Origin of the sequence: Nocardia sp. NBC_01009 (genome assembly GCF_045208035.1) — a bacterium.
Taxonomy (GTDB): domain Bacteria; phylum Actinomycetota; class Actinomycetes; order Mycobacteriales; family Mycobacteriaceae; genus Nocardia.
Genome location: NZ_CP108695.1, coordinates 3,673,364 through 4,596,109, shown reverse-complemented (window position 1 = coordinate 4,596,109; position 922,746 = coordinate 3,673,364). Strand labels below are relative to the sequence as shown.

804 protein-coding genes, 1 tRNA gene, 3 rRNA genes and 15 pseudogenes (2 of these 823 only partly in view) are annotated in these 922,746 nt (G+C 65.2%); 372 read left to right on the top strand and 451 right to left on the bottom strand.

Going from position 1 to position 922,746, the window contains the following annotated elements:
- A protein-coding gene (locus tag OHA42_RS20540; RefSeq protein WP_406229509.1) for an alkene reductase crosses the window boundary here: on the top strand, positions 1 to 24 show its 3' portion. 1,050 nt of this gene lie to the left of the window's left edge; the window shows 24 of its 1,074 coding nt (coding positions 1,051–1,074); the start codon falls outside the window, past its left edge; its stop codon occupies positions 22 to 24.
- A gap of 64 nt (positions 25 to 88) precedes the next feature.
- The gene (locus tag OHA42_RS20535) at positions 89 to 1,012 is read left to right on the top strand and encodes a zinc-binding dehydrogenase (protein ID WP_406229508.1); all 924 of its coding nucleotides are present in this window, start codon (positions 89 to 91) and stop codon (positions 1,010 to 1,012) included.
- A gap of 272 nt (positions 1,013 to 1,284) precedes the next feature.
- Here OHA42_RS20535 and OHA42_RS20530 read toward each other — a convergent pair whose 3' ends face one another.
- A complete protein-coding gene (locus OHA42_RS20530) occupies positions 1,285 to 1,926 on the bottom strand; it encodes a TetR/AcrR family transcriptional regulator (protein ID WP_406229507.1) in 642 nt (213 codons plus the stop codon).
- A gap of 92 nt (positions 1,927 to 2,018) precedes the next feature.
- Here OHA42_RS20530 and OHA42_RS20525 point away from each other — a divergent pair, with 92 nt between their 5' ends.
- Positions 2,019 to 3,374 carry a cytochrome P450 gene (locus OHA42_RS20525; protein WP_406229506.1) on the top strand — a complete coding sequence of 452 codons (1,356 nt, stop codon included), beginning with the start codon at positions 2,019 to 2,021 and terminating at the stop codon, positions 3,372 to 3,374.
- A gap of 6 nt (positions 3,375 to 3,380) precedes the next feature.
- Here the strand turns inward: OHA42_RS20525 and OHA42_RS20520 are convergent, their stop codons facing one another.
- Positions 3,381 to 3,752: a hypothetical protein gene (locus tag OHA42_RS20520; RefSeq protein WP_406229505.1), complete on the bottom strand. Its 372-nt coding sequence runs from the start codon at positions 3,750 to 3,752 to the stop codon at positions 3,381 to 3,383.
- Positions 3,753 to 3,986: 234 nt separating this feature from the next.
- Here OHA42_RS20520 and OHA42_RS20515 point away from each other — a divergent pair, with 234 nt between their 5' ends.
- A complete protein-coding gene (locus tag OHA42_RS20515; protein WP_406229504.1) occupies positions 3,987 to 4,793 on the top strand; it encodes an LLM class flavin-dependent oxidoreductase in 807 nt (268 codons plus the stop codon).
- A gap of 11 nt (positions 4,794 to 4,804) precedes the next feature.
- Here OHA42_RS20515 and OHA42_RS20510 read toward each other — a convergent pair whose 3' ends face one another.
- Positions 4,805 to 5,383 carry an NAD-dependent epimerase/dehydratase family protein gene (locus tag OHA42_RS20510; RefSeq protein WP_406229503.1) on the bottom strand — a complete coding sequence of 193 codons (579 nt, stop codon included), beginning with the start codon at positions 5,381 to 5,383 and terminating at the stop codon, positions 4,805 to 4,807.
- A gap of 122 nt (positions 5,384 to 5,505) precedes the next feature.
- On the opposite strand from OHA42_RS20510, the gene OHA42_RS20505 reads away from it, so the two are divergent.
- Complete coding sequence (locus OHA42_RS20505) at positions 5,506 to 6,000, top strand: phosphoribosyltransferase (protein ID WP_406229502.1); 495 nt, start codon at positions 5,506 to 5,508, stop codon at positions 5,998 to 6,000.
- 16 nt (positions 6,001 to 6,016) lie between these two features.
- Here OHA42_RS20505 and OHA42_RS20500 read toward each other — a convergent pair whose 3' ends face one another.
- Positions 6,017 to 6,520 carry a MarR family winged helix-turn-helix transcriptional regulator gene (locus tag OHA42_RS20500; protein WP_406229501.1) on the bottom strand — a complete coding sequence of 168 codons (504 nt, stop codon included), beginning with the start codon at positions 6,518 to 6,520 and terminating at the stop codon, positions 6,017 to 6,019.
- Positions 6,521 to 6,935: 415 nt separating this feature from the next.
- Positions 6,936 to 7,433, bottom strand: coding sequence for an SET domain-containing protein-lysine N-methyltransferase (locus tag OHA42_RS20495; protein ID WP_406229500.1), 498 nt, complete (start codon positions 7,431 to 7,433; stop codon positions 6,936 to 6,938).
- 160 nt (positions 7,434 to 7,593) lie between these two features.
- Here OHA42_RS20495 and OHA42_RS20490 point away from each other — a divergent pair, with 160 nt between their 5' ends.
- From OHA42_RS20490 to OHA42_RS20470, 5 genes are all read left to right on the top strand, one after another.
- Positions 7,594 to 8,943, top strand: a complete 1,350-nt coding sequence (locus OHA42_RS20490; RefSeq protein WP_406229499.1) for a peptide ligase PGM1-related protein — start codon at positions 7,594 to 7,596, stop codon at positions 8,941 to 8,943.
- A 424-nt stretch (positions 8,944 to 9,367) separates the two neighbouring features.
- Entirely contained in the window at positions 9,368 to 9,580 is a 213-nt protein-coding gene (locus OHA42_RS20485; protein WP_406229498.1) for a hypothetical protein, read from the top strand.
- Between the two features lie 232 nt (positions 9,581 to 9,812).
- Positions 9,813 to 10,445 carry a hypothetical protein gene (locus tag OHA42_RS20480; RefSeq protein WP_406229497.1) on the top strand — a complete coding sequence of 211 codons (633 nt, stop codon included), beginning with the start codon at positions 9,813 to 9,815 and terminating at the stop codon, positions 10,443 to 10,445.
- A gap of 111 nt (positions 10,446 to 10,556) precedes the next feature.
- Positions 10,557 to 11,186: a hypothetical protein gene (locus tag OHA42_RS20475; RefSeq protein ID WP_406229496.1), complete on the top strand. Its 630-nt coding sequence runs from the start codon at positions 10,557 to 10,559 to the stop codon at positions 11,184 to 11,186.
- Between the two features lie 290 nt (positions 11,187 to 11,476).
- Entirely contained in the window at positions 11,477 to 12,640 is a 1,164-nt protein-coding gene (locus OHA42_RS20470) for an IS110 family transposase (protein ID WP_406229495.1), read from the top strand.
- 93 nt (positions 12,641 to 12,733) lie between these two features.
- On the opposite strand, the gene OHA42_RS20465 is transcribed toward OHA42_RS20470, so the two are convergent.
- From OHA42_RS20465 to OHA42_RS20455, 3 genes are all read right to left on the bottom strand, one after another.
- Positions 12,734 to 13,864: a hypothetical protein gene (locus OHA42_RS20465; protein WP_406229494.1), complete on the bottom strand. Its 1,131-nt coding sequence runs from the start codon at positions 13,862 to 13,864 to the stop codon at positions 12,734 to 12,736.
- An 87-nt stretch (positions 13,865 to 13,951) separates the two neighbouring features.
- Positions 13,952 to 14,416, bottom strand: a complete 465-nt coding sequence (locus OHA42_RS20460) for a GNAT family N-acetyltransferase (RefSeq protein WP_406229493.1) — start codon at positions 14,414 to 14,416, stop codon at positions 13,952 to 13,954.
- 444 nt (positions 14,417 to 14,860) lie between these two features.
- On the bottom strand, positions 14,861 to 15,382 hold the full coding sequence (locus tag OHA42_RS20455) for an alpha/beta fold hydrolase (RefSeq protein ID WP_406229492.1): 522 nt from the start codon (positions 15,380 to 15,382) through the stop codon (positions 14,861 to 14,863).
- 326 nt (positions 15,383 to 15,708) lie between these two features.
- Here OHA42_RS20455 and OHA42_RS20450 point away from each other — a divergent pair, with 326 nt between their 5' ends.
- Positions 15,709 to 16,092 (top strand): DoxX family protein, encoded by a 384-nt coding sequence (locus OHA42_RS20450; RefSeq protein ID WP_406229491.1) that lies wholly within the window; start codon positions 15,709 to 15,711, stop codon positions 16,090 to 16,092.
- A 45-nt stretch (positions 16,093 to 16,137) separates the two neighbouring features.
- Positions 16,138 to 16,957, top strand: a pseudogene (locus OHA42_RS20445) (sigma-70 family RNA polymerase sigma factor).
- 134 nt (positions 16,958 to 17,091) lie between these two features.
- Here OHA42_RS20445 and OHA42_RS20440 read toward each other — a convergent pair.
- Positions 17,092 to 18,093 carry a zinc-dependent alcohol dehydrogenase family protein gene (locus OHA42_RS20440; RefSeq protein WP_406229490.1) on the bottom strand — a complete coding sequence of 334 codons (1,002 nt, stop codon included), beginning with the start codon at positions 18,091 to 18,093 and terminating at the stop codon, positions 17,092 to 17,094.
- Positions 18,094 to 18,142: 49 nt separating this feature from the next.
- Here OHA42_RS20440 and OHA42_RS20435 point away from each other — a divergent pair, with 49 nt between their 5' ends.
- Positions 18,143 to 18,802, top strand: coding sequence for a TetR/AcrR family transcriptional regulator (locus OHA42_RS20435; RefSeq protein WP_406229489.1), 660 nt, complete (start codon positions 18,143 to 18,145; stop codon positions 18,800 to 18,802).
- A 260-nt stretch (positions 18,803 to 19,062) separates the two neighbouring features.
- On the opposite strand, the gene OHA42_RS20430 is transcribed toward OHA42_RS20435, so the two are convergent.
- Positions 19,063 to 19,494 carry an IPT/TIG domain-containing protein gene (locus tag OHA42_RS20430; protein WP_406229488.1) on the bottom strand — a complete coding sequence of 144 codons (432 nt, stop codon included), beginning with the start codon at positions 19,492 to 19,494 and terminating at the stop codon, positions 19,063 to 19,065.
- Positions 19,495 to 19,963: 469 nt separating this feature from the next.
- On the opposite strand from OHA42_RS20430, the gene OHA42_RS20425 reads away from it, so the two are divergent.
- The 6 genes from OHA42_RS20425 (at position 19,964) to OHA42_RS20400 (ending at position 25,057) form a co-directional block, all read left to right on the top strand.
- Positions 19,964 to 21,099, top strand: a protein-coding gene (locus OHA42_RS20425) for an IS3 family transposase (protein WP_406229487.1) whose coding sequence is annotated in 2 segments (ribosomal slippage) — positions 19,964 to 20,228 and positions 20,228 to 21,099 — 1,137 coding nt in all. Because the reading frame shifts where the segments join, the coding sequence is not laid out codon by codon here.
- Positions 21,100 to 21,142: 43 nt separating this feature from the next.
- Positions 21,143 to 21,415, top strand: coding sequence for a hypothetical protein (locus tag OHA42_RS20420; RefSeq protein ID WP_406229486.1), 273 nt, complete (start codon positions 21,143 to 21,145; stop codon positions 21,413 to 21,415).
- A gap of 295 nt (positions 21,416 to 21,710) precedes the next feature.
- The gene (locus OHA42_RS20415; protein WP_406229485.1) at positions 21,711 to 22,664 is read left to right on the top strand and encodes an NAD(P)-dependent alcohol dehydrogenase; all 954 of its coding nucleotides are present in this window, start codon (positions 21,711 to 21,713) and stop codon (positions 22,662 to 22,664) included.
- 110 nt (positions 22,665 to 22,774) lie between these two features.
- The gene (locus OHA42_RS20410) at positions 22,775 to 22,921 is read left to right on the top strand and encodes a hypothetical protein (RefSeq protein WP_406229484.1); all 147 of its coding nucleotides are present in this window, start codon (positions 22,775 to 22,777) and stop codon (positions 22,919 to 22,921) included.
- A 555-nt stretch (positions 22,922 to 23,476) separates the two neighbouring features.
- Positions 23,477 to 24,385, top strand: a complete 909-nt coding sequence (locus OHA42_RS20405; protein ID WP_406229483.1) for a hypothetical protein — start codon at positions 23,477 to 23,479, stop codon at positions 24,383 to 24,385.
- Between the two features lie 288 nt (positions 24,386 to 24,673).
- Positions 24,674 to 25,057, top strand: coding sequence for a limonene-1,2-epoxide hydrolase family protein (locus tag OHA42_RS20400; protein WP_406229482.1), 384 nt, complete (start codon positions 24,674 to 24,676; stop codon positions 25,055 to 25,057).
- Between the two features lie 255 nt (positions 25,058 to 25,312).
- On the opposite strand, the gene OHA42_RS20395 is transcribed toward OHA42_RS20400, so the two are convergent.
- The 3 genes from OHA42_RS20395 to OHA42_RS20385 all read right to left on the bottom strand — a co-directional run bounded on the left by OHA42_RS20395 (position 25,313) and on the right by OHA42_RS20385 (position 29,131).
- Positions 25,313 to 25,846, bottom strand: a complete 534-nt coding sequence (locus OHA42_RS20395; protein ID WP_406229481.1) for a hypothetical protein — start codon at positions 25,844 to 25,846, stop codon at positions 25,313 to 25,315.
- 655 nt (positions 25,847 to 26,501) lie between these two features.
- Complete coding sequence (locus OHA42_RS20390; protein WP_406229480.1) at positions 26,502 to 27,665, bottom strand: alanine racemase; 1,164 nt, start codon at positions 27,663 to 27,665, stop codon at positions 26,502 to 26,504.
- Positions 27,662 to 29,131, bottom strand: coding sequence for an IucA/IucC family protein (locus tag OHA42_RS20385; RefSeq protein ID WP_406239486.1), 1,470 nt, complete (start codon positions 29,129 to 29,131; stop codon positions 27,662 to 27,664). Before OHA42_RS20385 ends, OHA42_RS20390 begins: the two co-directional genes overlap by 4 nt.
- Positions 29,132 to 29,611: 480 nt before the next feature.
- Between OHA42_RS20385 and OHA42_RS20380 the strand changes: the two genes are divergently transcribed.
- Positions 29,612 to 29,767 carry a hypothetical protein gene (locus OHA42_RS20380; RefSeq protein ID WP_406229479.1) on the top strand — a complete coding sequence of 52 codons (156 nt, stop codon included), beginning with the start codon at positions 29,612 to 29,614 and terminating at the stop codon, positions 29,765 to 29,767.
- A complete protein-coding gene (locus OHA42_RS20375; RefSeq protein WP_406229478.1) occupies positions 29,767 to 29,928 on the top strand; it encodes a hypothetical protein in 162 nt (53 codons plus the stop codon). The genes OHA42_RS20380 and OHA42_RS20375 overlap by 1 nt, the downstream gene beginning before the upstream one ends.
- A gap of 110 nt (positions 29,929 to 30,038) precedes the next feature.
- On the opposite strand, the gene OHA42_RS20370 is transcribed toward OHA42_RS20375, so the two are convergent.
- The 12 genes from OHA42_RS20370 to OHA42_RS20315 form a co-directional block, all read right to left on the bottom strand.
- Positions 30,039 to 30,215 carry a hypothetical protein gene (locus OHA42_RS20370; protein ID WP_406229477.1) on the bottom strand — a complete coding sequence of 59 codons (177 nt, stop codon included), beginning with the start codon at positions 30,213 to 30,215 and terminating at the stop codon, positions 30,039 to 30,041.
- A 399-nt stretch (positions 30,216 to 30,614) separates the two neighbouring features.
- A complete protein-coding gene (locus OHA42_RS20365) occupies positions 30,615 to 30,713 on the bottom strand; it encodes a hypothetical protein (RefSeq protein WP_406229476.1) in 99 nt (32 codons plus the stop codon).
- A gap of 93 nt (positions 30,714 to 30,806) precedes the next feature.
- Entirely contained in the window at positions 30,807 to 31,019 is a 213-nt protein-coding gene (locus OHA42_RS20360) for a LysR family transcriptional regulator (protein WP_406229475.1), read from the bottom strand.
- A gap of 58 nt (positions 31,020 to 31,077) precedes the next feature.
- Positions 31,078 to 31,281 (bottom strand): transposase, encoded by a 204-nt coding sequence (locus OHA42_RS20355; protein ID WP_406229474.1) that lies wholly within the window; start codon positions 31,279 to 31,281, stop codon positions 31,078 to 31,080.
- Positions 31,282 to 31,340: 59 nt separating this feature from the next.
- Positions 31,341 to 32,018 (bottom strand): GntR family transcriptional regulator, encoded by a 678-nt coding sequence (locus tag OHA42_RS20350; protein ID WP_406229473.1) that lies wholly within the window; start codon positions 32,016 to 32,018, stop codon positions 31,341 to 31,343.
- 181 nt (positions 32,019 to 32,199) lie between these two features.
- A complete protein-coding gene (locus OHA42_RS20345; RefSeq protein ID WP_406229472.1) occupies positions 32,200 to 32,289 on the bottom strand; it encodes a hypothetical protein in 90 nt (29 codons plus the stop codon).
- A 98-nt stretch (positions 32,290 to 32,387) separates the two neighbouring features.
- Positions 32,388 to 33,440, bottom strand: coding sequence for a proline racemase family protein (locus tag OHA42_RS20340; RefSeq protein ID WP_406229471.1), 1,053 nt, complete (start codon positions 33,438 to 33,440; stop codon positions 32,388 to 32,390).
- Position 33,441: 1 nt separating this feature from the next.
- Positions 33,442 to 34,164, bottom strand: a complete 723-nt coding sequence (locus OHA42_RS20335) for an ABC transporter ATP-binding protein (protein WP_406229470.1) — start codon at positions 34,162 to 34,164, stop codon at positions 33,442 to 33,444.
- The gene (locus OHA42_RS20330) at positions 34,161 to 34,982 is read right to left on the bottom strand and encodes an ABC transporter ATP-binding protein (protein ID WP_406239485.1); all 822 of its coding nucleotides are present in this window, start codon (positions 34,980 to 34,982) and stop codon (positions 34,161 to 34,163) included. The genes OHA42_RS20335 and OHA42_RS20330 overlap by 4 nt, the downstream gene beginning before the upstream one ends.
- A gap of 65 nt (positions 34,983 to 35,047) precedes the next feature.
- On the bottom strand, positions 35,048 to 36,172 hold the full coding sequence (locus OHA42_RS20325) for a branched-chain amino acid ABC transporter permease (protein WP_406229469.1): 1,125 nt from the start codon (positions 36,170 to 36,172) through the stop codon (positions 35,048 to 35,050).
- Positions 36,172 to 37,083 (bottom strand): branched-chain amino acid ABC transporter permease, encoded by a 912-nt coding sequence (locus OHA42_RS20320; protein WP_406229468.1) that lies wholly within the window; start codon positions 37,081 to 37,083, stop codon positions 36,172 to 36,174. The genes OHA42_RS20325 and OHA42_RS20320 overlap by 1 nt, the downstream gene beginning before the upstream one ends.
- A gap of 54 nt (positions 37,084 to 37,137) precedes the next feature.
- The gene (locus OHA42_RS20315; RefSeq protein WP_406229467.1) at positions 37,138 to 38,289 is read right to left on the bottom strand and encodes a branched-chain amino acid ABC transporter substrate-binding protein; all 1,152 of its coding nucleotides are present in this window, start codon (positions 38,287 to 38,289) and stop codon (positions 37,138 to 37,140) included.
- Between the two features lie 250 nt (positions 38,290 to 38,539).
- On the opposite strand from OHA42_RS20315, the gene OHA42_RS20310 reads away from it, so the two are divergent.
- From OHA42_RS20310 to OHA42_RS20275, 8 genes are all read left to right on the top strand, one after another.
- Positions 38,540 to 39,448, top strand: coding sequence for a dihydrodipicolinate synthase family protein (locus OHA42_RS20310; protein WP_406229466.1), 909 nt, complete (start codon positions 38,540 to 38,542; stop codon positions 39,446 to 39,448).
- A gap of 144 nt (positions 39,449 to 39,592) precedes the next feature.
- Positions 39,593 to 40,621 (top strand): ornithine cyclodeaminase family protein, encoded by a 1,029-nt coding sequence (locus OHA42_RS20305; protein WP_406229465.1) that lies wholly within the window; start codon positions 39,593 to 39,595, stop codon positions 40,619 to 40,621.
- Positions 40,622 to 40,651: 30 nt separating this feature from the next.
- On the top strand, positions 40,652 to 42,106 hold the full coding sequence (locus OHA42_RS20300) for an aldehyde dehydrogenase (NADP(+)) (RefSeq protein WP_406229464.1): 1,455 nt from the start codon (positions 40,652 to 40,654) through the stop codon (positions 42,104 to 42,106).
- A 33-nt stretch (positions 42,107 to 42,139) separates the two neighbouring features.
- Positions 42,140 to 43,159, top strand: coding sequence for a proline racemase family protein (locus OHA42_RS20295; protein WP_406229463.1), 1,020 nt, complete (start codon positions 42,140 to 42,142; stop codon positions 43,157 to 43,159).
- A gap of 31 nt (positions 43,160 to 43,190) precedes the next feature.
- On the top strand, positions 43,191 to 44,369 hold the full coding sequence (locus tag OHA42_RS20290) for an NAD(P)/FAD-dependent oxidoreductase (protein ID WP_406229462.1): 1,179 nt from the start codon (positions 43,191 to 43,193) through the stop codon (positions 44,367 to 44,369).
- Positions 44,366 to 44,719, top strand: a complete 354-nt coding sequence (locus OHA42_RS20285) for a (2Fe-2S)-binding protein (RefSeq protein ID WP_406229461.1) — start codon at positions 44,366 to 44,368, stop codon at positions 44,717 to 44,719. Before OHA42_RS20290 ends, OHA42_RS20285 begins: the two co-directional genes overlap by 4 nt.
- A complete protein-coding gene (locus OHA42_RS20280) occupies positions 44,716 to 46,224 on the top strand; it encodes an FAD-dependent oxidoreductase (protein WP_406229460.1) in 1,509 nt (502 codons plus the stop codon). Before OHA42_RS20285 ends, OHA42_RS20280 begins: the two co-directional genes overlap by 4 nt.
- Before the next feature lie 137 nt (positions 46,225 to 46,361).
- Positions 46,362 to 47,024, top strand: coding sequence for a GntR family transcriptional regulator (locus OHA42_RS20275; RefSeq protein ID WP_406229459.1), 663 nt, complete (start codon positions 46,362 to 46,364; stop codon positions 47,022 to 47,024).
- 356 nt (positions 47,025 to 47,380) lie between these two features.
- Here the strand turns inward: OHA42_RS20275 and OHA42_RS20270 are convergent.
- Positions 47,381 to 48,181 (bottom strand): annotated as a pseudogene (locus tag OHA42_RS20270) (IS5 family transposase).
- A gap of 132 nt (positions 48,182 to 48,313) precedes the next feature.
- Between OHA42_RS20270 and OHA42_RS20265 the strand changes: the two are divergent.
- Entirely contained in the window at positions 48,314 to 48,709 is a 396-nt protein-coding gene (locus tag OHA42_RS20265) for a hypothetical protein (protein ID WP_406229458.1), read from the top strand.
- Here OHA42_RS20265 and OHA42_RS20260 read toward each other — a convergent pair whose 3' ends face one another.
- Positions 48,710 to 49,057 (bottom strand): DUF3024 domain-containing protein, encoded by a 348-nt coding sequence (locus OHA42_RS20260; RefSeq protein ID WP_406229457.1) that lies wholly within the window; start codon positions 49,055 to 49,057, stop codon positions 48,710 to 48,712.
- Between the two features lie 39 nt (positions 49,058 to 49,096).
- A complete protein-coding gene (locus OHA42_RS20255) occupies positions 49,097 to 50,260 on the bottom strand; it encodes an IS30 family transposase (protein ID WP_406229456.1) in 1,164 nt (387 codons plus the stop codon).
- Positions 50,261 to 50,379: 119 nt separating this feature from the next.
- Between OHA42_RS20255 and OHA42_RS20250 the strand changes: the two genes are divergently transcribed.
- A complete protein-coding gene (locus tag OHA42_RS20250) occupies positions 50,380 to 50,595 on the top strand; it encodes a hypothetical protein (RefSeq protein ID WP_406229455.1) in 216 nt (71 codons plus the stop codon).
- 494 nt (positions 50,596 to 51,089) lie between these two features.
- Here OHA42_RS20250 and OHA42_RS20245 read toward each other — a convergent pair whose 3' ends face one another.
- Positions 51,090 to 64,334: an amino acid adenylation domain-containing protein gene (locus OHA42_RS20245; protein ID WP_406229454.1), complete on the bottom strand. Its 13,245-nt coding sequence runs from the start codon at positions 64,332 to 64,334 to the stop codon at positions 51,090 to 51,092.
- Between the two features lie 327 nt (positions 64,335 to 64,661).
- Entirely contained in the window at positions 64,662 to 65,567 is a 906-nt protein-coding gene (locus OHA42_RS20240; protein ID WP_406229453.1) for a LysR family transcriptional regulator, read from the bottom strand.
- Positions 65,568 to 65,707: 140 nt separating this feature from the next.
- On the opposite strand from OHA42_RS20240, the gene OHA42_RS20235 reads away from it, so the two are divergent.
- The 3 genes from OHA42_RS20235 to OHA42_RS20225 all read left to right on the top strand — a co-directional run bounded on the left by OHA42_RS20235 (position 65,708) and on the right by OHA42_RS20225 (position 69,113).
- On the top strand, positions 65,708 to 66,466 hold the full coding sequence (locus OHA42_RS20235; RefSeq protein ID WP_406229452.1) for an SDR family oxidoreductase: 759 nt from the start codon (positions 65,708 to 65,710) through the stop codon (positions 66,464 to 66,466).
- Positions 66,467 to 66,516: 50 nt separating this feature from the next.
- Positions 66,517 to 67,713 (top strand): MFS transporter, encoded by a 1,197-nt coding sequence (locus OHA42_RS20230; protein WP_406229451.1) that lies wholly within the window; start codon positions 66,517 to 66,519, stop codon positions 67,711 to 67,713.
- Between the two features lie 287 nt (positions 67,714 to 68,000).
- On the top strand, positions 68,001 to 69,113 hold the full coding sequence (locus OHA42_RS20225; protein WP_406229450.1) for a serine hydrolase domain-containing protein: 1,113 nt from the start codon (positions 68,001 to 68,003) through the stop codon (positions 69,111 to 69,113).
- Between the two features lie 134 nt (positions 69,114 to 69,247).
- Here OHA42_RS20225 and OHA42_RS20220 read toward each other — a convergent pair whose 3' ends face one another.
- Together OHA42_RS20220 and OHA42_RS20215 are read right to left on the bottom strand one after the other, a co-directional pair.
- Complete coding sequence (locus tag OHA42_RS20220) at positions 69,248 to 69,460, bottom strand: hypothetical protein (protein ID WP_406229449.1); 213 nt, start codon at positions 69,458 to 69,460, stop codon at positions 69,248 to 69,250.
- Positions 69,461 to 69,596: 136 nt separating this feature from the next.
- On the bottom strand, positions 69,597 to 69,875 hold the full coding sequence (locus OHA42_RS20215) for a hypothetical protein (protein WP_406239483.1): 279 nt from the start codon (positions 69,873 to 69,875) through the stop codon (positions 69,597 to 69,599).
- Between the two features lie 423 nt (positions 69,876 to 70,298).
- Here OHA42_RS20215 and OHA42_RS20210 point away from each other — a divergent pair, with 423 nt between their 5' ends.
- Positions 70,299 to 71,150, top strand: coding sequence for an SAM-dependent methyltransferase (locus OHA42_RS20210; protein ID WP_406229448.1), 852 nt, complete (start codon positions 70,299 to 70,301; stop codon positions 71,148 to 71,150).
- A gap of 2 nt (positions 71,151 to 71,152) precedes the next feature.
- Here OHA42_RS20210 and OHA42_RS20205 read toward each other — a convergent pair whose 3' ends face one another.
- Positions 71,153 to 71,581 carry a helix-turn-helix domain-containing protein gene (locus tag OHA42_RS20205; protein ID WP_406229447.1) on the bottom strand — a complete coding sequence of 143 codons (429 nt, stop codon included), beginning with the start codon at positions 71,579 to 71,581 and terminating at the stop codon, positions 71,153 to 71,155.
- On the opposite strand from OHA42_RS20205, the gene OHA42_RS20200 reads away from it, so the two are divergent.
- From OHA42_RS20200 to OHA42_RS20185, 4 genes are all read left to right on the top strand, one after another.
- Complete coding sequence (locus tag OHA42_RS20200; protein ID WP_406229446.1) at positions 71,582 to 72,430, top strand: alpha/beta fold hydrolase; 849 nt, start codon at positions 71,582 to 71,584, stop codon at positions 72,428 to 72,430. It begins immediately after the preceding gene.
- A gap of 153 nt (positions 72,431 to 72,583) precedes the next feature.
- Positions 72,584 to 73,018: a MarR family winged helix-turn-helix transcriptional regulator gene (locus tag OHA42_RS20195; RefSeq protein ID WP_406229445.1), complete on the top strand. Its 435-nt coding sequence runs from the start codon at positions 72,584 to 72,586 to the stop codon at positions 73,016 to 73,018.
- Positions 73,019 to 73,049: 31 nt separating this feature from the next.
- Positions 73,050 to 73,472 (top strand): organic hydroperoxide resistance protein, encoded by a 423-nt coding sequence (locus OHA42_RS20190; protein ID WP_328399753.1) that lies wholly within the window; start codon positions 73,050 to 73,052, stop codon positions 73,470 to 73,472.
- A gap of 2 nt (positions 73,473 to 73,474) precedes the next feature.
- On the top strand, positions 73,475 to 74,461 hold the full coding sequence (locus tag OHA42_RS20185; protein ID WP_406229444.1) for a zinc-binding dehydrogenase: 987 nt from the start codon (positions 73,475 to 73,477) through the stop codon (positions 74,459 to 74,461).
- A 3-nt stretch (positions 74,462 to 74,464) separates the two neighbouring features.
- On the opposite strand, the gene OHA42_RS20180 is transcribed toward OHA42_RS20185, so the two are convergent.
- On the bottom strand, positions 74,465 to 75,481 hold the full coding sequence (locus OHA42_RS20180) for an NADP-dependent oxidoreductase (RefSeq protein ID WP_406229443.1): 1,017 nt from the start codon (positions 75,479 to 75,481) through the stop codon (positions 74,465 to 74,467).
- Positions 75,482 to 75,733: 252 nt separating this feature from the next.
- Entirely contained in the window at positions 75,734 to 76,117 is a 384-nt protein-coding gene (locus OHA42_RS20175) for a hypothetical protein (RefSeq protein WP_406229442.1), read from the bottom strand.
- 11 nt (positions 76,118 to 76,128) lie between these two features.
- Here OHA42_RS20175 and OHA42_RS20170 point away from each other — a divergent pair, with 11 nt between their 5' ends.
- Complete coding sequence (locus OHA42_RS20170) at positions 76,129 to 76,671, top strand: hypothetical protein (RefSeq protein WP_406229441.1); 543 nt, start codon at positions 76,129 to 76,131, stop codon at positions 76,669 to 76,671.
- Here the strand turns inward: OHA42_RS20170 and OHA42_RS20165 are convergent.
- Positions 76,632 to 77,687, bottom strand: a complete 1,056-nt coding sequence (locus OHA42_RS20165; RefSeq protein ID WP_406229440.1) for a phosphotransferase family protein — start codon at positions 77,685 to 77,687, stop codon at positions 76,632 to 76,634. The two genes, OHA42_RS20170 and OHA42_RS20165, sit on opposite strands and share 40 nt — an antisense overlap.
- On the bottom strand, positions 77,684 to 78,916 hold the full coding sequence (locus tag OHA42_RS20160) for an acyl-CoA dehydrogenase family protein (RefSeq protein WP_406229439.1): 1,233 nt from the start codon (positions 78,914 to 78,916) through the stop codon (positions 77,684 to 77,686). Before OHA42_RS20160 ends, OHA42_RS20165 begins: the two co-directional genes overlap by 4 nt.
- Positions 78,917 to 79,039: 123 nt before the next feature.
- Between OHA42_RS20160 and OHA42_RS20155 the strand changes: the two genes are divergently transcribed.
- On the top strand, positions 79,040 to 81,085 hold the full coding sequence (locus OHA42_RS20155) for a M3 family metallopeptidase (RefSeq protein ID WP_406229438.1): 2,046 nt from the start codon (positions 79,040 to 79,042) through the stop codon (positions 81,083 to 81,085).
- A 397-nt stretch (positions 81,086 to 81,482) separates the two neighbouring features.
- On the top strand, positions 81,483 to 82,292 hold the full coding sequence (locus OHA42_RS20150) for a hypothetical protein (protein WP_406229437.1): 810 nt from the start codon (positions 81,483 to 81,485) through the stop codon (positions 82,290 to 82,292).
- 350 nt (positions 82,293 to 82,642) lie between these two features.
- On the opposite strand, the gene OHA42_RS20145 is transcribed toward OHA42_RS20150, so the two are convergent.
- Positions 82,643 to 83,200 (bottom strand): TetR/AcrR family transcriptional regulator, encoded by a 558-nt coding sequence (locus OHA42_RS20145; RefSeq protein ID WP_406229436.1) that lies wholly within the window; start codon positions 83,198 to 83,200, stop codon positions 82,643 to 82,645.
- Positions 83,201 to 83,325: 125 nt separating this feature from the next.
- Here OHA42_RS20145 and OHA42_RS20140 point away from each other — a divergent pair, with 125 nt between their 5' ends.
- The 6 genes from OHA42_RS20140 (at position 83,326) to OHA42_RS20115 (ending at position 88,681) form a co-directional block, all read left to right on the top strand.
- A complete protein-coding gene (locus tag OHA42_RS20140) occupies positions 83,326 to 84,681 on the top strand; it encodes a carotenoid oxygenase family protein (RefSeq protein WP_406229435.1) in 1,356 nt (451 codons plus the stop codon).
- A 137-nt stretch (positions 84,682 to 84,818) separates the two neighbouring features.
- Entirely contained in the window at positions 84,819 to 85,418 is a 600-nt protein-coding gene (locus OHA42_RS20135; protein WP_406229434.1) for a hypothetical protein, read from the top strand.
- Positions 85,419 to 85,774: 356 nt separating this feature from the next.
- The gene (locus tag OHA42_RS20130; protein ID WP_406229433.1) at positions 85,775 to 86,431 is read left to right on the top strand and encodes a sigma-70 family RNA polymerase sigma factor; all 657 of its coding nucleotides are present in this window, start codon (positions 85,775 to 85,777) and stop codon (positions 86,429 to 86,431) included.
- Positions 86,431 to 87,066 carry an ATP-binding cassette domain-containing protein gene (locus OHA42_RS20125; protein WP_406229432.1) on the top strand — a complete coding sequence of 212 codons (636 nt, stop codon included), beginning with the start codon at positions 86,431 to 86,433 and terminating at the stop codon, positions 87,064 to 87,066. Before OHA42_RS20130 ends, OHA42_RS20125 begins: the two co-directional genes overlap by 1 nt.
- Complete coding sequence (locus OHA42_RS20120) at positions 87,063 to 87,905, top strand: metal ABC transporter permease (RefSeq protein WP_406229431.1); 843 nt, start codon at positions 87,063 to 87,065, stop codon at positions 87,903 to 87,905. The genes OHA42_RS20125 and OHA42_RS20120 overlap by 4 nt, the downstream gene beginning before the upstream one ends.
- A complete protein-coding gene (locus OHA42_RS20115) occupies positions 87,884 to 88,681 on the top strand; it encodes an ABC transporter substrate-binding protein (protein ID WP_406229430.1) in 798 nt (265 codons plus the stop codon). Before OHA42_RS20120 ends, OHA42_RS20115 begins: the two co-directional genes overlap by 22 nt.
- 74 nt (positions 88,682 to 88,755) lie before the next feature.
- On the opposite strand, the gene OHA42_RS20110 is transcribed toward OHA42_RS20115, so the two are convergent.
- Both OHA42_RS20110 and OHA42_RS20105 read right to left on the bottom strand, forming a co-directional pair.
- Positions 88,756 to 90,393 (bottom strand): class I adenylate-forming enzyme family protein, encoded by a 1,638-nt coding sequence (locus OHA42_RS20110; RefSeq protein WP_406229429.1) that lies wholly within the window; start codon positions 90,391 to 90,393, stop codon positions 88,756 to 88,758.
- Positions 90,390 to 92,192, bottom strand: coding sequence for a CoA transferase (locus tag OHA42_RS20105; RefSeq protein WP_406229428.1), 1,803 nt, complete (start codon positions 92,190 to 92,192; stop codon positions 90,390 to 90,392). Before OHA42_RS20105 ends, OHA42_RS20110 begins: the two co-directional genes overlap by 4 nt.
- Positions 92,193 to 92,316: 124 nt before the next feature.
- Between OHA42_RS20105 and OHA42_RS20100 the strand changes: the two genes are divergently transcribed.
- A complete protein-coding gene (locus OHA42_RS20100; protein ID WP_406229427.1) occupies positions 92,317 to 93,519 on the top strand; it encodes an acyl-CoA dehydrogenase family protein in 1,203 nt (400 codons plus the stop codon).
- 9 nt (positions 93,520 to 93,528) lie between these two features.
- Here OHA42_RS20100 and OHA42_RS20095 read toward each other — a convergent pair whose 3' ends face one another.
- From OHA42_RS20095 to OHA42_RS20075, 5 genes are all read right to left on the bottom strand, one after another.
- Positions 93,529 to 94,620 (bottom strand): hypothetical protein, encoded by a 1,092-nt coding sequence (locus tag OHA42_RS20095; RefSeq protein WP_406229426.1) that lies wholly within the window; start codon positions 94,618 to 94,620, stop codon positions 93,529 to 93,531.
- Positions 94,617 to 95,894, bottom strand: coding sequence for an MFS transporter (locus tag OHA42_RS20090; protein WP_406229425.1), 1,278 nt, complete (start codon positions 95,892 to 95,894; stop codon positions 94,617 to 94,619). The genes OHA42_RS20095 and OHA42_RS20090 overlap by 4 nt, the downstream gene beginning before the upstream one ends.
- Positions 95,895 to 96,005: 111 nt before the next feature.
- The gene (locus OHA42_RS20085; RefSeq protein WP_406229424.1) at positions 96,006 to 96,995 is read right to left on the bottom strand and encodes a TauD/TfdA family dioxygenase; all 990 of its coding nucleotides are present in this window, start codon (positions 96,993 to 96,995) and stop codon (positions 96,006 to 96,008) included.
- A 78-nt stretch (positions 96,996 to 97,073) separates the two neighbouring features.
- The gene (locus OHA42_RS20080; protein WP_406229423.1) at positions 97,074 to 98,189 is read right to left on the bottom strand and encodes a hypothetical protein; all 1,116 of its coding nucleotides are present in this window, start codon (positions 98,187 to 98,189) and stop codon (positions 97,074 to 97,076) included.
- A gap of 225 nt (positions 98,190 to 98,414) precedes the next feature.
- Entirely contained in the window at positions 98,415 to 99,227 is an 813-nt protein-coding gene (locus tag OHA42_RS20075; RefSeq protein ID WP_406229422.1) for an alpha/beta fold hydrolase, read from the bottom strand.
- Between the two features lie 57 nt (positions 99,228 to 99,284).
- Between OHA42_RS20075 and OHA42_RS20070 the strand changes: the two genes are divergently transcribed.
- Complete coding sequence (locus OHA42_RS20070) at positions 99,285 to 99,755, top strand: MarR family winged helix-turn-helix transcriptional regulator (protein WP_406229421.1); 471 nt, start codon at positions 99,285 to 99,287, stop codon at positions 99,753 to 99,755.
- A 3-nt stretch (positions 99,756 to 99,758) separates the two neighbouring features.
- On the opposite strand, the gene OHA42_RS20065 is transcribed toward OHA42_RS20070, so the two are convergent.
- The 4 genes from OHA42_RS20065 to OHA42_RS20050 all read right to left on the bottom strand — a co-directional run bounded on the left by OHA42_RS20065 (position 99,759) and on the right by OHA42_RS20050 (position 103,639).
- Positions 99,759 to 100,685 carry an NADP-dependent oxidoreductase gene (locus tag OHA42_RS20065; RefSeq protein ID WP_406229420.1) on the bottom strand — a complete coding sequence of 309 codons (927 nt, stop codon included), beginning with the start codon at positions 100,683 to 100,685 and terminating at the stop codon, positions 99,759 to 99,761.
- Positions 100,686 to 100,911: 226 nt separating this feature from the next.
- Complete coding sequence (locus OHA42_RS20060; protein ID WP_406229419.1) at positions 100,912 to 101,409, bottom strand: SDR family NAD(P)-dependent oxidoreductase; 498 nt, start codon at positions 101,407 to 101,409, stop codon at positions 100,912 to 100,914.
- 231 nt (positions 101,410 to 101,640) lie between these two features.
- Positions 101,641 to 102,339, bottom strand: coding sequence for a class I SAM-dependent methyltransferase (locus tag OHA42_RS20055; RefSeq protein ID WP_406229418.1), 699 nt, complete (start codon positions 102,337 to 102,339; stop codon positions 101,641 to 101,643).
- Positions 102,340 to 102,457: 118 nt separating this feature from the next.
- Positions 102,458 to 103,639, bottom strand: coding sequence for an NmrA family NAD(P)-binding protein (locus OHA42_RS20050; RefSeq protein ID WP_406229417.1), 1,182 nt, complete (start codon positions 103,637 to 103,639; stop codon positions 102,458 to 102,460).
- A gap of 166 nt (positions 103,640 to 103,805) precedes the next feature.
- Here OHA42_RS20050 and OHA42_RS20045 point away from each other — a divergent pair, with 166 nt between their 5' ends.
- Positions 103,806 to 104,486: a TetR/AcrR family transcriptional regulator gene (locus OHA42_RS20045; RefSeq protein WP_406229416.1), complete on the top strand. Its 681-nt coding sequence runs from the start codon at positions 103,806 to 103,808 to the stop codon at positions 104,484 to 104,486.
- A gap of 38 nt (positions 104,487 to 104,524) precedes the next feature.
- On the opposite strand, the gene OHA42_RS20040 is transcribed toward OHA42_RS20045, so the two are convergent.
- From OHA42_RS20040 to OHA42_RS19980, 13 genes are all read right to left on the bottom strand, one after another.
- Positions 104,525 to 104,692, bottom strand: a complete 168-nt coding sequence (locus OHA42_RS20040; protein ID WP_406229415.1) for an ElyC/SanA/YdcF family protein — start codon at positions 104,690 to 104,692, stop codon at positions 104,525 to 104,527.
- Between the two features lie 72 nt (positions 104,693 to 104,764).
- A complete protein-coding gene (locus OHA42_RS20035; RefSeq protein ID WP_406229414.1) occupies positions 104,765 to 106,390 on the bottom strand; it encodes a hypothetical protein in 1,626 nt (541 codons plus the stop codon).
- A gap of 3 nt (positions 106,391 to 106,393) precedes the next feature.
- Positions 106,394 to 111,502: a LysM peptidoglycan-binding domain-containing protein gene (locus OHA42_RS20030; RefSeq protein ID WP_406229413.1), complete on the bottom strand. Its 5,109-nt coding sequence runs from the start codon at positions 111,500 to 111,502 to the stop codon at positions 106,394 to 106,396.
- Positions 111,503 to 111,518: 16 nt separating this feature from the next.
- Positions 111,519 to 114,335 (bottom strand): hypothetical protein, encoded by a 2,817-nt coding sequence (locus OHA42_RS20025; protein ID WP_406229412.1) that lies wholly within the window; start codon positions 114,333 to 114,335, stop codon positions 111,519 to 111,521.
- Positions 114,332 to 117,070, bottom strand: coding sequence for a DUF6603 domain-containing protein (locus tag OHA42_RS20020; protein WP_406229411.1), 2,739 nt, complete (start codon positions 117,068 to 117,070; stop codon positions 114,332 to 114,334). Before OHA42_RS20020 ends, OHA42_RS20025 begins: the two co-directional genes overlap by 4 nt.
- 363 nt (positions 117,071 to 117,433) lie before the next feature.
- Positions 117,434 to 118,381, bottom strand: coding sequence for an ABC transporter substrate-binding protein (locus tag OHA42_RS20015; protein ID WP_406229410.1), 948 nt, complete (start codon positions 118,379 to 118,381; stop codon positions 117,434 to 117,436).
- Between the two features lie 29 nt (positions 118,382 to 118,410).
- Positions 118,411 to 119,118 carry a class II aldolase/adducin family protein gene (locus tag OHA42_RS20010; RefSeq protein ID WP_406229409.1) on the bottom strand — a complete coding sequence of 236 codons (708 nt, stop codon included), beginning with the start codon at positions 119,116 to 119,118 and terminating at the stop codon, positions 118,411 to 118,413.
- A gap of 13 nt (positions 119,119 to 119,131) precedes the next feature.
- Positions 119,132 to 120,301: an LLM class flavin-dependent oxidoreductase gene (locus tag OHA42_RS20005; protein WP_406229408.1), complete on the bottom strand. Its 1,170-nt coding sequence runs from the start codon at positions 120,299 to 120,301 to the stop codon at positions 119,132 to 119,134.
- Positions 120,298 to 121,395, bottom strand: a complete 1,098-nt coding sequence (locus OHA42_RS20000) for an LLM class flavin-dependent oxidoreductase (RefSeq protein WP_406229407.1) — start codon at positions 121,393 to 121,395, stop codon at positions 120,298 to 120,300. Before OHA42_RS20000 ends, OHA42_RS20005 begins: the two co-directional genes overlap by 4 nt.
- Complete coding sequence (locus OHA42_RS19995) at positions 121,392 to 122,417, bottom strand: ABC transporter substrate-binding protein (RefSeq protein ID WP_406229406.1); 1,026 nt, start codon at positions 122,415 to 122,417, stop codon at positions 121,392 to 121,394. Before OHA42_RS19995 ends, OHA42_RS20000 begins: the two co-directional genes overlap by 4 nt.
- Before the next feature lie 118 nt (positions 122,418 to 122,535).
- Complete coding sequence (locus tag OHA42_RS19990; RefSeq protein WP_406229405.1) at positions 122,536 to 123,318, bottom strand: ABC transporter ATP-binding protein; 783 nt, start codon at positions 123,316 to 123,318, stop codon at positions 122,536 to 122,538.
- A complete protein-coding gene (locus tag OHA42_RS19985; RefSeq protein ID WP_406229404.1) occupies positions 123,315 to 124,145 on the bottom strand; it encodes an ABC transporter permease in 831 nt (276 codons plus the stop codon). The genes OHA42_RS19990 and OHA42_RS19985 overlap by 4 nt, the downstream gene beginning before the upstream one ends.
- A 1-nt stretch (position 124,146) precedes the next feature.
- A complete protein-coding gene (locus OHA42_RS19980) occupies positions 124,147 to 125,190 on the bottom strand; it encodes an NrtA/SsuA/CpmA family ABC transporter substrate-binding protein (RefSeq protein WP_406229403.1) in 1,044 nt (347 codons plus the stop codon).
- A 280-nt stretch (positions 125,191 to 125,470) separates the two neighbouring features.
- On the opposite strand from OHA42_RS19980, the gene OHA42_RS19975 reads away from it, so the two are divergent.
- Complete coding sequence (locus OHA42_RS19975) at positions 125,471 to 126,238, top strand: IclR family transcriptional regulator (RefSeq protein ID WP_406229402.1); 768 nt, start codon at positions 125,471 to 125,473, stop codon at positions 126,236 to 126,238.
- Positions 126,239 to 126,297: 59 nt separating this feature from the next.
- Positions 126,298 to 127,710 carry an MDR family MFS transporter gene (locus OHA42_RS19970; protein WP_406229401.1) on the top strand — a complete coding sequence of 471 codons (1,413 nt, stop codon included), beginning with the start codon at positions 126,298 to 126,300 and terminating at the stop codon, positions 127,708 to 127,710.
- Between the two features lie 206 nt (positions 127,711 to 127,916).
- Here OHA42_RS19970 and OHA42_RS19965 read toward each other — a convergent pair whose 3' ends face one another.
- The 5 genes from OHA42_RS19965 to OHA42_RS19945 all read right to left on the bottom strand — a co-directional run bounded on the left by OHA42_RS19965 (position 127,917) and on the right by OHA42_RS19945 (position 131,803).
- Positions 127,917 to 128,681 (bottom strand): hypothetical protein, encoded by a 765-nt coding sequence (locus tag OHA42_RS19965; RefSeq protein ID WP_406229400.1) that lies wholly within the window; start codon positions 128,679 to 128,681, stop codon positions 127,917 to 127,919.
- Positions 128,678 to 128,887: a hypothetical protein gene (locus tag OHA42_RS19960; protein WP_406229399.1), complete on the bottom strand. Its 210-nt coding sequence runs from the start codon at positions 128,885 to 128,887 to the stop codon at positions 128,678 to 128,680. Before OHA42_RS19960 ends, OHA42_RS19965 begins: the two co-directional genes overlap by 4 nt.
- Before the next feature lie 222 nt (positions 128,888 to 129,109).
- Positions 129,110 to 129,823, bottom strand: a complete 714-nt coding sequence (locus OHA42_RS19955) for an endonuclease/exonuclease/phosphatase family protein (protein ID WP_406229398.1) — start codon at positions 129,821 to 129,823, stop codon at positions 129,110 to 129,112.
- 168 nt (positions 129,824 to 129,991) lie between these two features.
- Positions 129,992 to 130,318 (bottom strand): FAD-dependent oxidoreductase, encoded by a 327-nt coding sequence (locus OHA42_RS19950; RefSeq protein ID WP_406229397.1) that lies wholly within the window; start codon positions 130,316 to 130,318, stop codon positions 129,992 to 129,994.
- Positions 130,319 to 130,363: 45 nt separating this feature from the next.
- The gene (locus OHA42_RS19945) at positions 130,364 to 131,803 is read right to left on the bottom strand and encodes an amino acid permease (RefSeq protein ID WP_406229396.1); all 1,440 of its coding nucleotides are present in this window, start codon (positions 131,801 to 131,803) and stop codon (positions 130,364 to 130,366) included.
- Positions 131,804 to 131,970: 167 nt separating this feature from the next.
- On the opposite strand from OHA42_RS19945, the gene OHA42_RS19940 reads away from it, so the two are divergent.
- Positions 131,971 to 132,741: a siderophore-interacting protein gene (locus OHA42_RS19940; protein WP_406229395.1), complete on the top strand. Its 771-nt coding sequence runs from the start codon at positions 131,971 to 131,973 to the stop codon at positions 132,739 to 132,741.
- A 167-nt stretch (positions 132,742 to 132,908) separates the two neighbouring features.
- Here the strand turns inward: OHA42_RS19940 and OHA42_RS19935 are convergent, their stop codons facing one another.
- From OHA42_RS19935 to OHA42_RS19925, 3 genes are read right to left on the bottom strand one after another with little or no spacing between them, the layout of a single operon-like run.
- Positions 132,909 to 133,961 carry an ABC transporter substrate-binding protein gene (locus OHA42_RS19935; protein ID WP_406229394.1) on the bottom strand — a complete coding sequence of 351 codons (1,053 nt, stop codon included), beginning with the start codon at positions 133,959 to 133,961 and terminating at the stop codon, positions 132,909 to 132,911.
- A gap of 2 nt (positions 133,962 to 133,963) precedes the next feature.
- Positions 133,964 to 134,851, bottom strand: a complete 888-nt coding sequence (locus OHA42_RS19930; RefSeq protein ID WP_406229393.1) for an ABC transporter permease — start codon at positions 134,849 to 134,851, stop codon at positions 133,964 to 133,966.
- The gene (locus OHA42_RS19925; RefSeq protein ID WP_406229392.1) at positions 134,841 to 135,647 is read right to left on the bottom strand and encodes an ABC transporter ATP-binding protein; all 807 of its coding nucleotides are present in this window, start codon (positions 135,645 to 135,647) and stop codon (positions 134,841 to 134,843) included. The genes OHA42_RS19930 and OHA42_RS19925 overlap by 11 nt, the downstream gene beginning before the upstream one ends.
- 148 nt (positions 135,648 to 135,795) lie before the next feature.
- Here OHA42_RS19925 and OHA42_RS19920 point away from each other — a divergent pair, with 148 nt between their 5' ends.
- The 5 genes from OHA42_RS19920 to OHA42_RS19900 all read left to right on the top strand — a co-directional run bounded on the left by OHA42_RS19920 (position 135,796) and on the right by OHA42_RS19900 (position 141,586).
- Complete coding sequence (locus tag OHA42_RS19920) at positions 135,796 to 137,484, top strand: ATP-binding protein (RefSeq protein WP_406229391.1); 1,689 nt, start codon at positions 135,796 to 135,798, stop codon at positions 137,482 to 137,484.
- Positions 137,466 to 138,137 carry a response regulator gene (locus OHA42_RS19915; RefSeq protein ID WP_406229390.1) on the top strand — a complete coding sequence of 224 codons (672 nt, stop codon included), beginning with the start codon at positions 137,466 to 137,468 and terminating at the stop codon, positions 138,135 to 138,137. Before OHA42_RS19920 ends, OHA42_RS19915 begins: the two co-directional genes overlap by 19 nt.
- A gap of 435 nt (positions 138,138 to 138,572) precedes the next feature.
- Positions 138,573 to 139,514, top strand: coding sequence for a tellurite resistance/C4-dicarboxylate transporter family protein (locus OHA42_RS19910; RefSeq protein ID WP_406229389.1), 942 nt, complete (start codon positions 138,573 to 138,575; stop codon positions 139,512 to 139,514).
- Positions 139,515 to 139,685: 171 nt separating this feature from the next.
- Positions 139,686 to 140,747, top strand: coding sequence for a Gfo/Idh/MocA family oxidoreductase (locus OHA42_RS19905; protein WP_406229388.1), 1,062 nt, complete (start codon positions 139,686 to 139,688; stop codon positions 140,745 to 140,747).
- 44 nt (positions 140,748 to 140,791) lie between these two features.
- On the top strand, positions 140,792 to 141,586 hold the full coding sequence (locus OHA42_RS19900) for a M50 family metallopeptidase (protein ID WP_406229387.1): 795 nt from the start codon (positions 140,792 to 140,794) through the stop codon (positions 141,584 to 141,586).
- Here OHA42_RS19900 and OHA42_RS19895 read toward each other — a convergent pair.
- Both OHA42_RS19895 and OHA42_RS19890 read right to left on the bottom strand, forming a co-directional pair.
- Positions 141,583 to 142,104 (bottom strand): gluconokinase, encoded by a 522-nt coding sequence (locus OHA42_RS19895; RefSeq protein WP_406229386.1) that lies wholly within the window; start codon positions 142,102 to 142,104, stop codon positions 141,583 to 141,585. The two genes, OHA42_RS19900 and OHA42_RS19895, sit on opposite strands and share 4 nt — an antisense overlap.
- A 507-nt stretch (positions 142,105 to 142,611) precedes the next feature.
- A complete protein-coding gene (locus tag OHA42_RS19890) occupies positions 142,612 to 144,666 on the bottom strand; it encodes a CocE/NonD family hydrolase (protein ID WP_406229385.1) in 2,055 nt (684 codons plus the stop codon).
- Positions 144,667 to 144,884: 218 nt separating this feature from the next.
- Between OHA42_RS19890 and OHA42_RS19885 the strand changes: the two genes are divergently transcribed.
- From OHA42_RS19885 to OHA42_RS19875, 3 genes are all read left to right on the top strand, one after another.
- Complete coding sequence (locus tag OHA42_RS19885; RefSeq protein WP_406229384.1) at positions 144,885 to 145,769, top strand: bile acid:sodium symporter family protein; 885 nt, start codon at positions 144,885 to 144,887, stop codon at positions 145,767 to 145,769.
- A gap of 73 nt (positions 145,770 to 145,842) precedes the next feature.
- Entirely contained in the window at positions 145,843 to 147,708 is a 1,866-nt protein-coding gene (locus tag OHA42_RS19880; protein WP_406229383.1) for a protein kinase domain-containing protein, read from the top strand.
- Between the two features lie 108 nt (positions 147,709 to 147,816).
- Entirely contained in the window at positions 147,817 to 148,956 is a 1,140-nt protein-coding gene (locus tag OHA42_RS19875; protein ID WP_406239481.1) for a PQQ-dependent sugar dehydrogenase, read from the top strand.
- Positions 148,957 to 149,073: 117 nt separating this feature from the next.
- On the opposite strand, the gene OHA42_RS19870 is transcribed toward OHA42_RS19875, so the two are convergent.
- Positions 149,074 to 150,891, bottom strand: a complete 1,818-nt coding sequence (locus OHA42_RS19870) for an ABC transporter ATP-binding protein (protein WP_406229382.1) — start codon at positions 150,889 to 150,891, stop codon at positions 149,074 to 149,076.
- Between the two features lie 84 nt (positions 150,892 to 150,975).
- On the opposite strand from OHA42_RS19870, the gene OHA42_RS19865 reads away from it, so the two are divergent.
- Positions 150,976 to 151,434 (top strand): MarR family winged helix-turn-helix transcriptional regulator, encoded by a 459-nt coding sequence (locus tag OHA42_RS19865; RefSeq protein ID WP_406229381.1) that lies wholly within the window; start codon positions 150,976 to 150,978, stop codon positions 151,432 to 151,434.
- Positions 151,435 to 151,475: 41 nt separating this feature from the next.
- Positions 151,476 to 152,378 (top strand): dienelactone hydrolase family protein, encoded by a 903-nt coding sequence (locus OHA42_RS19860; RefSeq protein ID WP_406229380.1) that lies wholly within the window; start codon positions 151,476 to 151,478, stop codon positions 152,376 to 152,378.
- A gap of 763 nt (positions 152,379 to 153,141) precedes the next feature.
- Here the strand turns inward: OHA42_RS19860 and OHA42_RS19855 are convergent.
- From OHA42_RS19855 to hutH, 4 genes are all read right to left on the bottom strand, one after another.
- Entirely contained in the window at positions 153,142 to 154,446 is a 1,305-nt protein-coding gene (locus OHA42_RS19855) for a formimidoylglutamate deiminase (protein ID WP_406229379.1), read from the bottom strand.
- An 88-nt stretch (positions 154,447 to 154,534) separates the two neighbouring features.
- On the bottom strand, positions 154,535 to 155,734 hold the full coding sequence (locus OHA42_RS19850) for an allantoate amidohydrolase (RefSeq protein WP_406229378.1): 1,200 nt from the start codon (positions 155,732 to 155,734) through the stop codon (positions 154,535 to 154,537).
- A gap of 67 nt (positions 155,735 to 155,801) precedes the next feature.
- Entirely contained in the window at positions 155,802 to 157,454 is a 1,653-nt protein-coding gene (gene hutU / locus OHA42_RS19845) for a urocanate hydratase (RefSeq protein WP_406239479.1), read from the bottom strand.
- Between the two features lie 192 nt (positions 157,455 to 157,646).
- Positions 157,647 to 159,194 carry a histidine ammonia-lyase gene (hutH, locus tag OHA42_RS19840; protein WP_406229377.1) on the bottom strand — a complete coding sequence of 516 codons (1,548 nt, stop codon included), beginning with the start codon at positions 159,192 to 159,194 and terminating at the stop codon, positions 157,647 to 157,649.
- An 87-nt stretch (positions 159,195 to 159,281) separates the two neighbouring features.
- Between hutH and OHA42_RS19835 the strand changes: the two genes are divergently transcribed.
- Positions 159,282 to 160,064: an IclR family transcriptional regulator gene (locus OHA42_RS19835; protein ID WP_406229376.1), complete on the top strand. Its 783-nt coding sequence runs from the start codon at positions 159,282 to 159,284 to the stop codon at positions 160,062 to 160,064.
- An 88-nt stretch (positions 160,065 to 160,152) separates the two neighbouring features.
- On the opposite strand, the gene OHA42_RS19830 is transcribed toward OHA42_RS19835, so the two are convergent.
- The 3 genes from OHA42_RS19830 to OHA42_RS19820 are packed head-to-tail and all read right to left on the bottom strand — an operon-like array spanning position 160,153 to position 162,073.
- The gene (locus tag OHA42_RS19830; RefSeq protein WP_406229375.1) at positions 160,153 to 160,413 is read right to left on the bottom strand and encodes a glutaredoxin family protein; all 261 of its coding nucleotides are present in this window, start codon (positions 160,411 to 160,413) and stop codon (positions 160,153 to 160,155) included.
- A 47-nt stretch (positions 160,414 to 160,460) separates the two neighbouring features.
- Complete coding sequence (locus tag OHA42_RS19825) at positions 160,461 to 160,871, bottom strand: hypothetical protein (RefSeq protein ID WP_406229374.1); 411 nt, start codon at positions 160,869 to 160,871, stop codon at positions 160,461 to 160,463.
- 59 nt (positions 160,872 to 160,930) lie between these two features.
- Positions 160,931 to 162,073 (bottom strand): FAD-dependent monooxygenase, encoded by a 1,143-nt coding sequence (locus tag OHA42_RS19820; protein ID WP_406229373.1) that lies wholly within the window; start codon positions 162,071 to 162,073, stop codon positions 160,931 to 160,933.
- A 116-nt stretch (positions 162,074 to 162,189) separates the two neighbouring features.
- Here OHA42_RS19820 and OHA42_RS19815 point away from each other — a divergent pair, with 116 nt between their 5' ends.
- Positions 162,190 to 163,119: a TetR/AcrR family transcriptional regulator C-terminal domain-containing protein gene (locus OHA42_RS19815; protein ID WP_406229372.1), complete on the top strand. Its 930-nt coding sequence runs from the start codon at positions 162,190 to 162,192 to the stop codon at positions 163,117 to 163,119.
- A gap of 607 nt (positions 163,120 to 163,726) precedes the next feature.
- A complete protein-coding gene (locus tag OHA42_RS19810) occupies positions 163,727 to 164,827 on the top strand; it encodes a glutamate--cysteine ligase (RefSeq protein WP_406229371.1) in 1,101 nt (366 codons plus the stop codon).
- An 18-nt stretch (positions 164,828 to 164,845) separates the two neighbouring features.
- Here the strand turns inward: OHA42_RS19810 and OHA42_RS19805 are convergent, their stop codons facing one another.
- The 3 genes from OHA42_RS19805 to OHA42_RS19795 form a co-directional block, all read right to left on the bottom strand.
- Positions 164,846 to 165,517 (bottom strand): S1 family peptidase, encoded by a 672-nt coding sequence (locus tag OHA42_RS19805; protein WP_406229370.1) that lies wholly within the window; start codon positions 165,515 to 165,517, stop codon positions 164,846 to 164,848.
- Positions 165,518 to 165,546: 29 nt separating this feature from the next.
- Positions 165,547 to 166,383, bottom strand: a complete 837-nt coding sequence (locus OHA42_RS19800; RefSeq protein WP_406229369.1) for an RNA polymerase sigma factor SigF — start codon at positions 166,381 to 166,383, stop codon at positions 165,547 to 165,549.
- Positions 166,384 to 166,612: 229 nt separating this feature from the next.
- Positions 166,613 to 168,280 carry a PucR family transcriptional regulator gene (locus OHA42_RS19795; RefSeq protein ID WP_406229368.1) on the bottom strand — a complete coding sequence of 556 codons (1,668 nt, stop codon included), beginning with the start codon at positions 168,278 to 168,280 and terminating at the stop codon, positions 166,613 to 166,615.
- 161 nt (positions 168,281 to 168,441) lie between these two features.
- On the opposite strand from OHA42_RS19795, the gene pruA reads away from it, so the two are divergent.
- From pruA to OHA42_RS19780, 3 genes are all read left to right on the top strand, one after another.
- Positions 168,442 to 170,094, top strand: coding sequence for an L-glutamate gamma-semialdehyde dehydrogenase (gene pruA / locus OHA42_RS19790; RefSeq protein WP_406229367.1), 1,653 nt, complete (start codon positions 168,442 to 168,444; stop codon positions 170,092 to 170,094).
- On the top strand, positions 170,094 to 171,068 hold the full coding sequence (locus tag OHA42_RS19785; protein ID WP_406229366.1) for a proline dehydrogenase family protein: 975 nt from the start codon (positions 170,094 to 170,096) through the stop codon (positions 171,066 to 171,068). The genes pruA and OHA42_RS19785 overlap by 1 nt, the downstream gene beginning before the upstream one ends.
- Before the next feature lie 168 nt (positions 171,069 to 171,236).
- Positions 171,237 to 172,670, top strand: coding sequence for an amino acid permease (locus OHA42_RS19780; protein ID WP_406239478.1), 1,434 nt, complete (start codon positions 171,237 to 171,239; stop codon positions 172,668 to 172,670).
- Between the two features lie 96 nt (positions 172,671 to 172,766).
- Here the strand turns inward: OHA42_RS19780 and OHA42_RS19775 are convergent, their stop codons facing one another.
- Positions 172,767 to 173,666 (bottom strand): DMT family transporter, encoded by a 900-nt coding sequence (locus tag OHA42_RS19775; RefSeq protein ID WP_406229365.1) that lies wholly within the window; start codon positions 173,664 to 173,666, stop codon positions 172,767 to 172,769.
- A gap of 338 nt (positions 173,667 to 174,004) precedes the next feature.
- Between OHA42_RS19775 and OHA42_RS19770 the strand changes: the two genes are divergently transcribed.
- On the top strand, positions 174,005 to 174,520 hold the full coding sequence (locus OHA42_RS19770) for an Lrp/AsnC family transcriptional regulator (protein ID WP_406229364.1): 516 nt from the start codon (positions 174,005 to 174,007) through the stop codon (positions 174,518 to 174,520).
- Here the strand turns inward: OHA42_RS19770 and ald are convergent.
- Entirely contained in the window at positions 174,517 to 175,623 is a 1,107-nt protein-coding gene (ald, locus tag OHA42_RS19765) for an alanine dehydrogenase (protein ID WP_406229363.1), read from the bottom strand. The two genes, OHA42_RS19770 and ald, sit on opposite strands and share 4 nt — an antisense overlap.
- Before the next feature lie 173 nt (positions 175,624 to 175,796).
- Positions 175,797 to 176,339, bottom strand: a complete 543-nt coding sequence (locus OHA42_RS19760; protein WP_406229362.1) for a PadR family transcriptional regulator — start codon at positions 176,337 to 176,339, stop codon at positions 175,797 to 175,799.
- Positions 176,340 to 176,437: 98 nt separating this feature from the next.
- On the opposite strand from OHA42_RS19760, the gene OHA42_RS19755 reads away from it, so the two are divergent.
- Both OHA42_RS19755 and OHA42_RS19750 read left to right on the top strand, forming a co-directional pair.
- The gene (locus OHA42_RS19755; protein WP_406229361.1) at positions 176,438 to 177,010 is read left to right on the top strand and encodes a hypothetical protein; all 573 of its coding nucleotides are present in this window, start codon (positions 176,438 to 176,440) and stop codon (positions 177,008 to 177,010) included.
- Between the two features lie 13 nt (positions 177,011 to 177,023).
- Positions 177,024 to 178,334 carry a carotenoid oxygenase family protein gene (locus tag OHA42_RS19750; protein WP_406229360.1) on the top strand — a complete coding sequence of 437 codons (1,311 nt, stop codon included), beginning with the start codon at positions 177,024 to 177,026 and terminating at the stop codon, positions 178,332 to 178,334.
- Between the two features lie 131 nt (positions 178,335 to 178,465).
- On the opposite strand, the gene OHA42_RS19745 is transcribed toward OHA42_RS19750, so the two are convergent.
- Positions 178,466 to 179,971: a bifunctional phosphatase PAP2/diacylglycerol kinase family protein gene (locus OHA42_RS19745; RefSeq protein ID WP_406229359.1), complete on the bottom strand. Its 1,506-nt coding sequence runs from the start codon at positions 179,969 to 179,971 to the stop codon at positions 178,466 to 178,468.
- A 503-nt stretch (positions 179,972 to 180,474) separates the two neighbouring features.
- On the opposite strand from OHA42_RS19745, the gene ctaD reads away from it, so the two are divergent.
- On the top strand, positions 180,475 to 182,217 hold the full coding sequence (gene ctaD / locus OHA42_RS19740) for a cytochrome c oxidase subunit I (protein WP_406229358.1): 1,743 nt from the start codon (positions 180,475 to 180,477) through the stop codon (positions 182,215 to 182,217).
- A gap of 24 nt (positions 182,218 to 182,241) precedes the next feature.
- On the opposite strand, the gene OHA42_RS19735 is transcribed toward ctaD, so the two are convergent.
- The 4 genes from OHA42_RS19735 to OHA42_RS19720 all read right to left on the bottom strand — a co-directional run bounded on the left by OHA42_RS19735 (position 182,242) and on the right by OHA42_RS19720 (position 186,782).
- Positions 182,242 to 182,688 (bottom strand): hypothetical protein, encoded by a 447-nt coding sequence (locus tag OHA42_RS19735; RefSeq protein ID WP_406229357.1) that lies wholly within the window; start codon positions 182,686 to 182,688, stop codon positions 182,242 to 182,244.
- Positions 182,689 to 183,006: 318 nt separating this feature from the next.
- Entirely contained in the window at positions 183,007 to 183,981 is a 975-nt protein-coding gene (locus OHA42_RS19730; RefSeq protein WP_406229356.1) for an NAD(P)H-dependent flavin oxidoreductase, read from the bottom strand.
- 175 nt (positions 183,982 to 184,156) lie between these two features.
- Positions 184,157 to 185,710, bottom strand: coding sequence for a phytoene desaturase family protein (locus OHA42_RS19725; RefSeq protein ID WP_406229355.1), 1,554 nt, complete (start codon positions 185,708 to 185,710; stop codon positions 184,157 to 184,159).
- A gap of 322 nt (positions 185,711 to 186,032) precedes the next feature.
- The gene (locus OHA42_RS19720) at positions 186,033 to 186,782 is read right to left on the bottom strand and encodes a ferritin-like domain-containing protein (RefSeq protein ID WP_406229354.1); all 750 of its coding nucleotides are present in this window, start codon (positions 186,780 to 186,782) and stop codon (positions 186,033 to 186,035) included.
- Positions 186,783 to 187,133: 351 nt separating this feature from the next.
- On the opposite strand from OHA42_RS19720, the gene OHA42_RS19715 reads away from it, so the two are divergent.
- The 3 genes from OHA42_RS19715 (at position 187,134) to OHA42_RS19705 (ending at position 192,329) form a co-directional block, all read left to right on the top strand.
- Positions 187,134 to 188,717 (top strand): amino acid permease, encoded by a 1,584-nt coding sequence (locus OHA42_RS19715; protein WP_406229353.1) that lies wholly within the window; start codon positions 187,134 to 187,136, stop codon positions 188,715 to 188,717.
- Positions 188,718 to 189,156: 439 nt separating this feature from the next.
- A complete protein-coding gene (locus tag OHA42_RS19710; RefSeq protein WP_406239477.1) occupies positions 189,157 to 190,998 on the top strand; it encodes an alkyl/aryl-sulfatase in 1,842 nt (613 codons plus the stop codon).
- Positions 190,999 to 191,201: 203 nt separating this feature from the next.
- Positions 191,202 to 192,329 (top strand): BTAD domain-containing putative transcriptional regulator, encoded by a 1,128-nt coding sequence (locus OHA42_RS19705; protein ID WP_406239475.1) that lies wholly within the window; start codon positions 191,202 to 191,204, stop codon positions 192,327 to 192,329.
- 60 nt (positions 192,330 to 192,389) lie between these two features.
- Here OHA42_RS19705 and OHA42_RS19700 read toward each other — a convergent pair whose 3' ends face one another.
- On the bottom strand, positions 192,390 to 193,085 hold the full coding sequence (locus OHA42_RS19700; RefSeq protein WP_406229352.1) for a TetR/AcrR family transcriptional regulator: 696 nt from the start codon (positions 193,083 to 193,085) through the stop codon (positions 192,390 to 192,392).
- On the opposite strand from OHA42_RS19700, the pseudogene OHA42_RS19695 reads away from it, so the two are divergent.
- The 4 genes and pseudogenes from OHA42_RS19695 to OHA42_RS19680 all read left to right on the top strand — a co-directional run.
- A pseudogene (locus tag OHA42_RS19695) lies at positions 193,052 to 193,357 on the top strand (hypothetical protein); the annotation flags it as partial. The gene OHA42_RS19700 and the pseudogene OHA42_RS19695 sit on opposite strands and share 34 nt — an antisense overlap.
- A gap of 61 nt (positions 193,358 to 193,418) precedes the next feature.
- Positions 193,419 to 193,898: a DUF4386 domain-containing protein gene (locus tag OHA42_RS19690; protein ID WP_406239473.1), complete on the top strand. Its 480-nt coding sequence runs from the start codon at positions 193,419 to 193,421 to the stop codon at positions 193,896 to 193,898.
- 66 nt (positions 193,899 to 193,964) lie between these two features.
- Positions 193,965 to 194,183 carry a hypothetical protein gene (locus OHA42_RS19685; RefSeq protein WP_406229351.1) on the top strand — a complete coding sequence of 73 codons (219 nt, stop codon included), beginning with the start codon at positions 193,965 to 193,967 and terminating at the stop codon, positions 194,181 to 194,183.
- A 160-nt stretch (positions 194,184 to 194,343) separates the two neighbouring features.
- Entirely contained in the window at positions 194,344 to 195,774 is a 1,431-nt protein-coding gene (locus OHA42_RS19680) for an amidase (protein WP_406229350.1), read from the top strand.
- Positions 195,775 to 195,825: 51 nt separating this feature from the next.
- Here OHA42_RS19680 and OHA42_RS19675 read toward each other — a convergent pair whose 3' ends face one another.
- The 5 genes from OHA42_RS19675 to OHA42_RS19655 form a co-directional block, all read right to left on the bottom strand.
- The gene (locus tag OHA42_RS19675; protein ID WP_406229349.1) at positions 195,826 to 196,689 is read right to left on the bottom strand and encodes an LLM class F420-dependent oxidoreductase; all 864 of its coding nucleotides are present in this window, start codon (positions 196,687 to 196,689) and stop codon (positions 195,826 to 195,828) included.
- Positions 196,690 to 196,848: 159 nt separating this feature from the next.
- Positions 196,849 to 197,454: a GTP-binding protein gene (locus tag OHA42_RS19670; RefSeq protein ID WP_406229348.1), complete on the bottom strand. Its 606-nt coding sequence runs from the start codon at positions 197,452 to 197,454 to the stop codon at positions 196,849 to 196,851.
- Positions 197,429 to 197,779 carry a DUF742 domain-containing protein gene (locus OHA42_RS19665; protein WP_328399557.1) on the bottom strand — a complete coding sequence of 117 codons (351 nt, stop codon included), beginning with the start codon at positions 197,777 to 197,779 and terminating at the stop codon, positions 197,429 to 197,431. Before OHA42_RS19665 ends, OHA42_RS19670 begins: the two co-directional genes overlap by 26 nt.
- 34 nt (positions 197,780 to 197,813) lie before the next feature.
- Positions 197,814 to 198,248 (bottom strand): roadblock/LC7 domain-containing protein, encoded by a 435-nt coding sequence (locus OHA42_RS19660; RefSeq protein ID WP_406229347.1) that lies wholly within the window; start codon positions 198,246 to 198,248, stop codon positions 197,814 to 197,816.
- On the bottom strand, positions 198,248 to 199,705 hold the full coding sequence (locus OHA42_RS19655) for an ATP-binding protein (RefSeq protein ID WP_406229346.1): 1,458 nt from the start codon (positions 199,703 to 199,705) through the stop codon (positions 198,248 to 198,250). The genes OHA42_RS19660 and OHA42_RS19655 overlap by 1 nt, the downstream gene beginning before the upstream one ends.
- Before the next feature lie 447 nt (positions 199,706 to 200,152).
- On the opposite strand from OHA42_RS19655, the gene OHA42_RS19650 reads away from it, so the two are divergent.
- Positions 200,153 to 200,584 (top strand): SRPBCC family protein, encoded by a 432-nt coding sequence (locus tag OHA42_RS19650; RefSeq protein WP_328399550.1) that lies wholly within the window; start codon positions 200,153 to 200,155, stop codon positions 200,582 to 200,584.
- An 81-nt stretch (positions 200,585 to 200,665) separates the two neighbouring features.
- On the opposite strand, the gene OHA42_RS19645 is transcribed toward OHA42_RS19650, so the two are convergent.
- Positions 200,666 to 202,201 (bottom strand): DHA2 family efflux MFS transporter permease subunit, encoded by a 1,536-nt coding sequence (locus OHA42_RS19645; RefSeq protein WP_406229345.1) that lies wholly within the window; start codon positions 202,199 to 202,201, stop codon positions 200,666 to 200,668.
- A gap of 103 nt (positions 202,202 to 202,304) precedes the next feature.
- Here OHA42_RS19645 and OHA42_RS19640 point away from each other — a divergent pair, with 103 nt between their 5' ends.
- Together OHA42_RS19640 and OHA42_RS19635 are read left to right on the top strand one after the other, a co-directional pair.
- A complete protein-coding gene (locus tag OHA42_RS19640; protein WP_406229344.1) occupies positions 202,305 to 202,787 on the top strand; it encodes a MarR family winged helix-turn-helix transcriptional regulator in 483 nt (160 codons plus the stop codon).
- Between the two features lie 37 nt (positions 202,788 to 202,824).
- The gene (locus OHA42_RS19635) at positions 202,825 to 204,147 is read left to right on the top strand and encodes an FAD-dependent oxidoreductase (protein ID WP_406229343.1); all 1,323 of its coding nucleotides are present in this window, start codon (positions 202,825 to 202,827) and stop codon (positions 204,145 to 204,147) included.
- 17 nt (positions 204,148 to 204,164) lie between these two features.
- On the opposite strand, the gene OHA42_RS19630 is transcribed toward OHA42_RS19635, so the two are convergent.
- Positions 204,165 to 205,517 carry an alpha/beta fold hydrolase gene (locus tag OHA42_RS19630; RefSeq protein ID WP_406229342.1) on the bottom strand — a complete coding sequence of 451 codons (1,353 nt, stop codon included), beginning with the start codon at positions 205,515 to 205,517 and terminating at the stop codon, positions 204,165 to 204,167.
- Between the two features lie 16 nt (positions 205,518 to 205,533).
- Positions 205,534 to 207,357, bottom strand: coding sequence for a S8 family serine peptidase (locus tag OHA42_RS19625; RefSeq protein ID WP_406229341.1), 1,824 nt, complete (start codon positions 207,355 to 207,357; stop codon positions 205,534 to 205,536).
- A 460-nt stretch (positions 207,358 to 207,817) separates the two neighbouring features.
- Between OHA42_RS19625 and OHA42_RS19620 the strand changes: the two genes are divergently transcribed.
- From OHA42_RS19620 to OHA42_RS19610, 3 genes are all read left to right on the top strand, one after another.
- Positions 207,818 to 208,255 (top strand): hypothetical protein, encoded by a 438-nt coding sequence (locus OHA42_RS19620; protein ID WP_406229340.1) that lies wholly within the window; start codon positions 207,818 to 207,820, stop codon positions 208,253 to 208,255.
- A 122-nt stretch (positions 208,256 to 208,377) separates the two neighbouring features.
- Positions 208,378 to 209,172: a DsbA family protein gene (locus tag OHA42_RS19615; protein WP_406229339.1), complete on the top strand. Its 795-nt coding sequence runs from the start codon at positions 208,378 to 208,380 to the stop codon at positions 209,170 to 209,172.
- The gene (locus tag OHA42_RS19610; protein ID WP_406229338.1) at positions 209,169 to 210,002 is read left to right on the top strand and encodes a cytochrome c biogenesis CcdA family protein; all 834 of its coding nucleotides are present in this window, start codon (positions 209,169 to 209,171) and stop codon (positions 210,000 to 210,002) included. The genes OHA42_RS19615 and OHA42_RS19610 overlap by 4 nt, the downstream gene beginning before the upstream one ends.
- A gap of 28 nt (positions 210,003 to 210,030) precedes the next feature.
- Here the strand turns inward: OHA42_RS19610 and OHA42_RS19605 are convergent, their stop codons facing one another.
- On the bottom strand, positions 210,031 to 210,705 hold the full coding sequence (locus OHA42_RS19605) for a phosphodiesterase (protein ID WP_406229337.1): 675 nt from the start codon (positions 210,703 to 210,705) through the stop codon (positions 210,031 to 210,033).
- A 143-nt stretch (positions 210,706 to 210,848) separates the two neighbouring features.
- A complete protein-coding gene (locus tag OHA42_RS19600) occupies positions 210,849 to 211,028 on the bottom strand; it encodes a hypothetical protein (RefSeq protein ID WP_406229336.1) in 180 nt (59 codons plus the stop codon).
- A gap of 209 nt (positions 211,029 to 211,237) precedes the next feature.
- Here OHA42_RS19600 and OHA42_RS19595 point away from each other — a divergent pair, with 209 nt between their 5' ends.
- Positions 211,238 to 212,464 carry a cytochrome P450 gene (locus OHA42_RS19595; RefSeq protein ID WP_406229335.1) on the top strand — a complete coding sequence of 409 codons (1,227 nt, stop codon included), beginning with the start codon at positions 211,238 to 211,240 and terminating at the stop codon, positions 212,462 to 212,464.
- A gap of 105 nt (positions 212,465 to 212,569) precedes the next feature.
- On the opposite strand, the gene OHA42_RS19590 is transcribed toward OHA42_RS19595, so the two are convergent.
- The 3 genes from OHA42_RS19590 to OHA42_RS19580 all read right to left on the bottom strand — a co-directional run bounded on the left by OHA42_RS19590 (position 212,570) and on the right by OHA42_RS19580 (position 213,796).
- The gene (locus tag OHA42_RS19590; protein ID WP_406229334.1) at positions 212,570 to 212,776 is read right to left on the bottom strand and encodes a DUF397 domain-containing protein; all 207 of its coding nucleotides are present in this window, start codon (positions 212,774 to 212,776) and stop codon (positions 212,570 to 212,572) included.
- Between the two features lie 37 nt (positions 212,777 to 212,813).
- On the bottom strand, positions 212,814 to 212,948 hold the full coding sequence (locus OHA42_RS19585) for a DUF397 domain-containing protein (RefSeq protein ID WP_406239471.1): 135 nt from the start codon (positions 212,946 to 212,948) through the stop codon (positions 212,814 to 212,816).
- 68 nt (positions 212,949 to 213,016) lie between these two features.
- The gene (locus OHA42_RS19580; RefSeq protein WP_406239470.1) at positions 213,017 to 213,796 is read right to left on the bottom strand and encodes a DUF5753 domain-containing protein; all 780 of its coding nucleotides are present in this window, start codon (positions 213,794 to 213,796) and stop codon (positions 213,017 to 213,019) included.
- Positions 213,797 to 214,120: 324 nt separating this feature from the next.
- Here OHA42_RS19580 and OHA42_RS19575 point away from each other — a divergent pair, with 324 nt between their 5' ends.
- The 4 genes from OHA42_RS19575 (at position 214,121) to OHA42_RS19560 (ending at position 216,168) form a co-directional block, all read left to right on the top strand.
- A complete protein-coding gene (locus OHA42_RS19575; RefSeq protein WP_406229333.1) occupies positions 214,121 to 214,570 on the top strand; it encodes a hypothetical protein in 450 nt (149 codons plus the stop codon).
- The gene (locus OHA42_RS19570; protein ID WP_406229332.1) at positions 214,567 to 214,821 is read left to right on the top strand and encodes a hypothetical protein; all 255 of its coding nucleotides are present in this window, start codon (positions 214,567 to 214,569) and stop codon (positions 214,819 to 214,821) included. Before OHA42_RS19575 ends, OHA42_RS19570 begins: the two co-directional genes overlap by 4 nt.
- Positions 214,818 to 215,027 (top strand): hypothetical protein, encoded by a 210-nt coding sequence (locus OHA42_RS19565; protein WP_406229331.1) that lies wholly within the window; start codon positions 214,818 to 214,820, stop codon positions 215,025 to 215,027. Before OHA42_RS19570 ends, OHA42_RS19565 begins: the two co-directional genes overlap by 4 nt.
- A gap of 520 nt (positions 215,028 to 215,547) precedes the next feature.
- Positions 215,548 to 216,168, top strand: coding sequence for a hypothetical protein (locus tag OHA42_RS19560; RefSeq protein WP_406229330.1), 621 nt, complete (start codon positions 215,548 to 215,550; stop codon positions 216,166 to 216,168).
- 65 nt (positions 216,169 to 216,233) lie between these two features.
- Here OHA42_RS19560 and OHA42_RS19555 read toward each other — a convergent pair whose 3' ends face one another.
- Positions 216,234 to 217,040, bottom strand: coding sequence for an SAM-dependent methyltransferase (locus tag OHA42_RS19555; RefSeq protein WP_406229329.1), 807 nt, complete (start codon positions 217,038 to 217,040; stop codon positions 216,234 to 216,236).
- A 139-nt stretch (positions 217,041 to 217,179) separates the two neighbouring features.
- Between OHA42_RS19555 and OHA42_RS19550 the strand changes: the two genes are divergently transcribed.
- The gene (locus tag OHA42_RS19550; RefSeq protein ID WP_406229328.1) at positions 217,180 to 219,339 is read left to right on the top strand and encodes a putative bifunctional diguanylate cyclase/phosphodiesterase; all 2,160 of its coding nucleotides are present in this window, start codon (positions 217,180 to 217,182) and stop codon (positions 219,337 to 219,339) included.
- Between the two features lie 12 nt (positions 219,340 to 219,351).
- On the opposite strand, the gene OHA42_RS19545 is transcribed toward OHA42_RS19550, so the two are convergent.
- Complete coding sequence (locus tag OHA42_RS19545) at positions 219,352 to 219,600, bottom strand: hypothetical protein (RefSeq protein ID WP_406229327.1); 249 nt, start codon at positions 219,598 to 219,600, stop codon at positions 219,352 to 219,354.
- A gap of 344 nt (positions 219,601 to 219,944) precedes the next feature.
- On the opposite strand from OHA42_RS19545, the gene OHA42_RS19540 reads away from it, so the two are divergent.
- The 3 genes from OHA42_RS19540 (at position 219,945) to OHA42_RS19530 (ending at position 222,980) form a co-directional block, all read left to right on the top strand.
- The gene (locus tag OHA42_RS19540) at positions 219,945 to 220,166 is read left to right on the top strand and encodes a hypothetical protein (RefSeq protein ID WP_328399501.1); all 222 of its coding nucleotides are present in this window, start codon (positions 219,945 to 219,947) and stop codon (positions 220,164 to 220,166) included.
- Positions 220,166 to 221,461, top strand: coding sequence for a hypothetical protein (locus OHA42_RS19535; RefSeq protein WP_406229326.1), 1,296 nt, complete (start codon positions 220,166 to 220,168; stop codon positions 221,459 to 221,461). Before OHA42_RS19540 ends, OHA42_RS19535 begins: the two co-directional genes overlap by 1 nt.
- Positions 221,462 to 221,864: 403 nt before the next feature.
- The gene (locus OHA42_RS19530) at positions 221,865 to 222,980 is read left to right on the top strand and encodes a class I SAM-dependent methyltransferase (RefSeq protein ID WP_406229325.1); all 1,116 of its coding nucleotides are present in this window, start codon (positions 221,865 to 221,867) and stop codon (positions 222,978 to 222,980) included.
- A gap of 52 nt (positions 222,981 to 223,032) precedes the next feature.
- Here the strand turns inward: OHA42_RS19530 and OHA42_RS19525 are convergent, their stop codons facing one another.
- Positions 223,033 to 226,509 (bottom strand): protein kinase domain-containing protein, encoded by a 3,477-nt coding sequence (locus OHA42_RS19525; RefSeq protein WP_406229324.1) that lies wholly within the window; start codon positions 226,507 to 226,509, stop codon positions 223,033 to 223,035.
- Between the two features lie 274 nt (positions 226,510 to 226,783).
- Here OHA42_RS19525 and OHA42_RS19520 point away from each other — a divergent pair, with 274 nt between their 5' ends.
- From OHA42_RS19520 to OHA42_RS19510, 3 genes are all read left to right on the top strand, one after another.
- A complete protein-coding gene (locus OHA42_RS19520) occupies positions 226,784 to 226,918 on the top strand; it encodes a hypothetical protein (RefSeq protein WP_406229323.1) in 135 nt (44 codons plus the stop codon).
- A 301-nt stretch (positions 226,919 to 227,219) separates the two neighbouring features.
- Entirely contained in the window at positions 227,220 to 227,507 is a 288-nt protein-coding gene (locus OHA42_RS19515) for a hypothetical protein (protein ID WP_406229322.1), read from the top strand.
- Positions 227,508 to 227,523: 16 nt separating this feature from the next.
- Positions 227,524 to 227,793 carry a DUF2277 domain-containing protein gene (locus OHA42_RS19510; protein WP_328399491.1) on the top strand — a complete coding sequence of 90 codons (270 nt, stop codon included), beginning with the start codon at positions 227,524 to 227,526 and terminating at the stop codon, positions 227,791 to 227,793.
- A 26-nt stretch (positions 227,794 to 227,819) separates the two neighbouring features.
- Here the strand turns inward: OHA42_RS19510 and OHA42_RS19505 are convergent, their stop codons facing one another.
- Positions 227,820 to 228,212: an RskA family anti-sigma factor gene (locus OHA42_RS19505; protein ID WP_406229321.1), complete on the bottom strand. Its 393-nt coding sequence runs from the start codon at positions 228,210 to 228,212 to the stop codon at positions 227,820 to 227,822.
- 770 nt (positions 228,213 to 228,982) lie between these two features.
- On the opposite strand from OHA42_RS19505, the gene OHA42_RS19500 reads away from it, so the two are divergent.
- From OHA42_RS19500 to OHA42_RS19485, 4 genes are all read left to right on the top strand, one after another.
- Positions 228,983 to 229,804, top strand: a complete 822-nt coding sequence (locus OHA42_RS19500; RefSeq protein ID WP_406229320.1) for an alpha/beta fold hydrolase — start codon at positions 228,983 to 228,985, stop codon at positions 229,802 to 229,804.
- Positions 229,805 to 229,884: 80 nt separating this feature from the next.
- On the top strand, positions 229,885 to 231,657 hold the full coding sequence (locus OHA42_RS19495) for a non-ribosomal peptide synthetase (protein ID WP_406229319.1): 1,773 nt from the start codon (positions 229,885 to 229,887) through the stop codon (positions 231,655 to 231,657).
- Complete coding sequence (locus OHA42_RS19490) at positions 231,654 to 232,874, top strand: cytochrome P450 (RefSeq protein ID WP_406229318.1); 1,221 nt, start codon at positions 231,654 to 231,656, stop codon at positions 232,872 to 232,874. Before OHA42_RS19495 ends, OHA42_RS19490 begins: the two co-directional genes overlap by 4 nt.
- 23 nt (positions 232,875 to 232,897) lie before the next feature.
- Positions 232,898 to 234,049, top strand: a complete 1,152-nt coding sequence (locus OHA42_RS19485; RefSeq protein WP_406229317.1) for an aminotransferase class I/II-fold pyridoxal phosphate-dependent enzyme — start codon at positions 232,898 to 232,900, stop codon at positions 234,047 to 234,049.
- A gap of 16 nt (positions 234,050 to 234,065) precedes the next feature.
- Here OHA42_RS19485 and OHA42_RS19480 read toward each other — a convergent pair whose 3' ends face one another.
- The gene (locus OHA42_RS19480) at positions 234,066 to 235,604 is read right to left on the bottom strand and encodes a flavin-containing monooxygenase (protein WP_406229316.1); all 1,539 of its coding nucleotides are present in this window, start codon (positions 235,602 to 235,604) and stop codon (positions 234,066 to 234,068) included.
- Between the two features lie 416 nt (positions 235,605 to 236,020).
- On the opposite strand from OHA42_RS19480, the gene gndA reads away from it, so the two are divergent.
- The 3 genes from gndA (at position 236,021) to OHA42_RS19465 (ending at position 239,607) form a co-directional block, all read left to right on the top strand.
- Positions 236,021 to 237,466, top strand: a complete 1,446-nt coding sequence (gndA, locus tag OHA42_RS19475; RefSeq protein WP_328399477.1) for an NADP-dependent phosphogluconate dehydrogenase — start codon at positions 236,021 to 236,023, stop codon at positions 237,464 to 237,466.
- Between the two features lie 224 nt (positions 237,467 to 237,690).
- Positions 237,691 to 239,004 carry a hypothetical protein gene (locus OHA42_RS19470; RefSeq protein WP_406229315.1) on the top strand — a complete coding sequence of 438 codons (1,314 nt, stop codon included), beginning with the start codon at positions 237,691 to 237,693 and terminating at the stop codon, positions 239,002 to 239,004.
- Positions 239,005 to 239,220: 216 nt separating this feature from the next.
- A complete protein-coding gene (locus OHA42_RS19465) occupies positions 239,221 to 239,607 on the top strand; it encodes a helix-turn-helix domain-containing protein (RefSeq protein WP_406229314.1) in 387 nt (128 codons plus the stop codon).
- Between the two features lie 45 nt (positions 239,608 to 239,652).
- On the opposite strand, the gene OHA42_RS19460 is transcribed toward OHA42_RS19465, so the two are convergent.
- Together OHA42_RS19460 and OHA42_RS19455 are read right to left on the bottom strand one after the other, a co-directional pair.
- Entirely contained in the window at positions 239,653 to 240,246 is a 594-nt protein-coding gene (locus OHA42_RS19460; RefSeq protein ID WP_328399471.1) for an ATP-dependent Clp protease proteolytic subunit, read from the bottom strand.
- Complete coding sequence (locus OHA42_RS19455) at positions 240,243 to 240,848, bottom strand: ClpP family protease (RefSeq protein WP_406229313.1); 606 nt, start codon at positions 240,846 to 240,848, stop codon at positions 240,243 to 240,245. Before OHA42_RS19455 ends, OHA42_RS19460 begins: the two co-directional genes overlap by 4 nt.
- A gap of 351 nt (positions 240,849 to 241,199) precedes the next feature.
- Here OHA42_RS19455 and OHA42_RS19450 point away from each other — a divergent pair, with 351 nt between their 5' ends.
- The 4 genes from OHA42_RS19450 (at position 241,200) to OHA42_RS19435 (ending at position 246,286) form a co-directional block, all read left to right on the top strand.
- Complete coding sequence (locus OHA42_RS19450; protein ID WP_406229312.1) at positions 241,200 to 242,195, top strand: NAD(P)/FAD-dependent oxidoreductase; 996 nt, start codon at positions 241,200 to 241,202, stop codon at positions 242,193 to 242,195.
- The gene (locus tag OHA42_RS19445; RefSeq protein WP_406229311.1) at positions 242,195 to 243,412 is read left to right on the top strand and encodes an MFS transporter; all 1,218 of its coding nucleotides are present in this window, start codon (positions 242,195 to 242,197) and stop codon (positions 243,410 to 243,412) included. Before OHA42_RS19450 ends, OHA42_RS19445 begins: the two co-directional genes overlap by 1 nt.
- 439 nt (positions 243,413 to 243,851) lie before the next feature.
- Entirely contained in the window at positions 243,852 to 245,225 is a 1,374-nt protein-coding gene (locus OHA42_RS19440) for an FAD-binding oxidoreductase (protein ID WP_406229310.1), read from the top strand.
- Positions 245,222 to 246,286: a sulfite oxidase gene (locus tag OHA42_RS19435; RefSeq protein WP_406229309.1), complete on the top strand. Its 1,065-nt coding sequence runs from the start codon at positions 245,222 to 245,224 to the stop codon at positions 246,284 to 246,286. Before OHA42_RS19440 ends, OHA42_RS19435 begins: the two co-directional genes overlap by 4 nt.
- A gap of 445 nt (positions 246,287 to 246,731) precedes the next feature.
- On the opposite strand, the gene OHA42_RS19430 is transcribed toward OHA42_RS19435, so the two are convergent.
- Positions 246,732 to 247,376 (bottom strand): class I SAM-dependent methyltransferase, encoded by a 645-nt coding sequence (locus OHA42_RS19430; protein ID WP_406229308.1) that lies wholly within the window; start codon positions 247,374 to 247,376, stop codon positions 246,732 to 246,734.
- 274 nt (positions 247,377 to 247,650) lie between these two features.
- Here OHA42_RS19430 and OHA42_RS19425 point away from each other — a divergent pair, with 274 nt between their 5' ends.
- On the top strand, positions 247,651 to 248,961 hold the full coding sequence (locus OHA42_RS19425; protein ID WP_406229307.1) for a class I SAM-dependent methyltransferase: 1,311 nt from the start codon (positions 247,651 to 247,653) through the stop codon (positions 248,959 to 248,961).
- A gap of 372 nt (positions 248,962 to 249,333) precedes the next feature.
- On the opposite strand, the gene OHA42_RS19420 is transcribed toward OHA42_RS19425, so the two are convergent.
- From OHA42_RS19420 to OHA42_RS19380, 9 genes are all read right to left on the bottom strand, one after another.
- Entirely contained in the window at positions 249,334 to 250,590 is a 1,257-nt protein-coding gene (locus tag OHA42_RS19420; protein WP_406229306.1) for a cytochrome P450, read from the bottom strand.
- A gap of 84 nt (positions 250,591 to 250,674) precedes the next feature.
- Positions 250,675 to 251,961, bottom strand: a complete 1,287-nt coding sequence (locus OHA42_RS19415; protein WP_406229305.1) for a dihydrolipoamide acetyltransferase family protein — start codon at positions 251,959 to 251,961, stop codon at positions 250,675 to 250,677.
- A gap of 18 nt (positions 251,962 to 251,979) precedes the next feature.
- A complete protein-coding gene (locus OHA42_RS19410; RefSeq protein ID WP_328412947.1) occupies positions 251,980 to 252,963 on the bottom strand; it encodes an alpha-ketoacid dehydrogenase subunit beta in 984 nt (327 codons plus the stop codon).
- 41 nt (positions 252,964 to 253,004) lie between these two features.
- The gene (pdhA, locus tag OHA42_RS19405; RefSeq protein WP_406229304.1) at positions 253,005 to 254,051 is read right to left on the bottom strand and encodes a pyruvate dehydrogenase (acetyl-transferring) E1 component subunit alpha; all 1,047 of its coding nucleotides are present in this window, start codon (positions 254,049 to 254,051) and stop codon (positions 253,005 to 253,007) included.
- 11 nt (positions 254,052 to 254,062) lie between these two features.
- On the bottom strand, positions 254,063 to 255,511 hold the full coding sequence (lpdA, locus tag OHA42_RS19400; RefSeq protein WP_406229303.1) for a dihydrolipoyl dehydrogenase: 1,449 nt from the start codon (positions 255,509 to 255,511) through the stop codon (positions 254,063 to 254,065).
- 177 nt (positions 255,512 to 255,688) lie between these two features.
- Positions 255,689 to 256,864, bottom strand: a complete 1,176-nt coding sequence (locus tag OHA42_RS19395) for a PucR family transcriptional regulator (RefSeq protein ID WP_406229302.1) — start codon at positions 256,862 to 256,864, stop codon at positions 255,689 to 255,691.
- 41 nt (positions 256,865 to 256,905) lie between these two features.
- On the bottom strand, positions 256,906 to 257,532 hold the full coding sequence (locus OHA42_RS19390) for a biliverdin-producing heme oxygenase (RefSeq protein ID WP_406239468.1): 627 nt from the start codon (positions 257,530 to 257,532) through the stop codon (positions 256,906 to 256,908).
- A gap of 15 nt (positions 257,533 to 257,547) precedes the next feature.
- Entirely contained in the window at positions 257,548 to 258,690 is a 1,143-nt protein-coding gene (locus OHA42_RS19385) for a polyprenyl synthetase family protein (protein WP_406229301.1), read from the bottom strand.
- A 174-nt stretch (positions 258,691 to 258,864) separates the two neighbouring features.
- A complete protein-coding gene (locus OHA42_RS19380) occupies positions 258,865 to 260,172 on the bottom strand; it encodes a cytochrome P450 (protein ID WP_406229300.1) in 1,308 nt (435 codons plus the stop codon).
- A gap of 216 nt (positions 260,173 to 260,388) precedes the next feature.
- On the opposite strand from OHA42_RS19380, the gene OHA42_RS19375 reads away from it, so the two are divergent.
- Complete coding sequence (locus OHA42_RS19375) at positions 260,389 to 260,610, top strand: hypothetical protein (protein WP_328399440.1); 222 nt, start codon at positions 260,389 to 260,391, stop codon at positions 260,608 to 260,610.
- 410 nt (positions 260,611 to 261,020) lie between these two features.
- Here the strand turns inward: OHA42_RS19375 and OHA42_RS19370 are convergent, their stop codons facing one another.
- The 5 genes from OHA42_RS19370 to OHA42_RS19350 all read right to left on the bottom strand — a co-directional run bounded on the left by OHA42_RS19370 (position 261,021) and on the right by OHA42_RS19350 (position 269,614).
- A complete protein-coding gene (locus tag OHA42_RS19370) occupies positions 261,021 to 265,415 on the bottom strand; it encodes a type I polyketide synthase (RefSeq protein ID WP_406229299.1) in 4,395 nt (1,464 codons plus the stop codon).
- The gene (locus tag OHA42_RS19365) at positions 265,412 to 265,678 is read right to left on the bottom strand and encodes an acyl carrier protein (protein WP_406229298.1); all 267 of its coding nucleotides are present in this window, start codon (positions 265,676 to 265,678) and stop codon (positions 265,412 to 265,414) included. The genes OHA42_RS19370 and OHA42_RS19365 overlap by 4 nt, the downstream gene beginning before the upstream one ends.
- Positions 265,679 to 265,706: 28 nt before the next feature.
- Positions 265,707 to 267,332 carry a fatty acyl-AMP ligase gene (locus OHA42_RS19360; RefSeq protein ID WP_406229297.1) on the bottom strand — a complete coding sequence of 542 codons (1,626 nt, stop codon included), beginning with the start codon at positions 267,330 to 267,332 and terminating at the stop codon, positions 265,707 to 265,709.
- A 416-nt stretch (positions 267,333 to 267,748) separates the two neighbouring features.
- Positions 267,749 to 268,450: a hypothetical protein gene (locus OHA42_RS19355; RefSeq protein ID WP_406229296.1), complete on the bottom strand. Its 702-nt coding sequence runs from the start codon at positions 268,448 to 268,450 to the stop codon at positions 267,749 to 267,751.
- 240 nt (positions 268,451 to 268,690) lie between these two features.
- The gene (locus OHA42_RS19350) at positions 268,691 to 269,614 is read right to left on the bottom strand and encodes a DMT family transporter (protein WP_406229295.1); all 924 of its coding nucleotides are present in this window, start codon (positions 269,612 to 269,614) and stop codon (positions 268,691 to 268,693) included.
- A 286-nt stretch (positions 269,615 to 269,900) separates the two neighbouring features.
- Between OHA42_RS19350 and OHA42_RS19345 the strand changes: the two genes are divergently transcribed.
- Positions 269,901 to 270,056 carry a hypothetical protein gene (locus OHA42_RS19345; RefSeq protein ID WP_406229294.1) on the top strand — a complete coding sequence of 52 codons (156 nt, stop codon included), beginning with the start codon at positions 269,901 to 269,903 and terminating at the stop codon, positions 270,054 to 270,056.
- Between the two features lie 43 nt (positions 270,057 to 270,099).
- On the opposite strand, the gene OHA42_RS19340 is transcribed toward OHA42_RS19345, so the two are convergent.
- Positions 270,100 to 270,741, bottom strand: a complete 642-nt coding sequence (locus OHA42_RS19340) for a DedA family protein (RefSeq protein WP_406229292.1) — start codon at positions 270,739 to 270,741, stop codon at positions 270,100 to 270,102.
- An 88-nt stretch (positions 270,742 to 270,829) separates the two neighbouring features.
- Here OHA42_RS19340 and OHA42_RS19335 point away from each other — a divergent pair, with 88 nt between their 5' ends.
- Both OHA42_RS19335 and OHA42_RS19330 read left to right on the top strand, forming a co-directional pair.
- Positions 270,830 to 271,678 (top strand): enoyl-CoA hydratase/isomerase family protein, encoded by an 849-nt coding sequence (locus OHA42_RS19335; RefSeq protein WP_406229291.1) that lies wholly within the window; start codon positions 270,830 to 270,832, stop codon positions 271,676 to 271,678.
- Positions 271,675 to 272,301, top strand: coding sequence for a TetR family transcriptional regulator (locus OHA42_RS19330; RefSeq protein WP_406229290.1), 627 nt, complete (start codon positions 271,675 to 271,677; stop codon positions 272,299 to 272,301). Before OHA42_RS19335 ends, OHA42_RS19330 begins: the two co-directional genes overlap by 4 nt.
- Here OHA42_RS19330 and OHA42_RS19325 read toward each other — a convergent pair.
- On the bottom strand, positions 272,298 to 273,632 hold the full coding sequence (locus OHA42_RS19325; RefSeq protein ID WP_406229289.1) for a lipase family protein: 1,335 nt from the start codon (positions 273,630 to 273,632) through the stop codon (positions 272,298 to 272,300). The two genes, OHA42_RS19330 and OHA42_RS19325, sit on opposite strands and share 4 nt — an antisense overlap.
- Positions 273,633 to 274,426: 794 nt before the next feature.
- On the opposite strand from OHA42_RS19325, the gene OHA42_RS19320 reads away from it, so the two are divergent.
- Positions 274,427 to 275,050, top strand: coding sequence for a sigma-70 family RNA polymerase sigma factor (locus tag OHA42_RS19320; RefSeq protein WP_406229288.1), 624 nt, complete (start codon positions 274,427 to 274,429; stop codon positions 275,048 to 275,050).
- A gap of 1,239 nt (positions 275,051 to 276,289) precedes the next feature.
- Here the strand turns inward: OHA42_RS19320 and OHA42_RS19315 are convergent.
- The 3 genes from OHA42_RS19315 to OHA42_RS19305 all read right to left on the bottom strand — a co-directional run bounded on the left by OHA42_RS19315 (position 276,290) and on the right by OHA42_RS19305 (position 279,489).
- Positions 276,290 to 276,943, bottom strand: a complete 654-nt coding sequence (locus OHA42_RS19315) for a vancomycin high temperature exclusion protein (protein WP_406229287.1) — start codon at positions 276,941 to 276,943, stop codon at positions 276,290 to 276,292.
- 120 nt (positions 276,944 to 277,063) lie between these two features.
- Positions 277,064 to 278,017, bottom strand: coding sequence for a C-terminal binding protein (locus OHA42_RS19310; RefSeq protein WP_406229286.1), 954 nt, complete (start codon positions 278,015 to 278,017; stop codon positions 277,064 to 277,066).
- A complete protein-coding gene (locus tag OHA42_RS19305; RefSeq protein WP_406229285.1) occupies positions 278,014 to 279,489 on the bottom strand; it encodes a sodium:solute symporter in 1,476 nt (491 codons plus the stop codon). The genes OHA42_RS19310 and OHA42_RS19305 overlap by 4 nt, the downstream gene beginning before the upstream one ends.
- A gap of 643 nt (positions 279,490 to 280,132) precedes the next feature.
- On the opposite strand from OHA42_RS19305, the gene OHA42_RS19300 reads away from it, so the two are divergent.
- Both OHA42_RS19300 and OHA42_RS19295 read left to right on the top strand, forming a co-directional pair.
- Positions 280,133 to 281,977 (top strand): hypothetical protein, encoded by a 1,845-nt coding sequence (locus tag OHA42_RS19300; protein ID WP_406229284.1) that lies wholly within the window; start codon positions 280,133 to 280,135, stop codon positions 281,975 to 281,977.
- A 14-nt stretch (positions 281,978 to 281,991) separates the two neighbouring features.
- The gene (locus OHA42_RS19295; RefSeq protein ID WP_406229283.1) at positions 281,992 to 282,162 is read left to right on the top strand and encodes a hypothetical protein; all 171 of its coding nucleotides are present in this window, start codon (positions 281,992 to 281,994) and stop codon (positions 282,160 to 282,162) included.
- A gap of 5 nt (positions 282,163 to 282,167) precedes the next feature.
- Here OHA42_RS19295 and OHA42_RS19290 read toward each other — a convergent pair.
- Positions 282,168 to 283,102: pseudogene (locus tag OHA42_RS19290) on the bottom strand (transposase).
- A gap of 227 nt (positions 283,103 to 283,329) precedes the next feature.
- On the opposite strand from OHA42_RS19290, the gene OHA42_RS19285 reads away from it, so the two are divergent.
- The gene (locus OHA42_RS19285; protein ID WP_406229282.1) at positions 283,330 to 283,710 is read left to right on the top strand and encodes a hypothetical protein; all 381 of its coding nucleotides are present in this window, start codon (positions 283,330 to 283,332) and stop codon (positions 283,708 to 283,710) included.
- Positions 283,707 to 285,044, top strand: a complete 1,338-nt coding sequence (locus tag OHA42_RS19280) for a hypothetical protein (protein ID WP_406229281.1) — start codon at positions 283,707 to 283,709, stop codon at positions 285,042 to 285,044. The genes OHA42_RS19285 and OHA42_RS19280 overlap by 4 nt, the downstream gene beginning before the upstream one ends.
- A 44-nt stretch (positions 285,045 to 285,088) precedes the next feature.
- Here OHA42_RS19280 and OHA42_RS19275 read toward each other — a convergent pair whose 3' ends face one another.
- The gene (locus OHA42_RS19275) at positions 285,089 to 285,394 is read right to left on the bottom strand and encodes a hypothetical protein (RefSeq protein WP_328399402.1); all 306 of its coding nucleotides are present in this window, start codon (positions 285,392 to 285,394) and stop codon (positions 285,089 to 285,091) included.
- Between the two features lie 323 nt (positions 285,395 to 285,717).
- On the opposite strand from OHA42_RS19275, the gene OHA42_RS19270 reads away from it, so the two are divergent.
- Positions 285,718 to 286,014, top strand: coding sequence for a hypothetical protein (locus tag OHA42_RS19270; RefSeq protein ID WP_406229280.1), 297 nt, complete (start codon positions 285,718 to 285,720; stop codon positions 286,012 to 286,014).
- 92 nt (positions 286,015 to 286,106) lie between these two features.
- Here OHA42_RS19270 and OHA42_RS19265 read toward each other — a convergent pair whose 3' ends face one another.
- Positions 286,107 to 286,625 carry a GNAT family N-acetyltransferase gene (locus tag OHA42_RS19265; RefSeq protein ID WP_406229279.1) on the bottom strand — a complete coding sequence of 173 codons (519 nt, stop codon included), beginning with the start codon at positions 286,623 to 286,625 and terminating at the stop codon, positions 286,107 to 286,109.
- 188 nt (positions 286,626 to 286,813) lie between these two features.
- Here OHA42_RS19265 and OHA42_RS19260 point away from each other — a divergent pair, with 188 nt between their 5' ends.
- From OHA42_RS19260 to OHA42_RS19230, 7 genes are all read left to right on the top strand, one after another.
- Positions 286,814 to 288,121 (top strand): transcriptional regulator, encoded by a 1,308-nt coding sequence (locus OHA42_RS19260; protein ID WP_406229278.1) that lies wholly within the window; start codon positions 286,814 to 286,816, stop codon positions 288,119 to 288,121.
- A 92-nt stretch (positions 288,122 to 288,213) separates the two neighbouring features.
- The gene (gene adh / locus OHA42_RS19255) at positions 288,214 to 289,737 is read left to right on the top strand and encodes an aldehyde dehydrogenase (RefSeq protein ID WP_406238950.1); all 1,524 of its coding nucleotides are present in this window, start codon (positions 288,214 to 288,216) and stop codon (positions 289,735 to 289,737) included.
- Positions 289,737 to 290,294 carry a DUF779 domain-containing protein gene (locus OHA42_RS19250; RefSeq protein WP_406238948.1) on the top strand — a complete coding sequence of 186 codons (558 nt, stop codon included), beginning with the start codon at positions 289,737 to 289,739 and terminating at the stop codon, positions 290,292 to 290,294. The genes adh and OHA42_RS19250 overlap by 1 nt, the downstream gene beginning before the upstream one ends.
- A gap of 25 nt (positions 290,295 to 290,319) precedes the next feature.
- Positions 290,320 to 291,753 carry an ethanolamine permease gene (eat, locus tag OHA42_RS19245; protein WP_406238946.1) on the top strand — a complete coding sequence of 478 codons (1,434 nt, stop codon included), beginning with the start codon at positions 290,320 to 290,322 and terminating at the stop codon, positions 291,751 to 291,753.
- Complete coding sequence (locus OHA42_RS19240; protein ID WP_406238945.1) at positions 291,750 to 293,162, top strand: ethanolamine ammonia-lyase subunit EutB; 1,413 nt, start codon at positions 291,750 to 291,752, stop codon at positions 293,160 to 293,162. Before eat ends, OHA42_RS19240 begins: the two co-directional genes overlap by 4 nt.
- The gene (eutC, locus tag OHA42_RS19235; protein ID WP_406238943.1) at positions 293,159 to 293,950 is read left to right on the top strand and encodes an ethanolamine ammonia-lyase subunit EutC; all 792 of its coding nucleotides are present in this window, start codon (positions 293,159 to 293,161) and stop codon (positions 293,948 to 293,950) included. The genes OHA42_RS19240 and eutC overlap by 4 nt, the downstream gene beginning before the upstream one ends.
- Before the next feature lie 330 nt (positions 293,951 to 294,280).
- The gene (locus tag OHA42_RS19230) at positions 294,281 to 294,649 is read left to right on the top strand and encodes a hypothetical protein (protein WP_406238941.1); all 369 of its coding nucleotides are present in this window, start codon (positions 294,281 to 294,283) and stop codon (positions 294,647 to 294,649) included.
- 74 nt (positions 294,650 to 294,723) lie between these two features.
- On the opposite strand, the gene OHA42_RS19225 is transcribed toward OHA42_RS19230, so the two are convergent.
- The 3 genes from OHA42_RS19225 to OHA42_RS19215 form a co-directional block, all read right to left on the bottom strand.
- Positions 294,724 to 294,918: a hypothetical protein gene (locus tag OHA42_RS19225; protein ID WP_328412425.1), complete on the bottom strand. Its 195-nt coding sequence runs from the start codon at positions 294,916 to 294,918 to the stop codon at positions 294,724 to 294,726.
- 579 nt (positions 294,919 to 295,497) lie between these two features.
- A complete protein-coding gene (locus OHA42_RS19220; RefSeq protein ID WP_406238940.1) occupies positions 295,498 to 296,223 on the bottom strand; it encodes a hypothetical protein in 726 nt (241 codons plus the stop codon).
- An 84-nt stretch (positions 296,224 to 296,307) separates the two neighbouring features.
- Positions 296,308 to 296,685: a PepSY domain-containing protein gene (locus tag OHA42_RS19215; RefSeq protein WP_406238938.1), complete on the bottom strand. Its 378-nt coding sequence runs from the start codon at positions 296,683 to 296,685 to the stop codon at positions 296,308 to 296,310.
- 120 nt (positions 296,686 to 296,805) lie between these two features.
- On the opposite strand from OHA42_RS19215, the gene OHA42_RS19210 reads away from it, so the two are divergent.
- Together OHA42_RS19210 and OHA42_RS19205 are read left to right on the top strand one after the other, a co-directional pair.
- Positions 296,806 to 297,483 carry a response regulator gene (locus OHA42_RS19210; RefSeq protein WP_406238936.1) on the top strand — a complete coding sequence of 226 codons (678 nt, stop codon included), beginning with the start codon at positions 296,806 to 296,808 and terminating at the stop codon, positions 297,481 to 297,483.
- Positions 297,476 to 298,906, top strand: coding sequence for a sensor histidine kinase (locus OHA42_RS19205; protein ID WP_406238934.1), 1,431 nt, complete (start codon positions 297,476 to 297,478; stop codon positions 298,904 to 298,906). The genes OHA42_RS19210 and OHA42_RS19205 overlap by 8 nt, the downstream gene beginning before the upstream one ends.
- An 83-nt stretch (positions 298,907 to 298,989) precedes the next feature.
- On the opposite strand, the gene OHA42_RS19200 is transcribed toward OHA42_RS19205, so the two are convergent.
- The 6 genes from OHA42_RS19200 to OHA42_RS19175 all read right to left on the bottom strand — a co-directional run bounded on the left by OHA42_RS19200 (position 298,990) and on the right by OHA42_RS19175 (position 303,818).
- Complete coding sequence (locus OHA42_RS19200; RefSeq protein ID WP_406238932.1) at positions 298,990 to 299,382, bottom strand: rhodanese-like domain-containing protein; 393 nt, start codon at positions 299,380 to 299,382, stop codon at positions 298,990 to 298,992.
- On the bottom strand, positions 299,379 to 299,903 hold the full coding sequence (locus tag OHA42_RS19195) for a cysteine dioxygenase family protein (protein WP_328412413.1): 525 nt from the start codon (positions 299,901 to 299,903) through the stop codon (positions 299,379 to 299,381). The genes OHA42_RS19200 and OHA42_RS19195 overlap by 4 nt, the downstream gene beginning before the upstream one ends.
- 276 nt (positions 299,904 to 300,179) lie before the next feature.
- Positions 300,180 to 300,911 carry an alpha/beta fold hydrolase gene (locus tag OHA42_RS19190; RefSeq protein WP_406238930.1) on the bottom strand — a complete coding sequence of 244 codons (732 nt, stop codon included), beginning with the start codon at positions 300,909 to 300,911 and terminating at the stop codon, positions 300,180 to 300,182.
- A 43-nt stretch (positions 300,912 to 300,954) separates the two neighbouring features.
- A complete protein-coding gene (locus OHA42_RS19185) occupies positions 300,955 to 301,920 on the bottom strand; it encodes an alpha/beta hydrolase (protein ID WP_406238928.1) in 966 nt (321 codons plus the stop codon).
- A gap of 55 nt (positions 301,921 to 301,975) precedes the next feature.
- Positions 301,976 to 302,692, bottom strand: coding sequence for an alpha/beta fold hydrolase (locus OHA42_RS19180; RefSeq protein WP_406238926.1), 717 nt, complete (start codon positions 302,690 to 302,692; stop codon positions 301,976 to 301,978).
- 109 nt (positions 302,693 to 302,801) lie between these two features.
- The gene (locus tag OHA42_RS19175) at positions 302,802 to 303,818 is read right to left on the bottom strand and encodes a GlxA family transcriptional regulator (protein WP_406239466.1); all 1,017 of its coding nucleotides are present in this window, start codon (positions 303,816 to 303,818) and stop codon (positions 302,802 to 302,804) included.
- Between the two features lie 78 nt (positions 303,819 to 303,896).
- Here OHA42_RS19175 and OHA42_RS19170 point away from each other — a divergent pair, with 78 nt between their 5' ends.
- The gene (locus OHA42_RS19170) at positions 303,897 to 304,511 is read left to right on the top strand and encodes a TetR/AcrR family transcriptional regulator (protein ID WP_406238924.1); all 615 of its coding nucleotides are present in this window, start codon (positions 303,897 to 303,899) and stop codon (positions 304,509 to 304,511) included.
- A 4-nt stretch (positions 304,512 to 304,515) separates the two neighbouring features.
- On the opposite strand, the gene OHA42_RS19165 is transcribed toward OHA42_RS19170, so the two are convergent.
- Positions 304,516 to 305,412, bottom strand: coding sequence for a LysR family transcriptional regulator (locus tag OHA42_RS19165; protein WP_406238922.1), 897 nt, complete (start codon positions 305,410 to 305,412; stop codon positions 304,516 to 304,518).
- A 244-nt stretch (positions 305,413 to 305,656) separates the two neighbouring features.
- Between OHA42_RS19165 and OHA42_RS19160 the strand changes: the two genes are divergently transcribed.
- Together OHA42_RS19160 and katG are read left to right on the top strand one after the other, a co-directional pair.
- Positions 305,657 to 306,073, top strand: a complete 417-nt coding sequence (locus OHA42_RS19160; RefSeq protein WP_406239464.1) for a Fur family transcriptional regulator — start codon at positions 305,657 to 305,659, stop codon at positions 306,071 to 306,073.
- A gap of 37 nt (positions 306,074 to 306,110) precedes the next feature.
- Positions 306,111 to 308,342, top strand: coding sequence for a catalase/peroxidase HPI (gene katG, locus OHA42_RS19155; protein WP_406238920.1), 2,232 nt, complete (start codon positions 306,111 to 306,113; stop codon positions 308,340 to 308,342).
- A 220-nt stretch (positions 308,343 to 308,562) separates the two neighbouring features.
- On the opposite strand, the gene OHA42_RS19150 is transcribed toward katG, so the two are convergent.
- From OHA42_RS19150 to OHA42_RS19140, 3 genes are read right to left on the bottom strand one after another with little or no spacing between them, the layout of a single operon-like run.
- On the bottom strand, positions 308,563 to 309,312 hold the full coding sequence (locus tag OHA42_RS19150; protein ID WP_406238918.1) for a helix-turn-helix domain-containing protein: 750 nt from the start codon (positions 309,310 to 309,312) through the stop codon (positions 308,563 to 308,565).
- 20 nt (positions 309,313 to 309,332) lie between these two features.
- Positions 309,333 to 309,698: a DUF4345 domain-containing protein gene (locus OHA42_RS19145; RefSeq protein WP_406238916.1), complete on the bottom strand. Its 366-nt coding sequence runs from the start codon at positions 309,696 to 309,698 to the stop codon at positions 309,333 to 309,335.
- The gene (locus tag OHA42_RS19140) at positions 309,698 to 310,108 is read right to left on the bottom strand and encodes a hypothetical protein (RefSeq protein ID WP_406238914.1); all 411 of its coding nucleotides are present in this window, start codon (positions 310,106 to 310,108) and stop codon (positions 309,698 to 309,700) included. The genes OHA42_RS19145 and OHA42_RS19140 overlap by 1 nt, the downstream gene beginning before the upstream one ends.
- A 167-nt stretch (positions 310,109 to 310,275) precedes the next feature.
- Here OHA42_RS19140 and OHA42_RS19135 point away from each other — a divergent pair, with 167 nt between their 5' ends.
- Complete coding sequence (locus OHA42_RS19135) at positions 310,276 to 311,241, top strand: CPBP family intramembrane glutamic endopeptidase (RefSeq protein WP_406238912.1); 966 nt, start codon at positions 310,276 to 310,278, stop codon at positions 311,239 to 311,241.
- A 24-nt stretch (positions 311,242 to 311,265) separates the two neighbouring features.
- Here the strand turns inward: OHA42_RS19135 and OHA42_RS19130 are convergent, their stop codons facing one another.
- Complete coding sequence (locus tag OHA42_RS19130; protein ID WP_406238910.1) at positions 311,266 to 311,865, bottom strand: TetR/AcrR family transcriptional regulator; 600 nt, start codon at positions 311,863 to 311,865, stop codon at positions 311,266 to 311,268.
- A gap of 216 nt (positions 311,866 to 312,081) precedes the next feature.
- On the opposite strand from OHA42_RS19130, the gene OHA42_RS19125 reads away from it, so the two are divergent.
- The 3 genes from OHA42_RS19125 (at position 312,082) to msrA (ending at position 314,301) form a co-directional block, all read left to right on the top strand.
- Entirely contained in the window at positions 312,082 to 313,101 is a 1,020-nt protein-coding gene (locus tag OHA42_RS19125; RefSeq protein ID WP_406238908.1) for a crotonase/enoyl-CoA hydratase family protein, read from the top strand.
- A 232-nt stretch (positions 313,102 to 313,333) separates the two neighbouring features.
- On the top strand, positions 313,334 to 313,789 hold the full coding sequence (gene msrB / locus OHA42_RS19120) for a peptide-methionine (R)-S-oxide reductase MsrB (RefSeq protein ID WP_406238906.1): 456 nt from the start codon (positions 313,334 to 313,336) through the stop codon (positions 313,787 to 313,789).
- Between the two features lie 44 nt (positions 313,790 to 313,833).
- Complete coding sequence (gene msrA / locus OHA42_RS19115) at positions 313,834 to 314,301, top strand: peptide-methionine (S)-S-oxide reductase MsrA (protein ID WP_406239463.1); 468 nt, start codon at positions 313,834 to 313,836, stop codon at positions 314,299 to 314,301.
- A 105-nt stretch (positions 314,302 to 314,406) separates the two neighbouring features.
- Here msrA and OHA42_RS19110 read toward each other — a convergent pair whose 3' ends face one another.
- Both OHA42_RS19110 and arsM read right to left on the bottom strand, forming a co-directional pair.
- Positions 314,407 to 315,363 carry a hypothetical protein gene (locus tag OHA42_RS19110; RefSeq protein WP_406238905.1) on the bottom strand — a complete coding sequence of 319 codons (957 nt, stop codon included), beginning with the start codon at positions 315,361 to 315,363 and terminating at the stop codon, positions 314,407 to 314,409.
- A 316-nt stretch (positions 315,364 to 315,679) separates the two neighbouring features.
- Entirely contained in the window at positions 315,680 to 316,546 is an 867-nt protein-coding gene (arsM, locus tag OHA42_RS19105; protein ID WP_406238903.1) for an arsenite methyltransferase, read from the bottom strand.
- Between the two features lie 115 nt (positions 316,547 to 316,661).
- On the opposite strand from arsM, the gene OHA42_RS19100 reads away from it, so the two are divergent.
- The 4 genes from OHA42_RS19100 to OHA42_RS19085 all read left to right on the top strand — a co-directional run bounded on the left by OHA42_RS19100 (position 316,662) and on the right by OHA42_RS19085 (position 319,658).
- Positions 316,662 to 317,036 carry a metalloregulator ArsR/SmtB family transcription factor gene (locus tag OHA42_RS19100; RefSeq protein ID WP_406238901.1) on the top strand — a complete coding sequence of 125 codons (375 nt, stop codon included), beginning with the start codon at positions 316,662 to 316,664 and terminating at the stop codon, positions 317,034 to 317,036.
- Positions 317,033 to 317,776, top strand: a complete 744-nt coding sequence (locus tag OHA42_RS19095) for an aquaporin (RefSeq protein WP_406238899.1) — start codon at positions 317,033 to 317,035, stop codon at positions 317,774 to 317,776. The genes OHA42_RS19100 and OHA42_RS19095 overlap by 4 nt, the downstream gene beginning before the upstream one ends.
- Positions 317,777 to 317,792: 16 nt before the next feature.
- Complete coding sequence (locus OHA42_RS19090) at positions 317,793 to 318,197, top strand: arsenate reductase ArsC (protein ID WP_406238897.1); 405 nt, start codon at positions 317,793 to 317,795, stop codon at positions 318,195 to 318,197.
- A 264-nt stretch (positions 318,198 to 318,461) separates the two neighbouring features.
- A complete protein-coding gene (locus tag OHA42_RS19085) occupies positions 318,462 to 319,658 on the top strand; it encodes a glycosyltransferase (RefSeq protein WP_406238896.1) in 1,197 nt (398 codons plus the stop codon).
- Between the two features lie 147 nt (positions 319,659 to 319,805).
- Here the strand turns inward: OHA42_RS19085 and OHA42_RS19080 are convergent.
- The 5 genes and pseudogenes from OHA42_RS19080 to OHA42_RS19060 all read right to left on the bottom strand — a co-directional run.
- Positions 319,806 to 319,907, bottom strand: a pseudogene (locus tag OHA42_RS19080) (hypothetical protein); the annotation flags it as partial.
- A 125-nt stretch (positions 319,908 to 320,032) separates the two neighbouring features.
- Positions 320,033 to 321,598 (bottom strand): APC family permease, encoded by a 1,566-nt coding sequence (locus OHA42_RS19075; protein WP_406238894.1) that lies wholly within the window; start codon positions 321,596 to 321,598, stop codon positions 320,033 to 320,035.
- Between the two features lie 280 nt (positions 321,599 to 321,878).
- Complete coding sequence (locus tag OHA42_RS19070; RefSeq protein ID WP_406238892.1) at positions 321,879 to 322,454, bottom strand: TetR/AcrR family transcriptional regulator; 576 nt, start codon at positions 322,452 to 322,454, stop codon at positions 321,879 to 321,881.
- Positions 322,455 to 322,553: 99 nt separating this feature from the next.
- Entirely contained in the window at positions 322,554 to 323,570 is a 1,017-nt protein-coding gene (locus OHA42_RS19065) for an agmatine/peptidylarginine deiminase (protein ID WP_406238890.1), read from the bottom strand.
- On the bottom strand, positions 323,567 to 324,547 hold the full coding sequence (locus OHA42_RS19060; protein ID WP_406238889.1) for a nitrilase-related carbon-nitrogen hydrolase: 981 nt from the start codon (positions 324,545 to 324,547) through the stop codon (positions 323,567 to 323,569). Before OHA42_RS19060 ends, OHA42_RS19065 begins: the two co-directional genes overlap by 4 nt.
- A gap of 759 nt (positions 324,548 to 325,306) precedes the next feature.
- Between OHA42_RS19060 and OHA42_RS19055 the strand changes: the two genes are divergently transcribed.
- On the top strand, positions 325,307 to 325,930 hold the full coding sequence (locus OHA42_RS19055; RefSeq protein WP_406238887.1) for a hypothetical protein: 624 nt from the start codon (positions 325,307 to 325,309) through the stop codon (positions 325,928 to 325,930).
- Positions 325,931 to 326,083: 153 nt separating this feature from the next.
- Here OHA42_RS19055 and OHA42_RS19050 read toward each other — a convergent pair whose 3' ends face one another.
- From OHA42_RS19050 to OHA42_RS19040, 3 genes are all read right to left on the bottom strand, one after another.
- Positions 326,084 to 327,322 (bottom strand): alkane 1-monooxygenase, encoded by a 1,239-nt coding sequence (locus OHA42_RS19050; protein WP_406238885.1) that lies wholly within the window; start codon positions 327,320 to 327,322, stop codon positions 326,084 to 326,086.
- A gap of 592 nt (positions 327,323 to 327,914) precedes the next feature.
- The gene (locus tag OHA42_RS19045) at positions 327,915 to 329,204 is read right to left on the bottom strand and encodes an alpha/beta fold hydrolase (RefSeq protein ID WP_406238883.1); all 1,290 of its coding nucleotides are present in this window, start codon (positions 329,202 to 329,204) and stop codon (positions 327,915 to 327,917) included.
- A gap of 248 nt (positions 329,205 to 329,452) precedes the next feature.
- Complete coding sequence (locus OHA42_RS19040; RefSeq protein WP_406238882.1) at positions 329,453 to 330,916, bottom strand: MDR family MFS transporter; 1,464 nt, start codon at positions 330,914 to 330,916, stop codon at positions 329,453 to 329,455.
- 790 nt (positions 330,917 to 331,706) lie between these two features.
- Here OHA42_RS19040 and OHA42_RS19035 point away from each other — a divergent pair.
- The gene (locus OHA42_RS19035; RefSeq protein ID WP_406238881.1) at positions 331,707 to 333,125 is read left to right on the top strand and encodes an MFS transporter; all 1,419 of its coding nucleotides are present in this window, start codon (positions 331,707 to 331,709) and stop codon (positions 333,123 to 333,125) included.
- Positions 333,126 to 333,505: 380 nt separating this feature from the next.
- On the opposite strand, the gene OHA42_RS19030 is transcribed toward OHA42_RS19035, so the two are convergent.
- On the bottom strand, positions 333,506 to 334,024 hold the full coding sequence (locus tag OHA42_RS19030; RefSeq protein ID WP_406238879.1) for a hypothetical protein: 519 nt from the start codon (positions 334,022 to 334,024) through the stop codon (positions 333,506 to 333,508).
- A 256-nt stretch (positions 334,025 to 334,280) separates the two neighbouring features.
- Between OHA42_RS19030 and OHA42_RS19025 the strand changes: the two genes are divergently transcribed.
- From OHA42_RS19025 to OHA42_RS18990, 8 genes are all read left to right on the top strand, one after another.
- Entirely contained in the window at positions 334,281 to 334,709 is a 429-nt protein-coding gene (locus OHA42_RS19025; RefSeq protein ID WP_406238877.1) for a YidH family protein, read from the top strand.
- Positions 334,706 to 335,017, top strand: coding sequence for a DUF202 domain-containing protein (locus OHA42_RS19020; protein WP_406238875.1), 312 nt, complete (start codon positions 334,706 to 334,708; stop codon positions 335,015 to 335,017). The genes OHA42_RS19025 and OHA42_RS19020 overlap by 4 nt, the downstream gene beginning before the upstream one ends.
- Positions 335,018 to 335,196: 179 nt before the next feature.
- Entirely contained in the window at positions 335,197 to 336,030 is an 834-nt protein-coding gene (locus OHA42_RS19015; protein ID WP_406238873.1) for a formylglycine-generating enzyme family protein, read from the top strand.
- 41 nt (positions 336,031 to 336,071) lie between these two features.
- Positions 336,072 to 337,511, top strand: coding sequence for a sulfatase-like hydrolase/transferase (locus tag OHA42_RS19010; protein WP_406238871.1), 1,440 nt, complete (start codon positions 336,072 to 336,074; stop codon positions 337,509 to 337,511).
- Between the two features lie 229 nt (positions 337,512 to 337,740).
- Positions 337,741 to 338,457 (top strand): DUF3159 domain-containing protein, encoded by a 717-nt coding sequence (locus OHA42_RS19005; protein ID WP_406238869.1) that lies wholly within the window; start codon positions 337,741 to 337,743, stop codon positions 338,455 to 338,457.
- Between the two features lie 56 nt (positions 338,458 to 338,513).
- On the top strand, positions 338,514 to 338,837 hold the full coding sequence (locus tag OHA42_RS19000; protein WP_406238867.1) for a hypothetical protein: 324 nt from the start codon (positions 338,514 to 338,516) through the stop codon (positions 338,835 to 338,837).
- A gap of 189 nt (positions 338,838 to 339,026) precedes the next feature.
- Positions 339,027 to 339,632 (top strand): TetR/AcrR family transcriptional regulator, encoded by a 606-nt coding sequence (locus tag OHA42_RS18995; RefSeq protein WP_406238865.1) that lies wholly within the window; start codon positions 339,027 to 339,029, stop codon positions 339,630 to 339,632.
- 508 nt (positions 339,633 to 340,140) lie between these two features.
- Positions 340,141 to 340,839, top strand: coding sequence for a hypothetical protein (locus OHA42_RS18990; protein ID WP_406238863.1), 699 nt, complete (start codon positions 340,141 to 340,143; stop codon positions 340,837 to 340,839).
- 399 nt (positions 340,840 to 341,238) lie between these two features.
- Here the strand turns inward: OHA42_RS18990 and OHA42_RS18985 are convergent, their stop codons facing one another.
- Together OHA42_RS18985 and OHA42_RS18980 are read right to left on the bottom strand one after the other, a co-directional pair.
- Complete coding sequence (locus tag OHA42_RS18985) at positions 341,239 to 342,144, bottom strand: alpha/beta hydrolase (protein WP_406238861.1); 906 nt, start codon at positions 342,142 to 342,144, stop codon at positions 341,239 to 341,241.
- A gap of 110 nt (positions 342,145 to 342,254) precedes the next feature.
- Complete coding sequence (locus OHA42_RS18980; RefSeq protein WP_406238860.1) at positions 342,255 to 343,787, bottom strand: amino acid permease; 1,533 nt, start codon at positions 343,785 to 343,787, stop codon at positions 342,255 to 342,257.
- 308 nt (positions 343,788 to 344,095) lie between these two features.
- On the opposite strand from OHA42_RS18980, the pseudogene OHA42_RS18975 reads away from it, so the two are divergent.
- Positions 344,096 to 344,295, top strand: a pseudogene (locus OHA42_RS18975) (IS110 family transposase); the annotation flags it as partial.
- An 897-nt stretch (positions 344,296 to 345,192) separates the two neighbouring features.
- On the opposite strand, the gene OHA42_RS18970 reads toward OHA42_RS18975, so the two are convergent.
- The 5 genes from OHA42_RS18970 to OHA42_RS18950 form a co-directional block, all read right to left on the bottom strand.
- Positions 345,193 to 346,110: a hypothetical protein gene (locus OHA42_RS18970; RefSeq protein ID WP_406238858.1), complete on the bottom strand. Its 918-nt coding sequence runs from the start codon at positions 346,108 to 346,110 to the stop codon at positions 345,193 to 345,195.
- Positions 346,111 to 346,724: 614 nt separating this feature from the next.
- Complete coding sequence (locus OHA42_RS18965; protein ID WP_406238856.1) at positions 346,725 to 347,951, bottom strand: diguanylate cyclase domain-containing protein; 1,227 nt, start codon at positions 347,949 to 347,951, stop codon at positions 346,725 to 346,727.
- A gap of 184 nt (positions 347,952 to 348,135) precedes the next feature.
- Positions 348,136 to 349,236 (bottom strand): terpene synthase family protein, encoded by a 1,101-nt coding sequence (locus OHA42_RS18960; RefSeq protein ID WP_406238854.1) that lies wholly within the window; start codon positions 349,234 to 349,236, stop codon positions 348,136 to 348,138.
- A gap of 369 nt (positions 349,237 to 349,605) precedes the next feature.
- The gene (locus OHA42_RS18955; RefSeq protein ID WP_406238853.1) at positions 349,606 to 350,643 is read right to left on the bottom strand and encodes an acyl-CoA thioesterase; all 1,038 of its coding nucleotides are present in this window, start codon (positions 350,641 to 350,643) and stop codon (positions 349,606 to 349,608) included.
- Between the two features lie 134 nt (positions 350,644 to 350,777).
- A complete protein-coding gene (locus tag OHA42_RS18950) occupies positions 350,778 to 351,014 on the bottom strand; it encodes a hypothetical protein (RefSeq protein WP_406238851.1) in 237 nt (78 codons plus the stop codon).
- An 18-nt stretch (positions 351,015 to 351,032) separates the two neighbouring features.
- Between OHA42_RS18950 and OHA42_RS18945 the strand changes: the two genes are divergently transcribed.
- A complete protein-coding gene (locus tag OHA42_RS18945; RefSeq protein ID WP_406238849.1) occupies positions 351,033 to 351,689 on the top strand; it encodes a hypothetical protein in 657 nt (218 codons plus the stop codon).
- Between the two features lie 127 nt (positions 351,690 to 351,816).
- Here OHA42_RS18945 and OHA42_RS18940 read toward each other — a convergent pair whose 3' ends face one another.
- The 6 genes from OHA42_RS18940 to OHA42_RS18915 form a co-directional block, all read right to left on the bottom strand.
- On the bottom strand, positions 351,817 to 352,830 hold the full coding sequence (locus tag OHA42_RS18940) for a TIGR03617 family F420-dependent LLM class oxidoreductase (RefSeq protein ID WP_406238847.1): 1,014 nt from the start codon (positions 352,828 to 352,830) through the stop codon (positions 351,817 to 351,819).
- Between the two features lie 237 nt (positions 352,831 to 353,067).
- Positions 353,068 to 354,237, bottom strand: coding sequence for a cytochrome P450 (locus OHA42_RS18935; RefSeq protein WP_406238845.1), 1,170 nt, complete (start codon positions 354,235 to 354,237; stop codon positions 353,068 to 353,070).
- 63 nt (positions 354,238 to 354,300) lie between these two features.
- Positions 354,301 to 354,717 (bottom strand): hypothetical protein, encoded by a 417-nt coding sequence (locus tag OHA42_RS18930; RefSeq protein WP_406239461.1) that lies wholly within the window; start codon positions 354,715 to 354,717, stop codon positions 354,301 to 354,303.
- Between the two features lie 188 nt (positions 354,718 to 354,905).
- Complete coding sequence (locus OHA42_RS18925; RefSeq protein ID WP_406238844.1) at positions 354,906 to 357,938, bottom strand: alpha-mannosidase; 3,033 nt, start codon at positions 357,936 to 357,938, stop codon at positions 354,906 to 354,908.
- A gap of 98 nt (positions 357,939 to 358,036) precedes the next feature.
- Complete coding sequence (locus tag OHA42_RS18920; RefSeq protein WP_406238842.1) at positions 358,037 to 360,097, bottom strand: serine/threonine-protein kinase; 2,061 nt, start codon at positions 360,095 to 360,097, stop codon at positions 358,037 to 358,039.
- Positions 360,098 to 360,457: 360 nt separating this feature from the next.
- Positions 360,458 to 361,096, bottom strand: coding sequence for a TetR/AcrR family transcriptional regulator (locus tag OHA42_RS18915; RefSeq protein WP_406238840.1), 639 nt, complete (start codon positions 361,094 to 361,096; stop codon positions 360,458 to 360,460).
- Between the two features lie 137 nt (positions 361,097 to 361,233).
- Here OHA42_RS18915 and OHA42_RS18910 point away from each other — a divergent pair, with 137 nt between their 5' ends.
- The 5 genes from OHA42_RS18910 (at position 361,234) to OHA42_RS18890 (ending at position 366,943) form a co-directional block, all read left to right on the top strand.
- A complete protein-coding gene (locus OHA42_RS18910) occupies positions 361,234 to 362,346 on the top strand; it encodes an amidohydrolase family protein (protein ID WP_406238838.1) in 1,113 nt (370 codons plus the stop codon).
- Positions 362,343 to 362,840 (top strand): nuclear transport factor 2 family protein, encoded by a 498-nt coding sequence (locus OHA42_RS18905; RefSeq protein ID WP_406238837.1) that lies wholly within the window; start codon positions 362,343 to 362,345, stop codon positions 362,838 to 362,840. The genes OHA42_RS18910 and OHA42_RS18905 overlap by 4 nt, the downstream gene beginning before the upstream one ends.
- Entirely contained in the window at positions 362,837 to 364,318 is a 1,482-nt protein-coding gene (locus tag OHA42_RS18900) for an amidase (RefSeq protein WP_406238835.1), read from the top strand. The genes OHA42_RS18905 and OHA42_RS18900 overlap by 4 nt, the downstream gene beginning before the upstream one ends.
- Positions 364,319 to 364,500: 182 nt before the next feature.
- Positions 364,501 to 365,838 carry a cytochrome P450 gene (locus tag OHA42_RS18895; protein ID WP_406238833.1) on the top strand — a complete coding sequence of 446 codons (1,338 nt, stop codon included), beginning with the start codon at positions 364,501 to 364,503 and terminating at the stop codon, positions 365,836 to 365,838.
- Between the two features lie 127 nt (positions 365,839 to 365,965).
- Entirely contained in the window at positions 365,966 to 366,943 is a 978-nt protein-coding gene (locus OHA42_RS18890) for an AraC family transcriptional regulator ligand-binding domain-containing protein (RefSeq protein ID WP_406238831.1), read from the top strand.
- A 10-nt stretch (positions 366,944 to 366,953) separates the two neighbouring features.
- Here the strand turns inward: OHA42_RS18890 and OHA42_RS18885 are convergent, their stop codons facing one another.
- Positions 366,954 to 367,640: a response regulator transcription factor gene (locus OHA42_RS18885; protein WP_406239460.1), complete on the bottom strand. Its 687-nt coding sequence runs from the start codon at positions 367,638 to 367,640 to the stop codon at positions 366,954 to 366,956.
- Positions 367,641 to 367,843: 203 nt separating this feature from the next.
- Here OHA42_RS18885 and OHA42_RS18880 point away from each other — a divergent pair, with 203 nt between their 5' ends.
- Positions 367,844 to 369,079, top strand: coding sequence for an IS256 family transposase (locus tag OHA42_RS18880; RefSeq protein WP_406230349.1), 1,236 nt, complete (start codon positions 367,844 to 367,846; stop codon positions 369,077 to 369,079).
- A gap of 479 nt (positions 369,080 to 369,558) precedes the next feature.
- Here OHA42_RS18880 and OHA42_RS18875 read toward each other — a convergent pair whose 3' ends face one another.
- The gene (locus OHA42_RS18875) at positions 369,559 to 370,794 is read right to left on the bottom strand and encodes an IS256 family transposase (protein ID WP_406230349.1); all 1,236 of its coding nucleotides are present in this window, start codon (positions 370,792 to 370,794) and stop codon (positions 369,559 to 369,561) included.
- 320 nt (positions 370,795 to 371,114) lie between these two features.
- Here OHA42_RS18875 and OHA42_RS18870 point away from each other — a divergent pair, with 320 nt between their 5' ends.
- Complete coding sequence (locus tag OHA42_RS18870) at positions 371,115 to 371,534, top strand: VOC family protein (RefSeq protein WP_406238829.1); 420 nt, start codon at positions 371,115 to 371,117, stop codon at positions 371,532 to 371,534.
- Positions 371,535 to 372,328: 794 nt separating this feature from the next.
- On the opposite strand, the pseudogene OHA42_RS18865 reads toward OHA42_RS18870, so the two are convergent.
- A pseudogene (locus OHA42_RS18865) lies at positions 372,329 to 372,999 on the bottom strand (MBL fold metallo-hydrolase); the annotation flags it as partial.
- Between the two features lie 223 nt (positions 373,000 to 373,222).
- Here OHA42_RS18865 and OHA42_RS18860 point away from each other — a divergent pair.
- A complete protein-coding gene (locus OHA42_RS18860; protein WP_406238827.1) occupies positions 373,223 to 374,746 on the top strand; it encodes a flavin-containing monooxygenase in 1,524 nt (507 codons plus the stop codon).
- Positions 374,747 to 374,826: 80 nt separating this feature from the next.
- Here OHA42_RS18860 and OHA42_RS18855 read toward each other — a convergent pair whose 3' ends face one another.
- The 3 genes from OHA42_RS18855 to OHA42_RS18845 are packed head-to-tail and all read right to left on the bottom strand — an operon-like array spanning position 374,827 to position 377,267.
- Positions 374,827 to 375,606: a glycosyltransferase family 2 protein gene (locus tag OHA42_RS18855; RefSeq protein WP_406238825.1), complete on the bottom strand. Its 780-nt coding sequence runs from the start codon at positions 375,604 to 375,606 to the stop codon at positions 374,827 to 374,829.
- The gene (locus OHA42_RS18850; protein WP_406238823.1) at positions 375,603 to 376,397 is read right to left on the bottom strand and encodes a GntR family transcriptional regulator; all 795 of its coding nucleotides are present in this window, start codon (positions 376,395 to 376,397) and stop codon (positions 375,603 to 375,605) included. The genes OHA42_RS18855 and OHA42_RS18850 overlap by 4 nt, the downstream gene beginning before the upstream one ends.
- 9 nt (positions 376,398 to 376,406) lie before the next feature.
- Positions 376,407 to 377,267: a DUF5984 family protein gene (locus OHA42_RS18845; RefSeq protein ID WP_406238821.1), complete on the bottom strand. Its 861-nt coding sequence runs from the start codon at positions 377,265 to 377,267 to the stop codon at positions 376,407 to 376,409.
- A gap of 399 nt (positions 377,268 to 377,666) precedes the next feature.
- Here OHA42_RS18845 and OHA42_RS18840 point away from each other — a divergent pair, with 399 nt between their 5' ends.
- Positions 377,667 to 378,791, top strand: coding sequence for an alpha/beta hydrolase (locus OHA42_RS18840; protein WP_406238819.1), 1,125 nt, complete (start codon positions 377,667 to 377,669; stop codon positions 378,789 to 378,791).
- A gap of 298 nt (positions 378,792 to 379,089) precedes the next feature.
- Here the strand turns inward: OHA42_RS18840 and OHA42_RS18835 are convergent, their stop codons facing one another.
- Positions 379,090 to 379,914 (bottom strand): class I SAM-dependent methyltransferase, encoded by an 825-nt coding sequence (locus tag OHA42_RS18835; protein WP_406238817.1) that lies wholly within the window; start codon positions 379,912 to 379,914, stop codon positions 379,090 to 379,092.
- 360 nt (positions 379,915 to 380,274) lie between these two features.
- Positions 380,275 to 382,023, bottom strand: coding sequence for a glycoside hydrolase domain-containing protein (locus OHA42_RS18830; RefSeq protein WP_406238815.1), 1,749 nt, complete (start codon positions 382,021 to 382,023; stop codon positions 380,275 to 380,277).
- A 443-nt stretch (positions 382,024 to 382,466) separates the two neighbouring features.
- Here OHA42_RS18830 and OHA42_RS18825 point away from each other — a divergent pair, with 443 nt between their 5' ends.
- Positions 382,467 to 383,711: a helix-turn-helix transcriptional regulator gene (locus OHA42_RS18825; protein WP_406238813.1), complete on the top strand. Its 1,245-nt coding sequence runs from the start codon at positions 382,467 to 382,469 to the stop codon at positions 383,709 to 383,711.
- Between the two features lie 248 nt (positions 383,712 to 383,959).
- On the opposite strand, the gene OHA42_RS18820 is transcribed toward OHA42_RS18825, so the two are convergent.
- Positions 383,960 to 384,595: a TetR family transcriptional regulator gene (locus OHA42_RS18820; protein WP_406238812.1), complete on the bottom strand. Its 636-nt coding sequence runs from the start codon at positions 384,593 to 384,595 to the stop codon at positions 383,960 to 383,962.
- A 96-nt stretch (positions 384,596 to 384,691) separates the two neighbouring features.
- Here OHA42_RS18820 and OHA42_RS18815 point away from each other — a divergent pair, with 96 nt between their 5' ends.
- Entirely contained in the window at positions 384,692 to 385,474 is a 783-nt protein-coding gene (locus tag OHA42_RS18815) for an SDR family NAD(P)-dependent oxidoreductase (protein WP_406238810.1), read from the top strand.
- A gap of 137 nt (positions 385,475 to 385,611) precedes the next feature.
- Here OHA42_RS18815 and OHA42_RS18810 read toward each other — a convergent pair whose 3' ends face one another.
- From OHA42_RS18810 to OHA42_RS18785, 6 genes are all read right to left on the bottom strand, one after another.
- Positions 385,612 to 387,483, bottom strand: coding sequence for an ABC transporter ATP-binding protein/permease (locus tag OHA42_RS18810; RefSeq protein ID WP_406238809.1), 1,872 nt, complete (start codon positions 387,481 to 387,483; stop codon positions 385,612 to 385,614).
- 307 nt (positions 387,484 to 387,790) lie between these two features.
- Positions 387,791 to 388,453: a DUF305 domain-containing protein gene (locus OHA42_RS18805; protein ID WP_406238808.1), complete on the bottom strand. Its 663-nt coding sequence runs from the start codon at positions 388,451 to 388,453 to the stop codon at positions 387,791 to 387,793.
- Entirely contained in the window at positions 388,450 to 390,018 is a 1,569-nt protein-coding gene (locus tag OHA42_RS18800) for an LVIVD repeat-containing protein (RefSeq protein ID WP_406238806.1), read from the bottom strand. The genes OHA42_RS18805 and OHA42_RS18800 overlap by 4 nt, the downstream gene beginning before the upstream one ends.
- 448 nt (positions 390,019 to 390,466) lie before the next feature.
- A complete protein-coding gene (locus tag OHA42_RS18795; protein ID WP_406238804.1) occupies positions 390,467 to 391,672 on the bottom strand; it encodes a helix-turn-helix domain-containing protein in 1,206 nt (401 codons plus the stop codon).
- Between the two features lie 230 nt (positions 391,673 to 391,902).
- On the bottom strand, positions 391,903 to 392,928 hold the full coding sequence (locus OHA42_RS18790; RefSeq protein ID WP_406238802.1) for a phosphotransferase family protein: 1,026 nt from the start codon (positions 392,926 to 392,928) through the stop codon (positions 391,903 to 391,905).
- A gap of 2 nt (positions 392,929 to 392,930) precedes the next feature.
- Complete coding sequence (locus OHA42_RS18785; RefSeq protein WP_406238801.1) at positions 392,931 to 394,046, bottom strand: hypothetical protein; 1,116 nt, start codon at positions 394,044 to 394,046, stop codon at positions 392,931 to 392,933.
- Positions 394,047 to 394,173: 127 nt separating this feature from the next.
- Between OHA42_RS18785 and OHA42_RS18780 the strand changes: the two genes are divergently transcribed.
- The gene (locus OHA42_RS18780) at positions 394,174 to 394,782 is read left to right on the top strand and encodes a TetR/AcrR family transcriptional regulator (RefSeq protein ID WP_406238799.1); all 609 of its coding nucleotides are present in this window, start codon (positions 394,174 to 394,176) and stop codon (positions 394,780 to 394,782) included.
- Positions 394,783 to 394,893: 111 nt separating this feature from the next.
- Here the strand turns inward: OHA42_RS18780 and OHA42_RS18775 are convergent, their stop codons facing one another.
- The 4 genes from OHA42_RS18775 to OHA42_RS18760 are packed head-to-tail and all read right to left on the bottom strand — an operon-like array spanning position 394,894 to position 399,942.
- The gene (locus tag OHA42_RS18775; RefSeq protein ID WP_406238797.1) at positions 394,894 to 397,128 is read right to left on the bottom strand and encodes an acyl-CoA dehydrogenase; all 2,235 of its coding nucleotides are present in this window, start codon (positions 397,126 to 397,128) and stop codon (positions 394,894 to 394,896) included.
- A 50-nt stretch (positions 397,129 to 397,178) separates the two neighbouring features.
- The gene (locus OHA42_RS18770) at positions 397,179 to 398,144 is read right to left on the bottom strand and encodes an SDR family NAD(P)-dependent oxidoreductase (protein ID WP_406238795.1); all 966 of its coding nucleotides are present in this window, start codon (positions 398,142 to 398,144) and stop codon (positions 397,179 to 397,181) included.
- Positions 398,120 to 398,932: an enoyl-CoA hydratase/isomerase family protein gene (locus OHA42_RS18765; protein ID WP_406238793.1), complete on the bottom strand. Its 813-nt coding sequence runs from the start codon at positions 398,930 to 398,932 to the stop codon at positions 398,120 to 398,122. The genes OHA42_RS18770 and OHA42_RS18765 overlap by 25 nt, the downstream gene beginning before the upstream one ends.
- Positions 398,929 to 399,942, bottom strand: a complete 1,014-nt coding sequence (locus OHA42_RS18760; RefSeq protein ID WP_406238791.1) for a TIGR03617 family F420-dependent LLM class oxidoreductase — start codon at positions 399,940 to 399,942, stop codon at positions 398,929 to 398,931. The genes OHA42_RS18765 and OHA42_RS18760 overlap by 4 nt, the downstream gene beginning before the upstream one ends.
- Before the next feature lie 245 nt (positions 399,943 to 400,187).
- Here OHA42_RS18760 and OHA42_RS18755 point away from each other — a divergent pair, with 245 nt between their 5' ends.
- The gene (locus OHA42_RS18755; protein ID WP_406238790.1) at positions 400,188 to 400,508 is read left to right on the top strand and encodes a hypothetical protein; all 321 of its coding nucleotides are present in this window, start codon (positions 400,188 to 400,190) and stop codon (positions 400,506 to 400,508) included.
- 3 nt (positions 400,509 to 400,511) lie between these two features.
- Here the strand turns inward: OHA42_RS18755 and OHA42_RS18750 are convergent, their stop codons facing one another.
- Entirely contained in the window at positions 400,512 to 401,114 is a 603-nt protein-coding gene (locus OHA42_RS18750) for a TetR/AcrR family transcriptional regulator (RefSeq protein WP_406238788.1), read from the bottom strand.
- 256 nt (positions 401,115 to 401,370) lie between these two features.
- Between OHA42_RS18750 and OHA42_RS18745 the strand changes: the two genes are divergently transcribed.
- The 3 genes from OHA42_RS18745 (at position 401,371) to OHA42_RS18735 (ending at position 405,278) form a co-directional block, all read left to right on the top strand.
- Positions 401,371 to 402,372, top strand: coding sequence for a chlorophyllase/cutinase-like alpha/beta fold protein (locus OHA42_RS18745; RefSeq protein ID WP_406238785.1), 1,002 nt, complete (start codon positions 401,371 to 401,373; stop codon positions 402,370 to 402,372).
- Positions 402,373 to 402,392: 20 nt separating this feature from the next.
- Positions 402,393 to 404,777, top strand: a complete 2,385-nt coding sequence (locus OHA42_RS18740; protein WP_406238783.1) for a glycoside hydrolase family 3 C-terminal domain-containing protein — start codon at positions 402,393 to 402,395, stop codon at positions 404,775 to 404,777.
- A gap of 273 nt (positions 404,778 to 405,050) precedes the next feature.
- Positions 405,051 to 405,278 (top strand): hypothetical protein, encoded by a 228-nt coding sequence (locus tag OHA42_RS18735; RefSeq protein WP_406238781.1) that lies wholly within the window; start codon positions 405,051 to 405,053, stop codon positions 405,276 to 405,278.
- Positions 405,279 to 405,707: 429 nt separating this feature from the next.
- Here the strand turns inward: OHA42_RS18735 and OHA42_RS18730 are convergent, their stop codons facing one another.
- The gene (locus OHA42_RS18730) at positions 405,708 to 411,230 is read right to left on the bottom strand and encodes a carboxyl transferase domain-containing protein (protein WP_406238780.1); all 5,523 of its coding nucleotides are present in this window, start codon (positions 411,228 to 411,230) and stop codon (positions 405,708 to 405,710) included.
- Positions 411,231 to 411,613: 383 nt separating this feature from the next.
- Between OHA42_RS18730 and OHA42_RS18725 the strand changes: the two genes are divergently transcribed.
- Positions 411,614 to 411,982, top strand: a complete 369-nt coding sequence (locus tag OHA42_RS18725; protein WP_406238779.1) for a hypothetical protein — start codon at positions 411,614 to 411,616, stop codon at positions 411,980 to 411,982.
- Positions 411,983 to 412,090: 108 nt separating this feature from the next.
- Here the strand turns inward: OHA42_RS18725 and OHA42_RS18720 are convergent, their stop codons facing one another.
- On the bottom strand, positions 412,091 to 413,110 hold the full coding sequence (locus OHA42_RS18720; RefSeq protein WP_406238777.1) for an aldo/keto reductase: 1,020 nt from the start codon (positions 413,108 to 413,110) through the stop codon (positions 412,091 to 412,093).
- A gap of 144 nt (positions 413,111 to 413,254) precedes the next feature.
- Here OHA42_RS18720 and OHA42_RS18715 point away from each other — a divergent pair, with 144 nt between their 5' ends.
- Positions 413,255 to 414,814, top strand: a complete 1,560-nt coding sequence (locus OHA42_RS18715) for a DUF4132 domain-containing protein (RefSeq protein WP_406238776.1) — start codon at positions 413,255 to 413,257, stop codon at positions 414,812 to 414,814.
- A gap of 282 nt (positions 414,815 to 415,096) precedes the next feature.
- Here the strand turns inward: OHA42_RS18715 and OHA42_RS18710 are convergent, their stop codons facing one another.
- The 5 genes from OHA42_RS18710 to OHA42_RS18690 all read right to left on the bottom strand — a co-directional run bounded on the left by OHA42_RS18710 (position 415,097) and on the right by OHA42_RS18690 (position 418,607).
- A complete protein-coding gene (locus tag OHA42_RS18710) occupies positions 415,097 to 416,470 on the bottom strand; it encodes a DoxX family protein (RefSeq protein ID WP_406238774.1) in 1,374 nt (457 codons plus the stop codon).
- A 100-nt stretch (positions 416,471 to 416,570) separates the two neighbouring features.
- Entirely contained in the window at positions 416,571 to 416,921 is a 351-nt protein-coding gene (locus OHA42_RS18705) for a hypothetical protein (protein ID WP_406238773.1), read from the bottom strand.
- Positions 416,918 to 417,634 carry an aquaporin gene (locus tag OHA42_RS18700; protein WP_406238771.1) on the bottom strand — a complete coding sequence of 239 codons (717 nt, stop codon included), beginning with the start codon at positions 417,632 to 417,634 and terminating at the stop codon, positions 416,918 to 416,920. The genes OHA42_RS18705 and OHA42_RS18700 overlap by 4 nt, the downstream gene beginning before the upstream one ends.
- Positions 417,634 to 418,131 (bottom strand): DUF3237 domain-containing protein, encoded by a 498-nt coding sequence (locus OHA42_RS18695; protein WP_406238769.1) that lies wholly within the window; start codon positions 418,129 to 418,131, stop codon positions 417,634 to 417,636. The genes OHA42_RS18700 and OHA42_RS18695 overlap by 1 nt, the downstream gene beginning before the upstream one ends.
- Positions 418,128 to 418,607 carry an ester cyclase gene (locus OHA42_RS18690; protein WP_406238767.1) on the bottom strand — a complete coding sequence of 160 codons (480 nt, stop codon included), beginning with the start codon at positions 418,605 to 418,607 and terminating at the stop codon, positions 418,128 to 418,130. Before OHA42_RS18690 ends, OHA42_RS18695 begins: the two co-directional genes overlap by 4 nt.
- A gap of 1,316 nt (positions 418,608 to 419,923) precedes the next feature.
- Here OHA42_RS18690 and OHA42_RS18685 point away from each other — a divergent pair.
- From OHA42_RS18685 to OHA42_RS18670, 4 genes are all read left to right on the top strand, one after another.
- Entirely contained in the window at positions 419,924 to 421,357 is a 1,434-nt protein-coding gene (locus OHA42_RS18685) for an aminobutyraldehyde dehydrogenase (RefSeq protein ID WP_406238765.1), read from the top strand.
- Positions 421,358 to 421,386: 29 nt separating this feature from the next.
- The gene (locus OHA42_RS18680) at positions 421,387 to 422,166 is read left to right on the top strand and encodes an enoyl-CoA hydratase-related protein (protein WP_406238764.1); all 780 of its coding nucleotides are present in this window, start codon (positions 421,387 to 421,389) and stop codon (positions 422,164 to 422,166) included.
- A gap of 423 nt (positions 422,167 to 422,589) precedes the next feature.
- Positions 422,590 to 422,760: a hypothetical protein gene (locus tag OHA42_RS18675; protein ID WP_406238762.1), complete on the top strand. Its 171-nt coding sequence runs from the start codon at positions 422,590 to 422,592 to the stop codon at positions 422,758 to 422,760.
- Positions 422,761 to 423,020: 260 nt separating this feature from the next.
- Positions 423,021 to 423,350, top strand: a complete 330-nt coding sequence (locus OHA42_RS18670) for a hypothetical protein (RefSeq protein ID WP_406238760.1) — start codon at positions 423,021 to 423,023, stop codon at positions 423,348 to 423,350.
- A 395-nt stretch (positions 423,351 to 423,745) separates the two neighbouring features.
- Here the strand turns inward: OHA42_RS18670 and OHA42_RS18665 are convergent, their stop codons facing one another.
- A complete protein-coding gene (locus tag OHA42_RS18665; protein ID WP_406238759.1) occupies positions 423,746 to 424,765 on the bottom strand; it encodes an AraC family transcriptional regulator in 1,020 nt (339 codons plus the stop codon).
- Positions 424,766 to 424,893: 128 nt separating this feature from the next.
- Here OHA42_RS18665 and OHA42_RS18660 point away from each other — a divergent pair, with 128 nt between their 5' ends.
- Together OHA42_RS18660 and OHA42_RS18655 are read left to right on the top strand one after the other, a co-directional pair.
- Positions 424,894 to 426,372: a flavin-containing monooxygenase gene (locus OHA42_RS18660; protein WP_406238757.1), complete on the top strand. Its 1,479-nt coding sequence runs from the start codon at positions 424,894 to 424,896 to the stop codon at positions 426,370 to 426,372.
- Positions 426,369 to 427,253 carry an alpha/beta fold hydrolase gene (locus OHA42_RS18655; RefSeq protein ID WP_406238755.1) on the top strand — a complete coding sequence of 295 codons (885 nt, stop codon included), beginning with the start codon at positions 426,369 to 426,371 and terminating at the stop codon, positions 427,251 to 427,253. The genes OHA42_RS18660 and OHA42_RS18655 overlap by 4 nt, the downstream gene beginning before the upstream one ends.
- A gap of 172 nt (positions 427,254 to 427,425) precedes the next feature.
- Here the strand turns inward: OHA42_RS18655 and OHA42_RS18650 are convergent.
- A pseudogene (locus tag OHA42_RS18650) lies at positions 427,426 to 427,943 on the bottom strand (IS701 family transposase); the annotation flags it as partial.
- 540 nt (positions 427,944 to 428,483) lie between these two features.
- Between OHA42_RS18650 and OHA42_RS18645 the strand changes: the two are divergent.
- From OHA42_RS18645 to OHA42_RS18635, 3 genes are all read left to right on the top strand, one after another.
- Positions 428,484 to 428,606 (top strand): hypothetical protein, encoded by a 123-nt coding sequence (locus OHA42_RS18645; protein ID WP_406238753.1) that lies wholly within the window; start codon positions 428,484 to 428,486, stop codon positions 428,604 to 428,606.
- A 714-nt stretch (positions 428,607 to 429,320) separates the two neighbouring features.
- Positions 429,321 to 429,896, top strand: a complete 576-nt coding sequence (locus OHA42_RS18640; protein ID WP_406238751.1) for a discoidin domain-containing protein — start codon at positions 429,321 to 429,323, stop codon at positions 429,894 to 429,896.
- A gap of 347 nt (positions 429,897 to 430,243) precedes the next feature.
- Positions 430,244 to 430,684: a hypothetical protein gene (locus OHA42_RS18635; protein ID WP_406238749.1), complete on the top strand. Its 441-nt coding sequence runs from the start codon at positions 430,244 to 430,246 to the stop codon at positions 430,682 to 430,684.
- Positions 430,685 to 431,093: 409 nt separating this feature from the next.
- Here the strand turns inward: OHA42_RS18635 and OHA42_RS18630 are convergent, their stop codons facing one another.
- From OHA42_RS18630 to OHA42_RS18615, 4 genes are all read right to left on the bottom strand, one after another.
- Positions 431,094 to 431,219 (bottom strand): transposase, encoded by a 126-nt coding sequence (locus OHA42_RS18630; RefSeq protein WP_406239458.1) that lies wholly within the window; start codon positions 431,217 to 431,219, stop codon positions 431,094 to 431,096.
- A gap of 69 nt (positions 431,220 to 431,288) precedes the next feature.
- Positions 431,289 to 432,101, bottom strand: a complete 813-nt coding sequence (locus OHA42_RS18625) for a DUF899 domain-containing protein (protein WP_406238747.1) — start codon at positions 432,099 to 432,101, stop codon at positions 431,289 to 431,291.
- 338 nt (positions 432,102 to 432,439) lie between these two features.
- A complete protein-coding gene (locus tag OHA42_RS18620; RefSeq protein ID WP_406238745.1) occupies positions 432,440 to 432,937 on the bottom strand; it encodes a hypothetical protein in 498 nt (165 codons plus the stop codon).
- A gap of 223 nt (positions 432,938 to 433,160) precedes the next feature.
- Entirely contained in the window at positions 433,161 to 433,505 is a 345-nt protein-coding gene (locus tag OHA42_RS18615; protein ID WP_406238743.1) for a hypothetical protein, read from the bottom strand.
- Positions 433,506 to 434,363: 858 nt separating this feature from the next.
- Between OHA42_RS18615 and OHA42_RS18610 the strand changes: the two genes are divergently transcribed.
- Positions 434,364 to 435,008, top strand: a complete 645-nt coding sequence (locus OHA42_RS18610; RefSeq protein ID WP_406236504.1) for a DUF4097 family beta strand repeat-containing protein — start codon at positions 434,364 to 434,366, stop codon at positions 435,006 to 435,008.
- 56 nt (positions 435,009 to 435,064) lie between these two features.
- On the opposite strand, the gene OHA42_RS18605 is transcribed toward OHA42_RS18610, so the two are convergent.
- From OHA42_RS18605 to OHA42_RS18595, 3 genes are all read right to left on the bottom strand, one after another.
- A complete protein-coding gene (locus tag OHA42_RS18605) occupies positions 435,065 to 435,520 on the bottom strand; it encodes a GNAT family N-acetyltransferase (protein ID WP_406238741.1) in 456 nt (151 codons plus the stop codon).
- 107 nt (positions 435,521 to 435,627) lie between these two features.
- On the bottom strand, positions 435,628 to 436,347 hold the full coding sequence (locus OHA42_RS18600; RefSeq protein ID WP_406238739.1) for a cation transporter: 720 nt from the start codon (positions 436,345 to 436,347) through the stop codon (positions 435,628 to 435,630).
- Complete coding sequence (locus OHA42_RS18595; RefSeq protein ID WP_406238737.1) at positions 436,347 to 436,676, bottom strand: ArsR/SmtB family transcription factor; 330 nt, start codon at positions 436,674 to 436,676, stop codon at positions 436,347 to 436,349. The genes OHA42_RS18600 and OHA42_RS18595 overlap by 1 nt, the downstream gene beginning before the upstream one ends.
- A gap of 131 nt (positions 436,677 to 436,807) precedes the next feature.
- Here OHA42_RS18595 and OHA42_RS18590 point away from each other — a divergent pair, with 131 nt between their 5' ends.
- The 5 genes from OHA42_RS18590 to OHA42_RS18570 all read left to right on the top strand — a co-directional run bounded on the left by OHA42_RS18590 (position 436,808) and on the right by OHA42_RS18570 (position 441,316).
- Positions 436,808 to 437,422 carry a hypothetical protein gene (locus tag OHA42_RS18590; protein WP_406238735.1) on the top strand — a complete coding sequence of 205 codons (615 nt, stop codon included), beginning with the start codon at positions 436,808 to 436,810 and terminating at the stop codon, positions 437,420 to 437,422.
- Positions 437,423 to 437,503: 81 nt separating this feature from the next.
- A complete protein-coding gene (locus tag OHA42_RS18585; RefSeq protein WP_406238733.1) occupies positions 437,504 to 437,887 on the top strand; it encodes a hypothetical protein in 384 nt (127 codons plus the stop codon).
- A gap of 221 nt (positions 437,888 to 438,108) precedes the next feature.
- The gene (locus OHA42_RS18580) at positions 438,109 to 439,011 is read left to right on the top strand and encodes an SAM-dependent methyltransferase (RefSeq protein WP_406238732.1); all 903 of its coding nucleotides are present in this window, start codon (positions 438,109 to 438,111) and stop codon (positions 439,009 to 439,011) included.
- Positions 439,012 to 439,235: 224 nt separating this feature from the next.
- Positions 439,236 to 440,423: an Ig-like domain-containing protein gene (locus OHA42_RS18575; protein WP_406238731.1), complete on the top strand. Its 1,188-nt coding sequence runs from the start codon at positions 439,236 to 439,238 to the stop codon at positions 440,421 to 440,423.
- Positions 440,424 to 440,623: 200 nt separating this feature from the next.
- Complete coding sequence (locus OHA42_RS18570; protein ID WP_406238729.1) at positions 440,624 to 441,316, top strand: class I SAM-dependent methyltransferase; 693 nt, start codon at positions 440,624 to 440,626, stop codon at positions 441,314 to 441,316.
- Between the two features lie 147 nt (positions 441,317 to 441,463).
- On the opposite strand, the gene OHA42_RS18565 is transcribed toward OHA42_RS18570, so the two are convergent.
- Positions 441,464 to 441,769: a hypothetical protein gene (locus OHA42_RS18565; RefSeq protein WP_406238727.1), complete on the bottom strand. Its 306-nt coding sequence runs from the start codon at positions 441,767 to 441,769 to the stop codon at positions 441,464 to 441,466.
- Between the two features lie 206 nt (positions 441,770 to 441,975).
- Between OHA42_RS18565 and OHA42_RS18560 the strand changes: the two genes are divergently transcribed.
- From OHA42_RS18560 to OHA42_RS18530, 7 genes are all read left to right on the top strand, one after another.
- Positions 441,976 to 442,347 carry a hypothetical protein gene (locus OHA42_RS18560; RefSeq protein WP_406238725.1) on the top strand — a complete coding sequence of 124 codons (372 nt, stop codon included), beginning with the start codon at positions 441,976 to 441,978 and terminating at the stop codon, positions 442,345 to 442,347.
- A gap of 19 nt (positions 442,348 to 442,366) precedes the next feature.
- Entirely contained in the window at positions 442,367 to 444,751 is a 2,385-nt protein-coding gene (locus tag OHA42_RS18555) for a beta-glucosidase (RefSeq protein WP_406238723.1), read from the top strand.
- Between the two features lie 34 nt (positions 444,752 to 444,785).
- Positions 444,786 to 446,384, top strand: a complete 1,599-nt coding sequence (locus OHA42_RS18550; protein ID WP_406238721.1) for an MFS transporter — start codon at positions 444,786 to 444,788, stop codon at positions 446,382 to 446,384.
- A gap of 527 nt (positions 446,385 to 446,911) precedes the next feature.
- Positions 446,912 to 447,310 carry a molybdopterin-binding protein gene (locus tag OHA42_RS18545; RefSeq protein ID WP_406238719.1) on the top strand — a complete coding sequence of 133 codons (399 nt, stop codon included), beginning with the start codon at positions 446,912 to 446,914 and terminating at the stop codon, positions 447,308 to 447,310.
- Positions 447,311 to 447,321: 11 nt separating this feature from the next.
- Positions 447,322 to 448,101, top strand: a complete 780-nt coding sequence (gene modA / locus OHA42_RS18540) for a molybdate ABC transporter substrate-binding protein (protein ID WP_406238717.1) — start codon at positions 447,322 to 447,324, stop codon at positions 448,099 to 448,101.
- On the top strand, positions 448,098 to 448,913 hold the full coding sequence (modB, locus tag OHA42_RS18535; RefSeq protein WP_406238715.1) for a molybdate ABC transporter permease subunit: 816 nt from the start codon (positions 448,098 to 448,100) through the stop codon (positions 448,911 to 448,913). Before modA ends, modB begins: the two co-directional genes overlap by 4 nt.
- Entirely contained in the window at positions 448,910 to 449,959 is a 1,050-nt protein-coding gene (locus tag OHA42_RS18530; protein ID WP_406238713.1) for an ABC transporter ATP-binding protein, read from the top strand. Before modB ends, OHA42_RS18530 begins: the two co-directional genes overlap by 4 nt.
- 183 nt (positions 449,960 to 450,142) lie before the next feature.
- Here the strand turns inward: OHA42_RS18530 and OHA42_RS18525 are convergent, their stop codons facing one another.
- Positions 450,143 to 450,610, bottom strand: coding sequence for a hypothetical protein (locus OHA42_RS18525; protein ID WP_406238711.1), 468 nt, complete (start codon positions 450,608 to 450,610; stop codon positions 450,143 to 450,145).
- Between the two features lie 508 nt (positions 450,611 to 451,118).
- Here OHA42_RS18525 and OHA42_RS18520 point away from each other — a divergent pair.
- Positions 451,119 to 451,478, top strand: a complete 360-nt coding sequence (locus OHA42_RS18520) for a hypothetical protein (RefSeq protein ID WP_406238709.1) — start codon at positions 451,119 to 451,121, stop codon at positions 451,476 to 451,478.
- A gap of 439 nt (positions 451,479 to 451,917) precedes the next feature.
- On the opposite strand, the gene OHA42_RS18515 is transcribed toward OHA42_RS18520, so the two are convergent.
- The gene (locus tag OHA42_RS18515) at positions 451,918 to 452,823 is read right to left on the bottom strand and encodes an MBL fold metallo-hydrolase (RefSeq protein WP_406238707.1); all 906 of its coding nucleotides are present in this window, start codon (positions 452,821 to 452,823) and stop codon (positions 451,918 to 451,920) included.
- Positions 452,824 to 453,008: 185 nt separating this feature from the next.
- Between OHA42_RS18515 and OHA42_RS18510 the strand changes: the two genes are divergently transcribed.
- Positions 453,009 to 453,929, top strand: coding sequence for a LysR family transcriptional regulator (locus OHA42_RS18510; protein ID WP_406238705.1), 921 nt, complete (start codon positions 453,009 to 453,011; stop codon positions 453,927 to 453,929).
- Here the strand turns inward: OHA42_RS18510 and OHA42_RS18505 are convergent.
- Positions 453,882 to 454,289 (bottom strand): RidA family protein, encoded by a 408-nt coding sequence (locus tag OHA42_RS18505; RefSeq protein ID WP_406238703.1) that lies wholly within the window; start codon positions 454,287 to 454,289, stop codon positions 453,882 to 453,884. The genes OHA42_RS18510 and OHA42_RS18505 overlap by 48 nt on opposite strands.
- 97 nt (positions 454,290 to 454,386) lie before the next feature.
- On the opposite strand from OHA42_RS18505, the gene OHA42_RS18500 reads away from it, so the two are divergent.
- Positions 454,387 to 454,782 carry a winged helix-turn-helix transcriptional regulator gene (locus OHA42_RS18500; RefSeq protein WP_406238701.1) on the top strand — a complete coding sequence of 132 codons (396 nt, stop codon included), beginning with the start codon at positions 454,387 to 454,389 and terminating at the stop codon, positions 454,780 to 454,782.
- A gap of 406 nt (positions 454,783 to 455,188) precedes the next feature.
- Here OHA42_RS18500 and OHA42_RS18495 read toward each other — a convergent pair whose 3' ends face one another.
- Positions 455,189 to 456,331, bottom strand: coding sequence for a prolyl oligopeptidase family serine peptidase (locus OHA42_RS18495; RefSeq protein ID WP_406238699.1), 1,143 nt, complete (start codon positions 456,329 to 456,331; stop codon positions 455,189 to 455,191).
- A gap of 802 nt (positions 456,332 to 457,133) precedes the next feature.
- Here OHA42_RS18495 and OHA42_RS18490 point away from each other — a divergent pair.
- Entirely contained in the window at positions 457,134 to 457,661 is a 528-nt protein-coding gene (locus tag OHA42_RS18490) for a helix-turn-helix transcriptional regulator (RefSeq protein WP_406238697.1), read from the top strand.
- Between the two features lie 142 nt (positions 457,662 to 457,803).
- Here OHA42_RS18490 and OHA42_RS18485 read toward each other — a convergent pair whose 3' ends face one another.
- Positions 457,804 to 458,532, bottom strand: a complete 729-nt coding sequence (locus OHA42_RS18485; RefSeq protein ID WP_406238695.1) for a cupin domain-containing protein — start codon at positions 458,530 to 458,532, stop codon at positions 457,804 to 457,806.
- A 572-nt stretch (positions 458,533 to 459,104) separates the two neighbouring features.
- Between OHA42_RS18485 and OHA42_RS18480 the strand changes: the two genes are divergently transcribed.
- The gene (locus OHA42_RS18480) at positions 459,105 to 459,728 is read left to right on the top strand and encodes a TetR/AcrR family transcriptional regulator (protein ID WP_406238693.1); all 624 of its coding nucleotides are present in this window, start codon (positions 459,105 to 459,107) and stop codon (positions 459,726 to 459,728) included.
- A 126-nt stretch (positions 459,729 to 459,854) separates the two neighbouring features.
- Here OHA42_RS18480 and OHA42_RS18475 read toward each other — a convergent pair whose 3' ends face one another.
- The 5 genes from OHA42_RS18475 to OHA42_RS18455 are packed head-to-tail and all read right to left on the bottom strand — an operon-like array spanning position 459,855 to position 463,459.
- Positions 459,855 to 460,271, bottom strand: a complete 417-nt coding sequence (locus OHA42_RS18475; protein WP_406238691.1) for a hypothetical protein — start codon at positions 460,269 to 460,271, stop codon at positions 459,855 to 459,857.
- The gene (locus tag OHA42_RS18470) at positions 460,268 to 461,425 is read right to left on the bottom strand and encodes a molybdopterin-dependent oxidoreductase (RefSeq protein ID WP_406238689.1); all 1,158 of its coding nucleotides are present in this window, start codon (positions 461,423 to 461,425) and stop codon (positions 460,268 to 460,270) included. Before OHA42_RS18470 ends, OHA42_RS18475 begins: the two co-directional genes overlap by 4 nt.
- Positions 461,422 to 462,099, bottom strand: a complete 678-nt coding sequence (locus OHA42_RS18465; RefSeq protein ID WP_406238687.1) for a methyltransferase domain-containing protein — start codon at positions 462,097 to 462,099, stop codon at positions 461,422 to 461,424. Before OHA42_RS18465 ends, OHA42_RS18470 begins: the two co-directional genes overlap by 4 nt.
- Positions 462,096 to 462,791 (bottom strand): DUF2064 domain-containing protein, encoded by a 696-nt coding sequence (locus OHA42_RS18460; protein WP_406238685.1) that lies wholly within the window; start codon positions 462,789 to 462,791, stop codon positions 462,096 to 462,098. The genes OHA42_RS18465 and OHA42_RS18460 overlap by 4 nt, the downstream gene beginning before the upstream one ends.
- Positions 462,788 to 463,459: a glycosyltransferase family 2 protein gene (locus tag OHA42_RS18455; RefSeq protein WP_406238683.1), complete on the bottom strand. Its 672-nt coding sequence runs from the start codon at positions 463,457 to 463,459 to the stop codon at positions 462,788 to 462,790. Before OHA42_RS18455 ends, OHA42_RS18460 begins: the two co-directional genes overlap by 4 nt.
- Before the next feature lie 101 nt (positions 463,460 to 463,560).
- Between OHA42_RS18455 and OHA42_RS18450 the strand changes: the two genes are divergently transcribed.
- From OHA42_RS18450 to OHA42_RS18440, 3 genes are read left to right on the top strand one after another with little or no spacing between them, the layout of a single operon-like run.
- A complete protein-coding gene (locus OHA42_RS18450; RefSeq protein ID WP_406238682.1) occupies positions 463,561 to 464,916 on the top strand; it encodes a hypothetical protein in 1,356 nt (451 codons plus the stop codon).
- Positions 464,917 to 464,920: 4 nt separating this feature from the next.
- The gene (locus OHA42_RS18445; protein WP_406238680.1) at positions 464,921 to 465,622 is read left to right on the top strand and encodes a response regulator transcription factor; all 702 of its coding nucleotides are present in this window, start codon (positions 464,921 to 464,923) and stop codon (positions 465,620 to 465,622) included.
- The gene (locus OHA42_RS18440; protein WP_406238678.1) at positions 465,622 to 466,647 is read left to right on the top strand and encodes a sensor histidine kinase; all 1,026 of its coding nucleotides are present in this window, start codon (positions 465,622 to 465,624) and stop codon (positions 466,645 to 466,647) included. The genes OHA42_RS18445 and OHA42_RS18440 overlap by 1 nt, the downstream gene beginning before the upstream one ends.
- A gap of 3 nt (positions 466,648 to 466,650) precedes the next feature.
- Here OHA42_RS18440 and OHA42_RS18435 read toward each other — a convergent pair whose 3' ends face one another.
- Entirely contained in the window at positions 466,651 to 467,709 is a 1,059-nt protein-coding gene (locus OHA42_RS18435) for an NAD-dependent epimerase/dehydratase family protein (protein ID WP_406238677.1), read from the bottom strand.
- Positions 467,710 to 468,111: 402 nt separating this feature from the next.
- A complete protein-coding gene (locus OHA42_RS18430; RefSeq protein WP_406238675.1) occupies positions 468,112 to 468,714 on the bottom strand; it encodes a hypothetical protein in 603 nt (200 codons plus the stop codon).
- A gap of 464 nt (positions 468,715 to 469,178) precedes the next feature.
- Here OHA42_RS18430 and OHA42_RS18425 point away from each other — a divergent pair, with 464 nt between their 5' ends.
- Complete coding sequence (locus OHA42_RS18425; RefSeq protein ID WP_406238673.1) at positions 469,179 to 470,549, top strand: ice-binding family protein; 1,371 nt, start codon at positions 469,179 to 469,181, stop codon at positions 470,547 to 470,549.
- Positions 470,550 to 470,635: 86 nt separating this feature from the next.
- Here the strand turns inward: OHA42_RS18425 and istB (OHA42_RS18420) are convergent, their stop codons facing one another.
- The 3 genes from istB (OHA42_RS18420) to OHA42_RS18410 form a co-directional block, all read right to left on the bottom strand.
- Positions 470,636 to 471,607: an IS21-like element helper ATPase IstB gene (gene istB, locus OHA42_RS18420; protein ID WP_406238671.1), complete on the bottom strand. Its 972-nt coding sequence runs from the start codon at positions 471,605 to 471,607 to the stop codon at positions 470,636 to 470,638.
- Between the two features lie 246 nt (positions 471,608 to 471,853).
- Positions 471,854 to 472,033 (bottom strand): hypothetical protein, encoded by a 180-nt coding sequence (locus OHA42_RS18415; RefSeq protein ID WP_406238669.1) that lies wholly within the window; start codon positions 472,031 to 472,033, stop codon positions 471,854 to 471,856.
- A 103-nt stretch (positions 472,034 to 472,136) separates the two neighbouring features.
- A complete protein-coding gene (locus OHA42_RS18410; protein ID WP_406238668.1) occupies positions 472,137 to 477,869 on the bottom strand; it encodes an IPT/TIG domain-containing protein in 5,733 nt (1,910 codons plus the stop codon).
- A 700-nt stretch (positions 477,870 to 478,569) separates the two neighbouring features.
- Between OHA42_RS18410 and OHA42_RS18405 the strand changes: the two genes are divergently transcribed.
- From OHA42_RS18405 to OHA42_RS18395, 3 genes are all read left to right on the top strand, one after another.
- Positions 478,570 to 478,854, top strand: coding sequence for an IPT/TIG domain-containing protein (locus OHA42_RS18405; protein ID WP_406238666.1), 285 nt, complete (start codon positions 478,570 to 478,572; stop codon positions 478,852 to 478,854).
- 123 nt (positions 478,855 to 478,977) lie between these two features.
- Positions 478,978 to 479,979 carry a hypothetical protein gene (locus OHA42_RS18400; protein WP_406238664.1) on the top strand — a complete coding sequence of 334 codons (1,002 nt, stop codon included), beginning with the start codon at positions 478,978 to 478,980 and terminating at the stop codon, positions 479,977 to 479,979.
- A 709-nt stretch (positions 479,980 to 480,688) separates the two neighbouring features.
- Positions 480,689 to 482,125: an MFS transporter gene (locus OHA42_RS18395; RefSeq protein WP_406238662.1), complete on the top strand. Its 1,437-nt coding sequence runs from the start codon at positions 480,689 to 480,691 to the stop codon at positions 482,123 to 482,125.
- A 362-nt stretch (positions 482,126 to 482,487) separates the two neighbouring features.
- On the opposite strand, the gene OHA42_RS18390 is transcribed toward OHA42_RS18395, so the two are convergent.
- Entirely contained in the window at positions 482,488 to 482,922 is a 435-nt protein-coding gene (locus tag OHA42_RS18390) for a hypothetical protein (protein WP_406238660.1), read from the bottom strand.
- 709 nt (positions 482,923 to 483,631) lie between these two features.
- Here OHA42_RS18390 and OHA42_RS18385 point away from each other — a divergent pair.
- Positions 483,632 to 484,078: a hypothetical protein gene (locus OHA42_RS18385; RefSeq protein ID WP_406238658.1), complete on the top strand. Its 447-nt coding sequence runs from the start codon at positions 483,632 to 483,634 to the stop codon at positions 484,076 to 484,078.
- 10 nt (positions 484,079 to 484,088) lie between these two features.
- Here OHA42_RS18385 and OHA42_RS18380 read toward each other — a convergent pair whose 3' ends face one another.
- The 4 genes from OHA42_RS18380 to OHA42_RS18365 form a co-directional block, all read right to left on the bottom strand.
- Positions 484,089 to 484,412, bottom strand: coding sequence for a hypothetical protein (locus OHA42_RS18380; protein ID WP_406238656.1), 324 nt, complete (start codon positions 484,410 to 484,412; stop codon positions 484,089 to 484,091).
- Between the two features lie 261 nt (positions 484,413 to 484,673).
- Positions 484,674 to 485,240: a hemerythrin domain-containing protein gene (locus OHA42_RS18375; RefSeq protein WP_406238655.1), complete on the bottom strand. Its 567-nt coding sequence runs from the start codon at positions 485,238 to 485,240 to the stop codon at positions 484,674 to 484,676.
- Positions 485,237 to 487,045 carry a thiamine pyrophosphate-requiring protein gene (locus tag OHA42_RS18370; protein WP_406238653.1) on the bottom strand — a complete coding sequence of 603 codons (1,809 nt, stop codon included), beginning with the start codon at positions 487,043 to 487,045 and terminating at the stop codon, positions 485,237 to 485,239. The genes OHA42_RS18375 and OHA42_RS18370 overlap by 4 nt, the downstream gene beginning before the upstream one ends.
- A gap of 432 nt (positions 487,046 to 487,477) precedes the next feature.
- Positions 487,478 to 487,867 (bottom strand): hypothetical protein, encoded by a 390-nt coding sequence (locus OHA42_RS18365; RefSeq protein WP_406238651.1) that lies wholly within the window; start codon positions 487,865 to 487,867, stop codon positions 487,478 to 487,480.
- A gap of 233 nt (positions 487,868 to 488,100) precedes the next feature.
- Here OHA42_RS18365 and OHA42_RS18360 point away from each other — a divergent pair, with 233 nt between their 5' ends.
- Both OHA42_RS18360 and OHA42_RS18355 read left to right on the top strand, forming a co-directional pair.
- Positions 488,101 to 488,937 carry a DUF1206 domain-containing protein gene (locus OHA42_RS18360; RefSeq protein ID WP_406239457.1) on the top strand — a complete coding sequence of 279 codons (837 nt, stop codon included), beginning with the start codon at positions 488,101 to 488,103 and terminating at the stop codon, positions 488,935 to 488,937.
- A 161-nt stretch (positions 488,938 to 489,098) separates the two neighbouring features.
- Positions 489,099 to 489,272 (top strand): CsbD family protein, encoded by a 174-nt coding sequence (locus OHA42_RS18355; RefSeq protein WP_406238650.1) that lies wholly within the window; start codon positions 489,099 to 489,101, stop codon positions 489,270 to 489,272.
- 178 nt (positions 489,273 to 489,450) lie between these two features.
- On the opposite strand, the gene OHA42_RS18350 is transcribed toward OHA42_RS18355, so the two are convergent.
- A complete protein-coding gene (locus OHA42_RS18350) occupies positions 489,451 to 490,659 on the bottom strand; it encodes an AI-2E family transporter (RefSeq protein ID WP_406238648.1) in 1,209 nt (402 codons plus the stop codon).
- 42 nt (positions 490,660 to 490,701) lie between these two features.
- Here OHA42_RS18350 and OHA42_RS18345 point away from each other — a divergent pair, with 42 nt between their 5' ends.
- From OHA42_RS18345 to OHA42_RS18335, 3 genes are all read left to right on the top strand, one after another.
- Positions 490,702 to 490,827, top strand: coding sequence for a hypothetical protein (locus tag OHA42_RS18345; protein WP_406238646.1), 126 nt, complete (start codon positions 490,702 to 490,704; stop codon positions 490,825 to 490,827).
- Positions 490,828 to 491,122: 295 nt separating this feature from the next.
- The gene (locus tag OHA42_RS18340; RefSeq protein ID WP_406238645.1) at positions 491,123 to 491,278 is read left to right on the top strand and encodes a DUF6131 family protein; all 156 of its coding nucleotides are present in this window, start codon (positions 491,123 to 491,125) and stop codon (positions 491,276 to 491,278) included.
- A gap of 345 nt (positions 491,279 to 491,623) precedes the next feature.
- Positions 491,624 to 491,830 (top strand): hypothetical protein, encoded by a 207-nt coding sequence (locus OHA42_RS18335; RefSeq protein ID WP_406239455.1) that lies wholly within the window; start codon positions 491,624 to 491,626, stop codon positions 491,828 to 491,830.
- 280 nt (positions 491,831 to 492,110) lie between these two features.
- On the opposite strand, the gene OHA42_RS18330 is transcribed toward OHA42_RS18335, so the two are convergent.
- The 11 genes from OHA42_RS18330 to OHA42_RS18280 all read right to left on the bottom strand — a co-directional run bounded on the left by OHA42_RS18330 (position 492,111) and on the right by OHA42_RS18280 (position 499,206).
- The gene (locus tag OHA42_RS18330; RefSeq protein ID WP_379080300.1) at positions 492,111 to 492,416 is read right to left on the bottom strand and encodes a gas vesicle protein K; all 306 of its coding nucleotides are present in this window, start codon (positions 492,414 to 492,416) and stop codon (positions 492,111 to 492,113) included.
- Positions 492,409 to 492,636: a gas vesicle protein gene (locus OHA42_RS18325; protein ID WP_406238643.1), complete on the bottom strand. Its 228-nt coding sequence runs from the start codon at positions 492,634 to 492,636 to the stop codon at positions 492,409 to 492,411. Before OHA42_RS18325 ends, OHA42_RS18330 begins: the two co-directional genes overlap by 8 nt.
- Positions 492,633 to 493,421 (bottom strand): GvpL/GvpF family gas vesicle protein, encoded by a 789-nt coding sequence (locus tag OHA42_RS18320; RefSeq protein ID WP_406238641.1) that lies wholly within the window; start codon positions 493,419 to 493,421, stop codon positions 492,633 to 492,635. The genes OHA42_RS18325 and OHA42_RS18320 overlap by 4 nt, the downstream gene beginning before the upstream one ends.
- Positions 493,418 to 493,804, bottom strand: a complete 387-nt coding sequence (locus OHA42_RS18315; RefSeq protein WP_406238639.1) for a gas vesicle protein — start codon at positions 493,802 to 493,804, stop codon at positions 493,418 to 493,420. The genes OHA42_RS18320 and OHA42_RS18315 overlap by 4 nt, the downstream gene beginning before the upstream one ends.
- A complete protein-coding gene (gvpO, locus tag OHA42_RS18310) occupies positions 493,801 to 494,136 on the bottom strand; it encodes a gas vesicle protein GvpO (protein WP_406238637.1) in 336 nt (111 codons plus the stop codon). Before gvpO ends, OHA42_RS18315 begins: the two co-directional genes overlap by 4 nt.
- A 5-nt stretch (positions 494,137 to 494,141) precedes the next feature.
- Positions 494,142 to 494,399: a gas vesicle protein GvpG gene (locus OHA42_RS18305; RefSeq protein WP_406238635.1), complete on the bottom strand. Its 258-nt coding sequence runs from the start codon at positions 494,397 to 494,399 to the stop codon at positions 494,142 to 494,144.
- A gap of 3 nt (positions 494,400 to 494,402) precedes the next feature.
- On the bottom strand, positions 494,403 to 495,164 hold the full coding sequence (locus OHA42_RS18300) for a GvpL/GvpF family gas vesicle protein (protein ID WP_406238633.1): 762 nt from the start codon (positions 495,162 to 495,164) through the stop codon (positions 494,403 to 494,405).
- A complete protein-coding gene (gvpJ, locus tag OHA42_RS18295) occupies positions 495,164 to 495,571 on the bottom strand; it encodes a gas vesicle protein GvpJ (RefSeq protein WP_406238631.1) in 408 nt (135 codons plus the stop codon). The genes OHA42_RS18300 and gvpJ overlap by 1 nt, the downstream gene beginning before the upstream one ends.
- Complete coding sequence (locus tag OHA42_RS18290) at positions 495,568 to 496,443, bottom strand: SRPBCC family protein (protein WP_406238629.1); 876 nt, start codon at positions 496,441 to 496,443, stop codon at positions 495,568 to 495,570. Before OHA42_RS18290 ends, gvpJ begins: the two co-directional genes overlap by 4 nt.
- 287 nt (positions 496,444 to 496,730) lie before the next feature.
- Positions 496,731 to 497,384, bottom strand: coding sequence for a hypothetical protein (locus tag OHA42_RS18285; RefSeq protein WP_406238627.1), 654 nt, complete (start codon positions 497,382 to 497,384; stop codon positions 496,731 to 496,733).
- Between the two features lie 385 nt (positions 497,385 to 497,769).
- The gene (locus OHA42_RS18280) at positions 497,770 to 499,206 is read right to left on the bottom strand and encodes a CHAD domain-containing protein (RefSeq protein ID WP_406238625.1); all 1,437 of its coding nucleotides are present in this window, start codon (positions 499,204 to 499,206) and stop codon (positions 497,770 to 497,772) included.
- 494 nt (positions 499,207 to 499,700) lie between these two features.
- On the opposite strand from OHA42_RS18280, the gene OHA42_RS18275 reads away from it, so the two are divergent.
- The 9 genes from OHA42_RS18275 to OHA42_RS18235 all read left to right on the top strand — a co-directional run bounded on the left by OHA42_RS18275 (position 499,701) and on the right by OHA42_RS18235 (position 506,485).
- A complete protein-coding gene (locus OHA42_RS18275; protein ID WP_406238623.1) occupies positions 499,701 to 500,462 on the top strand; it encodes a glycosyltransferase in 762 nt (253 codons plus the stop codon).
- Positions 500,463 to 500,499: 37 nt separating this feature from the next.
- Positions 500,500 to 501,456 (top strand): acyl-CoA dehydrogenase family protein, encoded by a 957-nt coding sequence (locus tag OHA42_RS18270; RefSeq protein WP_406238621.1) that lies wholly within the window; start codon positions 500,500 to 500,502, stop codon positions 501,454 to 501,456.
- Entirely contained in the window at positions 501,438 to 502,190 is a 753-nt protein-coding gene (locus tag OHA42_RS18265) for a PIG-L deacetylase family protein (RefSeq protein ID WP_406238620.1), read from the top strand. The genes OHA42_RS18270 and OHA42_RS18265 overlap by 19 nt, the downstream gene beginning before the upstream one ends.
- On the top strand, positions 502,187 to 502,819 hold the full coding sequence (locus tag OHA42_RS18260) for a class I SAM-dependent DNA methyltransferase (RefSeq protein WP_406238619.1): 633 nt from the start codon (positions 502,187 to 502,189) through the stop codon (positions 502,817 to 502,819). The genes OHA42_RS18265 and OHA42_RS18260 overlap by 4 nt, the downstream gene beginning before the upstream one ends.
- A gap of 294 nt (positions 502,820 to 503,113) precedes the next feature.
- Positions 503,114 to 503,614 carry a hypothetical protein gene (locus tag OHA42_RS18255; protein ID WP_406238618.1) on the top strand — a complete coding sequence of 167 codons (501 nt, stop codon included), beginning with the start codon at positions 503,114 to 503,116 and terminating at the stop codon, positions 503,612 to 503,614.
- 215 nt (positions 503,615 to 503,829) lie between these two features.
- Positions 503,830 to 504,204, top strand: coding sequence for an STAS domain-containing protein (locus tag OHA42_RS18250; protein WP_406238617.1), 375 nt, complete (start codon positions 503,830 to 503,832; stop codon positions 504,202 to 504,204).
- Positions 504,205 to 504,483: 279 nt separating this feature from the next.
- Positions 504,484 to 504,729 (top strand): hypothetical protein, encoded by a 246-nt coding sequence (locus OHA42_RS18245; protein ID WP_406238616.1) that lies wholly within the window; start codon positions 504,484 to 504,486, stop codon positions 504,727 to 504,729.
- Between the two features lie 824 nt (positions 504,730 to 505,553).
- Positions 505,554 to 506,372: an SDR family NAD(P)-dependent oxidoreductase gene (locus OHA42_RS18240; RefSeq protein ID WP_406238615.1), complete on the top strand. Its 819-nt coding sequence runs from the start codon at positions 505,554 to 505,556 to the stop codon at positions 506,370 to 506,372.
- 35 nt (positions 506,373 to 506,407) lie between these two features.
- Positions 506,408 to 506,485 carry a 50S ribosomal protein bL37 gene (locus OHA42_RS18235; RefSeq protein ID WP_406239453.1) on the top strand — a complete coding sequence of 26 codons (78 nt, stop codon included), beginning with the start codon at positions 506,408 to 506,410 and terminating at the stop codon, positions 506,483 to 506,485.
- Positions 506,486 to 507,093: 608 nt separating this feature from the next.
- Here OHA42_RS18235 and OHA42_RS18230 read toward each other — a convergent pair.
- Positions 507,094 to 507,558: a GbsR/MarR family transcriptional regulator gene (locus tag OHA42_RS18230; protein ID WP_406238614.1), complete on the bottom strand. Its 465-nt coding sequence runs from the start codon at positions 507,556 to 507,558 to the stop codon at positions 507,094 to 507,096.
- Positions 507,559 to 507,634: 76 nt separating this feature from the next.
- Between OHA42_RS18230 and OHA42_RS18225 the strand changes: the two genes are divergently transcribed.
- Complete coding sequence (locus OHA42_RS18225) at positions 507,635 to 508,543, top strand: ABC transporter ATP-binding protein (protein WP_406238613.1); 909 nt, start codon at positions 507,635 to 507,637, stop codon at positions 508,541 to 508,543.
- Positions 508,544 to 508,577: 34 nt separating this feature from the next.
- Positions 508,578 to 509,363 carry an ABC transporter permease subunit gene (locus tag OHA42_RS18220; protein ID WP_406239451.1) on the top strand — a complete coding sequence of 262 codons (786 nt, stop codon included), beginning with the start codon at positions 508,578 to 508,580 and terminating at the stop codon, positions 509,361 to 509,363.
- Between the two features lie 400 nt (positions 509,364 to 509,763).
- On the opposite strand, the gene OHA42_RS18215 is transcribed toward OHA42_RS18220, so the two are convergent.
- Complete coding sequence (locus OHA42_RS18215) at positions 509,764 to 510,237, bottom strand: nitroreductase/quinone reductase family protein (RefSeq protein WP_406238612.1); 474 nt, start codon at positions 510,235 to 510,237, stop codon at positions 509,764 to 509,766.
- 558 nt (positions 510,238 to 510,795) lie between these two features.
- Between OHA42_RS18215 and OHA42_RS18210 the strand changes: the two genes are divergently transcribed.
- Positions 510,796 to 512,289 (top strand): cation:proton antiporter, encoded by a 1,494-nt coding sequence (locus OHA42_RS18210; protein ID WP_406238611.1) that lies wholly within the window; start codon positions 510,796 to 510,798, stop codon positions 512,287 to 512,289.
- 390 nt (positions 512,290 to 512,679) lie between these two features.
- On the opposite strand, the gene OHA42_RS18205 is transcribed toward OHA42_RS18210, so the two are convergent.
- Positions 512,680 to 514,617, bottom strand: a complete 1,938-nt coding sequence (locus OHA42_RS18205) for a potassium transporter Kup (protein WP_406238610.1) — start codon at positions 514,615 to 514,617, stop codon at positions 512,680 to 512,682.
- 147 nt (positions 514,618 to 514,764) lie between these two features.
- Here OHA42_RS18205 and OHA42_RS18200 point away from each other — a divergent pair, with 147 nt between their 5' ends.
- The gene (locus tag OHA42_RS18200) at positions 514,765 to 515,304 is read left to right on the top strand and encodes a DUF3558 family protein (RefSeq protein WP_406238609.1); all 540 of its coding nucleotides are present in this window, start codon (positions 514,765 to 514,767) and stop codon (positions 515,302 to 515,304) included.
- A 117-nt stretch (positions 515,305 to 515,421) separates the two neighbouring features.
- On the opposite strand, the gene OHA42_RS18195 is transcribed toward OHA42_RS18200, so the two are convergent.
- Positions 515,422 to 516,393 carry a magnesium transporter CorA family protein gene (locus tag OHA42_RS18195; RefSeq protein ID WP_406238608.1) on the bottom strand — a complete coding sequence of 324 codons (972 nt, stop codon included), beginning with the start codon at positions 516,391 to 516,393 and terminating at the stop codon, positions 515,422 to 515,424.
- 377 nt (positions 516,394 to 516,770) lie between these two features.
- On the opposite strand from OHA42_RS18195, the gene OHA42_RS18190 reads away from it, so the two are divergent.
- The gene (locus OHA42_RS18190; RefSeq protein ID WP_406238607.1) at positions 516,771 to 517,928 is read left to right on the top strand and encodes an FIST N-terminal domain-containing protein; all 1,158 of its coding nucleotides are present in this window, start codon (positions 516,771 to 516,773) and stop codon (positions 517,926 to 517,928) included.
- 196 nt (positions 517,929 to 518,124) lie between these two features.
- A complete protein-coding gene (locus tag OHA42_RS18185; protein ID WP_406238606.1) occupies positions 518,125 to 518,334 on the top strand; it encodes a hypothetical protein in 210 nt (69 codons plus the stop codon).
- Positions 518,335 to 518,714: 380 nt separating this feature from the next.
- Here the strand turns inward: OHA42_RS18185 and OHA42_RS18180 are convergent, their stop codons facing one another.
- Positions 518,715 to 520,724 (bottom strand): APC family permease, encoded by a 2,010-nt coding sequence (locus OHA42_RS18180; RefSeq protein ID WP_406238605.1) that lies wholly within the window; start codon positions 520,722 to 520,724, stop codon positions 518,715 to 518,717.
- A gap of 171 nt (positions 520,725 to 520,895) precedes the next feature.
- Here OHA42_RS18180 and OHA42_RS18175 point away from each other — a divergent pair, with 171 nt between their 5' ends.
- Positions 520,896 to 521,231 carry a hypothetical protein gene (locus tag OHA42_RS18175; protein ID WP_406238604.1) on the top strand — a complete coding sequence of 112 codons (336 nt, stop codon included), beginning with the start codon at positions 520,896 to 520,898 and terminating at the stop codon, positions 521,229 to 521,231.
- 131 nt (positions 521,232 to 521,362) lie between these two features.
- Here OHA42_RS18175 and OHA42_RS18170 read toward each other — a convergent pair whose 3' ends face one another.
- Positions 521,363 to 522,061, bottom strand: a complete 699-nt coding sequence (locus OHA42_RS18170) for a response regulator (RefSeq protein ID WP_406238602.1) — start codon at positions 522,059 to 522,061, stop codon at positions 521,363 to 521,365.
- 82 nt (positions 522,062 to 522,143) lie between these two features.
- The gene (locus OHA42_RS18165; protein WP_406238600.1) at positions 522,144 to 524,648 is read right to left on the bottom strand and encodes an ATP-binding protein; all 2,505 of its coding nucleotides are present in this window, start codon (positions 524,646 to 524,648) and stop codon (positions 522,144 to 522,146) included.
- A gap of 445 nt (positions 524,649 to 525,093) precedes the next feature.
- Here OHA42_RS18165 and OHA42_RS18160 point away from each other — a divergent pair, with 445 nt between their 5' ends.
- The 6 genes from OHA42_RS18160 to OHA42_RS18135 all read left to right on the top strand — a co-directional run bounded on the left by OHA42_RS18160 (position 525,094) and on the right by OHA42_RS18135 (position 530,712).
- The gene (locus tag OHA42_RS18160; RefSeq protein WP_379067582.1) at positions 525,094 to 525,192 is read left to right on the top strand and encodes a potassium-transporting ATPase; all 99 of its coding nucleotides are present in this window, start codon (positions 525,094 to 525,096) and stop codon (positions 525,190 to 525,192) included.
- Positions 525,189 to 525,275 (top strand): potassium-transporting ATPase subunit F, encoded by an 87-nt coding sequence (locus tag OHA42_RS18155; RefSeq protein ID WP_406239449.1) that lies wholly within the window; start codon positions 525,189 to 525,191, stop codon positions 525,273 to 525,275. The genes OHA42_RS18160 and OHA42_RS18155 overlap by 4 nt, the downstream gene beginning before the upstream one ends.
- The gene (kdpA, locus tag OHA42_RS18150; protein ID WP_406238598.1) at positions 525,276 to 526,946 is read left to right on the top strand and encodes a potassium-transporting ATPase subunit KdpA; all 1,671 of its coding nucleotides are present in this window, start codon (positions 525,276 to 525,278) and stop codon (positions 526,944 to 526,946) included.
- A gap of 1 nt (position 526,947) precedes the next feature.
- The gene (gene kdpB, locus OHA42_RS18145; RefSeq protein ID WP_406238596.1) at positions 526,948 to 529,119 is read left to right on the top strand and encodes a potassium-transporting ATPase subunit KdpB; all 2,172 of its coding nucleotides are present in this window, start codon (positions 526,948 to 526,950) and stop codon (positions 529,117 to 529,119) included.
- A 1-nt stretch (position 529,120) separates the two neighbouring features.
- On the top strand, positions 529,121 to 530,008 hold the full coding sequence (locus OHA42_RS18140; RefSeq protein WP_406238594.1) for a potassium-transporting ATPase subunit C: 888 nt from the start codon (positions 529,121 to 529,123) through the stop codon (positions 530,006 to 530,008).
- Positions 530,009 to 530,097: 89 nt separating this feature from the next.
- Positions 530,098 to 530,712, top strand: a complete 615-nt coding sequence (locus tag OHA42_RS18135; RefSeq protein ID WP_406238592.1) for a DUF2254 family protein — start codon at positions 530,098 to 530,100, stop codon at positions 530,710 to 530,712.
- A 257-nt stretch (positions 530,713 to 530,969) separates the two neighbouring features.
- Here OHA42_RS18135 and OHA42_RS18130 read toward each other — a convergent pair whose 3' ends face one another.
- From OHA42_RS18130 to OHA42_RS18090, 9 genes are all read right to left on the bottom strand, one after another.
- A complete protein-coding gene (locus tag OHA42_RS18130; protein ID WP_406238591.1) occupies positions 530,970 to 531,488 on the bottom strand; it encodes an MMPL family transporter in 519 nt (172 codons plus the stop codon).
- 431 nt (positions 531,489 to 531,919) lie between these two features.
- Entirely contained in the window at positions 531,920 to 532,555 is a 636-nt protein-coding gene (locus OHA42_RS18125) for an MspA family porin (protein ID WP_406238589.1), read from the bottom strand.
- Positions 532,556 to 532,751: 196 nt separating this feature from the next.
- A complete protein-coding gene (locus OHA42_RS18120) occupies positions 532,752 to 532,937 on the bottom strand; it encodes a hypothetical protein (protein WP_406238588.1) in 186 nt (61 codons plus the stop codon).
- A 211-nt stretch (positions 532,938 to 533,148) separates the two neighbouring features.
- Positions 533,149 to 533,937 carry a CPBP family intramembrane glutamic endopeptidase gene (locus OHA42_RS18115; RefSeq protein ID WP_406238586.1) on the bottom strand — a complete coding sequence of 263 codons (789 nt, stop codon included), beginning with the start codon at positions 533,935 to 533,937 and terminating at the stop codon, positions 533,149 to 533,151.
- 121 nt (positions 533,938 to 534,058) lie between these two features.
- Entirely contained in the window at positions 534,059 to 535,426 is a 1,368-nt protein-coding gene (locus OHA42_RS18110; protein ID WP_406238584.1) for a serine hydrolase domain-containing protein, read from the bottom strand.
- Positions 535,427 to 535,737: 311 nt separating this feature from the next.
- On the bottom strand, positions 535,738 to 536,499 hold the full coding sequence (locus tag OHA42_RS18105; protein ID WP_406230304.1) for an ABC transporter permease: 762 nt from the start codon (positions 536,497 to 536,499) through the stop codon (positions 535,738 to 535,740).
- On the bottom strand, positions 536,496 to 537,317 hold the full coding sequence (locus OHA42_RS18100) for an ABC transporter ATP-binding protein (RefSeq protein WP_406230305.1): 822 nt from the start codon (positions 537,315 to 537,317) through the stop codon (positions 536,496 to 536,498). The genes OHA42_RS18105 and OHA42_RS18100 overlap by 4 nt, the downstream gene beginning before the upstream one ends.
- A 9-nt stretch (positions 537,318 to 537,326) precedes the next feature.
- The gene (locus OHA42_RS18095) at positions 537,327 to 537,671 is read right to left on the bottom strand and encodes a DUF1048 domain-containing protein (RefSeq protein ID WP_406230306.1); all 345 of its coding nucleotides are present in this window, start codon (positions 537,669 to 537,671) and stop codon (positions 537,327 to 537,329) included.
- Positions 537,672 to 537,673: 2 nt separating this feature from the next.
- The gene (locus tag OHA42_RS18090; RefSeq protein WP_406230307.1) at positions 537,674 to 538,003 is read right to left on the bottom strand and encodes a PadR family transcriptional regulator; all 330 of its coding nucleotides are present in this window, start codon (positions 538,001 to 538,003) and stop codon (positions 537,674 to 537,676) included.
- Between the two features lie 730 nt (positions 538,004 to 538,733).
- Between OHA42_RS18090 and OHA42_RS18085 the strand changes: the two genes are divergently transcribed.
- Entirely contained in the window at positions 538,734 to 539,924 is a 1,191-nt protein-coding gene (locus tag OHA42_RS18085) for an IS701 family transposase (protein WP_406239447.1), read from the top strand.
- Positions 539,925 to 540,182: 258 nt separating this feature from the next.
- Here the strand turns inward: OHA42_RS18085 and OHA42_RS18080 are convergent, their stop codons facing one another.
- A complete protein-coding gene (locus tag OHA42_RS18080) occupies positions 540,183 to 540,455 on the bottom strand; it encodes a hypothetical protein (RefSeq protein ID WP_406238582.1) in 273 nt (90 codons plus the stop codon).
- A 536-nt stretch (positions 540,456 to 540,991) separates the two neighbouring features.
- On the opposite strand from OHA42_RS18080, the gene OHA42_RS18075 reads away from it, so the two are divergent.
- Entirely contained in the window at positions 540,992 to 542,320 is a 1,329-nt protein-coding gene (locus tag OHA42_RS18075; protein ID WP_406238580.1) for an MFS transporter, read from the top strand.
- A gap of 31 nt (positions 542,321 to 542,351) precedes the next feature.
- On the opposite strand, the gene OHA42_RS18070 is transcribed toward OHA42_RS18075, so the two are convergent.
- The 5 genes from OHA42_RS18070 to OHA42_RS18050 all read right to left on the bottom strand — a co-directional run bounded on the left by OHA42_RS18070 (position 542,352) and on the right by OHA42_RS18050 (position 546,934).
- Positions 542,352 to 543,581, bottom strand: coding sequence for a serine hydrolase domain-containing protein (locus OHA42_RS18070; RefSeq protein ID WP_406238578.1), 1,230 nt, complete (start codon positions 543,579 to 543,581; stop codon positions 542,352 to 542,354).
- 85 nt (positions 543,582 to 543,666) lie between these two features.
- Entirely contained in the window at positions 543,667 to 544,077 is a 411-nt protein-coding gene (locus tag OHA42_RS18065; protein WP_406238576.1) for a hypothetical protein, read from the bottom strand.
- Between the two features lie 59 nt (positions 544,078 to 544,136).
- Complete coding sequence (locus tag OHA42_RS18060; protein WP_406238575.1) at positions 544,137 to 544,958, bottom strand: alpha/beta fold hydrolase; 822 nt, start codon at positions 544,956 to 544,958, stop codon at positions 544,137 to 544,139.
- Positions 544,959 to 545,015: 57 nt separating this feature from the next.
- Positions 545,016 to 546,641, bottom strand: a complete 1,626-nt coding sequence (locus tag OHA42_RS18055; RefSeq protein ID WP_406238573.1) for an MFS transporter — start codon at positions 546,639 to 546,641, stop codon at positions 545,016 to 545,018.
- A 152-nt stretch (positions 546,642 to 546,793) separates the two neighbouring features.
- Positions 546,794 to 546,934 carry a hypothetical protein gene (locus tag OHA42_RS18050; protein ID WP_406238572.1) on the bottom strand — a complete coding sequence of 47 codons (141 nt, stop codon included), beginning with the start codon at positions 546,932 to 546,934 and terminating at the stop codon, positions 546,794 to 546,796.
- Between the two features lie 192 nt (positions 546,935 to 547,126).
- Between OHA42_RS18050 and OHA42_RS18045 the strand changes: the two genes are divergently transcribed.
- Positions 547,127 to 547,735 carry a helix-turn-helix domain-containing protein gene (locus OHA42_RS18045; RefSeq protein ID WP_406238569.1) on the top strand — a complete coding sequence of 203 codons (609 nt, stop codon included), beginning with the start codon at positions 547,127 to 547,129 and terminating at the stop codon, positions 547,733 to 547,735.
- Positions 547,736 to 548,408: 673 nt separating this feature from the next.
- Here OHA42_RS18045 and OHA42_RS18040 read toward each other — a convergent pair.
- From OHA42_RS18040 to OHA42_RS18025, 4 genes and pseudogenes are all read right to left on the bottom strand, one after another.
- Positions 548,409 to 548,599: pseudogene (locus OHA42_RS18040) on the bottom strand (IS256 family transposase); the annotation flags it as partial.
- 432 nt (positions 548,600 to 549,031) lie between these two features.
- Positions 549,032 to 550,708 carry a hypothetical protein gene (locus OHA42_RS18035; RefSeq protein ID WP_406238567.1) on the bottom strand — a complete coding sequence of 559 codons (1,677 nt, stop codon included), beginning with the start codon at positions 550,706 to 550,708 and terminating at the stop codon, positions 549,032 to 549,034.
- A 615-nt stretch (positions 550,709 to 551,323) separates the two neighbouring features.
- On the bottom strand, positions 551,324 to 551,551 hold the full coding sequence (locus tag OHA42_RS18030) for a helicase associated domain-containing protein (RefSeq protein ID WP_406238565.1): 228 nt from the start codon (positions 551,549 to 551,551) through the stop codon (positions 551,324 to 551,326).
- A gap of 430 nt (positions 551,552 to 551,981) precedes the next feature.
- Positions 551,982 to 552,635 carry a TetR/AcrR family transcriptional regulator gene (locus OHA42_RS18025; protein WP_406238563.1) on the bottom strand — a complete coding sequence of 218 codons (654 nt, stop codon included), beginning with the start codon at positions 552,633 to 552,635 and terminating at the stop codon, positions 551,982 to 551,984.
- An 86-nt stretch (positions 552,636 to 552,721) separates the two neighbouring features.
- On the opposite strand from OHA42_RS18025, the gene OHA42_RS18020 reads away from it, so the two are divergent.
- The 4 genes from OHA42_RS18020 (at position 552,722) to OHA42_RS18005 (ending at position 555,830) form a co-directional block, all read left to right on the top strand.
- On the top strand, positions 552,722 to 553,381 hold the full coding sequence (locus OHA42_RS18020; RefSeq protein ID WP_406238561.1) for a class I SAM-dependent methyltransferase: 660 nt from the start codon (positions 552,722 to 552,724) through the stop codon (positions 553,379 to 553,381).
- Positions 553,378 to 553,572: a hypothetical protein gene (locus OHA42_RS18015; protein ID WP_406238559.1), complete on the top strand. Its 195-nt coding sequence runs from the start codon at positions 553,378 to 553,380 to the stop codon at positions 553,570 to 553,572. Before OHA42_RS18020 ends, OHA42_RS18015 begins: the two co-directional genes overlap by 4 nt.
- Before the next feature lie 375 nt (positions 553,573 to 553,947).
- Complete coding sequence (locus OHA42_RS18010; protein ID WP_406238557.1) at positions 553,948 to 554,373, top strand: hypothetical protein; 426 nt, start codon at positions 553,948 to 553,950, stop codon at positions 554,371 to 554,373.
- Positions 554,374 to 555,413: 1,040 nt separating this feature from the next.
- A complete protein-coding gene (locus OHA42_RS18005; protein WP_406238555.1) occupies positions 555,414 to 555,830 on the top strand; it encodes a hypothetical protein in 417 nt (138 codons plus the stop codon).
- A 302-nt stretch (positions 555,831 to 556,132) separates the two neighbouring features.
- On the opposite strand, the gene OHA42_RS18000 is transcribed toward OHA42_RS18005, so the two are convergent.
- Together OHA42_RS18000 and OHA42_RS17995 are read right to left on the bottom strand one after the other, a co-directional pair.
- Positions 556,133 to 556,648: a TetR/AcrR family transcriptional regulator gene (locus OHA42_RS18000; RefSeq protein WP_406238553.1), complete on the bottom strand. Its 516-nt coding sequence runs from the start codon at positions 556,646 to 556,648 to the stop codon at positions 556,133 to 556,135.
- 175 nt (positions 556,649 to 556,823) lie between these two features.
- Positions 556,824 to 558,401: a 5-guanidino-2-oxopentanoate decarboxylase gene (locus tag OHA42_RS17995; RefSeq protein WP_406238551.1), complete on the bottom strand. Its 1,578-nt coding sequence runs from the start codon at positions 558,399 to 558,401 to the stop codon at positions 556,824 to 556,826.
- A gap of 140 nt (positions 558,402 to 558,541) precedes the next feature.
- On the opposite strand from OHA42_RS17995, the gene OHA42_RS17990 reads away from it, so the two are divergent.
- From OHA42_RS17990 to OHA42_RS17975, 4 genes are read left to right on the top strand one after another with little or no spacing between them, the layout of a single operon-like run.
- On the top strand, positions 558,542 to 560,593 hold the full coding sequence (locus OHA42_RS17990; protein WP_406238549.1) for an acetate--CoA ligase family protein: 2,052 nt from the start codon (positions 558,542 to 558,544) through the stop codon (positions 560,591 to 560,593).
- The gene (locus OHA42_RS17985; protein WP_406238547.1) at positions 560,586 to 561,368 is read left to right on the top strand and encodes an SDR family oxidoreductase; all 783 of its coding nucleotides are present in this window, start codon (positions 560,586 to 560,588) and stop codon (positions 561,366 to 561,368) included. The genes OHA42_RS17990 and OHA42_RS17985 overlap by 8 nt, the downstream gene beginning before the upstream one ends.
- Entirely contained in the window at positions 561,365 to 562,786 is a 1,422-nt protein-coding gene (locus OHA42_RS17980; protein ID WP_406238545.1) for an aldehyde dehydrogenase family protein, read from the top strand. Before OHA42_RS17985 ends, OHA42_RS17980 begins: the two co-directional genes overlap by 4 nt.
- A 23-nt stretch (positions 562,787 to 562,809) precedes the next feature.
- Complete coding sequence (locus tag OHA42_RS17975) at positions 562,810 to 563,967, top strand: acyl-CoA dehydrogenase family protein (RefSeq protein ID WP_406238543.1); 1,158 nt, start codon at positions 562,810 to 562,812, stop codon at positions 563,965 to 563,967.
- Positions 563,968 to 564,139: 172 nt separating this feature from the next.
- Here OHA42_RS17975 and OHA42_RS17970 read toward each other — a convergent pair whose 3' ends face one another.
- Entirely contained in the window at positions 564,140 to 565,711 is a 1,572-nt protein-coding gene (locus OHA42_RS17970) for an APC family permease (RefSeq protein WP_406238541.1), read from the bottom strand.
- A gap of 148 nt (positions 565,712 to 565,859) precedes the next feature.
- Here OHA42_RS17970 and OHA42_RS17965 point away from each other — a divergent pair, with 148 nt between their 5' ends.
- Complete coding sequence (locus OHA42_RS17965; protein WP_406238539.1) at positions 565,860 to 566,459, top strand: TetR/AcrR family transcriptional regulator; 600 nt, start codon at positions 565,860 to 565,862, stop codon at positions 566,457 to 566,459.
- A gap of 59 nt (positions 566,460 to 566,518) precedes the next feature.
- Positions 566,519 to 567,751, top strand: a complete 1,233-nt coding sequence (locus OHA42_RS17960) for a Glu/Leu/Phe/Val dehydrogenase dimerization domain-containing protein (protein WP_406238538.1) — start codon at positions 566,519 to 566,521, stop codon at positions 567,749 to 567,751.
- A 1,032-nt stretch (positions 567,752 to 568,783) separates the two neighbouring features.
- On the opposite strand, the gene OHA42_RS17955 is transcribed toward OHA42_RS17960, so the two are convergent.
- The 3 genes from OHA42_RS17955 to OHA42_RS17945 all read right to left on the bottom strand — a co-directional run bounded on the left by OHA42_RS17955 (position 568,784) and on the right by OHA42_RS17945 (position 572,620).
- Positions 568,784 to 569,122: a hypothetical protein gene (locus OHA42_RS17955; RefSeq protein WP_406238536.1), complete on the bottom strand. Its 339-nt coding sequence runs from the start codon at positions 569,120 to 569,122 to the stop codon at positions 568,784 to 568,786.
- 1,833 nt (positions 569,123 to 570,955) lie between these two features.
- Positions 570,956 to 571,156 (bottom strand): hypothetical protein, encoded by a 201-nt coding sequence (locus tag OHA42_RS17950; RefSeq protein WP_406238534.1) that lies wholly within the window; start codon positions 571,154 to 571,156, stop codon positions 570,956 to 570,958.
- Between the two features lie 1,152 nt (positions 571,157 to 572,308).
- Entirely contained in the window at positions 572,309 to 572,620 is a 312-nt protein-coding gene (locus OHA42_RS17945; RefSeq protein WP_406238533.1) for a hypothetical protein, read from the bottom strand.
- An 11-nt stretch (positions 572,621 to 572,631) separates the two neighbouring features.
- Here OHA42_RS17945 and OHA42_RS17940 point away from each other — a divergent pair, with 11 nt between their 5' ends.
- Complete coding sequence (locus tag OHA42_RS17940; RefSeq protein ID WP_406238532.1) at positions 572,632 to 573,030, top strand: DUF4870 domain-containing protein; 399 nt, start codon at positions 572,632 to 572,634, stop codon at positions 573,028 to 573,030.
- Between the two features lie 199 nt (positions 573,031 to 573,229).
- Here OHA42_RS17940 and OHA42_RS17935 read toward each other — a convergent pair whose 3' ends face one another.
- From OHA42_RS17935 to OHA42_RS17925, 3 genes are all read right to left on the bottom strand, one after another.
- Positions 573,230 to 574,066, bottom strand: coding sequence for a CHAT domain-containing protein (locus OHA42_RS17935; protein ID WP_406238531.1), 837 nt, complete (start codon positions 574,064 to 574,066; stop codon positions 573,230 to 573,232).
- Positions 574,067 to 574,138: 72 nt separating this feature from the next.
- A protein-coding gene (locus OHA42_RS17930) for an IS3 family transposase (protein WP_406239445.1) occupies positions 574,139 to 575,544 on the bottom strand; the annotation gives its coding sequence in 2 pieces (ribosomal slippage) (positions 574,139 to 575,215 and positions 575,218 to 575,544; 1,404 coding nt in all).
- 343 nt (positions 575,545 to 575,887) lie between these two features.
- Complete coding sequence (locus OHA42_RS17925) at positions 575,888 to 576,292, bottom strand: hypothetical protein (protein WP_406238529.1); 405 nt, start codon at positions 576,290 to 576,292, stop codon at positions 575,888 to 575,890.
- Between the two features lie 369 nt (positions 576,293 to 576,661).
- Here OHA42_RS17925 and OHA42_RS17920 point away from each other — a divergent pair, with 369 nt between their 5' ends.
- Positions 576,662 to 577,021: a hypothetical protein gene (locus OHA42_RS17920; RefSeq protein WP_406238527.1), complete on the top strand. Its 360-nt coding sequence runs from the start codon at positions 576,662 to 576,664 to the stop codon at positions 577,019 to 577,021.
- A gap of 70 nt (positions 577,022 to 577,091) precedes the next feature.
- On the opposite strand, the gene OHA42_RS17915 is transcribed toward OHA42_RS17920, so the two are convergent.
- Positions 577,092 to 577,889: a hypothetical protein gene (locus tag OHA42_RS17915; RefSeq protein WP_406238525.1), complete on the bottom strand. Its 798-nt coding sequence runs from the start codon at positions 577,887 to 577,889 to the stop codon at positions 577,092 to 577,094.
- Between the two features lie 344 nt (positions 577,890 to 578,233).
- Between OHA42_RS17915 and OHA42_RS17910 the strand changes: the two genes are divergently transcribed.
- On the top strand, positions 578,234 to 578,518 hold the full coding sequence (locus OHA42_RS17910; protein ID WP_406238523.1) for a helix-turn-helix domain-containing protein: 285 nt from the start codon (positions 578,234 to 578,236) through the stop codon (positions 578,516 to 578,518).
- A gap of 417 nt (positions 578,519 to 578,935) precedes the next feature.
- Entirely contained in the window at positions 578,936 to 580,321 is a 1,386-nt protein-coding gene (locus OHA42_RS17905) for a tyrosine-type recombinase/integrase (protein ID WP_406238521.1), read from the top strand.
- 565 nt (positions 580,322 to 580,886) lie between these two features.
- Here the strand turns inward: OHA42_RS17905 and OHA42_RS17900 are convergent.
- Positions 580,887 to 581,216 carry a hypothetical protein gene (locus OHA42_RS17900; RefSeq protein ID WP_406238519.1) on the bottom strand — a complete coding sequence of 110 codons (330 nt, stop codon included), beginning with the start codon at positions 581,214 to 581,216 and terminating at the stop codon, positions 580,887 to 580,889.
- Between the two features lie 446 nt (positions 581,217 to 581,662).
- Here OHA42_RS17900 and OHA42_RS17895 point away from each other — a divergent pair, with 446 nt between their 5' ends.
- From OHA42_RS17895 to OHA42_RS17885, 3 genes are all read left to right on the top strand, one after another.
- Positions 581,663 to 584,674 (top strand): hypothetical protein, encoded by a 3,012-nt coding sequence (locus tag OHA42_RS17895; protein WP_406238517.1) that lies wholly within the window; start codon positions 581,663 to 581,665, stop codon positions 584,672 to 584,674.
- A gap of 647 nt (positions 584,675 to 585,321) precedes the next feature.
- The gene (locus OHA42_RS17890) at positions 585,322 to 585,609 is read left to right on the top strand and encodes a hypothetical protein (protein ID WP_406238515.1); all 288 of its coding nucleotides are present in this window, start codon (positions 585,322 to 585,324) and stop codon (positions 585,607 to 585,609) included.
- A 1,720-nt stretch (positions 585,610 to 587,329) separates the two neighbouring features.
- On the top strand, positions 587,330 to 587,938 hold the full coding sequence (locus OHA42_RS17885; protein WP_406238513.1) for a hypothetical protein: 609 nt from the start codon (positions 587,330 to 587,332) through the stop codon (positions 587,936 to 587,938).
- Between the two features lie 164 nt (positions 587,939 to 588,102).
- On the opposite strand, the gene OHA42_RS17880 is transcribed toward OHA42_RS17885, so the two are convergent.
- The 3 genes from OHA42_RS17880 to OHA42_RS17870 form a co-directional block, all read right to left on the bottom strand.
- A complete protein-coding gene (locus tag OHA42_RS17880; protein WP_406238512.1) occupies positions 588,103 to 590,046 on the bottom strand; it encodes a tetratricopeptide repeat protein in 1,944 nt (647 codons plus the stop codon).
- A 149-nt stretch (positions 590,047 to 590,195) separates the two neighbouring features.
- Positions 590,196 to 590,654, bottom strand: a complete 459-nt coding sequence (locus OHA42_RS17875) for a hypothetical protein (RefSeq protein WP_406238510.1) — start codon at positions 590,652 to 590,654, stop codon at positions 590,196 to 590,198.
- A 1,673-nt stretch (positions 590,655 to 592,327) separates the two neighbouring features.
- Positions 592,328 to 592,552, bottom strand: coding sequence for a hypothetical protein (locus tag OHA42_RS17870; protein ID WP_406238508.1), 225 nt, complete (start codon positions 592,550 to 592,552; stop codon positions 592,328 to 592,330).
- 169 nt (positions 592,553 to 592,721) lie between these two features.
- Between OHA42_RS17870 and OHA42_RS17865 the strand changes: the two genes are divergently transcribed.
- The 11 genes from OHA42_RS17865 (at position 592,722) to OHA42_RS17815 (ending at position 599,939) form a co-directional block, all read left to right on the top strand.
- A complete protein-coding gene (locus OHA42_RS17865; RefSeq protein WP_406238506.1) occupies positions 592,722 to 593,351 on the top strand; it encodes a hypothetical protein in 630 nt (209 codons plus the stop codon).
- Positions 593,339 to 594,112: a class II glutamine amidotransferase gene (locus OHA42_RS17860; protein WP_406238504.1), complete on the top strand. Its 774-nt coding sequence runs from the start codon at positions 593,339 to 593,341 to the stop codon at positions 594,110 to 594,112. Before OHA42_RS17865 ends, OHA42_RS17860 begins: the two co-directional genes overlap by 13 nt.
- A gap of 185 nt (positions 594,113 to 594,297) precedes the next feature.
- Positions 594,298 to 595,440, top strand: coding sequence for a hypothetical protein (locus OHA42_RS17855; RefSeq protein WP_406238502.1), 1,143 nt, complete (start codon positions 594,298 to 594,300; stop codon positions 595,438 to 595,440).
- Positions 595,428 to 596,180, top strand: coding sequence for a hypothetical protein (locus OHA42_RS17850; protein WP_406238501.1), 753 nt, complete (start codon positions 595,428 to 595,430; stop codon positions 596,178 to 596,180). The genes OHA42_RS17855 and OHA42_RS17850 overlap by 13 nt, the downstream gene beginning before the upstream one ends.
- An 80-nt stretch (positions 596,181 to 596,260) precedes the next feature.
- A complete protein-coding gene (locus OHA42_RS17845) occupies positions 596,261 to 596,383 on the top strand; it encodes a hypothetical protein (RefSeq protein ID WP_406238500.1) in 123 nt (40 codons plus the stop codon).
- Positions 596,380 to 596,883, top strand: coding sequence for a hypothetical protein (locus tag OHA42_RS17840; protein WP_406238498.1), 504 nt, complete (start codon positions 596,380 to 596,382; stop codon positions 596,881 to 596,883). Before OHA42_RS17845 ends, OHA42_RS17840 begins: the two co-directional genes overlap by 4 nt.
- The gene (locus OHA42_RS17835) at positions 596,880 to 597,137 is read left to right on the top strand and encodes a hypothetical protein (protein WP_406238497.1); all 258 of its coding nucleotides are present in this window, start codon (positions 596,880 to 596,882) and stop codon (positions 597,135 to 597,137) included. The genes OHA42_RS17840 and OHA42_RS17835 overlap by 4 nt, the downstream gene beginning before the upstream one ends.
- Positions 597,138 to 597,139: 2 nt before the next feature.
- Entirely contained in the window at positions 597,140 to 597,829 is a 690-nt protein-coding gene (locus OHA42_RS17830) for a hypothetical protein (RefSeq protein ID WP_406238495.1), read from the top strand.
- Between the two features lie 136 nt (positions 597,830 to 597,965).
- The gene (locus OHA42_RS17825; protein WP_406238493.1) at positions 597,966 to 598,553 is read left to right on the top strand and encodes a hypothetical protein; all 588 of its coding nucleotides are present in this window, start codon (positions 597,966 to 597,968) and stop codon (positions 598,551 to 598,553) included.
- Positions 598,550 to 599,077 (top strand): bifunctional DNA primase/polymerase, encoded by a 528-nt coding sequence (locus OHA42_RS17820; RefSeq protein WP_406238491.1) that lies wholly within the window; start codon positions 598,550 to 598,552, stop codon positions 599,075 to 599,077. The genes OHA42_RS17825 and OHA42_RS17820 overlap by 4 nt, the downstream gene beginning before the upstream one ends.
- 199 nt (positions 599,078 to 599,276) lie before the next feature.
- The gene (locus OHA42_RS17815; RefSeq protein ID WP_406238489.1) at positions 599,277 to 599,939 is read left to right on the top strand and encodes a bifunctional DNA primase/polymerase; all 663 of its coding nucleotides are present in this window, start codon (positions 599,277 to 599,279) and stop codon (positions 599,937 to 599,939) included.
- A 559-nt stretch (positions 599,940 to 600,498) separates the two neighbouring features.
- Here the strand turns inward: OHA42_RS17815 and OHA42_RS17810 are convergent.
- The 3 genes from OHA42_RS17810 to OHA42_RS17800 all read right to left on the bottom strand — a co-directional run bounded on the left by OHA42_RS17810 (position 600,499) and on the right by OHA42_RS17800 (position 604,353).
- Positions 600,499 to 602,253: a leucine-rich repeat domain-containing protein gene (locus tag OHA42_RS17810; RefSeq protein WP_406238488.1), complete on the bottom strand. Its 1,755-nt coding sequence runs from the start codon at positions 602,251 to 602,253 to the stop codon at positions 600,499 to 600,501.
- A 297-nt stretch (positions 602,254 to 602,550) separates the two neighbouring features.
- On the bottom strand, positions 602,551 to 603,036 hold the full coding sequence (locus OHA42_RS17805) for a hypothetical protein (RefSeq protein ID WP_406238486.1): 486 nt from the start codon (positions 603,034 to 603,036) through the stop codon (positions 602,551 to 602,553).
- Positions 603,037 to 603,399: 363 nt separating this feature from the next.
- A complete protein-coding gene (locus tag OHA42_RS17800; protein WP_406238484.1) occupies positions 603,400 to 604,353 on the bottom strand; it encodes a hypothetical protein in 954 nt (317 codons plus the stop codon).
- Between the two features lie 591 nt (positions 604,354 to 604,944).
- On the opposite strand from OHA42_RS17800, the gene OHA42_RS17795 reads away from it, so the two are divergent.
- Positions 604,945 to 605,190: a hypothetical protein gene (locus OHA42_RS17795; protein WP_406238483.1), complete on the top strand. Its 246-nt coding sequence runs from the start codon at positions 604,945 to 604,947 to the stop codon at positions 605,188 to 605,190.
- A gap of 176 nt (positions 605,191 to 605,366) precedes the next feature.
- Here the strand turns inward: OHA42_RS17795 and OHA42_RS17790 are convergent, their stop codons facing one another.
- From OHA42_RS17790 to OHA42_RS17780, 3 genes are all read right to left on the bottom strand, one after another.
- The gene (locus OHA42_RS17790; protein ID WP_406238481.1) at positions 605,367 to 606,524 is read right to left on the bottom strand and encodes a hypothetical protein; all 1,158 of its coding nucleotides are present in this window, start codon (positions 606,522 to 606,524) and stop codon (positions 605,367 to 605,369) included.
- Between the two features lie 1,118 nt (positions 606,525 to 607,642).
- On the bottom strand, positions 607,643 to 607,969 hold the full coding sequence (locus OHA42_RS17785) for a helix-turn-helix domain-containing protein (protein ID WP_406238479.1): 327 nt from the start codon (positions 607,967 to 607,969) through the stop codon (positions 607,643 to 607,645).
- Complete coding sequence (locus tag OHA42_RS17780; protein ID WP_406238477.1) at positions 607,966 to 609,081, bottom strand: tyrosine-type recombinase/integrase; 1,116 nt, start codon at positions 609,079 to 609,081, stop codon at positions 607,966 to 607,968. Before OHA42_RS17780 ends, OHA42_RS17785 begins: the two co-directional genes overlap by 4 nt.
- A 717-nt stretch (positions 609,082 to 609,798) precedes the next feature.
- Between OHA42_RS17780 and OHA42_RS17775 the strand changes: the two genes are divergently transcribed.
- The 3 genes from OHA42_RS17775 to OHA42_RS17765 all read left to right on the top strand — a co-directional run bounded on the left by OHA42_RS17775 (position 609,799) and on the right by OHA42_RS17765 (position 612,524).
- Entirely contained in the window at positions 609,799 to 610,947 is a 1,149-nt protein-coding gene (locus OHA42_RS17775) for a tyrosine-type recombinase/integrase (protein WP_406239444.1), read from the top strand.
- Between the two features lie 201 nt (positions 610,948 to 611,148).
- The gene (locus tag OHA42_RS17770; RefSeq protein ID WP_406239442.1) at positions 611,149 to 612,189 is read left to right on the top strand and encodes a tyrosine-type recombinase/integrase; all 1,041 of its coding nucleotides are present in this window, start codon (positions 611,149 to 611,151) and stop codon (positions 612,187 to 612,189) included.
- The gene (locus OHA42_RS17765) at positions 612,189 to 612,524 is read left to right on the top strand and encodes a helix-turn-helix domain-containing protein (protein WP_406239440.1); all 336 of its coding nucleotides are present in this window, start codon (positions 612,189 to 612,191) and stop codon (positions 612,522 to 612,524) included. The genes OHA42_RS17770 and OHA42_RS17765 overlap by 1 nt, the downstream gene beginning before the upstream one ends.
- A 542-nt stretch (positions 612,525 to 613,066) precedes the next feature.
- Here the strand turns inward: OHA42_RS17765 and OHA42_RS17760 are convergent.
- On the bottom strand, positions 613,067 to 613,288 hold the full coding sequence (locus OHA42_RS17760; protein ID WP_406238476.1) for a hypothetical protein: 222 nt from the start codon (positions 613,286 to 613,288) through the stop codon (positions 613,067 to 613,069).
- A gap of 555 nt (positions 613,289 to 613,843) precedes the next feature.
- On the opposite strand from OHA42_RS17760, the gene OHA42_RS17755 reads away from it, so the two are divergent.
- The 4 genes from OHA42_RS17755 to OHA42_RS17740 all read left to right on the top strand — a co-directional run bounded on the left by OHA42_RS17755 (position 613,844) and on the right by OHA42_RS17740 (position 618,642).
- Positions 613,844 to 614,938: a hypothetical protein gene (locus OHA42_RS17755; protein WP_406238474.1), complete on the top strand. Its 1,095-nt coding sequence runs from the start codon at positions 613,844 to 613,846 to the stop codon at positions 614,936 to 614,938.
- Between the two features lie 16 nt (positions 614,939 to 614,954).
- Positions 614,955 to 615,875: an LD-carboxypeptidase gene (locus tag OHA42_RS17750; protein WP_406238472.1), complete on the top strand. Its 921-nt coding sequence runs from the start codon at positions 614,955 to 614,957 to the stop codon at positions 615,873 to 615,875.
- Positions 615,876 to 616,042: 167 nt separating this feature from the next.
- Positions 616,043 to 618,193 (top strand): tyrosine-type recombinase/integrase, encoded by a 2,151-nt coding sequence (locus tag OHA42_RS17745; protein ID WP_406238470.1) that lies wholly within the window; start codon positions 616,043 to 616,045, stop codon positions 618,191 to 618,193.
- A complete protein-coding gene (locus OHA42_RS17740; RefSeq protein ID WP_406238468.1) occupies positions 618,190 to 618,642 on the top strand; it encodes a DUF6262 family protein in 453 nt (150 codons plus the stop codon). Before OHA42_RS17745 ends, OHA42_RS17740 begins: the two co-directional genes overlap by 4 nt.
- Positions 618,643 to 618,732: 90 nt before the next feature.
- On the opposite strand, the gene OHA42_RS17735 is transcribed toward OHA42_RS17740, so the two are convergent.
- The 3 genes from OHA42_RS17735 to OHA42_RS17725 form a co-directional block, all read right to left on the bottom strand.
- On the bottom strand, positions 618,733 to 621,471 hold the full coding sequence (locus OHA42_RS17735) for a DUF6493 family protein (protein ID WP_406238466.1): 2,739 nt from the start codon (positions 621,469 to 621,471) through the stop codon (positions 618,733 to 618,735).
- A 32-nt stretch (positions 621,472 to 621,503) separates the two neighbouring features.
- A complete protein-coding gene (locus OHA42_RS17730; RefSeq protein ID WP_406238465.1) occupies positions 621,504 to 622,862 on the bottom strand; it encodes an SWIM zinc finger family protein in 1,359 nt (452 codons plus the stop codon).
- Between the two features lie 108 nt (positions 622,863 to 622,970).
- Positions 622,971 to 623,435, bottom strand: a complete 465-nt coding sequence (locus tag OHA42_RS17725; protein ID WP_406238463.1) for a DUF6283 family protein — start codon at positions 623,433 to 623,435, stop codon at positions 622,971 to 622,973.
- 263 nt (positions 623,436 to 623,698) lie between these two features.
- On the opposite strand from OHA42_RS17725, the gene OHA42_RS17720 reads away from it, so the two are divergent.
- A complete protein-coding gene (locus OHA42_RS17720) occupies positions 623,699 to 624,226 on the top strand; it encodes a bifunctional DNA primase/polymerase (protein ID WP_406238462.1) in 528 nt (175 codons plus the stop codon).
- A 45-nt stretch (positions 624,227 to 624,271) separates the two neighbouring features.
- On the opposite strand, the gene OHA42_RS17715 is transcribed toward OHA42_RS17720, so the two are convergent.
- Complete coding sequence (locus OHA42_RS17715) at positions 624,272 to 624,445, bottom strand: DUF6374 family protein (protein ID WP_406238460.1); 174 nt, start codon at positions 624,443 to 624,445, stop codon at positions 624,272 to 624,274.
- 164 nt (positions 624,446 to 624,609) lie between these two features.
- Here OHA42_RS17715 and OHA42_RS17710 point away from each other — a divergent pair, with 164 nt between their 5' ends.
- Both OHA42_RS17710 and OHA42_RS17705 read left to right on the top strand, forming a co-directional pair.
- A complete protein-coding gene (locus OHA42_RS17710; protein WP_406238458.1) occupies positions 624,610 to 625,314 on the top strand; it encodes a hypothetical protein in 705 nt (234 codons plus the stop codon).
- A 255-nt stretch (positions 625,315 to 625,569) separates the two neighbouring features.
- Entirely contained in the window at positions 625,570 to 626,031 is a 462-nt protein-coding gene (locus OHA42_RS17705) for an SLATT domain-containing protein (protein WP_379071594.1), read from the top strand.
- On the opposite strand, the gene OHA42_RS17700 is transcribed toward OHA42_RS17705, so the two are convergent.
- A complete protein-coding gene (locus OHA42_RS17700) occupies positions 626,003 to 626,704 on the bottom strand; it encodes a hypothetical protein (RefSeq protein ID WP_406238456.1) in 702 nt (233 codons plus the stop codon). The two genes, OHA42_RS17705 and OHA42_RS17700, sit on opposite strands and share 29 nt — an antisense overlap.
- 331 nt (positions 626,705 to 627,035) lie before the next feature.
- Here OHA42_RS17700 and OHA42_RS17695 point away from each other — a divergent pair, with 331 nt between their 5' ends.
- Positions 627,036 to 627,701 carry a recombinase family protein gene (locus OHA42_RS17695; protein ID WP_406238454.1) on the top strand — a complete coding sequence of 222 codons (666 nt, stop codon included), beginning with the start codon at positions 627,036 to 627,038 and terminating at the stop codon, positions 627,699 to 627,701.
- 53 nt (positions 627,702 to 627,754) lie between these two features.
- Here OHA42_RS17695 and OHA42_RS17690 read toward each other — a convergent pair whose 3' ends face one another.
- The gene (locus tag OHA42_RS17690; RefSeq protein WP_406238452.1) at positions 627,755 to 628,048 is read right to left on the bottom strand and encodes a hypothetical protein; all 294 of its coding nucleotides are present in this window, start codon (positions 628,046 to 628,048) and stop codon (positions 627,755 to 627,757) included.
- A 361-nt stretch (positions 628,049 to 628,409) separates the two neighbouring features.
- On the opposite strand from OHA42_RS17690, the gene OHA42_RS17685 reads away from it, so the two are divergent.
- A complete protein-coding gene (locus OHA42_RS17685; protein ID WP_406238450.1) occupies positions 628,410 to 629,051 on the top strand; it encodes a hypothetical protein in 642 nt (213 codons plus the stop codon).
- Between the two features lie 140 nt (positions 629,052 to 629,191).
- Here the strand turns inward: OHA42_RS17685 and OHA42_RS17680 are convergent, their stop codons facing one another.
- Positions 629,192 to 630,001 (bottom strand): AbiJ-NTD4 domain-containing protein, encoded by an 810-nt coding sequence (locus OHA42_RS17680; RefSeq protein ID WP_406238448.1) that lies wholly within the window; start codon positions 629,999 to 630,001, stop codon positions 629,192 to 629,194.
- A 658-nt stretch (positions 630,002 to 630,659) separates the two neighbouring features.
- Between OHA42_RS17680 and OHA42_RS17675 the strand changes: the two genes are divergently transcribed.
- Positions 630,660 to 631,136: a hypothetical protein gene (locus tag OHA42_RS17675; RefSeq protein WP_406238447.1), complete on the top strand. Its 477-nt coding sequence runs from the start codon at positions 630,660 to 630,662 to the stop codon at positions 631,134 to 631,136.
- 199 nt (positions 631,137 to 631,335) lie between these two features.
- The gene (locus OHA42_RS17670; RefSeq protein ID WP_406238445.1) at positions 631,336 to 631,515 is read left to right on the top strand and encodes a hypothetical protein; all 180 of its coding nucleotides are present in this window, start codon (positions 631,336 to 631,338) and stop codon (positions 631,513 to 631,515) included.
- Between the two features lie 480 nt (positions 631,516 to 631,995).
- On the opposite strand, the gene OHA42_RS17665 is transcribed toward OHA42_RS17670, so the two are convergent.
- From OHA42_RS17665 to OHA42_RS17645, 5 genes are all read right to left on the bottom strand, one after another.
- Entirely contained in the window at positions 631,996 to 632,205 is a 210-nt protein-coding gene (locus OHA42_RS17665; RefSeq protein WP_406238443.1) for a hypothetical protein, read from the bottom strand.
- Positions 632,206 to 632,304: 99 nt separating this feature from the next.
- Positions 632,305 to 633,441, bottom strand: coding sequence for an IS30 family transposase (locus OHA42_RS17660; protein ID WP_406239224.1), 1,137 nt, complete (start codon positions 633,439 to 633,441; stop codon positions 632,305 to 632,307).
- Positions 633,442 to 634,116: 675 nt separating this feature from the next.
- Positions 634,117 to 635,091, bottom strand: a complete 975-nt coding sequence (gene ligD / locus OHA42_RS17655) for a non-homologous end-joining DNA ligase (protein WP_406239438.1) — start codon at positions 635,089 to 635,091, stop codon at positions 634,117 to 634,119.
- A 52-nt stretch (positions 635,092 to 635,143) separates the two neighbouring features.
- Positions 635,144 to 635,476, bottom strand: coding sequence for a hypothetical protein (locus tag OHA42_RS17650; protein WP_406238441.1), 333 nt, complete (start codon positions 635,474 to 635,476; stop codon positions 635,144 to 635,146).
- The gene (locus OHA42_RS17645) at positions 635,476 to 635,658 is read right to left on the bottom strand and encodes a hypothetical protein (protein ID WP_406238439.1); all 183 of its coding nucleotides are present in this window, start codon (positions 635,656 to 635,658) and stop codon (positions 635,476 to 635,478) included. The genes OHA42_RS17650 and OHA42_RS17645 overlap by 1 nt, the downstream gene beginning before the upstream one ends.
- 48 nt (positions 635,659 to 635,706) lie before the next feature.
- Here OHA42_RS17645 and OHA42_RS17640 point away from each other — a divergent pair, with 48 nt between their 5' ends.
- Positions 635,707 to 636,045: a hypothetical protein gene (locus tag OHA42_RS17640; protein WP_406238438.1), complete on the top strand. Its 339-nt coding sequence runs from the start codon at positions 635,707 to 635,709 to the stop codon at positions 636,043 to 636,045.
- 90 nt (positions 636,046 to 636,135) lie between these two features.
- Here the strand turns inward: OHA42_RS17640 and OHA42_RS17635 are convergent, their stop codons facing one another.
- The gene (locus OHA42_RS17635) at positions 636,136 to 636,660 is read right to left on the bottom strand and encodes a CAP family protein (RefSeq protein ID WP_406238436.1); all 525 of its coding nucleotides are present in this window, start codon (positions 636,658 to 636,660) and stop codon (positions 636,136 to 636,138) included.
- A 133-nt stretch (positions 636,661 to 636,793) separates the two neighbouring features.
- Positions 636,794 to 637,024: a hypothetical protein gene (locus OHA42_RS17630; RefSeq protein WP_406238434.1), complete on the bottom strand. Its 231-nt coding sequence runs from the start codon at positions 637,022 to 637,024 to the stop codon at positions 636,794 to 636,796.
- Between the two features lie 421 nt (positions 637,025 to 637,445).
- Here OHA42_RS17630 and OHA42_RS17625 point away from each other — a divergent pair, with 421 nt between their 5' ends.
- Complete coding sequence (locus OHA42_RS17625) at positions 637,446 to 638,213, top strand: hypothetical protein (protein ID WP_406238433.1); 768 nt, start codon at positions 637,446 to 637,448, stop codon at positions 638,211 to 638,213.
- 108 nt (positions 638,214 to 638,321) lie between these two features.
- On the opposite strand, the gene OHA42_RS17620 is transcribed toward OHA42_RS17625, so the two are convergent.
- From OHA42_RS17620 to OHA42_RS17600, 5 genes are read right to left on the bottom strand one after another with little or no spacing between them, the layout of a single operon-like run.
- On the bottom strand, positions 638,322 to 638,669 hold the full coding sequence (locus OHA42_RS17620; protein WP_406238430.1) for a DUF3024 domain-containing protein: 348 nt from the start codon (positions 638,667 to 638,669) through the stop codon (positions 638,322 to 638,324).
- 8 nt (positions 638,670 to 638,677) lie between these two features.
- Complete coding sequence (locus OHA42_RS17615; RefSeq protein WP_406238428.1) at positions 638,678 to 639,001, bottom strand: hypothetical protein; 324 nt, start codon at positions 638,999 to 639,001, stop codon at positions 638,678 to 638,680.
- On the bottom strand, positions 638,998 to 640,872 hold the full coding sequence (locus OHA42_RS17610) for a hypothetical protein (RefSeq protein ID WP_406238426.1): 1,875 nt from the start codon (positions 640,870 to 640,872) through the stop codon (positions 638,998 to 639,000). Before OHA42_RS17610 ends, OHA42_RS17615 begins: the two co-directional genes overlap by 4 nt.
- Positions 640,869 to 642,320, bottom strand: coding sequence for a site-specific integrase (locus OHA42_RS17605; protein ID WP_406238424.1), 1,452 nt, complete (start codon positions 642,318 to 642,320; stop codon positions 640,869 to 640,871). Before OHA42_RS17605 ends, OHA42_RS17610 begins: the two co-directional genes overlap by 4 nt.
- 51 nt (positions 642,321 to 642,371) lie before the next feature.
- Positions 642,372 to 642,935: a hypothetical protein gene (locus OHA42_RS17600; RefSeq protein WP_406238422.1), complete on the bottom strand. Its 564-nt coding sequence runs from the start codon at positions 642,933 to 642,935 to the stop codon at positions 642,372 to 642,374.
- Between the two features lie 815 nt (positions 642,936 to 643,750).
- On the opposite strand from OHA42_RS17600, the gene OHA42_RS17595 reads away from it, so the two are divergent.
- The 7 genes from OHA42_RS17595 (at position 643,751) to mobF (ending at position 656,112) form a co-directional block, all read left to right on the top strand.
- On the top strand, positions 643,751 to 643,975 hold the full coding sequence (locus OHA42_RS17595) for a hypothetical protein (protein ID WP_406238420.1): 225 nt from the start codon (positions 643,751 to 643,753) through the stop codon (positions 643,973 to 643,975).
- A gap of 111 nt (positions 643,976 to 644,086) precedes the next feature.
- The gene (locus OHA42_RS17590; protein ID WP_406238418.1) at positions 644,087 to 645,736 is read left to right on the top strand and encodes a hypothetical protein; all 1,650 of its coding nucleotides are present in this window, start codon (positions 644,087 to 644,089) and stop codon (positions 645,734 to 645,736) included.
- Positions 645,737 to 645,847: 111 nt separating this feature from the next.
- Positions 645,848 to 646,339, top strand: a complete 492-nt coding sequence (locus OHA42_RS17585) for a single-stranded DNA-binding protein (protein WP_406238416.1) — start codon at positions 645,848 to 645,850, stop codon at positions 646,337 to 646,339.
- Positions 646,340 to 646,677: 338 nt separating this feature from the next.
- A complete protein-coding gene (locus OHA42_RS17580; RefSeq protein ID WP_406238414.1) occupies positions 646,678 to 646,902 on the top strand; it encodes a hypothetical protein in 225 nt (74 codons plus the stop codon).
- 411 nt (positions 646,903 to 647,313) lie between these two features.
- On the top strand, positions 647,314 to 648,450 hold the full coding sequence (locus OHA42_RS17575; protein WP_406239224.1) for an IS30 family transposase: 1,137 nt from the start codon (positions 647,314 to 647,316) through the stop codon (positions 648,448 to 648,450).
- A gap of 104 nt (positions 648,451 to 648,554) precedes the next feature.
- Positions 648,555 to 649,511, top strand: coding sequence for a hypothetical protein (locus OHA42_RS17570; protein WP_406238413.1), 957 nt, complete (start codon positions 648,555 to 648,557; stop codon positions 649,509 to 649,511).
- A gap of 610 nt (positions 649,512 to 650,121) precedes the next feature.
- On the top strand, positions 650,122 to 656,112 hold the full coding sequence (mobF, locus tag OHA42_RS17565) for a MobF family relaxase (protein ID WP_406238410.1): 5,991 nt from the start codon (positions 650,122 to 650,124) through the stop codon (positions 656,110 to 656,112).
- Positions 656,113 to 656,149: 37 nt separating this feature from the next.
- Here mobF and OHA42_RS17560 read toward each other — a convergent pair whose 3' ends face one another.
- The 3 genes from OHA42_RS17560 to OHA42_RS17550 form a co-directional block, all read right to left on the bottom strand.
- Positions 656,150 to 656,701 (bottom strand): hypothetical protein, encoded by a 552-nt coding sequence (locus OHA42_RS17560; RefSeq protein ID WP_406238408.1) that lies wholly within the window; start codon positions 656,699 to 656,701, stop codon positions 656,150 to 656,152.
- A 203-nt stretch (positions 656,702 to 656,904) separates the two neighbouring features.
- On the bottom strand, positions 656,905 to 657,525 hold the full coding sequence (locus OHA42_RS17555) for a hypothetical protein (RefSeq protein ID WP_406238406.1): 621 nt from the start codon (positions 657,523 to 657,525) through the stop codon (positions 656,905 to 656,907).
- A 273-nt stretch (positions 657,526 to 657,798) separates the two neighbouring features.
- Positions 657,799 to 658,263, bottom strand: coding sequence for a hypothetical protein (locus OHA42_RS17550; protein WP_406238404.1), 465 nt, complete (start codon positions 658,261 to 658,263; stop codon positions 657,799 to 657,801).
- Positions 658,264 to 658,594: 331 nt separating this feature from the next.
- Here OHA42_RS17550 and OHA42_RS17545 point away from each other — a divergent pair, with 331 nt between their 5' ends.
- Positions 658,595 to 660,370, top strand: a complete 1,776-nt coding sequence (locus tag OHA42_RS17545; RefSeq protein WP_406238402.1) for a phospholipase D-like domain-containing protein — start codon at positions 658,595 to 658,597, stop codon at positions 660,368 to 660,370.
- A gap of 264 nt (positions 660,371 to 660,634) precedes the next feature.
- Here OHA42_RS17545 and OHA42_RS17540 read toward each other — a convergent pair whose 3' ends face one another.
- Together OHA42_RS17540 and OHA42_RS17535 are read right to left on the bottom strand one after the other, a co-directional pair.
- Positions 660,635 to 661,042, bottom strand: a complete 408-nt coding sequence (locus OHA42_RS17540) for a phosphotransferase family protein (protein ID WP_406238400.1) — start codon at positions 661,040 to 661,042, stop codon at positions 660,635 to 660,637.
- Between the two features lie 12 nt (positions 661,043 to 661,054).
- Positions 661,055 to 661,450 carry a YbaB/EbfC family nucleoid-associated protein gene (locus OHA42_RS17535; protein ID WP_406238398.1) on the bottom strand — a complete coding sequence of 132 codons (396 nt, stop codon included), beginning with the start codon at positions 661,448 to 661,450 and terminating at the stop codon, positions 661,055 to 661,057.
- 239 nt (positions 661,451 to 661,689) lie between these two features.
- Here OHA42_RS17535 and OHA42_RS17530 point away from each other — a divergent pair, with 239 nt between their 5' ends.
- On the top strand, positions 661,690 to 662,025 hold the full coding sequence (locus OHA42_RS17530) for an SAM-dependent methyltransferase (RefSeq protein WP_406238396.1): 336 nt from the start codon (positions 661,690 to 661,692) through the stop codon (positions 662,023 to 662,025).
- Between the two features lie 195 nt (positions 662,026 to 662,220).
- On the opposite strand, the gene OHA42_RS17525 is transcribed toward OHA42_RS17530, so the two are convergent.
- The 8 genes and pseudogenes from OHA42_RS17525 to OHA42_RS17490 form a co-directional block, all read right to left on the bottom strand.
- Entirely contained in the window at positions 662,221 to 663,609 is a 1,389-nt protein-coding gene (locus OHA42_RS17525; RefSeq protein ID WP_406238394.1) for a hypothetical protein, read from the bottom strand.
- A 43-nt stretch (positions 663,610 to 663,652) separates the two neighbouring features.
- Complete coding sequence (locus OHA42_RS17520) at positions 663,653 to 664,825, bottom strand: FAD-dependent monooxygenase (protein WP_406238392.1); 1,173 nt, start codon at positions 664,823 to 664,825, stop codon at positions 663,653 to 663,655.
- A 9-nt stretch (positions 664,826 to 664,834) separates the two neighbouring features.
- The gene (locus OHA42_RS17515) at positions 664,835 to 676,855 is read right to left on the bottom strand and encodes a type I polyketide synthase (RefSeq protein ID WP_406238390.1); all 12,021 of its coding nucleotides are present in this window, start codon (positions 676,853 to 676,855) and stop codon (positions 664,835 to 664,837) included.
- Between the two features lie 133 nt (positions 676,856 to 676,988).
- Positions 676,989 to 685,445: pseudogene (locus tag OHA42_RS17510) on the bottom strand (SDR family NAD(P)-dependent oxidoreductase); the annotation flags it as partial.
- A gap of 57 nt (positions 685,446 to 685,502) precedes the next feature.
- Entirely contained in the window at positions 685,503 to 691,067 is a 5,565-nt protein-coding gene (locus OHA42_RS17505; RefSeq protein ID WP_406239436.1) for a type I polyketide synthase, read from the bottom strand.
- A gap of 55 nt (positions 691,068 to 691,122) precedes the next feature.
- Positions 691,123 to 696,552 carry an SDR family NAD(P)-dependent oxidoreductase gene (locus OHA42_RS17500; protein ID WP_406239434.1) on the bottom strand — a complete coding sequence of 1,810 codons (5,430 nt, stop codon included), beginning with the start codon at positions 696,550 to 696,552 and terminating at the stop codon, positions 691,123 to 691,125.
- A gap of 75 nt (positions 696,553 to 696,627) precedes the next feature.
- Positions 696,628 to 703,500 (bottom strand): SDR family NAD(P)-dependent oxidoreductase, encoded by a 6,873-nt coding sequence (locus OHA42_RS17495; RefSeq protein ID WP_406238389.1) that lies wholly within the window; start codon positions 703,498 to 703,500, stop codon positions 696,628 to 696,630.
- A 19-nt stretch (positions 703,501 to 703,519) separates the two neighbouring features.
- Positions 703,520 to 705,496, bottom strand: a complete 1,977-nt coding sequence (locus OHA42_RS17490) for a thiamine pyrophosphate-dependent enzyme (protein ID WP_406238387.1) — start codon at positions 705,494 to 705,496, stop codon at positions 703,520 to 703,522.
- 1,113 nt (positions 705,497 to 706,609) lie between these two features.
- Here OHA42_RS17490 and OHA42_RS17485 point away from each other — a divergent pair.
- Positions 706,610 to 707,710 (top strand): TIGR03617 family F420-dependent LLM class oxidoreductase, encoded by a 1,101-nt coding sequence (locus OHA42_RS17485; RefSeq protein WP_406238385.1) that lies wholly within the window; start codon positions 706,610 to 706,612, stop codon positions 707,708 to 707,710.
- 146 nt (positions 707,711 to 707,856) lie between these two features.
- On the top strand, positions 707,857 to 708,633 hold the full coding sequence (locus tag OHA42_RS17480) for a thioesterase II family protein (RefSeq protein WP_406238383.1): 777 nt from the start codon (positions 707,857 to 707,859) through the stop codon (positions 708,631 to 708,633).
- A 431-nt stretch (positions 708,634 to 709,064) separates the two neighbouring features.
- On the opposite strand, the gene OHA42_RS17475 is transcribed toward OHA42_RS17480, so the two are convergent.
- The 3 genes and pseudogenes from OHA42_RS17475 to istA form a co-directional block, all read right to left on the bottom strand.
- Positions 709,065 to 709,634 carry a hypothetical protein gene (locus OHA42_RS17475; protein WP_406238381.1) on the bottom strand — a complete coding sequence of 190 codons (570 nt, stop codon included), beginning with the start codon at positions 709,632 to 709,634 and terminating at the stop codon, positions 709,065 to 709,067.
- A gap of 1,561 nt (positions 709,635 to 711,195) precedes the next feature.
- A pseudogene (istB, locus tag OHA42_RS17470) lies at positions 711,196 to 712,015 on the bottom strand (IS21-like element helper ATPase IstB).
- Positions 712,015 to 713,256 carry an IS21 family transposase gene (gene istA / locus OHA42_RS17465; RefSeq protein WP_406238379.1) on the bottom strand — a complete coding sequence of 414 codons (1,242 nt, stop codon included), beginning with the start codon at positions 713,254 to 713,256 and terminating at the stop codon, positions 712,015 to 712,017. The pseudogene istB (OHA42_RS17470) and the gene istA overlap by 1 nt, the downstream one beginning before the upstream one ends.
- A gap of 898 nt (positions 713,257 to 714,154) precedes the next feature.
- Here istA and OHA42_RS17460 point away from each other — a divergent pair.
- The 5 genes from OHA42_RS17460 to OHA42_RS17440 all read left to right on the top strand — a co-directional run bounded on the left by OHA42_RS17460 (position 714,155) and on the right by OHA42_RS17440 (position 717,940).
- Positions 714,155 to 715,588, top strand: a complete 1,434-nt coding sequence (locus OHA42_RS17460; RefSeq protein ID WP_406238378.1) for an FAD-binding protein — start codon at positions 714,155 to 714,157, stop codon at positions 715,586 to 715,588.
- Between the two features lie 275 nt (positions 715,589 to 715,863).
- Positions 715,864 to 716,235 carry a hypothetical protein gene (locus OHA42_RS17455; protein ID WP_406238376.1) on the top strand — a complete coding sequence of 124 codons (372 nt, stop codon included), beginning with the start codon at positions 715,864 to 715,866 and terminating at the stop codon, positions 716,233 to 716,235.
- Positions 716,236 to 716,424: 189 nt separating this feature from the next.
- On the top strand, positions 716,425 to 716,685 hold the full coding sequence (locus OHA42_RS17450; protein ID WP_406238374.1) for a hypothetical protein: 261 nt from the start codon (positions 716,425 to 716,427) through the stop codon (positions 716,683 to 716,685).
- Between the two features lie 463 nt (positions 716,686 to 717,148).
- Entirely contained in the window at positions 717,149 to 717,670 is a 522-nt protein-coding gene (locus tag OHA42_RS17445) for a hypothetical protein (protein ID WP_406238372.1), read from the top strand.
- 6 nt (positions 717,671 to 717,676) lie between these two features.
- A complete protein-coding gene (locus OHA42_RS17440; protein WP_406238370.1) occupies positions 717,677 to 717,940 on the top strand; it encodes a hypothetical protein in 264 nt (87 codons plus the stop codon).
- Positions 717,941 to 718,418: 478 nt separating this feature from the next.
- Here the strand turns inward: OHA42_RS17440 and OHA42_RS17435 are convergent, their stop codons facing one another.
- From OHA42_RS17435 to OHA42_RS17420, 4 genes and pseudogenes are all read right to left on the bottom strand, one after another.
- Positions 718,419 to 718,994, bottom strand: a complete 576-nt coding sequence (locus OHA42_RS17435; protein ID WP_406238368.1) for a hypothetical protein — start codon at positions 718,992 to 718,994, stop codon at positions 718,419 to 718,421.
- A 362-nt stretch (positions 718,995 to 719,356) separates the two neighbouring features.
- Positions 719,357 to 720,181, bottom strand: a complete 825-nt coding sequence (locus OHA42_RS17430; RefSeq protein ID WP_406238366.1) for an aminoglycoside phosphotransferase family protein — start codon at positions 720,179 to 720,181, stop codon at positions 719,357 to 719,359.
- Positions 720,182 to 720,243: 62 nt separating this feature from the next.
- Entirely contained in the window at positions 720,244 to 721,092 is an 849-nt protein-coding gene (locus OHA42_RS17425; RefSeq protein ID WP_406239945.1) for a hypothetical protein, read from the bottom strand.
- 267 nt (positions 721,093 to 721,359) lie between these two features.
- Positions 721,360 to 721,413: pseudogene (locus OHA42_RS17420) on the bottom strand (hypothetical protein); the annotation flags it as partial.
- A 336-nt stretch (positions 721,414 to 721,749) separates the two neighbouring features.
- On the opposite strand from OHA42_RS17420, the gene OHA42_RS17415 reads away from it, so the two are divergent.
- The 9 genes from OHA42_RS17415 (at position 721,750) to OHA42_RS17375 (ending at position 726,754) form a co-directional block, all read left to right on the top strand.
- Entirely contained in the window at positions 721,750 to 721,938 is a 189-nt protein-coding gene (locus OHA42_RS17415) for a hypothetical protein (RefSeq protein WP_406238364.1), read from the top strand.
- A 6-nt stretch (positions 721,939 to 721,944) separates the two neighbouring features.
- On the top strand, positions 721,945 to 722,847 hold the full coding sequence (locus tag OHA42_RS17410) for a hypothetical protein (RefSeq protein WP_406238362.1): 903 nt from the start codon (positions 721,945 to 721,947) through the stop codon (positions 722,845 to 722,847).
- Positions 722,844 to 723,425 (top strand): hypothetical protein, encoded by a 582-nt coding sequence (locus tag OHA42_RS17405; protein WP_406238360.1) that lies wholly within the window; start codon positions 722,844 to 722,846, stop codon positions 723,423 to 723,425. The genes OHA42_RS17410 and OHA42_RS17405 overlap by 4 nt, the downstream gene beginning before the upstream one ends.
- 236 nt (positions 723,426 to 723,661) lie before the next feature.
- On the top strand, positions 723,662 to 723,952 hold the full coding sequence (locus OHA42_RS17400; protein WP_406238358.1) for a hypothetical protein: 291 nt from the start codon (positions 723,662 to 723,664) through the stop codon (positions 723,950 to 723,952).
- Positions 723,953 to 724,080: 128 nt separating this feature from the next.
- Positions 724,081 to 724,251 (top strand): hypothetical protein, encoded by a 171-nt coding sequence (locus tag OHA42_RS17395; RefSeq protein ID WP_406238356.1) that lies wholly within the window; start codon positions 724,081 to 724,083, stop codon positions 724,249 to 724,251.
- A gap of 27 nt (positions 724,252 to 724,278) precedes the next feature.
- The gene (locus OHA42_RS17390) at positions 724,279 to 724,479 is read left to right on the top strand and encodes a cold-shock protein (protein WP_406238355.1); all 201 of its coding nucleotides are present in this window, start codon (positions 724,279 to 724,281) and stop codon (positions 724,477 to 724,479) included.
- A complete protein-coding gene (locus OHA42_RS17385; protein WP_406238353.1) occupies positions 724,476 to 725,087 on the top strand; it encodes a TetR/AcrR family transcriptional regulator in 612 nt (203 codons plus the stop codon). Before OHA42_RS17390 ends, OHA42_RS17385 begins: the two co-directional genes overlap by 4 nt.
- Positions 725,084 to 725,305 (top strand): hypothetical protein, encoded by a 222-nt coding sequence (locus OHA42_RS17380; protein WP_406238351.1) that lies wholly within the window; start codon positions 725,084 to 725,086, stop codon positions 725,303 to 725,305. Before OHA42_RS17385 ends, OHA42_RS17380 begins: the two co-directional genes overlap by 4 nt.
- 1,035 nt (positions 725,306 to 726,340) lie before the next feature.
- Positions 726,341 to 726,754, top strand: a complete 414-nt coding sequence (locus tag OHA42_RS17375) for a hypothetical protein (RefSeq protein ID WP_406238349.1) — start codon at positions 726,341 to 726,343, stop codon at positions 726,752 to 726,754.
- 117 nt (positions 726,755 to 726,871) lie between these two features.
- Here the strand turns inward: OHA42_RS17375 and OHA42_RS17370 are convergent, their stop codons facing one another.
- Both OHA42_RS17370 and OHA42_RS17365 read right to left on the bottom strand, forming a co-directional pair.
- A complete protein-coding gene (locus OHA42_RS17370; protein ID WP_406239432.1) occupies positions 726,872 to 727,072 on the bottom strand; it encodes an IS3 family transposase in 201 nt (66 codons plus the stop codon).
- A gap of 25 nt (positions 727,073 to 727,097) precedes the next feature.
- A complete protein-coding gene (locus tag OHA42_RS17365) occupies positions 727,098 to 728,168 on the bottom strand; it encodes an IS110 family transposase (RefSeq protein ID WP_406230385.1) in 1,071 nt (356 codons plus the stop codon).
- A gap of 376 nt (positions 728,169 to 728,544) precedes the next feature.
- Here OHA42_RS17365 and OHA42_RS17360 point away from each other — a divergent pair, with 376 nt between their 5' ends.
- Entirely contained in the window at positions 728,545 to 729,921 is a 1,377-nt protein-coding gene (locus OHA42_RS17360) for an IS30 family transposase (RefSeq protein WP_406239431.1), read from the top strand.
- Here OHA42_RS17360 and OHA42_RS17355 read toward each other — a convergent pair.
- From OHA42_RS17355 to OHA42_RS17345, 3 genes are read right to left on the bottom strand one after another with little or no spacing between them, the layout of a single operon-like run.
- Positions 729,818 to 730,525, bottom strand: a complete 708-nt coding sequence (locus tag OHA42_RS17355; protein WP_406238347.1) for an IS3 family transposase — start codon at positions 730,523 to 730,525, stop codon at positions 729,818 to 729,820. The two genes, OHA42_RS17360 and OHA42_RS17355, sit on opposite strands and share 104 nt — an antisense overlap.
- Before the next feature lie 2 nt (positions 730,526 to 730,527).
- On the bottom strand, positions 730,528 to 730,833 hold the full coding sequence (locus OHA42_RS17350) for a transposase (RefSeq protein WP_406238345.1): 306 nt from the start codon (positions 730,831 to 730,833) through the stop codon (positions 730,528 to 730,530).
- A 19-nt stretch (positions 730,834 to 730,852) separates the two neighbouring features.
- Positions 730,853 to 731,626 (bottom strand): site-specific integrase, encoded by a 774-nt coding sequence (locus OHA42_RS17345; RefSeq protein ID WP_406239429.1) that lies wholly within the window; start codon positions 731,624 to 731,626, stop codon positions 730,853 to 730,855.
- Between the two features lie 42 nt (positions 731,627 to 731,668).
- Between OHA42_RS17345 and OHA42_RS17340 the strand changes: the two genes are divergently transcribed.
- The 10 genes from OHA42_RS17340 to OHA42_RS17295 all read left to right on the top strand — a co-directional run bounded on the left by OHA42_RS17340 (position 731,669) and on the right by OHA42_RS17295 (position 739,067).
- On the top strand, positions 731,669 to 732,268 hold the full coding sequence (locus tag OHA42_RS17340) for an SAM-dependent methyltransferase (protein ID WP_406238342.1): 600 nt from the start codon (positions 731,669 to 731,671) through the stop codon (positions 732,266 to 732,268).
- 62 nt (positions 732,269 to 732,330) lie between these two features.
- Positions 732,331 to 732,495, top strand: a complete 165-nt coding sequence (locus tag OHA42_RS17335; protein WP_406238341.1) for a hypothetical protein — start codon at positions 732,331 to 732,333, stop codon at positions 732,493 to 732,495.
- Positions 732,488 to 732,814 carry an NAD(P)-binding domain-containing protein gene (locus OHA42_RS17330; RefSeq protein ID WP_406238339.1) on the top strand — a complete coding sequence of 109 codons (327 nt, stop codon included), beginning with the start codon at positions 732,488 to 732,490 and terminating at the stop codon, positions 732,812 to 732,814. Before OHA42_RS17335 ends, OHA42_RS17330 begins: the two co-directional genes overlap by 8 nt.
- A 73-nt stretch (positions 732,815 to 732,887) precedes the next feature.
- Positions 732,888 to 733,214 (top strand): hypothetical protein, encoded by a 327-nt coding sequence (locus OHA42_RS17325; protein ID WP_406238338.1) that lies wholly within the window; start codon positions 732,888 to 732,890, stop codon positions 733,212 to 733,214.
- Positions 733,207 to 733,554, top strand: coding sequence for a cupin domain-containing protein (locus OHA42_RS17320; RefSeq protein WP_406238336.1), 348 nt, complete (start codon positions 733,207 to 733,209; stop codon positions 733,552 to 733,554). Before OHA42_RS17325 ends, OHA42_RS17320 begins: the two co-directional genes overlap by 8 nt.
- Positions 733,551 to 734,756 (top strand): amidohydrolase family protein, encoded by a 1,206-nt coding sequence (locus OHA42_RS17315; RefSeq protein ID WP_406238334.1) that lies wholly within the window; start codon positions 733,551 to 733,553, stop codon positions 734,754 to 734,756. Before OHA42_RS17320 ends, OHA42_RS17315 begins: the two co-directional genes overlap by 4 nt.
- Positions 734,753 to 735,559 (top strand): class I SAM-dependent methyltransferase, encoded by an 807-nt coding sequence (locus OHA42_RS17310; protein WP_406238332.1) that lies wholly within the window; start codon positions 734,753 to 734,755, stop codon positions 735,557 to 735,559. Before OHA42_RS17315 ends, OHA42_RS17310 begins: the two co-directional genes overlap by 4 nt.
- Positions 735,560 to 735,587: 28 nt before the next feature.
- Positions 735,588 to 736,574 carry a UDP-glucose 4-epimerase GalE gene (gene galE, locus OHA42_RS17305; protein ID WP_406238330.1) on the top strand — a complete coding sequence of 329 codons (987 nt, stop codon included), beginning with the start codon at positions 735,588 to 735,590 and terminating at the stop codon, positions 736,572 to 736,574.
- A gap of 1,172 nt (positions 736,575 to 737,746) precedes the next feature.
- On the top strand, positions 737,747 to 737,869 hold the full coding sequence (locus OHA42_RS17300) for a hypothetical protein (protein ID WP_406238328.1): 123 nt from the start codon (positions 737,747 to 737,749) through the stop codon (positions 737,867 to 737,869).
- Between the two features lie 604 nt (positions 737,870 to 738,473).
- A complete protein-coding gene (locus OHA42_RS17295) occupies positions 738,474 to 739,067 on the top strand; it encodes an RDD family protein (protein ID WP_406238326.1) in 594 nt (197 codons plus the stop codon).
- A gap of 202 nt (positions 739,068 to 739,269) precedes the next feature.
- Here OHA42_RS17295 and OHA42_RS17290 read toward each other — a convergent pair whose 3' ends face one another.
- On the bottom strand, positions 739,270 to 739,761 hold the full coding sequence (locus OHA42_RS17290) for a hypothetical protein (RefSeq protein WP_406238324.1): 492 nt from the start codon (positions 739,759 to 739,761) through the stop codon (positions 739,270 to 739,272).
- Positions 739,762 to 739,916: 155 nt separating this feature from the next.
- Between OHA42_RS17290 and OHA42_RS17285 the strand changes: the two are divergent.
- Positions 739,917 to 740,075: pseudogene (locus OHA42_RS17285) on the top strand (IS481 family transposase); the annotation flags it as partial.
- A gap of 38 nt (positions 740,076 to 740,113) precedes the next feature.
- Here OHA42_RS17285 and OHA42_RS17280 read toward each other — a convergent pair.
- Together OHA42_RS17280 and OHA42_RS17275 are read right to left on the bottom strand one after the other, a co-directional pair.
- Positions 740,114 to 740,461: a DUF3024 domain-containing protein gene (locus OHA42_RS17280; RefSeq protein ID WP_406229457.1), complete on the bottom strand. Its 348-nt coding sequence runs from the start codon at positions 740,459 to 740,461 to the stop codon at positions 740,114 to 740,116.
- A 39-nt stretch (positions 740,462 to 740,500) separates the two neighbouring features.
- Positions 740,501 to 741,664, bottom strand: a complete 1,164-nt coding sequence (locus tag OHA42_RS17275; RefSeq protein WP_406238322.1) for an IS30 family transposase — start codon at positions 741,662 to 741,664, stop codon at positions 740,501 to 740,503.
- Between the two features lie 445 nt (positions 741,665 to 742,109).
- Between OHA42_RS17275 and OHA42_RS17270 the strand changes: the two genes are divergently transcribed.
- From OHA42_RS17270 to OHA42_RS17260, 3 genes are all read left to right on the top strand, one after another.
- On the top strand, positions 742,110 to 742,283 hold the full coding sequence (locus OHA42_RS17270) for a hypothetical protein (RefSeq protein ID WP_406238320.1): 174 nt from the start codon (positions 742,110 to 742,112) through the stop codon (positions 742,281 to 742,283).
- A gap of 289 nt (positions 742,284 to 742,572) precedes the next feature.
- Complete coding sequence (locus OHA42_RS17265; RefSeq protein ID WP_406238319.1) at positions 742,573 to 742,758, top strand: helix-turn-helix domain-containing protein; 186 nt, start codon at positions 742,573 to 742,575, stop codon at positions 742,756 to 742,758.
- Positions 742,759 to 743,051: 293 nt separating this feature from the next.
- Positions 743,052 to 744,260 (top strand): hypothetical protein, encoded by a 1,209-nt coding sequence (locus OHA42_RS17260; RefSeq protein WP_406238317.1) that lies wholly within the window; start codon positions 743,052 to 743,054, stop codon positions 744,258 to 744,260.
- Positions 744,261 to 744,358: 98 nt separating this feature from the next.
- On the opposite strand, the gene OHA42_RS17255 is transcribed toward OHA42_RS17260, so the two are convergent.
- The 5 genes from OHA42_RS17255 to OHA42_RS17235 all read right to left on the bottom strand — a co-directional run bounded on the left by OHA42_RS17255 (position 744,359) and on the right by OHA42_RS17235 (position 747,451).
- A tRNA-Pro gene (locus OHA42_RS17255) sits at positions 744,359 to 744,432 on the bottom strand.
- Positions 744,433 to 744,527: 95 nt separating this feature from the next.
- Positions 744,528 to 745,286 carry an acyl-[acyl-carrier-protein] thioesterase gene (locus OHA42_RS17250; protein ID WP_406238316.1) on the bottom strand — a complete coding sequence of 253 codons (759 nt, stop codon included), beginning with the start codon at positions 745,284 to 745,286 and terminating at the stop codon, positions 744,528 to 744,530.
- A 366-nt stretch (positions 745,287 to 745,652) separates the two neighbouring features.
- A complete protein-coding gene (locus OHA42_RS17245) occupies positions 745,653 to 746,018 on the bottom strand; it encodes a DUF3703 domain-containing protein (protein WP_406238314.1) in 366 nt (121 codons plus the stop codon).
- A gap of 21 nt (positions 746,019 to 746,039) precedes the next feature.
- Entirely contained in the window at positions 746,040 to 746,630 is a 591-nt protein-coding gene (locus tag OHA42_RS17240; protein WP_406238312.1) for an NAD(P)H-binding protein, read from the bottom strand.
- 179 nt (positions 746,631 to 746,809) lie between these two features.
- Entirely contained in the window at positions 746,810 to 747,451 is a 642-nt protein-coding gene (locus OHA42_RS17235; protein WP_406238310.1) for a L,D-transpeptidase, read from the bottom strand.
- A 580-nt stretch (positions 747,452 to 748,031) separates the two neighbouring features.
- Here OHA42_RS17235 and OHA42_RS17230 point away from each other — a divergent pair.
- Positions 748,032 to 748,739, top strand: a complete 708-nt coding sequence (locus tag OHA42_RS17230; RefSeq protein ID WP_406238308.1) for a hypothetical protein — start codon at positions 748,032 to 748,034, stop codon at positions 748,737 to 748,739.
- Between the two features lie 620 nt (positions 748,740 to 749,359).
- Here the strand turns inward: OHA42_RS17230 and der are convergent.
- The 13 genes from der to OHA42_RS17165 all read right to left on the bottom strand — a co-directional run bounded on the left by der (position 749,360) and on the right by OHA42_RS17165 (position 762,863).
- Positions 749,360 to 750,718 carry a ribosome biogenesis GTPase Der gene (gene der, locus OHA42_RS17225; RefSeq protein WP_406239427.1) on the bottom strand — a complete coding sequence of 453 codons (1,359 nt, stop codon included), beginning with the start codon at positions 750,716 to 750,718 and terminating at the stop codon, positions 749,360 to 749,362.
- Positions 750,719 to 750,771: 53 nt separating this feature from the next.
- Complete coding sequence (gene cmk / locus OHA42_RS17220) at positions 750,772 to 751,449, bottom strand: (d)CMP kinase (RefSeq protein WP_328412932.1); 678 nt, start codon at positions 751,447 to 751,449, stop codon at positions 750,772 to 750,774.
- A gap of 65 nt (positions 751,450 to 751,514) precedes the next feature.
- Positions 751,515 to 753,176 (bottom strand): pseudouridine synthase, encoded by a 1,662-nt coding sequence (locus OHA42_RS17215; RefSeq protein WP_406238306.1) that lies wholly within the window; start codon positions 753,174 to 753,176, stop codon positions 751,515 to 751,517.
- A gap of 9 nt (positions 753,177 to 753,185) precedes the next feature.
- Positions 753,186 to 753,830, bottom strand: a complete 645-nt coding sequence (locus OHA42_RS17210) for an SMC-Scp complex subunit ScpB (RefSeq protein ID WP_406239424.1) — start codon at positions 753,828 to 753,830, stop codon at positions 753,186 to 753,188.
- Between the two features lie 182 nt (positions 753,831 to 754,012).
- Entirely contained in the window at positions 754,013 to 754,948 is a 936-nt protein-coding gene (locus OHA42_RS17205) for a segregation and condensation protein A (RefSeq protein WP_406238304.1), read from the bottom strand.
- Positions 754,945 to 755,820 carry a ParA family protein gene (locus tag OHA42_RS17200; RefSeq protein WP_406239422.1) on the bottom strand — a complete coding sequence of 292 codons (876 nt, stop codon included), beginning with the start codon at positions 755,818 to 755,820 and terminating at the stop codon, positions 754,945 to 754,947. The genes OHA42_RS17205 and OHA42_RS17200 overlap by 4 nt, the downstream gene beginning before the upstream one ends.
- Positions 755,821 to 756,094: 274 nt before the next feature.
- Complete coding sequence (locus OHA42_RS17195; RefSeq protein ID WP_328411906.1) at positions 756,095 to 756,559, bottom strand: cupin domain-containing protein; 465 nt, start codon at positions 756,557 to 756,559, stop codon at positions 756,095 to 756,097.
- A 184-nt stretch (positions 756,560 to 756,743) separates the two neighbouring features.
- Positions 756,744 to 757,703, bottom strand: a complete 960-nt coding sequence (gene xerD, locus OHA42_RS17190; RefSeq protein WP_406238302.1) for a site-specific tyrosine recombinase XerD — start codon at positions 757,701 to 757,703, stop codon at positions 756,744 to 756,746.
- A gap of 14 nt (positions 757,704 to 757,717) precedes the next feature.
- Positions 757,718 to 758,377 (bottom strand): NUDIX domain-containing protein, encoded by a 660-nt coding sequence (locus OHA42_RS17185; protein WP_406238300.1) that lies wholly within the window; start codon positions 758,375 to 758,377, stop codon positions 757,718 to 757,720.
- Complete coding sequence (locus OHA42_RS17180) at positions 758,377 to 760,098, bottom strand: CTP synthase (protein ID WP_328411901.1); 1,722 nt, start codon at positions 760,096 to 760,098, stop codon at positions 758,377 to 758,379. The genes OHA42_RS17185 and OHA42_RS17180 overlap by 1 nt, the downstream gene beginning before the upstream one ends.
- Positions 760,099 to 760,333: 235 nt before the next feature.
- On the bottom strand, positions 760,334 to 761,278 hold the full coding sequence (locus OHA42_RS17175) for a copper transporter (RefSeq protein ID WP_406238298.1): 945 nt from the start codon (positions 761,276 to 761,278) through the stop codon (positions 760,334 to 760,336).
- A 100-nt stretch (positions 761,279 to 761,378) separates the two neighbouring features.
- Positions 761,379 to 762,584: a putative cytokinetic ring protein SteA gene (gene steA, locus OHA42_RS17170; RefSeq protein WP_406238296.1), complete on the bottom strand. Its 1,206-nt coding sequence runs from the start codon at positions 762,582 to 762,584 to the stop codon at positions 761,379 to 761,381.
- Positions 762,585 to 762,716: 132 nt separating this feature from the next.
- Positions 762,717 to 762,863, bottom strand: coding sequence for a hypothetical protein (locus OHA42_RS17165; RefSeq protein WP_406238295.1), 147 nt, complete (start codon positions 762,861 to 762,863; stop codon positions 762,717 to 762,719).
- Positions 762,864 to 762,887: 24 nt separating this feature from the next.
- On the opposite strand from OHA42_RS17165, the gene OHA42_RS17160 reads away from it, so the two are divergent.
- Positions 762,888 to 763,307, top strand: coding sequence for an SRPBCC family protein (locus OHA42_RS17160; RefSeq protein ID WP_406238293.1), 420 nt, complete (start codon positions 762,888 to 762,890; stop codon positions 763,305 to 763,307).
- A gap of 78 nt (positions 763,308 to 763,385) precedes the next feature.
- Here the strand turns inward: OHA42_RS17160 and recN are convergent, their stop codons facing one another.
- The 17 genes from recN to OHA42_RS17075 form a co-directional block, all read right to left on the bottom strand.
- On the bottom strand, positions 763,386 to 765,155 hold the full coding sequence (gene recN, locus OHA42_RS17155) for a DNA repair protein RecN (protein WP_406238291.1): 1,770 nt from the start codon (positions 765,153 to 765,155) through the stop codon (positions 763,386 to 763,388).
- On the bottom strand, positions 765,133 to 766,143 hold the full coding sequence (locus tag OHA42_RS17150) for an NAD kinase (protein WP_406238289.1): 1,011 nt from the start codon (positions 766,141 to 766,143) through the stop codon (positions 765,133 to 765,135). Before OHA42_RS17150 ends, recN begins: the two co-directional genes overlap by 23 nt.
- Positions 766,140 to 766,961: a TlyA family RNA methyltransferase gene (locus tag OHA42_RS17145; RefSeq protein WP_406238287.1), complete on the bottom strand. Its 822-nt coding sequence runs from the start codon at positions 766,959 to 766,961 to the stop codon at positions 766,140 to 766,142. The genes OHA42_RS17150 and OHA42_RS17145 overlap by 4 nt, the downstream gene beginning before the upstream one ends.
- A gap of 1 nt (position 766,962) precedes the next feature.
- Entirely contained in the window at positions 766,963 to 767,247 is a 285-nt protein-coding gene (locus OHA42_RS17140) for a hypothetical protein (RefSeq protein WP_406238286.1), read from the bottom strand.
- Positions 767,248 to 767,272: 25 nt separating this feature from the next.
- Positions 767,273 to 768,181 carry an HAD-IIA family hydrolase gene (locus tag OHA42_RS17135; protein WP_406238284.1) on the bottom strand — a complete coding sequence of 303 codons (909 nt, stop codon included), beginning with the start codon at positions 768,179 to 768,181 and terminating at the stop codon, positions 767,273 to 767,275.
- 164 nt (positions 768,182 to 768,345) lie between these two features.
- A complete protein-coding gene (locus tag OHA42_RS17130; protein ID WP_406238282.1) occupies positions 768,346 to 768,867 on the bottom strand; it encodes a MepB family protein in 522 nt (173 codons plus the stop codon).
- Between the two features lie 615 nt (positions 768,868 to 769,482).
- Positions 769,483 to 770,739, bottom strand: coding sequence for a hypothetical protein (locus tag OHA42_RS17125; protein ID WP_406239420.1), 1,257 nt, complete (start codon positions 770,737 to 770,739; stop codon positions 769,483 to 769,485).
- 514 nt (positions 770,740 to 771,253) lie between these two features.
- Positions 771,254 to 771,370: ribosomal RNA gene (gene rrf / locus OHA42_RS17120) — 5S ribosomal RNA — on the bottom strand.
- Positions 771,371 to 771,492: 122 nt separating this feature from the next.
- Positions 771,493 to 774,624, bottom strand: a 23S ribosomal RNA gene (locus tag OHA42_RS17115).
- Positions 774,625 to 774,966: 342 nt separating this feature from the next.
- Positions 774,967 to 776,483 (bottom strand): 16S ribosomal RNA (locus OHA42_RS17110).
- The 16S, 23S and 5S rRNA genes sit together here, the layout of an rRNA operon.
- 538 nt (positions 776,484 to 777,021) lie before the next feature.
- Positions 777,022 to 778,311: a tyrosine--tRNA ligase gene (tyrS, locus tag OHA42_RS17105; protein ID WP_406238280.1), complete on the bottom strand. Its 1,290-nt coding sequence runs from the start codon at positions 778,309 to 778,311 to the stop codon at positions 777,022 to 777,024.
- 176 nt (positions 778,312 to 778,487) lie between these two features.
- Positions 778,488 to 778,919 carry a DoxX family protein gene (locus OHA42_RS17100; protein ID WP_406238279.1) on the bottom strand — a complete coding sequence of 144 codons (432 nt, stop codon included), beginning with the start codon at positions 778,917 to 778,919 and terminating at the stop codon, positions 778,488 to 778,490.
- A gap of 167 nt (positions 778,920 to 779,086) precedes the next feature.
- Positions 779,087 to 779,734: a DNA-3-methyladenine glycosylase gene (locus OHA42_RS17095; protein WP_406238277.1), complete on the bottom strand. Its 648-nt coding sequence runs from the start codon at positions 779,732 to 779,734 to the stop codon at positions 779,087 to 779,089.
- 98 nt (positions 779,735 to 779,832) lie between these two features.
- Positions 779,833 to 780,981 carry a low temperature requirement protein A gene (locus tag OHA42_RS17090; RefSeq protein ID WP_406238275.1) on the bottom strand — a complete coding sequence of 383 codons (1,149 nt, stop codon included), beginning with the start codon at positions 780,979 to 780,981 and terminating at the stop codon, positions 779,833 to 779,835.
- A 43-nt stretch (positions 780,982 to 781,024) separates the two neighbouring features.
- On the bottom strand, positions 781,025 to 781,915 hold the full coding sequence (locus tag OHA42_RS17085) for an RNA polymerase sigma-70 factor (RefSeq protein WP_406238274.1): 891 nt from the start codon (positions 781,913 to 781,915) through the stop codon (positions 781,025 to 781,027).
- A gap of 91 nt (positions 781,916 to 782,006) precedes the next feature.
- Positions 782,007 to 783,179: an NAD(P)/FAD-dependent oxidoreductase gene (locus tag OHA42_RS17080; RefSeq protein WP_406238272.1), complete on the bottom strand. Its 1,173-nt coding sequence runs from the start codon at positions 783,177 to 783,179 to the stop codon at positions 782,007 to 782,009.
- A 205-nt stretch (positions 783,180 to 783,384) separates the two neighbouring features.
- Complete coding sequence (locus OHA42_RS17075) at positions 783,385 to 784,080, bottom strand: NAD(P)-dependent oxidoreductase (protein WP_406238270.1); 696 nt, start codon at positions 784,078 to 784,080, stop codon at positions 783,385 to 783,387.
- Positions 784,081 to 784,182: 102 nt separating this feature from the next.
- On the opposite strand from OHA42_RS17075, the gene OHA42_RS17070 reads away from it, so the two are divergent.
- The 5 genes from OHA42_RS17070 to OHA42_RS17050 all read left to right on the top strand — a co-directional run bounded on the left by OHA42_RS17070 (position 784,183) and on the right by OHA42_RS17050 (position 788,929).
- Complete coding sequence (locus tag OHA42_RS17070; RefSeq protein WP_406238268.1) at positions 784,183 to 784,671, top strand: MarR family winged helix-turn-helix transcriptional regulator; 489 nt, start codon at positions 784,183 to 784,185, stop codon at positions 784,669 to 784,671.
- Positions 784,672 to 785,028: 357 nt separating this feature from the next.
- Positions 785,029 to 786,552, top strand: a complete 1,524-nt coding sequence (locus tag OHA42_RS17065) for a multicopper oxidase family protein (protein WP_406238266.1) — start codon at positions 785,029 to 785,031, stop codon at positions 786,550 to 786,552.
- Between the two features lie 162 nt (positions 786,553 to 786,714).
- Complete coding sequence (locus OHA42_RS17060; protein WP_406238264.1) at positions 786,715 to 787,446, top strand: ABC transporter ATP-binding protein; 732 nt, start codon at positions 786,715 to 786,717, stop codon at positions 787,444 to 787,446.
- Positions 787,443 to 788,237: an ABC transporter permease gene (locus OHA42_RS17055; RefSeq protein ID WP_406238262.1), complete on the top strand. Its 795-nt coding sequence runs from the start codon at positions 787,443 to 787,445 to the stop codon at positions 788,235 to 788,237. The genes OHA42_RS17060 and OHA42_RS17055 overlap by 4 nt, the downstream gene beginning before the upstream one ends.
- A 50-nt stretch (positions 788,238 to 788,287) precedes the next feature.
- Positions 788,288 to 788,929: a TetR family transcriptional regulator gene (locus OHA42_RS17050; protein WP_406238261.1), complete on the top strand. Its 642-nt coding sequence runs from the start codon at positions 788,288 to 788,290 to the stop codon at positions 788,927 to 788,929.
- Positions 788,930 to 789,042: 113 nt separating this feature from the next.
- On the opposite strand, the gene OHA42_RS17045 is transcribed toward OHA42_RS17050, so the two are convergent.
- From OHA42_RS17045 to OHA42_RS17030, 4 genes are all read right to left on the bottom strand, one after another.
- Complete coding sequence (locus OHA42_RS17045) at positions 789,043 to 789,276, bottom strand: Trm112 family protein (RefSeq protein WP_406238259.1); 234 nt, start codon at positions 789,274 to 789,276, stop codon at positions 789,043 to 789,045.
- Between the two features lie 21 nt (positions 789,277 to 789,297).
- Positions 789,298 to 789,795 carry a GtrA family protein gene (locus OHA42_RS17040; protein ID WP_406238257.1) on the bottom strand — a complete coding sequence of 166 codons (498 nt, stop codon included), beginning with the start codon at positions 789,793 to 789,795 and terminating at the stop codon, positions 789,298 to 789,300.
- A complete protein-coding gene (locus OHA42_RS17035; protein ID WP_406238255.1) occupies positions 789,792 to 792,044 on the bottom strand; it encodes a hypothetical protein in 2,253 nt (750 codons plus the stop codon). The genes OHA42_RS17040 and OHA42_RS17035 overlap by 4 nt, the downstream gene beginning before the upstream one ends.
- A gap of 120 nt (positions 792,045 to 792,164) precedes the next feature.
- Positions 792,165 to 794,405: a hypothetical protein gene (locus tag OHA42_RS17030; RefSeq protein ID WP_406238253.1), complete on the bottom strand. Its 2,241-nt coding sequence runs from the start codon at positions 794,403 to 794,405 to the stop codon at positions 792,165 to 792,167.
- 146 nt (positions 794,406 to 794,551) lie between these two features.
- Here OHA42_RS17030 and OHA42_RS17025 point away from each other — a divergent pair, with 146 nt between their 5' ends.
- Positions 794,552 to 795,649 (top strand): glycosyltransferase, encoded by a 1,098-nt coding sequence (locus OHA42_RS17025; protein ID WP_406238251.1) that lies wholly within the window; start codon positions 794,552 to 794,554, stop codon positions 795,647 to 795,649.
- Positions 795,639 to 796,778, top strand: a complete 1,140-nt coding sequence (rffA, locus tag OHA42_RS17020; RefSeq protein ID WP_406238249.1) for a dTDP-4-amino-4,6-dideoxygalactose transaminase — start codon at positions 795,639 to 795,641, stop codon at positions 796,776 to 796,778. The genes OHA42_RS17025 and rffA overlap by 11 nt, the downstream gene beginning before the upstream one ends.
- Before the next feature lie 2 nt (positions 796,779 to 796,780).
- On the opposite strand, the gene OHA42_RS17015 is transcribed toward rffA, so the two are convergent.
- The 3 genes from OHA42_RS17015 to OHA42_RS17005 form a co-directional block, all read right to left on the bottom strand.
- Complete coding sequence (locus OHA42_RS17015; protein WP_406238247.1) at positions 796,781 to 797,380, bottom strand: class I SAM-dependent methyltransferase; 600 nt, start codon at positions 797,378 to 797,380, stop codon at positions 796,781 to 796,783.
- Positions 797,381 to 797,541: 161 nt separating this feature from the next.
- Positions 797,542 to 800,469, bottom strand: coding sequence for an acyl-CoA synthetase (locus OHA42_RS17010; RefSeq protein ID WP_406239418.1), 2,928 nt, complete (start codon positions 800,467 to 800,469; stop codon positions 797,542 to 797,544).
- A gap of 196 nt (positions 800,470 to 800,665) precedes the next feature.
- Entirely contained in the window at positions 800,666 to 801,451 is a 786-nt protein-coding gene (locus tag OHA42_RS17005; RefSeq protein WP_328411849.1) for a hypothetical protein, read from the bottom strand.
- Positions 801,452 to 801,755: 304 nt separating this feature from the next.
- Here OHA42_RS17005 and OHA42_RS17000 point away from each other — a divergent pair, with 304 nt between their 5' ends.
- From OHA42_RS17000 to OHA42_RS16975, 6 genes are all read left to right on the top strand, one after another.
- Entirely contained in the window at positions 801,756 to 802,247 is a 492-nt protein-coding gene (locus OHA42_RS17000) for a hypothetical protein (RefSeq protein ID WP_406238245.1), read from the top strand.
- On the top strand, positions 802,135 to 803,160 hold the full coding sequence (locus OHA42_RS16995) for a family 2B encapsulin nanocompartment shell protein (protein WP_406238243.1): 1,026 nt from the start codon (positions 802,135 to 802,137) through the stop codon (positions 803,158 to 803,160). The genes OHA42_RS17000 and OHA42_RS16995 overlap by 113 nt, the downstream gene beginning before the upstream one ends.
- Positions 803,161 to 803,175: 15 nt before the next feature.
- The gene (locus OHA42_RS16990) at positions 803,176 to 804,696 is read left to right on the top strand and encodes a family 2 encapsulin nanocompartment cargo protein terpene cyclase (protein WP_406238241.1); all 1,521 of its coding nucleotides are present in this window, start codon (positions 803,176 to 803,178) and stop codon (positions 804,694 to 804,696) included.
- 41 nt (positions 804,697 to 804,737) lie between these two features.
- Positions 804,738 to 805,610, top strand: a complete 873-nt coding sequence (locus OHA42_RS16985) for a geranyl diphosphate 2-C-methyltransferase (protein WP_406238239.1) — start codon at positions 804,738 to 804,740, stop codon at positions 805,608 to 805,610.
- A complete protein-coding gene (idi, locus tag OHA42_RS16980) occupies positions 805,607 to 806,176 on the top strand; it encodes an isopentenyl-diphosphate Delta-isomerase (RefSeq protein WP_406238237.1) in 570 nt (189 codons plus the stop codon). The genes OHA42_RS16985 and idi overlap by 4 nt, the downstream gene beginning before the upstream one ends.
- Positions 806,177 to 806,670: 494 nt before the next feature.
- Entirely contained in the window at positions 806,671 to 807,021 is a 351-nt protein-coding gene (locus OHA42_RS16975; RefSeq protein WP_406238235.1) for a hypothetical protein, read from the top strand.
- Here OHA42_RS16975 and OHA42_RS16970 read toward each other — a convergent pair whose 3' ends face one another.
- The 3 genes from OHA42_RS16970 to OHA42_RS16960 all read right to left on the bottom strand — a co-directional run bounded on the left by OHA42_RS16970 (position 807,022) and on the right by OHA42_RS16960 (position 810,058).
- A complete protein-coding gene (locus tag OHA42_RS16970) occupies positions 807,022 to 807,750 on the bottom strand; it encodes an aspartate/glutamate racemase family protein (RefSeq protein ID WP_406238234.1) in 729 nt (242 codons plus the stop codon).
- Entirely contained in the window at positions 807,750 to 809,249 is a 1,500-nt protein-coding gene (locus OHA42_RS16965; protein WP_406238232.1) for an NCS1 family nucleobase:cation symporter-1, read from the bottom strand. The genes OHA42_RS16970 and OHA42_RS16965 overlap by 1 nt, the downstream gene beginning before the upstream one ends.
- A gap of 86 nt (positions 809,250 to 809,335) precedes the next feature.
- Positions 809,336 to 810,058, bottom strand: a complete 723-nt coding sequence (locus tag OHA42_RS16960) for a GntR family transcriptional regulator (protein WP_406238230.1) — start codon at positions 810,056 to 810,058, stop codon at positions 809,336 to 809,338.
- Positions 810,059 to 810,197: 139 nt separating this feature from the next.
- Here OHA42_RS16960 and OHA42_RS16955 point away from each other — a divergent pair, with 139 nt between their 5' ends.
- Both OHA42_RS16955 and ilvA read left to right on the top strand, forming a co-directional pair.
- Complete coding sequence (locus OHA42_RS16955) at positions 810,198 to 811,370, top strand: serine hydrolase domain-containing protein (protein WP_406238228.1); 1,173 nt, start codon at positions 810,198 to 810,200, stop codon at positions 811,368 to 811,370.
- A gap of 102 nt (positions 811,371 to 811,472) precedes the next feature.
- Positions 811,473 to 812,693: a threonine ammonia-lyase gene (ilvA, locus tag OHA42_RS16950; RefSeq protein ID WP_406238226.1), complete on the top strand. Its 1,221-nt coding sequence runs from the start codon at positions 811,473 to 811,475 to the stop codon at positions 812,691 to 812,693.
- A gap of 51 nt (positions 812,694 to 812,744) precedes the next feature.
- Here ilvA and OHA42_RS16945 read toward each other — a convergent pair whose 3' ends face one another.
- The 13 genes from OHA42_RS16945 to OHA42_RS16885 all read right to left on the bottom strand — a co-directional run bounded on the left by OHA42_RS16945 (position 812,745) and on the right by OHA42_RS16885 (position 826,597).
- A complete protein-coding gene (locus tag OHA42_RS16945; RefSeq protein ID WP_406238224.1) occupies positions 812,745 to 813,719 on the bottom strand; it encodes an ABC transporter substrate-binding protein in 975 nt (324 codons plus the stop codon).
- Positions 813,720 to 813,773: 54 nt separating this feature from the next.
- On the bottom strand, positions 813,774 to 814,817 hold the full coding sequence (locus OHA42_RS16940; protein WP_406238222.1) for an ABC transporter permease: 1,044 nt from the start codon (positions 814,815 to 814,817) through the stop codon (positions 813,774 to 813,776).
- Positions 814,818 to 814,851: 34 nt separating this feature from the next.
- Positions 814,852 to 815,631: an ATP-binding cassette domain-containing protein gene (locus OHA42_RS16935; protein ID WP_406239416.1), complete on the bottom strand. Its 780-nt coding sequence runs from the start codon at positions 815,629 to 815,631 to the stop codon at positions 814,852 to 814,854.
- Positions 815,632 to 815,861: 230 nt separating this feature from the next.
- Positions 815,862 to 816,185 carry a DMT family transporter gene (locus OHA42_RS16930; protein ID WP_406238220.1) on the bottom strand — a complete coding sequence of 108 codons (324 nt, stop codon included), beginning with the start codon at positions 816,183 to 816,185 and terminating at the stop codon, positions 815,862 to 815,864.
- A 109-nt stretch (positions 816,186 to 816,294) separates the two neighbouring features.
- Positions 816,295 to 817,716: an argininosuccinate lyase gene (argH, locus tag OHA42_RS16925; RefSeq protein WP_406238218.1), complete on the bottom strand. Its 1,422-nt coding sequence runs from the start codon at positions 817,714 to 817,716 to the stop codon at positions 816,295 to 816,297.
- A 97-nt stretch (positions 817,717 to 817,813) separates the two neighbouring features.
- Positions 817,814 to 819,016, bottom strand: coding sequence for an argininosuccinate synthase (locus OHA42_RS16920; RefSeq protein ID WP_366529987.1), 1,203 nt, complete (start codon positions 819,014 to 819,016; stop codon positions 817,814 to 817,816).
- Positions 819,017 to 819,530: 514 nt separating this feature from the next.
- Complete coding sequence (locus OHA42_RS16915) at positions 819,531 to 820,046, bottom strand: arginine repressor (RefSeq protein WP_328411815.1); 516 nt, start codon at positions 820,044 to 820,046, stop codon at positions 819,531 to 819,533.
- An 87-nt stretch (positions 820,047 to 820,133) separates the two neighbouring features.
- The gene (argF, locus tag OHA42_RS16910; RefSeq protein WP_406238215.1) at positions 820,134 to 821,075 is read right to left on the bottom strand and encodes an ornithine carbamoyltransferase; all 942 of its coding nucleotides are present in this window, start codon (positions 821,073 to 821,075) and stop codon (positions 820,134 to 820,136) included.
- Entirely contained in the window at positions 821,072 to 822,310 is a 1,239-nt protein-coding gene (locus tag OHA42_RS16905; protein WP_406238213.1) for an acetylornithine transaminase, read from the bottom strand. Before OHA42_RS16905 ends, argF begins: the two co-directional genes overlap by 4 nt.
- Positions 822,307 to 823,242: an acetylglutamate kinase gene (gene argB, locus OHA42_RS16900; RefSeq protein ID WP_406238211.1), complete on the bottom strand. Its 936-nt coding sequence runs from the start codon at positions 823,240 to 823,242 to the stop codon at positions 822,307 to 822,309. Before argB ends, OHA42_RS16905 begins: the two co-directional genes overlap by 4 nt.
- Entirely contained in the window at positions 823,239 to 824,471 is a 1,233-nt protein-coding gene (gene argJ / locus OHA42_RS16895; RefSeq protein ID WP_406238209.1) for a bifunctional glutamate N-acetyltransferase/amino-acid acetyltransferase ArgJ, read from the bottom strand. The genes argB and argJ overlap by 4 nt, the downstream gene beginning before the upstream one ends.
- The gene (argC, locus tag OHA42_RS16890; protein ID WP_406238207.1) at positions 824,468 to 825,526 is read right to left on the bottom strand and encodes an N-acetyl-gamma-glutamyl-phosphate reductase; all 1,059 of its coding nucleotides are present in this window, start codon (positions 825,524 to 825,526) and stop codon (positions 824,468 to 824,470) included. Before argC ends, argJ begins: the two co-directional genes overlap by 4 nt.
- A gap of 363 nt (positions 825,527 to 825,889) precedes the next feature.
- Entirely contained in the window at positions 825,890 to 826,597 is a 708-nt protein-coding gene (locus OHA42_RS16885) for an ArsR/SmtB family transcription factor (RefSeq protein ID WP_406238205.1), read from the bottom strand.
- Between the two features lie 64 nt (positions 826,598 to 826,661).
- Here OHA42_RS16885 and OHA42_RS16880 point away from each other — a divergent pair, with 64 nt between their 5' ends.
- From OHA42_RS16880 to OHA42_RS16865, 4 genes are all read left to right on the top strand, one after another.
- Positions 826,662 to 827,465 carry an isocitrate lyase/phosphoenolpyruvate mutase family protein gene (locus tag OHA42_RS16880; RefSeq protein ID WP_406238203.1) on the top strand — a complete coding sequence of 268 codons (804 nt, stop codon included), beginning with the start codon at positions 826,662 to 826,664 and terminating at the stop codon, positions 827,463 to 827,465.
- A gap of 109 nt (positions 827,466 to 827,574) precedes the next feature.
- Positions 827,575 to 828,159 carry a dihydrofolate reductase family protein gene (locus tag OHA42_RS16875; RefSeq protein WP_406238201.1) on the top strand — a complete coding sequence of 195 codons (585 nt, stop codon included), beginning with the start codon at positions 827,575 to 827,577 and terminating at the stop codon, positions 828,157 to 828,159.
- An 11-nt stretch (positions 828,160 to 828,170) separates the two neighbouring features.
- Positions 828,171 to 828,512: a YciI family protein gene (locus OHA42_RS16870; protein WP_406238199.1), complete on the top strand. Its 342-nt coding sequence runs from the start codon at positions 828,171 to 828,173 to the stop codon at positions 828,510 to 828,512.
- Positions 828,505 to 829,749 (top strand): RNA polymerase sigma factor, encoded by a 1,245-nt coding sequence (locus OHA42_RS16865; protein ID WP_406238197.1) that lies wholly within the window; start codon positions 828,505 to 828,507, stop codon positions 829,747 to 829,749. Before OHA42_RS16870 ends, OHA42_RS16865 begins: the two co-directional genes overlap by 8 nt.
- A 208-nt stretch (positions 829,750 to 829,957) precedes the next feature.
- Here OHA42_RS16865 and OHA42_RS16860 read toward each other — a convergent pair whose 3' ends face one another.
- On the bottom strand, positions 829,958 to 830,674 hold the full coding sequence (locus tag OHA42_RS16860) for an SDR family oxidoreductase (protein ID WP_406238195.1): 717 nt from the start codon (positions 830,672 to 830,674) through the stop codon (positions 829,958 to 829,960).
- Between the two features lie 108 nt (positions 830,675 to 830,782).
- Here OHA42_RS16860 and OHA42_RS16855 point away from each other — a divergent pair, with 108 nt between their 5' ends.
- A complete protein-coding gene (locus OHA42_RS16855; RefSeq protein ID WP_406238193.1) occupies positions 830,783 to 831,688 on the top strand; it encodes a LysR substrate-binding domain-containing protein in 906 nt (301 codons plus the stop codon).
- Positions 831,689 to 831,852: 164 nt separating this feature from the next.
- On the opposite strand, the gene OHA42_RS16850 is transcribed toward OHA42_RS16855, so the two are convergent.
- Positions 831,853 to 832,344, bottom strand: a complete 492-nt coding sequence (locus tag OHA42_RS16850) for a pyridoxamine 5'-phosphate oxidase family protein (protein ID WP_406238191.1) — start codon at positions 832,342 to 832,344, stop codon at positions 831,853 to 831,855.
- Positions 832,345 to 832,408: 64 nt separating this feature from the next.
- Here OHA42_RS16850 and OHA42_RS16845 point away from each other — a divergent pair, with 64 nt between their 5' ends.
- The gene (locus tag OHA42_RS16845; RefSeq protein ID WP_406238189.1) at positions 832,409 to 833,437 is read left to right on the top strand and encodes a helix-turn-helix transcriptional regulator; all 1,029 of its coding nucleotides are present in this window, start codon (positions 832,409 to 832,411) and stop codon (positions 833,435 to 833,437) included.
- Here OHA42_RS16845 and OHA42_RS16840 read toward each other — a convergent pair.
- The 6 genes from OHA42_RS16840 to OHA42_RS16815 form a co-directional block, all read right to left on the bottom strand.
- Positions 833,426 to 833,611, bottom strand: a complete 186-nt coding sequence (locus OHA42_RS16840) for a hypothetical protein (RefSeq protein WP_406238187.1) — start codon at positions 833,609 to 833,611, stop codon at positions 833,426 to 833,428. The two genes, OHA42_RS16845 and OHA42_RS16840, sit on opposite strands and share 12 nt — an antisense overlap.
- Positions 833,608 to 833,847, bottom strand: coding sequence for a hypothetical protein (locus tag OHA42_RS16835; protein WP_406238185.1), 240 nt, complete (start codon positions 833,845 to 833,847; stop codon positions 833,608 to 833,610). The genes OHA42_RS16840 and OHA42_RS16835 overlap by 4 nt, the downstream gene beginning before the upstream one ends.
- Positions 833,848 to 833,881: 34 nt before the next feature.
- The gene (locus OHA42_RS16830; protein WP_406238183.1) at positions 833,882 to 835,333 is read right to left on the bottom strand and encodes a GntP family permease; all 1,452 of its coding nucleotides are present in this window, start codon (positions 835,331 to 835,333) and stop codon (positions 833,882 to 833,884) included.
- Between the two features lie 91 nt (positions 835,334 to 835,424).
- A complete protein-coding gene (locus OHA42_RS16825) occupies positions 835,425 to 836,048 on the bottom strand; it encodes a bifunctional 4-hydroxy-2-oxoglutarate aldolase/2-dehydro-3-deoxy-phosphogluconate aldolase (RefSeq protein WP_406238181.1) in 624 nt (207 codons plus the stop codon).
- The gene (locus OHA42_RS16820; RefSeq protein WP_406238179.1) at positions 836,045 to 837,655 is read right to left on the bottom strand and encodes an amidohydrolase family protein; all 1,611 of its coding nucleotides are present in this window, start codon (positions 837,653 to 837,655) and stop codon (positions 836,045 to 836,047) included. Before OHA42_RS16820 ends, OHA42_RS16825 begins: the two co-directional genes overlap by 4 nt.
- A 5-nt stretch (positions 837,656 to 837,660) precedes the next feature.
- Positions 837,661 to 838,998, bottom strand: a complete 1,338-nt coding sequence (locus OHA42_RS16815; protein WP_406238177.1) for an amino acid deaminase — start codon at positions 838,996 to 838,998, stop codon at positions 837,661 to 837,663.
- A 75-nt stretch (positions 838,999 to 839,073) separates the two neighbouring features.
- Here OHA42_RS16815 and OHA42_RS16810 point away from each other — a divergent pair, with 75 nt between their 5' ends.
- From OHA42_RS16810 to OHA42_RS16800, 3 genes are read left to right on the top strand one after another with little or no spacing between them, the layout of a single operon-like run.
- Entirely contained in the window at positions 839,074 to 840,174 is a 1,101-nt protein-coding gene (locus OHA42_RS16810; protein ID WP_406238175.1) for a sugar kinase, read from the top strand.
- A gap of 16 nt (positions 840,175 to 840,190) precedes the next feature.
- Complete coding sequence (locus OHA42_RS16805; RefSeq protein ID WP_406238173.1) at positions 840,191 to 840,955, top strand: IclR family transcriptional regulator; 765 nt, start codon at positions 840,191 to 840,193, stop codon at positions 840,953 to 840,955.
- A gap of 23 nt (positions 840,956 to 840,978) precedes the next feature.
- Positions 840,979 to 841,386, top strand: coding sequence for a RidA family protein (locus OHA42_RS16800; RefSeq protein WP_406238171.1), 408 nt, complete (start codon positions 840,979 to 840,981; stop codon positions 841,384 to 841,386).
- A gap of 142 nt (positions 841,387 to 841,528) precedes the next feature.
- On the opposite strand, the gene ppc is transcribed toward OHA42_RS16800, so the two are convergent.
- The 13 genes and pseudogenes from ppc to OHA42_RS16735 form a co-directional block, all read right to left on the bottom strand.
- Positions 841,529 to 844,399 carry a phosphoenolpyruvate carboxylase gene (ppc, locus tag OHA42_RS16795; RefSeq protein ID WP_406238169.1) on the bottom strand — a complete coding sequence of 957 codons (2,871 nt, stop codon included), beginning with the start codon at positions 844,397 to 844,399 and terminating at the stop codon, positions 841,529 to 841,531.
- A 346-nt stretch (positions 844,400 to 844,745) separates the two neighbouring features.
- Positions 844,746 to 845,165 (bottom strand): VOC family protein, encoded by a 420-nt coding sequence (locus OHA42_RS16790; protein ID WP_328411762.1) that lies wholly within the window; start codon positions 845,163 to 845,165, stop codon positions 844,746 to 844,748.
- Between the two features lie 234 nt (positions 845,166 to 845,399).
- Complete coding sequence (locus OHA42_RS16785) at positions 845,400 to 845,954, bottom strand: GTP-binding protein (protein WP_406239414.1); 555 nt, start codon at positions 845,952 to 845,954, stop codon at positions 845,400 to 845,402.
- Positions 845,955 to 846,096: 142 nt separating this feature from the next.
- Positions 846,097 to 846,411, bottom strand: a pseudogene (locus OHA42_RS16780) (DUF742 domain-containing protein); the annotation flags it as partial.
- 35 nt (positions 846,412 to 846,446) lie between these two features.
- Positions 846,447 to 846,863: a roadblock/LC7 domain-containing protein gene (locus tag OHA42_RS16775; protein WP_406239413.1), complete on the bottom strand. Its 417-nt coding sequence runs from the start codon at positions 846,861 to 846,863 to the stop codon at positions 846,447 to 846,449.
- 8 nt (positions 846,864 to 846,871) lie between these two features.
- Positions 846,872 to 849,619 carry a nitrate- and nitrite sensing domain-containing protein gene (locus tag OHA42_RS16770; protein WP_406238167.1) on the bottom strand — a complete coding sequence of 916 codons (2,748 nt, stop codon included), beginning with the start codon at positions 849,617 to 849,619 and terminating at the stop codon, positions 846,872 to 846,874.
- Positions 849,620 to 849,930: 311 nt separating this feature from the next.
- On the bottom strand, positions 849,931 to 850,959 hold the full coding sequence (locus tag OHA42_RS16765; RefSeq protein ID WP_328411756.1) for a hypothetical protein: 1,029 nt from the start codon (positions 850,957 to 850,959) through the stop codon (positions 849,931 to 849,933).
- 44 nt (positions 850,960 to 851,003) lie between these two features.
- On the bottom strand, positions 851,004 to 851,522 hold the full coding sequence (locus OHA42_RS16760; protein WP_406238164.1) for a hypothetical protein: 519 nt from the start codon (positions 851,520 to 851,522) through the stop codon (positions 851,004 to 851,006).
- Between the two features lie 28 nt (positions 851,523 to 851,550).
- A complete protein-coding gene (locus tag OHA42_RS16755; RefSeq protein WP_406238162.1) occupies positions 851,551 to 852,522 on the bottom strand; it encodes a DUF4436 family protein in 972 nt (323 codons plus the stop codon).
- Between the two features lie 61 nt (positions 852,523 to 852,583).
- A complete protein-coding gene (locus tag OHA42_RS16750) occupies positions 852,584 to 853,357 on the bottom strand; it encodes an alpha/beta hydrolase (protein ID WP_406238160.1) in 774 nt (257 codons plus the stop codon).
- Positions 853,358 to 853,624: 267 nt separating this feature from the next.
- Positions 853,625 to 856,126 carry a phenylalanine--tRNA ligase subunit beta gene (pheT, locus tag OHA42_RS16745; RefSeq protein WP_406238158.1) on the bottom strand — a complete coding sequence of 834 codons (2,502 nt, stop codon included), beginning with the start codon at positions 856,124 to 856,126 and terminating at the stop codon, positions 853,625 to 853,627.
- Between the two features lie 47 nt (positions 856,127 to 856,173).
- Positions 856,174 to 857,238, bottom strand: coding sequence for a phenylalanine--tRNA ligase subunit alpha (gene pheS, locus OHA42_RS16740; RefSeq protein ID WP_406238156.1), 1,065 nt, complete (start codon positions 857,236 to 857,238; stop codon positions 856,174 to 856,176).
- A gap of 332 nt (positions 857,239 to 857,570) precedes the next feature.
- On the bottom strand, positions 857,571 to 859,004 hold the full coding sequence (locus tag OHA42_RS16735; RefSeq protein ID WP_406238154.1) for an MFS transporter: 1,434 nt from the start codon (positions 859,002 to 859,004) through the stop codon (positions 857,571 to 857,573).
- Between the two features lie 124 nt (positions 859,005 to 859,128).
- On the opposite strand from OHA42_RS16735, the gene OHA42_RS16730 reads away from it, so the two are divergent.
- Entirely contained in the window at positions 859,129 to 859,704 is a 576-nt protein-coding gene (locus OHA42_RS16730; RefSeq protein ID WP_406238152.1) for a TetR/AcrR family transcriptional regulator, read from the top strand.
- 44 nt (positions 859,705 to 859,748) lie between these two features.
- Here the strand turns inward: OHA42_RS16730 and OHA42_RS16725 are convergent, their stop codons facing one another.
- From OHA42_RS16725 to infC, 4 genes are all read right to left on the bottom strand, one after another.
- Positions 859,749 to 860,570: a TrmH family RNA methyltransferase gene (locus tag OHA42_RS16725; RefSeq protein ID WP_406238150.1), complete on the bottom strand. Its 822-nt coding sequence runs from the start codon at positions 860,568 to 860,570 to the stop codon at positions 859,749 to 859,751.
- A gap of 11 nt (positions 860,571 to 860,581) precedes the next feature.
- Positions 860,582 to 860,962: a 50S ribosomal protein L20 gene (gene rplT, locus OHA42_RS16720; RefSeq protein ID WP_014983432.1), complete on the bottom strand. Its 381-nt coding sequence runs from the start codon at positions 860,960 to 860,962 to the stop codon at positions 860,582 to 860,584.
- 96 nt (positions 860,963 to 861,058) lie between these two features.
- Complete coding sequence (gene rpmI, locus OHA42_RS16715; protein WP_328411703.1) at positions 861,059 to 861,253, bottom strand: 50S ribosomal protein L35; 195 nt, start codon at positions 861,251 to 861,253, stop codon at positions 861,059 to 861,061.
- Between the two features lie 59 nt (positions 861,254 to 861,312).
- Positions 861,313 to 862,053, bottom strand: coding sequence for a translation initiation factor IF-3 (infC, locus tag OHA42_RS16710; RefSeq protein WP_406239412.1), 741 nt, complete (start codon positions 862,051 to 862,053; stop codon positions 861,313 to 861,315).
- 344 nt (positions 862,054 to 862,397) lie between these two features.
- On the opposite strand from infC, the gene OHA42_RS16705 reads away from it, so the two are divergent.
- The 6 genes from OHA42_RS16705 (at position 862,398) to OHA42_RS16680 (ending at position 866,365) form a co-directional block, all read left to right on the top strand.
- On the top strand, positions 862,398 to 862,619 hold the full coding sequence (locus OHA42_RS16705; protein ID WP_406238147.1) for a hypothetical protein: 222 nt from the start codon (positions 862,398 to 862,400) through the stop codon (positions 862,617 to 862,619).
- 4 nt (positions 862,620 to 862,623) lie between these two features.
- A complete protein-coding gene (locus OHA42_RS16700) occupies positions 862,624 to 862,965 on the top strand; it encodes a recombinase RecA (protein WP_328411700.1) in 342 nt (113 codons plus the stop codon).
- Between the two features lie 69 nt (positions 862,966 to 863,034).
- A complete protein-coding gene (locus OHA42_RS16695; RefSeq protein ID WP_406238145.1) occupies positions 863,035 to 863,655 on the top strand; it encodes a TetR/AcrR family transcriptional regulator in 621 nt (206 codons plus the stop codon).
- 60 nt (positions 863,656 to 863,715) lie between these two features.
- Positions 863,716 to 865,260, top strand: a complete 1,545-nt coding sequence (locus OHA42_RS16690; RefSeq protein ID WP_406238143.1) for an FAD-dependent monooxygenase — start codon at positions 863,716 to 863,718, stop codon at positions 865,258 to 865,260.
- 153 nt (positions 865,261 to 865,413) lie between these two features.
- A complete protein-coding gene (locus OHA42_RS16685; protein ID WP_406238141.1) occupies positions 865,414 to 865,551 on the top strand; it encodes a hypothetical protein in 138 nt (45 codons plus the stop codon).
- A gap of 106 nt (positions 865,552 to 865,657) precedes the next feature.
- Positions 865,658 to 866,365, top strand: coding sequence for an alpha/beta fold hydrolase (locus tag OHA42_RS16680; protein ID WP_406238139.1), 708 nt, complete (start codon positions 865,658 to 865,660; stop codon positions 866,363 to 866,365).
- Between the two features lie 100 nt (positions 866,366 to 866,465).
- Here OHA42_RS16680 and uvrA read toward each other — a convergent pair whose 3' ends face one another.
- Both uvrA and OHA42_RS16670 read right to left on the bottom strand, forming a co-directional pair.
- On the bottom strand, positions 866,466 to 869,492 hold the full coding sequence (gene uvrA, locus OHA42_RS16675) for an excinuclease ABC subunit UvrA (protein WP_406238137.1): 3,027 nt from the start codon (positions 869,490 to 869,492) through the stop codon (positions 866,466 to 866,468).
- 113 nt (positions 869,493 to 869,605) lie between these two features.
- Positions 869,606 to 871,723: a glycogen debranching N-terminal domain-containing protein gene (locus OHA42_RS16670; protein WP_406238135.1), complete on the bottom strand. Its 2,118-nt coding sequence runs from the start codon at positions 871,721 to 871,723 to the stop codon at positions 869,606 to 869,608.
- 237 nt (positions 871,724 to 871,960) lie between these two features.
- On the opposite strand from OHA42_RS16670, the gene OHA42_RS16665 reads away from it, so the two are divergent.
- Entirely contained in the window at positions 871,961 to 872,593 is a 633-nt protein-coding gene (locus tag OHA42_RS16665) for a response regulator (RefSeq protein WP_406239411.1), read from the top strand.
- A gap of 16 nt (positions 872,594 to 872,609) precedes the next feature.
- On the opposite strand, the gene OHA42_RS16660 is transcribed toward OHA42_RS16665, so the two are convergent.
- Entirely contained in the window at positions 872,610 to 873,512 is a 903-nt protein-coding gene (locus tag OHA42_RS16660) for a sigma 54 modulation/S30EA ribosomal C-terminal domain-containing protein (RefSeq protein WP_406238133.1), read from the bottom strand.
- Between the two features lie 136 nt (positions 873,513 to 873,648).
- Between OHA42_RS16660 and OHA42_RS16655 the strand changes: the two genes are divergently transcribed.
- Positions 873,649 to 875,388, top strand: a complete 1,740-nt coding sequence (locus OHA42_RS16655) for a GAF domain-containing protein (RefSeq protein WP_406238131.1) — start codon at positions 873,649 to 873,651, stop codon at positions 875,386 to 875,388.
- A 7-nt stretch (positions 875,389 to 875,395) separates the two neighbouring features.
- Here OHA42_RS16655 and OHA42_RS16650 read toward each other — a convergent pair whose 3' ends face one another.
- Positions 875,396 to 876,583, bottom strand: a complete 1,188-nt coding sequence (locus OHA42_RS16650; protein WP_406238129.1) for a beta-ketoacyl synthase N-terminal-like domain-containing protein — start codon at positions 876,581 to 876,583, stop codon at positions 875,396 to 875,398.
- Positions 876,584 to 876,797: 214 nt separating this feature from the next.
- On the opposite strand from OHA42_RS16650, the gene OHA42_RS16645 reads away from it, so the two are divergent.
- The 3 genes from OHA42_RS16645 (at position 876,798) to OHA42_RS16635 (ending at position 880,888) form a co-directional block, all read left to right on the top strand.
- Positions 876,798 to 878,141 (top strand): diguanylate cyclase domain-containing protein, encoded by a 1,344-nt coding sequence (locus tag OHA42_RS16645; RefSeq protein WP_406238127.1) that lies wholly within the window; start codon positions 876,798 to 876,800, stop codon positions 878,139 to 878,141.
- 9 nt (positions 878,142 to 878,150) lie between these two features.
- Positions 878,151 to 878,498: an antibiotic biosynthesis monooxygenase family protein gene (locus OHA42_RS16640; protein WP_406238125.1), complete on the top strand. Its 348-nt coding sequence runs from the start codon at positions 878,151 to 878,153 to the stop codon at positions 878,496 to 878,498.
- An 86-nt stretch (positions 878,499 to 878,584) separates the two neighbouring features.
- Positions 878,585 to 880,888, top strand: coding sequence for a HelD family protein (locus OHA42_RS16635; protein ID WP_406239409.1), 2,304 nt, complete (start codon positions 878,585 to 878,587; stop codon positions 880,886 to 880,888).
- Positions 880,889 to 880,997: 109 nt separating this feature from the next.
- Here the strand turns inward: OHA42_RS16635 and OHA42_RS16630 are convergent, their stop codons facing one another.
- The 3 genes from OHA42_RS16630 to OHA42_RS16620 form a co-directional block, all read right to left on the bottom strand.
- Positions 880,998 to 881,450 (bottom strand): universal stress protein, encoded by a 453-nt coding sequence (locus tag OHA42_RS16630; RefSeq protein WP_406238123.1) that lies wholly within the window; start codon positions 881,448 to 881,450, stop codon positions 880,998 to 881,000.
- Between the two features lie 280 nt (positions 881,451 to 881,730).
- Positions 881,731 to 882,147 carry a DoxX family protein gene (locus tag OHA42_RS16625; protein ID WP_406238121.1) on the bottom strand — a complete coding sequence of 139 codons (417 nt, stop codon included), beginning with the start codon at positions 882,145 to 882,147 and terminating at the stop codon, positions 881,731 to 881,733.
- A 59-nt stretch (positions 882,148 to 882,206) separates the two neighbouring features.
- A complete protein-coding gene (locus tag OHA42_RS16620; RefSeq protein ID WP_406238119.1) occupies positions 882,207 to 883,106 on the bottom strand; it encodes a DUF6597 domain-containing transcriptional factor in 900 nt (299 codons plus the stop codon).
- A gap of 52 nt (positions 883,107 to 883,158) precedes the next feature.
- On the opposite strand from OHA42_RS16620, the gene OHA42_RS16615 reads away from it, so the two are divergent.
- Positions 883,159 to 883,629: a VOC family protein gene (locus tag OHA42_RS16615; RefSeq protein ID WP_406238117.1), complete on the top strand. Its 471-nt coding sequence runs from the start codon at positions 883,159 to 883,161 to the stop codon at positions 883,627 to 883,629.
- A gap of 41 nt (positions 883,630 to 883,670) precedes the next feature.
- On the opposite strand, the gene uvrB is transcribed toward OHA42_RS16615, so the two are convergent.
- A complete protein-coding gene (uvrB, locus tag OHA42_RS16610; protein WP_406238115.1) occupies positions 883,671 to 885,860 on the bottom strand; it encodes an excinuclease ABC subunit UvrB in 2,190 nt (729 codons plus the stop codon).
- Positions 885,861 to 885,908: 48 nt separating this feature from the next.
- On the bottom strand, positions 885,909 to 886,499 hold the full coding sequence (locus OHA42_RS16605; RefSeq protein ID WP_406238113.1) for a TetR/AcrR family transcriptional regulator: 591 nt from the start codon (positions 886,497 to 886,499) through the stop codon (positions 885,909 to 885,911).
- A gap of 69 nt (positions 886,500 to 886,568) precedes the next feature.
- Between OHA42_RS16605 and OHA42_RS16600 the strand changes: the two genes are divergently transcribed.
- From OHA42_RS16600 to OHA42_RS16590, 3 genes are all read left to right on the top strand, one after another.
- The gene (locus OHA42_RS16600; RefSeq protein ID WP_406238111.1) at positions 886,569 to 887,420 is read left to right on the top strand and encodes a class I SAM-dependent methyltransferase; all 852 of its coding nucleotides are present in this window, start codon (positions 886,569 to 886,571) and stop codon (positions 887,418 to 887,420) included.
- A gap of 246 nt (positions 887,421 to 887,666) precedes the next feature.
- The gene (locus OHA42_RS16595; RefSeq protein ID WP_406238109.1) at positions 887,667 to 888,314 is read left to right on the top strand and encodes a DUF402 domain-containing protein; all 648 of its coding nucleotides are present in this window, start codon (positions 887,667 to 887,669) and stop codon (positions 888,312 to 888,314) included.
- A gap of 56 nt (positions 888,315 to 888,370) precedes the next feature.
- Complete coding sequence (locus OHA42_RS16590) at positions 888,371 to 888,895, top strand: DUF402 domain-containing protein (protein ID WP_406238107.1); 525 nt, start codon at positions 888,371 to 888,373, stop codon at positions 888,893 to 888,895.
- Between the two features lie 185 nt (positions 888,896 to 889,080).
- Here the strand turns inward: OHA42_RS16590 and coaE are convergent, their stop codons facing one another.
- Together coaE and OHA42_RS16580 are read right to left on the bottom strand one after the other, a co-directional pair.
- Entirely contained in the window at positions 889,081 to 890,289 is a 1,209-nt protein-coding gene (gene coaE / locus OHA42_RS16585; RefSeq protein ID WP_406238106.1) for a dephospho-CoA kinase, read from the bottom strand.
- A gap of 574 nt (positions 890,290 to 890,863) precedes the next feature.
- A pseudogene (locus tag OHA42_RS16580) lies at positions 890,864 to 891,267 on the bottom strand (alkaline phosphatase family protein); the annotation flags it as partial.
- A gap of 264 nt (positions 891,268 to 891,531) precedes the next feature.
- Between OHA42_RS16580 and OHA42_RS16575 the strand changes: the two are divergent.
- Positions 891,532 to 893,766, top strand: a complete 2,235-nt coding sequence (locus tag OHA42_RS16575; protein ID WP_406238104.1) for an MMPL family transporter — start codon at positions 891,532 to 891,534, stop codon at positions 893,764 to 893,766.
- Here OHA42_RS16575 and OHA42_RS16570 read toward each other — a convergent pair.
- The 4 genes from OHA42_RS16570 to OHA42_RS16555 all read right to left on the bottom strand — a co-directional run bounded on the left by OHA42_RS16570 (position 893,753) and on the right by OHA42_RS16555 (position 898,478).
- Positions 893,753 to 894,385: a TetR/AcrR family transcriptional regulator gene (locus OHA42_RS16570; RefSeq protein ID WP_406238102.1), complete on the bottom strand. Its 633-nt coding sequence runs from the start codon at positions 894,383 to 894,385 to the stop codon at positions 893,753 to 893,755. The two genes, OHA42_RS16575 and OHA42_RS16570, sit on opposite strands and share 14 nt — an antisense overlap.
- 31 nt (positions 894,386 to 894,416) lie before the next feature.
- Positions 894,417 to 895,820: an SPFH domain-containing protein gene (locus OHA42_RS16565; protein ID WP_406238100.1), complete on the bottom strand. Its 1,404-nt coding sequence runs from the start codon at positions 895,818 to 895,820 to the stop codon at positions 894,417 to 894,419.
- Positions 895,821 to 896,072: 252 nt separating this feature from the next.
- On the bottom strand, positions 896,073 to 897,530 hold the full coding sequence (locus OHA42_RS16560) for an MDR family MFS transporter (protein ID WP_406238098.1): 1,458 nt from the start codon (positions 897,528 to 897,530) through the stop codon (positions 896,073 to 896,075).
- Positions 897,531 to 897,533: 3 nt separating this feature from the next.
- Positions 897,534 to 898,478, bottom strand: coding sequence for an FAD-dependent oxidoreductase (locus OHA42_RS16555; protein WP_406238096.1), 945 nt, complete (start codon positions 898,476 to 898,478; stop codon positions 897,534 to 897,536).
- Between the two features lie 62 nt (positions 898,479 to 898,540).
- On the opposite strand from OHA42_RS16555, the gene OHA42_RS16550 reads away from it, so the two are divergent.
- Positions 898,541 to 898,990, top strand: a complete 450-nt coding sequence (locus tag OHA42_RS16550) for a MerR family transcriptional regulator (protein ID WP_406238094.1) — start codon at positions 898,541 to 898,543, stop codon at positions 898,988 to 898,990.
- Positions 898,991 to 899,056: 66 nt separating this feature from the next.
- Here OHA42_RS16550 and OHA42_RS16545 read toward each other — a convergent pair whose 3' ends face one another.
- Positions 899,057 to 899,260, bottom strand: a complete 204-nt coding sequence (locus OHA42_RS16545; RefSeq protein WP_327114982.1) for a cold-shock protein — start codon at positions 899,258 to 899,260, stop codon at positions 899,057 to 899,059.
- A 292-nt stretch (positions 899,261 to 899,552) separates the two neighbouring features.
- Between OHA42_RS16545 and OHA42_RS16540 the strand changes: the two genes are divergently transcribed.
- The gene (locus OHA42_RS16540) at positions 899,553 to 899,960 is read left to right on the top strand and encodes a hypothetical protein (RefSeq protein WP_406238092.1); all 408 of its coding nucleotides are present in this window, start codon (positions 899,553 to 899,555) and stop codon (positions 899,958 to 899,960) included.
- Here the strand turns inward: OHA42_RS16540 and OHA42_RS16535 are convergent.
- Positions 899,947 to 900,912 (bottom strand): AEC family transporter, encoded by a 966-nt coding sequence (locus tag OHA42_RS16535; protein WP_406238090.1) that lies wholly within the window; start codon positions 900,910 to 900,912, stop codon positions 899,947 to 899,949. The genes OHA42_RS16540 and OHA42_RS16535 overlap by 14 nt on opposite strands.
- A gap of 247 nt (positions 900,913 to 901,159) precedes the next feature.
- Positions 901,160 to 902,629: a 30S ribosomal protein S1 gene (gene rpsA / locus OHA42_RS16530; RefSeq protein WP_328411654.1), complete on the bottom strand. Its 1,470-nt coding sequence runs from the start codon at positions 902,627 to 902,629 to the stop codon at positions 901,160 to 901,162.
- A gap of 269 nt (positions 902,630 to 902,898) precedes the next feature.
- On the opposite strand from rpsA, the gene OHA42_RS16525 reads away from it, so the two are divergent.
- Positions 902,899 to 903,753 (top strand): methyltransferase domain-containing protein, encoded by an 855-nt coding sequence (locus tag OHA42_RS16525; RefSeq protein WP_406238087.1) that lies wholly within the window; start codon positions 902,899 to 902,901, stop codon positions 903,751 to 903,753.
- 99 nt (positions 903,754 to 903,852) lie between these two features.
- Here OHA42_RS16525 and OHA42_RS16520 read toward each other — a convergent pair whose 3' ends face one another.
- Positions 903,853 to 904,056, bottom strand: coding sequence for a cold-shock protein (locus OHA42_RS16520; RefSeq protein WP_406239407.1), 204 nt, complete (start codon positions 904,054 to 904,056; stop codon positions 903,853 to 903,855).
- Between the two features lie 226 nt (positions 904,057 to 904,282).
- On the opposite strand from OHA42_RS16520, the gene OHA42_RS16515 reads away from it, so the two are divergent.
- Positions 904,283 to 904,492, top strand: coding sequence for a hypothetical protein (locus OHA42_RS16515; protein WP_406238086.1), 210 nt, complete (start codon positions 904,283 to 904,285; stop codon positions 904,490 to 904,492).
- A gap of 204 nt (positions 904,493 to 904,696) precedes the next feature.
- Here OHA42_RS16515 and OHA42_RS16510 read toward each other — a convergent pair whose 3' ends face one another.
- From OHA42_RS16510 to OHA42_RS16500, 3 genes are all read right to left on the bottom strand, one after another.
- Positions 904,697 to 904,849 carry a toxin-antitoxin system HicB family antitoxin gene (locus tag OHA42_RS16510; protein ID WP_378678767.1) on the bottom strand — a complete coding sequence of 51 codons (153 nt, stop codon included), beginning with the start codon at positions 904,847 to 904,849 and terminating at the stop codon, positions 904,697 to 904,699.
- Between the two features lie 9 nt (positions 904,850 to 904,858).
- Positions 904,859 to 905,743 carry an SPFH domain-containing protein gene (locus OHA42_RS16505; protein ID WP_406238084.1) on the bottom strand — a complete coding sequence of 295 codons (885 nt, stop codon included), beginning with the start codon at positions 905,741 to 905,743 and terminating at the stop codon, positions 904,859 to 904,861.
- A 63-nt stretch (positions 905,744 to 905,806) separates the two neighbouring features.
- Positions 905,807 to 907,180, bottom strand: coding sequence for an FAD-binding oxidoreductase (locus OHA42_RS16500; protein ID WP_406238082.1), 1,374 nt, complete (start codon positions 907,178 to 907,180; stop codon positions 905,807 to 905,809).
- 71 nt (positions 907,181 to 907,251) lie between these two features.
- Here OHA42_RS16500 and OHA42_RS16495 point away from each other — a divergent pair, with 71 nt between their 5' ends.
- The gene (locus OHA42_RS16495; RefSeq protein WP_406238080.1) at positions 907,252 to 908,154 is read left to right on the top strand and encodes a LysR family transcriptional regulator; all 903 of its coding nucleotides are present in this window, start codon (positions 907,252 to 907,254) and stop codon (positions 908,152 to 908,154) included.
- 17 nt (positions 908,155 to 908,171) lie between these two features.
- Here the strand turns inward: OHA42_RS16495 and OHA42_RS16490 are convergent, their stop codons facing one another.
- The 5 genes from OHA42_RS16490 to OHA42_RS16470 all read right to left on the bottom strand — a co-directional run bounded on the left by OHA42_RS16490 (position 908,172) and on the right by OHA42_RS16470 (position 914,760).
- A complete protein-coding gene (locus OHA42_RS16490; RefSeq protein WP_328411640.1) occupies positions 908,172 to 908,978 on the bottom strand; it encodes an amino acid ABC transporter ATP-binding protein in 807 nt (268 codons plus the stop codon).
- The gene (locus tag OHA42_RS16485) at positions 908,975 to 909,937 is read right to left on the bottom strand and encodes an amino acid ABC transporter permease (RefSeq protein ID WP_406238077.1); all 963 of its coding nucleotides are present in this window, start codon (positions 909,935 to 909,937) and stop codon (positions 908,975 to 908,977) included. The genes OHA42_RS16490 and OHA42_RS16485 overlap by 4 nt, the downstream gene beginning before the upstream one ends.
- Positions 909,938 to 909,940: 3 nt before the next feature.
- A complete protein-coding gene (locus OHA42_RS16480; protein WP_406238075.1) occupies positions 909,941 to 910,804 on the bottom strand; it encodes an ABC transporter substrate-binding protein in 864 nt (287 codons plus the stop codon).
- A gap of 626 nt (positions 910,805 to 911,430) precedes the next feature.
- Entirely contained in the window at positions 911,431 to 913,035 is a 1,605-nt protein-coding gene (locus OHA42_RS16475) for a carboxylesterase/lipase family protein (RefSeq protein WP_406238073.1), read from the bottom strand.
- 627 nt (positions 913,036 to 913,662) lie between these two features.
- Complete coding sequence (locus OHA42_RS16470) at positions 913,663 to 914,760, bottom strand: isocitrate/isopropylmalate dehydrogenase family protein (protein ID WP_406238071.1); 1,098 nt, start codon at positions 914,758 to 914,760, stop codon at positions 913,663 to 913,665.
- Between the two features lie 28 nt (positions 914,761 to 914,788).
- On the opposite strand from OHA42_RS16470, the gene OHA42_RS16465 reads away from it, so the two are divergent.
- Entirely contained in the window at positions 914,789 to 915,361 is a 573-nt protein-coding gene (locus OHA42_RS16465; RefSeq protein ID WP_406238069.1) for a 2'-5' RNA ligase family protein, read from the top strand.
- A 50-nt stretch (positions 915,362 to 915,411) separates the two neighbouring features.
- Positions 915,412 to 915,795, top strand: a complete 384-nt coding sequence (trxA, locus tag OHA42_RS16460) for a thioredoxin (RefSeq protein ID WP_406238067.1) — start codon at positions 915,412 to 915,414, stop codon at positions 915,793 to 915,795.
- A gap of 90 nt (positions 915,796 to 915,885) precedes the next feature.
- On the opposite strand, the gene OHA42_RS16455 is transcribed toward trxA, so the two are convergent.
- The gene (locus OHA42_RS16455; RefSeq protein WP_406238065.1) at positions 915,886 to 916,320 is read right to left on the bottom strand and encodes an alpha-isopropylmalate synthase regulatory domain-containing protein; all 435 of its coding nucleotides are present in this window, start codon (positions 916,318 to 916,320) and stop codon (positions 915,886 to 915,888) included.
- Between the two features lie 408 nt (positions 916,321 to 916,728).
- Between OHA42_RS16455 and OHA42_RS16450 the strand changes: the two genes are divergently transcribed.
- Positions 916,729 to 917,040: a DUF6191 domain-containing protein gene (locus OHA42_RS16450; RefSeq protein WP_406238063.1), complete on the top strand. Its 312-nt coding sequence runs from the start codon at positions 916,729 to 916,731 to the stop codon at positions 917,038 to 917,040.
- Positions 917,041 to 917,378: 338 nt separating this feature from the next.
- Here the strand turns inward: OHA42_RS16450 and polA are convergent, their stop codons facing one another.
- The 4 genes from polA to OHA42_RS16430 form a co-directional block, all read right to left on the bottom strand.
- The gene (gene polA, locus OHA42_RS16445; RefSeq protein ID WP_406239405.1) at positions 917,379 to 920,123 is read right to left on the bottom strand and encodes a DNA polymerase I; all 2,745 of its coding nucleotides are present in this window, start codon (positions 920,121 to 920,123) and stop codon (positions 917,379 to 917,381) included.
- A gap of 187 nt (positions 920,124 to 920,310) precedes the next feature.
- Positions 920,311 to 921,072, bottom strand: coding sequence for an ABC transporter ATP-binding protein (locus OHA42_RS16440; RefSeq protein WP_379070915.1), 762 nt, complete (start codon positions 921,070 to 921,072; stop codon positions 920,311 to 920,313).
- Positions 921,073 to 921,080: 8 nt separating this feature from the next.
- A complete protein-coding gene (locus OHA42_RS16435) occupies positions 921,081 to 922,100 on the bottom strand; it encodes an ABC transporter ATP-binding protein (protein WP_406238061.1) in 1,020 nt (339 codons plus the stop codon).
- Positions 922,097 to 922,746, bottom strand: the final stretch of a protein-coding gene (locus OHA42_RS16430) for a branched-chain amino acid ABC transporter permease (protein ID WP_406239403.1). 751 nt of this gene lie beyond the right edge of the window; the window shows 650 of its 1,401 coding nt (coding positions 752–1,401); its start codon lies beyond the right edge, outside the window; it ends in the stop codon at positions 922,097 to 922,099. The genes OHA42_RS16435 and OHA42_RS16430 overlap by 4 nt, the downstream gene beginning before the upstream one ends.

The following is a 922,746-nucleotide window of genomic DNA, read 5'->3' as shown; positions in this document are numbered from 1 at the left end:
GACTATCCGACGCTGAACGCCTGACCCTCTCCACTCCGGCCCCGGACCGCATTCGGCGGTCCGGGTCCCTGCCGCGCGAAAGCATGTGATGCAAGCCCTCGTTCACGACCCCGATGCCCCACACCAGTTGAGCCTCGGTACCGCACCCGACCCGAAACCACGTGACACGCAAGCGCTGATCCAGGTCGCCGCGATCTCCTTCAACTTCGGCGAGATCGTCTACCGATCACCGCAGACGCTGCCGGGCTATGTTTCCGGATGGGACGCGGCGGGTGTCGTCATCCAGGCCGCCGCCGACGGTTCGGGACCGGCCGTCGGTAGCCGCGTGGTGTCCTTCGGCTGGGGCGGTGCCTGGGCGGAATTGCGCGCCGTCGACACCACCGAGCTCGCCGTCGTGCCCGACGGCGTCGATCTCTTTGCGGCCAGCGCACTTCCGGTCGCCGGCGTCACCGCGCTGCAGGCCTGCCGCAGGCTCGGCGCAGTACTCGGCCGCCGAGTGCTGATCACCGGAGCCTCGGGCGGTGTCGGCCGATTCGCGGTCCAGCTCGCGGCACTGGCGGGCGCACATGTCATCGCCTCCGTCGGCAGCCCGGCCCGCGGCGAAGGACTGCGCGAGCTCGGCGCGGACGAGATCGTACTCGGACCCACCGCGCTGACCGAACCGGTCTACGGCGTCATCGACAATGTGGGCGGCGGTCAGCTGGCCGAGGCGTTCGACCGTCTCGAAGACGACGGCGTCGTCCAGGCCATCGGCAAAGCCTCCGGTGAACCGACCGTCATCGATTTCGAGCAGGCCCGCGTCAACAGCGCGCGTGGCAGGCTGGAGAACTTCAATGTGAGCACCCCGTTCGGCAAGGATCTGGTCTACCTACTGCGACTTCTGGAGACCGGAAAGCTCGACCCGCAGGTCGGCTGGCGCGGCCCGTGGACCCGCGCATCCGAAGCGGCCGACGAACTCGTGGCCCGCCGGATCCTTGGCAAAGCGGTGCTCGACCTCACGTCGACCCGATAGCGCATGACGCGCGCCCATATGGTGGTCGCAGACATCCATCACCGACTCCACCCTCGTGTCAGAACTCCGCCACGTCGTGTAGACGCCCTTCATCGATGCGGGCCTGTCGAGTGAGGCTTCCGCTGGCGTGCCTCGCACGAAACGGCCCGTATCCGCGCATTGACGACATCGGCATGCGCTCGGCCGCGTATCTCTGCGCCTGATCGGCGCGTACGCACCGTACTCGCGCAATGTCGAGCGGCGACTGGCGTCGGCGCGATAGCGCGGCAGTTCTAGCCCCGGCCGGCGGCGTTGCGTGCGGCGTCGACCGCGGCCACGAACAGGTGCGCCAATTCCTCGATGTACTCCGCACGCGGCAGATCTATTGTGCCGCTGAGCCATTGCGCCGCCGCGTCCGCCTGCCCGCCGACGATGATGTGGGCGGCAAGCAGCAACCGCGTGCGCCTACGGCCGATGAAGGGGCCGTGCACGAGCTCCGCCTGTTCGGCGGTGTACTCGGCGAACCGGCGGACCGAGTCCGCCTTGCGCGGCGCGGCGACCTCGTTGCCGATCGCTTCGGTGAACAATCGCGCCCTGCGCGGGTCACCGGTGAAGTAGTCGACGAAAACCTCCATCGCGGCACGAGCGCGCAGGAACAGGTCCTCCGGTTGCGCCTCGACCGCCGTGCGCGCCAGGGCGAAGAACTCCTCGAACATGGTGTCGAACAACGCGACGAGCAGATCTTCCCTACTGCTGAACTGCTCGTAGAAATAGCGCTGGGTCAGCCCGGCCCGCTCACATACCGATGTCATCGTCAGCTTCACGACACCGTTCGTGCCCACCTCATCGAAGCCGGCCTCGATCAGGTCGGCACGACGCTGCGCGAGCCGATCCTCAGCACTGACCCCACGGAAGGGACGGACTACCGAAGACATGACGCAATCTTGACACACGGCCGTGTCAAGTTCAGACTTTATACAAAGTTGACATAGATCACAGTCAGCTTCCCCCTCGCAGTGGAGGAACGATGTCGACCTTCCTGATCAGCCCGCCGACCGCGCCACCGAAGAGCAGCGGCCTGAAATCCATCGCCGGATCGCGCGGCATGCCGATCATCGGGGAAAGCTACGCGATGCTGCATCACCCGGAAGCGTGGGCACGCGAACGCTACACCCGTTACGGGCCGGTGTCCTGGACGACGGGCTTCGGCCGACAGGTCGTGGTCCTGCTCGGCCCCGACGCCTGGGATATTCCGATGGCCAACCGGGACAAGGCATTCGGCAGCGGTCCGGCCTGGGACTACCTGATCGGGCCATTCTTCCGGCGTGGCATCATGCTGCTCGATTTCGAAGAGCATCTGTATCACAAACGGATCATGATGCAGGCCTTCACCCGTTCCCGCTTGACAGGCTATCTCGACGCCATGAACCCGATCATCGAGCGTGGCTTGGCGGACTGGACGGCGGCGGACTCCTTCCGTGGCTACCCGGCGATCAAGCAGGTCACCCTCGACATCGCGACAAGAACCTTCATGGGCGCCCCCCTCGGCGACGAATCCGACAGGGTGAACCAGGCTTTCATCGACTGTGTACGCGGCGGCACCGCCTATCTGCGCTTCCCGATACCCGGGCTGCGTTGGTCACGCGGCCTGCACGGCCGCAAGGTGCTCGAGCAGATGTTGCGAAAGCAGTTGCCCGCCAAGCGCACCAGCAGCGGCGACGATCTGTTCAGCGCACTGTGTCACGCGCGGTCCGACGATGGGCAGAGCTTCACCGACGACGATGTGGTCAACCACATGATCTTCCTGCTGATGGCCGCGCACGACACGACGACCATCACCATGTCCACGATGATGTATTACCTGGCCAAACATCCGGAGTGGCAGCAACGTTGCCGCGCCGAAAGTGCGGCGCTCGGCACCGATGTGCTCGACTACAACAGCCAGGAACAGCTGACCTCACTCGACCTCGTCATGAAGGAATCGCTACGCCTGCTCGCTCCCCTGCCGAGCATCCCACGCGCCGCAGTGGCCGACACCGAGGTGCTCGGCCATTTCATTCCGGCGGGCACCTTTGTCACGGTGATGCCTCAGTTCACCCATCACATGGACGAATACTGGCCCGAACCGGAACGTTTCGACCCCGGCAGATTCTCCGAGGGACGCCGCGAAGACAAGATCCACAAGCACGCCTGGGTACCCTTCGGGGCGGGCGCGCACAAATGCATCGGCCAATATTTCGGTGGCATGCAGGTCAAGGCGTTCATGCATCAACTGCTGCGGAAGTTCGAGTGGTCGGTCGAGCCCGACTACGAATTACATTGGGACAGAACATCTCTCCCGCGCCCGAAGGACGGCCTGCGGGTCCGGCTGCAGCGACGTTGACCTCGGTCACGCACAGCGGAAACGGAATTCGGCGACCGGTGTGACACCGGGAACGACGGCCACCTGAACGTGAGTGGGGTCGGCCAGCTGGCAGCCGGAGGGCACCGCCGTGACCTCTGCTCGGTAGCACCCTTCGGGAAGGTTCCGTGTCACAGTCCCGTCACCGCCGGTCGTCACTGTCGCCGACAGCGCACCCGTGCCGCACGGCGTGAGCCCGACCTCCACTCCGGTCACCGGTAGCCGGTCCAATCCGGTGACCGCCTGCACTTTCACGGCACCTTCCGCGGGCACCCGCGCGCCCGCCACCGCGCCACCCGCCATCGCTGCCAGTACCGCAACCCCGACTACAGACCCGACGAACACTGTCCTGCGCACCATGGACTCCTACCCTCGATGAGGGCGCCTGTCGCCCCTGCGCCAATATAGGCGCTGGTCAACGCAATCCGGGGCAGCCGCGCCCTCGAATATGTCCCGATGTTCGGCCCGCCCGACTCGCACGAACAGGCGCCCCATGAGCGTCCCGGGCATAACGCTGAGCATTCCAGCCATTGGAACACTCACCCACAGTCCCTAGCGTTGGCAACAGGCGAACGACAACGGACGGGACGAGTAATGACCATGCAGATCGGCGTAATCCTGCCTACATCCACACCGGATCCGCAGCAACCGATTCTGGGCGATGTCCGGGCGAGTGCGCGGTTCGCCGAAGAGCTCGGAATCGAGTCGGTGTGGTCCACAGACCATCTCATCGCGAGCGCGCCGATGTTGGACAGCACTGTGACCCTGGCGACCGCGGCGGCAGTGACCGATCGTATCCGGATCGGCTACAACGTCTTGCTACTGGCGTTGCGGCCGACCGCCTGGGCCGCCAAGCAGATCAGCTCATTGCAGTATGTGTCTGGCAATCGGCTCCTGCTCGGCGTCGGCACCGGCAATCCTGCACACGGCGATGTCGGGTGGCGGGCCGCCGGTCTGTCGTTCGAGGATCGCGGGCGTCGGACCGATGCAGCATTGCAGGCGCTGCCCGGACTCGTCACCGGACAGCCGACGATATTGCCCGACGGGCTGGAGGTGACGCTGTCGCCCGGTTCAGCGATGCCGCCGGTACTGGTGGCGGGCAATGGGAATCGGGCACGACGCCGCGCCGCCGCCTACGGCGACGGGTGGATCACGCTTCAGACCGAACCTGATAGGATCGGCGCGGAAATCGCCGAGCTACAGGAACTCGCCGCACAGCATGGGCGACCGACCCCGGCGGTAACCGTTGTCGCACCAGCGTTGTCGGCCGATCCAGGGCACGCCGCCGAGCAGGTGGCCGCCTATGTCGAGGCGGGAGTGCGACGACTGACCCTCGCCCCGACCGGCCCGGACTGGCGACGCGACTACGAGTTCGCCGCAAAATTGGCTACCACGCAATAGATCTGTGCTAGTCAGTCGGTGACGATCACCACTCCGCTGTCCGCTTCGAGCAGTTCCACCGTGCGCGCGGCCGCGGTATCGATGTGCACCCGAGGTTCGGCAGGCGGTTCGGTCTCGTAATACGTTCCGGGTCCATAGAATTGGCCGTATTCGACCACCACACCGTGCGCAGCGAGCACGGCCGCCTCGTGATCGCGGATCTCCTCACCGCGCCCGGCGGGCGGCTCCCACGCAATGCTCTGCGCAAGAAACCGCTCAGCGCCGGCGGCGCGCGCCGCAGCGAGCAGGTTCCGCGTCCCCTCGGTCCGGATCCGCGCATTCGCGCCGGCCAGCTCCGGCAGCAGCGCGGCGTCGTCGGGCAGGTCGGTGAGCTGATGCATGACGAGGTCGGGCCGGAATTCGACAACCGCGGCGGTCAGCGCGGCCAGATCGTAGACATCGCAGACCACCGGCCGCGCACCCGCGGCGCGCACCTGTTCGGCCTTGGACGGCGAACGGGTCATGCCCGCCACCTCGTGACCTGCCGCGATCAGCAAGGGCAGCAGCCGTACTCCGATGACACCGGTCGCGCCGGCCAGAAAAATCCGCACATGGTCACCCTATCCATCTCGGTCGAGACTTCGACGACCTGCGCCCCGGGCGTGGTGGCGCAGGCTCGATTAGCCGCTCGTATGCTCGTTGGACAGCGGAGTCGATCGAGATGGAGGATCCAATGGCGGATCGGGAAGTCCTGACCTGGGAATCATTCGGGTCTGCGAGTCGGGAACTGGCGACCGAGATCGCCGAGGACGGATTCGAGCCCGACCTGATCCTCTCCATCGCCCGTGGCGGCCTGTTCGTCGCAGGCGCACTGGGCTACGCACTCGACGTGAAGAACCTGCACGTAATGAACGTCGAGTTCTATACCGGCATCGACCAACGCCTGGACCTGCCGGTCATGCTGCCACCGGTCCCACAGGCCGTCGACCTCGCGGGTGCGACGGTCCTGGTCGCCGACGATGTCGCCGACACCGGCGCCACCCTGAAGCTGGTGCGCGACTTCTGCGTCGACCATGTGGCCGAGGTCCGCTGCGCGGTGATCTACCAGAAGCCGCACTCGGAGGTCGACTGCGAGTATGTCTGGCGGCGCACCGACCGCTGGATCAATTTCCCGTGGTCCACCGAACCTCCCGTGGTCCACCGTCGGGCACAGGTCCTCGACGCCTGAGGCGGACAGCGTTCGACTACCGCGCCGAACGCGCGGCCACGATGGAGTCGAGTCGCTCGCCGAGGGCGTTGACCTGGTCGCGCAATGCAATGACGGTGTCCAGCGGATAGTCGACGGCGGCCAGCACCGACTCGATCATCTCGGTGGCCTGATGCTGTAGGGCCTGCCCCGCGTCGGTGGCGCGCAGTTCCACCGCTCGGCGATCGTGCGCGCTGCGGATGCTCTCGACCAGGCCGTGCGCCTGTAGCCGCTGGATGAGCGGCGAGACGGTGCCGTAGTCCAGGCGTAGTTGCTCGCCCAATTCCTTCATCGTGATTGCAGGTCGCTCCCACAGCGCGAGCAGCGCGAGGTACTGCGGGTAGGTCACCCCCATCGCGTCGAGGAAAGGCCGATAGGCCGCCGTCATCGATCGGGACGTGGAGTACAGGGCAAAGCACAGCTGTGCAGCGAGCGAGAGCAGGTCGTGGTCTTCGGCCGCTTCGACACGCACCACGGGCGTGGGATGCGCTTCATCGGGCATTAGAGCACTCTATAGCAGCGAATTCGCCCCTGTAGACGTGCTGTTACGGCGTGACGGCACGGGAAGTGGACGGATGCGATGACACCTGTTTTTCCGACACCTGTTCTACCGGTCGCGGTCCCGACTCCGGGCCGTCCGTTGTCTGGTCTCGAAGACGAGCGTCCGATCACCGAACTGTTCCGGGCGGCCCCGCCGGGAGCCGAAGTGGCTGTGCGGCATCCGGCGCATGGATGTAAACGGCCGGGTGATCGTCACGGACCTGTTGTCGCGTTTAGGGTGGTCTAAGTAGCCGAGAAGTGAACGTCTGCTGCGAAGGCAGGGTTGGAGGCGGCTAGCGGCGGCGTGCTGACCGTCCGGCGCAGTGGTGTCGTTCAGAAGCTCGTCGGGCCCGTGCGTCGAGTGCTGGGATCGTGAGTTAGGGCGGGGGTATCGGTCGGGTGAGGTAGCTCGCGATGTGGGTGAGGTTGCTGCGCTGGGTGTGGGTCAGCCCCGCGTAGCCGGTGACTGTGCCGCGGCAGGTCGGGGCACCGCAGTGACAGGCAGGGACGGCGATGGAGTGGTATTCCGAACTCGCGTAGTCCCAGGTGAGTTCGTCACCGACGTTGATCGGGAGCAGTGCGAGGAAGTCGAAGGCGCCGACGGTGTTATCGCGAATTCCAAGGTTGGGCGAACACGAGTGGTTGATCAAACGCGCAGGTTCGTCGAAGTCGCAGTGGATATCGATGCCGGTCTGGAACGAGTAGACAGTCCGCTGCGGGCTCACCGCGGTGATTCGAGCGCTGATCACCAGTTCGGATGGACGCCAGGAACTGGTGGCGAACACGCCACGACCCTTGCCGCGGACACTACGCACAACAAATGAGTCCGTTGCGGTCACGGCGCGATCGACTCGCCCGGTGATGGGTTCGAACATGCCCGTCCTGCCCTGCCGTTGTTGACGCTGCACGGCAATCCTGTTGTGATCCAGCGTGTTCCGGTACTTCGGTAAGGTTAGCCAGCTCTGTGGTTGCTGCTGCGGGCACACTCGAAGCCGGCGGCCATGGCGCCGTCCGGGGCAGGAAGGTACGAGACCGATGCCGAAGCTGGTACTTGCCAATCCGCACAGTCGCGCGATGGTCGCTCGACCCCGCGACCTGCCCCCGGAGTCCTGGCGCGGGTGCGATGTCGAGGCGGCACGCATGTTGTGGAGCCTGGACGCCGAGGACATCGCGATCATTCCCGGCCCCCTCGACAAGGACTTCCTGGCCTATCTCACCGGGTTGCTCGGCATGACCGGCGCGGTCCCCATGGTGCTGTCCATGCAGGACTACAACGGAATTCACTGGTACCCCGGAGACAATCCCGAACTGTTTGCCGCAGTGCAGGATCGGATCTCGGGCAGCGGTATCGATCTCGCCGCATGGTCGGTGTCGTACTACGTCCATGATCGCGATGTGGCGCACTGGGAACACCGGCTCGGGCTCTCGACCGGCGCCGCGGCCTACGCGCAGGATCTGGCGACCATGGTCAACAGTAAGGCGGTCTTCCGCGCCTTGGCCGTGGCTACCGGCACCTCGATTCCCGAAGGCTGCGTCGTCGATGCCGGCCCCGAACTCCTCGACGCCACAGTCGAACTGCTCGACCGGACCGGTTCGGTCATCGTCAAGCAGGACCAGAACTCCGGTGGTCTCGGCAACACCCTGATCACCACCGACCCTGCTATCACCGGATTCGGGGCCTTCCACGTCATCACCGTCGACAGCGACGATGATCTGACCACCCAACTTCCCCGCGCCCTGCGCGCACACGACCTCATGCTCGGTGACCGGGTAGAGCTGCCGCGCGGCGCCACACAGGCCCGGTTCATCGTCGAGGTCTACCAGCCCGGGACCCGCAGCCTTTCCAGCGAGCTCTACATCCCGCCTTCTGGTGCACCGATCCTGCGGAACTACGGCGAGATGCGAATGGAACCGATGTGGAAAGGCTTCGCCATTCCGCCGCAACACCTTCCAACCACCGTGCACGCCGAGTTCGGCGCAGGCAGCCACGAGATCGCGCTCACCGCACAACGCCTCGGATACCACGGCCTGATCAACATCGACGCCATCGTCGGCAACGACAACCAACTCACCTACACCGAATTCAACGGCCGCGCAGGCGGAGCCACCAACCTCGACACCATCGCCCGCCGACTCCTCGGCCAGGACTACCTACACCACCACGTACTACTGACCCGCATCGGCGTACCCGCACCCCGAACCTGCGAACTCGTCAACCAGCTGACCCGAACGGGCTTGCATTTCGACAGCCGACGACGCTCGGGCGTGGTCATCGCCGCCGACGACCCTATCACCGGCACCATCGAATACCTGGTCATCGCAGACGATCACACGCAAGCCGAAGACATCGAACTACAACTCGAAGCCCTGCTGGCCGACCGATAGCGGCTGAGGCGCCGATGAACCGACGCGGGCGAAATATCGGCACCGGCGCCGAATCGAAGCTCGTGCGTACCCTCACGAATCGAATCTGGCGGCACGGAGATGTACACCGGCTGTGCGCAGTGCTGCCCACAGGGAAGTCGCCGCGCCAAACGCACTATTTCTGCCGCTGGGCGCGCGTTCGATCAGGCAGGCGTTGGCCTGGCAGTTGGGGTCTCGGGAACGCCCGCCTTCTGCCGCGACCCGCCATCGCTGAGCGTCGACGCACCGTTGCACCCACCCAAAGTGGTGACAGGAATGGTGATCAGGTGACAGATATGTTGGTCAGCCACAATGCTTCCGGGCTCCGATTCTGTCACCAACACCCTGGCACGATTCGAAAATGCGTTCTATCATCGGTTTCGTCGACGGCTGATGAGCGAAAGAAGTGGCCGAATTGGCTGATGAACAGGTAGACCCGACGGCGGACGAAGACGACTACGACGTCAACTTGGAGGAACCCGTCATCGACTCCGCTGTGCCGACCACTTGGCAGGAATTCGCCGAGGATGCCCGGACAGGACAGTCCGGCAACGTCGCGCACGTGGCCATAGAGGGGTTCAGCGTCACTCTTCCAGGGGCGGCCCGCCTCATCGAGTAGACAATTGTCACCCGTGTCGGATCGCCATACCGGCCACATCGGGCGGGATTTCGACCTGCCGCACTTCTCCTGGGTAACGCACTATTCGGCAGAAGCGGACATTCGCGGACCGCGCGATAGGCGGCATGAGCGTGCACTCGTCCGTGGTGGTTCGCATAAGCAGTGTTCCTGTCGTCTGGGCGTGCAACTATGTGCTTCGATCGACGACCTTGGAAACGGTAGGAAGAACCTAATGACACTGACACGAGATGAGGCATTGGGGCTACTGACAGACTCGCTGTCGGCGCGGCGACGACGAGGCGCCAAACGGCTGCGCGCGCTCGCCGACCCGACTACAGCAGTCGAGGTCCGGACGGCCCTTGAACGTGAGGTGCTCGACAAGCGTACCTGGGAAACCCAGTACCAATTGGTCATGGCACTGGGGATGACAGGCAGCCGAGCCGACGTCGAACAATTGAAAAGGCTTGCGCTGCAACCTCGCTCCGCGACAGCAGTCAACTGCGCACTTGGAGACGCTATTGTCCGCCTTGGTCGTGAGGACGACACTGACCCGGAGCCTCTCCTATGGTGTCTTCAACAGGACGTCGAACTTCTTGCTGACGGCGCAGTGCGCGCGGTAGCGACGCTGCGCCTGCACCTCCCCGATACTGCGGTGAACGGCGTCCTCGACTACGCCGAAGCCCATTTCCACGATCTCAACCACAAGGCCCTGCCGTACTGGCCAGCGGTCGCAGCGGCCGGTTGGTCCGGGTCTCGCGTGCAGGCTTTTCTGAGCCGCTGCGCACAAGACAACCGCCAGATCGTCGCGGCCGCAGCAAAAGATGCTCTTGAGGGTCGTTACGGAAACTACATGAGCCACCTGTAGCGAAGCCAGACCTGAAAACCCGCAGGCAGATGCGGACGTTCACGACCACGCGCCCAGCGGCAGGAGCGGACGGAATTGGCGTGCGCTGGCCGGGTCGTAGCTGTCAAACTCATGACCGTGCCGAACCGTTGGAACGAGATCGACTGGGACGATCCGCGCCCCGAGCTGCTCGAAGTCATTGCGTCGTGGGAGAGCATCGCTTGGGAACCCGTGCCCGTGAATGCCCCGGCACTGGAGCGGTACCTCGTTCAGGTGGCGGCGACCCACCTGAACGGTGGATACCTATTCGGGCGATGGTGTGCGGTCGACTATTCGGACACGACGGCCTGGTTCCTCGCTCGGAACCGGTTGGAGGAGTATCAACTCCTTCGTGTCTTCTTCGACAGTAAGGCGGTCCGAGCGGGGCTCAGCGAACTTCAGATCCCCAAGCCGCTCGGTCGGGACGTTGGCGGCTTTCAAGAGCATTGGGCTGGATCGCTGTGCCTGGACGGCTTGCTGGCTGGCGCGATCGTGAATGGCGGCGCACATGAGCGATACCGCGGGCCAGCGCGCGATGCGAAGGCGCTCGCTAGTGCTGCCGTTGAAGCGTTGACCCAGAACCGTTTTGAGGACTTTCGCATGGATGTAAGCCACGAGGCATGGGCTCCATGGTTCGAGGGCGTGATATTTGATCAAACGTACGTCCTGACTGACACCGCCAATGCAGAGATCACTGTTCTCTGCATCACCGACACAAGCTGACAAACAGACTGACAACGCCCGCTCCTCGGCAGAAGCGGACGTTCGCCAACCGCACGCCCAGCGGCTACTTAAGACTGGCGATAGGACCGGTGCTCGGCCAAGCTCTGGTCCAGGTGCCCGGTGAGACGCTCCCCCAATGCGGCTGCCCACCATCGTGATCGGTGTGGCTCTCTCATGGCTTGCGTCTCACCGGGCGCCGTGCGGGGAGTGGCTCGAAAGGGGTTTGCCCGGGCTCGAAGTAGCGGTGCCCTCCCTAGCCTGAAAACACACGCTAGCCAGGGAGAACACCAGTGGCGGTCATCATCGGAATGGATCCACACAAACGCTCGGCCACCATCGAAATCATCGATGACATCGGGAAGGTTCTGGCCCTCGGCCGGTACGGCACCGACAAGACCGGCTATGCCGACATGCTGCGCGCCGGGCGTCGATTCACCGATCGAGTGTGGGCGATCGAAGGCTGCAACGGCATCGGCCGCCATATCGCACACCGGTTGGTCCACGACGGCGAAACGGTGCTGGATGTGCCGGCAAAACTGTCAGCGCAAGTACGCGTGTTCGCCACCGGCAACGGCCGCAAAACCGACCCAGTGGATGCGCACTCGGTAGCACTGGCAGCACTGCATTCACCGAATCTGCATCGTGTCGAGGCGGATTCGGAGCTGATCGTGCTGGGCATGCTCGCTGATCGCCGCGATGGTCTCGGCACGGCCCGCACCGAGACCGTCAACCGTCTGCACCGGATATTGCTGGACCTGTTCCCCGGCGGCGCCAAGAAATTCCTCTCCGCCATGCAGGCACGCAAGCTGATCGCGACGATCAAACCGCGCGATCCGGTCGGCAAGACCCGGCGTCGCCTCGCCGTCGAGCTGATCGGTGAGCTCGAAAGTATCGACCGCAAGATCAAAGCCGCCGACAAAGAACTCCAGCAGTTGGTCACCGACCGCGGCTCGACCCTCACCGACCTGCACGGCATCGGACCCTCCAGCGCCGCACGACTTCTCGCAGACACCGGTGACGTCCACCGTTTCCGCAACCGGGACCGATTCGCCTCCTGGAACGGCACCGCACCCTTGGACGCATCCTCAGGCGAGCAGCAACGACACCGCCTCTCCCGAGCCGGGAACCGACGAATCAACCGAGTCCTGCACATCATGGCCGTGGTTCAACTACGCAACCCCACCCCAGGACGCACCTATTTCGACACCAGGAAAGCAGCCGGGAAGACCTCGATGGAAGCCATGCGATCGCTCAAACGACAACTATCCAACGTCGTCTACACGCGCATACTCGCCGACCAGAAACGAAGCGAAACGGCAAGCCCGGGAGGGCAATCGGGAACGGCTCTGCAATCCAGCGCGACCGGCCTGACCCCGCACACCGGCCCTTCGAACAAGCCACATCCCGGACCTACCACCACCCAGCCTAACCACCGTCTCCCAGCCATGTCTTGACATAAAGGGGAGCCATGAGCGGATGTTCGCGTTGATGCACAAGTCGAGCCCGGTCCGCAGGGCAACAGGATAACCGTCGTGATCGCTCGGCGATCACCGGCATTTCGTCAAGCCGGTCACCAGTCGCCTCCACCCGGATACCACCGGGACCAAGAACCGACAACCGTGCCAGGTGGGTGTGAGGGTCGTGTACGCATCGGGTTCACGGCGAGGGCTGCCGAGTTCGGGTAGCTCCACTGTCAGCTGCCGATCGCGGCCGTCGATCAATCCGTGATAGGCCAGATCGGCCAGTTCCACCTGCTGTGCACGCAGAGCGTCCACCAGTCGGTCCGCAGCTATCTCGGCGCGTTGAGGGGTGAATCTGGTGTTGTCGACCCACTGCCGCCACACCTCGTGCTGGCGCATCCAGCCAAGGCCGGTGAAATGGTCCGGCCCGGGACCGTCGGTGTCGTTCGCGGGGCCTTCGATGCCCAGCGTGTGGTGTGTGTTCCAGGTGATGACGTACCGCTTGGGATCCGTCATCGAGCGCAGATGCAGCCTGAATGTGGCTGGGAACAAGGGTGAATCGCTACACAGCGCGCGTAGCGCCGCACCGAGGCGCTCGCGCAGGTCATCCCAGCTGGTGACCTCGACGCGGACAGGGGCACCAGTGGGCACGGCGGCTGATTCGGTGGCGCGCCACAGCGGGCGGGGCTCCTGTCGTGCGTCGCTGTCGAAGGCAGTGCACATCATCTCCAGGACCACTTGGTCGCGATCCAGCCGCAAGGCCAGGTTGGTGTCGGGCCGTTCCCACAACATGCGCGGGCCGAGTCCACTCCACGAGGTGGCTGGCGAGCCGAGCGTGTGCTCGAGCATCGACCACGCGGATCGGGCGAACTCCACCTCCGAATACTGTGGACCGTCGTCGTAGTCCTTGAAGTTGATCCCCTGTGACAGATTCACTGTCAGCAGCACAGCTTGTTGCGGATCGGTGTTCGCGGTCATGACGGTGGCCAAACCGGCCCGTGGCCCCGGACTGAGTTCCCAATCGACTATCTGCTGGGTCCACAGCGCGAGGTCCACAGCGCGGGCTGGGACCACTGGCCGCAACTGCCAGCCCAGAGTCGAGACCGCCGCCTCGAGTTCCGCCATTGTCCAGCTCCGGAGTTGAAGGGAGGTGAGTTGCGCGACCAGATCGTGAAAACGTTTGTCCGAGGACCAGTATCGGTATTCGTCTCGTTGCACACCGCGAAGCGTAGAGACGATGTCCGACATCGGAACCGACACCGAGCCTGGGTACGGATTCGGGACTACGCCATCAGGAGGAGTTCGTCAGGGAATGGGTCGGCGATAGACCTGGCGAGGTCCGCCCTCCAGGCCTGGAGCCGCTGCCTCGGCGGCGGTGAAACCGAGGCCCTCGTAGAAGGCTCGCGCGCCGCTGACGATCGCGCCCGGATGATCGGCTCCGAAAGTGATCGCCTCGATGCTCCCCGGAGTCTGCGTGAATCGGCGCGTCACATCCGCCATCAGCGCTTTGCCAATGCCCGCTCCGCGTTGCTGTTGCGACACGACGAGCCAATGAATTTGGTAGACAGGCGCTTTCGTGCCGAACATCAGGCCGCCGAGGACCTCCAGCTCCGCAGAGACGGCGACGAGCGCGGCCGATCGATGGATGTGGTTTTCCACCGCCTGATGGAAGCCGGGATCGTTGACCATGGGACCGAACCAGTGTTCGACCTGGGCTGCCAGGCCGAGGAAAGACGCGAAGTCCTGTTGTTGGGCGAGCCTGACGATCATTGGTTCAGTCTGGCAGCGGAGCGGCAAGGGCGCGAAGCCTAGGGCGACCGGCGTGGACCGCTGACTACGGCGGCATCGAACTCGAATAGCGCGCACCAACCGTCTCGAACGCTGATCGCTTGCCTCTCGCGCATAATTCATCCGATATTCGACATTGCCAGATGTTGTCCTGTGCAATACCAGATCTCACTGCGGTACTGCGCACGCCCCAGCACTAACCGATGTCGCCGAAAACGTTGACGATCTACGGCCTTGGTGGTGCCGCAGCCGTTGAGTTCGATGCCGCGCATGCCCTGGTGACAACGTCGACCCACACCTGCGGGTCGGTCGACCACACGTTATGCCCGACTCCGGGCACTTCCTCGAACCTGCCATGCGAGACCAAGCTCGCAAGTTGCCGTAGCGGCCACGCGGGCCGAATGTCGTGTTGCACAGCGATGAACGTCATGGAGCGGTGGTGTCGGCCAGTCGGCGGAGTAGGTCGGGTTGGTGAATCCACTGCACAAACGACTCGTTCAGTGCTGCGTGAACGTCTGGCTCCCAATCGATTTCGAGGTCCGCTTCCAGGTGCCGTGCGGATTCGTATGCCTGGGACCAGGTGCGGTCCTTATGTAGTCCGTGCCCGGCGACCCCGACCGCGGACCGCACGCGATCTGGGTGATCCAACGCGTAGCGCACGGCCAGATCAGATCCCCAGGAGTGGCCCAACGCCGTCCAACGGTCGATGCCGGCACTTCGGCGTACCGCCTCGAGGTCGGCGACGGCCTGGCCGAGGTCGTGCGGTCCGCCCTCCGATCGTCCGACACCCCGAGGTTCGGGATACCAGGCCCGCATTCCCCGAGGCGCCAACCGGTCGTGCTCGAGATAGTGGACGCAGCCCGGTCCGCCGGACAAGACGACAACATCTGGACCGTGTCCCGTGACGCCGACGTGCAGCAAGATCCCATCATCGGCGGTCACCATCATCGATCGCATTTCACCCCGCAGTCCGCGAAACCAATAACCGTAGCTGAGGACAGATTTACTCGGTCGACACTCGCACATCGGCAGATACGGTGTTCATGATCGCGCGATATGCGGCATTAGCGTGCCTCGCGGTTGATCACCATCCGCCAGCGACATGTCGTTCCGTTTGGGCTCTGCGGGTGAGACCTGGACTGCCCGGACGTTCTGCCTTTCGACGACACCTCGATCCGGCCGATTTGCGAGATTGCAGTGACCTGCATCACGCAACGTCACAAGGATCGGTCCAGGGGTGTCTTCAGGCCTGAACCTCAAACAAGGAGAACCTCATGAACATCGCGCTGTGGATCGTCACCGGACTGCTGGCCGCCGTCGCGCTCGTCAGCGGCAACATCAAAGCGTTTACACCGAAGGCCAAACTGGCTCAGGCGCCGGGCGGGCAGTGGACTGCCACAGCCAGTTCCGGGGTCATCAAAACCCTTGGAGCCCTGGAGGTTCTGGCCGCGATCGGATTGATCCTGCCTGCCGTGCTCGACATCGCGCCCACGATGGTCCCTGTCACCGCCGTGTGCTGGTCATTGCTGATGGTCGGCGCGATGATCGCCCACATCCGCGACGGGGAATACAAGGTGATCACGGCGAATGTGGTCTATCTGGCGATGGCGGCCTTCGTGGTGTGGGGCCGGTTCGTGCTCGAACCGTTCGCTGGCTGACCCTGTAGCCTTGCCGAGCATTTGTGGCCAGGCATGAGGAGCCGGATGAGCAGCGCAACGACCAACTCGGCGACCGACACGTTCGTCGTCTACCGCAATCTGCTGTTCACCGTCGCCTACGAGATGCTCGGCTCAGCTGCCGACGCCGAAGACGTGCTGCAGGAGACCTGGGTGCGGTGGGCGCAGGTCGATGTGGAGCAGGTGCACGATCATCGCGCCTACCTGGTCCGGATCACCACTCGGCAGGCACTCAACCGGCTCCGAACTATGAAGCGCCGCAAGGAGTCCTATGTCGGCCCCTGGCTGCCGGAACCGCTGCTCACGGCACCGGATGTGGCCGACGACATCGAGCTTGCCGAAAGCATGTCGATGGCGCTGATGCTCGTGCTGGAGACACTGTCGCCGACCGAGCGTGCGGTATTCGTGCTCCGCGAGGTCTTCGATGTCAGTTACGAAGAGATCGCCGCCGCGGTCGACAAAACGCCGGTGACGGTTCGCCAGATCGCCCGTCGCGCGCGGCAGCATGTCGAGGCCCGCCGCCCGCGCTCGGTGGTTTCCCCCGACCAGGCGCGGGCGGCGCTGGAGTCGTTTCAGAGGGCGCTGGAAAACCGCGGCACGGGTGCCGATCATCGGCATCGAGCAGGTGCTCCGGAACCTGCTGGTCGGCTTCGGCAAGATCAGTGCCACGCTCAGCACCGAACCTACTGTTGTCAACGGCCACCCAGCCCTCATCGTCCGCTGGGACAACGAAATCGGCATCATGACCTTCCGGATGGAGAACACCCGCATCACCGGGCTCTACTTCGTCCGCAACCCAGAGAAGCTGACCCACATCGACTCGCAGACAGCACTCAGCTTGCGATGAGTATCGACACGACGCACGAAGCTCGGCATTTGCGCGCGTTGGGAAGCCATGTCGACCAACAGATCTGGACGATCGACCAACGCGCGCCCAGCGGCATGTGCGTGCGTTGTTTGTCAGGTGAGAAGCGATGTCGTCTAGCTCCGCGACGGTGTGAGCGCGATCCTGCCGAACACCTCGCCTGCTTCCATTTTCTGGTGGGCCAAAACCGCCTGTTCCAAGGGAAGTGCTTCGTGCACAACGGCTTTTAGCTCGCCACGACTGGCGGCAGTGAACAGTTCGGCGGTCGCGGCGCGTCGCTCGAGTGCGGGCACGGTGTCGGCGCTGAAGGTGGCGAACGACATCGACTTCCGGAACGCCGCGACCATCTCCATGCCGAAGTCCGCCGGTGGCGTGCCTGCCATCGCGCCGACGGCCACCATGCGACCGTTCGGCTCGAGTCTGGCGAAGAAGGAAGGCAGATCCGCACCGGCGACGATGTCGAGGATGACGTCGTAGCCCGCGGGAGCATCCGGTGCACCCCGGCCGAGCCGGTCCAGCACATGCGTAGCGCCCAGCTCGCGAAGGCGATCGCCACGCTCGGCCGACGAGGTCGTGACCGCCACCGTACCGGCACCGCCACGGGCTGCGATCTGGACCGCCATGACGCCGATGCCGCCGGCCGCGCCGCGCACCAGCACCGACTCACCGCGAGTGAAGTGGGCGTGACGCAGCGCGAAGTGGGCCACCATTGCCGAGCTGCCGAGCGTCACCGCGGCGACGGCCGACAGGTCGGTCGGGAGGAGGACGAGCGTCTCGGCCGGTGCGAGGGCCTGTTCGGCATAGCCGCCGCTCTCACCGGTGAGCGCCCACACGCGCCGGCCGACCCAGGTGGTGTCGCCCTCGCCGACCTCGGTCACGGTGCCCGCGACCTCGCTGCCGAGGATGCGACCGGGTGTGGCGCCGTACTCGGCCAGCGCGCCGCTTCGGATCAGGGCGTCGATACCGCCGACGCCGCTCGCCTCAGTTGTGATCAACACCTGCCCGGCGGCCGGATGCGGGTCGGGGAGGTCGGCGACCGCGAGCACCTCGGGACCTCCGAATGCCTGGACCATCACTGCTTTCACCGGTTTCTCCATGTTCTTCTCGATCGGAACCAACCAGCGGACCGTAACGGACGCCCCCGTCCGGTTAGCTAAAGTGAGAGCGGTGACTGCTCATTTGCCTCACGCACTGCGTTCGGACGCGCGTGACAATCGCGACCGCATCCTCGAGGCGGCTCGCACGGTATTTGTCAGCGCCGGCCTGGACGTGCCGATGCGGGAGATCGCCCGGCGTGCCGAGGTCGGGCCCGCGACCCTCTACCGCCATTTCCCGACCAAGGAGATGCTGGTCGCGGAGGCGTTCACCGATCAGATGCTGGCCTGCCGGTCCCTCGTGGACGAGGGGCTCGCCGACCCCGATCCCTGGCACGGCTTCTGCCTCACGATCGAGAAGCTCTGCGAGCTGCAAGCACGCGACCATGGCTTCACCGCGGCCTTCATGTCCACCTACCCCCACGCGCTGGATTTCGCCGCGATCCGCACATCCTCGCTGACCGCCGCCGCCGAACTGATCCGCCGCGCCAAGGACACCGGGCACCTGCGCCCCGACGTAATGCTCGACGACCTCATCCTCATGATCATGGCCAACAACGGCATCCACGCGAGCACGCCGGCAGCACGCCTCGCGGCCTCCCGACGCTTCGCCGCACTCATGATCCAAGCGTTCCAGGCCTCCCCCGGGTCCGCGCCGCTGCCGCCGCTACCACGATTGATGCCCGCAGTGTCGGTACACCGACACAAATCCAACCGGCCAAACACTCGGTGACCAGGGGATAACCACCCTGTCATCGGCATTATGGGACGTCTCGAGCCGCATTGCGTCTCATTCACCAGTCGCCCGCCCTTCGGCATAGACCGGACGTCCGACTGACCACCGGTAAGCAGGCCGAATCGGTGGTGCGACAACGGTTTCGGCCGCCGGTAAGTGTTGACTACCGGCGGCCCGCTCGATGGTTCCGCGATGTCGTCAGCAGGGCCGTCCAGCCGCGTAGCGCTCAGTGCGCGGACAGCACCGCCTTCCGTTGGTTACCAGTCCGGCATCTGCTGCGGCATGCTCGACTCCATCATCTGATTGAGGTACGCCTCGTCCTCCTCTCGAGTGCGCCACGTGAAGTGGAACTCGTTGTCGCGGCTGGGACCCGTCGACCAATTGACTCCTTGCGTTCCCGTGCTGCTCAAGCCGTCGCCGTCCGGCTGCAGGGAGGGCACCTGGCGGATTGTGGACTCCTTGCCTCCAACGATGACGAAGAGGTGCGTTTTGCGGGCGCGCTCCATCGCAGGGCAGGTCACGGTGATCTGGGCATCGCTGTTCACCGTGAACTGCGCGGGATGCTTGCGGTAGTTCGCGTCCTCGAAGTAGACCTCGGTGGCCCCGGTGAAACCCGACCCGGACACGACTACCTGTTCGCCGCCGGTGTATTTGGCACTGCTGGGGCTGATGCTGGTGACTTTTGCCATCGACCTGTACCTCCCTCGTATCGGACCGCTCCGGTGGGGTAACAAGCCAAGCGTGACAGCCCTGCGCAGACCAAAGCATGCGAACGGCTTAAAACCCGAAGTGACCTTGGCTGGTGGGCCCCGCGGCGGGGGTGCCGGGCCGCCGGTGAGAGTCGTTCACAGGCCGGTCCAGAGTCGGAGAAACATACTGAAATCGGCAGTTGCGGACGTTCGCGAACGCGCGCTCCGCGGCAGTTGCGGATGTTTACCGGACACAGAACCTCCACACGACAACCGCAGGGCCGCCATAGCGGATGGTTATTGTCTGACACCATGACCAAGAACCGGCCATTGTTGTTTGCAGTGATCTACATCGCCGGCTCGATCTTCATTGGACCGGCGATCGCCGTTGACTGGAGCCCTTGAGCAGGTCCAGCGGTTGTGAGAGTTCTGATGCACCAGAATGGGTGCAGGAGGACGAGATCACGACATGGCACGACGACGACACACCCCCGAGCAGATCATCCGCAAGCTCCGTGAGGGCGAGAAGCTGATCGGTGAGAAGTTCTCGATCGAGGAGGTGTGCAAGCACCTCGAGATTTCCGAGGCCTCCTGGCATCGCTGGCAACCCCAATACGGCGGCATGAAATCCGACGATGCCAAACGGTTGAAAGAGCTGGAGAAGGAGAATGCGCGGCTGAAGAAGATGGTCGCCGAGCAGGCCCTCGATATCGATATGCTCAAGGAACTGAACCGGGGAAACTACTGAGCCCGGAGCGGCGCCGCCGAGCCGTAGTGGTTCTGCAGCAACGATTCCGGGTGTCCCAACGCCGGGCATGCCGGGTGGCCGGGCAGTCCCGCTCGGTGCAACGCCGACCGCCGGCGATCGGCGAGATCGAACGAACACTGCGGGCCCGATTGCGTGAGATCTCGCGTAAGCATCCGCGGTGGGGTTGGCGTAAAGCCCACGCGTTGTGCCGCAGCGAAGGCTTGGTCGCCAACCATAAACGCACGCAACGACTCTGGCGCGAGGAGGGATTGAAACGACCGAGCCGGGTGCGCAAGAAACGTCGCATCGGGACCGGCCGCAACCAGCGGATGCGGGCGTCGTTCCCGGATCAGATGTGGGCGTTGGACTTCCAGGTCGATGTGACTGTCGACGGCCGCCAGGTCCGGTTTCTCAACATTGTCGACGAGTTCACGCGGGAAGCCTTGGCCACCAGGGCATTCCGATCGTGCACGTCCGATCAGCTGGTCGGTGTGCTCGACGAGATCGTTGCGGTCACCGGGCGAAGACCGGCTCATATCCGTATGGACAACGGCACCGAGATGACCGCTCACGCGATGCGGGACTGGTGCCGGTTCACCGGTGTCGACGCGTCGTTCATCGATCCTGGATCGCCGTGGCAGAACGGGGTCTGCGAGTCGTTCAACGGCCGTTTCCGCGACGAATTCCTGTCCTGCGAGGTGTTTCATTCGTTGACCGAGGTGCGGGTCCTTGCCGAGGACTGGCGCGTCGAGTACAACAGTTACCGGCCACACGAATCATTGGGCTTCCTCAGCCCTGAAGCGTTCCGTCAGCAATGGTCACCGACCGAGTTCCGGCAACAGCTACAACTCGCATAGCCGTTGGACCTGCCATCGGGGCCCAGTCACCGTGGCCGGATACGTGATCACCCCGGCCAACGGCGACTACTGCGATGTGAGCCCGCACGGCAGCTCCGGGCAGCGAGACCGGGATTACGCGCTACTCGAGGGCATTCAGACCACGGGCTCGATAATCATGCTCGCGGTCGGATTGTTTCTGCTGATCTATCTGTGGACGAATCACCTCCGCATCAACTCGTTATCACTCGTGCTGACCAACACCGGGATCCTCGTCATGGTGGCCGGGTATCTCCTCGTTCTCATCGCAGGCACGGCCGCAAACACAAGCTGCTGACGACCAGCACGAGGGCCCCAGCCCATGCCCTGACGTCGGATCAGCCCGTATCCGCTCATCGGCATTTCAGTGTTGGTGGATGTCGAGATAGTCTCGGCCCGTTAATCTTTGGGGTATTTCGCGTGGCCTGTCGGACCCGCGCGTCACGCGGTAATACAGGACGTTGCTGGTTCGCGGGCGAGGGTTCGGCGAGTCGCGCCGAATGCCGACGCACAGTTCGCCGGTCGCGGGGCGGCCCGCCGACTAGAGTTTGTCATGTGTCAGGCTGTCGCTCGATCCTCGGTGCTGGAATCGCATGAGGGCCGTCGTGTACGACCGCTACGGCGGCCCCGAGGTGCTGTCGATCGCGGAGGTCCCAACGCCTTCCCCAGGGCCGAAACAGGTGCTCATCCAGGTGCACGCGACGTCGATCAACCTCTCCGACTGGGAGACACTGCGGGGGACGCCGCTGTATTCACGCATCGGCGCGCTCCGGGCACCTAGGCGCCCGGTTCTCGGATCCGATATCGCCGGACGGGTCGAAGTCGTCGGCTCCGAAGTCACACTGTTCGCACCGGGTGACGAGGTCTACGGCGACAATCTCATGCTCAAGGGCGGGTTCGCGGAATATGCCGTGGTTCCTGAATCGGCGCTGGCTCACAAACCGGCGTCGCTGAGCTTCGCCGAGGCGTCGACGCTGCCACAGGCGGGGGCGATAGCACTGCAGGGCACGGCCGGCATCGCAGCCGGTATGTCGGTGTTGATCAACGGAGCGGGCGGCGGGTCCGGAGCGTTTGCGATCCAGTTGGCCAAGAGTGCCGGGGCTCATGTGACCGGGGTGGACAACGCCGCCAAACTGGCGTTCATGCGCACGCTCGGCGCTGACGAGGTCATCGACTATCGCGCTGAGGACTTCACCCGAACCGGACCGTACGACCGGGTGCTCGACCTCGTCGCCCACCGGTCGGTCTTCGCCTATCGCAGGTCGGTCGCGCGTGGCGGCTGGTACCGCTGCGTCGGCGGCACCACGCGCGCGTTGCTGCGGTTGACGACGGTCGGCGTGGTCGCCGGAATGGTGACCGGCCGCGGGCTCGGGGTCCTCGCGGTGAAGGAAGGGCCCGCGCACTTCACACCCCTCGCGGAGTCGTGTGTCGCGGGACGGATCGGTATCCACATCGACCGCAGTTTCCCCCTCGACGAGACCGCGAGCGCGCTGGCCTACGTCGGTGCGGGACGCGCCCTGGGCAAAGTGGTGGTCGAGATCCGCTGATCGGCACCACCGGATGTTGTGAGCCGCAACCGGTCTGGCCCGCCGGCTACCACGACGTGGCCGCTTCGCTCAGCGCGGTAGGCGGCATGTGCGGACGTTGGTTGGGCAGGATGCCCGTCGCAACGCTCTTGCAGGACTGGTCGGGATTCCGGCCGCCTGGGGAGATGTTCAAGGTCGTTTTCCGAACAGGTCAGATCATGCCGCCCATGCCACTGCTGCCCGTGCTGCTGCCGCTGCTGCCGGGTGTTCGAATGTAGTTGGAGTATGAGGGGCCCCGACGAGCCGGACCGCGGGGCTTCCTGCACGGTCTGTGCCGGAGGTTCCTGCACGGTCGACTGTTGCTGCACAGGTGGGAGCGGTTTGCGCACCTGCCGATTCGCCCACATCATCAGCGCGGTGAGCGCGCCGACGAACAGTACGACGAGGACCAAAACGACACCGATCACCCACTCCATCTACCCAGAGTAGGTTCGATTCCCTATCAGTGACAGCGACTTTCGACGCAGTGTGGCCTGCTGGACTATTGAACACGATTGAGGATGCCTCCGAGATTCGGCCTCCCCACTCGGCGCGATCCAGTTCCTCGACTCTCGGCCAGGATCGTGTTGTAGCGCTTCACTTTCCAGGTGTGGCGTGGGCCCGCCTCTTCGAGGATTCAACCTGCTGGTGTGAGTCGAGTCGCGGCCGCGAATGCAGCTGGGACGACCGGAAGCTGGGCGCGCCCGCCATGCCAATGGCAGTTCCACTGCGAAGCCCGACCCGTCCTGACCACACCGGCGCTATCGTAGAGGTACCCGTGGGGGAGGAACACGATGGTATCGGTGACGCTGTACCGCTATTCGTTCAATTTCAGCTATGCCCTGAACGACCGGCAGATGGCGGGTTTCGACCCCGGCCGGGCATTCGTCGAGATCTATGCCGTCGACACGCCCGAAGGCCGGGACGAGCGCGGGTGGACCTGTCTCGACCGGAGGACAGCGACGCGGAGTATCCGGGTCGAGGCCACCAACGGGGAATCCGCCGCGTGGGCCCGGGCCCGGACCGCCGCGCTGGATGCACTGTGGACCGCTGAACAGCAGCTCGTCCACGATCTCGGCATGCGGATCGAGGGCGGTTTCTCACCCGGACTGCGGCGTGGTTCCGGCTGGTCGGCGGCCCGCCGCCGCAGCCGGACCGCGTCACGGCAGGCATTCGACAGACTCGAACAGCGGCTGAACGACATCGCCGAGCGCTATCGCCCCGTCCGCGAGCAGATCGAGCCCCGCGTGGACGAGGCCGACGCACGCGCACAGGAAGAACAGGCACGACTCTGGAAAGCCCAGCGCGAGCGGGAAAAACGCGATGACCGCTTCACCGAGCTGGCGGCCCAGACCCGATGGAGCTACCGCGTCACCGAATCCGACCGAACCGTCCACATCTTCCGCGCCGACGACTCGACCCTGACCACCGGCGAACTGATCGACGAGCTCCAGCGCCCCACGCACCACCTCACCGGCTACACCGTGCACTGGGCCGCCGCCGATCGCGCCGAGATCGAGCACGTCAGCGGCGCGGATTTCACAACCTGGTGGGCCGTAGTAGCGCCCGGCCACTGGAACGATTCCCGGCGCATCCCGTCCCGCCCGCCGACCCGTTCCGGCCCATACATCGGCGGCCACTCCAGCTACGGCGGCGGAACTTCCTGCGGTGGCGGCTTCTCCTCCTGCGGTGGCGGCTTCTGACGCGACGGCGTGCAGCCGGCGCACACGACGATCCACCTCATTCGGTCAATGACCGTCTGTGCACAAGGTTTGGTCTGCAAACGCGGTGACTCGGTCTACGAACCTGGTCGCCGCTCGTCGGCGTGGACGAAGGTGGTGTCGAGAAACGCGTGGGAAGCCGCGTGTGTCCGACAACTTGCATTGACCGATTTCCGGACGCGGTAGTCGGCATAGTGCGTTCGGCAGTTGGGGCCATGGAGGCGGGGAGGGCGCGAGATATGATCTGATCATTGCGCAGGAGGGAGCCCGATGGAGAGCCCGATCGAGGTGGTGCGCAGGTTCTGCGCGGCGTGGTCCGACGACGCCGGAGTCAGCGAGCTCGCCGCATTCCTCACAAACGACGCCGTCTACCACAACATCCCGATGGCACCGGTCACCGGCAGGGAAGCGATCGCCGACAACATCGCCTCGTTCATTCGCCCTGGCCCGCCAGGCATCATGGGCATCGACTTCCGCATCATCAACATCGCAGCCAATGGTCCGGTCGTGATGACCGAGCGGGTGGACGTCTTCACGATCCCCGACAGGTCCTTCGAGCTCCAGGTCATGGGAACCTTCGAGGTCAGGGACGGCAGGATCAGCGCCTGGCGGGACTATTTCGACCTGAACCAGTTCACCAGCCGGATGGGATGACTCCGGTTGGCTGCCCGAACTTCGTTGGATTTTCGGCGATTACTACCAAGACCCCGAAATACCACGTGTAGCAAAGGATTGCTACGGATAAGCGTCCCGTATTCGGCAGTTGCGGACGTTCGAGAGCGCGCGCCCCGGGGCATTATCGCGCGTTGCCGTTAGGACCACCCGCCCCCGTGTATTCGAAGGCGATCAGTGGCTCTCCGAATACAACGTGTCGCCCGGCGGCTGCCGCGCGAGAGGTGAGCAACGTCGCTATCCGCTCGACGGCGGCAGCGCCGTGGGTGATCGGATCAGATAGATCGCCCCATAATAGACATCGTCGTGCGCGATCTCGTTGTCACTTCGGTAGTACCGGACGAATGCCGAATCGACTGGAATGTCGACGACGCTTCGGGGGTCGAATGGATACCGGTGGTCCTCGTCGCGGTCCGACCATTGGCTAAAACTCCCGGCAGGGAGAAGGTAGAGGCCGGGAGGTTCGTTCCGATCGAGATACGTTCGCAGGAAGTCGATTCCGGCGAGCACAGACCTCGGCGAAGGCAACGTCTGTGTCACTTCCAGCGGGAGAACCAGGCAAGCGGCGATACCGGCCCGATTCGGCCAGTCGACCCCGTTGCAGAGTGCGTCAAAGGCGCTCGCGCTGCTCGCGAGTAACCGGGATGGGTCCAGCATGATCTCCGCGCTGAGCCCGAAGTCATCGATATGGCGGGAAAACAGGCGCTGATCTGCTGCGGCGGAAACCTCTGTGGCCCACTGCCCGATCGCGTCCAGATCAAGATCTACCAACAACCCACCGTCCGTTCTGCTCCAGCACCGCGCTGGATCATGCCATCGACCACAGTGGCGGGCTACCCGGTTTCTTTCCGCCCGAGCACAACGAGCTGGAGCCAGGGGCCTGGCGGGGCTGACCGATCGCCCGCCACGAGACGTTCGGTGCGATCGAATTCACGAGATGTACTAGTCCGGCATGAACTCTCTGACCGCCGAGTCACTGTGAGCGCCTTCGGCTTGACGAGCTCAGCATCAGACGGCGATCGTGGGCGCTCTCATCGGCTACTTAACACTGGTGCCAGGGCCTGATCCCGGCCAGGATCGGGTCCAGGTACCCGGTGAGAAGCTCCCAAATCGGCTGCCCACCTGCCTCATTGGTGTGACTCTCACATGGCTTGCCTCTCACCGAGGTAACCGTTGCCGGCTAAGTAGGGGTTTGCCCAAAGCTCGAAGTAGCGGTGCCTTCCCGCACGGACCTCAGACGCCGATTCGGGAAGGACACCACTGGTGACGGGAATGGACCCGCATAAACGCTCGGCCACACTCGAGATCATCGACCCCACCGGAAAGGTGTTGACCACTGGTCGATACGGCACATGTGTGGATGGTCGAGATGGCGAGCCCGTCCTGCAGACTGCGGGCTGGCCTGCCGTCTGGTGCGGACGTGATCCTAGAACACGATCATGTCCGGTCGATCATGGCTGAGGAAGTCGTGGTGCGAGATCTCCCAGGCGTACGCGCCTGCGCGCGAGAAGACAAGAATGTCACCCACTCGCAGTCGGCGAACGTAGGCGTCGCGAGCCAGAATGTCTCTGGGCGTGCACAATTCGCCCGCGACGGTGATGATGTCGTCGATGACACCCGGCCTGGCGAATGGGTAGGACCACTCCTGGACCGGAAGCACAGTGAACGGATGGCTGTATCCCCAGGCTGCGGGGAGCCGGAAATGGTGTGTTCCGCCGCGCAGTATCGCGTACCAGTGACCGTGGGTGCGTTTGAGGTCGAGTACCTCGGCGGCATACCAGCCCGCATCGGCGGCGATCATGCGTCCGAGCTCGAACAGCACACGGATACCGGGTGGCAACGGTGGCACCTGGGCGGCGAACTCGGACAGGTCCAGGTCGGCGCCGCCGGGATAGTCGATACCCATGCCGCCGCCGACGTTCACCACCCCCAGATCGATCCCGAGGCGGGCGGCAGTGGCGTTCGACCAATCCAGCGCCGCGGCGACGAATTCCGCGTGCGCTGCGGCGTCGAGGTTGTTGCTGACCGCATGCAGATGGAATCCGATGAGTCGGATGCCGGGCAGTTGCCGCACGGTGGCAACCACCTGCGGCAGCAACTCCTCATCGATCCCGAAAGCCGTAGGGGCGCCGGTCATGTGATGAGTACCGGATGGTGGCGCGCCGGCGCGATTGACGCGCAGCGTGATCGGTACCGGGTCCCCGGTGTTCGGGTTCGTTCGTTCGGCGAGGCGCAGCAGTTCGAGTCGGCTCTCGACGTTTATCGTCGCCCCGGCCGCGACCGCGGCGGCGAGTTCGGCATCGGTCTTTCCGGGACCGGAGAACACCAGCCGATGGGCCCCAGCTGCAGCGGCCTTGCGAATTTCACCCCCGGAAGCGATGTCCATGCCGTCGGTCACCGACGCCAGCGTCTCGAGCACGGCCGGGTGACTGTTGGCCTTGACGGCGTAGTACAGCTCTGCACCGGCAGGCAGGGCGGCACGGATCTCGGCGACCCGGTGCCGCAGCCGTGCGGTGTCATAGACATACGCACACACCGGGTGGTCAAGTGAGCGCAGTGCCCGCACGACGCGGGATGGAAGAGTGCTCATATATCCGCGAGCGGGTTTCGTACGCTGCACCACAGGAATTCGTCCGGGTCCGCTGCCAGTCGCATGGCTGTGGTCGCCTTCGTCGGGAGCATGTCGGCGAAAAGCGCCTGGTGTTCTTGGCCTGCGGGCCAGCTGTTGCGCAGAACCTCTGCTGCTGCGGCCCACAACCGATCCGATGCGAACCCGCAGTCCTCGCAGGCTGTGATGAGTGTGGCCAGGGTGCCGCTGACAAACGCTGACAGCAACGTCGCACGCGTTTCGTCCGGATCGGAAGATCGCACGGACCCCTGCGTCCGGGGTACGCCGCTGCGGGCGGCCACTGCCGTATCGACCCGGATGCCGCCGAGATCGCGGTAGATAAGGCGCACAGGCCGTCCGCCCCGAAGTACGACCAGCAGGTTCTGGCCGTGTGCTTCCAGCGCGATGCCGTAGCGGGCGAGCACCGCCCCGAGGCAACGAGCGGCCAGGGCTGCCACCGTAGTGACAAATTGTGCTGCCGCGGTGGGGTTGTCGGCGTATCCGAGGGTGAGCGCTTCGGCCAGCACGGGCATACCGGTGCGTGGATCGACCGCCGCGAGCGCGCCAACCGGGATAGCCAGCTCGCCCGGCCCGGTGCGCGGCGGCCGTCGCAACAGCACAGCGATATCCGCACTGAGTCCGGCATCCGATCGCAATGCGCCCGCGGCGGGCTCGGCGAGCACTGTCATCCCGGGCAGATCCAGGCATGACAACCACCGGCTCACAGTCGGCCCGTTGTGGACGTTCTCGGCGGTGATATTCCTTATGGCACTGGTCAATTGGGCGGTGAGCGCCGTCTTGACGTGGAGCTCGCCGCCAATTGGCGCGAGCGTGCGCACCGACATCAGCGGCCGTGCGGGCATGCCGACGGCACGGGCACGCAGCCCGTGACCGGTGAGATCGAGCCGGGCGACCTGCCACGGGTGCATGGGCACCAGAATCCGATCGCCTGCACGGAGGTGGCGGGGCCACTCACCCACCGTATGCCAACGCGACGCGGGGACTTCGACCACGACCAGATCGACGATCGGGCGGTGCTCCGGGGCGTACGCACGTACCTCCGAGGCAGAGAATCCGCTTCGGCTACGACAACACGGGTGAGTCGGATGGCCCTCTACCACAGTCTGTTCCAGATACGCGGAACCGTCGAACCCGGGATCGGCAGCACGCTGTGCAGACACCCACGACAGCGCGCCCCCGCAATGCGGTGACGCCCTCGACACGGCCCGCGCGGACGCCAGGTTGGCTGCACTGTTCTCCAATTCGGATGCCAACCGCGCGATTCGATCCAATGGAACTGGTAGTCGCAACCGTCGCAGAAGGTCAGAGGCGCGGACGATACGTTCTCCCCCCACGAACACCGCGAGACCTGCGACCCCCTTCGCGTGCGGTGCAGCCGCCCCCGCCGGCCCGCGAAGCCACCGTCCGTCGTCGAGTCGCACCCGCATCATCCCACCAACCTGATGACGGCGACCGATCCCCGGAATGGGCTCACGGGTCAAAGCGCCCCACAAACGCGCCAAAATGGCGGCCTCAGCGCCTCGAACCTCTGATTCACTCACCTGGATATCCACCGGTGCAACGGAATTCGATGCCGCGAATCGTTGGGACGCCTCCGTCGGCAGGTTCATCAGGCTAGGTTCCCACAACCCGTGCACGGTCACCCGAAATTGACGAACCTCGAAGTGCCGTGACGCGGAGGGTGCACGAACCCATGTCCTCGGCCCTGCCGTCGTGACCGCAAGTGACCTGCTCCGCTCGGCCGCTTCGACCACGTGGTATGCGGCAATTTCGGGTGTTTGGGGTGGGTCAGGCGTGGTGCACCCAGGAGTGGAGGATGAACGGGCGGGGTTAGTCCGGCACTGAGATCGATGGATCGTTGGTGCGTCGATAGCCCAGGGCTCGGGCGATTCCAATGCGTCGCGCTGGTGAGTAGCGAGCTCCTGCTGGCCTTGCTGCTTGGCGAGATGGCACGCCGCACCCGACGCCATCCCGGGCATGGGTTACGGCCCGGGGTGTTCGTGCAGAACACCCCGAACGGCGCTCTCATCACCCACAACGGCGGCGCGGTCACGCGGCGCTGATGTACACGACGCCCTACGGCAGCAAGACCCTCACTGCCGCGCTGAATTATGCCGACGACGCCGCCTTGTCTCCGGCCGCGGTGTATCAGCAGGCGACGCAGCGGCTCGTCGACAAGGTGTTCGGTGGCAGGCAGGCCGATTCGTCGCAGCCGACGGACTGAGCACCCACGACCGGACGCCTCGAGGCGGACACCTACCGGTCGTGCATCAGATGAAAACCGAAGCGGGCCACATCGATTCGGCGTGGCCCGCTCGCATGCTCGTGTGCGCCCTACGATCCACCGCCACCGTTCGGCGACTCGGCCGCGGTGAGACGCAGGATCGGATCGAGCAGTCCCGGGAACCGGTCGCGCAGATCGCCTGTGCGAAGCCGGATCCGGCGGTGCCGGCCGTCGACGGTCATGCTGATCAGCCCGGCCTTTTTCGAGGCGACCGTCGCCGCACTCACAGGAGTGAGTGTGGCAGCAGAGACGGCCGCTATTGGCGTTGCCACCGAACTGCAACCAGAGGGGACTCGAGCCCAAATGACGAGATTCGAACCTGCGGCCACTTGACACAGGTTCCAATCTCGGCGACATGCCTCAGCGGACCTCATCACGCCTGGTCACAGCCCATGTGTGCAGACTGACATCGGCTCATCATTTCCCATCAGATCTGGGCAAATCCCATCAAAAGTGTGAGATTTTGGTGGGACGGATCGAATGACAGATCCGCACCCTACGCCTGGCCTCGCTCGTCGAGCGAGACATTCCGATCCTCCGCAGTACCCGCAGCGGAGGTCCGCGTTTCCCGAGCACCCGAGATAGCAAGCCTGACGGCTGCTACGTCGACGGCGTGAATCGCTTGGCTAGGTGGCAATCTGGGCGATGACCGACCGTGTCGGCTGGATCTCGGTGACCGTGTAGTCGGCCAGGCCCTCACGCAGGAAAGGGTCCTCGGCTATCACGGCGTCCAGATCGGCGCGATCAGGAGCCTGGGCGAGGATTACACCGCCGGTGCGGGGGCACCTTGCGTCCGGACATCAGGAACGTTCCGGCAGCTAGTTGGCGGTCGATGTAAGCAACGCCCGACCCGCCGCCGTCAGCGTCATCCCTTCCGCCGACCGCTCGAACAACTCCGCCCCCAGCTCCTGCTCCAACCCCCGGATCTGCTGACTCAACGACGGAGAACGCAATCCCAGCCCCTCCGCGGCACGGGTCAGATTGCCTGTCTCGGCCACCGCACAGAAATACCGAAGCTGTCGCAATTCCACCCCACCATCGCAACTGAGTGCGGGTGTGAATGGTCGTGGATACCTGATGACGGCGTCATCATGTAGGGCACTCCGCAGGCGCCTCATCGGCCGAAAGCTGCTGGGCACCACGGTAATCCGGGCTCCGCGCAACGCTCTGGCCGGCCGCAGCCATCCGGCGGCGTACTTCGCGCACCCACTTGTGCAGTAGGTTCTCATGCGCATCCAGCTCGCGGGCAACCTCGCGCACCGGGCGGCCGGAGTCGATCACCCGATGTGCCACCTCCACTCGATATTCGGGCGAATACGATCGACGCGGGCACGCCGTCCGTCGAGTCCGATCTATTCAGCCCAGATGCCTCGGACGTGGCCGATGTGACGGCGGATCAGCTGTTCGGCCGATTCCGCGGCTCCCTGTTCGATGAGATTCAGGATTTCAACGTGCTCGTGGGCGGAATGAATGAGCTCACCGCGTTCGGCGAGTGGGCGGACGCCATAGAGGCGGGAGCGGGAGCGCAGCGACCGCACCGTTTCGACCAACTCGTTGTTGCCCGCGAGGCTGAGGAGGCGGCAGTGGAATTCGGTGTCGATGGAGATGTAGGTGATGAAATCGTGTTCGGTCGCGGCCTTTTCGATGCCGAGGGCCAGGGTGCGCAGTTCGGCGAGCTGCTGGGGGTCGATGCCGGCGTCGGCGACCTTGCGCACGGTCGGGACCTCGATGAGCAGGCGGACCTCGACGAGGTTGTCCAGCTCCTGTTCGGATGGCTCGCGAATGCGAAAGCCCTTGTTGCGCACGGTTTCGACCAAGCCCTCCTTGGCCAGGTCGATCATTGCTTCGCGGACCGGAGTCGCGGACACGCCGAACTGTTCGGCCAGTCCGGGGGCCGAGTACACGACGTCGGGGCGCAACTCGCCGGTGATGATCGCCCCGCGCAACTTCTCGATGATCTCGTCGCGCATGCTCTTTCGGGGAAGGAACGACGTCAGTGTCGAGACCGGCGTATCGGTGGCGGACATCATTGCCTTCTTGTTGCGGGTGGGCGGAAGCGGCGACCACGGGATCGGCCCGTGTGATCTGGGTCAGTTGCTATCGTACAAGCGAGACGGTCGGTGACATATCACATGTTACGTGCGCCGTCGGGGACGGACCAAATCGCCGGGTGGGCGGCGTAGCGATCTGGTCCGCCGCAGGTCACGGATGTCAGGATTCCAGGTCGTTCAGTTCCGAATGCCGGTAGCTGAAGCCCACATACACCACGAGGCCCAGCCACAGCCATAGCAGGAACCGCACCCAGGTGCCCCAGGAGAGAGGTGGCTGATCAACCAGACGGAACGCAGTCTCTGCAACATTCCCACCTGAAACCTCTCATCGGTCCGGTCCGTGGATCCTCATCTGAGGATGAAGCCGGGAACCAGCGAGTCGCGCGGGTCCACGACAAAGCGGCTGTCTCCCAACTTGTGCGCCGTGCCGACGACCTCAGGCACGACCGCGTCGTGACCGTCGGCCTGGACCCGCGCCACGGCCCGAGCACGGAACCTGCTGCCGACGATAGAGTCGTGCACCAGGACCTCGCCATCGGCGAGACGTCCCTGGCTGGTCAGATGCGCGACCCTGGCCGCGGTGCCGGACCCGCACGGGGACCGATCGACCTCGCCGTCGGAGAACACCACGACGTTGCGCTGGTGCAGCGCACCCTCGGCACTGAGTCCCTCGAACGCCTGGGAGGCGGTCGCGTCGTCGGGGTCGACGTCCTCGGTGAACATCGTTGCGTAGACGCCGGACAGGCGCGAGTCGCTCGGGTGCTCCGCCGCGCGGGTGGCGTTGAGGCCATCCCGGATCTGGCGACCGGTCCGAATCAGGTCGGGCAGGTCTGCGGGGCGAACAGCCAGGCCGAGGTCCGCGGCGGACACCACGGCGTACATCGCACCGCCGAAGACGATGTCGCACGTGACGCGGCCACGGTCGGTCTCGACATCGACACCGGTGGAGTGCACCCAGCTCGGGACGTTGACGAACGAGACGTGGGTGATCTCGCCCGCCTCGAAGGCAACGCGGGCGGTGACCCGCCCGGAGGGTACGTCGATCCGTACGTCGCGAGTGCCCTGCTCGAGTCGCGGCACGAGGCCGGACTCGACGGCCCACACACCCAGCGCGATGGTGCCGTGGCCGCACGCGGTGGAGAAGCCGTCCTTGTGCCAGAAGAGCACCCCGAGATCGGCGCCGTCGTCGTCGGGCTCGGTGACGAAGCCGCCATACATGTCTGCGTGGCCGCGTGGCTCGCTGCACAGGAGCGCGCGGGCATACTGCACCTCTGGGCTCGCGATCCCACGGATCCGCTTGTCCGCCACGGTGGCGCCCTCGAGCCGGACCGCTCCGTGGGCGACGATCCGGAACGGCTCACCGCCGGTGTGGTAGTCCACCGTCTCGAAGCGCAACGACATCTCAGGCGCCAAGGTAGGCCTCCACTACTCGGGGATTGGTCCGCAACTCCTCCGAGGACCCCTCGAGGCTGGTCACGCCCGCCTCGAGTACATAGCCGCGGGTGGCCACGGTGAGCGCGGACCGGGCGTTCTGCTCGATGAGGAGTACCGCGGTGCCGCGCTCGTTGATGGTTCGCACGACCTGCATGATCTGGGCGACCATGAGGGGGGCCAGGCCCATGGACGGCTCGTCGAGCATGAGTAGGCGCGGCGCAGCGATCATTGCGCGCCCCATCGCCAGCATCTGCTGCTCGCCCCCGGACAGGGTGCCGCCGTGCTGGTTGCGGCGGTCGCGCAGTCGCGGTAGAAGCTCGTACACCTCCTGGATCCGCTCCTCGATCGCCTTGCTGTCACGGACGGTGTATCCACCGATGAGCAGGTTCTCGTGGACGCTGAGCCGAGGGAAGATCCGTCGGCCTTCGGGCACGTGGACGATGCCCATCTCGACGAGCTCCCAGGGCTTGGCTGCTGTGATCTCCTTGCCGAACGCCCTGATCCGTCCCGACGTCGCGCGCACCAGACCGGAGATCGTGGAGACCGTGGTCGACTTGCCGGCGCCGTTATTGCCGAGCAGCGAAACCGTCTCGCCTGCACCAACGGTCAGTGACAGACCGCGCAGCGCCTCGACCCGTCCATAGTTGACCACGAGGTCCTCGACCTCGAGGACAGGGGTAACTGTGCTCACGACTCGCCCTTCTCGCTCCGTGCCGCGGTGTGATCGCTGAAAATCTCCTCGTCGGTGGCGGCGGCCACCGCTTCGGCCTCGGCGTCGTCGGTGCCCAAATAGGCCTCGATGACCCTGGGGTCGGTGCGGATCTGGTGGGGTGTGCCGTCCGCGATCTCCTTGCCGTAGTTGAGGACGACGATGCGTTCGGAGACCTCCATGACCAGGCCCATGTCGTGCTCGATGAGCACGACCGCGGTCCCGAGGTCGCTGATGCGGCGCAGTAGGGCGAGAAGCTCCTCCTTCTCGTTGTGGTTCAGGCCGGCCGCGGGCTCGTCGAGCAGGAGCATCTTCGGTTCACGGGCCAGGGCCCGGGCGATCTCGACGCGGCGCTGCTCGCCGTACGGCAGGTTGCGCACTTCGTGGACCCGGCTGCCGCGCGCTCCGACGAAGTCGAGCCAGCGGTGTGCCTCGTCGGTCGCGGTTTGCTCGCTGCGGTGGTACCGGGGGGTGTGCAGGACGGCGTCGAAGGCGTTTTGCCGGATCCGCACATGCATCCCCGCGCGCACGTTGTCCAGGACGCTGAGGTCGCCGAACAGGCGCAGGTTCTGGAACGTGCGGGCGACCCCGCGCGCGGCGATGACCGCGGGACGTTTGCCGGTGATGTCGCTGCCGTCGAAGGTGACGTGCCCTGCTGACGGCTTGTAGAAGCCGGTAATGCAGTTGAAGGCGCTGGTCTTGCCGGCACCGTTCGGGCCGATTACAGAGAGGACCTCCCCTTCGTGCACGTCGAAGGTCAGGCCGTTGACGGCAGTGACTCCGCCGAAGGCCACTGTCATGTCACGGACTTGGAGCAGCCCCGTGGCCGATGAGCCGTTTCTTGCCACCTTGCCGTGTGTCACGGTCACGGTGCGACCTCCTTTGCCGCCGTGCGGGCTCGTCGCTTCTCGATCCGCGACGGCTTCTCGTCGCCCCGGTGCGGCCAGATGCCCTGGGGGCGGAACAGCATCACGATGATGAGGAGGACGCCGAAGACGAGATAGCGCCAGTTCTCCGCTCCACGTAGCAGCTCGGGGAGCAGGGAGATGACCAGCGCGCCGACGACGACGCCGGGTGTTGAACCCATCCCGCCGAGGACCACCGCCATGAGAATGAGCGCCGACCAGAGGAAGTTGAAGCTAGTTGGCGAGATCGCCGTCTGGTGCACCGCGAAGAGCACACCAGCGATCCCGCCGAAGATCGCTCCGGTGATGTACGCCGCGAACTTCACCCGGTAGGTGTGGATGCCCATCGCCTCCGCGGCGTCCTCGTCCTCGCGCACGAACCGCCAGGCCCGGCCCAGCCGCCCCTTGCCGAGCCGCGCGGAAGCCAACACCGCTGCTGCAACGACAGCGACGATGATCCAGTACGTCGTGATGTCAGAACGCAGGCCGAAGTCGCCGAAGTCCGGGATACCGAAGATCCCGTTCGGGCCACCTGTGACATCGAGGTTGTTCGCGGTGATCCGGATGATCTCGCCGAATCCGAGGGTGACGATGGCGAGGTAGTCACTGCGCAGTCGCAAGGTCGGGCCGCCGATCACCACCCCGCCGATGACGGCTGCGATCACGACGACTGGGATCGTGAGCAGAATGGGCCACCCCAGCGACGTGGTGAGGATGCCGGAGGTGTAGGCGCCGATCGCGAAGAAGGCGGCGAAGCCCAGGTCGAGCAGACCGCAGTAGCCCACGACGATATTCAGGCCGACCGCGAGCATCACGAAGATGAGCGCGTCCGTTGCGATCCGGATGCTGTAGGACGAGGAGTTGACGAACGGCAGCGCAACGGCAAGGGCCATCACGACCCAGCCGAACAGCGGGTGGCTGATCGCGCGGCTTACCGGCGTAGCACGGCCAGCTGCCTCTGCGGGCGCGAGGCCGGAGCCGATGTGACCGATCGTGGAGTTGCCAGCCCCGTCGACGGCTTGCACGAAGCCGGAGGGGGCATCGAAGGTCCCGTCTCGGGCCGGGATCGAGTTATCGTTGCTCATCAGACCCGCTCCGTCACTCTCTCGCCGAGTAGACCGGTGGGTCGGACGGTCAGGAACAGGATCAGGAAGCCGAAGGCGAAGACGTCTCGCCACTCACTGCCGAGCGCGGCGGTTCCGAAGGACTCGAGCAGCCCGAGAACGACAGCGCCGAGAACGGCGCCCCGCAGGTTCCCGATGCCGCCGATCACAGCCGCGGTGAACGCCTTGAGGCCGATGGTGAAGCCCATGAGGAAGTCCACCTTTCCGTAATACGCGCCGGCCATGACTCCGGCCGCACCGGCCAGCGCCGAGCCGATGAAAAAGGTGCGCGAGATGACGCGGTCGACGTTGATGCCCATCAGCAGGCAGGCTTTCGGATCCTGCGAGATCGCGCGCATCGCGCGACCCGCCCGGGTCCTGTTGACGAGCTGGTCGAGGGCGATCATGAGGCCGACGGCGATCACCATCATGGCGAGCTGGGCGTAGGTGACCCGGGCGCCCAGCACGGAGATGGCACCGTTGCCGAAGCCGACTGGATAAACACGCGGGTTCGGGCCGAACCCGACGGCGATGCCGTACTCCAGCGCGAAGCTGGCGCCGACCGCAGTGATCAGCACCGACAATCGTGGTGCTCCGCGCAGCGGCCGGTAGGCGACCCGCTCGAGGACGAGTCCCACGGTGCCGGTGACCAACATTGCCACCACCATGATCAGGACGAGTACGACGATCGAGCCGCCCCCGCCCAGCGCGCCGGCTGCCGCGGTCAGCAGCGCATAGCCTGCGAAGGCACCGAGCATGTAGATGTCACCGTGGGCGAAGTTCAGCAGTTTGATGATGCCGTAGACCATCGAGTAGCCGAGGGCGACGAGAGCGTAGAACGAGCCGATGAACAGGCCGTTCAGGATCAGTTGAATAAGGTATTGCAGGTCCATGGCACTCCTAAATGCCGGGAGCCGGCGGGGCCATTGGCGCCCGCGAGCCGAGGGTCACTTGTTGAGCGCGAAGGTGTTGCCCTGGACCACGAGGATGCCGAAGCCGCCCTCGCTGAGGGTGTGCTCCGGGGTGAACTTGAGCTTGCCGCTGAAGATCGGGAACCCGTCGATCTTCTCCAGCGCGGCGACGACGTCGGTGCCCTTGGTCGAGTTGGCGTTCTTGATCGCCTCGGCTGCCACGCGCACGGCGTCGTAGGACTGCGTCGAGTAGGGCCCGGGGTCGGCCTTGAAGGCGGTCTTGTAGTCGGCGATCCACTTCTCGCCACCAGCAATCGTTTGCGGCGTCTGCGTCATGGTCGCCAACACGCCCTGGGCGTTGGCGGCACCGGCGATGGAGATCATCTGCTCGTCGACCGATCCGTCCGCGACCATGATCTTGCCGGTGTAACCCGCCGCGCGAAGCTGCTTGATGAGCAGCCCGCCCTCTTGGTAGTAGCCGGTCCAGTACACGAAGTCCGGCTTCGCGTTGAGGATCGAGGTCACCGCAGCGGAGTAGTCCGACTCGCCAGCAGTCACCGACTCGTGGTCCACGACCTTGACCGATCCCACTGCGCTGAGTTTCTCTCCAGTGCGGGTGCTGATGTCCTTGGAGTACGACGTGTTGTCGTCTGCCAGCGCGACGGCCTTGGAGCCGGAGGACTTGATGAAATCGACCGCCGCTTGGGCCTGCTGGGCACCGGTGCCGTTGAGCAGGAACACATTCGGCAGCTTGCCCTTGACCAGGTCGTTGGAGTTCGCGGCCGGGATGATCATCGGGACGTCGGCCTTGTTGAAGATCGAAAGCGTCGGCAGGGTCGCCGACGAGCAGTAGCCGCCGACTGACACGGTCACGCCCTCCGTGACGAGCTTGGCGGCCGCCGACGCTGCTGTCCTCGGGTCGCACGCATCGTCCTCGGCAACGAGCTCGAGCTTGCGGCCGAGCACACCGCCGGAGGCGTTGATCTCGTCGATCGCGAGCTGCGCGCCGTTCTTCATGTACGGTCCGATCGCGGCGCTGCTGCCGCTCATCGGCGCTGCCATGCCCAGCCGGATGTTGCCCTTTCCGCCGTCTCCGCCGCCCGCCGCCAGGCCGCCCCCGCCACAGGCGGACAGGGTCAAGGTCAGAGCGACTGCCGCCGTGGCGCCGATCAACGTCTTACGAATCATGTGTATCTCCACTCCTGGTCAACGCCTCAGGCGTCAGGTCCGCGCTAAGCCACTGCGGTGTGGCTCTGCTGGAACCGAGGCTTAGCGTAGAGACCGAATTCAGCTAGTGCAATAGCACATTGCATAAAGTTCTCGGGGGAGGCAGACTGAGGCCGGCGAACCGGAGGCTAACCGAACAAAGCCTCTTGCGAATCGCAGTGCAATATCACATTCTATTCGTGCGCAACCTTGATCCAGGAGACTTCACAACATGACCATCTCGAAAGAGAACCCCTGGCGCGGCCTCTATACCGCGACCGCACTGCCGTTCAACGACGACCTCAGCGTCGACTACGACGGCTACGCCAACCACGTCGCATGGCTGGCAGCCAACAGCACCGACGGCGTATGCCCGTCCGGCTCGCTGGGCGAGTACCAGACGCTGACCCCCGAAGAGCGCGCCCGCGTGGTCGAGGTGGCGGTGCAGGCCTCGCCCGAAGGGTTCGGCGTGATGCCCGGCGTGGCGGCGTACGGCTCGAGGGAGACCGTCCGCTGGATCGAGCAGGCGGCCGAGGTCGGCGCCCAGTCGGTGCTGATGCTTCCGCCGAACATCTACCGTGCGGACCGTCCGTCGGTGCTCAACCACTATCGTGAGGCCGCCAAGGTCGGGCTTCCGATCGTGGCGTACAACAACCCTTACGACACCAAGGTCGACCTGACCCCGGACCTGCTGGCCGAACTCCACTCGGAGGGTCTGATCAAGGCGGTCAAGGAGTTCTCCGGCGACGTTCGCCGCGTCTACGAGATCCAGGAGCTGGCGCCGGATCTGGACATCCTCATCGGCTCCGACGACGTCGTGGTCGAGTTCGGCCTGGCCGGCGCGGTCGGCTGGATCGCGGGCTACCCCAACGCGATTCCCGAGGCCACCGCCAAGCTGTACCAGCTGGCGACCTCCGGCAACGTCGAGGACCTGGCGGAGGCCCTGCCGCTCTATCGCGACCTGCACTCGCTGCTGCGGTGGGACTCGAAGACCGAGTTCGTCCAGGCGATCAAGCTGTCGATGGACATCGCCGGCCGCAAGGGCGGTCAGTGCCGTCCGCCGCGCAGCCCCTTGACCGCCGAGCAGGCCGAGGCGATACGCCGCGACACCGAGGCCGCCCTGGCCAAGGGCTACCGCTGATCGCAGCGGGGCGTGTCTGCCGATCCCATGCCATGGGGTAGCCAACCGGCATTGAGAGACATGCTCTGGGCGAGCAGCCCGGGATCACAGTCGAACGATCCCGTGTTGCTGATGAGGGGCGAGAGCCTCGGAGAGGAAGAGATCATGATGGCACCGAGTGGGCAGGCCACCGACGCAGGTGGTCGTGGGACTGGTCTGACCCACCTCAGCGCAGTCGCCATCGCGGACCTTGTCGACGGACCCAGTGCGGTCCGCGTCCTCACCGAGGCTCTCGTGTCAGGGCGCGTCGATCCCGAACAGGACAGCCCGAGGCTCTTCGCTCCCGCCGCGCCGGGCGCCGAGTTCCTGATGATGCCCAGCGCTACGGGTGGCGCGTCGGGGGTCAAGGTTCTCACCCTCGCACCAGGTAACCCCAAGGACGGATACCCGAACGTCCAAGGCGTCTACGTCTTGTTCGAAACCGAGCACCACGCGCCACTGGCGGTTCTCGACGCTGCGGAGCTGACACTGGTCCGCACCCCGGCCACTACGATGATGGCCGCGCGACACCTCATCGCCGCCCACCGCGGCATAGACCCCGCGTCCGCGGTTCGCGCACAGCGGGTGGTGGTCTTCGGCACCGGCCCACAGGCCGAGCGCCACATCGCGTACCTCAACGCCGTACTGCACCCCGACGACATCGCCGTGGTGGGACGCCGCCCTGAGGGGGTGGACCTGCTCGTCGCACGGTCGGCCGCTCTCGGCGCTCCGGTCCGACCCGCCGACGCCGCGCGGGACCTGTCGCGGGCGGACCTCATCGTCTGTGCCACGTCCTCCCGTAGTCCCCTCTTCGACGCCGGCGACGTATCCGCCGATGCCGTGGTCTGCGCGATCGGCGTACACGGCCCCGACAAGCGCGAACTCCCCGCGGAGCTGGTGCTCGAAGCCGACGTGGTGGTGGAGAGCCGTGCCGCGGCGATGCGTGAGTCGGGCAACCTGCTCCTTGCCCGGCCGGCGACCGAGTGGGTCGCGGACGCCGAGCGAGGACGCCGGCTGGCCAACCTGGCCGAACTGGTGACCGGCCGCTTCACACCGTCGCCCGGTCGCCCCGCGGTCTTCTCCGGAGTGGGCATGGCCTGGGAGGACCTGGTCGTGGCACAGCACGCCTACGACCGCTACCGGCAACGCGCGTGACGCACCAAAATCTCTGTCCACGTTGGAGGAATGATGTACGACACCAGCACTGACCACATCGACCACATCGACCACATCGTCCTCGGTGCGCAACGGGCCGCGACGCAGTGGTCCAGCCGAACCCGCACCGAGCGCGCCGCAGTGCTGCGGGCCGTTGCGGACCGGCTCGATGGTGCCGCCGACATCCTGGTCCCGTTCGCCATCCGGGAGACGCGCCTCACCGAGCAACGGCTCCGCGGCGAGCTGGCGCGTACGACGTTCCAGCTGAGGCTGTTCGCCGAGACTGTGAACGAAGGCGGCTACCTGGACGCGCGCGTGGACCACGCGGATCCGGACTGGTCGATGGGGCCGCGTCCGGACCTGCGGCGTACCCGCGTCCCCTACGGCCCGGTGGTGGTATTCGCCGCGTCCAACTTCCCCTTCGCATTCTCCGTGGCCGGCGGCGACACCTCCTCTGCCCTCGCTGCCGGATGCTCCGTGATCGTGAAGGCACATCCGGGCCATGTCGAGCTCTCCGCCGCGACGGCGCAGGTGGTAAACGAGGCGTTCAACGAACTCGGCGCACCGAGCGGGCTCCTGCAGATCGTCTACGGCCAAGAGGCCGGGGTGGTCGTGCTGACGCACCCGCAGGTGAAGGCTGCGGCGTTCACCGGCTCCATCCCCGGCGGGCGAGCGCTGTTCGACCTGGCGTCGTCGCGCCCCGAGCCGATCCCGTTCTACGGCGAGCTCGGGTCGGTGAACCCGGTGTTCGTCACTGCCTCCGCGGACGCCGATCGCGGCGCGGACATCGCCGCCGGGCTGGTCGGGTCCTTCACGCTCGGCGCGGGCCAGTTCTGCACCAAGCCGGGCGTGGTCCTCGTACCCGGCGACTCCCACTTGTTGGCGTCGTTGCGCGCCGACGCGCTGCCGTCGGCCGCGCCGCTGCTCAACGACAAGATCACGGCCGGCTACCTGAGTGGCCAGCAGCAGCTGCGCCGGCATCCCGCTGTGACCGTGCTCGCCGAGGGGGAGGATCCGCTCAATGACCCACCCGCTCCGACCGTCCTGTCCACCTCGGTGCAGGAGCTGTTAGCCGATCCGGAAGCGCTGCTGGCCGAGTGTTTCGGCCCGACCGTCCTGATCGTCGAGTACATCGACGAGCATCAGCTGGTCGAGGTCGCGGAGCAGCTGGAGGGACAGCTCACCGCGACCCTGGTGGCGAACGAGGACGACCGGATCGTCGGGCAGTTGACGACCATCCTGGCCTCGAAGGCCGGCCGACTGCTGTGGAACCAGTGGCCCACGGGTGTTGCGGTGACCTACGCCCAGCAGCACGGAGGCCCTTACCCGGCAACCACCGCCGCCGGGACCACATCGGTCGGCACCGCCGCCATCGATCGGTTCACCAGGCCGGTGGCGTATCAAGGATTCCCCGACTTCCTGCTTCCGAGCGAGCTGCGCGACGACGCCGACGTACCGCGCAGGGTTGACGGAAAGCTGACCTGATCCGCACCGCTGGAGCATCCGAGAAAGGGCAACATGAGGACAACACGCATCATCCACGCTGTCGACTCACACACCGAGGGCATGCCCACGCGCGTCATCACCGGCGGCGTCGGAGTCTTTCCCGGTGCCACGATGGCGCAGCGCCGCCAATGGTTCATCGACAACAACGACGAGCTACGCACGCTGTTGATGTTCGAGCCGCGCGGCCACGCCTCCATGTCCGGATCGATCCTCCAGCCCCCCACCCGACCTGATGCCGACTACGGCGTGCTCTTCATCGAGGTCTCGGGGCTCCTTCCGATGTGTGGCCACGGCACCATCGGTACGGCGACTGTGCTGGTCGAGACCGGGATGGTCCCGGTCGTCGAGCCGGTGACCACGATCCGCCTCGATACCCCCGCCGGTCTCGTCGTCGCCGAGGTCGCCGTACGAGACGGGCACGCGGAATCGGTCACCATCACGAACGTGCCGTCGTTCAGTCTCGCTCTGGACCAGGTCGTCAAGGTAGCGGGGTACGGCGACGTCCGCTACGACATCGCGTTCGGGGGCAACTTCTACGCGATCGTCGACCTCGACGACCTCGAGCTGCCGTTCGACAGGGCGGCGAAGCAGCAGCTGATCGACGCAGGGCTGGCCATCATGGACGCGATCAACGAGCAGGCCAGGCCGGTCCACCCTGAGCGCTCGGACATCAACGGGTGCCACCACGTGTACCTGAAGGCGCCGGGTGCCACCGCCCAGCATTCCCGGCATGCCATGGCGATCTACCCCGGTTGGTTCGACCGGTCGCCCTGTGGCACCGGCACCAGTGCCCGGATGGCACAGCTACACGCGCGAGGCGAGCTCGACCTCCACACCGACTTCGTCAACGAGTCGTTCATCGGGTCCACCTTCGTCGGCCGACTCATCGAGGAGGTCGAGCTTCCGGGCACCGAGGACGGCGAGACGATCCGTGCCGTCGTACCCACCATCACCGGACGGGCATGGGTCACCGGCACCGCGCAGTACATGCTCGATCCCACCGACCCATTCCCTGCGGGATTCCTACTGTGACCGCGTTTCCGAATCCTCCCAGGAGGGTGGCATGAGCGATCACTTGCCCAAGGGCGCAGAAGTCGTGGTGATCGGCGCGGGAGCGGTCGGCGCGGCCTGCGCGTACTTCCTGGCGCGGGAAGGCTTCCGCGTGCAGGTGCTCGAGCAGGGCCGGGTTGCGTCGGGGACCAGTAGCGCGTGTGAGGGCAACCTGCTGGTGTCGGACAAGGAGGCGGGCCACGAGCTGGACCTGGCTTTGTACTCGAACTCGGTGTGGCACAACGACCTGGCCGAGTTCGGTCAGCTGTGGGAGTTCGAGTCCAAGGGCGGCTTCGTCGTCGCGTCGAGCCCCGAGGGCGCTGACGCGCTACGGGAACTCGGCGCCCGTCAGCGCCTTGCAGGCATCGAAACCGTGGATGTCGACGCAGCCGACATCCACCAGTACGAGCCGAACATCCGCACCGGCCTGGCGGCTGCCGCGTACTACCCGCAAGACGCCCAAGTGCAGCCCATGCTTCTGACCGCCCATCTGCTGCGGCTGGCACGAGGCATGGGGGCTGTCATCTCCACAGGTATCGAAGTAACCGGGATCGAGCACCGTGACCTGGGTGGCGAACGACGGGTCAAAGCCGTCCGCACCAGTCGAGGAACGATCGCGTGCGACCACGTGGTCAACGCCGCCGGCACCTGGGCGAGCGAGATCGCGGCGATGGCTGGGGTCGAGGTACCTGTCCTTCCCCGGCGTGGCTTCGTGCTCGTGACCGAGCCGCTGCCGCCCACGATCAACCGCAAGGTGTACGCCGGCGAGTACGTCGCCTCGACGCAGTCCTCCGACGAAGGCCTGCAGACCTCGACCGTGATCGAGGGAACTCAGGCCGGGACCATCCTGATCGGGTCCTCGCGGGAGCGGGTCGGGTTCGACCGCACCGTGTCGTTGCCCGCTCTGCGCGAGATCGCGGCCAAGGCACTGGCGTTGTTCCCCTCGCTGGCCCGGGTCCGCATCATGCGCACCTACATGGGGTTCCGGCCGTACTGCCCCGACCATCTGCCCGTGATCGGCCACGACTCCCGCCTCACCGGGATGTGGCACGCGACCGGGCACGAGGGCGCCGGCATAGGGCTGTCGGTCGGCACCGCGAAGCTGTTGACTCAGGCGATGGCAGGCAAGTCGCCCGACCTGGACCTTTCCCCCTTCGCCCCCGCTCGCTTCTCGGTTGGTGACCACGCATGACAAGACATCCGAAAATCCAGGCCGGTCCGAGGACAGTCGAGGACGGCGGCACGTCCGTCGTACACCTCACCCTCGACGGCCAGGAGCTCCTTGCCCACCCCGGCCAGACCGTGGGCGCGGCACTCATCGACGCCGGGATCCAGTCCTGGCGCGCCACCCGGAAGAACGGCCGCCCCCGAGGCCTCTTCTGTGGCATCGGGATCTGCTACGACTGCCTGATCACCGTCGACGGCGCACCCAACCAGCGCGCTTGCCTCGTCCCCGTCTGCGAAGGCATGCAGCTGAGCACGACCGCCGCGCCGGTCGATGCGGCAACTGACGCTCCCAACGACGGAGGGACCGAGCGATGAGCACCAACCCGACTTCCGGGCACACGGTCGGAGCGTTCGACGTGGCTGTCGTCGGTGCCGGCCCAGCCGGCCTGGCGGCCGCCGCAGCTGCGGCCGACCGAGGCATGACCGTCGTGCTGGTGGACGCTGGTGCCCAGATCGGCGGCCAGTACTGGCGTCATCCGGACGAGCGCGCCCCACGTGGGCCGGAGGCGGAAGGCCATCACGACTGGAAGCTGTTCACCGAGCTTCGCGAGAAGCTGCGCCGGCACCGGCAGATGGGCGCGGTGGTTCACCTTCCCAATGCCCAGGTGTGGTTCGTGGAGCCCACAGCGCCTGCCGACGCCGATGACCGGGAAGGGGGCTGGACCCTCCACCTGACTCCGACGATCGTGGGCGTCGACACCGCTGAGGCGACGCCCGGGCTCGTCGTCGCCGGCAGGCTGATTCTGTGTCCAGGTGGGTACGACCGCCAGCTGCCCGTCCCCGGTTGGGATCTCCCCGGTGTCATGGCTGCCGGCGGCGTACAAGCCCTGCTGAAGGGACACCGCACACTCGCAGGCAAGCGCGCTGTCGTCGCGGGAACGGGCCCCTTCCTCCTTCCGGTCGCCAAGCAGCTCGCCGATGCCGGAGCGACGGTCGTGGCCGTGTGCGAGGCCAATGCTCTGACCGGATGGGCGCGCCACGCCCGCGCCGTGGCAGCCGTTCCTGCCAAGGTCGTCGAGGGTGCGGAGTACGCCCTGGCGCTGGCCCGCCACCGGATCCCGTACCGGACTCGCACCGCGGTGACTCGCATCGACGCCGATCCCACCGGCACCAAGGCGGTCCAACTGGCCCAGCTCGATGCCGCGGGGCGGGTTGTCGGCCCCACGACGACCGTTGAGGTAGACCTGGTCGCCCTGGGCTGGGGCTTCACCCCTTCGATGGAGCTCATCACCGCGGTGGGCGCCCAAACCAGGATCGACGTCGACCAGTCTCTCGTCGCCGTCGTCGACAACTCGCAGCGCAGCACCACGCCAGGGGTGTACGTCGCCGGTGAGGCAACCGGAGTCGGCGGGGCGCTGCTCGCGGTAGCCGAGGGTGAACTGGCCGGGATCGCCGCGGCCGACGCACTCGAGGTCCACGCTGTGCGTATTCGTCGACTGCGTGCGCGTATCCAGCGCCTCCGTGTCTTCGCCGCCGCCATGCACCAGGCGCACCCGGTCCCGGCACGCTGGCACGAGTGGCTCACCCCGGACACTACGATCTGCCGGTGCGAGGAGGTCAGCTTCGACAGCGTCTGTCGGGCCCGCGACGAGCTCGGCGCCACCGACGTACGGACTGTCAAACTGATGGCGCGGCCAGGAATGGGCTGGTGCCAGGGGCACGTGTGCGGGTTCGCCACAGCCAAGCTGGCCGCTGCCGCCGAGGACCGACCCCTCACCGTGGAGGATCTGCGACCGCTGGCCAAGCAGACCCTCTGCGCCCCCATAGCCTTGGAACTTCTGGCCCAGGTCACCTCGAAATCCACCGACGAGGCCCTCTGATGAAGCGAGGAAGGGCTGTCGTTGGTTGCTCTCGGCGTAGCCGGACATTGCCCGGCCGCGCCGTTCGGGGGGCCAGAACTTGGTGCCACGTGACGACATACCTCGAGGAACCAGCATCCCGCAGAGAGGCAGGGCACATGGCACTGAACGGCATTGGGCTCGTGGAGAAGGTCAGCATTCGTGAAAGGATCGGCCGTGCGCTGCGCGCAGCCATCGTCTCCGGCGAGATGGAGCCCGGGGTCGTCTACTCCGCGCCGGCTCTGGGGGCTCGATTCGGTGTGTCGGCAACTCCCGTGCGCGAAGCCATGCTCGACCTCGTCAAGGAGGGCCTCGTCGACGTCGTACCCAACAAGGGCTTCCGGGTCACCGAGATCGGGGAGTCGGACCTCGACGAGATCACCGAGCTGCGACTGCTGATCGAGCCGCCTGTGGTGCGACAGGTCACGCGCCATATCCCAGCCGAGGATCTGCCCGTGCTCCACGAGCTCGCGCAGGTCATCGTGGACTGCGCGAACGAGGGCAACCTCGTCGAATACACCGAAGCCGACCGCGTCTTCCACCTGCGCCTCCTCTCGTACGCGGACAACACGCGGATGACCAACCTGGTGTCTGATCTGCGCGCCCACACCCGGCTGTTCGGGCTCTCGAGCTTGCTCGAACGAGGCGAGCTCGTGGATTCCGCACGCGAACACCTGGACATCGTCGACACCATCGAGCGACGCGACTCGCGTGCTGTCGAGCGGTTGATGCGCAACCACATCCGCCAGACTCGCGGGCGATGGGCCAAGCCCCGGACCTGAGCGGCAAGCCGTAACCATGAGTTCCATCCAAATCCATTCCGCCCCGCTGGGAATGGAATGGATTTCGCTCGGTTCGGATGTCGGGGAAGCGAGCTGGGACAGGCGGCGTTAGCGAGCATGCGGTACGCACGCGCGGCAGGCGGTCCGGCGATGACCTGCGCCGCCGAGGCGCTGGCGGCACGGTCGTTGTGGCCGTAGCGGCGGGTCGGTGGTGGTGGTGGTGGTGGGGCCCGGCGTCGCGGGAGACGACGAACAGCGGCACGCCGTCCTGCAGCTTCCAGGAGATGCCGGTGTGGCGCAGGGTGCAGGGAGTCAGCCGCTTGCCACACGGTGTTGACTGCACTGCCTTAGAGCTCCTATCGGGTTCGGTTGCTGAGTCGTCGCCAGCAGATCAGTGCTGCGGCAAGGTCGAGGAATCCGTGGTGGATGTCGGTGCGACGTTCCCACCGGATGGCGCGGCCGCTGGTACTGGTGCAGCAGGGCAAAGGATTGCTCGACGATCCAGCGGCCGGCGGTGACCTTGTCACGGGTGCCGCGCCGCGCGATGTAGCCGGTGATACGTCGTTGCCGCAGTTCGGAATACACGCTGGGGTAGTCGTATCCCTTGTCCGCGATCAGGTTGGTGATCCGATGCCTGGGTCGCCCCGCACGCCCGCGTAGAGGTTGGACCCGGTCGAGCAGCATGGGCAACGGCAGATGGTCGTTGACATTGGCCGCCGACAGCGCCACCGCGAGCGGGAATCCGTTCCCGCAGGTCAGGATGTGGTGCTTGGAACTGGTCTCGGCGCGGTCGACCGGGCTCGGACCTGTTGCGGCGCCCCTTTTTTCGCCCGCACATGCGAGCCGTCGACCATGACCCGGTCGAAGTCGATCATCCTGGCGGCGTGGCAGCGGGCGAGCACGGCCTGGTGGATCCGTTCGAACACCCCGGCGGCCTGCCAGTCCCGCAACCTGCGCCAACATGTCATCCCGGACCCGAACCCCAGTTCCTGGGGTAGGTCTTCCCATCCGATCCCGGTGATCAGCACGAACAAGATCCCCTGCAGCACCCGTCGACTGTCCATCTGCGGCGGTCCCGGTGCCCCCGCGGGTTTCACCGGCAGTAGCGGTTCGACTACCGCCCACAACTCGTCATCCACGATCCAGGGTGCTGCCACATCGAAACATCCTGCACTGCAACAGAACCCGACGCCAACTGACCGAACCCGTCAGGAGCTCTTAGGTCCCCGACTCGATAAAGCGCAACACGCAGCAATCCGCACACCGAGTACCGAACGGAGAAAGCGCAATTGGGCGGCAGACTCCCCAAACCCGTAGGAACCTTCGGCACACCGACGAAGCCGAAGAAGCAGAAGAACGGACGCTGGCGCGCCACCGTTCGCTTCTATGGGGCCGCAGGAAGTACCCAGCTCGAGCGGATCGGTGTGACCGCCGACGACGCACGCAACAGGCTCGCCGAAGCCATGCGCGACCACCGGGAACAACTGGGATCTCGGCGTATCACTCGCACCACCAAGCTGATCGATCTGGCCGCCGAACTACTCGCCGAACTGGAGGGCGATGACGCCTACACCGAGGGAAATATCGAGGACTACCGTCGCGAGATCTACGTATCGAAAGATAAGCGTGCCGACCCGAAAACGTTCTTGGTCTCAACAGGTCAACGCGTCACCGACGATAACTGATCAACCCCAGAAGATCGGGTCGCCACTGTTGTCGATGTGATCGAGCAGGTCCTGAACGTGAGGGCTCGGCTCCAAGAGCCGGTAGCGGTGAAATTTGAGGTGTCGGTCCCGCCAATACAGCGTCCACAACCCGGTTTTCTTGGTGTAGTGCAGGCGGGCGATCGGGAATCGTGTCCATTCCGGGCCGAAGTCCTCGCGCCATGGTGGTCGGCATTCGCAGATCGTGACATGGCGCGGCGAGACGTCGCATTCGACCCGAATCTCGTGGCGATATTGTTCGGGAACTCTGCTGGCGCAGTACTTCACGATTCGGGCGACATCGAGTTCGGGAAGTCCTGTGGCAGCCATGCCGGCCATCATGCCAACCACCCCTGATGGCCGGCTTCGCTATCCGGCTGCGTAGGTGCCGAGCACCTGTTCTTCTCGCTGGCGTGGGCTGTCCCAGTCGAGCACTCGACGAGGCCGATCGTTGAGTCTGGCGGCGATCATGTTCAGGTCGTCCTGGGTGAAACTGCGCAGGTCAGCATTCTTACGAAGGTACTGCCGAAGCAACCCATTCGTGTTCTCGTTCGTCCCGCGTTGCCACGGATGATGCGGGGCGCAAAAGTAGACGGGCATGTCGAGAGCTGTGGTGATGTGCTCGTGCTTGGCCATTTCCCGTCCGCGATCCCAGGTCAGCGACCGACGCAGATGCGCCGGCAACCTGCTCAGATAGGTGACCAGCGCATCCGCTACCGTCTCGGCCCGGTACCCGTCCGGCAACGCCACCACATGCGTGAAACGGGATTGCCGATCCACCAAAGTCGCGACCGCCGACGGCCTGGTTCCGAATACCAGGTCGCCTTCCAGATGCCCGGGCTCGCTACGATCGTCCGCCGCAGGAGGTCGGCGATCGATGGAGACCATGTTCCGTATCCTGCCGCACCCGTGGGAGCGCTTCTTCCCGCGTGGCCGGCGAATCGGCCGATCGGTACGCAACTCGTGAAATGTAGTGCTGTCGAACACTTTTCGGGACGGAATGTAGAGGCAACGATAGATCGTCTCGTGCGAGACCCACCTCGAGGGATCGGACGGGTTCTCACGTCGGAGCCAGACCGAGATCTGTTGCGGGGACCACTGCTCATGGAGCTTGGTCGTGATGATCTCCTGCAGAATCGGCCGAGCGCACAGGATCGATGCTTTGGGACGGCGGGCACGGACATACGCCGCGGCATCGGCGTCGAGCGCCCGGTACTCCGCACGTCCGCCGTTGCGGGCGATCTCGCGTGAGATCGTGGATGGGGATCTTCCGAGTTTCTCGGCGATCGTGCGAGCGCTGTCGTCGGCGGCTATTCCCCGGGAAATCTCTTCACGCTCACCTGCGGTGATGTGGCCGATTCTCCGTGTTCGTGGGACCGGTCGGATACCGCCGGACTCGCGCAGGAAGCGACGAATTCGGGGCATCGTTTCTCCAAGGACCCGCTCGATTTCTCGTATCGATTCACCACGGCGATGAAGATCCCAGATCAGGTTCTGCTGGTCCACACTGAACCCGAGCGCTCTGCTACCCATCCAAGCCTCCACGATCACGCATCTTCTCACCAGCAGTGATGCGTTGACCTGTTGAGACCAAGATCAAGATCGAGAACTCTCTGGGCAACCTCCAGGTCTGGCAAGCGACCGCCGGAGAATTGGACCGGCACCTCAAACGGCTGGTGAGCCTGGGGCTGCGCCGCAAAGCCAAGCAGCACAAGATCGTCCTGCGCGCCATGATGCAGATCGCCGTCCGCCACGGTGCCGTCGAGACGAACCCGATCGACGGCGTCGGCGTCGTCATTTTGATCACGGTCCCGGTGGAACGCCATGACGAGTTCCTCGCCGCCTACGACCACCGTCACTGGCGATGACGTACTCGTTCTCCAGGGTGATGGTCGCTCCGACCGCCGAGCCCAGCGACACCCCGAACACGTCACGCGCGGCGTCGGACAACTCCAGACCGCTGTCCTGCATCGGTTCGTCCGCCAAGCCGACGAGAGGGTCACCCTACGGCGCAACGACACCGCCAACCTGTACCTCGACCACGCCGAACCCGAGCGCGCCGATCGAGGCCGATGCCGACGCCGTCTGGTGGGCGCGCCGGTGCGGGCACCGCGGTCGGCGTCCTCGGTGTTGAGCCGGACACCCGCGAAGCCGCCGCGACGAGCTGAACGCCGCCCGGCACACCACGGACACCAGCGCTCTCGCCGAGGCTCGCAAGGCGGGCGATCTGCCGTCGGGGTACTACTACGCGCGGACTTGGCTGGACAGCCTTCAGCGTATTGCGTCGTCCGCAGGGTGGTGATGCCGGCCTTCTTGAAGTTCTCCATCCGGTGCTGCCACGAATCGAGGCCGCGCAAGGCCTTTACGGCGCCGAACGACTTCTCGATTCCTTCGACGAGGACTCCTTCTTCGGAACCCGTCGTTTTCCTCCCAGATATTCCGCGTCGAGCACGCGCGCGATGATGGGCAGCGCATGTGGTCCGGTCAGCTCGAGGTGCGTGACCTCGATGTCGTGGTTGGTGATATCGCCGGTCACATAGGGCCGCCAGCCGCCGGGGCCGAAGACGTCGGAGGCGTCGACGGTTGCGCTGAAATACACGATGTCGCCGTCGAATACCGGGCGCTGGTAGCCGGTTCTGGTCTGCGCCGATGCGTTGAACGATCCGGCCATCCGCTCGATGGTGTCTGCGTCGATGAGCGAAACACCGCCCAGCCGTTCGCGAATCAGCTCGGCGGCGGCTTCAGCGGTGGCGTCTGCGGGCACGTCGTCGATACCGAAGACCGAGCCGAAGGCGTTGACGAAGCCGCCCGCGGTGAGCCGCTCGATGCTGTCGCCATCGATATCGGTGGTATCGGCGTCGAGTAGTGCGACGACACCGACGGTGTCGCCGGCCTGCTGTAGTTTGGTCGCGATCGCGTGTGCGATGAGCCCACCGAAGGACCAACCGAGCAGGTGGTACGGCCCGGTCGGCTGTACCGCGCGCATCTCGCGGATGTACCGGTCGGCGAACTCCTCGATCGAACGGACCGGGGGTTCGTGGCCACCGAGATCCGGTGCTTGTAGTCCGTAGATCGGTCGTCCCGGCTGCAGCGCGTCCGCGAATCCCAGGTAGGTCCAGGAGATTCCGGACGACGGGTGGATACAGAACAACGCGGGTTCGGTGCCGCCGAGCCGGATCGGCAACAGCACGTCCAGTCCGAGTCCTGTTGGAGCGGTGGCGATCTCGGCCGCGGTTGCTTGCGCGGCGATCGTCGCGGCCTCTTCGTCGGCGGCGGCCTGTGCGGCCGGAGTGCGGGCGAATTCCGCGGCCGCACCGAGCGCCTCGCCCCAGAGGTCGGCCAGCTCGGTCACATCGTCGTGGTGCAGCAGTGTTTCGGGGAAGCCGAAACTTGCTTCCAGCCGGTCACCGACGACCACCGCGTTCACATCGATCGCGGACTGCAGTGGCACGTCCGGGCTTTCGGCCGCGTTGAGTTCGCCGAACTCGTCGGTCGGCAGCCAGCCGAGGCCCTCCAGCCCAGCCGGGCCGGCGCCGGCCGAGTACCGGCCGAGGTAATTGAAGCTGATTCGACCGGGCAGCCGCCGCGGAAGTTGCGCTGCCGTATCGGGATTGAGATAGCGCAGCAGACCGAACCCGATGCCCTTGTCCGGCACCGCGAGCAGTTGATGTTTCACCGCGCGGATCGCCGTGCCCATGGCCGGGCCTGCGGCGAGCGCATTGTCGACATCGATTCCATCGAGATTCAATCGCACCGGATAGATGCTGGTGAACCAGCCCAGCGTCCTGGAAAGGTCGGCGCCGGGAACCACTTCCTCTTGTCTGCCATGGCCTTCCAGCCGCACCAGCGCAGTCGACTCGGCGATACTCCGGCGGGCCCGCCAGCGCACCAGCGCGAGCGCCAGCGTGGTGAGCAAGGCGTCGTTGACGCCGCCCTGGAAAAGGCCCGGGAGCGTGGTGAGCAGTGCGTTGGTGACTTCCGCGGATACCTGGCGGTCGATCATGCGCAACATGTGTGCCTGATCGATCGCCGGGTCGAGCTCACGGGCACCGATCAGCGGATCCGGGCCCTCGAGCACGCCCTGCCAGTATCCGAGTTCGGAAACCCGTCGATCCGTGCGGGATTCCTCGGCGAGCGCGTACGCCCACCGTCGCATAGAGGTGCCCGTCTCGGCGAGCACCGGGCTGTTGCCGACGGACACCTGCGCCCAGGCGGCGACCAGATCCGGTACCAGCACGCGCCACGAGACGCCGTCGATCACCAGGTGGTGCGCGAGTACGATCAGCCGCCCCGGCCGCGCTCTGGTTCCGGCATCGCCGATCGGGTCGAGCCAGATGAACTGCAGCACAATACCGTTCGCCGGGTCCAGCCGGTTCGCCGCGGAATCCAAGACGGTCACCGCGAACTCACGCAGGTCGACGGAGTCGGCGCCCGCGTCGAATTCGATACGATGCAGCAGCGTGTCTACCTCGACCGAGCCCGGTTCGCTTACCAGCAGCCGCCATTCGCCGTCCTCGGCCTGCGTCAGCCGGGCACGCAGGATGTCGTGTCGGTCGAGGACGGCCGCCAGGGTCGCCACGATTCGGCCCCGGTCGATGCCCACCGGAAGTTCCAACACTGCGGTCTGCGCGAAGCGGTTGTAGTTGCCGCCGCGCTCGAGCATGTAGTGCACGATCGGCGGTAACGGCATATCGCCGGTGCCACCGCCGGGCAGTTCGTCGAGCGTCACCACGGTGCCCGCGGCATCGGTCGCCGCGGCCAACGCGGCAACGGTGCGATGTTCGAAAACCTGCAGCGGCGTGCAATTGAGGCCCTGCTGTTTCGCCCGCGACACCAGCTGGATCGCCAGGATGCTGTCACCACCGAGGGCGAAGAACGAATCATCGGCGCCGACCTTGTCGATACCGAGCAACTCGGCGAAGATCTGCGCGAATGCCTCCTCGGTCGGGGTCGACGGCGCCCGGTACTCGGTGCGGTCGGTGGTGAATTCCGGCGCGGGCAGGGCCTTGCGGTCGAGTTTGCCGACGGCGTTGAGCGGGATCGAGTCCAGGACGACGAAGGCGGCCGGAACCATATACGCGGGCAAGGTGTCTGCCGCGACGGCACGCACTTGCGCGAGGTCGAGTTCGACGCCGGAAGCGCGCACCAGATATGCCGCCAGCGCGGTCGATCCGGTGGGGCCCGGTACGCCCAGCGTCACCGCGAAATCGACGCCCTCGGCGCGACCGAGCACAGCGTCGATCTCGCCGAGCTCGATGCGCTGTCCGCGCACCTTGACCTGAAAATCGGTGCGGCCGAGGTACTCCAGCTCCAACCCCGACGCCATGCGCGTCCAGCGGACCAGATCGCCGGTGCGGTACATGGATTCGCCCGGTCCGCCGAAGGGATTCGCAATGAAGCGGGCGGCGGTCAAGCTCGGCCGGGCGTGGTAACCGCGGGCCAGGGCGGGCCCGGCGAGGTAGAGTTCGCCCGCGACGCCGACGGGCACCGGACGCAACCGATCGTCGAGCACCAGGGCGGATGCGCCGCGGACGGGCTTGCCGATAGCGACCGGCTCGCCGACGACTAGTGGCGTGGAAGTCGTTGCCCAGATGGTGAATTCGGTCGGACCGTACAGGTTGATCATCGTCCGATCCGCGGCCCACCGGTCGACGAGTTCGGCGCCGACGGCCTCGCCCGCCACCGCCAGCACCCGCACGCTCGACACCTCGGCGGGATCGATGGTGGCCAGCGCCGACGGGGTGATCACCATGTGGGTGACTTGTTCGGCGTCGATCAACTCGGCCAGCGCGCTGCCGCCGAACACCTCGGGCGGTGCGACCACCGAGGCGCCGCCGGACCCGAACGCCATCAGCGCCTCGAACACCGACGCGTCGAAACTCGGCGAGGCCACCTGCAATACCCGCGACGTCGCATCCATCCCGAGCGACTCGCGTTGTGCCGCCACGAGATCGGCGATGCCCCGGTGGGAAACGGTGACGCCCTTGGGCGTTCCGGTCGACCCGGAGGTGTAGATCATCCATGCCGGACTGTCCGGCCGGATCGGGCTCGGCAGTTCCTGGTCGCGCAGTCCTCGACCGCCCGCGTGACACCAGCGTTCGACGAAGGTGAGGTCGTCGAGGACCAGCCAGTGGGTGCTGTCCGGCAATGTCGGGCGATAAGCGCCGATGGTGAGGCCAACGCGGGCACCGGAATCGGTGAGCATGTGATCGATGCGGTCCACCGGATGCTTCGGGTCGACGGGCAGGAAGGCCGCCCCGATCTTCGCGGCAGCCCACATCCCGGTGAGCAGTTCGGCGGACCGGGGCAGGCCGAGCGCAACCACCGTTTCCGCGCCGGCGCCCGCCTCGAGCAGCAGCCGTGCCAGTCGGTTGGCGTGCATATCGAGTTCTCGGTAGGTCGTGGTCTTTCCATCGACGACCAGCGCGGGATGCTCCGGATACCGCGTGACAGAGTCGGCGAGAAGTTGCGGAAGCGTTGTCGTGCCGCTGGTTTCGGGACCGCGCACCGGAACCAGCGCCGAGCGCTCGGCATCGTCGAGGATGTCGATATCGGCCAGGCACACATCGGACTGCGCCAGGACCGTCGTGAGCACCCGCCGCCACCGGGTCGCGAACGATGCGACCGTCGCCACGTCGAAGAGGTCCGTCGCGTAGGTCAGCACACCGTCCAGCCCGGCCGGTCCGGTGTCGGTGAAACGTTCGCGCAGGTCCAGCATCAGATCGAATTGCGATGCGTCACGGTCGAAGTCCTCTACTTCGAAGCGCAATCCGGGCAGCTCCAGCACCGGCTCGGCGAAGTTCTGCAGCGACAGCGACACCTGGAACAGCGGATGATGCGCGGTGGACCGGCTCGGGTTCAGCACCTGGACCAGCCGCTCGAAGGGGACATCGGAGTTGGCGAACGCGTCCAGATCCGCCGACCGCACCGTGGTGAGAAACTCGGCGAATGCAGCGCCCGGGTCGACCGGAGTGCGCAGCGCGAGCGTATTGACGAACATGCCGACGAGTTCGTCGAGCGCCTCCTCGCCGCGGCCCGCGATCGGGGTGCCGATGACGACGTCGTCGGTGCCTGCGAGCCGGGCCAGCAGCACCGCGAGCGCGGCGTGCACCACCATGAACAGGCTGACATTGTGTGCGGCAGCGAATTCGAGCAGGGCCCGGTGCATTTCGGCTTCGATATGGAATTCGAATTCGGTGCTGCGCATTGTCTGCACGGCCGGGCGTGGCCGGTCGGCCGGCAATTCCAGCACGTCCGGCGCACCGGTGAGTGAGTCGGTCCAGAAGCGAATCTGCTGTGCAGCAGTCGATTCCGGATCGGATTCACTGCCGAGCAGTTCCCGGTGCCAGAGCGCGAAATCGGCGTACTGGACGGCGAGCGGGACACGGGTGGTGTCGGCGCCGGTGGCGCGCTCGGAGTACGCGGCAACCAGATCGGCAGCGAGCGGCGCCATCGACGCGCCGTCGGCGCTGATGTGATGCACCACCAGAACCACGATATGAACCGGAGCGGTACCGTCGAGCCGCAACAGCCCGACACGCAGCGGCAGTTCCGTCGCGAGGTCGAATCCCGTGCCGGCCAGATCGTTGATCCGATCCCGCAGCGGCGCACCGTCTTCGGTGCCGATCAGCGGCATCGGCGGCGCGGCCGTCGCGGTGCCGATCACCACCTGGCGTGGACCCTCCGCATCCACCGGATAGAGGGTGCGCAGACTTTCGTGTCGATCCACGACATCGGCCAACGCCAGCCGCATGGCGTCGACATCGAGGTCGCCGGTGAGCCGTAGCGCGACGGCGATGTTGTACGCCGGCGAGGTCGGATCCATCCGGTTGAGCACCCACATCCGTTGTTGCGCGGGAGACAACGGAACTCGGTCCGGCCGGATCCGCCGGGCGAGCGCGAAGCGTCCCGGCTTGTCGTCGGTGGCCGGGACGACGCGCGCGGACAGCTGTGCGACGGTAGGCGCGTCGAACAGGTCGCGCAGCGCGATGGTCGACCGCAGGGCCGAATTGACCCGGGCGACAACCTTGGTGGCGCTGAGCGAATTGCCCCCGAGTTCGAAGAACGATTGATCGACACTCACCCGCGCAGTGCCGAGCACCTCGGCGAATACCTCGGCGACGGCTTGCTCTACGGCCGTGCGCGGGGCGAGATACGGCCGGCCGGTATCCGAGAAGTCCGGGATCGGAAGGGCTTTGCGGTCCAACTTGCCGACCGGGGTGAGCGGGATGGAGTCCAACACGATGAGGTAGCCGGGCACCATGTACCCGGGCAGCTCCGCGGCCACCTGCGCACGCAGCCGTTCGGTATCGAGCCGCACGCCCTCGGGGGGCAGGACATAGGACACCAGCACCGTCGCGCCCGCCGGTCCGGCGCGGCCGATCGTGACCGCGTATTCGACCTCCACGTCCCGGGACAACACCGCGTCGATCTCGCCGAGTTCGATCCGCAGTCCGCGAATCTTGACCTGGAAGTCGCTGCGGCCCAGGTACTCCAGCTCATATCCGGAGTCGTGCCCGAGGACCCAGCGCACCATGTCCCCGGTCCGGTACATCCGCTCACCGGGTTCGCCGTGCGGGTTGGCGACGAAACGCCCCGCGGTCATCTCGAACCGGTTGAAGTAGCCACGTGCGAGCGCGGGACCCGCCAGGTACAGCTCACCCGGCACGCCCACCGGTACCGCGCGCAGCCAGCTGTCGAGCACCATATTCACGGCGCCGCGAATCGGCCCGCCCATCGTGATCGGTTCGCCCGCGACGAGTTCGCCGGGCCCGCTCGCCCAGATGCTGAATTCCGTCGGACCGTAGAGATTCACCATCCGGCGCCCCGCCGACCAACGCTCGATCAACTCCGGTGTCGCGGCCTCACCCGCGACCGCGAGCACGCGCAGGTGCTCGAGGTCCGTCGAATCCATGGTGGCCAGCGCGGACGGTGTGATCACGGCGTGCGTGACCCGTTCCGTGCGCAGCAGCCGCTCCAATTCGGTGCCGCCGTAGACGTCGGGCGGTGAGACGATAAGCCTGCCGCCCATCCCATGCGCCGTCAGTAGTTCGAACACCGAGGCGTCGAAGCTCGGCGAGGCCACCTGCAAGGTCCGTGCGGTGTGGTCGAGCGCGAGGGTCTCCTGCTGGGCGGTGACCAGATTCGCCACACCACGATGACTGAGCAGTACGGCCTTCGGCTTGCCGGTGGAGCCCGAGGTGTAGATCAAATAGGCGGTCTGGTCGATATCGATCGGTCCGCCGCGCTCCTCATCGGTGATGGGGGCATCGGAGACCATCATGACCCGGCGAATGGTGTTGAGGTCGTCGAGCAGCAGCCAGTCGATACTGCCGGGCAGCGTCTCGCCGATCGCGGTGACCGTCACCCCGATCGGCGCCTTCGAATCGCTGAGCATGTGCTCGATCCGTTCCACCGGATAGTTGGGATCCAGCGGCGCGAAGGCCGCACCCGTCTTGGCCAGCGCCCACAGCGCCACCACGGACTCGAGCGACCGGGTGAGGGCCAGGATGACGAAGATCTCACGGCCGACGCCGCGCCCGAGCAGTATCCGGGCGAAGCGGTTGGACCAGGCGTCGAGTTCGCCGTAGGGCATCGTGAGTTCGCCCGCGCTGACCGCGATGGCGTCCCTGTCGATAGCCGCACCGGCGGCGAGGATTTCGGGCAGGGTGCGCAGGGGCACCGACTCCGGTCCGCGGACCGGAAGTAGCGCGGCGCGTTCGGTGTCGTCGCAGTACTGCAGCTGCGAAACCAGGGCGTTCGGGTTCTCGGCGAGCTGCGTGAGCAGTCTGACGAAGCGATTCAGGAAGAGTTGTGCCGCAAAAGTTTCCAGCTGGTCTGCCATGAACTTCAGGGTGATTCGCAGCGTGTCCTGTCCGTCACTGCCGCGCAGCGGAATGACGATGAGGCTCAACGGATATGGCGTGGTGTCGGTGGTGTCGACGTCGAGTACCCGCATGCCCGCGATGTCGAGTGCTTGCGACAACGCTTCGCGGTCGATCGGGAACGACTCGAATACGGTGAGCGTGTCGAACAATTCGGCCAGGCCGATGGCCTGATGGATGGCGGCCAGCCCGACATGCTGATGGTCCATCAGCCGTGCCTGCTCGGACTGCAGGCGGGCGAGCAGGTCGGTCACCTTCTCGGTGGGATCGAGGTGTACACGCACCGGCAGCGTATTGATGAACAGTCCGATCATTTCTTCGACACCGGCCAGCTCCGGCGGCCGGCCCGAGACCGTGCCGCCGAAGACCACATCGGTGCGGCCGGTGAGCATGGCCAGCAGCATCGCCCAGCCCGCCTGCACCATGGTGTTGACCGTCGCGCCGGATTCGCGTGCGGCCGTCTCCAATCGGGCGACCGTATCGCGGGACAGGTCGACGGAGATCGTGCCGGTCTCGGTCGATTCGATATCGGCCAGGGTCGGAATCGCCCGGGTCGCGGTATCGATGCCGGCCAGGGATTGCCGCCACGCCGCTATCGACGCGGCGTCGTCCTGTTCACCCAGCCAGCCCAGGAATCGGCGATAGGAGTGCACCGGCGGGAGCGCGCTGTCGTCGCCCGAAGTGACATACAGGGCCAGCAATTCGCGCACCAGCAGCGGCCCGGACCAGCCGTCCAGCACGATGTGGTGGTTGGTGAGCACGAAACGGTATTCGTCGGGCGTGATCCGGATGAGCGTGCAGCGCAGCAGCGGGGGGCGGGCGAGCTCGAAGCGGGTACGCGCGTCGAGCGCGAGCATGCGGTCGAGTTCGCGCACGCGTGCCTCCGCGTCGGCGATGCCGGTCAGATCGACTTCCTGCCAAGCGATTTCGATGTCGCCGAGAACGAGCTGGCGGGGACCGTCGTCGGTCTCCACGAACGCGACCCGCAGGTTCTCCTGCCGTGCCACCAATGTCTTTGCCGCGGTGCGCAATCGGGCGGCATCGACGGTACCTGCCAGCGTGAGCAGGGACTGCACCGTGTAACCGTCCGCGGTGTCGGAGTCGTACAGCGCGTGGAAGAACATGCCGTATTGCAGCGGCGAGAGCGGCCAGACGTCGGTGAGGTTCGGGTAGGTTCGCTCCCAGTTGTCGATCTGGGGCTGGGTCACCGGGACGAGGTCGAAGTCGGACGGCGTGTGGCCGCCCGCCTCCGCCGACCGGATATGGTCGGCGATTGCGCCCAATGCGTCCGCCCAGAGTGCGGCGAGCTCGCCGATGTCGGCGGCGCCGAGCAGCCGGGAAGCATAGCCCCAGCTCACCTCCAGGCCGGTGTCGGTCAGGGTGGCGTCGATGTCGAGGACAGTGGCCAGCGGCGCGAGATCATCGATGAGTGCCGAGAAGCTCTGCGTCGGAAAGGTTTCGCCGTGCACCGACGCCGTCCGGTCGTGATAGGTGAAGGTGATCTGCGGGGTGGGCGCATCGGCGAGCGCGACGATGCCGTCGGCGTTCAGATAACGCAGGATGCCGAAGCCGACTCCCTGGTCCGGCAACGCCCGCAACTGCTCTTTCGTGGTCTTGATCGCGGTGCCTGCCGCGGTGCCGCCGGCGAACGCGTCGTCGAGGTCGATGCCGTCGAGGTCGAGGGCCGCCGGATACGTGCTCGCGAACCGGCCTACGGTGCGTGCGATATCAGCGCCGGGCAGGGTCGCGGCCGCGCGGCCGTTGCCGGTCAATGTCAGCACAGTGGATTTCCGGTCGCGCCAACGGCTTACCGCCATGGCGAGCCCAGCGATCAGCACATCGTCGCCGCTGCAATGGAATCGATCCGGTGTCGTGGTGAGTACGGCTGCCACCACGTCCGGTGGGATGACGGTCCGCAAGCTCGCCGCGGTCGACACGATGTCCTCGGCTGGATCGAGCGTGCCGGACCCGATCGGCGCATCCGGTGTGGACAGGATCTGTTGCCAGACCGGCAGTTCAGTACCGCGTTCGGCCGCGCGTTCGAGCTGGCCGTGCGCCCAGCGCCGGAACGAGGTTCCGACCGGTTCGAGCGGATCGCCCGCGGCCGAGGTGGCCAGATCCGTGAGCAGGATGTGGTAGGAGGCGTCATCGATCACCGACTGGTGCAGCACAAGCCAGCACAGTGGATCGGCGTCCTCCCGTTCGATCAGTACGAAGCGCGCGACGACACCGTTCTCCGGGTCGAGCAGGTCGCGGGCGCGCCGCAGTTCCCGTGCACAGATCGCGTCCACGTCTTCGGAACCTACCGACACCGCGTGCATCAGGGTATCGGCCTTGACCGAACCATGTTCGGCGACAACCCATTCCCAGCCAAGCTCCGCGCGACGCAGCGAGGAGCGCAGCAGATCGTGGTGATCGATCAATGCCTGCACGGCAGCGCCGAGCCGAGCCCGCTCGAAGCCCGTGGGCAGCGCGATCAACGCCGCACGGCCGAGCCGACGCCAGGTATCGCCCTGGTCCAATATCGCGTGCGCCGCGGGCGTCAACTCTACGGAACCGATACCGCCACCGGGCAGTTCGTGCACCACGTGGGTCTTCACCTCGGTGGCGACCGCCGCCAGTGCGGCAACGGTCTTGCGCTCGAACACATCCCGCGCGCTGATGCGAATCCCGGCGGCCTTCGCCCTGGCCACCAACTGGATGGAGACAATGCTGTCGCCGCCGAGCGCAAAGAAGCTCTCGTCGACGCCGACCGCATCCAGTCCGAGCACCTCGGCGAACAATGCGGCAAGCGCCGCTTCGCGCGGCGTAGACGGCGGCCTGCTCAGAATGGTTCTGACGCTGAAATCCGGTGCGGGCAATGCCTTTCGATCCACCTTGCCGAGGGGCGTCAACGGGATGCTGTCCAGCATCATGACGACGGCGGGCACCATATAGGCCGGAAGTGTTTCCCCGGCAGCCGCCTTGAGTGCCTCCGGGTGCACCTCGGCCCCGGGCTTGGGCAGTACGTACGACACCAGCGCAGTGACACCGGTACCGGTTTCGGCGCCGATGGTGAGTGCGAAGTCGACGTCCGGGTGTCGTTGCAGGGCGGCGTCGATTTCGCCGAGCTCGATGCGGAAGCCGCGCACCTTCACCTGGAAGTCGCTGCGGCCCTGGTACTCCAGCTCATTGCTCGCGGTCCAGCGCACGAGATCGCCGGTGCGGTACATCCGCGCACCAGGCGCATACGGGTTCGCGACGAATCGACTTGCGGTCAGCCCGTTGCGCTGGTGATACCCGCGCGCTACCCCGGTGCCCGCGAGGTACAGCTCACCGACGGCACCCGTGGCGACCGGGCGCAGCCAGGGGTCGAGCACGACGGCGCTGACGCCGCGGACGAGGCTGCCGATCGTGACCGGACCACCAGGGGTCATGGGACCGCTCAAGGTCACGGTGACGGTGGTTTCGGTGGGCCCGTAGCCGTTCAGCAGGGTGCGCTCGGACCATTTCGCCACCAGCTCGGGCGGGCACGCGTCACCGCCGACGACGATCGTGCGCAGGTCCGGCAGTGTTGCCGGGTCGAGCGAGCCGACGACTGTCGGCGTCACATTGAGATGGGTGACCTGCTGTGCGCGCAGGACCGCTGCCAGCTCCTCGCCTGCATACGCCGCCGGTGGCACCACAGCGAGCGTCGCACCCGCCGCGAGCGTGACGAGAATTTCCTCGACGGAGATGTCGAAGCTCGGCGAGACAGCATGTGCCACAACGGAATCGGCATCGACACCGAACCCGCTGCCGGAACTCGCGACCAGGTTCGCCAGTCCTCGATGCGACACCAGCACACCCTTGGGCAGGCCCGTCGACCCAGAGGTGTAGATGATGTACGCGATTTGGTCCAGGTATATGGGTGAGCGCCGGTCGGCATCGGTGACCGGCGCCGACTCCTGCGCGGCTATCGTCCCGCCGATCGTCTCGTCGTCGATGAGCAGCCAGTTCACCCACTCCGGCAAAGACTTTCGCGCCTCTGACACGGTCACGCCGATGACGACACCGCTGTCGCCCACCATGTACTCGATCCGGTCGGCGGGATAGGTCGGGTCGATCGGCACGAATGCCGCACCTGTTTTCGCCACCGCGAGCATTGCCAGCACGGACTCGGCCGAGCGCGGGATCGAAATCGCCACGGTCCGTTCCGGTCCGGCGCCCGCGGCGATCAGTACCCTGGCGAGCCGATTCGAATATTCGTCGAGCTCGCGATATGTGCGGCTGGTATCGCCCCACTGCAGTGCCATGGCGCCCGGGTTGATTGCCGCACCGGCGCTGAGGATTTCGGGAAGTGTGCGTGGGATTACCCCCGCCGGTCCCTGCGCCGGTACCAGCTGGATGCGTTCGTCCTCGGATACAACCTGCACGGTGGAGAGCGGCGCATCCGGTCCGGCGGCGAGGAAACGGTGCAGGAACAAGAGGAATCGGGTGTGGTGCGCTGCCAATTCGGCGTTGCTGTAGAGGTTTCCGTTGCCCTGCAGATCGATATGGGTGCTCTCACCGCCCACCCCGGGATACAGGTTGACGAACAGATCATCGATCAGCCCGGAGGTCAGCACGTGCAGTCGGCCGGTGACCGAGCCGAGCTGAATCCTGGTGTCCACCATCATCAAGTTCACGGCCGGACCGAACGATGCGGCCTCATCCATCGCCCAGCCGAGATCGCGGACGATATCCTCCTGCCGGTAGCGCTGCCGCCGCAGCGCACCGGTCAGTTCACTCTGTGCGGCCCGGATCACGTCACCGACCGTGGTGGTCGGATCCAGGGTAAGGCGGAGCGGGACGACATTGGCGACCATGCCGCCGGAGCGGCGCAGCGACGCCGTCGTGCGCGCCGAGACAGGCAGGCTCAGGATCACCTCGGGGGCACCGGTCATCGCGGCGAGATAGGCGCCGAACGCGGCGACGACCGTCGGTGCGGCGCCCGAGGAGGCCGCCTTCGCGACGGTGTCGAGCAACTCTGCCGTGGTCGCGGGCAGCGCGCCCGAAACACGGTTCGGATGCGCGTCGACCTCGGCATCGCGGCCCGCGAGATTCACCGGGTCGGCCATCCCAGCAAGATGGTCGCGCCAATATTCGCGGTCGGCTTCGAAGCGGTCCGAGCTGCGGTAGGCCAGATCGGCGTCGACAATCTTCTGCAATGGTTCGGCCTTGCCGGCGGTCGCCTCCCGACCCTCGACGGCCGCGTTGTAGAGCTCGCCGGTGCGTTGCACCAGGGCTAGCGCGCCCATGCCGTCCAGCACGATGTGGTGCATGCGCGAGTACCAGTACCAGCGATCATCGGCGAGTTGCAGCATGGTCACCGCGACCAGCCGGTCTCGCAACAGATCCAGCGGCGCCGAATACTCCGCGCGCATCCAGGCATGCGCGGCGGCCTCTGGGTCGGATTTGCCGCGGAAATCGATGGTGACCAGGTCATCATCGAGCGTCGTGTCGACGAACTGGAACGGCTGACCGTCGACGTCGAGCAGCCGGAGGTAGCCGGTGCCGAATTCGCGCCCGGTCCGGCGGGCGGCGTCGGCCAATGTATCGAGATCGAGCGGGCCGATCAGTTCGACGTATTGCGCGATCGAGATGGGAGTGTCGCCCGCGATGTGCTGGGCGAACCAGATACCGCGCTGGGCGGCCGACAGCGGGAACGCGCCATCGGGCGCGGTACTGCCGGTGACAGCGTATGGCGCGGATGGCTCATGCATAAGCAGACCTGTGTTCTGACGAATCGGCGCTGGTTTCGGCGTGCATCCGACCGTCGGTGTAGCTACCGGTGGGGTAGTACTCGCCGCTGCACACACGCGACGGCAACTTCAGTCTGAACCGTTGCCGAGCGCGCCGAAAGGGTATTGACAAACACTGGCGATGGCGACTGCTTGCCGTCGCTCGAAATGCGGCGCTGGCGGGCGCTTGCAGGTCGCTCGAAATGCGGCGTAGCGACTGCTGAGCGGTTGCGGCAGCTCGGCCACCAGCCGATAGACCTGTTCTCGCGACGCCGACCGGGTGCTAGTCAGCTCGGCCGCCGTGCTCGATTATCCCTCAGGCCACCCGGTGACCTTGCGGACTTCGGCAATCATTCTGGCGACCAAAGAATGCGGCGCGTCAGCGTTCCAGACCAGCGCCAGCTCCGAGTTCGGGGCATCGACAACAGGCAGCCACCGGATGGAGGACACGGGGATCCAGCGACTCAGGGGCTCCGGCGCCAGCCAGACTCCTTTACCGCGGGCGACCAGCATCAGACAGTCCTCGACCTTCGGCACGACCGGGCCGAGCAACGCTGCGGAGCCGTCCGGGCGAGGATCGGCGATCCAATGACAGAGGTTCTCCTCGGACAGGAAGATGTCCGGGCGGATGATCGGCTCACCTGCCAGCTCCGCAAGCGTCACCGAGCCGCGGTCGGCCAGCCGATGCCCAGGTGGCAGGGCGACGACCCGTGGATCGCTACGCACCGGTGCGTGGTTGAACCGTGCATCGCCGAGCGGTAGCCACATGAATGCGGCGTCGACGTCTCCGGAGATCAACAACTCCCGCTCTTCGGGCGGGGTGCGCACGGTCGTCAACTCGACTTCGAGCCCAGGAACCGCCGCTTCCATCACGTCGGCGACCTCGGTCGCGAACAGCGCGGTCGCGTAAGGGCAGCAGGCCAACCGGAGGCGGCCGAGCCTGCCCCGATCCGTGGCTCGCACCCGCTCGATGAGCTCGCCGAGTTCGGCTGTCACCACGTTGCCGCCGCGCTCGAGTTCGACACCCGCGGGTGTGAGCAGCACTCCCCGTGAGGTGCGGACCAGGAGCGTCACGCCAATCGCTCGTTCGAACTGCTGGATTTGCGTGGACAGCGTCTGCTGACTGATGTGCAGCCGAGCTGACGCGCGGGTGATGTTCAGCTCGCGGGCAACCACCAAAAACGATTGCAGCTGGCGGATATCCAGGTCGATCACGCGATTACCGTAGCCGACCGATGGGTCTGGACGGCAACAGAGAATATCGGTGATAGATACCGGGATCTTCTGTTTCCGCTCATCGGGGTGAGCACAGCAAGCTGGAGGCACTTCACCGACTCCAGAAAGCGACGTTCCCGATGACTCCCGCACCCTCGCCGCATGACCTCGAAGGCAAGGTCGCTTTGGTTGTCGGTGGCAGCCGGAATCAGGGAGCGGCGTGTGCCGAACTTCTGGCGATGCGCGGTGCGGCCACCGTGATCAGCTACGCCCACGGCGAGCATGCCGCGGCCAGGACGCTGGCGGCCCTCGACCGTTACCGGGTAAACGCCGAGGCCATTCGTTCTGATGCGACTCGGTCTGCCGACGTGGACACCCTGTTCGAGGGTGTGGTTTCCCGTCATGGCCGACTGGACATCGTGGTCCACGCGGTCGGGGCGGCGGCGGGAGGCTTGCTGAGCAGCCGCACCGACGACGATTTCGACCGATTGATCGACATCAACGTCCGCAGCGCGTTCAATACCTTGCGCGCCGCCGCCCATCATCTCGCCGACCACGGCCGGTACGTGGCCCTGACCAGCGCGCTGAACCTCAGCGCGCCTGCGGGGTTCGGATTGTTCTCCGCATCGAAGGCGGCGGTCGAACGACTGGTGCAAGCGGGCGCCAACGAGCTGGCGGCACGGGACATCACAGTGAACGCAGTCGCGCCCGGCCCCGTCACCGACTCGTTCGTGCTCGGCACAGACTCGGCGGGGCTCTGGCCGCCACCGGCACGCGGTCGTCTCGGTCAGCCGGAGGACATCGCCTCGGTGGTCGGGTGGCTGGCCAGCGCGGCCGCCGACTGGGTTTCCGGACAGACCATCCGTGTCGACGGTGGCGCGTTCCGCATTGCGGAATAACCCTTAGCGCTCAGTTACTTAACGTTCATGTTCTTGGTTAGGAGATTGACATGATGACCGTTGCCGACTCCACGGCGGTCGCTTCCGCATCCGACCGGGTGCCACTGCGACGATGGTTCGGTGTCGTCGCGGTAGCGCTGGGGACGTTCTCGGTGGTGACCTCGGAGCAGTTGCCGGTAGGCCTACTGACCTCGGTCGGCGGTTCGCTCGACGTCTCCGAGGGAACCGCGGGCTTGATGGTGACTGTGCCCGGTCTGGTCGCTTCGGCGACCGCGCCGATGCTGCCGGTGGCGATCGGGCGATTGGACCGCCGCATTGTCCTGCTCGGCCTCATCACCCTGATGGTCGCGGCCAACGCGCTGTCCGCCGTGGCGCCGAACTTCGGGGTACTGCTGGCCTCACGGTTCCTGGTCGGGATCGCGATCGGTGGCTTCTGGGCGCTGGCCGCCGGGATCGCGGTCCGGATGGTGCCGGAAAGGTTTGTCCCGCAAGCCACCGCGATCGCCTTCGGTGGGGCCACCGCCGCCAACGTGCTCGGCATTCCGGCCGGGACACTGATCGGTGAACTCACCGACTGGCGGATAGCGTTCGGGGTCCTGGGCGGACTCGGTCTCGTGGTGATCGTCGCCTTGCTGTTGTTGCTACCGCAGATGCCTGCCACGGAGCCGGTGCAGCTACGGACCCTCGGTGAACAGTTCCGCAACCCCGTCGTCCGAGCCGGCGTCCTCGTCACCTTCCTGCTGGTGAGCGGACACTACGCCGCCTTCACCTTCGTGAGTCCGATCTTGCAGTCTGTGGTCGGGATCGACAAGACGATGATCGGTCTGGTGTTGCTCGCCTTCGGCGTCGCGGGCATTGCAGGCAACTTCATCACCGGCGCGGCAGCTGGACGCAACATCCGCACCGCCCTCATCACGATCAGCGCCGCGCTTGCTGTTGTCCTGGTGCTCGTCGCCCTGGTCGGCGGCACGCCGATCACGGGTCTGACCCTGTTGATCCTGTGGGGCCTAGCCTTCGGCGGCATCCCGGTGGGTGTGCAGACCTGGATTCTGCGGGCCGCGCCCGGCTCGACCGAGGCCGCGACCGCACTGAACACCGCCATGTTCAATCTGGCCATCGCGTTGGGCGCGTTGTTCGGCGGGATCATCGCCGACAGCGTGGCGCTCACGGCGGTGCTCTGGTTCGGCGCCGGGCTCAGTGCGCTTGCCTCCCTTGCGGTTTGGCGTACGCCGAGCACCCGCCCCTGAAGCGAAGCCTGCCCGAATTTCCGCGGAAACGTGTGGTCCGTCGCGAAAGCCATTGCCGGCGTGGGCCGACTCGCGGGCACGACCGAACTCGGCCAGTGCGACCTGGAGATAGCCGACGGCAACATCAGTGGCGAGCCCCATGCTGCGGGTGGATGCACGGAACTCTTTCGGCAACATCATCATCCGGCACGCCACCGCCGCCTAACGCACCCAGCTTCCATCGACCCCGAGGTGCTCGGCGAGCTGTTCGCCCGAGCGTGACACCAGAGAGAAACGGAACCATGAAAATGCAATCCCCAACCGCCGCACAGGATCGCCCGGAGCTGCAGAAGGCCATCCAGGAGATCGTCGATTCCGGTTTCGCCGGGGTGTCGCTGCGCGTGCACGATGAGCAGGGCGAGTGGGTCGGCAGCGCCGGGGTGCGCGAGCTGGGCGAGACCGAGAAGCCGCCGACCAACGGGCACATCCGGATCGGCAGCAACACCAAGACCTTCACCGCGACCCTGGTCCTGCAACTGGTGGCCGAGGGCAAGATCGCACTGGACACACCAGCGGCCGACTACCTGCCCGAGTTCGGGCTGGACCAGCGGATCACGGTGCGGATGCTGCTACAGCACACCAGCGGGGTGTTCAACTTCACCGGCGAGTATTACCCCGACGGGACGGTCGCGGCGGGGATCGTCTGGTCGGGCAAGGAGTGGGTGGACAACCGGTTCAAGACCTACCGGCCCGAGGAGTTGGTGCGGCTGGCGTTGTCCAAGCCGGCACGGTTCGAGCCGGGGACGGACTGGAGCTATTCCAACACCAACTACGTGCTGGCCAGGCTGCTGATCGAGAAGGTCACCGGCCGCTCGTTGGCCGAGGAGATGCAGCGGCTGATTCTGGGGCCGCTCGGACTGTCGGACACCGTGGCACCGACCACCCAGCCGGAGCTCCCCGAGCCGCACGCCCACGCCTACTACCGGTACGAGGACGCCGGTGAGCAGCAGACGGTCGACGTCACCCGCCAGAACCCTTCCTGGATCTCCAGCGGCGGTGACATGATCTCGACTACCCGCGATCTCCACACGTTCATCTCCGCGCTGATGGGCGGCGAGCTGCTGCCGGCCCCGCTGCTGGCCGAGATGTGCACGCCGGAATCCAAGGTCGGTTACGGCCTGGGGGTGTTCGTGCAGGACGCGGGCCCGAACGGCGGCACCGTCATCTCCCACAACGGCGGCATCGCGGGCCACGCGGCGCTGATGTACAGCACGCCCGACGGCGCCAAGACCCTGACCGCGTCGCTGAACTATGTGGACGACGCCGCAATGTCGCTGGCAGCGGCGTTCCAGAAGGCGACGCAGCGACTCGTCGAGGAGGTGTTCGGCGGCGGGCAGGCCGGGTCGGCCGACGCGGCCTAGCCGGCACAGCCGACGGACTGAACACCACGCCCACTCATGCAACGACGGCAATCCCATGAGAACCGAATCAGCCGCGAAATCGATTGCGCTACAGCCAGGATCACACCAGAACACTCGCCGAACAGGCGTACTGATCACGGCCGGAAACCGTAGCCATCACCACCGGCCAGCAGCAGCTGAGGTTCCAGTTCGCAGCGGTTGGCGTCGATGGCGACCCGAAGCGGGTGCTCATCGAGCCGGTGAGTGGGCAAGGCTATGGCCTTCCCGGTTCGGGCCTCCGAGTTGGTGGCTGTCGAGGATTCCCGCGACGCCTGAGCAACGCCGGTATCGAGATTCGCGAAATTCACCGACTAGGAAAATGCTTGTGTCGCAAGTAATTTGAACAAGCGTCCGCTCTTGCCGTTGCCGGCCTGTCGCACCGCGAAAAGGTTTCGACCACGCGCCGGCAATGCCGCGGCGCGTGGTCGACAGCGTCTCGCTCGGCTAGCCGATCACCGAATTCATGATCGTGCCCGCACTCGTCGCGACGGCACCGCCCGCCATGGCGCTGGCGATCATCTTCGGCGACTGCAGGTTGCCGCCGTTCCACTTCTCCCAGGCGAAGCGGCCGCCGCCGTAGGTGATCGCGGTGATGCCGGACAGTTGGATCATCCAGGTGAAGTAGCGACCCATTTGCAAAAGCTTCTCCGCCATCGGTGGCGCCTCCGGTGTCGGATTGCTGACCTCTGCGAGAACGGTGTCGTGCAGCGCAGCGAGAATCATGCTCACTTTTCAGGCTCCTATCGCATGCCGGGGTGATGCTGCAGAAGGAAGAGTCGGAGGTACTCCGAAACGAGATGCGCCGCCGAGAAATGCCTCGGATCACCGGCGCGGCGGCACTATCTGTGGCCGTCGACGCGGCAGTCGGATGCCATGTCGTGTCCCACTTTCCGCTCGTTTGCTGAAAGAAAACTCCGTGACCTGATCAATTCAACCTCATCAAGATCACCTAGCTGGGGCGACACACCGATTGTACTGTGACTCGCCGCGCAGCGTGCCCCTTTACCGCCCTTGCGGCGACACCCAGGATCCGGAGGCCGTCCAGCGCAATTGCCCCTGCCGGGCGTTCGCCAGGCATATCCTGAGCGGGAAAATTTCGTGGTAGGGAGTCGCTGCACGATGGCGGCTCCGTGGAGGGAGATCGTTATGCCGGACAGCCAGGATCAGACCATTGCCGGATTGCCGACCAAGATCGACACGAGCGTCGCACACGAGGCGCGCGTCTACGATTACTGGCTCGGCGGCAAGGACAATTATCCGGCCGACCGAGCCCTCGGGGACGCGATCGCCTCCCATATCCCCGCCATCTGCAGCATGGCCCGTGCCAATCGGGCTTTTCTCGGCCGAGCAGTGCGCTATCTCGTCGGCGAGGCGGGCATCAACCAGTTCCTCGATATCGGCACCGGCATCCCGACCGCGGGCAATACGCACGAAGTCGCGCAGCGACTCGATCCCGCGGCACGCGTGGTCTATGTCGACAACGACCCCATCGTCCTCGCACACGCCAGAGCACTGATGTCGAGCACACAGGAGGGTAAGACCGCGTTCATCCATGCGGACCTGCACGACCCGACATCCATCCTCGCCGATCCCGCCCGCACCGAGACCCTCGACTTCGACCGCCCGGTCGCGATCATGCTGGTCGCGATCATGATGTATTTCCGCGACACCGACGACCCGCACGAAGTGATCAGCGCCCTGCTCGACGCCGCCCCCTCCGGCAGCTACCTCGTCATCACCCACCCCACCGCCGATTTCGATGCCCGCGCCATGGCCCGTGTGGTGCACTCCGCGCAACAAGCGGGCATCACCTTCCACCCGCGCAGCGGCGCGGAAACCGAGGGACTGTTCGCCGGAACAGAGCTCATCGAACCCGGCGTGGTTCCCGTCGTCACCTGGCGACCGGAACTGACCGGCCACCTACCCACAGGGCTGGCGCAGACACCTGTCGACCCCGAATCCGCCTGGTACTGGGCCGGTATCGGCCGCAAGCCCTGACGTCACGTGCCGTACGCACCTGCGGAACCGACCGGCGGCGGCGCGGCGGAACCGCTGAGCACGGGGAGCGCCTGTACAGCGGCCCCAAGATCGAGCACGGCCTGCGGGTCGCCGAGCGACCGCCCGGTCAGCTCCTCGACACGGCGGATCCGATATCGAACGGTATTGGCGTGCACATACAGGCGGCGGCCGGCTTCGGCGGCCGAACCGCCTGCGGCATACCAGTGTTCGAGTGTTTCGAGCAGCCTGGTCCGCTCCTCACGTGGCAGCGCGAGCAGCGGGCCGAGCCGCAGCGTACAACCGGTGCGTTTGTCCCGACGAACAATCCGGCAACGGTGGCCTTGTCCCCGCACCCATGGGGTCACCGGCCCCGCCGATGCGACGATTTCGGCGTGATCGAGCGTCCGACCACAGCACGACAGGAGCGACACATGTTCACCTACACCAGCGCGGACGGTCTGACCATCCATGTACACAGCTGGACGCCCGACCGGCCGCAGGTACGCGGGATCGTCCAGATCGCGCACGGCATGGGCGAACACGCAGCCCGCTATGCCCACCTCGCCGAAAGGCTGACCGGACACGGCTATGCGGTCTACGCCGCCGACCAACGCGGCCACGGCCTCTCCATCTCCGGCACGCCGGGCGAGCTCGGGCCGGACGGCTGGAATATGTTCGTCGCCGACATGGCGCAACTGACGAAGATTTTGCGCGCGCGGCATCCCGCGGCGCCACTGGTGCTCGTCGCCCACAGCCTCGGCGCCATGGCCGCTCAGCAGTACCTGCTCGACGACGCCGAATTGCTCGACGGCGTAGCCCTTTCCGGAGCCACCGCGGTGGACGGCTTGTTTGCCCGTATCGCGGCCGCGGGCGGCGATCTGCTCGGCCTGTTCAACGCCGAGTTCCAGCCGATCCGCACCGACGCCGACTGGATCAGCCGTGACGAGGCCCGGGTCGACGCGTATGTCGCCGATCCGTGGTGCGGTTTCGCCATCGACGACACCAATATGGCGAGCCTGGCCGCCAACGCGGTGCAACGCCTGGCCCATCCCACAAACATTCCCACGGACCTGCCGGTCTACATCATGGTCGGTGATCGCGATGCACTCAATGCCGGCTTGAAGCTGAGCGACCTTGCGGTGCAACGCTATCGGGACGCAGGGCTGACCGACCTCACCTACCGCATTTATCCCGACGCCCGGCACGAGATCCTCAACGAGCTCAACCGCGACGAGGTCGAAGCAGATCTCGTCGAATGGATCGCACGCGTCACCGGCTGACACCCTCGATTCGGGTCGAGGGCCGACGAGTTCGGCAGGGGAAGCGGGGCGATGACCGCCTCCCTGGCAGTTGCCGACCACGAGTAGTGGCTGTGACACGAAGCACCACCTAATAGGTTGTGCACAACCTAATTGCCCACTATCGTTATGGACATGACCGAGCACCTCACCCTCGACGAGCAGATCTGCTTTCCGCTGTACGCGGCGTCACGGGCGATGACCGCGGTCTACCGCCCACGGCTCGAACGCCTGGGCCTGACCTACCCGCAGTACCTGGTGATGCTGGCACTGTGGGAGCGCGACGACCGCAGCGTCGGCGATCTCTGCGATGCACTCGCCCTCGACTCCGGAACTCTGTCACCGCTGCTCAAGCGGCTGGAGGCGGCAGGGTTGGTGGCACGGCGGCGGTCTGCCGTCGACGAACGTCGCGTCGATGTCCAGCTGACCACGCGTGGCCGCGCGTTGCGGGCCGAGGCCGTCGCGATCCCGGCCGGCATGGCCGAGGCCGCGGGCCTGTCCATGGACGAACTCGCGACACTGCGCGAAATCCTGCGGCGCATGACCGATTCGCTGCTTTCGCATCTCTGAGCTGTCCCATTCCGATCGAAGGAGAACAGGCATGAAGACCCTCTACACCGCTGAGGCACTCGCTACCGGCGACGGGCGCGACGGGCACGCCCGCAGCACCGACGGCAAGATCGATGTGAACCTGTCGATCCCCAAGGAAATGGGCGGCAACGGCGAGGGCACCAATCCCGAACAGCTGTTCGCTGCGGGCTATGCGGCCTGCTTCCACTCGGCACTGCGCCTTGTCGCCAAGCAGACCAACGCGAATGTCGACGACTCCGCGGTCGGCGCGAAGGTGAGCATCGGCCCGAACGAGGCGGGCGGCTTCGAGCTCGCGGTCACCCTCGAGATCTCGCTGCCACACCTGACCACCGACGCGGCGCAGGCGCTGGCCGACAAGGCCCACCAGGTGTGCCCGTACTCCAACGCGACCCGGGGCAATATCGCCGTTGCCGTCGTCGTCGCGGAGGACTGATCATGCGCGCCGTAGTCATCGAGCAGTTCGGCGAACCGAAAGATGTGCTGACCGCCGCACAACGGCCGACACCGGAACCCGGCGCGGGTGAAGTGCGGCTCGAGCTGATCCTCGCACCGATTCATAATCACGATCTGGCTATCGTGCGCGGGGTGTACGGCTACAAGCCGACGCTGCCCGCGATACCGGGCACCGAAGCCGTTGGCCGGATCAACGCGCTCGGACCAGGCGTGACCGGTCTCGAAATCGGTCAGCGTGTCAGCGTTTCCGGCATTCACGCGGCATGGGCCGAGTTCTTCGTCGCCAGGGCCACACAGGTGGTCCCGCTGCCCGATACCGTCTCCGACGAAACCGCCGCACAGCTGCTGGCGATGCCGCTCAGCGCGTTGATGCTGCTGGAAGATCTGCAGGTATCGCCCGGCGATTGGATTGCTGTCAATGCCGCCAACGGCGCGGTCGGCCGTCTGGTGAATGTGCTTGCGCGACAACGGGGCATCCACGTGCTGAATCTGGTGCGGGGGCCCGCGTCGGTGCAGGCGTTGCAGGAGTTGGGTTTCGATCCGATAGTCGACACCGAGACCGATGATTGGGCCGAGCGTGCCGCCGAATCCACGTCGGGCGCACCGATTGTCCGCGCGGTGGACCAGGTCGGCGGACGCGCGGCCGACGCACTGTTGTCGCTGCTCGCGCCGAACGGTGAGCTGATCTCCTTCGGTGCGCTGTCCGGACAGCCGCTGATCATCAATCCGGGCGCGATGATCTTCAAACAGGCTGTGGTCAAGGGCTTTTGGGGTTCCAAGCGGGCCGAGAACACCAGCGCGGACGATATGCGCCGACTGATCGGCGAATTGGTCGGGATGGCGGCAGGCGGCGCTTTGCGCCTGGACGTCGAGGCCGTGTATCCGTTGGAAGCCGCGGCCGATGCGGCGGCGGCCAGCGAAACCCCTGGACGGAGCGCGAAGATCGCACTGTCGCCCGCGCCGGTGTAGCCGCTACCCGACTCGCACCACGACCTTGCCGAAGTTGCGGCCCTCGAGCATGCCGATGAACGCTTCAGGAGCATGCTCGAGGCCGTCGACCAAGTCCTCGCGATAGCGGACCCGACCCTCGGCGATCCAGCCGGACATGTCGCGAAGAAAATCTTTGAACATCTCCTTCACGAACTCGCTCTGGATGAATCCGCGAACGGTGAGGCTCTTGGTCAGAATTCGGCCGTAGAAGCCGGGCAGTCGATCCGGCCCTTCCGGCACACCGGACGCGTTGTAGTTGGCGATGAGACCGCAGACCGGCACGCGCGCATAGGTATTCAGCAGGGGAAAGACCGCATCGGCGACTGCACCCCCGACATTTTCGAAGTAGACATCGATGCCGTCCGGCACGGCTGCCTGTAGTTGCTCCACGAAGTCCGGCGCTCGGTGGTCGATGGCGGCATCGAAGCCGAGCTCGTCGCGCACATACGCACACTTCTGCGGCCCACCGGCTATCCCCACCACCCGCGCGCCCTTGATCCGGGCGATCTGACCGACCGCCGACCCGACCGGCCCGCTCGCGGCGGCGACCACCACCGTCTCCCCCGGCCTCGGCTGACCGATCTTCAACAACCCCGAATACGCCGTGAATCCCGGCATCCCCAGCACGCCGAGCGCCGTCGAGACCGGCACTGCGTCCGGATCCAGCCTGCGTACGCTGCCCGCCAGCGCGACATCATGGGACTGCCAGCCCGAATAGGCCAGCACCACATCACCTTTCGCGAGCGCGGGATCGCACGACTCGATGACCTCGGCGACCGTGCCGCCAACCATCACCCCGCCCACCTCGACCGGCGGCGCATAGGACTTCGCCGCACTCATCCGCCCACGCATGTACGGATCAAGCGACAAGTACAGCGTCCGCAACAGGACCTCGCCCTCGCGCGGGGCCGGCAGTTCCACCGTCTCGGTACGAAAGTTCGCCGGGGTCGGTGCACCCACCGGACGGGACGCAAGCACGATTCTCGTCGATTCGACCATGCCGTTCACCCTAGTGGGACGCAGCCTCGACAGGATCTGTTCAACGCCCACATCAGACCGTCCACATCAGACCGCATGGAGGCGAGACAGCCGCCTGATCGGTACCACCGCGCAGGCCCCCACCCGCGGCTCGGACAGGCCGAGCGAAGGCCGACACAACACCATGCCGGGAGTCGCTCCGTCCAGGCACACGCGGTTTCAGGCCGGGCGGGTGGACAAGCAGCGAGTAATACCGCATGCACGGTGCGACCCTCACACCTTTCGGACAATGACGCCCGCGTCGGTCAGCGCTGCGGTCTCGGCGGCGTCTGCCGACTCATCGGTGACCACCGCGTGCAGGGCGGAGGCCGGGGCGACGAAAGCGAGGGCGGTTCGGGAGAGTTTGGTGGATTCGGCAACGGCAATAACGCGACGCGACGAAGCGATGGCGGCGCGCTTGACGGCCGCATCGTCGAGGTCGTAGGCGGTCAGGCCGTCGGCGGCGGTCAGGCCGCAGCAGCCGAGAACGGCGGTGTCGAAACGCAACGCCGCCAACGACGCGAGAGCCAGCGGGCCGGTCATCGCCAGTTCTCCCGGCCGTGGCTTGCCTCCGGGCACCAACAGGGTCAACATCGGTGCCGCAGTCAGTGCATTCACCGCATGCAGGCGTGGCCAACGACTGGAGCGCGCTGCATCTCCGAGATGCCCTGGCGGCACCCGCCGCCACCGCCGCCCTTGCCTACGGCGCGTTCGCGACCGCGATGACCGTCGGCAGGATGCTCGCCGACCGAGTCGCCGCGCGCTTCGGACCGACGGCCGTCTTGCGGGCCGGCGCATCCGTGGCCGCGCTCGGCCTCGCCGCGGTGGCACTGTCGCCGTGGATTGCGCTGACCCTGGCCGGATGGACGGTGTTCAGCGCCGGACTGTCCGGCTGCATTCCCCAACTCTTCAGCGCGGCAGGCCATGCCGACCGAAATGCTGCCGGCGCCAATGTCGCCCGGGTAGCCGGCCTCGGCTACCTCGGCGTGCTGGCAGGGCCCGCCGTCATCGGTCCTCTGACGCACTTCGTGCCGCTCGGACTTGCTTTCTTCCTACCGGTGGCGTTCTGCCTGATTGCCGCCGCCTCGGCCGGAATCCTGCGGGCCGAGCCCACGGTGGGTGCGCCTCGAACTCATGCACCCATGGCCTCTTTGCAGCGCCACTCCAAGTAACCGACGAACATCCAGTAGTCCTTGAACACCGGGTTGTGGGTGCCGCCGTCGTGGAAGCGCCGGTATAGCTGTTGGATGATGCCCGCAAGCCGGAAGATGCCGTACACCTCGTAGAAGGTCCAATTGTCCACCGGCAGACCGGTTGCGCGCGAGTAGTAGTCGATGATCTCGGCTCGGGTCAGCATGCCGGGCACATGGGTCGGCTGGCGTCGGAGTTGCTGGATGAAGTCGTCGTCATCGGCTTGCACCCAGTAGGTCAGCGTGGCGCCCAGCTCCATCAGCGGGTCGCCGAGGGTGGCCATCTCCCAATCCAGGATGCCGAGCACATCCAGATCGTCATCGAAGACGATGTTGTCGAACCGATAGTCGTTGTGGATCAGGCAGATTCCTACATCGTCGGGCTGATTGGCGGACAACCAAGCCATGACCTCTTCGAAGTCGGGCACGTTCTCGGTGCGCGCCTTGCGGTAGCGATCCGACCAGCCCTCGATCTGCCTGCGCACATACCCGGAGCCCTTGCCGAGGTCGGTCAGCCCGACGGCCTCGACGTCCACCTGGTGCAGCTCGATCAGTTTGTCGATCATGTCGATACACAAGCCGCGCAACGCAGCAGGCCCGAGTTCGAGTTCGGCGGGGATGTCGCGGCGCAGGATGAAGCCCTCGAGCTTTTCCATCACATAGAAGTCCGAGCCGATCACCGACTCGTCGGCACAGAACGCCACCATCGTCGGTACATACGGGAACACCGGCTTCAGACCACTCTGCACGCGGAACTCGCGGTGCATATCGTGCGCCGATGCCGCGCGATGCCCACCCGGCGGCCTGCGCAGGATCAGCTCCCGGTGCGGGTAGGACAGTTGGTAGGTCAAATTCGATGCGCCACCGGGGAATTGGCGCACGATCGGAGTTCCGACCAACCCAGTCACTTGCTTCGAGAGCCAGTCGTGCACGGCCGCGACATCGAAGGCGTCCTCGTCGCGGACCGCGCCCGCGGTGTCGATGAGCTCCTCTTTCATCGGTCGAGCGTCTTGTACTTCGCGAGCTCGATCCGCGAGACGACGCCGAGGTGCACCTCGTCCGGCCCATCTGCCAGCCGCAGCGACCGTGCGCCCGCGAGTGCTCCGGCCAGTGGGAAGTCGTTGGTCAGGCCGCCGGCACCGTGCAATTGGATCGCCATGTCGATCACCTCGTAGGCCATGCTCGGCACCGACGCCTTGATCTGCGAAAGCTCCGAAAGCGCACCGAAAGCGCCCTCGGTGTCCAGCAGCCAGGCGGTGTGCAGGACCTGCAGTCGCGCCTGATTGATCGCGATCCGCGCGCGGGCGATCCGTTCCCGATTTCCGCCGAGGTTGACCAGGGGCTTGCCGAACGCAGTGCGCTCCATAGCGCGCCGGATGCCGATCTCCAGTGCACGTTCGGCGAGCCCGATGGTACGCATGCAGTGGTGGATACGCCCGGGGCCGAGGCGGCCCTGCGCGATCTCGAAACCCTTTCCGAGACCGGCGATCACGTTCTCACGCGGCACGCGCACATTATCGAAACCGACCTCGCCGTGTCCGTAGGGCTCGTCGTGGTAGCCGAACACCTCGAGCATCCGCTCGATTTTCATGCCCGGTGTGCCGACCGGCACGATCACCATGGAGTGCCTGGCATGCCGGTGCGCCTCGGGGTCGGTCAGGCCCATGAAGATCACGAACTTGCAGTTCGGATGGCCGATGCCGGTGGAGAACCATTTATGGCCGTTGATGATGATGTCGCCGCCGTCCGGGACCGCGGTGGCAGCCATGTTGGTGGCGTCGGAGGAGGCTACCTCCGGCTCGGTCATACAGAACGCGGACCGGATCTCCCCCGCCAGCAGCGGATCCAGCCACTCACGCTGCTGGGCCTCGCTACCATAGTGCACCAGCACCTCGGCGTTGCCGGTGTCGGGCGCATTGCAGTTGAAGACTTCCGGGGCGATGAGATGGCGTCCCATCAACTCGGCCAGCGGCGCGTACTCCACATTGCTGAGCCCCGCGCCCTGTCCGGTCGCCTCGGAGTACGTCTTGGGCAGGAAAAAGTTCCAGAGACCCTGTTCGCGCGCCTTGGTCTTCAGCTCCTCGATAACAGGAAGGACCACCCACGGGTTGTCCAACTCCCGCAACGTCCGCAGATACTGCTCCTCGACCGGCTCGATCTCCTTGGCGATGAAGTCGGCCACCTTGCCGTGATACTCGGCCGCGCGCGGCGATGCTGCGAAGTCCATGATCCGACACTATGCACTTACTGACCGCTGTTCAATAGCCCGTACGAGGCCCGGTCAGCCACGGGCGGTGTGGGGAGGTGAACCCCTGACGAGCCCACGCTGTCCCGGCATAAGGTTTCCACTATGATGAGCAATCCGTTCTTCGAGCGCAGCACGCTTCCCTACCAGTTGCCTCCGTTCGCCGAGATCGGCGAGGAGCACTACCTGCCTGCGTTCGAGTGCGGCATGGTGGAGCAACTGGCCGAGATCGCCGCCATCACGTCCCTCGATGCGGAGCCCACGTTCGTCGATACCGTGGTTGCGCTGGAGCGTTCGGGGGAATTGCTCACCAGGGTGGCCAACGTCTTCTTCAATATCGCAAGCTCGGACTCCAGCGCGGGCACCGACACGATCGAGGCCGAGATGTCTCCGAAGCTGGCCGCGCACCGCGACGCCATCTATCTCGACCCCGCGCTCTTCGCCCGGATCGAATCGCTGTATCGACGGCGCGACGAACTCGGCCTTGACGCCGAGGAACTGCGGCTGCTCGAGCAGTACCACATCCGGTTCGTCCGGGCGGGCGCCCGACTGGATGCCGCGGGACAGGTCCGTTTGCGTGAGCTCAACGCCGAACTTGCTGCGGCGGCAACCGAATTCGGGCAGAACAACTTGGCCGCCACCAATGCAGCGGCGCTGGTCGTCGAGACCGCGGAAGAATTGGCCGGGCTCGGGCCTGTGGCGGTGGCCGCCGCGGCCGAGAACGCCCGTTCACTCGGACGCGAGGGGGCGTGGGCGTTGAGCCTGCAGAACTTCTCCAACCAATCGGTGCTCGCCGAACTGGCCGACCGGGACGTGCGGCAGCGGGTGATGACGGCCTCGCTGGGTCGCGGTGTCGGCGAGGACGGCAGCAACGGCCGCGTCGCCGTCCGGATCGCCGCCCTGCGGGCCGAGCGCGCGGCACTGCTCGGCTACTCCGACCACGCGGCGTATGCGGTCGAGGACCAGACCGCGAAGACCCCCGAGGCGGTCGAGGAGATGCTGGGCCGGTTGGTTCCGCCCGCGGTGGTCAACGCGGAGCGGGAGGCGGGCGAGTTGGTGACCGCGATGCTGGCCCGGGGTGCCGAACCCGAACTGCGCTCATGGGACTGGCAGTTCTGGTCGGAAAAGGTTCGGGCCGAACGGTTCTCGGTGGACGCCGAGGCGCTGCGCCCCTACTTCGAGCTCGATCGGGTGTTGCGCGACGGTGTGTTCTTCGCCGCCGAGCAGGTCTACGGGATCACCCTGCGCGAACGCACGGATTTGATCGGCTACCGCCCGGAGGTCCGAGTCTTCGAGGTATTCGACGCGGACGGCACCGCACTCGGCCTGTTCCTCGGCGACTTCTTCGCCCGGCCGTCCAAGCGCGGCGGAGCCTGGATGAACGAACTCGTCAGCCAATCTCGGCTCCTGGGAACACAGCCGGTGGTGGTCAACAACCTCAACATCGTGAAACCACCCGCGGGCGAGCCCGCGCTGCTCACCTGGGACAACGTCAGGACCCTCTTCCACGAGTTCGGCCACGCACTGCACGGACTGTTCTCCGACGTGCACTACCCGTTCTTCTCCGGCACCGAAGTACCGCGCGACTTCGTGGAGTTCCCGTCACAAGTGAACGAAATGTGGATGGCTCGCCCGGAAATACTGGCCAACTATGCCAAGCACATCGACACCGGCGAACCGATGCCCACCGAACTCGTCGAACGCATGGCGGCGGCAGAACGATTCGGCGAAGGCTTCCGCACCGTCGAGTATCTCGGCGCGGCACTGCTGGACTGGACATGGCACCGCGCGCCCGGACCCGATGCGCTGGCGGGCGTGGACGCCGAAACCTTCGAGGAGGAAGCGCTCCGCAAAGCGGGCCTCGCAATGGAGACGATCCCACCGCGATACCGGACAGGCTACTTCGCACACATCTTCTCGGGCGGTTACGCGGCAGGCTACTACTCCTACATCTGGAGCGAAGTGCTCGACGCGGACACCGTCGAGTGGTTCAACGACGGTGCCGCCTCGACCCGAGACAAAGGCGAGGCGTTCCGTCGCGAACTGCTCTCCCGCGGCGGGTCGGTCGACCCGCTCGAGGCATTCGTGTCCTTCCGGGGCCGCGCACCGGAGATCGAGCCACTCCTGGTTCGACGGGGACTGGTCGATTGAGAGGGCCTCGTGCCGCAGCACCCGCTAGGCGCTCGACATAGCAAAGCAATTGGACGTCACTACCCGTGGGTGCGGGACCGATTCGGGCTTCTGGCAAGCGGATTCGCCGAGATGGTTTCCGCCACCGAGCCCGCGACGCCGGCGAACCAACTCATGCTCGTGATGGAGGGCGTTCAAGCCGCCGTGCAGCCTTCGGTGCGACCGGACCGAACACCCGCGCCCGCGGACTGGTCGAGGCCATGCTCCCCCGCTGAGGCACGGGTGGATCGGCGGCCTCGGTCGCCGATCGGGGCAGGTCGACCGGCCGCAAATATCTTCCGGTCCTTCGATACAGATCCGGACGACCCCTGGCTACGAATGCGATAGAAACCAATCGCTAGCCAGAATGAGGAGATTCATGGGCTTACATCATCACCGGACTCCGCTCCGTCCGTTCGCTGCCCGCGCGGCTTCGTTCTTCGTCGTCGGCGCACTTCCCCTGTCCCTCGCCGTGATCGGCGCGGCTCCCGCCAGCGCCGATCGGCAATCGCCCGCCGGTGCGGCGATCGTGCAGACGCCGTACGGACAGGCGACCATCGGTGATCCCCTCGCGTTCGCCACAGGGTCGTTCGCTGCCCCCGGCACGAGCGCACTCGTCGCGACACCCGTTGCCGATACCGTCGATCCGGCGGCGCCACCTGCGCCGGATGGCACCGCTCCCGCTCAGCCGGTGGCACCGGCCGAGGCATTGAACAACCGCATCCGTATCGGCGACGTCGAGATCGACCGACCCGAGTGGCTGAATTCCGAGCAAGGTCAGCAGATCAACGATGCGGCCGCGGGCACGCAAGCCGCCTTGGCGCAGGGCCTCACTTCGTCGGGAATCGAGCCTGCGCATTCTGATCGAATCGCTGGGCACGTTATCGGGAGTACCGCGGTCGGCACTGCGGTCGGAGCCAGCGCCGGCTCCATGATCGCCAGTCCGATCGCCTTCAGCGGTGCGATCATCGGTGCACTCGCGGGCGCCGTCGCCGGGCTGCCGTTCGCGCCGGCAGGCCTCTTCGTCGTACCAGTAATAGGTGCTGCGATAGGCTACGCAATGGTAGCGGCGCCCTTCATTGCAATCGGCGCGGCCGTCGGAGCGGTGGCCGGCGCGGGCGTCGGCGCAGTCATCGGCGCCGTAGACCCGCAACCGGCCCCCGGCTCAGAGCCGGCAGCCCTGGCCTGATGCATTGCCGCCACCCGACTCGACGAGTGGCGGACCAGATCGTGACCGGCACGAACACCGCAGTCCTGCAATGGTGTTCGTGCCGGTTGCGGTTAGATCAGATTCCCTTCGTCGCACAGGCTCGCCGAGCGCCACGACGGCACGGGACGGTCCGAACCCGGGTTGAAAGCCCAATCGCGTTCATCGACTTCTCTTTTCGGGCGTCCGTTCCCATCGACCGATCTGGCACGAGCCGACGAAGCACCGGCGGCTAATACTCACGTAGTCAGATAGTAGATTCACTGCCGTCGAGCAGACCGAACGAGAGCTTGCATCCATTCGTTTCCGAACTCGGGCGCTACTCCCGGCGTTCACGCTTTCTCGTCACCGGCGGCCACGATGGCGCGTAGTCCGCGTAGCACTTGTTCCGCGTCGGGCGCACGCGACGGATCGACGAGATGCTGGACCATCACCCCGGTGATCAAGGCGAGTTCCACCGAACCCGCTTCGCGAGTGTCAGCACCGGCACGTGACACAAAGCCGCCGAGCGTCTCGCGGGCAGACTCCTGGCCATCGGACAACTGAGCACGCAGGTCGTCGGAACGGATGGCCTGCACAGCCAACTCCAGGTTCGCGGTCCACATTGCGCGATTGTCGGCGAAGGATTCGATCAGCGCGTCCCAGATGAGACGAATCCGTTGGGCGGGTGCGGCATCGGCCGGTACGAGCTGCCGAATCTCCTCCATCGCATCGCCGGACATCGCCAGCATCGCAATGTTGAGCAGGGCTTCCTTCGAACCGAAGTGGTAGCCGATCGAGGCAAGGTTGGCACCGGAGGCCGCCACGATATCGCGGGCCGTTGTGCGAGCGTAGCCACGCTCGATGAGGCAGCGCTTGGCGCCCTCCAGCAGATCCTCGCGGTGTCCCATCCCGCAATCCTAGCCGCCCCTATGACGAGCGTTTCACACAAACGTCACAAACATATGTTCTATACAAATGTATAGAACATATGTACTGTCGAGGCCGTACCGATCCGACCGACCGAAGGGGTCCCATGACCGACAACCGTTATGTCCGAGGCAATTTCGCGCCCGTGACCGAAGAGGTCACGGTCCACGACCTGCCGGTGACCGGTCGAATACCACCGGAACTGAACGGCCGGTACCTCCGCATCGGCCCGAATCCGCTCGGCCTCGAAGACGCTTCGGCCCACATTTGGACGCTGGGCGAAGGCATGGTCCACGGGGTGCGGCTGCGTGATGGCCGCGCCGAGTGGTATCGAAACCGTTGGGTGCGTTCGACTTCGGTAGCCGACCGGCTCGGCGAGCCGCGCCGCGGCATACCCGTGGACGATCAGCTGGATTTCGCACCCAACGTCCAGGTCGCCGGCCACGGCGCTCGCACCTATGCCCTCCTCGAGGGCGGCATCCGCCCGTATGAACTCACCTACGAGCTCGACACCGTCGGCCCCTCCCACCTGGGCGCCACTCCGGAAGGCTTCGCCGCCAACGCCCACAGCAAATACGAGCCGAGCACCGGACTACTGCACGCACTGACGTTCCGTTACGGCGCGGACTTCGTGCAGCACATCGAGATCGGCCGCACCGGCGAGGTCCAGCAGGTGACCAACATTTCGACCCCGTCCATGCCGTATATGCACGACTTCGCGCTCACCGAAAACTATGTGCTCATCTACGAATCACCCTTGGTCTTCACGATGGACAGAATCGGAACCGGCGTGCCCTTCGCCTGGAACCCGGCACTCGGGTCCCGGATCGGCGTGCTGCGCCGTTCCGGTGGTGCTGTTCGCTGGCTCGAGCTGGCACCTGGCAGTGTCGGTCACACCCTCAACGCCTTCGAGGACGACGGGTCGATCGTCGTCGACGTGATCGTGCATCCGAACGAGTACGAGCTGACCAATATCGGCGGTAGCCGTCCAGTGCTGGAACGCTGGACCGTCGACCTGGCGATCGGGAAAGTGCGCCAGGACCTTCTGCACGACCGCCCACAAGATTTCCCGCGCATGAACGGCCGCTTCGCCGGACACCCGTATCGGTACGGGTATTCCGCGGTGACCGAGCTCTACGCCACTCCGAGCACGATCGATGCCGACCGTCCGGACGAGGGATTCAGCAACGCACTGCTCAAACATGATCTACGCGACGGCACCACCGAAGCACACGAATTCGGTCGCGACGGTGCCGTCGGCGAGACCGTCTTCGTTCCCGCCGCCGACTCGAGTGCAGAAGACGACGGCTACACCATGGCCTACGTCCACGACCCCGATCGCGCTGCTTCCGACCTCGTCATCCTTGCCGCGCAAGACTTCACCGGTGATCCGGTCGCCCGCATCCACCTGCCCACCCGCGTGCCGCTGGGACTCCACGGCAACTGGATTCCCGACTTGTGACAGACCACCCGACTACGCCGAACGCACCGCCGATCAACCGTTCATCCGGGTGATGGCCTCGGGCCCACCACCGTCACACGCCATCTGGTGAGCCGATCGCGGCCCTCCCGACGCTGAACCGCCGGGAGGATGGGAATATGGGCGGTGCTATGAATCATTCGCCCGCATCCCCGATTACGCGGGCGACGCGTGCCGCGATGTTCGCGGCGATCGGCGTGCTGCTGTCGGCGGTCGGGCACGCCGAGGTGTCGGGGCATGGTGTGTCGGCTTCCGCGCTGATTCTCGCGTTCGCTGCTACCGGCTCGGTGGCGTGGGCGGCGGCCGATCGGCAGCGCGGGATTGTCGCCATCGGCGGTGGGCTACTGGTGATGCAGGTGGCACTACATCTGTGGTTCGGGGTTCCCGCGGTATCGGGGGGTCACGGCGCATCGCACGCCGTCACATCCGAACTTGCCGGTGCACAGACTGATTCGCTGATCATGATGGCCGCGCACGGCGTCGCCGCGCTCGTCTGCGCGGTGTGGTTGTGGTTGGGCGAGAGAGCATTGTTCGCGCTGTTGGCCGCGCTGTACGCGCGGATGCTCGCGCCGCTGCTGCTGATGCTCGTACATACGGCCGTGGCAGACGCGGGGTCCGGCGTTCCGATCGCCGTCGACCGGGGTGCGCCGCCGCGCAGTGTCTTATTGCGTTATGAGATGGCCCGGCGCGGGCCGCCCGTCGGGATGGTCTTGGTCTGAGAGTTCGTCGCGAGCAGCCGGAATGGTTCCGGCGCAGTGACGTGGGGTCCAGCGGCCGACAATCCGGTCGGCGCACTATCGGTCCCGCGGACACGAGTGGCGGACGCAGCCGCCGTATCCTCCTCGCCCGACCCGGGCGGTGGCTATGGCGCGCCTTCCCGGTCAGCGGCCGTCCTTCGCCCGTGCACCCGTTGGTGCGCCGAGGCATAGTGTGCGGCCGGTCTTTTCGACGCCGCATCGTGTGGCGTCGCCGAACCGAGATTCTGTGAAATGCATTCGATGCCCTCACCGCTGCGACATAGCGGTAGTTCCTTGTTCCTCGTCGCCGGTCGGAGATACCGAAATGGGAGCCGGTCATGTCCGACGAACAGCTGACGGCGCTGGCGCTGGCGGCCGGCAACGGTGATCGTCGCGCCTTGGAGGAATTCATCCGCTCGACCCAACGTGACGTGTGGCGATTCGTCGCGCACCTCACCGATATCCAGTCCGCAGACGACCTCACCCAGGAAACCTTCCTGCGCGCCATCGGCAGTCTGCCCAGGTTCGCGGGCCGATCCACCGCGAGAACCTGGCTGTTGTCCATCGCAAGGCGGGTGGTCGTCGACCGATTCCGCAGCGCGGCGGCCCGGCCGAAGACCGCGCAACTCGACGACTGGCAATTGGCCCTCGATCAGCGCCGCGATCACGAAATACCCGATTTCCCGGAGGAAATGGTGATCGCCGATCTGCTGCGCGGCCTGCCCGAGCAGCGGCGCGAGGCTTTCGTCCTCACCCAGGTGCTCGGCCTGTCCTACGCAGAGGCGGCACAGACGGTGGGGTGCCCGGTGGGCACGATCCGCTCCAGAGTCGCGCGGGCTCGGGAAACCCTGATCACCCTGTGGCTGGCGGTGGACGAGCCCGCTGTATGCCCTGAAGGCGCTGTCGTGGAACCGATCGGCGCGCAGGTCCGACTACTGCCGCGGGCGCAATCGCGGCACGCGCCGGGCGCGGAGATCTTGACGGAGGTGGTGTGATGGGCGGGTTGGACCTGCGATTGAAGGGCGTGTCCTGCCGCCACGGCCGTGTCGAAGTCGTCAGCGATATCGATCTCGATGTCCCTGCCGGGCAGCGGGTTGCCTTGACGGGCACCAACGGTTCGGGCAAAACGACATTGTTGCGCGCGGTGCTCGGACTGCACGCGGTGGTTCGGGGCGAGGTCATGGTCGGCGGGCGCGGCGGGCACAGCGCCGCCGAGCAGACGTGGCGGCGGCGGGCCTGCGCGTGGATCCCACAACGGCCTGCCGCGGGCCGTTTCCCTTTGCTGGCAGGTGAATTGCTGGCCAGCTCGGGCAGCTGCGGTGCGGCCGAAGCCATGGCCGACCGCCTCGGGGTCGGTGCCCTCATAGGCCGTCCCCTCGACACGCTCTCGGGCGGACAATTGCAACGCATGCACCTGTCTCGCGCGGTCGGTTGTGTGGCGACGGGCGCAGGTGTCGTGCTCGCCGACGAACCAACGGCCGCACTGGATTTCGCCGGACAAGAGGAAGCCGCGGACGTTCTTGCCGAACTTCCGGTGACGCTCGTGGTCGTCACGCACGACAGGGCATTGGCGCGGCGCTGCGACCGGGTGCTCGAAATGGCCGCGGGCCGGTTGCGGGAGGTGTCGTGAACGGACCCGCTCAACTGGCCGACCTCCTCGGGATGGCGTCGGTGCAGCGCGCTGGTGTTGCGTTGCTGGTCGGGTCGGTCGGACTACCGGTGATCGGGGTGGTGATCGTCGGGCTCGACATCATTCCGGTGCGGTTCGCGATGATGCATGTCGCGCTGCTCGGCGCCGCGATCGGCATGCTGACCGGCCTGGATCCGGCGCTGTGCGGGCTTGTCGCGTGTGCGGTGGCAGGGGCGGGGATCAGCCCGTTGGCCCGCACGCCGGAAAGCCTGTCCGGGGCAATGGGTTTGCTGATGAGTCTGGCAATCGCGGCGGCGCTGCTGGTGCTCTCCATTGCCGGGGTGAATGCGTCGGCGGCGTTCTCGCTGCTGTGGGGTTCCATTCTCGCAGTGCGGGTGCAGGACGTGCTGGTGCTCGCGGCGCTGGCCGTGGTTGTGCCAGCACTGTTCTGGTGGCGGCGTCGCGATTTGGCACTGCTGCTGCACGATCGGGAGCTCGCGCTGGTCTCTGGTGTGCCGGTGCGGGGGCTCACCCTCGTGTTGCTGGTGCTGGTTGCGGTCGCGGTGGCCGGCGGAATTCGGCTCACCGGAGCGCTGCTGGTCGATGCGCTCACCCTGCTCCCGGCACTGGCCGCGCGCCGACTGGGACATTCGCTCACCGCGATCATCTGCTGGGCCATCGGCATCGGCATCACTGTCAACCTGATCGGTTTCCTGGTGGCGCTGGCTCTCGACCTGCCACCCGGACCGGTTCTGGTCCTCGCCGCGGGGGCAGCCGCTCTTGCGGCTCATCTCATTCCCGAACGGAGAAACACCTCATGGCACGCTTCCGTGCACTGACCAATGGCCGCGTATCGGCCGCCGCTCTCGCGCTCAGCGTAGGTGTGCTGTTGAGCGGCTGTTCCGGCACCGACGACAAACACGACGCCGAACACCATCCGACCGTGGTGGCGACCACCGCGTGGGAGGCCGGATTCGCCAAGGCCGCAGGTATCGACGACGTGCAGGTCATCGTGCCCGCCTCCGTGCACCACGCACCCGACTACGACCCCAAGCCGTCCGACCTGACCGCCGTGGCCGAGGCCGACTTCGTGCTGTACGCGCCGTTCGAGCCGTTCGCGGCGAAGATCAAGGAGGCGGCGGGCTCGCGTGCGAAGCTGATCGAGGTGAATCTCGACAACTCCGCGGACAAGGTAACCGCTCAGGTGCAGGCGCTCGGCAAGGAGTTCGGCACCGCATCGGCGGCCGAATCCTGGTCCTCGACCTTCATCGCCGAATACGACAGGCTCGGCAAGGAGGTTCGGGCGACGTGGCCGGGCGGCAAGCAGCCGACCGTTGTCGCGCAGGTCTTTTCGACCTGGGCGGCTCAGTTGGCCGGGGCGCAGGTGGTGGGCACCTACGGGCCGGAGGCAGTGACTCCCGGTCAACTCGCCGAGCTCGCCGCGAAGAAGCCAGACTTCGTGCTCGACAACGCGCACATGTCCAGCGGGACCGCGCTGCCGGATTCCGGAGCAAAGCAGGTCTCGATCGTCAACTTCCCCGGCCAGGACTACGACCTGCTGGGCGTGTACCGCAATGCGGAAGTCGCGCTGAAGAAGGCGATGTCCGGCTCCTGAACTACCGTTGACAGGACCGAATGCGGGGCAGGCACCGAAGTGCCTGCCCCGCTCCAGGTTTCGAATACTGCGCGTCAGCCCATCGGTGCGGCGACTCGTGAACGCAGTGCGGTCCGGTCCGGTTTTCCCGCCGGAGTCAGCGGCAGGGTGTCGAGCAACAGCAGCGCTTCCGGATGTTTCCCGCGCTCCATACCCTGCGCACGCAGGTGGGCGCAGAGGGCGTCGAGGTCGGGCGCGCACCCCGGCCGTGGCACCACACAGGCGGCCAATCGCTCCCCCAATACCTGGTGCGGCACCCCGACACACACCACATCGCGCACGTCAGGGTGGGTGGCGAGCAGCTGTTCCACTTCGGCGGGACTGATGTTGGCGCCGCCTCGGATGACGACCTCCTTGAGTCGGCCGACAACATGCAGCCGGCCTTCGGGGTCGAGGACGCCGAGATCGCCGGTGCGGACCCAGCCGTCGGCAGTGCGGTAGCGCGCGTCCAGTTCGGGGCTGCCGACGTAGCACAGCGGCGTCATCGGGCCGCGAGCCACGATCTCGCCGGTCTCGCCGAGTGGAGCGATCTCGCCGGTGTCGACGCGCGCGATCCGAATCTCGGCGACGCGGGGGTCGGGCCGACCGACCAGAACACCGGGACCCGTAGTAGCCGTGTCGGTTTCGACGAGGTCGGTGTGGCAGTTCACGCCGTCGGCCGAACCGTAGAGGTTGACCACCGAGCATCCGAAGCCGCGCTTGGCTTCCTCGGCGGTGGCCCTGTCCAGCTGTGCACCGCCGAGCACCAACGCCGTCATCGAGGACGTGTCCGCCGTGGCCGCGCCCTGGTCGAGCATCATGCGGACCATCGTCGGGACACCGAGGACATGGGTCGGATGGTGTCGAGCGATCGCGTCGAGTGCACCTTGCGGTGTGAAATGGTCCAGCAGAATCAGTGTGCCGCCGTGCCGTGCCAGCGTAACCGCGGTGCCGTTGCTGCCGAACGCCGTTGCCAACGGGACGAGAAACATGCTGCGGGGCGGCTCGCCGTCGGCCAGCAGCGAACTCATGAAGTTCCCGCGCCCGCCGGCTAGCGCGTTGTGTGAGTAGGCAACCATTTTCGGTTCGGCTTCCGAGCCGGAGGAGACCAGGATGCGCGCGGCGGTGTCGGGATCCGGGCGCGCAGGGACGAACGTCTCACCGTCTGCTTTCATCAGTTCGGCGAAGGACAGACATCGGTCCGGGATCTCCGTTTTTCCTACCGCGGCGACGAACCGCAGCATGGGCAGCCGATCGAGCAGTTCGGACAGCTCGGCGGCGTGGGTGTGATCGCGGAATTCCGTCGCCGCGATGACCGCGACGGCGTCGGCGCGGCGCAGCAGCGATTCGGCCTCGCGGAGCCCACGGCCGGCGGGGAAAGGCAGCGCAACCGCACCGAGCGCGGCGAGGGCCAGGTCGGCGATGACGGCTTCGCGGCAGTTCGGGAGTTGGACTCCGACAACGTCTCCGGGTTGGACACCTTCGGCGGCGAGCCCGGCCGCGAGCCGTCGGACCAGTGTGTCGAGCCGGGTATAGCAGACCTTGCCTGCGGCGTCGAGGAGCGCGGTGCGGTGCGGGTCCAGGCAGCGGTGCGCCCGAAATAGTGAGTACAGGTCGAGGTCGGGGCACGCGCCGTCGGCGGCCCAGGAACGGCGTAGCCGGGTCGGGACCAGATCGTGTAGTAGCACAGTCATCGGAAACTCCAGGGAGACGAAACAGCCACGGCCCCATGCATGTCCGTGGTGAGGGCGGCAGCAAATCGAGGATCACCCGGCAGCGCGGCGAGATCGGTGGTGACGGCGGTGGCGTGGATGTTGTTGTCGCACAACCAGGCAACGGCCTCACCGGTGCGCAACCCGGACAGGCGGTCGGCGTGGGCAGCGGCCGCGACGGCATGCTCGTCGGACGGTGCGAGCCAGCCGTCCGCGGTCGCCAGTGGGCGACGGAACCCGGCTGGGCGGCGCGGCGGCAGCCCGGCCTCGGCGCGGGCCACCGCGGGCGCTGTGAGCAAGTCGGCGGCGGCCAGCAGCGACGATTCGACGCGGACACCGCGACCGGTCCGTTCCCTGGTCAGTAGGCCCGCGAGAATCGCTTCGGTGCCCAGCATGCCGCCGAGCACGTCCAGCAGCGTCATCAGCGACGGCATCGGCGGCTCATCGGCCGGTCGTGCCGCTGCACCGACTCCGGTACGGGCCTGAACCATGAAATCGGTGCCCATCGGCGCGTGCTCCAGTCGCCCGGCCCAACCGCTGGTGTAGGCGTAGACCAAGCCGGGGTTGGCCGCCGACAAGTCGTCGGCGCCGAGCTCGAGTTGTTCGGCCTTGCCCGGCGCCCAGTTGTGCAGGAACACGTCGGCCCCGGTGGCCAACTCGCGCAGGCGCTTTCGATCGGCGGGCGATTTGATGTCGATCTCGACGGCATCCTTGCCACGGTTCAACGCCAGCCACCGGGCCGAGACATCCGAGCATGTAGGCGGCATTCCGCGCAGTGGATCGCCGCCCGGCGGCTCGATCCGCACCACATCGGCGCCCAGCAGTCCGAGCAGATGCGCTGCCAGCGGCGCCTGCACGCGCCGCCCCGCTTCGAGCACGGTGAAGCCGGCGAGCGGGCGGGCGACGGTGGCGGCAGAATCGCGCACTGCCCTGCGACTTTCAGCAGACTCCGCCAGCGCGAACTGCCAGGGAAGAGCATTCCCGCCGTCGGCTCGCATCTCTTCGCCGCGCTCGGTCAGCGTGTGCAGACGGCATACGTCGGCACCCGATTCGTCGGCCGCCGCGCGCACCTGCGCCCAGGTCCGTGTCGAGGTGGTGCGATGGAGTTCCTCGGGAATCGGGGCGCAGGCGGTCGCATAGCGAAATTGAAAGGGCCGCCAACCTTTTCGCAAAGCATCCGGCGGCGCGTCCATCTCGCGCCAGAAATCGGCCCACACTGCGACATCCAGTGCCTCGACCTCGAAGTACACGCCGTCGGCGGTGGTGAACGGTGGGCCGCCCGGCGCGAGCGGAGTTGCCTCGTCGTCGTCGGCGCACGCGGCCGCCAAGTATTGCGAGATGGTCAGCAGAGCTGTTCGGTCGGCGGCGACGCCCACCGTAGTCGCCGCGGTGCCTCGGGACTGGCCGACCAGTGCGGCGAGCAGCCCCTGAACAGTGAGGATTCCGGTGGCGGTGGTGGCATAGTCGACAGCGAGGCCGCGCGGTGACCCGTCCCGGCGGCCGTGCACGTGCATCAACCCGGCGGCGGCCTGCGCGGTCGCCTCGTCACACACCTGACTGTGCGAGCCACCCCAGCTCACCTCGGCCGCAGCCGTGGCACCGTCGGGGCCGGTGAGAGTCAGTGCGGCACTCTCCCCCACCACCGGTTCGGCGCCGAGCAACCGCAGATGTTCGGAGGCCGTCGCGACCGAATCGGACAGACTCCCGGCCGATAATCGCATACCCCGCAACGGAAGTGGGGCCCGGCGGGTACTGGCTGTCCGCATGGTGCCTGCTGTCATGGCTCTCCTTTTGAACGGTGACGCTGTCGCGGGAACTCGGCGGCGGTCGCCACCGACCAATCCCACGGACAACAGCAGTCGGACCGCCGAGCCCTCGGGTTCCGGCCAGCGCGGAGGAGAAACCATGAAGCCGTTCACATCCCAGGGCGCGGCGCCGACCGTCGAGGGAACCGCCGCTGCCACCCGCACCGAGCTCGATCCTGCGGAATTGCGCGAACACGTCACGACCTTCGTCACCGAACAGGTGATGCCTCAGGAAGGCAGGCTCGACGCGGGCGGCGCGACAGCGGACGCGGCGCTGACGGAACTGAGGGCAGCGGCCAAAACGGCGGGACTGTGGGCGTTGCCGTTGCCGATCGAATTGGGCGGGCAGGGCCTGCCTTTCGCCGACTATGTGCAACTGGCGGAAGCCGAAGGCGCGAGTGATCACGGGCCGACGGCCCTCGGGTCGGCGTCGCTGCTGGATGTGCGGATGCTGCAACAACATGCCCGCGACCGAGTCCGCGACAGCTATCTGAAGCGATTGATCTCCGGTGAGCTGCGCGCCGCCTATGCGATGACCGAGCCGGAAACCCCCGGCACCGATCCGGCGCTGACGGCCACCCGCGCGATCGCCCAACCGGATGGCTCGTGGACATTGACCGGGCGCAAGTGGTTCGTCAGCGGCGCGGCCGACGCCGACCTGATCGCGGTGCTCGCCCGCACCGACGGCGCCGCGCCGAGCCGTGACGGGTTGTCGCTGCTGCTGGTCCCCACCGACAGCCCCGGGTTCCGAATCGTGCGTGAAGTCCCGGTTTTCGGTATCGGCGGCCAGTGGGAGATCACCTTCGACGATGTTCGGGTGCCGGGCGACCACCTGATCGGCGAACCCGGTGCGGCATTGCGTATCGCAGGGCAGCGCCTGCAGCTCGGGCGCACGCTGCGCTGTCTGCGCTGGCTGGGGCAGGCAGAGCGCGCATTCGGGTTGATGTGCGATCGGGCGCGCAGCCGCACCCAGTCGCGCGGGCCGCTGGCCGACCGACAACTGGTGCAGCAGCATGTTTTCGAGTCATTGCTTGCCATTCGCAGTACCCGTCCGCTGGTGCACAAGGCGGCTGCACTCATCGAAGCCGGTCACGACGCCCGCACGGAAGCCGCATTGGCCAAGGTCGCTGCGGCACGGACGCTGCAGCAGGTCGCCGACGCGGCAATCCAGGTCTACGGCGCGGCCGGGCTCGGTCCCGACACCGCACTCCCGTCGCTGCTGCGCATGGGGCGGATGGCGCGCCTGCTCGACGGTCCCGACGAATTGCACATCGAGGCTGTGGCGAGAAGAGTGCTGCGCTGAGACACATACTCAGGTATCGAAGGGTGCCACCATTCCGGTGCAGATAGCCAGGGCGAGCGCCAGAAAGTAGTCGCCCCAGATGAGTTCGTGCGCGGTGGCAAGTCCGCGCTCGAGGTCATAGCAGCCATCGAGCAGCATTCCGGACGGGCGCGGACCATCCGGGCCGCTCACATGCGCCGTCACGAGATGTCGAACGATCTGCACCGCCCTGGCGCGTAGGCGCTCCCGGTGCCGACTCTCCGCCGCGGCAGCGAGTTTGAGCAAGGCCACCGCCTCGATGGCAGCTGCCGAGGTGTCGGGCGGGGCGTCCTCGATCGATTCGGCTGACGGCACCGGGGCTGCCCCGTAGTCCACCAGCCGCTCGGCGACTGCCCCATAGTCGGGATCGATGGACCACGCCGCATCAGCGAGTGCCAGCAGCAGCCAGGCCCGGCCCCGGCTCCAGCCGGCCCGTGGCTGCGCGCAGGCGGTCCATTCGCCTGCGGCCCATGCCCACGCCGGTGTACCGACCGGCTCGGCTCGCCATCGAGCCACGTGCGTGTCCAGATGCGTGCGGGCCGCTGCCCTACCCGCTCCCACATTGGCCGTGGCGAGCAATGGGACGGTGCCCGCAACGCCGTCGATCCGTGCCAGCCACCTCGAACCGCCGAATGCCGAACCCCACGGCAGTATGCCGACAGACTGATCGAAAGCGGTCAGGCAGGACCGCGCGGCCTCGTCGCGCAGGCTCGCCGCGGCACTGTCACGACCGGGCCCTGCGGCCAATGCCGTTCCGTACCACAGGATCAATCCACGCGTAGCGGTGTCTGCGGTGACCCAATGCTCCAGCTGCGCGGTGACAGTCCTCGCCGCCGACCGGTCCGTGTGAGAGCCCGTGCGCAGTGCCCGCAACCACAGCAGCCCTGCCCAGAAACCACCGGTCCAGGAACCCCGGGTTGTAGTGACCCATGCGCCGGAGCCACCATCGGCATACAGCGGGAAACGTTGATCGGTAACGGAATACGTCGACGCGACACGATCCAGCAGTGCGTCGAGGGCTGCCTCGGCGGTGCTCGGCTGGGTGTGCCATACGCCTTCGCGTCCCACTTCACACTCGCTCATGCCTGTGCCCGTTCTTGCCGCGCTGGATCCTGCGTCGTCCGATCCTGCAGTGCTCGATCCTGCAACGCCCGACTCCGCTGCCCTCTATCACGCAGCGCCCACGCCGCCGCGACGCCGGCCGCCGTCGCGAATTCCGCAGCAACCGTCAGCCATCCGTCGCGGTATCCGATCACCGGCAGCAGTAGCCCGAAAAGCGGTGGCCCCACGGCGAATCCGGCAAAGAAGCCCGCCGACACCAACGCCGAATCCCGTCCGGCGCGACCGGGTGCGGCGCGTTGGATGACGAGCACCATCGACACCGCATTGCCCGCCATCCCGAACACGCCGACCCCTATCACTGCGACCCACACCAGGCCGTTCACCTGCGGTGCGGCCGCCAGCAGCACGGCGGCGACCGCCGATCCGGCTGCCAACCCCGCAGGCAGCACCACCGCTACGCCCGGCTTGGCCGCCAGCCGCGCCCATCCGATGCGGCCTGCGATACCGGCCACGCCGAGCACCGCTACCAGCATTCCGGCGGCGGCGGCACCGAGTCCGAGCCGTCTCTCCCCGAACAGGGCGAGATAGGTGTTGATCGAGGCCATGCCCGCGCCGAGGAACACCGAGAACACGACCAGCCACCGCACCACACCTGCCGCACCGTGACCCGAGTCGGCACCGAAGGCATTGGCGCCCTGTTGATTCCGTGGCGCATCGGCCGGCAAGATCCGCCATACCCACACAGCGGTCAGCACAGCGATACCAGCGGCCACCCACACAGCGGGTCGCCAACCCGCAACGGCGGCAAGCGCGGTCAGCGGCAGCCCCGCCGCGATCGCGCCGAGCTGGACACCCGATTGCTTGGTACCCGTCACCCCCGCGCGCCGCGGTGCCGGTATCGCCGCCAATATCGCCTTGTTCGTCGCAGGGTTCGCCAATGCCTGTGGTGCACCACCGAGACCAACCGCCAGCAACAGCACCACGTATCCCGGTGCGGACGCGATCAACGCGAGCGCGCACGCGACGATGCCGAGCAGGGCACCGAGGCACCGTCGTGGGCCGAGTAGATCCACCGCCCGACCGGCGATCGGCGAGAGCAGTGCAGCGGTGCCGAACCCGACCGTTGTGGTGAATCCCAGCATCGCCGAGGACATCCCGAGGTCCGGCACGATCCGCGGACCGAGCGCACCCAGCACGAACAACTGCAACATCGAGAAACCCATAGCCGCGGTCAGCACCCCCGTCACCGATGCCACCGCCACCCGGTCCGTACGGACGTGCGGGTGTGTCTGCACTACCGCTCTCCTCCCAGCCGCGCCGCCCCATCGACGGCCCCGAACTCGAGTAGTCGGCTGGGAGAGCGTCTCGGTTCCGGATCGAGCCGATCCGTTGCGCGGTGGGACCGACTATCGTGCGATGACGTAGCCGTCGTCCGGACGGTGGTCGCGCGAGCGGCGGAGGTCGGCGATGGCGAAGGTTCGCTGCACCCACCGGTCTGCTCCGTCGTAGTGGGGTCGAAAGGCGGTGCGGCCGTGGACGGTCACCCGGTTGTCGACAATGACCAGGTCGCCGGGTATGAGCTTGGTGGTACGCGCGACGTTGTCGCAGGCTCGGCCGAATTCGGCCAGCGCCGTTTCCGCCCGCGGCGTCAGCGCCGTGGTCGCGATGGTGGCCATCCGGATGTCCGGGTCGTCAGCGGCGCCGAACAGCAACGGCTGTGGCGGACGCGCGCGGTTGTCCGAACCGAAGGAAGGCGGTGGTGCGGTGACGAATTCGGGTGCGAACAAGGTTTCTCGACTCGCTGCCGTCAGCAGCGGCAGCACTTCGCGCAGGCAGGCGGTGCGCAGACCGGCGACCCGGTCATGGTCGGCACGCAGGCACAGCAGTAGCACATAGTCGGGTTCGTGCTGGTGAAAGGCGTTCTCGTTGTGGAAGGTCAGCAACACCGAACCGGCATTGCCCGAGAAGGTTTCCCGCCCGGGCACGGGCACGACATCCTGCACAAGGGCTCCGGACTTCTCGGCCAGGTATGCGACGGGGTCGCCGAGCCCGCACGCAACCACGGTGAGTACCGCGGCCGCGACGGTGGCCGCACGCTGCACCGAATCCGCCGCAGAGGGCGTGGCGGGCAGCATCGCCTCGTCGACCGGCAGACCGTGGATCACCAGCGCCCCGGATGATCCGGAGTACCGCCGGAACCGGCGCACGCTACGGCGCAGCGATACCGGCAGCTCATCCGAGGCGTGCCGGGCACGCGCCACCCATTCCGGGTCGTCCACCAAGTTGCGAGGATCACCGCACAGCGTTCGAGCCAGCCGGTCGACCTCGCCCGAGTCGGCGGGACCCAATGCCACGTCCGTGCCGTCGACGACTGCGGTATCGGCGATTTCGTGCATCAATGTCTCCTGATCGAACACACAGGCGTTCTCGGCACCTGTTCGGAAATATCGAGGCGGCGAATCGAACTCGACTGCTCAGCCGTGCCGCAGAGCCGACACCGTGTCGGCAATGTAGTGGTCGCCGAACCGGAGCAGCGGAGCATAGTGGGCGGCCCGCCGGTGCCGCATCAGCCGGAGCTCACCGACGGCGTTGTCCGGGCCGGTCGGCAATTGCGCGATGGACCTGCGCAGCCGCACCATCGAATAGGCCAGCGTGACATGGCGTTCGCTGTCCACGAGGTCGGCCTCCAGCAGTGCGTCCCTGGCGGCGGCGAGTTCGGGATCGCGGGCCACCAGCTGCTCGTAGGAGTCGGGTACTACCTTCAGCAGGTCTTTCATCGCGCTACGGAACGTCTTGTAGCCGCGGTGCTGCCGTCCGCTCAACGGCGTCGCCACCTCTGGAGGCTGCATGGTGGGGCGCACCGTCGCCAGGTAATAGTCCACCGGGATGGTGCTGGCATGGATCATCGTCGCGGGAAAGCCGCGCACGTAGGTGGTGGCATGGTCGAGTCGTTCCAGCGCGGCGGCGGTCGCGCCGTGGCGCAGGTGGTGCACGGCATCGGTCACGGCGACCGCCGCGCAGATGTTGAACAGGACATGGACCTGATGCCCGACGAGCCATCGCGCCGTCCACTCGCTCTCCAACGAGACGCCGTCGGACACCTCCGGAATGGAGAGCGGGCCAAGCGGCGCCCCGTCGGACGCTGCGGCACCGGTGAGGTCGAGCACGGCCTGCCCCATACCGGCGACCTCCACCGCCAAGTCCGCACCCGAAAGCGGCGCACTGCACAGATCCCGCAGGCCCCGGTGGATGACCAGCACACCATGTAGGGCCGCCTGCTGATCGGACAGATCCACCTCACGGACCCGAAAGAACGACTGGCTCACCGACTCGGCGGGCAAGTCCCCACCGACAACGGGCCCCGCCTCCTCCGACAGCGCACCGACGAGCTCCCCAGCGGCGACCACGGCGCGCCGGATAGCTGCGGTGCGCTCGACCGGACCCGCATGAGTCGGCACTTCGGCCAAGGTCATCGCGGTCCGTTGCGCCTCGCCCCGAACGCGAGCGTTCAGGTTCGGGGCGGCTGCCCCGTCCTTCGCTCCCCGGAACACAGCCACTGGCGGATGCGGGTCTGTCTCCGACGTACCCATGTCGTCCACAGTATCCCGCGACAAGCCCGTTTCGCAGGCGCTTGCCCCGGAGCGCAAGGATGAATTCCCTTGCCTCGTTGTATATCTCATCGTGGGGAAACGATGCCTGCGAACCGGAGACGTTGCCGATTTCCCCACCGCGCACCGTATGTCCGACTTCCCGCAACCCGGACATAGGCAGTCGGCCGACCTCCGTCGAACAGAGTGGACTCGCAACCACCGGAACTACCGCAGACCACCGACAAAATCCTCGATGATCCGGTTGTAGGCAGCAGGTTGCTCCATGTTGGGGAAATGACCTGCGCCGGCGATGATTTCCCGTCGGCTGCCGGGGACGGCGGCGAGAAGGCGGTCCACTGTCGCAGTCAGGTCGGGGGAATCGAACGCGCCGTCGGCGGCGAGGACGGGTACCGCGATCGTCGACGCGCGAGCCGCGACAGCGGCGACCGGGATGTCGTGATCCGTTTCGGACGCAGTGTGTTTGGCGAGCATCCGAGCGGCCATCTGCCGAATCCGCGACACCATCATGGCGTCGACCTCGTCGAGCGAACGATGCGGGCCCGCCGCCCACTGCACAAACGCCGCCAGCCACGTGTCGATGTCGCCGTGCGCGATAGCACGGGCCTGGGTGGCGTCGAGTTCTTTCGACCACGGGTCGCGATACTCCGGTTCACCGATGGCACGACCGCTCACGACCAGGGCGCGCACCAGATCGGGGTGTTCCAGTGCGGTGTCGACCGCGATCATGGCACCCATTGATACGCCGATCAGGACCGCGGGCCCGAGATCGAGATGCCGCAGCAACGCGGCCAGATCGTCGGTCTGCCGGAAAGGTCTTGTCGCGTTGGCAGATTCACCGTGCCCACGAGCGTCCGGAGCGATCACGCGGTAGCGCCGAGCGAGGACGGGCAGTTGAGCGTCGAACATCGTGGAGTCGACAAAACCCGCGTGCAACAACACCAGCGGTCGGCCCGCACCGGCGTCACGATAGGCAAGGAGTCCGTCGCCGCTGTCGAATGTCCGTGAGAATTCATCCATGACAACCAAGGTGTCATATTGATCGCACTTTGACAACTGAGGTGTCATAATGACCGGGTGACCGAACCGCCGTTGCCACCCGACGAACGAGCCTCCCGACTGATGGAGGTCTTCACCCGCGTCGGCATGTTGCACCGCAGGGTCTACCGGAAGATCGAGCAAGACGCTGCGCCCCAGGGACTTTCGGTCGGCATCCGCGCCATCCTCGACCTGCTGCGCGAGCGCGGCCCGATGACCGTCCCGGATATGGGCCGCGCCCAGTCCCTGAGCCGCCAGTTCGTCCAGCGCATGGTCAACGACGCGGCGGCCGCCGACCTGGTCGAGTTCCAGCCGAACCCCCTGCATCAGCGCTCCTCATTGATAGCGCTGACCCCAGCGGGCACCGCGGCCATCACTGCCGCAACCATGCGCGAACACGCCCTCCTACGCCGGACCGGCGGCGGCCTCACCGACGCCGAAATCTCCTCCTGCCTCGAGGTTCTCGACCACATGCTCAACCTCTTCGACGACGTCGACATGAACGGCTGACCCTCACGGGATGAGAACGGTTTTACCCTTCGCACTTCCGGTCGACGCGTGCGCCTCGGCGGCGTCTATCAGGTCGAACTCCCGCTCGACGTGGACGCGAAGCGCACCGGCTTCGGCAAGACCGGCGAGGTCGGTCAGATCCGCTGCCGACGGATGGACGAACACGGTCTCGAAACGGACACCGTGGCGCTCGGCGTCGGCCGAAGTCAGCCCAGGATTGTGACCGACCGTGGTGACCAACACACCTCCCGGCTTCAATGCACCGAGGGAACGCGGTGCATACTCGCCGCCGACCAGGTCGAACACCACATCCACCGGATCGATCGCCACGGTGAAATCGGTTGCGGTGTAATCGATCAGCTCGTCGGCACCCAACTCGGTCAGGAAGGCGTGATTCTCGGCCCGCGCGGTGCCGACAACGTGCGCGCCGCGAGCCTTGGCAACCTGCACCGCCAGATGCCCGACCCCACCGGCCGCGGCATGGATCAACACGCGCTGCCCGGCCTCGATCCGGGCAAGCCCGACCAAGCCCTGCCACGCAGTCAGCCCGGACAGCGGCAACGCGCCCGCCTCCGACATCGACAGGGCCGCAGGCTTGGCCGCCAGCTCAGCAGCGGGCGCCACCAGGTACTCCGCGTAGGCACCTGCCGCCTTCGGGAACAGCGGCATCCCGAAAACCTCCGCACCAACCTCGAACCGCGTCACCCCCGGACCCACCGCCTCCACAACACCCGCAACATCCCAGCCCAGCGCGAACGGCGGTGTGGGAAACAGCGGGAAATGCCCGGCCCGAACCGCCGAGTCCACCGGGTTCACCCCCGCCGCCCGCACCCGAACCAGCACCTCGCCGGAACCGGGCTGCGGCCGCTCAGCCTCGGTCCGATACAGCACCTCGGGCCCACCGAACCGGTCTTGAGTGATCGCGTACATCTGATCTCCATTTAGTTGACGTGAGGACTATTGCTGACACAAATATTTACCCCATATTGTTCCTCGCGTCAACTATCCGCACATCAAGCATGCACGCGTGGACCGCCTCCTACGCCGAAGACTTCTCCCCGCAGCCTGTTGAGCGCCGGTTGGCGACGGAATCCAACTCCACCCGATCGACCCCGGCACCGTTCACACCACGAGGCGATCGAGCAGGTTCATGGGCTCACGGCCGCCCTTCACCTTCCCTTCGACGCGCCTCGGCGACCAGATTCCGCAGCGTCGGCCACTTGACCAAGGCGGTGTCACCGAGCGGCCCGGACATTCCGCGCAACCAATCGAGCGGCAACCATGGCGCGGGGGCAACAATCCACGCCATACGACGTTCAGCACCGCGCAACAGCTCCGTCGCGGCCCGATCGGCGGTGATCCGCTTGGTCAGAGCACCGGGCAACAGCGCCCCCAGCCACTCGGTCAGCGGGTCGCCGTCCAGGCTGCCGTGTGTCAGATCGGTGTCGACGAACCCGAAATGTGCTGCGGTAACCGCGATTCCGTCACCGGCGAGTTCGACATGCAAGGTCCGGCCGAGCGCCTCCACGCCCGCCTTGCTCACCGCGTACGGTGCGCAGAACATCCCGTTCAGGAATGAAAACACCGACGCGATGACCACGATCTGCCCCCGCTCGTCCGCCGGTGCGGCAGCCCTGCCTGCACGGTGTTCCACGCACTACGCAGGTTGATATCGATGACTCGGTCGAATTCCGCTGTGCTGGTGCCGGATACAGTGACCATCTTCGGTGGCGCCAGGTACTCACCGGGGGGTGAAGCCAGTGCACCAGACGATGACATCGGCACGACACGTCGAGCGACCCGGATGGGTCGATCTGGCGGCAGGACGCCAACTCCGCAGGCTTATTACGCGCGGCGAGAAGCATTCGATGTGCCACCTGCAGTACTAACGGCCGGTCGCCCGCGCGACGGCCTGGATGGCTCGGATCCGTCCGTCGGCCAGAGCCTCGGTGAGATGCTCGACCTTCTCGGCAAAGCCGTCCACGAAGGTGTGTAGCCCGAGCGGGTTGGGAGGCAACGTCAGTATCGATTGCATCGTTGCCGCCGCCGTCTCGGTGAGATCATTCCAGGCTTCGATGGTGAAACCGCAGGACTCGATCACCGCGCGCAGCCGGTCGGAGGTGGCCAAGTGGCTTTGTGCTGGATCGACTGCCCAGGGCAGCGGGTAGGTGGGGTGGCCGGACGCGCCGGCGGCGATATCCCAAATGGCTAGCCGGCCATCATTCGCCAGCACCCGGCGGGCTTCGTGGTAAAGCCGCACTTTGTCAGCGACGTTCATCTGGACGTGTTGACTGAACACAACCTGGAATGCATTGTCAGCGAAGGGAAGGGCCGTAGCATCGGCCCGCTGGACGGTAATCAAGCCATCCAGCCCGACAAGTCGATTCAGCCATTCGGCCGTCGAGCAGTATTCCTCGGCCAGATCGACCGCAGTGACCTTGCACCGCAGGCGGTCGGCGAGATACCGCGCGGTGCCTCCTATACCGGTGCCGGCGTCGAGCACCTCGGTGTCGGCAGCAATATCGAGCAGGTCGACCAGTTGGCTGGTGGCTATCCGACCAATGGTGTGGAAATCCTCCAGCATCCCGAGATCTGCCGGTACGAGGTGCTCGAGATCCTTTCCTGCGGCGATGAGCGCCCGTTCAATGGAGGCACGGGCGACACCGGTCTCGTACGGAGACGCCGTCATGAAAGAACCACCGCTACACCCGCGCTGAATCTGTATCGGTCGCCGCGAGCGGTTCGTCGAGTCGGTCTTCGGCGGCGGGGTGTTCGTGCTGCCAGAAGGCGGACTCGCCGGAGAACCGCGGATGGGCGGGCTGCGGGTGCTGCTGCATATGGTCGAACTTGTCGAGGCGATGCATCGGCACCATGGCGATCCGGATGGCACCCGCTAGTGAGCGGACGAAATTGCCGGCGGTACGGCGACATTCGGGCGCGGCGGCATAGCGGCGGGCGATCGTGAGGAAGTCTTCGGGTTCCACTCCGGCCACATCGCGAACGTGCGTGGTAGGACCGCCGACCTCCCATGTTCCCAGGGGTGTTTCGGGAAGATAGTTGCGTAGGCAGGACTCGAAGAACATGTCTGTTCGAAGCCGCCTCGCGTTTGCGCGGACAGCTTTCATGAACACCTTCGGAGGAACATCGACATGACGTACGGGGCGGCCCAGCGCCTCTCCCATCGCATCGGCGATATCTGCCCCGGACAGCAGCCTCGGCCCCGTCGGACGATAAGCCTTGCCCTCGTGACGATGCGGGTCGAGCAGGGCGCCCACCACCACTCGAGCGATGTCCTCGTTGGACGGAGGCGCATTACGCCCCGCGCCGGTCGGCATTGGCAGGATTCCGAACTGAGCCGCGACCGGCATCATCCCAATGAGATAGTTGTCGGCGAAAAAACCGGGATCAATGGCAATGTGGGCGGTATCCGGCAACAGCTCGAACAGTTTGTCGTTGAACCACATCTGCCGGGTCATCAGGGACGGATGCTCAGGGCTTGCCAGCCACTGCCCCATCGCCACGATCGCTTGCACCCCCGCCCGACGTGCCGCCACCGCGAACGCAACGGCGCTGTCGAGCACATGGGGGTGGTACGGGGCGTTGAAATACAACCGGTCGACACCATCCATCGCGGCCCGGATCTGCATGAAGTCAAACATGTCGGCAATGACAATCTCCGCGCCCATGGCCGCGAGACGCGCACTGCGTGCGTCGCTGCGGTGCACCATCACCCTGGTCGCGACACCCCGTTCCAATAGCTGGGTGGCCACCACACTGCCAACCCTGCCTGTGGCCCCAGTGACAAGCACACGTTGGTTAGTCATTGAAAGTCCTTTCAGTTCCCAGTCGCTGCAACGAATGGACGGAATGTTTCCGTCGGTCACATTTGCAGTATGCGACTCCATGTGACCGCTGTCAACATGGATGTTGTCGCCTCGCCTGGCCTGATCGCTACACCGCGACCAGCCTTGTAGCCACTGGTCACGCTTCGCCGAGCCCATGGATGTGACCGTCGTCAACACTGGGGGTGGATATGCGATCCTTGACGTTATGACCTCAGCCGCCGCGTCTGCGGATCGCCACCGGCCCTATCACCATGGCTCGTTGCGGGCCGCGCTGGTCGACGCCGGAATCGTGCTGGCGCGGGAGGGGGGACCCGATCGAGTAATTCTCCGGGAGGCAGCCCGCGCGGCCGGGGTCTCACATTCGGCCGCCTATCGCCACTTCGCCGACCGCGAAGCACTGCTCGCAGAAGTGTCCCGCCAAGCCCGAAGCGAACTGGCCTCACGAATGCGCCACCACATAGACGACGCCGCCGACCCTGTCAGCCGACTTGGAGCGGTCGGCACCGCGTACGTCGACTTCGCGCTGACCGAGCCCGGGTTGTTTCGCACCGCCTTCGATTCGCACCCCACTCCCGGCGGCGACTACCAGCACGACCCGTCGACCACCGGTGAGGTGGAACCGCAGACCCGCGGCGCCGAACCATTCGACGTCCTCAATCAGGTTCTCGATGAGGTGCAGTCAGCCGGTCTGCTGGACCCGCGCCGCAGGCCGGGGGCCGCCATCGCCGCCTGGTCGGCCATCCACGGCCTCGCCAGTCTGCTGATTGACGGCCCTCTGCCCACCACGAAGGCAGACATCGACTTCGCGCTCGGGCAAGTGCTCGAACTCGTGGCACGCGGCCTGCTTGAGCTGCCCCGGGTATCGGACGGAGCCCCCTCCGGCTAGTGTTCCGCGGGTGGTCCCGGCCGGCTAGGCCCGAGTTATCAGATGCCGAGCACATGCACACCCGCCTCGGCAAAATCGCGGACCGCGCGGGCAACATGGTTGGCCGAGGTCACCACTACCGCGTCGACAGCGCCGATGTCGCGAATGATCCTCGCCGAGTTGTCGGCGTTGTCGATGGCCGATTCCGCGTCGTGGTCCGTATACACACGGGAGGCGGGGGCGCCGTCGCCGATCTGGATATCGGCAGCGGCTCGGCAACTGTGACACCCGCCGCCGGCTCACGGCCACGGCTCCGATGGCCGGACGATATCGAAGTGCAGCCCGCTGGAGCCTTCACCGCTACCGGGGTTCTTCTGTCTGCGGACCCAGGAGTGCCAGGAACCGTCGAACCAGCGAGCCAGTACCGGGCGGCGAGTCACCAGTGCGCCGTCGCGCGGGACCTCCTCTTCGTGCACCCAGTCATCGGTGTGCAGCAGCCTGCCGTGCGGCTCGGAAGTGAACCCCGGCTGCTGTAGTGGCACCAGCGCGAAACGGATCTGGTCGAGGGTCACGGCATGCGGGACCAGCGGCAGCCAATAGTCCGGGACGATGGTTTGCACCGCGTAAGAACCGATGTCACGCGGCGGCGGGCTCTCCGGCGCGATCCGCAGCCACCGTTCACGGCGGTCGACACGGTCGCCCTGCAGGTCGGTGAAGGACTTCTCGACCGCCCACGCGAGGTTGGCGAGTTCGTCGCGCAACAGCGCGACGGTCTCCAATGGCTCGCCGACCGCGCCGCGTTCTGATGGCATGACAAGCAAACCGTCGTCGGTGCCGGTGACCGTGAACAGATTCCAGCCCTCGTTTTCGGTTCCGGCACGGGTGATTTCGTGTTTGCCGCCGAACGAATCCGAAACGACGAGTTTGTCCAGCACGGTGAGCGAGCCTGCGGGCACCTCCAGCGGAAGCAGGAACCGGTCGTTGCCGTACACCTCCGCGAACGCGATCAACAGCAGCCTGCCGGTGTCGAGCTTCTCGACGTCGGTCGAGCCGAGATCGATCTGCGCGTCTTCCATCTCCCAGAACCGGTCCGCGGGAATGCCGCCGTATCGGACGGTCGAGGGGATCGCCTCCCTGGTGAACATGTGCACCGCGGCCGGTGTCGTCGGCGCGGGTGTCGCGGTCGGATCGAGGTCGACGGTGAACCAGTCCAGACCGTCGCCGAGGTACTCCTCGGAGTGGAAGACCTTGTCGCCGAAGGACATATCGACGCGATGTTCGAAGCGGTGCGGGTCGAAGGTGTCCGGCGCTTCGGCGGGGAACAGGCCGCGCCACCAGGTCAGCCAGTCGGCGGGGACGGAACCGAGCCCCGCGACGCCGGGCGCGCCGTCGGTGAAATCGGCCACCAGCCGTTCGGCGTCGGGCACTTTCGGCGCGAGTATTGTCACCAAGTTCGACGGGCCGGTCGGGGGATGTTCGAAACCGTAGGCGGCGAGCACATCCGGCGTGCGTGCCCGTAGCCCCTTCTCGTCGAGCATCCGCAGGAAATGCGCGCCGCCTTCGATTCTGGTCAGCTCGTCGGGGGCCGCGATGTCCTCGGATTCGACCATCCCGTCCAGGGGACCCGATTTCGGGTCATAGGGCACCCAGGAGCGGTCGACCGCCAGCTCCCCCGTACGGCCCGCTGGCCGCCACGCGGAGATGGCAGTGCTGTGCCCGGACAGTTCCACCAGCACCGGGGATCCGGCGTCCTGTCCGGCGAATTCGCCGAACTGCCATTGCCTCGTCAACGCCCAGGCGGGGTCGTGCACGCGGGCGGTGAGGCCGGAAGCGACCTCATTGCTGCGCGGCAACGGCTCGAGCCGGTAGCGATCGTCGAGACGGAACTTCGGGTTCCCGAGGATATCGACCATTTTTCGCGGCATCGTTCACTCCTCCGCCAGGGTGCGCCAGAATTCGCTGATCATCGATCCGTGCAGCTGCCCGAGTCCGTCGACGCGCACGGCGGGCAGAATGTCGTCGAGCAACGGCAGATCGCCGATGTCGACGGCGCGCAGCTTGGCCAGCTCGAGCGTGTCACGAACGACGAGGGCCAGACCGTCGGCGGTCCAGCCGCGTTTCGGGTCGGGTGGTACCGCGAGCAGGATCGCCTGTGGTGCTTTGGCATCCGGTCGGTCGAAGTGGAACGACACTCCGGTCAACTCCGATTCCACCGGCACCGCGTCGGGGCCGACCTTGGTGGCCGCCAGTGCATCCGAGCCGGGTAGCACCTCCACCCATTCGTCGAACACCATGCCGGTCAGCGGCTGCCCGGCCGGCAGGTCGAAGGGGGTGTGCCGAACCAGGTGCTGCCGGGCGGGCGGGCGCTGCAACGGGTCGAACCTGCCGCCGATCCAGGCGCCGTCGCCGGGCAGCTGAGACGCGGCAAGCGGGCATGGTCGCCCGGCCCGCACACCGGCCAGCAGCAGGGTCTCGTGCCAGGTGCGGGTGGTCGGGCGAATCGCGGCGAAGCGCAGAACCCAGTCCGCCACAGTGGATCCCGTTGCCGCAGGCTGCGGCAGTGCCAGCCCGGAAAGCTCGGCGGTGAGCGGAATGTTGGTGCCAAGGAAGTCGGCCAGCGCGAGCGTCACCGCAGTGAGCCAGCCGGGAGTGGTTGCGTCCCTGGACAATGCGACGAGTCGTTGCGGCAGTTGCGCCTCGATGCCGAGTGCACTGCGCTGCTCGACGGTGTCGACGGCGGTGAGGAAGCGGGCGACCCGATCGCGCACCTCGGCCAGATCCGGTTCCCGGACCTTTGCCTGCTCACCGACGATATGCCTCGGCAGCAGGGCGGACGCACCGCCGAGCAATCGGTTGATCCGATCGGTGACGGCACGCAACTCGACGAAAGCGTCGTCGAATTCGGCTGCCGCGCCGGGGATTCCGTGCTGCTGCGCAAGCCCTGCGGTGATCCGGCGCTGCCCGCTGACAGCGACATCGAGCACGAATCCGAGTGCGCTGAGCCCGAGTGCGTCGGCGGTGGTCGTGAACGGCTGCGACTGCTCTCCCAGGGTCAGCTTTCCGGACAGCTTCCACCGTGCGGCCGGCCCGAGCAGGCCCGACACCCAACCCTCGACCCGTGGCTCCAGCTCGGCGAAAGCGTCTGTGCCCCAGCCGGGCTCGCGCGGCGGATCAGGCGGCAGCACCGTTACGAGCCGATGGGTCACCGCGCGTCCACGATGTGGGGTGCGCAGCACGTCGAACCGGTCGGGCACGTCCTCGCCGCGCCCGAGGGTGTCGGCGGCAAGCCCGGCGCGCATGGGGTTGCCGCCGACGAGCTGATGCACGCTCTCGGCGAGCAGCAGGTCACCGACAGCGTCGAGGGCGTCGACCAGATCGTCGAGGATGGGCTTGACCTTCTCGCCGTGCTCGAACAGAAATCCGTGCTCGGTCAGTAGGGCGGGCACCGCCCCTTGGGCGTGCGCACGGGCCAACTGCATACCGTCGACGACATTCGCCGCGGCGATGGCTTCGGAACTGCGCTTCCAGAGATCGGGCGGCGGGTTGCCATCCGCGGGTTCCGGCACCACCGGTGTCGGAAACACCGTGCGATAGCGCGGTTTCTGGGTATCGAGGTTCGCATCGTGCAGCGCCCGCTCGAATCGGTGCCCGAGCAGGGCGCCGAGGGTCTGGCCGCGCCGCACTCCGCCGAGCAGCCAACGGGCAACGCGCGCCCGTCGTGACGTCAGGTCGACGGCGAGCGTGGAATCGCCCTTGTGAGAAGTGAATCCCGAGCGCAGGACCGCAGCCGTCGCCGCGTGATGCAGCGACGGCGCATGGATATAGCCGTCGGACTCCTGTACCGTGCCCGGACGTAGATTCTCCACCCAGCCGTATCCACCGAGACGTATCCCGGACCCACCCTCGGCACGTGTTCGGCTGAGCCGCTGCGTAGCCAACGAGGTAACCCAGGCGTCGAGGCGGTGTGCGGTGACGTCGAACAATTCGAACAACAGCGGCAGAAAGTCCTGCGGCGCGACCCGGGACAGCGCCTCCAAACCCGCGAGCAGTTTGCCTGCGGCGGGCAGGCCCTGGCGGCCGAACTCGCGGATCGCGTCGAGTTCAGCCTTCGGCGTAAGGGGGGCCATGATCAGCTGCGACAACAGCCGGTCCACAGTCGCGGGTATCAACAGTGCCGACTTCGCGAGATCGGGTCCTTCCTGACCGAAGGGTGCGTCGCTGCCGCTGCTGACCAGCCAAGGGAGGAAGTCGGTCGGCGATCCGGAATCATCGGCGAAACCGACCGTGCCGAAGATCGTCGCCCGCCGATCGGGTGCGACGCCGTCGATGGTTATCGGCCACCGCTCGAGGTACTGCTCGTGGGTGATTCGGTCGGTCAGCACGTCGATGGCGTCGTGCAACTGTTCGCGGCTGTTCGCGAACAGCTCGGGGTATTTCGCCGCGTTGGGCGCGAGGCGCTCGGCGACCTTGGCGTAATCCGGCGGCTTGGAATCGGACACCCATGCGAGATTGCTGACATCCTCGGTGGGCTGTGCCCAGCGCAGTCCGGAAAGAATGCCGCCGACAGCCACGGCGGGCCCGGGGGAACGCAGACTCAGCTTGTCGAACTTCTCCCGACCACCGTTCGGGGACAGTACGCGGCGGATCACCAGATCGTTCGCCACCGGGAGACGGCACAGGATGTCGGCCGCGACCTGGTCGGCAGGCAGGCCGTCGGTCACTCGCGGAATCCAGCCGGAGACCAGCGCGGCACGCCAGTGATGCCGTAGCCGCAACAGCCAGGGCAGCATCAGCGAGGCCGCGTCGCCGGGCCGGTCGCTCGTCCACTCGTCGACCGTCGACACCGGAAGCACACCGTAGGGTTGCCGTCCGACCCGGATGGTCGGCAAAGGTCCGCGACTGCGGACGAATTCGGCCATGTGATCTCTGATGGTCAGCCAGAGTCCGAGTCGCGACACCTCTTCCGGCGTGCCGAACAGCCCTTGGTCTTCGACCATCTTGAACGCGAGACCCCACCAGGCCAGGATCGCCAAAGTCTCTGCCGCGGCGTCACCGGTGTGCTCGGCGCCTTGGCATTCGGTGAGGAATCCCGCGTCGGTGAGTCCGAGCGCACGGGCCATCCGGTCGGCATCGGTCGGGTTCGGTTCGGGTTCACCGGGTTTGGCGGGAATCACCAGCAGCTGGCCGTCGTCGATGACATCGGGATCGGGGATCTTGTTGGCAGCGGCGATGATCGGGAACAATTCGCCGTCGCCGTAGAAGCGTTTCGCCAGCTTGAACAACGTGTCGTTCGCCACCACCCGGTGCGTGCGCGCAGCGATGTCTGGCTCGCGTGGGGGCGTCGGGCCCGGCGGCGTCCCATCGGGACGTGACGACCACGAGGTTCGGCTCTGCGGCGTGTTGTTGGTCGGTGTACCCGGTGCGAGGAAGGCGAGGCCGTCGGTGTACGCGTGACCGTGCAGCGTCGTGCGCAACCGGTCGGCAGCCTCGGCAGGCGCGCGTTGGCTCACGCCGATGACGAAGAGTTCGTCGAGATGGTCCACCTCGGCGGGCAACCTCAGCACGGTGGCCATGCCCTCGTGCACTGCGTCTTCGAAATCGATGGCCCAGCTGGCATGCCGACGATCGGGTGCGGCTTCGTCGGCGGAGAGGAAGCCCAGTGGCAAGGGGTCGGGGATGTCGGCGCCGACTTCGTCGACCACCACCAGGCCGCCGACCAAGCCCAGGAAGCGCCAATGCGCGGGCATGGTGGTCACCTCGGGGGCGCGTCGCTTCCGTGGATCACGCAGTGCAGGGTCGGGCACACCGGGACGCGACACCCTGGTCGCCCAGGCGGCGCGATTCGGGCTGAGGGTCTCGAGCAGGGTATGCCAGGCTTCGTCCCCCGGGTTCTGCCAGTACTTGCGCGCCGCGGCGAATTCGGCGGGGGTGAGTGCGGGGTCGAAGCCATCGATGTGGATATCGTCGGGGTAGACGCGCACCTTGATGCTGCGTTTGTCGGCGGTCCATTTCGTCTCGATACGCACGGGCAGCAACGCGATCGGCTCTGCGCTGTGCGCACCGAACAGCGGTGCACCCGAATCAAGCGCTGCGGCAAGGTTTTCGGTGGTCTCGTCGAGCCTGGCGCGCAACTGGTCCAGTTCCGCGCGCCGTGCCGCCTGCGCCTGCTCCACCGGCTTCAGTACCGTCTGTGGCGTATTGCCGTGCGGTACCTCGGTGGGGGGTGGATTGCTGGCCACCCAGGCCCGTACCCGGCCGAGCTCGAATTCCTTGTCGTCGGCCAGCGCCAACTTGTTGTCGTGCTCGAGCCGGACCATATCCAGGGTGCGGCGCAGCATGAACGGGCTGACGTCGGGAGTGACCGGACCGGTGCCGATGTCGGGAATGATCAGCAGTTGGCCGGGGAAGATCAGATTGGGATTCGGGATGGCGTTGGCGACCGCGATGATCGGAAACAGCTCACCCTTGCCGTAGAAGCGCTGCGCCAGCCCGAACAGCGTGTCGTCCTTGACGACACGGTAGGTCTTGGTGACGGGTGGAATGATCAGCCGTCGCCCGATGGCGAGTTTCTTGGGGTCGGCGATTGCGTTGGCGGCGGCGATGACCGGGAACAGCTCACCGTTGCCGTAGAGGCGTTGCGCCAGCCCGAACAACGTGTCGCCGGCAACGACAATGTGGGTCCTCGCAGTCCCGGGGATCACCGGTGAGTGGCGCTGTCCGGTGAGTTCGGGGATGACCAGCACCTGACCGACCGCAATGTGGTCGGGGTCCTGGACCCGGTTGGCCGCGGCGATGATCGGGAAGAGCTCACCGTTGCCGTAGAACCGTTGCGCCAGCCCGAACAACGTGTCACCCGCCACGGTGGTGTGCGTCTTGATGATGTCGGGAATGATCAGCGTCCGGCCGACGGCGATGTGGTTCGGGTTGATGATTTCGTTCGCTGCCGCGATGACCGGGAACAGCTCCCCGTTGCCGTAGAACTGCTGGGCCAACCGGAACAGTGTGTCGCCTGCGACCACCGTGTGAGTCCTGGCCATGGCTACTCCTGTCGTGTCACACCGGGCCGAGCATCTTGTTCGGCGAGAAGGCCGTCTGGAACGGCCGTTGGAAGATGATTCGAGCGAAGTCGGCGGGGTCCGCGCTCTGCCAGGTCGCGGGATCCGGGCTCAGCGGGGTGGGTGGCACCCCGCCGCCGAGCCGCTTCACAAAGCCGTTGGTGAGCGGCACCTCCGGCCAGCCGAGGTCGTACCAGTGCTCATACGGGTTGGTCGAGGACTGATCGAATCCGAACTGCGCGCCGCGCATCGGTTCGCGCACCACGAACATCCAGTTCTGGGCGCGGACGGTCGGCTCGTCGAGGTCGAAGCAGTACAGGTTCGTCCGCTCGTCCACCGGCAGCACGAACTTCGGCTCCTGCCATTGCACCTGGTCGCTTTCGACCTTCTTGTCCACCGACTTCGCGGCAAGCACCAGTGCGCCGGGGTAGCGCCGCAGCACTTCGCCGCGCACCAGCAGCACCAGCAGATCCTTCGCACCTTCGGCACTGTGTTCACCGAGCGGGACGTCGGGGTCCCACAGCGCGATTTCGCCGTACTGGGGTTGCACACCGCCGGGGGGCCAGAAGCGGGAAAACGGTGTTCCCGCTTCGTCGGTCGGGAATTCGCGCCAGCGCAGCTCCCGGTTGAACTCCTGGTTCAGGCCGACGAGCAGTGCTTCGACGAACCCCGAGTTGATTTCCAGCAGGGTCGCGCTGTTGTCGGGGAAGGTAGTGATACCTGGGACCGCCCACTCGGGCCAGCGAGCGAGAATCTCTGCGGCAATGGGGAATCCGAATTCGGGGTGCGTCATGATCTGGCGCAGCGGTCTCCGATCGGTGTCCGTGCGGCCCGCGACCGACGCCGTCGGGATGATCTCTTTGATCCGCGCGAGCTGTAGCGGCAGCGGCCGGATGACCGTCCGCACACTGCTCGCGATCGCCTCGATACCCATGCTCACCCGGAATTCGGTGGGCGTCTGCGTCGCCAGACTCTCGGCGAGCACCGATCGTCGCAGCCCGCGCAACTGCATCGGACGCGGCACCGGGAGTGCGCCGCCCGCCATCGTCTCCGACATCGACGTGCCGACCTCGGCGAGTTGCCGCGCGGCGTCCGCACCGCCGAATGCCGCACGCGCGGTGAACGATTCCTGTTGAGCGCCGACCAGGCCGACCAAGGTCTGTGCGGCGAACAACGAGGACGGGTCGCGTGCGACGCTCGTCGCCGCCATCGGCCCGACCGCATCGGAGATGGCGGCGAACCACAGCGCCGGTTTGGCGGGAACCACCTCGGTGCCGCCTGCGGCAGTGGTGAGGACCGAGCCCGTCGGCATTTCCCCTGCGGAGGACCCCGCGGCACGTGCGCATCGCCGTGCCAACGCACCGTGTGGGCGGGTGAGCCGGACGAACGCGGTCGATCCGGAGCCGTCGGGAACCGCCGAATCGGCGAGCACCTGCTCGAGCGAACCCTGATCGGCCACTTGGACTTTTGTGCGCAGCAGGTCGGCAAGTCCGGTCATCGGCGCGGGCGCCATCGTCGCGAGGTGTTTGCCTTGCGCGTCCGTGGCGGTCTGCTCGGCCAATTCGGTGGCCGCGAGCAGCCGATTCGCCTCGTTGATGGCGCCGACCTGCTCCCAGGCCCGTGCCATCAGGAATTCCTGTTCCAACTGGACGTAGCGCGTACCGAGCGCAGCCGCGACACGGAACTGCACCTGCGTGTTCAGCGTGCGCACCCAACCGGTGGGCGGCAACGTCTGATCCCCGGTGTGGTGGCTGCCGTACAGCGGTGGCGCGACGGCCTTTTCGTCACGGTCGGGGGGCACTCCGACCCGTCCTTTGCGGCCTGCGGGCGCGTCGACCCGCTCCTTGATGAGCTCTCGGTAGCGCTGCATGCTCGCGGGATCGGACCACTGTTCGTCGTGTGTCTCCGATCCCGGAAGACGCAGCGCGCCTTGCACCTTCACGGTGACCTCGGCGGGTGCGCCCGCCGGTGGCTGCTCGTGCGGCCACGGCTGGTGCACGTCGATCGGGCGGGACCCGAAGCCGGGCAATGTCGCCGCCGCGACCGGCTCGATCCTTCTGGCCAGGTCCTCGAAGGTGCCTTCCTCCCCCGTGCTGAATTCCCACCAGTCATAGACCGGTAGCAAGACCCCGCCCTGCTGCCCCGGCGACCAAGCCTGTGCCGCGCCGTCGGCGGGGATCTGCTTGTTCAACCCCGCCTCACGACCGGCTTTCGTGGTCGGCACCACGCACGCGATCCAATTCTTGCCTGCCTCGAGCCGCCGCGGGCAGATCAGCCGGGAGATGACGGTGTCGAGCCCGGTTCGATAGTCCCGATCGACGGCGTCGTTGGGCAGTCCGTCGCCTTCGACGCGCGCCTCGACATGCACCCAGGAAGCGGCATCGGCGAGGTCGGGCAGTGCGGCCGCGGGCGCGTTGACGAACCATAGCGGACGTCCCGGCTGCGGCCGTCCTTCCTCGGCGGCCAGCACGAGCAGCGCCAGCCAGGGCCTTTTGACCGGTTCCGGAATGCTGAACAGCCATGGCAGCGTCGCGTCGGCGAATTCGATCAGCGCGAGATAGTCGGCGGCGCCGTCGGGCGTGCCGGGCGGCGGCTCGCGCCGGACCACCATTGACGGCTCGAAACCCACAGTGTCACCGGGGCCGAGCAATTGCAGGTCGGGGCCCGGCAGCGTCCGTGGCTGCTCGGCCGGCTGATCCTTGATCGACCGGCGGACGTCGACGGTCGGAGTGAAGCTGGGCCGCGCATTCTTCGTCGACCGTGCTACAGCGGCCGCGCCGATCTCGACCGACGATACGAACCAACGACGACTCATCGGTTGATCACCACCTTGGGAACAAGTTTCTCGAACGGGCGCTGCGCAAGCCGCCACCGATCCACCCGCTCGGCGGCGGTGATCGTGCGCGCGAAGGTCTCCGCGAGGAAGTTGCCGCGCAGGCGCAGGATGATTCGCGGGTTGGGTGGAGCGGGGAACCAACCTTGTTCCACCTTGTAGCCGGTCTCGTACCTGTCGTCCATCACATGCGCCGGTCCCGGCTCGACAGCGGTGTTCGACAGCGCGTATCCGCCGGTCCGCTGCTCGAACGCGCCACGGCCGAGTTGTTCGTCTTTGGTCATCGCGAAGTACTCGCCGGGCACGAATTGCTCGGGAACAGGAATGGTCCGTGGCAGCTCCAGCCCGGCATCGAGGTGGCCCGAGGTGATCTGCCAGGTCTGCTCGGGCACACCGAGTCGGTGGAACCTATTGATCGCGATATCGAGTGGCACGACCGACTGACTGACCCGCAACGACGCATCGGGCTGCGCGACGATACCTTGCGCGAGTTCCTTCTTCGCCGTCTCGGTGAACTTGATACCCGCGCGTTGCGCGGCCGGGCGCTCCACCGCCCACGCGTCCCGTTGGCGGACCGCTTTGGCGACATGGTCGAAGATGTCGTCAGTCGATTGCGTGAGCGGCGCCGGGTCGCCCCACCGGACATCGAAATCCAGGGAGACCTCCCAGAACAACACCTCGATGCTGCCCTTGCCGTAGGCATGCCATGGCGAAGGGCCCTCCAGCGTGAAATCCAATCCGATGCCTGCCAGCCGCTCGCCGAAGGCAAGGACCGCGACGCTCGCGTGAACAGACGCTTGGAAAGCCAGGGTCGGCTCCCAGACGAACAGCGCGTCGAGTCCGAGCCCACCCTCGAGCCCACACTCGGCGACCGTCGCGTCGAGGTGGAGTTGCGCGCCGAATTGCAGTGAGTTCGACGTCAGGGCCAGGTAGGACTCCGCGCGCAGCCCGATGACGCCGCCGCCGAGGTCCATCGTGAGCCGAGTCAACTGCGGTACGCCGGGCGGGCGGGTGTACTTGGGGTGAAAACCGCCCGCGGACACCACGAATACCGCGTCGCCGCCGCCGCGGAAGAGCAGGTAGATTTCGCCGGTCACCGGAATCCCGACGATCCACGACCCAGCGAGGGAGACCAGAGAATCGACCAACGGCACCGCGGGGACGATCTGGCCGGACACGCTGGCCTGCAGCCGGATCAGCGGCACCGCAGGATCTGGCAGCGCGATCAGCAGCCGCCCGAGCATCAGCATCCGACCTGGGTCCGGCAGTTCGAGAATCACCGCGACGGCGAGACTGACCATGCGGCCGCCCCAGGTGATCCGGACCATCGGACCGACGACGAATCGCCCAGGAGCCACCGGGAAGCAGGATTCCAACGCACCGACGATCTCATCGGCTCGGGCAATCGCATTGCCGGGAAACAGGATTCGATCGGCATTGCCCTCGCTGACCAGTCTGTGCAGATGATCGGTGTCGGCGCGCCGGTTGATGCCGACCAGTCCGCCGACTGCATCGATCGCGAAACCGAAGCCCAACTGGATACCGGGATAAGGGAATTCGGCGCCCAGTAGAACGAGTAGCGACAGCGGCGCATTGTTGTTGTTGCCCGGCAGTTGCAGCAGTCCGAACGCGGTCACATGCAGTACGCCGAGGTTGATGTCGAGTCCGCCCGCGTAGGCGTCCGCGCCGCGCCTCTTGAAGAAGCCGCCGCCGGATACCGGTCCGAGCAGCAGGTCGATGCCCATGCCGGACGGGAGGTCTGCCACGAGGTCGGTGCCGATGCCGATCCGGTCGGGCAGGAGGATCGGAATGTCGATACCCACCTCGTCGAGGCTCGCGCTCATCGGCAGCGCGGGCGGTTTCGCCAACACCGACACACTCGGCTGGAGCACGAACTTCCCGTCCACCATGGCGAGTGCGACCGCGAAAGTGCGCACCGAGATGCCGGGCAGCTGAAGGTTGATCCTGCGCTCGACGCGCACGCGGCCTTCCGTGAAGCGCAGACCTTCGGTCCGGCTCATCGCCAGGGTGAGATCGGTCGGTGAGGTCTCCGCACCGCTGCCGCCCAGCAACCCGGCCAGGCTGGCGGGCAGCAGTCTGGCCGTGAACTTTTCGACACTGATGTCGACGTGCGCCGGGGTGGCCGGGGATGCGGCCAGGGTTGCCGCGACGCGCTGCGTCGAGATCCCGAGTCCACCCGCTCCCACAGCGAGTGCTTTCTTGCCGACGGTGACGGCGACGGTGCCCGCGGGCGCCGCCGCGGCGCCGCCGGGGGTGAACGTCGCGGTCCACGCGTTGTCGGTCCGGACCGACACGGTCAGATCCCACTCCGCACCGACCACCGAATGGTCGAGTACCGCGTTCGGGGTGACGACCAGATCGATGACTGGGCCCGGGGACACCGCGAGCACCCCACGAGAGCCGTTCTTGGTGAGCACGAAGGCGAGCCCGCGAGTCCCGTCGGACCGCTTCCAGCCATGCGCACGCAGCGGTGATGCGGCGTCGCTGAGGTTGCCGACCAGGTCGTGCACCAACTTCAACAGACTGTGCTGATCGGGCAGGTTCGCCAGCGCCTCGAGTAACTTGCCACTCAGCGCGGGGTCGGTCTCCCCGGCGAGCACCGGCAAGTCGAGAGCATTGGCGAGCGAGGCCACCGCCCCGTCCGCCAGCCCCCACAGCAGAGTCGCGACTTTCGCCAACAGTTCCTCGGGGTCCATGGCAGCCTCCTCGCCTACCGATCGGAGCTACCGATCAGCCATCCCCAAGCTATGGCGAGTGCGCGGACCGAACACGAGTACCGACTACTCGAATCCCACCGACCCGGGAGTCGGTACGCGCACCCGCCGCCGGGACCGCTGTGCGCCGGCCCAGGTGGTCCACTGCGGGACGGGTAACCACACACCCGGCGGGAACCGCTCCGACCACCGCTGTACTGCCTCTACCCCTCAATTCCCGTTGCCGGTGGCCGAGCGCAGGCACCCGCGGGCATGATGGCGCCCCCGAGACCGAGGCCCCACCGGAGCGCGGACCGCGCTGTGGCGTTTACTCTGCGCCACAGCGCGGTTCGACAGTTCAGCGAGTCAGGCGGCCGCGCCGGTCTTCGTCGCCTCCACGGCCTCGCCGATCCACGGCAGCACCGCAGCCCGCACCTGCACGGTGCGCGGCAGCAACCCGTTGGCTGCCAAGAGGTCGGCCGCGTGTTGCTGTTCGTCGAGGAATTCCTCGGTGACGGCGTTGACACCGAACGGCCTGCCCCGCAGGGCGGCCTCCCAGGCGTCGAGGTCCGCGGTGTCGCCGCGTGTGACGATGTCGTCGACGAAGTACGCGGCGGCTTCGCGCGGGTTCGCCACGATCCAGGCGTCGGACTCCTGCAGGGCCGCGATGATCGCTTCGAGCGCGGCGCGGTTGTCCACGGCGAAATCGCGTCGGGTGAACCACAGTGACGGATGGCTGAACACTGACTCGGTGTCGATCAGGGTGCGCAGTTCGGTGGCGGCCTCCACGGCGGTCAACCCCGGGTAGGCGCCGACCCACGCGTCGAGATCGCCGTTGAGCAGCGCCGCACCGCCGTCGCGTACGTCGGTCTCGATCGGCTCGATGTCCGACCAGCCCAGCCCCGCCCTGTCCAGCGCGAACAGCAGCAAGGTGGTCTGCCAGGAGCCGTGCGCGATACCGACGCGTTTGCCCTTCAAGTCGGCCACGGTCCGGATGCCGCTGTTCGCCTCGGTCACCAGCCTGCCGTTCTCCACCCGAGGGCCGGAGATGCCGACATAGACGAGATCGCGGCCGTTGGCCAGGCCGGTGACCGGCGGGGTGAAGCCGGTGCCGATGAAGTCGTAGCCGCCCTCGGTGAACAGCCAATCCGAATGCAGCGACGGCAGACCGGTCTTCGGGTCGATGCGCTGCGATGGCGGCAAGGTGCGCAGATCGACCCATTCCACGTCGGGCAGCCGACGTTCCAGGATGCCGCGATGACGCAGCACGAACAGCGAATTGTTGTGCGGGAAATAGCCGACACGGACGGACATGGATGCTCCTGAAATCGGTACGGGGATGGTCAGATCAGTCCGCGGCGACGGGCCTCGTCGGCCAGGCCGCTGCGGCTCCACTGCACTGCAAGGTTGGACGGATCGAATTCGGCAGAGCCGCCCAGGGTTTCGGCAATCGCCTGATACTGAGCGCCCTCCTCCAGCAGAACGACGAATTTCGCCAGCTCCAGCAGACCCGCCCGGCCGATCACGTTGGCGCCGCCGTTGGCCTCGAAGATGGCGACGAGATCCGGGTCCTCGACGAGGCGCTGCAGAATGAAATCGCCCGCGCCGACGCTGCGATCGATGTGCGGCGGAATCTCCCGTGACAGCGTCAGCCGCTGCGAGGCCGCGTAGCGGATCGGCAGGGTGCGATGGGTCTGGGCCCAGCCGCCGAGCCACGGGGTGTGGATGTGCACAACGGAGGTGATCTCCGGGTGCGTGCGGAAGACCTTCGCGTAGCCGGTCACGAACCCCGCGGATCCGGCGCCCGACAGCACATCGCCGTCGAAGGTCGTGACGACCGGCGCGATGGTGCGGTCCTCGGCCCACGGACCCGGTTCGTTGAGCGCGACGGCGATCTCCTCGCCGGGCACGCGTTCGACGAAGTTGACGGTGCCGTTGCCGGTCACGGTGCCGGATTCGCGGAAGACGCGGAAGGCCTTCTCGGCGTCCCTGGTCGCGGCTTCGACAAAGGACGTGACGGCCCCGGAAAGGCGGGACTCGGTGGTGGTCATGGATTCTCCTGAACTATCGGGCGCGGGAAAGCGACGGTGCGGGATCGGGTGCGGTGAGCCGGGACCGACCGAGCAGCGGCAGCACTTCCTCGCCGACTCGGTAAGCCTCCTCGAGATGCGGGTTGCCGGCGAGGATGAAGGCGTCGACACCGAGGTCGACAAGTTCGTCGAGGCGCTGCGCGACCTGTTCGTAGCTACCGACCAGGCCGAAGGCAGGGCCGCCGCGGATGAGGCTGAAGCCGCACCACACGTTCGGCTGCACCTCGAGATCGCGGAAGCCGGTGATGGTTTCGGGCACCCAACCGGTGATGCGGGCGGCGCCGACGGAATCACCCTGCGCGGCACGGTTGGCAGCATCGCGGTCGACGAAGGCCCAGCCCTTCTCGATCTCCGCCCATGCCGCTTCCTCGGTGTGCCGCGCGACGATGTCGATACGGACCGCGAACTTCGGTGTGCGGCCGATGGTTTCGGCGTGCGCGCGCACTCCGTCGAACTTCGCGCGCAGGTCGGCGTACGGCTCGAGCCAGGACAGGTAGTAGTCGGCGTGGCGGCCCGCGGCCTGCACGGCGGCACCGGACGAGCCGGAGAAATACACCTCGGGGAACGGTTGACCGGCCAACCCCGGTGGCAACGCGGCGCCCTCGGTGGTGAAGAACCGGCCTTGGTGGTCGTAGGGGTTTCCGTCCCATACGCCGCGCAACACATCGAGGAACTCGCTGGTCCGGGCGTATCTGTCGTCGTGGGAAACCTTGTCGCCCCACCACAATTGGGCAGGACCACCGCCACCGCTGATGATGTTGTAGACCAGCCTGCCGCCGGTGGCGCGCTGCAGACTCGCCGACATCCGCGCCGCCTGCACCGGGTGCAGGAAACCCGGCTGGAAGGCGACCATGAACCGGTAGGTGGTGGTCTCTCGTGCCAGCGCCGCGGACACTGCCCACGGGTCGTCGGTGACCGGGAACGACGGCAGTAGCCCGCCGAGGAAGCCTGCCGACTCGGAGGCCTTGGCGACGGCGGCCATATGGTCGATGTAGCCGTAGCCGTCGAGCTCGCCGTCGCGGATCGCGGGCGCGATATTGCCTGGGCCGTAGCCGTTGGCGTGGCCGCGGTTGTAGCGGCGAGGAGTCCGAAGCGACGCGTGGTCGCCCTCCATGCCGATGCGCCAATAGACGTCGATGGTCATGCCGTTGCCTCCTGGGCGGCCAGGGTCCGTCCGGCCGGGTCTACGAGATACAGCAGGTGCTCGCCAGTGCGGTGCAGTTCCTCGATGTGCGGATGGCCCGACAGCACGAAGGTCTCGATTCCGGCGCCGATGTAGTCCGAGAGGTGTTGCGCCACTTGCTCATAACTGCCGACGAGGCCGATCGGGTATGGGTAGCCGAGTTCGGCGAAGCCCGCCCAGCGCCCGTCGCCGAGGTCGAGGGCGGCTGCGGGGGCCGCATCGTGCACCTCGGCCCACTGCCGGTGCGCCCGCGCCCACGCCTCCTGTTCGGATTCCCTGGCGATGATCGGCAATTCGAGGCCGGCGCGGACCGTCCGGCCCGCGGCGGCCGCGCGTTCCTGTAACCGGGCCACCGTCGCGGAAACGCCGTCGGGCGTCTCGGTGAACACGTGCACATCGCCGTGCCGGGCCGAGAGTTCGACGGCCTGCGCCGAGGTGCCGGACAGGTACACGGTGGGGAACGCGAGCCCGGACAGGACGCCGCGGAAACCGCCATCGATCACGTCGTAGTGATTGCCCGCGAAGTCGATCCCGGTGCCTGCGAATCCCGCTCCCGGAACGGGGGTTTCGTTCCAGACGCCGCGCGCGACCGTCAGGAATTCCGCAGCCCGTGCGTAGCGGTCCTCGCCGGCGACCCGGTCGCCACGGGCCCGCGCATCGGCCTCGTCGGTCTCCACTGCGATGCGCCACGCCAGCCTGCCCTGCGAAAGGCGTTGCAAGGTGGTCGACACCTTCGCCGCGTACACCGGAGTGCCGAAGGCAGGGTGGAATTCGACGACGACTCGCGCATGCCTGGTTGCGCGCAGCGCACCGCCTGCCACGATCCATGATTCCTCGCCGAGCGGATCATAGGGCGCGAGCACCCCGTCGAGTCCGGACAGTTCGGCGGCGTGCACGACCTGGTGCAGGTCGTCGAAGGGACCGAACTGGCCCGGCCGCACATCGGTGGCCGCGGTGGCCGCCGACGGGCCGCCGAAGCCACCCCGATTGCGCAGTCCCGGTTCGGCACGTCGGCCGTCACCACGGGAGGGCAACCGCCACAAGAACTCCGTCATGCGGGAACCTTCCCGGACGCGACCAGCTCACGTGCGCGCTCCAATGGCTCACGGGCTACCCAGGATTCGAGATCGAAGTCGGCGGCCAGGAAGCCGTGGGTGTACAAGAACTGCTTCTGGACGCCGATCAGCTCCACCCGCTCGTCGGACAGCGACGGGTGCAAATCCTTGTGGAAGTCCGCGCCGTATGCGGCAACGACACCTTCGGGGCCGGACAGGGTCTCGCGCTGCAGCACCTCGCGGACACTGTCGAGATTTCCCGCCGCCCAGTCCGCCGCGCGCAGGCTCTGCGCGAGAAAGCCGATGACCACCTCGGGGTGCGACTCCAGCAGCTCGGCGTGCACGGTGATCGGGCGTGGGGTGCCGTTGTTCACGCGCAGCCGCTTGCTCTCGGTGGCGTCCAGGTCGACCGCGATCCGCAGACCGTTCTCCTCGGCCACCTCCTGCGCCCGAGCGCCCTTGACGTAGATCGCGTCCACCTCGCCGCGCAGCAGCTCCTCGACGCCCCAGGTCGTGGTGCGACTCCCGGACCGGGCTGCGGCGCGTACCTGCGGATTCCGTTCGACGCCCACCTCGACGGCGGTCACGTCGGAGAGGGTGAGGCCGCCGAGGCGCAGGGCGTTCGCGAAGCCGTGCAGAGCCATTGCGCGGGGAAAGCTGCGCGCCTGATCCTGCGCCCACGCCGGAATGCCTACACGCAGCCCCGCCAGCTCGGCGGGCGCCGAAACCAGCGAGTCCGGTCCGACCAGGATTGCCTGCGCCTCGTCGATCCACGTCAAGCCGATCAGCCGGGTCGGCGAGCCCTGCGCGCGGGCCGCGATGGCGGGCACGTTGCCGCCCTCCCGGACCAGGCTCGACAGGTCGTGCAGGAAGTGATGCGCGGCCAGTTCCGGGCCCGCGTCCTGCAGCACGCCGAATTCCAGCCCGGCCTCGGCGGCGGTGTCGCCGAGCCAGCCGAGGCTGTGCGCGAGTCCGCTGGCGGTCGGTACGGGGCAGCGGGTGTACCAAAGGGTTTCGGTCATCGAGCACTCCTGAAGGTGCGAAGGTGTCTTCGGTCGAGGGTGTGGTTCTGGCGCTCGGACATCACCGTTCCAGGGCGGGTACCCGGGCATTCGATTCGGGATGTCGAGCGTGCGCAGGTCACGGGGTGTCACGGATAACGTGCGGACCGGGCAACGCCGCGCCCGGACCGACGCCCAGCTGAGCGAGGAATTCGGTGTGGTAGCACAGGGTTTCGGGGTCGGCACGATTCCGCGGGCGTGCGAGGTCGAGGTGCACGTCGGTCGCAAAGCGGCCGCGGTCGAGGATGAGGACGCGATCGGCCAGTCGAACAGCTTCATCGACGTCGTGGGTCACCATCAGGACCGCCGGGCGGTGCCTGGCGACCAGATCGCCGACGAGATCCTGCATCTGGAGGCGGGTCAGTGCATCCAAAGCCGCGAACGGCTCGTCCAGCAGCAGCAATTCTGGTTCACGAACGAGTGCACGGGCCAATGCCGCCCGCTGCGCCTCACCGCCGGAAAGGGTTGCGGGCCACTGGCGCGCCTTGTCCTCGAGGTTGACCTCGGCAAGAGCCCGCACACCGGCTTCCCGATTCCGGCTCGAACGCCGCTGGCCGACAATCACATTGGCCAGCACCCGCTTCGACGGAATCAGCCGTGGCTCCTGATAGACGGTGGTGCGCCTGCCCGGGACGAGCACCTCCCCCGCATCCGGCGTCTCCAGTCCGGTCAGCAGCCGAAGCAGGGTGGTCTTTCCGGTACCGCTCGGGCCGAGCAGCACCACGAACTCGCCGCGGCGAATGGTTAGGTCGACACCGTCGAGAACGGTCTTGTCGCCGAACGACTTCCGTAGGCCCTTGATCGACACCGCGATCGGCTCCGCCGTGTCCTGGACTGCCGTGGTCAGTGTTGCCGTGGTCATCGGATCGCCACCTGCTTGCGCCATGGCATCGCGAATTTCTCGATCGTCCGGACCAATCCGTCGAACACCAGGCCGAGCAGCGCGTATAGCACGACGCACAGCACCATGTAGTCGGTGCGGTTGTATTCCTGAGCGAGGGTCACGAGGTACCCGACGCCCTCTCTGGTACCGACCTGCTCGGCCGCGATGAGGCCGGTGATGCTGATGGACAGGCACACGCGCAGCGCCATCAGAATCCCGGGCAGGGCCGACGGCAGGATCACCTCGAGCACCAGCCGCGGACCGCCCAACCCGAAACCGCGTGCCGCCTCGACCATTTTGCGATCGACATTGCGAACCCCGAGGTAGGTGTAGGCGTACATGGGCGCGACGGTGGCGACGGCGATGAGCAGTACCTTGTACAACTCGTCGATGCCGAACCAGGCGATGAACAGCGGCACCAGCGCCAGGAACGGCACCGCACGCACGATCTGCATCGTCGAATCGACCAGTTCCTCACCGAGACCGGACAACCCGGCCAGCAGGCCGAGCACCAGCCCGACCGTCACGCCGATTGCGACACCGAGCGCGGCACGGACGAACGAGGCAAGCGCGAAATCCACCAGCTGACCGCTGTCGAGCAGTTCGCTGAACGCCGTCCACACCCTGGGCGGTCCGGCGAGCACCTGCTCGGAGACCGCGCCGGTGGCCGCGCCGATCCACCACACCGCGAAGATCAGTGCGGGCAGCAAAAAGCGCAACGGGATGGAAAACCATGCCGGCCTGCGCCGTTCGACCCGGCTGCGCGGTGCGGCGAGGACCGGGTCGGCCACGGTGATCACTGTCATATCAGCTGCCCGCCTTGACAGCCGCCAGTTGCTCCTGGGTGAGCTTCGAGCGCAGATCGTAGAAGATGTCGGCGGCGGTGATCTTGCGGGTGATCACCCCGTGGCCGAAGAAGAGGTCGACCACGTCGGACAGATCCGTCGCATCCGAGGGCGACGGCAGCCGTGGCACCGTGGCCTCGCCGCCGACGCGCACGGCGTCCGCAAGCCGCTGACCCGACAGCGCCCGCGGGCCGGACTTCTCGAAGACGTTCTCGAACTCGGTGGGATTCGCCCGCTGCTGTGCCGTGAGCCCTTGCAGCACTTCGAGGTACTTAGCGGCGACGTCGGGATGCTTGTCGAGCACCTCGGTGCGGAACACCACCACCGAGTTGTCCTTGGAACCGATGCTCTGCTCGGTCGCGATCTCGATGCCGCCGTTGGCCTTGCCCTCCTGATAGGGCACCAGGAACGACGCCCAGGCATCGACCTTTCCGGTGGCGAACGCCGATGCGGCGTCCTTCTGCTGCAATGGGACCCTGGTCACCTTGTCCGCCGGGATACCCGCCTGAGCCAGCGCTTTGAGCAGGATGTATTCGCCCTTCGCAGCCGGATTCACCGCGACGCGCTTGCCGACCAGGTCGGTGACCGAGCGCACCCCGGAGTCCGGCGCAGCGATGATGCCGCTCTGGTCCTTGCCCGCTGGGTCCTGCACCGCGACGATCCGCACGCCGACGTCCTTGGACAGCGCACCGACCACCGGGCTGAAGGCCGCGCCGGACACGTCGAGTTCCTTGGTGTTGAACAGCTTCAGCATGGAGCTGAAGCCCGGCGTCGTGTTGACCCACTCGATCTTCGCACCCAACGGCGCGAGGGCCGCGTCGAAGGTGCCGTCTCGCTTACCGACCGCGATCGGCCCGGAATTACCGGGGTCGACGATCTTGAGCACGAGGGACTGCGCAGAGCCGCCACCGTCGCCACCGGAGCTGGAACCACACGCGGCGACGAGTGCGACGACGGGGACGATCGCGAACGCGATGCGCATGAGAGCTTGCCGCCTGCGGGACATCGTGGAGACTCCTGTTCCGGATTGTCGATCAATGTCCTCGCAGAGTAGGGACGCCGGACGGCACCCACGAGGTAATGCATTCCAAAGATTGGAAAGCTTGACAGATCGCTTTCGATGTACTGCCACGTCATCACAGCTCCCGAATGCCTCTGCGCTGACCCGTTATATGCCGTTATCCACGGATCCGATGGATGCCGAGCTCGATCGACCGACAGAGGGCTTTCCAAATAACGGAACGACGAGTAGATGCCCACTCTCTCCGCTGTGTTACCGTCGCATCGTGGAAGCCTCCGGAGTGCAGACCGTTGCCCGCGCCCTGTCGGTACTGGACTGTTTCCGCAGCGGTGAAGAGCGCGGCGTCTCGGAGGTCGCACGCCAGCAGGGACTTGCCGTGAGCACTACCCACCGCTTGCTCGCCGCCCTGGTGCAGGCGGGTTTCCTGGAGAAGGACAGCGAATCGAGCCGATACCGGATGGGCGGCGCGCTCGCCGAATACGGCCAGATCGCCTACCGGCAGCACCGGATCTACCTGGCCGAGCCATTCCTGGAGCAGCTGGCAAGTACGACAGGAGCCAGCGCGTCGGTGGCGACCCGGCACGGCATCCACGCCGTGCTACTCGGTACCAGCCGATGGCGCGAAACCGACGGGCACAAGCTGCAAGGCGTGCGACTACCCCTGCATGCGAGCGCACTCGGGAAGACGCTGCTCGCGTGGTCGGCGACCACCGATGACGAATTGCGCACTCTCCCTTACGAAGAGGGCACCGAGCGCTCGGTCTCCGGCCCCGCCGAACTACGCAGGGAATTGACCGCGACCCGCGAGCGCGGCCACGCCTACAACGACGAGGAACTCGATCCCGGCTTCCGCACCATCGGACTGCCGATCCTCGATCCGGAGGGCCGCTGCCGCTTCGCGCTCGGCCTGCGCGGCCCGACCACCCTGATGATTCCCGAGCGGGTGCCGTTCTTCGTCGAACTGGCAAAGGTGACCGCACAGGAGATCGCTGCCAAGTTCGCCACAGCAGGAAATATTTCCGTGCGGGAATAGCTGAGGCCGCGATACGTTCGACCGAGATGGTTAGTCGAACGAACGAGAGGGGCCGCCCGGTGGCGACCGAGACAGTGGAGTCATCTGTCGGCTTCCGATCCGAGCGTGGCCCGATTCTCGGTGCGCTGATGCTGGCGACGGCGCTGGTCGCGCTGGATTCGACGATCATCGCCACCGCGGTGCTCACCATCACCAGCAATCTCGGCGACTTCAACCAGTTCCCCTGGCTGTTCTCGATTTATCTACTCGCGCAAGCGGTTACGGTTCCCGTATACGGAAAACTAGCTGACACGGTCGGGCGGAAACCGGTGATCCTGTTCGGGATCGCGGTGTTCGCACTCGGTTCGCTGCTGTGCGGACTCGCGACGAGCATGCTCGGTCTGATCGTCTTCCGTGCCGTGCAAGGCATTGGTGCCGGCGCTATCCAGCCCATGACCATGACAATCGCCGGCGACCTGTACACGCTCTCCGAGCGGGCCAGGGTGCAGGGCTATCTGGCCAGCGTGTGGGCGATGTCGTCGGTCCTGGGCCCACTGCTGGGCGGGGTGTTCGCCGAGTACGTCAACTGGCGCTGGATCTTCCTGGTCAACCTGCCGCTGTCGGCACTGGCCGCGTGGATGCTGCTGCGCAGCTTCGCCGAGAGCACGCCACGCCGCAAACAGCGCGTCGACTATCTCGGAGCCGCTCTGCTCACCCTCGGCGCGGGGGCACTCATCCTCGGACTTCTCGAGGGCGGTCAGGCCTGGGCATGGTCCGCACCGACCAGCATCGCCATCTTCGCAGGCGGCGCGTTGGTGCTGGCGCTGTTCGCCCTTGTCGAGCGGCGTGCCGAGAACCCGATCCTGCCGCTGTGGATATTCACCCGACGGGTGATCGTTGCGAGCAGCCTGGTGTCCGTGCTGGTCGGCGCCATCCTGCTCGGAATGACCTCCTACGTGCCGACTTTCACCCAGGGCGTGCTCGGCACCGGCGCCCTCGTCGCCGGTCTGACGGTCGGCGCGCTGACCCTCGGCTGGCCGCTGGCAGCATCGCAGGCCGGAAAGGTGTACCTGCGCATCGGCTTCCGCTTCACCGCATTGATCGGCAGCACCCTGGCCACTCTCGGCGCCGCGTCGACGCTGCTGATCGACGAGAACTCCACACTGATTCAGGTCGCGGCGTCGTGTTTCGTCATCGGCATCGGAATGGGCCTGGTCGCCACCCCAACCCTGATCGCGGCGCAGACCAGCGCAGAGTGGACCGAACGCGGTGTTGTCACCTCGACGAATATGTTCGCACGGTCCATCGGCAGCGCGGTGGGCGTCGCGGTGTTCGGCGCGATCGTGAACGCTCGCATCGGCGACACCGACCACCCCGCCCCCGGGACGCTGTCCTCCGCGGTGCACCTGGTGTTCGTGACGGTCGCGGTGATGGCTCTGGTCATGGTGGTCGCGTCCGCGATGATGCCGAGCCGGAGCACGAACCTCGCGTAACCCCGGTCTCGATCAGGGTCGGAGTCGATGGGCGCCATCGGACTCACCTTGATCTACAGCGTCACGAAGGTTCGCCAGGTGCAGGAAGTACGGCTCGACGCGCTCGCGGCGGCCACCGAAAAGCCTTGACGCTCGGGCCGGTCCTCATCGACTGGCTTCACCGAGCCGAAAACGATCGGCGCCAATTGACACAGGATGACACCCGGCTACGACATGGCGCGCCGATCAGCGATCTCGGCCAGCGCCCGGTCACGCAGATCCGACGGCAACTGCTCCGCTGCAGTGCGTACCGCCTCGACGGCGGACTCCGACAATGCGTCGAGGGTCGGGCGGTACTCCGACCACAGGTCGTGTTCGGCGGCGGCACGAAGCATTTCGGTGAGCTTCGCGGCGGAGGCCAGGTTGACGAAGCGTTCCAGGTGCCGAGCGTCGTCGGCCCAGTAAGCCGCACGGACCAGTGCGACACCGTCGAGTGCCGCTTCGGTTGCCCGCGCGGCGTCGTCGGAGATGGTGGCAACCAGATCGCCGAGAGTGATCCAATCCTGCCGGGCGGCAAGCACTTCGGCCACGGCGACCACGGTCGCCGCAGGCAACCCGGCAATCATGGGTGCTGATCGGCGTGCATCGAGGTGCGCTGCGACGTCGGCCAGGAAGTCGGCGGGCAGGCGTTTGGCGACGTCCACGGCGTTCGACACCTCGAGCACTTCCGATGTCTTCGCGGCGAACAGCGCGTTGTGGTTGCGGGTCACCAATTTTGCAATGATCGGGTTGGGGATCACCTTGCTCGCGGCGACGACCCGACGCAGGCCTTCGGATTGGCCCTCGAAGAACAGGTCGGCGATCTGGAATCGGAAATCACGCAGATCCGAAACGGACACGTCGGCGAGGGAGGTGAGCTGATCGACGGGGATACCGAATGTCCGGGCGAGTTTGATCAGCTGGACGTTCACCGTCGTATCGGTGCCGCTCACAGTCCGGCCGCCTTCTTGACCGCCGCGCGCACCAAACGCGGCATGAAGTCCAGTAGTGACATCGCCGCGGCGCCGAGATCCGCGCCCTGTCTGCGCCGAGCCTGGTCCACCACGGCCACGAGTTCGGTCTGCACGTCCTGCGGCAGCGCGGCGATACCGGCGGGCAGGTCGCCGGGCACCAACTCGGCCAGCGTCTTCGTAGTCATCCCTACCTCCATACGACAGTGGAGTTGTGGCGGAACACGATCGCAGGCCGCGCGTCCCGATGATTACCGACGCCGCCGCGACTGCAGCTCACCATGCTTCCCTCCATGATCATCAGCGATCAGCTCCGACGCAATGCGGGCGCGCCGTTGCGGGAACTCGGGTCGAGCGAGCACCTGGTTGACGGTGCTGCCTGCATGGCCATAGCCGCCGAAAAGCAGCCTTCAGACAGTGACTGCGGCGTACACGAGGTTGTGGTCCGACAGACCGTCGACGTCGTCGACCGCCGCGTCGCCTACGACGGCGTCGTGCACCACGATGTGGTCGATGAACTGCGATTTCGGGCCCGAGGTTCGCGGACGGGTCGGTAGGGAGTCCGGCGGGAGGTCCGCGATGACGAAGCCGGGGCCGAGCCCCGACTGCACAGCGGCTCGGTCGATATTGAAATCTCCGAGCAGTACGACTGCCGACCCCGGTGCGGCGGCGGCCAATTCGGCCAAGCGCGCCAGTTGCCAGGTGCTGCGCCGATCCCCACTGACGTGGGTGGCGATGACCAGCAATCCGGCTGTGCGGACTGCCAGCGTGCCATTGCCGGGATCGTTCTCGAACGGCTCTGCGGTGACCTCCTGGCCTGCACCGTCGACCAGCAGCACCAGATACTCGCCACGGTCGTGCAATGAACTCGCGCCGTGCCGCGGCACCGGAACCCGCGGATACCTCAAGGCATGAATTGCCCTGTCCGGCAACACATCCCGCAAGCTCGCCAGTTGATCCCCACTGACCTCTTGTAACGCGATGACGTGCTCGTCCCGTGCCGCCACCAGCGCCGTGACCGCGGCGATCCTTGCGGTCTCATCCGGCCAGCGGTCGATGACCTCCGCTCCCCAGTTCTCCGCATGCACGCGATGCAGAACATTCCAGGTGGCCACGGTGATCATAAGTCGCGATGGTAATGACTCGGCCGCCCCCACATGACGCAACACCTCGGTGTCGCCGAAGGTCGTCGGACTATCCGCCGCTTCGACACCCAGGCTCCGCTGCGTCGAGTGACACGGGAGCGAGCGGCGCTCTCGCGCTGTGCCGCGGCCATGTGCCACTCGAGGCGGTCACCGTGTACTCGGCGGGCTGGGTCGGAATTGGGCGGCGTTGGCACGCTCGGTGGCGATGTGGTTGCGGCGGGCGGTCATGGCTGGTCCGGTCCCGGCCGCCGCCTCGTGCACCGCGAGTCCATCCACCGCGTGCGACACGGCATGCAGGTTCGCGACCGATACCCCGAGCTCGCCTAGCGTGTCGTGCGCGCGGCCGTCGAGGACGAGGAACGCACCCTCCTCGACGGCCGCCCGCCGCTCGTACACCGTCACCGAAACCCCGTCCCGCGCAAGGGCTCCGGCAAGCACTGTCCCGGCGATGCCGCCGCCGATGATCGTGACCATGAGCGCTCCTCGATCGTTGTCTACCGGTCTGCCGGGGCGCGCGAGTTACTCGACGGGTTCGGGTACGACGGTGCGCTTTCCGAGCCTGTCCAGCACCACGTATCCCGCGCACACCAGCACCGCCCAGACTGCACCTACGACGACCGCGGTGCGACCGCTTTCGGTGCAGAACAGCAGCACGACCACCAGTCCGAGGAACGCGAGCGCGAGCACCGTCGTGTAGGGCGCGGCGGGTAGCCGGTAGTCACTGGCAGGCAACTCGCCGCGCGCCACCTTTGCGCGGTAGATCAGGTGGCAGACCAGGATCATGCTCCAGACGAAGATGATGCCGATGGTGCTGACCGAGGTGATATAGGCGAAGGCTTTGTCCGGCGAGACGACGTTGACGATCACGCCGATGACCATCGCCGCGGCCGAGGCGGCGATGCCCGCGAACGGGACCGAGCGCGAACTGAGCTTGCCGAGCGCGGCCGGTGCTTCTCCGTGCAGCGACAGGGTGCGCAGCATGCGGCCGGTCGAATAGATGCCCGAGTTACACGAGGACAGTGCCGCGGTCAGCAGCACGAAGTTGATGATGCCCGCCGCGCCGGGGATGCCGATCTGCTCGAACACCTCGACGAACGGGCTGCGCCCCGCGTGGAAGTTGCGCCAGCTCGACACCGACATGATCACCAGCAGCGCGCCGATGTAGAACAGGCCGATACGGAACGGCAGCGTGTTGATCGCCTTGCGCAGGGTCTTGCGCGGCTCGCGCGCCTCACCGGCGGTGACGCCGACCAATTCCACACCCACATACGCGAACAGCACGATCTGCAGGACCAGCAGCGATTGCCCCAGACCGTTCGGGAACACCCCGCCGTCGGCCCACAGGTTGGTGACCGTCGGGTTAGCCGCGTGCCCGAAGCTGAAAATCAGCACTCCGATGCCGATCAAGATCATGCCGATGATCGCGGTGACCTTGATGGTGGAGAACCAGAACTCGCCCTCACCGAACAGCCGCACCGAGATGAGGTTCGCGGCGAACATCACCGCGAGCACCACCAGTGCGGTGATCCACGGTTCGATATCGAACCAGTACTGGACGTATTTGCCTGCGACGGTGATCTCGGCCATGCAGGTCGCGACCCACACCGCCCAGTAGGTCCAACCGGTGACGAACCCGGCGAAGCGTCCGAGGAATTCGTGCGCGTACTCCGCGAAGCTGCCCGAGACGGGCCGATAGGTGAGCAGCTCACCGAGCGCCCGCATGATGACGAAGATGGCGACGCCGGCGGCGAGATAGGCCAGGATCAGGGCGGGACCGGCTTGTTCGATCGCGCCCCCGGCGCCGTAGAACAGGCCGGTGCCGATCGCACCGCCGATGGCGATCATCTGAATCGTGCGTGGATTCAGGCCCCGCGAGTAGCCTTCCTCGCTCGATGCTGTCGATCCGGCCGGATCGATGGGCGCCGTGTCCGCTTGGAGCTGACGGTCAGAGGCTGTCATGAGGGGTCACGCTACCGTCAGTGGATCACCTGCGCGCCACCACCGGCACCGGCCGCCGCTCGCCTCGACCGAGCACCTCTCGGGGATGCCTCGCGCGGCACGCCGGTTCGATGATCTACCAGGTACCGTAGTAAGGCAACCCTAATTGTTAATTATCGGAGGTTACCTTGGCCCGACCCCGCACCACACTGACCGTACAACGCACCGAACAGCTGACGCCCCACCTCATCCGAGTTCATTTCGGCGGACCGGGCTTCGCCGCGTTCCGGCCGAGCGAATTCAGCGACTCCTACGTGAAGTTCATTTTCCCGCGCGACGGCATCGATGTACTACGGACCTACACCGTCCGATCCGTCGATGCCGCCGCCGGCGAGCTCGCGGTGGACTTCGTCTATCACGGTGACGAGGGCATCGCAGGCCCGTGGGCGGCGACGGTCCAGCCCGGCGAGACCATCGACGCCTTCGGCCCTGGCGGCGCGTATTCGCCGCGAGCAGATGCCGACTGGCATCTGCTCGCGGGCGATGAGGCGGCACTGCCCGCCATCGCCACCGCACTGGAAGCCATGGACCGCGCAGCGCGCGGCCGCGCGTTCCTCGAGGTGTCCGGACCAGCAGACGAGCTGCCGCTCACCGCGCCCGACGGCATCGAGGTCACCTGGCTGTATCGCGGCGAAAGGGCGACGGGCGAACTGCTCGCCGAGTCGGTCCGCAACGCGCCGTGGGACGACGGACAGGTCCAGGTCTTCATCCACGGCGAGGCCCAATCCGTCATGCACGATCTGCGCCGCTACATCCGTCGCGAACGCCATGTGTCCGCCGAATGGGCGGCCTCGATCTCGGGCTACTGGCGGCGCGGCCGCACCGAGGAAGGCTTCCGCGCGTGGAAGGCCGACCTCGCCGCGCAGGAGCAGGCCGAACCGGCGCGCGCGATCAGCTGACACAGCTGCGCCCCGTCACCTGATCGGCCTCGGTGCCGGGGCCACCGCGCGATCGGCCAAGGTCACGAGCTTGCCGGACCGCCGACCACAGCATCGGAGGACCTGTGCCCGAGACACCGGCGGCCGGGTCCACTGGATCGCAGTAGGCCCGGCCACCGGCTCGCCCGCTATTGCTGTGGTGTTCGCAGCGCTTCCTCCACGAACCGTGTCGTGTAGGTGGCCGACAGCTTGATCCGGTCGCGCATCGGTCGCACGTTCGTCGAGTACTTGCCGAGGATGTTCAGGACGTTCTGGGCACCTTCGGGTTTCATCAACCCGTTGCCGTTGAACATGCCGATCGAGTCAGCGATCGACTGGACGTAGAGATCCTTGCCCGCCGACGCGTATTGCGGCGGCATCTTGTCGGCGATCTCCAGCGGAGTGTGCGTCTCGATCCACTGCAGCGTCTGCACGAACGCCGCCGCGAGCTTGCGCACGATGTCCGGGTGCGCGTCGACGGTGTCGCACCGCATGTACAGCGACGACGCCGGGTACAGGCCGCCGAGCGCGGCACGGGTGCCCGCCTCGGTCCGCATGTCCACCAGAATCTTCGCCTCACCCGAATTCACCATCTGCGCGACGGTCGGATCGGTGGTCATGCCCGCGTCGATGCCGTTATGGTTCATGCCCGCGATGAACGTCTGCCCCGCACCGGCTCGCACCCGGGTGTAATCGGCGGTGGTCATGCCCTCCTTCCCGGTGAGCGCCTGGGTCAGGAAGTCCGTCGACGAGCCGAGCGAGGTCACGCCCAGGTTCTTGCCGCGCAGATCGGCCGCGGAGGTGATAGTCGCGGCATCCTGCGCGGACACCAGCTCTACTTCACCCGGCACGTCGGCGAACTGCACCACCGAGGTAAGGCACTGTTCCTTGGCCTGCAGGTCGATGGTGTGGTCGTAGAACCCGACAACGGCCTGCACATCGCCGGTGAGCAGCGCGGTTTCCGCGGACGCACCGGACTGTTCGCCGAGCAGCTTCACGTCGATGTCGTTCTTCTCGAAGAAGCCGAGGCGCTGGGTCAGCATGGCGGGCAGATAGATCACCTTCTCCAGCCCGCCGACCATGATGGTGATCTGCGGGCGGCCGTCGACCATCGGAATGGTGCGGGAGTCCCGACAGCCGGTCGCCAGCAGCAGCGCCGCGATCACCCCGACGACGACCGTCAGATGCTTGTAATACCTCATCGTCAGATCCCGTGGTTCGAGGTCGCCTGCGAGGGACGCCATTTCAGCAATCGGTTCTCCGCGAGACCGATCCCCCATTCCGCGATCAGCGCGATCACGGTGATGATGATCATGCCCGCATAGATGCCCGCGGAATCGAAGGTGCCCTGCGCATTGCTGATCAGCAGACCCAAACCCTTACTGGATCCGGCATATTCACCGACCACCGCACCGATCAGCGCAAAGCCGAAGGCCGTGTGCAGGCTCGACAGGATCCACGTCGTCGCACTGGGCAGCACGATCGAGCTCAGCACCTGACGACGGCTCGCGCCCAGAATGCGGGCATTGTTGATGACATTGCCGTCGACTTCCCGCGCGCCGGTGAAGGCGTTGAAGAAGACCGCGAAGAACACCAGCACCACCACGGTCGCAACCTTCGAGCTGAGCCCGAGACCGAACCAGATGATGAACAACGACGCCAGCACGATACGCGGAACGGCGTTGAGCGCCTTGATGAACGGGGCGAGCACCTCCGCCCAGTACTTGCTGCGGCCGAGCAGCACGCCGAGCACGACGCCCGCGACGGTGCCGATCACGAAGCCGAGCACCGCCTCCTGCACGGTGGTGTAGATCTGCAGCCAGATTGATCCGAATTGCGTTCCCTCGGTGAACCATTCGACAAGCCGATCCCAGATCGCCGAGGGCTTCGAATAGAAGAACGGGTCGATCCACAACGTGGCGGTGAGCTCCCACGCGCCGAGCCAGATCACGACGAGCGCGGCGCGCAGGCCCCAGGTGCGCAGCCGCGCGCGACGGGCGTTGCCGCGCACCCGGTCGAGAATCTGCTGCTCGGTTTCGATTTCGACCTCGGGCCCCGATGCGGCCACCTCGGTCAGGACGTTATGCGACACGGGAGGCTCCCTTACCTCGGGCTGCCTCGACCTGATCGCGCAGCGTTTCCCAGATTTCCTTGTAGATGTCGCGGAACTCGGTGGTAAGCCGCACCTCCTCGACGCTGCGCGGGCGCTCCAGGCCCACGGTGAAGTCGCCGCAGACCGTCGCCGGGCTCGCGGTCATCACGACCACCCGGTCGGCAAGCACGATCGCTTCCTCCAGGTCGTGGGTGACGAAGATGACCGCAGCGCCGGTGCCCGCCCAGACCCGCAGCAGTTCGTCCTGCATCAGCTGCCGCGTCTGCACGTCCAACGCGCTGAACGGCTCGTCCATCAGCAGGATCTCGGGATCGGTGACCAGCGTCTGCGCCAACGCGACACGCTTGCGCATGCCACCGGAAAGCTGATGGGGGTAGTAGCCCTCGAAGCCGGCCAGGCCGACCGTGCGCACCCAGGTCGCGGCCTTCTCGCGGGCCTCGGACTTCGAGGCACCGCGCAGCCGCGGGCCGAACGCGACGTTGTCCAGGACGCTCTTCCACGGCAGCACCGCGTCCTGCTGGAACATGTAGCCGACGCCGCTGGGGATGCCACCCACATCCTTGCCGCGCACCAGGGTCCGCCCCGCCGAGGCGGGTTCCAACCCCGACACCAGCGACAGCGTGGTGGATTTTCCGCACCCCGTCGGCCCGACGACAGCGACGAATTCGCCGGGTCGCACCGTGAGATTCAGATTCCGGACGGCGGTGTGGATGCCGCCGCCGGTGCCGGGGAAACGCTTCGTCGCGCTCCGCAGCTCGATCAGTGGTTCGGTCATTCTCTTTGCTCCTACTGAATCAGGTAGAGCGAAAGCTACGTGGTCCGGGTCACACATCGGAGCTTGTGCGCACAACCGGTGCAAACTCCCCGATTCGCAGGTTGTGCGCATTCTGCTCACGCGCATCGAGGTGCATTATGCTGCGGAAATGGCCAATGAAGGGACACCGGCCGTCCGGTTGCGCACCCAGGTTCTGCTGCTGCAGATCGTGGTCGTCACCCTGACCCTCGGTGTCGCCTTCGCGGTGTTCGGCTACGTCAGCGATCAACGACTGCGCGATGCGTACGGCCAGCGCGCGCTCGCCATCGCACGCACCGTGGCCGCCGACCCCGCGGTGCGCGGCGAGGTCGCGCGGTACACGGCAGGCACCGTCGCCCCCGACCTCGAGCAGCGGCAGCAACTCGCCGCGGGACCGTTGGAGCGGATCGCGGTCGACACGACCCAGCGCACCGGCGCACTGTTCGTGGTGATCACCGACGAGGCGGGCATCCGACTGGCACACCCGGACGAAGCACGGCTGGCCGAACATGTCAGCACCGACCCGTCGGAAGCCTTATCCGGCCGCGAAATCATCGTCGAGGAGCGCGGCACGCTCGGCGACTCGATGCGCGCGAAAGTGCCTGTGGTAGCGCCGGATTCCGATCGGGTGGTCGGCCAGGTCAGTGTCGGTATCTCGACCGCGGCGATCCGTGGGCAGCTACTCGACGATCTGCGCACCGCCGCGCTGCTCATCGGCGCGGCGCTGATAGTCGGCATCCTCGGCTCGGCCATGCTGGCCCGCAGGTGGCGCGGGCTCACGCTCGGACTCGAACCGGCCGAACTCGCCGAACTGGTGCGCAGCCAGGCGGCGGTGTTGCACGGCATCGGCGCGGGCGTGCTCGCGGTGGACTCGTCGTGGCGTACGACGTTCGTCAACGACGAGGCGCGCAGGCTGCTCGACATCGATACCGGCATCGGTCGGCCGGTCGACGAGATCGGTTTGACCCCAAGGGTTCTCGAAGTGTTTCGGTCGCTCGACGAGCAGCCGACCCCGGCCACCGTCGGCTCGCACATCGTGGTCGTCTCGGCACGGCCGGTCAGCCGCGACGGCCGCGATCTCGGTGCGGTGCTCACCGTGCGCGACCGCACCGATGTGGAATCGCTGACCCGCCAACTCGATGCGGTGCAGTCGATGAGCACCGTGCTGCGCGCCCAGCGCCACGAGTTCTCCAACAAGATGCACCTGCTCAGCGGCCTTCTGCACGGCGGGCGCACCGAGGAGGCCTCGCATGTCATCGACGAGCTGATCGGCGCGGGCCCGCTCGGTGCGGCCACGCCGGGTATCGACGCTATTCACGATGCGTACCTGCAGGCGTTCCTGGCAGCGAAGGCCGCACACTCGCGCGAAAGCGGCGTCGAACTGGTCCTCGGCCCGAACACCTGGGTGGCGGGCAATCTCGCCGATCCCGTCGACGTAACAACCGTGCTCGGCAACCTGCTCGACAATGCGATCGAGGCGGCTCGCACGTCGGACAACTCGATGAAACAGGTGGAAGTCGAACTGGTGCAGGAAGATTCGACGCTGCACATCGTCGTCGCCGACAGCGGAGACGGCATCGCCACCGGCGTGATCGACAGCCTGTTCACCGAGGGCGCCTCCACCCGCGACGATCGCGGCGTACCCGGCGGGCGCGGCGTCGGCCTCGCCTTGATCCGCCAGATCGCACGCGCCCACGGCGGCGACGTTCGTCTGGCCAGCGCGCACGGCGACCACGCGCCCCTGCTCGGCGCCGAGTTCATCGCCCGAATTCCCGGAGTACTCGTAGACAGCGAGATGCCATGGCCGCAACAAATCTGACCGTCCTGGTGGTCGACGACGATTTCCGCGTGGCGAACCTGCACGCCGGAATCGTCGAATCCATTGCGGGTTTCACCGTCTCGGGCACCGCCAACACGCTGGCGACCGCGCGGGAACTGCTCGCCGCACACACTGTCGACCTCGCGTTGGTCGATGTGTACCTGCCCGACGGTTCCGGCATCGACCTGGTCCGTGAACTGCACTGCGACAGTATGGTGCTGACAGCGGCCACCGAAAGCGTCAGCGTCCGAGCCGCATTGGCCGCAGGCGCACTCGCCTATCTCATCAAACCTTTCCCGCACACCGTTCTCGCGGCCCGGCTGGCAGGCTACGCCCGCTACCGCCGCACCCTGGCCACACCCCAGGTCGACAACGCGAGTATCGAGGAAGCTGTCCAGGCACTGCGCCCTGCCCCGGCCCCCGCCTTGCAGACCACCGTCTCCTCCCCCACCAAAGACCTTGTCCTGCACACGATCCTCGAAGCGACGGCCCCGTTGTCCGCAGGTGAGGTCGCCACCGCCATCGGCATCTCCCGCGCCACCGCGCAGCGCTATCTCGCCAACCTGGTCGGCACCGGCACGGTGCAGATGCGTCTGCGGTATGGCACCACCGGCCGCCCTGAGCAGGAGTATTCGGCCACGCCTCGTGGGTGATCGCGAGCTGGCGAGTCGGTTGATCTACGCGGCATGGGGCACATCACCGTCCACCCCACCACTCCCACCGACCTCGCCACCCGCTTCGCCGCCTGGATCGACGACGCCCTCCAACGCCTCAACGACGAAGCAAACGCCACCTGGTGACCACCGGACCGTAAACCTGCCGATTGCTCCTCATGAACCGGATAATTCCTAGCCGCACCCTGTCGTGATATCGAGGGATTGCCCTGCGCTGGTTTACCGCGCATACCGGGCGCTATGGGAGCCGCACCGGGCTTTCCCTTTCCTGAGCTCGGGCGCGAGGTGTTGGCTTTCAGCGTGCCGACTCCGCTATCGAAAACCCACCGGCACGGCATTTCGCAGCCGCCACGCCGAAAGTCGATTGCTGGCGGGTTGCTTGACCGAGGTGCCGTCTCGAGCTGTGATAGCCGGGTGGCGCAACGATGGTGGCAGGACCTACCGCCTGCGGCGGGCTCGTTTGTCATGGCCACCGGAATCGTGTCGGTCGGGCTGTCTCTTACCGGTTTCGAAGTCGCCTCCTGGATCGTGCTCGCCCTCGCGGCAGCGGTCTGGGTCCCGCTCGCGATCGACTTCGCGACCCGACTGCTATGGCACCGAGCCAGTTGGGAAGCCGAGGCCGATACCCCGCTCGCGTTGACCGCCGTCGCAGCCACCACCGTGCTCGGCGCCCGTATTTCAATGCTCGGCTGGCACGCCACTGCGGCGGTCATGCTTGTGCTTGCGGCGGCGGTCTGGCCGGTGCTGATGGTGGTGGTGCTGCGGCATTGGAAGCGGCGGATGCCGGGTGCTGCGTTCCTGGTCTCCGTGGCAACCCAGGGATTGGCGGTCCTGACGAGCACGCTGGCACTGGTGGGCGAGGTCGATCGGCTGGCGATGGTGGCGCTCGCACTGTTCTGTCTCGGTCTTGTGCTCTACATCGCAGCGTTCCTCCGGTTCGATCTACAGCAGGTCTCGACCGGCCCCGGCGATCAGTGGGTGGCCACCGGAGCATTGGCGATCTCGGCGCTGGCCGCATCGAAACTCGTTGCCTCCCACCACTGGACCGGCACCGCACATAGTGCACTGCGGGTGACCGCACTGATTGTGCTCGGCCTCAACCTGCTCTTCTACACAGTTCTCATGGTCGCCGAGGTCATCCGTCCACGCCCCGGATACGACATCCGTCGCTGGGCGACGGTATTCCCACTCGGAATGACGGCGGTCGCCGGCTATTCCACCGGCACCGCCATCGATATGTCCGGCCTGCAGACCCTCGGCAAGTTGCTGCTGGTGGTAGCTGTCGGCGCGTGGCTGTTCACCTTCGCCGTGTTGCTCACGGACCGAACAACATTCGATGTCGACCCCGTCCGCTGACCCTCGACCGTGGCAACCAACGGGATGGACGGGCACTTGCCGGTGTCGTCATCCTCGCGATCGGCGACGTGTCGTATTGCGGAACGACGGGGCTGCTGCCTTGCGCTGCCCGGGTGGCCGGGCGCGTGCTGTTGCACGGCCGCGACCTGGCCGGGCGGTAGCGTCTGAGGGGTGAGCAGTCTCGAGGTCGCGATCATCGGGTACGGGCTGGCGGGATCGGTGTTCCACGCACCACTGATCGCCGCCGAGCCGCGCATGCGGGTAGCGGTGGTGGTCACCGGATCCGCCGAACGCGCAGCGCAGGCGCGGCGGGAGCATCCCGGTGTGCGGGTCGTCGCCGACGCCGACGAACTGTTCGGCGACACCACCGGACTCGACCTTGTCGTCGTCGCGACGCCCAATCGGACCCATGCGCCGTTGGCACGACGCGCACTGGACGCGGGCCTGCCGGTGGTCGTCGACAAGCCTTTCGCGGTGACCGTTGCCGAGGCCGAGGGCCTGGTGGCGGCCGCGGACCGAGCCGGCCTGGCATTGTCGGTGTTCCAGAACCGTCGCTGGGACGGCGACTTCCTGACCGTCCGCGAACTCGTCACCAACGGCCAGCTCGGCGACGTACGGCGTTTCGAGTCCCGGTTCGAGCGATGGCGGCCGGTGCCCAAGGGCGGCTGGCGTGAGGTCGGCGGCGCCGACGAGGGCGCGGGGCTGCTGTTCGATCTCGGCAGCCACCTCGTCGACCAGGCATTGACGCTGTTCGGACCGGTGCGCACGGTGTACTGCGAGCTGGATCGCCGGCGGGCCGGGATCAAGACCGACGACGATGCATTCCTCGCCCTCACCCACGAGTCGGGTGTTCGGTCCCAGCTGTGGATGAGCGCGGTGGCGCCGCAGCTCGGTCCGCGGTTCCGGGTGCTCGGTTCGGCGGCGGGTTACGTCACCTACGGCTTGGATCCGCAGGAGGAAGCGCTGCGCGCGGGCCGTCGCCCCGATGCCAGCGACCGACGGTGGGGCGCAGTCGAACCCGAGCGATACGGACAGCTCGGCGCGGACCCCGACACCGTGCCCTACCCGACCGTCGCGGGCGACTACCCCGCCTTCTACTCCGCGATGGCCGCCGCACTGCTCGATGGAGCGCCTGTCCCGGTCGACCCACGTGACGCGGTCGCCACGCTGCGCATCCTGGAAGCGGCGCGGCGATCGGCCGAGCACGACGAGACGGTGACCGCGTTCGACTGAAACTGCGACAGGCGCGACCAGGTTTCGACGGATACAGTGCGGCGGTGAGCAGAGCGGAATTCGTCGAACGCGGCACATCGATCGTGGATCGGCTGACCACGACGCAGGTGGCGCCGCCATGGTGGCTGGTTGTCGGGACCGGGGTAGCAGCACTTTTTCTGGTCGGATACGGACCGGTCTGGCGGCTGACCCGCAACGTCGTCACCATCGCGCACGAGGGCGGCCACGCGTTGTTCGCACTATTGACCGGCCGCAGGCTCAACAGCATCACACTGCATTCGGACACTTCGGGTTTGACGGTGTCGAGTGGAAAGCCCTACGGCCTCGGCATGATTCTCACCGCCATGGCGGGATATCCGGCGCCGCCGCTGCTCGGCCTCGGTTTCGCGGCGCTACTGGGGGCCGAGCGGATCACGCTGATGCTGTGGACCGCCATCGCCCTGCTCGTCGCGGTGCTGATCAAGGTCCGCAATATCTATGGCCTGCTGACGGTGTTCGGCTTGGGCGCCATCGTTTTTGCCGTGTCCTGGTTCGGAACCGACACACTCCAAGCGGGTTTCGCGTATCTCGGCGCGTGGTTCCTGCTGCTTGCGGGGACCAGACCGGTGATCGAGTTGCAGCGCGGCCGACGGCGGCGCTGGAACAATCCGGGCGGCACCGACTCCGACGCCGATCAACTGGCCCGGCTCACCCACCTGCCCGGCCTGCTGTGGGTGCTGGTGTTCGGTGCGATCGCGGTCGCGGCGCTGGTCGTCGGCGGCGGACTGTTGCTCGCCGATGCGACCGGGATCTGCATTCCCAACCTGTCCGTCGGCACCTGCCCCGCGCCGACCGGCTAGGTGTTCGGCCGGGTTTCCCACGCCGCCATGGCCTCCCGCACCAACTCCGCCGGTGCGCGGGTCGCATCCACTGTGATGCCCCGCTCGTCGGCGGATAACTGTTCCAATGCCGCCAACTGTGAATCGAGCAGACTCGACGGCATGAAATGACCACGCCGCGCCGCCATCCGCTGCGCGAGTTCGTCGCGCGACGCGGCGAGATGCACGAAGAACGTCTCGGGTGCGGCCACCCGCAACCGATCCCGATAACTGTGCTGGAGCGCCGAACAGCTGACCACCCCGCCGTGTCCCTGCCGCTGCCCCAACCACCCGGCGACGATATCGAGCCACGGCGCCCGATCCGCGTCCGTCAGCGGCACCCCCGCCGCCATCTTCGCGATGTTCTCGACCGGATGAAAGTCGTCCCCTTCGGCGTATTCGACATGCAACGCCTCGGCGAGCAACCTGCCGACCGTCGACTTTCCGCACCCCGAAACACCCATCACCACAACGACCGGCACCGTGACCTCCTCGGTCATACCGCCTCCTCAGCTGCCATCGGCCAGGTCCGTTCTCGGTCTCGGCTGTCGGAGTCACACACTAACCGGGTATGCAGGCCGAATTGGGCCTCCATCGGCTCGGGCCGACCCAGTCCGGTGGGATCAGCGCCCGATCGGTCGGTGCCCAGTAGGAGTCATCGGTGACGCGACGATCGGACGCGGTCGGCATGGCGGCTGGTCGCGCCGCGGCTCACCGATCAATTCCCAGCGGCCTGCCCGGACTTCCCGTGGATGGCGACAGTGACCGCCTCGGTGCAGCACAAGACCCGGATCGCCGGGCATCCACCGGAGGGTGCGCGAGTCGCGGATTCGACGACCATGATCTGGTGCGATCATCAGTGCCGGGGTCACGAGCGGACAGCGGCCCGGCCCAGGCCACGGCGACACCGAATCCTGATTGCGGCAGCCGGCTCCAGATCTTCGATCCGGACGGTCTCGGCTACCTCGAACTGATTGCTGCGCAGTGATATCGCGGCAGTAGAGGATTCAGCCGACGGGCCGGCTGGACGGCAGGTTCACAAAGCTCGGCGCGGCCGGGTCGAGTCGCAGGTGCTGTGGCTTGAGTTCGGTGTTGTTGAGCAGGGGCCGGAAAGCCAGTGCCTTGGGCGAGTTTCCGGCGAAGATGTCGACGCGCAGGCGGTGACCGGGCTGCAGTACAGCCTGCGTAGGGATGACGGCGATATCCAGTGGCGTCACCTTGCCTGCCACCACCGGGTGCAAACTGTCGAGGGTGATCAGGTTGTACGGAGCGGTGTAGTCACCGTTGGCCGAGCGTGCGCTCTTCGCCTCGTCGACGGTGCGCATCGAGGCGGTGAGCTGGCCGGTGCTCAGGACGATGGAGGCGCCCTCGGGTGTGACGTCGTTGATGGTGACGTTCCAATAGCCGTCGGTCGCGTCGTGAATCGTGTTGAGGTGCACATTGATCGGGCCGGAGATCACCGTCGGCTCGGCGACCGGAGCGCTGGTGAAGGTGAGGCCGTTTGTTTCGGCGATGCGGGAGTCCTTGGCGCAGACGTCGAGTATCGCACTCATGCCTGCCGAGCCCTGGGCGGTGTCGCGCGAACAGGCCGTGGTCAGTCCCGGCGCCACCGTCAGCGTGGCCTGGTCTTTCGGCTTCACGCTCGTCAGCGATCCGTCGTGCAGGCTGTCGTCGGTGCTGCCGCTCGCTGCGGCGGAGAGGTAGATGCGGCGGTGATTGACGTCGTGCTGCGGGAACTGCGCCATGGTGATCCACCCGCCGCCCTGCTGCCAGATGTTGATCGGGCCGAAATCGTTGATCCCGTGGTCGATTCCCTTCAGCCACTTGTCGAACCACACCCGCTGCATCACATCCAGTCGCGGCGGGGCGACACCGTAGCCGGTGCCCGCCCCCGGATTCGCGTGATAGGTGTCGCCGACCACGAGCTGCTTCTTGCCCGCGGGCAACGGGATGGCGTTGTAGAGCTTGGTCGCGCTGTTGGCGAAGATGTCGTGCCAGCCGCCGTATACGAAGGTGGGCACCGTGATGCGCTCCGGATGCCCCAGGATGCCTTGGCGGAAGGGACTGTCGGCGTCCAGCGCGGCTCCCAGAGCGGGTGGTACGTCGTCGAGTGATGGCGTGAGCAGCGCCTGGAGCAGCAGATCCACGTTCGTGTTCGGATCGGCCATGCGTTCGTGGAACCACTCCCAGTCGAAGGTGCCGTTGAACATCGACTGGATGTCGGGCAGCAGCTTCATCTGGTTCACATTGCTGAGCCACAGCGGCAGGAACGTGGTGCCGACACCGCCGCCCGGCGCGACGACATCGCGCATGAGGTCGCTGCCCGGCTCGACCGGGAAAATGGCTTTCAGCTCGGGAGGGGCGTTTTCGGCCGCTCGTAGCTGGTTGATGCCCGCATAGGAACCACCGCTCATCGCGATGTCACCGCTCGACCACGGCTGGGTGGACGCCCAGTGGATCACCTCGCGGGTGTCGAGTTGCTCACGTTCGCCGAGCGTTTCCCAGCTGCCCTGCGAGAGGCCGGTGCCGCGCACATCGGCGACCACGAGGGTGTATCCGCTGCGGATCAGGTGGTGGTCGACGCCGAGGACGGTCCTGACCGTGCCGCCGTCGAGTGCGTGCAGCAGGTCGCCGAATCCGCTGATCGGGGTGCCGGACAGATTGATGCGCCTGGCGAGCTCCATGGTCAGCGGCTGCAAGCCGGGGATGGCCAGCGCGGAATCGACCAGGGTGGTCAGGAGCTTGCTATACGGGGTGAGGTTCACGATCGTCGGCAACGGCTGCTCGACGATCGAGCCGGAGGAGTCCACCGGCCGGTACACGTTGGCTTTGAGTACGGCTCCGTCGCTCATCTGGATCGGGACATCCCAGTCGATGTGGATCTCCGGATATTGCTGCGGACCGTCGTGCAGTGCGGTCCACTCCTCGGTATGGGTGCTGCCGGTCGCTTCCTCCGCCGCCGCGGTCCCGGCGACACCGACGACCATCGTCGCGCCAGCGGCGACCGCGATCGCTATTCGAAACGTGTGGACGAACCGTGTCACTGCACGCCCCGACAACATGACCCTCCTCGAGCGATACGCGGTACGCCGACAAAATCAACCCAGAGTGCCAGTCGACCCTAGCAACCGGACGGCGAATAACCGGGCAGGCGCGGTCTGGTCGATTCGTCGCATTTCGCACGATTCGTCCCTATTGCCGCGTCCGCTGCCAACTCGCTTCCCGCTGCCCGAGTCGATAACGTCGACATCCGATCTAGTCCGGCAACGAGGAGATCCGAATGGGTTCAACGATTTTCGCGGTGTTCTTGCCACTTGCCCTGGCGCTGGTGATGTTCGGCCTCGGGCTGACCCTGACCGTCGACGACTTCGCCCGCGTCCTGCGCTATCCCAAGGCCGCCGTCGTCGCGCTGGTGTGTCAGATGGTGCTGCTTCCCGCAATCTGTCTGGGCCTGATCTACCTGTTCCGGCTCGAAGGCGCGCTGGCCGCCGGCATGATGCTGCTCGTTGCCGCGCCCGGCGGCCCGTCGGCCAATCTGTTCAGTCATATCGCGGGCGGCAATGTGGCGTTGAACATCACGCTCACGGCGATCAACTCGGTCCTCGCGGTGTTCACCCTGCCGCTGGTAGTCACGCTGGCGTTCACACTGTTCATGGCCGAAGACGCGTCCATCGGGCTGCGGCCGGACAAGTTCCTCCAGGTATTCGCGATCGTGCTGGTCCCGGCTGCGATCGGCATGTGGGTGCATCGCCGCTTCACCGCATGGGCCGACCGGATGCGCAAGAACGTCAAGATCGTGTCGGCCGTGGTGTTGCTGCTGGTCGTCGTCGCGGCGGTAGGCCGCGAATTCGACACGCTGACCGAGAACATCGGCAAGCTCGCCGCCATCAGCCTCGTGCTGTCGACGCTGAGCTTTGTCATCGGCTACACGGTGCCTCGGTTCTTCGCGATCGACGCCGACCAGGCGATCGCCTCGGCCATGGAAATCGGCATCCACAACGGTGCGCTCGCGATCGCCGTCGCGTCGACGGTCCTGCACAACAGCGCGATGGCGGTACCGCCCGCCGTCTACGGAGTGCTGATGAACATCCCCGCCGTGATTGCGGCGTATCTGCTGGCCCGACGTGTTCGCAACACCCGTCCGGCAGAGCTCGCCTCCATGTGAGCGGACACCCCGGCCGGCAGGTGGGTAGCCTTTCGGGAGTTCGAATTCGATCCGAAGGGAAACCGACGTCGCGATGCGACCGCTTGACATGGACGATCCGACGCGGATCGGCGACTACCGGCTGCTCGGCCTGCTCGGCTCGGGCGGGATGGGCCGGGTGTACCTCGGGCGCAGTTCGGGTGGCCGCACCGTCGCGGTGAAGGTCATCCGGCCGGATCTCATCGGCGATACGCAGTTCCGTGAGCGCTTCCGCCGCGAGGTCACCGCGGCACGGCGCGTCGGCGGGCAATTCACCGCCGCGGTGCTCGACGCCGATGTCGACGCCGATCCGCCGTGGCTGGCAACGGGCTACGTGGCCGGATTCTCGCTGACCGAGGCGGTCGAGCAATTCGGCACGTTCACCGAGAACCCGCTGCTGGTGCTCGCCCACGGCTTGACCGAGGCGTTGATCGCGGTGCACGAGGCCGGGGTGGTGCACCGCGATCTCAAGCCGTCCAATGTGCTGCTCGCCATCGACGGCCCCAAGGTGATCGACTTCGGCATCGCCCGTGCGGTCGAGGACAGTGCGCTCACCACCACCGGAAGCGTCATCGGCTCACCGAGCTTCATGTGCCCGGAACAGGTGCTCGGCAAGCCGGTCGGTCCCGCGGGCGATGTCTTCGCACTCGGCGGTGTGCTGGTGTTCGCGGCGACCGGGCACGGGCCGTTCGGTGTCGGCGAGACGGTCCAGATGCTGTTTCGCGTGGTGTACGAGGAGCCACAGCTCGACGGCGTGCCACCGCGGCTACACCCGCTGGTCGCGGCCTGCCTGGCCAAGGACGAGGCCGCACGCCCGACGCCACAGCAGCTGCATGCCGCGCTGCTCGACCTCGGCGTGCCCCAACGCGCGGGCTGGCTGCCCGCACCGGTGCTCGAGGAAGTCAGCAGGCGCGCGGTGCAGCTGCTCGACCTGGATTCCGGCCCGGTTCGGGTACCGGAGGAGCTGCGCGGACAGGTCCCCGATCCGTCACGCTCCGCTCCGACGATCTCCCGGCAGGCGCTGAACTACTCGTCTCCGGCACAGTCCGATCCGCACGCGGCACCGCCCTACGGAGCCGGTCAGCGCGGCACACCCCCATACGGTCAGCAAGGCACTCCGCCCTACGGGAGCTGGCCGCAGCCGACGGATCAGATACGGCAGCAGGGCGCCCCGTCCTACGGGGCGCAATCGCCGGATCAGAACTGGCAGGGCACCCGGTCCTACACAGCCGGGACGGACCGGCCCGTGGCATCCGGGCAGTGGAACGAGCCGCCCGCGGACCGAGCCGACCCACAGCCCATGCCGGTCCACGGCGGGCAGCGACCGACGCGTTCCGACAGTGCACAGCCGCCCCGCAAGTCCACCGGCCGCCGCGTCGGGCTGATCGCCGGTGTTCTGGTGGCCGCCGTGGCCATTGCCGTCGGCGCGTTCGTCATCGGCGGCCAGCTGAAGGACGAATCACCCGGCACGTCCGCCGCTACCGGCACCTCGGTCGCGGTCAGCACCTCCGCGCCCTCGTCCGCGCCGGAAACCACGACCTCTGCAACGTCCAGCACCACTGCCGCCGATACCCCAGGCAGCGTGCCCGAAGCGTTCGTCGGCCATTGGACCGGGTCCGCCAGGGACGTCCTCGCTTCCTTCAATATCGACCTGACCATCCAGGAAGGAAAGATCGGCGACGAAGTAGCCAAGTCGTCGAACACCGGGTCGCTGGCCGGCCAGAAGTGCTCGCGCGCAGAACGGTTGAAAACGGCGACAGCCACCGAAATCACCTTGGTGGCGAGGCTGGTCGACAGCCCGGCGGGATGTTTGGACAACGGCTCGATCTCGACAGTGACACTCCAACCGGACGGATCGCTGTCCTACAGCATGCCCGGAGTACTCGGCCCGATCACCGGGGTGCTGCGCAAGAACGGCTGACGGTGCGTCGGCCGTTGTCTGCACGGAGTCGGGCCGAACCACAGATTTCGCAAGATCTGTCCACATAATGTTCGTGCAGGCCGGAACGTAGCCATGCAACCCTGGTTCATGGCCATCCGTAGAACTCACATCTCGGCCCGAGCATCCGGCCACGGAGCGCGCGGGCGGCGCGGCGGCGCGGCCATCACGGTTCTGGTTGTGAGTGCGATATCGGCCTGCGGTAACGGTTCCGAGCCGAATGTGTCTCCCGGCACCGCCACCGCGGTGACCGCCAGCAACCCGGCCGGAGTCCCCGACCTGACCGCGGGGGAAGAAGTCGCTCGCGACATCGAAGTCCCCTGGGGACTGGCCTTTCTGCCCGGCGGTGACGCACTGGTCGCGGAGCGCGACAGCGGACAGATCCTGCGAGTGTCCCCGGGCCGGGCACTCCAGCAGGTGTACGAGGTCCCCGGTGTCGCCGCGCATGGCGAAGGCGGCCTGCTCGGCTTGGCCGTCTCGCCGCAGTATGCCGAAAACGGTTACGTGTACGCGTATTTCACCGCCGATGCCGACAACCGGATCGTCCGGTTCCGGCTCGACGCGCCGCCCGAGGTGATCTTCGACGGGATCGCGAAGGCCGCTAACCACGACGGCGGCCGGATCGCGTTCGGCCCGGACGGCATGTTGTACGTCGGCACCGGTGACGCGGGACAGGGCGCGCGGTCGCAGGATCCCGCGAGCCCCAATGGCAAGATCCTACGGCTCACACCCGAGGGCGACCCCGCGCCGGGGAATCCGACCCCCGGCTCGCCGGTGTACAGCCTCGGCCATCGCAATGTGCAGGGCCTGGCCTGGGATCGCGCGGGCAGACTTTTCGCCGCCGAGTTCGGGCAGTACGCCTTCGACGAGATCAATCGGATCGAGCCGGGCCGCAATTACGGCTGGCCGCTGGTCGAGGGCATGGGCGGCGCCGACCGCGGATTCACCGACCCGCAGCTCGTCTGGGCCCCGTCGATCGCGTCGCCGTCGGGCATCGCCATCGCCGCCGACACCCTCTATGTCGCGGCGCTGCGCGGTGAAAGACTGTGGACCGCAATGCTGCACGACGGCGTGGCGAGCGAGCCCGCCGCGCAGCTCGAAGACTACGGCCGCTTGCGCACGGTGGCGATCGCATCGGACGGCGCGCTGTGGCTCACCACGTCCAATACCGACGGACGGGGTGATATTCGTGCCGGCGACGACCGGATCATCCGCTTCCCCGCACGCTGAGCGAGGCCGCCCGCGCTGCGGAACTCGCCGAGTCCGGGACGGTCACGGGAAGGTCGTCATCGTCACCGATCCCGATCTCGACTCGACAGCATTGCGGGGGAATCCTTTCTCCGTTTCTCACGCCTTGTCGAAAACTACTGGTGTACCGAGCAATTCGAGTTCCGCCTCGGACAGCTCCCGTTCGGCGTCGAACGTCGTGTCGCGGGCGAGGAGTTCGGCGTAGCGGCCGTTCGATTCCACCAGCTGCCGATGTGTTCCGCGTTCGGCGATCCGGCCGCGGTCGAGGACCACGATCTGGTCCGCGTCTCGAATGGTGGACAAGCGGTGGGCGATGGTAATGGTGGTGCGGCCTTCCGACAGGGCATCGATCGCGGTCTGGACTTCGCGTTCGGTTCGCGTGTCCAGTGCGCTGGTCGCCTCGTCCAGCACCAGGATCGGCGGATTGCGCAGGATGACCCTGGCGACCGCGAGACGCTGCTTCTCACCGCCGGAGAACCGGTAGCCGCGCTCGCCGACCATCGTGTCGTATCCGTCGGGCAGGCTCGCGATGTGATCGTGGATCTGCGCGGCCCGTGCGGCGGCGTGCAATTCCTCGTCCGTCGCATCGGGTTTGGCGAAGCGCAGGTTGTCGGCGACCGAGGCGTGGAACAAGTAGGTCTCCTGGGACACCACGCCGACGGCGCCGGCTAGATCGGCGAAAGACAGGTCGCGCACATCTGTTCCGTCGATCATGACCCGGCCCGCGGTGGCATCGTACAACCGTGCGACGAGATATCCGAGGGTCGTCTTGCCGGAACCCGTCTCGCCGACCACGGCCAGGCTGGTGCCGGCAGGCACCGTGATGTCGATGTCGCTCAACACATCCCGGGTGCCGGACCCGTAAGAGAAGCCGATGTCCTCGAATCGAACCTCACCCTCGGCCTCGGGTAGCGGCAGCGGCCGTTGCGGCTCCTCGATGTCGGGCTTCAGATCCAGATACTCGAAGATACGACCGAACAATGCCAGCGAGCTCTGCACCTCGACACCGGTGTACAGCAGCTGCACCATCGGCCGCAGCAAACTGCTCTGCAGGGTGGTGAAGGCGACCAGCGTGCCGATCGACACCAGCGGATGCCCGGTCGCGACGGTCAGTCCGGCAGCCCAGTACACGACGGCGGGCATCGCCGACATGACGATCTGAATCGTCGACTGCCGCCAGCGACCGGCCATACCCGAGCGGATCTCCAGGTCGACGAGTCCGCGTGACTCCTTCGCGAAGTTGTCGATCAGCGCGGGCGAACGTCCCATGGTGCGTCCGAGCAGAATGCCGCTCACCGAGAGCGATTCCTCCACGATCGCCGACATACCCGCGAGCTTCTGCTGCCGCTGCGCGGTGATCTTCCTTCGCTCGTTGCCGACACGGCGACTCACCCAGACGAAGAACGGCAGCATGATCAGCGACACCGCGGTCAGCCGCCAGTCGAGCGCGATCATGGCGATGATCGAGGCGACGACAGTGGTGAAGTTGGAGACCAGCGAGGTTGCGGTCGAGGTGACCGTCGACTGCATGCCGCCGATGTCGTTGGCGATCCTCGATTGCACCTCGCCAGTACGGGTCGCGGTGAAGAAGGACAGCGGCATGCGCTGCAGCCGGGCATACACCGCGGACCGCAGGTCGTGCATGACGTGCTGTCCGACGGCGGTGGAGATATAGGTCTGGAGCACGCCGAAAACGCTGGTCGTCGCCGCCACCGCGACCATGCCTGCGGCCAGCAGGGTCAGCAGGCCGGTGCGGCCGTTGGGCAGCGCCTCATCGAGAACTCCACGCAGCATGAACGGCGAGGCGAGCGAGACGATGGACGACAGGCCGACCAACGCGGCGACCAACGCTAAACGGGCCCGATAGGGCCGGAACAGTCGGACGATCCGACCGAGTTGAGAGGGTGGGGGCTGCATACGCGCCTCCTTTCACGGAAACTACCCATAGAACTGAGCATGGCTCACAATTATTCCATTGAACAATGAGCTATGCTCAGCTTTGTGGATACCGCTCCCGAGAGTGACCTGCCCGAGCTCTTCCTGCGTGCCGCCAAGCGGATCCGCCGCAACCAGTCGGCCCGCCTCGCACCGCTCGGTCTGACCCCAGCCCAAGCCCGGGCGCTGCGCATCATCGCCCGCCACAGCGAGCCGCTACGGATGGCCGGGCTCGCCGAACGGCTCGATATCGTCCCTCGCTCGGCCACCACGGTCGTCGACGCCCTCGAGTCCGCCGGCCTTGTCGCCCGCGCTCCCGACCCGTCCAACCGACGGTCCACCCTGGTCACCCTCACCGACGCCGGCCGCGCCGCCCTGTCCCGGATGTCCGCGGCCCGCCGCGCGGCCGCCGAAGAACTGTTCTCCGCGCTCTCCCCCGACGAACGCGAAACCCTCCGCCACCTGCTGGCCACCCTCGACATGGGCGATCACTGCCAGCCGGCCGGTGCTACCGAACGATCGTAGAAAGACCCCGGGCATGCGGACTTCGGTCCTAGGCTTTGTCCATGACGCCGCTGCAGCGCTATATCGTCGAAGAAATCGCTGCCGACCATGCCGACGGGTTGCTGACCCGCCGCGAGGCGCTGCGCAGGCTAGGACTACTCGGGGTGGGCACGACCACCGCGGCCACGTTGCTTGCCGGGTGTTCGAACGATGGCCGGCCTGCCGATCGGGTGCCACCGACGAGCGGTTCGGCCGCACCGACGCCGCCGGGGATGAGCACCGCGGTACCCACCACAACTGTGACATTTTCCGGCCCCGACGGTCGCGAGTTACAGGGCGCCTGGGCGGCGGCGGCACGGCCACGCGGCACGGTACTCGTCATCCATGAGAACAAGGGCCTCACCGACCACATACGTTCGGTGGCAGGACGATTCGCAGGCGTCGGATATTCCGCGCTCGCCGTCGACCTGCTCTCCGAGGCGGGCGGCACCGCCACCTTCACCGACCCGGCCGCCGCCACCGCCGCACTCAGCAAGATCCCGCAGGACCAGTTGGTCGCCGACCTGCGTGCCGGTATCGACGAACTCGAACGGCGAGCGCCGGGTAAGAAAATCGGCGCCACCGGCTTCTGTTTCGGCGGCGGCCTGGTGTGGTTGCTACTGACGTCCGGCACCCCGAAGCTGGCCGCGGCCACCCCGTTCTACGGGCCCTTCCCGGACGACGGGGACCTCTCCGGGTCGAAGGCTGCGGTGCTGGCCGTCTACGCCGCGCTCGACGCCCGCATCGACGCGTCACGGCCCGGCGCAGAAGCGGCGCTTCACCGCGCTGACCTGCCTTTCGAGGTGTTCGTGGCACCGGATGCCGATCACGCGTTCTTCAACGACACCGGCCCGAGGTACAACCCGACTGCGGCGAACGAGGCGTGGCGGCGGGTGGTGGATTGGTACGCAGCGTGGCTCGGATGAGACGGCTAAGTGGTCGGCGCCTGGGTGGTAGACGTCTGCGGAGCAGGTGACTCCGTCGTCGTCTGCGGAGCCGGCGACTCTGTCGACGTCGTCTGCGGAGCCGGCGACTCTGTCGACGTCGTTTGCGGAGCCGGCGACTCTGTCGACGTCGTCTGCGGAGCCGGCGACTCCGTGGTCAGCACCTGCGGCGCAGGGCACTGCCCCGTCTGCTCACCGAGCACATTGATCTCGGCGTTCGAACGCGGATCACCCGCGTAATTGATCTGATCGGTGCACTTCACATACGTGTCCGCAGGCGGCGGTCCCTCGCCGGTGTTCGGTTGTTGCGCAGGGGCGGGATGCACCTCCGGTCCGGCAGAACCCGGGTTTTCCCGACTCGTTGTCACCGTCGCCGACGCGGACGAACTGGTCGTCGGCGCCACCGTGCTGGTGGATGTCGGCACGGTGGCTACTTCACCGTCCGAATCACCCGAACACCCGGTAGCCGCCCCGAGAATCGGCGCCATTACCACCATGATTGCCGCTGCGCTGGTACGCAGCCGTGACCCGCTGAGATATCGCATCGTTCGGTTCATTCCCCTCTGGGCTCCCGCCCCTGTGGACATCGTGACCATCGAGAACGCCGGTGCCATTACAGTTACGGGTACAGACACCGCCACCGGGATACATAGAGCCGCAGCTCGATTCGTATCCTAGACCGACACCTCCGGCCGGCGCGTTCACCCCTCGGCATGTCGAAGACCAGCAGTGACACCACCGCTGATCACGCCCGCAACAAGGCCGCTATCTCGTCTCGCAGTACCGTTTCCGGAGACTCCAACCGCATATGCCGATACTCGGAGACAACGGCCTTGCCCGCCACCAGAACCTCGCGCACATCGCTGGCGGTGGCTGCGTACAGCGCGGCCGCAGGGTCGGCGCCCGCGGTGCGGACCGAGTCGAGGTCGACGGTCACCAGGTCTGCTGCCGCGCCCGCTTCGATCCGCCCGACCTCCGGCCAGCCGATCGAGCCGTGATCTGTTGCCGCGCTGTACAACTGCGCCGGTTCGAAACGCCCGCGCGATCCGCTGGCCAAGCGTTCGTTCAGCTCGAGCGCCCGCCATTCCTCGAAGGCGTCCACCACTGCGTGACTGTCGCTGCCGAGGCACAGCCGCACTCCGGCATCGGCAAGCGCCCGCCCAGGACCGATACCGTCGCCGAGATCGCGTTCGGTGGTCGGGCAGAAGCACACGCCCGCACGCATTCCGGCGAGCAGCCGGATATCCGCGTCCGTCACATGTGTCGCGTGCACGGCGGTCGTCCGAGGTCCGAGCATCCCGGTCTCCGCGAGCAGCGCGCTCGGGGTGCGGCCGTGTGCGGCAAGGCAATCGCGATTCTCCGCGGGCTGTTCGGAGAGGTGGACGTGCACCGGCCGGCCCGCTGCCTGTTGCGCAACCACCCGCAGCGCCGCCGGCGGCACCGCCCGCACCGAGTGCGCGGCCACCCCGGTGCGCACGAGATCCGCCTTCGGGGCGAAGGCGGCGGCGCGTTCGGCCCACGTGCCGACATCGCCGTCGCTGAACCGCCGCTGATGTTCGTCGAGCTTCCAGCCGAATCCGCCGGACAGATAACAGGTGTCGAGCAGGGTGAGTCGGATACCGGCGTCCGCGGCGGCAGCGGCCAAAGCCGCGCTCATCGCGTTCGGATCGTCGTAGCGCGCGCCGTTCGGCCCGTGATGCAGGTAGTGGAACTCACCGACACTGGTGTACCCCGCGAGCACCATCTCGGCGTACACCCCGCGCGCCAGCCGGTAATACGAATCGGGATCCAGCCGCGCGGCAACGGCATACATCCGTTCCCGCCACGTCCAGAAGGTGCCGCGATCATGGTGGGTGCGTCCGCGCAACACTCGGTGGAAGGCGTGCGAATGCGCGTTGGCGAATCCGGGAATTGTCAACCCCGCCAGTATTTTCCCTGACCGCTCCGTGCCGACTGCCACCGAGCGGATCAGCGCACCGTCGACCTCGATGGACACCGACTCCGCAAGACCGGGCGGCAACCACGCGTACTCGGCCCAATACACGCTCATCCGATCGGCTCCTGTCGCGACTCGGGCACCGGGGACTCCATTGCGACGAAATTGCCTGCCCAATAGCAATATTCGGCACCGCACCTGCTCATCCGGTCAATTCCTCCAGCACGTGCGCGAGGCTCACCGCACCGAAATCCACGTCGATCGGTTCCGCGTATTCTTCTGGGGCATGGCTGATGCCGGTCGGGTTGCGCACATAGAGCATTCCGGCGGGGACGTGCGCCGCGAGGATCCCCGCATCATGCCCCGCTCCGGTGGGCAACGCGGGGACGCCGCCGAGGACCTCGTCCATCCTGCGGCGCAGCGGTTCGTCGAAAACCACATCGTCCGAATAGGACTCCTCGGTGACGTTGACCGTACAACCCTCCTCGGCGGCCGCGATGCGCGCGACTTCGGCGATATCGTCGACGAGGGCGGCGGTGCGGCCTGCACCCGGCACTCGGGCGTCGAGCCAGAGATCGACGGTGGAGGCGATCACATTGGTGCCGCCGGGAACCGGGACAAGTCGTCCCACGGTCGCTCTCGCGTCGCGGACTGCGGCGGCGGCACGGCGGGCGGCGCCGATCGCCGCGGCGGCGGGCAGCATAGGGTCGTGGCGGTCCGCGATCAGGGTCGCTCCCGCGTGATTGCCCTGTCCGGCGAAGGAGAATCGGTAGCGGCCGTGCGCGATGATGGAGCTGCCGGTGGCGACCGGGCTGTCCATATCGATGAGGCCGCGGCCCTGCTCCACGTGTAGCTCGATGAAACAGCCGATCATGGCGAGTGATTCGGGATCGGCACCGAAACGCTCCGGGTCGTGCCCGGCCTTGGCGGCGGCTTCGGCGAGGGTGATTCCCTCGTTGTCACGCAACCCTCTGGCACGGTCGGCGTCGAGCGCTCCGGTCAGCAGCCGGGATCCGAGGCACGGCACGCCGAACCGGCCGCCCTCCTCCTCCGCGAACACCAGCAACGCGAAGGGCTTGGTCGGCGTGAACCCCTTGGCGCGCAGAATATCTACCGCGGCGATGGCACTCGCGACGCCGAGCGGACCGTCGAACCCACCACCTCCCGGAACCGAATCGAGATGGCTGCCCGTGACAACAGCACCCCGCTGCGGCCGTCCCCACCACGCCCAGATATTGCCGTTGCGATCGGTGCGCACCGCGAGCCCGCGCATACCTGCCTGCTCGATGAACCACTGACGCAGTGTCAATTCCGCATCGTCGAACACATGCCGCGAATAGCCGCCGCGGCCGGCATCACGGCCGACATCGGCGATCTCGCGCAACAGTCGATCGGCGCTCATACCCGTGCCCCTACCCGCCGACGCGGCACATCGCTGCTTCGGGCACACGAGATCACCTGTTCTGCAATCACTTACCCTCCTGCATCGGAATCCGGACCCCGCGTTCGGCGGCGACCGCACCGGCACGCTCGTATCCGGCGTCCACATGCCGGATGACGCCCATGCCCGGGTCGTTGGTCAATACGCGCTCGATCTTCTGCGCGGCCAGCGGGGTCCCGTCGGCCACGCAGACCTGTCCGGCGTGAATGGAACGGCCCATCCCGACGCCGCCGCCGTGGTGGATGGATACCCAGCTCGCACCGGAGGCGGTGTTGACAAGGGCGTTGAGCAGTGGCCAGTCGGCGATGGCGTCGGATCCGTCGGCCATCGACTCGGTCTCGCGGTAGGGGGATGCGACGCTGCCGGAGTCCAAGTGGTCACGCCCGATCACGACGGGCGCGCGCAATTCGCCGCTGGCCACCATCTCGTTGAAGCGCAGCCCGGCCAGGTGTCGCTCGCCGTAGCCGAGCCAGCAGATACGTGCCGGAAGTCCTTGGAAGGCAACGCGTTCCCCGGCCAGCGTGATCCACCGGCGCAGTGATTCGTTGTCGGGGAACAGATCCAGGATCGCGCGGTCGGTCGCGGCGATGTCCTCCGGGTCCCCCGACAGCGCGGCCCACCGGAACGGCCCCTTGCCCTCGCAGAACAGGGGACGGATGTAGGCGGGCACGAACCCGGGAAAGTCGAAGGCCCGATCGCACCCGCCGAGCTTCGCCTCGCCGCGCAGCGAGTTGCCGTAGTCGAAGACTTCCGCGCCACGATCGAGGAACCCGAGCATGGCGTCGACGTGATCGGCCATGGATTCCCGAGCCCGATCGGTGAATTCGTCCGGCTTCTTCGCTGCGTAGTCCGACCAGTCGTCGAGGTCGACGCCGCGTGGCAGATAGGCAAGCGGGTCGTGAGCGGAGGTCTGGTCGGTGACGATGTCGACCTCGAGACCGGCCTCCAGCAGCTTCGGCAACACCTCGGCGGCATTGCCGATCAGTCCGACCGACAATGCCTTTCGCTGTTTACGCGCCGCCGAGACCCTGGCCACAGCATCGTCGAAATCGTCGGCGATCTCGTCGAGGTAGCGGTCGTGCACCCGCCGCTGCGCGCGGGCCGGATCACAGTCGACCACCAGTGCCACACCACCGTTCATGGTGATCGCCAGCGGCTGCGCGCCGCCCATACCGCCGAGCCCGGCCGTCACGGTGAGGGTGCCCGCGAGGCTGCCGTCGAATCGCTTGTCCGCCACCGCGGCGAAGGTCTCGTAGGTGCCCTGCAGAATGCCCTGCGTGCCGATGTAGATCCACGAACCTGCGGTCATCTGCCCGTACATGGTCAGACCCAGCGCCTCCAGCCTGCGGAACTCCGGCCAATTCGCCCAGTCGCCCACCAGATTCGAGTTGGCGATCAGCACCCGCGGCGCCCACTCGTTGGTCCGGAACACCCCCACCGGCTTCCCCGACTGCACCAGCAGCGTCTCGTCGGCGTCCAGCGTCGTCAGGCATCGGCTGATCGCATCGAAACTGGCCCAGTCCCGAGCCGCCTTTCCGGTTCCGCCGTACACAACCAGATCCTGCGGCCGCTCGGCCACCTCGGGATCCAAGTTGTTGTGCAGCATCCGCAACGCTGCCTCGGCCTGCCAATTCCGCGCGCTCAACCCTGTCCCCCGAGCCGCCCGCACTACCCGTCCCATCACAACCCGTTCCTTCCATAGTCGAGTGGCACATTGCTGCGGCAAACGTCGAGAAGGCCCTTCGCAGGTGTGCCGCTCGCCTCGCGAAAACCGATCCAGCACGGCGAGCGGGTGGACGGGTGGCGCGGGCTGGTCGGGCTCTTGGTGTGGAGGGGTTGTGCCATCAGATATCTCCCTTGGCGAGGGAATCGGTTATGGACCCAGGTGGGGGGCTATTTCACGCAGTAGTTCGCCGGAGGTGATGAGGTCTGTTGCTGCGGCGATCTCGGGGGCCAGGTGGCGGTCGGGACCAGGGCCGCCGACCTTGGTGCGCAGCAAGGCGAGGGCCGCGGCGGTAGCCGGGGCGGGACGCAAAGGGGCGCGGAGGTCGAGTGCGCGTGCCGCGGTCAGGTATTCCACTGCGAGGACCGAGGTCAGTCCCGCCACCGCCCTGCGCAGCTTGCGTGCCGCCGACCAGCCCATCGAGACATGGTCCTCCTGCATGGCGCTGCTGGGGATCGAGTCGACCGATGCGGGTGCGGCGAGCCGCTTGAGTTCGCTGACGATGCCCGCCTGGGTGTACTGGGCGATCATGTGACCGGAGTCGACGCCGGGGTCCGCGGCCAGGAAGGCCGGAAGGCCGTGGGAGCGGGCGACATCCAGCATCCGATCGGTGCGGCGCTCGGACATGCTCGCCACGTCGGCGACCGGGATGGCGAGGAAGTCGAGGACGTAGGCGATCGGGGCGCCGTGGAAATTCCCGTTGGATTCCAGCCGACCGTCGGCGAGCACGACCGGATTGTCGATGGCAGCGGCCAACTCTCGCTCGGCGACCGCCGCCGCGTGGCTGACGGTGTCGCGTGCGGCGCCGTGCACTTGCGGCGCGCAGCGCAGCGAATAGGCGTCTTGCACGCGGTTGCAGTCGGGGCCGCGATGGCTGGCGACGATCTCGGAACCGGCAAGAGCGGCCAGGATGCGTCGCGCCGAGCACGCCTGACCAGGGTGCGGGCGCAGTGCCTGCAGATCGTCGGCGAACACTCGGTCGGTGCCGAGCAATGCCTCCACGCTCATCGCGGCCGTCAGGTCGGCGATGTCGAGCAGGCAGTGCAGGTCGGCGAGTGCGAGGACCAGCATGCCGAGCATGCCGTCGGTGCCGTTGGTGAGCGCGAGGCCCTCTTTCTCGGCGAGGATGACCGGCTCGATACCGTTGGCGCGCAAGGCCGTTGCCGCCGGGACCACGACGCCGGCGGAATCGATGACTTCGCCCTCCCCCATCAAGGCCAGTGCCACCGCGGCCAGCGGCGCGAGGTCGCCGGAGCAGCCGAGCGAGCCGAATTCGTGCACGATCGGGGTGATGCCCGCGTTGATCATCGCGGCCAGGGTGACCGCGGTTTCCGGCCGCACACCGGTATGCCCGGTGGCCAGGGTGCGCAGTCGCAGCAGCATCATGGCGCGCACCACCTCCGGCTCGACCGCGGGGCCTGCGCCCGCCGCATGCGAGCGGATCAGCGATCGCTGCAGTGCGGCACGGCTCTCCGGCGGAATGTGGCGGGTCGCGAGCGCGCCGAAACCGGTGGACACGCCGTAGGTCGGGACGCTCCCCGCGGCCAGCGCATCGACGTGCTGGCGCGCCGAGGTCAGGCGCTTCTCGGCCGCCTCGCTGAATCGGACCTTCGCACCGAGGCGCGCGACCGCGACGACCCGCTCCATGGTCAATGGCCCGTCCAACTCGACCGTCGGTAACTGCGTGGTATCCGGCATATGCCCATTCCACAGGGCGCGGCACCGGTGGAGAATGAGGCGCGGCCAGGTTTTGTCTGAAATCCGAGACAATCCGAGGAAGTGGGCATGGGTCCGAGTAGTGACATCCCGGCATTGCGGCGCGGACTGGCGATCTTGCAGCTGATGGCCGGTCGGGCGGGGCCGGTGTCCGCCTCGACCATCGCCCGCGAGCTCGACCTGCCCCGCTCCACCACCTACCACCTGCTCGCGGAACTCGAGCAGACGCGATTCGTCACCCGTCTGCCCGCCGAACAACGCTACGGCCTCGGCATCGCAGCATTCGAGCTCGGGTCGGCGTATCTACGCCACGACCCCCTCGAACGACTGGCGCGGCCGTTGCTACGCGAACTGGTCGAACGCGTCGGGCACAACGCGCACCTCGGCGTGCTGCACGGCAACGAACTGCTGTATCTGATCAAGGAGCGACCCGCCCGCCCGGAAACTTTGGTGACCGACGTCGGTGTCCGGCTGCCCGCGCACCTGACCGCCTCCGGGCGAGCAATCCTGGTGCACCTGCCTGCCACACACGTCCGAGCGCTGTTCCCCAACGCCGCGGCATTCGTGCGTCGCACCGACCGCGGACCGGCCTCCCTCGCGCAGCTGCGCACCACCCTCGCCGCGGAACGTCGCCGCGGCTGGGCCAGTGAGGACGGGCACGTGACTGCCGGTTTCGCCTCCGTCGCCTACGCCGTCTTCGACCACGACCACCGCCCGATCGCCGCGATCAGCGTGACCCTTCGTCACCACTGCACGCAGTGGCCTTGCGACGCCGACTGGTCCCAGCTCGCCACCCAAGTCCGCCACACCGCAGACGATCTCACCCGCCGCATCGGCGGGCGCGTCGAATAGGCGGCGGCCTCGCCTACGCTCGGGCCGAGCGCGGATCATCGACGGACTACGTCCGAACCCACCCACCAGGCGGCGGCCTCGCCTACGCTCAGTCCTGCGCCAATGCTGCGCGAATCGCGGCGACATCGGGGTTGATCAGAACATTGCCGTTGATGACCGTCGTCGGAGTGATTTCGTCGTCACCGGTGAGGGTGCGCAGGTGGGGGGCGGCTTCCGAGTCGTGGTTGACGTCGATCTTGCGGAACGGTATGCCTGCCAGCCGCAGGCCGACACCGAGGCGCTGGCAGTAAGGGCACCACCGTCGCCAATAGATGTCGATGGGGTGACCCGGAGCGGGGTATGAGGACATAGCACCATCCCTTTCGGATTCGGAAGTCCTATTACGCAACCACGCCGCTACTCTCGTCGCCGTAGGTCACGCAACGCGCCCCGCGACAGGTCCGGCCACGGTGGACGGCGGAGCACTGCGAGAGTGGCGATCACCGCCGACAGCAGGCCGATCAACTCGCCGAGCATGGCTATCCGGGTGCCGTCGACGGCCGGCGTCCATGAGGTCTTTCCGTCGTGAATGGCGAACACTCCCACCGGTCTTGCGGTCGGCCGCAGAACGCCGCCGATGCGGGTGACGGTGATGACCGTCGCTCCTTCCGCTGTCTCGTAGGGCGCGCCGTACACGAGCGAACCCGCGATTTCCGCTGGAAGTTGCTTGCCGCGTACCCAAGGCTTCATTCCGCCCCCGCCCTCGTAAAGCTGCACGTCACCCAACTGTCCCCACAAAGAGACGGCGACCCGAAAAGCGTAGTACACGAAGAGCACCAACGGCCGCGTCTCGCCCGACCTGCAAGGCGGGCGGGTTGGCGCCGTCGTCACCGATACGTCTTCAGGGTGAGGGCATCCGGTTCGTCCTCTGGCGGGTTTGCCGCCATGGCGTCGAACACCTCCTGCGGCGGCGGCTCGGCAAAGAGCATGCCGACCACCTCGTGCGCACCGTCCTGATTGATCTTCACGTAATCGCGCAGCTCCCGCTCGTATGCCGCAAAAGCAAGGGTGTAATCGCCTGCGGCCGAGGCGAGTTCGCCTGCGAGCACATACGCCCCGATCAAGGCCTGCGAGGTGCCGCGACCCGACATCGGCGAGGCGCACGCGCAGGCGTCGCCGAGCAGCACCACCCGGCCGGTCGACCAGCTGTCCATCTGGACCTGACTGATGGGGGTGAAATAGAGGTCGGTGGCTGCGGCCAGATCCCCGAGCAGCCGGGGCACCTCCCAACCATCACCCGCGAACCGCTCGGCAATGATCCGCTTCTGTTCGTCGAGGTCCTGCCGGTTGTAGTCCAAAGGCTCCGAACCGAAGTAGAACGAGGCCCGCGCCTCGGCATTGTTCCTGACGCTGAAGACATTCACCGACTTTCCATTGCCGAGTTGGCAAGCCCGGCCCTCGTGGTCGAGGCCGAGGAAGTTCTCGGTAGAGATGATGGCGTTGTAGACCCCGAGGTGGCGGATGAACTGCGAATGTTCGCCGAACACGAGGGCCCTGACCTTGGAGTACAGCCCGTCCGCACCGACAACCAGGTCGAACCGTCGCGCCGGGCCGCTTTCGAAGCTCACCAGCACCCCACTCTCGTCCTCGGTAAGTGCGGTGATCGAGTTGTCGAAGATGTATTCGGTTTCATGCTTGGTGAGCTCGTAGAGGATGTCGGTCAGATCGCTCTTGAGCACTTCGAGATCGCCCGCGAAAATTGCCGACGGCATGGTCACCAGATGTTTGCCCGCACCGTCGACCACTTCGCTGTCGCGAATGTCGGTGCTGTACTTGCGTACCTCGTCGAGGATGCCCATGCGCTCCAGGACGGTCATGGCCTCGCCGCGGAAGTCCACGGCGTACCCACCGGCGCGTGGTTCCGGCGCCCGCTCGACCACGGTCGGCGCAAAACCGTAGCGGCGCAACCAGTATGCCAGCGCCGGACCGGCTACTCCCGCTCCGGAGATGAGGATGTTCGGGTTCGTCATGACCTTCTCGTTTCTCTGAGTTTCCGTGTTGTTGAATACAACGTACATGACACCTCGTACGTTGTACATGCAGTACTACCCATAAAATTCCAGGAAGATTCGCTACTATGACAATCATGCGTACTAGTACACCAGGTGGCACCGACGCCACCCCGCCCTACCTGCGCATCGCCGCAGAGATCCAGGACCGGATCGCCTCGGGCGAGCTGCGGACGGGCGACCGGGTGCCCTCGGCTCGGCAGATCACCAAGGAGTGGGGCGTCGCCATCGCCACCGCCACCAAGGTTCTCGCCACGCTGCGCCAGGAGGGCACGGTGCGAGTGGTGCCCGGCGTCGGCACCGTGGTGGACGCACCGCACGCCGCACCGCAGCGGGAGAAAACACCGGACACCGAACTCACCGAGCAACTCGTGGTGCGGGCCGGAATGGCTATTGCCGACACCGAAGGGCTTGCCGGACTGTCGATGCGCCGCATCGCGACCGATCTCGGCGTGCCGACCATGTCGCTGTACCGCTATGTGGGCAGCAAGGATCGCTTGGTGCTGTTGATGGCCGACGAGGCATTCGGCGAAGCCGAGTTCCCCGACCCACCGCCCACAGGTTGGCGCGCGCGACTCGAAGTGCTGGCCCATCTGCAATGGGCGATGTACCACCGCCATCCTTGGGTCGTCACCGCATCGTGGGTGAGCAACCCGGTGCCGACCCGAAAGCTCTTGCGGCACACCGAGTGGGCTGTCCGGTCATTGGACGACCTCGGTCTCGATCCGGACGCGGTGCTCTACGCTCACGTTTCGCTGTACAGCTATGTGCGCGGCATTGCGGTCAATCTCGAGGTGGAGTCGGCCGCACGACGGGAAGGTGCGCCCATCGAGCCATGGGACGCCAAAGAATCGGAATTCGAACACCTACTGCAGAGCGGGCAATTCCCCACCCTGGCAAGTCTCAACGAGCGCAACGATTTCCAATTCGACATCGACATGCTCTTCGAGTTCGGCCTGCAGCGCCTGCTGGACGGGTTCGCTGCATTCGTGGAGCCACACCACTGACGCCAGAAGGGTGGAAGAGCCGAAATCTATTGGGCGGACGCCCAGCCGAGGCACGGCTGTGGCGTCCACCCGATCGGCTTACTGCCGCACAGACAACATCCGACGCAAGCCGTGCACCGCAAGCGCCACATCACGCAGGCCGGACGCGCTACCAGTGCGGAGAACCCTCCGTATGGCCGCCGCCTCCGCTCGGGACGCCACCGCAAATAGTCGCTGCGGCGCGCCTCCGGGGCCGGCCGTCCAAACCCAACGGCCCCGGAGACGACCAAGACCCCGAGGGCAAACCATGCTCGCCGCACACCACCGAACATCCGACGGCCGCGCCGCGAGACCGCCGACCAGGGCGCCGATGGTCGCGCCCACACCGATGGTGCCGGCACTGCGGCTCCAGGCAGCCTGCTCGAGGTCGTAGTCGGTCTTCCACGGGCCTTGTCCTCGAAGGCAGCGCGACCGGCTTGTAGGTCACCTACGCCATATCGAGCTGGGCGCGGGCAACCAACCCACGATGAACCCCGGCCGCCTCGGACCACCCGCTCGATGGCGGCTGAATGAATTCGCTACCCGGCAACGCCGACGTTTGCCCTGTTGGCAGGGGTAACCTGCGGTTATGGACGCAGACTCGGCAACCTTCGGTGTCGAGGAGGAGTTTCTCCTTGCGGATCCGCGCACCGGTGCGCCCGTTCCGAAGAACGTGGAGGTAGCGCAGACGGCGGCAGAGCTCGGTTTCGGCCTGCAGCTCGAACTCACCCGCTGTCAGGTGGAGACGAGCACCGCTGTGCACACCAGTGCGACCGAGCTGCGCGATGAGCTGCGTGACCTGCGCAGAGGCACTGCGTCGTGCGCCGAGAAGAACGATGCCCGACTGCTCGCGGTGGCGATTCCGCCAACCGTGCCACAGCAGTTTCCGATCACCGACACGCCGCGCTATCGGCGCATGTCGGCGGACTTCGGCATGCTCGCCCATGAGCAGGGGTTGTGCGGGTGTCATGTGCACGTCGGCGTTCCGGACCGCGAGGTCGCCCTGCAGGTCAGCAATTTCCTGCGGCCGTGGTTGCCGCTGTTCCTCGCACTCACCGCGAACTCCGCGATTTACCGCGGGACCGAGACCGGTTATGCCAGCTGGCGCAGCATCCTGTGGCGACGCTGGCCGAGCGCGGGGCCACCGCCCTATTTCGGATCGGTGCGCGACTACGACGCCATGGTGGCGATGATGCTCTCCAGCGGCAGTATCTTCGACGAGAAGATGGTCTATTGGGATGTCCGCCCGTCGATGTCGTTTCCCACTGTCGAGATCCGCGTCAGCGACGTGCCCGCCACGGTCGAGGAGACCGCCCTGCTCGCGACCTTGGTCCGAGCCACCGTGCTCATGGCGCGAAAGTCCTTGGCGCAGGGGCGGAATGCACCCCCGGTGACAGCCGAAGTGCTGCGCGCGGCGTACTGGAAGGCCGCGCGCAGCGGCATCGACGGCGACAGCGTCGACCCGGTGGACGGTCGCGTCCGGCCGGCGGTCGAGCAGCTCGCCAAGCTCGTCGAGCACGTCGAACCCGCGCTGGAGGAGCTGGGTGAACGCGAGCTCGTCGCCGACTCGATCACCGCCGTTCTCGCCCGCGGCAACGGTGCGATGCGCCAGCTCAACGCTTTTCGCGAACGTGACGACGTCGACGATGTCGTCGCCGAGTTGACCGAGGCGACCCTGGAGGGCTGTTAGGAGCGCAAGCCGCGCGGATCAGATGGGCAGGAACCCGGCGCCGACGTCCCCGCGCCGATTGATGTCGTTCATGATCACGCTCATGGTGGTGCCGACCTCCGGACCGAAGCAGCCGACGGCCAGGTAGGCGTTGACCATGCCGACCAGTGTCGAGCCGACGACGACCGGTGCGCCGGAGTCACCCTCCAGCACACACATCTGGGTCCAGGTCTCGCTGTTGGTCCCGAAGACATCGCCCCAGGCGACGCCGCAGGTGTTGCCGGTGGTGCGGCCCTTTTTGCACACCACCATCGGGAACTGGGCCGGAGCGCCGATATCGGTGATGGTGACGGACCCGACCCGATCGACAGGGGTGATCCGGCCCGGGTCGAACTGGATGATGCCGTAGTCCAGGTCATGATCGGAATGAACGAACCGGCCGACCACGCCGTAGTTGGGGTTCGCCTCGGCGATCACCTGGGAACCGGGTTCTCCGCAATGCCCGGCCGTGAGCCCGACCAGCCTGCCCGCGTCGTCGTAACCGACGGTGGTCACGGTGCATTGAAACCGACTATCGATGATGATGCCGGAACCACCGCCGACAGTGGGCGCGACGGGTGCGGCGATCGCCGCCCCACTACCGGTCCCGACCAGGGCCGCGACCGAAACGAAGGCGAAGCCCGCGTTGGCTGCCTTGATCAATGTGAACATGTCCCTCCAGGGTGGGAAGTTCGTTCGCCTCACGCTGCACATGAAAAGTGTTCATCATACGAGGCCTGCTCACGAAGCTTGGTCAATGTCCTGGCCAGGATGCGCGACACCTGCATCTGCGAGACTCCGAGGGAATCGGCGATCTGTTGCTGAGTCTTCGACTCGAAGTACCGCATGATCAGTATCAACCGTTCCTGCTCCGGAAGCGCGGCTATCAGCGGACGCACGGCCATCGCGTCCTCCATCAGGCCGTAACAGGGCTCTTCGGCGCCCAGGGTGTCCGCAAGGGGCAACGGAGAGCTCTCGCCGTCGGCGACGGTCGTCGCATCGAGCGAGTTCGCCCGGTAGCCGTTGCGCGCGACCAGTGCCTGGGTGACCTCCACCAGCTCGAGGTCGAGTTCCCGGGCGATCTCGCGGGCGCTCGGCATCCGGCCGAGGCGGTGCGACAGCGTCTCGGTCACCGGACCGATCTTCAGCTGGATCTCCTTCAGCCGGCGCGGCACCCGCACCGACCAGGTGCGGTCCCGGAAGTGCCGGCGGATCTCGCCCATGATGGTCGGCACCGCAAACCCGAGAAACGAGCTGCCGCGAGACACATCGAAACGGTCCACCGATTGCACCAACCCGAGTCGTGCGATCTGCCGCAGGTCGTCGAAGGATTCGCCGCGGCCGGAGAATTTGCGGGCGATGTGCTCGGCCAGCGGCAGAGCAAGGTCGATGATGTGGTTACGCAGCGCAGTGTGGTGCGGATCGGTTGCGTCGAGCCCCGCCAACTTCTCGAACCAGGGCTCGATATCGTCGTAACTGTCGCCGCGGCGGGTGCCTCGCGGCGATTCGGTCCGTTCGGTGGTCGACTCGTCCATCATCGGTCTACCTCGTTCCCATCGGAATTCGATTCTTGTCGGGTACCCGATCACCCTCGGATCAAAAGAGGCGAGCACCACCTCCGATCGCCGAACGGTCCGGAATCGGCGCTGGACCTGCGCCGATACCGAAGCAAATCGGACCGAATCCGGCCGGAAATCACCGGCGGTCACTCGGAGATAGCTGATGGCTATCGAATCCCGGACGGACCGAGCGAGCTGATGTCTGCGCTCAGGCGCCGGTGCGGCGCGGTAGCGCAAGCTGCAGTTCGAGCAGCAGGCGATCGGCCGGGTCGGAGAGGTCGACGCCGACGATGTCTTCGACTCGGCGGATGCGATAGCGCAGCGTATTCGGGTGCACTTGGAGCGCCGTTGCCGCGTTGCGGACGTCCCCGTGCTCGCGTAGATAGGTTTCGACGCTTTCCTGCAGGTTCGCGGTGTGCTTGCGGTCGTAGTCGAACAGCGCTTGCAGGCGGGGGTCGTGCAGGTCGGGTCGCGCGCCGACCAGGTCGAGGATCTCGGCGAGCAGGACCGCGGTGCGGGACTCGGCCAATGTCGTCACCCGACCCTTGGGGAAGGTGGTTGCCGTGCTGTCGAGGACCCGATCGACCTCGGTTCGTGCGCTCGCCACGTGGGTGAGATCGGCAACGGGGATGGCGATGGCCGCACGCAGCACCAGCGACCGCTTCGTTTCGAACTGCGCGACCAGTTGGCGCGTCCAGGCGTTCACCGCACGCACCGACTGATAGTGCGGCAGCAGAACATAGACCCGTTCGCCGAGTACCGCGGTGAGCGAGTCGCGGCGAAATGAGCTGGCGTGCAAGCGCAGTGCGTTGGCTACGGATGCGGATTCGGTCGATGCCTGCGCGGTGTCGTTGAGCGCGAAACCGACCACCGCGGCGGGACCGGTCACCGGGATGTTCAGCGCGCTCGCCACCGAGGGGACATCGACTCCGCTGCCGCGGGCACCGAAAAGCCTTTGTATCAGCAATGTTTCGGTGGAAGGTGCGTCGAGACTGCGGGAGATGATGCGCGCCGCGATCGCCGATGCGCCGCGCAGCACCTCCGCAGCGTCCGGCTTGAACGGCTTATCACCCTGTTGGAGCCAGATCGTGCCGAGAACCCTTGGTGTACCGACGGTTCCGTCCGAGGGACGCCGAATGCTGACCACCAGTCGGTGTTTGATGTCCAGTTCGTCGTGCGCGGGCAGATCGATGACCTCGTCGGTCTGACGCAACTGGTCGAACACCCCCCACTTCTGCAGAATGCGCAGATAGTCGCGCGGTCCTTCGCGGCCGAGAATGGACAGGATTCGCAACTGGTCGGCGGCCTCGTTGGAGGCGGAATAGGCGAGCACATGCGAGTGCGGGTCCTCGATGGACACCATGCCGCCCGCGTTCTGTGCGACGATCTGGGCAAGGCCGAACAGATCGGTGTCGGTGGCGAGGCGATCGTGCGCCTCGGTGGTAGAGCGCTGCCCACGCGCGCGTTCGAGCATCCGGCGAACCAGCGGAAAGACCTGATCCCAGCGCGCCTGCTGGTGCACGGCCACCAGCGCCACACCGGCGCGGTGTGCCGCCGCGCGGACGGCGTCGGACTCCTGCGCGATCTTCGACAGCACCGCTCGCGGCCGATGCACGACAGGGCGTTTGCCCACGGCGCGCAACCACTGCAGGGCCTCGGCTTCGACGATGCCGACATGCAGGTACATATCTTGCATAGGTGAGCCCGAGTCGGTCTCCACTGTCAGGTCGGAACTGTCGACCAGCGCCACCGACCGAATCGCGACCGTGTCGCCCGCGGGCGCGTCCAAGAGCTCGACCACCGCGGTGTCCAGGGCGTCGAGCAGCTCACGCAGCGTGCTTCCCTCGGTCTGCGTATTCGTTGCCACTGCCGCCACCTCACTTCCCCAAACCAGTACATCACTTTAGCCAGCCGGACAAGGCTGCACCTCTATCTTTGTTCGACTGGCTCATCCTTCCTGCCGTTTTCCGGTGTTGACTACCGCTCAATCGTCGTCGTCCACGACTTTTCGAAACTCCATACACCCCAGGAGGATTCATGGACACCATTGCGACCACCCCGCAGCCGGTCAACGAACCGGTGGGGACCTTCGCCCCCGGCAGCGCGGAACGTGCGCGGTTGCAGGCGAAACTGGCCGACCTGCAGGCAACGCCGACCGAGATCCACCATGTCATCGGCGGGGTGCACCGGCGCACGCCCGGTCCGACCATCGACGTGGTGCAGCCACATCGGCACACCGCCGTACTCGGCACGCTCACCGCGGCGCGACCGGAGGACGCCAGAGACGCGGTCGAAGCGGCCACCGCCGCAGCGCCGGGCTGGCGTGCGTTGTCGTTCGAGGACCGCGCCTCGGTCTTCCTGCGCGCGGCGGACCTGTTGTCGGGCCCGTGGCGCGAAACAATCGCCGCCGCGACAATGCTCGGGCAGTCGAAAACCGCCTATCAGGCCGAGATCGACGCGCCCTGCGAGCTGGTCGACTTCTGGCGCTTCAATGTGCACTTCGCGCGACAGATCCTGGCCGAGCAGCCGATATCGACCGCCGGAGTGTGGAATCGGCTCGAATATCGTTCACTGGAGGGGTTCGTCTACGCGATCACCCCGTTCAACTTCACCGCGATCGCCGCAAACCTGCCGACCGCGCCCGCACTGATGGGCAACACCGTGGTGTGGAAGCCCGCGCCGACGCAGGCGGTCGCCGCCTACTGGACGATGAAGCTGCTGGAGGCCGCGGGCCTGCCGCCAGGAGTGATCAACCTGGTGCACGGTGCCGGCCCCGAGGTGTCGGACGTGGTGCTGCCCGACCGCAGACTCGCAGGCATCCATTTCACCGGCTCCACCAAGACCTTCCAGCACCTGTGGCGTGCGGTTGCGAACAACATCGCCGACTACCGCACCTACCCGCGCCTCGTCGGGGAAACCGGCGGCAAGGATTTCGTGCTCGCGCACAGCTCCGCCGACCCCGCGGTGCTGACCACGGCGCTGATCCGCGGCGCCTTCGACTACCAGGGTCAGAAGTGCTCGGCCGCCTCGCGTGCGTTCGTCCCGAAATCGGTGTGGACGAAGATGGCGGGCGATCTCATCGACAAAGTCTCGACACTGACCTACGGCGACGTCACCGACTTCGGCAATTTCGGTGGCGCGGTGATCGATAAGCGCGCCTTCGACCGCAATGCCGACGCGATCGCCCGTGCCAAGGCCACGCCGAGCCTGACGATCGCCGCGGGCGGCCACACCGACGACAGCGTCGGCTACTTCGTCGACCCCACCGTATTGCTCGGCGACGACCCCACCGACGAGGCATTCAGCACCGAATACTTCGGTCCGATCCTCGCCGTCCACGTCTACGACGATGCCGTCGCCGGATCCTTCGACGCCGCCCTCGATCTGGTCGATCAAGGCTCGGCCTACGGTCTGACCGGCTCGATCATCGCCGAGGACCGCAATGCCGTCGCGAAGGCGACCGGCAGCCTGCGTTTCGCGGCGGGCAACTTCTACATCAACGACAAGCCCACTGGCGCTGTCGTCGGTCAGCAGCCCTTCGGCGGTGGTCGCGCGTCCGGAACCAACGACAAGGCGGGCTCGCCTCAGAACCTGCTGCGCTGGACCTCCGCACGCACCCTCAAGGAAACCTTCGTCCCGCCGACCGACCACCGTTACCCGCACCAGGCAACCGAATCGGGGACCATGTGATGGCAAAGTCCGGACTGCTGCGGCCCGCCATGCTGGCCGCCTCGCGCTCACCACGCATCGAGCGCACCGTCTCGCGGATGTCCGCGACCAGGAAACTCGTCGACCGGTTCGTCGCCGGCCGATCCGAGGACGAGGCGATCGCCAGCGCCGCCGCCCTGCTCAGCTCCGGCCGGTACATCACCATCGACTACCTCGGCGAAGACACCACCGAGCTCGACCAGGCAATCGACACGGTGTCGCACTACTTGGAGCTGTTGTTGCAGCTGGCCCGGTTGCGCGAGCTGATCGACAACACCGGATCCATCGTCGGGCCGCTGGAAGTGTCACTCAAGCTCTCGGCACTCGGGCAGTCCCTGCCCGGTGACGGGCACACGATTGCGCGGGATCATGCCTACCAGATCTGCGCTGCCGCAGCCGCAGCCGGTGTGTGGGTCACCATCGACGCGGAGGATCACACCACCACCGATTCCACGTTGTCCATCGTGCGGGAGCTGCGCGCGGACTTCCCCACACTCGGCACGGTGCTGCAGGCTTACCTGCACCGTACCGAATCCGACTGCCAGGACCTGGCGGGTCACGGTTCGCGTATTCGCCTGTGCAAGGGCGCCTATCGGGAGCCCGCCTCGGTCGCCTACCAGCGCAAGACCGACGTCGACGAGTCCTACCTGCGCTGCCTGCGCGTCCTCATGAACGGCGACGGCTACCCGATGGTCGCCACCCACGACCCGGCGATCATCGACGCCGCGCAGCGCTTCGCCACGGAAGTGGATCGCAAGGCCGACGAGTTCGAGTTCCAGATGCTCTACGGCATCCGGGACGCCGAGCAACGACGGTTGGTCGAGGAGAAGCATCACCTGCGGGTCTACCTGCCCTATGGCGACCAGTGGTACGGCTATTTCATGCGCCGGTTGGCCGAACGTCCGGCCAACCTGGCGTTCTTCCTGCGCTCGCTCGTTCCGGGGAGTCAGCGCTGAGCGCCGCACCGGGGCACGGGCTGTAGTCCGATCGGACAAACGCACGTGAACGTTATTTATCCAACTCGCCGATCACACCGCAGCTGTGGTCGTATTAGCTAGCTCCAGCTGAATGTGTGATCTGGGTTACTGCATGGTGGCAGTGACGCAGAGGACGAAAGGATGTCTATGTCCATCGCGGAGTTGCGCAGCCAGATGTTGCGCCGCAAACCCCTACGGGAACTCGACGACGATGTGCCCGCCGATGAGCAGCTCTCGCGATCGCTCGGCCTGTGGCAGCTCACGGCAATCGGCGTCGGCGGCATCATCGGCGCAGGCATTTTCACTCTCGCCGGCGCGGTCGCGCACTCCGTCACCGGTCCCTCGGTGCTCATCTCCTTCCTGATCGCCGGCGTCGCCAGTGCCGCCGCCGCACTCTGCTACGCCGAGTTCGCGGGCATGGTGCCCAAGGCCGGATCCGCGTACACCTACGGCTATGTCTCTCTCGGTGAGATCGCGGGCTGGTTCATCGGCTGGGACCTGCTGCTCGAATACATCGCGGTGGCCGCGGTCGTCGCCATCGGTGTCTCCGGCTACTTCCGATTCCTGCTCGAACAGGTCGACGTCTCGCTGCCCGACTGGATGATGGGCGCACACGGCACCGGCGAAGGCCATGTGATCGACGTTTTCGCGATGCTGTTCTGTCTGGGCACCGCATGGCTGCTTTCGCGCGGCATCAAGAGTGTCGGCCGGTTCGAGACCGTCGCGGTCGGCATCAAGGTCGCCCTCGTGGTGCTCATCGTCGTGCTCGGTGTCTTCCATATCGACAGCTCCAATTACACCCCGTACTTCCCGTTCGGCACCGGCGCGGTGTGGACCGGCGCGGCCACGGTGTTCTTCGCGGTCTTCGGCTACGACGCGATGAGCACCGCGGCGGAGGAATCCACCGACGGCAAGAAGCACCTTCCGAAGGCCATCATCTACTCGCTTGCCATCGCGATGGTGCTCTACGTCCTCGCCACCCTGGTGCTGACCGGTATGCAGAAATACTCCGAGATCAGCCCGACAAGTGGCTTCTCCACCGCCTTCGAATCGGTCGGCATGCCGGGCATCGCGAACATCATCGCGATCGGCGCCATCGTCGGCATCGTCACCGTGGTGCTCACCTTCATGCTCGGCGTCACCCGCGTGTGGTTCGCGATGAGCCGCGACGGGCTGCTGCCCGAGTGGTTCGCCAAGACCCATCCCGTGCGCAAGGTGCCGACCAGGGTGACCTGGATCGTCGGTATCGGCGCCGCGGTAATGGCGGGTCTGCTCGACATCACCGTGGTCGCGGAACTCACCAATATCGGCATTCTGATGGCCTTCATCGTCGTGTCGGTGGCCGTGATCGTGCTGCGCCGCACCCGGCCCGACGAGCCGCGCGAGTTCAAGCTGCCGTTCATGCCGGTGATCCCGCTGATCGGCATCGGCTTCTCGATCTATCTGATCTGGTCGCTGCCGTATCAGACCTGGGTGCGCTTCGCGGTCTGGCTGGTTGTCGGGCTCGTCGTCTACTTCACCTACTCCCGCACCCACTCCAAACTCAACGCGGACGCCGCAAAACCGGCTACCGCAGGCTGATGAGGGGCGATAGGGGTGGCGCGTACTCGCGCCACCCCTATCGTGTTTTCGGGCCCATGACGTGAACCCTTACGGCATGGCCGGCACCGAACCGGCTCAGCTCACCGGGCTGCCCGATTCGGCACCCGTGCGCAGCCGATCTCGGCGTGAGCGCGTGGGCACAGCGAGCATCACGAGTGCGAGAGCCAGCACCGCCAACCCACCCCAGGACACCATCGGCAGGCGTTCACCGAGGACGACGACCCCGAGTATTGCCGCGACGGCAGGCTCGGCGAAGGTCAATGTGACGACCACCTGCGCCGTGGTGTGCCGCAGGGCGTAGCCGAACAGGCGGTAGGCGACGAACGTCGGGAACACCGCAAGATGCAGCGCCACCGCCGCCCCGCGCAGGGTCAACAGCCAGGACATGTCGGTGCCGAGCACGACCGGCAGCACCAGCAGGCCACCGATGCCGAACATCGTCCCCATCACCGAGTTGGACGCGTGGCCTCGAGCGATGAGTCGCGCGCTGATCAGCGAGTAGACGGCATAGCAGAACCCACCGACAGCGGCGAGCACGACGCCCGCGAGATCCACCGGGGCACTCCCACCGCTGAGTTCGGGGCCGAGCACCAGAACTGCGCAGCCGAGCACCGCCGCGGCCGTGGCGCAGAGCCACCGCCTGCTCGGGCGGGCTCGCCCGATGATCCAGGCGAGCAGACCGGCAAAGACCGGGGCGCTGCCGAGAGTGATCACGGTGGCGACGGCAACGCCCGTGCGCGCGACGGCCGGATAGAAGGTGATCGGATAGCCCGCGATCGCCACCGCTCCGAGCAGCAGCAATCCCCGCTCGGCGCGGGTACATCGCAGGCGGGCGCCGCGGTGGGAAAGAAATAGCAGCAGACCACCGAGGGCGAGGCCCGCCGAGCCGATGGCAGCGGCCGGTGCGCCCGCCGGAGCCAAGGAGCCCGCGGTTCCCGTCGTACCCCAGAACACCGAGGCGGCGAGGATAGGCATCGGCCCACTGAAGAAGCTGGACTGCGGGCGGTGAACGGACTGGGAAACAGGCAGAGACGTGGTGCGATTCGGCACAGTCGTGAACTTCCGTCGTCGAATTCCGGTGGGATGTGGATTCGAAACGGGCGCACGACACAGCCCGGACTACCCTCGCGGGTCAGCCGGGAATGCTTGTCGAGAAGTCAGCAGGTGCGCCCGGTCAGGCGCGCGGCGGCGGAGTGACGACATGCCAGTACGTGTTCACCGGTCGATCGTATACCGAGGCCGCCGGAAATAGCCTTCGAATATTGTTTGTCGAGAGGCAGATCCGGCGAACGATGTTCTGTACCGTCGAGGTTGTGCGGAAGAACGAGACGCCTGCGGTACCGGCCGTCACCAGCAAGCCGAGTCAGGCCGTCCCGATCGATGACATCGACCGGGTCCTGCTCGATCAGCTCGCGCGCGATGGACGCATCACCAACAATGCCCTCGCCGCGATCGCGGGGATCGCGCCATCGACCTGTCTCGGTCGAGTCAGATCGCTGGTCGAACGCGGCGTGATCCGGGGGTTCCACGCCGATATCGATCCGGCCGCGCTCGGCCGGAACCTACAGGCCATGATCGCGGTTCGCGTGCACGGCAACGCGCGCCAGCACCTCGCCCAGTTCGGAGAGCAATTGTCCGAACTCGACGAGGTGCTGAATGTGTACTTCATCGCGGGCGCCGATGACTACCTGATCCATGTCGCCACGGCGAATACCGACGGGCTGCGGGTTTTCGTGCTCAACCATCTGAGCGCGCATCCCGCGGTCGCCTCGACCGAGACGATCCTCATTTTCGAGCACGTACGGCCGCGAAACCGCATATTCCCCTAGGCGGCCAGCTGCTGTGCCACGTAACCGTGTGCGGCAGCGACCGATTCGGACAGCAGCACACCCTTGTGGGTGCTGAGCCCGTTCGCCAGGCCGGCATCCGCGGCCGTCGCGTCGCGCCATCCGCGATCGGCGATCGAAATCGCGTACGGCAGTGTGGCATTGGTGAGCGCGACGGTCGAGGTGTAGGGCACCGCGCCGGGCATATTGGCCACGCAATAGAAGACCGACTCGTGCACCCGGTAGGTCGGGTCCGCATGGGTGGTCGGCCGGGAATCCGCGAAGCAGCCACCCTGATCGATCGCGATGTCGACCAGCACCGAGCCCGGCTTCATCTGCGCGACAAGCTCATTGGACACCAGCGTGGGCGCCTTCGCACCCGGCACCAGCACCGCACCGATCACCAGATCAGCTTCCCGGACCAGGTTCTCCACCTCGAAGCTGTTGGAGATGATGGTGCGCACCTGCCCGCGGTACTGGGCGTCGACCTCACGCAGCCTGGCGATATTCAGGTCGAGGACCGTCACATCCGCGTGCATGCCCACGGCGACGGCGATCGCGTGGCTACCGGAGACACCCGCGCCGAGCACGACCACCTTGGCGGGTCGCGTGCCCGGCACGCCACCCATCAGCACGCCGCGTCCGCCGCCGCTGCGCATCAGGTGGTAGGCGCCCGCTTGCGGAGCAAGCCGGCCCGCTACCTCGCTCATCGGAGCCAGCAGTGGCAGCGACCCGTCCCGGCCGGTGACCGTCTCGTAGGCGATCGAGGTGATGCCGGACTTCAGCAGTGCGTCGGTGCAGTCCTTGGACGCCGCCAGGTGCAGATAGGTGAACAGCACCTGATCCTCGCGCATCCGCGAATATTCTTCGGCCACCGGCTCTTTCACCTTGAGCACCAGGTCGGCGACACCCCAGACCTCGTCGGCGGATTCCAGCACGCGCGCGCCGACGACCCCGTATGCCTCGTCCTCGAATGCCGAGCCGCGACCGGCCCCTGCCTCGATGTATACCTCGTGTCCACGGGAAACCAACTCGTGCACCCCGGCGGGTGTGCACGCGACCCGGTACTCGTGATTCTTGACCTCGCGAGGAATTCCGATCTTCACCAAGACTCCTGAACGTCGATTCGTCGGATTGCGATCGGTGCCCCCGATGAGGCGGGGATCACCACACGAGTGAGTATGAAGATTATGCAAGGTCAGGTCTAGATAGTTGAATATAGTTCTCAGATTGAGTTAGATCGACATTATTGATTCAGAATTCAGAGCTTTCCGGGGCCTCAGCTCGAAACATCTTCGGACTTGTCACCCGGCGGCAGCTGATCGAGCGCCCACTGCGCCCACTGCTGATTCATCGCATAGAACCGCTGACCCCACACCATCGCCATCCGGCCATAGTTGGACAGGTCGTTGTCATCCCAGTCGGTGGTCGCCTCCAGCTCCGCAAGAGCCGCGACCCCCTTGGCGGATCCGGCCTCGATATCGGACAGGTATTCGCGCGCCTGCTCCGGCGGAATGACACCGAGGAAGAACACGCGCAGCAGCATCTCGTTGCGTACCACACGTTTCGGCTTGGTGTCGGTCAGCCAATCCCGGAGATCGGCCCGACCCGCATCGGTGAGCGTGTACTCCTTGCGGCCGCGGGGCCCCTCGTCCGACACGGCAATGAAATCCGCGTCGGCCAGCTTGGCGAGCTCGGTATAGATCTGACTCTGCGTTGCAGGCCAGACGTTGGCCAGTGAACCCTTGAATCGCTGCAGCAGGTCATAGCCACTGGCCGGGCGGTCGGCCAGCAGACCGAGCAGGGCGTATCGAAGGCTCATGCCCTCACCCTACATTCCACTATTGACATGTGGAGAGCTCACTCTCTAACTTTGACATGTCAGAACTGGAATATCACGGCACGAGGAGCTCCACGAACATGTCGTACCTTCGCACCTTCGCACCTTGGATCGCCTACGCCGTGATCCCGTCCGCGCACTGGCAGTGGGCGGCACTGATCGCCTTCGGCATCTCCGCCGTCACCATCGCTCAGCAGACCAGGGCGGGCCTGCGCGCGGAGGCCATGATCATCGACATCGGTTCGGCCCTGTTCTTCGCCGCACTGACGGTGCTCGCCTTTGCCGACCCGAACACCGCCCTGCACCCCTATACCCCAGCGATCTCCTCCGGTGTGCTCGCGATCATCGCGAGTGTTTCCTTGGCCGTGCGGATGCCGTTCACGCTGGGTATCGCCAAACAGACCACGCCGCGCGACCTCTGGGAACACCCGGTCTTCATCCGCACCGGCTACATCATCACCGCCGTGTGGACTGCGAGCTTCGCCGTCGGCGGCATCGCCCTGGCCGTTCTGGCCCACTCCTCCTCGACGCTGCGCACCGGCGCCCAGGTGGCCACCTTCGTGATCCCGGTGGTGTTCACCATCCGCTATGTCGCCTATATCCAGGGCCGGGCGCAAGCGCTCGGCCAGCCCTTTCCTGACTCCCCGCGATAGATCGGTGTCGCCCATGACTACTCCGCTCCCCCACCTGATCGGCAACTACGCGCCCGTCACCGAGGAACTCACCGCCTACGAGCTATCGGTCACCGGCCGGATTCCGGCCGAGCTGAGCGGCTGGTACCTGCGCAACGGCCCGAATCCGCACGCCGCCGCCTCGTCACACTGGTTCCTCGGGAACGGGATGGTGCACGGTGTCCGGTTACACAACGGGCGCGCGATCTCCTATCGCAACCGGTGGGTCCGCACCTCCACCTTCACCGACGGAGCCCGTAGCTACGACAGCGAAGGCAACAGGGATCTCGCGGCCGGCGTCGCCAACACCCACATCATCCGACATGCGGGACACGCGCTGGCACTGGTCGAATCGTCCTACCCGTACGAATTGACCTGTGAGCTGGACACCGTGGGCCCCTACGACTTTCAGGGCAAGCTGCGCACCGCGATGACCGCGCACCCGAAGACCTGCCCGGCCACCGGTGAACTGCATTTCTTCGGCTACGACGTCACCGGACCGACCTACCTGACCTATCACCGCGCCGACGCCGCGGGCAATCTGCTACTCAGCCGCCCCGTCGACGTACCCGCCGCCACCATGCACCACGACTTCAACCTCACCGCGGAGCACGTCGTATTCATGGATTTGCCGGTGGTTTTCGACATTGAGACCGCGAAAGCCGGGGCGGGAATGCCATTCCGGTGGCGCGACGACTACCAGGCCCGCCTCGGTGTGCTGCGTCGGGACGATCCGCACGGCGAGATCCGCTGGTTCCCCATCGATCCCTGCTACGTCTTCCACTCGCTCAACGCCCACGACGAACCGGGGCGCATCGTGCTGCACGTGATGCGCTACCCGCAGCTGTGGCGCACCGAATCGCACACCTACGACGAGGCCAGCCTCTGGCGCTGGACCATCGACCTGACCACTGGCACTGTCACCGAAGAGCAACTCGACGACCGCGCCGCAGAGTTCCCACGAATCGACGACCGACTGGCCGGACTGGACGCCCGCTTCGGACACGTCGCGGTGTCCGGCGAATCCGGGACCGGCGCATTGATCCGCTATGACCTGCATACCGGCAGCCGGACCGCGCACGAGTTCCGCGCGGGACAGCTCCCCGGCGAAGCCGCCTTCGCCCCTGCCGACGAGCGACCCGGCGGCGGCGGCTATCTGATGACCTACGTGTACAACGCCGATACCGATCGCAGCGACCTGACTGTGCTCGATGCGACAGACCTGGCCGCGCCACCGGTGGCCACCATCCACCTGCCCGCCCGCGTCCCCCACGGGTTCCACGGCAACTGGCTGCCCGATCTCTGACCGGCGTCATGCCGCGACGGGTCGGCCACCTGCGAACAGGTGCCGATGGTCCACGCTTCGATGGCCGGGTCGGGTCGGCGCCCACCGTCAGCGGGCCACCATCGAGCTCCTCGATCGGAACAACCAGCGGGTCAGGAGTTCTCGTCCGGTGGCCGGAACAGAGTGAGCGCGGCAGGTTGACTGGTGAAGGTGAAGTCCTTGCCGCGATGGTCGACCTCGCCGTCGGTGGCCAACGAGACGGGAGCATAGGCGACGCCGACATCGAGCCGATCGGCCTGGCGGTGGACGTAGGTCGCCGAGCGTTCCAACGTTCCGGTGAGGGTCGCCCAGATCAGGCGGGTACGCGAGAAAGCGAGGTCAGCGCGCAGATAGCGGATGTCGAGGGTGCCTCGGTGGATTTCGGGGCGCGACATCGGGATCTGGTGCGACGGGTGGTAACGGCCGTTGCCGACGAACAGCATCCAGATGGTCGTGCGCGCGCCATCGATAGTGGTGCGCAATGGCTGCGCGCGAAAAAGTAGTCGTACCATGGCAATTCCCGCGGCGGGCCATTTGCCGATGCGTGTCTCCCACCGCTCACGCAGTCGGACGAAGTCCGGGTAGCCGCCGAGGCTGGCTGTGTTGATGAAGGTTTGGGGTTCGGATCGGTCGAATTGCACGCGGGCGATGTCGATCCGGACCACCTCCCCCGCGTCGAGAGCCTGGAGCGTCCGTGCCATGTCCTCCACGCCCGCGTCGCGCGCGAAATGGTTGAGTGTGCCGCCCGCGAACACCGCGAGGGGCAGTCGGTGGTGCACGGCTGCGGCCGCCACGCTCGACACGGTCCCGTCGCCGCCGAGGACGCCGAGCGCGACGATGTGCTCGCGGCCGAGCAGATCGTCGAGTTGCGCGTCGAGGTCGGCCTCGGGGTCGAGCTCGAGGACCTGCGCCGCTGGCAGGCGCGTCCGCAGCTGCTGCAGGGCGTCGTCGGCGGCACCACTGCCGGAGGACGGGTTGCCGACCAGGAGCAGCCCGTTCCCGGCCCGCACCGGCTCGATCCGTGCGGTCGGCCCGAGCGTCGCCGGATCGTCGGGACGCGCCGCCCACCAGCGGCGAGTTGCCAGGGCAATCGCACCCCCGAGCGCCGCACCTGCCACGACGTCCGATGGCCAGTGCACCCCTATGTGCACCCGCGAATATCCGACCGCCAGCGCAATCGGCGCGACCAGAACCCCCGCCGTCGGCGATTCGAGCGCGACACCCGTCGCGAAAGCCGCGGCCGAGGCGGCGTGTCCCGAAGGAAACGACGACGACACCGGCGGTGAAACCAGTCTGCGCACGAACGGCACCGACTCGTCCGGCGGTCGCCGCCGCGGAAGCAATGGTTTGGCAATGCCATTGGCCACCGCACTCGCGACACTCACCGCGAGCAGCCCACGTACCGCACCGCGCCGCGGGGCACGACCACCGACCACGACGAGGGCGGCGGCCACTCCCATCCACAATCGGCTGTAGTTGGCGCTCATGCTGAGGCTCCGCAGTAACCGGTCGGCTGCGGTGGGTGGCACCCGCGCGCTGCGGTCTACGAGCAGCCGATCCAGGCCGTTCGTCCGCCCGTGCAGCTGCGCGCTCGAAGTTTTGCGCTTTCGGCGTCGCATTGCCGAAGCCTATCGACTGTCACCGAGCCGCGTCGTCGCCATCGGCTCGCCGACTGTCTTCGGCGGTGTGCCGATCATCAAGACTTCGGTTCCACCACAAGAGAATTGGACATGGGTGCCGTCCTGGTAGGCGTTGCAGTTGCCGGGTCTTGTAGGTCAGGCCGCCGGCGGGATCCAGTGCAGTGCAGCCGTGACCTTCCGGAGTAGCGGTGCCGACGTGGCGGCACACGTGACAGCTGGCGCCGTGCGCTCGCCGGAGAGCGCCGGCCGTTCGGCGACGACGCACGATCCGCTCCATCAATCGACGTATTCGGCCATAGTCGTGGCGCTGTGGGACCGAGCGGGTGTTCGGCCGCGTCGAGCCATGGCCATGAGGGGTAACTCCTCGCTAGAATTTGTCTGCGAGTAGGGCGTGTCCGCAGGTTGTTCGCCCGAATGCGGGTTTGCCGCGCATACGCTATCGCTGGTTTGTTGTCAGGTTCGTCCCGCAGCCAGGAGGATCAGTGACCGCCGTTGAGCCACAGCCAGTGCCGCAGTTGGTAGCGACGCGGCCGTTTCCTGCGCGGTTCGGGCCGAAGGGCTCGGCCATCTACCGGCTGGTCACCACGACCGACCCGAAGGTGCTCGGCCAGATGTACCTGTTCACGTCGATGTCGTTCTTCATGGTCGGTGGTCTGCTTGCCCTGCTGATGCGCGGTGAGCTGGCCAGGCCGGGTCTGCAATTTCTTTCGCCGGAACAGTTCAATCAGCTGTTCACCATGCACGGCACGATCATGTTGCTGTTCTACGCGACAGCCGTGGTGTTCGCGTTCGCGAATATCGTGCTTCCCCTGCAAATCGGCTCGCCCGATGTCGCGTTCCCCCGTCTGAACGCCATCAGCTACTGGCTGTACCTGTTCGGTGCGACCATGGCTACCGCGGGCTTCGTCACCCCGGGTGGCGCCGCCGACTTCGGCTGGACCGCCTACAACCCACTCGCCGACATCGTGCACTCGCCGGGCGTCGGTGCCGATCTGTGGATCTTCGGCCTTGCGGTATCAGGCCTCGGCACCATCCTCGGCGCAGTCAACATGATCACGACGGTGGTGTGCCTGCGCTGCCCCGGCATGACACTGTTCCGGTTGCCCGTGTTCGTCTGGACGATTCTGGTGACCAGCATCTTGATCCTGCTCGCGTTCCCGATTCTGACCGCGGCGCTGCTCGCGCTGTACTTCGACCGGCACCTCGGTGGTCACATCTATGATCCGGCCACCGGCGGCACACTTCTCTACCAGCACCTGTTCTGGTATTTCGGTCATCCCGAGGTGTACATCATCGCGCTGCCGTTCTTCGGCATCGTGTCGGAGATCTTCCCGGTGTTCAGTCGCAAGCCGATCTTCGGTTACACCGCGCTGGTTTATGCGACGTTCGCCATCGGAGCCCTGTCGATCGCGGTGTGGGCGCACCACATGTACGCCACCGGAGCCGTCCTACTGCCGTACTTCTCGTTCATGACGTTCCTCATCGCGGTTCCGACCGGGGTGAAGTTCTTCAACTGGATCGGCACCATGTGGCGCGGTCAGCTGACCTTCGAGACGCCGATGCTGTTCTCGGTCGGGTTCATCGTCACCTTCTTGTTCGGTGGTCTGTCCGGTGTCCTACTGGCCAGCCCGCCCATGGACTTCCACGTGTCGGACACGTATTTCGTTGTCGCCCACTTCCATTACGTGCTCTTCGGCACCATCGCGTTCGCCACCTACGCCGGAATCTACTTCTGGTTCCCCAAGATGACCGGTCGCATGATGGACGAGCGGCTCGGCAAGTGGCACTTCTGGACCACCTTCCTCGGCTTCCACGTCACCTTCCTCGTCCAACACTGGCTCGGCGCCACCGGCATGCCACGCCGCTACGCCGACTACCTGCCCGGTGACGGCTTCACCACGCTGAACACCATCTCCACCATCGGCTCGTTCATCCTGGGCGCCTCCGTGCTGCCGTTCGTCTGGAACGTCTTCAAGACCTACCGCTATGGCGAGGTCGTCACGGTAGACGATCCATGGGGCTACGGCAACTCCCTGGAATGGGCCACCAGTTGTCCGCCGCCGCGGCACAACTTCTACGAGCTCCCCAGGATCCGTTCGGAGCGACCGGCTTTCGAGTTGCACTACCCGCACATGGTCGACCGGATGCGCACCGAAGCACACGTCGGGTGGGGCGCGCCCCAGCACACCACCCACGAGGTGCACGAGGCGCACGCGCCGAAGTAGCCGGGCCGAGCGGCGGCGCTACGTTCAGCCGCCGAAGACGACGCAGGCCCAGCCGACATGGGTGCCGGTGCCGACGCGGATGTCCACGGTCGCGACGATATTGTTGTCCGGCAGTTGGAGGGCGGCGAGTGTGTGCCTGCCCACGGTGGTCGGGACCCAGGTGAAGAGGGCGACGCCTCCCGTCGGGGCGATGCCGCCGAGCGGGACGCCGTTGTCGTAGAAGAACACCGAGTCGACGGCCTCGGTGAGGATGGCCTCCAGCGTGTACGCGCAGCCGGTGCCGTAGTTCGTGGCGAGCCCGTAAGCGTTGTCGGGAAAGACCCCGAGCTGTCGTACCGCTGCGCCCGCGGTCGGGGTGGCGAAGGTGATGGCGGCCATCGCCGCCACGAGCGTCGCCGCACCGGCCACCACGCGCAGACGACGGCGTGCTGTGGTGGCGGTCCTGGTTCCGATGGTCCGGTAGGTCGTCATTCAAATCCTCGCCGCTCGACGCTGGAGCCCGAGCGTCGGCGCGATACCTCGAATCGTCGATCTACCAGGGCATATAGTGTGCGCAAATCACCAAGTAGAACCTGTCTGGGCAGTTGCGCCGTGCGAACGATGATATCGGCTCGACCGCGGCCCAGCCGCCCGATCGCCCAGGCGATTCGTCGAGATTGCCGCAGGTCAGCCGCGCGGACTCGGACCGACACGGCGAGCGGGACCGCGCAGCGCCCGGCTCGTCAGCCGACGGTTCTGCGGTCGAAGAGGCGGTCGCGGGCCACGTCGAGGGCGCGGGAGTTCTACTGGTCATTCCGAAGTGGCAATGCACCGCTGCGCGGCGTGCAGAATCGCCTGCTCGGCATCCCGGCTGATGCGCCCGACCAGGTCGGCGGCGGACTCGAGCTCGGTGATGAGATCGACGGCTTCGCCTGCCCACACCGGTACGTAGTCCGGGTCCTCTCGTTCGGCCGCATCTCGATATTCCTGTAGCGCAACGGAATCACCAGCCAGTTCCGCCTCGCGGCCGTGCCAGCGGTCCAGGAATGCGTTGCGTAGGGTGCGGGCCGGATACTCGGCGGGCCACGGAGACCCCCGCGCGATATCGAGGGCCCGGTTGCGCTCGGTGTCGCTCGCCCGTGCGGCGACAATCGCTTTGGCTTCCGCCGCCGAGATCAGTGCCTCATGGGTCGCCTCGAAACGGGTTCCGATGAGCACACCCGCGGCGCCCAGGGTGAGCGCGGCGGCGAGACCGCGGCCGTCGGCTATGCCGCCTGCGGCGAGCACCGGCGTGCCCGCGGCCAGGTCGACAACGCTCGGCACGAACGGCAGCGTCGCCCGAGCACCGCAGTGCCCGCCCGCCTCGCCGCCCTGTGCGATGACCACGTCAGCTCCCGCATCGAGCGCGTGGGTGGCCTCGTCCATGGTGGTCACCTGCACCAGCAGACGGATTCCGGCGTCGCGGATCATCGCGGCGTACGGGGCCGGGTCACCGAACGACAGCATGATCGCGTGCGGGCGGCGCTCGACTACCGACAACACGATGTCCCTGTCGACCGCCCAGATCAACAGGCCGATGCCCCACGGCTTGTCGGTGCGGACGGCAGCAAGCCCGCATTCGCGATCGAGCCACTCCCGATCACCCCCACCGGAGCCGATCAACCCGAGCCCACCCGCCTCGGACACCGCCGCCGCCAACACCCCGCCGGCCACACCACCCATCGGCGCGAGCACGATCGGATGCTCGATCCCGAACATCTCGGTCAGATCCGTCCGCAACCCCATCACCACCCCTTTCCGTCGCCATCCCAACCTACTATCCCCGGCGAACGGGACACGGTTGCGGCGAACGTCGAGAAGGCCCCGCCACCATGTCCCATTCGTCCGGTCCGGTCAGTGGATCTGGGGTGCGCTAGCCGATCATCACTGGTGCACGAATCGCTCGGGCTGGACTCGTCGTTCAGTTGTCTCCCGGCGACTCGAGTACGGCCATGGCCGCGTTGTGGCCGGGGATGCCACTGACACCGCCGCCGCGCACTGCGCCTGCGCCGCACAGGAATACGGTCCGGTGTCCGGTCGACACGCCCCAGCGGGTAGCGGGATCGTCGTCCGCGTCGTCGGCTCGGTACGGGAAGGTCAGATCTCGGTGGAAAATGTGGCCGCCGGGTAGGCCGATCTCGTGTTCCAGGTCGAGTGGGGATTTCGCCTCGATGCACGGGGAACCGTGCTCGTCGAGGGCGAGACAATCGGAGATCGGCTCGGCGAGTACCGCATCCAGTTGTGCGAGAGTGGCCTGCACCGCTGCGGCCTTCGCCGCCTCGGGGTCGGTGTCGAAAAGCCTGGCAGGCGTGTGCAACCCGAACAGGGTCAGCGTGTGCAGACCGGCGGCATCCGGCGCGAGGATCGAGGGGTCGGTCAAGGTGTGGCAATAGATCTCCGACGGTGGCGCGGAGGGGATGTGCCCACGGGCCGCTTCCCGATAGGCGTGGTCCAGTTGGGTATACGATTCGGCGATATGGAAGGTCCCGGCGAATGCCTCGCCCGGGTCGGTGTCCGCATCACGCAACCGCGGTAGCCGGCGTAGGACCATGTTCACTTTGAGTTGGGAGCCTTCGGGTTTCGGCTGATCGGGCTCGCCGAGCAGGCGTCGCAGCTCGTGCGGCGCCGCGTTCACCAGCACATGGCCCGCTGCTACTGCACCGTCGCGGAAGCGCACTTCGGTCGTGACGTCATCGGTTTCGACGGCCGTCACTTCGCAGTCGGTGACCAGTTCGGCGCCTGCGGCACGAGCGGCGACGGCGAGTGCGTCGGTGAGCGCGCCCATACCGCCGATCGGCACATCCCAGTCGCCGGTGCCGCCACCGATCACGTGATAGAGGAAGCAGCGGTTCTGGCGCAGCTCCGGATCGTGTGCGTGCGTGAAGGTTCCGATGAGCCCATCGGTGAGCACGACACCCCGCACCGTGTCGTCGGCGAACTCCGCCTCGATCGTCTCCCCCAGCGGACGCTCGAACAACGCCGACCAGGTGGCGGAGTCGCCGACGATGTCTTGCAGTTGCGCACGGGTGGGCAACGGCTCGGTCATCGTCGGGAACATGCGTTGTGCGAGCGCACCCGTCCGTCCGTAGAACCGCTGCCATGCCTCGAAATCGTGATCGGACCCGGTGAGCCGCTGGAAGCTCTCCCGTGTCCGAGCCGCCGACCCGGTGTCGATCAACAACCCGCCTGCACCCACCGGCGTGAACGAAGAGATCCGCCTGCGCCGCGTCGCAAACCGCAATCCCAACTCCCGCACAATCTGCTGCGGCAACAAACTCACCAGATACGAATACCGCGACACCCGCGCATCGACACCCGCGAACACCCGCGCCGATACCGCTGCGCCACCGGTATAGGCCTGCCGCTCGAGCACGAGCACCGACCGCCCCGCCCGCGCCAGGTAGGCAGCGGCCACCAACCCGTTGTGACCACCACCGACGACAACCACGTCGTAAAAGGAACCGGTCGGCTTCATCCGTCCTCGATACCACGAATCGCGGACCACGGTCCCGGTATGCACGAGTACGGCGGTGAGTCGCACCGGACAAGAACCCTGACGTCAGGGAGCCGCAGCCACAGCCAGCTGCCGTCGCCGTCCAGTAGCGGTCGCCGTCGGGGTCCCGGTCGCAGCAGCAGTCGCAGTCGCGATCCCGGTCGCACACGCGGTCCCGGTCACGGTCGCACACGCAGTCCCGGTCGCCGTCGCGGTCGCTATCGCACGCGGCCGCTGCACGCCGACACGCCGGGTGGGCTCTCCAGCGCATACCACTCGGAGCGCCACATGACTCCCGCGTCCGCTAGGAGGGGCTGGGCTGGAGAGTTTTCGTGGCGCGTCGGGGCCGAGGTGGAATGGCGGTTGGTGCGATGGTTTTGAACAGAGTCAGTACGTCGAGGACGAAACCGGTTCTGGTGACTCCTAATCGACGTAGGGCCGGGCCGTGGTCGTAGGCGACGACGATTGTCGAGCCGGTGAGCATCACCCACCACATCAGGAGCAGGACCTGGCGGGTCGGGCGGGAGAGAGTGGCGAACGCAGTGCGTAGGCGCTGGCAGTGGAAGGGGACGTGGCGCTGCTCGTCGGCCAGGATCAAGCCACCGACCTGGGTGGTCAGCGGATCCTCTGTGCCGTCGCGAAGGGCACGGTAGAAACGCAGCGCGACGACCTCGGCGACCATGAGCACCAGCAGTTCCAGCCGCAGGCCGAGGGCGCGGCGCAGACGCACGAACACCGCGTCGCTCCAATGGCCGGAAATCGTCGGCTCACCGGCAGCGCTCAGCAGCAGTTGCAGCATGCGGGCATGATTCGATTCCTCGGCGATGAACAGCCGCACCGCAGCCGCATACTCCGGATCGCCCGCCTGTTCTGCTTTGCCGATGAGGTTCGCACCGTCCCCGCTCTCACCGACCTGGAACCGCTGAACACTGCCAACCACCTCCCGGTCCAGCCACGCTCCCCGCCCCCACTCCGGATCGCCGGCGGCCGCCCGCGCAGCCGCCTTCGCCTCGAATTCCCTTGTCCACCCGAAGAACTCATTCGAATTATCCATCAGATCTCCTGCACCCGTCCGGATCCCCCGCCGCGCAAGATGCTCGGCCGGCTCCGACTCCTCCTGCCCACAAACCCTAGAAACCGGTTGTGCAGATCACCGGCCCGAAGTGTGGAGATCCTGTGGAGACCCGACCACCGGCCCGTCGCCCGCAGGCAAGCGCGACACGCACAACCGCCGACGCTGTGAAGGCGGTCCGCGCTCCTGGGTAGACAAGGCGAGAGGTAACAGGCGCGGGTCGATCGCGAATCCGCCGGGTTTCGATGTTTTCCTGCGATTGACCCGCGTTCGCTTCACACTTATCTTCTGGCAAACGCCGTATGAGGGCAGCGTTTTCACCCGGGAGCAAAAATGACCGAAGCCCAATCATCGCAATCCCCAACACCGTCGGACGACGAACGCAGGCTCGCCGAACTCGGTTACAAACAAGAACTATCCCGATCCTGGTCCGGATTCTCGAACTTCGCCATCAGCTTCACCATTGTCTCGATCTTGACGGGCGGATTGGCCAGTTACGGAATCGGTCTGGCCAACGGTGGACCGATCACCATGGCCTGGGGTTGGCCGCTGGTCTCGGTGATGGTGTTGTTCGTCGGACTTGCCATGGCCGAGTTGGCCTCCGCCTATCCGACTTCCGGCGGCCTGTACTGGTGGGCTTCGGAGCTCGGCGGTCCGGTGTGGGGATGGTTCACCGGCTGGTTCAACCTGATCGGCCAGATCGCGGTGACCGCGGCCATCGACTACGGCGCAGCCATTTTCACCACCGCGGTGCTGAATGTCATCGGCATCGACATCGGAACCGATCGCACCGCGATTTTCCTCGTCTACATCGCCATTCTGGTGCTGCACGCGGTGCTGAACGCGATCGGGCCGCATCTGTCAGCGGTGATCAACAACATCTCGGCGTGGTGGCATGTCGGCGGGGTGGCGATCTTCGTCATCGTGCTCGGGTTCGGCGCGAGCCACCACCAGAGCGTCGGGTTCGTGTTCACCGAAACCGTCGACAACAGTGCGGTCGGCTTCGGCGGGGTGGCGTTCAGCTTCCTGCTCGGTTTGCTGCACGCCCAATACACGTTCACCGGTTACGACGCCTCGGCGCACATGTCGGAGGAAACGCACGACGCGGCGCGCACGGCAGCGAAGGGCATCATCAACACGATCCTCGTCTCGGCCGTCGCCGGTTACCTGCTGATCATGGCGGTAACCTTCGCGATACCGAATCTCGACGACGCGCTGAATCCGGAAAAGAACAGCGGCTACCCGGTGATCTACATCCTGGAGAATTCGCTGAATCCATTCTGGTCGGGTCTACTGCTGATCATCGCGGCAATCGCCCAATTGTTCTGCGGATACGCCTCGGTGACCTCCGCGTCGCGCATGCTTTTCGCGTTCTCACGCGACGGCGCGGTGCCGGGATCGGTGCTCTGGAGCAAACTTTCGGCCCGGAAGGTGCCGGTGAACGCGGTGCTGTTCATCTCCTTCTTCGCGTTCGTGCTGCTGATTCCCTCGATGCTGGTGCCTGCGGCGAATGCGCCGACCGCGTACGCCGCCGCCACCTCCGTCGCGACCATCGGCCTCTATATCGCCTATGGCATCCCGATCCTGTTGCGACAGTTGCACGGCAGCAGATTCCGCACCGGTCCTTGGCAACTCGGCCCCTGGTATCGGCCGGTCGGCGTCGTCGCACTGGTATGGATCGTGTTCATCAGCCTGCTCTTCATCCTGCCGACCGATGACCGTGGCTACCCGTGGAACAGCGAATTCACCTGGAACACCGTGAATTACGCACCGATTACGCTCGTCGGCGTAGTCGGCGCGATCGGGATCTGGTGGTTTGTATCGGCCAGGCGTTGGTTCACCGGGCCGAAGCGGACAGTGGAAGACACACCGCCGCATGCCGGAGTCTCCGAAGACGAAGCACCTGCCACCGCCTGACCCAACTCGGCCCGCCGACCCGGGCAGACACTGCGGTGCAGTGGACACACCGGGGCGGCGGGCCTTGTGCACAACCCCTACCGCGGCACCGGTGCGCCGACTACTCCGCGCTCGACACCTCCCACTATATTGCAGTTCAAGTGCAATAGCGTCTAGGGTGGGCTACTAGGCAGCAATCTCGCATGCGGTTGCTCGCAGCCAATCGGATCGAGACAGGAGATCGGCAATGGTCGACGGTGATCGCGGGAACGCGGGCGGCAAGCCAGGAGCGCGCGTATCCCGACGTGGAGTGTTCGGCGTCGGCGCGGCGGCACTCGCGGCGGCGGGAGTCGGCGCCGGGCTGACCGCGTGCGGCGACTCGGACGAGGTGCACCCCTCCTCGTCGCCCACCGACCCGTCCGGACACATCGCCGACGCGAACCGGCAGGTCTCGGCCACCATGCCGTTCTCCGACACCGCCGACTTCGCCGATGCCGATCGCGGCTTCGTCGCCGCGCTCGAGCCCGGTGTCGTCAAGGACGCCGCCGGAAAGGTGGTGTGGGACAACGATTCCTACAGCTTCCTGCGTGATCCGTGTCCCCTGTCGGTGAATCCGAGCCTGTGGCGACAGTCCCAACTGACCGTCAAGCAAGGGCTCTACGAGATCGCACCCGGGTTCTATCAGGTCCGCGGCCTCGATCTGTCCAATATGACGCTGATCGAAGGCGACACCGGCGTGGTCGTCATCGACCCGCTGATCTCCACCGAGACTGCGGCGGCCGGTCTCGCCCTTTATCGCGCCCATCGCGGAAATCGCCCCGTCACCGGCCTGATCTATTCGCACGCACACGTCGACCACTTCGGCGGCGCGATGGGCGTCACCACCAAGGAAGACGTCGCCGGGGGACGCTGCCCGGTGCTCGCGCCGTCGGGCTTTCTCGAACACGCGGTGGCGGAGAACATCTACGCAGGCACCGCGATGGCGCGGCGGGCCGCCTACATGTACGGCGCCGCCCTGCCGCGCGGACCCAAGGGGCAGGTCGGAACGGGTCTCGGCCAGACAACCTCGATCGGAACCACCACCCTCATCGACCCGACCGTCGACGTCACCCACACCGGTCAGGAAGAGACCATCGACGGGGTGCGCATGGTGTTTCAGATGACGCCGGGCACCGAGGCGCCGTCGGAGATGAACTTCTACTTCCCCGACCGCCGCATCCTCTGCATGGCCGAAAACGCCACGCACACCATGCACAACATCCTGACACTGCGCGGCGCGCTGGTTCGTGACCCGCACGTCTGGTCGCGGTACCTGACCGAGTCGATCAACCTGTACGCGCGCAACTCGGATGTGGTGTTCTCCTCGCATCACTGGCCGATGTGGGGCACCGACAAGATCGTGGAATTCCTATCGCTGCAACGGGATCTCTACGGCTATCTCAACGATCAGACGCTGCGACTGCTGAATCAGGGTTACGTCGGCAGTGAGATCGCGGAGATGATCCAGCTGCCGCCCGCGATTGCCGGGAACTGGTCGACCCATGGCTATTACGGCTCGGTGAGTCACAACGTCAAGGCGATCTATCAGCGGTACATGGGCTGGTTCGACGGCAATCCCGCACACTTGTGGGAACATCCGCCGGTCGAATCGGCCAAACGGCATGTCGAGGCCATGGGCGGCGCGAACGCAGTGTTGAAGAAGGCGCAAAAGGCTTACGACGCAGGTGATTACCGCTGGGTCACCCAGATGGTGAACTACGTGATCTTTGCCGAGCCCGACAACACCAAGGCAAAGCACCTGCAGGCCAGCGCCTTCGAGCAACTCGCGTACGGCGCCGAGAACGGCACCTGGCGCAACTTCTACCTCAGCGGCGCCTACGAGCTACGCAACGGCCCCTTCGGCACCCCGACCAAGGCCAATGCGCAAGGGATGCTGTCGGCACTCACCGTGGACCAGGCCTTCGACGCCATCTCCCTGTTCCTCGACGGGCCGAAGGCCTGGGATATCGCCCTCGTCGCCGACTGGCGCTTCCGCGACGCCGACAACCGCGTGCAACGCACCGAATTGCGCAACGGTGTCCTCATCCACTACCCACGCACCGCCGGGGACAATCTGCCCGCACCGGACACGACCGTCACCCTGACCAGGGGCGCGTTCGCCAAGACCATGCTCGCGGGCGCGAGCATGCAAGAGGCAGTGATGAAGGGCGACATCACCATCGAGGGCAATATCGCCGCGCTGAAGCAGTTGTCCGGATTGTTCGACAAGCCCAACCCGAACTTCGCGATCGTCACCCCGTAGATCCGTGCGGCCGCCCGAGCCGTTGCGGTCCAGACGACGGCGCGCCTACCGATGCGCGAACGCTCCATTTTGATCGACAACATGCGAAATACCTTCGGATCAAGGAAGACTGAGGGCGTCGGCGACAGCGCCGCGCCGGGTCGCCATGAGTCGGCCGCCGCCTGCGTCGGCGACAGGTCAGGAGGTATTCGGCGGTGGACGAAATGCGGGCGCAATTCGGCGTGCTCGGTCCGGTGGAGCTGCGGATCGATGGCGTGGCCCAGAATTTGGGCGGGCCGAAGCAGCGGGCGGTATTGGCGTATCTGGTGCTCAACGCCAACCGGCAGGTGTCGGTGGAGGCGCTGACCGAGGCGGTGTGGGAGGGCAATCCGCCGCCGGATGTGCGGGTGAGCCTGCATGCCATCGTGTCGAATCTGCGGAAGCCGATACAAGATGCCGGCCTCGATGCACGGCCGTTGCTCGCGCAGGTCGGGGCGGGCTATCGGGTCACGGTGAGCGAGGATGCCGTTGACGTGTACCGATTTCATGCGCTGCGCGAGTCGGGGCGACGGGCGCTGGCCGCCGGGAGTTTCGCTGCGGCAAGCGAATTCATGACCGACGCACTCGGGCAATGGCGTGGGCCCGTCCTTGCGGACCTGCGTGGGCTCGGATTCGCCGACACCTATGCCGCCGCCCTCGACGACGAGCGGATCGGCGTCATCGAGGCGCGCGCCGAGGCCGATATCGCACAGGGCCATGCGGACACGGTCGTCTCCGGGCTGACGCTACTCGTAGACTCCTACCCGTTGCGAGAACCGTTGTGGGAGAAGCTGATTACGGCGCTATATCTGAGCGGCAAGCAGTCGGACGCCCTCGAGGCGGTGCGGCGGCTACGGGCGCGACTCGCCGAGGAACTCGGCATCGATCCCGGCCTGACCCTCCGTGAGCTGGAGGCGCGCATAGTGCGGCAGGAGCCGCTCGACGCCCGCCCAGTCGCGGCCGCCGCCGTCTTCCGTGCGACCACGATCATCGACCGGGACTCGCACGAACACCAGGCGTTTCTGCGCGATCCGAGCGGGCGTCGATACCAGGTCAACGGCCCGTTCACCCGGATCGGACGGTTGCGGCACAACGACATCGTGCTCGAGAGCGCGAAGGTCAGTCGCCACCATGCGGTGATCGTCAGCAACGGCCCGGCGCACGTCATCAGGGACCAGATGTCCTCCAACGGTGTCTATGTCGACGGAGTCCAAGTGATGGACAGCGTCCCGCTCGCCGACGGCTCCATCGTCCGTATCGGCGACACCGACCTGCTCTTCATGCTGGTCCCCCTCGACCCGCCACCGCCGTGAGTGCAGCCGAGCCATCGGTGTTTCTTTAGAACCTGATCGGCTGCGTCCATCCGGGATTCGTCAAAGGTGATCCGCTCGATGGCCGGTGGAGCTCCAGTCCTGCCGCCACAGTCGTTCGAATCCGTCCAGCAGCAGATCGAGTGCGAATTCGAACTCGAACTGGTCGTCGCAACCGGTGCCTACGACGGAGTGCCGGTCGTGATTCGCGCTCGCGATCTGCATGATGTGGGGGTAGCGGGTCGTCATTTCACCGAGCGCGGGCCGCTGCGGATCGAGGTCCTGGGGAGCGTCGAACAGTTCCTGGCTGAAACCGAATATGCGGCTTCCCAGCGCGTGCATCACGTGGTGGGTGAGGTCGACCGAAAGCCCGCCCGCCAGGAACATCCCGATCATCGAATCCAGGTACGCCATCACCGTCGGCGTCGGCGTCGCGCGCGACTCGATCACGCGCGACGCCCACGAGTGCCGCAGGAGCGCGCGCCGCGCCGCGAGAATTCGCTGCCGGACCGCGGACTTCCAATCGACGGCCGGTTCCGGCGAACCGATCTCCCCGACGATGACGTCGACCATGCCGCCGAGCAGTTCCTCTTTGTTGCTGACGTGCTTGTACAGCGCCATCGGCACCACGCCGAGTTCTTGCGCGAGCGTGCGCATGCTGAGGGAGTCGATGCCGGCGTCGTCGGCGAGCGCGACCGCGGCGCGCAGCACCCGGTCTCTGCTCAATGGGGTGCGGCGCGCTTGCGTCTTGTCGGCCAACCGATCCTCCTCTTGACGAGGTGTACATCGTACACCTAGCATTTCCGAACATCCGGGTGTACGTCGTACACCTCGGTCGCGATGGAGGAGTGCAGATGAGCTCGACAAGGACGGCGGCAGTGACCGCAGGCGTGTTATTCCTGATCACAGAGGTCACCGCCATGGCAGGACTTGCGCTGTACCAACCGGTCCTGCACGATACGAACTACATCGTCGGCGCGGGCGCCGACGGTCGCGTGCTGATGGGCGGGCTCGCCGAGCTCATCCTTGTTGTCGCCGTCATCGGAACCGCGGTCACGCTGTATCCCGTCCTGGCACGGCACAACCCACAGCGTGGCCCTCGGCTACGTGTGCGGCCGTCTGCTGGAAGCCGCTGTCATCACCGTCGGCATCATCAGTGTGCTGTCTGTGGTGACCTTGCGACAGGACCTCACGGGAACCGGCCGCCCCGACGACACCGCACTGGCGACCGTCGGCAAAACCCTTGTCGCCATCCATGATTGGACTTTCCTGCTCGGCCCCAACGTCATCCTGGGAGTCAACAGTCTGCTGCTCGCCACTCTCGTGTACCGATCCCGGCTCGTGCCGCGCTTGCTCGCCATGCTCGGTCTCGCTGGCGGCGCGCTCATCTGCGCATCGGCGACGGCCGTCATGTTCGGCCGCTACGAGCAGATCTCCGCTTGGGGCACGGCCGCGGCGCTCCCGGTCTTCGCATGGGAGGTCGGTCTCGCCGGGTATCTGATCGTCAAGGGATTCGAGCCGTCGCACGATTCCTCGTCAGCGCAACCGCAGACCGCACCATCGGCCGACTGAGCCGTACCAGCCGACAGGGTGCGCCGTAGCCTGATGCCGAGAGAGGTCTCCGAAGGAACAGCGCCCATGCCCGACCGAACAAGTGACAGCACACCGCCGGATCTGGTGGCGATCCTGCGCCACTGGCAGGAGTCCGGCGCGGTGTGGCGGGTGATCGGCCGACGATCCGGCAGGGTGACGGTCGGCCTTTACGATTGCACCGGCGGCACGGAGGTCGATCGCCTCACCACCGCCGACGCGGCCGTGCTTCGTTTCATCGGCGATCGCGACAGCAGCGAGGGTTGAGCTGCTCAACAACCGGACCGGGGACATAACGCCGCCGTACTGCCGCCCTGGTTGACACCTTCGGCGAGTCGGCGTGTACTCAGGCACCTGAACATTCGTCCAGCCAGTCGCGCCGGTGCGACCTCTGTCGCGCTCGGTGTGCGGGACCGAGAGGAACGTGATGAGCGAGGATACGAGCGCCCGCACCGAAGGACTCGCCTTCACCGGGGTCGCCGCGCAGGCCGAGGCGATCCGCTCGGGTCGAGTGTCGGCGGTCGAGCTGACGCGACAGACCCTCGCCAGGATCGAGCGGCTCGAGCCGCGGCTCAATGCGTTCATCAGGGTTCTCGGCGATCAGTCGCTGGCACAGGCCGAAGCCCTCGACGCACAGCAGGCGCGTGGTGATCAGCTCGGGCCGCTGCACGGCGTGCCGATGGCGATCAAGGACGAAGTCGATGTCGCAGGCGTCCCAACGACTTTCGGCGGCGCATCCATGACGACACCCGCCGCGGCCGACTCCGAGATCGTGCGCCGGCTGCGGGCCGCCGGTGCAATCATCGTCGGCAAGACCGCGTTGACGGAGTTCGGCACCTGGCCGTTCACCGAGTCGGCGGCGCACGGCTACACCCGCAACCCGTGGGATCCGACGCGCACGACCGGTGGCTCCAGCGGCGGCTCCGCGGCCGCCGTCGCCGCGGGCATTGTCGCGGCCGCCACCGGCGGTGACGGCGGCGGCTCGATCCGGATACCCGCGGCGTATTGCGGCCTGTTCGGGCTGAAACCGCAGCGGGGACGGGTCAGTACGGCGCCGCACCGCGACCTGTGGCGGGCACTGGGCACCCTGGGGGTGCTCACCAGAACGGTCGCCGACAGCGCACTGCTCTACGACATCATCAGCGGCAGCGGCGCGGGCGACCGCTGGCAGGCTCCCGACCTCAGCTTCGCCGCGATCGGTCCGGCGACCCCGCTGCGAATCGCGGTGTCGCTGCGCTCCGCCGTGCCGGGTATCCGGCCTGACCCGGAATGCGTTGCGGCAGTGCGCTCGACCGCGGAGGCGCTGGCCGAGCTCGGCCATCACGTCGAGGATTTCGACCCGCATTACCCCGATGTGACATCAGCATTCTTCCCCCAGTTCCTCGGTGGAGTCCGTGAGGAGGCCGTCCGGGTCGATCGCCCGGACCTGCTCGAACGACGCACCCGCACGGTCTCGGCCATCGCCCGCGTCCTCGCACCGCAACCGGTCCTGCGCTGGGCCGAACACCGCGGTGAACAGCTCGCCGCGACCATCAATCAGATCTTCGACACCTACGACCTGTTGCTGACCCTGACCATGCCGCACCTGCCCGCGCCCATCGGCAGGCTCGACGGCGCCGGAGTCCTGCGCGCGCTACAACGCAGCGTCCCGATGACCAGCTACACCGCCATCTGGAATGTCTGCGGCAACCCGGCCGCCTCCATCCCCGCAGGCTGGTCGAGCACCGGACTACCTCTCAGCGCCCAAATCATTGCCCGCCCCTACGACGAACGCGGCATCCTGCGCGTAGCCACCCAACTCGAACAAGCCCGCCCGTGGGCCGACCGACGACCCGACATCGAACCGATTGTGCCGTGACGCCGGGCGCCGGGCGGTCGAACACGACCTTCGTTCCACGGGAGGACTAGATCAGATCGAATCGACCCGTGGCACCAGTCCGGCAACCTGCTCGGTGAATTCGATCGGGTTCCGATCGGGCATGATGTCGAGTTGCTCGATGCCCAACGCCGCGAGCTGCTCGGCCGCTTCCAGGAAGGCGTCGGGGCTGTCGAGAACCGGCTCGATGTACACCGCGGTCTTGCGAATACTCTCGTAGTCGCGCCCCTCCGCCTCGCAATGCGCCCGCAGGATATCGAGCTTGCGTGTCACCTCCTCGAGGTCGGAGGCGAAAAGGTTGCAGGCATCCGCGTAGCGCGCCACCAGCAGGAGGGTTTTCCGCTCGCCGCCGCCGCCGATGAGGATCGGCGGCCTCGGGCTCCTCAACGGCGCAGGGACACAGAGGGTTTCGGCGAGTTGATAGTGCTCGCCGTCGAACGGCCCGTTGTTGTCGCTCCACATCTGCAGACAGATCTGCAGCGTCTCCTCGAGCCGTTCGAACCGCTCCGCCATCGGGACCACCGGCACTCCGAGCGCGAGCTGTTCGCGCTCGTACCAGGACGCACCGATTCCCAGCTGTGCGCGACCACCCGACAATACGTCCAGCGTGGTCACGATCTTTGCCAGCAATCCGGGGTAGCGGTACATCACGCCGGTCACCAAGAGCCCCAACCGCATGCGCTCGGTGACCGCTGCGACATACCCCAGGGTCGTGTACCCCTCGAGCATCGGCTCGTCCGCGGTCGCCCGGTGCTCCATCTGAAGGTAGTGGTCCATCACCGTGAATTGCGCGAAGCCGCCCTGCTCGGCAATCCGCGCGGTCTCGGCGAGCGTGTTGGCGATCAGCCTCGGCTCCGCCGGATGCGAATAGTTCCAGTAATGCAGTCCGAGTTCCATTCGTCTCCTCTGTGTGCAGACGCGTCAACAGTTCGGTCCTTGAAGACCTTGTCACATGACGAAGCCCCTCTGACCAAGAAGTCAGAGGGGCCGCAATTCAGGCGTGCGCGAACTCTGGCGAACCGTGCGGTACCGGACAGGATCCGAACACGGGCGTGTTTACCTACGTGACTCCTGACGGTGGAACAGGAATTCGACGAGCGTGATCATGGACCGCAGACACGTGCTCCGGTTACGCGCGTCGAGTGACGTCAGGGGGGTGCCTGTCGCGAGATCGAGCGCGTCCCGGATCTCCTCGAGGGGGTAGCGTTTAGCGCCCTCGAACTGGTTGACCGCTACCGAATACGGCACACCGCGTTCCTCGAGCACCGAAAGCACCTCGTCGGCCTTCTCGATGCGCCGGGTGTCGACCAGCACCAGCGCACCGAGCGCACCGCGCGCCAGCTCTTCCCACAGTGGGACGAAGCGTTTCTGGCCCGGTGTCCCGAAAAGGTACAGCGCGAGTTCGGGATTCAGCGTGATGCGGCCGAAGTCCATGGCGACGGTGGTCTGCGTTTTTCCCGGCAGCCCCGCCATATCGTCGACGCCGACACTTGCCTCGGTGATCGTCTCTTCGGTGCGCAGCGGCTTGATCTCGGAGAGGCTGTTCACGAAGGTGGTTTTGCCGACACCGAAATTCCCTGCGACCAGTAGCTTTACCGACCTGGTTACCGTGTCGGGAACATAGTCGACATCGCCCTCAGGCCGGGAGAGCACGGAGTCCATTGAGTACCTCCTCGAGCAAAGAGATTTCCGGCACGACAGCGGCCGGTCGGGGCATGACGAGGTATTCGCTGTCGAGCAGATCGGCCACGACGATCTTCACTACAGACGGCGGCAGATCGAGATAGGCCGCGATCTCGGCCACCGAAAGCGCACTGCGACGGCTACACAGGTTCAGCACTTGCCGGGCGTCAGGACTGACGCCCGGTGTCGGGTCCTTGGCAACCAACACCAAAGTCACCAAGTCCAATTCACGACTCGGCCGCGTTCGTCCCCCGGTCCGCACATACGCACGGACCAGATCGGGATCCCGCCGCGACCCACTCATGACTGCGCCATTTCAGCGCTCGACTGCGTGACACTCACGGCAATCCGCCGCTATCAGCCCTCCCACGTGGCTGGCTGCCGAGCTCGCGCCCGACCCGCCCGGCAAGCTCGTTCATGCGGTGCACGACTAAGCCGACATCGGCGTCGGTGTTGGTGGCAACGCCGAGTAGCGCGCCCTCACCGGCCGCGGTGATGAGGATCATCCCCTGGTCGTACTCGGTCATGTTCTGCCGCACGCCGTTGTCCATGCCGCCGCAGAACTCGCCCAGCGCCTTGCCGAGCGATCGCAGACCCGACGCCGCGGCCGCGAAACGTTCCGCATCGTCTTTGGACACTCCACCGGAGTGTGCGATCCGCAGGCCGTCATCGGACAGCAGTACGGCGAATCGGACACCCGGGGCATTCAGATCCTCGAGTAGCCAGCCCAGTTTGTTCGCGCTGTCGGCCCCCGCTGTAATCGGTGTGCCCATCAGGATGTCATCCCTTCGGTGTGGTCGGATGGGGTGTTGTTGGCGATCGGCAGGCTGTCGGTTGCGGCAGCGCGGCCAGTCTTGGAACCGCTTTGCCAGGCTGCCGCGACATCGGGTCGAGCAAGTCCGGGTTCGGTGTCGGAGCGCGCCGCGCCTACGGGAGCCGCAGCCGGTGCCGTGGTTCGGCGACGCCGCTTGGGTAGGCCGCCACTGGTGATGTCATGCACAGAAAACGCCTGCTCCTCGTCCGACCGTTCGTGCGCGCCGACCGCAACCGGTACCGGTAATGGCTCCGCTGGAGCAGCAGCAGGAGCGACGGCGGCAACACCGCCTTTGCCGGGTTGTGGTGCGACCAGCAGCGCTTCGGGGATGTACACCATCGCGCGCATACCGCCGTACACGTTGGGGCCATCGATGTAGACGGTGAATCCGTAACGGCGGGCCAACGCCGCGATGCCGGGGAAACCGACCTTCGGCGACGGGCCGAGCTGGTGGATGTCGACCGGGCGCTCATGGGCGAGCACCTGCCGCGCTTCTTCCATTTGCTCGGGGTTCATCCGCACGCCCGCATCATCGACGATGACGGTGACGCCGTGATGACCTTCCTGGAAGCTGACGTCGACGTACGACGTCGGCGGCGAATAACGCAGCGCATTGTCCAGCAACGTGGCAAGCGTGTGCACGAGCGGTTCCACCGCGCGGCTGATGACGATGCGATCGAGCTGGGTGGGTCGCACACGCAGGTAGTCGCGCACACGACCGGTCGCGCCGCCGACGACGTCGGTGAGCGACTGCGCAGGCCAGCGACGGCCCGGCAGGCCACCACACACGATCACATACGACTGCGCCTGGCGCAGCATCTGCTGAACGGTGTGGTCGATGCGGGTGAGGGTCGCGTAGACCTCGTCGTCACGGTGTTCGCGCAGCGCGGCGCTGACCACCTGGCTGACGTCCGCACCGAGGCTGACCACCGAGGTGCCGAAGGACCGCACCGCTGCGCTGGTCGCCGCCCGCGAGGACGACTCGACTTCGGCTCGCGCCGACTCCTGCGCGGTCTTGACCGCCGTCTTCGCCTGCTCCTCGGCCTCGCGGTTGACGGACTCCCTTGTCTCGATCTGCAGGAGTCTCAGCTCGTCGGCGTAGCGCTCGGCAATCCACCGCAGCAGCTGCGCGAACCGCGAATTCTCCATGCCCGCAGGCACTTCGATCGAGGGCGTGGCGACCTCACCGCGGCGGACCGCGTCGGACACCGAAGGCATTGTGGTGACGGCAAGGTGCTCGACTGCTTCTTCGAGCACTCGGTTCTGCTGTGTCAGTGCCTCATGTTCCCGGGCCAGCGCGGCGGCGCGAGCCCGCTGCTGCCTGGCGGATTGCGCCAAGTACAACGCCGCCGCCACGGCAAGCACCAGCGCGGGGGCGAGGATCCATGAAAGCACCACGGCGATATCTTGATTCATCAGTTCTCTCGTCGTTTTCGGGCTCTAGGCTCACCGGACAAGCCGGGCCACGTCACGGTCTGTGTCGAGACTTCTGTGCGGTTCCATTGGGTGCCACAGGCTTCTGCCACAGCGCTTCGTCTCGCCTTCCTCGCGACGCCGACCATGAGCAACCCTGGTCGGATCAGGTCCGCGTCGGAGGCCAGCGCCTGGAATGGCAAGCGGAGGCGCACAAGCATTTACCCCGACGACTCGGTCACATTAGCAGCATTGCCAGGAAGTCTCTCCTGATACGAGTTCATGCGTGGGAACGAGCTTCGGTGCAGCGGAGTGCATCTCACACGATGCAGTGTCGGATCGGGCTGTCGCCAGGCCCTTTCTCCCTTCGCCACACGGTCGCGGCACGCCCTCGACGACCCCGGTCGAGCAGGTTGCTACAGAACCGCGGGTACCGGATACCATGCCCGAATGGCAAAGCTGAAGGTCTCCGTCGACGTGCCGATCTCCCCGGAACAGGCGTGGTCGCACACCTCCAACCTCACCGAGCTGGACAAGTGGCTCACCATGCACGAAGCGTGGCGCAGCGAGGTTCCCAGCGAGCTCACGGTGGGCACGAAGCTCGTCGGTGTCGCCTCGGCGAAAGGGTTGCGCAACCGGGTGACCTGGACAGTGCAGGCCGCCGAGCCACCGCGCCGGCTGGCGCTGACCGGAGCCGGCAAGGGTGGCACCAAGTTCGGCCTCGAAATGCTCGTGGCCGCTAAGGGCGCGGGTTCCGCGGTCACCGTCTCCATCGATCTCGGCGGGCCGCCCCTGTTCGGCCCCATCGGCTCCGGCGTCGCCCGCGCGCTCAAGGGTGACATCGAACGCTCCCTCGAACGCTTCGTCGCGCTGTACGCGTAGGCGACTGCCGAACAGTCGAACGGCCGGGCATCGGTGTGGGAACACCGATGCCCGGCCGCATCGCAGTCAGGTGGCGCGTGGTCAGTGCACCAGGGCCGCCGGTGCGTCGGCGACCTCCGGATTCTTCGGCTTCGTGCGCGGCAGGAAGAATGCCGGGACCAGAGTCAGCACGATGAGCACCAGCGCAACGATGTAGGTGTGGCTGAATGCCTCGGCAGCCTGCTTCAGCCCCGCTTCGATCGCACCCGGCGGAAGCTGACCTGCGATAGCGGGATTGGAGTTGGAAGCGATCGCGGGCCCGGCGAACTGCTGGTCCTTCAACAGGTTCGTCAGCACCACCGACATGGTCGCGGTACCGATCGAGCCCGCGGTCTGGTTGATGATATTCATCAGGGTCGAGCCGCGGGCGACCTGCTGGTGGGTCAGCGTCTGGATCGCCGCGGTCATGATCGGCATCATCGTGCAGCCCATGCCGAGGCCCATCACGAACAGCGCGCCGCACATCGCGATGTAGGAGGTGTCCGCCTGCAGCTGGGTGAAGAACGAGGTGCCGATCGTGATCAACGTGATACCGACGAGCACGATCTTGCCCGGACCGATCTTGTCGACGAAGCGGCCCGCGATCGGCATCGTCAGCATGGCGCCGAGGCCTTGTGGCGCAATCAGCAATCCGGCGGCCAGCGCGGATTCACCGCGGACCTGCTGCAGGTAACTCGGCAGCAGCAGTCCGGCACCGAAGAAGGCGATCGCGAACAGCACCATCGTGAGGACCGCGAAGGTCAGCGACCGGTTGCGGAACAGGTGCAGATCGATCAATGGGTGCTCGGTGCGCAGAGCGTGGAAGACGAACGCGACCATGAGGACCAGACCGACGGCCGCGGGCGCGAGCACCCTCGCCGAGGCGATCGTGCCCTGTTCTGGAATCGATGACACACCGAACAGGAACAGCGCAAGACCAGGCGAGGCCAGCAGCATGCCGAGGAAGTCGAACGATTCCGAGGGTTCCGGCTTGTCCGACGGGAACACGATGAATGCCAGGGCGAGCGCAATGATGCCGATCGGCAGGTTGATCAAGAAGATCCAGTGCCAGCTGAATGCGTCGATCAGCCAGCCGCCGAGAATCGGGCCGCCGATCGGGCCGAGCAGCATCGGCACGCCGAGCACGGCCATCACGCGACCAACCCGCTGTGGGCCCGCGGCGTGGGTCATGATCGTCATGCCCAGCGGCATCAGCATGCCGCCGCCGATGCCCTGGATCACACGGAAGGCGATGAGCGACTCGATGTTCCAGGCGAAGCTGCACAGCACCGATCCGAGCACGAAGAACGTCAGCGCCATCATGTACAGACGTTTGGTGCCGAACCGGTCCGCGGCCCACCCGGTGAGCGGAATGACGGTCGCCAGCGCGAGGGTGTAGCCCGTCATCGTCCACGCCGCGATCGCGTAGCTCGTCTCGAACTCGAGCTGGAACGTGGGGATCGCGACGGTCACGACGGTGATGTCGAGGATCGACATGATCGCGCCGAGCACGACCACGCCCGCCACCTTGAACACCGCTGCGTCCAGCTTGTCGGTCGACGGGTCCGACCCCGCCTGAGTATCCGGAGGATGGTTCACCGGTTAAGCCTGTCATCTCTCCGCCAGAAGAACCAGCACATTCTGCTTATTCTGTTGGCTAACGATAGTTGCTTCACGCAATCAAACAATTTACTATTGTTTCATGCAAGCAAATAAAGACCAGGTCGCCGAACTGGCCAGAACGACCGCGCGCTTCTCCGACGCGATGCGCACCGGCATGGCAAAGGCATTCGATCCGGTCCGAGTCGGCGTGCTGCAGCTGGCCGTCGAGCACGGTCCGCTGCGGGCAGGCGAGGTAGCCGAACGGCTCAGCGCCCTGCCCTCGTCCATCACCCGACACGTCAAAGCGTTGACCGATGCGGGCCTGATACAGACACGCGTGGACGCGGAGGACCGACGCGCGGTACTGCTCGAGGCGACCGACGCGGGCCGCGCGCAGCTGCGGCAGTTTCTCGACGTCGGCACGCAGGTCTTCGGCGCGGTTGTCGCCGACTGGCCGGCCGGCGATGTGGTTGCCCTGACCGCATTGCTCGACCGGTTGATCGAGTCCTGGGCGGCGCACGGCGCGCAGCAGCAGCAACGCGCCGGGCGGCGCACCAGGGCCTTCGGCTGGAGCCAGGAATAACAGTGATCGTGCATTGCACAGATTGGAAGGAAAAATCATGTCTGCCAACAAGTCCCTGCGGATAATCGTCGCCGGTGGCGGCATCGGTGGTCTCGCGCTGGCCAATGGCCTGCGCAAGGCGGGAATCGACGTCGCGGTGTACGAACGCGACCGCCACCGCACCGACCGGGTGCAAGGGTTCCGCATCCACATCAACCCGAGCGGCAGCCGGGCGCTGCACGACCTGCTGCCCGAGACCGCCTACCGAGCGTTCATCGCCAGCTCCGGCAAGGGGGCCACCCGCTTCGGCTTCGTCACCGAGCAGATGAAGGACCTGCTGGATCTCGATTCCGAGGTGACCGGGGGTGAGCGCGACGAGGTCGATCGCAACTACGGCATCAGCCGGATCACGCTGCGCCAGATCCTGCTTGCCGATCTCGGCGCGGTGGTGCACTACGACAAGGCCGTCACCGGCTACACCGAATTGCCCGACGGCCGGATCGAGGCCCACTTCGCCGACGGCGGTTCGACCGTCGGCGATGTCCTGGTCGGCGCGGACGGCGGGACATCGCGCGTTCGCGCGCAACGCCTTCCGCAGGCGCAGCGCGTGGAAACCGGCATCGTCACCGTCGCAGGCAAATTCACGCTGACCGACGACAGCAGGCGACGGCTCACACCCAAGTTCCTGGCCTCTCCCCTTGCGGTCATGCCGCCCAAGGGATGTGGGATGTTCATCGCGCCGCACGAGTTCGATCGGCCGGACCCGCAGTACTCCGGTATCGGCGGCAACGACGGCGCGGCCGCGCTCGTCCCCGGCGCGCTGTTCGACAACACCCAGCCGTACGTCTTCTGGGCCTACGCCGCCAAACGCGGCGACTATCCCGGCGACGGCGAGCTGGAATCGCTGGACGCCGCGCAATTGCACGACATGGTCAACCGGCTCACCGCCGGGTGGGCGCCCGAATTGCGCGAACTCATCGGTGGATCCGATACCGACACGGTCACTCTCATCCCGATCCGCACGTCGGTTCCGGTGCCGCCGTGGGAGACAACGCATGTCACCCTGCTCGGCGACGCGATCCACAGCATGACGCCCTTCCGCGGCATCGGCGCCAATGTCGCGCTGCGCGACGCCCAACTGCTGTGCGCCGAGTTGGCCGCCGTGGCCGGTGGCGAGCAACCGCTGCGCGCCGCCATCCACGACTACGAGGCGCAGATGATCGAGTACGGTTTCGCCGCCGTGCGCGACTCGCTGACCGCCGCCGAGCAGACGGTGTCCGACAACTCCGTCGGGCGGGCCATCGGCAGGACGGTGTTTCGGGTGGCACAGGCCGTGCCACCGCTCAAGCGAAAGATGTTCGCGGGCTTCGGCTCCGAGTGACCCGGTCGGCGGCCGGTTCAGCCGACGAGGCCCCCTGCGGACGCTACGACCCAGGCGAGCTCGGGATGGATGATGTCGGAATGGGCTCCCGATGGTGGCGAGCCCTTCTTCACAACGCGGGCGGCGTCGATATTCACCAGCCTGGCACCGTCGAAGTCGTACCGGGTTCCCACGTCGAGCAACGCGGTGACCGCGACGTCGGGCTGATGCCCGTCGTGACCGATGCCGCCCCAGCGGTAGGTCGCATCGTCGAAGCCTGCGGCATCCTCCCGGCCGAGCAGCGACGCCAGCGGATACAGCGTGCCGACGGCGGAGTCGTGCTCGGAGTAGCAGGCGGTGACCGGGCCCTCGACCCGCGCGTCCTTCCCGTTCAACGCCCCGCTGCGCCGCGCGTCGAACGGCAACGACGCGGCAAAGGCGAAGTGGGAGAACGCACCTTGCAGCAGCGTGACCGAGCGGACTGCGCTGTTCGTGGGCAGCCCGGCGAGCGCGTAAGACACTACGCGGGCGCCGAAGCTGTGGCCGATCAGATCGATACGCAGCGCGGGCCGTCGCGCGAGCAGCCGTCCGAGCAGCGGTCCGAGGCCGCGTTCGCCGATGGTGCCCGCTCGATGCTTCATCTGGAAGTAGGTGAGTTGGCGGGCGGCCTCCTGCGCACCGTGCCAGAGTCGGCCGAACGTATCACCGAATCCCGCCGCCCCACCGGCGCCACCGGTGACGATGCCGAGGTCTTCGAGTTGGGTCGCGAAGCGGGAGAACAGCTCTGCGCCCGGATCGGGCTGCGCGATGAAGGGCGGTTCGTCGGCCTGTTCGCCGTCACCGTCACCAGTGGTCGCCGCGGCGATCGTCTGGATGAGGTCGCGCGCGCGCTGTAGCGCCGCACCGTCGTCGGGACGCTCGACGAGCAGTCCGAGCAGTTCATCGACGGCGGCGCGCTGCTGATCGGGAAACGCCGCACGGATCATCGCCTGCATGTCCGCGTTCGGTGGTGCGGGCGGCGGGAATTCGAGTCCGCCGCCGAGGCCCGCGGCGCCTCCGCCGCCCCCGAGATCGACGGTCGCGGCCGGTTCGAAGTCGGGAATCGGTTCGTCGGACCAGCGGCTGGACGGCCAGAAAACACCGAGCAGCAAGATCTTCCGATTTGGTAACCCGTGTGCGGCCAGCAGTGGCGGCAGCTGTGCATAGAAGGCTTCGTACAAGCGGCTCGCCACGCTCGGCGTGTTGTTCCAGCCGTGGGTGAAGACAAGCAGATCCGTTGGTTCGATCGTGTCGAGTTCAGCGGCCAGCGCGCGCTCGCCATCGGGGTCGACATCACCGTTCTCGTCGATCCTGAGCTCGAGCAGCGGCAGCCCACCGATGTTCTTGGTCATTGTGTTCTCCGATGTTCTAGACGGATTGCAGTGCGCGCATCAGGTCGACGAGACCCGCGCCCTCGAAATAGCGCTCCCTGCCGAGCGGGACCGCCGATTTCACGAAGATCTCCTTGATCTCCTCGGCCTGGGTGATGAACTCAGGTCGCACCGAGAGGAATGCGGCGATCGCTCCGGAGACATGCGGCGCGGCGAAGCTGGTGCCGGTGTCCGCGCCGTAGCAGGCAACGCCGGGCGGGATGTCGGTGATGCCCCATTTGGCCGCCGCTTTCCCGGTGGCGCAGGAGGTGATCCGCTCGCCGGGCGCGACCAGGTCCGGTTTGAGTCTGCCGTCGCCGGTCGGACCCTTGGACGAGAAGTACGAAACACCATAGGTGTGCGGCGATTCGCGGTGCGTCGACCCGACGGTAATGGCGCGCTTGGCATTGCCGGGATCGTTGATGGTCATGGTGAGACCGACGTTGGTCTGCCGCTCCCGCGCACTGAACCGGCCGTATCCGGTGTTGCCCGCCGCGACCACGACGACCACCCCCGACCGCACCAGGCGGTCGACCTCTTTGCACAGCGGGCTCTGCCCGCAGGCGAACCATTCGGCATCGAACTCGTAGCCCAAGCTGATGTTGACGCCGTGGATCTTCGTTATCCTGTCGTTGTCGCCGTTGACTTCCCGGACATACCGCAGCGCGGCCATCACCGAGATCATGTCGGAGGTGCCCTCCGAGCCCAGCACCTTCAGGCTGACCAGGTGCGCCTGCGGCGCCATACCGGAAACCGCCGCGGGTTCGACCTGTCGGACACCGCGCAGCGGCCGCGCATTGAGTTCGGTGTACTGCTCGGTGACCACCCGCAGGTTCTCGCCGGGGAAGGAATTCGAGAGGTAGCCCGCGATTATGCCTGCGACGTGAGTACCGTGGCCCAAACCGTCCTGCAGTGCCGCGTCGGCGGTCTCCGGGCCCGGATTCACCGACTGGGTGAAGTCACGATGCAACGGGAAGACATCGTCGGCGAGTACGGTTTTCCCGGCATCGAAATGCGGATGCGTCCGATCGATCCCGGAATCCACTACCGCCCAGCGAATTCCGCGCCCACATGCGTCGAACGAGCGCCGCGCCGCGTCGGCCTTGACCGTGCGTCCCGACACATCGATCAGCGGTTTGACCGGGAAGTTGGGCCAGATGCGATGAATCACGTTCTGCCCGTGGTTATTCTGTCGCTGCTCATGATCGATCTCGACCAGCCGCTTGACCTGCTCCATCGTCATCTTGGCACGCACATACTCGTCGAACAGCTCGACCGCCGCAGGCCTGCGTTCCCCATGGTTGAGCTGGTCGAGCAGCCGCGTCAACGCGGCGGTCGCCGCCTTCACGCCACCCAGGTAGCCGACATTCAATTCGATGACGACCGACAGCGGTTCGCTGTCGTCGCTCGGCTGATCGAGCACGCGCGCTCGCACATCCGGATCGAGCAGTGGCCTGGTGATCACACTGGGCTGGATGGGGTTGCGCTGGTCCGGACTCTGCGTCACAGAGGGCAGGTCGGGGTTCGTCAAGCGGCGCCGCGCTTCTTGGGCGGCACCCTTCCCGGATTCGGTGATACGCCATTGATGGCGGTTCGACAGCACGAAGCCCTCGTCACCGAGATACCGCCGGGCCGAGTAGACGCGCGACTGCCACCGCAGGAGATTCGCCCGCGCCGGGTCCGGTTGAAGGTCTTCCGCGCTGGGATGGAACTCGGGCATCGCCTCGATGAGGTCGATCGCGTGTTCCGGGGTTGCTTGTTGCGCATCCTGCAGCGCAACGAGAAGCAGGTCTCCGAGGTCGGGGATCGGAGTGAGTGCCATGCGCGTCTCCTTATCTCAGCGCGCGCCGGCTACAGCGTGTAGGTATGGGTAGATCAGGCGATCAAGTCCTTGATCGCCTTCTCCTGCAATGGAACGAGCGTGCGTCCCTGCGACGATCGCGCTGCCCATCGCGCACCGCCTCCGGGATGTCACCCGCTACCCCACCGACGGTAGGACCGCGCACCCGCAATAACACGGGTAGTGCCCTACCTGTCCTCACCTGCGCAGACACGACCTCATTGGAGTACTGGAAAGCGCCCTTGACGTCCCGGGGATCCAGTGCCCGGAAAACCACGGCGACTCGGTGACCGGAGTCGCGTTCGACTCCCCTGACGCCGGGTCGTCGACAATCCGATGCTGGGCAGCGGGGTGGCCCGCCTCGTGACCACGATTCGCGTAGGCGCCTGCTGGGCAATGCGGTCGTAACCGTGCAAGACCCCGATCCGGTATGGTGCGGCCCGTGACCGCCCTCCCCGACGCGCCGCACCAACGACACCGTCAGCAGCGCTGCGGTGCGCTGCACGTCGGTGTGCTCGCGGTGCTCGGTCTCATCGTCGGTTTGATCACCGGAAGCACGCTGACGCAAGGCGTGTCGACTGCGGAAACGGCGCAGCTTTCGAACACCACCGAGGCCTCCCCGTTGCCAAGCCCCGCCGAGTCCGTGCGGTTCGATTCGATCCACGGGTCACCGAGCTGCCGCGGAAACGGACACATCGGAGCCGCCGCGGCAGTGCCGGTCATCGTGCCGCACCGCGATGGCGGTCAGCTGCCCCTCGCGCTGCGCACCGCACGCCTCACAGCAGGTCCCGTGTGCTGGTATCCCTCAGCCGATGAGCGGCAAGCAGCCGCCGACCGGCCGCTTCCTGCGCCACACCTGACGACGGTGTTGCGGATTTAGAAGGCAATCCGCCGGCCTTTCCCGGTCTCGCTCCGGATTCTTCGGCCCGGCCCCTCCATGCCTTCATCCGCCGTCCATGCCTGCTCCGCACTCGGGAGCGGGTCGTCAGGAGCACCCGAAAAATGTCGCGTCGAAACAATTCCGCACGTCCGCGTAGATCTCCAGCCCAGCCGCCTGTCCGGGAAACCCGGTCACGCATTCGCACGATCGCCGCCGCACTCGCACTCGTGGTGGCGGGCGGGCTGGTGATCGCCGCCGTTGTGCTGACCGGGGGCAAGGATTCCGATGCCGGTCGTGCCGGCACCGCCGCGCCGGTAGCCGCCGAGGACAACGCACAATTCCGCGCATTGGCGAAGCTGGCCCGCCGCGATCAGCAGGACCCGATGGCGCTGGGATCGGCGAACGCACCCGTGGTGATGATCGAATACTCCGATTTCCAGTGCTCGTTCTGCCGCCAGTTCACCCAGAACACCGAACCGACGCTGATCGAGAAGTATGTCGGCACCGGCACACTGCGCATCGAATGGCGCAATTTCCCGATCTTCGGCACCGAGTCCGAGGATGCCGCGCGGGCGGCATGGGCGGCCGGACAGCAGGGCAAGTTCTGGGAGTTCCGCAAGGCCGTCTACGACAGCGCGCCGAAGAAGAACAGCGGGGCGTTGACGCCCGAAAGGCTGACCGAGTTCGCTGAGCTGGCCGGTGTGCCCGACCTCGCAAGGTTCCGCGCCGACCAAGACTCGGAATCCGCGCGGGCGGCGCTGCGTACCGATGCCACCGAAGGTATCGACCTCGGCATCACCTCCACGCCCGCGTTCCTGATCAATGGCAGGCCGGTTCTGGGCGCTCAGCAGGTCGAACAGTTCATCGCCATCATCGAGGCCGCCCGGCACAGCGGCGGCGAGGGCCTCGGAAAATGACCGGCGGTATCGGCTACTTCGCGGCGTTCCTCGGCGGTTTGCTCGCCCTGCTCAGTCCGTGCAGCGCACTGCTACTACCGAGCTTCTTCGCGTACTCCTTCGGCACACCGGGAAAGCTGTTCGCGCGCACCGGGTTGTTCTACCTCGGCCTCGCGACCACCCTCGTTCCGCTGGGCGCCGCGGGGTCGTTCGCGGGGCGGCTGTTCATCGGCCACCGTGACCTGCTGATCGCCATCGGAGGTTGGACGATCATCGCAATGGGCGTGCTGCAAATCGCCGGGCGCGGGTTCGCGGTGGGTTTCGCACAGCGCGCCGCCGCCCGCCACGGACGCCCGGAGCAGGCGGGGGCGGTCTACCTGCTCGGGATGGTCTACGGCCTGGCCGGATTCTGCGCGGGACCGATCCTCGGGTCGATTCTCACGGTGGCGGCGGTCGGCGGTTCGCCGATCAGCGGCGGGCTGTTGCTCGCCGTTTACGCGTTGGGGATGTCGGTCCCGCTGTTCGCGCTTGCCCTGCTGTGGGACCGTTTCGGTCTCGGCGGCAGGCCCTGGCTGCGTGGCCGCGCATTCACCGTCGGGCCGCTGCACCTGCACACCACCGCCACCGTCTCCGGGCTCTTCTTCATCCTGCTGGGCGCCCTCTTCCTGCTGTTCGACGGCGCCTCGGCGCTGCCCGCATTGCTGAGCGCCGACACCGAATTCACCCTCGAGCAGCAGGTGCGGCAGTTGGGCGACGCCGTCGACGACACCACGGTGCTGCTCATGCTCGCCGCCGCGCTACTGGTCGGCCTGGCCTGGTGGCTGCTGCGCACCAGCAAAGTGGTGCGCTGACTGCCGCCGAGTCTCGGCCTGCTGCGCGTCACGGCGTCTCGCCACGCCCCTGTCGGCTACCCGCGTACGCGAACTCACGCAGTTGCTGGATGACTTTCGGGACTATCTCGACCTCAGCAGGATGATTGAGCATCGGGTCGAAGTAGTCGGTCCGGTGCTCGCCGTGGGCCAAGCGCAGGTTGATCTCGGCGAGCTTGCGAGTCGGGCCGAAGATAGGGCTGCCGATCAGATCGAAATGTAAATCGTGCTCGTGCAGGTATTCCGCGAGGGCTTCAATGGAGGCGGATTTCGGTTGCGCCGCATCAGGTTCGGCGAATACCCAGGTAGGCATCGAATCGCCGAAACGGTACGGCATCAGGCTGCCGTACTTGGCGCGGGCCCAGCCGGTCGCGACGGTGAACACGAACCGTCCGACCGTGCTGCGGCCCGTGGTGGCGAGGGCGAAGTCCCATGGCTGGTCGTCGCGAGCCAGGGCGCGAAAGGCGAACCCGAGCACATCCGGTACGCCCCCCGGCAACCCGGCACCCTTCGACAGGCGGGCGATGACGGCCCTTTCACCGCTGCCGAACAGGTTCTCGAACTCGTATTCGGCGTGCAGCCTGCCCGACAGGGCCAGTCCGTCAGGATGGAAGACCCGCGCATGCCGGAGCCTGGCCCCGGCCGCGAACGCGCTTCGCACGACTGTGGCAGATACATCGACCATGACGACTCCTCGGGGGTAGACGACGTGTCGTTTCCCGGTTGCCCCGCGCGTCGCCGGATAAACGGCCGGCGAGCTCGAGGCGTCGATGGCCCGATCCGGGTATGGGGCCATCGACGCCCGAGGCCGGTACATTCGTACTGATCTCATGAATTGGCGGACAGAGCGCGGACAACCACTCCGCCGGTAGGAACCACCTTCGATGTCGCGCCGTCGAACGACAGGGCGCCAGCCTGCGAAATACCCAGGTCAGTCGCGACACGGCGATCGATCACAGCAGGCATCATCGGCGAATCACCGGCTTGACCCGCGGTCAGCAGCACCACCGGACCGCGACCGTTGCCGTCGGTGGCCAGATGCGCTTTCGGTGGTCAACCCGCACCGAGATCGGCCGACCGCGTGATCGGGCGGCTCATAGTTAACCGTCCGGACCGAGGGACGCGTCGCCCGACCGAGCCATCCCGAACGGCCCCGCCGAGGCACCCTCCCGTGCTTGAATTGACGTCTAGAACGTGTTCCAGTGTGGGAGGTGGCCATGGCCACACCGTCGATACCCGCGGGCTTCGATTTCACCGACCCCGACCTGTGGGCGAGGGGCCGACCAGTCGAGGAGTTCGCCGAACTCCGGCGCACCGCGCCCGTCTGGTGGAACGCGCAACCCCATGGTGTGAGCGGGTTCGATGACGGCGGCTACTGGGTGGTCACCCAACTCGAAGACATCAAAGAAATTTCGCGACACCCAGAAATCTTCTCCTCCACCGAGAACACCGCGATCATCCGATATCAGCCGCAGATCACCCGCGAACAGATCGAGGTGCAGCGGGTGATCATGCTCAATATGGACCCGCCCGCGCACACCAAGAGCCGCCGCATCGTCTCGAAGGGATTCACGCCGCGTGCGGTGGAAAGCCTGCGGCGCGCACTCACCGAGCGGGCGGCGGCCATCGTCGCCGATGCCAAACGCGTCGGAAGCGGAGATTTCGTCGAGCTGGTCGCCTCCGAGTTGCCACTGCAGGCCATCGCCGAACTACTCGGAGTCCCGCAGCAGGACCGCAAGAAACTGTTCCACTGGTCGAATCAGATGATCGGAGCCGATGATCCGGAATTCGCGGGCGACGCGGCCACCGCCCAACTCGAATTGACCGGCTACGCCTGGAATTTGGCCGAGGAGCGGCGCAAATGCCCGGCCGAGGACATCGTCACCACACTGGTGCACGCCGACATCGACGGCGAGCATCTCAACTCGGAAGAATTCGCCTTCTTCGTCATCCTGCTCTCGGTGGCAGGCAACGAAACCACCCGCAATTCCATCACCCACGGCATGAAAGCCTTCGTCGACCACCCCGACCAATGGCAGCTCTACCGCGAACGCCGCCCGCGCACCGCACCCGACGAGATCGTGCGCTGGGCCACCCCCGTCGCCGCCTTCCAGCGCACCGCGACCCGCGACGTCGAACTCGGCGGTCAGGTGATCAAAAAGGGCCAGCGAGTCGGAATGTTCTACAGCTCAGCCAATTTCGACGAAACAGCCTTTGACGACCCCTTCACCTTCGACATACTGCGCGACCCCAACCCACACGTCGGTTTCGGCGGCGCGGGAACCCACTACTGCCTCGGCGCGAACCTGGCGCGCCTCGAGATCGACCTGATGTTCAACGCCATCGCCGACGCCATGCCCGATATCACCCAGGTCTCCGAGCCCGAACTTCTGCGCTCGGGTTGGCTCAATGGGATCAAACGCTGGGAAGTCAGATTCGAGTAACCCCCGATCTCAGCGCCTCAGCCATCCCATATGCCACCACTCGCCGTGAAGAGCGGAAAGCCCGTATCTCGTTCGAATGTCGAAGATACGGGGCTTCCGATGTGACTACGGGCGATAGAACTCGCCGTCCTGCATGCAAGTCATGAAAGCGTCCCACTCGCCAGAAGCGAACACCAACGCCGGACCGGTCGGATTCTTCGAGTCGCGGACGCCAACCAAGCCGCCGTCAAGGTGCGCCACCTCCACACAATCGTTCCCAGCCGAGCTGCGGCTGCTCTTGAACCACTTCGCTCCGGACAGCTCAACGTTCATGACCCAAAATCCTTCGCTCCCAGTGGATATCGTCTGGCTACGAGCGGTCGAACTCGCGGTCCTGCACGCCAGCTATGAAAGCGTCCCACTCCCCGGGCGTGAATACCAGCGCCGGACCGGTCCGATTCTTCGAGTCACGGACACCGACCAGACCCCCGTCAAGGTGCGCCACCTCCACACAGTCTTTCGTGCCACTGCTTCGTGCACTCTTGAACCAACGGGCCTTGGACAGATCAGCCTTCACGCTGCGTACTCCTCTGCTATCTCGAGAATGAGAGCACGGCTCTCGGCCTCATCCAACGACAGACGCCGAAGGTCTGTGCAAACCTCACGATACGTCTCGATCTCCTCCGGGCGCTCCAGATATAAGTCACCAGTGAAGCCCTGCACATACACGACGGGTGGTTCCGTCAGGTACGCGGTCGGATGGGGCGGGAACTCCAGCAGCACAAACGCACCGACTACGACGGCCCGATACGTTCCCGTGAGCGCAGGGATCACCCGAACCGAGACATTCGGTAGTTGACCCACATCCGCGAGGTGCCTCATCTGGTCGGCCATCAGCTCAGCGCTCCCCGTGAGACGCCGCAGGGCAGACTCATCCACATACACATCCAACGTAAGCAGATTGGAACCAGAGTTCAGTCTGGCTTGCCGACGCATCCCGATCTCCACAGCGATCTCAACATCATTCGTCGGCATGTTCGGATATTCGGTCCAGATCAACGCCCGTCGGTATGCCCTGGTGTGGAGCAAGCCAGGCAACAGCGTGGTCTGAAAACTCACGATTCTGTGCGCGGCGTCCTCCAGACCAACAAACAGCCCAAAGGTTTTCGGGATCGCATCGTCGAACGTGTGCCACCATCCCCGCTTCCTCGACTCCTCAGCCAAGGTGAGGACAACCGCACGCTGCTCATCCCCCACCTCGTACAGCTCGCATAGCCGCTTTAGAAAGAGGGGATTCAGTTTGGTTGGCATTGCGTTCTCCATGCGCCAGAAGGTCTGCTTGGAAACGCCGATGTCGTTTCGCGCGGTCTCCGCACTGACACCAGCCCTCGCGCGGAGATCTCAAAGCTGACGAGCGAGCAGCCGCAGGGGCAAGGTAGAGCCAGTGGTCATGGGAGTGTCTCCGAAGGTTCGCTAACGATCGGCACCTGCTTTGGAACCTCAGCCTCCCAGTCGTTTTGGAACCTTGCAGGGTTTCCCGCATTTCCTAGTTCGGAACGTTCCAAAGGCTCCCGCAGTGGTGCTGGACTGGAGGAGCGCCCGGAACTTCTCTCATCGTCGATCAAGAGTGTCGGGGCCGAGCGCACCTAGCCGCCACCAATCCGACCAGGAGTCAGGATGCCCGCGCCCACGATTGCCGAGGAAGTCCTCGGCCGATGCCACTACTACCGCACTGCGTGCGCACTGCCCTGCCACGTCGACGAACGCGGCAGACTCGCCGTCACCATCGGCGGCACACTTCGCGCGCTCATGCTCGCTGAATATTGGGGTTACCGAGTCCAAGAAGAGCTGGCCGCGTGGCGGATGAGTGGGCCGACGATCTGGCATCCGGTGCAGCGGCTGACGATTTTGACGGGCGCGTATCCCATCGATGAACACGACCCTGCAATGCGGGATCTCTTGCGGCGCACCGATTCGGTGCTGGTCGAACCGGGCAGGCCGATCATCCTGCCGTCGCCTGGGGACGGTGTCCGTGGTTGGGCAACGCCGATCAGGGATCTGTTCCGGCCGACCATGGCAACCGTTCTCACCATGCTGGCCGAATGCGCGGCACGGGAGATGCGATGAGTGCAACCCTGTTCCTTGTTCTCCCCCACGACAGCGGGGACCATCCCGAGTTCGACAGCAGAGCCCGGCCGTCTGCGCTGAAAGACAAACTGCGCCACGACAACCCCCACTGGCCGGTGTCGAGCCGTGCCGATGCCGAGAAGGCGCTGAGCGTCCACCGGTACTGCGATCCACTGGAGTGTTCCACCAGGGTGGCGGCAATCATCGTGACGCGCAACAACTTCGAGTACTTCCGGAACCGGATGCGATGACCGTGTCGCGGTCTGCTGAACCGGATGTGCATCTGCGGATAGACCTACAAGGAGTGATCCTGCACTACGCCGCACACCCCGAGGCTGCGTATCGACTGATCGAAGACCAGCGGATCCACCACTACATAGACAGCGTTTCCGTTGTCCCCGGTGACGGCAGCGGCCTACCCCGCCTCCCCTGCGAACAGCTCTACCTAGCGCCATGAGCAGGCGAACCCGAGGCTCGAGAGAGTTCCTATCCGTATCACTGGATCCTGCGACATGTGCATGATGATGTCGGCAGCTTTGTCTACGCGCTCGGTCGGTTGTTGTGTGCCATGATCGGGCAATGGACTGGCACGATCCGCATCACCGAGATACGGCGGCGCCCACTGATGTTCGAGGAGCTCACAGCCATTCCAGTCTGCATCGCGTCGAGCTCGACGAGAGCACCATCTGCGGTTGTTTCCACTGTTGCGCGACCTTCCCGCCCGCAGATATTCGGGAATGGACCGACGAGGATGCAGGGCAAGGGCAGACTGCGCTGTGCCCCCGGTGCGGCATCGACAGCGTCATCGGTGATCGCTCGAGGTACCCGATCACGACCGAATTCCTGGAGACGATGAGGGCGTACTGGTTCTGAGTCGTTTGGCGGAGACATGACGCTCCGTCGCTGGACGACGTCAGGCTGCCCGGTTCACCGATGATTCGTCGGCCGTTCGTCCGATGTGAAGGAGGCCACCTGAGATGGCCGGACGCCCGCTGTCCGTCGAGGAATGCGACCAGCTCTGGCAAGCATGGACTCCCGCCGAAGCCGCCGAACGGCTGTCGAGCACCCCGCCATGCTGGTATGTCGCAGCCGGGTGGGCGCTGGATCTGTTTGTCGGCGGCCTCGGACGTGAGCACTCCGATCTCGAAATCGGAGTGCCACGTGCACGATTCGCCGAGATCGTGGACGCGTTCCCCGGCTACCAATGGGACGTCGTCGGCGACGGGCACGCCTGGCCGTTTCCCGAAGAAGCGGACAACCAGCATCAGACATGGCTGCGCGAACCGGCGACCGGGCTATATCGCCTCGACGTGTTCCGCGAGCCACACCGCGGAGATCGATGGGTGTGCCGCCGCGACGCCTCGATCACCCTGCCCTACGACGAGCTGATTCTCCGCACCGCCGACGGCATCCCCTACGTGATCCCCGAGGTCGTACTCCTGTTCAAGGCGAAAGCCCGGCGAGCCAAAGACGAGACAGACTTCCTACACGCGCTCCCCGCGATGGACCGACCACGGCGATCCCGACTGTCCGGGTGGCTATCGCGAGTGCACCCCGGCCATCCCTGGCTGGAAACACTCTCGAACCACAGGTATTGACAATTACTCCTCGCCCGGCGGCCACTGTAGCCTGCAACGGAAATATCATCACAGCAGGCCGGAGTTCAGTGCTTACGTGCCACGCCCCCGTAGGCACCGGACTGTTCGGGATGCGCACCGATATCGTCGAGGTTGTCGGGCCGCCACAGCGGCAGGTGGACGAGTCCGGGTTCGACCAGCGACCAGCCGTCGAAGTACTCGGTGATCTCGGCCTTCGAGCGGAGCACGATTTCGGTCGAGGTGCGGCCGGAGAGTTTCTGCGCCTCGAGGACCTCGGTGGGTTGGCCATCGGAGGTGGCGTGGGTGATGGCGAGGAAGCTGCCGGGGGCGACCGCGTCGCGCAGACCGGCCACGCAGCCGAGCGGGTTGGCCTCGTCGGAGACGAAATGCAGTACGCCGAGCAGCAGGACCGCCACTGGCTGATCGAAGTCGATCAGCTTGGCTACCTGGGGGTCTGACAGGATGGCGTCGGGGTCGCTGATGTCGGCCTGGATGATTGCGGTGTTCGGGTCATCGCCGAGGATCGCGCGGCTGTGCGCGACCGCGACGGGATCGATATCGACGTAGACCACGCGGGCCGACGGGTCACGCCCCTGGGCGACTTCGTGCACATTGCCGACCGTGGGAATTCCGGACCCGATGTCGAGGAACTGGCTGATCCCGGCATCGATGAGGAAGCGCACGCAGCGGCGCAACAGGTCTCGGTTCGCGCGCATGGTCTCGGCGACGTCGGGCGTGAACGCCTCGATCTGCTGTGCGAGCTGCCGGTCGATCTCGAAGTTGTGCATGCCGCCGACGAAATAGTCGTACACCCGCGACGCGCTCGGGCGATCCAGATCAATGTCATCGGGAGCCCAACTCGGTCTGGTCATGGATTATGAAATCCTTTCGTGCCGCGCATATTTCGGCCACGCCCGCCCCCAGAGGGCGGAGACGCCGCCATAGTATCCCAGCAGCGCTCAGCCTGCTGTAGTTCACGCGCGGCGGGCAACGCGGTTAGGATCATGACCCATGGGTTGGGATGCCGGGCCCGGGCCATATTCGGACAGTCCGCACGCCTTGGCCGGCCGCTGGACGGCTGCACTCACGGGTGGGGTCCGTGACCATGTGGTGCCGATGAGTGCCGAGGAAACGCGTACGCTGCTGGCCAGGCTGGCAGGTGAATTCGAGGCGGTCGCCGCGGTGCCGGAACCGGCCGCGCGGGTCGGAGAGCTCGGGGCCGAGCTCGCCCGATCGCATTTCGTCGGAGACGAGGTGCTGGGTCGCAGTATTGGCGTGCTCGGCGCGCATTTCGGCGCGGCGGGTGTCATACCGTCCGATCGTCTCGCCGACATGCTCGGGGCTTTCGCCAACGGCTACGTCAGGGCCTTCCGCGCCTGGTTGCTCGCCGAGCAGGAAAGCGTCAGAGCCGCCGAGATCGTCGCGAGACGCAGCGTCGAGCAACAACTGCGAGCCAGCGAAGCCCGGTTTCGCGCGGTGTTCACCCAGGCCGGGATCGGCACCGGGCTTTCGGATCTGAGCGGCCGAATCATCGAGGTCAACACCGCGTTCGCCACCATGCTCGGCTATCTGCCCGAGGAAATGTGCGAGCTCTCGGGCACTGATCTGGTGCACCCCAGCGACGATCACGGCATGTGGGACCTCTACGTGGCGCTGCTGCGGGGCGACCACGACAACGTGCAATTGGAGAAGGCGTACCTCCATCGCGACGGCCACACGGTGTGGACCAACCTCAACGTCTCACTCATCCGTGACGAGCACGGGGACCCGCAGTACACGCTGGTGCTGGTGGAGGACATCTCCGAATGGCGTGCGCTGCGGGAACATCTGAACTATCGGGCCCACCACGATCAACTGACCGGCCTGCCGAACCGGTCTCGTTTCATCGACGCCCTCACCGCCGCGTTCGCCGACCCCGCCCGCAGCTTCGGTCTCTGCTACATCGACCTCGACCATTTCAAGATCGTCAACGACACCTTCGGACACGCGATCGGCGACGCGCTGCTCGTGCAGGCCGCCGCCCGCCTGAGCGCCTGCGCCACCCGGCCGGGCCAGCTCGTCGCTCGCATGGGCGGCGACGAATTCGTCATCCTGGTCCCAGAATCCGCGGGTGCGAGCGAGGTCGCCGAGACCGTGCTCGACGCCTTCACCCAACCGTTCGACATCCACGGCCACCACCTCACCGTCACCACGAGCATCGGCGTGATGGCAGCCCGCACCGAGCACACCAGCGCCGACGAACTCCTGCAGGCCGCCGACACGACGATGTACTGGGCCAAGGCCGCGGGCCGCGGCCGCTACGTGGTCTTCGACGCCGACCGGGGCAGGCGCGAACACACCCGCACCGAACTCTCGGCTGCCATGCCCGCGGCGCTGACCCGCGACGAACTCTTCCTCGACTACCAGCCGATCGTCGACCTAGCCGACGCGCAGATGGTGGCGGTGGAAGCCCTGGTGCGCTGGCGACATCCCGTGCTAGGGGTGCTCACCCCGGCTCAGTTCGTCGACCTCGCCGAAGACAACGGCCATATCGGCGCGCTGGGCGCGCTGGTCCTCGAACGGGCCTGCCGCGACAGCCGCGACTGGCACGACCGCTACCCCGGCAGCACGCCGACCGTCAGCGTCAATGTCTCGGCCGCCGAGGTCTCCGACCCCACGTGGCTGGACCGCGTGCAACATGTCTTGTCCGACACCGGTATCCCACCCGACAGCCTGCAACTCGAGCTGACCGAACGGGCCTTCATGCAGACCAGCGGACGCCCACTGCAAGCCCTACGGACGCTGGCCGCGCTGGGTGTCCACATCGCGATCGATGATTTCGGCACCGGCTACTCCAATTTGGCCTACCTCAGCCAACTTCCGCTCGATGTGGTCAAACTGGCGGGCCCCTTCGTCCACCGCATCCGAACCCCCGACGCGGCCAGCCCCTCCGACGTGCTGGTGCTGGAATCGATCATCGAACTCAGTCACGCCCTCGGATTCACCGTCACCGCCGAATGTGTCGAGACCAGCTATCAAGCCAGCCGACTTCACGACCTGGGCTGCGACACCGCCCAAGGCTGGCTGTTCCATCGACCCATGCCTGTCGACGAGGTGACCGATCTGCTCGCAGACCGGTCACTCGCGCCGCACCGCGCGGCCCGCTCCGCAGCCGCACCACCTGGCAGGTAGCGCACCAGCCGGTCAGTAGTTCAGGACGATGTCCCCGGCAGGCGAGCCAACACCCGGCGTGGTGTTGGCCACCGTGACGGCCGAACCGTTGACCGCGATCGTCACGCCGCCTGTGACACCGGGCGCGTGCGCGACCGGAGCCGCACCCCCCAGCGTGACGGCAGAGGTCCCCGCTGTCGGCGTGGTGACCACTAAGTTTCCTGCGAGCACGCCCGCTCCGAAATTCGCGTTCTGACCTGGTACAAGAACTGTTCTGGGCATTACCGGACTCCAAAGTCTTTTACTCTAAAATAGAGACTATTCGCCAAACCTATTGGGGCAGCGATGATTTGATTGCTACTGCATGAAAGCAACCTGGTCACGCACACAGAGTCGTACGCCCAATAATGTTCCGCCACACCTACTTTCGGCTGCATAAACGCCAAGGCGATCGGTCGGTTCGCCACCCTGAAGGGCAGGCAACGATCGAGAGCTCGTCCCGCGGAAACCATTCCGGTGCCTCGATGTGAAAACCTCGCGAAGGACTCCGCGGCCACGCCTATGATTCAACGACGGTCTCCGCGGGTAATCCGGGCTGCCGGAGGCTATGCACAACGAGGAGCAGCATGAACGTCAGAACCGACCTCGAACACGAACTACGCGGGCCGTTGGCGACGCTCGACCTACTCTCCGATCAGGAGGCCGCCGACCTGCTCATGTTGTTCCGCGCGGCCAGGCAACACGAGGCAGACGCACTGTCGCAGTCCATCGATAAAGTCGTGGGCTCGCTGCCCCGGCCACTGCGCGGACCAGCGCGCCGGATCATGTTCGGGGACCGCCGCCACTGATGAGCGACCTGGTAATTCGCGCCCAGATCATGCTGCTGGCGCGCACACTGCACGTCCCAGCGGAGCGACTGGCGCACTTGGAACGCCTCGGCGCCGAGCATCTGCACGAATTGCAGCAACGCATGGCAGGCATCGTCTTCGATCAGCACGCCGAGACATTTCACCGAATCAGCAAGTTGGTACCGATCATTCCGCTCGGCATCTCGATGCCGCTGGTGCAGCGGATCGTGCCGCCGATGATGACGGGCAGGGCCGCGGGCGCTATCGGCGTCGTGTACCCGAAGAAAGCCGCCGAAACGGTCTCCTTGCTCGGCACGTCCTACGCGGCGGACTGCGCACCGTACATGGATCCGCGTACCGTCGGCCAGATCGCCGATGTCGCACCGCCCGAACCGATCGTGAATGTACTCAACGAGGTACTGCGGCGCAGGGATTACATCACGGCCGGACCCTTTCTTGCCTATGCGACACCAGCATTGATCGATGCCATCGAACAGGGCGCGCACGACGACGAGGGCCTGATCTTCTCCGCCGCGTACGCGTTCTCGGCGCAGAGCATCAGCGCCATTCTGCGCAGGCTGCTCATTGGTCAGTGGCAGCGGATTCCGCGGATCGTGCACACCGTCCTCGTCGGGTCGTCGAATCTCCAACTCGCGGCGCTTTCGGCCTTCGCGCGCTGCGACGACGACGTGATCACCGCGATCGGCGACATCATGGTCACCATCGGATCCACCGAATCGATCAGCAACCTCATCGTCACCGCCATCCACGTGGGTGCGATACCGGAGCTGCTCACGTTCATCAGCCACTCGAGCGCGACCGCGCTGGATCGGATTGCCGCGAATCCTGTCGTCGGCAACGAGGCGGCGCTCGCCGCGATCATCAAAGAGCTCGACGGCCGCAACGAACCCGCGATCTGGGGTGGGCTGTTCCAACTGGTCGGGCGCGTCGACGCCGACGCCCAGCGACGGACCGCGCGAATGCTCGCGGACATGTCCGACCAGGCCGTGGCAGCGCTGCCCTCCATCGCCACCGAAGCCAATCTGTGGCCGATGCTGCTGCCGGTACTCGCGGCCGCCGATGCCGAGGTGCACGCCAAGATCGGCGCGGTCTGGGCGACGTTGCCACCGGAACGTCGCGCAGGCCTGGAATTGCGCATCCACGAACTACACCTCGACACCCGACTGGCCGCAATGACGAACGAGATTCCCTCGGTATCGGTGGAAGAGGTGTTCTTCAGACGGCGCCAGATGGGGCGGCGACGCGGTCCTGCCGACAGTTGGGAACTGCACTGATCCGGTTCGCGTGCAGGCATCTGCCACGACCCGCCGCCCTCGGCCGACCTCAGCTATCTTGCAGCTGATACACGCCACAGGTAGTGTGTGATGCGTGTCACATTCGACTACGTCGAGTGTGACCAGCCGTTTCCGACAGCACCTCGGGTGGGGTGGGTGTCGCATCGAGAGCCGCCGCCGCGGACGGCGTCCGAATTTCTGTGCCGAGTCGACTTCGTAGAGCGATGACATGCGATAGCAGAAACAGTGGGGCACACCAAATTCGGTGCCGACTGTGCGGGCTGCGGTGTACGAGGTCCACAACTACCTCACCACAGGCAACTAGATCCTCAGGAGAACAGCCATGTCCCGTCTGGTGCGCAAGAATTTCGATTCGCCCGAATACGCCAAGCGGTGATTAGCCATGTCGGACAGCACGCATATCCTCACCCCGGCGAGTCCCGCGCCGGATGCCGATCCGGAATTCGCCGCGCGCGCAGAGGCGTTCGGTGGGCGAATGCTGGAGATCCTCAATGACGGCTTTCTGACCCTCTTGATCAGCATCGGCCACCAGACCGGGCTCTTCGACACGATGAGCGGATTACCGCCCGCGACGAGTGCCGACATTGCCCGAGCCGCGAATTTGAACGAGCGATATGTGCGCGAATGGTTGGCCGGTCTCACCGTCGGCAAGATCGTCGACTACCGCCCTGGCGATCGCACGTTCGCACTACCACCCGCACACGCCGCCACACTGACCAGAGCGGCGGGTCCGGACAATATCGCGGCCTTCACGCAGTACATTCCGCTGGCCGCGAGCGTCGAGCCCGAAATCGTCGACTGTTTCCGGCACGGCGGCGGCGTCCCCTATTCGAAGTACGGCCGATTTCAGCAGGTCATGGCGGAGGAAAGCGCGGCGATTCACGACGTCGCGCTGATCGACGTCACCATAGCGCTGGTCCCCGGACTTCCCGAGCGGCTACGCGAGGGCATCGATGTGGCCGACGTGGGCTGCGGCAGCGGACACGCCGTCAACCTGCTCGCCCGGCACTTTCCCGCCAGCCGGTTCGTCGGCTACGACTTTTCCGAGGAGGGTGTTTCGGCCGGCCGCACGGAGGCTCAGGCCATGGGGCTCACCAACGCGAGTTTCGAGGTTCGCGACGTCACAAATCTAGCCGCCTCCAACAGATTCGACCTGATCACCGCGTTCGACACGATCCATGATCAGGCCCACCCCACCGAGGTGCTGCGCGGCATCGCTACCGCGCTGAAAGACGACGGCACCTTCCTGATGGTGGACATTCAAGCCTCCAGCAACCTCGAGGAGAATATGGAGCACCCGCTCGGACCGAGTATGTACGCCATCTCGACAATGCACTGCATGACCGTGTCGCTGGCGCTCGACGGAGAAGGACTCGGGACGATGTGGGGTGAGCAAATCGCCACCCGGATGCTGCGGGAAGCGGGGTTCGGTTCGGTGGACATCGAACACATCGACGCCGATATCTTCAACAGCTATTACATCGCGAGAAAGAGTTGACGGCACAGCGCACAGCGCGACCCGACCCGCAATAATCTCGGAAATCGCGGCATCAGATCGTTTGTGCCGCATCGGCATTGACCAACCTGAGCAAGAACGGCTCGGGCACGTCCGGCCAGCCGGGCTGCCAGCGGCCCGCGGTCTGGTCCTCGCGTAGCGCCGCGAGCGTCGACAGCACGTAGGGTCCCCCGTCGAGCAGGTAGCGGACCGAGCCGAGCTCGGCGCATTGGGCGGTGACGGTGGCCAGCAACGCCTTCGCCGCATCGGTCCGGCCGACGGCGGCCAGGCAGGCGACAAGTAATCGGCGTGCCTTCAACAGTTCTCGGGGACGATCGACCGCTTCGAGCCGGTCCACCCATTCCTGCGCCCACGAGCAGGCGAGCTCGGTCCGCTCCGGCGAATCTTCGGTCAGCAGTAGCCGGATCGCGGTGAATTCCTCGTACAGCACGGTGAATTCGTCGATCGGGTCGGTGGGGGTACGACGGTCGGCGTAGTCGACCACCGGCAGCGGACCGGTGTCGGGGTTCGGTGGCAACCCGAGCCGCAACCGTTCGTTCTCGACCTCGGCGCGCAACCGCGGCAACGACATCGACCGTGCGACACGGGCGCCCTCGTTCAACCTGCGGATCGCGGCAGCCCGGTCGCCGAGCAGTGCCTTGATCCGGGCGCCGACCACGTAGCGGGCCAGCTTGAAATCGACGACACCCGCCTCCGGCCCCAACTTGTAGCCTTCATCGAGCAGCCGTTCCGCCTCCACGATCTCGCCGCGCTCGTAGAGCAGCTCGCCCAGCAGCGATCCGGCCAGTCGCGCGCCGTAGGAGTGGTTGCCGCCGGACTGTTTGGCCACCTTCATCGCCCGCCGGAAATACTGTTCCGCATGGGCGATGTCGAGCCGCAGGCTGGCGGCGAGTCCGAGAAAACACAACCCGTTCACAGTGTTGTAGTAGCCCTTGTTCTGCCGCATGTACGGCGCGGACCACTCCTGAATACGCACCGCCTCATCGAAGTCGAAGCGATAGCCTGCCGCGAAGGACGCGACGTTCGCGGCGATGGCCACGACGTACGGTGACATCTCGTCCGCACGGGCCAGGCACGGCCGCAGCATGTCGTCGACTCCGGCCAGCATATCCGCGCGCACCGTCACCACCGCGTGCACAACACCCGCTTCGGCGCGCAGATTCGCGGTCACGGTTTCGTCGAGGCCCGCGCTGTCCAACCTCGACTCCGCAAGCCGCAGTGCCCGTTCCGCGGCTGCGGCGCGGTGCAACAGGATGTTCGCCCATGCCAGATCCAGCTGCAGTCGAGGATGAGTCTCGATGGTTGTCGCGGGTAGTTTGCCGACCAGCCCGATGAGACTGGCGAACTGCCCGTACTCGAGCAGTGACATCCCGTCCGTTTCGACGATCTCCACAGCGCGTAGCTCATCACCGGCCAGCAGCGCGTGGTCGACCGCTTCGCTCACCTGCCGATGCTCGGCGAACCATTGCGACGCCGCGCGGTGCAGCTGCGTGATCCGTTCCGGCCGATCGCGTTCCAGCCGCTGCCTCAGAAAATCCTGGAACAGGTGGTGGTATCGGAACCACTGCCCGCCGTCGAGCCTGCGCAGGAACAGGTCCTGCTGCTCGATCCGCTCGAGCAACGCCTGTCCGTCGGCGACGCCGGTGAGCGCCGCGGCCAGCTCGCCACAGATACGTTCGGTGACCGAGGTCGCCACCATGAAATCGAGCGTCCCCGGTTCGAGGGTGTCCAGGACGTTCTCGGCAAGGAATTCGCTGATGGCATGGTGTCGTCCGGTCAGGTGACCGATCAGTGCGCCGGGATCGTCACTGCCGCGCAATGACAGCGCGGCGAGCTGCAGCGCTGCGACCCAGCCCTCGGTCGATTCGGTGAGGTCCTCGACATCGCCGCGGTCCAACTCGAGCCCACCGAGGTCGACCAGGAAGGCATAAGCCTCCTCGACATCGAAACGCAGGGCCGCGGTGCCTATCTCGACCAGCTCGTCGCGCGCCCGCATCGAGCTCATGGGCAGCCGGGTCTGATTGCGGCTGGTCACCACAGTGCGCAAGGTCGGACTGCAGCTTTCGATCAGAAAGCGCAACGCCCCCGTGGTGGCCGGATCGAGTACCCGGTGCCAGTCATCGATCACGACGGTCAACTGCTCACCGCGCCGGTCGATATCGTTGATCAGCGAGGTCAGCACGTAACGCTCGGCCTCGTCGCCGTGTTCCTCCAGCAGTTCGCCGAGCTCCTGTGCGAGTGCGGGACGCACGGCGCGAATGGCATCGATGATGTGCGACAGGAACCAGACGACATTGTTGTCGTCGTCATCGACAGTCAGCCACGCCACCGCGACCCCATCGGCGGTCAGGTCCTCGCACCATTGCGCCGCGAGTGTGGTCTTGCCGAAACCGGTCGGGCCGTGGATGACCGCCAGCCGACGGCCATGCCCGGCCCGCAGCAGCTCGATCAGTCGCGCCCGCTCGACCAGCGGGCGCGTCGGCACCGGCGGCCGCAATCGCGTCGCGGGGACCGGCGGGGTCTTCCGCGCGGAAGACCTCCCCGAAGTGCGACGCCGACCCGTTCCGGTCGGCGTGGCGGCCTGGCGATGTCCGACCGGTTCGGCGGCGGCCAACGGAATCGGCATCTCGTCGGGTGCAAGCCCGTACCTGGCTTGGATCTCGCGCAGCGTGTCACCGAATTCCGCTGCGGTAGAGGGCCGTTCGCCGATGTCACGGGACATGGCACGTTCGATCGCCCCCGTCACGTCGGCGGGCAGACCCGCATCGCTCAGATCCGGTATCGGCTGCTTGGTGATGCGAAGGAACTGGGCGACCAGCTGTTCGCCGCTGCGCCGCTCGAACACGGCATGACCAGTGCCCGCGCAGAACAGCGTCGAGGCGAGGCTGTAGATATCGGCCGTTGCATCCGGGGTGCGGCCCTGTAGCACCTCCGGTGCGGTGAAGGCGGGCGAACCGGTGACTGTCCCCGCAGTCGTCTCGAAACCGCCGACCAAGCGGGCAATTCCGAAATCGGCGAGCTGCGGCTCGCCGTACTCGTTCAACAGAATGTTCCCGGGTTTGACATCGCGATGCAGCATTCCGCGCCGGTGCGCGGTCTCCAGCGCCCCCGCGATCTTCACCCCGACGTGCAGCACGTCCTGCCAGCCGAGCGGCCCGTGGTCCTGGATTCGGGCATCCAACGAACCGTGCGGGTGATACGGCATCACGATGTAGGGCCGCCCGGCCGCCGTCGACCCCACCTCGAACACGCTCACAATGTTCGGATGGCCCGAAAGTTTGCCCATGGCCAGCTGTTCACGGACAAACCGTTCGAGATTCTCCGAATCCAGCTCGGCGGTGAGCACCTTGATCGCCACCTCCCGATCCAGCCCCGCCTGAAAACAGCGATACACCACGCCGAACCCACCGCGACCGATCTCGACAGCCTCGGTGAACCCGGCGGCATCGAGCTCCGCCGCGAACCCTGAGGTCAGGCCGCGTTGCGTGGAAAGCGGATCGATATGCGCCACGACGACCTCGATACAACTGTCGGTTAGTTACTTCGAGGATATTCCCGCCGCCGCAATTGCGTGACTCGACCGGCCTTCCGACAGCAGCGAACTCGACGTTTGCTGCCGATTTCCAGAACGAGCTCGGCTGATCCGACCAGCAATCTCCGCGCCGACCACTTCGATTACCTCTCACCCGGCCACGTGCTCGAGGTCGTGCCGTGCACGTCAGTCCTTCGAAATGGCCCAGATGAACGCTCGATCCCGACTGGCACCCTTGCCTTGCCTTGCCTCGATGCACTATGCCGGGCGCATCGTCGCGGGCGCGGCCATCGGTTGCGTGATCGGCATCTTCATCGGAATCCGGTTCTTCTCGGTCCGCGCGATCATCGGCCGCACCATCGGCACTGCCCTACGAAATAGCCACTGAGCGAACAGAATTGATGCACGAACCCGACTGGGCGGTCCACGCGGCCGCTCAGCTCGAGTGTGCGATGGCCCCAGTCCTGTCGTCTGGGCACCCCGGCACGATTTTGCTACGGTCACTTCCGTGGATGTCGAACATACGTTCGCCGGGGAATTCGAGTCCCATCTGACTGTCCTGCTCGCCGCAGTGGAGGAATCCCGGCTGATCGACTGGGCCGCGGCCAACGGGATGCGCTACACGCGCATCGAGCCCACCTACACCGGTCGTCACGGCAAGCCGGGAACTGTCACTGGCATGGAAGCTGTTGTGGCTGCACCTCGACGCGACCGATACCGGGCAGGCCGCAGGCAAAGATCTCTACGACGCCGTGCTCCTCGCCGAATCCCCACAGACTGACCTGAAACCCCGACTTCTGCGCAAAGTGCTGGGTACCCACCGCCACGGATTCGGCCCCGATGCGATCCGCCACTGGCAGGTGGACTGGACGGAATTCCGGCGCGGGCACCCGCAAGTCCACGGCGAGATGGACCACTGGCTGGACCGACTGGCCCGCGCCCTGCCGATCCCGCCGACGGGAACCCCTGGGAAGTGAGGGCTAACCTCGAAGCATGTGCCGAAACATCACCGGTCTTCGTGGGCTGGAGCCCGCGGCGACGCCCGAGGAAATACATGCGGCGGCCCTGCAGTACGTCCGCAAGGTCGGCGGCTTGTCCAGCATCTCCGCATCGACCCGCCCTGCGGTCGATGCCGCCGTCGCCGATATAGCAGCGGCCACCACTCGACTGCTCGACCAGCTACCGGACCGCAAGGTTCCGCCTAAAAGCCTGCCGCCATTGCGACGCCCGGAAGTACAGGCCCGGCTGCACGCACACGACTGAACCGCTCTCATTGCGACGGGCTCCCGCTACGCTGCGCGCCGCCAGCGCCGCCCGATGATCACCGCGACACCCACGCCGACGATCAAGCCGCCCACCGCGGCCGACCGCCGCAGTCGCTGCGACCGCCGCCTGCCGAACAACTCGGCCCGGCGCCTCGCGATCTCCGCGGTCTGCTTCGCGACCGCGCGCAATACGCGCACCGCCAGCTCGGGCGGCGGTGTCGACTCGTCCAGAATTGTGATGACGGCAAGCGTCTCGTGGATAGCGCGTACCGAGGTTGCGAACGCCGCTGCCGTCGCCGCGTCGGCGTTCGCAACACGTTGTTCGATATACCGTCGCCCAGGCTCGTCGACCGCATCCAACGCATAGGGATAGGCAAGATCGAGCAGGTCTTCGACAGGCTGCTCGGTATCGGTCATCGGAGCTCACGTCCGGTCAGACAAGTCTGGCCCCGGTTCGGTCCATTGCGAATACGCCACCCGTCATGCTGCGTCGCTGCCTGCATATAAGGGCTTCGGCGCGTCGGCAACGTCGGATGGGTCTACGAACAGCACCGACCAGTCCATGACCGATCAGCCGAGGTCGATGCGCACCATCGGACTGCCGGTGGCCGCGCCGATCCACCTGCCAGGTCCACCGTAAGTGCAGGGTCGACGAGTTCTTGGAGTCACGAACCCGACCTTGTCCCGGCAACCCTGACAGGTGGAGCGTAGATGTTCGAAATCTGCACTAATTGGTGACCTGTCCTACGCACTACGTACGGCAAATATTCAGACCGAACGGTCTCATCCGAGCCCGACGGAAGGTAGCGTCTGCTCCGGATCACAGATTGTGATCTGGAGAGAAGACTGTCATGTTGGAAACCACTGCCCGACCGACACTGCCTTCTTTCCGAGGATTTCGCGGATGCGGCCAAGGCGCGGGAACAGCGGCTGCTGACGATCGAGGAAACCGACCCCATCCTCTTCCGCAAACAGAACGGCGACTACGAGTGCCGTCACTTCGGCTGTGGGAAGGGCTCGAAGCCCCAGGTGGCAAGGGTTTCGGCCTGCATGTCCATAGCTCATCACCCCTCCCATCATTGGGAAGCAACGGCCGCAGAAGCACGGCCACGCTTGCTACTTTCGGCCCGGAAGTCGGGCTCGACGCGGCTCGCCGAGCCCGCGGACCAGGTGGTATTCACAAGCTCATGTCGATAGCAATCGTCAATGGAATCCGATTGAGCCACCACGTGGTCGGCGAGGGGCCATTGGTCCTGCTGATCATGGGAAGCGGCAGTCCCGGTCGAGTGTGGCGGACCTACCAGGTGCCCGCCCTGGTAGCGGCCGGATTCCGGGTGGCGACGGTGGACAATCGAGGGATCGCTCCGTCCGAGGAGGGCGCAGACGGCATCACCCTCGACGATCTGGTGGCCGATTCGGCCGCGTTGATCGAATACTTGGGTGCGCCTGCGCATGTCGTGGGCACCTCACTCGGGGCACTCGTAGCGCAGGACCTGGCGCTCGAACACCCCGAGCTGGTCGATCACGCGGTCATGATGGCGACCGCGGGTCGCCCGCATCCGATGCTGCTCGCACTCAATGCCGGCGAGGCGGCGCTCCACGATCAGGACATTCGATTGCCACCTCAGTACGCTGCGGCGATCAAGGCGACCCTCAATCTGTCACCCCGCACGCTCGAAGATCCCGAGGCAGCCGAGCACTGGCTCGACATGTTCGAATTCTCGGCCTCGGCGACGGCAGCACCCGGGGTGCGTGCGCAACTCGACATCGACTACTCGCGCAATCGACTCCCCGACTACACCCGAATCACCACGCCCAGCTTGATCATCGGCTTCACCGACGATCAACTTGCGCCACCGATGTACTGCCGGGAAGTTGCCGCCGCGATACCCGGCGCCCGTTATGTCGAAATCGATCGATGCGGCCACCTCGGATATCTCGAGCGGCCCGAGGAAGTCAATCGCGTGGTGATCGACTTCCTGTCCAGTCGGGGTAACCAAGATCACTGAGTGTTTGTAAACTCAAAGCTATTCCCATTGTTGGTGGTGCCGTAACGCGTCGGACCGATCGGTCGCTTACAGTCACGACCGTGCAAACACCTGATGAGGTGCCGCTCCAACCACCGAATCGGTCCTGGTTGCAACGGTTAGACGAACAAAATTTCGGTGTCGCGCACGAGGTTGCGCTGATTGGTAGCCAGTTAACGCTGACCTACCAGGATCTGGACCATTGGGTCGGTCGAATCTGCCGGGAATTGACCGAAGCCGGTGTTGCCGAGTCGGATTCGGTCGCCGTGGTGGTGCCACAGCGACGCAATCCCTACACGACCGCGGCAATGTTGGCGATCTGGCGTCTCGGCGCGGTGTATGTACCACTCGCCGCGGATCAACCCCAAGAACGAACGCGATCCATGCTCGCGGTGTGCGCGATTCGATTCGCCCTGCTGGAGCCGGGAAATCCACCGCCGACGCTACCCGAAGAGATTGTCACAGTGACGATCCCGTCGCCCGACACCGTGGATGCCGCCAGGCAGGATCCACCGACCTACCCGGCCATCGACCCCGACGACCTCGCGTACGTCATCTTCACCTCCGGCTCCTCGGGCGCACCGAAGGGCGTAGCAGTGCCGCATCGAGGCATCGCGGCCATGGCGGACGCTACCGCGGCAGCACTCGAACTCCGGCCCGGCGCCCGCATGCTGCAATTCGCCCCGGCTTCCTTCGATGCCTCGATCGCGGAAATCACCTCGACACTGGGCGCGGGAGCGACGGCGGTGTTCGCCGCGCACGATGCGCTGACAGACGGTGTCGGCATCGCCGAAGTCATTGTCGCGCAACGCATCAGCCACGCGATCATGGTGCCTTCCGTGCTCGCGGCGATACCGGAGCACAAGATGCCGCCCGGCTTGCGACTCATCATCGCGGGCGAGGCGGCGAACTCGGCCGTGGTCGAGGAGTGGACCGTCCGGCACCATCTCATCAATTCCTACGGACCCACCGAAACCACCGTGTGTGCCACCATCAGCGATCCGCTGGTCGGTGCGGCACTACCCATCCCGATCGGCCGCGCCATCGAGGGCACCACCTTGCGGATCGTCGGTGACGACGGCACGGACACAGAGCCGGGCGCCGCGGGCGAGCTCTGGATCGGCGGACTCGGAGTCGCACACGGATATCTGGGATTGCCACAGGAGACCGCGGCGGCGTTCATCGACGACCTGGTGACCGGCCGAAGGTTCTATCGGTCGGGCGATCTCGTCCGGCAGCTCCCCGATGGCCAGCTCGAATTCCTCGGGCGCATGGACCGACGCATCAAGTTGCGCGGTCGGCGCATCGAGCCCGGTGAAATCGAAACCATCGCACTGCGGTGCCCCGGTGTTCGCCAAGCGGCCGTGGTGTCGACCGACACGCAGCTGGTCTGCTGCATCGTGGTCGACGATGCGATCGGTGCGAGCGAGGTCAAGGGTTTCCTCACCGAACACCTCCCCGGCTATCTGCTGCCCGATCGCGTCGAGATCCGCACCGAATTGCCGCGCACACCGCACGGAAAGACCGACTACGCCGCTGTGACGGAATCGGTCCGACAGACCGGCTCCCACCGCACCGCGCCGGAGACGATGACACCGGCGGAACGGGTGCTGTGCGAACTGTTCGCGGAAACGTTGAGCCTGCCCGAGTTCCATCCCGCGGACAGCTTCTTCGATCTCGGCGGTGAATCAATGGAAGCCGCCAAACTCACCCGCCGGATCCGGACGGCCCTCGGCGTGCACATGACGATGCGGATGCTGCTCGATGCCCCGTCGCCCGCGCAACTGGCTGCGCTGCTGTCGATTTCGGAATCGGAGTTGGTGATCGGGAGATGACCGGAGCAGTCCGGTCGACGAGCCTGGATGACACGCACGTCTGGGATCTCACCGAACCGACAACACACTTGCACGCCGACATGTCGGAATTCTGGCGCGACCGACGTCGCCGGCAACCGATCTTCTGGCACGAGGGTGCATCCGGCCACCCCGGATTCTGGGTGGTCTGCGGCTACGACCCGGCGGTGACCGTATACCGCGACAGCAAGCGATTCACCTCGCAACGGGGCAACGTCCTGCTCACCCTGCTGGCGGGTCGGGACAACGCGGCGGGCGCCATGCTGGCAGTGACCGACCCACCCCGGCACACCCGCCTGCGTCGGCTGATGACAGCGGCACTGACACGAGATGCGGTGCGCGCGTTGGCACCCCGCATTCAGGTACGCACCAGGCGATTGCTGACCGAATGGTCGGGTTCGGGCGCTTTCGATTTCGCGGAGGAGATCGCCTCTCGGATCCCGATCTGGACCATCTGCGACCTACTCGGCATTCCGGACAGTGATCACGACCTGCTGGTGTCGTTGACCAAGCAGGCCCTGAGCTCCGAAAACGCCGCGCAGTCGGATGTCTCGGCCTTGGCCGCGCGCCAGGAGATACTGCTGTGCCTGCTCGACCATGTGGAGGACCAGCGCCGACACCCGGCCGAAGGCCTGATCACCGCGCTGATCGGCGAGGAATTCGAGGACGCGCCACTGTCGGACGACCAGATCGTCACCAATTGCTACAGCATCATCCTGGGCGGCGACGAGACGAGCCGGTTGACCATGATCAACGCGGTACACGCCTTCGCCGAGGATGCGCGCCTATGGGACCGCTTCCAGGCAGCGAGCGATCTCGGCACGGCGGTCGAAGAGATCATCCGATGCTTCGCTCCCACCATGCATTTCGGACGTGTCGCGAACACCGACGTAGAAATACACGGCACGCACATCACGGCGGGAGAAATCGTCACGATGTGGAATGTCTCCGCGAACCGGGACGAGACCCGATTCTCCGACCCTGATGCGGTGCAGTTCGATCGAAAGCCCAATCCCCATCTGGCATTCGGGTACGGTCCGCACTTCTGCGTCGGTGCGCATCTGGCCCGCTTGGAGCTTGCGATCGTGCTGGACGAGATGCGGCGCACGGCCCGAACCATCATCCCCACCGGCAGACCACGACCGCTGTATTCGAACTTCCTGCACGGGTATGCCACCTTGCCGATCGAGCTCGTATAGCTCTCCCCCATCAGGCGGTACACATGAATCTCTCGAACTCCGACCGGTACCGGATCGGCCACTCCCCTCGACCGGCGCAAGAATCGTGCGCGCCGCTGGACGCCTTCATTGCCGACATGCGGGCCGAAGCGCCTTACATCGTGGGGTTCCCCGCCAATCTCGACTTCGGCTTCAGCAGGTTCGCCGGACTGCTCGACATCTTCGCCACCAATGTCGGCGACCCGGACAGCGAGGACAAAGCACGCGTCGGCGTCAAGGACATGGAGCTGGCCGTCGTCGACTTCGTCGCCCGGCTCGCCAATGGAGATCCGAGCCGGACTTACGGATACGTAACCGGCGGCGGCACCGAGGCCAATCAGTTCGGCCTCGACCGCGGGTGTGATCTGCTACCGCAAGCCAGAATCTATTGCAGTCGGGCAACCCACTATTCGGTCCGCAAGAGCGCCAAACTGATGCGCAAGGAATTGGTCGTCGTCGACTGTGACGAGCAGGGCCGGATCGACATCGACGCGCTGGCCCGCGCGTGCGACGCAGACACCGGCCGTGGCGCCGTCGTCGTCGCGAACATCGGCACCACCATGACGGGCGCGATCGACGACGTGGACGCCATCATCACGGCGGCATCGGCGGCGGGCCGGGTGTATGTGCACCTGGATGCGGCACTGAGCGGACTCATCCTGCCGTTCACCCCGGAGCGGGCGGCGTGGGGTTTCGTGCGCAAGGAAGTCGGCAGCGTCACGGTGTGCATGCACAAGGCGCTCGGCATGCCGATGCCGAGCGCACTCGCGCTGTGCCGGTCCGAACTGGTCAGCTCGGAAGTGGCAGGCGAGTACATCGGCGCGACCGATGCCACCCTTGCCGGATGTCGCAGCGGGCTGGCTGTCGCACTGATCTGGCAGTCATTGGCCGCACAGGGGATGGCGGGGCTGGAGCTGACCGCACAGACCTCCCTCGAGATGGCCGAGCGGGCTGTCGAGAAGCTCGCCGACGCCGGGCTGCGTCCTTCCCGAAATCCCCTGTCGATCATGGTCACTTTCGACCGGCCCGCCGAATGGATCTGTCGGAAATACCATTTGGCCACCGTCGGCGACCGAGCTCGCATCGTCACCGTGTCCCATGTGCGCAAGCAGGTGATCGACGAGCTGTGCCATGACGTCGCGACCGATGGTCGATAGCCACCGACCGTCGTGGTCACGATGCCGTCGGTGTGGCCTCATCGTGGGTCGGGGGGTGCTGGCGGATCGGTAGCGGCGTCACCGTCGCATCGACGTTCGTTGCGACAGCTTCGAATGCCTCCGCGGGGTGGTGGTGCAGCATGCGTGCGAAGGTTCGTGCCGAGGCCGGCCATGGGTTGGTGACGCGCCCGTTCACGTGCTTGTACCAACTCCTGCCGGTCGCGGGCCACACGGTTTTGGCGATGGCCTGTGCCAGCCATTGCCGGTACTGCTGCATCGCGTCACCGCTCACCTCGATCGCCGGGGCGCCGATTGCGTCGCGCCACCGCAGACACGCCATGATGTAGGCGATCTGGTGTTCCTTCATGCTGGGGTTGCTGCCCGCCGGATTGAACGAGTTCGGTCCGGCGATGAGGAATGCGTTGGGGTATCCGGGCACGGCCAACCCCAGAAACGCCTCCGCCCCATCCGACCATTGCTCATGCAGGAGTCGACCGCCCCGTCCGCGGACCGTCATCGGCGTCAGGAACTCCGGCGCCCGAAACCCGGTGGCCCACACGATGACATCCGCGCGCCGATGCGTGCCGTCGCCGGTTTCGATTCCGTTCCGGGTGACGCGCGCGATGGGATCGGTGACCAGCTCGACATTCTCCCGGCCCAGGGTGGAGTAGAACCGACTGTCGAAAACGATGCGCTTGCTGCCGATCGGATAGTCGGGAGTGAGGGCCGCGCGTAGTGCCGGATCACTGACGTGTCGTCGCAGGTGGGTGCGTGCCACCCATTGGGCCGGCCGGGCCGGCCAGCCGCGGTGCATGATCGGGGCCAACGCGATGTCGGCGCCGTAGTACAGGGCCCGCCGGTAGAGCCGGTGAGCGCCCGGCGTCCGCAACACCCAGCGGCTGATCGAGCCGAACTCGGCCGACGGTTTCGGCAACACCCAGTGTGGAGTGCGCTGATACACGGTCACCGTGCGGGCATCGGCTGCGATCTTCGGCAATAGTTGCCCGGCGCTGGATCCGGTGCCGACCACCGCCACATCCTGGCCGTGCAGGTCCTGGCGATGATCCCAGTGCGCCGAGTGGAATGCCGCGCCGGTGAAGTCCGCGCGGCCCGGGATATCGGGGGTATAGCGGCGATGCAACTGGCCTACGGCGAAGACGAGGAGGTCGGCCACGATGCGCTGTCCGGTCCCGGTGGTCAATTCCCACCGAGCAATGTCCTCGTGATAGGACGCTTCGGCGACGGTGGTGTGCAGGCGCAGGTGCGGCAGCAGGTCGTAGTTGTCGGCCACTCCGCGGAGATAAGCCAGGATCTCTTCTTGGCCCGGGTACCGCGTCCTCGCGCTGCGGTACGGCGCGAACGAGAACGAGTACAGGTGCGACGGAATGTCGCACGAGCAGCCGGGGTAGGTGTTCTCCCGCCACACCCCGCCGACATCGCCGCCCTTCTCCAGTATCGCGAAGCTGTCGATTCCCGCCTGCTTCAGCGCGACCCCCATGCCGAGTCCGCCGAACCCACCGCCGACGATGACCACCTTCAGATCCAGATGCTCCATGACGTTCCTCGATTCTACGGCCGCACCGGTGGACATCACTTGCATCAGCAAACTATCCGCTGCAGCGTTGACAATAGGTTACTGGTTATGAAATCGAAAACCAGTAACAGTTCGGCAGTGTGTTGTTTCATAGACGTGAGCGGGCAGTGACCGTGCTGGTACATTGCACGAACTAAGCCTGACAAAAGGTAGCTACAGATCTACTACTCCATCTACGAACGTAGATAATTAGGTACAGCACACATACAGCTACCAGTCAGGAGAATCAGCTCCGGCGCGACCACCTGGAATAAGCCCGACCCATCGACCCGGCGGGTGTGTTCGTCATCGTGGCGACCGAAGGGGTAGAAAGGTCGAGGCCGAACAGCTTCGCCCGGTCACGCACATTGCACCTGTCGAACGAAGAGAGCGGATTCATGGCGACCTCTACAGCGCGCGCACAGATCGGGGTTACCGGCCTGGCAGTCATGGGCAGCAACATCGCCCGAAACTTCGCCAAGCACGGCTATACAGTGGCGCTGCACAACCGCAGCGTGGCCAAGACCGACGCCCTGCTCGAGGCGCACGGCGACGACGGCGACTTCGTGCGCACCGAGACCATCGAGGAATTCGTCGCGGCACTGGAGAAGCCGCGCCGGGTGCTGATCATGGTCAAGGCGGGCGATCCGACGGACGCCGTCATCGAGGAGCTCGCGGCGGCCATGGAGCCGGGCGACATCATCATCGACGGCGGCAATGCGCTCTACACCGACACCATTCGTCGTGAAGCGGCCATGAAGGAACGTGGACTGAACTTCGTCGGCGCGGGCATCTCCGGCGGCGAAGAGGGCGCGCTCAACGGTCCCTCGATCATGCCCGGCGGCCCGAAGGAGTCCTACGACTCGCTCGGCCCGCTGCTGGAATCGATTGCGGCGCAGGTCGACGGCACGCCCTGCTGCACCCACATCGGGCCCGACGGCTCGGGGCACTTCGTCAAGATGGTCCACAACGGCATCGAGTACGCCGACATGCAGCTGATCGGCGAGGCCTACCACCTGTTCCGCGATGCGCTCGGCTTCGGCGCCAAGCAGATCGCCGAGGTGTTCACCCAATGGAACTCCGGCGATCTGGAGAGCTATCTCGTCGAGATCACCGCCGAGGTGCTCGAACAGGTCGACGCGAAGACGGGCAAGCCGCTGGTCGATGTCATCGTCGACGCCGCCGAGCAGAAGGGCACCGGCCGCTGGACGGTGAAGGCTGCGCTCGATCTCGGGATTCCGGTGACCGGTATCGCTGAAGCGGTGTTCGCACGGGCGCTGTCCGGGTCCAGGGCCCAGCGCAAAGCCGCGGTCGGCCTCGCCTCCGGCAAGCTGGCCGATAAGCCGACCGACGTAGCGCAATTCACCGAAGACATCCGGCAGGCGCTCTATGCGTCGAAGGTCGTCGCCTATGCGCAGGGCTTCGATCAGATCGCCGCAGGCAGTGTGGAATACAACTGGGACCTGCACCCCGGCGACCTGGCCACGATCTGGCGTGGCGGATGCATCATCCGGGCCCGCTTCCTGAACCGGATCAAGGAGGCCTACGACGAGAACCCCGCCCTGCCGAGCCTGATCCTCGCTCCGTACTTCCGCGAAGCGATCGAAACGGCCATCGACAGCTGGCGGCGCGTGGTCTCCACCGCAACCCTGCTCGGCATTCCGGTGCCTGCATTCGCCTCGTCGCTGTCGTACTACGACGCCCTGCGGGCCGAGCGTCTCCCGGCCGCACTCACCCAGGGCCAGCGCGACTTCTTCGGTGCACACACCTACGAGCGCATCGACGCCGAAGGCAAGTTCCACACCCTCTGGAGCGGTGACCGCAGCGAAGTCTCGGCCGACTGACACCAAAACCGACAGCCACGACCGGCGTGCAGTAGCCGCCCACGCCGGTCGTGCTGCGGCGCAAGACTTCAGCCGAGAGCGTCGGCGGCTGCCTCGCGTCGAACCACCCGGCTGCTGCGGATCCCAGCCTTGGCAAGCCCGACGGTTGCTCACCTCGCGCCGAGGCTGTAGAAAACGGTGCGGCGCGCGGGATCTCGTGTTGCCTTGCCTAGCGGAGTGGTGATGTGAGCTTCTGGATCGACGTACCTGCCGAGACCGATGAAGAGCGAGTGGCGGCCTGGCAGAGGCAGCTCGCGCCGTTGGTGGCGGATGTGTTCGCCACCTATTCGGCTGGGTTCTTCGCCGACTACTCGCCGGAGTCGTTGGCCGAATTGGAACAGTTCGTCGTTGCGGCACTGCCGGATCCGGCCGTCATGAAGGAACCCCCTGCCCTACCCGTCGTCAAGGCCGCCGTCGGGTACCTCGGCGAGACGCTGTTGCGAGCAGGTGGCGGCGAGTGGCTCTGGGGGCAGGGGAAATACGCGGGCATGCCGTGTGTCGCACTCGAAGCGGACAGTGCGCAACTGGCTCCCATGGAATACATCACCGAAGCCGTCCGCGTCCGCGACGGCAACCAGTTCACCCGGCTGTGGTCGCGAATCGAGGCCGGGCATGGCGCCGACTCCGCAGATCTGCTGCTCACGTTGGTCGAGACGATCGTGGAGAACCACGGCTATTCCTGCACAATCGAATCCGACGAAGTGCTGTTGTCCGGAAACGGGGCGTCCGACTGGGTGCTGCCCCTGGACAATCTGCGCCGCAGAGTTGCCGCACAGCCGCAGGACCAGTGGCCCGCCTTGGTGGCGGATCATCTGAGCACGATGTTCGCCGAGCTGGACGTCTCGGCGACGGACCCGCTCGACCTGGACAACTTCGAACGGATACGGCCACTACTGCGGGCACGGATGTACCCGGAGGATATGGCGGACGTCGGTATCCCGGTCGTGGCACGAACCCTTGCTCCCGGACTCGCGCAGCGGGTGGTGATCGATCAGGTCAATACGATCGTCGCGGTCACCTATGACCGCCTGTCCCACTGGCAGATTCAGGAACAGGACCTGTTCGAGCTCGCGGAGGACAATACCCACGACGACGGACTTCTCACAGTCGAAGATCTCGAAGACGAAGACGGCGAGCGGATCTTCGGCCTCTATGGCTCTGCCGACTATGCCAGCGCACATGTGCGCTGGCTCGGCGCGTATCCAGTGGTCGGACACTGGGGTGCGGCATTCGTGGTCCCGTGCGAGGGCACGGTCTTTATTCACCCGCTCAATGGCACGGACGCCTATGTCACCGTGGGCACGCTGGCGAAAATGGCGATGGTGACGCACGCCGAGCGGCCTTCCCCCGTGAGCCCGTCGGTCTATTGGTGGCACGACGGCATCATCGAACTCGCTGCCGAGGTTCGCGAGTCCGGTGACGAGCTCGAACTGCACGTCTCGGCGGAATTTCAGGAAGTGATGGAGCAGATCGCCGAATATGCCGACGGCCCGGGCTGATACGTAGCCGAACGATGTCATCGCCCCAGCCTGCTCATTCCCGGCCGAGGTGGATCAGCCGAGCTGGATGGATCGGCGGGGCCTCGGCACCATTGCCGACCGATTGACCTGACCCGACAGCGGTCGTGGCAGTGGGCCGAACATCGTCGACAGAGTTCGTACGCCCAGAGCGTAATGACTAGGCACACTGCGCCGAGGTGGCCTTACGCTCTGACTATGACCGAGCATCCGAGACTGCACTCGATCCCCGGTGGACGCGACGAGCAGCGTCGACAACCGGAGCAGCAGTCCGAACGGGAGCCGCTGTGGCGTGAAGTGCTCGGACAACAGTTACGGACGCTTCGACAGGACCAGCGCGACACCATCGCCGAAACGGCAGGACGTGCCGGCGTCTCACCGCAATACCTGTCGGAGGTGGAGCGTGGTCGCAAGGAACCCTCGAGCGAGATGATCGCCGCGCTGGCCGGGGCTCTCGGCACCACTCTCGGGGGACTGACCGAGCAGGTGGCCGACGAACTGCGCGCTCATCGCCGGCTCACCCTTCTCCCCCGGTCTACACCGCGGTCGGGCACCGCGCCGACAATGCTGGCGCTCGCGGCCTAGTCACTCCTGACATCTGGTGTCGCAGGGCAATTCAGCGCCGCCGAGTCAGGAGCGCGCCTCCAGCAGGCGGTCGACGAGACCGTAGTCGACGGCGGCCTGCGCGGTGAAGACTCGATCGCGGTCGGTGTCGTGCCGCAGCCGTTCCGGCGGCTGCCCGGTGTGCTTGGACAGGATGGACTCGATCTCCGCGCGCATCCGGACGAGCTCATCGGCCTGCAGGATCAGGTCGGGAATCGCGCCCTGGCCGCGCGAGGCGGGCTGGTGCAACACCACTCGGGCATGCGGCAGCATGGCGCGGCGGCCGGGCGCCCCGCCCGCCAGCAACACCGCACCGACGGCGATGGCCTGACCGACGCAGGTGGTCTGCACCGGTGCGCCGATGTGCTGCATGGTGTCGTACACCGCGAGCATCGCAGACAGGTCGCCGCCCTCGCAGTTGATGTACAGGTTGATCTCCTGCTCGGGTGCCTCCGAATCCAGATGCAGCAGCTGTGCGATCAGCGCATTCGCGACACCCGAGTCGATCGGCGTGCCGAGGTAGACGATCCGCTCGGCGAGCAGGTGCGAGTAGATGTCGGTGATCCGCTCACCGCCGCGCGGATGCTGCGCGATGACATTGGGAATCGTGTAGCTGGTCATGCCGAAATTCCGATCCGCTGACGTTGGGGCACGATCTGCCCGAACGAGTCGACAATGTGGTCGATGAAGCCGTACTCCTTGGCCTGTGTCGCGGTGAACCAGCGGTCGTGCAGCGAATCCTCGTAGATCCGATCGAAAGGCTGCCCGGTGTCCTCGGCGATGATGCCGAGCACGGTGTCCACCGTGTACCGCAGGTCTTCGGCCTGGACCTCGACGTCGACCGTGCTGCCACCGATGCCGGCCGAGCCCTGATGCATGAGCACCCTGGCGCGCGGCAAGGCGAAACGACGCCCTCTACTGCCGGAGGACAACAGGAATTGCCCTGCACTGCATGCCAATCCGAGTGCGAGCGTGGACACCTCGCACGGCACGAGCCGCATGACGTCACGGATCGCGAGCATCGCGGGCACCGAGCCGCCGGGAGAATGAATCCACAGCGAAATGCCTGCCTCCGGGTCCTCCGCGGCGAGCGTGAGCAGCTGTGTCATCAGCAACGTCCCGTTGTCGTCGTCGAGCGGACCGTCGAGCACGAGTATGCGGCGGCTGAGCAGTTGCTCGCGAGCTCGCCAGCTGAACATTCGAGTGTTGTCGTCGTGAGCCATACGTCCACCGTGCCGCACCGACAGCCCCAAAAGCGGCCCCCGCTGCTGTGAGCAGATCTGCCCACAGCAGCGACGACGAGCTCGCCCCGCGACGCAGCCATGGCATCCGGCTGGAAGGCATGACATCTCAGCGTTTTGGGCGCGGGTGCGGACGTGGATACGTTCGCCGTGCTTTCCGAAGACGCTGAGGACTTCGACGCTGCTCGATCACGGCATCGACACTCGGTTGCTCTTCCATGAGATCCAGTCACTCAATGTGTCCCGGATTTCAATCAATGTGTCCCGGATTCAGCAACAGTGTTTGTTGGTTTCGGGTGGCATCCCTGATGCTCCTGCTCGGAGGTGATCCGAATGGACGCAACAACGGATACAACGAACAGCTCAGTGTCAGAGGTGTTTTGGGACACCATCATTATCGGTGGTGGGGCTGCTGGGCTATCAGCCGGCGTCGTACTCGCGAGAGCACAGTTCGCGACCTTGGTCGTTGATGGTGGTCCGCCCCGGAACGCGTCTGCCGACCACATGCACGGGTACCTGACACGCGATGGCATGTCGCCGAGCGAGTTCATCACGGCGGGAAAAGCCGAGTTCACGGCGCACGGTGGGTCGCTCGTGCAGGCTTCGGTGGTCGACGCGCAGCGCAAGCCGGACGGCACGCTCGAGATGCGGCTGGCCGACGGGGACGTATTGCGGGCTCGGTCGGTGCTGGTCGCAACCGGGATGACCGACGATCTCCCTGACGTCCCAGGGCTATCCGAGCGATGGGCATCCGAGGTGCACCACTGCCCTCACTGCCACGGCTACGAAGTGCGGGGCAAGACGATCGTCGTGATCGGCAGCACTATGGCGGCGGTATCGACACATCTGGCAGCACTGATGCGCCGCTACAGCTCATCGGTGACATTCTGCCTCAACGGCATAGAACTCAGCGCCGCGGAGCGGCAACGCCTCACGGCATACGGCGTGCGGTTGATCGACGGATGCGTAACCCAGGTCGTGACAGGTACCGGCACCGCGACCCGAAACCTCGTCGGGATCGAACTCGACAACGGCGAAATCGTCCCGTGCGAAGCCATCTTCGTCGCTCCTCGCCCAAAACCGCATGACGCGATCTTGACCGCACTAGGTGTGGCCTCGGTCAGTGGACTTCTTGTCGTCGACGCCCGGGGTGCCACCGACATCCCCGGGGTCTGGGCAGCCGGGAACGTGGTCAACCCCCGAGCGCAGGTCATCGCCGCCGCTGGCGCGGGCTCGACTGCCGCGATCAGCATGACCGGTTGGCTGCTGGAACAAGACCTGTCCGCTGCGGTCGCTCGAGACGGGCTCGATGTTGGGGGTGTCCGCTGATGGCCACCACCGTAGAGTCGTCCCGGACCAGTCGCTCCGACAGGCTGCCCGCCGGGGTGTACCTGCTGGGTTTCAGCCTGTTCGCGATGGGCAGTGCTGAATTCCTGATGGCTGGAGTCCTGCCCGCGGTCGCCACCGATCTCGACGTCGCGCTCTCCTCAGCCGGAATGCTCATCACCGCGTTCGCGTTAGGCGTTGTCTTCGGCGGGCCGCTTTTCGCCGTGTTCAGCCTCCGCTGGCCACGTCGCACCGCCCTGGTGGCCACCCAGGTGGTCTTTGCTGTCAGCATCATCGTCGGCCTGCTGGGCAACTACCAAGTCATGCTGCTCTCCAGGGTCGTTTCCGGACTCGCCTACGCCGGCTTCTTCGCTGTGGCGTCGGTGACCGCGATCAGCTTGGTAGCCCCGGACCGAAACGCTCGCGCGTCCGGCGTCGTGGTCAGCGGCCTCAGCGTAGCCATGGTTGCCGGTGGTCCCGCCGGGACGCTGCTCAGCCACTTCACCGAATGGCGCGGAGGATTCTGGGCCGTCGTGGTCCTGACGCTCGCCGGAGCCATTGCCTGCGTAGTCGGACTCCCCGCCGGCACATCGGCCGCCGACCCGGCCACCGGGTCGAGCCTGTCGCGGGAACTCGCCACGATGCGGAAACCATCGCTGTGGGGCGTATACGGGATCACCATCCTGACGACCGCGGCGTACATGATCTCGTTCAACTATCTCGCGGCCATGCTCGCCGACATCACCGGTATCCCTGAGGTCTGGATTCCAGCCATCCTCGCGCTCTTCGGGGTGGGCGCCTTCATCGGACTTTCCATCGGTGGCAGGATCTCCGATCAGCGCCCTCACTTCGCACTGATCACCGGCGCGGTCGGCGTTGTGATTCTGTCGGTCGTCATGGTTGTCGTGATCGAGCAAATCTGGGCAGTGGCGCCCGCGGTGTTCCTGACAGGTATCGCCGCGTTCGTGCTCAACCCCGCCCTCTACGGGCGCGTATTCGCCATCGCTGCCGATGCCCCCACCATCGCGGGCGCCACAACCGTGTCGGCTTTCCAGCTGGGCATCAGCATCACACCCGTTCTAGCCGCCGCGACACTCACACACGGTGCCGCTCTCACCTCGGTGTACTTGATCGGAACCGCTCTCGCCGCAGCCGCTGTCCCGCTCATCCTCCTTGACCGAGCACGACAGGCACGATCAACGGCAACGGGCAACAGCTGACATCACCCACCACCCAAATCGCCAACCGTCCGGCGCGTGACAAGGTCGCCACAGCTTGCGTAGGCGAATTGCCCGAACGAGCTGCATGAAATACAACTAGGCCCCAGCTGGACACAGATGAGCTGGGGCCTAGCCTTGTCGCGGTCATCTGCCCACAGCAGCGCGTCGGCACATCGAACGCAAGAGGAAGCGGGCTTTCAACTCTTCGCGCCGCTCGAGTCCTATACTTAGCTACCTCCGTCACTATCGATGGACGCAAACGCGGGTCGGGAGATCGGCGAGATTCTTATTCGAAAAAGGCAACCAGCGGCGAGACCCCGGAACGCAGATAAGCGCTTCGGCCTTTCACCGAATTCCGAATCGCGACAAGCGATCTCGGCCGAATTTTCGAGCAGTGCCGAAGCTTACGCGCCATTCGCCGCACGATAGGGGAATATCGATGGGCACGACATTGCAAGAATTGCGTGAACAGGTGCGCGCACCTGTCATTACCGCCGACGATCCGGGTTACCACGAGGTACGCACGGTCCACAATGGAATGTTTGATCGCCGTCCGCTGGTCATCGTTCGACCGGAGCAGGTCGCCGACGTCATCGCGGCAGTGAACTTCGCGCGCGACGCAGGACTTGATCTCTCGATCAAGGGCGGCGGGCACAGCGCGCCCGGATTCGGTACCAACGACGGCGGCGTCGTCATCGACTTGTCACTGATGCGCTGGGTGCACGTCGACCCGAGGTTTCGCACCGCACGAGCCGGGGCCGGGGCAACCTGGGCCGACTTCAATTACGCGACACACGCCTATGGGCTTGCGACGACCGGCGGGATCGTGTCGACCACCGGCATTGCCGGGCTCACTCTCGGTGGTGGTATCGGATATCTTTCCCGCGCATATGGATTGACGATCGACAACTTGCTGTCGGCCGATGTGGTCACCGCCGACGGGCAGGCACTGACCGCGAGCCCGACCGAGAACGAAGACCTCTTCTGGGCGCTGCGCGGCGGCGGTGGCAACTTCGGCGTTGTCACGTCGTTCGAGTACCGGCTGCACCCCGTCGACGAGGTCTACGTCGGCCTGTTCTTCTACGAGCTCGAGCACGCAGGCGCGCTGCTGCGCTTTTTCCGCGACTTCATCCCCGTCGCGTCCGAAGCCTACGGCGCATTTCCCGCCTTCCAGATCGCTCCGCCGTTGGAGTTCATCCCCGCCGACCGGCACGGCGACACGCTCTGCGCCGCGATCGCGCATTGGGCCGGACCACTCGACAAGGGCGAAGAAGCGATGCAGCCGTTCCGAGACCTGGCGCCCAGAGTCGGCGAAATGGTCGGGCCGATGCCCTATCCAGCCCTGAACACCGCGTTCGACGCGATCTTCCCCAAGGGCATCCGCAGCTACTGGAAAGGCAGCTTCGTCACCGAATTGACCGACGCCGCCATCGAACAACACCTGATCTACGGCCCGAAAGTGCCCGAGGTGAGCGCGACGATGCATATGTATCCGATCAACGGCGCCTGCCACCGAGTCGCGGCAGCGGATACCGCATTCCCCTATCGCAACGCGACATTCGCGACCGTGATTCTGGCCTCCTGGCAGGATCCCGCCGACGACACGGAGCGGATTCAATGGGTTCGCGATTACTACGACGCGACCGCACCACACTCCGAGCCCGGCGGCTACATCAATTTCATGGACGACGACGACCGGTCCCGCGTACCCGAGAATTACGGCGGGAATTACCGACGGCTTGCCGAGGTCAAACGAACCTATGACCCGGACAACCTGTTCCACCTCAATCAGAACATCAGCCCGGGCACATGACCGAGCTCATCTCGCGTGCAGCGGGCGTGCGGTTCGATGAGCTCGCCCTTGCCACGCGCAACCATGGCATGCCGCTGGAAGGCATGCGCTACGACATCACGCCGATCGGCATGCACTACTTGCTGATTCATTTCGATATCCCCGAGGTCGACGCATCGACTTGGCGGTTGCGCGTCACCGGAAGCGTCGAGCGAGAACTCGAGCTGTCTGTCGAAGACATCAGATCCCGGCCCGCGACGACGACGCCGGTCACCCTGGAATGCGCCGGCAATGGACGCACCGCGATGGACCCGCGCAACGTCAGCCAGCCCTGGGGACTGGAGGCGATCGGCACCGCATTGTGGACGGGCACACCGCTGCGCGGCATCCTCGACGAGTGTGGTGTGCGCGACGGGGCGGTCGAGGTGGTCTTCACCGGCGCCGATCGCGGTTTCCAGGACAACGTCGAGCACAACTACCAGCGCTCGCTCGGCATCGGCGAATGCGGTCGACCCGAAACGCTGCTCGCGTACGAGATGAACGGCGCGGACTTACCGCCGCAGCACGGCTTTCCGCTGCGGCTGCTCGTGCCCGGGTGGTACGGCATGACGAGCGTCAAATGGCTGCGAGAGATCGAGGTCGTCGACCAGCCGTTCACCGGGTTCCAGCAAACGTCGGCCTACCGCTACCAACAGCACAATCACGATCCCGGGGAGCCCGTATCACGAATTAGAGTGCGTGCGTTGATGATTCCACCAGGAATTCCGGACTTCCAGACCAGGCGGCGCACGGTCGAAGCGAGCGCCGTCACGATTCGCGGCCGTGCGTGGTGCGGCACGGCCCCCGTGGCAGGTGTCGAGGTCGGCATCGATGGCGTGTGGCAGGAAGCTCTATTGGGTCCCGCGCCCGCCGAATTCGCCTGGCGCGGGTGGAGTTACGTGTGGGACGCCCGCCCTGGTGAGTATCTGCTGAGCTGCCGCGCCACCGATGCCGATGGCGGTATCCAGCCGACCGCATCGGTGTGGAACCTCCAGGGCATGGGAAACAATCTGATTCAGAGCGTCGCCGTCACCGTCCGCTGATCAGCGGCAAGAAAGCAGCAGCTTCTTCCGCGCCTTGCCCACCGCGTTGCGCGCGATCCCTCGACGACGTGCATCCGGCGCGGGCGTTCGCGGAATGCCAGGGGGTTTTCCACGAAGGCGGTGATCGACTCGGTGTCGGCGATGTCGCCGACAACGTAGACGACCACCCGCGGTGCACGGATCACGGCCGCGTCACGGATGGCGGGAACAGATGCGGTCGCCGAGAAGTTGCCAGTTGATGGCCGGGGGCGACGACGAGAGAGGATGACCGTGCAGGTCGAGGGGCCCGGTCGGAGCGGGCGAGGTCCACCGAGAACGACAACGAACCACCGTCCCCGGGAAAACGTGACAGTCGCCGACCGGATCCGGGCACTGCGCGACAGCCGAATCCGGATCGCGACACAACGGCGCACCTGGGCGGCTTCCACCGCGGAAGAGTTCGCCGCTAGCCGGCCGGGGGCTTGCGCCAGACCAAAAGATAGCGCCAGAAGAGCAAGCGGCGGACGTCTGCGCCGGGCAGGACCGCGGTCGCCTCGTCGCGGACTTCGCGCGTCGTCAGGGATGGGTCGAGCACGACGGGCATCTCGCCATGCGTGGGTTCTCGTGCGTACCAATCGCCTCCGCTCGTGGCCCTGGCCGTAGCAAATACCGCGGCGCATACTCGCTGCGCGGCGAATGCGGCGAGCTCGATGGGGAGTTCGCGGGCCAGGTCGGTCCTGGGCAGTGCGATCGCGGCGAGCACCCCGCCGGGGCGTAGTGCTGCCGCCATGCGGGGCAACGCTTCCGCAAGCGGCATGTGGTGCAGCGCGGCCACCGAGAAGACCGCGTCGTAACGCCCCTCGGGGACGATGTCATCGCGCAGGAAGTCGGCGCGCACGCATGTGACATTGTCGGGCACCGTGCGTTCGGCCGCCGCGATCATCTCCGGCGAGCGGTCGAGCGCATCGACGTGGTGCACCCGGGCAGCGAGCGCAGTGGCGAAAGCGCCTGCGCCGCAACCCACATCCAGCACATCCGCACACGGTGTCGGGAGGTGACGAAGCAAGGTCCGATGGTAATAGGCGTTGTGGTCCCAGGCGAATCGGCTCACCCCGGCAAGCCTAGTGTGCGTGCGAGCCGGCCCCCAGGCCGATCAGGACAGCGCCGCGCGGCGGAAACACGTTCTCGGCGACGAATGGCGATGCGCCCTACGCTGCTGCGTGCCGTTCCGGTCGTCGACATTCCGCTGAGCGGGGCGGCGGTCGCCGCTGCTCGACACCACCTGTGTAGTACTGCTCTTCGCGTCCATGAATTGACATATCTGTACGGCTCTTCTGCCGAGTCGGTGTTCACCTGAGCCCACTGCGCGGGCCATAGTGGTTCATATGGGCCACCGGGCAACAGTCGCCGACGTGTTTCGACCTTTGCTGCGCGCCGCACTCGGGCCCCGACCGGCGATCGGGTTCGAGTTCTGGGACGGAAGCGCAATCCATCCCGAGGGCGAGTATCCGGGCACGATGCGCGTGCGATCCAAGGACGCGCTCAGCCACCTGGTGTGGGCGCCGGGCGAACTCGGCCTCGGCCGCGCTTTCGTCTCCGGCACCGTCGATCTCGACGGCGACCTTTTCAAGATCCTTCGATCACTGCAATCGACGGCGCCCCGCGACGCCCGCCTCGGTCTCGACGCCGCGTGGAAAGCCATCAGCGCGGCGCGGCAACTCGGCGCGCTCGGTCGACCACCGCAACCGCCCCCCGAGGAGGCGCGGCCTCGGCGCGGGAAACTGCACACCACACGGCGCGATGCGGCGGCGATCAGCCATCACTACGACGTCGGCAACGACTTCTACCGGTTGGTGCTCGGGCCGAGCATGACCTACTCCTGCGCGCGGTTCGCCGCAGCAGGCGACGACGGTCGCTGCGGCGCGGATGCCGCGCTGTCGCTCGAAGACGCCCAGCGCGCCAAGCACGACCTGATCTGCCGCAAACTCGGTCTGGCCGAGCGGCGGGGGATGCGGCTGCTCGATGTCGGCTGCGGCTGGGGCTCCATGGCGATGCACGCGGCCTCGACGTACGGCGCGCAGGTGGTCGGTGTCACGATCAGCAAGGCGCAGGCCGATCTCGCGCGCGAGCGTGTCGCCGAGGCGGGAATGTCCGCGAGCGTCGAGATCAGACTCGCGGACTATCGCGAACTCCGTGGCGAGACATTCGATGCCATCTCCTCTATCGGCATGTTCGAGCACGTCGGAACCGAGCGCGCCGCGGAGTACTTCGACACCCTGCGCACCTTGCTTCGTCCTGAAGGACGGCTGCTCAACCACGCGATCTCCTCAGCCGGCGGGTCCACCATGCGTAGCCGCTCCTTCATCGGACGCTACGTCTTCCCGGACGGCGAACTCCTCGATGTCGGCGAGGTCGTGCTGGCCATGGAGCGCGCGGGCTTCGAAGTGCGCGATGTGGAGTCGCTGCGCGAGCACTATGCGCTGACCCTGCGCACCTGGGTGGCCAATCTGGAAGAGGCTTGGGATCAGGCGGTTTCACTGGTCGGTGCGGGACGCGCACGGGTGTGGCGGCTCTACATGGCGGCCTCGGCCCTCGGCTTCGAGGACGGCGGTCTCGGCATCCATCAGGTGCTCGCCGTAGTGCCCGATGCACAAGGACATGCCGGCATGCCGGCGACCCGACGCGCCTGGGGCTGACCCACTGCGCGAGGCGATCGTCCGACCGGTCGGTGATTCGCGTCGCCACCGCAGACCGATCGGGGTGGCTGCCGCAGACGGCAACCCGAACGAATGCCTTTGCCTTGGTGCGAGCTTCGTGCTTGCAGTACCAGACCCGACATCGAATGGTTGCCTGTGCTCCCGCGCCGGACATCGCGGCCCAGCGCAGGGTGGCCGGTGGCGCATCCTTCCTCCGGTAGGCCCAACTCCGGATGGGCGCGGTCGCGGTATCGACCAACCGTGCCACTTCGGCACCCCACGCGCTCATCCCCTCCACCAGTACGGCCGCTCCCGCCGCTTCGGGAGATTCGAAGCTCGGCCGACCGAACCACCACCGGTCGCGGTTGCGCGCTACACCTCCGGTAGCGGCGGTGCCGGCGGGAAGACGACCGGTAGCGCGGTCAATGCGCGGTGGAACGGGCCAGGGCGCCAGGTCAAGTCGGACAGCGATCCGGCTAGTCGGATCTCGGGTAGCGCGTCGAGGAGTTGGTCGATGGCGTCCTGGGCGATCATGTAGGCCATCGAGCTGGCGGGACACACGTGCGGGCCTGCGCCCCACGATAGGTGAGACCGGTTGCCGGAGTGCTGATCGACGCTGATCTCGGGATCGTTGTTGCACGCGGCCATGCTGATGACGACCGGTTGATGGGCGGGCAGCCAGATGCCGTCGATCAGGATCGGCTGTCGCGGAAAGCTGATGCAGAAGTTCGCCATCGGCGGATCGGTGAACAGCACTTCATCGAGGGCGTCCCTGGTCGAGAGGCTACCGCCGAGCACCTCGCTGCCGAATCGCTCGTCGGCGAGGATCAGCAGCAGGGTGTTGACGATCAGATTCTGCTGCGGTTCGATGCCCGCGCCGTAGAGCGTGGCCAACTGGTGCACCATCTCCGTATCGCTCAGACCGGAAGGGTGCTGCACCATCCGCGTGGTGACATCGTCGCCGGGTTCGATGCGTTTGAGCTGCGTCAGCTCCAGCAGCGCACCGACGAGCATCTTGTTGCCGCGGTCCGCGTCGACACCTTCGAAGATTGCCGCCATACCGGTCGCGGCCTGCTGTGCGATCTCGGCCGGACAGCCGAGCATGGCGTTGAGGACCGCGAAGGCGAGTGGAAACGCATACCCGCGAACCAGATCCGCGGACCCCGCCGTACAGAACGAATTGATCAGCGGGGTCGCGATCTGGGCCACGGTGTCGTGCAGCCAGTAGGGATCGACCTTGTCCAGACCCGCGGTGTTGGTTTGCCGATAGCGGATGTGCTCGTTGCCGGCATTACGCAAGGCGTTCGGCCGCCACTGCATCATCGGCAACACCGGGCAGCCGGTGGGAATGTCCTGCTGCCAGATGCGCGGGTCGGCCGGGAAATGGTCCTCGTCGTTTAAGATCCGAAGCGCCGTGTAGTACCCGACCACCAAGGTGGCGGGCACACCCGGCGCCAAATCCACCGGCACCAAAGACCCGTATCTCTTCCGCATCTCGCGATAAGCGCCATGCGGGTCTGCTGCGAACTCCGGCGAATACAGCGACGCCCGTGGGCCATCGGTATCGATCGGCGAACCGAGCTGCGCGCGACCGGAGAGGCCGGGCGTTGAGGACGGGGGCATTGTCATCGGAGGAACTCCAGGCGGTTGAACAACAAAGCTCAGTGAGCCTAGGCAGCTACCGACGGGTATGCACCGGGAATCATTCCCCGATCAGGTAACAATGCGGAGCGGATGTTCGAGTACACCTTTCAGTTGCTGGAGGAAGGTGGCGGCCGTGGCGCCGTCGACGGCACGATGGTCGGCCGACAGTGTTACTCGCAGAATCTTGCGACCGACGACCTGACCGTCGATCAGTTGCACCTCGTCCGCGGCGGCGCCGACGGCGAGAATGGCCGCCTGGGGTGGGTTGATCACGGCGGTGAATTGTTCGATGCCGAACATGCCGAGGTTGGAGATGGTGAAAGTGCCGCCGCTCATTTCGTCCGCGCGCAGCTTGCGGGCGCGGGCCCGTTCGGCCTTGTCCCGGCTCTCGGCGGCGATCTCGGAGACGCTCTTGCGGTCGGCATCCCGGATGACCGGCACGACGAGCCCGGCCGGGATCGCGACGGCCACCCCGATATGAACGCCGTTGTGCCGCAGCAGCTTGTCCCCCGCGTAGGAGACGTTCACCGACGAGTCGGCACGCAGTGTCGCGGCCACTGCCTTGACGATCAGGTCGTTGACACTGACCTTTCCGGCGCCGGCGATCCGCAGTGTCTCGTTGATGTCGGCGCGGAAGGCCAGCAGGTCGGTGACGTCGATGGCGCTGGTCAGGTAGATGTGCGGCGCCTGTTGCATGCTCTCGGTGAGGCGTTTGGCCGACACCTGCTGGACGGTAGTGAGCGGCACTTCCTCGAAATCGTCGTATCCGGCCGGAATCCCTTGTACGGGAGCCGATTCGCTCGCAGCGCCCGTGGCTGCAACAGCTGTCGCTTCGGTGCCTACGGACTCAGCGACACGCTGCGCGGCGGATTCCACATCCTGTCGAGTGATCCGACCGGCGGGGCCCGTCCCTGTCACAGCGGCCAGGTCGACGCCCAATTCGCGTGCGATCTTGCGAGCGAGTGGCGAGGACTTCGGGCGGCCACCCTGAACAGCGGTCGCCGAAGTCTCCTGTGTACGAACGACTTCGGCCGTCGTTGCTGCCGCAGCGCCGTCGGTTGCCGATTCGGTCGGCACGGGCGGAGCAGACACCGGCGGAACGGATTTCGCGACCGACCCGGTACCGTCCCCGATCAGCGCGATCGGGTTCCCGATGGAGACACGGGTTCCCGGCTCGGCCAGGATCTGTTCGAGCACCCCGTCGTCGTAGGCCTCCAACTCCATGAGGGCCTTGTCGGTCTCGATCTCGGCGAGGACGTCACCGCGGGTGACCTTGTCGCCGACCTGTTTGAGCCAGGCGACGACGACGCCCTCCTCCATCGTGTCGGAGAGCCGCGGCATGGTGATTTCTGGCATGTTGTCGTCCTCGGGTTCTCAGCGGCGGCGGCCGACGGCGGCGAGCGTTTCCAGCGCCGCCGTGTGCAGGGATTCGGCCGACGGCAGCGCCGCCTGCTCGAGCGATTTGGCATACGGCAGTGGCACTTCCGCCGCGGCAACCCGCCGGACCGGTGCGTCGAGGTAATCGAAGGCGCCGTCGGAGATGGTCGCCGCGACCTCGGCGCCGATCCCGTAGGTCAGCCAGTCGTCTTCCGCCACCACGGCACAGCCGGTCTTGCGCACCGAGGCCACGATGGTCTCGCGATCGAGCGGACGCAGACTGCGCAGATCGACAACCTCTGCGGAGATGCCGGACTCGGCCAGCCGCTCGGCGACCTGGGTGGCGATCGTCGCCATCCGCGAGTAGCCGATGAGCGTGATGTCGGCGCCCTCGCGGGTGACCGCCGCCTTGCCGATTTCGGCAGGCGGAAGATCATCCGGTACTTCACCTTTGGTGTTGTAGAGCGCAAGGTTTTCCAGAAAGAGCACCGGGTCGTCGTCCTCGATCGCGGCCCGCAGCAGAGCGCGGGCGTCGGCCGGGGTGCTCGGGGCGACCACTTTGAGACCGGGCACGAAGGCGTAGTAGAGCTCGATGTTCTGCGAATGTGTCGCGCCCAGTTGCTGACCGCCGCCGCCAGGGGTGCGGATGACCATCGGCACGCTGGTCTGCCCGCCGAACATGCCGTAGATCTTGGCGGCATGATTGACGATCTGGTCCAGCGCCAGCAGCGAGAAGTTGATCGTCATGATCTCCACGACCGGGCGCAGCCCCAGCATCGCGGCGCCGACCGCGGCGCCGACGAAACCCTCCTCGGCGATCGGAGTGTCGCGCACGCGCTTCTCGCCGAATTCGGCGAGCAGGCCCGCGGTGATCTTGTAGGAGCCTTCGAAGACGCCGATCTCCTCCCCGATCAGGAAGACGTCCTCGTCGCGTTGCATTTCCTGGCGCAGGGTTTCGCGCAGCGCTTCGCGATAGGTAATGACAGGCACGGTTGTCCTTTGCGTTTCAGAAGAGCGTGCGGTCAGAAGAGCGGATCGGCGGGCAGCCTGCGCGACTCTCCCCCCGCCACCGGCGTGGCGTAGGTGTAGTCGAACAGGGTCGACGGGTCCGGGTGCGGGCTCGCGTCAGCGAAAGCCACCGCCGCGTCGACCTCGGCCTCGACGGCCGACTCGATAGCCGCAACATCGGATTCGTCCAGAACGCCTGCGTCGATCAGTTCCCTGCGCAACCGCACCACCGGGTCGGATTCGCGGGCGGCCGCAGTGTCCTCGCCGCTGCGGTACTTCGCCGGATCGACCACCGAGTGCCCCTTGAGCCGGTAGCTCACCGTCTCCAGCAACGCCGGTTTACCCTCGCGCCGAGCAGTTTCCAGCAGGTCCCTGGCGATATCACGGACGGCGAGCACATCGGTGCCGTCGACCTGTTCCCCGCGCATCCGGTAGGCGGCGGCACGCTTGTACAGGTCGGGTTCGGCGGAGGATTTCTCGACCGTGGTGCCCATCCCCAACTGGTTGTTGATCACCACGAACACGACCGGCAGATTCCACAGCGCCGCGATATTGAGGGATTCGTGGAATGCCCCGATATTCGTTGTGCCCTCACCCATTTGGCACACCACCACGTCGTCCTCACCGCGGTAGTCGATGGCGAGTGCGGCGCCGACGGCGAGCGGAAGCTGACCACCGACGATGCCGTAGCCACCGAGCAGGCGGGTAGCGGTGTCGAACATGTGCATCGAACCGCCCCAGCCTTTGGACGTGCCAGTAGTGCGACCGTACAGTTCGGCCATCACCCGGCCGGGCTCGATGCCTTTCGCGAGGGCGTAGCCGTGTTCGCGATAGTTGGTAAACAGGTAGTCGGTGGGCCGCATTGCCGCGCCGAGACCGACGACGGTGGCTTCCTCACCGAGATTGAGATGGCAGTAGCCGCCGATCTTGGCCTGGGAGTAGCCCTGGGCGGCGCGTTCTTCGAAGCGCCGGATGAACATCATGTCGCGCAGGTAACCGCGCAGGGTGTCGGGCTCCTCGACGGCGAAGGCGTTGGGAGCGCGGTCGATTGTTTCGGTCACGGTGATCCTCCTCAGCGCTGCCGCGGCGCGATGTGCACGGGCAGGCCCAGCGCGGTCAGCGCGGCCTCCATCCCGATCTCGCCGAGGGTGGGGTGGGCATGGATGGTGTCGGCAAGTTCGTCGAGCGTCGCCTCGAGACTGATCGCGAGAGCACCCTCGGTGATCAGATCGCTGGCCGACGGTCCGATGATGTGGACGCCGAGCACTTCCTGATACTGCTTTCCGGCAATGATTTTGACGAAGCCTTCGGTGTCGCCGAAGGTCTTGGCGCGACCCAGCGCCGCGAAGGGGAACCGCGCGGTGACGATCTCGTGTCCGGCCGCGCGCGCCGCGGCCTCCGTCAGGCCGACACTGGCGATCTCGGGGTGGGTGAACGTCGCGGCGGGGATGGCGGTGTAGTCGATGTGGCTGTCGTGTCCGGCAATGACATCGGCCGCGGTGAGGCCCTGGTGCGAGGCGACGTGCGCGAGCAACGCCCGGCCGGTGACGTCGCCGATCGCGTAGACGTGCTCGACGCCGGTGCGCAACCGATCGTCCACCGGAATGAATCCTCTTTCGTCGGTGGCAATTCCGGCGCGGTCGAGTCCGAGGTCGGCAGTGTTGGGGCGACGGCCGACACCGACGAGCACGACATCGGCGTCGAGTTCACGCGCGTGCTTGCCTGTCACCGTGACCCGCAGCGCCTCGCCCTGCGCGATCGAGGCGACCGTTGTTCCGGTCAGCACCGAGATGCCGTGCTTCGTGAAGGACCGGCCCAGGGCAGCGCCGATGTCGCTGTCTTCGGCGGGAACCAGGCGGTCCTGCATCTCCACGATGGTGACGTCGCTGCCGAAAGTGGCGAACAGGCTTGCCCATTCGGCGCCGACGGCGCTGCCGCCGACGATCACCAGCCGGTCCGGAACGGTCGTCAGACCGAACGCGCCGTCGGAGGTGATCACCCCGGGCAGGTCGGCTCCTGGCACGGGCAGGCGCGCGGGCACCGATCCGGTGGCGACGATGATGTCGCGTGCGGTGAGCTGCCGGATCGCCGCGGTGGGCGCGGCCGCGTAGCGCGGGCCGTCGGGACCGATCGGGGACGGACCGACCTCGTGCACGTCGACGGTGGTCGGTCCGGTGAAACGAGCGTGTCCCTCGATGACGGTGACACCGTTGGCCGCGAGCAGACCGGCGACCCCGTCGGTGAGCTCCTTGACGATGCCGTCCTTGCGCTGGCGCACGGCAGGGAAGTCGAACCGCACGTTGTCGGCGTACACGCCGTAATCTGCTGCGTCCTTGACTGTTTGGAACACCTCGGCCGATCGCAGCATTGCCTTCGTCGGAATGCAGCCCCAGTTCAGGCACACTCCCCCTGGTCGCTCCTTCTCCACCAGGCCCACCGACAGGCCACGCTGGGCCGCACGGATGGCGGCGACATAGCCGCCGGGCCCGCCTCCGATCACCAGCAGGTCGAACTCCGGCACTCGTGGTGCTCCTCAATCTCGAATGATTCGACTACACCGAGGTTGTGGCATAGGTCGTTTCGATCGAGTCTTGCCGGACCGGAATGCACATACAATGCCTTCGAAGCCCAGCAATCGGGCCGCGAAAATGGGCGCTGCGCCCAATCCGCCTGCTCTCGGATCGGTGTGTAGGCGGGGTCAGTCGGTGCGGCCTGTCAGCTCGAGCGCCGACAATGCGAGCGAAAGCTCGAGATAGGCGCGCTGTCCGTCGACCGGGCGACCGATCAGGCCGGAGATGCGCTGCAGGCGGTTGAGCACGGTGTTGCGGTGGCAGTGCAGGCGGATCGATGCATTGGCCGCCGAACAGTTTTCGGCCAGCCAGGCCGCGAGGGTCTGCAGCAGCACGTCGCGTTCTCGCGGCGGCAACTCCAGCACCGGGCCGAGCGTGCGAGCGACCAGCAGTCCGGTCAGATCCGGGGAGTTCACCAGCAGGGCCTCGGGATAGCGCTCCTCGAGCGATACCAACTCGACCGCACCCTTGGGCAGCGTGTCCATGGCGATTCGAGCCAGCGCGTGGCCGCTGTCCACCTGGGCAAGCCCGGGCACCGCAGGCGACGACGCGGCCCGACCGCGGACGAGGGGACGCAACGGGTCGAGCACGGCGGCGATGTCCCGCTGTTCCAGCGACACCAGCCCGATCATGCTGTCGACACGGGTGTGCCACACCGAGCGGATGCCCAGTGCCGCCAGGACGGCCTCGGGCCCGAGCAGCGCGGGCCGGCCGTCTGCCCTTACATCCGCTGCCAGCACCAGATAAGCGCCGTGCACGGGCAGCTCGAGCTCACGGGCGGCCCGCGCGGCGAACGTGGCATCCTGGGCGCGCCCGGCCAGCAGATCCTCGATCAGCGCGTGCCTGCGTCGCTCGTCCCTGCGCACCTGCTCGAGCTCGGTGTTCCGATACGACGTGGACAACGCCGAGGACAACCCGTCGATCACCGTCCACATGGCGGTGCCGGCTTCGCGGATCTCGTGCGGCTGCGAGCCGGCGCTTTCGGCGTTGTCCAGCAACGCTTCCCACACGATCCGTCCGCCGAGCCGGAAGGTTCGCAGCATCGCTTCCAGCGGCACACCCTGTTCGGCGCGATGCCTGCCGATCGAGGCGGCGACGTCGTCGCGTTCGGGATCGGTCGCGGCACCGCTGAGCAGTTCCAGGATGCGCGTCAAGTAGCGGCGGCAACCGTCACGCAGGTCCGCGCGCGGCACCGAGGTGTAGTCGGTCCATTCCGGGTTGTCGGTGAAGATCGCCGCCAGCAGGCGACGGGTGAGCACCGGAATGTCGGCGATGCATTCCGCGGCGAGCTTCCGTGTGCCCACCGTGGATAAAGCGGATCGAGGCGCTCCCATATCGATCGACGCTACTCACCGGGCATCGATTCTTCGCGATCCGCCCGCGACAGCGCGGCCAGCGTGTCAGCTATCGCCCGGTAGCCCTTGTCCGCTGCACCCAGCACCGCCTGCTGCACAGGTGCATCGATGACGGCGTCGTTCATCCGTGCGGCGAAAGCGGCCCAGCGTTGCCGGTCGCCGCTGTTGTAGTAGGCGAGGCCGCGACCGTCCGCCAATCCGAACGTCGCCCGGACATGTGCGGTCAGCTCCAATCCGCCCATCGTGGACCCTTCCATCACATACAGGAACCCGAGCGCCGCGGCGGGAGCCGCGGTGATCCGGTCGGAGATCAGCGCCGCGAACTGTGCTGCCACGGTGACGGCCGTGACGTCGTCGGACACGGCATCGAAGAACTTCAAATCCTGTTCCAGCAGCGGCACTTTGGCAAGATCGGAGCGCCACACCGCGGTCACTGTCGGGTCATCGCAGCCGGCCAGCCCGGTCTCCAGGGCGCCGAGGATGATTCGGTAAGCCCGCAACTGGCCGACATAGCGGCCCAGCGGCAATGTTCTGCTCAGGAGTTCGAGGTTGAAGGGTGTCGCCTCCAGCGCGTTGTGCCAGGCCCGGGTTTCGGCACGTAGCCGTTGCATGATCATGGTTGCCACGTCGCGCTACTCGTTCGAGTACTGGGCACGAACGGCGTCGTGCAACCGCTCCATGACATGGCCCTTGCGATCGATCGTCATGTCGAAATACGTTGCGCTGTCGGTCGATCGGCACAGTTGATGAATGCGGCTCTTGGCCTTTTCCTTGAGGTCGACCGCCTGCGCTGCGAGCTCGACCAGCGTCGCACCGAACCCGGGGTGGCCGAGGGTGAAGGTCTTCAACCGCTCGCCGACCATGTCGGCGCCGCGCTCGGAGAGCGCGGGTTCGGCGCCGAGCAGTTCTAGGCACACCCGGTTGGTCAGCCCGTCGAAGTCCTCGTGGGTGTTGGCACCGCCGAACTCGGGCACGAAATCGGTGAGGTCGTTGAAGATCTGGCTTGCCAAGCCCAACTGCCGCATGGCGTCGTCGAGCACGGTCTGTTCCTCCTCCGGCACCCGCAGCGCGGTCGCGGCCGCGTTGAGCGGCATCCGGAACAGGGTCGAGGTCTTCAACGTCGCGACCGACTCCCAGAACTTCACCCGATCGCTCACCTGCGCCGCGACGATCTCGCGCCGGACCTCGGCCAGCCGGGTGGACATGTCTATCGACTGACCGATGAAGCCGTTCTCGACGGCCTGCACGAGGTAGCCGACGACGGCAGGGGTTTGCGTGTGACGCAGCGCCGCGAGCACCATCCAGGCTCCGGTGTTGAGGGCGAGCGGCACTCCGTGGGTGGCATGCAACGCGGGCTCACCGTAGCGCACCGCACTGCCGTCCTCGATATCGTCCAGGACGACCGCGGCCTTCAAAAGAATTCGAACCGCCACCGCTACCCGGCGGATGACCGCCAGATCGGCGGCCGCCTCGCCGGTACTCGCGAAACCCCGGTAGTTGCGGAAGACCCAGTACACGATCGACGGCCGAAAGCCCGGACCGCCTGCCGGGCGCAGGGCCTCCTGCCCCACCTTCGACCCCAGTGCGTCGGTGATCGGGTCGTGGAATGCCTGCCGCAGCGCGGTGTCCAGTTCCCGTGGCCCGTAGGCAGCGCCTGCCACCTTCGATGCCGAGACCGTCAGTTCGGCCAGAAACACCCGGAGATCGGTCTCCAGCAGTTCCGAGTCGCCGCGCACGAAGGCGCCCACCTGCGTGTCATTGTCGACGGCTGTCATCTCTGGCCTCCTATCGTCCGGACCGGCCCGGAGCCCCGGGGCGGTCCGACTCCGGCCCCAGTCCATCTGTGGAGGCCGTGCACCATGGAGGAGTTTATGGACGATGCAAACTGGACGGTTTCCCAATTGCGGGGAGAGTTTTGTCCGCTTCGCCCGATCAGCAATACCGCTCGGTCAGCGCGCCACGGTGCGCAATCGCAGCGTTCGCGGCGCGAGCACAAACCTGGGTGCGGCCACGGTTCGCCTGTCGGAGACCGCTTCGAAGCGCCAGCGCGCGGCGAGAGTGGCCAGGGCAAGAGTTGTTTCGGCCATGGCGAAGCTCTCGCCGATGCACTTGCGGGCACCGACGCCGAACGGGACGAGCGCGCCGCGGGCCAGCCGCTCGTCGTGCCGGTCGGGGTCGAAACGCCCCGGCTCGGAGTGCAGGTCGCCGCGGTGATGGATGAGGTAGGGGCTGCAGACAACCGTGGCGCCCGCCGGAATCCGGTGTCCGCCCAGCTCGGTGGCCGCCGTGGTGACACGGGTGAGAAACCACAAGGGCGGGTACAGCCGCAGGGTCTCCATGACGACCCGGCCGGTGAGCTCGAGTGCGGGCAGATCGGCCAGGGTGGCGGTGTGACCCGACAGCACCGCATCGGCCTCCTGATGCACGCGGTCCGCGACGTCCGGATGATCCGTCAACAGGTGCAATGCCCAGGCCAACGCGACCGCGGTGGTGTCGACCGAGGCTGCGAAGAACGTCACCACCTGGTCGGCCAGCTCCGCCTCCGACAGCCCGGCACCGTGCTCGTCGCGCGCTGCCATGAGGACCGAGAGGATGGCGCCGCGGTCGGCGACCCGATCATCGGCGACGATTTCCTCGCCGAGGCCGCGCAGGCGCGTCACGGCCTGGTCGTAGCGGCGTTTGCCCGGTGTGGGAATCCGGTCCAGCAGTGGCGGGAGCAGAACACGCCGATACACCCCCGACATAAAGGTGTCGAGATCGCTGGTCACCTGGGCGAGGCGGTCCGCCGGTATTTCGGTGGCGAACATTGTCGCGCAGCTGATCCGCGTGGTGATCGCATACATGGCCGCGAGCGCATCGACGATCCCGCCGTCTTGCCAGGTCTCGGTCACCGCCGTGACCTGTTCGGCCATCACCGCCGCGTAGCCGGGCAGCAGGTCTCGCCCGAAGGTGGGCTGCACCAGCCGCCGCTGGCGGCGATGGTCGGCATGACTGCACGTGACCAAGCCATTGCCGGCGATCTCCCTGGCACGCTCGGCGAGCACGCCGCCTTTGTCATAGATCCGGTCGTCGACAAGGACCTGCTTGGTCAACTCGGGGTCGCAGACCACGAACGCCTGCCACCGCCCCATCCCGATCGGGACGATATCGCCGTATGCGGGCAGTTCGGACAGCGCTCGCAGTGGATCGGTCACCAGGCGGATGGTGCTGCCGAACAGCCGAAATCGCCCCGGCGCGGACGTGGTCGTGGTGGTCACCGGACCGACAGTAGACGGGCGCTGGCAACTACGCAGCGTCGAGAACTCGGTTCGGACAGCGGCGTGGACTACCCCTTCGACGAGCACGGGCATCGCACGGGGTGCCATTGACTACGGGCGGGCCCGAGGCAATCATGAACCATGGGAAACGACCGGGTGTACAGCAGTAGAACTACCGAACACCTTGCGGCGCAGGCTGATTGATACGGATAGCAGATGCTCGACGAGTCCGACATAGAACAGGCCCGCGTGTTCTATGACCTGCTCACCCATGAGGCCGCAACCCTGACCAGCACGATCGAAACATTGACGACCCGTCGCGGAGTTCTCCGATCGACCGCCGAGGCGCAGCTGTTCGGTAGAGAGTTGGACGAGGTTCGCAGGTGCTTGGACCAACTCCGAGCCAGATTCCCGGAGGTCGGCGACCGGACCGACTAACCGCAGGGGCACCGAGCCGGGCTACCCGACCGGTTCGGTGTTACCACTGCACCACGTGATCAGTATCGATCGTCCCGCTGCGGCCAATGGCCGCCCTGACGCTGCGCAACTCGCCCACGCGGACGGCGGCGTTCATCGGGCTCCTCGTCCCAATTATCTTGTTCGCGACGACTTTTCGGATCCCAGTTCATTGCCGTAGCCACCACGACCAGCAGCACAGCGACCAGCAACACAACGAGAACGACTACGAAGAGTCCCCCGTCCAACACAGATTCCCGCTTCCCTCGATTCGACAATGCCCACCCGGCATCGTTGCGCGGATGGCTTACTCGCACAGATCTTTTCACGACCGTCGGCATGGTCCTCACCTGCGCTGAGAAAAGTGCTCGGTACGCGGCAGCGGGCGTCGTCTATTGCTGCGCGAGCAAGCCGAGTTCCTCGGTGAGGATCTTGACGGTGTCGCGAATCTGGTCCTCGGTATGGCAGGCCGTGACGAAGAACCGAAGGCGCGCGAGGTCTTCCGGAACAGCTGGATAGATGATCGGGTTGACGTTGATGCCGCGGATCAGCAAAGCATTGGACAGTTTCAGCGTCTTCAGCGAGTCACCGACGATGCACGGGATGACCGGGGTGTCGTTGCTGTCACCGGTGTTGATGCCGGCGTCACGGGCCAGGCGCAGGAAAAGTCGCGAGTTGTGCCGCAGGCGTTCGAGCGGCTCGCGGTCGGCCCGCAGTTGTCGCATCGCCGCCAGCGAGGCGGCCGCGTTCATCGGTGTCATGCCGACGCTGTAGACGAATCCGGGCGTCGTGTATTTCAGGTAGCGGATCAGCTCCGCGCTGCCCGCCACGTAGCCACCACATCCGGCGAGCGCCTTCGACATGGTGCCGGACCACAATTCGACGTCGCGCCGATCGACATCGAAGTATTCGCCGATCCCGCCGCCGTGCGCGCCGAGCACGCCGATGCTGTGCGCCTCGTCGATCATCAACAGCGCCTTGTGCTTTTTCTTGAGATCGATGATCGCGGGCAGATCGGGGATGTCGCCGTCCTGGCTGTAGACGCCCTCGATGAGGATGAGGACGCGACGGTACTGGTGGCGAATGTCGTTCAGTAGCGCATCGAGTGCGGCGTGGTCGTTGTGCGGGAACGGCCGCCGGGTCGCGCCCGAGAGTTTGCAGCCCTGCAGGATGCTGTCGTGCGCGAGGCTGTCGTGGATCACGAGGTCTTCCGGCCCGACGATATGGCCGATGATCGTGACGTTCGTGGAGTGGCCGCCGACGAGTGCGATCGCATCCTCGGTACCGAGCAGCGCGGCGAGTTCGGCCTCCAGCTCGCGGTGCACCGGCTTCTCACCGGAGAGCACGCGGCTGGCCGAGACCGAGCTGCCGTAGCGGGCGACCGCGTCCTGAACGGCCTCGACGACCGCCGGATGGCCGGACATACCCAGATAGTTGTAGCTGGAGAAGTTGACCACCTGCGCGCCGCCGATGATCGAGGTGTCCCTGGTGACTCCATCGTTGATCAGGAAGTACGGGTTGGACAGGCCGAGCGCCTCGGCGCCGGAAAGCCGATCGGCGATGGCCTTCACCTCGGCGAACTCGCAGATCAGGTACTCCGGAGCAACGGCGGTGGGCCGGGATTCGGGTGCGACACCGGGACCGTCTGCGGCGGCGATAGTCGACGCCGGTACTGCGGCATGGACAGCAACCGATGCGACATCAGGGGAAGACGGACCGGCGAACTGACCGGTGGCGTAGGTAATGACGTCACCCATGGTCGTCGCCGCCGTGAACCAGGTCGGGTCGATGGTGAGTCCAGGAAGTTTGCGGATGAGTCCGGCGAACAGGTCGGTCAGCATGAGGGAGTCGAATCCGAGTCCGTCACTGAGGGTTTGGGCTTCACGGAGCCGGTCGGCAGGGAATCCGCTGACCCTGGCCAGTTCTGCACGCACGATAGCGGCGACGGCGTCCGGGACGTGGGCGGTGGGCGCGGTGTTGGACCGTTCGGCAACAGCCTGCGGCGCGCGCGCTTCGGTTGGTGCCGCAACCATGCTTGCCAATACGGCGTTCTGCTCACGGAAGAGTGCGATCAGTTGGTCCATCGTATTGTCCTCACGATGTGCGAAAGCTATTGGGAGAGTGTTTATTTCGGCATGCTGCGCGGTCGATGATCCGAGCGGGTCCGCGGCCGCCGGGCTGAAGGCGGGCGGCTCGACCCAGAACCGATGCTCGGTTGCGAATTCGTACACCGGCAGGCGATGGCGGACACGCTGCGCCGGTTCGTAGAGTTCGTCCCAGGCGGGGTCCACACCATCGCGATACAGCGCGGCGACGACCTCGGCGAGTTCGCTGCCGGTCGCGCCGGGACCCGGACTCGGTGCCAGGCAGCGCGCAATCAGGTCGGGCCGGATTCGGCCGACGAGCGGAACCAGGACTCGACGCGGACCGATCTCGACGACATGCGTGGGCTCGGTGCCAAGTGCGGCTTCGATTGCGGCGCCGAAAAGCACAGTGGCACGGACGTGTTCGGTCCAGTACGCGGCGTCCATCGCCTCGTCCGCAGCGAGTAGGCGGCCGCGCACGGTCGAGTAGACCGGGACCCCAGGTGCACGGAAAGTGCAGGCGCGCGCGATGGCTTCGAATTCGGCCAGCATCGGATCCATCAGCGGGCTGTGGAACGCGTGGGACACCGTGAGCGTCTTCGTGGTCACCGCCCGCGCGTCCAGCGCTGCCCCGATGCGCGTGATCGCCTCCGCGGCACCGGAAATCACTACGTCCTCTCCTCCGTTGACAGCGGCGAGCGTGACCATCTGTTCGTCGGCGAGCACATCCGCAATCTGCGCCGCGGCAGTTCGCGCGGCGAGCATCATGCCGCCCGGCGGCAACTGTTGCATCAGTCGGCCACGCGCGACGACAAGACGGCACGCGTCCTCGAGGTCGAACACCCCAGCCACCGCCGCGGCCGCGAATTCACCGATGCTGTGACCGATCACCCACGCGGGCCGAATGCCTGCATCGGCGAGCGACTTGGCCAGTGCGTATTCCATCGCAAAGATCGCTGGCTGCGCGAGTTCGGTGCGGTCGATGTCGGCGCTCGCGTCGAGCAGCAGATCCCGCACCGAGCGGCCGAGCCGAGCGGTCATGGCGTCATCGACCAGTGCCAGGGCACGCCGGAACGAGGGGCTCGCCGCGTGCAGCGCCCCCGCCATTCCGGCGAATTGCGATCCTTGTCCGGTGAACATCCAGCCGGCCGCGATCGGTTGCGCAACACCGGATTCCGCACCTGACCGCAGGCGGGCAATCGCCTCGTCGCGGTCGTTCGCGACGATCGCGAGCCGGCTGCGACCCGACGACTTGACCTGATTGCTCGTCCAGCACAGCTGCGCGAACCGATCCTCCGGCACCGACCCCAACGTTTCGGCCAGCCGAAGTGCGTTGCGCCGCAGCCCCTCCTCGTTGTCCGACGACAGCGTCAGCACCGCGCGCCCCGAAGCCGCTGCTGTCCGGCCGGGCACGCCGTCCCCTGACCGCGCCTCGGACGTGGGCGCACTCGCCAGCACCATGTGCGCGTTCGTGCCGCCGATGCCGAAACTACTGACGCCGCCGTGCGCAGACCCGTCCAGCGACATCGGTTCGGCGAGCAGGCGCAGACCGTGCTCCGCCATCCGCAGCCGCGGGTTCTCCTGGTCGGCGAACCGCGACGGCGGAACGACACCATGGTGCAGGCTGAGCGCGACCTTGATGATGCCCGCGACCCCAGCAGCACCCTCGGTGTGGCCGAGATTGCCTTTGATGGAACCGATTCCGCAGGGTCGCGGGCGGCCGTTCGCATGCAGCTTGCCGAGCGCCTTGACCTCGATCATGTCGCCGAGCACCGTTCCGGTGCCGTGCGCCTCGATGAAGTCCACGTCCTCGGGCCGGACTCCAGCCCGCTGATACGCCTCACCGATCACCTGCTGCTGCGCCCACCGGTTCGGGGCGGTGATGCCGTTGCTTCGCCCGTCGGAGTTGACCGCGCTGCCTTTGATCACAGCATAGATCGGCAGGCCCGCGGCCTGCGCGTCGGAGAGGCGACGCAGCACCAGCACCGCGACCCCCTCGCCGCGCACGATCCCGTCGGCGTTGCCGCTGAACGGTTTACACCGGGCATCCGGAGCGGAGAGACCGGCTTGGGTGTAGAACACTCCGACGGCCGGGGTCAACACGAGGTTCACCCCACCCGCGATCGCCTGGTCGCATTCACCGGAAGCCAGGGCGGCACAGGCGAGATGGACCGCGACCAGGGAGGACGAGCAGGCCGTGTCGACCGCGATGCTCGGACCCTTCAGATCGAACTGGTAGGACAGCCGGTTGGCGGTCATGAAGTATCCGTTGCCCGATCCGTGCTGCGGCGTGATCGCGCGGTAGTCGCTCATCTGCAGGTTGGCCCATTCATTGGCCATGACGCCCACGAAAACCCCTGTCCGAGAACCGGACTGGGTGCGCGGATCGAGTGTGGCATCCTCGAATGCGCGCCAGGTGGCCTGCAGCAGCAATCGCTGCTGCGGATCCATCGCCTCGGCCTCACGCGGCGTGATGCCGAAGAAGTCGTGGTCGAACGCGTCCGCGTCGTCGATGAATCCGCCGCTACGGGTGTTGATCGTGCCCGGCGCTCCGGCCGGGTCGTGGAAGTCCTCGGCGTTCCAGCGACTTGCCGGAACCTCCGAAATCACCTCACGCCCTTCGATCAGCAACTGCCACAATGCCGCTGGATCGGCTGCTTGCGGGAACCGGCAGTCGAGACCGACGATGGCGATATCGTTCATGCGGCGACGCTGAACTCGGCGGCGATATACCCGGCGATATCGGCGATGGTGGGGTAATCGAATACCAGGGTCGGGTCGACGTCCAATGACCACCGGTCCTCGATCTCGCCGCACAGGGTCACGGCCGATACGGAGTCCATGCCGAGCTCAGCGAGCGGAACCTTCGGATCCACCTGGTGCGGTGCGCGTTCGGTGTAGTCGGCAATGCGCTCCACGAGCCAACCCTGGATCGTCGACGGGTGGGTGACGGTTGTGCTGAACATATTTCGGCTCCTCGGCGCGACAAGTCGATCAGACGGTCAGTGCTCGGCTCAGTGCCGGTTCGAGATCTTCGTGCAGGACGCCTCCGATGCGGTCCTCCAGAAACGCGGCGCGCATCGAGCTGCGCTGGACCTTGCCGCTGGTGGTGTGGTGCACCGAGCGGGTTTCTACGAGAACGACATTCGGTGCAGGGATGTCGAATCCGCGAGCGACCGCGATTTTGATCGCCGCGGTCAACTCGGCGAGCGTGGTGTCGCCCAGCAGTCCCTTCTTGACGCCCTGCATCACCACCAGTCGTTCCCGCCCACCCGCATCGACGGAAACGGCGACACCTGCGGTGAGGGCCGGGTGTAGCTCGCTGACCAGTTCCTCGATGTCCTGGGGATACAGGTTGCGGCCGTTGACGATCAGCAGATCCTTGAGGCGGCCCGCGACGAACAACTCGTCGTCACGCAGCAGACCGAGATCACCGGTGCGCAGGAACGGCCCCTCGCTGCCGATGTGGGCATCGAAGGTCTCGCGGGTCTCCTCCGGACGGTTCCAGTACCCGGCGGCGACGCTCTCACCGCGAATCCAGATCTCGCCGACGTGGCCGCCCGGCACCTGCTGATGCGTATTCGGGTCGACGATGCGGATGTCGAGACCGCGAGCCGCGCTCCCGCAGCCGACGAGCCTGCCGTCATTTCCGTGGTCGATGACGACGGGTGCCGCGTTGATCGCTCCGGCGCTGGCGAGCAGCGTCACCTCGGCCAGGCCGTAGGCAGGCAGGAATGCCGTCGGCCGCCAGCCGACGGGCCCGAACCGCTCGAGCACCGCCGCCATGGTTCGTTCGCGGACTGGCTCGGCGCCGCACAGGGCGACCTCGAGCGTGGACAGATCGAGATCGGCCAACTGCTCGTCGGTAACTCTTCTGGTGATGAGTTCGTAGGCAAAGTTCGGCGCGGCGATAAAGGTTGCGCGGTACTTGTCGATGGCCTGCAGCCAGCGCGCCGGGCGCTTGAGGAAGGTCGTCGGCGACATGAACACCAGGTTCGCTCCGGCATACATCGTGCCGAGCAGCATGCCGATCAGTCCCATGTCATGGAACTGCGGGATCCAGCTGACGCCGGTCGCGGCATCATTGAGCCCCCCGTTCTCGGTGATCGCGGCCTCGTTGTGCATGAGGTTGCCGTGGGTGACGACGACGCCCTTCGGGGTGCCCGTCGACCCCGATGTGTACTGCAGGAACGCGATGGTTCCCGAGTCGATATCGGGCATCCGCCACGCGTCGGGATCGCCGAGCGGTTCGTTGGTTGCCACGACGATCGCGGTCGTTTCCGCTGCGACCATCGACTGGAAGTTGGTGGTCGTCAGGACCAAGCGCGCACCGGAATCCGCGATCACACTCGCCACTCGCTGGGTACTGCGCTCGTCGTGCGGCACGGGCGCGGGCACCGCAACCACGCCGGCGTACAAGCAGCCGAGGAAGGCTCGCAGGAACTCCATTCCGTCGAGATAGAGCAGCACGACGGGCTCCGCCGATTCCGGACGGTCGGCCAGCCAGGCGGCCACAGCCCTGGCGTCGCGATCGAGTTCGCGATAGGTGACGATCTCCTCGGTGAGTTCGCGTCCGGCCTCACGAAGATAGGTGTACGACCGGGTCTCCCCGTATTTCACAACTTGCTGCCTGACGTGGTGAACGTAACTTGGCTGCATTCCGTAGTTCCTTCGTAGTGGAGATCGTCATAGGGGATGACTATTACTATCCGCTCTCCACGCCCCCGGAGATAGGGACCACAGGTATCGCCCAGCTAACCCCGGGGGTGAGCATCAAACCCACCCTGGGTTGGGAGACCGACACAAGATTCCGTGCACCGATACGACGTCCGCGATCGGCAGAGCGCGCTTCGAGCACACCTCCGGTAAATCAGAGATTCCGATCGACGGATGTCGACCCCTCGCTGTCATGCCTTGGGATAATCGGCTGATGAGCCGAGGTCGACGACCTCGAGCGCGGCTGCGCTTCGTATGAGGCGGGGGGCCTGGCTCGACGTCTTGACCAGCCGCGTGCAGCGGCCCTGCGGCTCGTCGACTCAGAGAATGCGGTAGCGGCTCGTCGGCACTACGTCGATGTTCTTGTCCGCGCCGAACTTGGCGACGCTCGTCATCAATCGATCGAATCGGCGGGCCAGCTCCGCGTTGTCACCACCGCTGCCGTAGAACGCGTGTGGGTCGGTGAGGGCCTCGATCGGGAACAGCTCCTCGATCACCGCGGCGACCTCGGGTGCTCCGTCCGTCGCAGCGCCGATCACCCGGTTCTGTACGTAGCCGAATGTCGCTTGGGTCGCGATAGCGATCTCGGTGTGCTGGTTGCGCCAGTAGTCCAGCCACTCGTCGTAGGGCTGATCGGCGGGACGCCGCAGGAAGGCGATGTTCGATAGACCCGCCGCGCGCTCCCCGATCGCAACGGCAGGCAGCTCGATCGGCGACACCGCCTCGACGCGCCACCCGACGACCCGATCGGCGACCGCTGCGAGCACTTCGGCCACGGCCTCGACGCCCTGCTCGTCACGCAACCAGACGCTGACCACCGCCTGCACCGGCGCATCGAACGCCGTGAGTCGCACCATGGCCTGCGCGACCGCGCTGTCGGAAATGTTCACCTGAGCCGTCTCGACTCCCGCGGCCCCGAGACGCTCGGCCAGTTCGGCAGCCAGCAGATCCCCGGCACCCCACAGCGCGAAAACGAGCTTCACCTGCGTCACGCCGTCACCGCTTTCTGGAACACGTTCCATTTGCTCTGCGCAGCGTAGCAGGAGACCCCCGGACGCAGTCCGCGAATAGCCAGCGCTCGAACGAGTGGTTCCGCTCCCGAACCTGGACCTCGAGTGGGAGATACCTGCACTGCTGTGATCCAACTCCGCGCATTCCGCAGGCGTGTTACGACGCCGCCCGCCGAAGCGCTCTTCAACTGCTGGGACTAGATGGACCCGTGCACAGCGGCCGGTGGCCGAGCTCGGCATGCCACGGCGCGACTACGCCGGAGTCGATACCTGTTCCGGCGCGGCATCTTTCGGGCGTCGAGGGCGGGCACGAGTGATCGCCACACCCGACAGGCACAACAGACCGCCGACGACGGCAAGCGGGGCCGGGACTTCGTCGAGCGCGATCCACGCCATCAGCACGACGAGCGCCGGGACCGCGTAGGTCGTCACGCCCATCTTGCCAGCTGTCGTGCGGGCGAGGGCGTAGGCCCACGTCGTGAACGCCAAAGCCGTTGGGAACACACCCAGATACACCAGGCTCAATGTCGAGGACACCGGAGCATCCGCGGCCTCGCGGACCAGCTGACCGGTGAACGGTAGACAGGCGATGGCGCCGATCACGCATCCGCCGGTGGTCACCTGCAGCGCCGACGCATGGGCGAGCGCGGGTTTCTGCGCGACCACCGATATCGCCCAGGTCGCCGCCGCCGTCAGGCACAGGATCACCCCGAGCACCGCGCTGCGGCCGCCACCAGAGTTCGACAGCCCGACCACGATCGCGCCGGCGAACGCGACCGCAATCCCCACCATCAGCCGCGCGGGAAACCCCTCGCCCAGCACCAATCCGCTCAGCACGGCAATCAGCACAGGCCCGATGTTGATCACCATCGCCGCGGTGCCCGCATCGACATACTGCTCACCCCAGTTCAGGGCGACCATATACACCCCGAACCAGAGCACACCGGAGATCAGAATGCCCCGCCACGCAGCTCGGGCAGGCAACCCCTCCCCCGTGACGATCAGGATCGCCACCAAGGCGATGGCTCCGGTCAACAGTCGACCCAGCGCCAGCGCGCCCGGTGAGAAGTCTTCTCCCGCAGCACGAATGAACACGAATGCCGAAGCCCACAACACCACTGTGACGGCGGCCGCGACGACCGCCTTCCGATCGTCGGACCGAACGCCTTGCTCCATTCTCCGAACGTAGAGCACCCCGACAGGAAATCACACCGTTTTCCGATACCGCCCCCGCCGCAGCCTTCAGCCGCTCGACAGCCCCGCGCCAGGCCGTTCGCGTCGAATCGGCAGGTAGCTGCGGCAGTGTACCGTTGAGGGAGCCGGAGGCACTTCGTTCACGGACACAGAAACCGCGACGTCTCCGCGCAGCAGTCGGCCCGCCCACGGCCGAGGCAGGAGCGTCTGGACATGACGCTGCACCGCTTTCGGCTGGCGTGCGACGCAGGCCACATCCGGGTGTGTGATGCGCCGAACGAGTGAAAAGGACTACCTGGAGCTCATGCGCGACCTCGCGGCGCTGCGCAGATCACGCGCCGACGGCATCCTTCACCAGGAACTCGAGCGCAACATCAGCGAACACGAAGAGGAAGTCCACAGGCGCGACCACCACGGCAGGTAGCCGCCCGAAGGCATCGGCGCGGGCGCCTCGCCCACGGGCTCCGTCAACGCCTCTGGCCCTGAGTGCATTTCGCGCTGCGGGCGGTCCGGGTGCCCGACGCTTGCAGTCTGCGTCCCACTTCGCCGAGCACGACGATGATCGTCACGAGGACCAGGGCGAAGGAGAAACCGGCGAGCGGTGAATCCTGGAAGGTGTTGCCGCCGAAGTAGCCGAGCAACGCACCCGATATACCCCAGAGCACAGCTCCGATAATGTCGAATGCGGTGAAGGTTCGTGGTGGGACGCCGACCGCGCCCGCGGTGAGCGTCATGATCGACCGCATGCCGGGCAGGAACCGGCCGATCACGATGAAGACCGGTCCGCGCCGCTCCAGCACGCTCATGATCCAGCCAACCGCCCGGTGCCGCTTGGTTCCCACCGGAATCTTGCGCAGCAGCGGCCGTCCCGCGTGCCTGCCGATCCGATAGCTCACGTGGTCGCCGACCGCCGCGCCTGCCGACGCGGCGAGGATGAGTAACCCGATGTTCGGACGACCGGTCGCCGCGAAACCGCCCGAGACGAGCAGCACGACTTCGCTGGGGAATATCGGGAGGACTCCGTCCAGCCCGGCGACGGCGAAAACAACGAGATAGACCAAGGGCGAGCCCATTACGTCGCGCGCCAGATCCAGCAGCTGATCGTTCATGCCAAAATGATACTCGTATCATTTGTTACTAGTATCATTTTGGCAATGGGCGGAGAACGCTCACCCACGGGCACCGAGAGGATCCACCATGACCGAGAACCTGTCGCCGTTCGACGGCCGCGCGGCATACACGCCCTTCGAGGAGTACGCCGAGCGGTACCGCGAGTTCTTCGTGATGACCCGCCGCAACGGCATCATCGAGCTGAGGATGCACACCGACGGCGGACCGTTCCGGCACAGCTGGCGCGGTCACAACGCCTGGCATCGGGTGTGGACCGAGGTTGGCAACGACCCGGAGAACGAGGTCGTCATCATCACCGGAACCGGCGATTGGTGGCATACCGGCGACCCGTCGCAGCTGTGGCACACGCCCTTCCCCGACTGGACCATCGACAGTCAGCTGAAGATGTACGACGACATGGTGCTGCTGTTACAGAACCTCTTGTTCGCCATCGACATACCGACGATCGCCGCCGTCAACGGGCCGGGGACCCATTGCGAATTCGCGACCGCCTGCGATATCACCCTCTGCGTCGAGGACGCCGATTTCTTCGACCCCCACTTCCTCGCCGGTGGCGTCCCCGGCGACGGCATGGCACTGACCTTGCAGCGCACCATCGGGGTCAAACGCGCGTCCTACTACATGTACACAGGTGAGCCGATAAGTGGCCGCACCGCAATGGAATTAGGCTTGGTCAACGAAATCCTCCCCCGGGATCGACTACTGCCGAGGGCGTGGCAGATCGCCGAAATGATCATGGCGCGACCGCGCGGCTCACGCCGGCTGACGCACGCGATCGCCACCCGTCCATGGAAGCGCGCCCTCGTCGAAGACCTGGGGTTCCACGCCGCACACCAACTCTGGGGTATGACAATGGGCGAAGCAGGCGACCTCGATAAACTGCGCACAATGAACAGCCGGTTCGGTACCTCGTGACGTCACCAGATCGCTCGACCTCGGCAACGGGGTCGCACCGCGAACGAAAGAAGGCGCTGGCACAGGCCACGCTGCAACGCGAAGCACTACGGCTGTTCCGCGAACAGGGCTACACCGTAACCACCGTCGACCAGATCGCCGCCGCCGCGGGCGTGTCACGCGTGACCTTCTTCCGCTACTTCCCGACCAAGGCCGACGTGGTGCTGCACGACGTCGCCGACCTCGCGGTGATCGCCGCACTCCCGGACAACCTCGAAGGCATCAATCCCGTTCGGGCACTTCGCGACACAGTGCGCGCACTGACCGACTCGGCAACACCCGCCGACAGGGCCATCAGCGCGGAACGCGAACATCTCCTGCGCACCGTCCCCGAACTCCGCGCCAGGGTGCCCGCACAGATGGCCGCCACGATCCCGCTGCTCGCGGGTGAGCTGGCCGAACGCCTCGGCCGGCCCGCTCCCGACCTACCGACCACCACCCTCGCCGGCGCTATCATCGGCGTCGCAATCGCAGCATGGACTGCAGCGGCCGACGACCTGTCGGAAGGATTCATGCAGCGCCACCGACAATTGCTCGACGACTGCCTCGCGCTGCTGGAGAACGGGATGACGAGCCCGAACTAGCTACCCGGGAGGCCAGGGCTGCCCGGGATCCGGAAGTCCGCCTTGAACCGCGGACCCGGCGGAAGACCACGCAGGACCGCGCTGGTCCACGCCACCGCGGGCGGCCATCCCGCGGCCGCGTTGATGATGTGCTCCGGCAGCGGCATCGTGTAGAACCGCAGATCGGCGCCACGATTCCAGTACTCGTCGACCACCGGCAGCACCACCGACGGCGGTATCAACTCATCCCACATCCCGTGCCACCAGAAGAGGGGACTGTCCGGAATCTGCTGACCGAGACTTTGCTCCGTCAGCACCTGCATGACCTCGGGAATGGATTCCAACGTCTTGCCCGGCTGGTAGTAGTCGCTGATCGGCCGATACATTCCGGTCAGCGCAATGGTGTAGACGCAGCGGCTCTGTACATCCTGCAGAATGCGTTGGCCCTCCTCGGTCAGCAGCTTCTTCGCGTCGAATACCTCAGGGAATTCACGTGATAGGCCCGCGAAACCGAGCCACATGGTGAAGTTGCTGATTCCGGTGAGTCCGGGTTGCTGCATGGTCGCGTAGCGTGCCTGTAACCGCAGATCACCCGGTGTGCCGCCGATAGCGGTACCCAGCAGTCGCACATCGGGAGCGTAGGTTTTGCGCAGCTCGGCCGCCCGGATCGAACCGGAACCGCCGCCGGAGTAGCCGTACAGCGCGATCCCCGAATCGGTAAGCCCCAGCGCCGCATCGTTTTTCATGGCACGAAGACTGTCGAGCACCATCTTGCCTTCGTCGAAGGTATTGAAGGTGTTGAACTTGCCATCGAAATCCGGGACGTTCAGCGCGAAGCCCTGCATCAGCCAATGTTGCGCAAGCAGGCTTTCTTTCATGGTGCCCGTTTGCAGCGTGTACGACGGATTGCACGACGAGTCGGTCGAGTCGATCGCTTCCTGGAACGAAACAACCGGGCGGGGGCTACCGAGCCACGGAATGCCGGGAGTGATCACCGAGGTGGCGGTCGCGATGGGGTTGTCGTGCACATCGTTGCTGCGATAGAGCAGCTGCCTGGTGTCGACGGGGAACGGGATTCCCAGGATCCGAGTCTGCACCGTGCGGGTGCGAATGATCTGACCCGGCGCATATGCTGCCAAATCCGCCGGATCCGCGTACCACGGGTCCTCGTCGGGTACCGGGATCGGGAGCAGGTCGTAGAGCGGCGGTTCCGCAGGCAACTGCGGCAACTGGTTTTGATCCGGCGGAAAGACCGGGAAAGGATCGCCTGCGGCGACCCCGGCGGCCACCGAAAGGCACAGCGCCGTCAATGGCGCCGCGACCCACTTGGATCTATGGGGAACCCCGAACATATAGCCCTCACCTCGATGTGTGATCCAGTCCTCCGATCACCGGACTGGTGACAAGTAGACCCTCGACCGAGCTGTGACGCCATCCGCATTCCGACAGCTTCTGCTGCGACCAGTTGTGCACGTCGCCAACCGACACCGCGGCGCATCACGTGCTGCCAGCGTCTCGGCCGCTGGTTCGCCTGGTGGTGGTCGCTGCCGAAGGACACGGCATGGACCTATCCTGCGCTGACCACGACCCGAGTACGCGGCCACCGCACCGAACCGGTTCCGCAATGCCGATTCCCTGCGAATTCCATTCCAGAACAGGAGTTTCCTCCCATTCCAGAACAGGAGTTGCCGCGACATCAACTAACACGACAACAATTGCAACTAATAATCGACCATTTCGATACCCACTCGTTACAAAAGAAGGATCCTCACTGAAAACAGGTACTGCGCTACATTCGTATTTCGCAAGGTAGAGCTCACTGATGGCAACCGTTTCATACTCGGAGTCGGCAATGCTCACAGTTTGCCCCCAGTCTGGATCAAAAATCCCACGACTGTTTACGCTGAAGCAGTAGAGTACGAATCCTCGGTCGACAAGCCCTTTCGAGCGATCACATGCAGAGCGTGACCGCTCGGGCAATCCGCCGAATTCGGGCGCGTGCTTTTATCGCTCCGCTTTCGGATCGGATTGCGGACAGCCTCGAATGCCCAGCGTCGGCGCGCATTACCAAAGGCTGCGCCAACCCCCAATGCCGACGCGCCACGAACTGGACGATAACCGAGCCGTCCGGAATGAGGAGGCAGCGATGGTCGTTATGACACCGAGCACAGCTGTTCGGGCAGACGCGACACCTCGACCGTCGGACAACGGCCTTCCGATCGATCCGCGACACCGGCTCGGCGAGCTGCTCGCCGAGATCGCCGCCGGTGATCGGGCCGCCTTCACCGAGTTTTATCACGCAACCAGCCAACGGGTCTTCGGGCTCGCGGTACACATCGTGCGCAGCCGCACGATCGCGGAGGACATCACTCAGGAGGTCTATTTACAGGCCTGGACCACCGCCGATCGCTACGACCACACTCGGTCCGCCCCGTTGACCTGGCTGATGATGCTGACTCATCGGCGCGCCGTCGACCTGGTGCGAGCCGAGCAGGCGATCGTAGCCCGGGAGAACAACTACCGCAATACCGAGACCAGGCGTGGTCACGATGTCGTTGCCGAACAGGTCGACGAGCATTTCGACCACCAATCGATTCGAGACAATCTAGCGAGACTGAATGCACGCGAACGCGAATCGATCGCCCTGGCCTACTACGGCGACCGCACCTACCGCGAAGTCGCCGACCTCCTAGGAATCCCGTTACCGACCGTCAAGAGCCGCATCCGCGTCGGACTGAAGCAGTTGGAGGTATGGCTGAGCAACGAATGACGGGAGGTGTTGCGTTACGTCCGACGGCGCGACGAATCCAACTTGACCTTCCCGCCCTCCACCAATGCCCTGAGCGCGGCGGCCTTACGATCGCAGATGTCGACGCCACAATTGCGGTGCCGCTGCATTTCGTCATGCGCCTCCGCGATCGTGAACGGTTGCGATGGAGCCTCGTGAGTCCAGGCTGCAGGCCAAATGTCATACCGCACAACCTTTTTCGTCGGTATTCGATTCACGGCCGCAGTGCGCCTTCGCATTCCGACACCGCCGACCCCCGGCGGATGGTGCAGAGCCCGCAAATGAATCGCACTGATGGCGACCGTAACCACGAGAACCATCAAGACGACCAGCATGAAGAAAATACGTGAGTCGAGCATGGGACATCAACTTCCTGCGCACGTGACGACAGGTTGTTCACACCGCACTGCCGTCGAGGCGATTGATCAGTACTTCACTGTCGACTCCTTCAATTCTCCTCTCGCCGACCACAAGGACTTTCCCACCACAGGGAAGAATCTGTCCGGCGGATGACCACCTCCGCGCAGGCCGCAGCCCAGGGGCGCATCGACATCCCGCGCGGCAGGATCCGGACATTCACCAGCGGCAGGAGCACGATCCCGATCGGCCGACACGAAGGCGATCGACCCGTCAGCTGGTGAATCCGAAGCGACGCCAAGACTCACCGAGGTACTTGCTGCTGCGTGAGTGCAAATAGCCGGAGTTTCCTCGACAATCAGGTTCGGAGTTGAGCGTGACAGTGCCCCTCGCCTGGTTGTCAACCAAACCATTGCCGATAACTATGTTATATGTCTGATATTCGTCCGGACTTTCCATCTGCTCGGAGTATCCGTAGCCATTGCTGAAGGTAAAGATCCCGGTAGCCATGGCCTTCCTCCATTCTTGTTGCGACTGCAGAACAGTCCTACCTGCGTTTTCCGGCCGAAGCGTACGCCCGAATTCTCAGCACGCCACAAATCGTCGACCTCGAGTCAATGGAGCATCTCCACCGCAATCAAGATCATTTACCGAGTCCAGCGCTTTACATTGCACAGCAAATCGAGCGGGACCCAACAGATTTCACTGTGCAGAATTCGCCGAGCCCGTACCGAACACGAGAGCACCCGCACGCCCGAATGGCGCAATAGTGGCTATCCCCAAAGTTGGAAGCCGCTGACCGGGCGTTTCAGTCGAGCACCGAGATCCGGTCGACCGGTCAACTGGGCCCCGCACCCGACCTGATCAACGCAGAATCAAGCCCACTACCGCCTTGGGAGCAGCCAGCCACTCGCGGATATTGTTACGCACCACCGTCATCCGCCTGCACTCGCAGTACGCGGCCACTCCGTCGGCGTCGATCCCTTCGGCACGGCACAAAGCGACGGCCCGTGGCACATGTCGATACTGAGTGACGATGATCGCGCGGTCGATATCGAACAACCGTTCGGCTCGTGCACACGTCTCCCGCGTCGACAGCCCCTCCCCGTCGGAACGCACCAGCGCCGGATCGACTCCGTGGTCGACGAGGTACCTCGTCATCGAAGCAACCTCGTCCCCCGAGGTGCCCGCCGCATCGCCGGACACCAGGATCTCGCGGGCTTTCCCGGCCCGCCACAGCTCGATCGCGACATCGAGCCGCCCACGCAGATACGCCATCGGTGCACCATCGGGCCCCACCTTCGCCCCCGGCACGATCACCACCGGAACCGCTGGCGCCGTCGCAGGCTCGAACCTGTGCCCGGACGACATCATCCACAGCCGAACATTCGCCCCGACCACGACCAATACCAGCCCCGCCACAAGCGCGATGCCCGACTCGAGCACCCTGCACACCCGGCGCCGCCGCACCGCCGCACTGCCGGACTGCCCGCCCCGCGACTCCTGATCATCCACCACGGCAACCTCTTTCAGTCGTCCCGAGATGTATTGCCCACGACATCCGCGCCGCCCGTCGGGATATCCGATCCGCGACGATCGTAGGCGACCGCGTCACCGATCAGATCGACCTGCCGGACCCTAGCGGGAGCCGCGTCGCCCATCGACGAAGGGAGGTTCTGCCAGCACTGCAGCGACGTCGGCTGCTACATGTCGAGCGAGAGCGGCGCTGGCCTCCGGTGAATACCACGCGGCGTGCGGGGTGATCACCAGGTTGGGGAACGTCAGAATCGGGTCGTTCGGCGCCGGTGGCTCCTGCGGGAGCACGTCGATTGCCGCGCCTGCCAAGTGGCCGCTACGCAGTGCGGCGCCGAGCGCAGCGCTGTCGATCAGTTCGCCGCGTGCGACGTTCACCAGATAAGAGCCGGGTGGCATCGCTGCCAGTGCAGCCGCGTCAATGAGGCCGCGGGTCTGGTCCGTGAGTGGAACATGCAGGCTCAGAACGTCGGAGCGCTGCAGCAGTTCCGGCAATTCGACTGCATTCACCCCCGAGGCGGCCAGTTCGCCGCTGTTACTGAGCGAGCGACCGCACGCCAACACCGTCATCCCCAGTGCGCGGGCCCGGGCAGCCAAGGCGGTGCCGACGCGACCCAGTCCGTATATGCCCAACACTGTTCCGGCAATACGGCGTGGAGGTGCCGCCGTGACGTCCCATCTGCCAGTGCGCACCATGGCATCGAGTGCGGCCGTCGAGCGGAGGAGCCCGAGAATACTCGCTAGGGCATGGTCGGCGACCTCTTCAGTGCAATAGCCGGCGGCGCGCGTGACTCGCAGCCCGCGTGCACCGGCAGCCTGCAGCGGTAGATGGTCGTCGCCGGCGGAGGTGGCTGATAGAACCCGCAAGTCCGGCAGTTGGTCCAAATGTTTGTTCGTGAGCACTGTCGTCTCGGGACCGACGAGCAAAGCGATGATGCCCCTTCCTGCGGGGATCTCATCGACCACTTCCACTTCCGCGGTGACGCCGTGGGCAGCCAACGACTGGATCAATATTGGAGCCGAGATGAAATCATCGATGACGACAATCTTTTCGATCATCGGGCGAGTTCGGTTTCCTGCTGTGGCGCAGCGCCGACCTGTCCCCGACTTCGGGCAAGCCATGCCGCCCTTGTGCTCACGGGTGTCGGGGGTGTCAGCAGGCTCACCACCACGAACACCACCGACGCGCTCGACAGTCCGATATAGACAGGCTCGTTCGCGAGTACATCGCCCATCACCGAGAAGGTCGACACCGTGGCGACGGTTCCAGCAGCCATCGCGGCGATCGCACCCAGCCCGGTCGCCCGTGTCCAGACCAACCCGCCGAGGATCGGCACGAGTAGACCGCCGACCAAAATGTCGTAGGCAATGGTCAGAGCGGAAACAATATCGTGGATCAATACCGCGAGTACGACAGCCACCGCGCCGATCGCGATAACATAGCGCCGGCTGCCGTCGAGTTCGGAGTCTCCCGTGGCGGCTTCCCGCTCTTTCCTGCCGCGCCCGGCAATCCGGCTGAACGTCGGCAGAATGTCTCGACGCGCGACAGTCGCAGTCGCGAGCAGCGCGCCCGACGATGTCGACATCATCGCTGCCACCGCTGCGGCAAGCACAATGCCGCTGAGCCCGACCGGCAGACTCTGCTGTGCGATCTCGGCATATACGTCATCCTTTGCCGCGATACCGGGAATCACCGCGGACGCCGCGACGCCGATCGCAGCGCCTGCCACACCGTAGAGCAGACAGTAGATTCCCGCCACGACGCCGCCCCAGCGTGCGACCCCGGGGGATTTCGCGGTGAAAACCCGCTGCCAGATATCCTGCCCTATAAGGATTCCGAGGCAGTACACGACGAAGAATGTGATGATCGTTCCGATACCGATTGTGGTCGGGTGAAATGCAACCGGGCCCAGCCGTTCTCGGATTCCGTGGTAGCCTCCCGCCCGATGCCATGCGAACGGCAGCAGCAGAAAAAAGACGCCGATCGTTTTGATGGCGAACTGCACGATGTCGGTGAGCGTAATAGACCACATGCCACCCATCGCCGAATAGGCGACGACGACGCCGCCACCGACAACGACGGACAGGGTTCGGTCGGCGCCGAATAGAACGGTGAAGATCGTTGCATAGGCAATCGTCGATGTCACCGTGAGCATGAGCGTGTATGCCATCATCACAGTGCCCGACGCAGCCGTCAGGTCTATTCCGTAGCGCAGCTTCAACATTTCCGAAACCGTGTATATCTGCAACTGTTGAATACGAGCGGCGAAGAACAGACCCAGCAGGAGCACGCCTACGCCGATCGACACCACCAGCCACATACCGGAGATGCCGTACCGGTAGCCGAGCCCGACACCGCCGACGGTGGACGCGCCGCCGAGGACCACAGCGCACATCGTGCCGACGTACAGCACACCGCCGAGCCCGCGCCCTGCGACGAGATAGTCACTAGTGCTCCCGGCGCGGCGTTTACCCCACCAACCGAATCCGAGCAGCGCGGCCAGATAAAGCAGAATGATCGAAAGGTTCACGTAGAGAGTCCCTTACACTGTCCCCGCAGATGGAAACGAGAATATTCGGCACACCGAGACAACCCTTGCACCGAGCAACCGGCGGATCACTATCAATAACGACCCGCGTCCTCTGATATCAAGAAACGCCGCGTAGCCTCCCCTGTGATGCGGCATCGAGCATGACGGATGTAGGGAGAGTACTCGGGCCACGCCGACCCACCGACCCGCGCAATTCCCATTCTTGGGGATCTAATTTTTGGTCGAGCCTCGCGACTATTGGTCAGACGACCGGGTAGACATAGGACGCGTCGCGGCCTGGAAGGAAAGGATTCGCAGATTCCGGACTCTGCCGTCGCGGATCTCGATCGCGCACCGAACCGTATCGCTGCCGACCCACGCGTCGGGGCCCACCGGCACGATGGGCAGGTACTCCATCAGCGCCTCCGAGTTCTCCCAGTGCCGATCCTCCATCCGGGAGGTCGCCACAGTTAGTTGCCTCATCAAATGAGTCCACGCGTGTGGCCAGGCGCGCCTATGTCGGCGGGCGATCATGGACGCCGTCTGCCACCGCGAATCCGTGCACGATCTTGCGCATATCTGTCGGATTCGTGGGCACTCGCAAGTTAGGAGAACTGCGAGTTACAGAGAAGAGCGTCGAGCGATGGTGCCAGAGTTCGCGGTACTCGGGCGTGGTTCGGAAGGCGGCGGGGCCGCCCTGGATCAAGTCGCGTTGATGACCGGGGCCGCAATGGTGGTCGCCGTCGCGGCGTTCTGGGTCGCGTACCTCCACCGCACCCGCAGGATCACCTGGTTGAAAACCACGGCCGATAGGCTGGGGCGGCTCGCCAATCGTCCCGGCTGGGTGGCATTGCCGCTTGCGCTGTTCATCGCCACCATCAACACGGCGCTGTTGGGGTTCATCTGGGATGTGAGCCTGCATATCGGCAAGGGCCGCGATCAAGGTCCGCTGGCCAATCCGGCCCACTACTTCATCTTGGTCGGGTTGTTCTTCCTGTTCATCGCGGGTATGTCGGCCGTCGTCCTGCCGCTCGACGAGAAGCCGGGTCCGGCCGCCATCCGAATCACCCGTGACTGGCACGCGCCGGTCGGTGGCGTGCTCATGGCGGGCGCGGGGCTCTACGCCCTGATCGGCTTTCCGCTCGACGACATCTGGCATCGGCTCTTCGGCCAGGATGTCACCCTCTGGGGGCCGACGCATCTGATGCTGATCGGTGGGGCGGGACTGTCGCTGATCGCGGTGCTGCTACTCGAATTCGAAGGCCGCCTCGACCGGCCCGATCCGGAACGCACCGATGGCCCGTTGCGGTGGCTGGTACGGGCCCTCGTCTTCGGCGGACTGCTGATCGGATTATCGGTGTACCAGGTCGAATTCGACTTCGGTGTCGAGCAGTTCCGCCTCGTCTTCCAGCCGATGCTGATCGCCGCGGCGAGCACGATCGCCCTGGTCGCGGCGCGCTACACCCTCGGGCGCGGTAGCGCACTGGTCGTCGTCGCGTTCGCATTCGTGGTGCGCGGGTCCGTTGCGGTGCTGGTCGGACCGGTACTCGGCGCTCCGCACAATGTGTTCCCGCTGTACCTCGGCGTCGCGCTGGTGGTGGAGTCGATGGGGTTGCTGCCGCTGATCCGCAAGCCCGTGTGGTGGGGTGCGCTGACCGGGCTGGTGGCCGCCACCGCCGGTCTCTGGCTCGAATCCTTGTGGGTGCGAAGAATGTTCGTCGATCCCTGGCCCGCCGCCATGTGGCCGGAGCTGCTCGCGATGGCGGTGCCGGTCGGGATCGCGGGCGGCGCACTCGGGGCGATGCTCGGCCTCGTCTTGCGGGGCGAGCCGTTGCCGGGAGCCTCGATGCGGCGCGTCATCGTCATCGGCGCCATGGCGATTGCCGCCCTGGCCACCGCCAACGGTCTGCGGACCGAAGTCCCCGAGAACGCCTCCGCGACAGTGCAATTGCGCGATGCCGAACCGGTGGACGGCGGGCGGACGGTGACCGCGGATGTCACGTTGTCCCCGGCCGATTTGGTGAGTGCGGATCCGGAGTGGGTGCAGATCCTCGCCTGGCAGGGTGGTATCGGCCCGGCGAGCCCCGGTCGCGGACTGGTGGTCGATCGGCTGCAGCAGGTCGGTCCCGGGCACTACGTCAGCACGAAACCGGTTCCGGCCTACGGCAACTGGAAGACGATCCTTCGAGTGCACGACGCCCGCACACTGACCGCACTGCCGATCTACATGCCACACGACCGCGGCATCGATGCGGCCGAGGTTCCTGCGCTGGACCAGTTCACCCGGCCGTTCGTCGCAGAAGTCACCGTGCTGCAACGAGAACGATCTTTCGACCACCCGGCATGGCTGCTCACGACCGCGTCGATGGTCGTGCTGCTGTGCTCGCTCACCCTCATTTGGGCGTTGTCATGGGGCGCGGCTCGCATCAACCTCGCCTACCGCCCTGCCGCACACACCGACTCGTCGACGCCGAGGGCGCTGCGGTGAGGTACGAGCACGGCGTGGAGATTCTCGCCGATCATACTGTCCTGCTGGCCATCCCCGCGTTCGTGCCGGCGCTGGCGCTGGTGGGTGTCATCGTGGTGATCGCGGTGCGCGATCGCCGCTCCGAGGCCCGCAAGGACACCGACGACGACATCGAATCCCGCTCGGAAGAGAAGGAGTTTCAATGATGGTGTCAAGCCGCAGCGCTGATCGGGGCTGGTGCCTCGATGGTGAAGGTGCGGTTGTCGCGGATGAGCGCCCAGATGACGTCGATAAGGCGGCGGGCCAGGGCGATGAGTGCTTGGGTGTGGGCTTTCCCCTCGGCTCGTTTCTTCTGGTAGAAAGCGCGGGAGGGACCATCGGCACGGCGGATACTCGACAGCGCGGCCATGTAGAAGACTTTGCGCATGCCTCGGTGATATCGCTTGGGGCGGTGCAGGTTTCCAGTGATCTTGCCGGAGTCGCGGGGCACCGGTGCCAGCCCGGCGTAAGCGGCCAGCCGCCCCGCGCTGCCGAAGACCGACCGCAGGTCACCGCCGGCGTCGGCCAGCAGTTGCGCGCCCAGAATCGGGCCGAATCCGTCCACACTGGTGATGGCCGCGGCATGAGGATGCTCACCGAATCGCTCGGTGAGCTGTTTGTCGAGGGCTTTGATCTCGCGGTCCAAGTCGAGCAGCTGAGCTGCCAGCCGGGCGATCAGGGGCGCTCGCGGCGCGCGATGAGCACCTTCAGATCGGTCACGATCTGATCGGGGCTGGTGATCGGTGTCAGATCCCCACGCATGCGGGCGGTTTCGGCGATGGTGCGGGCGTCTTTGGCATCGGTCTTTCCTTCACCTGTGAACGCTCCGGCCATCCGGTTGACCAACCGGCCAGGCACATACATCACCGGATCCGCGGTGGCCGACAACAAAGCCAGCAGCAGCCCCGCCGCGCCGGAGGTCATGTCCACTGCCCAGAGGACCTCGACGGCCTTGGCTCGAACCCGGGCGATCAACGCATCGATCGCGGGCTGACCGTTGACCACCTTCTGCGAGAACACGACCTTGCCCGCCCCATCGACCACGCAGACGTGGTGGGCAGCCTTGCCGACATCGATTCCGACCCAAACCTTTTCGCGGACCTTCACCGGGCCCGACCTCCCGTTCGCACAACCCGACCCCGCGGACGACCCTGCCTGCATCTCCATAAACAGCGACTACGCGCACAGATTTCAATCGGCGGCCAAGGCGTCCAGAACGGCAGGGCGGCCACTCCTTCGAAACCACCCAGCGGCAAGAACTGATCAGCCACACCCCGCCGCCCTGGGCATTCAAGGCACCCGGCCCTGAACACCTACAACCTTATGGAGAACTGATGCGCGCCGCCGGACGAATGCTCGCCGCGATCATTGCCGGGTCGGCGATCGTCGCCGCTTGTTCGACGACTCCCGATCCGGACCGAGCGTCACCGACCGTGCCCCCTGACGCAGAGGTCGGCATCGCGGTGCGAATCGCCGGAGGGACGGTCACCCCCACGAACACGCGGACCGAGGCGAGGGTGTTTCAGCTGATCGTCCTTCGCGTCGACAGCGACACCACCGAGGAACTGCATGTGCACTCCGAGCCGGGCTACACCTTTCCCGTCGAACCTCGCGCCGGGCAGGAATTCCGATTCACGGTCATGGTGCCCGGTCGTGTCGACGTGGAACTGCACCATGCCGGTAAGACCGTGACCACGCTGCTGATTCGCCAGTGACACCGCTGGCGCACGGTATCGACGGCGCCGCCGATCTGCCGATTCCATTGTCCTACGCACTGATCGGCGCGGCGTGGACGCTGACGTTCTCGTTCGCGGTGCTGCTGGTGGTGTGGCGGCGGCCCCGGCTGGAGCCGGACTCACCCGGCGTGCTGTTGCCCGCCATCGTCGGGTCCGTGGTCGATTCTCGGGTGGTTCGGGCACTGATCGCGGTGGCGAGCGTTGGTGCCGCGAGCTTGGTCGGACTGATCGTGGTAACGGGTTCGCCTTCGCCGCACCGCAATCCGGTCCCCGGTGTGGTGTACATCTACCTGTGGGTCGGGGTGATGCTGGCGTCACTGCTGCTCGGGCCGGTCTGGAAGGTGATCTCACCAGTGCGGGCAGTGCACCGGTTCGGCTGTCGGATATCGGGTCGCAGTCCTGAAGACGGCTTCTTCGGGTACCCGTCGTCGTGGGGATGCCGGCCTGCGGTGCTGGGATTGTTCACCTTCGTCTGGCTGGAACTTGCGACACCTGATCCCGGTTCGGTTGCAGCCGTTGGCTGGTGGCTGCTCGGGTATGTGCTGATCACGGGCGCGGGTACTGTTCTTTTCGGCACGGTGTGGGCCGAGCGCGCCGACCCTTTCGAGGTCTACAGCAGTTTGCTGACCCGACTCGGCCCGCTGGGACGCCGCCGTCCGTCGGGCGCTCTGGTCTTGCGCGCACCGCTGAACAACCTGGCCGGGACCCCGGTGCTGCCCGGGTCCGTAGCGCTTGCGGCGACGCTGTTGGGTTCCACTGCCTTCGACAGTCTCTCCGCGCTGCCCGCCTGGCGGAATCTCCGCGACTCGCTCGGCGGCGATTCGGTGGTGGTTGCCACGATGATTCGCACCCTCGGACTGCTCACCGTAATCCTGTTCGTGGGAACAGTTTTCAGCCTGGCGGCCCGCGCGACCGGCGGTCTCGATCGCGTCGAGCGGGCTCGGCTGCCCGGCCTGCTCGCCCACAGCATCACACCGATCATCGCGGGCTACGTGATCGCGCACTACCTGACCTTTCTTGTCGAGAAAGGTCAGAACACGCTGCTGCTCTTCGAAGATCCGTGGCAGCGCGGCTGGAACCTTCTCGGGCTCGCGGGCCACCGCGTGCACTACGTGCTGTCGAACCACCCCTCCGTGCTCGCCACCACCAAGGTGCTCGCCGTCCTCACCGGTCACGTACTCGGCGTCACTGCCGCCCACGACCGCTGCCTGCGCCTGCTACCGCCCGCCCATCGCGCTACCGGCCAGCTCGCCCTCATGCTGACAATGGTCGGATTCACCTTCACCGGGTTGTATCTGCTGTTCGGCGGATGAATCGACCGCGGGACCGGTAGGCGCACTACCGAAACGGTCGTTGTTCAGCCCTCGATGGTCCAGACCTTGGCCGCCGCTTCCCCGGTGAGCTTCGCGAGCAGTACGCATCGCGGAATCGTCTGGCCGGCAAAATGATCGAGCGACGGCACCACCACATGGTGCGCGTCGGCCCGCTTGAGCTCCTGCGTGAGCTCGGCGAACGCGGTGCCGTCACCTGAAGTCGATTCATGGAACGTTGCGGCGAAGCAGAGGCCCGCCTCGCGGGCGAGGGTGCTCATTGCATCCTCTAGCTCTGCACTGCGACCATCGGCCAAATCTTCACGCAAGTACCCATAGATCAACGCCTCCACCCGAACCTCCGTTGGATTGGGATCGGTGTTCTTTTGGTATGGAACACCCCGCCTTCCGTGGCGTACGGTACTCCTGCAAGGACAGATGTACTTGCAAAAGCAATATGGCGACCTTCCCACACCGACATCCAGTATTGCGAACTCCACACTGCGAATGCAGCTGTCAACCCGCGGACACCTGGATGCCCTGGCCCGCCCTCGGCGACGCTACGGCGCTTGGCTATTGGGCCGCACACCACGTGCCGAAACGATTTATCACGATATCGACGAACCTCCGCCGATTCGAGCTGACTCGAGTTCACTTCTGGCTATCCTCATGCGCCATGGACGAGATCGAACTGCAACCGCCGACAGTCGCGTCCCCACGCCACACCGGACTCATCGTGGATGTCGCCGACGTCGGCCTCGGCAACCCAATGGCCCCAACGGGCGAACCGACCCGCCCTTACATTCGCTGCACCGACAGCACCCTGCTACAGCTGCCCGAACAACTGCACGACTGGGCGATCACCGTCATCGCAACCACCCACGCCCACTTGGCCACTCGTCATCCGACGATGTTCCCCCGCCAGATCGAGTTCGGCGTCCTCGACGGCGCCATGTACGCCGAACTGCTATAGACACCCGCCAACCGCGCGCGGCAGGCAGAGCCAGGTGCCGGTGGCAGGATGGGAGCGGTCAGGATCCTTGGAGCCGAGGTGTCCGCTCCCATTCATGGTCCAGCATCGCGTAGACCGCAGTATCGCTCCACTCGTTCTTGAACCACAGGTCTTGCGCATGCAGAGCTTCGCGACGCATTTCCGATCCGATCCAGAACACGGGCAGAGGCATGATTGCGCGCATCCAGCCTTGCGGTAATACGGTGCAGCGACAGCCCTTCGAACCCCAATCGCAAGAGCACGCTCGCCGACTCGGTGGCATAACCGCGTCCTGCCGCATCCGGCGAAAACACGAATCCGATCTCACCGGTGCGGTTCTCGGCATCACGCCAGAACAAGACGACATCGCCGAGCAGCCGACCGGACGCCGCCTCCTCGACGCACAGATTCAGCGCCTGACCGACTTCGGTGAGCTCAGTTCTGGCCCACACCCCCGAGACCCGCTCGGCCACCTCGGCGCGCGACATCGGTTCATACGGCAAATACCGACAGACTTCGGGCCGAGACTTATACGCATGCATGTCGTCGATGTCCGCGACGGTTGCCGGTCGAAGTAGGAGTCGCTCGGTCACTATCGGATAGTCCGGTTGCAGCACGCCGTCCGACCCTAGCGGCCGCCGACCTTCGGCGGTGCCGCCACCGCGATTCACAAGCGGCTTGCGTATACGTCGTGGATCGGTCCGACCCATCTCCGTCACCCCTGAATAAACGATATGTGACCAGCGTTACAGTGGTTGCGAGCAAACACGAAGGAAACCGATTGAACACAGCAGCGCGCGGCAACCCCTGGGTCGCCGTCAGACCGGATGACGACCTCACGCAGTTGGCGCAACGAGTGTCGTCCGCGCACCGCTCCTTCCTCGAAGGCGTCGACCGTCCGCCGACGCCGCGCCCCGATGGCGACTCGGTACGTCCGGTGGTTCTCGATTCCTGGCGGCGCAGCCGCAACAACGGTGTGAACCCGGACGGCTTCGGCGATGCGGTGGACCTCGACGGTCTGGAACTGCAGCGGTATCGGGCCGCGCATCCGACGGCACTCATCCGGCCGGTGGTGCGAAAACTGCTGGTCGAAGACGCCGCCGAGGCCGGACTGCTCGTGGCGATCAGTGACGCCGAGGGCCGATTGCTCTGGGTCGAGGGCGATTCGAGGGTCAAAGACCGGGCCCTTGCGATGAACTTCGTGGAGGGCGCGGACTGGAGCGAGGACAGGGTCGGCACCAATGCCCCTGGTACCGCACTCGCCCTCGATCACCACGTGCAGATCTTCGGGGCAGAACACTTCAGCCGCGTCGCGCACGAGTGGAGCTGCTCGGCCGCCCCCGTGCACGATCCGCTCACCGGCCAAATCATCGGAGCCATCGACATCACCGGCGGCCCGCGCGTCGCCGCGGTGGAGGCATTGTCGCTGATCAGGGCGACTGTGCTGGCCGCGGAATCCGAGCTGCGACTGCACCTGCTCAACTCGCCCAAGCCGCTCGATGCGGCGACGCCGCGACTGCGGGTGCTCGGCTCGGACCGTCCGTCGCTGACCCGTGACGGTGAGCGCATCCGCTTGTCGCAACGGCATGCCGAGATCCTGTTGCTGCTGGCCGACCACCCGGAGGGACTGAGCGCCGACCACCTCGCGATGCTGCTCGACGAATCGGAGCTGGATCCGGTGACGGTGCGGGCGGAGCTGTCCCGAGTGCGAAAGCTGTTGGGCGCCAACGGTCTCGGCTCGCGACCGTATCGACTACTGATGGAGCTCGACACCGATGTCGACGAGGTCCGACGGGCACTCGCGCGCGGCGATACGACGGCGGCGTTGCGCGCCTATCCGGGCCCGATCCTGCCCCGCTCGCTGGCGCCCGGCATCACCGAGCTGCGCGCCGAGTTGCGTGGTCGACTGCGTGCCGCTCTGCTGACGGCGGGTGATCGCAGGCTGCTCGGCCGGTGGACAAGTTCGGTCGAGGGGCGCGACGACGTTGCGGCATGGACCGCCTACCTCGCTTCCCTCGACCGCCAGTCCTCGATGTATGCCCAGGTCAAGTCCCAGCTGACGCTACTCGACCACAAATTGGGCATTTGACCAGTTTCTTGCAACTGTCGTGCAACATGGACGCTCGTAGTGTTCCGGGTCACACCTGCCGCAGGAAATGTCACCAGACCGAGGAGCATTCGATGACCGTCTTCGCCCGCCCAGGAACGCCCGACGCCGCTATGTCGTTCCAGGCCCGCTACGACAACTGGATCGGCGGCGAATGGGTAGCGCCCGTCAAGGGGCAATACTTCGAGAATCCGACACCGGTCACGGGTCAGCCGTTCTGCGAGGTCGCCCGCGGCACCGCCGAGGACATCGAACTCGCCCTCGATGCCGCCCACGCCGCCGCGCCGGCCTGGGGCAAGACCTCGGTTGCCGAACGCGCGATCATCCTCAACAAGATCGCCGACCGGATGGAACAGCACCTCGAGGCGATCGCCCTCGCGGAGACCTGGGACAACGGCAAGCCGATCCGCGAAACCCTGGCCGCCGACATCCCGCTCGCGATCGACCACTTCCGCTACTTCGCCGGCGCCATCCGCGCCCAGGAGGGCTCGCTGTCGGAGATCGATGTCGACACGATCGCCTACCACTTCCACGAGCCGCTCGGCGTCGTCGGCCAGATCATTCCATGGAACTTCCCGATTCTGATGGCCACCTGGAAGCTCGCACCCGCCCTCGCCGCGGGTAATGCCGTCGTCCTCAAGCCCGCCGAGCAGACCCCGGCCTCGATCCTGTTCCTGATCAGCCTCATCGGCGATCTGCTGCCGCCCGGCGTCCTCAATATCGTCAACGGCTTCGGCGTCGAGGCGGGCAAACCACTGGCATCGAGCCCGCGGATCAAGAAGATCGCATTCACCGGCGAGACCACCACCGGCCGCCTGATCATGCAGTACGCCTCCCAGAATCTGATTCCGGTCACCCTGGAGCTCGGCGGCAAGAGCCCGAACATCTTCTTCTCCGATGTGCTCGCCGCGAATGACGACTACCAGGACAAGGCCCTGGAAGGCTTCACCATGTTCGCGCTCAATCAGGGCGAGGTCTGCACCTGCCCGTCGCGCGCACTTATCCAGGCCGATATCTACGACGAATTCCTGGCCTCGGCCGTGGTGCGCACCAAGGCTGTGCGGCAGGGCGATCCGCTCGACACCGAGACCATGATCGGCGCGCAGGCCAGCAACGATCAGCTCGAAAAGATCCTGTCCTACATCGAGATCGGCAAGGGCGAGGGCGCCACACTGCTGACCGGTGGCGAGCGCGCCGACCTCGGCGGCGACCTGTCCGGCGGCTACTACGTGCAGCCAACGGTCTTCGCGGGACACAACGCGATGCGGATCTTCCAGGAAGAAATCTTCGGCCCCGTCGTCTCGGTCACCTCGTTCGCCGACTACGACGACGCCATCAAGATCGCCAACGACACCCTCTATGGACTCGGCGCGGGTGTGTGGTCGCGCGACGGCGCGGTCGCCTACCGGGCCGGCCGCGACATCCAGGCCGGGCGGGTGTGGACCAACACCTACCACCAGTACCCCGCGCACGCGGCGTTCGGCGGCTACAAGCAGTCCGGGATCGGCCGCGAGAACCACCACATGATGCTCGACCACTACCAGCAGACGAAGAACCTCTTGGTCGGCTACGCGTCGAAGGCGCAAGGCTTCTTCTGATGGTCGATGCCGCTGCGGCAATTCCCCGGCGGGTGCGTGCCACCGCGGCGGCGATGGATCTGCTCCGTCGCCTCCACGGTCGGCACGGGCCGCTGATGCTGCACCAGTCCGGCGGCTGCTGTGACGGCTCGGCTCCGATGTGCTATCCCGCAGGCGAATTCGTGGTCGGCGACCGCGATGTGCTGCTCGGACTGCTCGATCTGCGGTTGCTGGTGGACGAACTGCCCGACACTGCGCCCGAACCGGACGATATCGCGCCGGTGTGGATCTCGGGCCCGCAGTTCGCCGCCTGGCAGCACACCCAGCTCGTCCTCGACGTCGTGCCGGGACGTGGTTCCGGATTCAGCCTGGAATCGCCGGAAGGGTTCCGATTCCTCAGTCGCGGAAGAGTTTTCGAGCAAGCCGAAATGCTCGCGCTGGCCACGGTCGACACCGTGACCGGCGCGGGCTGGGAGCGCGGCGAGCGTCCCGCACCACCAACCCAACCCCAGGTCGTCGCCGAAGCGGCCGATGCGTGCCCTGTTCCCGGCCGCGGAACATCCCAGAACACCCTGTGATTCATCCAGCAAGAAGGAGGTCGCAATGGCGATCCCCACCAATAAGCCCACCCACGAGGACTTCCACACCGAGGACAGTGCCTACCTCGCGAAGCGAACCCTGAAGTCGGGGTCCGCGGGCTGGTTACTCCTCGCCGGTCTCGGCATCAGCTACGTGATCTCCGGCGACTACGCCGGCTGGAACAACGGCTTGGCGCAAGGCGGTTTCGGCGGACTGCTCATCGCCACCGTGGTAATCGCAGGCATGTACCTGGCCATGGTGCTCGGCATGGCCGAGATGTCCTCGGCGTTGCCCGCCGCGGGTGGCGGCTACACCTTCGCCCGGCGCGCGCTCGGGCCATGGGGCGGCTTCGCTACCGGCGCAGCCGTTCTCATCGAGTACGCCATCGCGCCCGCCGCCATCGCGACGTTCATCGGCGCCTATGTCGAATCGCTGAACCTGTTCGGCATCACCGACGGCTGGTGGGTCTATCTGGCGGTGTACGCGTTGTTCATCGGCATTCACCTCACCGGTGCCGGTGAGGCGCTCAAGGCGATGTTCGTCATCACCGCGATCGCGTTGGTCGGTTTGGCCGTCTTCGCGGTGTCGGCGTGGGGATTGTTCGATGCGGGAAAGCTGACCGACATCCCGGCCGATCCCGCGGCGGTGGGCAGCTCGTCGTTCCTGCCGTTCGGATACTTCGGGATCTGGGCCGCGGTGCCCTTCGCGATCTGGTTCTTCCTGGCCGTCGAGGGTGTGCCGCTGGCTGCCGAAGAAGCGCGGGAGCCGGAGAAGAACGTGCCCAAGGGCATCATCATCAGCATGCTGGTGCTGATCGTCACCGGCGCGGCCGTGCTCTTCCTCGCCACCGGCGCGCTCGGCGCCGAGGCGATTTCAACCTCGGGCAACCCGCTGGTCGAGGCGCTCGGCGATTCCGGCGCCGCCAAGCTCGTCAACTACATCGGTCTGGCCGGATTGGTCGCAAGCTTCTTCTCGATCGTCTACGCCTACTCGCGCCAGACCTTCGCGCTCTCGCGGGCCGGATACCTGCCGACGAGCCTGTCGGTCACCAACGCGCGCAAAGCGCCGATGCTCGCGCTGATCGTGCCCGGCATCATCGGATTCGCACTCTCGCTGACCGGTGAGGGCGCGATGCTGCTGAACATGGCCGTCTTCGGCGCGGCGGTGAGCTACGTGCTCATGATGATCAGCCATATCGTGCTGCGCGTCCGGGAGCCGAACATGCCGCGGCCCTACCGCACCCCGGGCGGCATTCTCACCACGGCCTTCGCCCTCGTGATCGCCTGCGCCGCCGTCATCGCCACCTTCCTCGTCGACCGCACGGCCGCGAGCTGGACCCTGCTCGCCTTCGCCGGGTTCATGGCCTACTTCGGCCTCTACAGTCGCCATCACCTGGTCGCCAACTCGCCCGACGAGGAGTTCGCCGCCCTGGCCAAGGCGGAGGAGGAGCTCGAATGACGATCTATCACCAGCAGATCGGCGGCACCAACTACACCTTCGACGGCCTTGTCGAATTGATGGCCAAGGCGACGCCCCGGCGTGGCGGCGACGAATTGGCCGGCTGCGCGGCGGCATCCGACGCCGAGCGGGCGGCCGCGCAGTGGGCGCTGGCCGAGGTGCCGCTCGAGTGGTTCCTCCGCGAACTCTTGGTGCCCTACGAAGACGACGAGGTCACCCGGCTGATCATCGACTCGCACGATCGCGTTGCCTTCCAAGCGATCTCGCATCTGACCGTCGGTGGCCTGCGGGACTGGCTGATGGAGACATCGGCCCGCGATGACGCCGCCACCAGGCTGCGTGCGGTGTCCCCGGGGCTGACACCGGAAATGGTGGCCGCGGTCAGCAAGATCATGCGCAATCAGGACCTCATCGCGGTCGCCCGCGCCGCCGAGGTGACGGCGGGCTTCCGCACGACGATCGGGCTGCCCGGGCGACTGAGCACCCGCTTGCAGCCCAACCATCCGACCGACGACCCGCGCGGTATCGCCGCCGCGACCCTCGATGGCCTACTGCTCGGCTGCGGCGACGCCGTGATCGGTATCAATCCGGCGACCGATTCGCCGCACGCCACCGCGGATCTGCTGCACCTGCTCGACGAGATCCGCCAGCGCTTCGCCATTCCGACCCAGTCGTGTGTGCTCTCGCATGTGACCACCACGATCGAGCTGATCGAGCAGGGCGTTCCGGTGGATCTGGTCTTCCAATCCATCGCGGGCACCGAAGGCGCGAATACCGGCTTCGGGGTGAACATCTCGCTGCTGCGCGAAGGCAACGAAGCGGGGCGATCGCTGCATCGCGGCACCGTCGGCGACAACGTGATGTACCTGGAAACCGGGCAGGGATCGGCGTTGTCGGCGGGCGCGCACCTGGGCACTGGCGGCAAACCCGTCGACCAGCAGACCCTGGAGGCCCGCGCCTACGCGGTGGCAAGAGACCTGCAGCCGCTCTTGGTGAATACGGTCGTCGGCTTCATCGGCCCCGAATATCTCTATGACGGCAAACAGATCATCCGCGCCGGTCTCGAAGACCACTTCTGCGGCAAATTGCTCGGCCTGCCCATGGGCGTCGACGTCTGCTACACCAACCACGCCGAAGCCGACCAAGACGATATGGACACCCTGCTCACCCTCCTGGGTGCGGCCGGAGCGGCGTTCGTCATCGCGGTGCCCGGCGCCGACGACGTGATGCTCGGCTACCAGAGCCTCAGCTTCCACGACGCGCTGTACGCGCGGCGGGTACTAGGCCTGCGGGCCGCACCGGAGTTCGAGACGTGGCTGCAAGGACTCGGCATGGCCGATGCGGCGGGCCGGATCCTTCCGGTGGAAATCGCCTCCTCCCCGCTGCGCGAATTGACCGGAGCGCTATGAGCATCGAGCGCAGACACCTAGCGCCACAAGACTTCTGGGACACGCTGCGTCCGAGCACCCAGTCCAGGATCGGTTTGGGCCGGGTTGGCGATGCGCTGCCGACCGCGAGTGTGCTCGAATTCCGCTCGGCCCATGCCGCGGCCCGCGACGCGGTGCACCTGCCACTCGACGTGTCCGCCTTGGCAACTCGGGTCGAAGCGGTCGGCCTCGGCACCCCCGTGACCGTCCGCAGCCGGGCCACCTCCCGACCTGAATACCTGCGCCGCCCCGACCTCGGCCGACTCCCCGCCGACCTGACCGCTGTCCCCCACACCGGCGCCGACCTCGGCTTCGTCCTCGGCGACGGACTGTCCCCACGCGCACTCATGGACCACGGCGCACCGCTACTTGCCGCCCTCGCGGAAGAACTCGCCGGCAGCTATTCGATCGCGCCTCCGGTCATTGCCACCCAAGCCCGCGTCGCCCTCGGCGATCACATCGCCACCGCGATGGGCGTGCGCACCCTGGTCGTGCTCATCGGCGAACGCCCGGGCCTCTCGGTGGCCGACAGCCTCGGCATCTACCTCACCCACCTGCCGAAGCCCGGCCGGACCGACGCCGATCGCAACTGCATCTCCAATATTCATCCGCCCGAAGGCCTCGGCTACCACCAGGCGGCAAAGGTGGTGTCCAGCTTGATCTCCGGCGCACGGAAGCTGGGCAGATCCGGCGTGGACCTCAAGGACACCTCCCGCACCGAAGAGCTGGTTTCCACCGCGGTGCTGACGATTCCGGGGCCGGTCGAATAACAAGTTGAATAATCGACGACAATTGTGTGCCAACCGTTTGATGGATCCGCCTCCCTGTGCGGCGATAGTGGTATTTCCGCAGCCCGCCGCCGGGAGAATGACGGCATCGCGCTCCGATGAGATACGTACGTATACCCACCCATCCGGGGGCCCTTATCGTTCGGCCGTAGCCACGTCGTCGGCCACAAGAACCGTCATTGCGAGCAGTGACCTGCGGCTCGGCGACCCGGCGGGCCGGGTAATCCATTCGGGCCTCTTGGCGCGGCCGCCCGCGGGTCTTGCCATCGACTACCTACGCAATACAGAGGGAACACATACGGCGAGCTACCGATGCGCAACGTCGGCCGCTCGGCCATGCTCATTATGCCGACCGACGCAGCCCACAGGCCGTGTGGCAACTATCCACCCGCACTTTTGATCATTCAGGAAGTACCTCAGATGACCGAACAACCGGTGCAAACAAGGCCCGTTCGCCCGTGTGGCATTGCGGTAGATCGCATCGGCGCGAAGAGCGCAGCGACCAGAAATCGGCCTGGCCTGAACACCCAGGGCAGAGTCAGTCTGGTCGATGTCGCCATGGAGTGCGGAATCGCGGCCATTCAGCAACGGATTGCCGATCTACGTTCCGACGGCCATTACACGGCAGCGCTGTGTATCGAGCGAGAACTCGCTCAGTTGCGGCCGGACTCGCTGCCGTGATGCCCTGAGTGTCGCGGTGCAGGGCGGACTCGTCCACGGCGAGCAAGCGGCTGCGGTCATATCGAGTCGCTGACTCAATCCCACAGCCGCGAGCAAGGGAGCTCAGGCAGCACGGCGGAGATGTCGCTATCGATGGTCACCTGTAGTGCGGGTGACCATTTCGCCAGTGCCGCAGTGAAATTGCGAGCCTGCTCCACGGTCGCTCGGAACGCGAGGGCCAGCGCTCCGGATCCGATCCGGAGGCGGCATTCGACGGGTTGCTTCTTCATGGTGTCTCCGGATGATCGAAGGTCGGATGCGCGCAGGCAGACCGTTCTGGCCGAGCCCGGCGAAGGCGCGGACGAACGGTGCGGGCCACGCCACGGGCATCGAGCTGCCTGAAGTCCTTCATCGCATCGCCTTCCTCTCATCTCTGATCCTTCGATTGCGGCCTGGGCAGGCAGCGTGTCTGTCCGGGGCAGACAGAGTTCATGGCAGCAATTCCGCCCACCCTTCGTGGATATTGGCACGACGCCGTACCGCTATCGGGGTGTATGCAGGCTGACCAACCCGATGAACGCGAACCTGCGGCGCCTGGGTGACGTGGCTGGGCGGTCTACTGCCCAGCCAAAGGGGCAAGCCGAACCGACGGGACGTCCGCGGCACTACATCCGAGAGCACCCCACCGACGATCGGCAGGTTGCTCACCCACTCCAAGCTTCACGCGATGGCGGCGGCGGTGTCACGGCCAGTCTCACCTACCAGGACACGCTGCCGGTGCCGAGACCCTCAACACACGGTCTCGGCACTGGCGCCGGACCGTCACGACCCGGGTCATAGCGCCGGAAATCCGGGTCATACGCGGTGGATCACCTATTTTCTCTGGTCGGGTCATTCGCCTGGAAAGGCGAATTCACCGTGGTGAAGTATTGGACAATCGCACCGACGGCAATCGGGGCCGTGACGAGAAGTTGACCGGCGAGGGTGCCGAGTGCGCCCACCGCAATGATGCCGCCGATACAGCCGACGGCGGCAGCGGGGATGAACGGCCCGAACATGCCGATGATGGTGGCAGCGGCCACAGTCGCACCAGCGATGCCACCGAGTACACAGCCGACGATACCGCCGCCGATACCGCCGACCGTGGTGCCGATGGCGGCACCCGTCGCAATGGTGTCCTTCAGCCGAGTGAAGGCCGCGACTTCACGTTCGTACGGCGTTCGCCACAGCGCCTGGTCTTCGAAGGGGAGGGCAACCGGCTGGTAATTCGCATGCTCGATGTCGAATTGCGGCGTGAACGTTGCCGTCCGTTCCTCGATTACGGCGGCAATGGGGAATACGAAATCGTCGACGCGGAACTCCAGCGGAGTGCCCGCGAGAACGGTTCCGTCGGCTGCTCGGACTTCGAATGTTCCGTTCTCGACCGCCATCGAACCCGAATCGATCTGTATGACCGCGTTGTCTTCGGAAGCCGTGGTTGTGTAATTGACTACGCCGCTGTCGGTGGTGTGCGGAGCCGCGCTCGCCGTTCCCGCCGTGATGCCGACGACCGCGATGGCCAGTGTCGATACTGTAGAAATTTTGCTCAGAAGCATGTTCCCGGAACCTAACTCAGTCGTGTGGATGGTGCGAATACCTGTCGTTCGGAGCCGGATCGCCGGCTCCGAACGCCCGGTGTGTCAGTCCTGTTGCACCCTGCCGAGCACAGCGCCGGTGTTCGAGTCGATCGTCACCTCGTACTCGATGCCGTCGGGCGCTCTGAGTTCGACCTCCCAGGCCGTGGTGCCCTGGTCGGTGTCGAGCTCTGCGGAGATCACTGTGCTGCCCGGCACCACCCCGAGCGCCTTGTCGATGGCCTGCTGCCGGTCGATCGTCGGGGCCGCGGTGAGCACCCAGTCGTGGTGCGGCGGGAACAAAGCGACAGTGTGCTTGTCGTGCCACCGGCTATCGGTGCTCGCACTCATGGCCACAGCGCCGCCGACGAAGAGAGCCGCCACCGCCGCGCCGACGAGCAGCCAGCGCAGGCCTGCGAGTACGCGGCGAAGAATGGGATCCATGATGAAACCTCCTGTGAGAGTGGTTGTCTCGAAGCTGATGAGCACAATCGCAGGGTGTGGCTGAAGGCAGCCTGAAGGCACCTGAAATCCGTTTCAGGAACGGTCTGCCAGGCTGTGCGCATGCGTTTGCTGATCGTGGAAGACGAGCAGCGCCTGGCCGAGACCTTGGCCAAGGGGCTTGCGGCAGAAGGTTTTGCGGTGGATGTCGTCCATAACGGAATCGACGGCCTACATCGCGCGAGGACCGGCGACTACGACCTGGTCCTCCTGGACATCATGCTGCCCGGCATGAACGGTTACCGAGTGTGTGCCGAACTGCGCGCCGCAGGCGACGAGACACCGGTGCTGATGCTCACCGCGAAGGATGGCGAATACGACGAAGCGGAAGGGCTGGACACCGGCGCCGACGACTATCTCAGCAAGCCGTTCTCCTATGTGGTGCTGCTGGCTCGTATTCGGGCCCTGCTGCGCCGCAGAACCCGCGGCGGCGCACCGGTGTTGAGCGTCGGCGACCTGACAGTCGACCCGAATACCCACACCTGCCGACGAGGGACGCAGGAGGTGACATTGACCGCGAAGGAGCTCGCGGTCCTGGAGTACCTCGCCGTGCACGCCGGGGCGATAGTGTCGAAATCGGATATCCTCCAGCATGTCTGGGACTTCGCCTACGACGGCGACCCCAACATTGTCGAGGTGTACATCAGCACGCTGCGGCGAAAGATCGACGCGCCGTTCGGGCGTCGGTCGATCACCACTGTGCGTGGCGCCGGATACCGCTTGGTGGCCGATCGTGGCTGACCGATCACGGTGGTGGAGTTCGGTCCGCGCCCGCACCACCGCGATGGCCACCGCCGTCGTCGCGATCGCCCTGGTGGCCGCCGGGCTGGCGGTGCTCGCGGTGCTGCGGCACAACCTGGTCGACAGCGCAGGTCTGCAGGCGGAGTCGACCGCACGGCACGTCGCCGCCCAGCTCGCCGCCGGGACCGACTTCGCGAATCTGGAGCTGCCCGACGCGGACAGTCAACCGGTGCAGGTGGTTTCGGCCGACGGGCGGGTCTTGGCGGCCGATGACGATCTACTCGGCCACGGGCCCATGGCCGAATTCTCCCCTACCGCCGAATCGGAGTCCGAAGACGACGAAGACGACGAGGAGCCGGAGCCAGTATCCGCACCTGGCTCGGGCACCATCGCATTCCGCGATATGCGACTGCCGGTGGCCCACGAGGACACCGGAAGCCACGACTTCCGGGTCGCCGCGCTCGACGCCGACATCCCGCGCGGACAGCACATCACCATCTATGCCGGCGCTTCCCTCGCCATCGCCGACAACGCCGTCGCCGGCGTCAGCCGTGCCATGTCGATCGGTCTGGTTCCGTTGCTCGCCCTCGTCGCGGGCGTGACCTGGCTGGTCACCAGACGTGCTCTGCGCCCGGTGGAGGCGATCAGGAGCGAACTCGCCGAAATCATGGGCGGCGACCTCTCCCGCCGGGTGCCGGTGCCCGCCTCGCACGACGAAATCGCCCGGCTCGCAACCACAACCAACACCACGCTGACCGCTTTGGAGGAATCCGCGCAACGCCAGCGCCGCTTCATCGCCGACGCCGCACACGAGCTGCGCAGCCCCATCGCGAGCCTGCGCACCCAACTCGAGGTCGCCCAGGCCCATCCGCAACTACTCGAATTGGATGGACTGATCGCCGATTCCGTGCGACTGGAACATCTCGCCGCCGATCTCCTGCTGCTGGCCCGCCTCGACGCCGGCGAACAACCCCGCAGGGACCAAGTGGACCTCGCCACGTTGGCTCGCGATGAATTGGCCCACCGCAACGGCGACCGCCACCCGGTCCAGGTGCACATACCCGACGACTGTGTCGCCGTGCGGGGCAGCCGGATTCAGCTCAGCCGCGTGCTGGCCAACCTGGTCGACAACGCGCAGCGCCACGCCGCCACCGCAGTGCGCGTCACGCTGACACGCACCGACGGGACGGTGGTTTTGGCGATCAGCGACGATGGCAGCGGTGTGCCGGAGTCCGATCGGGACCGGATCTTCCAGCGGTTCGTCCGGCTCGACGAGGCTCGCAGCCGCGACGACGGCGGCGCGGGACTCGGTCTCGCCATCGTCCGCGACGTCGTCCAGCGTCACGGCGGCGAGATCCAGGTGGGTGCGAGCGCCGAAGGCGGCGCCCGCTTCGCGGTCACCCTGCCGCCTGCCGATCAATGAAGAGAGGTACCGAACGCGAGCGATCGCACCGCACCCGCCTACCCATCACACGCGGCTCATCAACCGAGCCCCGGGTCTGGACGCTATGGCACAGCCGGTGTTCCTCCGGCAATCACCGGCAATCCGGCCGCTTTCCACGCACGGAACCCGCCGATGAGGTCTGTAGCGTTTCGCAACCCCAACTCGCGTGCGTCGCGGGCGGCCAGACTCGAGGCGTAACCCTCGTTGCACAGGATCACCACCGCGGAATCCTCGGTGAGGCCGGGCAGGCGGTGCTCGCCGTGTGGGTCCAGACGCCATTCGAGCACGATCCGCTCGACGACCACCGAGCCGGGGATCTCGCCCTCGGCGGAGCGATTCGCAAACGGCCTGATGTCCACTACGAAGGCTCCGGCCGTTCGCAACGCCTCGGCCTGTTCCGGATCGACACGGACCAGGTGCTCACGGGCTCGCGCGAGCATTTCCTCGGCGCTCATACGCCCGCGAAATCCGTCAGGGCGCGGTACTCGCGCATCGGCCGCAGGGGTGGGGAATACGCGTGCACCGTCGCGGTCTGCTCCCCCGCTACGTTGCGGAGCAGGTGCGCCCTGTTGGGCCCGAACGCGACAGTGGCGCCCGCCCGCCGCTCGGCGGTCCGCACCCGGTCGTTCGGGAACGCGAATTCCTCGTGCAGTTCGCCGCGCAATACTGTGAAGGAACCGGATGCGCCGCCGTGGTCGTGTGGTTCGGTGCCCTGTCCGGTGGTCCAGGACAACAGCCACAGTTCGACGCCCATGGTCAGCGCGAGCCGCGTCCACCAGCGCTGACGAGAGTCGAATCGCACGATGCCCAGCAGCGGTTCGGCCAGCTCGCGTGTCACCGCGCTGGTCAGCTCGTGCAGTTCGTCCGGCGTCCACAGTGGTCGTTCCGCACGGACGAGATCGCTGAGCAGTGGAAAATCAATATCGGGATGGATGTCCTTGGTGTGCTTGAGGTTCACCGGAAGGGACGTCGTCACAGTGCGCTCCTGGCATCGTGGTGCGGTGGAAGATATGCAGCGTCACCGGCAACACGCACAGGCCACGACGCGAAGCAGGTCGACAACCCGATTTCGCGTGAGAAGCAGCCTTGGCACGTCGGACACCTTACACACCCCGTCGGCGACCTCCCAGCACGGGCAACCGCGAGAGCTCGCCACTGAGATCCATTCCCCATCTTGACAATTCGGCGAACTCGCCTCGCAAGAACCCCTTCCGACCCCAGCCGGAAGGGGTTTGCACCCACGGAGGTATGTCTACTTGTTCGCCGCCAACGCGATCAGATCACTGACCTCGCCCGGGTGGGAGACACTGACCGCATGTGAGGCAGAGACCTCGACGGTGTGGGCGGTAGCCCGCTCGGCCATAAACCGTTGCGCCTGCACAGGGATGTTCTTGTCCTCGGTGGTGAGCAGGGCGAACGTGGAAATGGTTCGCCACGCTGCCGCGGTTGCCGGTTCTTGTAGCGCGGCCAGAGCAACGGGCCGCTGGGTCGCGGCCAGCAACTCGGCGGTGGCGACGGGGACATCGGCGGCGAACTGTGCGGGGAATTCCTCCTGCCGGATATAGAGTTCGGTGCCCTGGCTCCCATCGGACAGCGGGTACTGCGCCGGACGGGTGGTCGGCGCGAGCGTGGAGCCGGGGAATTTGTCGGTTAATTGCAGCGCGCTCTCGCCCTCCGCGGGAATGAAGGCGGCGATATAGACGAGCGCTGTCACACTCGCTTTCCCGGCGGCGGCAACGGTGATGACGCTGCCGCCGTAGGAATGGCCGACCAGGACACACGGCCCTTCGATGCCGTCGAGGACCGAGCCGACATAGGCGGCGTCGCTGTCGAGGCCGCGCAGCGGGTTGGCCGCGGCGATGACGGAATATCCCTGTGCGCGCAGCTTTCCGACGACACCGTTCCAGCTGGAGGAGTCGGCGAACGCGCCGTGCACGAGCACGATGGTCGGTGTCGCGGACGCGGCCGCGGGTTCGGTACTCACGAATGTTTTCCTTCGAGTAGATCGATGTGCGTCATCGCGCGGGTCACGCTGGATGCAAGGCGGCCCGCAGCACCGCAACAGCTTGGGCGACAGCGGCTTTGGCGGCGGAGGTGTCGTGCATCGAGTTGACCATCACGAAGTCGTGGATGATGCCCCCGTAGCGGGCCTGGATCACCGGGACACCTGCGGCGCGCAGCTTGCCCGCGAATGCCTCGCCCTCGTCTCGCAGCACGTCTGCTTCGGCGGTGATGACCAGTGCGGGTGGCAGGCCCGACAGTTGCTCGGTAGTCGCTCGCAATGGCGACGCGGTGATCTGCGCCCGGTCTGCCTCGCTGGTGGTGTATTGATCCCAGAACCACCGCATGCCCTCACGGGTGAGGAAGTACCCTTCGGCGAACCGCTGGTAGGAGCCGGTGTCGAAGTTGGCATCGGTGACCGGATAGAACAGCACCTGCTGGGCGAACGAGATGTCGCCGCGCTCCTTGGCCATCAGCGTCAGCGCGATGGCCATATTGCCGCCGACCGAATCACCCGCGATCGCGATCCGGGACGGGTCGAGCGCCTTCTCGGCACCGTGGGTGGTGACCCACTGGGCGACCCGGTAGGACTGCTCGTTGGCCACCGGGTATCGCACCTCCGGCGAGCGATCGTATTCGGGGAACACCACCGCCGCGTGTACGCCGACGGCGAGATCCCGAACCAAGCGGTCGTGGGTGTGCGCGTCACCGAACACCCAACCGGCGCCATGGGTGTAGATGAGCACGGGCAGGGTCTCGGTGACGCCCTGCGGCTTGACGATCCTGGCCCGCACCGAACCGGTCGGGCCGCCCTCGATGGTGATCCACTCCTCGTCGATCTCCGGCTTGTCGATCGCCGAGTCCTGCACCGAATCCACAGCCTTGCGGCCTTCTTCCGGGGGCAACTGGTAGAGGAACGGAGGCTGGGAGGTCGCGTCGACGAACTCTTGCGCTGCCTGCTCGAGCGCGATTCCCAAGGGGTTTCCTGTCATCGTGGTTCCTTCCGGTAGGAATTGAATGTGTTGTGGTACTGCCGGTTTCGAAAGATCACGCGAGTTCGGCGAGCGCGTCGGTGAGGACGGTGACAACCTCGTCGGGGTGGGTTTGCATGACGAGGTGCGGTGCATCGATCTCGACGACCGATCGCAGCCCGGCCCGCTGGTATCCGAACCGTTCGACATCTGGGTTGATGGTGCGGTCAGCGCTCGACACGATTCCCCAGCTGGGCTTGGTCTTCCATGCTGCCACCGACGCGGGTTCATTGAAGGCGATTGCCGACAACGGCCGTTGGGAGACTGCGAGCACCTTCGCCCGCGCGGTGTCGAGGCCCGCAGCGAATACGTCGCCGAAGGCTTCGATGTCGACCGATACGTCGGTTCCCGGCTCGCCGTTGGCGGTCGGATAGGACGCGTAGACGAGGTTGGCGGCCAGCTCCGAGTCCGGGAAACCGCCTTGCAGCTGCCCCAAACTTTCGCCCTCTTCCAGCGCATAGCCCGAGACGAAGACGAGACCGACGACGTTGTCGGCCACCCCGGCGACGGTGATCACCGCGCCGCCGTAGGAGTGCCCTGCCAGCAGCACCGGACCATCGATCTGCTCGACGAAAGACCTGATGTAGGCAGCGTCCGCCGACAGGCTGCGGTTGAACACCGGCGGAGCAACGACCCGGTACCCCCTGGCCAGCAGCCGTGCGGTGACCGGATGCCAGCTGGAGGCATCGGCGAAAGCACCGTGCACGAGAACAATGGTTGCCGCGAAGGACATGGCGTTCCTTTCTCGATCGCTCGGATCGATGTGGATGGCGTCGTGCCGCACTAGCTTCCGCTGAGCGTTCCCGGCCGCGCCCCTCTCTACGGGCCGCAAAAACCCCCGATCAGGACACGGCGGCCGCGACCGGCGATTCGAGAACGGCGCCCGAGCCGGTGGAACGGAAACGCTGCTGGTACTTGCGCGGCGAGATGCCGAGCCTGGCCACAAACGCGCGGCGCAACGCTTCACTACTGCCGTAGCCTGCGGCCATCGCGGCCGCAGTGACGGTGTGCCCGGCGTGCAACATATCCCTCGCGACACCGAATCGGATGAAAGCGACGTATTCGGCGGGCGATCGTTCGAGTTCAGCCCGGAACAGCCGCGTCAGGTGCCGGACGCTGACCCGGGCATGGTCGGCCAAAGTCTGGACCGTATGCGGGAAGGCCGGGTCTGCGCAGATCAGATCGACGGCCTTGCGGACAACGGGGCTGCGCGGCACCGGCCCACTCAGCGAGGCGGAGAATTGCGATTGTCCACCGGCTCGCTGCATGTACACCACCAGCAACTGGGCAACCCGGCGGGCGATGTCGGCGCCGTAGTCCTCTTCGACGAGTGCCAGCGCGAGGTCGACGCCCGCCGCGACACCGGCCGAGCTGTACAGGTTGCCATCGCGCGCGAAGATCGCGTCCGGTTCCACCACCACCGAGGGATACCGCCGCGCGAGGTCCGCGGCGAATTTCCAGTGGGTCGTCGCACGTCTGCCATCGAAGAGGCCGAGGTCGGCCAGGACAAAAGCGCCACTGCAGATCGAGGCCAGCCGCCGCGTGTTGCAGGACAGGTGCCGCGCCGCCGCAATCACCTCGGGCGTCACGAACTTCGTCGGCGGCAGCTCGCTGCCGGGAATCACGATGGTGTCGAAACGACCGGCGTCGGCGGCCGCACCGCTCACCTCGATCCGCGCGCCGATCGAGGTCTGCACGTTTTCGCCATCGGCCGAGATCAGGACGAGCTCGTAACCGGGCACCGTCTGGTTGGCCTCCACGAAAACCTCGGCCGGGCCGACGAAATCGAGCATCTTGACACCATCGAAGACCAGAATGCCGATGCGCCGACGGGGCGGCTCTGCAAAATTAGGGGCCATGTCAACCATTATTATGGAGGGGTGCCTCCAGAACAAGTGATGTGGGCCGCCTCGCACCCCGATTGGTACGGTGAGCGCATGGGCAGGCCGAGGCAGTTCGATGAATCGAACCTGCTCGACGCCGCCACGGAGTTGTTCTGGTCGCAAGGATTCGACGAAACCTCGGTGGAGGACGTCTCGCGGGCGACCGGCGTCGGGAACGGCAGCATCTACGCCGCCTACGGCAACAAACGAGGCTTGTTCCTCGCGGCGTTCGAACGCTACTGCGAGCGTCGCGGCCGATTCGTTCGCGAGGTCATCGGGTCCGCGCCCGGCTCGGCACGCGCCGCGGTGCAGACGCTTTTTCAAGCGATCATCGACGACTGCGCCGCACACCCGGATCGGCGCGGCTGCCTGATGATCAACAGCATCGCGCAGCTCGCCACCCGCATCCCGGAGGTCGCGGCCATCAGCACCCGGACCACCACAGCCATGGAGCAGGGCGTCGCCGAGCGGCTGCACGACGCTGCCCGCCTCGGCGGGGGGGCCATCGACGAGGCCGCGCTCTCGGCGCACAGCGCCAATATCGTGGTGGTGACACAGGGTCTGATCCAACTGAGCCGCTTAGGAATTCCACCGGAGCGGTTACGCGAAATCGCTGACGTGTCGAGCCGGTCGCTGCCTCCGGCGTGGGCCGATCACGTCGTCCACTGACTGTTCAGCCCTGATCGAGCTGTCCCAGCTCCCGGATGACTCGGGCAAAGGCACGGACCTGCTCGGTTTCTCTATCGCTGCGCCAGACCGGCGCCCATCGCACCAAAACGGAATCGGTGATGGGTAGATAGGTGATGCCAGGGCGGTTGTAATAGCGGGCGATATGGCTCATGCCGCTGGTGAGAATACCGCCGGTGCTGGCGGTGGTCAGGATGTCTTCGAGCGTCGAGATCGGGGCGACACGGTGGATGGGCCTGCCCGAAGGAGTCTGGAAGGGGCTGACGGCGTCCTCCCAGTAGTCGGGCAGCGGTGCGCTGGGTTCGAGCACGCCACGGTCGCCGAAAACCTCGAGTGACACCCATTTCTCACCCGCTAGTTCGTGATGGTCGGGCATCACTGCCACCATCGGCTCCACAGAGATGATCGGCCCGACGGTCACGCCCGGTTCTTCGACGGGCAACCACGCGATGATGATGTCGGCTTCGTCGCGATGCAGCGGTCCGAACTGATCGCTGAACTCGCTGCTGCGGATCTGCAGCTCCCAAGACGGGTGCCTGCTGCGGAAAACATCCCAGAACGGCTGGTAGTCATAGGGGTTGTAGCCGATCATGGCAACGCGCAGCACACCGGAAATGCCCCTGGCGGCCTGGCGGGCGTGTTCGATCGCCTGAACGACGCCGTGATAGGCCGGCTGCAGTTCGGCAAGCAGTTGGCGGCCGAGCAGCGTGAGCTGGACGTTGCGGGGGTTGGACCGGTCGACCAGGCGACCGCCGATCCGACGTTCCTGACTCTTGATCGACTGACTGACGCGGGCCTGCGAGATATGTAGCCGCCAAGCGGTTCTCCCGAAATGCAGCTCTTCGGCCAGCGTCAGAAAGATCTCTATGTCTCGCAGTTCCACCGGGATGCTCCTGACAAGCCGTGCTCCATCACGACCGAAGACTACGATGTTTTCGCTGTTCGCGCGGCGGCTACCCCGGCGTCCCCGCTCCGCGCCGACCAACCCGCCGACCGCGGCGATCACCGCTCGCCCGCTGGACGAGCCACCGCCCTGTTTCGGAAAAAAACTTTCCCCGAATCACCCCCGGCCAATACTTGAATGAGTAATACTTCGGAATGTGTCCACCAAATCGGATTTCGAGCGCATGCTGCGCGGGGCCGCTCTGCGCGTGACGGCGCCGCGGCTGGCGGTGCTGACCGCGGTGCACAACCATCCGCACTCCGACACGGACTCGATCCTCGGTCGAGTGCGCGAGACCCTCGGTGCGGTGTCCCATCAGGCCGTGTACGACGTGCTGCGGGCACTGACCGCCGCAGGTCTGCTGCGGCGCATCCAGCCGATGGGCACGGTGGCGCGCTACGAAACGCGCGTCGGTGACAACCACCATCACCTCGTGTGCCGGTCGTGCGGCGTCATCACCGACGTCGACTGCGCCGTCGGCGAGGCGCCCTGCCTGACCGCCTCGGACCACAACGGTTTCGTCCTCGATGAGGCCGAGGTCATCTATTGGGGCCTGTGCCCCGACTGCTCCGCAAAACAGACGTCACGAACACCCCAGTGATCACAGCCCGATTCACTCACTCCCGAAAGGAATTGCCGTGCCCCAGGAACACCCGCCCATCGGAGAGGCGCAAACCGAACCCGCCGAGAGTGGTTGCCCCGTCACGTCAGGTCGCCTCAAGTATCCGAGCGAGGGCGGCAGCAACCGTGACTGGTGGCCCAACCAGCTCAACCTGAGAATCCTCCAGAAGAACCCCGCCGTGGCCAATCCCATGGGCGAGGACTTCGACTATGCCGCGGAATTCAAGACCCTCGATCTGGCCGCGGTGAAGCAGGACATCGAGGAGGTGATGACAACCTCGCAAGAGTGGTGGCCCGCCGACTACGGCCACTACGGCCCGTTGTTCATTCGGATGGCCTGGCATGCCGCAGGCACCTACCGCATCAACGACGGTCGCGGTGGAGCGGGCGCAGGCATGCAGCGGTTCGCGCCGCTCAACAGCTGGCCCGACAACGCCAGCCTCGACAAAGCGCGCCGCCTGCTGTGGCCGGTCAAACAGAAGTACGGCAAGAAGCTCTCCTGGGCCGACCTGATCGTCTACGCGGGCAATGTTGCACTGGAGTCGATGGGCTTCGACACCTTCGGCTTCGGCGGCGGCCGCGTCGACCAGTGGGAGCCAGAGGAGGACGTCTACTGGGGTCCTGAGCACACCTGGCTCGACGACGAGCGGTACACCGGCACCCGGGATCTCGAGAACCCCCTCGCCGCAGTCCAGATGGGCCTGATCTACGTGAACCCGGAGGGGCCCAACGGCAACCCGGACCCGCTCCTCGCGGCCACCGACATCCGTGAGACGTTCCGTCGCATGGCCATGAACGATGTCGAGACGGCGGCGCTCATCGTCGGCGGCCACACCTTCGGCAAGACGCACGGTGCGGGCGATGCCGACCTCGTCGGCCCCGAGCCGGAGGCCGCTCCCCTGGAAGAACAGGGCCTCGGCTGGAAGAGCTCCTTCGGCACCGGTGTCGGCAAGGACGCGATCACCAGTGGTCTGGAGGGCACTTGGACGCCTACACCGACCAAGTGGGACAACAGCTTCCTCGAAACCCTCTACGGCTACGAGTGGGAGAAGACCAAGAGCCCCGCCGGCGCGTGGCAGTACATCCCCAAGGACGGCGCCGGGGCGGGCACCGTGGCCGACGCCCACGACCCGTCGAAGAGCCACACCCCGGTGATGCTGACAACGGACCTCTCGCTGCGGGTCGACCCCGTCTACGAGCAGATCACCCGGCGTTGGCTCGACCACCCCGACGAGCTCGCGGACGAGTTCGCCAAGGCCTGGTACAAGCTGACCCACCGCGATATGGGGCCGATCGTCCGCTACCTCGGGCCGCTGGTCCCGCAGGAGGTGCTGCTGTGGCAGGACCCTGTCCCCGCGGTGACGCACGATCTCATCGGGGCAGCCGACATCGCCGCCCTCCGGAGCCAGATCCTGTCGTCGGGTCTGTCTGTCTCGCAGCTTGTTTCGACCGCGTGGGCGGCGGCGGCGTCGTTCCGCGGCAGTGACAAGCGTGGCGGCGCGAACGGCGGACGTATCCGCCTCCAGCCGCAGAGCGGGTGGGAGGTCAACAACCCCGACGAGCTCGCACAGGTGGTGCGGACCCTGGAGGGGATCCAGGAGTCCTTCAACGCGGCACAAACCGGGAACACGCGGGTGTCGTTCGCCGATCTCGTCGTGCTCGCCGGGTCCGTGGCCGTCGAGCAGGCCGCCAGGAACGCCGGCCACGACGTCGAGGTGCCGTTCACGCCGGGACGCACGGACACCACGCAGGAGCAGACCGATGTGGAGTCCTTCTCGGCGCTGGAGCCGAATGCGGACGGCTTCCGCAACTACCTCGGCAAGGCCAGTAGGCTCCCGGCCGAGTACCTGCTGATCGACAAGGCGAACTTGCTGACCCTGAGCGGTCCGGAAATGACCGTCCTCGTCGGCGGCCTGCGCGTGCTCGGCGCGAACTACAAGCAGTCGCCGCTGGGCGTGTTCACCGCGACCCCCGAGTCGTTGACCAACGACTTCTTCGTGAACCTGCTCGACATGAGCACGAAGTGGGAGCCGACGTCACCCGACGACGGGACCTACGAGGGCAAGGATCGCAACAGCGGCGAGGTCAAGTGGACAGGTAGCCGCGCCGACCTGGTCTTCGGGTCGAATTCGCAGCTGCGCGCTCTCGCAGAGGTCTACGCGACCGACGATGCGAAGCAGAAGTTCGTCGAGGACTTCGTCGCCGCGTGGACCAAGGTGATGAACCTGGACCGGTTCGACCTCGCCTGATCACGGCGCGACGACCGGCCGACGGGCCGGTCGTCCATGCCTCATACGGCACCCCGCGAGCAGATACCGCTCGCGGGGTGTCGTGCGCTTGTTCTTCAGTGGCAGCGGCGGTTTCGTGGATCCGGCGCCACTGGTTGCGGTAGTCGACAATGCTCGCTATCCCCCTGACCGTGCGGCGGGTCCGCCGGCTCGGGATGTGCAGGCATAGTGGCGATTTCGTTCACGAGTCCGCGGCGACGATGTGCACGCCGCTGGCGATCACGGCGGTCGCGGTCAGGCCGAAGATCGCGTGAAATGTGTCGCTGAAGTGGCTGGGGGAAGCGAACCCGGCCTCGGTGGCGGCCCGGGTGAGGTCCATCCCTTTGCCTACGGCAGTGGCGACGTACAGCATTCGTGCCCACACGCGGTATCGGCGGAAACTGGTGCCCGCGTGTACCGAGAAGAGATGCAGAAATCGGGAGGTGGATAGCCCCGCCGCGGCGGCGAGTTCGCCCGCGGTGGGATTGCGGGCCGGTTGATCTCTGATCGTGAGCATGGCGGCGCGGATGCGTCCGTCGATGACCGGAGGTTCCGGTGCACCGAGCACACGTTCGAGCAGCGGCCCGGAATCCGGCGCCTGCGAGTCACGCAGATAACCGCGGATCGCAGACTCGGCGCGATGGTGGAAACAGATGCTCGGTGACTGGTCGAGCATCGCGGCGCGGAGGTTTCGACCGCGTGCCGCGCCGGGGTCGAGATACAAGAACAGCATTCGACCATCCCCGGAGACGATCTGATGCCTGGTCCGTGCGGGGATCAACGCGCTGCAGACGTGGCGTTCACCGCATTCCGACGCGTGCAGCGTGAACGGAGCATCCACCCCTATGGCGAAACAATCCACGGCAGTGGTGTGTGCGTCGAGATGAAAGGACGGTCCGAGGTACGCGGCTTGCCCGGGCCACAGCCAGATCGTCGGAGTCATACGCGTCATGATCGCACCGCGGGAACGCCTCATGCGATCGCGATCAACAATCCCGCACCGACCGCTTCGACGCAGAAATAGAACCAGATCGGATAGAACGGTGTCGCGGTGTCGAGTAGCCGCGACACCAACCGGCCGCAGGCCATGCCCGCCAACGCGATACCGACAGCAATCACGATTCCGGCGTGGCGGTCGGTGCTGCCCGCGGCCGCCCACCACAGCATGGCCGCCACCGCGATGCCGAATCCGCCGTATACGGCCCGGATTTCGGAACGGCTCTGCGGCGTCTGGACTCGGATGCCGAACGGCCGGGCCAGCGCGGCCGGAGCGATCAGCGCGAACACGCCCATGGCACAGAACATCACACCGATAGCGACGACGGTTGCGGTCCTCATCACGACGCCGCCACCCGGATCGATGCAGGATCGGACGCCTTGCGCGTCACGAGCGCGAACCCGACGGCGAGCGCGATCAATCCCGCGACATCGAACCACGCGATCCGCACGAGCGACGAGTTTCCCGAAGGCTGGGCCAGCACCAGAATGATGAAGCCCGCGAAACTCGTCGCATTCGCCGTCACCGCGGCGTTGCGCAGATGCGGCCGAAAAGCGGCGACGAGCAATCCGACGCCCACTATCCCGAACAGCACCCCCCGATGCCGCAGCAACACCTCGACATCACTGCTCACCGCATCGATGCCATATGCCGAGCGGGCCCACTGCGTCGATACCGCGCCGAGCATCGGCACCACATTGAGTAATCCGGCTGCAACGAGCAGCCCCAGTCCCCACCGTCGCACACCCATATTTCCTCCGATTTCCGTCGCTGCGATCATGACGGGCACACGGCCTCTTCCGCTTCCAGAAACGTGTCGCGGCGCAAGCGGGTCCTCCTTTAGGAGGTTGTGGCTCGGAGTCGGTGTCGCCGAAGCTGGATCGCAACCGATTCAGTGCTTCGAAGGAGACCGCTCCGTTGCCCAGGCTCGACGTTCGCAATGCCGACACCACAGCGGCCGGTTTGTCCGCCCTGCGCCGGGGCGCACAAACCAGGGGTGGCCTGGTTCTCGCAGGTGGGCTGGCGGTATTCGTCGGTGCTGTGGTCGGCCTGCTCGTCAGCGGTCACGACTCGATCGTCCCGTCCACGGACTCCGATGATCGACTGCCGCTGGCGGGTGCGTTGTTGCCGGTCGCCGCGGGGTTGCTGCTGGTGCGACTGGTGCCGCCGCGCGCGGCCGTGCTCGCGCCCGAGGTCATCGGAGACCGGCGGGTGCTGGTCAGGGAGACCGCGGTGATCGCCTCGGTGGCGGTGCTGATCCCGATGGTGTTGTTCGCGCTTATCGTCGTGGGGACGTCGAGTGATGTCGTCCAAACCCTATGGGCCCTCGGCAAGCCGATATTCTTTCTGATCCTGCCCTGGCTCGCATTCCGGGCATTCCGCTGGGCGCATGACATATCGGCGCCACCTCGGGAACAGCACGTGTGGTGGCCGCGCCGCGGGTGGCGCTGGCTCGCACCGATTCCCGCGCTGCTGATCTTCGGCTACCTCAGTTCGGTCGGGCCGTTCTCCGGTCCGCTCCCGAGTGCGGAGGATTATCCGGATCCGGTGGTGCTGGTCATCGGCGCCACGGTGACCGTGTTGACCGCCAATATTGGCGAGGAAGTGTTCTACCGCGTCATGCTGCAGACCCGGCTGGAAGCGCTGCTCGGCCGCTGGCCGGCAATCGTGCTCGCCGCGTTGCTGTTTGCCTGGCTGCACCTCCCGACACACGGACAGGGTTCGGCCGCATTGAGCGGATTGCCGCTCACATTGGGAGCCATCGTGGCATTCCAAGGCACCTACGCGCTGTTCGCCGGTTACCTCTGGGCTCGGTATCGCAATGTGTGGGCGTTGGTGGCGGCCCACACCATCATCAATACCGTTCCGTTGCTACTGATGTAGGCCGATGGGCAGGCAAGTACCGATCTAACGCCTCCCGCCGACACCGCCCGATCGATCCCGGCCGTCCGCAGCCGAGGGCGCGGCGTCGAAGGCAAGCAGCACGCGGATGGCGTCGGCCCAATGCCGCAGCGTCGTTTCGACCGATTTGTCGGAGGTGTGCAGCACCCTGGCGATCGCTGTGCCGCGCAGCATCGTGATGGTGAGGTCGCGGACCACCGGATACCGCGGGTGTGTGGTGATCAGCGGGCCGAACAGATCATCGACAACGTGGAACAGATCGCGGCCCGCCGCGCGCTCGGCCGCGAGCAGCACCACCGCCAAGTCGGGGTCGGTGCGCGCGGCCGCCCACAACTCGAACTCCGCCTGCGCGGGCGGTCGCGTCATCGTCTCGTGCAGTGCCGTCAACGTGCGTTGCACCGGGTCGGCGGAGTCCCCGAGCCGTGCTGCGGCGGTGCGCGCCGCCTGCTCGTTCAGCTCGACCAGATTGGCGATCAGCGCTTTCGACAGATCATGGATGGTCGGGAAGTGGTGCAGAAGCGCGCCGCGGCTGAGACCGGCCGCGTGCTGGACAGCGACCGTGGTCAGGGCCGAGTAGCCGCGCTCGACCAATAGCTGGGTTGCCACGTCGAGGATGCGAGCTCGGGTGGCTCGCTTCTGTGCGTCGCGTGTGGTCAATGCCGGCCTTTCGCTGTGTTCGGCCATCGACGCCCGAGAATTTCACAGTCACTATTGACTGTCAATGCCGCGATCGGTCAAGCTCCATACGAACGCCCGGCTTCGCCGGGCCGAACCGGACGCGGCGGCACCCGCCGTAATTCCGCCCCAGCGAAGGGAAAAACCTTGACCGACAACAACACTCATTCCGGTCAGCGCCCGGCAGCGTGGTATGAGAACTGGACGGAGGTGCCCGATTCCCCCTGGCAGAATCGGCCAGAGCCCGGCGGCGACCGCGAATACCGGACGCTCACTTACGAGCGCGACGGACGCATCGCACGAATCACCTTCAATCGTCCGGAGAAGGGCAACACCATCACGCCCGACACCCCGATCGATCTGGCGCACGCGGTCGAGCGCGCCGATCTGGATCCGCGGGTGCACGTGATCGTGGTGTCGGGGCGCGGCAAGGGTTTCTGCGGCGGCTACGACCTGGACATGTTCGCCGAACAAGGCTTCGGCGGCGCCGACGCCGCCGTCGACACCACGGGCACCGTTGCCGACCCGGTGGTGCAGGCGGTCAACCACAACCCCTGGGGCACCTGGGATCCGATGATCGACTACGCGATGATGAGCCGGTTCAATCGCGGCTTCGCCAGCCTCATGCACGCCAACAAGCCCACCGTGGCCAAACTCCACGGCTTCGCCATCGCGGGCGGCACCGACATCGCGCTGTACGCCGACCAGATCATCTGCGCCGACGACACCAAGATCGGCTACCCGCCCACCCGAGTCTGGGGCATCCCCGCCGCAGGTATGTGGGCACACCGGCTCGGCGACCAGCGCGCCAAACGACTGCTCTTCACCGGCGACTGCCTCAGCGGCAAACAGGCCGAGGAATGGGGTCTCGCTGTCGAATCGTGGCCCGCCGACGAACTCGACGCACGCACCGAAGCCCTCGTCGAGCGGATCGCACGCATGCCGGTCAATCAACTGATGATGGCCAAACTCGCCCTCAATTCGGCACTGCAGTCCCAGGGAGTCGCCAACTCCGCCATGATCAGCACCGTCTTCGACGGCATCTCCCGCCACACTCGCGAGGGCTACGCCTTCCAACTTCGTTCGGCCACTGTCGGTTTCCGCGAGGCTGTCCGCGAACGCGACGAGCCCTACGGCGACCACAAGCGTGCCCAGTTCGACCGCTGACCACCTGCCCGACGGACGGCGAACAAACAGACCCGTCTCGGAGTGCCGACGAGGAAGTTGGATGCCGCAGCGATCGGTGTGCGCAAGGCCGTGGTGCTGATGATGCCCTGACGAAACAGCGATGACGCGCGGCCGACCCGAGCGATTGTGACCCGAAATGTGACGCCGCCGCTGGGTGGGACTTTCCGGACCGCAGTCAGGGTTGTACGTGGCGTCGATATGAGGAGGTCATGTGGCACCGGAATACAACAGGAATCCCGCCGCGGTCACTGCGCTGTCGCCGGAGCAATATCACGTCACGCAGGAGAACGGGACCGAGCGAGCATTCACGGGCGAGTACTGGGACAATCACGAGCCGGGTATCTATGTGGATGTGGTGTCCGGTGAGCCGTTGTTCGCCTCGGTCGACAAGTTCGACAGTGGCTCGGGATGGCCGAGTTTCACCAAACCGATCGACGCCGCGAATGTGGTCGAGAAGCGGGACTTCAGTCATCTGATGATCCGCACCGAGGCGCGTTCCACGCACGGTGACAGCCATCTCGGGCATGTGTTCACCGACGGGCCACCCGCGGCGGGCGGCCTGCGGTACTGCATCAATTCGGCGGCGCTGCGGTTCATCCACCTCGACGACCTCGAGGCGGCAGGTTATGAGCAGTACCGAACTCTCTTCGCGAAGGAGCAAGCGTGACCGACACGCGGAAGGCGATTCTGGCAGGCGGATGCTTCTGGGGCATGGAGGACTTGATCCGCAAGCAGCCAGGGGTGGTGTCGACGCGGGTCGGCTACACCGGCGGACGCAATGACCACCCCACCTATCGCAATCACCCGGGCCACGCGGAGGCGGTGGAGATTGTCTACGACCCGACGCGGACGGACTACCGGACGCTGTTGGAGTTCTTCTTCCAGATCCACGATCCGTCGACGAAGGACCGCCAGGGCAACGACATCGGCACCAGCTACCGTTCGGCGATCTTCTATCTCGACGACGATCAGCACCGTGTCGCGCTGGACACCATCGCCGATGTCGACGTCTCGGGCCTGTGGCCGGGCAAGGTGGTCACCGAGGTGACCCCGGCGAGCGAGTTCTGGGAGGCCGAGCCCGAGCACCAGGACTACCTGCAGCGCTACCCGGACGGCTACACCTGCCACTTCCCGCGACCGGGCTGGAAGCTGCCGAAACGGCAGACCACCGCACAGTAGGCACGGCACGCCGCGCCGCCCCGGACGGAGCCGCTGAAGCCATTCGAACGCGGGGCGGCCGGATTCGTTTGCCGAGCAACGTGGCAGCTGCGGACCGTGACCTGTTCATCGCGGGTCTCGGTCAATCGGGCTGGTCGGCCCGAGAGCTTGCGCCGCTGTTCTGAGCTGCTCGGCTTCGGGCTTTCCGCCCAGATCCTCCAAACGTTCTGTCTGGCGGGTCATCGCGTCGAGGAGAACGTTGGTCATGGAAGCCTTGGCTTCGATGGCGCTGTCGCCCAGGGCGGCGAGGCTGCGCCGGTCCAGGGCGATCTGCTCGGTAGCGACGGCAACGGCGGCGTCGGTTCGGCCCGAGAGGTCGAGGAAGTACGTTTCGAGCGTGAGCGAATCGGCAAAACGGCCGAGGTAGGGGCGACCGAGAACGGTTCGGGTGATGCGCCGGCGCAGCGCCGCCGATTCGGCACTGTGCGTGATGGCCTGCGCGAGTTCGCCTGCAGCGCCGAGCTTTCTGGCCGTTTCCAGCTGGAACTCCGCGACCTCGTCGAGTATCTGATGGTAGTCGAGGACGAACGGAGGCACCTGTACCCCGATCAGCTCCCTGGCGGTGGGGAGCGTGACAGACAGGGAGTGGGCGGCGTCGAATTCCGAGGTGTTCGGCTTGACCAGTTCGGTATGAATCGTGAACCGCAGCAATGGCCCCTGCAACCACGCACGACCGACCTCGGTCGCCACCGCCCTGGCCATGATCACCGCCCCGATCAGACCCACACCGATGGCCGCGAGCCACACCCAGGGCGATTCGTGCAGGACTTTCACCACCGCGGCAACGGCCTCGAGCACGCCGAGCGCGATGAACACCCCTCCGCTCACCGCGATCACCCAGCGCCGTTTCGCACTGAGCGCGATCTCGACCAGGCCTTGGAATGTTCCTACCAACCCGATACCGGGTAGCAGCGCGAAGATGAAGTATTCGTTTCCGGTCAGCAGGATCAGCGGAACGACGACCGCCAGGATGACGACCGTTCCGATCAGAACCGCGCTGAGTCTGGGGAGCTCATCACCCACGCGACCACTCTCGCACGAGACCCGCTACCGGACAGGGGTTTTCACCCGTTCCGAAACCGGAATCCCGGCCCGCGGGAAAGGTAGGACTGAACCCGAGGTCGATGACTCCACAGCACCGACGCCGCCGAAACGCGGCACGCGCCTGCGGCGGACTCGAGTAGTGGCCTACTCGACTTGGCGTCGCTGCCCGCTGGCTCCCCGGCTGAATGACGCCACCTCGCGGATCGCGTGTGAATCACGGTATGCATGCGACTGCGGGTCTCCCAATAGCTCGAGCCATTCGACGACCAGCGCCAGTACGAAATCCGGCGCAAGGCTAGTGCTGGCTTGCCGCATCGGGTGGCGACGGCTCGCCATCGGGAGAGCAACAGCCGGGCGCGCAGCACGAGTCCACGGCGGCCGGATCTTGGGATTCGGCCGCCGTCCCGGCACCGGGTTTGACAGCTTTGATGATCGCGGAGTGCATGCCGTCGGCGACCTCATGGGTCGAGGTGATCTCGATGTCGGTGAATCCGACTGCAGTGAGGTGGTTTCGGTACTCGGTGAACGACAGCGCCCCTGCGATACAGCCGACATAATCGCCTCGTTCGGCGCGCTGGGGTGGGGTCAATTCGTCCTCGGCGAGGACATCGGCGATACCGATGCGCCCACCCGGGGTCAGGACTCGGGCCATCTCGGCGAAAACGGCGGGTTTGTCGACCGACAGGTTGATCACACAGTTGGAGATCACCACATCGATGGTGTTGGCGGGCAACGGAATCGCCTCGATGTTCCCTTTGAGAAATTCCACGTTGCGCGCGGCGGCCTTGGCGGTGTTCGCGAGTGCCAGGGCCAGCATTTCCTCGGTCATGTCGAGGCCGTATGCCTTGCCGGTCGGCCCGACACGGCGCGCGGAGAGCAGCACGTCGATCCCGCCACCGGATCCGAGGTCGAGGACACGTTCGCCTTCGCGCAGTTCAGCAACCGCGGTCGGGTTGCCGCACCCCAATGATGCTGCGGCTGCTCGGATCGGGAGCTGGTCGCGGTCGGTAGCCCCGTACAGGCTCGCGCCGAAGGTTTGATCGACCGCGATGGGATCGGTCCCGCAACAATCCTCGGCGACCCCGCCCGCGGCAACAGTTCTGGCCGCGTGCGCATACCGGGCTCGCACGGTTTCACGGAGTTCGATCTGCTGGTCTGTCATGACATCACGTCCCTGATTGGCTGGAATCCAGGCCGGAGCAGGTAACCGACCTAGCTGTATTGATGAATGTCTATACAGCTTGCGCCGCTGAATAGAAGTCTGTCAATATAGATGTGTGTCTAAACAGGATCTGCCAGTGATCGCCTCCACCGACTGCTGCAACAGCACCCTCGCCGCCCCGCTGGACCACGAGGTGGCCGTGGAGTTGGCGAGCGCGTTCAAGGCGCTGGCCGATCCCGTGCGGCTGCGGTTGCTGTCGCTGATCGCCTCCCGGCCCGGCGAGGAAGTGTGCGTCTGCGAGCTGACCCCGCAGTTCGCGCTATCCCAGCCCACCATCTCCCACCACCTCAAAGTGCTGCGCGAAGCCGGGTTGATCGACTGCCAGCGGCGCGGCACCTGGGTTTACTACTGGGCGATTCCCGCAGCGCTGCACCGACTTTCCGATGTCTTGGTCACTACCGGTGCCGACCGGGTCGAAGCACCCGCATGACCGACGTCGCTTTCACGCCCGTAGCACTGAAGCGTCGACTGCTGGCGGAGTTCACCGGGACTGCGCTGCTGGTGACCATCGTGGTCGGCTCGGGCATCGCGGCCAGCGAGCTTTCTCCCAACGATGTCGGGTTGCAGCTGCTCGAGAACTCCACCACCACCGCCCTCGGGCTCGCGGTGCTGATCCTGGTCTTCGGCCCCGTCTCCGGCGCCCACTTCAACCCGGCTGTCTCGGCTGCGGACTGGCTGCTGGGTCGCCGCCACGGCACCGGCCTGACCGGCGGCGATGTCGCCGCCTACCTGATAGCGCAGATCGCAGGAGGCGTGCTGGGCGCGATGCTCGCGAACATCATGTTCGATCACGAGCTGGTGCAGATCGCGACCCATCACCGCGCCACCGGCGGGCATCTGGTCGGCGAAATAGTTGCCACGGCAGGGCTGATCGCTGTCATTTTCGCCCTCGCGCGCACCGGCCGCGCCAGCTACTGCGCAGCTGCGGTCGGCGCCTACATCGGAGCCGCTTACTGGTTTACCAGCTCCACATCCTTCGCCAACCCCGCGGTCACCCTCGGGCGGATGTTCTCCGACACCTTCGCCGGGATCGCTCCCGCCTCGACCCTCGGATTCATCGCCGCTCAAGTCCTCGGCGCGCTGATCGGGCTCGGTCTGGTCACCGTCCTGTATCCGCATACCACTACCGCCGACAACACCGTCGTCCCGCACAATGTCTCTGCTGACTGAAAGGCGCTGTCCGCCAATGCCATCCAAGCCCAGCGTCTTGTTCGTTTGCGTCCACAACGCCGGCCGCTCGCAAATGGCCGCCGGATTTCTCACCCACCTCGCAGGTGCGGCCGTCGAAGTCCGATCCGCCGGAACCGCGCCCGCCGAAACCATCAACCCTGTCGCCGTCGAAGCGATGGCCGAGATCGGCATCGACATCGCTGATCAGACTCCGATAGTCCTCACCTCGGACACCGTCGAAACCTCCACCGTCGTCATCACAATGGGCTGCGGTGACACCTGCCCATTCTTTCCCGGCATCACCTACCTCGACTGGAAGCTCGGCGATCCCGCAGGCCAAGCCCTCGACGCCGTCCGGTCCATCCGCGACGAGATCGGACAAAGAGTCCGCAACCTACTCACCGAACTCGGCATCGACTGACAACATCGGACCACCGGGCCAGCGCCGTTGCGATCTCCGCCAGTACTGCAAAGGCACTCGGGTGGTGGACGAAGTGAGCAGTTTGCAGCATCTGCTCGGTGGTTCCGGGACACATTCGGGCCACCCGAAGCCACTCGTCACAGCAGCAGCGAGCCTGGACGAGTCATCACGCCGAAGCCATCGTCACCGGTGGGGACCCTTTGATCGCCGGACTTCCTATGGCCGACTACGGTCCACGCCGGAACACGCGAATAAGGAGTGACGTTGCGAGTGCTGTTGTCGACGAGCGGGACGCGCGGCGATATCGAGCCGGCCTTGGGGCTCGCGCTGCGGTTGCGGGAGCTCGGAGCCCAGGTGCGGGTGTGCGCGCCACCGGACTTCGAGAGGCGCTTCACCGAGCTGGGCGTGCCGCTGGTGCCGTTGGGACCGCCGATGCCAGGTTCGCACGGCACAAAAGCCTCGCTGGCGGATCGGCTGGACTACGCAGACCAGTGGCCCGCAGTTCAGTTCGACACGATCTCCACAGCAGCCGCAGGATGCGATGCGGTAATAGCAACCGGCATTACGGAGATCGCCGCCCGGTCGGTCGCTGAGAAGCTGGGAATCCACTACCAGTACGCGAGCTACCAGCCGACCAGCCTGCCCTCGCCACATCATCCGCCGATGCCGCGGATGCCGGGCGATCGGCCTGCGCCGGCGGCGATTGGTAACGAACTGCAGTGGGAGATCGACGCCCAGGGGTGGAACGCGGAGTTCGGTGAGGCACTGGATACCCGCCGGGCGGCGCTCGGGCTGCCACCGGTGGGCAGTGTGCGCGACCATGTAATCACCGACCGCCCGTGGTTGGCAGCGGACCCGGTTCTGGGGCCATGGCCAGAATCGCCCGGTCTGGACGTCGTACAGACTGGTGCCTGGATCGTGCCCGACGAACGGCCCCTCCCCGCCGAATTGGAGGCGTTCTTGGACGCGGGCACACCCCCGGTGTATATCGGCTTCGGCAGCATGTTGGTGCACAACGGCATCGCCCGGGTCGCGATCGAAGCAATCCGCGCGCACAACCGCCGTGCACTCCTCGCCCGTGGCTGGGCCGAGTTGGCCGTGATCGACGACCTCCCCGACTGCATGGCCGTTGGAGAGGTCAACCATCAGGCGCTGTTCACTCGGGTCGCCGCTGTCATCCACCACGGCGGCGCAGGCACGACAACGACCGCCGCCCGCGCCGGCGTGCCTCAAGTGGTGGTCCCCCAGATGATGGACCAGTCGTACTGGGCGCGCCGGGTGGTCGGTCTCGGCATTGGCACGGCGTGTGAGGACGTTGGTCCCGATATAGCGTCATTGTCCGCCGCTCTCGACATGGCATTGACGTCCACCACCCGAGCGCGCGCAAGCGTAGTGGCCAGCATGATCCGCGCCGACGGGGCGACCGTGGCAGCGAAGTTGCTGATCGACGCGATTAGTTAGGGAAGCTGTCGGAATGCTACTGCAACGCTGCCACGACGCCGGGAGGAGTTCGGCGATCAGCCCATCAGCACGTTCGATGCGATCTGCGCGGGTACACACCTGCTGGTCGCAGCGGGTGGCCACCACGTAGAACACGTCGCATGCTTCCAGCCGATCGCGCAGGTAACCGGCTCGGCCGTAAGCCTCATCGGCGGTGAACCACGCGAAGGGCAGCCCTGCGGCCAGGGCTCGCTCGAGCATCATGATCATCAGCCGCGGCTTCCCGGCGAACCCGACTTCGTCGGGGATCCCGGCGGCTCGGCAGCGGTCGCCGGTCGCCGGTCCACGAAACCGGAACATACAGTTCACGATCATCAGGGCATGTCGTTGCAGTACTAGGCGTCCGCCGTGATCAGAACCGGCACAGGCTCTTCGGTTACCGGAGTCGTGTGGGCGTCGAGGCCGCGGCGGAAAAAGTCGGGGTTGCGCCGGCGTGCTATCAGCATCAGCACGGCACCGAGCAGCAGGATGCCGAAGCCCATGTAGAACACGAGTCCGATACCGCCGATCGAGGCACCACTACCGTTGTCCGGGTCCATGCTTTCACGGACCGACACCAGGAACACCGCCAGCAGCATCGCGCCGCCGAGCAGCGGGAACAGGAATTTGAAGACGACGTTACGGGCGCTGGTGAACAGCTCCTTGCGGAAGTACCAGACGCAGGCGAAGGCCGTGATGCCGTAATACCAGCAGATCATGATGCCGAGTGCCGCAACGGTATCCAGCAGCGATCGCTCGGAAAGCAGGGACACGATCGCGTAGAAGGCTCCGGTCACCACACCGGCGACGATGGTGCTGAAGGTCGGCACCAGGTAGCGCGGGCTCACCTTGCTGAACTTCTTCGGGAACGCGCCGTAGGCGCCCATGGCGAGCATGGTGCGGGCCGCGGGCAGGAAGGTTGTCTGGAGGCTCGCGGCCGAGGAGGCGAGGATCGCGAGCAGCAGCAGCGGGCCCGCCCAGCCGAGTACCGGGTCGGCGAGCGCACCGAAGACATTGTCGGCGTTCTCCTCGTTGCCGAGGCCGAGCCCGGTGTCGCCGACACCGGCGTACATCATCACGGCGACCGCGACGAGCAAGTAGGTCAGCAGGATCGAGAGCACGCAGAGCAGTCCGGCCCGGCCGGGTACCCGCTTCGGGTCCTTGGATTCCTCGCCCAGAGTCAGGCAGGTGTCCCAGCCCCAGAAGGCAAAGATGGAGCCGGTCACCCCGATCATGAACGCGCTCAACGTGAGTCCGGTGAACGGGTCGAACCAGTCGAGATCGAAACTCAGCTGGGTGGGCGAACCGTGGCGGGCCACATGTACCAGCGCGGCGACCGCGAAGGCCAGCAGAATGATCATCTGGAACCCGACGAGTACGTACTGCACCCGCTCACTGGTGGTGATGCCGCGGCCGGCGACCAGGGTCGCGATCGCAACGAACACCAGCGTGGTGGCGATGTTGATGCCCTTGTGGTCGGCCAGCTCGGCAATGCCTGGACTACTGAAGATCCGCCCGAGGAACAGGTAGAAGAACTCCACCGCAATCGCGGCCAGGTTGGAGAGCACGATGACCGTCGCCATCACCATGCCCCAGCCACACATCCAGCCGACATAGGGCCCGAAGGCCTTGGTGGACCAGGTGAACGAGGCTCCGCAGTCGGGCATCCGCGCGTTCAGCTCGCGGTAGGCGTAGGCAGTCAAGAACATCGGGACGAAGCCGACGAGGAGAATGGCCGGCATCTTCAATCCGACCGCCGCGACGATCAGACCGATGCTGGCAGTCAGCGTGTAGCCGGGCGCGACCGTCGAGATCCCGAGGACCGCACCGGAGAAGGTGCCGATGGTACCTGCGGCAAGCCCCTTGTCGACCGGCCGCTCGCTGGTTTGTGCGGCGGGCGGGAGCTCGCTGAGGATGCTCATTCGTTTCCTCCTTCGGAAACCACGACCATTGGCACCTGGCGGACTCCGAGCAACGTCACGGCCGTAGCGGATAACGCTGCGAATTCGCCGTCGACGTAGTTCTGGAGTGCGGGACCGGTCATCGATTCACCGCCCGCTGAACGGGCGTTGTCTGAAATTTGCGTGGCCTTCAGTGTGCGCTGCGACACAGCCCACGACCTGCGCCGAGTTGGACACTGGGTCGACTTTTCTTCGACAATCTGTACAACCGCGCGCTGCCCTCGCGGCTGTTAGCTGAGCGCTACCCAGACCTCGGCAGCAGCGTCTCCAATGCGCTGCGCAGGTGCGCGCGGGCCTCTTCGGCGGCGAGCTCCCCCGATAGCCACCGCGCGGCCAAGCCCTCGGTCAGCGCTGTGATGATGAGCCCGACCTGTGGTGCGTCCACGGCACGGGACACATCATCGACCGCCTGGGCTACCCGAATAGCATCGACGATCTCGTCGATCCACTGCCGCGAAGTGCGGGCCAGCGGCTCACGCAAGGGCGGTTCATAGACCGCGCTTGCTCGCAATTCGTTCCAGGCCAAGGAGTTCTCGACCATCTCCGGCGTGTTCTCCAGCTCCGCGAGCATTTGTCCGATGAGCTGCTCGCGCGGTGACCCGGAGTCCTCCGCCGCCTTCCGGTAGACGCGGGACCGGTCGTTGATGTAGGTCAACGCGGCGGCGAGCAGTCCGTCACGGTCTTTGAAGTAGTAGTAGAGCAGCCCGGGTGACACCCCGGCCACCTGTGCGACATCACCCACGCGCAGCCCACGCACTCCGCGCTCGGCGATTGCGGCGGCGCTGGCCCGCAGGATTGCCTCCCGCCGGCTTGTCATGCCACGCACTTGCCTTCCCGCCCTTCATCATTCGCAGCTGTCATGATATCCCGCAACGGCCGCCGCTCACCGGCGCGCGGGCCGCCGTGCCCGGCAGCGCTACGCGGGCTGCTGCTGAGTGATGCAGTGGATACCTCCACCGCGCGCGAATATCTCGCGAGCGTCGACGGACACCACGCGTCGACCCGGGTAGGCATCGGCGAGGATGTCACGTGCCGCGGCATCGTGCGGATCGTCGAAGGAACAGCAGATGACGCCATCGTTCACGACGAGGTGATTGATGTAGCTGTAGTCCACCCAGCTCTCGTCGTCGCGCAGCACCTGCGGCGCGGGCACTTCGACTATCTCCCAGGGCTTTCCGTCGACATCGTGACTGTCGCGCAACACCGCCATGATCTCGTCGGTCACCCGCGCATCGGGGTGGGAGCGGTCGGACTGAGAGTGCACGAGCAGCCGCCCCGGTGCAGAGATGGCGGCGACGATATCGACGTGACCGCGGGTGCCGAACCGCTCGCTGTCGCGCGTGAGCCCGCACGGCAGCCAGATGACATGTTCGGCACCGATGGTGCGGGCCAATTCGGCTTCCACCGCGGCCTTGTCCAGCCCGGGATTGCGGCCAGGATCGAGCTGGACGGTCTCGGTGAGCAGTACCGTGCCCTGTCCGTCGACCTGGATTCCACCGCCCTCGTTGACCAGATTCGAGGCAATGACCTCGGCCCCGGCCAGTCCGCCGACGGTCGCCCCGATGTGGCGGTCGTTGGCCCAGCGGGCCCAGGCCTGTCCGCCCCAGCCGTTGAACACCCAGTCGACCGCGCCGAGGCGTCCGGCTTCGTCGCGGACGAAGGTCGGGCCGATATCGCGCATCCAGGCGTCGTCCAGTGGGGCCTCGACGATCTCGACGGCCTGCGACAGGTACCGGCGCGCGGCATCCCGGTCGGTGGGATCGACCACCATGGTGACGGGTTCGAAGTCGAGGATGGCGTGTGCGACCGCGGACCACGCGAGCCGGGCGGCGTGCGCGGACTCGGGAGTCGCCGAAATAGACGCGCCCAGCGGCGGGAACGCCATCCAGATCCGTTCCTGCGGTGCGGTTTCCGACGGCATCTTCCAGCTCATGCCTCCTCCCCGTACAGGCGGGCAGCATCGACCGGTGCGGTGAGGCGGGCGTAGGTGTCGGGCCTGCGAGTGGTCAGGAAGGGAAAAAGGCCGAGCCAGTCACGGCGCTGCTCCAGGTCGAGATCGGCGACCAGCACCGCCGCGGTGTCGCGTGGAGCGCGAACCAGCACGCGGCCGTAGGGGTCGGAGATGAACGACGAACCGTAGAAGCTCACGCTGCCCTCGTCGCCGAACCGGTTCGGCACGATCATGAAAGTGCCTGCGGTGATGCCATTTCCGACAATGACGTGGTGCCACAGTGGTTGCGTATCGAAGTCCGGGAACGACGGCTCCGATCCGATCGCCGTGGGGTAGACGAGGATCTCCGCACCACCGAGCGAGTAGGCCCTCGACACTTCGGGGAACCATTCGTCCCAGCAGGTCGGCAAGCCGATCGCGGCGCCGTCGAGCGCTGCAGGCCGATATACCGGGTAGGGGTCGTCGGCGGGTCCGGGGCGGAAGTAGGTGTCTTCGTAGTAGCCGTCGGTCACCGGGATGTGCAGCTTGCGGGTTCGGCCGATGAGTTCGCCGTCGGGCGAGACCAAGATCGCCGTGTTGAACCCGAGGCCGTCGGCAGCCTCCGCGCGCTCGTAGAGCGAGGCATGGACAGCGACACCATTCGCCTTCGCAGCCTCGGCGGCGAAGGCGAAGGTCGGACCCGAAAGCAGTTCCTCCGCAGCGCCGCCCGGATTCGCGCCGGCCCGCACGTCCGCCGGATAGCGCGACAGGGTCAACTCGGGAAGAAACACCGCCTGCGCGCCCTGTTCGGCTGCGATCCGGATGCCCGCGGCGAGCTGAGCGCGCAGTTCGACGGGGTCGGCCAGCCAGCGGTGCTGCACGACACCGACTCGGACGGGTCGACGCAGTGCAGCGGTCGTCCGCGCGAACGAGGGCGGTGGCGCGAACGCGGTCTCGAGGACGAACGTCGATCCATCCATGACTTCGATACCTCCTGGAATCGATGAACTGAAAATTCAGTCAATGCAGTCGGCAGTCGAAGCCGACTTCGGCGCACGCCCGACGTATCCGAACCACTCGGGGACCAGATCGCCTCGAACGCCACTTCCGTCGCAGCCCTGCGGGGTGTGTCCACGATGAGCAACGGCAGATACCGCACAGAAAACATTGCGAAATCGATACTGTCAACCACAACTAACAACTGATTTCGTTGTGTGATCATGATATTTAAGGCGAAGTGTGCTGTGACTTCTGTTCCGAACGGAGCCACTGGCCGATCGCGCCGCGTCCTCGAACAAGGAGCGGCCGTCACCCCTTCGCCATCACCGACGCCGACGGTGTGGTCGACTGCGACGACCTTCTGCGCGAGGCGGTCTGGGGTCGATGACGATGCACTGTCGGACGCGATCGCCACTTGTCTACGCACGTGATCGGCGTGCAGTACACACAGGTCCGCAGCTGGCCGAGTCAGCGCCGCACACCCGCCGGTCGATGGTCAACGAAATTCGCAGCCGTGTCCGGGAAAAATATGCCCTCGCCGTATCAGCTGCCGCGCGAGTCGCCCGATCGATGGCCCGCGACAGTTCGCCACCACCAAGTCTGATCGATCGGTTCGAGCGGTCGAGGACAGCCGCGCCGCGGTGCTGGTTCACGGCCGGGCTCCGACAGCCACCGTGTCGGTACAGTCCAAGTGCGGGCATCGCCGAGCGCGGATACGGCGCTTGGTCACGATCGTCGAGATGAGGAGGCCCCCGATCGAGCGTGTGCACGGTGCGCAAACCGAGCTCGAACAGGACGCCGCCAGCGCACCTGGTTTCGCGGTCCTGACGAGCGCAGCCCTTGGTGTGGCTGTTCTCTTGTGCGTCCACTTCGACTGGGCTCCGTTCATCGGCAACTCGACCGACGCCGATCAGTTCGTTGGTCTGGTGATCGGCGGGATTCTGCTGGGCACTTCCCTGCTGGTGTGGGCGATCAAGACCTTGTACCTGGTCGGCAGGGAGCACCGGTGGTCATGGAAGGTCGCCGCCGTGCCTGCGGTTGCCCTCGCGGGGATGGTGGCCGGGATGGTCTTTCGGCCCGACGGCTTCGACTCAGCACGTCCCGCAATGGAAGACATCGCGGTCGAGATGCAGCGCGCAGATGGACCGACCAGCCGCCGAGACCTGAGCCTCGGCGGGCTCGATATCAGCTTGGCTCAACGCGAATCCGATGGGCGCGTCTACTTCCACGACGCCGACGGGTTCATGGGCTCCACCGTCCGCGGCTGGGTGTATTCGCCTGGCACCGAGCCGGTAGGGGGTCACGTCCGGCTGTTCGAAAAGATGTACGGAGACTGGTACACGTTCGTCTTCAGCACCGAATGAGACCGCAGGCGGCCCAGCGCCAGAGCGGGTCGGACCATGACGAAGAGCGGCCCGCAGCGGAAGAAATAGCAAGCACAGCAGTACTGAATCACCGCGCCATGGGCTGCGCACGACCTCTCGTCACGGTGCGCGGATCAAACCGTCCCGACGATCCTATTCGTCACTGTTTGCCGAAGAGTTGCCGGTAGGTACGGTCCCCATTCGGTCAGTGAGTGACGGACCACCGAGGCGCGTCAGGAAGTGATAACTCCTCCTGAGACCGGGTTTCCTGTTGACGAGCGTGATGTCGCCACCGTAGTGGGCCATCACCCGGTGATTCATGACCGCGCGCCACAGCGGGGGCACGGCGGCCAGGACGACCATAGTGGCGTAGCCGGCAGGCAACTGAGGCGCCTCCTGGCTGCTGCGCAGGGTCTGGTAGCGACGCCCCGGGTTCGCGTGGTGGTCGCTGTGACGTTGGAGATGGAACAGGAAGACGTTCGTGATCAGACGGTCGCTGTTCCAACTGTCGCGCGGTGAGCACCGCACGTAGTTGCCGTTGGCGCGGCGCGCGCGCAGCAACCCGTAGTGCTCGACGTAGTTCACTGTCTCCAACAATCCGGCGCCGATCATCGCCTGCAGGAGCAAATACGGGATGACGGCGGGGCCGAAGACCAGAATCATCGTGCCGAACAACACAACACTCATCGACCATGCTTGCAGGAGATAGTTGTGTGGGCTGAACCAGCGTTTTCCTTTGCGGGACAGGCGTTCCCGTTCCAGGGCCAGCGCCGAGCGGAAGCCGCCGACTATGCTGCGCGGCAAGAACTCCCACAGTGACTCGCCGAACCGGGCGCTGGCCGCGTCCTCGGGCGTGGCGACGCGGACGTGGTGGCCGCGATTGTGTTCGACGAAGAAATGCCCGTATCCGGATTGCGCCAGAGCAACCTTTGCCAGCCAGCGTTCGAGATGCTCGGCCCGGTGGCCGAGTTCGTGGGCGGCGTTGATGCCGATGCCCGACACGACCCCCATCGTCACAGCCAATCCCAGCTTGTCGGCGAGGCTCAGTTCCTGCCTGGCCCACAGGTATCCGGCGATCAGCAGGCCGATGAACTGGAGCGGCAGGAAGAGGTAATTGCACCAACGATAGTAACGATCGTTGGACAACGACTCGTAGTCCTCATCGCGCGGATTGCTGCCGTCATCGCCCACCGCCAAGTCCAGCAGTGGAATTACCACGAACACAATGATCGGACCGATCCACCAAAACAGTTCCAGCCCGGTGTGGGCTACTAGTTGTGAGGGCAGTAGCGCACAACCCGGTGCGATCAAACCTAGAACCCACATATAACGTTTGGGGTCGCGCGCGTCTGTATTTTCAAAGATTGCCATAGTCGTCCCGTGATTCGACATACCCGGTTGAGAGTTTGGCCCGACGAAGAAGGTTCCGTCTAATCTTGTTGATCTAGAATAAACGTTTTCTCGCCGCTTACCAGCGATCCGTTGAAATAGCCGCCTGACCGGCCGGTTACCCAATCGATCCGGACCGCCGGAGATCGGTCGAGCCGAACTTTCTCCGAGAATCGTATGGGCGCACGGCTTCCCGCCTCGACGCACGAATAGTGGAACACCGCGAGGACTTTCGCCGCGGTACCACGCTTCGGCATCTCTAGCGGCCGAGCACGGCGCTGCACAGGATGTGCCCGGCTCGCCGGGGCCGTGGCCGGAACGCCAGGTTGGTCGCTACCGGGTCGCGGCGGGCGCACTCCGGCCACGAAAATCCGATACGGCCGCACTGGCTTCCGGCGGGCGCGGATCGTGCTTCTCGCTGTCGATCGGCTCGGTCCACCTGCTGCGGGTCGGCTCACAGGCCGACCCGCCACCCTGCATCGTGCACAGATCACCCACACTCAGGTGCGACGAGCCCGACAACGCGCGCGCATACACCGGACGCCGTGGATCCGATCGGAGTCCCCACGACACCGGAATTGCTGTGCGCCGGAAACTACGGCAATGCACCACAGTTGGATGGCGCTGGGACACCCGCCAGACGATCGGTGATCCATTGTTGCGAGGCCGCCAGCGACGGAAAAAAGGCCACCACGTGGGTGCCGACGACTCCGGAGAACGGGGGAATGTCCGCATTCGACTCCAGCTGAACTGGCACACCACGACTGCACCAGCTGGCGGCCATGTCCCGAATTGGCGTGTACGGCGCACCCTCGTCGTTCCTGGCCGAGGCGATCAATACGGGAACAGACGGGGTGAGCCCGCCGACACGCTGCTCGTCGAATGCCGCTTTCAACACCGGGGACTGATCGATCACGTCGATGAGTGGTTGTCCGCTGGCGGTCCACTGGGATGTGTACTGATGGGCCTGGGCCAGCCCAACCGGCACGGCGCATTTGTTCTGAGAGTCATCCAGGATCGCCTTACCGATGTCGTTGAGTTCAGCATCGAGCACCGGTCGGGTGTTGGGATAGTTGGCGGCGATGCCGTTGAGAATCCATGCGTAGGTGGGTGCGACGGAGGGTCGGCCGTCGTTGTACCCGATGAAATACTCGTCATCCACCACCGGCCCCCCGATGTACGCGCCGCGCACATTCAGATCTGGAGCGTAGCTCGATTGCAGCTCGGCAGCGCCTGCGGAGGCCATACCGCCCTGGGAGTACCCGTAGAGAATGACCGGTGAATTGGGGTTCAGGCTGCTCGGCAACCGCAATGCGGCACGCGCGGAATCCAGCACCGCGTGGGCTTGTGCCTTCCGGTTGAGATAGTCGTGAATATCGGGCGTGCCGAGGCCGTGGTAATCGGTCACCACTACCGCCATGCCACGCGACAGCAGGGAGAAGAGCCCTACCACGTCGTACTCGAAGATCACGTCGAGCGGCGGCTGGAAATGGACGAGATCCGGCAACAACTTCGAAGGCGCACACTGATCGCCCTGCCCCTTCGTGCCGACCCCGTACGCGATCAGCGGGCGCTCCCCCGGGCCGGTCCACGGCACGGCCGGCTCCAGATACGTGCCCACCACAGCGGTCGGCGCGTCCTGAGCATCGCTGCTGAGGTACATCATGCGTGTCGCCATCGCCGGGATTATTCCGGGCTGTCCGGGGGCCGACAGCGCCACCGGCGCCGGTTCGGTCCGGATGATGGTGCCCGGGTCTCCCGGCGGAAGCGGCACCGGCGGCAGGTAGAAGCCGCTGGCCTCCACGGCCGGAAGCATCCACGGGTCGGCTGCGGAAAACGCCCCGCTACCGGCCGCGATGAAAGCTCCGGTCACAACTGCGGTCAAGCTGAGTATTCGACTCCTCACGAATCAATCCCTTCCTTCGATGGGGGATAGCCATGACTTCGAGAATCGGATACCGAGACTAGCTGCCTTAGAGCCCCCAGCCAGGCACAACGCGCCTCATGTTGATCACGACCGCATCGTCGGGCAACCATCAGCCGCTTTCGGGCTCCCGATACACGGGCCGGCGATGGCGAAGCCCCTGGCGCGCGCAGCAGGGCAGCCAGGGGCTCCGTCGTGCCGAATCGAGGTCAGCCCTTGACCAGTTCGGGGGCCGCCGCCTCGGGCTCGCCGGCCGCTTCCGGGGCGGCTGCCCGGCTCGGCAGGAGCACTGCCATGGCAATCACGATCAGCGCCAAGGCGGCGGAGACGACGAAGGCCAGGCGCATACCGTCGAGGTGGGCGGTGACAGGGTCGGTGCCGTCGGCGACGAGCTTGGTGCTGCGGGCCGACATCACCGTCACCACCAGGGCGGTGCCGAAGGCCGCGGCGACCTGCTGCAGGGTGCCGAGCATGGAACTGCCGTGCGAGTACAGGTGCTGTGGGAGAGCACCGAGGCCGAGAGTGAAGACCGGGGTGAAGGTTGCCGCCAGCGACACCATCAGCAGCATGTGCAGGGCGATCAGCTGCCAGTACGGCATGGTCATCGAGATTTGGGTGAACCCGGCCAGCGACGCGGTGATCCCGATCGACCCTGGAATCACCAGCAAGCGTCCGCCGAACCGGTCGAACACGCGCCCGACGGTCGGTCCGAGTAGACCCATCGCCAACCCACCCGGCATCACCAGCAGGCCGGTCTGCAATGGGCTCAGGCCACGCAGGTTCTGCAGATACAACGGCAGCAGGATCATCGATCCGAGCATCGCCATGAACGCGATCGACATCAGCACCAACGCCTTCGAATAGGTGCCGGACCGCAAGACCCGCAGATCCAGCAGCGGGGTGCCGGTACGCTGCATGCGCAACTGACGGAACACGAACGCGGCGATGAGAGCCGAGCCCGCGGCGACGATCAGTGCCGGGCTGGTGAGGTTGCTGCTCTCGAACCGGCTGAGCCCGAATACCAGCCCACCGAATCCGAGTGCGGCCAGCACCACGCTGGCCGAGTCGATCGCCCCGGCCTGCGGTTCACCGATGTTCTCCAGCCGGCGCAACCCCAGCCAGGTAACTACCCCCGTGATCGGCAGCACCAGCACGAAAAGCCAACGCCACGAACCGATCTGCAACACCAACCCGGAAACCACAGGTCCCAGCGCGGGCGCCACCGAAATGGCAAGGGTGACATTGCCCATCACCCGTCCGCGGTCCTGCTCGGGCACGACGGTCATCAGCGTGGTCATCAGCAGCGGCATCATCACCGCGGTGCCGCCGGCCTGGATGATCCGCCCGAGCAGCAGCACCGCGAACGACGGCGCGACGGCCGACAGCGCGGTACCAGCCAAGAAGACCCCCATCGCCACGGCATACGCCTGCCGGGTCGACACCCGCTGCAGGAACCAGCCGGTGGTCGGGATGACGGCCGCCATCGTGAGCATGAACGCGGTGGACACCCACTGCGCCGCTCGTTCGGTGACCGCGAGGTCCTCCATCAGACGCGGAATCGCGTTGATCATGATGGTCTCGTTCAGGATCACCACGAAGGTCGCGAGTACGAGCACCCGGATGACGGTCGGTGTCCGCCTTCCCGAGGCGGGAGCGGATAGTTCGGCGGGCATCGGATACCTCCGGAGGATGGTGCGTTGGCAGGAATATGTGTGGCCCGTTGCCGAGTCACCGGATCGCGTCCCGGCGCCACAGTGGTTGAGACGGAATCGGCCACTCGAACTCATCGGGCGCGCGTCAGTATTGCGGTCGGCACCGACATCTCTCACCCGATTTTCCCGCCCATCGACCCGCGAGCTACCCGGAAAGTACTGGTCAGCAGCCAATCTCACAGGTGCCGATATCGAATCGTGAGCCTGGTCACGTACCCCTGGGTGGCGTCGGCGCCACGCCACCCTGCCCATGACCTCCCCGCCGCCACCGGGTACGGGCAAACTCGGCGCAAGTTAGATGTCACTGCGCGTCATGTTTTGTTGTGCCATCATCTATTGGCACGCTATGTAACGAGTCGATGGTTACGCCGTCCCGGCGCGACCTGAGTTCCTACGGTCGGGGCGGTGAAGCGCGTTGCCAATGCGGGTATCGAGACTGCAGTCCAGGCCTTTCGACGGACTCGCGCGGACCGGTCGAAGCGACCGATACGGAAATCCGTTGCCGGACTCGATGTTCGACGCCGACCCGAACGTTCTCCCGGCAACTCCGGCCGAACGGTTCGATGCACGGCCGGATCAGCCAGGCGGCAGCGAATATCCCCCTCTCAGCACCTCGGGCCGATGTCGGCCGGGGAACCAACCAATCTCCAAAGATTGAGGTGATCACGAAATGTCAAGGCCACCTGTGGAAGTCGTTCGAAGCCTGGTCCCTGCTCGAATGGATCGGCTGCCGTGGACGAGATTTCACTCGTTGATAGTCATCGGACTCGGGGTGTCCTGGATCCTGGACGGGCTCGAGATCCAGATCGTCAGCAGCATGGGTGGTGTGTTGGAGAGCCCGAGCACCCTGCACCTCACCAGCGGGCAGGTCGGCGGGGCCGCATCGTGGTATCTGGCCGGACAGGTGGTCGGCGCACTGGTCTTCGGCAGAATCACCGACAAACTCGGACGCAAGAAACTCTTCATCCTGACGTTGGCGATCTATCTCGTCGGCAGCGGATTGGCCGGCCTGTCGTGGAGCGCCTGGTCGCTGTACTTCTTCCGTTTCATTGCCGGCACCGGGATCGGTGGCGAGTACACGGCAATCAATTCGGCGATCGATGAGATCATGCCCTCGAAATACCGAGGGCGAGTCGACATCGCCATCAACGGTACTTATTGGGGTGGAGCCGCATTGGGTGCGGCGGCCAGTCTGGTTCTCTTCAATGAAGACATCGTCCCGCTGCACTGGGGCTGGCGGATCGGCTTCTTCATCGGCCCGGTTCTCGGCCTGATCATCATCTTCTTGCGCCGCCAGGTACCGGAGAGCCCGCGATGGCTCCTCACACACGGTCGGGCCGCCGAAGCCGAACGAACCGTAGATGAGATCGAGGAACGCATCCGAAGCCGAGGTGTCGAACTGCCCCCGGTCGACGAAAGCAAGGCCTTGGACATCGTCGACGCGGGCCGGCTCTCTTATCTGCAGATGGCTCGTATCTTCTTCGGCAAGTATCCCTCCCGGTCTCTCCTCGGGTTCACGATGATGGCCACGCAGGCATTCTTGTACAACTCGATCTTCTTCACTCAAGGCATGGTGCTGATCTACTTCTACGACGTGCCGCTCGACCACACCGGGTACTACTTCTTCCCGTTCGCGGTCGGCAACCTGATCGGACCGTTGGTACTCGGGCCACTTTTCGACAGCATCGGACGCCGAAAAATGATCTGTGCCACCTACGTTGGCTCCGGCACACTTCTTCTCATCTCGGCCTGGGCGTTCAATGCGGGACTACTGAATGCCGTCACCCAGACCGCACTCTGGTGTGTCATCTTCTTCTTTGCCTCAGCGGGGGCATCCTCGGCCTATCTCACCGTCAGCGAGATCTTCCCGTTGGAGCTGCGCGGCCAAGCCATCTCGTTCTTCTTCGCGATCGCACAGGGCACCGGCGGTGTGGTCGCACCGTACTTCTTCAGTCGGCTGATCGGCGGCGCCGACAATGTCGACCTGGACCGGCTCCCACTGACCTGGGGGTACATAATCGGCGCCGGAACGATGGTCATCGGCGGCCTGGTCGCCTGGCGCTTCGGTGTCGACGCCGAAGGTAAATCGCTGGAGGACATCGCCGATCCGCTGAGCGCAGCACGCGGCGCCGACGAACAATCGACGCCGGAACCAACCCGATCTATCTGACGCAGTTGCCGAGCCGGCGGTGGGTGCCACAAGCCCGCCGCCGCTCACGCCAGTTCCCTGCCCGGCGGGATCGAGACTCCACACGCCGCGCTGTCCGGATCACCGCCCGCAACGGCAGGCTCACCGATGCTCCGATTGGGTTCGGTGACGACGTGGTCAGCACACGAAAGCAGATCGAAGCAACAGGCGGTGTACTGGAATTCGGTCCGACCGACGGTGACCGTGAAGTCACCGCCGTGTGCCTGCGAGCAGCACAACGAGCAGCATCGCCAGACAGATTGTCCATCTGCGGACGCGGCGGGATAGGTGGCGACGAAACAACATGCCACTGAGCATGTCGGCGCGCAGGCGCACACGGAAGCGGCAGATAGGCTTTCGACTCATGGCAGCAACCGATTCCGCACACCGATCGGGCGAATTGGCCACACGCTGCGGCCTGCTTCGGTGATGGTGAAGGTGTGGTCCGCGCCGTCGTTGGCGGTGCGACGAGTACACGACTGCCGTCCGGGTTTTCGAATGCGACGCCCTCGAGGCCGCAGTGGTAGCCGGAGACCGGTGTAGTGATGCAGGTGCTCGGTGTGATGGAGGCGATCCGCTTCATCGCGCAGCCCGGTGGGCAGCTCATTGCGCAGCAGGTACGCCGATGTCGCGGTCATGGCCACCCCGAAACCCGCTGTCAGAGCTTGGCCTTTCGCACCGGTCTCGATGTCGATCCGCTCGCCGACCGTCGCGGACCCGCCCGCAAACCTCAGATCGGGTTGTCGCGCAAGCGTTGTGCGCAAATCATGCGAGGTGAGGTGGACCGAAATCTCCTCGGTGCTCGCCGCAATGGCCTGCAGTGCTTGCAGATTGGCGGCAACGAGAATTGCGACGGAACCGACGAGGGCGCCCGCGGCCAAGACGCGGTGCGTAGCTCAGGCAAGTTCATGTAGGTCCTCGGCTTCGTGATGCGCTGCTGAGGTGCACCGGTCGCGAGCGAGCATACCGAGTGTTAGGTCTGCCAGTGATCGAAATATTGCCAAATGCCACCCGGACCGCCATCGACAGTCGAACGTTTATGGACACTACGTCCAATCATGGGCATAGTGTCTATTATCGGTTTGCTGTGATCGACACCCGACCCAGCGCGACCATCACGGACAGGGATATCCAGGCATGCGCGTTGACGACATCGACCACGACTCGGGCATCGGTTTCACCGGTGCACCGCGCGCCGTTTCTTCGGTGACCACCCCCGCGCCCACCGATGCCAACGATGTCGAGGTGTTGGACTACCGATTCAGCCTGGCCAACGAACGCACCTTTCTGGCATGGATCCGCACCGCACTGGGCTTACTGGCCGGCGGGGTGGCAGTGCAGACACTGGCCGAGCAGTTCTCGACCTCGTCGCTGCGGCGGGCCACCGCAGGTGGATGCGCTCTGCTCGCCCTGCTGATCGCCGCCGTCGCCCACCGACACTGGCGGCGCGTGGAAGCCGCGATGCGCCGCGGTGACCCATTGCCAGGCTCGGCAATGGTCCCGCTGCTGGCGATCGGCGTTATCGCTATCGCCACGATCGCCACCGTGGCGGTGATGGTGGCGTGAACGCTGTGATGGCCGCCGATGCCGGACTGGCGGTGGAACGCACCGCGCTGTCGTGGCGGCGTACCGCACTGTCGGCCGTTGTCGCGGCCATCGTGCTGGCTCATGCCGCCGCGACAACCCACACCTGGCTCAGCGCTGCACCCGGGTTCGGCGCCGCCATCGCGCTGGTGATCGTCGCGGCGACTTGTTATCGGCGCAACCAGACATTGCGCGCCCGCCACCGCGCCGACATCGGCGTGGTCACCGCCTGGGTCGCCGCCGCCGTCGCGATGGTGGCAGGTCCGGCCTTGACGATCGGCGTGGCGTGATGAACCCGACCGCGGCTCGAGGAAGGACCCCGACAGTGGATCAACTTGCCGTCTCCACAGTGCCCAGCACGGTGCACCAGACCGGAAGCTGTTGCACGCCGGCCCGCGGCGGTGCTTCTGCCACAACAGATTCGGCAGCCCCCCGTCCTCTCACGACAGCACGCCGCGACCCGCTGCCGATGGTGGCATTGACCGGCGGCCAGTTCTGGATGGGCAGCATCGACTCCGACGCCGTGCCCGCCGATGGCGAGGGCCCGGTGCGCCTGGTGCGGGTGCTTGGATTCCAGCTCGCCGCGCACGCGGTCACCAACACCGAGTTCGCCGAATTCGTCGCCGACACCGGCTATCTCAGCGACGCCGAGCGTTTCGGCTGGTCGTTCGTCTTCGCCGGATTCCTCCCCGCCGCGCTACGGCGCGCTGCGCGCCGCCCACCATCGGCACCGTGGTGGTGCGCGGTGGCGGGCGCGTCCTGGTCGGCCCCGGAAGGTCCGGGCAGTGGCCTCGCCGATCGGTTGCAGCATCCAGTGGTGCATGTGTCCTGGCGCGATGCCGAGGCCTACTGCGCCTGGGCCGGTGCGCGGCTGCCTACCGAAGCCGAATGGGAATACGCCGCCCGCGGCGGCCTGGAGCGCGCCCGCTATCCCTGGGGTGACGAGCTGAACCCCGGTGGGGAATACCGGTGCAACATCTGGCAGGGCAGCTTCCCCACTCGCAACACCGCCGCCGACGGGTACTGCGGCACAGCACCGGTAGATGCGTTCGTGCCCAACGGATTCGGCCTGCACAACATGGTCGGCAACGTGTGGGAATGGTGCGCGGACTCCTGGCACACCGATCACGGTCATGGCCTGTCGATCGCCCCTCGCGACCCCGCCGACGGCACGACGAAAGTGCTGCGCGGTGGGTCATATCTGTGCCACGACAGCTACTGCAACCGCTACCGCGTCGCCGCCCGCACACACAACACCCCCGACTCCACCAGTGGCAACACCGGATTCCGCGTTGCCCGCTGATCCGCGCGGCCACCTCGCCGCGCAGAAAGTAGAGGATATCGATGTCTGACACCCCACCCAATGTGCTGGTGATCATGTCCGATCAACACAACCCGAAAATTCTTGGTGCTGATGGTAATCCGCTGGTCCAGACGCCCAATATGGATGCTCTGGCCGCGCGTGGCACCCGCTTCGACAACGCCTACTGCGCCAGCCCCATCTGTGTGCCCTCCCGTGCGTCGGTCGCCACCGGGCTGTACCCGCACCAAACCGGATACTGGGACAACGCCATCGCCTACGACGGTCTGGTCGAAAGTTGGGGCCACGAGTTGCAGCGCGCCGGGCGGCGGGTCGAATCGATCGGGAAACTGCACTACCGCAACGCTGAGGACCCTACCGGGTTCGACCACCAGCACCTGCCAATGCACCTCAAAGACGGCATCGGACAGGTCTGGGGGTCGGTCCGCGATCCACTACCGCGCCGTGACAACGCACCGCTCATGGTCAGCATGTCCGGTGGCGCCGACAGCGACTACACCCGCTATGACGCCGCGGTCACCGACCGCACCTGCGCTTGGCTCGAGGATCAGGCCAACCACGCCGAGCCGTGGGTGCTCTACTCCGGGCTACTTGCTCCGCACTTTCCCTACTTCGCTCCCCCGCAATTCTTCGACCTCTACGACCCCGCCGAGATGCCGACCCCGACTATGCGTCCCGAGCACGGGCACCCGCGACATCCGTGGGTGGAAACCTTCGCCGGTGTCCTGCCCGGCCTCGACAACGCCAATACCGAGGAAGAGCGCCGCCGCGCGGCCGCCGCCTACTTCGGTCTGGTCAGCTACCTCGACCACAATGTAGGACGTATCCTCGCCGCCCTGACAGCCAGCGGGCAAGCCGAAAACACCATGGTTGTGTACACCAGCGACCACGGGGACATGGTCGGCAGCCGCGGTCTGTGGGGGAAATCGCTGATGTATTCCGAGTCCGCCGGTGTCCCGCTGATCATGGCCGGCCCCGGAGTGGCCCGAGGCGCGGTCTGCCGAACCCCGGCCAGCCTCATCGACCTGTATCCGACAATTCTCGACGCCGCCGCGGTCACCCCCACGGGTACGCCGCGTCCGGGCCGGTCATTGCTCGAACTCGCCGCCGCTGACACCGACCATGAGCGAGTCGTGTTCAGCGAGTATCACGCGATGGGCGCAACCAGTGCGGCGTATCTGATTCGCAAGGGCGACTTCGTGTTACACCACTATCTCGGTTACGCGCCCGAGCTCTATGACGTGGCCGCCGACCCGGACCAAGCCCACGACCTGGCCGGGCGCCCCGATTATGCCGGGGTATCGGCCGATCTGGAGCGCGAGCTCGAGCGCATCCTCGACCCGGCTACCGTCGACAAACGCGCCAAAGCCGACCAGGCCGCGCTGGTCGACCGCTTCGGCGGCCCCGCCGCGGCCGCTGCGGTGGGCACGCCCGGCGAGACGCCACCACCTGCGCTCACCTGACCCCCTGCTCCACCCGATCTCCGCGGTCAGGCAGCTGGAACTGCACTGGAGGACACCATCATTCGCGGTGTCGGACACGAAATCCGGCTATACGTCCGCGGCGCTCACCGCGCGAGACCCGCACACCGGGCAGGAAAGTCGCAAAGACGTGACCTCGATACCCGGCCGCTGCGCCACCTGACAGACCCGAACCCTCCACCCCGGCACGATCATCAAAGGCGCTGAACCCGTGAACAATCCACCTCCGGTCGAAAACCACGCCGACCGCGACCGCCCAACCGTAGCCATGTCCGACTCGCTCACCAGCGCAAAAGGTACCCGCCCCGGTGCCGCCGAGCTCGTGGCCAAAATCCGCGATATGGGCGGCAGTCGACACCTCATCGACGGTGCGACACCGATCCTCGGTTACGTCGTCGGGTTTCAACTGCACGGCATTCTGACCGGGATCGCCGTCGCGACGGTGATCGCGCTCATGGTGGCGGCCGTGCGGTTGCGCCACGGTGACCGCGCGCTCGTGGTCGGTGTCTCTACCGCGCTGGTGCTGGTGTTCTCGGCGATGGCCGCGGCCACCGGCGAGGGTCGCGATTTCTTCCTGCCACCGCTGATTCTCTATGCGGTGCTCAGCGTCGTGTTCGGCATCACCTTGTGCACCGGCACACCTGCGACTCTGCCGATCTGCCGCAGGATCCGCTTCGAACCCACCGAGGCAGGTAGCCCGGCCGCACGGCGGGCGCTGCACCGCCGTGTCACTTTCGCGTGGCTCGCGTTCTGCCTGGCGCACCTGGTGGTGACGGTGCCGATCTACCTGATGAACAACGTCGTACTACTGGGCAGCGTTGCACTGATCCTCAACAAACCCATGCTCGTCGCCGCTCTCGCCGGGACCTGGGTATGGGTGCGCCATGGTGCGCGCACCACCTCCGAACCCGCACCACCATCCGAATAGCCCCCACCATTGCGCGTGGGCGTTCCCACCCGGTGCCCGTCGAGAAGAGAATATCCATGCATCTATCCGCCGCGAGCCTGGCATGGACCGAACAAGGCCACCACGTGACCGTCGGTGATATGCGAGTCTTCGTGCACGATCGCGGCAACCGCGACCGGCCGACAGTCATCCTCATCCACGGCTTCCCCACCTCGAGTTTCTTTTTCATCGGCCAAGGCCTGGACACCAACATCATCACCCCGCAAACCCTGCGCTACGCGGCAACTCTCACCACCAACCGCCAACCAGTTGCCTTCCACGCGTACCCCACCGACCACTCCGGCACAGTCAACGCCTCACTCGTCGACTCGGTCCCCTTCGTCCAGAAGTTGTTCGCCTGAAACAACCCCGGACCCGCTATGCGTCGTGTGTGCGACTTCCACAGGGGTCCGGAGAGGCCAGCCCGGCGCTCAAATCGGCCGGGCTGCTGCCGACGTCATGAATGCTATTGGGCAACAAGTCCACATTCGGCCAGGGTGTCGACCAAGGCTATGCTTGCTCGTGACGGCTCCGTACATAGAGAGGCCACCGTGCCAGTCGAAGATCGCCGCGTCCGCCGCAGCCGACGCGCCCTGCGCGACTCCATGGTGTCGCTCGTCCTCGAACGCGGCTACGCGAATGTGACCGTCGAAGACATCACCGACCGAGCCGACCTCGGACGGGCCACCTTCTACACCCACTACACCGATAAAGACGACCTCCTCAACAACGTCGTCACCGATCTGATCGAGGATCTTCAGGAACGGCTGCGCCCCTTGATCCCCGCGTCATCAGCAGGGTTCACCGGCAAGCCGGTACTCGAACTGTTCCGGCACGCCGCCGAGGAACGCGACACCTATCGCGTGATCCTGCGCGGCGAAGGAGATGGACGCGCGCTGCGCCGATTCATCGACGACCGCACCGCCGCCGCCGCACAGGTCTTCGCCGCGCGTGCCGAGGCACACGGGACTGCACCCAAGATCGATGTCGAGATACTCGCGCGCGCATGGGTGGGCGAACAAGTCGCCGTGCTGCAGTGGTGGCTCGAAACCGATCCGCCACCGATGCAGCCCGAACAAGTCACCGACATGCTGCTCGATTTGTCACTACGAGGCAGATACTGGGCCTCCGGATTCGAGGGCGAAGCACCCGCTTAGCCTGCGGACCGACCACCTTTTCCGCTGCCGCACCATGCACTGTCCTCGTCTGACGCCCTGGCACGGCGGATCTTCGACACTACTGGCGTGCAACCCACTGTTGCCGATCCATGGTCCAGCTGAGTCGAACAACCGTGTTTCCAGTACAGCGATGACTCACGTCGACATTCACTTACGTTTTTAGACGTCCTGTCTGTTATTGGTCTCACAATTCAGTTATGGTGTTAGTGTCATCACATGCGAGACCGGAGCATGGGCCCGATCCCGGCCCCCGATCTCGCTCGGCAACCCAGGTACGTCGCGATGTGCACCTACCTCGGCGATGGGCCCACCGGCCACATCGAGCATGACCGCCCGGCGGCACCCCGCCCGGTAGCGAAGCGCCGCCAACACCCCACCGCTCGTGTGTCCGAACCAAAAGCGCACGGCACCAGCTCCTCTGAGAGATCACGGGCGCTCGCCCGAATATTCGCCCCACCAGGGGAGCTCGAAAATAGAAGGAAGCACGATGAGGAAGACCATCACCGCATGCGCGTTCATCGCGGCCACGACCGTCGCGATGGCAACCGCCGCAGCGCAACCCGCTCCCGACCAGGCGACCGTCGGGTACAGCGCGACGACCACCGAGACCGGCATCGTGATCTCCACCGATGCCGGATCCCTTGCCGCCGAAGACGGGGTGTTCACCGTGCAGGCCGCTGATGGGCGCGTACTCGCCGGCACCGAATTGTCGTTCCGGGTCGATGACTTCCTGTTCCCGATCGAAGCCGCCATCTCCGGGCAAACCGCAACTCTCACACCGAAATTCGATGCGGCGCACGCCAACTACCAACCCGTCGCGCTGCCGTTCGAGTCCCAGGCACCGTGGAAGACCGAGTACGAGCGCGAACAAGCAGCCTGGAACCGCATGGCCACCACCATGCAGATGGGCGGCACCATCGGCACCGCTGTCGGCGCGATCGGCGGGGCTGCCGTTGGTTGCCTACTAGGCGGCATCGCCGGGGCCACCATCGCTTCGGCCGCCATCATCGGCCTCTTCGGCGCCTTCATCCCCGCCGCGGCCATCGGATGCATCGGCGGGATGCTCGCCATCGGACCGCTTGGCACCATCGCGGGCGCACTACTGATCTCCGCACCCATCGCCATCATGGCCGCCGCCCAGTACTTCACCACCATCAACCAACCCAGCCCCAACCCCGCCAAATAGGGCGGCGCCCACCAGGGCGATTCACCCTGGCCGATGCCTCTCCTCCGAACCCGAGTCGTGTCCGGTCGACTGCCGGCGCCGGAGGAGTAGGCACGGCCGTGCGAAGGTGGACGATGGTGTCGAACCGGTTCTCTCACCGTTGATTTCGAGATGACCGACAGGCCCATCCGCTGCCGATCGGATCACCTCGCCCACCACGGGATATGCCTATTTCACGACAACAGGCATGGTGCTGATGCCAGCCGTTCGAATCAGCTGACGAAGGCATGGGCCGGTTGCGCTCGAGCTGCCGGACGCGTCAGTGAGTCGCACTTCCCAATCGGCGGTACGGGCGCAATTGATACGTCATTGCCCAGTCCGACTAAAAGTGAGTGCCCGCATGCCGACCCGGGGCAAGTGCTATTCGCTCAGCTTCGTGAGCAGGAAATCCCTGGCGACGCAGGATGCTTGCTGGAACTGCTCCTCGTACACAGCGAAGTGGGTGCCCGGGATCAGCGACAGTTGTTTGGGTTCCAGCGCCTCGGCGTAGCTCTGCAGAGCGATATCGCTGGGCGTCAAGGTGTCCTGATCAGCGATCACCATCAGCAGTGGCGTCGGGGACACGCGGCGCAGGAACGCTTCCGGGGTGTAGGACTGGAACTTATCGACGCTGGAGAGGGTGACCTCGTTGCGCCAGGTAGGGACCTGCGGGCCGTTGGCCATCAACCAGTTGTAGACCTCGATACCAGGCATAGCGACGAGTTCGATGGGATCATCGGAGGCCGCCTTGATCGTCTCGTGCGGTTTACCGGAAGCGCGGGCTCGGCGGTCCGCGGCGATGGCCGCGTGGACGGTAGGCAGCATGATAGAGGGGACCAGGCTGCGGAAGTTGGCCCAGCCGTTGGTGATCGGCACCTGCGAGACGACGGCGCGCACGCGCCGGTCGGTCGCCGCGACGACCAAGACGTGGCCGCCGGCGTAGCTGGTTCCCCAGATGCCGATGCGTTCCGGGTCGATGCCGTCCAGGGTCTGGGCGAAGGTGATCGCATCGCGGTAGCCCTCGATCTGGGCGGTGGGGTCGACCTCGTAGCGGGGTTCACCATCGGAGGTCCCGAACCCGGGGTGGTCGTAGACAAGACAGGCCAGGCCAGCGGCGCTGAACACTTCGGCAAACGGCGCGACCCATTCCTTGACGCCCGCGAAGCCGTGTGTCATCACCACCAGCGGGGTGCTGCCCGACGTCCGTTCCGGCCGGTAGAGCCAGCCCCGCAAGGTTACTGCGCCACTGGTGAATTCGACATCGACGCGCATCGCGATCCTTTCCATGACATCCGTCCTGCAATCAATCTACGGCGTGCGCGGTGTGACCACTCATGGTCGCGACGCGAATCTGCTCCCAGAGCATCGCGACGCCCTGGGAGCAGTCCACCCCGCCGCTATTCGCGTTCGTTGTGAACCATGACCTGATCGCTCGCCTCGTGATCAGGCGACGGACGCTCGGCGAGCACCGGGAACTGACCGGTGTAACCCTCACGCTGCAGCGCGATGCTCGCTACCCGCTTGCGGGCGAGGAACCAGCCGACGACCAGCATCGGAACCACGACGACGCCCACCGCAATCACCGCGCCACGCTGCAACTCGTCATCACTGAATGCCATCAGCGCGACCACCGTCGCCAGGAACACCAGCGTCGCGTAGCTCGTGTAGGGCGCACCCATCAGCCGGAACTTCGGCCGCTCCACCTTGCCGTCACGCGCCCAGCGCCACAACTGCAACTGGCAGACCACGATGGCCGTCCACGCCACAATGGTGCCCAGCGCCGACATGTTCAGCACAATCTCGAATGCTTTATCGGGCACCACCACGTTCAAGCCGACACCGAACAACGCGATCGCACCGGTCGCCAGAATCCCGACATAGGGCACACCGCCGCTGGACATCCGCGAAGCGATAGCAGGCGCACTACCGTTCATCGACATCGACCGCAGAATCCGGCCGGTCGAATACAAACCGGCGTTCAAGCTGGAGAACGCCGCAGTCAGCACGACCATATTCATGACCGAACCCGCGCCGTCGACACCGATCCGCGAGAAGAAGGTGACAAACGGGCTCTCGCCGGACTTGAAAGCGGTGTAGGGCAGCAGCAGCCCGAGCAGCACCAGCGAACCCACGTAGAACAGCGCGATGCGTGCGATGACGGAGTTGATCGCCCGCGGCATGATCTTCTCCGGGTTCTCCGTCTCGCCGGCTGCCGTCCCGACCAATTCGACGGCGGCGTAGGCGAATACGACACCCGTGGTGACCAGTACCAAAGGCAGGATGCCGCTGGGGAACAAGCCGCCACTATCGGCGATCACCTGTGGGCCGGTGTGCTCGCCCTTGATCGTGAATCGGCCCGCGAGGAAGATCGTGCCGACAATCAGAAAGGTCACCAGAGTGACGACCTTGATCATCGCGGCCCAGAACTCCAGTTCACCGAACCACTTGACCGACACCATATTGATGCTGACCACCAACGCCAGCGCAACCAGTGCGATCAGCCACTGCGGAATCGCCTCGAAAGCTCCCCAGAAGTGGACATACGTGGCGATGGCCGTGATGTCCACGATCCCGGTCATACACCACTGGAAGAAGTACATCCACCCGACCGTGAAAGCCAGTTTCTCACCATAGAACTCACGAGCGTAGGAGACGAACGACCCCGAGGAGGGGCGATGCAGCACCAACTCGCCGAGCGCGCGCAGGATGAAGAACACGAACACGCCACAGACGGCGTACACCAGAAACAGCCCGGGCCCTGCGTTGGCCAGTCTGCCGCCCGAACCCAGGAATAGGCCGGTGCCGATGGCGCCACCGATCGCGATCATTTGTACCTGACGGGGACGAAGCGACTTGTGGTAGCCAGCGTCCTCGTCGTGCAGCGTATTTACGGGCCCCGACACCTCCGAGGGAGGTCGAACTGTGGTCATGGCCAAAACCCCTCACATTACGACGATTGTGTCGCCGATTAACGTGCCACCAAGTAACGGCACAGTGGAGGTAATGTACCGCTGCACAACGGCACGATCAATAGGAACGGGCCGATTCGACTGCCCCAATCCGGCCATGCAATTAGTTGCCACGTCATATTGAATTGATCCCATCATTTCGGTCGCAAAACGGACTCGCGGATTCGAATTGCAAACCAACCGGGATGTTCTTAATTCGCCACCCACGAACAGGCTGTGAGGACGGCGCCTAACCCGGTACGTCGTTGGTGTTGCGGGACAACGACATCGTCCTGGCGATCTGGCCCCGTTGCGGCGGACCAGCCGGGATCAGGGCTGCCGGAAAACGAAAACTGACCACGATCGCGACCCCGCACCGCGGACGGGCGCTCGCCCGGTCGAGGAAATCCTGGCCACGCTCCGACAACAGTCGGTCACCCGGCTCCAACGCCGCCGAGATCGTCCGCCGAAACTCGCCGATTCCCGAAAACGGTTCCGCGGCAACGGCAAAGCATCCCGCGATACTTCACTCCATGACGTCGATGCACGTTGTCGATGTCACGCGACAGCGAACCCATCCTCCAGATATGCCGTCGCACCCGCAGCACGAGCCCGGCGCCCTGCTGCCACGCGCCGAGCCAACACGTCCGGAAGTCGCTTTGCGGCCTCGCACGTCATCACACCACGCCCAGCTTCGAAGCTCTTCCGCCTGAAGGGCTATCGCCGCCGTCGATCGGCGCTGAGCACTCCACCGTCATAGACCAGCATCACCCCATCGCTGGGATACAGACCAGGAGGAACCAATCCACCACCAAGAGGGGCCGAGCCCACCGCGACTACTCGCCCGCGATCGAATCGACCGATCCTCTGGGGACGATCGGCCATTGCCTCGTCGACCAGCCTGTGGGACATGGGCGTGTCCGAGCACATTGAATACTAGGTAGCCAGACCATTGCGATCGACTTACCTTTGGAGTGCCTTTGCGGTGTAATCAGTTGCAGGAGCGCTAAATTCATGTCTTCTGACCGCGCAGAACCTGATGCCGACCCCATAGGTGTCAATCCGAGTCCACGCGAACTCACCCACTGATCACAGCGTCGATGATGAAAAGCGTTCTCGACGCCTGGATTCAGATTTCGTCGCCGAGGTCGTCAGAATCTACTGTGGCGGAGATTTGTCGCACTACACAGCAACACGGAAGACTCGAAACATCCTGCAATGCTTCATTTTACAGGTCGGATGACGATGACCGAGATGAAGTAGAGGCTGGCCGGTCCGACCTACTACGTCCAAGGGACAGCCAAAACATTTGACGGCGCCGGACCTGCGTCCGCAATGCGTCCACAGTGGCGTCCGACGCCGTCAACCCAACTCACAAATTGTCTGGTCAGCTCACGTCGTTCACGTTCGCCAACACCAATTCGACTCCCCTACGTCGAAAACGAAGACCTTGAATACCTTCGTAATTCACGCTGCCGTGCGGTTCGAGCTCTCCCACCCACTGCGGGTGAAGCACCATTTCACGATCATGGTGGCCGGCCACGACGATCTTGATCGGCAGTGGGTTCGCAGCTGCCCGCGCGGCGGTGCCCAACCCGTCGGACACGGTGTAGCCGGCCGACTCGAGCAGGTCGAGCGATACAGCGACGCGAGGATCGATGGAGCTCTCCGGCCCACGCTCTTCGGTGAAACCAGGCTCACCGAACTCTTCTCGGGATGACGGCGTCGGCAAGTATGAGGAATCGGCATTCGGGTCATTCACCACAGTGATGCGGATTCGATTCCGAAACTCGACGATGGCGAGAGTGGCCGCGGCGGCCGCGGCGAGACCGCAGATCAATGCAGGAGTCTTCATCGCGGCGCTGGCGACCTGTTGTGCCGCCTCGGGGTTCGATCCCTCGCCGCCACCGAAGAAATTCCGCAGAATGCTGCCGAGTCCGGTGGCCATCGCGTCGCTGTGTTTGGTCATGTCACGCAGCGCCGGCGCTTGGCCGTTGAGATACAGCACCGCCGCCAGGACGAACAGCGCTGTTGCCACGCTGGCGCCGGCCATGAGGCACGACAACGCCTCGATACGCACGACCAGGTACAGCATCGCGGCGAATAGGGTGATCACTGCGGTGATGGCGGCCAGCATGCCCCAGGTACCGCTGATGGAAATATGGTTGGCGGGCGCGTACCCGAGAGTATTGAGCTCGGGTACGGAGCCGTCGATCCGGCCGAAGGCGTTGGCGTGCAGGTCCCCCGCCGGCCCCGTCGCCGAGAGCCAAGGCTGAAAAAGGAACACAAAGGTGAGCAGGCTCAACGCCGCGATACACCAACATTTCCAACCAGATCGAGACCCAGAACCCTGCGGCCCAACGTATTTGAATTGTTCTGAAGTTGAAGTTGCCATTATTTGGATATCGACCTTTTGGATCTTTCGTTTTCGCTTGTAGCGAATGGAGTGGAGCGAGTTGCGCTCCTCGATGAACCAGCACGAATGCACAGTTCTAATAAACTGCCGGATGATCTTCGTCGACCATCGACAGGTATAGAGGTTATGGCCGAACGTGTCTGCAGGTCAACGTGATTTGGATCCCAAGGAGACCCAGGACACAGCATTCTCGAGCGCCTGAAGCATTCAGGTCGGTTGACCAAATATTGACGTGTTTGCCGAATTACCCTTGCTTCGAACAGTTTTCGGCAGATCGAGAAATCACCGACGCAGTGTCGTGCCGACCTCGGGCACCGAGCCTTTCCGGGTAGCGGCGGCGTTGCGGTGCGGTGGTGCGGCCATGCTCGACGTGGAGCAGGACGAGTGCTGAGCGCCGATCTGGTAGGGGAACAGGCTGATTCGCCGCAGCGCCGTGCACCTGGCCTTCAACAGCGAGTTCCCGCGCTCGCCGACCGCGCGTCTGCGGTAGGAGATGCCGGCGCTCAGGTCAAAGCTTGCAGGGTGTGCAACACCCAGTGCCCTTTTCCGCTGGTCTTGGCGTAATAGAGGCTGGCGTCGGCAGCGTCGAGGAGGGATTCGGCATTGGCGCCGACGATCGGTGTCACCACCGCCCCGATGCTGGCTGCCACCTGCAACTGTTGGCCATCGATGGTGATCGGGTCGGAGAACACCGACAAGAGTTTTTCTGAGATCACCGTGATCTGGGCGGCGGTGGCAGGCGGCGGGACCAAGACGACGAATTCGTCGCCACCTAGTCGGGAGACCAGGCAGTCGTGTTCACTGAGCCCGTCATTCAGGCGGGCCGCCACCGCCGTCAGGACCTTGTCCCCCGTGCCATGTCCGAAGCGGTCGTTGACATTTTTGAAGTGGTCCAGATCGGCGAAGCACAATCCGGCCCGGTCGCCGTCCGCTGCGGTCGTGATGAGTTCGTCGATGCGTTCGAGTAGGTAACGCCGGTTCGGTAGGCCGGTCAGCGGATCGTGCCTGGCCTGCCTGCGTAGTTCGTCCTCGAGCCGATGCTGCTCGGTCACGTCGGCTCCGATGGCCAGCAGATAGTCGGGCTGGCCGCCGTTGCCCTTCACATACGAGATGGCGAACGACATCCACCCCACGCTGCCGTCGGCGCGCACCAAGCGCCGGTCCAGCGAAACGGTGCCCTCCCCCGCCGGCACCAGCTTTTCGTACAGCAGCGTCCGGATATCGTCCTGGTCATCGGGATGGGCGAAGTCGTAGACCGAGATCCCGCGTAGCGCGTCCACCGGGACGCCGATCATGTCGGCCAGTCCTCGGTTGGCTTCCAGCAGCTTTCCGTCGGTGTCACCGATGGCGATGGCGATGGTCGTGTTCTCGAACAGGATACGAAACCGCGCATCCCGTTCGTCACGGTCGGCTCTATCGAACCCCCGCTCGAGCGGCGAACTCCCGACATCGCGCGCCCGGTCCAGCTCCTGCTGGTGGCCCTGACCCAGCGCGGCCAACAGCCCGACGAGTCGCTGTCCGGCGTCGGGTCGGGCACTGCGGTCGGCCAGCTGGTACAAAACCTGCGCCGATACGGCGGGCACCTGCTGGTCGTCCAATTGCGCGGTTGCCAGCGCCGCCCCGACCCGGGCGCCCACAGTCACGTCGAAGGGATCGACATCCACCGCGGTCGCGAGATCGTCGATCATGCCGGCCAACAATTGAAGTCCTCGGCCGTCCAATGCAGGCATGTCGCTCGCCTTGGCAAGTGCTTGCCACCAGGTTCGAGCCATTACCGCACTCTTGCTGTCGTCCACCCCAACCCTTCGATACGTCGCACCATTCGACCACCCCTCGCCGCAGACGGTGATCCGTTCACCAGACGATAGCCCGATTCGACACAGTATCGCGTGAAAGTTCCGAGCACGGTAACAATCATGCGAGCCGGTTTTCGGCGAAGACCGATTCGCCCTTGTATCGCATGGTGGCGAGCTGCCATACCCAGGTGGCCTGCACGCACCCGAGCAGATCCTGCACGTGCGCCGACACCGGCTCGGCGACGATCGGGTCGGTATGGGCGCACACCCGGTCGATCCGGGCGCGGACCAGGCGGAACTCGGTTATCCGGTCGCGCACGATGTGCGCGGCGGCATGCACGGCGTCGGACAGGCCGACTCCGGGCGTGTTCAACAGACACACCGGGATCAGATTGAAATCGGCGCGGTCCCAGATGCATTCCTTCTCGAAGGAGAACACGTCGTTCATCAGCGCCCCGATCTCCACGGTCAACCGCTGCAACCGCCGCAGGTCGACCTCGAGTCCGGCGGCACGCACCCGCTCCCAGCGCAGATACTCGTCGCGGCCGAATTCGCACAGCGCGATCGCCGGGTACATACCCGACACATGCGCACGCAATTCGATGTAGTCGACGACCGTCAGCAGGTCACCGCGCGCACGGGCGTTTTGATCCCGGATCGCTGGTCGCAAATGATCGACAGTGGAATCCAGAAACCGAGCCAGCCAGTCCGTGTCGGCCTGCCGGTCGGCCAACGCCAGGAATTCGGCGGTCGCCGCCTCCACCGCACTCGGATCCGCTGCGGCACGCCGTGTCTCGATCAAGTCGCACAGCCGTTCCACCGTCACACGAGCCTGTCGCTGTTCGGCGTCGGTGAGGTGGGCAAACTTCTCCCGGCCGACAGTATCGTTGAGCCAGAACAAGATTGCGTTGTAGATCCCGATGATCGTCATCCGCTCGGCGGTGACGGCGTGCGGATGCAGATAGGGCGTCATGCTGTTGTAGTGCGCGCCCCCGGCCTCCAGCCAGATACCGCGCCGGGTGCAGAACTCTTCCACATCCGCGCAGGCGCTCTCTCCGAACGGATTCGGCGCGAAACCCCGGCAGAAGTCGACGATGTCACAGTCGGACGTGCTGAACAACTCCCGCAGCGACCAGACCGGCTGGGCCCGAAGCAACGTCACATACTCGGCCCGCATCGTGGCGAGCCGCTCCTCGACCACCAGCGTGTACTCGCCCACCACAAACTCCCTCCCCGACCACACTCCGCCACAACTCAACAGCGATATCGACAGCGCGCCGGGCCGAATCGGCCACCGGCCGTGGTTCGGTCCCCGAATGGTAAACGATCGCGATCCAGATAGCTCAGCTGTGCCCGCACCCGCTCAGCTACCACGGCGCACCACCACCGCATCCTCGTATTTTCGGTCAGCCGCAACAGCCATGATTGCGCTCAGCGCCCAAGCCCGGGCGAGAACCGCCAGCCGTCAAGGGGCAGCGTTACGACTTGATGGGGGGTAGTTGCAGCATCACCCAGGTGTCGGGCCGTTGATGATTCGTCTGAAACTCGAGCGGTTCGGTCACCGCTACGCATTCCGGCCCGACACGAGTCAGCCCGGCATAGGAGCGCGGAAGTGGCTGGGTTCGGCATCGGCCGGCATATCGCTCGCCGAGGTGAACGGCTCGACCTGGGCACGCAGGTCGACGAGGTGCCGGGCATGCGCCTCGAGCGACCGATCCTCCTCGGAAACCGGCGCCCATTGCCGGACCGGCCGCGCTTTTCCGCTGCCGTCGACCGCGACCACCACAGCGAGGCCATGCGCCGCGAGCACGGGTCTATCGGAGTGGGTGTCCGTCGATGTCACGTGCACACTGACGTGCATGCTGCGTGGCCCGGTATGAATCAGCCGAGCGGTGACCTCGACGATGTGGCCGATGACGATCGGCTGATAGAAGCGGATCCCGCCGAAGTAGGACGTAATCACATGCTGCCCGGCCCAATCGGCTCCGCAGACGTAGGCCGCCTCGTCGATCCACCCCATTGTGCGGCCACCGTGCACCTTGCCGCCCCAATTGATATCCGAAGGGGCCGCCAGGAACCGCAGTGTGGCGCTCGGCGCGGTGCCCTCGGCAGTGTAGTGCTGGGCAGCCATGGCCTCCTCGATCCGCTTCCGCACCGAAATCCTGGCCCGCGCCTGCCGATGTCGCTGTAGCTCGAGAATTGTGGTCGGATCCCATTGCGGTACCGCCACGGACTGTCGGTTGTCATCGATTGCGACGAAGATCGTCAGGCACTGCGCCGTTTGCACCGGCCGCTTCCGGGTCGGATCGGTCGAATAGACGCTGACGAGGATATGCATGCTCGTGCGACCGGTATGGACGAGGTTCGCGTGCAGCTCGACCAGCTCACCGACCGCGATCGGCCGGTCGAGGTGGATGTTCCCGACGTAGGCGGTCACGCAGTAGCACCCGCTCCACTGGGCCGCCGCCGCGTAGGCGACCTTGTCGATCCATTCGAGCAGCTTGCCGCCGTCGACCGATCCTCCGATTCCGGCGTCGACGGGTTTGACGAGAAAACGGTGGATCGCCTCGGAGCGTCTGCCGGACGCTGCCTGGCTCGGGACGGAGTCGAAGGTAGTGGCGCTCACAGCCAGCCGATCTATTCAGGTATGCGGATACACGGTCCCGACTCCGTTGTCATCCGAGGAGAATAGGTACCCACGACGCTACGGGCGAGTAGCAGGCCGCCGACCATCGCGGCCCCGGCGCTGCCCGACTGTGGTCAGCGCCCGAACAAACGTCGGATGGGCGCGCGGATACCGGAGGCGTCCCGCGGTGCCGAAGTGGTGGTTTCGACGGCCGCCTGGGCCGACGTCGCCTGGGCGAATCGCACGTGCAGCTGTTCGCGGACCTGGTCCGGGGTGTAGGCACGGCGCCGGCGTTCGGCACGCACAATCACCACACCGGTGGCGACCACACCGGCCGCACCCGCCAATCCCACTGCCTTCCACCACCTCATACCGCATAGGCTACGGCCATGACGGGTACGGGCATCAGTCTCGACCGAGCGCTCGAGCTCACCAGAACTGGCGACATCTGGCTGTTCCGTGGGCATTCGGCAGCCGACCGGGCGATCCGGATGACGACGAACAGTCCGGTGAACCATGTCGGCATGTCCGTGGTGATCGACGATCTGCCCGCGCTGATCTGGCATGCGGAGCTCGGCCGATCGCTGCCGGACATGTGGTCGGGAGTCGCGCACCGTGGCGTCCAGCTACACAATCTGCGTGATGCAGTGCTGGTGTGGGCGCACCGTTACGGTCAGCAGGCGTGGCTACGCCAGTTGAACCGTCCGGTCACCCGAGAGATGGAGGACAGCCTGCTGCGCACCGTCGCCCGACTCGACGGAACCCCGTTCCCATCCACCGCCGGTCTCGCCGGGCGCTGGCTACGCGGCCGGGCGCGCCTCCCGCGCCGCAAGCCGCGCCAGGTAACGGCCCAAAAATTGGAGAACGCGTACTGCGCGGAGATCGTGGCCGCGACATACCAGGCGATGGGACTGCTACCGCAGCACCGCAGCCCCAATTGGTATGACCCGGGACGATTCTGGAGCGGAGACAGGCTCCAGCTGGGCGGCGGCTACGAGCTGGGTGGCGAAATAGCCGTGGCGGCACCGGTCGGCACGAACTCCTGACCACCATCGCCGATGCCCGGTGTAATGCATGCCTGCGGGCGGTATCATGCTCGAAGACGTTCTGCTGGAGCGCTTTCCGTGCCACGATATCGCCGGCGGGTGGGCCGGCCCGAGCGCCGCGAAACACCTACAACTCCCGCAGCAATTCCGCCAGCAACACCGGGTCGGCTTGGTAGGGCGTACTGAATCCGAGCCGCTCGACAATCCCGTCGTACCGCTCATGCAGCTGCGCCGCGGCTCGGGCGGGGTCGGTGACAGTTAGTGCCACAGCGTCGAGGAATGGATCGTCGACCAGGTCGGTCATCTGATCCCATTCCCCTTTTTTGGACATGCCCTTCAGACGGGGGCCCAACTCCGCGCGGTCGTGGAGTTCGAGAATCGGCCAGTACGCCGGTGTCGATCCGTAAAAGGCCAGCTGCTTTCGGATCGCCTGCCTGGCCGCGGCCCTCTCGCTATCGGACCTACCTATCGCGATCATCGCGGAATGATGAATCACGATGTCGTCCAATGATTTCCGTGCGCGCTGTGCTCCTTGTTCCAAAGCGGGAAGGGTTACTTCGCGCAGGAATTTCGGCGTGCAGAACGGATGCGACATGAATCCGTCGGCCACCTCTCCAGCGACCGTCGTCATCTGCGGTCCCACGCCCGCGAGGTAGATGGGCGGCGGACCAAAACCCTCGACCTCAGCAGGAGCCGGCATGAACAGCGGCGGCATCAGCGTGTGCTGATAGAACTCACCGCGGTAGTCGAGTCGACCGCCCTGCTGCCAGCTGTCCCAGATGGCCCGCACGGCCAGCACCATGTCACGCATGCGGTTGGCCGGCTGACTCCACGGCATCGAGTAGCGGCGGGTGATATGAGCTCGGATCTGGCTGCCGAGGCCCAGTACGAACCGGCCTCGGGAGAACGCCTGCAGATCCCATGCGATGGTGGCCAGTAACAGCGGATTACGGGCAAACGCCACCGCGATCGAGGTGCCCAGTTCGACCCGATCGGTGTGTTCGGCGGCAAGCAATAGCGGCAGGAACGGGTCGTGCGCACCTTCGAACGTCCAAATTCCGGCATATCCTGCTGCCTCTGCGGCGGCGGCGTCCGCGCCCATCGTGCTGAGTCCGCCGGTCAGAGTTGTGTCGATTTTCAAAGTAATACGAATCCCGTCGCGATCATTAACCGTTCGCCCACTGCTGCTCGGTGATGTCGTGAAACAACACGACATCACCGTATCGTCTACACCTGCGGAGCAACGCCCGAAAGTCCGGGACTGCACTCCCCTCGAGGACCGAGTGATGCGATTCTTTGGAGGCGCAGAGCGAGCGGTCAGCTCTGTGGATCAACCGTGGACCACAATCGATCCAGGCTCGGACAGCGCCGAGGCGAGTCAGCGCTGAGGCAATGGTGGCGATTTCGGAAAGACAACCGGCAGTGCGGTCAATGCTCGATGGAATGGTCCTGGCCGCCAGGCCAATTCACCCGGCGCCACCGCAAGGCGTAGCTCGGGTAGCGCGTCCAGCAGTTGGTCGATTGCGGCCTGAGCGATCAAGTAGGCCATCGAACTCGCGGGGCAGGCGTGCGTCCCTGCGCCCCATGCAAGATGAGATCTGTTACCCGCATGGTGATTTCCGATGATCTGCCGATCGTTGTTGCACGCGGCCATGCTGATGACCACCGGTTGGTGCGCGGGCAACCACACGCCGTCGATCAGAATCGGCTGCCGCGGAAAACTGACGCAGAAATTCGCCAGCGGCGGATCATTGAACAACACCTCGTCGAGCGCGTCCCGGGTCGACAGGCTCCCGCCCAGCACTTCGCCGGCAAACCGCTCGTCGGTGAGAATCAGCAGCAGCGCGTTGACGATCAAATTCTGTTGCGGCTCAATGCCGCCGCCGTACAGGGTGGCCACCTGATGCACCATTTCCGTGTCGTCGAGGCCGCACGGGTGTTCCAACAATCGGGTGGTGATGTCGTCGCCGGGTTCGGCCCGCTTGAGCAGGACCAACCTCTGCATCGCGTCGAGCAGCATCGTATTTCCGCGTTCGGCGTCGACGCCATCGAAGATCGCGGCCATCCCCGTCGCGGCCTGCTCCGCGATCTCGGCCGAACAACCGAGCAGCGCGTTCAGCACTTCGAAGGCAAGCGGAAACGCATACTGCCACACCAGATCCGCCGAACCATCCGTACAGAACGAATTGATCAACGGCAGCGCGATCCGCTCCACGGTGTCGTGCAGCCCGTACTGATCCACCTTGCCGAGCCCCGCAATATTCGCCTGCCGATACCGCGCGTGCTCGAGCCCCGCAGTGCGCAACGCATTCGGCCGCCACTCCAGCATCGGCAACACCGGACATTCGGCGGGCACATTCTCCTGCCAGGCACGCGAATCGGCCGGAAAATGGTCGGGATCATTGAGGATTCGGACGGCAGTGTAATATCCGATCACCAACGTGGCAGGCACCCCCGGCGCCAAATCCACCGGCACCAATGCTCCATACCGCTCCCGCATTGCCGCGTAGGCGGAATGCGGATCCGCCGCGAACTCCGGTGCATACATCGAAATCCGCGGCTCGTCGGTGCCGATCGGCGAACTGTATCGAGTGTGGTCGTGCACGCCGCGCTACAGTTGCGCCCTGGCGAAGCCGGCGAGCAGCACGCTGAAGCCGCCGATCTGGCCGATGATCAGGGTGGCCAGGACGAAACGCATCGCGGATGGCGGATTGCGCATTTGATTGTCGGTTTCGCGCGTCAATCCGAGGCGAACGTAGTTCGCGATCGTCACCACGAATAGCACGACGATCGTCCCGGCCGCTGCGGAATTCGCCGCGGTCGGCCAGCCGGACAGTTCGACGAATGCCGCGATCAACGCGGTTGCGAACGAATACAGCAATGCGGCTCGGTGGGCGATGTCGACATACGGATGCGCCAATCCGTCCGGCGAGGTGGTCATCGCCTGCCATTTCCATACGCCGAGTACAAGCGCCCATAGGAAGATGAGCCCGGAAGACAACAGCACCCAAGCCGTGTCCGTGCCTATAACCAATTCCGTTCCCTCATCAATCCATAACGCATCCGGCCTGCCCGCTGCCCAGCGGCAGTGTACCGCCGAACATCAGCGCCCGCACGACAGACAGCAACCAACCAGCCACCGCAATGAAATCACTGCGAGGAAGAGCAGGGGACGTACTTCACGGCAGTCTGGCTCAGCCGCCGAAGGACGGCTGTTCACCCTGCGATGGATCCAGCGGAACGAGCGAACCGGAGCGTGACGAGCTGGAAAGGCCGCAGCCGCAAGCGAACTCCCGCGCCCTCCGGGATCGCGAGGGTGTCTCCCGCTAGCGGCCGCTCCAGCAAATCGCAGACCTGGAACCCGGCGATCCCGAAACCGGCGGCCACCAGCGCCGAGGCGCGGCCGCCATGCGCCTCATAGACGCGGAGCACGACATCGCCGCTACCGTCGTCGGCAAGTTTGATCGCGCTGGTCACCACGGCGTCGTTGTCGATGGTGAACAGCGGCTCGACGGCTTCGGCGACACCCGGCCGCAATGGCGTGAGGTTGACGCGGTAGCCCTCGCACACCGCGTCCCCGATCGAGGCGCCAGGGACCAACGAGTGCCGGAAGTAATGTGCACCGTGGTCGGTCTCCGGATCGGGAAATCGTGGCGCCCGCAACAGCGAAACGCGCAGTGTCGTCGTCGTCCCGCCATCGGCTCGGACCGTGCGTGTGACGTCGTGTCCGTAGGTGGAGTCGTTGACCAGCGCCACACCCCAGCCCGGCTCGGCGAAATGGACGAACCGATGGTTGCAGGCCTCGAACTTCGCATACTCCCAGCTGGTGTTGGTATGGGTAGGCCGGAACAGATGCCCGAACTGGGTCTCGGAGGCGTAGCGGTCGGCGTGGATGTCCAGGGGGAAAGCCAGTTTGAGGAACTTCTCCATCTCGTACCACTCGACGCCGGTGTCGATGTCGAGGCCTCGTGCGCCCGCGCGCAGTGCCAAGGTCTGCTCGACCTTGGAGGACCCGAACGAGCGGCCCACCCGCACCACCGCGGTGGCCGGCGAATCCGTATCTACCGCAACGAAGTCCGCTTCGGTGAGGTTGGTGACCCGGTTTCGGTAGAAGAGCTCGACATCCCAAGCGTCCCATGCGTTCGGGTAATCCGGGTGCAGCTGCAGCAGGTTCGCGGCCGAACCCGGCGGCAGCGTCTCACGCTGCTGCTCGAGGTCGAACACCGACACGACGAGGCCGCGGGCGTCCACTTCGACCCGCAACAGACTGTTGTCGAGGACGAACCCGCCATCCGCGCGCTCGGCCACCGAGCAAGGGTGACCCGCCGCCACCGCAGCCGCCGCACCGGCCGGTACCGATCGCCACGTGTGTGGCGCCGGATTGAAGATATTCGGTCCCACCCGCTCACCGCCGAGCACCCATTGGGCCCGTTCGATGATCGTCGTCAGCTCCTCGGCCACCGCCGCGTACGTCTGCTTCGCCTCGCGGTGTACCCAGGCGATCGACGAGCCCGGCAGGATGTCATGAAACTGGTGCAGCAGCACCGTCTTCCAGATCCGGTCCAGTGCCGTATGGGGGTACTCCCAGTTCTTCCGCACCGCCGCCGTGGCGGCCCACAGCTCGGCTTCCCGCAGCAAGTGCTCGCTGCGCCGGTTACCCTGCTTCGTCTTGGCTTGACTGGTCAGCGTGGCGCGGTGCAACTCCAGGTACAACTCCCCCACCCATACCGGCGGGTTCTGATACTCGGCCTCGGCCTTGGCGAAGAAGTTGGCGGGGGAGTCCCACACCACCTTCGGCGAGCCCTCGAGGTTCTTCATCCTGGCGGCCTTGGCGACCATCTCCCGCGTCGTCCCGCCACCGCCGTCCCCCCAGCCGGTCGGCGCCAGTGACATCGATGCGCGGCCCTTGTCCTTGAAATTCCTTGCGGCGTGCGCGATCTCACGGCCATGCATCGAGCAGTTGTAGGTGTCGACCGGCGGAAAATGGGTGAAGATCCGGGTTCCGTCGATGCCCTCCCACAGGAAGGTGTGGTGTGGAAACTGGTTGAGCTGGCTCCAGGAGATCTTTTGTGTCAGTAACCATTTGGACCCGGCGGCCTTGATGATCTGTGGCAGCCCGGCAGCGAATCCGAACGTGTCGGGCAGCCATACCTCCTGGTTCTCGATACCGAACTCTTCGAGGAAGAACCGCTTGCCGTGCACGAACTGCCGCGCCATCGCTTCGGAGCCCGGCATATTCGTGTCCGACTCGACCCACATGCCGCCGGTCGGCACGAACCGGCCCTCCGACACGGCCTGCTCAACTTTCTCGTAGACCTCGGGACGGTGCCGCTTGATGAAGTCGTATTGCGCGGCTTGGGACATCGCATAGACGAACTCGGGCTCATCGGCCAGCAACGCGGTCATGTTCGCGGTGGTGCGCGCCACCTTGCGTACCGTCTCGCGCAGCGGCCACAGCCACGCCGAGTCGATGTGCGCGTGCCCGACCGCCGAGATCTTGTGCGCGGACGCCACCGCCGGCTCGGCCAGCACGTCGACCAAGCACGCGCGCGCCGCCGCGGCGGTGACGTTCACGCTCTGCAGATCGACGGCGTCGAGCGCGCGCTCGATCGCCCGCACGATGTCGTAGCGGCGGGCGGGATCCTCGGGCATCTCGTGCATCAGCTCGCCGAGCACCTCCAGATCCTGCACCAGCAGCCAGACCTCTTTGTCGAAGACCGCGAGGTCCAGCCGACCCAGCCGGTACTGCGGCTCGTCACCGGCGGTGGACTTGTCGCCGAGCGTGGTCGGCGAGAAGAAGGGAATGATCGGGTTCGAGGCCGCCTCGACATGCAACACCACATGCTCGCCGCCGACCGCCGGGGACGCCACACGCACCCACTGGTTACGCGGGTGCAAACCCTTGACCGGCGATCCGTCCGGCCGATAGACCAGGCCCTCGCACTGGAAACCCGTCATGTTCTGGTCGAAACCGAGATCGATGATCGCTTCGACGGTCTTGCCCGCCCACGCGGCAGGCACCGTCGCCTCGACCGTGAGCCAACTGGTTCCCCACGGTGCGCCCCACCTGGCGCCGGATTCGATAGGCGTCCGGGGTGCGGCGATGCCCTCGGCGACCGGCACCGGCTCATCCGGCGCGACCCAGATGGACGCCTTCAGCGGCACCGACTCCGGGTAGATCGCCGGAGTGATCCGCTCTGCCAAGACCCGCCCGAGGCGATTCTCGACCAATCGACGGTCATCGTGCATAGCGGTGGCTCCCATCGGACCGGGGGCGTGATCGACGAACCGCACCTATTCTCCGACAGTGCGGTGAATTCATGGGTCGCTGGGTCGCGGCTGAATTGCTAGACCACGCGCCCGAGCGCACGCAGGTCGGCATCCAGCTTCCTGAACAACCAATAAACGGCGACGAACGCGAGCCCGGAGGCCGCGCACAACCCCAGAACCGAATCGCGCACGAGCGGAAGCTCCGTCGGTTCGAGGGCGCTGAATCCCGCCAGCACCCCGACCAGCGGCACCGACGCCGTGACCGCGAGATAGACCGTGGTTCTTCGCCGCAGCGCGCGAATAACGGCGAAGTCGTGCGCCGTCGTGCGGCCGTAGCGCAGATGGATGGGATAGACACAGCGGACGATATAGAACGTGGAAAGGAAGAACGTGTAGGCAACGGAGATGGTGCCCGCCACCAGAACGGTGGTCGCCGCATGGACCAGCAGACGCACCGGAAGGTCGGTATACCAATGAACCAACATCACCCCCGTCACGGTTGCGCAAACCGAGGTCAGAAGGGTGTTCAGCGCACACATGTCGCCCCAAAATAGTGTTCGCGACCGCACCCGCGCGAGCATTGCCTCGTCGTAGCGTCTGCCAGCGAGCAAGCCGCGAGGAACCGCGAGCAAATCACGCGACATGTATGCGTAGATGAGGACGGCCAGCGGCAACGCGCAGAGGATGAAAACGATGACGCCCCTGTCGAGCTGCGAGTTGGTGGCATCGGACAGGCGCTCTCTGATCAGTTGCTGAACGTGCACAGCCATGTAGACCGTAGCTAGGCCGACGCCGACCAGCGAAGATAACCACAGGACGGGGGTGGGCCATCGCGAAAGTCGTGCCCGCCAACTGTTCGGCGGCGGATAGACAAGGTCGCGCGCCCGCTCCTCGAGGCACAGGTCGAGCTGTTGAGCCAATTCCGAACCGCACGAGTAGCGGTCTTCACGGTCGGGCGACAGACACTTCAGCAGCACTCGACGCAGCGCCATGGGGCAATCCGGCGGAAGCGCCGACAGGAACTTCGACCCAACGGGTCTGCGCCGCAGTTCGAGCATGCGGGCCAGCGATGTCTCCGACTCACCGGCCGAGGTTTCGTCCGCGAACGGGCGGCGTCCGGTGAGCAACTCCCACAGCATGACAGCCAGCGCGAAGATGTCGCTTCGAGTGTCGAGGTCGGCGGCGGTCACCGGCAAGTCCGGATGGCAGGCTTCGAGCTGTTCGGGCGACATGTACGCCAGTGACCCGCCGAAGTACGCCAGGGGACTCGTGCCCTGGACGCGTTTGCTCGAGCTGACGTTGAAATCGGCCAGCTTCGGAATTCCCTCGGCACTCAGCAACACGTTCGCGGGTTTGATGTCTCGATGCAACACACCGCGTTCGGATGCGTGTTGGAGCGCCTCCGCGAGTCGGCGGCCCAACCAGGCGACAGTCTCCGGCCACGTCAGTGCGGCGGCCCGTGTTCGAACAGCTGATTCGGTGGGCCGAACCTCGCCCTTATCGGCAAGTACCTTGTCGATAGCATCGAGCAGCAGTTGCCCACTGCGGTGTTCCGAAGACGTCGAGCGCAGCAAGCGCACCACGTCGAGCAGCGTTCCCCCCGGTAGGTACTGCATGTAGAGCAACTTCAGCTCGCCATCGGCGATGAGTCGCTGGTCGAAGATGCGCACGATGTATTCGTGGTCCAATTGGGCAAGGGTCTGCGGCTCGATGCCGTGGTTATGGGAAATCTTGACCGCGACCAGTCGCTGCATTGACTGTTGCCGAGCGAGATACACCTGGGCGAAGGCGCCGGACCCGATCCTCATCAGGAGGTCGAAATCGTCGACCTGGTCGCCGACATTGATGGCGTCGAGCACAACTTGGGCGCCTGGACGAGCAATCATCGTGCTGCGGTAGTCGCTCGTGATCTCTGGGAGCTCGGGGCCGGCCGCCGTGGCGGCGATCTCGGCGACCGTGGCAGCCACATCTGCTGCGTGCGAACCGCGGCGCATGGCATGGAATTCCTCGTAGACCAGCTCGGCTGGCAGCCGACCATCTTGCAGCTCTACAAATTCCGCACGGTATTCGCTCAGTCGTTTGGGAAAGTGATAACGAAGCCAGCGGTATTCGAGGTCGATCTTGATCAGTTCGATCAATATCGTACGTCGGTCAGCCGGTTCACGGGGTAGGTACACCGACAGATCGGGCGGGGACCCGGACGCCCATGCCTCGGAAAACGAGGCCACGACAGTGGCAAGCACTGTGCGGGTTCGTTCCGCTGAATCGACCAGATCGATCGGCTCGTACATCGGTAGCTCGGAGATCAGCCCGAGGCGTTCACATGGCGGCTACGGTCGATGCGGCCTGGTTTCGTAGTGGCCCCACATTATTTCCTTTCCGCAGAACTTCCCTGCTCAAGGGTATCCAATTTCATGCCCTCCGGCGGACCGGATGCCTCGAGACGGCTTACCCGCTCCACCAAGGGCCGCAGCGCGAATCCGAACCATAGGGCAAGGTCATGACGTCGCGTGGTTTTCGAGAAGTTGAGCGCACAAGGTCGTGCCTGCCCATCGTTCCCATCGATCCGCCGACCAGCCTCGATCACGGACGAACAGCAGGTAGAGCTCAGGGCTGAGCACCGCGAACAGGACGTCGGCGGCCTGGTCGGCCGTCATGGTGGAAACCGCCCCCGGCTTGTCGAGTAGCGCCCGAGCGGACGCTTCCTGCACCGTGTAGCGCTGATCGAGGCCTTGCCGTCGTAACGCATCGAGTTCGGGCTCGATCGACGCGGCGGCGTGCAGTACGTCGGTGATCAGGGCGACACGGCCGAGTATCGCCGTGGCACCCTCCACGTGCGCCAGCAAGTGCTCCTGGGCGGTTTTCGCGTCCATCGCGCGGGTGAACCATGGGCGATCCATCGTCGCCAACGACTCCTCATCACCCGCGACTGTCACGTCGACCAGCTCTTTGAGCAGATTGCGCTTGTTTCGGAACGTGAAGTAGATCGTTTGCACCGCGACCCCCGCGTGATCGGCGATGTCTTGCAGCGAGGTATTGCCATAACCCCTTTCCACGAACAGTTCACCCGCGGCGGTGCGTATCCGCCGCTGGGTTTCCCGCGACTTCGCCGCCTGCTTGCCCTTGACCTGACTCATAGCCTTACTCTAGCTTTAGAGTTGCACTCTAGTGTTGAACTCTAGCGTTGGACTCCAGATAAGGACTCAGGAGTCGCATTCAGCTGAGGCATCCATCGCCAAAGACAAGCGCTAGCACTACCGAACGGACAGATCGCATGACCAACGACCATGACTACGTGATCGCCGCCGACCTCGTCTTCGACGGGCGACAGGTCCTCGAGCGGCACGCCGTGGTGATCGAGGGCGACCGGATCACCGCCGTCGCCCCAGCCGATCAGCTCATCGGCCGGGGCCGGACCATCGACATTGCGGGCACTCTGCTCCCAGGCTTCATCGACCTGCATGCCCATGTGCTGCTCGACAGGACTCCACCCGACACCGTCCTGCGGCACGGCATCACCACGGTCCGGGATACCGGCGGCCCACTCGTGCGGCCATCCGGCGGTGACGGTCGGCTGCGAGTGCTCGCCGCCGGGTCGATCCTCACCGCACCCGGCGGCTACCCGATCCCGGTGTTCGGCAAGGACGTAGCGCTCGAAGTACCCGACATCGCAACCGCACGGGCCGCGGTCGGTCAGCTCGTCGACGGCGGTGCTGCCTTGATCAAAATCGGGCTGGAACCGGGCGGGTCGGCAGGAGCGCCATGGACCGCGCACGAGACGACGACCCCACCTCCGTGGCCGCTGCTCTCCCGGGAAGTGGTCGCCGCGATAGTCGCCGAAGCTCACGCCAACGGCCTGATCGTGTCGGCCCATCTCAGTGGACCCGTCGGTGCCGAACTCGCGCTCGATGCCGGAGTCGACGAGTGGGCGCATGTGCCGTGCGACCTTCTTCCGGATGCCCTGATCGCCCGCGCGGCAGCCGCCGACGTACGCGTTCTCGGCACCCTGGATACCCAGTCCCGAACCACGGGGGTCTTCCAGAACGCCGTTCGTCTCGTCGAGGCAGGAGTCCGGCTGCTCTACGGCACCGACTTGGCCCATCCCGACGTGCCTTGGGGCATAGACGCTTTCGAGCTGCAGCTGATGCTGCACACCGCACGCGGAGCCCTGACACCCGCAGATGTGCTGTCGGCGGCCACCGCGCGAGCAGGCGAACATCTCGGGCTCGCACCGCTCGGTCAACTCGTCGCAGGCGCGCCTGCCGATCTCATCGCAGTCAACGGCAACGCACTCGAGCGGTTCAAATTGCTCGAGTACCCTGACCTCGTCGTCTCGGGCGGCGTTATCGTCGTCGAGCCGACCGGTTCGACAGCGGCCGCAGCATGAAGCACCAACCTTCGTGGAACCTATTGCTCGCCTCGGCAATCGGCGCACAGGCCGCATCACATGCATACGCTTTCACGTTGCGCACCGTCCTCGCCCACAACGTCGGGCGGCTGATGGCCGGCAACCCCGAGCCACTGCTGCGCGCCTTCGCCGACCACGCCACCCTCGTGCTCGACGGCACCCACTCGTGGTCGGGGCAGCACCGCGGAAAGCCCGCGATCCGCGCCTTTTTCGAACGCTTCCTCGCCGAGCGGATCCGCGGCGAACTACACGAGGTCCTCGTTGCCGGACCACCGTGGCGGACGCTGATGACTGCGCGGTTCACCGATGAGGCCATCGACGCCGAGGGCCGCATTGTCTACCAGAACCACGCAATAATCCTGGCGCACGTCCGTTGGGGAAGAATCGTCTATCAGCGCATATTCGAGGATACCCAGCGTGTCGCACGATTCGACGAATACCTGGCATCTTCGAATTCAGTTGGGGAACAGTGAATTACACCGAATATCGGTCCTTCGACGCGACGGGTCTAGCAGAGCTGGTCGCCCGCCGTGAGGTTTCGCCTACCGAGCTTCTCGACGTAGCAATCGAACGCGCCGAACAGGTCAACGGGCGGATCAACGCGATCGTGCGACCGATGTACGACATCGCGCGCACCCGCAGCCGCGGGGAACTCAGCGGACCGCTGGCGGGGGTGCCGTTCCTCATCAAGGACCTGATGCAGGACTATGCCGGTCTGCCCACCGGGGGTGGCTCGCGGGCACTGCGCAATCAGGTCGCCCCTGACCACAGCGCGGTTGTCGAGCGCTGGCTCGATGCTGGACTGGTGATCTTCGGCAAGACCAATACTCCGGAATTCGGGGCCAAGGGGATCACCAAACCCGAGGTGCACGGACCGACCCGCAACCCGTGGCACCTCGACCACACGCCGGGCGGATCGTCGGGCGGCTCCGCGGCAGCGGTCGCGGCCGGGATCGTGCCGGTCGCCGGGGCGAACGACGGCGGTGGCTCGATCCGGATCCCGGCGGCCTGCTGCGGACTTTTCGGCCTGAAACCGGGCCGCGGCCTGGTGCCCTGCGGCCCACGCCACGCCGAATACCTCCACGGCGCGGCGACCGACGGCGTGGTCTCCCGCACCGTCCGTGACACCGCGCTCATGCTCGACATACTGACTACCCGGCCCGATCCGGGCGGCCCCTACCTCTCCGCACGCCCGAACGAGTCCTATCGCGAGTTGGCGCGGCGGACGCCGACCCGACTACGCGTCGGTTACCCGACACGCTCGCCGATCGACACACCTGTGCACGCGGAGTCCGTCGCAGCCGTCGACCACACCGTCGCATTACTGACCCGACTCGGCCACGACGTCGAACCGGTCGAATTCGAACTCGACGGTCAGCGGATGGCCGCCGACTTCCTCACCATGTGGTACACCGAAATCGCCTCGACCACAGCCGAAGCCGAACACATAACCGGCGCACACGCCACCGAATTCGAACTCGACACCCGCCTACTCGCCGCCGCTGGTCGCGCGCTGAAAGCGCCCGACTACGCAGCCGCCCACCACAGGTGGAACGACTACACGCGAACCTTGGCCGCGTTCCACGAGAACTACGACCTACTCCTCACCCCAACCCTCGGACATCCGCCCATCCGCATCGGCCAACTCGAAACGCCCGCCCTGCTGCGGTTTCTCGGCACGACACTCCTCCGGCTCGGTCTCGCCGGTCCGCTCACCAAATCCACCCCGTGGAAACAGACCGTCCTGGCCAATCTCGCCTCGGTCCCATTCACCCAGCTGGCGAACATCACCGGCCGCCCGGCCATGTCCGTCCCCCTCTATCGCCTCCCCCACGGGCTTCCGCTGGGTGTGCAGTTCATCGGCGGACTGGGCAGCGAGCCCACCCTCCTCGCCCTGGCCACCCAACTCGAATCCGAATCGCCTTGGGCACACCACGAACCGGCACTCTGACGATATGCGCCCTGCCATCAGCCGATGGCGATCGACCGTGTGCACGAGTCCGGCAGTACTAATGGACTGTTAAGGAACCCGTCAGCTGCTGCGCCAGGTGTCATGAGCGACTGAGAATCAGCTGGCCGGCTTTGGATTCACCGAGGCCGTCGTCCGAATCCGAACCTCCTCGGGAGACTTCCATGACTGCCCCCACGATTGCTGCCGCACCAGGTGGACTCCCCGTTCTGGGACACGCGCTCCGGCTGCTCAACGAGCCATTGGAATTCTTCGAATCGTTGCGCGAACACGGTGACATCGTCCGAATCAAGCTCGGACCACAGAGCGCGTATGTGCTCAATTCCGCGGAGTTGGTTCGTGGGGTATTGGTCGCGAGGCACCGTCAGTTCAACAAGGGCGCGGCGATCGAGGGGGGCCGAGATCTGTTGGGCTACGGCCTGATCAGCTCCGAGGGCGATATGCACCGACGGCAGCGGCTGATGATGCAACCTGCATTCCATCGGGAGCGGATCGCGGAGTACTCGGAGATCATGCGTGCGCAGATCGTCGAACGGACCGGCGCCTGGCGTAACGGTCAGACCGTCGACGTCCGCGCGGAGATGAGCGCGCTGACACTCGCGGTAACGGCCAAAACGCTGATCTCCTCCGATGTGGGAAACGATCTGGTCGAGGAAATGCAGCACAGCATGCCGCGCTTGTTCGAGCTGCTGTACCAGCGGCTGGTGACGCCGCTGCCCGCGTTGAACAAGCTACCGTTGCCGCGCAATCGTGAATATTCGGCGATCCTCACGCGATTGCACCCGATGATCGACAAAGTGATCGCCGACTATCGCAGCGTCGACACCCCGCGCAACGACCTGCTCGGCATGCTGATGCAGGCACCGGACGAGTCCGGAAACATGCTGTCGGATCAGGAGATTCACGATCAGGTCGCCTCGATCCTGGTTGCCGGCACCGAAACCACCGCCGCAACACTCGCATTCGTCTTCCACTTGTTGACCGAGCATCCGGATATCGAGGCACGGCTACATGCGGAGGTGGACGAGGTGCTCGGTGGCAGGCCCGCGGAGTATGCGGACGCGAGCCGGCTCACCTACACCGCGCAAGTGATCAGCGAAGCGCTGCGGTATTACCCGCCCGCCTGGATCTTGACTCGGGTTGCCATCGAAGATGTGGATCTGGATGGTCATCTGATCCCGAAGGGTGCTTCGGTGATGTTCAGTCCCTATATCGTGCTGCGCGATCCACGACTGTTCCGGGATCCCGACAAGTTCGATCCGGACCGTTGGGGACGAGAGCGGGTCGCCGAGATCCCGAGGGAGGCGATGGTGCACTTCGGTGCCGGGCCGCGCAAGTGCATCGGCGACGTATTCGCAGTCGTGGAGGCAACGCTCGCGCTTGCGACGATGGCCGCCGGATGGCGGCTGGTGGCAGCGCCAGGAGCAGTGCTCGAGATGGTCGCGGCGACCACCTTGACGCCACGCAATCTGTTCCTGACCCTCGAGAAACGGAGATCCTGACCATGCCGTCGTCCCGGCGGTCGGTCACCTCTGACTCGAGCCCTGGTGCCGAGGCGACGTCGCGGGTGACCGTCCGCAAGGCGGGAAATGTTGAAACTACAGCCACGACAGCCGCATGATCTGTGCTGTGGACGCGGTGGATCATATTCTTCTTCCCAAGTACGTCCTCGACACCACCGGCCTGGCTGAATCAGTTCGGCAGCGGCTGGCCGATGAGGTCGATGTGCCCGGCTGGATGTTGTCGAGCACAAGCGCGATCTTGCCCAGCGATCGTTACCTACGGTTGTGGGAGTTGGCCGAGCACGAGCTGGACGATCCGGATGTCGCACTGCGGGCCGCGCTCGCGTACGTACCCGGGCAGTTGGGACTGATCGACTATCTCTTCACCACGGCACCGACGCTTGGCGAGGGACTCGCGTTGACAGGAATGTACATCGGCACTTCTACGACCAACCACCACTTCACCATCGTCGGAGAGTCCGAAGATCAGATGAGCGTCGACCTGAGTCTGCTCCAAGGGGAAGGCCGCGGGCGAGATCTGGCCATCCAGGTCGCCTTGGCGGGCACGGTGACAAAGATACGTCGCGTCACCGGCCAGCAGGTGAACCCAGTGCGCGTCCGATTTCGGCAAAGTGCGCCACCTCGGCACGATCAGTTCATCGAGCTGTTCGGCACAGCCCGCATCGATTTCGGCGCACCGACCAACCAACTCACCTTCCGGACCTCCGACCTCGCATTGCCGATGCCGACCGCCGATCCCGTGCTGGCCGCCATCCTCCACCGCAGTGCGGACACGATGGCACAACCTCGGATCACCACGTGGTCCGAGCGGCTGCAGCAGGTGCTGGCAGTCATGATGGACGACGGCCCGGTCACGATCGATCCGGCCGCGCGGCGCATGGCCATGAGTAGGCGCAGTCTGCAACGTAAGCTCGCTGAGGAAGGAACCACCTGGCGACGGGAGATCGACCGGGCCCGACGCAGGCGACTGGAAGATCGGTCCCGATCGTCGCCCACAACGAACAGGACCGAAATAGCCCACCTGCTCGGCTATTCGGACGCACGCTCACTCGGTCGCGCGTACCGACGCTGGTCCCAACCCTGACCGTCGCGACCTAGGACGCCGCGTCGACACGAGCCGGGTCGCCCCACCGGTATCCATGGCCGCGGATAGTGCTGATCAGTCCCGGCCGATCCAGCTTGGCACGCAGCCAGGTGATGTGTACATCGAGCGACCGCGATACCGATACAAACGCGTCCCCCCACACCCGATCCATCAGCTGCTGCCGACTCACTGCCATCCCCGGCCGCTCCACCAGGATCCGCACAAGCTCGAACTCCTTGCGAGTCAGCGGTATCGGCTCGCCCGCCACCTCGACACGCCGCGCCCCCACATCCACCCGCACATCCCCGGTGACAATCACGCTGTTCGAAGCCGGACCGATGTCGGTGACGATGTGCCGAGCGGCCTTCTCCAACCTCGCAATCAACTCGCCCACCCGGGGCGGCCTCACCATGCAGTCGTCGGCGCCACCGCGCAGGGCACGCACGACCGAACGCTCGTCGCCGTGGCCGACCAAGATCACCACAGGTATCGAACTGATCGCTCGAAGCTGCCGCAACACCTGCAGCCCAGGGATATCGGGCAAGGCGAGATCGAGGACGATCGCGTCATACCGGTGATGGGAGGTCAGTACATCCAGACCCCACCGAGTGCGATCGGTAGTGAAACCTCGCGCCATCAGCGCCTTGATGAGTGTGTCTCCGATGTGGTCGTCATCCTCGACCAGCAGTAGCCGCATCACCTGTTCCCCTGCGCTTTTCGGTCGTTGCCCCGATGACAACACCGCCGAGAAGGTAAGCGTGCGTCGCGGGTTGAGTCCATCAAGATGGTGTACGAACTGAACGCCCTTGCAGCGCAAGGGTGTGTCGTAACCGTGAATGGGATGGTCACCGCGTGATCCTTCAGAAGACCTACCAAGTCATGAGAAGGAAGTTTCACGCGATGACCTCTGTCCAGCCTATCGACCCGGGCAAGATGCTGTCCGACCAACTCGCTGTCACCAGCCCTGACCTGCTGCGGAACATGCTCTCGACGTTCATCCAGACACTGATGGGCGCCGAAGCCGACGCTGTGTGCGGTGCCGGCTACGGCGAACGCAGCGAGAATCGGGTCAACCACCGCAACGGCTACCGCCACCGCGACTTCGACACTCGGGTCGGCACGATCGACGTGGCGGTCCCGAAACTGCGCCAGGGCACGTATTTCCCGGACTGGCTGCTCGAACGCCGCAAACGCGCCGAACGGGCCCTGACCTCTGTGGTGGCGACCTGCTATCTGCTCGGTGTGTCCACCCGACGGATGGAGCGCCTTGTCGAATCACTCGGTGTCACAAAGCTTTCCAAATCACAGGTCTCGATCATGGCCGCCGACTTGGACGCGCAGGTCGAGGCGTTCCGCACCCGCCCGCTCGACCAGGGGCCCTACACGTTCGTCGCTGCCGATGCCCTGGTGTTGAAGGTCCGCGAGAACGGCCGCGTGGTCAATGTCCACACCCTGGTCGCGACTGGCGTCAACGCCGATGGCTACCGCGAAATCCTGGGCATCCAGGTCACCAGCGGCGAAGACGGCGCGGGCTGGTTGGCGTTCTTCCGCGACCTGGTCGCCCGCGGCCTGTCCGGGGTCAGCCTCGTCACCAGCGACGCCCACGCCGGACTGGTGGCCGCGATCGGCGCCACCCTTCCCGGCGCCTCCTGGCAGCGCTGCCGCACCCACTACACGGTCAATCTCATGTCGATCACACCGAAGGCATCGTGGCCCTGGGTTCGCACGTTGCTGCATTCAGTCTTCGATCAAGCCGACCCGGAATCGGTTGCCGCACAATATGATCGGATGCTCGACGCCTTGACCGAAAAACTGCCGAAGGTGGCCGGTCACCTCGATGCGGCCCGCGCCGACCTGCTTGCGTTCACCAGCTTCCCCAAACAGATCTGGCGCCAGATCTGGTCGAACAATCCTCAAGAACGGTTGAACAAGGAAATCCGGCGCCGCACCGACGTCGTCGGCATCTTCCCCGACCGCACCGCCATCATCCGTCTCGTCGGGGCCGTCCTGGCCGAACAGCACGACGAATGGATCGAAGGCCGCCGCTACCTCGGACTCGATGTCCTGGCCCGCTCACGTGACACCACCGACCCCACCGAACAGGAGGAGACCACCCCCGCAGCTCTCACCGCCTAATGAAAGCCGGATCACCGGTGACCATCCCCGCTACACCACGCGTTTGGGCTTGACCGCGTCGCGTCCGGCCCATTGGACAGGACAGAACGTGCCGATTCGACGCCAATCGATGCCATATTCACGGCTCGGCCGAAACCAGAGCGAATCACCAGGGGGCCAACTCCTCGGCGACATTCCGACGAAGAACTGCCGACCACAGACCCTGACTGACCAGTCGCCGCCCAAGTGCGCTTGCCTTCCTTGGCGCGGGGCCTGAAGAGGTTCGCTCGGCTGGCAGGCATTCCCGAACGCACCTATCGGCGGCGGCCGGCCCGGCTCCGCGGCGGGGATCCGCTTCTCGGCCGTGGCCTGCACTGAAGGTGGAATGGTTCGAAGTCCTCTCCGGCCCCCGCGACACGGCAACCGCCCGTCGAACCCGGGTGCGGGTCAAGCCCAAACGCGTGGTGTAGCGGGGATGGTCACCGGTGATCCGGCTTTCATTAGGCGGTGAGAGCTGCGGGGGTGGTCTCCTCCTGTTCGGTGGGGTCGGTGGTGTCACGTGAGCGGGCCAGGACATCGAGTCCGAGGTAGCGGCGGCCTTCGATCCATTCGTCGTGCTGTTCGGCCAGGACGGCCCCGACGAGACGGATGATGGCGGTGCGGTCGGGGAAGATGCCGACGACGTCGGTGCGGCGCCGGATTTCCTTGTTCAACCGTTCTTGAGGATTGTTCGACCAGATCTGGCGCCAGATCTGTTTGGGGAAGCTGGTGAACGCAAGCAGGTCGGCGCGGGCCGCATCGAGGTGACCGGCCACCTTCGGCAGTTTTTCGGTCAAGGCGTCGAGCATCCGATCATATTGTGCGGCAACCGATTCCGGGTCGGCTTGATCGAAGACTGAATGCAGCAACGTGCGAACCCAGGGCCACGATGCCTTCGGTGTGATCGACATGAGATTGACCGTGTAGTGGGTGCGGCAGCGCTGCCAGGAGGCGCCGGGAAGGGTGGCGCCGATCGCGGCCACCAGTCCGGCGTGGGCGTCGCTGGTGACGAGGCTGACCCCGGACAGGCCGCGGGCGACCAGGTCGCGGAAGAACGCCAACCAGCCCGCGCCGTCTTCGCCGCTGGTGACCTGGATGCCCAGGATTTCGCGGTAGCCATCGGCGTTGACGCCAGTCGCGACCAGGGTGTGGACATTGACCACGCGGCCGTTCTCGCGGACCTTCAACACCAGGGCATCGGCAGCGACGAACGTGTAGGGCCCCTGGTCGAGCGGGCGGGTGCGGAACGCCTCGACCTGCGCGTCCAAGTCGGCGGCCATGATCGAGACCTGTGATTTGGAAAGCTTTGTGACACCGAGTGATTCGACAAGGCGCTCCATCCGTCGGGTGGACACACCGAGCAGATAGCAGGTCGCCACCACAGAGGTCAGGGCCCGTTCGGCGCGTTTGCGGCGTTCGAGCAGCCAGTCCGGGAAATACGTGCCCTGGCGCAGTTTCGGGACCGCCACGTCGATCGTGCCGACCCGAGTGTCGAAGTCGCGGTGGCGGTAGCCGTTGCGGTGGTTGACCCGATTCTCGCTGCGTTCGCCGTAGCCGGCACCGCACACAGCGTCGGCTTCGGCGCCCATCAGTGTCTGGATGAACGTCGAGAGCATGTTCCGCAGCAGGTCAGGGCTGGTGACAGCGAGTTGGTCGGACAGCATCTTGCCCGGGTCGATAGGCTGGACAGAGGTCATCGCGTGAAACTTCCTTCTCATGACTTGGTAGGTCTTCTGAAGGATCACGCGGTGACCATCCCATTCACGGTTACGACACACCCTTGCGCTGCAAGGGCGTTCAGTTCGTACACCATCTTGATGGACTCAACCCCGGGTGTGTGCGGCCGCGTGGCCGTTGGGAAACGCGCGATAGGCGGCAGAAGAGTGCGTTCCACGCTGGCGCAGCAGCGGTACCCAGGTTCTACAAGTAATCACGACAGGAGGTGTCGTGATTACTTGAAAGGCTGACTTGGCGACCGTCGGACGGCCCGATCGGTCACGTCACGAAGGAGCGTCAAGTGAGTTCTGGAGTCAACCCATGCATCGTGTTCAACGGCAACGCGCGGCGAGCGATGGAGTTCTATCGGGAGGTCTTCGGCGGCGAGTTGGAGGTCGGAACGGTCGCGGACTTTGGCTCACCGGAATCGCCCAACGCTGACAACGTCATGCACGCCCGGCTTGACACACAGGCGGGCTACACGCTGATGGGATGGGACTTCCCGGACGACCGGCCTGGCCACCCGCCTTATCAGCCAGGTAACAACGTTGCGGTCTTCGTCGGTGGCGACGACGAACTCCGCGGCTACTTCGAGAAGCTTTCGGTCGGCGGCACCGTAACGCTGCCACTCGAAGAGCAGGTGTGGGGCGACGAGGCGGGCTCGCTCGTGGACAAGTTCGGAATCAGCTGGATGTTTAACATCACGGCCCAGCAGCACTGATCGAGCACCGAGTAGTTGCGTTGAACGACGACGACTGAACGTCAGGCTGCACCGGGGCCGTGCAACATCTGGCTGCTTGTCCCCGGGGCGGCGGAGCGAGGGGTAAAAGCACACGGTATTCGGCATTTTCGTGCGTGCTCCGGCGACCATCCGACTTTCGCGAGGCCGGCCAGCAGGTCCTTGTCCTCGGGGCGGGGCTGATCGTGAGAAAGGCTGTCGTAGTACAGATCCCAGTAGTGCTGTGGCGTGAGGTTGCGGATATAGGTGGGGCCTGCTGACCGGCCCGATACCCGTCGATCAGCGACTCGCCGAGCCCGCGCCGAACCAGATCGCGTGCGATGCCCATCGGCTCCTCGCCGAGGTTCGCGGCAACCGGAGACCCCGGGTCGTGCGCGTTGGATGCGGCCCAGTACAGAATGTTGACCCGATTGGTGCGCCGCACCCCGTCCCGCAACACAGGATCGTCGGCAACCGCCCCAACCCTGGGCGCCTGCAGCACGGCCTGAAGAATCTCATCGAACCACTCCTCTGGAGCGCTCAACAGGATCTGCGCGCCACGGCGCAACAACTCTCGAACGCGGTCGGACGGACGCTCCCACTCCACCCGCCCACTCTAAGTCGAACGTTATGCAGACAGCACCGACAAGGCAGCACATTGCAGCAATCTGCATCTAGTGATGGCCGCGGATCAGCTCGACCACTTCCAACGTGTCATGCGGTCAGGCCTGCATCCAGCGTGTCCATCAGCGCCTGTGCTCTATGTGGGTATCGGCGTGCTCTGGCTTGGCCGACCGCTACGCATCCGCGCGGGCGCGCTTGTACAGGGTCGAGTCGTGAGAGCAGACGATGAACAAGTCGGGGTCTGCGCGTCCATAGAGCTCTTGAAGGCGGGCGTGGTTGTCTCGCACCATTTTTCGATCGAACGCGATGAGGGTTTCCATAGCCGTAAGGCCGCGAGGAACATTGCAGTGGGGGGCGAGGGTGCCGTGGTGGAAGAACGAGTCGCCGCCGTGCAGCACCCATCGATGGCCGGCGTCGACGGCTACGCAGGCATGGCCACGGGTGTGGCCGGGCAGCGAGATCAGCACTATCCGGGGGAGATCTCGTCAAGTTCCTTAGCCGCGGCGAAGCCTCGCCACTTCTCGCCTTGCGGGTCGTGTTCCATGATGTTGGGCTTGTGCGCCCACTGGGTGCACCGGTAGCGGGTCTTCTCGAACCGCGACGGGGAGATTATCGCGCCGAGCGCCTCGGCGGCAGTGACGTGGACTTGGGCATGCGGGAAGTCGGACAGGCCGCCGATGTGGTCCAGGTCGAGGTGCGTGACCACGATGTGGCGAACATCGTCGCGGCGGAAGCCGAGTTGTTCGATTTGGTGGGCGGCGGTTTCCTCGGGGCTGAGGATGGGTTTGAGGAAGCGGCGTAGGGGTCCGACTCTCCCGGCTGGGTCCGCGCAGTCGTGCGCACCGCGGGGGCCGATTGGGTGTGCGGCCGCACATCTCACCCTTGCAAATGTATGCAGCGGGCGATACCCCGCAGCGGACCATCGACGTAGTTTAGTCACCGGTCCAATCAGCTCAACCAGCACCGAGACCGCTGCGCTGGTTGGTATTTCGCACCGCCGGCGGCGCAGGAATTCCAACCGCATATCCGCCGTCCTAGCCGAGAAGTACGTCCGAGGAGTCGCAGAAATGTCTACAGCATCGGTCGAGGACCGCGTCGAGCACGTGGACGTGTTGATCATCGGAGCAGGGATCTCCGGCATCGGAGCGGCGTATCCGCTTTCCACACAGCATCCCGACAAGACCTTCGCAATCCTCGAGGCACGGGGCGCCACCGGCGGAACATGGGACCTGTTCCGCTATCCCGGAATTCGCTCCGACTCGGACCTGCACACCTTCAGCTACGAGTTCAAGCCGTGGCGAAACGATAAGCCCATCGCCGGTGCCGAAGCGATCCTCGACTACCTGCGCGAGACGGCCACCGAGAACGGCATCGACAGCAAGATCCGGTTGCACCATAAGGTGCACAGCGCGGCCTGGTCCAGCAGCGATGGGCGCTGGCTCGTTGAGATCGAGCGCCCCGACACCGGCGAGCAGCAAACGCTCAGCTGCGGCTGGCTCTTCTGTGCCGGCGGCTACTACCGCTACGACCAGGGATTCACCCCCGAATTCGACGGCCGTGAGCGATTTCAGGGTCGGATCGTGCACCCACAGCATTGGCCGGAAGACCTCGACTACCGCGGTCAGCGGGTGGTAGTGATCGGCAGCGGCGCGACCGCGGTGACGCTCATCCCGGCGCTGGCCGGTACCGCGGCGCACGTGACGATGCTGCAGCGTTCACCGAGCTATGTCTTGGCGGTACCGTCGAGCGACAAGATTGCCAATAGATTGCCCACGCTGCTCGGCGTCAAGCGGGCGTACGCGATCACCCGCCGCAAGAACATCGCCCGGCAATGGGCGATCTTCCGGTTCTGCCGGGCCTACCCGCGCCTCGCGCGGCGGGTGATCCGGTACCTCACGGCCAAACAGCTGCCGATGGGCTATCCGGTGGATGAGCATTTCAACCCGGCCTACAACCCGTGGGATCAGCGGCTGTGCGTGGTCCCGGATGGCGATTTGTTCAAGGTGATCCGCGACGGGGACGCCTCGGTGGTCACCGACCGGATCGACACCTTCACAGAGCAGGGCATCAAGCTGGCATCCGGGCGCGAACTCGAGGCAGACATCATCGTGACCGCCACCGGCCTGAACCTGCAAGCGTTCGGCGGCATCACGTTGACCGTGGACGGCGCCGCGGTGAACCCGCCCGACAAGGTGGCGTTTCGCGGCTTCATGCTCGACGGAGTTCCCAACTTCTCGTTCGCCTTCGGCTCCACCAACTTGTCCTGGACGCTCAAAGTCGGGCTGGTGGGCGAGCACTTCTGCCGACTGCTGGCCTACATGGACACCCACGGTCACACCGTGTGCTATCCCGAATTTACCAATCCACACATGGCGACCAGGCCGTTGGTTGAATCCAGCGCCGGTTACGTGAAGCGCTCGATCGAGCAGTTCCCACGTCAGGGCGCTGACGGCCCGTGGCAGATATCGCCGGACCACCGGGCCAACATCAAGACGTTGCGCCACGGTCCTGTACCCGACGAAAACCTGCGCTTCGGTTCCGCCCCCAGCCCATCCCCGGCCATCATCTCGGCCGTGGAGATCAACCCATAGCCGGCCACGCCATGCGCGCGTTGCCCGCCCACACCGAGGCGACCCAGAACGCAGAGCGAGCCGAGGAGCGCTAGCGCCTTTCATTCGCAGCTTCTCCATAGCCTGCCGGAGTAGTGCCAGTGCGGGAAGTCGTCGGCCAGCGCGTTCGCTCGACGTTCGATCACGGTGTAGCGGGCGGTCAGATCGTCGGTGTCGATGTGGGCCGCTTGGGCTGTGGTTTGGCCGGGCCATTTGCGGTAGAGCAGGCCGACGCTGGCCGAAAAGTAGCCATCTGCAACGGCATTGGCCGCGAGGAGGAGTCCCGTGTCTTCGGATGCCGGGAGCCCCATCCAGCCGCCGAGAGCGAGAACGAGCTGAGTGCGAATGCACAGGGTTGCCGGGTGCACCTGGGCGCGATAGTTGTTCGAACGCCAATGAGCGAGGACCGCACCGCGTTCGATCACGCCCTCGTCGGGATCGCTGTCGAAACCGATCACCGAGCCGTCCAGCAGTAGATCGAGCACTCGCGATGTCGTCCAGCCGATATCGAATCGCTCGAGAGCATCGATGTCTCGCGCAAGTACTTCTTCGCTGAGTTGGTCGTCGGCATCGAGGGTCTTGACCAGTTCACCGCGTACGCGGCCGAGCGCCAACGTGCGGGCGACTCCGGGCCCGCCATGCCGGCCGACGGCGAATCGAATCCGGTCGTCATCGGGCAGCCCGGCGGCGATCTCGCCTTCACTGAATCCATCGGCCTGCACGATCCATTCCCAGCTCCACCCTGACGGCAAGATCTGCTTGGCAAGGGACTCGTATGCGGCGGCCATATACTCGGGCAGGGCTTGATAGACCGGCGTGATGACGGAAATGAGTCGGGTCATTTCGTCCACCTTTCGAGTGGGGTCTCGTAGACGAGCTCGGTCCGGTCGCCCGGCAGGGTGACATCGGCAACCTCTACGACACGTCCAGTCGTATCAATGGACGTCTTGCGGATGAGAAAAACGGGGACACCCGAGGCGATGTCGAGCAACTCGGCCTCCTCCGGCGTCGAAGGTCGTGTCGTGACGGTCTCGACGACACGATCGAGTTCGATCCCGATTGTGAAGAACTGGTGCTGCGTCCCGCCGGGCCATGGCTCATTCCCGTCATCCAGCAGCCGGGGGTCAGCGGCAGCCATCTCGTAGATCAGGTACGACCGCGCCAAGTTGAACGGTGCGACTTCGTTCTTCGATCGCGTGCGGTAGTCGCGCTGCAACAGCTTGGTGCCGACAGGAACGCCGAAAGATTCGGCCAGATCGTCATTCGCCTGTGCCACAGTGTATTCGGCCTCGAACTCGAGTTCCGAGACATCGAGGCCGGTATTCCGTTCGGTCGATCCGGTGGCCGCACGAACAGGTTCGGGCTCATGGATCCGAGCCTTGTCGAAATGGTTGTTGGTGTTGCTACGGCGTACTTTTCGGCGCGGCGGTCGTACGTACACGCCAAGGCCCTGCCGTGAATCGATCAAGCCTTCGCTCCGGAGCACGTCCAGCGCTTGGCGAACGGTTGGCATGCTGACGCCATACTTCGCGCTGAGAGTGGCCGAGGTCGGCAGCTGCTTTCCGGCCGCAAACTCGCCCGTTCGGATCGATTCGCGCAGGTCATCGGCCAATCGCTCGTACTCGAGTGCCATGACTCGAGATTAGTCCTCACGGTGTCTTGACAAGTCCCGACTCGTGACACCTTCGAGAGGGGCTCGATTGGAGAGCAAAGCACGGGCCCCGGAGCGGACCGCATTCCAGTCGGTACTGGTTCGACGCTCCAGCGCTTTCGGCAGCCATTGCATCCTCTCTCCATGCTCACGGCGCAACCAGGCGACATCCGATTTCACGCCCTCCGGCGGACCTGATGCCTCGAGTCGGCTCACCCGCTCGTCCATTGCCGACAACAGCGCTCTATCGAATTCGTTGACCGCCGCCAGGAATTCGGAGGTCGGGATGGTGGCACGGTCGACCGGCGGGCGAACGAATTCGATCACACCGTCGGGATCTATCGGGTACCACCATTCGATCGTCATGCGATCGCCGGAGCCGTCAACTGTTCGCCACCACATGAAGCTGGGCCCGAATCTCATGTATCCGGTGTCGACGAATCGGTGGCTGCGCAATGTCATTGCGGCATCGACCTCCCGCGCCAGCGCATCGTCATTGATCGAGGCATCCAGCACCTCCTGCGACCACTGTTCGGAGTCGCTCCGCAGGAAGTCGATCAAGTCTGCGGGGACGGGTTCGAGCGCTTCCGGGAACAACGCGAGGATGTCCTCCCAGAGCCGGACCACGTAGTAGTCGATATACCGTTCTTCGTCCCCGACATGTCCCGCATCCGAGAGGTTCGCACCGTCCCCGCGCAGCTGCTCGATCGACCGATCCGAATACCGCATCAACTCGAAGCCGCCGACATCGAGGCAGTACCAGCCCTGGGTGAGTCCGAACCAGTGGAGCTCGCTGTCCTTGCCCCAGGGATGCACCTCGGCCAGCGGCGCCAGTCCGAATCGGATGGACATCACCGTCCTCATGGGGCCACCGGAGGCGCTGGGTGCGGCAGCTGTGTGCGCATGCGGTGATTCTGCCGCAGCCGACCCGGTAGGACTTGTTGCGATGTCGGTGATGACGTGATTCCACACCCGACGGGAACGGCAGGGTCCTCGACTGCCCGGTCAATAGGCTCAGCGCCTCGATGGCTGTGCGGTCTGCTGCTCGATCACACTCGATGCAACGTTCAACAGCTACGCACGCGGAGTAACCGGTGACCGGCCGGGGAGTGGCGCGGGCGCCCGGCGCCCGCCCAGCTGTGCATCCGAGGTGGACTTGGAGGTAGCTACAAAAATATCCGGGTGGACTGGTCGAACTTCGTACTTCTTGTTCCTAGCTGCGCCGTTGGCGAAACGATGTACTTGGCGCCTATGCCCGATTCCGAAGCCGAGTTACCCTCGGCCGGCGCCGACCCGAGAACCGCGATGGCCACCGCTATTGCGCGGTCCGAACCACTTCCCGAAGCGTCGTCACCGATCATCGAACGATCCAACCGGGCGAGTATCGGAACCCGAATCGCCCAACCACTGCTGCGTGGCACGGTCGGGTTCGGGTTGGCAACACTGGCGCGGATAGGCGGCTACGACCAGCTCGAGCAGATGCTCTGGCTCGGCCGCCTCATCGATCTACCGGCCGCTGTGCTCGTCCCCCCGAACGGCACCAAACGTCGGCGGGTTCAGTTGGAAAAGTTCCGCGCCGAATGGTTATGGCACGACGACCTGGCCGACCCAAGCCAACGGCAAGACTCGGCGCTGCTGTACTTCCACGGCGGCGGGTACATCAGCGGCGGCCTGAATACCCATCGGCGCCTCGTCGCCAAGATCGGGCGGGCCAGCCGGATGCCCGCATTCAATGTCGATTATCGACAGTTACCCGACGCGCACTTCACCGAGACTCTCGACGACGCGGTCGAGTCGTATAAGTACCTGCTCGCGCAGGGCTTCCAACCCGAGCGCATCATCGTGTCCGGCGACTCGGCCGGTGGCGGGCTCGCCTTCCGGCTCGCGCTGGCCACCCGGGAACGTGGGTTGCCGATGCCCGGCGGCATCTCTGCGATCGCACCATGGGCCGACTTCGACTCGACAACCCGCAACGCCCACCCCAACCGGCACCGCGACTCCTACCTACCCACCCGGATTCTGGAAACAATAGTGCGGCAAGGCTTTGCCATCGATGGCGAACTCGACCCGACATGGTCATCGGTCAACCACGACTTCACCGACCTACCACCGGTCCTGATCCAGGTCGGCTCCACCGAATGCCTGCTACCGGACGCCGAGATACTGACCCGACGCTGCGCCCGAGCGAACGTCCCCATACAACTGCAGATCTGGGACCGCGCACCGCACGTCCACCACATCGGCTCGGATCTGCTCTCCGACGCCCGCGCCGCGATCCGCGACCTGGGACAGTTCCACCGCCAGGTGATCGCCGGACAAATCCCATCGGCCAACGGCCGGATATCAGTGTGCGACAGACGAAATACCGGTTCCTGAGACCATGGCAGTGCACAGAGGTCTGCACCTGACCGCGCCGTACGACCAAAGCAGTGCCATGCCATGCCATGTCACAGTCCAATTTCCGGGTTCCCCGCCCATGCACTACCAGGCCGACTCCGCAGCAGCGCACACTTTCGCGAAGGCAGTGTATGAAATGGGACTGGCAACAATTCACATCGATCACGATATGCGCGAAGCACTGCAGCCATGCCCTATCAGCGGCTCTGGCGATGAACACCACGACTGATGCCGCCTGCTGCAGCACTGTCGATCGTGCTTCGGTCAGCGGCTCGAATCAGAAGCTCCAACGTCCGATTCGGGCGATGCGGCGCATTGCCGGAATGAACCGGATCGCGAAGAGCTGCAGCTTCATTCCGAGTGTGACGTCGGAAAAGGACTCCTTCAAAACGTCCGGCTCGGCCCATTCGGACGCGTCGAGACTGGTGATCGGATGGAGCCCGTACTGCTCGAACTCGGCCGGATCATCGACGCCCCAGTAGAGCGTGGAACCTGATCGGCGCACCACGGGATTGGTCTTCTGCAACTTGATGCCGAGCCGGCTGAAGACATCACAGATCAACTGACCGGTCGGGAACTTCGCGACCAGCCGTCGCAGCAGTTCGGCGCCGTCGTCCGGCTTCAGGTACATCGTCAAGCCTTCGGCGACGATCAGCGCGGGACGGTCCGAGGGGATGTGGTCGAGCCAACCGAATGCGGTAATCGGCGTTCCGATCGTCTGATAACCCTCGCGGTCGGGATAGATCTTGCGGCGCAGGTCGATGACATCGGGATAGTCGATGTCGAACCATGTCACCGTGGTGGGTGGGTCGAGCCGAAAGACCCGACTGTCCATTCCGCACCCGAGGTGCAGCACGATCGCATCGGGGTGTTCGAGCAGATACTGCGCCGCCCACTCGTCGATCACCTTCGCGCGCACCGCAACCGTGACGGCCACGTCGTCCTTGACTCGAAGTTCGGCGAAGTTGTAGTCGATCTGTCGCAGAGCCGCCTCGGCCGCCTGATCGCCGAGAATCGGCTTCTCTCGCCGATTGTCGAGCGCCCGTCCATACAGGGTGGCCAGCATGGTCGCCTTCTCCTCGGTGAACCGAACCTTCTCCACTGCGGTTGCTCCTGTCAGTAGTTTCAGGGACCGATAGCGGGTTCGTGCACCAACGGCACGAACGACTGCGGCGGGCAGACCGTTGGACGGCAGCATCGCCCCGGATTCGATTCGCCCGCTTGACTGTTGCGATCCCCCAGGGATCAGTGGGTAGACGCTTGAACTCTACGTCCGTAGAGTTCAATAAGCAATCATCATCGGAGGGCGGGTAGCACTTATTGCCATGGCAGCGGGTACTTCTCGGGACAGAAGAACAAAGGAGGCCCACCTGCTGCTGTGCCGGCTCGCGCGACGCAGGTGGTGTGCATCAGCGCCGAACGAGCTTCCGTTGCCTGTGCCCTAGCAATTCCCGAGCCGGGCTCAGGGAGGATCGCGCAGCGGCTCCACGCGTCCGCCGACTGTCAGGAGGGCGAGCGTCGGTTTCGGTGTCCAATAGATCCGGCCGTTTTCGAACTCCTGGTAGGTCCCGGTGTCGAAGGGGGTTTCGTCGGATGTCGGCCAGCCGAGAGGCCCGTTCTCGAATCCGCTTCGATTCCAGCGCTCACGGATTTCGCCGTGCACCAGGTACACCGGCCGACCGTTGCGCCGGTAGAGAGCCCCGTTCTGAAAGCCTTGCACCTCGCCCCATACTTCGCCCTTCGGGTCGCGCAGCACGGTGTGATCGGTGATCGGGTAACCCAAAGGCCCTGCTTCCCAACCTGTTTCCGCATATTTCTCGAACAACGATCCCGGGATCGGATGCGCACCGGTGGACGGATGCCAGTAGATATATCCGTGCAGGAACTGAACGAATCGGCCCACACCGTCAGCTGTCTTCATTTCGCCCTCGGGGCCCACTCGCGGGCCCAGCCAGGGCGATTCGGCCGCCTTCGCACCGATTTCTCCGGCTATCGGTACGCCACTGGCGAACTCCCGGACGTGGCTCTCGAAGACACCCCACGGGAAGTTCCAGCCGACGTCGATATGAGTGCCGATCCCGAGGCACTCGGTCACGTATTTATGGTCGGAGATGCCGTCCCTGCGCGTATACGGCGGGGCGATGACATCGGGGGCGAAGCCGTACTTCTTTGCGTCCTGAACGGCCAGCCAGGCGGCTATCCGAAGGTCATCTTCGATGGCCAACCAGTCGTCGGTCGACCAGGACGCCCGGCTGCCCGCGAAGCAGAGATTGATCGTTTGGCTGTTGGCATCCAAGACCGACCACGACGCGTAATCGGTATCGACGACATCGCAGACGATCCCGTCCTTCAGCGTGTAGTGGTACGAGACGCCGTTGGCCGTGTTGTTGAGATACGCCGCCAGCGATTCGGCCGTGCCGTTGCCTTCCTGGGTGTGCAGTAGGAAGTTGGTGATACGAGCTCCCCAGCGCTCGGAGCGGGAGTTCCCCATCCTGTCGAGTTCAGTGTATTCGGGGGCGTCCACGGTCTGTTCTCCTTGCGTCGCAGCGCGAACGATGGACCACTGCCCGAAGTCGGCAGCCAAGATGTCGTTGACGTCGACCGAACTACCGTCGATGAGCGGGCCCGGATCGGACGGGGTGTCGATAACGCGCTGATACAGGACGGCCTCGGGAGTATCGAGCCGGTTACCGGACCACGCGCGCGTCTGCCAGGCCCAGTACCGGCCCTCGGAAGTCCGACCGATCACGCCGTCTTCGATGGCCCAGGCGCATACCTCCGACGAGCCGTAGATGCCGGTCCACTCCTGCCCGATCGACTCGTTGACACCGCGGAAGAAGTCGACTGCCCGGTCGTTCCAATCGTCCAGCCCGATGTCCTCGTCCACCGCGAAGAAGATCGGGCACCGGTCGGGCCCGCCGGCAGCGGAATGGATTTCCCTGGCCTGACGACCCATCCGATGCCCGCCGTCGTAGCCCGTGGTCCAGTCCGAAGGTGCCTGGGCATTACCGGGCTTGCCGTACTGCCATATCGAAACAATGTCGAGGCCAACGGCTTTCAGGCGTTCGGCATACTCCTTGGTCACCGGCTTGGCGCCGAAACCGGCTCCGGGTCTGCTCGGTGCTACGTAGACCAGGACAGCACTATGACCGGCAGCCTTGATGGCCTGGGGATCGATCAAACGTGCGGCGAAATCAACTGCCGTCGACATGCGGGAACCTCCATTGGTCGAGGACGGTGTGTCCGCGAACTCCACCGCTGCCGCCCGGCCAGCCGAGATCGATACCCCAGTGGAAATCGTCGCCACGAGAACCGAATCGGGAGGTGACGATACGGCCACGCGGCAAGGGCCGGTATCTGGTCATGTCGGGCCCGCAAGGTTCCGGTGGTCAGATGCCTCGATCACGATGTCCTCCAGGAAGACACAGCCGACCGGCTGTAGCGAACCAGTTGCCCTATCGAGTAGAGCAGGGTTGCTGACGCGGTTCCTCATCCGAACAGATGAGAGCGCGGGCCCCGCCGATGGCATCCAGGAGGTAGAATCGAGTATCGGACTACTCGTGTGACGTACCTCCCGAACGCCTACCATCAGCACCCGTGTTCAACTCTGGATGATTGCCGTTTCTCTTGTGCCGCAGGTCATTTCATATGGCGATGACAATCGAGAGGTTTTCCGCGATCGTTGCGCGAATCAACCGCGCGGCGCTGCATCCCCGCGCCTGGTCGCAGGCGGTGCACGATATCGTCACGGCGCTGGGCGCGAAGCACGGCGGCTTGGTCGTGTCCGGCTCGAGTAGCCGGCGGATGACCGCCTGTTCACTCGGCGCGGACGATTTGCGCCGCAGCTACAACGCCCGATTCTGGCGTATCGATCCGATCGCGAGTGCGCTCGAACACGAACCCGCCGGTGTCATCACGACATGCGAAGAGCTGCTGGGGCCGGATTACCTACGCCGGCATCCATTCTTCCGCGACTGGATGGTTCCACACCGGCTCGGCAACGGGATGCTCGCGCTTGTCACCAGTGGCGCCAGCACATCCTGGATCGGGGTGTATCCCGATCCAGGCCGCGACCTCGACCGAGCACTGGCGACATCGACAATGCGCCTGCTGCTCCCCCATCTGCGGCACGCATTGAATGTCCAGTCCTGTTTGGCAGATGTCCGGACCGAGCGTGACCAAGCCATCGCCGTGCTCGCCGTGCATCGGCACGGGCTGGTGATCGTGTCGAGTTGCGGGGCGATCAGCTACGCGAACCCAGCGGCATTGTCGATCCTGGAATCGCGAGACGGCCTCGGCATGGGACGCCGCGGCCACCTCGAATCATCGGACAACCGATCCGCGGTCGGGCTGCGCGCCATCATCAATTCGGCACTGCGCGAGTACGGGCCGTACGTCGGAGGGCGCGCCCTTATTCCCCGGCATAGTGGCGGCAGCTCGTACGCACTGCTGGTGGTGCCGCTGGATCCGAAGGTCGAGTACCGCGACGAGCGCACATCGGCGGCGCTCGTCGTCATCGTCGACCCGGATCAGGAAACATCGGGAGGGCCGATAGCGCTACAGCAACTGTACGGGTTGACCGCGGCCGAAGCGCGCGTCGCGGCGGCGGCACTGCGCGGCGCCGGGCTGCGGTCGATCGCGGAAGAATTGGCGGTCTCGGTGAACACCGCGCGCACGCACCTGCAACGCGCCTTCGAAAAGACCGGAACGCATCGGCAGGCCGAACTGGTTCGGATGCTGACAACAGTGCTGTCCGGAACGGGCCAGTTCGAGGGAACTGCGAATCACGGTATCCGCACCAGCCCCTGCCCTCCCTCACAACCCGAGTCCGGCGAGAGGGCTGCACATGGCGAGGGAGACAGCGTCGAACACAGCAAGGACCGACCGCAGTCTGGATAGAAAGCGCCGACGTAAACCGCCGCCCCCGACCTCATCGACCTCCATGTCGGACAACGCACTTCTCCCCTGCCGAAGATCCGCGTTGCTCCGACGCATCGGACACGCAGGCCGCATCATCGATACGGGCGCGAAACAAATCTGTCCGGCGCACCGAATCCTGGCCCCGTTGCCGGAGAACCGTTGCCGGACAGGCAATCCGGGCGCACCAGGTGTAGGTGGCGCAGTCCGGACGGACTGAAATATCGCTCCTACAGCAGGCTTTGGGTGGCGAGACGGGCGAGGCAGGTGTCGACGACGTCAGCGGCGGAGTCGGGCCCCTTCCCCGCGGCCCACAGTTCGGTCGCCAGGCGCACGGCGGTATTGGCCATCGCGGCGGTGAGGGCGACGTCGAGGTCGTCGGCGGGGCGACCGGTGCGGGCGGCAAGGATGGGAATGAGCTGGGTTTCGCAGTCGTGCTGGACGCGCAGCCAGGTCGCGCGCAGGGCGGGGAGTTGGGTGGCGGCGCGCACCAGCGGACGCAGGCTCGTCTCGGCGATGCCCTCCGCCGCCAGCGTGCCCGCGGTGGCGGTGCGATAAGAGCGGCTCAGCGCCTCGCGCAACGGCACGTCGGGCGGGCAGGCGGCGAGTTCGTCCGCCCAGGCCTGGGTTCCGATGGCCAGCAGCGGCGCGACGACATCTTCCTTGCCGGCGAAGTAACGGTAGAAGGTGCGCAGTCCCATACCCGCGGCAGCGGCGATATCGTCGACAGTCGTTGCGGTGTAACCATTTTCAATGAAGAGGTGCGCCGCCACCATCGCCACTTCTCGGCGCGTGGCCGCGCGGCGGGTCGCACTGAGTGCCGGACGCCCCGGTCCGGGCGCGGCACGGTTTCGCTTGCTGGTCACAGGTGTAGGGTACCGAGACCGAAACATTTAATGGCGCGGAGTGCCATTTTCGGCATATTGTGTCAGAAACAGTGCCACTGATCAGAAAGAGAGCCCATGAACCGTCTCGAACAGCGCCGTATTCTGGTCACCGGTGCGGGATCCGGCATCGGTCAGGCCACCGTCCTCCGTCTGCTGTCCGAAGGCGCGGTCGTCGTCGGCGCCGACGTCAACGCCGAGGGCCTGGAACTGACCCACAAGCAAGCCGCCGAGGCGGGCACCGACACCCGGCTGACCATCCTCGCGATGAACATCGGCCGGGAGATCGACGTGATCGCGGGCGTGAAGAGCGCCATCGAATCCCTCGGCGGGCTGGACGCACTGGTCAACGCGGCGGGCATCCTGCGCGCGGCACACACCCACGAGACATCGCTGGACCTGTGGAACGAGATCATCAACGTCAACCTCACCGGCACCTTCCTGGTGATCCGAGAGGCGCTGCCGGCACTGCTCGCCAACCCGCGCAGCACCATCGTCAACTTCAGCTCCACCTCGGCCAACTTCGCACACCCCTACATGGCGGCGTACTCCGCGAGCAAGGGCGGCATCCAGACGCTGACCCACGTGCTCGCACTGGAATACGGCAAGCAGGGTTTGCGCGCGGTCAGCGTCGCCCCGGGTGGCATCAAGTCGGGCATCACCGACTCCACCCCCGGCCACCTCCCCCAGGACTCCGACTGGTCCCTGTTCGGTCGCCTGATCGCCGTTCTGCCGCAAGATAATCCAGAAGAGCTGGCAGGCCCCGAGAACGTGGCCGGCGTCATCGCAATGCTCGTCTCCGACGACGGCCGCTTCATCAGTGGCACCGAGATCCGGATCGACGGAGCGGCACACACATAGTCGCTGCACGTCACCGACGGATAACCCACGGCGGGCCGCGCCGACCTACGCACGATCCGCGGCCGGCTCGACCCGACCGAGCACCCCGTGATCGAGATCGAAGTCGCATCCTGACCATGCCGAATTCACCGGTACGCCTACTGAATCGGCACCAATGACCAGGCACCGCCGCCCGTAATTTCCAGACGCGCGGTGTGATGCTGGTCGACCGTGGCGCGATGCGCGATGCTGACCAGGATGAGGTCGGGCAGTTCGGTGCGAATCAGGGTGTAGAGGGCGAATTCCAGACCCTCGTCCACGGCGGAGGTCACCTCGTCGAGGAACGCCGCCTCGGGTCGGATCAGCAGCAACCGCGCGAATGCCAGGCGCTGCTGCTCACCCGGCGACAGGATGTCGGCCCAGTCCGCCTCCTCGTCCAACCGGGTAGCCAGTTGGCCGAGCTGCACCTTGGTGAGCGTGGCCCGCAGCGTCGCATCCGTCGCACTTCCGGGTGCCGCCGGGTAGGTGACGGCCGCGCGCAGATCGCCGAGCGGAAGGTAGGGCAGCTGCGAAATGAACAGTGTGCCGGTGGTATTCGGTCTGCCGACCACGCCGTGGGTGTAGGGCCACATTTCGGCGAGGGAGCGCAGCAGGGTGGTCTTGCCACTCCCGGAGAGCCCCTTGACGACCACCGAGTCCCCGGCGCGCAGCCGCAGATTCAAGTTCGTGATCAGGATCGCGCCATCGGGTCGACGCACTTCCACCTCGCGCAACTCCACCGAATCACTCAGCGCGCGTACCTCGATCTTGGGCAAAGCGCGGGCGAACTCACTAGCCTCGAAGAGTCCGAACAGACGCAGCAATGTCGCACGGAACGCCGCGAAATCGCTATAACTATTACGGAAGAACGACAGCGAGCCCTGGATCTGCCCGAAGGCCTGCGCGGTCTGCTGGACGTCACCGAGGGTCAGCGTCCCTGCGAAGAAGTGCGGCACCTGCATGACCCACGGAAACGCTATGGCCGCCTCGGTGGCTGCCTGATTCCAGCCGATGAACCGCGTGCCGAACAGCACGAGGTCGCGATAGATTCGCAGCACCTGCGCGAATCGCGCACGCAATCCGTATCTTTCGGTGTCTTCGCCGCGGTAGAAGGCGATCCGCTCGGCGTTTTCGCGCAATCGGACAAGCGCATAGCGGAAGTTCGCCGTCGCGGCCTGATAGCGGAAGCCGAGCCTGATCAGCGGATGACCGATCCAGAAGGCGACCGCCGTCACCACCAGCACGTAGACGAAGACGAAAAACACCATTGCTCTTGGGATTCCGACACCGAAGATGGTCAGGGTCTCCGACAGATCCCACAGAATTCGGGTGAATGACACCACCGACACCACCGCGGTGACCGCCCCGAGCGACAGCGCCCTGGAACGGGCGACCATGTCGGTGATGTCCTGCTCGATGCGCTGATCCGGGTTATCGATGGGCGCATCGATGAATCGGATCCGGTAGTAGGCCTGATCGGCTATCCATTTCCCGGTCGCGCGCTCGGTCAACCAACGCCGCCAATTGATTTCGAAGGCCTGACCGAGGTAGTAATCCAACACGGTACGCGCCACATCGATGACCGCGAGCACAGTGAACACGACCATCGAGTGCCAGAACGCGGTTTCGGCCCTGTCGAGCGCCGCACCGTCGCCGCGCCCGAACGCCTCGGCGGCATTCTGTAAAGAAGTCAACAGGTCATTGCCCTGGTAGGACATCAACACCTTCACCCGAACCGACAAGACCGCGCTCAACAACAGCACCCCGAAGTACGGAATGCTGCGCCATGCCGCAGGACCCGTGAAGAAAGCCCCTGTCACCGACCGGAAGTGCCGCCCCCACTCCGTGATCCGCAGCACCAGAGCCATGACGACCAGGAATGCGACGCCCGTGACGGTGAACGCGGTGAGCAACCAGTGCAACGAGGCGACCAGCTCATCGCTCCAGTCCCGTGACGCACGCACCGCGGCCTCCGATCGCAATTCGGTCAACCTCGATTACACAGTCGAAAATCCGATAGCCACCACACGCCGACAGGCATAAGCGCAGGACAACGTTACTGTGCCCGCCGCGTAAATCCGGGGAACCCGGCCAGGAGGAGTTCGAAGGCCGCACGAAGCAACGCCATCATGGCGTGCGGCGCGGCCTGTTACTCCGTGGTCGCCCGCTGACTCGAGGTCTTGCTGTCGGTGCGCACGGCTCTTTCGAGGTGCGGGCGCGGTCACCGGACGCGTGGTCGGTAGCCGCTGATTGTCTCGCCGCCGTGGAAGTCGCGCTCACCGATCCGATCCCATCGACCTACTCGGGGGTCCGCGCGCTGCGCTGAGTGAGCAGTAGGCCGATCAGGCCGGCTTCCTGACTTTGGGTGCTGATCATGTCCCGGGCGATCTGTTCGACGGGGCCACCGTCGAGTTGTTCGTCGGCTGCCTGAGCCATGGCGATACCGCCGTAGTGGTGGCGCTGCATCAACTTCAGGAACAGGGTGTCCGCATCTCGGCCCGAGGCCGCGGACAGTGCGTCGAGTTCGGCTCGGGAGGCCATTCCCGGCATGGTGGCGGCAGCGGGTGCCGCGGTGGTCGAGGTCGGCTGGTGGTGGCTGGATTGCGCCCGATGATCGGTATCGTGCATCCAAGCCATCGGATGTGGGTTGGTGGAGGTGGTACCGGCCAGGCGGAGCCAGCCCAGCATCATGCCGATCTCTAGACGTTGACTATCCGCGATCTGTTGCGCGAGCCTCAGCACCGTCGGATCGTCAGCCTGCCGCAGGCGTTGCACCATGACCAGCGCTTGCTGGTGATGGGCGGTCATATCCTGCACGAACCCGATCTGGGTTTCATTGAGAATCACTGTGGGAGAAGGGGTATCAGGGATCACGAGTGGGCGGATCGCCGCACCGAGCACCATGAGGAGCAGTGCGAGCGAACCGAATGCGGCCGTCGTGACCCAGCTGCGTCGTTTCATGCCCCGCCCGTCGAGCGCTGATCGGCAGGCGGGGTATACACCTCGGGCGCGACTTGCAGCGTCGAGAAACCATTGTCGGCGCAAGCGGCCCAGAGCTGGGTGCCGTGCCATTCGGGGGCGGAGAAGCACCAGTCGGTGGACAGGTCGCCGAACGCCAGATCACCTGTGCGGGTACTCATTGCGGTGGCCGGATCGAAGACGCCGTCATTCAGTGCCTGCATCACAGACGGTGCGCTCAGCACAGGAGCGCCGATGATCGAGGAGAGTGCGTGCGGCGAATTCCACAGCTCGACGTTGTGCCCGGTCTTGGCAGGCGGGTTGTAGTAGGCGATCTCCCGGACATGGAACGGATCGCGCACGTCGAAAACCCTGATGCCGGAAGAGATCCAGCCGCACGCGAGTGCTGTCGGATTCGAGGGACGATCGGCGGCGCAGTAGTGTGCGTCATAGGCGAATATCGAGCCGCCCATACTGGACGCGATGGCATTGTCTCGGTGTTCGGACAGGTTGATCTCGAGTTTGATCGAGTTCACCACCCGGGGTTGGGTGTCGTCGAAGATATCGATGAGTTTGACCCCGCCGGAACCGGCTTCATCGGCAACGAAAAGATAAGGCCTGCCGCCGTACTCGATGGGGATCGCTTGCTGGGTTGCCCAGCCGTCGGTCCATGTCATCTCGGCAATCACCGGAACTTGTGGGTCCGGATCGCGCCGCTGTACGGCGCTCGTGTCGAGGATGGTCAGTCCGCCCATATTGTTCGCCAGGTACAGCCGGTTGCCGTCCGCACGTAAACCCATCCCGTGCATCGATGTGCCGGGCATGCCCTGCCAGATGACGCGCGGGGTGGCCGGGTCGGTCAGGTCGACGGCGCTGACGATGCCGGGAACGACGCCCGATGCCCAGTACGTGTTGCCGTCCGGGGAGAATCCGCCCTCGTGCGCGGTGATCGGGACGGGCAAGGCCAGATCGGTGCCCGGCCCGGGGTTGAGCAGGCGTGGGTGCGCACAGTCGGAGACGTCGTATACCGAGATCAGGCCGGCGCCGGTGAGTGCCGGAGCTCCGGTGCCCACCAACAGTTTCCGGACCGGGTTGACCTTGAGGCTCTCCCAGGTCCCGGCCAGCATCGCGGGTTCGGTCAGCGTTGCCGTCAGCACCGGGTTCGTCGGGTCGGAAACATCGATCACCTGCACTCCGGTCGCCGGGCCGAGCAGATTACCGGGGAAGAAACTGCCCAGGTAGACGCAGTGATCGAAACTCGTGGAGGTGATGCCGCCGCCACGTCCCGCGTACCCGCCCACGCGCGTGATGTTGCACCGGTACCCCTGAGTGCTACGACCGCTGTCGCGGTCGGCAGCCGAAACATCGCCTTGCAGGCCGGGTTCGGGCATGGCGTCGCCACGACAGTCAGCGCGTCCGGCAGCGGTGTTCGCGATGCCTTGCACTTCCTGTATAGAACCGGCACTGCCTTCGGGCGGTTGCGCCACACCGGTGGCGACCGGGAGCAGCGCCGCGGCAGCGACTAGGGCAATGAGCCGCCTGACGCGGCGAATCGGGAGTGATCTCATATTCCGCCCTCGGCTATGAGGGCACCTTCCTACTGGTATTTCGATGGCACGACCCGCTAGTCGCCGGATGCGCGGGTAAAAGGGCTCGGCCGTAGGGGCTGCGCCCTTCGTAGGGCTCGACCTCAGCCGGGCGGATTCAGGGGACCGCACGTTCCCCCACCCCTGAGCGACCAGCACGATGGCTCCGGGGCCGACGGCCGATCTGGTCGCCCGACGCCGAAGCCTACTGATGAAGACGGCCGGAACCACCGTTAGCCAGATAGTCCCGAGCCGTCGGTCGGACACCCCAGGTATCAGCGTGGAAAGGTCACCACTGATAACACAGCGACTGCCGCGGACCGGAACGCTAGCTGAATGGGCCGTCTGATCATGAGGGCCTACGTTACGGAGCATTGAGGCCATTCGGCCCGAACAGCAGACCTTTGCAGACCCTGTCCGTTAGCACCGGTCATCGGTGCATGAGCGCGCCGATCGCGTCGTTGGCTTCGCGGATCGCGGGAACCGAAGCGAACCGGGCGGATTCATGACGAAAGTCACGCAATCGTGAACCAATTCGACCCGCCACCCATGGCTCGGCCTGTGGCGCCGCCGTGGTGATCAGACCTGCGGCCTGCTCGGGCTCATCGAGCAGCAGTTGGACCCTGGCCAGGGTGACCATCTCGAACACCTGGTCACGACCAGATGTCGACGCGCGCAACGAGCGGCCGACATGGTCCTGCGCTCGGTGCAGCACCTGCGGGCGACCGCAGTCGAGGCCACGGTAGCCCGCACCGACGACGCGGTGCAGGTCGGCCGGACCGGGCACCCGACGGCGAGGGCCGATCAGACACGCCAGCTCCGCGGCGCGCAGACTGCGACCGGCCGGGACATGGATCGCATCGATAGGATCCGGTTCTTGGCGGCAGTCTTCGGCAAATGCGGTCAGTCGCCGGAATGCCCTCTCATCGCCCAATACCAGTTGCGCCCACGCCTCCCGGGTAGCCAACGCCGCGTGCAACGCCGGACCCAGCGAGTGCCGAGCCGCGTATTGCGCGAACCGGGTCAATTCCAGGGCCTCGGACGCACGGTTGCGGTCCAAGTACTGGTAGGCGAGCGAGGCCAGGACCGCGGCCGCCAAGGCATCGTCACCCGCGGCGTGCGCCCAGCGCGCGGCCAGGATTCCGTAGTGGTGTGCGGCAGCGATGTCCTCGACGTCCCAGGCCATCGCCGAAGCGATATCGGCCAGTTCGGCAGCGGCGAGATAGACCCGCGCCGACGCGGTGTCGAGGCGGTCACGATGGCGAGCCAACCAGGCCGTCACAACCTCGCGGGCAGTGGGCGCGTCGTCCCATTGGTGCGCACGGGCCCACCGGACGAGTGCCTCCGCGTCGTCAGGAGCAGGCGAATCGTCTGCGGAATGGACGAACACCGCCTGCAAAAGGGGGGCGAGCTCGTCGAGCACACTCGCCGCGGTGGTCGCGCCGATACGCACACCGAGAGCGGTTTGGTAGGCGGCGACGTGCTCTTCACGGACAGTGCGGACCCCGGTTTCCAACTGACCCAGATACGGCTTGGAATAGCAGGTGCGTGCCGCCATCCCGGCCAGGGTGACCCCGGCCGCGAGCCGGGCGGCACGCAGCACTGCGCCGACGTCGCCATTCGGATGGGATTGCACCGCTGGATCGTACCGAGCGGTCCGCCTACCGGTGTCGACCCGGGAGGTTGTCATCGGTGCAGTCCGAGGATGCGGTGAGCGATTATGTTCCTCTGATGCATGCTTCTGCATGGGTCCTTCATACCGTCTGGTCACCACACGAGAGAAGAGCTCCGTCCCTGGTGCAAGTCCCAGGGCGGAGGCCTTTTCGGAGTCGGCTACTTCTTCCTCCACGAACGTCGGTCCGCGGATCAGGACAGCAGCTGCTCGATGCGGGTAGTGCAGAAGCCGGTGATGTTCATTTCCGGCGGTAGCTGTATGCGATTGGCCATACGCAGCAGGGGAACCGACAGCAGCACGGCCGCCAGGATCTCGTTGTACCGGAGATTGCGGACCGGCATCCCGGTGCACTTCTCGTAGTAGGCGATGGTCTCCTCGCGGGTCGGTGTGCCGGGCAGCGGCGCACGACCCTCGAATTCGCTGCTGGCCCAGTCCAGGAACAACAGCCAGGCCAGGTCGGCCTCGTGATCGCCGAGGTAGGCGATCTCCCAGTCCAATACGCCGCTGACCCGGAAGTCCTTGTCGTACAGAATGTTCGACATGCGGGCATCACCCCAGCAGAGCGTGATGTGCTCGGGCTCGTAGAGGTTGGCCCGCAGATAGGCGATGGCCCGCCGATAGGTCTCGGGTTGATCGCCCGTCGTGGCCCAGCCCAGCGCCGAGTCCAGGTAGTTGACGATCTGCGCGACCGGGCTGCTGCCGTGCCGTGGCAGCGCCAGGAAGTCGAGTCGCAGTGCCCGCCAATCCAATCGGTGGATATCGGCGATGGTGTCGACACACCCCCACCACATGCGCTCGCGCTGTTCCGGCGTGGCCTCGAAGTAGTTTCCCGCCACATGATATGAGGGAAAGTCGCTGGGCGCTTCGCCCGTGAGTCGGTTCATCACGAAGTACGGGCTGCCGAGATCGCCGCCTTCCCGGTCCAGCCAGATCGGCGTCGCGACGGGGATATCGGTGTCGGCCAGCCGCTGCATGACCAGCACCTGCCGCAGCAGATCGTAGTCGGGAAACAGCGCCATCTCCGGTGGACGCCGAAAAACCATTGGCAGCGACCGGTTTTCGTCCACGACCTCGAACGTGTAGGTCTCGGTTGCGAATCCACGATCGGTGCGATGGAAATTGCGGACCTGGGCACCGCCGGACACCGGGAAGTTCCGGTGCACAGCAGGTTCCAGTGCCGCCGCCAGCTGCTCTGCCGGCAGTCTAGTGGTGGTCAAGTTCAGTACCCTTCGTACCCGTAGCGCTCGTTGCGCCCCATGAAGACCATTTCGACCAGGCCGTAGCCGACCTTGCCCTCGGTCTCGATGCGGCAGAAGGTCTCGCTGAGCATGCTGGCTTGCTTCAGGTCCTTGGTGTCGGTGAGGTCGGCGACGAAGCTGTCACTCCAGCCCTCGCCCTTCCAGATGCCGGAGGCGTAGCCACGGTAGAAGTCGTATCCCGCAATGCCCGGCCAGAAGTCGGAAACGGGAGTGATGGTGAATTCCCGAGTCTTACCCGCGGCGTCCACGATGGTGAACGTGCCGCCACTGACAACGCGGAAGTCGTCGCGGAAGGTCAGATCGTGCCCGGCGTCGCGCACCGGCTGCGGCTGCGCATCGGAGCCGAGCGGCGCGAGCACGGTGCCCTCGAAGTGCCAGCGGTGGCCCTCGGGGGTCTCGCGCTGCGCGAAATGCACCAGCTCGTCCTCGAATTGGAAGATGCCCATGTAGTAGAGGACACCGTCCGGAATCTCACTGGGCTGCAGAATGCCGCCGCCCTCATTGATGGCGCCGCCGCCACCGCCGTGCCGGGTGCCCCACGAGTGATCGCGACCGAACCACCAGGTCTCGGGATCGATCTCGATGCGCTCGCCCTCCACCTCCAACCAGCCGGAGATGCGGCCGTTCTGGTAGTAGCGACGGGCGTCCTCACGCACGCGGCCGCGGGTGCGGAAGAAGGCCGGCTCCTGCTCGTAAGCCGGGAACTGCGCGTCGAACTCGAGCTGCAGCTCGATGCCGTGCTCATTGTCGGCGAGGGTGGCGCGCACCTTGTGCAGTGGCTCGATGATCTCGTAGGTGAACGGCCCGACCTGCCAGGAGCCGAGCCCGTCGTAGCGGCCGTCGATCTGCCGGGACATACGTACCACGTGGGCCTTGTCGCCGATGGTGATCATCGCGTAGGCGTCGATGAGATTGCGGTTGGGGTAGCGCGCCATACCGGTCATCACACTCACCCGGCCGGTGGTGTCGAACCCGTACATCACCACCCGCTCGGTCCAACGCAGATCGCTCTGCTGGACGTGGTCGAAGGTGGTGGGCAGCTGGTGGCAGAGCAGTTCGTCCTGTGGCGTCAACATCGACGAGTACCTCTCGGTGCATGTGGCCGCGGCCACATAATTAGAATACGGGCCATAGCGTATTTGAAACCTGTTCTAGATGTAACCTCATTCGCAGAATTTCTTTTCGCCCCGATGGGAGAGTTCCGTGAGCGCACCCCCGCGGACCCGTTCCGGCCCGGGTCGCCCGCGTGACCCGCAACTGGATGCACAGGTGCTCAGCGCCACGCAGGAACTGCTGGTGAGTGCGGGTTATCAGGCCACAACCATTGCCGCGGTGGCCCGCCGGGCGGGCGTGGTCACCACTTCGATCTACCGCCGCTGGCCGAGCAAGCGGGCGCTGGTGGAGGATGCGATCTTCGCCCTGGACGAGTTCAACCACCCCCATCCGAGCGGCGATCTGCGCGCGGATCTGCTGGCCTGGACCCGCCTGTTCCTGGCCGCTTCCGCGCATCCGGCGGCTCGCTCGGCCATACCGGGCCTGCTCTCGGAGTATCACAACGACCACGACAGCTACCGCCGCCTGCTCGATCGCGGCGAGCTGCCCACCCGCGAAGCGCTGCAAGAGTTGCTGACCGTCGCGGCGGACTCGGGTCAGGCCGCGCCCGACTGTGATGCCGACGCGGTGTTCGAACTACTGCGCGGTGCAACCCTGTTCCGGGCGCTCACGCACGGCACCGATGACGCCGAAGCATTCTGCGCGCAGATCGCCGACGCCCTGGTCGCGGTGGCCGCGACTACCACGTCGCGCTCTTGACACACGATTTCAGCGACGACAGGGTGCGGGCGTCAGCGCTGAAACCGATCCCCGTTGACGAAGATTGGGCCCTCCGCCTTCAGCTCAGCGGGATGTCCCCCGAATGCGCTGTCACCGGGGCAGGTCCAGCACCCGTCGCGCGATGATGTTGAGCTGAATCTCGATAGTGCCGCCGCCGAAGAGGATCGCGGGCAGGCCGAGGAAGTCGAAGGTGTAGGGCTGGTCGGGGTAGCCGAGGGCGGCGCGTGGGCCGAGGATCGACATCAGCGCGCGGGAGGCTTCTCGCTGGGCGATGGCGTGCCAGACCTTGCGGACGCTGATGCTGGCGCTGTTACCGTCGGCGACGCCGTTGAGACGGGCAAAGGCATTGCGCAAATTCAATGCCGCGACCGAGAGTTCGAGAGCGGTATTCCGGCCGAGCACACGCACCGCGTCGTCGCGGGAGCCCGCGTGGTCACCGGAGTCGAGTAGACGGCGCACCAGGGCGCTCGAGCCGTGGCCGAAGGTGGCCGATCCCATGGTGAGCCGTTCGTTGGAGAGGGTGGTGACGGCGATTCGCCAGCCGTCGCCGGGGTTGGCGACCACGTGGCTGTCGGGGACGAACACCTCGTCGAGGAACACCTCGTTGAATTCCCAGATGCCGGTGGCCTGCCGAAGCGGTCGTACATCGATTCCTGCGCTGTCCATGCGGACCAGGAAGTAGGTCAGGCCGGCGTGTTTCGGCGCGGCGGGATCGGTGCGCGCCAGGCAGACGGCCCAATCCGCCTCCTGCGCTTGGGAGTTCCACACCTTCTGGCCGGTCAGCAGCCAACCGCCCTCGACTTTTCTTGCGGCAGTCGACAATCCGGCCAGGTCCGAGCCCGCACCGGGCTCGGAGAACAGTTGGCACCAGATGATGCGGCCGCACAGGGTGTCGGAGACGAACCGGTCGCGCTGCTCAGAGCTGCCGTATTCGATCAGAGTCGGGAGCACCCAGCCACCGATGCCCAGTTCGGGTTGGGTGAGATCGCGGCGGGCGAATTCCTCGGCGATTACGGCCTGTTCGGCCGGGCCCGCACCGAGTCCGTAGGGGTGCGGGTAATGCGGTGCCACCAAGCCGTCGGTTACCAGTCGGGCCCGGCGGGCCGCGCCGCGTGCCGGCGCCCAACCGGCGGACGGTATTTCATCGTCGGGCATGGCGGCCACCTCGTCCAGAACGGGCCCGACCCAGGCGCGCAGTTCGGGCAGCGATTCCGGTGTGACGAACGAGAAGTCACGCTCGGCGCCCAGCGACCGCTCCCCCAGCTCGCGGGCCCAGTGGTCCGCGCCACCGCCGGCCGCGGCGAGGCTGATCGCCCGTCGCCAATACAGGTGTGCGTCGTGTTCCCAGGTGAATCCGATGCCGCCGAGCAGGCTGATGCAATCCAACGCCTGGTCGACTCCGGCGGGTACGGCGGTCACTGCGGCGTGCGCGGCGGCGAGGCGTTGCTGATCGGTGGTCTGGGTTTCGGCGCGCGCCGCGTCCCAGGTGGCCGCGGCGGTCACGTCGGCACGGACCAGCATGAGCGCCGCCTTGTGCTGGACGGCTTGGAAACTGCCGATCGGACGGCCGAATTGTTGTCGCATGCCGACGTATTCGACGGTGGTATCCAAGAACCAGGTGCAGACACCGGTGGCTTCGGCCGCCAGCAGCGCGGTCATCCACAGCTGCGCCGCGGCCGGATCAATGCCCTCCAGCACCTGTGCCGCGGGCACCGGGTAGGCATCGAATTCGGCGCGGCCGACCGAACGGGTCAGGTCGACCGCTTCGGCCCCGATCACCGGTACCGAGGCATTCGTATCGGCGGATGTGAGCCAGAACCACATGCTCACACCGGAATTACCGTCGATCTCGGCGCGCACTACCAGACGTCGTGCGCCCGGCAATCCGAGCGCCGGATCGGAAAGGCCGGACACCACCCAGCCGTCCGGATGCCGGGTTGCCCGCAGTACGGTCCCGGTGACCACCGCGCCGGTCATGCCGGCGCTGAAGTCTTCCAGCAGCCGTTTCGAGCCGGACGCCGCGAGCATTGCCAGCGCGCTCGCGGTCACGGTGGACAGGTACGGGCCTGGGAACAATGCCGCGCCCAATTGCTCGATGACGACCGCAAGCGTCACCAGTCCGCACTCGTCGCCCCCGTTCGCCGCGGGCAGGTGCAGATTGTGCAGGCCCTGCTCACACAGCGCGTCCCAGACTTCGGCGGGCATTTTCCCGACCGCGTAATGATGAAGGTGATCGCGGGTCTGCGACAGTGGGGCGATCCTGCGGGCGAACGCGGCGACGGACTCGGCCAGCGCGCGCTGATCGGCGTCTACGGCAAGGGACATCGAAGTGCTCCTGAGATATGAATTCGCAAGTACTGGAGACGATCTCGTCGTCAATGGGGGGCAGTCAGCCGGGTGGACAGTTCCCACAACGCCAACGCCGTGTCCGGGTCGGTGGCGTGGTCGGCGGCCCGGCCGATCGCACAATCGGCCAGGTACGCGCCCCGGTGCGCATCGAGTTCCGCCGCGGTCGCGGCCCACACCGACGTCGCCGCGGCCTGCTCGACCGATTTCGGGTGGTCCAGCCGATCCGGAGCACCGGCACTGAGCCGCCGCATCTCGGCGAAGTCGTCGCGAGACATGAAGCGGGCCAACCCTGTCACGCAGACACCCGGGTGCACGGCGTACGCGGCGACCGGAGCCGTGGCCAGCCGCCGCTGCAATTCGACGGTCATCAGCACATTCGCCGCCTTCGATTGGGCGTAGGCGACGAACTTGTCGTACGGGCGCTGCCAGCAGTGCGGGTCCTGCAGGTCGATCGCATAGGCATGGTGTGCGTCGGAGGAGAGCGTGATCACCCGCGCCGGACGCCCGGTCCGCACGCCGGTGGCCGCCAGCACCGGGAGCAGTTGGGTGGTGAGCAAGAAGTGCCCGAGATAGTTTGTGGCGAACTGCAATTCGAATCCGTTACCAGTCCGGATGAGCGGCGGGTACATCACCCCGGCGTTGTTGATGAGCAGATCGAGACCGGTGCGCCGTAGTGCGAGAATGCCCGCGGCGGCGCGCACGCTGTTCAGATCGGTCAGGTCCAGGCCGATGACGTCCAGGTCGGCGTTCGGATGCAGCTCGCGGATCCGGCGGGCGCGATCGACCGCGGCGTCGAAGTCGCGGGCGGCGAGCACCACGGTGGCCCCGGCGGCGGCCATGGATCGGGCGGTCTCCGCCCCGAGCCCACTGGTAGCCCCCGTCACCAGGGCAGTGCGCCCGCTGAGATCGACGCCGTCGAGCACCTCGTCGGTAGTCCGTGCCGCTCCGCCAGGATGGGGAGAGGTGATCATGTCTTCGGTAGGTCCTTCCATTCGGCCGACAGTCGCGCCGACCAGACCGGTTCGCGATGTTCGAGGCGGGCGCGCACGCCCTCGGCAGCGTCGGGGCGGCCCATGACCCGCAGATGCAGTTCGGTTTCGAGATCGGCGACGCGGGTGGGGTGATAGCCGCGAATCGCGGTGTCCCACAGCAGTCTTTTGCTCAGCGCGGCAGACATGGGGGCGACGTTGACCGCCATGTCCCGGGCCAGTTCGAGGGCGGCGGGGAGTACCTCGGCAGTGGGCAGGCAGCGGCTGGCCAGCCCGAGGCGGACTGCCTCGTGACCGTCGAATGTCCGGCCGGACAACAGAATGTCCGCCGCTACCGCCAGGCCCGCGACGTGGGCCACCGTCCAGTGCGCCATGGCATCGGGCAGCACGCCGAGCCGCACCTGCGAAATGGCATAGCGGGCGTCGGCGGCGACGAGGCGAATGTCGGCCTGCATGGCCAGCGTCATGCCGATGCCGATGGCGTGCCCGTTCACGGCGGCGATCACCGGTTTCCGTAGCGCGAAGGCGGGCGGATCGACAGGAGACGCGGAAAACATGCTGCCATCGGGACTTTCGAAGGTGTCCACACCGCCGGACAGGTCCGCTCCGGCACAGAAGGCCGGGGCGGCCCCGGTCAACACGAGCACCCGGACCGCGTCGTCGGCGTCGAGGTCGCGGTATGCCTGCCCGAGCGCGCGACCCATGGCACTGGTGAAGGCATTGCGGCGCTGTGGGCGGTCCAGGGTCAAAACCGCTACCCCGCCGTCAATTTCGACGCGCAGGCCGCTCATGACGCGGCCTGCAGCGCAGCGATCAGGTCCATGACGTGTACGGCGGCGACCTCGTATCCGGGGAAATAGCAGCAGATCCGGTCGGCGTAGGCACCGAAGCGAGCCACGATGGCGGCAGCGCAGTCCTCGGGTGTGCCGTGGACGGCCAGCGTCCGGAGCATCCGGTGATCGATGAGCTCGGTCATCGCGGTGACCTCGCCCCGCTTGGACAGGGCGTTCAATTCCGGTTGCAGATCTCCCCACCCCTCCACGTCGAGCACCGGGCGGTAGGCCGGAGTCGATCCGTAGAAGGCGAGCAATCGACGAGCGCCGTGGGCGGCGGCGTCCAGTTCTGCCGCGGTCCGACCGATCGCGACCACCACCTGCGGGTAGATCGCCAGCTCCGCGGCGTCGCGACCGGCGCGCTCGAGGCCCTCCGCAATGGCGGGCCGGGTGCGCTCGCGGAAGTGACGGGCGCTGTTGAACGGCATGACCAACAAGCCGTCGGCGACTTCGGCGGCCACCCGGGTCATGATCGGACCGAGCGCGCCGAGGCAGATCTCCGGCAGCCCATAGGGATTGGGCCCGGGGTCGAAGGTCGGCGGCATGAGGGTATGCCGGGTGAATTCACCCTCGAAGCGCAGTTCCGTGCCGTGTTGCCAGGCACCGAGGATCGCCTTGACCGCCAGCACCGATTCCCGCATCCGCGCCGCCGGCCGCGACCACTCACCGCCGTAACGCTTTTCGATGTGCGGTCGGGTCTGCGAGCCCAGCCCCAGCCGGAACCGGCCGCCGCTGAGTAGGTGTAGATCGTAGGCTGCGTGCGCCAGATGCAGCGGGCTGCGCGGCAGCGCGATGGCGACATTGGTCATCAGATCGACCGGTTCCGCGCCTGCCGCCACGGCCAGCGGCAGGAAGGCATCGTGCGCACCCTCGAACGTGAACAGGCCGTCGGCACCGCATGCGACCAATTCGGCCGCCCGAGCGGCCATTTCGCCGGGTCGCCCGTCCAGCTGCAGATCGACCTTCATCGGGCCTCGGCGAGTGGCTGAAATTCTCTACTCACAATTACATAGTAGCATGTTATGTTATTGGGAGTGTTCCAGATCACGCCTGCTTTCGGTTACGCCACCCGACCTATTGTCAGAATCCCGGCGATCGGTCAGCAGTCGGCGCAGGCGCTGGATCAGGGCGCAATCGATCACCCCACCGACCGGCGTTCGGCGAATTCGCCGCGCCCGAAGGCGATCCCGTCACGATCCTGCGCACCATACTGGTGGAAAACTGCCCGGTCGACGAAGCCGGTATTCGCGAGTCGCGCGCCTGGCTCATCGCCCTCCCCCTGTCCGAAGCCGCCAACGGGCAACAGATCCGCGACCTCTCCATCGCCTACGCCCAGTGGTTCAGCGAGCAGATCGTCCAACTTCTCGATCGCATCGGCGTATCCCGCACGGCCGTAGACCAATTGGTGGTCACCGTCTATGGCATCACCGTGGCCGCCGTCGAGAATCCCGAGGGCTGGCCCCGGGAGCGCATCGAGTCGCTCATCGACCGCACCCTGGCGTCGGTCGGCATCACCACTCCCGCCGGGGCGTGACACTCAGGCGCGACCAGTCGCCACGCCCTGGGACGCCATAACGTACAGGGCATCGGCCAGGCCCGACACGAACGGCTCGACCTGCCCGCCGACGCGCAGTAGGGCGTGGAATGTCGTTGTTCCGGAGAGTATTTCGAAGAGGAGATCCGGGTCGGCACCCGGCGCTATCCGGCCATCGTCGACTGCGGCGCCGAGTAGTTCCGCGAATGCCTTGCGCACCGGAGCCCCGATGGTCAGCAACCGACGGCGAGCCTCCTCGGTCTGAGAATCGGCGAGCAGTCCCGGTACCCCGGCGCGGGCGGCGGGACTGTCGGCACGGGCCAGGAATATGCGCACCCAGGTCGCCAGATCGGCGCGCAGATCCCCGGTCGGCTCGGGTAGTGCGTGTGCGCCCGGCCCGTGGATGGCCTCCTCGAGCAGCGCCTGCCGGGTCGGCCAGCGCCGATAGATGGCGGGAGTGTTCACCCCGGCGCGCTTGGCAATCGCGACGATGGTCGTCTGCGGATAACCGACCTCGGCGAGCAAGTGGCGCGCGGCAATGAGCACGGCGAGGTCCTTGTCGGCGTCACGTGGGCGCCCGGGACGCCGCGGGGTATCCGAGGTCACAATTACATAGTAACCTGTTACGTTATTTGCCAGCGATCCATATCGTACCGGCGAGCCCTCGGATGATCCGTGCCACCGGATTCCAGGAGAAGGCGCACGCTGGGCGAGGGCAGAGCATGAGATCACTCCTGCCCGCAGTCCCGGTGATCCCTCACCATCGCGCCACCAATCGGCGCTGCTCCTGCTCGTCTGCAGCTGTCTGCAGAACAAACCACCCGGCCCCGGATCGGATCAGATCACCGTAACGTCCGCGACCGTGAGTCAACAATCCACGCGGCAGCGTAGCCGTGTCCACGCCGTCGCCGCAGCAGTCGCGCTGTCCTACGCCGCGATCTCCGGCGCGACGCCAGCCTGGGCGGCCCCCGACTATCAACCCGCCGGAGCGGTCGAAGCCACGTACTACCAGGCGGGTCCGCATCCGGTGGCCACGCGGACCGGCACCGACTGCTGCACCTCCACCCACGATGCCTACGACATCTGGTACCCGGCGGACCTGGGCGCGACCGGGACGCGCTACCCGATCATCACCTGGGGAGATGGCACAGACGCACATCCTCGCCAGTACGACTACCTGTTGTCGCATCTGGCCTCCTGGGGTTTCGTGGTGATCGCGCCGGACATGACCAGCACCGGCACGGGTGCTCAAATGCTCGACGCGGTGACCTATCTGACCGAGCAGGACCGTGATCCGGCCAGCGTCTTCTACGGGAAGGTGGATACCCGGTCGGCGGGCGCAATGGGCCACTCCCAGGGCGGATTGGGCGCGCTCAACGCCCTCGCCCGTTCGAGGGGCGTACTCACCACGGCGGTCACCGTCGAGATGCCCTTGCAGGCCCTCTGCAAGGCATTGCCGCTCGTGCCCGGACAGGACATCTGCATCGACCCCACCACACTGACCTCCGGCTCGGTGCTGCTGGTCAACGCCACCGTGGACCCCATCTCCCCGTCGAATCAGCCAGCGCCACAGCAGCAGATCGGCCCGCAATCCATGCAGGGCTATTACGATGCGATACCGGCTGGGCTACCCAAGACCAAGGCAGCGTTGGTAGGCGCCAACCACAACGACATTCAGGGCCAGCCCGGGTGCACGAACTACGGGTGCACCGCCGGTGTGGACGGCTACCTCGGCTACCTCACCGCGTGGTTCATGGACCGGCTGCGCGGTGATTCTCACGCGCGCAGCGCATTCGCCTCCGGCACCGGCGAAATACTGCGCAACGCGCACTGGGCCGATCAGGCCAGCAACATCACGAACTGACCGACGACTAGGACTTTCATATGGACGACCCCATCGAGGAACTGCTGGCAAAGCTCGATCTGCCCGGCAAGCTACGACTGATCTCCGGAGCAAGCTTGTTCCGGCTGGCGGGTGATCCCGCCATCGGGCTCGCCGAAATGCCGGTATCGGACGGCCCGTCCGGTGTGCGCGGCGAGAACTGGGACGAGCGCGACCCCTCGGTGAGCCTGCCCTCGGGGACCGCCGTGGCGGCGACCTGGGATCCGCAGCTGCTCGGCGAGGTCGGCGCGCTGATCGCCGCCGAGGCCCGACGCAAGAACGTGTACGCGGTGCTGGGCCCGACCATCAATCTGCACCGGTCGCCGATGGGCGGGCGGCACTTCGAATGCTTCTCCGAGGACCCGGTGCTCAGTGGCGAGATGGCCGCCGCCTATGTCCGGGCGGTGCAGGAGCACGGGGTCAGCGCGTGCCCGAAACACTTCGTGGCCAACGACTCCGAGACCGACCGCTTCACCGTCGATGTCCGCGTCAGCGACCGCGCGCTGCGTGAGCTCTACCTGTACCCGTTCGAACGGGCCGTCGAGGCCGGCTCCTGGATGATCATGGACTCCTACAACGGCGTGAACGGCGTCGCCATGTCGGAGAACCCGCTGCTGGACGAACCACTCAAGGGCGCATGGGGATTCGATGGCGTGGTGGTGTCCGACTGGGGGGCCGTCCGCAGTACCGAGGGCGCGGCCGGGGGCACCGATCTCTGCATGCCCGGCCCGCCGATGCTGTGGGGTGAGCCGCTGCTGGCGGCGATCCGGTCCGGTGCGGTCCCCGAGTCCGCGATCGACGATAAGGTACGACGGATCCTGCGATTCGCCGCCCGCGTCGGCGCGCTGGACGGATCACCGCGGCCCACCATGCATTTCACCGACAATCAGATGCGCGACGTGGTTCGCAGTATCACCACCCAGGCCATGGTGCTGGTGCACAACGACGGAACACTCCCCCTGCGCGAGGACACCGCGGTCGCATTGCTGGGCCCGGCCGCGACGGAACCGCGCATCATGGGCGGCGGCAGCGCGACGGTGATCCCGGATCACCTCAGCACTCCCCTGGCCGGATTGGCGGCCGTACTGCCGGTGACGCATACGCCGGGTTACCGCTTGGTCGAGGGGTTGATCCCCGCCCCGCTCGAGCTCATCACCGATCCGGAGACCCAAACGCCGGGAATGAATGTGCGGTACTTCGCGGGTGAGACCGAGATCGGCACCCGGCACCGCGCGACCGGCACCGTGGTCATGCTCGGTGACGACCTGGCTACCGAGGCGACGCTGATCGAATTGCACGCGCGGGTGCGCGCAGATGTCGCGGGCGACTGGGAGATCGGTTTCGGTGGCACCGGCCCGGTGCGACTGGATATCGACGCGACGGTGGCGATCGAAGAGAACGTCACGATGACCGGGGGCGATCCGGCCGCGGCGCTGCTGAACCCACCGCAGCGGTCGGTGACCCGGACCCTCACCGTCGGCCAGGAAGTCGATGTGCGGATCGCCGTCACCGTCCAGGGGGCCATCCCGGGTCTGGGTGTCGTCATGGGCGTCACGCTGGGCATCAAGCGCCCGCAACGCTCGGAGGATGAAGAGTTCACGGCCGCAATCGAATTGGCGCGCACCGCCGAGGCCGCGGTGGTCGTGGTCGGCACCACCGAGCACATCGAGAGCGAAGGCAGCGACCGCACCTCGCTGCGCCTACCCGGCCGCCAGGACGAACTCGTCGCCGCGGTCGCCGCGGTGAATCCGCGCACCATTGTGGTGGTCAATTCCGGTGCTCCGGTGGAGATGCCGTGGCGCAACGATGTCGCCGCCGTACTGCTGGCCTGGTTCCCCGGCCAGGAGTTCGGCACCGCACTCGCCGAAATCCTCACCGGCGTGGCCGAACCCGGCGGGCGGCTGCCCACCACCTGGCCCAAGACCATCGCCGAGGTCCCCGTCCTCGACACCACGCCGGCGAACGGCGTCCTCGACTACACCGAAAGCATCCATATCGGCTACCGCGCCTGGCTGCGCGCCGGCATCGAACCCGCCTACCCCTTCGGGCACGGACTCGGCTACACCACCTGGTCCTCCAGTGATCTGACGGTCTCCGGCCGCACGGCCACCCTCACCGTCCGCAACACCGGCGCCCGCACCGGAAAGCAGGTCTTCCAGGCATATCTGTCCCGACCGGACAGCGCCATCGACCGCCCGGTCCGCTGGCTCGCGGGCTTCACCACCGTCACCCTCGACCCCGGACAGTCACGCACCATCGACATCGAGCTGCCACAGCGCGCTTTCGAGCACTGGACCGAGCACGGCTGGGAAACCGAGCCCGGAGTCTTCACCCTTCATGTCGGAACATCGGTCACCGATCTTCCCCATACTGCGGACATGAACTGACCCACGCGGCCGTCCGCTCGTCCCCCTTCCGCGGAACGAGCGGACGGCGGCGGGCGAACAGGCGCTCGATGGTGCGAGCTCGAATATCTATTTCTTCGGATAGGCCGTGAACCTATCCGCGTCGGACCCCCCTCGGTGAATCCGGACAAATTCAGCTCTACACAAATACGCATCTTCCATTGCGACTCACGTCATACTTTGGTCGAAGCTTGCGGGCAACGCTCACCACAGCCGAATAACGATCCGACACCAACTAGTACAGAGGGATTCGCCATGAACAGCACCGAGAATCGTTCGATACTGGCCCGTATCTCACCAACGCAGTGGGTTGCCCTCTCGGTCACGGTCTTGGCGGTCGTCTTCGTCGCCGAGAACCGCAGCAAGGTCTCCATCGAATTCCTGTTGATCACTATTCGTTCACCGATGTGGCTGATCCTGCTGACAATGTTCGTGATCGGATGGGTCACCGGTGTACTCACCATGCGCCGCCGCTCGAAGTAGTCACCCACCCGGATTGTTCGTGTCGCGGAATCCTCCTGTCCAAACATACGAGGAGACGCGTAATTTCGGGAATGCAGACCACTATCACGGGCGATTTACAGGAACACGATGCGGCGCACCCTGATTCGCCTTCGGCGCATTACGTCATCAACTTGACCACCACGAAAGCCGACGAACGGCTCGAGGCGGATCCGGGGCGATCGTCGAGGGTTCGACAACGTATTCCGGCACCGACCGGAGACGATCCGCGCACGCCGATCCCAGGGTGATCGGCGGCTTTGCGGCGGCAGACTATGCCACCGCCGCGTCCACCGATCGCTGATACCGGCGGCTACGGGTCCACCCCACCGAATTTCGACCGGCGCGAAACTCGGTGGGGTCCAGGCTGTTACCAGCCGCAACCATTCCCAGTTCAGTTGTGTCACACAATCAAATGGTGGCCGCCCCGAGTTCAGCCTGCTGACCACGAGCATCATCGATAAGAACTCCGGAAGCGCTACCGGGCAGACGAGCCTCGATGGCCTCGATGATGCGTGGGCGGAGTTCGGAGGCACTGATAATGGCGTCGACCGAACCGACCTCGACAGCGCGCTGAATATTGTGCACGCGGTCGAATTCTGCGGCGACATCACCGAGCTTCTCCGCGCGGACCGACGATCGGACCTCGTCGAGTTCCGCGGTCAGGGCCGCGCGATCGGTACCGGATCCATTGGCGGCGCGCGCCTGCAGGTCCCGCACCCGGGGATCGGCCGCGGTGCGCGTGTTGACCTCAGCGGAGAACACCACTGCCGCGGCCGGAGCACCGCCGAGCACCGAGGCGAACGAGCCTTGCAGCGCGAGCACAGTCATATTCGGGTTCAGCGCCTTCGAGAACACCACAAACGCGCCACCGTGGTATCGCGAAATCACGCAGAACACAATGGGGCCTTGGAAGTTCACAATCGCGCGGCCGATCTCGGCGCCGTACTCCAGCTGCAGCTTCCGCATCGATTCGGGCGAGCCGTCGAAGCCGGACAGGTTTGCGAGCACAACCAGCGGCCTATTGCCACTGGCCGCGTTGATTGCCCGCGCGGCCTTCTTCGACGACTGCGGGAACAGGGTGCCCGCGGTGTAGGTGTCCGGGCCGTCGGTAGACGGGAATCCGCGCCGCGGCACCCCCCGTGACTCGATGCCGAGCAGGCACACCGGGATGCCGCCGAGATGCGCGTCCTGCACCACTGCCGTTTCGGCGTCGGCCATGCCGGCCCAGCGTTCCAGCACTGGGTGGTCCTGGTCGGAGAGTGCCCGCATCACGGTCCGGATGTCGAAGGGCTTCTTGCGGTCCGGGTTGGCAGTGGCGGAGAAGATCTCGCCGACGGTGGTGAAGTCACTGTCGGCCAGTACGTGCGGGAAGTCGGAGACATCCCGATCGACGGGGTCGCTGGTCTGCGACCGCCGCGGCGCCTGCTCGCCCGGTGCGACGTAGGTGTGGTCGTAGTGCGACATCAGCACGTCGCGCGCTGCGGTCAGATTCGGCGCCCAGTACTGCGCTTGCCCGTTCGGACCCATCACCCGGTCGTAGCCACCGATGCCGAAGTTGTCCTCGGCCGACACACCACCGGAGAAGTCCAGCGACTGCTTGCCGGTCAGCACCATCGCGGAGTCCGGCGTCATCACCAAGATGCCCTTGGTGTGCATGAGCATCGTCGCTTCGGCGTTCCAGTACGGCTGTGCACCGACGTTGATGCCTGCGACCACGATGTTGATCTCACCGCCGTCCTGGGTGAACTCGACGATCCGCTTGAGCGCAGCCGCCACCCAGTCCATGTTCTCGGTGCCCGACGCCATGGAGATCCGAGCGCCGGAGGACAAGGCATACCACTCCAGCGGTACCTGCATCCGTTCGGCCAAGTCCAACGCGGCGATCACGCGGCGGCACTCCGGTTCCGACAGTGCGCCCAGCGATTTCGTCGGATCACCGAGCAGGATCACCCTGGTGATGCCCTGTGGATGCTGCGGGGTCGGGGTGGTGACCACGCCCGCGACGATCGCTGCGGTGTTGCGACCCTTGGGTCGGTCGACCGGCACCAGTGTGTGGTCGGTGTCGAGGTCGTATTCGGCGAAGTCACCGAGCAGACCGGTCAGCTCGTAGGGGTACACGGTGTTGCGGCTGCTGGCCCGCAGCACTTTTTGTCGGTACTCGTCGATCGGCTCGACCGGCTCGTCGGACCGTTCGCCGACGGTCACTTCGGTGGCGTCGAAGCCGATATGCACCGCGACCTTGATCAGCTCGCCGGTGTTGGGATCACGCTGACGCGCGATGAGCAGGATCTCCTCGAGCCCGGCGCCCGCGGTCGTCGGCCGCACATGCTGGACGACCGTTTCCAGTTCGGCAGGGGTGACGTCGATCGGCGGCCAGATGTACATCACGATGCGGTTGGTGTTGAAGCGTTTGGCCGACGGCCGCAACGACTGCGCACGGCGGATCGAGTCGAGGCAGGTGGCGATGGTGGCCTCGGCGGTCGGCAGCGCGAGCAGCCGTCCGTCGTGCTCGCGCAGTGCGGCCAGGTCACGCACCTGCGCAAACGCGATGAGGCGATCGTCCGCCGGGTTCTCTTTCGCGACGCATCGGAACAGGTAGACCTCCTCGTCGTCGGAGGACGGCAGGCGGGTGAGGTCGAACTTGCGCAGCCGCTGCATCTGCATCCGTTGCGCGATGTACGGGTGCAGGCCGCGGATCAGTCGCTCTTCGGCCATACCGGTGGCAGATGGGCGGAAGGTGAAGTGGTGGTGCATCACCGCACCGCCGCTACCGGCGACGGTGGCGGTGATCCGGTGCACCTGGTTCGGCATCCGGTGCGCGCTGAGGGCATCGTGCAACGCCGCTGCCATCGCGTCGAAGTCCCCTGGCTGCTTCTCCCAGCTGAGGTAGATGTCGGCGTCGATGGACGCGGCGCCGGTCGCCACTTCGGCGAGTCCGCGCAGCGCGGTGTCGAGCGCGTCGAAGCTCACCGCAGCGGACACCAGGCTCAGGCCGCGGCGCTCGGCGATCACGAATGTGCAGCCGCCCACGTCTTGGGTGCGAACGCTGGTGAGGCCCTTGTTTCCGTAGTACCGCCGGGTCAGCACCTCCAGCATGACCGTGTTGTCCAGGTTGCCGCGCACCAGCCGTTGGCCGAGCAACCGCACCAGCGGCTCGGTGCTGCGCACCATGTCGGCAATGTGCTCGGCGCGATCGGGCGCGTCCGGGTGCGCATCCAGGTGGCGCAGGTGCCTGCGGATATTGGTGTATGCGCGAGCGCGATTACGCCGCAGCAACGGATGGCCGTACCAGGCGTACACCACGCCGCGGGCAAGGTCGGCGATCACGGGGAAGCGCACCTGCGTCGCAGCCACCAGCCGCTCCAGCGCCAGGCCGACGGGCTCGCGCAGCGCCGCATCCGGCATCGGCTCCTGCAGCCACTCGCGCAGCAGCGTCGTGATGACGGTGACGGTGTCGGACGGACGTTGCTGGGCGAGGAAGATCCGGAAGACCGCAGCCTCGAGTTCGGGGGAACGTTCCAGATCGGTGACACCATAGTGCCCGAGCGCGTTGGCGAGCTTGGCTTGGAACGACTCCGGCAGCCCGGCCCGCTCGACGTCGAGGCTTTGCAGGTAGGTGTGGAAGTACTCGCGGGCGCTGTGGACGTGGCTGTGGCTGCCCTCCTCATCCGACGAGCGGTTGTGGCTCAGTTCTGCGAGGTCGGCGAACACCGCCACGAGTTCGAGTTCCTCGGCGAGCGGTCGGTGGCCGTCCTTCAAGGCCGCCCGGCGCGCGGTGAGGTAGTCGTCGAGCACTCGGCGGTCGTCGTGTGGGTCGACGTCGAACCCGAGCAGCAGGCTGCGCAGGTCCTCCTGACCGCGGGTCGTTCGCTCGTGCGGTTGGACCTGCGCGGACTCGACGGGCAGGTCCAGCTCGACGGACCCGACCGCGGTGGTGTCCTCGGCTTCGTCCTCATCGGCGAGCGGTTCGAGCCACAGCAGCGGTGCACCGGTCTCCACCTGGGTGCCGACGGACACGACGCATTCCTTGAGCCGTGCCTTGAACGGCGCGCGCAGCACCGTCTCCATCTTCATACTCTCCAGCACCAGCACCGGCGCGCCCGCCTCGACCTCGGCGCCGATCTCGAGCGGCGTGGCGACAACCAGCGCGGGGGCGGGTGAGCGGACGACGCCGCCCTCGTCGCGGCTGATCCGATGTGTCACACCGTCGACATCGACGAGGTGGATCGGCCCATGTGTCCCGGTGATCAGGCGGTACCTGCTGCCGTTGACCAGAATCTGCCCGGTGTGGTGATCGAAGCGCTCGAGATCGACGTCGGCGGTGCGGATGTCGCCACCCGCCTCGATACCGATGCGGAACCGGTGCGCACCGATGCGTGCGACGCGTACGCGGTAGCCGACGCCGCGCAGTTTGAGGTCGAGCGGTCGGCCGCTTGCGTGTTGCACCTGAGGGCGTCCGCCGGAGGCCGTGGACAGCAGCCGGTGCCGCTCGACGCGCTCCTCCTCCTCGTAGGCATCGATGGCGGCGGCGGCCAACGCGATGGCAGAGTGTCGGTGCGATACGAGCCGGCCCGCACCGCGGACGCGGTCGATCCAGCCGGTGTCTGCGCTGGCGTCGATCACTTCGGGCTGGTTCAGCAGGTCGAGCACGAAGCTCTTGTTCGTTGCGCCGCCCTCGATGATCACCCTGGTCTGCGCCATTGCCCGGCGCAGCCGGCCCAGCGCTTCCTCGCGGTTACGGCCGTAGGCGATGATCTTGGCGATCATCGAGTCGAAGTCGGCGGGAATGGTGTCGCCCTCGCTGACGCCGGTGTCGACGCGGATGCCAGGCCCGGCAGGCAGGTCCAGCCGCGCGATGCGGCCCGGGGCGGGCGCGAAGTCGCGGTCGGGGTCTTCGGCGTTGAGCCGGGCCTCGATGGCGTGCCCGCGCTCGGCCGGCGGGTCACCTTCGAGCCGGCCGCCGGAGGCCACCAACAGCTGCGCCCGAACGAGATCGAACCCGGTGGTGTACTCGGTGATCGGGTGTTCGACCTGCAGGCGGGTGTTGACCTCGAGGAATGCGAACAGCTGGTCACCGGGGTGGTAGAGGAACTCGACGGTCGCCGCACCGCGATAGTCGACCGCGATCGCCAGCCGCTCGGCCGATGCCTTGAGCTCGGCTGCCTGCTCGGGACGCAGTACCGGTGACGCGGACTCCTCGATGACCTTCTGGTTGCGCCGCTGCACCGAGCAGTCGCGAACGCCGAGCGCCCACGCAGTGCCCTGGCCGTCGGCGATTACCTGGACCTCGACGTGCCGGGCGCCGGTGACCAGCCGCTCCAGGAATACCACGCCACTGCCGAACGCCCGCGCGGCCTCCTGCCGGGTGCGCTCGTAGGCATCGACGAGCTCGGCGTCGTTCGTGATCACCCGGATGCCGCGCCCACCGCCGCCTGCGGTCGCCTTCAGCATCAGCGGGTAGCCGATCTCGGTTGCGGCTGTCAGGGCAGCTTCCACGGTCTCGACCGCACCGCGACTCCAAGGCGCGACCGGCACACCGACCTCCTCGGCGATCAGCTTCGCGCCGATCTTGTCGCCGAGCTTGCGCATGGCGTCCGGGCTGGGGCCGATGAAGGTGACTCCGATCTGTTCGCACAGCTCCGCGAAGGCCGGGTCTTCCGCGACGAAACCCCAGCCGACCCAAGCGGCGTCGGCTTCGGTCTCCACCAACGCACGTTCGAGCGCCTTCAGATCCAGGTACGGGCGTGCGGACGCCGGACCGAGGTCGTAGGCGATGTCGGCCTCGCGCACGAACGTCGCGTTCCGGTCGACATCGGTGTGCAGTGCGACGGTTTCGATCGGTCGCGCGGTCTCCGCGGCCAAGTCTCGGACGGCGTTGATGAGGCGCATGGCGGCCTCTCCCCGGTTCACGATGGCAATGCGGCTGAACACTCGCGAGTCCTTCCTTTCCAGAGCGCTGGCCCGATCGACGGGCGAGGGGTTGCAACTCTCGGTCACGCGTAGTGTGCACCTCTATTGCGCTCAGGTACACAGCGTGTGGGTGTTACTCGCACGTATCGTTGGAAATGCCTCATGTAAGGCGTGTCAGCGGTGGCGGAATTCCACAGCTGGCGGCCGACAGCGTAGCTGAGCAGGGCGTCGATGAACGTATTCGAACGAGAGCGGGGGCGTCGATCCGCGACCAGCACGTGCCAGCTGCATTGACCTGCAATGTTTCTCTTGTTTCCGGGCCACGCGACGGCGGGCCGTATCCGATCGGCAGGGGCGCCCGAGAAGCTCTGAAGCGCTCCGCCGCAGTGTAGGAAGTGATCTGTGTGGCCGACATTCTCGATGTACTGCACGCTCGCTGCGCTGAGATCGCAGGCGAGGCGATCCTCTCGGGAGAGGAGCATCCCAACCTCACACTGACCACACGCGAGGTGGCCGACCTGCTCAACCGCATAGCCGACCTACACCGTCGCTACTGTGACATCGACCTCGCTTACCGTGAACTCGACCACCGGTACACCGTGCTTCACCGAGCGGCCGGCGAAGCCACCGTATCGCTGGAGAGGATCCGCGCCGCGCTGGAGCAGCGCACCGCGCACCCAGAAGCCCAGCTACGCCAGGCATGCACCATCGCCCGCTTCGCTGCCCAGAACCTCACTGCCGCAAGCTTGGACACTGAAGGAGCAGGGAGTTGACACTCCTGCGCGGTAGACGGTTCGTGTTGATGTTCTCGCATGCCAGGACATCCACTCATGCCTCTGGTCGCCGACGCTCTTGCCGAATTCGTGCTCTGTCGTGGGATTTCATTCCCGACCCACGGACGTGAAAGACATATCCGCGTAACGGCTTCCGGCGACCTGTCCCGCGATCGGTTCCAACACGGCGAGCTCGGCGGCGGTCAGCGCGATGGTCGCGGCCGCTACGTTATCGGCCAGCCGGGCGCGGCGGCGCGTGCCGGGGATGGGAACAACCGACAGGCCGTGCACGGTGGCCTGCGTGTGCACCCAGGCGAGCGCGACTTCTGCGAGGGTGATGCCGCGGGCGTCCGCGATGGCGCGCAGCGGGGCGAGTAGTTCGGTGTTGTGCGCGACGTTGTCGCCGGAGAACCGCGGCATGGTGTGCCGGAAATCTTTCGCATCCGCCAATTCACCTGCGGAGGTATGGGATCCGGTGAGGAATCCGCGGCCGAGCGGCGAATACGGCACGAACGCCACGCCGAGTTCCGCGGCGGCGGGCACCGCAGTGCGCTCGACATCCCGGGAGAACAGTGACCATTCGGACTGTATGGCCGCAATCGGGTGGACGGCATGGGCCGCACGCAGCTCGTCACCGGTCACCTCGGATAAACCGAGCGCCCGCACCTTGCCCTGCGCAACCAATTCCGCCATCGCGCCGACCGATTCTTCGATCGGCACCTCCGGGTTGCGGCGGTGCATGTAGTACAGGTCGATGGTGTCGGTACCGAGCCTGCGCAGGCTGTCCTCCACCGCGTTGCGGATGTAGGCGGCGGAGTTGTCGATGCCCCTGTAGGTGGGATCGTCGGCCTTGCGGACGATGCCGAACTTGGTGGCCAGGACCACCCGGTTCCGATTGGCCTCGACGAAATCGCTGAGGAACTCCTCGTTATGGCCGGAGCCGTACATGTCGGCGGTATCGAACAGGGTGACACCGAGTTCCAGTGCGCGATCCAGGGTCGACCGCGACTCGGTCAGGTCGGCGGTTCCGTAGAACTCGCTCATCCCCATGCAGCCGAGTCCCTGCACACCCACCTCGATGCCGGTGCTGCCGAGCGTAGTAGTGGGAAGCGTATCGGTGGAGGTCATGTCGTGATCCCTTCGTGGTGGCGCGGGTGAGAGATACCGGACGGACCGCCGAGACTTCGCCCTCGCGATTCGCTCACCACACTCGCCCTTCTCGTTGAACATCGACGACGCTATCCACCTGGAGTGCACTCGAAGCAAGGCCTGATGCTCAGAAAAGTGGAACGTCGTCGAACGGGCGATTTGATCGACGCTCACGCCCCGACCGCGCTGCTCGTGGGCCTCACGGCCTACGGCGACCGAGCGGATGACCTGCTTCGCGTCGACACATTTCTGCCCCTCGCTCCGGACGAGACGGTCCTCGACCGCTACCTGGCGTTGCGCGAGTCCGCGAAGAAAGGCGCCAAGCTCGGCCCCAACCGCAGACACAGCCACGCCGCCGCGATCGTGGTCGCCCTCGACCACCTGGCGCAGGTGGCCGGCGTTCCGGAGGCGAGCCGCCTCGAATGGGACTGCGAGGCACGCATCGCCACCGAGACCCCCACGGAATTGGCGGTCGGCGACTACCGGATCGCGTTGCAATTCGACAGTGCCGACCCGACGATGACAGTCAGCCGGGCGGGCAAGGCGCTGAAGTCGGTGCCGGCCACCGTCCGCGCCGACCCCGGCTACCAGGGGCTTCGTGAGCATCAGGAGCGACTGCGGGACCAGGCTCGCCGGATGCGGACCGGGCTGGTGGAGCGGCTGGTCGCCACCACCGGGACGCTGGCGCCGGACGAGCTGGTCCGACTGCTGTCGCTGCCCGCCGGTGCGGCGATGTTGCCCACGCTGCTCTGGCGGGACCGAGCAGGCGTGATCGACCTGCTCGACCAAGTCGACACCACCGGCCCGGTCACCGCCGTCCACCCCGTCGAACTGCACGAGCGCGGGGTGCGCGCCGACTGGCAGGCGGAGATCGTGCGACGTCGCCTCCGACAGCCGATCAAGCAGGCGTTCCGGGAGCTGTATGTGCTCACTCCGGCCGAACGCGAGGCGGGCGACGTGTCGCGGCGGTTCGCAGGTCAGGCGGTCAACGGCCGGATTGCGGGTCAGTTGCTGTCTGGTCGGGGCTGGTTCACCCATGGTGAGTACGACGATCATCAGGCGACCCGCGTCGTCGGCGACGGCCTCATAGCGGCGCTGCGCTGCGACTTCCACGGCTACTTCGGTATGGGGAACGTCCTTGTCGGTGAGGTCCGCTTTCTGATCAGCGGCCACCGTGACCCGGGCCGTTACGGCGCCCCGACCGGCTCGGGCAGCATCGTTGGCACGCTAGTACCGCTGGTCGACGTTTCGCCGGTGGTGTTCTCCGAGGTCATGCGAGACCTGGACTTGGCGGTGTCGGTCGCCGGCACCGAGCCGGAGTCGTACCTATCGCCGGCGCAGGCGGCGAGTCGGGCGCAGGTGCTCGCGGCGCTCATTGCCGACCTGGGGCTGGCCCGCGTCACCGTCGAGGGGCACTCGGCCGTGGTACGCGGCACCCGGGCGACCTATCGGGTGCATCTGACCAGCGGCAGCATCCACGTCGAGCCGGGCGGCTACCTTTGTGTGGTGCCTGCCTCGTTCGGCGCCACGGCGCACCGGCGGCTGTTCCTGCCGTTCGCCGACGAGGACCGGATGACGAGCGTCATTCTGAGCAAGGTGCTCCTGCTCGCCGAGGACGAGAAGATCAGCGACCCGTCGATCCTGACTCAGCTCGATTCCCTCACTGGCAAAGCCGCGAACTGACGTGGCCCAGCAGGCGAAATCCGCATACTCACCACCACTTGAAGACGGATAGTCATGGGCGACCTCTTCGGCATCAACCCTGGAACCGCCCAGAAATGGGCCCACTAGGCCCAAACGAGCTGGCCGCCTATCTCGCAGCGCAAGCGGACTCGGCCGGGCGCCTTCCGGCTACCTGCGGCCGGAAGGTGTTGCCGTGGGTGGCAATTGCGATGTTCGGGCGACCCCTCGCGATCGAGAATTCGAGTGAGCCTGGCGGACGGGCGGCGCTTGGACGAGGTCATCTCAGCGGAAGTACGGGTATTCCTGGACCCAGTGGAAACCGCGGCTGCGCAAGGGGAAGGTATCCAGGTCGACCTGTTGCAAGGCGATGCTCACCGACCGGCTGTTCAGTTGTCCGGCCATGGCAAGACGATCCGGTGCGGGCTGGTCGAAAGTGAAGGCGCCCAAAGGGGTCGGCTGCGTGCCGGGCGCTGTGGGAAGCAGCACCATGGCGATCGTGTGTGCGCTGGTGTCGACTATGGCGATCACCGGTACCAGCGTGCCGTCCATGCGCTGGACGGTCGCGTTCTGCCGATCGAAAACAACACGCTGCCAACGATTCTCATCAGTGGCCAAGGCGGGGACCTGCTGGCCGTCGAGGCTGAACTCTGCCACCGTCCAGATCCCGTACAGCGGTGGCGCCTTGCTGCCCGCGCCGTGGTCACGGTACGCATCCAAGCTCGAGTACGCGCCCGAGACGAGCAGCCAGATACCAAGTGCGGCTTGTAAACCCACCGCGATCCGATTCCCACGCGCGCTGCGTAGCAGCGGGCGTCGAGTCGAGCGATCAGCGGGCCGGTCGAGCACCAGCACATTCGCCAGCCTGCGCGCCTCGGGAGCCAACAGCATCGAGCACAGCAGCATCAGGTGAAATGCCAGGATCTTGGCGGGGACGTCGTAGGTCATGTTCAGCACGAACACCTGCATCGTGCACACCAGACTCAGCAGCGCGCCCACCGTCGTCGTTCTCGGGAGGAAGAGCAGCAGTCCGCCGACCAGTTCCGCAGTGCCGAGCAGGATCTCGTAGGGCTGCGACACCCCGACCTGGCTCCATAACACGGCCATCGGACTGAAATCTCCGTACGGCTCGAGCAGCCTGGCCAGCGCCGGCGACGGCATCTGGTTGGGGATAACTTTGGAAAGCCCGTAGACCAGCATCTCCACGGCAAGGCACAGCCGGACGAAGAGCAGGAACCAACTGCTCAGCACCACATAGTTCGGCCGGCGCCGATCGAGAACCGTCCATAGGACAGTCGCAACCACCGCGACGACCAAGATGCAGAACAGCAGCACCCACAGGAACGTCTGGTCACCACTGATCGAATCCTCATGCGCGGCAGCGTCTGTGCTGAACACATGCTGGCCGGTCCATTCGACGAGGGGACGCCACAGGCGTGCGAGCCAGAACGGCGTCGAGTCCGGCAGCAAGCGGCCCACCAGCCCCAGGAACTCAGAGATGATCCGGGGGTACACCAGGCAGAACAGCCCGAAGTACACAAAGCAGAGCCGAAATATGATGCGGACGAACGGGTTCCAATGCTGGACGCCGGCATCGGGCGGCGGCTCGGCGCCTACCCGATCGTCGACCGACTCTGTACCGACCGCTGCCACTCGCATCCTCACCGTATTCGCCACAGCCCCCCTGAAGGTATCGAACCAACCAGGTCCGTCTCAGGAAAACCCCGATCTCCGGTCAACGGTCGCCGCGATGTTCCGATCAGGCGAGGCGTTTTCGTCCGGACGGGCACTGCCGTGTCGCGGTGCGGGTGCTTTGAGGAGGCCGAAAGTTTTGTGGGCGATGTAGCCACGCGCCGACGAAGACCTCGCGTGCTGTTTCCACCGTGGCCAGCTGCAGACTTTCCTTGGTGCGGAACAGTGTTTGAATTCCCGGTTTGCTGATGCCGAGGTCATCGGCGAGACGTCCGAAGCTGATCCCGCCCAGGCCGTCCAGCGACGCGATATCGACTGCGTGCCGGGTGATGAACTGGCGCGATCGTGTCCCACGCTGCCGACGCCGATCACCGGTTCGGTCCTTGTCAGGTTGCGTGGCGTCGTGCTCGGTCGTCATTCCATCGACCTCTCGGTATCTGGTGAGACCGGCAGGAGCCAGCCGAAGAGGACCACAGCGGCGGTGACTCCGATGATTTCGGCGAGTACGAAGCCGGGGACATCGGCCGGACGGATGCCGGCGAAGGTGTTCGTCAACGCCCGGGCAACCGTCACGGCGGGATTGGCGAAGTCGGTCGGCGTGAACCAGAACGCGGCGCCGATATACGTGGCGACCACCCCGGCCACCTTCGAAGGACGGGTCCGCGAGCACACCCACACAGCGCCGACCAGACCGAAGGTCGAGACGAATTCACCGAGCAACTGTGCCCCGCCGTGGCGTGGGGAGGTGGACCACGACCAGACCGGTTCGCCGAACATCAGGTCCGCCACGGCAACTCCGGTGACAGCGCCCCACACTTGCGCCGGCACATAGGCGATGGCAGTGCGTCGGGATATGTCGCCGCGGACGGCCAGGGCCGCCGTCACCACCGGATTGAAATGCGCGCCCGACACCGGGGCGAACCACTCGATCAGCGCGAACAGCGCCGCCGCAGTGGCCAATGCGTTCACCAGCAGAGCGATGGCGGTGTTCCCGCCGGCGAGGCGCTGGCCGAGAATGCCCGAGCCGACGACAGCGGTGAGCAGAAACCCCGTGCCGAGCGCCTCGGCCATCAGCCTCCGAGGCAGCGAAAGCTCCTGTGCCGCAGCGGCGGCCATGGTCGGTGTGTGCATCACAGCACGCGCTCGACGTGGTAGGCCACACCGCCGTCGACCGGATACCCCGTCCCGACGGCGACGACATCGTTTAGCCAGACGTATCGGGTCGATCCGGTTTCGAACAGCGGATTCGTCCGGAAGTAGTAGCGTGCCGGGTCGATCCGGAATCGGGTGGCCGGGTCGGCCATCTCGGCGCGCACTTCCGGCGGTATCACCCAGCGGCCTTGGTAGGTCATGTGCACCAGCTCGTCGTCATCGGTGCGCAGCGTTAGCCGAACGTCCAGCAGCATCGTCCCGTCGGGACGGAACAGCGCCCAGTCGCCACCGCCGGCCACTACCTCGCCGCGCAGCCCGGGTCCCTCGAACGATCCACCGGCCGCGCCGAAGAGCACCCTGCGGCCGAGGGCGCCACCGTCGCCGAACTCCAATCGCGGGTTCAGATCCACGACTATGTCGAAAAGCGGTGCGGTTCTGATTGTTTCGACAGCCTTCGCACGCGCGTCCACCGTCATCGCCGGCCTCCCACCGTGGTCGTCCTGCGGCCGGTATCGCCGAACAGTTTGTGCCGCACCGCATCCGTGGACACGCCCGATTGCGCGCACAGGCTGGACAGGTCGAAGAAGAATCGTTCGTTCGCAATCAGGCCGTCTGCGAAGGTAAATCGGATGAACACCGGCACCTCGGCGCGCTCGCCGCTCGGAATGACACCGAATCGGTTGCCGGTCATGGTCATTCGCGCGGTGCCCCAGCACACCAGCGACTCGCCGTCGTCGGCGTGCCCCTCCAGATCGACGTGATAGTCCGGGAACGTCGCGAAGAACCGTGCCAGAGCCTGCTCGTTCTCCGCCAACCCGCGGGCCGTCGTCCCGAATGCCAGGTTCTCCAACACCATTTCGGGGTGGAGCAGCCGCAATGCCGCAGGCAGGTCCTGCTTGCTCTTCGCAACGGCCAGGATCTGCGCGAGCTCGAACATACGGTGACCATCCATGGTGAGCATCCTTCAATCGCTGTCGATACCGAGTCGTGGCGACCCGACAAACAAAACATACAGTCGACCGTATGTAATATCAACCACCTAGCCAACCGCTGGAAAGCAGCAGGCAGCAGGCAGCCGAACGTGAGGCGTGGCCAGAAGAGGGTGTCGCGCAGGCGTAGTAGCCGGTAGCCCCGTACTGAGTGCCGAACATGCTCGTCGACAGGCCAGTTCTCGTTGTCGCAGATACCGGCGCCGCAACCCTTCCGCCCAGCATGGGTGTGCGACAGATTTGTCGGTAGCCGAATGTGATCTTGAATCGAATCCGCTGGTCATGATGAGCATGCCGTCGCGGCCCGGTTGTGCGGTGTCCAGATCCGGTCCCAGCAAACCCGTAGCGAGAGTCACGCACGAACGCCAGGAACACCCCGATGGACACCCCGTAATTGCGGGCGGTGGACATCGCAATCGGGGCGCTGCCACTGCGCAGGTGATCAATGGACGCCTCGCCTTCCTCCGGTGTCCACTGCCACGGAAACAGACCTGCGTGTCGATCCAGTCGTCGTTCTTCGGATATGCGATCGAGTTCCATAAATAATGCGTGATATTTTCATAGATAAATTCCGCAACCATGTACGGGCGGCGAAGACATAGTGTGCACTAATATTTCCTGGCCTACTCGACAGAGTCGTGGCGGAGTCGACTCCCGCAGTTATTGAGAACTGGACGAGCGGGCGCACGGCGGCAGTCGTTCCGAGCTCTCATCTGACGCCGGGTGATAGGGCGCTGCTTCTTTATCGTCCTGGGTTGTATTTCGACGCAAGGTTTCTTGATGCGCCGATGGCTGGAGTGGGTGTCGCACCCGCCCCGGTACCGGATGGTCGCGAGACAGGGGCATGAGCGGCTGACGATGCTGAAATATGCAATGGTGCAACAGGTTCCATATCCGCGAGCGACATGTCACCGCCGTGTCGCCGACCAACTCGGGCCGCGCCCGATGCACGCCGACGTCCCGACCTTGGCCACCGACGGGAGCGCCGAACGGCACGGCAACGGTGGCGAGTTCATCGAGCCGGCCCACAATCTGACGAGCGGCAGACGAAAGTCATTGCAATGGAAGACGAAACGACGCTAATAACCCGCAAATGAGTAAGGTTCCGGCTGCATCGTCCTCAGCAGCGACAAAAGGAGTAAGCTCAATCCATTCGGTGTCGATAACATCGAAATGTTGATGAACAAGTAGTAGCAGACGACGGCGCCCAGATGCCGAGGCGACCAAACCTCCCCACGCCAGCGAATTGTCGACTGAACAGAGCAACCGCGGAGGCATCATGACAGTGGTCCAGAACTTCATCGACGGCAAGCTCGTCGACTCGGTCGGCGGTGCGACGATGGCGCTCGTCGACCCTGCCACCGGCGATCAGTACGGCACCGCCCCGGCGTCCAACGAACAGGACATCGACAACGCGTATTCAGCGGCGGCCAAGGCGTTCAGCGACTGGAAGCGCACGACGCCGTCGCACCGCCAGAAGGCGCTGTTGGATTTCGCCGACGAGTTGGAGAATGTCGCCGACGCGCTTGTCGAGGCAGAGGGCCGTAACACCGGCAAGCCGAACCACATCACCTTGGCCGCAGAGATCCCGCAGATGCTGGACCAGACCCGATTTTTCGCGGGGGCGGCACGGGTGCTCGAGGGCAAGTCGGCCTGCGAGTACCTGGCCGGCCATACATCGTGGATCCGCCGGGAGCCGGTCGGCGTCATCGGGCAGGTGACCCCGTGGAACTACCCGATGATGATGGCAATCTGGAAGTTTGTTCCCGCGATCGCGGCGGGCAACACCGTGGTGATCAAGCCGAGCGACACCACCCCGGTGACGACGGTAATGCTGGCCGAACTGGCCTCCAAGCACCTACCGCCAGGCGTGCTCAACGTGGTTACCGGCGACCGGGTGACCGGTGCGGCGGTGGTCGCGCATCCGACCCCGAAGATGGTGTCGATCACCGGTTCGGTGGCCGCAGGCCGTGCGGTCGCGGAGTCGGCCGGAGGCCGCCTGAAGCGCACGCACTTGGAGTTGGGCGGCAAAGCACCGGTAATCGTGTTCCCCGACGCCGATATCGCTGCTGCCGCCGCCGGTATCGCGGCCTCGGGCTATTTCAACGCCGGGCAGGATTGCACGGCGGCCACCCGGGTGCTCGGTCACGCATCGGTGGCCGATGACTTGACCGCGGCGCTGGCCGAGCAGGCCGGCAGTGCAACAACGACGTTCGGCAAGGCCGCCGATGACAAGGACGCCTGGGTGCCGCCGGTCAACAACGCCAACCAACTACAGCGGGTGCTCGGCTTCCTCGACGAGGTGCCCGATCACGCTTCGGTCCTGGCCGGTGGACACCGGCAGGGCGACCACGGGTATTACGTCGAGCCGACGGTCATCGGCGGGCTGCTCCAGCATGACCGACTGAGCCAGCACGAGATCTTCGGCCCGGTGATCACCGTGCAGTCGTTCACCGACGAAGACGAGGCGATTCGGTGGGCCAACGGCGTCGAATACGGGCTGGCGTCCTCGGTGTGGACCAAGGATGTGTCGAGGGCGCTCCGCGTGTCGGCCGCGCTCGACTTCGGCTGCGTGTGGATCAACACCCACACCGCGCTGGTCGCCGAGATGCCGCACGGCGGGTTCAACTCGTCCGGGCACGGCAAGGACCTGTCGATGTACGGGCTGGAGGACTACACCCGCGTCAAGCATGTGATGGCCAAGATCGACTAGCTAGGCCCGTAGAGATCTACGGTGGAGATATGACCGCCTTGGAGTATCGGCATTTGCTCGTCGCGCGGGACCGCGACACGGTGCGCATCACCATGAACCGGCCGGAGCGGCGCAATGCGCTGTCGGGCGAGCATCTGGCGGAACTGCTCGCCGCGTTCCGGGCCGCCAGCGAGACCGACGCCACCGGGATAGTTCTCGGTGCGCACGGTCCGGTGTTCTCCGCAGGACATGATTTCGCCGACGTCGCCGCGCGCGACCTGCTCGGCGTGCGGGAACTGCTCACACTGTGCACCGAGCTCATGTCGACCATCGAGTCGGTGCCGCAGGTGGTGATCGCCCGGGTGCACGGTCTGGCCACGGCCGCCGGCTGCCAGTTGGTTGCCTCATGCGATCTGGCCGTCGCCGCCGAATCAGCTGGTTTCGCCCTTCCCGGCGGCAAGGGCGGCTGGTTCTGCCACACCCCCGCGGTGCCGGTGGCCCGCGCCGTCGGCCGCAAACGCCTGATGGAAATGGCCCTCACCGGCGACCCGATCGATGCCCGCACCGCCGAACAGTGGGGCCTGATCAACCGAGCAGTGCCAGACACCGATCTGGACACCGCCGTGGAGGAGTTGCTCGCCCGCGCTACCCGGGGCAGCCGAGCCAGCAAGGCACTCGGCAAACGCACCCTCTACGCCCAACTCGACCGCCCTGAAGCAGATGCCTACGCCCTCGCCCTGGAAGTCATGGCTGCCGCCGCTCAACTTCCCGGCGCCCGCGAAGGGATGGCGGCCTTCCTAGCGAAGCGCCCACCCGTCTGGCCCGACTAGCGCCACCAGGGGACTCTTCTCCGGCATCGCCGAACCGCTCGCCCTCGACGGTGATGCGCTCGATCCGACCGGCGGCGGTGGCGCTCGAGAGGTCCGGCAAGAACGCTGAGCGCGAGGAGCTTTTGGGCGTGCCTGGACTACTAAGCCCTGCCTGCATCCGGTCGTATCCTTGTGCTGCGGTTCGTCTGGACCCGCGCATCGCACTAAGTGCCATTGTCGCGATGGTGCCACTGACAGACTGGAACGCCAGCGCCGATCTCGCGGCTCCTTCGGCCCGCACCTGCACGGTGTTCAGGCAGTCCTCTTTCGCCCGGTTCACCGAGTTCGTTCAGCGCACAGCGGAATCCACACCCCCCTGAAGTCACCGGCACAGTGCGATCTGACCGGCCAGCCTCCACCTTGATCCAAGTCAGCTCGAACGAAATGTTCTACCCGGACGCGGAACTCATGGCGGCGCGGCTCGGCGAGCACGGCGCGCCGTGTGAGTTGCAGGTCTGGCCAGGTCAGGTCCATGCCTTCCAGACCGCCGCGTCGAGCGTGCCCGAGGCGGCCCATGCCGTCACGATGATCGTGGACTTCGTCGAACGTATGTGACGTCCCGCAGTGGCTGAGCCCGCCGCCTGATCCACGTGGTCGTGGCTGCAGCCAGAGAGGTTTTCACCGAACAAAAACTGTTGTCAGCGTTGTCCTCGAGATTGTCGTCGGACTCTGTAGCAGCGTGGGACGTGTGGCCGGTATAGGTTGGGGACAGGGCACCCGTACGTCGGCGCTGTCGATCTCCAACCTGCCGGTTTCCTTCGGGCAGATTGGATGGTGAACACGTTCACTGTCGCTAGAAAGGATCTGTCGTGTTCATGGCAACCACATTCACTACTTCGCGTCCGATATTGGCCCGCGCAGCTGTCGCTGGCGCAATTGCTGCTGTATCCCTGACAATATCGACGATTCCGGCCTCGGCCGATCCGGCGACGTCCGGTGCGGTCGGCACCGAAATCAGGCATGACCGTTGGGACGACCCTCCTGGCTTCCAGAGCAACGGCCACGGCCACGGCCACGGCAATGATTGGTGGGGCAATGATTGGGGCAAAGATTGGTGGGGGGATCACGACCGCGGTCGCGGCAATGATCCATTGTGGCGGCTGTTCCACAATCTCATACCAGGCGGCGTGTTCGGCAGCAGCTGACCGGGGTCACACAGCGCATCGGTCCGACCGTTTCGAGTGTCGGGACGATGTTGTTTCTACGCCAGAAGATCAGTCGATGGCCGGTTCAACATCGGACCGGTATTGACAGCGCGATCGGCCTCCGAGGTGCTCAGCTCATCGGCCCGCACTATCGCGACCGTCGTGCGCCCGCTGTCGCCATGGCAAATCATCCACTGCGACAACGCTTCCAGCGATGCGGCGATCTCGTCCTCAAGACCGACCGCCACTTGCCCTGGATGCCAGGCCCACCGTTGTGGTTCGCCGGCGCAGACCTCGGCGAGGATGCGACGGACCCAACGGGGTTCCCCCCGGTATCGGTTCCGCCGAGAGCGAGCGTTACCGACTTACCGATTCGAAGCGCCACAAGACAGGGCTCATGGGACTCGCTGCGGCAGCAACAGGTCCGCTCGGTATTGCCTTGGTGTCTTCCCGAACCATCGTCGGCATGAGCGGTTGAGGGTGCTCTGTTCGGCGTAGCCCAGCAGGCCTGCGATCTGGCTGAGGTGCAACCGTGGTTCGGCCAGGTATCTGGCCGCTTGGTTGCGGCGTACCCGCTCGATGAGGTCATGGCAGCTCACGCCCTCGACGGCCAGGCGTCGTTGCAGCGTCCGTGGATGCATCGTCAGTTGGTCGGCGATGACCTCGGCGCTGCATTGGCCGGTGGGCAGCAGCCTACGGGCCAGCTCGGCCACGCGTTCGGACAGCGCCGTGGTGCTCGGAACGTAGTGGGCCTCCATGTACTTCGTGGCGATGCGCCTGGTCTCGGGGTCCGCGCTGTCGATACGTCTGCCGGCCAAATCCCGCGGCAGCACGAACCCGCACGACGGCTGCCCAAAGAGCACAGCGCAACCCAGCGCCTCTCGGTAGGCAGCGTCCGAGCCCAGCTTGCCGTGCACGAATGAGACCGAGCTGGGGCGCGCCTCAGGTCCGCCGAGCAGGCGAATCATGCGAACAGCGTTGGCCATGCTCAGCTCATACCCCTGGGACATCTGCAGCGGAGTCGGCTCGGTCATCTTGTAGATGAACTGGAGGTCGGCGCCGGTAGTCCGAGCGACTGCCAGCTTCAATGCCGGGGAATGGACGTATAGGTAGCGCGCAATCGACTCCAGTCCACCGAGCAAGGTCTGAGCATTCCGCGCGATCACCGCGATGGGTCCGAGGATGTCCAGGCCCTGCCAGCGTGCCAGGCGAAGCCCGAAGTCCGGACAGTCCAGGTCGGCGGCGCTCGCCTCGAGCAGACGAACGGTCGCCTCGAAGGAGACGAACGCATCCTCCTGGTATTCGATGCCCGGCTTGATGTGGAAGCGCGACAAGAAAGGCTCCGGGTCAGCACCGAGCTCCCTCACCAGATCGCCGTACCCCCACAGGTTCGTGGCACGGATCAGACTGCCCATGCGACCACCTCCCTATGTCGGAAAATGATAAAAATATGTCGGGAACTGTCAAGATCTGTGACGCGACACACAGTCATCCTGTTTCTACAACGTCTGTGAAACACAGCACGCGGAAGCAAGAGGAAGCCATGCATGCACAACATTTCGACGTCTTGATCATCGGTGCCGGCCTGTCCGGAATCGGTACGGCCTCTCAAGTGACGGCCGCGTTCCCCGACAAGACCATCGCCGTACTGGAGCGACGCGAGCGACTGGGCGGCACGTGGGACCTGTTTCGCTACCCCGGTATTCGTTCGGACTCCGACATGTACACCTACGGGTACAAGTTTCGGCCGTGGCGCGACCCGAAGGTACTCGCCGACGGCGGGTCGATCCGGGAGTACATCGCGGACACGGCAAGGCAGTTCGGCATCGACAAGAAGATTCACTACGGCCTGAAGATCGTCACCGCGGACTGGTCGACACCCGAGTCCCGCTGGACCGTGACCGCCCTGGAGGAGGCGACCGGGCAGACGCGCATCTTCACCTGCGGCTACCTCGTCAGCTGCACCGGCTACTACAACTATGACGCGGGCTACCAACCCGCCTTCCCCGGCATGGAGCGATTCAGCGGCCGGTGTATCCACCCCCAGCACTGGCCGGAAGATCTGGATTATTCCGGCAAGAAGGTCGTCGTGATCGGCAGTGGCGCCACTGCCGCCACCCTGGTGCCGGCGATGGCTCGCGACGCCGAGCACGTGACCATGTTGCAGCGCTCCCCGTCGTATGTATTCTCGCTGCCCGCCTTCGACAAAATCTCCCAACTGCTGGGCCGATTCCTCCCGCAGGACTGGGTGTATTCGATGGGTCGCAAACGGAACATCGTATTCCAACGCCAGCTCTACCTGGCCTGCCGTCGCTGGCCCCGTCAGATGCGCCGGTTCCTGCTCTGGCAGGTGCGACGCAATCTCGGCGCCTCCGTCGACATGAGTCACTTCACTCCGAGCTACATGCCGTGGGACCAGCGGATATGCGCTGTGCCCGATGGCGATCTGTTCAGGGTGCTGGCATCGGGCGAGGCCTCGATCGTCACCGATCAGATCGACACCTTCACCGAGAAGGGCCTCCTGCTGCAGTCCGGGCAGGAACTGGAGGCCGACATCATCGTCACCGCCACCGGTCTCGACATCCAGATGCTGGGAGGGATGGCACTCTCCGTCGACGGTGAGCCGCGCAAGCTGCACGACCAGATGACCTACAAGGGCTTGCTCGTGGAGAGCATGCCAAATCTGGCCTGGGTTTTCGGATACACCAACGCGTCATGGACGCTGAAGTCCGACATCGCCGGCGCCTACTTGTGCCGTCTGTTCAAGCACATGGACGAGCACGGCCGCACCGTGGCAACCCCGCACGATATCGAGCACTCCGCGATGGACGACGGCATTTTGGACGGGCTGCAGTCCGGCTACGTGAAACGCGCGAAGAACACACTGCCACGCCAGGGATCCAAGCCTCCGTGGAAGTTGCTGATGAACTACGAGCAGGACTCCAAAATGCTCCTCGACGACCCCATCGACGACGGCCTACTGCGGTTCGAGGCCCCAGCGCTGGAAGGCGCCATGGCATGAGCACGCCGACCTACATCACCGTCGACGGTCGACGCACTCGCGTGCGAATCGGCGGCGATCCCGAGCGCCCGCCTGTCCTGTTACTGCACGGAATCGGCCGCAGCCTCGAAGATTGGACACCCCAGTTTCATCGACTGGCCCGCACCCAACGGGTCATTGCCCTCGACGTTCCCGGATTCGGCTTCTCGGACCGTCCTCAGGAACGCATCACGCTGCCGGTGCTCGCCCGCGGGATCGCGGAAACGCTTGGCGCCCTCGGTGAGAAGCGACCACTGCACCTCATCGGGAACTCACTCGGCGGTGCCGTGGCCATGCAACTGCTCGCTCTCGAACCGGAACGGGTGGCGAGCCTGGTGCTGGTCAACAGTGCGGGATTCGGCTCACAGGTCGCCATCGCGCTGCGGCTGCTGGCTCTGCCCGGCATCGGGTACCTGGCGACTCGACACACCACCCGCCGCGCGGCGGAGGTGAACGAGCGCTTGATCTTCGCCGACAAGTCCCTGGTCACGAAGGAGCGGATCGACCACGCCCGCACCATCGCCAAACAACCTGACCCCGGTGACGTGACGTACGAGACCGCCCGTGCGCTGGCTACTGGCCGAGGAGTCAGGCCCGAATGGCGGGCCGAGCTGATCGCGGCTGTCGCGAAGCATCCTCGACCGACTCTGGTCGTCTGGGGCGACCGCGACCGCGTACTCCCCGCCCACCACCTCGACACCGCACGCCAACTGCTACCGCACTCCGACACCCATCTGTTCACCGGCGTCGGGCACATGCCGCAGATCGAGTGCCCCGATGAGTTCGCCGAGCTCGTACTGACTTTTCTCGCCGGCACCGCAACGGCCAGGAGCCAACCAAGTGCCGCGCACCTCCGTCGGTAAATACGACAAGAAGCGGCTTCGCAGGATCCACGCCGACGGCGGCCTCGATGTCATCGAGCTCGCCTGAGGGCGCGAAGCGCTTGCCGCAATCATCGGCGCGGACCCTGCCCGCACCAGTGGTGACGTGATGATCGCAAGCGATGGCGAATACGTAACCGGTGCTGCGGGATTCAAGCTCCGATCGTAGTTTGGGGTCGCCGCCGTAGACTTCGTCGCCGGTCACCCACCTGGCTGTCACTCCGACATCCAACGCGTCCACGATCATGCGTTCGGCCAGCACGGGTTTGGTGGCGAACCCGGCCTCGGCGGGCACCCCGGCCTCGGCGCGGCGGACGGGATCACTGCTCCACGAGCGCGGCAGATACAGGGCACGGTCGATGAACCGTGTCCTGCGGTGGTGGCATAGGTCAGATAGACCGCGACCTGGCAGTTCTCGATCCGGCCCGTGGTGCCCGAGTACTGGCGCTGCACTCCGACGGTCATGACACCCTTCTTCAGGTCCCCGGTTTCGTCGACGACCAGCGTCGCCTCGGCGTCACCAAGATGTTCGACAACGTAGTCGCGCAAGTCATCTCGCATCCCGTCGTCGTCGACCGCCTCGGCAAGCAGATGCTGCATCGCGTCCGGCGTCGTGTCCCCAGCATGTTCGGCCAAGGTCCAGCAGTTCTTGTTCGGCAGCTCCGAGACCATCCCGGCCAGCATCTTCCGCACCGTGCGACGGGTTTCAACCCATGCAAACCGTAGCCCAATACGCACAGCCAGGTCCTCGAACTCCGCCTGCCACCGATCAGGCTTACGATGTCAGCCGCGGTCACCGCCAATTCAGTTGTGTCCCACACAAACACGACATGATCACGCGATGGCCGCCTTGCTTCCCGGCAGACCCGCCGCCCATCGCAATCAGCACCCGTAGGCTCGAGGGCCACCATGAACGATCGCAGCGAAAGCCTTCAGCCGCACATAAATCTCTCCGCCGAGGATCCTCGGCTGAGCATGCGAATGGCCGACCAGCGTGATCTGCAACGCCTGCACGAGGAGGCGAACGCACTGCATCTGGCTACATGGAGCTCGAACCATGCCCTCGCCCATCAAGCCTCGGCCAGCTCGGTAGCGTTCCTGTGCCCAGCGTTTCGAAACGGCGCACCGATAGATGAACCCGAATCCTATCGCTGCTACATCTGGTTCGTGGAACGCCCCGAAGCGTCCCACAGGTCCGCAGACCATGGGACGGTGTCCATGATGGACGTCACCGTGGAGTCCTTCGAGTCGCTACGCGAAGTAACAGACCCGGTACGACTCACCGCCATCATCCGTTACATACTCGACAGTCACCCGTTGACCGCTTTGGATTGACGAGCCAACATCCCGCCGGCATCGGCGGAGAGGTTTGCTCAGGGACGCGCCCGGAAGATCAACCAGATCAACAGTAAGCTGAAACAGAGTCCAGCACAGTACCTTTCGAGAACCATCGAAATTGCGGCTGTACCGACCGGTGCGATTGCGATCCGAACACTCGGCCTTTCCAGTGCTTGTCGGGTTCAACATCCCGTGACCGCGCTCAAAGGCATAGTCGAAAGCTCCCATCCGACCGAGGGCCGGGACTGGAGCGCGTGATCCACCTCCATTCCACCACTTCTGCGCACCCAGCAGACGTAGTAGACGATCCGAGTCAGGTCACCGATCGAGCAGCACAGCAGCGAACACCCACGCCCCGCGCAACTACGGCGATGTGCACCGGTCAGCCCGCCACCGCCCTCGTCGCCAGCGTAGTGCACCCTTACGTTGATTCCGGCGGGTGCGGTGTCACCGTGCCGACCGGAGCGGAGCGCGACATGCGCCACACGCGAGCGCGGGGGTCGCGCCGACCGGGAAACCGATGTGCCGGGCCGCGTTGTGGCTTAACGTCGGATTTGTGTGACTTGCCCGGTCCAGTGACTGTGGAGCCCGGGCCGTGAGTACCGCTGATGATCTCGACGATGCCCCTCACCGATGGCCTGTTTTCGCGTGCCATCGGATGAGGCTGTGCAGGGCGTTTTCGTAGTTTGTTTCACACGGAGGAGGACCGCTGTGACCGTCCAGATCGGTTGGCTACACAAACTTCTCGATGAGGCCGACGGTGCGCCGGCCGAAGTTCCCGTCGATGCTTTCGGTTTCGGTGACGGGCTGCGGGTCCTGTTCCCGGACGGGATGCTGCGCTTCGGGCACAACGTCGATCCCCTCTACCCACTGGAAAACATGTTGGATGGAGATCTCGAAACTTATTACAAGGGCAAACAAGTCGTGGGCACACACGGCCCGCAACTCGATTTCGGAAGAGTGGCCGATATCGATGCCATCGATATCTATTTTGGCGATCCGAACGGCAGATACCTACCTCCAGCCGGGGAAGTGGTTACCTCAGTCGACCGCACGAATTGGCTGACACAGGGCGTATTCGAGAATGACCAGCGCGAGCTGCACGTATCCTTGCCCGCAAGTGTGCCGGTGCGATATATCCAACTGAAATTCACCGACTATTCGGCCAATACTCTCGCCATTCGATCGTTCCAGGTTGCGCCACCGCCGGTACCGTTGCGAATCACCAGCCAAGTCGCCGAGTTCGGTGTCCCGGTGGCCGCGTATCGCGGCATCACCGAGCGCTGACGGTCCCCCAGTGCACCGTCCCGAGCCGGTGAGATGGCCGTGACGCGCCGCCCGAAGTGAGACCTTCGCGTGGATCCCACCACGGACCTTCTGCAAGAGCGCCGCACGCGAGGTCGATCGCGCTTACAACGACCCCTGCCCTACTTCTTCGAACTCGACACGACTCCATCCTTCCCAAGAAATGAAGTCACCGCACATGTCGGGGCAGTTCGAACGTATGATTTCGTTTCAGCGTTGTTCTGCATCACACGGGGCGTATAGTGAGAGAGCAACGTCGCACCATACTGATCAGCCGAATGTACTACGCACAGAAGAGAATTCGTGCGCGACAGAAAGGGTGGTTAGACATGGCATTCATACCTGCCGGCGTGTATTCGATCAGCCGTTCCGGGAACCGCCTCCTCACCTTCGAACACGGGGCCGAGAAGGGTTCGCCCGCAGTTCTTTTGCCGCCGACCGGACAGCCCGGAATCCAGGAATGGGAAGTCCGAGTCGACAGCAACGGCAATGTCACAATCCGCAACCTCAAGAGTCAGACCTATCTGGGCTACGAGGCCGATCCGCAGGTGAATATGCCGGTCGGCAGCTACCCGGAGCCTCGGGAGTGGGCGCTCTACCAGAGCGCCGAGCCGTTCACCTTCCACGTCGTCGTCCCTGGCGGACCCATCGAAGGGAGGGAATTGACCTTGGACGAGAGCTTGTTGCGAATCTATCCGCCGCGTATCGCGCTGCGGCCGCTCGATGTGCACGATTTGCGGCAGCCGTGGCGTTTCGAGTTCCACGAGTAGCGATAACCTGAGCAATCCGGGGCCGTGGTGACGAACCGCGGCCCCGACTGGTTACAACTATGCCAGCTCCAGCACCCCCACCTGAGACTTTTCTCAGCGGCGGCTGCGCGGCAATCGATAAATTGAATTCTAGAACCGAGTTTCGCGCCTTCCCGATCCATAGACAGCCGGGCCGAAATTACCCTCGCCTTCAATGGATTCACACCCGCAGGCTGGAAATACGATACCGAGCAGCCGCTGCTTTGGTAGTGCCACCTCACCCCGAACACAACGGTTTCGGTAGTTGCTCACCTCGTAGTCGCCGTACCCGCTGCTGGCGGTCGGGACGATATCGGCGGCGCGGACGGTCTGGGAATCGATCACGGCCGCGGTCGACACTGGGCCACGCCCGTCGGCCAGACGCGCACGTTCACGCAGCGCTGCGTAGATCCGGCACCACGCGCGCGCGGGTCCACCGGCGAAACATGGCGTAGACGGTCTGGTGCGCCGGGACGTCGGCCGGCAGGGCCCGCCAGGCGATCCCACCGCGAACCAGGTAGAAGATCGCGTCCAGAACCAGGCGCCGGTCCGACTTTTCGGGTTTGCCGACGACGACGAAGGCGTGTCAGTCGTGGCTGTGCCGGCCGAGGGTGTCCACCGGGGTCGCGCCGGGGCGGGTCCACTGCGGCACGGGGCGGCTGGTCGGGCCCCAGGTGGCAACACCGTCGGCGTCCGTGCGCCAGTACCAGCAAATCGGCGAGCCATGCCCACCGACCGGCGAATCGGCCTGAGGGGCCTCGGGCCAGCCCTCGGGGTTGTCCTCCCACGCCTCGCGGCGGCCGTAGGGCGTCATGTCGAGCAGGCCGAGGGACCCATTGATCGGCTCGTTGCCACGGCCCGTCGTGGAGTAGGTGAGAAACACGCGGTCGCCGTCGCGCAGGAAGCAGGTGATGTAACCCATGCTGCCGCCGACCGGCTCGTCCACGTCGCGCACCGAGTACCAGGGCTGGGTGTAGCCCATGAACTCGACGTAGGAGGCCACCTCGTCCCAACGGCCCGTGGTCAGGATGGCGAACGAGACGCCGCGGGCGTTGAGGTAGACGGTGTCCTTCAGGTGCCAGGCCGTGGTGGTGCAGCCCTCGCACTGCCCCTGGTGCGGCGCGCCGTCGTACCACATGTGCTTGTAGACCACGAGCTCGTCGCGGCCCTGGAACAGGTCCAGGAACGGGACCGGGCCGTCGGGTCCGACGACCTCGACCGTCCCGTCGAGCTCCACCATCGGCAGCCGGCGGCGGGCCGCAGCGAGGGCGTCGCCCTCGCGGGTGTGGGCCTTCTCGCGGACCAGAAGCTCGTCACGGGCGGTCTGCCAGGTGGCTAGGTCAACGACGGGCGGGCAGGCAGGCAGCGCGGTGGTCGGGTCGTTCGGCGTGGTCGTCATGGTGTCCTCCGTGGTGTCTCATACCGGGCAGAGTCGTACGACGTCCTACGACGCTCACCAGAACAGACTCGCGACCCGAGCGAAACTCGTCGCAGCAGGGGACGCCATCGGCCGAGCCTGCACGGACCACGTCAGCCTGACAAGTTCACAGACACGCTCTAAGTACGACGAGCTGCTGCCTTCGCGCCGCACGATCGATGCATCGAGCCCCAGTAGACGGCGACAGCCGGGTCAGCCTGACCGTACCGTGGTCAGGCTGACCCGCCCTGAACCTCGGCGGTCAGAGGCCTAACCTCACTGGCAGGCTGATGGTTTTCCGACCGTCCATGGGTGGTTATTCAGCTGGCGCAGGCAGTCGACTGGATGTTGGCCAGCGACAGGGTCTGGCAGGCCCACTGCTTCTGGACCTTCCACCTGCCGTTTTCGGCGACGAACGGCACATCGGCGATGTTCTCCTGGCCGTTGACGGTGAGCTTGGCCTTGGCGTTGAGGGTGTCACCGATGGGAGTGGCGACCTCGGTGACCTCCACCTTGGCACCGGTCTGCGTGTAGGCCTCGGCGAGGCGGCTTGGCAGATCCGGATCATTCTCGGCGCCTTGTACCATCTCCCGCTTCTCGGTGTTCGGCACGTTCGGGTCCAGCGCGTGACTCAGTAGCGTGTTCAGGTCGGCGGCGGTCGGGGTGGGCGGCAGCTTGTCGGCTGCAGGCGCCTTGACGCTGGTGGTCGCCTTGGTCGAGTTGGCGTCACTCTTCTTATCGTCGCTTCCACAGGCGGTCATGCTCAGGGCGGTGACGATGGCAAGACAGGCGAAAGCAATCCGTCCAGTATTCTTCAACTGCTCGTCCTTTCCTTCGCGTTCGAGTGGGTTCGTTCCGATCACCCGAGGCAGTGGCCACCCGAGCGGCGGCGCTGCACGAGGAACTCAGGCTACCCGTCAGATGTCCCTCTACCAGCTGAAACGCCACTGCCACACCGAGCCGATCCGCCGGGCCACGGCCACGGCGCGGATCGACAAACGCGATATCCGCCGGGGTGAGGGTGAAGTGTGGAAAAACTCCTTAGTTCGCGCCGGGCTCGGGCCACGCCGGCCCGGCCGCGGTGAGCGCATCCAGAATCCGGCGGACCGCCGCCGGATCCGCGTCCGCGATGGCCGCGACATCCTCGGCCGGCCACGGCCCAGCCCCGTGCCGGGCGACGATGTCGCGGATCGTACGTGTGACCTCCAGATCGTGCGCCTGCTCGGCCATCGGGCGCAACTCGGCGAGCAGTCGATCGAGCCACTCCGCATCCGCGCCACTTCGGCCGGGGCGGGCTCGTTCGGCACGCGACACGAGATCGTCGAGCACGACGGCGATCTGTCGAATCAGCTCACCGCGCGCCGCATCGTCCTCGGCCGTACCCACCCTCCGAGTGTGCGCCTCGAACTCGGATAAGTTCTCGCAATTTGTATGAGTGTGAACTCAGGCTGCGGCAGTCTTCCTGTGCTGGAAGGTCGGCTCGGGAGTTACAGATCTGAGCGCTGAGGTACCAATCCACTGACATTCCGGGCGAAGGCAGGCTCCACCAGGACCCAGGTTCACCATCCGCACTCGTTGGCATGGTCGAACCGGCGACGCATGCCCATTTCAGCTTGAACGGTGAGGCCATCCCAACAAGGAATCCGCTCTCGCGCTCAGCGTGACTCTCACCCCCGGCAACGCCGCCGCTGGACTTGCCCTAGCGTTGATCGCCTTGTTGGTTTGGGCCGCAGTCCTTTCCCGTGATCCGGACCGACGTGAGACAGCGCAGCGGGTGCCGGCAATGCTCTGGCGGCACAAGAACATCCCGACGATCAAGGCCCAGCAGATCGAACCGTCGAAGTCGCCAAAGGCCGCGCCACCGCGTGGGCGAAGCAGGCGTCGTCGTGGGCGCCGGCCTGAAGAGCTACCGGAACGCCGTTGAACGCGGTCGAAGAGGGTTGGATCCTCTGCGATGAGGTGCCTTCGCCGGTGTGGGGCGTTGCGTCGGGCCGGCACCGCTGCCGATGATCCCGCGAAATACACGGACCGGCGCCTGCCCACCCCTGCCTTTGTCCGCTATGACCAGGCCGAACACCGTGTCAGTGAGCCTGTCAGGTCGGTGTCAGGTCGGTGTCAACCCGGCCGGTGAAAGTAATTCCTGTCAACAGCACAGCAACCGCAACCCCCAGGGCTACGGAAGCGATGCGGGACGAACCCAGTTCACACACCGCATCCATTGCACACGTTAGAAGGAGTACCGCCATGCCCGCATTCGCGACACCCGAACCGATCACCCTCACCGTCGACGTGCTCTCCGCTGACGTCCAGGTCATCGCCTCCGACCGTAGCGACACCGTCGTCGAGGTCCGACCGGCCGATAAGTCCAAGAAGGGTGACGTGCGCGCCGCCGAGCACACCCGGGTCGATTTCGCCGCCGGCACCCTCACGGTGACAGCGCCGAAGGATTGGCGGACCTACACCCCGTTCGGTGGCAACCCGTCGATCGAGGTGACCATCGAGGTGCCCACCGGCTCTCGACTGAAGGCCACCGCCGCGGTGGGCCGACTGCTGGGCATCGGTGGACTCGGTGAGTGCGACCTGGAGATCGCCGCCGGCGACATCATCGTCGAACGCCCGCTCGGTTCGGTGACCGCGAAGGCCGCCAAGGGCGACATCCGTATCGACGAAGCCTCACGTGGTGTGCTGCGGCTGGAAACCTCGATGGGCGAGCTGGAGGTGGGTATCCGCCCGGGTAGTGCGGTGCGGTTGGAAACCAACACCTTGCACGGCAGCGTGCAGAACGTGATGGGACCGGTCGACCGACCGCGGGACACTGCGGACATCGTGCGGGTGGATGCACGGAACTCGTTCGGCAACATCATCATCCGGCACGCCACCGCCGCCTAACGCGGTAGGGGGTGGGCATGCGGCTCGGGGATCTCCGGCGAGGTGTCCGGCACCAATTAGGAGACGTCGCGACTCGCGATATCCAGCCGCATGGCTACCGCGTCGATACCGGGGGCGAAACCATCACGCTCGGTCCGGGTGGTCACGAAGCCCAGACGTTCGAAAAACGGGCTCGAACGTTGGCTGGTCTCCAGGAGGACACACGATGCCGAGCCATCTGCAGCAATCAGGTGCAGGCGCTCGTGGAGCAAATAGGCCCCGATACCTCGACGGTGTTCGGACCTGCTCACCATCCCCCAGCACAGCGATGACGAGCGGTCGGGGCGGAGCACCCATCCGCCACATGCCACGATGACACCGTTTTCCTCGATGACATGGTAGGAGCAGCGCGGGTTGTCGAGGAAAGTGTCGAACTCCGAAATCTCGTGGGGCGCGAAGAACTCAGGCGTGTTGCTGACAAAGATGCGCAGGCACTCGTCCTTGTCTCGTTCGTGGTATTCCCTGATCTTCACTCAGTGCACTCCGATCGATGGGTAGGCGTGTTGGGAGTCTCGTGGCTTCTCTGCACCAGCTGGAGAACCGAACGATTCCCAACAGTGGTTCTGGTCTGGACGATGGTTCAGTCACAGCAATGGCAGTTGTGCGTGTCTGCACGTCCGCTGGCCATGGCGCCGAGGGCGGTCGGTGACGGGCAGCAGGTATCGCCGCGCCAGGCATTGACGCCTTCCTTGACCGCGATCGCGGCGATGACCAGAGCCGCGATCGGGTCGGCCCACGACCAGCCGAGCAGGCTGTTGAGTAGCAGGCCGACCAGCAGCACCGCCGACAAGTACGTGCACAGCAGCGTCTGCTTGGAATCGGCGACCGCGGAGGCGGAACCGAGTTCACGTCCGGCGCGGCGCTGCGCGGACGACAGCACCGGCATCACTGCCAAACTCACTGCAGCCAGCACGATTCCGATCGTTGAGTGCCTGGCTTCCCCGATTCCGAGCAGGCCACGCGCCGAGTCCGCGGCGACGTAGGCGGCCAGGGCGAAGAAGGAGAAGGCGATGATCCGCAGCGCGATCTTCTCTCGCCTCTCGGGGTCGGGGCCGGCGAACTGCCAGGCGACCGCCGCGGCGGAGGACACCTCGATTACCGAGTCCAGGCCGAATCCGATCAGCGCGGTCGAGGAGACCCGGGCGCCCTCGCTCAGGGCGATGATCGCCTCGATGACGTTGTAGGTGATGGTCGCGGCGACGAACCAGCGGATCCGGCGCGACAGCACCGCCCGCCGCTGTGGTGAAGGACGAAGTGCGATGGCCGTCGGCAGCGACAGCATGCCCAGCGGAGCCGACATCAGCAGCACTCCTCTGAGTCGGCGACCGGGCAGCACGCCGGATCGACGGCCAGCACCAACCCGAGCAGATCACCGAGCGCGGCCCCGATGCGCACATCGGCCAACTCGTAGCGGCTGCGCCGCCCCTCGGGGACCGCAACGACCAAGCCGCACCCTCGGAGACAGGCCAGATGGTTGGACAGGATCTGGCGCGTCACCCCGATCAGCTCGGCCATGTCCGAGGGATAGGACGGGCCGGTGCGCAGGCTCAACAGGATCTGGGTGCGGGTCGGATCCGAGAGCGCGTGACCGAACCGGGCCAGCGCGTCACTGTGCAGTAACGTCTCCACACACAAACCGTACATCAAAATCTGTATTCAGCGGAAGATGGACTATCTCATTCCGGACAGGTGCGAGTCAGGGCACTCGGCTCCGGTCAGGACTTGTATCCGGTACCTGGGTACAGGTTTACCGTGGCGTCATGACGATCAATCTTGGTCCTGAGGGTTGGGTGCCGGATTCGTGTACGTTGCCGACCGTCGAGCAGCCGGTGCGGGTGGCCGAGTTCGACGGCTTCTTCGCCTCATCGGTGCGCGGGTCCACACGCCCGCAGCGGACTCGGCTGGATCTGGCGATCACCGACGGCGCCGAACCGGTCGGGCGCGACCTGGCAGCACAGGAGACCGCGTGCTGCTCGTTCTTCACATTCACCTTCGACACCGGCGAGACCGGGCCGGTGATGCGCATCGAGGTGCCGCCCGCCCGCGTCGAGGTGCTCGATGCTTTCGAGCAGCGGGCAGCCGCTTTGGCGGCGGCCGGTGAGCACCGGGTTGCGCAGCGGGCAGGTCACCGCGGCGGCGGGGGTCAATGTGCAGACACTGTGCCGCTGCTCGCCGCCGCAGGCATCACTTCGGGCGGGGTAGCGCTGCCGAGCATGTCGTGGCTCGAACCCCACGGCGTCACCTTGATCATCGGTGGGGTGGCCGGACTGTTCTGGGCCCGCAGCCGCCGCTCCGGATGCAGCGCCGAAAATGGTTGCGGCAGCGCCGGCGCCGAAGGCGCAGGGTGCGGGTGCACCATCGTAGCGGCGCGCTGACCGGGGATTCGTAGCTTGGCGACATGACCGTTGCGCCTACATCCATGTAAGCCATATTGGACACAACGGGAAGGACGACTGATGACCGAGACCAACCCCGGCGACGGCACTGAGCCGGAAGCGATAGCAGAGAAGCCGATCACCTGGAAGGCACTCAGAGCGCAGCAGCCCGGCGACGCCGAACGCGACGCCCTGCAAACGAGCTTGGTTGGACAGGCCCGCACGGTGCAGCGAAACGGCTGGGACGACTACCGCCATGCGTGGTCCAGTGGGGAGGTGGCCGGCGTTGCCTACTTGCTCGGTGACAGCGAGTTGCTCGCCGAACTCGACGAGACCGAGGGCACGGTGCTGAGCCGGTTCGCCGGAGACCTGTTCGGGTTCAACGGCGCCAGCAAGGACATCAAGGCCGGACTGCCCGCCACCCAGGCATGGTTCGCCGCCGCCCGCGCCCAGTTGCGCGACTAGCTTGCCGTTTAACCTGTGCGGCGCGGTCTCGGGGTGACGGATTTCGTTGCTCATGTCTTGCTGGGTGTTGCGATGTGCACGTCGTAGCGTGGGGTCGGGTGCTGGTTGTGGTGGTCCGGTAGGCCATCCGGAGGATTTCACCCCGCCGACCGTGCCTTCGGTGAAGTGAACGCCGCTATGGGGTTGATTGATGGAGGATTTCGCTGTCGCGGTGCGCTGGAATGACCGAGCTCGCCACGATCGGTACGTTGGCGAGCATGCGCACCGATGGAGATTCCTGGGACATCAATACCAGTGTGGGATCTACGGCGTTGTTCGTCGCGGCGGCTCGCGCGCTGGGCGGCCGCGCGGCCGATGCGCCGGCGGAGGACCCGTTCGCCGAGCTCTTCGTGCGGGCCGCGGGCGGGGAGTGGGCCGACCTGCTCGACGGTCGAGTGCCCGACCATCCATTGCTGACCCCCGAATTCGGAATTCAGTTCCAGCAGCATCAGGTCGCCCGCACCCGGTACTTCGACGACTACCTCTACGCGGCCGCAGCCGCCGGCATCCGGCAGGTGGTCATCCTCGCGGCCGGCTTGGACGCCCGCGCGTACCGGCTGCCGTGGCCCGACGGCACCGTCGTCTACGAGCTCGACCGGCCGCAGGTGCTGGAGTTCAAGTGCGAAACTCTCGCCCAGGCTGGGCGCCAGCCGAGCGCCGAGCGCCATGAGGTGCCGGTGGACCTGCGTGAGAACTGGCCGAAAGCGTTGTGCGACAGCGGCTTCGATCCTGCCCTGCCGACCGCGTGGCTGGTGGAGGGCCTGCTGATCTATCTGTCGCCGGCTGCACAGGACCAGCTGTTCGACGCCGTTGTCTCGCTCAGCGCGCCCGGCAGCCGGGTCGCTATCGAGCAGATGGATCCGCTGCCGGCGGAGGCCGCCGCCGCGATGGCCGAGCAGGACGACGCGGGCTCGGACTGGGTGCGGTTGATCTACAACGACCCCCGCGGTGAGGCCACCGAATGGTTCACCGACCACGGTTGGACCGGTGAGCGCGTCTACCTCGACGACTACATCCGCGACCTCGGCCACACGCCGGCCGCCGAGCATTCATTGATCAGCCTGGTCACCGTCGTGTTGCCCTGAGCCGGTTTCAGCTGACAGTTCGCGCCAACGGACCGTGTGACCGTCCGGGTCTTGCAGACCAGCCATGACCGTCTTGCCCGAGAACCCGGATCAATCGCGGAACGGTGTCGGTTGTGCGACGGATCGGTGGAGATTCCGCTCGTTGATGTCCCAGCAAGCGCGTAGCTATCACATGCTGACGGACAGAGATCGGCCCTGCTGCACCCAGTGAAGGGAGATACGCGGTGGCATTGGGACGTCGTCGGCTACTGATCGGCTTCGCCGGTGCGGGTGGCCTCGCCCTGGCCGGATGCGGGCTGCGAGAACCCGCGCCCCCCAAACCCGCCACAATCCGATTCGATCCCCCACCCGGCACCCACGACATCGATGCGCGGAGCCCCGGCATGGTCACGGTCACCGACGGGACACTGTGGTCGGTCGAATGGATCGACGAAACGGGCAGATCACTGCCGGGCGTACCGGCACCCGATCATCGAACCTGGACCAGCGCCGAACCACTCGGCTACGGACACACCTACACCGCGAAAGCCGTGGCACACGGCGAAACCGGTGATGTCACCGCGACGACAACCTGCACCACGGTGCAACCGCAACAGCTCATCGACGTCTCCCTGCGCTCCGCCAATCTCGTCGAACTGGCCGAAAACGACACCTACGGAGTGGGTTTCGTGCTCGTCGCCCATTTCGATGAACCCGTCGATCGGGCGGCTGCGGAACGCCATCTGAAGGTCACCACCCAGCCCGCCGTCACCGGTGGCTGGTACTGGCTCGACGATCAGAACGCACACTGGCGGCCGGCGCAATATCACGTACCGGGAACCAGGATCACGATCGCGGCCGAACTCTTCGGCCGCGCGCTCGGCGAGGGCCGCTATGGCCTGCGCGACCAACGGGTGTCGGTGATCATCGGCCCCGCGCACGTCGCGATCGCCGACGACGACACCAAACAGATCGAGGTCTTCGACAACGGGAACCTGGTGCGAACCATGCCCACATCGATGGGCAAGGGCGGCACCGCGGCGGTCGGTTCCAGATATCTGTCGTTCTGGACCCGACCCGGTGTCTACACCGTGCTGGACCGAAACGACCCGGTGATCATGGACTCCGCCAGCTACGGCCTGCCTACCAACTCCGGCGGCTACCGCACGAGCATCAACCACGCGGTCCGCATCAGCCACGACGGAATCTTCGTGCACGAACTGGCCGCAAGCATGTGGGCCCAAGGCAACACCAACGTCTCACACGGCTGCCTGAACATCTCCCCCAACGATGCCGCATGGTTCTACGACTTCGTCATCCCCGGCGACGTCGTCGAGGTCCGCAACACCGGCGGCGACCCCCTCGACATCTGGCAGAACGGCGATTGGAGCATCCCCTGGTCCGACTGGCTTCGCGGCGGCGCCCACACGTGACACGAAGGATTGCACTATCCCTCTCTCACCGGGATTCTCAACCCAAAAGACTGCTTGCCGCGGCCGGTGCCGGTCCCCGCGCCGAGTCGGGTGGCAGCATCCGGCGCGTCGATACCAACGACAGACTCATTCCTGAGCAGTCCGAGCGCGTCGCGGGCCACGTCCCAAACATGTATCAGGTTCCCTGATATTTGTGGGCTATGACTACCCCTCATGATTTCGAATTCGAAGAAATCTACCGAGGTACAGGGGGCCCGTTCGGGCCGGGCGTCAAGCCGCCGTGGAGTATCGGGGAACCCCAGCCGGAACTCGCCGCGCTGATCGAGCAGGGCAGATTCCATGGCGATGTCCTCGATGTCGGATGCGGGGAGGCGGCGATCTCGCTATATCTGGCCGAGCGGGGTTTCACCACCGTTGGCCTGGATCTGTCGCCGACCGCGGTCGAGCTGGCCCGAGCCGAGGCCGCCAGGCGCGGACTGGCCAATGCCTCCTTCGAGGTCGCCGACATCGCCTCCTTCACCGGCTACGACGGCCGTTTCGGCACCATCGTCGACAGCACGTTGTTCCATTCGATCCCGGTCGAGTCGCGGGAGGGCTATCAGCAGTCGATTGTGCGCGCCGCCGCGCCGGGCGCGGCGTATTTCGTGCTGGTGTTCGACCGGGCCGCCCTGCCCGAAGTGCCTGAACCGGGGCCATCGCCGGTCACCGCCGACGAGCTTCGTGAGGTGGTGTCGAAGTACTGGGTGATCGATGAGATCAGGCCGGCGCGAATCCATGGCAATCTGCCTGCGGAGTTGCCGGCGGACGCGGGTTTCCGGTTCGAGGGTATGCGCGACGAGCCCAGTGGCCGCAAGTCGGTTCCGGCCTGGCTGCTGTCGGCCCATCTGGACTGATCCCGCCACACTGGATCGTGGGGTCGTAGCCATCTCCCATGTCTCCCTGCTCGAGACGAGCATCCATTGCCATATGGACAGCCGATCCACCAGCGAGCCGACGCCTTGCCGGGACCACCAAATATGAAGGGACAGTGAGCGTTTGCGCTAACTGGAGGACAACGCTGCCAACACCGAGCCCGCCTCGGCCGCCATCGGCGACGCGGACACCCGCTCGACGACCGCATCGATCCACGAGTCCGCCAACAGGCGGACCCACAGGTCACGACGCAACCACCGGCCGTTGCAGCCTCGAGACTCCAGTTCCAGGCACATCCCGACCTGGTGACCGCGCGCCTTGCCTTGTACCGGCACCACGGCGCTGTTACTGCCGGTCGATACCGGTACCGAGGCCGTGGACAGCAACGCGTACGCCTGCGCCAGTTCCAGCACCTGGAACCCGGCCACCGACACCGGATCCACCGAGCGACAACGCCGGTGTTCACCACCCTGCTCACCCCGACGCAGATCCGCACGAGGCCTGCGCTCCGGTGCGGGTGGGCTAGAAATCACATCGAGGGGGACGTCGGCGACACCAGCCGGCGTGGGGTGTCTGCAACAGTCTGCAGAAGGGCGCGGCAAGCCTTGCCCAGCTACCGACAGACCTAACGTCCACAGTCGTGAGCAACAGAAGTCTCGTGTCCGGTCGCCGACTGCAGTACAGCGCCCCGCGTCGCGCTGACCTGCGTCGCACTGCTCGCCGCCGCGTCGACCGCGGTGACACCGGCTGGGTCCGCGCCCACCTACCAGCCCGGCGCTCCGATCGAAGCCGGCCATACGCGCCGGGCCCGTGGGCGATCGCTGAGCGCGCCGACCTCGACTACTGCAGCTCGACCGGCAACGGCTACGACATCTGGTATCCGGCCGACCTCGGCGCAGGCATGGACCGCTTGCGCGGCAATCGCGGCGCCCGCGCCGCATTCCCTTCCGGCACCGGCGAGTTCCTGCACAACCCCCACTGGTCCGATCAGGCCAGCACCATCACCCGCTGACAGACGGAGGCTGCTTTTCATGGAAGACCGTATCGAGGAACTACTGGCCAAGCTGGACCTGGCAGGCAAGCTGCGGCTGATCTCCGGCGCGAGCCTTTTCCGGATGGCCGGTGATCCCAGGATCGGGCTTGCGGAGATGCCGGTGTCGGACGGGCCGTCCGGCGTGCGCGGCGAGAACTGGGACGAACGTGATCCGTCGGTGAGTCTGCCGTCGGGCACGGCGGTTGCGGCAACCTGGGACCCGGCGCTGCTCGAGGAGATCGGTGCGCTGATCGCGGCCGAAGCCCGCCGCAAGAACGTGTACGCGGTCCTCGGGCCGACGATGAACCTGCACCGTTCCCCCTTGGGCGGCAGGCATTTCGAGTGTTTCTCCGAGGACCCGCTGCTCACCGCCGAGATGGCCGATGCGTATGTGCGAGCCGTGCAGACGCACGGGGTGAGCGCGTGCCCGAAGCACTACGTGGCCAACGACTCCGAAACCGACCGCTTCACCGTCGACGTCCACGTCGGCGACCGCGCGTTGCACGAGCTGTACCTGTATCCATTCGAGCGGACCGTCGAGGCGGGCGCCTGGATGCTGATGGACGCCTACAACGCGGTCAACGGCACCACCATGACCGAGAACCCGCTCCTCGACGAACCACTCAAGGGCACTTGGGGTTTCGACGGCGTCGTGGTCTCCGACTGGACCGCCGTACGCAGCACCGAGAGCGCCGCCAAGGGCACCGACCTGTGCATGCCGGGCCCGCCGTACCTGTGGGGTGAGCCGCTGGCCGAGAAGGTTCGCTCCGGCGAGATCGCCGAGTCCGCCATCGACGACAAGGTACGCCGCATCCTGCGTTTCGCGATCCGCGTCGGCGCCCTCGACGGAACTCCGCAACCGACACCGGTTTTCAGCGAACAACAGGCCCAAGACCTGGTGCGCCGGGTCGCAGCGCAGGCGATGGTCCTGGTGCGCAACGACGGAGTTCTCCCACTCGCACCGGACACGACCGTCGCCATGCTCGGCCCGTCGGCGGGCGAACCCCGCTTCCTCGGCGGCGGCAGCGCGACTGTGATCCCCGGCCACACCACCACTCCGGTCGAGGGCCTGGCAGGCCGACTGCCACTGACCCACACCGCGGGCGTCCACCTGTCCGAGGACCTGATCCCCGCTCCACTGACGATCATGACCGACCCCGAGACCGGGGAACCAGGACTGTCCGCACGATACCTCGCGGGCGACACGGTGCTCGGCACGCAGCATCGCACCACGAGCCGCCTGGTGCTGCTCGGCGAGCCGCTGGCAGCGCAGTCGAACATGGTCGAGTTGCATACCCGGCTGCGCGCCGACATGGCCGGTGCATGGCAGATCGGTTTCGGCGGCGTCGGCCACATCCGGCTCGACATCGACGGCGACACCGTGCTCGACGAGAACGTGGCGCTCGATTCCGGCGATCCGGCGGCGGCCCTGCTCAACCCGCCGCAGCGTCATGTGACCCGCACGCTCGCCGTGGGTGAAGAGGTCGATGTGCGGGTCGTGTCCAGTATCGAGGAGGCAATGCCCGGCCTGGGCATCATTCTCGGTGCGACCCTCGGTATCCGGCGCCCGCAGCGCGCCGACGACGACGAGTTCGCGACCGCGGTGGAGCTGGCGCGCGCGGCCGATGTGGCTGTTGTCGTGGTCGGCACCACCGAACAGATCGAGAGCGAGGGCGTCGACCGCACCTCGCTGCGGCTGCCCGGTCGCCAGGACGAACTGGTCGCCGCCGTCGCCGCGGTGAATCCGCGCACCGTCGTCGTCGTGAATTCCGGTGCGCCGGTGGAGATGCCGTGGCGCGACGACGTCGCCGCGGTGCTGCTGGGATGGTTCCCCGGTCAGGAGTTCGGCGCCGCCCTCGCCGACGTCCTCACCGGCACCGTCGAACCCGGCGGCCGACTGCCGACCACCTGGCCGAAAACCATGGCCGACGTCCCGGTGCTCGACACCACCCCGGTCGACGGCGTCCTGGACTACACCGAGGGCATCCACATCGGTTACCGCGCCTGGCTGCGCGCGGGCACCCAACCGGCCTACCCGTTCGGCCACGGACTCGGCTACACGACCTGGACGACCAACGATCTCGTCGTCGAAGGACGCACCGTCTCGGTCACGGTCACCAACACCGGCGTCCGCCCCGGCAAGCAGGTCATCCAGGCCTACCTCGCGCGCCCGAACAGTGCTATCGATCGCCCGGTCCGCTGGCTGGCGGGATTCACCGCCGTCACCCTGGCCCCCGGGGAATCCCGCACCATCGCCCTCCCCCTGCCCCAGCGTGCCTTCGAGCACTGGGGACCCAACGGCTGGGAAACCGAACCGGGCGAGTTCACCGTGCACGTCGGCACCTCCGTCACCGACCTCCCCGATACCGCCTACATCTACTGACCCGAACACAGTTCCCGAACAACGGAGTGTGGCCATGTCCACCAGTACCCCCCAACTCGACAACGACACCGGTCGCCTCGACGGTGCTTCGCGCGCACGGCTTTTCACGGTGCTGGCGGTGATCGTCCTGTTCTCCGAGATCGCCCCCATGCAGTACACGATCGTCGCGGCCGCCCTGCAGAAGATCGCACCGACCTTCCCCGGTATCGGTGCCAACATCAACTGGGCCATCATCGTTTTCGGCTTGATCGGTGCGGCCGCGTCTCCGCTGATCGGCAAGATGAGTGACGTCTGGGGCAAGAAGCGGATGTTCCTCGTCTGCGGCGCCCTGTTCGTCATCGGCTGTGTGCTCGACGCGACCACCTCGAACTGGGGCGTCTTCCTGTTCGGGCGATGCCTGCAGGCCACCGCGATCGCGACCGCGGTCATCGCCTACGGTCTGATCCGGGACCTGATGCCACGCAAGTTCGTGCCACTCGGCCTCGGCATCACCGCAACCGGCCTCGGTGTCTCCTCCATCGCCGGGCCGCTGCTCGGCGGTTTCCTCGTCGACAACTACAGCTGGCGCGCGATCTTCTGGTGCCTGGCCGGGTTCACTCTGCTGATGTTGCCGCTGATCTGGCTGATCGTGCCCGAATCCAAGCTGCGGGTCACCGAGCGCATCGACATCGTCGGCGCCGCACTGCTCTCCGGCGGCGCCGCTCTGACGCTGATCTACGTGGACAAGGGCCACGATTGGGGCTGGAGCAGGCCGACCACGCTCGCCTGGCTGATCGCAGGCATCGCTCTGCTCGTACTGTTCGTCGTCGTCGAAAAGCGCGTCTCGACACCGATCATGGACATGAAGCTGCTGTTCCACCCACGGGTCGCGCTGGTTCTGGCAGGCGCGTTGTTCGCGTCGTTGCAGATCGGGATCGTGTCCTACGCCATCGCCTACATGGCACAGACCCCCGACGAGGCGACGGTAACCGCCGGCGTACAACAGGGCAGCCTCGCCAAGGTCCAGGCGATGACCGGTCAGCCCTTGCCGCCCGAGGCGGTCCAGGTGACGCTGGACCCGGGTTACACCTACGGCAGCGGCTACACCCTGCTGGAATTCGCACTGCGGATCGCACTACTCGGCTCTGTGGTGACGATGATATGCGGCGCGCTCGCCGGACTGCTGGCCCGACGCATCGGCGCCCGGATCCCGTTAGTCATCGCCTTGGCCATCTTCGCTCCTTCCGGCATTGCCCTCGCACTGCTGCCCCACACGACCACGGTGTTCCTGGTGGTGAACTCCATCTTCAGCATCGGGTTCGGCTTCTACTACGCGGCCATGCCGATTCTCATGGTCGAGGCGGTCCCGCAGGAGCAACAGGGCATCAGCCTCGGCATGCTCGGCGTCATGCAGTCCATGGGCGTGGCCATCGGTCTCGCCATCGTCACCGCGTTCCTGCACACCACCGCGATGCGAGCGATGATCAGCGTCGGGGGCCAGCAGACACCGCCCACCCCGATTCCCGACATCTTCGGCGACCACGGCTACGAACTCGGCTTCTGGCTCTGCGCCATCGCGTCGACCGTCGCACTGATCCTGGCCGTGATCATGCGGCACGGCCGCACACCGGCTACCGGCGGCATCGCGCACTGACAGCCAGGCCGGTGGTCTTCGACCACCGGCCTCGTCACCGCAGCGTGAGCTCTGTCGCCAGGACCGCACGTTGCTCCGTCGCCTCGAGCGTGCGCGGATCCTCCGCACCGAACGCGTCGATACTCTGATCAACCTCCCACCGACACTGGGCGACGTATGGCATGTGGATGACTGCCGGGACCTGCTGCGCTCGTGGTTTGCGTTGTCGACGGATGCGGAGCTGAGATGGTCATGGTGGGGCCACCAGGCTCGATGCCGCCGACCATCTGCGCGGACTGCTGACCGAGTTCGGCGCCCAAATTCTCATCGGGACAGCGCGGGGAACGCTGGTCGAACTACTACCGCTACCGCAATGACAGCACCGCCACATGTCTTCCGCGCCGACACCGGCGTTTCCGCAGACACCGTGAGGTCCTGTTTCGAACAACTCTCACCGCTGGTAACCAGCGCATCCGCATAGATAACGATCCGCCGAAGCGCCTGCATGCGGCTATACATTCCGCGGATACGGCAATATGCTGCCACTCGTGTCGAATCTGCGGATCAGTGAAGTCGCCGCGCTCATGGGTGTCAGCGATGACACCGTGCGGCGGTATATCGATCAGGGCCGGCTGACCGCAATCCAATTGGACAACGGCCGCAAGGGCGTCAGCGGCCGCGAGCTCGCCGAGTTTCTGCAGGCCAACTCCGAAGCTCCGGAGCCCGGAGCCGCGGTGGCTGTCTCGGCACGGAATCGGATGCGCGGGATCGTGACGCGGATCGTCAAGGACACGGTGATGGCGCAGGTCGAGATGCAGGCCGGGCCCTTCAGGCTGGTGTCGCTGCTGAGCCGGGAATCGGTCGATGAACTCGGTCTCGAGGTCGGCAGCGTCGCGGTCGCGTCGGTCAAGTCCACTCATGTTGTTGTTGAAGTCCCAGAAAGTTGATGAGTATGAGGATGATTCGCTCCCTGAGTGCTGTTGCCCTGACCGGCGCTGTCGCGTTGACGGTGGTCGGCTGTGGGTCGGACAAGTCGTCGGACCCAGCGCCCACCGACAAGATCTCCGGCACGGTGACGGTGTTCGCAGCTGCGTCGCTGACCGAGACGTTCACCGAGTTGGGCAAGCAGTTCGAGGCCGCGCACCCCGGCGTCAAGGTGGTCTACAGCTTCGGCGCGAGCTCGGCACTGGCAGAACAGATCAAGCAGGGCGCCCCCGTCGACGTGTTCGCATCGGCGGCGCCGAAGAACATGCAGCAGGTCGTCGATGCTGGCGATATCACCGCCAAGCCGGTGACGTTCGTGCGCAACCGCCTCGAAATCGCGGTCCCCAAAGGCAACCCCGGCCATATCACCGGACTCGCCGACTTCGGCAAGACCGAACCGAAGATCGCGCTGTGCGCCGAACAGGTGCCATGTGGTGCCGCCGCCAAGACCGTGTTCGAAGTCGCTGGTGTCACCCCGCAGCCCGACACTCGTGAGGCCGACGTCAAAGCAGTGCTGACCAAGGTCACCCTCGGCGAAGTCGATGCCGCGCTCGTCTACCACACCGATGTGAAGGCCGCGGGTGACAAGGTGGAGGGTATCGACTTCCCCGAGGCCGACAAGGCGATCAACGACTACCCGGTCGCACCGCTGGCCAAGGCACCCAACTCCGCGGCCGCCGCCGCATTCGTCACGTTCATCGAGTCCGACCAAGCCCACACGGTGTTCACCAAAGCGGGATTCGACAACCCGTGACCCGAGCGTCGGCGCGACGGCGGGCAGCACGAGGGCGGCGACCGCTCATTCTCCTGCTGCCCGCTGTCTGCGGTTTGGCGTTCCTGTTGCTGCCACTGGCTGGGCTGCTGCTGCGCGCACCGTGGCGCAACATGCCTGATCGGCTTTTCAGTGCCGAAGTCGGTCAGGCACTGCGTCTTTCGCTGGTGTGTGCGAGCTTGGCGACGGTCGTCTGCCTTGTGCTCGGTATCCCCTTGGCGTGGCTGCTCGCTCGCGGCGAGGTACCAGGGCTCGGGTTCGTGCGAGCTTTGGTGACGGTTCCGCTGGTGCTGCCGCCGGTTGTCGGCGGTGTGGCATTGCTGCTGGTTTTGGGTCGGCGCGGGATCTTCGGCCGCCATTTGTACGAATGGTTCGGTGTCTCACTACCTTTCACCACCGCCGGGGTCGTAGTTGCCGAGGCATTCGTAGCGATGCCGTTCCTGGTCATCTCCGTCGAAGGTGCACTGCGCGGAGCCGACCCCCGCTACGAAGAAGCCGCCGCTACCCTCGGTGCATCGCGCTGGCTGACCTTCCGTCGGGTCACCTTGCCTTCGGTGATGCCGGGTGTGATCGCGGGCGCGGTGCTGTGCTGGGCCCGTGCGCTCGGTGAGTTCGGTGCCACGATCACCTTTGCCGGCAATTTCCCCGGTAAGACGACGACGATGCCGCTGGCGGTATATCTGGCCTTGGAAACCGATCCCGAGGACGCGATCGTTCTCAGCCTGGTGCTGCTTTTCGTGTCGGTGGTCGTACTCGCGGCGCTGCGAGACCGGTGGACACGAGGTGCTGTATGACCCTGGATGCCGAAATACGTATCACCCGAGACAGATTCGAACTCGAGGTTACCGTCACCGTGGCACCCGGCGAGGTTGTCGCACTGCTGGGTCCCAACGGTGCAGGCAAGACCACCGCGCTGCGGGCGCTGGCCGGACTCACCCCGCTCACCAGCGGCAGCATCCGTCTCGACAACAGCACTTGGGACGCACCGCCGAACCTGTTCGTTCCCGCGGAGCGGCGAGCGGTCGGCGTCGTGTTCCAGGATTACCTGCTGTTCGCGCACATGTCTGCCCAGGACAACGTCGCCTTCGGGCTACGTGCCCGCGGACAGCACCGCCGCGCGGCCCGTGACCGCGCCAGGATTTGGCTCGACCGGGTCGGTCTCGCCGACCACGTACACGCCAAACCCCGCGCATTGTCCGGCGGTCAAGCGCAACGCGTTGCCCTCGCACGCGCGCTGGCGACCGACCCGCAGCTGCTGCTGCTCGACGAACCGCTGGCCGCACTGGACGCCAGCACCCGTTTGCAGGTTCGCTCCGACCTCGCCCACCATCTCTCCGACTACACCGGGCATACAGTGCTGGTCACCCACGACCCACTCGACGCGATGATGCTCGCTGATCGCCTCGTCATCCTCGAAAACGGCGCCGTCATCCAAGCAGGACCACCCAGCGAAGTCGCCCGTAGACCACGCTCCGAATACGTCGCAAACCTGGTGGGCCTCAACCTCTATCGCGGCACAGCTCACGGCAACACTGTCGACCTCGACGACGGCGGAACACTCACCGTGGCCGAACCAGCCCAGGGCGCAGTCCATGTCGCGTTCCCTCCCACCGCGGTGAGCCTGCACACCGAACAACCAACAGGCAGCCCGCGAAACACCTGGCCGGTCACCATCATCGGGCTCGAACAGCACGCCCATACCACCCGAGTCCGCCTCGACGGCAGACCCTCGGTTCTCGCCGACGTCACCCCCGCAACCGTCGCCGACTTGCGCCTGCAGACCGGAGTGCTGTTATGGGCCGCGCTCAAGGCGACCGAAATCCACACCTATCCAGCATGATGCGGCGCGACGCGACGCCGGATGGAACCCGTCCCAGTTCGTCAACATTTGGATTCGAAATATCGAAACACTGAACATTGCTGAGTCGGAATATATTTCAGCTCGACCCGCAGAAGCCCGTCGACTGTCGGGGCGCGCCGGGACATAGGTTGTGCATCGGCGGGTCGCCCGGCGCTTCTCCTGTCACGAGCGTTCCGCCGTTCCCGCGCCGTCGTTGCGGGCTTCGACAGCCTTGACGGTCTTTTCGAACGCATGTTTCAAGACGCCCTGGCCGACGGTTCCGACCACAACGCCGAGCACCCGCCCCGTGAGGTTCTTGCCCTCGCGCACCACGACAACATCCACATCGGTCGTCCCGTCGGGCCGGCGTGTGAAGGTGTATGTGTGGCCGGAGTGACCGCCCCACAGGTTGGAGTCGGTGGTCGTCATGACGACGCGGTTGGGGTCTGACCAGTCGTAGTGCAGGCGTTCCCAGATACCGTGCGAACCCTCGGTGACGTCGGCCTCACCGAGGCCCCGGGCGTGCACCTCGAGGTATTGGTCGGTGCTGTTGCCGAACAGCTGTGAGCGGCCGGGCCCGAAGTCGGTGAGCGCCGCGACGAACTGCTCGGGCGTCGAGCTCGTCGTCTCCTTGAAGTGAATGGTCGACATGTTCGCTCCTTTGCTTCGACAGTGACGGGGTCAGGGAACAGCACCGTCGCGATAACCGGTGCGCCTATCTGCGGTTACTTCGCTACCGCGCGTTCTCAAAGTAGGCCCACGTGCCGAGATGCCACGCTCGATCGCGCGGATTCTCTGACACCAGGCATAACGGTTCCATAAATCACAACCAGGGGATTCACCGTCTTCGTTTGGTCGGCAGCAGGTGTGAACGACCACACTTTCCCCGGTTGGGTATCACCGCCACATATTGGTCACGAGTCGGCATCGCCTATGCGTTCGATTTTCCGTGCTGCGATCAAGGTTTCCTCGAAGCTCTACATCTGACAAACTTTCCGCAACTGGAGTTATCTATAACTATCGCTAGCGCTTGTGATGCTTACCCAGATGCCCTCGGCGTACATCACGACACAAACTCTCGCCGACCACGGCGACACGTGAACAACGATGCCCGCAGATCCACCCCTGGCCGACCGGGGCGGCCCGCTTGGAGAACATCATGGTCACCAGAGCCTCCATACATTCACTCGATGCCTTTACCGCCATCGGCGACCGGAGCCGGGCCAGCGCCCGCAGTCGACAGCTGCCGCAGCAGCGCAGAATCGATGACGAACTCGCACCACTGGGAATACCAGCCCTGACACTGGGAATGATGCTGATCGGCGCCGGGTTGGCCTTCCTGCCGCTGACGATAGGGTGGGCTGGCGACTATGGCCCGCTGATGGTCTACACCGCCTACATCCTGTACCTGAGCCTCGCGATAGCGCTGAGCATGTGGGGTGTGCGCCGGGTCCGCGACCACCGCAGATTCGTGTCCTACACCAGCGATGCAGTGCAGAGCGCCCTCAATCGAAGATGAAAAGGCTCTAAGACTGGCAGCATCCCCCACGGTGGCACAGTCGCGGCGGACAACCTCGTCGATCGACATGGTCACACCGGGTCGCCGTAGCATTCGCCGAAATCGGGTGGCAATCCGTAAGTTGCTGGTATAGGCCAGGTTTCGTGTTCAACCTGCGATGTCTGGCCGACAATCCAGACACCATGCCTGTTCGGTCTGGGCTTCCACCCACGCGGGCCCGAATCATGCCTTCGTGGGTGTAGAGCGTGCGCACGCCGCCGTGATCGGAGCCGGATCATGGCGGCCGGTGCACTCGTAGCGCCTCGATCGCAGTACCGGGTTGCGTGTCGCTCGCAATCGCTTGTGTCCATCCGCCTTTGGGCTCAAACGTATCCGCCTCGTGTCGACTCAGGACTGCGGATAGACCTCGGTCGTCGACTCGATCTCGGGGCTACCGACCTCAGTGGTCGCCGGTGCGATGCGCAGCGCAGAAGCAGCCGACGCCGTTGCGAATCCATTCCCGCCCGGACCATTCCGGATGTCGCTCGATCATCAGTGCCGAAACCTCTTCGGCGATAGTGTCTTCGATCAGTGCGCCGTCGCGCCGAATCCAGGTTTCGTCGCGCAGCAAGCGCAGGTAGTCGCCGACATCGGTGAGCAGCTGAGGGCCACCGATGTCGCCATGGCCGGGTACGACGAGGCGCGGCCGCGTGGCCGCGAGCCGGTCCATTACGGCGATCCATCCCACACCGGAGACGTCGGTGTCATGGGGCGGAAACCACGGGAAGATCGCGAACTGGGCGGCCTCGACAAGATCGCCGGTGAACAGGACGCCCTCCTCGGGCAGTTCGACGACCTGGTCGCCTTTGCTGTGCGCACGGCCGGTGCCGCGCATCCGCACGATCCTGCCACCCAGGTCCAGGTCGTAGGTGCGGTCGTAGACGACATCCGGTTCCGGCAGCTGTACGCCGTCGAGGCGCCGGGCCACCGATTCGCCCAGCCCGCGGAACATTTCGAGGTAGGCCGCGCCCTTGTATCTCAGATCGTCGGCTTGTGCCCGGTTCACCAGGTAGGTCGCCGCACCGGCGAAGCTATGGGCTCCGAACGCGTGCTCGGGATGGAAGTGTGTCGTGGTCAGGTACAGGCGACGACCTTGGGCATAGTCGGCGGCGAACCTCAGCACGGTTTCGGCATTGGTAGGGCCCATGCCGGTTTCCACCACCAGGACCGCCTCTCGGCCGCCGATGATGCCCACATTCGGCACGAGCGGAACCCTCCGGTCGCCGATGACCACAAGGTCTGCGACGAGTTCATGAATGTCGGTGAGCTCGACGACGGGGTCGGGCAAGGCGAACGACGCTGTCATTTCGGATCCCTGAGTGTGTAGGTGTCTGGGGGCGGTGCCTGTCGCATCCAGTTCAGCGCCAACCGATGCAGACAGTCCAAGACCTCTTACGTTCGACCGATACCACCCGGGTATCGGCGCTGCTCGGACGGGTGAATCGGGCGCATGACGTATCCAGGCAAATAGTGCGGGGTATCGTGCGCAGGATGGAGCTGCGGACCCTGCGCTACTTCGTGGCTGTCGCCGAAGAACTACATTTCGGGCGGGCCGCTGCCCGGCTCCACATGACCCAGCCACCGCTGAGCCGCGCCATCAAACAACTCGAACTCGACCTCGATTGCGAGCTGCTGCACCGCTCTTCGACGGGAGTGACGCTGACTCCGGCCGGGGTCAGCCTGTACGAGGACGCGCAATCACTGCTGGCTCGCGCCGAACAGATCCGCGCGCGAACCACCGCCGCGGCCGGTCCCGCAACGCTGACCATCGGCACCCTGACCGACAGCGCCGAGCAATCCGTAACCCGGTTGGCGGACGCCTACCGGCAGCGTCACCCCCACGTACGGATCCATATCCGCGACGCCGACTTCACCAACCCGACCGCCGGATTACGTTCCAGCACAGTGGATGTGGCACTCACACGAGCACCGTTCGACCTGACGGGGCTCACCGTTCATGTGCTCCGGTCGGATCCGATCGGGGTGGTACTGCGCGCCGACGACCCGCTCGCGACCCGCGAGCAGCTGCACCCGAGCGAGCTCAGCGATAGGCGGTGGTTCCGACTCCCTGCCGACACTGATCCATTGTGGCGCGCATTCTGGACACCACCGAACAGCCAAGGCAGTGACGGACCGGTTGTGCGCACCGCCAACGAATGCCTGCAAGTCGTGCTCTGGAACGGCACCGTCGGCCTCACACCGCTGTCGCACCCACTGCCGGACGGTCTGGTGGCGGTCCCGCTGGCCGATATGCCACGCAGCGATCTCGTACTCGCTATCAGGAAACACGACCATCGCCCGCTGATCCGAGCATTCACCCACACTGCCGCCGAGCTCTACCGCGAGATCAGCCACACACCGGCTTCAGCCCAGGATCGCGGTAGCCGTAACCTCGATCAGGTGGTCGGGTAGGTCCAGCGCCGCGACGCCCAGCGGTGTGGCCGGTGGAGCCGCAGTGATCCCCAGCCGGGCGAATGCTCGTGCGATACCCTCGCCGAGCGTGGGCATTTTGTCGGGAGTCCAATCCGCCACGTAGGCAGTCGGATTCGCGATGTCGTCGAAACTGCCACCAATCTGGGCCAGGGCCTTGCCGATATCGAGGTAACACTGCTCGACCTGCGCGGCGAGGTCACCCACGCCGACCGTGTCCCCGGCGGCGTCCCAGGAGAGCTGCCCGGCGATGTGGACAAGCCGAGACCCGGTCGCCATCGACACTTGCCGGTACAGATCGATTTCCGGCAACCCGTTCACGCTCGTCAGTTCGATGGCCATGCTGCGCAATCCCCGTGGTTACTTGTGGTTACTAGAAAACCGTAGGAGAGTTGTCGCTGACGTCGAAGAACACACTTTTCGGTGACTGGGGAACCTGATGGGAACCAAGCAGTTCCAGAGCCCGCTCGATGCAGCGGATGTGACGCGCGCGGATTCGCTGGCGCGCGAGATCTTGTCCGAGGTCGCCAACAAGTGGGCGTTCCTGATCGTCGACTTGCTGGGTGAGCGCACCCTGCGCTTCAGCGAGCTGCGCAACGAGATCGAGGGCATCAGCCACAAGATGCTGACCCAGAATCTGCGCATGATGGAACGCAACGGCCTGATCGAGCGGACCGTGTACCCGACTGTGCCACCGCGTGTGGAGTACACCCTCACCGAGCCGGGACGGGTGCTGCGGGAGACGGTGCACGGCATGTGCGACTGGACCCACCGATACCTCGGCGACCTCGAGGCCGCCCGCAGCCGCTTCGACAAGGCCGCAGGACTCGGATGAATCCGCCTTCGTGACCGCCGGCCTCGGCCGCGACAGCGCATGTTGCTCAGCCGAAGTAGTGGCCCTTGTCCAGATCCTCGATCAGCCCCGGCTGAAACCGGTCGCCACTCGAGCAGCTCGCGGGTCAGTGCGCTGGAGGCGGGCTGGTCGACGGCAAGCATCCCGCCGAGGAAACCGACGTCCTCGGCCGGGATGGAAGCGGGCGGCAGATTCAGCGAAAGCGACCGGGAACTGGACGATCTGATCGCCGTGGCCAAAGAGACCAGCCCGACCATGCGCTGGGCTTGCGACCACGGCCGCTATGTCATGGATGTCCGAACCGACCGCAAATTCCTCGCGGCCTGCGCGGACGCCCACTGTCATCGCCCCGAAAACCCTGCTGACCTTCACCGAGGAGGAGGTCGCGCTATCCGGCGAGGTGCCGATAGAGGAAGTCCACCAGCCGACCTGCGACTTCCCGCGTAGTCCATTGCAGTGAGTTCTGAGGGTTTCCGGTGAACGCGACATCGCCGTGGGCGGCACGGTCGACCACATAGCGGGTGCTGTCGACGCCCGCGGCACGCAGCGCGTTGTGGAGAACGAGCGTCTGACTCGGAGAGATGGTGGTGTCGGCGTTGCCGTGGAAGATCAAGAACGGCGGGTCGGTCGGATCGATGTAGGTGACCGGGTTCGCGCGCGCGACAGCCGCAAGGTCGGCCGCCAATGATGTTGTGCTGGTGGGGCCGCCGACGTATTTCGCGGTCGAGTCGAGCAGCGGCTGCATCGCCCGCTGGGTGTCGGGGTCGAAGTCGGCCAGCAGTCGCGACAGGTCCGAGGCTCCGAATTTGTCGACCACCGCGCGCACGTCGCTGCGCTGGTCGAGATCGGCGCCGATATCGAAACGCTTGTCGCCGTTGGTGACTCCCGCCATGGCGGCGAGGTACCCACCTGCCGAATCACCCCAGACGCCGACCGCGTCGGAATCGATGTCATAGTCGGCGGCATGCGCCCGCAGATAGCGGATGGCGGCCTTGACGTCAGAGACGCTATCGACGTATGTCGCGCCATCAGGTTGGACCCGGTACTGGATACTCGCGACGACATAGCCCGCCTCGGCGATAAAGGTGCGTAGGGCGAGATTTCCACCCTTGTCCGCCATCATGAACCCGCCGCCGGGCACATACACGACCAAGGGCTTCGGCCCGGCCGTTCGCGGCACCTGGATGTCCATCGCCAACCGCCTGGTGCCACCACCGGTCAGCGGGACCGTGGCGAACATGACGTCGGTGTGAGTGCTGGTGGGAGTGCGTCCGCACTGGATCTGCGGCTCGGTACCGGGTGTCAGCAGCGTGCTCGTGCTCGTATCGACCGGCACAATAATTCGCGAAGTCCCGGCTCCGGCCGGAGCGGCACCACGCCCATCCCCCGAATCGGGCGGCATCGGACTGCTCGGGCATTCCGTCATGGCCGCGGACGTCGGCGACGTGGTGTTGGTGACACTGCCGCATGCCGCGGTTGTCAGGGTGATCGCAATGGCGGCGACCAGCGAGGCAGCTATGGCCCGGTACATCGGCAAATTCCTTCCTGAGACCGGAACGGCCGTGTTCCCCTCCCCGAAGAGGATGGCAGGAAACCCGAGCCTACCGACGGCGCTACGGCCGTCCGGCTGTCGATCAGACCCCGGCGGCGGCCTGCTTGATCAGTGGCCACGCCCTCCGGCTGCAACTCACGGAGTGCGGCGAACTCGGTCTGACGGCCGATCAGCCTGGCGCAGTGCAGGACCGGGCCCTGACCTGCCACGTGGCAGTTCACCGGGACTCCGTCGACTGTGATGGTGGGTTTGCCAAATGTCATGCCGTTCATGGTGCTTCCGATCTCGTCGAGTGGTGGGACACATACGACATGCGGGTCGGGCACAAACCCGAAAGTCATTCGACCTCAACAAATTAGATGCGAACAGGGTTACCCGAATCCGTCAGATGACGTAGTCCGGCCTGCGCCGAAGACCAAGTGCGCCGGGGTCGCTCTCAGGCAAGCAGTGGGTCGAGCTCGAGAGGCTCACTTCCGCCACAGGGCCAAGCCATGACAGCAGCGCGGCGCACCACAATCGACAGCCCTGGATTCCGGCTGAAGCGAGTCCAAGCCGTCCTGCGCGCGGCACTGGCCGCGGCGCTACACGAGCACGACGCCACCATCCTCTAGTACGCTGCGCTCACCGCCCTCGACGAAGACCCGGGCCTGCCCAATGCCGATCCGGCACGCCGGGCAATCGTCACCCCGCAGAACATGAATCAGACCGCCGACGTAACGCGCCTGCATCGAAGCGCTCTCGCCTTAGTTCCCGGCCTTCGGCGCCCCCGAACCCCGTCGCCGTGCCGCTCGGCCGTCTGAAAACCCTTTGCAGGAACACCGTCTCGGCGGCCTCGCTCACCGTGGAGACCTCGTCGAGGAGAGCCACCGTCACATGGGGCGGGCGCTGGTACCTCGTCGCCTGGGACCTCGACCGCGACGACTGGCGCACCTTTCGCGCCGACCGAATCGCCCCCCGCACCCCCACGGGTCCCCGATTCACCCCGCGCGAACTCCCCGGCGGAGACGTAATCACCTTCGTTACCAACAGATTCCAAGGCTCCACCGACTCCGGAGGCTGGCCCTGCCGCGGCGAGGTGATCCTCGACCTACCCGCCGCCACCGTCCTCGGCTACATCCACGAGGGACTCGTCGAAGAACTCGCCCCCGACCGCTGCCGGCTCGTCCTCGGCTCATGGTCCTGGCCAGCCCTGGCCGCCGCCCTCGGCAGATTCGACGCCGACATCGAGGTCATCGGCCCGCCGGAACTCGAAACCGCCTTCGGGCAGTTGGCCCGCCGCTACGCCAAAGCAGCCCGCTCGGACGGGTGAGCCTCGATTTGGTGGACGCGGCAACCAATCTCCCGCTTCGCCGCGGTATCTACTCCGCCGACAATTCAACTCAGGACTCCGCCGGATCGACCCTTCTGGGCTGCGGGGCGGGCATCCGAACAACTCGGTCGCGGCCGAGCCCCTACCGCCGACGGGTGATCACGACCGGCTTCATCTCATGCGGCACCTGGTCAAAGGCGGGTACCGGAATCCCGAAGGCGGTGGCGAGCACGTCACGAGGCAACGAGTTGAGCGCGCCGACGATGCCGATGTCGTCGTTGGGTTCCTTTGCGCTGGTGTTGAAGACGATCAGCACCTCCAGCGGCATGTCGGTGCGGGCGTTCTCGAAGTAGTGGAAATAGCCCTGCGGCGCGAAGACCAGGTCACCTTGATCTGCTTCGAAGACGTCGTTGCGGTAGGCGCCGCCTGGATGCGTGCCGAGGATGGTCCATTTCGCCCGACCGGCGACTATGAAATTCAACTCCCATGCGGTCGGGTGCCAGTGCGGCTCCCGCATGCCGCCCACCTCGAGCCGGACGAAGTACACCGCCCCCTGCTGGCCCAGCAGTACCGGAAAGCTCTCCTCGGTCGCCCCCTGCAGATAGCCACCGTCGTATTCGTCCTTTTCCGACGAGGTGAGCTTGAACAGATGCGAGGACTGAGCGAGGTTGTTGTCGACCTCAGCGGCTACCGGCAGGTGCTCGGGTTCAGCACCGAAGCCGTTGGCCGCGACTACCGCTCCCGCGCCGACGGCACCGGCTCCGAGCGCGACGGCGCCTGCTCCGAGCGCGGTGCGGCGGTTCATCCGATCAGCGTTGCCGCTGCTGGCATTGTCGCCGTCCGCTGCCGATTCATCCGACCCCTTTGTCATACCTACCACCGACCTTCTCTGCTGACACTTGTCCGTCTACGCAGGCCACGCATTCCCGTACGATCAGCAATCCCTCCCACACCACCCCGCGACTATATCCATCTGCTATCACACTCGACTGCTTTTGCCGATAGCTTGCGGACACCGCCGCTCTCGATAACCCCCGCGACCAGTCGTTCATCGGAGGATTCGAGGCTGTCCGGTCATACGGCAACTCCCTGGGAGCGGCGGAATCGGGGTCGAGCAGGCTCGGATGCCTCAACCGGCGAATTCGAAACCGCACCCGAGATCACTCCCTCGATCCCGTCGCCTCACAGCTGCGTCCAGCCCAGTTACAAGACTGTCAGTATCGGTGAAACCAGCCTACGATCACTTGGCTGCCAGGCCGAAGTCCTGGCATGAAGTCCCCGTAAACCCCAGTAGATAGCGGCACAGGAAGGGATGTGCATCGACTCACACGGATATTTACGAGACTAAGGGTACCGTTTTACAGTAAATGCAGGTTCGACCACTCGGGAGGTGTCATGGAAACCGAGACGATGGCGTCACAACGCCGTCACAAGCAGGCACGAATGAGCAGTGAAACCACAACGTTCCAGCGCGGGCGGCCGCGCAGCGAGAGGGCGCGCCAGGCCATCCTGGAAGCAACCGTAGATCTTCTGCTCGAACGCGGACTGACCGCCATGAGCATGGACGCGGTCGCGACGGTGGCCGGAGTCAGCAAGGCGACCATCTACCGCTGGTGGCCGACCAAGGAGACCCTCGCCATGGACGCTCTATACCAGGAGTGGGCGACAAGTCCGTCCGCCGCCGACACCGGATCGCTGCGCCAAGACCTGCGACACCTGCTGTACCCATGGGCGGCACTGGTGGCACGCCACCCATATGGCCGCGCCCTCGCAGGCCTGCTCGCCGAGGTGCTGATGAAGCCGGACTTCGCCCTCGAGTACCGGACCCGTTTCATCGAACACCGCCGAGACCAGGGGAAACTGATCCTGCAACGGGCCATCGCCCGCGGCGAGATACCCGCCGACACCAGGATCGAAGTCACACTGGACCTGCTCTACGGCCCGGTCTATCACCGGATGCTGCATGGCCACGCCCCCATCGACGAGGCCTTCGTGGGCGAGGTCATCCGCATCGTGCTCGACGGAATCAGACCCAGACCCCACGATTCCGGTGGGGCGGCGCCGTAAAGGACTGCCCGGTCGAACTGCACTGTGCCGTAATTGTTGCTGAACCCAGACGGCCAAGGTTGCCGCCACTGACCCTCACGAAACCTGGACGCCGTTCTTCTCCATGATGTGGGCACAGTGCGTAGTTCATCGCGGCGTTCCTTTGTCGATCCGCCGCCGCATTATCTCGGCAAGAACTACCAGTGCCCATACGATGACCACCGCGACGATGAACCCGGCCACGTAGTCGCGGTCGAGGACGGTGGGGTTGTCGGGCATCGCATGACCGCGCCTGAGCACAGGCGCGGCGATCAGCACCAGTGCGACCGTGCACACCGCACCGCACGCGCCTGCCGCCCACCATGCGCGCGGAAGAATGCGCCGCGCGGCTATCCCGACCGCTGCGCACAACGGCGCGAAAACCGCGTCGTGCAGCAAGATTCCACTGGTGAACCACACCGCAACAGACAGCAGAGCGGGGGTGCTCAGGTCCAGCAGCAAGGACAGTCCGTACCACCCCAGCCACAGACCGGCCAGCAATAACAGCACGCGCACCGCAGTCATGTCAGCACCTCGATCGTGGACAGCCATTTCGTCTGCAGCACGCCGGGGCGGCTGGGAGCGATCAGGCGGCAGGGATACCCGTGGTCGAGATCAAGGGTTTCACCATTCAGCGACAAAGCCACCAGGGTGTTGGTGTCGACCGCATGTCGTTGTGGGAGAAGCGAACTGTTGTAGAGGCCGCCACGTTCGAGTGAGGTGAAACGGACATCGCCACCACGGTAGGCACCGACTGCGGCGAGCAGGTCACGTAGGCGGACGCCGGACCAGTCGGCCGAGGCGCTCCAGCCTTCGACGCAGGCGATCGGAAGTCGAGCGCTGGTCTGGGGCAGTGCGAGTAACTCGTCTCGGCTGAAGCGGCGTTGCTGGTCACCGACAATGACGGTCAACTGGTAGTCGAGCGCACGGGCGTGTTCACTGATCCCGGCCGCCTTCGCGGAACGGTTGACCGGAACTCCCTGCGGCCCTTGCCCACTGCGTGGTGCCAGGACCGCGGCCCACCGCAGGAATGGCACCGTCTGACCAGCAACGGCCAGGGTCGCGGCAGTCGCTGACAACCCTGCGGCAACCAGCACCGCGCGGCGTGAAACTCGGTGGTGTCCAGAGGTATCCGCGGGCGATGCGCTCGGGGTGTCTGGATCGGAGTCGACTGGACGGCTCAATGCCTTTCGTATCACCGGCAGCTTGACGGCCAAGTGCACCGCCAGTGCGCCCACCGCGACGTAGGCCATCGCATAGTGGGTGGTGGGGAAGAAGAACTTCCATGGGTAGTACTGCGCGGTGTTCAGCAGCCCGGTCGACAGTTGGAAGATCGTCGCCCCCACCAGCAGGGCGATCGAGCCGCGTTCGAGCGCACGCAAGGGTGGTCCGATCAGCGGCCGCTCGAACAGCCTCGGGTACACCGCCCACAGCTTCACCAGTAATAACGGGATCGCCGCTACTCCCGAGATCACATGCAGACCCTGGGTGAGTCGATACAGCCATGCCGGGTTCGCGGGCCACCAGAACCAATGGGGTGGATGTTGGATCCAATGGCTGAGCAGGCCGGTCACGAAGCACACGAGCACGGCCGCTCCGAGCGCGATACCGACTCTGGCAGCGACCTCAGGTCCACGTGCGGTCGAGGAACCTACGCCTGTGCTGGTCCGCTTGTTCATCGCGGCGGCCTCCTCGGCGTGGGAGTTTCGCCGCGATGCAGCCAAGCGATGTGCCGACCGTAGACGTTCGCGGTGGCCAGCACACGCAGCTCGGCAGCAGCGGCGACCTCGTCGACGAGGTCGATGCCGACGTGCGCCCATGGGAACCATTCCCCGGCTCGGGTTCGCGTCTCCAGCCGGATGGTACGAGTCACCATTCCGGTTCCGGGTCTTGCGAATTCGACGATCGCGACTCCGTCGCGGGCGAGGAGGTTCTTGGCGCGGGTCAGGATACGGATCGGGTCGCCGCCGATGCCGATGTTGCCGTCGGCCAGGATCGCGTATGCCCACCGCCCCGAGCCCGGTAGCGGCCCGAACAGATCCCGTCGAAGTGCGGGGGCGCCGCGGAACCGACTGACCTCGACCGCCATCGGCGAGATATCGACCCCGAGTGCGACGACACCGCGCCGCAGCAGAGCGGCCACCAGACGCCCGGGCCCACAGCCGATGTCGATGGTCGGACCGTCACAACAACAGGTCAGCGCGGTGTCGGCGTGCCGGTTGGCGGAGTCGGCGCCGGACAGCCCCAGCCACTGCCGGGCGGGCAGTCGGCGCCTGGGCCCGTCGGCGATGCGCACCCAGCAGTCCGCACCGGTCAGCGCCTCGTCGAAGAGTTCGGTGTCCATCGTGCTCATCGCCGCGCCAGACGTCGATGGCGCAGCTCAGCCATGACCTCGGCGAAGGACCCACCGGTGGTGGCGGCCACCCGCAGTGCGTCGTCGAAGGTGTCCACGTCGGCGAATGTAGGAAGCATCTGCACTCGATTACCGCAGTACTGCAATGCTTTCCGGGTCAGATGTCCGGTTCGTGCGGTCGACATCGGCACGTCGATGAGAGTTCGTGCGGCCTGCGGCACGGACAGACCGAGTGCCCACCAGCCACCGTCCTCGGCAGGGCCGAGCACGGAGTCGTCGCAGGCGATCAGGTCGCGGGCTGCCCGGGTCAATACCTCGGCACCGACCTGTGGGGTATCCATCCCGATCTGCAGTACGGGCAGCCCATGGCGGGCGGCGTCAGCGTGCGCGTTGGCCAGCCGTGTGCCGAAGCTCGCTCCGCGCTGTGGCACGATCTCGAATTCGCCCAGTGCCCTTGCCAATTCCTCCCGCCGTTCCGCGGCGGCCAGATCCCCGGTGAACGCCACCACGCGATGGGCGACACGGCTGTGCAGTACCGAATCGAGCGTGTCGAGCAACGAGGCCGCCGCGACCTCGGCCGCCTCCTGCGGTGTCAACGGCGGTGTCAGCCGGGTCTTGGCATAACCGGCGATCGGCGCCTTCGCGATCACCAGCAGGGTCACCTCCTGCGTGGTCGCGTCGCACACGGTCATCGCAGGACCGCCAGGAAGTCGCGGGTGGCGTGCAGGGATCCGCGCCATGAACCGGACACTTTGGAGATCCCTCCGGTACGCGGCCGGTAACTGATGTCGCGCTCAACGATTTTCCAGCCCGCTCCTGCTGCGCCGATGAGCAGCTCGAGGGGGTACCCAGAGCGGTTGTGCAACGGCCCGAGCGACAGCATCGCCGTCCGTCGGGCCACCCGCATCGCGGCGATGTCATGCACGGGCAGTCCGTACTTGCTGCGCAGCCGACGCGCTATCAGCCGGTTGCCCAGGCGCGCGTGCCACGGCCAGACACCGGATTCCACTGGGACGCGCCGACCTACCGCGAGGTCGGCGCCGCTGTGCATCAGGTCGACAAGTCCCGGCAACTCGCCGGGGTCCATCGAGCCGTCGCCGTCGAGAACCGCGACCAGTTCAGTGGTCGCTGCGGCGATCCCGGCTTGGACTGCGGCACCGTATCCCGGCCGGTCTTCGGACACGACCCTCGCCCCGCGAACCCTGGCCACCGCCGCCGTCGCATCGGTCGAGCCGTTGTCGACGACCAGCACGTGGTAGCCGGTCGGCATGGCCGCCAACACGTCCGGCAATGCTTCAGCTTCGTCCCGGCATGGGATCACCACGGTGACTCCGCCCGGATTGTCCAGCGCATTTGTCATGGTTTCGACGCTAAGCCGCGCCGTCGGCCGATAGGTCGAAAAACCTGTGACGAAACGATGACGGCGACCAGACCAGCAGCTGGATCGGCCATTGCGGATCTATGGTGAGAACCGTGCAGGACCTCACTGTGGCCGCTTCCCGGCCCCGATCCGGAATACGCGGCGACATCATCGGTGCAGGCTCGGCCGCCGTGCTCGTCGTTGCCGCGTTCCTGGTTCCGCGAATCGCTAGCGAACAGTGGCGTCGTTCGCTCTACGCGGGCGCGGCTCCGCTCTTCGGCAACTGGCTTCCACATATCGGCCCAGGCAGCTTTCCCGCCATCGCCATCGCCATCGCCGTCGTGATGTACGGCCCCGAGCTGACCGCGCGTCTTCCGTGGCGGCGACTGCTTGCGCTGGCTTGGCTGACGGCGATGGTGTGGGCGTTCTCGCTCGCCATGGTCGATGGCTGGCAACGCGGATTCACCGGCCGGCTCACCGATTCCAACGAATACCTCCATGAGGTCGGCGGCGTCACCGACATTCCGGCGATGCTGCGCGGGTTCTCGAGCCGGATCTTGGACTTCCAGCCGGACTCATGGACCACCCACGTCTCGGGCCACCCACCGGGCGCACTGGTGTTCTTCGTACTGTTGGACCGAATCGGTCTCAGTGGCGGTGCATGGGCGGGAACCGCTTGCCTGCTGATCGGGTGCAGCGCCGCAGTGGCGGTCGCGGTCACGCTGCGAGCGCTCGGCGCCGAAGACCGAGCCCGCGTCGCACTGCCGTTTCTTGCGCTGGCACCGGCCGCGTTGTGGCTGGCGGTGTCGGCCGACGCGATGTTCGCCGGTGTGACCGCTTGGGCGGTGGCACTGTTCGCTCTGGCCACCCGGCCCGCCGGTCGGCCGATTGTCGCCGTCACGGCGGGGCTCCTGTTCGGTTTCGGTGTCTTCCTCAGCTACGGCCTGGTGCTGATGGCGCTACCCGCGGTTGCGGTCCTCATCGCCGCCAGGACCGTCCGTCCACTGCTCCCCGCCCTCGGTGGCGCACTGCTCGTCGCTCTCACCTTCACCTCCGCCGGATTCTGGTGGTTGGACGGCTATCACCTTGTCGTGCAACGTTATTACCAAGGCATCGCCTCCGAGCGTCCCTTCGCGTACTGGTGGTGGGGCAACCTCGCCGCGACGGTGTGCGCGGTCGGCCTCGCGACCGCGGCGGCGGCGCACCGAGCATTGTCCCGAACTACGCTGCGGGCACTCGATCCCACCGCGCTGTTGGTGCTCGCGGGCCTGTGCGCGATTCTGGTCGCGGACGCGAGCGGACTGAGCAAAGCCGAGACAGAACGCATCTGGCTACCATTCGATATCTGGGTGCTCACCGCGACCACGTTCCTGCCGAAATCCACCGGCCGTGCTTGGCTCACAGTCCAGGCGCTCGGCACGCTTCTCATCGCTCACACAATCCTGACGAATTGGTGACAGCATGTGCATTCTGATCGCAGACGACGACCCCGTAGTTCGAGACGTGGTGCGACGCTACCTCGAACGCGACGGGCACACGGTCATCGAAACCGCTGACGGCCCCGCCACATCGGCCGCGCTGGCCGACACCGGTGAGCGCGAGATCGAGCTCGCCGTGCTCGATGTGATGATGCCGGCACCTGACGGCATCGATATCTGCCGCGAAGTGCGGTCCGGACCACGCCCACACACACCGATCATCTTGCTCACCGCGCTCGGCGACGAGGACGATCGGGTCCTGGGCCTGGAGGCCGGGGCCGACGACTATGTCACCAAGCCGTTCAGTCCGCGCGAGCTCGCACTGCGTGTTTGCTCCGTGCTGCGCAGATCACAGCAACAACCGGATACCGAGCAGGCCATCCTGCGCGACGGGGCTATCGAGGTGCGCCCGGCATTGCGGCTGGCACTCATCGACCGGATGCCGGTCGAGCTGACCCCGCGTGAGTTCGACCTGCTGGTATTTCTCCTTCGCAATCCGCGACGGGTGTTCAGCCGCGAGGAGCTGCTCGCGCAGGTCTGGGGCTGGGATTTCGGCGACTTGTCCACCGTCACAGTGCATATCAAGCGGCTACGCGCCAAACTCGGCAATCGGCACCTCATCGAAACGGTGTGGGGACGCGGGTATGCGTGGGCACGCAATCGCGCCGAGACCGGCGGTCGGTGATGCCTGAGGACGCCACCCAGCTCATCGCTTACGCACTGGCCTGTTCGGTGCCGATAGTCGTGTTCGGCGCCCTGATTCTGCGCGCAACCAGCAACCGCTCCCTGACCACCAGCATGGCCGTGCTCGTGCTGATCCCGACCCTCTCGACGCTCGCGGGCATTATCGGCGTCAGCGGATTGATGTTCACCCATGAACTTCAGCGCACCGCCATCGTCCTTGCCGTCGTCGCAGCAGTGACGGTACCTGCGGCAATAGTGCTCGGCCGCGAACAAGCGCGAAAAACCGTCTGGGAAAAGCAGATCCGCGAACAAGAACGAGCCGCCGAACACTCCCGACGAGAACTCGTCGCCTGGGTCAGCCATGACCTGCGGACACCGCTGGCAGGTATCCGCGCGATGGCCGAAGCGCTGTCGGACGGTGTCGTCACCGACAGACCCGATGTCATGCGCTACGCCGAACAGATCGGCATCGAAACCGACCGACTCTCACGGATGGTCGACGACCTGTTCGAGATGTCCAAGATCAACGCGGGCGCACTACGGCTCGAACTGGAGCCGGTGGATCTGCGCGAGCTGATCGACGAAGTACTCGCCGCGAATCGCCCGACCGCCGAACGCGCGCGGGTGGCACTGCGTGCGGAGCAACCCGATTCGCAGATCGTGGTGGCAGCGAGTGACCATGCGCTCGGTCGTGTCCTGACCAACCTCGTCTCCAACGCCATCGCCCACACCCCGCCCGGCGGCCGGGTCCAGATGTCCGCGGGCACCGGCGACGGCCACGCCTGGGCCCGTGTCGAGGACACCGGCCCAGGGATCGCGGAGCAGGACCTGCCACGTATTTTCGAGGTCGCCTATCGCGGCACCGCCGCACGCTCCCCGGTCGCTGCCGAGGGTGTCCCCGCTGGCAGCGGCATGGGGCTGGCCATCGCCGCCGGGCTGGTCGAAGCCCACCACGGCGACATCACCGCCGAAAACCGGGACCAGGGTTGCCGTTTCGAGATCCGGCTACCGCTGACCGAGAACTGACCGCTACACCGTAGGTGCCCCGACTCCGGCGGCGGCCCGCAGCGGCGCGGACGCGAACCGGGTGAGGCCCTCGATCGGATCGACCTGAGCGACGAACCCCAAAATGCGCCTTGCCCTATCAGGGTCGGCCACGATATGCCGGACGTCAGCGGCGCGGTACCGCCCGGTGACTACAGGATCCGGGCCACCACGCGCGATGGCCAGCGCCGAGGCGACTTCGCCGATCGTGATCGGGCGCCCCGAGGAGATGTTGAGCGCGACAAAACCCGGCAGCGGCTGTTGCACGGCAGCGAGGTTCGCCGCGGCAACATCGGTGACATGCACGAAATCCCTTTTCTGCCTGCCATCCTCGTACACCTGCGGCGCCTGCCCCGCCTCGAGCGACGACCGGAAGATCGCGGCGACCCCGGAATACGGCGTGTCCCGTGGCATCCCGTCACCATAGACGTTGTGATAGCGCAGCGCGGTGACGCAGGCACCGGTCGCGGTCGCCCAGGCCGCCGCGTAATTCTCTTGCGCCAGTTTGCTTGCCGCATACAGACTTCGTGGTCGCAAGGGCGCATCCTCGCCGACGGAACCCCATGTGAGCAGCTCCCCGGTCTCCTGGCAGCGATGATCGAAGATCCCCGCGTCGAGGTCCGCTCGGCGGCGGACGCCGACTTCCACAGCGCCACACCGCTCGCCGTGGTAGCGGCCTTCGCCGTACACGACCATCGACGACGCGAGCACCAGCTTGCGGCATCCGGCCCGGTCCATCGCCGCAAGCAGCACCGCCGTGCCGAAGTCGTTGTGACTGGCATACCCCGGGGCATCCTGCGCGCTCACGCCGGCTCCGACGACCGCGGCCTGATGGCATACGACGTCGACGCCGCGCAGCAACACATCCAAGGCGTCAGGGTTGCGTACGTCCGCATGCCGCACACCATGCGGAACAGCAGCAGCGGGTCCGTGCGCGGCGGAAAGCATCGCATCCACGGCAACCACCTCGTGGCCCGCCGCCGACAGACCACTGTGGACATGGGACCCGATGAAGCCGGCGGCACCTGTCAGCAGTACTCGCACCGCGCCTCAGCCCCTTCCCGACGGCAGGCCCCGAAGTTCGGCGGGCGCCGCGACGGCGATCACGTGGTTCTGCACCGAAGCTGAAGTCATGGCCTGATCCTGCCTGCCCACCACAGAATTTTCGCTCGGCGCGCCCGCATCGTCAGACTTTTGTCACGACCTCGGTAGTCGCTGCGGCGCGGACGGCCGTTCCACTGCAACTGCACGAACCTCTCACTGGCCGCAGACGAGCATCCACCGATCGATCAGCTCATCCTTGTCAAGCCCCCCTCATCACGCGGCAAACTACACCCGCCACCACCGTTACCAGGCAGTTGCGCTTCATTTACCAGGTGACACGGTTCTTGCCGGCACCTGGTTCTGATCGCGACTCTGGGCAGCAGTTGGTCGTGAATCTCGACATCACTTGGTGGAGTGGGATTTTTGTGATCGCGAATTTCGACACCGTTGTGGTGGCAGGTCCTCGCTCAGACCTCGCGCCGACCACCGAGCAGGGGACAGGACGATGGAACACACATCGCCCACCCTGTGCTCGGCAGGGCCTTCCGCACCCACGTCGGCGTATCCACAAGGATCAACGTCGGCGACAATGAAGACCCGCACACCGGACTCGGGGACCTGGTACCGGCGAATGTTCGTGGTCGTCGCGTCGTTGTCCGGTTCGATGCGATAGCCCAAACTGGTGATGAGGGCAGCTAATTCGTCGAACTTCACCCGAGGTGTGAACTCGCCGTATTGATTCCGCAGGGGCACTGGCACGGTGGACAGGTCACCACCGCTCAGACGGTGCACCTGCACGTTGATACCGAAGCAGTGCCATGTGCCCTCGTCCGCCTGGAACGAAAGCTCCACGAGTCCGTAGTCCCGCCGCATGAGGTCCTGTGCCCTGTCGTCGAGATAGTCCGGCTCCGGCTTCGCTTCCCACTCGGCAGGATTTGTGTCGAATCCAGCCCCCAATACTTCGCCACGCGTGGCGAAGTGAACATACAAATCCAGGTCAGGCATCGACATCTTCTCCCTTGTCATTGCAGGATCTGCGCCTCTGTCCGGCCGCGGACGCCGCCATCACCGACTCCTACAGACCCGCCCACGCCCGAGCAACCCACCGCTGACCCCAACCGATGCCTAAATCCGCTATCAACCGGCAACAGAATTCGCGAACAATGACACCAGAATTCGCGAACAACGACACCGGAATTCGCGAACAACCGGCAACAGAGTTCGCGAACAAAGTCCAGGCGCCCGAACTGGATGGTGGCGCCTCTCGAAGCCGGGTGACAAGGCGATGCCTGGTGACCAGTTTCCCAATAGCTATCGGCCGAACCCGAAAAACGGACAAGACCGCACCGGGGATGCATTGCCAAAGTATCGCAACTGGAGGGTTACTGGGTATAGGCAGCGCAACAAACGGCCAGGCCCGTGCTGCTGTGGGAGAACCCTTTTCACGTTCACTGATAGAAAGCAAGAAAATGGCACCTGTTATCACCTCGCTGACACCCTCTTTCGGCCCTCCAGCGGGTTTCAACTCTGTAATCATCGCCGGCTCCGGATTCAGCAATGTCGGCCCCTTGGCTGTCCGGTTCGGCACGACGGCAACGACATTCACCATCGACTCCGATACCCAGCTCACGGCCATCGTCCCGCCGGGAACCGGCACGGTGAACGTCACCGTACAGGTACTGCTGGACGGCACGAGCAACCCGCTGCCCTACACCTATGGTGTGCCTGCTCCTACCTTGACCAGCATCAGTCCGGGTTCGGGGTCGGCGGCCGGCGGAACGGCGGTCGTGCTCACCGGGACGAACTTGACCGGAGCCACCGCAGTGAGTTTCGGTGGGACACCGGCAACCTCGTTCACGGTCAACTCCTCGACGCAGATCACGGCGGTGACCCCAGCCCATTCGGCTGGGACGGTGTCGGTCACTGTCACCACCGCCGGCGGAACCAGCAACGGTGTCGCCTATACCTATATCGCGGTGCCCACCCTCACCAGCATCACTCCAAGCTCAGGGCCGCCAAGCGGTGGGACAGTGGTTGTGCTCACCGGGACAGGCCTGACCGGAGCCACCGCAGTGAATTTCGGCGCCACCCCATCGCCCCTGTTCGTTGTCAACTCGTCGACGCAGATCACCGCCCTCACCCCAGCCCATTCAGCTGGGACGGTGTCGGTCACTGTCACTACCGCCGGCGGAACCAGCAACGGTGTCGCCTACACCTACGTTTCAGGTCTGGCGCCGGTCAATTTAGGGACAGCCGCGTCGTTCGCGGTGCTGGGTGCCGCGACAGTAACCAACACCGGAGCCACGGCCATCACCGGTAACCTGGGTGTCAGCCCGGGCACCGCAGTGACCGGATTCCCGCCGGGAACGGTGACCGGCGGAGCGATCCATGCCGGGGACCTGGTCGCGGCGCAGGCACACACCGATTTGCAGGCTGCCTACATCGACGCGTTGGGCCGGACGCCCACCGCTTTCGTGACCGCTGATCTCGCGGGACAAACCCTGACCTCCGGGGTGTACCACGCAGTTGCCGGGATCGGCCTCAGCGGCACCGTCACCCTGGACGGGCAAGGCAATCCGAATGCGGTGTTCATCTTCCAGGCCGGGACGACACTGATCACCGGGGCGAACAGTGTGGTCAGCCTCATCAACGGCGCCACCGCAAACAATGTGTTCTGGCAAGTCGGTAGCTCGGCCACACTGGGCACCAACACCAACTTCGCCGGAAACATCCTTGCTTTCACCTCGGTCACGGTGACAACCGGCACCACCTCGAACGGGGACATCCTGGCCCTCAACGGCGCGATCACCCTGGACACCAACACCATCACGGCACCCTGAGCCCCGATCCACCGAAAGGATTTCGACCCTGTCCGCGCGCCTTCGGCGCGCGGACAGGGTCGTATCGGGTGTGGGTGGCCGCTAGGTCAGCGGGGTTTGTCGGTGGGTTCGGTTGCCTTGGCATGGGACCCGCGATAGCTGTGGGTGCCGGTCTCGATGATGTTGCCGCCGAAGGTAAGTCGGTCGATGATCGCGGCGCGGAGCCCAGCGTCGGTGAAGGTTTGGGACCAGCCGGCGACGCTACGGTTGGAGACGATCGCGACCGACTTCCTCTCCTCACGTTCGGTCAATACCTGGAACAGCAATTCGGCGCCGCGGCTGTCCAGCTCTGTGTAGCCGAGTTCGTCGATGCAGAGCAGGTCGACGCCGCTGTAGCGGGCGATGGTGTTGGTGAGCCGTTTACCATCGGCGGCTTCGATCAGTTTGTTGACCAGCCTGGCAGCCAGGGTGTATCTGACGCGGTATCCGGCTTTCGCCGCCTCGGTGCCCAAGGCGATGAGCAGATGGGATTTCCCAGTGCCGGAGTCACCGATCAAACACAACGGCAGCCCTTCCTTCACCCAGTCGCATTCAGCGAGAGTGTGGATCATGCCAGGGTCGACACTGGGGTTGGCACCGAAATCGAAGTCACGCAACGTTTTAGAGCGAGGGAACCCGGCGGCCTTGATGAGCCGTTCGGAGCGGCGACGGGCCGTCACCTGTTCTGCCTGTAGCTGTGGTTTGCGTTCGCGGACATAGGCACTGACTCGCTGATACGACACGTCTCTCATGCCGTGTTCCTCGAGCAAACGGTGATAGATCCGGGTCGCCGTGTGACGTTGCCTTCGAGGCACATCCAAATCGGCGCGCAGAACATCGTCGATGAACGGCTTGTAGGGATCCAGCTTCTGTGGACGCGGCGGATACTCCTTACGGGGCTCGGGCCACACCGACTCCGTCGCGCTGGCCACCGTACGCCACCCCACCTTGTGCTTGCGCTCGATGGCACGCATGGATAGGCCGGCACGAAGATCCTGGCGGATAGCCGCGTACAGCTCAACTTTCGACATGTCGGACATCGGCAGACTCCCCTCCCGCAACCCGATAATTACACTATAACCGCTGGTGCCGCCTAAATCCGTGACTCCGCAACGCGCCCGTTAAGATTCGTGAGCAACCGCCGTCACGGTTGATGAACAGGGTACGGGCCCGAGGTAGACCTCGATACCGCCCCGAGTAGCGGCAGATCGTGTTCGACCGGGCAGGTCGATGCGTTGCTGCCGCGGCAGCGACATGGCGAGTCACCACGTGCCGGCTATTGCTGTTCACGCTCCTGGTTTCGGACGAAGGCCGGTGTCACCAATCGGCGCCTCGGCTGGTGGCTCATTGGCATTGTGTGTCTTGTTTGCCGCTTGCTGCACATCGGACAGTTCACCATCGACGAAGCTTTTCACTGTGGCGACGACGGTGCCGATCGCGCCGTCGTAGCCGAGGTTGTCGAGCACCCTGGCAATGGTCGTCCAGGATGGTGGCCCCCACACCTCGGACCGCAACGCGATTGGGCCGTCGGCAGGCAATTGCCCACCGACGGCCCAGCCACACCAGCCGTCAGAGGTAGGTGTACGAGACCCCGTTGCTGGTTCCTCCCGGGGTGGTGACGGTGACCAGTATCGTTCCGACCGTGCCGGCGGGGGCGATGGCGGTGATCTGGGTGCCGGAGTCGACACTGAACGAAGTCGCTGGTGTGCCACCGAAACTCACCGCGGTCGCACCTGTCAATGCCGTCCCGGTGATGGTGACCGTGGTCCCGCCAGCCGCCGTGCCCGAAGTCGGACTGACCGCGCTCAGGGTGGGCACCTCCGCGTAGGTGAAGGAGACGCCGTCGACTGTTCCTCCCGCGGTGGTGACCGTGACCAGTATCGTCCCAGCCGACCCGGCAGGGGTGACCGCAGTGATCTGGGTGTCGGAGTCCACGACGAACGAGGTTGCCGGCGTAGCACCGAAATTCAACGCGGTCGCACCGGTCAGACCTGTTCCGGTGAGCACGACCGTCGTCCCGCCTGCCACCGGACCGGCGTTCGGGGCAATGGTGGTCAGAGTGGGCACCGCAACGTAGGTGAAGGAAACACCGTTACTGGTCCCTCCCGCGGTGGTGACCGTGACCAGTATCGTCCCAGCCGACCCAGCTGGGGCGATGGCCGTGATCTGGGTGCCGGAGTCGACACTGAACGACGTCGCCGGTGTGCCACCGAAACTCACCACGGTCGCACCCGTCAGATTCGTCCCGGTGATGGTGACCGTGGTCCCGCCGGTTACCGGACCGGCGTTGGGCACCACCGTGGTCAGCGTCGGCACCGTCGCGTAGGTGTACGCGACACCGTTGCTGGTGCCACCGGCTGTGGTGACGGTGACCAGTATCGTCCCTGCCGTGCCTGCGGGGGCGACGGCGGTGATCTGCGTCGACGAGTCGATCGTGAACGACGTCGCCGGTGTGCCACCGAAACTCACCACGGTCGCACCGGTCAGACCTGTTCCGGTGAGGACGACCGTCGTCCCGCCTGCCACCGGACCGGCGTTCGGGGCAATGGTGGTCAGAGTGGGCACCGCAACGTAGGTGAAGGAAACACCGTTACTGGTGCCACCGGCTGTGGTGACGGTGACCAGTATCGTCCCAGCCGTGCCTGCGGGGACGATGGCCGTGATCTGCGTCGACGAGTCGATCGTGAACGACGTCGCCGGTGTGCCACCGAAACTCACCACGGTCGCACCCGTCAGATTCGTCCCGGTGATGGTGACCGTGGTCCCGCCTGCCACCGGACCGGCGTTGGGTACCACCGTGGTCAGGGTGGGCACCGCGACGTAGGTGTAGGAGACCCCGTTGCTGGTGCCACCCGCGGTGGTGACCGTGACCGACACCGTTCCGGCCGCACCTGCGGGGGCGACGGCGGTGATCTGCGTGGCGGAGTCCACGACGAACGAAGTCGCCGGTGTGCCACCGAAACTCACCGCGGTCGCACCGGTCAGGTTCGTGCCGGTGAGCACAACCGTGGTGCCGCCGGTCACCGAACCCACGTTGGGCACCACCGTGGTCAGCGTCGGCACCGTCGCGTAGGTGTAGGCGACACCGTTGCTGGTGCCACCCGTGGTGGTGACGGTGACCAGTATCGTCCCAGCCGACCCGGCAGGGGTGACCGCAGTGATCTGGGTGTCGGAGTCCACGACGAACGAAGTCGCCGGTGTGCCACCGAAACTCACCACGGTCGCACCGGTCAGGGCTGTGCCGGTTAGTACGACCGTCGTCCCGCCTGCCACCGGACCGGCGTTCGGGGCGATGGTGGTGAGGGTGGGCACCGCAACGTAGGTGAAGGAAACACCGTTGCTGGTTCCACCCGCGGTGGTGACGGTGACCAGTATCGTCCCAGCCGTGCCTGCGGGGACGACGGCGGTGATCTGCGTCGACGAGTCGATCGTGAACGAAGTCGCCGGTGTGCCACCGAAACTCACCGCGGTCGCACCCGTGAGGTTCGTGCCGGTGAGCACAACTGTGGTCCCACCGGTCACCGAACCCACGTTGGGCACCACCGTAGTCAGCGTCGGCACCGCAACATAGGTGTAAGAGACACCGTTACTTGTGCCACCCACGGTGGTGACCGTGACCAGTATCGTCCCAGCCGCACCTGCGGGGGCGACGGCGGTGATCTGCGTGGCGGAGTCCACGACGAACGACGTCGCTGGTGTGCCACCGAAATTCACCGCGGTCGCTCCGGTCAGGTTCGTGCCGGTGAGCACAACCGTGGTGCCGCCGGTCACCGAACCCACGTTGGGCACCACCGTGATGAGGGTGGGCACCGCAACGTAGGTGTAAGAGACACCGTTACTTGTGCCACCCACGGTGGTGACCGTGACCGACACCGTTCCGGCCGCACCTGCGGGGGCGACGGCAGTGATCTGGGTGTCGGAGTCCACGACGAACGAGGTTGCCGGCGTAGCACCGAAACTCACCACGGTCGCACCCGTCAGACCTGTTCCGGTAAGCACAACCGTCGTCCCGCCTGCCACCGGACCGGCGTTCGGGGCGATGGCAGTCAGAGTGGGCACCGCAATGTAGGTGAAGGAGACCCCGTTACTGGTCCCTCCCGCGGTGGTGACCGTGACCAGTATCGTCCCAGCCGACCCGGCAGGGGTGACCGCAGTGATCTGGGTGTCGGAGTCCACGACGAACGAGGTTGCCGGCGTAGCACCGAAACTCACCGCGGTCGCACCCGTCAGGGCTGTTCCGGTCAGCACAACCGTCGTCCCGCCTGCCACCGGACCGGCGTTCGGGGCGATGGCAGTGAGGGTGGGAACCACGACGTAGGTGTAGGAAACGCCGTTACTGGTTCCTCCCGCGGTGGTGACGGTGACCAGTATCGTCCCCGCCGCACCTGCGGGGGCGACGGCGGTGATCTGCGTGGCGGAGTCCACGACAAACGAAGTCGCCGGTGTGCCACCGAAATTCACCGCGGTCGCACCGGTCAGGGCTGTTCCGGTCAGCACGACCGTGGTCCCACCGGTCACCGAACCCACGTTGGGCACCACCGTGATGAGGGTGGGCACCGCAACGTAGGTGTAAGAGACCCCGTTACTGGTTCCTCCCGCGGTGGTGACGGTGACCAGTATCGTCCCGGCCGCACCGGCAGGGGTGACCGCAGTGATCTGCGTGGCGGAGTCCACGACAAACGAAGTCGCCGGTGTGCCACCGAAACTCACCGCGGTCGCACCGGTCAGGGCTGTTCCGGTCAGCACAACCGTGGTCCCACCGGTCACCGAACCCACGTTGGGCACCACCGTGGTCAGCGTCGGCACCGCAACGTAGGTGTAAGAGACCCCGTTACTGGTCCCTCCCGCGGTGGTGACCGTGACCGCCACCGTTCCGGCCGTGCCTGCGGGGGCGACGGCGGTGATCTGCGTCGACGAGTCGATCGTGAACGACGTCGCCGGTGTGCCACCGAAACTCACCACGGTCGCACCGGTCAGACCTGTTCCGGTGAGCACAACCGTCGTCCCGCCTGCCACCGTACCGGCGTTCGGGGCGATGGCAGTGAGGGTGGGCACCACGACGTAGGTGTAGGAAACGCCGTTACTGGTGCCCCCCGCGGTGGTGACCGTGACCGACACCGTTCCGGCCGCACCTGCGGGGGCGACGGCAGTGATCTGCGTGGCGGAGTCCACGACGAACGACGTCGCCGGTGTGCCACCGAAACTCACCGCGGTCGCACCGGTCAGGTTCGTGCCGGTGAGCACAACCGTGGTGCCGCCGGTCACCGGAGCAGCGTTCGGGGCAATTGTGGTTAGGGTGGGCACCGCGACGTAGGTGTACGAAACACCGTTGCTGGTTCCACCCGTGGTGGTGACCGTGACCGACACCGTTCCGGCCGCACCTGCGGGGGCGACGGCAGTGATCTGCGTGGCGGAGTCCACGACGAACGACGTCGCCGGTGTGCCACCGAAACTCACTGCGGTCGCTCCGGTCAGGGCTGTTCCGGTCAGTACGACCGTCGTCCCACCGGTCACCGGACCAGCGTTCGGGGCGATGGCCGCCAGTGTCGGCACCGCAACGTAGGTGAAGGAGACCCCGTTACTGGTGCCACCCGCGGTGGTGACCGTGACCGACACCGTCCCGGCCGCACCTGCGGGGGCGACGGCAGTGATCTGCGTGGCGGAGTCCACGACGAACGACGTCGCCGGTGTAGCACCGAAACTCACTGCGGTCGCTCCGGTCAGGGCCGTGCCGGTCAGTACGACCGTCGTCCCACCGGTCACCGGACCGGCATTCGGGGCGATGGCGGCCAGTGTCGGCACCGCGACGTAGGTGTAGGAGACCCCGTTACTGGTCCCTCCCGCGGTGGTGACCGTGACCGCCACCGTCCCGGCCGCACCTGCGGGGGCGACAGCGGTGATCTGCGTTGCGGAGTTCACGACGAACGACGTCGCCGGCGTGCCACCGAAACTCACCACGGTCGCACCCGTCAGATTCGTCCCGGTCAGCACGACCGTCGTCCCACCGGTCACCGGACCAGCGGTCGGGGCGATGGTGGTCAGTGTCGGCACCGCAACGTAGGTGAACGCGACGCCGTTACTGGTTCCACCCGCGGTGGTGACGGTGACCAGTACCGTCCCGACTGAATGGGCGGGCGCCACCGCCGTGATCTGCGTCGACGAGTTGACCGTGAACGAAGTCGCCGGCGTGCCACCGAAACTCACCACGGTCGCACCCGTCAGATTCGTCCCGGTCAGCACGACCGTCGTCCCACCGGTCACCGGACCAGCGGTCGGGGCGATGGTGGTCAGTGTCGGCACCGCAACGTAGGTGAACGCGACGCCGTTACTGGTTCCACCCGCGGTGGTGACGGTGACCAGTACCGTCCCGACTGAATGGGCGGGCGCCACCGCCGTGATCTGCGTCGACGAGTTGACCGTGAACGAAGTCGCCGGCGTGCCACCGAAACTCACCACGGTCGCACCCGTCAGATTCGTCCCGGTGAGCACAACCGTGGTGCCGCCAGCCACCGGACCAGCGGTCGGGGCGATGGCGGTCAGTGTCGGCACCGCGACGTAGGTGTAGGAGACCCCGTTGCTCGTTCCGCCGGCCGTCGTGACGGTGACCGACACCGTTCCGGCCGCACCTGCGGGGGCGACGGCGGTGATCTGCGTCGACGAGTTGACGGTGAACGAAGTCGCCGGGGTACCACCGAAACTCACCACGGTCGCACCCGTCAGATTCGTCCCGGTCAGCACAACCGTCGTCCCACCGGTCACCGGACCAGCGGTCGGGGCGATGGCGGCCAGTGTCGGCACCGCAACATAGGTGAAGGAAACACCGTTGCTCGTTCCGCCGGCTGTGGTGACCTTGACCAACACCGTCCCGACTGAATGGGCAGGCGCCACCGCCGTGATCTGCGTCGACGAGTTCACGGTGAATGAAGTCGCCGGGGTACCACCGAAACTCACCGCGGTCGCACCCGTCAGATTCGTCCCGGTCAGCACGACCGTCGTCCCACCAGCCGCCGACCCCGAAGCCGGACTGATGCTGGTCAAGGTAGGAACCCCAGCATAGGTGTAGGGCAGCGGGCTGCTCGTGCCATCCAGCAGTGCCTGTACGGTGACGTTCACCGTGCCGGTTCCAGGCGGAGCGATGGCGGTGATCTGAGTATTGGAGTTGATGGTGAATGTCGTTGCCGTCGTGCCGAACCGGACAGCCAAGGGACCTACACCACTGAATCCGGAGCCGGTGATGATTACCGAGTTGAGACCCGCTGCAGGGCCGGACGAGGGTGTCAGCGAGGTGATTACAGGTGGCATCTTTTTACCTTCTAACCAGTGATTAGCGAAAAAGGCTCTCCCACAGCAGCACAGGCATAGCCGTTACAACCGCTTATCCCCAGTAACCCACCAGCGGCGGCACTTCGGCAATGCATCCCCGGTCCGTTTTCGTCCGGTTTGTATCCGTTCAGACGCCGCGAAGGTACTGAGCGACCTCGCTATTTCGCAGAGCCAGCAGATGGGCGAGTTCCGGATGGCGTTACGGGCACACCGTGAGTGGGACCAGAAAATGGTTAGGCATGCGCGCCAGTTGGGCATCGAATTCGAGGACCCGCCCGAACTGTTCCTGTAACACGAAGGCCCTCCTGGGCTGGACACTGCCGGGGCTATTTCGCGTTACAGAGCGCTGGGTCGGGCAGGTTTGCGCGAACGGTGACGCGAGCCTCGGGCTCGAGTCTGCAATGCAGACCCTCGGCGAGGTCGCCGCTCGCTCCGCGGTTACCGAAGTCATCGGCGACCGACCTCCGGCGCCGCCACACCGACGGCGCCACCGCACCAACGAAAACGCCTCTGCGGCAAGGCCTGACAGGGCCGGCCTGCCCGAAGCGTCACCACCGGCAACGTCCCGGCGACAATCCGAAAACGGACGAAACCGGATCGGGCGTCTCATTGCCCAGGTGCCGGTCCAGGGGTGTTAATGGAAAGAGCCGGGCCACTATGAGATTCGGGGGCACCCCCGGTGCAGAGGAACCCTCACCACCCGAGCCGAAGGAGGCACCACCATACCTACCATCACCTTCCTCTCCCCAACCTCGGGTCCCACGACGGGGGTACCAGTGTCACGATTACCGGTACCGGGTTCACCGGCGCCCCCACCGTGCGGTTCGGCACCACCGCGACCGTCTTCACCGTCAACTCCGCTACGCAGCTCACGGCGGTCGCCCCCGCAGGGACAGGAACTGTGTCGGTCACCGCGACGACAGCGGGTGGAGTCAGCAACGGCGTCTTCTACACCTACGTCTGACGGCTGACGTGACTGGGCCGTCGGTGGGGTGTTGCCGACGGGCCCAGTCGCGTCGAGGTTGAGCGGATAGCGCAGAATCCGTCACACCATAGACGGAGGTTGCAGGGGCAAAGGGGGTTTTCATTGGCGACGGTATTGAAGATGCTGCTGGCGGAGCGGCATCTCAAGAGTCATCCGGATTTTCTGGCCGCATACGATAGGTGCGCCGCGCAGCTGGACCCGATCATTCCCCCGGGGCATGGGCCGGCGAAGGCGCAGTACTACCAGTGGCTATCGGGCCGGATGATCGGGCTTCCCCGCGACTATCACTGCCGGGTGCTCGCCAAGATGTTCCCGGGCTGGACGGTCGAAGGATTGTTTCAGATGGCCAACTCCGCACCAGCAGGTACTCGATCGCACGAGGTAGGTCTGCCATCCACCGACATCGAGCTCGAGGCGTTCCTCGGGCCTGAGATGGTCGCTAACGGCACGACATTGGTATACCCGACCTTCGAGCTGACGAGCCGGTCTGTGGACGCACTCCAGGCGGCGAAGATTCCCCTTCAGCGCATATTCGAGAGGAAGGCCAGTGCGTTCACGACCCGACATCACATCGACGTCCCGGTCATGCTGACGGAGAACGATATTCGCGGACTGATGTACGTGTTCTCCCTGCTTCAGCGCCACACCAACATTCCGATCGACTTCCAGAGCGACCGCGACACCGTCTCGCACTGCGACCGCCCGTACATCAGTTTCGGACTGAGCAGCAACGACTGCACCCATGTGTATCTCGCAAGCGTCGAGCGCCCGCTGTTCACCATCCGCGACAGTCCTGCTCCCTACCTGGAGCACCTGGAGCTGGCTGATGGAAGCCGGTATGAATCGAGCGACGACCGCAACATCGGCATCATCGCGCGGGTACGACCGAGCCCGGATCTGCACCCCGACCGATACTGGATAATTTGCGCGGGTATGGGCCCGCGAGGCACCTCCGGTGCGGGTTGGTTTCTTGCCAACTATTGGAGTTCCCTCCAGCAGCGTGCCGGTGATCGTGAGTTCGTGGCGGTCATCGGCGTCCGCACGTACTCCGACCAGATGGTCAGCTTGGAGAATTTGCTGATGAAATCGCACGACAGTGCATGAGTTGGCTTCGCAGTCGCTGGGCTGTCCACCGCGGACATCGCCCATGGCGTAGGGAAAACCGGATGCAGCTGGGGCCGTATGCTCGTCCGCAGTGGACAGGTCCTCATCTCCCCTGCGAGGGGTCGCAACATGTCATGCCCGTCCACCGGCCCCAGCCACGTAGTACTGGCCCTTCGCGTCTTTGGGCAGAGTCAAGATCTCAGGCTTGTCCGCATACGACTTGTTCACAGGCACACGGACATCCGGCTCCGGCGCGACAATGTAGTACTTGCCGTCCGGGGTTCGTTGCTTGCGACTCGACCTTCGCGATCGTCTCCGGCCACCACCGCGGCCGACGCGGCGCGAGAGCCATCGTCCAATGGGCCCCGGCGCCGGGAACACCGTTTTCACCGTGGTGCCCGCCGAGCCCATCAGCAGCCAGCTCGCGGACGAGCGGGTAGATCACGTGCCTCGACCGCGCTGAGATGTGCCCGCTGCCGACGCCGGGCAGTACGGGTTGCTCGAATTGAATATCAACGCGGCAGATGGCCCGTGGCTCGGTGTACAGGACGACGGCGGACGTAGCGCAGCGGAACTAAAAAAGCACCTTGGGACACCTGCGGCCCTGTGGCTGCCGTCGGCGCGGGGAGAAAACCGTTCGGGAGCGGACGCACGCGGGCGAGTTGACGCGCCTGGGTTTCCCGAGCCAGGAATCGGGAAGAACATCGGAATGACCACGGTTCGCACGCGGATCCCGGCCCGGCTCGATCGGCTCCCGTGGGCGCGCTGGCATTGGATGATCGTGGTCGGGCTGGGGTCGGTGTGGATCGTCGACGGTTTCGAGGTCACCGTCGTCGGCAATATCGCGGCGAAACTATCCGAGCCCGACAGCGGCCTGGCCATCTCCTCGGCGCAGGTGTCCGGGCTGGCGGCGGCCATGTATGTGGCGGGGGCGTGTGTCGGTGCCCTGCTGTTCGGCTGGCTGACCGACCGCTACGGCCGCAAACGGCTGTTCATCATCACGCTGGTGGTGTATCTGGTGGCCACCGCCATGACCGCGTTCTCCTTCTCGCTGTGGTGGTTCGTGCTGTTCCGGTTTTTCACCGGGCTCGGCATCGGTGGCGAGTACGCGGCCATCAATTCCGCGATCGACGAACTGATTCCGAGCAAGTACCGCGGCCGCATCGACATCGTCATCAACGGCACCTACTGGCTGGGCGCGTCCGGCGGCGCGCTGCTCTCGGTGGCCGCGCTGAATCCGCAATTGTTCGCGCCGAACATCGGCTGGCGCTTGATGTTCGGGATCGGCGTGATCTTCGGCTTGATGGTGCTGGTGGTGCGGCGCCACGTGCCGGAGAGCCCGCGATGGATGTTCATCCACGGCCGCGACCGCCAATCCGAGGACCTGGTCGAGAGGGTGGAGGAACAAGTACGCCGGGAGACCGGCACCGATCTGCCGGCTGTCGAGCAGACCATCGAGATCCGCCAGCGCCGCTCCACCGGGTTCGGCGAGATCACCTCGGTCATGATCCGCAAGTACCCGCGCAGCAGCACCCTCGGGCTGGCGCTGTTCGTCGGGCAGGCGTTCCTCTACAACGCGGTCACCTTCAATTTCGCGGTCATCCTCGGCGAATCATTCGACGTGCCCAGCGACCGCACCGGCTACTACTACGCCCTCATGTGCCTGGGCAGCTTCTTCGGGCCGCTGTTGCTCGGCCGCTACTTCGACACCATCGGCCGCAAACCCATGATCGCGGGCTCGTACCTGGGATCGGGAGTCCTGTTGCTGCTCACCGCGATACTGCTGGTGCGCGGCGATCTCACCGCGGTCACACTCACGGTGTGCTGGACCGTGGTTCTGTTCGTGGCCTCGTGCGGCGCCAGTTCCGCATATCTCACGGTCAGCGAGATTTTCCCGATGGAGACCAGGGCCATGGCCATTGCCTTTTTCTTTGCCGTGGGCACTGCCGTGGGCGGTATCGCGGGACCGCTGGTCTTCGCAGAGCTCACAGGTGACGGCGACCCCGCCCGCACCGCGCTGGCCTTCACCATCGGCGCGGCGATGATGATGCTCGGTGGAGTCGTCGAGCTGATCCTCGGCGTGCGAGCCGAGGGCCGCTCTCTGGAAAGCATTGCCGCCCCGTTGAGTTCGCAGCACACCGGCTGAATCAGCGGCACAGTCGAGATGAGCGTTTCGGATAGGCCGTCAGGTCGCGGCGCGATAGCCTCGAGGATTATTTCCCGGCACTGATCGTGCCGAGCTCAACCAACGTCTCCCTCATCGCGTCGCTGCATACCGGTGAGGGACTGTCGGCCGTACTGTCACATCACAGAGTTCTCAACCGGCCGCCAAGCCATCCGACGATGCTCCCGTCCGGGCCGTCCTTCGGGTCGGGAGCGCATCGGATGACGACACGAAAACCCAGACTTCGGCACGCCGCCCGCCGACCGACATCCCGGTCGGTGCAGACTGCCCAGCCGACGCCACGGCATATGCCGTTGACGGTGCCCGCTGTCGTGAACGCAGACTCAGCTGCGTTCAGTCTGCGAGGTAACAGCAGGGTCGTGGAAGCTCGCGGGGGTTTCCACATGTGCCCAGCCGCCTGACTCGCCCAGCAATGCGCTCTCGACCGGGGGTGTCACAAACGCGGGCGGAGCGAATCGGACCTCGCTCTGGCGCCCTGCCGTACTCACCACTGCAAGTTGCTCAGGTCCGCACCATTCGGTAAGCCACAACCGTCCGAAAAACATGATTTCGGGGCGGGACTGATCGGCCAGGGTCACCGTGACATCGGCGCCGACATACTCGCCCCATACCACCCACCACATGTGATCCGGTTCGGTCTCCACTGTTCCCGATGTGCCCACGACCATGTCGCTGCGCCCCAGCCACGGACGCCACAACAGCTTGTCCTGCATCGCCTCGGTCAAGATCGTCGGGGTGGCGGATCCGGAAATGATCATCGGCGTCCCGCCACTGCACAGCCAGACCAGACCCAGGCAGTACCACCTCCTGGAAGTCGAGTCCATCCTCCCTGGCCCCCGATGCGTGCACATCGCAGTGCTGCGAGACTGCCTGTTCGACTCGACTAGCCGCCATGTCGCTGTGTTTCGGTATCAAGATCATCCATTCCTGACTCTGTGCCGCCGCTGTCCCGACCGCCACGAGCTCACAAGTGCCGGCCAGTTCCCCGCAAAGCCTGCCCGGTCCGCCCTCGATCCCAGCGCCTGCATGGTGGGGAGGTCTGGCTCGAATTCCGGCTCGCTCGGAGTGCGGCGAACGAACAGCCGCGCGGGTGCCAGACCGAATTCGGCGGACTGGGAATTCATCATGGTCATGTTGTCCCGATTACCCGAGGCGCACTGTTATCAAACCGTGATTTTTGCGCCCTGGCCTGAACCCCGGAGCGTGCGTGCAATGGCCGCGCCGATACCGCGGGCACCGGCCTTGCAGAGCGCGGCCTTCAGGACGGACATCGCGATTCTTTCGATGCGGATGGGGACTTCAGAATCGCGCAACGACGCCCGTCCGCCGCGAAGGCCGAAAGTCTCTGATCCCCAGGGCTTTCGGCTCGGCTTCAGAAGGCCCTGCCCCTCGGCCGCGAGTCCCTGTGCAAGAGGCCGTCGTGCCTCAGCAATGGCAGTCCGTCGATGGCACCGTGGAATCAACGAAATGGAGAAGCGCCTGGACCATGGCTTGCCCGAGGACAACACCGTCGAGCCAGCAATGGTGCACTCGGTCCTGGCGCCGTCGATACGCAACACCCAATCCTGGCGGCGGCGATCGGCGACCGCACCGTGTGCACCTGGCGTTCCGGCCAGTAAAACCAGGAGCCCACCCACCGGTCATGACCTGCCCGCCGAGGCGTTCTGGACAGCCCTATCGGCCGATTTGGCACGCGAATCCGACTTCGGTGAGGTGCTGTTACTTGGGACCTCCGCCGAGGATCGGTTGACGCGGTTGCGTGCCGGTGAGGCGAAGAGCGCAGTGTCATTGACCGCCACCAACGCCGGGATCGGCAACCTGCGCGCTGATCGAACCGCTGGAGGTCCCGAACTGTGGCACAAGCTCCGACTCGTCAACGGCGCATGTACGCACCCGGCGCGCCGAGTTCATTGATCCCAGTGCCCTAGCCCGGGCTGTCGTCGCACGAGGCCAGGGTGACCGCGAGCCCGCGTAGTTCACCCGGGATCAACACCGATTCGACCTCGCCCCGAAACGACTCGAGTACCACCCCATCCGACCAGGCCAGCTCGTAGCCATACCGGCGGCGCCCGCTATCGAGCGCGGCCCTGATGTCGCGTTCGACGCGCACGGCCAGCTCGGTCAGCGCTGCGACAACCTGGCGCGGACTACCGACGTTGGAGACCTTCCACCACACACCACCTGTACCCGGCTCGCCGATCTCGACCCGGTAGATCAAGTCCATGCCCACAGCATCGGAGGCGCTCACGCTTTCCACTCTGCCCGAAACCAGACTGGACGCCAGTGTGAAACGCCGATCAACTCCGAGCAGGCACGCACCTCGATCCACAGAGGAGAACAGTCAGCCAGATGAACCGAGCCGGGGACGCCGCCGGGCAGCTGGACTGCTTGGCAGAAATCACCTGGCACGCCTGGCGTAGCTCGACGCCGTAATAGGCCGGGAGGAAGGCCGCGCAAGCAGGTGGCCGTCAACAGCAGTACCGGTATCACCGCAAGCGACGGCTCCCTATCATTTGTCGGATTTCCGATGCCACTCTCGCACCGCGTCACGAGTCCGGTCGAACAATGCCAAGGGCGGACCTGTGAGCAGGTTCGCCAACGCCGATTCTCCCGTGTGCGGGTGCGGTCTGGTCGGGGCGATCGCTTCGGCGGCACGAACAGAGCCGGCCATGTGCTCCAGCTGGGTTGCCGAGTACTGCCTGCGCAACAGTGAGAACTCCTCGTTCTCTTCGTGAGTAGCGTGTGCAGTCACCGCCTCGGCGAACCCGGCCAGTTCGGTGTCGAAGTCCGGGTGATCAACCCCGAGCGAATATAGCTCTGCCAGTGCTTGTTTGGCCTCATTCTCTTCTTCCAGTCTTTCGGCGACCAAGTGGTCAGCCCCGAATTGGGCACGGGCGGCAATGGGATGAACCACTTCTTCTTCCGCGCTTTCATGGACCGCGAGTAACCGCACAAGTTCGGTGAACAGCTGTTGTTTGTCGCCGTTGCCCGACTTCAACTGGGCGAAGAGATCTTTGATCTGTTCGTGCTGCGCGGTGAGTAGCTCGACGACATCCTGATATTCTTCGGTAGTCATGAGGACTTCCTTTCGCTCATACGCGGAATGAATTCCTGTGCTTTGGTTTTAACGCCCTGAGCCATGAGATGCCAGGCTCCGGGGTCACCGCGCAGGACGGCCTCCGCGGTATCTTTCATTTGCTCGAACGTCGCGTGGGGCGGGATCGGTGGCACCTCGGGGTCGCAGCGAACATCGAGCAGGGTCGGCCGGTCCGCGCTCAAAGCATGCTTCCATGCCTCGGCCAGATCGTCGGGGTTGTCGACCGCGATCGAGGACATACCCATACCGCGCGCCAGATCGGCGTAGGACACCTCCGGAAGTGACTGGGATTCTTCGAACTTCGGTGCGCCGCCCATCGCTCGCAGCTCCCAGGTGACCTGGTTGAGGTCATTGTTGTGGAAGACACAGACGACAAGCCGTGGATCGGTCCACTGAGAGCAGTAGCGCCCGATGGTGAGCAATTCGGCCAGGCCGTTCATCTGCATGGCTCCATCACCGACCAAGGCGATGACCGGCCGATCCGGATGTGCGAATTTCGCGCCGATGGCATACGGAACGCCGGGGCCCATGGTCGCCAAGGTTCCTGACAGTGATCCCCGCATCTGTCCACGCATGCGTAGGCAGCGGGCGTACCAGTTGGTGGAGGACCCCGAGTCGGCGGTGACGATGGCATCGTCCGGGATCTGCTGGGACAACTCCCACACCACCCGCATCGGATTGACTGGCTTGGCAGTGAGCATCGACTGCCGCTCGACGGTGTCCCACCACCGCGCCACGTTCATTTCGATCCGTTCCCGCCAGGACCGGTCGTTCTTGCGGGCGATCATCGAATTCAGTTCGGCCAGTGTCGCTTTCGCGTCGCCGACCAGATTTGCCTCGGTCGGATAGCGCATCCCGATCATGGTGCCGTCGATGTCGATCTGCACTGTGCGGGCCTGTCCGAACTCTGGCATGAACTGCGTGTAAGGAAAATTCGAGCCGACGATGAGCAGGGTGTCGCAGTCGCGCATCAATTCGTAGCTCGGCCTAGTGCCGAGCAGACCGATCGAACCGGTGACGAAGGGTAGATCGTCGGACAGGACATCCTTGCCGAGCAGTGCTTTTGCCACGCCCGCCCCAGTGAGTTCGGCGCACTCTACGACTTCGTTTGCCGCGCCGCGCGCACCCTGACCGACGAGGATCGCGACCTTGGAGCCGGAGTCGACGATGTCAGCGGCGCGCTGGATCTCGGCACGGGGTGCGGTGACCGCAGCCGGCGCGAAGATCGGCGGTGGGCTCGACGGCACTTGTTTGAAGTCATGGGTCGGTGCTTCGTATGGTTCTTCTTGCAGATCTGCGGGAATGATCACGGTGGTTGGCGCGCGCCGGAACATCGCGGTGCGGAAGGCTCGATCCAGCGCGTTGGGCAGCTGACTCGAGACGTTCACCTCGACCAGATAGTCGCTCGCGACGTCCTTGAACAGGCTCTGCAGGTCGACTTCCTGCTGGTAGCTACCGCCCATTGCGCTACGTGCAGTCTGGCCGACGATCGCGACGACAGGAACATGGTCGAGTTTGGCATCGTAGAGACCATTGAGCAGATGGATCGCGCCGGGTCCGGAGGTGGCCATGCAGACGCCGACGCAGCCGCTGAACTTGGCGTAGCCGGTGGCCTGGAAGGCCGCCATTTCCTCATGCCTGGCTTGGATGAACTGGGGTTTGTTGTCGGCGCGACCGAACGCGGCGACCAAACCGTTGATGCCATCACCGGGGTATCCGAAAACCTGGTGCACACCCCATTCGCGCAATCGTTGCAGGACGTAGTCACCAACTTGCTGACTCATGGAGATCTCCCGTCGGTTCTCTCGTCGTTGGCCGAGGGGTTGCCGGTAGACAGGGACGTGTCCCCGCCTTGCCCGAGAGCTTGCGGTACAGCACTACTGCACCGACGAGCAACGCGATACCGATGATCACAAGTAGTTCCATAGCTGGCGCCTACCCGGTATTCGGAGGACCAATCGAGGATCTCCAGTTGCGACTACTCGGAAACCGAAGCCACCGACGAGTTGTCACAGCGGCGCACTCAGAGCCCAGAACCAGGCCCGCGAATCCGAGCCGAAGTGACACCGCTTTCGCCGACGGCGAGCCACCCGGTCGCCTCAACTCCGCGGAGGGGGCAACCCATCCCGATAGCCTGACGCCTGCCACGCCATCGGCGTACACGGCCGCCGTCCAGACCTGACGGACATGCAGGGTCATACAAATCCGACACACCTTCAGACGCCGACCCGACCGTTGAACACAACACGGCGGTCGCGACTACATCGGTGCGCATATTCCCGACCCCCCGACAGCCGGAGAAATCTCGGGATCAATGTCAGGGTGCGCGACGGCTGCTCAGGATCAGCCCGTTGCTGCGTCTCACTCGACTTCGAGTCCGGATCGACCTTGTCCGCGCGTTCCCACTCCTTGTCCAGCTCGGTTCGCGAATCCGCCGCTTCGCTGCGATGCACTTGCGCCTGCTGGGCAAGCTGTTCGGCCTGCGCCGCCTTGACCTCAGCTTCCGCCTTAGCCGCGCGGCTGCGGGCGGCGACCTCCTCCGCCCGTGCCTGTCGCTGACGCCACTTCACCACCCCCGAGCTGGGAAAATGAACGATCGGATGCACGGGCTGATCCTGTCAAGAGCTGCCGGCGGCGGGAGTGGCCTTGCTACGCTGACAGCGCGGCAAGGCCACTCGAAGGACACCCTGTGTTCACCGATTCCCGAGAAGGAGCCCGCCCGACAATCAGCCTCGGGACCGCGCTCCACCCCCGCATACCGCCCGCCGCACCCCGGCGGAGCTTTCACTACCACTACCAATACGAGGCAGGCACCATGCCTGACAACAACCCGTCCCCGATGTCCTCCGGCGCATCGTCGTCGGCGTCCAATGACAACTCGTCGTCCACGGCAGGCCAGCTGGTCCAGAACAGCATCTTCGAACGATTCGCCCGCACAGGCTTCGTCGTGAGCGGCATCGTGCACCTGATCATCGGCTACATCGCCATCAGGATCGCCCTCGGCGGCGCCGGTACCGCCGACCAATCCGGGGCCATGTCGGAACTGGCCGGCAAACCGGGTGGCGTCGTCGCCCTGTGGGGCGGCGTCGTCGCGTTTGTGGTGATGGCGCTGTGGCGGCTCGCCGAAGCGGCGATCGGCAGCTCGTCCAAACCTGGCGCCGACAGCAAGAAGTCCGAAGCGATCGAACGCGTCAAGGCGTTTGCCCTGGCAGTAGTCTATTTCGCCTTCGCAGTCTCCGCGTTCGGATTCACCCGCGGCCGCGGCGAGTCCAGCAGCGGCCAAAGTGCGGGGATCACGGCCCGCATGATGCATACCACCGCGGGCACGATTGTCCTCGTCGCAGGCGGGCTGTTCATCATCGCGATCGGCGGCTACCACGTCTACAAAGGAGTGAGCCAGAACTTCCTCGAAGACCTCGAGGGCACCACCAGCGACCTCGTGCGCAGGCTGGGCACGGTCGGATACATCGCGAAAGGGCTGGCCATCGCCGCGGTCGGGTTGCTGGTGATCCTTGCCGTGAACCGCTCCGATCCGGGCAAAGCCGCCGGACTCGACGGCGCCTTCAAAACCGTGGGGGCTCAACCCTACGGAGTTGTCCTCCTCATATTGTCCGGCCTGGGGATCATCACCTACGGCGTCTACAGCTTCGCCATGGCCCGATACAGCAAGATGTAGTCGGGTTCGCGCGAGCAGCCGCGGCTAGGAAGCCGGCAAGCTCCCGCCATCAGTCGGGCGTCGCCTCTGCACCGTTGTTTGGTGGCGCGAATGCGGGCTATCCGCAAGAGGACCGGCTGGAAATCGCAGGCCGGGCACCTTCGAAGAAAGGGGCTCGCACCATGAGCGGTGTAGACAAGGCAAAGAACAAGGCCGAAAAGGTCGCCGGTAAGGCCAAAGAAAAGTTCGGCGCGGCCACCGACGACAAGGACAAGAAGCACGAGGGCAAGGTCGATCAGGCCAAGTCCGACCTGAAGGATGCGGGCGAGAAGGTCAAGGACGCCTTCCGTCACTGACTCGACGCCCGCCAGCGTCGATCGCGAGCGGGTGACCCTGGCGAGGTCATCCGCTCGACGTGCACCGATTCCTGTTGTCCACCAGCATATTTCACCGATACCTCCTCGCTCGAGGCGGTATCGGCCATAGCCGTGTCGGCCTGCACCGGACGCGCCGCATTGAGCCGAACCCGAACAGCTAACGCTCGTCCAAAGACGGCAACACCGTTTCTTCGACGATCAGCAGCACCGCGGCAGCGACCGGGATGGCGAGTAGCGCACCGACAATCCCGAGCAACGCGCCACCGACCAGAACCGACACCACCGTCACGATCGCCGGCACCCGCACCGTTCTGCCGATGATTCTGGGCACGAGTACGTAGTCCTCGAACAACCGCAGAACGATAAAGAAAATGATGGTAGCCACGGTGACGGGCACCGACACGGTGAGCGCGACCAGGGCCACGATAATCCCCGCCAGAGTAGAGCCCACCACAGGAATCAAGTCGAGGACAGCGACCAGCACGGCCAGCAACAGCGGGTACGGCACATCGAAGATCAACAGCCAAATGAAGGTCAAAACCGCGGTGATCACCGAAATAACCAAATTCCCCAGAATGTAGCCGCCGACCTTCACGAAGATCTCGTCGCCGATCAGGATCGCCCGTGGGCGGCGGGAGCGCGGAAACAGCCGGTAGATCGACGCGCGAACCTGCGCGAAATTGGCCATGAAATAGCCGGTCAACACCGCGACGATCACTGTGCCACTGACAATGCTGAAGACGATCCGACCCGCACCGAGGACACCCCCGGCCAACTTCGAGGGATCGGACCCGAGCCCTTCCTGGAGTCGGTCCTGGAGATGGAAGCGAGTGTCGAGCGCTTCGATGAGTGGATATCGTTGCGCAAGATGGTCGACGTAATCCGGAGCGTTGTGAACCAGCGTGCTGCTTTGGTTGACCAGCGGAGGTATCGCGGCCGCAAGGAACCCTGCCAGCAGGCCGATCGCCACCACGAACACTGCGGCCACTGCGGCCCATCGCGGGAACCATGGTCGAACCAGCCACGACACGACAGGTTCGAGACCTATCGCCAGGAACAATGCGACGGTGATCAGTACCAGCACTTGACTCGCGGCGAGTACCGCCTGGATCGCTGCGTAGGTCACCGCCACTCCCGCCGCGCCTGTCAAGCCGACCATGAACGGCGATCGCGGATCGAATCGTCGCCCCGGCTTACCCAGCGGATTCTGCGTCGTACTTGCCTGCGCGGCCGCAGCTTCCGCGGCGATGATCGGCCCGCCCTCGTCGGTGGTGTGGGGTTGCGCGACCAGGTCGCTGTGGCCCTGCTCCGCCCCGTCGGCGGTGCGGGGGCCCTCGCTTGGGGCTGGGTCGGTGTCTTCGTTCATAGCGTGGGTCCGCGGGGGGTATGCGACTGCGGCGGAGTAATAATGTCCGTCGGCGGCAAGGGGCGTACGGTCGCTGGTCGGTCGAAAAGCATCGACAAGCTCACCGACACCATCAGCGATCTACTGATCCGGAAGCTCGATGGGCAGGCCGCGAAGCCGACTATTTGAGCCACACTGAGCATACCGTGAACGCATAGCAGGCTGATCTGTGCGCAGTGCAGCCGAACCCGAACACACCGCCACAACTGGCGAGCTGCGAATTCGATAAAACAGGTGTGTACATCCCTGGTCTCGAGGCGTCTACTGGAATATGCAGGACCTCGGGTTGATCATCATGATTGTTCTTCCCATGGCCACGGGGTAGGCGTAGTGACTGGTGCCGACATTGCGCCCACAATCGTATAGGAGCACGGGAGGGTTTCTCGGGCCCTTCGAATGCAGCAGTGAAACTAGGTAGCTGGCCATGATCGTTCTCGGAATCATCCTTCTTATCCTTGGGTTTATATTTGGCATCCCGATCCTCTGGACGATCGGGATCGTGGTGCTCGTCATCGGGCTCGTGTTACTGCTGTTGGGGTCGACGGGTCGCGCCGTCGGCGGCCGACGGCATTACTACTGACCTTTGGATAGCGCTCGCGCTACGATCCGGCCGCGTTCACCGCTGTCGTCTGAGCACCCTCAGCGTCAGAGGTAGTCGACGCGGGGTCAGAGCTAGCTCAATATCGTTATCCACCCACCCCGCAACACTGTCGAATTGATCATCTGCGGCCCGACCCCGTTCGCGCCAGCACCGTCAACTCGGTAGGACCGCTCTACGACGCCGAGGGCATCCAGGTAGACCCGATGCTCTTGACCTCCCGTGCCACGAGATTTTCGCCGAACTCCGGCGGCTTTCCACGCCAACGAGGTGCGTGCAGGGGCGCATCGAGTGAAAGAGCGCAGAATGGAAAACAGAAAGGTCGTCATGCGAGCGATACAGGGCCTGCTCAATGTGGTGTTGGGGATCGTGACGGCCGTGCTCGGCACGGTAGTCGCGTTGCTCGCGGCCGTGGTGTGGATCCTTGGTGCGGTGTTGTGCGCGACGATCCTCCTGATTCCGCTGGGGCTTCCCGTCATCAAGCTCGGCAGCCGCCTGTTCGGCCTTGCTCGACAGCTGATGCATCTCCCCTGACGCACATCCCCAACGTCCACGCCGCGCATATCGTTGTCCCGGGCGTCCACGAGGCGCGCCGACTGACTTGTGGACAGGTTGCGGAACGTTGCAGATGGTGACTTTAGGGTTGACTCCTGTTTGGGGGTCGGGTCATTGGCGGGATCAGTCCGATGGTTGCGCCGATCAGCTCTGTTCAGGGAATGTGGCCGCAGGGCCTCGATTCATGATCAACGGCACGTGCTGGAAGGCCCTGAGCGAAACCGCAGCGTTGTGCCGTTGATCATGAAGCCCACTGGCGTCAGCGGTCGGTCGGATCACGCGGGAGAAGGGTGCCGAGAGGACCGAGGTCGATGTTGAGGTCTTCTGGGGTGAGTCCGAAGTGGTCCCGTAGTTCGTCCATGCGTTGTTCGAGCAGCATCAGGGTGGTGCCGATGCGTTCGATCTGGGTGTCGGTGAGGTCGCCTGCGTCGACGCGGCGTAGTGCTTGCCGCTCCATCAGTTGCCGCAGTAGTTCCACCAGGGTGAGGACGAGGGTGACCAGCCCGCGCTCGACGGATTCCGGTTCGGTGTCGATACGCGGTGGGATACCGCCGAATTCAGTCATCGCCGGGCGGTTCCAGCACACCGCGAGAGGTCCCGACCGGCGCCGACAGCGTGCTGATCGAGGAGATGAGGGCTCGCAACGAGACTTGGACCAGGTCGACGTCCGCGATGGCGAGTTTGACATCGCCGGAAATCACCACCCCACCGGCCAGTACCCGATCCAGCAGGTCGACCAGCGCGACGCGGCGCCCGTCGTCGACATTGTGGCCGACCTGGCTCATCCCGGTTCTCGTTCCACGCCTGCAAACGAATACGGCGGCCACGGGCCGGTGAGTTCGAGCCGGACACCAGGGAATTCGGCACCGAGCATCGTGACGGTCGCGGTGAAGTCGTCGGTGCGATCGTCGTCCACGAGGTATGTCCCGTTGAGCACCATCCAGTCCCGGCGGCCACTCACCACTGGATCGGTCAGCGCCTGCCGGCGTCCGGCCGCGGCGTGGTGAACCAAGCGCGTGTGGATCTCCTCGGCCTGCTCTGCCGCGTCGCGTTCCACGCTGTCCTGCGCGGACAGTTGCGCGCGGCGCCGGGCCAGATACGCGGCCCCGGCCCCCGTTGCACCGCCTTCGTTCGCGGCCCGGGCCTCGGCCACGGCAGCGGTCAGGGCGGCGCGATCGCCGTAGGCTTTCACGCCCCACTCGGTGCGGCCGCTCACCAGGGCCAGAGCCGCACCGAAGTCCGCTTGCCGCTCGTCGAGCAGCTCGCGCACCCGGTTGTCGTCGCGGAAGACGGTGGCCAGTCGCAGCGGGACGGTGGGGCCTCGGCGCACCAAGGCCGACACGACGGCGTCGTGCGCCCGGGCTGTCGCCTCCAACCAGTCGAGATCCTCCAAGTGCCTGTGGAGAGGTTGCTCCCCGAAAACCTCTAACGGCACCGAGCCGACGACTGCCGTCAGATCGTCCGAGACCACCGCCCGCACCGGCTCGCCCGAGACTCCGGTCAGCTCGCTCGGTTCCGCTACGCGGCTGGAGGTCACCGCGTACAGCCAGACCCCGAGACCAGCGGTCACGATCGTTCTTCCTTGGGCTCGCGGCCGCGCTCGATGAGTTGACGGCGTTCATTCGTCGCCTCCAGTTGGGCGATCCGGTCCCGAAGTTCCCGGTTCTCGAGTTCGAGATCCCGATCCTGCCGTTCCAGGGTGCGGGCCTTGCTGTTGAGCCATGGGTCGGTCTCCCACCAGTCGATGCCCACCGCCTTCGCCGTCTCCAGGGACGCGATCACCAAACGCAGCTTGATCGTGAGCAGTTCGATGTCGAGCAGGTTCACCTGGATGTCGCCCGCGATCACCAAGCCCTTGTCGAGGACCCGCTCCAGGATGTCGGCGAGGTTCGTGGACTGATGCCCGCCTCCGTAGGGCTGCGGGACGGAAGATCCACCTCCGACCACCGTCATTGCCGCTCGTTTCCGCCGACGTCGGTGTTGCCGCGCCCATAGCGCCTTATTCTGCGGTAGGCCAGCAGATTCCCGTCGAGATCAATCTCCGCCTCGTAGAGCGCTAGGATGTCCGCCGACGATGGGATGCGACGATCCTCGAGCACCTCGATCTCCACCAGCCAGCCATCCTCCGTCGGTTCCATGCAGGTGACGCCCTGCACGTGTTTCGAAGTCAGTTCCACGAGGTGTTCGATTGCTATCGCTGCGGCTTGCGCCGCGGCCAGGGGAGGCTGTTGGTTCGACGCCGAATGAACGTCCTCGGAATCGTCGGAAGTAGTCTTGCGGGCCACGCGAGTCACTCCGTCCGGTCGATCGCGGTCACGTCATCCGCAGAGCCGGTCATGCGATCCAGGACCGCCTGCTGCGCTTGCTGCTGCTCTTCTTCGGACAAGTGACCGGCCTCCGCCGCGCGATCGATCTCCTCGAGCTCGCCCCGCAACGCCGCGGGATCATGGAGCTGCTGCTCGACCTGGTCCTGGATCACTTCGCCCAGCCACATCACGCCGCGAACCGGCGCGAGGGGCAACGACAATATCGATGAGAGCAGACCCATGCCTCACCCCTCGGGGGCTCGCTTCGTCACGAAGTCGTAGGCCGCCATCGGCCCGAGCAGGTTCAGCTCCACCCGGCCGTCCCAACGCTCGGTGAGCTGGCGCAACGTCTCCTCCAGCTCTGCTTGCCGAGCCAACTCAACCAGCACCGCGATGTGGACGGCATCCTCCTCGTGGCTGGGCTCGCGCTGGTTGACGAGTGGTTCGAACTTCTCGAGTTCGGAAACCACCGTGCGAGTATCCTCGGCTCGCTTGGCCTCGATGGCCTGATTGATCAGCTCGCCCAGCGCGATCCGGGCATCACGCGTGGCGTCTTCCGGTTTGTCGCGGATCTCCTCGCGGAGTCGGGCGGCCTCGGCCTTCTCGTCGAGCAGCTCCCGCAGGATGGCCTCCTCGACGTAGCGTCCCCTGATCACGAACTGCGCCCGGCCCTCGAGTTCCTCCAGTGCGGCGCGGAATTCGTCCTCGTTCGCCTCGAGCAATTCGTTCTCCACCGCCTCCGTGTCGGTCATGACCGCACCGAACCGCAGCGGCAGCACCGGGGCGACCGTGGCCGACCCGTCCAGCAGTTCGGCATGGGCGGTGAGGTCCTCGGGTGTGCCCAGTGGGCGATCGGACTCGAGCGTGCTGATCAACGCGGCGATCTCACCGTGCCGCACCACCCCGACCTCACCCGGAGGATCGCCCACACCGGTCGCGTGCGGCTCGGGTTCGACGTCGGCGGGCACGATGCCATAGACATATACGGAGGTTGCGTCGGCAGCCATCACTCCTCCCGGCGTCTGGACGACTGTGGCGCTGTCTGGCGCTTGTCCTCGATGTCGCCGAGAAAGTCCGAGACCTTCTCGCCGGCCGCTTCCAGAACGCCCTTCGTCTTGTGCTTCGACGCGCCCTCGGTGACGTCGCCGACGATATCGGTCAGCCCCTTCGGTTCACTGCTGGAGATCTCGAGCCGGTTGACCGCTTCGGCGAAACGCAGATACGTGTCGACACTGGCCACCACGACACGCGCGTCGATGGTTACCAGTTCGATGCCGACCAGCGAGACTCGCGCGAACGCATCGATGACCAGTCCTTTGTCGAGAATCGTGTCTATGACATCAGCCAGGTTGGAGGAGTTCGGCCGCGCCAACGTGCCGGCTCCGCCACCGCCTCCTGCGGGTTCGATCGTCATCGGCTTGCTCCTTCGCTCTCACGCGACCGGCGGGTCACCGAGCTCTTGCGGCGGGCGGGCGGACGACGGCGAGGCTGCTTTGGTGTTTCTTCCTCGTCCGGGTCTTGTTGATCGCTCTCTTGCTCGTCGGCTTCGTCGGCTTCGGCTTCGTCGGCCTCGTCCGACTCTTTGTCGTCCGCGCGGTCGTGTTCGACGTCCTGTTCTTCGTTCTCTTCTTCCTCGCGGCGTGCGGTTTCGTCGTCTTTGACGACCTCGCTGTCGTAGATCTCGCCGTGCCAGCCCACAATGTCGTCGCTGTGCAGCACCGCCTCGATCATGACCTGCCGCTGGAAGTGCTTGAGTTCCAGGCGGCACCGGCGACCTGCCGCGCGCCACAGATTGGCGGTCTTCTCGAACACTCCCTTGGGGTGGTACTCGAGCACCACTAGGATGCGGGTCAGCCCCGGGGTGATCTCATGGAAGGTGACCGCGCCGTCGATGTAGCCTTTAGCGCCCTTGGAACGCCAGACAATCCGCTCGAACGGTACCTGCTCGAAGATCGTGGATTCCCAGGTCCGTCTCGACCAGAACACTTTGCCGGTCCAGCTGAGCTTCTCGTCGGCGACCTGCTCGACCTTCTCGACCTTCTTCATGAACTTCGGAAAATCCGCGAACTGGGTCCACTGGTCGTAGGCCAAATCGACCGGAACCCCCACGTCGATGTGCTCGACGATATTGGTCAGCTTCAGCTTCTTGCCACCGCCTTTGCCCTTGCCGCCGGTCAGTGACTCCTTGGCCGCCTCGAACTTTTCGCGGACCGAGTGCCCGAGCTTGCTCACACCCCCGCTGACGGCCGCTCGGAACGGCGAGGCACCTCCGGCCAGCTTCTCCACACCGGTCACCGCCGCCAGCAGGTTTCCTCCGCCACCTTCGGCATACTCGTTCAGCCGACCGGCAGTCTTCGATACCCGGTCCGACAGCCCGGACACCGCGCGGTCGGCCAGGTTTCCGGCGAGGTTCTGCACAGATTGCTGCAGGAGGCCCGTCGGGGTGGCATCTCGAGCTGATTTCCGGGCCGTTGCCCCAGCCCGGGTCGCGGTTTTGGTGGCCCGGGCGGCAGTGCCGGTGGCCACCTTGCCGACCCCGGCCGTCGCATCGCGCAATGTCTTCGCCATCGACCTCATCTCCTCGTGCGTCGCACGGGTGCTTCGTCGGTGTCGGACCGACTACGGCGTCGGACGGATGAAGTCGGTTTGCGATCCCCGGACGCGGACCTACGGACCGAGCCCCGGGAACCGGTTTTCCGCCCGCTGGTGGTCCCCGACCGGCGTGCCCGCGTCCGCGCGGCGGGTCGCCTGGTGTCCTCCTCGTCCGCTTCGTCGTCCTCGTCGTGTCCTTGTTCGGAATCTTCTTCGTCCTCGAGATCCTCGTCCTCGTCGGCCGACGCTTGCTCGTCACCCCGTGTCGGTTGTTCGTCGGACTCGTCTTCGTCGGAATCCGTTTCTCGCGACTCGTCGCGATCCTCCTTGTCCGCCAGGAGCGTCGAGCCCTGCTCCAACCGGGCGTTGAACGCGTCGATGCGGTTGCTCGCGGCGGTGACCGCGGCCGACCGGACTGCGTCCAGTAACTCGCCGCGAACAGTGTCGGTGAGCTGGGTCAGCTGCGGCGACGATTTGAGCAACGAAGTCCCCTGCTTCAGCAGCTCCGCGGGCACTCCCGAGGACCGCCTGGACATTGCGGCACCGGCCATCATCAACGCAAAGCGCATTTTGTGCGTGCGGCCCAGCAGGTACCCGATGCCCACCCCTATCGCAACTCTTGTTCCGCCTTTCATGCTCACTCCTTGCTCGCTCGACTGCCACTGCACTGATGCGACCCGGGTTGGTCGAGCCATGACACCCGTATGAGTGGGGTAGACCACATTGAAATGGCCGCATCTCAGCGTATGCCTAGTTACCGGATGGGTCGATGGGGTCTGCCTGCGAAGATCCGTGAATGGCCAGGAGCCGGGTCGCCTTCCCAGCGACCCCCAACGGGTCGGGAGTCGTTCGACCAGTCGGACAGAATTTCGGAAAAGTTCGCGAATTACGTCGATGACGGCAACACTCCAACGCAGGTGACAGCACGCAGCCACCAAGGAGCGATCATGGTCCCTCAGTACGTTCTTTTGGTTGGACAATCCCGCCGAGAAGCCGCGGCAGTGCAGCGGGAGGCTGTACCTATTCGCCTCCGGCAACTTCCGCGACACTCTGGCGCGCGCTCTCACTGGCGTGCATCTCGTTCGCGTACAGCAGGCCGTAGGTGAATCCGTTCTCGCCGCCTGCCGTCCCCGCTGCTGTAGCGGTTCGCCACAGGAATTCGGTCGACACGACGCTGTCGTTGCAGTCGCCGAGTAGGCGCTGAATCTTCTTGTAGTACTTGATGTTCGACTTTGCACGCGCGGGCTTTCGAAGGGGTTCGTACAATTCGGCGGCGTAGCGTGCACGCTTGGCGGCTTTACGCGCGCGGTGCAGCGATTCGTGTCGCTGGTTGCGCAACGCGGTCATCAACCGGCGGTCGGCCTTATCCGCGGCCCGGCGGGCCCGCTTGACGAGTTGGCGCCGCCGGATCCGTCGCTCGATCGGCGGCTGCGATTTCCATGTCTGCAGGGTCGCGAGCAGTCGCAGGTAGCGGGGCGAGTTCATTGCCTCAGCGAGAGCATTGCGGCTCGGCAACTGCCGATCCAGCAGCGTCGCATCGATTCGCGCAGCGACGGGACCCAAGATGAGTTCGGGCGGTAGGGCGTTGAGTTCATCGGCGAGGCGTCGGCGTTGGACGTGGCAATCGCGTATGTCGCCGAGCAGCGCTGCGTACCATTTCAGCTCGTTGTCGATCTCGCCGATGGCGCAGCGATCCAGCAGCTTGCCGAACACGCGTAGCGTGCTGCGCAGTCGCCGCGTCGCGACACGGGTGTCGTGGATTGGTTCCTCGCCTCGGCGTAGCCCGACATCGCCAACGAAGATCAGGTCGATCTGTGTGGTCATGTATTCGTGCAGGGCATGTTCCGCACGCGAACTGGTGACGGCCGGTCCGGATCGCTCCGGCAGTACATGAGACAGCTTGGAGGGATAGCTCGACTCGCGTGCGCCTGCTTCGGCGAGCCGGTCCCGCAATATCGCGGGGACTTTGTTGGTGTGCGGGCCGAGTTCGACCTCGACCTCACGCCACGCGACCAGTTCCGCAGGCCGGTCAGCGACGGTCGAGTCCACAGTGTCGTCGTCGATCTCGACGATCAGTTCGCCGTCCGAACCGAGGATGCGGTGACGGCGGCGCAATGTGTGAACCCTGGCGACCGCATTCAACGGCCTACCCAGCGCGGCGCCGTTGACGACCTCGGCGAGTTCATGTGGCAGCTCGTCCGACAGCTGGGCGGTTACTTCGACGCGACCATGCGAGTGGGGGATCTTCAGCTGCCAGCCGGATTCGTCGTCTCCCTCACGGCGACGCAACGTCAGGTCGTGGGCGAGGAGGTCTCGCTCGGCGGTGTCGAAGTAGGTACTGGTCAGCTCGACCGGCGCCTCCTCGATGCGGCTATTCGCGACAAGGTCGTCGAGCCTCGGAAGAGTGAAGTCCCGGTCGACCGCCCATTTGCTTTCACGTTCGAGTACGTCCTTCATGCGTTAGCGCATTCCCCGCAAACCGCACGTCAAACAGGGAAAAGCGATCTCGGTTGCCGCTGATCGCGCCGCAAGCTTCCCGGCTTGTTCGCCAGAGTTGGAATCGCGATCCGGTAAGCCTCGTAGTACCGCCGGACTCGCGGTATTCTCCGGTGCGACAGCCGCTGTCGCGCTCATCGCATACCTCGAAGCGGCTCACCGCACACCTGTACTCGTTCTCCTTCGCGCCCTACCACGACTGGTACACGCGGTATCCAGGGCGGTCAGAGATCCTCGACTACCTGCGTCGCATCGCCACCGAACACAGGCTCGTCACGTCGCCACTCGAGCTTTGCGGTTCGGGCATTCCCCGCAACAAGACTCGTTGCCACCGTAGGAGATCGCGATCGGCTTCGGGTCATCGTGGACTACTTCGGTTGTGGGTGTCGCGCGCACCGGCTACCCACATGTGACGCTGGCTGTTTGCTCGCCGAGTCGCGGGGTAGCCGGGAACCATGAGCGACTCGGGATACGATGGTGCCCGTTTCCTGGACGCCGACCGGCACGAGAATGCCTGCGTGATCGCTCGAGTTCTGGTGGTCGTTCCGGTTCGGGATGAAGAGCGGCTGTTGCCTGCCTGTCTGACGGCGCTGGCACGCGCGGCGGAGCGGGTGGATGTTCCGGTTCGGATCCAGCTCGTCCTGGACGCGTGTACCGACGCCTCCGCGCGGGTACCGACCTCGAACGTCGAGGTGATGGAGATCGACGAACGCAACGTCGGCGCGGCCCGTTCGCTGGGTTTCGCCGAGGCAGGCGCGACCTGTGGGGCCGAGACCTGGTTCGCCACCACCGACGCAGACTCCGAGGTCGATGACTCGTGGTTGCGGGCGCAGCTGGGATACGCGCGAAATGACAGCGATGTCGTCGCCGGGGTCGTCGGTGTGCGGAGCTGGGCCGATCACACGGCAGCCACCCGGCGCACCTACGAGAAGCAATATCCCTCGACCGGAGCGCACGGCCACGTGCACGGTGCGAATCTCGGTTTTCGAGCCGACACGTATTGGCGGATCGGTGGCTTTCGGCACCTGCGCACTGGTGAGGACATCGAGATGGTGTCGCGCATGATCGCCGCTGATGCGCGGGTCACGTGGGCCGATGACGTGGTCGTCACTACCTCGGCGCGGCGAATCGGGCGTGCACCGCACGGATTCGCCGACCACATACGACGCATCGAACGAGCCGTGAACCCCTATCGGAAGGAGAGCCGAAGTGCCTGACATCGCCGAACAGGTTCTCCGCCGTTCCACTGGCACGGTGTCGAATACCCTACGTGGACTGGCACATTCGGGTCGGCTCGAACTGCCGTATCCCGGATCGGGCCGAACTGCCGAGCGCTGGCGCATGCTGGCCGAATTGGCGTTCGAGAACACGGTGGTGGGACGGCTGGCAGAAGCGCACGTCGATGCGGACGCGATACTCGCCGAGCTCGGAGGCCACGGTGTGGCCCGCGGTCAGATCTGGGGAGTATGGGCGGCCGAGCCACCGAAGCCGGTGTTGCAGGCGCGATTCGATCCCGGCGGTTGGACCGTGACGGGTCGCAAGCTGTGGTGTTCGGGAGCGACCATCTGTACCCATGCGCTCGTCACCGCCCGGGTGGGGAATGAACGCAGGCTGTTCGCCGTCGACCTCGGACAGCCCTCGGTTCGATCTGTGCCTGGTACCTGGCATGCCGTCGGTATGCGGGAATCCGACTCCGGTGCAGTAGATTTCGATGAAGTCCCGGCCGAATCCATCGGCGAACCCGGCGCCTACCTGGCGCGTCCCGGCTTCTGGCACGGCGCGATCGGGGTGGCCGCGTGCTGGTACGGCAGCGCCTGCGCCATCGCCGGGATGTTGCATGACTGTGTCGCTGCCGGCAAGGCCGACGAGCATGCCTCGGCGCATCTCGGCGCGGTGCTGAGCGGACTGTATGCCGCCGGGTTGTGCGTGACCGACGCCGCGCACCGGATCGACGAAGACCCCCTCGATGCGTCGGCGACGGCACGGCTGCGCGCCAGGACCGTGCGCGCGGTGGTCGAAGACGCGGCCACCACGACCATCGATCGTGTCGGGCGCGCACTCGGCGCTGGTCCACTGTGCGCGGATGCCGAGCATGCACAGCGTGTCGCCGACCTCACCGTCTACCTCCGCCAGAGTCATGCGGAGCGAGACCTGGCCGATCTCGGCCGCGATTACGCGGAAAAGGAGTTCTCATGGTTGCCGAGCCGATGATCGATCTTGCTGTTCGCGGTACTCCGGAGGATTTCTGGTCGCCGTGGCGGCATCGTCGCCGCGAACTGTCCCTCGCCGGGTGGCGACACTTGGTCGTCGTTGCGCCGCATCCCGACGACGAGATACTCGGCGCCGGTGGTTTGATCGCGTTGGCGCGCTCGAGCGATGTGCCGGTCACGGTGGTCACCGTGACCGACGGAGAAGCTTCACATCCCGGTTCGCCCACCTGTTCGCCGACCGAACTCGCCGATCTACGTGTCGAGGAATCTCGGCGTGCGGCAGCCGAACTGGGTATCGGACCACCCATTCGGCTCCGAATCGGCGACGGCGCCGTAGCGGCACAGCAAGCGGCGGTGACCGATGCCCTCGCGGAGATCCTCACTGCATGCGGGCGCATCGGCGCCTGGTGTGCGACGACCTGGCGGCGTGACGGTCACCCCGACCACGAAGCCGTCGGCCGGGCCGCGGCCGCGGCGTGCGCCGGAACCGCGACCCGATTGCTCGAATTTCCGGTGTGGATGTGGCACTGGGCGACTCCCGAACACCCCCTGGTCCTCGTGACCCGCGTGCGGACGTTGACGCTGCCGGAGGCCGTCATCAACGCCAAGTCGCGCGCGATCGCGCACTTCCGCAGCCAGACCAGCGCTCTGTCGGAGGATCCCGCCGACCAACCGATTCTGCCGCCGCACCTGCTCGACCGCTTCACCGGTTCGACGGAAACGTTCTTCTTATGAGCGAGACACGCCTGACCGCAGGCCATTTCGACGACATGTACGCCCGCGATTCCGATCCGTGGGGGTTCACCACGCGCTGGTATGAACAGCGCAAGCGGGCACTGACCTTGGCGGCACTACCGAAGCCGCACTACCGCTATGCATTCGAACCCGGCTGCTCGATAGGCAACCTCTCCGCCGAACTCACCACCCGTTGCGATCGACTGGTGTGCACCGATGTGGTGGCGCAGGCGCTCGATTCGGCCAAGGCCCGGGTCGAGCGCCTGCCCTACTCCACGCGAGGAACCGTCGAATTCCGCCGCTGGGCACTCGGCGAGGAATGGGTCGACGAGCGATTCGACCTGATCGTTTTCAGTGAGGTCTGCTATTACCTCGACACCGCGAGCCTGCGTGCGGTGTTCGACCGCGCCGTCGAACACCTCGAACCCGGCGGCACTGTGCTGTGCGTGCACTGGCGACGAAAAGTGCCGGAGTACCCGATGTCCGGTGATCAGGTCCACGCGATCGCGTGCACTACTCGCGGCTTGTCGACGCTGGCGCACTACCGGGACGAGGACATGTCCATCGATGTCTTCACCGCGGTCGATCACGAGCCGATATCCGTCGCGCAGGCCGAAGGGATCAGGTGACACACCGGCTCGGTAGCCAACCCCTGTGCTCGCTCCCTCTGCAGGTCGTGCACGAAATTTCGATACGCCACCGGCCGTTTACCCAGGCGGCACCGACCGCTGCAATGGCGCGCCGCGAGTAGCCCCGGGCATCCAGCCGCAGCCATTGCCGCTGCCCAGCCATTTCCAGCGAATCGAACCCGCCAGTCTGTTGCTGGGTCGATACTGGTTGGGCACTGCTGTTACCTCACCGCTGTCGGGCAGAGGTAATCCCGTCTGCGTAGCGATGGACTTTCCGAGCGAGGCTAGGGGGTCATGATGCCGCAGTTTCCGACCACTCCGGTTACCAACAAGAGCCTCGGTCTGGACTCCAAATATGCGGTGGTGCGCCAACTGATCGCTTTGGCCGTAGCGCAGGTGCCGGGACACCCCGCGGTGGGGATCACCACCTACCGGCGGGGCGAGCTCGCGGCGATCGCCGCCTTGACGCCGCGCGCGCAACAGTGGGAACAGGCCCAGCTGACCTATCCGGCGGGGCCCGTGTTGGAGTGTTTTGTCACCGCCTGTCCGGTCACGGTGGCCGACCTCATGGCAGAGCACCGCTGGCCGGACTGTATTGCCCGGCTGGTCGTGCTGGGTGTTCGGTCACTGCATTGCCAGCCTTTGATCGCAGGCCGCAACCGCACCGCGTTCGGTGTTCTCACCTTCTACTCGCCTTACCGCACCAGTTTCGGTGGCCCCACCGAACGCATCATCCAAAAGGTGGCGCTTCGGGCCGCGACTATCCTGGCCCGCGACACAGCCATCACAGCGTGAGAACCTGTGCCATGCCTCAGGCCCGCCCCGGTCGCCCGCAGATGAGCACACGCTATGAACCGATGAGCCCGGCGGACCAAGAACGGACTGTTCGACACGTCCAACTCGCCGTTCTCCGCCTCAGTGCCCAACAGCCGCGATGTGTCGCCGGGCGGTGCAGGGGAATGGGGGACGATCGCCGGGCGCTGGGGAGCCCCTGTGACGGAGGAGCTCAGATGATCCACAAAGCCGGCAGAATGGATGCCGAGACCGAAAACCACGACAAATACGGCCCAGTCCTCATTGTCCGAGGAGAAGTAGACGCGCGCACCGCGCCAGGGCTGGTGATCGCGCTCGATCGGGTCCTGCATGACCATCCGGCCCGAGTCCTGGTGGACCTGAGCGAAATCTCGTTCATGGATTCCGCCGGTCTCCAACCACTCATCGACGCAAACAACCTCGCGGGGCCGGACACGGTTTTCGCGGTCATCGCCACGGGCGCAGCGGCACGGCCACTACGCCTGACAGGATTGGACTCGATAGTCGCGATCTACCCGCACCGTGCGATGGCATTGGCCCGCACCGCCGCCGTCCTCACGCCACCGTCGTAAGCCCGACCCCTCAGGCCGGGTGCGGCAGGTGGTGCGAAGCGGAAACGATGCCCGCCGCCCACTTTCACATCCCGGGATTCCTCATGTGCCAGCGAAGTGGCGTGCACCATGTAGCGTCTGGAAACGAGGAACGCCGCTGCGCGGTTGCACGCCGGGGTTCTGGTCGCAGGATTCACCGTCGACGGATTCATACGCACGCTGCGCGTTGACACTGCGGTTCTGTGACCTCGGGACACCCGAATCCGATGGGGTTGCTGTTCCCCTCCCGGGGTCGGCACGGTGCGTAATCCGAACAATTTCGGCAGGATCTGGCGGGCCGCTCGCGGTGAGGCCTTCGCGTGGATCACACCGCGAACCTTCCGCAAGGGCGTCGCTACCAAGGTCGATCGCACTTACAACGACCCCGAGCGCGCGGCCCGCCAGCTGGGCAACACCACCGGTGTGGCCAAAGGGCACTACATCGATATCCCCGAGACGGTACCGGCCAATCGGGACGTTCTCGAGCGATGGGCTCGGGGCGGATGAGCTCGAAATCTGAGATTTTGATGGGATCGGCTCGAATCCGGCCCCGAATCGGACATAAGAAAACCCCTTCCGACCGAGGTCGGAAGGGGTTTATTTGTCGGGATGACAGGATTTGAACCTGCGACCACTTGACCCCCAGGGAACTGGAATGCGTCCCAGGGTGTCCGGCTGGTGCTCTCCCGCCCAGGTCAGAGGCATTTCAACGTCCAGCTCGCATCACCCGGTCCGCCTCGTATCCGCCTCTGTTGGCACGTTCTAGGCACGCTCGATATCACCTCTAACCAGCACGGACAGCGCTGAAGCGGAAGTCGGTGCCACCGCCCACCGATCTCTCTGCCCGACACCGCGGCTATGTGATCGAGCGCCCTCGATCACACCCGGCACTGTCACCGGTTGGAGTGCCCGCCCTCAGCAATGACACACGTCGGCGTGCCGACAGAGCTCGGTTTCTCGATATCGGGAGCACGCCGACAACACCGCAAAGGATCCGTCAAATCGGTCGCGAGCACTTGTCGCCGAGACACGCGGTGGGCTTGAATCGTGGTGTGACCGCAACCTTCGAGCCTCGCTGCGCCTCGCGCCGAGTCCTCGACGTTGCCCGGCACCGCATCGAGCGGATGCCATCCGCCCTGGAGCTTTTCGGCTTCGGCAGTGAGGACGAGCCGCCGAGTCCGGCGTAGCCCGGCCATCAATCCTCGTCGCCGCTGAGCGTGCGACGTTCCACATAACTCCGCGATGTCTGATCGCGAGTTTCCTTCGCGCGCGTCCTCGCGCAACCTCCTGTTCGGTGTCGGATGCGCGCGCTCAATCCTGATGGGAGAACTATGTCCGCAAGCTCGTCCACTGCCCGCACCGTAATGGTGACCGGCGTCGATGGTCGCCTGGGATTTGCCACAGCGCAGCTGCTGATCGACGACGGCGCCACCGTCATTGCACATGTCCTGCAAAAGGATCGTGCCGACGAGACGATGGAACAACTACAGGCCGCGGCCCGTCCCGGTCAGGTGCGCATGGTGCACGCCAACTTCGCGCACCTGGCCGAAGTCGACGAACTCGGTCGCGCGCTCGACGCGGAACTGCCCCGCCTCGACGCGCTGATCAACACCGCCTCCATCGCAGCACCACAAAAACGCACGCACACCGAGGACGGGCACGAATTGACCTTCCAGGTCGACTATCTCGCGCCGGCACGCCTCACCATGGCATTGGCTCCCGCCATCGCGGCAGCTCGGGGACGGATCGTCACAGTGACCTCGAAGCTGCACGTCGGTGGCAATCTCGACTATTCGGATCTGGACCGCAGCCGCGCCATCTACACCCCGCTCGCGATCTACGCGCAGGCCAAGCTGGCTTTGACCATGTTCAGCCGGTCGCTGGCCGAGACCGGACCGCAGGGACTCATCTCGATCAGCGTGCACCCCGCCGACTTCGAGATCGACCTTCCCCAACTGCGCAGCCACCGAACCGCTCCGGTCGACACGGCCGCCTCGCTGCTGGTCACCCTCAGCGCACCGACGACTCCGGTGCTCAACGGCGGCTACTACGAGGGCCCCGAACAAGCGAAACCGGCCGCACTGGTGCGCAATTCGCGTGCACGCACTCGGCTGGCGGTGTGGAGCAACCAGCTCGAGCACGCAGCATAGCCACCGACTCGACCCACACCTGAGGAGACACGACATTGTCCAAGCGCGCCAGTAAGAAACGCGCCCGCCGCAAGAAGAAGGCGAACCACGGCCACCGGCCAGGACAACGCTGATCGCCCGGCACACCCGTGATAGAGCAGCGCGGGTGCGCCGGGATATGGGAGCCGCCGCGCCACCCCGTTTCGGAGTGGCGCGGCGGCTTCGTCGCGACGGACCATAGGTGTTGGGGGAATGACCCGCATGCTTGCGGCATCCGCTGGGGCAGTCGCTGATCCGGCAGGGAACCCCGTAAAGGTTCAGCTGCGTACTGGCAAGGTTCCGTAAAGCCGACCGCCGAGCACTAAGGCCCTCAATTAACGTCCGGAACTGAATTTCGGCGACTACAGACGGCTGCCCCGATGACCGACCTGATGACCTGGCGACACTTCGCACGCTGGTTAGCCACCGCCACGTCGTGGAGATCCTCGATGCCTTGGCGCGCGAGCCCCACCGCGCTGACCGCAACCATCGCGGGCCGCCGCCGTGCGTTGGCACGCGCTGTGCATGTGCTCGCCACAGACGGGCTAGTGACCGCAGACCGCGGCGACAGCTGGGACCGACCGCTCTCGGCGACCGCTCTGCTCCGGATCACCGAGAGGGACGGCGGGTTGCCGAAGCAAAGCTGTTGTGTCACAAGACATCTTGGTGGCACCGCCACTTCTACCACGAGTGCCGCCTCACACTAAGTCCTGCCGTATTGCTGACGCCATCGGTCGATCAGTGGGAGTAGTTCGCGCTCCATATAGTGGTAGAAGTCCTGCATTTCATGCAGACGGACCGCGGTGACGCTGTCAGCGCCCGCGGCGTCGAGCCCTTCTCGGGCCGCCTCACGCATCACCCCCAGCATGGCGTTCTGTTGCGACATCAAACTTGCCCAGGCCCCCTGAGGGAACCGGTAGTGATCGCGGCGACTGCCGGGCGCGGGTACTCGCTCGATCATTCCGGATTGGCCGAGTTGCTTGATGGCGTTCGATACCGCGCCGGTGCTGATCGACAGCTGTTCACACAGATCCGCCGCGGTCATGGAGTCCTGCTGGGTGTACAGCAGCGCCGTCATCACCCGGGCCGTCGCCTTCTGCATCCCGCCCTGGGCCAGGGTCAAGGCCAGCTTCTCGGCCGCGTCGCGGAGCCGCTGTGTGGGGTCCATAGCCCCAGACAATACAGACAACATCCAACAATTCTGAATCTTCACAAATCTCTGAAATTTCGATATATTCTGAGTCATGGACACTGCCATCGAAATCCGCGATCTCACCAAGACCTACGGCACCCGACGCGGATTGACCGGATTGACCCTCGACGTCCGCGCCGGTGAGGTCTTCGGTTACCTGGGACCCAACGGCGCGGGGAAGTCGACCACGATCCGGCTGCTGTTGGACCTGATCCGACCCACGAGCGGGACAGCGACTGTGCTCGGCCTGGATCCGTTGCGCGACGGGGTGGCACTGCGTCGCCGAGTCGGCTATCTGGCAGGCGATTTCGTCGTCGACGGACGTCAGAAGGTGCGTGAATGTCTACGGTTCCTCGGCGCGCTGCGTGGCGGTGTCGCGCCCGCCCGCATCGAAGACCTCGCCGACCAGCTCGGACTGGATCAGAACGCGACGATCAAGAGCCTCTCGAAAGGCAATCGGCAGAAGGTCGGGTTGGTCCAGGCGTTCATGCACACCCCAGAACTGCTCATCCTCGATGAACCGAGCTCCGGACTCGACCCGCTGATGCAGCAGACGTTTCTCGACCTGGTGACCGAGGCGGCAGCGGCCGGTCAGACGGTGTTCATGTCCAGCCACATCATGGACGAAGTCGAAGCAGTCGCCGACCGGATCGCGATCCTGCGTGACGGTGCGCTTGTCGCGCTCGACACCGTTGCCGACCTACGCGCGAGCGCGGTCCGTCGCATCGAAGTCAGCTTCGGCCATCGTGTCCGCATCGAAGAATTCCGTGGCCTGCCCGGAATCACCGAACCGATCCTCGACACCACCGAAACGACACTGCGGGCGCAGCTGACCGGCACGCCCGACGCGCTCATCAAAGCGGCGGCCCGGCACACGGTGACGGCCCTGCACACGACCGAGCCCCACCTCGACGAAATCTTCCATGCCCATTACGCCGCCGCGCCGCAGCCTGCTGCCTGATCGAAATCCCACGGAGACAAGGACTGTGAACGATATGACCACCGTCATGGTGAAAACGCTGCGTGATGGCCGCCGTGCCTTGATCGGCTGGGCTGTGGGCATCACCCTGGCCGCGACCCTGTACGCGAGTTTCTTCCCACAGATGGCCCAGAGCGGCGCCGAGCAGGCCGAAAATCTGCCCGAGGGCTTGCGCGAGGCGCTACGAATGGATGACATCGCGTCCGCGCCAGGCTATCTCGGCTCGACCGTGTTCGGGCTGATCGTCCCGTTGCTGGTGATGTTCTTCGGCGCCGCCACGGGCGCGCGCGCCACCGCCGCCGACGAAGAGGCCGGGACGCTGGACCTGTTGATGGCCTACCCGATCACCCGCACCACTCTCCTGTTGCAGCGCTTCGCCGCACTCGTGCTCATCGCGACCGGAATCAGCGCGGCCGTGTGGCTGGCAATGCTCGCAATCCGCGGCGCCGCCGAGCTCACCGCGGTCAGCCCCGCCCAGTTCGCGGCCCAGTGCCTCAACCTCGCCTTGCTCGCCGTCACTTTCGGTGCTCTCGCCGTCGGACTCGGCGCCGCCACCGGCAGCCGTGGTGTCGTGTTCGCGGTCACCGCCGTTGTCGGCGTCCTGGCCTACGCCGCGCATACCTTCGCCGACCAACTCGGCGTCGGCTGGGCCGCCTACCTGTCACCGTTCCACTACTACCTCGACGGCGAACCGCTGCGACACGGGCTGCAATGGGGCAACAGCGTTGTCTTGCTCGCCGCCTCGGTGGTCCTCGTCGCAGCAGGCACCTATGTGTTCAATAATCGCGACCTGAGCGCCTGACCGCGCTAAACGATCCGGACTGCCGATCACTGTCTCGACAGTTGGGCGCCGACCAGGTGATCGCGACCAGCAAGATCGCCGGTCGCTTCCTCGGAAAGGCGGTGCGCCAACCGGCCGGCCGGCCCGCGTGCACCGCGCCCGCGCACACAGCACAGATCTGGTAGTCGCCGAACGCGCCGTAACCGCGACCGAAGTCGACCACCACCTACGTGACTGCGCGTCGACGCTGCTGGCCGTGCTGCGGGAGCAAACCCGAATCCGGCGTGACGATCCATGCTTGTCGCCGCTCCTGTGCCGAGGACCAAGTGCTGGTGCTACGCGCGGTCCTCGACACAGCACCCGCTAGCCGAGTGCCGAGAAGCTGTCCCGGGTTGATCAGCTCGGATTGGACACCACAGCCTCAGCTGTCCTGGTGGATCCGGAATTTGACCATCACCAGCCTCTGGACGGTGTGGCCGGTTGTGTCCTCGATCGTGGACCGCAGCTGCTGCCACCCGTCGGGATCAGCGTAGATGTAGCGTCCCACCACACCACCGGACTCGCTGTCGGACAGTGACGTCGCGACGGCCGCGACATTGCGCCCGACACCGGTTGTGATCCGCACGTGCGGGTCGGCCTGGACGTCGCCATACCAGCGGCCTTTCCTGCCCGACCACGACGCGACAACGAACTCACCGGGCGCGGGTCGGTCCACGACGACGAGAACGACCGACTTACGACCCTTGTTTCGGCGTCCGGTGTATTCCAGACGCAGCAACCGCGTCCCGAACACGAATCCCAGGTGCGCCCGATACAACCAAGTCGGCACGCAGCACAGCCGATTGGTGCGCAACGCAAGTACACCGATCCTGGCCGCGACCTGTGTTGGGCTCAAGCTTTTTCTCCGCGGGTGATGTCGGACCGGGTGCGGGGCCCACCTCTCGTCGACCTCTCCGCACCGTCAGTGGATTCCCACAGCCGGCGTTCGGCAACCCTTGCTCGCGGTGATGTCATGCAAACAGCGAATGCCACACGAACTCCCAGGATCGGCCCAATCCGTGGCTCGGGAACCCGAGCCACGCCGCCAACCAGACTTCCCGGCACTCCGCAAGTAAAGATGCCGTAACCATCCACCAGAAGCAATCCGGTCTACCAACCCACCAGCAGGCTGGGCCGAACAACCCACCCAGCGCTGAGCCGCATTCGACAGGCGAGGGACCGACCGGCCCCGCCCACATGCCCGGATAACAACCCTGGCCACCGAAAAAACTCGGACATTCGTCGTCAAAATCACGTTAGGGTGGTCAGTGGGTGTGCCGGGAAGTCGGGTCGGCGACGTTTCACCGCGCGACCGCTCGAAAGGACCGCCCGTGTCTCCTCCCCAAAGCCGACACGGCCGACCCCTACACCACTCCGCTATACCCCGTAGAGCCGTCTGCACTGGGTCACGCCGGTGAGCACCGCCGAACCATTCGCTCTCGCGGTACTGATCATCGCCATGGTCGGCCTTGCCGCCGTGCTGTCGAATCGGCTCGGAGCATGGCTGCCGATACCAACTCCCGCACTGTTCCTGATCGGCGCGGCCGCAGCCTCCGACATCTGGCCCGAACTCGGGCGCGTGCCGATCAGCGCCGTCGAACACGTCGCCACGGTCGCGTTGGTGATCATCCTGTTCGACGGCGGCATGCAAATCGGCTGGCACCGATTCCGGTCCGCTGCCGGCGCGATCGTCTGGATCGGCGTGGCCGGAACCCTGGTGACCGCAGCAGCTCTCGCCGCGGCCGCGCACCTAGTGTTCGGCTTGGACTGGCGGATCGCGCTCCTGCTCGGCACCGCCCTCGCACCGACCGATCCAGCGGTGGTGTTCTCGGTACTGGGCAACCGCGAAATCTCCGGCCGCAGTGGAGTACTGCTGAAAGGCGAGTCCGGCGCCAACGACCCCGTCGGTATCGCGCTACTGATCGCCCTGCTGGGCACCACCACCTTCGACGCCCATGCTGTCGTGCACGCGACCGGCGAATTCACACTGCAAATGCTCGTCGGTGCCGCCATCGGTATCACCGGTGGACTCAGCCTGCTGTGGTTCATGCGTCGCATACCACTGCCCGCCGCCGGCCTCTACTCCCTACGAGTCCTGATGTGCGCCTTGGCAATCTATGGCCTGGCCACTCTCGCACACGGATCCGGATTCCTCGCCGTACTCGTAGCGGGCATCGTCATCGGCGATCAACGCGCACCCTACAAAACCGACATCACACGATTCCACTCCGCATTGGCCAACCTCGCCGAGATCGTCGTCTTCGTCATGCTCGGCCTCACCATCCAACTCGCTGGCCCGAACGGCATCACACAGGGTGGCGCGTGGCTGATCGGTCTCGGCCTCGCCGCCCTGCTGACCCTGGTCATTCGACCGCTACTCGTCGGCGCGCTGCTGTGGAAAGTAGAACTCACCCGCGGCGAGCGGGGATTCGTACTGTGGACCGGCCTCAAAGGCGCGGTCCCGATCCTGCTCGGCACTTTCATCGTGCACGCAGGCGTCACAGACAGCCACCGCGCCTACGAGATCATCTTCATCGTCGTCGCGTTCTCCGTCATCGTCCAAGGCGGCCTCGTTCCCGCACTCGCCCACCGGCTCGGCGTACCTCTGCGCACCATCGACCCGGAACCATGGGGCATCGGAGTGCGGTTCCGGCACGAGCCCCACGAACTACACCGCTACACCATCACCCCCGGCTCGCTCGCCGACGGCAGCACCCTCGCCGACCTCCCCACCGACGGCATCTGGATCAGCCTCATCATCCGCGAGGGCCGACTCGTCGCCGGAACCGCCGACACCACACTCCACGCCAACGACGAAGTCCTCGTCATCCTCCCCGACCCACACACCGACCCGCGCATCACCGCCATCTTCACCGAACCCACCCAACTCCCACCCGACAAACCCTGACACCAGTATCTGATCAATGGTTGGTATCGGGTAGTTACCGGTCGCGATGCCCATGCCTTCGAAGGCAATGGCGAACGCGTTCACTGCTGGCTTCCACCTCATCGCCCATCATGCGCGCACGCTGCTGGTGGGGTCCGGCGATCGGGTCATCTGAGACAGGCACTTCAGTGCGTCCTACGGTCGGGAAGTCCCCATGAGCGCGGATCACACACCGGGAGCGGGCGTTCAATGATCTGATTGCGTTGGCGGAGTAGATGATCCGCTGGATGTCGACGTCGTGGTCGAGGAATGTCATCGACCCACGAGTTGTGCCACAGTGTCCTGGGTCGAGCCTGCGCAGCAATGCCCCCGGCCCACTCGCTGTCCGGCCGGTGGGCGGAATCCCTTGTCCTACACCTCGACCTGCGAACCCATGATCACGGTCCGCTCGCCGGGCAGGCCGAAGTACTCCGCAGCATCGGCAGTGATGTAGGACGTGGCAATGAACAGGCGTTTGCGCCATGGCGCCATCGTGTGGGCCGGGCCTTTTTTGAGCTCGATCTTCGACAGGAAATAGGAAGCGCCGTCGACCGATATCGGCCCTTCGGTTTTCGTGGGATCGAGCAGACGTAGCGCGTGCGGAACATTCGGGGTTTCCATGTAACCGAAATGCGCTGTCACGTGGATGATTCCGTCTTCGCCGTAGCCGAGTGCGTCGATCTCCGTCCGTTCCGCATCCGGCACACGCGGCACCGGCAGCGTGTCGATCGCCAGGATCACCACGTGTTCGTGCAGCACGCGATTGTGTTCGACATTGGCTCGCATCGCCAGCGGCGTGGTCTCTTTGCCGCGGTTGAGGAATACCGCGGTGCCGGGAATCCGTACCAGCGGTGGCTCATAGCGCGGCAACTGGTCGATGAATGAGCGCAGTGGTCCTTCGACCTGTTCCCTTGCGCTAGTGACGATTTCACGCCCGCGCGCCCAGGTGATCATCACGGTGAACGCGGTGAGACCGATCAACAACGGCAGCCACGCCCCATGCACCAGTTTGGTGAGGTTCGCCGCCAAGAACATCGCGTCGACCGTCAGCAAAGAGATGCCGCCGAGCAGGACCAGCCACAGCGGAGTGCCCCACTTGGTTCGGGCGACGTAGAAGAACAGCAACGTCGTGATGGTGATCGTCGCAGTCACCGCCATACCGAACGCGAATGCCAGGGCCGCCGAGGTTTGGAAGGCGAAAACCAGCGTGAGCACCGACACCATCAGCATCCAGTTGATCCACGGAACGTAGATCTGCCCGATCGTCGACTCCGACGTGTGCTCGACACGCAATCTCGGCAGGTAACCGAGCTGGGCCGCCTGCGACGCCACCGAGAACGCTCCGGTGATCACTGCCTGCGAAGCGATCACTGTCGCGGCCGTCGCCAACAGCACCAACGGCAACCGCGCCCAGCCGGGAGCGAGCAGAAAGAATGGACTACTCACCGCGGTCTGATCACCGAGAAGCAGCGCACCCTGACCAAGGTAGCTCAGCGCGCACGCCGGCAGCACAAGCCCGAGCCAGCCGCGGGTGATCGCTTTCCTGCCGAAATGGCCCATATCGGCATACAGCGCCTCCGCACCAGTAACCGCCAGTACGACCGCGGCCAGCGCGAAGAAGGCAATTCCGAAGTGCCCGAACATGAAGCTCAGCGCGTAGGTCGGCGACAGCGCCTTCAGGATCTCCGGGTGCCGGGCGATACCGGACACACCCAAAGCACCGATCGTGACGAACCAAAGAATCATCACGGGGCCGAATAGTCGACCGACCGCGGCTGTGCCGTGGCGCTGTACCGAGAACAGCGCGACGATGATCACCACCGTGATCGGAATGATCAGATTCTCGAATCCCGGCGAGACGATCTTCAAGCCTTCCACCGCTGATAGCACCGAAATCGCGGGCGTGATCATGCTGTCGCCGAAAAATAGTGCGGCACCGAAGATCCCGAGTCCGGCAAGCATCGCGGCGGCACGCCGCCCGCGTGTCCCGCCCAACTGCCGCAGCAAGGTGATCAGCGCCATGATGCCGCCCTCGCCGTCGTTGTCCGCGCGCATCACCAGCGAGATATAGGTCAGCGTGACGATGATCATCACCGACCAGAAGATCAGCGACACAACGCCGTATACGTTGTCGGTGCTGATCGGCACCGGGTGTGGATCGTCAGGGTTGAAGACCGTCTGAATGGTGTAGATGGGGCTGGTCCCGATATCGCCGAACACCACCCCGAGCGCGCCGACGATGACCGCCGCCCGAACGGTTCCGCCACCGGTGATGTGAGTCGACGGACCGACTTCTGCGTCGATATTCATTGTGCGCTCCTCGTCTACGGGCTCCGCACCATATCGTGCCGCGGTTAACCAGTAGGGCGGGGTATCAACACAGGCGCGACGTGTACCGCTGACGATAGCCTGTCCGGAGCATTCGAATTCGACTGACTCGAGGCGAACGGAGGGACCGTGACAGCCTTCTCACCACGCGACGCTGGAGTGGCCGTCATCGCAGTGGCCGCGTTACTGACGGGATGCTCGTCGGACCCCGCGCCGAAAGCGGTATCCGCAGCCGAGGTCAACCCGCTGACACAGTGCGAACCGCTCACCAACGAGCAAATCCAGCAAGCCGTCCACGCCGATACCCTCACCGCGCACACCACACCTCCCGTGTGCACATGGCAGGCCGAACGCGCCGGCGTGGAAACAGATCTCACCCTCACCTTCACCTTCACCGAACACGACTCACTGCAACAAATATGGGATCGCGCCCGCGAGGACGGCTACGACACCGAGCACCTGACGGTCACCAGGGAAGCGCTCGGGACCACCATCACCGCCACCGGAATCTATGTACGAGACCCGCGCGATCTCGGATACTGCCAAGTCTCCGTGGCACTCAACGGGACGATCACCTGGCGAGTCCAAAACCCCTCGCACACCCCGGCACCGGACCCGTGCGCCATCGCACTCGAACTAGCCACGCTGACCATCGACCTCTCGCCCTAGCCGCCGCGAAGTCACCTCTTGGATGTGTAGCGAACGGGCAGATCGCCCCTTTTCCTACCTCGGCTCGCGAGCCCGGGGGCACGGCGCGCTCGCACGGCAGGCCGGAAGTGCGTTGTGTCAGAGCCAGTCGCGGAGCTTGAACATCCAATACAAGGTGCCGGAGATGACGACGATGGCAATTGTGGACGCCCAAAATCCCCAGGCATGCTCGAATCCGGGATAGGGCACGTTCTGGCCGTAAAAGCCGGTGATCGCGGTGGGTACAGCGATGATCGCAGCCCAACTGGTGACCTTCTTCATGATCGCGTTGAGCCGGTTGCCCTGCAGAGTCAGCTGCGTCTCCCGGATTGTCGTGACCAGATCACGCAGAGACTCGGTCCACTCGGCCGCACGCAGGATGTGATCGTAAACATCCTGGTAGTAAGGCATCATCGCGTCGTCGACGATGTGGAGGTCGCGGCGCATCACCGCATTCGCCAATTCCCGCATCGGCAGCACCACCCGCCGCAATGTGACCAGACTCTTGCGTAAGCGCAGCGAACGGCGCTGCAGCTCACGGTAGTCGGCATGATCGGCGAAAACGAGATCTTCGAGGGCTTCTATCTGCTCGTCCAGCGCCTGCACCGCCTCGAAGTGGCTGTCCACGACGTAGTCCAGCAACCCGTGCACCAAGAACCCCACCCCGCTCTTGGCGAGCTCGGATGCGGAGTCCCACCGCCGTACGACCTCTTCGATGTCGAAGTTCTCGTCTTTGCGGACGGTGACCAGAGCCCTCGGGGTAACGAACGCGGCCACCTCGTACTTATCGAGCACCCCGGTGCTGGTGTCCAGGCGCACAGTGTAGGCGGTCAGGAACGCGTGGGTGTCGTAGCGGTCGAGCTTGGGCCGTTGGTGCTGATGGACCGCGTCCTCCACCGCGAGCTCATGCAAGCTCAGCTCCTCGCTGATGGTCGCCAAGTCTTCCGCAGTCGGGGAACACATGTCCAGCCACACTGTCGCGGTCGAATCACCCAGATAGTCCGAAACTTCCGCCGCCGGGAAGTTCTCGGATTCCAGGACACCGTTGCGGTACAGACGAGTGCGCGCCATACCCGCAGACGCTAGTCGCCCTGCGTGAGTCTCCTTACCAATAGCAGCACCGCCCGAAAGAGAGCCGACACAAATCCCGACGTCGGCGGCTCAACTCCACTGACCAACCGCGACCGACCTCACCTGATTGCGGTCAGGCCTGTGGTCGTGCTGGGCTCGCTGGCGAAGCCCTTCACTGCGACCGCGCTGATGCGGCTGGTCGCGAAGGGCAAGGTAGACCGTGCGGGCTCGATCCCGACGAGGAGCTCGATCGGCGTTTGCTCGGGCATGTTGTCGGTATCTCCGACGCACGGATGGTCGTACTCCCGTGGCGTTGGGCTGAGATATGTTGTGCGGCAATAATACCTACGGGTCCGTAAGTTGGCTACGATGGAAGGGTGCGGATCGGAGTCGGGCTTTCTACCGCACCCGAGGCGTGGCAGGCGGGTGCGGAGGCTGCAGCGCACGCACTCGATCAGCTCGCGGGCGAGACGCTGTCGCTTGCCGTGCTGCTCACATCCCGGACATACACCGACGAGGCTTCGGCCGTGCTCGCCGGTGTCCACCAGACGGTCCAGGTGCCCGCACTGATCGGATGCGTGGCGCAAGGTGTGGTGGCGGGCCGCCGCGAGATCGAGGACGAGCCCTCGGTGGTGGTGTGGCTGGCATCCGGATTACCCGCCGCCGCTGAGACGTTCCAGCTGGAGTTCGTCCGCACGACGACCGGCGGACTGCTCGCCGGCTACCGCTTCGACCAGGCCGTAGGCGACTTCCATGTGCTGCTGTCGGACCCTTACTCGTTCCCAGTCGATCTACTACTCGAGCATCTGAACGCCGATCTGCCCGGCACCGTCGTGATGGGTGGGCTGGTGGGCGGCGCGGAGGGTCCAACCGGCAGCAGGCTGTTCCGAGACCGCGAGGTAGTGGCCTCCGGCGCAGTCGGTGTTCGACTTCCCGGCCTGCGCGGAGTGCCGATCGTATCGCAGGGGTGCCGGCCGATCGGGTACCCGTATATCGTCACCGGCGCGCGTGGCGCGCTGATCACCGAGCTCGGCGGTCGGCCGCCGAGCGAACGGCTGCGCGAGATCGTCACGGTACTGCCACCCGATCAGCTAGAACTGCTGACGCACGGCCTTCAGATCGGAATCGTTGTCGACGAGCATCTGGCAGCGCCCGGACAGGGCGATTTCCTGATCCGGGGCATTCTCGGCGCCGACCCGTCGAGCGGCGCGATCGAGGTCGGCGAGGTCGTCGAGGTCGGCACAACCGTACAGTTCCAGGTCCGCGATGCGGTCGGAGCGGACAAAAATCTGCGTGCGGCCCTCGTGCAGGCGAGTTCGGATCTGCCTGGGCGCCCGGCCGGTGCGTTGCTATTCACGTGCAACGGACGCGGCCGGCGAATGTTCGGGGTCGCCGATCATGACGCCGCGACGATCGATGACCTTCTCGGCGGCATTCCGCTTGCGGGTTTCTCGGCCGCCGGCGAGATCGGTCCCATCGCGGGCCGCAACGAGCTGCACGGATTCACGGCCTCGATAGCGCTATTCGTCGAATGAGGGTCAACAGCGGGTCTACGCCGAGCTGAACGACTTGCCAGGGTCCGACGCCGTGCGTCGGCTCCAAGATCAGGCGACCGCCGGGCGCGCGGATCTGGTCGTTCGGACCATCTCGCCCGGATTCTACGAGTCACCCCCGCCGGCACGGCGCTGGTGCTATCACGGAGGAGACGGTTCATCGCGCGAGGAGGCCGACATGGACGTCCGGTTCATCTCCGACGACGGTGTGCGTGCCCATCCGGCGACCGACCTGAAGGGGTTGCTCGACCGACCTGACGGACTGGTCTGGGTGAACGTCCCGACCTGGGACGATGAATTCGACCGATTCCTGATGGATCCGCCGAGCGCGCTGCATGCCCTGCTGGCCCCGGCACGGGCGCGGCGGCTGGCCGGTGATCACCGATGAGCGCCCCCACCCTCACCAACGAAGCCTTGTCCGCAGCCCGGCTGGTGCTGGCACGAACGGGCATCACCGCCGCCGAAGTCATCCCAGCGATCCGCGCAACAGTCAACAAAGCCGGCAACTACCGCACCTACAACACCCATTTCATCCGCCTTGAAAAGAGAGGGCACCCGCGGCTGGACAAGCCCACGCAAGCCAAGCTCACCGAAATGGCCGAGCAGGTCAAACGCGACGCCAAGGACAAACCCTCCCGCACCAGGCGGGGTGCGGTCGCGAACTTCATCAGCACCGCGCGCCGCGCTACAGGTGCATGCTGCGTGGGTGCGCCACAGCGAAGGATCCCGCCACGCCGCACCCGAATCGGGCCGCGCGGCGGCTTTGTCCTATTTTCCGCCTTTATTCGAACCCGTTATGCCTCTACGTATTTCGCCGGGCCAATGCTCTTCGCGCGACAGATCTCGCCGGTTCGACGACTGCAGCTGCCACGGCACGCTCGTCACCATTACGCCCGGTTCGAACAGCAGCCGCGCTTTCAACCGGAGCGAGCTCTGGTTATGCAGTAGGTTCTCCCACCATCGGCCGACGACGTACTCCGGGATGAAGACGCTGATGACATCGCGGGGTCCCGCCTTACGCAAGCGTTTCGTGTAGTCGAGGACCGGACGCGTGATCTCGCGATAAGGGGACTCGACCACGATCAGCGGAATACTCACGCTGTGGCGCTCCCAATCCTGGCTCAGTAGACGAGTTTCGGTGTCGTCGACGTTGGCGGTGATCGCGGTGAGAGTGTCCGGTCGGGTCGCTCGCGCGAACTGCACGGCGCGCCTGCTCGCCTTGGTCCAGCCAGATACCAGCACGACTGCGTGCACCCGGGGTGGCAGTGTTTCCTCGTTGTCGTCATCGATGTGGAGTTCGGCGCGAATTGCCGTGTAGTGGCGGTGGATCAGGTACATCAGCACAACAAGGACCGGGATTGCGATCACGACCAGATACGCGCCGTGGGTGAACTTGGTGATCATGACGACCACGAGGACGACACCGGTGAAGCTGGCGCCGAACGCGTTGATCGCCCTCGCGCGATGGATGCGAATCCGGTCGGCAGGGTTGGTGGCGTCGGCCAGTTCGCGGTTCCAGTGTCGGACCATGCCCGCTTGGCACAGCGTGAACGAGGTGAATACACCGACGATGTAGAGCTGGATCAACCTGGTCGCCGAACCGTCGAACGCATAGATCAGCGTGCCCGCGACAACGGCGAGCAGGATGATGCCGTTGGAGAAGGCCAGACGATCGCCACGGGTGTGTAGCTGTCGGGGCATGTATCGATCTTGCGCCAGAATCGAATTGAGCAGCGGGAACCCGTTGTAGGCGGTGTTCGCCGCCAGAATCAGGATCAGCGCGGTCATCACCATGAGGTAGTAGAAGGCGATGCTGTTGCCGCCGAACACCGCCGCCGCGATCTGCGCGATCACGGTGCGCTGCGGATCGGTGTGGCAGTCACCGGGAAAGCCGATCAGATCGCATGCGTTTTCCGCGACACGGGTGTGGGAGATCATGGCCAGCGCGGTTACGCCGGTGAACATCGCGATCGCGATGATGCCCATTGCCGACATCGTGCGGGCCGCATTGAGTGCCTTGGGTTTACGAAACGCGGGAACACCGTTGGAGATCGCCTCGGCGCCGGTCAATGCGGTGCATCCGGAGGAGAACGCCCGCAGCACCAGAAACGCCACCGCCGCGCCGCTGAGGCCGACCTGCTCGGCATGGATCTCGTAATGCGCGCTTTCGGCGACCGGCGCGTCCCCGAACAGCGCCTTGCCGAGACCGACGACCACCATGAGCGTGACCCCTGCGACGAACGCATACGTCGGCACGGCGAATGCGCGACCCGACTCGCGCACACCGCGCAGATTCATGGCGGTCAGCAACGCGATGAATCCGATATTGATCGCGACTCGGTGCGCATTCAGGTCGGGCACCGCGGAAATGATGTTGTCCACCCCGGCAGCGACCGACACCGCCACCGTCATCACATAGTCGACCAGCAACGCCGCAGCCACCACCAAGCCCGGTAGCGGTCCCAGGTTCTTCGCGACCACCTCATACGAGCCCCCGCCGGACGGATAAGCCTGCACAACTTGCCGGTAGGACAACACGACGACAGCGAGCAGAACAACTACCGCGCCGGCGACCCAAGGTGCCAGATGGATATAGGCGAGCCCACCCAGCGTGAGGATGAGCAGAATCTCCTGTGTCGCATACGCCACCGATGACAAAGGGTCACTGGCAAAGATAGGCAGCGCCAGTCGCTTCGGCAGCAACGTCTCCCCGAGCCGGTCACTGCGAAACGGGCGCCCGACAACAAGACGCTTAACCACGTCGACCGGTGAAACCACGATGAGCCAGCCTAAGTCCGACTCGCGGAATTCGGCCCACCTCCAGCTGTAGAGATTCCGTAAAGAAATCAGCGGCAAGCTACAAGATCACGTCAAGACACTGGATGGACAGCGAATAGGTCGCTAACGTCCTCACTCGGATTCTGCACCACTGAGAAGGCAGCCGCCGCGATGAACGACCTACCCCATGTCCTTGCGAGCCTGCGTGAGCTGGTGAGCCACCGGTACATCGTCGAGATTCTCGATGCCCTGTCCAACCGGCCGCACACCGCCGCCGAGCTCACCGCGATCACCACAGGTCGCCATCGTGCGCTGGCGCAAGCACTGCGAGTAGCAGCTTCACACGGGCTGGTCACCAACGACTGTCGAGGCAGCTGGGACGGGGCCATCCCAGCGACCGACATCATCCGGTTGACAGACCGTGGCATGCGGGCCGTCGAATTACTGTCGAATCTGAGCGTATGGACAGCGTTATACGAACACACCGATCACGCTCACGATCGGTAGCTTCTGTCCGCAATACACCCTCGACGGGAATCGCGACGCGGGGTCGCTTCGTCACGCGGAGTTGCATCCGGTTCTCTTGGCACACAGCATCTTTCGACTCTGACCCGCGCGGCGCCTCCGGCGGTCGACCGCTACTCCTCGAAGCGGTACCCCATGCCCGATTCAGTGATCAAATGCCTAGGGTGCGACGGGTCGTCTTCCAGCTTGCGTCGCAAACCAGCCAGATACGCGCGCAAATAATGGCTGGCGGTCTCGTGGGATGGGCCCCACACCTCACGCAGCAATTCCTTGCGACCTACCAACTTGCCGCTGTTGCGCACGAGCATGTCGAGCATTGCCCACTCTGTCGGAGTGAGCCGCACCGTCTCCCCTTTCTTGGTGACCTTCTTCGCGACGAGGTCGACAGTGAACGACGCCGTCACCACCACTGGGTCAGAAGCATCGCCGCCTCCGCGGCGGACCGCGGAGCGCAGCCGCGCAAGCAGTTCGTCCATCCCGAACGGTTTGGTGACATAGTCGTCCGCACCCGCGTCCAGTGCCTTCACCTTGTCCGCCGCGTCCGTGCGTGCGGACAACACGATCACCGGCACAGAGGTCCACCGGCGCAGCCCGACAATCACGTCGATGCCGTCCATGTCGGGCAGGCCGAGATCGAGGATGACCACATCAGGATGCTTGCCCGACGCCAGCAACGCGGCCGCACCTGTCCCTGCGGTGATCACCTTGTATCCACGCGCCGACAGGTTGATGCGCAGCGTGCGCACGATCTGCGGCTCGTCGTCGACCACCAGTACCTTGATCGCCGATGCGTTCGGTGTCACCTTGGCCATAGTGCACTCCGGGTGGTGGGCACCAGCACCCGATCCACGGCGCGCTGTGGCACCGGGTCCAGTTCACTCACCCCGATTGCCATCACGGACTCTCCGATTCCTTTTCGCCGAGCGGCAATTCGACAATCATGCTCAGCCCTCCGCCCGGTGTCGGTTCGGCGTGTACGGCTCCGCCCATTGCCTCGACGAAACCTCGCACCACTGACAGTCCCAAGCCGACACCGGTGGTGTTGTCTCGGTCGCCGAGCCGTTGGAAGGGTTCGAAAAGCTGATCCTCGGATCCTGGCGGTACGCCCGGACCGACATCGACCACCGCAATGGACGCACAATCACCGGCACGTTCGGCGGTGACCCGCACCGGTGTGCCCTGCGGCGCATGCCGCAATGCGTTGTCGATCAGGTTGGCCAGTACCCGCTCGAGCAGACCCGCATCGGCAAGCGCGCAGACCTCGTCGACCTCCACCTTCACCCGCTCCATAGCCGCACGTCGCAACCCCCGTGCGCCCATCCCGACGCTGACCAGCGCCCGGTGCACCACTTCGTCCATGTACACCCGCCGCAGCTGCGGTTTCACTACGCCGACGGCGAGGCGTGACGAGTCGAGCAGGTTGCCGACCAACGAGGTCAGCTGGTCCACCGATTCTTCGATGGTTTCCAGCAATTCGCCGGTGTCCTCCGGTGAGAATTCGATGTCCTCGCTGCGCAGGCTGGAGACAGCTGCTTTGGCCCCAGCCAGCGGCGTGCGCAGATCGTGACCCACCGCTGAGAGCAGTGCCCGGCGCAACCGGTCTGCCTCGAGTAGCGCTGCGGCAGCGGTGGACTCCTCGGCAAGCGTCGCCTGGCGCACCAATCCGGCTGCCTGGTTGGCGACCGCGTTCAGCACCGGTCGGTCGATCGCGGCCAGCGGGCGGCCCGCAAGCAATAAAGAGCTCGAGGCGTCGCCTGCCTGGATGACGGTTTCGGCATCGGAGGCACGCTGCGGCGGTTCCACGCCCACTGCAGCGACCACCTCTTCGCCGCAGAGCATGCTGACCGCGCGCAGGCCGTAGGTTTCCCGGACCTGCTCGAGCAGGTTGGGCAGATCCGCGCCGTGCAGGACGGCGCCCGCGAACAAGGTCAACAGTTGCGCCTGCTGTGATGCCTTACGCGCCTGGCGCGCCCGTTTGGCGGCCACATCGACCAGCGCCGCCACCGCGACCGCGACGATGAGCAGCACCACCACGGTGACGAAGCTGTCGGGTTCGGCGATGGTGAGGCTGTAGCGGGGATCGGCGAAGAACCAGTTCAGCAGCAAACCGGAGAACAGCGCCGAAAAGGCCGCTGGGACAATACCTCCGAGTAGCGCGACGGCGACGACGCCGATGAAGAACATCGCGCTCAGGCCGCCGAGCTGGAGGTAGCCGTCGAGGAAGGCGGCACTGACCCCGCACACGATGATTGGCGCCAGCACGGCGGCGAGCCAGGCCAGGACGGGTTGGCGCGGCCAGAATGAGTGCCAGCGCGGTCTGCGGTTGGCCTCCTCGTGCGTCACCATGTGCACGTCGATACGGCCCGACTGTTGCACCACCGCCGACCCGATGCCCTCGTCGAAGATCCGCGCCCACCGCGAACGCCGGGAGGTGCCGAGCACCAGCTGCGTGGCGTTCCCTTCGCGCGCGAATTCGAGCAGCGCGGTAGGCACGTCGTCACCGGTCACCGTATGGAGGCTGGCGTCCAGACTGGCGGCGAGCTCACGCAGCCGGCCCAGCCGCTCGGTCGAAACACCCGCCAGCCCGTCACCCCGAACCACGTACACGAGTACCAGTTCAGCACTGGACTTCGTGGCGATACGACTGGCCCGGCGCACCACCGTCTCCGACTCCGGGCCCCCTGTCACCGCGACGACCACTCGTTCGCGGGCTTCCCACAACTCGAAGATCTTGTGATCGGCGCGGTATTTCGCCAACGCCGAATCGACCTGGTCGGCGAGCCACAACAGCGCGAGTTCGCGCAGCGCGGTGAGGTTTCCCGGCCGGAAATAGTTACGCAACGCCGCATCAACCTTGTCGGCGGCGTACACATTTCCGTGAGAAAGCCTGCGCCGCAACGCTTCCGGCGTAACATCCACGAGCTCGACCTGGTCTGCGCCGCGAACCACCGCGTCCGGCACCGTTTCCCGCTGCACGATGCCGGTGATCTGGTCGACGACGTCGTTGAGGCTCTCCAGGTGCTGCACATTGACCGTCGACACCACGTCGATACCTGCGGCCAACAGTTCTTCGACATCCTGCCAGCGCTTCTCGTGCTTGCTACCCGGCGCATTCGTGTGCGCCAGCTCGTCGACAAGCACAACGGCCGGGTGACGACGAAGCACCGCCTCCACATCGAGTTCAGGCAGCTTCGTACCGCGGTACTCCACTATCTTGAGTGGAATCCGTTCGATGCCTTCGAGCAGCTCGGCGGTCCTGGCCCGCCCGTGCGTTTCGACCACTGCAGCAACCACGTCGCGGCCGCGTTCGAGCCGACGATGGGCCTCGCCGAGCATCGCGTAGGTCTTGCCCACCCCCGGTGCCGCACCGAGATAGACGCGCAGTTGCCCGCGCTTCACTCGTCCATCTTTGCGGGCCGCGCCGTAGACACATGCACCTGATCTATCGCGACGTCAGTGTGCCTGGAATCGTTTGTGTGGCCAACAGTCCCGGCACCTAGTGCCCGAATGAGCAACGCGCAGAATACAAATCCGGCCAGAACTGCGACCGTGACAGCCGACATAGACGATCCCCTTCACAACCGATGCGAGCCGGTTACGCTGGAATCCTCCGCCTGGCCGGTTGCTGACTTTTGTACCTCGCAATCAGGTAGCGATCTCGATCTTTACGGTGTGTTAACGCCTTGCCCGCTGACCTTGACGGCATCCTTTCACCCATACCGGGCGTATCTGTAAGCGAAACGTCAATCCTCATCAACGAGGCGCTAGGAACTCGTAAAGGAGCCCGGCGAAGTCCTCGAATGCCCGCTTGACTCACCCTGTCGCGCTCCATGAAGGAGCGCCAATGGAGGTTGTAAAAATGTCTGTCGTGGTGTTCACGGTGCTCACCGTGGCGATCTTCGCGCTGCTGGGCCTCATCCAGCGGGGGGTGGAAAAACTGTGACCGCGAACCTGATCGGTCTGATTCTGGCCGTCCTCGTTGCGGTGTACATGGTCGCAGCTCTTCTTTTCCCCGAGAGGTTCTAGGTGAACACGACTACCGCGGGGATCGCCTTTCTAGCGTCCCTGATCATCGCGCTCGCGCTGGTACATGTACCGCTCGGCGACTACATGTTCCGGGTCTACAACAGCAAGAGGCACTCCCGCGCGGAGCGCGTTATCTACCGAGCGATCGGCGTCCAGCCCGAGGTCGAGCAGACTTGGGGTGTATATGCCAGAAGTGTGCTGGCGTTCTCCGCGGTCAGCGTGCTGTTCCTGTTCTTCTTCCAGCTGATCCAGGGCAAGCTGCCGCTGCACCTGAACGATCCCGGCACGGAGATGACCCCGGCACTGGCCTGGAACACCGCCATCAGCTTCGTGACGAACACGAACTGGCAGAACTACTCCGGTGAGTCGACCCAGGGACACCTGGTGCAGATGGCCGGTCTCGCGGTCCAGAACTTCGTTTCCGCGGCCGTCGGTATGGCTGTTGCGGTCGCGCTGGTCCGTGGGTTCGCGCGCAGGCACACCGGCGATCTCGGCAACTTCTGGGTGGACTTGGTGAGGGGTACCATCCGCATCCTGCTGCCGATCGCCTTCGTCTTCGCGATCGTGCTGGTCGCCGGTGGCGTGATCCAGAACTTCCACCTGCACGATCAGGTCGCGCAAACACTCAACGGCACCGAGCAGACCATCACCGGCGGCCCGGTGGCCAGCCAAGAGGTCATCAAGGAACTCGGCACCAACGGTGGTGGCTTCTACAACGCCAACTCCGCGCACCCGTTCGAGAACCCGACCACCTGGACCAACTGGATCGAAATCTTCCTGCTACTGGTGATCAGCTTCTCGCTGCCACGCACCTTCGGGCGCATGGTCGGCAGCAAAAAGCAGGGCTACGCCATCGCCGCGGTCATGGGCATCATCGCCTCCATCAGCGTGACGTTGAGCAATATCTTCCAGCTCGCCCACCACGGCACCGTACCCACCGCGATCGGCGCGTCACTCGAGGGTGTCGAAACCCGCTTCGGTGTCGCCGATTCCGCGACGTTCTCCGGTGCCACGACGCTGACCTCCACCGGCGCGGTCGATTCGTTCCACGACTCCTACACCAGCCTCGGCGGCATGATGACGATGTTCAACATGCAACTGGGTGAGGTCGCGCCCGGCGGTACCGGCTCCGGCCTCTACGGCATGCTCATCCTCGCGGTCATCACCGTCTTCGTCGCGGGCCTGATGGTCGGTCGCACACCGGAATACCTCGGCAAGAAGATCACCCCCAAGGAGATCAAGCTCGCCGCATCGTACTTCCTGATCAGCCCGCTAATCGTGCTGGTCGGCACGGCGGTCGCCATGGCGTTGCCCGGCGAACGTGCCGGCATGGCCAACACCGGGCCGCACGGACTGTCGGAAGTGCTGTATGCCTTCACGTCCGCGGCCAATAACAACGGCTCCGCCTTCGCCGGGCTGACCGGAAATACCGAGTGGTACAACACCGCGCTCGGCCTGGCCATGGTCTTCGGGCGGTTCCTGCCGATGATCTTCGTCCTCGCGCTCGCAGGTGCATTGGCCCAGCAGGGCACCACCCCCGAGTCGATCGGCACACTCCCGACACACCGGCCGCAGTTCGTCGGCATGGTCGTCGGCGTGACCGTGATCCTGGTCGCGCTGACCTTCCTGCCCGCACTCGCACTCGGGCCGCTCGCTGAAGGAATCCACTGAAATGACCACGCCCACTACTGAAATCACCAGCGTTCCGGACGAGTTCAGCGAGTCGAAGAAGCAGCTGGAACACAAGTCCGGCCGCGTCCCGCGCGGCGCGCTCGATCCCAAGATGCTGCTGAGCTCGCTGCCCGACGCTGTACGCAAGCTCGACCCACGCACGATGTGGAAAAACCCGGTGATGTTCATCGTCGAGATCGGCGCCGTCTGGTCGACCGTTCTCGCGATCACCGATCCCACCTTCTTCGCCTGGGCGATCGTGGTGTGGCTGTGGCTCACCGTCATCTTTGCCAATCTCGCCGAAGCGGTGGCCGAGGGGCGCGGTAAGGCGCAGGCCGACACCTTGCGTAAAGCCAAGACCGACACCGTCGCACGGCGTTTGGTGGACTGGACGCCCGGCGGCCAGGTCGTCGAGGAGGGTGTCGCCGCACCGGAGCTGCAACGCGGCGACTACGTAGTCGTCGAAGCAGGTCAGATCGTTCCGGGTGACGGCGATGTCGTGGAAGGCATTGCGTCGGTGGACGAATCGGCCATCACCGGCGAATCCGCCCCGGTCATCCGGGAATCCGGCGGCGACCGCTCCGCGGTAACCGGCGGCACCACCGTGCTGTCGGACCGCATCATCGTCAAGATCACCCAGGAGCCCGGCAAAAGCTTCATCGACAAGATGATCGCCCTCGTCGAAGGCGCCAGCCGGCAGAAGACGCCCAACGAAATCGCGCTGAACATCCTGCTCGCCTCGCTCACGATCATCTTCGTGTTCGCGGTGGTCACCCTGCAGCCACTGGCGATCTTCGCCAAAGCCAACAACCCCGGTGTGCCGGATACCTCGGCACTCGATGTGCACGGCATCACCGGAATCGTCATGGTCTCGCTGCTGGTATGCCTCATCCCGACCACCATCGGCGCACTGCTGTCGGCCATCGGCATCGCGGGCATGGACCGGCTTGTGCAACGCAACGTGCTCGCCATGTCCGGCCGCGCCGTCGAGGCCGCCGGCGACGTCAACACCCTGCTGCTCGACAAGACCGGCACCATCACCCTTGGCAACCGGCAGGCTTCGGAGTTCGTTCCGATGCCAGGCATTTCGGACGACGAGCTGGCCGACGCGGCACAGCTTTCCAGCCTGGCCGACGAGACTCCTGAGGGTCGTTCCATCGTCGTGTACGCCAAGCAGGCGTTCAACAAACGTGAGCGCACCCCCGGCGAGCTCAAGGGCGCGACCTGGGTCGAGTTCACCGCGCAGACCCGCATGTCTGGGGTTGACCTGTCCGGCGGGCACCAGCTGCGCAAGGGCGCGGCCAGCGCGGTGATCGAATGGGTTCGCGCACAAGGGGGCAACGTGCCCAGCGAAGTCGGCGTGATCGTCGACGGCGTCTCGGCCTCGGGTGGCACCCCGCTGGTCGTCGGCGAGGTCAGCGACGGCACCGCCCGCCTGCTCGGCGTCATCCACCTCAAGGACGTCGTCAAACAAGGCATGCGGGAACGCTTCGACGAAATGCGTCGCATGGGGATCCGCACCGTCATGATCACCGGTGACAACCCGTTAACCGCCAAAGCGATCGCCGACGAAGCCGGCGTCGACGACTTCCTCGCCGAAGCCACACCCGAGGACAAGCTGGCACTGATCAAGAAGGAACAGGACGGCGGCAGACTGGTCGCGATGACCGGTGACGGCACCAACGATGCGCCCGCACTCGCCCAAGCCGACGTAGGTGTCGCGATGAACACCGGCACATCGGCAGCCAAAGAAGCCGGCAACATGGTCGACCTGGATTCCGACCCGACCAAACTCATCGAGATCGTGGAAATCGGCAAACAGCTGCTCATCACCCGCGGTGCGCTGACCACCTTTTCGATCGCCAACGACATCGCCAAGTACTTCGCGATTTTGCCCGCGCTGTTCATCGCGCTGTTCCCCGGCCTGGATGCGCTCAACATTATGCGGCTGGCCAGCCCGCAGTCGGCGATCCTGTCGGCGGTCATCTTCAACGCGCTCGTCATCATCGCGCTGATCCCACTGTCGCTGCGCGGCGTGAACTACACACCGAGTAGCGCGTCAAAGTTGCTGAGCCGCAACCTGACCATCTACGGCCTCGGTGGCATCGTCGCACCGTTCATCGGCATCAAGCTCATCGACCTCGTCGTCCAACTCCTCCCCGGGATGTCCTGATATGCGTATGTCAACTTGGATCCGGCAGCACGTAGCCGCGTTGCGTGCGCTGCTCGTGCTCACCGCGATCACCGGAATCGTTTATCCACTGGTGGTTTTCGCGGTTGCTCAGCTGCCCGGCCTGCACGACAAAGCCGAGGGCTCGCTGATCACCGTCGACGGAAAGACAGTGGGCTCCAGCATCATCGGGCAGTCGTTCACCGACAAGGACGGCAACGCGCTGGTGCAGTATTTCCAGAGCCGCCCGTCGGCGGCCGGCGACGGCTACGACCCGCTGTCCACTGCGGCGTCCAACCTCGGCCCCGAGAGCATCGTGGACACCCTGGACGGCGATCCGGCGAACGTGAAGCCGAGCCTCCTGTCCACCGTGTGCTCGCGCAGCAAGGCAGTCGCCGACCGTGAGGGGGTCGACGGCAGCCGTCCGTTCTGCACGAAAGACGGTGTGGGTGCAGTGCTCTCGGTGATCGGCCCGCGCGACGCCGACGGCGAGGTCTCGCAGCCGGTACAGGTCGTCAGCGTCAACGAGGCATGCCCTACCACCCCGTTCCTGGACACCTATAAGGGCGTCCGAGTCGAATGCGCCGAGCCGGGCGAGGACTACTCGATCGGCCGGATAGTCCCGATCTTCGGCGACGCATCCACCGACACACCCGTCCCGACCGATGCGATCACTGCCAGTGGCAGTGGCTTGGACCCGCACATCTCTCCCGAGTACGCGGCCATCCAGGTGGCACGAATCGCAGGCACCCGCAATATCCCCGCAGACCAGGTGCGTGCGCTGGTCGAGGCCAACACCGACGGCCGTACCCTCGGCTTCCTCGGTGAACCTCGCGTCAACGTGGTCGAACTGAACATCGAACTCGACAGCAAGTACCCGTTCCGCGGTTAGTCATCCGCAGCCGATCGAACGGCCCGGCCCGGCAATACGAATTGCCGGGCCGGGCCGTTTCGTCGTCGGCGACACCCGCAGGAGATGTCATGCCCGGCCTATTTCTCGAATCCGACCGCCGGCGCGAGGCGCTGCGCACCAATCTGTGGTTCATCCCCACGTTGGAAGTGCTTGCAGCCGTTGCGCTTTTCTCGGTCACCTATGCGCTCGACCGCGCCGTCTACCGAGGCACCCTCACCATCCCGACCTGGATCATCGGCGGCACACCCGACGCGGCCCGGCAGATCCTCACCGCCATCACCGCGGCGATCATCACTGGCGTCGGCGTGGTCTTCTCGATCACGATCATCGCCCTGACCCTGGCCTCGACCCAGTTCGGTCCGCGGATGCTGCGCAACTTCATTCGCGATCGCGGCACCCAGCTCACCCTCGGCACCTTCGTCGCGAGCTTCGTCTACGCGATCGCCGCGCCGGTATCGATCGGACCGGAGTTCGTGCCGCACATCTCGACCACGGTATCGATCGCCTCGCTGGTCCTCGACCTGGCGGTGTTGATCTACTTCATCAACCACATCGCCATGACCATCCAGCCCCCCAACGTAATCGCCGAGATCGCCGGGAAGGTCTCCTTGGCGACATATTCGGCCAGCCTCGATTGCATCCCTGCGCCGATCAGTACCGTGACCACGACCGTGCCACCGTAGGCAGCAGATCTGGCCGGCCGCCGATCGGTATGCAGGCCATCGGAGATTGAGGAATCGAAGGCCTACTGGTTGATATCGATGAGCTGCGACAGGGCGGTGTCGAAGCGGCGGAAATTCTCGTTCGAGGATCCGGTCGTCAATGTGATAGCGGTGGGGCGGTCGATCTGGTCCAGCCGGGCCTGGACCGATCATGCGGGCTGGGCGCAATGAACCGAAGCCGGGCCGCCCGCAAGGACGGCCCGGCTTCGGTATCGAGATCAGCTCATCCGCACCGGCTCTCGATAGTTACTCTGCTGCGACTTCCGCCGGGTATCACCGTGACCCGGCCACCAGGCGCCATGCCCGATCAGCGCGGTGACGGCCGGAGTGAAGAACATAGCCATGACGAAAGCGGCGATTGCCATACCGGCCGAGATGGCGAATCTCATCTGGGCGAGCACGCTATTGCCCGCCAACATCATCGAGGCAAAAGTACCCGCGAGGATGACACCCGCCGCCGCAACGGTCGGACCGGTATGTCGCAGGCTCAGGGCCGCGGCCTGCCTCGGGCCGTTACCTTCGCGAGCCTCCTCACGCAAGCGGGCGACCACGAGGAACGCGGAATGCGGACTCGCTTCCACGAGAACCTCGATCAGCTCGCTACACAGCTGCACGCGATGTGTCTGCACGACCACACCACCCTCGCAACCGCACTGCTGCGCGCCAACTTGGAATCGGCCGCCCAGGCCATCGACATGCGCCGCGAACTCGACACCATGCGAGATGACTGCGGACACGCCGCAGTGACGCTAGTGGCGCTGCAAGCGCCGGTCGCCAGCGAACTACGGCAGGTGGTCACCGCTATCCGGCCCCGAGCTACGGTCGGTGGCCTACTCGGCGGGCACGATCGGTGTGCTTCCGCGTGGACCTGGTGCGGGCGGAACCAGCGCACCAGCAGGCGTATTCGTGCTTGGTGCCGACCGTGCAGGCGGGGGCGCCAGCATCTGCAGTGGCAGGGAAGGTGGCGGCAGCGCGGGCCCGCCTCGCGCCTGCGGGGCAGCGTTGCCGGTGCCGCACGGGGGAGCCGCCGCCGCGCCATGTGATTCGCCGCATGTCGACGTCGGACCCGCCGGAACAATAGGTTCGGCTGAGGCGGTGGCCGCGGCAATGATCAGCGAAACCGACGCACCGGCCGGTGCGATCCAACGCCGCCACCCCCGCATCTGGATCACAGCCATATCGGGTCACCGTAGACCGCGACCGAATTGTCGGCCGTATCTGTGGATATCGAGACGGTCGCGAACGAGCGCAGGCTGACCGCGCCTGCACATGCATCGATCTTGATCTGCACCTGATCGACGGCGACCGAACCATGCGCCCCTGCAAGCGCTTTCGTGCCGAGCGTGATGCTGCTGATGGTGCCAGGCTTGACGGATGTCGACATGTTCGGCAAGACCAGCGCGCTGCCTCCGACTGCGACACCGGGCGAGGGGGCGACAGTCACCATGGCGTTCGGGCCGATCGCCGCAGACATTCCGACGGTAAGACCGTTGGACACATCAGCCTGGCAGCCGATCTGGTATCCCAGCTGCACCGCCCCCGCGTTTACCGCGACCCGGCCCTCGCCACTGATATCGGCTGCCGCCGACAACGTGACGAACCCTTCCCGGCTGAATGGTGTCGCGGCCAGATTGGGTACGCGTTGAACGTCTTCCGCGGTCTTGCTGATCCGCAATTCCCAGCCGTCCTCGGTGCTGATGACGCGAGATTTGTCTGCTATCTGATCAGCGGTCGCGGTGGCGGCAGTCAGGCCGATTACCGCTGCAGTAGCGATGCCGAGCATCGCTATGATCGAGCCTTTCAATGAAAATCCTTAGCGCTAGTAACAGTGTAACGGTGATGTGTAAGTGCAGGTCTTCGGACGTTCGCGCCGCCGACTTCCGGCTTCGGAGACGCACGGCAGCAACACAAGTTCACAGTCGAGCCGGTGTTCGAGCTGGGTCAGGAAGTTGTCGAAGCCTCCGGAACCAGCGCCCAGCGCACGTGCTTGTAGAGCAACGCTATGGACGTGTGGGTGACGGGCGGGCTCGGATTGCGGCGTAGTCGGCCCAGTCGCTCGCGAGGGCCGAGGCGCGTTCCGCGGCAAATCTCGGGTGGCAGCCGACGAGGTCGGCGAGGACTGGCGCGGAGATCTCGCGCAGAAGCTCGTTGAAGGCCGCGACCCGACTGGTGCCGGTGATGCCCATGCTGCGAAGCCGTTCCCGGAGCCGGCTCGTCGTAATCGGACGGCTGGGGCGCTGACCGGGGAACAGCCAGGGCGAGGTGGGGGTTGGTGGCGGTCCCGTATTGCGGCGCTGGGCGATCAAGTCGGCGATAAGGCTCCAGTGGCTCGGGCATCGGCAGGTCTTCCTCAGCGATCCGCAGGAACACTTGCGGCGTATGGCGACGTGCCGAGTCTCAGATGAGGTTCAGCGCAACAGCGATGGCGCCGAGCGTCGCCAGGATCGAGGTCACGCCGACGTGCATCCCGATCGACAACCGGATGTCCTTCTCCCGCCAGGCGAACCAGAACCCCGGGAACATGAAGATCACCCGCGACACGAACACCCACGGCGACCAGAAGTGGTACAGCGAGAACAAGACCGTGCTGACCACCGGTGCCCATCCGCCCAGGTGGGCGATGCGGGGCAGCAGGAAACCGCGGAAGTACAGCTCCTCGATGAGCGGCAGGGAGATCCCGGTCAGCGGCAGGCACATCACCATCGTGGTGAGCGCGACCGAGTGCGAGTATCCGTGGAGGAATTTGGTGAAGCTGCCGGCGCCGTCCGTATACGGGACCCATGTGAAGAAGTTTTCGAGGAAGAAGGTGTTCATCGGTGCCGTCGCGAAGCTCAGCACCATCATCCACACAATGAGCGGGATGACCATCGCCACCAGCTTCCCGCGCGGGAGCGGCTTGTCGGTGTAGTGCAGCACGCCGCGCAGCGAGAAGCGACCGTTGCGCTTGCGGCCCAGCCACAGCAGCCCCGACAGGATCGGTATCAGAACCAGGCACAGGGCGATCGCCCAGCCCATCAAGGTCGGATAACCGATGGCTTCGACGAACGGTTCGCCGATGAGCAGGTAGGCGGCGACGATCAGTGCGCCGGGGACAAGATGCAACACGACCGACAGTGGCAGGGAGTGACGGTCGCCCAGCAGCCGCTCGACTATTCCATTCGGTCGTGTGTCTTCGAAGGCGCGCATGACAAGGGGTTCCTCGAACTGTTCATGGATGGTGCGTGAAATGAGCCGGGCGAGTGCTTACTGGGTGGGAAGGGCTCCGGCACGTGCTTGTAGAGCGTGGAGCGGCCCTGCCCGGACTCCGTCATCCGAGGCAGGATCGGACGGCTTTGGCCAGGCTCGGCGCCCGCGGGTCGTCGGGCCGGAGGTTCCAGAGGTTCGTGACGTAGCCGAAGCCGACCCCAGCATCGGGGTCTGCGAAGCCGATCGATCCGCCGGAGCCCGGGTGGCCGAACGACCCCGGCCCGACCATCGGCAGCGATGGGCAGGCTCGCCAGAACCCGAGCGACATGTAGAAGGAGCGGTCGGCCGGGATGTTCAGCTCCGGCGGCAGCCCGTGCAGCCGAGTCTTGTCGGTCTGGACGACGGTTGCCCTCTCGACAGTTTTCGGATCGAGCAGCCGCACGCCGTCGACATCGCTCACGGTGGCGGCATACATCCGTGCCAGCGATCGCGCGTCCGCGACCCCGTTCGCGGCCGGGAACTCTGCCGCGCGCCAGGCACGCGTGGTGTAGTACGCGGTCGCAGGGTCGGCCATGTTGTCCAAGGCACCGCCGAGCGAGCCGGCGCGGGCTTCGACCGAATTCGGACCCCACCCGGACTTGATCCATGCGGTGACCGTGTCCACATCGAGCCCGGTAGCCGCGACCAACCCGGCGATCAACTCCTCCAAGCTGAACGGAGCCGCGTTCTCGATCAGAGCCAACCGTTGCTCTTCTCGCTCAGGCAGCCCGATCCAGGCGCTCAGTCCGAGCGGGGCAGCCACCTCGTCGGCGAAGAACGTGCCGAGCGACTTGCCCGAGATCCGACGCACGACCTCCCCGACCAGATGACCGAAAGTGACGCTGTGGTAGAGGTGCTCCGTGCCTGGCTCCCACAACGGCGGCTGCGCCTCGAGGGCACGGATGACCGGGTCCCAGGCGCAAGCCTGCTCGAATGTCAACGGTGTGTCGATGATCGGCAGACCGGCCTGGTGTGACAGCAACCAGCGCACCGGGATCCGCTCCTTGCCGGCAGCGCCGAACTCCGGCCAGTACCGGACCACCGGTGCGTCCAGATCCAGCTGGCCGCGCCGTGCCAGCAGATGGGCGCATATCGCGGTAGCGCCTTTCGTCGCGGAGGCGACCCGGACGATGGTGTCTTCGCCCCACGGTCGGTTCGCCGGGCGATCGGCGAGGCCGTCCCACAGGTCGACGACACGGCGGCCACCCACGTAGACGCAGCACGCCGCGCCTACTTCGCCGGGGTTTCGCTCGAAGTTCGCGCGGAACGCGTCGGCGACCTTTCCCCAGCCCTCCTCGACACCGTTCTCGATACCGCCACGGCCACCGCTCCCGGAGTCGTTGCCGCAACCGACGAGGGCGGCGAGTCCGGCGACCGCGCCGACACCCAGCGCGCCCTTGAACAGGGACCGGCGCCCGAAGTGTCCCTGCCCGGATGTCGTGCCTACCATCGCTGTAATCCTTTTTTTGAGAACTGAAACTTCTGGAGAAGACCTACGCTCGGATCGACCGGGAAGCCTTGTCACTCGATCGGTGCTGCCGAGGTGGTGTACGAGAAGCATTTGCAGCCCCCGTCATTGGCGAACACGGCCGTCAGCTCCATGCCGTCGTGTCACTCCCGGCCCGAACTCGGTGGCGCCGTTCAGGGTGAAGGCGCTGATGAAGCCTGTTCCGAGTTCCCGATCCGCTTGTCCATCAGCAGGCCGCGCAGGGTTTCGATATCGGGGTGACCTGCTACCCGGCCGGGCAGGTCACGGTGCTGTTAGGAGATTTTGCGGCGGTAGGTGACCATGGCGAAGGTGTAGGCGAGGACGAGGATGCCGACACACCAGCCCAGCGCGATCCAGATATCGGTGCCGACCGGCTCCTGCGCGAACAGGTCGCGGATGGCGTTGACGATGGCGGTCGTCGGCTGGTGTTCGGCAAAGGCACGCACCGGGCCGGGCATGGTGTCGGTGGGCACGAATGCCGAACTGATGAACGGCAGAAAGATCAGCGGGTAGGAGAATCCGCTCGCACCGTCCGGGGACTTCGCGGTCAGTCCGGGGATGACGGCCAGCCATGTCAACGCCAGGGTGACCAGGGCCAGGATGCCGGCGACCGCGAGCCACGCCAGCACTCCCGCGCCGGAGCGGAAGCCCATGAGCAGGGCGACGAGCACGACGACCACCAGCGAGATCAGGTTGGCGACCAACGAGGTCAACACGTGCGCCCACAGGATGGACGATCGCGCGATCGGCATGGACTGGAATCGCTCGACGATGCCGTTCTTCATATCCAGGAAGAGCCGGAATGCGGTGTAGGCGATGCCCGAAGCAATGGTGATGAGCAGAATTCCGGGCAGCAGGTAGGTCACATACGAATCCGTCCCTGTGTCGATCGCTCCGCCGAATATGTAGACGAACAGCAGCATCATGGCGATCGGTGTGATCGCGGTCGTGATGATGGTGTCCGGGCTGCGCATGATGTGGCGCAGGGACCGTCCCAACAGGTAGCCGGTGTCGCCGAAGAATTGCGTGGTCATCGTTGTCCCTTACTCGTCGATGCCGGGGCTGCGGCATTGCCGGTGTCGCCGTCATTGCCTTCGTCACCGACGAGGGCGAGGAAGACCTCCTCGAGGGTCGGCTGCTTCTCGACGTATTCGACCTTGGTCGGTGGGTGCAGTTGCTTGAGTTCGGCGAGGGTGCCGTTCACGATGATTCGGCCCTTGTGCAGGATCGCGATCCGGTCGGCGAGTTGTTCGGCTTCGTCCAGATACTGCGTTGTGAGCAGCACCGTGGTGCCGTGCTCGGCGAGTGCCTTGACGGCCTTCCACACCTCGATGCGCGCCTGGGGGTCGAGCCCGGTCGTCGGCTCGTCGAGGAAGATGACCGGCGGGTTCCCGATGAGGCTCATGGCGATGTCGAGGCGGCGGCGCATGCCGCCCGAGTACGTCGACACCTTCCGCGTGGCCGCGTCGGTCAGTGAGAAACGTTCGAGCAGGTCATCGGCGATCGTGCCCGGGTCCTCGACGCGCCGCAAGTGGGCGACCAGCACGAGATTCTCCCGCCCGCTGAGGATTTCGTCGACGGCGGCGAACTGTCCGGTGAGGCTGAAGGACTCCCGCACGTTCGCCGGGTGCGTGGCGACGTCGAAGCCATTCACCGTCGCCGTCCCGGCGTCGGCTTTCAGCAGCGTGGACAGGATCTTCACGACGGTGGTTTTGCCTGCGCCGTTCGAGCCGAGCAGGGCAAAGATACTGCCCCGCGCCACGTCGAAGTCCACGCCACGCAGCACATGCAGATCCTTGTAGGACTTCTCCAGGCCCTGCACATGGATCGCCGGAGCATGCTGTGTCGTCATCGAACGGCCCTACCTTCCCTCTCCGGCGGCGCGCTCGATGGCGCTGTTCAGCCGCTCCCGCTCGCGGTTTTTCCACGAGTCCTCCTGGTAGTTCCGCGCGAACGCCTCGATGAACTCGACAGGGTCCTCCCCGACGACCTCGCGGATCGGGGTTCGGTCCGCCGCGCTCTGCTCGAACAGATCGATGAGGTCCTCGAAAATCGCACTGCCGCCCCCAGGCCCGAGGACCATCAGGTACCGCTCGAAAGCATCGACCGCCGTGCGATAGCTCTCGGGAAGCTGCTGTTTGCGCGCCTTGTACTGCCGCCACCGCTTCTTGTCGCCGAGGTCGCCGATCACCTTTTCGATGAACATGATTATTTGTCTCCTTCGTGGAGCTGTTCGAGCCGTTGCGAGAGGAAGCTCCAGGTCCTCCAGAACTCGTCGAGATATTCCCGTCCCTGGGCGTTGAGGGAATACACCTTGCGCGGCGGCCCCTTCTCCGACGGGACCTTCTCCACGTCGACCAGTTCCCTTTTCTCGATCCTGACGAGCAGGGCGTAGATGGTGCCTTCGGCGATGTCGGAGAAGCCCTGCTCCCGCAGCCATGCCGTGATCTCGTAGCCGTACGCGGACCGCACGGACAAAATCGCCAGGACGATGCCCTCCAGGGTGCCTTTGAGCATCTCCGTTATCTGCTTGCCCACGGATCACCTCCTCTTGCTACTCAGTGCTACTGACTACTAGTAGATAGTAACACTGAATAGTGATGACGCAAGCTACCTGTGGCGGCGAGAGGTGCCGGCCGGTGAAAGTCAGGGGTTCCGGCAGTAATGGCGCAAGAGCAACGACGTTTCGGGTAGCGCCTGGTCAGGTGGCTCGAGCGGTTCCGGGCTACGCCGGGGCGGTTGCCCGAATGCGAAAACCGTCCTCTACCAGGGGAAACCGTCATATCCGTTGTTTCGGCGATTACTACCGGAACCCCATCCAAACGGCTGCGCTGCGCGAGAGGCCGATAAGCTCACCCCCGGGTGCGACCCAGTGCGGCACGGCCAACCAGCGCGAGGAACAACCCTTCGGCCAACCCGAATGACGGCGGCGTCGACCCGCGGGCTGGACGAGCGCGCCACGCGGCTGCGGCGTCGAACCTCGCGGTATCGACCCATTCGGCGAGCACAGTCACTGCGACCAAACCTGAGGATCGGCGCGATGCACAAAATGGTCGAGCCCAAGCATCGCGGTATGAAATCGACTGCGTCCCTGATCGTCCCGGCTACCGCCCGCGGTGCCATCCCCCGCAACCCGACCACTTGACTGTGGCCACTGATCGCGGCAGGCGGTTGGGTCGCAGGCCTGCGGCGCGCCCAGCCCAACTTGGCGACCTAGTACTCCAGCAGCACTTAGTTATATTGTGCGGTAACCTCTTTCGTTGTGGTGATCGATGAGGATCTGGCTGCGTGGGTGGCTGGGCTGGATGATCTGTTCGGGCGGGTGGCGGGGCGGTTTTATCGGGCCGAGCCGAGGTTGCGGGCGCGGGCGTATGTGCGGGGGCTGCTGGCGCCGTTGGCGGGTAAGAATGGGTGGACGTTGGCCGAAGCCGCTGGTGACGGGACTCCGGACGGGATGCAGCGGCTGCTGAACAGAGCGGCGTGGGATGTCGGCGGGGTGCGTGATGATGTGCGCGCGTATGCCGTCGAGCACCTCGGCGATCGGGATGGCGTGCTAGTCGTGGACGAGACGGGTTTCCTCAAGAAGGGCGTGAAATCGGTTGGGGTGCAACGCCAATACTCCGGAACGGCAGGGCGGATCGAGAACTGTCAGCTGGGTGTGTTCTGTGCTTACACCACCGGAAAAGGGCGCACGCTGATCGACGGGGAGTTGTATCTGCCCAAGTCGTGGACCGAGGACCGGCAACGCTGCCGTACGGCCGGCGTACCCGACGAAGTCGAGTTCGCCACCAAGGCAACATTGGCGAAGCAGATGCTCGCTCGCGCGCTCGATGCCGGGGTGCCGGCGCGGTGGGTGACCGCCGATGAGGCATACGGCGGGGACTCGAAGTTCCGGTCCTGGCTCGAAAACCGCCGCATCGGCTATGTGGTGGCGGTGCCGTGCAGTCAGGCCATCCCCGTCACCGCGGGCAGCACGCGCGCGGATTACCTTGTCGCACAAGCACCTTCACAGGCGTGGAAACGCCGAAGCTGCGGCGAGGGCGCCAAGGGGCCACGCCTGTTCGACTGGGCCGTGGCCACCCTTCCCACCTACCACGACACCACCGCGCCGGGCTGGATCCGCTGGGTGCTGGCGCGGCGCGCCTTGACACCGAACACTAAAGGTGAGCTGGAAATCGCCTACCACCTGTGCTGCGCACCTACCGGCACCACCGACGACGAACTGATCCGAGTGGCCGGGGCACGTTGGGCCGTGGAGGACTGCTTCCAAACCGCCAAGACCGAGGTCGGGCTCGACCAATACCAGGTCCGCCGCTACGACGCCTGGTACCCGCACATCACCCTCGCGATGCTCGCCCACACCTACCTCGCAGTCACCGCCGCTATCTCCCCAAAAGTGTTGGCAGCGGCCTCATCTCACTCACATTCGGTGAAGTCCGACGTCTTCTGGCACACCTGATCACCACTACCAAGACCCTCGAACAGATCTGGCACTGGTCGATCTGGCGCCGACGCCACCAATACCGGGCCAAACAAGCCCACTACCAGCGACGACACTCCTTATATAACTAAGTGCTGCTGGAGTACTAGTACTCCAGCCGCAGTTCGTGATGTTGCGCCTGTCTTCGCTGGTAGTGGGCCTGTTTAGCGCGGTGTTGATGTCTTCGTCGCCAGATCGACCAGCGGCGCACGGTGGTGAGGTTCGGGATCGGGGTGATCAGGTGTGCCAGGAGACGCTTGATTTCACCGAGCGTGAGTGGAATGAGGCCGCTGCCAATGCTTTTGGGGAGATAGCGGCGGTGACAGCGAGATAGGTGTGCGCGAGCATGGCCAGGGTGATGTGCGGGTACCAGGCGTCGTAGCGGCGGACCTGGTATTGGTCGAGCCCGACCTCGGTTTTGGCGGTCTGGAAGCAGCCCTCGACCGCCCAGCGGGCACCGGCGACCCTGATCAGGTCGGTGTCGCTGGTGCCGATCGGGCCGCCGCACACAAGCGGTGAACTGGCGATTTCGGCCGATATCGCAATTCCCCGGCGATACAAGACCCGCCGAAGTGGCTGGCCGATCCGCGATGATCTGGACAGGCGGGTCGCAGGTTTGTGTCATCGGCAGGATTACCTATAGATGGGAACCGCGCCGACCAGCGGATTCTTTCGGGACAACTGATTGTCAAAGCCGATTTTCCGCTGTGATCGCCTTCCTTGTCCGGTCTCGTTGATCATGAGGCAGCGGCATGGCGCTGAACGTGCGGATCACTCAGGCACCGGCTCCTGCATGGCCAACTCAGATTCCGTTGCAGCCGACGCCTCGGAGTGCGCTGGCGTCTGCGCAGCGAACCTGCGCACCCTAGAGTGCTGAACTGCCAGCAAACCATCCACTGCGAAGGGCCCTCCGAAAAGCGGCTCAGCCGTCACCTGCGGTCCCTGGTAAGGCGGGGTTCGACGAGCCACGAACGTGCGTGGTATGCGGCGGTCACGAGGGTTGTGGCGTGCGCGGCGAACCCCACCCAGCTACTGTTCCAAAAACAATGATTCAGAACGACATCAAACGCTCAGTTATCGCCAGCACGGCCGGAGCGGCTATCGAGTGGTACGACTTCATGCTGTACGGCGCCGCGGCGGCGCTCGTCTTCCCGCGCCTCTTCTTTCCACATGCGAGCCCGGTCACCGGGATCCTGCTGGCCTTCTCCACCTACTTCGTCGGATTTCTCGTACGCCCCATGGGGGCCGCGATCTTCGGTCACGTGGGAGATCGCTTCGGGCGCAAGAAGTCCCTGCTCGCGACGATCATCCTGATGGGCATCGGAACGGTCGGGATCGGGCTGGTGCCCAGTTACGAATCGGCCGGTGTCGTGGGTCCGATTCTGCTGATAATTCTGCGTTCCCTGCAGGGAATCGGGGTGGGTGGCGAGTGGGGTGGTGCGATCCTGCTTGCCACGGAATCGGGTTCCCGGGGCGGCAGGGGGTTTCGGGCCAGCTTTCCGCAGGCAATGAGCATATTTGGAGTCGGCGTCGCCAACCTCGCCTTTCTGGCTGTGGGACTGGGGATGTCGACAGCGGACTTCATGACCTGGGGGTGGCGCATCCCCTTTCTAGCGAGCATCGTTCTTGTTGGCGTAGGTCTGTGGATCCGCCATCGTGTGCCGGAAACCGAGGAGTTCCGCGAACTCGAACACTCCGGTCGGATCGCCAGGGCTCCGCTGATTCGGATGGTTCGCGAGTCGACGCCGGAGATCGTACTGACCGCGCTGCTCAAGAGCGCGGAGATGATTCCGGTCTATATCTTCATCACCTTTATCCTTTCCTATGGAACGCGGACGCTTTCCTACGACCGCAATACCCTGCTGCTGCTGGTATCGCTCGCAGCGGTGATCGCGGCGCTGACGATGCCGGTCATCGCGCGGTACGGCGACCGCGCCGGACATAGGCACGTCTTCATGGCCGGTGCGGTCGCCGTGGCGTTGTTCACCTTCGCCTACTTCAGGATCCTCGATTCCGGATCCGCTGTCGGCGCCCCGATCATGATCGTATTGTCGCTGGTGCCGTGCGCCGCGATGATAGCCGTGGAACCGGTGCTGATCACGGGCAGTTTCCCACCCGAAATCCGCTACAGCGGAGCATCTCTCGGGTTCAACCTCGCCGGCGTCATCGGCGGCGGCCCCGCCCCGTTCGTCGCGACGTGGCTCGTCATGCATGTCAACAGCATGGCAATCGCCGCCTATGTTGCGGTTTTCTGTCTGATCGGAATCCTGGCCGCCCAGGCATTGTCCCGCCGTGGGGCCCAGCACCCCGCAGCGTCACCCGAGGGATCGGGCCGGGTGACCCGCGACCGGGGTTTATTGTCGCGGGCCAGATGATCGTCACTTAGCGGGCGGCCGTTGGGGCCTGTCAGTTGTCGAGTGCCTGGTAGACCGTGGTCCAGAAGTCGTGGATGAGCCACGCCGGATCCGGGATCGACAACCCTACCTGGGTGAGCAGAATTCCGGTGAGCTGTTCTTCCGGGTCTGCGTAGGCCGTGGTGCCGGTGCCGCCGTCCCAGCCGAACTGGCCGAGGGAGGCGTAGTCGCCACGGAAGGTGCGCACCGCCATCCCGAAGCCCCAGCCGCCCTGCTGCCCTTGACCGAAGGACAGATGGACGTTGTTCTTGGCCAGGGTATTTCGCTCGGCCTGCTGTTCGGGCGTGAGGCGATTGGTGGTCATCAGCTCGACGGCGGACCGGGACAGGATCCGTTCGGAGCCGTGCATTCCCTTGTTCAGCAGCATCTGGAAGTAGGCGTTGTAGTCGTCGGCGGTGGAGACCAGGCCACCGCCGCCATGCTGGAACGCCGGAGGCTGGGCGAACCTTCCGTCCGCCGCCTCGTCCCACACGATGAACTCCCCAGTCTGCGGGTCCGGGGCGTAGCTGGGTGGCAACCGGTCGATCTTGTCGGCGGGCACGTGGAAGCCGGTGTCGGTCATACCCAGCGGATCGAAGATGCGGTCGCGCAGAAACGCATCGAGCGACTGACCCGAGACCCTGGCGACCAGCACACCCATCACATCGTTGCTGAGGTCGTACTGCCACCGCTCGCCGGGCTGGTAGCACAGCGGCAACTCACCGAGCCGGCTCATCCACTTGTCCAGATCCGGCGCCGACCCCGCTTCCGGGCTGTAGTTGGCGCGCTCCAGCACCACATCCATGATCGGCGACCCCATCAACGTGAGATCCACCCCGAGCCCGAAGGTGGAGGACAGCAAGTCCCGCACGGTGATCGGCCGCTGCGCCGGCACGGTCTCGTCCAGCGGGCCGTCGGCTCGCTTCAGCACCTGCCGGTCGGCGAGCTCGGGCAGCCACCGATCCACCGGGTCGTCCAACCGCAGCCGGCACTCATCGAGCAGCACCATCGCCCCCGCCATCGTCACCGGCTTGGACGTGGACGCCATCCGGAAGATCGCGTCCCGGCGCATCGGCACGCCACCCTCGGCGCGCATCGTCCCGAGCGCTTCGACGTGTGTCTCACCGCCTCGGCTGACCAGGGCGACGAGCCCGGGAATCTTCTTGGACTCGACATGCCGTGCCAGGACGTCGCGAATTCTGCGCAGCCCTTGTTCGGAGAAGCCGCTGTTGCTTTGTACCATCAGAAATCTCCTTGCATATGGTATTCGATTTGGTGCAGGCCCAACGGCCTTCGTGTTCGCCGTGTCACTGGAGTTCGTGGCCGATCTACACGGCGGCGTCGAGAGCCGCGGTGATCTTGCGGGTCATCTCGGCCAGAGTGGGGGTGGACTCGCCCTTGCGAGCCTGGGTGGCGGCTTCGATAGCGACGAGGACGGTGCCGCGGAAGTTGTCGGCCTCGGCGGGATCCTGCTTCTTCAGCAGGCCTATGGCGGCGGTCAGGGCCGGCAGCACCTGGTCGGCGAGTTCGGCGACGGACTTGCCCTCCAGTTTGATGTCCTTGGACTTCGCGGCGAGCACGTGCCCGATTGGGCCGGTCGCAGAGGACAGGGCTATGGAACCGTTCGTGGCGACCTTGCCCGGCTCGCCGGTGGCATCAGCGGAGGCAATCAGCGACACGGCGCCGTAGGCGGCGGTGCGCAGAGTGGTCTTGTCCTGGTCGGTCAGGGTGATGGACATGGTGGTGTACTCCTTGGGATCGATTGTGGTGAAGTTCGATTGAACGGGCGGCCCGGCGGTCATCGGCTCGACGAACCCGCCAGGTCCTGGACCGCGGCAGTCTCACCGACGGCGTCGGCGATAGCGCGGAAGTCTTTGCGCAGGATGTTGGAGTGGTTGCTGGGGACTTGGGCGTGGATGCTCAGGTGCGGGTTGGTGGCCAGGACAGGGTCGAGTGAGGCGCGGGCGGCGGCCATTTCTTCTTCGCTGCCCCCGAGGTTGGAGCCCGAGGCCAGGACATAGCGCACGGGGCGAATGATGCGGTTGAGGGTGGGGGCCATCTCGGCGCAGATCTGGTTGATTTCGATGGCGACGTCGGTGTGTTCGCCGACCGACATTTTCGCGGCCAAACCGAGGGGCCGGCAGATCGGGAACAGCCAGCACATCTTGTGGAACAGCTTGCGGATGTGTTCTCGGCCTTCGTCTCCGATAAGGCCGTAGGGCATCGCACCGTCGACGGCGACCATACCGACGGTGCGGTCGGGGTTGCGTTCGGCCCAATGCGCGGCCAGGGTCGCCCCGTAGGACCAGCCGACCAGGATCGCGCGCTGGACTCCGCGGGCGGCCAGGACGGCATCGACGTCCCGCAGGCACGCTTCGAACGAGTAATCGGTGGAGGTCTTGGACTTGCCGCGGGCCCGCTTGTCGTAGGTGATGTGGCGGTAGCCGGCACCGAGTTCGGCGATCAGTGGCTTCCACGGCTTCTGGTTGGCGTAGGCGCCGTTCATGTAGATGATCGCCTGCCCCGCCCCGCCGGTGTCGGTCACCGCCAGCGCGGTGTCCTCCACCGCCACCATCCCGGACCAAGCCGCAGCGGTCGTGGGCATGCTGTTGTTCGTCATGACAATCTGTTCCTTCATCTGTTGGGTGTGCAGTGGGGGGTGAATTGGGGTGGCGGATCAGAAGACCCGGCTTGGGGTCTGTTCGGCGCGGCCGATACCGGCAGTCGTATCGATGTCGTCGGTCAGAGCGGCGGCTGAGGTACGGCCGCGGAGCAGAACCAGCGCGAGGGTCGCGGCGACGGCGATCCCAGCAGCGCCGGCCAGGAAGCACGCCGACATGGCGGTGGTAAACGCGTGGCGGGCGGCGGCGGCCAAAGCTTCGTTGCCAGTGTGGGCGGCTGTGGCGAGTGCGTCACCGATCGAATGCCGTGCCGGCACGGGCGCCGACTCGGGCATACCGGCGGTGAACCGTCTCGACAAAATGCTGCCCAGAATCGCCACGCCCAGCGCGGCCCCGGCCTGCGACAGGGTGCCGTTGAGGGCGGAACCAACACCGGCCTGTTCGGCGGGAACCGCGCCCATCAATGCCGAGACCGCCGCGGGCATGGCGAAGCCGGCGCCTGCACCGAACACGAACAGCGCGATCGCGACCATCCCGAAGCCGCTCTCGGCGCGAAGTGAGGCCAGCAGCAGCGATCCGATCGCCATCACAATCAGTCCGCCCACGGTGAGTGCCCGGTTACCGAGGCGGGCGCCCACACTCGCACCGAGCGTGTTGCACAGTAGCGACGCCAGCGCCATCGGAATGAACGCCAGCCCGGCCGTTGCCGGTGAGTAACCGAGGACCGATTGCAGATACTGGGTCAGCGCCAGCAGCAAGCCCCCGTTGCCGACCGCGACCAGAGTGAGCGCGAGACTGCCGCCGGTGAATTCACGATCCCGGAACAACCTCAGCGGGACCATCGGATCGGGTGTCATGGTTTCCCAGACCACGAACCCCACCAGGCCGATGACCGCGGCGGCCGCTGTCGCGAGGGTGGCTGGGCTGTAGATGCCGTAACGGGGCAACTCGATGACGGTCCATACCAGCGCGGTCATGCCGACCACCGACAGTACGGCGCCCAGCGGGTCGGGCCGCCGCCACGGGCCCGTCGATTCCGGCATCAGCACGACTGCGGCTACGACGGCCAGGACGGCGATCGGCACATTGATCAAAAAGATTGCGCCCCACCAAAACTGGGAGATCAGTGCGCCGCCCAATATCGGACTGCCCACCAGGCCCAGCATGCTGACCGCACCCCACACCGACATCGCCTTGCGGCGTTCTTCCGCGTCGAAGACAGTAATGAGGATCGACAGTGTGGAGGGCATGATCAGGGCGCCGCCGACGCCCATGACGATGCGCGCGAGGATCAGTTGTATCGGTGTCTCGGCCAGGGTCGCCCCCAGAGATGCGCACCCGAACAGCACCAGGCCGACGATCATGACCCGGCGTCGGCCGAATCGGTCGGACAGGCTGCCCGAGGTGAGCAGCAGGCCGGCGAATACGAGCATGTAGGAGTCGAGGATCCACTGAATGTCCTGTGCGCTCGCGTGCAGGTCTCGAGACAGCGAGGGAACCGCCACCGTCAGCGCCATATTGTCGACTACCAGGACGAGCGCACTCAGGCACAGCACGACCAGGATCCACCAGCGCTGCGGGTTACGCCCTTGGGACGCTTGATGATTCGGTCTAGATAACACTTCCACGGGAAATCTCTTCGGTAATGCGCACCGTGGCCGGGGCGCGATGGGCCGCCGCACGCGCGGGGCGCGTTCGGTGGGGTTCAGGTAGGTGGTAGTTCAGGCCCCGATGGCGGGGTCCAGTCGACGAGTGGCACGCCGTTGTGGTCGGTGAGCCGCGGCCGCCACTCGCCGCCCGACTTCCGGTGTGGGGGCGTGGTGATGTTCGCGCCTCAGCGCCGCAGTCGTTGGGGTTCGTCGGCGTTGCCGACGACGGTGAACAAGGTGGTGACGTCTCTCGGCCGCAGACTCGGGTGCGGCAGTTCCGGGATCAGGCGTCGAAGTTCGATGCCGGTGTGCGCACCATTGCGCATCTCGAATCAATCAGGGGCGCAGTCGGTTTCGCTTAACCTGCGGCCATGGTCGAACCTCTCGCACTAGCCGCCGGATCCGTTATCGGCGGTGTGCGACAAGCATCGGATGTCAGCCGACGGTTGTCAACCCCAGAGGTAAATCAAGTTGCCCATGTGGCAACACGTCGGGGATTTTTGGGCTAGATTTGTCGTATGTCAGAGCGCGTAATAGATGCCGGGTGGATTGGACGACGGATCGCCGAGTTGCGCGGCGAACGGGGGTGGACCCTGGCAAACCTCGCCGGTCGCGTCGATCTATCCACCACCCAGCTGTCCAGAATAGAGTCGGCCGCCCGCCAGCCCTCCTTGGGAACACTCATCGAACTGGCCCGCGCCTTCGGGGTCACACTGAGCGAACTCGTCGAGGACGAGCCAACCACCGCATATCACCTCGCCCGCAGCGGAGAACGGGTATCCAGGCAGATCGCCGGCGGCCAACTGTCCACCCTGAGTGGATATTTCCCCGGGCTCGAGGCCCTACTCCTCACACTGGACCCCCACTCATCGGCGCCCGAGGCCCGGCACGCCGGGGAGGAATGGCTCTACGTACTCGCCGGTACCGTGGACTTCACCGTCCACACCGACACGGTCCCCCTCTCCCGTGGCGATGCACTCCACTTCCCAGCACGCCTCCCCCACAGCATCCGCAATACCGGCGGCGAACCCGCCGAAATGCTGCTCGTCTGTACACACACCCCCACTGCCAGCCTCCAAGCGCCCGGCACTGGCGAAACAAATGGCATTGCCTCGTATAGCGGATGACCGTCGAGATGGTCAATTGAGCCGTCCCGGAACTTGGTTGCGCAGGAATCGCCTGTGCGCGTAGCGATTCGATGGCGATCCACCGCGGCCTTACCCCCACACGCACACAGCCACGAAGACGGAGAGGCTGCGGACTCACTGCGGACTCCGACCAGCGAATTGATCAACGATGAGCCGGAAGATGGCTCGCCAGCTGCGGCTTCCTAGTGCCCCCAGGGCGATTCGAACAGCATCGACACCGATGGCAACCCGTGGTGAACTGCTGATTTCCGCCGACGTCGCAGTTGCCAGGCGACGGAGGGGGCGCCCACGCTATAAGGCTGACCTGTAATGACCTTGGTGGTCGTCTCGGCTGTCATGCGTTGACGCAGCAACGCATGACGAAAGAAACCGGCTGCCACACAGACCACGCCCGATGGCCTAGCCCTGACGTCTTCCCGCCGAACTAGAACGCACGGTAGCCGAGTACCAGCTTCTCCGGGCCTCTCCCCTTTCGGCCTACGCCGGCATCATCTCATCGACCTGCTCGCACGCTCATCGCACATACCAACATCCAGCCTAACGCCGAACTCCCAACCACCTCTTGACATAGAGACCTCCGATTCCGCTAACTGTCAAGCTGCGGCGGCTGGGAGTTTCGGATCAACGGTGGATCCGGTCTCGGTGTTGGTTGGTGTCCGGTCAGAGGTGTCTGGCCTTCGAAGGCGATGGCGAAGGCGTTCAACGCCGTTTCGATCGCATCGCCCATCGTGCCCGACCACGCCCGGTGGGTTCCAGCGATCGGGTCACCAGATACAGGCCTCTCAGCACAGCCTGTTCGCTGGGCAAGTGGCGCGGCTCAACGCCCGAGGCGCGCAATCCCCGGTGACGGCAGCGGTCATCGAACACGCGCCCGATCCGGGCGCGGCGATCAGCGGTGCCAACAACTGCGGTAATCCAGATGTCGACCTTGCCGGGCTTGTAAGGCGTCGGCGCCAGCGGCCACCGAGAAGGTTTAGGAATGTCGAAGAAGCGGCCACCGAGCTTCGCCTACAAGCGGCGGCGAGCTCGAAGCCACGCCAACAGGTGGCCGATCGGGCTGGTCAATACACCTACGATGAAGCCGAATAAGGCACTGACCCAGCGGCCCATCGGGCCGATGACCGCCCAGTATTGTGCCCCCACGGCAATCAGTAGCATGCCTGCAACTGCGAGGCTGATCATAGCCACGATCTACTAGCATCCAACCCTTCGCGATCTCGCAGAGCGCGGTCGGCTACCGCGCGATAGGTGAGTTGTACGAACCGAGGATCGCAGTTACTCCGGCACCGCCGATTTCTGCTGTGCCAGAACAACTTCCACAGGAACGGCGACAAAACCGCCGCTGACCACCACGATTCGATCGGCCGCCTGGCTCCAGTACAGGGCCGAGTAGCTGGACCTGCCGTCGAACATCTCCGGCGGCACCGGGATATACGTGCCGTTCTCCGGGAAGTAGAGCACCCCGACGTCACCCTCGTCGTTGCCACCGAACTTCAGCAGCAGACCGCCGTCTGGTCCCGGACGCACAGCCATCACATTCGTCCACGCTTCAACATGCCGGATCGGTGTAGCACCCCGATGGATCTCGTACAGGTCGCGATCGGACAGATAGAAGAATCCGTCGTCCCCCGCGGGCACCGAGGTGAACTCGACGAACGAGCGCTGTGCGCCCATCTCGAAGGCGCGGACGCAGCCGGTGCCCGCCGCGTCGAGTTCGTAGCCATTTCCGTCCCACACCAACACGGTGCTGCCGTCCGCCAGCCGTGCGGCCCCGGTCATCGGACGCGCGGCGTCGCCGAGCACGCTCTTCACCACGGCCGCATCCGGGATGCCCGGAACCTGCTCCCACGCACCGGATTCCATGAGCCATAGCGGGCCGGGCAGCGGGTCACCGACATTCAGGCCACCGAATCTCAGCAGGTGCGTCTTCACCTCGTGCAACACCACGGGACGTGCGCCGAGGAAGTAGCACTCGTGCGGGTAGATGTCGGCCTCGCTCGGCCCCTTGGCCGGCAGTACTCGTGGCGCATCCTCTGCGCCGTCCACCAGGATCGGCCCGAACACGCGCGGGCGCGCCTTCGTGTCGACGGTGGAGTTCGCGAGCCATCCGCCGGTGGGGGACCGTGCCGCCGCCACCCAGAATTCGTTGCGCTGCAGCGACAAACGCGGCGGCCATGCCTCGAGATTCCACAATTCCACCCGCGGAGTCTTGCCGGCGCTGTGCGACAGCAGGAATCCGTCGACGATGTCATCGAGCACGCTCGCGATCGGCGAGGACGGCGCGGTCTCCACCGCGGCGGCCGGAGTTCCGTCGTTGCCCAGGTACTGCGCCCACATCAGCTCCGGATCTCCCGGGAACTCACCTGCCGCGGGCACCGCGAGATCGGTTGCCTCCCAATACCCCAGCTTGCGGTCGACCGCCGCCCGCAGGGTCGCCACGATCCCCCGGTACTTCCGCTGCTCGCCTTTCGGCAATGGTGCGAGCTGCTCTTGTACCCACGCCAGCACCTCCGCGACATGATCGGCGGGCACATACAGGCCCGTCGAATAATTCCCACTGAACCATCCCGACGAGAACCGCCCACCCAGTTGCGGATGCGCCGCAACGACTTCGGTGAACAGCCCGTCCGGCTCGTACGCGGCCTTCGGTACGAACACCGCGTCCTGGAACACCCGCCCCGCTTCGAACGCGAGGCTCAGCGCCAGTCCTCGCTCGTACCGGTACGGCAGCATCGAAGCGCTGAACATGACCGCCGCAACGGACACGGCCTCCGCCGCGGCCCGCCCGTCCTCTCCGAGCAGCAGCTCCCGCACCTGCCGCCAGAGGTCCTCAGCGCCTGGATGCACTCGATCCAACGCTGTCGGCCCGGTGGAACTTCCGAGCAGCCGGGGCACGAACTGCTCCCGGATCGCGCCTTCGTCCACCAGATGCAATGTGCAGTCGTATCCCATAGTCCTCCACCTCGTCCTGCGCACCCACATGCAACCACGGGCACGACAGCCGCGCGACGCCGCTTCCCCCGGAATGCGTTTCGCACCCGACTATCGCCCGCCCCTCGAAGTGAATGCGAGCCGATCTCGGCGGTCCAAACACCCGCCGCAGTCGGCACGGACCCGGATAACTAACGCTCGCCGCGGGAAAGCCGCGGCCGCACAGTCACTCTCGATCTCCGCGAACAGGGGCCGGTTGCGCGACTCGGACAGTCCCGTCCGGCTGGAAGGTCGTATCCACCCCGACCTAGCTTCTTCGGGGTCGCTCATCGTTGCGCGGAGCCCTGGGCAAGGAAGAATGCGACCACGAAGGCGACCGCGCGGTAGGTGATGACAGCAGGCACGACGATCGACAGCACCAGACGCAGTGTCGGCAGCACGGCAGTGAAGGCCAGGTAGAGGCACGGTTTGTTGGGTGCAGCAGCCTGAGGACGGCGGCCTGGGCGTTGCGCGCCGATGGACGCCTCCTGAGCTCGAACCAGTGACCTTCCGACGGGTCAGGCATTCTGGTCGCTGGGGAGCTGGCTATGAGTGTGCCGCCCCATCCAGTTCAAATCGGCCAGTCGGCAAACGCGCTCACCGCGCGTTCCACATCCAGCCTTGCAGGCCCTGGAGTCGGCGTGCGCGGGAGGTATCAGGAACCCCCTTCGCATAGTTCTTGCGTTGCCACATGACCCATGCACCGAGACGGTCTCCCTCAAATGTGTACCTCTTCGGGACTAGGGCATCCCCATTGCTTTCAACGTAGTCAAGGAGCCGACTGAAATTCTCTTCCCACAAAGCGTCTCGTGCGCTCCATGTCACGTACCGGATGCGTCTCCCAAAGCATCCCCAGCGGCAGAGCCCCGAAGATTTCCTCGAACAATATGAGCTGCGTACCTTTCAGGCGAAAGGCCCGCTTGCCTACCTCTAGGCACGCTGGAGGGTTTGAAAATGTCGAGCAGAGAGCGGAAAACCGCCTCTGACCTGGTCGGGATGACAGGATTTGAACCTGCGACCACTTGACCCCCAGGGAACCGGTAGTCGCCCCAGGGTGTCCAGCTGGTGCTCTCCCGTCCAGGTCAAAGGTTTTTCAACGTCCGGCACGTATTGCCCGGTCCGCCTCGTATCCGCCCCTCTTGGCACGTTCTAGGCACGCTCGATATCACCCCTAACCAGCACGGACAGCGTTGAACACGGAAGTCGGTGCCGCCACCCATCGATCTCTCCCCGTTCGGTCCGGTACCGCGCCGGGTTAGCCATCGCCTGCACCCGGTCGCTGATGCCTCGGTTCCACCAATGTGCGCAGCGTCATGGCGCCGATGCGGTCTTCGAGGCGCTGCCGGTCCGGCATGACCGCACTGCGGAAGCGATGGGCCGCCAGGAAGGACAGGACCAGCCAGGCGGCTGCGGCCGGGTCGAGATCCGAGCGCAGCTCACCTGCCCGCTGCCCTTGGATCACCACCTCGGCCAGGACGTCGGCGAGTTCGCTCACTTGCTGGCGCACGGCTTGTTCGACGGCGGGTTCGGCGGTCAGGGTCATCGCGTCGGCGAAGATCACCCCGAGCGAACCGGGGGCGTGCAATTCGTCGATGTGGCCAGGGCTGAGCAGATGCGCCAGAAGTCCGGCAATCGAATCCGTTTCGGCGGCAAAGGCGCGCATCATGGCGGACATCTGCCCAGAGGCATGTGCCACGACGGCAGCGTAGAGGCCCGTCTTGGAGCCGAAGTTCTGAAAAAGCACAGGCTCGGTGACGCCCAGCCGTGCTGCGATCTGGGCCATGGTGCTGCGCTGGAATCCCGACTCGGCGAACACCACGGTGGCGGCGTCGATGATCGACGCACGCCGGTCGGCAGCACTGAGGCGAGTGCGCCGCGGATCTGCCGGAGTCGAGGATGCGCGAACCATGGCCCTATCGTATCCACCCTTGCACATTAACTTAGCGGGGACTAAGTTAAAGGTATCTTAGTCGGCACTAAGTTAAGGAGAGAGCCATGGGCCTCGGACATCTGCTGAATCACAACCACAACCCCGGCACCGCCGGACTCACCATCGATCACGGACGCAGCTATGACGTTTTCGGCGCGGCATTCTTCGGCGGACGGCGTGACCGCGTGTACCGCCGCCTCGCCGAACTGAGCGGTGCCGGCCCAGGCGATCGGGTCCTCGACATCGGTTGCGGCACCGGCTATCTCACTCGCCGCCTCGCCGCAGTCGTCAGCTCGGGAACGGTGGTCGGCCTCGATCCATCCGCGGCGGTACTCGACCACGCCCGCCGGATCACCACCGACTCGAACTGCACCTACACCGTCGGCGTCGCCGAATCGCTTACCGCCGAAGATGATTCGTTCGACGTGGTGGCCAACTGCTTGATGCTGCACCACCTGCCCGAGGATCTGCGCCCGACGGCGTTGACGGAGATGCGGCGGGTGCTGCGACCGGGCGGGCAACTGCTGATCGGCGAATTCCGGCCACCGGCGAATCGGATCGGCAGGCATCTCGTCGGCGCACTGACCGGTCCGGCCATGGAACACAATCCGATCCACCTGCTCGAACCGATGATCGCCGACGCAGGCTTCGAGCAGATCACCTTGGGAGATCTGCACCCGTGGATCCGATATGTCACCGCCGTCAAGCCGGGCGCGGCCGGATGAGACACCCAACCGCCCGAGCCATCGGCGCGGTCCGGGTCATCGCGCTGCCGCTGATCATCCTCGGCATCGCGGCACACCTCTGGTTGGGCAGCATGGTCGGACTCACCGTCGCAGGCTTGGGTCTGGCCGCCCACCTGGTCATCGCGGCACTCGGCGGCCGATGGTTCCTGCACCGCACCCGATCCAGATAGTCCACCTCGTGATCAAGCCCGGACCTGAAGGCAGCCGGAAGCAGCGGACAATCGGCTCCGGACACGGAGTCATATGGAGCCCATTGCTTCCATTGCCCAGCAGCAAGGTCCGCGGACGCCGGGATGGCGTGACCGAGTTCCCTCAGAATCCCCCATGCCACCAGTGGCCGATCAGATCGCTCCGCCTCCAGCCGCCAGCCGGTTCCGCACTGGTCGGGCATGCCCGATGCGCTTACGAACGGGCCCACTTACGCACAGGCGCCGTACCCGCCACCGATCCTCACCATGATCGGCAGCGACCATATCGCTGGGATGAGTACCTGAAACCTCGATGTTCGAACACCGGACCAGGCGGGATCCGATCTACCTGTCCTGGTGTGGATTCACGGCAGAGCATTCGTGTGCGGGTCGAACGCGCGGAAAATGCATGCGGGCAACGCATTTGCCCACTACCGCGTGGGACTGATTTCGATCAACTATCGATTGGGAATCTGGGGCTCGCCGCGGTCGATGACACGCCGCTCGACCGCGGTCTGCATGATCAACTGTCCACTGCGGTGGGTCCGCCCGGGTCATATCGACGCGACCGGATCGCCGCCGCAGCACGGGACGTGCGTAGCCGATCGGCTCGATTGCCGTTGCAGCCCAATCAATCTCCCGACAGATACCGTCGTGCGTGCACTGCGCCCACCCGGCCGAGCAAGCCCCGAGGCGCACACCACTCGCCGACGAGCTTCGAGATACATGTCCGCACGTGCGCACGCAAATAGGTTAGGGTGCGGTGGCTTACGAACCCGATGAGCCAGGAGGACTCATAGTAGATCGCGGTTTACAGAACTCGGACCCGGCTTCGTACGAACACTCCGTAGTCCACTCACCATGAATCACGATGTTGCGGTCGTTCTTCAGTCGCTCGGCGCCCTTGAAGAGCTTCCGTAGCGGCTCACCGGTCGTACCAAGCCGCCAGTTTTGCCACGAATCCCGACCCGACCACCACGAAGCCATCGTCTACATCGTCATGATCGCCGTCATATCACGCCGACTCGCCCGCACCAGACACAGTTCTCAGACGCTCACTTAAACAGGAAAGTTATCTTCTAAATATTCTCGTTCCGGCCGAATCTCTGGTAGCCAGCGGTAAGCTGTCGTTGACGCCTTCCGCGGTACCAAATGACGTCTTGTTCGGTCCGGTCGATGCTGCAGCTGTCGGCCAGTCCGAATGCGCGTTCCTATCGGGACGCATCATGTACTTCACCAAATAGCGAATCGCGTGTCGCAAAGTCGATTCGGCACCTAACGCACTCGCAGCCCCAGTCCGGTAGTTCGGCAGCGCGGCCTACTACGCGGACGTCATAAAGCTCGCTGTAAGGAAGCAAAATGTCTAGCAAGATCGTCAAAACCCTAGCCGCGACTGTTATTGCCGCGCCCCTGCTCGTCCTCGCGGCGCCCGCAGCCACTGCCGATTCGACTCCCGCGGCGCCTCCGTCGTCCTCGACCGCTCCGGTCGACGGATCATTCGGATCAGCTACGTGGTGTTTCCCCCTCGGCAGTTTCGTCTGGTGCATCTGAGTGAGCGTCCGAGAACTCCGGTGTTGGGTGTGTGTGACGCTCGAGATTTGAGTGAACTCCTGGTAGAGCAGTGATTGCTGAGATCAATTGCTGTACCAGGGAGTTCATTTGTCATCATCGCGTATTCCCGCGTGTTCGTCGTGCCCGACTGGTGGATCGCGTGGGCGATGCTGCCCTCGGAGTTCCCTCCGGTCAAGACCGTCTACGACATCTACCGGCGCCCTCGCCTTGTCTGATATATCGCGCGTCGCGAAATCCCGCACAGCTGCGGTGTGTCCGACAAAGCCCTTCGCGGGGCGCTCTACGCCGCACGCGACGCCGATCCGCCCATGGTCGGGCTGCTCTACCTGTGCCGGGGACAGGACGTGTTCCGCGTCGTCGACGCCGCCCACCAACGACTCCCGCATGAGCTGGCACCGGCCCCGATCCGCGATACGGGCATGGGTGACACCCATCCCCAGGAATTCGGCGAGGATGTCCAGCTGCAGCCCGTACATCTCGATAACCAGCGCAGCGGCCGTGTTTACCCGCGTTACCTGCATCCGGATGTGGTGACGTTGGCGGAAGGCGGCAGCCGGCTGTCCCGGTTCCTGACGACGCCGAACGGTGGGCCACAGATCCCCGAGCTTCTGGCGCTCTGGGGACCCGATGGCCTCGAATTGGCCCCAAATCTGCGCGTCGTCGAATAGACGAAATCCCCTTCCGACCCAGGTGTGCCTCAGAAGAACTCATCACACCTGGTCACAGACGATCTCTGCACTCCAGTACCCGCCCATCATGTCCCATCAGATCTGGGCAAATCCCATCAAAAGTGTGAGATTTTGGCGGGACGGATCGAATGACGAGATTGGCCATCACCGATGACTCCGACCCTATGCGTGCAAGTCTCCAGTCTTTGTCTTAAGTGTTCCGCCTGCGCTCCAACCACATCGGCGTGTCAGAATCCAACACGCCGAACAACTGGGTTCCGCTGCCGGCATGCTGGCTGTCGCTATTTCTCGCTGTCCGGGTCGAGGAGTGTTTGTATCAATGGTGTGATGAGTCGAAGAATGTCCTCAACGTCGGCGTCTTTCAAGTCGGACATCCGCAAGATGTAGCGCTGGCTGGCGATACCCATCAGCATCGCGCCGGCTAGTGCGGCACGAAGTCTCGCGTCGGGGGCATGGATGCTCGCGGCGATCGGGTCGACCGACTGCGCGGTGATGTGGGTGCGTAGCAGTTCGGCGGCGGCCTCGCTGGTCATGCTCGTACGGACCAGGACGGCCATCGGGCTGTTCGGGTCGGCCGCCCACGCGGCGAGCATCGCCCGGACGCGATTCTCCGTGGTCTCCATCGCGTCGTCGAAGGTCAACTCGGCAATGGGGATGTCCCAGTGCACCGCTTCCCGGAACAGCCCCTGTTTGGACCCGAAGTATTGGATGACCGAGGACTTGTCCACGCCTGCGGCAGATCTGATTACGTTGGCGGAGTAGATGATTCGCTGGATGTCGTAGTCGAGGAACGTCATCGAACCCCGAGTGTGCCAACGCGTGGCTGTCGTAGCGGTCGAGCTTGGGCCGTGCCATGGGTGCGCAAATGAAACGGATCCAGCAGGAAGCCATAGCCCATTTCCAACCCAAAACCGTTGGGACATAAGCGAATCTGAACGGTGCAGGCCCGATCCCGCTGGACCGGGCCGTCATTCACCGCGGCGGAAGCGGAAGGTGCAGGACCGTCGGTCGGTCGGCTGCCCACGCCTGTTCGACAGCACCGGCGAGGGTATCGGCGGTGACCGGTACGCCGTAGCAGCCCATGGCACGGGCGGCGGCGGGGAAATCGACCCGATCCAGCGCCACGGCGACGGGTTCCTCACCGCGCTGGACCATTTCGTCGCGGATCTCGCCGTAGCCGCCATTGTCGACGACCAGCACCGGCAGCGCCAGGCCGAGCTGTGCGGCACCGGCCAATTCGGCAATGGTGAACATGACCCCGCCATCGCCCAGCACCGCGAGCACGTGAGCGTCGGGGTCCGCGAGTTTGGCACCGATGGCGGCGGGCAGGCCGTAGCCGAGCGTGCCCATTCCGGTCGGGTAGAGGAATCCACCGGCCCGGCGCACCCGCAGACCGGACAGAATCCCGTAGTAGCAGGCCATGGTGCTATCGCCGACGACAATGGTCTTCTCGTCCACGACGGTGCGTAGCGCGGCAAGCATGTCCAGGTAGGGCTCACCTTCGGCGGCAGCGTCGGCAATCAGGCCGTCACGCGCCTGCGCGGCCCGTGTGGTGACGCGCGGGTCCACCGGCAGCAGGGCGAGCAGGGCGTCGATCGTCCGAGCCGCGTCGCCGATCAGGCGAACGCCCGGGTCGATATTCGTAATGACCGCTGCGGGATCGATATCGACGCGAATTGTCGTCCCCGACAGGTGGAAGGGGCCGTTCCACAGATCCGACGGGGCGAGTTCGGTGCCGACCGCCAGGACCACGTCGGCATTCTCGACCAAGGCGCGCACGCTCGGGTGATGCAACCCGGCTCCTATCGCGAGCGGATGCTGTTCGTCGAGAACGCCTTTGCCGTTCGCGCTGGTGACCACCGGAGCGCCCAGCTGTTCGGCGAGCCGACGGACCGATTCACTTGCCCAGCGGGCACCACCACCCACGATGATCACCGGGCGCTGCGCCGCGGCGAGCAACTCGGCGGCGGTAGCCAGTTCGCCGGCATCAGGAATCGGGGGCGCGGACTTGGTGGGCGCGACCGCGGGGGCGTCGGCGCGGGCGTCGATCAGGTCCAGGGGTATTTCGAGGTGCACCGGCCGGGGACGTCCAGCGGTCATGGCCGCGAAAGCCGCCGCCACCGCGTGGGGGATCTCGCCAACCGACCGGACGTGGTGGCTGTAGGCGACGATCGCGTCCATCGCCGCGCGCTGATCCTTGACCTCATGCAGCAACCCGTTGCCGCGGGCCGGGTGCCTGGTCGGCATACCGGGTGAAATGAACAGCACCGGGACGGAGTCCGACCATGCCTGCGCGGCCGCGGCAGCGGCATTGAGGATGGCCGGACCGGTGGTTGTGAGGCAGACGCCCGGTCGGCCGCTGGTGCGGGCGTAGCCGTCGGCGGCGTAGCCGGCTCCCTGCTCGTGGCGCGTCAATATCGGGCGCACGCCGTTTGCGACGAGCGCGGAGAACACACCGAGGTTGTGGGTTCCCGGGATGCCGAAGACGGTGTCGACGCCGTGGTCGGCCAATGCGGCGGCAAGCGCCTCGCCGCCGGTGGGCTGCTGCACGGGACCTCCTGAGTTTGATGACTGACTGGTGAATCAGTTATATCAGCCTTCGGGTCAATCGATGTCAAACACTTGACAACGATGTTCTATCACACCTTAACTGACTGACGAATCAGCTAAATTTAGCAATCGAGGTAACTATGAGCATTCCCGTCGACGAGCGTCTGCGGGTATTCCGTGACCCGCGGTCGGTGGCTGTCGTCGGCGCGTCCGCGGACGAGTCGAAGTGGGGGTACTGGCTCGCATCCGGCGCGCTGCGGGGTCGTCACCGCCGCCGGGTCGAGCTGGTGAACCGGCGCTTCGACACCCTGCTCGGCAGCGCGTGCGCGCCGAGCCTGTCCGCGCTGGACGCCACGCCCGAGCTGGCCGTGCTGTCGGTACCCGCGGCCCAGGTGGCCGGAGTCGTGGCAGAAGCCCTGGAGATGGGGGTGCGCGGCTTTCTCGGCATCACCGCCGGAATCGAGAAAGAGGCCGAACTGGCCGAGGCGATCCGGGCTGCGGGAGCGCGATTGGTGGGCGCCAACAGTCTCGGAATCTACGACGCCGTCGGCGAACTCGAGCTGTGCTGGGGACGACTCCAGCCGGGCTCCCTGGCCATCGTGTCGCAGAGCGGCCAATTGGGTTCGGAGATTGCGACTCTCGGAGCGCGACGCGGCCTCGGAGTATCCCGCTTCGTGTCAGTCGGCAATCAGAGTGACGTTACGGCAGCCGAATTGCTGGCCGACCTCGCCGACCACGACCAGACCAAGGTCATCGCGCTGTACCTGGAAAGCTTCGCCGACGGCGAGCAATTGTTCGACACGCTCTCGGCACTGCGCGAGACGGGCAAACAGGCGCTGTTGCTGACCGTCGGCGCCGGAGCTGCCAGCAGCAGGATGGCGCAATCGCATACCGGATCACTGACCTCGCGGATGGATGTGGTCGATGCCGCCTGCCGCCGGGCCGGAGTGCATCGCGCCGGTAGCCCGGCGGAACTGGTACAGATTGCCCAGGCGTGCCTGGCGACGACATCACCGGCCGGAAGACGAGTCGCTGTCGTCGGAGACAGCGGTGGACAGTGCGGTGTCGCCGCTGACCGGGCCGTTGCCGCAGGTTTGTCCGTCCCCGCGGTGAAAGAAGAAGTCGCGACGCAACTTTCGGGACTGTTGCCACCGGGCGCGGCGGTCAGCAACCCGGTCGATCTGGCCGGCGCAGGCGAACGCGAACTGGGGACGTACGTCGATGTCCTGGCCTCCGTTCTGTCCGATCCCGACGTCGATGCCGCGGTACTGACCGGGTATTTCGGCCGCTACCACGAGGATGTTCCGGCCCTGGCGGTACGCGAGCGCGAAGTAGCGGAGAATATCGCCGCGGTGTCGGCGTCGTACGGCAAACCGGTCTTCGTGCACACCATGGCCGACTCCTCCAGCATCGCCGACGCCTTGTGGGCCGGCGGGGTACCGGTCTTCGAGGACATCGATGCGACCGTCCGGACAGTGGCCGGGATGGTGGCGCTGCGCCCCATGACCGCACCCGCACCCGCCGAACTCGGTGTACCGGCCGGCGTTTCGCTGTCGGGGTATTGGGCGGCACGCAACGCGCTGGCCGACTGCGGTGTGCCGTTTCCCTCCGGCATGGTCGTCCGCCATCGGCTGGAGGCTGTCGCCGCCGCGGAGACGCTGCAGGCGCCCTACGTCCTGAAGGCCGGCTGGCTGGCGCACAAGAGCGAACACGGCGGCGTGGTGCTCGGCCTTGCCGACGCATACGAACTGGTCGAAGCCTTCGATCGGATGCGGGCGGCCCTGGGCGACGGCGAATACGTCGTCGAAGAACAGGACCGCTCCGAGCATGTCGTCGAGGTCTTGATCGGCGGACACCGAGATCCCGGACTGGGCCCCGTGCTCACCCTCGGCGCAGGTGGCACCGAGGCGGAAGCCTTGCGCGACACCGCCGTCGAGCTGGCACCCATCAGCGAGGAGACAGCGCGGTCGATGATCGCCCGATTGCGCTGCGCCCCACTGCTCGACGGCTGGCGTGGTCGGCCGGCGACCGATATCGCCGCACTGGCGGCACTCGCGGCCGCCGTCTCCAGATTCCTCGCGGCCAACCCCGGGGTGAGCGAGGTGGAGCTGAATCCCGTACGCGTCGGACCGGCCGGAGCGCTGGCCGTCGACGCACTAATCATCGAAGAAACGGAGAACCCGAATGACTGAGGACTTCACCGACAAGGTCGCACTCGTGACCGGCGGCGGCTCTGGCATCGGTCGCGCGACCGCGCTGCGGCTGGCCCGCGGTGGCGCGATCGTCACCGTGCTCGGTCGCCGCGCGGTCGGACTGGAGGAGACCGCCGCGCTGGGCGACGGCCGAATCCACACCGCCACAGCGGATGTCCGCGATTTCGCCGCCGTCCAGCAGGTCATCGATGGAATCGTCGAGCGGTACGGCCGACTCGATCTGCTCGTCAACAATGCCGCGGGCAACTTCGTCACCCCGGCCGAGGAGCTGTCGCCGAATGGGTGGAAGGCCGTCGTCGACATCGTCTTGAACGGCACGTTCCACTGCACCTCAGCGGCGGCCCGGCACATGCTCGATCACGGCGGCTCGATCCTCAATGTCATTGCCAGCTATGCCTGGCACGGCCATCCCGGCACCGTGCACAGCGCCGCGGCCAAGGCCGGAGTGCTGGCCATGACCCGCACCCTCGCTGTGGAGTGGGCCGCGCGCGGGGTTCGCATCAATTGCATCGCGCCCGGACCCACCGAAACCGAAGGCGCTTCGGCCGCACTGTGGCCAACCGATGTCGATCGGGCACGGGTGCTTTCCAGTGTTCCGGCCAACCGGTTCACCACGCCGGAAGAAGTCGCCGAGTCCGCCGCCTTCCTGCTCGGCGACCGCGCCGGGTACATCACCGGCGAGGTTTTGACTGTCGACGGCGGACAGTGGCTGGGCAAGGCGGTCTACACCGACTCCAGGGCGAGTGCCCGATGAGCACCATATGGGACCGCGACGCGGTACTCATCGACGGCAACTGGCGGCGCGCGGCGGAAATCGTGGAAGTACAGAATCCCGCGACCGAAGAAACGGTCGGAACCGCCGCCAGCGCACAGGTTTCCGATGTCGACGACGCCGTAGCCGCGGCAGTTCGAGCGCGGCGCGGCTGGGCGCAGGTACCTCCCGCGGCGCGGATTTCGGCGCTGCGAACGGTCCTGGCGGAACTTCTGCAGCGCCGCGACGACCTGGTGGCCGCGACGGTCGCCGAGGTCGGCGCACCGGTGACCATCGCCGAACAAGCCCACATCGATTGCGGGCTGGACGTTTTCGCGGGGTTCCTGAACGCCGCGCCGGAAGCGCTCCAGCCACAGCACATCGGAAACTCGGTGTTGCTGCGCAAACCAGCGGGCGTGGTCGCGGCGATCACGCCGTGGAACTACCCGTTCTATCAGCTGGTCGCCAAACTCGGCGCCGCGCTCGTAGCCGGGTGCCCCATCGTCATCAAACCCGCTGAGTTGACCCCACTCTCGGCCTATCTGGTCGCCGATGCGGTACAGGCGGCCGGTATTCCGGACGGAGTGGTGAACCTGGTACCGGGCACGGGCACCACCGTGGGCGCCGCACTGGTCGCGCATCCACAGGTCGACGTCGTGTCGTTCACCGGATCGACCGCGGTCGGGCGATCTGTCGCGCTGTCGGCGGCCGATCGCTTCGCCCGCGCGTGTCTCGAACTAGGTGGCAAATCGGCCAGCGTCGTCCTCGATGACGCCGATCTCGCTGCCGCGGTGCAGGGCACGGTTGCCTCCGCGATGCTCAACAGTGGGCAGACCTGCAGTGCATTGACCCGACTGCTGGTGCCGCGGGCGCAGTTGCCCGAGGCACTGGAACTGGCCGCCGTCGCGGCGGGCGCACTGGTGGTGGGCGACCCGACCGCGCGCGATACCGACATGGGCCCGCTCATTTCCGAGCGTCAGCGTGCTGCCGTCGCGCAGCACGTGAGTGGCGCGCTGGATCGCGGAGCCAGACTGGTCGCCGGCGGACCCGGCCGACCGGCCGGGCTGGACCGCGGGCACTACCTGGCACCGACCGTGCTGGCCCACCTCGAGGCGGACGACCCGGCCGTCATCGAAGAAATCTTCGGCCCCGTGCTCGTCGTCTCCGCTCATGACGGCGACGACCACGCGATCGAACTCGCAAACAGCGGGCCCTACGGACTGTCGGGCGCCGTGTGGTCGGCCGACGCCGAGCGGGCACTCGCGACCTCCGACCGGATGGACACCGGACAGGTCGATATCAATGGGGCGCCGTTCAATCCGCTCGCCCCGTTCGGCGGCTGGAAAGCGTCCGGATCGGGCCGTGAACTCGGCCGATCCGGCATCGAAGAATACACCGAATTAACCTCGGTCCAGCGATGAGCTGGGCAGCCAAGGAGTCTCATATGAACACCAGCATTTCCGCTTGGCCGCTGACCGGCGAGCAGCGCCAAATCATCGAACTCTGCCACGATTTCGCCGTGCGGGAGATCCGCCCGCGTGCGCGCGAGGTGGATGAAGCCGACGTCGTCACGCCGGTTGACATCTTCCAGAAGGCCTCCGAGGTCGGCATCACCGACTTCATGATCCCGTCCGAGTACGGCGGCGGCGGCTTCACTGATGTGTTCACCCAGTGCCTGGTGCAGGAGGAACTGTGCTGGGGTGACCCGGGCATCGGAAACCTGATGTGCTCCAACGGATTCTTCTCCGACCCGATTCTCGCTCTCGGCAACGAGGAGCAGAAGAAGCAGTGGCTTGGGCCGCTGACCGGACCGAACCCGCCGATGACCGCGCTGGCCACCACCGAACCGGAATCCGGCTCCGACGCGGCATCCATCGTCACCTACGCCGAGCGGGTTTCCGGCGGCTATGCGATCAGCGGACAGAAGGCGTGGATCTCCAACGCCGGCACCGCCGAATTCTATGTGGTGTTCGCCAAAACTGATCGGACGCAGCGTTCTTCGGGCGTCACCGCGTTCCTGCTCGACCGCAATGCCGAAGGCATCACCTTCGGTCAGCCGATGCGCAAGATGGGCCAGCGGGCCATCGTGTGCCGGGAGATTTTCTTCGACAAGGTGTTCGTGCCCGAGGCCAACCGGCTGGGCGATGAAGGCCAGGGCTTCCACGGACTGATGGCCACCTTCGATATTTCGCGAGTCGTGCTCGGCGCCGCCGCTGTCGGAGCCGCCCGCGCGGCGTACGAGTACGCGCTCGACTACGCGCGCACCCGCAAGCAGTTCGGCAAGGCGATCATCGAGCACCAGGCGGTCGCATTCCGTCTCGCCGATATGGCCACCCGCATCGAATCCTCGCGGCTGCTGGTTCATCACGCGGCGCGAGTACTCGACTCCGGTGCTCCCGCAGCAGGACTGGCGGCGATGGCCAAGCTGACCGCCTCCGAGACGGCCATGTTCGTCACCTGGGCCGCGGTGCAGACGCTCGGCGGCTGGGGCTACTCCCGTGAGCATCCGGTCGAGCAGTGGATGCGCGATGTCAAGCTCGAGGAGATCGAGGAGGGCACCTCCGACATCATGCGGCTGGTGATCTCCCGCAACCTGCGCTGAGGCCCACCACACCCGAAATACCCAGTCCGGCTGCGGCCGGACTGGGTATTTCTCGTTCCGAATCCCTATCCGGGCGGCGATACCGACGGCCCGCAGGGTGGTCCGGCCCGATGAGAAACGGCTGCGGCTGGTCGTCGAATGACGACCGGCCGCAGCCGTTTACATGATCGGTCTAAGGCATGCTGACCTCGGGATGCGGCGCCGAGGTAACGGTGTCCACAGCAGCGGCCCTGCCGCGCTGGTGGCGTCCGATCAATACGAAGCCAAGTCCGACGCCGGCGAACACGACCAGGGGAACCAGCTGAGTCAGTGTGTATTCCAGACGTTCACCGGCGAAACCGGTCGGCAGCGAGTCGTCGGGATGGCTCGTACTGCCGAACCAGCCCAATCCCGCTCCCGGCCACAGCAACTGGACCAGGGTGAACAAGACGATCGCAGTCGTGACAACGGAGGCAGCGACAGCGCCGAGCCGTCCGCCCGGCACGCTGAACGGCCTCCGCGCATCCGGATACTTACGGCGCAGCACCAGCAGGGCAGGGAACAGCCCGAGGTAGGCGAACATCGTCATGGAGATGGCGAGGTTCAGGCCGGCACTGAAGTACTTGCCCGTATCACCCTCGGTGATATTCAGCGCCGCGACCATGATGACTGTCGCCAGCACCCCGGAGAGGATATTGACTCGGACCGGCGTACCGGCCTTCTCCGACAGCACACCGAAGAATCTGGGCCCGGCGCCGTCCGCGCACGCCGTGGCCTGTGCGCGGCTCTCACCGAGACCCCAGGCCACCCCGCTGGTGAACAGGGCGACGATGAGACCGATCGCCGCGATCCAACCGGCGAGGGCACCGAAACCGGTCAATTCGATTGACCCGTCAGGTAGTTCGTGGCTGCCGTAAACGCTCAGCACCGCCTTGCACGCGTCGATGAACCCACCCAGGCTGGTGACCTGATGATTGGGCAGTACCAACAGGATTCCGGCGACCGGCAGGGCGACCATGACGAACGACAGGATCCCGGAGCGCAATACCGCGAGCGGGATCGCGCGTCGTGGATTCTCCATTTCCTCTGCCGCGGAACTGGAGAGTTCGAAACCCACGAAGGTGAATACGATGACCGGAACCAGCACGATCAACCCGGCATAGGTGGGTGTGAAGCTGCCCGTAACCAGCGGTTGCACACCACGTTTGATGCCGTAGACCACGGTGGAGACGAAGAACGCGCCAAGCAGCACGATGCGTGCCCACGCGCCCGCCGCCGGTACCCAGCGGCCGACACGCAGCGACACCGAGGTCGACACCACGCCGGCCCAGATGAAAACGAGCCCGGCAATGTAGGTCCATACCCCGGACAGCGGGTAGACGAACTTCGAGAACGTCTCCATGGCGACGACACACAGAGTGCCGCCAACCCAGACCGGGTTGGAGAGCCAATACACAAGCTGTGTGATGCCTGCGACGAATCGGCCGTAGGCCATTCGCGTCCAGATGTACTGACCCCCCTCCAGCGGGAAGGAAGCGCTGAGCTCGGCCACGATCAACCCGTAAGGCACGAAGAACAGCAGCGCGAGGATGAGTAACCAGCTGAATGCCTGATGACCTGACGAGGCGAGTGACCCGATCGTGTCGAGCCCGACGAGCGAGCAGAGCAGCAGGAAGAACACGTCGAACCGTCGAAGGCCGCGTTTGAGCTTTGCCTTGTTCGCGTGCAGAAAATCTGTGTCGCCGGTGGGGCTGGGTTCGGACACTAGGTCCTCCTTGCAAGAAAAGGATAACTAAATATTCCCTGTCCAGCAGTCTTAACTGACTGATCAAACAGTATGGTGGTCAAGAGTGCGACGCCGGTCACATCTTGTCAACCCCTGAACGAGAAGAACCTGCGAGTAATTTGTGGTCATGCCCAGAGTGAAGAAGGAAGCCGACGCTCGTCGTGAGGAAATTTTGGCCGCGACTCTCGAACTGATCACTGAGCGCGGGATCAGTGGCGTGCGCGCGAGTGACGTCGCATCCCGCCTTCATGTAAGCCCCGGCCTGGTCTTCTACCACTTCGACACGCTCGAGAAGCTCATCGTCAGCGCCTTCCGCAGCGCCACCGAACGTGACCTGGCCCAGCTGGAAGCCCTGCTGACGACGAGCGACGGCACGATGACCGAACGGCTACGCACGGCACTGCACCAATACGGCCCGACCGGCGCCGCCCCGAGCTGGCGGCTGTGGATCGAGGGTTGGTCGGCATCGCTGCGCAATCCGGAACTGCGCGCGGTGATCAGGATTCTGGACAGTAGATGGCGTGCGGTCATTACCGATCTGGTCGCACTGGGAGTCGCCTCGGGCGAGTTCAAAACGTCCGATCCACGGGGGGTGGCGTGGCGCCTGACCGCGATGCTCGACGGCCTCGCGGTGCAGCGTGTGGCCTTCGACGAGGCCATTTCCGGAACAGATGTGGCCAACTGGACCCGCGCGGCGATCGCAAGCGAACTCAACGTCACCCCTTGACCTTCGCGGCAGCCTCCGGTACTAACTAATTGACCAATCAGTTAGCAACAGGAGTCGTCATGTCTCTAACCCTGCCGAATGCCGTCACCGAGTCGGCTGCGGCAACCGACTCGCCGTTTCTCGAAGTCACCTGGCATGACACCGAGTCCAGCGCCACCGGATACCTGGTGATCGATCGGCTCGTCCGCGGACTCTGTAGCGGCGGCCTGCGAATGCGGGCCGGTTGCTCGGCATCGGAAGTACGCGGCCTGGCTCGCGGGATGACGCTCAAGGAGGCGATCCACTTCGAGCCGGGTGCGCACTACGTCCCATTGGGCGGCGCTAAGGGTGGAATCGACTTCGACCCCTACGACCCGGCCGCAGACGGTGTGCTGGAGCGCTACCTTGCCGCCATGGCGCCGCTGATCGAACAACGCTGGACCATGGGTGAGGACTTGGGTGTGCGGCAGGACGCCGTTGACCGCGCGATCGAGCACATCGGCCTGACCAGCTCCGTACAGGCCGCGCACCGGGCGGTCCCGGATATGGCGGCCGCCGACGCACGCATGGCGAAGGCCTTCGGCACCGATGTCGACGGCATTGCCCTCGACGAGTTGGTCGGCGGATTCGGAGTCGCCGAGGCAGCGCTGGCCGCACTGCGCCACCGCGGCATGAACCCGGCCGAGTCGACAGCGTTCATCCAGGGCTTCGGCTCGATGGGCGGCGCTGCGGCCCGCTATCTAGCGCGGGCCGGCGTGCGAGTGGTGGGCATTGCCGACGTGCACGGCGTCGTCTCCAATGAGGGGGGACTCGACGTCGAACGCCTGCTGCTGACCCGCGACCGCAGTGGTGCGATCGACCGCAACCAGTTGCGCGACGCCGACCGGATCGAGCCCGGCGACCGCTGGCTCCAGATCCCCGCCGACCTCCTGGTCCCCGCGGCAACCTCTTACTGCATCCATGCCGGAAACCACGCCGAAGTGCAGGCCACCGTCATCGCCGAAGCGGCCAATATGCCCATCACCCCTGAAGCCGAGCAGGCCCTCGACCTGCGCCAGGTCACGGTGTCCCCCGACTTCGTCGCCAACTCCGCGACCAATGCATGGTGGTGGTGGGTTCTCTTCGGCGACATCGACGGCAGCGCCGAGCAATCCTTCGAGAAGATCTCCACCCGCATCGGTGCCCTCAGCGACGAAATGTTCGCCCGCGCAACCGAAGACAGGACCAGCACCCGCACCGCCGCCTTCGCCATCGCCATCGAACGCCTCGCCGACATCAACACCCGCTTCGACGCCTTCGCCCTCACCCGCTGACGCCCGAGGCCGACACCAGGCATACACGACACCCACAACGTAATCGAGACTGCCGGCCCGAGATCGCGGTGTCGGCCGACCGCCGCTGGTAGCGACCGCCGAACCAGGCGGGGTATGACCGTCGAGGGCGCGCAATCCCCGTGCACCCTCAACCCACCTCGCCCACTACCACAGGACAGGCCGAGAAATCGGGTGGCTGGTTGAGCTCGCCGACTCTGATCGCATCGTGCCATTGCTCGGGAAAGACGACGATGCAGAGGATTCGGAGCCCTGTGATGCCAGGCGATTTCGTAGTCAACTGCATCGTTCACGATCCGCGCTGGGACCACGCAGTCGAGGAACGCACATCGACTGCCTGCAACTGCGGCCGAAGCGATTCAAGCTCAACCAAACACAACTCCCGGCGCACCCCACCTCGACGACAACTACGTCGAATTCCCTAACATCGGCATCCACATCCGCCTCAGCACGGAAGGCAACTGGTTTCCCTATACCCGCGCACGGGACCATTGGGCACCGGCCCCTGGCCATTCACGCGACCCAGCAGCTGCCTACAACTCAGCACTGCACGCTAAACGCAACTGGTCATGACCAGGACGGCCCGGTGCACAAGTTGCGCGCCGGGCCGGCGCCCGGGACTGTCCAGAAAACGGCTCTGGCTCACTTCCGGTGGCGGTCGACTGCTGATGACGGCACGATGCCTCGGTGCTTGAAGTGAATGTTGCTGTCGGCGTGGCTTTTTCGGGGCTCTTACCGCTGGTCTTCGAGGTGTGGTGGACGAGGGTGAACGGATTCTTGTGCTGGCGCGAACGCCGGGCGGTCCAGCGCTATGCCCTGCCTGCGGGGCGAGTCGGGCCGGGCGCACGGCTATCACAAACGGATCGTTGCCGACGTTCCGGTGGACGGCCGGGTCGTGCTCGTGCGGGTGCTGATTCGAAGATGGGTTTGACCAACGATCAACTGCTGCACCACATTTCGAGAAAGGTCGAGTCGAACATCATGCGGCACAAATGATTCCGACATGCTCATCTGTCAGACCGCGCCGAGCTTATCTTCTTCGTCATCACATATCTCACCGGTCTCACGCTGTTCTGGAACAAGTACCGTTGCGTGGCAGTCACTCAGAACGCCATATATGTCCTGGAGAGCAGCAAGCTGTCGGGCGGCGCCAAGCCGCAGCGGCTGGTGGGTAAGATGCCACGCCACACCCAGCTCGTTCCGGCCTCCGGCCGATGGGGGCAGAGGAGCATCCTGGGCAAGCGTCATTGGGTTCACAAGCGTTTTCACGACGCAATCTCTGCCGCCGACCATGAGGCCGGCTTTACTCACTGAAACAAAGGGCCGGTCAACCGATTTCCAGAACTCAACCACCTGTTCGAATCCTCGCTAGCGGCACGAGCCTCACTCACTGCCATACCCACCAGCTATGTGATTCCGCCATTCGATCCGTCCCACCAAAATACAAGAAGCTGGCGAAGGTACATGTTTCTCGGCATGGCGCTGTTTCGCGCTGGGCGCAACCTCGTGCACACAGACCAGCCGATCCCGAGTTCGACCAGGACGAGATCGTCGAATGGCTCCACGTCGCGAGCGTCATGCATAGAGCACTCGATCGGGCCAAGCTCTGACAAATCCTGGCAGTTGATAGTTTCTGGTTGCCTCTACGAGGCGTACTCCGGTCGCATCTCCCAAAACTCCCGAACTTCGGGCACCGCAGCACGAGGGTAGATGTCTCCTACGATGCCGTCGAGGGTGGATTGCAACCACGTCGACGCCAGGTTGCTGATCTGTTCAAAATCGTCGATCAGCCCCTGGCATCCCCCGGCAATCTTTCCTCCTTGAATGTGATTCTCCGCCAACTTGATTCGCCGGACGACGTTCTCCCGCGGCCACGATGCCGTACCGTCAACCGCCGCTCGCGCCGACCTGTCGGCCGTGTAATTACGAGTGACCCCGGCTATACCCTCCGGTGTCCAGCTAGCACCGTTCTGTCCAGGTCAGAGGCCCTCTCACGTCCCGCCAACGTCTCTCCGTCCGGCCTGCACCTGCCTGTCTTGGCACACTGGTGGCACACTGAAAATCGCGGCTGACCTGCGTTCTATCGACGGCGCACCAAGCTGATCGCGGCGCGGGTTCTCTTCTACTCGGACTGCTGATGTCGAGGCTTTCGCCTCAGCACCGTTCACAAGGATGCCCTCATCCACCTGAAACACCTTCCGGCCCCGACAGGTGAGGCGCTCGGCGGTACATCGCAGCGGCAGGCGACGCAGGGGGATTGGCGATCTCGGGATCCGGGCTTCTGTCTTGCTGCGATATCGCGGCATCTGACCGTTTCATGCGCCGAGTGCTGTCCGTAGCGTGTGCAGCGATCGCGGTGGTGTTATCGCCTGCGGCGGAAAGTAGTTGGCGCGCCTGCTTCGGCGTGATCTCCAGCAGTTCGGCGATGTCATCGTTGTTGTGGCCTTGGCTCTGGATCACCGATGCGGCGACCGCTTGCTCGGTCCGTCGCTCGGCGATCGCTGCTTCGGCGCTTTCGCGGATTTCGGCGATCCGCTGATGGAGTCCGGCGATCTCACTGTCGCGACGGCGCTCGAGCTCGTTGATCGTTCGCCATGCCCCGATATGCCGCTACTGCTGCGGTCACGGTCTTCTCGCGTTCCCGCGCGGCGGTCCGACGCACACGGATGCGATTGCGGGCGCGTTCAAGCCGTTCTACCAGTTCTCGTGAACTGTTCGCGCTGGACCGCGACGGCTTGCGGTTGTCGTCCACGACGATTTCCTGACCGCTGATCCGAGTTCTTCCCTGGCATCCACCATAGCCGCGAAACGGCATTGACCCGCGGCCGTACTGCATTTCGCGCTCGGCACCGAACCCTTTCGGTGAGCCGAACCTCTACCGTCGGTCCCGACGTCGAAAGGCCGCCACATGGAGCCGCACACCACGACATCGCCGCACTCCCCCACCGCTGATCCTCGACATTCACAGCACAGCAGAGTTCAATATTCTGGAGATCATCCACCGCCACGCCAGATATCAGCAACGGCGTTGTCGCGCACCAGTCCTCATCGAAGCGCAATGCCGCCGGGAGGGGACCTGCTCATGGACACCGACATCTCATGCCCTACCTGCGGACAGATCGACCGCGTCCAGAGCGTACCGGCGATCCGTGCAACCGGGGTCCAGTCCGTCTCCGGCTCGGACTCCTACAACGGCATCGGGATCACATCGTCGGGGTTCGTCCCCGTTTTCGGCACAACGACAATCGAGCGGACCCACACCTCGATGCTCGCCCAAGCACTCGCGCCCGAACCCGCCCAACGATCCTCGGGGCGCCTGCTGGGCTGCGGCGCGCTCATGCTGATCCGTTTCTCGTCGGATTCCTGCTGACCTTCGCCGCTTTCCATAGTCCAGACCCAGGCGGCGACTTGCCTTCGGCGATCGTGGTCCTGACCTTCATGCTTCTCGCGTTGGCTACCCCAACAACCCTGGCGTGGACTGCCGCGGTCAAGCGAGAACGCCGCAGCAGCCGGATCGCGCGCGGACGTCCAGTGACCTACTCGGTGTGGCGGGCAGGGCAGTATTGCCATCGCTGCGGTGTGTGTTTCTGGCCGTACCCACCTACAGCCGACATTCCCGCGCGACAGTCACTGTCGCCGAACCAGTTCCGGTGGATTGTCTGGAACGCCGGAGGCTACGCGGACGTCTGATAGCGAGGTCCTACAGGATAGGTCCCAGCCTGATTCCACACTGTTGCAACGGTTTCCGCGGCCGATTCCATGCGAATCTGTCGCTACTGACCATCAGTACTCACCGCGAAATCCAAACGACATCCGCCCGGACGGGCACGCTTCGCGGCGGCGTCGATGCCGACTGCAGCCTTGCCGCTCAGGCGAGCGGATTCGAGACTACGCAGCCGGGTAGCGCTTTGTTGCCCCACCGACTGCCGTCTCGCCGTCCGAAGCGGCGTGATCGGAGTCGATCCGATTCCTCGCCGCCCGACCAGCGGCCCAGCCGTACCGGCGACACCGACCCCAGGTTGCTCGCCCTCGGGGCGAACAGCTCGCCTGCACCATCACTACCCGTTTTCGCAAACGACGACGACAGAAGGAGATTTCGTGGAACGCGCCGATCAGCTCACCGAAACATACAGTGCAGAACTGTCTCTGGTCTCAGGATTCTGCACGCGGCCAGCTGAGATCGAATCCACTGGAGGCGGTTGCTACGCCATCGCGGGCTGTCGTTTGCCACCGTTGTGGGACCACCGACAGCAGCTGATCCGCTGGGAGAACATGTTCCAGATTCGTTATGCCGACCGATCATGGCGACGGCAAACTGAACGTCCGGTAATCAGCGTAAGTCATTTTGTGTCAAGCGGTTCGGTCGGTGCCTCGTCCGTCGTCGTCCCTGCATAGCAGTGCTGGGGTTGATCCCAGCAGCGTGTAATCGGGTTGAGGTGACGACGGGCTGGGCTGCCCATGATTTCCGGCGAGATCACGGTGTGTCTCGATGCCGCGTGGGGCTCGCCGCGACCGCCCGCTCGATGGTCGCCGAAATATTCAGGCGGCCACCGGGATTAGGGTGCTGGCTGGTCGTGTGCCGTGCGTGGCGGTACGTGGATCCCAGGCTTGTCCGGTGGCGACGACCGCATGCAGGTGCCGCAGGATCGTCGCGGCGATGGCGGCTTGGGCTTGGGTGGGGGTGAGTTTGTTGTCGTCGCGGCTGGTCAGGTGTTGGTAGCGGGCGGCATAAACAGGGTTGGCGCGTTGGGCGCCCCACACGGCTCGCCACGCGGCCAGTCGCAGGCCGGGTTGGCCCGCGACCTGTGGTTCGTGCTGAAAGTTGGGATCGGTAGGTGGCGCGCGCGGCATCTACTTACCCCATGACATCTTCTCAACCGCCCGCGAACCAACCGCAGTCCTCCGGCTTGGACAAAAAGACCAGCGCGATCCTGTCGTACGCGCTGGGGTGGCTCACCGGAATCATCTTCCTATTTGTCGGGAAGAACGATCCCGATGTGAAATTCCATGCCTCGCAATCGATCGTCTTCTTCGGGGCGGTCTCGGTGGTCAATATTGTTCTGAGCATCGTCAGCTCGCTCCTTGGAGTCCTGGGGATCATCTTCAGCCTCGCCGGACTCGCGGTCGCGGTCTTCGCGGTCGTCGTCTGGATCATGGCCATGGTCCAGGCGAACAACACCGGCGGTGTCCGCGCGGAGCTTCCCATTGTCGGAAGATTCACTGCCCCGTATGCCGATCGGTTGGCCAGCTCGGTCAAGTAGCGGCGTACTCGAAGTCCCCAGCTGGATTTCGTCATCGATGATGCTGTCCGCACCCTGCGCGGCGGCCGGATGCGACAGTCCGAAGATCAACGGCCCGAGGCTATCTCGGGCCGTTGGCGTCCGCTTGGAACATCCGGAACTGCCGATTTGCGAGAGTTTCGATGGGACCGCGCCCCGAGGCGAAAGGTACGTTCAACCGTTACTGCTTCGGCACGGCTACGAGTTTCACCGACTTCGGCTCAATACCGTCCGCGACCGCCAGGCACGCCGCGTCATGATCCCCGCCTTGCAACTCCACGCCCGCTCGCCCGGCCAAAAACGCAGCCCACACAGAGTGGCCATTAGCTACCGACGAATAGAAGCTGGTGGCGAATACCATTGCGTCCACGTCAGCCACGCTGCCCCGCATACCTATTGCCAGTGGCGCGAAATGCTTAACGAGCGCCTCTGCCGTCGCAGCCGAGTCACAGGCGTTGAGCACCACCAGTTTCGGCGGCTCGTCGGTCGCCGCACACGCCGCCGCCAAAGCACTCTCGGTGACCACAACGCCCTCGTGTTGCTCGTCCAGATCTCGTTCGAGCGCGATCAACTTGTCTCCACCGTGGCCGGCGAAGTGCACCACGTGTGGGCGGAACTTTGCGATCCCTTCCTGAAGGTCCGCAGCCGTCGCGGACAGCCTTACATCGAACTCGACGAGGTCACGGTGCAAAGCGGCTTCCACGGCCTTGCGGATACGGGTGTGTTCCCGCGTGATCCGCAGGTCTCCCTCGGGCGAGGCGCCCAGCATCAGGATTCGGAGTGTCTCCACCGCAGGTTCGGCCGATGCACGGACGAGTGTGGCCTTACCTGAGATCACGTCGTACTTCGCACCGGTGTGATCGAGTGTGTTACTGCCGAAGGGGCTTTGAAGTACTTGGACTTCCCGCAGGCGCATTGTCTTCGATTTGCCATTCGGCAGCGTGTCCGTCACCTCGTCACCGTCTTCGACGTCAGCATCTACTCTGAAAGTGATTCCATGCTGGGGGCCGAGGTCCATGGCCTCAATATCGAATACAGTCGCTGTACCGTCGTCAGCGGAATTTTTCAAGGTGGATGAGTCCAGCGGGTGTTAAGCAGCTGCCGTTTCGGCCTCCTGGGCTGGTGGGTTGATCCAGACTGTGTCGGGTAGATCGAGGATCTTCGGCGGTGTGGTGGTGGCGAAGCGATGCGGGTGCCGCGCTCGGGCCGCGGCGAGTACCGCTTCGCGGTCGGCGGCTTTGTCGGCGGCCAGCCCGTAGTGGACATCAGCGGGTGTATGTAAACCGAGGCCGATGTGGCGGTGTTCGTGGTTGTACCACTCGGCGAACGAATCCATGAATTGTCTTGCCTCGATGAGTGATCCGAAGCGTTCGGGGAATTCCGGACCGTATTTCAAGGTCTTGAACAGTGATTCGGAGTAGGGGTTGTCGTTGGACACCCGCGGCCGCGAATGCGAGCGGGTGACCTCGAGATCGGCCAGCAGTGTGGCGACGGTCTTGGACGTCATCGACGTGCCCCGATCGGCGTGCACGACCTGTGGGATGCCGTGGACACCGAAGATTTCCTTCATCAATTCCGTTGCCAGGACACCTGATTCGTGAGTGTGGACATGAACACCGACGAGGTAGCGGGAGTAGATGTCGATCATCACGTAGGCGTCGAAATACTGACCTTTCACCGGACCGGCGAGTTTGGTGATGTCCCACGAATACACCTGCCGAGGTGCGGTCGCGACCAGTTCTGGACACACCTTTGCCGGATGCCGCGCCAACCGCCGCCGCTCGCTGACCTGCTTGTTCTCCCGCAATACTCGATACATCGTGGACACCGAACACAGGTAGGTGCCCTCGTCGAGCAGTTGGGCGTAGATCTGCAACGGCGCCAGATCGACGAACCGAGAACTGTTGAGGACCTCCAGGATTCGGCGTCGTTCCAGCGCGGTGAGCTTGTCGACCGGATCAGGGGCCGGTCCCGGCGAAACCGGCGGGGTCGGTGCTGCCGCGGTTGCGCGGCGCCGGATCGCGGTGGAGCGCACCAGCCCCGTCAACGCCGCGGCCACCCTGGTGACCACCCCACACTCGGTCAACGCGGCATACGCGGCGGTCAACGTTTCTTGCGCGGCTCGTCCGAATCCGCGCTCTCGGACAGAGTTTGCAAGAGCGCGTGTGCTTTTCCCATGATGTCCAGGGCGGTTTCGGTGGTCGACAGGCGCTTGTTCAACCGCTCGTTCTCCCGGCGCAGCCGCGCGATCTCGGCCTGCTCGGCGGTAGGTTTGCCGATCTTCTCACCCGGCTTCTTCCCTGCAAGCAGCCCCGCGTCGCGCTGCTTGCGCCACTCGGTGATCAACGACGAATACAAGCCCTCCCGACGCAGATACCCACCGCCCTCGCCGTGGGCGACCGCGCGCTCATATGCCTCCAGGTGCGCGAGCTTGTCCGAGGCGCTGAACGCGCGCCGCCGTTTCGGCTCGCCACCGCGCGGACCCTGTGAACCCATCCGCCCATTGTCGTCGGCGACCCTCGAGGCCCTCGTACTGGTCATGAAATGCAGATCCGTCTCTCGCCCCGCGTCAGGCTGATCGGCTGTGAGCCGGTGGACTCATCTCACCCTGACACGCAGGGGATGGGCGTGGTGCCGCGCCCCTTTCCTCCCGGCTCGTCATGATCCCAGGCTCTGACTCTGGCTGCACGTCGGGAAAGAGCGCTGTGATGCCGCATACCGCGCTGATCGAACCGGCCAACACGCCGCAGCCGTGTTCGACGGTCGGTGGCCGTGTCGCGGGGTCCGCAGGGGACCCCGCGACACGGCCACCAGCTGTGCTGCGCCGACCCCGCATCCGTCAGGCGGCGTCGAGGGCCGCGGTGATCTTGCGGGCCATCGCCGCCACGGCGGGGCTGGGCTCACCCTTGCCGGGCCCGACGGCGGCTTCGACGGCGACCAGGACGGTGTCGCGGAAGTTGCCGGCCTCGCCCGGATGCTGCTTGCCGAGCAGGCTCATCGCTGCGCTCAAGCTCGGCAGCACCCGGTCGGCGAGTTCGGCGACGGACTTGCCCGGCAAGTGGATGTCTCTGGACTTGGCGGCGAGCACGTGCCCGACCAGCCCGGTCGCCGAGGTCAGGGCGATGGAGGCGTGCGTGATGCCTTTGTGCGGCGCACCGGCGGCGGCCAGCAGCGACACCGCACCGTAGGCGGCGGTGCGCAGGGTGCTCTTGTCCTGGTCGTTCAGGGTGATAGTGATGGACATGTCGTGTACTCCTCGAAACCGGTTGTGGCACCGACCCGAACCGTGTCGGTGCCGGTCGTTGTGTTCCATGTACACACTGTCGCCGGGCTGACTGACACCGACCTGACACACGCCTGACGCCTCCACTGACACCGCGATCGGCCCTAAACGCCAGCTAACCCCGCCGGCAATCACACGGACCGAGATCGCTGTCGCTCAGGACATCCCGCAATGCCGCCTACCGCCGCGTTCGACGGACGAGACCGGCTGCGGCTCGAGACGTCCCATAATGCCGATTATGTTGTGTTCGCTGGGCTATGGCGTTGTCTGGAAACCGCGCTTCGAGCAGTAACTGGGCGCGCTTTCGCGTGGGAGGGAAAGATGCCAACCATGGCCGTGATCGAGGACGTCAGCCCGCTGGGGGTCGAGTTGGAGCGCTCGTATCAGGTCTATGTGCGTGGCCGGTTGAAGTTTCGCGTCAAGCAGATCGTCTACGTGGCATTTTCTCTCGACGAGACCGTGATGGGCTTCGCGTTCCCCAAAGAGGAGCGGGCGGCGCTCGTCGTCAACGAGCCGCACAAGTTTCAGCTGCCGTCGGCGTCGGACATGCGTTTCAACTGGATCCACTCCGACCTCGCGGCCCTGGACCCGATCGAGGCCCGTCAACTCGTCGTCGATGCTTGGCGCATGGTCGTTCCCGGGAAGCTCACCCGCGCCTACGATCTCGCTCATCCCCATGGGCCGATCTGAGGACAATCCGCACATGCCGATGAGCGGTTGTGCGGCGGCCGTGGAAGTGATCGTTCGTCGAGTAACTGGGTTATTGCATCATCTGGATGTGCGGGTGCTCATGTGATGTCGAGCAGATTCGGATGATCTGGTTGTTGGCGTCGGAGACACAGATCTGGGTCGGCATGCTCGGGCTGCCTTGTACGGCACCCCACGAGATGTTGGCGGCCTGGTCCTCGAAGGGGATCCAGTGGTGGATGTCGAAGGCCCACTCTGTGCTGGCGATCGTCAGTAGCGGCTCGGTGGGGGTACCGCAGGTGGGGCAGGGGGTCGGATACGGGTCTTGCATATTCCAGTCGATCCAGCCGCCGATCTTCCAGCCAGGCGCAAGACACAAGGGGTCGTACGGCTGATCGTCGTCTTCGAGACCACCGAACTCGACGCCGGGAATCTGGTCCATGGTCCACCGGTCCACTCGTTGCCGAAGCTCCCCCTCGAGCTCCCCCGAGTTCGGGTATTCGATCACTTGTTCCGGATCGATCATGCACGGTTCGGGCACCAGGTCCTCCTGACACTCCGCCGATTCCGGAGGATCCACCAGGACGTCGGATATTGCCGCCGCCGACCGCCAGAAAAGCGCGGTCTTGGGCAGGCAGTCGCCGTGCTCGTTGGGGCACCACAACACTTGCAGCAGATCAGCTCCCTCGGGCGGATTCAGACCGGGCACGTCACGGGCGTACAGTTGCGCGACTGGCAGCATCGCGATCGGACCGCCGGACGCCGGACGGTTCTCCATCCGGAGAAGGAAGTTCCACTCCTCTGTGGTGTAGTCCCTGTGCTCGCTGTCCTTCGCTTCGCGCATCCGCCGCTTCAGCCTGACGTCTGCCACAGAGACTCTCGGTACCCATACTGCTTCGTGGTCCACGGCACTGCAGTGCGGCCATGGCTCGTCTGCCGGCCACAACAGTGGCCCCCCGATCGAACTGTCGCGCACCGATGGTGTTCCCGGACGCGGGTGCAGGCGAGTCGCGGTGCGGGCCAGTGGTGCCAACTCGGGAAAGACGGTCACGAGATCAACCGGACGTGGCGGAGTAGTACGAGTCACACAACAACCTCTCGACGTACCCGGAGATGTTCGATTTCGATGACGATGGGACCGGCGCGGTCTCATCCCGAGACTAGGCATCCGAGCCTCGACCAACTTCCCGCCACTGGCAATCGCGGAGCGATCCGATGAGCCAAGCCGACCCGGACCCCTTCGCGAACCTCACCGCGGACGAACCCGACGGTATGAAGGCCAGTGCCGAGGACGCGCTGGAGCGTCTGCTGAACGAGCCGACCGTTTCCGTCCCCGACACAGCCCGACTCCTCGGCGTCGGCAAGTCTACGGTCTACACGGCGGTGAAGTCAGGTGAGGTGCCAGCGATTCGAGTCGGCAGCCGAGTGCGAATCCCGTCGAGGTGGGTACGAAAAGTGCTCCAACTGCGTGCCGATCCGAGTAGCGGCGACACTCTGTAGGACGTCGGTGTTGCCCGCCACACCCACAATCGGCCGTTCATCAACCGCTGGACTGGCTTTCCTGAGGTAGGCGCAACGCATCTCCAGCTCGGCACTCCTGTCCGCCGACTTATGCCAACACCAGGACCCCAGGTCGATTCATCAAAATAGCTGCACGGCAGAGACTTTGATGCCATGCCCATTCTCGACAGCTGGATGCCGTTCAAGCACCTCAGTTCTCAGTGCAGACCAAGCACACATCGCGGAACCTCGCACTACTACGCCCGGCGGCCCGTCGAACAAGAAGGCCACCTTCGCCCCGCAACTCGACTCCCACGAATACGCGTAGACGCGAGTCACCGTCGCCAGGAGGCGGAACCTGCTGCACGCCGATCCACCCGCAGAGAACGCAGCCCCAACCGGAAGGAGAACTCACCGTTGACCACACAACCGAGCCACGAGACCGCCAGCAAGCGATCCAGACGTGCGGAACCGATCAACAAGCGCACCTTTAAGAACGGCAAGGTGACTTTCTGGTTCCAGATCGATGTCGGCACAAAGCCGGACGGCAGCCGAGACCGCGAGCGGTTCACCTACGACACCCAGGCTCAGGCCCGGCGCGAATACCGCCGAATCACAACAGAAGTCGCGACCGGAAAATACGTCAAACTTTTAGACATCACCGTCACCGAAGCGATCGAACAATGGCTCAACGGTCGGCGCGGCATCCGGCGAATCACACTGCAGGGCTACCGCAACGACCTGAAACCGGTACGACGGCGCATGGGCGGCAAGAAACTTCGCCAGATCACGAAGGCCGACGGTGACGGACTGGTCGAGTGGATGCTAGCCGAGGGGCGTATCGATCCCCGACACTATCGCCCTGACAGCCTCATGTCGCAAGTCGCTGAGCTGATCGGTCAACACCCCGAAGGAATCTCGGCAGCACGTATCAAGACGGCGTTCCCGGACAACGACATACACACCTGCCTGTCCGGTCTCATCCGATCCGGTCACGTCACCCGACCCCGTCGCGCCGTGTACGTCCTGGCGATCAACGCACAGACCCATCGGGTAGCGAGCGGCGTCAAGCCCGTCACGGTTCGTTCCACGCTGACCACCTTCGGCATGGTCATACAGTCCTACGTCGACCAGGGCGCCCTACCGCGCAACGTCATCGCACTCGTGGAACGCCCCACCGGTGACATCAACGAAGATGACGACGACGAACAAGCAAAGTCGTGGACGGTAGAAGAAGTCGAGACGTTCCGCGACGCGGTACGCAACGAACGGCTCTACGCCTGCTGGCTGCTGAGCTGCTACGGGGCGCGGCGGTCCGAAGTCCTCGGCGTGCGATGGACGCGGTTCGATGCAACCGCACTGAAGGTATGCCGGGGGCGTGTCGCCATCGGTAAGGAGACCGAAGAGAACGTGCCGAAGTCCAGGCGCAGCCGCCGCGATCTTCCGCCACCCGCCGATCTAGCAGAAGCGCTCGACAAGTTGAAGGCGCTCCAGCAGGCCGAGTGCACGGCACTGGGCACCCCCTGGACCGACGATCGGCTGATCGCGGTCGACGAGACGGGAGTGCCGATCCGGCCGGAGTACTACTCGGATATGTTCCAACGGCTCAGGCAGCGGGCCGGGCTGCGCCGCATCCCACTGAAGGGGCTGCGGAACACGAGCGTGTCGCTCATGTTGAAGTTGGGGATCCCGGTCCACATCGTCGCGGCCTGGCACGGCCACGACCCTGCGTTATCGCTGGGCGTCTACAGCGACGCACAACCCGAGGACTTGCGCGCGGCGGGCGCTGCGCTGTTCGGATGATTTGTTGAAATGCCCGCTCCCGCGTGTTGGCACGTTCTTGGCACGCTCACGTACCTGATAACGCCTCACGGAGAGCGGAAACCGCCTCTGACCTTGTCGGGATGACAGGATTTGAACCTGCGACCACTTGGCACAGGTTCCAATCTTCTCGACATACCTCAAAAGTCCTCATCACCCCTGGTCGCTGCCCATATCCAAGCTCCACCACCTACTCATCATGACCCGTCAGATCTGGGCACATCCCATCAAAAGTGTGAGATTTTGGTGGGACGGGTCGAATGACAGAATCCCCCTCCTCGGGGGTTTCCTCCCCCATCGCATAACATCGTTCTTCTCCAGCGGTAGCCTACGGCGAGCGCCATATCCGGGAGATATATTGCAGGATATCCAAAGCGGCAGGCATACCATCGGCGGATTCGGCGACGTGTCGTGCTGCGCCACGCCGACCAATTTTTGTCGACGGCCAACTCATAGCAATCGTAGATCTCCTGGACTCCGCCAAACCCACCTTGAGCCAGGCGGCACTAAATCTCAGGAGCCGCCCCACCGCAGGTCCGGCGCGTGGTCAACGTCGAGTGGGCGGGGTGTCGGCTGCGGCGCGTGTGTGAACGCGATGCCACGCTTCCAGCGTGTCCGTGGTGACCGCGTAGGCGAGCAGGATCTCGCCGAGGGTCTCCCGTGTAGGAAAGCTCTTGACGGTGACAGTGTCGTGCAGCGTGGTAGTGGGCACCTGCGAGGATGCCGCGAGTTCGTTGTAGCTGAGGCCACGCTGCCTATGCAGGCGTTGCAACGCCGCACACAGGTCGGCGCGGATGGTGATCGCATCCGGGTCGATGATGATCTCTGCTACCCCCGGGTTCGTAGTGGATCGAATCGTTCGGCCTATCCGGCGCATTCGGCCGAATTCCCCGGATCGGTGCGACGATCAGGAGTGTTCGGAACGGCCCGGTCACCAGATGCACCGAACGGACATTGTCGCCGATCGTTACCCTCGTGACCACCCAGATCCTCGCCGGTGTTGGCGCACTCGTTCTCATTCTCCAAGCAGCCACCCTCATCCCCGGCGCGCTGACCGACCTCCTGCACGCCAGCCGACGCGTCATGGTCGCTGCCCGTGAGTTCCACACCACACGACAATCTGACCCACGACCGAGCAGACCTGTCACCCGAACAAGAGGACCACGATCGCCCTACTGACAACGAAGTGGGAAATCGCCACTGATATCGAGACGGGAAGTCGCAGTCCGTGTGGACGAGGCGACCGGAAGATGTTGCAAAACCTTCGATTTGGGGCGATTCTGACGGCCGGTAACCGACCCAAAGCGGAGCCTGACCCCGATAATGGCGCATCTCGGTTGCACCTATCCGCGCACCGGTCCCGCGTCAACGTCATGGCCTCATACAACTATCTGGTCCTTAGATCAGCTAGGCACCCGTGACATCGCTGCCGAAGAGGCGGATGATCACAAACAGCCAGATTCCATGCGTTGCACGATCTCAGGGGTGCTGCACCCCGGAAGGGTGCGAGTCGAAGCGCCTGTCTGTACAGCTGTCGTCACCTGTGGAGGCACCGTGGATTTCTCAGAAGTTCTACGAACTGACGATGCTGCGCCCCCCGCGGTTCTGGTCGGCCGAATCTTGACCGCGCCTGCCGAAGGGCCACTTCCCACGTTGGGTGTTGAGATCCACAGCGCCGAGGGGGGCAACCTCCTTGCGGTCGGAAACACGCTGAGGTCGGGTTCCTTCGTGATCGAGATTCCGGCGGAGTCCGTCGGAGCCACTGTGGTGGTGAGTCTCGTGGACGCCGAGGGTACGACCCTCAAGACGGTTCGTGCCGAAGCTGATTCACGTGTCGTGCATCTGCGGGTTCCTCGGCAGACCCTTTCCGATGCACAACCGGTCCCCGTCGACAGGCCAGTGATCTCACTGCTTCCGCGCGTTCAGGAGGTACAACTGCGCGCCCGGATTGATTCGCTCATCGCCTCCGACGAACTTCCCGAGTCCAGCCGCTCGGTGTATGACACTGCCGTTGGGTCCGTGCGATGGCTCGAGGATCTGGTTCCCGACGCTGAGCTGACCCTCGCCGGGAATGAGGACTCCGCGCTGCGTCTGCGGCGCACGCTCCTTCCACTCGGTGAGAATGCCCGTGCACGCGGCGGAGACGGAAACATTGTGCCTCTCCTGACTGCACCACCGTCCGCGAGAGCTGCGGTGGCCATCCTGGCTTCCGCAGCGTTGTGGTCCGCCGACGACTTTGACGAGGCGCAGGTCATGTTGGAAGGCCTGTCTGACGCGGTGACGCCACGGCACTGGATCGAGCTTCTGCTCGACGAACAACTGCAAGCACCCTCCATGCGCTTTCTGATGTCCGGACCTGCCGGTTTCGGTGGATTCGACCGTGACTTCGGTAGCGGTCCGGCCGGTGGCGAGGTCCCCAATATCAAGGTGCCGAGCACCGGCGTGATCCCCGGTTTGAAGGGTCCTCCGTCGCTGGAAGGCCTGCTCAACAAGAAGCCGAAGATCGTGTTCGATCCGCTCGTACCTGGCGGGTTGCGCCCCGACACCCCCGTGCTGCAAAGAACCTGCGTTGAGTGGGCGATCGACGCTGCCGCCAAGGCCAGTGCCCTCGCTCCACGCTGGCGCATCACCGACTTGAGCAACAGAGTAGCTTGCCCCGGTTCTGAATTGACCTTGTTCGGTGAGGGATTCAGCATCAGAGGCAGCGTCTTCTTCACCGGGTCGGATGGCGAGGTGGAGGCCCAGAACGTGTCGCTGTGGACCGCCACGAAGATCACTGTCGAGGTCCCCGCCGAGGCCCGCCCTGGACCGATCCGGTTGAGCATCCTCGCAACAACGATCGCCTCGTGCGGGGCGGGTCGTTTTCCGGTCTTTCGCCGTGGGGGCAGTGATGTGGAGTTCGTCGGTGGAATTCCCGAGGTCAAGGGACTCGGCGTCATTTCCGGGACTTCATGGTCCTCAATCGTCGCTCCGAACACCGACGCGCTCATCTGGGTGTCCACCAGTTCCGGTGAAGGGATCATCGTCAATGTCGATGTGAAGCAAGCAGGCACGACAATTCGAAGCTTCGCCGCCCTGCCGGGCGGCGATCACACGCTCATCTTCCGGACACCCGCGTCGGCTTCTGCGATCCAACTCGAGGTGGTCGCAACCGTCCTGAGCTGGTGCGGCAATTCCCAGCGGCGTGTGACCCTCACAGTCGGCCACGAACCTCACCTGAGAATTCGAGGGATCGAACTTGTCCAAGCCATCCAGTCACCGGATCCCCTGCAACCAGGCGCGGGGAGCACCGCGGTGAGGTTGGTGGCACAGAAGAGGACAGCGGTCCGGGTCTACGTCGAGTCCGGACTGCCTCCTGCCGGGTCGTACGGGCTCGGTCCCGGCGAGATACCGATCACCGGCACTGCCAACCTTTTCGGAACGTTCGGTGGCGTGTACGGAATCCAACGGCTGTCCACGCAGCTATCGCCTGCTGCCGCCCGACCGGCCGCAACCCGGGACAACGCAATCGAGTTCGAGCTACCGTGGGAGATGCTGGACGGCGACATTCGGGTCGAGGTCACCGTGCGGCCGAATCCAGTCCTACCGCTGCCGGTCGATTTTGCGGCATCGAAGGCATCCATCTCCGCCACCTTCGTACGTCGAGGTCAACAGGTCCTGGTCCCCATTCTGATACGCGACGACCTCCACCCCCCGCCCAAGACAACGACACCGACGATCGACGATTGGCGGGCAACACTCGTAGGTGCCAAGGACAGACTTCCGCTGGCCGAGGACGGCTTCATCGAGGCCGTTGCGCCCGGGCTACCGGTTCCATTAGGTACCAAACGTGATCTGACGATGGAGTCTGAATGGCAGAAGCTTCTCGACGACATCGACGAGTTGTGCCGCGAATACTACAATCCAACCCGCGAAATCATCTGGGCAGCAATAACTCCGCCCTCCCCAGAACCTGAATTCTATGGACTCAGGGGAATATCCCACAACTACCACTTCGACAGTGGTGTGTTCCAGTGGCCGGCCTATCCCATCGACCTACGGGTGATGATCGCGCAGGCCGGACTCAGGTCGACTTTTGCCCATGAGATGACGCACCTCTTCAAGATCGATCATTCGGCGTGCGGCAATCCTGAGAGACTCGATAGTCGACTTCCCAGTGAGACCGAGCTCGGTGCCGTTTGCTGGCGCGCATCAGACGACGTCACTTTCGTCGCTCCGTCACCGGAACTTATGGGTTATTGCGGTGTGCCAATAGATGGGTCCAATGAGCTGGACCGAGAGGGTCGGATGCCCTCGATTGCGTGCTGGGACATCGTCTTCGACGCACTGAAATGAGTGAAGGGATTGGCATGACTGACAATGCCCATCGGGCTGTTCAATATCTTCAACTCATCGGACGACTGCACGCTGACAATCATCTCGTCCTGAGGCCCGGATACCTCACCGAACGGCCGCTTCCATCACAGGCAACCGATCCGACGACCCTGTTCGCGGAAATCAGATCACAGGACAGACCTCTCGTCCGAGCACCGCTGGCGGTGTTCGGATACTGCGGGCGAAGCGACTCTGCTCTCGCAGTGCGCGGCACCGTTCCCCTTCCAGATGCTGCCGACAACATGCGAATTGTGCGCAGTGAACGCGATCGCGACGATGTCGTTATTGCCGACATCGAGGTGCCCTCGACAGGACCAGAACTCGAGATCATTGACGTGCCGCGGGGCGCCGTGACCGGTAGCCATCTGATCAGATGGCGGGCCGCAGGTGAACCGCCGCCCACCGAGTTCAGAATCAGGTACAGCCACGATGACGGTCGCGCGTGGATCCCCGTCCTGCTACGCACGACATCCCTATCCGCATCCGTCGACGTCGATGATCTTCCCGGCGGGGATCGGTGCAAGGTAGCCGTCGTGGCCACGAACGGTGTCCGGTCAACAACCGTTCAGAGCGAGCCCTTCCAAGTTCCTGTGAAACCGTGCCGACCGTTGATCCAGAAACCGTCCAGCGATGCGGAGCTGAGCACTGAGGAGGTCGAACTCCTCGGCAACGGCTGGTGGTTGGAGGAATCCACCCCCGAGCTCGATCAGCTGAGCTGGCGATCCGATGTCGATGGCGAATTGGGCCGTGGACGGCTTCTCCGGGCGCGGTTGTCGCCAGGTCGCCACGTCCTCACCCTGACCGCAGGGGCGGGGGAACGCGCTGGCTCTTCCTCGGTGATAGTTCAGATAAGTCCGCAACCCCAGCCGTGGATCAACCGATCTGCTGCCACCTGAACTGCGTGACCGGTCAGCTCGAATGAGACGTGGCCGGACCCGTTCCACATCCGGTGCAGCACGCTGCGGTTCCAGCCCTCGCTGGCCACCAGCAACACCGCAAGCGCGAACGCCTCGACCAGTCAGAAACAATCTGGCCCAGGTCTTGTCGGCGCCGCGTCCGACCAGAACCCGCGCATGCCGATGCAATATGTCCGCACGACCTCCGTAGCGGGGACGTCCCCGGTGCACAGAATCGCATCCAGCGCTTCGCCGATCACCAGTCGGTGTGACCTGACCTCGTTGGTTCTGTCCGCGTGATCTGGCGCCTGCTGGTCGGTCCGCTCAGGAGAACACGTCCTCGGCCATTTCAGGGATTCCACAGAGCCCGGATCATCCCCGCGTGCGCGGGGAGCACACTTGTTGACCTGGCAGTATCCTCAGCAATCCGTCGATCTCCATTCGGTTTGTTCATGTGGGTCACTCAACCCCGGAGCGATGTCATCACATTCAACCAATTCCTCAACACATGGACCCGCGCAACGAGAACAGGAGTATCCACCCACGAATCTCGCACCTACACGTCGGCCACGTAATTACGAGTGACCCCGGCTAAGCCCTCCGGTGTCCAGCTGGCACCCTTCTGTCCAGGTCAGAGGCCCTCTCACGTCCCGCCAATGTCTCTTCGTCCGGCCTGCACCTGCCTGTCTTGGCACACTGAAAATCGCGGCTGACCTGCGTTCCATCGATGGCGCGCCAAGCTGATCGCGGCGCAGGTTCTTTCCTAGCTCCGACTGCTGATGTCGAGGCCTTCGCCTCAGCACCGTTCAAACGAGCAAGGATGTCCTCATCCACCTGGAACACCTTCCGGCCCCGACAGGTGAGGCGGTCCGCTGTACATCGCAGCGGCAGGATCGGTGATCTCGGGACCCAGGCTTCTGTCTTGCTGCGGTATCGCAACACCTGACCGTTTCATGCGCCGAGTGCTGTCCGTAGCATGAGCAGCGACCGCGATGGTGCTATCGCCTGCGGCGGAAAGTAGTTGGCGCACCTGCTTCGGCGTGATCTCCAACAGTTCGGCGATGTCATCGTAGTTGTGGCCTTGACTATGGATCACCGATGCGGCGACCGCTTGCTCGGTCCGTCGCTCAGCGATCGCTGCTTCGGCGCTTTCGCGGATTTCGGCGATCCGCTGATGGAGTCCCGCGATCTCACTGTCGCGACGGCGCTCGAGCTCGTTGATCGTTCGCCATGCCCCGATATGCCGCTACTGCTGCGGTCACGGTCTTCTCGCGTTCGCGCGCCGCAGTCCGACGCACACGGATGCGATTGCGGGCCCGTTCAAGCCGTTCTACCAGTTCTCGTGAACCGTTCGCGCTGGACCGCGACGACTTGCGGTTGTCGTCCACGACGATTTCCTGACCGCTGATCCGAGTTCTTCCCTGGCATCCACCATAGCCGCGAAACGGCATTGACCCGCGGACATCCCGCATATCGCGGTCGGCCCCGAACCTCCTTCGGTGAGCCGAACCTCTACCGTCCGTCCCAACGTCCGAAAGGTCGCCACATGAAGCCACACACCACGACATCGCCGCACTCCCCCACCGCTGATCCTCGACATTCACAGCACAGCAGAGTTCAATATTCTGCAGATCATCCACCACCATGCCGGATATCAGCAGCGGCGTTGTCGCGCACCAGTCCTCGTCGCAGCGCAATGCCGCTGGGAGGGGACCTGCTCATGGACACCGACATCTCATGCCCCACCTGCGGACGAATCGACTGCGTCCAGAGCGTTCCGGCGATCCGTGCAACCGGGGTCCAGTCCGTCTCCGGCTCGGACTCCTACAACGGCATCGGGATCACATCGTCGGGGTTCGTCCCCGTTTTCGGCACAACGACAATCGAGCGGACCCACACCTCGATGCTCGCCCAAGCACTCGCGCCGGAACCCGCCCAACGATCCTCGGAACGCCTGCTGGGCTGCGGCGCGCTCATGCTCATCCCGCTTCTCGCCGGACTCCTGCTGACCTTCGCCGCTTTCCACAGTCCAGACCCAGGCGGCGACTTGCCTTCGGCGATCGTGGTCCTGACCTTCATGCTTCTCGCGTTGGCTACCCCAACAACCCTGGCGTGGACTGCCGCGGCCAAGCGAGAACGCCGCAGCAGCCGCATCGCGCGCGGACGTCCAATGGCCTACACGGTGTGGCGGGCTGGGCAATATTGCCATCGCTGTGGTGTGTGTTTCTGGCCGTACCCACCAGCAGCCGACGTTCCCGCGCGACAGTCGCTGTCACCGAACCAGTTCCGGTGGATTGTCTGGAACACTGGGGGCTACGCGGACCTCTGATAGCGAGATTCCTACAGGATAGGTCCCAGCCTGGTTCCACACTGCTGCAACGGTTTCCGCGGCCGATTCCATGCGAATCTGTCGCTACTGACCATCAGTACTCACCGCGAAATCCAACGACATTGTCAGCGCTCTTCGAAAACCGGCTAACGCTCGCTTTGCGGCTACCGCGTATTCGGACCTTCGTGAATGCGAGCGCCAGCAAGGTTATTGCGGATTACGATCGTCGTCGGGTGGTCGGGTCCCAGCACCCGTTCGCTGTCGGTGAGGGTCGTCTTGTATAGCGGGATCGCCTTATCCAGCTGTCCCGCCGATTGGTAGGCGCTGGCGAGGTTGTTGCGGGAGGTGAAGGTGTCAGGGTGGTCGGGTCCCAGCACTCGCTTCCGGTTGGTGAGGGTCGTCTCGTGCAGTGGGATCGCCTTATCCAGCTGTCCCGCCGAGTGGTAGGCGTCGGCGAGGTTGTTGCGGGCGACGAGGGTGTCGGGGTGGTCGGGTCCCAGCACCCGCTTCCGGTCCTTGACGGTCGTCTTGTGCAGTGGGATCGCTTTGTCCAGCTGTCCCGCCGATTGGTAAGCGTAGGCCAGGTTGCTGCGGGAGGTGAGGGTGCTCGGGTGGTCGGGTCCCAGCACTCGCTTCCGGTTGGTGAGGGTCGTCTCGTGCAGTGGGATCGCCTTATCCAGCTGTCCCGCCGATTGGTAAGCGTAGGCCAGGTTGCTGCGGGAGGTGAGGGTGTCGCGGTGGTCGGGTCCCAGCACCCATTCGCAGTCGGCGAGGGTCGTCTCGTGCAGTGGGATCGCTTCGTCCAGCTGTCCGGCCGATTCGTAGGCGTAGGCGAGGGTATTGCGGACGACGAGGGTGTTCGGGTGGTCGGGACCGAATAGTCGCTCGGCCTCGGCGAGGGTGTGGACGGCGTGGGTGATTGCTCGGGTGAGGTCGGCAGAGTAGATGAGTTGACGGCCTGCCCAATCACCGGTGGACAGCACCCGGGTGGCCAGGTCGGTGTCGCAGGTTCGGGGTAGTCCTGTGGCCCAGAGTGCGTCGATCTGTTCGATCAGCTGGGATCCGTGTTCGCGGCGTGACCACGCCTGATACTCGCCGAACAGGCACGGTTCGATCACTTCGACCGCGGCGGTCACCAGATCAGCGCCGGTCGTGGTGGATTGGGCGCGTTCCCGGACCACCCGGCCGACCAGTCGGTGCATGATGAGCGTGTCATCGGTGGCCGACCACGACAGCACCGACCCCGCGACACACCGCGCGACAGCCTCGTCGACGCAATCATCATCGTGCTCGGGCAGCATCCAACGGGGGACACCGGCCGGCGATAGCATCGCCACCACCCCGATCAGCCACCGCACCACCGCATCCGCTCCGGCATCGTCACTGGTCGCGGCTTCCACGCTGTCCAGCGACAACACGATCGCCTGCACCACCGGGCGCTGATAGTCGTGGCCCGCCTGCCGTTTCAGTACCGACGGCAGCGGCCGGGAAGCCAGCAGCGACAGGTAGCGGGTGTAGTCGAGGCGGCGTGTGGCGATCACGCCGGCGGCTGCGGACAGCGCCAGCGGCAGATCCCCTACCTCGGCCGCCACCAGCGCAGCACCCTGTGGGTCGGGCAGACCGGTGGCGGCGGTGAGGTAGCCGACCGATTCGGTGCGGGTGAACACCGCCAGGCCAATGGTTTCCCCGAGGGTGGCGAAACGCTGGTCGGTGCTGGTGATCACCACCCGCGTCCCGCCACCGGCTGGCAGCAGGCCCCGGATTCGGTCGGGGTCGCAGGCATTGTCGAACACCAGCAACCCCGGCTCACTGCTGCCGGAGAGGTGAGTCAGTAGTCGCCGCGCCGACACCGCGGAGTCACCGTCCGGGTCGCCCACGCCGACCTCGATGGCGATCTCGGCCAATCCGGCGCGGGTGGTGTCGAGGGTTTCCGCGTTGACCCACCCCACTATGCACTGGCCGGTGTCGATCGCGTCGCGGGCCACCGCTGCGGCCAGCTGTGTCTTGCCGACTCCCCGCATTCCGGTCACTACGACCGCCACCCGCGAGCGGCGCACCGCCGCCCGCAAGTCCTGTTGCTGGGTGCGAGCCAGGAAATGAGCTGGCACTTGCGGAATCGTGCTCGACACCACCCGAGGTCGCGCCGAACCATAAGGGGGCGGGTGGTGCACCGTGGTGTGGTGAATCGACATATTGCCGCCGACGCCGACATGGTCGAACGACAGCCATGGTGTGGACGGGTCAGGCGCGGCCCCGCCTAGGGCCGCGCCTGCGGGGGGTGGGGCGGCTCCTGGCCGCCGGCCCGGACGCCGCTGATCTTCATCGCACCACCGACAGCGACATCCGTGCCGATCACACCTGAACCGGTCGAGGCGATATCGGTAATCTCCAGCTCACCGGCACGCACCTCCTGTAACCAGACGCCGACGATCTGCTCCACCTGCGGCACATGCTGGTGCACCACCACCAGCAACCGCCGCGCCGCGGCGAGCAGTTCCTCGTCCTCACCCGCCCCCGCCTTGCTCAGCTCCTGTGCCAAAACCGCGCGCCGGGCCCCGGAACTCGGATCGTGCTCCACCACAGCCACATCCGCCGACTGGTAGCGGCCGGAGATCAGTTTCTTCACCACCTGAAATGCGTCAGCAACCAACCGCTTGGTCGTCTCGTTCACCCCTGCCGCCGCCCCGGCCGCGATCGCCGCTACCACCATTGTCACCGGATCCACCCGTACCGACCTCCCACGTTCGGCGCCAACCCATGATCGGGTGCTCTCACTGAACCAGCCGGCGACCACCTAGCACAAGAGGCGACCATGATCGGGAAATCTCCTGTCCGGGAAAGAGCGCGGATTCCCTACGCGGGGATGAGGTTTCGGGTAACTGATCTCGGCCGCCTGCAGTGTGTATTGGCCCGAATCGATCGTTGGATACCAGTGCGAGTTCGCGATGAGGTCATCCTCGGTGCAGTTTCCGATCCAACGCGCTGAGTGGTCGCGTCCTCGCCGAGAGGATCGTCGAAGTTCGGAGTCGCGGTGAGCCAGTCGAGCAGTGCTCGGTCAGGTGATAGAGCTCGTAGTTCACGGCGACATAGCAGTTGCGGCGGCTGGGTTGCCCAGCCCGGTCGTGACTGCACGCCCCACGAATCAGGCGACCTGCCATCAGCACTGATGCAGGACGGTGGTGACCAGATCACAAGCGCCAGAGCGCTCGTCGCCAGTTGGGGCGGCTCGCAGTGACCGAATTCGACAGACAGATCATCCTTCAACTGCGGCGGTGTGAATCCAGGCTCGACAAGTGTCTGGAGGTGTGGCAGGTCAACGTGCCGGGTGTGACGAGACTGGCCGCAAGCGCGCGGTAGTAGTATCGATTGCGGGAGAATCCAGCAGGCGGGCCCGACGTAGGGGGTCGGCCATGTCTTTGCTTCGTCCGCCGCGGTCACCGCGGACAGCTCGATCCCCGGAAGCCCTTGAGCGACTTGAACGCTCGCGTGCGCGCATTCGTGAACGGCGAGCGCTGGCACGCCAGCGAGAGCAAGCGATCACCGACGCAGTGAAGCCAACACGGCTGTGATATCGCTGTACGCCGGAGACCGAGATCCACACAACCGGGCGCGAGTGGCTCGCTATCGGGTCGCCATCAGCTGGTCGACCAGTGGGGGCACGATCTTTTTTTCAGGACTCGAATGTCCCAGGGGCAAAGAGTGCTTTTCGCTCGCACCGACGCCGCCTCGATAACCGCCCGCGACCAGTCGATCAAGCCCTTGTTACCCAGCGGCACCACCCAGCCAGACACATGCACAAATACGCATGAAATCACTGGCCTGGTTCCGTGTTCACTGAGCCGACCGGCGACGGCTGGCGCGTCTGGACCCACACTAGGTGAGGGCAAGCACTGGCCCTACCGACCCCGCTAGACACAGTGCGCGTTACCCGCACCCGATCAACGGCGTGCCCCACACCTAGAAATCACCACGACGGTTCGTGCGGACGAGGCGGACGCGCAGATGTTGTCGGTGCCGACTCCGGCCAGCTGCGGTCCCCATACGAACCGATCCGCCCGATCGGCCTCCATCGTGGTGCGGCGGCCCCGACAACTCCGCTCATCCTGACTTTCCACCATCTCCCATCGAAGTAGTCGAAATCTCCTCCTGACCCGAACGCCAGGTCTGAGCACACGCTCGGGTCTGGCGTTCTTTCGTTTCCGGAAGGTGCTGCGTCATGCCAGATTCCCCTCACTCCCAACCCCCGTGTGTCCTGTGTCAGTCCAATGATCCGGACGACCGCAACCGGATCGCGGATCAATCGGTGTGCGAGCGGTGCTTGCCGCGACTTGCGCGCTGCGATCGGTGCCGCGACCACGTCATCACCCTGCTCGACACCGCCGAAGGCCTTCAGCTGTGTCCACGCTGCGTCACCGGCTGGACGGCGTGCGTGTCGTGCCGTGCCCTGACCAGCCCCCACAGGCGCACCGACACCGATGAGGTGGTGTGCGCGAACTGCTCGGGAGTGTTCTTCGACCTATGCGGCCGGTGCAGTCGTTTCAGCACAACCAGCCGATACGTCTCCGGCGGAACCCGGGCATGCACCCGCTGCGCCAACCGGTACGCGGCCTGCATCGACTGCGGCACCCTTATCCGCGACGGCGGCGACTGCAACACCTGTGACCGACCGCATCACGTCTGGAACTACAGCTACAAACCCGATCCCCGCTTCCACGGCGAAGGCCCGCTGTATCTGGGCTTGGAACTGGAAATCGTTGTCCCCGAACATTATTACCGCCGGTGCGTGAGGCTCGCGTGCGATCGGCTCGCGGCGCTGGGGTACCTCAAACACGATTCCTCCATCCAACCCAACGGGTTCGAGATCGTCACCCACCCCATGTCCTATCAGCACGCCATCCACGAGTTCCCGTGGCAGCTGTTAGGTGAACTCGACGAGCTCGGCTGCGAGACCGATACCAGCGTCGGGTTGCACGTGCATGCCAGCCGCGACGGCTTCGACTCCCCCGCTCATGTCTACCGCTGGATGAAACTGCTCTACCGCAACGAGTCCGCGGTGTCGACGATCGCGCGCCGCCGATCACACTTCGCACCGTTCGACCGGGTCGCGCGGGCCCGGGCCAAGGACACCGCCAAAGGCAACCTCCACGCCCTGGGTTTGGACCGCTATCAGGCGATCAACCCCTACCCGCGCAAAACCCTCGAACTACGAGTCTTCGCCAGCTCCCTACGGGTGCAGCAGGTCCAAGCGGCACTGGCGTTCACCGCCGCTTCCATCCACTACACCCGCGGCATCGACGTCGCCGCTGTCCGCGCCGGCGCCTGGGAATGGCCACGCTTCGCCGCCTGGGTGCGCAATCAACCCGACTACCAGCCGCTGTGGGCGGAGATGGAGGAACTCGCATGTGCCTGCTGACCTATCTCCCGCCCGGCACCACACCGGATCCGGTCGCCCTGTCGATCGGCGCGACCGCCAACCCACACGGCCACGGCTTCGCCGTGATCGCCGGGCGCCGCATCATCACCGGCCACAGCATGAACGCCGAGTCCGCCATCGACCGCTTCACCACCGTGCGCAAACGCTACCCACGGTGGGCGGCGTTGTTCCACTCCCGCTACGCCACCCACGGAGACCGCACCGTCGCGAACTGCCATCCCTTCCGCCTCGGCGGGGAGGCGCGAACAGTGTTGGCGCACAACGGTGTCCTACCCAAACGCGTCCACCCAGGCCCCTACGACCCGCGCTCGGACACCCGCATCGCCGCCGAGGACTACCTACCTGGCGCACCGTTCGGGTCAATCGACACCCACCGCGGCGCACGCCGCCTGGCGGCCTGGTTGGGCAAGAGCAAGCTCGTCATCCTCACCGTCGATCCCGCCTACCGCTACAGCGCCTACCTCTTCGGTGAGAAGGCCGGTCGATGGGACGGCGGTATCTGGTACTCCAACACCAGCTACCTACCGATCTCCGTGCGCTGGCCGACACAGCCCCGCCGATACGTGTGCTGGTACTGCGGAGCACTCAAGGCGAACCGCACAAGCCGACACTGCGGCACATGCGGCTGGTGCTTCGAATGCGAAGCCAACTTCCCCGACTGCGACAGCGCTGTCAGCCCATCGTCTGACCGCATCTCGCCGCCTCCCCCACGCGCCATCACACCGACGGCCCATCACTGACCTCGCCGCCGAGCCGACTCCACCTAGAACCCGGTCGCTGATTAGTCCCCGAGAACCCCGTGCGCAGCCATTCGTGCTGCACACGGGGTTCTTTTCATTCTGTCGAAAGGCCTTGTGTCATGCCCGCATCCACACTGGTCGACCCGCTGTGCTCAGACTGTGCACACCCCGTCCCCGCAACCTCTGTGACCACGACCGTCGAGGGCGAGCGCTTGTGCCCGGACTGCGCCACCGACGTCTGGTGCTGCGAAGACTGCGACGAACCCACCCGCACCACTCACCGCACCAGCTCCGACACCCTGCTGTGTGAGCAGTGTGTCGCCGGGTGGAGCCAGTGCGCGGACTGCGACGCCTACAGCCGCAACACCCGCACCGCCGTTCGGGACCGAATCGTCTGCGAGAACTGCGTCGACTCGTATGCCACCTGCGACAACTGCGATCTCCTCACCCAGGACACCTACCGTGTGGACAGCGGCAACCGGGTGTGTGACACCTGCCTCGACGAGGACTACCGCGAATGCGCCGAGTGCTACAACCTCATCCCCAACGAGGACACCTACTGCGAGCGCTGCGCCCCGCCCGAACACCACGCGGTCCACGGCTACGACTACAAACCCAGCCCTCGCTTCCACGGCCACGGACCGCTCTACCTGGGGCTCGAACTCGAAATCAAAACCCCCGACGGCGGATTCGGCGACGCGGTCGATACCGCGGTCGCGCACATCGGTGACCTGGCCTACCTCAAAGAGGACTCCTCGATCCGCCCGTGCGGATTCGAGCTGGTGACCCACCCGATGTCCTTCGACTACACGCGGACCCGGTTCCCGTGGCCGCTGCTGAACCGTTTGCGGTTGCTGGGCTGCTACACCGACAAAGACGTCGGTATCCACATCCACCTCTCCCGCGCCGGGTTCGACTCCCCCGCCCACGCCTACCGATGGCTCAAATTCGTGTACCGCAATGAGGCCCCGGTCACGACGTTGGCGCGGCGGTCCTCGAGCTGGGCGGAGTTCTCCCCGGACGCGCGCTCCGACGCCCGTGACTATGCCAAAGGCGAGCGCCACGGCGCGCCTCGCTACCAGGCCATCAATGTTCGCCCCGAAGACACCTTCGAACTTCGGATCTTCGCCAGTTCCCTAAAACCACAACAGGTTCAAGCCGCCCTGGCCTTCGCTGCGGGGTCGGTCGAATACACCCGCCACCTCTCGGCTGCCGATATCGCGCGCCGCCGCGGCTGGGAGTGGACCGCCTTCACCACATGGCTGCGGGGACGCCCGGACTATTCACCCCTGCTCGCCGAACTGGAGGACCTCACATGTGCATCCTGACCTTCCTCAAGCCCGGCTTCAGCCCCGACCTCGACGCCTTGCGCGGTGGCGCTATCGCCAACCCGCACGGGCACGGCTACGCGATCATCACCGGCGACACCATCACCGTCGGCCGTGGCATGGACCCCGAAGCGGTGATCACCGAATTCGCTTCTGTACGAACGCAATACCCGGAAGGTCCGGCGCTGTTTCATTCACGTCTGGCCACCCACGGGGTTCGTTCGGTGGAGAACTGTCACCCGTTCGTCGTCGGAGGCGATGTACGAACGGTGCTCGCGCACAACGGGATCCTGCCAGACGTTGTGCACCCCAGCCCGGGTGATCCGCGATCGGATACGCGCATCGCCGCCGAAGACTTGTTGCCGCGGCGCCCGTTCGGGTCACTGGATTCCTGGGCAGGGCGTGAGCGGCTGGAACGCTGGCTGGACACCGACAAGATGGTCCTGCTCACCGTCGACCCCACCTACAAGCACGCGGCCTACATCTTCAACGAACGTCGCGGGCATTGGGACCAGGGCAGCTGGTACTCCAACAACTCCTACCTGCACCCGTTGTGGGCGGCGGAGGGTGACTGGGGCTTTTGCGAGGAGTGCGGCGAATACAACGACAACCAAGTCGGCCCGCACTGTTCGGTCTGCGGGCACTGCGCCGACTGCTGGCGCCCTTTCCCCAAGTGTGTGTGCCCGCCGTTGGAGGGCGAGGAACGCTACGCCGACCTGTTCGACCTCGAACCCGCTTGAACCCCACCACATCCACCGCCCGGCACCAATTTTGTCGAGCCGGCTGTGGCCACTTCGCGAAGGAAGGCACCGGATTTGCGATGAAACAGAACTTCAATCTGGCCAGCACGTTGATCCGGCTGCGTGACATCCACGATCAGCCGGTGATCGCCAGCACCGATGGGCACCGGGTCCTGCTTCTGATCCCTCGGCGGCACCGATGAATACTGACCTGCACCCCTACACCGCCCGGTTGCGCATCGATCCCCGCTGTGCCCCTTATCTTCCCGCCTCCGACCCTGGTGCTTCCGTCGTGGTCGCCGGCTATCACGCCGCGTTCGGCACCCATCCATGTCCCGCCGCCGTCGTCGGGGTGTTTCCGGGCCTGGATGTCGCCGCCGTCCGCACCGAGTGGCTCGTGGTGATGGTGCTGGTGCGGGTCGAGCACGCCACTCAGGTCATCACACCCCATGGCGACGGCACCAGCCGAACGCGTTGGGAAACCAACGTTTTCGACGGTCTCCCCACTGGGATGAGGTGGTATCTCGCGCCCGCCGCCATCGACGGCGAGGGCCGGTTGGTGATCGCCGGGCAACAGTGGTCACATGGTGGCCGCCAAGCCGTACTGCCCCGATCGGTGACCATGCACGCGCCCGGTGTGCCGATCGTGGTCGATATCCACGACCAGGACCCGCACACCGGAAAACGCTGGACACCAGCGTGATCGCCAGCGGCAAAGCCCTGTTGGCCTGGATCGAAGCGAACCTACCCGCCCTCGATGAGGACCGTTTCGGTCCCTGGCAGACCGGACCGGCCGTACCGGACGCGGTCACCGCCGACATCGAAGTGCGCATCCAGAGCCCCGGCACCGTCGACCGCACCACCACGATCGCCCTGTCGGCAACCCCCGTCACCGATCTTCCCCACTCCGCACCCATGCCGCGCGGCGTTGCGGCGGCACAACACGATTCGAGGTGATCATGACCGATTCACCGACCCCACGCCCGCCGACAGACTCCGACCGCCCGCCGGCGCTGGCGTACTTGGCCGGCGCGCCCACCGCCCAGGGGATGGTGGTACCCCACATCACCCTGGCCCATCGCGACCGTAGCCGGCCGGTGTGGGGGAAACTCGACCCCTCGATCCTGTATGAGACCTTCCGTAACCGGTTGTGTCAGATCTGCGGGCAACGCCTCTACCACCGTGTCGTGGTCTATATACGTCCCGTTGACTACGTGCGTGGTTTGGCCGTCGAGCCGGGCGTTCACCCCCAGTGCGGCTACTACTCCCGTCGCGCGTGTCCGATGCTGGCCGGACGCAGCCACCGCTACAACCCCAACCCTGCCGAGCGTTTCTCCCGCTGCGAGGACCCGGCCTGTCGATGCGCGGTCTGGACAGTGCCCGACCGCGATCCCCGCGAACCCGCACGCGAAGGCCAACCCGCCGAAGCCTGGTACGAGGCGTGGATACCGTTGTCGGACTACACCATCGTCTCCGACCCTGGTGATGACACCACCGCGCCCGCGATCGGGGTCGACCTGCGCAATGCCCGGTTGTTGAAGGTCCGCAAGGTCCGCGACGCCGCCCCCAGCCCCGATCAGCCCATGGATCTGCTCGGCGCGCTCATCGCCGGTCGCACGTTGTTCGGTGGTGGGGGTGAATCGTGGTGACGTCGCGGACACTCGACGGGCTTGCGCGACGGTGTCATCGGTCCCGAAGCCGGGTGGTTGATGCGGGCCACCCTCGCCGACACCGGAGCTCGCTGTATGTAATTCCGATCTCTGCTGGCCAGGAAGGACCGTGATCATGGATCTTCTCGACCTCGCTCGCCAGATCGCCGCCGCGCTCGGGCCCGGGTGGATCGCCGAACGCGGCTACATGATCCGCGCGCACGTGGTGTTGTACGGACCCGACCAGCAGATCCTCACCATCACCCACGGTGACGACTCTCACCGGCACAGCGATCACGGCCGCCTACAGATCAGCGCCTCCTACGGCGAATTCTCACGCCACCTCGGCACTAGCGAAGGAGGCGATGCCATCACCGTCGCCGCCGAGCGGCCCGCCACAGCCATCGCCACCGACATCACCCGGCGACTACTGCCCGACTACGAAACCACTCTCGAGCGCTGCCGCACCCGCGCACACGCCGACGCCCTGCGCCTGGCCGAACGCCGCGACACCATCGACACCCTCTGCCAAATGCTGGCCCCCGCCGAAATTGTGCGCGACGACCGCATCAGCTTCGGCCAATCAGGCGACCACGTCCGCGGCCAGATCCGCGTCCTCTTCAGCGGCGCAACCGAATTCGAACTCGCCGTCACCGCTGCGCACACCCTTCCACTGGCGCGCGTCATCGCCGCCCACCGCCGCACCACCCAGGACCAGAAGTGACCACCGCCCTGCCACCTCCAGGTCCCGATTTACTCAGCGCCGCCCTCGACCACGCAGGCCGAGGGTTCCACATCTTCCCTCTGCAGCCGGGCAGCAAAGTTCCCGCGATCAAGCACTGGGAAGACGACGCAACCCGCGACCTGGATCGGATCCAGCGGTGGTGGCGTCGGTGGCCCGCCGACAACATCGCGGTGGCCTGCGGGCCGTCAGGGCTGCATGTGCTCGACCTCGACACCAGCCACGGCCAACCATCTCCGCCGTCGTGGGACCGCGCCCGTGATGGCCGCGACGTGCTGGCCCAGCTCGCCGCCGAGGTCGGTCAGCCGATCCCGGTCCCCACCTATGCCGTCTCGACGCCATCCGTTATCAACAGGTGGTTCGGTCACTGCAACAACTTCATCGACGAAGTGCTTGTCCTGGACTCGATTTCGTTGTTGCAGTGTTATCAGCAGGGCGGCAATGACGATCATGTCACCGGTTTCGTGCGGCGGCTGGAAGGGGTGGTTGTGCGTGTCCAGTCGTGATCTTCTCGATGCGGCGTTGGCCGCGGCGGCCCGTGGGTGGTGTGTGTTTCCTTTGGTTCCGGGCAGGAAGACGCCGGCGATACGGTCCTGGGAGGATCGCGCGACCTCTGATCCCATGGCGGTCCACCGGTTTTGGGCACCCGCAGCGCGCTACAACGTCGGTGTGGCCACTGGTAGGTCGGGACTGGTCGTAGTCGACTTGGACGACGACCTCGCCCGTGATTCACCACAAGAGTCTTCGGGGAAACGTCACGGCCTTGATACGTTGGCGGCCTTGGCATCTGGTGTCGGCGCAGTGTTTCCTAACGACACTTTCACTGTGGTCACCCCAGGTGGGTTACATTTATATTTTCGCGCTCCTGCCCGGTTTGAGTTACGCAACACCGCAGGTAGGCTCGGCCGCCTGATCGACACACGGGCGCACGGCGGGTATGTCGTGGCCCCGGGATCAATCGTGGGCGGTCGCCGTTACCGCATCCTTCGTGACACGCAGGTCATGGAGCTGCCACACTGGCTCGCGCATCGGCTGATGCCCGCACCGCCGCCGACAGCAACACCACCGATGCAGTTACCGTCCCCGCGCGCGGACGCCTACCTGCGAGCGATTCTCGACGGCGAATCGCGCAAAGTTGCACGGGCACAGGTCGGTTCCCGCCACGATGCCCTGCTCAGGGCCGCGGTGACGTTGGGGCGGCTCGTCGCTGCCGGTGAACTGGCCGAATCAACGGCCCATTCAGTTCTGGAACATGCTTCCGCTGAACATCTCGGCGTCGCCGACTACACCGAGCAGGAGGTGCGGCGCACGATCGACGACGGCATCGCCTACGGCAAGCAGTTTCCGCGCCGAATTAGGAACCTCTGAGCTTCATTGACGTCTCCCCAGCGACCACCAAAACGCGCGCTACGCGGCAGAAGGGCGCGAGGATTGATTTGGTTTTACTGATGCTCATCGTAGTACTTCGCTTCGGCCTGCCGCAGTTCCTCCATGCTCCATTCCGTCCCGGGCGGCAGGTACCCCTTGAGCGTGGCGTCGTGGATGTAGTACTCCCGCACGCGCTCAGGCAGCGAGGCCAAACGGCTGTCCTCGTCGGACCACCGACCGACCACCATCTTGGCTTGAGCGAGTTCTAACTGGTGGAGTGCATGTATTCGGAAGGTGCACTATTCCCCCGGGCGGATGGCGCGGGTGGCGCGTGCACAGCTGAGCTGGCGGCCGAGCGCTCAGCGGCATGAGCGTGCGTTCGGCCCGAGCCCCTCGACGCACAACGCCATGACACATCGCTCATAGGGACTCGGTCTGAGACGCCCGCGACGCGGCGAAGCGATCACGGCTGGCCAGGCGCCGAAGTCTGCGGAGGTACCGGCCGCGCGGTCTACCCGCCACGCAGACAGACTCATTGAGCCCCTGCTGGGTGGACCCCCTACGACCCGAAGTCGATCCGGGCGCTCGGGTGGGCGGCGGTGATCCGGTCGCGGACCTCTCGGGGGATCCGGTTGCCGTCGAGGTCGACGGTCTCGAGGTCAGGGAGCGTGTCGAAGTCAGGCGGCAAGTCTTCGAGGCCGTTGAAGGCCAGGCGGACGCTCCGTAGCCGGCGGAACGTCCCGATCCCGGCGAAGTGCTCGGGCTTGAGCCGCCGGCGCTTGCCGTCGCGGCGCCACCTGTCGATCCGGAGTTCCTCCAGACCGGTCAGCTCCATCGCGAACAACTCTCGCAGGAAGACATGCCCGGGTTCCGGGCCGCGACTGGCCTGCCCGCTGAAGCCGAGGACCTGCAGCGCGGGGAGGCGGCCGAGGTCCGGCAGCGGGGCGCGCAGCAGGCCGAGGCTGCCGCCGAGGTCGAGGTCCACCAGCCGGGTCAGTTGGAGCAGGCTGTCGGGGACGGTGTCGAAGTTGTTGCCGCTCAGGTCGAGCCGGCGCAGGTTCGGGAAGGTGGTGACCACCTCGGGGAAGGTCACCAGGTACCGGGCGGGGGTGCCGGACATCGACACCTCCTCGACGCCGGTCAGGCCGCGCGCGGAGTCGGGGAACACGACGTTGGTGCCGTCAGCGATCAGCTTCCGCATCCCGACCAGGCCGCCGAAGGTGTCCGGCAGGACGAACCGCGTCGACTCGGGCGGTATCCCTCCTGGCTCGTACTCCGCCCCGGTGCGGACCGACAGCGAGGAGATGTCGAGTTCTTCCAGCGCGGACAGTCGGCCGACGGCGGCGGGCAGGGTGAACTCGACCTCGTTCTCGTCCAGGGACGAGTTGCCGGCGACCCGTAGCACCCGCAGCCCGGTCAGGTCGCCGATCGATCCGGGCAGGGCGGTCAACTTGCAGTCGCGCACCGACAGGAGCTCCAGTCCGGTGAGCGTCCCGATCTCCTCGGGCAGCTCGCGGATCGGATTGCGGTCCAGGATCAGGGTGCGCAGCCAGGGCATGCGGAGCACCTCGGTGGGGAACGCCTTCAGCTTGCGCCCGGTCAGGTCGAGATGGTCGGCCCGGTCGGCCAGGGCCCGGGACAGTTGGTCGTCCAGCGTCGCGGCCGCCGACTCGCGCGCCGACCGGGCCCCAGGTCGCAGGACGGGCAGCCCGGCACGCAGCTGGTTCAGGAACGTGTCGATGTCCAGGCGACCCTCGTTGTCGACGACCTCGGGCACGAACGCCTCGCCGAGGCCGTTCCCGGCCACGAAGTCGACGTCCCGGTCGCAGACGCCGAGGTTGTCCACCCAGCGCGCGCCGGGGGCCGTCAGTGCCATGTGGTGGTCGAAGTCGATCACCCAGGGGGTGTCGACCACCCCGGCCGCCAGGGAGCCGTGGTTGTAGTAGCCGTACACCATGTGGGTGAAAGTGCCGTCGTGGATGAAGATCTCGGCGTCGCCGCCTTCCAGCGTCTCGGCCCGGGTGTGGCCGCCGACGTAGAGCCCGGGCTGGTCCTCGTAGAGCGCGATCGGGCCGTTGACCGTCAGGTCACCGGTCACCACGATCAACTCGACATCGTCGTCGCCGTCCACACCGCGCAGCTCGGCGACGGCGGACAGGAAATCCCCGTCGAGGGTGAGGTCACCGTCGAAGAACAGCACGGTGGGATCGTCGGGCTCGTCCGCGGCTCCCTCGAACTCGGCGGACAGCACGCCGCCCAGGCGGGCGTCCACGTCGGCGTAGGACAAGAGGTCGGGCATGGAAAAGGTCGACACGCGAGCAAGCATATGCTCGTGGCTCGGCTGCGTTGCTCGCTCGACTAGCCGCCGTCTCGGGGGTGTTTGAGGCGGCATTTCGGTGCATCGCCACGCTGAGATGATCTCTGTCCGTTGATCTTCCGCACACCTTCGCCAGCTTCGGACCGCACGGGTCGCGGCATTTCAGTGCGTCCGACGGAACGTTCCGACGGAGCCGTCGAGCGGCACATGAATGCGGCAACGTGCGAGTGGGCCCTCCACCGTGTGCCACTCGCCAGCCAAATGGGGATGGGCTGACATCGGCTTTCGGGATGTTCACGACCCCCAGGAGATCCGCCAAAGTGCGTCAGCTTCCTCATAGATCCCTTCGAAGAAGATGTGGTGCACATCGACGCCTCCGAACCACTCCGACTGATGGCGAGTGCTCCTCTCCGTCGCGGTGACGGCGGCGGCAAGGTCACTCACCGTGAACCACTGACCGTTTGGCGCTCGGTGCTCAACGGAATCACCGACCCCACGCAGGTTGAACACCGGCATTTCCAGGACAACCAGATCGAACTCCTCGACGGTCAGATCGCGAAAGTTGCCCTCTTCGAACACATTCAGCGCAAACGAAACCCCAGTGATCGCCGCGGTCGCTGTCGCCCGCTGGCTGGACAGGTTCGCCGCGACATTCTCGGTAGGTTCCGTCAGCTCGATCGATAACGTCCCGGACAAACCATTGAAGAACCTCAGTGACATATGCGAATGGTGACATCGAGCACCGACACCAAGCGCATGCATGCTGGCCACCGGCCGCACGCTCGTCGGCATTTCAGGATGTCCTGCGCGACAGACGATCTCGTGACCGGCTCGACCGATAAGCAGCCGTTATCGGCGGTCAGACCCTCCCCCCTCTCCTCCGAACTACAGTCGGCTGGCGGTGATGTGCTGTTTTGGACTCGCGTCCGCTGGAGTTGATCAGGGAGAAGGACCAGGTTGCGTTCGATGCGACCGGCCGGGCGTGTGCTGCGGTGGGTTGGCGGTGTGCGGTGTGCGATCGGCTCGATGGGCCTCTGGTTGCGAATCAGCCGGTGGCTGGCGGGCTATCAGCATCCGTGGTGCATGAACACCGAGGTTGCCAAGCGGCTGGTGGAGGTGTTTGCGACGCCGAGGCGCAACGGTTCACCCGCGGTGATTCATAGCCTTTCGGTGCGCAGCGGCGACGGCCTCGGACGCGCCCCCGTTCTGGTAGTACCAGGGGTACTGGAACATGTGGTGACTGGTGCGATCGAAGACCGCGGCGAGCTCCGACCATCGACCGGCGTGGGCGAGCGCGTATCCCAACACGCTCATGTCGTGGAGCATCAGGGCGTGCATCGGCGGCTGCGACCCCATCAGGACGGCCATCGCCCGGTCGATGTCCGCTTGTGCGCGCGGCGTCGTCCAGAGTGGGTGGGGCGGATTGACGGCCACCCGATGATCCCCGTGTTCACGCAGCATGTATTCGCAGTGTGCTTGGAGCGGCACGACCACCAACGGAGAACCCTTCGGTGCTTCCGATGCGGCGGTCTCAGCGAACTCGTACATCTGCTCGTGCGAGCCGTACCATTTCTCGGACGAGAACTGCAGGGCGGCAATATATCCGGCCCTGTTGTAGGGATCGCGTGCGCAGGTTTCCTTCCAATACGACCGGAACGAGTCCGGGGATTCCTGCCCACCGATCACCAACCACAGCCTCGCGACCCATGGAGTCGGATCATCCGGGTTCAACTCGATCGCCCGCACACACCACTGCTGCGCACGGCGCAAGATCGTTGCGAAGTTGGCCATTGCCTCGTCCGAGGTCTGACTCGCGTAGGCGCTCCCCCGAGCGTTCCAGGCGCACAATACTTCCGCTTTCGCCCGCAGCACATGCGCATCGGGATCGTCCGGTCGTTCGGCACACCATCCGGCCAACCACGTCATATCCGGTGCCGCCGACTCCGCCAGTGCCTCCACGCGGTAGGAACGCCGATCCCAGTCACGCCCGGTCGCCGCGAGCAGCTTCGCCGCGGGCATCCAGCTCCCGGTCGTCTTGATCTCGTCGAGCGCCGTCTTCAACGCCGAATCGTCTGCGGCCCATTCGGTAACTACCACCGGCGTGGGCCTGTGTCCGAAGCGGCGGAGGAACCCCATCTCAAACTTCCAATCTCACATCCAGCCCGAACGGCATGTTCGCGGCGCGCTCATGATCAACACTAGCGGGCCGGTGCGATACATACCGAGCGGTCCACTGGTGGACGGGAGGGTGGCAGACACCGGGCCGTCAGCGTCAACGTCGAGAGGGCTACCAGTGGTGATACGAGGTGACCCGTGGGCTGGCCGGTGTAGACGGGACCGGCGGTGTCGTCGGCTTGTCGCCGATGTAGTGGAGGCCTGGCGGTTCTGGAGGGCGCTGGCCTGGGGCCGGCAGAAGCCCTAGCTCAATTCGACGATCTGCTCGTTTCTGGCCCTGCCAGGCCAGGGCCACCGGTGCGGCGCAGTCCTCGCGCTGCGATCCGCACCGACCGCCCCGGCACACTTCTAGGAGCTAGCGCCGACATCTACCCTTGTGTTTGACCTTCGTATGGTTGGCTTCGGCGACACACGGGTTGCGGATGCTCTGCGCCGCAGAACATCTCGCCACGCTGCCTGCGCGGGAAGCGGCATGTGAGTGTGTTGTCGACCACCGCAAGGCAAGATAGTCGGGTGGGGTACAAACCCGCCTCGAAGATCGACGCCCTGCTCTACCAACTGTGCGTCGGGATGGGGCACTGCCTGTCGTCCGAGGACTATGCCCGGCTGCTCGATGACCCGCCGCAGGACGCCGAGGACTTCGCCGACGCCGTGCTCCGGGCCGAAGGCATCGACCCCGAGTGGCGGGACAAGCGCACCCACGCCCGGTTCGTCGCCTTCATCCGCGACTGGCTCGAACGCCCCTGGCCTGCGCCCTGACCAGGCGGACGGAGGACATCAGCGGCTGGACACGGCCCATCCGCTCTTCGGCAATACAGTGCGTTGTGAGCGCGCGTGGTGGCTCAACGGCCTGCACGGCGAAGAATCATCGCTGAGCTCGCACCGACTAAGCGGCGCCCCTCTGACCTATGTGCGATCGGGAATGTCAGTGTGGATCACCGTCCCGCAGACAGGTAGGCTGCCCAGCTGGCTTGGACGTATTGAGCCCATTTGTGGGCCGTCTGCGGAGCGACACCATAGAGGTCGCTGACCACGACGGCGTCGAGCTCGAGGACGTTGGTGATCATGGCTGTGTTTCGGGCGGTGAGTGTGGCGAGTCCGTGCTGACTGAGGCCCCGGAGCACGGAGTGGACGTTCCGATGACGGCTGGCCGGGCGGCCTGGGAATAGATAGCGGGGGCCGTCGAGGTTCTGGTTTCGCAGCATGCTGGAGGGCCCGCCCTTGTCGATTTGGGCTTCAATGAGTTGGGCCAAAGAGGGCGGGAGCACGACCGGGTTTTGATCGCCCACCAGGTAGGCGTAGGTCTCATCCCGGCAGAAGCGATCGGCGGTGAGTTCGACGATGCGAACCGCCGGTATCGCGTAGAGCCTGATCAGGGCTCCAATGATCCGGATCTCGAGCGGCAGCGAATCATCGATCAGGCAACGCCGCAGCTGTGCGGTGTGCTCGTCGTGGTCTTGAAATCGTTGCGGCAAACCATCTTTCGGTCGCGTGATCTCGATGTCGGTGATGATACGTCTGTCCAGCATCCAGGACACGAAGGTCAATAGGGCGGCGATGTTGGAGGGCCGGGTGTCGAGGTAGGTGTCGATGTGGTGCTGGGTGAGCTCGGCAGCCGATGTGCCGGCCGAGTCGAGCCAGGCTAGGAAGTTGATCGCGGCCTGGATCCGGGACCGATTCGATCGGTCCGCGGTGGGCCGGAACGGCCCGCGCGCCGCACGCTGGCGGGCGCGCCGGACGATGTACCACTCGGCGTAGGCGCGGATCAGGGTTTGGTGTGGTGCCGGGAGGGTCGCGACGGTGCGATCGACCCACAGCTGCAGCTGTGCCAGGGATTCGTTGCGCCGCGGCAGGAGTCCAACAGCGACAAGCAGTTCGCGCAAATAGTGCGTGCGCCCGTTCTGTGGCAGTTTGTCGAGTTCTTCATGGGTGAGCTCGGCTCCGGAGGTGGCGAGGTCGGCCAGGATGCCGGCCGAGGTTCGGTCGGCGACCCAGTGGCCGACGCTGTCGGGATGGGCTGTGGCAAGCGCTGCGATCAATGGCTGCACTCGCGCCAACGCAGACGCATCCGCGCCACCCAGGAGTTCGGTCACTTTTTCGGTGGTGAGGCAGCGATAGCATTGGCCATCTCGGAAACCGGGGCCTTCCTCGCCGCAGGTCCGGCAGGCGAAGTTCAGGTCCGCCCCGGCGCAGGTCGTGCACACGGATTCACCAGAGTCGTTGATGCAGGCCAGGATCCGTGTGTGTGAGCATTCGGCGCAGGGTTGGGGATGGTTGCGGCGGGCACGGTAGCAACTGCCGCACACCGGCCCCAAAGGCCAGTTGGCAGTAATCGGTTTGAGGGCACCGCAGATCGCGCACAGTCGCGCAGCCTTGGGCACGCAGTTGTTGCAGTAGAACGGGCCGGCGCGGTAATGGCTGCCGTGGCGGCGTTGACCGCAGCTGACACAGTCCCCGATGTTCGCGCATCGATAGCAGGTATCGGGTGCACCCTTGCCGTCGCCGCGGCGTTGGATCGGGCGGGTCTGTCCGCAGACCCCGCAACGGCGCGGCGGGCTGGTGTAGCAGCGTTTACAGACTGGACCTTTGGGCGTGTTCGCGGAGACAATCCCGACCTGGCCGCATTCGACGCACGGCTTTTCCGACTTGGGCGCACACCGTCTACACAGTGCACCGCCAGCCTCTGTTCGGCCGACGGGAGCGCTGTTTTCGTCGCAGCGGCTGCATGCGGTCTGCCGAGCGGGATCGCGGAGATAGCAGCGGCGGCAGATCGGGCCATCAGGTCGGTGGGTGACGATTCTCGCGGTCTCGCCGCAGCGGGCGCAGGGCCGTCGTTCGATCCGTTCGAGGCATCGTTCGCAGCACCGTCCCTCCGGAGTGCGGCGTTTGAGCAACTTGTCGCAGCGTCCGCATCGAGCACAGCCCAGCAGCACTACATAGTCGCCAAAACCGTTGGAAGCCAGCAGCCTCAGCAGCTGCGCCAACGACAGCGGGCAGTACGGTGAGGGCGCGGTGAACGCGTCCGGATGGTCGCCCAGGTGGCGGCCGAGTTCACGGGCATTCGGCGGTGCCCAGGCGTGAGCCTGCGCCAGAAAGTCCCTGGCCTGCTCGTCGCTCAGCGCGGCTCCGCATACTTCCTGCACCGCACAGATCAGGCGTTGCCGTATGTCGGCGAGTTCATCGACGCGGCGCTGACGAGCTGTTTGGCGGCTCATCGTGGCTCGGGTCGTCGAATGACAGTGCGGCGCGGCGCTATCGGCGTCGATGTCGTGTGCTCGCCCGCGGTTTTGGCGATCTGGTGGTTGACGATCTGGGGTTCGATCAGGTCGTTGGGTGTGCAGCCGAGGATGTCGCAGAGCGCGACCAAGACGTCCATGCTCAGCCGCTGGGGTGGCTGGGTGACCAGCCGATAGACCTGCTCGCGCGAGAGCGTGATGCCGCGTTCGGCCAGCAGCGGCACCAAGTTCGAGGTTTGGAACATCTGCTGATCGGCCATCAGATCACGCAGCCGCCAGTGGTAGCCCATCTTCTTGATCACGGTGTCAGCTCCCAGTGGTCACCGAGCCGGCTCTTGAGCGAAGCCAGCAGCAATTGGTTGCGGAACTCGTTGGACACACCGGTATAGATCGCTGTCGTTGCGGCGTGGGCGTGGCCGACTTGTTCCTGGACAAACCGTGGTGGATAACCGAATTCGGTCCAGTGCGTGACCGCGCTGTGGCGCAAGCAATGGACGTCGAGCTTCTCGTCGAGGTCGGCGTCGCGGCGGATGGCGACGAAGGCCTCGTTGATCGAGCGCGGTGAAATTCTGCCCCTGCGCTCGGTGACCCAGAGCGCCGGATGCTTGCCCGGTGAGAACCGTGGTCGTAGGTCGGTGAGCCATTCGTCCAAAACATCGACGGCCCAGTCCATCTCGGGCACCAGCAACACCGAACGGCGTTTCGGTGGTGCTCCTTTCGAGGACTTGCCGTAGCGCACCATCACACTGCCCATCCGCCCGAACTGCGGCATCTTCGGGTTGCGACGCAGGTCGGCCAGATCCAGTTTCGAGGTCTCGGTGCGACGCAAACCGTAGGCGTAGACCGATTTCAGCACCGCCGCATCCCGTGCCGCACCCAGCGCGCCTTTCACTCCCCGCTCGATGATCCGGCCCGGTCGTGCTTCGGCGGCCTCGAAGAATGCTTGGATCTCGTCGTAGGTGAACGGGCGCCGCCGCGGATCTCCCTCGTAGTCGCCCTTGTGCAGGATCGAGTTGCCGTCGTGGAAGATCCGTTGCGGCGTTTCACCGAACCGCTCCGCGCAGACCTGAGCCCATCCGTAGCGCGGGTCGAGCACAAATTCCACGAACATGCTGATCGCGACCTCGTAGCCGCGCGCGGTGGACAGCTCCCTGGGCTTCTCCCCGCCACGGAGGTGGTCAATGAACGCTTCGCCCTCGGCCGGCGTCCACTGCCACGGGTACAAGCCGGTGAGCTGAACAAGGCGTCGGATTAGCTGTAGTCGGCGCGCCACCGTTCCGCTCTTGAGGAACCGCGCCGATTGCTGTCGGCGCCAGCCTTCCAGCAAAGCTTCCAAAACCGCTGGCGCAGGGTCCAAGTGGACAACGTTGTCCGCGAGAACCAGGTGCGCAGATCCAGGCGACTGCAGGGTCACAAGAGTGTTGTAACTGACGCAACAATGATGTCCGCGTGTCGAGGCACATTTGGGAGAGTCCGGACATCGTCACGAGCCTTCACTCGCCGCGGTTGCGACCAGCGAATATGGCGGCACTAGCTCATGACGGATTGTTGCATCTGAAGCAATTCCGCCTAGTTTCCCAAGAAGTACCGGACCCCAGCACAGCGTCTTGCACGCCATCGGCGAGGCCATCCTCGTTCATCGCAAGATAGGCCAGGATCTGACTCGCGGCCTCCACAAGCCGCGGGCGCAACACTGTGTGGGAATCCATATCCGACAGGCTAATTGCCATACTTCACCGATCGGTCGGCTGGCCTGGTCCAGTGTTCCATCCAACTCGTGGCCAACCCCTACCACCACCGAATGCGACTTCCGCAATGTCAGGACCGACACCACCGTGGAAAGCTCGGAATTCGGCATTAGCGCGCGTTCGTCGGACGCTTCCGCCGCTGACGCGACTTTCACCGGCCGGGCGACCCCTCAACATCCGCTTGGTGGCGTACAAGCCAGCTGGTGGTCGACGCCAGAACGCATCAGCATGGCTATGTGGGGAATAGCGCACTCCCCGAATACATCACCTTCGCCAGTGGATCTGCATTCGGGATGGGTGAATCCGCCGTCAAGCTCGCCGGTCAGGGATTACCGTGTGCTCCGACCTGGCTCTACCCCATGGCTTTTCGAGGCGGGAATTGGATGGCGTATGCCCTGGCGGTGCGGCCCTCGTCCGGGCGGCGCACATGGACAGTGATCGATTGTTCACACCGCACAGTCGCGCCGATCGAGGGCTGGCTCGAGGCGCACCGCACGGTGTGGTCGCCCAACACGGTGCGCGGATATGCCACCGCGCTGGCGCACTGGTGGAGCTTCCTCGAGCTACGCGGTGAGGCCGACCGATGGGACGACGCCGAGGTCTCGACCGTGCTCGGATTCGTGTCGTGGCTTCGTAACGGCCGCACCGTCGAACATAGCCTCGTCACCGCCGACACCGAGCCCTCGCCACACACACTCGAGGCCAGGCTGGCAGCGTTGATCTCGTTCTACCGGTGGCAGGAAGCCGTCACCGCGGTGCCGGTGGCCGGTCGGCTGCTGCGTGGTGCACCACGGCGCAAGCCCGCGCGAGGACTGCTGGCGCACCTGTCGGCGCGGGTCGCTCCGCAACCCTCATCGCTGGTGCGGGTACGTCGGACTCGACAGGATCGTCCGCCGCTGTTGCTGCCGAACGATATTCAAGCGGTCCTCGACGGCTGCGCGGTGCCGGATCCGGATACCGCCGAGTGGGTGGGCAATCTGCGCGACCGGTTTCTGTTCGCCGTGCTCGCTGAAACTGGTTGCCGGCTCGGGGAAGTCCTGGGGTTACGGATCGCGGACTTTGTGATGGGCCGTGGTGGCACCGCCTACATCGAGATCGTGCCGCGTGAGGACAACGACAACGGCGCGCGGGTGAAAATGATGCGGCCGCGGCGGATCTATGTCGGTGCCGACCTGGAGCGGTTGTTCGCCGAGTACATCACTCATATGGTTTGCCGGGCAACGGAATCGGGGGTGATGGTGACCGCGGAGTCGGCGCTGTTGGTCAACCTCGATCGCGCGCCGCTGTTGGCGGCTCTGTCCGAGGGCACCGTCCGGACCAAGGTAACGGCCCTGCGCCGCAAGGGGATCGGTCCGCCCGGCTGGACGCCGCACTGGTTCCGGCATAGCCACGCCACCGCGCTGCTGTTGGCGGGCACACCCGACTGGGTGGTATCGCGGCGCCTGGGCCACGCTCACGTGCAAACCACTCTCGATCTCTATGGCAACCCTCGGGAATTGCATCAGGCGGGCGAAAATCTGCTGGTGGCCTGATGGGAAGCAAGGTTGACAATACCGGCATGGCGGTGTGAGAACGCCTGTTGGGCTGCATGTTTGCCATAGTAAGCCCATCTGATGAATGATTCTCGCACTATTCGGTGGTGCGAGGAGGTTGGGTTGCGGCAGGTCGATCTCGCCGGAGCAGCTCATCTGGAGCTGGTGTCCGGGGTGGCGCAGCTGCGTCCGCAGGATGCGATGGTGGAGGCGATGTTTCGCGGTTGGCGCGCTCAGCAGACTGCCCGCGGGCTGCGTGTGGAGACTGTCACGGCCCGGGAGAAATTGGTCCGGCGGTTCATGGAGTTCGTCAACGACTACCCGTGGCAGTGGACGCCGACGCACATCGATGAGTGGTCGCTCCTTCTGACCAGCGAAAAGCATCTGGCGCCGTCGACGATCCGCGGCTACCAGTGCGGGTTGCGGCTGTTCAGCGAGTTTCTGATCGATGGCCGGTACGGATGGGCCGTGGCGTGTGAGGACGCGTTCGGCACTCATCCGGTGGCGATCTGCCACGAGTGGAACACGATCGCGCATTTGAACGACTATGAAGGCCGACCCGAATCACGGCCGTTCACTCGCGAGGAGATGCAGCGGTTCCTCGACTATGCCGACAATCAGGTCGAGCGCGCGGTGCGCGCGAAACGCAAAGGGGCACTTGCCGCTTACCGTGATGCGACGATTTTCAAGGTCATTTACGGGTGGGGGCTGCGTCGTTCCGAGGCGGCGAAGCTGGATCTGGTGGACTTCGGCCGCAATCCGAGGGCACCGCAGTTCGGTAGTTACGGCACGCTCAACGTCCGCTACGGCAAGGCGAAACGAGGGCAGCCGCCGCGGCGCCGCAATGTGTTGGCGGTGATGGATTGGGCGGTGGAGGCGGTTGCCGACTACGTCGAGAACGTGCGTCCGAGGTTCGGCTGTGTCGAGCATCCGGCCCTTTGGGTCACCGAGCGCGGTGGGCGGATCAAACCTGCCGAGATCAACGCCCGGTTCGTCGCCTATCGGGACGCGCTGAAGCTTCCCCGGGAGCTGGTAGTGCATTCCGCAAGGCATTCCTACGTCACCCATCTCACCGAAGATGGGGTTGACCGGCGATTTATCCAATCGCAGGTTGGGCACGAATGCGACAGTTCCACGGCTATCTACACCCACGTGAGCTCGGACTACATGAATACCGTTCTGCAGAAAGCGCTTTCGCCCGCGCTTGATCCGACCACCGTTCCAGCAGAGAAGGACCGATGATGCCCGCCAAGCTCGATTACCACTGGCACCTGCGCCGGGTCATGGCCGACCGGGGGATGTTCCAGACCACCGATCTGATTGAGCCGCTGGACAAACGCGGCATCACGTTGTCCTCCAGCCAGGTCTATCGGCTCGTCGTCGAACGTCCTGAACGACTGAGCCTGAAAATCCTGATGGCGCTGCTGGACATCCTCGACTGCACCATGGAGGACCTGATCGAGCCGGCCGCCGCGATCGAGGCCGCAGCCCGCGGAAAGAGAGCGGTCGGCGCCGAAACCGGCATCGGGGACCTGCGCCCCAGGCGAGCGCGGATCCGGGGCACCGAGCAGAAGTGACCACAGCCGACCCGGGCCGCGCGATCTCGGATCCGATCGGGTTCATTGCGGAGTTGGTCGTGGCGGTCGATGATCGGCTCACACCCGACCAGGTCCGGGCCGTTGTCGCCGAAGTTGCTGGCGGGCGAGCGAAGTCGCGGCGGATGGCAGCCTTTCTCGCCGGGCGCCCAGCGACGTTGACCGACGGTCGTTCCCCGGCACCGCGGGCAATCGGTGACCTGTTGATCGCTTTGCGCGAGGCGGGCGCAGAGGTTTCTGCACCGATTTGCGCTGGATGCGGCAAACCGCTGCGGACCTTGCAGCGTCGCGGTCAGGACTGGTACTGCGGGTCCTGCGGCATCCGGCCGCTGACCTGCGCGGCCTGCGGCCGGTTGCGCCATATCGCGACCCGGGACCGCGTCGGGCAGCCACGCTGCGCACAATGCCCCGACCGCGACGATCGAGATCCGATCGGCGTCATACACGGCGTGATCACCCGACTGGATCCGGCCGTCGACCGTGACCTCATCGCCGCCGCAGTCGGAAAACTCGCCTCCCGGCCTTCACACCAGCGCAGGATCGGTTGGGCGCTGGAAGCGCAACCCGAACTGCTCACCGGCGCTGGGCATCTCGCTCCGGTCCGCGCGATCCTCCCGTTGATCGAAGCCCTCCACGGAGCTGGCGTCGCCGGGATCGTCCGACCGGCATGCCCTCGCTGCCATCGCGTCGTCCGGATCGACAAACCCCTTGGCGGGCAACGCGTCTGCCGCACCTGCATCGCCCACACCCGCATCGAAGAATGCGCGCGCTGCGGCGCCCACCGCGAGCCCGCGACTCGAGACGAACAGGGCCGGCCACTCTGCCCGAACTGCTTGATCACCGACCCCGACAACCTCGAGGTCTGCCTCAACTGCGGGCGCTGCCGCTCAGTCCGCGTCCGGACACCAGATGGCCCCCTCTGCGGAACCTGCCCACCCCTTCCGGAGGCGATCTGCGCTCTCTGCGGCGAGGAAAAGCCCTGCGGCACATCACGAATCACCGGTCGACCATGGTGTCCTACCTGTCAGCGACACACGGCCCGATGCTGTTCCTGCGGCCGGACCGCGGCCGTCATCTCGGGCACCCTGACCCAGCCGCGCTGCGAGAACTGCACCGCCCGCACCGTCTGGCACGATTGCTCGACATGCAGCGACCCCACCTACCCGCATCCTGGCCGATGCGTCCGCTGCCTGATCAACCAGCGCCTCAACGAGATCCTCGGCCCGCCTTCAGCATCGCTTCATCCCGGGCTGCAAGCGCTGCGGCACAACATCGCGACCGCCGAACATCCCATCACCGCGATGCGCTGGCTGAAGAAGAAGTCCGTCGCGCCGGTCCTGGCCGACCTCGCAGCCGACCGCCTGGCACTGACCCATGAAGCGCTCGATGAGCTTCCCGACAGCAAGCCTCTCGCTCACCTGCGGCGAGTCCTGATTGGCGTCGGCGCCCTTCCCGAGCGTGACGAGCACATGGTCCGCACCGAGCAGCTCATCGACCGCATCCTGGCCGCCAGGACGAATCCCGAACATCGGAAAGTGCTGCACCGCTACACAACCTGGCAGCTCGTCCGCCGGTTGCGGCAACGCAACAACGGCCGCGTCACCACCATCCAGCAGTTCGATTCCGTGCGCCAGCGCACCTACGCAGCTGTCGCCTTCCTCGACTGGCTGACCGAACACCAGCTCACGCTCGGCACCTGCGGACAAGCCGACCTCGACCGATGGCTCACCGATGACACCACGGCGAACCGCGGCCCGGCGGGGCACTTCATCCGGTGGGCACACAAGAACAAGCTCATCAGCGTCCGAATCCCCGCACACCGCTGGATGGGCCCTACCCGCCCCCTCGACGACCACCATCGTTGGGACGTCGCCCGACGCCTGCTGCACGACGACACCCTCAAGGCCGAAGACCGGCTCGCGGGCCTGCTCGTGCTTCTCTACGCCCAAACCCCCGCAGCGATCTGCCGCATGACCATCGTCGACCTCGAGACCGGCAGCGCCCCCGTCAGACTGCACCTGGGCACCGCACCCATCTACCTACCTGAACCTGTCGGCGACCTCGCGCGAGTCGTCGCCGAAAAACGCAAGGGCCACGCGACAATCGGCGCACTGACACCCTCGATCTGGCTGTTCCCCGGTGGGCAGCCCGGACGGCCCATCAGCACCGGGCACCTGGTCCAGCGACTGAACAAGCTCGGCATCCGGCCCGGGGCCGACCGCAGCACCGCCCTGTTCCAACTCGCCCGAGATCCCCGCAGCGATCCTCGCCCGCACCCTCGGCATCCACACCGACGTCGCCGTCGCCTGGCAACGCCTCTCCGCAGGCGACTGGGCAACCTATGCCGCCGAAGTCAGCCGCCGCCCATCCCCGTCCGAGTGAGATGTCCGCGCTGAATCTAACTTTGCGAATATGACTCAATCGAACGAACTGGCAGTGCTGGCATGGCCGCCGCTCATGGCAGGTGACCGGGTCTGCCTCGTCTCTCCGGCCAGCTTCCCCGAACCTGCCGCCATCGACGACTACACACAAGTCTTGCGCAGTTGGGGTCTGGAGGTCGAAGTCGGCAAGCATGCGCTAGACCGGCGTGGTTACATGGCCGGACAGGATGAGGATCGACTCGCTGACCTCAACGCTGCCTATTCCGACCCCGCCGTCCGAGCAGTCATCACGATCACCGGCGGGGCCGGGGCCTATCGCCTCCTCGACGGCCTCGACTTCGCCGCCATCCGCGCCGACCCGAAACCTCTGATCGGATTCAGCGATATCACCTATCTGCACCTGGCTATCTGGCGCCATTGCCGAGTCCCGGGCATCCATGGCTGCTTGGTCGGCCACCAGGCGATCAGAACCGTCCGCCAACTGCTGACCAGCACCGAACCCTCAGTGCTGCATCGCAACTCGCAGTTGATGTCGACCTCGGTCGAGGTGACAGGCCGCACCCGTGGATTCCTGATGGGCGGTTGGTTGGGCGCGTTAGCGGGCATGGTCGGCGCTGGACTGCCAAACCTCAACGGGGCCATCCTGCTGATCGAAGCACAACGCCAGGTCGGACTTGGCCAAATCGACCGGCAACTGACTCAGCTGATCAGATCCGGCGCACTCGACGGCCTCCAAGGAATCGCACTGGGCCGGTTCCCAGGTTTCGAGGACTACACCGACCGCGGCTGGAACCTCATCGACGTCCTCCACGACCGACTGACCCCGCTCAACATCCCCATACTCGGCGGCCTCGAACTCGGTCACGGACCAGACCCGCACGCCGTCTCTCTCGGCACAACCGCTGAACTCGACACCGACAGCGGCACTCTCACATTCGATCCACCTGCATAGCAAGGTTCAGAGAAAACCTAAGGAGTCGGACGCCCGTCTGCACCGCGGTCAGGGCGAGGCATTCGGACAGTTCCAATATCCGACGTCACCATTATGGGTCTGTGAAGACGCGGCCTTACGCGCGGCCGCGGACTGGCGAGCGTTCACCGCGGGATGGGATCTGCGCCTTGGCCGATAACGTCATCGAACTCCACCCCACCAGCCGGGGTGATCTGCTCGCCCGTCTCCGCGACGAGCTGCCCTTGGCCTGGCGCGGCCCACGCATCGGACCCGACATCCCCGGCTGGACCGAGCCGCCGGGACGCCATATCCACGACCTGATTCTCACCGGGCTACCCGAACCGCTGGCAACCGAGCTGGCATGGATGGCCCACTGGCAGCAGATGATCGACGGCACCCCGGTGTCGGTGCAACCGCTCAATCAGTTCGCCATCGCATACCGGCGAGCCTCCGACGCCGACCACGAGCTTGCGACCTCGATCCAGCAGATCGACTGGGAGACCGGGCAATCGCTGCTGAGCTGGTACTACGCCACCCGATGGAAGCGCTTCCCACCCGCCAATACCCGCTTCCGGCTGCGCGCGGTGTTCCAGGTTCCCCGTTTAGCGTTGATCGCGCACTGCCATCAAGGACGCTGGTGGGAGCTCGATGAGTGGCATCCCCGCTGCGACCCCCGCATCCCGATCGGCCCGCGGGAGCCCCACGGCGGCCGGATCATTCCGGCCCACATCACCCAGCCATGGCTTCGCGCGGCAGTGAAATGGCACCTCGGCACCCAACTCGAAGCCGGAACGCTGCGCTGGTCGACCATCGGTCAAGCCCGCCAGCTCACCCGGTTCGACCGATGGATCACCGTCGCGTTCGACGATCCTTGCGAGGTCCTGTCCGACCCGCTAGGCGCGCCCGCACAGGCAGCCGAGTTCCGCCGCTGGGCCGCCGACCCGGTCAACCGAGCCATGCGCCCTTCCGAACAGCATCACCGCGCGCATCGGGTGCATCCTCGACAGGTCAACGACGATCTGCGCGCGGTGGCCGAACTGTTCGCGTTCGTCGCCGCCAACCCTCGCGAAGCACGCACGATGCTCGGGGAGTCGCCATGGTCGGCGGTCACGGAACTGCACGCCGACGCCTGGCGCCGCCAGGTGACACCGATCCGGCACCCGCCGCCGCTCAACGCCGATCACTACGTCGACGACCACGCTCTGGCCCAGATCACTGCGGCACTGCCGCTGCTTGCGCTTCCTCGTGGCCAGCACATGCCGATCCCCCGGGGCGACGGCACCACCATCACCGCCGAGGGATTCGGCGACCCGCAGGTGATGCGGATGATCCTCCTGCAGATCCTCACCGGACGCCGAGCCAGCGAGGTCCGCCTCTGCGAATATGACTGTCTCACACCAGTTCCCGCGTCGACCGAGAACAGCGAGGGCAAGTCGCTGACCCGGTTCCGCTACGCACAGAGCAAGATCGACATCGCCCCCGACACCATCCTCGTCGACGACGAGGTCGTCGAGATCATCGAGGACCAGCGGCGCTGGGTCCGCGACCGCTTCCCGACCACCACCACGCCTTACCTGTTCACCGCCCGCAAAAGCAACCTCACCGCGACCAAACCCTATGCCGCGGGCAGCTACACCCGGCTGCTGAACAAGTTCAGCGACCTCGTCGCGATCCGCGACAGCAAGGGCCGACCCGTCACGCTCGGTCACACCCACCGCTTCCGCCACACCAAGCTGACCCGTCTGGCCGAGCTCGGATTACCGATCAAAGTCCTGCAACGCTACGCCGGGCACGCCACCCCCAGCATGTCGATGCACTACGTCGCCCAACGCGAAGAACACGCCGAACAAGCCTTCATCGCCATCGCCAAGTTCAAGGCCGACGGCACCAGGGTCCGCTTCTCCCGCGACGACCACGACGCCCTGCACCTGTTCGACCGCGCCGACCGCATCCTGCCCCACGGCTGGTGCATGCTCCCGCCGCTGCAATCCTGCGACAAGGGAAACGCCTGCTTGACCTGCTCGGTCTTCGCCACCGACGCCACCCACCGCGACGTGTTGCAACAGCAACTCGACGACACCACCGCCCTGATCGACCGCACCACAACCGAATTCGCCAACCGACACGGCCGACCCATGCCCGACGACAACGTCTGGCTGGCCCAGCGCCACGCCGAACAACAAGCCCTCACCCGGCTGCTCGACACCCTGCCCACCGACCCCGGCCACGCCATCCAAGGACACGGCTGCCCCACCGCAGTCACCGGGCCGGTCCCGCTGCTGCTGGACCCGACCTTTCCGCGGAGAACTCGACCTTGACCGACGACACCCGCGACCGACGCACAGCCACCCTCATCGCCGCCGCAAAAGCCAAGTCCGAGAAGAAAACCCGCGACGCCGAGCAAGCCATCCGGGCGATCGTCAAACGCGGCGACCCCGTCACATTCCAATCGGTCCAACGCGAAGCCGGCGTCTCCCATGCATTCCTCTACAACCACCCCGACCTCCGCACCCGCATCGAGCACCTGCGCGCCCAAAGCGAGCCCGCTCACTGCACCCCGGCTCCGCCGCCGGACTCCGAAAGCTCCCTCGTCCTCGCCCTCACCAGCCAGATCACCCAACTGAAGAAGCTGCACCGCCAACAAGTCGACGAACTGCGCGACGCTCTCGCAAAGGCCCACGGCGAGAACCTCGATCTCCGCCGAGAGCTGACCCGCCGCGGAGGCACCTGGCCGGGGTTTACGTATCCGGGAGAAAAGTCACGCTAATGCGCTTTCGTCGCACGACTCCCACGCGTCCCCGACCAGACGTGCGCGGTCACGGGGCCCTGGGCGCGGACACGAGCCGCCTCGGCTCGATCACTGGGCAGCCCCACTGAGAATCTGTCGGAGCCGCCTTGCCTCGGCGGCCACGCGAGCGGGCTTACGGAGCTCAGCAAGCCCGTCAAGCTCAGGGATCTCAAGGGGGCTCCCAGTCGCAGCGGCGCACTCCGAGCCGAGCACAAGCAGATCGGGCAGTCCCCTTGCACTTGGCTGGGCCGCCAGGGCCGGGAGCATTGAAGCCACTACACCGAGGATTTCACGCGGCAGTCCTGCCCGCGCCGCTTCGTTGAGCGAGGCAAGCAACCGGTTCGATTTGATCATCTGACCGATCCATAGATCTCCCAGTAGGACGCCGAGCTGCTCGGTGTCCAACAGAGTGCGCGTAGCAAGGGTGAAGATCGCGTCTACTGCGGCTACACGGTTCTCCGGCCGCCCGGCAGCCAGCCCGTAAGCCACAGCAAGGTGGACGACCGGTCCGGGTCGACCTGATGTCTCCGCCAGAAGGGGCAGAACTGGGTTGATGCTTCGGGATCGGTCGTTGGCTTGCTGGTAGAGCTCAGGGATCGCGTGCGCTGCCACGATTTCGGAGTGATATGGCAGGAGCGAGGGCCAATAGGCCGAAGGCTCACCCCGCCCTTGCCAGCCGCCCCCGTAGCCGGCGAACGCCCGCACGTGGAATGGATCCGGTGTGTTGGTGAGCACCGTGTAGAGCGGAGATTGTCCGGGCTCGGATGCAGCGCCGAAGCGGGGCACTAGTATCTCGAAATTTGGGGAGTTGTTGAATTGTTCGGCATCGATGTTCCGTACGACGAGGCCTTCGAAGACCGGAGATTTGAGACGTCCAGCTCCGAGATCGGCGACAAATGCCGTGTTCGGTTGACCAGCTATGACCGGATCTGTCTTGGCAATCTCGCGTGCGGCTTCGATGGGCAGTCGCAGTAGCGCCTGTTCCAGGTCCCACGGAAGCGGCACAGCAGCGGATTCGGCGTAGCTCTCGAGCCGCTGAACGAGCACGGCGAGGTCGATGCTTCCGTTGCTGCCTGTAGGCGTGGCGAGCAAGCACGGTATCCGTGCGCCGCCACTGACGAAATACTCGACGAGTTCGTGGGTCCGGTAGAGCGTGGCCCATTGAGGAGCCGGAAGAAACCCGTTGCGTCCGCGGTACAGCTCATCCATCACGAGGGCGCTTCGGCGGTCGTGTCCCAGCACCGCGTCGAAGAGGCAGCGCAACGCTCCGGGGACGGCACGCTGTTCCCAGCCTTCGAGTTGCTCGGCCGGATAGCGCAGCGTCAAGGGTTTGAGCGCCTCAGCCAGAGCTTGCGGATTGCGGTTGTACTCGACCACGACCGCCTCCATGATGCGTTCCGCGTCGAGCGGATCGACTGGACGATCTGCCAGCGCCGGGACGAAACGCTCGGCCAGTTCCCAGACTGACCCGATGGGCGGCGGCATGACTCGCGGCCGGTAGTCGGGCAGAGGCGGAATCTCAACGCCGGAGTGTGGCGAGGGCTCTTCGGCGCCGAGAGTGCGCCGCGCAGAATCACGCAATGCGGCGTCAAGGTTGCTTGCTGCTTCCAGCAGCTCGGCCAGGAGTGCCGCGTTGGCGGCCTTTGCATGCTTGACGACCAGACGGACCGCGCGTTCCTGGATGGCGCTCCCGGGGTGCGTGAACGCGGTAGCCGCAGCACGCAGGACCTGGCCGGCCGTCGCAGGGTCCCGGCGGGCGGCGGTGTCCAGCCAGGCCAGCTGTGCTGTGGCGAGATTCTTCTCCGGCCGGGCGAGGACCGCGACCGCGATGTCGAGCAGCGCCTCCCTGTCAAGACGGCCTGCATCGTCGAGGTAGCTCAGCGCTGATTGGGCGATCTTCGCGACCGTGCCGGCGCCGCCGGCGACGATACCGATGTACGTGTTCAGCCGGTGTGCGATCTCTTCTAACGTCGGCGCGAGTTCCTCATAGAGCATGACGAAGCCGCGCAGGTTTCCCGGCCGGTCACCGCGCAGCAGCTTGGCCAGACACAGGTCGAGCAGTTCACCCCGGTCCAGCACACCCTCATCGGTCAGCTTCGTCAGGGCTTTCGGCCATTCGTTGTCCGGACCGATTCCCGCTGCGTTTTTGTCGGCGAGCAAGGTACCGATGTCGGCGACCTCGAACATGCGTGGAACGAACTCGGCCACTCGCGGTTGCGCACGCAACCATTCGAGCAGCGTGGCGTGGTGCGCAATCGCCGGGCGCAATCCCTGCTGCACGAGCCACTCACGGACACCCGGATAGCCGTGCGGGTAACGCACGTTACCGCCATTACGGACCCATCCGACGATGTAACCGTCCGTCGCCGGCACCACCGCGCCGGACCAGAAGACCAGTCCGTCCAGCGTCTCCCACAGGTTTGGATCACCACGATCGGGAAGCCAGTTCGCCAACCGAACCGCCAAGTCCTGCTGCCAGGCGTTGTCCCGATGCTCCAGAAGCAGGAGGAGCAGCACCGATCTGTAGTTGGCATTCGTGGAGCCGCCGCACCAGGTCGCATCCATCAACCAGCTGCTGGTGAGCCAGTTCAGAGCCTCGGCCGGGCTTCCCGAACTCATGATTCCGGCAAGGCCGAGCGGAGCGAGCTGATCGTAGGCCGTCACGTACCTGGTCCTGTCACCCGAGCGCAATTCGCCGCGTAGTTCCGTGCGCAGGGCCTTGAGTTGCGGCCGGAGGTGCTTCAGTTCGGCGGGCGGAACGGAGGCCAGACGCTGAATCACTGGTTGCGGTATCCGCGCCGCGATCAACGCGTGAAGTTCTGACCACTCGATAGGGGCTGTCATATCGTCCGGTTCTCCTGAGGGTCAGTAGCAGGGTCGAGCGCCGCCGCGAGAATGTGCGTGCACGGTCCACGTCCGCCCGTGTACTCGGCCCACCATCGGCAGGTGCACGAAGCACGGTCTTCGTCGAAGCGGATCTGATAGCTGAACGAGCCGGCCCGCACAGTGCAAAGGTTCCCTGTGCGGTTCACAGCGCCCACGTCGACGAGCGAGCGGGCCGCGGCCAGGCGAGGGTTGTCCTTGGCCGCACGCAGCGCGTCATAGGGCAACTCTCGGTGGAAGAACGCCGCCTCGGCGACGTCGTAGCCGACCTGCCCAGCGGTGCCGAGCTGGGTCAGCGCCGCACGTACCCGCTCACGGGACAATCCTGAGGTCTCGGCCAGTGCATCCGGATCGATCCGGCCCTGGAAGTCGAGCAACGCTCCGACGGTCTCGGCGTCGTCGAGCACCGTGTCCTCGGCCAGTTCCGTGAGCACCGCGCCTTCCCCGGAGAACCCGCGCGCGACCTCGGGCGAGAGAGCCAAGGTCAGTCGCATCCCAGGCAGGTCCAGCTGCCAGGCCGAAGCGGCGGGCTGCGTTCCGATCGCACCACCCGGGCCGTACACGGTCAGTTGTCCACCGAACCGCATCAGCGGAAGCAGTTCTTTGAGCCGATGCGTGCCGGAAAGGCCGACTGCACCCGACGCCGGCCGCGACGTGATCCGCAGCGACCGCCCCGACGGAAGTACCCACAACACCCCACGCTGTGATTTGGGGAGCGTACGCAGGAAGCGCGCCGCGTCCACAGCGGCAAGCCTGGCGCGTGGATCGAATCCCGAGCAGATCGCCTGGACCTCGGCGAAGCCGCGCATCCATCGATACGGGAGCGGCACCTTCCGCTCGACCACGATCCCGTCGAAGGTTGTCACCGCCAGCGCCTCACTGCCCACCTCCAGGCGCAGCGGATCGGCACCGCGTACCCGCGCGAGCGCAAGCTGAAGCGGATGGTTCATGTCAACATTCGTCGTCCCACGAGCCAACTGCTCACCATCCAAAGCCTCGCTCAGGACATCGAGACGCGCATAGACGCCACAGCAGGCCGAGAACGCCTCAAACCGCAGCCGCTCCCCGTCGCAGGTGACCACAGGGTCCCGCATCCCCGTCGGCCGCGGTTGGTAATAGCGGGTGCCGGCCACATTCGCCAAGGCCAACAATGCCACTGCCGCAGGCTCGGCCTCGGCCAGGAACCCGGTGAAGAACCGCGGATGCGCCGACCCCCCGCAACTGTTGGTCCCCCCCGAGGTCTGCAGATCAAGCCCGCCTGTACTCGACAGCCCGGACGCTCGCGCGTACGCATACAGGTGTGAATTCGATGGCACGATTCGGACCCTAACGATGCCCTATGACAATCCACGCGGTGGCTGGTCCATTGTCATGAGGCCGGTTCGACGGCCGATGTGGTCCTCGACATCCGGGTCGCGGTCTCCTCATGGCCGAGGACGCGGTCGAGGGTGAGGGTCGTTGTCATGTGTTCGTAGTTGTGCCCGCGGCCAGGCGAACTGGCTCAAGGGCGGGTGGAGGACCAACGCCCGAGTGCCGCCGATCGGCTTCCATATCCATCGGCCGGATGGGTCGGCATCTGTTCCTGGACAGTTGATCTCGGCCTGCCCGTGATCGGCAGCCTCGCTACCAGAAGCGAACAGCGGAACCGGCGACCGATAGTCGACTGCGGCCTGGAAGGTCCCCGCGCCGATGCGACCTCGCAGCAAGGCCATGCTCAGCCCGAGCAGATCCGAGCCATGGCAACCGACCCACCCAGAGCAAAGCCGCCTGCGGTCGTTTTCAGCGTCGGTCTGATGGCACGGGAACAACCCCGGCGGCTGCAATGCCATCTCAAGGTCGTAGCGACGCCGCTTCTCATACTCCTCGGCATCCCAAACCCCGCTGGACACATCGCGCCGATAAGGACACGAACCGCACGGCCTCGGCGCAGGCGGCCCAGCTCATCGGCACACTCAACCCCACCTTCGGCGGAATCAAGCTCGGGAGTCTCTGGCACAACCACCACAATGCACCTGCGCCAGCCCACACTCAACCCGCATCGGCCGATGACACACAGCTCGACCTGACGCCTCGTTTCTGCAATTGCATCAACGTTCTGACCAGTCAAGATGTCGACAAAACACTTTGTCTCCTGCGGATAACCTCGGGGGGAATGCACCTCTATTACCGCACACCGCGAAAACCACCGCTGCGCAACACCATCGCACGGCTAGGCTGGCGCATCGACAGCCGCGGCAGCGGAGGGTACGTCGTCGCCGCGCAGTCCGAACTACCCCACGGCATCTACCGCGTAGCCGACGAGCATGCACCGATCCCGCTGCCCCGCTGGCTGACACAGATGCTGGCTCCGCCGCCGTCACCACTGATCCCGCGCCGGTTCACCCCGATCAGTCATCCAGACGCCTACATCGAGACGGCGTTGTCGAACCAAAGCGCTCGGGTCCGCGCCGCGCGGACCGGCACCCGGCACCGCGCGGTGCTGTTGGCCGCCAACAGCCTCGGCCGCCTCGTCGGCGCCGGGCTCCTCGATCACGACCACGCGCACACCGTCCTGCTCAGTGCCGCACAGATCCATGTCGGGGTCGACGGGTTCACCCAGGCCGAAGCGGATCGCACCATCAGCGACGGGCTGACCTATGCCGCGCACCGGACCGCGCCCGCCAGTACTGGGCGGCGATAAGACCTGGAGCTCGGCATCGACCTCGACCGATCCGAGCGGCGGCATTCAGCGGCGGTGGGTCTCCTCGGCGTAGATCCGCATCCCCTCCGACACCTTGCGTGCTGCGTGTTCCAGCTGCTCGGGGGTCAGATGCTTGCCGAACGCCGCAGCGTTGAGCAGCTGTTCACGGACCTGATCGAGGTTCATCCACGCCCTGTCCAACCGAGAAAGTTCGGGCATGACGCGACGATACCTCATATCGAACATACGTTCGCATCAGGTCGGTGATGCGTAGTGAGCGGGAAGAAAGTCCTCGGCCCACATCCCAACCGGTCACCGCGAACCCGCCGCCAACCCTATCCCAGCGACACGACCAGTCCGCACATCTTCGAGAGGGGAGACCCATGCCCTGCGCCGACATCTCTGACCAGTTCACCCTTTACGACAGTCTCGGCGAAGTGCTTCCGCACCGCGTCGATCCGGCCCGCGTGATCGCTACGGATCTGACCGCCGCGCAGGCCCTCACCCGGATGCGTGAGCTCGCTGTCGATGCGGGTCGCGCGCCGGGTCGACGGGTGGCGCGGATGTGGAATCACACCACTGTCGAGGCCGACGGTGATCATCTCGTCCTGTCTCACATCGTGCTGCCGGTTCGGCCCCGCCACCCGGCCGACCTCGAGCACTTGATGCGTACCAGCCTGCGCACACGCTGGCCCAGTGCCGCGTTCACCACACAGCCGCCCTACCGCACCGACGCGCAGGTGGAATGGATCGATGGCCCCACCCCCGCCACGGTGCGGGCGTTCGTCAACGGCTGGATCTCCACCGATCATCCCCTCGGCCAGTACTTCACCCTGCGTCGTCACTACAGCGCTCGCGGCTGGCAGTACATCATCGAGCGCGCCGAATCAGCGCTCGCGCTGAGGGTGCCACGCACACATACCGGCGACATTGATTGGATTGCGGCCCAACAGATCCAGATCCCGACACCGGTCCGTATCGGTCACCTCGACACCGACGACGCCGATCGCTACAGCAGTTACGGACTCGACGAAGTGCTGCGCATACTGCCCGACCACATGGACCTCACCGGCCCACGCCAGCCATGACCCGCCCGGCGCGTCGTGGCCACCCGCTCCCCAAATGCAACTGTGCCGCAATTCGGCACGCTGGAGATCAGCGACGCATTCGCGGGACCCGGCAGGTGACGCTGCAAAACAGATCGCTCGGGCAAAGCTGCCGAACGCTTGATATGCGGCACGTGCGGATGTCGGAGCGGCCTCGCCGAGACGGGCCCGAACCACGGGCAACCGCGTGTCCGAATGCGGCAAGCTTGGTCAGGCACTGCCCGCTATTGTCAACGCGTGAGCGACTTGCCTTCTGGCTTAACACCTTTAGAACTTGCTACCTATGTCCGCGCTCAGATCGACGCTGGTCACGCATACGCTCGGCGCCGCAAGCACGGATTCCGGTGGCGAGCCGTTATGCTGCGCGTAGCCTTGGTTACCTTCTCTGCCGCGTCGACAATCATCCTCGGGCTGCAAAACCTCGATCCGTGGACCGGCACCGCGTTCTCACTGGTGGCCGTTGTCACGGCTTTCAGCGCCCTTGAGCCATTCTTTGCATGGCGACCCCTGTGGGTTGCCATGGAGGAAGCTTCGTATCGATTCAATCGTCTCAGGGATGAGTTAGCGTTCTACGTCGCCACAACCGCCTCCGACCAACTTGATCTCCAGCGAGTCCGCGAGACCTTCGATGAGTACCAGCGAATCTGGGAGAAGTTGGGTACCAGCTGGATCAGACTCCGCGACCACTCCGACCGCTGAGGCTCATCGGTCTCGCCGTTCCGGCAGCGCGCTCATCGGCTACTACCGTGCGAACCCCGTTGATCTCATACCAGGTGTCATCGGTATCGACGATCGTGCCATCGGGAAGGTGGCGCCGTTCGTCGAGTTCGCCGGCGACGCACGGTGGAATCGGCTTGGTGGCTTGGCGCACGGTCACCGACAGCGCGCCCGCTCGGTCACCGCGCAGCAGCGTGGCGTTCGCACTGGTCCAACCGCCGAATCCCTTGTTCTGCGTGGCATCGCCGAGGATCGGCTGGAACACCAGCGAGCGCGTTACCGGGGCGAAGGCGATCTCGACATCACCGGGCAGCCCATCCTGCAGCGCCTGCGTCATCGCGCCCGCCTTGGGACCGGAGAACCACGGATAGGACGGATTATCGTATTCGTATGTGACGGAGTGAACCATCCCGAACGTTTGCCCTTCCCGCGGAGGTTCCACGACATCACAGCCTGGGATCTGCACCGGAAACGCGACCGGCGGAGTGACATAGGAGTTTTCGGCCCGAGCCGTGGGCTCCGACGGCTCCGGCTCGTGCACCAGCCAGGCGAGAAGGTAGCCGGTCGCGACGATCGCGGCGCAGGTCAGACCCACCATCCATCTGTTCACAGCCGGGGAGGGCTGGGCCGCGTCGTTGTCATCACCGTTTTCCATGTCCGCCATTGTGTCTGCCGGTACCGACATGCTGCACACTCGTCGGCGGACGCCATGCACGCACGCTCTTCGGCAGATGCGGACGTTCGCGAACGCGCGCTCCGCGGCGTGTGCGGACGTTGGTTGGGCGGGATGCCCGTCGCAGCGCTCTGGCAGGACTGGTCGGGCGATTCCGGCCTCCCTGGGGAGGTGTTCAAGAACCGTTTGTTGAACACCGGCCCGGTTGGACGGAATCGGCAGGACGGCCGTGCCGGAGCAGTGTTCAACAAACGTGTCGAAAACGGTTGGTGTTCAACAAGTACTGTCAGACCTTTCTCGTACAGTCTCGACCATGGCCAGCCAGACTCGCTCCCTCAACATCGCCGAACCGCTCACCCTCGACGGCGATGCGCTCGACCCGATCGGTGGAGGCGATGCCCTCGTCGGCTACGGACGAGTGTCGACCAAAGGCCAGCTGCTCGACCGCCAGATCGCCGCGCTCACCGCGGCCGGATGCCAGCGGATCTTCACCGACAAGAAGTCCGGCAAGAACGCCGAACGCGAGGAGCTGGGTGCCTGCCTTGACTACCTGCGCCCCGGCGACACCTTGGTGGTGCCGTCGCTGGATCGGCTCGGCCGCTCGCTGCAGGACCTGATCACGATCGTTGCCGGACTTCGCAAGCGCGGCATCGGGTTCCGGTCCCTGCACGAAGCCCTCGACACCACCACCCCCGGCGGCAGGTTGGTGTTCCACGTCTTCGCCGCGCTCGCGGAGTTCATCCGCGAGCTGATCGTCGACGGCACCAACGAGGGCCTGGCCGCTGCCCGCGCCCGCGGGAAACGCCTCGGCCGGCCAACTGCGATGAACGCCGAGCAGATTCGACAGGCCCGCGCGATGCTCACCCGCCCCGACGAGACCGTCTCCTCGATCGCGCGGCTGTTCGGCGTCTCGCGCAGCACCCTGTACAAACATATCCCTGAGCTCAGCCCCACCAGACGTGCTGCGATCGAGAGCTGAAGGCGGCAGCCCACACAATGACTGCAAGCATGGAGCCGCGGCAAGCTCGACGCTCACGCCGCAGCTGCTTCACCCTCCACCGGTACCGGACGGGCATGCTGTCCCCGCTTTGACCCACGGAGCTTGAGCACCGGCAACCGCGACGCCCTTTCTGCTCCCGGCTCCGGACCACGCTGGTGCTTGGTGACCTCCAGGACCAACCGCGCATCCCGGCGACGGGCAGAGTCCTTCGAGAGCGCCGCGACCAACCCTGCGACCAAGCGGGCGGGACCGTCGTCGACGATCCACTTCCACGCTCCCCCAACGATTGCCACCAGCACCGTGGTGGTGATTCCGGCAGTCAGCACGACCGGCTCCTCTCCGACTCATGATCAAGTGAGGGAACCGTATAGAGCCGAGGTGCAGACTGTTTCAGTCCGACATAATCCCAGGTAGGAGATGTTATGGCGGGTACGGCGAGGGTGGCCTGCCAGGTATGGATTCGATAACCCACTTCTGGACAGACCGCATCATTGGCTACTGTCATAGATGTACCGTTGTTTCTTGGACGAGATACCGGACTTCGCTGCCCCGGCCTGCTGGAACAGGTCCGGGGCAGCACTCTTTCTGAGCTTTCTCAATCGAACCACGCTCCCAAACCGCGGTGGATGTAAATAGGATTGAGGCATGCCAAGGGGTCTCGGATCGGTCCAAGCCGGTCTGCTGACCGTGCTCTATCTCGACCGGGCTGTGGATCCAATCGGGATAGAGGACTACGTGTTTGGGGGTCCCGGGATCACCTGGTGGTCGATCTCCGTATTGGATGACAAACCACGGCCGCCCGGTACCGCGGCAACGGTGCAACACAGGTCCGACCGTTCGGTTGCCCGCCGCGCGATCTACGGACTCAAGCGGCGAGGCCTCATCGAGTCTTACTTCGGCACCGGCGCCTATGCCGCACAACGTCAGCTGAACGTTCACATCAGCGAGGAGGGCATCCAGCACGTCTCTACACACATGAGTCTGCTGGAACGCGCCCACGTGCTTCGCCGCCGACTGGCCGATGACACCAGATTGAGCCGCGCTGAGGTGGTTCGGTACGCCAAGACGTCGTCACCAACCATTGGTGACGCCGAGTACTTTCGCCGGTGCGCGCTCGAAGAGCTGGACCGCGAAATCGACCTCGACAACTTCGAGCACCTGATCTTGGCACTCGACGAGTACTTCGACCTCGATTTCAGACAGTACGTCGACCTTGACCTCGACGACGACTTTGACGATGCGCTCTTCGGACTGATGCTCAGCGAACCAGCACATCCCTTCCTCATGAGCCTGATGCTGTACCGCGCCAGGCGCAAAAGCACCACGTAAAGCGGGTGTTACTGGCGGTCAGATCGCTGAAACTTGGCTGTTGACAAATCTTTTCGAATCCAGACGAGGAAGGGGTAGTGGTGCACATGGCCGAGATCCAGCGGTTGCACCACTACCGCAGATAATGCGCACCTATTCCGTCACGGAGTGCCGAGGGCAGCCTGCTCCGCAGTCATGAGGTTGATGAAAGCCGAGCAGGTGATGAGCACGTAGCGGGCGAGCGCTTGAGTGATGGCCTCGTGCGGGACCGTCTCACCACCGTGCCGGATGCCGCTCTCGTCGCTACTCCATCCGTACAGCTGTGACCAGGCACCCAGCAGCGCTCGATGCTCGAACCGGCCGGCCGCTACCCGCTTGGACTTCAACTCGGTGAGCGCCTGGCCGAGGGTGTTCTTGCCCGTGATAGGCACCAGGAACGCCTCGACGGCGGCGATCGACTCCTTGATCGAGTTCGGATAGTCCGGCGTGTCTCGGTCGGACAGCAGCTGGATAGCTTGCTGCAGATGGTGTTTCACCGGATCGCTGCCCGTCGTCACTGCCGCCTCGATCTCAGTGATCTCGTGACTGTCGGAGATCGGGACGATGCACCCGTTCAGAAAGCGGTAGCCAGCGAGGTGCTTCACCAGCACCTCGTTATAGAGGTCGCTGTGATCTTTGTGGAACGTGAGGTACTCGAGCAGGTCGTACACCCGATTCCACTCCTCGCTCAGGGTCCACTGCTTGAGCTCGTTGTGGAAGAAAGGTGGGAACCGGTCGATCTCCTTCCCCATCAGCCCTGTCCAGATGTACTGCAGGTGGTCGAAGTCCGCCCCGTAGCTGGCTTGCACGGGCTTCACATAAAGCTGGTGTGTCAGGTTCCAGAGTTCGGTACGCAGAGGGGAATCCATCTGCCCGACCTGGACCACCGACCGGACAGGGACATGGCCGTAGCGCTCGGAGAAGGACTGCATTAATGGATGATGCCGGAACGGCCCGACAGGTCAGAAACCCATGACTGAACCGCAGACGAGAACGAGTCCTCCGCGGGGATCCGGGAGCACCCCAAATTGCTGCAGCCACAACGGTGTTGATCGGCATCGCGAGAAGGGTTATCTTGACCATTGGCAGCTTGTTTCTCCTGTACGTAGTTCCTATTCACGGCACTGCAAGCGGCTGCCGAGACACGTGCTCCGCCCCCTGCATCGGGTCGGGGCACGTCTCGTTCTACGGTCTGCCTCAACTGCCACTGCAGTGTCACTTGAAACCTTAACTGCGACGTCGCCAATTTTCCGATTGCCAATCACGGATAGATAACAAACGCACTTCGTGCAATGTCAAGGCGCCTGCCGAAGTATGTCCAGCTGAGCGGCCGTCCGGCCGCCAGGGGTGGCGGAAAACGGACAATAATGTTCACACACACTGTGTCGGAGATCACTCCTCAATTGTGATGCCGGTCACTAATAGCACAATCGAATACCGCACGGTCTCCGGTTCGGGAGGCGAACGTCAAGTCGCACTACTTCGCACCCCAAAATAGGGGGTGCCGCTCTAGCGGACATCCCCGCATACCATCCAAATGGGCGCGCAGCTTCAGTGCTACATCGCTGCAAGTCAAGTTAAGCTTGACTCATGGAGGCACAAGAGCGGTTGACGGCGCGAGAGGCCATGTCCAACCAAGAAGAAGCCGCAACCCAGGCCGCAGTATCCGAGTTGAGCAGCGCCCTGCTCACGGAATGCGAAAAACTTGCTAGAAAGCTGCTGAGCGAACCGAATGCTGCGGGAACCGAGTTCACCGATCTGGACCTGGCACTGACGAAGCTGCGGATTATGCGCAGATTGAACGAGGTAAGCCTGGATCTGACCGGCCTAGTGGCAGCCTCTCGGAATGCCGGAGCAACCTGGGAACAGATCGGCTCTACCTGCGGGATCACCAAACAGGCAGCCTACGACCGCTGGCGGGTCGCGGTGAAGACCTTGGAGGAGGGAGCGGAGTGGGCCGAGAAGCGCTCCAAGCTGCCCATCGACCCACTCGACCAGTTCGACACGCGCTACGTCTACGACGGGCGTCCAGCGCGCCGTCGACGGAGCCGCAGTCAACCCCAATGACTCAAATATCCGAAAACTCCTCTACAACAACCTATTTCGATCCATTACGGGCACTCAGGATTCCGCCGACGTTGTGCGCATCCGCGCCTGGTCAGTGGGAGTTTTGTTCGGTCCCCGGAAGTTCCCTGGAAGCTCCGCGGGGGCAGAAGGCTGTTCCACTTCCACCGTCGACGACGGCGAGCACACCCGCCGTCGCCCGGTGGGCCTCGGCAGTCTCGATGACCTAGAGCTGATCGACGTATTGATGAGCCTGCCGGGCGGCCTGCAAGTCGAGCGCGGTTGCCTCGCCGAGCGTGAGCAGCGGATCCTGCGCCCCGCCCCGCACAGGGCGGTCGACGAACCCGCTGACATCTCGTGCGCCGCGTGGTCGCGCCTCTGACCGTGCAGTTGGATTCGAGAAGCCTTGCTACTTACAGCTCGATGTTGAGATCGAACTCTCGCTTGTACACCCGCTGTTGCTTCGGTGGAGTGCACATCCTCTTGAGCCGCCGGTACTCCTGCTGCCTGCACGCAGGCTTGCAGTACCTACGCGGCCGCCCTTTGCCTGTTCGTCGAGGTAGCACAGCATGACACGTCCAGCAGTATCTGCTGGGCTCTTGCTCATAGAGATAGGCCGAAAGCACCGAACGTTGCCTCTCGGACCGGCGAAGGTTCATTACGTCCCTACCCAGGGCTCTCCGTATCTCGTCCAGGCTCCATCCCGCCGCCACGGCAAGTTCCTCGATGGAATCGTGCATCATGTAGAGACGCAGCATCGGACCCACGTGCGCTTTGTCAGTGAGGTCGTCTTTGAGGAAGCCGTTGGCCACGTATTCGGCGAGGGCATCGCAGCGGCGAGCACCGCGGCGGCTTATTCGTTTCATTTCTCATCCTCATCAGCTGCGGGCGCAGTGGGATCTGGTCTCCCCGTTCGGCGACCGAAGGCTGCAGCGAAGGCCTCGAACACTCGCGGCACGTCTTCCGGGCGGGCCCGCCACAACGCGGTGGTAGCCACAATGATTACTGCGGCAGCGAGCACCAGAACCGGCAGCTGCACCCAGAACACCGTCCAACCGCTGCTCGCCAACACGGCAGACACGGTATCGACCGACATGAACACCCTTCCGAAACGACAAAAGGCCCCCGGCATGATGGTGAATTCAAGGGGTCGTCGCAACACTGCCTGCTTTTAGCGGGTAAGTAGATCACGCAGACGCTCGGCTGGGGTTTCCCAGTCGAGCGTTTTGCGTGGACGATCGTTGAGTTGGTGAGCGACGTGTTCGAGGTCTTCGGGACCATAGACACTCAGATCGGTGCTTTTCGGGAAGTATTGGCGCAGTAACCCGTTCGTGTTCTCGTTGGTTCCGCGTTGCCAAGGACTCGCCGGGTCGCAGAAGTAGACCGCCATGTCGGTGGCCATCGAGAACTGCTTGTGCCTGGCCATCTCGGCGCCCTGGTCCCAGGTCAGCGACCCGCGCAGGTGGGTGGGCAGGGTCGAGATCGTCCGGATCAAGCCGTCACGGACGGTTTCGGCGTCGTGACCGCCGGGCAGGTGAACCAGCATCGTGTAACGGGTGGACCGTTCCACGAGGGTGCCGATGGCCGAACCACCGTCCTTGCCGATGATCAGATCGCCTTCCCAATGGCCGGGCACCGCACGATCTTCGACCTCGGCGGGCCGGTCACTGATCATGATCATCGCATCGACGAACCGGTGGGTGCGCTGATCTGATTTGCGATGCGGTTTCCGCCGGGTCCGTCCAGTTCGCAACGCTTGCGCGACTTCACGTCTCAGCCCGCCACGGGACTGGAAGTAGAGGGCTTGGTAGATCGTTTCGTGGCTCACCCGCATACTCTCGTCGTCGGGATAGTCCCTGCGGAGCCGGTGACAGATCTGTTCGGGAGACCGCTGCCGTGACAAACCATCGACCACCCACGCCCGCAAAGCCTGGTTGGTCACCAGTTTGGACCCCTTCGGACGCGCCCGCGCATCCGCGGCAGCCTTGTTCGCCTGATAGGGCAGGTAAAGCCCATCGATCCGGTGCGCCCGGACCTCCCGCGACACCGTCGATTTATGTTTACCGATCCGTGCCGCGATCCCCGTCAACGACTGCCCGATCAATAGCCCATCGGCGATATCGAGGCGGTCCTGCAACGACAGGTACCGGTCACTGATCGAAACAGGCTCGACACCAACGGGTTTGATCACCGCAGATGTGTACCGGCTTCCGGTCGTGTAGTCCACCACCGTGCCGTCGGGATGAATCCGCTTGTCCCCGGACCTGCGTATCCCAGCCCGCCAATCCCGGGCAGTTCGTTCGTTCACCCCGACCTCGCGAGCCGCCCGCGCCACCGACCACCCCGAGGCGATCAGCTCACTGAACCGCCTCTTGGCGTCGGGTTTGCCGCGAACTATCGGACCCACGCCGATCAGGCCATCGGCAACCAGAAAACGGCGCGCCACCGAGAAGGCCACCCCAGCGGTCTCGGCCGCCCGGTTCACCGATCCCGTCGCCTCGAACACCGACCTGATCAACTCCGGGTCCGCCGCCCGGGACGCACCCCTGGGTTTGCCCGCTGCACGACCCTGCGCACGCAGGATCGCATAGCAACGCCCCCGCCCGATCCCCAACGCCTCAGCTGCTTGCCTCACCGGGACCCCGGCATCGGCCAGCCGGGCCAGCTGATCACCGAACTGAACCAAATCCTCCGAAAACGACACGGTCGCCGCAACCTCTCACATCGAGAGTGTTGCGACGACCGCATGAACCCAAGGATCGCCGAGGGCCTTGATCTGTAGACACGAAAAAAGCTCCAGCCATGTGGCCGGAACTTTTGGCGGGCGTGAATGTGCCCGATGAACGGGAACATTAGCGTGCCGTCGGAGTCCGGTCAAGTGCTACTCAAGCTGCGAAAACGCTTGCCCCCCAGCCGTATTAGTCCGGATCGCATTTTCGTAACGCCTATACAGCTGTCAGATGTATGCGCTGGTCAACCGCGATCATCCCGGGAAAGTCACCTCGGCGAGGTCCTTGTCACTGCGCAGCCCACGCCAACTCGGATGACGCAGCCCTTCCCCGGTGAACTCACGAAATTCGATGTCGCCGACCAACTCCGGGCGCACCCAATGCACACCCCCGCCGCCGCCACGGCTATGGCCATGACCGCGGCCGGCGGCCGGAGCACCGAACGGCACGACGGTGGTGGCGAGTTCATCGAGCCGGGCTCGCAGGCTACGGCGAGCGGCCATGGTGAAGCCGGTGCCGACGTTGCCGATGTAGGTGAGCCGCCCAGCCTTGTCGTGCGCGGCCAGAACCAGGGACCCGAACGTCGGCGCCATCATCCCGGTGCCGGAGATCCACCCGACCACGATCGCCTCGGCGGTCTTGCGGATCGGGGTCTTGATCCACGTCGGCGACCGTCGACCCGGGTGATAGGCCGCCTCGATCTCCTTGGACACGATCCCTTCCAGGTGATGCTCGCGCGCGACCTCGAGCATCCTGTCGGCGGCCACCTCCAGCCAGTAAGGCGGGACGCTCACCAACCGGCCCGGCAGATCCAGTCCGTCGAGATGGGCGCGGCGGGTCAGGTACGGCAGCACGGTGACGTCCTCGCCATCGACCGACAGCACGTCGAACCCGTAGAACTGGACCGGCACCGAAGCGATCAACTGCGCCGTCGGTCGCACGACATGCATGCGACGTTGCAGCAAACCGAACGACGGCGCACCCGAGGAGGTCTGCGCGATCACCTCGCCGTCGAGAATCAACGCCCGACCGCACGCCGACTCGGCCAGCGCCGCGGCGAGCTCCGGATAGGAGTCGGTGATCTCGCGCTTGTTTCTGCTGTACAAGCGACATGCTTCGCCTTTGCACAGGGCGAGGACGCGGACGCCGTCCCATTTCATCTCGATGGCCCAGTCAGCCGTGTCCGGTGGCCGCCCTGCGACGGCCAACATCGGCGCCGGCACTGCCATCACAAGATCAGCGTATATCCAGCTATCGATAAGAAAGCGTGCACCGCGGGGGCTAGGCTGCCTGTGTGCGGTAGTCGCAGCCGTGGCAGTACCACGCAGGTTCACCGGCGATCCGGGCCGCGTGCAGCATCTCCCCGCACTCACCGCACAGCAATGGGCGGTCGTGCGCCCATCGGTCGATCGCGTCGACGAGAGCGACGCCTCGACCTTCGATGGTGAACAGTTCAACGGAGCGGTCATAGAGCCACATTCGTTCGCTCTCGCCTTCCAGCGCCCAGATGCGTGCGTGCTCGACCAGTTCGTCGAGGTCGTCGAGCGCGATCTGGGTGATCATGACGCCCAGGTTCGGCACCCGGATGTGGGACTCCAAACGAAATCTGGCCACTACAGGTCTCCAGGGTCCGTATCGGCCGGGATCAGCGAGGACACCTTCGCGGGGAAGGGATAGGGGCCCGGCGCATCGACCTCGACCGACTCGACGAGCGCGGTCTCACCGTCGATCTCGAGTACCTGGAACACCGACACGCCACCGGGTGCCAGCAACACATGTTCTCCCACGTTCACCATTCCGCGCCTCTCCCGAGCGACCGATCGGCATGTGGGATTATCGCACGTATGTTCGAGTATTGGAGTGATGAGTTCTCGCAACCGCTCCGGCGTGTTGTCGACCCGCCCAAGCAGGTACTCGTCGACCTGAGCATCGCGATCGCACCGCAAGGCGCGTTCCGCAAAGACGAGGTATCGCTGCGCATCAAGCAGGCCGGCCTCGACCTCACCGCCGTCGTACCGGGCTGGCTCTATGCGTGGGCGCAGTGCACCGACGGCTCTTGGATCGGGTTGATCGGGTTCGCCATCCCAGCGGGTCAGAAAGGGCAAGGGCGAGTCGAGACCAAGCAATGGTGCGCGAGCCGAGCTATATCCGAGCGAGACAGCCCGAACCGGCGCGGCCGATAGTCCTAGCGTTCTGGCCACCGAAAGAACAAACAACCAAAGCCTCGCTGGAAGTGAGGCCGAAACGCTGCCGGGCCCGCCCGGTCCAGGCGGCTACCCGCGCTGCACGTTCTCCCGGAAGTACTGGTTGTTGTTGCCCATCATGTTGCCCGCCGGGTTGTACTGAGCGACGACGTATTGCCCGCCTTCTCCGCCGGTGTTGCAGGCGACCCCGACCCCGAGCTTCGTGCTGGCCTTCCAAACCACCTGTGTGAAATGCCCGGTCTGGCTGGAGAACCCGGTCGGTGCGTCGAAGTCATAGTCCTTGATCTCGTCATACCACGCTTTCGTCGCCGAGAAGCCGGTGTGCCGGCCGCCCCACATAGCAGCGAGGTTCTCGCCGTTGCCCGAACCCTTCGAGTGCTCGAAAATCTGGGTGTCGGCCAGATGATCGGCCCACCTCTGGGCCGAAGCCGACACCGCCGGATCGAGCACCATTTCCGGCGAGCCATGTTTTGCTCGGTACTGGTTGTGGGCGTTGAGCATGTCCTGCGCGAACGACGCCCCGCCACACGTGGAGTCCACTCCGGCGGTGGCCTCACCCGCCCCACCGACGGCGGCAGCCATCAACACAGCCACACAAGCAGACAAAAACCGTCCACGACGCATATCGATCTCCCGAGCGAGTAGGCAAGACGAGCAGGAAGCCAACGACGAATCAGAGACCCCACCGGTGAATCCGGCAGGGGCACTGAGATGTTCGGCGATCAACCTACCGTTGCTGCTGGCTTCGGTGCGAGAACTCCCCCATAGCCAGCCTGCTGGTTTCCGTGATGGACGCCCGGCTGTCGGCGTCGAGCAAGACTGCCACAGCAACGAACACTCCGCCCACCAGAATTGGCAACGAGATCTGCGACCTGTCCACTACACCGACGATGACCGAGGCCACCATCGCTTCGTTCAAACCGACCACACCGGCAGTCGAGGGGCTCAGATGGCCCATCGCGCACCAGTACAGCACGAAGCTTCTATCGCCGGTCAGAACTGTTGCTCGACAACCACATTGGATTGGACTTTTAGCTGGTCACGATCATTCCGGACGCGACGATGCAGTGCAACAGCTCAGTTGGGCTTGAGTTGGCTCTCCGCCGACGAGTCCGGGCTCGCCGATCAGCTGTTGTCCGGCGGACAGGCCCTCGGAGCAGTCGCACCGATGGCTCCGACTCGTGCCGAGTGCGTGTTCCCAGAATCGGCCGTATCCGCTCGCCGCCTGATGCTCAGCAGGGGGGTTCCGGTAGTAATCGCCGAAAAAGCAACGAATTTGCGTAATTCGTTGGTGGCGAGCTTGTTTGGTGCTCAATGGTGCCCTCCTCAGCGTGACTTTTCTCGCCGATGTTCCCGGACCCCCGTTTTAGACTGGCGACGTGTTTTGGCTGATCTTGTTGGTGCCGTTGGTCTGCTGGCTGCTCGCGGCGCGAGCGCCCCGCACCCGGTGGCGCGTGGGTGCGGTGTTGGCGGTGCTGACCGTGGCCGAACTGGGTGTGGCGTACGGGGGCTGGCGAGTGCGCCACTTTCAGCACAGTCTCGAGGTGCTGATGATCGCCGCCGGTGTCGTGGTGCTGCTGGCGGGACTGATCTGGGACTGGGCCGATACAGACGGTGGTGGGGTCCAGCACTGGATCGCCCGGGTGCTCGGCGGGCTGTACGGCGTACTGGCCCTGTTCGTGCTGCTGTACTTCGTGCTGGGTGACCTCGGCGTCTTCGCGGAGGACCCAGCCTACGGAGGCAAGGCCGTCGCGACCCCCGACGCCGAACTGCTGCTACCCCTGCCAGCCGGTCTGACGGTCGCCGACCACACGACCAGCTGCTCCAACACGAGGAGCTACTGCATGCGCACCTTCGCCATCGCCGCCGCCGACGGCACGCCCGATGATCAGGTGGCCGGCCGCTTGCTCGCTCATCTGGGTGATTCCGGTGGCTGGACATTCGGTTCCGCGGGCGAGGAAAGGCTCGCCGACTGGAGCGGTACCCGGTGGCGCGCCTGCCGCACCGCGGGCTGGTGGCTGGATCGCCAGAACGAGAACGTCTCGGTCTTCGCCTTCACCCCCGGCATACCCCACAACCGATTCGCCCCGGCGCGGGCGGCCGTCACCGTTGAATTCATGTTCTCCCACACCCAGGTCTGCGAATAGCGCGGGCGGACCATCTTCTGATCGGCTAGTTCCCCGCTGGAATCGGATTCGCGATTCTCACAAACGATCTTGGTCTCAACAGGTCAACGCGTCACCGACGATAACTGATCAACCCCAGAAGATCGGGTCGCCACTGTTGTCGATGTGATCGAGCAGGTCCTGAACGTGAGGGCTCGGCTCCAAGAGCCGGTAGCGGTGAAATTTGAGGTGTCGGTCCCGCCAATACAGCGTCCACAACCCGGTTTTCTTGGTGTAGTGCAGGCGGGCGATCGGGAATCGTGTCCATTCCGGGCCGAAGTCCTCGCGCCATGGTGGTCGGCATTCGCAGATCGTGACATGGCGCGGCGAGACGTCGCATTCGACCCGAATCTCGTGGCGATATTGTTCGGGAACTCTGCTGGCGCAGTACTTCACGATCCGGGCGACATCGAGTTCGGGAAGTCCTGTGGTAGCCATGCCGGCCATCATGCCAACCACCCCTGATGGCTGGCGCGGTTGAGCGGCACCGGGCAGTCGGTGTTGATCAACTGCCAGACATAGTGTTTCGCGATCAGACGCAGCGTGACCGGGATGGACGCGAAGGGCAAGCTGGTGGCTTGGGCAGCGGCTTCGAAGATCGCTTCGTTGAGATGCCATCGGTCGTCTCCGAAGCGAGACAACCGAGCCGGGTCGGTCCCTGGCCGCAGTTCACGGTTCAGCAGGACCAGAGTGTCGTCCTGCGGCAACTGGCTATCGGTCCCACCGGCGGCGGACCAGAGGTTTTCGCGCGCAGCATTGGTGTTGGTCATCGCAGGTCGAGCTCCCTATTCAGAAACCGCTCCACCAGGGCTCGGTCTGCGTCAGTCGCCGCAGCACGAGCATCGGTCACGTCGACCGCGTCGTGCCTGCTGAGCAGGTCGGCGAGTTGGGCGTGTGGTAGTCCGAATCGCTGGATCCAGGTCAAGGAGGTCATCTCCGTCTTGCGGGTTTCCAGCCGGTCGTGGACGAGCACCTGAATTGGCAGGTGATGCGGCAACGCCCGCGCGCAGGGGCAGCTCAGGCATTGCATGAACGAGGCCCGACAGGTCTCGCCGGCGGCAGCGTTGGGACTGGCGCCGTCCTCAACGCAGGCCGCCATCACGGTGTCGAGTTCTCCCGCGATCAGGCGGTTGAGCGTTGTCGTGTCGATGCCGTGCTCGGCGGCGACTGCGTCGGGGTCGCTGCGAGCCTGCGCGAGGTCAGCTGGTGTCAGGTGCGCGATGACCATGCGGGCACGAGCCTTGTCGACCTCTTCGACCAGGGCCTTCGCGACGACTTTCTGATAGTCGGCCAGACTGCCGCGGTTGCGTGAGAGGTAGTCGTCGGCCAGTGTCTTCTCCCGATGAGCAACCGGCTTCTGGTGTAGCTCCAGGTAGGTCAACTGGATGAGGTCCATCCGGACGTGCAGCGGCAGATGATTGCCGTTGCCGTCCTTTCGGTCGGACATGAGATTGTGCGACCGACTCCAAGGGCCGTACCAACTGTCCGGATCCGCTGGCCGCAGCCCTCGCGTGCTTCCGCGGCCGCCTCCGGTGCGGTGATATCCGACGAAAAGCTTTGTCGTGCCGATTAGTTCGCGCGATCGGGCGGTCAGCTCGAGCATCAGCGCGTAGACACCGAACGGGGTGTGAAGTTCGTCTCGGGACAACAACTGGTCCGGGCGATCGGGAATGCTGATCCAGTCCGGAACCTCCGATAACGCGAGGTTCATGTAGGCGTGGCGGCCGCGGCGGGGTTTGCGAGTGTCGAGGATTGCGGTGGCCGGCCGCCCGGTGTGCCCGTCTGCGCGGTGATGCGCCACCTTGATGTCGACGATCACACTGCCGTTCTGACCGGTCATGACGGCGAGCAGAATCGCGCCCGCCATGGCCTCGCTTGCGGTGAGATGGAGCTGGCCGACGATCTCAGCGGTCGAACCGTGCCGCAGCACCCAATTTCGTGGCGCTCCGACAGTCTTGCCGGACGCAGGTTGGTTGCGGGGAACGTCAGCGTAGCGATCGACATACTCAAGCAACTCCAGGCGCCGGGCAGTGTCGGTCAGATCTCCGGCCCGATATTGCTGAAGCATGCCCCTGTTGCGGCGGATCCGTTCTGCCGCTGCGCGCAGCTCTGTGCGGGCGGCAGCGGCGATCCGTTTGAACTCCCCTCGGCTGTAGCTGGTCTTGCCGTCACCACGGATCCGCGAGGGACTGCGCTCACGCAGTTTGACCACCATCGCATCGCTGACACCGTCACCGCGCCGGAGAAGTCCTTTCAGTAGATAGAGGTCATTCGAGACATCTTTTACCGCAGTTCGGCGGTTACGGACGAAACCGTCGATGTCTTCTGGCATGAGATCAGCCAAGCTGCCGGGCGGGTCGGGAAGCGTTGCCAGGTACTCGGCAAACACATTGATTGCGCGAAACAGGTGCTGGAAGGACTTGATGGAGGTCAACCTGCTGCCGGGCGCTGTCAGGCGCGCGAACGCGACCACCAAACCTCGTTGCATCTGCGGGGAAACCGGGAGTCGATCGAAATCGAAATCGACGTATTCACTGCCGTCCTTGACGAAGCATCGGACCACCCTGCTGTCACCGAGCAGACCTCGGGCAGTGGCGCCTCCCGTGCCGGGCAGGGCGGCCTTGCGTCCGCGCCGGCTCATCGCGCGACAGCCGGGTCGTTGAGCACCCGCGGATGCCCCGCGAGGGCTTCGGCGACGAACTTGTCGATGTCCAAGCCGTCGACCTGGGCAAGCAGGACCTCCACCGACAGGTTCTGAAACGGCTCCAAGTACACCGATTTCGTGGTCTCGACCCTTTGATGTCCCAGGACGGTCTGCACCAGATCCCAGGTGTCGCCGAACTGCTCACGGAAATCGCGGGTCTCCTCCTCATCGAGGTGCCCGATCTGCTTGGCGTAGATCAGCTTTCCGACCGAGAACCACCGCAGAGCTGCGCTGTGCCGCGCCATATGGGGTGTCACATGGAAGTTGGTCAACCCCAGCGACGCGATGCGCTGGTCGGCGGCATCGAAGGTGTGGTGCCAGCCGTGCGGATCACGCGGTAGTCCGTCCTCGTTCAACCACAACCACAGCGGCTCCAACCCCGCGGGGGTCTCGCGGAACATTCTGCGCCGCACAGATGGACGAATCATGCTCCAATCACGCACCACCCACCCGCTGGCCTCCGCATCGGGCATCACCACCGACCCGCGACGCCGACCGGTGTCGACCACCATCAGCCCCGGCAACCGCTCATAAGCACCAGTGGATTGCGCCTGGCGGACCGCTCGTGCTCGAGCGCCCTCGACATAGGCCCAAACCGCGCTCAACGACCGCCGAGGGATCCAATACGAGTGTCCGTAACCACCTTTGGCGCACTTGTCGGCCAACTCACAGGTGTAGAAGCCGCGCCGCGCTTCCAGCTGCGGCAGTTCCGGCAGCACCACACTCGCCCATTCGCTCAGCCGCAGCGCGGTGCCGTAAAGCCCGTCGGCGAACGCCGCGTCACGCTGTTCGTTCCTGCCACGCCACGACCGATCCCGCCGCCCCGATAGATCCCGGCCCCGCAATCCGACATCACGCCACCGCGTCCAGGCAGCCGGATCCAGCCACTTCACAGACGCTTCCCGCTTCGCTGTCGGAAACTCCACCCCGGCGAACACGTCGACAACATCGGTGTAGCGGCCGGACGCCCATTTGTAGAACTTCTTGCACGCCGCAACATCCTTCGCGAACGTCGACGTCCGCACCGTCGCTACGTTCGCTGGATCGGTCAGCCGCCAGAACTCGAAGTCCTCGGCATGCTCCTCATCGGCCTGCCACCACGGACAACCCCGTGCCTCCAGAAAGTTCAGCCACAACGCCAGCGAACGCACGTAGTCACGCCGCGTGTTGTCCGCCAACACCCCGAACTTCGCAGATGCCAGGAACTGGTTCATCCGCACATCGGGAAACCCTCTCGGCCCCAACAGAAACCACTGGTTGTGACGAACACCCAACCCCCGCGCCCACAACCCGAGATCCTGCGCGACACCGCCGAGACCGTCCGGCAACTCAGGCCACGATCGCTCCAGATCGAACCGATGCACGGCCCAATACCCGATACCCACTATCCAGCTTCTCCTCGATGATCTGGTCATCGAACCACAACAGAAGAGTGGCTATAGAACGAAGCCTGGACCCAACAGGACCATGCCGACAGCCAGTTCGGCGAATGTTCGCTCCCAGTCCCACGCGGTCGTTGATAAAAGAGGCGCGCTCAACGCCCCGGCTATGACCAGCTGCAGCCCAACCGACGTGGTCGGATCACGATGGCGAGACTCGCGGGCGACCAAAACGATCAAGGCAGTGACCGCGCCCGCACTGCCGAGCGCCAGACCGCAACCGATCAGTGCCTTGTCAGTGCTGATCTCGGCGCCCGGTCGTGCGGAAACCAGAACGATGGCGGCGATCAGCAGCAGCAGCTCGCCCACGACCCGAATATTCACCGTGCGCCGCCTGGAGAGCACGGCGAGCAACAGCAGCATGATCGGCGAAGCCAGATGCAGCGCCACAACCACCGGCGCTGGCCCGATCGCCAGCGCCGCGGCGTACAGCGAGATGTTCACGGCCTCGAGCAAGCCCAGCTGTAGGTAGGTTCTTGGGTGTGAGCGCAGCTGACGCCAGGGGCGCCAACCAGCGACCGCGGCGATGACCAGCAGCGGCGCTGCGGCGCCCACTGCCACGAGCGGTCCGGCCCGACCGGATCCCAGCAAGGCAAGACACGCGCTGAAACATCCCCACAGGCTTGTCGCCGCTACGAGCACCGCTGTTGCCGAGGTTCGGCTCGCGCCAACCTGCCACACGCCTACCTCCCGTTGCGGTCGAGAGCCCGAGTCTCCGCCGCCCTAACGCCTCGAACGAGTGCTGGCGACGACGCGACCGAAAAGCGTTGCACACTCCAGTATTCCAAGGACGAAGGCACAGCGCCCAGAACACCGACACCGCCGTGCAATACGGGATGGGCAAACCCATCACAGCAAACTACCCGACCTGCTGATGCTGCTACGGCACCTCGAGTTGACCGACCACGCCTGGCGACGAACTCACCCCGCACCACCACCGCCGGTAAACCCCGCCACAGCCGGCTGCACCTGGGCAGCCTGCGCCACGACATCGCCCTCACTTCAACAACTCTCGCTGGGATGGGGCTCGCATCCGGCGAACGTATCGGCGATGTGGTGGCCGAGGCGGCGCTGTCGACGAACGTCCTCACTATCGAGTGCGTGGCGATCGACTCCACGGTTCCTTGTTACCAAACAACCTTTGGCTAGCGGGCAAGCCTGCCCAGGATCGGCAGAAGCGCGCCGCCGGAACACCGCCCGGTGCGAGCGGTTCGATTCCCGGGTCGGGCAACCGCGACCCCCACCACTGACCCGATGCACTGACCTTACTCGCACCACCACGATCGCAGCCGCGGTCGGTGTTGCTCGCAATCACTTGTGTCCATCCACCTTTGGGTACAGCCGTACCCGCCTCTTGTCGACGAAGGAGATCACTCATGGCCGTCATCACTGCTATCGAGACCGTCACCCGCGAGCAGTACTTGCAACGGCAATACACCGGCGCCGCCGGGCCGACCCCCGCGATCGAGGACTCCGCGCTGCTCGAACGCTGGCGTGCGGAGTTCCCGGACTGGCGCGGCAAGTACTGGGCCTTCACCACCGATGACCGCGACGTGCTGCGGCTGCGCCCGATCAACGTTGTCGCCGCCCAGGCCGCCTGACCCCGGTTCTATTGCCATGATCCCGGTTCTTGTTGCCCACCACCCATTTTCGGCGAGGCAGCCCATCCGTACGCCGTGGGCTGTCCAGCCGCCTGATTGTCAGGAGTACTAATGCCCGGTACCGAAAGCGCCACAGCCACAGCTGTCCTCGACCCCGACACCACCATCGAGCCCGATATACGACCCGACGTTGACGAAGGCGACCTGCCTGCGATCGAGGCCAGGTATATGCGGCCCGAGGAACTGGTGATCGCCGAGAATGTCCGCAAAAGCTTCCAGATCGGGGATCATCCCGAGCAGGTCGCCTCGATCAAAGAACGCGGCGTGAAGGATCCGATCAACGCCACCCGCGAGGCCGACGGTTCGGTGTACGCCGATGACGGTCAGGTCCGTATCCTCATCGCCCGCCATGTAGGGACACCGCGGGTTCCGGTGTTGATCACCGACGCGCCGGTCGGGCTCAGTGACAACGAGCGTCGCATTGAGCGGACTCTCGATCAGATCAATTTCAACGAGCGCCGGATCCCGCTCACCAAGGCCGACTACGCCGGAGGGATCACGTTGATGCTCGACCTCGGCGCGAGCGTGACCCGCGTGGCGAAAGGGCTGCAAGCCAAACGGGAAGACGTGAAGAATCACGCCAAGATCGGGGCGTCACCGACTGCGACCGCGCTGTTGGAAACCGATCAGTTCAGCCTCGACCAGCTCGCGGTCATCGGACACTACGAAGCCCTCGGCGACACCGACGCCGTGCAACGGTTGAACCAGACGACACGATCGATGTTCGCCCACGAGGTCCAACGCATCCTCGCCGAACGCGCCGCCGAACGCGCCCGCATGGAAGCCGCACTGCCCTACGGCGCCTACGGGTTCGGAATCCTCACAGCCGAACCCGACACCAGCAGCACCGACGCCGAGTTCATCCCGGCCGAACTGCTGGTCTCTGCCGATGGTGAGTCGGTCACGATCGAGCAGATCAACGCCGACCCGACCCAGTGGGTGGTGTATCTGCATGTCGAGGAGAACGGGCAACTGGTCGAGAAGAACACCGGCGCGTTCGTTGAACCCGACTCTGTCGATTGGGATGGTGTCGGCGAATCCGCGGAGAATCTGCTCGATCCCGAATTGGTCGAGTGGCGTGATCGGTGGGTGCCGTTCTGCTACCTGCCCGCCGATCGGTTGCCCGACAGCGGTTTCCAGCTACATCCCGTCACGACCACACCGCCCGAGGACGGCAGCGGTGAGGACCACGCCGCCGCCGAGGCCGCCGCTGCGGCAGCGGCACAGGCGGCGGCCGACCGTGAGCATGCCCGCCGGCACCGCGCCCGGGTGATCGAGCTCAACATCCGAGGCGAGGCGTCGAAGGAGCGCCGCGATGGTGTGCTGATCGACTTCTTTACCCGCCGCACCCCGCATAACCTGGCCGCTGCGTTCGTGGCCAACTCCATTGCCCACGCACTGGATACCGCCGATTTGCAGAAGGTGCTGCACATCCTGGGCGTGGGCGGCACCCGTGAAGCGCTGCTCGAGGCCATCGAGGCCGCGACACCGGCGCGGGCGTGGGTGATCGTCACGGCGATGATCGTCGCCAAGCACGAAACCGTCCTCGGTAAGTCCCTGTGGCGCAACCACACCGCCGCGACCGAGCGGTATCTGCATTTCCTGGCCGAGGCCGCCGCCGGACTCGACTTCGCCCTGGTGGACGTCGAACTGGCCGCCGCGGGAGACATCGACTACCTCGACATCGACCTCGCCGCATAACACCAGCCCGATCACCGAGCACGGCGTCATCGGTGGCCCCTCACGGTCAACGCTAACGCCGAGGTGAGTGCCCGATTTCTGTCCTCATCAACACCATTCGAAGGAGTAGTAATGGCAGGCGATACGACGATCACAGTGATCGGGAACATCACGGCCGACCCCGAGTTGGCTGTGACGCCATCGGGAGTTGCGGTCACCAATTTCACGGTCGCCTCGACCCCGCGGTATTTCGATCGCAACGCCAACGAGTGGAAAGACGGCGAGGCGTTGTTCATGCGCTGCAACGTTTGGCGAGAAGCCGCCGAGCACGTCGTCGAGTCGTTGACTCGCGGGGCGCGAGTGAGTGTGACCGGTCGACTCAAGCAGCGCAGCTACCAAACTGCCGAGGGCGAGAAGCGCACGGTCGTAGAGCTCGAGGCCGACGAGGTCGCCGCCTCGTTGCGCTACGCCACCGCCAAGATCACCAAAGCCAGTCCACGTGGCGGCTGGAACACCGAGACCCCGAAGAACTCTCGGGCGATCTCTGATGACCCGTGGGCATCGTCGACGCCGCGCGAATCAGCATTCGCCGGTGTAGGAGCCGACACGGAACCCGGCTTCTGAGCTGACGCCTCGCCTTCCCGATCGGGTAGATGAGCGGGAGTCATCGAGTGGGTAGGGATGCCCGTCTGGCCGGTCGTCCAGCCCGACGAGGGCTACCAGACCGTCGGCCGACACGGCGGGGCCCGCGCCCGGCACCACCGAATTTCCCTCCCGCCCATCCTCACCCGGCGGTGGGTTCGGAAATTCGGTGGTGCACGCCCCGGCGCGTTCCCCACCGCGCCGACCGCCGCCCTGGTCGAGGCGCCCTCAGGCTGGCCGCCCGGCCAGCCGACCATCCCCGTGGAATGTCACGTTCACGCGGGGTTGGGTCCTGTCCGCTCGCTTGAAGGGAAAATCCGATGACCAGCACCGAATCTCAAAAGTCCTTCCTCGACGCGATCGCCCACATCGACTGGCAACTCGAAGCAGGACTGCACGACGACGCCCGCGACGCGTTCGAGCACGCGCTCACCAAACTCGCCACTCCCGAGGATCTCGACCGTCTTACCCGCCTCGCCGAGACCTTCACCAACGACCCCTATGTGGCTTGGGTTCATGCGGTCGTCGCAACACTCTCGATGTGAGAGGTTGCGGCGACCGTGTCGTTTTCGGAGGATTTGGTTCAGTTCGGTGATCAGCTGGCCCGGCTGGCCGATGCCGGGGTCCCGGTGAGGCAAGCAGCTGAGGCGTTGGGGATCGGGCGGGGGCGTTGCTATGCGATCCTGCGTGCGCAGGGTCGTGCAGCGGGCAAACCCAGGGGTGCGTCCCGGGCGGCGGACCCGGAGTTGATCAGGTCGGTGTTCGAGGCGACGGGATCGGTGAACCGGGCGGCCGAGACCGCTGGGGTGGCCTTCTCGGTGGCGCGCCGTTTTCTGGTTGCCGATGGCCTGATCGGCGTGGGTCCGATAGTTCGCGGCAAACCCGACGCCAAGAGGCGGTTCAGTGAGCTGATCGCCTCGGGGTGGTCGGTGGCGCGGGCGGCTCGCGAGGTCGGGGTGAACGAACGAACTGCCCGGGATTGGCGGGCTGGGATACGCAGGTCCGGGGACAAGCGGATTCATCCCGACGGCACGGTGGTGGACTACACGACCGGAAGCCGGTACACATCTGCGGTGATCAAACCCGTTGGTGTCGAGCCTGTTTCGATCAGTGACCGGTACCTGTCGTTGCAGGACCGCCTCGATATCGCCGATGGGCTATTGATCGGGCAGTCGTTGACGGGGATCGCGGCACGGATCGGTAAACATAAATCGACGGTGTCGCGGGAGGTCCGGGCGCACCGGATCGATGGGCTTTACCTGCCCTATCAGGCGAACAAGGCTGCCGCGGATGCGCGGGCGCGTCCGAAGGGGTCCAAACTGGTGACCAACCAGGCTTTGCGGGCGTGGGTGGTCGATGGTTTGTCACGGCAGCGGTCTCCCGAACAGATCTGTCACCGGCTCCGCAGGGACTATCCCGACGACGAGAGTATGCGGGTGAGCCACGAAACGATCTACCAAGCCCTCTACTTCCAGTCCCGTGGCGGGCTGAGACGTGAAGTCGCGCAAGCGTTGCGAACTGGACGGACCCGGCGGAAACCGCATCGCAAATCAGATCAGCGCACCCACCGGTTCGTCGATGCGATGATCATGATCAGTGACCGGCCCGCCGAGGTCGAAGATCGTGCGGTGCCCGGCCATTGGGAAGGCGATCTGATCATCGGCAAGGACGGTGGTTCGGCCATCGGCACCCTCGTGGAACGGTCCACCCGTTACACGATGCTGGTTCACCTGCCCGGCGGTCACGACGCCGAAACCGTCCGTGACGGCTTGATCCGGACGATCTCGACCCTGCCCACCCACCTGCGCGGGTCGCTGACCTGGGACCAGGGCGCCGAGATGGCCAGGCACAAGCAGTTCTCGATGGCCACCGACATGGCGGTCTACTTCTGCGACCCGGCGAGTCCTTGGCAACGCGGAACCAACGAGAACACGAACGGGTTACTGCGCCAATACTTCCCGAAAAGCACCGATCTGAGTGTCTATGGTCCCGAAGACCTCGAACACGTCGCTCACCAACTCAACGATCGTCCACGCAAAACGCTCGACTGGGAAACCCCAGCCGAGCGTCTGCGTGATCTACTTACCCGCTAAAAGCAGGCAGTGTTGCGACGACCCCTTGAATTCACCTGGTCGCCAGGGCTCGTTTGCGGTCGCTGTGGCGGCGTTCTGATTCCGAGCTGCAAGCCTGGCTCGACATGTTCGTCACCCGCACCGACCCCGGCCTGCACCGTCGCGCCGAAGACCAGCCCCGCTGGATCACGACCGTTCCGATCACCGCCGTCGACCGGAAGGTCCGGCGCATGGTCGCCCGAGACCCGAACAAGAAGCAGACCGGCACACCGTCGCTCGCTACGAAGATCGCCGCCAAGCGTGCCTGGGAACGCCCCGAGCACATCGCCGCGATCAAGTCCAAGCGTCGCCCAGTGGGCGAACCGCGCGTCGTCACCGACTACGTCCGCACCGGGCTCCTTGTCGACGCCGAACCTGCGTTCAAACCGTCCGCGTGGGATCGCAACTATGTCCGTCAGGTCGCCGAACAGGTTCTCGCCGAACGGGACCGGGCCGGTTCTCGCACTCGCGACGACTTCGACGCCGTCGCGATCGCTCGCACCCGAACCGGTCTCGATGTCCGCGACGACGACCGACCGGCCTTCCTCGCCAACGGCAATGGTCTGGACTACGACCACACCACGCTGCCGCCGTTGCAGGGTTGGGTGTGCGTGTACTGCTTCGGCGAACGCGCCTGCGCCGATCACTTCCGCACCGACACCGACGGGCACCGTGTCAGCGACGACGGGCTGTGCCAGCACTGCCGCGACACCGGCCGCCCCGGGATCGCGGCCCTCCCCGACGGTTTCGGTCTTGCCGAGGAAGTCGCCGCCTACTGCCAGTACCTCACCGACCACTACCCCGCCGCCGCACCCGGCTTGCTCAATGCGTTGCGGCTGCGGTCCGCACGGGTAGTGCGCGGGCTGGTCGTCGCGTTCCTCGATCGCACCCAGCAACCCCCGAGTGCAGCCACACCGGTCACGACACTGACTCCGGTGGCTCTGCGGAAGGGGCGTTGCTACGGCTGCTACGCACACGACCGCCTCATCGACACCGACGATCTCTGCGACGAATGCCGAGACCACTTCCGCCTCGCCGCCTGACCTAACACCGCTCCTCGCCCGCCTTCGACGGGCCCCTCTTCCCGGTCCGCCGCAGTGTCCACTCCTGCGGCGGACCGGACACCACCCCACCGCTCTGCGCGTTCGGTGACCTCACCATCTGGAGGCACTCCCGTGACCAACCCCTGGACCGACTTCCTCACAGACCATTGGCTTTCCATCACCCTATTGATCTGGATGGCCATCGTGATTCGCCCGACCACCAACCAATGCCGCTGTGACTGCCGCTGTTCGACCACGCCGCGTCCCAACCGCGATGCCCAGTAACCGGTTGTGCACGCCAGCCGCACATCCGAGCGGCGGTCAGGTACCTAACCGCATCAAGCTGGCGTCACCTCTCATCACTCCGCCCACCCACTCCCACCAATCACCACCCTCACCTCACCCTCCCAACAAATCTCACCACCCCTTCATACCCAATCACTCACCCTCACACCCCTCCCCCTCCCCTCATTTTCCTCCTCTCTCCACAAGCAGACCTCTTTCATTTGAGGTAACGGTTTGGTAACGACCAGGGGGTTTGCCTGAATTGACGAAAAATTAGGCAAATCAAACCCTTGTCGACACTCGCAGAGGCGTGCTTGATGGATATATGACCGCGACCATTCATAAAGTCGTGGCAGGCAACGGGTATCAATACTATCTGCGCAATGTCGCCGCGAACGATGCATCCACTCGCGGCCGTTCCAGCCTCGCCGACTATTACTCGGCCGAAGGGGAAGATCCGGGCCGCTGGCACGGCTCCGGCCTTACTTCGTTAGGCATCCAACCGGGTGATGAAGTCACCGAAGAACAGATGAAGTCCCTGTTCGGGTTGGGTCGTCATCCGAACGCCGACATGATCGAAGCCCATGTCTACGACACCGAGATGAGCAAGGGCGCCCAGCACAAAGACGCGACCCGTGCGGCCGATCAGGCGTCGCGTTTAGGTAACCCATTCCGCATTTATAGTGAAGTCTCCGAGTTCAGAAAAAGATGCGCAAACGCCTTCCAGGAATACAATTCCGCACACGGATTCGCCCCCCATGACGCTATTGCTGATGACGAACGGGCACGCATCCGCACCCACGTCGCGTTCGAAATGTTCACCGAACAGCACGATCGCGCACCCCTCGATGCGCGGGAACTGTCGGGTTGGGTGGCACGCAACTCGCGTCCGAACACCGCCGCGGTCGCTGGTTTCGACCTCACTTTTAGTCCGGTCAAGAGCGTTTCGGTGTTGTGGGCGGTGGCACCGCGAGCGGTGTCGGAGAAGATCGAGGCCGCGCACCACACGGCCGTCAAGGACGCGCTGCGGTGGCTCGAGCAGAACGGAATCTTCACCAGGCTCGGCCGAAACGGAATCCGTCAGGTCAACGTCGAGGGTCTCGTCGCGGCCGTATTCACCCATCGCGATAGCCGAGCCGGTGACCCCGACCTGCACACACACGTCCTCATGGCCAACCGCGTCCGCACACTCGACGGCAAATGGCGCACCCTCGCCGGCACCGCGATCTACCAAACGCTCGTCACGGTCTCAGAGATCTACAACACCAGACTCGAACACCACCTCGAGCATCTCGTCGGCGTCGATTTCGCCGAACGACCCGGTCAGGACCCGTCGAAGCGTCCGATCCGTGAAATCATCGGTGTCCCGGTGCGATTGATCACCGCCTGGTCGCGCCGCGATACCGCGATCACCGCCCGCCTCGGGCAGCTCGCCGCCGAGTTCCAACAGCAGCTCGGGCGCGAACCGATCCCTGGTGAAATGTATGACCTCGCCGAGCGCGCCACCCTCGAAACCCGCCCCATCAAACACAAATTGCGGTCCTTAGCCCAGCAGCGCAGCACCTGGCGGGCCGAAGCCGTGGCCCTACTCGGTGGCCGGGAAGCGTTGGAGCGGGCGGTAACCGCAGCGCTGAACCCGATCCGAACTGCGCGCTCCGCGGTCACAGCCGGGTGGATTGCCCGCGCCGCCGGGCACGTCGTCGAGGTCGTTTCGGAGCACCGATCGACGTGGCAGCGCCACAATCTGCGAGCCGAAATCGAACGACAGATGCGGGGACAAGTGAGCGGCGACGAGTGGGAGCAAGTCGCCGAAGCCGTTCTCACCGAGGCGGTTTCCCCGGCGCTCTCGGTTGCTCTCGAAGATCCCGACCTCGCCGATGAACCGGGATTACGGGCTGTGCCGGTGTTGTTGCGTCGCCGGGACGGCACCAATGTGTACACCTCCTCGGGTGCGCAGTTGTATACGTCGGCGCAGACGCTGTCGGTCGAACGACAGTTGATCGAGATGTCGGTGCAGCCCGGCGGACGCCAACTTCCACCCGATCTCGTCGCGGCGGCGGTGCGCCGCCATAACGCCCAGAATCCGGATCGCCCGCTGAATGCTGGGCAGATCAGCGTGATCGAGGGCTTCGCCTCCTCGAACCTGCAGGTGCGAACGACGAATGCACCCGCGGGGTCGGGGAAGACCACCGCGATGCGGGTGCTCGCTGACGCGTGGCATGCCAGCGGCGGCCAAGTCCTGGGCCTGGCGCCGACGGCGTCGGCCGCGGCGGTGTTGGGTGAGTCGATCGGCGCGCGGATGGAGACCGTCGACAAGGTCCTCGACGTTCTTACCAAGCACACCCCCAGCCGCGACAACCTTGCCCTGGATCGCGAACATCCGCCGTCGTTGCCGCAATGGATGCTGCAAATCGACCGCAGCACGTTGGTGATCGTCGATGAGCACGTCAAGGTCGGCAACCTCAAACGCCTTCGCCTACTACGATTCCTAACCTCTCGGGGTGCGACGGTCCGCTGTATCGGCGACCCCCACCAACTCGCCTCGATCGAAGCCGGCGGCGCCGATCGCGACATGGACCAGGCCGCCCCCGAACATTCACTCACCCTGACCCACGTCGTGCGGTTCGCTTCTGGTGCTGAATCGACAGCGAGTTTGCAACTGCGCGACGGTGACCCCGCCGCGCTGGGCTGGTACCTGGACAACGGCCGCATCCACGCCGGGCACCTCGGCGCCACCCACGACGATGCCTTCACCGCGTGGGTCACCGACCATCTCGCCGGCCGCGACACCATCATGTTGGCCGCGACCCACGACGTCGTGACCGAACTCAACGCCCGCGCCCGCGCCGACCACATCGCACGCACAGCAGGTGCGGTTGATGCGGAATGTGTTCTCGCCGACGGGCTTGCGGCCTCGGTCGGTGACCTGATTCGCACTCGCCGCAACAACCCGCGACTACGCCTGGGCGACCGCGACTGGGTTCGAAACGGCTACGCCTGGACCGTCACCGCTGTGCACTCCGACGGCGGCCTCACAGCGACGCATCTACATTCGAACAAGAAGATCGGCCACAGCGTGCACCTTCCCGCGGACTACGTGGCCTCGCACGTGCGTCTCGGTTACGCGACAACGATCGATTCCGCGCAAGGAATCACCGCCGACTCGTGCCATGTCGCGCTCACCGGAGGTGAGTCGCGCCAACAGCTTTACGTCGCACTCACCCGCGGAGTACACGCCAATCACGCGTATGTGCCGACCGCGTTGGACGGTTCCGAAGGCTCGTTCTGGTCCGAACCCGCTGTGTATCCACGCACGGCCGTGGAGATTCTGCTGCGCATTCTCGGTCGCGATGGTGCCCAGAAGTCGGCGCACACCATGCTGGCAGATGCGCTCGACCCGCACCGCCGTATCGGTCGCGCGCTCGATATCTACCTCGATGCGATCGGAGTCGCTGCCGAAAACGTGTTGGGCCCTGAGAGTCTCGATCGGCTCGACACCGCCGCGGAAACGTTGCGTCCGAACCTCACCGACAGCCCCGCCTACCCCGTACTGCGCCAGCATTTGGCGACCATCGCACTGTCGGGTCGCGACCCGATCGCAGCCTTGCATGCTGCTGCGAGCGCGCGGGAACTCGACACCGCCGATGATGCTGCCGCTGTATTGGACTGGCGGTTGGATCCCTCCGGCACGCACTCCACCGGTAACGGGCCGTTGCCGTGGGCGTTCGGGATTCCCCGCGGGCTGCGCGCCGAACTCGATTCCACCCAGCTCGTCGCGCGTGCCCGTATCGTCGCCGACCTCGCCTACCAGATCCGCACCGACGTACAGTCCTGGACTCCCGCGTCGGCGCCGCATTGGGCGCGCCCGCTGATCGGCTCGGACCCGCACCTGATCAGCGACCTCGCGGTATGGCGCAGCTCCTTACATATCGATGACCGCGACCTACGCCCGACCGGGCCACCCCGCTACACCGTCGGCGAACGCGAACACCAAGACCTGCTCGACGCCCGCGTCACCCAGGCGCTCGGCGACCTCCATCTCCCAGCCAACAAGTGGGCACCACTGATCACACGCCTCGAAGCCCGAGTCCTCACAGATCCGTGGTGGCCGACCATGGCCGACAAAATCGAGGTCGCCAACCGCTCCGGGATCGACATCGAAACACGGTTGACCCACGCCGCAGCGGCACGGCCGTTGCCCGACGACATGCCCGCCGCGGCCCTGTGGTCACGACTGGAACTCGAACCATCCGCCGCCGACACCACCGGCACCCACCACAACCTGCGCCCCGATTGGGCCCCGGAACTGCACGCGCTATTCGGTGACGACATCGGCGACCGCGTGATCAACGACCCGGCGTGGCCGCGTCTCGTCGCCGCCATCGACCGTGCGACAGGTACCGATTGGACACCACGCGAACTACTCACCACCGCACACGAACTGATCCTCGGCGCCCAACCCGACAGCACCACGAACTTGCGGCCCGACCAACTCGCCAGCGCACTGGCCTGGCGATGCGACGCACTCCTACGCGAACCCACTCACCTCGAACAACCCGACATCGACACCTCCATGGAATTCACCATGCACCCACCCGATGACCGACCCGATCCACCACACGCCGAGGCTTCGCCGCACGCCACCGCCGCACAATCCGCGCCGTGGCCACCGACCCGACCGCCAGACAATGCACCCGTCAACGAGCCCCGCCTGCACACCGGCGTCCAAATGATCGCCGCGCTGTTCCAATCCGGGGACCTCCGAGCAGCCCGCCGAGCCTTTGTCGATCTCACAGACCCCCTCACCGACGAGGAAAGCGACATCATCGAACGGGTCGCAACAACCCTCTACCGCTATGCCTTTCCCAACGCTCTCGCCCGCTTACGTTGGGCTGCAGACAGATTCCCTCAGCACCGCGAACTCATTCGTGCCTTCACACCTGACACTGACCCACACGTCTACCAAGTCGCCACCGACCGATCCGCAACAACGTCGGGCCGCGTCCATCGCGCCGAGGCTGCTCACGATCACCCCGACCGTGTCGACGTCACCGCGCGGCGCGCGCCGCTATCCGACGCCGAGGTTGCCGCCGAACACAGCCGAGTGGCCTACCTCAACAACCGCAGCGACGTCGACGACGACCCCCATCACCTACCCCTGCCAGAGGGCGTGCCCCACCACTACTACCGGGGCAAAGTGATCGAAGAACCCGTCACAGACGAACCGATCGAACCCGACTACGACCGGTTCGCGGTTCGCGCTACTCGCGCACTTCCGTGCGTAGCTTGCGGGATCGACCGGGCAGTCATCGACACCACCCCACGCCTGCCGCGCCGCAGCGACGACGGCCTGTGCAGTGAATGCCGCGACAACGACGAACCCGCCATACCCGACCACCACGCCGCCGAGCACATTCGTGCGCGCTGCGACCACATCGCCGCCACCCAACCACCCGCATCTGTGCGTGCCATGCTCCGGCGTGACTGGCGCGCTGCCCGCACCCTCTCAGAACGCCTAGCCATCAGCGCCTGGATCGACACACATCCGCAGGACACCACCCCTCACTCACAAGCCACGGCGCCAGACGACCCGCCATTGCAGAATCCGCTCATCGTTCTCACCGACGAGCAACTACAGCAACAGATCGATGACATTCACTTGCGCATCGAACTCGTCGATAACGAAGCGATCCTCTACGGCCCCGCCCCCGATCCGCGGGGCAGCGACGCGGATTACGACGACGAAGTCCGCCGCCACCACGCGGCGCAGCAGGCGATCCGCAACGCCCGCTCCGCTGAACAGAAACTCAGCGATGCCGTCCAGGCAGTTCAAGCCACGGCAACCGAACTCGACACCGCACGCAGCGATCTCGAAGCCACACCCGCATACCGTCGTGGAACACGCCGCGAAGTCCAGGCCCGCATCGACGCACTCCTCACTGAACAAAAGAACCGCACCGACACCCGAGAATCGGCACGCACCACCGCCCACAAAGCCCAACGCGATGCCGCCCTCTACGCCGGCACCGCCGACGGGTGGGACCGGCTGCTCGCCACACCAGACCCCGAACACACATACCAGCGACCCGTCCAACAGGACGCTGCCGCCGATGTCGATACCCGTGCTCGAATCGCCGACTTTCGGCAGCAAATCGATGAGCTACGGACTGAACAGCAGCGCCGCGGCATGCTCAACGACGTTCAGCTGGCAGCCGAACTGCAACTGCGACATCAATCGATCCTCGACGGGGACAGCTCGCTTGAGCTCATCGAGGATCCGATCGCATGGGAGCCGGACATCGACTTGGGACTGTAACTGCCTGCCAGTCACAACCCGGGCCTTCACCCCCGTATCAGATCGGGCCAAACACCCCGGAAAGGCCGAGCACGAAAAGAACAGTTCCCATAACGATCGCGACGAGATGCGGAAACATGACGTGAGCGAACAACCAGGGCTGAATCGAGCGACCCAGCCGCCTCTTCGGCCATGGTTCGGGCACATTGGGGTCGCCCTTGCTGTCTCCTCTACGAATCCTGGGTCCGGCCGTCTCCCAACCCCAATCGATGAGCGGCGAGGAAGCAGGACCGCTTTGCATCCTGACCGCGAACAGCTCGTAAGCGATGAACTCTATGTCCCGCATACGCGGGTAGTAGTGGATCTGGTGCATCTTGGTGAAGGCTTCCAGCAGCCAAAACGAGACGCCGCTCGCTGCTGCGACGAGGAACAGGCCGAAATGATTCTGTTGAAAGCCCAGGCCGAGGCCAGCGAGACTGAGCGTGACGCCCCACCCTTTGATTGTGAGCAGCCTCTGATCGAACCCGTTCACGATGTCGACAAGCTGAGAGTACTCGGCTTGCAGGTCGTCGTGTAGACGAGCGAGATCGGGTGATTCAACAGGATCCATCGCGCTTCACGCTTGCGCACCAGAAATTGGACCAGACAAGGCAGGCAACCCTTCTGCTGGCTAACACCACACGCGCCATCATTGTAGTGGGCACATGTTATCGCCAGGCACAGTCGGGATGCATATTCCGACGAGCGCGCTGCGCGGCGTATTGGTCCGGAGCTGTACCGCGATTGGTTAGACGAACAACACTTATGCCTGGATCACGGCGTGGATATGGTCGCGCAGCGCTGCCGCGGTCTTGGCGAGACGGTGCGGGCGAGGGCGGCGGCGCGATCGCTGGCCTCGGCTTCGGGTGCGCCGAAGCTGACCAACCCGATGAGCCGAAGCAGCATCGTCACAATGCGTTCGAGGTCGTAGTCGGTGACGACGGGATCGGGCAGGGCTTCGACCATCGGGGCCAGGATCGTCAATGCGGCGGCGTTGGTCAGCGACGCAGCGTGCAGATGCGCGGTCAACACCGTTGCGATGTCTTCGCCGTTGTTCTGCCGGAACAGCTCGACCGGGCGGTCCCGGAGGAAGCGCCGCGCCAGCGCTTCTGCGCGTCCGGACTGGCTGGCATAGCCATTCTCGGGACTGCCATCGAGTGCGGGTAATGCGTCGTGCACCGGGAGGGCGTGGAAGGTGAGCTGCACGCCGAACTGACGGCCTTCGGGGGCAGTGGCCCGAATCAGGTACTGGCCCGGGTGTTTCGGGTAGAACCGCAGGTGATTCGAACTAGGAGCATCGTGGACCCAGTCCCACCAGAGAGCGTCCGCGCACAGCGACGAGGCCCGAAACTCCGGCTCCGGGTCACCAGAGTCGAGGTAGATCGCCTCGAACAACGAGACGTCGACACTGCCTGCCGGAAAGGGGTTGACGTTCGGAATGTGCCCCCACGCTTCACGATGAACCGACCCCGCTGATACGCCAAAATCGCCATGTCCGGCCCCAAATCAGGGTAGGTGGCGACGGCGCCGCGTTAGAAGCGCTGGACGTGGTAATTGCCGCCACCGATTTCCTCGGCCGCCACAGCAGGCCGAGCGGGCCGTCCCACGCACCGAACAGATGCCAACGCTCGGCGATCAGCCCGATCACCGGCGGGTGCTCGACCGGCGCTACGCCGCAGTGACACCCACGCCGACGCCGACAAGCGCGGTCCAGCCCTGTCGGCTCCGTTCTCCCGAAAACACGCTCGGCCCGTCGCAGCCCTTCACCCGGAAGACATACGAGCCGAAACCCTGCAGCCGCACCCACACTCGCCCCTGGGTCGGACGTTCGATCTGCACGTGGATGTGCCCGCCATCCACGCCGTCATGGCTGACCTCGTGGCGGAAGTAGTCGTAGTGGAAGGTGTCGACGATCTTCCATTCGAAGACCGTGACATCCCACAACCGGGCCGCACCGAGGATGGCCCGCTGTTCGTGCGACCACGCAAGGGAGCCGCGCTCGAAGTATTGCCGCCGCCCGACGGGATCGACAATGTCGTCCGCCGGTCCGGTCGGGCGGCCGTAGGGGCCGAACTCACCACCCGTTTCGCGCCAGTAGTCACCGATCAGCGCATCGAATTCGCTGCCCGACATAGTCAGCCCTCCTGATGACGCGACACCCGTCGATGGGCCGCCACGAACCCGACGAACTCAGTATGCTGACCGCTGCTGCGATGCGACGTCCGTATCAGAGGAACATTACGCGCGGATAATTGCGGTCATTTCGGATCGATCTTGCGACGCTTCTGACCGTGAGATCCTCGTTGCGGCCGCAATTGTGACCGTCGGCGGAAATCGAGTAGCCGACTACTGGTGTAGGTGTCGCCCCTGGTTACCAATACTGTGAATGTCAGTCCGCCCTGCCCAACCAAGGATCCCGGTCAGAGATGGCACGCAAGCCATCGACCCACCAATGGAGGTCGACGTGCGGTTTCAATCAGACAGCCCCGGCGGCACGCTCGTCGCCGTCAGTGGCGTGAACACCATCTCGTTCGCAGTGATCGCCACCGACCAGCTCAAACAAGGGCTGCTCGGCTTCGCCGTCGAACGGCTCGACCCGACCGACAACGAGCGCTTCTTCATGGCGGGCTTCAAAGTCTTCAAGTCGGTCATTCCCCAGCCCCAGCCCGGGATGCGGGCCAGCACCTTTGACCAGCCGGTGCAAAGTTTCGTCTGGGACGACTTCACCGCCAAACCTGATCGCGAGTACCACTATCTGTTTCACCCGTTGAAAGGTGAACCGAAAAACCTCAATCGCTCATCGGCGCCGTTGTCGATCACCGTCCGAACGGAACCGCTGTTCAGCGATCTGGAGCACGATGTCTTCTTCAACCGCGGTGTCGCCAGCAGCCAGGCCTACACAAGGCGCTTCGGGTCTGCTCCGATCGACGAGTTACAGCCACCGGCCAAACGGGACGCGGCACTGCGCTGGCTCAGCCGTGACCTGGACGTGGCGCTGCTGCGGTTCATCGACCACTGTGCCGCGGGTGATCGGCTGTTGTGCTGCTTTTACGAGTTCCGCTACAAACCAGCCGTGACAGCGTTGAAGGCGGCTATCGATCGCGGTGTCGACGTCCAGGTCATCATCGATGCGAAGGTCAATGAATTCACCGACAAGTACGGGGATTTCCATCCCAGCTTCCCGCGGGGAGACAACCTCGCCATGATCGCCGAGGTCGGCATCCCCGAGGCGAATGTCATCCGGCGCGAAGCACGAACCTCGGCCATCCAGCACAACAAGTTCATGGTCCGGATCACTGCCGCTGCCGGGCCGGTCGAGGTGTGGACCGGGTCAACCAACCTTTCCCAAGGTGGCGTCTCTGGTCAGACCAACGTCGGGCACTGGCTGCGCAACAGCGACACCGCGAACCGCTATGTCCAGTACTGGGACGTGCTGTCCGACGATCCTGGCGGCACCGAGGCGGATGCGCTTGCCGAGGTGAAACTCAAGAACAAGGTATTCAAGTCGGCTGTCGAATCGGTGTCGCCGGTGCCGACCGATCTGCACCAGCTTCCTGCTGGCACGACCGCGGTGTTCAGCCCACGATTGACCGACACTGTGCTGCAGTCGTACTCGACGATGCTCGATACCGCGCAGCGGCAGGGCTGCATCACCCTCGCGTTCGGCATCGGAGCGACGTTCAAGGACCTCCTGAAGGACAACACCCCTCAGAACGCGCTCATCTTCATGCTGCTCGAAAAGCGGGACAAACCAGATCCGAAGAAGCCGGAGGCGTTCGTGGCGATCAACGCGTCCAACAACGTCTACAAGGCTTCGGGATCATTTCTGCGTGATCCCGTCTACCAATGGGCGAAAGAAACCAACGCCAAACTGCTCGGTCTGAACCAACACGTCAGCTACATCCACTCCAAGTTCATGCTGATCGATCCGCTCAGCGCCGATCCTGTCGTCGTCACGGGGTCTGCCAATTTTAGTGAACCGTCGACCAAGGAGAACGATGAGAACATGCTCGTCATCCGCGGTGACACGCGGGTCGCTGACATCTATTTGACAGAGTTCAACCGACTGTTCAACCACTACTACTTCCGTAGCGCGGTAGAGAGTTTCACCGCTCATCACGAGGCCACCGATGGAGCCAGTCTGTTCCTGACCGAAGACACAACCTGGCAGGCGAAGTACGCGCCTGGTTCGTTCCGCGCGAAACGTCTTCAACTTTTCGGAAATATCGCGATCGCCTAACTAGACGACCTGATCGTCGGGCCGGGCGATGGTCGGGCGCTCGGGACCGGGCAAGTCCACTCTGCAACACCAATACGATGCCCACACGACGATCTGTCGGCCGTCAACGGTTTCGGCGACCGAACGCCCCGTCGAGATCATCAAACCCAGCCACGCAGGCGACGGTCGACACCTCCGTTGCCGGACACTGTGGATGGTGCGGTGTTCGTGATCAGCGGATGTTGCCGAGGGCGGCATCCACCTCAGTTGTATCGAGCGTGGTGTTCAGGCCCCACAACCCAGTTTGCTTGTCAGGCTGTCCACCAGGACTTGTTCGCCCTCCGGCGTGCGGCTACCTTCGGCAATGACCTTGGCGTAGCAGAGAGCGTCGAGGACCGCAGACTTGATCTGCTCATGGGTGAGGTAGACGTGCAGGTCGTGATCCCATTCGCCGCAGGCGGTGTCGGGTTCCGCTGCAGCCCAAGCGGTGAGGAACTGTTCGCGTTCGTCGGGGTGACAGCCCATCTTGTGCAGGTGAATAGCGACGTCGCAGAGCGGGTCGCCATAGATAGCGAGTTCCCAGTCCAGGAACACAGTCTCCCGGCGGCGGATGATCATGTTCTTGCGGTGCAGATCGTAAAGGCGGTCGCGGGCGAGGCGGGCGGTGGTGAGGATGTCCGGGTCGGGTTGCACCGGTGGCGGCTGTCAGGGGTTCCAGCCACATTGATTCATGCACTCGAAGTAGGCGTCGTCGGCGGCCTGGATCGCTTCTTCGGTCATCTGATGCTGCGCGGGAGCTGGCGCCGCAGCGTTGCCGACTATCTCCCAAGCTGCTGCGAGCGATGCCTGCACCCGCGAGTCGCTCGTTATTGGCCGCATTACTTCCCGGGTCTGCTTCAGGGCGTCACTTTCGGCGTTGCGGGTAGCCTCGAGAACCAGCTTGGGTAGCTGAGTTCCCGATTTGTACGCAGCGGCAGTGAAGTTGAGATCGCGGAGACGACCCGCGGAATCCACTGTCGCGGTAACTGATCCGTTCGCCGAGGATCCGCGCCCTCGAACCTGTTCCAGACTCGCGCGTGCGACCGCAGCCTTCTGCGCCATGTCGGCAACAGTCGCGTCGACGTCGGGGGGGATCGCTGCTCACAGCAGGTCAGCGAATTCAGCGACGATGTCGGGTTTGTTGCCGATGTCTCGCACCACATCGAGGGGGCTGCTCAACCCGAAGTAGCCCTTGATGGTTTCGCGGGTCGGGTCCGCGCCACGCTCACGGAGGAGTCGGATCGTCGCGGGTTGGTCACCGCGGGGGGGTCATGATCGCCCAGTAGATAGGTGGCATTCCCTTGTCGCTCCCCGACGCACCGGCGGTCCTCGCCTCGTTCACCAGCCAGCTACCCAACCAAGCCTGGCCGGTATTCACCCACATCGCTGCCGACGTCGACGAACACGCCATCGCCCGAGCTGCGGAGGCCTTGACCGAAGCGGGCATCAGCTACCGCCCGCGCACCCGAGACGAGATCACCACGATGCTCGCCCAGTTCCGGCTGGAAGAACCCGTCCTGGTCACCGCCGACCAGTGGCAGTCCAGCGCCGGCAACGAACACGGCCGGTTGTCCCCGGTATGGCCGACCCGGCAGGTGTGCTCCTACGCCACAATGGGACAGCTACGCCATCGGTGAGCTGAATACATCGTCGGGCCGAATCGGCACAGTGATCAGTCAGTCGATGAGGGACCCGGAACAGATCCGCGCCAGCTGACCAACACTCAGCTGGCGGGATCCGGTGTCGCTCAGGCCCTCGTTGCGGGCGTGACTGCCAGCAGACCTCGGCTGGCCCGGTTCCGTGCGAACCCAGTCAGCGCGGGTCTGCGCAATCTACAGCACAGACAACAGAAGTAGCAGTGCCGAGTCCGCCACACTCTCAGCATCAACGGCACTTACGGCACCGCATGCGAACACCGTGTTCCACTGAAGTGACGAATCAGCAACAGTGGTACAGGCGCCCAAGTAGCCCGTAGCGGATAACGAAACAGCAAACTCTGGAGGAGACACCTCCCACCGGCCATGATCATCAGGGTTGCGCCTTGTAGTCACGCTGATATGTACCACGTTTCCTGGACCACGACGCTCCGCCATTTTGACGGCGTTGGCGCTCCCATTCACAGATGGCGGCGAAATAAACTTCATCAACAGCAATGGGGTAACGTGGTCGCACCGATCTATTCTATCTCGCGAATAATGGTCGACCTCACGAACTCTCGACCAAAAATCTTCTTTTTTACCGCGACGAACCATTGCCGGAGTTAGGGTCGTATAAGCACCCAGAACCACTTCATCCCCATTAGCAGCCACAGCTTTCCGGGTATCATCGCCGACGCCGATACATATGCGTTCGGAACCCCTACCATCTTTAAGGTCACTGACAGCCCAGGCTAGCGCAACAGTGATGGCGGATCTCAATTCCACAGAGTGCGCATCACAGGCTGCCAACAAGTTCTGGAAGTCCACTCCGAATACAATACGTCCCACGATTCGAGTCGCCCCATCCTCAAGCGATACGCCCTCAGGTGCCATGAGTCGCATTGGACGTTGGGCTGAATGCCGTAACTGCTCCAACATCGAGAGAAACACACGACCAAGACCCGAAACACCGCGATGAGACCGGGGCAACGACTGGTCCGGCGCTAGCAGTACACGACCAGATTTTGTGGCAAGCGACAATTCCCGGTTCGCAACATCCGCTCGATCGTCCGAGAGCTTACATGCAATGTCGACAAGCTCTGATACGAGGCCAGTTGCAGACTCCGCATCGCCGATCACATGCGACAGCGTCAGGATAAGGACATGCGCCTCGGCAAGCGTACCGACGTTTTGTACGACGTCTGTGATCCTAGCTAGGCAGCCGCTACTTGAATCCAGCGCCGTTGAAAGCTCAGCTCCCTCGATCTCGTCCTTCCAAACCGCAACATCACTACCGGAATCGACATGCCTCACGTGAAGATTCGCAGACCGTGCCGCCACGAATGCCGGATCGGTGCCGTCAGGCCTTGCGTCGACACGCACGCGCAGAAGCGGATGCCGCCTATAGAGCACCTGCGCAGCCTGCTCCAAGACATCATGAGCAATATGACCTCGTATAGAAACCCAAGCGACAATATTGAGAGGCGAAACCTGGTCGAGGATCCAGTACCACCTCTCGGTGGGGCTAAGTGCTCGTCTCACCTCGGGACTGTCTACACTACTATGAGTTTCAGACAAATTCATGCGCGATTCCTTTCAAAAGAGGTTTCCAGCATTCATCACAAACCTAGTTCCAGACCGGGAAATCGAAAGTCATTGGTGCCATGTTCTGCTTTCGCACAACAGAATCAGGCATATAACGAAGCACCCCGTTCCGGAGAGCACAAAGCACTGGGTTCTCGATCTGCTCGATTCTGCTCACCTGCCGCGATGTCTCGACCAACATGCGAGTACGCTCCCGCCGAGATGTCTCGTAGGCTCGCAGAGCCACCTCGGCATCAGGGTGGCTAGCGATCGCCGATGCCAATACATACCCGTCTTCAATTGACGAGCCGCCGCCCTGCGCCAGACTCGCCAGCATCGGATGAGCCGCGTCGCCGACCAGCGTCACCGGGCCGTCACCCCAGTTCTCCAAGAATGACCGATCCCATGCAGGCACCGCCATGATCTCCGAAGTGGGCGTTGCCTCAATTACAGAAACAACTTCTTCTGCCCAGCCCCTAAACGATTCAAGCACGTCATTCTTGATGGAATCTTGAGTGGAGACATAATTGTTGCCGACATTCTTTGTCGCCCACCAATATGAATTACCGTTCCCAAGGTCCATCAGACCGAACCGCTGACCACGCCCCCAGTAATGACCCGCGTAACCCACAGGCAGATTGTCATGTGTGAAAGGAACTGTAGCCAGCCAGCATACATATCCGTGATTCACAGGTTCTTCCAGCCCAGCAATCTCACGCCGAACAGAAGAATGAATCCCATCGGCACCGACTAGTACATCGGCGATCACAGCAGAGCCGTTGCTAAATTCTGCTGAAATTCCTTCAGGGATCTGCCTATACCCTGCCAGCTTCGCACCGTAGTTGACCTTGCAATCCCCAAGAGATTCATAAAGCAGATCGGCAAGATCGCTCCTACGAATGGTGACGAGCGGTGCGCCGAGCTCTTCCGTCATCGAAGCCATCGGCACACGTCGGATAAGATCTCCACTTTGGGTCCGCAGCTCAAATCGATCGGTAATCTGGCCGACATTCGAGGATGCGAGGTCTATTCCCAACTTACGAAGAACCTTTGTCGCATTGCTTCCCACACCGAGGGCAGCCCCAGTTACTCGCCTACTTTCCGCAGCTTCGTAAACTTCCGCATCGATGCCGAAGTGGCGCAGAGCCGCTGCGGTCGTCAGACCTGCGAGGCCGGCACCGATGATAATTACCCGCATGTCACTATTTCCGTTCACGTTTCCTCGTTAAATGAGAGTCTGAGAAATGATCTCGTTGAGCTTAGACGCTAGATCGCGCACATGTGGTTCAGCCATCATAGAGATATGATCACCAGAGATATCAGTAATCGCGAGATTACCGGTTATCCATCGATCCCAACCATTCGTAGGGCTTTGGAACATGCTGCCCCCTTGCCGGTGCGCGATATCAACACCCCGCGGAAGAGGTTCTGTGCATCGCAATACCGTGAGGTTGCGATCCAAGGGCGCCAACCGGTAGTCAACGAGTGCCTCAAAATGAGCCTCGAACACCTCAAAGAGGCGCCGAATAAGACTCAGAGAACTGCCCGCAGGCACAATCCCTTCGGCAACCGCCTGCTGAAGGACATATTCAAACAGCTCGTCGACGTCATCGGTTTCTTCCGCAAACTGCATCAACCGATCTCCGTCACTGTTCGCGTACCACAGCAGCTCCAAGAAGAACCACACGACCCGATCCTTCTTCGAAATAAATACATCGACCGACTCGTCTCTTGCAATTGTATCCAGCATGACGAGATGCGACAATTCTGCCTCCGGCAATTGCCGCGCCATCTCAAAGGCCACGTAGCCGCCAAACGACCAGCCACCGATGCAGTAGGGGCCCTCCGGACGCACCTTGCGAATCGCTCGAAGGTACAGGTCTGCGAGCTCCGACATCGAACGTACCGGTTTACCTCCAGGCTCGGCCCCTGCAGCCTGCAGCGCATACACCGGCTGATCCTCAGGAAGGTTCTTTACCAATTCCAGATAGCACATGACATTGCCACCGATTGGGTGAACAAGAAAAAGAGGCGGCCGTGCTCCATGTTCGCGAAGCGGCACAATCGGGTCGTATTCACGATCAACTTTCCCGGAACGTACAATCGACGCAACGGACGTCACTGTGGGATCGGTCATAAACGCATCGAGCGGTATCTCAACACCCCATCTGCGCGCCACGGCCATAACCAGCCTCATCGCCCCCACCGACGAACCGCCCGCATCGAAGAAGCTCATTGATGCTGACAGCACAGTCGCGCCTGCGACCTCCAACATCAGATCAGCGACTTCTTGCTCATATTCGTCAACAAAGTCGATCCGCCCCGTGAGGCCAGGAGGAACGGCGATCAGGCTACGTTCACAAAGCGCCTTGTCATCACGTTTACCACTCGGTGTAAGAGGAAGTTCTACAACCCACTCGAATCGGCTCGGAATCATGTGGGCGGGGAGAACATTACCAAGCCTCGATCGCAGGGTGGCGGATTCAACCGCATCTTGGTTTCCTACCAGATAGGCGACTAGTGATGCATCGATATCGTCACCCTTGCGGGCGATAACGGCTGCGTCCTTAATTTCAAGGCCAAGGGCAAGGATGGCAACCTCGATCTCTGCGCACTCCACTCGATAACCGCGAACCTTGACCTGGCCATCTGCACGGCCCAGACAGATTAGGTCACCGCTAACCATCCGTACGCCGATATCGCCGGTGCGATATAGCCGCACGCCGTTTTGAGCATGTAGGAAGCGCTCGTTCGTCAGACCGTCACGACCCTCATATCCGATCGCGAGACCACGTCCACCGATGTAGATCTCACCCTTGCAATAGTCATCAAGCTCGTTCATTTCTTCGTCCATCACGAACACATGAGCGCCATCGATCGGCTGGCCGATCGGCACTAGGTCGGGATAGGCGGCAGGGTTACCGGCGAGTGTGTGGAACGTAGCGACGTGTGTCTCCGTCGGGCCGTACTGGTTCTCCAGGAGTAAATATTCTCCGCGAAGGCTGCAGAGTGCTCGAATTTCATCTGTGATTCGTAGCTGTTCGCCCGATGAGATGATGACTTTGAGGCTCGTCGGCTTCACGTCCAGCGAGATCGCAGCCTCCGCCAGAGATTGCAGAGCAACATACGGCATGAAAATGCGGCTCACATTGCCCTCAGCGATAGTACGAAGGAGCGCAGGCGGGTTCTTCCGATCAGCGTCTTGGATGAGTCGAAGCGTGCCGCCACCGCATAGCGTGGAGAAGATCTCCTGGAAGGAAACGTCGAAACTGAGAGGTGCAAACTGAAGCGTCGTCCCCCCTAGGTCGGAGCTTGCTGCCCCATTTTGCCATTCGATCAGATTGGCAAGCGCACGGTGGGGCATCGCAACGCCCTTCGGCTCCCCTGTCGAGCCTGACGTAAACAGGACATAGGCAACATCGTCCGGGGAGAGAGCCGGAGCCACCTGCTGCGCTTGCGACGTCACCTTCGCCACGAGGTCCGCAGGATCCATGAAGCGGTCCCACGTCAGCAGGCTGCGATACTTCTCAGGCGCAATGACAGCGAATGGGTTTGCGCGGTTTGCCATCATCGCCAGTCGAGACGATGGGTAGGTGACATCGAGTGGCACAACAGCTCCACCAGCCTGCATGACGCCAATCATCACCGCCAGCTGCTCAGGGCTGCGTTCCATCAACAGGCCGACCCGGTCCCCCTTCTGCAGCCCTGCACTAGTTAGGTTGGCCACGACCGAGTGCACCGTCTCGATGAGCCCGGCATAAGTCCATACGTAGCCGTCCGCGACCAGCGCAGCGGCATTCGGGTATTGACCTGCGGCGCGCGCCAGCAGATCGACAACGGTACAACCCGCGGCAGGTGCCCGGCCGGACGTCGGTTCATCGTGCGGATCGGCCGTCATAGTGGACAGCACGTCTAGGAAGATCTTGCCGAAACGAGCTCCCTGATCCTGGTCTAGCATCGCTCCGTCACCATTGATATGGACAACAAGCTTGCCAGTGCGGGGATCGGTCGCTGCCGTCACCAGCAGCGCAAAGTTAGTTTCCTCACGAGCTTCGAACTCCACAAGTTCCACGTCCTCGGCATCGATAATGGACGCGAACATGTGATAGTTGACGAAATTGAAGGCCGTATCAAATGCCTTCTGAACACCGATAGCATTCTGAATGTTCTTCAGCGGATATCTCCGGTGCTTGAACAGCGCTTGTTCCTCCCGATACACCGCTTCGACTGCCTCCGCCCATGTGGAAGCGTTGGCTCGATATCGGAACGGGAGAGTATTCAAGAATAGGCCGGCACATACCTCTGAACCAGCACGCTGTGGGCGAGCATGCGAGATCACACCCGTGGTGATATCACTCGCACCTGTCATCGCCCTAAGCGTCATGCAATGGGCAGTGAGAAGAACAGACTTGAGCGTGAACCGGTTGGAAGTGCAGAATTCGTCGATAGTCGCCTGAAGTCGATCAGATACCTCCAGGATCGTCCGCCAGGGCGCATCAGCACGACTCACGCGGTAGGCACGATAGGAGTCGATCGAACCTACCGAATCAGCTGACAGGCGTGCCTTCCAGAACTCCGCTTCCTCAACGGAACGCTCCGTGTCTCGCTCCGCCGCTGCGAATTCAGCAAGAACGGTTGAATCATGGATCTGATGCGCGTGATGCTCGACATCAATACCGACATCCGAGAGATATTCTTCAAGTACTTCTCGGATGATCGTTGCAACACTCCACCCGTCAAGTATTGCATGATGGAAACTGTAGACAAGGTCTACACCATCAGCTGACACATACGCCCGCATTTCATACAAAGCGGGATCCATGAAGCCGTAGTCGAACCGGCAGCGTCCACTGATGTAGTCCTCAATTTCTTCTCGCGCGCAAATTTCGCTATAGACAGCAGCGAACTTCGTCGGCACATCGACATGCACGATCTGAAGAGGTATCGAATAGTTCACCACGTCGAAGGATGTCCGCAGCGCGGGATGCCGGCGAATCGCTCGCTCGAACGCAGCTACAAATTTAGACTCGTCCCATGGCATCCTCAGGCTGTACCTGAATACATCCTTATACATTGCGGACGATTTACTTTCGAGGCTGTGATAGAGCATCCCGAGTTGTAGCGCCGTGGCCGGAAAAGCATCTTCACTGCGCGCCAATGCGGCACGGTCGATCAAGGAGATCGTCTCGAACTTCTCCGATATACCCAAACGAATATCGTTCTGAGCAGAAGCTATTGCCGACAAGCCTGCAATGGTCGGATTCGAGTAAAACTCATCTAGATCGAAGAAAATTCCCGCATTTTCAGCGTCGGTCCTGAAGGCGAGTACCGAAATCGAGTCGCCTCCAATCGCGAAGAACCTGTCATGAACACCGATTTCGGATGCACCGGTCAGCTTGGACCAAATATTCGCGACCTTGTGCTCGAACTCATTACGAGGAAGGACGCGATCAAGGTCGCGGATAGCCTCGATCTCCGGTGCAGGAAGGGCTCGACGGTCGATCTTTCCGCTCGAGGTCAGCGGAATACTGTCAAGCCGCAACAGATACCCGGGGACCATGTATCGGGGGAGCCTATCCCGCAGGAAGCTTGAAAGATCTTCCGAAGAAATTCCACTACCTACGTAGTAGCCGACCAGAACTTTTCCGCCATCGGGGCCAGGCCGATCTACAACCGCAGCTCCACTCACTCCAGGGCATTCAGCTATCTGGTTCTGAACCTCACCCAGCGTGATGCGATTCCCACGGATCTTCACCTGGTCATCGAAGCGACCCAGATACTCGATGTTCCCGTCAGCAAGCCACCTTGCGAGATCACCGGTACGGTACCTGCGACCACCTGGGTACCGATCATCCTCGACAAACGCTGACTCTGTCAGTTCGGGCCGATTCTTGTATCCGCGACCCACACCGATACCCGCAATATTCAGCTCGCCGGCGACACCGAGCGGACAACGGTCACCATCTTCATCAAGGATCGCCAAGACGATGTTCTCGATCGGTCGGCCGATCGGAATTACGTCCGACGTCGAGTTTTGCTCGCAGTCAAAGTACGAGACGTCGACCGTGGCTTCGGTCGGTCCATAGAGGTTAACCAGCTTGGGGCCCTCATTGCCGAAGCCAGAGAAGACAGAATGGAACTTCCGGACGAGCGCGGGCGAAAGGGCTTCACCGCTGCAGAAGACTAGTCGCAATGTTGCAACCTCTTCTTTTTCGCCGCGCTCGACCTCATCCAAGAATGGGCCAAGCATCGACGGAACAAAATGCGTGACTGTAACGCGATGCGAAGAGATAGCATTCACGATCTTACGAGGATCACGTTCGTCACCGTCACCCAGTAGCGCGACACTGGCTCCAACTCGCGCCCACCACATAAATTCCCACACAGAAACGTCAAAAGTGTAGGGAGTCTTCTGCAGGATGACGTCGGTCTCGTCCAAGGGATGCTGGTGCTGCATCCAGTCAATCCGGTTAACTACCGACAGATGTTCGATCATCACCCCCTTGGGCTTTCCAGTCGAACCTGACGTGTAGATCACATAAGCCAGTGAATCACCCGGCAGATCCAGATCCCCGGCATTGATCGCCCTGCTACTGAGCCCATCGATCGATTTCTCATCAGACTGCAAAGGTTCAACGATTTGAATGTCCAGCGAACTGGCCACATCACGCGTTCTATCGTCGCCAAGCACAATACGTGCCTCGCTATCCGAAAGAATTGTCTGCAGACGAGAGTCAGGGAACTTGGGGTCGATCGGAACATAAGCACCTCCGGCCCGCAATGTAGCCAGAATTGCGACAATCATGCCGACCGACCTAGGCAGTACGATCGCCACGCATTCTCCGGTATTGAGACCGGCGCTACGCAGCTCGGCAGCCAACGCCGCTATCTTGCGCTCAAGCGCACTGTACGTAATCGCTCGCGATGCGCCCTCGGAATCCGTGAAGGAAAGTGCGGTACGGTCGGGATCCACCGAAGCAAACGGCTGCAGAAGGTGATCCAAAGTCACAGGCGCACTCAGGTGAGTACTCAATCCCTGCTCGAACTCCGCAAGCTTCGCCACCGAACTGGACGAAAGCGTCTTCAGACCCCGTAGCGGTAGATCAGGGTTACTGATTCCCATTTCGACCATCGCCAGCACTTCTTCGAGGGCGGCCCCGAAGGTGTTTGCTTCGTCGAAAACATCATCCGCATAGAAGATGTCTACAGTCATGCGCCCTGTGCGCTCATGGTCGTGGATGATGATGTTCAGGGCGTCGAGAGTCGACCCCGATGAGATCAGCTCAGCGCTGCCAGCCATCCACTCCGCGTGATCGGTATCGGGTATCTGTGCGTATGTGTATGTGACATCGAAGAGGGTCGGAGGAATCCCATTTGTGTCCTGCAGGGCACGTGCGAGCTCGCCGTAGGAGAATCTCTCGTATTGCTGAAGTTCCTGGATATCCTCACTGATTCTGTCAACGAGCTGGATAAGAGTCAGGTCGTCGTCAAATCGGATAGGCAAAGGTAAGACGTTTACAAAGTGCCCAACCATTTGGAGGGAGTCCGATGACTGGCGATTGAGCAGCGGCACGCCCAACACGATCTCGGTAGTTCGATGAACGCGTCGGAGATACGTGGCCAAGACCGCCGCATTGAAGGCAAAGATGGACTTGCCGATCGATCGAAGCTTGTCAGCGTTCAATGATTCGATAGTTAGCTTCTTGTGCAGTCGACGGTGGCTCGGTGCGATCGAGTTTCTGGTAAAAAGTCCGGGCTCGCAGCCACTGAACTTTTCGACCAAGTAGTCGCGGTGGCTCTGCCATTCTGCCGAGTTGCGGTATTCGATATCAGCTGCCACAGCCTCGATGTAGCTGGGGTTTGACCGCGTACGTACTTCCAGCGAAGATTTGCCTACGCGCGTATAGTTCTGATAGACCTGCGCCAGTGCGAGGTTTACGCCGTAGCCATCAGCAATCGCATGATGGAAACGTCCATACAGCACGAACGATTCCGTTGATTCGATGATAATTGCCCATCGAATGAGACTGCCTTCAAGCGGCAGCGGCTCAGAAGACGTGGCTCGAATCCATTCCTCAGTTGCAGCCTCAGGGTTTGGGGCAGTCGTGAAGTCGATTACCTGAAGCTCCGTCGTCTCCGTTGAGACCCACTGACGGAGCTCGCCCTCAGAGAACTCGAATCGGAGTCGTAGCGCGTCGTTGCTACGCACTACTTCGTTGATACTCCGAGTCATCCATTCGACATCAATTCGCCCCTGGATACGAGCAAATGCGGCAACCTCGACCACTTGAAGATCCGAGTAGCGCATACCAACGGATGCGATATCCCTCTGATAAGCGGTAAGAGGGTGGTATCGACGCTCTGCAATTTGATCTTGTGCTCCCTCCTCCACCCTGGAGTCGACATCGCTCAACGTGGCATATTGGCGCGAACCGCCAAGCTTACTGATCAGCCCGCTGGCGCGGGCGATCAGTCCACTGACATCGCGATCAACGATATCTGTATTTTCGACGGCGCTAATGAGTGCATCGATCTGCTCTTTTAGCTCATCCATTCCGCTGTCGCCTGATAGGTGCATCTCATCCTGCAGGTGCCGCGCGAGCTCTTGCGGGGTTGAGTATTCATATATTACCGATAGCGGAATACGGACCCCTGTCTCCGCTCGGATAGCATTTCGGAATTCAAGCGAAGCCAGTGAACCAAACCCCATATCCTTGAACTCTTGATCATCGGGGATCGCATCTGCGTCATCATGCCCTAGCACGAATGCGGCGTGCTTCTTCGTTAGTTTCAACAGCTCTCGGATGCGGTCATCCGAACCCAGTTGCTTAAGCCGCTCGTGAAGGTCGATCTCCGCGATCGCAAATTGCTCAAATTCCGGAATTTTTGCATACAGTTGGCTGGGTTCATCTCTTGGCATCATTCCAAGCGCGGTTTTCCAGTCGATATCGGCAATCATGACGTCGGCGTCACTGCCAAAAGCAACCTGAGACATCAGGCTAGCTGACCTTTGTGGATCCATTTCTCGAATGCCACGCTTGGTCATTCCGTCCGAAACAGCCCCACCCATACCCTTGCCCGCCCATAGCCCCCACGAAATGGCCGTTGCCGGTAGGTTGTCGCTTCTCCTGTATGCGGCGAGCGCATTCAGGAAGTAGTTTCCTGGCGCATAGTTTCCTTGTCCAGCGCCCCCAAGGATTGCAGCTCCTGAAGAGAACAGGATAAAGGCATCCAGCTCGATATCGGACGTCAATTCATGGAGGTTCCACGCTCCGGCCATTTTTGCCCGGAGCGCCCTACCTATCTGAGGCTTTTCCAATTCCTGCAGCAAAGCATCATCGAGTGCGCCTGCGGTGTGGATGACCGCCCTTAGTGGCTGGTCCTGGGAGATGTCTGCCAAGACACGAGAAAGCGCTGTCTTATCGGCAACATCACAAGCCACGATGGTGACCGCAGCACCTAGGCTAGCCAGCTCCCGCTCCAGGACGTCGCAGTCCGCAGCGTCACGTCCCCGACGACTGATCAAGACCAGGTTGTCGGCTCCCTCGCCTGCCAGCCACTTCGCAACCTCTCGGCCGAGACCGCCAGTACCCCCTGTGACGAGGACGGTGCCGGACGGCCGCCACGGCGCGACGCTGTACTCGTCGACCTCCGTCGGTACGATACGGCAACCGTAAACACCCGACTCGCGGACAGCAAGTTCGTCCTCGCCGCGCCGAGTCAGGAACGCAGACACAAGGTGCTGTCCGGCCTCCTTACCCAGTCGTGGCGGCACGTCGATAAGACCACCCCACCGGTCGGCATGCTCCCACAGCACCACCCGGCCGAGCCCCCAGTACAGCGCCTGCCCCGGGTCAATCGGCAAATCATCATCTGCCACACTGACCGCTTCGTTCGTCAGGATCCAGAGCGGTGCACCAACTCCTTCGTCACCAAGCGCCTGAATGAGCGAAACTGTCGCAATAAGCCCCCGCGGAACGTCTCGATACTCATCGTCGGATTCTCTCAAGGACGACAACAGCGAGATCACACCGCTCAGTTCAGCCGATGTAGCAGTTCCTGTCTCGGCGATCAGTTTCCGAAGATCTACTCGGTCGATCTGATCCGGCATAATTTCGACCACGATGACGTGCGCGCCCAACGACATGAATGACTCGGTGATGGCCGTGGCCCATGCATCGCATGCGCTTGGCCGGATGATCATCCAGGTTCCGGTAAGGGCGGCGTGTTCGGAGTCGACTACGCGATCCCACGTGATCCGGTGCAACCACGAACCGTTAGTACTTAGTTGGCCGGCACTGCGCCATACGCGAAGCGCAGGAAGCAACTCCTCAAGTGAAGAATTCTCAGCTACACCAAGGGTTCGGGCGAATTCGCCAATGTCCTGGGATCCGACCGCTTCCCAGAATGCAATCTCCCTACCGGTTAGGGTCGGTCGCCCGCCGGTGCCGGTGAGGGTGTCGGTTTCGAGCCAGAACCGCTGCCTCTGGAAGGCATAGGTCGGCAAATCCACCCGACGCCCACCACGACCAGCCAGCACCGCCGACCAATCCACCACACCACCGGAAGCGAACACCCGTCCCAACGAGGACAAGAAATCGATCATGCCGCCCTGGTCGCGGCGCAAAGTACCGACGATCGCGGCTTCCTCACCACGCCCACCGGCATCCTCACACGTCTCCTGCAAACCGATGGTCAGCACCGGATGCGGGCTCACCTCGACAAACAGAGTGTGGCCGTCCTCGAGCAGCAAACGAGTCACCGACTCGAGGCGAACGGTTTCACGCAGGTTGGCATACCAGTAGCCGGCATCCAGACCACTGGTGTCGAGCTGAGCGGCAGTCACCGTGGAGTAGAACGGGATGCTCGACGACCGCGGCGCGATATCGGCGAGCTCACTCAGCAGGTCCTGCTGCAGCACCTCCACCATCGGCGAATGCGAGGCATAGTCCACCGCGACCCGGCGCACATGCACCCCGTCGCTTTCACACGCGGTCAGGAATTGCTCCAAAGCCCCGGCTTCACCGGAGACCACCACCGAGCTCGGACCGTTGACCGCGGCAATCCCCAGCCCCGGCCCGGCCACCGCCAGCCGCTCGGACACCGCCTCGACCGGCAGCGACACCGAAGCCATCCCGCCACCACCAGCCAACTGCTGAAGAACCAGACGACTACGACACACCACCACCCGCGCGGCATCTGGCAACGACAAACCACCAGCGACATAAGCCGCAGCGATCTCACCCTGCGAATGCCCAACTACCGCAGCGGGTTCCACACCCATCGACTGCCACAATCGAGCCAGCGACACCATCACCGCGAACAGCACCGGCTGAACCACATCCACCCGGTCCAGCGGCGGGGCACCCGCACCACCACGCAGCACATCCGACAACGACCAGTCCACCAGCGGCGCGAAAGCCTGCTCACACTCGTTCATCGCCTCGGCGAACACCGGCGCGGAATCGAGCAGTTCTCGTCCCATGCCCAGCCACTGAGCGCCCTGACCCGGGAACACGAACACCGTCTTCCCGACACCGGCCACACCCTCGACCACACCCGGCATCGGATCGACGCCACCGACCGCGGCCAAACCCGACACCAACGCGTCACGATCGCCACCGAACACCACCGCCCGATGCTCGAACCGCGACCGGGAATCCACCAACGACGACGCCACATCACAGACATCGACATCGGGATACCGCTCAGCAAATCCAGCCAACGCCCGAGCCTGACCAGCCAACGCCTCCCGGCTCCGCCCCGACAACACCCACGGCACCGGCCACGACGCAGCAACACCCACGGCCGGCATCCCTGCTTCATCCGGTGATACCGGCGCCGCGTCGGCCGGCGCGGTCGTCTCGGCCGCTGGCGCCTGTTCGAGGATCACGTGCGCGTTGGTGCCACTGACACCGAACCCCGACACCGCCGCACGACGAGGCCGATCGGACCCGGGCCACGGCGTCGGCTCGGTCACCAACTCGACGGCACCCGCGGCCCAATCCACATGCGGTGTCGGCTCATCGACATGCAGCGTCGCTGGCACCACCGCGTGCCGCATCGCCATCACCATTTTGATCACACCGGCCACACCCGCGGCGGCCTGCGTGTGACCGATATTCGACTTCAACGAGCCCAACAGCAGCGGCCGGCCCTCACGCCGGTCCTGGCCATAGGTCGCCAGCAGCGCCTGTGCCTCGATCGGATCACCCAACGTGGTACCCGTGCCATGGGCTTCCACCACATCCACATCCGCCGCCGACACCCGCGCGTTCGCCAGCGCCTGACGAATCACCCGCTGCTGCGACGGACCATTCGGCGCGGTCAAACCATTGGACGCACCATCCTGATTGACCGCCGAACCACGCACCACCGCCAACACCTCGTGCCCACGACGGATCGCGTCGGACAAACGCTCCACCACCAGCACACCGACACCCTCACCCCAGCCGGTGCCATCCGCGGCCGCGGCGAAAGACTTACACCGGCCATCCGCCGAAAGCCCCCGCTGACGAGAGAACTCCACGAAGATCGTCGGAGTCGACATCACCGTCACACCACCCACCAGCGCCAGCCCGCACTCCCCCGCACGCACCGCGGCCACCGCCTGATGCAACGCCACCAACGACGACGAACACGCGGTATCCACCGACACCGCAGGCCCCTCCAAACCCAACACATACGACACACGGCCCGAGGCGACACTCGCCGCGCCACCGGTCAACCGATAACCCTCCAGGTCATCGTTATCACCCCAGCCATACAGGTCTGTCATGATGCCGGTGAACACACCGGTGTTGGTGCCGCGCAACGCTTTCGGGTCGATCCCCGCCCGCTCGATCGCCTCCCACGACACCTCCAGCAGCATCCGCTGCTGCGGATCCATCGCCAGCGCCTCACGCGGACTGATCCCGAAGAACCCCGCATCGAACTCCGACGCCTCGTAGAGGAACCCGCCCTCACGCGTATACGACTTACCCTTGGCCTCGGGATCGGGGTCGAACAACCCCTCCACATCCCAGCCACGATCCGCCGGGAACTCACCGATCACATCCCGCGACCCGGCAACCAACTCCCACAAATCCTCCGGAGAACCCACACCCCCCGGAAAACGACACGCCATACCCACAATCGCCACCGGCTCAGAAGCGGCGCTTTCCACCTCTTGAATCCGGGTTCGCGCATCCTGAAGGTCTTCGGCAGCTCGCTTCAGATACGACAGGAGTTTCTCTTCGTTAGACATTTCTTCCTTATGTAAACCGTGCTCAAATGAGCTATATGACGCATTCACTGCGGGACGTTCCAGAGGCTAATTTGACGCTCCGGGAAATCATTCACGCGATCAAGATCGCCCGGAAAGACTCCCCGAAGCCCGGTCAAACCGTCTTATCGAAGAAGGCAAAGAGATCTTCAGCAGTCGCACCGGTGAAATCCACCTGCTCCTGAACCGGGACGCTCTTGCGTTGGCTCGCCTTCTTTAGGAGATCTTCCAATTGCAGAACTATTTCATCCTTCGTCGTTTCATCAAAACCGTCAGAATCGAGCAATTCACCAATTTGATGCAGGTCGAGTGCATCTCTGCTATCCGCACCAGAGCTGACGACAGCGAGCGTTCTGAACAGGTAATTCGATAGTGTTTCGATGGTGGGGTAGTCGAATACGAGTGTGGGGGCCAGCCGGGAGCCGATCACGTTGCTCAGCCTGTTGCGGAATTCGACGGCGGTGAGGGAGTCGAAGCCGAGGTCGCGGAAGTTCTGATCGGTGTCGATGGTGTTGGTGTCGTTGTGTCCGAGGACTGCGGCGACCTGCTGACGGACCACCTCGATGATCAGCTGCTGCTGTTCGGCCTCGGGCAGTCCTGCCAAACGCTGTGTCAGTCCTGAGGCCGAGGTTTCGGTGGCGCGTGTTGCGCGTCGGGATCCGCGGATGATCAAGTTCTGCAGGAGTGCGGGGACGAAGCCCGACCCGGCCTGGTCACGGGCCGCGGCCAGGTCCAACCGTGCGGTCAGGGTGTTGACACCGCCCTCGATCAGGGCGTGGTCGAACAGTTCGAATGCTTCCTCGGCTGGCATCGGGACGAACCCTCCCCGGCTCAACCGCGCGGCATCGGTGTCATCCAAGTGGCCGGTCATGCCACTGGACTGTGCCCACAATCCCCAGGCCAGGGACTGCGCGTGCAGCCCGGCGTGGCGGCGATGAACAGCCAGGGCATCGAGGAAGGCGTTGGCCGCTGCGTAGTTGCTCTGTCCGGGGGTGCCGAACACACCAGCCGCTGAGGAGAACATCACGAACGCCGACACCACACGGTTACGGCTGGCCTCGTGCAGATGCAGCGCGGCATCGACCTTCGGAGTCAGCACCGTGTCCAGTCGCTGCTGGGTCATCGACCCGATGACCCCGTCATCGAGCACGCCGGCAGCATGGATCACCGCCAACGGCTCATCGGCTGCGATACCCGCCAGCACCTGCTCGACCGCTGCGCGGTCGGCCATGTCGGCGACCACCACCTCTACCCGTGCACCCAGTCCCGACAACTCGGTCACCAGCTCATGCGCGCCCGGAGCCTCAAGGCCCCGTCGGCTGGTCAACACCAGATGCCGCGCACCGTGTTCGACCACGACATGACGAGCCAACATCGCGCCCAGCGTTCCGGTGCCACCGGTGATCAGCACCGTTGCTGCATCCGACAACCCCGGCACCGCAGGTTCGGGCACCGCTGCCGCAATCCGTGCGAGCCGGCCGACATGCACTGTTCCCGCACGCACTACCACCTGCGGTTCGCCCGAGGCCAGCACCATCGCGGCATCGACTTGGTCATCGACATCGGCCAGCACGATCCGACCCGGATCTTCTGCCTGCGCAGAACGCACCAGACCCCACACCGCGGCACCGGCCAGCGACGTGATGTCCTCGCCATCGACAGCGACTGCACCGCGGGTGCGTATCAGCAAGGTCGACGACGCATAGCGCGGATCCGAAAGCCACTGCTGCACAACTGTCAACACCTCACCGACCACACCGTGAACCGCGTCCACGGTGTTGCCGTCACCGCAGTCGAACACGACCACGTCCGGGACAGTCTGCTCCGGATCCAGATCCGTGAACACGCCGGTCGACACGCTCACCGGCTCCACCGGCATCGCCGACCATTCGACCCGGAACAACCCGTCACGGACCGCTCCCGCAGCCGACAACTCCTGCAGCGATACCGGGCGCATCATCAGCGACTCGGCCGACAACACCGGCCGTCCCACGGTATCGACGACCTCCACCGACACGGTGTCCGAGCCGACCGCAGCGATCCGGGCCCGCACAGACCCGACACCACTCTGCTGCAACGACACACCACTCCAGGAGAAAGGCAACACCATGCCCTGCGCGAACCCACCCATGAACACCGAATGCAACACCACATCCAACAGGGCGGGATGGATCCCGAACCGATCAGCACCGGCCCCGGTATCGGTGAGCTCGGGCAGGACCGCTTCGACGAAGACCTCCTCACCACGACGCCATGCCGACCGCAGTCCCTGGAAGACCGGCCCATAGCCATAACCCATATCGGACAAGCGGTCGTACATGCCATCGAAATCGATGGTGGTCGCGTCGGCCGGCGGCCACTGCACCAGCGACTCCGGCACCGCTGCCACCGAGGACAAACTGCCCTGGGCATGCACGACCCGCTGCGCGCCCTCGCCCTCACCGCGGGAGGTGATCGAGATCGCGTGCGACCCGTCCGCATCAGCGGCCGACACCCGCACCTGCAGCGACACCGCCCCGTGCTCGGGCAACACCAGCGGCGAGACCAGCGTCAACTCACGCACCCCACCACAACCGACCTCGTCAGCGGCCCGCAACGCCAACTCGACGAACCCCGTACCCGGCAACAACACCACACCGGCCACCGCATGATCGGCCAGCCACGGATGAGTCCGCAACGACAACCGGCCCGTGAACACCCAACCCTCGTCCTCGGGCAACTCGACCACCGCACCCAACAACGGATGCTCGGCATCTTCCAAACCGAAACTGGTCACATCACCGGTGAGGGTGTCGGTTTCGAGCCAGAACCGCTGCCTCTGGAAGGCATAGGTCGGCAAATCCACCCGACGCCCACCACGACCAGCCAGCACCGCCGACCAATCCACCACACCACCGGAAGCGAACACCCGTCCCAACGAGGACAAGAAATCGATCATGCCGCCCTGGTCGCGGCGCAAAGTACCGACGATCGCGGCTTCCTCACCACGCCCACCGGCATCCTCACACGTCTCCTGCAAACCGATGGTCAGCACCGGATGCGGGCTCACCTCGACAAACAGAGTGTGGCCGTCCTCGAGCAGCAAACGAGTCACCGACTCGAGGCGAACGGTTTCACGCAGGTTGGCATACCAGTAGCCGGCATCCAGACCACTGGTGTCGAGCTGAGCGGCAGTCACCGTGGAGTAGAACGGGATGCTCGACGACCGCGGCGCGATATCGGCGAGCTCACTCAGCAGGTCCTGCTGCAGCACCTCCACCATCGGCGAATGCGAGGCATAGTCCACCGCGACCCGGCGCACATGCACCCCGTCGCTTTCACACGCGGTCAGGAATTGCTCCAAAGCCCCGGCTTCACCGGAGACCACCACCGAGCTCGGACCGTTGACCGCGGCAATCCCCAGCCCCGGCCCGGCCACCGCCAGCCGCTCGGACACCGCCTCGACCGGCAGCGACACCGAAGCCATCCCGCCACCACCAGCCAACTGCTGAAGAACCAGACGACTACGACACACCACCACCCGCGCGGCATCTGGCAACGACAAACCACCAGCGACATAAGCCGCAGCGATCTCACCCTGCGAATGCCCAACTACCGCAGCGGGTTCCACACCCATCGACTGCCACAATCGAGCCAGCGACACCATCACCGCGAACAGCACCGGCTGAACCACATCCACCCGGTCCAGCGGCGGGGCACCCGCACCACCACGCAGCACATCCGACAACGACCAGTCCACCAGCGGCGCGAAAGCCTGCTCACACTCGTTCATCGCCTCGGCGAACACCGGCGCGGAATCGAGCAGTTCTCGTCCCATGCCCAGCCACTGAGCGCCCTGACCCGGGAACACGAACACCGTCTTCCCGACACCGGCCACACCCTCGACCACACCCGGCATCGGATCGACGCCACCGACCGCGGCCAAACCCGACACCAACGCGTCACGATCGCCACCGAACACCACCGCCCGATGCTCGAACCGCGACCGGGAATCCACCAACGACGACGCCACATCACAGACATCGACATCGGGATACCGCTCAGCAAATCCAGCCAACGCCCGAGCCTGACCAGCCAACGCCTCCCGGCTCCGCCCCGACAACACCCACGGCACCGGCCACGGCTGTTGATCTTCGTGGTTGGACATTGCTGCCGCTGCTGCTTCATCCCCCTCCGATGACAGCGGAGGAGTGATCGGTGCCTCCTCTAGTAGCACGTGCGCATTCGTTCCGCTCATGCCGAATCCCGACACGGCCGCGCGGCGCGGATGTTCCGATTGCGGCCAGGGCCGCTGCTCGGTCAGCAGCTCCACCTCACCGGCCGACCAATCCACATGCGGTGTCGGCTCATCGACATGCAGCGTCGCTGGCAACACCCCGTGCCGCATCGCCATCACCATTTTGATCACACTCGCCACACCCGCGGCCGCCAAGGTGTGACCGATGTTGGACTTCAACGAGCCCAGCCACAACGGCTCACCCTCACGCCGGTCCTGGCCATAGGTCGCCAGCAGCGCCTGTGCCTCGATCGGATCACCCAACGTGGTACCCGTGCCATGGGCTTCCACCACATCCACATCCGCCGCCGACACCCGCGCGTTCGCCAGCGCCTGACGAATCACCCGCTGCTGCGACGGACCATTCGGCGCCGAAAGCCCGTTGGAGGCACCATCCTGATTGACCGCCGAACCACGCACCACCGCCAACACCTCGTGCCCACGACGGATCGCGTCGGACAAACGCTCCACCACCAGCACACCGACACCCTCACCCCAGCCGGTGCCATCCGCGGCCGCGGCGAAAGACTTACACCGGCCATCCGGAGCCAGGGCTCGTTGACGCGAAAACTCGATGAATGCGGATGGTGTCGACATGACCGCGACACCACCGGCCAGCGCCAGCCCGCACTCCCCCGCACGCACCGCGGCCACCGCCTGATGCAACGCCACCAACGACGACGAACACGCGGTATCCATCGACACCGCAGGCCCCTCCAAACCCAGCACATACGACACACGGCCCGAGGCGACACTTGCGGCGCTACCAGTCATCAGGTAGCCCTCAAGTTCACTATTGCCGCGCAAGCCGTAATCACTGGAAATGACGCCGGTGAACACACCGGTGTTGGTGCCGCGCAACGCTTTCGGGTCGATCCCCGCCCGCTCGATCGCCTCCCACGACACCTCCAGCAGCATCCGCTGCTGCGGATCCATCGCCAGCGCCTCACGCGGACTGATCCCGAAGAACCCCGCATCGAACTCCGACGCCTCGTAGAGGAACCCGCCCTCACGCGTATACGACTTACCCTTGGCCTCGGGATCGGGATCGAACAACCCCTCCACATCCCAGCCACGATCCGCCGGGAACTCACCGATCACATCCCGCGACCCGGCAACCAACTCCCACAAATCCTCCGGAGAACCCACACCCCCCGGAAAACGACACGCCATACCCACAATCGCCACAGGCTCGTCCACACCGACCACAGCCGAAACGACCTCGTCGACCTCACCACCGGACACCAGCTCACGCAGATATTCAGCCAGAGCCGCAGGAGTCGGATAATCAAAGACCGACGTGGCCGGCAACATGATGCCGGTGACGACCTTGAGCCGATTTCGTATCTCGACTGCGGTGAGGGAGTCGAAACCAAGGTCGCGGAAGTTCTGATCGGTGTCGATGGTGTTGGTGCCACGGTGTCCGAGGACCGCGGTGACCTGCTGGCGGATCACGTCGATGATCAGCTGCCGTTGTTCGGCCTCGGGCAGCCCGGCCAAACGGTGCGCCAGCACTGACGCCGAGGCCTCGGGAGTACGCGCCACGCTCAGGGAGCCCGAGGTGATGAGGGTGTCGGTTTCGAGCCAGAACCGCTGCCTCTGGAAGGCATAGGTCGGCAAATCCACCCGACGCCCACCACGACCAGCCAGCACCGCCGACCAATCCACCACACCACCGGAAACCTCGACCTCGGCGAGGGCGGTGATGATCGCCGTCGACTCGACATATCCCTTCTTCAGGGCAGAGACCATGGCAAACTCGGTCGAGCCTGCCGACTGTTCGATCAAACTCGTCAGCCCACCAGCTGGGCCCAGTTCGACGAACCGGGTGACACCCAGCTCGCTCAGACGCTGGATCCCATCAGCGAAACGGACCGCATCACGCACATGGTCGATCCAATGCTCCGCCGAACCGAGCCGTTCATCGGCGAGCTCGCCGGTAAGGGTGGACACGATCGGAATGCGCGGCTCGGCATAAGACACACTGTGAGCCACAGCGGCGAAATCATCCAGCATCGGCGTCATCAGCGGCGAATGGAAGGCGTGTGAAACCGTCAGTTGTTTGGTGCGACGTCCCTGCTCCCGAAGTCCTCGCGCGATCTCGAGCACCGCCGCCTCCGCGCCGGACACCACGACCGAATCGGGGCCGTTGACCGCGGCCACACCAACGCCGTCGACCAGCAGTGCCAAGACCTCGGCCTCGCTGGCCTGCACGGCCACCATGGCCCCGCCTGCCGGCAGGGCATCCATCAAGCTGCCCCGGGCAGCCACCAACGTCGCTGCATCTTCTAGGGACAACACACCCGAAACATGCGCCGCTGCCAGTTCCCCGATCGAATGCCCCGCAACAAAGTCCGGATGCACTCCCCAGCTCGCCAGCAGACGGAACAGAGCCACTTCTACCGCGAACAACCCTGCCTGCGTGAAAACGGTCCTGTTCAGCAGTGCCTCGTCATCACCCCACAAGACCTCCCGCAACGAACGTCCCAACCGCTGGTCCAAGGCGGCGAGAACCGAGTCCAGCTCCGCGGCGAAGACCGGGAAGGTCTCATACAGTTCTCGTCCCATGCCCAGCCACTGAGCGCCCTGACCCGGGAACACGAACACCGTCTTCCCGACACCGGCCACACCCTCGACCACACCCGGCATCGGATCGACGCCACCGACCGCGGCCAAACCCGACACCAACGCGTCACGATCGCCACCGAACACCACCGCCCGATGCTCGAACCGCGACCGGGAATCCACCAACGACGACGCCACATCACAGACATCGACATCGGGATACCGCTCAGCAAATCCAGCCAACGCCCGAGCCTGACCAGCCAACGCCTCCCGGCTCCGCCCCGACAACACCCACGGCACCGGCCACGACGCAGCAACGCTCTGGGCGCCACTTCCCATCGAGATTTGTGAAAGCGTTTCCGCAGTTTCATCCGGCGCTTGCTCTAGAACAACATGAGCGTTTGTGCCACTAGCTCCAAAGCTCGACACCGCCGCACGACGAGGCCGATCGGACCCGGGCCACGGCGTCGGCTCGGTCACCAACTCGACGGCACCCGCGGCCCAATCCACATGCGGTGTCGGCTCATCGACATGCAGCGTCGCTGGCACCACCGCGTGCCGCATCGCCATCACCATTTTGATCACACCGGCCACACCCGCGGCGGCCTGCGTGTGACCGATATTCGACTTCAACGAGCCCAACAGCAGCGGCCGGCCCTCACGCCGGTCCTGGCCATAGGTCGCCAGCAGCGCCTGTGCCTCGATCGGATCACCCAACGTGGTACCCGTGCCATGGGCTTCCACCACATCCACATCCGCCGCCGACACCCGCGCGTTCGCCAGCGCCTGACGAATCACCCGCTGCTGCGACGGACCATTCGGCGCCGAAAGCCCGTTGGACGCACCATCCTGATTGACCGCCGAACCACGCACCACCGCCAACACCTCGTGCCCACGACGGATCGCGTCGGAAAGCCGTTCGACGAGGAGGACACCGACACCCTCACCCCAGCTGGTGCCATCCGCGGCCGCGGCGAAAGACTTACACCGGCCATCCGCCGAAAGCCCCCGCTGACGAGAGAACTCCACGAACATTAGCGGAGTCGACATCACCGTCACACCACCCACCAGCGCCAGCCCGCACTCCCCCGCACGCACCGCGGCCACCGCCTGATGCAACGCCACCAACGACGACGAACACGCGGTATCCACCGACACCGCAGGCCCCTCCAAACCCAACACATACGACACACGGCCCGAAGCGACACTCGCGGATCCGCCTCCCAGACGGAACCCTTCGAGCTCGGTGTCGCCGTTGTGGAGCGGATAGTCGCCGGAAATGATGCCGGTGAAAACACCGGTGTTGGTGCCGCGCAACGCTTTCAGGTCGATCCCCGCCCGCTCGATCGCCTCCCACGACACCTCCAGCAGCATCCGCTGCTGCGGATCCATCGCCAGCGCCTCACGCGGACTGATCCCGAAGAACCCCGCATCGAACTCCGACGCCTCGTAGAGGAACCCGCCCTCACGCGTATACGACTTACCCTTGGCCTCGGGATCGGGATCGAACAACCCCTCCACATCCCAGCCACGATCCGCCGGGAACTCACCGATCACATCCCGCGACCCGGCAACCAACTCCCACAAATCCTCCGGAGAACCCACACCCCCCGGAAAACGACACGCCATACCCACAATCGCCACCGGAGTGTGCATAGCATCTTCGGCCTCCGTTAGCCGACGGCGCGTCGCCTTCAAGTCGAGCGTGACTTTCTTCAGGTATGTGCGGAGCTTTTCTTCGTTCGACATTGCGCTCTCCATGACCTCTGGATCCGTTCCCCGATTCAATTAGCTGCCCAGCCCTAGTTCACGGTCCACCAAGTCATAGAGCTCGTCGTCGGACACGATCTCGAGGTCGTCGCCACTCTCAATATCGACCCTTCCTTCGAGATTGCCGATAAATCCCCGCAACTTTCCTATCAGATCATTCAGTTCGTTTCCAGCGATATTATTCATCGCGACACTTTGAATAAGCCCATTTAGCTGATCGAATACCTCACCTGACCCATCGTTAGACATTCCGAGCTCAGCAGCAATAAACTCAGCAACATCCATCGGCGTGGGGTAGTCGAAGATCAACGTAGACGGAAGAGTAAGACCGATTTCAGATTTCAGCCGGTTTCTGAATTCAATCGCAGTCAAAGAGTCCAACCCAAGCTCACTGAATCTCGTCGATTTGTCGAGATTCACTTCAGCAAGTCGGTAGCCGAGTACAGTCGACACAGCATCTAGAACCATCGACACAAGCGAATCTCTCCGCTCTTTGACAGAGACGCTAGCGAGACTCTGCGTGGACGAACCCTGCGCATATTCGACCCGAGCAGGAGCAAGACGACGTTTCGAACCAAATTGCGATTGCAAAACGGAAGGAATACTTTGAACATCCAACTGCGCGAATGTCGACAGCTTGATCGGAACAAGCACATCATTCTCAGACTGGAGCGCAAGATCGAACAGTCTCAGTCCTTCATTTTCCGCCAAAGGTTCGATGCCAAGGCGTTTGATACGCAAGAGGTCATTCTCATTAAGATGGCCTGTCATGCCGCTGCCCTGAGCCCATAGCCCCCACGCGAGCGATACCATCGACTTGCCATTCTTCCGGCCATGAGCCGCCAGTGCATCCAGGAATGCATTGGCCGCTGCGTAGTTTCCTTGTCCAGCGCCTCCAATAATACCTGCGACTGACGAGAAGAATACGACTGACGGTGCAGCGAGTTCATTCGCTAGCTCATAGAGATTATGAGCTGCCTCCACCTTAGGCCCGAAAACCTTTGCAATATCATCATCGGTCATCGACGCAATAGCGCTATCGGCAAGGACACCGGCTGCATGGATAATCAGGCTGAGCGGATAGTCCGAAGGAACCTTCTTGAGCGCAACCGATAGCGACTCACGATCCGAAATGTCACAATCAATGATTTCGACAGACTTGGCGCCAGAGTCAAGCAATTCTCGTCGGAGTTCATGAGCACCGTCGGCGGCAAGCCCGCTTCTGCTTACCAGAATTAAGCGAGGGACGTGATAGTACTTCACCAAATGCCGCGACACTGCTGCGCCTAGCGCACCCGTTCCGCCGGTGATTAGCGCCGTACCACCGAATTCAGGGAGCTCGGCATTCGAGGAGGGCGCCTTTACCAGGCGGGGAATGTAGCACTTGCCGTCGCGTATTGCAATTTGATTCTCGCCGGACGATACTGCGGCCACGAGGCTCTGCAATGAGACATCTTTTCCGTCGGTATCGACAAGGACGAAGCAGTCACCATGTTCCGACTGCGCGGACCGCACCATTCCCCAAGCCGTGGACGAAGCCGGATCAATGTCCCCCGACGTAGGATCCACCGAGACTGCATTCTCGGTCAGGATCACCAGGCGCGAGTGCTCTGACTGATTGGACCCGACCCACTGCTTCAGCAGTTCCAGCACCATACACGCGATCCGATATGCAGACGCACCAAGTTCTTTATCCGAATTTGAACTTACCGTGCGGATCACAATTTTTGGATTATCGTCCGCCACACTGTCTGCAATATCCTGCCCTGAGTGGATACAAGGGGTTCCGGACCGGCGAACCGCCGAACAAGTGTCTACATTATCTGCAATCCAGGCTTTATCGAAGGCGCCGACAACCGGGTTTCCAGTTTCAATCCAATCGAGCCGATATAGCCAATCGATTTGGGCGCTACCCAAACTCAGCAAAGTGTCGGTGTCCACGGAACGCGTCATCAGACTACCGATACTTGCCGCGAAGCGACCGTTAGTGTCGTAGAGTCCGACGGACCAGGTGTCTTCGCTGATCTTCCGGCCGTGGACACGGAGAGTATCCAGACCTGTCACATCCCCGAATCGCAGCTCGGACCATACATAAGGGAGAGCAGTATCGTCAACATTCGTATCATTCTCGCCAATAGCGAGTGAATGCACAGCTGCATCTAACAATGCAGGATGGATCAGATAGCTCCCAGTATCCCGCCGCATCCCCGCGGGCAATTGGACCTCTGCGTATACGTCAGGGCCAGCTGCCCAAACTGCCTGCACTGCGCGAAATGCTGTACCGTATTCGATTTGTCGGGTCGCGAGCCCCTCATATCCGATCTCCACATCGATGGTGGTCGCGTCGGCCGGCGGCCACTGCACCAGCGACTCCGGCACCGCTGCCACCGAGGACAAACTGCCCTGGGCATGCACGACCCGCTGCGCGCCCTCGCCCTCACCGCGGGAGGTGATCGAGATCGCGTGCGACCCGTCCGCATCAGCGGCCGACACCCGCACCTGCAGCGACACCGCCCCGTGCTCGGGCAACACCAGCGGCGAGACCAGCGTCAACTCACGCACCCCACCACAACCGACCTCGTCAGCGGCCCGCAACGCCAACTCGACGAACCCCGTACCCGGCAACAACACCACACCGGCCACCGCATGATCGGCCAGCCACGGATGAGTCCGCAACGACAACCGGCCCGTGAACACCCAACCCTCGTCCTCGGGCAACTCGACCACCGCACCCAACAACGGATGCTCGGCATCTTCCAAACCGAAACTGGTCACATCACCGGTGAGGGTGTCGGTTTCGAGCCAGAACCGCTGCCTCTGGAAGGCATAGGTCGGCAAATCCACCCGACGCCCACCACGACCAGCCAGCACCGCCGACCAATCCACCACACCACCGGAAGCGAACACCCGTCCCAACGAGGACAAGAAATCGATCATGCCGCCCTGGTCGCGGCGCAAAGTACCGACGATCGCGGCTTCCTCACCACGCCCACCGGCATCCTCACACGTCTCCTGCAAACCGATGGTCAGCACCGGATGCGGGCTCACCTCGACAAACAGAGTGTGGCCGTCCTCGAGCAGCAAACGAGTCACCGACTCGAGGCGAACGGTTTCACGCAGGTTGGCATACCAGTAGCCGGCATCCAGACCACTGGTGTCGAGCTGAGCGGCAGTCACCGTGGAGTAGAACGGGATGCTCGACGACCGCGGCGCGATATCGGCGAGCTCACTCAGCAGGTCCTGCTGCAGCACCTCCACCATCGGCGAATGCGAGGCATAGTCCACCGCGACCCGGCGCACATGCACCCCGTCGCTTTCACACGCGGTCAGGAATTGCTCCAAAGCCCCGGCTTCACCGGAGACCACCACCGAGCTCGGACCGTTGACCGCGGCAATCCCCAGCCCCGGCCCGGCCACCGCCAGCCGCTCGGACACCGCCTCGACCGGCAGCGACACCGAAGCCATCCCGCCACCACCAGCCAACTGCTGAAGAACCAGACGACTACGACACACCACCACCCGCGCGGCATCTGGCAACGACAAACCACCAGCGACATAAGCCGCAGCGATCTCACCCTGCGAATGCCCAACTACCGCAGCGGGTTCCACACCCATCGACTGCCACAATCGAGCCAGCGACACCATCACCGCGAACAGCACCGGCTGAACCACATCCACCCGGTCCAGCGGCGGGGCACCCGCACCACCACGCAGCACATCCGACAACGACCAGTCCACCAGCGGCGCGAAAGCCTGCTCACACTCGTTCATCGCCTCGGCGAACACCGGCGCGGAATCGAGCAGTTCTCGTCCCATGCCCAGCCACTGAGCGCCCTGACCCGGGAACACGAACACCGTCTTCCCGACACCGGCCACACCCTCGACCACACCCGGCATCGGATCGACGCCACCGACCGCGGCCAAACCCGACACCAACGCGTCACGATCGCCACCGAACACCACCGCCCGATGCTCGAACCGCGACCGGGAATCCACCAACGACGACGCCACATCACAGACATCGACATCGGGATACCGCTCAGCAAATCCAGCCAACGCCCGAGCCTGACCAGCCAACGCCTCCCGGCTCCGCCCCGACAACACCCACGGCACCGGCCACGACGCAGCAACACCCACGGCCGGCATCCCTGCTTCATCCGGTGATACCGGCGCCGCGTCGGCCGGCGCGGTCGTCTCGGCCGCTGGCGCCTGTTCGAGGATCACGTGCGCGTTGGTGCCACTGACACCGAACCCCGACACCGCCGCACGACGAGGCCGATCGGACCCGGGCCACGGCGTCGGCTCGGTCACCAACTCGACGGCACCCGCGGCCCAATCCACATGCGGTGTCGGCTCATCGACATGCAGCGTCGCTGGCACCACCGCGTGCCGCATCGCCATCACCATTTTGATCACACCGGCCACACCCGCGGCGGCCTGCGTGTGACCGATATTCGACTTCAACGAGCCCAACAGCAGCGGCCGGCCCTCACGCCGGTCCTGGCCATAGGTCGCCAGCAGCGCCTGTGCCTCGATCGGATCACCCAACGTGGTACCCGTGCCATGGGCTTCCACCACATCCACATCCGCCGCCGACACCCGCGCGTTCGCCAGCGCCTGACGAATCACCCGCTGCTGCGACGGACCATTCGGCGCGGTCAAACCATTGGACGCACCATCCTGATTGACCGCCGAACCACGCACCACCGCCAACACCTCGTGCCCACGACGGATCGCGTCGGACAAACGCTCCACCACCAGCACACCGACACCCTCACCCCAGCCGGTGCCATCCGCGGCCGCGGCGAAAGACTTACACCGGCCATCCGCCGAAAGCCCCCGCTGACGAGAGAACTCCACGAAGATCGTCGGAGTCGACATCACCGTCACACCACCCACCAGCGCCAGCCCGCACTCCCCCGCACGCACCGCGGCCACCGCCTGATGCAACGCCACCAACGACGACGAACACGCGGTATCCACCGACACCGCAGGCCCCTCCAAACCCAACACATACGACACACGGCCCGAGGCGACACTGCCAGCGCTACCGTTGCCAAGATACCCTTCGACTTCTTGGGGGATACTCCGCATACGGCCTGCGTAATCGTGATACATGATGCCGGTGAACACACCGGTGTTGGTGCCGCGCAACGCTTTCGGGTCGATCCCCGCCCGCTCGATCGCCTCCCACGACACCTCCAGCAGCATCCGCTGCTGCGGATCCATCGCCAGCGCCTCACGCGGACTGATCCCGAAGAACCCCGCATCGAACTCCGACGCCTCGTAGAGGAACCCGCCCTCACGCGTATACGACTTACCCTTGGCCTCGGGATCGGGATCGAACAACCCCTCCACATCCCAGCCACGATCCGCCGGGAACTCACCGATCACATCCCGCGACCCGGCAACCAACTCCCACAAATCCTCCGGAGAACCCACACCCCCCGGAAAACGACACGCCATACCCACAATCGCCACCGGCTCAGAAACAGAAGCCTCAAGCTTGAGGTACTCGCGTCGAGTCTTCTGCAGTTCAGCAGTTACCCACCGCAGGTTTTCAAGCATCTTCTCATTACTCATGGAACGCCCTCCGATCAGAAGATTTAAAGTATTTGAATTTACAGAAGATGGGCAATTACGAATTGCGGAGTTCACTGTTAATGAAGTCCATCAGTTCGTCCTCTGATGCAGAGTGAAGATCTATCGACTCCTTGGCGACACTGCGCACAGATATATCCGCATATTCCGTAAGCATGCTCTCGAGCCGGGCTTTAATCATGGGCCGAAGGACGGTATCGGCCCGGAACGGAGCCAAGTACTCTTCCAAACGACGGAGAGCGATCTCTTGATCAGCGCTATCCAAATCTGCAGCGGCCGCTATGCCCTCACGCAGGTGTACGGCTAAAGCTGCGGGAGTCGGATAATCGAAGACCGACGTGGCCGACAACATGATGCCAGTGACGACCTTCAGCCGATTTCGTATCTCGACGGCGGTGAGGGAGTCGAAGCCGAGGTCGCGGAAGTTCTGATCGGTGTCGATGGTGTTGGTGTCGTTGTGTCCGAGGACTGCGGCGACCTGCTGACGGACCACCTCGATGATCAGCTGCTGCTGTTCGGCCTCGGGCAGTCCTGCCAAACGCTGTGTCAGTCCTGAGGCCGAGGTTTCGGTGGCGCGTGTTGCGCGTCGGGATCCGCGGATGATCAAGTTCTGCAGGAGTGCGGGGACGAAGCCCGACCCGGCCTGGTCACGGGCCGCGGCCAGGTCCAACCGTGCGGTCAGGGTGTTGACACCGCCCTCGATCAGGGCGTGGTCGAACAGTTCGAATGCTTCCTCGGCTGGCATCGGGACGAACCCTCCCCGGCTCAACCGCGCGGCATCGGTGTCATCCAAGTGGCCGGTCATGCCACTGGACTGTGCCCACAATCCCCAGGCCAGGGACTGCGCGTGCAGCCCGGCGTGGCGGCGATGAACAGCCAGGGCATCGAGGAAGGCGTTGGCCGCTGCGTAGTTGCTCTGTCCGGGGGTGCCGAACACACCAGCCGCTGAGGAGAACATCACGAACGCCGACACCACACGGTTACGGCTGGCCTCGTGCAGATGCAGCGCGGCATCGACCTTCGGAGTCAGCACCGTGTCCAGTCGCTGCTGGGTCATCGACCCGATGACCCCGTCATCGAGCACGCCGGCAGCATGGATCACCGCCAACGGCTCATCGGCTGCGATACCCGCCAGCACCTGCTCGACCGCTGCGCGGTCGGCCATGTCGGCGACCACCACCTCTACCCGTGCACCCAGTCCCGACAACTCGGTCACCAGCTCATGCGCGCCCGGAGCCTCAAGGCCCCGTCGGCTGGTCAACACCAGATGCCGCGCACCGTGTTCGACCACGACATGACGAGCCAACATCGCGCCCAGCGTTCCGGTGCCACCGGTGATCAGCACCGTTGCTGCATCCGACAACCCCGGCACCGCAGGTTCGGGCACCGCTGCCGCAATCCGTGCGAGCCGGCCGACATGCACTGTTCCCGCACGCACTACCACCTGCGGTTCGCCCGAGGCCAGCACCATCGCGGCATCGACTTGGTCATCGACATCGGCCAGCACGATCCGACCCGGATCTTCTGCCTGCGCAGAACGCACCAGACCCCACACCGCGGCACCGGCCAGCGACGTGATGTCCTCGCCATCGACAGCGACTGCACCGCGGGTGCGTATCAGCAAGGTCGACGACGCATAGCGCGGATCCGAAAGCCACTGCTGCACAACTGTCAACACCTCACCGACCACACCGTGAACCGCGTCCACGGTGTTGCCGTCACCGCAGTCGAACACGACCACGTCCGGGACAGTCTGCTCCGGATCCAGATCCGTGAACACGCCGGTCGACACGCTCACCGGCTCCACCGGCATCGCCGACCATTCGACCCGGAACAACCCGTCACGGACCGCTCCCGCAGCCGACAACTCCTGCAGCGATACCGGGCGCATCATCAGCGACTCGGCCGACAACACCGGCCGTCCCACGGTATCGACGACCTCCACCGACACGGTGTCCGAGCCGACCGCAGCGATCCGGGCCCGCACAGACCCGACACCACTCTGCTGCAACGACACACCACTCCAGGAGAAAGGCAACACCATGCCCTGCGCGAACCCACCCATGAACACCGAATGCAACACCACATCCAACAGGGCGGGATGGATCCCGAACCGATCAGCACCGGCCCCGGTATCGGTGAGCTCGGGCAGGACCGCTTCGACGAAGACCTCCTCACCACGACGCCATGCCGACCGCAGTCCCTGGAAGACCGGCCCATAGCCATAACCCATATCGGACAAGCGGTCGTACATGCCATCGAAATCGATGGTGGTCGCGTCGGCCGGCGGCCACTGCACCAGCGACTCCGGCACCGCTGCCACCGAGGACAAACTGCCCTGGGCATGCACGACCCGCTGCGCGCCCTCGCCCTCACCGCGGGAGGTGATCGAGATCGCGTGCGACCCGTCCGCATCAGCGGCCGACACCCGCACCTGCAGCGACACCGCCCCGTGCTCGGGCAACACCAGCGGCGAGACCAGCGTCAACTCACGCACCCCACCACAACCGACCTCGTCAGCGGCCCGCAACGCCAACTCGACGAACCCCGTACCCGGCAACAACACCACACCGGCCACCGCATGATCGGCCAGCCACGGATGAGTCCGCAACGACAACCGGCCCGTGAACACCCAACCCTCGTCCTCGGGCAACTCGACCACCGCACCCAACAACGGATGCTCGGCATCTTCCAAACCGAAACTGGTCACATCACCGGTGAGGGTGTCGGTTTCGAGCCAGAACCGCTGCCTCTGGAAGGCATAGGTCGGCAAATCCACCCGACGCCCACCACGACCAGCCAGCACCGCCGACCAATCCACCACACCACCGGAAACCTCGACCTCGGCGAGGGCGGTGATGATCGCCGTCGACTCGACATATCCCTTCTTCAGGGCAGAGACCATGGCAAACTCGGTCGAGCCTGCCGACTGTTCGATCAAACTCGTCAGCCCACCAGCTGGGCCCAGTTCGACGAACCGGGTGACACCCAGCTCGCTCAGACGCTGGATCCCATCAGCGAAACGGACCGCATCACGCACATGGTCGATCCAATGCTCCGCCGAACCGAGCCGTTCATCGGCGAGCTCGCCGGTAAGGGTGGACACGATCGGAATGCGCGGCTCGGCATAAGACACACTGTGAGCCACAGCGGCGAAATCATCCAGCATCGGCGTCATCAGCGGCGAATGGAAGGCGTGTGAAACCGTCAGTTGTTTGGTGCGACGTCCCTGCTCCCGAAGTCCTCGCGCGATCTCGAGCACCGCCGCCTCCGCGCCGGACACCACGACCGAATCGGGGCCGTTGACCGCGGCCACACCAACGCCGTCGACCAGCAGTGCCAAGACCTCGGCCTCGCTGGCCTGCACGGCCACCATGGCCCCGCCTGCCGGCAGGGCATCCATCAAGCTGCCCCGGGCAGCCACCAACGTCGCTGCATCTTCTAGGGACAACACACCCGAAACATGCGCCGCTGCCAGTTCCCCGATCGAATGCCCCGCAACAAAGTCCGGATGCACTCCCCAGCTCGCCAGCAGACGGAACAGAGCCACTTCTACCGCGAACAACCCTGCCTGCGTGAAAACGGTCCTGTTCAGCAGTGCCTCGTCATCACCCCACAAGACCTCCCGCAACGAACGTCCCAACCGCTGGTCCAAGGCGGCGAGAACCGAGTCCAGCTCCGCGGCGAAGACCGGGAAGGTCTCATACAGTTCTCGTCCCATGCCCAGCCACTGAGCGCCCTGACCCGGGAACACGAACACCGTCTTCCCGACACCGGCCACACCCTCGACCACACCCGGCATCGGATCGACGCCACCGACCGCGGCCAAACCCGACACCAACGCGTCACGATCGCCACCGAACACCACCGCCCGATGCTCGAACCGCGACCGGGAATCCACCAACGACGACGCCACATCACAGACATCGACATCGGGATACCGCTCAGCAAATCCAGCCAACGCCCGAGCCTGACCAGCCAACGCCTCCCGGCTCCGCCCCGACAACACCCACGGCACCGGCCACGACGCAGCAACACCCACGGCCGGCATCCCTGCTTCATCCGGTGATACCGGCGCCGCGTCGGCCGGCGCGGTCGTCTCGGCCGCTGGCGCCTGTTCGAGGATCACGTGCGCGTTGGTGCCACTGACACCGAACCCCGACACCGCCGCACGACGAGGCCGATCGGACCCGGGCCACGGCGTCGGCTCGGTCACCAACTCGACGGCACCCGCGGCCCAATCCACATGCGGTGTCGGCTCATCGACATGCAGCGTCGCTGGCACCACCGCGTGCCGCATCGCCATCACCATTTTGATCACACCGGCCACACCCGCGGCGGCCTGCGTGTGACCGATATTCGACTTCAACGAGCCCAACAGCAGCGGCCGGCCCTCACGCCGGTCCTGGCCATAGGTCGCCAGCAGCGCCTGTGCCTCGATCGGATCACCCAACGTGGTACCCGTGCCATGGGCTTCCACCACATCCACATCCGCCGCCGACACCCGCGCGTTCGCCAGCGCCTGACGAATCACCCGCTGCTGCGACGGACCATTCGGCGCCGAAAGCCCGTTGGACGCACCATCCTGATTGACCGCCGAACCACGCACCACCGCCAACACCTCGTGCCCACGACGGATCGCGTCGGAAAGCCGTTCGACGAGGAGGACACCGACACCCTCACCCCAGCTGGTGCCATCCGCGGCCGCGGCGAAAGACTTACACCGGCCATCCGCCGAAAGCCCCCGCTGACGAGAGAATCCCACGAAGATCGTCGGAGTCGACATCACCGTCACACCACCCACCAGCGCCAGCCCGCACTCCCCCGCACGCACCGCGGCCACCGCCTGATGCAACGCCACCAACGACGACGAACACGCGGTATCCACCGACACCGCAGGCCCCTCCAAACCCAACACATACGACACACGGCCCGAAGCTGCGCTGGCCGCACCGCCGGTCAACAGGTATCCTTCGAGGCCGCCACCTGCGACCACGTGATAACCGTAACCAGCCATCAGACCGGTGAACACACCGGTGTTGGTGCCGCGCAACGCTTTCGGGTCGATCCCCGCCCGCTCGATCGCCTCCCACGACACCTCCAGCAGCATCCGCTGCTGCGGATCCATCGCCAGCGCCTCACGCGGACTGATCCCGAAGAACCCCGCATCGAACTCCGACGCCTCGTAGAGGAACCCGCCCTCACGCGTATACGACTTACCCTTGGCCTCGGGATCGGGGTCGAACAACCCCTCCACATCCCAGCCACGATCCGCCGGGAACTCACCGATCACATCCCGCGACCCGGCAACCAACTCCCACAAATCCTCCGGAGAACCCACACCCCCCGGAAAACGACACGCCATACCCACAATCGCCACCGGCTCAGAAACAGAAGCCTCAAGCTCCCGATTCTCGCGTCGAGTCTTCTGCAGTTCAGCAGTCAGCCACCGCAGATTTTCATACAATTTATCGTTACTCATCGAACAGTCTCCAGCCGCGAACTTGAAGATCAGCAGGTTTACGTGTAGGTGGCATGACGTCTAGGAATTGCGGCGTTCGTTCTCGATCAGATCCAACAGCTCGTCGTTCGATATCGACTGAAGATCCATCGCCCCTTCAACAACATCGCGATCATCACCGGCATCCTCGTAGGTGGAGAGGAGATCCTTCAACCGAGCCCTAATGGCCGAACGAATTGATTGGTCACCCTGATGAGTTATTAGATGTCCCTCTATATGACGGAACGCGTCATCAAGATTCCCTTCCTCGATATTCGTCCTAGTCGTCGCCATACTCTCCAACAGGTAATTCGATAGTGTTTCGATGGTGGGGTAGTCGAATACGAGTGTGGGGGCCAGCCGGGAGCCGATCACGTTGCTCAGCCTGTTGCGGAATTCGACGGCGGTGAGGGAGTCGAAGCCGAGGTCGCGGAAGTTCTGATCGGTGTCGATGGTGTTGGTGTCGTTGTGTCCGAGGACTGCGGCGACCTGCTGACGGACCACCTCGATGATCAGCTGCTGCTGTTCGGCCTCGGGCAGTCCTGCCAAACGCTGTGTCAGTCCTGAGGCCGAGGTTTCGGTGGCGCGTGTTGCGCGTCGGGATCCGCGGATGATCAAGTTCTGCAGGAGTGCGGGGACGAAGCCCGACCCGGCCTGGTCACGGGCCGCGGCCAGGTCCAACCGTGCGGTCAGGGTGTTGACACCGCCCTCGATCAGGGCGTGGTCGAACAGTTCGAATGCTTCCTCGGCTGGCATCGGGACGAACCCTCCCCGGCTCAACCGCGCGGCATCGGTGTCATCCAAGTGGCCGGTCATGCCACTGGACTGTGCCCACAATCCCCAGGCCAGGGACTGCGCGTGCAGCCCGGCGTGGCGGCGATGAACAGCCAGGGCATCGAGGAAGGCGTTGGCCGCTGCGTAGTTGCTCTGTCCGGGGGTGCCGAACACACCAGCCGCTGAGGAGAACATCACGAACGCCGACACCACACGGTTACGGCTGGCCTCGTGCAGATGCAGCGCGGCATCGACCTTCGGAGTCAGCACCGTGTCCAGTCGCTGCTGGGTCATCGACCCGATGACCCCGTCATCGAGCACGCCGGCAGCATGGATCACCGCCAACGGCTCATCGGCTGCGATACCCGCCAGCACCTGCTCGACCGCTGCGCGGTCGGCCATGTCGGCGACCACCACCTCTACCCGTGCACCCAGTCCCGACAACTCGGTCACCAGCTCATGCGCGCCCGGAGCCTCAAGGCCCCGTCGGCTGGTCAACACCAGATGCCGCGCACCGTGTTCGACCACGACATGACGAGCCAACATCGCGCCCAGCGTTCCGGTGCCACCGGTGATCAGCACCGTTGCTGCATCCGACAACCCCGGCACCGCAGGTTCGGGCACCGCTGCCGCAATCCGTGCGAGCCGGCCGACATGCACTGTTCCCGCACGCACTACCACCTGCGGTTCGCCCGAGGCCAGCACCATCGCGGCATCGACTTGGTCATCGACATCGGCCAGCACGATCCGACCCGGATCTTCTGCCTGCGCAGAACGCACCAGACCCCACACCGCGGCACCGGCCAGCGACGTGATGTCCTCGCCATCGACAGCGACTGCACCGCGGGTGCGTATCAGCAAGGTCGACGACGCATAGCGCGGATCCGAAAGCCACTGCTGCACAACTGTCAACACCTCACCGACCACACCGTGAACCGCGTCCACGGTGTTGCCGTCACCGCAGTCGAACACGACCACGTCCGGGACAGTCTGCTCCGGATCCAGATCCGTGAACACGCCGGTCGACACGCTCACCGGCTCCACCGGCATCGCCGACCATTCGACCCGGAACAACCCGTCACGGACCGCTCCCGCAGCCGACAACTCCTGCAGCGATACCGGGCGCATCATCAGCGACTCGGCCGACAACACCGGCCGTCCCACGGTATCGACGACCTCCACCGACACGGTGTCCGAGCCGACCGCAGCGATCCGGGCCCGCACAGACCCGACACCACTCTGCTGCAACGACACACCACTCCAGGAGAAAGGCAACACCATGCCCTGCGCGAACCCACCCATGAACACCGAATGCAACACCACATCCAACAGGGCGGGATGGATCCCGAACCGATCAGCACCGGCCCCGGTATCGGTGAGCTCGGGCAGGACCGCTTCGACGAAGACCTCCTCACCACGACGCCATGCCGACCGCAGTCCCTGGAAGACCGGCCCATAGCCATAACCCATATCGGACAAGCGGTCGTACATGCCATCGAAATCGATGGTGGTCGCGTCGGCCGGCGGCCACTGCACCAGCGACTCCGGCACCGCTGCCACCGAGGACAAACTGCCCTGGGCATGCACGACCCGCTGCGCGCCCTCGCCCTCACCGCGGGAGGTGATCGAGATCGCGTGCGACCCGTCCGCATCAGCGGCCGACACCCGCACCTGCAGCGACACCGCCCCGTGCTCGGGCAACACCAGCGGCGAGACCAGCGTCAACTCACGCACCCCACCACAACCGACCTCGTCAGCGGCCCGCAACGCCAACTCGACGAACCCCGTACCCGGCAACAACACCACACCGGCCACCGCATGATCGGCCAGCCACGGATGAGTCCGCAACGACAACCGGCCCGTGAACACCCAACCCTCGTCCTCGGGCAACTCGACCACCGCACCCAACAACGGATGCTCGGCATCTTCCAAACCGAAACTGGTCACATCACCGGTGAGGGTGTCGGTTTCGAGCCAGAACCGCTGCCTCTGGAAGGCATAGGTCGGCAAATCCACCCGACGCCCACCACGACCAGCCAGCACCGCCGACCAATCCACCACACCACCGGAAGCGAACACCCGTCCCAACGAGGACAAGAAATCGATCATGCCGCCCTGGTCGCGGCGCAAAGTACCGACGATCGCGGCTTCCTCACCACGCCCACCGGCATCCTCACACGTCTCCTGCAAACCGATGGTCAGCACCGGATGCGGGCTCACCTCGACAAACAGAGTGTGGCCGTCCTCGAGCAGCAAACGAGTCACCGACTCGAGGCGAACGGTTTCACGCAGGTTGGCATACCAGTAGCCGGCATCCAGACCACTGGTGTCGAGCTGAGCGGCAGTCACCGTGGAGTAGAACGGGATGCTCGACGACCGCGGCGCGATATCGGCGAGCTCACTCAGCAGGTCCTGCTGCAGCACCTCCACCATCGGCGAATGCGAGGCATAGTCCACCGCGACCCGGCGCACATGCACCCCGTCGCTTTCACACGCGGTCAGGAATTGCTCCAAAGCCCCGGCTTCACCGGAGACCACCACCGAGCTCGGACCGTTGACCGCGGCAATCCCCAGCCCCGGCCCGGCCACCGCCAGCCGCTCGGACACCGCCTCGACCGGCAGCGACACCGAAGCCATCCCGCCACCACCAGCCAACTGCTGAAGAACCAGACGACTACGACACACCACCACCCGCGCGGCATCTGGCAACGACAAACCACCAGCGACATAAGCCGCAGCGATCTCACCCTGCGAATGCCCAACTACCGCAGCGGGTTCCACACCCATCGACTGCCACAATCGAGCCAGCGACACCATCACCGCGAACAGCACCGGCTGAACCACATCCACCCGGTCCAGCGGCGGGGCACCCGCACCACCACGCAGCACATCCGACAACGACCAGTCCACCAGCGGCGCGAAAGCCTGCTCACACTCGTTCATCGCCTCGGCGAACACCGGCGCGGAATCGAGCAGTTCTCGTCCCATGCCCAGCCACTGAGCGCCCTGACCCGGGAACACGAACACCGTCTTCCCGACACCGGCCACACCCTCGACCACACCCGGCATCGGATCGACGCCACCGACCGCGGCCAAACCCGACACCAACGCGTCACGATCGCCACCGAACACCACCGCCCGATGCTCGAACCGCGACCGGGAATCCACCAACGACGACGCCACATCACAGACATCGACATCGGGATACCGCTCAGCAAATCCAGCCAACGCCCGAGCCTGACCAGCCAACGCCTCCCGGCTCCGCCCCGACAACACCCACGGCACCGGCCACGACGCAGCAACACCCACGGCCGGCATCCCTGCTTCATCCGGTGATACCGGCGCCGCGTCGGCCGGCGCGGTCGTCTCGGCCGCTGGCGCCTGTTCGAGGATCACGTGCGCGTTGGTGCCACTGACACCGAACCCCGACACCGCCGCACGACGAGGCCGATCGGACCCGGGCCACGGCGTCGGCTCGGTCACCAACTCGACGGCACCCGCGGCCCAATCCACATGCGGTGTCGGCTCATCGACATGCAGCGTCGCTGGCACCACCGCGTGCCGCATCGCCATCACCATTTTGATCACACCGGCCACACCCGCGGCGGCCTGCGTGTGACCGATATTCGACTTCAACGAGCCCAACAGCAGCGGCCGGCCCTCACGCCGGTCCTGGCCATAGGTCGCCAGCAGCGCCTGTGCCTCGATCGGATCACCCAACGTGGTACCCGTGCCATGGGCTTCCACCACATCCACATCCGCCGCCGACACCCGCGCGTTCGCCAGCGCCTGACGAATCACCCGCTGCTGCGACGGACCATTCGGCGCGGTCAAACCATTGGACGCACCATCCTGATTGACCGCCGAACCACGCACCACCGCCAACACCTCGTGCCCACGACGGATCGCGTCGGACAAACGCTCCACCACCAGCACACCGACACCCTCACCCCAGCCGGTGCCATCCGCGGCCGCGGCGAAAGACTTACACCGGCCATCCGCCGAAAGCCCCCGCTGACGAGAGAACTCCACGAAGATCGTCGGAGTCGACATCACCGTCACACCACCCACCAGCGCCAGCCCGCACTCCCCCGCACGCACCGCGGCCACCGCCTGATGCAACGCCACCAACGACGACGAACACGCGGTATCCACCGACACCGCAGGCCCCTCCAAACCCAACACATACGACACACGGCCCGAAGCTGCGCTGGCCGCACCGCCGGTCAACAGGTATCCTTCGAGGCCGCCACCTGCGACCACGTGATAACCGTAACCAGCCATCAGACCGGTGAACACACCGGTGTTGGTGCCGCGCAACGCTTTCGGGTCGATCCCCGCCCGCTCGATCGCCTCCCACGACACCTCCAGCAGCATCCGCTGCTGCGGATCCATCGCCAGCGCCTCACGCGGACTGATCCCGAAGAACCCCGCATCGAACTCCGACGCCTCGTAGAGGAACCCGCCCTCACGCGTATACGACTTACCCTTGGCCTCGGGATCGGGATCGAACAACCCCTCCACATCCCAGCCACGATCCGCCGGGAACTCACCGATCACATCCCGCGACCCGGCAACCAACTCCCACAAATCCTCCGGAGAACCCACACCCCCCGGAAAACGACACGCCATACCCACAATCGCCACAGGCTCGTCCACACCGACCACAGCCGAAACGACCTCGTCGACCTCACCACCGGACACCAGCTCACGCACGTACACAGCGGTATCCGGCTTGAGGTAGCGCAGTACATCAACTAGGGATCGGCAGTTGTAGATGGTCGCAGGCGAAAGACTCGAATCGAACCTTTCGTTCAACTTGGCAGTCAGAGCGGTCACCCGTAGCGAATCGATCGAAAGCTCGCTTAGTGGCCGCCTTACGTTGATCGACTCTCCAAGAACCTCCCGAGCGCACTGCTCGACAAGTTTGATGTAGCCATCAACCACCGGATCGGACAAGGAATTACTCGTCTCGTGAGGATCCTCCTCGCGAACGAAGCGTCCCGCATAATCTGCGGCGATCTTGGCTACATCACTCAAGAAGTCCGCCGCCTGCTGGCCATTGAATGCCCGATGATCGAAAGCGAGCACCATTCGGCGAACTGATCCAGACTTGCCCGTAGTCACCCCGCTAAGGAAAAGGGTTGCTACCGCAGGAGGCACAACGAGCGGAATCGCGTCATGCACGACCTCTCCCAGATGGGAGAAAATCAGAGTAACCGAGCTGTCTACAGTATTTGCCCCGCCAGCTGCAGCATCCACCGCATTGAGAAATTTCGACCAGAACTGCCCAATGGACAGTTTGTCCGCCGATTCGATCTTAGCAACATTCAGATCCCCTCCGGGGACTGCCACGCTGAGGCCGACATTTACGTGATCCATTACGCGTAGCCGCTTGCGATCAACCAACTGGGACCGAGCAGACCTGTGGTCAGCTGCAGCCCTTGCTGCAAGCCAGACGAAAGCCTGGAACTCAGTGAGCAAACCCACCTCGGGGTTCTCAACAGCCAGCGCACGGGTTGCACAAGCGAGATCTTCGCTCGGTATTTCAACGGTGATACTCGCCGCTACAACAGTATCTCGTGCGTCCGTCATGGAATAATTCAGCATTATCTGCCGTGGACTTAGCTCCACATCGGCGTATTCGCGGCTATCGCCACGATCACCTGCATGGGCGGCGAGATAGGCAGCAATATCCGCTGGAGCAAGGAGCTTGCCCTGCGGCCTTATCTGTCGAAGAACCGCCTCGTCGATACCACGGTCTAACGCATACTTCCGCGTTCTAGGAGGAATTTTGACCCCAACCGCGGCGGTTTCGGCCTCTCCCACAGGCCGTTTCGAGCGCACAGCTACCCCGCCGTCCCCGACAATATGCGACGAAGAACCGTCAGACGCCTCGACCAAGACCTCGGCGACTATAGCACCAATCCCAATGACATCGCCTTCTTCTACTAGCCATCGGGACAAAATGCCATCGACTGGGGATTCCAGATCCAGTTGAGCTTTGTCTGTTTCTATTTCATAGAGCAGAGAGTCCTTTTCGACACTATCCCCCGGAGCTAGGTGAAGAGATAGAATTCGAACTTCTACTTGCCCCTCCCCCATCTGCGGAACTCGGATTTCTTGAACTTCAAGCGCCATGGCAATGGTTTCCTAAGCTTCAGTTTAGCGTCGAACGAATAGCATTCACGACATCGTTGACACTTGGCATTACAGCCGACTCGAGGATCGGGTGAAATGGAATATGAATATCCGGTCGGGATACTAGGCGAGGCGGAGCGGCAAGCGAGAAGAAATCTTCGTCGTTCGTTGCCATCTCGGTCAATACGCTCGCGCCAAAGCTGCTGGTTCGGTTATCTTCCTCGACTACAACAAGTCGGCCCGTCTTCGCCAAGGACTCAGAGACAGCGTCGCGATCCCACGGACTCAGCCATACAAGATCAATCACCTCGACCGAAATTGATTCCGCCGCAAGCTCAGTCGCAGCACTAACTGCCAGCTCAACACAATTTCCCCAGGCCACCACTGTGATGTCTTCGCCTTTTGCAACAACCCTCGCACGGCCAGCGTCACGCACGGGATGCGACCTTGTTAGGTCGCGCATACGCATCAAATGCTTTGGCAGCAGGATTAGAGTAGGGTCCTCACTGGCGAAGGCAGCCAAGAATGCGGCCTCAGTATCATCCGCATGGCTGACCACCACCACTTTCAGGCCTGGAATGTGAGTGAACATGGCTTCATTGCTCTGCGAATGCCAAATTCCACCACCGGGGAGATATGCGCCGTATGGTGCATACATTACAACGGGGCATGACCAACTGCCCATTGTACGCCACCTGAGCGTCGCCAACTGGTTAGTAATCTGATTCCAAGCTGGACCCACAAAGTCAACGAACTGCAGTTCAACTACGGGTCGTTTTCCAGTTGCAGCCAGACCTACGGCAGCACCTACAATAGTCGCCTCTGCGAGTGGAGAGTTGAATACCCTCCCGCCGCCAGCATTTCCGAGTCCTTTGGTGAAGCCAAAAACACCACCCTTCGGATCTTCAATATCTTCACCGAAGAGAACCATATCGGGATAATCTTCCAGGCCATGCCTTAGAGACCCATTTACTGCTTCCACAATAGTGGAGTACTTCCCACTTATCCGAATTGGGGCCGTGTTTGCCGACGAGTACAGGTGGGTGCCGATAGTTGACGGATCGGGTGCCGCCTCGCCCAACACCGCCGATACCTCACCGTCAACTCGGCCACGGATCTCACAACGTTGCGCCTCGAGTTCCTCATTACTCAGTAGACCTTGAGCGATTAGCTGCTGCGCAAAAAGATCGACAGGGTCCCTAAGCTTGGCGAGGTCGGCTTTATCCCGATACACGCGGTGATCGTCGGAAGAAGTATGAGAATCCAGGCGGTCTAGGTCGCACCACAGAATAGTCGGCCCGCGACCAATCCTAGCGGAGGCGGCAGCTTGACCAACAGCGACTGCCACATCCACTGGCGATACACCGTCAATTCTCCGCACCAGAGAATCGTGCAGGACCGGCCGGTGTACTGGCGCAAGACCCGTAGTTGGCGTACTGATGCCATATCCGTTATCCGACACCAGAAATATTATCGGAAGTTGGCAGTCCACAGCCCACGCTACAGCCTCAAAGAACTCCCCCTGTCGTGTCGAGGCCTCGCCGATCGAGCACAACACTACGTTATCTGTGCCGGTGAGCTTCTGTGTCCATGCGGCACCCGCCGCAGGAAGGCACTGACTACCGACAGGACTGGCGATAGAGAATACATTGTGTTCTCTTGAGCTGAAGTGCGAGCCCATATTCCGACCACCAGAATGCGATTGCGGAGCTGCGATGAGGTCGCGAGTCATATCCGTAACACTCATCCCACGCATCATCAATAGAGCACGATCCCGATAATGAGGAAAGATAAAGTCATCCGAACGCAGCGAAACCGCGGCACCGGCCAGCGCCTCATGACCCGATGAAGAGATATGAAACCAGGCCTTGCCCTGCCGGCTCAACATTCCTGCACGTCGATCAAATTCCCTGGATGACAGCATTGCATGCAGCATGCTCTGCAAATCCACGGAAGTTGGCCCAAAGAAGAGCTTTTCAGAATCGATAGTCGTCACGCTGCGATCCTTTCCCACCGAAACCGCCACCATCAAGGATTTGATATTTCATACTCAAAACTTCTTGGGTCCTTAGAGGTCTTGGATCAGACGTTTAGCGTCTTCGAAGCGCCGGTTACTACATCAGTCATCGCGAGAATGCATGAGGTTCGGCAAGGTACAACAAGGACAGCAACGGCGAATTCGAATTGAGCCTGAGAGGCCGAGCCATGCACCGGAATCATCCCCCTAAATCGACAGCTTGGCTATTCCAGCTACTTCACGACGCGGCGGCCGAGTAGCAGGAATCCCCAAAGGTAAAAGACCAAAAACAGAAGGCCGCCCCCGCAGGTGCGCTCCACTGTCGGAGGAGCAGCCACTTCCCGGCACACTACATCACACGATCGCAAGCCAAACGAATTGTGTGAACTAGCACACACCAATTTGATTCCCCTATAACCTTGCGCTGTCGACCGGCCCCTATTCGCAGATCACGTTCCTCACACTAGGGATGTATCACGAGCACATCTGCCCAGCACGCTGGGCAGATGACCAGCATGGTTGCGAGGCGATACCAACTCCACCAGGCAAGCGGCGATCGGCGATCCTTTGGCAGACGTAACCAACCCAACACCAGAAGTTCACGAAACCCCCTCTGGCACTCCGCAACCGGTAAGACCAGCTCAGTTGACAACTTCAAGATCATCGAAATACCCTGCAGGGCAAGGACTCCGGTCCTGACCGTATGCCAATGACGTCTTGAGGGGGATCAACATGCTGGTTAGCGCCACAGTCGCGCGAGTGCTGCACAACTTCGATGGCAGTACGTCTGGCCGATCCCCCGACCCTCTTTTGGCCACCCCCTAGAGTCACCATCCCACACTTCTAATCTCAGCCCCTCCGTCGAAGCCGCACAGAACGGTCCTCACTTGCGCCCGTGGGGCCTGGACAAACGTCTCCGTCGCTCTCGGGCGTCACCATTGGTCGGCCCCGCCTCGCCAAATTCCTAAGACGGACCTGCGATTGCGTTGGCCCCGTTTAACACTGGGTGAGCTGAGCATGGCTCATCGGCGATTCTGGCATTGGACGACGTTCAGGATCCTCGTTGTAGCAGTCTCTATAAGGAATGAGTTCATGAGCCTCACGACGTCAAGCACGTCTGCCGAACCAGTTCGGCCGAGTTCGAAAGCATCCATCGATCGCATCGTGGATCTGGAGTCGTTCTCCGAATACTCGTCAGAGAAGATCGCTACCGATGCCGCAGCCTGCGAAAGCGCAGGCGCAGGCGGGTTCTGGTCAGTCGAGCGGTTACATGATCCGTTCTTGCCACTCGCTTATGCCTCAACCACCACTAGAACCATCGACCTAGGTACCTCGATCACCATTGCGTTGTCGCGCAGCCCAATGACCGTCGCCTACTCTGCGCATGATCTGCAGGCACTCACTGGGGGCCGATTCATCCTCGGCCTTGGCCCCCAACACCAGAGCCATCTGGCAAATCGATTCTCCATGCCGGCAGATCGCCCACTGGGTCGCATGCGCGAGTACGTAGGTGCACTTCGAGCCATCTGGGATTGCTGGAATACAAAGCGGCCCTTGAACTTTCGTGGCCGCTTCTACACGCACACTCTCATGCCACCGTTCGTCTGCCCGCCCCCGAACCCGTATGGTCCGCCTCGGATCTTCATGGCCGCCGTCGGCCCAAAGATGGCGGAGCTCGCCGGCGAGATTGCGGACGGAGTGATCGCCCCACCATTCGCCACCGCACGACATCTGTCTGAAGTCCTCGTCCCCGCCGTAGAGCGAGGACTCACGAAGTCCGGGCGGACTCGCGATGAATTCACAATCATGGGTGTTCCCATGACAGTGATGGGGGACTCGGTCGACGACCGAGAGACTGCGGCGGCGAAGGCCCGGCTTCAACTCGCTCTGCACAGTAGCCCTGCAGACGCTCGAGCTGTATTCGATCTGCATGGTCTTGGACACTTGGGTGAACGTGTCACGGAGATCTTCATTTCGGGTACGGGTGACCAGCCGCGCCAGATGCAGGATCTGGTTACGGATGAAATCTTGGACATATTCACCTTGATCGGTCGACATGATGAAGTCCTGGAGAAAGCTCAGAAGCGCTTCGCCGGCATTGCAGATCGAATCGCACCCGTTATCTATACCGCCGAACCCGACGATGGGGCAGCCCTCACATCAGCTCTTCGCGCAAGCCGCTTAGCGAACTAGAGTTCGTGAGCTACCTCTATTTCGCCTTTCGAGATAGCCGAATACCGGTAAAATACCCGATTCGAAGAAATGTTAGCAGCGTATTCTTCGCCCGCTTCGGCAGCGGTGTGCATTACGCCGATTCCCTCGTATGAGACAGGTAGGAAATGGCTGATAATTCCGATACGGGATTGTGGTTTCGACGATATAGCCCTGCAGTTGCGGCTCCCGTGCGGCTGATCTGCTTTCCGCACGCCGGAGGTTCTGCGTCCTTCTTTCTCCCATTCTCCAGGAGCCTGCACCCGGAGATCGAGGTACTGGCGGTTCAATATCCCGGTCGACAGGATAGACACCGAGAGCCTCTAGTCGATAGCATCGCCGACATCGCGCGGCGGCTCGCTGCCGCAATCGTGCAGATCGATACGAAGCCGACCGCTTTTCTCGGCCACAGCATGGGTACTGTCGTAGCATACGAAACAGCACGACTACTCGGAACCAATTCTCCCCACTACCCTTTAGCTCTCTTCGCATCAGGTCGCAGAGCACCGTCTATTTATCGCGACGAACAGCTCGATTCGTTAAAAGACTCTGAACTAATTTCGGAACTGACCCGACTGGGCGGGACCAGTAGTGCGCTCCTACAGGACCCTGAAATGGCCGAATCTATCGTGCGAGTGTCGCGCAACGATTATAGGGCGATCGGGCTGTATCAACATACAGCTGGCCCAGCGCTACATTGTCCAATTATTGGCCTGGCCGGCGATGCAGACCCTCGAGTCTCCATTGATGAAGTTCGCTGCTGGCACCAGCACACTGAGTCGGAATTCGCAATGCACGTATTTCCTGGCGGCCACTTCTATCTGAATGAGCAAGTGCCTGAGGTTACACAAATCATTCGTAATAAGCTCGGCAAATTGACGCCTACACGTGCTGGCCAACTCTAACATGTGGCGACTTCCTCACGTACGCGGCTCCTAACCCCGGCAGATCCTCATCGCACGCCGCACACCTTAGAGCACGAAGGTCTGCTCTTTGGGGCAAATCCTCTTGACCGGTCCTAGCTTAAGGCCTTGACTACAGTCACGCCTCCTCATCTTAAAGTAGTTGAGCTCAAGTGAGGTGCGTTAGTCGCGTCACACCCTTGGCCTCCCTGCGGAACCGGACGACTCATTATCGCACGCGTCGACAAAGGCGGACGCTACCACCTACCGGCTTATACTGCGTCAGCCCTAGTGCTCTAAGGACAACACAATCCAGATCGTCGGCGGCACTCAGAAATTCCAATGTGATCTGCTCACCCGGCACCGAAACACAGATGTTGCAGATGGTTTCAGGTGGCCAGCGGACCCGGTCTGCTACAGCCGGAATTTGGTGGTTACTGGGGGTGCCGGGGCCGCGAAGTCTTTGATGGCCAGGGATTGGCCAGCTTGCCTTGTTGTTGAAGGGACTTGATCCAGTCCTGCGCGATATAGTGGGGGACGCCATAATGCCGAGATACCTTTGCGATGCTGCCGAGCCGCCAGTAGGTCACTCCGAAGTCTGCTGGCACGCTGGCTTTTTGGCCGTTTCGGAGCTGCGTTTGCTCATGGGTTTCGTCGATCCGCCCTGTGGCGTCGTTTGATGCAGGCGAAAAGCCGTTTGCCTCCTCCAACGTGCGAACTGCACCAACCTTTTCCACTGGCTGTTGATCGCCTCCCTCCTCCAAAATGCTCGACGTTGCCGCCGCGGAGACGCATGCAGATGTACTCGACAGCAAATTCGCAGTTCGAACAAGGAGCGGAAAATCGATGTGCGCCAACGCTTGGGGGACAAAGCCCCCATCATCAGTTGGCTCGGCATGAATCTCGGCTAGTCGCGGCACATCCCCATGAATCTCGACCGTCGCGGTCACCAAGACGGCACCGGTACTTGAGTTCGAGATCATGATCGAGAAATTGTCTGTCATGGTCTACTGAGTCCGTTCAGGCGATGGTCGATCTGCTATCCCCGAGGAGTCGAATCTTGCTGCTGATCCAGTTTGCGAAGCCGTCCCATCCATCCTTGGGCCGTGTGCCTAGGTACGCCATAGTGTTTGGCAACCCCGGTGACGGTACCGACCTGCCGGTAGGTCGCAAGGAGCTCGCTGACCTCGGGCATCTTCCGGTATGCCCTACCGGATTCTGAACCTGAGCCAGCTTCAGCTACCACATGGCTGCCTGAGCCGCTCCCGCTTGGCTGCGTGCCGGCGGATGCTGTCTCCCCGAGCGGTCCCGGAACTGGCGGGTCCATCGATCCCGGCGGCAAGGCGGTATGCGAGAACCTAGCAGCGAGCGCAGCCACAATCGCCGAGACATCGATGTCGAAGATGCTGTCTGCGGTCAACCCTGCCGGCGAGGTTGTATTGATCGCGATATCAGTGACACGCGGCTCTGGGCCGTCGTTGCTGACACCGATGGTCAGGCGAGGAACATCACCGGACTCCCCATCCTTGTGGTCAACACGGGGAATGATTACGACGGAGTAGCGGCCCATTCGTTCCGTAGTCCTCGCGATTGCGTTTGTGGCGGGTCTGACGTCTCGCAGATTAGCATGGGCATCAGACCATCACAGTGGCAGGTAGGGCAAGGTGTGTCCAGAGCAGGTCTACTGCCTGTTCTACGCCTTCTAGGTCTGTCACTACCAAAGCTTAAGTCGGGCAATGTTTTCGAGACGATCGCAGGCATCGCTGACGCTGTCAGCGGCGTCCCGGCCGGCTAGTGTTGCCTAGTCAACTGCACCCCCGTCATCTGCGTGCCGTCACGCCGCTGTTGGATGCAGCTCCACATGCAGGTCGTAATCGCGCAGATTCCGATGGATGCTGCGCCTGTCTCAGCCGAATTCCCAGCACCAACCGCCCGGATGAAGTTTGATCGAACCAGATCTTGCCGTGCCGACGTTTCCAGCCGGTACTGATGTGCGTATACTGCTTCTTCTCGATGAAAGATTCGCAGACATGCGGGAATCGCTTCTCGTACAGCAACTTCCGTGTCGGGGACGTGCACTGCCTGTTCGAACAAGTAGACCTATGACCGAACCTACCGATGTACGCGCCCGCTGGTCGGCTCGGCAACCGAGCTGGCGCGGTGGTTCGAGCTGATGCGGCACAATCGCGCTGATACCAGTTCTGTCAAGTTGAGTAACGGCGTCATTCCCGCCTCCTCAGTCCGGAGTCGTCACGCAAGTGTGAAATAAAAGGGAGCAACGCCATAGGCGCGGTGGTGGTGGCCAACAGCACCGACAAAGGGCTACCCACACAAACGGCGCCCAGTGCGCGAGGCGTTGGGCACCTTCGATTCCGCTGTCCTCAATTCATAACCGAGCGAGCCCCCCGCCAGTCTTGCATCGGCACGGGGCTCGCTCAGGGGTAGTCGCCCATGGTGATCGCTCAGCATGTTTGACGGGGCTGGATAATACATGTCAACAGCACGCCAACCCGGACCATCTGACGGAACGCCAATTTGGACCATCTGCTCGGTGGGATTGATGGTTCAGTCTTCAGTTGTGCCGGCGGCGGGGACGCGGCCGAGGTCGCGGTCCTTGAGCCGGTAGCTGTCGCCCTTGAGGGCGATGACCTCGGCGTGGTGGACGAGGCGGTCGATCATGGCCGCGGCGACCACGTCGTCGCCGAAGACCTCTCCCCAGCGGCCGAAGACCTTGTTGCTGGCCACGATCAAACTCGCGCGTTCATATCGGGACGAAACCAGCTGGAAGAACAGGTTGGCGGCTTCGTTCTCGAACGGGATGTAGCCGACCTCGTCGACCACCAAAAGCGGGTAGCGGCCGAGCTTGGTCAGCTCGGCCTGCAGGCGGCCTGCGTGGTGGGCCTCGGCCAGGCGGGCGACCCAGTCGGCGGCGGTGGCGAACGCGACCCGGTGCCCGGCCTGACACGCTCGGATCGCCAACCCGATAGCCAGGTGAGTCTTGCCGGTGCCGGGCGGGCCGGCCCAGGAACACCACGTTCTCCTTCGCGGTGACGAAATCGAGAGTGCCCAGGTGGGCGACTACGTCCCGTTTGAGTCCGCGGGCGTGTCCGAAGTCGAACTCCTCCAATGATTTCCGGTAAGGGAAACGGGCGGAGCGGATGCGGCCCTCACCGCCGTGGGACTCGCGAGCGGACACCTCCCGCTGCAGGCAGGCAATCAGGAACTCTTCGTGGGTCCAGTTCTCGGCGCGGGCGCGTTCGGGCAGCCGCTCAGCAGCTTCCCGCAGCGACGGAGCTTTCAACGCCCGGGTGAGGAAGTTCAGTTCGGCGGTGAAATCCCTTGTCGTGGTGGGTGTTTTCGCGGTGGTTCTGGTCCGTGGAGGCATCAGGCCACCCCGCCTTCGATGTCGATGCCCAGCGCGGTGTCGTAGTCGGTCAGGCAGCGCTGCTCGACATCGGGCTCGGGTGCCGGGCGCAGGACACCGATCCGGCCGCGCCGCAACACTTTCGCCGCCTCGACGTGTTCGGGGTCGGACAGGGTTTGATGCCAGGCCCAGATCCGTTCGTGATCGGCCACGATCCGGCCGCCGGAGAACACCCGGACCCGGTCCAGGTCGGCGAGGATCTCGATCCGCCGCCCGATCACCGACGGATGCACCGAATAATCATTGGAATCCAAGCGAATGTAGTGATCACGCGGCAGCCGCGCCGAGCGGCGCCACCCGATCTGCGGCGCGACCGGCGGCAACGCCAGCATCGCCTGACGGTCTGCGGTGATCCGATCGGTCGGCGCGCAACCCAGCGCGCGCCGTGTCCGAGCGTTCACCAGCTCGAGCCAGTCACCCAGCTGCGTGTTGAAATCGGTTGGGCTGGTAAATGATCGGCCCGGCAAGAACGACCGTTCGAGATAGTCGTGAGCCCGTTCGATCATGCCTTTGGCTTCCGGATCGGCGGGCTTGCAGACGAGCACCTTCGTGCCGAGCGTTCCCCGGAATGCTTGGCACTCGGCGGTCAACTCGCTGCGCCCAGCCCGCCAACGGCCGATCGCGCCTTCGCCGTCCCAGACCAAAACCCTTGGCACCGAACCTAATCGGTGAATATGTGTCCACCATCCGGCGAACAGGTCCTCCGCATGCCGCGAGGGGATCAGCATCGCCATCAACCAGCGGGAATACCCGAGCACCATCGTCAGGACCGGCAGCTGTTTCGGGCCACGGACCTGCCCGAACCCCACCGGCAACTCGATCGGCGGGAACCAGAAATCGCATTGCGCGATCTCCCCGGCGACATACGCGGTCCGCGACGCGGGATCCGGCGGCAGATACGCCGGCCGCAACTCCGCGACCCGGCCCGAGAGCACCCGGACCGAGCGATTCCAGCCGATCCGCTCGGCGATCACCGTGGACGGCATCGTCGGATACACCTTGAGCAACTCGCGGATCTGCGGTTCGACCGCGTCCACGATCGACCCCTTCGGCGGGCGCTGGTACTTCGGCGGCCCGTCCGAGGCCAGGGCCCGCTTGACGGTGTTGCGGGACACGCCCAGCATCCGGGCGATCACCTGGATCGGCATACCCTCTGAGCGGCGTAAACGACGAATCTCAGCCCAATCCTCCACAGCAAGCATCCCTTCGGTCCTCCCTGGCTCGGATAGAGCCAGGGTCACCGACCAGGTGGTCCGTTTTGAGTTGCCGCGCGGTGGTCATTCTTCACGTGCTGTCGACAATACAGTTCCCAGCTCCATCGATATGCAGGTAGTGAGCTGTGACACCACTCCGGTCGGTGGCGGCTCAACACATCCGCCGATCCGCATCAGCCTGCTGTACTCACCGACTCCCTCCCCAAATTTCTTTCTACCACTTCGATCCTCCGCTGTTACCGCGCTCCCGACACCTCCGTATCGACCGTACGAAGCGGCCTTCTGTGACCGCAGCTTAGGCTGACGAAAACCTCAGACCTCGTCGAGCCGTGCCGGCCGTTTGGACCGCGCCGCCTGAGGGAAGGAGACGTCACCAAGGCACGAAGGTGATCCGATGATTAACGCACTATGTCACCTGCTGGGGAGCGGGTAGCAGCGGTATCGAGCACGATGGGACCTTTGGAGCTCTTGCCACCTTTGACAACACGCAGCCTTTCGCGAAATCCGAGACTACCTGCCTAGATATCGATTTGGCGCAACCGCACCACGATCACGCGGCTTGCCGGTCCCCGACAACACATGCTTGCCTGCTGGCAGGTGGTAGCTGTTGGGTACAACGACCAACTAGACGTCGGGCTGGGCCGTAGCGTGGAAGAGGCTGGGACGGTATGGGGTTGTCGTTGGAGAAGGCCAGATACCTTCTTCCCCTGCTGGTGAAGTCAGAATCCGACGCTCCGGCATAGCGGTTCAGTGGGTCTCCTGTCCCTGCCGATGGCGCTGTCCGGACGCACGGTGTCTGTCGTGTCGGACGCGACAGCGAATCGGTGAAGGGCTGGTGACGACCGTCATTGTCGAGTATTAGCAATCAGCCGCTACGGTGGCAGGCGTGCATTTCACGAATGGGGAATCGGTGATCGATCAACGTCCACTGGCTGGCTGGAGCCGCACCGCACCGACTGTCGCGCAGGTACTTTCCACTCCCGACATCGACACGGTCGCCAAGGCCGTCCGTGAGGCGGGACCGCGTGGTGTCATCGCCCGAGGGCTGGGGCGCAGCTACGGAGACCCGGCGCAGAACGGTGGTGGTCTTGTTGTCGACATGACCGCGTTCGACCGCATCCACACGATCGACCCGGATAGCGGTGTGGTCGACGTCGAGGCCGGCGTCAGCCTGGACACGTTGATGCGGGCTGCTCTGCCGCATGGCTTGTGGGTTCCGGTATTGCCGGGTACTCGGCAGGTGACCATCGGCGGTGCGATTGCTTCCGATATCCATGGCAAGAACCATCATTCCCAAGGCAGTTTCGGCAACCACGTGCTGTCGATGGACCTACTGACCGCCGATGGCACGCTCCGCACGATCGGACCTGACGAGGGTGATACGGATCTGTTCTGGTCGACCGTTGGCGGGATGGGGCTGACGGGCATCGTCACACGTGCCCGAATCAGGATGAAGCACACCGAAACCGCGTATTTCTTCGTCGACAGCGACCGAACCAACAATCTCGACGAAACGATGGACTTGCTGACCGGCGGCTCCGACGACGGCTATGAGTACTCGGTGGCGGTGCCCGACACGATCAGCACCAACGCGAAACTCGGTCGCGCGGGGTTCAGCCGCGGTAACCTTGCCACACTCGATCAGCTACCTGCCAAATTGCGCAAGAATCCGCTGTATTTCAATGCGCCGCAGCTGCTTACGGTCCCTGACGTCTTCCCCAATGGCATGGTCAACAACCTGACTACCCGGATCGGTGGCGAGGTCACCCACCGCACCTTCGCGAAGCAGGGCCGGGGCCTGATCCAGAACATCACTCAGTTCCTTCATCCCCTGGATCTGCTCGGGGAGTGGAACCGCGGCTACGGTCGGCGTGGTTTTCTGCAGTATCAGTTCTCGATGCCTTACGGTGCCGAAGACCAACTGGCCGATGCGGTACGAGCCATCGCACACTCGGGTCATCGATCCTTCCTCAACGTATTCAAGCGCATGGGGCCGAGCAGTCGGGCCCCACTGTCATGGCCGCACCCGGGATTCATGTTGAGCCTGGATTTCCCACTGAAGGCAGGCCTGAGCGAGTTCTGCACCGAGCTCGATCAGCGGGTGCTGGCCGCCGGAGGGCGCCTCTACTTCGCCAAGGAGTCACGCACCACGCCGGAAACAATTCGAGCGATGTATCCGCGGCTCGAAGAATGGCGCCGGATTCGTGACGCCGCGGACCCAGAACGGGTGTTCGTCTCGGATCTGGCCCGCCGGCTCCGGCTAGTCGATGACGAGCCGGTCCGCGCCGGTCACTGGCAACCGATCAGCACAAACACGTAAGCAGTTTCTGCGCGCCGCTACGCGGCCGGGCAACCGAAGGTTAATAACTTGGGCAGTCCGGCCGCAGGTTCATCCTCGATGAACTCCACACCTTCGACGCCCGGTTTCGGCCGCGCCAACCCTGTCAGAAGGCTTGAGGCAGTGCCGATGGTGATCCACGAACCAACCTACCGAGAACGACGCCGCGGTGGCGAGCTGTGAGCGGACCGGCGTCTACGAAGAAACCCCGACCCGACGGGCCTGGGAGATCCTGACCAGACACGGGGACGAGGTCTATGGCAGTCCCCTGGGATAAGCGGTGGCGCGCTGAGGTCGACAGCTATCGAGAACAGTTCGAGCGCGGATTCCTCACTTTCGCCCAACCATTCGACGATCGCTCCGTACAGGCCGATCAATTCGACGAGCTCTTCGACGGCACCGAAGCGATCCTTGCCGAGGACCGCGACAACTACGCCGCAGCGCTGGCCGAAACCGGAGGCGATACTGCGGGGCCGGCTTTTGGCCGACCGCTACCTGATCCCGATGCCACGCTGGGCCGCATCGCTGAGCCGTCGAGCAAGACCTCAATGTCCGCGTCTTCGACGGAGGATACGATCCGGCGCTCGTCGGGCCTGCGGTCCTGTCCACCGGCGCTGTCGTGGGACTGAACCCATCGCAGGAGCCCGACACCGATTCCAGCGACCGGGTCAGCGGGACGAAGCCCACTGCAGAAGAATCGCTGTTGGTGTCGACCGATGCCAGTGCGTAGCCGACCTCGAGACTGTTATCGCCGATCGCTTCGAGCAAGCCCTCACCGACCTCGGCGGCGTCGTACTCGCCACCAAGCATTGCCAGATATGGCCCGTACCACCCGTGGTCTCGTGACGAAGCGGACGGTCAGCCAGGGTGAGCGAATCTACAACGATGTCTCGATCGAAGCTCAATCGGGCTTCGCGGGCACAGCTGTGACGATGGTGACCGGTAGCCATGCCGCTGGCGCGGCTACCCGCGCCAAGGTGAAGAAGGCGATGAAGAAGGTCGCTGACGAGGAGTACAACATGTCCGAGGAGGAGTTCTCCGACCATTGCATGCGAGGGCCATCGCCTTTTGGAGTATGAAGGCGACCGTACTCGATCCGGCCTCATGGCCAAGTGTTGAGAATCGTCTTTTGAACACCGGCCCAGTCGGACGGAATCGGCAGGTTAGCCACGCCGGAGCTGTGATTCGCAGCGTTGTGTGGCGGTGTTTTCGCGCCTTGGCAATGCGAGCATGGGCCTGCCACTACCGAACACGGTGCACGTCTGGCGATGCTCGGGGTATCGACCACCCTCTCGGCTGCCCCGGCGAGCGCCGGCCGATCACCGGTGCAACAGCGGGTTGTTCGGATCGATCCGCCGACACCCGGTGCTGCCGACCACACATGATCGGCACAATTCCCGCGCCGACCCCGCACATCGCCGCTCTAGATTGCTGTTGTGCCCAACCCCCTCGCTCCGCTGCCGCGCTCCGGTCGGCCGCGTTCGTTACGGCCCTGGTCATGCTCGGTGTGGCGCTGCACCGCGGCTGGATAGTGACTCAGCTATGGCTGCTGGCCTTCCGCTGTTCGCACTGGTGTTGCTGATCTCGATCGCCGTGTTCGCCTTCGCGGTGTGGCAGGCAAACCGCGACGTGCAACGGTGGCCCCTGCCTGCCGCAGCAGCACTCGCCTTCGTCGGGATCGCCGGATCAATCGCCTTCATCGTCAGCCCCCAGGCCACGGCGTGGACCCGGTTCCGGCTCGAGCACCCGGCTTTCACCGCTGTGGCCGAGATCGAAGTGCCGCAGCGTCGCCAAGACAACTACTACGGCGTTCCTCTTCCGAGTTACCTGTGCTTCGTTTCGGTGAACTGCAAGGTGGCGGTCATCGGCACCAGCAATGGGCATCCGGTACGGTTCGTGCCCGACTACGTCGGAACCCCGGACGGCGCTACCGGTTACGGGCACTTCTCCGGCCGGCCCGATCCCGGGCCATATGTTGGGTTCGGCGATGACATCTGCCCCACCCTGGAGCTGGACGGCGGATGGTGGTGGCTCGGACCTTGCCCAGAGCTCACTGCCGAGTAGGGCGCCTTGATCAAGGCGAAAACACCGCCACTTACCACCCGGTGGATCGCGTCCGTCGGCGGACACCGTCATTACCACCGCCCGCTGTCGTGGTATGCCGAACGGTTGACCGCCCACGGGCTGGTCATCACCGGAATCCACGAACCACTCTCCCTGCCGCACAACGATATTCCGGTCGCCGAGTACCACAGGTGGTTCAGCACCATTCCCACCATGCTGGCGATGTCATGCATCCCCTCCAATCGGGCAGCGGAGCCGCGGCGCGGCTGATACTCCGGGCTCGCCGACCGAGATCGGCGAGCCCGCCACCGTCCACCAGGAGTCCAAACATCGTTCGCCCCAGCGACCATCGAATGCGCTCAACTCGGCTATTACAGCTCACTGACCTGGCTACATCGAGCACCCCTGCGGGCATGTCTACTACCCCACCGAACCGCTCTACCCGCGCGACTCCGACGCTACAACGGCACTACCTTCCGCCAAGATCACGCCCGACAGCCCTTCAGCACGGCTCACCCGGATCCATCACGGTCTTGATCTCGGCTACATCGCCAGCAGCGGTGGTCGCCCGCTGCGCAGGATGTGGTGCAATTGCGGCTGGTCGCCCACGCTGGAGCCGGAATCCTCGCGCGAACGACCGATGTTCCACAGCGGAACTACAGCAATATCGATGATCCGGCCGTCCTGAGATCGTGCAGGACACGTGGTGCGAGGTACTGTCTCGCAGAATCCTGGTCCGGAGCCGGCATCAGTGTCCCGAATGCTCCGGGGTGCCCGAGTCGACCACCTTGTAGAACTTGCAGTCGCCGTGAGCCCAGTCGAACACCAAACCGGTAGGGTCGGTGAACTCGGCCAGCTCTCGGTCCGCGGTCAGGTACATTTCGATGCCCTCGAACTCGGCATCCACTGTCGTGTAGATCTGGTCGGCCTCGAGTATCTCGTCATTCGGAAGCGTGAGAAAGAACTCCTCGCCCTCGGCCAGGTCGACGGCAAACCGTGCCATAGTGCCGACCTGATGAAGGACCTGGATGCGCGCGTACTCGAAAAAGTTGTGGGCACCGTCGTACACCGATGCCTCGATCGGCTCCCCGGATTCGGTGGATTCGACCTCTATGCCTTCGATTTCGCGCCAAGAAGGCACATCCGCGGGGATCCCTTCGATCGTCACGTCCACCGAACTGCGCCACGGGAATCTCAGTGCCAAGGTGAGTACCGGATCAAGGCCGGAAGACGGGTTGCCGAACAGTTGGCCGCGCCAGGACCCCTTGCGGTCCGAGGGCAACTCGTCGAGAAACAGATCGGCGCTTTGGGTGCGGTCATTCATGGGTCCACTGTATGGGTCGCGTCATTCACGGCGAGGCTCGACGCTTCGAGCCGCCCTTCAGATCCCTTCGGCGCGAAAGCAATTGGCCATACATCTGTCCGGCGGTGTGGATGTCGCAGGTCTGGTCGAGGTCGGTGAACGCCTCGATTCCTTTGTGAGTGAGGTGTTCTCGTCGCTGGCACGCAAGGATCGGGTGGCCACAGCCTGGGATATGTGCGTGGGGTGACGATGGAAGGCAAGCGCAATGCCGATGGGCCGACCTGCCAGAAAGCGGAGTTCGACTGTCCCACAACCGATCTACCTGTTCTCGGCGACGTCGACGATCCTGGCGTAGATGGCGCCAGCCGAACACGAAACCGGAATTACCCCAGGGCGTTCCAGCGTGCCTCCGCGAATTCTGGGTTGCGCAGGCTACAGAGACGATTGTTGAGTTCGCGCTCCGCGGCGCTGTCACCCTGGCTGGCTTGGCGGATGTAGGCGTTGAGGGTGTGCAGGTCACGCATTTCCCTTAGCAGCGCGAACCCGTCCCACTGTCGGACGTCCCAGCCGTAGGCGGCAACGAAGTCGATGATTTCGCTCTCGCTGGTGCCGAATCGCAGGCCTTGGATGGTGTTTATCAGGTCGAGTTCACGCGGGGCGATGCTGATTTCGTCCCAGTCGCCGAGGAGCACACCGCGTGGTCCCCAGAGTGTGTTTCCTGGGTACGCGTCGCCGTGGACCATGCCGCGGCCGAGTTCGGAGTCCACCTGGTGGTACTGGTCGATGAGGTGGCGGGTGCGTTCGGTCAGCCAATGGTGGTCGTGTTCGGTAAGTGCCCGTGAAGTGGTCGGGTCGTGCAGGGTTATCGCTAGGCCGGCCAGTGGTGGGTAGTCGGGGAGGTCGAACGGTGGCGGGGGTAGTGCATGGAGTCGAGCCAGGATGGCACCGAGTTCGCTGGCCGGTGGGCGGCTGAGATCGGTTTGTGGGTAGTACTGCCAGAACGTGACGGTGACCGTGTCGATGTCGATGGCGTGATCGATGCGCGGTTCCGTCACTGGGATGTCGTGGTCGGCGAGCCATCGAGCGATAGCGACGGATGCCCGTGCACGCAGACCATGGTGCTCGTTGTGGCTGATGCGCGCGACGGCTTGTTCTGTGGGCAGCAGGTAGACGGTATTGGAGTGCGCCCGCAGCAAGTGTGCGCTCACGGGCGATAGTCCAGCTTCCTCGCATGCGGCGTTGAGCACCAACCGTGTGGCGTCGAGCTCTGTCATCGCGGCGCGGGCAGCTGCGCAGTGGTGAACATGGCGATCTCCTCGCTCAGGGTTCGGGCGATCAAGGCTTTGGCATCGTCGGTGGCTCGCAGCGAATTGTCAACGGCCCGTAAGCCCTCGGCAACCGGGTGGATGTGTTGTCCGGGTGGTAGCGCGAACACCGGGGCAAGGATTTCGCGGGCGCCTTCGACGGCTCTGTTGGTGATGCGAACGATGGCGATGTCGGCGCGGGCGAGGGCTTCGTCTCCATAGGAACGGTCCTTGTCTGGGCCGCGGGTGTAGCCATCCACCGCCTGCTGCGCCCACTGTTCGGCATCGGCGGGCTCGCCGATGAGCCGATAGGTGGTGCCCAGGTAGTAGGCCAACTTCGTCGGGAACTGTAGTGACCCGCCGAAGGCCACGACCTCATCACTGTTGGGGGTGGCCTCGGCGGCTGCCAGGGCGCGGGCGACCGCGGTCAGAGCCTCGTCTCTGCGGCCTAGCCGGGCGGCGCATCGCGCTTCGAGTGCGGCGAGCCGGATCTGATGCTCCCCGGCGGGTGACCATTGCGATGCCCTACGAACGATCTCGATCGCGCTGCCCGGATCCGCATTCCACTCGGCGATCAGTGCCTGGGTGCCGAGCGTCCAGGCGCGCAGACCGTCGTGTCCCGCTTGGGTAGCCAGCGATTCAGCGGCGAGTGCATGCTGCATCGCTGAGAATGGATTGCCGAGATTGCTGGTGATCTGGGCGAGCAGCTCGATTGTCACCCCTGCGAGGAACAGCAGCTCCCGCGCCTGGCGCGGCGGTGGACCGGCCTGCAGCGCACGACGTATTTTGTCGCGCAACCCACCGAGCTCAACCACCAAAGGACGTGGAGGTGCGTGCACGAATCGCTGTGCGATTCGAGACAACTCGCTAGCAAGACTGTCAACTGTCAACCGGCCAGAGTCGTCATTGCACGCCCATTCAGCGAAGGATATGGACGCCTCAGCCGAGGCGTCCAACCCATCCAGAACCGGGCCAGTCGAACTAGCGGGGTTCTCCAACTCCTCGGCCAACTCGATCAGCAACCCGTCAGCTGAGAGCTCAGCATCAAGGTCTTCAGCGACTCTCCGGGGCGGACGGCGGTGTCCGTTCTCCAGGCGGGACAACGCACCAGCGTCGTAACGGATCGCGGCGGCCACACTGCGGATCGACCGGTCCTGTTGCAGACGTAGCCGTTTGGCTACCTCGCCGAACCTCGATGTGTCGCTCACGCCTGCTCGGTCCCCTCTAACCGCAACGACCCTGACTGTGTTGCCAAGAAACGGCAACAAATGGCAACGCCGCAACACTATCGGCGGGCGCCCTATGGCACGAGCATCATATGCGGCACCCGGCGCCACCTGCTGGTTTATCAGCTCATCACACACCAACCAGCAGCGCGGACAATCCCCTCACGGTCCCCCTCGGTCCCAATCCAGGCCGAGGCGAGTAGGCCACCGCCCCGCGCCGGGTGCCCTGAACTCAGGGAGGCATCGATGTATCCACCAACCCCGGACCAGCGGGACCTGTGGCTGATCACCGGTCGGGACTGCACCAGCGCACCCGGGCCTGGAATCACGAGCGTGCAGGCGGACTTCCTCGCTGCCGTACACGCAGGCCACGGCAGTACCTGCCACCAGTTCCTAGGTGCGGTCGCCCGCCGCCGCGACGCGTGGCGGAGGTGAGCGAGGATGTGGTTCGGATACGCACGTATGGACCTCATCGGTCACCAAACACACAGCGGTGTCGCAGATGCGATGGAGAAGTACGCGGACACGGCTTGTTTCGGGCCTGGGAAGGTGTTGTTCGAGCCCAGAGCACCCGAAAAACTGCTGCGCTCGATGATCGAGGAGGCGGATCGCCGTGACCCAGATATCGGGATCATGGCACGCCTTGATCAAGTGGCGCGGGCCCGGCATCTGGATCTCGCGCAGGTTTTCGACGCGAAGTCTCCCCGGACGCAAGTGCTCTGGGAGTTGATGGAGGAGCTGGAAGGCCACGGTGGTGGACACCTGGTCGTGCCGTCCTGGGCTCATCTGACCAGCCTCGGTCCTTCCGGACACGCCGTCGTTCAACGCATTACGCGGATGAAAACCGCCCACATCTACCGTCTCGACGCCGACGATCCCGTCGCATCCGAAAAGCCGGACGCCGTCGCGCCGCTCACGGTCGCGCCCCTGACTGCCGCCGAGGAGGTGGTGTTGGTGGAGTCCCCGCTGGATGTGGGCGCGACGTTGACCAGATTCGATCCGATCAAGGTCCTGACCATCCGGCGGTGGACCGACCAGGTGATGCCCGTCGACCGGCTCTACAAGGAACTCGTGGCGGACTCCGATCGTGCCGCCATCGCAGCGGGTGACCTTGGATTCGGCCCAGATGGCAACGCTGGAGTCATCCGGCTGCTGCACCGCTGCGATGGCCTGCTCGTGGTGGAACTCGAGGAGACCCGCCACCGTGCTGACGACCCCAGTGCTCAGCTGAAAGCGATCTGCGCGCACGCCGATCGGTTCGCCAACGACAGGCACACGATCACGCGCTGCACGCTGGGGCGCGAGTACGCGATACCTTTCGAGCCGGTCGGTGTCGCGTCGTGACAGAAACTGTTGCACCCGTGCGCTGTTTGCTCGACGCGGCCCTCACACGGCCGACTGGCTACCCCGTCGTCGCCCCAGCAGCGTTGCCTTCGCGTGATGAGCTACTCGCCGCAATCGCCGGTCATCTCACCGACACACCGGCATTGATCGGGTGGGCGCGAGAACTTGGTGATCTGCACGCATCGCTCATCCCCCGCACCGTGGATCCATGGCAGCGAGCGAACGGATTCGACGAGCACGCAGTCCACGCCGAGATCGCCGATCACATTGCCGAGATCAACTCCTGGGCTGTGTTTCATCTGCCGCGAAATCCCGTTGCGCGCATGCATACCCACTCACTCGGCGAAGTGATCAGCCATGTCGCCAAAACCTATGCCGAGGCGTGGTGGACCGTCTTACACACCGCTACCAAGGCCAGCACCGACGGCGATGACGAGGAGCTACGGCACGAGGCGTGGTTCCACCTCGGTGAGGTGTGGGAGGGCTACGCCCAGCTCGTCGAGGACATGAAGTCCCGCCGCGTCCAGCTGCCACTGGGGTGGCGCGGCGTCCCCCGAACTCCTCCATCAACGACATGACAAGGCAAACAACACCAGTGGAGCGCCACCACATCGCCCTCGCGGGATTGCCACAAGCCGCAGATTGGATCGGCCAATTCGCTGCGATCTGGCCCGTCACCGCGCGACCGAGAAATTGGCGCGACCGGCTGGCCGCACTGGGCCGCCTTCGATTCGCGTGCCTGCCACGTCGACGACCGTATGAGCCTGTTCATCCGGTTCTCGACAGCCCAGCATGGTCTGCACTCGCGGTGCGAATGCTCGATACCCATCGGCGCCGCATAGACCTGGCCGGTCCTGCACTGGAAGAAGTCGATGGCGATCTCGCGCAATTGATTCGGAAGATCGACGCGACCATCGCGGCTGTCGTCGACATCCCAGCTGACGATGTCGGGATCGGTGAACTGCTCTCGGCGATGGCCGCACGGTGGATGACCTACGCCGCTACCCCCGACGCTGATACCAGCCTGGCCGGTGTCCTCAAAGCGCAGCGGGACTACAACACTCGCGTCGAGCAGCTGCCGCTCATGCGTGGAAACGCTCGATGAACCGGGTAGCACCGCGGATCGGTCAACTCGTCGTCTATTCGGTTGTCGACACCTTCAACAGCTGACGCGGAAACCGCGGCCCCACAGCATCACCCGACCCAATCCACGCGAAAGGGAGTTCATCTGCCATGTCCAAAATTCGCTCCGCTATCACCGTTGTGGGTTACGTGATCACCGGCCTAGTGATCGCCGACCTGCTCGCGGCCGTGCAGCGTCATCACGTATTCGCCGCCATACGCGGAGCCGCTGCTACCTATGGCGGCGACCACGCCGGCACCGCGTTCACCGATTCCTATTGACCCAGTCGCAGAGTAAGGAAAACCACGATGGAATACGGCACCGTCAGACGATTCGACCCGAAGAAGGGTTTCGGGTTCATCACCCGCGACGGCGGAGGCGACATATTCGTCCACCACTCCAGCATCCTCGCGCCAGGGTGGCGAACGCTGGAGCCGGGGCAGCGGGTCGAGTTCTCCGCCGGCCGCAGCCCCAAGGGCCCGGCTGCCCAGGAGGTACGTGTCCTGTGAAACCACCCGAGCTTGCCGTGTGTGACACGTCCAAGAAGTCCACGCTGCAGCGTGTCGGTCCTGAGGTGATGCGGCAACGGCTCGTGCAGGCGGCGACGGATCTGTTCCTCGCCGAAGGGTTTGCCGCGACATCGATCGAGCGGATTGCCGAGGAGGCCGGATGCAGCAAAGGCATGTTCTCCACGCATTTCAGGGGCAAAGCGGTCATCGGCCATGACGTCGCCGATATCTTGTGCGACCGAGCAATCCAACGGATCCAACGTTTCCAGCCCACCGATACCAACGAACTCGTCATCACACTGGCGAGGTGGACGTCGATCCTGGTGACGCGACCGGGCTGGGCCAGCCTGGAACGCACCCTCGCAGACCTCGACCCCGACAATCCCGCCACCGCCCGGCGAATCGCTCGCATGCGCGAGGCTGTCGCTGAATTGCTCACCACAGCAATGAACCCCGGTATTCCACGCAGGGATGCCGACACCGTTGTGATGCTGTTGCTGTCGTTGGTCATCGGAATTGCCGATCAACACCTTCACGGCCTCGGCATCCCGGGGACCGCGATACGACCACACATCGAACTAGTCCTACGCAGCGCGGTGCCCGCATGAACCTCCCACCGGCACCGAGCAGTGCCGACAGCAGTGAGGGTGGTCCGTCCCCTCTCACCGAAGCCGAAGCGCAGCGGGTGTGGGCAGCACCACCGATCACCGATCGCGCCGTTCTCGAAACGGTCCTGTCGGGGATCCTGGCCATCAACGTTGCAAAAGACCAGCACCAGCCGTCTGACACGCAACACCCCGAAGAGGTTCCCATTGCTCACACCTGACGCCGCGACGACCCCGGCGCGCACGCCGCCCAGCCCTGTCTGCGCAGACGCGGACCCGAGCCCTCCACCTATGTTCGGGTCCGATGCGCCGACCGTCTCGCTGCACCGTGAGGCTGAACTCCGTTTTGGACAACGGGGTTCGCTGGTGGCACACGTCACTCAGTGCAATGCGAACCGGTCTGGCCGTTGGCAAGGCATTGCTTTACGCCAGGCAGCCCTGGCCGTGGCGTACTTCGGCGGCCCGGACTATGTCAGCGATTGCGTGAACTGGTGAGCGCCACGAGGATCAATTACTTCCTGACTTCCGCATTCGGATCTGACCGTCGCCAATGCGCAGGAGCCGCGACGTGACACACACCGTCACCCGACCTCCGTTGATCCGCAACGACATTCCACACTCGGCACGGATCTGGAACTACTTTCTCCGGACTAAGAGTCAGGCTGTGGGTGGCCGGTGAACACGCTATGCCGCGCCGTCGATCACTCCGACGACCCCGTCGAGGCGGTGGTCTATATGAGAATCGTTCTGCCCGAGCACCTCACCAACGCCGAGACGGTGGATAGCGACGATCGGTGGGTCACGATGAGCTGGTTCCCGGCATGTCGATGATGCCGGGAACATTTGTGGCTCAACGTGTTTCGGTTGACCGGCGAGTTATCGGGCCTGGCATTCGACGAACACGCGATCGGCAACCGGTGCGGGCGCCCCAGCGCTGTCCGAGAATCACCGTTGAGCACCTTGGAATGCGAGGTTGAGCCCCAATGATCTTCCTATCAACTACCGACGGCGGCTTACCTGGTTAGATCGGTGAACCCTGACGTCGTTCATCGGCGAATCCTGACGTCGCCCGGCACGAGCAGGAGGCCGCATCGGCGAAATTCGACGTCACGCTTGCGTTTGACACCCATCAGTGGAGGTTCCCGATCGCCGTCACCGCGGCATAGAAAGACGTTCTGCGCCTTAGGTGTGGACGAGCGAACGTCCTCCTGATGCGCTTGTCGGGCTTGGTGTCCCATCGCTGCAGGAGGACGTTCATGGGTAACGGTAATGGGTTGTCCTGGGGTGATCGCAACCGAAACGCGCGTTTGGCGCGGCTTCGGGCACTGGTCCCGCTCGACAACGCGATCGTCGGGATCGATCTGGCTGATCGCAAGCAGATGGTGATAGTGACCGATCACGACTCGAAAGTATTGGCCCGCAAAATCTTCCGATGCCGCGCCTGGGATCTAGGGGTCGCGTTGGACTGGGCTGGCCAACGCGCAGCCGCGGCGGGTTTCGCCGGGGTGACGGTGGCATGCGAGCCGACCGGCCATCGGTGGCGGGTGCTCGGACAGCTAGCAGCAGATCGTGGCATGGCGTTTGTGTGTGTCCAGCCGTCGATGACCGCCTGGTCACGCCGCGCCGAGGATCTCACCAGTGACAAACCGATGAGAAGGACGCGGTGCTGATCGCCCGGCTGACCACGCAGTTGCGCTGCTATATCCCCGCAACCCACCCGACAACCCTGGAACCCGCACATCGCCACCCACGGCACCTGAGGTTCCCCCGCTTAGCCGGAGAGCGAATTATCTGGTTCCGGCTGGAACCCGTTGATGGTAACTGGCTTCGAACTCGTCGGGTGATCGCCAACCCAGCTTCTTCTGGATCCGCCGGGAGTTGTACCAGCCGTCGATGTAGGCGAACAGCGCGTTCTCGGCCTCGTCGCGGGTGTGCCACGCACGGCGGTAGACCAGTTCGGTCTTCAGGGTGGAGAAGAAGTTCTCCATCAACGCGTTGATGCTCCTATAGCTGTCAAGTGGCTGATTCTGCGGGTCGACGGGCCTGTCGGAGGGGTCGCATGAGTGCCCAGACTTCGCGGGCGAGAAGGCGTTTGAGGCAGCGGATGATCTCGGCTTTTGTCTTGCCCTCGGCGGTGCGGCGGGCGACGTAGGCTTTGGTCGGTTCGTGATGTTGCATGCGGACGATGACGGTTCGGTAGAGCGCGGAGTTGGCTTGTCGGTGGCCACCACGGTTGAGCCGGTAGCGGACAGTCTTGCCCGAGGATGCTGGGATTGGGCAGACACCGCATAGTTTCGCCCATGCCGCCTCGGTTCGGATTCGGTCGGGGTTGTCGCCGGCGACGATCAGCATCTCGGCGGCTGTGTCGACACCGATACCGAATGCGGCCGTCAGTTGTGGTGCGATCGAAGCGGTGAGCTCGTCGAGCAGTTGCTCGTGAGCGCTGATCTCTTCCTGCAGTTGCTCCCAGCGTCGAGCGATCGCGCGCAGCGTGTGTTTGGTGGCCGCTTCGACGGTGGTGACCGGGCCGGGCCGCAGGCCGGCGCATCGATGTATCAGCGCCATTTTCGACAGCGGCTGCAACTGTTCACGAAGCTCGTCGGGGGCGTTCACCAGTATGCTTTTCAGTGAAATCATTGCTGCTGCACGAGCTTTGACCGCAACATCCTTGGCGACTTTGATCTGGCGGATCATCTCGACGACGCCGTCGGCGGTCTTCGGGGTGGCGTCGGCGTAGCCGGCCAGCACGGCTCGTGCCGCATTTTCCGCGTCGATGAAATCGGACTTGCCGCGCAGTCGCCGATCACGCCGGTCGGTCCGCAGTACCTCGATCACACCGATATCGGCGCGGCGGACTGCGGCAGTCAGCCCTGCCCCGTAAGAGCCGGTGCCCTCGATCGCGAACGTGCGTAGATGCCCCAAACTCGTTGCCCAGTCGATGAGTTCCTGATATCCGGTGCGGTCGGCGGTGAACTTTCCGGTGGCCAGGACGCCCCCGAAGTCGTCGAGTGCCGCAGCAACATGGAAGTGCTTGTGGGTGTCGACGCCGATGACGACTCGACCCCGGCGTGGCGGGTTTGTCATGCTTGTCCTGCGACCTTTCAGCGGGTTGTGACGCTGGCCGGTCGGGTGGACGGGACTGTGATGGGACCTGGTGAGGTCAGGCTCCTATGAGGTCACTGCCCGCCCGGTCAGCACCAGGTGGTGAGACCGTCTGGTGGACGACAGATCAACAGCCAGGACACCCGAACCGCGGGGTCAGTCGTAAGCAAGAGTCAGGCCACCAGGCGGCCGAATTCATTCTCACAGTCGTAGGAATCGCCGACAGACCCCATTGATTGCGCAATACCGTTGTCGGCCAATCGGTTTGCGAACCTGATCGCGGTGTAGGTCTCAGGTTCAACCGGTGGATGCAACACCCGAGTTCACGGAGGGTGTTATGGGAAGGCCATCGGACTGGATGCGGGAGGTCACCGGACGAGCGCCGATGCGGTCGCCGGGCGCTCCTGGGATCGGGCGCTCAACCGAGCGACTGTTCTGGGACAAGGTCGACGAGGGCCTGCTTCCAGCGGAAGCTGGTGTCGCAGTAGGGGTATCGCCTGTCAAGGGCAGTCGATGGTTCCGCGAAGCTGGCGGGATGTCTCCGTACTCGTGGCCTCGGCCAAGTGGCCGCTACCTGTCCTTTGCCGAGCGCGAGGAGATCGCGCTGCTCAAGGTCCAAGGCAACGGCGTGCGCCAGATCGCGAAGGCGCTTGGTCGCAGCCCATCGACGATTTCGCGTGAGTTGCGGCGCAACGCCGCCACTCGAGGCGGGAAACTGCACTACCGCGCGTCGGTGGCGCAGTGGAAAGCCGAGCTGTTCGCCCGCCGGCCCAAGACCGCCAAACTCGCGGATAACCCGCGACTTCGCAACTACGTCCAGACCCGCCTGTCCGGACCGATCACCGACGAGCGCGGCAACACCGTCAAAGGCCCGATGACGCGCGCCTGGACCGGCCGCAACAAGCCCCACCGCGCCGACCGTGGATGGGTGCAGGCATGGAGTCCCGAGCAGATCGCCAAGCGGCTGCGGATCGATTTCCCTGACGACGAGTCGATGCGGATCAGCCACGAAGCCATCTACCAGGCGCTCTATATCGAGGGCCGCGGCGCGCTCGATCGCGAACTCATCTTGAACCTGCGGACCGGACGCGCGTTGCGGATGCCTCGGGCCCGCTCAAAACGCGTGGTCTGGGCGCACGTGACCCCGGACGTGTTGATCAGCGAACGCCCTGTCGAGGCCAACGATCGCGCCGTTGCCGGGCACTGGGAAGGCGACCTCATCATTGGCACCGAACGCTCCGCGATCGCGACCCTGGTCGATCGAAGCACTCGATTCACGATGCTGATTCATTTGCCCCGCGAACGAGGATGGGCGACCAGCGCCCCGGTCAAGAATGGTCCCGCGCTCAGTGGTTACGGGGCGACGTCGATGAACAAGGCTCTCGCGGCGGCGATCGGAAAACCGCCTGCGCAGATGGTGAAGTCGCTCACATGGGACCGGGGAAAGGAACTGTCCGCGCACGCGGCGTTGACGTCCAAGACCGGAGTCGCGGTCTTCTTCGCCGATCCGCATAGCCCGTGGCAGCGCGGCACCAACGAGAACACAAATGGGCTTCTGCGCCAATACTTTCCGAAGGGAACAGACCTATCACGGTGGAGCAAGAGAGACTTGACGGCGGTCGCTCACGCACTCAACACGCGACCGCGGAAGGTCCTTGGGTGGCAGACTCCGGCCGAGGCAATGGAACAACATCTACAATCGCTTCAACTACGAAATGTTGCGTCGACCGGTTGAATTCGCCGGTCGACCCCCTGTCGGAATGATGGATCAGTTCACCGTCGCGGACATCGCGCGACCAGACGCCGTATTCCAGGGCGCCGAGCACGAGATCGGTGTCGCAGCGGTCGGAGGTTTTCCAGCCCACGATCCGGTTGGAGAAGGCATCGCGGACGGCGGCCAGCCAGAACACACCCTCTCCGACCGGGATACGGGTCGCGTCGGCCACCCACAGCTTGTTCGGGGCGTCGGCGGTGAAGTTCCGCTCGACCAGATCCGGTGCCGGCCTGGCCCGCGGATCTTGCTTGGTGGACCCGATCCGCCACTTGCGGCGCAAGAATGCGCCCTGCAGTCCGGCCCGGCGCATCAGCCGCTCGACCCGTTTGCGGCCGACACCGATGCCGCGCCGCGCCAGCATGGCATGCACTCGCGGGGAACCGTAGGTGCCGCCGGAACTGGCGTGAATATCGACGATCTCAGCCAGCAGTTGCTTGTCTTCGAGCTGCCGCGCCGACGGCTGGGCCGCCCGCCTCTTCCACTCATAGAACGTTGAGGACGCAATCTCGAGCACCCGTAGTACGAGCTCGACCGGGTACTGCGGGTGGTCTTTCACGAACCGCACGATCACCTCCGGGTCTGGTCGAGCTCCGAGGCGAAATACGCGCTCGCAGAACGCAACACCGCGTTGACCCGCTCGAGTTCGGCGATCCTTTTCTTCAGCTGCCGGTTCTCATCGGCCATGTCTGTCGTCGGCCGATCGGCTCGCTCACCAGCGTCGGCCTCGGCCTGGCGGATCCAGTTCCGCAACGCCTCGTGATGCACCCCGAGCTGCTGGGCCAACTTCCGGACCGTCGGCTTGGGATCCGACTCCCGATACAAGCGGACCGCCCGCGCCTTCAACTCATCGGGGTACTTCTTCGGTGCTGCCACAAGGGACTCCTTCCTGGTCCTATCGGACCATGCTCAGAGCCCTCCGAGAAAGCGGGGGAACCTCAGGTCGGGCGGCGGTGGATACATACAGTGCCAGGATCGCCCGGTCGCGATGCGACGGCATTCGCTCGAACAGCTCGTTGAACTGTTGGTCAGGAATTCCGCGGGGCTGGACGCGGGGGACTTGTTGGCGATAGGCGGCCCGTCGCCGAGGCCGGAAGGGGTCCATCGGATTGTGATGCCCGCCAGCACGAGCCCCTTGTGGTCCTGTGCTGGGTGGCACGGGATTGCGCAGCGGTCCCCGGCCCTGGTCGATGAAGTAGTCGTAGAACGAGGAGACCACGGCCAAGTTGTGGTTCATCGTCGTCTGAGCAAATCCCCAGCCCGGGTATTGCTTTCCGGTCCGAGGGTTCACGCTTCCCGGGACTGGTGCGTCTGTGCGCCGCTCGCGTTCTTTCACGGTGGTGCGCATCCACAGCACGAAGTCACGGACTTGGTTGCGATCAGCGCGGTCCCAGTCGACATCGGTAGCCCAGAGAAACCGCAGCCAGCGCAACAGTGCACGCGCATAGGACTCCACGCTGTTCGGGCTGAAGTCGTTGACCACCGTATATCGCAAGTACTCGCCAGCCTCCGGGATCTCAGCTCCGGCTGCGTCAAGTACCAGCCATGGCAGCGAAGCATCCTCTCCTGGAACGACTTTGCCGATTCTGGCCACTGCTACGTGGGTCGCCGCCTGGCTCGATCTCTCTGTGGGCACGACGGAGAATTCAACCAAAACCTGTTGCCCCACAGTCAAGTCCGCCGACCAGCGCTAGTCCGGTCAACAAGCCGGATGGGCGGCAAGGACTACTACGAAATCGACCAAATAGTCGGAGATTCCTGCGTTGAAAAGTATCCCGACATCACGACCATGGCGGTGCAGTCCAGGCAGTTCCTGGTCCGCACCGTGAGCTACCTCGCGCAGCAGGGCATCCGCCACTTCATCGACATCGGCTGCGGCCTGCCCGCCATGACGAACACACACGACATCGCTCAAACAGTGGCGCCGGAATCGAGCGTCATCTACGTCGATGACGACCCACTCGTCCTCACCCACGCCAGGGCGCTGCTGACCGCCACCACCTGGGAAGGCGTCACGACCTGTATCGACGCCGACTTTCACGACCCCGAACTGATCATCAGCGACACACGAAACGTCTTCGACTTCCGCCAGCCGATCGCCGTGATGTTCATGGGTGTGCCCAACGATCCTGCGGTGCGCAGGCTGCTCGACCGCGGCACAGTCACCGCCCTGGTCCAGGCCCGCGAGCACAACGAACCAAAACCTACAGCGGAATGCTGCACCTGGAGCGCTGCTGGGAAAGCCCGACCAAACCGATGTGCCTGGCGGTGCGACGAGACATCGGCCGCGGCCGTGCGATCGAGACGGTAGCGACTCATCCGGCCACCAGGGTCTTCGCCAACCGGCACGCCCCGGGGGCGCGGCAGGTTTCGGTGAATGCGAAGCCTTTGGCCGCCCGAGCGGCTGCGCACGCCGAGGTCGACGCCTGCATTGCCTCGGCGGATGTCGCGGCGCGATACCCGCAGTTGGAGATCCGCGCCGAGTTCCAGCCGACGATGGTGTGGCTGTTGTACCGGAAGGTCGGCGGCAATGAATGAATCGAACACGATCGCGATCCTCGGCGCCGGGATAATGGCCAACACGGTGGCTAACACCCTGGATACTCACGGTTTCGAGCTGCGCCGCTACAACCGCACAATCTCGGCGATCGAGGGGCCCGCGATCGTGTGCGCCTCCCCGGCGCAGGCCGCAGAGGGCGCGGCCGCGGTTTGGTCGTTCGTGCACGACGATGCCGCCAGCCGCGCGGTGTGGTTCGGCGAGGACGGTGCGCTCGCAACAGCACATGCCGATCGCCACCCAACAGGCATACGAACTAGTTGTGGCGTCCGCGTGCACGCTGTTCAGGGTTGCGGCTGACCACCGCGAGTTGATCGCGGCTCTGCATACTTGCCGACCACACACGCACCTGCTCGATGGATTCCAGCACGCAGTGTTGGCCGCCACGGTCATCCAGTACGGGCCTGCGGAATTCCGTTGTTCGGCAGCCTCAGCGCTGCACGTGATCGCGGCTGCTATCGATCCCGGCACTCTGACCACCGCCCGCGGGGCGCTCGAGTCATTGATGCGGATATCGCCGGTGGAGTTCGGCCGCGGTATCGACCACCCCAACCGGATACTGCGCCAGCATATGCAGGGGCTTCGCCGTGACTACTACGGCTGGCTGGGCCCGCACAACTTCGGCACGCGCCCGATTGCCAACTATCACGGCCCCACAGCCGCGATCCCATCAACCGCGAGGAGACCCGCGCATGGATGACTGGCCCGATTGGGTGCACCAGTTCCCTGCCATCGACACCCCGTTTCCGGGAACCCAGGGGCGTCTGCTGGCCAGCGAGCATGGTCAAGTCGTGCTCTGGCGGTTCCCCGCCGGGGCGACGGTGCCGTGTCATCAGCACGGCCCGCAGATCGGGGTGGTAATCACCGGCAGCGTCGAGCTGAACCTTGGCGAGGAAACCCGAACAGTCACCGCCGGTGAGAGTTTCAGTCTCGCCGATCAGCAACCCCACGGGGCCACCGTCGCGCCGGGCACTCTGGTGATCGAGGTGTTCGCCGACCCGGACCGCCACACCGCCGTGACACCGCAGGCAATTCGGTGAGGGTCCGAATCATCGACGCTGACCGTGTCCTCACCGGGACCGGCGAGGTGATCTCACCCGGCACCGTGGTCACCGCCGACGACCTCATCGCCTGGGTCGGGACCACCGGAGCACGGCCAGCGGACTGGACCGGACATCGCGTCGAGCGAATCCGACTGCCCGGGGCGACGATCCTGCCCGGGCTGATCGACGCCCACGTGCATCTGGGGTTCGGGTGCGCGGTGCACCCCCGGCCCTCGATCCAGCACAGCACCCGCCTCGAAGTCGCCGCGACGATCCGGCGCGCACTACGCACGCTGGCGGCCGCGGGCATCACCACGGTGCGCGACCTCGGCGCGCCCCGCTACGTCGACGTCGACACTCTCGCTACCACCACATCCCGTACACGTGTGCTGAAAGCCACTATCCCGCTGACGATTCCGGGTGGGCACTGCTACAGCCTCGGCGGCACGGTCACGACCGACATCGAAATCGGACGCCTCGTCGCCGCCAACGCCGCGCGTGGCGCCGACTGGATCAAGGTCATGGTCACCGGCGGTTTCACCGTCAGCGGGACCAGCTCGCCCTATGAACCACAGTTCAGCGATCACCAGCTGCGCGTGATCGTGGCCGTTGCCCGCGATCACGGGCTACCGGTCGCCGCCCACGCCCATGGCACCGCCGGTATTCGCCAAGCCGTAGAGGCAGGGGTGGACTCGATCGAGCACTGCACGTGGATGACCGATGACGGTGGGTTCGAATTCGATCTCGGGCTCGTCGATGCCATCGCCGCGCGACAGATCATGGTGTGCCCCACCATCAATCACGAAGCGCTGATCGCGAGGGGCCGACTCGCGTGGGCGGTGCGCCGCGAACAGCTGACCGTGATGCTCGGGGCCGGCGTGCGATTGCTGCCCGGCACCGATTCCGGCATCCCGCGCACCCCACACGACAAATACACCCACTCGTTCCCGGCCTACCTCAACCTGGGCCTCACGCCGGTGGAAGTGATCGACTTGGCCACGCGGCGCGCCGCCGAACTGCTCCGCATCGCCGATCGCACCGGTACGCTCACCGCCGGGCTGTCTGCCGACCTGATCGCCGTCCCGGGCGACCCCACCCAGGATCTGACCGTGCTTTCCACCCCGATCCTGGCTATGACCGCTGGAGACCTGCACTACCCCGTCGCCGTCCCCACCGCCGAGGAGTACACCCGCCGATGAGCACCAGCACCCCCTCCTTGAACTCCGAATACTTCTCGACCACACCGTTACAGGTGCGCATCGACACCCACGCCCGCTACAGCGAACACCCCGACGACCCGGCCGCCGCCGTGCTGGAGGTCCTCGACCTGGCCGGGACAGAGTCGCTGGCCGATATCGGCTGCGGTGACGCCCGATTCCTCGCCCACCTCGCTGAGCGCGGGCACAGCGGCCGCCTGGTCAACGTCGACAACTCTGCGGCGATGGTCGCGGCCGCCACAGCGATCCCGGGCGTCGACGGGGTACTCGGTGAGGCCACCGCGCTTCCGCTCGCTGATCGCGAGTTCGACCGCACCACCGCCCGGCACATGCTCTACCACGTCCCGGACCCGGTGGCGGCGCTGCGCGAATTCCGGCGCATCACCCGCCCCGGCGGTCGCGTGGTCGTCACGGTCAACCACGCTCGAACCTGCACCCGGACAGGGGAACTCGTCGTCTCTCATGCCCAGGCTTACGGCTTGGAACCCGTCGCGGAGCTGGCGAACTCCGTCAACTCCGACACTCTGCCAGAGATGATGGCCGAGGTCTTCACCACGGTGAGCATCGCCCGTTTCGACAACGCCCTTGTCTTCGACACCGCGCCGCCGCTGATCCGCCTCGCCCATGCGATGGCGTCCTTCTGCGGCGTCGGCACCGACAGCCCTCACCGCGACGCGATCCTCGCCGACGTGGCCACCGACATTCACCGCTGGTTCGCAAGTAATCCCGGTCAGGTGTGGCGCGACCCCAAGGGCTATATCGTCGCCACCGGAATTGTTGAATAGCACTGCTACCAAGGAGAATTCAGATCCCGTGAAGCTGCTCGTCACCGGCGGCGCCGGATACATCGGCTCCGTCGTCGCCCACCAACTCGTAGACGCCGGTCACGAGGTCGAGATCATCGACAACCTCTCGACCGGGTTCGCTTCCAACCTGCCCCCGACCGCACGATTCCATGAGATGTCGGTACATCAAGTCGCCGACATACTCACCCCCGGCGCCGGCTTCGACGGGGTTCTGCATTTTGCTGCCAGCATCGAGGTCGCCGAATCGGTGAAGAACCCGGAAAAGTACTGGCACAACAATATCGAAGGTAGCTTGGCGCTACTGCGTGCGATCCGGGCGTCGAACGTGCCGCGCCTGGTCTTCTCTTCCACCGGCTCGATGTACGTCGGCGACGGCACCACCGCGTTCGACGAAACCGCCGAAGTCCGGCCGCAGAACCCATACGCCGCAACCAAAGCCACGGTCGATCAGCTCATCGCAGGCGAATGCCGAGCCTCCGACACACTAGGCGCGGCGACGCTGCGCTACTTCAACGCTTCCGGAGCAGTCCTCACCAAAGATGGGGTCCATCTGGGTGAACGGCACGAATCGGAATCGCACCTGATACCGATCCTGCTGCAAGCCGCAGGTCGACAACGAGACACGTTCACGCTATTCGGCACCGACTACGAAACCCGCGACGGCACATGCATCCGCGACTACATCCACGTCTCCGACCTCGCGGCCGCACACCTGCTCACCCTGGACATCATCCAGCCAGGGCATCACGACATCTTCAATCTCGGCAACGGGCAAGGACACTCGAACCAACAAGTCCTCGACACCGTCCGAGAAGTCACCGGAATCGACTTCCCCGTCCGCATCGAAGGGCGCCGCCCCGGTGACCCGGCAGTGTGCATCGCATCCAGCGAGAAAGCCCACCGCGAACTCGGCTGGAAACCCCAACGGCCCGACCTGGCCGACATCATCGCCGACGCATGGCAGTTCCATCAAGCTGCGCACGCAGAGATGTAGGGATCACGCGCCAGCACGGCGAAACGGTGAGTGCTGGCGCACAAACACAACTAACTCGCCGTAGATTCCGCGCCGGTGTCCGGACTGCTGACGAGATTCCCTCGGCGTTGCGTGCGTTAGAGTTACGCGGCAGGCGTGTCCGATGGACGCGAATTGTGCTCTGCGGGAAGATAATATGCGGTTTCATGCTCGAACCGGCGTCAAATTTCCACGTGCTTGATCGGATCGGCAAGATGGTCTCATGGTCGACCCCATGCCAACCGAATCTCCCCCTCTGTAGGACACCGGCGAGCCCAAAGGCCGAGAAGTGTCGTGGAGATGTCTCACAACGTTGTCGCAATATCATGTCCTCCACCCGGCAGGCCTTCCGACCTGCTCGCGAAACCTTTTGTCCACATGAGGAATCCGCACCACGACCGCCGAAAACCCGTGAGATGAATCGACTGCAATACTCTCCCCGGGCTGGGTGCGACGGTCTTGGCAACGAGCGCACAACTGCACCGGGATCCACCGAATTCTTACGAATCGTTGGCCTTCGACGGATACCAGGAGGCGCCGCCGCGAGTGCAACGCCGCCTGCACGCGCTTCGACACGCCGAAACACGACTGCTGCTTGCAGGTGCCCGCGCTCACCAACATCCTTCAACAACACCTGCCACCCTGAGGACAAACCGAAGTCAGCTACGTTGCAGCATCCTAATCCGGCACCTCATACAGCACGCGACATCTGCAGAAGCGAATTCTGTTTCCGGTCGTCGCCGAATGAATTGCTCGGGCGTGGAGCAAGAGTTGGTATTGATGAAGCCACCGCCGGTCAGACCCGCAACAAGCGTCTGAACAAATCAGGTGTCAGCAATGAGGTTGGTACACAGACGGAACCGTCGTTTGATTTGGATCCTATTATCCACCGTCGGCGTATCGGCGACGAGAGTGCAACGTCCCTCAAACGGCGTCCGTTACGACGCGGGAATGCGGAGTCCCCGATGACCAACACCTCCGGAGCTCAATCGCTACCACCGGACCAATCAGCTCCCCACAATTCCGCATGAGCCGACGTACCCGGTCTCGGCCGGAGCTCGCACACTGGGCAAGTCGCGCCGCTAGTACACGGAGCAGCTCAAGAACGGACGACTACACAGGGGTGCTCGATGGCGTTCTGTAGACGCGTCGTCTTGAGTAACAGAGCCGACCACGGGCAGCAAGCGTCCCAGCCCATTGCGACGTCGACGATCGTGGCGACGACGAGTTTGATGGTCGGCGTGCTGGGCGATGTAGACGGCGACCTCGGTCTGTAAGCCGCAGCCCGCATCTGCCGGGTACCCTCCCGCACGATCTCGTCGATCGACGACCGCGCCGCCGCCGACACGCCCTCCAGATTGGACCGACACCGCCGTCGATTACCTTTAGTACGGGACGTACCTCCCCGCCAGCGTTGGCGCGGCGGATGCGACCAAAACCGCTGATACTCAGATCATCCGGGAAGGTACTTCTTCTGGGTCATCCAGAGGCCTCGATCATTGCTCGAGCGTTGTCCGTATTAGTGTCCTGCACAATTTTGCCGCGAGCGCCGGACAGCTCAGCAACATCAAGACCGGGTGCAATTCCTTCCCTGAATCAAAGACCAACTAGTCTGAACTTTTCATCTTCCAACAGGGAAGGTCACGTACTGGTTTCGCCTTCTTCGGATTCTCGAAGGAGGTGAGGGCAGCCGGACCGGAAATCGCAGATGTGGTTTCATTTTCCATCATGCCTGGTGTTGAGCCTGTGACAGCCAAGCCACTGGACCAGGGCGGATACGAGTAACACACTGAGAGTGCCTGGCGATTGCGACACAGTACTCAAATCCGCCGTCGCCGAAGGTAACTCGCCATCGGAGAAGGCCCCCACCGATGAGGTCCCATGTCCTACGAATCCGCACCATTCTTCCGACGCCTTGCCGCCAGGCTCCTCGATCTTGCGTTCTGCCTGCTACTCACGTTCGTCGTTGCGATACCGGTCGGGATTCTTTTGGTCCCGATTGCCTCGACGACGAGCGAAGCCTATGAGCAGGTGATCTACGGAGCGGCGGCCTGGTTGTGCTATTTCATCGCCTATGTCGGATTGGAGGTCTTTCTGCTGATCCGCCGCGACGGACAGACTCTGGGCAAAGGGCTTCTCGGACTGCGGGTGGTACCTGCTGGAGAATGGGCTCATCCTCGGCTGGAGTTGCTGCCGGCAGCTTCGCGCATGCTGATCATCTTCCTGCCGTTCGTGTTCTTGTCCCTGTCGGGCTCGAATCCTGAATCGGCCATCCTCAGTGGGATCGCCGTTCTCGGCCTGCTCACGCTCATCGTCAGCTTCTTCCTCTCGGCGATTCCCGCTGGAAAACGCCGAGCCTTGCACGATCTGACAACCGGTAGTCGCGTGGTACGCGCGGCCAAGCGAAAGATCGACTGGAGGAACGACATCCCTATGGTGCTGCCCGGCCGTTTGGACATGCGAAAGCGCCCGTAGGTCACTCCGTTGTGGCCTCGCGACGGCTGAACGGGAGCGCAAGACATAGCGCCCTCCGGGCGATTCGGATTGGAGGCAGGGATCTTGTCGGTATGAGACCGACATTCACTCCAGGACCAGCAGTCCCGTCGACGAAGGGCGTGGGCGTAGTGGTCGAGTCCCCCTCCGGACACGACCACGATGCCCACAGGCGGTTGCCCCTCTACGGCGTGCGGCGATGCTGTGACCAGTTTCGCTCACCAAGACGCTTGATTCGCCAATTCGGCAACGGACGACGGGATTCCGTGGCGAGAAAGGTCATCATGTCGATCAGCATGCGTCGAACGTCCTGGATAGGCACGACCAGGTCCTCCCATTGACCGTAATGGGAGTGCACGCGGATCTGGTCACCAGCGATGCGCTCCAGTAAGCAACTCTCCACACCCAGCTGGACTTCGTCGCCGGCCTCTATCCGGAGCCATTGCAGGAGGACCGCCGAGGCCGACCAGTCAGGTCCGCATTGGCAGACGATCTCCTCGGCTGCCCAGCACAACGCCTGCGGGGCCCCCGCAGGCGCCCTGATCACGGTGGTACCGAAGGCCGGAGCGACACTATGGACTGTCCCATCTTCACCCGGCACGGCGGCAGGGATCTCTTCGAGGCCGAAAACCCAAGTATCACTTGAGGAGTGCTGCTGTTGATCAACATCGCTCACCCGCACAACGATGCCAGGTACTACCGGAGCGGCTCGAAAACGACGGAGCCCGAGCCCGATCCAGAGCTCGTCAGTGAACTTTTCCAAACGGGCACTCAGCGTTCATCATGGGCCCGCAGAGGAGACTGATATCTGGCACGGCGCCCGCGCCACCGGACGAGCGCAAGGAAACCGCCGCCGCGTTCTGGTACCACGCCTGCGCCTGGTTCGCCGGAAACGGCATCACAGAACGAAAAGTGCTGACCAGCAACGGTTCCTGCTATCGCTCCCATGCCTTCGTTGACGCCCTGGGCACAGTGATCCACAAACGAACTTGGTCTCAACAGGTCAACGCGTCACCGACGATAACTGATCAACCCCAGAAGATCGGGTCGCCACTGTTGTCGATGTGATCGAGCAGGTCCTGAACGTGAGGGCTCGGCTCCAAGAGCCGGTAGCGGTGAAATTTGAGGTGTCGGTCCCGCCAATACAGCGTCCACAACCCGGTTTTCTTGGTGTAGTGCAGGCGGGCGATCGGGAATCGTGTCCATTCCGGGCCGAAGTCCTCGCGCCATGGTGGTCGGCATTCGCAGATCGTGACATGGCGCGGCGAGACGTCGCATTCGACCCGAATCTCGTGGCGATATTGTTCGGGAACTCTGCTGGCGCAGTACTTCACGATCCGGGCGACATCGAGTTCGGGAAGTCCTGTGGCAGCCATGCCGGCCATCATGCCAACCACCCCTGATGGCCGGCTTCGCTATCCGGCTGCGTAGGTGCCGAGCACCTGTTCTTCTCGCTGGCGTGGGCTGTCCCAGTCGAGCACTCGACGAGGCCGATCGTTGAGTCTGGCGGCGATCATGTTCAGGTCGTCCTGGGTGAAACTGCGCAGGTCAGCATTCTTACGAAGGTACTGCCGAAGCAACCCATTCGTGTTCTCGTTCGTCCCGCGTTGCCACGGATGATGCGGGGCGCAAAAGTAGACGGGCATGTCGAGAGCTGTGGTGATGTGCTCGTGCTTGGCCATTTCCCGTCCGCGATCCCAGGTCAGCGACCGACGCAGATGCGCCGGCAACCTGCTCAGATAGGTGACCAGCGCATCCGCTACCGTCTCGGCCCGGTACCCGTCCGGCAACGCCACCACATGCGTGAAACGGGATTGCCGATCCACCAAAGTCGCGACCGCCGACGGCCTGGTTCCGAATACCAGGTCGCCTTCCAGATGCCCGGGCTCGCTACGATCGTCCGCCGCAGGAGGTCGGCGATCGATGGAGACCATGTTCCGTATCCTGCCGCACCCGTGGGAGCGCTTCTTCCCGCGTGGCCGGCGAATCGGCCGATCGGTACGCAACTCGTGAAATGTAGTGCTGTCGAACACTTTTCGGGACGGAATGTAGAGGCAACGATAGATCGTCTCGTGCGAGACCCACCTCGAGGGATCGGACGGGTTCTCACGTCGGAGCCAGACCGAGATCTGTTGCGGGGACCACTGCTCATGGAGCTTGGTCGTGATGATCTCCTGCAGAATCGGCCGAGCGCACAGGATCGATGCTTTGGGACGGCGGGCACGGACATACGCCGCGGCATCGGCGTCGAGCGCCCGGTACTCCGCACGTCCGCCGTTGCGGGCAATCTCGCGTGAGATCGTGGATGGGGACCTTCCGAGTTTCTCGGCGATCGTGCGAGCGCTGTCGTCGGCGGCTATTCCCCGGGAAATCTCTTCACGCTCACCTGCGGTGATGTGGCCGATTCTCCGTGTTCGTGGGACCGGTCGGATACCGCCGGACTCGCGCAGGAAGCGACGAATTCGGGGCATCGTTTCTCCAAGGACCCGCTCGATTTCTCGTATCGATTCACCACGGCGATGAAGATCCCAGATCAGATTCTCCTGGTCCACACTGAACCCGAGCGCTCTGCTACCCATCCAAGCCTCCACGATCACGCATCTTCTCACCAGCAGTGATGCGCTGACCTGTTGAGACCAAGAACCTGCCCGGACCGCCCGCAACCAACGGCAAGGTGAACGCTTCCACCGCACCCTAATCAGACGAATGGGCCACACCCGCCCCTACCGCAGCAACAGCCACCCTGCGCAGCCTTCACCACCTGGCTGCACACCTAAAATCACCAACGGCGGCCACACCGCACTCGAGGACAACCACCAGCCAGCCGCATACCCAACCTCTCAGGTCAGGACAGCTAGTGAACGATCGAGTCCGAGAGTGCGTCGCCGTCGTCACCGCCGCGCCGCGTTTCATGTCCCGGATCGGTTCACACTCGCCGACCTGACCGCCGTCGACGCTGGCATGCCCCGACGTCGACCTTCGCCGAATACATCCTGCGGGTGACGTTCGGCAGTCCCGTAATCGATGGTCGCCAACGACAACAGCGACTGGCGGATCATCGAAAACCGCTGGAGCAACCCAGCTCTCGACGTGCCCGCAGCCACCGAGATCGAGCACGTGGTCCACGCGCCCCAGGCCAACACCGTGACCACCGATCTTTGTCGCAGTGGCGACCCGGCCGACGATCGGATTAAATAGAGATCGGGAGAATCAGTAGACAGGCGCGAAAGCGATGTCCAATGTCATCATCTCCTGTCAACGTGGCTGTGAATTCCAGCCAATCGAAGAATCGAATTGCCTACGGAACCTCACCACTACGGGTCGCCGTCGAATTCCGCCACGCTTGCGTGGAGAAGAGCGAGTTCTTATCGCCTCTGGTCGGCGGCAAGCTCGCCCCTTGGAGTTCGCCACTTCCATCACTCGAGCTGGCTGACGTCCAGGTTTCGCAGCATTTCAACGGAGTCTGCGCATTCCAACGGAGTCTGTGATGGATAGTGACGACTCTTGGCTGAGCACAGACGACGTCGCCGAACGGCTGAAGATTCCGAAGAAGACGTTGGCCGCTTGGGCATCGGCAGGGGGCGGTCCTCGATTCGCGCGGATGGGCCGGTACCGGCGCTACCGACTGAGCGACCTCCTCATCTGGGAGCAAGAGCAACTCGACAAGAGGTGACGGTCAACATTCCACCTCACACGAGATGTGGCTGTCTTTCAGCAAACATTCTGATCTTGAACACCGCCTTCTGATCTTCGAGACTCGTCCTCGCCTCTCCAACTCCGCCGCTACCGATCAGCAGCCAACCAAGACGAGGCCATGTCGTTCGTCAGCACCGTGGAGCGGACCGGTCCGGTCCCGCACCGATGCCTCCGAACGGACAACGTTCGCACCCTCACACCAAGTACCGAAGGGAGGAAACACGATTGGGCGGCAGGCTACCCAAGCCCGTAGGCACCTTCGGTACGCCGATGAAGCCGAAGAAGCAGAAGAACGGCCGCTGGCGCACCACCGTCTACTTCTACGGAGCCGCAGGCCGGACGCAGTTGGAGCGCATGGGTGTCAGCGCCGACGAGGCACGTAATCGGCTCGCCGAAGCTATGCGTGATCACCGGGAACAACTCGGATCTCAGCGCATCACCCGAACCACCAAGCTGATCGATCTCGCCGCAGAACTGATCTGCGAACTCGAAGCCGACGATGCCAATACCGCAGGAAACATCGAGGACTACCGCCGCGAGATCTACGTCTCCACCGACAAACGGGCGAATCCGAAGACGATCAAGATCGAGAACTCTGTGGGCAATCTTCAGGCTTGGCAAGCCACTGCTGGAGAACTGGATCGTCACCTCAAACGGCTCGTCAGCCTGGGGCTGCGACGGAAGGCCAAGCAGCACAAGATAATCCTGCGGGCGATGATGGCGATCGCCGTCCGACACGGAGCTATCGCCACCAACCCGATGGACGGTGTCGAAGCGTTCACCCGTCGCACGAAGCAAGCCCGCGGCAAGGTCAAAGACCAGCAGGCGTTGCCGGCCTTCCGCGCCCAGGTTCGAGCGTGGGCCCGCGGCGAGGCGATTCCCGGAACACCCGCCTACACGACCGGACCCGCACGGGACTGGGCAGTGGTGTGGGTGATCGACGTGATCACCGGAACCGGCATGCGCCCACACGAGGTGTTCGCACTGCTACTCGACGACATCGATCTCGATGCCCCCGACCCGTATCTGGACGTCACCGGAACACTGGTCGAGGAAAAGGGCAAGGGCACTGGCGGGTGGGTCCGCAAGCCCGCGCCTAAGACCGACAACGGGTGGCGCCGGATCCTGCTACCCCCGCACACAGTCGAGTCGATCCGCGAGGCCATCGAGTACCTGAAGACCTCGGGGCACCCGAATCCGATGGGGTTGCTGTTTCCCTCCCGGGTCGGCACGGTGCGCAATCCGAACAATTTCGGCAGGATCTGGCGGGCCGCCCGCGGCAGCACTTTCGCGTGGATCACACCGCGAACCTTCCGCAAGGGCGCCGCTACCGAGGTCGATCGCACTTACAACGACCCTGAACGCGCGGCCCGCCAGCTGGGCAACACCACCGCTGTGGCCAAAGGGCACTACATCGATATCCCCGAGACGGTGCCGGACAATCGGGACGTTCTCGAGCGATGGGCTCGGGGCGGATGAGCTCGAAAATCTGAGATTTTGATGGGATCGGCTCGAATCCGGCCCCGAATCGGACATAAGAAAACCCCTTCCGACCGAGGTCAGAAGGGGTTTTGTTGTCGGGATGACAGGATTTGAACCTGCGACCACTTGACCCCCAGTCAAGTGCGCTACCAAGCTGCGCCACATCCCGGTTGCGTCCGCATGCGGGCGCTCGAAAAGATTACCTCAGGGAGGGGCTAGACACCGAATCGCCTGGTTGATGACGTGGCGGGGTGAGTTCGGGAGTTACAGGGGTGTAACTCGGGCGGCGGCTCGGGGGTCGTCGGCTACGGCGAACCAGACGTCGAGGGCGGTGCCGTTGCGGCGGCCGATGAGGCGGACGTTGTCGCCTGCTTTGAGGGGTTTGGCGTATTCGATGACGGTGCGGTGGGGGCCGGATATCAGGTCGGCGTGGGTGGCGAGGAGCTCTTCCAGGGCGCCGAGGTAGACGGCGTTGTTGACGTGGTCGAGCCAGTCGATGTCGGCGATGCGCAGCGGGAAGGGTAGTTCGTGGACGTCGGGTTCGTCCGGTGCGGGGATGAGGGTGGTGAGAGCGGCTTTCCAGCGGAGGCGGTGTTCGGTGGTGCTGGCGAGCAGGGGGGCCATGAAGCGGTCGCTCATGCGGGCTGGGACACCGGATTCGGTGCCGAAGTGGATGAGGAAGGCTTCGGTTTCGACGAGGCCGCCTTTGCTGCCGCAGATTTGGACGCGCATGTTGCACCAGCGGTTGGAGAGGCCAGAGCACCAGCGGCGGAGGGTGGCGTGTTCGCCGAATTCGATGGGCTTCAGTACGTCGATGACGGTGCGGCGGACGACCCAGCCGCGGTGGGTGTCGCCGTCTTCGACGGCGTCGAGGTGGTCGAAGCCGATGTCTTGGAGGTAGCGGGCGATGGCGTCGAGGCGCAGGCGTTGGTCGCTGTCGGTGTCGGCGAGGCGCACCGGCCAGCCCGTCTGGAACGGGGATACGGCGGTAGGGCGCTCCGACAGCACGCTGGGAATGACCATGACCCGAATAATGCCAGGTCGGGGCGGTTCGCACGCATTCCGAGCCGCTCGCGTCGCACATATGGGGCAATTCGGAGCAGTCTGTATTCAGGTGCGCCGCCGTCGTCCGTCGTTGGCCGCCGCGGGGGCAGCCGACCATCGGCCACCTTCACTCAACCCGCTGCCGCACCCTGTTCCGGCCACCGCACGAGAACCTCTGTCCCGATAGACGGGAGACATACCCGAAGCGGAGAGCCGGACCGCGGGCGGTGGAAATCTTCGCGCGCTGCCCCGCCGCCAACACAGTGACGAGTGCCCGATGGTCATCGGCCCCAGAACAACGATCCACAGTGGGGCGGAATGACGACAGGCCCTGTTCGCGCACCGTCAGGAGATGGACAATTCGGCGTCGCCCTGTTCGAGGATTCGGGCCAAATCGGCGGGGATGGGCATGGGAGTGGCGATGCCGACTGCGGCGCGGCCGGTATTGCCGATCGGGACCCGGTCGACCGATGAACCGAGGCCGGCTACTGACAGTCGGACCAGGTGACCGAATGCTTCGCGGCGGTCGTGGCAGCGCAGAGCCAGGCGCAGCATGTGCCAGTGGGCGCGGGTGTGCGGCCAAGCCCAACGCTGGGACAGGATGTGCGCGCGTTCGAGTGCGCGCCACATTTCATCGAGATCTGTTGTGGTGTAGGCAGATTCCAGCTCGGCCTCGAAGGCGGCGCGGACTGTGGGCGGCAGGGGAGCCATGGTTTTTCCTCCTCGGGGGCGTCATGAACCAGACTCGCCCACCGGCGCATCGGGTGGCTTGAACAAACCTGCTGTCCAGCCGACGGGTAGCTCGGCGACCCAGCGGATGCCGCGGAACTCCGATGGCGGAGCGCCGAACATGCTGCGGCACACGCGTGTCAGATGGGCGCTGTCGGCGAAACCCGCGCTGTGGTCGGTGAAGACTCCCTCGTCGAAGTTCTGGTTGAACCACGCAGCCTGCAGGACTGTCCATTCAGCGCCGCTCTCGCGCACTGCCTGCTCGGCCGGAGCGGCCTGGTCTTCACCACGGGCGGACAACAGCACGAGTCGCTGGACGCCGTTCGCCACGGCCAGTTCACTGAACGCCCGGATGGTGTCACCGGCGCGGGGATCCCCGATGTCCGGGGTGTACATGAGAAACACTCCGTGCACACCCTGGAGTACCGACGCCCAGGTGCTGCGGTCCTCCCAGTCGAACGGGATCTCCGCGGAGCGGGACCCGATGCGGACCGGAAACCCCTTGGCGGCCAAGCGCTCTGCTACGCGGCGACCCACCTTGCCGGTGCCGGCGGTGACGAGGATGGTCTCGGTGTGGTTCTGCGTTGTTGTCATGCTCCCAGTCAAGCCGGACGGGGATCAGCAGACCATCGGCGAAAGACTCGGCTCCATGTGTGTGCGTCTACGTCGCGGAGACGCACAGCCGAACACTCGTCAAAGCCAAGGAATTACGAGCGTTCCGTGCGCGAAAATTTCCATATCAAAGCTCGACGGGGCCCGATTGGGCCACCGGGTCATTTCACGACTTCGATTATATCGCCGGGCGAAACATGGTGGTACAGCGTCTCTGCACCCTCGGGTGTCATTCGTATGCAACCGTGCGACTGTTCTTCGATCGGTCCGATATGAGTGGCAATGTCGCCGTTGAAGAACACTGCCCAGCGCATCGGCGCATTGTGCATTGTGCTCCAATGGTCTTCCTTCTTGAATGCTACGCGGAAGACGCCGGGAGGAGTTTCATATCCCGGTCTACCATGCGAAATAGGCGTCGGACCGTAGGTCACCTTGCCGTTGTCCAGCAGCCATGCCTGGTTGGTCGAGAGTTGCATGCATACTCGCGACGCCTCGGTGGTGCACGGCGCGACGACCGGAGCGGGCACAGGCGGGATCAGTGCTGGTAGACCCGGAATATCCGGGCCGCCCGGCCACAATGGTTCGGCGTACGCGGGGGCCATGACGGCGAGTCCGGCCGATGCAGCACCGATGAAAATCACCGCTCGGGCCGCCCATTGGAGTAAGCGCTTGTTGCTCATGGCGTTTCTGACCTCTCTACCCTTGCCCGTCACCCTGAGTACCGCCTGCCAGGGCGATGGGGCCATCTCGTCGGCACAAGCTCGGAACAATCTGGAGGTGTTGAAGATCATTGTGAACCGCATTCCCGCTCCTTGCGAGACATTCCGTTCATATTCACCGCGCCAATTGAGTGATCAAGATCGACACATGGGGCAAATAGCGGCGCAAACCCTTCAAACCTTCCAACTGGTCGGAGCTGATTTGTTTATCGCACGACTGCCCCGCACAACAACCTGACCGAACACGGTGGCGGCAAGAGCGCGCTACCGTGGTAGTCAAGTGCTGATCACGCTTGCGGCCCGAGTTCATAGCACGGATCGACGAGACCGAAGATCGGTTCATGGCGAAGGAACGAGTGATCTTGCGACCAAGTCCGGCACTGCGGTTGTCCACGGCGGCGCGGACCACCATTCTGACCATCGGTTCCAGGTTCCCCATCGACACCACAGGCGCCCGAGCAGCCGACCGGCCTGGGACGTTGCCGGCGCAACGGCCGCTGACGAACAGCGGAGTGGCTCTCGCAGCAGCAACTTCGGCGGCGACCTGCATCCGCCACATCCCGACCGCACCCGATAAACCTCCTACGGAGGTCTCGGGTGCCGCCGAGCAGAAAATCGACGACCGCTTTGCGGGCACACCCACCGCGTCGACAACGTGCAACCGATGACCACGTCCAGCACACGCCGGAAAGTCGGTGCGGCCCTTCTTGTCCTGACGATCTCGTACTACGTCGTCGAATTGATCGTCGCGTCACGCTGGCCCGCACCCTATCCCTATAGCTGGGCACAGAACATGATCAGCGACCTCGGCGTCCCCGAATGCCTCGGTGAGGGGCACAAGTACGGTGACAGCGCACTCAGCGGCCGTTATATCTGCTCGCCCTGGCATGCGCTGATGTCCGCCGAGTTCGTCTTGCTCGGCATCCTGATACTCGCCACCGCCGTCCTGCTCTCGCCGTTGCTACCGAAAACCCCACTCGGCAAGGCACTTCCGTATCTGGCCGCGATCAACTGCCTCGGCATGGTCCTCGTCGGCACCTTCCCGGGCAGCTCGGGCGAAATACCCGGCGGCAGCCGATTTCGCGCCGTCGCGCATCCCGTGGGCGCGTACCTCGAATTGCTGACCGGTATTGCGATCATGGCGATAGTCGCCTACCTCTATTGGTCGCATCGCGCTTACACCGCAATCACTCTCGCGCTGCTCGCCGCGAGCCTCGTGGGCGTGGTCGCCGGACTCACCACCACGCATCTGGGCATGGAACCCGGCGCCGCCGAACGACTCGCGATAGATCCTTTCGTCTGGTGGCGGATCATGACCGGCATCGCACTGCTCCTCGCACCCGCGCGATTCGCCACGCGCCGAGCATCGTGAGCCGCTCGCGAACAGCTCACCGTGCACCTGGATGACGCAGCACTGGTCGCCCCATCCCCCGCGACCCGATCCGGTCGGGATGTTCGTAGTCGCGAACCTCCACCGCTGCGGGGCTCCGATGGGGCAGAACTCTGTCCAGGGCGCGTGGAACGGTCGCGCTAGGGTGTGCCCCGGGTTGCGCCGCGGTCATCATCAGGGTGGCGTACTGCGACGTCGACAGACCGAATACCTCGAGCTCCTCCCCCGATGGCCGACCGCATATTCAGCCGTACCTTGCGGACCATGAAGGTCAGCGACCCGACCTGGCCAAGGCCGCCAACAACGCGTTCATTCACGCCATGCACGTCGGGACAGTCTGGACCATGCTGATCGCACTCGCCGGAGCAGGAGTACTGCTGCTCGCCCTGCGCCCTACCCGAAAACCCACGGAGCCGGCGCCAGCACCAGTAGACATCCTGGAATCCGCCGCTCCGTAACAGCGGTCGCCGCGAAAGACTTCTGGCCACAGTTGGCACCCGCCTGAGACAGGGCCCGGTCGCACTCAGAGGGGGCGTACGCCGTATCGGCCTACGCCCCCTCTGAGTGCGGAAGGGCGACAAACGTTTTCGTCGCCGTGATGCCTACTTCTTACGCTCCCGCTTTTCGCGCACGCGGACCGATACCCGCACCGGCGAACCGTCGAAGCCGAACTCCTCACGCAGCCGGCGCTCGATAAAGCGCCGGTAGCCCGCCTCCAGGAAGCCGGTGGTGAACAGCACGAAGGTCGGCGGGCGCGTCGTCGCCTGGGTGGCGAACAGGACGCGGGGCAGGCGGCCACCGCGCATGGGCGGCGGGGTTGCCGCAACCACTTCCTTGAGCCAGTTGTTCAGGCGGCCGGTGGGGATTCGCTTGTCCCAGGATTCCAGGGCGGTTTCCATTGCGGGGACAAGCTTTTGGACGGCGCGGCCGGTATGGGCGGAAATGTTCACCCGCTGCGCCCACGGCACACGGACCAGGTCTCGATCGATTTCGCGATCGAGTTGCAGGCGGCGGTCCTCATCGACCAGGTCCCACTTGTTGAAGGCGAGCACGAGCGCGCGACCGGAGTCGGCGACCATGCTGATCACCCGCAGATCCTGTTCGGTGATCGGCTGCGAGGCGTCGACCAGCATGATCGCGACCTCGGATGCCTCCAGCGCCGACTTGGTGCGCAGCGAGGCATAGAACTCCATGCCACTGGCATGGGAGACCTTGCGGCGCAGACCCGCGGTGTCGACGAACTTCCAGACCTTGCCGCCCAACTCGACCAGCGAGTCGACCGGGTCGACGGTGGTGCCGGCAACGTCGTGCACCACCGAGCGCTCGTCGCCCGCCAGTTTGTTGAGCAGGCTGGACTTGCCGACGTTCGGCTTGCCGACCAACGACACCCGGCGCGGGCCGGTGCCGCCCGAACCCTCACGCGGGGTTTCCGGGAGCACGGCCAGCACGTCGTCGAGCAGGTCACCGGTGCCGCGACCGTGCGCGGCCGAAACCATGCGCGGTTCGCCGAGACCGAGTGACCACAGGGCGGCGGCCTCGGATTCGATCTTCTGATCGTCGACCTTGTTGGCAACGAGGATCACCGGGATCTTGGCCCGGCGCAGCTTCTTGACCGCGGCCTCGTCGGTGGCGGTCGCGCCGACCACCGCGTCCACCACGAGCAGGATCGCGTCGGCGGTGCTCATGGCCAGTTCGGCCTGGCGCGCCACCGACTGCTGCAGGCCCTTGGCGTCGGGCTCCCAGCCGCCGGTGTCCTGAACCAGGAACTTGCGACCGGACCAGTTCGCCTCATAGGACACCCGGTCGCGGGTGACACCGGGAATGTCTTCCACGACCGCCTCGCGACGGCCGATGATCCGATTGACCAACGTCGACTTGCCGACGTTCGGGCGGCCGACCACGGCAAGGGTCGGCATCGGGATATGCGCGTCGAGATCGAATTCACCGTCGAGATCGACCATCTCCCAATCGGATTCATCGCTCCATACGCCGTCGCCGGCGAGAACATCCTCGCTCACTTGGCACCTCCCATCCGGCTCGTCGAAACCTGCCGGCGCACAACGCGAAACAGCTCGTCGATGACTTCGTCCATATTCATGTCACTGGTGTCGACCAGCACCGCATCCTCGGCGGGACGCAGCGGCGACACCTTGCGGGTGGAGTCGAGGTTGTCGCGGCGCTGCACGTCGGCGAGCACGGCCTCGTAATCGTCGCCGCGGCCCTCGCGGATGTTCTGCTGGTTGCGCCGCTCGGCGCGCGCCTCCGCCGAGGCGGTCAGGTAGATCTTGGCGTCCGCGTCCCGCAGCACGACGGTACCGATATCGCGACCCTCGACCACGATTCGCTGTGCCGTTGAGGTGATGTCGCGCTGCAGAGCAACCAGCAGATCACGCACCTCCGGCACGGCGGACACCGCGGAAACTGCCTTGGTGACGGCATCGCCACGGATCTCCGACGACACATCGATACCGTCGAGCAGGATGACTTCCCGGCTCGGATCGGTGCCGATCGTCAGCGGCAACTCCTTGACGGCCGCACCGATCGCCGCGGTGTCGGTCAGCTCGATGCCTGCACGCAGCACGCGCAGCGTCGCCACGCGGTACATCGCGCCGGTATCCAGGTAGTTGGCGTCCAACCGAGTCGCCAGACGACGCGAGACGCTGGATTTGCCGGTGCCCGAAGGTCCGTCCATCGCGACGACAAGTGGCGAAGTGCCCGATATCTGCCCTGGGGCCTCGACCGGAATCTCCACACCGTTCACAACGACACCGCCTCATACAGTTTGCCGACTTCATCGCGACCGAGCACACGTAGCGTGCCGGGCCGTTGATCGCCCAACGCGACCGGACCGATATTGGTGCGCACCAGCCGGGTCACCGGGTGGCCGACGGCATCGAGCAGTCGGCGCACGATGTGCTTGCGTCCTTCGTGCAACACCAGTTTCACCAGGGAACGTCCCTCGCCCAGCTCGAGCACCTGGAACTTGTCGACCTTCGCGGGGCCGTCCTCCAGCTCGATACCGTCCTTGAGACGCTTGGCGATCGACTTGTTGACCTCGCCGTTCACTGTCGCCAGGTAGGTCTTCGGCGTCTCGAACGAGGGATGCATGAGCCGGTGGGCGAGATCACCATCATTGGTGAGCAGCAGCAGGCCCTCGGTATCGGCGTCGAGCCGACCGACATGGAACAGGCGTTGCCCGGCCGCGATGCGCTCGGCGACGATATCGCCGACGCAGGGACGTCCGAGGTCGTCGGACATGGTGGACTGCCAGCCCTTCGGCTTGTTCAGCGCGATGTGGACGAGTTCTTCGCGCACCATCACGCGGGTCCCGTCGACACGAACGACGGCGGTCTGCGGATCGATCCGCAGACCCTGCTCGGTGACAATGGCGCCATCGACCTCGACGCGACCCTGCTCGATCATTTCCTCGGCAGCGCGACGCGAGGCGACGCCCGCCTTGGCGAGCACCTTCTGCAACCGTTCGCCTTCACCTGCAGGCAGTTTGACGTGACCTTCGGCGACGGGCTCGGCGTGCTGCCGCTTGGCCGGCTTGGCGTTGTTCAGCAGTGTCGGCGCGACAACTTTGCGCTCCGGCTTCGGGTTCTTGGCCTTGCGTGGGCTCGCCCCAGCCGTCGGAGACTGTGCGGGCCGCCGCGCGGCACCGCCCTCCGAGGCGCCGCGGTAGCCACCTTGCGACGAACCACGTTGCGCGGCACCGCCTTGCGCGGATCCACGGTAGCCGCTGTCGCTCTGTGAACCGCCACGGTAACCGCCACCCTGCGACGAACCACGCTGACCGGAACCACCCTGCGAACCACCGCGATAGCCACCGTCGCTCTGGGAGCCGCCCCGGTAACCACCGCCCTGCGAACCACCACGGTAGCCACCCTCACCCTGTGAGCCGCCCCGGTAACCACCACCCTGCGACGAACCACGGTAACCGCCCTCGCCCTGCGAGCCGCCGCGATAGCCGCCGCCTTGTGCGGAACCACGCTGACCACCCTGCGAACCGCCACGATAGCCACCACCCTGGGAGGAACCACGGTAACCGCCCTCGCCCTGCGAGCCGCCGCGATAGCCGCCGCCTTGTGCGGAACCACGCTGACCACCCTGCGAACCGCCACGATAGCCACCGTCGCCCTGCGAGCCACCCCGGTAACCACCACCCTGCGACGAACCATGATGGCCGCCCGCGGCTTGCGAACTCCCCCGTTGACCTCCCTGCGAACTGCCGCGGTAGCCCCCGCTCTGCGAAGATCCGCGTTCACTTCCTCCCCAGGAAGCTCCGCGCTGTGTTTCTCCCCGTTGTGCCGAACGGGCTCCTCGGGAGCCTGCGTCACGGCCTGCGCCGCCTCTGGTGGGCTGGTCGCTTCGTTTTCTACGATCCGGTGTGCCATCTCGGCGAGCGGGCGTATTCATGTTGTCCTGTCAGTCCTCGGTGCCGAGGTCCAAATCGGCCTCGGCTGGTTTCCTCAGCCTGGTGTAACGGGGATCCGTGTCCAGGCTCTCGTTGATCTCATCGATCAGGTCGACGCCCGGAAGTAGGGGCGCCAGTGGCGGCAGATCGGTCAGCGACGGGAGTCCGATCCGTTCCAAGAACAGTTCGGTCGTGCAGTACTGCGTACCGTTCGTCTCCGGGTCGACCCCGGCCTCGGCGATCAATCCCCGAGCCAGCAGGGTTCGCATCACCCCGTCGACGTTCACGCCGCGCACCGCGCTGACCCTGGTTCGGGTCACCGGCTGACGGTATGCCACCACCGCCAGCGTTTCCAACGCCGCCCGCGTCAATTTCGACCGAGCGCCGTCGAGCAGCATCCGTTCCACATACGGCGCGTACTCGCTGCGAGTATAGAAGCGCCAACCGTCCCCGACGAAACGCAGATCAATACCGCTCCCCCGCGCGGACAGTTCTGCCGACATTTCCCGCAGCGTGCGATCCACCCGCGCCGAAGTGTCCGCCAACGCGTCTGCCAGCAACTCTACCGGGGCCGGAGCGTCGACAATCAGCAGCATGGCCTCCAGCGCCGACCGGAATTCGTCGTCGTCGAGCGACTCGGGGGTGAACTGCGCCACTGCGTCGCTCTCGGAGCGCTCGCTGGCAGTCCTCGCTCGCGGGGCATCGGCGTCGTCGCGCTCGGGATCCGCGCTCGACCCACTCGGTCCAGCGGTGTCGGCGGTGCCGTCGTTGTCCGCGATCGCACCCGCGGCTCGCGCATCGCTCGCCGAAATCTCGGCGGTGGCCTCGCCGTTCTCGCTCACCCGTAGTCCTCCTCGATAGTCACGGCGTCGGCCGTCTGCACGGTGTCGTCCTTCGGGTCGCCGATCCAGCTGACCGAGAGCGGGCCGAGCGGGTCGGGCTGGTCGAACTCGATTGTTTTGCCGCGATACAACTCCAGCAAGGCCAGGAAGCGGGCGACGATCTGGATCGGCACGTCGCAGTCGACCACCAGTTCACCGAACGTGGTCCAGCCGCCCAGTCCGCGCAGTTTCAGCATTTCGAGCACGATGGCGGCCTGCTCGACGACCGAGATGGCGTGCGAGTGCAGGTGGTCGAGGCCGACCTTGGGCACCGGGCGCGGCCGGAACGCCGCGGCGGCGATGGCAGCGAATTCGTGGGCGTCGACCCCCAGCGTAACCTCGGGCAGCAGCTCGGCGAAGCGCTCCTCCAGCCCGACCGCACGCGGGTAGCGTCGCAGCGCGACGGCCTCCAGCTCACCGAGCAGCTCGGCCACCTGCTTGAACGCGCGGTATTGCAGCAAACGCGCGAACAACAGATCGCGCGCCTCGAGCAGCTCGAGGTCCTCGGCGTCGGTCATCTCCCCCGACGGCAGCAGCCTGGCCGCCTTCAGGTCGAGCAACGTGGCTGCGACGACCAGGAATTCGGTGGTCTGGTCCAAGATCTTGTCGGCACGCAAGGCCTCCTGCTTGCCGCCCTCCGAGCTCGCCGTCAGCGCCGCCGTCAATGCCTTCGTGTAGGCGATGAACTCATCGGTGACCTGGTGCAGCGCCACCTCGGTGACATCGAGCTTGCGCGAGCTGATCAGCGTGAGCAGCAGATCGAACGGTCCCTGGAAATTGCTCAGCCGCAGATGGAATCCGGTCTGTTGGTCCGAATCGCCCGTGCCGACGACAGACTCCGAGCCGAGCGTTTCCGTGGTTGACGATGGCGCCGGCTCAGCCGCTCCCGTCACCGGCCGGACCGGTGGATGACTTCCCGCGCCATCGCCCGATATGCTTCGGCCCCAGCAGATTTCGACGCCCACGTGGTGATGGGTTCGCCCGCGACACTGGCATCGGGGAACCGGACGGTGCGCGAGATGGCCGTGTCGTAGACCAGGTCGCCGAACACCTCGACAACACGCGCCATGACCTGGCGCGAATGTAGTAGCCGCGCATCGAACATGGTCACCACGATGCCGTAGAGGCTCAGCCTCGGGTTGAGACGGTCACGCACCTTCTCCACGGTGTCGTTGAGCAGTGCGAGCCCGCGCAGCGAGAAGTACTCGCATTCCATCGGGATGATCACGCCGTCCGAGCAGGCCAGCGCGTTCACCGTGAGCAGGCCGAGCGACGGCTGGCAGTCGATGAGGATGTAGTCGTAGCGGTCGCGCACCGGCTCCAGCGCCCGCGCCAGCGTCTGCTCCCTGCCCACCTCGTTGACCAGCTGGATCTCCGCCGCCGACAGGTCGATATTGCTCGGCAGCAGGTCCAGGTTCTCGACGCGGGTCTCCATCAGCACGTCTTCGATGGACACCTTGGAACCGATGAGCAGGTTGTGCACCGTCAGATCGAGATCATGGTGGGCCACACCCAATCCCGCCGACAGCGCGCCCTGCGGGTCGAGATCGACGAGCAGTACCCGCCTGCCGAATTCCGCGAGCGCCGCACCGAGGTTGATGGTCGAGGTCGTCTTGCCGACGCCGCCCTTCTGATTGCACATGGCGACGATCAGGGCATCGCCGTGCCGCTCGAGCGGAGGCGGGTCGGGAACCACACGCAGTGGCCTCCCGGTGGGGCCCAGTGCCGCGTCGTCGGGGACCGGTTCAGCGCCATTGCCCCACAGCGTCTCCGCCGCGGCCGCCGAGTACGGCCCCTGCGGGGTACCCGTAAGCGGCTGCGCCCCAGCACTGATCGGCGGCTCTGCCGCACTGGCTGTCGTCACGATCCGCTGCTCCTTATACGTTCCTACCCGTTGCCTCGCCGAGCGTAGCGAGGCCGATCGGGCCCGACCTCGCTTTCGTACGGTCCAGCTCTCGAAAGAACGCTACCGCTTGACTGTGTCCAACTACCGCGCCTCAGCGCGGCGTGTTCGCAGTGAAACGTTACCTCTCACTCCCTCACCGCCACTCGGGTCCGCCGTCGAAATGGACGTCGAACCGGTCGTGCAACTCGTCCATACTGTCCCAATCCGCCTCGCCTCGCGCGATGCGACCGAGTTGCCGAAAGTATTCGAACCGGACGATACCCGGTGTGAGCACCGCCAGGAACTCTGCCGGGCCGTCTGCCGAGGCACCGAACGCGTGCACCGTGCCCGGCGGGACCACGACCAGGCCACCTGTGGACACCGACTGAAGTTCGCCGTCGACAAGGAATTCCATGGTTCCCGCCAACACATAGAAGATTTCCGTCGACTTGGTGTGGTGATGCGGCCGTGTTCCGTTCGCGCCCGCCTGCAGAACGAGCCGATTGGCTCCGAACAAGCCATCGGAGTTCTCGCTGTCCTCGAGCAGCCGGAAAGAACCGCCACCGGGCAGCGACACCGCTTCGACGTCCGACTCGTGGACGATGAAAGCCTTTGACATTCAACTCACCTCACATGCTCAGCCGACATATTGCCGAGCCGACACAGCGCGGGCCCGACACGGAAATCAACCGGACCGAGGTCCATTTCCTTCCTCAGTGCCCGAGGAAGGCCGATTTCCGCCAAGTGGCCAGGCCGAATTCGCCTGAAATACGCCGGGTCTCGCGGTCCCGGGCCGCGCCCGTCTAACGCGCGCGTGGATGCGCGGTGGCCCAGACTTCGCGCAAGGTGTTGATGGTGACCAAGGTGTAGATCTGTGTCGTCGTGACAGACGCGTGCCCGAGCAGTTCCTGCACCACGCGTACATCCGCCCCACCGTCGAGCAAATGTGTTGCGAACGAATGCCGCAAAGTGTGGGGGGAGACCGTCGCACCGATGCCGGCACGTTCGGCGGCCGTCTGCAGAACCTGCCAGGCAGTCTGCCGCGACAGCCTGCCCCCGCGCACGTTCAGAAACAGCGCGCCCGCATTGCCTTTGCCGCTCGCGGCGAGCACCGGCCTGCCCCGCACCAGGTACGCGTCCACCGCGGCGAGAGCAGGCCTACCGATCGGCACCATGCGCTGCTTACCGCCCTTGCCGTGCAGCACCACCGCGCGCTCAGCAGTGTCGAGGTCATCGACGTCGAGCCCGACCATCTCCGAGATCCGTGCGCCGGTCGAATAGAGCAGCTCGAGTAGTGCACGGTCACGCAGGCCGCGCGGCCCGCCATCCGTTCCGGCCGCGGCATCGGAATCCTCGGCATCCATCGGTCCGCCACCCGCGGCTTCCAGCAACCGCAGCACCTGGTCGTAGGGCAGCGCTTTGGGCAAACGCCTGCCCGGTGCGGGCGGCTTCACGGCATGTGCGACATCGGTCGTGGTGAGGCCCTCGGCCGCCGCGAATCGGTGCAGCCCGCGCACTGCGATCAGTGCGCGGGCCACCGAGCCCGCCGCCAGCGGCGGATGGTCGGCACTTCCTGCCCGCAATGCCATAGTGAACTCGGCGACATCGGACTCCGCGACCGTGTCGAGTCCGATGACACCGCGACCGGAGAGGAAATCCCGGTAGCGGCCGAGGTCACGGCGGTATGCGCCGAGAGTGTTCCGCGCGGCGCCGCGCTCGACCGCGAGATGGTCGAGATAGGCGTCGATCTCTCGCGCGAGCACCGCCGAATCCTCGGTCAGTCTTCGGACTGCTGCTGAGCCGCCTTGCGGCGGAGGAACGCAGTGGGCTGACCCGGCCACGGTACGTCGGCGGGTCGTAGCTCGGCGCTGCCCGCCCGTGCCGCCGCAAGCGCCAGCACCCCGGCAACCGCCGTCGCGTTGACGATCTCACCCGCCAGTGCAGCACGCACGGCCGCATCGACCGGCATCCGAACCAGCTCCAGATCCGCTTCCTCGTTTTCCGGCTCGGGCTGGTGGGTTTCGTACAGATCCCGCGCGAGGTAGACCCGCAGCGCCTCATCAGTGAAGCCGGGCGACAGCGCGACATCCACCAGCACCGACCACTCCCGGGCGGCGAGACCGGTCTCCTCCGCGAGCTCGCGCTCGGCCGCTTCGAGCGGATCCTCGCCCGGCAGATCGAGCAGCCCGGCGGGCAACTCGAGCAACCGAGTGCCCAGCGGATGCCGGTACTGCCGGATCAGCACCACGTTGTCGTCGTCGTCGATCGCCGCGACGGCAACCGCACCGTGGTGCTCGATCACCTCTCGCTCGACGACCCGACCACCGGGCATTGCCACCTGGTCCAGCCGCAGCGCGAGGATCGCACCGCTGTAGACGGTCTTGCTGGACACCGTCTCGAAATCGTGGCTACCCGGTCCACCCCCGTGCGCGGTCATTACGATCCCTGATCCGCGTCCGCGAGCTCTTCTTCGGGCAGGTCGACCGGAAGTCGCTCGGCCAGCTTGTATTTCAGCGCGGCCGCGATGAGCGCGGCGAACAAAGGGTGCGGGCGGGTCGGACGGCTCTTCAGCTCCGGGTGCGCCTGGGTGGCGACGAAGAACGGGTGCTTGTCGGCGGGCAGCTCGACGAACTCGACCAAGTGCCCGTCCGGCGAGGTGCCGCTGAACCGCAGCCCGCTGGTCGCGATCTTGTCGCGGTAGGCGTTGTTCACCTCATAGCGGTGCCGATGCCGCTCGGAGACCTGCTCGGTGCCATAGGCCTGCGCGACCACCGAGCCCTTGGCGAGGGTGGCCGGATACGCACCGAGGCGCATCGTGCCACCGAGATCGGCTTCACCGGCGATGACCTGCTGCTGGTCTGCCATGGTCGAGATCACCGGATGCGGTGTGTCCGGCTCGAATTCGGCCGAGTTCGCCTCGGCGAGACCGACCGAACGCGCGGCTTCGATCACCACACACTGCAAACCGAGGCACAAGCCGAGCAGCGGCAGACCTCGGGTCCGCGCGTACCGGATCGCGCCGACCTTGCCCTCGATGCCGCGAATGCCGAACCCGCCCGGGATCAGCACCGCGTCCACATCACGCAGCGCGGCCTGCGCGCCCGCCGGGGTCTCACAGTCGTCGGACTGCACCCAGCGAATGTTGACCTTGGCCCGCGACGCGAACCCGCCCGCGCGCAGTGCCTCGGTCACCGACAGGTAGGCGTCGGGCAGATCGACATATTTGCCGACCAGCGCGACCTCGACAGTTTCCCGCGGCGAGTGCACGCGGTCGAGCAGATCGCCCCAGACCGTCCAGTCCACGTCGCGGAACGGCAGCCCGAGCTTGCGCACCACGTAGGCATCGAGGCCCTCTCGATGCAGCACCTTCGGAATGTCGTAGATCGACGGTGCGTCCGGGGTGGAGATACAGGCGTCCACGTCGACGTCGCACATCAGCGCGATTTTGCTCTTGAGACCCTGCGGCACATCCCGGTCGCAGCGCAGGATCAGCGCGTCGGGCTGGATGCCGATGCTGCGCAGCGCCGCCACCGAGTGCTGCGTCGGCTTGGTCTTGAGTTCGCCCGACGGAGCCAGGTATGGCACCAGCGACACGTGCAGGAAGAAAACGTTCTCCCGGCCCACATCATGGCGCACCTGACGGGCGGCCTCGAGGAACGGCTGCGACTCGATGTCGCCGACCGTGCCGCCGATCTCGGTGATGACCACGTCCGGGACGTGTCCCTCCAGATCAGGGCCTGCCATCGCGAGGATGCGGCTCTTGATCTCATCGGTGATGTGCGGGATGACCTGCACCGTGTCGCCGAGGTACTCGCCGCGCCGCTCCTTGGCGATCACCGACGAATACACCTGCCCCGTAGTGACATTCGCGTCGCCGGACAGGTCCCTGTCGAGGAACCGCTCGTAGTGACCGACATCCAGGTCGGTCTCGGCACCGTCCTCCGTCACGAACACCTCTCCGTGCTGGAACGGATTCATGGTGCCGGGATCGACGTTCAAGTACGGGTCGAGTTTCTGCATCGTGACGCGCAGCCCGCGCGCCGTCAACAGCTGACCGAGGCTGGAGGCGGTAAGACCTTTACCCAATGAGGAGGCGACACCACCGCTGACGAAGATGTGTTTCGTCGCTGTTCGCGCCTGAATCCGTGTTTGACCCACGGGTCTTCACGGTAACACGAATCCGCAGTTCCGATCGCACCACACGCATGTTTGCCACCAGGTCGCTGCATTGGGATTGCGCGCGCTGCCGACAGTGTTCACAGCGTAGCTGTGGTGCATCTGTCCGAAGCCGCGTCACCACACCGATTCACCCAGACTGCGACTGTGAGAGAGGTCGCCTCGGCACGGCCACGGTATCGCGGAGCACGCATTGGTCGAACCTTCGCAAGAGCGGTCAGTGCGGCAGGGCGACGAGGGTGAGGGAATTCGCCTTGGTGCCGGTGCCGTACCGGCCCGCGCCGCCGTTCAGTTGCTCGCTGAGGCCGAGGACGGTGGTGACCCGGCCGATTTCCCGGTCGAGGTTGTCGACGGTGGTGACGGTGGTGGCCAGGGCCGCGTCGGAGCGAATGGCGGCGATGGGGCCCGGTTCGTCTGCGGCTCCGGAGCGGCCGGCCAGGACCGCGCCCGCACTACGGCCACGGAGGGCTCCTGCGAAACGGGCAATGTTCGAGCCCTGACCGTTCTCGTTGGAGCGAGCGCCGTCGCCGGTGATGACGACCGCGAGTTGCGCCGGGTCGACCGGAGTATCGCCGTAGGCGAGGAAGCCGCCCCCGCGCAGCGTCTCCAGCGCCAAGCTCAACTCCTGCGGGGTGCTGCGGGGTTGCGAGTTCGCGGGATCGAGCAGCAGCACGAGGCCGAGCAGATCGCCCGCCATGCTGCCCTGATCGACCGCTCCACTGCGCAACTGAGCGCCCGCGGGGATGACATTGGTGAGGGTGGTGCGCAGCCGGTCACCCTCGGTGGTGTCGAGGAAGGCGTCGGTGAGTGCGATCTTGCCTGTCACTGTGGCACCGGAGGTGTCCAGGCCCATGGTGACGGCTTCGATGTCGGTAGGGTCGGCGTCGGGGGTGGTGAACACCACAACGCGGCGGTCGATGAGGGTGCCTGTGAGGATCCGGCCCGCTGAGCCTGCGGTGAAACGATCGGCGGCGTTCAGTTCGTCGGTTAGTCGGCGGTTCTGTTCGGAGATGGTGTCGACCTGATTGCGCAGATCGGTCTTGTCCGCACGCAACCCGTGCAGCAGATCCGCCGCCACAGTCTGCGAGCCGAGCACCACGCCGACGGCCAGCGCTAGGAAGATCGCGACGAGAGAAACTGCGTGCAGGCGTAGCGAAATCATCGACGCTCCTGGGTTTCTGCGGTACATCCACCCCCGGCCGGGCTGATGAGAACTGCGCGATGGTGTCTCATCAGCCTTTCCTGTGCAGTCTTTCGCCCGATCATTTGTCGACCAGGCCCTGCGCCCATAGCGCGAAGCGGTTCCAGGTGTCGATGGCCCAATCGAGCACCTCGCCGCCCATGTGGGAGGCGAGCATCGCGACGATCACCGCGATCAGCGCGGCGAGCACGATCATCGCGATCGCGATGCCGGACACACGGTTGCGATACAGCGTGGCAACGGCTTTGGCGTCCATCAGCTTGGTACCGACCTTGAGCCGGGTGAGGAACGTGGCCGGGTTGCTGTCGCGGCGGCCGCGATCGAAGAAGTCGTCCAGCGATGCGGCGGCGCCCGCGGTCACGATCAGCGACGCGCCGTGATGGTGGGCCAGCAACAACGCCAGGTCGGCAGGCGAGCCCGACGAGGGGAAGGTCGTCGCCCCGATACCGAGATCCTGAATGCGCTCCAAGCCCTTGGCGTGGCCGTCGGTTTCCGCGGGCAGAATCACTTCGGCGCCGGATTTCAAGGTGCTGGTGGTGATTTCGTCCGGATCGCCGACGATGAGGTCGGGCCGGTAGCCCTGCTTCATGCAGGTGTCCGCGCCGCGGCCGACACCGACCATGATCGGCGCGTACTCCTTGATGAAGGGCTTGAGCGCCTTCAGATCGTCCGCGTGGTCGGGACCGTCGGCCACCACGACGACGTGCCGATGCTTCATCGCCAGGTCGAGTTCCGGAACGCCGATGCCATCGATCAGCAGCGCGCTCTCGGTGCGGAAGAACTCGATGGTATTGCCCGCGAACGCCTCGAGGTGATCGGCGAGACCGTTGCGGGCCTCGATCATCCGGTCGGTAATGCCGGCTTCGGTCAGTTCGATGCCCTCGACGAGGACCTCGGGCTCTTTCCTGGTCAGCTTGTCCGCGTAGACGATGCCCTCGTTGACGCGAACCTTCGCACCGTCCTTGATTTTGCTGAACGCATCCGAGCTCACCGTGTCCAGCAGTAGTATGCCGTTGGCCACCAACACTTCCGGGCCGAGATTCGGATAACGACCAGAAATCGACGGCGAGGTATTCACCACCGCGACCACCCCAGCCTCGACGAGCCGATCGGCGGTGAGCCGATCCAGATCCATCTCGTCCAGCACCACCACATCACCGGGCCCGACCCGCTCGAGCAGACGCCGGGTGTTGCGGTCGACCCGGGCGATGCCGGTGAGCCCTGGCAGCGTTTCGGTATTCCTCGACAACAACGCCAACATCTTCATGGGCCCGATAATGGCCGCCAACCCTCAACCATTGGTGGAGGCGCGCCGAGTCATCGGTCACATTCGTCACTGTGATACCAGCCAGCGCATCGCGCGGAACACGTCGACGGCCACGTCGACCGATGGCAGGCTTCAGCTGTACGGGCGATCATCCAGACCACGGCCGAGCAGCTCACCGGGGCGCTGAGTGTGGTCGGCCTCGGCGCTGGTCGACACGGGGTCCACATCCGCCTGCCGCACCGCAACAACCGACCGAAGTACCCGTATGCTGCGGGTCACAGATATCTCGAAGAGGAGACATTTATGGCCAGCACCACCGTCGACGCTGTCATCGCCGCCCCGCGCGAGGTCGTGTACCGGCTTTTCGCCGAACGCGAGAGCATCAGTCCCTACCTGCCGGTCCAGATCAAGCTGACCAAGCCAGGACTGACCGAGCGTGAAGGCGTCGGTGCGCAGCACCTGATCGGCGTCGGCCCGCTCGGCGTCACCGAAGAGATCACCAAGCTGGTGCCGGGCGAACGCTTGGAATACAAGATCGTCAAGGGCGCTCCGGTGAAGCGGCACGTCGGAGTCGTCACCTTCACCGACGCCGCCAACGGAACCCTGGTGTCCTACACGATGGAATCCGAGCCGAGCTTGCCTGTGCCGTCCAAGATCCTGGAGTTCGGCCTGCGCAACCTCATCTCCCAGTTCATCCGCGGCGCCCAGAAGGCCGTGCGCTGAACTGGTAACCGCACCCCTTCTGGGATCCGCGACCGCTGGCGATCCCAGGGGTGCACATCCAGACGCACCAGGCGGCTGTCAGGCCGACGCGCGTTCGGAGCGGGCGGTCTCGAGGAGCTCTTCCGCGTGGGCTCGCCCGGTCTCGGTGTCGTCGAGCCCTGCCAGCATGCGAGCCAATTCGATCACTCGCTCATCTTTCGTGAGCGCGCGAACACCACTGTTGACCTTGCCCTTGCCGTCGTCGGACTTGTCCACCACCAGGTGCGTGTCGGCGAACGCGGCGACCTGCGGCAAGTGGGTCACCACGATCACCTGATGGGTGCGGGCGAGACGAGCGAGCCTGCGGCCGATCTCCACCGCGGCCCGGCCGCCGACGCCGGCATCGACCTCGTCGAACACCATCGTCGCGCCGTGGTCGGAACTGGCGAGCACCACTTCGAGGGCCAACATCACGCGCGAGAGTTCACCACCGGACGCGCTCTTACTCAAGGGCAGCGACTGCGCGCCGGAATACGCGGACAGCCGGAACTCCACCTCGTCTACGCCGGATGATCCTGCGTGCAGCTCTTTTCCGTCGACCGTCAGCGGCGCGGAATCCTGTGGGCTCGCCGGCACCGGGCGCACCTCGACCTCGAGCCGCGCTTTACCCATTGCCAGCCCGCCCAGTTCGGCGCTCACCGCGGCGGCGAGCTTGCCCGCCGACTTGGTCCGCGCGGCCGTCAGCTTGCGCGCCGCCTCCCGGACACGCTCGGCGGCGATGTCTACTTCGGCGGCCAAGGCAGTCAACGCCTCTTCCGAAACATCGAGCGAGCCGAGCCGGGTGCGCGACTCATCCGCCCATGCGATCACCCCGTCGACGTCGGGGGCGTATTTGCGGGTGAGCGTCTTGAGTTCGGCCTGCCTGGTGAGCAGCGAGTCCAGTGCCCCAGGATCCGACGGCAGGTCCGAAAGATAGCCGCTGAGTTCGGTGGTCAGATCGACTACCAGCGCGATGGCCTCCTCCAGCCGGGGCGCGAGGGCGGTCAATGCGGGGTCGTCGGCCGATTCCACCCGGGCCCGCGCCACACCGAGCAATTCCAGTGCGCCCGAACCGTCTTCGGGCGAATCCGGGGAACCGGCCAGTGCGTCATGCGCTGTCACGGCCGCCTCGCGCAGGGAATCCAGGTCGCTCAGCCTGCGCACCTCGTCCACGATGCGCACATCCTCACCGGGCTCCGGTGCGATGGCATCGATTTCGGTGAGCGAATGCTTGAGCCGGTCGGCCTCCAGCGCGAGTTCTCTACTGCGCGCGGTGCGTTCGATCAGTTCGGTGCGGGCATCGAGCCAGGACCGCCGGTGCACCTGATACTTGCGCAGCAACGGTCCGACCGTGTCGGCGGCGAACTGATCCAGCGCGGACAACTGCTGGTCCGGGCGCTGCAGCCGCAGTTGGTCGTTCTGGCCGTGCACGGTGAGCAGTGGGGCGGTGAAGTCGGCGAGCACCGCGGCGGGCACACCGCGGCCACCGAGATGGGCGCGCGAACGACCATCACTGCCGACTGTCCTGATCGCGATGATGCTGCCGTCGTCATCGGCCTCTGCCGCAGCCGATTCCAGCACCTTCCCGACCTCGGCGCGCGCGGCATCATTGACGTCGTCCACGGTGAAGCGCCCCTCCACCACGGCGCGCGCGGCACCGAGCCGCACCCGGCCCGCATCGGCCCGCGCGCCGCTGAGCAGGTGCAGGCTCGTGACCACCATGGTCTTGCCCGCACCTGTTTCACCGGTGAGAACTGTCAGACCCTCATGGAATTGCGCAGTGGCGGTCGAGATAACGCCAAGGCCATCAATCCTGATCTCTGTCAGCACGTGTGCTCTCCGTTCGCCGTCGGCCACGCCAGCCTGTCACGGGCAATTGGAACTTGCGCACCATCCGATCCGCGAAAGGCGCGGAATCCAACCGCACCCAGCGCACCGGCACGGCGCCGCGGACCGCTTCGACCCGCCCGCCCTTCGGCAGCGCGAGGGTACGCCTGCCGTCGAGGAAAACTATCGCATCATGTCCCGTCGCAACGGATTCCACGGCGATACGCGACTCGGGGCTCGTCACCAGCGGGCGCGCAAACAGGGCATGCGCATTGCTCGGAATCACCAGCAGCGCTTCGAGTTCCGGCCACACCACCGGACCGCCCGCGGAGAACGCGTACGCGGTCGAACCGGTGGGCGTCGAGATCAGGATGCCGTCACAGCCGAACTGCGACACCGGACGTCCGTCGACCTCCATCACCACCTCGAGCACGCCCATCCGCGCAGCATTCTCGATACTTGCTTCGTTCAACGCCCAACCGGTTTCGACGATCTCGTCATCCACACGGACGGTGACGTCGATCGTCATCCGATCCTCGATGCGGTAATCCTTGCGGACCACCTGGGCCAACGCCTCGTCCAGATGCTCTGCCTCGGCCTCGGTGAGGAAACCGATGCGGCCCAGATTGATTCCCAGCACCGGCACCGCGGCGGGCCGTGCCAGCTCGGCGGCACGCAGGAAAGTGCCGTCACCACCGAGGACGAGCACCATCTCACAACCCACCGCCGCATCCGGGCAGTGCTCGACCACCCGGACCGGATAACCGCCGGGCGCTGCCACCGCCGAAGAGCCTGGCCCCGAGGCCTCACAATCGAGATCAACATCGAACCGGGTGCCTTCCGCCTCATCGGCGAGCACCCGCAGCCCGATCCTGGCATCAGCGAAGATCTTGGCCACCCGATGGGCGGTTTCGATGATCTCCGCGCGGCCGGGATGCGAAACCAGCAGAATCTCCCGGCCACCGGACTCGTCCGGCGCCTGCGCGTTCACTGTGGACCCTCCTCAACCGCACGCTCGACGAGGGCCGCGACCTGCTCGCCGTCGTACTCGAACTGCCCGTCTTTACGCAGCCACAGAAAGTATTCGACATTGCCCGACGGGCCGGGCAGCGGGCTGGCAACCACCGCTCGAGTGCACAGCCCCAACCCCGCGGCCGCGGCCGCGACATCGCGCACCACTTCGGCACGCAAAGCCGGATCGCGCACAACACCGCCGGAACCCACCCGTTCTTTTCCCACTTCGAACTGGGGTTTCACCATCGGCAGCAGGTCTGCGCCCAGCGCAGAACAGGCGGCGAGCGCAGGCAGCACCAAGCCGAGGGAGATGAACGACAGATCGCCCACCACAAGCTCCACCGTGCCACCGATCGATTCGGGGGTCACGCTGCGGACGTTGGTGCGATCGAAAACCCGCACCCGTTCATCGTTCTGCAGCCGCCAGATCAGCTGGCCATAGCCGACATCCACGGCGACGACCTCGCGTGCGTGTTTGGAGAGCAAGACATCGGTGAAGCCACCGGTCGAGGCGCCCGCGTCCAGACAGCGCTTACCGGCGATCGTCAAACCCTCGGGTTCGAACGCTTCGAGCGCGCCCAGGAGCTTGTGCGCACCGCGCGAAGCCCATGACACCTCGTCGGGTTCGTCGCGCACCACCAGCGGGGTGCCCGTTTCGACGGCCGTCGCCGGTTTCACCGCGACCGTTCCAGCTATCAGGACGCGGCCCGCGCCGATCAGCTCGACCGCGTGTTCCCGCGATCTCGCCAACCCGCGGCGAACCAGTTCGGCGTCCACCCGCGCGCGCCTGGCCACCTCAGATCTTGTCCACCGTGGCCAAGGCCTGAACCAGCACCTCATGTGCCTGCTCCAGGATGCGTGCCCGCCGCGTGATGTCGGTGCCGGTTTCGGCGCCCTCGGGCTGACCGGCACGCGAACCGAGCTCGGCAAGCAGGATCTCGACATCGGCGCGAATCCGAGCGGGATCGGCCGGTTCCGGGCGCCCTTGTGCGCCAGGCAGATGCTGGCCCGGCATCGGGACCCCCGGGCGGGGTCCGTTCGAGCCGGGGCCGTTCATACCGGGTCCATACGGTCGGGGCATCGGAGTACTCATCGTGATGTCAACGCTATCGGATTTCCGAACCGGACGCGCGCACCGTCACGGCTCGTCCTGGGTTGCGCCGCAGGCGTGCGGTCAAGTCGGCGACCAAGTCGGTCGCGGCCAGGTCCGGTTCGTCTGCCACGGGCGGGTGATTCAATGCGTCCAGCGATTCCGACACATAGGTCGGGATCAGGTCAGCGGGAGCGTTGCGCAGCTCATCGAGGGTGCTCACGCCCGTCAGGACCAGCAGCGAATCGAGGCCGACCCGGTTGGCGCCCTCGATGTCGGTGTCGAGGCGGTCGCCCACGACCAGCGCGCTGCGGGTGCCCGCCCGCACCAAGGCGTCCTCCATGAGCGGCGCGTAAGGCTTGCCCGCCACCAGTGGCGCACGACCGGAAGCCGCTCGCAGGGCCGCGACCATGGCGCCGTTGCCCGGCGCGAGTCCACGCTCGTTCGGCAAAGTCTTGTCGGTATTAGCGGCAACCCACAGAGCGTCAGCGCTCAGCGCGTAGGCCGCCTCGGCCAGATCCGGCCAGGCGGTCGTCGGCGAATGTCCTTGTACGACAGCATCGGGCGTGGTGCCATTGAAGCGGCGGACCGAACGCAGACCGACGGCATTCACCTCCGCGGCGAGATCATCGGTGCCGACGATCAAGACGGTCGCGCCGGATTCGAGTCGCTCCGCGAGCAGCCTGGCCGCCGCCTGCGCACTGGTCACGACATCGTCGGTCGTCGTGGGGAAACCGAGTTCGGCCAGGTGCTGGGCGACCGCGTCCGGCCCTCGGCTCGCATTGTTCGTGACGTAGACGAGCCGTTGCGGCACGCCGGAATTCGTCAGTGCCTCGGGGGCGCCCTCGATCACCTCGGGTCCGCGGTACAGCGTGCCGTCCAGATCCAGCAGTAGGGCTTCGTAGCGATCTCGTAGCCGCTTCACACCACTCTCACTCCATGTCACCGTCGGCAGCCCTTGCCGAACTCTTCGCCCATGCTCCATTGCCCGGCGATCTGCTTCGCGGGTCGGCACGCGGCCGCAGCTCCCGGAAGCACACAGCACACTACGCCCACCGCTCGACAACAAAGAACGGCCGTCGTCGCCGGTCACGGCCGGCCGTAGAGCAACCGTGCCCGAGCGAGATCCACGAACTCGCCCGGCTGCACGTGCAGGAAGTACTCCAGCTGCCACGCCTGTGTGGCACGGGCCTGACGGTTCGTGGTGTCCGCCCACGGCGGATAGATCCGAAACCCGCGCTTACCACCCGAACCGTCAATAGAGACAATATCTTTCGCACACAACACGGTGCCAGGAAAAATGAATTGGCCGAAGTGGCTTCCGGTGCGGGTACTGATGACGAACAGCTCGACGCGATCGGCGACATCGAACGGCCGGATCGGTCCGCCCACCCCGCGCTGCCACACGGTGACGAACTGACCGACTTTCGTCGGTGTCGATTTGCCTACTCGAAACCGCACCGACCGGCCGCCCACCGTGAAAGAGTGTGCCGCATACTCGACGCTCTCCGGTTCGACTACCGGCACAGAACAATCGAGCTCGAGAGGCTCGAATATCAGCGCTTTCGCGGCAGCCAGATCATCGTGGGCCGACCAAGGTTCCACCTGCACTACTGGACTCCGCCTGCGCTCGCAATCCGATCTCGCCAGAACATTCCGATCAGCACTCCACCAGTACTCACAAGCCTCCGCCGCTGGTCGATTCGGCGCGGCACTCCGACGACACCCGGCAGCCTGTGTCGGTGCTCCGATAGACACAACTCCGACCGCTTCGTGAGGAGGAGTCGCCGAACAGCTCTGCACGGACTCCGACGACGCTGAGAATACCGAGCCGCCGAACAGCTTCGTACCGCACTCACAAACCTGTGCCGCTGCGGTGCACTCCGCCGGCACCCGGAAGTCTGTCCCGAATATCAGATCCGCGGTTCGCTCCGGCAACTTCGGAAGCCGGAGTTGCCGCGCGGCTCCGTAACGCACTCCAGCGGCGCTGAGAAGCCCGAGTCGCCGAACAGTGTCGCGCTGCAGTCCACCAGCATTCACGAGTCTGTACAGCTGGTCAGTTCCGCATTCCACTCCGGCGGCGCTCAGACGCTCGAATAGGCGGGCGGTTCCGCTCTGCGCCCGCCGGCGCGCGGACGCTTGCGGTGCCGGTCAGCTCATGGCACTGTGACGGCACTCGAGAGCCGGTCTCGCCCGACAGTTCCGTAGCGCGCACCGATCCCACGGTCAGAGGTCGGTCTCGCCGGTCAATTCGGCCGCGCGGTCTTCGGCGTCGGTCTCGCCGTCCAGGTCGGCGGAGGCGGCGTTGAGGAACCAGGTGAGTCCGTCGTCGGTCCGGCCCGCCGCGACAAGTGCGTCGGCGTAGGCATAGAACAGCCGGGCGGCGGCCGAGCCGGTGCGGGACGGGTCCAGATCGGAAGTCTGCAAGGTGACCACGGCCTGGTCGTACTGACCGAGGTCCATACGGGCGCCGGCAACCACAATGCGCAGCTCACTGGCCTCATCGCCGCTCAGGGCGCGGGCCTCGTCGCTGCGGCCGAGTTCGATCGCACGCTCGGGTCGGCCGAGACCGCGTTCACAGTCCGCCATCACCGCGAGCAGACCGGATCCACCGGACATCCGGCGGGCGGTTCGCAGCTCGGAGAGCGCCTCGGCCCACTCACCCGCGTGGTAGGCAGTCACACCCGCGGTTTCGCGAACCACGGCAATGCGGCCTGCGCGTTGCCGTGCTGCACGGGCGTGTGCCAGCGCCAGGCCGGGGTCGTCGTCGATCAGTCGGGCCGCCATGACCAGGTGGCGGGCGACGGCTTCTGCATTGGTCTTGTCCAAGCTCAGCAGGTCACGTCGGACTGCAGGTTCGAGATCTGATGCCTGGATGTCGTCCGGCAGATCCGGCTCCTCGGGCCGCGGCGGGCGTCGATCCGCCGACTGGCCGCCGCCTCCTGCGCGCGCACCCTCGCCACCACGACGACGGTCCTCCGACGGTCCATCCCCACGCTGAAAAGACCCGCGATCCGATCCGCCACGCTCGCCGGACCGTCCGAAGCCTGCACGCTCACCGGAATCTCTGCGCTTGAAACCACCCCGCTGACCGGAATCAGGGCGGTTGGCCCCACGGTCAGCGGACCCGCCTCGTGAATCACCACCCCGATTGAAACCGCCGCGCTGGCCCGAATCACCGCCACGATTGAAACCGCCCCGGTCGCCGGAGCCACCGTGCTCACCCGAATCACCACTGCCACGGTTGAAACCGCCGCGCTGGCCCGAGTCGCCACCGCGATTGAAGCCGCCACGTTCACCGGAATCACCGCCACGATTGAAACCACCACGCTGGCCGGAGTCACCGCCACGATTGAAACCGCCACGGCCGCCGGATTCACCACCGCGATTGGACCCGCCTGGCTGGCCGGAGTCGCCTCCACGGTTGAAACCGCCACGCTCGCCTGATCCCCCACGCGGGCCGGAATCATCTCGTCGGTTGATTCCACCTCGATTGTTGGAGCCGCTGCGCGGGCCGGAACCACCGCTGCGATTGAAACCGCCACGCTCGCCCGAATCCTCGCGGCGCTTGAAGCCGCCCGCGGAGTCACCTCGCTGGCTGGAGCCTCCGGAGTCGTTGCTCCGGTTGAATCCACCACGCTGGCCGGAATCGCCGCTTCGTTTGAATCCGCCACGCTGGTCCGAGCCCTGGCCGCCGGTGCGATCCCGCTCAGGGCGGTTCGAGGACGAGTCGCCATCGCCACCACGTGCAGGGCGCTCGCCGCCTGCACCACGCTGGCCGGAACCAGAGGCGGGGGTGTCACGCCGGAAGGACTTCCGGTTGTCGTTCTGTTCCGACACGGTGATCCCTTTCTAGGTTCCAAAAAGTGGTCGGGGGCCCCACAAATTGAATCACGTGTCGATGGTGGGGCATGGACGCGGAGGCGTGCGATGGGCAGGCAAGGTGCCCAAACGCCGATAGGGGACCCAGAATCTGGGTCCCCTATCGCGAATGATGTTCCGGCGGTGTCCTACTCTCCCACACCCTGTCGAGTGCAGTACCATCGGCGCTGGCAGGCTTAGCTTCCGGGTTCGGAATGGGACCGGGCGTTTCCCTGCCGCTATGGCCGCCGTAACTCTATGAAACTATCCACACAGAGAGCACACCATCAAAAACAGAAAACAATCTGCTTCATCAAGGTGCTTCTGTATCTGTGTATTGTTTCAGATACCGCACAGTGGACGCGTAGCCTCTTCGTTGGTAAGTCCTCGGCCGATTAGTACCAGTCACCTACACCCGTTACCGAGCTTCCAGTTCTGGCCTATCAACCCCATGGTCTGTGGGGGGCCTTAACCACTCAAGGTGGTGAGAAACCTCATCTTGGAACAGGCTTCCCGCTTAGATGCTTTCAGCGGTTATCCCTTCCGAACGTAGCTAACCAGCAGTGCTCCTGGCGGAACAACTGGCACACCAGAGGTTCGTCCGTCCCGGTCCTCTCGTACTAGGGACAGCCTTCCTCAAGTTTCTGACGCGCGCGGCGGATAGAGACCGAACTGTCTCACGACGTTCTAAACCCAGCTCGCGTGCCGCTTTAATGGGCGAACAGCCCAACCCTTGGGACCTACTCCAGCCCCAGGATGCGACGAGCCGACATCGAGGTGCCAAACCATCCCGTCGATATGGACTCTTGGGGAAGATCAGCCTGTTATCCCCGGGGTACCTTTTATCCGTTGAGCGACACCGCTTCCACTTGCCGGTGCCGGATCACTAGTCCCGACTTTCGTCCCTGCTCGAGCTGTCGCTCTCACAGTCAAGCTCCCTTGTGCACTTGCACTCGACACCTGATTGCCAACCAGGCTGAGGGAACCTTTGGGCGCCTCCGTTACATTTTAGGAGGCAACCGCCCCAGTTAAACTACCCACCAGGCACTGTCCCTGAACCAGATCATGGTCCGAGGTTAGAGGTCCAATACGATCAGAGTGGTATTTCAACGATGACTCCACAAACACTGGCGTGCCCGCTTCACAGTCTCCCACCTATCCTACACAAACCGTACCGAACACCAATACCAAGCTATAGTGAAGGTCCCGGGGTCTTTTCGTCCTGCCGCGCGTAACGAGCATCTTTACTCGTAATGCAATTTCGCCGAGTCTGTGGTTGAGACAGCAGAGAAGTCGTTACGCCATTCGTGCAGGTCGGAACTTACCCGACAAGGAATTTCGCTACCTTAGGATGGTTATAGTTACCACCGCCGTTTACCGGGGCTTAAATTCTCAGCTTCGCGCCGAAGCGCTAACCGGTCCTCTTAACCTTCCGGCACCGGGCAGGCGTCAGTCCGTATACATCGTCTTACGACTTCGCACGGACCTGTGTTTTTAGTAAACAGTCGCTTCTCTCTGGTCTCTGCGACCCAACCCAGCTCCGAGAGTAAATCTCATCACCAGACCGGGTCCCCCTTCTCCCGAAGTTACGGGGGCATTTTGCCGAGTTCCTTAACCACAGTTCTCTCGATCGCCTTAGTATTCTCTACCTGACCACCTGTGTCGGTTTGGGGTACGGGCCGTGTACCAACTCACTAGAGGCTTTTCTCGGCAGCATAGGATCACTGAATTCGCCTCAATCGGCTACGCATCACCTCTCAGGCACATGCTGTGCGGATTTGCCTACACAACGCCCTACAGGCTTACACCAGTACAACCACTGACTGGCCCAGCTACCTTCCTGCGTCACCCCATCGCTTGACTACTACCAGCCGGGGTCATGTGCATCCCTCCACTCGAGACCCGAAGGTCTTCTCGGAAGTTCAGGACACTTAGCACAACTGATTCATCATGGGCGCGGATACACGGGTACGGGAATATCAACCCGTTGTCCATCGACTACGCCTGTCGGCCTCGCCTTAGGTCCCGACTCACCCTGGGCGGATTAACCTGGCCCAGGAACCCTTGGTCATTCGGCGGACGAGTTTCTCACTCGTCTTTCGCTACTCATGCCTGCATTCTCACTCCCGTAGCCTCCACGGCTGGATCACTCCGCCGCTTCCCTGGCTACAGGACGCTCCCCTACCCATCCACACCACTGCACCACCCCCCGCAGGGAATGGCGGATGTATTGTGTGAATGCCGCGGCTTCGGCGGTGTACTTGAGCCCCGCTACATTGTCGGCGCAGGATCACTTGACCAGTGAGCTATTACGCACTCTTTCAAGGGTGGCTGCTTCTAAGCCAACCTCCTGGTTGTCTTCGCGACCCCACATCCTTTTCCACTTAGTACACGCTTAGGGGCCTTAGCCGGCGATCTGGGCTGTTTCCCTCTCGACTACGAAGCTTATCCCCCGCAGTCTCACTGCCGCGCTCTCACACACCGGCATTCGGAGTTTGGCTGATTTCGGTAAGCTTGTAGGCCCCCTAGACCATCCAGTAGCTCTACCTCCGGTGTGAAACACGCGACGCTGCACCTAAATGCATTTCGGGGAGAACCAGCTATCACGGAGTTTGATTGGCCTTTCACCCCTACCCACAGCTCATCCCCTCAGTTTTCAACCTAAGTGGGTTCGGGCCTCCACGACGTCTTACCGTCGCTTCACCCTGGCCATGGGTAGATCACTCCGCTTCGGGTCTAGAACATGCGACTGGAAACGCCCTATTCGGACTCGCTTTCGCTACGGCTACCCCACACGGGTTAACCTCGCCACATGCCACTAACTCGCAGGCTCATTCTTCAAAAGGCACGCCATCACCCACCCAACCGAAGTTGGCGCAGGCCCTGACGGATTGTAAGCGCACGGTTTCAGGTACTATTTCACTCCCCTCCCGGGGTACTTTTCACCTTTCCCTCACGGTACTAGTCCGCTATCGGTCACCAGGGAGTATTCAGGCTTACCGGGTGGTCCCGGCAGATTCACAGCAGATTTCACGGGCCCGCTGCTACTCGGGCACTCACTACGAGAGCCGCCAGGTTTTCGTCTACGGGATTCTCACCCTCTACGACAGGCCGTTCCAGACCACTTCGACTAACCCAACGGTTTCTAACTCTCGCTCATCACGGCAGTGATAAGAAAATGAGCCCCACTACCCCACATGGACAACGCCTGCCGGCTATCACATCCACATGGTTTAGCCTCATCCGCTTTCGCTCGCCACTACTCACGGAATCACTGTTGTTTTCTCTTCCTGTGGGTACTGAGATGTTTCACTTCCCCACGTTCCCTCCACACACCCTATATATTCAGATGCGGGTAACACGACATCACTCGTGCTGGGTTTCCCCATTCGGAAATCCTCGGATCTCAGCTCGGTTGACAGCTCCCCGAGGCTTATCGCAGCCTCCTACGTCCTTCATCGGCTCCTGGTGCCAAGGCATCCACCGTACGCTCTTAAACACTTACTAACAAAGATGCTCGCGTCCACTGTGCAGTTCTCAAACAACACACCCAGTACGAACCGAACCACCACCATGCCCACTCATTTACACAAGTGCGGTCTGCGTGAAGCCCGAACCGGATCGTTATCTTGCCTAAGAGGAAACACTCGCGTGTTCTCTCAGGACCCAACAGTGTGTCGATATATCAACCGCGGGACCGGCCACTGAAGGACCGACCACAATGCGGGAGAGCTTGTCAGCGTTCCACCCATGAGCGTCCGCAGCTCCACATACGGGAACTAAACGGTCTCTGGCATCAACGTTTACCATCCCCGACTCTTCGGGGTGCGATGCAGAAGTGCTCCTTAGAAAGGAGGTGATCCAGCCGCACCTTCCGGTACGGCTACCTTGTTACGACTTCGTCCCAATCGCCAATCCCACCTTCGACGGCTCCCTCCACAAGGGTTAGGCCACCGGCTTCGGGTGTTACCGACTTTCATGACGTGACGGGCGGTGTGTACAAGGCCCGGGAACGTATTCACCGCAGCGTTGCTGATCTGCGATTACTAGCGACTCCAACTTCACGGGGTCGAGTTGCAGACCCCGATCCGAACTGAGACCGGCTTTAAGGGATTCGCTCCACCTCACGGTATCGCAGCCCTCTGTACCGGCCATTGTAGCATGTGTGAAGCCCTGGACATAAGGGGCATGATGACTTGACGTCGTCCCCACCTTCCTCCGAGTTGACCCCGGCAGTCTCTCACGAGTCCCCGCCATTACGCGCTGGCAACATAAGATAAGGGTTGCGCTCGTTGCGGGACTTAACCCAACATCTCACGACACGAGCTGACGACAGCCATGCACCACCTGTACACCGACCACAAGGGGGCCTACATCTCTGCAGGTTTCCGGTGTATGTCAAACCCAGGTAAGGTTCTTCGCGTTGCATCGAATTAATCCACATGCTCCGCCGCTTGTGCGGGCCCCCGTCAATTCCTTTGAGTTTTAGCCTTGCGGCCGTACTCCCCAGGCGGGGTACTTAATGCGTTAGCTACGGCACGGATCCCGTGGAAGGAAACCCACACCTAGTACCCACCGTTTACGGCGTGGACTACCAGGGTATCTAATCCTGTTCGCTACCCACGCTTTCGCTTCTCAGCGTCAGTTACTTCCCAGAGACCCGCCTTCGCCACCGGTGTTCCTCCTGATATCTGCGCATTTCACCGCTACACCAGGAATTCCAGTCTCCCCTGAAGTACTCTAGTCTGCCCGTATCGCCTGCAAGCTTAAGGTTGAGCCCCAAGTTTTCACAGAAGACGCGACAAACCGCCTACAAGCTCTTTACGCCCAGTAATTCCGGACAACGCTCGCACCCTACGTATTACCGCGGCTGCTGGCACGTAGTTGGCCGGTGCTTCTTCTACAGGTACCGTCACTTGCGCTTCGTCCCTGTCGAAAGAGGTTTACAACCCGAAGGCCGTCATCCCTCACGCGGCGTCGCTGCATCAGGCTTTCGCCCATTGTGCAATATTCCCCACTGCTGCCTCCCGTAGGAGTCTGGGCCGTGTCTCAGTCCCAGTGTGGCCGGTCACCCTCTCAGGTCGGCTACCCGTCGTCGCCTTGGTAGGCCGTTACCCCACCAACAAGCTGATAGGCCGCGGGCCCATCTCGCACCGATAAATCTTTCCACCAAAAACCATGCAGCTCTTGGTCATATCCGGTATTAGACCCAGTTTCCCAGGCTTATCCCGAAGTGCGAGGCAGATCACCCACGTGTTACTCACCCGTTCGCCGCTCGTGTACCCCGAAGGGCCTTACCGCTCGACTTGCATGTGTTAAGCACGCCGCCAGCGTTCGTCCTGAGCCAGGATCAAACTCTCCGTTGAAGACTCACAACCACACCCCGAAAGGGTGCAATCAGAAGAATAACTAGAGTCCGAAAACCTAGCAAAACAAAACGCCAGCAAAAAGATTTGCTGACTAAATGTCCAACCCTACAACCGGGGGGTATGCAAGGCCGGAACCAATTAAATAATTGGCACTGACATTCATCGACACACTATTGAGTTCTCAAAGAACACACGCACACAGTTCCTCCCCGGATTCTCTCCAGGGGCTCTCTGAGGCAACTTTTCCAGCCTAGCCAATCGTTCGGTCGGAGTCAAGTCCGCTCGCTCGATCGATGTTGCTGACGGTCAGGCGCTCCTCGTCCTACCTCGTTTCCCTCGCCTCCGCTCAGCGTTTCCGCTGGGCTTCTCGGCTCCGGGTCGGTGTCCGTGTCGCTCTGACTTGGATAAAGTTACGCGGCGGAAAACGCTACGTCAAATCGCCAAGAAGCGGAGGTGTTTTCCCAGGTCAGAGCACCTGCACCGACCTGGAAAACCGGCTCGAATTACACAGATGTGACTCAAGCCACCAAGATCTTTAAGCGCCCGCCCGTAGTACGCCTGCGAAGTTGCGCTTTCCCCTGCGCAGCACCAGCCACCGTCCGTGCAGGTAGTCAGCATCGGAGGGGGTCCATTCCAGATCCGAGATGCGCTCGTTGTTCACCGAAGCGCCGCCTTCGTTCACCGCACGACGGGCCGCCCCACGACTCTCACTCAGTCCGGATGCCACCAGAAGATCGACGATTGTGCTCGGCTCCCCCGCGACAACCTCGGCGACCGTGCCGTCGACGGCGGCTTCCCGCAGTGCCGCGGCCAACGTCGCCTCGTCCAACTCACGCAGATCCGCTCGACCGAACAGCGCCTGGCTCGCCAACTGCACGGCGCGGGTGTTCGCCTCCCCGTGCACCAGGGTCGTCATCTCCTCGGCGAGCTTGCGCTGCGCCTCCCTGGCATGCGGGCGTTCGGTCGTCGCCGTCTCCAGCTCGGCCAGCTCCTCCTCGGACAAGAAGGTGAACCAGCGCAGGTAGCGGACGACGTCGGCATCGGCGGTGTTCACGAAGTACTGGTACCAGGCGTAGGGGCTGGTCATCTCGGGGTCGAGCCACAGGCTGCCGCCGCCGGTCGACTTACCGAACTTCTTGCCGTCGGCCGAGGTCACCAGCGGCACGGTCAGCGCGTGCACCGATGCGCTGTCGACCCTGCGGTTCAGTTCCACGCCCGCGATGATGTTGCCCCACTGGTCGGAGCCGCCGACCTGCAGCATGCAGCTGTAGTCGCGGCGCAGCTGCAGGTAGTCGTTGGCCTGCAACAGCATGTAACTGAACTCGGTGTAGGAGATGCCTTCGCCGTCGAGGCGCCGTTTGATGGTGTCGCGGGCCAGCATGACGTTCACCGAGAAGTGCTTGCCGACATCGCGCAGGAAGTCGACGGTCGACAGGTTCCCGGTCCATTCCATGTTGTTGACGATGACCGCCCCGGTCGGTGAATCGTCCAGGTCGACGAAACGCTCGAGCTGGGAACGGATCCGCTCGGCCCAGTCCGCAACTGTGTCGGACGAGTTCATGGTCCGTTCGCCGACGTCACGCGGATCGCCGATGAGGCCGGTGGCACCGCCTGCCAACACGATCGGCCGATGACCGGCCCGCTGGAAACGGCGCAGCGCGAGCAGCGGCACCAGGTGTCCGGCGTGCAGGCTGGGGCCGGTGGGATCGAAGCCGGCATAGAGGGTCAGGCGGTCGGCGGCCAGCGCCGAGCGCAGGGCATCCAGGTCGGTGGACTGTGCGATCAGTCCGCGCCAGGTCAGTTCATCAATGATGTCGCCGCTCACGCTGTCCCATCTTTCCGCACGGATCCCGATGACCCGCGTTCGCCTCAGTCTCGCCGGGGCGTGCCGCGCAGGTCGAGTGGATTTCGCCGGCGTGCGCCGTCCTCGAAAGAGAGCGATCGGCGGACCTCGGTCCGCCGATCGCTCTCGGATGTTCAGTTGGTCGAGTCGGGTTTTGTTCAGCGGGTCAGCGTCACCCGCAGGGCCGCGATGCTGTCGCGGCGGTTCCAGGCGATCCACACGAACACCGGGCACAGGACAAGCGGGAAGATCGCCATGGCCGGAGCGCCGAGCAGAAAGGCCTGGGTCGCGGCGGCGCACACCACGGTGATCGACAGGCCGGCCGCAGCGGATCCGGACAGTCGCGGGATCAGCAGGCCGAGGCCGCCTGCGAGCTCGACGACGCCGGTCACGTAGCGGAACCACTGGCCCCAACCGATCTCCGCGTATACCTCGACGGCGTCGTGCTGCCCGACGAACTTCGGTGCGGCCGAGGCGATGATGAAGAACAGGCCGAGCACGATCTGCAGGGTCCAGAGGGTGATGTTGCGCGTGCGGCTCGGCGCAACAGTGGCGGTGGCGGACTGGACGGGGTGGGCGATGGTGGTCATCCGGGTGGTCCTTTGCTGGTGGCTTCGAGTCGGTGTGGCGCGCCTACCAGATAGGACGGTGGCCACCGCAAAAACTCACCGCTGCCGCCAAAATTTGCCAGTACCTGGGTTTATGCCTGGCTGAGGGTCCGCAGACGGCGCGGACATAATGGGTCAGGACCCGCCGGTCATCGATACGATCCCGGTCCGGAGCCCGTCTCGATCCGCGGTGCGCGTGGGCTGCGGCGGTACACCGAAACCGCAGTCGAGGCAGGCAGCCAGAATCGCCACGCCTGTTCGGCCGCCATCCTGACGCCGACGCGTGGCCCGGTGGCGATCTCGGCTGCGCTCAGTGCGCCCGCCAGTTCCAGCCGGATCGGCGAGGACGGGTCGAACAGTGGAGTTCCGTAGTCGCCCAACGTGATTCCGAGCGTGCTACCGAGATTGCCCGGTCCCTTCGCCAGGTCGGCATCGCTACGTGCGGTCGTTCGGCGCGCGCGTGCTGTCTGCAGCCCGGCCACTACTTCGCCCGATCGGATCAGCACCGCGCTCGCGGTCCCGTCCGGCCCGCTCGTCACATTGACACAGGTGTGCATGCCGTAGCTGAGATAGACGTACAGCACCCCGGCGGGCCCGAACATCACCGCATTGCGCTTGGTCCGCCCGCGCCCGGAATGTGATGCGAGGTCCGGCCACGGCCCGGTCGGATCTCCGCCGTATGCCTCCACCTCGACGATCCGCACCCCGACCGGCCCCGACCAGAGGGTCGCGCCGAGCAATCGGCGCGCGGCGGCGGGCGGTTCCACAGCGAGTTCATCGGCACACACAGCGGCCATTGTCCCGAACCGGGTCGCTCCGATCAGCCCGCGACCCCGCATCCGACCACCACAACTACGGTGATCGTGGTTCGCCCGGACGGACTCGGGTGCGCCGACTAGAGGTAGGCGCTGTGCTGGCCGGTGCGCAGGGTGATCAGATCGTCGGCGATCACGGCGATGTAGGCGACGCCGACGAGCGCGGCGAGCTGGGCCCATGCCACCCACGCGACGCCGATCGGGATCGTCGCCGCGACCGCCGCAGCGGCGACGAGGCGATACCACGAGCGCGGCAGACGTAGGGCGCGGCGGAAGAAGAACTGCCCGAGGAAGTAGAGGGCGACACCACCGGAGAGCGCGGCCGCGGTGGCGACGGAGGCGACCTCGTTGCCGTGCGCGATGCTCATCTTGATACCCGCAGCGGTCACGATGATGCCGATCAGCAGCGGATAGAGCGCGTACCCGTACGCGAGGACGGCAACGGTGGAGCGCTGCCGGTCGGATACCTCGCCGAGCGCGTGTTCGCCGCGCTCGTCATCGATGCCGAAGTACGCCCACCACAGCACATAGGCCAGCGCCAGACCGAGCGCGACATTCGCGACCAGCGCGACGGTCAGTTTCTCTCCCGCCAGTCCGGCGCCGATGGCAACGACGGACTCACCGATGGCAACGATGACGACCAGACCGTGCCGCTCGCAGAAGTGACTTGCCCTGACCACGAAGTTGCCGGTGTCGACCAGGTAAGGGCTGAGTATCTGGACCGCGAAAGCCAGTCCCCAGCACAGGTATTGGGCCCAGTCGTGCACGAAACCGCCGGCCAGCACCAGCCCGGCAGCAAGTGCGTTCAGCGGCGCGATCCGCTTGATGGCGATCGTCGCGGAGGCGCCGCCGCTCGAATAGAACATCGCCGTGTGCACGGTATTGACCAGGACGTAGCCGAGGCCGAACGCGATGCCGGTGCCATGGAAGGCGTCCGGGATCGCCAGCGCGAGCACGAAGAACCCGAACATTCCGAGCAATAGCCAGGTCCGCCGGGACGAGCTGCTCGGCGCCACTTCGTTGGTGAGCCAGACGTAGCCGCTGTACATCCACCAGATGACACCGAACAGCAGTGCTACCTGAGCCAGCGCCTGCCAGCCGGGATGATGGGTGTACACGTGGGTCAATTGGGTGATGGTGAAGACGAAGACGAGGTCGAAGAAGAGCTCCAGCGTCGAAGCCCGGACTTGTCCCCCCTCCACGTTCGTATCGGTGGTCTCGCTGGTCACCGCAAGATCGTAAGGCGGCTGGCGGTTTTCCGCCGTCCGTACCTCAGCCGAGGGTGTCGGTCCCCATGTACAACCCCTTGAGCTTGTGCGGATTGACCTGGAAGCGGAGGTTCTGGATCCGGCCGTCGACAATGTCGTAGGTGAAGGCGGCGCCGGGGTTTCCACCGATGAGGGCGAGCGCACCGAGTTCGCCGTTGATGTCGGCGGATTCGAGGGCGAAACCGACCGCGACCGGTTTGGCCAGCACGCCCAGGATCCAGCGGGCCACATGGTCGGGGCCGTGCAATGGACGCCGCGCCGCGGTCACCACGCCGCCGCCGTCGGACCACGCGGTCACATCGGGAGCCAGCAGATCCATCAGCGCGTTGAGGTCGCCGCCCGAGCACGCGGCCATGAATTGGTCGGTGATGTGCGCCCGCTCGGCCTTGTCGGTGTCGAACCGCGGACGACGGGACTGCACGTGAGCCCTGGCCCGGTGCGCGATCTGACGGATCGTGGTCTCGGGCTTGTCGAGGGTGTCGGCGATTTCGGCGTGCGTGTAGCCGAAGACCTCACGCAGCAGGAAGACCGCCCGTTCGACCGGGCTCAAGGTTTCCAGCACCACCAGCATCGCGGTGGAGACGGTGTCGGCCAACTCGGTCTCCTCCGCGATATTCGGCGAGGTCAGCAGAGGCTCGGGAAGCCAAGGGCCGACGTAGGTTTCGCGGGTGGCCTTGGCGGAGGTCAGCCGATTCAACGACAGGTTGGTGACCGTGCGGACCAGATAGGACTTGGGATGCTGAACGGTCGACTGATCGGTGTCGTTCCACTTCAACCAGGTGTCCTGGAGGATGTCCTCCGCATCGGTGACTGTGCCCAGCATCCGGTAGGCGGTGGCGAACAGCAGCCGCCGATGTTCGATGAAGGGATCCTGTGCCGGCGTTCGGTCGACCATCGACGGTTCCACCTCCCCGAGTATTCAGGCCGTACAAGTCAGGTGAACCTACCGCCCGCCATAGGGTGTGCGGCGGGCGGTATGCGTGGCGTCATGCTGTCGCACGGGTGGCTTTGCCGCCCTTGGACAGCTGCACCGACATCGTCATCTTCTTGCTCATCTTGAAGGTCGGTACCGGGCTGCTGCTGACGGCTTCCTTGTAGATCACCGCGGCACGACCGGTCAGGTAGAACCGGCCTGCAGTGTCGTCGGCCTTGGTGAACTGGATGATCGCGTCCTTGCGTCCCAGGCTGACCGGCTGATGGAAGTAGCCGAAACGGAACGGCTCGACCTTCTTGCCGCACAGCGCCCGCGCGATGGTGTCGGCGGTGTATGCGGCGGTCGGCATGCCGGACTGGCAGGTGCCGTGGACCTGGCCCCAAGCCTGGCGCACCGCGGCAGCATCGCCGATGGCGTGAATATTCGGGTGCGACACCGACCGTAGGGTCGGGTCGACCACAATCAGACCGCGCGCGTCGGTTTCGATGCCCGCCTGGGCGGCCAGTGGAGACACGCGGACGCCAGTAGTCCACAGAGTCAGATCCGCGGGAACCAGTTCGCCGTTGGCCAGTTCGATTGCGTCCGGCAGCACCTTGGTGACGGCATTGCCGACCTCGCGTGCGACACCGAGCCGGTCCAGCGCCTTGTTCAGGTAGGCGCGGGCCTGCTCGCCCATCATCGCGCCGGGCTCGGTGCTGCTGATCAGTGTGACCTTCAACCCCGGGTGGTTCTCGGCGATTTCGGCCGCGGCCTCGATGCCGGTCAGGCCGCCGCCACAGACCGCGACGGTGCCGCGGGCGGCTTCGGCCGCCGCGAGGCGTTCGGAGAAACGGTGCGCGGTACGGGGATCGTTCAGGGTCCAGGCGTGGTCGGCGGCGCCGGGCACGATGGTGGTATCGGTGCTGCTGCCGAGGGCGTAGACGAGGGTGTCATAGTGCAGGGCCGCGGTGCCGTCGACGATGACCCGCTGTCCGACCGTGTCGATGGAAGTGGCCCAGCCCTGGACGAATTCGACGCCGGTGCCCGCCAGCAGGACCGGGATCCGGTGGTCGGCTAATTCCTGGCCCGCCGCGATCTGGTGCATCCGCAGCCGCTCGGTGAACCGGGCGGACGGGTTGACAACGGTGATCTTGGTGTCGAGTTTGCGCGTCCGCCGGGCCAGCCGCACGGCGGCGAGCATGCCGGTGTAGCCGGCGCCGAGGATGACGATCCGCTGCGTGTTCATGGCGCTTCTCCCATGGTCCATGTCACCGGTTCGGGGTTCGTTGGTTGGTGACGACCATGGGACAAACAACGGCCGCGGAACGTGACAGCCACGTCTTGTGATCCACGCCACAATGTCGACACCGGCCAGAAAACGGCTGCTACCAGCTCGAACACGGAGTAAGCCAAGCAGCTCGCGCCGCGGACGACCGTCCCCACGCCCCGCATCAGTTCTTGCCGAGCGCCTCCTTGCGGATCAATTGCAGCAGGCTCGGGTTATCGGTCGTCGTGACGACCCCGACGATCTTGCGCACGAATCGGTCGTCGCCGACCAGCCGGAGCAGACTCGCTGCCAGATCGATGCGCGCGGTATAGCGACTGTCGACATGCCCCTCGACCATCGTGTAATCCGTGACGGCGGGCAGTTCGTACAGCCCGCCGGGACGCACGATCGTCCACTCGAGATCGCTGGCCCGCAGCAGCGTTTCCATTCGTCGCATGTCGTCGTAGAGCGTCTTGCCCATGACCCGCACGATGTAGGGCTGTAGCACCCGATTGAAGAGGAACCCGGCATCCGAGTAGGGCTTCGGGTCGACCGCACTGGACGAAACCACACCGATGCGACGCACGCCGTGGCGGTGCATGGCGGCCACGATGTTGCCGACCCCGGTGGAGTAGGTGGTGATCGCCCCTTTGCCGTAGGGCACGCCGAGCGTGGACAGCACGGCGTCGGCGCCCGCGACGGCCGTGTCGACCGAATCCAATTGGTGGACATCGCCCCCGAAGACGGCAAGCCGCTCGTGGGCGATCGGGAATTCGGCCGGCCGCCGCGTGACGGCGACGACGTCGTGGCCAGCGTCAAGGGCCTGGCCGGTCAGCAGCCGGCCGGTGGGGCCGTTGGCTCCGAAAACGATGATGCGCATGGTGGATTTCCTTCTGCAGATGTTCGGCACGCCTACGGCGCTCGTTCATCCGAGCGCCGTACCATATGAGAACCATATCATCTATTTTGAAAGTCATACAATATGAAAGACGTATCAAATACGGATGCGCGGCGGCATCGACAGTCGGCGCGCGCAGTCAAAGAGTCGCTTCGCGACCTGAACATCCAACTGTCGCTACTGAATCGCCAGTTCGGAGCCAGGGTCGAACTCAAGGACGCCGACTGGAATTGCCTCGACCTCATCAACCGGCACGGCCCGCTCAGCCCCGGCGCGCTGGCCAAGCTCGCCGGCCTGCACCCGGCAACCATGACCGGCGTACTCGATCGACTGCAGCGCGGCGGCTGGATCACTCGCGAACGCGACCCCGACGCAACCGATCGCCGCGCCGTCACCGTACGCGCGACCCGCGACCGCAATCCGGAGATCTATCGCATGCTCTCCGGCATGAACACCCGCATGGACGACCTCTGCGAGCGGTACAGCGACGCCCAACTGGAGGTGATCGCGGACTTTCTGCGCCGCACCGCCGAGGCAGGGCGCGACGCGACCGCCGAACTCGCCGACGGCTGACTCGCGACGATTAGTCTGCGGTTCAACCATTTCCGGTTGCCGCGCGACGAGATAAGGATGCGCCGCGGCTCGGCGATGGGTGAACAGACGATCATCGACCAGATCTCCGCGTTCGATGATCACGCGCCGCCCGGACCAGGCGCGGCGAGAGTGGATCGAAAGAGGCGTGCGCCTGCGCACCGGCACGGTGATCTGCGCCGAGAATGTCTCGGACACCATGGAATTCGAGCACACCAGCCCGCGCGGGTGTGGCAGACATCGACAATCGGCGGGTAGCACGTATCAGGGGCTGGGTCAGGGGTGAAATAGGGACGCTCCCCGATGTGCCCGGACGGTCCGGATTCCTACTGTCGGTGCATGTCTTCGGTTCCTCGACCGCGCTGGTGGCGACGGTTGCTCATCGGCGTTGTCGCATTCGCGACGGTATTCGTGCTCGTGGTGGGCGGCGGCGTCACCTGGGTGTACGTCAACGCGGTCGTCTCCACGGTCGACAGCACGAAATTCGAGAACGAGTTCGCTATGCCACCGCTGGCGCAATCGCAGCTGCGGCCGGACGGCACCCGGGTGTTCGAGCTCGATATGCGTTCGGGGCGAAAGGAATTCCGGGCCGGGCAGGCAACGGACACGTGGGGATTCAACGGCGACTACCTCGGCCCGACGTTGCGGGCGAAGCGTGGCGAAAAGGTCGAGGTCCGAGTCCGCAATTCGCTACCCGAAGCCTCCACCGTGCACTGGCACGGCATGCATCTGCCCGCGTCGATGGACGGGGGCCCGCATCAGATGGTGGCGGCGGGAGCGACGTGGACGCCGCAGTGGACGATCGATCAGCCCGCCGCGACGCTCTGGTACCACCCGCACCCACACGGTGCGACCGAGCAGCACGTGCGGCGCGGACTCGCGGGGATGTTCCTGCTCGACGACGAGATCTCCGAATCGCTTCCACTGCCGAGCAATTACGGCATCGACGATCTGCCGGTCATCGTGCAGGACGTGAAATTCCGTGGGGCCGCGCTCGATTCGGGACACGCCATCTTCCGTGACGTCGGGTTCCTCGGCGATCAGACGATGGTCAACGGCACCCTGAGGCCGTACCGCAATGTCGGCGACGAGCTGGTCCGGCTCCGATTGCTCAACGCCTCCCCCGCACGCGTCTACACCTTCGGCTTCGCCGACAACCGCTCGTTCTCCCTCGTCGCCACCGACGGCGGACTGCTGGAACGCCCCGCCACGCTCGACCGGCTGCAGCTCTCACCGGGCGAGCGGGCCGAGATCGTGGTGCGGGTCCGTCCCGGTGAGCGCACGGTACTGCGCAGCAACAAGCTCGACGCCGGACTCGACTTCTGGACCGGCAGGTTCGCGGGCGGCGACGACTCGTTCGATGTACTCGAGCTGCGCGCGGCCGCAGCGCTGCGCCCCTCGCCCGAACTGCCTGCGACACTGGCACATCCCTCCACCCCGGACGGTGCCGATGCGGTACAGGAACGTCGCTTCGAGCTGAACCTGAGCGGGATCAACGGCCAGAAGATGGCGATGGACCGGGTCGACCTGACCGTCACACGAGGCACTACCGAAACCTGGATCGTGCACAACAACGACGGGATGCCGCACAACTTCCACGTCCACGATGTGCAGTACCGAGTGCTGGAGCTGAACGGCACGCCGCCGTCGGCAGCGCTAACCGGACCGAAGGACACCGTCTTCCTGCCGCCCAACGCCACCGCGAAACTCGCCATGCGGTTCGACGGACCCGCCGATCCGAACTCGCCGTATATGTATCACTGCCATCTGCTGTGGCATGAGGACCAGGGCATGATGGGCCAGTTTGTCGTGGTCGAGCCAGGACAATCCGCCGGCAGGCCGCCATCGCATCACGGCCACTGACCGAGGCACGCACCCAACCCGGGATCCATCGAGGCAAGGCTCGACACGCGTGGCGACATGCCGGGCTGTTCGCACGACCAGCCGCTACCTCTTGTCCAGACTTCTCCGTCGCGCTAAATTCATCACACAGTGAATTCAACACTCGATGAATTGAGGCGTCCCATGACGGACCTGCACTCATCCCCCGCCGTAGATGTCAGGAACCTGACGGTCAACCGCGGCGGCCGCGAAGTTCTACACGATGTCTCACTGACGATTCCGCGCGGTTCGATCACCGGACTGCTCGGGCCGTCCGGCTGCGGCAAGACCACACTCATGCGCAGCATCGTGGGCACGCAGATCGTGGAATCCGGAGAAATCTCGGCGCTGGGGTTGCCCGCGGGCAGCAGAGAACTCCGCCACCGGATCGGCTACGTGACACAGGCGCCGAGCATCTACTCGGACATCAGCGTCCGCGAGAATGTGACGTACTTCGCCGCGCTGTACGGCCGCGACCGTGACGCCGTCGATACGGCCATCACAGCAGTCGGGTTGCTGGAAAACGCACACCAGCGTGGCGACGAACTCTCCGGCGGCCAGCAGACCCGCGCCTCACTGGCCTGCGCGCTGGTCGCCCAGCCCGACATGCTCGTCATGGACGAACCAACCGTGGGCCTCGATCCTGTACTTCGGGTGGATCTGTGGAAGCAGTTCCACGAGTTGGCCGCCGCCGGAACGACGCTGCTGGTGTCCAGTCATGTGATGGACGAGGCCGAACACTGCGACCAATTGCTACTGATGCGCGAAGGCAAACTGCTCGCGCAACTGAGCCCGGACGAACTGCGCGCCAGAACCGACGAACAGAACCTCGAACAGGCCTTCCTCTCCTTGATCACGATGGGACAGAACTCATGAGCGCCGTCATAGATCTCACCGCGCGCCGGACGCCCACCCTGCGCCCCTATGTCGCGACGACCTCCCGCATCCTGCGCCAACTGCGCAACGACCACCGCACCGTCGCCATGATTCTCGTGGTGCCCGCGCTACTGATGACCTTGCTGTACTTCATCTACAAGGACACCCCGCAGAACCCGCTCAATCCCGTGCCGCTGTTCGACCGCGTCGGCATGAGCATGCTCGGCATCCTGCCGTTCATCGTGATGTTCCTGATCACCGCCATCGCCATGCAGCGCGAACGCACCTCGGGCACGCTGGAACGGCTGCTCACCACGCCACTGTCGAAGATCGATCTGCTGGCCGGATACGGCTCGGCATTCTCGGTGGCCGCGGCCGCACAGGCCGCAGTGGCATGCCTGGTCTCCTTCGGGCTGCTCGGCCTCGACGCGGCAGGCAGCCCGGGCTGGGTTGTGCTGATCGCGATGGTCGACGCGGTATGCGGGGTCGCGCTCGGCTTGTTGGCAAGCGCCTTCGCCCGCACCGAATTCCAGGCGGTGCAGTTCATGCCGGTGGTGGTCGCGCCGCAGATCTTCCTGTGCGGCTTGCTCGTTCCGCGCGAACAACTGCCCGGCTGGTTGGAGGCGATCAGCAATGTGATGCCGCTGAGCTATGCGGTCGATGCGCTGCACGAGGTTTCGAGCCATCCCGAGGCGACCGCGGCGATGTGGCGCGATCTGGCCGTGGTCGCTGGGTTCGCTGTGGTGGCACTGTGTCTCGGCGCGGCCACCCTACGGCGGCGAACCCCGTAATGCCACGCGATAGCGTGGCAGCGGGTGATGGGGCGACGGAAGGCGATGGTGTGACGGCCGGCAACGGAACTACGGCAGGCAATGGCGAGCGCGCCACCCGCACCGGGCGCAGGCCCGGACAGTCCGGCGCTCGCGAGGCGATCCTGACCTCGGCTCGGGCCCGGTTCGCCGAGGTCGGTTTCGACAAGACCTCGATCCGTGCCGTGGCCACCGACGCCGGGGTCGATCCGGCGCTCGTGCACCACTATTTCGGGACCAAGCAGCAGCTCTTCGCCGCGGTGGTCGAGCTGCCGGTAGACCCTGAGGCGACGCTGCGCATCATCGAAGGGGTGCCGCTGGATCAGCTCGGCGCGACCATCCTGCACGCGGTGGTGAGCGTGTGGGATTCCCCTGCCGGTCCCGGGGTGGTCGCGGCGGTGCGAAGCATGCTCGGCGGCAGCGACATCTCGCTGGCAAGGTCGTTCGTGCTCGACATCGTGCTCGAACGAGTCCGGTTGCGCATCGCAGCCCCGGACGACGACGGCCGCGCCCGCGTCGCACTGGTTGCCACGCAGATGATCGGAGTACTCGTCGCGCGCAAGATCCTGGAAGTGGAACCGGTCGCCTCCATGCCCATCCCGGAGCTGGTCGCCGCCGTCGGCCCCACCCTCCAGCGCTACCTCACCGGCGAAATCGATCCCGCCACACCATAATTCCGCAAGTCAACGATTTGTCGACCGGAATATCGCTGGGGCAGAGGGGAATCGGCGCACCGACGGGTCCGGTGGCAACCCCGCGGGGCGTGTGCCACCGGGTCAGCGCCTTGTCAGGCGTCGGTGTGCTGACCGGTGAACGCGATGTGCTCGGCATCGGTGACGTCGCGCGCCTCATCGATGAGCAGCACCGGAATGCCGTTCTCGATGGGGTAGGCCCGGCGCAGGCGCGGGTTGTAGAGCGCGGTGGCGCCCTTGGCATCGCGGACCAACAGCAGCGGACCCTTGTCCTGCGGGCAGGCGAGCAGGCTCAACAGGGTGGCGTCCAAGGCGGTTTCCTCCGGCATGATCGATAACTTACCCGTCGCCTACAACTGCTCCGCACCGGAACCGGTCGACGGCGACAATGCCGCCGGTTCCCGGCGGAACGAGATGTAGCGATGGCCGAAGAAGCTGGCGATCGCGACGAGCCCCATCACCGCGACCGCCGCGGGCTTGTCGGGAAAACCCAGCACCGAGACGGCCAGTTCCAGCAGCACGATATTCAGCAGCAGCCCACCGGAATTCACCGCGACGAAGCGTAGAAAATCACGGACGACGTGGCCGCGCACCCGGAACACCAGAGTGCGGTGCAGCACGAACGCGATCACGATGCTGATGCCGTAGGCCGCGACCACCGCGACCGACGGCGGCACATCGGGGCCGAGCACCGCAAGCCAGGCCACCGTCAGCGTCATGCCCAATGCGGTGTTGAAGCCGCCGACCACCGCGAAGGCGAGCTCCTGCCTGCGCACCAGGCGCAGCAGGGGTCCGGGATCCTCGGTTCCCGTCGCCCCCGCGTGGGCTCCGGCCTCCCCCGCGCTCACTTGATCGCGCCGACCAGGTCGGGTTCCGGCGTGGGGCGGTCCGCGCTCAGCGGCACCGAGGTGCCGCCGCCCGGCTCGTCGTCACGACGTCGGGCACGCAGCGACAGCCACTGCATCGCACCTGCCCCGAGCATTCCGAGCAGCACCGCGCCGACGCCGAGCTTCCAGCCGGGCGGGCGCCAGGTCAACTCCAGGTCCGCGTTCTTGGTTCCTGCCGGAATATCCACGGCGACAAAGGTTTTTGCAACCACCGTGAACGGGACCTCACGACCGTTGAGCGTCGCGCGGTAGCCGGGCCAGCCGAGCCTGGCGAACACGACTCGCCCGCCCTGCTCCGAACTCACCCGCACGCTACTGGTCGGATCCGACTCCGAGACCGAGGTCGCGGTGCCGCCCGTGACGGCGGCGACGCGGCCGTTCCGGGTGGACAACAGCCCGTTGTCGCGCTCCAGCACTGCGATGTACTTCTCGTGCCCCGGGTAGTCGACCCACCGCCAGCCGGGCGGCGCGGGCTGGTTGCGCGCATCCGGGTACAGCGCCTTCTGCAGCACCACCCGGTCGACCTTCATCAGGTCGACGATGGTCTTGCCGGTGGACGGCTCGGTGGCGAAGGCGCGACGGTAGGCGTCGGGGCAGACGCTGGTGTCCCATCGCATGCAGAGCATCTCGCCGAACCAGAAGTGGCCGTTGGGGGTGTAGCCGCTGACATAGGTCAGCTCGAGGTCCTTGGCGTAGTTGCCGAAGACCAGCGACCCATACGCCCCCTGAAGGGTCCGTTCGCCAGGCCGGATCAGTCCGCGGTCCGCGAGTTGCAGTGTGGTGCCCGCGAAATCAGGGAAGGCGGCCTTCATCTCGGAACGATTTTGCGGCAGGTTCCAACTCATCGGCGTCGGCTGCGCCGCGTGCACCTGGAGGAACGCAATCGGGAACACCGAGACGATGATCAGCACACAGGCCGCGGCCGTGCCGCGGCGCACACCGAGCCACACCACGGCAGCTCCCAGGCCTGCGATGCCCAGGGCCGCGACCACATGCCACACCACCTCGTCCGGCGCCGCGGAGAACGACCGCAACCACAGCAGCCCGATCAGCACGGCCGCCGCGATGCCGCGTCTGCGCCGGTCGGCGAAGGCCGCATAGCGCCCGAGCAGCACGCACACCAGCACCAGCAGCCCGAGGGCCAGCATCGGCAGCACCCTGGCAGGCCAGCGCAGCGGGCCGATGGTGCCCGGGCCCGCGGTCCACATCAGCGCCATGATCGCGACGAGCGCGATGGCGGTGAACTCACGCCAGTTCTCGCGCGCCTTGTGCCAGTCGATGAAGGCCAGCGCCGGGATCAGGAACCAGGCGATATAGACCACCGGCATCGGCTGCACATAACCCCACCAGGAGCTGTACGCGGGCAGCGTGCTCGGCAGACTGGCATTGAGCGACTCCGACCACGGCACCGTGAGGAACTGGTCGTTATTGATCTGCGCGGTCCCGCGCCAGGTCACCTTCGCCGAGAGCATGCTGGGCAGGTAGGTCGCCACCCCGGCCACCGCCGCGGCACCCGCCACCGCGAGCAATCGCACCGACGGCAGCCACTTGCGTTGGTAGACCACCTCGCCGACGGCTACGGCACCGATCATCAGACCTGCCTCTACGGCGGGAAAGATGTACTGCACCGAGATCGCCAGGTACAGGAAGACGAAGGTCTGGATCGGCCCGCTGCGACCGCGCGCATAGCGCACACCCGAAGCCCAGGCGTGCACCAGCCACGCGGTACCGGTGAACGCGGTGTACCAGCTGGCCTCGTCGAAGAACAACAGCCACCCGGTGAAGGGGATCGCGATGCCGGCAACCGCGGCCCACGGCAGCTTCGCGCCGTACTCCACGCAGATCCGGTAGACGCCGAGCCCGAGAACGATCGCGAAGATCAGCTTGATCACCGTGGTGTAGACCGCAACATTGTCCACCGAGGGCGCGATCAGATCGATCAGCAGCTGCGGCGGATTCAGCAGACCCGCCTCCTCGATGGTGTAGTTGCCCGCCATCCAGTGCTCGGGGACCATCGCGGGGAACTGCCCGTCACGCAGCTGACGGCCGAGCATTACCCACAACGGCGCGTATTGCGACTCACTGTCGTCGGTGTAGAAGTGCCGGACGTTCGCCAACAGCACCGCACCGTATCCCGCAATCACACCGAGTGCGGTTATGAGACCCCACCTGTACACGTCCCGCCGGGCGGGGGCGCTACTTTCCACCACGAGTTCCAGACCCTACAGCCCGCCGCGGGGAGTACCCGAATGCGCACCGTGAGCCGGACGCAGCCCGCACCGTGACCGGCGCGCCCCTCGGCGTCCCGGTTACCGGATGCGGGTCAGCGTTCACGAAACAACGTCCGCCAGTTCGCGTTCGGGCTCACCGGTGGCGCGGTCGTCGGCAGACACCGCGGCCTCACGACGGCGCGACCGCACATACAGCCACTGCAGCGCGCCGACACCGAGCACCCCGGCCGCCATCGCCGCGATACCGACCTTCCACCCCGGCGGACGCCAGGTCAGCACCAGCTCCGCATCGTGGGTGCCTGCCGGAATATCCACGGCGACGAAGCTTTTCGCGACCACTTCGATCGGGATCGGCTCGCCGTTCAGGGTGACCCGGTAGCCCGGCCAGCCGAGCCGCGCGAATACCACGCGACCGCCGTCGGCCGAGGAAACCCGCACCCGGCTGGTGGTGCCGGTCTCGGAGATCGATGCCGCCGTCGCGTTCTTCGCGTCCGCGACCCGGCCATTCACCGTCGAGATCGGGCCGTCCACCCGTTCGAGCACCGAGATGTAGCGCTCGTGGCCGGGGTAGTCCACCCACTTCCAGCCCTCGGGAGCGGGCTGGTCGCGGGCATCGGGGAACAGCGCGCGCTGCAGCACCACCCGGTCCAGCTTCATCAGATCGACAAGCTGTCGTCCGGTGGTCGATTCCGGGGCGAACATCCTGCGGTAGGCGTCCGGGCACACACTGCTGTCCCAGCGCATGCAGAGCAACTCGCCGAAGTAGAAGTGACCCGTCGGGGTGTAGCCGTTGACGTAGGACAGGTCGAGCGATTTGGCGTAGTTGCCGAAAACCAGGGAACCGTACGCGCCTTCGAGGCTCTTGTCCCCCGGTTGCAACAGCCCGCGCTCGGCGAGCTGGATGGTGTTGCCAGGGAAGTCAGGGAACGCGGCCGCGGCCGCGGAGCGGTTGGTCGGCAGATTCCACGTCATCGGGGTCGGCTGAGCGGCCCTGACCTGGAAGTAGGCGATCGGGAACATCGCGGCGATGGTCAGCGCGCACGCCGCGGCCACGCCCTTGGTGCGATCGAGCCACACCACCCCCGCGCCGAGCGCCGCGATCGCGACGGCCGCGAGCACGTGCCAGATCACGCCGTGTGGATCGGCCGAGAAGGATCGCACCCACAGCAGCCCGATCAGGACCCCGGCGGCGACGCCGCGATTCTTCAGGTCTCGCACCGTGCCGTAGCGCCCGAGCAGCACGCACACCAGCACCAGCAGGCCGAGGGCGAGCATCGGCAGCACCCGCACCGGCCAGCGCAGCGGACCGATCGAACCGGGTCCGGCGGCCCACATCAGCATCAGGACCGAGAAGATCGCGACCGCGCTGAGCTCCCGCCAGCTTTCCTTGGCGCGTCGCCAGTCGATGAACGCAAGCGCCGGGATCAGGAACCAGGCGATGTAGGTGACCGGCATCGGTTGCACATAACCCCACCACGAGGTGAAGGCAGGCATCGAACTCGGCAGGCTGGCGTTGAGCGATTCCGACCACGGCACCGTGAGGAACTGGTCGTTGATGATCTGTGAGCTGCCGCGCCAGGTCACCTTCGCCGACAGCATGCTCGGCAGGAAGGTCAGCAGACCCGCGAGACCGGCGCACGCTCCCGCGACGGTCAGCCGCGCGACCGGCTGCCAGCGGCGTTGATGGACAAGCTCGCCCACCGCCACGGCGAACAGCATGATTGCGGCCTCCACCGCGGGGAAGATGTACTGCGTGGAGATCGTCAGATACAGAAAGACGAAGACCGGAATCGGTCCGCCCGTGCCGCGCGTGTAGCGCACCGACGATGCCCAGGCGTGCACCAGCCACGCGGTGCCGGTGAGCGCGGTCATCCAGCTTGCCTCGTCGAAGAACAGGAAGAACCCCGACAGCGGGAACGCGATACCCGCCGCCGCCGACCACGCGGGCCGACCGCCGTAGGCCAGGCAGATCCGATACACCCCGAGTGCGGCGATGACGGCGAAGATCAGTTTGACGACGGTCGCGTACAACGCCATGTTGTCGACCGACGGCGCGATCAGATCGATCAACAGCTGCGGCGGATTGAACAGCCCCGCATCGTCCATCGTGTTGTTGCCCGACATCCACCGCTCGGGCACCAGCACCGGGAAGGTGCCGTCCCGCAACGACCGGCCGAGGCCGATCCACAACCCGGTGTACTGGGATTCGGTGTCGTCGGTATAGAAGTGCCGGACGTTGGCGAGCAGGACCGCGATATACCCCGCGACCGCCCCGATCGCGGTGATGGCTCCCCAGCGGTACACGTCTCGCCGCGAATCGAGCGCTGCACTATCCGTCACGAGTTCCAGACCCTACCGTGCGCGATGCCGCTTGGCATCGGTCGCAGAAGCCGAAACCCGCACCGTGCTAGAGTTCTGGGCGGCTCGGGCTCTGCTGTCCAGCGGGGAGTACCGGCACGCACCGTTAGCGAAAGTCGATCCAGCTGATGCCGATTCCCACTACCTCCACGCCCCGCACCGATGCCGCAGCGCCGAACGGCAGACCCCGCCCCGATGCGGGCAGCGCGCACACGGTGTCCGTCGTCGTGCCGATCTATCGGGGCGAGGACACCATCAGCGGGCTGGTCGCCGAATTGCACGAGCTGACCGTTCCCACCGAGACGCCCGGCGGCGCCGTCTTCACGATCGACGAGATCATCCTGGTGCACGACCACGGGCCGGATCGGTCCGATGTGGTGTTACAGGAGCTCGAGCAGACCTACCCGGAGGTCCGCACCGTCTGGCTGAGTCGCAATTTCGGCCAGGACGCCGCGACCATCGCCGGCATGTCCGCCGCCCGCGGCAGCTGGATCGTCACCATGGACGAGGACGGCCAGCACGATCCCCGATTCATCGGCACCTTCCTGGACGCGGCCCTCGCCGAGCGCGCCGATCTGGTCTATTCGAGGCCAACCAACACCCGCCCGCACGGTTTCCTACGCAACCTCACCTCACGCGGCGCGAAGATCGTGCTCGCCACGGTGTTCGCGTTCCCGGATTCCACCCGGTTCGAGAGCTACCGGCTCATCCGCGGCGCCATCGGCCGCCAGCTCGCCGAGGTCGCCTCCAACGGCGTCTACCTGGATGTCGCGCTGACCTGGGTGGTCGGCACCGTCGCCCAGGTGCCGGTCGAGCTGCGCGCCGAGGGCCGCGAGGAGTCCGGCTACAACTACCGGCGGCTGTTCTCGCTGTTCTGGAAGATGGTGCTGTGCAGCGGCACTCGCGGTCTGCGGCTGGTCAGCCTGCTCGGTGTCACGCTGGCGCTCGCCGGTGGTGTGATGGCGGCGTTCGTCGTCTACGAGGCGCTCACCGCCGAAAACTGGGCGCCGGAGGGCTGGGCCTCGATCATCGTGGTGCTGCTGCTGGTGTCCGGCGCGACCCTGTTCTCCCTCGGCCTGATCGCCGAATACCTCGGCGTCGCTTTGCACATCCTCGTAGGCAAACCGCTCTACCTGACCGTCGACACACCGACGCCGCGCCCGGCGGATACCCGGGAACCATCCATGACCGCCGCCAGCAGGGGGATCGACCGGCTTGAGCACTGATCGCGTCATTTTCAGCCGCCCGTTCCGGGCACGCCGCGAATTGGCCAACCTGGAGGCCGTGCTCGGCTCCGATCACAGCCACGGTGACGGGCAGTTCACTGCCGCCGCCACCGCCAAGCTGAAGACCATCACCGCCGCGCCGCACGCGCTGCTGACCACCTCGTGCACCTCCGCACTGGAGATGGCGGGCCTACTGTTGGAGCTGGGCCCGGACGACGAAGTGATCGTGCCGAGCTTCGCGTTCACCTCCACCGCCACCGCGATGGCACTGCGCGGGGCCACCTGCGTGTTCGCCGATATCGACCCGGAGACCGGCAATTTGGACCCGGATTCCGTCGCCGCGGCGGTCACCGAGCGGACCAAAGCCGTTGTCGTCATCCACTACGGCGGCGTCGCCGCCGAGATGGACCGGCTACTCGCCCTGGCCGACGCGCACGGTTTCGCCATCGTGGAGGACAACGCGCACGGCCTCGGCGCCAGCTGGCGCGGCCGCCCGCTCGGCACGATCGGCAGCCTGGGCACGCTGAGTTTCCACGACACCAAGAACGTGCACTGTGGTGAGGGCGGCGCGCTGCTGCTCACCGACGAGATCCTGATGGCGCGCGCCGAGATCATCCGGGAGAAGGGCACCGACCGCGCCCGGTTCCTGCGCGGCGCGGTGGACAAGTACTCCTGGCAGGATATCGGCTCCAGCTATCTGCCCAGCGAGTTGAACGCGGCGGTGCTGGACGCGCAGCTGGACGAATTCGACACCATCCAGGCAGGACGGCACCGGGTGTGGGACTCCTATGCCGCGGCGCTGCCGGAGTGGGCGCGCCGCAATGACGTTCGCCTCATGAGCGTGCCCGACGACCGCGCACACACCGCGCACCTGTACTACCTGCGCACCCCCACCGAGGAACGCCGCGACGACTTGATCGCGCACCTGGGCGCACGCGGAATCTCGGCGCCGTTCCACTATGTGCCGCTGGATTCCAGTCCCGCCGGCCTCAAGCTGGGCCGGACCCCGCAGCCGTGCGTGCGCAGCGCCGAGTTCTCCGGCACCATCGTGCGACTGCCGCTGTGGCCGGATCTGACCGACGAGCAGGTGGCCCGCGTCGTCGACGCCGTCACCGCGTTCACGGTCTGATCTCACGCCGAGAGGACGAACAACTTCTCTCGGCCGCCCGCGATCAGCGACTGCTCGACCACACGCGACGCGTAGGCGCGGAACAACGCGTCCAGGGTCGCTTCGGTGAACCGCTGCGCCTGCGCGCCGTCGCCCGCGTCGGTGAAGCGCTGGCCGATCGCGGCGAGCACCCGGTTATCGCTGGAGGCCAGATTGCGGATCGGCTCGGCGATGATCACCTGCTTGCCCGCCGCGGCCAGCATCCGGTCGATCAGCGGTCCCGGCTCGGGCAGGAAGTGGTACAGGCTGGCCTGCATGATCACGTAGTCGGCTTCCGGCAGCGGAGCGTCGGAGTGCAGATCCCACACCGCACCGCGGCCGCCTGCACGTCGCACGCGCGCGATGAATCGCTCGTTGAGATCGAGGCCCGTGTAGTCGACAGATTTACCGCGCAGATAGCGGGCGTGCAGCGTGGCAGGCCCGCAACACACGTCCAGGACGCCGGCTCCGTCGGGAACGATAGCGGCGATGGCACGGTATCTGGCTCCGTAGTGGCGGCCGTACAACCCACGCATCGCCAGCTCGTAGACGATTCTGTTGCGATAGATAAGGCTCGTACCCACAGTTTCCTTGTAAGGTTCCGTTTCAACATCGGCCGCACCACGGATAGTACGGTGAAAACCTGCCGACTACCCGATCGACCCGGCCGTTGCCGGGAATCCGGCAGTACGACAACATGATTCGGCCCCCGATCGGTTTTCCGAGCGGGGGCCGAAATCGTCGGTCAGTCGCCGAGCAGCGTCCGCGCGGACACCTCGGTGAGCATCTCGTAGGACTCCGACGCCCGGTTGTACCACCAGGTTTCGGGACCTGCTTCCGGCCGCCCGGCGGCCTGCACGGCGCGGGCGGACGGGCGGTAGGACGAGCTGCGCGGGATATCGTCCACCACGTACACCAGATCGGGGCGCTGGTGATGATCGAGCACCTGCAGCGCCTCGGTCACATCCTTGGGTTCGAGCCGGAAACCGTAGCGAACACTGACGGCGGCCACAGCGAGGCAGTGACCGCCGACAGGCAGGCCGTAAGCGACCTCCATGTCGACCGCGGTGATGTCGTTGAGGGCGTCCACGATCGGCTGGGTGTACACCGGCCCGCGCGGCGTACGGATCACCGTGTCGGTGCGGTCGACCAGCCAGTAGTCGCCGTCGCTGTCGCGGCGGAACAGATTCTCGGTCGGCATCCAGGCGTCGCCCGCGGTGAACAGGCCGCGCAGGCCGCCGTCGGACAGGTCAACGCCGTCGGAGGCCTTGCCGATCAGCAGACCCACTTCATTGTCGGCGCAGCGGCGGGCGAAACCGGATTCGTCCACCAGGACCTGACCGGCGATCGGGTCGTAGGCGACGAGTTCCACCTTGGCCGTACCGGGCACCGGCCTGCCCTTGCAGCCCGCTTTGACGCCGGTCACGTTGGCCAGCACCACATCGCCCTCGATGGAGGCGTAGAACTCCAGCACGCGGGCGGGGTCGAATTGTTCGGTCGTGCGCCGCCACAGGCCCGCGGGCATGCCGGAGCCGATGAACAGGCGGATCGGGTGCCGGTGCCCCGCGGGGAACACCTCGGCATCGAGGAGGTCGCGCAGCATGGTCCAGGTATAGGTCACCACGGTGACGCCGTAACGGTGCACCTCCTCGGCGAAGCGGGCCGGGTCGAGCGATCTGGCGAGCGCGATCCGGCTGCCGCCCGCGATCGCACCGCCGAGGCTCACCAGCAGGCCGGACGAATGATGCAGCGGGGCAAGGCAGTACACCGTGTCCTTGCGATCGAGATCGGCCGAGGTCGCGGTGCCGATCGCCGAAAGCGCCCAGCGATGGTTGGTGATGTACTTCGCCTCCAGCCGATCGCCGGTGCCGGTCACCAGGACGAAGGCGAGTTCGCGGGCCAGGCCGGGATTCGGCCGATACCAGGCGGGCAGTCGCACCTGGCCGGGATCGATCTGCTCGAGGTCGATCACGTTCTCACCCTGCCGGATGTCGAGTCCACGTGTCTCGCCGCCGCCGAGCACCAGCACCCTGGTACCGGTGGCCGCCGCGGTCCGCAGGTTCTCCGGGTCCGCAACCAGTGTCTTGATGCCGGTGAGTTCGATCGCCCTTTCCAACTCGCCGCCGGGAGCGAGCAACACCGCGACCGCACCGAGACGCGAAAGCGCCGCGACGGTCGCCAGCGCGCTCGGCCGGGTCTCCATCACCACGCCGACCCGCATCGCGGGACGGATACCGACCGAGACGAGGCCGCGCACCACATTATCGATGCGGACATTGACCGAGGCGTTGGTGTGCACGCGATCGTCGAACAGGAAAAGATCGCGCAACGGCGCCCGCTGCGCCTGCTCGGCAAGCAACCGCCCCAGCGAAACCCGGGTGTGCGGCTGGATCATCCCGAGCCGGGTCAACCGCGGCAGCGCCCGCGCCGCCTCACCGACCAGCTCGACCGAGCCGCGCACGGTGTTGTTCGCGATCCCCTCCAGCGCCTTGCCCATGCCCGTGCCGGCCTCGGCCAGCGTGCCGACGGTGTGCACAACACGGGTCGCCGCCGAGAGCGGCCGGTTGCTTGCGACGTGCTCGGCCATCGGCGTGATCTCCGGCGGCAGCGGCTGGCCGCCGTCCATCCAATCGACCCACTGCCGGACAAGAGGCCAGGTGTGGTTGGTGGCCATGCTGCCCGCGACGAGGCCGAAATGCCCTGCCACCAAACTGGCTTCGTACACCTCGGCATTGGGCGCGGCCCGCACGATGCCACGCACCGCGGCGGGCTGGCCGATATCGTCGACCTCACCAACGAACGCCAGAATCGGGCATTTCAGTTCGGCAAGCGAAATCGGCTGATCGCGAATCACGAAGCCGCCGAGCATCAACCGGTTGTGCGCGACGAACTGCTTGAGCAGATCGGCGGCCGCCGGGCCCGCGTAGCCGACCCAGCCGTCGTTGTTGAGGAACCGGCGCTGACGTTCCTTGGGCAGCAACGCTTCCCGGTCGTGCAGCTGGCGCAGGAAATCGATCCTTGACTTCGCGGTCTTCACCGGGTCGAGCAGTTGGAAGCCGATGCGCACCATGGAATCGGTGATCGGCAGCCGGGTGACGACATGGTCGGCGAGGAACTCCGCGACATCCGACACCATGCCGTACGGGAGCCCGAAGGGCATGCCCGCGACCACGTCGACCGGGCTGCCGAAGGTGACGATGCTCGCCACACCCTTGCCGTAGCGGTAGGCGGAGGTCTGATAGGCGAACATGCCGCCCTGCGAGTACCCCATCAGGTGCACGCTGCTGCCGGTCGCCTCGCCGACCGTGTCGATCGCACTGCTGATCGCGAGGACATGATCGGCCAGATCCCGTTCCCACCCGCCCTCTTCGCTCGCGGGCGATCCGAAATCGACCACCCAACAATCGATTCCGCCGCGATGCAGAATCCCGACCGCGCCGTCCTCGGCGTTGACGTCCCAGATGTCGGCGTTCACCATCAGCGGCGGCACCAGCACGGCGACCGGCCGGCCCGGTGTCGCATCGTCGGGGAAGTAATGGCGCAGGCGATACATCCGTCTGCGTTCGACGACCTCGAACGGGGACGATTCGACATCGTGGGTCAGCCCACCGAAGCGGATGACTTCCAGGCCGTTCTGGGCGGTCGCCATCAACCGTTGCACCGACCCGACCATATCCTTCGCACTGAACTTCACGATCGCTCCCAGCCCTACCAAGAAACGTGACACGCATCACACACCCCGACGTGTTCAGACGAGCTTCCCACATCGTGTGTCCATTATGTGTCGGCTGTGACCCGTTCCATGACAGGCCGCGCGGATCAGCGGCGATATGTGACCGAACCGGCCGGTTTTCTCGGTCGGGAGGGCATCAGCGACGCATGACGTTCACATACATGCTCTCGAATGGCTCCGGGCTCACACTCAGATCACCGCGGAACGGCAGATCCATGGCGGCGATCAGGAAAATCATCGCGCCGAGAAAGAAAGCGAAGAGGCCACCGAGCAGCAAATGCGCCCCGCGATGCAGGCTGAACAGGCACAGCAGCACCAGATTGACGGCCGCGCCGACCAGAATGGTCCACCACAGCACCCCGGGCACACCACCGGTGGTTGCATTGATGCGATGCCGTCGTTGCTGATCGAACGTGGCGAACTGGTCGATCGTCGCCGCGTGCACGATCTCCTGGGCATTGTTCTGCGGCTGAAAGGTCAGCAGATGCTCCTGAAACCTGGTCACCAGGGCGGTGCCCCCGATCGGTTCCTCGCCCGCACGCAGCGCGGGCCAGGCCACGGTCAGGGTGTTGTCGGTGTAGTCGACCAGGTCTTGGCGCAACTGAGAGCGCTGCGGCTCCGGATAAGCGCCCGCCTCCCGGTAGAGCGTGCCGAGGGCGGCAGCTTCATCGGCGACCACGCCCTGCGCCGCATCGTAGGACTGGTAGGTCGCGGCGGCGATCAGACCGAGTAGCAGGCCATAGAACACACCGCCGACGGTGAGCACCATGGTGACCGAGTCGTTCTTGCCAGGTTCGGGGCCGAGCGTCCGCAATACGTACGGACGGGTCACCAGGATCGAGCCCGTCGTCAGCACCACGCACGTTCCGGTGATGATGAGGAAGTCCAGCCAGATGGGCAGCGTGTAGATCCAGGTGAACATGACATCTGAAGATAGCTATGCCGCAGCCATCCGTCCGCGAATCCATGATTCATCCCAGGATGTTACGTGCCGTTATCGTGATCGAGGGCATGTCGTGACCATCCGAAACCCGTTGTGCCATCATCGACTCCACGATCTTCGACATTCCACTGCGCGCGCCGGTGCACCCGTTCTACGATCGATGCCGTCTGGAACGCACTGTCGCGTAAATCAATTCACTCGAGTGTCTAGTTTCTGCTGTGCAATCGAAGCGCCACCACCACCGTCGACCGTCACGGTGACCGTCTCGAGGTGAGGACAACGCATGACCATCGAAATGCCAGTCCAAACAGATAATCACGTACGCAAGAGTCTCAGCACCGCCGCGGCACGCCCGCTCGCGACCACCACCAAATCCGAGCCGCAAATGCAGGGCATCAGCTCCCGCTGGCTCACCCGCATGCTCCCATGGACGCAGGTCAGCAGCGGCACCTACCGTGTCAACCGGCGCCTCACCCACACCGTGGGCAACGGCGAGGTCGAATTCGTCGTCGACGGTTCGCAGGCCAGGGTGATTCCGCTGGAACTCCAGGAACTTCCACAATTGCGGGACTTCGACGACGAGGAAATACTGCGCGCGCTCGCGCAGCGATTCGAACAGCGCGATCTCGAACCGGGAACTGTCGTAGCGGAATTCGGCAAAGATGAATCAGGTCCTGCTGATAGTGCACGGAAAACTCAGCAAGATCGGCACGGGAGAATACGGCGAACCGACCATGCTGGGAATGCTGGCGGGCGGCGATTTCTACGGCGATGAAACACTCACCAACCCGTCCGCGATTTGGCCGGTCACCGTCAAAACGGTGACAAGGACGACGATGTTGGTCCTGCCGCGGCAAACGCTGGACGAAGTACTGGAATACACACCGGCACTGCGCGAGCAATTGTCCCGCGTCGCGACAGCACCCGCCCAGCCACAGAACTCCAAGGGCGAGGCCAGCATTCTCATCTCCTCCGGCCATTCCGGAGAACCCTTGCTCGACGGCACGTTCGTCGATTACGACGCTTCCCCGCGCGAATACGAGTTGAGTCTTGCGCAGAGCGTGCTGCGGGTACACACCCGCGTCGCGGATCTGTTCAACGATCCGATGAACCAAGTCGAACAACAGCTGCGGCTGACCATCGAGGCGCTCTACGAACGCCGGGAAGACGACCTCGTCAACAACCCGGACTTCGGCCTGCTGCACAACTGCGATCTGAAGCAACGCATCTACACCGAATCGGGCCCGCCCACGCCCGACGATATGGACGAGCTGCTCAGCATGCGCCGCAGCACGAAACTGTTTCTGGCACACCCGAAAGCGATCGCCGCCTTCGGCCGCGAATGCAGCAAGCGCGGACTGTATCCCGATCCGGTCGAGGTGGACGGCCATCGCGTTCCGGCCTGGCGCGGGGTGCCGATCTTCCCGTGCGGCAAGATCCCGGTCAGCGGCACTCAGACCACGTCGATTCTCGCCATGCGCACCGGTGAGAAGGACCAGGGCGTCATCGGCCTGCATCAGACCAACATTCCCGACGAGTACGAGCCGAGCCTCAACGTTCGATTCAAGGGCATCGATGATCAGTCGATCATCTCCTACCTGGTCAGCTGCTACTACTCGGCAGCCGTGCTGGTGCCGGACGCACTGGGTGTGCTCGACAATGTCCTGGTCGCCCGGCAGGCCGACTGACCGGGGTGATGAGCGATGTCGGTGCTCTCTCGCGCCGCGGCGCCCGCTGCCACGCACGATCTGGCCGCTGCCGTCGCCGCGCTGCTGTCGAATCTCGATAACACCGCCCCGGCGACACTGCCACTGGAGGGTATCGGCGCGTCGGCGGAAACCACGGTGCCGGAGCAGGATTCGTGTTCGGTCTCGCAGCCGCCCGAACGTGCGAGACCGAGCCCGATCCGACTGCTCGGCCCGAGCGGCCTCGGCGCGGCGGCGCTGCTGCTCGAGCCGCCGCCGGCGGCGGTCGAATCGAACCGACCCGGTCCGGATACGCCCGATCCTGGACCGCCGCCCCCGACCCGACCCGATCCGGCGACACCGGACACCCTGCGTGTACTGGCCGTTCCTGCGGCCGGTTTCGAACCATCGCGCGTGGCGCCCCCGGCCGCCACGATTCCCGTCGGCGTGACGCAGGGGGTCGCGCCGACGGGATCGACCCGATTCCGAATACCGTTGGGACCCAGTGGATCAGGAAAAAACTCAGCACATCTGGCCGGCACCGGATCGGCGATTCCGCCGCTGTACTGCCCACCTCCGGTCCGTGACGATCCGGCCCTCGCCGCACTGGTCAACGACGGGCTCATCCAGTGGGCGAAGGAGATCGGCCTCTACGCCGGACGGCTGGAGGAGCTGCGGGACGCCGACTTCGGCCGGCTGATCATGCTCGCCCATCCCGACAGCAACGATCCCGACCGGCTGCTTGCCGTTGCCAAATGCGCGGTCTCCGAATGGTCGGTCGACGACTACTACTGCGAGGAGGGAGCAGACGACACGGCACCGGACGGCACCCCGTCGAATGCGGCGACCGAACTGGGCCCGAAGCTCGAACTCGCGGCCGCCGCAATGGATCCCGTGCATCTGCCGGCGCGCTACGCGCCCCGGCTCGAGCAGGCGCTGCAGGCCGATCCGATCCTGCGCGCATTTCGCACGTCTTTCGAGCACCTGTCCCACTACGCGACCCCGGCGCAGCTCACCCGCTTGCGCACGGAGATCGCGGGCTGGTTCATCGCACTGGCTGCGGAAGCGGGTTGGCGCGCATCGGAACGGATGCCACCGGTGTGGGAGTACCTCACCAACCGGCAGCCGCACAGTTTCCTGCCGTGTATGGCGCCGATCGATGCGGTCGGCGGCTACGAACTCCAAGCCGCCGAATACACCGATCCGCGGGTGCGCCGCGTCGTCACCACGGCCGCGCTGGCCAGTCAGATGGTGAACGACCTGTATTCGATGGCGCGCGAGGATCTTTCGGGCGGACGGGAATTCAACCTCCCGACGGTGCTCGCCGCCGAGGAGAAATGCTCACGCCGGGAGGCGGTGCTGCGCACGGCGGAAGTCCACGACGAGCTCGTGCACCGGTTCGAGCACGAGGCGGGCGCACTGGCCGCCGTCGGCTCGGCCGAATTACGCCGATTCCTCGGCGGCCTGTGGGCATGGATGGGCGGCAACCGCGCCTGGCATGCCGACAGCAAGCGCTACCACGATGCATCCCACCAGTAATCGCGACAACGTGAAGTAGTACAGCGAGAGGATGATCCGAGATGACCATGCTCAACCCCGACACCGGCGCCGTGCTCCGTACCCACTATCAGAAGTCTGTTGCCGAGTACTGGAACAACAACCCCAATGACGATCGGGTCAATGTCAAGCTCGGCGAGGTGGACGGGCTCTTCCACCATCACTACGGCATCGGCGACCCCGATTTGTCGGTGTTGACGGGACCGGAGGACACCCGCGAGGAGCGGATCGTCAAGGAACTGCACCGGCTCGAGACCGCACAGGCCGACTTCCTGCTCGACCATCTCGGCGACGTCCGACCGGGCGATCGGCTGATGGACGGCGGATCCGGCCGCGGCGGCACCAGCTTCATGGCCAATCAGCGGTTCGGCTGCCAGGTCGACGGCGTCACCATCTCCGAATATCAGGTCGGCTTCGCCAACGACCAGGCCGCGCATCGCGGCGTCGCGGACAAGGTGCGCTTCCACTTCCGCAATATGCTCGACACCGGTTTCGACGCCGGCGTGATGCGCGGCATGTGGACCAACGAAACCACCATGTACGTGGACCTTTTCGAGCTGTTCCGCGAATTCTCGCGACTGCTGGAGCCGGGCGGACGCTATGTCTGCATCACCGGCTGCTCCAACGATGTGACGGGCGGGCGATCCTCGTCGGTCAGCTGGATCGACGCCCACTACGGTTGCATGATCCATCCGCGCAGTGAGTACTTTCGGGCGATGGCCGAGAACAATCTGGTGCCGATCGACGTGGTCGACCTGACCGCGACGACCATCCCCTACTGGGGGCTGCGCAGCAAGTCCGAGCTGGCGACCGGTGTGGAGCAGCCCTTCCTCACCGCCTACAAGGAGGGCAGTTTCCAATACCTCATGATTGCCGTCGATAAGGTGGGGAGGTGACCGAGACGCTCTCCCAGCCGTGGACCGACCGCGAAGCGCTGCCCGTCGAACTCGTCGACGACGCAGGCCACGCGGTCGGCGCGTGCCCGGTCGGACAGGCCCATCAGGCGCCGGGCCTGCTGCACCGCGCGTTCTCGGTCCTGCTGTTCGACGACGCGGGCCGGGTGCTGTTGCAGCAGCGTGCCGCGGTGAAGACCCGGTTCCCGCTGCTGTGGGCCAACACCTGTTGTGGCCACCCGGCACCCGGCGAGCCGGTGGCTGCCGCCGCCGCGGTGCGCCTCGACGAGGAGCTGGGCCTGGCCACCGACCTCACCGAGGTCGGCATCTACCGGTACCAGGCGGAAGATCCGGCCACCGGCCGCGTCGAACACGAATGGGACCACGTGCTCATCGGCCGCCTCGACGCGAGCGCACCGCGCCCCGACCCCGCCGAGGTCGCCGACTACGCGTGGCTCCAGCCCGACGCACTGCGTGACGCGTTGGCCGACGAACCGGAGAACTACACCCCATGGCTGGCGGGCGTGCTGGACATCGCCGAGAAGGCGCACCACCGCACTGGACAGTAGTCCCGCTCACCCGTCCGATGCCGGTGCGCACGCCGAGCCCGAGGTAGTCACCGACCATCATCTCGTCGGCGGCGATCCGGGCCCGGCTGCCTCGACCGGAGTAGCCGCCCTCTTTCAGGGGCCGACCGCCGGCTGCGTCATCGCCCATTGCTCCACAGGGTTGGTTTCACCCGTTCGACCAAGTGATCTCGATGGTGATGGGTCCGGTGGCGGGGATGCAGGCAGTTCGACATCGCGCAGGAACTGGTCGAGACGAGCAGGAGAATCCTGCACCATCCCTGCGGTCCTGGTCCGGCACACTCGGCAATGCCTTGCTCGGCTGTTGTCGCAATAATCGTTGAATGCGCATATCCAGGTAGGTGCATGTTTATTGCTGCGATGCTTGTCACACTGCACAAAACCTTCGGGAACTCACAGGAACGGCACAGGCTTTGGCCAGGCACGTCTCCGATGCTTGCCTGAGTACGAGCTCTTGGCAATCAGTGAGGTGCACGATGGTCGAAGTCGAAGTCACGGATACCAAGGTGACGGTCCACGTGCTCGGCGGGCACCGGCTGCTGGCACTGCGCGAGCAGCTGACCTTCGATCTCTCGGATATCACCGAGGTCACCACTGCCGAGGTCGACCTGCGTCCGCCGTGGGTACGCGCGCCGGGAACCTTCTTCCCCGGAGTGATCGCGGCAGGCACCTATCGCGGCAGGCACCGCAAAGAATTCTGGGACACGAAGTTCAACGGGCGGGCCATCCGGATCGAGCTGGCAGGCGCCGACTTCACTCGGGTCGTCGTCGATGTCGACGACCCCGATGCCGCACTGCATGCGCTGACCTCCGCTGTCGCAGCCTGATCAGACTCCGAAGGAGCTCAGCAGCCCGGAGTAGGGCTTGGTCAGCGGCGCGGCGAACTCTCCCCGCCCCGACTTGCGCACACCCAGGGTGAGCAACGACTGCACGGTCAAGGTCGCGGCGGCCACACCGTCGACCACCGGCACACCGATTTCGTCGCGAATGTGCTCGCACAGGTCTGCCATTCCCGCGCAGCCGAGCACAATCGCGTCGGAACCATCGGCTTCCACGGCCACCCGGCAGGCCTCGGTAACGATTTTGCGTGCCTGCGGATCCGTTTCCAACGCAAGCACCGGTATCTCGCAGGCGTGCACGCCCCGACAGAAGCGCTGCATGCCATAGCGATGCGCCAGTTCTCCCGCGCGACCGATGGTTCGGTTCAACGTGGTGACGACACTGAACCCGCAGCCGAGATGGCTGGCCGCGTGCATCGCCGCCTCCGCGATGCCGAGCACCGGACCACCCGCCAGTTCCCGGGCGGCATCGAGGCCGGGGTCGCCGAAACACGCGATCACGTACCCGTCTATGCCCTCCTGCTCGCCGCGCTGGATCGCGGCGAGCAGGCCCGGGATGCTCAGGGCTTCGTCGTAGTGACTTTCGATCGAGGCGGGTCCCATCTCGGAGGTGACCGCGTCGAGCCGGGTGCCGGGGCCTGCGACGGCCTTGGCACACCGCTCGATCGTCTCGGTCATCGCCCGGGTGGTGTTCGGGTTGACGACCCGGATACGCATCAGGCAGGAACTCCCTGCACTGCCGACCTGGTCCGGCTGGCCAGCAGGCAATAGACCACGAACCCGATGCCGCAGCCGATGAACCAGCTGTACTGCGCGGCGGTATACATGCCGGTGACATCCTTGGCGAGCACCGGGACCACCGCGACGACCGCGCCGAGGGCCGTCGCGATGATCGCGGCGGGGTTGTATCCCTTGCTGTACCAGTAGGTTCCGGTCTTCGACATGGTGAACAGATCGTCGATGATCACTTTCTGTTTGCGCACCAGGTAGTAGTCGGCGATGAGCACACCGAACAGTGGGCCGATGAAGGCGCCGAGCACCTCGAGGGTGTAGTGGATGACCTCGGGGTTGTTGTAGAGGTTCCACGGCGTGATGAGGATCGACCCGACCGCGGCGATCATGCCGCCTGCCCGCCAGCTGATCCGCTGCGGGCTGACATGGGAGAAGTCGAACGCCGGTGAAATGAAGTTGGCGACGATATTGATGCCGATGGTGGCGATGGTGAAAGTCAGCGCACCGAGCACGATCGCGAAGGTGCTGTCGATGTGCGCAACGGTCGCGACCGGATCGGTGATCAGTTCGCCGTAAACCGGAACCGTCAGCGATGCGGTGGTGACCACGAGCAGCGAGAACAGCAGGAAATTGACCGGGAGGCCGAGCAGGTTGCCGCGCCGCACGGCCGCGAAAGACTTTCCGTAACGGGAGAAGTCGCCGAAGTTGAGCATCGGACCGGAGAAGTAGGACACCACCAGCGCGATAGCGCCCAGCATCACCGGCACCGAGGCCGAGCCGGTGTACTTCACTTCGCCGAGCTTCAGGTCGACGGCGCTCCAGCCCGCCTTGGCGATGAGGTAGCCGCACAGCGCGAACATCACGACATATACAGCGGGACCGCAGAAGTCGATGAATTTGCGGATGGACTCCATGCCGCGCCAGAACACACACGCCTGCACCACCCACAGCAGCAGGTAGCTGCCCCAGCCGAGCAGCGAAAGCCCGAGGAAACCGTAGTCGCCGACAACCGCATAGGGCGCGAGCGACGGAAAGAGTTTCACCAGAACAACATCCAGCGCTGCGGAGGCCAGGAAGGTCTGGATGCCGTACCAGGCCACCGCGATCAAGCCGCGGATGATGGCGGGGATATTGGCTCCGAGCACTCCGAAAGCGCTGCGGCACATCACCGGATAGGGCACGCCCGTCACCTGGCTCGGCTTGGCGACCAGATTGCAGAAGAAGTAGACGATGGTGATGCCGATCAGCAACGCCGCGAGCACCTGCCAGCTGGCCAGACCGAGCGCGAACAAGCTGCCCGCGGTGACGTAGCCGCCGACGCTGTGCACGTCCGACATCCAGAACGCGAAGATGTTGTAGGAGCCCCAGCTCTGCTTGCGCAGCGGCGCGAGATCCTCGTTGGTCAGTCGCGGATCGTAGGCGGGTGTGGCAGGCGCGGCCGTCTCCGGCGGCGCGGGCACCGCGGTGGTGAGTATTTCGGTCATGGTGTTTCCCGTCCGAGGGTGAAACTGTGATCCCGAACGACGGTAGGAACCGCGCATTGCCCACCCATTGCACGGTTATTGCCCGGCTATTGCGCGGCAGATATATCTTCCGGTGCCAGCAGCCCGGTATCGGTGGGCAGGGTCGCGATAACCGTCTCCAGCCTGCGGTGATGGCGTTCGGCGATGAGCAGCAGGCGATCGACGTCACGAGCGAGGAAGGCCTCCATCATCAGCGCGTGGTCGGTGTGCAGGCGGATCCGGTCGGCGCGGCCGATGTGCACCATCGACTGCACCGGTTCGGTGACATTCCACGCCGACTCGAGCATGTGCAGCAAACGGAACATGCGTGAGGGCCGGGTCAGTGCGACATGGAAAAGTCGGGACTGCCGATGGTAGGCGACCGGGTCGTCGTCCCGGATCGCGTGCTCCAGAAGGGTGTTCACCGCTATCAGGTGCGCGCGATCGGCGTCCGATGCGTTCATCGCCGCCACCGCGAGCGATGCCGTCTCCAGGGTCTCGCGCACGATGTACATTTCCCGCAGCTCGTTGGCCGTGAGCTGGGCCACCGTGTAGCCGCCGTGCGGTTGATGGGTGACAAGGCCCTCCCCCAACAGCGTCTTGAGCGCTTCGCGGACCGGGATGTGGCTGACCCCGAACAATTCGGCGACCTCACGCAGCGGGATCACCGTGCACGGGGGCACGGCCCCGTCGAGGATCACCCGGCGCAGTTCGCCGAGAATGATCTGCGGCCGGCCCGGTTCGTCGACAACCAACCTCGCGAGCAGCGCCGAACGTCTCCGTGGAGGCATGTCGACCACCGTAGGTGAGCCGTGTTGCGTTTTCGGTCCCTGATGTGACGGTCAGGAAAATGCACGCTCGGACGGCCGCTCGAGCGGGAATTCGACCTGCCATACGCTGTATGGATCCCCGAACGGCAAGGATTACTCGATGACCACTCTTCCGACAACTCAAACCGTCGATCGGCGCTTCGTGAGTCTGGTCGCCGAATTCGACCGGTTGTTCCGGCGGCCCTCCGACGGTGGCGGATCCCTCGTGGTCTACCTGCGCGGCGAACCGGTGGTCGATGTCTGGGCCGGTTTCGCGCACCCGGGGGTGCCGTGGGCGCACGACTCGGTGGCCATGGCGTACTCCACCGGCAAAGGTGTCGCCTCTACCCTGCTGCACCGGCTTGCCGAGCGCGGCCTACTGGACTACGACGAGCCTGTCGCCACCTACTGGCCCGAATTCGCTGCCGCGGGAAAGGAACTCATCACCGTGCGCGCGTTGCTGACCCACCGGGCCGGGCTGCACCGGCTGCGCGGGCTGCTGCCGGGGCCGGTGGACCGCTTCCTGGACGACGCCGCGGTGACAGCAGCGCTCGCCGCCGCGACCCCCGATTCACGACACCTGGTGACCAGCGGCTATCACGGAATCACCTTCGGCCACTTGGTCGCCGAGCTGGTGCGCAGGATCAGCGGTGCGACGTTCACCGATGCGCTGCGCACCGAAATCGCGGAACCGCTTGCCGCAGTGGATCTCTGGTTTCGCGTATCGGCATCCGAACGCGGCAGGATCGCCACCAACTTTCCCCGGCTGACCGTCGCGGGCCTCAACTGGGACAACGGCGCCCGACTCATGTCGAGGACCAGGTTCGCCGCGGCCGCCGACACCACGCCGCAGGGTTTCGCCGACCTGGTGTCCGATCCGCGCCTGCACGATTCGGTCATGCCCGGCGTCAACGGTGTCTTCTCCGCGCGCTCGCTGGCTCGCATGTACGGCGCACTCGCCAACGGCGGCCGCCTCGACGGCTTCCAGCTGCTGCGACCCGAAACCATCGAGCTCATCACCCGACGCCAAGTCTTCACCCCCGACTATGTCCTTGCCTTCCGCATCCCCTGGGCCCTCGGCTACCACGGGGTCCCGATGAAGCCCTCCAAAGCCGAACCCGTCTCCGCCTTCGGCCATTTCGGCCTCGGCGGTTCGGGAGCCTTCGCCGACCCCGCCACCGGCATGTCCCTCGGCTTCGTCACCAACCGCCTCGGCGGGAAGCTCACCCCGCTCGGCGACGCCCGCCTCGCCCGCCTCGGCGCCATCGCGCATAACCTCGCCAAGGCTGCGTGAGAAACGCCCTATGGTGTGCCGCTCACCGTCCCCGACTCCGCGACGGGCGAGAAAGCCGAACAAGTTGCTGCCGGTCGAGGTGTGACCTGGCAGCATGGCGACATGGAGTTGCTTGGGCTTGATCGGATCGAGGCGGCTGCGGCGCTACTTGCGCCGGTGATTCGGCGGACGCCGGTGGTGGCATCGCGGGCATTGTCGGAGCGATCCGAGACCGAGGTGTGGCTCAAATGTGAGAACTTGCAGCGGACAGGGTCGTTCAAGCCGCGCGGCGCCTACAACAGGATCGCGAATTTGCGCCTCGAGGAGCGGGCCAACGGTGTGGTCGCGGCGAGCGCGGGCAATCATGCGCAAGGAGTGGCCTGGGCGGCGACGTCACTCGGAATCGAGTCGACGGTGTTCATGCCGGTGGGTGCATCGCTGCCGAAACTGGCGGCCACCAAGGCATATGGCGCGCGGGTGCTGCAAGTGGGCGAGACCGTCGATGACGCGCTCGACGCGGCGCTCGACTTCGCGGAGCGCAGCAGGGCGACGTTGATCCATCCGTTCGACCACCCCGACATCGTGGCCGGGCAGGCAACGGTGGGACTGGAGATCCTGGATCAATTGCCCGAGGTCGGAACGGTGCTCGTGCCCACCGGTGGTGGCGGGCTGCTTGCCGGTGTCGCGGTCGCGCTGCACCATCTCGCCCCGCAGGTGCGGGTGATCGGCGTGCAGGCCGCCGAGGCCGCGGCCTGGCCCGATTCGCTGGCGGCAGGCAAGCCGGTCCGGGCCGGGCGAATGTCGACGATGGCCGACGGCATCGCGGTCGGGCTACCGGGTGCGGTGCCGTTTGCGCACGTTGCCGAGTACGTGACGACCATGCTGACCGTCGATGAGGACGCACTGTCCAAGGCGCTGCTGTTGTGTCTGGAGCGAGGGAAACTGATCGTCGAGCCGGCCGGCGCCGCTGCGGTCGCAGCGTTGATGAGTTACCCGGTGGCGGAACTCGGACTGCGCGGACCGGTCTGCGCGATTCTGTCCGGCGGCAATATCGACCCGCTGCTGTTGACCCGGCTGATCGGCCACGGCTTGAGTGCCGCGGGCCGCTACCTCGCGGTGCGAGTGACAATCGTGGATCGTCCCGGTGGACTCAGCAGCCTGCTCGGCGTGGTCGGGAAGACGGGCGCGAGCGTGGTCGACGTGGCGCACTCGCGCACCGGCACCTGGCTGGCCCTGGGCGAGGTGGAGGTATCGCTGACGCTCGAGACTCGTGGACCGAACCACCGCAGTGACGTCCTCGATGCCTTGACCGAGTCCGGATATGTTGTCCGCGTGGAAGATTGAGGGAAGCGTGCCGACCGCCGGCACGGTCGGCACCTCCCGTTCAACGACTGCTCAGCACTTTCTCTTGTAGAAGTACTTCGCGTTGGCGTCCATATCCGCCTGAGTGATCGCGACCATGTCGGTCTGGATGTTCCTGGTGACCGGCTTGCCCTCCAACGCAGCGACAGCTTGGTCGACACCCTTGGCCCCGATGCCACCCGGGTCTTGGGCGATCAGCGCCTGCACGGTGCCCGCCTTCAGGTCCTCGACCTGTTTGGGGCTTGCGTCGAAGCCGACCAATTTGACTTGGCCGAGCTTGTTCGCATTGCGCAGACCGGTTGCCGCGCCCTCGGCCGAGCTCAGGTTCGTCGCGAATACACCGGCAAGGTCCGGGTGGGCGGCGAGCGTGGCGGTCACGATCGAGGCGGCTTGGGCGGCCTCGTTGTTGTTGTACTGCACGCCGAGCGAAGTCATGCCGGGATAGTTCTGCAGCGCCGCCTCGAAGCCTTGGGCGCGTGCGTCGGTGGTGGAGGTGCCGGCCTTCGTGTTGATCACCAGCACCGGCCCCCTCTCCCCGACCAGCTTCGCCAAGGTGGCGGCCGCGAGTTCGCCGCCCTTCTTGTTGTCGGACGAAATCGACGACAGCGCAACGGATGTGTCGTCGAGTGCGGTGTCCACTTCGACGATCTTGATGCCCGCGTCCTTGGCCTGCTCGATCGGATTCGCCATCGCCGTTGCGTGTGTCGGCGCGATCAGGATGCCGCCGGGCTTGTTGGCCATCACCCCTGTCAGCACCGGCGTCTGCGATCCGGCGTCGAACTTGGTCGGCGCCTGGGTATCCAGCTTGTAGCCGAGCTTCGTCGCCTCGTCCTGCGCGCCGCACTGCATGGAGATATAGAAAGGTTCGTCGGCGACGCCGGGAATGAGAACCAGCTTCTTGGCGTCCGTCCCGCCGGAATTGCTCACTTCGCCACTACACGACACGACCATCGTGCCGACCGCCACTATCGCGCCGATCAGCACCGCGGTCCGCTTCGCCACCCTCATCCGGCCACCTCCGCCTTTATTTTCTTCTCGCGCAGTGTTGTCGACTGCCTACCTCTATCGGTCCCGCGCCCTGCGGCGGAGCTGGTCGAACCACACCGCCCCGACCAGAACCGCGCTCACCGCGATCGGCTGCCAGAACACCGGCACCCCAGCGATGACGAAACCCTTGCGCAGCACCGAGGGAATGAACACCCCGATCACCGTGCCCAGAACGGTGCCAACACCGCCGAAAAGGCTTGTCCCGCCGATCACTACGCCCGCGATGGCATCCAGATTGTCGGTGCCGTGTCCACCGATGGTGGTGGTGCCGAAGTAGGCGAGGTTCATGAAACCCGCCAGCCCGGCGAGCAATCCCGTCATCAGATAGACCAGCACGAGGTGGCGGGTGACCGAGATCCCCGAGCGGCGCGCGGCCTCTTCGTTGGAACCGATCGCGTAGGTATGGCGGCCGAACCTCGTGGTGTGCAGCACCCAGGCAGCGAACACGGTGACCACGGTGGCGACCAGCACCAGATTCGGCACACCGCCCAGTGAGGTGCCGAACCCCAGTGAGTTGCGCAGCTTGTCGGGCACGGTCCTGGTGTCGACGCCGCCGGTGATCAGCTGCGCCGCACCGAGTGCGGCACCGAACGACCCGAGCGTGACGATCAACGGCGGAATCTTGGCTTTGGCCACGAGCAGCCCGTTCAGCAGTCCCCAGATCCCGCCGCCGACAACGGAAATCAGGAACCCGAGGCCGATGATGCCCCAACCCGCCGCCGTGGCATTCTCGTCGGGGCTCAGCCATTCCATGGTTTTGGCGCCGAGCACCCCGGCGAAGATCAGCACCATCCCGACCGAGAGATCGATGCCGGAGGTGATGATGACGAAGGTCATCCCGACCGAAAGCACCAGCAGCACCGACGTTTCGATCAGCAGGGTCTGCAGGGTGAAACGGGTGGGAAACGCATCGGGCCGAATCACGCTGAACGCCACGCACAAGCCGACCAGCACGACGCCGATCCATACCGTGCTCGCACCGAGCAGTCGTTGCAGCACAGTGCGTTCGGGCAATTCCCGGCCCTTGCCATCGATGCTGACGGCTTCGTCGTTGCTCATGCAGCTCCTCGCTTTCCGAGCACTGCGCGGCGTCTCACGGTGCCTCCTCGGGCGTCAGTGCACCGGTCATCGCACCGACCAACTGCTCCAAGGTGACCTCTGCTGCGGTGAAGCGAGCCACCCGTCTACCCAGCCGCAGCACCTCGATGCGATCGGCGACGGCCAGCACCTCGGGCATGTTGTGGCTGATGAGCACGACCGCGATGCCCTGGTCGCGCACCCGGCGGATGACGTCGAGCACGCGCTCGCGTTGGACAACACCCAGCGCCGCGGTCGGCTCGTCCATGAACACCACCTTGCTCGCCCACATCACCGCCCTGGCCACGGCCACGCTCTGCCGCTGCCCACCCGAGAGCGACCCGATCGGCACGTCGGTGTTCTGCAGGGTGACGCCGAGTCGGCGAAAGTGGTCGACCGCCCGGCTTCGCATGGCCGATTTGTCCAGCATGCCGAGCTTGCCCGCAAGCCCGCGCCGCAGCAGTTCCCGGCCGAGGAACAGGTTCGCGGCGGGGTCGAGGTCAGGGGCCACCGCCAAATCCTGGTACACGGTTTCCACACCGAGCTTCCGCGCGGCGGTCGGCGTAGGCAGCAGCACCGGCCTGCCGTCGAGCAGGATGGTGCCGCCGTCCGGTTGCTCGGCTCCGGAAAGACATTTCACCAGAGTCGACTTGCCCGCACCGTTGTCACCGATGAGCGCGACGACCTCGCCGGCTTTGGCCTGAAAGTTGGCACCGCGTAATGCCTGCACGCTGCCGTAGTGCTTCGCGAGCCCGGCAGCCTCCAGCACCACAGTGGCAGTGCCCGGCGTTCCCATGACCTCGCCCTCATCTCCCGAGGTCATGGGGTACATCCGCGTGGACTCAGCTGAGCAAACGTCCAGTCCATCGCCCGATGTTACGTTCGGCCCCGTGCCGATCGGGACGTATTCGGGAAAATGCAGAGGGCGCAACGCCACTCACGCTCGGCAACCCGCTGCAGGGCACGAACCGGCCGATTTCGGCGGGCTCATGGTGGTGCGCAGTGAATCCTCGGCGGATTTCCGAATCAGTGGGCGCCGCCGAGCTCGAGCGCAAGCACACCGAGGATCACCAGGCCGATTCCCCCGATCTGCACCAGGGTCAATCGCTCATCCAAGAACAGCACTCCGATGACGGCGATCGCGGCGACACCAACGGCCGACCAGATCCCGTAAGCGACACCGATCGCCATACCTCGCTTCAGCGCCTGCGACAGGAAATAGAACGCTGCGCCGTACCCGATGACAACGATGACCGAGGGCACGAGCTTGCTGAATCCGTCGGAGATCTTCAGCGAAACGGTCGCGGTCACCTCGGACGCAATGGCCAGCACCAGCAGCAGCAGAGTCACCGGCGCAGCGTAACCCGGGCCGTAGCCACACGAGAGTGGAGCCGCGGGAGCGCACGCCGCTCGGGGCCCGCGACGACCATCGTGCGGCACGGTAACCGGGTAACGACAGTCACGCCAGCCAGCCGCGCAATTCCCCTGCCGTGCCGCGGATTTCGTCGATCTGCTTCGCGACCTGGACACCTGCCGTGCCGCCGCGGGCGTTGCGCGAGGCGATCGACCCCTGCACTGTCAGCACTTCGCGGACCTGCGGCGTCAGTGCCGGGTCGACGGCCGCGAACTCCGCGTCGGTCAGCTCGTCGAGCCCGACGCCGCGCGCCTCGGCAGCGCGGACACAGCCACCCGCCGCCTCGTGCGCAACGCGGAACGGGACGCCCTGGCGGACTAGCCATTCGGCAATATCGGTCGCGAGTGTGAAACCGGCGGGGGCGAGTTCGGCCATCCGGTCGGTGTGGAAGGTCAGCGTCGAGACGAGGCCGGCGATGGCCGGGAGCAGCAGTTCCAGCTGGGCGACGGAGTCGAACAGGGGTTCCTTGTCCTCCTGCAGATCCCGGTTGTAGGCGAGTGGTTGCGCTTTGAGGGTGGCGAGCAGGCCGGTGAGGTTGCCGATCAGGCGTCCTGCCTTGCCGCGGGTGAGTTCGGAGACGTCCGGGTTCTTCTTCTGCGGCATGATCGACGATCCGGTGGACCAGGCGTCGGCGAGAGTGATGTAGCCGAATTCCGGTGTGCTCCAGATAATGACCTCTTCGGCCATCCTACTGAGGTCGACACCGATCATGGCCAGCACGAATGCCGCCTCGGCCGCGAAGTCGCGGGCGGAGGTGGCATCGATCGAATTGGCCGCCGACGCGTCGAAGTCCAGTTCGGCGGCAATCGCCTCCGGGTCCAGACCGAGCGAGGAACCTGCCAGCGCCCCGGAACCGTAGGGCGACACCGCCGCCCGCTTGTCGAAGTCACGCAGCCGGTCGATATCGCGCAGCAGCGGATGGGCGTGGGCGAGCAGATGATGTGCGAGCAGCACCGGCTGCGCGGCCTGCAGATGTGTCTTGCCAGGCATCACCGCGTCGGGGTGTGCGGCCGCCTGGGCGACAAGCGCGTCGACCACCTCGAGCAGACCGCCCGCGACCCGACGGACCGCGTCGCGCAGCCACATCCGGAACAGCGTGGCCACCTGGTCGTTTCGTGACCGCCCCGCGCGCAGCCTGCCACCGAGCTCGGTGCCGACCCGCTCGATCAGTCCCCGCTCCAGCGCACCGTGCACATCCTCGTCGGACTCCGCAGGTCCGTAGGCCCCGGAGTCCACATCGGCGGCAAGGCGATCCAGGCCGTCGAGCATCGCGGCGAGATCGGATTCCGACAGCAGCCCGGCCTTGTGCAGCACCCGTGCGTGCGCCTTCGACGCGCGAATGTCGTAGGGAGCCAGCACCCAGTCGAACTGCGTCGACTTGCTGAGCGCTGCCATCGCCGCGGCCGGACCGGACGCGAAACGTCCGCCCCAGAGCGCCCCTTCGTTGGTGCTGCCGCTCTGCGTCATCGTGTGCTGTCTCCTGACGGTCGGAAGTCGATCATCGGTGGATGCGCTGGCTACGCAATCCTCGGGGTCGGCGCATGCGCACCGACCCCGAGGCCGCCTACTTCTGGTTCAAATCGCGCCGCGCCGCGACCTTCGAGGACAGGCCGTGGATCTGCACGAAGCCCTTGGCCAGCGACTGGTCGAAGGTGTCACCCTCGTCGTAGGTGGCCAGGTTGAAGTCGTAGAGCGACTGCTCGGAGCGGCGGCCGTTGACCACGACGGAGCCGCCGTGCAGCACCATACGGATGTCGCCGGAGACGTGCTGTTGGGTTTCGGTGACGAAGGCGTCGAGTGCGCGCTTGAGCGGGGAGAACCACAGGCCGTCGTAGACCAGCTCGCTCCAGCGCTGCTCGACCTGCCGCTTGTAGCGGCCGAGCTCACGCTCGACGGTGACGGCCTCGAGCTCCTGGTGCGCGGTGATCAGGGCGATGGCGCCGGGAGCCTCGTAGATCTCGCGGCTCTTGATGCCGACGAGCCGGTCCTCGACCATGTCCAGGCGGCCGACGCCCTGCCGTCCGGCGCGCAGGTTCAGCTCGACGATGGCCTCGAGCACGGTGACCTGCCGGCCATCGATCGCGACCGGGACACCCTTGTCGAAGGTGACGATCAGTTCGTCCGGCGCCTCGAAGTTCACCGTCGGGTCGGCGGTGTAGTCGTAGACGTCCTTGGTCGGCGCGTTCCAGAGGTCTTCGAGGAAGCCGGTTTCCACCGCGCGACCGAACACGTTCTGGTCGATGGAGAACGGCGACTTCTTGGTGACGTTGATCGGCAGCGAGTTCTCCTCGGCGAAGGCGATGGCCTTCTCCCTGGTCCAGGCGTAGTCCCGGACCGGGGCGATGACGTTGAGGTCGGGCGCGAGCGCGCCGATGCCGACCTCGAAGCGCACCTGGTCGTTGCCCTTTCCGGTGCAGCCGTGGGCGACGGTGCTCGCGCCGTGGAACTTGGCGGCCTCGACGAGGTGCTTGACGATCAGCGGGCGGCTGATCGCCGACACCAGCGGGTAGCGGCTCATGTAGAGCGCATTGGCCTGGATGGTCGGCAGGCAGTAGTCGTCGGCGAACTCGTCGCGTGCATCGACGACGATCGCCTCCACGGCGCCACAGTCCAGTGCTCGCTGGCGCACCACGTTCATGTCCTCGCCGCCCTGGCCGAGATCGATGGCGACGGCCACCACCTCGGCACCGGTCTCCTTGGCGATCCAGCTGATCGCGACGGAGGTGTCCAGCCCACCGGAGTAGGCGAGTACGACGCGCTCGGACATGTCTATGTGCTCCTCGGATTTCGTGCTTGTCTGTGGTCTTGTGCCCGCTTCGGCAGGCGCGCAGTCGGGGGCCGGGCCTACGTCCCGGCAGCCTGCACCGTTCTACAAATGATTATGCACGACTATGCAAGCCCATTCACAATCGGGGTCGAGTCGCGCCCGCTTGCCACGGAAATAGGTATTCCGCGTTGCGCGAGCTGTGTGCGACGTGTCGAGCCTGCCAGATTGCACGCCGTCTCCGCAGCACGACGATCGCACCGGGTGGGAAGCGACGCGGACCGGCAACGGCGTGCTGGACATAGGCCGAGCCATCGTCGAGCTCATCGATGACCTGATCACCTCCGACACCACGGGCCGCCGGGCCAGGGCAGCCCCAGCGGCGGATATCCCTTCGACTGGGCCGACCACACAGATCCCGGCCGATCGGCCGGATATGCGGGTGAGTGACACACCATGGTGTGCGTGCACGGCGGGTCGCCACGACGATGTGCCACTCACGACGGACACGTAAGAGTCAGGCGAGTTCTTCTATTTTGGCGGCCAGTTCGGCGCCGGTGAACGGTTCGCGGGCTATGACGGCGATGGTGTCGTCGCCTGCGATGGTGCCGACTATGTAGGGCAGGGCGGCGCGGTCCAGGGCACTGGCCAGGTAGTGGGCGGCGCCGGGCGGGGTGCGCAGGACAGCGATATTGCCGCTGGCATCGGTGGAGACGAGCAGGTCGCCGAGGAGCTTCGAGAGGCGGTCGGTGCCGCCGGTGACGCCGCGCACGGGGCTGCCGTCCTCGGGGACCACATAGACGCCCGCGCCGCCGTCGGCGGCGCGCAGTTTGACCGCGCCGAGTTCGTCGAGATCACGCGACAGGGTGGCCTGGGTGGTCTCGATGCCCTCGGCCGACAACAGCGCGGCGAGCTCGGTCTGGCTGCGGACCGCGTGCGCGAGCAGCAGTTCGATGATGCGAGACTGACGTCCGGCGCGGGTTCCCGCGATCGCGGGCCCCGGCTTGCCGGGTTCCGGGCGGGTCACGCTCATCGCGCCACCTCGCCCCTGGTTCGCTCGCTCACGATGCCACCTCGTCGACGCCCGCCGGCGACGCGCACTGCCACACGACTCTCTCGCTCACACCACACCCTCGTTGCGCTTGGCCAGCAGCCAGACCAGCAGCGCCTTCTGCGCGTGCAGCCGGTTCTCTGCTTCGTCCCAGACGACGCTGTGCGGACCGTCGAGCACCGCGTCGGTGATCTCCTCGCCGCGATGGGCGGGCAGGCAGTGCAGCACAACGGCATCGGACTCGGCATGGGCGAGCAGTTGCTCGTTGAGCTGGAACGGACGGAACGGACCGACCCGGTCGAGACCGTCGTTCTCCTGGCCCATCGATGTCCAGGTGTCGGTCACCAGCGCGTCGGCGCCCTCGGCGGCGGCCACTGGGTCACCGGTGAGCGTGATGGTCGCACCGGTTTCGGCGGCGCGTTTGCGGGCGGCCTCCAGAATCCAGGGCAGCGGCTCGAACCCGGCCGGCGCGGCGATGGTGACGTTCAATCCGGCAGTGACGCCACCCAGCAGCAGCGAGTGCGCCATATTGTTCGCGCCGTCGCCGAAGTAGGTGAGGTTGCGGCCGACCAGGCTGCCCTTGCGCTCGGTGAGCGTCTGCAGATCGGCGAGCACCTGACAGGGGTGGAATTCGTTGGACAGCGCGTTCACGACCGGAACCGTTGCGGTGGCGGCCATTTCGTCGAGGCGAATCTGCTCGAAGGTACGCCAGACAATGGCATCGACATAGCGCGACAGCACCGTGCCGGTGTCGCCGAGGGTCTCCTCGCGCCCGAGCTGGGTGTCGCGGCCGTCGACGACGACCGCATGCCCACCGAGCTGGGCGATGCCCATTTCGAAGGAGAACCGGGTGCGGGTGGAGTTCTTCTCGAAGATCACCCCGACGCCGCGCGGACCCGCCAGCGGCCGATGCGAGAACGGCGCCTTCTTCAGTTCGGCGGCCAACGCGAGGATTTCGGCCTGCTCGACCGGGGTCACATCGTCGTCGCGTAGGAAGTGGCGCAGGCTCATCCCTTGGCTCCCTTCGCATCTTGGGCGGCGCCGTCCAGAATGTCGGGCAGGTCGGCGACAAAGTTGTCGGACTGGGTCTCGGTGAGGACCAGCGGCGGCGCGAGCCGAATGATGTTGGGCTTCGGCGCGTTCACCAGATAGCCCGCCGCCCGCGCCCTGGCCTCGACCTCGGCCGAGACGTCGTCGGTGAGCACGATGCCGAGCAGCAGACCCGCACCACGCACGTGGTCGACCAGCGGGTGCTCGAGCAGCTCGATACCGTCGCTGAGCCGCTTGCCGACCGACTCGACATGCGAGAGCAGGTCCAGCTCGTCGATAGTGCGCAGCACAGCGAGTGCGGCCGCGGCGCAGACCGCGTTACCGCCGAACGTGGTGCCGTGCAGTCCGGGAGTCAGCAGATCGGCGGCCGGGCCGGTGGCAAGCACCGCGCCGATCGGCAGACCGCCGCCGAGACCCTTGGCCAGGGTGATCACATCCGGCACGATGCCGGAAGCCTGATGCGCGTAGAACTTTCCGCAACGTCCGATGCCGGTCTGTACCTCGTCGAGGATCAGCAGCGCACCGTGCCGCGCGGTGATCTCGCGCGCCTTCACCAGGTAGTCGACGGGCGGCACGACGACGCCGCTCTCCCCCATGATGGGTTCGAGGAAGACCGCGGCCGTGTCCTCGTCCACCACGGCCGCCAAGGCCTCGGCATCACCGTAGGGCACGTGCACGACACCGGGCGGCATCGGCTCGAATGGTGTCCGCTTCGACGGCTGACCGGTGAGCGCGAGCGCGCCCATGGTCCGGCCGTGGAACGCCTCCTCGCACGCGACGAGCTTGCGCCGACCGGTCAGCCTGGCCATTTTGAACGCGGCCTCGACGGCTTCGGTGCCGGAGTTGCAGAAGAACGCGCGACCGTGCCCGTCACCGAATTCGCCGTCACCGAAATGCGCGAGCAGCCGTTCGGCCAGCTCGATCACGGGTTCGTTCGCGTAGATGTTCGATGTGTGCCCGAGCGTGCCGAGCTGCTGGGTGACCGCCTCCAAAATCGCGGGGTGGCCGTGCCCGAGGCTGTTGACCGCGATGCCGCCCAGGAAGTCGAGGTAGCGCTTGCCGTCCGCGTCGTAGACCACCGCGCCCGCACCGCGCACCAGCGCGATCTTGGGCGTCCCGTAGTTCTTCATCAACGCGTCGGACCACCGCTGCTGTAGTGCGGCAGTGTTGGTGACTTCGTTCGCTACTTCGCTCATGATTTCGTTCCGTTCGGCGGGCCGGCGCCGTCCGAACTGGACAGCACGGGCGACACCATCGTTCCGATTCCTTCTCCGGTGAACAGTTCCAGCAGCACCGCGTGCGGCACCCGGCCGTCGATAACGTGCGCGGTCGGCACTCCCCCCTGGACGGCGCGCAGGCAGGCTTCCATTTTCGGCACCATGCCCGCGTCCAGACTCGGAAGCAACTTCGCGAGCTCGTCGGCGTCGATGCGTGAGGTGAGCGACGAGCGGTCCGGCCAGTTGGTGTACAGGCCCTCGACGTCGGTCAACACCACCAATTTCTCGGCGCCGATGCCCTCGGCGAGCGCGGCGGCAGCAGTGTCGGCGTTGATGTTGTGCACCACGCCGTCGGCATCGGGCGCGATGGTCGAGACCACCGGGATGCGGCCTGCGGTGATGAGGTCGAGCACGGCCGCCGGGTTCACCTCGGTGACATCGCCGACCAGACCGATGTCGGTCGGAGCGCCGTCGATGTCGACCGTGCGCCTTGTCGCAGTGAACAGTCGCGCGTCCTCACCGGAGATGCCGACCGCATACGGGCCGTGCGCGTTGATGAGCCCGACGAGCTCCCGCCCGACCTGGCCGAACAGCACCATCCGCACCACGTCCATCACCTCGGGCGTGGTGACACGGAAACCGCCGCGGAATTCGCCGTGCAGGCCGAGCTTTGTCAGCATCGCACTGATCTGTGGCCCGCCACCGTGCACCACCACCGGGTGCACGCCGACGGTGCGCAGGAACGCCATATCGGCGGCGAAGGCCCGCTTGAGCTCCTCGTCGACCATGGCGTTGCCGCCGTATTTGACGACCACGATCTTGTCGCGGAACTTCTCCAGCCACGGCAGCGCCTCGGCCAGTACGTGCGCCTTGTCCAACGCCGAAAGGTCGTGGAGCACTTGTCCACTCATGAGCTATAGGCCGAATTCTCTTCGACATAGCCGTGTGAGAGGTCGGTGGTGCGGATCATGGCTGTACCGTCACCGACGTTCAGGTCGATGTGCACGTCGATGTCCATGCCGGACAGGTCGACCTCGCGGGCGCCCGGCGCACCGATGCCGTCGACGCACACCGGGTTCCCGTTGAACGACACCGAGATCCGGTTCGGGTCCAGGGTGATCGGCGCGATGCCGACGGCGGCGAGCACCCGGCCCCAGTTCGGGTCGGAGCCGAACAGCGCAGTCTTCACCAGACTGTCGCGGGCCACGGCGCGCGCGGCGATCAGCGCCTCGTCCTCACTGACCGCGCCGGAGACGATGACCTGCACGCGCTTGGTGACGCCTTCCGCGTCGGCCATCAGCTGTGCGGCGAGATCGTCGCAGACCGCGAGCACCGCGGCGTCGAGATCCTCCTGGGACGGCGTGACCTCGCTCGCGCCGTTGGCAAGCAGCAGCACAGTGTCGTTGGTCGAGCACGAGCCGTCGACGTCGAGCCGGTCGAAGGTGAGTTGCGTCGCGTTGCGCAGCGCCTTATCCAGCTGGTCCGCGGTCACCGCGGCATCGGTGGTGAGCACGACCAGCATGGTCGCCAGCGAAGGCGCGAGCATGCCTGCGCCCTTGGCCATGCCGCCGACGTTCCACTTGTCCTGATGGTGGAAGGCCGCTTCCTTGGGCACGGTATCGGTGGTCATGATCGCGTGTGCCGCGTCCAGGCCGCCCGACAGGCCGCCGCCCATCTCGTGCACGATCTCGGTGACCGCGGGGATCACCTTGTCCATCGGGAGCCGGTCACCGATCAAACCGGTCGAGCAGACGGCGATTTCGCCTGCGCCGGTCTCGGTGCCCCAATTGCTCAGCGCCTTGGCCAATTCCTCGGCCGTCTGATGGGTGTCCTGGAATCCGCCGGGACCGGTGCAGGCGTTGGCGCCGCCGGAGTTGAGAATGACCGCGCGCAGCCGACCGGACCCCAGCACCTGCTGCGACCACAGCACCGGCGCGGCCTTGACCTGGTTGCGGGTGAACACACCGGCGGCCGCGTACTCCGGTCCCTCGTTGAGCACCAGGGCCAGATCGGGTTTCCCGCTGGCCTTGATGCCCGCGGCGATACCCGCGGCGCGGAAGCCGAGCGGTGCGGTGACCCCCTGGGTCCGGACCAGCTTGCCGCCCGAGCCCTCGGTCGATGTCCCAGCGGTTGTCGTCACGGTGCCACTCCTACGGTGGAAAGTCCTGCGGTCTCGTCGAATCCCACGGCCAGATTCATGGATTGCACCGCGGCGCCCGCGGTGCCCTTGGTCAAGTTATCGATCGCGCCGATCACCACGAGCAGGCCCGCGTCGGTGTCGACCGCGACCTGCAGCGTGACGGCGTTGGAACCGAGCACCGAACCTGTCTGCGGCAGTTGACCTTCCGGCAACAGATGCACGAACGGTTCATCGGCGTAGGCCTTTTCGTAGACCGCGCGGGCCTGCGCGGCGTCCACCCGCGTCGGTGCGGTGCAGGTGGCGAGGATGCCGCGCGGCATCGGCGCAAGCACCGGCGTGAACGAGACGGTGACGTCGGTTCCGCCCGCCACCTTCAGGTTCTGCGAAATCTCGGGGGTATGTCGGTGCGCGCCGGCGATGCCGTAGGCACGTACCGAACCCATGACCTCGGATCCGAGCAGGCCGACGTCGAGCTTGCGGCCCGCGCCCGAAGTGCCGCTCACCGCAACGACATTCACCGTCGGCTCGACGATGCCCGCCGCGATCGCCGGTGCGAGCGCCAGGCTCGCCACCGTCGGGTAGCACCCGGGGACGGCAATCCGACTTGCACCGCGCAGCTTCTCGCGGCCGCCGGGCAGCTCCGGCAGACCGTATGGCCAGCTGCCCGCGTGGGGACTGCCGTAGTACTTCTCCCATGCTTGCGCGTCGGTCAGCCGGAAGTCGGCGCCGCAGTCGATGATCACGGTCGACTCCGGCAACAGCTGCGCGATGGCGGCGGATTGCCCGTGTGGCAGCCCGAGGAACACCACGTCGTGACCGGCCAGCTCGTCGGCGGTGGTGGGAGCGAGGACACGATCAGCTAGCGGCAGCAGATGGGGCTGATGCTCCGCCAGCGTGCTGCCCGCGTTCGCCCCTGCGGTCAGCGCGCCGATGACGAGGCGCCCGTCGCGGTATGCCGGATGCCCGAGCAAAAGGCGCAGCACCTCGCCGCCCGCGTACCCGCTCGCACCGGCCACCGCGACCCGCAGCACGGGTCCGTCCGCTGAATCAACCATGTGATGATTATGCACGATTATGCAAGCCCATTCATGAACGGGGTGGCTTGCCGCCGATCAATCGCGCGATCAGCGGGTACATCAGCGACGTGGTCGCACCCGCGGCCACCAGGTGAAGGCCACATCCTGCGTCATCAGTCCAGTGCTCATCGCAACCTGAGTAACCGCGACGATGATCGGCAAACCTCTGTCGCCGCATACAACGCCGGCTGAGCACCCTCGAGCAGCGACGGCAGGTTCGCGCCGTGCCGGATGTAGCACTCGCGTGCCCGAGACCGGCAAGCGACGGCGATGGACAGCACAAGCACGAGGACGGGGACGGCCGCACCGATCCTGTGGCTGGTGAGCTTGTTCCTGTCTGGTCTACCGCAAGGGCGCAGGATCGATTCCGAGCGTCTCGGCGAGACCGGATTCGCCCTGCTGTGTGAGACGGATGGCGCGGCCGTTGCCGACCCGGTGGATCCAATCGAGGTCCTGGAGACGGCGGCACAGCTGCGCTCCGGCGGCGCCGCCGAGGTGAGTGCGTCGCTCGGTCCAGTCGAGGCAGGGTCGAGCAACGGGCCTGCGGGTGGCGTGCAGCCGGGCTCGGTCGATCCCCATGGGGCCGGTGAGCCAGGTCAGACCCGCAGCAGTCAGCGCGAACCCGCCGGCACTATCGAGCAGGCCGCGGGTGGTCATCGCGTCGGTGATTGCCACGCCGAGGCGTCCTGCGAGGTGGTCGTAGCAGGTGCGGCCACGCGCCAGCGCGGCAGCGACGGTGGCCGCGCGCAGCCCTGCCAGTTCGGTGCACGGCGGGTCGAGGTGGGTGACCATCGCCTCCAGCAGCTCCGCCACCTGGGGGTTTGCCAGCTGCACATAGCGGTGTCGGCCTTGGCGGCGTTCGATGAGCAGCCCGCCGTCGAGTAGCCGGTTCAGGTGTTCGGTGGCCGTGGACGGCGCGACACCGGCGTGGCGCGCCAATTCGCCCGCGGTCCAGGCGCGGCCATCGATCATCGCCAGGCACATGTCGGCGCGGGTGCGGTCGGCGAGCAGTACCGCCAGTCCGGCCAGTTCGGCTCCTCGGGTGTGCACCACTCCATGATGGTGCGCTGTTGTTTCGGCGGCCACCGAAACAACAGCGGGATACGGTCACGGCATGAACGCCGATCGGCCCACGATGAACAAGCCGAAAATCTTCCACGAGCTGCACCACCGGGACGAGCCGCTCGTACTGCCGAACGCCTGGGACTTCGGCTCCGCCGCGGCGCTCGCGGCCGAAGGGTTTCCCGCAATCGGCACCACCAGCCTCGGGGTCGCCGTCGCGGCGGGACTGCCCGACGGAACCGGCGTCACCCGCGACGAAACACTCGCGGTGGCAACACGACTCGCGCGCCTCGCGGTGCCGGTGACCGTCGATATCGAAGGCGGCTTCAGCGAGAACCCCGGCGAGGTGGCCGACTATGTCGCCCGGTTGGCCGAATTGGGGATCGCCGGAGTGAACCTCGAAGACGGCCGGTCCGACAGCACACTCGCCGAGCCCGGCCACCAGGCAGAGCTGATCGGCGCGATCAAGGCCCGCACGCCGGAGCTGTTCGTCAACGCTCGCGTCGACACGTATTGGCTTAAGCTGCAACAGGATTCGACGCTTGCCCGGGTCGGCCGGTATACCGACGCCGGTGCCGACGGCATCTTTGTGCCGGGCATGACCGACCCGGTCGAGATCACCGACCTGGTCGCCGCGACCACGCTGCCCGTCAATATCCTGTACGCCGCCAACGGCCCATCGATCGCGGCCCTCGCCGAGTTGGGCGTGCGCCGGATCAGCACCGGCTCACTGCTGTACCGCACCGCGCTCGCGGCCGTCGTCGACGCCGCCCGCGCGGTGCGCGACGACGGCCCGTTCACCATCGAAGTTCCGACCTATCGGGAGGTGCAGGCCATCACCGCGTCGGATGCGTGACACCGAGCGAACTCGGCGGAAGAAAATCCACGGCGATGTCGATCCGGTGCCGACCCGTTCGTATAGGAGGTGAGGCCGGCAGCGCGCCGGCACCTGGGAAGGAGCGGATATGAGCAGGATCATTGCCGTCGAAAACCTCACCCTCGACGGAGTCATGCAGGCGCCGGGGCGTGTCGATGAGGACCTGCGGGGCGGATTCCGGCACGGCGGTTGGGCCCATCGATACAACGACCCGGTGCAGGCCAGGGTGCTGGGCGAGCATATGGCCACCCATCAAGGCGCACTGCTGTTCGGGCGGCGGACCTATGCGGACTTCTACGGATTCTGGCCCCACCAGACCGACAATCCGGTCTGCGAGGTGCTGGACAAGACCGAGAAGTTCGTCGCGTCCCGAACGCTGACCGAGCCGCTGCCCTGGCAGAACTCGACGCTGCTGCCCGGCGACGCGGTCCGCACGGTGGTGGAGCTCCAGCGGGAACAGCCCGACCGTGACCTGGTCGTGCTCGGCAGCGGCAACCTGCTGCAAACGCTGATGCGACAAGATCTCGTCGACGAATATCTACTGATGATCCATCCGATCCTGGTCGGCAGCGGACGGCGGTTGTTCGAGGGCACCGATCTCGGCGACCTTCGGCTCACCGCGTGCGTCCCGACCACCACCGGCGTCGTGATCGCTACGTACCAGCGCAAGTGAGGAGCGTCGAGATGAAGCAATACCTGCTGAGCATCTACCAGTCCGAAGGGGGTGTGCCGCCGGACAATCTGGACGAGATCATGCGCGAGCTGCACCTCGTGAACGATGAGATGCGCGCGGCGGGCGCATGGGTGTTCGCCGCGGGCCTCAATGCGCCGAGCACGGCCACCGTGCTGCGCGCCACCGGCAATGATGTGCTCATCACCGACGGTCCGTACGTCGAGAGCAAGGAATACATCGCCGGATTCAGCATCATCCGGGCCGCCGATCTCGACGAGGCGCTGGGATGGGCCAGCAAGGTCGCCACGGTGATCGGCCTGCCGATCGAGATCCGGCCGCTAGAGGATGGCTGACAACGCGACGGTGACGCCCGCGGTGATCGAGGACGTGTTCACCGAACACTACGGTCGCGCGGTGGCGAGCTTGATCCGCGTCTTCGGTGACATCGGCGTCGCCGAAGACGCGGTGCAGGACGCCTTCACCACTGCCGTGCAGCGGTGGCCGGCCGAGGGGCTCCCGCCGAGCCCGCCCGGGTGGATCATCACCACCGCACGCAACCGGGCGATCGATCGACTGCGGCACGAATCATCCCGCCATGACCGACATGCCGAGGCTGCATTGCTGCACGCCGAATCCGAACCGGTCGACGACGGCGCGATCGCGGACGACCGACTCCGCCTGATCTTCACCTGCTGCCACCCCGCATTGGCCGTCAATGCCCGAGTGGCCCTTACCTTGCGGCTGCTCGGCGGCCTGACCACTGCCGAAATCGCCCATGCCTTCCTGACTTCCGAGTCGACCATGGCGCAGCGGCTCGTCCGCGCCAAGGGCAAGATTCGCGACGCCCGCATCCCCTACCGCGTCCCCGGTGACGCGGACCTGCCCGATCGCCTCCGCTCGGTATCGGCCGTGGTCTACCTGATCTTCACCGAGGGGCACACGGCCAGCTCGGGTTCCCGCCTGGTTCGAGAAGACCTGTGCGCCGAGGCGATTCGTCTCGGGCGTCTCCTCGCCGAGCTCATGCCCGACGAACCGGAAGTCCACGGGCTGCTCGCGCTCATGCTGCTCACCGAATCTCGCCGCGGCGCGCGCACCACACCCGACGGTGCACTGATACCGCTGCCCGAGCAGGATCGCACCCGCTGGAACCGCACCCTCATCGCCGAGGGACACGCCATCGTGCGAGAGTGCCTGCGGCGCAACCAACCCGGCCCCTATCAAACCCAAGCGGCGATCAACGCGGTCCATACCGACGCCGCCGACGCGGCAGCGACCGACTGGCAGCAGATCCTGCGCCTGTACGACCAGCTGGTCGCGATGGCGCCCAACCCCGTGGTGTTGCTCAATCGTGTGGTGGCGGTGGCCGAGGTCGACGGCGCGCGCGCCGCACTCGCCCTCCTCGACGACATCGATGTGGCGAATCATTACCTCTTCCATGCCATTCGAGCCGACCTATTGCGTCGCCTCGGCCGCACCGCCGAGGCGGTAGCGGCCTACGACCGAGCCATTGCCCACACCGAAAACCTTGCCGAACAAACCTTTCTCCGGTCCCGCCGCTCGGCGATCGCGGCAACGGCTCACGAAGACTGATCCCGCCCATTCCGCTGCGCGAAACCGAGAACGGCTTGCGTGCAGCGGTTTTGCCCGGGGCGACCGATTGACGCAGGAGGAAAGGTCGCGGCGGGCGAGCGCGCCGAATGGGCGGCCGTTTCGGTCGCCGGCTCCTCGAGCGCCGCGCACCGGCGGCTGCCGGTTCCGGACGCGGCGCCGGTCGCGGCGGCCGCCGCGCAGGTGCGCGTCACGCCAGCCGACCACCCCCGTCGACGTGCAGGGTGGTGCCGGTGAGGAATGGGTTCGTCAGGGCGAGGAGAGCCGCCGCGGAGATGTCGGACGGCAGGCCGACGCGGCGGGCGGGGTTGGCGGCGGCGATGTCGGCGAAGAAGCGGTCCTTGGCCGCCATGGCGTCCCACGCACCCGAGTCGACGATGCCCGGCGACAGCGCATTGACCCGGATGGGGGCCAGCTCCACCGCGAGCGCCTCGGCGAGGAAGCTCACCGCGCCGTTGGCGGTCGCCATGACCGCACGTCCCGGGGCCGGCCGCCACGCGGCGACGCCGGAGAACAGCAGGATCGCACCGTCTTCGCGGATTCGGGGCGCGAAGTGTTTGGCCAGCAGGATCGGGCCGATGACCTTGGCGTCGAATGCGCGAACCATCGCCGCCCGGCCCAGTTCCGTCACCGGTCCGTTGGCGTGGGCCGCCGCCACCGACACCAGGTAGTCCACGTCGCCGATCTGCTCGGCGAGCCGCTGGATGGACTCCTCCACGCCGAGGTCGACCTGGGCGGTGTGCACCTGGTCGCCGAGAATTGCCTGCGCCGTCCCCAGCGCGCCGGTGTCACGGCCCGCGATGACCACCATCGCGCCCGCAGCGACCGCATCGGCCGCGATCTGTCTGCCGATGCCCGAACTACCGCCGATGATGACCAATTTCTTGCCGTCCATCGAGCCTGTCATGGGGTCTCCTTCGGTAGTTGTTGTCCTTCCCGAAGTCGAACGCCGCACCACGATCGAGCAATCCCGTCGTGATATCGATCTTTTCTGTGTCTCCGATAGAATTTGCGAATGCCAACACTGCGAGGGCTGGAATGCTTTGTGGCCGTGCTGGATTTCGGCTCGGTGACCGAGGCTGCCGCGCGCCTGCACATGTCACAGCCCGCGCTGTCGCATCAGATTGCGGCATTGGAGCGAGAAATCGGCACCCCAGTGGTCGAGCGACTGCCTCGTGGGGTGCGTCCGACGCCGGCGGGACGCGCGATCGTCATGGACGCGCGAGCCGCACTGGCCGCGGCCGCACGGGTCGTGGCCACCGGCCGAGCCGTTGCCCGCGGCGCCGAGGGACAGCTGCGCATCGCATGCGCGGAGAGCATGACGGCCGGGTTGCTCGCACCGGTGCTGCGGGCGTGGCATCGCCGCCATCCCGACGTTCACCTCGCACTGACCGAGCTGGCCAGCGCCGATGCTCTCGCCGAGCTGGTGGCCGCGGGCGGGGTCGATATCGCGATCGGTCCGCGACCGTCGCGGTGGGACGGGCCCCTCGATGTGATCGGTGAGGAAGAAATCGTCGCCGCGATGGCCGGTGACAATGCTCCCGCCACCCCCATGACTTTCGCCGACCTCGCCGCGGCGCCGATGGTCCACTATCACCCCGACAACGGACTCGGCAGCTGGATCGACGAGACCGCCGCCCGCAACGGCGTCACACTGACCGCTGCCACCCGCACCAAACAGGCAACCACCGCCGCACAGCTGGCAGCGGCAGGCCTCGGTGTCGCACTGGTGCCGACGACCGCGCTGACCGCAACCTTCGCGGGCGCGGTTCGCAGCATCGCGCCGCCGCTGACCCGCGCCGTCGTCTGCCTCACCACCACACCGAACGACCCACTAGTCCAACGGTTCCGCACAGACATCCGCCACCGCGGCATCCCGGTGCCCGCACCGATCACCGCACAACTCACCCCGCCACATTGATGCGCTGTCCACACAACAGCGCCGCAAAGATGATCACCTGCGGCGCGCCTCGAGGGCGGAATCGGCGGAAGGCTCCGATTCCGTCGATCATCAAGGCAGCCGGTCGCCGCGGTATCGGCCGGCGCACGAAACCAGCCGGCCGATCCCCCGCCATCGCACCCCGCTCAGTGCTTGCGCACCACTCGCTCCCCCTGGCCCGGCTTCCAGATGGTGATGTCCAAGTGGTCGTCGACGACTGCGACGGTCGAGGCGCTGGTCAGGTCCGCGACGAAGAAGTGGTCGAATTCTTGCCCGCGGATGTCGAACCCGCTGTCGTCGAAGAGCCTCTGCGCGAAACGCGCATGGACTTCTTTGTCACGGAGGTCGGTGACGGTGCCGAAGAGTTTGGCGTCGCCGTCGCCGACCTTGGTGTCCACCGTCGCGGTGTGCAGGCAGAAACGCGGGTCGCGCTCCAGGTCCTTGAACTTCGTCGTGTCGGGCATACCCACGATCGTCAGCATGTCCTCGAAGATGATCGGCTCGACAGGGCTGATCCTGGGGAAACCATCGGACCGGAGCGTGCCGAGCATGCAGAGGTTGCCGGTGGCTTTGTGCCGACGGGCGAACACCGCGGCGATCTGGGGCGCTTCTTCGATGAACTGGCTCCAAGTGGTCATACCGACGACTCTATGACCAAACCTTGACACCTTCTGTCAGGGTTTGGCGACTAATCTCGAGTTCATGAGGGCAAGCAGATTGGTCCAGCTGCTGTTGCTGCTACAGACGCGTGGCCGGTCGACAGCGCCAGAGCTGGCGGGTGAGCTGGGGGTGTCGGTGCGCACGGTCTATCGCGATATCGATGCACTGTCGGCGGCCGGTGTTCCGATCTTCACCGAACCGGGGCGGGCAGGCGGCGTCCAGCTCGTCGACGGCTACCGGACCCGGCTGACCGGACTGACCACCGAAGAGGCCGACGCCGTACTACTGACCGGATCACCCTCCGCCGCAGCCGATCTCGGCCTCGGCACCGTGCTCGCGACGGCGCAGCTCAAGGTGCTCGCCGCACTGCCGCCCGAATTGCGCGGCCGGGCAACGCGAATCGCCGAGCGGGTACATATCGACGCGCCCGGCTGGTTTCATCGCCCTGAGGAGACACCCACGCTGGCGGCGGTCGCCGATGCGCTCTGGCACGATCGCCGGCTCGCGGTGCGCTACCTGCGCAAGGACAAGGTGGTGGAGCGGCGCCTCGATCCGCTCGGCCTGGTATTGAAAGCGGGCACCTGGTACCTGGTCGGACGGGACGGGACCGCGATTCGTTCCTATCGCGTCGGCCGTATCGCCGCCGCCGAGCCGACCGGCGAAACATTCGACAGGCCAGATGATTTCGATCTGGCCGCGCATTGGTCCGAAGCGGCCGACGATTTCGCGCGGTCGATGCTGCGGGTGCGGGCCCGCTGCCGGATCGCCGAGGGGCACGTGCGCCTGCTGCGACTCAGCTTCGATCCGGCCGCGGTGACCGAGGCATTGGCGTCGGCGACACCGCCGGACGCGCAGGGCTGGGTGGAGGTCACTCTCGGCGCAGAGTCCTATCCCGTACTCGCACACGGCATCCTGCCGCTCGGCGAGTACGCGGAGATCCTGGATCCCCCTGAGTTGCGCGCCCAACTCGCGGCGACCGCGGCGGCGATGGCCGACCGCTATGGGCGGCCGGCCGATCAACGGAATCGACACGGCGGCTCGTCGTTCCCTGGCCGCGTGTCACCGCAGTGAGCGGAAGAACTCGCGGACATCGGTGGTCAGCAAATCGGGCGCCTCCATCGCCGCGAAGTCCCCGCCGCGATCGTATTCCGTCCAGCGCACGATGTTGTGGACCTGCTCGGCCAGCTTCCGGATCGAATTGTCGCCCGGGAAGATTGCCGCACCTGTCGGCACTCCGGAGTTCATCGAGTCCACGCCCAGGAGTTCGATTCCCGGTAGAGCCGAATCGAGGACGCGAAGGTCTTGGTGAACCAGTAGACGCTGACGTTGGTGAGCAGCGTGTCGAGATTCACCGCATCCTCCGGCAGCTCCTTCGCCGGATTCGTCCACCGCTGGAACATGTCGACGATCCAGGACAGCAGACCGACCGGGGAGTCGTGCATACCGATGGCCAGGGTCTGTGGACTGCCCGACTGCACCATGGCGTACCCGTAACGGGTGTAGCTGTCGCGCTACTCAGCCGACAAGGGCGAACAGCGCCGCGGCCACCGCGAAACTCACCACCGACAACACCGTTTCGAGCACCGTCCAGGTTTGCAGCGTCTGCTTCACCGTCAGATTGAAGTACTTCGCGATGATCCAGAAGCCACCGTCGTTGACGTGGCTGAGAATGATCGAGCCCGCGGCGATCGCCATAGCGATCAACGCGATCGCCATCTGCGAATAACCGTGGCCCGCGACCAGCGGTGCGACGATGCCGCCGGTGGTCACGATGGCGACGGTGGCCGAACCCTGGGCGATGCGCAGGCCGCAGCTGATGATGTATGCCAGCACGATCACCGGTAGGCCCGCCGCCGACATGGTGTCGGCAAGAGCGGTGCCGATTCCGGTGGCGGAGATGACCTTTCCGAAGAACGCGCCAGCACCGACGACAAGCAGCAGCATGCCGACGGGCTTGAGCGACTCCGCGGTGAGGGTGCTGAGCTCCTGCACGCTGGAACCGCGGCGCACACCGAGGACGTAGAACGCGACGAGCACCGCGATGAGCAGGGCGACGGCGGGCGTGCCGAGGAAGGTGAGCACCTGCAGCAGCTGCGACTTCTTGTCCAGCCACTGCGTGCCGAAGGTCGCGCCAAGGATCAGCAGCAGCGGAATGGCGATGATGCCTCCGATGACGGCGACGGGAGGCGCGGCTGTCTCGGTTTTCGTGACAGCAGCAGCCGTGCCGGGGCCGTCACCGACGACCGGTGCTGTTTGCTCGGTCTCCGGCCGGACGAGGAACTCCTCCGGGACCTCCACGTGCACCCGCTTGCCGATGTAGCTGCCCCACACAATGCCCGCGGCGATGAATCCCGGTATGCCGCAGACGAATCCCATCAGGATCAGCCAGCCGAGGCTGACGCCGAGCAAGCCGCCGAGCGCGACGGGTCCCGGATGCGGCGGCAGGAAGGCGTGCGTCATCGACAGACCCGCGAGCATCGGCATCGCATACAGCACCAGCGACCGGCCACCACGCTTGGCGGCGACGTAAACCAGTGGCGCGAGCACGAAGATGCCAATGTCGAAGAAGACAGGGATGCCGAAGATTAGCCCCAGCAGGCCCATCGCCACCGGGGCGCCCTTCTCGCCGAACACGCTCAGCAGCTTGCCGGTCAACACATCGGCGCCACCGGAACGTTCGAGAATCGCGCCGAGCACCGTGCCGAGGCCGATGATGACCGCGATGTGCCCGAGGATGCCGCCGAAGCCGGTCTCCAGCAGGGAATCTCCCGGCTTGATCGCCGTGCCGACGATCTTCGACACCGGCAGTCCGGCGGCGAGGGCCAGCGCGAGCCCGGTGAGCAGCAGCGCGATGAACGGCTCCAGTTTGACCTTGATGATGGCAAGCAGCAGTACGGCTATCGCGAGACCGCAGAGCACCAGCAGTCCAGGGGTGGTGGTGCGCAGCCAGTCGACGGTCGCGTTCATGCCCGTGCCTCGCCGGCGCTGGGCCCGGGCATACGCCACTCGGCACTGTGTTGAATGGTTCGCTCGGTGGGCTCGCTCACGGGGGTACCTCTCAATTCATGGATCGAACGAATGACGCCGCGCGCGTGGCGATGTCGGACCAGCGGCCCGCGGCGACGTCGGAAGGAGAAACGACATCGGTGCCCGCGGTGACGGCCACGGCGCCGTTGGCGAGGAATTCGGCGGCATTGCCCGCGTTGACGCCGCCCGAGGGGATGAGCGCCACGTCGGGGAAGGGGCCGTGCAGGTCTTTCAGATAGCCGGGACCGAGTGTCCGCGCGGGGAAGATCTTGACCGCGGCGGCGCCGAGGTCGAGTGCGGTGAGCACCTCACTCGGCGTGAAAGCGCCCATCACCACCGGGATGCCGCGCCGGGTGGCGACGGCGGCGACCTCGGGGCGCAGCCCAGGGGTGACCAGGAACCGAGCGCCATTGTCGATCGCCGCCTCGGCCTGATCGGCGGTCAGCACCGTCCCGATGCCGAGCACGGCGGCCTCGGTCGCGGCCGCAGCGCGCAGGTATCCGAGCACACCCGGTGTGGTGAAGGTGAGTTCCAGCGCGCGAATGCCGGACCGCGCCAAGGCATCCGCCAACGCCGCGGGGTCCGGGATCTCCGGCGCGCGCACCACGCTGAGCACCCGGTCGGCGCGGATCACGTCGAGAGCGTCGGTGTTCAATACGTCTCCTTCCTGGCGGAATCCATGCGCAGCGCGCGGCCGGCGCGGGTGCCTGTCGGCGCACCGTTTTCGATGGCGAACTCACCGTTGACCAGCACGTGCTGGATGCCGCGCGCCTGCTGTTTCGGGTTGTCGAAGGTCGCGGTGTCGGTGACTGCGGCCGGATCGAACAGCACGAGATCCGCTGTGTACCCGGTGAAAACGAGCCCGCGGTCGCTGAGCCGAAGCCGGTCGGCCGGCCGGCCGGTGAGGTGATGCACGCAGTCCTCCAGCTCGAGGACTGCGAGCTCGCGCACGTAATGACCGAGGTAGCGGGGAAAGGTGCCCCACGCCCTCGGGTGCGGCCGGTCACCGACCAGCAGCGCGTCGCTGCCGCCCATGTGTCCGGGATGCACCATGATGGCGCGCACGTTCTCCTCGTGGCCGACGTGCTGCAAAATCGTGGTGGCGAACAGATCGCGGCGCAGCAGGTCGAAGAACACGGCCACCGGCGCGACCCCGCTCTCGTCGGCGATCTGATCGATGGTCTTGCCGACGTACCGGTCCAGTTCCGCGTTGGCGACGCCGCTGATCTGAATGGTCTCCCACTCGACGGTAACGCCGTGGCAGCCGTCGGAGCCGTTCACATCGACGTCGAGGGCGATTCGGGCACGCAGCGCTGGGTCGTCGATCCTGGCCAGTGCCGCATCCGGTCCACCGGACATGGCCCAGCTCGGCAGCAGCGCGGACAGCGTCGTCGCGCCGGGCAGATACGGGTAGGTGTCCAGCGTGATGTCGCAGCCTTCGGCACGAGCGGCGTCGACCAGCGCGAGAAACTCCGGTGCCCGACCCCGATTGACGCCGAAGTTCATGGTGGCGTGGGTGAGATGCAGCGCGCAGCCGGTGCTGCGCGACAGCTCGATCATTTCCGCGTACGCCTCGAGTGCGCCCGCACCGTAGGAGCGGGTATGCGGGGCATAGAACCCACCGAAGTCCGCGACGACCTCGCACAGCGCGGCCAATTCATCGGTGTCGGCATACATTCCCGGGGTGTAGGTGAGCCCGCTCGACATGCCGACCGCACCCTCGCGCAGACCCTGCGCGAGCAGCTCCTGCATCCGGCGGACTTCGGCCACGGTCGCCGCACGCTGCTCACTGCCGACGACGAGCAGCCGCAGCGTGCCCTGCGGTACCAGGTAGGCGACATTGGGCGTGATGCCTTGGTCCAGGCGCTCCAGATACTCGGCCACGCTGCGCCAGGAGAAGTCCAGATTCGCGGGATTGCCGTTCCACCCGGCGATCTGACGCCGCAGCACCGCTAGGGTGGCATCGTCGATCGGGGCGTAGGACAACCCGTCCTGTCCGAGGACCTCGGTGGTGACGCCCTGGCTGATCTTCGGGAAGTGATCGGGCTCGGTCAGCAGATGCAGATCCGAGTGCGCGTGCATGTCGATGAAGCCGGGGGCAAGCACCGATCCCGGTGCGGCGTCGACGATCCGGGCGGCGTTGAGCGTGCGCGGCCCGGCGATCTTGGCGATCCGGCCCCGATCGATGAGCACGTCACCGCGGAAACGTGGTGCGCCGGTGCCGTCGACGATGTCGATATCGCGAAACAGTAAGTCGGTCATGGGCATCAGAAGAATGTGTGCAGGAGGTCGACGACCCGCGGACGTTCGGAGTCGGCATCGTCGATCACCGGAATGAGCCGCCATTTGTCGAAGGCGGTGCACGGATGCGAGAGGCCGAGGCGCACCACACTGCCGACGGGCACCTCTGCTGCGGTGCTGCCGGGCAACCGCAGGAAGGCGTGTTGATCGTTGAGCGCCGACACCGTCGCGGCCGGATTCAGTGAGTCCTCCTGTCCCGCAACGTATTGCGGGACAGGAAGCCCCTCATCGAAGGGAAGATCGCGCTTCCCCGCGTCCAGTAGCGCGAGCTCCGGCTCCGGCCGCGACACGGTGCGCGCCCAGCCGTGCATCGCCGAACGCAGCGGCCGCTCGCTTCGCGGTACGGCCAGCGGTGAAATGCCTGCGTAGAAGCCGTCGTCATGGATGATGTAGGCCCCGGAGCGCAGCACAATGGTGGTCGGAATACCCTGTGCGCCTTGCTCATCGGCTAATCCGGCCAGGCACTCGACAACCAGGTCGGGAAAGGCGCTGCCACCCGCGGTGATGATCGCGCCGTCGCGGTAAAGGCCGTCGGCGGCGAGTTCGCGGTGCAGTTTTGCGAGTTCGTCGAGATAGCGGCGGACGGCCGCAACAGCGTCCGGGGTGCGGTCGTGAGCAAGCGCGCCCTCGTAGCCGCCGACGCCCGCCAGGGCGAGCCGGGCCGAGCGGTCCACCGCAACGGCGATGGCCTTGGCTTCCGCCACTGTCCGCGCACCGGTACGGCCATGCGGACCACCGAGTTCGACGATCACCCGGATCTCGGCCTGCCCCGGTGCCGAGCGCAGGTGCTCGTCCATCAGCGTGACCGTCTCGACGCTATCGGCCCAGCAGACGAACTCGAAGGACGGGTCTTGCGCCAATTCCGCGGCGAGCCAATGTAAGCCGACCGGATCGACGAGGGCGTTGGCGAGCACGATGCGACCGACGCCGAAGAAGCGCGCGAGCTGGACCTGCCACACGGTGGCCAGCGTGATGCCCCAGCTGCCCGCCACCAGCTGCTGCGCCCACAGTTGCGGAGCCATGGTGGTCTTGCCGTGCGGAGCCAGGCGCACGCCCGCGGCCTGCGCCCAGTCGGCCATCACCGCTACATTGGCGGCGACCGCCGCCCGATCCACCGTCAGCACCGGCGTCTCGAACTCGTCGAGATGTGGACCCGAGTCGAGAAACTCCCGGACCGTCCGGCCCCACGCCGCGGGCGGCAGACTCTTGTGCTCCGGACCGAGCACTCGATCTTCCAGTGCGGCAACGGCTTTCTCGTCGATCGTCACGGCATTCCTTCCCTCGGACGGGGTCCGCAGTTCCATGCCCCGAGTTCGCGCTCATTTCATACCATTCGCGCATTGCACATTTTGCAACGCACGTTGCATATACTGTTTGGTGTGGTTATTCTGCACGGGATGACCGGTGGCCGCAAGGGCAGAAAGGAGATCGATGTGATGTGGCGTACATCGACCCGCTCGCGGGCGGTGACCATCGGAGAAGGGCTTGCCGTCCTGGTGGCGCGACCCGGCCCGCTCGAGGACTCGGACATCTTCGAGCGCACCGCGGGCGGTGCCGAGTCGAATGTGGCCACTGTGCTGACCCAGCTGGGCATCGACGCCGCGTGGATCTCCCGAGTGGGCGATGACGGGTTCGGCCGGTATCTGGTAGGGCATCTCGCGGATCGCGGCGTGGACGTGTCCGCGGTCGTCACCGACCCGACCCGCCCGACCGCGGTCTACGTCAAGGAACGCGGCAGTGGTTCGGGCAAGGCGACAGATCTCGCCGAGCGAGCCAGCCGGATGCTGTACTACCGCACCGGGTCCGCGGCCAGCGCGCTGTCCACGGCCGATCTCGCAGCCACCGCCGCGACCCGCGTGCTCGACAGCTGCGAGATCGTGCACTTCACCGGGATCACCACCGCACTGTCGGAGTCGGCTACCGAGCTCACCGAGGCGCTGATCGCGATGCCGCGCCGCGGCAGACTGGTCAGCTTCGATCTGAATTTCCGACCGGCGCTATGGGCCGGACGGCTCGAGCGGGCGGCGGATGTGCTCGCCGGGCACGTGCGCGGCAGCGACGTGGCCTTCCTCGGCGCCGACGAGGCGGGCGAGGTGTTCGATGTCGAGGACGCGGACCGATTGCGTGCCCTGTTCCCAGAGCCCGAGCATCTGGTTGTCAAGAACAACGAGCACTCGGTGACCGGATTCTCCGGCCACGAGCGGGTGGAGGTGCCCGCGCTCGGACTCGACATCACCGAGCGGATCGGCGCGGGCGACGCGTTCGCGGGTGGGTACCTGGCGGCACTGCTGCATGGGCGTCCACTCGCCCAGCGGCTGCGGTTCGGGCATCTGTGCGCCGCCGCGGCATTGACCGGCACCGGCGATGTCGCGGAACTGCCGTCGCCCGAGGTACTGCAGTCGCTGGCGATTCTCGACGAGACCGCCTGGGCCGGAGTGCATTACGCCGACGCGGTCGTGGCCCACAATGTGGCGTTATGAGCGTTAGGGCAAAGTCATGAGCCAGAGTCTGTTGCGTGCGTTGACCATTCTGCTGTCACTCGGAGAGGATTCGCGGTCGCTCGAGCAGTTGGCGACCGAGCTCGGCGTGCACAAGTCGACGGTGTTGCGCCTGCTGCAGACCATGGAGTCGCAGCGCTTCGTCACTCATGACAGCCAGCATCAGTACGTCTTGGGCTCGAAGCTGTTCGAGTTGGCCAATCGGGCGTTGGAACAACGTGACGTCCGTACCATCGCACGTCCACACTTGAGCGCACTGAATTCGGCTACGGGTCAGACAATTCACCTCGCCACCTATGAATCGGGCGAGGCGATATACATCGACAAGTTCGATGCGATTCAGAGCGTGCGCATGTACTCCCGGATCGGGCGGCCCGCTCCACTGCACTGCACAGCCGTCGGCAAGGTGCTCGTCGCCGCACAGCCGCCGGCCGAATGGCGGGCCATCGCGGAGCGCCTCGACTACCGCACATTCACCGAGCGCACCATCCGCACTTCCGAGCAGTACCTCGCGGAGCTGGAACTCGTTGCCGCGCAAGAGTATGCGGAAGACCACGAGGAGCACGAGAGCTTCGTCAACTGCATCGGAGTTCCAGTGCGCAATGGCACCGGCGCGGTGGTCGCCGCGGTATCGATGTCGGTGCCCGACATGCTGCTCGACCACGATCAGGTGCTTGCCGAACTGCCGCGGCTACAGGCAGCGGCAGCAGCCATTTCCACCGAGCTCGGCTGGTCCGCCGGCCGGGTCGCCACCCCCATCTGAGACCACCACAGGAGAGGCAGACCATGAGCGACAAGATCGCCATTCGTACCACCGAAGCGCCCGCCCCCGCGCACACCTTCTCCCAGGGTGTCCGCAAGGGACCGTTCGTCCAGGTCTCGGGCCAGGGACCGGTGGACCCGGTGACCAACGAATATTTGTTCCCCGGTGATGTTGCGGCACAGACCATTCGGACGCTACAAAACGTGAAAGCGATCATCGATGCCGGCGGCGCCACCTTCGACGACGTGGTGATGCTGCGCGTCTACCTCACCACCCGCGACGACTTCACCGCCATGAACGACGCCTACGGCGAATTCGTCACCGCCAACACCACCGGCGATGTGCTGCCCAGCCGCACCACTGTCTTTACGGGGCTGCCGCGTGCCGAGATGCTCGTCGAGATCGACGCCCTTGCCATCGTCACCGAATAGGCACGACCAGCGCCTCTTTCGATGTCGAACCGCAACAACACCTCGTGTGATCTCGAAAATCCGTACGACGCCAGAGCCAGTCTTCACACTGGATACCTGACGTCACGCCGCGAACTGAATCTGGTGTTGGGATGTCGACCGGCTAGCCGGAGTTGCGTAGGGCGGTGGCCAGGCCGTTCATGGTTAGTAGGATGCCGCGTTTTACCAGCTCCGAGTCGTCGCCGGCGCGGAGGCGGCGCAGCAGCTCTACCTGCATTTGGTTCAGGGGTTCCAGGTATGGGAAGCGGTTGTGGATGGACTCCGCCAGGCTCGGGTTGTCGGCGAGCAAGTGGTTGTTGCCGGTGATGGCAGCGTGCATGCGGATGGTTCGGGTGTGCTCGTCGCGGATCATGCCGAAGATCTGCTCGCGCAGGGCGGCGTCGTCGACCAGTTCGGCGTAGCGGGCGGCGATGTCGAGGTCGCTCTTGGCCAGCACCTGGGCCAGGTTCGACAGCACGGTGCGGAAGAACGGCCAGCGCCGGTAGAGGTCGGCAAGCGTGGCCAGGCGGTCGGGGTCGCCGCCGATCCACTCCTCCAACGCCGATCCGGTGCCGTACCAGCCGGGCAGCATCACACGCGCTTGGCTCCATGACATCACCCAGGGGATGGCGCGCAGATCGGAGACCGAATTCGTCGGTTTGCGCGAGGCGGGCCTGCTGCCGATATTCAGGTCGGCAACCTCGGCCACCGGCGTCGACTGGCGGAAATACTCCACGAAGCCCGGTGTTTCGTGCACCAGACGCGAGTATGCGGCGCGGGCGCGGGCGGCCAAGTCGTCCATGAGCTCGTAGGAGGGCTCGGCGTCGGTGCCGAGGCCCTCGACGTCGAGCAGCGTCGATTCCAGCGTGCCCGCTATGAGCGATTCCAGATTGCGGTGCGCGGCACCGGGTTCCGCGTATTTGGCGGCGATGACTTCACCCTGCTCGGTCAGCCGCAACGAACCCTGCACCGCGCCCGCGGGCTGGGCCAGAATGGCGTCGTAACTGCGCCCGCCGCCACGACCGACAGTCCCGCCGCGACCGTGGAAGAGCCGCAGGCGAATTCCGGACTTGCGCGCCACTTCGACAAGGTCGAGCTCCGCGCGGTACAGCGCCCAGTTGGCGGCCAGGTACCCACCGTCCTTGTTGGAATCGGAATAGCCGAGCATCACCTCCTGCCGCATTCCCTTGGCGGACACCAGCTCTCGATAGACCGGAACGTCCAGCGCGGCGGCCAGGGTCGCGGCACCCGCACCGAGGTCCTCGATGGTTTCGAACAGCGGCACGATGCCCACCGAGCAGCTCGGCGGCCCGTCCGGCTCGCCGGGATCGAGCAGCCCACCCTCCTTCAGCAGCAACGCGGCCTCCAGCATGTCGCTGACCGAGGTGCACATACTGATGATGTAGTTCGGCACCGCCTCCGCGCCGAGGGTCTGCACCACATGCCGTGCGGCACGAACGATGCCGATCTCCTTGGTCGCGAGCTCACTGAGCCGAGCGTGCGGGCCGAGCAGGGGGCGGCGGGTGCGCAGCTCGGCGGCCAGCAGATCGACCCGCTCGGCTTCGGACAGGCTCGGATAGTCCGGATGCACACCGGCCCAGGCCAGCAGCTCCGCGACGACCTGTTCGTGCACCTCCGAGTTCTGGCGCATGTCCAGACCCTGCAGATGGAAACCGAAGGTTTCGATCGCGTGCTGCAATGCCGCGAGCCGATCGTCGGCGAGCAGGCCGTCACCGCTGGCACGCAGCGATGCGTCGATCGCATCCAAGTCGTCCAGTACCGCTTGCGGCGTCGGATACGGCTGCGCGGCAACGGCTGCCGCGCCGCTCGCCACACTCGATGACGGTCCCACAGCGCCGACGACCCGCACCGCGCTCGACCGGGCTCCGCCCTGCGACAGGTCCCCCGGCCCCTCGACCGATTCGTCCGGCACCACACCGAGCGCGTGTCTTGCCGTCGCGGCCACACGCAACCGAATACCGTGCAGGGCACGGCGATACGGTTCATCCACGTGCGTTGTCGGGTCGGGATAGCCGGTCGCGGCGAGCGCGGCCACCTCCGGTGTCACCGGGACCAGACGCGCGGACTGCGACAGCGACTTCTCCAACTCCACCAGTTCGCGCAGGTACCGACCGAATGCGACGGACGCGGCCTGGTGCGCCGCAGTGCCGACCACTTCCGCTGTCACATAAGGGTTTCCGTCGCGGTCACCACCGATCCACGAACCGGGCCGCAGGATCGGCCGCGGCAAGAGCTCGACACCGGGCCAGCGCGACCGCAGCGCCGCCCGCACCTCGGCGTTGATCGCCGGGATGACATCGAACAGCGTGAGCTCGTAGTAACGCAGCCCGACCGCGATCTCGTCCTGAATCCGCAAGCGCTGCAATCGGATCAGCGCGGTCCGCCACAGCGTGAGCACCTGGCGGCGGATCTTCAGCTCGATTGCGGTGCGCTCGCGTTCGGTCTCGGTGTAGCGCTGCCGCAACCGCATCAGTTCGGTGATGCTGGTCTGCACGTCGAAAACCGTGCGGCGACGGGTTTCGGTCGGATGCGCGGTGATCACCGGTGACACCAGCGCATCGGCGAGCAATCCGGCGACTTCGGCGCCGTCCAGCGCGGCCGCGTCGAGTTTGCGATAGGTGGCTGCCAGCGACGAATCCTGCGGCGGCTCCCCCGCCGCCTCGTGCACGGCGCGGCGACGGTCGCGCTGGGTGTCCTCGGCCAGATTGGCCAGCAGCACGAAATAGCTGAACGCGCGGATCAGCGGGAGCGCGACAGCGATGTCGACGCCGTCGAGCATCTCGGCGACCGCGCTGCGTTCGACCTCCTCGCGGCGCACCCGGAAGGCCTCGATGCGCACCCGCTCGATGAGATCGAATACCTCGGGCCCCTCATGATCACGAATGGTGTCGCCGAGGACGCCACCGAGAAACCGGATGTCGTCCCGCAGCGGCCGGGTCGCGTCCTGCTCCGTCTCGATCCTCGCTTCGCTCATGAACCTGACACTACTGCGCCGACATCAGCGCATCGCGGTGATGTCGGCCGCACTCTTCCCGGGCTCCGACCCACCGGACGCGGGCACCGCAGGAGCGTACCCGCGAGTTCGGTTGGCGAGGGAAACGCAGATCCGAGAGCCATGACCCGGACGAGTACGCCGCGCGCCGGCGGACGCTGGTCGAGGGCTACCCGGACTTCCCGACCTATCAGGCACTCACCTCGCGCACGCTGCCCATCGCGGTGCTGACTCGCGCTATCGGCTGAGCTGCGTCCGCGTTCGGTTCCCAGCACCGCCGAGTACTGACGGCAGCGACGAGAACCGACCCGCGCGTCGTACCGGTGGCTCAGCCCGGAAGCTGGGAGAACCGGAGATGGTTGCCCCACGGATCACGGAAACCGCAGTCCCGCACACCGTAGGGCTGGGTGATCGGCTCCTGGGTGACCTCGACGCCGGCGTCACGCAGGCGGGCGAAGGTGTCGTCGACGGCCTCGGTGGTGAAGATCAGCGTGCCTTGCGCGCCGCTGGCCAGTCGGGCACGGGCAGCCGCGGCGGCCGCCTCGTCCGGCACCATGTCGGGGACCTCCAACAGGAATTCGATGCTCGGCTGCGACGCGGGCCCGACGGTCAGCCAGCGGACGCCGCCGAACGGCAGGTCCTGGCGCACCTCGAGGCCGATGACATCACGGTAGAACTCCAGCGCCTTCTCCTGGTCCGCGACCAGCACCGCGACGTGGGTGAGTGCGAGATCTTTGCCGTTGCTCATGGGTTTCGCCTTTCTGTCGAACTCATGGGGACAGTACTGATGACGAACTCTCGATCGAAAAGTAATCGGTGTCGCTGCTGATGTCCGGCAGCGCTTCGGCCAGTGCCAGGACAGCACCGCCACCATCCCCTGCACGGCGACCGCGGTCGCCGCGAACTCCTCGACCAATTCGATGGTGTGGGCATCGCAGGCCCCGTCGGACAGTGCGGTCACCGACGTCTGTGGCCAGCACAGCTAGCCGACGTGGCGAGCCTGGAGTCGAGGGGCCGACACGTGGTGCAGGAGGACCTGTTCGAGGAGTGCCACCAGGACTGCTTTGACCGATTCACGTTGGCGGGCATCACATTCCAGGACCGGGATCCAGTCGTCGAGATCGAGCGCCTCGCGGACCTCGTCGAGGTCGAACTGGTCGCCGTGCTCGAATCGGTTGACCACGACGACGAACGGGGTGCGGTGCTCCTCGAAGTAGTCGAGAACCGGGTAACAGTCTTCGACTCGGCCGGTGTCCACCACGATCACCGCGCCGAGTGCTCCGTCGACCAGGTCGTCCCACAGGAACACGAAGCGATCCTGGCCCGGGGTACCGAACAGATAGAGGATCAGCGAGCTGTCCAGGGTGATCCGACCGAAGTCGAGAGCGACGGTGGTCTGTGTTTTGTCCGCACTCCTGCCTGGATCGTCGACGCCGACCGCGACCTCGGTCATCGCGGCCTCTGTTACCAGCGGCTCGATCTCGGAGATAGCGCCGATGAAGGTTGTTTTGCCGACACCGAATCCGCCGCTGATCACGATCTTCACCGACGAGGGCATCCGCCCGGCGGTGGCTGGTGTCCGAACTTCGGAGTGCCCGTACAAGGTCCCTGATCCTCTCGATGGCTGCGGTGGACAGTTCCGGGGCGTCGCGCACCGCGACATGGCCGGCCGCCGCGAGATCGCTGACAATGACTTTCGCGACACCGACCGGCACGTGCAGTGCGGTGCCGATCTCGGCGATGGAGTGGGGTCGCTGACACAGCCGCACCACGGTGCGCTGCTCGAATTGCAGTGGCGCGGAAAGGGCGGCGGGCGGAGCTTGCACCAGGGTCTCGATGCGCAACCCGTCCAGCAACGGTGTGGTGCGCCCTGCGGTGACGACGAAAGGGCGGACGAAGCGGTCGGCGTTCTGATCCTGGGCGACTGCTTCGTCGGTACGATCCCGCGGCTGGTCCGGTGCGAACCAGCCGACGAACCGATTCACCGGGATCATCCTCGGATCCGGCAGCCGCGGCCGGTATGGATCTCTCATCTGCGCAACGTCTCACGCAATTCCGAGATCAGGACCGGGTCCAGTAGCGCGCCCGCACGCTCTGCCAGTACCGCCATCTCGTAGCCGACGAGACCTATATCGCAACCGCCGTCCGCGATCACGCCGAGGCAGCTGCCGTCACCGAGGGCGGAGACCAGCAGGAACCCGCGCTTCATCTCGATCATGATCAGCTCGAGGCCGTCGAAGGAATAGCTGCGCGACGCACTGCGCGCCAGGCTGGACAGGCCCGAAACCATCGCGGCAAGCCGATCGGCACCGGTCCGGTCCAAGCCGTCGGACATCGCGATGAGCAGTCCGTCCGAGGACACCGCGACGGTGTCGCGAACACCGTCGGTGTCGCGGACGAAGTTGGCCAGCATCCAGTTGAAGGTGTGTGGGTCGGCGGTCTGCATGTGGGTGGTCACCGAATCTCCTCTGCGGTGGTTGTGGCGAAACCTGAGGTCTGCACCAGATCCGTGGCGCGCGTGTCGGTATCGGGAGATCCGGCAACGTGGGCGTGTGGTGATGCGGAGTGCGCGGAGTCCGGCCCGCCCCGCTGATGGCCGGCCCGGAACGACGACAGCATGCCGCGAACCTCGTCGGGCGAACGCTCCGTCATCGGCGCGCTCGGCTGCCCCGATCCGCTGCGCGGTGCGCCGCCAGTCGTTTCGGACGCACGAGTTCGCTTGTTGCGCTTGACCAGTCCGTTGCGCGTGCGCCGCACGCCCGCTACCTCGACAGGCGGTTCGCCGGATTCGACGGACGTGTCGCCGGTTTCGGGGATCACCCGCATCGACTGTTCCGACGCAGGCAGCAGGTCCGCGGGCGCACCCGCCTCGAGACCGTCCTGCGCATGCCCATTCGTAGCGGCATCTCCTGACGATCCGGCGATCCCGGCCGCGGAGCCGTTCGCGGCAGGCAGACCTGGCATCGACTCGTGCACCACGGAGGCATCGGATGCGGACAGCAGGTGCGTGAACGGCGCAGGCGCGGGTGTCGGCGATCCTGATCCCGCCCTGGGTTGAGCGGGGCCCGTCATTCCCGGGGTGCGGCTTCCCACTGAGCCGGTGAGCGTCCTCCGGTCGGTGTCGCGCGCGGATCCCGATCGGCTGATCATGTTTACCTGCGCACTCGTCGCCACGGTGACCTGCTCGGATGCCGCCGGTTCCGCGACCGTCCGTCCCGCTGGCGGCGCAGGATGCCGATCCCTGTCGCCGGCAAGAATATTCGCGGGCAGCAGCAACCGGGCAACGATCCCGCTGACCGGCGACACTATGAGTTCGACATCGATGCCGAGCCGCTGCGCCAACCGCCCGACCACGTAATGCCCGAGGTAGCGCGTCGGCGCGACAACGAAGTCCTGCTCGCCGCGCAGCCTGGCATTGGCCGCGGCCAACTGCGGCACCGGCATGCCGACGCCGTGGTCCACCACCGCGAGCAGATAGCCGCCGGGCAGCTTTCGCCCGTAGATCTCCACCTCGAGATCCGGTGGGGAGAAGGCGAGTCCGTTCTCGATCAGTTCGGCGAGCATGTGCGCGAGCTCGCTGACCACCGCGCCGGTAATGGCGATGTCGTCCACCCGGCGCAGCACGACGCGGCGGTAGTCGTCCACCTCCGACAGTCCGGCCCGGATCACGTCGGTGAGCGGGATCGGCTCGGCCCAGCGCCGCGGGCTCACCTCCCCGACGAGGACGAGCAGGCTTTCGGCGTTGCGACGCATGCGGGTTGCGAGATGGTCGAGCTCGAACAGGTTCGACAGCGCCTTGGGATCGAGTTCTTCTCTTTCGAATTCGCTGATCAGACCGAGCTGGCGGCGCACCAGATTCTGGTTGCGGCGAGCCAGGTTGGCCATCGACTCGGTGGTGTTGCGGCGGACGAGCGCCTGCTCGGAGGCGAGTTCGAAGGCAGTGCTCTGCACCCGATCCAGCGCGCCTGCCACGGCCGCGATCTCGATGGTAGCGCCGCGCGGTGTGCGCACCGGCGGCGGCGGATCGGGCGATGTATCACCGGAAACCTGCCAAGCCGCAATGACATCGGGCAGCCGTCGGGTCGCGACCTCGTCGGCCTCGGCCGCCAGCGTGCCCAGTGGGCGCACGATGGCTCTGATGCTGGTGATCACCAGCATCACCTCCGCGAGAATGGCGAGCAGTGCGGCGAGCAAAAATCCGCCGAGGGTCAGCGCGGCGTTCTTGCGCAGCACGGCGGCGCGCTGCCGGACATTGTCACCGACCGCCTGCTGCACTGCGCGCTGCTCATCGATGACGCCGGACATCTGCGCCCACCAGGTGATCGGATCGAGCGATCGCACCAGCGGACCCATGCTGGACGCGATCGCGATATTTTCCGATTCCATTGCTCTGGTGGCGTTTTCGCTGCGCATCGCGGCCTCGAGGAACGCCTGCTCGGCCGCGGTGGCATCACGCGCAAAGGCAGCAAGACCGGCGGCCTTGGCGGCGCGGATGTCGAGGAACTGCACGTACTCGCCGGGACCGAATTCATCGGCGGCGAAAACGCCATTGAGGAATCCGCGTTCCTTGGCTGTGTGCTCCTTGGCGTCGCCCAGCGCGTACAGCGCTTGCAAGCCATGGCGGACCTGCGGGTCATCGGCCTGATCGAGACCGAGCGCAAGGCGATTCAGTGCGGCGATGCCATCGGTGTAGAACTGGAAGGCGGCTTGCCGGGTGGTTCGCCGGGTGTCGACCTGCGTGCGGGTCGCGGCGAGCGCGCCGAACTGTCCGACCGCCGAATGCACCTGGGCCACACCGGGCGGACCTCCCGCCAACGCGTCATCGAGCAGCCCCAATGACCGGTCGGTGCGGGCGCGTTGCTCGGCGACGGGCTGCTGCAGCCGGGTGTCGCCGCCGAGCAGGCCGTTGCTCAACCCACGTTCACGCTGCGCTTCCTGCACCACGTCCTGCACCGCGAGCGCCAGCGACACCGCACGCACCGTGTCGCCACTACGCCGGAAGGCATCGATTTCGCGGGCGATGGTGATGCCGAGCAGTGCGAGCACCAAAGTCAATGAGAGAGCGAGGATTCGGGCCAATTGCCCCCGAATGGTGCGTGGCCGCACTATTCGATTGCTCGGCACCTGCCGTTCATCTCTCGCCTCGGTTCGGGTGAGTTCCGGTGTGCCGCCGGATAATTCCGGTCGTCGACGTACACGCACCACCCTGCTCCTCCGCTGCCGGCCGTGCCAGCTCCACGGCGAGCACACGGAAAGTCAGGGGCAAGCTTCCCCAGGGCGCATCGCGGTGTCAACGCGAAAACTCGACAAATCGGACATCGGGCATATTTGTATACATGCTGGTAATCAACCGTTTCCGAGGTGTCGGTCCGCTCACACGCCGACCCAGAGCACTGTGACTTCGCGCGAGCAGAAACCGATGGTCCACCACCTTCGAATCCGAGACCGCGGCGGTCGATCGGCGACAGCACAAACCGCGCCGGACACACCGGCGCGGTTCGAGAAATGCCGAGTCAGTTCGTGGCGTCGGCGAGAATGCCGAGCACCACATCGGAGGTGTAGAAGGGTTCGAGGCGCTCGCGGATCAGCTTGCCGAGCACGCCGTTGCGCTTGGCGCCCTCGATCACCGCGGGACCGTAGCGCAGGATCTCGGTGGCGATGTCGTCGCCGGACAGGCCGAGCTCGGGCAGCATCGCCGCGAGGGTGTAGTCGCCGTACTTGGTGAAGAACACCTCGACGCATTCGTCGACGAGCAGGCCGAAGTACTCCTTTTCCCGTGTGGTGATCGCTATCTCATAGCAGATCAGCACCAGCTCGTTGAGGTCCTTCTGAGTGAGGTAGTCGCGCAGGCCGCTGACCGGCTCGTCGGCGTGCAGATCCCAGAATTCCATCGCGGCCGAATGCACCGGCGCATCACGGAGCATTTCGCGGATGGCGTTATTGGTCCGCTTGAGGGCGAACATGGCGCCCTTGCCCGCCAGATCACCGACGAAGGTGCCATCCGCGGCCTTCTTGGCGCGGTTGGCCGCGGACTGCCCCAGCGACATCAGCGAGGAAACACCGGGGATCTTCTCGGCGCGCTCCCGATTGGCCTGCATGAAGTCGTTGATCAGCTTGTCGACGAACTTCGAGGCGACGGTGGCGACCAGCGGACTCTCGGTGAGACGGTCCAGGATGCGCTCCTGCGCCTGATGCATCCCGAAGATCTTCTCCAGCAGCGCCTCGACCGGCTCCCGATCGACCACCTGGCCGAGGGTGTAGTCGTTATTGGTCGCGATGTGGTCGTAGATCGAATCGGAGAACACCCCGACCATATCGGCGATGACGGGGCTACCACCGATCAGGTCGATGATCGTGGCCACCGTCTGTTTGGCCTGGTCGAGCTCGACCACGTCCCGGAAGACGAGGGTGTCGGCAACACCGATGACCGCCTCCACATCGCGGGCGATCACTTCCGCGAAGCGGTCGCCGGTCACCTCGGCCAGTAGAAATTCCACCTGGGCATCCAGTAGTCGGTCGGCGATCTCTCGCGGCTGGCTCATCGAGTTGCACCCTCACATATCCGTTGTCTCCTACGCCCGGCAGACTACGGCTCTGTTGTTTCGATGTCGTTGCTGTGCAACGACTTCCGTATCCGATCCAGACGCTCGCGCGCGGCTTTCTCGCGCGCTTCCCACTGTTCGTCGGCGCTGCGGCCCGCCGGGGTCTGCCGGTCGAGCTCGCCCATCCCCTGCGCGGTACCGAAGCGCTGCTCGACCTTATCGCGAACTGACTCGAAAGTAGGGACTCCCTCGGGCGAATATCCACCCACCGCCGCCGACGGCGGGATACCGGTCGGCGGTACCGGTACCGCGGGTACCGCAGAAAGCCCTCCGACCTGCCCGGATGCGCCGAGGTTCGCCGGAGACTCATGCGAGAGCGATGGTTCGGTGTCGGGAGTCACATCGACATCGACAATGGCATCATCGGTCGCCGCCGCCGTACCGAGAGCCGCGTGCACCCCGGTTAGCGTCGGACGTTCGGCCGTCGCGGCGCGTAGCACGGCCAGCAGCTCGTCATCCGACAATGCCGCCAACCGGGCGACAATCTCGCTGATATCGCTCATATGGCCAGGTTACGCAGCGCGGCGTCGACTAAGGCTGCCCCGAACCGATCCCGGCTGAAACGGACTGCCGGTCCAACAGATCATCCACGGGACTCGGCTCCGACGGCGGCACCGCGCTCACCTCCTGCGCGGTCTCCTCGCGCTCCTTGACGACCTCGATCCGATAACCGATCAGGATCGAACCGACCAGCGCCGCCGAGATGATGCCCTCGGCGATGAAGAAGGAAGCGAAGTCGATGATCGAGCCGATCGGCGGGGCGCTCGGCACGGCGTTGCGCAGCGGGATGAGCGCGAACAGCAGCGCACCCATCATCGAGCAGGCCGGGAATATCAGGCCGCGGCGGCCATCGACCAGGTAGTAGGTCGCGACCGCGGCCGCGATTGCGATCGCGAGCATCAACACCATGATGAACAGCGCGAAGACCAGCGAGGGTGTGGACCGCGTGGCATGCAGAGCGAGGTCGACGCCGTCGATCTGGCTGTCGACCACCTCAGGGGTCTCCGAGACCGCGAAGAAAGTGTCACCGCTGGACACGGCGGCCGCGACGGGAACGTGCTTGTCCCCACTGATCATGTCGAAAGCAAGTACGGCCTCGTACTTGTCGAACGGGTAATCGGTGAACGTCCCCGACATGGCGATCTTCACCTCCGCGGCCGAGATCGGTTCGCCCGCCTTGATGGTGATCGGTTCAGACTTCAGCCCGGAGGTATAGAGGATGGCGTCGCTGGCGAAGAAACCGAGTCGATCGGCATAGACGCCGTGCGGCCGCGCCGTCACCTCCACCGACACCGCTTGTGCGGCTGGATCGATCTTGCCGATCCACACTCCGAGATCGACTCGATCGGACTTGTCGACGTCACCGAAGGGGTGCACCGCCGCCGTTCGAGCCTTGCCCGCCTCGTACATCGACAGACTCACAGCCAGCACCACTATCAGTGCGATCACCGCCACCAGCGCGGGCAACACCGCGCCGCGCTTCTTCTTCACATTTTGTCCCACACACCAAAAATACTGGGGCCCAATCACCTTCGATTTCGCCACCACGGGAAGTCATCGAACGCTACGTCGAGACTATGCCTGCGGCACCGGCCCAGTCGCGAATGGTGCCCGCCCAGTCCCAGCCGCACTGCATGATGAGGTCATTGTGCCCGGCACCCGGCACTACCAGCAGCCGCTTCGGTTCCGGGGCCGCGGCATACAGCCGCTCGGCGTGGCGCAGCGGTAGCAGTTCGTCCTGGTCACCGTGCATGAGCAGCACGGGCGCGCACAGCGTAGATATCCGCCGCAGACTCGGGTAGGCGTCGGGGACCAACGGCCGAGGCAGGAACGGGTACACCGACCTTGCCGCATCACGGATGCCGGTGAAGGTAGACATCAGGATCAGCCCGGCGGGTGGATGCACGGTCGACAGCTCGAGCATGACCGCGCCGCCGAGCGACTTCCCCAGATACAGCAGCCGATCGGCGTCGACACCCGGCTGCTCGAACAGAACGCGCCGCGCCGCGCGGGAATCGAGGTAGGTCCCATGCTCCGTGGGCCGCCCGGTGCTGCGCCCGTAACCCCGGTAGTCGAACGCGAGCACATCGAAACCAGCCTCCGTGAGCAGCGCGAATATCGGCACCCGGTCGCCGATATTGCCGGCGTTCCCATGCGCGAACAGCACATGCCCGATCGACCGGCGAGCAGGCACCCACCAGCCGTGCAGCTTCTCCCCGTCAGCGGTCGCGATGGACAGCTCGGCGTACTCCAGCCCCAGAACGGCCGGAGTCTGCGCGATCTCCCGTTGGGGCAGGTAGGTCAGCGCGTGCAGGATAGGGCTCGCAGGATGCCGCATGCAGCCCTTCTTACTCGCTGCCCACATGGCGCTGCGCTCGGGCCTCGTTGATGACCGGCTTCGGGCCGCGCGCCCGCACGGCGGGCCCGATGACGCCGCTGCACAGTTCGATCGCGATATTCGGGAAACTGGCTCGCCTGCAACAAAATCCGCGGATCGCGAGGCAGCCGCACGACGATGACGAATTCGCCGAGCTCACCGATCGTAAAACTGAACACGTCGAGACCGCGCGGCCACAATGACCGCGCGGTCTCGACGTCGGAACAGTCAGGCGCGCAGGACCGCGCCGACGGCATCCGCCGCGGCCGCGACCGCAGCGTCGCGGGCGGCGCTGGCCTCGTCCTCGGTGAGGGTGCGGTCGGTGGCGCGGAAGCGCAGAGCGTAGGTCAGAGACTTGCGGCCCTCGCCGGCTTGGGCACCCTCGTAGACATCGAAAAGGGCGATGTCTTCGAGCAATTCGCCACCGCCGGAACGCAGTGCCGATTCCACCGATGCGGCGGCCACCACCTTCTCGACACTCACCGATACGTCCTGCAAGACGGCAGGGAACGGGGAAACCACCGGTACCGGGCGGGATTCGCGCAGCGGCAATGCGTCGAGGTCGAGTTCGACGGCGCAGGTGCGCGGCGGCAGGCCTGCGCGTTCCAGCACGGCGGGGTGCAGTTCACCCGCGTGGCCGACGATCTCGCCGTCGACGAGCAGTTCGGCGCAACGCCCGGGATGCCACGGCAGGTGCGCGGCGGCCTTGCGTTCGATGGTCACGCCCGCCGCGTCGGCGACGGCGTCGGCGAGGGCGAAGGCGTCGGCGGCCTCCACCGCACGACCGGGGCCCCACGGACCGCGCGGGTCGCGGCGACCGGTGAGCACGGCGGCCACATGCACCGGCTGCGCGGGCAGCGAGCCGATCAGTTCCGCGATCTGCTCGTCGGTCGGGCGGCGGTCTACCGGCAGCGCTGCGATCGGCGCGACGTTCGGGCCGGTCAGCACCACCTGGGCGATGCCGTAGACCGCAAGGTCACGCGCACCGCGCGAGATGTTGCGGGCGGCAACTTCCAGCAGGCCGGGCAGCAGTGTGGTCGCCAGTTCGGGACGCTCCGCATCGAGCGGGTTCAGCACCCGGGTGGTGGCGCGGCGCGGGTCGTCGGCGTCCAGGCCCCAGGTGTCGAACACACCCGGCGGCAGGAATACCGGCGGCGGCACCTCCACACAACCGGCGAAGGCAAGCGCCCTGCTCACCCCGCGACGGCGACGCTGGGTCGGGGTGAGTCCGCGTCCGGCGGGTGCGGTCGGGATCACCGAGGGGATCTGCTCGAGCCCCTCCAGCCGCAGCACCTCCTCCACCAGGTCGGCGGGCTGGGTCAGGTCGGGCCGCCAGCTCGGCGGGGTGACGACCAACTGGCCGTGCCCGGCCTCGCTGACGCCGACATCCACCTTCGCGCCGATCTGGGCCAGGCGCCGCGCCGAGGTACCGGTCGGGTAGGTGACGCCCGCGACGCGATCGGCCAGATCGATATCCATCCGGATCGGGTCGGCGGCCGGCACCGGCACTCGAACATCGGTGAGCACGGATTCGACAGTGCCACCGGCGATTTCGGCAAGCAGCGTGGCGGCGCGATCCAACGCGATGACATTGATCTCGGGATCGACGACCCGCTCGTAGCGCTTACCCGCCTCCGAGGAGAGCTTGTGGCGCCGCGAGGTGCGGTAGACGAGCAACGGATTCCAGGTGGCGGCCTCGAGCACGATATCGGTCGACGCGGCGCCGACTTCCGTTGTCGCACCGCCCATGACGCCCGCCAAGGAGATGACGCCCGAATCGTCGGCGATCACCACATCCTCGGCATCGAGCACGCGCTCGGTCTCGTCGAGGGTGCGCAGTGTCTCGCCGGTGTTGGCGGTGCGCACCACCAGGCCGCCGGTGAGCTTGGCCGCGTCGAAGGCATGCAGCGGCTGGCCGAGTTCGAGCATGACGTAGTTGGTGACGTCGACAGCGGGCGAGATCGGGCGCACGCCGGCCAGCAGCAGCCTTCGCTGCAACCACCAGGGGCTCACCGCGTTCGGGTCGATGCCGGTGACTCGGCGGACCGCGAAACGCGTGCACTTCGAGTCCGGTTCGAGCCGAACCGGCCAGGCGTCCTGCTCGTCGTCGGGCAAGGTCCGCACGGCGGGGTCGGCGTATTCGAGGTCGTAACCACACGTCAGTTCGCGAGCGAGACCGCGTACCGAGAAGCAGTAGCCGCGATCCGGAGTGATGTTCAGCTCGATGATGGTGTCGTCGAGGCCGAGCAGCTCGTTGGCGTCGGTCCCGGGCTCGGCGGTGCCCGGCTCGAGCACCAGGATGCCCGAATGGTCCTTGCCGATACCGAGTTCGGCCACCGAGCAGATCATGCCGTTGGAGATATGCCCGTAGGTCTTGCGAGAGGCAATGGCGAAACCGCCGGGCAGCACCGCGCCGGGCAGCACCACGACGACCAGATCACCGACGGCGAAATTGGTTGCGCCGCAGACGATCTCCTGCAGATCAGGATTGCCGACATCGACTTTGCAGAACCGGATCGGCTTCTTGAACTCGGTCAGCTCGGTGATCTCGGCGACCCGGCCGACTACGAGCGGCTTCTCGATATCACCGGTCACCCGCTCGAGCTTGTCGACCTCTTCGACCTCCAGCCCGACACGGACGAACCCTGCGTCGAGCTCCTCCGGCGTCACCGACCACTCGGGGGTGGTCCGCCGGATGATTTCCGTCAGCCAGGACTGCGCTACTCGCACTTGACGTTTCGCTCTCTCGATCGAAGGAAGTTCTTGAATCGCCCAGCTCAGGACCGGATACCGAAGGGCAGCGTGAAACGCACGTCACCCTCGACGATGTCCCGCATGTCCGGAATGCCGTTGCGGAACTGCAGCGTCCGCTCCAGGCCCATACCGAACGCGAACCCGCTGTACACCTCGGGGTCGATCCCGCTGGCGATCAGTACCTTCGGGTTCACCATGCCGCAGCCGCCCCATTCGACCCAGCCCGCGCCGCCCTTCTTGTCCGGGAACCACACGTCGACCTCGGCCGACGGCTCGGTGAACGGGAAGTAGTTGGGGCGCATGCGGGTTCGGGTCTCGGGCCCGAACAGGGCCCGCGCGAACGCGTCCAGAGTGCCGCGCAGGTGCGCCATGGTCAGGCCCTTGTCCACGGCCAGCCCCTCCACCTGGGAGAACACCGGAGTGTGGGTGGCGTCGAGTTCATCGGTGCGGAACGTGCGGCCCGGGCACACGACATAGATCGGCACCTCGCGCTCCAGCATCGAACGCACCTGCACCGGCGAAGTGTGCGTGCGCAGCACCTGCCGCGAACCCTCCGGCGCGATATGGAAGGTGTCCTGCATCGTGCGCGCGGGGTGGTCCGGGAGGAAGTTCAGCGCGTCGAAGTTGAAGTGCTCGGTCTCGACCTCCGGGCCTTCGGCAACCTCCCAGCCCATCGCGACGAACACATCGGCGATCTGCTCGGAGATGACGGTGATCGGGTGGCGCGCGCCGACCTGCTGCCTGCGCGCGGGCAACGTGACGTCGATCGCCTCCGCGACGAGCACCGCGGCATCACGCTCGGCCAGCAGCACCACACGTCGCGCTTCGAACGCCTCGGAGACCCGCGCCCGCGCGATATTGACCCGTTTGCCCGCGTCGGCCTTCTCGGCCTTCGGCAGGCCGCCCAGCGCACGCTGCGCGAGGGCGAGCGGCGCTTTGCCGCCGAGATGCTCGGTTTTCGCGACGGCGAGCGCATCGAGGTCGGCGGCAGCGGCAAACGCCTTCTCGGCCGCCGCCGCGGCGGCGGCCAGTGCCTCCTCGGTGAGCGCCGCGCTCTGCTCGACTGCTGCGTCGTTGTCGTCGGCCACGATCGTTCGACTCTCCCCTGGGGATCGGTTCGAGGGTCCGCATGATTGCCTACCCACATTGCTGCTGGTCGAATCGTATTCGATCCGGCATGGCCGATTCACCCGGATTACCGCTCCCCCGCTTGCCGGGCGTGTGCTAGCGGCCGACTTCGCAGGCCGCGGAGGCGAACGCGGCGATGCCACATCGACCGGACCAGCACCGAGGCCGGTGGCGGCCGCCGCCGGAATACCGCGATGACGTGCTGCGTCCGGTGCGATGGCAGCCAGGGCATACGAACAGCTGTGCCCCCTGCTCCGATCAGGGACCGGAGCAGGGGGCACACCCATACCGCTCAGCGAACCTGAGTGATCTTCCCGGGCAGCAGCCACGCAACCACCGCGCCGACCGCGACAATGCCTGCCCCGACCCACACCGCGGGCACCATGCCGTCGACGAAACTCTGCGGGCTCAGGTAGGAGCCATGTGAGGCGAATACCGACGCCAGCACTGCGACACCCATCGCGACACCCACCTCGCGAATGGTGTTGTTGGTGCCGGAGGCCATCGCCCGATCCTCGGGTGCTGCGCTGGCCATCACGACCGTTGCGCCGGGTGCAAAGGTCAGGCCCATACCGATGCCGCCGAGCAGGAACGGCCCGATAAACGATCCGTAGCTCGCGTCGACAGTGGAGATCGCCGCCATCCAGGCCAGCGCGACAGCCAGCGCGGCCTGCCCCGTGGCGAGCAGTGTGCGGGCGCCGACCCGATCGACGATCAGGCCCGCGAGTGGCGCGACCACCATCGGTGCCAGCGTCCACGGCATGGTGCGAATGCCCGATTGCAACGGGCCATAGCCCTGCACGACCTGGAAATACTGCGCCAGCAGGAAGATCGAACCGAAGACACCGACCGAGAAGGTGAACACCGTCGTGTTGCTCACCCGGAAGGCGCGGGACCGGAACAACCGCAACGGCAGCATCGGGTCCGGAGTCTTCAGCTCCCAGGCGATCAGGCAGCCGAGCAGCACCGCGCCACCGAGCAGCGCGGACAGCACACCAGTGGAGGTCCAGCCGTCGTCGGCGCCGTGCACCACACCCCACACCACCGCGAGCACGCCGCTCGCCGACAGCGCGAGCCCGAGCGGATCCAACCGCCGCTTGCCGCCGTAGGACTCGGCCAGCACCCGCGCCGCGAAGGGCACCACCAACACGCCGATGGGCACGTTGATCCAGAAGATCCACTGCCAGCTCAGACCCTCCACCACAGCACCGCCGATGAGCGGACCGAGAGCGACGCCGAGGCCGGAAATGCCGCCCCAGATGCCGATCGCGGCGCTGCGCATCTTCTCGGGTACCGCCGAGGACAGCAGCGTCAACGACAACGGCATCACCGCGGCAGCGCCGAACCCTTGAATTGCCCTGGCGGCGATCAACATCCACGGATCGGCGGCCAGTGCGCAGGCCGCGGAGGCGACGGTGAAGAGCGCGATTCCGGACAGGAATACGCGGCGGCGGCCGAGCCGGTCACCGATCGCTGTCGCCGTGAGCAGCAGCGAGGCGAAGGCGAGGGTGTAGGCGTTGACGAACCATTGCAAGTCGCCGAGCGAGGCGCCGAGCTCGGTGCGGATTACCGGCAGCGCATTGGTCACCACGAGGTTGTCCAGCGTGACCATGAACATCGGGATGCCGACGGCGGCCAATACTGCGGCGAGAGGTCGGGCGCGGCCTGGACTCCCCGGCGCCGCGACGGGTGCCGACGGATCGGCGACTTCAAGAATCTCGTTCATGTCCAGCCCTTGTTGTAATCGACTGATAACTAACTCGATCAAAAGTATGCATCGACTGATAACATGTCAAGGGGCGGTCGGATTTGGTAGACAAACCATCGACGGGGACGCCAAGGAGGACGACATGACGACCGGCACCAGGCTGACCGCCGCGCAACGGAGCGAAGAAGTACTGAATGCCGCCATTACCGCCTTTGCCGAGGGCGGCTACGCGGGCACCAAGACCGACGAAATCGCCCGGCTCGCCGGCGTCTCTCAGCCCTACGTGATCCGACTGTTCGGCACCAAGCAACACCTGTTCCTGGCCGCACTGCACCGGGTCTGCGATCGCATCGAAAAGGCCTTTCGCGCGGCCGACGACGAACGCACCGATCGCGATGCACCCCCCACGGAGGCATTACGCCAGCTCGGCCGCGGCTACAACGTCTTCCTGGCCGAGCGAGAACTCCTGCAGGTGTTCATGCACGGCATCGCATCGAGCTCCGACCCGGTGATCGGCGACGAGGTACGCGCGCGGTTCGGCCAGATCTTCGCGCTGGTGCGCGAGCTCACCGGCGCGCCACTGACCGAGGCCCGCCGCTTCATCGCCACCGGGATGCTGCTGACCGTGATGAGTGCCATGCAGGTCGCGGGACCCGACGCCATCCCGGCCGACTGGGCCGAGGAAATCCTCGAAAACCTGTCCACCGAAGGGCATTAGGCCACTTCACAGCGCGACACAACAACACTCGGGCGGCGGGAGCTCTACTTCGCGTGCTGCACGCGTGCACTCGCGTACAGGCAGATGGACGCGGCGGCAGCGAGGTTCAGGCTCTCCGCGCGACCGTGGATGGGGATGCGCACCCGGTGATCGGCCCGGGCCGCGACCGCGGGATCGAGTCCGTGCGCCTCATTGCCGAACAGCCAGGCGACCGGACCGGCGAGCAGAGCGTCGGCGTCGTCCAGGTCGACCTCACCGTCGGCCGCGGTGGCCAGAATCGTAATACCTGCCGCCGCAATCGCATCCAAGGTCTCGGCGATATCCCGACACCGTGCGATGGGCACGTGGAACAGGCTGCCCGCGCTGGCGCGCACGCATTTGCCGTTGTGCGGGTCGACGGTCTCCCCCGCCAGCACCACACCCTGGGCGCCGACCGCGTCGGCAACCCGGATCAGCGTGCCCGCGTTGCCCGGTTCGGCGATCTCGACCGGCACCGCCAGCATCAGGGGATTCGCGGCGAGCACCTCGGCGAGCGGCACATCGATCAGCTCGCACACTGCGACGAGCCCTGGCGCGGTGACGGTTTCACCGAGCAGTTGCGCGGCCCGGTCGCTCACCAGCGTGGTTCGCACGCCACTGCCCGCGGCACCGGCCACCAGTTCGTGCTCGCGCGCCGCGGCGCCCGCCGAATAGAAAAGCTCCTGTACCCGCCCCGTATCAAGGGCCGCCGCAACCGAATTGGCGCCCTCGGCGAGGAACTGACCGGTCTTGCGACGGTTCGCGGTGCGATGGAGCTTGACAGCGGAAACGACCCGCGGATTGCGCTCGGAGAGCGCATCCGCGGGTCGTTCCGAAAGGTCTGTCACGTAACCCGAGCTCAGGCAGCCGGGGCGTTGACGTCCTGCGGGAGGGCGGCCTTGGCCACCGCGACCAAGCCGGCGAACGCCTCGGCGTCGGAGACGGCAAGCTCGGCGAGGATCTTGCGGTCGACCTCGACACCGGCAGCCTTCAGGCCCTGGATGAAGCGGTTGTAGGTGATGTCGTTGAGGCGCGCCGCGGCGTTGATGCGGGCGATCCACAGCTTGCGGAAGTCACCCTTGCGCGCCCGGCGGTCCCGGTAGGCATAGGTGAGCGAGTGCAGCTGCTGTTCCTTGGCCTTGCGGTACAGGCGCGAGCGCTGTCCGCGGTAGCCCTTGGAGGCCTCGAGGATGGAACGACGCTTCTTCTGAGCGTTGACGGCCCTTTTGACGCGTGCCATGGGTCAGTCCTTTGTCGATCTAGGGGGCGTCTGCGTTGCGCCCCGGAGTTGGTCGGTGGTCGGCGTCCGGAATCCGGATCGCGGATGCTGCTGGTCTCAGAGACCGAGCAGCCGCTTGACGCGGGGGACGTCAACGGACGCGACGGACTCCGTGCCATCCAGACGACGAGTCCGACGAGTGGACTTGTGCTCGAGCAGGTGGCGACGGTTGGCCTGCTGGCGCAGCAGCTTGCCGCGACCGCTCACCTTGAACCGCTTCGACGCGCCGCTGTGGCTCTTCATCTTCGGCATGGATTCCTCTATCTGTGTCGTACCGGCGGTCCTGCGCGGACCGCCGGTGCTGATCGTTGTTACTGCGACTCGGCCGACTCGGCCGGTGCCGCGGGGGCCGCCGCTGCAGGAGCGGCTTGCGTGTCTGCGGCAGGCGCAGCGGGGCGCGGGGCAGGCTGCGACCGGGCCGCCGACTCTTCCTGCGCCTTCACACGCGTCTTCGCACCCTTGTGGGGCGCGAGGACCATGGTCATATTGCGACCGTCCTGCTTGGCGGAAGTCTCGACGAAACCGAGCTCGGCGACGTCGGAGGCCAACCGCTGCAGCAGTCGGAAGCCCAGCTCGGGGCGCGACTGCTCACGACCACGGAACATGATCGTCACCTTGACCTTGGAACCGGCCTCGAGGAAGCGAACAACGTTGCGCTTCTTGGTCTCGTAGTCGTGGTCGTCGATCTTGGGGCGGAGCTTCTGCTCCTTGATGACGGTCTGCACCTGGTTCTTCCGAGACTCGCGCGCCTTCTGCGCCGTCTCGTACTTGAACTTGCCGTAGTCCATGATCTTGCAGACCGGTGGACGAGCGTCCGGAGCCACCTCGACCAGATCAAGATCGGCCTCGAGGGCGACGCGTAGTGCATCTTCAACACGCACGATCCCAACCTGTTCACCGCCGGGTCCGATGAGTCGAACCTCGGGAACACGGATGCGATCGTTGATGCGGGTCTCAGTGCTGATGGGGCCTCCTAGGTCAAGCGATGTCGTCTGACAACCGCGTGCAATAAATGCAACCCCTTGTTCAACGCAAAAGCCCCGGTGCGGTATTTCTCCGCAACGGGGCCCGAGTCGACCGGCCACCGACATCGCGCGCCAACGGCGCTCGCGTCGACCCCTGTGCTCATCAGCTCCTCCGCGGCGAATCACTCTCCGCGCACAGCATCCCTGCACAAGAAACCCGCCCTGGAAGGGCGGGTGACCGGACCGTTTGACCTGTACGATTACTCGTCGGCAACGGTGGGAGTCGGGCTCCACTTATCAGCCCAAGGCAAGCCGAGGGCGGTCGTCGGCGAGAAGTCTAACATTCCCGCTCGCTATCGCCGAATCGCCCCGTTGATCACTTGTCCGTGTCCAGTCATCGGGCCGCAGCGCGTCGACGTGGAGTTCCGTCAGTGACCAGGCCATTGTCGTGGCTACGCGACCTGCGCACGGACTGGCTCGGCGCACTGAGCAGGCTCACCGAGGGCGACTTGGACAAGCCCTCTGCGTATCCATGGCCTGCCGACGCGGCGCTGACAACCGCACACCCGGCCGGCTGGGTCAACGCCGAACTGATGAAGAACGCCGCCGAGATCGGCCAGCTCCGACTGCTGCGGACAGCCTCGCTAGCCTGATCCCATGACTGAACAGCCCGACACCACCGTCCGCGAACTGGCCGACATCCCGGCGGTCGAGGTGATCAGCCGCGCCGCGATGATGCTGATGAGTGCGGCGGCGGAGAAACTCGGGCTCGGCGACGCAGACCCGGACACCAGCCCGCACCGCGATCTGGACGAGGCCCGCCGTCTGATCACTGCCCTCGCCGGCCTGGTCACCTCCTCCGTCGAGTACTTCGGCCCGCACGCCGGCCCCTACCGCGACGGCCTGCAGTCTTTGCAGCGCGCCTTCCGGGAATCCTCTGCACATCCCGACGAGCCGGGCAAAGGGCCCGGCGAGAAGTACACCGGCCCGGTTTACTGATCCAATCTCAATAATTTTGCCCGACGGGAAATCTTGCCCGTCGGGCACTTTTATCGGTACGCTGATGTCATGCCGGAGGAACAGGTACTCGGTCTGCGGGAGCGCAAGAAGCTCGATACCCGCAAAGCATTGAGCGACGCCGCGCTCGAGCTGGCGATGGAGCGTGGCCTCGGGAACGTGACGCGCGACGACATCGCGGCGCGAGCGGGGGTGTCGGTGCGCACCTTCAACAACTACTTCACCGGCAAGTACGAGGCGCTGGCCTATCGGCAGATCGAGCGGATCCAGCGCAGCCTGATCGCGCTGCGGAATCGCCCTGCGGGCGAACCACTCTGGAGCGCGATCGGCGCGGCGGTGTTGGAGCCGTTGGAGGCCGACGGTGTCGGGGCCGCGCCGCCGACCACCGAACAACTATCGATGGTTCGTGAACTGCTCGATGCGCCGGAGACCCGAATCGCGGTGTCCAAAGGCGTATTCGACGACTGGGTCGAGGTGATCGCGGAGCGCACCGGCACCGATCCCGAGCGTGACCTCTATCCGCGGTTGGTTGCGGGCGTGCTCGGCGGCGTCTATCAGGCCGCGACGGAGACATACATACACGCCGATCCACCGCTGCTGCTCACCACCCTCCTACGCCGTGCCATCGAACAGGTCGCCGCCGGACTACCCGAACCTGCTGTCGACGGCTGACCGCGCCGCACAGCAAGAACCGCAACACACAAAAATCAGTGACAAAGAGGTGTATTCGTCATGCCCGAAATATCTGTCGACGTTGTTGTTTCCGGTGCCGGACCGAACGGGCTCATGCTCGCCTGTGAGCTCGCCCTGGCCGGTGTGCGCCCGATCGTGCTCGACAAACTCACCGAGCCGAGCGCCGAGCCGAAGGCCAACGGCCTTGTCGGCCAGGTGATTCGGCTACTCGATATGCGCGGCCTGTACCACGAGTTCGGCGGCGCGCCCGGCGCTCCGCAGCCGATTCCCGGATATGGATTCAGCGGCATACCGATGTCCTTTGCCACGCTGCAAGACAATCCGATGTACGCGATGCTGCTCCCCCAGCCCAGGCTGGTGCGGCTGCTGGAAAAGCGGGCGCTCGGGCTCGGCGTGGACATCAGGTGGGGGCATGAACTGACCGAGCTGACTCAACAGGACGGCCGCGTCACGGTCGGCGTGGCCGGCCCCGAGGGTCACTACGAGCTGACAACCGCATTTTTGATCGGGGCCGACGGCGGCAAGAGCTTTGTCCGCAAGTGCACCGGAATCGATTTCCCCGGAACCACATTCGCCACCACACTGACTCGGATGGCGCATGTGAGCCTGCCGGCGGAGCTGCGCTCGGCCGACGGTGGCCTGGAGGTTCCCGGATTCGGCCGACTGCCGGCCGGACACAACCGCCTCGAGCGCGGCGGGTTCGTCTTCGCCGAGCTCGACCCTGGCAGGCCGCTCATCGCAACCATGGAGTTCGACACCGAGCCGGTCCAGGAGAACACCCCGATGACGCTGGATGAGCTGCGTGCGAGCGCGCGCCGAGTCCTCGGTGTCGACCTGCCGATCCAACCGCCCACCGGTGCCGGCCCGCACGCGCTGCGCAGGATGGACGGTCAGAACACCCGCCAGGCCGACCGCTACCGCGACGGGAATGTATTCCTGGTCGGCGATTCCGCCCATGTGCACTCCGCCATGGGCGGGCCGGGGCTCAATCTCGGACTTCAGGACGCGGCCAATCTCGGCTGGAAACTCGCCGGACACATCAACGGCTGGGCCCCATCCGGTCTGCTCGACAGCTACCAGACCGAGCGCTACCCGGTCGGCGAACGTGTCATGATGCAGTCGCTCGCCCAGACCACCTTGATGGCGCCCGGCCCTGAGGTCACCGCGCTACGCACGCTGCTCGGCGAACTGCTCGAATCGCCCGACAACATCGCACACCTCGCGCATCTACTCGCCGGATCCGACGTCCGCTACGACGTGGGCGACAGCCACCACCTCGCCGGACGAATGGTCCCGGAGCTGGTCATCGAAACATCGCACGGCAGCAGGCGAGTCGCCGATCTACTGCACAAAGCGCGCCCCGTGCTGCTCGACCTGACCGCCGGCACCGAGTTCGCCGACGCCGCGCACGGCTGGACCGACCGGGTCGATATCGTCGCCGCAACCGGTCCCGACGCCCCTTCGGCACTGTTGATCCGACCGGATGGATACGTCGCCTGGGTCGCGAACGAGTCCGGACGCGGCAACGCGGATCGCCTGCGTGACGCGCTGATTCGGTGGTTCGGTTCGCCGCGACACCCCTGATACAGCGGGTGGATTCCGAACCGGCCACCATCGCCGCGGTGCCGCCGAAGCTCAGCAACCGCACCGAACGTCTTTGCCATCGCCTCGTCGGTGATCCGCTGTAGCTTCACCGCTGCCGTCGCCGATCAGATGCGTGATGCGGACGCGCCTACAATGTTCGAGCAGCTAGTCCGCATCGGTGCCGACTACCTCGAACTGCCGACCGGCCACTGGCCGATGTACTCCCGACCCGAGGAACTGGCCGATCTCATCCATACCGTCGCGCAGCGCCGAGCGACCGAAGTCACCTGAGCAGACGGCAATGAATGGCGAAATACCCTGTCCAGGTTGATATCTCGCACACCGAGCCATAACGGTGATTTGTCATTGACGGGGTGTGACATGCGATGCTCGGTGGATGGCACGCATACTTCTGATTCCCGGATTCTGGCTCGGTGCGTGGGCATGGGACGAAGTCGCCGACGACCTTCGCGGTCGGGGAAACGAGGTGCTCGCGCTGACCCTGCCCGGGCTCGATCCCGCCGACGACGGTCGACTGCAGGCCACGCTGGAGATGCAGGCGCAGGCGATTCTCGATGCGGTCGCGCCGGCGGAAACGGCGGTGCTGGTCAGCCATTCGGGCGGCGCCGCGCCCGCGTATCTCGCCACCGATATCGCCACCGAGCGGTTCAGCAGGGCGATCTATGTGGACACCGCGCCGCTGCCCAACGGATTCATCCTCAACTCCGCCCTCGATGACGCGGTCCGCGAACTCGCGTTGCCGGACTGGGATCAGCTGCAGGCCGACGGCACCAGCATCACCGGCCTGGACGACGCGATGCTGGCCCGATTCCGCGAGCGTGCGGTATCCGAGCCCGCGGGCGTCGCGGCGCGCCCACTGCAATTGAGCGATTCCGCGGCCCGCCTTGCCGTTCCGACGACGGTGATCTGCAACAGCATTACCGCCGACCTGGTCAAACAACTCCGCGACGCCGCCGAGGAGCCCCTGTTCGCGGAGCTGGCCCGCATCGACGCCGAATACATCAACCTCCCCACCGGCCACTGGCCGATGTGGTCGAAGCACAAGGAACTCGCCGACCTGATCCATACCGTCGCGAACCGCTGATTTCGCTCGTCCGCCACTGGTGCCGGTTCGGGGGTCGTGAAATGGTGGCTCGGAGCAAGACTCGTTGCCAGCATTTCACTGTCCTCGGACTGCCTGATCGTCAGCGCAGTGCGGCAGCCTTGCGCGAGGCGCGTTTGGCAGCGGCGCTCGGGGCGGCGATCTTGGTTGTCGTGGTTTTGGCCGGCGCGGCTTTGCTCGACGCTTCCTTGGCCGCGGCGGCCGTGGTCGGTGCTTTCCTCGCGGCCTTCTTGGCCGGAGTCTTCGGCGCCGTCGCGTCGGTCAGCGCGTGCTGCAGGAACTGCCCGGTGTAGCTGTCGGTAACGGCCGCAACATCTTCCGGAGTCCCTTCGGCCACTACGGTGCCGCCACCGGAGCCCCCCTCCGGGCCCATGTCGATCACCCAGTCCGAGGTCTTGATGACGTCCAGGTTGTGTTCGATGACGATGACGGTATTGCCCTTGTCGACCAGGCCGTTGATGACGAGCAGCAGCTTGCGGATGTCTTCGAAGTGCAGGCCGGTGGTCGGCTCGTCGAGGATGTAGACGGTGCGACCGGTGGAACGCTTCTGCAGCTCGGCGGCCAGCTTCACGCGCTGTGCCTCACCGCCGGACAGGGTGGGCGCGGACTGGCCGAGACGCACGTAGCCGAGGCCCACGTCCACCAGTGTCTTGAGGTAGCGGTGGATCGAGGTGATCGGCTCGAAGAATTCGGCGCCCTCCTCGATGGACATATCCAGCACTTCGGCGATGGTCTTGCCCTTGTAATGGACCTCGAGGGTTTCGCGGTTGTAGCGCGCCCCGTGGCACACCTCACACGGCACATACACATCCGGCAGGAAGTTCATCTCGATCTTCAACGTGCCGTCACCCGAGCACGCCTCGCAGCGACCGCCCTTGACGTTGAAGGAGAATCGGCCCGGCTGGTAGCCGCGCACCTTCGCCTCGGTGGTCGCCGCGAACAACGTCCTGATCTTGTCGAACACGCCCGTGTAGGTGGCCGGGTTCGAGCGCGGCGTGCGGCCGATCGGCGACTGGTCCACCTGCACCAGTTTGTCCAGCTCGTCGAGACCATTGATCCTGGTGTGCCGGCCCGGCACCTGTCGCGCACCATTGAGCTTGTTCGCGAGCACGGTCGCCATGATGTCGTTGACCAGGGTGGACTTGCCGGAGCCCGACACCCCGGTCACCGAGGTGAGCACGCCGAGCGGGAAGCTGACGTCGATCCCCCGCAGGTTGTGCTCGTTCGCACCGACCACGGTGAGCTGACGCTTCTTGCTGACCGGGCGCCGCACCAGCGGCACCTCGATCCGCTCCCGGCCCGAAAGGTAGGCGCCGGTCAGCGAATTCGGCTCGCTGAGCAGTTCCTGGTACGGACCGCTGTGCACCACCGTGCCACCGTGTTCGCCCGCCAGCGGACCGATGTCGACCACCCAGTCCGAGGCACGGATGGTGTCCTCGTCGTGTTCGACCACGATGAGGGTGTTGCCGAGATTGCGCAGCCGCGTGAGGGTTTCGATGAGCCGACGATTGTCGCGCTGGTGTAGTCCGATCGAGGGCTCGTCGAGCACGTAGAGCACACCGACGAGGCCGGAACCGATCTGGGTCGCCAGCCGAATGCGCTGCGCCTCACCGCCGGAGAGCGTGGCCGCCGCCCGTGACAGCGACAGGTACTGCAACCCGACATCGAGCAGGAACCCGAGCCGTGCCTGCACCTCCTTGAGCACCTGCCCGGCGATCGCGGTCTCCCGCTCACCGAGGGTCAGCGAATTCAGGAAGTCGGCGCAGTCGGCGATGGACAACTCGCTGACATCCGCGATGGACTTCCGCTCGCCGCCCGCAGCGATGGTGACCGCGAGGATCTCCGGGCGCAGCCGGGCGCCGTTGCAGACCGGGCACGGCACATCGCGCATGTACCCGTCGTAGTGCTCTTTCATCTGCTCGGATTCGGTGCTCTCCATGCGCCGCTGTAGGAACGGCATCACGCCCTCGAAATCGGCGTAGTACGAACGCTTTCTGCCGTAGCGGTTGGTGTAGGAGACGTGCACCTGATCCGAGCTGCCCTCCAGCACCGCCTTGCGCGCCTTGAGCGGCAGGTCCTGCCACGGCGTGTCCATGGAGAAGCCGACGGATTCGGCCAGGCCCGACAGCAGCCTGTTGAAGTATTCGGCGGTCTGGCCGCGCGACCACGGCGCGATCGCACCGTCGGCCAGGCTCAACTCCGGGTCCGGCACCACCAGATCCGGGTCCACCTCCTTGCGGATGCCGAGACCGGTGCAGTCCGGGCAGGCGCCGTAGGGCGAGTTGAACGAGAACGACCTCGGCTCCAGGTCCTCGATATCGAGCGGATGCCCGTTGGGGCAGGCCAGGCGTTCGGAGAAGCGCCGCTCGCGGTCGTGTGCGTGCTCGTCGCGATCGACGAAATCGAGCACCACGATGCCGTCGGCGAGCCGCAGCGCCGTCTCGATCGAATCGGTGAGCCGCTGCTTGGAATTCGGCTTGACCGAGAGCCGGTCGACCACGACCTCGACGTCGTGCTTCTCCTGCTTCTTCAGCTTCGGCGGATCCGACAGCGGATAGACAACACCGTCGACCCGAACCCGGGAGTAGCCCTGGGTGTTCAACTGATCGAACAGGTCGACGAATTCGCCCTTGCGGGTGCGCACCACCGGCGCGAGGACCTGGAACTTGATGCCCTCTTCCATGGCGAGCACCTGGTCGACGATCTGTTGTGGCGACTGCTTGGCGATGAGCTCGCCGCATACCGGGCAGTGCGGAGTACCCGCACGCGCGTAGAGCAGGCGCAGGTAGTCGTAGACCTCGGTAATAGTGCCGACGGTCGAGCGCGGGTTGCGGTTGGTCGACTTCTGGTCGATGGACACCGCGGGTGAGAGACCCTCGATGAAGTCGACATCCGGCTTGTCCATCTGCCCGAGGAACTGGCGAGCGTAAGCGGACAGCGACTCCACGTACCGGCGCTGGCCCTCGGCGAAGATCGTGTCGAAGGCCAGGCTCGATTTGCCCGAGCCCGACAGTCCGGTGAACACGATGAGACTGTCGCGGGGCAGATCGAGGTCGACCCCCTTCAGATTGTGCTCCCGAGCTCCGCGCACAGTGAGGCGTTCCGCCACCAGGTGTCCCTTCTCCGTGTTCAGACGTGTTCAGACGTGCCCCCGCCGCCATGCTAGGCCCGCCCACCGACAAGTTTCGCCGAGCGCCGGACCGGGGCCGGTTCCCACCCAGGTCAGCGCCCTGATCGAGGCCGCTCGCCGGACAGTCCGAGCAACTGCCAGCCATCCTTGTCGACGGTGACCGTCAGCACATCCGAGCCCACGCGCAGCCCGTTGACCCGCAGCGGCAGATACCGGTCCGGCACCGCGGGCGCGATCGAGGCCGGGCCCGATCCGGCCGAACCACCACTGCTCGGCTCCAGTCGCAACATACTGCGCAGAAACAGCAGCGGCGCCGCGGCCGCCCATGCCTGCGGCGAGCACGATGTCGGATAGGGCACCGGCGCCGCGAACTCGGTGCGATCGAAGCCACAGAACAACTCGGGAAGCCGATGCCCGAACCGGCTCGACGCATCCAGCATTCCATCGATCACCCGGTTCGCCTGCTCGGTGTACCCGTAACGCATCAGCCCAGCGGCGCAGATGGCGTTGTCGTGCGGCCATACCGAGCCGTTGTGATAGCTGACCGGATTGTATGCACCCATGGTCGTTGCCAGCGTCCGGATGCCCCAACCGGTGAACATCTCGGGCGCGAGCAGGCGGTCGGCGACCAGGCCTGCCTTGTCGTCATCGACGATCCCGGTCCACAGGCAGTGTCCGATATTGGAGGTCAGCGCATCGATCGGCCGCTTGTCCCGATCGAGCCCGATCGCATACCAGCCGTGTTCCGGCAGCCAGAATGCCTTGTTGAAGGCGGCTTTCAAGCGGCCTGCCTTCGTGCGGAGTCGATCCGCGGTGGCGTGGTCGCCCGCGTCGAGCGCCAGCTCCGCCCGTGCCAGGTAAGCCGCATAGACATACCCCTGCACCTCGGCAAGCGCGATGGGCGCGGCGGGCAGGGTGCCGTCGATGAAATTCACGCCGTCCCACGAGTCTTTCCAGCCCTGGTTGGCCAGCCCGTGTTCGGCGGACCGCTGATATTCGACGAAACCGTCTCCGTCGACGTCGCCGTAGTCGTCGATCCAGTCCAGCGCCCGATCGGCGTGCGGCAGCAGCTCATCGCGGGTCCCGGCATCGAGCCCCCAGCGATGCAGCTCGCCGAGCAGCATGACGAACAGCGGCGTGGCGTCGGCCGTGCCGTAGTAGACGGTGTCGCCGCCGAGCAGCAGTGTCGACGCCCGCCCGAACCGCACCTCGTGCGGAATCCGGCCGGGCTGTTCCTCAGTGGCCGAACGAATCTCGTTGCCCTGTAAGCCCGCCAGGCTCTGTAGGGTGCCGACGGCGAGCCTGCGATCCAGCGGCAGCACCATCCACGAGGTGAGCAGCGAGTCGCGGCCGAACAGCGCCATGAACCAGGGCGCGCCCGCGGCGACCACCGCCCGCTGGGGATGGCCGGGATCGAAGATGCGCAAGGCCCCGAGATCGGTGACGGCGCGCTGCAACACCGCGGCGAGGGTTTCGTCGTCGGTGTGCACGGTGGGTGAATTCTCATACCAGTCGCGGAAGCGCTGCGCGGGCTCGCTGAGCGAGACGGAACTGCCGCACACGTACCGCGGCGTCACCGGGTCCGCGCCGAGCGCGGGCCGATACTGGATGCACGCGGTCCATTCGCCACGCCCGGGAAGGTCCACCTGCCAGCGCAATTCGCGATTGCGCGCGGTTGCTCCCGCCGCGGCGACGGTGACACCCACCCGCAGATCGGCCCTGGTGATCTCGATCGCTCCATCGACGGCGCTGCTGCTGGTGACCACGCCGTCACCGGTCCTGCCATCCTTCACCTCGAACAGGTCCGCGAAGTCGGCGTCGACTTCCAGCGCCACCACGCAGCGGACGGGTTCGCCGGATAGGTTGCGCACAGTCAGGTCATCGCGCATGCCGTCGCCGACGTGGCGCCCGACGATCACCAACGCCGTGCTGTCGGCGCGGCCCGGGCTCGGCGCCGTCCTGGCCAGGATGGTCGCGCTGTAGGGGTCGGCATACTGAACGGTGAGCGGCTGTGGCATTACCCCATCGATCGTGAGCCGCCACCGCGACAGCACCCTGGTGTCGCGGACGAACAATCCCTCCTGGCGATGCGGGCTTATGCTGCCACCGGTTTCGCTGATACAGAATGTCGAGCCCTCGACGAGGGTGACGCCTGCCTCGACCGCCCCGGGCTCACCCGGACCCGCACCTTCCCCCCAGGGGCTGCTCACACCTACAGCCTACCGATGCTCGGCTCCGTGCGGCGGGCAGACAGCGGATCCGCTGTCCGCGCCCCGCTCATGGGTAGCTGCGCCGTTGGCCGAATATTGCTGAAATTCAGTGTCGCCGAATTGCGCTCCGCTATCCCCAACGCGCGCCTGGCGAGTTACCTTGAGCGGGTGGCACAACGGGGCGCGCATGCCCCGCCGAGCAGGGGCGCGGGAATCCCGCGAGGAGGAGAAGGCGGCGTGATCAAGGTGTTCCTCGTCGACGACCACGAGATCGTCCGCCGCGGCCTCATCGACCTACTGGACAGCGACCCCGAGCTCACGGTCATCGGTGAGGCGGGCGATGTCGCGCAGGCCATGAGCGGCATCCACGCGCTGCGGCCGGACGTCGCGGTGCTCGACGTGCGGCTGCCCGACGGCAACGGCATCGAACTGTGCCGCGATCTGCTCGCCGATATCGAGGGCCTGCGCTGCCTGATCCTCACCTCCTACACCGACGAGCACGCCATGCTCGACGCGATTCTCGCCGGCGCCAGCGGATACGTCGTCAAGAACATCAAGGGCATGGAATTGGCCGAGGCCATCAAGGAAGTCGGCGCGGGCCGCTCGCTGCTGGATAACCGCGCGGCCGCCGCGCTCAAAGCGCGCTTGCACAGCAGCACCGAGAACGACGGACCGCTCGCCGGACTCACCGAACAAGAACGCAGACTGCTCGCACTGCTCGGCGAAGGGTTGACCAATCGCCAGATCGCGGCGCGAATGTTCCTGGCGGAGAAGACCGTCAAGAATTACGTTTCCCGACTATTGGCCAAACTCGGCATGGAACGCCGCACCCAGGCCGCGGTGCTGGCCACCAAACTGCGCGACAGCTAGGCGAAGACCTACCCGGCTACTCGGTGCCCGCCGGGACCACGATCGTGAGGTCGCCATCGTATCGGCGATAGAGCAGTCGGCCACGGCCGCTATCCGGATCGGTGAAGAACAGGAACGGCAGTCCCCCTCGACACAACCGCGCCGCCGCCTCGTCCTCGCTCAGCGCGGGCGCCGGTTCCGAATGCACTGTGAGCGGAAGGGAATTCACCGTCAATGCCACCTCTGCCGCCGCCTGCGGCGCAACCGTCCCGTGCTGTCGCGACAGCCGCACGCCCAGCGACTCCTCCCAGTGCACGATCGCATCCTCACCGGTTTCCGAATCGGTGAACAGGTAGGCGTCGTAGTCCATTGCGTCCAGCACTGCCGTCGCCTCGGCCGGGGTTCCGGTCAAAAGCGCGCAGAGCTTCCTGCGAACGATCGGGCGCAGCTCGGTAACCCTGGCCAGTGGTGGACGAGCCGGATCGGGGAAAGGGCGCGCCTGGCTGGTTGCCAGGCGGGCGATCTGCCGGTCCAGCCGTTCGACGGCGAAGGTGACGGCGAACCCGCGCGGTCCGGTGACCTGCACCCGGGTCGGCGTGTCGTGGAAACGGATGTTCGCCTGTACCAGCGTCGGTTCGGTGACATCGGGCGGCACCGTGACCCGCACCCGCGCCGCCGAATCGACGTGATGGCGGCGCAACACCCGGCCGATCGCCCGCACCGCGCGTGTCACGTCCGCTGGGGGCACCGCACCACACGTCGTCACCGCGAGTTCCGGGTCGGCCGCGGTCGCCCACAGCTCGGTCGAACGCAACAGCTCGGTCCTGCCGAACAACTTCGACCCGCCGACCGATTTCGGCCCGCCCATGAGCTCCGACACACCGACCAACTCGGTCTCGCCCACCAATCCCGACGCTCTCACCAGCTCCGACGAATTCATAGGACACCCCTACTTTCTATTCCCGGTGCGCCCACCTCATCACCGTAAGGTCACGGTGAACAGAGCCGAAAGTCCTCGATCGGCCAACTAGACTGGCGAAAGCGCTGTGACGCGCCCGCACGGACAGGAAGCCGAGATGACCGAAGAAAACGGCAGCGGCCCGTATTCGGTGCGCGACACGTTGTCGCAACTTCGGCTGCGGGAGCTGCTCTCCGAGGTCAGGGAACGCGTCGAGTTGATCATCGATTCGCGCGACCGGATGGACGGTCTCGTCGAGGCGATGCTCGCCGTCACCTCCGGACTCGATCTCGACGAAACCCTGAGCACCATCGTGCACACGGCAACCAGCCTCGTCGACGCCCGCTACGGTGCGCTCGCGGTGCGCGGCCACGACCAGCAGGTGACCCAGTTCATCGATGAGGGCATGGACGACGAAACCCGCGACCGGATCGGCAGGCTGCCCGCCGGGCACGGTGTGCTCGGCGTCGTGTTCAACCAACCGAGACCGCTTCGCCTCGACGAATTGTCGAATCATCGTGCGTCGGTGGGGTTTCCGCCGCACCACCCGCCGATGCACACCTTCCTCGGCGTCCCCGTGCGCATCCGCGACGAGATCTTCGGCAGCCTGTACCTCACCGAGAAAGCGGGCGGACACCCGTTCACCGAGGATGACGATGTGCTCGTCCAGGCGCTGGCTGCCGCGGCGGGCATCGCGGTGGATAACGCCAGGCTCTACGAATCCGCCCGCACCCGGCAGGCGTGGATCGAGGCGACCAGAGACATCGCCACCGAGTTTCTGGCCGGGACCGAACCCGATCTGGTCCTCGCCCATGTGGTCGACCACGCCCGCACCCTCACCGGCTCACACCAGTCCTTCCTGGCCAGCGCCGCGAGGGCCGACAGCAGGCTCGGCGAGGTCACCGAGTTGTCGATCACGCAGTGGTCCGGGCCGAGTGCGGGCCACGACGGATGGACCGTGCACACCGAGGGCACCGCGCTCGGCGAAGCCTTCACCCGGCGCACGCCGCTGCGCTTCGACGATGCCGCGCAGGTCGATCTCGGCGCGCCACTGCCCGATGTCGGCCCTGCGCTGATACTGCCGTTGTGCACGCCTGATGCCACCCTCGGCGCGTTGGTCACGGTGCGCCCGGCGGGCTCCGCGCCGTACCCGGACGAATTGGTCGAGCTGACCGCCGCATTCACCGATCAGGCGGCGCTGGCCATGCAACTGGCCGACACCCAGCGCCGCATGCGCGATCTCGACATCCTCGCCGACCGCGACCGCATCGCGCGCGACCTGCACGACCACGTGATCCAGCGGCTCTTCGCCATCGGGCTCACCCTGCAGGGCGCGGTGCCACGGGCCGAGGCTCCGGGTGTGCGCGAGCGTCTGGCAAACGTGATCAACGATCTGCAGGAGGTCGTCCAAGAGATCCGCACCTCTATCTTCGACCTGCACGGCGGCGGCCAGAGCACCGGGTTGCAGCAGCGGATCGAAGCAGCGATCCGGCAGCAGACCGCCGACACCGAACTGCGGGCGACGATTCAGGTGACCGGACCGCTGTCGGTGTTGGAAGCCGAGCTCGCCGATCACGCCGAGGCGGTGGTGCGGGAAGCGGTGAGCAACGCGGTGCGGCATTCCGGCGGCGATCTGGTCGCGGTGGAAATCGGTGTGGCCGACGATCTGACCATCGTGGTGACCGACAACGGTTGGGGCATACCGAATCACGTGATCCGCAGCGGGTTGCGCAGTCTGGAGCAGCGGGCCGAGAAGTCGGACGGACAGTTCACCATCGGGCCCGATATCCACCGCGCCGACGATCCGGATGACCGGCTACCAGGGACCCGCCTCAGCTGGTCGGTGCCACTGCCATGACCCGGGCTCACACCGGCCCGAGCACCACCATCGAATTGTTGCCGCCCATGCCGAGCGACAACTTCACCGTCACACCACCCTCGAACTCCGTCGGGCCGTCGAGCAACCGCTCATACGCGGGCGCGACGATCGGCGCGGCGGGCACGACGCCCCGCTCGTATCCCAGCGCCGCCGCGGCCACCTCGACCGCCGCCGCCGCGCCCTGGCAGTGGCCCGCGAGTGGTTTCACCGCATAGACGTGCGGGCGGTCGCCGAACAGGTGTGTGAGCAGATGCCGCTCGGCGACATCGCATTGTTTGGTCCCGGTGCCGTGCGCGTTGAAATACCGGACATCCGCGGGGGTGACATCGGCGTCGGCCAACGCCATGCGTGCGCAATCGAAAATCTGATCGTGGCCGGGGTCCACCGAAACCACGTGGTACGCGTCGTTGGTCATACCCCCACCCAGCATCGCCGCGTACGGGCGCCGCACCGAACGGGTCAGCACGAATGCCACCGACGCCTCACCCATGCTGAAACCGCGGCTACCCGTCTGGAAGGGACGGCAGGCATCCAGCGGTTCGGCATCGCCGACCGCGGCGCCGAGGCGGACGAAGTGCTCGAGCATGTCGGGCGTCGCGGACATATCGGTGGCAACGCAGATCACGTCATCCGCAACGCCCGCGTCCAACCACAGCTTCGCGGTGATCAGCGCGACATTCGCCGAGCTGCATGCCGCCGAGATATTCATCGCAGGACCGTGGAAGCCGAATTCCTGCTGCAATACCGAGATCGGAGTCGAGGGAAGTAGTCGCATGTAGTCGCGGGAGCGGCGATGGCCGTGGTCGACAAGGTAGAAGTCACGCCAGTTCGTGACGTCGCCGAGCACGATCGCGTGCAGCACGCCGACGGTGCGGCCCGGCCGCCAGCCACGCGCTTGCGCATCGGCGATCGCCTCGCGCGCCGACTCGTGTATGGCGCGCCCGTAGCGGCTGTTGCTGACCGTGTAATCGCCGCCGTCGGGCACCAGCGACGCCCAGGCGTGCTCGTCACGGTCGAGGCCGTAACCGGGTTGCAGGTTCGCTGCCGACTTGCCGCTGAGCAACCCCTCCCACAGGGTCTCGCGGCCCCAGCCGTACCCGCTGACCGCCCCGATTCCGGCGATCGTCATATGATCTTGATATTGCGCTTCGGTCTGCGCGGCTGAGCCAGGCATAGCTTCGCTCCTTCGCCGGTCCTCCGGTCCGACCAGCACGTCGGCTCGAGATGTGCGCGGAGAATCGGGTTTGTAATGATCATCAGATAAGGCCCGATGAAGTGCCCGAACTGTGATCGAAGCAATAGCGTCGACGGTGTGATCTTGTACACCTCGAGGTCAGAATAATCCCATGTTCCAATGGCCATGATTGGGTCGACGATCGGGGGTTCGAGTGGGTGAGAACAAGGCAGACGGTGCAGTAGCGGCCGAGCAGCTGGCGCAGCGCTACCAGTCCCTGGTCGAGCACACCCCGGACGGCATCTGTGTGCACGCACGCGGCACCGTCGTCTACGTCAACCGGGCCATGGCGCGGATGCTTGCAGCCGACAGCGTCGACGATGTGATCGGCAAACCGCTGACCCAGTTCGTCCATCCGCACTCGGTGCTCGGCATGATCGAGCGGATCAGCATGCTGACCAACTCCGGCGACGCCTCCGATCGCGCCGAGATGACGCTGATACGCCTCGACGGCGGCACCGTCTCCGTCGAGACGGTCTCCGTACTCACCGCCTGGCACAACCATCTCGCCTACCAGGTGGTCGTGCATGACCTGACCGCACAGCGCGCCGCAGAGGACGCACAGCTGCGCGCCGAGCAGTACTTCACCACCGTCGTCTCCCAACTGGAGGAGGGCGTGGTGGTGATCGACCGCCACGGCCGCATCGAATCGGCCAATCCGGCGGCCCGGCGGATCTTCGGCACCGACGAACGCGCCCGCGATCTCATCGGCGCGACGATCGACGAACTCCCACTGCTACTGCTGGACGCCAACGCACAGCCACTGCCCGCGACCCGCCACCCGATCGCGCGGACCCTCGCCACCGGCGAAACCATCACCGGCTACGTCTTCGGCGTCGACCGCCACGACGGACAGCGGCGCTGGTTGTCTGGAAGCAGCCGGCTGCTCAACCCCGGCGACCCGGCCTCCCCGGCCGTATCCTCCTTCGCCGACATCACCGATTTCCGCGCCAGCAGAAGGCAACTGGAGTACCAGGCCACGCACGACTCGCTGACCGGACTTGCCAACCGCTCGCTGATCCTCTCCCAGCTCGCAGGCGCGCTCGCCACCAGCGAGACACTTCCGGTGTCGACCGTGCTGTTCATCGACCTGGACGGGTTCAAGGTGATCAACGACACCCTCGGCCACGCGATCGGCGACACCGTGCTGCAGATCGTCGCGCAGCGGCTGCAGCGCGCGCTGCGCGGCGATGACCTGGTCGGCAGGCTCGGCGGCGACGAGTTCCTCGTGCTGCTTTCCGGACCGGCGCGGCGGGTCGACATCGACACGCTGGTGACTCGGCTGCGCTCGTCCATGGCCGAGCCGATCATCGCGCGCGGACACCGCATCGAGGTGAACGCCTCGATCGGCGCCACCGAGCTCAGCCCCGGCGACCACCGCACACCGGAGGCGGTCCTGCACGACGCGGACCTTGCGATGTACCGCGACAAGCCGGCCGGGCACCGGGACAGCGGCACCCCCCTCGGCCGCATGCCGAACAACACCCACGCCTCTTGAAGGTCATCGATGATTCTCGAACACGCGCTGCTTTCCGTCCGTCCCGAACAGGCCGAAGACTTCGAGGCCGCCTTCGCCGAGGCGAAGCCGATCATCTCGGCCATGCCGGGATTTCGGTCGCTGTCGCTGTCGCGCGGTATCGAGACGCCCGACACGTATCTGCTCCTGGTGGCATGGGAGAGACTGGCGGACCACGTCGAAGGATTTCGCGGCTCCGCCGGGTATCAGCGCTGGCAGCAGCTGTTACACCACTTCTATGACCCGTTCCCGGTTGTGCAGCACTTCGCCCCGATAGTGGGCGACGCGACATCAGATACCCCACCTGCGGTTACGGCGAGCACACCGAACCGGCAGTAGACTCGACAACTCTGTTTTCTACAGAGTTCGCGTGCACTCGTCCGCTGCGGGTGCGCAGGTTCATCGCGGTGACTAAGGAGTTCAGTTTGCCCGACCGTCTCACTCAGGATCGTGCCGCGCACGACGGCGCATCCGAGCGAAACCGCGAAATCGAGCAGGAGCAGGCCTACCTGGCTGTGCTCTACGACCGGCTCGACGGCATGCGCGACTATGCCAACAACCGCTTGCGCACGGTGCTGCTGGAAACCGGCGGCACCCCGCAGGCACGCAGCGAGCGGGAATCGTTCAGCGCGCTCTACCATGAGGACCTTGCCAAGTACGACGCCGCCGAACACGGCCTGTGTTTCGGCCGGATCGACCTCGATGGCGATCAGGACGGCGAATACCGCTACATCGGCAGGCTCGGAATCCTCGACGAAAAAGACGATTACGAGACGCTGTTGCTGGATTGGCGCGCACCGCTTGCCCGGCCGTTCTATTTGGCCACCACCGCGACGCCCGACGGGGTGACCCGCCGCCGTCAGATCCGCTCGCGCAATCGCACCGTCACCGCGGTCAACGACGAATACCTGGATCTGGAAGCGGCGCACCAGGCCGGCGTCACCGGCGCGGACGGCGGCGTCGGCAGTGAGAGCGCGCTGCTCGCGGCGCTCAATGCCGCGCGCACCGGCCACATGAACGACATCGTCGAGACCATCCAGCACGAGCAGGACGCGATCATCCGCTCCGAGCACAAGAGCGTGCTGGTGGTGCAGGGCGGTCCCGGCACCGGCAAGACCGCCGTGGCACTGCACCGCGCGGCCTTCCTGCTCTACACCTACCGGCAGCAGCTGGCCAAGTCCGGCGTGCTGATCATCGGCCCGAACGCCACCTTCCTCGACTACATCGGCCAGGTGCTGCCCTCGCTGGGCGAGACCGGCGTGCTGCTGTCCACCATCGGCGACCTGTATCCCGGGGTGAAAGCCTCTCGGGAGGACTCGCTGCGGGCCGGCGAGATCAAGGGCTCACTCGCCATCCTCGAGGTGCTCAAGCAGGCGGTGCGCGATCGGCAGGAGATACCCGCCGAGCCGATCCGCCTGACCTTCGACGGCTACCCGGTGATCCTGGATCGCAAGATCACCACCCGCGCCCGCGGCCGGGCCCGCTCCTCGCGCCGCCCGCACAACCTGGCCAGGCCGATCTTCGCGAGCTCGGTGCTGGACGCACTGACCGATCAGCTGGCCCAGACCATGGGCGCCGACCTGTCCGGCGGCCAAAGTCTGCTCAGCCGAACCGATCTCGCTGAAATCCGCGACGAGATGCGCACCGATCCCGCGATTCAGGCGGCGATCGGTCGGCTCTGGCCGATCCTGTCGCCACAGGACGTGCTCGCCGACCTGCTCGCCGACCCCAAGCGGCTCGATCGCGTGGCCGGCAGCCTCGATCCTGCCGACCGTGCCGAGCTGGTGCGGTCGGATAATGGCGAATACAGCGCGGCCGACGCACCACTGCTCGACGAGCTCGCCGAGTTGCTCGGTGTCGACGACGCCGAGGAACGCGAACGCGCACGGCGCCGCTGGCGGGCCCAGCTGGCCGAGGCGCAGGATGCGCTCGACATCCTGACCGGTTCGGCGCCACAGGATCTGGAGGACGAGCTCGATCCCGAGATCCTGATGGCCTATGACCTGATCGATGCCGGCCAGCTCGCCGAACGCCAGAATGTGCGCGCCAGTCAGACCACCGCCGAACGCGCCGCGGGCGACCGCACCTGGACCTACGGTCACGTGATCGTGGACGAGGCGCAGGAGCTTTCGGAAATGGCGTGGCGAATGGTGATGCGCCGCATCCCGAATCGCTGGATCACCGTCGTCGGCGACGTAGCGCAGACCGGTGACCCCGCGGGCGCCTCGTCGTGGCAGACGATGCTGGAACCGTATGTGGCCAAACGCTGGAAGCTGACCGAGCTCACGGTGAACTACCGGACCCCGGCCGAGATCATGGACGTCGCCGCCGGCGTGCTGAGCGCGATCGACCCCACCGCGGCGGCGCCGCGATCGGTGCGGGCGTCCGGGCAGCCACCGCGCGCCTACGCGGTCACCGCGAACCGATTGCGTAGCGAGGTCGAGCGATTGGTGGGCACCGAGACCGGACCGGGCACCACCGCGGTGATCGCTCCGCACGACCTGGTCCCGGACTTCGCCGAGCTGGCAGGCGAATCGGTGCGCGTGCTGACCGTGCACGATGTGAAGGGCCTCGAGTTCGACGCGGTGTATCTGGTCGAACCCGCGCAGATTCTCGCGGAGTCTCCGCGCGGCCTCAACGATCTGTATGTCGCGCTGACCCGCGCGACCCAGCGCCTCGGTGTCATCCACGCCGGGGAGCTGCCGCCGGTGCTGCACGCACTGGCATAGGGCACACATGAGAAACCCCGTCGTTGCGGCTTCGGCCGGAACGACGGGGTCGGGTCTGTCGACACGAACTGCCCGGAGCGGGCGAGGTTCGCGTAGTGCGGGACTACCTTCAGCGCACGGTGTGCACGATCAGGACGTCGGAGCGCGATTTGCGGGCGACATCGGAAGGCACCGAACCGAGCAGGCGGCCCGCCAGGGTGTTCAGACCCCGGTTGCCGACCACGAGAAGATCGGCCTCCACCTCCTTGACGAGAGCGAGCAGCGATTCGACCGGCTCGCCGACGATGGAGCGCTCGACAATGTTCTTGGCGCCGACGGCGGCGGCCTTGTCCCTGGCGGTGCGCAGGATCTCGTTGGTCGGCGCGGAGCCGCGCACCTGGTAGGCCTCGTCCTTGAGCACATCGGCCGCAGCCGCGACATCGCGATCGTCGGTCGGGTAGTACGCGCAGGCCACGACCAGCGTCGTTTCCCCGTCACCCGCCAGCGCGGCGGCCTTTTCGACGGCGACATACGACGAGTCCGAGCCATCGGTACCGACGACAATGGTCCGGTAGGCGGTCATCTCTCCTCCAACTATGCGGTGGTCGGGTGCCTACGTCCGGCACCACCATCAGTCGTGGCACCGGCGCGGCGACTGGGCTCGACCCTAGCGGCAAAACCGTCGGAAATATCAGAAATCGCAACACATCACACTCGGGGTGTTCGGGCATTCCGAACACCGGTTCGCTCGGCGAATGCTCGATGACCTTACCGACCAGGGCAGATTCAATTTCTCGACCCGAGTTCTGTGATCGATCACAACTCGCGCGAACGTTCTTGTGTGCGTGGGAGATTCATCACAGTCATCCGAGATGGAATAGCGGCCCGGTGATGGTCAATCCGAGTTCGTCGACATGCGCGAAGAAAGCGAACAGCATCAGCGACGCGCCGGCGAGGGCGAGATCCTTGTTGAAGTGGATCATCTCGCCCTGTTTTGTCTCCGGATCGGTCTCCGACCAGAACCGATGCATCAGGAACGCGGTCGGCAGCAGCACGATCACCAGCAGCAGCGCACCCAGATCCGCCCAAATCCCCAGCAGCACACTCGCCGCACCGAGCGCCATCAGCACACCCGCGGCGAGCACGCCCGCCTTCGGCGCCGGCACGCCGCGGCTCTGCGCGTAATCCGTCATCGCCTCGGTCTGCGTGAAATGCCCGACTGCCGAGCCGAAGAACAACACCACGAAAAGCACCCGCCCGATCAAAACCACGACGTCCATGTCCTGCTCCCTCGTTGGCGATGGGTACACGAGGTCTTATTCGATTCTCGGCACCACGGCTATTTCTCGGTAGGAAGAACTTTCGAAGTAACCTCGTTGCGCGAGCGTATCGAATTCTTGGCATATTCCAGCGGAGCCATTCCGACCTCAGCGGCGAACTCACGAGAGAAATGTGCCTGATCGAAGTAGCCGAGCTCCGCGGCGAGCGCGGCCAGGTCTTCGATGTGGCCGCGCGCAAGTAGATCGGCGCCGTCCTGCAGACGATAGCGGCGCAGCACCCATTTCGGTCCGGCCCCGATGTATCTGCGAAACATCCGCTGCAGGGTGCGGATCGGCACGTCGAACCGCTCGGTGACCTGATCGACCCTGGTCAATTCCGGGTCGTGCTCCATCGCCTCGACGATGCGCAGCACAAGTCGATAGGTCGGGTCGTCGTCGGTGTCGCGGCCGGCGAAGAAATCCTCGATGATGGTGCGGCGCTGGAGATCCGATGACACCGCGAGCACGCGCTCGGTCAGCCCATCGGCCTCCGGCAGCACCTGGGCCAGTGGCACAGCCGCGTCACGGAACGAGCCGACGTTCAGGCCGGTGAAAGCACCGAAGCCGCCCGCACGGAAGCGCACCCCGAACGTCTCCCCCCTCTCGCTGAGCTCACGGATGTATCTGCTCGTGGAGACGCCGTTGACGAAACCGCCGGTGCGGGTTGCGGTCTGCTCGAAGGTGACATTCACGCACGGATACGACAGCACCTCGGCGTAGTACGGCGGACGGCCACGCAGATCCCAGCGGACCGACCAATACCACTCGACGAACCGGCCGATCTCGGGTCCGGCGGGTAGCCGGGCCAGCGATCGATGCCTGGCTTGCTCATCCGGGTGCAGGATCCCCTTCACGTCGTCGAGGGCAGGAGCACCGGCCGGTTCCGGTCCTGCAGCCACCTGGTCAGCACCCACGGTCATGGTGTCGCTTTCTTACAAGACCCTGGTCGCGCGATCGACGAGGGTTGTCGGCATGAGCGAAACAGTGAATCCCATCGCCGACGGCTACCACTCGATCACCTGCTTTCTCGCGGTGTCCGACGGCAATAAAGCGATCGACTTCTACACGGCGGTCTTCGGCGCAGAAGTGGTCGGCCGCAGTGACCTGCCCGACGGCCAGCCCGCGCACGCCGAACTGAAGATCGGCGACTCGACCCTGCAGGTGGGCATGCCTATGCCCGACAACAACGTGCTCGCCCCGAACGGCGACTGGGTGCACACCTCGATCGTGCACTACTGCCCGGACGTCGACGCAGTCATCGAACGCGCCATCGCGCACGGCGCCCGCAGTGCCGAACAGCCCCAGACCTTCGTCACCGGCGACCGGTTCGGTGTCGTGATCGATCCGTTCGGTCACCGGTGGGCAGTGATCACCAAGGTCGAAAACGTCTCCCGCGAGGAAGCCGAGCGCCGCGTCAACGAATGGATGGCGACGCAGTCCTGAGCCCGCCGCGGCCGAGCTGCCGGACGCCGCCGGGCCCAGCCTCAACTCAACCCGGCGGCGTCCATGCCGCGCAGTTCCTTCTTGAGATCGGCAATTTCGTCGCGTAGCCGTCCGGCCAGCTCGAACTGCAGATCCCGTGCCGCACTCATCATCTGCGCGGTGAGTTCCTTCACCAGGTCCGCGAGCTCGGCCCGCGGCATCGATGTGACGTCGCGGCCCTCGTAGATGCCCGCGCTCACCGCGCGACCCGGCTCACCCTGGGCCCTGCGGCCACGACTGGCGTTACGACCGGAACCGCCGACGGCGACCTCGCTGTCGTCGGCCTCCTGGTACACCTGATCCAGAATGTCGGCAATCTTCTTGCGCAGCGGCTGTGGGTCGATGCCCATTTCTTCGTTGTAGGCAACCTGTTTGGCCCGGCGCCGCTCGGTCTCGCTGATAGCGAACTGCATCGAGTCGGTGATCTTGTCGGCGTACATGTGCACCTCGCCCGACACATTGCGCGCCGCGCGGCCGATGGTCTGGATCAGCGCGGTCGTACTGCGCAGGAAGCCTTCCTTGTCGGCGTCGAGGATCGCAACCAGCGACACCTCCGGCAGGTCGAGGCCCTCACGCAGCAGGTTGATGCCGACGAGCACGTCGTACTCGCCGAGCCGCAGCTGCCGCAACAGTTCCACGCGCCGCAGCGTGTCGATCTCGGAGTGCAGGTAGCGCACCCGGATGCCGAGGCCGAGCAGGTAGTCGGTCAGATCCTCGGACATCTTCTTGGTGAGGGTGGTGACCAGCACGCGTTCGTCGCGCTCGGTGCGCTGGCGGATTTCGTGGATCAGGTCGTCGATCTGTCCCTTGGTCGGCTTGACCACGACCTTCGGATCGACGAGCCCGGTCGGGCGGATCACCTGCTCGACGACCTCACCGCCGGCCTGCCCGAGCTCGTAGGGACCCGGCGTGGCCGACAGATACACCGTCTGCCCGATTCGATCGGCGAATTCCTCCCAGGTGAGCGGTCGGTTGTCGACCGCGGACGGCAGCCGGAAGCCGTATTCGACGAGGTTGCGCTTGCGCGACATATCGCCCTCGTACATGCCGCCGATCTGCGGCACGGTGTTGTGCGACTCATCGATGACGAGCAGGAAGTCTTCGGGGAAATAGTCGATCAGCGTGGCAGGCGCGGTGCCGGCCGCACGGCCATCGATGTGGCGCGAGTAGTTCTCGATGCCGGAACAGAACCCGACCTGCCGAATCATCTCCAGGTCGTACTGGGTGCGCATGCGTAGCCGCTGCGCCTCGAGCAGCTTGCCCTGCCGTTCCAGCTCGGCAAGCCGCTGCTCAAGCTCCTTCTCGATATCGCCGACCGCGCGCTCCATGCGCTCCGGACCCGCCACGTAATGGGTGGCCGGGAAGATCCGCACCGTGTCGACCTGTCGGACCACATCGCCGGTCAGCGGGTGCAGGTAGTACAGCGCCTCGATCTCGTCACCGAAGAACTCGATGCGTACCGCGAGCTCCTCGTAGGAGGGAATGATCTCGACGGTGTCGCCGCGCACCCGGAACGAGCCACGGGTGAACGACATGTCGTTGCGGGTGTATTGCACGTCGACCAACAATCGCAGGAACGCATCGCGGTCGAGCTCGGTGCCCACCTCCAACTGCACCGACCGATCGAGGTACGACTGTGGTGTGCCGAGGCCGTAGATGCACGACACCGACGCGACCACCACCACGTCCCGGCGCGAGAGCAGGCTCGAGGTGGCCGAGTGGCGCAGCCGCTCGACATCGTCGTTGATCGAGCTGTCCTTCTCGATATAGGTGTCGGTCTGCGCGATGTACGCCTCGGGCTGGTAGTAGTCGTAGTACGAGACGAAGTACTCGACGGCATTGTTGGGCAACATCTCTCGCAGCTCGTTGGCCAGCTGCGCGGCAAGGGTCTTGTTCGGCGCCATCACCAGCGTCGGGCGCTGCAGCCGCTCGATCAGCCAGGCAGTGGTCGCCGACTTGCCGGTACCGGTGGCGCCCAGCAGCACCACGTCGCGCTCGCCCGCCCTGATCCGGCGCTCCAGCTCTTCGATGGCTGCGGGCTGGTCACCGGCGGGCTTGTGATCGCTGACCACCTCGAACCGGCCGTCGGCCCGCTCGATCTCGCCGACCGGCCTGAACTCGGAATGCGCGAGCGGCGTCCCACCGGCCCTGTCCTCGAAGCCTTCCGCTGGGATTTCGGTTGCGAATGCCATGCTCATCAGCCTAAGCCCAGCCACCGACAGATTCCCGGCGGCAGTATTTCAGCGGGAAAGCGCCGGGTGGAGGACCGTGGTCACGACCTTGCGGACAGCGGCGGTCTCCGGCGGCGTGCCCTCCCGGCCCGCGAACAGTAGGTGCCCGGTCCCGATCACCATGAGCGCGAGGGTGTCCACGTCGGCATCGGCCGCGATGCGGCCGAGGTCGCGCTCGACGGTCAGGTAGGAGGTGATCATGGCCGCAGCCTCCGTCAGTACCGGGACGCCGGGCGGCCGGACCTGCCGCAGCCGGGCGCGCAACTCGTCACGGAAGGTAATGAGGCTGATGATCGCCACCGCGACCGACTCGAACAGGGTCGTCAGCGCGCCGGTGACGTTCTCGGCGACGGTGCCGGTTCCCGCGGATTCGCGCAGCGCGACGGCCTGGTTGTCGATCCGGCCGATGCGGTCGAGCACGAGCTCGGCGAGGAAACCGTCGAAGTCGGCGAAATGCCGGTGTAGGACCCCCTTGGCGCAGCCTGCCTCGGTGGTGACCGCCCGGCTGGTCAGCGCGTTCGGTCCGGCACGGAGCAGGATGCGCTCTGCTGCGTCGAACAGCTGTTCGCGCACGTCACGCAGGGCAACGCCGGTCGGCATACCGCGAATCCTTCCCTCGCCCAGCCCTTCTCGATTTACGAGTGGGCACATGCCCACTATAGTGGGCACATGCCCACTATACCGCCGGAGCAACCGCCCCTTTCCGAGCCCGAGCCGCGCGAGGCGCATCGGGCCCGACACATAGCCGAGTCGTTCGGCTCCGACGCCGAACGGTATGACCGAACCCGGCCGCGTTACCCGGACGCCCTGGTGGCGCGGATAGTCGCCGAGAGCCCCGGCCGCGACGTGCTCGATGTCGGGACCGGCACCGGCATCGCGGCCAGGCAGTTCCAGGCAGCAGGCAGCCGGGTGCTCGGAGTCGAACCCGACCCGCGGATGGCCGAGTTCGCGCGCCGCAGCGGCGTCGAGGTCGAGGTGTCGACGTTCGAAGCCTGGGATACCGCAGGCCGGACGTTCGACGCGGTCGTCGCCGGGCAGACCTGGCATTGGGTCGACCCGGTCGCGGGAGCAGCCAAAGCGGCGCAAGTGCTGTGTCCCGGCGGGCGACTGGCCGTGTTCTGGTACGTATTCCAACCACCGTCGGAACTGGCCGCAGCCTTCGCCACGGTCTACCGCAGGGTGCTGCCCGGCTCGCCTTTCGACCGCGCGACGATGCCCGGCCTGGACACCTACTCCGCGTTCTTCACCAAGGCGAGCACGGGAATACAACAGGCCGGCGCGTTCGGCGACGCGGCGCAATGGCAGTTCGACTGGGAGCAGCCCTGCACCCGCGACGAGTGGCTGGAGCAGGTGCCGACCTTCGGCGGTCACAGCCAATTCCCGGCGGACAAGCTGGAAGCACTACTGGATGGCATCGGCGCAGCCATCGACGCGGCAGGGGGCGGCTTCACGATGCACTACACCGCAGTGGCGGTCACAGCGGTGCGAACCGACACCGACCGACCTCCGACAACCGGGTAACACTGGAAACCCGCCCGGAGCGGCCGACCCCACCCGACGTCGCATCCGTGGCCGCCCGGCGCGCCATCGGAGTTCCCGCGCACCGCCACCGGCGAGCGTCGGTGCACAACTTGTTACTTGCCCGAAATGTCCGTTGCCACAACGATATTCATCACATTCCCAGACAAAGCGCGCAACCCCCGGCGGGTGTAGCCTGATTTGGTTATCGGTACAGGGTGTTATCGGTACAGGGTGAAGGAAGACGCCATGAGCGCTCTGATTCCATTGCTCGCCGCAGTGCCTGCAATGACCGGGATAGCCGGATACGTCGCCAGGGACATGCGCGGGGTCGCACCAGGTCAACTGACCGCCAGGCTCGCGACCCCACCACCGGGGCCGCTCGCCGCGGCCGCTCCCGCCAGACCGAAGGTCGAGTATTTCAATCTCGCCGATCTGACCAATACCGACGCACGAGGCTTCGTCCGGTCGGTGGAGCGCTATCACGTCGAGCCGTGGGGCCTGTATATGGCCAGGACGGTCGGCGGGCCGGAGTTCCACTACGTCGAGTCGTGGCTGGTGCCGGAGCTGTCGATCCGCGCGACGATCACCCACCGCAGTCCAGCGCATCACCGAGGGCAGGATTACTGCCTGGACATCGGCGAATTCACGAAGGTCGAACCGAAGCGCTGGAAAGCGATCGACCACTACCTCGACATCATGGTGCAGGGCGGGCGCAAGTCCGAGCTGCGCGGCGTCGAAGACCTACTGGCCGCCCACGCGGCCGGTTTGATCGACACGGCGCAGGCACACCGCGCCTTCGAGCGGGCCACCACCGCGATGGACGGCCTTGCCGCGCACGACCATGATGTCGAACGCTGGCTCGCCTCGCATGGCATCGTGCTGAGCTGGATGTAGCGGACGCCACCGCCACAGCACTCGACGCAGGCCCGGCGGCGGTAGATTCTGTGTGCATGACACAGGCACCATCAGTGGACGTGCATCGCCCGAAGGTGGAGTACTTCGACCTCGCGGCGCAGACCAACACGGATCCGAAGGGCTTCGTCCGGCCGGTCGAGCAGTTCCGCGCGGAGCCATGGGGCCTGTACATGGCGCGTGTTTCCGACCATCCGCAGTTCCACTACATCGAGTCGTGGCTGCTACCCGAGCTGTCCATCCGCGTCACCGTCTTCCACTACCACCCCGAACACCGGCGCGATCAGGACTACTACGTCGATCTCGGTGAGTTCACCCAGGTCGGGCCGAAGACCTGGAAGTCGGTGGACCACTACCTGGACATCGTGGTGCGCACCGGCCGCGACACCGAGCTGCTCGACGTGGACGAGCTGCTCGCCGCCCATGCCGCAGGACTGATCGGCTTCGGCGAGACCCAGGCCGCGATCGAGTACGCCGCCACAACGATCGAGGGCATCGCTGCCAACGGCCATTCCCTCGAGGGCTGGCTCGCCACCCTCGGCATCACGCTCACCTGGCGGTAGCTCCTTTCTCGAGCACCTCTTGACAACGGTCTACCGCCCAAGGCAAGACGACCATGACTTTCCATCTACTCGCCCCTGGCTCGCTGAGCCCAGAGGACGGAGCGCGCGAAGGCTGGCACCGCCGCGGACCACTGCACTTGGCCCGGCCCGCCCATCACACCCAGCGATGCCGGGTCGCGCCCGATTTACCCGTCGCGTTCGCGCCAGGCGCGAACTCGCTCGTACGCGGCGTCGAACCACGGCTCCTTGACCTCGAGGTAAGCGAGCGTCGCCTCCTCGCCGGTCAGCCCGGTCGCCTTGGCTTCGCCTTCCCGTTTCATCTCGAGGTACTCGGCGCGGACTGCGGCATCCGACCGCAGCCAGTCCCGGAAGTCGAGCGCGAACCGCTGCCCAGGCGAACCGGCAACGCGGACATGGACATTGGCGAGCCGGCCGGGGTCGGCGTTGGCATACAGCCGCTTGGCCCACCGGCCGATATCCGTCCCGGCCGGGTCCGCGCTCGTCGGTTTGGGATTGTCGTGCGTGACATGTGCCTTCACGGGGAAGCCCGCCGCGCCGAGCGCATCGCGCAACCCATCGGCCGTCGCCATATCGGCGACCGTGATCTGCACGTCGATCACGTCCTTGGCGGGCAGGTCCGGCACGGCGGTCGAGCCGATGTGATCGATCTGTGATGCGGCCGGACCACAGGCCACCCACAGCCGCGCAATGAGCCGCTGCGCCTGAACCGGCCACTGCGGGTTCGGTGCGACGACACGCACATCCGGCCGCCGCGCGGGCGTTCCGGTGCGCAGGTTGCGCTCGAACGGCACCAGGCGCTCGTCCCACAGCCGGTGCACGATCGGAACGATGTCGTTTGCGGCGCCGCTGTTGTCGAGCAGCACGTCGGCCACCGCGCGCCGCTGCTCGTCGGTGGCCTGGGCGGCAATTCGCGCCCGCGCATCAGCCTCGGAAACACCGCGGAATTCGACAAGTCGCCGAATTCGAATTTCCACGGGGACGTCCACAATAAGAACAAGGTTCATCAACGGCGCGAGACCGTTTTCCACTAGCAACGGAATATCCTGGACGAGAATCGAATCCGGCGCAGCGGCGGAAATAAGTTCAGCAGTTCGCTTTCCGACCAGCGGATGCGTTATCGAATTCAGTGTCGCGCGCGCTTCGTCACTGCCGAATGCCTTGGCCGCGAGCGCGGGCCGGTCCAAGCTGCCGTCCGCGGCGAGGATGTCCCCGCCGAAGGCCGACACGAGCGCCGCCAGCCCCTCGGTACCCGGCGCGACCACCTCCCGTGCGAGGACGTCGGAGTCGATGACCACCGCGCCACGGTCGGCAAGTATCCGCGCCACCGTCGACTTGCCCGCTCCCATGCCTCCGGTGAGGCCGATCCGCAACATTCGACCAGTCTCGCATCCGCACTGGGCGGGCCGGGCTCCCACCCGAGCGGCGGCGCGGTCCCCGGCACCCAATCAGCCCGAATACCCACTCGGACCGACCATTCCACCACCCGCGCCGCTATTTGCCCGATCCGTGACTCCGTCGAGACCATCTCGCAACATTTCCGGCCGATTGCCGTTCGCGGGCGACAACTTTCCGACACGCCGAGGCAATTACGTGCGCAAAATACTCTGACTCGCCCTTTCGTTCGGCTAATCTTCGCCGTGGCGATCCAGGCCAGTACCAGCAAGCAAAGGAACATCATTGGGCACCAGAAACAACCAGACGGGTCGCCACCGCCTGGGCATGGCGGGTGGTATGCACTGCATACAGATCCCCGCCGTTGCGGCCGCGCTCGCCGAGCACCGCCGCTCATGGTTCACCGCGTTGATCAACCCCGCTCGGCACAGCTTCGCCGCTATGCGAAAACGCTCTGCCGCGGCAGCCACGTATTGGGTACCTGCGACCGCCAGCTGACCCCGACTTCCGAAGTGGCCCAGTCCGAACCGGACTGGGCCACTTTCGGCGTGCTCGGACGATGCCACTCGGCCTGCGTCGGCCACCCGGCTGCTGCTGCGGCATTTCATTGGGCGGCACCGGATACGGAATGCCCGTGGTCGCCGTGCCCAATGCCGGATTCGGGCCGCATTGTGCGAGCGCGGCAGCGACTTTCGATTCGGATCGGTCAAGATCGTTTTCGCCGCATTCGGTATCGATCCGAAATCGAACGTCGATGTCATATCTCCGGTGATACCGCGCCGCCACAGCGTCAGGTTCGGCACCTCGACACCGAACCCGGTTTCCAGCCCCGGCAATCGGGAGGCGTGGCCGAAGGTCTCGGAGGCAACGTGGCCGCCGCGGCCGTATGGCGAAATCACCAGTCCCGGAACGCGATAGCCGAGTCCGATCGGGCCGCTGATCCCGCGCGACGAAGTCACAGCGGGCCGACATCGCGGTTGTAGTTCTTCCAGCTCCCCCGACGTCGGACATCCCAAAGTTGGTCAACCGTCCGACTATGCGCGACGGCGGGTAAGTGGCCGCAGCTCAACCAGAATCGGCCATCGGATCCGCGGTCGCCGACGGCCTGACGCACCGTGGCGCGAGCCGAATATCTGACAGTCACTTGCTTTCTTGCCGGACCGATTCGTAGGCTGGCGGAAAATATCTGAGAGTCACTCTCAGAAATAGTAGGTGGAGGGGCGATGACACAGCTGACCGTGCTCGAACGGCAGGATCCACCGGACCCCACGCCGCACCTCGGCATCGTTGGACGCTGGGGAGTCACGGTGGCACGGCACCGCCGAATCGTGCTCACCGCGTGGCTGCTACTGGTGATCGCCTGCGCGTCGGCCTACCCCGCCCTGCATGCAAGCCTCGGCTCGCCCGACTACTCGGTCCCCGGATCGGACTCGGTGGCCGTCGATCGGCTTGTCGCACAACACTTCGCGCGGTTCGGCACCGAACAGGACCTGATCGTCTTCCATTCGGCGCAGCGCACCGCAGACTCGACGGAATACCGTGCGGTGATCAACAAGGCGATGACCGCGGTCCGCGCCACCGATGGCGTCACCGGTGCGATCGGTCCGTACGAGGGCAACGCCGCCGCGCAGATCTCCTCCGACCGGCAAACCGCCTTCGGCCTTGTCGGCGTCGACGGCGGCATGACGGAGCGGGTCCGGATCGCGAAAGAACTGCAGTCCACCCTGGCCGGGCAGTCCGCCGCGGGCGTCGAGGCGATGATCACCGGATTCGCACCGGCACAGGCGGATCTGACCGACATCGAAACCGCCGATCTGCAACGCGCCGAAGGCATCGGCCTGCCGGTGGCCGGCGTGGTGTTGGTGCTCGCCCTCGGCGCGCTGGTGGCCGCGACCGTGCCCATCGCGGTGACCGCGGCAGGCATCGCAGTGGCCATCGGGGCGCTGGCCGGGCTCGCGATCTTCCTGAGCTTCGATTCGCTGGTGCTCTCGGTGGCGACCATGATCGCCACCGGTACCGCGATCGACTACGTGATGTTCATCGTCAGCCGGTTCAACGAGGAACTCACCCGGCGCGGTGTGCGCGATCGGCGCGCGATCGAGGCCATCGTGCAGGCCATCGGCGCGGCCATGGACACGACCGGCCGGACCATCCTGGCCTCCGGATTGATCGTATTGATCTCGCTGTGCTCGCTCGCCGTTGTCGGCCTTCCGATACTGAACGGGATCGCCATCGGTGTGGTGACTGCGGTCATCGCCACCCTGACCGCAGCCTTTACGCTATTGCCCGCGCTGCTGGCGGTGTCGGGTCCGGCCATCAACCGCGGCGCACTGCCCGCCCGACTCCGACCCGCCGAGGTCGAGTCCGCGACGGCCTCGACCGGGTGGGCGCGGTGGGCACGTCTGGTGATGGCGCGGCCGGTGTTGTTCGGTGCGGTCGGCGTCGCGGTGCTCACCCTTGCGGCCGCGCCGATCGTCGGCATCCGGTACGGCGTGGACATGGGGCTCGGTTCGCTGGCCGACCGTCCGACCGGGCAAGCCACCGCGCTGGTGAAACAGAACTTCGGTCCCGGTCTGCTCGCGCCCATCGAGGTGGTTGCCACCGGACCCGATGGCGCGCCGCTGACCGGCGAATCACGCACGGATGTAGAGGGATTCGTCACGGAACTGACGCAAGATCCCCGCATCGCGCGGGTAGTGCCACAGCAGGCCGAAGGCAGGCTGCTCGCGGTAGTGGTGCCCGAGGTTGCCTTCGACTCGACCGATGCCGGCGAGCTGGTGGCCGACATCCGTTCCCGCGCAACGACAATCGACGAGGCGGACATCAGGGTCGGCGGCACCTCTGCCTCGTTCGCCGATGTGTCACAACGGATCACCGCTCGTTTTCCATGGGTGATCATCCTGGTGCTGACCGTTTCGCTGGTCTTCCTCGTCGTCGCCTTCCGCAGTATCGTGCTCGCCGTCAAGGCGATCCTGCTCAACCTGCTGGCCACCGGCGCCGCACTCGGTATCACCGTCGCGGTATTCCAACACGGTGTCGGCGAGTCGGTGCTCGGATTCCACAGCACCGGATTCCTGCAGGTGTATCTGCCGATGCTGGTGTTCGCGGTGCTGTTCGGCCTGTCGATGGACTACGAGGTATTCCTGATCCGACGCATGAAGGAAGCCTGGGATCGCAACCCGGACAACGCCGCCGCTGTCGCGGAAGGATTGCAGCGCACCGCACGGCCGATCACCGCCGCGGCCGCCATCATGGTCGCGGTGTTCGCGAGCTTTGTGACCGCGGATGTATTGGAGCTGAAGCAGATCGGATTCGCGTTGGCCGTGGCCATCACCATCGACGCCCTCGTGGTGCGACTGGTGCTGGTACCGGCGTTCATGCAACTGTTCGGTCGCTGGAACTGGTGGCTGCCGCGCAGCCGCGACGCACGCTCGGAACTGGTGACTACCGGAACATGACCTCGATCGCGTCGACGATCGAACCGATCGCCTCGGTATAGACGTCTTTGAGTCGCCGGGTGAAACCGGTTGCCGCCCAATGGTCCAGGGCCGCGACACATCCCCAGACGCCGGTCGCGGCGGCCATCCCCACCGTCAGGTCCTCGGGGTCGCGGCCGCTGCGTTCGGCGAACAGCATGCGGAATTCGTCGGCCAGGTCCCGCATCTGCCGTGTCTGGCCGTCCCGGATCTCCGGAATCGTCACCACATACTGCAGCCGCCTGCGGATCCGGCGCTCGGACTCCTCGGTGAGCAGTGATTCGATCAACACCGGCACCAGCAGCCGGGTGACGGCGATCAGATCGGCGGGCGCGATTGTTTCGGCGCCGCCCGCGGTTTTGATCACCTCGAGAATCCGCGGATCCGCCTCGTCGTAAAGGACGAGCATCTCCTTGGTGCCGAAGTACCGGTAGATCGAACTGGCTGACACGCTCGCCGCGGTCGCGACCCGGTCGACGGTCACGTTGCGGTACCCATGCTCGTCGAACAGATCCAGTGCAACCTGCTGGATTCGGCTCATCGCCTCGATCTTCCTGCGTTCCCACAGGGTCGAGGAAAACTCCACGGCGGACTCGGACATCAGTTGCGAGGATACCCGGGCCCGACCTCGATCACGGCTTCGGCGCGAATGCCTCCACCACGGCGGTCAGCTGGGCGATCACGCCGGACAACGCTGCCGAGTCGCCGCCGAGTTGGAACGATTTCAGTTCGGCGGGGGCGGGCAGCTTGGCGACGATCTCCGGCAGCGACTCGACCAGCTGTGCCTGGATCGCAGTGGCACTGCGCTCATTGGCGGTGTCCACCCTGATGTGGTCGCGCTCCAGGTCGAGCAGGGCAGCTTCGTGTGCCGCGCGGGTCCGGGCCGCCGCGTCGGCCAGCTCACCGTCGCGTTCCAGCTGCCGCAACTCCTGGGTCCGGCGCAGGTTTTCGGTGCGTTCGGCGTGCTGTTCACCTTCCAGCCGTAGCGCGTGCAATGCGGTCTCCTGAGCAAGATCGGCGACGGTGCGCTCGTCGTCGTGCTGACGGGTGGTGCGGCGCAACTGTTCGGCGGTCTCCCTGTCGAACCGCGCCGCCTCGTTGCGTGCGCGTAGTTCGGCCAGTTCCCGCTCGTTCTCGATACGCCGCTCCTCGGCGGTCCGACTCGCCTCGGTCTCGCGCGCCGAAATCACTTCCTGGGTCGCCAGTTCCGCGAGGCGGGCGATCTGGCTCTGTTCGCTGCGGTAGGGCTTCTGCAAGTTCTCCCAGAGCGTGGACGAGCTGACCACTGCTTCCTTGATCTGTACGGTGACAATGCCGAGGCCGAGCCCTCGGTCGCGGCCGTCCCCTGCCGCATCGCCGGATCCCTCGGCCACCGCTCTGAGCCTCGCCGTCAATTCCTCGATGATCGGCTGCTTGTCGCTGAGCACATCCCGCACCCCCATGGTGGACACCTTGTCCTTGATGGCGGCCTCGGCCTGTTCGCGCAGCTGAATGTTCACCAACCGCATCGGATCCTCGCCGTCGGAGAAGTCGAGCTTGCGATAGGCGGTGGCAAAATCCTCGATGATCCACTGCACGTACCCCTGGACCAGCACACCCTGCAGTTCGCTGCAAATGCAGTAGGCGTTGATCAGGATCGTCTGCATGGCACCGGGCACCACGAGATACGCATCGGTCGCGGGGTCGAAGCGGAAGGAGACGCCGAGCCCGATGTGCAGCGGTTCGCTGCGACCACGCCGGGTGTGCACGACAAAAGCGTTGGGCGGCACCAAAACCGTGCGCCATCGCCAGAATCCGGTGACTCTGACCTCCACCGGCCCCGGCCCACTGCCCTGCACAGCGGGCCCAACTCGATCGGCCCGCTTCGCCATAGCACCGCGACGTACCTGCTGCGCCGGTCCACCGGGCGCGGCCGGCGGTGCGGGCGCAAACGCCTCCGCCGCCATCGGCTTGCGGGTGCGCAAGTCACCTTCGAGTGCGGCCTGCTGGGCAACGACCTGCTCGAGGTAGTCGTTGCGGCCCGAATTGCTCCCCATGCCCGGCACCCTACCGCCGAACGCGACCCTCGACCGCCCGAATTCGGTTACCCCCGAATCGATCCCGCGCACTGTCGCTGGAACCGATTCCCGGGGTCTACCGCGCCGCCGCCAGCAACGGTCCACGCTCTGTGGCCGGTCACGAGATCGAACCAATTGTCATGGATGGACGGGGATGAGCCACAGATCGAATGCCCGAGGCCTCCCGCCGGCAATCGGGAGGCGACGCGCGCGCGAAGACGGCGGTGCCGGCTACGGCGCCGGCCGGCCCGGGTCGGCTCGGTCTTCCCCGGTCGACCGGCTCTGCTGCGCAGGATCCGGAATCACGAGTGTCAGCACGAGCAGCACCATGGTCAGCGGGAGAGCCCAGATCAGGGTGTCCGGAATGGCATCGGCCGTAGCCGTAGCCGAGACGGGTTTTCCGGCAAGTTCGTGGCCGAGGACACCGCCGTAGATTGCGATGCCGAGCGACATGCCCAGACCGCGCAGAGCCAAAGCGGCGGCGGTGACCGCACCGAGTTCCGTTGCGGCGACGGCATTCTGCGCAACTGTCACCAGCAGCTGCACGAGCATGCCGATGCCGCAGCCGAGCACGATCAGCCCCAGCGCCACGACCAGATAGCTCGACTCCGCATCGAGCCGACCGAGCAGGACGAATCCGAAGGCGATCACCACCGCGCCGCCGATCAGGAAGGGCCGGTATCTTCCCGTTTTGCTCGCCAGGCTGCCGGAGAGGAACGAGGCCACCATGAACGCGACGACATACGGATTCAGCGCCAGGCCTGCCTCGGTCGCGCTCATGTCGAAGGCACTGCGCAAATAGGTCGGCAGATACACGATCGACGAATACATCAGTACTCCGAGTACCAATGTCGCGGGCAGGATGACGCCGGTGACCCGGTTGGTGAACAGCCCCAACGGGATCACCGGATCCTCGGTGCGGCGTTCCCGCCACACGAACGCGCCGAGCATGATGACCACCGCGGCACCGAGGCCGAAAATCAGCCCGACCCCTGCGTGTTGCGCACCGCTGGACCATTCACCGATCAGCAGAACTCCGACCACCGCGCCGACCAGCAGCACCGAGCCACCGACATCCAGCCGGCCGGCGAGGCCGCCGCGCGGCAGCCGTAGCGCAGCTCCGACAAGTGCCATCGAGATCAAGCCGAGCGGCACATTGATGTAGAAGATCCAGCGCCACCCCACGGTGTCGGTGATCGCCCCGCCGACCAGCGGGCCGCCGACGGCGGCAAAGGCGAAAATCGCACCCACCGCGCCCTGTACCCGGCCGCGCAGGGCGACAGGGAACAGCTCGGCAAGAGCGATCGTCGGAATCGTGAACAATGCGCCGGCGCCGATCCCCTGCACGGTGCGCAACACCACGAGCTCGGTCAGCGTGCCTGTCATACCGCACAGCGCCGATGCGATGGTGAATATGCCCACGGCGGTGAGGAAGACCGGTCGCCTGCCGAATCGATCGCTGAGCCGGCCGTACAGCGCGCCCGTCGCCGTGGAGGCCAGCACATAACAGGTCACGATCCAGCGCAGCGAGCCGACATCGCCGAGGTCACCCGCGATATCCGGCAGCGCGATGCTGACGATTGTCTGGTCGAGAACCGAGAGCAGCATGCCGAGCGCAAGCCCGGCAGCGGCGAGCGGGATATTACTGGTATGCGCAGCCGGTCCAGCCGCGGTCGTGGTGACGGACACGACTCACTTCTCCTGTGCGGTAAAGGGATTCGGCAGCCGAAAGTCGACGCTGACCAGGTCTTGGTCGAGCACACTGCCGGCGACGGTCCCGCTGGCGGCGGCCGCGACGACCGCGGCCAGTGGAACCGGGATCGTTGCTCGTCGGGCCATATCGCCCGCGGCATAGACGCCGGGCACGCTCGTCCGGTGAAATTCGTCGACCTGCACGGTGCAATCCGAGAACGTGGCGCAACCGAGCAGACCGGGTAGCGGAGACCGCTGGGTCCAGGTGCTGCTGACGAAGGCGACTTCGCATGGCAGCGCCGGTCCGTCCTGGAACGCCAGCGCATGGAGCTTGTCACCGGCCGCCTCGAACCCGGTGATGCGTTCGCGGCGGACCGTGACACCGGCCGCCGACATGGCCTGCGCCGCGGATGGCGGAACATCGGCGGGTCCGTTGGTGCACAGGACGACATCCGCGCTGAACCGGCTCAGATGCAGCGCGAGCCGGATGCGGTCGGGTTCGCCGCCGATCACGGCGATCGGCCGCTGACTGCTCTCGAAACCGTGGCAGTAGGGGCAGTGGAATACCGCCCGCCCCCACAGCTCGGCGATACCGGTGATGTCGGGCAACTGGTCGACCAGGCCGCTGGCCAGCAGCAGCCGCTTGGTGTCGACTTTCGTGCCGTCTGCGAGCTGCACGATGAAACCGCGATCGCCCCGGGCGACCCCGGTGGCCGCACCGTCGCGAACCTCGACGGTGGGATACATCATCAGCTGGTCGCGGCCGATCGCTCGGAGATCGGCGGGCGGCACGCCGTCACGGGTGAAGAAATTGTGGACGGCAGCGGCGGGTGCGTTACGGGCGTGGCCGGAGTCCAGCACCAGAACGCGTCGGTGAGCGCGGCCCAGGGTCAGTGCGGCCGACAGTCCCGCCGGCCCGCCGCCGACGACGATTACCTCGAACATTTGGTCCTCCTCGTGATGACATCGCCTTGACATCACGGACCACTCTGCATGTTAATGTGAACATGAAGTCAAGCCCCGACGGCGATGTCCACTCCCCCGATCCCACCGGCGAGCTCACGATCGGCGCGCTGGCGGCACGCTTCGGCCTGGCCACACACGTGCTGCGGCACTGGGAGTCGATGGGCTTACTGCAACCGGCCGGGCGGGTGAGCGGACGACGACGCTACGTCCAGGATCACGTAGTCCGGGTCGCGATGATCGTGCGAGGCAAGGCGGCCGGGCTGAGCCTGGAGCAGTTGCGCGAAATGCTCGACGCACCGGACCGTACCGCGCGCCGAACCGTGCTGGCCAGACAATACGAGGAGCTCGGCGTCCGGATCGCCGAAGCGCAGGCCTCGCAGCGGATGATCGAGCACGCGATGGCGTGCGAAGCAGAGGACTTCACGCAATGCCCGACATTTCGACAGCTGGTCGCGGCGGTGGCCGAGGGTAACCGCACCCCACTCGGGTAGCGGCTACCCCGAAATACGCAAAAGCCCCGCACCCAGAGGGTGCGGGGCTTTACCAAGCTGCGTCGATCAGATAGCGCGGACGTCCTGGGCCTGCGGGCCCTTCTGTCCTTGGCCGACCTCGAACTCCACGCGCTGTCCTTCTTCAAGGGACTTGAATCCCGAGCCGGACACGGCGGAGTAATGAACGAAGACGTCAGGGCCGCCACCGTCTTGCGCGATAAAGCCGAAGCCCTTTTCGCTGTTGAACCACTTCACACTGCCTTGAGTCATTGCTTACTTCATTCTTTTCTGTAGATGAGCCAAGCGGATCACGTCGATAAGCCTGATCTCACTGGACAACCATGCCATGGATCGGGGGCAAATGACGAAGAGTGTGAGCCAACCAACCCTCGGCACCGGGTACGGCCGCAGCGCGGCGGCCTCCGCGATGCGCCGATCAAGCGATTCCGCCACGCGGGTCGACCTCGGAGTTGGACCATAGATGCACGCGGTGCAGTGAGGGCCGCGTTCTCTTCCCGTTGTGTTCAGCGATCCGTCTACGCCACACAGGAGGAACGAATCCATGATGACCACTCGGAATCATCACCGCACTGTCCGCACCGCGACCGTCTTCGCATCGATGGGCGCCGCCTTGGTGCTGACCGCTGCCCCTGCGCTCGCCGCCAATACCGTCGACATCACCGTTGCCGCACCGAACAACGTCGGCGTCGAATACAACTGCGACGCCGGGGCCGGGGTGACAAGTATCAAGGTGATGGCGGGCGAACCCACCGCTGAGCGCCCTGCGGCCCTAGGCACCCAGAACGACGTCGCCTGTGACGGCAGCCAGCACGTCGCCACGGTCTCCTTGGCAGGAGCCGCCGGCGAGGCGCCATTGGCGGCGGGTGCGGTTGTCCAGATACGCGCGGCCTTGGTCGATCAGAACGACGTCGTGATATCCGGGCAGGCGAAGGTGCTCACGCTGCAGTAAAGCCCTGGGTGATCAGGAGCCACAGCGGCAGCAGGACCAGCGCGATGACGGAGGTCTTCGCGACGATCGCTGCCGCGAGGTCGACGTCGGTGTCATAACGTTGCGCGAAGATGAACAAGTTCTGTGGCGCGGGCATAGCGGCGATCACCACCAGGTAGGTCAGCCATCGGCCGGTGATGCCGAACACGTACTCGGCCACGACGAACGCCAGCAGTGGGAGCGCGACACATTTGCAGGCGATCAGCGCGTATTCGTCGCGAGCGGCTCCGCGCAGTCGCAAACCTGTCCCGCCCAGGTGCAGACCGAGTGCGAACAAAGCCACCGGAGCGGCCGCGTTGCCGCTGAAAGCCAGCGCATCACGGACCCACTCCGGCACCGGAACATCTGCCACATTGGCGGCGACGCCGAGGTAACAGGCGATGACAATCGGCGTACCCAGCGCCGCACAAATGCCACGTATCACCGCAGCGCGCGTCGGACGGTCCTGGTCGTCCTGCGCCGCACCGTATTCCATGATGGCGATGATGACCACCGTCAGTACACAGACCTGGAGCAGGATCGTCGGAAAGACCGGCGCGGCATCATCGAACAGGAGCACGAATACCGGTATGGCGAAGTAGGTCGTGTTGACCTGGACCCCCGCCATGATCCGCAACGCAGTGCCCCGAACATCGGCTCTGATCACCCGGCGCGCGGCGAAGCCCACGACCACCATCCCGACAAGCACCGTTGCCAGATACGCGACGATCGCCACCGGGTCGAACACCTGCCCGAGATCGCTCGCATACAGCGAACCGAACAAGTAGCACGGAATTGCGAAGAGAAAAGCGAAGTCGGAGAAGGCCTTCGAGCTTTCCGCTCCGATGATCTTGCGCCGCGCGAACACCACGCCACCGCCGAACACCACAACGACCGGCGCTAGTTTCGCCGCGGTGCTGGCAAGGCCGCTCAATCGTGCCCCGTTGTCGTGGCCGCCTGCGGTGGTGTGGCCGCCGGGAACGGCCTTGCAATACCCGACACTGTCGGATCGAGATGCTGACCAGTCACCAGGAAGAGCCTAGAGACAGCCTGCGCAGGCTGCGAGCGGGCCATAGTAACCCTCGCGCACACTGACGTGGAAGCTTGTTTCTACCCCACGGCGCACAAACGGGAAGGCCCCGGTCCGCGAGCGGATCGGGGCCTTCCTCGTAACGTGCCTATCAGGCGTTGCCGGAGAGCTTCTCCCGCAGAGCCGCCAGCTGCGCGTCGCTGGCCAGCGAACCACCGGCCGACTCGGGCGAGCTGGAGGAGGACGCCTGCGAACCGCTCTCGGAGGAGTAGTTCGACGAGCCGCCACCGTTCGCGGCCTCGGCCGCGGCGTCGGCCGCCATCTTCTCCATCTGCGCAGTGTGCATTTTGTGGCGACGCTCGGCCTCGGCGTAACGGCCTTCCCACTCTTCGCGCTGCTTGTCGAAGCCTTCGATCCAGTCGTTGGTCTCGGAGTCGAAGCCCTCGGGGAAGATGTAGTTGCCCTGCTCGTCGTAGCTGTCGGCCATGCCGTACTTCGACGGGTCGAACTCGGCGTGGTAGTCCTCGTTGGCCTGCTTGAGGCTCAGCGAGATCCGGCGACGCTCCAGGTCGATGTCGATGACCTTGACCATCGCGTCGTCGCCGACGGCGACAACCTGGTCCGGGACCTCCACGTGGCGCTCGGCGAGCTCGGAGATGTGCACCAGGCCCTCGATGCCCTCTTCGACGCGCACGAACGCACCGAACGGAACCAGCTTGGTGACCTTGCCCGGGACGATCTGGCCGATCGCGTGGGTGCGGGCGAACTGACGCCACGGGTCTTCCTGAGTCGCCTTGAGCGACAGCGAAACCCGCTCGCGGTCCAGGTCGACGTCGAGCACCTCGACGGTGACCTCGTTGCCGACCTCGACAACCTCGGAGGGGTGGTCGATGTGCTTCCAGGACAGTTCGGAGACGTGCACCAGGCCGTCGACGCCGCCCAGGTCCACGAAGGCACCGAAGTTGACGATCGAGGAGACCACACCCTTGCGGACCTGGCCCTTCTGCAGCTGGTGCAGGAACTCGCTGCGGACCTCGGACTGGGTCTGCTCGAGCCACGCGCGGCGGGAAAGGACCACGTTGTTGCGGTTCTTGTCCAGCTCGATGATCTTGGCCTCGATCTCCTTGCCGACGTACGGCTGGAGGTCGCGGACGCGACGCATCTCGACGAGCGAGGCGGGCAGGAAGCCACGGAGACCGATGTCGAGGATCAGGCCGCCCTTGACGACCTCGATGACGGTGCCCTTGACGGCCTCGTCCTTCTCCTTGAGCTCCTCGATGGTGCCCCAAGCGCGCTCGTACTGAGCCCGCTTCTTCGACAGGATCAGGCGGCCTTCCTTGTCCTCCTTGGTGAGAACGAGAGCCTCGACCTCATCGCCCACGGAAACGACCTCGTTCGGGTCGACATCGTGCTTGATGGAGAGCTCGCGGGAAGGGATGACGCCTTCGGTCTTGTAACCGATGTCGAGCAGGACCTCGTCGCGGTCGACCTTGACGATGGTTCCTTCGACGATGTCGCCGTCGTTGAAGTACTTGATCGTGGCGTCGATGGCGGCGAGGAAATCCTCGGCGGAGCCGATGTCGTTGACGGCTACCTGCGGCGAGGTGACGGTGGTGGGCATGTGTCGGTTTGCTCCGGACGGATTGTGGTCGGTTGCGGACATTGGAACTTTCGGTACGCTGCGAACTCACCGCGATGACGCGACGTGACGGACATAATGAACGTACCGCACGGCAAAGCTTGTGAAACTCAGCGCGGGTGCTCTGTTACTTCAGCCCCTTCTCAGGGCATCGGTACGGCAGTACAGAAGGCACTCGCGCGTTCAGCGTACGCGACCTTGGTCCGGCCGGGCAAACCGGTCTCGACGCCACGCCGGACTACGCTGACCGCGTGTCGGAAGATCGCCATGCGCAAGCAAACACACTGCTCGGAACGGCCGGGACCGCGCGCACCCGGATCGGCTCGGAAGCCAGCCAGCAGGCCAGCAGACGCTGGTGGGATGCCGATGCCACCCAGTATCACGAGACCCACGCCGATTTCCTCGGCGTGGATTCCCCCGACGGCGAGTTCGTCTGGTGTCCCGAGGGCTTGCACGAGGGCGACATGCATTTCCTCGGCGAGGTTGCCGGCAAGCGGATCCTGGAGATCGGCTGCGGTTCCGCGCCGTGCGCACGCTGGCTCGCCGGACAGGGAGCGCACGCGGTCGGCCTGGACTTATCGATGGGCATGCTCGAGCGCGGCCTTGCCGCCATGGCCCGCGGCGGATCCCAGGTTCCCCTCGTGCAGGCGGGCGCCGAATCGTTGCCTTTCGCCGACGCCACCTTCGACCTGGCCTGCTCAGCCTTCGGCGCCATCCCGTTCGTCGCCGACTCGGCGCAGGTGATGCGCGAGGTCGCCCGGGTGTTGCGCCCCGGCGGGCGCTGGGTGTTCTCGGTGAACCACCCGATGCGCTGGATCTTCCCGGACGACCCGGGCGAGGCCGGTCTGACCGCCTCGATCCCCTATTTCGACCGCACCCCCTATGTGGAGGTCGACGGCGAGGGCGAGGCCACCTACGTCGAGCACCATCGCACCATCGGCGACCGGGTCCGCGAGATCGTCGCCGCGGGCCTGATCCTCGAAGACATCATCGAACCCGACTGGCCGGAGTGGCTGGACCGCGAATGGGGCCAATGGAGCCCGTTGCGCGGCGAATTATTCCCTGGCACAGCGATTTTCGTCACAAGTAAGCCGACAGCCCGATAGCGCCACCGCGCTGAGCCGATCACGCCCGGTCGACCACCCGAAAACCTGTGCGCCGTCGAGGATTCCAGACCCACCGGCGACGCACAGGCTTCAAGAACGTCAGATCGGCTTCACGTTTTCCGCCTGCGGGCCCTTCTGGCCCTGGGTGATGTCGAACTCGACCCGCTGGTCGTCGTTCAGGCTGCGGAAGCCCGTGTCGGCGATCGCGCTGAAATGGACGAAGACGTCCGGCCCTCCGTCATCCGGAGCGATGAAACCGAATCCCTTGTCCGCATTGAACCATTTGACAGTGCCCTGCATCATCACTCCCGCCGTTGGAATCTATGACCGAACGTCCTGATACTGCCTGGTCCACCCGCAGATTCCCAGCATTTGGCGCCGTGCTGCGCGGTAGGAATTCAGCGCGAAGGTGCGATGACGGGCTCCGACCGGCCGAATTCCGCCGGCAACGCGGCGCGTGCGGCGGCAATATGCGCGCCGAGATCGCCGCCGGAATTCCGCCGCACGAGCACTGGTCGCCTTGCCCGGCGTGCATACGCCTGCCGTCTCGGGCGCTGATCTCGCCTGGCTGGCGACCGATCCCGCAGTTGCCCACGCGACCGGCCGCTACTGCGTCGGACGCGCCGAGCGGCCGTCGTCGAAGATGTCCTACGACCTCGACCTGCGGCACGCACTGTATGACGACAGTATCGAACTGCTGGATGAGCTCACCGTAGCGGCGAGTTCCGAGCACCCATGACAGCAGCGCCGGCGGCACTTCCGACGACAGGCGAGCCGTCACCTATGCCCACCCACCTCACCGAGTCGCCTGTCCAGGCTCGGCGTGGCCGTTGCGGCACACGCCGCAACGCAACAGCACGCCGAAAGGCCCCGTCACCAGAGGGTTCCAGCGTTTGTGCTGGTAACTCCGGGGACGGGACCACGTGGCCGGAACTCGCCGCGGTCACTTCGGCTTTCGGCCTGCCTGTTCCAACGCTCGCCGCAGGGCGTATTCGATCTGCGCATTGATGCTGCGCAGATCATCGGCCGCCCATTTGGCAATGGCGTCGTGCACTGCCGGGTCGAGGCGAAGTAAGAGCTTCTTCCGTTCAGCCATCGCCGCGGCTCAGGAGTAGATCGATCCGGTGTTGACCACGGGCTGGATGGCCCGGTCGCCACACAGGACGACCAAGAGGTTCGACACCATGGTGGCCTTTCGCTCCTCGTCGAGTTCGACCGTGCCCTGTTCGGCCAGCTTCTCCAGCGCAAGACCGACCATGCCGACAGCGCCCTCGACAATGTGGGTGCGCGCGGCAACCACTTGCGCGGCCTGCTGCCGGACGAGCATCGCCTGGGCGATCTCGGGGGCGTAGGCGAGGTGGGTGATCCGAGCCTCGAGCACCTCGATGCCCGCCATTTCGGTGCGCTCCCGCAGTTCGACGGTCAGTTCCCCGGCCACCTCGGCACCATCGCGCAGGCTGGTGCGATCGGCGTCGTGCGCGTCGTAGGGATGCGTGGTCGCCAGATGCCGGACCGCCGCCTCGGACTGAGTTTCCACGTACTCCTCGTAGTCGTCGACAGCGAAAGCGGCCTTGAAGCTGTCGACCACCCGATAGACAACGACCGCAGCGATCTCGACCGGGTTGCCGTCGGCGTCGTTGACCTTCAGCTTCTGCGTCTCGAAATTACGCACCCGCAACGAGATGCTGCGCCGATCGGTGAGCGGCACCACCGAGAAGAACCCGGGTTCGCTCACCGATCCGATGTAACGGCCGAAGAACTGCACCACCTTCGCCTCGTTCGGATTGACCACGGTCAGACCGGTTGCGAGCAGGAGCAGCACGACCACGATGACCGTCGCGACAATCGCCCCGGCCAGTGCGGGCACATTGCCGTTGCGCCCCGCGATCACGTAGCCGAGCACGGCACCGCCACCGAACAAGATCGTGAGCACCAGCCAACCCAACAGCACCGAAAAGCCGTTCAGGCGGAATGCGTCCCGAAACTTCATAACATCCTCCGAAGTATCAAAGTGATATCACAATGGTAGCAGAGGAAGCCGGGAACAACCGGTTCAGTGAGCTGGGGTGATGTTGCGGTTGAAGCGGAACATGTTGTGGGGGTCGCGGTTTGCCTTCAGGGTGGCGAGGCGGGTGTAGGTGTCGGGGGTGTAGCCCGTGCGGGTCTGGTCCTCGGTGGCGGCGGCGCCCGCACCGTAGAGGAAGTTGAGGTTGTGGCCGAGGGTCCAGGGTGACAATGCGGCGCGGACCGCCGCGTGGCCGGCGGGAGCTGTTGCGGCACTGCCCGGTTCGGGCAAGGTGATGACGCGGACGAGGTAGCCTGCGTCGCGATGGTCAACGGCGATTCCCGCGGGGCCGGGCCTGCGCAGCGCTCCGCTGAGGTGGCGAATGTCGACTACGGCCTGGATCGGTGCGCCAGGGCCGGTGACCGCAAGCAACGCCGACCGGGTTTCCGGAGTGAGGTCGGAGAGTAGGGCGTTGGTCGCCGCGTAGGCGTGCGGGTGGTCGGGGTCGCTGTGAATGGTGTGCGACTCGGTGTAGGGCATCGCGCGCAGGTCATCGCGCAAGCGGTCGCCGATCGCACGAAGCGGGGCGACCAGCTTCTCTCCCTCGTCGGCGGGTCCGTTGAAGGCGATCCGAAACGAGGCCACGTAGCGGCCGCGCAGCGGCTCGGGGACCTGCGGAATGTTCGGAAAGGTCAGCATGCTGACGGTCGAAGTCAGTTGCTCGGGGACCGTTTCGGTCCACTCCCGCCACACGTCGAGCGCCCGCTCGACCAACGCCGTGTCGAATACCAGCTGACCGCCGTACACGGTGCTCACTGGAACCAGCTCCACTTCCATGGCGGTCACTACGCCGAAGTTGCCGCCGCTGCCGAGCACCGCGCCGAACAGCTCGTCGCCGGGAATCAGGGTGCGCATCCGTCCGTCGGCGGTGACCAGCTCGATGACGCGCACATGATCGGCCGCGTAGCCGAATTCCCTTGCCAGCAGGCCGAGTCCGCCGCCGAGGGTGTAGCCGACAACGCCGACCGATGGCGACGAACCGTTCAGCGGCGCGAGACCGTGCCGCGCCGCCGCCTCGACCAGCGCACCCGCCCGGACCCCCGCCGCGACCCTCGCGGTTCCGGCGACGGGGTCGATGCGGATGTCGGTCATCCGCCGGGTGCTGACCAGCACGCCACCGTCGGCGGCGACCGACAGCCCGTGCCCGGTGGCCTGAACGGCCACTGGAAGGCTCTGGCGCGCCGCGTACTCCACTGCGCTGCGCACGTCCGCCGCGTGCACGGCCCCGACGATGAGCGCGGGCCGGTGCGAGTAGGCGGTCTGGAAGCCCGCGATCTCGTCCTCGTACCCGGCGTCGCCGGGGTAGAAGACGGGGCCGGCGAAGGTGTCGATATCGATGATCTGAGCTGCGGCGTTTCCCATGACTCACACGATGCCCGCGCCCGAATGAGAAGTACAACAGATAGTTCTGCTTGCTTCTAGAATCACTGATTATGGAACTGCGTCAGCTCCGCTACTTTGTCAGCGTCGTGGAGGAAGCCAACTTCACCCGTGCCGCGGCCCGCCTGCACCTGGCCCAGCCCGGGCTCAGCGCCCAGATCCGCCAGCTCGAACGCGAGCTGGGTCAGCAGCTGCTCGATCGCAGTGGCCGTTCGGTGACCACGACAGAGGTGGGTGCGGCAGTGCTGCCGCATGCACGAGCCGCACTCGCCGCGACCGAGCGGATAACGCAGACCGTGGACGAATTCACCGGTCTATTGCGTGGGCACGTGCGCGTCGGCTGCATCTCGGGCACTGCCACCGAGGACTTCGACATCTCCTCGGCATTGGCGGACTTCCACAACGATCACCCGCAGGTCGGTATCAGCCTGACCGAGAACACCTCCGAACAGATGCTGGCCGCGGTGCGACACGGCGAGCTGGACATCGCCCTCGTCGGATTGACCGGAGCGGACCTCGATGCCGATCTCGGTATCGACGTCGTGCTCGACACTCCGATCGTCGCGGCCGTCGCGCTCGACGGACCGGACCGGACACACATCCCGCTCGGTGAGCTCCGCGACCACCCACTGATCTGCCTGCCACGTGGCACCGGCATTCGTGGCGTCTTCGACCGCGCCTGCGCCACAGCGGGTTTCGAGCCGGATGTGGCGTTCGAAGCGGCCGCGCCGCCACTGCTGCTCCGCCTGGCCGCCCGCGGCCTCGGCATCGCGGTGGTACCCGCGCTGAACCCCGAGGAAGCCGCGGCGTTCGGGGTGCGGGTACTACCGATCAGCGAGCCGCAGCTGCACGGCAAGCTCGCACTGGCCTGGCGGCGCGACCGGCCCGGTAGTCCTGCCGTCAAAGTCCTGCTCGGTCAGCTCCGAATCAGTCTGGCGCGCACCAGGACTCCGTAGCCGGTGCACGGGCGGCGCTACAGCAGTCGCGACAGGAACGCTTTGGTGCGGGCTTCTTGCGGGTTGGCCAACACCTCACGCGGCCTGCCTGCTTCGACGACCACGCCGGCGTCCATGAACACCAATTGATCGGCAACCTCACGCGCGAAACCCATTTCGTGCGTGACGACCACCATCGTCATGCCCGATGCCGCCAGCTCGCGCATGACGCCGAGCACCTCGCCGACCAGCTCCGGGTCCAAGGCCGAGGTCGGCTCGTCGAACAGCATGAGCTTCGGATCCATGGCAAGCGCCCTGGCGATCGCGACGCGCTGCTGCTGACCGCCCGACAGTTGTGCAGGATAGGCATTTGCCTTGTCCGCCATGCCGACTCGCTCGAGCAGCTCGTGTGCGCGAGCCACCGCAACGGATTTGCGCACCTTCTTCACCTGAGTCGGCGCCTCGATGATGTTCTCCAGCGCCGTCCGATGCGGGAACAGATTGAAATGCTGGAACACCATGCCGATATCGCGGCGCTGCTTGGCCGCATCGCGCGGATGCAGCTCGTAGAGCTTGTCACCCTTCTCGCGGTAGCCGACCAGGTCGCCGTCCACATAGAGTCGTCCAGCGTTCACCCGCTCGAGGTGATTGATGCAGCGCAGGAAGGTCGACTTTCCCGAACCCGATGGGCCGATCAGGCACAGCACCTCGCCGCGCGCGACCTCCAGCGAAATCCCCTTGAGCACCTGTAGCGCGCCGAAGCTCTTGCACACCTGGTCCGCGACGATCATCGGCGGCCGGTCGGCCTTTTCGACGGCGGAGTCCTTGTCGACGTCGACGGTCATTTCGCCTTCACAATCTGTTGCGCATCGGCCAACTCCTGCAACTGCTTCGCAGTCAACTGCCGCGAGACACCACGCGAGTAGTAGCGCTCCAGGTAGAACTGGCCGACCATCAGCACGCTGGTGATCGCGAGATACCAGGTGGCAGTGACCAGCAGCAGCGGAATCGGCTGAAAGTTCACACCGTAGATATCACGCGCCCTGCCGAAGAGGTCGGTGGTCAGCGGTAGCGCGGTCACCAGCGACGTGGTCTTGAGCATGCCGATCAGCTCGTTGCCGGTCGGCGGGATGATCACCCGCATCGACTGCGGCAACACCGTCCTACGCATCGTCTGCGACCAGGACATGCCGAGCGCGGTGGACGCCTCACGCTGCCCCTCGCCGACGGAATTGATTCCGGCACGGACGATTTCGGCCATGTACGCGGCCTCGTTGAGGCCGAGTCCGATCACGGCGAAGGTAAATGCCGCCTGCAGATCCTGCACGTCCAGCTGCAGCAGCTGCGGCCCGAACGGGATGCCGAGGGCAATCTGTTTGTACAGGGACGGGAACAGGCCCCAGAACACCAATTGCACGAAGACCGGTGTGCCACGGAAGATCCAGAGATACACCCATGCCGTCGCCCGCAGCACCGGGTTGGGCGAAAGGCGCATCACGGCGAGCACCGTGCCCAGCGAGACGGCAAGAGCCATCGCGAGGATGGTCAGCTCCAGTGTGACCACCGCGCCGGAGACGATCCGGCTGTCGAACAAGTACTTTCCGTAGGTGTCCCACCGGTACGCGGGATTGGTCTTGGCGCCGTACACGAACAGGCCGACCAGAATCAGAATGATCGCCGCGGCGATCCATCGACCCGGACGGCGCAGTGGCACCGCCTTGATCGGATCGGGCTGGGACGAAGCGGCCTGCCCACCGGCCCCGGCGTTGTCGTCGGGCGCCGACGGGGTGTTCTGTGCGGTCATCGATCAGCTCTCTGCGCCGTTGATGACCGACTTGGTGATCGCGCCTTCCTGTACGCCCCAGTTCTTGGTGATCTCGAGGTACTTGCCGTTGTCGATCAGGTGCTGCACCGCGGCCTGCAGTGCCTTGCCGAGCGCCGAACCCTTCGGGATCGCCCAGCCGTAGGGCGCAGAGTCGAAGACCGGACCGGCGGGCTCGATCTTGCCGTCGCTCTTCTTGATGCCGTAGGCGGTCACCGGGGAGTCCGCCGACATGGCGTCGACCTGGCCGAGCACCAGAGCCGTCGTGGCCGCACTCTGCTCATCGAAGGACTTCTTCTCGATGGCGGGCTTGCCCTCGGCGACGCACTTCTCACTGCGCTTGGGGATCTCGTCGGTGTCCTGAACCGTGGTGGCCTGGACCGCGACCTTCTTACCGCAGGCGTTGTCCGGGTCGACCGGCTTACCGGTCTGCTGCGCCCACTGGCTGCCGGCCTTGAAGTAGGTGGTGAAGTCGACGCTCTGCTCGCGTTCCTTCGAGTCGGTGATCGAAGACATGCCGACGTCGTAGGTACCCGCCTGAATGGAGGGGATGATCTTCTCGAAGGACGACTCGAGGTACTCGGCCTTCACGCCGAGCGTGGCGGCGACCGCGTCCATCAGGTCGACGTCGAAGCCGACGATTTTGCCGCTCGGGTCCTTGTACTCGTTGGGCTGATACGGAATGTTCACGCCGACGACGAGCTTGCCGGACTGCTTGATCTTGTCGGGAAGTTGCGCGGCGATCGAGTCGACTTTGTCGACACCGGCCACCTTCGCCACCTCGGGGCTGCTGTCCTCCGAATTACTACAGCTGGATAGCACCAACACGCCGCCAGTGACGACGCACATCGCCTGCAGGGCGCGCCTGCCAAAAACCGATCGAACAGACACAGCAGCCCTCCACATTTCGGATTCACTAAACCCGGGTGTCACCACCCGTTTGGCAATCTAAGCGACCGGGACGCTTCGTGCTGGACAGTAATGAAAGAACGACACGAAGTCGTTGCGAACTCACCACTGCCCAGGGCGCCGGCACGCCGCCGAGACACCCTACCCCCTCACAGCCTGACCAGCAGCTTTGAGGGGCGGCGATCGCCGTGTCCTCTGACACACCCCGGTCGCTGCTACCGTCCGGCTTCGCGACACTGTCGGCCACCCGTGCGTCGATGGCCGACCCGCAACGACTACCACTCAGCGGCGACCAGAGCCCGGAACCGGCTGGGAACGTCCGGCGATGCCGCGTGTCCGCGCGGACGGCGGGCGAGACACACCGCGGCTCGACGCATCCTGCAATGCCATTACCGCGCGTGGTCTCTTGTGGCCGCGGTCGGTGGCGCGGAACTGTGTCCAACCCTCGAGCACACTTCGGGCGGGACGTAGCGATGCCGCACGTGGTTGAGCCGTTCGCTCGACAGACTCCCGTCCGGCGGACGGATGCCGGTCGGCGGCGGGTTTCGGTTCGATGGACAGGGGATTCATTGAGGGCGTTCGGACCAGAATTCGCAGTGGTGCTCGGCGGCGAAATCGTGGGACATCGTGCTGCCGGTTGCCCGCATGGTCAGTACCGGCCCGTCGAAGCTTTGCTCGGTCGGTTCGGGCCAGGCCGACCATGGGGGTGAGCCGGGTCCGTTCGGGTTGCCGGTGTGGGCGAAGGTGGTCCACCATCGCTGCATTTGTCGGGCGAAGGCACCGGACGGTCCGGTCCATGGGATCGGCAGGCTCATCAGGCTGGTGAACAGGTAGGGCAGTTCACCGGCGTGGAAGGCGCCGGGCAGCAGGGGGTTGGCATCGCCGAATGGGGCTTCGTCGAATTCGTACTGCCACACCGGATGTCCGGTATCGCGGGCGACGCGGCTGACGAACAGTGCGGGGCAGGCGAACACGCCGTCGGTGATGACTGCGGATTGGGCGGCCGCGGGTGAGGGATACCGGTCGACTGGGTATTGGGCAAGTACTCGGTCGGCATAGGTGCCGAATGATCGGCGGACGTAGCGCTCGTAGCTTGCGGCATCCGGGATGCGGCCGTGGGCAAAGTCCGAGTCGACGATGAACAGTGCGCCTTCGTTGCTGTTGTTTCCGACGATGAGGGGTATCTTCCGGTCAGCTGCTCGTGCGAGTGCGGTGTCGAGTGTTCCGGTGACGACGACGCCGTCGATGCTGGGTATCCAGGTCGGTAGTCCGTCGAATTGGGCGATCGGTGATTCCAGGAGCTTCGCGGCGGGTAGTGCGCGCAGGCATGCCAATTGTGTTGCGGGATCGCCGCATCCGACGCTTTCGGCGTATTGCTGTGACCGTGTGAAGGAGTCGTCGCGGTTGCGGGGCATCAAGGATGATCGGACGCAGGATCCGCTTTGGATGATGGCCTTGTTGTAGAGGCCGTCGGAAGCGGGTGCGGCGAAGTGTGTGCAGATACTGCCGGCGCCGGCCGATTCACCGAAGATCGTCACGTTGGATGGATCGCCACCGAAGGCGTGGGCGTTGTCGTGCACCCAGCGTAGGGCGGCTTGTTGATCCTGAATGCCGGCTGTTCCCGTGGCGCCACCGGACTCGGCAGCCAACTCTGGTAGCGACATGAATCCGAACGGTCCGAGGCGGTAGTTGGGGATGGCCACGATGACGTTGCCTTCGGCGACCATCCGGGTGGGCGCGTCGTATTGGCTGTTGGAGCCGTCGGTGTAGCCGCCGCCGTGGAAGAACACCATGACCGGCAAGTTTCTGTCGCGGGTGCCGTCGGGCACGTAAAGGTCGATAGTCAGGCAGTCCTCGCTGGTGGGGCCTGTCGGTAACGGGTCGGGCAGGAGTCCGGTCTGCGAACACTGCGGTCCGTGACCGTGAGCCTGCCGGATGCCGGGCCACGGCGGTGCGGGCCGTGGCGGGCTGAATCGCGCTTCGCCGCCGGTGGGTGCGGCGAAAGGGATTCCCAGGTATTTGGTGATTCCGTCGGCGGCGAAGCCGGAGATCTCGCCGCCGGTCACGACTACATCGGGTGGGGTCGCCGCGACGGGCGCCGGAGCACCCGCGAACGCGAGGCCGGTTCCCGCCATCATGCAGATCGCGGATCGCATGATCAAGTGAATCATTGCTGCCCAATCTCTTCGATGTTGTCGCTGCGGTCGGCGGCGATGGAGCTTGCGACGGCGTCGGGACGCCGCGGTAACTGGCGTTGATCGGCTGGATGTAGAGCTGCACTCTGGTGTCGGGATCAGCCGGACTCGAAATACTGCGAAACTGCGGCGCTCAAAGCTTCAGCCGCCTGACCACTGCACACCCACGGGACTCCCCCACTCTTGATCGACTCGTGGGTCGAGTGGTTCAGGCCGAGTGTGCGGTCTGGTTGATTATTTCAAACTCGACCGGAGTGAGTTTGCCGAGTCGTTTCCGACGGCGTTTCGGTGGCACGATCCGGCTGGAGTTGTCGCTTCGGATGCCGCTGCACTCGGATCGACTCGAAGACTTGTTAGTTCTCTGGTACGCGACTGCCGTCGGCGATGACCTTGGCGCAACGGACCGCGAGAGGAGAACACCACCTGGTCGAGCACATCGCACAACGCAGCGGCCCCGAGGCCACCGAGGCGGCAACGCAAGGCGACTGCGTACGGTGACCCTTCAACTCATGAACTCGCTGACATTGCGAATCGCCGCGATTCGCGGGTCGGTAACGGAAGATCAATCCGATCCGTGCTGAACACCCGAGCGCAACACGCTGATCACCGGCGGTGGACCCTGGCGCAAACCTGCTCGGTGAATTCACTCGTCGACGCGAGACCACCCAGGTCAGCGGTCGCAATACCGGCCTCGAAAGTAGCCGCAACCGCGCGCTCGATGCGCTCCCCCGCGTTGCGCAACATCCGATCGGCGTTGCGAGTCCCCAACCAGTTCAACAACATCGCCGCCGACAGCTGCAGCGCCGCCGGATTCGCGCGATTGCGTCCCGCCAACGTCGGAGCGGCGCCGTGCACCGCCTGCGCCATCGCACGAGACTGCGAGCAGTTCAGCGAAGCTGCCATGCCGAGTGATCCACTCAACTCTCCCGCCAGATCGGAGAGGATGTCGCCGAAAAGGTTCTCGGTGACGAGCACATCGAAATCGCGGGGCGCGCGGACCAGATGGGCTGCGGTCGCGTCGACATGCTCGTCGATGACCTCGACACTCGGATAATCGAGGGCGACCTCATAGCAGACATCTCGGAACAGACCCATCGTCATCGGCAGCACATTGGCCTTGTGCACGATGGTCACCCGCTGACGACGCGTCGCGGCCAGCCGGAACGCCTCTTGGGCGATCAGCTCACAAGCGCGGCGGGTGACGACGCCGACGGCCATCGCGACATCGGGTGTCGGCCGGAACTCCCCCGACCCGGCGAACATATTGCGGTCGGCATAGAAGCCCTCGCTGTTTTCCCTGACAATCACCAGGTCGATGAACGGCGCGGCCGCACGCACACCCGTGAATGCCCGCGCAGGCCGGATATTGGCGTACAGCCCGAACCGCTTGCGAATGGCGCCGCCGGGCGCGACCGCCGCACGATGCACCCCCGGGTAGGACGCATTGTCGTGCGGTCCGAGGATCCACGCGTCGAGTCCCGCCAAACCGGTCAAGGTCGCCTCGGGCAGCGGCTCTCCGAACTCTTCGATCGCGCGGTGACCCATCAGCAACGGAACCCACTCCACCGGATTCGCACCGGCGGCAGCCATGGCCTCGTCGACCACTGCCCGCGTTGCCCGCACGACCTCGGGGCCGATCCCGTCGCCGTCGATCAGGCCGAGGCGGAGTGTAGAACTGTCGCGTTGCGTCGCATCGTTCACCAGGTCATCCTCCCGCCGCTGGTCGGCTGTGACCGAATCGCCCCACGGACACGCCGGAGGGCGCTACTTTCTGGGGACCATGGTGCAGTCGGTCGAATTACTGTTGGACGACGCGGCCGATGCGGAGATCCGGCGGCAGTGGCAGTTGCTCGCGGACGCGGGCATTCCCAGTGTCGCGGCGAAGACCGCCGAGACCACGCGCCCGCACATCACCGTAGCGGTCGCCAGGCAGCTGTGGCCGCGCATCGATCACGTCCTCGAGCAGCAGAGTTTCCGGCCCTTCCCGGTGCGCCTCGGTGGTTTGCTGGTGTTCGGCGCGCGCCATCCGATCCTGGTCAGGGCGGTCGTTCCGTCCGAGCAACTGCTCGCATTGCAACGACGGATCTTCAGCATCGTGGCGCAGTGTCCCGGCGTTCCGTCGAACCTGCACCCGGACGAGTGGACGCCGCACGTGACGCTGGCACGCCGCGTATCCCATCAGCAACTCGGCGAGGCCGTGCACGCTGTCGCAAGAGACCGTGATTTCCCGGCGACCATCGTGGGTATCCGGCGTTGGGACGGTGACCAACGGCGCGAGTGGCCGGTGGCCCGTGGAAGATAAAGAGAACGCCGGACGTTACAGCTGGCAATAAAACGACACGAGAGGACGTCATGGCCACCCAGACGCTGACCCAGCAGAACTTCGACGAGGTAGTCACCGGAAGCGACGTGGTACTCGTCGACTTCTGGGCAGAGTGGTGCGGCCCGTGCAAGAGCTTCGCGCCGACCTTCGAGGCCTCTTCGACCAAGCACCCCGACGTCGTCCACGGAAAGGTCGACACCGAGGCGGAGCAGGGCCTGGCCGCCGCGGCGAACATCCGATCCATCCCGACCATCATGGCGTTCCGCGAGGGCGTATTGGTGTTCGCACAGCCCGGCGCGCTCCCGCCCGCCGCACTGGAGGATCTCGTCACCCAGGTGAAGGCCCTGGACATGGACGAGGTTCGCCAGCAGCTGGCCGAGCAGTCGGAGCAGTCGGAGCAGACCGCAAAGTAACGCACACACACCCCGAGGCGGACCGTTCACCTTCGAGTGGTGAACGGTCCGTTGCGATTTCGGGGCTTGCGAGCCGCTGGGTCTACCCGGTCAACGAACATTTCGGTTGACGCAGGCGATCATCGCGCGAATCGTCGACTCGGCGCCGTCGTCGGCCATGGCCGCACCCCAGCCGCGCCTGCCATTCACCTCGCACTGGACGAAGGTGGCGGTGCCTGCCTCGGTGCGGCGCTGGTGGAACTGCAGGATCTCGACCGGATAGCCCGCGTCGTAAAGTGCGGAGGTCATCGCCGCCACCGGACTGCCGGTGGTGCTGAATGTCCGCAGCTGGTCGGCGAACCCCAGCGTCGCGACGCACTCCGCGCTCCCGTTAGCGGCGAGCGACCAGTCGCTGAGCCGAATGTGTCCGGTGTGTTCGCAGTAGCGGTCGTAGAACTGCGCAGGCGTCAGGGCGCCGCATTCGGCCCGCAGGCCCTTGGGTGCGGCGGCGATAAATGTGCGTGTGTCGAGAGTAAGGATCGTCATTGCAATTCAGGTCTTCCCGAAGAGAATCGGCAGAGGGGACCAGCACTAACAATCAACAGCCCGCAGCGAGGGGACCGGTCCGAATCAGACCCCGCTACGGCGGGTTACTACGAGGAGAAGTCGCCGGGCAGCCACCATCGCGGTAAGCGGAATTAGCGCTGCGCTGTCGCGGTCTGCGACATTCAGCACGGCGCTGTGGTGGTCGGCGGGATTCGGCACGCGATACACGATAGGGGCATCTCGACGCAATCGCAACCTTATTAGCACCCTCGGTGCGCCTACTCGTGAGTATCATTTGCGCAGCTCACGGGATATGTGGCCGGACGGAGGCCGCAGCGCCGTGGCAGCCGATTTCACGGCGTCCAGATATCGCGGCGCAATGGTGTGTGCGCGGGTACCTTCGACCGCATGGGCCTGCTTGTTGCCATGACAATTCCCGGACTGGCGATACTGCTGATGGTGCTCGCCGCGGCCGAGGTGCTGTGGAGCCGCTTGACCGGCAGTCGCATCCTCCCATGGTTCGAGGACCGCGCGGGCCGCCCGGTCGCGGCCGCCGGTTTCGAAGAAGTCGCCGCCGTTTTCCAGGGCTCCAAGCGCCACGAGTTCGAGCAGCGCCAGACCGTGCTGATGCACAAAGAAGACAAGTCCGATGGCGCACCGCCGCGCGACGAGATCGATCTGTCAGCGGGCTCGGCGCGACTGGTGCGCCACCGGGAATAGCACCCGGCGCGCTCGAGTCCGACGTCGGAGATTCCCGGCAGATCTGTGAGCAGAGCGGTCGCCACCCCGGAGACCATCGTGCTCGCGAATCGACTCCGCCGTTGATGGATTTCGATAATCGTGTCGCCTCCACCGGCTGGAAGCCGACGGTTTCCCTCGCGTGGCGGCGACACAGTACGAGCTGCTCGCCTACGAGCGCTGAAAAGCTGGGCAGCACAAGTGGTTTCCGCTGCCCAGCCCCATAGCCGCCGTCGTGGTCACCACGTCACGCAGCTTTTGCGGCCGAACGCACCGAGGGGGCGGTTCGGCCACCGCATGTTCAACGGCGGCCTCCGCTCTCAGTGTGCTGCGGCATCCCAGCTGCGACCGGTGCCGACCGAGACATCCAGCGGCACCGACAGTGCGATGGCCGAGGACATCTGGTCACGGGCCAGCGTTTCCAGTGTCTCCCGCTCGCCGTCGGCGACCTCGAACACCAGCTCGTCGTGAATCTGCAGCAGCATCCTCGACCGCAGTCCCGCGGCCGCGATCGCCTTGTTCACGTTGATCATCGCGACCTTGATGATGTCGGCGGCGGTGCCCTGGATAGGAGCGTTCAACGCCATGCGTTCGGCGGCCTCACGGCGCTGACGGTTACTGGAGTCCAGGTCGGGCAAGTAGCGGCGGCGACCGAAGAGGGTCTCGGTGTAGCCGACCTTGCGGGCCTGCTCGACGACCTCGTAGAGATAGTCACGGATGCCGCCGAACCGGTCGAAATAGACATCCATCTGTTCCTTCGCCTCTTGCGTGCTGATCTTCAGCTGCGCGGAGAGACCGTAGGAGCTCAGACCGTAGGCGAGGCCGTAGGACATCGCCTTGATGCGGCGGCGCATCTCGGGATTCACCTCCGACAGCGGGATGTCGAAGGCCTTGGACGCGACGAAGGTGTGCAGATCCTCACCGGAGTTGAAGGCCTCGATCAGGCCCTCGTCGGCGGAAAGGTGCGCCATGATGCGCATCTCGATCTGGCTGTAGTCGGCGGTCATCAGCTCGGCGAAGCCGGAACCGACGACGAAGGTGTCGCGGATCTGGCGGCCGGTGTCGGTGCGGATCGGGATGTTCTGCAGGTTCGGCTCGGTCGAGGAGAGCCTGCCGGTCGCGGCGATGGTCTGGTTGAACGTGGTGTGGATGCGACCGTCGTCGGCGACGGACTTGAGCAGGCCGTCCACCGTGACCTTCAGGCGGGTGGCGTCGCGGTGCTCGAGCAGATGCTGCAAGAACGGGTGCTCGGTCTTCTCGAACAGCGATTCCAGCGCGTCCGCGTCGGTGGTGTAACCGGTCTTGGTGCGCTTGGTCTTGGGCATGTCGAGCTCGTCGAACAGCACCACCTGCAGCTGCTTCGGCGAGCCCAGGTTGATCTGCTTTCCGATCACCTCGTAGGCCGCGTTGGCCGCTTCGTTCACCTTGTCGGCGAACTGGCGCTGCAGCGTCTCCAACTGGTCGACGTCGACGGCGATGCCCGCGTCCTCCAGGGTGGCGAGCACGCCGAGCAGCGGCAGCTCCATATCCTCGAGCAGCGGAACGGATTCGATCTGCTGGAGTTCGGTGTCCAGCGCCGCAGCGAGGTCGACGACGGCCCTGGCGCGCAGCATTTCGGTCTGTGCGACCTCCGCGTCGACGGTGTCCTCGTCGTCGAGCAGCGACAGCTGCGGCGTCTCGTCGGTTTCGGCGCGCAGCTCGCGGCGCAGGTACCGCAGCGACAGGTCGTCGAGGTTGAAGCTGCGCTGGCCGGGGCGTACCAGATAGGCGGCCAGTGCGGTATCGCTGGTCAGCCCGGCCAGGGTCCAGCCGCGGCCGCGCAGCGCGTGCATCGCGGACTTGGCCTCGTGCAGCGCTTTGGGCACGGCCGGGTCGGCCAGCCACACGCCGAGCGCGGCGTCGTCCTCGGGGGTCAGTACCGTGACGTCGATGTAGCCGCTCTCGCCGTCGCCCCCCGCGATCGCGAGCGCGCGCACGTCCCCGTTGCCGGGAGTACCCGATCCGACCACCGAAACACCGTGCCGGACACCAGCTTTCGCATGCTCGGCGAGCCAGGCCGCGACCGCGCCCACTTCCAGTGCACCACCGCTGATCTCGAAGCCCGCCTCGGCTTCCGGCTCCGGCGGCGCCAGCGTCTCGAACAGCCGGTCGCGCAGCACCCGGAATTCCAGATCGTCGAACAACTGGTGGATCTTGTTGCGATCCCACGGCTGCTGAGCCAGCTGATCGGGGGTGTAGGGCAGCGACACATCGCGCACCATCTCGGTGAGCTGCCGGTTGAGTACCACGCTGCTCAGATTGGCCCGCAGCGCATCGCCGACCTTGCCCTTCACCTCGTCGACCTTGTCGACGAGGGTGGCGAGGTCACCGTATTCGCGAATCCACTTGGCGGCGGTCTTCTCCCCCACACCCGGAATGCCGGGCAGGTTGTCGCTCGGGTCGCCGCGCAGGGCCGCGTAATCCGGATACTGGGCCGGCGTGAGCTGATACTTGGCCATCACCTCATCCGGAGTGAACCTGGTCAGATCGGACACGCCCTTGCGCGGGTAGAGCACCGTGACGTTGTCGTCGACCAGCTGAATCGAGTCGCGGTCACCGGAGACGATCAGCACACGGAAGCCCTCGGCGACCGCCTGGGTGGTGAGCGTGGCGATCAGGTCATCGGCCTCGAAACCGTCGATCGCCATCACCGGAATGCCCATCGCGCCGAGCACGTCCTTGGTCAGCTCGACCTGCCCGCGGAACTCGTCGGGCGTGGCACTGCGATTGGCCTTGTACTCCGGATACGCCTCGGTGCGGAATGTCTTGCGTGACACGTCGAAGGCCGCGGCGATATGGGTCGGCTTCTCGTCGCGGAGCAGGTTGATGAGCATCGCGGTGAAGCCGTACACCGCGTTCGTGGTCTGCCCGGTGACCGTCTTGAAGTTCTCGGCGGGCAGCGCGAAGAACGCGCGATAGGCGATCGAATGCCCATCCAGCAACAACAGAGTCGGCTGCGGACCGGCCGCATCGGAGCCGGCTGCAGAGACGGAGCTCGAACGCTGATCAGTGGTCGCTGGGGTCACGGTGAAGAGTCTAGGGAGGCCCACCGACATCTCACAGCGGCGGCTCCCACGCGCCGCGAGGCATCGAGTGTTACGTCCGATTTCCGCACGAAGGACTGTCGTTGTAAGCGCGGCAGGTGATCCAGCTCGCCATGCCCGTCCGTGGCCGCCATCATGCCCGAGGCGGCCACGGATGGGCATGACTTATCTATCCGACGCCCAGATAGGCCGACTTCACCGCGGGATCGGTGAGCAGGTCGCGACCGGAGCCGGACTTGGTCACCTCGCCGGTCTCCAAGATGTAGGCGCGGTCGCTGCGGGCCAGCGCCTGCTGAGCGTTCTGCTCGACGAGCAGCACCGTGGTGCCCTGCTTATTGATCTCCGAGATGATCCGGAAGATCTGCTGAATCACCATGGGCGCCAGCCCCATCGACGGTTCGTCGAGCAGCAGCAGCCGCGGCCGCGCCATCAACGCGCGGCCGATGGCCAGCATCTGCTGCTCGCCGCCGGACAGCGTGCCGCCGACCTGCTTGCGCCGTTCTTCGAGCCGAGGAAACATGCCGAACACCCATTCCAGGGTGGTGTCGTATTCCGATTTCGGCTCGAACGGCCTTGCGTAGCAGCCCATGTCGAGGTTTTCCTGCACCGTCATGCCGGGGAAGACGCCGCGACCTTCCGGTGCCTGGATCAACCCCAGCTTGACGCGCTCGTGCGCCTTCATATGGGTGATGTCGTGGCCCTCGAACAAGATGCGGCCGCGGGTCAGCGGCAGCAGCCCGGAGAGAGCGCGCATCGTGGTGGTCTTGCCCGCGCCGTTCGCGCCGAGCAGTGTCACCAGCTCGCCGGGCGCCACCTGCAGCGAAATCCCGTGCAGCGCCTGGATTCTGCCGTAGTTGACCACCATGTCCGTGACTTCGAGCAGCGGGCCCGATGCGTCGCCGGGGCTGTCGGATTGCCTGTGTGATGCCATCGCCGTCCCTACCCGTCCGTCCCGTGTGTGTCGTCCGCTGCCCCCGGCTGGGCGCCCTCGTCGGGCGCACCAGCGTCGTCGTCGGGCACACCGAGATAGGCATTGATCACATCGGGGTTCTCGCGAATGTCGGCGGGCAGCCCGTCGGCGATCTTGCGCCCGAATTCCAGCACCACGATGCGGTCGGTCACGCCCATCACCAGCCGCATGTCGTGCTCGATCAGCAGGACGGTGAACCCGTCGTCGCGGATCTTGCGGATCAGATCCATCAGCGCGGACTTCTCGCTGGGATTGAACCCGGCGGCGGGCTCGTCGAGGCAGAGCAATTTCGGCTCGGTGGCCAGCGCGCGGGCGATCTCCAGCCTGCGCTGGTCGCCGTAGGACAGATTGCGTGCCTTCTCCACCGCGCGCGGTGCGATGCCGACGAACTCGAGCAACGCCATGCCGCGTTCGATGGCCTCGTGCTCCTCACGGCGATGCCGTGTCGTGCGGAAGATGGCGCCCGGCACCGAGGTTTTGTGCCTGGCGTCGGTGCCGACCACCACGTTCTCCAGCGCGGTCATCTCGGCGAAGAGCCGAATGTTCTGGAAGGTGCGTGCGATACCGAGGCGGGTGATGGCATTGCGCTTGGTCTTCGTCAGCGGCTTGCCATCGAAATAGACCACGCCCGACGACGGCCGGTACACACCGGTGATCGCGTTGAAGCAGGTGGTCTTGCCCGCACCGTTGGGCCCGATCAGGCCGAGGATTTCGCCGCGGCGAATCTCGAAACTCACGTTGTCCAATGCGGTGAGGCCGCCGAACTTCACGGTCAATCCGTCGGTGCGCAGCAGCGCTGCACCCACCGGTGTCTCGATCTCACGGCTCGGCGCGACCACCTCCGCGACCGCCTCCGCGTCGCCGAGTTCCGGCAGCACGGCCGTCACATCGACAACGCCCGCGCTCGGCGTCGCTTCCGGTTCGGCGGCATAGCCGGCCGACATGTCCTCGTTGTCGAATAGCGCGTCACCCGCGCCCGGCCCGGTCATGCCCGTTCCCCGATCACTTCGTTGCCGAACGGTTTGCGCACGGCCCGATATACCTGCCGCCCGTAGGCGAGCAACTTCTGTCGCACCGGGAACAACCCCTGCGGCTTGAAAATCATCAATACGATGAGCGTGATCCCGAAGAACAGGTACTTGAAATCGCCGAGCGACTGCGCGCCCTGCTCATGGAATTTCAGCACGTTCCCGAGGACAATCAACATCCCGATCACCACGACGATCGCGCCGACAAGATAACCGAGACGCACCGGCCGCTCCAGATCCCGTGCCCAGCGCTTCCACCCGACGATCATCGCGATGATACCGACGATGGCCAGTCCGAGCAGCACGTAACCGACAACGGTCTGCCCGACCAGCTGCACCGACAGCAGCCTGTTCGGCAGATACACGATGATGAACGCGCCGACGATCACGCCGAGCTTGTTGCCCTGACCGCCGATGACGACCGCACAGAGGAACAGCATCGAGTTGATGATGTTGAACCCGCTCGGATTCACGAACTGCACCTGGCCCGCGTACAGCGCACCGGACAGGCCGCCGACCGCGGCGCCGATCATGAATGCCCACAGCTTGAACTTGAAGGTGGGCACCCCCATGATCTCGGCCGCGTCCTCGTCCTCACGGATCGCGA

Bases quoted from the DNA above. Each gene is read 5' to 3' on its own strand.
- OHA42_RS20535 (WP_406229508.1), top strand. From the start codon at position 89: ATGCAAGCCCTCGTTCACGACCCCGATGCCCCACACCAGTTGAGCCTC.
- OHA42_RS20530 (WP_406229507.1), bottom strand. From the start codon at position 1,926: ATGTCTTCGGTAGTCCGTCCCTTCCGTGGGGTCAGTGCTGAGGATCGG.
- OHA42_RS20525 (WP_406229506.1), top strand. From the start codon at position 2,019: ATGTCGACCTTCCTGATCAGCCCGCCGACCGCGCCACCGAAGAGCAGC.
- OHA42_RS20520 (WP_406229505.1), bottom strand. From the start codon at position 3,752: ATGGTGCGCAGGACAGTGTTCGTCGGGTCTGTAGTCGGGGTTGCGGTA.
- OHA42_RS20515 (WP_406229504.1), top strand. From the start codon at position 3,987: ATGACCATGCAGATCGGCGTAATCCTGCCTACATCCACACCGGATCCG.
- OHA42_RS20505 (WP_406229502.1), top strand. From the start codon at position 5,506: ATGGCGGATCGGGAAGTCCTGACCTGGGAATCATTCGGGTCTGCGAGT.
- OHA42_RS20500 (WP_406229501.1), bottom strand. From the start codon at position 6,520: ATGCCCGATGAAGCGCATCCCACGCCCGTGGTGCGTGTCGAAGCGGCC.
- OHA42_RS20495 (WP_406229500.1), bottom strand. From the start codon at position 7,433: ATGTTCGAACCCATCACCGGGCGAGTCGATCGCGCCGTGACCGCAACG.
- OHA42_RS20490 (WP_406229499.1), top strand. From the start codon at position 7,594: ATGCCGAAGCTGGTACTTGCCAATCCGCACAGTCGCGCGATGGTCGCT.
- OHA42_RS20480 (WP_406229497.1), top strand. From the start codon at position 9,813: ATGACACTGACACGAGATGAGGCATTGGGGCTACTGACAGACTCGCTG.
- OHA42_RS20475 (WP_406229496.1), top strand. From the start codon at position 10,557: ATGACCGTGCCGAACCGTTGGAACGAGATCGACTGGGACGATCCGCGC.
- OHA42_RS20460 (WP_406229493.1), bottom strand. From the start codon at position 14,416: ATGATCGTCAGGCTCGCCCAACAACAGGACTTCGCGTCTTTCCTCGGC.
- OHA42_RS20455 (WP_406229492.1), bottom strand. From the start codon at position 15,382: ATGATGGTGACCGCCGATGATGGGATCTTGCTGCACGTCGGCGTCACG.
- OHA42_RS20450 (WP_406229491.1), top strand. From the start codon at position 15,709: ATGAACATCGCGCTGTGGATCGTCACCGGACTGCTGGCCGCCGTCGCG.
- OHA42_RS20430 (WP_406229488.1), bottom strand. From the start codon at position 19,494: ATGGCAAAAGTCACCAGCATCAGCCCCAGCAGTGCCAAATACACCGGC.
- OHA42_RS20415 (WP_406229485.1), top strand. From the start codon at position 21,711: ATGAGGGCCGTCGTGTACGACCGCTACGGCGGCCCCGAGGTGCTGTCG.
- OHA42_RS20410 (WP_406229484.1), top strand. From the start codon at position 22,775: ATGCCCGTCGCAACGCTCTTGCAGGACTGGTCGGGATTCCGGCCGCCT.
- OHA42_RS20405 (WP_406229483.1), top strand. From the start codon at position 23,477: ATGGTATCGGTGACGCTGTACCGCTATTCGTTCAATTTCAGCTATGCC.
- OHA42_RS20400 (WP_406229482.1), top strand. From the start codon at position 24,674: ATGGAGAGCCCGATCGAGGTGGTGCGCAGGTTCTGCGCGGCGTGGTCC.
- OHA42_RS20390 (WP_406229480.1), bottom strand. From the start codon at position 27,665: ATGAGCACTCTTCCATCCCGCGTCGTGCGGGCACTGCGCTCACTTGAC.
- OHA42_RS20385 (WP_406239486.1), bottom strand. From the start codon at position 29,131: ATGCGGGTGCGACTCGACGACGGACGGTGGCTTCGCGGGCCGGCGGGG.
- OHA42_RS20375 (WP_406229478.1), top strand. From the start codon at position 29,767: ATGTACACGACGCCCTACGGCAGCAAGACCCTCACTGCCGCGCTGAAT.
- OHA42_RS20350 (WP_406229473.1), bottom strand. From the start codon at position 32,018: ATGATGTCCGCCACCGATACGCCGGTCTCGACACTGACGTCGTTCCTT.
- OHA42_RS20340 (WP_406229471.1), bottom strand. From the start codon at position 33,440: ATGTCGTTGCGCTTCGAGACGGTGGACTACCACACCGGCGGTGAGCCG.
- OHA42_RS20330 (WP_406239485.1), bottom strand. From the start codon at position 34,982: ATGACAGTGGCCTTCGGCGGAGTCACTGCCGTCAACGGCCTGACCTTC.
- OHA42_RS20325 (WP_406229469.1), bottom strand. From the start codon at position 36,172: ATGAGCAACGATAACTCGATCCCGGCCCGAGACGGGACCTTCGATGCC.
- OHA42_RS20320 (WP_406229468.1), bottom strand. From the start codon at position 37,083: ATGGACCTGCAATACCTTATTCAACTGATCCTGAACGGCCTGTTCATC.
- OHA42_RS20315 (WP_406229467.1), bottom strand. From the start codon at position 38,289: ATGATTCGTAAGACGTTGATCGGCGCCACGGCGGCAGTCGCTCTGACC.
- OHA42_RS20310 (WP_406229466.1), top strand. From the start codon at position 38,540: ATGACCATCTCGAAAGAGAACCCCTGGCGCGGCCTCTATACCGCGACC.
- OHA42_RS20305 (WP_406229465.1), top strand. From the start codon at position 39,593: ATGATGGCACCGAGTGGGCAGGCCACCGACGCAGGTGGTCGTGGGACT.
- OHA42_RS20300 (WP_406229464.1), top strand. From the start codon at position 40,652: ATGATGTACGACACCAGCACTGACCACATCGACCACATCGACCACATC.
- OHA42_RS20295 (WP_406229463.1), top strand. From the start codon at position 42,140: ATGAGGACAACACGCATCATCCACGCTGTCGACTCACACACCGAGGGC.
- OHA42_RS20290 (WP_406229462.1), top strand. From the start codon at position 43,191: ATGAGCGATCACTTGCCCAAGGGCGCAGAAGTCGTGGTGATCGGCGCG.
- OHA42_RS20285 (WP_406229461.1), top strand. From the start codon at position 44,366: ATGACAAGACATCCGAAAATCCAGGCCGGTCCGAGGACAGTCGAGGAC.
- OHA42_RS20280 (WP_406229460.1), top strand. From the start codon at position 44,716: ATGAGCACCAACCCGACTTCCGGGCACACGGTCGGAGCGTTCGACGTG.
- OHA42_RS20275 (WP_406229459.1), top strand. From the start codon at position 46,362: ATGGCACTGAACGGCATTGGGCTCGTGGAGAAGGTCAGCATTCGTGAA.
- OHA42_RS20260 (WP_406229457.1), bottom strand. From the start codon at position 49,057: ATGGCTGCCACAGGACTTCCCGAACTCGATGTCGCCCGAATCGTGAAG.
- OHA42_RS20255 (WP_406229456.1), bottom strand. From the start codon at position 50,260: ATGGGTAGCAGAGCGCTCGGGTTCAGTGTGGACCAGCAGAACCTGATC.
- OHA42_RS20245 (WP_406229454.1), bottom strand. From the start codon at position 64,334: ATGCATGAGCCATCCGCGCCATACGCTGTCACCGGCAGTACCGCGCCC.
- OHA42_RS20235 (WP_406229452.1), top strand. From the start codon at position 65,708: ATGACTCCCGCACCCTCGCCGCATGACCTCGAAGGCAAGGTCGCTTTG.
- OHA42_RS20230 (WP_406229451.1), top strand. From the start codon at position 66,517: ATGATGACCGTTGCCGACTCCACGGCGGTCGCTTCCGCATCCGACCGG.
- OHA42_RS20225 (WP_406229450.1), top strand. From the start codon at position 68,001: ATGCAATCCCCAACCGCCGCACAGGATCGCCCGGAGCTGCAGAAGGCC.
- OHA42_RS20215 (WP_406239483.1), bottom strand. From the start codon at position 69,875: ATGATTCTCGCTGCGCTGCACGACACCGTTCTCGCAGAGGTCAGCAAT.
- OHA42_RS20210 (WP_406229448.1), top strand. From the start codon at position 70,299: ATGCCGGACAGCCAGGATCAGACCATTGCCGGATTGCCGACCAAGATC.
- OHA42_RS20200 (WP_406229446.1), top strand. From the start codon at position 71,582: ATGTTCACCTACACCAGCGCGGACGGTCTGACCATCCATGTACACAGC.
- OHA42_RS20195 (WP_406229445.1), top strand. From the start codon at position 72,584: ATGACCGAGCACCTCACCCTCGACGAGCAGATCTGCTTTCCGCTGTAC.
- OHA42_RS20190 (WP_328399753.1), top strand. From the start codon at position 73,050: ATGAAGACCCTCTACACCGCTGAGGCACTCGCTACCGGCGACGGGCGC.
- OHA42_RS20185 (WP_406229444.1), top strand. From the start codon at position 73,475: ATGCGCGCCGTAGTCATCGAGCAGTTCGGCGAACCGAAAGATGTGCTG.
- OHA42_RS20180 (WP_406229443.1), bottom strand. From the start codon at position 75,481: ATGGTCGAATCGACGAGAATCGTGCTTGCGTCCCGTCCGGTGGGTGCA.
- OHA42_RS20165 (WP_406229440.1), bottom strand. From the start codon at position 77,687: ATGAAAGAGGAGCTCATCGACACCGCGGGCGCGGTCCGCGACGAGGAC.
- OHA42_RS20160 (WP_406229439.1), bottom strand. From the start codon at position 78,916: ATGGACTTCGCAGCATCGCCGCGCGCGGCCGAGTATCACGGCAAGGTG.
- OHA42_RS20155 (WP_406229438.1), top strand. From the start codon at position 79,040: ATGATGAGCAATCCGTTCTTCGAGCGCAGCACGCTTCCCTACCAGTTG.
- OHA42_RS20150 (WP_406229437.1), top strand. From the start codon at position 81,483: ATGGGCTTACATCATCACCGGACTCCGCTCCGTCCGTTCGCTGCCCGC.
- OHA42_RS20145 (WP_406229436.1), bottom strand. From the start codon at position 83,200: ATGGGACACCGCGAGGATCTGCTGGAGGGCGCCAAGCGCTGCCTCATC.
- OHA42_RS20140 (WP_406229435.1), top strand. From the start codon at position 83,326: ATGACCGACAACCGTTATGTCCGAGGCAATTTCGCGCCCGTGACCGAA.
- OHA42_RS20135 (WP_406229434.1), top strand. From the start codon at position 84,819: ATGGGCGGTGCTATGAATCATTCGCCCGCATCCCCGATTACGCGGGCG.
- OHA42_RS20130 (WP_406229433.1), top strand. From the start codon at position 85,775: ATGTCCGACGAACAGCTGACGGCGCTGGCGCTGGCGGCCGGCAACGGT.
- OHA42_RS20125 (WP_406229432.1), top strand. From the start codon at position 86,431: ATGGGCGGGTTGGACCTGCGATTGAAGGGCGTGTCCTGCCGCCACGGC.
- OHA42_RS20115 (WP_406229430.1), top strand. From the start codon at position 87,884: ATGGCACGCTTCCGTGCACTGACCAATGGCCGCGTATCGGCCGCCGCT.
- OHA42_RS20110 (WP_406229429.1), bottom strand. From the start codon at position 90,393: ATGACTGTGCTACTACACGATCTGGTCCCGACCCGGCTACGCCGTTCC.
- OHA42_RS20105 (WP_406229428.1), bottom strand. From the start codon at position 92,192: ATGACAGCAGGCACCATGCGGACAGCCAGTACCCGCCGGGCCCCACTT.
- OHA42_RS20100 (WP_406229427.1), top strand. From the start codon at position 92,317: ATGAAGCCGTTCACATCCCAGGGCGCGGCGCCGACCGTCGAGGGAACC.
- OHA42_RS20095 (WP_406229426.1), bottom strand. From the start codon at position 94,620: ATGAGCGAGTGTGAAGTGGGACGCGAAGGCGTATGGCACACCCAGCCG.
- OHA42_RS20085 (WP_406229424.1), bottom strand. From the start codon at position 96,995: ATGCACGAAATCGCCGATACCGCAGTCGTCGACGGCACGGACGTGGCA.
- OHA42_RS20080 (WP_406229423.1), bottom strand. From the start codon at position 98,189: ATGGGTACGTCGGAGACAGACCCGCATCCGCCAGTGGCTGTGTTCCGG.
- OHA42_RS20075 (WP_406229422.1), bottom strand. From the start codon at position 99,227: ATGGATGAATTCTCACGGACATTCGACAGCGGCGACGGACTCCTTGCC.
- OHA42_RS20065 (WP_406229420.1), bottom strand. From the start codon at position 100,685: ATGTACGCGATCACTCAAGACCGGTTCGGTGGGCCCGAGGTGCTGTAT.
- OHA42_RS20055 (WP_406229418.1), bottom strand. From the start codon at position 102,339: ATGCTGGAGGATTTCCACACCATTGGTCGGATAGCCACCAGCCAACTG.
- OHA42_RS20045 (WP_406229416.1), top strand. From the start codon at position 103,806: ATGACCTCAGCCGCCGCGTCTGCGGATCGCCACCGGCCCTATCACCAT.
- OHA42_RS20035 (WP_406229414.1), bottom strand. From the start codon at position 106,390: ATGCCGCGAAAAATGGTCGATATCCTCGGGAACCCGAAGTTCCGTCTC.
- OHA42_RS20030 (WP_406229413.1), bottom strand. From the start codon at position 111,502: ATGGCCAGGACTCACACGGTGGTCGCAGGCGACACACTGTTCCGGTTG.
- OHA42_RS20025 (WP_406229412.1), bottom strand. From the start codon at position 114,335: ATGAGTCGTCGTTGGTTCGTATCGTCGGTCGAGATCGGCGCGGCCGCT.
- OHA42_RS20020 (WP_406229411.1), bottom strand. From the start codon at position 117,070: ATGGACCCCGAGGAACTGTTGGCGAAAGTCGCGACTCTGCTGTGGGGG.
- OHA42_RS20015 (WP_406229410.1), bottom strand. From the start codon at position 118,381: ATGTCCGTCCGTGTCGGCTATTTCCCGCACAACAATTCGCTGTTCGTG.
- OHA42_RS20010 (WP_406229409.1), bottom strand. From the start codon at position 119,118: ATGACCACCACCGAGTCCCGCCTTTCCGGGGCCGTCACGTCCTTTGTC.
- OHA42_RS20005 (WP_406229408.1), bottom strand. From the start codon at position 120,301: ATGACCATCGACGTCTATTGGCGCATCGGCATGGAGGGCGACCACGCG.
- OHA42_RS20000 (WP_406229407.1), bottom strand. From the start codon at position 121,395: ATGACGGAGTTCTTGTGGCGGTTGCCCTCCCGTGGTGACGGCCGACGT.
- OHA42_RS19995 (WP_406229406.1), bottom strand. From the start codon at position 122,417: ATGACCGAAACCCTTTGGTACACCCGCTGCCCCGTACCGACCGCCAGC.
- OHA42_RS19990 (WP_406229405.1), bottom strand. From the start codon at position 123,318: ATGACCACGGCAACACTGACCACGGCAGTCCAGGACACGGCGGAGCCG.
- OHA42_RS19985 (WP_406229404.1), bottom strand. From the start codon at position 124,145: ATGACAGTGATCACCGTGGCCGACCCGGTCCTCGCCGCACCGCGCAGC.
- OHA42_RS19980 (WP_406229403.1), bottom strand. From the start codon at position 125,190: ATGTCCCGCAGGCGGCAAGCTCTCATGCGCATCGCGTTCGCGATCGTC.
- OHA42_RS19960 (WP_406229399.1), bottom strand. From the start codon at position 128,887: ATGACTACGAAGACGCTGGCCGAGTTGGTGCCCGGCGACCTGCCCGCC.
- OHA42_RS19955 (WP_406229398.1), bottom strand. From the start codon at position 129,823: ATGATCACCGTGGCCACCTGGAATGTTCTGCATCGCGTGCATGCGGAG.
- OHA42_RS19950 (WP_406229397.1), bottom strand. From the start codon at position 130,318: ATGGTCACGATCATCGGCGGCGGCATCGCCGGGACAGTGCTTGCCGGA.
- OHA42_RS19945 (WP_406229396.1), bottom strand. From the start codon at position 131,803: ATGACAGCCTCTGACCGTCAGCTCCAAGCGGACACGGCGCCCATCGAT.
- OHA42_RS19935 (WP_406229394.1), bottom strand. From the start codon at position 133,961: ATGAGGTATTACAAGCATCTGACGGTCGTCGTCGGGGTGATCGCGGCG.
- OHA42_RS19925 (WP_406229392.1), bottom strand. From the start codon at position 135,647: ATGACCGAACCACTGATCGAGCTGCGGAGCGCGACGAAGCGTTTCCCC.
- OHA42_RS19920 (WP_406229391.1), top strand. From the start codon at position 135,796: ATGGCCAATGAAGGGACACCGGCCGTCCGGTTGCGCACCCAGGTTCTG.
- OHA42_RS19915 (WP_406229390.1), top strand. From the start codon at position 137,466: ATGGCCGCAACAAATCTGACCGTCCTGGTGGTCGACGACGATTTCCGC.
- OHA42_RS19895 (WP_406229386.1), bottom strand. From the start codon at position 142,104: ATGACCGAGGAGGTCACGGTGCCGGTCGTTGTGGTGATGGGTGTTTCG.
- OHA42_RS19890 (WP_406229385.1), bottom strand. From the start codon at position 144,666: ATGTTGTCGGGGCGTGCAGTGACACGGTTCGTCCACACGTTTCGAATA.
- OHA42_RS19885 (WP_406229384.1), top strand. From the start codon at position 144,885: ATGGGTTCAACGATTTTCGCGGTGTTCTTGCCACTTGCCCTGGCGCTG.
- OHA42_RS19880 (WP_406229383.1), top strand. From the start codon at position 145,843: ATGCGACCGCTTGACATGGACGATCCGACGCGGATCGGCGACTACCGG.
- OHA42_RS19875 (WP_406239481.1), top strand. From the start codon at position 147,817: ATGGCCATCCGTAGAACTCACATCTCGGCCCGAGCATCCGGCCACGGA.
- OHA42_RS19870 (WP_406229382.1), bottom strand. From the start codon at position 150,891: ATGCAGCCCCCACCCTCTCAACTCGGTCGGATCGTCCGACTGTTCCGG.
- OHA42_RS19860 (WP_406229380.1), top strand. From the start codon at position 151,476: ATGACGCCGCTGCAGCGCTATATCGTCGAAGAAATCGCTGCCGACCAT.
- OHA42_RS19855 (WP_406229379.1), bottom strand. From the start codon at position 154,446: ATGAGCGTGTATTGGGCCGAGTACGCGTGGTTGCCGCCCGGTCTTGCG.
- OHA42_RS19850 (WP_406229378.1), bottom strand. From the start codon at position 155,734: ATGAGCGCCGATCGACTGTTGCGCGAGATCGCCGATGTCGGCCGTGAT.
- hutU (WP_406239479.1), bottom strand. From the start codon at position 157,454: ATGGGACGGGTAGTGCGGGCGGCTCGGGGGACAGGGTTGAGCGCGCGG.
- hutH (WP_406229377.1), bottom strand. From the start codon at position 159,194: ATGCCGGATACCACGCAGTTACCGACGGTCGAGTTGGACGGGCCATTG.
- OHA42_RS19835 (WP_406229376.1), top strand. From the start codon at position 159,282: ATGGGTCCGAGTAGTGACATCCCGGCATTGCGGCGCGGACTGGCGATC.
- OHA42_RS19830 (WP_406229375.1), bottom strand. From the start codon at position 160,413: ATGTCCTCATACCCCGCTCCGGGTCACCCCATCGACATCTATTGGCGA.
- OHA42_RS19820 (WP_406229373.1), bottom strand. From the start codon at position 162,073: ATGACGAACCCGAACATCCTCATCTCCGGAGCGGGAGTAGCCGGTCCG.
- OHA42_RS19815 (WP_406229372.1), top strand. From the start codon at position 162,190: ATGCGTACTAGTACACCAGGTGGCACCGACGCCACCCCGCCCTACCTG.
- OHA42_RS19810 (WP_406229371.1), top strand. From the start codon at position 163,727: ATGGACGCAGACTCGGCAACCTTCGGTGTCGAGGAGGAGTTTCTCCTT.
- OHA42_RS19805 (WP_406229370.1), bottom strand. From the start codon at position 165,517: ATGTTCACATTGATCAAGGCAGCCAACGCGGGCTTCGCCTTCGTTTCG.
- OHA42_RS19800 (WP_406229369.1), bottom strand. From the start codon at position 166,383: ATGATGGACGAGTCGACCACCGAACGGACCGAATCGCCGCGAGGCACC.
- pruA (WP_406229367.1), top strand. From the start codon at position 168,442: ATGGACACCATTGCGACCACCCCGCAGCCGGTCAACGAACCGGTGGGG.
- OHA42_RS19785 (WP_406229366.1), top strand. From the start codon at position 170,094: ATGGCAAAGTCCGGACTGCTGCGGCCCGCCATGCTGGCCGCCTCGCGC.
- OHA42_RS19780 (WP_406239478.1), top strand. From the start codon at position 171,237: ATGTCCATCGCGGAGTTGCGCAGCCAGATGTTGCGCCGCAAACCCCTA.
- OHA42_RS19775 (WP_406229365.1), bottom strand. From the start codon at position 173,666: ATGCCTATCCTCGCCGCCTCGGTGTTCTGGGGTACGACGGGAACCGCG.
- OHA42_RS19760 (WP_406229362.1), bottom strand. From the start codon at position 176,339: ATGAGCCTTCGATACGCCCTGCTCGGTCTGCTGGCCGACCGCCCGGCC.
- OHA42_RS19755 (WP_406229361.1), top strand. From the start codon at position 176,438: ATGTCGTACCTTCGCACCTTCGCACCTTGGATCGCCTACGCCGTGATC.
- OHA42_RS19750 (WP_406229360.1), top strand. From the start codon at position 177,024: ATGACTACTCCGCTCCCCCACCTGATCGGCAACTACGCGCCCGTCACC.
- OHA42_RS19745 (WP_406229359.1), bottom strand. From the start codon at position 179,971: ATGCGACGCCGAAAGCGCAAAACTTCGAGCGCGCAGCTGCACGGGCGG.
- OHA42_RS19735 (WP_406229357.1), bottom strand. From the start codon at position 182,688: ATGACGACCTACCGGACCATCGGAACCAGGACCGCCACCACAGCACGC.
- OHA42_RS19730 (WP_406229356.1), bottom strand. From the start codon at position 183,981: ATGGGGTTGCGGACGGATCTGACCGAGATGTTCGGGATCGAGCATCCG.
- OHA42_RS19725 (WP_406229355.1), bottom strand. From the start codon at position 185,710: ATGAAGCCGACCGGTTCCTTTTACGACGTGGTTGTCGTCGGTGGTGGT.
- OHA42_RS19720 (WP_406229354.1), bottom strand. From the start codon at position 186,782: ATGGATAATTCGAATGAGTTCTTCGGGTGGACAAGGGAATTCGAGGCG.
- OHA42_RS19715 (WP_406229353.1), top strand. From the start codon at position 187,134: ATGACCGAAGCCCAATCATCGCAATCCCCAACACCGTCGGACGACGAA.
- OHA42_RS19710 (WP_406239477.1), top strand. From the start codon at position 189,157: ATGCCGTTCTCCGACACCGCCGACTTCGCCGATGCCGATCGCGGCTTC.
- OHA42_RS19705 (WP_406239475.1), top strand. From the start codon at position 191,202: ATGCGGGCGCAATTCGGCGTGCTCGGTCCGGTGGAGCTGCGGATCGAT.
- OHA42_RS19685 (WP_406229351.1), top strand. From the start codon at position 193,965: ATGCCCGACCGAACAAGTGACAGCACACCGCCGGATCTGGTGGCGATC.
- OHA42_RS19680 (WP_406229350.1), top strand. From the start codon at position 194,344: ATGAGCGAGGATACGAGCGCCCGCACCGAAGGACTCGCCTTCACCGGG.
- OHA42_RS19675 (WP_406229349.1), bottom strand. From the start codon at position 196,689: ATGGAACTCGGACTGCATTACTGGAACTATTCGCATCCGGCGGAGCCG.
- OHA42_RS19670 (WP_406229348.1), bottom strand. From the start codon at position 197,454: ATGGACTCCGTGCTCTCCCGGCCTGAGGGCGATGTCGACTATGTTCCC.
- OHA42_RS19665 (WP_328399557.1), bottom strand. From the start codon at position 197,779: ATGAGTGGGTCGCGGCGGGATCCCGATCTGGTCCGTGCGTATGTGCGG.
- OHA42_RS19660 (WP_406229347.1), bottom strand. From the start codon at position 198,248: ATGGGCACACCGATTACAGCGGGGGCCGACAGCGCGAACAAACTGGGC.
- OHA42_RS19655 (WP_406229346.1), bottom strand. From the start codon at position 199,705: ATGAATCAAGATATCGCCGTGGTGCTTTCATGGATCCTCGCCCCCGCG.
- OHA42_RS19650 (WP_328399550.1), top strand. From the start codon at position 200,153: ATGGCAAAGCTGAAGGTCTCCGTCGACGTGCCGATCTCCCCGGAACAG.
- OHA42_RS19640 (WP_406229344.1), top strand. From the start codon at position 202,305: ATGCAAGCAAATAAAGACCAGGTCGCCGAACTGGCCAGAACGACCGCG.
- OHA42_RS19635 (WP_406229343.1), top strand. From the start codon at position 202,825: ATGTCTGCCAACAAGTCCCTGCGGATAATCGTCGCCGGTGGCGGCATC.
- OHA42_RS19630 (WP_406229342.1), bottom strand. From the start codon at position 205,517: ATGACCAAGAACATCGGTGGGCTGCCGCTGCTCGAGCTCAGGATCGAC.
- OHA42_RS19625 (WP_406229341.1), bottom strand. From the start codon at position 207,357: ATGGCACTCACTCCGATCCCCGACCTCGGAGACCTGCTTCTCGTTGCG.
- OHA42_RS19615 (WP_406229339.1), top strand. From the start codon at position 208,378: ATGTCGCGTCGAAACAATTCCGCACGTCCGCGTAGATCTCCAGCCCAG.
- OHA42_RS19610 (WP_406229338.1), top strand. From the start codon at position 209,169: ATGACCGGCGGTATCGGCTACTTCGCGGCGTTCCTCGGCGGTTTGCTC.
- OHA42_RS19605 (WP_406229337.1), bottom strand. From the start codon at position 210,705: ATGGTCGATGTATCTGCCACAGTCGTGCGAAGCGCGTTCGCGGCCGGG.
- OHA42_RS19595 (WP_406229335.1), top strand. From the start codon at position 211,238: ATGGCCACACCGTCGATACCCGCGGGCTTCGATTTCACCGACCCCGAC.
- OHA42_RS19590 (WP_406229334.1), bottom strand. From the start codon at position 212,776: ATGAACGTTGAGCTGTCCGGAGCGAAGTGGTTCAAGAGCAGCCGCAGC.
- OHA42_RS19575 (WP_406229333.1), top strand. From the start codon at position 214,121: ATGCCCGCGCCCACGATTGCCGAGGAAGTCCTCGGCCGATGCCACTAC.
- OHA42_RS19570 (WP_406229332.1), top strand. From the start codon at position 214,567: ATGAGTGCAACCCTGTTCCTTGTTCTCCCCCACGACAGCGGGGACCAT.
- OHA42_RS19565 (WP_406229331.1), top strand. From the start codon at position 214,818: ATGACCGTGTCGCGGTCTGCTGAACCGGATGTGCATCTGCGGATAGAC.
- OHA42_RS19560 (WP_406229330.1), top strand. From the start codon at position 215,548: ATGGCCGGACGCCCGCTGTCCGTCGAGGAATGCGACCAGCTCTGGCAA.
- OHA42_RS19555 (WP_406229329.1), bottom strand. From the start codon at position 217,040: ATGACCAGACCGAGTTGGGCTCCCGATGACATTGATCTGGATCGCCCG.
- OHA42_RS19550 (WP_406229328.1), top strand. From the start codon at position 217,180: ATGGGTTGGGATGCCGGGCCCGGGCCATATTCGGACAGTCCGCACGCC.
- OHA42_RS19545 (WP_406229327.1), bottom strand. From the start codon at position 219,600: ATGCCCAGAACAGTTCTTGTACCAGGTCAGAACGCGAATTTCGGAGCG.
- OHA42_RS19540 (WP_328399501.1), top strand. From the start codon at position 219,945: ATGAACGTCAGAACCGACCTCGAACACGAACTACGCGGGCCGTTGGCG.
- OHA42_RS19535 (WP_406229326.1), top strand. From the start codon at position 220,166: ATGAGCGACCTGGTAATTCGCGCCCAGATCATGCTGCTGGCGCGCACA.
- OHA42_RS19530 (WP_406229325.1), top strand. From the start codon at position 221,865: ATGTCGGACAGCACGCATATCCTCACCCCGGCGAGTCCCGCGCCGGAT.
- OHA42_RS19520 (WP_406229323.1), top strand. From the start codon at position 226,784: ATGCACTATGCCGGGCGCATCGTCGCGGGCGCGGCCATCGGTTGCGTG.
- OHA42_RS19510 (WP_328399491.1), top strand. From the start codon at position 227,524: ATGTGCCGAAACATCACCGGTCTTCGTGGGCTGGAGCCCGCGGCGACG.
- OHA42_RS19505 (WP_406229321.1), bottom strand. From the start codon at position 228,212: ATGACCGATACCGAGCAGCCTGTCGAAGACCTGCTCGATCTTGCCTAT.
- OHA42_RS19500 (WP_406229320.1), top strand. From the start codon at position 228,983: ATGTCGATAGCAATCGTCAATGGAATCCGATTGAGCCACCACGTGGTC.
- OHA42_RS19490 (WP_406229318.1), top strand. From the start codon at position 231,654: ATGACCGGAGCAGTCCGGTCGACGAGCCTGGATGACACGCACGTCTGG.
- OHA42_RS19485 (WP_406229317.1), top strand. From the start codon at position 232,898: ATGAATCTCTCGAACTCCGACCGGTACCGGATCGGCCACTCCCCTCGA.
- OHA42_RS19480 (WP_406229316.1), bottom strand. From the start codon at position 235,604: ATGGAGCATCTGGATCTGAAGGTGGTCATCGTCGGCGGTGGGTTCGGC.
- gndA (WP_328399477.1), top strand. From the start codon at position 236,021: ATGGCGACCTCTACAGCGCGCGCACAGATCGGGGTTACCGGCCTGGCA.
- OHA42_RS19465 (WP_406229314.1), top strand. From the start codon at position 239,221: ATGACCGAGCATCCGAGACTGCACTCGATCCCCGGTGGACGCGACGAG.
- OHA42_RS19460 (WP_328399471.1), bottom strand. From the start codon at position 240,246: ATGACCAGCTACACGATTCCCAATGTCATCGCGCAGCATCCGCGCGGC.
- OHA42_RS19455 (WP_406229313.1), bottom strand. From the start codon at position 240,848: ATGGCTCACGACGACAACACTCGAATGTTCAGCTGGCGAGCTCGCGAG.
- OHA42_RS19450 (WP_406229312.1), top strand. From the start codon at position 241,200: ATGGACGCAACAACGGATACAACGAACAGCTCAGTGTCAGAGGTGTTT.
- OHA42_RS19445 (WP_406229311.1), top strand. From the start codon at position 242,195: ATGGCCACCACCGTAGAGTCGTCCCGGACCAGTCGCTCCGACAGGCTG.
- OHA42_RS19440 (WP_406229310.1), top strand. From the start codon at position 243,852: ATGGGCACGACATTGCAAGAATTGCGTGAACAGGTGCGCGCACCTGTC.
- OHA42_RS19435 (WP_406229309.1), top strand. From the start codon at position 245,222: ATGACCGAGCTCATCTCGCGTGCAGCGGGCGTGCGGTTCGATGAGCTC.
- OHA42_RS19425 (WP_406229307.1), top strand. From the start codon at position 247,651: ATGGGCCACCGGGCAACAGTCGCCGACGTGTTTCGACCTTTGCTGCGC.
- OHA42_RS19420 (WP_406229306.1), bottom strand. From the start codon at position 250,590: ATGACAATGCCCCCGTCCTCAACGCCCGGCCTCTCCGGTCGCGCGCAG.
- OHA42_RS19415 (WP_406229305.1), bottom strand. From the start codon at position 251,961: ATGCCAGAAATCACCATGCCGCGGCTCTCCGACACGATGGAGGAGGGC.
- OHA42_RS19390 (WP_406239468.1), bottom strand. From the start codon at position 257,532: ATGATCATGCAACGGCTACGTGCCGAAACCCGGGCCTGGCACAACGCG.
- OHA42_RS19385 (WP_406229301.1), bottom strand. From the start codon at position 258,690: ATGACAGCCGTCGACAATGACACGCAGGTGGGCGCCTTCGTGCGCGGC.
- OHA42_RS19375 (WP_328399440.1), top strand. From the start codon at position 260,389: ATGCTCGACGAGTCCGACATAGAACAGGCCCGCGTGTTCTATGACCTG.
- OHA42_RS19370 (WP_406229299.1), bottom strand. From the start codon at position 265,415: ATGAACGATATCGCCATCGTCGGTCTCGACTGCCGGTTCCCGCAAGCA.
- OHA42_RS19365 (WP_406229298.1), bottom strand. From the start codon at position 265,678: ATGTTCAGCACAACCGTCACCCACCCGTCGACGATCCAGGGTTGGCTC.
- OHA42_RS19355 (WP_406229296.1), bottom strand. From the start codon at position 268,450: ATGGAACGTGTTCCAGAAAGCGGTGACGGCGTGACGCAGGTGAAGCTC.
- OHA42_RS19350 (WP_406229295.1), bottom strand. From the start codon at position 269,614: ATGGAGCAAGGCGTTCGGTCCGACGATCGGAAGGCGGTCGTCGCGGCC.
- OHA42_RS19345 (WP_406229294.1), top strand. From the start codon at position 269,901: ATGCGCCGAACGAGTGAAAAGGACTACCTGGAGCTCATGCGCGACCTC.
- OHA42_RS19340 (WP_406229292.1), bottom strand. From the start codon at position 270,741: ATGAACGATCAGCTGCTGGATCTGGCGCGCGACGTAATGGGCTCGCCC.
- OHA42_RS19335 (WP_406229291.1), top strand. From the start codon at position 270,830: ATGACCGAGAACCTGTCGCCGTTCGACGGCCGCGCGGCATACACGCCC.
- OHA42_RS19325 (WP_406229289.1), bottom strand. From the start codon at position 273,632: ATGTTCGGGGTTCCCCATAGATCCAAGTGGGTCGCGGCGCCATTGACG.
- OHA42_RS19320 (WP_406229288.1), top strand. From the start codon at position 274,427: ATGGTCGTTATGACACCGAGCACAGCTGTTCGGGCAGACGCGACACCT.
- OHA42_RS19310 (WP_406229286.1), bottom strand. From the start codon at position 278,017: ATGATCGAAAAGATTGTCGTCATCGATGATTTCATCTCGGCTCCAATA.
- OHA42_RS19300 (WP_406229284.1), top strand. From the start codon at position 280,133: ATGGTGCCAGAGTTCGCGGTACTCGGGCGTGGTTCGGAAGGCGGCGGG.
- OHA42_RS19285 (WP_406229282.1), top strand. From the start codon at position 283,330: ATGCGCGCCGCCGGACGAATGCTCGCCGCGATCATTGCCGGGTCGGCG.
- OHA42_RS19270 (WP_406229280.1), top strand. From the start codon at position 285,718: ATGGACGAGATCGAACTGCAACCGCCGACAGTCGCGTCCCCACGCCAC.
- adh (WP_406238950.1), top strand. From the start codon at position 288,214: ATGACCGTCTTCGCCCGCCCAGGAACGCCCGACGCCGCTATGTCGTTC.
- OHA42_RS19250 (WP_406238948.1), top strand. From the start codon at position 289,737: ATGGTCGATGCCGCTGCGGCAATTCCCCGGCGGGTGCGTGCCACCGCG.
- eat (WP_406238946.1), top strand. From the start codon at position 290,320: ATGGCGATCCCCACCAATAAGCCCACCCACGAGGACTTCCACACCGAG.
- OHA42_RS19240 (WP_406238945.1), top strand. From the start codon at position 291,750: ATGACGATCTATCACCAGCAGATCGGCGGCACCAACTACACCTTCGAC.
- eutC (WP_406238943.1), top strand. From the start codon at position 293,159: ATGAGCATCGAGCGCAGACACCTAGCGCCACAAGACTTCTGGGACACG.
- OHA42_RS19230 (WP_406238941.1), top strand. From the start codon at position 294,281: ATGCGCAACGTCGGCCGCTCGGCCATGCTCATTATGCCGACCGACGCA.
- OHA42_RS19225 (WP_328412425.1), bottom strand. From the start codon at position 294,918: ATGAAGAAGCAACCCGTCGAATGCCGCCTCCGGATCGGATCCGGAGCG.
- OHA42_RS19220 (WP_406238940.1), bottom strand. From the start codon at position 296,223: ATGCTTCTGAGCAAAATTTCTACAGTATCGACACTGGCCATCGCGGTC.
- OHA42_RS19215 (WP_406238938.1), bottom strand. From the start codon at position 296,685: ATGGATCCCATTCTTCGCCGCGTACTCGCAGGCCTGCGCTGGCTGCTC.
- OHA42_RS19210 (WP_406238936.1), top strand. From the start codon at position 296,806: ATGCGTTTGCTGATCGTGGAAGACGAGCAGCGCCTGGCCGAGACCTTG.
- OHA42_RS19200 (WP_406238932.1), bottom strand. From the start codon at position 299,382: ATGAGCGCCGAGGAAATGCTCGCGCGAGCCCGTGAGCACCTGGTCCGT.
- OHA42_RS19185 (WP_406238928.1), bottom strand. From the start codon at position 301,920: ATGACAGGAAACCCCTTGGGAATCGCGCTCGAGCAGGCAGCGCAAGAG.
- OHA42_RS19180 (WP_406238926.1), bottom strand. From the start codon at position 302,692: ATGTCCTTCGCGGCAACCATTGTTCTCGTGCACGGTGCTTTCGCCGAT.
- OHA42_RS19175 (WP_406239466.1), bottom strand. From the start codon at position 303,818: ATGGCCCCTAATTTTGCAGAGCCGCCCCGTCGGCGCATCGGCATTCTG.
- OHA42_RS19170 (WP_406238924.1), top strand. From the start codon at position 303,897: ATGGGCAGGCCGAGGCAGTTCGATGAATCGAACCTGCTCGACGCCGCC.
- OHA42_RS19160 (WP_406239464.1), top strand. From the start codon at position 305,657: ATGCTGCGCGGGGCCGCTCTGCGCGTGACGGCGCCGCGGCTGGCGGTG.
- OHA42_RS19150 (WP_406238918.1), bottom strand. From the start codon at position 309,312: ATGACGCGTATGACTCCGACGATCTGGCTGTGGCCCGGGCAAGCCGCG.
- OHA42_RS19145 (WP_406238916.1), bottom strand. From the start codon at position 309,698: ATGAGGACCGCAACCGTCGTCGCTATCGGTGTGATGTTCTGTGCCATG.
- OHA42_RS19140 (WP_406238914.1), bottom strand. From the start codon at position 310,108: ATGGGTGTGCGACGGTGGGGACTGGGGCTGCTCGTTGCAGCCGGATTA.
- msrA (WP_406239463.1), top strand. From the start codon at position 313,834: ATGGAGGACTTGATCCGCAAGCAGCCAGGGGTGGTGTCGACGCGGGTC.
- arsM (WP_406238903.1), bottom strand. From the start codon at position 316,546: ATGACAGACCAGCAGATCGAACTCCGTGAAACCGTGCGAGCCCGGTAT.
- OHA42_RS19095 (WP_406238899.1), top strand. From the start codon at position 317,033: ATGACCGACGTCGCTTTCACGCCCGTAGCACTGAAGCGTCGACTGCTG.
- OHA42_RS19090 (WP_406238897.1), top strand. From the start codon at position 317,793: ATGCCATCCAAGCCCAGCGTCTTGTTCGTTTGCGTCCACAACGCCGGC.
- OHA42_RS19075 (WP_406238894.1), bottom strand. From the start codon at position 321,598: ATGAGCATCCTCAGCGAGCTCCCGCCCGCCGCACAAACCAGCGAGCGG.
- OHA42_RS19070 (WP_406238892.1), bottom strand. From the start codon at position 322,454: ATGACAAGCCGGCGGGAGGCAATCCTGCGGGCCAGCGCCGCCGCAATC.
- OHA42_RS19065 (WP_406238890.1), bottom strand. From the start codon at position 323,570: ATGAGCTGGAAGATGCCGTCGGAAACCGCACCGCAGGAACGGATCTGG.
- OHA42_RS19060 (WP_406238889.1), bottom strand. From the start codon at position 324,547: ATGGATGGATCGACGTTCGTCCTCGAGACCGCGTTCGCGCCACCGCCC.
- OHA42_RS19055 (WP_406238887.1), top strand. From the start codon at position 325,307: ATGAGGAGGCCCCCGATCGAGCGTGTGCACGGTGCGCAAACCGAGCTC.
- OHA42_RS19050 (WP_406238885.1), bottom strand. From the start codon at position 327,322: ATGTCGAATCACGGGACGACTATGGCAATCTTTGAAAATACAGACGCG.
- OHA42_RS19040 (WP_406238882.1), bottom strand. From the start codon at position 330,916: ATGCCCGCCGAACTATCCGCTCCCGCCTCGGGAAGGCGGACACCGACC.
- OHA42_RS19025 (WP_406238877.1), top strand. From the start codon at position 334,281: ATGCGCGTTGACGACATCGACCACGACTCGGGCATCGGTTTCACCGGT.
- OHA42_RS19015 (WP_406238873.1), top strand. From the start codon at position 335,197: ATGGTGGCATTGACCGGCGGCCAGTTCTGGATGGGCAGCATCGACTCC.
- OHA42_RS19010 (WP_406238871.1), top strand. From the start codon at position 336,072: ATGTCTGACACCCCACCCAATGTGCTGGTGATCATGTCCGATCAACAC.
- OHA42_RS19000 (WP_406238867.1), top strand. From the start codon at position 338,514: ATGCATCTATCCGCCGCGAGCCTGGCATGGACCGAACAAGGCCACCAC.
- OHA42_RS18990 (WP_406238863.1), top strand. From the start codon at position 340,141: ATGAGGAAGACCATCACCGCATGCGCGTTCATCGCGGCCACGACCGTC.
- OHA42_RS18985 (WP_406238861.1), bottom strand. From the start codon at position 342,144: ATGGAAAGGATCGCGATGCGCGTCGATGTCGAATTCACCAGTGGCGCA.
- OHA42_RS18980 (WP_406238860.1), bottom strand. From the start codon at position 343,787: ATGACCACAGTTCGACCTCCCTCGGAGGTGTCGGGGCCCGTAAATACG.
- OHA42_RS18965 (WP_406238856.1), bottom strand. From the start codon at position 347,951: ATGCCTGCATTGGACGGCCGAGGACTTCAATTGTTGGCCGGCATGATC.
- OHA42_RS18950 (WP_406238851.1), bottom strand. From the start codon at position 351,014: ATGAGGTGGTGGAAGGCAGTGGGATTGGCGGGTGCGGCCGGTGTGGTC.
- OHA42_RS18945 (WP_406238849.1), top strand. From the start codon at position 351,033: ATGACGGGTACGGGCATCAGTCTCGACCGAGCGCTCGAGCTCACCAGA.
- OHA42_RS18935 (WP_406238845.1), bottom strand. From the start codon at position 354,237: ATGTATGCACCGGAGTTCGCGGCGGATCCGCATTCCGCCTACGCGGCA.
- OHA42_RS18925 (WP_406238844.1), bottom strand. From the start codon at position 357,938: ATGCACGATGACCGTCGATTGGTCGAGAATCGCCTCGGGCGGGTCTTG.
- OHA42_RS18915 (WP_406238840.1), bottom strand. From the start codon at position 361,096: ATGAGTCAGGTCAAGGGCAAGCAGGCGGCGAAGTCGCGGGAAACCCAG.
- OHA42_RS18910 (WP_406238838.1), top strand. From the start codon at position 361,234: ATGACCAACGACCATGACTACGTGATCGCCGCCGACCTCGTCTTCGAC.
- OHA42_RS18905 (WP_406238837.1), top strand. From the start codon at position 362,343: ATGAAGCACCAACCTTCGTGGAACCTATTGCTCGCCTCGGCAATCGGC.
- OHA42_RS18895 (WP_406238833.1), top strand. From the start codon at position 364,501: ATGACTGCCCCCACGATTGCTGCCGCACCAGGTGGACTCCCCGTTCTG.
- OHA42_RS18885 (WP_406239460.1), bottom strand. From the start codon at position 367,640: ATGCGGCTACTGCTGGTCGAGGATGACGACCACATCGGAGACACACTC.
- OHA42_RS18880 (WP_406230349.1), top strand. From the start codon at position 367,844: ATGACCTCTGTCCAGCCTATCGACCCGGGCAAGATGCTGTCCGACCAA.
- OHA42_RS18875 (WP_406230349.1), bottom strand. From the start codon at position 370,794: ATGACCTCTGTCCAGCCTATCGACCCGGGCAAGATGCTGTCCGACCAA.
- OHA42_RS18860 (WP_406238827.1), top strand. From the start codon at position 373,223: ATGTCTACAGCATCGGTCGAGGACCGCGTCGAGCACGTGGACGTGTTG.
- OHA42_RS18855 (WP_406238825.1), bottom strand. From the start codon at position 375,606: ATGACCCGACTCATTTCCGTCATCACGCCGGTCTATCAAGCCCTGCCC.
- OHA42_RS18850 (WP_406238823.1), bottom strand. From the start codon at position 376,397: ATGGCACTCGAGTACGAGCGATTGGCCGATGACCTGCGCGAATCGATC.
- OHA42_RS18845 (WP_406238821.1), bottom strand. From the start codon at position 377,267: ATGTCCATCCGATTCGGACTGGCGCCGCTGGCCGAGGTGCATCCCTGG.
- OHA42_RS18840 (WP_406238819.1), top strand. From the start codon at position 377,667: ATGCCCGATTCCGAAGCCGAGTTACCCTCGGCCGGCGCCGACCCGAGA.
- OHA42_RS18830 (WP_406238815.1), bottom strand. From the start codon at position 382,023: ATGTCGACGGCAGTTGATTTCGCCGCACGTTTGATCGATCCCCAGGCC.
- OHA42_RS18825 (WP_406238813.1), top strand. From the start codon at position 382,467: ATGACAATCGAGAGGTTTTCCGCGATCGTTGCGCGAATCAACCGCGCG.
- OHA42_RS18815 (WP_406238810.1), top strand. From the start codon at position 384,692: ATGAACCGTCTCGAACAGCGCCGTATTCTGGTCACCGGTGCGGGATCC.
- OHA42_RS18805 (WP_406238808.1), bottom strand. From the start codon at position 388,453: ATGAAACGACGCAGCTGGGTCACGACGGCCGCATTCGGTTCGCTCGCA.
- OHA42_RS18800 (WP_406238806.1), bottom strand. From the start codon at position 390,018: ATGAGATCACTCCCGATTCGCCGCGTCAGGCGGCTCATTGCCCTAGTC.
- OHA42_RS18785 (WP_406238801.1), bottom strand. From the start codon at position 394,046: ATGTTGACGCCACAGGACGAACTGCTCTGCCACCAGCTGCCCACCACC.
- OHA42_RS18775 (WP_406238797.1), bottom strand. From the start codon at position 397,128: ATGTCCCTTGCCGTAGACGCCGATCAGCGCGCGCTGGCCGAGTCCGTC.
- OHA42_RS18770 (WP_406238795.1), bottom strand. From the start codon at position 398,144: ATGGAAGGACCTACCGAAGACATGATCACCTCTCCCCATCCTGGCGGA.
- OHA42_RS18765 (WP_406238793.1), bottom strand. From the start codon at position 398,932: ATGAGCGGCCTGCGCGTCGAAATTGACGGCGGGGTAGCGGTTTTGACC.
- OHA42_RS18760 (WP_406238791.1), bottom strand. From the start codon at position 399,942: ATGAAGGTCGATCTGCAGCTGGACGGGCGACCCGGCGAAATGGCCGCT.
- OHA42_RS18740 (WP_406238783.1), top strand. From the start codon at position 402,393: ATGGACGACCCCATCGAGGAACTGCTGGCAAAGCTCGATCTGCCCGGC.
- OHA42_RS18735 (WP_406238781.1), top strand. From the start codon at position 405,051: ATGAACAGCACCGAGAATCGTTCGATACTGGCCCGTATCTCACCAACG.
- OHA42_RS18720 (WP_406238777.1), bottom strand. From the start codon at position 413,110: ATGACCTCCACCGATACGCTTCCCACTACTACGCTCGGCAGCACCGGC.
- OHA42_RS18715 (WP_406238776.1), top strand. From the start codon at position 413,255: ATGCTCAGAAAAGTGGAACGTCGTCGAACGGGCGATTTGATCGACGCT.
- OHA42_RS18710 (WP_406238774.1), bottom strand. From the start codon at position 416,470: ATGCGAGTGGCAGCGGTCGGTACAGAGTCGGTCGACGATCGGGTAGGC.
- OHA42_RS18705 (WP_406238773.1), bottom strand. From the start codon at position 416,921: ATGACGACCGAGCACGACGCCACGCAACCTGACAAGGACCGAACCGGT.
- OHA42_RS18700 (WP_406238771.1), bottom strand. From the start codon at position 417,634: ATGCACACACCGACCATGGCCGCCGCTGCGGCACAGGAGCTTTCGCTG.
- OHA42_RS18695 (WP_406238769.1), bottom strand. From the start codon at position 418,131: ATGACGGTGGACGCGCGTGCGAAGGCTGTCGAAACAATCAGAACCGCA.
- OHA42_RS18690 (WP_406238767.1), bottom strand. From the start codon at position 418,607: ATGGATGGTCACCGTATGTTCGAGCTCGCGCAGATCCTGGCCGTTGCG.
- OHA42_RS18685 (WP_406238765.1), top strand. From the start codon at position 419,924: ATGACAGTGGTCCAGAACTTCATCGACGGCAAGCTCGTCGACTCGGTC.
- OHA42_RS18680 (WP_406238764.1), top strand. From the start codon at position 421,387: ATGACCGCCTTGGAGTATCGGCATTTGCTCGTCGCGCGGGACCGCGAC.
- OHA42_RS18675 (WP_406238762.1), top strand. From the start codon at position 422,590: ATGTTCTACCCGGACGCGGAACTCATGGCGGCGCGGCTCGGCGAGCAC.
- OHA42_RS18670 (WP_406238760.1), top strand. From the start codon at position 423,021: ATGGCAACCACATTCACTACTTCGCGTCCGATATTGGCCCGCGCAGCT.
- OHA42_RS18665 (WP_406238759.1), bottom strand. From the start codon at position 424,765: ATGGGCAGTCTGATCCGTGCCACGAACCTGTGGGGGTACGGCGATCTG.
- OHA42_RS18660 (WP_406238757.1), top strand. From the start codon at position 424,894: ATGCATGCACAACATTTCGACGTCTTGATCATCGGTGCCGGCCTGTCC.
- OHA42_RS18655 (WP_406238755.1), top strand. From the start codon at position 426,369: ATGAGCACGCCGACCTACATCACCGTCGACGGTCGACGCACTCGCGTG.
- OHA42_RS18635 (WP_406238749.1), top strand. From the start codon at position 430,244: ATGGCATTCATACCTGCCGGCGTGTATTCGATCAGCCGTTCCGGGAAC.
- OHA42_RS18625 (WP_406238747.1), bottom strand. From the start codon at position 432,101: ATGACGACCACGCCGAACGACCCGACCACCGCGCTGCCTGCCTGCCCG.
- OHA42_RS18610 (WP_406236504.1), top strand. From the start codon at position 434,364: ATGCCCGCATTCGCGACACCCGAACCGATCACCCTCACCGTCGACGTG.
- OHA42_RS18600 (WP_406238739.1), bottom strand. From the start codon at position 436,347: ATGTCGGCTCCGCTGGGCATGCTGTCGCTGCCGACGGCCATCGCACTT.
- OHA42_RS18590 (WP_406238735.1), top strand. From the start codon at position 436,808: ATGACGATCAATCTTGGTCCTGAGGGTTGGGTGCCGGATTCGTGTACG.
- OHA42_RS18585 (WP_406238733.1), top strand. From the start codon at position 437,504: ATGACCGAGACCAACCCCGGCGACGGCACTGAGCCGGAAGCGATAGCA.
- OHA42_RS18580 (WP_406238732.1), top strand. From the start codon at position 438,109: ATGACCGAGCTCGCCACGATCGGTACGTTGGCGAGCATGCGCACCGAT.
- OHA42_RS18570 (WP_406238729.1), top strand. From the start codon at position 440,624: ATGACTACCCCTCATGATTTCGAATTCGAAGAAATCTACCGAGGTACA.
- OHA42_RS18555 (WP_406238723.1), top strand. From the start codon at position 442,367: ATGGAAGACCGTATCGAGGAACTACTGGCCAAGCTGGACCTGGCAGGC.
- OHA42_RS18550 (WP_406238721.1), top strand. From the start codon at position 444,786: ATGTCCACCAGTACCCCCCAACTCGACAACGACACCGGTCGCCTCGAC.
- modA (WP_406238717.1), top strand. From the start codon at position 447,322: ATGATTCGCTCCCTGAGTGCTGTTGCCCTGACCGGCGCTGTCGCGTTG.
- OHA42_RS18530 (WP_406238713.1), top strand. From the start codon at position 448,910: ATGACCCTGGATGCCGAAATACGTATCACCCGAGACAGATTCGAACTC.
- OHA42_RS18525 (WP_406238711.1), bottom strand. From the start codon at position 450,610: ATGTCGACCATTCACTTCAAGGAGACGACGAGCTCGACGCCCGAGCAG.
- OHA42_RS18520 (WP_406238709.1), top strand. From the start codon at position 451,119: ATGGTCACCAGAGCCTCCATACATTCACTCGATGCCTTTACCGCCATC.
- OHA42_RS18515 (WP_406238707.1), bottom strand. From the start codon at position 452,823: ATGACAGCGTCGTTCGCCTTGCCCGACCCCGTCGTCGAGCTCACCGAC.
- OHA42_RS18510 (WP_406238705.1), top strand. From the start codon at position 453,009: ATGGAGCTGCGGACCCTGCGCTACTTCGTGGCTGTCGCCGAAGAACTA.
- OHA42_RS18505 (WP_406238703.1), bottom strand. From the start codon at position 454,289: ATGGCCATCGAACTGACGAGCGTGAACGGGTTGCCGGAAATCGATCTG.
- OHA42_RS18500 (WP_406238701.1), top strand. From the start codon at position 454,387: ATGGGAACCAAGCAGTTCCAGAGCCCGCTCGATGCAGCGGATGTGACG.
- OHA42_RS18495 (WP_406238699.1), bottom strand. From the start codon at position 456,331: ATGTACCGGGCCATAGCTGCCTCGCTGGTCGCCGCCATTGCGATCACC.
- OHA42_RS18485 (WP_406238695.1), bottom strand. From the start codon at position 458,532: ATGACAAAGGGGTCGGATGAATCGGCAGCGGACGGCGACAATGCCAGC.
- OHA42_RS18480 (WP_406238693.1), top strand. From the start codon at position 459,105: ATGAGCAGTGAAACCACAACGTTCCAGCGCGGGCGGCCGCGCAGCGAG.
- OHA42_RS18475 (WP_406238691.1), bottom strand. From the start codon at position 460,271: ATGACTGCGGTGCGCGTGCTGTTATTGCTGGCCGGTCTGTGGCTGGGG.
- OHA42_RS18470 (WP_406238689.1), bottom strand. From the start codon at position 461,425: ATGAACAAGCGGACCAGCACAGGCGTAGGTTCCTCGACCGCACGTGGA.
- OHA42_RS18465 (WP_406238687.1), bottom strand. From the start codon at position 462,099: ATGAGCACGATGGACACCGAACTCTTCGACGAGGCGCTGACCGGTGCG.
- OHA42_RS18460 (WP_406238685.1), bottom strand. From the start codon at position 462,791: ATGACCGTGTGCGACGCGACCACGCAGGAGGTGACCCTGCTGGTGATC.
- OHA42_RS18455 (WP_406238683.1), bottom strand. From the start codon at position 463,459: ATGACAAATGCGCTGGACAATCCGGGCGGAGTCACCGTGGTGATCCCA.
- OHA42_RS18450 (WP_406238682.1), top strand. From the start codon at position 463,561: ATGGTGAGAACCGTGCAGGACCTCACTGTGGCCGCTTCCCGGCCCCGA.
- OHA42_RS18445 (WP_406238680.1), top strand. From the start codon at position 464,921: ATGTGCATTCTGATCGCAGACGACGACCCCGTAGTTCGAGACGTGGTG.
- OHA42_RS18440 (WP_406238678.1), top strand. From the start codon at position 465,622: ATGCCTGAGGACGCCACCCAGCTCATCGCTTACGCACTGGCCTGTTCG.
- OHA42_RS18430 (WP_406238675.1), bottom strand. From the start codon at position 468,714: ATGCCTGACCTGGATTTGTATGTTCACTTCGCCACGCGTGGCGAAGTA.
- OHA42_RS18425 (WP_406238673.1), top strand. From the start codon at position 469,179: ATGGCACCTGTTATCACCTCGCTGACACCCTCTTTCGGCCCTCCAGCG.
- istB (WP_406238671.1), bottom strand. From the start codon at position 471,607: ATGTCCGACATGTCGAAAGTTGAGCTGTACGCGGCTATCCGCCAGGAT.
- OHA42_RS18410 (WP_406238668.1), bottom strand. From the start codon at position 477,869: ATGCCACCTGTAATCACCTCGCTGACACCCTCGTCCGGCCCTGCAGCG.
- OHA42_RS18395 (WP_406238662.1), top strand. From the start codon at position 480,689: ATGACCACGGTTCGCACGCGGATCCCGGCCCGGCTCGATCGGCTCCCG.
- OHA42_RS18390 (WP_406238660.1), bottom strand. From the start codon at position 482,922: ATGATCATTTCCGGATCCGCCACCCCGACGATCTTGACCGAGGCGATG.
- OHA42_RS18385 (WP_406238658.1), top strand. From the start codon at position 483,632: ATGGAGAAGCGCCTGGACCATGGCTTGCCCGAGGACAACACCGTCGAG.
- OHA42_RS18375 (WP_406238655.1), bottom strand. From the start codon at position 485,240: ATGACTACCGAAGAATATCAGGATGTCGTCGAGCTACTCACCGCGCAG.
- OHA42_RS18370 (WP_406238653.1), bottom strand. From the start codon at position 487,045: ATGAGTCAGCAAGTTGGTGACTACGTCCTGCAACGATTGCGCGAATGG.
- OHA42_RS18360 (WP_406239457.1), top strand. From the start codon at position 488,101: ATGTCCTCCGGCGCATCGTCGTCGGCGTCCAATGACAACTCGTCGTCC.
- OHA42_RS18355 (WP_406238650.1), top strand. From the start codon at position 489,099: ATGAGCGGTGTAGACAAGGCAAAGAACAAGGCCGAAAAGGTCGCCGGT.
- OHA42_RS18350 (WP_406238648.1), bottom strand. From the start codon at position 490,659: ATGAACGAAGACACCGACCCAGCCCCAAGCGAGGGCCCCCGCACCGCC.
- OHA42_RS18345 (WP_406238646.1), top strand. From the start codon at position 490,702: ATGTCCGTCGGCGGCAAGGGGCGTACGGTCGCTGGTCGGTCGAAAAGC.
- OHA42_RS18340 (WP_406238645.1), top strand. From the start codon at position 491,123: ATGATCGTTCTCGGAATCATCCTTCTTATCCTTGGGTTTATATTTGGC.
- OHA42_RS18335 (WP_406239455.1), top strand. From the start codon at position 491,624: ATGCGAGCGATACAGGGCCTGCTCAATGTGGTGTTGGGGATCGTGACG.
- OHA42_RS18330 (WP_379080300.1), bottom strand. From the start codon at position 492,416: ATGACTGAATTCGGCGGTATCCCACCGCGTATCGACACCGAACCGGAA.
- OHA42_RS18325 (WP_406238643.1), bottom strand. From the start codon at position 492,636: ATGAGCCAGGTCGGCCACAATGTCGACGACGGGCGCCGCGTCGCGCTG.
- OHA42_RS18315 (WP_406238639.1), bottom strand. From the start codon at position 493,804: ATGACGGTGGTCGGAGGTGGATCTTCCGTCCCGCAGCCCTACGGAGGC.
- OHA42_RS18305 (WP_406238635.1), bottom strand. From the start codon at position 494,399: ATGGGTCTGCTCTCATCGATATTGTCGTTGCCCCTCGCGCCGGTTCGC.
- OHA42_RS18300 (WP_406238633.1), bottom strand. From the start codon at position 495,164: ATGGCTGCCGACGCAACCTCCGTATATGTCTATGGCATCGTGCCCGCC.
- gvpJ (WP_406238631.1), bottom strand. From the start codon at position 495,571: ATGACGATCGAACCCGCAGGAGGCGGTGGCGGAGCCGGCACGTTGGCG.
- OHA42_RS18285 (WP_406238627.1), bottom strand. From the start codon at position 497,384: ATGAAAGGCGGAACAAGAGTTGCGATAGGGGTGGGCATCGGGTACCTG.
- OHA42_RS18280 (WP_406238625.1), bottom strand. From the start codon at position 499,206: ATGAAGGACGTACTCGAACGTGAAAGCAAATGGGCGGTCGACCGGGAC.
- OHA42_RS18275 (WP_406238623.1), top strand. From the start codon at position 499,701: ATGAGCGACTCGGGATACGATGGTGCCCGTTTCCTGGACGCCGACCGG.
- OHA42_RS18265 (WP_406238620.1), top strand. From the start codon at position 501,438: ATGGTTGCCGAGCCGATGATCGATCTTGCTGTTCGCGGTACTCCGGAG.
- OHA42_RS18260 (WP_406238619.1), top strand. From the start codon at position 502,187: ATGAGCGAGACACGCCTGACCGCAGGCCATTTCGACGACATGTACGCC.
- OHA42_RS18255 (WP_406238618.1), top strand. From the start codon at position 503,114: ATGATGCCGCAGTTTCCGACCACTCCGGTTACCAACAAGAGCCTCGGT.
- OHA42_RS18250 (WP_406238617.1), top strand. From the start codon at position 503,830: ATGATCCACAAAGCCGGCAGAATGGATGCCGAGACCGAAAACCACGAC.
- OHA42_RS18240 (WP_406238615.1), top strand. From the start codon at position 505,554: ATGTCCGCAAGCTCGTCCACTGCCCGCACCGTAATGGTGACCGGCGTC.
- OHA42_RS18230 (WP_406238614.1), bottom strand. From the start codon at position 507,558: ATGGACCCCACACAGCGGCTCCGCGACGCGGCCGAGAAGCTGGCCTTG.
- OHA42_RS18225 (WP_406238613.1), top strand. From the start codon at position 507,635: ATGGACACTGCCATCGAAATCCGCGATCTCACCAAGACCTACGGCACC.
- OHA42_RS18220 (WP_406239451.1), top strand. From the start codon at position 508,578: ATGACCACCGTCATGGTGAAAACGCTGCGTGATGGCCGCCGTGCCTTG.
- OHA42_RS18205 (WP_406238610.1), bottom strand. From the start codon at position 514,617: ATGAATATCGACGCAGAAGTCGGTCCGTCGACTCACATCACCGGTGGC.
- OHA42_RS18195 (WP_406238608.1), bottom strand. From the start codon at position 516,393: ATGGCGCGCACTCGTCTGTACCGCAACGGTGTCCTGGAATCCGAGAAC.
- OHA42_RS18185 (WP_406238606.1), top strand. From the start codon at position 518,125: ATGGACGTCCGGTTCATCTCCGACGACGGTGTGCGTGCCCATCCGGCG.
- OHA42_RS18175 (WP_406238604.1), top strand. From the start codon at position 520,896: ATGAACGACCTACCCCATGTCCTTGCGAGCCTGCGTGAGCTGGTGAGC.
- OHA42_RS18170 (WP_406238602.1), bottom strand. From the start codon at position 522,061: ATGGCCAAGGTGACACCGAACGCATCGGCGATCAAGGTACTGGTGGTC.
- OHA42_RS18160 (WP_379067582.1), top strand. From the start codon at position 525,094: ATGGAGGTTGTAAAAATGTCTGTCGTGGTGTTCACGGTGCTCACCGTG.
- kdpB (WP_406238596.1), top strand. From the start codon at position 526,948: ATGACCACGCCCACTACTGAAATCACCAGCGTTCCGGACGAGTTCAGC.
- OHA42_RS18140 (WP_406238594.1), top strand. From the start codon at position 529,121: ATGCGTATGTCAACTTGGATCCGGCAGCACGTAGCCGCGTTGCGTGCG.
- OHA42_RS18135 (WP_406238592.1), top strand. From the start codon at position 530,098: ATGCCCGGCCTATTTCTCGAATCCGACCGCCGGCGCGAGGCGCTGCGC.
- OHA42_RS18120 (WP_406238588.1), bottom strand. From the start codon at position 532,937: ATGGGCATCACCGGCACCAGTCGGGTCGCGGCCTTCAACGAGCTTCTG.
- OHA42_RS18115 (WP_406238586.1), bottom strand. From the start codon at position 533,937: ATGCGCGCCTTCGAAGACACACGACCGAATGGAATAGTCGAGCGGCTG.
- OHA42_RS18110 (WP_406238584.1), bottom strand. From the start codon at position 535,426: ATGGTAGGCACGACATCCGGGCAGGGACACTTCGGGCGCCGGTCCCTG.
- OHA42_RS18105 (WP_406230304.1), bottom strand. From the start codon at position 536,499: ATGACCACGCAATTCTTCGGCGACACCGGCTACCTGTTGGGACGGTCC.
- OHA42_RS18100 (WP_406230305.1), bottom strand. From the start codon at position 537,317: ATGACGACACAGCATGCTCCGGCGATCCATGTGCAGGGCCTGGAGAAG.
- OHA42_RS18095 (WP_406230306.1), bottom strand. From the start codon at position 537,671: ATGTTCATCGAAAAGGTGATCGGCGACCTCGGCGACAAGAAGCGGTGG.
- OHA42_RS18075 (WP_406238580.1), top strand. From the start codon at position 540,992: ATGATTCAGAACGACATCAAACGCTCAGTTATCGCCAGCACGGCCGGA.
- OHA42_RS18070 (WP_406238578.1), bottom strand. From the start codon at position 543,581: ATGGTACAAAGCAACAGCGGCTTCTCCGAACAAGGGCTGCGCAGAATT.
- OHA42_RS18065 (WP_406238576.1), bottom strand. From the start codon at position 544,077: ATGTCCATCACCCTGACCGACCAGGACAAGACCACTCTGCGCACCGCC.
- OHA42_RS18060 (WP_406238575.1), bottom strand. From the start codon at position 544,958: ATGACGAACAACAGCATGCCCACGACCGCTGCGGCTTGGTCCGGGATG.
- OHA42_RS18050 (WP_406238572.1), bottom strand. From the start codon at position 546,934: ATGCGCAATGGTGCGCACACCGGCATCGAACTTCGACGCCTGATCCCG.
- OHA42_RS18045 (WP_406238569.1), top strand. From the start codon at position 547,127: ATGTCAGAGCGCGTAATAGATGCCGGGTGGATTGGACGACGGATCGCC.
- OHA42_RS18035 (WP_406238567.1), bottom strand. From the start codon at position 550,708: ATGGGATACGACTGCACATTGCATCTGGTGGACGAAGGCGCGATCCGG.
- OHA42_RS18025 (WP_406238563.1), bottom strand. From the start codon at position 552,635: ATGGTTCGCGCATCCTCGACTCCGGCAGATCCGCGGCGCACTCGCCTC.
- OHA42_RS18020 (WP_406238561.1), top strand. From the start codon at position 552,722: ATGGGCCTCGGACATCTGCTGAATCACAACCACAACCCCGGCACCGCC.
- OHA42_RS18015 (WP_406238559.1), top strand. From the start codon at position 553,378: ATGAGACACCCAACCGCCCGAGCCATCGGCGCGGTCCGGGTCATCGCG.
- OHA42_RS18000 (WP_406238553.1), bottom strand. From the start codon at position 556,648: ATGACGTTCCTCGACTACGACATCCAGCGAATCATCTACTCCGCCAAC.
- OHA42_RS17990 (WP_406238549.1), top strand. From the start codon at position 558,542: ATGAGCATTCCCGTCGACGAGCGTCTGCGGGTATTCCGTGACCCGCGG.
- OHA42_RS17985 (WP_406238547.1), top strand. From the start codon at position 560,586: ATGACTGAGGACTTCACCGACAAGGTCGCACTCGTGACCGGCGGCGGC.
- OHA42_RS17980 (WP_406238545.1), top strand. From the start codon at position 561,365: ATGAGCACCATATGGGACCGCGACGCGGTACTCATCGACGGCAACTGG.
- OHA42_RS17975 (WP_406238543.1), top strand. From the start codon at position 562,810: ATGAACACCAGCATTTCCGCTTGGCCGCTGACCGGCGAGCAGCGCCAA.
- OHA42_RS17965 (WP_406238539.1), top strand. From the start codon at position 565,860: ATGCCCAGAGTGAAGAAGGAAGCCGACGCTCGTCGTGAGGAAATTTTG.
- OHA42_RS17960 (WP_406238538.1), top strand. From the start codon at position 566,519: ATGTCTCTAACCCTGCCGAATGCCGTCACCGAGTCGGCTGCGGCAACC.
- OHA42_RS17950 (WP_406238534.1), bottom strand. From the start codon at position 571,156: ATGGAAAGCGGCGAAGGTCAGCAGGAATCCGACGAGAAACGGATCAGC.
- OHA42_RS17945 (WP_406238533.1), bottom strand. From the start codon at position 572,620: ATGCCGCGCGCGCCACCTACCGATCCCAACTTTCAGCACGAACCACAG.
- OHA42_RS17940 (WP_406238532.1), top strand. From the start codon at position 572,632: ATGACATCTTCTCAACCGCCCGCGAACCAACCGCAGTCCTCCGGCTTG.
- OHA42_RS17935 (WP_406238531.1), bottom strand. From the start codon at position 574,066: ATGGACCTCGGCCCCCAGCATGGAATCACTTTCAGAGTAGATGCTGAC.
- OHA42_RS17925 (WP_406238529.1), bottom strand. From the start codon at position 576,292: ATGTCCATCACTATCACCCTGAACGACCAGGACAAGAGCACCCTGCGC.
- OHA42_RS17920 (WP_406238527.1), top strand. From the start codon at position 576,662: ATGGCCGTGATCGAGGACGTCAGCCCGCTGGGGGTCGAGTTGGAGCGC.
- OHA42_RS17910 (WP_406238523.1), top strand. From the start codon at position 578,234: ATGAGCCAAGCCGACCCGGACCCCTTCGCGAACCTCACCGCGGACGAA.
- OHA42_RS17900 (WP_406238519.1), bottom strand. From the start codon at position 581,216: ATGCGCCGGATAGGCCGAACGATTCGATCCACTACGAACCCGGGGGTA.
- OHA42_RS17895 (WP_406238517.1), top strand. From the start codon at position 581,663: ATGGCGCATCTCGGTTGCACCTATCCGCGCACCGGTCCCGCGTCAACG.
- OHA42_RS17885 (WP_406238513.1), top strand. From the start codon at position 587,330: ATGGACACCGACATCTCATGCCCCACCTGCGGACGAATCGACTGCGTC.
- OHA42_RS17870 (WP_406238508.1), bottom strand. From the start codon at position 592,552: ATGCAGGCCGCGTACCGGTTGGCGCAGCGGGTGCATGCCCGGGTTCCG.
- OHA42_RS17860 (WP_406238504.1), top strand. From the start codon at position 593,339: ATGTGCCTGCTGACCTATCTCCCGCCCGGCACCACACCGGATCCGGTC.
- OHA42_RS17850 (WP_406238501.1), top strand. From the start codon at position 595,428: ATGTGCATCCTGACCTTCCTCAAGCCCGGCTTCAGCCCCGACCTCGAC.
- OHA42_RS17845 (WP_406238500.1), top strand. From the start codon at position 596,261: ATGAAACAGAACTTCAATCTGGCCAGCACGTTGATCCGGCTGCGTGAC.
- OHA42_RS17840 (WP_406238498.1), top strand. From the start codon at position 596,380: ATGAATACTGACCTGCACCCCTACACCGCCCGGTTGCGCATCGATCCC.
- OHA42_RS17830 (WP_406238495.1), top strand. From the start codon at position 597,140: ATGACCGATTCACCGACCCCACGCCCGCCGACAGACTCCGACCGCCCG.
- OHA42_RS17825 (WP_406238493.1), top strand. From the start codon at position 597,966: ATGGATCTTCTCGACCTCGCTCGCCAGATCGCCGCCGCGCTCGGGCCC.
- OHA42_RS17775 (WP_406239444.1), top strand. From the start codon at position 609,799: ATGGCGTATGCCCTGGCGGTGCGGCCCTCGTCCGGGCGGCGCACATGG.
- OHA42_RS17770 (WP_406239442.1), top strand. From the start codon at position 611,149: ATGGTGGAGGCGATGTTTCGCGGTTGGCGCGCTCAGCAGACTGCCCGC.
- OHA42_RS17765 (WP_406239440.1), top strand. From the start codon at position 612,189: ATGCCCGCCAAGCTCGATTACCACTGGCACCTGCGCCGGGTCATGGCC.
- OHA42_RS17755 (WP_406238474.1), top strand. From the start codon at position 613,844: ATGCGCTGGCTGAAGAAGAAGTCCGTCGCGCCGGTCCTGGCCGACCTC.
- OHA42_RS17750 (WP_406238472.1), top strand. From the start codon at position 614,955: ATGACTCAATCGAACGAACTGGCAGTGCTGGCATGGCCGCCGCTCATG.
- OHA42_RS17720 (WP_406238462.1), top strand. From the start codon at position 623,699: ATGCACCTCTATTACCGCACACCGCGAAAACCACCGCTGCGCAACACC.
- OHA42_RS17715 (WP_406238460.1), bottom strand. From the start codon at position 624,445: ATGCCCGAACTTTCTCGGTTGGACAGGGCGTGGATGAACCTCGATCAG.
- OHA42_RS17710 (WP_406238458.1), top strand. From the start codon at position 624,610: ATGCCCTGCGCCGACATCTCTGACCAGTTCACCCTTTACGACAGTCTC.
- OHA42_RS17700 (WP_406238456.1), bottom strand. From the start codon at position 626,704: ATGGAAAACGGTGATGACAACGACGCGGCCCAGCCCTCCCCGGCTGTG.
- OHA42_RS17695 (WP_406238454.1), top strand. From the start codon at position 627,036: ATGGCCAGCCAGACTCGCTCCCTCAACATCGCCGAACCGCTCACCCTC.
- OHA42_RS17680 (WP_406238448.1), bottom strand. From the start codon at position 630,001: ATGCAGTCCTTCTCCGAGCGCTACGGCCATGTCCCTGTCCGGTCGGTG.
- OHA42_RS17675 (WP_406238447.1), top strand. From the start codon at position 630,660: ATGGAGGCACAAGAGCGGTTGACGGCGCGAGAGGCCATGTCCAACCAA.
- ligD (WP_406239438.1), bottom strand. From the start codon at position 635,091: ATGGCAGTGCCGGCGCCGATGTTGGCCGTCGCAGGGCGGCCACCGGAC.
- OHA42_RS17645 (WP_406238439.1), bottom strand. From the start codon at position 635,658: ATGGTGAACGTGGGAGAACATGTGTTGCTGGCACCCGGTGGCGTGTCG.
- OHA42_RS17640 (WP_406238438.1), top strand. From the start codon at position 635,707: ATGTTCGAGTATTGGAGTGATGAGTTCTCGCAACCGCTCCGGCGTGTT.
- OHA42_RS17630 (WP_406238434.1), bottom strand. From the start codon at position 637,024: ATGGGCCATCTGAGCCCCTCGACTGCCGGTGTGGTCGGTTTGAACGAA.
- OHA42_RS17620 (WP_406238430.1), bottom strand. From the start codon at position 638,669: ATGGCTACCACAGGACTTCCCGAACTCGATGTCGCCCGGATCGTGAAG.
- OHA42_RS17615 (WP_406238428.1), bottom strand. From the start codon at position 639,001: ATGACCAACACCAATGCTGCGCGCGAAAACCTCTGGTCCGCCGCCGGT.
- OHA42_RS17610 (WP_406238426.1), bottom strand. From the start codon at position 640,872: ATGAGCCGGCGCGGACGCAAGGCCGCCCTGCCCGGCACGGGAGGCGCC.
- OHA42_RS17595 (WP_406238420.1), top strand. From the start codon at position 643,751: ATGGCCGTCATCACTGCTATCGAGACCGTCACCCGCGAGCAGTACTTG.
- OHA42_RS17590 (WP_406238418.1), top strand. From the start codon at position 644,087: ATGCCCGGTACCGAAAGCGCCACAGCCACAGCTGTCCTCGACCCCGAC.
- OHA42_RS17585 (WP_406238416.1), top strand. From the start codon at position 645,848: ATGGCAGGCGATACGACGATCACAGTGATCGGGAACATCACGGCCGAC.
- OHA42_RS17580 (WP_406238414.1), top strand. From the start codon at position 646,678: ATGACCAGCACCGAATCTCAAAAGTCCTTCCTCGACGCGATCGCCCAC.
- OHA42_RS17570 (WP_406238413.1), top strand. From the start codon at position 648,555: ATGTTCGTCACCCGCACCGACCCCGGCCTGCACCGTCGCGCCGAAGAC.
- mobF (WP_406238410.1), top strand. From the start codon at position 650,122: ATGACCGCGACCATTCATAAAGTCGTGGCAGGCAACGGGTATCAATAC.
- OHA42_RS17560 (WP_406238408.1), bottom strand. From the start codon at position 656,701: ATGGATCCTGTTGAATCACCCGATCTCGCTCGTCTACACGACGACCTG.
- OHA42_RS17550 (WP_406238404.1), bottom strand. From the start codon at position 658,263: ATGTCGGGCAGCGAATTCGATGCGCTGATCGGTGACTACTGGCGCGAA.
- OHA42_RS17535 (WP_406238398.1), bottom strand. From the start codon at position 661,450: ATGGCGCAGAAGGCTGCGGTCGCACGCGCGAGTCTGGAACAGGTTCGA.
- OHA42_RS17525 (WP_406238394.1), bottom strand. From the start codon at position 663,609: ATGAATTTGTCTGAAACTCATAGTAGTGTAGACAGTCCCGAGGTGAGA.
- OHA42_RS17515 (WP_406238390.1), bottom strand. From the start codon at position 676,855: ATGTCTAACGAAGAGAAACTCCTGTCGTATCTGAAGCGAGCTGCCGAA.
- OHA42_RS17505 (WP_406239436.1), bottom strand. From the start codon at position 691,067: ATGAGTAATGAGAAGATGCTTGAAAACCTGCGGTGGGTAACTGCTGAA.
- OHA42_RS17495 (WP_406238389.1), bottom strand. From the start codon at position 703,500: ATGGCGCTTGAAGTTCAAGAAATCCGAGTTCCGCAGATGGGGGAGGGG.
- OHA42_RS17485 (WP_406238385.1), top strand. From the start codon at position 706,610: ATGAGCCTCACGACGTCAAGCACGTCTGCCGAACCAGTTCGGCCGAGT.
- OHA42_RS17480 (WP_406238383.1), top strand. From the start codon at position 707,857: ATGGCTGATAATTCCGATACGGGATTGTGGTTTCGACGATATAGCCCT.
- OHA42_RS17475 (WP_406238381.1), bottom strand. From the start codon at position 709,634: ATGACAGACAATTTCTCGATCATGATCTCGAACTCAAGTACCGGTGCC.
- istA (WP_406238379.1), bottom strand. From the start codon at position 713,256: ATGCTTGCTGTGGAGGATTGGGCTGAGATTCGTCGTTTACGCCGCTCA.
- OHA42_RS17455 (WP_406238376.1), top strand. From the start codon at position 715,864: ATGGCAGTCCCCTGGGATAAGCGGTGGCGCGCTGAGGTCGACAGCTAT.
- OHA42_RS17450 (WP_406238374.1), top strand. From the start codon at position 716,425: ATGGCCCGTACCACCCGTGGTCTCGTGACGAAGCGGACGGTCAGCCAG.
- OHA42_RS17445 (WP_406238372.1), top strand. From the start codon at position 717,149: ATGGCTGCTGGCCTTCCGCTGTTCGCACTGGTGTTGCTGATCTCGATC.
- OHA42_RS17435 (WP_406238368.1), bottom strand. From the start codon at position 718,994: ATGAATGACCGCACCCAAAGCGCCGATCTGTTTCTCGACGAGTTGCCC.
- OHA42_RS17415 (WP_406238364.1), top strand. From the start codon at position 721,750: ATGTATCCACCAACCCCGGACCAGCGGGACCTGTGGCTGATCACCGGT.
- OHA42_RS17410 (WP_406238362.1), top strand. From the start codon at position 721,945: ATGTGGTTCGGATACGCACGTATGGACCTCATCGGTCACCAAACACAC.
- OHA42_RS17400 (WP_406238358.1), top strand. From the start codon at position 723,662: ATGCTCGATACCCATCGGCGCCGCATAGACCTGGCCGGTCCTGCACTG.
- OHA42_RS17395 (WP_406238356.1), top strand. From the start codon at position 724,081: ATGTCCAAAATTCGCTCCGCTATCACCGTTGTGGGTTACGTGATCACC.
- OHA42_RS17390 (WP_406238355.1), top strand. From the start codon at position 724,279: ATGGAATACGGCACCGTCAGACGATTCGACCCGAAGAAGGGTTTCGGG.
- OHA42_RS17380 (WP_406238351.1), top strand. From the start codon at position 725,084: ATGAACCTCCCACCGGCACCGAGCAGTGCCGACAGCAGTGAGGGTGGT.
- OHA42_RS17375 (WP_406238349.1), top strand. From the start codon at position 726,341: ATGGGTAACGGTAATGGGTTGTCCTGGGGTGATCGCAACCGAAACGCG.
- OHA42_RS17370 (WP_406239432.1), bottom strand. From the start codon at position 727,072: ATGGAGAACTTCTTCTCCACCCTGAAGACCGAACTGGTCTACCGCCGT.
- OHA42_RS17365 (WP_406230385.1), bottom strand. From the start codon at position 728,168: ATGACAAACCCGCCACGCCGGGGTCGAGTCGTCATCGGCGTCGACACC.
- OHA42_RS17360 (WP_406239431.1), top strand. From the start codon at position 728,545: ATGCGGGAGGTCACCGGACGAGCGCCGATGCGGTCGCCGGGCGCTCCT.
- OHA42_RS17340 (WP_406238342.1), top strand. From the start codon at position 731,669: ATGGGCGGCAAGGACTACTACGAAATCGACCAAATAGTCGGAGATTCC.
- OHA42_RS17330 (WP_406238339.1), top strand. From the start codon at position 732,488: ATGAATGAATCGAACACGATCGCGATCCTCGGCGCCGGGATAATGGCC.
- OHA42_RS17320 (WP_406238336.1), top strand. From the start codon at position 733,207: ATGGATGACTGGCCCGATTGGGTGCACCAGTTCCCTGCCATCGACACC.
- OHA42_RS17310 (WP_406238332.1), top strand. From the start codon at position 734,753: ATGAGCACCAGCACCCCCTCCTTGAACTCCGAATACTTCTCGACCACA.
- OHA42_RS17295 (WP_406238326.1), top strand. From the start codon at position 738,474: ATGTCCTACGAATCCGCACCATTCTTCCGACGCCTTGCCGCCAGGCTC.
- OHA42_RS17280 (WP_406229457.1), bottom strand. From the start codon at position 740,461: ATGGCTGCCACAGGACTTCCCGAACTCGATGTCGCCCGGATCGTGAAG.
- OHA42_RS17275 (WP_406238322.1), bottom strand. From the start codon at position 741,664: ATGGGTAGCAGAGCGCTCGGGTTCAGTGTGGACCAGGAGAATCTGATC.
- OHA42_RS17270 (WP_406238320.1), top strand. From the start codon at position 742,110: ATGGTCGCCAACGACAACAGCGACTGGCGGATCATCGAAAACCGCTGG.
- OHA42_RS17265 (WP_406238319.1), top strand. From the start codon at position 742,573: ATGGATAGTGACGACTCTTGGCTGAGCACAGACGACGTCGCCGAACGG.
- OHA42_RS17260 (WP_406238317.1), top strand. From the start codon at position 743,052: ATGAAGCCGAAGAAGCAGAAGAACGGCCGCTGGCGCACCACCGTCTAC.
- OHA42_RS17250 (WP_406238316.1), bottom strand. From the start codon at position 745,286: ATGGTCATTCCCAGCGTGCTGTCGGAGCGCCCTACCGCCGTATCCCCG.
- OHA42_RS17245 (WP_406238314.1), bottom strand. From the start codon at position 746,018: ATGGCTCCCCTGCCGCCCACAGTCCGCGCCGCCTTCGAGGCCGAGCTG.
- OHA42_RS17240 (WP_406238312.1), bottom strand. From the start codon at position 746,630: ATGACAACAACGCAGAACCACACCGAGACCATCCTCGTCACCGCCGGC.
- OHA42_RS17235 (WP_406238310.1), bottom strand. From the start codon at position 747,451: ATGCGGTTCACAATGATCTTCAACACCTCCAGATTGTTCCGAGCTTGT.
- OHA42_RS17230 (WP_406238308.1), top strand. From the start codon at position 748,032: ATGACCACGTCCAGCACACGCCGGAAAGTCGGTGCGGCCCTTCTTGTC.
- der (WP_406239427.1), bottom strand. From the start codon at position 750,718: ATGGTCGATCTCGACGGTGAATTCGATCTCGACGCGCATATCCCGATG.
- cmk (WP_328412932.1), bottom strand. From the start codon at position 751,449: ATGGACGGACCTTCGGGCACCGGCAAATCCAGCGTCTCGCGTCGTCTG.
- OHA42_RS17215 (WP_406238306.1), bottom strand. From the start codon at position 753,176: ATGAATACGCCCGCTCGCCGAGATGGCACACCGGATCGTAGAAAACGA.
- OHA42_RS17195 (WP_328411906.1), bottom strand. From the start codon at position 756,559: ATGTCAAAGGCTTTCATCGTCCACGAGTCGGACGTCGAAGCGGTGTCG.
- OHA42_RS17185 (WP_406238300.1), bottom strand. From the start codon at position 758,377: ATGACCGCGCACGGGGGTGGACCGGGTAGCCACGATTTCGAGACGGTG.
- OHA42_RS17175 (WP_406238298.1), bottom strand. From the start codon at position 761,278: ATGATTTCGCTACGCCTGCACGCAGTTTCTCTCGTCGCGATCTTCCTA.
- steA (WP_406238296.1), bottom strand. From the start codon at position 762,584: ATGAAGATGTTGGCGTTGTTGTCGAGGAATACCGAAACGCTGCCAGGG.
- OHA42_RS17160 (WP_406238293.1), top strand. From the start codon at position 762,888: ATGGCCAGCACCACCGTCGACGCTGTCATCGCCGCCCCGCGCGAGGTC.
- OHA42_RS17140 (WP_406238286.1), bottom strand. From the start codon at position 767,247: ATGCCCCGACCGTATGGACCCGGTATGAACGGCCCCGGCTCGAACGGA.
- OHA42_RS17100 (WP_406238279.1), bottom strand. From the start codon at position 778,919: ATGACCACCATCGCCCACCCCGTCCAGTCCGCCACCGCCACTGTTGCG.
- OHA42_RS17095 (WP_406238277.1), bottom strand. From the start codon at position 779,734: ATGGCCGCTGTGTGTGCCGATGAACTCGCTGTGGAACCGCCCGCCGCC.
- OHA42_RS17085 (WP_406238274.1), bottom strand. From the start codon at position 781,915: ATGGTCGACCGAACGCCGGCACAGGATCCCTTCATCGAACATCGGCGG.
- OHA42_RS17080 (WP_406238272.1), bottom strand. From the start codon at position 783,179: ATGAACACGCAGCGGATCGTCATCCTCGGCGCCGGCTACACCGGCATG.
- OHA42_RS17075 (WP_406238270.1), bottom strand. From the start codon at position 784,080: ATGCGCATCATCGTTTTCGGAGCCAACGGCCCCACCGGCCGGCTGCTG.
- OHA42_RS17070 (WP_406238268.1), top strand. From the start codon at position 784,183: ATGAAAGACGTATCAAATACGGATGCGCGGCGGCATCGACAGTCGGCG.
- OHA42_RS17065 (WP_406238266.1), top strand. From the start codon at position 785,029: ATGTCTTCGGTTCCTCGACCGCGCTGGTGGCGACGGTTGCTCATCGGC.
- OHA42_RS17060 (WP_406238264.1), top strand. From the start codon at position 786,715: ATGACGGACCTGCACTCATCCCCCGCCGTAGATGTCAGGAACCTGACG.
- OHA42_RS17055 (WP_406238262.1), top strand. From the start codon at position 787,443: ATGAGCGCCGTCATAGATCTCACCGCGCGCCGGACGCCCACCCTGCGC.
- OHA42_RS17045 (WP_406238259.1), bottom strand. From the start codon at position 789,276: ATGCCGGAGGAAACCGCCTTGGACGCCACCCTGTTGAGCCTGCTCGCC.
- OHA42_RS17025 (WP_406238251.1), top strand. From the start codon at position 794,552: ATGCCGATTCCCACTACCTCCACGCCCCGCACCGATGCCGCAGCGCCG.
- OHA42_RS17010 (WP_406239418.1), bottom strand. From the start codon at position 800,469: ATGGTCGGGTCGGTGCAACGGTTGATGGCGACCGCCCAGAACGGCCTG.
- OHA42_RS17005 (WP_328411849.1), bottom strand. From the start codon at position 801,451: ATGTTCACCTGGATCTACACGCTGCCCATCTGGCTGGACTTCCTCATC.
- OHA42_RS17000 (WP_406238245.1), top strand. From the start codon at position 801,756: ATGACCATCGAAATGCCAGTCCAAACAGATAATCACGTACGCAAGAGT.
- OHA42_RS16995 (WP_406238243.1), top strand. From the start codon at position 802,135: ATGAATCAGGTCCTGCTGATAGTGCACGGAAAACTCAGCAAGATCGGC.
- OHA42_RS16990 (WP_406238241.1), top strand. From the start codon at position 803,176: ATGTCGGTGCTCTCTCGCGCCGCGGCGCCCGCTGCCACGCACGATCTG.
- OHA42_RS16985 (WP_406238239.1), top strand. From the start codon at position 804,738: ATGACCATGCTCAACCCCGACACCGGCGCCGTGCTCCGTACCCACTAT.
- OHA42_RS16975 (WP_406238235.1), top strand. From the start codon at position 806,671: ATGGTCGAAGTCGAAGTCACGGATACCAAGGTGACGGTCCACGTGCTC.
- OHA42_RS16970 (WP_406238234.1), bottom strand. From the start codon at position 807,750: ATGCGTATCCGGGTCGTCAACCCGAACACCACCCGGGCGATGACCGAG.
- OHA42_RS16965 (WP_406238232.1), bottom strand. From the start codon at position 809,249: ATGACCGAAATACTCACCACCGCGGTGCCCGCGCCGCCGGAGACGGCC.
- OHA42_RS16960 (WP_406238230.1), bottom strand. From the start codon at position 810,058: ATGCCTCCACGGAGACGTTCGGCGCTGCTCGCGAGGTTGGTTGTCGAC.
- OHA42_RS16955 (WP_406238228.1), top strand. From the start codon at position 810,198: ATGACCACTCTTCCGACAACTCAAACCGTCGATCGGCGCTTCGTGAGT.
- ilvA (WP_406238226.1), top strand. From the start codon at position 811,473: ATGGAGTTGCTTGGGCTTGATCGGATCGAGGCGGCTGCGGCGCTACTT.
- OHA42_RS16945 (WP_406238224.1), bottom strand. From the start codon at position 813,719: ATGAGGGTGGCGAAGCGGACCGCGGTGCTGATCGGCGCGATAGTGGCG.
- OHA42_RS16940 (WP_406238222.1), bottom strand. From the start codon at position 814,817: ATGAGCAACGACGAAGCCGTCAGCATCGATGGCAAGGGCCGGGAATTG.
- OHA42_RS16935 (WP_406239416.1), bottom strand. From the start codon at position 815,631: ATGGGAACGCCGGGCACTGCCACTGTGGTGCTGGAGGCTGCCGGGCTC.
- argH (WP_406238218.1), bottom strand. From the start codon at position 817,716: ATGACGCAGAGCGGCAGCACCAACGAAGGGGCGCTCTGGGGCGGACGT.
- OHA42_RS16920 (WP_366529987.1), bottom strand. From the start codon at position 819,016: ATGTCCGAGCGCGTCGTACTCGCCTACTCCGGTGGGCTGGACACCTCC.
- OHA42_RS16915 (WP_328411815.1), bottom strand. From the start codon at position 820,046: ATGAGCGTGACCCGCCCGGAACCCGGCAAGCCGGGGCCCGCGATCGCG.
- argF (WP_406238215.1), bottom strand. From the start codon at position 821,075: ATGAGCCTGCGCCACTTCCTACGCGACGACGATGTGACCCCGGTCGAG.
- OHA42_RS16905 (WP_406238213.1), bottom strand. From the start codon at position 822,310: ATGAGCGAAGTAGCGAACGAAGTCACCAACACTGCCGCACTACAGCAG.
- argB (WP_406238211.1), bottom strand. From the start codon at position 823,242: ATGAGTGGACAAGTGCTCCACGACCTTTCGGCGTTGGACAAGGCGCAC.
- argC (WP_406238207.1), bottom strand. From the start codon at position 825,526: ATGGTTGATTCAGCGGACGGACCCGTGCTGCGGGTCGCGGTGGCCGGT.
- OHA42_RS16880 (WP_406238203.1), top strand. From the start codon at position 826,662: ATGAACGCCGATCGGCCCACGATGAACAAGCCGAAAATCTTCCACGAG.
- OHA42_RS16875 (WP_406238201.1), top strand. From the start codon at position 827,575: ATGAGCAGGATCATTGCCGTCGAAAACCTCACCCTCGACGGAGTCATG.
- OHA42_RS16870 (WP_406238199.1), top strand. From the start codon at position 828,171: ATGAAGCAATACCTGCTGAGCATCTACCAGTCCGAAGGGGGTGTGCCG.
- OHA42_RS16865 (WP_406238197.1), top strand. From the start codon at position 828,505: ATGGCTGACAACGCGACGGTGACGCCCGCGGTGATCGAGGACGTGTTC.
- OHA42_RS16860 (WP_406238195.1), bottom strand. From the start codon at position 830,674: ATGACAGGCTCGATGGACGGCAAGAAATTGGTCATCATCGGCGGTAGT.
- OHA42_RS16855 (WP_406238193.1), top strand. From the start codon at position 830,783: ATGCCAACACTGCGAGGGCTGGAATGCTTTGTGGCCGTGCTGGATTTC.
- OHA42_RS16850 (WP_406238191.1), bottom strand. From the start codon at position 832,344: ATGACCACTTGGAGCCAGTTCATCGAAGAAGCGCCCCAGATCGCCGCG.
- OHA42_RS16845 (WP_406238189.1), top strand. From the start codon at position 832,409: ATGAGGGCAAGCAGATTGGTCCAGCTGCTGTTGCTGCTACAGACGCGT.
- OHA42_RS16840 (WP_406238187.1), bottom strand. From the start codon at position 833,611: ATGAACTCCGGAGTGCCGACAGGTGCGGCAATCTTCCCGGGCGACAAT.
- OHA42_RS16835 (WP_406238185.1), bottom strand. From the start codon at position 833,847: ATGGTGCAGTCGGGCAGTCCACAGACCCTGGCCATCGGTATGCACGAC.
- OHA42_RS16830 (WP_406238183.1), bottom strand. From the start codon at position 835,333: ATGAACGCGACCGTCGACTGGCTGCGCACCACCACCCCTGGACTGCTG.
- OHA42_RS16820 (WP_406238179.1), bottom strand. From the start codon at position 837,655: ATGACCGACTTACTGTTTCGCGATATCGACATCGTCGACGGCACCGGC.
- OHA42_RS16815 (WP_406238177.1), bottom strand. From the start codon at position 838,998: ATGGAACTGCGGACCCCGTCCGAGGGAAGGAATGCCGTGACGATCGAC.
- OHA42_RS16805 (WP_406238173.1), top strand. From the start codon at position 840,191: ATGAGCCAGAGTCTGTTGCGTGCGTTGACCATTCTGCTGTCACTCGGA.
- OHA42_RS16800 (WP_406238171.1), top strand. From the start codon at position 840,979: ATGAGCGACAAGATCGCCATTCGTACCACCGAAGCGCCCGCCCCCGCG.
- ppc (WP_406238169.1), bottom strand. From the start codon at position 844,399: ATGAGCGAAGCGAGGATCGAGACGGAGCAGGACGCGACCCGGCCGCTG.
- OHA42_RS16790 (WP_328411762.1), bottom strand. From the start codon at position 845,165: ATGAGCAACGGCAAAGATCTCGCACTCACCCACGTCGCGGTGCTGGTC.
- OHA42_RS16775 (WP_406239413.1), bottom strand. From the start codon at position 846,863: ATGCAGACCGCCGACCCACACACCTTCAACTGGATGCTGGCCAACTTC.
- OHA42_RS16765 (WP_328411756.1), bottom strand. From the start codon at position 850,959: ATGAGCCAGCCGCGAGAGATCGCCGACCGACTACTGGATGCCCAGGTG.
- OHA42_RS16760 (WP_406238164.1), bottom strand. From the start codon at position 851,522: ATGAGCGATATCAGCGAGATTGTCGCCCGGTTGGCGGCATTGTCGGAT.
- OHA42_RS16750 (WP_406238160.1), bottom strand. From the start codon at position 853,357: ATGCGGCATCCTGCGAGCCCTATCCTGCACGCGCTGACCTACCTGCCC.
- OHA42_RS16735 (WP_406238154.1), bottom strand. From the start codon at position 859,004: ATGAACGAGATTCTTGAAGTCGCCGATCCGTCGGCACCCGTCGCGGCG.
- OHA42_RS16730 (WP_406238152.1), top strand. From the start codon at position 859,129: ATGACGACCGGCACCAGGCTGACCGCCGCGCAACGGAGCGAAGAAGTA.
- rplT (WP_014983432.1), bottom strand. From the start codon at position 860,962: ATGGCACGCGTCAAAAGGGCCGTCAACGCTCAGAAGAAGCGTCGTTCC.
- rpmI (WP_328411703.1), bottom strand. From the start codon at position 861,253: ATGCCGAAGATGAAGAGCCACAGCGGCGCGTCGAAGCGGTTCAAGGTG.
- OHA42_RS16700 (WP_328411700.1), top strand. From the start codon at position 862,624: ATGACTGAACAGCCCGACACCACCGTCCGCGAACTGGCCGACATCCCG.
- OHA42_RS16695 (WP_406238145.1), top strand. From the start codon at position 863,035: ATGCCGGAGGAACAGGTACTCGGTCTGCGGGAGCGCAAGAAGCTCGAT.
- OHA42_RS16690 (WP_406238143.1), top strand. From the start codon at position 863,716: ATGCCCGAAATATCTGTCGACGTTGTTGTTTCCGGTGCCGGACCGAAC.
- OHA42_RS16685 (WP_406238141.1), top strand. From the start codon at position 865,414: ATGTTCGAGCAGCTAGTCCGCATCGGTGCCGACTACCTCGAACTGCCG.
- OHA42_RS16680 (WP_406238139.1), top strand. From the start codon at position 865,658: ATGGCACGCATACTTCTGATTCCCGGATTCTGGCTCGGTGCGTGGGCA.
- OHA42_RS16660 (WP_406238133.1), bottom strand. From the start codon at position 873,512: ATGAATTCGTCGGAGCTGGTGAGAGCGTCGGGATTGGTGGGCGAGACC.
- OHA42_RS16655 (WP_406238131.1), top strand. From the start codon at position 873,649: ATGACCGAAGAAAACGGCAGCGGCCCGTATTCGGTGCGCGACACGTTG.
- OHA42_RS16650 (WP_406238129.1), bottom strand. From the start codon at position 876,583: ATGCCTGGCTCAGCCGCGCAGACCGAAGCGCAATATCAAGATCATATG.
- OHA42_RS16640 (WP_406238125.1), top strand. From the start codon at position 878,151: ATGATTCTCGAACACGCGCTGCTTTCCGTCCGTCCCGAACAGGCCGAA.
- OHA42_RS16630 (WP_406238123.1), bottom strand. From the start codon at position 881,450: ATGACCGCCTACCGGACCATTGTCGTCGGTACCGATGGCTCGGACTCG.
- OHA42_RS16625 (WP_406238121.1), bottom strand. From the start codon at position 882,147: ATGGACGTCGTGGTTTTGATCGGGCGGGTGCTTTTCGTGGTGTTGTTC.
- OHA42_RS16620 (WP_406238119.1), bottom strand. From the start codon at position 883,106: ATGACCGTGGGTGCTGACCAGGTGGCTGCAGGACCGGAACCGGCCGGT.
- OHA42_RS16615 (WP_406238117.1), top strand. From the start codon at position 883,159: ATGAGCGAAACAGTGAATCCCATCGCCGACGGCTACCACTCGATCACC.
- uvrB (WP_406238115.1), bottom strand. From the start codon at position 885,860: ATGGCATTCGCAACCGAAATCCCAGCGGAAGGCTTCGAGGACAGGGCC.
- OHA42_RS16605 (WP_406238113.1), bottom strand. From the start codon at position 886,499: ATGCCGACCGGCGTTGCCCTGCGTGACGTGCGCGAACAGCTGTTCGAC.
- OHA42_RS16600 (WP_406238111.1), top strand. From the start codon at position 886,569: ATGCCCACTATACCGCCGGAGCAACCGCCCCTTTCCGAGCCCGAGCCG.
- OHA42_RS16595 (WP_406238109.1), top strand. From the start codon at position 887,667: ATGAGCGCTCTGATTCCATTGCTCGCCGCAGTGCCTGCAATGACCGGG.
- OHA42_RS16590 (WP_406238107.1), top strand. From the start codon at position 888,371: ATGACACAGGCACCATCAGTGGACGTGCATCGCCCGAAGGTGGAGTAC.
- coaE (WP_406238106.1), bottom strand. From the start codon at position 890,289: ATGTTGCGGATCGGCCTCACCGGAGGCATGGGAGCGGGCAAGTCGACG.
- OHA42_RS16575 (WP_406238104.1), top strand. From the start codon at position 891,532: ATGACACAGCTGACCGTGCTCGAACGGCAGGATCCACCGGACCCCACG.
- OHA42_RS16570 (WP_406238102.1), bottom strand. From the start codon at position 894,385: ATGTCCGAGTCCGCCGTGGAGTTTTCCTCGACCCTGTGGGAACGCAGG.
- OHA42_RS16565 (WP_406238100.1), bottom strand. From the start codon at position 895,820: ATGGGGAGCAATTCGGGCCGCAACGACTACCTCGAGCAGGTCGTTGCC.
- OHA42_RS16555 (WP_406238096.1), bottom strand. From the start codon at position 898,478: ATGTTCGAGGTAATCGTCGTCGGCGGCGGGCCGGCGGGACTGTCGGCC.
- OHA42_RS16550 (WP_406238094.1), top strand. From the start codon at position 898,541: ATGAAGTCAAGCCCCGACGGCGATGTCCACTCCCCCGATCCCACCGGC.
- OHA42_RS16545 (WP_327114982.1), bottom strand. From the start codon at position 899,260: ATGACTCAAGGCAGTGTGAAGTGGTTCAACAGCGAAAAGGGCTTCGGC.
- OHA42_RS16540 (WP_406238092.1), top strand. From the start codon at position 899,553: ATGATGACCACTCGGAATCATCACCGCACTGTCCGCACCGCGACCGTC.
- rpsA (WP_328411654.1), bottom strand. From the start codon at position 902,629: ATGCCCACCACCGTCACCTCGCCGCAGGTAGCCGTCAACGACATCGGC.
- OHA42_RS16520 (WP_406239407.1), bottom strand. From the start codon at position 904,056: ATGATGCAGGGCACTGTCAAATGGTTCAATGCGGACAAGGGATTCGGT.
- OHA42_RS16510 (WP_378678767.1), bottom strand. From the start codon at position 904,849: ATGGCTGAACGGAAGAAGCTCTTACTTCGCCTCGACCCGGCAGTGCAC.
- OHA42_RS16505 (WP_406238084.1), bottom strand. From the start codon at position 905,743: ATGAAGTTTCGGGACGCATTCCGCCTGAACGGCTTTTCGGTGCTGTTG.
- OHA42_RS16500 (WP_406238082.1), bottom strand. From the start codon at position 907,180: ATGGGAAACGCCGCAGCTCAGATCATCGATATCGACACCTTCGCCGGC.
- OHA42_RS16495 (WP_406238080.1), top strand. From the start codon at position 907,252: ATGGAACTGCGTCAGCTCCGCTACTTTGTCAGCGTCGTGGAGGAAGCC.
- OHA42_RS16490 (WP_328411640.1), bottom strand. From the start codon at position 908,978: ATGACCGTCGACGTCGACAAGGACTCCGCCGTCGAAAAGGCCGACCGG.
- OHA42_RS16485 (WP_406238077.1), bottom strand. From the start codon at position 909,937: ATGACCGCACAGAACACCCCGTCGGCGCCCGACGACAACGCCGGGGCC.
- OHA42_RS16480 (WP_406238075.1), bottom strand. From the start codon at position 910,804: ATGTGCGTCGTCACTGGCGGCGTGTTGGTGCTATCCAGCTGTAGTAAT.
- OHA42_RS16475 (WP_406238073.1), bottom strand. From the start codon at position 913,035: ATGATTCACTTGATCATGCGATCCGCGATCTGCATGATGGCGGGAACC.
- trxA (WP_406238067.1), top strand. From the start codon at position 915,412: ATGGCCACCCAGACGCTGACCCAGCAGAACTTCGACGAGGTAGTCACC.
- OHA42_RS16455 (WP_406238065.1), bottom strand. From the start codon at position 916,320: ATGACGATCCTTACTCTCGACACACGCACATTTATCGCCGCCGCACCC.
- OHA42_RS16450 (WP_406238063.1), top strand. From the start codon at position 916,729: ATGGGCCTGCTTGTTGCCATGACAATTCCCGGACTGGCGATACTGCTG.
- OHA42_RS16440 (WP_379070915.1), bottom strand. From the start codon at position 921,072: ATGGCATCACACAGGCAATCCGACAGCCCCGGCGACGCATCGGGCCCG.
- OHA42_RS16435 (WP_406238061.1), bottom strand. From the start codon at position 922,100: ATGACCGGGCCGGGCGCGGGTGACGCGCTATTCGACAACGAGGACATG.